Raw genomic sequence first — 907,083 nt, forward strand, 5'->3', positions numbered from 1 at the left:
GTCCGGCTCGGCTTCTGCCGGCGACAACTTCCTGGTGCGGCCGACCATCAATGGCGCCTCCGGTTTTGCCGTGGCCTTGACCGACACTTCGCAGATCGCGGCGGCCGCCCCGATCCTGGCGCAGGCGCCGGTGGCCAACACCGGCACCGCCACCATCAGCAAGGGCTCGATCGACGCCAGCTTCCTGTCGGCCGCGCCGACGCTGCCGATGACCCTGACCTACGACGCGGCCAGCGGCAGCCTGACTGGCTGGGACCCCACGAAACCGGTGACGGTGACGGTCAACGGCGTCGCGCAGCCGCCGATCGGGCCGGCGGTGCCGCCCGCGACCACGCTCGCGGTGCCGTACCAGACGGCCGGGGCGACCTATTCGCAAAACGGCATGACGTTCACGATCAGCGCCGGCGCCAAGGACAAGGACACCTTCGTTGTCAGCGTCAACACCGCCACCGGCGACGTGCGCAACGCCAACCTGCTGGGCAACCTGCAGAGCACCAACATCTTCGACGGCAAGAATGCTACCTACCAGTCGAGCTACGCCAAGCTGGTCAGCTTTGTGGGCAACAAGGCGCGCGAGTCGCAAGTCAACGGCCAGGCCGCCGACGCCATGCTGTCGCAGGCCACTGCCGCCGCGCAGAGCGTGTCGGGCGTGAACCTGGACGAGGAAGCGACCAACCTGCTGCGCTACCAGCAGGCCTACCAGGCAGCGGGCAAAGTGATGCAGATCGCATCGACCGTGTTCGACTCGCTGCTGTCGATCGGACACTAATCAGCGGAGCGACGTTTATGCGTATCAGTACCGCCGGCATCTTCGACGCCAGCATCAACCAGATGAACAGCCTGCAGGGCCAGATGGCCAAGACCCAGATGCAGCTGTCGACCCAGAAGCGCCTGCTCACGCCCTCGGACGACCCGGTGGCGTCGGCGCGCGCGCTGGAGGTGACCCAGTCGCAGGCGATGAACGAGCAGTTCGCGACCAACCGCACCAACGCGCGCAATTCGCTGGCGCAGGAGGACGGCGCGCTGTCGAACGTGGCCAACCTGCTGACCAACGTGAAGACGCTCGTGGTCCGGGCCGGCAACCCGGCGCTGTCGCCGGCGGACCGCAACTCGCTGGCCACCGAACTGGAGGGCCGCCTGACGGACCTGATTGGCCTGGCCAACACCACCGACGGCTCGGGCACCTATCTGTTTTCCGGCTACGAGGTCAAGACGGCGCCGTTCACCCAGACCGCCACCGGCGCCACCTACAACGGCGACCAGGGCGAGCGCGAACTGAAGATCGGCCCGTCGCGCATGGTGTCGATCAGCGATTCGGGCAGCGCCATCTTCGAGAACAACGTTGCGGCCAAGGGCACCTTCAAGGCCGGCGCGGCGGCCGGCAACTCGGGCGGCGCCACGCTCGACAGCAGCATCATCCTCGACCGCAGCCAGCTGACCGGGCACGACTACGCGGTCAAGTTCAGCGTCACCGGCGCCGGCACCACCTACGACGTGATCGACAACAGCCAGAGCCCGGCCGCGACCGTCAAGAGCGCCCAGCCCTATGTGGACGGCGACCCGATCGTGTTCGACGGCCTGCAGCTGACCGTGAAGGGCGCGCCGGCCGACGGCGACCAGTTCGACGTGAACGCGATCAAGAAGCAGTCCGTCTTCACGACCCTGCAGGACCTGGTGCAGACCCTGCGCACGCCGGTCAGCGGCACCAACGGCCAGACCGCCCTGGCCAACGCGCTGGCGGTCGCCAACGACAACGTGACCACCGCGATGGACACGGCGCTCACGGTGCAGTCGTCGGTGGGCGTGCGGCTGCAGGAACTGGACACCCTGGATACGGCCGGCGACCAGCTCGACCTGCAATATGCGAGCACGCTGTCGGACTTGCAGGACCTGGACGTGGTCAAGGCGATCTCGATGTTCTCGCAGCAGCAACAGGCGCTGGACGCGGCGCAGAAGTCGTTCAAGGTGATGTCCGGGCTGTCGCTGTTCAACTACATCGGCTGACGCGGGCGATCGCCGCCGTTCGATCGAAGGCTCCCCGCGCGGGAGCCTTTTTGTTTCACCGCGCCGCTGGCGCCTTCGCGGCCGGCGGCGCCGCTGCACGCGGGATCGCGCGGCTGGTCTCGATCCCCTGGTTGAACAGGTTGACGATCGGCGTGCCCAGGTAGGGCAGGACCAGGCTGATCACCAGCAGCCCCACGCCGAGCGTGACCGGAAAGCCGATGCCGAACAGGTTCAGCTGCGGCGCGGCGCGGGTCAGGATGCCCAGCGCCACGTTGGTGATCAGGAGCGCCGCCACGATCGGCAGCGACAGCTGGAAGCCGGCCGAAAACACGCGCGCGCCCCAGCGCGCCAGTTCCAACGGCCCGTTGGCCCCAAACGACGGTCCGCCCACCGGCAGCGTGAAGAAGCTTTCGACCAGCGCCGACAGCAGCGCCAGGTGCGCGTTCACCGCCAGGAAGGCCATCATCGACACCAGCGCCAGGAACTGGCTGATCGCCGACGAGCGGCCCGACGACGCCGGGTCGAAGAAGGTGGCAAAGCCCAGACCCATGGTCAGGCTGGCCACTTCGCCGGCCAGTTCGATCGCCGCGAACACCAGGCGCATCGCAAAGCCCATCGCCAGCCCGACCACCAGTTGCTGCAGCAGGATCAACAGGCCCGCCCACGAGCCGGGATCGATCGCCGGCATCGGCGGCAGGGTGGGCGCGACCACCAGCGTGATGAGCGCGCCGAGCGAGACCTTGACCGTGACCGGGATTGCGGTATTGCCGAACACCGGCGCGGCCGCGACCAGGCCCAGGATGCGCGTCAGCGGCCACAGGAAGGCCGCCATCCAGGCGTTCAGTTGGACCGAGGTGAAGCTGAGCATGGGGCAGCGGCGCCTAGCCGATCATGCCCGGAATGCCGGAGAAGACCTGGCGCATGTAGTCGAGCATCACCGACAGCATCCACGGCCCGGCGATCACCAGTGCGACGAAAATGCCGACCAGCTTGGGGATGAAGGACAGGGTGGCCTCGTTGATCTGGGTCGCGGCCTGGAAGATCGAGACGATCAGGCCGATGATGAGCGCAACCAGCAGCAGCGGGGCGGCGACCATCAGCGTCACCTCCATCGCGGTGCGGCCCATGGTCATGACGGTTTCGGGAGTCATGGCCGCTCCTAATAAAAGCTCTGCGAGAGCGAGCCAAGCAGCAGCTGCCAGCCGTCCACCAGCACGAACAGCATCAGCTTGAACGGCAGCGAGATCACCGCCGGCGACATCATCATCATACCCATCGACATGAGCACCGAGGCGACCACCATGTCGATGATCAGGAACGGGATGAAGATCGCAAAGCCGATCTGGAACGCGGTCTTCAGTTCGCTGGTGACGAAGGCCGGGATCAGTACGCGCAGCGGCACGTCCTCCGGTCCCTGCAGCGCGGGGCTGCGCGAGATCTTTACGAACAGGGCCAGGTCCGACTGGCGGGTCTGCTTGATCATGAAGGCCTTCAGCGGCGCCGCGGCGCGCTGCATGGCCTCGTCCATCTGGATCTTGTTCTCCTGCAGCGGCTGGTAGGCATCGGTATAGACCTTGTCGAAGGTCGGGCCCATCACGAACAGGGTCAGGAACAGCGACAGGCCGACGATCACCTGGTTGGGCGGCGCGGTCTGGGTGCCCAGTGCCTGGCGCAGCAGCGACAGCACGATGACGATGCGGGTGAAGCTGGTCATCATCAGGAGCGCGGCCGGAATGAACGACAGCGCCGTCATCAGGAGCAGCGTCTGGACCGGCAGCGAGTAATTGGTGCCGCCACCGGCGGCGGGGGTACTGGTGAAGGCGGGGATGCCGGGCGCGGCGGCGGCCGCCAGCGGCAGGAGCAGCATGCCCGCCGCCAGCAGGAGATTCTTATTTCGCATTACGTTTTTCAAGGGTCTGTTTGAGCCAGTCGCCAAAGCCGGCCGGCACGCTCGCGGCCATGCCCGGCGGCGAAGGCGGCAGTTCCTGGCGCGGCATGGTCGAGAGCAGGCTCACGCGGCCGGGGGAAGCGCCGACCACGATCCACTGGTCGGCCACTTCGACCACCAGCACGCGTTCGCGCCCGCCCAGCGACAGGGCGCCGACGATGCGCAGGTTGGCCGTGCCGCCCATGGCGCGCGGGCCGAAGCGCTTGGCCAGCCAGGCCAGGCCCGCCAGCAGGGCCAGCACGAAGCACAGCGCGAGCAGGGTTTGCAGCAGGCCGCCGGCGGCAGGCGCGGCGGGCGGCTGGTAGGTGGCCTGCGGCGCCGTTTGGGCCGGTGCCGGGGCAGGGGCGCTGGCCTGCGGCGCTGTGGGAGCTGCAGCGGGTACGCTCGCAACGGTCGCCTGCCCGGTGGGTTGTTGGACCTGAGCGTACGACGGCAGGCAGAGCCCGGCCGCCAAGGCGAGAGCTGCCGCGAACCGTAGGGTGGGCACGAGTCCCGTAGGGTGGGCGGCTTTGCCGCCCACGCGTTCAAACCGGGCACGCAGGCCACTCAAGCTTTGGCTGAACGCGTGGGCGGGAAACCCGCCTACCCTACGGGTAAATGGCCAAATCATTTATTCAGTTTCCGCACGCGCTCCGACGGCGAGATGATGTCGGTCAGGCGAATGCCGAACTTGTCGTTCACGACCACCACTTCGCCCTGCGCGATCAGGCAGCCGTTGACCAGCACGTCCATCGGCTCGCCGGCCAGGCCGTCCAGCTCCACCACCGAGCCCTGCGCCAGCTGCAGCAGGTTCTTGATCGCGATCTTGGTGCGTCCCAGCTCCACGGTGAGCTGCACCGGGATGTCGAGGATGAAGTCGATGTCGTTCGGCGTCTCGTTGCGCGTGCCCTTGTTGGAGAAGTCCTTGAACACGGCGGCCTGCGCCGCCTGCTGCTTCTCGAGGGCGGCCGCTTCGGCAGCGGCCTGCTCGGCAATCGCCGCGCCCCAATCGTCGTCGAGGTTCTGGTCGTCCTGGGTATCAGACATTGCTTATTCTCCTGTGTTGCCACCTTGTTGGTGCTCGACGGTCGAGAGCAGCTTCTCCACCTTGAGCGCGTACTGGCCGTTGAACACGCCGTACGAACATTCCATCACCGGCACGCCATCCACCGTGGCCTGGATCGTCTCCGGCACGGTGATCGGCACCACGTCGCCGATCTTCATGTTGAGCAGCTCGTCGAACGTGGTGCGGCCGTGGCCCAGCGTGGCCACCAGCTCGACCTCGGCGACCTGGATCTGCTGCGTCATCAGCCGGATCCAGCGCTTGTCCACTTCGAGCGCCTCGCCCTGCAGGCTGGAGGTGAGCGCGTCGCGGATCGGCTCGATCATCGAGTACGGCATGCAGAAGTGGATCTGGCCCGACACCGAGCCCAGTTCGACCGTGAAGGTCGAGGACACCACCACCTCGTTGGGAGTGGCGATGTTGGCGAACTGGGTGTTCATCTCGGAGCGGATGTATTCGAACTGCACCGGGTACACCGGCTCCCACGACTTGCCGTACGACTCGAACACGATGTCGAGGATGCGCAGGATGATGCGCTGCTCGGTCTGGGTAAAGTCGCGGCCTTCGACCCGGGTGTGGAAGCGCCCGTCGCCGCCGAACAGGTTATCGACCAGCAGGAACACCAGGCCCGGGTCGAACACCATCAGCGCGGTGCCGCGCAGCGGCTTCATGTGGATCAGGTTCAGGTTGGTGGGCACCACCAGGTTGCGGATGAATTCGCTGTACTTGGCGACGCGCACCGAGCCGACCGAGACCTCGGCGCTGCGGCGCAGGAAGTTGAACAGGCCGACCCGCAGGTACCTGGCGAAGCGCTCGTTGATGATCTCGAGCGTCGGCATGCGGCCGCGGACGATCCGCTCCTGCGTTGCCAGGTTGTAGGTGCGAACTCCCGAAGTGTCTTCGACCGCGACGACATCGTCCTGGTCGCCGTTGACGCCCTTGAGAAGGGCATCGACTTCTTCCTGGGAGAGGAAATTATCGGCCATGGTACTGCTGCTACTGGATGATGAAGGAGGTGAACAGCACGTCGTTCACCGGCTGCTGCGGGCCCTTGGCGACGAACGGCTGCTTGACCGAGGCGACGATCTCGCTGGCCAGCTGGCGCTTGCCGTCCACGGTGTTGATCTCGGACGCGTGCTTGCCCGACAGGAGCAGCAGCACGCGGTTGCGCACGATCGGCATGTTGGCCTTGATTTGTTCCGCGGCTTCGGCGTTGGGCACCTGCAGCGTGAATTGCAGCTGAAGGTACTGGTCGCCGTTTTCCGGCTGCAGGTTGACGGTGAACGGGTCGAGCTGGATGTACTCGGGCGGTTCGGCCTTGGCCGCCGCGTGTTCCTTGGGCTGGCTGCCCGACTGCACCCAGTACCAGCCCGCTCCGCCGCCGAGCGCGAGCACCAGCACGGCGCCGGCGATGATGCCGATCAGCTTCTTCTTGACGTTCGGGGACCCTGCCTCGTCTTTCGGGTCAGCCTTGGTTTTGGAATTCGCTTTCAAGATACCTCTGGGCTTTCAAGTGGATCGTGCCGACATTATGTCATTATCGGGAGTAACTGAGCAGCGAAAAGCCCCGAAAAGAGGGGCGAAGGGCGATCAGATCGCCGTTTTTGCGCTCTTCGTTGCCAGTCCGCTCATGCTGGTTCCACCGTGGCGCGAGCCTGTTTGAACGCGTGGCCCACGCGTCCAACTCACGCGAATGTATCGACCATGCCGCGGTCGCCCAGGACAGTGGTGCGCGTCGCCGTGCGCGGGGCTGCCACGTCGGATGCCGGCGCGCCGCCGCCATCGGCCATGCGCGCGCCCGATCCGCCCTGGCCGCTCCACTCGCCCTGCGCCTGGCGTCCATCGGGCATGCCGGTGCTGACGGTGGCGCTGCCCAGCGAAATGCCGCTCTCGCCCATCATCTCGCGCAGGCGCGGCAGCGCGTTTTCCAGGGCGTGCCGTACTTCCTGCTGATTGGACGAGAAGGCGACGCTGGCCTGGTCGCCGGTCACCGACAGAACCACCTGCATCGGTCCCAGGTCGGGCGGGTTGAGGGTGAGCGAGGCGCTCTGTTCGCCGCCGGCCACCATCCATACGATCTTCTGGCCGACCTGGTTGTCCCAGGCCGGGGTGCCCACGCGCGCGCCCAGGTGTTCGCTGGCCGCGACGGCCTGCGCCACCACGGGTGCGGCCGCCGGCGCCTGGGTGGCAGCAAGCAGCTGGGCGCTTGCCTGCGCCTGTGCGTTGTCGCGGCGCTCGGCGGCGGCGGCCAGCTGCTCCAGGCGCATCTCCGCCGGCGCGGCCGCCGCGGCGGTGGCCGCTGCCGCATCCGGCGCCATGCCGGGGGCGGCGCTGGGGGCGTGCGATGGCGCCTGCCCCGCCTGCGCCGACAGGTCCTGTCCGCTGGCGCTGGCGCTGGCGTTGGTGGTCTTTGCCTTGCCGGCTTCGTCGGCGGCGGCGCGGGCGGCAGCCGCCGTTGCGGTGGTGCTTGCCGATTCGGTGGCGGGGCGCTGTGCGCCGCGCATCAGGGCGGCAAAGCGCGCGGCCGCGTCGGGCGTGGCGCCTGGCTGGGCCGGAACGGCCTCGCCTTGCGCGGCGCTGGCCAGTGCGGCAAGCTGCGGCAGCGCCTTGTCGGTCGCCGTTGCCGTGGCCGTTGTTTTGGCGTCGGCCGCCGGCGCGGCGGCGCCTTGCTTGAGCAGCTGGTTGAAGTTGGCGACCATGGCCAGCATGTCGGCCATCGGCACAGCGCCGCTGGCATCGGCCGTGGCATCGCTGTCCTGGGCGGTTTCTTCCGCGCTGTCCTGGACGCTGGCCTTGGCCGTGTCCTGGGGCTTGCTGTCGGCGTCGGCCGGCGCCGCCTGCTGTGGCTTGGCCGGCTGTGCCGGTTGGGCCGCGGCCGGCTTGTCGGCCTGGCTGGCGCGCGGCTGCTGGGAGACCGCCTGGCTGCGCCCGCCCATCTCGCGCGACAGGGCGGCGCTGAACTGGCCGTCGCCGTTGCCGGCGTCGGCGCTGGCGCGCTGGGGCGCGCCGTTGACGTTCGCGCCAGGGTTCAGGTTCAGTAATGGGTTGGTCTGCATCTCGGATCCGCCGTCAACGTTTGTAGTACACCGTGCGCGCCGCGTGGTCGTCCATCAGCTTCTGGTCGCGCTTGTTCTCCACCCTGAGCGCCTCGCGTGCCGCCCGCTCGCTCAAGGTGCGGTAGGACAGCCGCTTGCGCTCGCACTGCTGCCATGCCTTCTGCTCCAGCGCGGTACGCGCCTCGGCGTGCCGCAGCACTTCCTGCTGGCCGGCGATGGCGTGGTCCAGCTTGCCCACGAATGCCACGAAGTTGTGGTATGCGTGCGGCGTGATGCCCGCCATCTGGACCGCGTCCAGGCGCTGCGCATATTCGTCGCGGTAGCCGAGCAGCATCTGCAGCTTTTGCTGTGCTTCTTCCACCGTGCGCCGCGCCGCGCCGACCCGCTTGGCCGCTTCGTCGGACTCGCGCTGGGCCAGGTCAGTCAGGGTATCGAGGGCTGAAGGGTTGGCCATGATGGGTCAAAGTATAGGACCCGGCCGCGCGCTTCGATCAGTGGAATAGAGAGGTAAGTTGCCCCAAGCTCTCGGGCATGGCCGAGCGCTCGTGGATCTCCTGGCACAGGAAAGCCTCGATTTTGTCGTGCAGGGCGATGGCCTGGTCGAGCACCGGATCGCTGCCGGCGGCGTAGGCGCCCACCGAGATCAGGTCGCGCGAGCGCTGGAACCGCGAGTAAAGCTGCTTGAGGCGGCGTGCCGCCTGCTGGTGCTCGGCCGAGGTGATCGAGTGCATGGCGCGGCTGATCGACTGCTCGATGTCGATGGCCGGGTAGTGGCCGGCCTCGGCCAAGTGCCGGTCGAGCACGATGTGGCCGTCCAGGATACCGCGCGCGGCGTCGGCGATCGGGTCCTGCTGGTCGTCGCCCTCGGACAGCACGGTGTAGAACGCGGTGATCGAGCCGCCGCCTTCCACGCCGTTGCCGGCGCGCTCGACCAGCACCGGCAGCTTGGCGAACACCGACGGCGGGTAGCCCTTGGTCGCGGGCGGCTCGCCGATCGCCAGCGCAATCTCGCGCTGCGCCATCGCGTAGCGGGTCAGCGAGTCCATGATCAGGAGGACGTTTTTGCCCTGGTCGCGGAAGTGCTCGGCGATCGCGGTGGCGTAGGCCGCGCCCTGCAGGCGCATCAGCGGCGGGCTGTCGGCCGGGGCGGCCACCACCGCCGAGCGGGCCAGGCCCTCGGGCCCGAGGATCTGTTCGATGAATTCCTTGACCTCGCGGCCGCGTTCGCCGATCAGGCCGACCACGATCACGTCGGCGCTGGTGTAGCGCGCGATCATCCCCAGGAGCACCGACTTGCCCACGCCGGTGCCGGCGAACAGGCCCAGGCGCTGGCCGCGGCCCACGGTCAGCATCGAATTAATGGCGCGCACGCCGACGTCGAGGGTGGTGCTGATCGGTGCGCGGTCGAGCGGGTTGATCGGGCGCGCGTTGATCGGCGCCACTTCGTCGGTGCCAAGCGGGCCGCGGCCGTCGAGCGGGCGGCCGGCGCCGTCCACCACCCGGCCCAGCAGCTTGCTGCCCACCGGCAGGTGGCGCGCGCGGTCGCTCGGCCGGCGGCGCGGGTGCGGCACGCTGCCGGGGCGCGGCACGGCCGCCTCCACCGGGAACACGCGCGCGCCGGGCAGCACGCCTTCGACGTCGCTTTGCGGCATCAGGAACAGGCGCTCACCCTCGAAGCCGACCACCTCGGCCTCGATGCGCGCGCCGCTGGCCACCGGAATCGTGCAGGCGCTGCCCACGGCCAGGCGCAGGCCCACGCATTCCATCACCAGGCCGGCCACGCGGGTGACGCGCCCCGAGACCTGCATCGGCTCGACGAAATCGAGCACGGCCCCGCAGTCGCGCAGGAAGCTCTTCCAGCGCGCGGTGTGGGCGTCGGGCGCGGCGGTCTCGCTCACGGCTCGAGCCAGTCCACGTTCTTGCCCAGCGCGTGCGCCAGGCGCTGCCAGCGGGTTGCGGCCTGGGCGTCGATCTGGTTGCTGGCGGTGTCGATCTTGCAGCCGCCGCGCCCGACCTGCGCGTCCTCGACCACGCGCCAGCCGCCTTTTTCGAGCTCTTCGCCGATCCCGGCGCGCACCACCGGCGCGTCCAGCGGGTTGAGCACCAGCAGGGCAGGCTGCTGCAGCACCGGCAGGTACTCGATCGCCTCGCGCACCACCGGGATGATCAGGTCGGGCCGCACGTCGAACGCGGTTTTCACCATCCCGCGTGCCAGGTGCAGCGCCAGGTCGAGCACGTCGCTGGCGATGGTCTCGTCGGCGCGCGCCACCGCCTGGCCAAAGGTGTCGGCGATGGTGCGCAGGCGCTGCAGTTCGGCGGTGGCTTCGGCGCGGCCCTGGGCCAGCCCTTCGGCGTGGCCGGCGGCGCGGCCCTGCGCCAGGCCCTCGGCGCGCGCGTTTTCCAGGATCGCGGCGATCTCCGCCTCGGTCGGCAGCTTGGGCGCGGCGACCGCGGCCTCCTGCTCGGCGGTGCGGCGCGCCACGGCGGCCGGGCGCTCGTCGCCGAACGAGGCCAGTTCCCAGCGCTGGTAGGCAGTTTGGAGTTCTTTTTGCATGTGCTGTCAGCTCAGACGAACGAGTCCTCGCCCTTGCCGCCCAGGACGATCTGGCCTTCGTCGGCCAGGCGCCGCACGATCTGCAGGATCTGCTTCTGCTGCGACTCGACCTCGGACAGGCGCACCGGCCCTTTCGATTCGAGGTCCTCGCGCATCATCTCGGCGGCGCGCTGGCTCATGTTCTTGAAGATCTTGTCGCGCAGGTCCTGGCTGGCGCCCTTGAGCGCGATGATCAGCATTTCGGACTGCACCTCGCGCAGCAGCAGCTGGATGCCGCGGTCGTCGATGTCGATGATGTTATCGAACACGAACATCTCGTCCATGATCTTCTGCGCCATGTCGTTGTCGTAGTTCTTGATGTTGTCCATCACCGACGATTCCTGCTCGCCGCTCATGAAGTTGAGAATCTCGGCGGCCGCGCGGATGCCGCCCAGCGAGGACTTCTTGATGTTCTCGTTGCCCGACAAGAGCTTGGTCAGCACGTCGTTCAGCTCGCGCAGCGCGGCCGGCTGCACGCCGTCCAGGGTGGCGATGCGCAGCACCACGTCGTTGCGCAGGCGGTCGGAAAAATGGCCCAGGATCTCGCAGGCCTGGTCGCGCTCCAGGTGCACCAGGATGGTGGCGATGATCTGCGGGTGCTCGTTGCGGATCAGCTCCGCCACCGACGACGAATCCATCCACTTCAGGCTCTCGATGCCCGAGGCGTCCTTGCCGCCCAGGATGCGCGACAGCAGCACCGAGGCCTTGTCGTCGCCCAGCGCGCGCGTGAGCACCTGGCGGATGTACTCGTCCGAATCCAGGCCCACGGTCGAATTCAGGTCGGTCTGCTCGCGAAACGACTCGAGCACTTTGACCACCTGTTCGTGCTGCACCTGGCGCATCGTCGCCATTGCCGCGCCCAGCTTGAGCACTTCCTTCGGCCCGAGGAACTTCATCACCTCGGCCGCCTCGGCCTCGCCCAGCGCGAGCATCAGGATCGCTGCCTTCTGGATCCCCTCGTCATTCATTTGCACCCACCCATGTCTTCACAACGTTGGCCACCACGCGCGGGTCGTCGCGCGCCAGGTCCTTTGCCATCTGCAGGTTGGAGCGGTAGCCCTTGGCCTGCTGGTGCGCCTCTGCTTCTTCCATCTCGGCCTCGAGCAGGGCGCGCTGCTCCTGCGCGGCCAGGTTCGGGTCCGGCTCGGGCGGCGGTTCCGCGATCTGGTCGTAGCGGCGCAGCAGCGGCCGCCCGAAGCGCATGTACAGGAAGCCGACGATGATCATCGACATCACGTACTTGCCGATCGTGGACGCCAGCGACACCGTCTCCGGATCGCGGTACCAGGCCAGCGCCGGCGGCGCCTCGGGCAGCTTGTCCACGCCCTCGAACGGCGCGTTGGTCACGTTCAGGGTGTCGCCGCGCGCGGCGTTGTAGCCCATCGCCTGCTTGACCAGTTCATTGATCTGCGCCACCACGGCCGGCGGCAGTGGGGTGGCCGAGACCTTGCCGGTCTTCGCATCGATCGTGCGCCGGTAGTTGACCACCACGCCCACCGTCAGGCGCTTGATGCCGCCCATCGGCTTTTGCTCGTAGCGCACCGTCTTGTCCACCTCGAAGTTGGTGGTGGCCTCGCGGTGCGCGTTGGTGGCCGGCTGCGGGTTGGCCGGCGCTTGCTGGCCGGCGGTGGTGGTGCTGCCGTTCTGCTGCGGATTGTTGGGCTGGTTGTTCGGGTTGTTCGGCGGGTTGTTCGACAGCGCGCCCGGCACGCCCGACGCCGGCGCCGGGGCGGGCGAGGCCTCGGCGGTCTGCTGGCTGCGGATCGCCTGCGGTTCCGGCGGCGAGTTCGGTTTGTACATCTCGGCCGCGGTATCGACCTGCGCGAAGTCCACCTCGGCGGTCGCCTCGGCGCGCACGTTGCCCTGGCCGACCAGCGGCGTGATGATCGACTCGACCTGCTTGGCGATGTTGGCCTGCAGCTGCTCGACATACTTGAGCTGGTTGGGGTCGAGCTGGTGCGCGCCCGCGCCGTTGTTCGGGTCGGACAGCAGGTTGCCGTTCTGGTCCACCACGGTCACGTTCCCGGTGGTCAGCTCGGGCACGCTGGAGGCGACCAGGTGCACGATGGCCGAGACCTGGCCGCGGTCGAGCGCGCGCCCGGGCTGCAGGGTCAAGAGCACCGAGGCGGTCGGTTTTTGCTGCTCGCGCACGAACACCGACGGCTTGGGCATGGCCAGGTGCACGCGCGCGCTGGCCACCGCGCCCAGCGACTGGATCGAGCGCGCCAGCTCGCCTTCGAGCGAGCGCTGGTAGTTCACCTGTTCGAGGAACTGGGACACGCCCAGCTTCTGGTTTTCCATCAGCTCGAAGCCGACGTTGCCACCCTTGGGCAGGCCCTGGGCGGCCAGCTTCAGGCGCACGTCGTGCACCTGGTCCGCGGTCACCAGGATCGCCGAGCCGCCTTCGGAGAACTTGTACTTGACCCCCATCTGGTCGAGCGAGGCGGTGATGGCGCCGCCGTCGCGGTCGCTGTAGTTCGAGAACAACACCCGGTATTCCGGCTGCTGGCTCCACATCCACAGCGCCACCGCCACCGCCAATGCGACGGCCGCCACCACGCCCAGCACGATATTGCGGCCAAAGGCGGTCTGGAGAAAGGGTTGCGGCTGGTTGTCGGCGTCTTCCGCTGCTGCCATGGTGGTCTCGGGATAGGGGGATTTAAGCCGGCATTATCAGGCCGGCGGCGCGGGTTCAAAGGCCGAAAAAGAGGCGCATTTACGCCCCTGCTCGGGACTGTGGCTTGCCATCATGCTGCTATTCTGACAGCCTGAGTTCGCTTGTCCGCCGCGCGGGCAGGCGTGCCACGACACAGGAGGATCAGATGAACATGGGTGGAATCGACAGCAGCCGGATCGAGGCGATGATGGCGCAGCTCAAGGCTGCCGCTACCCGTCCGGCCGCGTCGCCCGTGGCCGCGCCGGGCCCGGCTGCCGCGCCCAAGGCCGACTTCGCGCAGGCGCTCAAGACCTCGCTGCAGCAGGTGAGCGCGGCCCAGGAGAGCGCCGACCAGATGGGCCAGCGGGTGGCGATGGGCGACGATACGGTGAGCTTGCCGGAAATGATGATTGCGATGCAAAAAGCGAACATCAGCTTCCAGACCACGGTGCAGGTGCGTAACCGGCTGGTTTCGGCTTATCATGAAATCATGAACATGCAGGTCTGACCGGCGCTCCGGCGCCGCGGTGCCGGCTCAGCCGAGGCCGGCCAGGCGCGCGTTGCGTTCGCGCTCCAGCCGGGTGATGTAGCGCTGGACGTTGGAGAGGTTGCCGCGCGAGATGTTGACAAACATGCAGCCGAAGCGGCGGCTGGTTTTGTTGTTCAGCAGCGTCACGTCGAACATGTTCCGGATCTCCAGGCCGGTGACCACCGGGCCGATGTCGGGCAGGTCGATGCGGCAGCCTTCGAAGGTCTGGCCCATCGCTTCGCCCAGCTGGTGCTCCCTGTCGAGGAAGGCGATGCCGCCGCAGCTGATGTCGGCCAGCGGGAACGAGGCGGTGCCGCCGCCCAGCTCGTCGGGCAGGGGAATGATCGCGCGCACCGGGTTGGTCACCGGCGTTGCCATGCGATAGAACTCACGCCGCTGCAGGCGCACCATGGTTTCCGGAATGTCCGCTTCGAGCGCGTTGCTGCCCTCGTATTCGGTCTCGCGCACGTTCTCGAGCTTGAACATGATGCGGATCTTGTCCAGGCTGGTTTCGCAGGACACCTTGCCGGCGGACAGGATGCGGCGGTTCTGGTCGCGGTCGATCGAGCGGTCCAGCACCAGCGTGTCGTTGTCGGGATCGACATCCAGGATCGAGGTGACGCACACGTCGGCCTCGCCGTGCACCAGCATGCGCACGAGCTGGTTCTTCTCTGCGATCTGGCGCAGCAGGGCCACGATTTCCCTGCGCGACACCACACGGTAGTCGTGCCAGTTGTCCAGTTCCGAATTAGCCATTTGCTTCGGTCCGCCTTGTCTCTCAGTCCTGCGTTGTTATGTTGGCGCCCGGCGGAAGCGCGAGCTGGTGATGATGTTGCGTGGATTCAATATGATAAAGCCACGCCAGCAGTTCCGCAATTGCTCGATACAGCGACGGCGGAATCTCCCGGTCCAGGTCAACTTCCATCAAGAGGCCCACCAGTTCCCGCGACTGGTGGACGAACACGCCGGCCTCGCGCGCGCGTTCGATGATCTGTTCGGCGATCAGGCCCTGGCCCTTGGCCACCACTTTCGGGGCGCCGTCGCCATCATAGGCCAGTGCCACCGCGTTCGGGCGCGCGCCCTTGTGCTCGTCATTCATGGCCGGCCTCGCGCGGGATCACGGCGAAGGCCGCCAGCGGGATGCCGCTGGCGGCCAGCGCATCGGACAGCGCGCGGCCCTGGGCGCGCAGCACGCCGGCCACCTGTTCCTGCTCCGGTTCCACGCGCACCGCCACCTGGCCGCCGGCCAGCACCAGGGTCGCCTGCAGATCGCCCAGGCCCGGGAAGGACAGGCGCAGGCGGCTTTTCCAGGCCGGCGGCTCGGCCGCTTCGTGCCCCGGTTCGCGCTGTGGCGCGTCGCGCCGGATCTCCCATTGCATCGGCTGGCCGGGCCAGAGTTGTCCTTGCCAGGCGAGCTGGCCGGTCTCGTGGGCGGCCAGCTGCAGGTTGATCAGTTCGGCCGCCTGCGGTTCGGTCGGCGCGGCCGGGCGGCTGGCCATCTGCGGCTCGGCGGCCAGGTCGGCGATGTCGCGCTGGCCGCGCGCCCACTCGGCCACATGTGCTTCGTAGAACAGCCCGCTTTTGCCCAGCGCCTGCTTGAGCGCCGGGGCGATCGCGGCCGCGTCGGGCGTGGGGGCGGCCAGCGCCGGCGTGCTGGCGGTGACCGCGGCGGCCGGATGCTCGAGCCGCATCACGGCCGCCATCACCTCGCCGATCACCTTGCCGGCCGGGCTCAGGGTGGTGGACGGGTCGCCGGGCAGCGCCGGGTGCTGGGGCTCGGCGCCGCGCGCGCTCACGCCCGCCTGGCTGGCGGCGGCCGCGGCGGCAGTGCCGGCGGCGCTGGGCGGCGCCTTGCCGTCCGGGCGGTACAGCAGCGGGCCGGCCTCGCCGTGCGGGATGAAGGTGGCGGCCCCCTCGGGTTCCGGCTGGGCGGGGAGGGCGGCGTGCGGCTCGCCCGCATGTGACGCGGGCGTGGCCTCGATCAGGGCGGCGGTGCCGCCGCTGCTGTATTCAAAGGTGGGGCGCGGGTTGAGGGCAACCAGCTTGAGCGGTACGTCGGAGCCGACCTGGGCGCCGGCGGGCAGCATCATGCGTGCCTGGGTGTCGGCCACTCGCACCACCGCGCTGCCGTCGGCAAGCCGGGCCAGCACATGGGCCTGCATCGACTTGCCGAGCTGGCCGGCGAGGGAGCGCTGGAACGCCTGTTGGCGCGGGTCGCCCAGCGCTTCGACGGCGGTGGCAGGGGCCGGACGCAGTACCGGCGAAACGGTGGGATCGCGGGGCAGCATGGGCGATTCCAGCGGCGGGCGGGGTTACCGGCGCCGCGCGTGCGCGTTCAGAGGCCGTTTCCGGCGCCGTAGGCGGCGGCCAGCTTGCGTTCGTTGCCGGTGCTCGACAGCATGCGCGACAGCTCGGTCATCCACGGCGAGGCGAGGTCGCGGATCGCACGGTCGTTGGCCATGATCTCGTGGATGATCCTGACCTTGCGCTCGCGCGAGGCCCCGCTCAGCGGCGCCAGCACTTCGCCGGCGCGCAGCGCCTGCACCTGGTCGGCGCAGCGCGACTCCAGCTCCACCAGGTGGTCCCAGTCGCCCTCTTTGGCGCAGGCCAGCATCTGGCCGGTCAGCTCGGACAGGCCCTGGTACATCGAGATCACTTCTTCTCCGTTCATCATCACGCGCTCACAAACGAGGTGTTGCGCGGTGCGAGCGCATCGTTGCCGGTGGCAACGGCCGGTTCGTTGGCCGCGACCGGGGCGATCGCTTTCCAGGCGTCGTGCAGTTCGCCCAGGAGGCGCAGCACTTCGGTGATGCGTTCCGGGTCGTTGTGCAGGTTGGCCTGCAGCAGGCGGTCGATCATGTAGGCGTACAGCGCGTCCAGGTTGGCAGCGATCTCGCCGCCCGCATTCTTGTCCAGGCTGGCGCGCAGGCCATTCTGGATGATGTCGATGCCTTTCGAAATCGCGCGTCCCTTGCCCGGCACGTCGCCGGCGGCCATCAGCTGCACGGCCATGCGCAACGTGGTTTCGGCGCCTTCGAACAGCATCACGATCAGTTTGTGGGGGCTGGCCGACATCACGCCAGTTTCGATGCCCACGCTTGCGTATGCGCTGGCGCCTTTTTTCATTGAACCGAACATAAATATTCCTCTTGATGTCGAGCTGCTTAAGAAGACTTGGACAGATTCGCGATCTGTGTAAGTTGTTGCGTCAGGTAGTTCTGGGTCAGGCCCATGCTCGACAGTGCCTGGTCGAGCGCGTTGTACTGGGCGCGCAGCCGCTTTTCGGTCATCGTCAGGCGGTCCTGCAGCGCGGCCTGCTGCTTGTCCAGCAGCTTGATCGACACGTTGATGCCGTCGGTCTGCGACTTGATCATGCCATTGGTGCCGACGTAGTTATCGACCATGGCGCCGAGCTGCTGCGCGAAGCCTTTTGTGAAGCTCACGGTCCCGCGATCGCCAGTGGCCCCGCCCTTGATGGTGAGCTTCATGCCGGACGCGCTGCTGCCGGCGGCGCCGATCAGTATCTGCCCGGAGCCGGTGGCCTCGACGCCGTCGATCGAGCCCTTCACGTCCAGGCCGTCGGTGGCGGTCGGGGTGGCGCCAAAGATGTTGGTGGCGCCGCTGCCGCCGATGGCGACCTTGGACGCCGAGCCGTAGCGGTCCGACTGAACGGTGATGGTGCCGTCGGCCGCTGCCGTCGCACTGACGGAGACGCTCTTCGACGCGAAGTCCTTGCTGCTGTTGATCGCTGCCTGCAACGCCGTGGCAAATGCCGCGCTGGAAGCGTAGGTCTTTGCGGCCACCTTGACGGTCGCGCTGACGCCATCGACCGACATTGCGAATTCATCGTTGCTGCCGGCGATGATGGCCAGACTGGCCGGCGCGGCGGTGCCGACCAGCTTGCCCTGGGTGGCCAACTGGCTGACATTGAGTGAACGGGTGCCGGGCTTGGTCGAGGTGCTCGATTCGGTGAACTCGACCAGGCTGTCGGTGGCCGTGCCCACCGACGAGAACAGGCCGGCAATGTCGTCGAAATTGTTGTTGACCGCCTTGGTCAACTTGCTGTCATCAACCGCCAGCGTGCCGTCCTTCTGGAACGTGATGCCCAGCTGGGTGAGGTTGGTCAGGTTGCCGCCGGTGAGGTTGTCCGACAACATGCTGCGCACCTGGCTCTCGATCGCGCGCACGGCCGGGTCGCCCAGCAACAGGCCGGCTTGCTTGGTGTCGGCATTGTACGATGTGACGCTCTTGATTGCCTTGTTCAGGTCGTTGAACGACTTGACGAAGCCGTTGACGGCGGCCTTCACCGAATCGGTGTCGCGCGACACCGACAGCGTGCTTTCGCCGACCTTCCGGATATCCAGCGAGACGCCCTGGATCGCGTCGTCCACCGTGGTCTTGGCGCTGCTCACGGCAATACCGTTGACGGTCAGCTTGGTGTCGGCCGCCGCCGCGGTTTGCGTCAGGTTCTGGGTGGCGGTTGGATCGTAGGCGAGCAGGCCGGCGACGGCCGCATCGGGCGCCGCGTTGTCGCCCGCCACGCTGATCCGCATGCTCGAGGCCGCACCCGAGTCGTTCGAGGTGAGCACCAGGTGGTAAGGATTGGCGCTGCCGTCCGAAACGATGGTCGCGGTCACGCCCAAGCCGGCCTTGTTGATGGCGTCGCGGATGCCCTGCAGGCTGTTGTTGCTGCTGTCGATGACGACTGTGCCGGCCGCCTTCTTGTCGTTGACGGTGAAGGTCGGGTCCGGCGGGGTGGCGGTGGCGTCCTGCACGTAGCGGCCATCCACCAGCTTGCCGCCGGTGATGGTGCCGAAATCGATTGTCAGCGTCGTCTTGACACCTGAGCCGACCGGCGCGTTCATGGCAAGCTGGCCGGCGCTGGTAATGGTTTGCGACTTGGCCAGCTGGGTGACGTTGACGTTGTAATTGCCGGCCACGGCCTTGGAGGTGGCGGTGCCGGTGAAGATGGTGGCGTCGCCGGAGTTGGCATTCACGCCGCGGAAGCGCTCCGGGTCGCTGAGTGACTTGAGCGTGCCCTGGAACGAGTTGAGCGCACCGCTGACGGAGTTGAACGCCGTGACCTTGGCCTGGTACGCCGCTTCCTTTTGCGCCAGCGCGGTCAGCGGACGCGCCTCGACCGCCATTAACTGGCTGACGATGCTGTTTACGTCTAGACCGGACGACCCGACACCGGATGTAGTGGCCACATGCACCTCCTGGCAGAAAAACCCAACTATATCCAGTTATCGGCAACTCCCAAGCGGACTTGAGAGGGTAGTTTCCGTCGTTATTTGTCGTTTGCGCTACTTATGCTTCTTGCCGGATCAGCAAGCCCTGCAGGCGATCGAGCGCCTTGGCGATTTCCAGGGTCTCCGCCGACGGCATCTGGCGGATCACTTCTTTGGTGCGCTGGTCGACCACCTTGACGACGGTGCGGTCGGTGTCCGGATCGATCGAGAACTCGATCTCCTGCGACAGTGCCTGCATCGACTTGTTGATGCTTTTGAGCGCCTCGTCCAGCTTGGCCTGTGGCGGCGCGGCGTCCGGCTGCTGCACGGCCTGGGCGGTGCTGGTGGCGGCGGGGGCGAGTTCGGCGGTGGCGGCCGGTTGCGGAGCCGCAGCGGGAAGCGGCTTGTCGGCCATGCGGTTGATGGTGGACAGGGCCGGACCGTTGGTACGCAGTTCCATGTCAGTCTCCTTACGAAAAAACCCCGGCGGGCGAAACGCCTGCCGGGGATCACGTCAAAGCACTGCCTTCGGGGGTTAGCCGCGCAGCAGGCTCAGGACGCCGTTGGGCAGCGAGTTCGCTTGCGCCAGCATCGCGGTACCGGCTTGTTGCAGGATCTGGCCGCGGGTCAGGTTGGCCGTTTCTGCTGCAAAGTCGGTGTCCTGGATACGGCTGCGTGCAGAGGTGATGTTCTCGGCCGAGGTCTGCAGGTTGCTGATCGTGGACGAGAAGCGGTTCTGCACCGCACCCAAGCCGGCGCGCATCGAGTTCACCTGGCTCAGGGCACCGTCCACCAGGGCGATGGCGTTGTTGGCGCCATCGACGGTCGAGATGTCCACGGTCGAGATGGTCGAGAGCGAAGCCGAGGTGCCGTTCAGGCCAGCATCGCTGGCGCCCATCACCGTGAAGTCCTTGCCGGAGCTCAGGGTCAGGGTGCCGCGGGTGGTGGCGTCGCCGGTGCGTGCAGCGTCGGTACCGGTGGTGATTGCGCCTTCGGTCAGTGCCGAAGCGGTACCGGTGGCGTTGATGGTCTCGCTGTACGACAGGCCGTTGGCGCCGAACTTGGTGTCGGTGATATTCACCACGCCTGCACCAGCATCGGTGGCGGACAGCGAGGTGTTGCCGGCAGCATGCTGGGTGTTGATCGCGTTAGCGATCGCGGTGCCGACCTGGGCCTGGGTTGCGGTGGCGGCCAGTTCGATCTTCACCTTGTTGGCGCCGGTGACGGTGGTCGCGGCATCGCCGAACACGTAGGTCAGGCCGTCCATCGTGAACGAGTCGCCATTGCTGACGGCGTTCGCGGTCGGGGTGGTGGCGTTGAAGCCGGCGGTGCCCGCGGTCAGCGACATGGCGTCGTGGCCGGTTGCCTTGGCGTCGGTGCCCAGCTTGTTGGCGATCAGGCCGGTGGCGTTCTGGATCGCGGTCACGCCGTTGGCGTCGCCCGACTTTGCCTTGATCTCGATGTTGCGGCCGTCGGTGGCGGTCAGGGTCAGCTGGCCGGTCGACAGGTCGGCCTTGGCGGTCACACCGGTCAGGGCGGTCTGCGCGTTGATCGCGGTCTCGGCGTTGCGGCCCTGGGTCACGGCGCTGCCGCTCTTGGCGATGGCGCCGATCGACACGCCGTTGATGACCAGGTCGCCGGCGGCCAGGCCGCTGGCTGCAACCGGGATGTCGCCGGTGACCGAGTTGGTCGCGGTGGCCGACACGCCGGTTTCGGCGGTCTTGGCGTTGATGGCGGCAGCCTTGGCGGCGGCGCTGTCCTTGGTGATCAGGTTGTTGCCGGCGGTGCCAGTGTCAACGGTCACGCCGATCTTGGTGGCAACGGTGCTGCCGCTCGGGGTGATGGTGAAGCTGGTGCCGTCGAAACCGTTGGCCGAGACAGCCGTACCTTTTTGCTGGTAAGCGCCGATCAGGTTGGTCGAGGCGCCGGCGACGCTGACGCTGATGGTCTGGTTGGCGTTGGCGCCGACCTGGAACTGCGAGTTCTGGAACGAGCCGTCCAGCAGGTTGATGCCGTTGAACTGGGTGGTGCCAGCGACGCGGCCGATTTCTGCCAGTGCCGATTGCACTTCCGAGTTCAGCGAAGCACGGTCCGAAGCCGAGTTGGTCGAGTTGGCCGACTGCAGGGCCAGGGTGCGGATGCGCTGCAGGCTGTCGCCGATCGAAGACAGGGCGCCTTCGGCCGTTTGTGCCAGCGAAATGCCGTCGTTGGCGTTGCGGCCGGCCTGGCTCAGGCCGTTGATCTGGCTGGTCATGCGGTCAGCGATGGCCATGCCTGCTGCATCGTCTTTCGCGCTGTTGATGCGAAGGCCCGAGGACAGGCGCTGCAGCGAAGTGTTCAGCGACGTCTGCGACGTGGTCAGGTTACGCTGTGCATTCAACGACGCGATGTTGGTATTGATGACGGATGCCATGGTGTTTGTTCTCCAAACTTATTGCGGGGCGGGCGGCGTGCCCTGTTCACTTTGGTCTGCCACGCTGTTCCGTGACAATCAGACCGCTGCTGAGATGGGTAACGTGCTGGCACCGGAAAACTTGAGTGGAAAAAATTTGCTGCTTTACCCTCAAGTCCAGCGAAAGGCGGCGTCTAATCGGCGGGTTTTGGTGAATCTTTAGGGCGCAAAAACATTATTTTTTTGCGCGCATCGGAGCCGCTGGCGGGGATTTTCTTGATTTTGTTGCAACAACTCGGCGCAAGCAGGGTTGGTTTCCTTGCCGTTTCACGCGGGCGCATGAATAACGCGTGGGCTCGAGAGCCCACCCTACCGGCAATCAGTCGCGTAGGGTGGGCAGCTTGCTGCCCACGCGTTCAACATCAAACCGAATGCGCGGAAAAGCAAGCTGGGACTGAACGCGTGGGCAGGAAACCTGCCCACCCTACAGTTGACAACTTGTTTAGTCGGCCACCACCACCCGGTTCTTGCCGGTGTGCTTGGCCTCGTACATGGCCTTGTCGGCGCGCGCCATCAGGGCGGCCTGGTCCTCGCCCGGCTGCAGGCGTGCCACGCCGGCCGAGAACGTGATCAGGAGCTTGTCGTGCTCGTGCAGGAAGAAATGGGCGGTCAGCGCGCGCTGCACCCGGACCATGGTCTGGGCCGCCGACTCGAGCGTGGTGTCCGGCATCAGGATCACGAACTCCTCGCCGCCGAAGCGGGCCACGGTGTCCACCGAGCGCAGGGTTTCCTTGACCACCCGCACCAGGTGGCGCAGCGCGCCGTCGCCGGCGGCGTGGCCATAGGTGTCGTTGAGCTTCTTGAAGTTGTCCAGGTCCAGGAGGGCCACGCACAGGGGCGTGTGGCGGCGCTCGGCGCGGGCGCGCTCGCGCTCGAAGGCTTCGTCCAGCCCGCGGCGGTTCAGGCTGCCGGTCAGGTGGTCTTCGTGCACCCGCTCGCTCATCTGCTGCAGCTCGGTTTCCAGGGTGCGGATGCGCTGTTCCGCTTCCTGCACCTCGCTTTGCGCGGCCAGCATGTGCTGCTGGGAGACAAGCGCCTCGGCCTCGACCTTCTGCGCGGCGCGCACCACTTCGCCCAGCACGTCGTTCAGCTCGGCGATGTTGCCGGCCTGGCTGATGCGCTCGGCAAAGCCGCTCATCGTGGCCTGGAAGTCGCCGGTGCTGGCCGCCACCGACCCGAGCCGGTCGACGAAGGTCATCATCATGTTGCGCACGGTGAGCTTGACCTCGGCCAGGCTGTGCTTGAGCTTGCCCTGGCGGTAGATCACGTCCTTCAGGCTGCGGGTGGCGTCGTCCAGCGCGCGGTGGTTGATCGGGCCGGCGATCAGTTCCTGCACCACGGCGATCTGGCCGCGCATCCAGTTGTCGTGGTCGAGCAGCTCGGCCACGTTGTCCAGCAGCAGGCGGAACAGGCGCAGCAGCAGTTCCTGCTGTTCGCCCATGTCGCCGCTGTACAGCTCGATCTGGTAGCACAGCTGCTTCAGGCGCGGCCCCAGCGCCTGCAGGGCGCTCTCGGTCACTGCGCCGCGCACCGCTTCGCCCAGCGACTCGGCTTCGGCGGTCAGTTCCGGCACGGCCGACAGCAGGCCGGGCAGGGCAAAGCCGAGCGTGCGGCTGAGCATCTCGCGCAGCAGCCGTGCCTCCGGCGCCTCGGTGCCGATGCGGTCGACCGGGCCGGCCTTGCGCAAATGGGTCTCCATCACCCGCAGCAGCACCTTGGTGGCGGCGTCCCAGTCGCGCTCCTTGACCGCGCGGCGCAGCAGCACGCCGCTTTCGGACAGCTCGCCCGGCATGTCGGCCAGGCGCACCGCCAGCCCGGACAGCACCTGCACCGCGCCGGCGTCCGATGGCGGCGGCATGATGCCGGCCACCTCGTTGTACACGTCGCGGTAGGCATCCGGCGTGGGCGCGACCCGGCGCGAGGCCAGGCGGCGAAACGCTTCGCGCGCGATGTCGGCCGGGTTGGCGGACGCGGTTGGCGGGGTGGTGGGGAGGTTGGGCGGTAGCTTCTGCATCGAGGGCCAAACGTGGCGTTAACTGCTCGTTGCCGCAATGATATCACTGGTAGTTGCACCTAACCAATGAATACGAGCAATAAGCGCCGTATTTGTAGGGCGGGCGGGTTTCCCGCCCACGCGTCCAGATCACGCATGCAGCGGCGGCACGCGTCGGCAGGAGCTTATTCGATCAGGTGGTTGCGGATCGCGTAGTGGGTCAGTTCGGCGCTGTTCTTGAGCTTCATCTTCACCAGCAGGCGCGCGCGGTATTCGCTCACGGTCTTGACCGACAGCGACAGCTCGCGCGCGATGTCGCTCACCGTTTTGCCGGACGCGATCATGATCAGGGTCTGGTATTCGCGGTCGGACAGGCTGTCGTGCATCGGCGCCTCGTGGTCGGCGCCGACCTGCGCGGCCAGGGTCTGGGCCAGCGCGGCGCTGACGTATTTCTGGCCGGCGGCGACCTGGCGGATCGCCACCACCAGCTCGCGCGGCGCGCTCTGCTTGGTCAGGTAGCCGGCCGCGCCGGCCTTCAGCGAGCGGATCGCGTACTGGTCCTCGCGATGCATCGACAGCATCAGCACGGCCAGTTCGGGCTTGTCCTTCTTGACCTGCTTGAGCACCTCGATGCCGTTCCGGTCGGGCATGGAGATATCGAGCAGCATGACATGGCAGCGCGAGCGCGGGTACAGGCGGATGGCGTCGATCCCGTTTTCGGCTTCGCCGGCAACGACGATGTCGCGCTGCTCGGCGAGGATTTGTTTCAGACCTTCGCGGACGATCGCGTGGTCATCGGCGATGAAGACACGTATTGTTGCTTTCTCACTCATTATGGCGTGCGTCGGTTCTGCTGGCCAGGCGCGGCGGGATTGGCGCGACCAGCCTGATCTTTATTGCCACCATCGTGCCACCTCCGGGCGCTCCCGACAAGGCCAATGTGCCACCCAAGGCGTGGGCCCGCTCGCTCATGCTGCGCAAACCGAAGGATTGCGGCTTGAGGCGGTCGGCCGGGGCAATGCCGCGGCCGTTGTCGCGGATCGTGAGCAGCAGGTGGCGCCGCTCGCGGCGCAGGGTCACGGTCACCCGGGTGGCGCCGGCGTGCTTGGCGATGTTGGTGAGCGCTTCCTGGAAGATGCGAAACAGGGCGCTGGCGTGGTCGGGATCGAGTGCGATGTCCTTGTTGGGCGAGCGGAACACGCAGGCGATGCCGGCCTGCTTTTCGAATTCGCGTGCCTGCCATTCGAGCGCGGCGACGATGCCCAGGTCCAGGGTCGGCGGGCGCAGGTCGAGCGCGATGCGGTGCACGGCGTCGATGGTGCGGTCCACCAGGCCATCGAGGTAGGCGGCCTTGTCGGCCAGGGCGGCGTCCAGCGGCAGGCGCGCGGCCAGCATCGCCAGCGCCATCTTGATCGCCGTGAGGTTGCCGCCCAGGTCGTCGTGGATTTCGCGCGCGATGCGGGTGCGCTCCTGTTCCTTGGCCTGTTCGAGGTGCGCGGTGAGCTCGGCCAGGCGCGCGCGCGAGGCCATCAGCTCGGCGTGCTCGTTCTTGCTGTCGGTGATGTTGGTCATGATGCCGTCCCACTGCACCGCGCCGTCCGGCAGCAGCTGCGGCGTGGCGCGCAGGTTGATCCACTTGACGTCGTGCCAGGCGTCGATCCAGATGCGGCCCTCCCAGTTCCAGTTGGCCAGGCTGGCCTTCGATTCCTGCATCGCTTCGAGGTAGCCCTTGCGGTCCTCGGGCAGCACCAGGTCGAGGAACAGGCCGGGCTCGGCCTGCAGGCGCATGGCCGGCAGGCCGAGCAGCGCGGCGCTGGCCTCGGACAGGTAGGGAAAGCCGATCGCGCCGTCGGCGTGCAGCACGAACTGGTACACCAGGCCCGGCGTATGGCTGACCACCGCGTTGTAGCGCGCCTGGTACTGCTCGAGCGCGGCGGCGGCCGCGTGCTCGCGCGACAGGTCGTCGCCGATCCCCAGCAGCAGCGAGCGGCCGTCGCGCACGATGCGCAGGAAGCACAGCTTGACCGGGTACCAACTGCCGTCGGCGCGCCGGTGGCGGGTGCGCAGCGCGACCTGGGCGCCGACCTCGTCGCCGAGCGAGGCAAGCAGCCGTTCGAGGTCCGCGCGCGCAAGGCCAGGCGCCAGGTCGAGCGGCGTCATGGCCGCCAGCTGATCCTGGTCGTACTGGAGGTTGTGGCGCGCCGCCTGGTTGGCGTCAATCAGGTGGAGCGTGTCGGCATCGATCAGGTAGATCTCGGACGTGGCGGCCTGGATGCTGGCGGCGAGGGCGGGCGAGGGGGGGCTCATGGGTGCTCTGATTCGGTGGATTTGCGGCGGCGCGCGCGCCACTGGGCGATGAAGCGGCGCAGGAAGCGCGCGGTGCTGCGGCGCTGGCCCGGGCCGAACGGATGGCGGCGATGCAGGCGCTTGCGCACGCGGCGCAGCAGGCGCCGGAGGGCCTGCGCCAGGCGGCGTGCGCGGCGCCAGGTGTCGCTGGCGCGCAGGAAGGCGATCGAGCGGTCCTTGAGCCGGATGAACCAGGCATGGCAGCGCGCGAACCAGGCCAGCGCCAGCAGCGAGGGCAGGGTCAGCACGTACAGCCGGGCGACCACGGCCGCGCCGCCCAGCTTGGCCACGACCAGGGTCAGGATGCCGGAAGCCGGGTGGCCGCGCGCGATCGCGACCAGCGCCAGCACCTTGACCGGGAACAGCAGCAGCCCCGGCAGCACAAAGGCGACCAGCGCGACGTAGGGCGGCAGGCGGCGCACGCGCTCTTCCAGCGCACGCAGCGGCGGCCAGGCGCCGATCGCGGCGGCGATGCGCGCGCCGAAGTCCCAGCACCACTCTTCGAACAGCAGCAACAGCGCCACCAGGTAGACCAGGGGCGCGAGCAGCCGGGAGCGGGTTGGGATGCTTCGTGTCATGACGGCATGATACGGCAAACATGGCGCGCGCCGGCCGGTGAGCCGCTACAATAAGGATTATGAATAAGGCATTTGTAAAAGAGTCCGACGCGGACGATGACGACGCCGAGGGCGCGGCGCTGGCCGCGGCCATTCCCGCGGGCGCCAAGAACTACATCACTCCGGCCGGCTACAAAGCGATCAAGGACGAGCTGCTGCACCTGATCGACGTCGAGCGGCCCGAGGTGGTCAAGGTCGTGCACTGGGCGGCCTCCAATGGCGACCGCTCGGAAAACGGCGACTACATCTACGGCAAGCGGCGCCTGCGCGAGATCGACCGCCGCATCCGCTTCCTCACCAAGCGCATGGACTCGGCGTTCGTGGTCGATCCTTCGGTGCATCACGGCAACGACCAGGTGTTCTTCGGCGCCACGGTCACCTACCTCAACAAGGCCGGGGAAGAGCACACGGTGACGATCGTCGGCGTGGACGAGCTCGACCCGCTCAAGGGCAAGATCAGCTGGGTGTCGCCGGTGGCGCGGGCGTTGACCAAGGCACGCGAGGGCGACCTGATCACCTTGCACACGCCGCTGGGCGTGGACGAGCTGGAGATCGTCAGCGTCGAGTATCCCGAGCCGCAAGAAGGTTAAATTTGCAAACTTGCTGGTAAAATCGTGGTTTCGCCCTTTACCAGCACACCATGAATTCCACCAATGACGGCGCGGGCGACGCCGACGTGCTTGCCGCGCTGCGGCTTGCCACGGCCAGCCGCCACGCGGCGCTCGATGCGGGCCTGCCGCTGTCGGGCGAAGCGGCAAGCCTGGCGGACTATGCTTCCCACCTGATGCTCTTGCGCGACTGGCTGGCGCCCTTGCAGGCATGGCTGGCCGGATCGAACGCCGGCCTGCCCGACGCCCACCGGCTGGCGCGCATCGAGGCCGACCTGGCCGATCCCTCCATGGAAAACCTGATCCCGCGCGCGCAGGCGCCGAACGCGCAGCAATGGCCGCGGCACGCCAGCGACGCCTACCGCTGGGGCGTCTGCTATGTGATCGAAGGATCGCAACTGGGTGGCGCGGTGCTGTACCAGCGCCTGCGCGAACGGCTGGCGCCACACCCGCTGGGCTACCTGCGCGGCGTGCCCGAGGGACCCGGGCCGCGCTGGCGCGCGTTCATGCTGGCGCTGCGGGCCCATGTGCGCAGCCGGGCCGAGATTGCCGAGGCGTGCGCGGGGGCGTGCGATGCGTTCGATGCGATCCTGACTCGCGTTCAGCACCACCAACCGCAAAACCGTCGTCCCCGCGAAGGCGGGGACCCATGCTGAGTTACCGAAGCTAGCAACGGTTGAGCTTCATCACCCGAGACCAGCACGGGAACCGGGACGATACGCGGCATGGACAAGGAATCTTACGTGTACATGCTCGCTGGTGGGCGTTACGGAACGCTTTATGTCGGCGTCACGTCCGACCTGATTCGCCGCGTCTGGCAGCATCGAGAAGAGTTCGCCGATGGGTTCACAAAGAAGTACGGAGTGAAACAGCTCGTCTGGTACGAGGTCCATATCGATATCGTCGAAGCAATCCGCCGCGAAAAACAGATCAAGCATTGGAATCGCGAATGGAAGCTCAGGTTGGTGCATGAGCGCAATCCGCAGTGGCGGGATCTATACCTTGAGCTGGTGTGAATAAGCGCGGTGGCCGTGCTCGCGGTCTATGGGCCCCCGCCTTCGCGGGGACGACGTGCTGGGGGAGCGGGTGAGAGCAAGCGCTGTGGTGACAAACTATGCCCGCTCGCGCTCCACCCGGTTCACGCCCGCCACGCGCCGCAGGTTGCGGATCAGGTGCGCCAGGTGCACGCGGTCCTTTACCTGGATCGTGAAGCGCAGCTGGGTCATCATGTGTTCGTCGTCCTCGTCCATGCCCACATAGGTGATGTTGGCGTCGGACTCGCCGATCTCGGCCGCCACGCGCGCGAGGATGCCTTTTTCGTTGTTGATCAACAGGCGGATGCGGCAGTCGAACCGGCGGTTCAGCTCCGTGCCCCACTGGACCGCGATCCAGCGGTCCGGCTCCTTCAGGCGCAGGCGCTTGCCCTGCGAGCAGTCGGCCGTGTGCACCACCAGCCCCTGGTCACGCCGCAGCTGGCCGATGATCGCGTCGCCCGGGATCGGCAGGCAGCACGGGGCCAGCTGCACCGACACGCCTTCGCTGCCGTAGATCGTGACCGGGTCGAGCTCGCCGCCGGCAGCCGGCTGCGCCGCCGGCAGGGCGCCGGTCTCGTCCATCAGGCCGAAGATATGGCGCGCCACCAGCGCCGGCATGCGCTTGCCAATGCCGATGTCCGCGTACACCTCTTCCAGCGACTTGGCCGACGATTCGCCCAGCAGCTTTTCGACCGTGGCCGGCGGCAGCTCGGGCTTGATGCCCAGCACGCCCAGCGCCTGCGCCAGCAGCTCCTGGCCCAGCTCCACCGATTCGTTCAGGTTCACCGTGCGCAGGTGGTGGCGGATCGCCGAGCGCGCCTTGCCGGTGCGGACAAAACTGAGCCAGGTCGGGCTCGGCCGCGAGTCGGGATCGGTGACGATTTCGACGATGTCGCCGTTGTGCAGCTCGGTGCGCAGCGGCTGCGGCTCGTGGTTGATCTTGACCGACACCGTGTGGTCGCCAATGCCGGTGTGGATCGAGTACGCAAAGTCGAGCGCGGTGGCGCCGCGCGGCAGGGCGATGATCTTGGACTTGGGCGTGAACACGTACACCGAATCGGGGAACAGGTCGACCTTGACGTGCTCCAGGAACTCGGCCGAGTCGCCGGTCTGCTGCTGGATGTCGAGCAGCGATTGCAGCCACGCGTGGGTGCGCTGCTGCAGGTCGCTCATGTTGGCGTCGCCGTTCTTGTACAGCCAGTGCGCCGCCACGCCCGATTCCGCGGTGCGGTGCATCTCCTGGGTGCGGATCTGGAATTCCACCGGCGTGCCGTACGGGCCGATCAGGGTGGTGTGCAGCGACTGGTAGCCGTTGATCTTGCGGATCGCGATGTAATCCTTGAACTTGCCCGGCATCGGCTTGTACAGCCCGTGCAGCGCGCCCAGCGCCACGTAGCAGTTGGGGACCGTGTCCACCACCACCCGAAAACCGTACACGTCCAGCACCTGCGAAAACGACAGGTGCTTGTTGCGCATTTTCTTGTAGATGCCGTACAGCGTCTTTTCGCGCCCGTACACCTCGGCCGGGAGCCCGGCCATGGCGAGCGTGTTCTTGACCGCCTCGAGAATCTTCTTGACCACCTCGCGCCGGTTGCCGCGCGCTGCCTTGACCGCCTTGGCCAGGGTGCGGTAGCGCATCGGGTACAGGTGCGAGAAGGCCAGGTCCTGCAGCTCGCGGTAGATGTTGTTCAGGCCGAGCCGGTGCGCGATCGGCACATACACTTCCATCGTCTCGGACGCGATGCGGCGCTTCTTGGCCGGCGTCATGAAGCCGAGCGTGCGCATGTTGTGCAGCCGGTCGGCCAGCTTGATCAGGATGACGCGCACGTCGCTGGCCATCGCCAGCAGCATCTTGCGGAAGTTTTCGGCTTGCGCCTCGACCAGGCTCTGGAACTCGATTTTCTCGAGCTTGGACAGGCCGTCCACCAGGTTGGCCACCTGCGGTCCGAAGCGTTCGATCAGTTCGTCTTTCTTGACGTCCTGGTCTTCCATCACGTCGTGCAGCAGCGCAGCCATGATGGCCTGGGCGTCGAGCTTCCAGTCGGCGCAGATCTCGGCGACCGCGATCGGATGGGAAATGTAGGGCTCGCCGGACTTGCGCAATTGCCCGAGGTGCATTTCGTCAGAGAAGCGGTAGGCTTCCTTGACCTTTTTCAGTTCGGCGGGGGTGAGGTATTGCTGGAGCTTGTTGACAAGCTGCGTGACCGAAGCCACGCCTTGCGACGCGTCGGCGGAATCCTGCTGCGCAGGCTCCGGGCGCCTGGCCCGGGTCTTGGCGTTGCCTGCTTGAGTCGAATCCGGGGTGGTCAGGTTCATACGCAATGTCGTTCAGCCCTTGTTTGAACAGAATAACAGAATTACGGACTGACTCCCCCGGATGACCGGAGAAACTTACATCGGCACCTTTTTCAGCATTTCCAGGCCGACTTTACCGGCGGCGATTTCGCGCAGGGCCAGTACGGTCGGCTTGTCCTTGGCTTCGACCTTGGGGGTGTGGCCTTGCAGGAGCTGGCGCGCGCGGTAGGTGGCTGCCAGGGTCAGCTGGAAGCGGTTAGGGATGTTCTTGAGGCAATCTTCAATGGTGATGCGGGCCATGTTGTTCACTCCTGAATAACGATGTGATACGCGCGCTTAGGCAAGCGAGCGGGTCACGATTCTTGTTGCGCGTGGATACCCAACTGGGCAAACAGCGAGGCGTTGCGGGCAGCCTGCTGGGCGAACCGGCAACGTGTCGCTTTGACAATCGCCTGCAGCTCGGACAGGGCGACGTTGAACTCTTCGTTGATGATAGCATATTCGAACTCGGGAGCGTGAGCGATCTCCCCGCCGGCCGCCAGCAGGCGCCGGGTGATGATGTGCGGCTCGTCGGTGCCGCGCTTGTACAGGCGCTCTTCCAGCGCGGCGATCGACGGCGGCAGAATAAAGATGCCGGCTGCATGCGGGAACTGCTTTTTCACCTGGCGCGCGCCCTGCCAGTCGATTTCCAGCAGGATGTCGGTGCCGTTCTTCATCTCCTGTTCCACGGTCAGGCGGCTGGTGCCGTAGTAGTTGCCGTGCACCTCGGCCCATTCCAGGAATTCGCCGCGTTCGGCGCGCGCGACGAAATCGTCGGCGGTGGTGAAGTAGTATTCGCGGCCGTCCTGTTCGCCCGGGCGCGGCGCGCGCGTGGTGGTCGAGATCGACAGCTTGATGCCCGGCTCCAGCGCGAGCAGGGCGTTCACCAGGGTCGACTTGCCGGCGCCGGACGGGGCGGCGACGATGAACAGGCTGCCGGAGTAGGCGGGGGCGGGGACGGCGGACATGGTGCTTTCCTTCAAACGTTGTGGTTCTCGGCCAGCGGAAAATACCACCAGCTTCAAAACCGTCGTTCCCGCGGAGGCGGGAACCCATAGACCGCGTGATTGTACGCTCAGCATGGGTTCCCGCCTGCGCGGGAACGACGGGTTACTGCTAACTCTTACTGCAACTGCTAACTCGTAACGGGTTGGTGCTGACTCTTACGGGTCTTATTCCAGATTCTGCACCTGCTCGCGCATCTGCTCAATCAGCAGCTTGAGCTCCATCGACGCATCGGCCAGCTCCTTGACCGAGGCCTTGGCGCCGAGCGTGTTGGCCTCGCGGTTCAGTTCCTGCATCATGAAGTCCAGGCGCTTGCCGACCTGGCCGCCTTTCTTGAGGATGTGACGCGTCTCGGCCAGGTGCGCGGACAGGCGCGACAGCTCTTCGGACACGTCGATGCGGATGCCGTACAGGGTGACTTCCTGGCGGATGCGCTCGAACACTTCCTGGCGCGACAGCGCCTGCGGGTTGCCGTGCCCGGCCAGGCCCAACGCATCCTGCATGCGCTCGACCGCCTTTTGCTGGAACTGCGAAATCACCTGCGGGATGAGCGGGGTGATGCGCTTGACGATGTCTTCCATCGCGTCGATGCGCGAGACCAGCATCGTTTCGAGCGCGGCGCCTTCGCGCTTGCGGCTTTCGACGAAGGCGGCGATGGTCCTGGCGGTGAGGGCCGCCACATCGGCCTGCAGCGATTCCTGGCCGACGTGCGATTCCTCGATGACCCCCGGCCAGCGCAGCAGCTCGGCCACCGTCATCAAGGGGGCGGAGACGAAATGGCGCGTCACTTCGGACTGCAGGCGCGCCAGGTCGGCCAGCAGGTCCTGGTTCAGCACTTGCGAGCCGCTGGCCACCTTGCGGCCGAACGACACCCGCACCTCGACCTTGCCGCGGCTGATGGCGCCCATGATCGCGGTGCGCAGGTCGGGTTCGAGCGCGCGCAGGTCGTCGTTGATGCGAAACTGCAGGTCAAGAAAGCGCGAGTTGACGCTCTTGATTTCGATTGTGAGGGTGCCGGCCGCCCCTTCGCTGGTGGCGACCGCGTAACCTGTCATGCTTGAAATGCTCAATGGATTCCCCGGTTTTTATTCTTTACAAAGAACAGATTTATCCACACAATCGCCGTGTTACGCAAGGAACCCATGGATGGCCGCACAAAATAATGCTCCCTTGCCCGATGGGCTCGAAATTGCCGGATATCGCATTGTAAAGAAAATTGCGTCCGGCGGGTTCAGTATTGTATATCTCGCCTATGACGGCGAGGGCAATGCGGTCGCCATCAAGGAGTATCTTCCCAGCGCGCTTGCGCTGCGTCAGCCCGGCGAACTGGTGCCGACCATCGACAAGCCCAACCTGCCCATTTTCCGCATCGGCCTGAAGTGCTTTTTCGAAGAGGGGCGGGCGCTGGCGCGCATCGTGCACCCGAACGTGGTCCGGGTGGTCAACTTCTTCAAGGCGCACGACACCGTGTACATGGTGATGGCCTACGAATCGGGCCACACGCTGCAGGAGCGTATCGCGCGTGTCGCCTCCAAGGGCAGCCGGCTGTCGGAAGCGGCGATCTGCCAGCTGTTCATCGGCGTGTGCTCGGGCCTGCGCGAGGTCCATGCCAACAAGCTGCTGCACCTGGATATCAAGCCGGCCAACATCTACCTGCGCACCGACGGCACGCCGCTGCTGCTGGACTTCGGCGCGGCGCGCCAGACCATCGAGACCGATTCGCCGCTGCTGCGGCCGATGTACACGCCCGGCTTTGCGCCCCCCGAGCTGTACGCCAAGGGCACCCCGCTGGGGCCGTGGTCGGACATCTACAGCATCGGCGCGTCGATGTTCGCCTGCATGAGCGGCGCGCCGCCGCAGCCAGCCAACCAGCGCAAGACCGAGGACACGATGGAGGCCCAGTTCGCCGCGCTCGCCGGCACCTATTCGGACGAGCTGGTGGCCATGGTGCGCGCCTGCCTGGCGCTGGACCCGCTGGCGCGCCCGCAAAGCGTGTTCGCGCTGCAGAAGGTGCTGCAGGCGGCGCTGCCCAAGGCGGCCGAACAGCGCAAGCGGGCGGCCGGGCCGGAAAAGAGCGGATGGCGCGGCCTCGTGGGCAAGCTGGGCCTGCGCGCGCGCGGCAAGGCTGGCGGCCAGCAGACCTGAACGGAGCTTGACCATGCAGTTTTCGGTGTACCAGAAGAGCGACATCGGCGCGCGGCGCGTCAACCAGGACCGGATGGGCTACAGCTACACGCGCGAAGCGCTGCTGCTGGCGCTGGCCGACGGCATGGGTGGACACAAAGGCGGCGAGATCGCTGCCACGATCGCAATGCAGGCGCTGTCGTCGCTGTTCCAGTCGCACGCCGCGCCCTACGTCAAACGGCCCGAGCGCTTCTTCGAAGAGGCGTTCCTGAAGGCGCACCACGACATCCTGCGCTACGCCGCCGTGCACCAGCTGGCCGATACGCCGCGCACCACCGTGGTGGCCTGCCTCATCCAGCACAACACGGCGATCTGGGCGCATTGCGGCGACTCGCGCCTGTACTGGGTGCGGCGCGGCCAGCTGCTCGGGCGCACGCGCGACCACTCGCACATCGAGTACCTGATCGCCAAGGGCCGCGCCAGCGAATTCGAGCGCAGCACGCACCCGGACCGCAACAAGCTGTACAACTGCCTGGGCGCCTCCCAGCCGCCGAACGTGGAGGTGTCGCGCCAGGCCAGCCTGCAGCCGGGCGACGTGATGATGCTCTGTTCGGACGGGCTGTGGTCGATGCTGCCGGACCATGACATCGTACAGCGCCTGTCGACCAGGACCGTGGTGCAGGCCGTGCCCGACATGATCGAGACCGCGCTGGAAGTGGCTGGCCCGAAGGCCGACAACACGACCGCGCTGGCAATCATGTGGCAGGGCGCGGGCGACGAGGCGACGGCCGCAGGCAACGACCTGATCTCGACCCAGATGCTGCCCGAGCACGAGGTCAACAGCACCATCGCCGACGAACCCGCGCCGCAGGCCGCGGACGCGGCCGATGCGTTCAACGAGGACGAGATCGAAAAGGCGATCGCCGAGATCCGCGAGGCGATCGAGAAGTCATCCCAATTACTAGACAAAGGCACACCATGACGTTCGAACAACGCCCGAGCGGGCGCGCGGTCGACCAGCTGCGCGACATCCGCCTGACGCGCCAGTACACCAAGCACGCGGAAGGCTCGGTGCTGATCGAGTGCGGCGACACCAAGGTCATCTGCACCGCCAGCATCGAGGACAAGGTGCCGGGCTTCCTGAAGGGGAAAGGACAGGGCTGGATGACGGCCGAATACGGCATGCTGCCGCGCTCGACCCACACGCGCATGGACCGCGAGGCTGCGCGCGGCAAGCAGTCCGGGCGCACGCAGGAGATCCAGCGCCTGATCGGCCGCTCGCTGCGCGCCGCGTTCGACCTGGACGCGTTCGGCGAGCGCACGCTGCAAATCGACTGCGACGTGATCCAGGCCGACGGCGGCACGCGCACCGCCTCGATCACCGGCGCCATGGTGGCTGCGTACGATGCGTTTGCGCGGCTGGTGGCCCAAGGCGTGATCCCGGCGGTGCCGGTCAAGCATTTCGTGGCCGCGATTTCGGTGGGCGTGTTCCGCGGCGTGCCGGTGCTGGACCTGGACTACGTCGAGGATTCGGACTGCGACACCGACATGAACGTGGTGATGACCGATGCCGGCCACTTCGTCGAAGTGCAGGGCACGGCGGAAGGCGCGGCCTTCGACCGCGCCGCCATGAACCGGCTGCTGGACCTGGCCGAAAGCGGCATCGCGCAACTGATCCGCCTGCAAAAGCAAACCCTCGCCATCACCGCCTGAACGTCGTCCCGGCGCAAGCCGGGACCCATGCTGAGCTGGCGTCGCTCTCAGCTTCTCACGCCCCGTTCACGCCACCTCGGCATGGGTTCCGGCCTTCGCCGGAACGACGGCGCGGGCGCCTTTCACCATCACATACAAGCCCAGCCCATACTCCACCACCTTGACCGCGTGCTCGACCATCGTGTTGACGTCGGCGCCGGCCAGGTGCTCCACGTTCGAGTACATGCTCGACAAATTCAGGATCATGTGCAGCCCGACCAGCAGCCACAGGTTGTTCACGTGGTAGCGGGCCGCGGTGAACATCATGCCCGCGCCGGTGGCCATGAAGGACCACATGAAGGCATGCATCCAGTCGCCGTCCATGTAACCGTGGATCATGTGCATGGAGCCGAACAGTACGCCGTTGAGCAGGATCGCTTGCCATTGCGGCAGGCGCAGCAGGATCACGAAGATCACGCCGCGAAACAGCAGCTCCTCGCCAAATGCGTTGAAGAGCTGGATCGCGAGGTCCGAACCAATGCTGCTGCCTTCACGCGCATGCACGCCCATCGACGCGAACATCAGCACCGGCACGAAGCAGGCCAGGTAGAACGGGCTCGGTTTGAGTTCGCTGAAACCCAGGCGCACTTCGCGCCACATTCCGAACAGGTGCGTCAGCAGCAGCGGCAGCAGGATGGTGGAGGCGAAGGCGAGGAGCTTGACCTTGCCGTACGCGTCGGCCGGCACGTACGCCTTGCCGGCCTTGAGGATGAGGATCGTCAGGGCGAACTGGGCGGCGGTGCACAGCACGGCGGTGAGGGCGGGGCGCTTGTTGGCGAATTCGCGGAGGGACATGTCGTTTTCCGATCTGTTTGTTGTTGAACTGGCGCCACTGTAACGACGCCGCCCACCGCCAGCCAACGGCGTGCGACAAACTGCATGATTTCAGGGATAAGCGGTCGATACCCGGCGCGCGCGGCGGCGGTACAATACCGGTTTGCCTGATTTCGCTCCTGCCGCCATGACCCAACGCCTCGTCCTCGCTTCCAACAACGCCGGTAAACTCAAGGAATTCGCCCAGCTGCTCGCGCCGATCGGCTTCGAGCTGCACCCGCAGGGCGAGTTCAACGTGCCCGAGGCGGAAGAGCCGCACGCGACCTTTGTCGAGAACGCGCTGGCCAAGGCGCGTCACGCCGCGCGCCTGACCGGGCTGCCCGCGCTGGCCGACGATTCGGGCGTGTGCGTGAACGCGCTCGGCGGCGCGCCCGGCGTGTACTCGGCGCGCTACGCCGGCGAGCCGAAATCGGATGCGCGCAACAACGACAAGCTGGTGGCCGAGCTGGCGGCGCATGCCGACAAGACGGCGTATTACTACTGTGTGCTGGTTTACGTGCGCCACGCCGACGACCCTCAGCCGGTGATCGCCGACGGTATGTGGCGCGGCGAGATGGTCGATACGCCGCGCGGCGAAGGCGGCTTTGGCTACGACCCGTATTTCCTGGTGCCGTCGTTGGGCAAGACCGTTGCCGAGCTGGCGCCGGAAGTGAAGAACGCGATGTCGCACCGCGGGCAGGCGCTGCGCGCGCTGGTCGAGAAGCTGAAATGATCCCGATTAAACCGGTCGACGCGCGCGGCGAGCCACGCTCGCCCGCCACCGCCGCCCTGCAGTACCTGAAGCCCGGTGCGCTCAACCTGCAGGCGCTGCCGCCGCTATCGCTGTACATCCACTTCCCGTGGTGCGTGCGCAAGTGCCCGTACTGCGACTTCAACTCGCACGAGGCCAAAGGCGAGCTGCCGGAACAGGACTACCTGGACGCGCTGCGGCTGGACCTGGAGCAGTCGCTGCCGATGATCTGGGGCCGGCCGATCCGCACGATCTTCATCGGCGGCGGCACGCCCAGCCTGATGTCGGCTGCGGGCCTGGACCGGCTGCTGTCGGACGTGCGCACGCTGCTGCCGCTGGAGCTGGACGCGGAGATCACGATGGAGGCCAACCCGGGCACCTTCGAGGCCGAGAAGTTCCGCTCGTACCGCGACAGTGGCGTGAACCGGCTCTCGATCGGTATCCAGAGCTTCAACGGGGCACACCTGAAAGCGCTGGGACGCATCCACGACGAGCGCGAGGCGCGCCGCGCGGTCGAGATCGCGCAGGCGAACTTCGACAACTTCAACCTGGACCTGATGTTCGCGCTGCCGTCGCAAACACTGGACGAGGCCAGGCGCGACCTGCAAACCGCGCTGTCGTTCGCGCCGCCCCACCTGTCGATGTATCACCTGACGATGGAACCGAACACGGTGTTCGCCAAGTACCCGCCGCAGCTGCCGGGCGAGGACGAGAGCGCGGACATGCAGGATATGATTCTTGAGGCGACCGCGGCCGCCGGCTACGATCATTACGAGGTGTCGGCCTATGCGCAGCCGGGACGGCGTGCGCGCCACAACCTGAATTACTGGCAGTTCGGGGACTACCTGGGCATCGGCGCGGGCGCGCACTCGAAGCTGTCGTTCCCGCACCGGGTGCTGCGGCAGGCGCGCTTCAAGCAGCCGGCTTCTTACATGGAAGCGGCGCGCGCGGGCAATCCGGTGGCGGAAGAGCACGAGATCGCGCGCTCTGACCTGGGCTTTGAGTTCATGCTCAATGCGCTGCGGCTGACGGAAGGGTTCGATCCGAACCTGTTCGGCGAGCGCACGGGATTGGGTATCAACGCGATTGACAGGCAGCTGAACGAGGCGGAGGCGAAGGGGCTGCTGTACCGCGACCACAAGCTTATCCGGCCGACGGAGCTGGGGCAGCGGTTCCTGAATGATCTGCAGGAGATGTTCCTGGCCGAGTGAAGTCGGTAGGGTGGGCGGGTTTCCCGCCCACGCGTCCAGGTCACGCATGCACTGGTTGAACGCGTGGGCAGGAAACCTGCCCACCCTACCGTGGCAACGTCAGAATTGTTCCCAGTTGCCGCCAGCGCTCTCCAGCTCGGGCTCGCGCCGCCGCGCGGGGCGCTGGACGGGAGTGGCTTTTTGCGCAATGCGTTTGGGCGCCGGCGCGGTCCTCGCCACCGCGCGCGGCGTGGCCGGTACCGGCACGCTGTGGCCAGCGCCCAGCCTGAAGCGGCTCGCGGCCGCTGCCAGCCGCGCCGACTGCTCTTGCATGCTGGCCGCCGCTGCGGCGGCTTCCTCGACCAACGCGGCATTTTCCTGCGTCGCGCGGTCCATGTGCGTGATCGCTTCATTCACCTGGTCGATGCCGGCGCTTTGCTCGCGGCTGGCGGCAGTGATCTCGGCCATGATGTCGGTCACGCGCGCGACGCTGTCCACCACTTCCTTGATCGTCGCACCGGCGCGCTGCACCAGTTCCGTGCCCTGGTTCACCTGCTCGACCGAGTCGCCGATCAGGGTCTTGATCTCCTTGGCCGCGGCGGCGGAACGCTGCGCCAGGTTGCGCACCTCCGAGGCCACCACCGCGAAGCCGCGTCCCTGCTCGCCCGCGCGCGCCGCTTCCACGGCGGCGTTAAGCGCCAGGATGTTGGTCTGGAAGGCGATGCCGTCGATGACGCCGATGATGTCCACGATCTTGCGCGAGGAGGCGTCGATCGAGCCCATCGTGTCGACCACCTTGCCGACGATCTCGCCGCCGCGGCCGGCCACGGTCGATGCCGCCTGCGCCAGCTGGTTGGCCTGGCCGGCGTTGTCGGCGTTGTGGCGCACGGTCGTGGTCAGCTCTTCCATCGACGATGCCGTCTCTTCCAGCGCACTGGCCTGCTGCTCGGTGCGCGCCGACAGATCCAGGTTGCCGCTGGCGATTTCGCCCGAGGCGCCCGCGATGGCGTGGGTGCCGGCCTGGACCTCGCCCACCAGTTTGGCCAGGCCGTCGTTCATCTGCTGCAGCGCGCGCATCAGGTCGCCCACCTCGTCCTTCGGCTGGGCCGTGAACACGGTGGTCAGGTCGCCGCTGGCCACCGCCTGCGACACTTTCACGGCCGAGGCCAGCGGACGGGTGATCGAGCGCGCCAGCAGGAAGGCGCACACGGCACCGAACGCCAGCATCAGCGCGCCCAGCAGGACGCACAGCATGGTGTCGCGCTCGGTCGCCGTTTCGATGCGGTCGGCCATGTCGTCGCTGATGCGGCGCTCCAGCTTGAGCATCTCCTCGACGCCCGCCTTGTAGGCGTCGGTGGCGGGCGTGAACACTTCCTTGTAGAGGCGGTCGGCTTCCTCGAGCTGGCCGGCCTTCTTGGCCTCGATCACGGCGTTCTTGGCGGCCTGGTACTTGTTGCGTGTCTCGTTGAGCGAGGCAAACGCCGCTTTTTCTTCATCGGTCACCAGCCGGCTCTGGATCTTCTTCATCACCGCGCTGCCTTCGCGCGTGCCTTCGGCAATCGCCTTGGCGAAGGTCACGCCGAGGTTGGTGTCGGTGCTGCCCGCCACCATCGCGGTGCGCCAGACGCCGCTCATGATGAGGGTCTTCATGTCGGCCGCGAGCCGTTCCGTGACGATGGGGTCGGCCATCATCTGGCGCATCGAGGCAACACTGCTGCGCGCGTTGAGCAAGGCGTAGGTGGTCGAGACGATCGACAATCCAAGAATGAGGGCAAAGCCAAGGGCGAGGCGGGTCCCGATCCGCAGGTTCTGGAAATATTGTCTCATTTGATATAGTTGATATAGATGAATCGACGTTGAGACGATTATGACCGATCCCGCTCGATCATGGTGCAAAAGTGTTGCATTCGGGCAAAAAATGTTGCCGGGGGCTTGACGCCGTCGCCCTGGAGTGGAAGAGAGGCAGCAGACTGGTTGGGGCGCCTGGCTCTCCTTGTATGGACGTTGCTGCGTCTGATTATGCCTGAGTAATTACTCGGCGCGCATAAGTAGTTCCCGATAGTGAATTTCTGCAACACTGAGGTGGTCCAGCGTCACCCCGAGGTCGTTCCAGCCAGCGCCGCGATGGCGCGCGACAGCCCGGCCACGGCGCGCGCCATCGATGTGTAGTCGAGCTTATCGGTGGTGTCCGATGCGGTGTCGTAGTAGGGGGAGCGCAAGAATGCGGTGTCGGTGAGCATCAGGGCCGGGTAGCCAGGGCCGGACAGGGTGAGGCCCTGCACGTAAGCTGGTGCGGCCAATCCCTGGGCCGGAAGATCGGGGCCGGCACGAAATGCCGCCAGTGCCTGCGCGACCAGGTGCGAGGATGCGCGCGCGCCGACAAACGCGATGAAATTGCCGCTGTCCGCGGAGCCATCGTCGACGAAAAACGCGAACCGGATTTCGGTCCCCCGGCTTGGATGCATGGTTTTCAGCAGTCGTGCCAGTTCGAGCACGGCGGCCGTGCCGCTGCCGTCGTTGTTGGCACCCGGCGCCGCGCCGTAGCGCGCGCCGATGATGAAGATGCGGTCCGGGCGCGCATCTGCCCCAAGGTTGGCAAGCGAAACCTCGACATTGCACGCGGTGAAGTAGCCGGCCTGGTATTGCTGCCGGCGTACCCGGTAGCCTTGCTCCGCCAGTGTGTCCTCGATGTAGCTTGCGACGGCGCTGGCTTTGTTGTGTTCGCCCGACGCGATCGCCTCGACGTGGGTGCGCAGGCGGGCGGCCAGCTCGGGCGTAGCGGCGCCGGGGCTCATCGTGATCACAGCCAGCAACACGAGGATGGCGAGCGCGACAATGACTTTCCAATGGGTGGCAAGAAAGGTTCGCATGGCAGTCTGCCGGCGCGAAAGGGGCGCCGCTCAACTGATAGACCCGGCAGGCGCGGCCAAGTTCGCGCACTCCCGTCCGTTGCTAGCAAAGCCGCTTCCGTATGTGAGTAAGCAAGAATCTTTACCAAGATCAAATATGGCGGGAGCGCTGCCACCTACGATGGTCGGATTCCGTGAGCACAGTGACGCTTGGCAAATCGAGCAAGGTGACGTACACGATGACAACTGCAGACTACCCGTTACCCGTGCAACAACATGGCGGAACCCGGCAAGCGGAAGGCTTTGCGACGCCTCAGCAGGACAAAAGACTGCAATGCGCACGTTTTCCGCCCCCACGCGTTTTGCCTGTCATCTTTTTGCCGGGAATCATGGGATCGAATCTGCGCTTGAGTGCGCAGCGGCAACAGGAACTGAAGCAGAAGGATAACATCGCTTGGCGGCCGGACAGTCTTGGTGCTTCCAACATTCGCAGGAACGCGCAAGACAGACCACGCGACCGACAACTCAGGCTAGACCCGTTGCAGACAACTGTGGACATCTACGACCTGTCGGGGCCGAGCGAGGTTAATGGTGACGGTCGCCATGTCAACGTGGAGCTCGACGGCAGTTTTCATTCCCCGCTATTGATGGATGACCTGCCTACGGCAACCAACGGTCGAACCGCCGTGCAAAAGGCACGGGCGCGTGGATGGGGCGAAGTCTTCTTTAAGAGCTATGGACAGTTGCTCCAGCACCTCGAGTCGCGCTTGAACAATACGTTCTCCGAAGGCGAATTGCGACAGGAGTGGCGCGACGTGGTCGGGGTTGACCCAAGTGTCTGGGGCGCGGATCAACGCCTGCCGCTGCAAGCGTTGAGCGAGGACGAACTCAAGAAGGTCGCCATGGACTGCTGGTTTGCGGTGTACGCATTTGGCTATAACTGGCTGCAATCCAATGGCGATAGCGCGAAGATCATCGCCAAGCGCATCGAACAGGTTATCGGCGATCTGACTCGGTCAGGTTATGAGTGCAACCAGGTCATCGTCGTGACGCACTCCATGGGTGGCCTGGTTGGCCGGGCGCTGATTCACCCGAAATATGGAAATTTGCAGGACAAGGTGCTGGGCATCGTTCATGGCGTAATGCCCGCGATCGGCGCGCCAGCCGCGTACAAGCGCATGAGAGCCGGATTCGAGGATCCTGGCATGATGAGCAGCCCAACTGAAAGCCTCGGCGCGAAAGTGGCAGGAAATTTTGGCGATGAGGTTACAGCTGTGCTGGCGAATGCTCCGGGCGGACTGCAACTATTGCCGACAGAGTCTTATGGCAATGGCTGGCTACGTGTGAAGCACAATGGGTGCGACCTCGATTCATGGCCGAAACAGGGGGATCCATATAAAGAAATCTACAAGACACGCGGGAAATGGTATTCCCTGTTCCGCGAAGAATGGATCAACCCGTCGGGCTGGCCTCAGGATAGAGGCGGAGGAACGTTCGAACGGACGTGCAACTATGTTGAGAAAGCCCAGAATTTCCACCAAACCATCGCTAACACATTTCATCCTAACAGCTATGCACATTATGGCGCCGATCCGGGGCGGCAAAGCTTCGGCGAGGTCGTATGGGAAATCGACAAGAACTGCGCCGACCCCAATGGCTGGCAGGAATGGCCGATCCTTAGCGATACACGCCAAGGTAGCGTTGAACTTGTTCGTCGGAAAGATAACTCTGATAACAAGGCATTCAGCCCATGGATCGCTACGCCACGCATGCCGCAGGCGGGGGGTAGCGAAATCGCCGAGTCGATTCATGCCTCAATCCGTCCACCCTCGGCGTCCGGTGACCAGACGGTTCCTATCCGATCTGCCGACTATCAGTTGACAAGTGGAGTGCTCAAGGGGGTGTTTCGCCAGATTGGCTATGAACACCAGTCAAGCTGCAAAGATCCGCGGGCCATCGCTGCGACCTTGTACAGCATTGTCCGCGTCGCGCAGACAGCAACGTGGAAATGCTGAAAGGCATACTGATGAACACCGCCATCGGACGCCTGGTCCTCGTTTCTTTCGCCGCTGCGATGTTGATTCAGACCGCTTGTAACAGTAGTCAAAAAGAATGGAAGACATCAAAAATGATTACCCTTACTTCCCGCCTGCAATCGATGTTTGAGAGAACAAAGACTGTGTGCTTCGGGCGCTTTATGGTAGATGTGCCGGCGTCAGCTACAGTCGTATGGGGCGATGCAGCTGTTTCGTTAGGCGTGAACGTCTACCCCGGTGGATTCGATGAGGTCCAATTGATGGCTCAGAAGTTCATTGAAGAGCTAAAGAGCGAAAAGGCAATATATCACAACGATGTCCCTTTGCTGATTTCAGTTGACCGCGTAAGCCAGCCTGAAGGAAGAATCGTTACCGGTTACGATGGCTTTGAGGCCATCAATGACCTTAGAATTAACGGGTACTTTAAACTGAAGGACGATGGCCTTATTATCGATGCGCGTCCCTTGAAAGACCGTAAAGATGCGGTCATCGCAAACATCACGAGCATTGCCCGACGCCTACGACAGAGGACTGAAGACGAAATCCCTGCCGAACCCGGTAATTGCATCGAACACGCATTCTTGAGCGACAAGCCAAATCCGACGTCGGACGATCTTCTCGAACATATCCGGGTCGGATTCCGCTTGAAGGAGTTCCCGGACGCGCACTTCTCGATCTATGTCGCGCCGTCGAATCCCCATGATCCTGAAGGCGATTCGCTTGAAACGCAGACGAAGCGCTTTTTCGAAGACCCGGCAACACCGGACGAAAAAAAGATGCTTGCCGCGATCAAGGTCTTGCGCCGCAGCGCCCGGCAGATCCACGACTGGCACACGGGCTTTGAAGCACTCATGCGTATGCCGGACGAGGATGGGTCACACGCACACCACGAGTTCCAGATGAAATTTACTGGCGTCCCGCACGACGTGTTGCAACCGTATGCCGATATCCAGTTTCAGACTGGTGTGGCGAACGACGCCGCAGGTGCGACGAAGGCGGGCCTCACGGACGAAGAGGCGATCGCGGTCTGGGACAAAATCACCAGTACCATTCGCGTGCGGCCGACGGGTTCTGCTGCAGTAGCGACAAGCGAGGCTGATCAGGCCCCCAGGCTGCTACTGGGAGAACTGGCGGCCACCGGACGGGTATGCCCGCAAACCGGGTGGTGGGAGTCCGCCGAACCAGGCGAGGTGCAGGGTGGCCGCCGCCAGCACTTCAAGGCCGGCGAACGCATGCCGCGCGTTGTCCTGCTCGGAGAACCGTCATTGTGGCAAAGGCTCAAGGGCCAACGGTCTGCTTCTTACAGCATGGCGACCATGTGGAAGCTTGTGGACTATGCGCCACCGGCGCCACCAACGATCGCACAAGCGGCCACCGACACCAGCCAGGGCCAGGGCCGGGACGATGTGGCGCCACGAAAGGACGGTTGAGCGACCCGCAATGCGAATCGGCGGCGTCGACGTCCAGCTAACGCAATTCCGGCCTGCTGGCACTGGTTGAACGCGTGGGCGGGAATCCGCCCACCCTACATTCGCGCCAAAAAAGAAAAAAGGGTTCCGGCTTGCGCGGGAACCCTTGGTTGCGGATGCGGCAGGCTTATGCCCCCGGCGTCGCCGTCCCGCTCCAGCCGCCACCGAGCACGCGGTACAGCGTGACCTGGTTCTGCAGCCGCGCCAGGTTGGCCTGCACTGCCGTCAACTGGGCCTGGAACAGCGAACGCTGGGCGTCCAGCAGGTCGAGGTAGCTGGCGGTGCCGGTGCGGTAGCGCTGGTTGACCAGGCTGAAGCGGTTTGCCTCGGTGTCGGCCGAGCTGCGCGCGGCGCGCAGCTGCTCGGCGAACGTGGCCTGGCCGGCCAGCGCGTCGGACACCTCGCGGAACGCGGTCTGGATCGAGCGCTCGTACTGCGCCACCGCGATGTCGCGCCCGGCCTTGGCCGATTCGACGCCGGCACGGGTACGGCCGAAGTCGAAGATCGGCATCGTGATGTTCTGCTGGAACTGCCAGCCATACGAGCCGCTGGAGAACAGGTTCGACAACTGCGTGCTGGCGCTGCCGCCGTTCGCGGTCAGGGCGATGCGCGGGAAGTAGGCCGCGCGCGCCGCGCCGATGTTGGCGTTGGCGGCGATCAGCTGCTGCTCGGCGGCGCGGATGTCCGGGCGCTCGGCCAGCAGGTCCGACGGCAGGCCGGCCGGCAGGTCGGGCAGGTTGGTCGCGGCCAGCGTGCTACCAGCCGGCAGCGCGCCCGGGATCGGCTGGCCGATCAGGAGCGTGAGCAGGTTGTCGTCCTGCGCGCGCTGGCGCAGCTGTTGCTGCAGCACGAAGCGGGCGTTGTCCACCAGCGACTGCGCCGAGTCCAGGTCGATGCGCGAGGCCACGCCGTTCTCGAAGCGCAGGCGGATCAGGCGCAGCGACTCTTCGCGCGTCTTGAGCGTGTCGCGGGTGAGGGCGAGCTGCTCGTCGTCGGCCAGGGCCAGCAGGTAGGCGTTGGCGACCGAGGCGATCAGGCTGATCTGCGCCGACTTGCGCGCTTCCTCGGTGGCCAGGAACTGCGCCAGCGCCGCCTGCGACAGGTTGCGCACGCGCCCGAACAGGTCGAGCTCGAAGGCGGACACGCCGATGCCGGCCTGGTACACGCTCGTGATCGTGTCAACGCCGTTGACCTGGGTGCTCTGGCGGTTGCCGTTGAAGGCGGCCGACAGCGCCGGGAACTGCTGCGAGCGCGTGATCTGGTACTGCGCGCGTACCTGTTCGATGTTGGCGATCGAGATGCGCAGGTCGCGGTTGTTGGTCAGCGCGATGTTGATCAGCTGCTGCAGGCGCGGGTCGGTAAAGAACTGCTGCCAGGCGATCGTGGCAGGCGCCTGGGCCGCCACCGGGTTGCCGCTGGCGTTGGTGCCGCCCACGGTCGGGAAGCTGCCGGCCACGGGCGCCGCCGGGCGCTCATACTTGGGCGCCAGGTTCACGCAGCCGGCAAGCGCCATGGCCAGGGCCAGCGGCGTGGCGAAGAGCTTGATTTTTCCAATCATATTTTTTCCTCGATTTGGGCCGCGGCTTCCTGCTCGTGCGCATACATTTTGCGCTGGCGCTCGCTGCCCTTGAAAATGCTGCGGATCACGACGAAGAACACCGGCACGAAGAACACGCCGAGCGCGGTGGCGGCCAGCATGCCGCCCATCACGCCGGTGCCGATCGCGCGTTGCGAGGCCGCGCCCGCACCGCCGGCGATCACCAGCGGCAGCACGCCCAGGATGAAGGCCATCGACGTCATCAGGATCGGGCGGAAGCGCAGGTGGCAGGCCTTGATCGCCGCTTCCACCACCGACATGCCCTGCGCCTGCAGGTCTTTGGCGAACTCGATGATCAGCACCGCGTTCTTTGCGCCCAGGCCGATGATCGTGATCAGGCCCACCTTGAAGTACACGTCGTTGGGCAGCCCGCGCATGGTGGCCGCCAGCAGCGCGCCGAGCACGCCCAGCGGCACTACCAGCAGCACCGCCACCGGGATCGACCAGCTTTCATACAGCGCGGCCAAGGCCAGGAACACGGCCAGCAGCGAGAAGCCGATCAGCACGAACACGGTCGAGCCGGCGAGGATCTCCTCGCGCGACTGGCCGGTCCATTCGAACGCAAAGCCGGCCGGCAGCTGGCCCGCCAGGCGCTCCATCTCGGCCAGCGCCTCGCCCGACGAGTGGCCCGGGGCCGGTTCGCCGGTGATGCTCATGGCCGGGTAGCCGTTGTAGCGCACGGTCTGCATCGGGCCGGTAACCCAGTGCGTGGTCGCGAATGCCGACAGCGGCACCGGCTGGCCCTTGGTGTTGAGCGCGTTGATCTTCAACAGGTCTCCCGGCTGCATGCGCGACGGCGCGTCGGCCTGCACCACCACCCGCTGCAGGCGGCCGGCGTTCGGGAAGTCGTTGATGTAGCTTGACCCCAGCGTGGTCGAGATCGCGGTGTTGATCGCGTCAAAGGTCACGCCCAGCGCCTGCGCCTTGTCGCGGTCGATATCGAGCGACAGCTGCGGTGCGTCTTCCAGGCCTTCCGGACGGATGCCGGTCAGCACCGGGCTCTTCATCGCCATGCCCAGCAGCTGATTGCGCGCGGCGAGCAGGGCGTTGTGGCCGGCGCCGCCGCGGTCCTGCAGGCGGAACGAGAAGCCGGCGCCGCGGCCCAGTTCGGGAATCGGCGGCGGGCTGATCGCGAAGATGAACGCGTCGCGCAGGCCCATCAGGCGGCCGGTGATGCGGCCGGCCAGGTCTTGCGCACTGTGGCCTGCGCCTTTGCGCTCGTCCCACGGTTTCAGGATGATGAAGCCCAGGCCCATGTTCTGGCCCTGGCCGGAGAACGAGAAGCCGGTCACGGCCACCATGTCCGACACCTCCGGCTGCTTGAGGATGAAGTCCTCGGCCTGGTTCAGCACGGCGCGGGTACGCTCCGCGGTGGCGCCCGGCGGCAGCTGGATGTTGGCGATGATGTAGCCCTGGTCCTCGTTCGGCAGGAACGAGTTGGGCATGCGGGTGAAGATCAGCGCGACCACGGCGGCAACGACGCCGAACACCACCATGGCGCGGCCGGTGCGGCGCAGGATGCGCGCGACCAGGCTTTCATAGTCGCGGGCGCCGCGCGCAAAGCTGCGGTTGAACCAGCCGAAGAAGCCGCGCTTTTCGATGTGGTGGCCCGCTTCCACGGGTTTGAGCAGGTGCGCGCACAGCGCCGGCGTGAGCGACAGCGCCATGAAGGCCGAGAAGGCGATCGAGGACACCATCACCGCCGAGAACTGGCGATAGATGTTGCCGACCGCGCCGGCGAAGAACGCCAGCGGCACGAACACGGAGATCAGCACCACGGTCACGCCGATGATGGCGCCCGAAATCTGGCTCATCGCCTTGCGCGTGGCCAGCAGCGGCGGCAAGCCTTCCTCGCTCATGATGCGCTCGACGTTCTCGACCACCACGATGGCGTCGTCCACCACGATACCGATCACCAGCACCATGCCGAACATGGTCAGCACGTTGATCGAGAAGCCGAGCGCGAGCAGGGTCGCGAACGAGCCGAGCAGCGCGACCGGCACCACGATGGTCGGAATCAGGGTGTAGCGGATGTTCTGCAGGAACAGGTACATCACGAGGAACACCAGGAACACGGCCTCGACCAGGGTTTCCACCACTTGCTTGATCGAGATGTCGATGAACTTCGTGCTGTCGTAAGGAATCGAGTACTTCATGCCTTTCGGGAAGTACTTGGACAGCTCCTGCATGCGGGCCTTGATCAGGTTGCCGGTCTGGAGCGCGTTACCGGTCGGCGACAGCTGCACGCCGATGCCGGTGGACGAGCGCCCGTTCAGGCGCGCGCTGGTGGCGTAGCTCTGGCCGCCGATCTCGATGCGGGCCACGTCCTTGAGCCGCACGGTCGAGCCGTCCGGGTTGGCGCGCAGCACGATGTTGCCGAACTGCTCGATGGTCGACAACTGGCCGGTGACCACCACGGTGGCCGTGATCTGCTGCCCGGCGGCCAGCGGCAGGTCGCCGATGGTGCCGGATGCGACCTGGGCGTTCTGCTGGCGGATCGCGTTGTTCACGTCGTTGGGCGACAGATTGAAGCCGACCAGCTTGGCCGGGTCGATCCAGATCCGCATCGCCTTCTCGGTACCAAACAGCTGGGCCTGGCCGACGCCGTCGATACGCTGGATTTCAGGCAGCACGTTGCGCGAGGCATAGTCGCCGAGCGCGATCGGGTCCCAGTTGGGGTCGTCCGACGAGAGGATGGTAAACAGCAGGAAGTTGGAGCGCGCCTTGTCCACGCGCACGCCCTGCTGGACCACGGCCTGCGGCAGGCGCGGGGTGGCGCGCGACAGGCGGTTCTGGACGTCCACCTGGGCCAGGTCGGGGTTGGTGCCGGTCTCGAAGCTGATGGTGATCGAGCCGGTGCCGTTGGCCTGGCTGGTCGATTCCATGTACACCATGCCGGGCGAGCCGTTCATCTCGCGCTCGATGACGGAAATCACCGAGTCCTCGAGGGTCTGAGCCGAAGCGCCCGGGTAGGCCACCGAGACCACGATGGTCGGCGGCGCCACGGTCGGGTATTGAGCGATCGGCAATTGCTTGATCGCGACGCCGCCCAGCACCATGATGAACAGGGCGATCACCCAGGCAAAGATGGGGCGGTCAATAAAAAAACGTGCCATTGGAAAATCCTGTTTCTATCCGTTTGCTGCGATTAGCGGCTGGCGGCCGGGCTTGACGCCTTGGCGGCGGCGCCTTCGGCCGCCGGCGTCCACGGCACCGGCTTGACCGGCGTGCCGGGGGGCAGCATCGCGATTTTCTGGAAGCCATCGACCATCACCTGCTCGCCGGCCTTCAGGCCGTCGGTGACGACCCAGTCGCTGCCCTGCTGGGACGCGATTTTGACCACGCGCGGGGCCGGCTTGTTGTCGGCGCCGATCACCATCAGGCTGTCGCCCTGGGCGCCGCCGCGGGTGACGGCTTGCTGCGGCACCAGGATGCCGTTGGGCAGCTCGGCCTGGGCCACGCGCACGCGCACATACTGGCCCGGCAGCAGCGAGCGGTCCGGGTTCGGCATTTCGGCGCGCAGGGTCAGCTGGCCGGTGCCCTGGTCCACGGTGACGTCCGAGAACAGCAGGCGGCCCTGGCGCGGCAGCGTGCTGCCGTCATCCAGCACCACGGTCACCGGCATGCCGGACGAGACGTTCTTCTCGCCGGCCTGGCGGCGCAGGCGCTGCAGCTCGGAAGCGGACTGGGTGATGTTCAGGTACACCTTGTCCAGCTGCTGGATGGTGGCCAGCTGGGTTGCCTCGGTGGCGGATACCAGCGCGCCCTCGGTGACCATGGCGCGGCCGATGCGGCCGGCGATCGGCGCATAGACGTTGGCATAGTCATAATTGATCTGGGCGATGCGCAGCGCCGCCTTGGCCGAGTTCACGTCCGACTCGGCCTGCTTTTGGGCGGCCACGGCGTTGGTGTACTCCTGCTTGCTCACGGCCTCGGCGGCCACCAGCGGCTTGTAGCGTTCGGCCTGGGCGGTGGCCGACGCCAGCGCGGCCTCCGCCTTGCCCAGCGCGGCCTTGGCCGAGTTGACTTGCGCCTCGTACGGCTGCGGGTCGATCTGGAACAGCGACTGGCCCTGCTTGACTTCGCTGCCCTCGGTAAACAGGCGCTTGAGCACCACGCCGTTCACGCGCGCGCGCACCTGGGCCACGCGGAACGCGTCCACGCGCGCCGGCAGTTCAGTCTGCAGCGCGACCGGCTGGAACTTGGTGGTGATGACGCCGACTTCGGGCGCCGGCATCTTGCCGCCGGGGGCGCCGGGCGCCGCTTCTTTCTGGCCGCAGGCCGACAGCAGGGTCAGCGCCGCCAGGGTGCTCACGGCAACCCGGGTCAGGGACAGGTGGGAGGAGTTTGCAGAACGCATTCCTTGTGCTTCCTTCTCTTCTTTGTGGACATCAGCAACAAAACCACCCCGGCGGAACGATCCTTGCTCCGCTACGGCGTCGTCACTGGCTTTTACGAAATTTTGGAGATACTATCACGGATGTATGTTTAATGTTTTCAACCCACCAAAAACCGCGGAGTAGGCATGGCCCGCAAGACCAAGGAAGAGGCGGCGGCCACCCGTGACCGCATTTTGGATGCTGCAGAGCAGTTGTTTGCGGAACATGGCGTGTCGCGCACGACCTTGCAGCATATCGCAACGGCCGCCGGCGTGACGCGCGGGGCCATATACTGGCACTTCGACGACAAAGTGGCCCTGTTCAACGCGATGCTGGAGCGCGTGATCATGCCGCTCGAGTCGGCTCTGGTCCAGCTGGACACCGAAGACCCGCTGCGCGATTTGCGCGAGTACATGCTGGCCGGCCTGCGCAAGACGGTGCAGGATGAGCGCGCCCGGCGCGTGTTCGAGATCGCGGCGCTGAAGATGGAATTCGTCGGCGAGCTGGAGGCGGCGCGCGTTCGCCGGCACCAGTGCCTGCAGACGTGGATGGAGCGTTCGGAAGAGCGCATCAAGTGCGCGGCCGAGCGCGGCGAGTTGCGCGAGGGTGTGGTGCCGCGCGCCGTGGCGCTGACCATGTGGTCGCTGGCGGAGGGCTTGATCCGCAGCTGGCTGTTCGAGCAGGCGTTCGATTTGGTCGAGGTGGGCACGCAGGCGGTGGATGCGCAGATTAACGGCTTGCGGCGTTGAGCTTCAGGCCTGCAGGCGTCAGCTGGACGCGTGGGCAGGAAACCTGCCCACCCTACGCTGCTTAATGTAGGGTGGGCGGGTCCCCCGCCCACGCGTTCGATCAGCGCATCGATTCGATCATCTGCTTGAGCTTGCCCGAGTCGGCGCAGAACGCGCGGATGCCTTCGGCCAGCTTTTCGGTGGCCATCGCGTCTTCGTTGAGCATGAAGCGGAAGGTCTTTTCGTCCATGGCGATCTTTTCGATCGCCGCGCCCGCGTCCGGGCTCAGCTTGCGCTCGACCGCGCCGCTCGCATCGGCCAGCTTTTGCAGCAGGTCAGGCGAAATGGTCAGCAGGTCGCAGCCGGCCAGTTCCAGGATCTGCGAGGTGTTGCGGAAGCTCGCGCCCATCACTTCGGTCTTGTAGCCGAACTTGCGGTAGTACTGGTAGATCCGCTTGACCGACTGCACGCCCGGGTCGTCCGCGCCCTGGTAGTCGATGCCGGTCGACTTCTTGTACCAGTCGTAGATGCGGCCGACGAACGGCGAGATCAGCTGCACATTGGCCTGGGCACAGGCGATCGCCTGGCACAGCGAGAACAGCAGCGTCAGGTTGCAGCGGATGCCTTCGCGCTCCAGGATCTCGGCCGCGCGGATGCCTTCCCACGTCGATGCGATCTTGATCAGGACGCGCTTGCGGTCGATGCCCGCTTCTTCATACAGCGCGATCAGCTCGCGGCCCTTGGCGACCGTCGCTTCCGTATCGAAGGACAGGGCGGCGTCGATTTCGGTCGAGACCCGGCCCGGCACGTACTTGAGGATCTCGGTGCCGAACGCGATCAGCAGGCGGTCGATGATCTCGCCGGTCGAGGCTTTCGGGAAGTCGGCGATGGTTTTTTCGAGCAGCGGGCGGTACTCCGGCTTTTGCACGGCCTTCAGGATCAGCGACGGGTTGGTGGTCGCATCCTGCGGCGCATAGGCCTTGATCGACTGGAAGTCGCCAGTGTCGGCGACGACGGTGGTGTACTGCTTCAGTTGTTCGAGCTGGTTCATGTGCGTGGTCTGTTAGGGATGGTCGGATCAGCAATCGGTCGCGTCGAGGAAGGCCTTCAGCATCGCTTCCAGGCCGGCGCGGTCTTCCTCGGTAAAGCGGTTCAGGGTCGGGCTGTCGATGTCGAACACACCGATCACCTTGCCGTTCTTGACCAGGGGGATCACGATCTCGGCGTTGGATGCGGAATCGCAGGCGATGTGGCCGGGGAAGGCATGCACGTCCGCCACGACGATGGTGCGCCGCTCGGCCGCCGCGGTGCCGCACACGCCGCGCCCGAACGGGATGCGGGCGCACGCCGGCTTGCCCTGGAACGGGCCGACCAGCAGGTCCTGCTCGCGGCCGTTCTTGCCCGGGACGGTCAGGTAGAAGCCGGCCCAGTTCAGGTCCGCCAGGGTGTCGTAGACGAGCGCGGAAAACTGCGAGGCGTTGGCGACCAGCGAGGTCTCACCTTCAAGGACGCTGGTGACCTGGCGTACCAGCAGGTCGTAATCGGGGCGGGTGCTGCGTTCTGGGGAGATGTGCATGTTCGGATATCGGACGAGCGCTTGTAAAACACGCTATTTTACAGGCAGCTCCGCAAGCTCGACGTCCGGCAGATTGGCGAGCACCTGGTCAAAGGTGTCGTAGCGCTCGAGAACCTCGACCACGACCGGAAGCGGCTCGGCCCAGATTTCGGGCAGGTCCCGTTCGTGCGGCTCGCTGATCGAAAAGGCGAGGGCCTCGCGCGGAGGCGTAAACCGGGCATCCACGCCGGGCTTGTTGCCGCGCGCGTCGAGCCGGTACCAGCCTTCATCCTTGAGGTAGACGGCATTCAGGCCATGCAGGCAGTACGGCGCGCCGCTGTCTCCCGTCGACAGGCGCTGGTAGCACAGGCCTGTCGGAACGCCGTTCGCCCTGAGCAAAGCCGCGAGCAAATGGCTTTTTGCATAGCAGTAGCCGGTCCGGAACCGCAACACATCGGACGCCTTGCAGGTCACGGGATTGCGTTTGAAATCGACGCTGTGCTCGATCTCGTCCCGAACGAACTCGAAGCACGCGCGCACGAGGTCGGATTCAGAGCCGGCAGACGCCTTCAGGCGACGGGCAACCGACAGCACTTCCGGGTTGTCGAAGTCGATGTACCTGCTCGAGGAAAGGTAACGGCGCATGTGCTACGCTGGATGGTCAATAAAGCATCAACTTTATCACGCAGGCGTCGGCTTGGCGGGGCAGGCCACCCGATGAGTAAAGGAGCAGATATGCGTACCACGAAACTTCCCGCAGGCGTGGAGGTGCCGGTGCTAGGCATCGGCACCTGGCGCATGGGCGAGCAGCCCGAAAGGCGCCGCCACGAGCTTGAAGCCCTGGTCTGCGCACTCGACAACGGGATGAGCCTGATCGATACCGCCGAGATGTACGGCGACGGCGCCGCCGAGGAGCTGGTTGGGGAGGCGCTCGCAGGACGCCGGCGGCAAGCGTTCATCGTCAGCAAGGTGCTTCCGCACCATGCCTCGGCCAAGGGGACGATCGCGGCATGCGAAGCGAGCCTCAAGCGCATGGCGACCGACTACATCGACCTGTACCTGCTGCATTGGCGCGGGGGCGTGCCTTTGGCCGAGACCGTCGATGCGCTGGAGCGCCTGGCCAGCGACGGCAAGATCCGCTACTGGGGCGTGAGCAATTTCGATACCGGCGACATGGAGGAACTGCTTGCCTTGCCGGGCGGGCGCAAGGTCCAGACCAACCAGGTGCTCTACAACCTGATGCGGCGCGGGATCGAGTTCGACCTGCTGCCGTGGAGCAGGCAGCACGCGATGCCGGTGATGGCGTATTCTCCGCTGGAGCAAGGCGTGCTGTTGGGCCAGGCAGAGGTGCTGCGGCTCGCGGACGAATATTCGACCACGCCGGCCCAGATCGCCCTTGCCTGGGTTTTGCGCGACGAACAGGTGATCGCGATACCGAAGGCCGGCACGCCGCGCCACGTCAGGCAGGCGCGCGCGGCGCTCGACCTGCGCCTGTCCCCGATCGACCTGCAAGCGCTTGACCGGGCGTTTCCGCCGCCGCGCCGCAAGGTGCCGCTGGAAATGATCTAGCCGCCGGCTCAGGACTGCACCCGCGCATGCAGAGGTGGCGGGCTATCCGATGAAGGAATCGAACTGCATGTCGAATTCCTGCAGCGCCTTCTGGGCGTTCTGCATCTTCTTGCGAAATTCCGGGCCGCGCTGCAGGGCCAGGCCCACGGCCAGCACGTCGATCACGACCAGGTAAGCAAGGCGCGCCGAGATCGGCGTGTAGGGGTCGATCGCAAACACGAGGTCGATCGGGATGAGTACCGTGGCCATGTCCGCCAGCGGCGTGCCCGAGGGCGCCAGCACGATCACGTCCGCGCCCGCGCGGCGCGCCAGCTTGGCCGAGCGCACCAGCGCCGGGTTGTTGCCGCGCTGCGAAATCGCCACCACCGCGTCGCCCTCGTGCACCAGCGCCGCGGCGATCGAGTGGATCGCGGGGTCGGTGTAGGCCACCGTCGGCACGCCCGAGCGGAAGAACTTGTGCTGCGCATCGGCCGCGACAAAGCCCGAGGTGCCCTGGCCGTAGAACTCGATCTTGTTGGCGCGCGAAAGGATGTCGAGCGCTTTCTGGATGGTCTCGGGGTTCAGGTTGTTGCGCAGGTCGAGCAGGGTGTTGATCGAACGGCTGCAGATCTTGTTGACGAGATCGGAGGCCAGGTCGTCCTGCGCCGGCTGGTCGGTGGCGCCGGGCAGCGCGAGCGCGAGCCCCTGCGCCAGCTTGAGTTTGAACTCGTGCCAGCCTTCGTAGCCGAGGGTGCGGCAAAAGCGCACCACGGTCGGCTCGGACACCTGTGCGCTCTTGGCCAGCGCGGTGATGTTCTGGCTGACGGTGGCCGCTGGATTGTCCAGCACCGCCAGCGCCACCTTGCGTTCGGAGCGCGACAGCGAGTCGAGCTGGGTGCGGATTGAATCGAGCAGCACGATCTGTTCCTCGCCCTTAGTCTTCCGGCAGCGCTTCTTCGCGCCACTGCAGCCCGTCGCGCCCGATCAGTGCCGACGACGCGGCCGGACCCCAGGTGCCGGAGGCATAGGGCAGGGGCGAATTGTCGTCCTGTTCCCAGTGGTTGAGGATCGGCTCGACCCATTCCCATGCCGCTTCCAGTTCGTCGCCGCGCATGAACAGCGTGAGCTGGCCGCGCAGCACGTCCAGCAGCAGGCGCTCGTAGGCTTCCATGCGCGGGGCCTTGAACTGCTCGCGGAAGTCCAGCTCGAGCTCGGCCTGCTTCAGGCGCATGCTGTCGCCCGGCGTCTTGGCCATCAGGTTCAGCGACAGGCCTTCGTCCGGCTGCAGGCGAATCACCAGGCTGTTGGGCTGGAAGGTGGACGTGGGCTGGTGGAAGATCGAATGCGGGATCTGCTTGAAGCGCACCACGATCTCTGCCAGGCGGTCGGCCATGCGCTTGCCGGTGCGCAGGTAGAACGGCACGCCGGCCCAGCGCCAGGTGTCGATTTCGGCCTTGAGGGCGACGAAGGTCTCGGTCCTGGAATGCTTGGGCGCGTCCGGCTCCTCGCGGTAGCCCGGCACCGGCTTGCCATCGACGTAGCCGGCGCGGTACTGGCCGCGCACGATGTTCTGCGCCAGCGTGGTCGGGGTGAAGCGCTTGAGCGAGCGCAGCACCTGCAGCTTGGAGTCGCGCACCGCGTCCGGCGAGATCGAGGTCGGCGGCTCCATGGCGACGATACACAGCAGCTGCAGCAGGTGGTTCTGCAGCATGTCGCGCAGCGCGCCCGAGGTGTCGTAGTAGCCCAGGCGGTTGCCCACGCCGATCTTCTCGGCGATGGTGATCTGCACGTCGCTGATCCATTCGCGGCGCCACAGCGGCTCGAACAGGATGTTCCCGAAGCGCAGGGCCAACAGGTTCTGCACCGTTTCCTTGCCCAGATAGTGGTCGATCCGGTAGATCTGTTGCTCGGCAAAGACCTTGCCCACTTCGGCGTTGATGCGCTTGGCCGACGCGAGGTCGCGCCCGAGCGGCTTTTCCAGCACCACGCGCGAGTTCGGCGTGGCCAGCCCGGTCGCCTTCAGGTTGTCGCAGATCTGGGCGAACAGCGAGGGCGGGGTTGCCAGGTAGTACACGCGCGTGATCGCCGGGTCGCGGCGCAGCGCCTCAACCAGGGCGCCATAGCTGGCTACGTCGGTCGCGTTCACCGACACGTACACCAGGCGCTGCAGGAAGCGCTCCCAGTGCTCGTCGGTCGGGGTTTCCTTGATGTGCGGCTTCGAGCTCGTTTCCACCGTTTGCAGGAACTGCTCCTGCGACCATTCGGCGCGGCCCACGCAGATGATGCGGGCCGTCTCCGGCAGGTCCTTGCAGTAGTCGCGCGCGTACATCGCGGGCAGCAGCTTGCGCATTGCAAGGTCGCCGCTGCCGCCGAACAGAACGAGGTCGAAATCGTTGAGAGCCATGGGTAGTCGATCGCAAAGTGGGAGTGGTCGCATGGATGTAAATTTACTACGCAAATGTGGAGTTTGCAAGAAAATTTACTACGGCGGGCGCGAGCCTGAATGGCTATGGTGCCATATTGATTTGCCAGAGGTCGCGCGAAGCGCGATCAAGGCCACTGTTGGGACGTGTGAAGCACGCGGACGATCCGGATTGCACCGCCGGAAAGCGTGTAGATCAGCAAGTAGTGGCGCGCGACAACGTGTTCGTGTGTCCCTGCCATGCGCCCAGCGCGCCCGATGTGAGGAAAAGTTGAAACCAGTGTTGCGGCTCTCGCAATCTCATGATCGAACGCGATCGCGGCGCTGTGGTTGTTTGCGGCAATAAATTGAAAGATGGCGCGTCGGTCCCCCTTCGCCTCCGGTGACCAGATGACGCGCACGATTATCGGGTGCCACCCTGTCTTCGTTCCATCTCGTCGCGTAGAGCCTTAAATTCAGCTTCCACTTCTTCGCCGGGAATACCTTCACCTGCCGCGAGCGAGTCCAGTCCGGCCTGTACTTGCCGCTGAAACCACGCGTTATATTCAGGATCACTGTCGCTTTCGACGAAATCCCGAACCAGGTGTGGCAGCAGTTCCTCGGCGCTGCAGTGTCGCTCGCGCGCGAGCGCGACGAATTGCTGCTTGAGCTTTTCGTCGATTTCAAAAGTGATGGTAGTAATAGCCATGTCGGTCCCAAATGATCGGGCCAGTGTAGCACCGCCAGCGCGGCGCCCACAGCGCGCGACATTGAGCCAGGCCGTGCATATGTCCGAAACAATCCATTACAAACTCATCAATTCTCCATCGTCGCGTCCGGTATAGTTGGCGCGCCTGATCTACCAACATTCTCGAAGGGAATTCCGATGAGGTATGCCGCGCTGCTCGCACTGTTGCTTGCCAATGCCGCCTGGGCGAACGGGCTGGACGATCTGCGCTCCGGGCTGTCGACCTTGCAGGGGCAGGGAACGCTGCGCGGCACGTTCGAAGCGAAGCAGTCCGAGCGCGACCTCGACGGCAAGAAGCCGCCGCAAAGCGCGCACGCCTCGGCCCAAGTGGAAGAGGATGCGGGCACCCTGCAGATACGATGGGACCGCGCCACGCTCAAGCGCGCCGCCGACGAGGCCAGCCCGCCAAACGGCGCCAGGCGCAACGAAGCGCTGTCCACGCTGGTCGGCACATCGTCCGCGCTGCGTATCGCCAACCTGGTCAATTACGCGCCTGCCTTCGTGCGCGCGCTCGACGGCGCGCAGTTCAAGTCGGAGCGGGCCGATACCTACCAGGGCAAGCCGGTGCGGCTGCTGGAGCTGTCGCTGGTGGAGCGCGGCCCGGACGAAGAGCAGATCAAGATGAAGGAGAGCACCCACATCGCGCAGGTCTGGCTGGGCGCGGACAACGTGCCGCTGGCGGCCACCATCACCCACAAGCGCCGCGCCAAGGTGATGGTGTTCCTGTCGTTCGAGCAGCAGGCCAGGGAGGACTTCGTGTTCAGCGTGGTGGCCAACCGCCTGGTGGTGCTCAAGCGCGACGAGCAGGGCACGGCGAAAGGCTTCGGCAACGATACGCAGTATCACAACACCTACAGTTTCGCGCCGAAGGCGTGACCATCAGGGCAGGTAGGCCGGTTCAGCCTTGCCGGGAACGTCCACCCGCAGCGCGAGCAGGCGGCCGGTCAGCGGGTACTGCGCACGTTCTTCGGCCGGCCGATGGTGGCTGGCGCTGGTGACGTACAGCGTCTTCAGGTCATCGCCGCCGAAGGCGATCATGGTCGGGCAGCGCAGCGGCAGGTTCACTTCGCGCAGCAGCTTGCCGTTGGGGGCAAAGCACAGTACGCGGGCGCCTTCGAACATGGCGCACCAGTAGTTGCCTTCGCTGTCCACGGCCGCCCCGTCCGGGCGGCCGCCGTAGTCCGGCGCGCCCTTGTTGGTCGCGAACTGGTGGAAAACCTGCTTGTTGGACGCGATGCCTGTGGCCGGATCGAAATCGTAGCGATCGATGCGGTGCGTGGCGGTGTCGGCGTGGTACATGTGGCGGCCATCGGGCGAAAAGCCCAGCCCGTTCGAGTTCTTCATCGTGCCGGGCCACTGCTGGCGCAAGCGGCCACGTTCGAGCACGTACATCGCGGCGGCCTCGCCTTGTTCGTCGCGCCCGCCGATCCAGAACCGGCCCGCGGGATCGACACGGCCGTCGTTAAAGCGCATCTTCGCCGTCTCGTAGGGCGCCTGTGCCATCGGCGTGACCGCGCCGCTCACGGTATCCAGGTGGACCAGGCCCGCACGCAGCGCGACGACCAGCCCGCCGCGCTCATGGATCGCAAGCGCCGAGGGCTCGCTGTCCATCTTCCATGAGACGTGCGCGCCGCTGGCCGGATCGAGCCGGTGCACTGCAAAGCCGTCGATATCGACCCAGTACAGCCGGTGCTCGCCGTGGTGCCACAGCGGGCATTCGCCGACCTGCATCGGCTGGTCGAACGCGACGCGGATATCGTCCATGCGCGCCCCCCTCAGATGGCGGCGCGGGCGCGCGCGATCAGGCCGTTGGTCGAGCTGTCGTGCAGCGCCGGCTGCGGTTCGCCCGCCAGCTCGGCCTCGATCTTCTTGGCCAGCACCTTGCCCAGTTCGACGCCCCACTGGTCGAAACTGTTCACGTCCCACAGCACCCCCTGCACAAAGGTCTTGTGCTCGTACAGCGCGATCAGCGCGCCGAGCGAGGCCGGGTTCAGGTACTCCATCAGGATCGTGTTGCTGGGCCGGTTGCCGGGAAAGGTCTTGTGCGGCACCAGCCGCTCGATCTCGGCCAGCGGCAGGCCTTGCAGGTCGCGGCGCACCTCGTCCGGCGTCTTCCCCTTCATGAACGCTTCCGATTGCGCAAAGCAGTTGGCCAGCAGGGCAGTGTGGTGATGGCGCAGTTCGTGCGACGGGGAGAGCGCGGCGATGAAGTCGATCGGCGTCACGTCCGTCCCCTGGTGCAGCATCTGGAAGTAGGCGTGCTGGCCGTTGGTGCCGGGCTCGCCCCAGATCGCCGGGCAGGTCGGCGTGTCCACCGGCGCGCCGTCGCGCGTGACGCGCTTGCCATTGCTCTCCATCTCGAGCTGCTGCAGGTAGGCCGGAAAGCGCGCCAGGTCCTGATGGTAGGGCGCGATGGTGACCGACGGGCAGCCGAGGAACTGGCGGTTCCAAAAACCGATCAAGCCAAGCAGCACCGGCATGTTCTGCTCGATTGGCGCGCTGCGGAAGTGCTCGTCCATTGCGTGCGCGCCGGCGAGAAAGTCGCTGAAGTAACCAAAGCCCACGCACAGCGCGACCGGCAGGCCGATCGCCGACCACACCGAGTAGCGCCCGCCGACCCAGTCCCAGAACGGGAACATGTTGGCCGGGTCGATGCCGAAGTCCTTCACGGCCTCGGTATTGGTCGAGACGGCGACGAAGTGGCGCGGCAGCGCGCTCTCCGGCGCCCGCTCGACGAACCAGCGGCGCGCGGTCTGCGCGTTCATCATGGTCTCGGCAGTGGTGAAGGTCTTGGACGCGACGATGAACAGCGTGGTCTCCGGGTCCAGCCGTTCGAGCGCGGCCTCGATGTCATGCCCGTCCACGTTGGAGACGAAGTGCATGGCCAGGCGCGGATGGGCAAACGGGCGCAGCGCCAGGCACGCCATTTTCGGCCCCAGGTCCGAGCCACCGATGCCGATGTTGACCACGTCGGTGATCGGCTTGCCGGTGTGGCCGAGCCACTCGCCGCTACGCACGGCATTGGTGAAGGCCTTGATCCGGTCGAGCACCGCGTGCACGTCGGCGATCACGTCCTGGCCGTCGACGACCAGTTTGGCCTCGCGCGGCGCGCGCAGGGCGGTGTGCAGCACGGCGCGGTGTTCGGTGTTGTTGATCTTCTCGCCGGCGAACATGGCGTCGCGGCGCTGCTCCACGCCGCGCTCGCGCGCCAGCGCGGCCAGCAGTTCAAGCGTGCGCCCGTCAAGGCGATTTTTTGAATAGTCTAGGAACAGGCCGGCCGCCTCCAGCGACATGCGTTCGAAGCGCTGCGGATCGGCAGCGAACAGGCTGCGCATCTGCCAGTCTTCAGCTTCAATGGCGTGGGTTTCGAGGGCCTGGAAGCTGGCGCTGCTGGTCAGGGAAGGCTCGGACATGGCGTTGGCAAAATATGTTGTCATCAAGTGCAGATTAGCGAATCATACAGGAATTGCGCGTAAATTCACTACACTTTGTTGGCAACCGCCTGGCGACAACGGCCAGCACGCGCTGGCTGAACGCGTGGGCAGCACAGCTGCCCACCCTACGCGGCCGCGCTACGCCCCCGCCGCTAGCAGCGCCGGCAGCGGCTTGGCGGTAGGGTGGGCAGGTCTCCTGCCCACGCGTCCACCGGGCGTTTGAAAATCCATATCCGCAAAAAAGTGTAGTAAAATTTCAGTAACCCCACACTCAAGGAATCCATCATGGCGCTGCACCCCGTAGTCGAACAGGTCACCCAGCGTATCATCCAGCGCAGCCGCGCATCGCGGCGTGCTTATCTGGCGCATCTGGAGGCGGCGCGCGTGAAGGGCGTGCAGCGCGGTGCGCTGTCGTGCACCAACCTGGCCCACGGCTTTGCCGCGTTCCCGGCCAACGACAAGCTCAAGCTGCGCGAGCAGAAGCAGCCGTCGGTGGCCATCGTCTCGTCGTACAACGACATGCTGTCGGCGCACCAGCCGTTCGAATACTTCCCGCGCCTGATCAAGGAAGCGGTGCGCGAGATCGGCGCCGTGGCCCAGTTCGCGGGCGGCGTGCCGGCCATGTGCGACGGCGTCACGCAGGGCCAGCCGGGCATGGAGCTGTCGCTGTTCTCGCGCGACACCATCGCGATGGCAAGCGCGGTGGCGCTGTCGCACAACATGTTCGACGCGGCCCTGTACCTGGGCATCTGCGACAAGATCGTGCCGGGCCTGTTGATCGGCGCGCTGCACTTCGGGCACATCCCGGCCGTGTTCGTGCCGGGCGGGCCGATGACAACCGGCCTGTCGAACAAGGAAAAGGCTGCGGTTCGCCAGCGCTACGCGCAGGGCAAGGCCACGCGCGAGGAGCTGCTCGAGTGCGAGTCGCAGTCGTACCACGGCTCGGGCACCTGCACCTTCTACGGCACCGCCAACAGCAACCAGATGCTGATGGAGATGATGGGCCTGCACCTGCCGGGCGCCGCCTTCATCACGCCGGGCACGCCGCTGCGCGATGCGCTCACCGCGGCCGCCGCGCAGCAGGCGGTGAAGATCTCGCAGCAGGGCGGCCACTACATGCCGGTGGGGCAGGTGGTGGACGAGAAGAGCATCGTCAACGCCATCGTCGCGCTGCACGCGACCGGCGGCTCGACCAACCACACGCTGCACCTGGTGGCGATCGCGCGCGCTGCCGGCATCGTGATCGATTGGGACGACTTCGACGCGCTGTCGAAGGTGGTGCCGCTCCTGACCCGCATCTACCCCAACGGCGACGCCGACGTGAACCACTTCCAGGCCGCGGGCGGCCCCGGCTTCGTGATCCGCGAGCTGCTGGACGCGGGCCTGGCGCACGAGGACGTGAACACGGTGCTCGGCCACGGCCTGCGCGCCCACTGCAAGGAGCCGTTCCTGGGCGAAGACGGCAAGGTGGTGTGGCGCGACCTGCCCGCCCACAGCGGCGACGAGAGCGTGCTGCGCCCGGCCTCGAACCCGTTCCAGGCCAACGGCGGCCTGGTGCTGGTGCAGGGCAACCTGGGCCGCGCGGTGATGAAGATCTCGGCCGTCAAGCCCGAGTACCACGTGGTCGAAGCGCCGGCGCTGACCTTCGATTCGCAGGACGCTTTCATGCACGCCTACAAGGCCGGCCACCTCAACAAGGATTTCGTGGCGGTGATCCGCTTCCAGGGGCCGCGCGCCAACGGCATGCCGGAGCTGCACGCGCTCACCCCCGCGCTGTCGAACCTGCAGGACGCCGGCCACCACGTGGCGCTGGTCACCGACGGGCGCATGTCGGGCGCCTCGGGCAAGGTTCCGGCCGCGATCCACGTGTCGCCCGAGATCCTCGCCGGTGGCCCGCTGGGGCTGGTGCGCGATGGTGATATCATCCGCGTCGATGCCACGGCCGGCACGCTCGAAGCGCTGGTGCCGGAGGACGTGTGGGCCGCGCGCAAGCAGGCCAGCGCCGACCTGAGCTCCAGCCACATCGGCATGGGGCGCGAACTGTTCACCGTGTTCCGCCAGGCCGTCAGCGAAGCCGAGCAGGGCGCCTGCACCTTCCCGCTGCCGTCGCCCATCGACACCACCGTGCCGCTGCATGAAGGGGCCGACAGCGGCGAGATCATGCCCGGCTCAGACGAAGACTTTTTGTTCAGGACCTCCAAATGACTACCATGAACCTGCTTGACATCATGCGTTCGGCGACCGTGATCCCGGTGATCGCGATCGACGACCCTGCCACCGCGGTGCCGCTGGCGCGCGCGCTGGTGGCGGGCGGCATCCGCGTGCTCGAGGTGACCCTGCGCACCGCGCACGGCCTGGACGCGATCCGCGCCATGAGCCAGGTTGAAGGCGCGATCGTCGGCGTGGGCACGCTGACCCAGCCCGAGGAATTCGCGGCCGCGCGCGACGCCGGCGCCGTGTTCGGCGTGTCGCCGGGCCTGACTCCAGCGCTGATCGAGGCTGCAAAGAAGAGCGGCCTGCCGCTGCTGCCGGGCGTGATGACCCCGTCCGAAGTGATGGCCGCGCGCGAAGCGGGCTTCCGCCAGCTCAAGCTGTTCCCGGCCGTGCCGGCGGGCGGCGTGGGCATGCTCAGCGCCATTGCCGGCCCGCTGCCGGACGTGACCTTCTGCCCGACCGGCGGCATCTCGATCGACACCGCGCCGCAGTTCCTGAAGCTGAAGAACGTGGCCTGCGTGGGCGGCTCGTGGCTCACGCCCAAGGATGCGATCAAGGCCGGCGACTGGGGCCTGATCACCGACCTGGCCAGGGCCGCCGCCGCGCTGAGCGCCGCGTAACGTGCAACGCCGCGCGCGGGGCATGACGCCTGGCGAAATCGCGATGGTGTCGCTGCTGTTCGGCGACGCCATCGACTGCGCGCGGGTGCGCGTGCACAACCGTCCCTATCTGCCGTTCGGCCTGCAGCCGCGCAACTGCGCCATGACGCCCAACGGCAGCATCTACTTCCACCATTCCTGCTACCTGCCCGATTACGCGCTGGCGGACCTGCCGGCCAGGCACTGGTTCATGCACGAGATGGTGCACGTTTGGCAGCACCAGCTGGGCTATCCGGTGCGCCTGCGCGGCGCGCTGCGCATCGGCTTGTCGTACCGCTATGCGCTACGCGAGGGCGCCACGCTTGCCGACTACAACATGGAAGCGCAGGGCGAGCTGCTGGCCGACTACTTCGTGCTCAAGCACCTGCGCAAGCCCGAGGCGATGAGCCAGCCGGAATACGCGGGCAGCCTGGCGCTGTACGAGCGCGTGCTGGCGCATTTCCTGCGCGACCCGGCCAGCCCGGCCAATCTCCACCGCGGCACTGCGGCGCGGCTGCTACGCAGACCGCATGAGCTTGCGAATAATCAATAACTTCCGGGCGGCAACACCTTACGCTAGACGTCGATCCTGATTCGTCTTCCCAAGGTTGCCGCATGAAATTCCCGTTCGCCGCCTGTCCCCTCCTGCTGCTTGCCGTGCATACGCCAGAGGCACAGGCACGCACCGGCGAAGCGGAGGTACGCGCGCACGCCAATGGCGAGCCGTGCTTTACGATCTCCGAGCGTGAGGAGCGGCGCTTCGGCTCGCCCAATTTCGACAGCATTGTGGTGAGCGACCCGCTGGCAAAGAAGCCGGTGCTGTGGCGCATGGCGATGCCGCGCGAGCGCACCTTCCCGGTCCGGTACAGCATGTGCATTCCGTACGGCGGCCGGGTGCAGGCGCTGCCGCAGACGAGCGCCGTCGCGCTGGAGGGGGGGCGCGTGTACCGGGTGCGGATCGAGGCGCGCGCCGCGCGCGGCAGCGTGGCCGGCGCCTACGAGGCGCGCTTTTGCCTGGCGCGCCAGCACGACGGCAAGCTGCTCGTGCACCACATCGGCGCGGACGACCATGAGGGACGCCGCTTGTATGGTTGCCTGCCGCCGCTGGATTGAATCAGCGCAGGGCCTTGAGCTGGGCCTGCGCGTCGGAACGGAACTTGACCGGCAGGGCAGTGTGGGCCACCAGCGCCTTGTCGAACTCGGACGCCGCGCGCGCCTTGTCACCCATCGACAGCGCCGCGTGGGCAATGCGGTAGTGCGTGCTGGACAGCTCCGTGACCGCCAGCGCCTGTTCGAAGGCGGCGATGGCCTCGCGGTAGCGCCCTTGCTCCTGCTGCAGGCGGCCCAGGCCGTACAGCCCGGCCTCGCTGTCCGGGTAGCGCTTCTGCACCAGGTTGAAGATGCGCTCGCTGTCGGCGTACTTCTTGTTTTGCAGGTAGTTGTGCCCCAACGCGGTCAGCAGGTCGCGCTGCCGGTCCGCCACCACGTCGTCGTTGCCCGGCTGGACCGCAAGCAGCACGGACTCGGCCTTGGCGAGCTGGCCGTCGGCGATGTCGATCTGGGCCAGCATCAATTGGCTGGCCGGCGCGCTGACCGCGGCAGTCTGTTTGGCCAGGTCCTGCGCCTTGTCCTTGCCGCCGCCGACGATGCCGGGCGCCGCGTTGTAGTACTCCAGCAGCGAGAAGCGCGCCTGGATGTTGCGCGGCTCCAGTTCGATCGCCTTCTTGAATGCGTCGCGTACGGTGCCGGCGTAGCCGATCGCCGACATCATGCTGGCGTTGGCCGCCTTGGTACCCAGCGCGTTGCCCAGCGCCAGATGACAGGCCGCCGCCTGCGGCCGGGCCGCCACGCATTGTTCGCCCACTTTCACGGCCTCATCGACGCGCAGGACGCCGCTGGAACCGAGGATGGCGTTGACCTTGGCCAGCATCGCGTCGGGGTTGGCGGGGTCGCGCGCGAGCGTGGCATTGGCCAGCTTTTCGGCTTCGATGAATTTTTTGGCACGCAGCAGCGGGGCGTATTCGGTGGCGGCGCCGGCATACGCGCTGGCGACCAGGCCCAGGACAAGGGCGATGATGGAGCGTTTTTTCATGTAGTTGTGTTGGTCCGGATGGTTGAAGTCAAATGGTCCGGTGCGGCGCAAGGGCCCACCGGGCATGGATCAGTTTCGCCTCTTTTTGCATTTCTGGCAATGACTGCTTTCGCTGAAGGTGGTGCCCGATCCGCTACAATGGCGCATTCTTTTTCTCATTCGGACATCATGACTCAGGACGAACTCAAACAGGCGGTGGCGCGCGCGGCCATCGATTACGTGGTTGACGGCGAAATCATCGGCGTGGGCACGGGCTCGACGGCGAACTTCTTCATCGACGAGCTGGGCAAAATCAAGGACCGCATCAAGGGCGCGGTAGCGTCGTCCGAGGCGACTGCGACGCGCCTGCGCGGCCACGGCATCCACGTGTACGACCTGAACGATGTGGCGTCGATTTCCGTGTACGTCGATGGCGCGGACGAGATCGACGCGGCGGGTGCGATGATCAAGGGCGGCGGCGCTGCGCTCACGCGCGAAAAGATCGTGGCCTCGGTGTCGGGCAAGTTCGTGTGCATCGCCGACGGCTCCAAGCTGGTGCAGGTGCTGGGCAAGTTCCCGCTGCCGGTCGAGGTGGTGCCGATGGCGGGCCAGGCCGTGATGCGCAAGCTCACCCAGCTGGGCGGCAAGCCGGCCCTGCGCATCAAGGACGGCGAGCCTGTCGTGACCGACAACGGTGGCCACATCCTGGACGTGGCAGGGCTGTCGATCACCGACCCGGCGGGGCTGGAGTCGCAGATCAACCAGATCCCGGGCGTGATCACCGTCGGCCTGTTCGCGCAGCGCGGCGCCGATGTGTGCCTGCTGGGGACCAGCGAAGGCGTGAAGACGCTGACCTTCTGACCGGAGGAGACCATGAAACGATTGCTCGTGTTAGCTTGCGTGGTGCTGGGCGGCTGCTCGGCGTTTCACGGCAAGGCCGATGCCGATGCGCCGGTGGCCACGGCCAAACCGGCTGCGCCGCAGCTGGTGGCGGAAGGGGTGCCGATCGAGCGCATTCCGTTCCGTGCCGGCGTGTCGTCGGTGACCGTCGAGAAGATGGCCAGGCACGAGCAATGCACCGGCGGCGAGGGCGCGGGGCTGGTGACCGAGCCGGGGCCGGTGGAGGTCTATCGCATGCAGTGCGAGAACGGCAAGGTGTTCATGGCACGCTGCGAGTTGAGGCAGTGCTCGCGGATGTGAGAACTGGTGGGATAAACGGTAGTGCGACATCCACCACTTACTCATGCACGTCGTCCCCGCGCAAGCGGGGACCCATAGACCGCTCGGGCTATCGCGCACGCAGCGCATAGGCACACTCAGCATGGGTCCCCGCCAAGGGGGGCGCCGAGCCCGGGGACGACGTGCAAACGGTAGCGGTGAATTTAGCCGTTGGTCGGCGGCACGTAGCCCGCGGCCTGGTCGGCGCCTTCGCCGAAGAAGTGCTTTTCCATCTGCGTGGCCAGGTACTTGCGGGCGCGGACGTCGGCCATGTTCAGGCGGTTCTCGTTGATCAGCATCGTCTGGTGCTTGAGCCAGCCCTGCCAGGCTTCTTTCGATACCGACTCGTAAATGCGCTTACCCAGTTCGCCCGGCACGGGCGGAAAGTCGAGTCCTTCGGCGTCCTTGTTCAGTTTGATGCAGTGGACGGTACGGGCCATGTTGTTTGCTCCTGATTCCTGTTCGTGAATATGTGATTATAGTGGCTTGACCAGCACCTGCGACTTGCGCTGCCAGTTATACATGTGCTGGCGGTCCTTGGGCAGGTCATCCACTGTGGCGGTGACGAAGCCGCGCTTCTTGAACCAGTGCGAGGTGCGGGTGGTGAGCACGAACAGCTTGTTCATGCCCGCCGCGCGCGCCCGGTTCTCCATGTGCTTGAGGATGCGCTCGCCGTCGCCCTGCGCCTGCGCGTCGGGGCTCACGGTCAGGCATGCCATTTCGGCCATCTTCGATTCCGGGAACGGGTACAGCGCCGCGCAGCCGAAGATCACGCCGTCGTGCTCGATCACCGAGAACTGGTCGATCTCGCGTTCGATCAGCTCGCGGCCACGCTTGACCAGCGTGCCGTCGGCCTCCAGCGGTTCGATCAGCTTGATAATGCCGCCAACGTCCTCAATTGTGGCCTGGCGCAGGCTTTCGAGGTTCTCGTGGCTGATCATGGTGCCCACGCCGTCGTGCGTGAACAGTTCCAGCAGCGCCGAGCCGTCCATCTGGTAGGGCACGATGTGGGCGCGGTCCACGCCGGCGTTGCAGGCCTTGATCGCGTGCTGCAGGTAGAACGCCGAGTCGGCCGGCAAAAAGCCTGCCTGCAGCACGGCCTCGGCCTGGTGCGAGGACAGCTCGCGCAGCTCGACGCCGGCGGCGTCCTTCATCATCGGGGTCTCGCTGATGAAGATGAGTTTGTCGGCGTGCAGGGCGATCGCGGCCGATGCGGCCACGTCTTCCATGGTCAGGTTGAACACTTCGCCGGTGGGCGAAAAGCCAAGCGGCGAGAGCAGCACCAGGCTGTTTTCGGTGGCCAGGATCGGGTGGATGGTCTCGGCCGCGATCTTGCGCGTCACGCCGGTGAGCTCGAAGTCCACGCCGTCGATCACGCCAAGCGGACGCGCGGTGACGAAGTTACCTGAGATGATGCGAATGCCGGCGTGCGCCATCGGCGTGTTCGGCAGGCCCTGGCTGAAGGCGGCCTCGATGTCCAGGCGCAGTTCGCCGGCGGCCTCCTTGGCGCATTCGAGCGCGGCGCCGTCGGTGACGCGGATGCCGTTGTGGAAGCGCCCTTCGACGTTGCGCAGCGCGAGCTGTTCGGCCACCTGCGGGCGCGAGCCGTGCACGATGACGACTTTGATGCCGAGCGCGACCAGCAACGACAGGTCGTGCGCGAGCACCGGCAGGGCGCCGGAGTGCACCAGCTCACCAGGGAAGGCAACGACGAAGGTCTTGCCGCGGAAGGCGTGGACGTAAGGCGCGACGGAACGCAGCCACTGGACGAATTGGATCGAGTTTTCCATTTGCCGAATTATAATTCGCTGCGCGTTTTGCGCACTAAATACCTGCAAAAAACAATGTCTGAACAGAGTAACAAGCCTTCGCCCCCGGCGGCGCGCGCGTTTTCGCCTGATTCCAAGGTCCCGGACCGGCGACAAAAGAGCGCCGGCGGAGACGCACGCGCATCGCAAAACGAAGGCGGCGAGGCGCGCCGCGCGCCGCGGCCGGAACGGCGCCAGGACCAGCCGCGCCGCGAGCAGGCAAGTGTTGGCAAAAAAGCCGTCGTTCCCGCGCAGGGCTCGGCGCCCCCCCGAGGAACCCATGCTGAGCCGGCAGGCAAGCGGCCTATGGATTCCCGACTGCGCGGGAATGATGGGTCTCTTTTGGCACAGAGGTCCGAGTTCCGCAATCCGCTGCCGCCGATTGCCTTCCCCGAGGAGCTGCCGGTATCGGGCCGGCGCGCGGAGATCGCCAAGGCGGTGCGGGAGAATCAGGTCGTGATCGTGTCCGGCGAGACTGGCTCGGGCAAGACCACGCAGCTGCCCAAGATCTGCCTTGAACTGGGCCGCGGCAGCAAAGGCCTGATCGGTCACACGCAGCCGCGCCGCATTGCGGCATCCTCCACCGCCAAGCGCATCGCGCACGAACTGGGCTCGCCGCTGGGCGAGCATGTCGGCTTCAAGGTGCGTTTCACGGACACGCTGCAGAAGGGCGCCTCGGTCAAGCTGATGACCGACGGTATCCTGCTGGCCGAGACGCAGACTGACCCGCTGCTCAAGGCCTACGACACGATCATCATCGACGAGGCGCACGAGCGCAGCCTGAACATCGATTTTTTGCTCGGGTACCTGAAACAGATCCTGCCGCGCCGGCCGGACCTGAAGGTGATCATCACGTCCGCGACCATCGACGCGGACCGCTTTGCGCGCCACTTCGGCACAGCCGACAAGCCCGCACCGGTGATCGAGGTCTCGGGCCGCCTGTACAAGGTCGAGGTGCGCTACCGCCCGGTGGAGAGCGAGGTCGTGTCGCCGCCCGGCACCGACCCGAACAAGGTAACCAAGGCACAGGCGGCGCGCGACAAGCGCGACCTGATCGACGCGGTGGTGGACGGCGTGGACGAACTGGCGCGCATCGGCCAGGGCGACGTGCTGGTGTTCCTGCCCGGCGAGCGCGAGATCCGCGACTGCGCCGAGGCGCTGCGCAAGCACCATCCGCCGCACGTGGAGATCCTGCCGCTGTTCGCGCGCCTGTCGGTGGAAGAGCAGGACCGCGTGTTCCGCACCACGAACGCGCGCCGCATCGTGCTGGCGACGAACGTGGCCGAGACTTCGCTCACGGTGCCGGGCATTCGCTACGTGGTGGACTCGGGCCTGGCGCGCGTGAAGCGCTACAGCTTCCGCAACAAGGTCGAGCAGCTGCAGGTGGAGCCGATTTCGCAGGCCGCCGCCAACCAGCGCGCCGGCCGCTGCGGCCGCGTGGCCGACGGCGTGTGCATTCGCCTGTACGACGAGGAGGACTTCAAGCAGCGTCCGAAATTCTCGGACCCGGAGATTTTGCGCTCGTCGCTGGCGGCGGTCATCCTGCGCATGAAGTCGCTGCATCTGACCGACGTCGAGAGTTTCCTGTTCATCGAACCGCCGCAGGGCCGCGCGATCGCGGACGGCTACCAGCTGCTGCAGGAAGTGGGCGCGGTCGACGAGTTCAACCAGTTGACACCACTGGGCCGCAAGCTGGCCAAGCTGCCGCTCGATCCGCGCGTGGGCCGCATGATCCTGGCTGCATTGGATAACGCCTGCCTGACCGAGATGCTGGTGGTGGCTTCCGCGCTGTCCGTGCAGGACCCGCGCGACCGCCCGATCGAGTACCAGCAGCAGGCCGACGAGAAGCACAAGAAATTCGCCGACGAGAAGAGCGAGTTCCTGTCGTACCTGAAGATCTGGCGCTGGTTCGAGCAGGCGATCGAGCACAAGAAGAGCAACCGCCAGTTGCAGGACACCTGCCGCGAGAACTTCCTGTCGCAGCTGCGCCTGCGCGAGTGGCGCGACGTGCACTCGCAGCTGGTCACCATCGTCAAGGAGCAGGGCTGGCGCATGAACGAGTCGCCCGCCACCTACGACCAGCTGCACATGGCGCTGCTCACGGGCCTGTTGGGGAACATCGGCTTCAAGGGCGAGGACGAGCAGGGCGGGCAGTACCTGGGCGCGCGCGGCATCAAGTTCCACATCTGGCCGGGCTCGTCGCTGTCGAAGAAGCCGGGCAAGTGGGTGATGGCTGCCGAGCTGGTCGAGACCACGCGCCTGTACGCGCGCACGATCGCGCAGATCCAGCCCGAGTGGGTGGAGAAGATCGGCGCGCACCTGCTGAAAAAATCGTGGGGCGAGCCGCGCTGGGAAAAGCGCCCGGCGCAGGTGACCGCGAGCGAGCGCGCCACGCTGTACGGCATCGTGGTGTACAGCCAGCGCCGCATCAACTACGCGCTGCACAACCCGGCCGAGGCACGCGAGATATTCATCCGCGACGCGCTGGTGGCGGGCGATTACGACACGCGCGCGGCCTTCTTCGCCCACAACCACAAGCTGGTGCGCGAAATCGAGAACCTCGAGCACAAGTCGCGCCGCCAGGACGTGCTGGTGGACGACCAGTTGATCTACGCCTTCTACGACAAGGAGATCCCGGCATCGGTGGTGAACGGCGCCGGATTCGAGAAGTGGTACAAGGACGCGGCGCACGACAATCCCAAGCTCCTGTTCCTGAACCGGGAAGAGCTGATGCGGCACGAGGCGGCGGGCGTGACCACCGAGCTGTTCCCGAAGACGATGAACGTCACGGGCATCGAGATGGGCCTCTCATACCATTTCGAACCCGGCAGCGTGCGCGATGGCGTGACGCTCACGGTGCCGCTGTTCGCGCTCAACCAGATCCCGCGCGAGCGCGCGGACTGGCTGGTGCCGGGCATGCTGAAGGAGAAGGTACACCTGTTGCTCAAATCGCTGCCGCAGAAGCTGCGCCGCCATTGCGTACCGCTGCCCGATTTCGCGGCGCGCTTCGTGGACCGGATCACGGATGCGGGCGCGTTCGGGCGCGGCGACCTGATCGACGTGCTGATCGCGGACGTGCGCGCGCAGACCGGTGTGCAGGTGCTCACGGGCGACTTCAAGCTCGAGACGCTGCCGGCACACCTGTCGATGAATTTCAAGGTGGTGGACGAGCACGGCCGCCAGCTGGACATGGGCCGCAACCTGGCGACCCTGCAGGCCGAGCTGGGCGGGCAGGCGCGCAAAAGCTTCCAGAAGATGGCCGAGGCGGCGCCCGCGCCGGCCGCGGCAGCCAGACCGCAGGCAGGGGCAGCACCCGCGGCCAAACAGAAGGCCGCCGCCGCACCCGAGCCGGCGGTGAGCCAGCACACCAACATCACGACCTGGAACTTTGGCGAGTTGCCGGAGCTGCTGGAGATCAGCCAGGGCAAGCTCACGCTGATCGGCTTTCCCGCGCTGGTGGACAAGAAGACGCACTGCGACCTGGAAGTGTTCGACGACCCGAACGTGGCCGCGCGCACGCACCGCATTGGCCTGCGCCGCCTGTTCGCCCTGCAGTTCAAGGAGCAGCTCAAGTTCGCCGAGAAGAACATCCCCGGCCTGCAGCAGATGGGCATGCAGTTCATGTCGGTGGGCAGCCCGGACGAGCTGCGCGACCAGATCGTGAACAAGGCCATCGACATCGCCTGCCTGCAGGATCCGCTGCCGATCGACGAAGGCTCGTTCAACAAGCGCAAGGACGAAGGGAAGGGGCGCCTGGGCCTCTTGATCAACGAGATCGCGCGGCTGGTGGGACAGATCCTGCAGGAGTTCTACGTGCTGCCGAAGAAGCTGCAAAGCCTGCCGCAGCAGGTGTCGAGCGACATCCAGTCGCAATTGCAGGCTCTGGTGCACAAGCGTTTCATCGACGAGAACGAGTACAGCCAGCTGGCGCACTTCCCGCGCTACCTGAAGGCGATCAATGTGCGTATCGAGAAGTTGCGCGGTAATCCCGCGCGCGACGCGCAGCTGATGGCGGAGTGGCAGAACGCGGCCACCCAGTTCCAGCGGACCTCGCGCAACCAGCCGCTGAAGAACCTGGACCCGCGCATGGTCGAGTTCCGCTGGCTGCTGGAGGAACTGCGCGTGTCGCTGTTCGCGCAGGAGCTGCGCACGCCGATGCCGGTGTCGGCCAAGCGGCTGCAGAAGGTGTGGGAGTCGATGCTGCGCTGATGACGGGCTGCGCTGGCGCTGGTTGAACGCGTGGGCAGGAAGACCTGCCCACCCTACGCACGCGATGGTGTTTTGCGTTCAGGCGCCTTGTGGAGCGCCGATACGCCGGCAGCCTAGAGATCGCTGCCGCCGGTGCGGTCCTTGGTCCCGCGCATGCCGCCGCCGGAAGTGGAGCCAAGGTCGCTGCTCGACCCGATGCTGCTGGAACCGGCGCCGCCCAGGCTGGAGCTGCCCGCACCCGTGGTGGAAGAGCTGCCTGCCATGCCCGCGCCCATGCCGGCGCCGGCACCGGCGCCACCCATGCCGCTGACCATGCCGCCCATCGCCACGCCCGGGCCCATGCTCGGCCCGCCTGCGCGGTGCGGATCGGTGCCGTAGAAGCTGTGGATCTGGTTGGCCCAGGTGATGTCGCTCATGTCGGGCCACGCATCGGGGTTGAAGCCGGGCGCGGTTTTCAGGCGCTCCTTGTCGATGTTGAGCACGAAGCGCTTGTTGACGGTGTCCAGGTGCAGTGCCTGCCACGGCACGGCAAACAGCTTTTCGCCCATGCCGAGGAAGCCGCCGAACGCCAGCACCGCATAGGCGACCTGGCCGGTGCCCATGTCGAGCATGATTTCCTTGATGTCCCCAAGGCTCTCGTCGTTGCCATTGACAACGTCGTCGCCGATGAGGGTGTCCGCGCCCATCAGCGCCGGACCGGGGCCGGCGCTGGTTTTGTCTTTGTACATCCCATACTTGTCACGATCGATATAGCTCATGTCGTATCTCCTGGTGATGAAACTGCGGGCAAGCCGGTTGTGCAGCCGGCACAGGTTAGAGGCCAGGACGGTGGCACGTTTGAGGTGCATCAATCGTGCCGGGACGGCCGCCGCCTCTCGGAAATTTCGGTGACTCTCCACACGCCCGTCGGCGAAGTACTGTTGTGTTATCGCCAAATGAGCGGCAGCGCACAGAGCAGGGATTGCGTGATAGCTATGCTGAAAAGGAAATCTTGGAGGCTATCAACATGTTCGTCACCCCGCGCTGCAACTACGCCGGCCCGCGTGGCCAGCTGATCCCGACCCGCTCGTTTGCTTTCCTGGTCGCACGCCTGGGCGGCCTGCTGTTCGGGTGGTTGCGACGCTGAGCGCATGCCAGCGCAAACGTCGATACTAGTCCTGATCGCGGATCGGCGGCGTACGGTTCGATGCGAGCGCCGGGATGGCCGGCAGCGGGACTAGGCGGCCGGGCCGTGGGCCAGCAGTGCGGCGGAGAAGGCGCCGAAGTCGTCGAGGCCGCGCTTGATGATGGTGACCAGGGCCGGTAGCGGGGCGGCCTGGTAGTCCCACTCGGCGCGGCAGAATTCGCCGGTGCGCTTGAGGTCTTCGGCCAGCGCGGGATCGACCAGGCCGCGCTCGGCCAGCAGGGTGATCACCGCGCGCTCGTCCTTGGCAAGCACGCCATTGTTGCCGAGAATGTAGTCGCCCATCTCGACTGCCGCTTCCCACGCCCGGATGATGTTGAGGGTGGCCGCGTCCTGGCGCGTCACGTCGGCCGAGAAGGTGGTCGGATCCTTTTCGTATTCGTCGCGCGCGCGCTTGCAGCAGCGTTCGATGGTGCCAGCCTTGCTTGTCAGTACCTCGTCGGCCATGGGTATCCTCCGGTTGTGCTTGGATCGGCTAGAGCAGGAAAAGTGCCGCTGCGACGATAGTGGGGACCAGTGCGCCCAGGAACAAGCCCACTGCCCCGATCGATTCGTCGTCAAAGCCGTTGCGCAACAGGGCCACGCCGGCCGGGTTGGGCGCGTTGGCGATCACGGTCAGGCCGCCGCCGCCGACTGCGCCGGCCACCAGCATGTACTTGGCGTGGTCGGACAGCCCGACGATCAGCGAGCCGAGGTAGGTGAGGGCGGCGTTGTCGGTGATCGCGGTCAGGCCCAGCGCGCCGAAGAACAGCTCGGTGGGGCCAAGGCTGGACACGATCGGCTGCAGCCACCACTGCTGCATGCCGCCGAGCACGACCAGTCCGGCCAAGAAAAAGCCAACCAGCAATCCTTCCTTCAGGATCAGCGGGTCCTGGTAGCGTTCGTACGCCTTGGTAAAGCCGAGGAACAGCATGAACAGGCCGAGAAACACGACCGGATGGTGGGCGAACTTGACCACCGCGGCCAGGAATGCGAGATGGATCAGCGAGACCGTCAGCGGCACCGTGTGGTCCTCGGCGGGCGGCGCGCTGGCCAGGTGCTTGCGCATCAAGAGCGCCACGCCGGTCGCGTTGATGGCGACCGCGAGCGCCGCACGCCAGCCGATGTGCGCGGCCATGAACGCGGTATCCCAGCCCCAGTTGGCGGCCACCATCAGCACCGGCGGCGCGGCGTAGGCGGTGAGGGTGCCGCCGATCGAGACGTTGACGAACAACACGCCGAGCGCGGCGTACTTGATCCACTCCGGCATGCCGGGACGGAACACGATCGGCGCCAGCATCAGGGCGGCGAGCGTCATCGCGGCCGGCTCGGTGATGAGCGAACCGGCCAGCGGCACCAGCGCCAGCCCCAGCCAGGCCAGCGCCAGTTCGGTGCGCACCGGCGCCAGGTGCGCGATGGTGCGCAACAGGGTGCGCACCGCATCGAGCACGGGGCGCGAGGCTGCCACCACCATGACCACGAACACGAACAGCGGCTCGGCGTACTGGCGCGATTCGGCGTAAGCGGTGGCGGCCTGGCCGCCTTCGACCAGCGCCATGGCCACCAGCAGCACGAAGGCCCAGAAGCCGAACACGATCTCCACCTCGCCCAGCAGGTGGAACAAGCCGGCGTGGCGCGGATGGCGGTCCGCCAGTTGCTCGAAGGCCTTGGTGCTGAACGTGTGTACCAGGGCCAGGCCGAACACGACGGCGCTGATGAGCTGGATCGGGGTGGTCATGCGCGCTGCCTCCCGCATGGCCGGGAGAGGACGGGAAAACGGTGGAACTTATTTTTCATCGGTGAGTCTGGTCAACAAGGCAAGCCATTATCCACCTTTTCGCCGGGCGGGCGGATTTTCCGCCGGCACGTCGCGCACGAAACACGATAGCTCTTGCCAAAAACGGGCTCGCCGGGTACTGTATGTTTATACAGTAGTTATTCACTCATCCCGCCATGAACAGTTCCGAATCCATCGCCGCGCCGGAGGCTTTGCACCCGTCGCTCTGGCGCGCTTCGCAGCTCGCGCAGGCCGACACGCGCTGCGTCGATACCGGTCACCCGGCCCTGTCGGCGCAGCTGCCCGGCGGCGGCTGGCCCTCCGGCACACTGGTCGACCTGTTGGTGCAGCAACCCGGCATTGGCGAAATTCGCCTGCTCAAGCCGGCGCTGGCCCGGGTCGCCGAGCGCCGCATCGTGCTCCTGGCGCCGCCGCACGCACCGCAAGCCCTGGCGCTGGCCGCGCTGGGCCTGGCGCCGTCGCAGCTCGTCTGGATACGCGCCAGCCGCAGTGCGGACGCGCTGTGGGCGGCCGAGCAGGTGCTCAAGAGCGGCAGCTGCGGCGCGTTGCTGCTCTGGCAGCAGCATGCGCGTGGCGAAAGCCTGCGCCGACTGCACCTGGCGGCCCAAAGCGGCGAAACCCTGTTCTTCCTGTTCCGGCCGCTGGCCGCGGCGCAGGACGCATCGCCCGCGCCGCTGCGGCTGGCCTTGCGCCCGGCCGCCGGCGGCATCGACATCGGCTTCGTCAAACGCCGGGGACCGCAGCGCGACGCGCCGCTGTTCCTGCCACTCACCCCTTCCTTGCTGCAGCGTCATGCGACTCTGGATCGGCCTTTGCCTGCCCCAGCTCCCGCTCGAGGTCTTCAGCCCGCACTGGTCGGCTGACGCCGGCAGCGTCGTGCTCGAGCAGGAGCGCGTGCTGGCGGCGTCGCCCGCGGCGCGTGCGGCCGGGGTGCAAATCGGCATGCGGCGCGGCGGCGTGCTGATGCTCGAACCCGATGCGCGCCTGCACGAGCGCGATCCCGCGCGCGAGGCCGAGGCGCTGAACGCGGTGGCGCTGGCGCTGTTGCAGTACACCCCGCTCGTCACGCTGGCCGAGGAGGCCACGCTGCTGATGGACATTGGCGCCAGCCTGCGCCTGTTCGGCGGCATCCGCAGGCTGTGCAGCCGGGTGCGCGCCAACCTGCGCGCGCTCGGCTTCACTGGCCACTTGTCGTGCGCGCCCACCGCGCGCGGCGCCTGGCTGCTGGCGCGGCGCCGGGCCGGGCGCGCGCTCAAGATGGCATCGCTGGTGCGGCGGCTGGACCGGCTGCCGGCGTCCACGCCGCCGCCGGCGCGCCCCTTTGCCGGCTGGTTCGAGGGCATTGGCTGCTTCACGCTGGGCGACATGCGGCGCCTGCCGCGTCCCGGCCTGCAGCGGCGCTGCGGGCGGCCGCTGCTTGACCTGCTGGATGCGGCTTACGGCGCGCTGCCCGAGCTGTTCGAATGGATCGAGCCGCCCGAAACCTTCCACGCGCGCCTGGAGCTGTTCGACCGCATCGAGCATGCCGACGCGCTGCTGACGGGTGCGCACCGGCTGGTGCTGCAGCTGACCGGCTGGCTGTGCGCGCGCCAGCTCGCTGTCGAGCGCATCACGCTCAATCTCGCGCACGAGCGGGGCAGGGTGGCGCGAGCGCCCACGCCGATCGAGATCGCGCTGGCCGAGCCCACCTGGCGCGACGAGCACCTGGTGCGCCTGCTCAAGGAACGGCTGGCCAAGACGGTGCTCGATGCGCCGGTGATCGGGTTGGGCCTGCAGGCGTTGCAATTGCAGGCGATGGCGCCGCCGTCCGAGTCGCTGTTTCCCGAACCGGGCGGCACCGAGGAAGACCGCAACCGCGTGTTCGAACTGCTGGTGGCGCGGCTGGGGGCGGACAACGTGCTGCAGGCCGCGCCGCAGGCCGACTACCGGCCCGAGCTGGCCAACGCCTGGGTGCCGGTGCAGCAGAAGATCCGCGCATCGGCGCGCGCGGCGCAGATGCCGCCGGATGTGCAGAGTCTGCCGCGTCCGGTTTGGCTGCTGGCCAAGCCGATCGCGCTGTTGATGCGCGACCATCGGCCGTTCTACGGCTCGCCGCTCAAGATGGCGTCGAACCCCGAGCGGATCGAGGCGGGCTGGTGGAGCGAATCGCAAACGCGCGACTACTTCATCGCCGAAGGGCAGGACCACGCGCTGTACTGGGTGTACCGCGAGCGCATCGTCGGATCAGGCGAGGATGCCGAGCCGCGCTGGTTCCTGCATGGCTTGTTTGGGTGATGGCCGGACGGCGTCCGTAGGATGCGCTCTCGAGCCCACGGGTTGGCAGCCGGCATGTGGAGCGCCCCGTGGGCACAAGTGCCCACCCTACGTGTTGCGCATCCCGGCTATCCGGCGCTGTCTGAACGCGTGGGCAGAATCTGCCCACCCTACACGAGACGCCACGGTAGGGTGGGCAGGTTTCCTGCCCACGCGTTCAACGGTGCTTACTTCACCGGCGCAAAGATCGATTCGAGCCGATCCTTCGTCCCCGCCACGCGCTCCAGGCGCGGATAGCGCAAGCCCTCGTAGTACTCCAGCTTGATGGTCCTGAAGTTGTTGCCTTTCTTGACCAAGAGCTCGATCGGCTTGTGCGACGCCTTCGCTTCGCGCACCGCGGCCTTCAGCACCTCGCCCTTGTAGGCGCGGTTGTTGACCGCCACGATGCTGGTGTTGGCCGCCAGCCCCGCGCGGAAACCCACGCCGTCCCATACCACGCTGCGGATGCTGCCATCCTGTCCCACCGAGAATCCAAGGGAGTAGCTGAAGTCCGTCGCCTTGCTGCGCTCGTCCGCGCTCTTGAGGTAGTCGGTCGGCGTGTCGGTGTACACCAGCTTCCAGCCGGCGCGGGCCAGGCCGTCCAGCGGCGCGCCAGGGCCGTGCCCGTCCAGCCGCGCGCGCAGGAAGCTTGCCCAGTCGTACGGCTGCACCTTGTTCAGGGTCGCAACCACATCGTCGAAGGTATAGAACGCCGGCAGGTAGCTGCCGTCGTTGATGCCGTAGAAGGCGCGCGCGAAGTCGTCCAGTGAACGCTTCTCGCCCGACATCTCGCGCAGTTTGGTGTCCACGTCGAGCCAGATCAGCTGGCCTTCCGAGTAGTAGTCCTCGCTGCGCTGCCAGTTGCCCCAGCCGATCGGACGGCGGCCGTTGATGATCGGGTCGTTGACCGTGTCCTGCATCGCGCGCCAGTCGCGGCCCTTGACGTTGTCGTAGCGTGCAGCGGTGGCGGCCAGGGCGTCGCGCGCGCCCGCCTGCGAGAACAAGCCCGAGCGCGCGGCCAGCACGTTGCCCCAGTACTGGGTCTGGCCTTCGTACACCCACAGCAGGCTGTTCTGCAGCGGCGTGTTGAAGTTGGGGACGTCCTGTCCGGCCGGCCGGCGGAACTTGCCGTTCCACGAGTGCGTGTACTCGTGCGGCAGCAGGTCGCGGCCCGCCTCGCCCTTGTTCCATTCGGTGAAGTAGCCGGGCTTGACGCCGTTCTCGCTCGACTGGTGATGCTCGCGGCCGATGCCGCCGAATTCGTCCGACAGCGCAAACAGGAAATCGTAGTGGTCGTAGTGGTGCGAACCAAACAGTTTCGCGGCCTGCTGCACCATTGCGCGGTGCACCGCCACCTGCTCGGGCTTGGCTTCCAGTGCCTCCGGATTGTCGGCCACGATGTTCAGCGTCACCGGCACCTTGGCGCCCGGCGCCAGATCGATGCGCTTGAAGTAGCGGCCGGCGAACAGCGGCGAGTCGATCAGCGTTTCCAGGTCGGTCGGCTTGAAGCGTACTTCGTTGCCCTTGCGCTCCGCGGTCTCCAGCGCCGTGCCGTACTGCCAGCCTTCGGGCAGTGCCAGGTTGGCTTGCACCGTGACGCGCCGCGCCACGTAGCCGGCCGGGTACAGCGTCACCGACGGCCACTGCACGCCAAGCATCTCGTCGGTCATCGTGATGCGGCCCTGATTGCCCTCGAGCGGCGACAGGTACTGGTACTCGGCTTCGAGCGTGTTCGCGCCCTGCGGCACGTTGACGTGGAAGGCAAACACCTGCACCGGATCGCGCGTCCACTCGACCGGCTTGCCGTTGGCGCTGAACTTGAGTCCGGCCAGCTGCGTGAGCGGGCCGCTCGGGCCGTGGTTCCCCGGCAGCCACTGCGGGTACAGCAAGGTTAGCGGACCCGGCTGCACCGGAATGCTCATGCGTACGCGAAAGATCTGCTGTGACAGGTCGGTGGCATCGACGGTCAGGCATATGGTACCGGGGTAGGCCGAGTTTCCGACCGCGGGAACGTCGGCGTGGGCCGGAAGTGCAAGCGCCAGGGCAAGCGCCAGCGCGGACGCCGTACGAGCGGCGAGCGGGAAACGGATGTGTGCGGGCATGTTTGTCAGTGAAAAATGAGCGTCGGGAAAACCGGTGGGACCGGCAGCCGGGGAGTGTAGCACCGCCCGTCAACAGCAAATGCTGCAGGGAACGGATGCAAACAAAATTCCAAACCAAGCCTTAAAAACCGTATTTCGTACGCCTTGAAAACCCATCGGCATGCCATTAGATTGGGTACATCGGATGCTCAATGAGGTCCGACAACATATATCGCTTAACTTTAAAAGGATATTTATCATGCGTACTTTCGACCTTACTCCCCTGTACCGTTCCGCTATCGGTTTCGATCGTCTGGCCAGCCTGCTCGAGCAGCGCGCGGAAGCCCCGAGCTATCCGCCGTACAACATCGAGCTGGTGAGCGAAGACCAGTACCGCATCGTGATGGCACTGGCAGGCTTCAGCCGCGACGAAGTGGAAATCGTCACCGAGCGCGACACCCTGGCCGTGACTGGCCGCAAGCGCAAGGACGATACCCAGAAAACCTTCCTGCACCGTGGCATCGCTGCGCGCGACTTCGAACAGCGCTTCCAGCTGGCCAACCATGTGAAGGTCACCACCGCTTCGTTCGACAATGGCATGCTGACCATCGAACTGGTGCGCGAAGTGCCGGAGGCATTCAAGCCGCGCAAGATCCAGATCGCGGACGGCAACGGCAATACCCACAACGTCGAGGCGCTGGAACAACGCCAGGCCGCCTAAGACAAGACGGGCAGTAAGCTGAAAGAGGGCGCCTTCGGGCGCCCTTGTTGCGTCTGGGATGCGCGGTGCGCATGCACCGCATGCGCAGAATTCGTTTGTACGGCAAGGCAACAGGTCATAGACTCAGCTACCGGCATTTCCTTGACGAGTCCATCATGACCGACACCCCCACGCTCCAGTTCTGGTTCGAGTTCGGCAGCAACTACAGCTATCTTTCCGTGATGCGCATCGAGGCGCTGGCCAAGGCGGCCGGCGTGCGCGTGCAATGGCGGCCTTTTTTGTTGGGGCCGATCTTCAAGGAGCTGGGATGGTCCACGTCGCCTTTCGTGCTGCAGAAAGAGAAGGGCGAATACGCGTGGAAGGACGTGGCGCGCCAGGCCAGCAAGTATGGCTTGCCGTTCCGGCGCCCTTCGGTGTTCCCGCGCGTGGCGCTGCTGCCGCTGCGGGTTGCGGTCTTGGGTAGCGACAGCGACTGGATGGTGCCGTTCTGCGAGCGCGTGATGCTGCAGAACTGGCGCGACGACCTCGAGATCAACGAGGAGGTCAACGTGCTGGCCGCGCTCGAGGGACTGGTGGACGACCCGCGCGCGGTACTGGCTGCCGCGCTGACCGACGAGAACAAGCGGCGCCTGCGCGAGAACACCGAGCAGGCGCGCGCGCGCGGCATCTTTGGCGCGCCCAGCTTTTTCGTTGGCGACGAGCTGTTCTGGGGGAACGACAGGCTCGAGGACGCACTCGCTTTCGCACGGCAGGCGCACGCGTCCTGACCGAGCGGCTGGCGGGCCATCAAGACCCGTCTCCCCGTTTATTCGCGCACGAGGGCCGCTTCGTCGCGTATCCAGCGCATCACATGCACCACTTCGGGCGCGGGCTCGGGGTGGGCGTGCAGCAGCCAGTAGGCGTAATCGGTGGTCGGGCCGGGCCTGGGGGCGGAAATGGCGCGCAGCCGCCCGTCGGCCAGCATCGCCGCCACCAGCGGCCGGCGCCCGAGCGCAATCCCCTGGCCGGCCACGGCGGCGTGCACCAGCTGGTCGTACTGGTTAAACCGCAGCACCGCCTTGGGCCGCACTTCGTCCCAGCCCTGGCTGGCGAACCACTCGCCCCATTGCAGCCACGGCCGGTAGGGGCCATCAAACTGCAGCAGCGTGTGGTGCTCGAGATCGGCCGGGCTGGCCAGCGCCTTCACGCGCAAGGACGGATGGGCCACCGGCAACACCGACTCCCCGAACAGGTACTCAGCTCCCCTGGGCATGGCCTCGCGCGCGCCGTAGCGGATCGCCAGGTCGATGCCTTCGGCGGCCAGGTCCACCGCGCGGTCGTTGGCGGACACGCGCACTTCGATGTCCGGGTGCGCCTGCAGGAAGGCGCCGAGCCGTTCGATCAGCCACAGCCCGGTCAGGCCGGCGGTCGAGGTCAGGGTCACCAGCCGGCGCCCGGACGGGCCTTTCACCGCGTGGATCACATCCTGCAACTGGGCCAGCGCGCCATCGGCTGCGCGGAACAGGCGCTCGCCCTCGGGCGTGAAGGCGATCGAACGGTAGCCGCGCACCAGCAGCTTGACCCCGAGCGCGTCTTCCAGCGCCTGCACCTGCCGGCTGACCGCCGATTGGGTGAGGCATAGGTCGCGCGCGGCGAGCGTGACGCTCATGCGCCGGCCAACGGCGACAAAGCCGCGCACCAGGTCGAGGGAAGGGAGGCGTACGAGTGGTAGTGACATGTCAGTGACGCATGCGAAGTTGACGGGAATATCCGTTGATCGGCTCAGCAGAAGGCAGTTTAATCGACACCGGCGGCGATGCAAACATCGCCATGTATTCATCACCGGAATGTGAGGCGCGAAATGTCGAGTGGACGGAAAATGGTTTGGCTGGGCCATCCCTGGGTGGTCGTGACGGCGGGCGGGCTGGTGCTCGGGCTGGCGATGGGAGTGCGGCACGCGCAGGGCCTGTTCCTGCTGCCTGTTACGCTGGAGCGCGGCTGGTCGCGCGAGGCCTTCGGGTTCGCCCTCGCGGTGCAGAACCTGGCATGGGGGCTGGCCCAGCCGTTCACCGGCATGCTGGCCGACCGCTTCGGGGCGCGGCTGGTGGTGGTGTGCGGCCTGCTGTGCTACGGCGCGGGGCTGATCCTGATGGCGCAAGCGCCCACGGTGGCTGCGTTCACGCTGTCGGCGGGGCTGTGCATCGGCGTGGCGCTGTCGGGCACGGCCTTCGGTGTCGTGTATGGCGCCCTGAGCCGGCTGGTGGCGCCCGAGCGGCGCAGCTGGGCCTTGGGGATGGCCGGGGCAATCGGCGGCATGGGCCAGTTCCTGCTGGTGCCGGTCACGCAGGGCCTGACCAGTACGCTCGGCTGGGCCGGCGCGCTGGGTGTGCTGGGCATCGTGTGCGCGCTGATGCTGCCGTGCGCGCTGCCGCTGCGCGAGCGCACGGGCGGCGCCGAAAAGGCACGCCAGACCCTGGGCGCGGCGCTGCGCGAGGCGTTCGCGCACCGCGGCTTCTGGCTGCTGAACCTGGGCTTTTTCGCTTGCGGTTTCCAGCTCGCGTTCATCGCTTCGCACCTGCCAGCCTACCTGGCGGACAAGCAGCTGCCGGGCAATGCCGGCGTCACCGGGCTGGCCATCATCGCGCTGGCCAACGTGGCCGGGACCTATGTGTTCGGCTGGCTCGGCGGCTTCCAGCGGCGCAAGCATGTGCTCGCGGCCCTGTACCTGGCACGTGCGCTGGCCATGGCCGCCTTCGTGCTGCTGCCGCTGACCACCTGGACCTTGTACGCGTTCTGCGCGGTGATGGGCTTCCTGTGGCTGGGCACGGTGCCGTTGACCAATGGGCTGGTGTCGCAGGTGTTTGGTGTGCAGTACATCGCCACCCTGTTCGGCTTTGTGTTTTTCGGGCACCAGCTGGGCGCGTTCTTCGGCGTGTGGCTGGGCGGGAAGGTGTTCGACGCCACCCATTCCTACCAGCTGGTGTGGACCATCAGCGTGGCTCTGGGCGTGATCGCGGCCCTGCTGCACTACCGGATCGACGACGAGCCGGTCGAGCGCGTGCGGCTGGCGCTGGCATGAAGGCGCTGCGCCTGCTGCTGGCGCTGGTGCTCGCTGCAGTGCTGGCGGCCGGTTTCAACGCCTGGCTGCGGCCGGACAACGCGCTGGCCGTGGTGTCGGCGCTGTCGTTTTGCGGGTGAGGGGAGTGGTGCGATGCGAGGCGGCCTTAGCTTAAGCATGGTTTAAGGCTGGTGTCGCAATATGGTAGCCATCGTAGCTGAAGTCACCAACCATTATCTCTTCCAAAACAGGAGCACGTACATGCAAAACGAAGGTGCAGTCACTGCCATCACCGCAAAACGTCTCACGCTGGCGCTGTGCGCGGCTGGCGTCATTGGCGGGGCGGTGGGCGCAATCGCAGTCAATCACAATAACGCCATGGCCGAAGCGGCGGCTGCGGCTGCGGCGCCGGCTGCCGTGGCGCCCAGTGTGGGCCCGGCCGACCCGCAGGTGGCGCTGCCGGACTTCACTTCCATCGTGAAGCGCAACGGCCCGGCGGTGGTCAACATCCGGGTTGTTGGCGGCACCAAGACCGGCATGCGCCGCCGCCAGATGCCCGACATCGACGAGGACGATCCGTTCTTCGACTTTTTCCGCCAGTTCGGCGTGCCCGGCATGCCGCGCGGCGGCCAGCGCGGCGGCCAGACCCCGATGATGATGGGCGAGGGCTCGGGCTTCATCGTCAGCCCGGACGGCGTCATTCTGACCAATGCGCACGTGGTGCGCGACGCCGACGAAGTCACCGTCAAGCTGCAGGACCGCCGCGAGTACCGCGCCAAGGTTCTCGGCTCGGACCCCAAGACCGACGTCGCGGTGCTCAAGATCGACGGGAAGAACCTGCCGGTGGTCCCGCTCGGTAACACCCGCAACCTGCAGGTGGGCGAGTGGGTCATGGCGATCGGTTCGCCGTATGGGCTGGAGAGCACCGTCACCGCCGGCGTGGTCAGCGCCAAGGGCCGCACCATCGACAACGGCGGGGTGCAGTTCATCCAGACCGACGTTGCGGTCAATCCCGGCAACTCGGGCGGCCCGCTGTTCAACACGCGCGGCGAAGTGGTGGGCATCAACTCGCAGATCTTCAGCCAGAGCGGCGGCTACCAGGGCCTGTCGTTCTCGATCCCGATCGACGTGGCGGTGCGCATCAAGGACCAGATCGTCGCCCACGGCAAGGTGCAGCACGCCAAGCTGGGCGTGACGGTGCAGGAAGTGGACCAGGGCCTGGTCGATTCGTTCAAGCTCGATACGGTCGAGGGCGCGCTGGTGTCGAACGTCGAGCGCAATGGCCCCGGCGAGAAGGCGGGCCTGAAGACGGGCGACATCATCCGCAAGCTGAACGGCCAGCCGATCATCGCATCGGGCGACCTGCCGGCGATGCTGTCCACCGCGCGGCCGGGCGAAAAGGCGGCGCTGGAAGTCTGGCGCGACGGGAAGGTCGTGCAGCTCAATGCGACCCTGGGCAATGCCGACAGCAAGGCCGATCGCGCCGAGCAGATGGCCAGCACCGCCGACAACGGCGCCAAGCTGGGCCTGGCGTTGCGCCCGCTCGACCCGATGGAGCGCCGCGAGTCGGGCCTGCCGTCGGGCCTGGTGATCGAGGACGCACAGGGCGCGGCGGCGTTCGCCGGCGTGCGCCGCGGCGACGTGCTCCTGTCGGTCAACGGCAAGCCTGTCTCGTCTGTTGACCAGGTACGCGACCTGGTAGGCAAAGCCTCCAAGTCCGTGGCCTTGCTGATCCAGCGCGGGGATGACAAAATCTTCATCCCGGTGCGGATCGGTTAAGGATCGTAGCGTCCACGACCAGCACTGTTCAAGAACGGGGGCGTTTGATGCGGCTGCTGCTGGTGGAAGACGATACGATGATCGGCGAAGTAGTGCTCGACCTGCTCAGGGCCGAGCACTACGCCGTCGATTGGGTCAAGGACGGCGAAATGGCCGACACGGCCCTGATGCAGAACCAGAACTACGACCTGGTGCTGCTGGACCTGGGCCTGCCGCGCAAGGACGGCCTGGACGTGCTGCGCGCCATGCGCGCGCGCAAGGACAGAACGCCGGTGCTGGTGGCCACCGCGCGCGACGCGGTGTCGCAGCGCATTGCGGGGCTCGATGCGGGCGCGGACGACTACGTCCTCAAACCCTACGATCTGGAAGAGCTGCTGGCGCGCATCCGCGCGCTGCTGCGGCGTGCCGCAGGGCGTGCCGAGCCGGTCTTCGAATACAAGAACATCTCCGTCAATCCGGCCACGCGTGAAGTCTCGGTGGACGGCCAGCAGGTCGCGCTGTCGGCGCGCGAGTGGGCCGTGCTCGAGGCGCTGGTGGCGCGGCCGGGCGCGGTGCTGTCGCGCGCGCAGCTGGAGGAAAAGCTGTACAGCTGGCGCGACGAAGTGTCCAGCAACGCGGTGGAGGTGTACATCCACGGCCTGCGCAAGAAGCTGGGCAGTGACCTGATCCAGAACGTGCGCGGGGTGGGCTACATGGTGCCCAAGGCATGAAGCGGGTAAGGAAGGTCACGCATTCGCTGCGCGGGCGCCTGCTGTGGTACCTGCTGGCGGCGATCACCATCGCTGCGGTGGCGCAGGCGTCGATCGCCTACCGCACCGCGCTGCGCGACGCCGACCAGATCTTCGACTACCACATGCAGCAAATGGCGCTGTCGCTGCGCTCGAACACGCCGCTGGCCACCAACGGCCCGGCGCCCGGTTACACCGACCCCAGCGCGGAATCGGACGACCTGGTGGTGCAGGTGTGGACACCGGACGGGGTGCAGGTGTTCCACAGCGTGTCGCGCGCGCGCCTGCCACAGCGCGCGGTGCTGGGCTTTTCCAACGTGCGTGCCAACGGCACCATCTATCGCGTGTTCTCGATCCAGACCAACAACCAGACGGTGCAGGTGGCGCAGGACCTGTCGGTGCGCAGCAACATGGCGCGCAACCTGGCGCTGCGCACGCTGGGGCCGATCGCGGTGATGATGCCGATCCTGATGCTGGTGGTGTGGTGGGTCATCAGCGGCTCGCTCGAGCCGGTGGACCGGGTGCGCTCGCAGGTGGCGTCGCGCCAGGCGGACGATTTGTCGCCGGTGTCGGAGAATGGCTTGCCGGACGAGGTGCAGCCGCTGGTGCGCGAGCTGAACCTGCTGTTTTCGCGCGTGCGCACGGCGTTCGACGCGCAGCAGCATTTCGTGGCCGACGCCGCGCACGAGCTGCGCACGCCGCTGGCCGCGCTCAAGCTGCAGGCGCAGAGCCTGGAGCGCGCCGACAATCCCGAGGCACGCAAGGTGGCGGTGGCGCGGCTTACGGCCGGCATCGACCGCGCGACGCGATTGGTGGAGCAACTGCTGGTGCTGGCGCGGCAGGAGGCCAGCGCCACGGCCGGCGCGATCAGGCAGGACGTGGACCTGGCCGAACTGGCGCGGCGCAGCGTGGCCGACCTGGCAGCGGCGGCGCAGGCCAAGGGCGTGGACCTCGGCGTGCAGCGTGCCGATGCGGTGCGCGTGCAGGGACAGCCGGATGCGCTCACCATCCTGCTGCGCAACCTGGTCGAGAACGCGGTCAAGTACACGCCGCAAGGCGGCACGGTCGATATTTCTGTGCGCGGGGAGAGCGGTGGCGCGGTGCTGGTGGTCGAGGACAGCGGGCCGGGCATTGCGCCGGAGGAGCGCGAGCGGGTGTTCGACCGCTTCTACCGGATCGCCGGCAGCGAGGCGCAGGGCAGTGGGTTGGGGCTGGCGATCATCAAGTCGATCGCGGAGCGGCATGGGGCCAGGCTGGAGCTGGGGCAGTCCGAGCGGCTGGGGGGATTGGCGGCGACGGTGACGTTTCCTGTGGCGTGATTCGTAGGGTGGGCGGGTCTCCCGCCCACGCGTTCAGGCAAAGCGTGCCGTGCTGAACGCGTGGGCAGGAAACCTGCCCACCCTACGTCCGGCGCGTCAGAACTTGTGCGACAGGCGCGCGAAGTACGAGGCGCCGTTCAGGCCGAACTGCACGCTTTCATACTTGAACCCGTTGTCGGTTTCGTCCGGGTTCTGCACGGTCGGGTGCACGTTGAAGATGTTGGTGCCGCCGACCGTCAGGCGGGTCTTGTCGGTGAACGACCAGGTGAACGCCAGGTCGGCCGAGGTCTTGGACGCGTAGTGCTGGTTCGGCACCGGCGGACCGGAGAACGTGCCCAGCGTCTGCGGGCCGAAGTGGATCACCTTGAAGTCGGTTTCCAGGCGCCCCAGCGTGTAGTCGAAGTCGAGCGTGGCCTTGTGGCGCGGGCCGCCCTGTTCGATGAACAGGCGCTCGCGCTCGGACAGCAGCACGTCCTCGTAGCCCTTGAGCGAGGCCGGTGCATGCACGCCGGTCACTTCGGTCTTCCCGATGTTCATCGCCAGGTAGGTGTTCAGCTTGCCCTCGCCGAGGGTTGCGCGGTTCGACACCGTCAGGTCCAGGCCCTGGGTGCGGGTGTCCACCGAGTTGACGAAGAACTGCGCCTGGCCTACGCCCAGCGCCGACAGGGTGGCGCCCAGGGCAGGGTAGTTGTCGGCGTCGAAGCGGCCCGACAGCACGATGCGACCGTCGATGTTGATGCGGTACAGGTCGGCGGTAATCGAGGTGGCGGTGGTCGGCGACCAGGTCATGCCCGCGGTGTAGCTCTTCGATTTCTCTTCATGCAGCTTGGGGATGCCGGCCGCGTTGGCGACCTTGCCGCCGTTCGGTGCCAGCACCACGTCCATCGGCACGCCGCTGATGAAGTCGGTGAAGGTGGACGAGAAGTAGGCCTGCTGCAGCGACGGCGCACGGAAGCCGGTGCTGGCCGAGGCGCGCAGCAGCACCCCGTCGGCGGCCTTGAAGGCGCCGGCCAGCTTGCCAGTGACGGTCGAGCCGAAGTCGGAGAAGTGCTCGTAGCGCACCGCCGTCTGCAGCTTGAAGCGCTGGGTCACGTCGGTCTCGACGTCGATGTAGGCGGCCTGGCTGTGGCGGTTGCGGTTGGTGGCGTCGCCCGGCTGGAAGCCCGGGAAGCCCTGGCTGCCGGCGTTGCCGCCCACGCCCACGCCGTCGGCGTCGATGTACGAGCCCGGTTCGCCGGCGAAGATCTGGTAGTTCTCTTTGCGGTACTCGAAGCCGAACGCCGCGTTCATCCCTTGCAGCACGCCCGGATAGAAGCGGCTGAAGTCGGCGTTGGTGGTGAGCTGGCGGAACGCGAAGCCGCCGGCGTCGAACGCGTTCGGGCTGATGCCCTTGCCGCCCTTGGACAGGTCGAGGTTGGCGATCGAGGCGTTGAGCGTATGCGTGATGTCGTAGCGCATGCGGTTCGAGCCGTAGGTCTGCGACAGGTCCATGTGCCAGTCGTCGCCGATGGTGCTGCGGTAGCCGAAGGTGGCGTAGCGGTCGTTGATGGTGCCGTTGATGAAGGGGACGAAGCCGTCCGGGTACATGGCGGCCGAGTTGCGCGACGGGATGTCGTCCGAGCCGATGCCGCCGCGCGCCCACGCGCCGGACGAGGCGTCGCGGTCTTGCGCGCCGGCGGTCAGGTAGAACTTGCCGGGGCCGGCAGGGAATTCGCCGTTCAGGTACACGGTCTGGTTCTTGACCTGGGTGTCGCCGATGATGCGCGGGTTGCCCGCTTCGGCCCGGTTGGAGCGGCCGCGGTTGGCGTATTCGCCGGTGATGCCCAGCACGCCGTCGGCCATCGCCACGCCGCAGTAGGCCGAGGCCAGATAGTTCTTGCCGTCGTGCTTGGAGTATTCGCCGGCGCCGAGGATGGTTTCGCAGCCCAGGCTCTTCTTCAGTTCGATGTTCAGCACGCCGGCGATCGCGTCCGAGCCGTATTGCGCGGCGGCGCCGTCGCGCAGCACCTGCACGTCCTTGATGGCCAGCAGCGGGATCGCGTTCATGTCGGTGCCGGTGTTGCCGCGGTTGCGCGCGCCGAACAGGTTCACCAGCGCGACCGTGTGGCGGCGCTTGCCGTTGACGAGCACCAGGGTCTGGTCCGAGCCCAGGCCGCGCAGGGCGGCCGAGTCCACCAGGTCGGCGCCGTCGGCGCCGGTCTGGCGCGTCGAGTTAAACGACGGCGAGATGTAGGTCAGGCTCTGGGCCAGGTCGAACTGGCCGCCTTGTTCCGCCACCTTGGTGAGCGGGATGAAATCGACCGGGACCGGGGTTTCGGTGCTCGAGGCGTTGCCGACGCGGCGCGAGCCGACCACGCTGACGGTCGGAACGACGTCGGCGCGGACTTGGGCTTCGCCCGTCTGGGCTTGGGCGGACGGGGCAAGCGCGGCGAGCGCGGCACCGCCGTAGAGGGCAGCAAGGACTGCCTGGCGTAGTTGCTTGGGTTGGGACACGGCACCTCCATTAGTAATGACGCCATGTTAGCCAACATTTATCTTGCAGCAAGCAAAGTGTGGAAAGCAAGCAACAGATTGTAGGGTGGGCGGGTTTCCCGCCCACGCGTTCAATCAGCGCATGTTCTGTTTGGACGCGTGGGCAGGAGACCTGCCCACCCTACCGATGTGACTATTTCTTTTCGTCCTTCGGCCACGCCACCCCCAGCCAGGCCGCGTTCAGGGCTTTCTGGTCGGTCGTCGGCTTGTCGAACGCCTTGATCCTGGCTTTGCCCTTGGGCTGCAGCACCGGGTTCAGGTCCAGTTCGCGCAGCTCGTCGCGGCGGAACAGGTGCACTTTGAACGGGCCGGCTTTGGCCAGCGACAGCTTGTCGCCCAGGTCCTTCGCGCTCACGCGCAGCCCGTTGACCGCCACCAGCGTGTCGCCGGCCACCACGCCGGCCTTCCATGCCGGGCTGTCGCGCTCGACCTCGGTCACCAGCGCCGGGTCGCTGCCGTCCTTCACGCGCCAGCCGGCCCACCATTCCTGCTTGTCCTCGGCGTCCTTGGGCACGTCCACCAGGTAGCGCTCGCCCACCGTTTGCAGCAGCGTCTCGAACGGGATCTCGGCCTTGCCATCGACGTACTGGCTCCACCAGCCGCTCCAGTCCTGGCCGCTCACCTGCCTGAGCGCGGCCTTGATGTGGGCCGCGTCGTAGCCGCCCTGCGCCACCGAGTGCTGCTCGAACAGGATGCGATGCACGTCTTCCAGGCCCTTGGCCCCCTTGGTTTGCCGGCGCAGTTCCAGGTCCATTGCCAGGCCCAGCAGCTGGCCCTTGTTGTAGATGTTGACCTGGGCGTTGCGCGCGCGCTCGCCGCCCTGGGCGATCCATTCGTCAAAGCTCGCTTCGCTGGCGCTTTGCTGGAAGCGGCCCGGCTGGTGCAGGTAGTCGTCGATTTCCTTGGCGAAGCTTTCCATGAATTCGTCGCGCTTTTGCAGCCCGGCGCGCAGCGTGATCAGCTCTTCGAAGTAGGAGGTGTTGCCCTCGGCGACCCACAGCAAGGGGTTGTAGTTCTCGCGCTGGTAATCGTAGGGCACCATTTCCTTGGGCCGGTAGGCTTTCACGTTCCAGGTGTGGAAGAACTCGTGCGCGGCGGTGTTCAGGAAGCCGAGGTAGTCCTTGCGCTTGTGGAACATCCAGCGCGGGCGCTGGATCACGGTCGAGTTGATGTGCTCGGTCGCGCCGCCGACGCCGTCGGTCGCATGCACGATGAACAGGTAGCGTTGCTGGAACGGGTACTTGCCGCCGTACAGCTGGCCGGTCTGGTGCACAATTTTGTTCAGGTCGGCCACCATCTGCTTGCTGTCATAGTTGCCGCGGCCCCAGATGGCGACGTCGATCTGCTTGCCGTCCACGTGCGAGGTGTAGAACTCGTGGATACCGGTCTCGATCGGCGAGTCGATCAGCACGTCGTAGTTGGGCGCCACAAAACAGTGGGCGCCGCAGGCGCCGTTGTCCATGCCCGAGCGCGACTGCCAGCCGGCCGGCACGTCCAGCTTCACGGCCACCGGTTGCTGGCGGTAGGCGTCGGCGTACACGAACACGCCCGAGGCATCGAGGTAGGCGTGGGTGTCGTCGATGTGGCGGGTGCGCTCGCCCAGCACGTTGGCGTACAGCTCGTACACCACGGTGACCTTGTCGCCGGGGCGGGTCTGCACGCGCCAGGTGCCCTTGTCGGTTTTGGCGACCGGCAGCTCCTCGCCCTTGTCGTTGACGGCCTTGAACTGGCGCACGCCGTTGGCCAGGTTCAGGATCTGGTAGCGGCCGGTGCGCCAGTTCGGCATGTGCACGTCCAGCGTGCTGCTTGTGGCGGCCGGGAAGCTGGCGCGCACCTCGGCCAGGTGCTGGGCGGCGTTGGCGATGCGCAGCTGGTAATCGACGTCGGCATGGGCAGCGCCGAACAGCAGGGACAGGCAGGAGGCGAGGAGGGCTCGTTTCATGTATGCGCTCTGGGAAAGTTAAGTTGCGAAAGTGTAACTCAGGCCGGCTCGGCTGCGCCGCCGACGAGCACGGCGTGGCCTTCGAGGCGGGTGCGGATCAGGCAGTCGCGGCCGGTGGCGCGGCCCTGCAGCAGCTCGATGCCATGGCCGAGCAGGGTGGTCAGGGCGCCGGCCGCCACGCCGGTGGCACTGTCTTCGAGCAGCGGGTCGAGGTGGTTGAAGTTGCGGCCCTCGTAGCGGCCGTCGGCGCGCCGGCACCAGGCGTAGATGCCGTTCACGCCGTTGGCCTTGCCCCAGGCGGTGATCGCGGCCAGGTCCGGCTGCAGGGCGTGGAGGACGGCTTCGTCGGCCACTTCCACCAGCAGCTTGGGGCTGCCGACCGAGGCCACGCGCGCGCTGCTGGCCGGGGTGAAGCCGGGCGTGCGCAGCAGGGTGGCCAGGTCGGGCAGGGCCGGCTGCGGGGCGGCCTGCGCGTCCAGGCGCACGAAGTAGCCGTCGCCATCGCGCGACAGCAGCAGGCGCTGGCCCTGCATCGCGGTGGCGACGGTCAGGGGCTGGTCCGCCAGCAGCACGCGCGCGGCAGCCAGCGTGGCGTGCAGGCACAGGGGACTGCGCGTGTGCGGATACTGGTAGTCGAGCGTGGCGGCCACGCCCGGTTCGGCAGGCGCGTCGATGAAGACGCAGGTGGTGGCGCGCTCGCGCGCGAAGGCGGCGCGCGCCTCCTGGCCGGCCGGGCCGTCCTCGATCACCAGCGCCGGGTTGCCGGCGCCCGGCGCCGCGCCAAAGCATGTCAGTTCGTGTATCCGCATCGTTCCCCCTTCGGTTATACTGTGTTTTTATACAGTAGTTTTATTCTCTGCAGAAATTTTAACGTTTTTGCAGCTTGCGTTCCGATGACTCCCCCGATTGCCGGCCTGCCCGCCTATGCGGAGCTGTTCTGCCTGTCCAATTTCTCGTTCCTGCAGGGCGCGTCCCATGCCGAGGAGCTGGTGGCGCGCGCAGTGCGGCTGGGTTACCACGCGCTGGCGCTGACCGACGAATGCTCGCTGGCCGGCGTGGTGCGCGCCCATGCCGAGGCCAAGCGCGCCGCTCTGCCGTTCATCGTCGGCGCGCACTTTCACCTGGAGGGCGGGCCTTCGCTGGTGCTGCTGGCGCAGAACCGCAACGGTTACGGCAACCTGTCCGAACTCATCACGCTCGGGCGCACGCGCAGCGAGAAGGGCACCTACCTGCTCACGCCCGACGATATCGCCAATCCCGGCGCCGGATTCGGGCACCTGAAGGGCATGCCCGACTGCCTGGCGATCCTGCTGCCGGCCTATCCGGCGCACGAGGCGCAGCACGTGGACCGCCTGCACGCGCAGGCGGCGTGGATGGCGGCCCAGTTCCCGGGGCGCGCGTGGATCGGGCTGAACCTGCTGCACCGCGCGTTCGACGACGCGCACCGCATGGCGCTGGAGGAGGTGGGCTGGCAGCACCAGCTGCCGCTGGTGGCGGTGGGCCACGTGGTGATGCACGTGCGTTCAAGGAAGCCCTTGCAGGACACGCTGACCGCGACCCGGCTCGGCAAGCCGGTGGCCGAGTGCGGCTATGGCCTGGCGCAGAACGCCGAGCAGCACCTGCGCGCGCGCCTGCGCCTGGCCAACATCTACCCGCGCGCGGCGCTGGAAGAAACGCTGCGCATCGCCGGCCTGTGCACGTTTTCGCTCGACGAGCTGCGCTACGAATACCCGAACGAGGTGGTGCCGGCGGGCGAGACCGCAGCCAGCTTTTTGCGCCGCGAGACCTACATCGGCGCGCACCGCCGCTTTCGCGAAGGGATCCCGGCCAAGGTGCAGGCCCAGGTCGAGCACGAGCTGCAGCTCATCGCCGAAATGGGCTACGAGCATTACTTTCTGACGGTGTACGACATCGTGCGCTTCGCGCGCTCGAACAACATCCTGTGCCAGGGGCGCGGCTCGGCCGCCAATTCGGCGGTGTGCTATTGCCTGGGCATCACCGAGGTGGACCCGGCGCGCGCCAACCTGCTGTTCGAGCGCTTCATCTCCAAAGAGCGCAACGAGCCGCCCGACATCGACGTCGACTTCGAGCACCAGCGGCGCGAGGAGGTGATCCAGTACATCTACAACAAGTACGGGCGCACCCGCGCGGCGCTGGCGGCGGTGGTGATCAGCTACCGGCCCAAGAGCGCGCTGCGCGACGCCGGGCGCGCGCTGGGCATCGACCTGGCGATCGTGGAAAAGGTGAGCAAGACCCACCACTGGTTCGACAGCCGCGCCGACCTGCTCAACCGCCTGGCCGAGGCCGGGCTCGACCCCGAGGCGCCGGCCTCGCAACAGTGGGCCACGCTGGCCAACCAGCTGCTCGGCTTTCCGCGCCACCTGTCGCAGCACCCGGGCGGGTTCGTGATCGCGCAGGGCAAGCTGTCGCGCCTGGTGCCGATCGAGAACGCGACCATGATCGACCGCAGCGTGATCCAGTGGGACAAGGACGACCTGGAGGAGCTGGGCCTGATGAAGGTGGACGTGCTGGCGCTGGGCATGCTGTCGATGCTGCGCCGCGCGCTCGAGCTGGTCAGTCAGCGCCACGGCACGGTGTTCGAGATGCAGGACATCCCGCCGGACGACGCCGCCACCTACGACATGATCTGCGCGGCCGACACGGTGGGCGTGTTCCAGATCGAGTCGCGCGCGCAGATGAGCATGCTGCCGCGGATGCTGCCGCGCCGCTTCTACGACCTGGTGATCGAGGTGGCGGTGGTGCGCCCCGGCCCGATCCAGGGCGGCATGGTGCACCCCTACCTGCGCCGGCGCCAGGGGCTGGAGCCGGTGCATTACCCGAGCGAGGAAATGAAGCTGGCGCTGGAGCGCACCCTGGGCGTGCCGATCTTCCAGGAGCAGGTGATGCAGGTGGCGATCCTGGGCGCCGGGTTTTCGCCGGGCGAGGCGGACCAGCTGCGGCGCGCGATGGCGGCCTGGAAGCGCAAGGGCGGGCTCGAAAAATACTACGACCGCATCGTGCGCGGCATGCTCGAACGCGGCTATGAGCTCGCGTTCGCCGAGGCCATCTTCAGCCAGATCCAGGGCTTTGGCGAATACGGCTTTCCCGAGTCGCACGCGGCCAGCTTTGCCTTGCTGGCCTACGCCAGCGCCTGGATCAAGTGCCACGAGCCGTCCGCGTTCCTGTGCGCGCTGCTCAACAGCCAGCCGATGGGGTTCTACAGCCCGTCGCAGCTGGTGCAGGACGCCAGGCGCCACGGCATCGAGGTGCGGCCGGTGGACGTGACCATCAGCGGCTGGGAATCGGCGCTGGAAGAGATTGCCGACGTGGCGGGTGGGACGCAGCCGGCGGTGCGGCTCGGGCTCGCATTGGTGCGCGGGATGAGCAAGGAGGCGGCGCTGGCCATCGAGGAAGCGCGCGCGATCCGGCCGTTCGACAGCGTGGCCGACCTGGCGCGGCGCGCGCACCTGGACCGCGCCGACCTGCAGGTGCTGGCCGCCTCCAACGCGCTCAAGCCGCTGGCCGGGCACCGGCGCGAAGCGCTGTGGCAGGCGGTGGGCGCGGTGCCGGACAAGGACCTGCTGCGCCCGGCCGCGCCACGCGAGGAGACGCCGGTGCTGCCCGCGCCGTCCGAGGGCGACGAGATCGTGGGCGACTACCGCGCGCAGGGACTCACGTTGGGGCGGCACCCGCTGGCGCTGCTGCGGCCGCACCTGCTGGCGCGGCGCTTCATGCCCGCATCCACGCTGATGGACTACCAGGACGGCCAGCTGGCGCGCGCCTGCGGCATCGTCACGGTGCGCCAGCGGCCCGGCACCGCCAAGGGCGTGCTGTTCATGACGCTGGAGGACGAGACCGGCAACGTGAACCTGATCGTCTGGCCCGACCTGGTGGAAAAGCAGCGGCGCGAGGTGCTGAACGCGCCGTTGCTGGGGGTGTATGGCATCTGGCAGCGGCAGGGCGAGGTGCGGCACCTGGTGGCGCGGCGGCTGGTGGACATGTCGGCGCTGCTGGGGCGGCTGGATACGCGCAGCCGCGATTTTTGCTGACGGGTGGCGCCGGTCAGCGGCCCTGCGCCGAGAGCAGCCGCTCGATGCGCTCGGCGCTGGACGGATGGCTGGCCGTGTATTCGAGGCTCTTCGACAGCCAGCGCGGCATGCTGCGCGTCGCCCGTGCGCGCGGTGTGTTTTCCAGCTCGTAGAACAGGTCGGCCAGCGGTTCGGTCGGCATGCCCTGCGCATGCAGCGCCTTGATGGCGTACAGGTCGGCCTCGGTCTCCATCGCGCGCGAATAGCTCGTCTTCATCAGCACCGCCGGCACGCCCGCAACGGCGGCGCTGAAGTCGCCGAACAGCGCCGCCGACAAGGCCGCGGTGAGCGACGTACGCGCGAGCGTACGGGCGCTGTGGCGCTGCTCGATGTGCCCGATCTCGTGCGCCAGCACGCCGGCCAGCTGCGCGGTTTCGCCGCTGCCGAAGTCGGCCCGCTTGCCGAGGATGAGCTTGACCATGTCGTCGGTGAGCACGATGGTCCCGTCCGGAAGCGCGAGCGCGTTCGCGCCCAGCGCGCGCGAGCTGCGCACCAGCAGGCGGATCGGCACGCGTGGATGCGGCGGCATTACCCGCGCCATCACGTTGTCGATGGCGGCAAGGCGCTGGTCGGAGAACCGCGATTGCGTCAGGATCTGCTGCCTTTCCAGGCTCGCCAGCACGCTCTTGCCCATGCTGGCGTCCACGCTTGCAGGCAGGCGCGCCGCGATCATCTCGGTGGCCGCCGGCAGGCCCCACAGCAGGGTCGCGGCCAGCACCAGCAACAGCAGCACCAGCGCGGCCAGCGCCGCCGGCCAGCGGGCCTGCCACCGCACCACCGGCGTCGCGCGGTAGCCGAGCGCGCCCGCAAGCTCGGCGTGCGCCGCGCCGGTCACCTCGCAGCGTGCGCCGTCGCTGAAGTACACCACGGCCGGCGCACCGGCGAACGGCTCGGCCAGCCGTGCCTGTCCGCTGGGGTAGATCCGCGCTATCCCAGGGCCCGCCACCACGACCGTGCCGGCGCTGGTTTCAAGTTCGACCCGGTGCATGCGGGCGCTCTGGCCATCGAAGTAGATCGCGCTGGTCATCGATGCCTCACCACGAAATGTCCACGCCAATGAAGTCGGCCGCGCCGTCGCCGGCAGCGCCGGCCTGGCGCGGCGCGGCGCCGCCCAGCACCTCATCGAATTCGCCCTGCACCTGGACCGACAAATGCTCGGCGCGGTAGCGATACACGTTGACGACGGCAAATGGCCTGTACAGGCCGAGCGTAAGCAGCGTCAGCAGGACATTGACCGCCTGCAGCCGCAGCATCCCCCATGCCTTCATGCTTGACTCGATGCGCACACCCGCGAACGAGGTGCTCGACCAGACAAGGTTGTTGATGCGCACGTGCATGTAAGGCGCGGCTGCCAGGAACACGACATAGCCGCCGAGCGCTCCGCTAATCACGGTAAGGACCCAGTTCCCGGCCCCGCTCATCATGGCGGCCTTGCTCAGGTGGGTCACGCCCAGCCGTGCTGCGGTCGAAATCACCAGGGTGATGACGACCCCGAGCACAATCCACAGCGCGCACATGAGGTATGGCCCGTAGAACTTCCATGGGCGCACCCCGTAGCGCGCCTGCTGGTCGCCGTACAGGATGTTCGCGTGCTGGTAACGCTTCATCCTGCCGTGCATGAGCGGCCAGCCGAGGTACAGGAGCATGACGGCAGCGGCAAGCCGGCTTCTCGGATCCATGGCCAGCAGCGCGCCCGGCAGCAGCACGGTCAGCGCCGGCGGCAGGTAGGCCAGGTAGGCGCCGCGCACGCTGCCGCCAAATCCGAACGGCAGGCCACGGTAGGCAGTGTTGGACAGCCTGAACCTGAGCGCCGAATGCATCAGGAACGGCAGCCAGAGAATCAGGGCTGCGGCGAAGCCAGCGCCGACCGCGAGCGAAAACCCGAACGCGTATTGGTAGCCGAGTAGCAGGGCCACGGCGATCAGGCGCCCCTTGAGGATGGACTTCGGGTCGCCGGTGAAGTCGAAGCAAGCGCCGGCCAGTTGGGTATTGCGATAGAAGTACTGCAACCTGCGCACCTTCGCCCACGCCGAATAGATGCCGAGCGTGGCCACCGTCAGCAGCAGGTTGACGATCCAGATGCGGAAGTACTCGTTGCCGCTGCCGGTAAAAGCCAGCGCCAGCCGCCGGGGTTCCGGCAGGGCGGGCTCCTCAGGTTGCGGCTGCATCGCAGTCTCGGCGCCTGTCTCCTGTAGGTTATGCATGATGCGTAAGGGCTTTCTGGGCAGTGGGCGAAACCGCAAGTCTAACGTGCAGGCCACCGGGTTTGTTATTCTTGCTACCCTTTTTTTGGACAGTCGTTCTCCCGGCCAGCAGTGGCCGGCGCCGCCGGACGAGCGCACCGCCCGGGGGGGCCGCGCGCGCCTTCGGCCGGGTCGGGGGAATCGCCGCCAGACCACTGGCGCATCGTGTCTCTTTTCGCGTTCTCGTTCTGTCTCTTTTTGTCGATTTTGAACTCATCGCTGAGATGAGACTCAAATCGACAGGAAGAGACAAAACGAGAAAGGAAAAAGAGAATGGATGCGCCATCCGAGTTCCTGGCCCCCACCCACGCGCTGCGCCGCCTTGCCGCCTTTCTCAAGGAAAAGGGCAGCAAACTGTCCACTTCCGACGCCGCCACCATGGCCATCAACCAGTGGATCGCATGCGAGCGCGGCCAATTCACGTCGCTCGCGCCCACGCCCACGCGCGGCTATCAATGGAAGACGTTGTTTTTGCCCGAGGGTACTGAACTTCGCGCAACAATGAATGGCGAAACGGCCTATGCCCGGGTGGAAGGCGACGACCTGCGCTACCGCGGGCGCGCGGTGTCGCCACGCCAAATGCTGCTCGACCTGGGTGGCAAGGGCCGCAACGCCTGGCGCGAGGTCTGGGTGCTGCTGCCAGGCGAGCGCAAGTGGCAGCCGGCCTCGCGCCTGCGCCGGGTGGCAGAAGGCGAGGCGCCTGCGCGTTTGGTGTCGCCGGCCGAAGCGATGTCGGCCGCTGCGGCATGCATGTCCGAAACCCTGAAGACAGCGCTGGCCCTGGTCGAGCAAGCCAACCAGCAAGCCTTGCCCGCTTTCGAGCGCCGCACTTCTCCGCAGCGCCGCGCCAGCGACGCGCTGGGCGACGACGTGCCGTTGGACTAGGCGGGCAGCGCGAGCGCCACCGTGCGCGCCGGCGGCGCGACCGGCCTTGCCCCCAGGTCCAGCTTGAACACGCCAACCGCCTGCGCCAGGCTGTCTGCCTGTTCCTGCATCGAGGTTGCCGCGGCCGCCGCTTCCTCCACCAATGCCGCATTTTGCTGGGTCGCCTGGTCCATCTGCCCGATCGCCTGGTTGACCTGCTCGATACCGCTGGTCTGCTCCTGGCTGGCGCTGGTGATCTCGGCCATGATGTCGGTCACGCGGGCGATGCTGGTCACCACCTGTTCCATCGTCGCGCCGGCCTCGTCCACCAGCCGGGTGCCGGTTGCCACCTTGCCCACCGAGTCGTCGATCAGCGCCTTGATCTCCTTGGCCGCCGCCGCCGAACGCTGCGCCAGCGTGCGCACTTCACCCGCCACCACCGCAAAGCCGCGCCCCTGTTCCCCGGCGCGCGCCGCCTCCACCGCGGCGTTCAGCGCCAGAATGTTGGTCTGGAACGCGATGCCATCGATCACGCCGATGATGTCGACAATCTTGCGCGAGGACTCGCTGATCGAGGCCATGGTGGTGGTGACCTGGCTGGCCACGATGCCGCATTCGGTGGCCACCCGCGACGCTTCGATCGACAGCTGGTTGGCATGGCGCGCATTCTCGGCGTTGTTGCGCACGGTGCCGGTCAGCTCTTCCATCGACGCGGCGGTCTCTTCCAGCGAGCTGGCCTGCTGCTCGGTGCGGGACGACAGATCCAGGTTGCCGGCGCTGATTTCGGCCGACGCGGTGGCGATCGCGTGGGTGCCGCTACGCACCTGCGACACGATCGCCACCAGGCTGTCGTTCATGTGGCCCAGCGCGCGCAGCAAGGCGCCGGTTTCGTCGCCGGTGGCCGCGTCGATGCGGTGGGTCAGGTCGCCGGCGGCCACGGTCTCGGCCACCTGCACCGCCGTGCGGATCGGTCGCGTGATGCTGCGCGTCAGGAACCAGGCAAACAGCGCGCCCAGCGCCACCGCCAGCACCGCCAGGCCCACCACCAACTGCATCCCCAGCGCCTGGTTGTGCTGGTTTTCCTGGGCATGCTGGTCCATGCTGGCGCGCTGCAAGGTCACCAGTTCGTCCAGGATCGCCATGTAGTTGTTCGCCGACGGCGTGTATTGCTCCTCGAGCACCTTGACCGCCAGTTCCTGGTTGCCCTCGGTTTTCGCTTTCATCGCCGCATTCACCGCATCTCGGTAGCGCTTGCGCTCGACCATCATCTTCGCGTACAGCGCCTTTTCCGCATCGGTCGTGATCATCGGCTCGATTTGCTTGATCAGCTCGGCGGTCTTGCCGGTCGTCATCGCCGCATCGTCCTTGAAATAGGCGACCAGCGACGGGTCGTTGCTCTTGACGATGGCCGCGGTGCGGCGCACGGCGGTGTAGATGTACTTGTTCCATTCCGCGATCATGCGGTCCTTGGCGATCGGTTGCGCCATCGCCGCCGTCGCCGCGGATGTTTCGTTCATCCGCCAGAAGGCGACCGCCGCGATCAGGACGGTCATGGCCAGGACCAGCGCAAAACCGATCCCGAGCCGCTTGCCAATATTCAGGTTGGCGAAAAAGCCCATTGCATCAACTCTCCAAAAACGCGCCACCCGTCGGGCGCGGGGGAAGAGTGTAAGTTCTTTGTGGAAACATGACTTGCATTTGGGAACATTTTTCACAAAAAACATCGGCGCCGACACCTTCTGTGGCGAGGACGGAACAGTCCGTCTCGCAGCGCGAACCGCCCCCGGACCGTTCGCGCAGGCAGCCCACAAAACCAGCGCCGGCGCGTTGGTGCTAACCTGCGCCCTTGGCCGGCGCGGGCCGGCAAAACGGGGCCCGATCGGCCTCCTGTTACGTTGACTTGGAGAAGTATTGGTGGGTTTAAGGTATAATTTCAATTTCCCGCGCGTGCCGTTCGGCACCTTCAGCACAATGACCAAATTTGTCTTCGTCACCGGCGGTGTGGTGTCTTCCCTGGGCAAGGGGATCGCAGCCGCCTCCCTCGCCGCGATCCTCGAATCGCGCGGCCTCAAAGTCACCATGCTCAAGCTCGACCCGTACATCAACGTCGACCCGGGCACGATGAGCCCCATGCAGCACGGCGAAGTGTTCGTCACCGATGACGGCGCCGAGACCGACCTCGACCTCGGCCACTACGAGCGCTTCATCAGCACCCGCATGAAGAAGGTGAACAACTTCACCACCGGCCAGATCTACGAATCGGTGATCCGCAAGGAACGCCGCGGCGAATACCTCGGCAAGACCGTGCAGGTGATCCCGCACATCACCAACGAAATCCAGGACTACATCCGCCGCGGCGCCGAAGGCGTGGACGTGGCGCTGGTCGAAATCGGCGGCACCGTGGGCGACATCGAATCGCTGCCGTTCCTGGAAGCGGCGCGCCAGCTGTCGCTGCGCGTGGGCCGCAAGTCGGCCGCGTTCGTGCACCTGACCCTGGTGCCGTATATCGCCTCGGCCGGCGAACTGAAGACCAAACCGACCCAGCACAGCGTGCAAAAGCTGCGCGAGATCGGCATCTCGCCCAACGCGCTCCTGTGCCGCGCCGACCGCCGCATCCCCGACGACGAGCGCGCCAAGATCTCGTTGTTCGCCAACGTCGAGGAACCGGCCGTGATCTCGGTGTGGGACGTGGACACCATCTACAAGGTGCCGCAGGTACTGCACGACCAGGGCCTGGACGACATCATCTGCGAGGCGCTCGACATCCAGGCGCCGCCGGCCGACCTGTCGGTCTGGTCCAAGCTGATCTACACGATGGAGCACCCCAAGCACGAGGTGACCATCGCCATGGTCGGCAAGTACGTCGACCTGACCGAGTCGTACAAGTCGCTGACCGAGGCCCTGCGCCACGCCGGCATCCACACCGAATCGAAGGTCAACATCGAATACATCGACTCGGAAGAGATCGAAACCCGTGGCACCGCCGGGCTGGAGAAGTACGACGCGATCCTGGTGCCGGGCGGCTTCGGCAAGCGCGGCGTGGAAGGCAAGATCCTGGCCGCCCGCTTCGCCCGCGAGAACAAGATCCCCTACCTGGGCATCTGCCTGGGCATGCAGGTCGCGCTGATCGAATACGCGCGCCACATGGCCGGCCTGCCCAACGCCAACTCGACCGAGTTCGATCCGGACACCGACCAGCCGGTGGTGGCCCTGATCACCGAGTGGCAGAACCACGACGGCAAGGTCGAAAAGCGCGACGTCAACTCCGACCTGGGCGGCACCATGCGCCTGGGTGCGCAGACCTGCGCGGTCAAGCCGGGCACGCTCGCGTCCGAAATCTACGGCAGCGTGGTCACCGAGCGCCACCGCCACCGCTACGAGGCCAACAACTTCTACCTGCCCAAGGTCGAGGCGGCCGGTATGGTGGTGGCCGCGCGCACCCCCAACGAAGACCTGTGCGAGATCATGGAACTGCCGCGCACCGGCGAGAACAGCCACCCGTGGTACATGGGCGTGCAGTACCATCCGGAGTTCAAATCGACCCCGCGCGCCGGCCATCCGCTGTTCACCTCGTTCATCCAGGCAGCCCTGGCACACCAGGCCGCCAACACCCGCACTGCCGCCAACACGCCCGCGGTAGAAGGAGACGCTGCATGAAGCTTTGCGGATTCGAAGCCGGCCTTGACCAGCCGATCTTCCTGATCGCCGGCACCTGCGTGATCGAGTCCGAGCAGCTGGCGCTGGACGTGGCCGGCACGCTCAAGGAGATCACCAGCGCGCTGGGCATCCCGTTCATCTACAAGTCCTCGTTCGACAAGGCCAACCGCTCGTCGGGCAAGTCGTTCCGCGGCCCGGGCATGGAAAAGGGCCTCGCGATCCTGGCCACCGTGAAGAAGCAGATCGGCGTACCGGTCCTGACCGACGTGCACACCGAGGACGAGATTGCCGAAGTGGCGAGCGTGGTCGACGTGCTGCAGACCCCGGCCTTCCTGTGCCGCCAGACCGACTTCATCAACGCATGCGCGCGTTCCGGCAAGCCGGTCAACATCAAGAAGGGCCAGTTCCTGGCCCCGGGCGACATGAAGAACGTGATCGACAAGGCACGCGCCGCCGCGCGCGAAGCGGGCCTTAACGAAGACAATTTCATGGCCTGCGAACGCGGCGCCTCGTTCGGCTACAACAACCTGGTGTCGGACATGCGCAGCCTGGCCATCATGCGCGAATCGAATTGCCCGGTGGTGTTCGACGCCACCCACTCGGTGCAGCTGCCGGGCGGGCAGGGCACGTCCTCGGGCGGCCAGCGCGAGCACATCCCGGTGCTGTCGCGCGCGGCGGTTGCCGCCGGCGTGGCCGGCCTGTTCATGGAGACCCACCCGAACCCGGCGGTGGCCATGTCGGACGGCCCCAACGCGATGCCGCTCGGGCGCATGAAGGAACTGCTCACCACGCTGGTCGAGATCGACCGCGTGGTCAAGCGCGCCGGCTTCATCGAACACAGCTTCAAGTAAATGCCAACCCCGGCCCGCTCCACACGCACGTCGTCCCCGCGCAGGCGGGGACCCATGCTGAGCCTGCGTGCCCGCAACGCTTTCTAATCCTCGGAGACCATAAAAAACATGAGTGCCATCGTTGACATCATCGGCCGCGAAATCATCGACTCGCGCGGCAACCCCACCGTCGAATGCGACGTGCTGCTCGAATCGGGCGTGATGGGCCGCGCCGCGGTGCCGTCCGGCGCCTCGACCGGCTCGCGCGAAGCGATCGAACTGCGCGACGGCGACCCCAAGCGCTACTTCGGCAAGGGCGTGCTGCAAGCCTGCGAAAACATCAACACCGAGATCAGCGAAGCGATCATGGGCCTGGACGCCAATGAGCAAGCCTTCCTGGACCGCACCCTGATCGACCTGGACGGCACCGAGAACAAGAGCCGCCTGGGCGCCAACGCCATGCTGGCCGTCTCGATGGCGGTGGCCAAGGCCGCCGCCGAAGAAGCCGGCCTGCCGCTGTACCGCTACTTCGGCGGCTCGGGCGCGATGCAGATGCCGGTGCCGATGATGAACGTCATCAACGGCGGCGCCCACGCCGACAACAACCTGGACATCCAGGAATTCATGATCATCCCGGTCGGCGCACCCTCGTTCAAGGAAGCGATCCGCTACGGCGCCGAGGTGTTCCACACCCTGAAGAAGATCCTGCACAGCAAAGGCCTGACCACCGCGGTCGGCGACGAAGGCGGCTTTGCCCCGTCGGTCGCCAACCACGAAGAAGCGATCAAGCTGATCATGCAAGCGATCGACCAGGCCGGCTACGTGGCCGGCCAGGACATCGCCATCGGCCTGGACTGCGCCGCCAGCGAGTTCTACAAGGACGGCAAGTACCACCTCGAAGGCGAAGGGCTGGTCCTGTCGGCCACCGACTTCACCAACCTCCTGGCCACCTGGTGCGACAAGTACCCGATCATTTCGATCGAAGACGCGATGGCCGAAGGCGACTGGGAAGGCTGGAAGATCCTGACCGACGCGCTGGGCAAGAAGGTGCAGCTGGTCGGCGACGATTTGTTCGTCACCAACACCAAGATCCTGAAAGAGGGCATCCAGAAGGGCATCGCCAACTCGATCCTCATCAAGATCAACCAGATCGGCACCCTGACCGAGACCTTCGCCGCCATTGAAATGGCCAAGCGCGCCGGCTACACCGCCGTGATCTCGCACCGCTCGGGCGAGACCGAGGACTCGACCATCGCCGACATCGCGGTTGGCCTGAACGCCCTGCAGATCAAGACCGGCTCGATGTCGCGCTCGGACCGCATGGCCAAGTACAACCAGCTGCTGCGCATCGAGGAAGACCTGGGCGACATCGCCAGCTACCCGGGCCGCGACGCGTTCTACAACCTGAAGTAAGCGACCCAAGGACCGGCCAGCGCGCGCTGGCCGGTATGCGATCCATGCGCCTGATCACGCTCGCCCTGGTTGCGCTGCTGCTGCTGATCCAGTACCCGCTGTGGCTGGGGAAAGGCGGCTGGCTGACCGTATCGGACCTGGAAGCGCAGGTCGACGCCATGCGCAAGAAGACCGACGACCTGAAGGCGCGCAACGCCCACCTCGAATCGGAAGTGCGCGACCTGAAGGAAGGCACCGGCGCCGTCGAAGAACGCGCCCGCTACGAGCTGGGCATGATCAAGCAGAACGAGATCTTCGTCCAGGTGCTCAAGAAAGGCGACAAGAACGCCCCGAGCATGACCCCGCAAAAGCCGCTGCCCGACACCGACAAGAAGGGCAAGCCCCTCGAGGACTGACGCCGTGGCCGACCCACTCGACACCCTGGAAGCGATCGCCGTTCACCTGGCCGACGCTTTCGAATCGGGCGACCCGGACGCGATCAAGAAAGCGCTGTCCGACGTCGCCGTATCCCCCGCCGCCGCCGAACTGGCTGCCGCCGCCGGCTTCCCGCGCCAGCAGCTGAACGACGCGCTGCTGAACGGCGAACTGCCGCTCGACATGACGCTGGCGATCATGAAGGTGATCGACCTCTACCTGCCCGGCACGCATCACCACTGACACGTAGGGTGGGCAGCTCCGCTGCCCACGCGTTCAAGAAGGCCGAGCACGGCCGCTCCCGCAGCGCGCATCACCGCGTGGGCAGCACAGCCGCCCACCCTGCGATCAATCGATCAAGGTCTTGACCAGCACCCCCTTCGGCGTGACGCTCTCCTGCCGCACCATCACCTGCGAGCCCTTCGCGAACCAGAACTTCGACACCGTCCCCGGCCGGTTGTAATCGGTGGTCAGCACCCAGCACTGAACCGGCCCGGACGGCCCGCTGATGCTCTCCGACCCGACCACCTTCCACGTGTAGCGCTGCGGCGCCTGCGCGCCGCCCGGATGGTAGAAATTGATGCGGAACTCCTCGCCCTCGGCCATCGGCATCGCCTGCAGGAACTCGATATCGGTCTCGAAGTTGAAGGTCGGCTCGGACGACTCGACGACCAGGTCCTTCTGCACGTTGTCCGCCAGCTCCTTCATCCCGGTGACGCGGTCCGGCGCAAACAGAAAGCCCTCGACCTTGCGCTTGCCATCGCGCTCGCTGGTGCGCTCATGCGAGATCGGCCGGAAGGTGCCCGGCTCGAACCAGGAATCGAGCCACAGCGTGTATGGCCCGGGCGCCACGCCGTCCCAGCGCTGGCGTACGCGCAGCATCTCTTTGCCGTCGCGCTGTTCGAAGCGCACCTCGCGCATCCAGATGTCGATCGGCTTGTTCGACTCGCCATCGCGCAGGTAGCGCAGGTAGCGGTGCACCCCGGGTTTGACCAGCGCAAAGCGCGGCAGCGGGGCACCGAGGTCGATGTTATGAACGGCTGCGCCGGCATCGAGCATGGCTGCGGCCAGCAAGGCGAGCAGGGCGGACTTGATCGAGGCATGCATATGTGTCTTGGCCTTCCCAAAAAATCACATTCTGCCTCACCCGCACCGGCCAGATTGTCTCCAATTGCAACGTCGCTAGCGGAATGCCAGTTCCGCCAGCACCGCCCGCGTCGCCTCCGGGATCGGCACCGGCCGGTTGCTCCTGCGGTCCACGTACACATGCACGAAATGCCCGGCCGCCGACGGCAGCGGCTCGTCGTTCCGATACAGCGCGATCTCGTACTTCACGCTCGAATTGCCCAGCTTGGCCACGCGCACGCCCACGTGCACGGTATCGGGAAACACCACCGGCGCGAAATACGCGCAGCCCGTCTCCACCACGAACCCGACCACCTCGCCGCCATGAATATCGAGCATGCCGCGCTCGATCAGGAAGCGGTTCACCGCCGTGTCGAAATAGCTGTAGTAGTGGACGTTGTTGACGTGGCCGTACACGTCGTTGTCCATCCAGCGGGTCGCGATTTCGCAAAAGTGCGGAAAGGCGGAACGGGGCGTGTCGCGCATGTTGTTGTCCTGGTCCACCCGACGGATTTAATGACGGGTGCCGCTCGCCGGCGCCGTCGCATCGACCGTGCTGCCGCCGGCAAACAGCCGCGCGCAATCGACCTTGTCGAACGCATAGTGCTTGCCGCAGAAGTCGCAGTTGATCGACAGCGAGCCCAGATCGGCCAGCGCATCATCCACCTCGGCCTGTCCCAGCATCTTGAGCATGTCGCCGACCTTCTCGCGCGTGCAGCTGCAATGGAACTCGGGATGCGCCGGGTCGAACACGCGCAGCGTCTCTTCCCAGAACAGGCGCCGCATCAGCGTGGCGATGTCGGTGGCGATCAGCTCATCGCGCTTGAGCGTGCTGGCCAGCGACACCGCGCGGTTCCAGGTCTCGAGGTCTTCCTCTTCGGTGGCCTGCCGGACCTGGCCTTCCACGTTGCTGTTGCGCGGCAGCTTTTGCAGCAGCAGGCCGCGCGCGACCTTGTCGTCGGCCGCCAGCCACAGCTTGGTATCCATCTGCTCCGAGCGCAGCATGTAGTTTTCGATCACGGTCGCCATGTCCTCGCCCACCAGCGGTACGATGCCCTGGTACGGCTGCTGGCCCGGCACCTTGTCCTGCGGGTCGAGCGTGATCACGAAGCGGCCCTTGCCGTGCGCGTTGAACAGCTGGCTGATCGACGCCTGCTCCGGCACCGCCACATCGGGCGCGAGCTTGGCGGTGGCGCGCACGCGCAGGGCGGCATCGCACTCGACCACCAGCAGGCGCACCGCGCCGTCGCCGTGGATCTGCATCACGATCGAGCCGTTGAACTTCAGGTTGGCCGACAGCAGGGCCGCGGCCGCGACCATCTCGCCCAGTACCGCGCGCACCGCCGGCGGGTAGTTGTGGCGCGCCTGGATCTCTTGCCAGGCGTTGGAAATCTCCACGAGCTCGCCGCGCACGGCGGCGTTCTCGAAGATGAAGCGTTGCAGGGTGTCCTTGTCTACTGTCGTCATTGTCTATCCGATTTTCTTGAGCTCCGCCTTGAAGCGCTGGCCGCGCGTCACGTAGTGCGCGGCATTGCTTGACAGGCGTTGCAGGTCTTCTTCCGTGAGCGTGCGCACCACCTTGGCGGGCGAGCCCAGGATCAGCGAATTGTCCGGGAACTCCTTGCCCTCGGTGACCAGCGCGCCCGCGCCCACCAGGCAGCCCTTGCCGATTTTGGCGCCGTTGAGCACCACGGCCTGAATGCCGATCAGGGCGCCGTCGCCAATGGTGCAGCCGTGCAGCATGGCCTGGTGGCCCACCGTCACGTTCTTGCCCACCGTCAGCGGAAAGCCCATGTCGGTATGCATCACCGTGCCTTCCTGGATATTGCTGTTTTCCCCGATCGTGATGCGCTCGTTGTCGCCGCGCACCGTGACCCCGAACCAGACCGAGGCATTCGCCTCGACCGTGACCTTGCCGATCAGGTTGGCCGAATCGGCGACAAAGGCCGACGCATCGATCTCGGGGGCATGCTCGCCCAGCTGGTAAATCGCCATAGGATGTGCTCGCGAAAGGAGAGTTGAAAATATCGCTATTTTACGCCCTCGGGTCCGCCGCCCGTCCGATTGGGGCCAGATGGGGCTGACCGGCGGGAAATCAACCGCCAGCGTATAATCCGCACGATCGTACTTTTTTATTTTGCCATGAAGCCATCCCGTTCCGATTTCATCACCGTGCGCGGCCTGTCCACCCACGTGCGCCACTGGGGCCGCGAAGGCGCGCCCAAGCTGTTCATGCTGCATGGCTGGATGGACATGTCCGCCTCGTTCCAGTTCGTCGTTGACTGCCTGCAGGGCGACTGGCACGTGATCGCGCCCGACTGGCGCGGTTTTGGCCTGACCCAGCGCGCGGGCACCGACACCTACTGGTTTGCCGACTACGTGGCCGACCTCGACTTCATCCTCGACCATTACGCGCCGGGCGAGGCTGTGAACCTGCTCGGCCACAGCATGGGCGGCAACGTGGCGGGCATCTACGCCGGCGCGCGGCCGCAGCGCGTGGGCCGCCTGATTAACCTGGAAGGCTTTGGCCTGCCTGCAACGACGCCGGAGCAGTGGCCGGGGCGGCTTGCCGACTGGCTCGACCAGCTGCGCCAGCCGCCGGAGATGCGCGGCTACGCCAGCCTGGCCGAGGTGGCGGCGCGCCTGCAGAAGACCAATCCGCGCCTGCCGCACGAGCGCGCCGCCTTCCTCGCACAGCACTGGGCGGCGCAGGACGCATCGGGCCAATGGCAGATACTGGGCGACCCGGCCCACAAGCAGCATGGGCCGCTGCTGTACCACGTGGACGAGGTGCTGGCCTGCTGGCGGCAGATCACCGCACCGGTGCTGTCGGTGGAGGCGGAAGACACCAACATGTGGCGCTGGATGGGCCCCAAGGAGCAGGCGCGGGCGGAGGTGGACCGGCGTCTGTCGCACCTGGCCAACGTCAGCCTGCGCATGATGCCGGATGCGGGCCACATGCTGCACCACGACCAGCCGGAGCTGCTGGCGCGCATGATCGAAGAATTCCTGGCGGCCTGATTTTCCCCGCCAACCGTAGGGTGGGCAGGTTTCCTGCCCACGCGTTCAGCTACCGGCTGCATGACCACAATTGCGTCCGCTCGGCCGCAAGTTAAACGCGTGGGCGGGGACCCGCCCACCCTACAAATGCCGCGTTTCGGCCGGCGGTGCCTCCCAGACGTCGTTGCGCCCGTCCAGCCAGCGTACTGGCGCCGTAATCAGTTCCTCCGGCGTGGCATCATCCAGGCACGCGACCGCCACCGCCACGAACTGCCCCATCCGCGCCGACTCCCCGGTCGAATGGGTGTGAATGCCGCAGCGCGAGCAAAAGTAATGACCGTCGCGCCGGGTGAGGAAGCGGTACTCGCCCAACTGTTCCGTGCTGCTCAGGCGAAACGCCTCCGGCGCCACCACCGCCGCCCACCAGCGCATCTTGGTGCAGATGGAGCAGTTGCATTTGATCGTCCCGAGGCCCAGATCGATGGCCGCCGTGAACCGCACCTCCCCGCAATGGCAACTCCCGTGGTAAGTCTTCATTCTTGTCCTTTTCTCAAGCCCCGACTGTAGCACCGCCGTAGCGAGCTCAACAGGTAGCGGTGGCCAATGCAGCGTACAATGGATGCATGATGAAAGTCGACCTGCACTGCCACTCCACCGTCTCCGACGGCCTGCTCGCGCCGGCCGATGTGGCCGCCTTTGCGCGCAAGGCCGGCGTGGACGTGTGGGCGCTGACCGACCACGACGAAGTCGATGGCATCAAGGCCGCGCGCCAGGCCGCCGGCGAGCTGGGCATGCGCTTCGTGTCCGGCGTCGAGATCTCGATCACCTGGGCCGGCCAGACGGTGCACATCGTCGGCCTGCACATCGACGAGGACAACGAGGCGCTGCTCAAGGGCCTGGAGGCAACCCGCAGCGGCCGCGACCGCCGCGGCCACGAGATTTCCGCGCAGCTAGAAAAGGTCGGCATTCACAACGCCTACGAAGGCGCGCTCAAGTACGTCGGCAATCCCGACCTGATGTCGCGCACCCACTTCGCCCGCTACCTGGTCGAGATCGGCGCCTGCGACTCCACCGCCGACGTGTTCCGCAAGTACTTGTCTGAAGGCAAGCCAGGTTACGTGCCGCACCGCTGGGCCACGCTGGAGCAGGCCGTCAGCTGGATCCGCGGCGCCGGCGGCATCCCCGTCATCGCTCACCCGGGCCGCTACAAGTTCGCCCAGGTGGCCGAAGACGCGCTGTTCGACCAGTTCAGGCAGTTGGGCGGCAACGCCATCGAAGTGGTGACCGGCAGTCACTCGCCGGACCAGTACCAGACCTATGCCGAGGTCGCCCGCCGCTTCGGCTTCCTCGCTTCGCGCGGCACCGATTTCCATGGCCCGGGCGAAGCGCGGGTGGACTTTGCGCTGCTGCCGCCGCTGCCGCCGGGCCTGACCCCGGTGTGGCACGACTGGTTTTAAGCCGCGGTTAAGGCTGAGCCCTTGAATTTTCCGGGTGGCAGCCGTATCTTAGCGGCCTGTTAATACCAACCTGGCCCCGGAGGCTGCATCCATGAAGCGCATCATTCTGTTCCTCGCGACCAACCTTGCGGTCGTGCTGGTCTTGTCGATCGTCCTGAACGTGCTGGGCATCGGCCGCACCGTCGGGCCGAACAACCTGGGCGCGCTGCTGGTGTTCTCGCTGGTGGTCGGTTTCACCGGCTCGATCATTTCCCTGCTCATGAGTAAGCCGATGGCCAAGTGGTCGACCGGCGCGCGCGTGATCGAGCAGCCCGCCAACTCGACCGAGCTGTGGCTCGTCAACACCGTGCAGGGCCTGGCCCAGCGCGCCGGCATCGGCATGCCCGAAGTGGCGGTGTACGAGGGCGAGCCGAACGCATTTGCCACCGGCGCGTTCAAGGATTCGGCGCTGGTGGCCGTGTCCACGGGCCTGCTCACCGGCATGAACCGCGAGGAAGTGGAGGCCGTGCTCGGCCACGAGGTGGCGCACATCGCCAACGGCGACATGGTCACGCTCACGCTCATCCAGGGCGTGGTCAACACCTTTGTCGTGTTCCTGTCGCGCGTGGTCGGCTTCTTCGTGGACCAGGTGCTGCTGCGCGGGAATGACGAGCGCCGCGGCCCGGGCATCGGTTATATGATCAGCGTGTTCGTGTGCGAGATCGTGTTCGGCCTGGTGGCCTCGATGATCGTGGCCTGGTTCTCGCGCTACCGCGAGTTCCGCGCCGACGCCGGCTCCGCGCGCCTGTTGAACAGCACCTTGCCGATGCAGCACGCGCTCGCCCGCCTGGGGCAAATGCACTCGGCCGACCTGCCGCAATCGATGCAGGCGTTCGGCATCGCGGGCGGCGGCAGCGGCTGGGGCGCGCTGTTTGCCAGCCACCCCCCGCTGGAAGAGCGTATCGCGGCGCTGCAGCAGCTGCGTTAATCTCGTAGGGTGGGCAGGTTTTCCTGCCCACGCGTTCGACCAGCGCCATCGCACTGATAAGCGAGCGATGACGCGGACTTGAGCTGAACGCGTGGGCAGAAACCTGCCCACCCTACGGTAAAGAAGGGTTTGAATGAGCCAGTTTTTCGAGATCCACCCCGACAATCCCCAGCCCCGGCTGGTCAAGCAATCCGCGGAGATCATCCGGAGCGGCGGCATCGTCGCCGTGCCCACCGATTCGGCGTACGCACTGGTGTGCCGGCTGGACGACAAGGCCGCCGTCGAGCGCCTGCGCCGGATCCGTGGCGTGGACGAGAAGCACCACCTGACGCTGCTGTGCCGCGACCTGTCCGAAATCGCGCAGTACGCGCGCGTGGACAACCAGCAGTACCGCCTGCTCAAGGCCACCACGCCCGGGCCGTACACGGTGATCCTGGAAGCCACACGCGAAGTGCCGCGCCGCCTGTCGCACCCGTCGCGCAAGACCATCGGCCTGCGCGTGCCCGAGAACCGCATCCTGCTGGCGCTGCTCGAAGAGCTGGGCGAGCCGGTGATCGGCACCACGCTGCAGCTGCCCGGCGACGAACACATGCTGTCCGACCCGGACGAGGTGCAGGAGCGCCTGGGCAAGCAGATCGACCTGGTAATCGACGGCGGCGCCGGCACGCTGGAGCCCACCACCGTCATCGACCTGACCGGGCCGGCGCCCGAGCTGGTGCGCCAGGGCAGGGGCGACGCCGCCGCCTTCGGCCTCTGAGCCAACCGTCGTCCCCGCGGAGGCGGGGACCCATAGACACGCTGTGTAGTCGAAAACTCGCCGCAGGCCGGTGAACTCAGCATGGGTCCCGCCTTCGCGGGGACGACGTGCGAGGGCCGCCGGCCTGTTCCCCGGCTGCCGCCGCGCCGCCTCTGATAGAATCCCCCTTTATGGATGAACTCATACGCACCATCGCAGTCTACGCGCTGCCTCTTCTCTTCGCGATCACCCTGCACGAAGCTGCCCACGGATACGTCGCCAATTACTTCGGGGACAAGACCGCCTACGTCGCCGGCCGCGTGAGCCTGGACCCGTTCAAGCACATCGACCCGGTCGGCACGGTGCTCATGCCGCTGCTGCTGTACTTCATCAGCCACGGCAGCTTCATGTTCGGCTACGCCAAGCCGGTGCCCGTCAATTTCGGCAACCTGCGCAACCCGCGCAAGCAGTCGGCCTTCGTCGCCATTGCCGGCCCCGGCTCGAACCTGCTGATGGCCCTGGGCTGGCTGATCGTCGGCCTGGTGGTCGCGGCCTACAGCGGCCCGGACGGCTTCTTGTTCGAAGTCTCGCGCGCCGGCATTCGCATCAACCTGATCTTCTTCGCGCTGAACCTGGTGCCGATCCCGCCGCTGGACGGCGGCCGCGTGGTCACCAGCATCCTGCCGCCGCGCCTGGGCTACCAGTTCGCGCAGCTCGAACCGTACGGCTTTTTCATCGTCATGGCGCTGCTCGTGACCCATGTGCTCGACTTCTGGCTGGCCGGCGTGTCGAACCTCGGTTACGGCCTGATCAACCTGATCGCCAGCCCTCTGCAACTCATCCTCACCTGACCTCATTATGTATCCCGATCGCGTCGTTTCCGGTATGCGCCCCACCGGCGCCATGCACCTTGGCCACTACCACGGAGCCCTGAAAAACTGGATCCGTATGCAGTCCGAGCTGCCTTGCCTGTTCTTCGTGGCCGACTGGCACGCGCTGACCACCCACTACGACGACCCGACCATCATCGAGAAGAGCACCTGGGACATGGTGATCGACTGGCTGGCGGCTGGCATCGACCCGTCGCAGTCGACCATCTTCATTCAGTCCAAGGTGCCCGAGCACGCCGAGTTGCACCTGCTGCTGTCGATGGCCACGCCGCTCGGCTGGCTCGAGCGCGTGCCGACCTACAAGGACCAGATCGAAAACCTGTCCAGCCGCGACCTGGCCACCTACGGCTTCCTCGGCTACCCGCTGCTGCAGGCGGCCGACGTGCTGATCTACCGCGCCACGCAAGTGCCGGTGGGCGAGGACCAGATCCCGCACATCGAGATGATGCGCGAGATCGCGCGCCGCTTTAACCACCTGTACGGCAAGGAGCCGGGCTTCGAGGAAAAGGCGCTGGAAGCGGTCAAGAAGCTGGGCAGCAAGCGCGCCAAGCTCTATACCGAGCTGCGCACCGCTTTCCAGCAGGAGGGCAAGGAAGACGCGCTGGCGCAGGCCCAGGCCATGCTGGACGAGGCGGGCAGCCTGTCGAACATCGACCGTGAGCGCCTGTTCGGCTACCTCGAAGGCAGCCGCAAGATCATCCTGGTCGAGCCGCAGGTCAAGCTGACCGAGGCGTCGCGCCTGCCGGGCCTGGATGGCCGCAAGATGTCCAAGAGCTACGGCAACGCCATCACGCTGCGCGAGGACCGCGAATCGGTCACCAAGAAAATCCGCACCATGCCAACCGACCCGGCGCGGGTACGCCGCAGCGATGCCGGCGATCCGCTCAAGTGCCCGGTGTTCCAGCTGCACCAGGTGTATTCGGATGAGCAGACGAAGGACTGGGTGATGAAGGGCTGCACCAGCGCCGGCATCGGCTGCCTGGAGTGCAAGCAGCCGGTGGTGGACGCCGTGCTGGCCGAACAGGAACCGATGCGCGAGCGTGCGCAGCAATACCTGGACGACCCCTCGCTGGTGCGCGCGATCGTGGCCGACGGCTGCGAGAAGGCCAGGAAGCTGGCCCAGGAAACCATGCGCGACGTGCGCGAGGCCATGGGGCTGGACTACAGCTGATGGATACGCCGTCGTCCTGGGTGCGCCGCTGGGCGCCGCTGGTGCCGCCGGGCGAGGTGCTCGACCTTGCCTGCGGCAGCGGCCGTCATGCGCGCCTGCTGGCCGCGCTTGGCCACCCGGTGCTGGCGCTGGACCGCGACCCGCAGGCGCTGGCAGCCGCGGCCGGCCCCGGCATCCGGACCATGGAATACGACCTCGAGGCCCAAGGCGCTGCGTGGCCGTTCGAGGCCGGCCGCTTTGCCGGCATCGTCGTCACCAACTACCTGCATCGGCCCCTGATGCGTTCGTTGACGGCCTCGCTCGCCCCGGGCGGGGTTCTGATTTACGAGACCTTTGCAGTTGGCAATGAAGTGTTCGGCAAGCCGTCGAACCCGCTGTTCCTGCTGAGCGCGGGCGAGCTGCCCGAACATGCAAGGGAAGGGGGCTTGCGCGTGATCGCTTTTGAAGACGGGGTCACGGAAGAGCCCAAGCCGGCGCGCGTGCAGCGCCTGTGCGCAGCAGGCCCGGCATATGCATGGAGCGACGCAAAACTCGACCATTTATCTCAGCGGAAGCAACCATAACGGCAGGCTATCCGCTACAATCCAATTTTTATTTACCGGCACGGTCTTGAATATGATTAAGGGCAGCATAGTAGCCATCGTCACTCCGATGTTCGAAGACGGCAGTCTCGACAAGGACGGCCTGCGCAAGCTGATCGACTGGCATGTTGCGGAAGGCACCGATGCGATGGTGATCGTCGGCACGACCGGCGAATCGGCCACCGTCTCTCCCGAAGAGCATTGCGAGCTGGTCAAGCTGGCAGTGGAACACACCGCAGGGCGCATCCCCGTGATCGCCGGCACCGGCGGCAATTCGACCGCCGAGGCGATCGCGCTCACCCGCCACGCCAAGGACGTCGGTGCCGACGCCTCGCTGCAGGTGGTTCCGTACTATAACCGTCCGACCCAGGAAGGCATGTACCGCCACTTCAAGGCCATCGCCGAAGCGGTGGACCTGCCGGTGATCCTGTACAACGTGCCGGGCCGCACCGTGGCCGACATGAGCAACGACACCATCCTGCGCCTGGCGCCGGTGGACAACATCATCGGCATCAAGGACGCGACCGGCAACATCGGCCGCGGCCTGGAACTGCTCAAGGCGGTCCCGGACAATTTCGCCGTCTATTCCGGCGACGACGCCACCGCCATGGCGCTGATGTTCTGCGGCGCCTCGGGCAACATCTCGGTCACCGCCAACGTTGCCCCGCGCCTGATGCACGAGATGTGCGTGGCCGCGATGTCCCGCGACATCCCGCGCGCCATCGAGCTCAACAACCGCCTGCTCGGCCTGAACAACAAGTTGTTCGTCGAGCCGAACCCGGTGCCGGTCAAGTGGGCGCTGGCGGAAATGGGTATGATGCCGTCTGGCATTCGCCTGCCGCTCGCGCCGCTGTCGGCCCAGTTCCACGACGTGGTGCGCGGCGCCCTGCGCGAAGCTGGCATCTCTCTGAAGTCCTGAGCCCGCACGGGCCCCAACCCAGTAACGATATGACTATTGCAAAGAACAAGCCCCTGGCCTCCCAACCTGCCGTGCGTGCGCTGACGCTGTCCGTGCTCGCGCTCAGCCTGGCTGCCTGCACCACTGTGTTCGAGTCGGACAAGGTGGACTACAAGGCGGCCAAGAAAGCCGCTCCGCTGGACGTGCCGCCGGACCTGACCCAGCTGCAGAAGGACAATCGTTACGCCATTCCCGACGGCCGTGGCGTGGCCACCGCTTCGGGTCTGCAGCAGGCCGGCCCGGCAACCGTGGCCGCTGCCACCGAGCAGATCAGCCCGGTCTCGACCGACAAGGTGCGCGTCGAGCGCGCCGGCAACCAGCGCTGGCTGGTGGTCAAGGCCAGCCCCGAGCAGCTGTGGCCGCAGCTGAAGGACTTCTGGGCCGATTCGGGCTTCACCGTCGAAACCGAAAATCCGGCGGCCGGCACCATGGAAACCAACTGGGCCGAGAACCGCGCGAAGATCCCGCAAGACTTCATCCGCAACGCGATCGGCAAGGTGTTTGACTCGGCCTATTCGACCGGCGAGCGCGACAAGTTCCGCACGCGCCTCGAGCGCCTGCCGGATGGCTCGACCGAGATCTACCTGAGCCACCGCGGCGCCGAGGAAGTCGTGCAGAAAGAGGGCGGCACCGCCTGGACCACCCGCGCCAACGACCCGCAGCTCGAAGCCATCTTCCTGGCCCGCCTGATGGCGCGCCTGACCGGCGCTAGCTCCGTGAAGGCGGCCGAAGCGGTGGTCAACAGCGCCGCGCCGGCACCACAGCACGCCAAGCTGCTGGTGGACCATGTGGAAGTGGACGAAGGCTTTGACCGCGCATGGCGCCGGGTGGGTCTGGCGCTGGACCGCCTGGGCTTCACGGTCGAGGACCGCGACCGCGTGCAGGGCATCTACTTCGTGCGCTACGTCGATCCGGAAGGCGCGGACAAGCAGGGCTTCTTCTCCAAGCTGCTCAGCTTCGGCAGCGACGACAAGGCCAAGGAAGCGCAGCGCTACCGCGTGCTGGTCAAAGGCGCGCAGGGCGGCGCCAGCAGCGACGTCACCGTGCTGACCAACGAGGGCAAGCCGGTCACCACGCCGACCGGCGCGAAGATCCTGAAGCTCCTGAACGACGAGCTGAAATAAAAAGCGCGTTGAATAAAAAAACCGGCCTGCATGGCCGGTTTTTCATTTCCCGTCGTCGCTGCGAACGCCGGGACGACGGGCGCTAGTGGTGATGGTGCCCGGACATCGCATCCTTGCCGTGGTCGGCCAGCTGCGCGCCGAACCATTCGTGCAATGCCGTCACCAGCTGCGGATCGTCGCTGCGGTACACCAGTTCGGCCCCGCCATCGACCTCGCGGTACTCAACCTGCACCTGCCCCGGCGCTGCTGCCTTCAGCCGCGCCAGCCCCGGCATCGCATCGCCATGGATGCGCGCAGGCGCCGAGAAATTCCCATCTTTGAATTGCCGCGCAATGTCGCGCAAGTGCGCGCGTACCAGGCCCGTTTGGCGCGCGTCTGACGGATCCTTTGCCACCACCCGCTGCACGCCGCCATTCTGCGTCGTCGTGAACAAGTGGGTGGTCGCAGCGAGCTCGAACGGCATCACCTGGGCTCCGCGCCGCGCCACCTCGGCCTGGCGCTCAGGCGTGGCCTGCTGGGCGAAAACGGGTGCTGCGGCGAGCAGCAATAATGCCACCATCGATTTGTTCATCTGCTACCTCTTCAAGGCATGCCAGGCAAGCGTCAATCTTACGCGGCGCCGGGCGTACGGACGAAAAAAAACCGGCCCGAAGGCCGGTTTCTTAATCAGGAAAAGCTGATTACTTCGAAGCAGCCGGAGCAGCGGCAGCAGCAGCCGAAGCGGCTTCCGAAGCGGCCGAAGCAGCAGCCGAAGCGGCAGCAGCAGCGTCCGAAGCTGCAGCAGCAGCCGGAGCAGCAGCGTCAGCCGGAGCAGCGGCCGGAGCAGCAGCCGGAGCAGCCTCGACCACCGGTGCCGGAGCAGCAGGAGCTTCTTCTTTTTTGCTGCAAGCAGCCAGAGCAACAGCCAACAGGGAGACGATCAGCAGGGATTTTTTCATGGGTTTTCCTTAATTAATTCAAAAGTAAGTACTGCTTGGTGCGATGAATAATTACCGGTAATTATCGCTCGTCAGGAATTCTCGTCAGCTTTCAAAACGCTAAATAGTGCCCGACAGACAACGAAACGTTCCTAACAGGATATGTTATAGCCAAATTTACTGAATCGCAATAGGAAACGATGCTAACATGGCAGGTTTTTGTGACACCGCAACATTCATTTTGTTACAAGATGCTACTGCGTTGCACAATGCGCCATCACCAGTAGTAGAACGATAAGGATTACAAGCCGGTTGCCGTTGGTTGCAGTGCAACATAAGATTCGGCCCAGATGGCGGCAAAGCGCTGCTTCGGAATCTCGGCAGCGCCGGGCGCGTCGAACGCGGCCTGGCCGCGGATATGGTCGCTGTGGAAGCGCCTGAGCACATGGATGCCGTCGGCGATGCAGAACGAGTCCGTGAGCTGGTGCAGCACGCTGTTGGTGACCCGGCACTCGACGCGGTGCGAATAATCGCGCAGCAGGCGCAAAAAGCGCGGGTAATGGCGCTCGATGTGGGCCGTGGAGTGGGCCGCCAGCTGCAGCGTGCCGCTGCCGTGCAGGAAAGCGCGCAGCGCCGCATCCACGCCGCTGTCGCCCAGCGGGAAGACCGCGAAGTCCGGATCGAACAGCTGCAGCGTCACGTGCGCCCGCGCGAGGCAATCGCGAAAGCGCGCGTCGAACTCGGCGTGGGTGGTCACTGGCAGCAGCTGCGGTTCCGTCATCGCGTCTCTCCCGTATCAGGCAAGTTCAAGCCAACCGTCGTGGTACCAGGTGTACAGCGCGTCGCGCACGTCCTCGGTGGCGCTGGCGATCGCGGCGCCATCGAGCGCGCGCTCGTCGGCCAGCAGGGCCAGTGCCGGCTTGTCGGCGCGCCCGGCCTGGAACGACTCGCCGTTGATGAACACATGCTTGCCGCGGTAGAGCATCTGGGTCTTGAGCGACAGCTTCACGCCGCGCTTTTCGGCCGATTCGAGGAAGCGGCCGATCGCCAGCGGCTTGGCCGGCGGCGTGAAGAACACGTTGTGCTTCGGCTCGGACATGTACTCGCCGAGGAAGATGGCCACGTCCTCTTCGTCCCAGCGCACCTTGTTCAGTTCCTCGGTGACGGTGGCCAGCATGTCGGCCGGGATCTCGGCCGGCTTGGTGGCAGGCTTGAGCGCAGGGTCGGTGTACAGCCCCGGCAGGTCGATCGAGTCGGCCATGAACTGCAGGAAGTTCTCGCCCAGCTCCTGGAAATTCGGCACCCTGAAGCCCACCGAGTAGGTCATGCACTCGCCCTCGGCGATGCCGTCGTGGTTGTACAGCGGCGGCAGGTACAGCATGTCGCCCGGCTCGAGCACGTACTCTTCGTCCGGCTCGAAGTTGGCGAGGATCTTGACCGGCAGGCCGTCGACCAGGGTCTGGTCGCCGCCCTTGCTGATGCGCCAGCGGCGCTTGCCGTGCGCCTGCAGCAGGAACACGTCGTACGAATCGTAGTGCGGGCCGACGCCGCCGCCGTCGGTGGCAAAGCTGATCATCAGGTCGTCCAGCCGGGTCTGCGGCACGAAGCGGAACTGGCGCAGCAGCGCGTCCACGCGCGCGTCGTACAGGTTCACGCCCTGCACCAGCATGGTCCACTCGCGCCGCTCGCGTGACGGCAGTTCGGCCAGCGGGCCGTGCTGCAAATTCCAATCGCCGTTCGCGTGCGTGAGCAGGCGCGACTCGACGTGGTTCTGGCGCGCCAGTTCGGCCAGTTTCTCGAACTTGAGCAGCGGTTTGAAATTGGGGATAGCCTGCCGGATCAGCAGGGGTTTCTTTTGCCAGTAATCGCGCAGGAACTGGGCGGGCGTGAGATTGCCAAGGAGCTGTAGTTTTTGCATGGATTCATTATAACCGTCGCCGGACAGGGGCAAAGCGGGGCAGGGGGTATAATCCGCTGCTTACAACGAAAGGATGTGCGATGAAGATTGCCAAGAACACGGTCGTGACGGTCAACTACCGCCTGTCGGACGCCCAGAACAACCTGATCGAAGAAGGCACCCAGCCGATGGTGTACCTGCACGGCGGGTACGAGAACACGCTGCCCAAGATCGAGGAAGAACTGGACGGCAAGGATGTCGGCTATTCGTCGGTCATCCAGATCGAGCCGGAAGACGCGTTCGGCGACTACGACCCGGCCCTGATCAAGGTCGAGCCGAAGGATCGCCTGCCCGGGCCGATCGAAGTGGGTATGCAGTTCGAAGGCATGGCCGAGGGCGGCGACCCGGACGACGAGCCGACCATCTTCACCGTGACCGAAATCGCGGAAGACAAGGTGGTGCTGGACGGGAACCACCCGCTGGCCGGCATGGCGCTGCGCTTCGAGCTGTCGGTGATCGACGTGCGCGCGGCCACGCCGGAAGAGATCGCGCACGAGCACGTGCACGGCGCGCATGGCCACCACCACGAAGAGCACGGCCACCAGGAGCTCGACGACAGCGAGCCGGGCGACCACTTCCGCAGCCACCCGCTGCAGTAAGAGCACGCGCCGCCGGCAGGCAGGGTGGGCAGCTCGTCTGCCCACGCGTTCAAACCCGGCGTGACGGCCCGCGCGGCTTATCACACGCTGGCTGAACGTGTGGGCGGGAGACCCGCCCACCCTACGGACAATCGCCAGCTTAGTCGGCCGCGTCCTTGACGGCGAACTTCGGTTCCCCATTGGTTTGCACGCGCACCTCCAGCGCGCCCGGCCCCACCGACAGGTGCCCCACATTCCCGCGCCACTCGATGCCGGGCTTTGCCCCTTTCGGCAGCCCCGCACTATCGACCAGCAGCACCTTGCCCGCAAATTTCTGCGCCAGCGCCAGCACCTGCCGGCGAGGCTCGGCGAAGCCGTCATGCCCCGCCGGCGCGCGCCGAAGCAGCGCGCGCAGCCCGGTCGGCTCCGAGAACGGCTTCAGGTCGCCTTCCGAGAACAGCACGATCGCCTCGACCTTGTCGCTCCTGGCGATCGCGAACAGGCGATTGAGCCAGAACCGGTTGGCCACCAGCCTGTCCTCGTACTCGCTGTTGCGCCCGGCCGCGGGCAGGTAGTGATTGTTGTTGGAGGGAAGGTTGATCGTGGCGTACAGCACCTTGCCCACCTCCCAGTGCGCGTTCTCGGCATAGCTGCGAAAGCGCGGGCTCATCGACTGGCGCGTGAGCGCGATCTTCTTTTCTCCCAGCGACTGCTGCTCGGCGTAGAACAGCTCGCGCAGGCGCGCCAGGCGCTCGATCGCGTTCGAGCGGCCCGCCGAGTTCTTGCACTCGGTCCAGTCGCTGGCCGCGGGCAGCACCACCATCGGCCGCCGCGCGTTGTCGATGAGCTCGCGCCGCTGCTGGTACAGCTTGTCCACGCAGCCTTCCTGCACGCCCTTGATCCCGGCCACCACCACGAACGCGAGCGACTTCTCGCTGGTTTCCGCGATCGCCGCCTTCAGGTGTTCTTCGCCGCCGGAGATGAAGCTGTGCCCGATCACCGCAAAGCGCTGCCCGTCGTCGCGCTTGGGCGCGGCGCTGGCGGACAGCGTCAGCAGCGCGCAGGACAGCAGCAGGGACCGGGACAACAGTTGCATCAGGCGGCCAGGCGTTTCAGTTCGTAGAGCCGTTCCAGCGCCTCGCGTGGGGTCAGCGCGTCGGGATCGATCGCGTCCAGCGCCTCGCGCACGGCGTCGGCTGCGGGCGCGGCGGCCGCCGCCTCGTCCTCGGGCTCCACGCACGGCGGCGGAGCAAACAGGTCCATCTGCGAGGCGCCATCCACCGCCTGCGCCTCCAGCCGCGCCAGGTGACGGCGCGCGGCGCGGATCACGCCCGGCGGCACGCCCGCCAGCTGCGCCACCTGCAGGCCGTAGCTCTGCGAGGCGGGCCCGTCCTGCACCGCATGCAGGAACACGATGCTGTCCTTGTGCTCGACCGCCGACAGGTGCACGTTGACCGCGCTCGGGTGGGCTTCCGGCAGCTGGGTGAGCTCGAAGTAGTGGGTGGCGAACAGCGTGAAGCTGCGGCTGGTCTCGATCAGGTGGCGCGCGATCGCCCACGCCAGCGCCAGGCCGTCGAAGGTCGAGGTGCCGCGGCCGACTTCGTCCATCAGCACCAGCGAGCGGTCGGTAGCGCCGTTGAGGATGGCGGCCGATTCGGTCATCTCCACCATGAAGGTCGAACGGCCGTTGGCCAGGTCGTCGGAGGCGCCGATGCGGGTGAAAATGCGGTCGATCGGGCCGATGGTGGCGCTGGCGGCCGGCACAAAGCTGCCCACGTAGGCCAAGAGCGTGATCAGCGCGACCTGGCGCATGAAGGTTGATTTACCGCCCATGTTGGGGCCGGTGATGAGCAAGAGCCGCTTGTCGTCCGTCAGCCGGCACGAGTTGGCGATGAAGCGCTCGATCTGGTTCTCGACCACCGGGTGGCGGCCTTCGACGATGTCCAGGCACGGCTCCTCCACGAGCGCCGGCGCGCACCAGTTGCTGCGCACGGCGTGCGTGGCCAGCGCGGCCAGCGTGTCGATTTGCGCCAGCCCGCGCGCGATCGACTGCAGCTGGCCGATGAACGGGGCCAGGTCGGCCAGCAACTGGTCGTACAGCAGCTTCTCGCGCGCCAGCGCCTTGTCCTGTGCCGACAGGGCCTTGTCCTCGAACGCCTTCAGTTCGGGCGTGATGTAGCGCTCGGCGTTCTTGAGCGTCTGGCGGCGGCGGTAGTCCTCGGGCACCTTGTCGGCCTGGCCGTTGGTGACCTCGATGTAAAAGCCGTGCACCTTGTTGTACTCGACGCGCAGATTGGCGATGCCGGTACGGGCGCGTTCGCGCGATTCCAGGTCCACCAGGAACTGGCCGGCGTTCTCGGACAGGGCGCGCAGCTCGTCCAGCTCGGCGTCAAAGCCGCGCGCGAACACGCCGCCGTCGCGCACCATGGCCGCCGGCTCCTCGGCGATCGCGCGCGCCAGCAGGTCCAGGCAGGCATCCGGCGTGGCCAGCGCGGCGTGGATGTCGTGCAGCAGGCAGGTGTCGCCCGGGATGAAGCACTGCGCCACCTGTGCGCGCAGCGCCGGCAACTGCTTCAGGCCGTCGCGCAGGCTGGCCAGGTCGCGCGGGCGCGCCGACAGCAGCGCCACGCGGGTGGTGATGCGCTCGATGTCCGGCACCTGCGACAGCGTCGCCAGCAGGCTGCCGGCGGCGTCGCGCTCGATCAGCGCCTGCAGCGCCTGGTGGCGCGAGTGTGCCACCGCCTGGTCGCGCTTTGCGTGGTGCAGCCAGTGGCGCAGCAGGCGCGAGCCCATCGCGGTGCGGCAGTGGTCCAGCAGCGAAAACAGCGTGGGCGACTCCTGCCCGCGGATCGTCTCGGTCAGTTCCAGGTTGCGGCGCGTGGCCGCGTCCAGCCCGATGAATTCGTTCTCGCTTTCGACCGCCAGGCTCTTCACGTGCTGCAGCCCGCGGCCCTGCGTCGATTGGGCGTAGCGCAGCAGTGCGCCGGCCGCCCCGAACGCCGCGCCCAGGCCGTCGGCGCCATAGCCCGAGAGGGTGGCCACCGCCAGCTGGTCGAGCAGCGCCTTGTGGCCCTTGACCACGTCGAAGTGCCACTCCGGCACGTGCTGGGTGTGCCCGATCGGGCTGTCCGCGAACAGGTCGCTGTCATCGTCGGCGCGCAGCACCTCGGCCGGCGCAATGCGCTCGAGCTCCTGCGCCAGGCGTACGCCCACCGTGCGCGCGTCGCCGGAGAATTCCATCAGCTTGAGCGCGCCCGACGCCAGCGACAGCCAGGCCAGGCCGCAGGTGGACACCTTGCGCTGGGTGAGCGTGCACACCGCCAGCAGCGGGCGCTCCGCTTTTTCGGGCAACAGGTCGGCATCGGTCAGGGTGCCGGGCGTGACCACCCGCACCACCTTGCGCTCCACCGGGCCTTTGCTGGTGGCCGGGTCGCCGATCTGCTCGCAGATCGCGCACGACTCTCCCATGCGCACCAGCTTGGCCAGGTAGGGGTCGAGCGAGTGGAAGGGCACGCCGGCCATCTTGATCGGCACGCCGTTCGACGAACCGCGCGCAGTGAGCGTGATGCCGAGGATGCGCGCCGCCTTCTCGGCGTCGTCGAAGAACAGCTCGTAGAAGTCGCCCATGCGGTAGAACACCAGCATTGTCGGATAGTTCGCTTTTATCCGAAGATATTGGGCCATCATGGGCGTATGTTTTTCCGTCGCGCTGCTCTTTGCCGCGGCGGCGTTGATCTCGTTCGGGACAGTGGTCATTTCTCGTTGTGTAGTACGGCAGAGCAGGTTGCAAGCCAAGGGCGCCATTTTACCGCGATCGGTCCTGCTCGCCAGAGGGCCGAGCTTGCCGGTTTCACGTTTTCCTTGTCGAATTTTTTTACATGCGGTGGCAAAAAAGCTGCGACCACTTGGCTAAGTTATTGATATTGCTGGGTTTCAAATTTTTGGCACGGTTCCTGCTAAGTGTCAGGCGCTTAACCCAACAGTGGACCACCCAGAAAAAAGGACAACAACAATGAAAACCAAGGTATTGAAATCAGTGATTGCCAGCGTGCTGGTGGCAGCCGGGGCGCACGCCCAGGCGACGGTGGTGGCATCCAATTCGGATGGCGCGATCTTCGACGGCTCTTCGGGTAACCGCACGCTCACGGTCACCTCGCATGGGACGATCCAGGACCTGAACCTGACGGTCGATTTCGCCAAATGCGACAACAACGGCGCCGACGGGCCGCTGCTGGACGCGAACAACAATTGCATCGGGCGCGGCAATTCGTTCGACAGCGAGATCGTGTTTTCGCTCACGGGCCCGAACGGCCAGCCGGTCAGTCTCGTTCAAAAGAACACGTTCAGCAACGGCAACACCCCGGGCCTGGGCCGCATTCAGCTGACCTTCGACGATGAGGCATCGACGGCCGCTGGCGGCAAGATGCGCGCGGGCTCCTACGCGCCGGTGCAGGCGCCTTCCGTGTTCGATGGTCTGGACATGTTCGGCAACTGGACGCTGTTCGTGCAGGATACGCGCAGGGGCGATCCGCTCCAGTATTTTGGCGCCTGGCTCGACATCACGAGCGGCACTGTCGCGGAAGTGCCGGAGCCGGCCACGGTGGCGATCGTGGGACTTGGCCTGATCGGCATGGGCGCGCTGCGCCGCCGCCGGCAGGTTTGATGGGACGTTGTTCGGTCGGCGTCAGCGCCGGCTGGCATCGGGGGAGGCAGGGGCCCGCGCGAGCGGGCCTCTGCCTTTTAAACCGCCGTCGTTCCCGCGCAGGCGGGAACCCATGCTCCGCGTATTGTCACGCGGCCTATGGGTCCCCGCCTTCGCGGGGATGACGTTGGTAAATTCGCTTGCCTGGCTGCGGGTCAGCCTTCGGCCACGCGCCTGGCGATGTGCGCCAGCGCCTCGTCCACCTGGTCGATCAGGATCAGCGCCAGGTCGCCGTCGGACAGGCGCGAGAGCGCGCGGTCGATGGCGACGAATTCGCCGTTGATCTCCTCCACATGGCTGGTGCGGGTGGCGCCGGCCAGGCCCTCGCGCAGCAGCGCGATCACCTCGCCGTCGGCGCGGCCGCGCTGGCACTGGTCCTGGTACAGCAGCACGTCGTCGAACGCGGCGCCCAGGATGCGGGTCTGGTCGCGGATGTCCTCGTCGCGGCGGTCGCCCGCGCCGCTGATCAAGACCAGCCGGCGCTTGGCCGGCATGGCCTCGACCGCGTTCACCAGCGCCTGCATCGCGTCCGGGTTGTGGCCGTAGTCGGCGATCACGGTCGCGCCGCGATAGTCGAACACGTTAAAGCGCCCCGGCGCGTTGTTGCTCTCGCCCTTGAAGGTCGCAAGGCCGATGCGGATCGCGTCCCACGGCACGTTCACCGCCCAGGCGGCGGCCACCGCGGCCATCACGTTCTCGACCTGGAAGCCGATCACGCCGCCACGGGTGAGCGGCACGTCCGCAAGCGCCAGGCGCTGTTCGAACTTGCCCTGCGCCGCGACCAGCATGCCGTCCTCGACGAACACCACGCGCTTGCCTTTGGCGCGGTGCATCGACAGCGGCGGGTGCGTGCCGTCCAGCGCAAAGAAGGTGACGTCGCCGCGGGTCTTCTCGGCCATGCTGGCCACCATCGGGTCGGCAGCGTTGAGCACGGCCATGCCGCCCGGCGCCACGTTCATCACGATCACGCGCTTGAGCACCTTCAGGTCCTCCAGCGTGGTGATGTAGTTCAGGCCCAGGTGGTCGCCCGCGCCGATGTTGGTCACCACCGCCACCTGGCAGCGGTCGAAGGCCAGGCCCTCGCGCAGCATGCCGCCGCGCGCGGTCTCGAACACGGCAGCGTCCACGTCCGGGTGCAGCAGCACGTTGCGCGCGCTGCGCGGACCGCTGCAGTCGCCGCTGTCGATGCGGCGCCCCTCGATGTACACACCGTCGGTGTTGGTCATGCCGGTGCGCAGGCCCGAGGCGCCGAGCAGGTGCGCGATCAGGCGCACGGTCGTGGTCTTGCCGTTGGTGCCGGTCACCGCCACCACCGGGATGCGCCCGTCGTCGCCGTCCTTGAACATGGTCGAGATGATCGCCTCGCCCACCGCGCGGCCCTTGCCGAACGAGGGCGAGATGTGCATGCGCAGGCCCGGCGCGGCGTTCACCTCGACGATGCCACCGCCTTGTTCCTCGATGGGCTTGAGCACGCTGTCGCAGACCAGGTCCACGCCGCAGATGTCCAGGCCCACCATGTTGGCCGCGGCGATCGCGCGGGCCGCCACTTCCGGATGCACGTCGTCGGTCACGTCGGTGGCGGCGCCGCCGGTGGACAGGTTGGCGTTGTTACGCAGCCGTACGCGCTCGCCCTTGGGCGGCACCGAGTCGGCGTTGTAGCCTTGCTTGGCCAGGCTGGCCAGCGCGATGTCGTCGAAGCGGATCTTGGTCAGCGAGGTTGCGTGGCCGCTGCCGCGGCGGGGGTCCTTGTTGACGATCTCGACCAGTTCGCGCACCGTGTGCTCGCCATCGCCCACCACCGAGGGCGGGTCGCGCCGCGCGGCCGCCACCAGCTTGTCGCCTACCACCAGCAGGCGGAAGTCGTGGCCCGGCAGGTAGCGCTCGACCATGATCTCGTCGCGGAATTCGCTCGCGGTGTGAAAGCCGGCGGTGAGCTGCTCGCGCGTGGTCACGTTGACCGTCACGCCCTTGCCCTGGTTGCCGTCCTTCGGCTTGATCACCACCGGCAGGCCGATCTCCAGCGCGGCGGCCCAGGCGTCGTCCGGGTCGCTCACGGTGCGGCCCAGCGGCACCGGCACGCCGGCCGCATGCAGCAGCTTCTTGGTCAGTTCCTTGTCCTGCGCGATCGACTCGGCGATCGCGCCGGTGCAGTCCATCTCGGCGGCCTGGATGCGGCGCTGGCGGCTGCCCCAGCCGAACATCACCAGGCTGCCTTCGGTCAGGCGGCGGTACGGGATGCCGCGCGCCACCGCGGCCTGCACGATCGAGCCGGTGGACGGGCCCAGGCGCACATCCTCGTCCAGTTCGCGCAGCTGCGCGAGCGCCGCTTCCAGGTCGAAGGGGGTGTCGTCGCGCGCCGCTTCGCACAGCTTTTGCGCAAGGTCCAGCGCCAGGCGGCCGACTTCCTCTTCGGTGTACTCGACCACCACCTGGTACACGCCCGGCTCGATGGTGGCCGTGGTGCGGCTGAAGGTCACCGGGCAGCCGGCCTGCGCCTGCAGGTCGAGCGCGGCAAGTTCCAGCACCTGTGCCATCGGCACCTTCTTGTCCTGGCCGGTCGGCGCGAGCTGGCTGACGTGGGGGAAGCGCGTGCGCAGGCGGGTCTCGAAGCCGGGCAGGGCGGCGATGGATTCCTCGTCGGGCGTGCACTTGACGATGGCTTCCACCGAGGTATGGTGGCTCCAGAGGTTGGGACCCCGCAGGGCCCGTACGCGTGATACTTCCATAAACCTTCAATCCTTTGTGTGGTCCGCGCGCGTTGCGATGGCGCGGCAGCGGCGGCCCTGCTGTGCGGGCCGCTTCGTATTTTTTGTCAGTTGGTCTTTTTCGGGCTGGCGTCGAACGTGCGCAGTCCGGCGCAGATCAGGTCGGACGGCACCTCCAGCGCCCAGGCCGCGGCGGCCGCGGCCAGCAGGCTTTCCGGGTATTTGGCGGTGACCGGCTTGATCTTGGCCAGCTCCAGCAGCGGCGTTTCGTGCGGGCCCTCGGCCAGCATCATGCGGCCGTCGCGCACGAACGCGATGCGTTCGCCGCTGGCGCGGTGGCGCGCCATCACGTCGTTGTGTTCGTCGAGCGCGTAGAAGATCACGCGGCCGTCGCACAGGTCTGCCAGTTTCACCACCTCGGGGGCGGCGGCGTTGAGCACGGCGGTGCCCTCGGGCAGGATCACGTCGACCTGGCTGCGCACCACGTTGGCCAGCGCCGCCTGGTCGCTGATGTAAAGCTCGGACAGGTCTTCGCTCTGCATGTCCGTGACCACGCCCACCATGCATTTATCGTAGGGCAGGCCCTCGGCCAGGATGGTGGCCGCGTTCGATTCGAACACGGCGGCCTGCACGGTGCGGTTGATCAGCAGGCGCTGGCCGGCCTCGAAGCCCATGCTGTCGCCGGCGGTGACTTCGCGCTGGTCCAGGTACAGGCCTTCGCCGTTGGCCACGCCCACGTGCTTGCCGGTCAGGTGCACCAGGCAGCCGACGATGCGCGAGATCAGGCTCGTGCCCAGCGTGCCGGTCACGCCCACCACCGGGATGCGGCCGGTCTCGCCCTGTGCGAACAGGTGCGCGATGATCGCCTCGCCGACGTTGCGCGGCGTGCCGCTCGCGGGCTTGATGTGGGCCAGCAGGCCCGGGCTCGAATTGACTTCGATGATCGCGCCGCGCTGCTCTTGCAGCGGTCGCGAGATGTCTTCGCACACCATGTCGATGCCGGCAATGTCCAGGCCGACGATGCGCGCGGCCAGCGCGGCGGCGTAGGCCACCTCCGGGTGCACGATGTCGGTGACGTCGTCCGCCACGTTGCCGTTCAACTGGATCAGCACCTTCTGGCCGTCCTGCGGCACCGATTCCGGGCTCAACCCCTGGCGCTTCAGGTCCAGCATGATCTCTTCGCTCTCGTGCGGCACCACCGGGTTGAGCGGGAATTCCTCGGTCGGTCCGCGGCGCGGGTCGGTGTTGATCTGGCTGTCGCACAGCGCGATGATGTTCGACTTGCCGTCGCCGGTGACGAACAGCGATTCACCGCGCGCCGCCGCCACCACCTGCGAGCCGACCACCAGCAGGCGGTGCTCGTTGCCCGGAATGTAGCGTTCCACCAGCACCGAGCGGCTGTCGCCTTCCTTCGATGCGATCTCGTAGGCCGCCGCTACGTCGGCCTGGGTCATCAGGTTCAGCGATACGCCGCGCCCGTGGTTGCCGTCGATCGGCTTGACCGCGACCGGCAGGCCGATGTCCTGCGCTTCTTCCCACGCCTCGTCGGCGCTTTTCACCACCGCGCCTTCCGGCACCGGCACGCCGCACGAGGCCAGCAGGCTCTTGGTCAGGTCCTTGTCGCTGGCAATGCCCTCGGCGATGGCGCCGGTGCGGTCGGTTTCAGCGGTCCAGATGCGGCGCTGCGCCGCGCCGTGGCCAAGCTGCACCAGGTTGCCATCGGTGAGGCGGATGTACGGGATCTTGCGGTCGATGGCCGCATCCACGATATGGCCGGTGGACGGGCCCAGGCAGCGGCGGTCCACCAGGTCGGTCAGGCGCTCGACGGTGCCCTTCATGTCGAACGGCTCGTCGTTGATCGCCGCCAGCAGCAGTTCGCGCCCCGCTTCCAGCGCCGCGCGGCCCACGCCTTCCTCGCGCGTGCGGAAGGCCATCTTATAAATACCGGGCTCGCCCACCGAGCGGGTCTTGCCGAAACCGGTTTTCATGCCGGCCATGTTCTGCAACTCGAGGACGATGTGCTCGAGGATGTGGCCGGCCCAGGTGCCTTCCTGCAGCCGCTCCAGGAAGCCGCCGCGCGTGCCCACGCCACAACGGTGCTCGATGAGCCCGGGCAGCCAGGTGGTCAGTCGTTCATTCAGGCCGGGGAGGGTGTTCGAAGGGAAGTCTTCCAGTTCGCCGATGTCGAGCCAGGCTTCGATGACAGGGCGGTAAGTCCAGATGTTCGGGCCGCGCAGGTGGGTCACACGGAGAATCTTGATGTCTTTCTTCTTTGTCATGTAAAAATGTCTTCGCGGGCGGCTGCGCTTCGCGCCACCCGGCTTTGCCTATGTTTGCCTGCCTGTCCGCTACCCCACCGGGTACCGACTTTCCGTTGCGTTCTTTGTTGTATATACTCGCCGGCACGAGAGCTTACCGTGCCGCACCAATTTCTGCCAGTCTCGTTCCCTCCGATAGAATACCGTAGATTGCTCCGGCGCCCGTATCGCGCATGCTGCAGACAACGTTTTTCGGATCTGCTGAGCGTGTCGCCGTTTTGGCTTTCATTCGTACAAATCTAGTGCCTGGCAAACGGGCAGCATCGATAATGACAACTCAACAACTAGTTCCCTCTTCGTCACTGGCTGCAGCTGCCAGCTCCCTGCCGGATCACTGGCAGGCCGACGTCGGAAAGAGACTTGCTCCGGGGGAAAACGTTTTAAGTAGCGTTGAGGTTGACCTCGATGCCCGACTCCATTTCACAAAAGGGCTGCTGGTCGTCACGCAGCACCGCCTGATGGCCCGTTCGCCTGGCGAAACCGAGTGGCGCGACTGGCCCTACCGCAAGGGACTGCAACTGCGTCACTACGACCACGCCGGCATCGGCCACCTGGAGCTGGTCGACGAAAACGCGTTGCTGGCCGCATGGCGCTTCACGCTCGGGCAGAACCTGCAGGCGATCCGCGTGGCGGACCAGTTCCGCGACCAGGCCGAGAGCGTGGTGACGGGCGTGCCGGTGCTGCCACCCGAGCAACACATCTGCCCGACCTGCAAGGCGCCGCTCGACCCGGACGAGGACGAATGCCCGATCTGCACCAAGGTGCTGCACACGCCGCCGTCCACCTGGACCCTGCTGCGACTGTGGCGCTTCGCCCAGCCCTACCAGGGCCAGCTGGCGATCGGCTTTTTGCTGATGCTGGCCTCGACCGGCGCCCACATGATCCCGCCGTACCTGACCATGCCGCTGATGGACAAGGTGCTGATCCCGTACCAGAACGGCCAGAAGATCGACAATTCGCTGGTCTATCTGTACATGGGCGGCCTGTTTGCGTCGGCCATGCTGGCGTGGGCGCTGGGCTGGGGCAAGACCTATGTACTGGCGCTGGTCTCCGAACGCATGGGCGCGGACATGCGCACCGCCACCTACGAACACCTGCTGCGCCTGTCGCTGGAATTCTTTGGCGGGAAGCGCACCGGCGACCTGATGAGCCGCATCGGCAGCGGCTCCGACCGCATCTGCGTGTTCCTCTCGCTGCACCTGCTCGACTTCCTGTCCGACGTCCTCATGATCATCATGACGGGCGTGATCCTGTTCTCGATTAACGCAAAGCTGGCCTTGATCACGCTGGTGCCGCTGCCGTTCATCGCGTGGATGATCCACGTGGTGCGCGACAAGCTGCGCACCGGCTTCGAGAAGATCGACCGCGTGTGGGGCGAAGTGACCAACGTGCTGGCCGATACCATTCCCGGCATCCGCGTGGTGAAGGCCTTCGCGCAGGAGAAGCGCGAGGCGATGCGCTTCAAGGAAGCGAACAAGCACAACCTGGCCGTCAACGACAAGCTCAACAAGGTGTGGTCGCTGTTCTCGCCGACCGTGTCGCTGCTGACCGAACTGGGCCTGCTCATCATCTGGTGCTTCGGCATCTGGCAGGTGTCGCAAGGCGAGATCACGGTCGGTACCCTGTCGGCCTTCATTGCGTATTCCGGGCGATTCTACGTGCGCCTGGATTCCATGAGCCGCATCGTGTCGGTGACGCAGAAATCGGCGTCGGCGGCCAAGCGCATCTTCGACATCCTCGACCACGTGTCCAGCGTGCCCGACCCCGCCAACCCGGTCAAGCTGGACAAAGTGCAGGGCCATATCGAGCTGCGCGAAGTGGGCTTCCGTTACGGCACGCGCGCGGTCAACCGCGGCATCTCGCTGAACATCAAGGCCGGCGAAATGGTGGGCCTGGTCGGCCACAGCGGCTCGGGCAAATCGACGCTGGTGAACCTGATCTGCCGCTTCTACGATGTGGCCGAGGGCGCGATCCTGCTGGACGGGAAGGACATCCGCTCGTTCGCGGTGTCGGACTACCGGCGCCACATTGGCCTGGTGCTGCAGGAGCCGTTCCTGTTCTTCGGCACGATCGCCGAGAACATCGCCTACGGCAAGCCGGACGCGACCCGTGAAGAGATCATCGCCGCCGCGCGCGCCGCGCACGCGCACGAGTTCATCCTGCGCCTGCCGCAGGGCTACGACTCGATGGTGGGCGAGCGCGGGCAAGGGCTGTCCGGCGGCGAGCGCCAGCGCATTTCGATCGCGCGCGCGCTGCTCATCAACCCGCCGATCCTGATCCTGGACGAGGCCACGTCGTCGGTGGACTCGGAGACCGAAAAGGAAATCCAGAAGGCGCTCGACAACCTGGTGCAGGGCCGTACCACCATCGCGATTGCGCACCGCCTCTCGACCCTGCAGCGCGCCGACCGGCTGGTGGTGCTCGACCGCGGGCATGTGGTGGAAGAGGGCACCCACGACGAACTCATGTCGATCGACGATGGCGCCTACCGCCGCTTGTACGAAGCGCAGGCGCGCAACGTGGACCACGACCCGGACGATGGAAAGAAGGAATAAACAAGCATGAACCCATCATTCCAACTGCGCCGCGACAGTTTCGGCAAACTGGTGCTGACCACGCTGGACGGCGAAGAGATCGTTGGCGTGGCGCCGGTGCGCTCGTTCCCGATTCAGTCACCGTCCAAGGGCATCTCGCTGGTGCGTGACGGCGGCAAGGAAGTGGCGTGGATCGACGACCTGGCCGAGATGCCGGACGATATCCGCAAGCTCGTCTCCGAGGAGCTGGAGGGGCGCGAGTTCATGCCCGAGATCCTGCGCATCAAGTCCGTGTCGAGCTTCGCCACGCCTTGCACCTGGTACGTGGCGACCGACCGCGGCGACACCGAATTCGTGCTGAAGGCGGACGAGGACATCCGCCGCATCGGCGAAGCGTCGCTGCTGGTGGCGGACAGTCATGGCATCAATTTCCTCGTGCGCGACATGTACCGCATCGACAAGCAAAGCCGGAAGATCCTCGACCGCTTCCTTTGATGGGACCAGAGAGGCCAGCTTTCGCCACGGGCCCGGTATCACTGACCCGAGTAGGGTGGGCAGGTTTCCTGCCCACGCGTTCAGTCCACGAGTGCGGACCAGCGCGTTATTGTGCGCTTGAACGCGTGGGCAGCGAGTTGCCCACCCTACGCGAACACCTCGCTTGCTCAAGTGCGAGGCTGAACCGCTCGCCATCCTTCCCGCGTAAGCTCCAGCCGGTGCGTCAGGTCGAGCTTTGCGAGAAAACTCTCATCGTGCGAGACCACGACCAGCGCTCCCGTCCACGAACGCAGCATGTGCTCCAGGGCCTCGGTCGCGGCAAGGTCGAGGTGGTTGCTCGGCTCATCAAGCAGCAGCATGCGTGCTGGTGGCTGGCCCAGCATCGCCAACAGCAGCGCGGCGCGCATCTGTTCTCCGCCACTGAGCGCATGGCACGGCTGGCGCAAGCGATCAGCTGAAAGTCCCGCCTTGGCAAGATGCTGGCGTAGCCGTCCTTCGCCCAGGCCGTGCGTGCGCCGCTCGAACTGTTCCAGCAGCGGCGCATGCTGGTCCAGCATCCGTAGCGACTGGTCGAGCAGCGCGCAATGCAGCGGACGGCGAATTGCCCCGGATGCCGGCGCCAGTTCGCCCGCGATCATGCGCAGCAGGGTGCTCTTGCCGCAGCCGTTCGGCCCCGTGATCGCAAGCCGGACCGGCCCGCGCGCCGACCAGGTGAGCGGTGCCGACCATCCCCACGGCGCGCGCACTTCGTCCAGTACCAGCGCTTCTTGCCCTTGCGGGACCAGCACGTCGTCCAGCTCCGGAAATTCCGGCCGCTGCAATGCCCCGGCGAGCGCGCCGAATGCCTGCGCCACTTCGTCCTGCAGGTCCTGCTGGCGGCGGGCGTGGCGCATGGCGCGTGCACCGTTGGTCTGCTCGGCGCGGTCCTCGCGCAGGCCGAGCAGCAGCTTGGCTTGGTTGGCGCTTTTGGCGTCGCGCGCACCCCGTGCGTTGCGCCGCGCCGCCCGCTCGGCCTGTTCGCGCAGCGTCTGCTGTTCGCGCGAGCGCTCCGTTTTGGCCCGTTCCAGCCGCGCGTTCGCGGCCTCGACCTCGTCCCCGCGCTGGGCCTGGACCACCGACCATCCACCACCGTAGCGCTTCAGTAGCGGCGCACGCGTTTCGATGGTGCGGTCTACGTTGTTGAGCAGGGCGCGATCGTGGGTGATGAGCAGCAGGCCGCGCCCGCTGTCGCGCCAGCGGCTGATTTCGCCAAGCAGCCAGGCCCGATGCGCGCTGTCGAGGTGGTTGCTCGGCTCGTCCAGCACCAGCAGCTCCGCGTCGCTGCTGAAGGCGCCCGCGAGACACAGCAGCATCCGCTGCCCGCCGCTGAGCGAAGCCGGCGCCATGGATTCGTTAAGCTCGGCGCGTTCGAGCAGCGCCAGCCAGCGTGCTTCGATGTCCCAGCGCTCGCCAATGGTGTCGAAGTCCTCGGGCAGCGCCTCGCCTTGTGCCAAGCGGCGCAGCGCCGCCAGCGGCGCGTGCAGCCCGGCCAGTTCGGCAAGGCTACGCGCGCCCACCGATCCGCTGTCCTGCGACACGCGGACCACCGGTCGCGCGCGTTCGATTCGCCCGCGCGTCGGCGCGAGCTCGCCGCTCACCAGTTTGCCGAACGTGGATTTGCCGCTGCCGTTATGGCCGATCACGCCGACCGTTTCGGCGCCGATGGTTTCATTGAGGCCCGTGAACAGCGGTGTGCCGTCGGGCAGAAGGTAGTCGACCCCGTGCAGGGCCGCGAGAAACGGATACGCCATGTGTTGTTCCTGTGGATGCGTTGAAGCGCCTGGCCATTAGCTGACGGCGAGGGCGGTCGGGACGCTGCGTTGGGTGCAGCGGGCATCACAGGCGCATGGGTGGAATCCTCCATTTCAGATGAGGTGGTCATTTTACACGGACGTGCTGCAAGAACGTCAAGCGATGATGAAATTTGCTTTCATGCACGAGGCGTTTCCGTAATTAAATTTCGAAAAGATAAAATGGCCTATCGCGCGCGCCACATTTAACGATTGAGTTACACTTGGGATATTTTTTTCCATAATAAAGACCAGGGAATGGCTGAAGAGACAATCAACAACGAGAAGTTCCGGCGGATACTGACCCGGAACCTCGCCCTGCCGTTGGGGATGAGTGTGCTGAGCGCCGCGGTCTTTGTTGCGATCATCGCGTATTTGCTCAGCACCTTGAGCGGCGTGGAGCGTTCCGAGCGCGTGATCGGCAAGGCGCAGCAGGTCAGCAAGCTGTCGGCGGACATGGAGACTGGCTTGCGCGGCTACCTGCTGTCCGGCGAGCAGAGCTTCCTGGAGCCCTACCTTGCGGCCGGCTCGCGCCTGCAGCCCGAAACGCAGGCGCTGCAAGAGCTGGTGGGCGACCACGTCGGGCAGGCCGAGCGCGTGCGCCGCATCAAGGCCGCGCAAGCGGAGTGGCAAAAGTACGCCACCGAGATGGTCACCCGCCGGCGCGTGGGCCTGGACTACCTCGACGAGGTCAAGAGCGGCCGCGGCAAGGTCTTCACGGACGAGATACGCAACACCTTCAACGACCTGCTCGACAACGAGCAGCGCATGCTCCAGGAGCGCAACGACTCGGCGCGCACCGTCACCACGTTTTCGGTGCTCGCTTTCCTCATCTTTACGCTGCTGGCCGGCGGCCTGCTGGCGCTGTTCGGCCGGCGCGAGCTGACCGCGCTGTCCACCTCGTACGACGATGTGCTGCGCCACGAGGCCGAGCACAACGCCGAGCTGCGCCACATGGCCTGGCTGCGCAGCGGCCAGATCGAGCTGGCGCGCCACAGCGCCGGCATCCACGCCCTCGAACCGCTGGGGCAGGCGGTGCTCGACTACCTTGTGCCCTACGTGGACGGCGTGGTCGCGGCGATGTACTTCCGTAACGACGAAGGCGTCTTGCGCCGCATCGCCGCGTTCGGATTTGCGCACGACACCGCCGGGCATGCGGCCGTCATCCAGCCGGGCGAATCGCTGGCCAGCCAGGCGGCCAACGAGAACCGTGTCATGGTGCTCAAGGACCTGCCGCCGGATTACATCAAGGTGGGATCAAGCCTGGGCGAGACGCCGCCGCGCGAACTGTTGATCGTGCCGTTCTCGAACTACGGCAAGGTCAAGGGCGTGATCGAGATCGGTTTCCTGCACCCGATGGTCGGACGCGACCTGGAGTTCGTGAAGACCGTGAGCGACGCGATCGGCGCCGCGGTGGCTGCGGTCATGTACCGCCAGCGCATGCAGGAAGCGCTGGCCGAGACGCAGGCGCTGAACGAAGAGCTGCAGGTGCAGCAGGAAGAGCTGCGCACCGCGAACGAAGAGCTGGAAGAGCAGTCGCGCGCGCTGGAAGAGTCGCAGACCAGCCTGGAGAACCAGCAGGCCGAGCTTGAACAGACCAACGACCAGCTGGTGGAACAGGCCGCGAACCTGGACATGAAGAACGCGCAGCTGACCGAGGCGCAGGACCAGCTGCGCCAGCGCGCGCTGGACCTGGAGCGCGCCAGCCGCTACAAGTCCGAGTTCCTGGCCAATATGTCGCACGAGCTGCGCACGCCGCTCAACAGCTCGCTGATCCTGGCCAAGCTGCTGGCCGATAACGCGGCCGGCAACCTGAATGAGGAACAGGTGCGGTTTGCGAACACCATCTACTCGGCCGGGAACGACCTGCTCAACCTGATCAACGACATCCTCGACATCTCCAAGGTCGAGGCGGGCAAGCTGGAGCTCGCGCCCGAGGACGTGTCGCTGCGCCGCACCGTCGAGGGACTGGCGCGCACCTTCGAGCCGCTGGCGCGCCAGAAGCAGCTCGCCTTCTCGGTCAACGTCGAGCACGACGTGCCGGCCATGATCCACACCGACCGCCAGCGCCTGGAGCAGGTGCTGAAGAACCTGTTGTCGAACGCGGTCAAGTTCACCGAGCGCGGCAACGTGACGCTGGCGGTGTCGTCCACCGAGTCCGGCTGGGTGCAGTTTGCCGTGCGCGACTCGGGCATCGGCATCGCGCCCGAGCAGCAGGAGCGCATCTTCGAAGCCTTCCACCAGGCCGACGGCACCACCAGCCGGCGCTTTGGCGGTACCGGGCTTGGCCTGTCGATCTCGCGCGACCTGACCGCGCTCTTGGGTGGCACGCTGACCGTCACCAGCACGCCGGGGCAGGGCAGCACCTTCATCCTGAGCCTGCCGCGGAGCGGCGCGGTCGCCGCAACGCCGCCGGCCCCGGTTGCAACGCCCGCGCCCACCGCAGCTACGCCAGCGCCGCAGGAACCGCGCGAGGAGCGAGCGAAATTGCCGTTCACGGACGATCGCGACCGCCCCGCTGGCGGCGTGCGCACCGTGCTGGTGATCGAGGACGATGCCGGTTTCGCGCGCATTTTGTTCGACCTGGCGCATGACCTGGATTTCCGCTGCGTGGTCGCGCTCACCGCCGGCGAAGGACTGGAACTGGCCACCTCCGACAAGCCCGACGCGATCCTGCTCGATATGCGCCTGCCGGACCGCTCGGGCCTGTCGCTGCTGCAGGCGCTCAAGGAGAATCCGGCCACCCGCCACATCCCGGTGCACGTGGTGTCGAGCCTGGAAAATGGCGGCGAAGCGCTGCACCTGGGCGCGATCGGCTATGCGCTCAAGCCGACCACGCGCGAGCAGCTCGAGGAGGTGTTCCGCAAGCTGCAGCAAAAGTCGGCGCAACAGATCAAGCGTGTGTTGCTGGTCGAGGACGACGAGCGCCAGCGCGAGAGCGTGGTGCAGCTGATCGCCGACGCCGACGTGAAGATCGACGCGGTCGGCACCGGCGCCGACGCGCTGGACCTGCTGCGCAGCGAAATCTTCGACTGCATGATCATCGACCTGAAGCTGCCGGACATGCAAGGAAAGGACCTGCTGGAGCGCATGTCGCACGAGGAGATGTGCTCGTTCCCGCCGGTGATCGTGTACACCGGCCGCAACCTGACGCGCGACGAAGAAGCCGAACTGCTCAAGTACTCGCGTTCGATCATCATCAAGGGCGCCCGTTCGCCCGAGCGCCTGCTCGACGAGGTGACGCTGTTCCTGCACAAGGTCGAGTCGCAGCTCTCGTCCGAACGCCAGCACATGCTCAAGGCCGTGCGCGGCCGCGACCGTGTGTTCGAAGGGCGCACCATCCTGCTGGTCGATGACGACGTGCGCAACGTGTTCGCCCTCACCAGCGCGCTGGAGCAGCGCGGCGCGCACGTCGAGGTGGCGCGCAACGGACTGGAAGCGCTCAAGAAGCTGGACGAGGCGCCCGAAGTGGACCTGGTGCTGATGGACGTGATGATGCCCGGGATGGATGGCCTGGAAGCGACGCGCCGCATTCGCCAGGACAAGCGCTTCGAGCGCCTGCCGATCATCGCCGTGACCGCCAAGGCGATGAAGGACGACCAGGAACAGTGCCTGGCCGCCGGCGCCAACGACTACCTGGCCAAGCCGATCGACCTGACGCGCCTGTACTCGCTGCTGCGGGTATGGATGCCCAGCCTGGAGCGCATTTGAAGCAGCCGAACGACATCGACATCGAGATCCGGATGCTGGTGGAAGCCGTGTACCTCAAGTACAACTACGATTTCCGCGACTACACCGGGGCCTCGCAGAAGCGCCGCGTGCTGGTCGCGATGCGCGAGATGGGCTGCGCCACGGTGTCGGCGCTGCAGGCGCGCGTGATGCACGAGCCGGACGCGTTCGCGCAATTGCTGCAGTTCCTGACCATCCCGGTCACCGAGATGTTCCGCGACCCCGAGTACTTCCTGGCGCTGCGCACGCAGGTGGTGCCGTTCCTGCGTACCTACCCGTCGCTCAAGGTCTGGGTCGCCGGCTGCAGCACCGGCGAGGAAGTCTATTCGCTGGCGATTTTGCTGCACGAGGAAGGGCTGCTCGAGCGCGCGCTGATTTACGCGACCGACATCAACCCCGAGTCGCTGGAGGCGGCGCGGCGCGGCGTGTTCCCGCTCGATCGCATGCGGCTCTATACCGAGAACTACCAGAAGGCGGGCGGTACGCGCGCCTTCTCGGATTACTACACGGCCGCGTATGGCGGGGCGCGCTTTGACCGCGCGCTCATCGAGAACGTGACGTTTGCGGACCACAGCCTGGCCACCGACAGCGTCTTCTCCGAGACGCAACTGATCAGCTGCCGCAACGTGATGATCTACTTTAACCGGCGCCTGCAGGACCGCGTGCTGGGGCTGTTCCACGAATCGCTGTGCCACCGCTGCTTCCTGGGCCTTGGCAGCAAGGAGAGCATCGAGTTCTCGCGCTACGCCACCCAGTTCGAGGTGATGGCCAGGCGCGAGCGGATATTCCGCAAGGCGGGCGCATGAGCACGACGCAAGACATCGAACGCGCGCTCGCGGACCGCGCCATCGAGGCGGTGGTGATCGGCGCTTCGGCCGGCGGCATCGACGCGCTGCTCACGCTGCTGCCCGCGCTGCCCGCCGATCTGCGCCTGGCGGTGGTCTGCATCCTGCACATGCCGCCCGACCGCGAGAGCCGGCTGGCCGAGCTGTTCGGCGAGCGCCTGCCGCAGCCGGTGCGCGAGGCGGCCGACAAGGAATCGATTCGCCCCGGCACGATCTACTTCGCACCGCCGGGCTACCATCTGCTGGTCGAACAGGACCGCAGCTTTTCGCTCAGTTGCGAGCCGCCCGTGCACTTTGCGCGGCCCGCGATCGATGTGCTGATGGAGTCCGCCGCCGACGCCTACGGGCCGGCGCTGGCCGGCATCCTGCTGACCGGCGCCAACCAGGATGGCGCCGACGGCATGGCGCACATCCGGGCCTGCGGCGGCCTGGCCATCGTGCAGGACCCGGACGAGGCCCAGGTGCCCGCCATGCCCATGCATGCCATTCGTCGCTGCGCGCCGCACCTGGTGCTGCCGCTTGCGCGCATTGCCGCGCTATTGCCCATGTTGGAGGGACCATGAGCCAAGAACCCAGCAACCTGCTCATCGTTGACGACCTGCCGGAGAACCTGCAGGCGCTCGACGCGTTGATCCGCGACGACCGGCGCGTCGTCTATCGCGCCCAATCCGGCGAAGAGGCGCTGGCGCTGCTGCTCGACCACGAGTTCGCGCTCGCGATCCTGGACGTGCAAATGCCGGGCATGGACGGCTTCGAGCTGGCCGAGCTGATGCGCGGGACGGAGCGCACGCGCCACATCCCGATCGTGTTCGTCAGCGCGGCGGGCAAGGAGCTCAATTACGCCTTCAAGGGCTACGAGACCGGCGCGGTGGATTTCCTGTACAAGCCGCTCGACCCGGATGCGGTGCGCAGCAAGGTCAGCGTGTTCGTCGCGCTCGACCAGCAGCGGCGCGAGACGCAGCGCCAGGTGGCGGCGCTCGAACGCAGCCGGCGCGAGCAGGAAGTGCTGCTCAAGGAGCTGCACGCCACGCAGCAAGAGCTGCAGCGCTCGCTGCGCATGCGCGACGAGTTCATGTCGCTGGTGGCGCACGAATTGCGCACGCCGCTCAACACGCTGTTCCTGGAAACGCAGATGCGCAGCCTGCAGGTCAGGAAGGGCAACCTGGCCGCGTTCGACGCCGAAAAACTGTCCGCGATGGTGACCCGCGACGAGCGCCAGATCAAGGCGATGATCCGGCTGATCGACGACATGCTGGACGTCTCGCGCATCCGCAGCGGCACCCTGTCGATCCGCCCGGCGCAGGTGGAGTTGATGGCGCTGCTCGAGCGGGTGGTCAGCGACCTGTCGCTGCAGGCCGCCGCCGCCGGGTGCACGCTGGCGCTCACGCCGCACGCGCCCGTGGCCGGTTGCTGGGACGAGTTCCGGATCGAGCAGGTGATCGTGAACCTGCTGACCAACGCGCTGCGCTACGGCGGCAGCCGGCCGGTCGAGGTGAGCGTGCAGGACGCGCCGGGCCAGGTGCGTATCGACGTGCGCGACCAGGGCCGCGGCATCGCGCCGGAGGACGTGCAGCGCATCTTCGAGCCCTACGAACGGGGCGCGCGCAACGGCGAGCCGAAGGGCCTGGGGCTGGGCCTGTACATTTCGCGCCAGCTGGCGCAATCGCATGGTGGCGAGCTGTCGGTGCAGAGCAAGCCGGGCGAGGGCTCGGTGTTCAGCCTGACGCTGCCGTGCCCGGAGGCGCCTGCCGCCAGCGTGCAAGCGGCCGCCTGATTGCCGTGTTATCTCAAGCACGTCGTTCCCGCGCAGGCGGGAACCCGTAGGCCATTTCCGAAGTCGTCGCCGCGATGCTGCTCGCTCAGCATGGGTCACCGCCTGCGTGAGGACGACGAACTCAGGCGCAGCGAGCCCATCGCTCGTCATAGTCAAAATCAATCGACAGCATCTGTTCAATTCATTTTACAGATTCGCAGTGGCCGATTACACTACATCCCGTCTAGTCTTTTAACCCCCAAACAGGAGATGTCATGTCCCTTATCAACACCCAGATCAAACCGTTCAAAGCAACCGCATTCCACAACGGCAAATTCATCGACCTGACCGAAGAAAACTTCAAAGGCACCTGGTCGGTGATCATGTTTTACCCGGCCGACTTCACCTTCGTTTGCCCGACCGAACTGGAAGACCTGGCAAACCTGCAGCCGGAATTCGCCAAGCTGGGCGTGAACGTGTACGGCGCATCGACCGACACCCACTTCGCGCACAAGGCATGGCATGACACCTCGGAAGCGATCAAGAAGGTCAACTACCCGCTGATCGGCGACCCGACCGGCGCCCTGGCACGCAATTTCGAAGTGATGATCGAGGAAGAAGGCCTGGCCCTGCGCGGCACCTTCGTGATCAATCCGGAAGGCCAGATCAAAGTCATGGAAGTGCACGACAACGGCATCGGCCGCGACGCGTCGGAACTGCTGCGCAAGGTCAAGGCAGCCCAGTACGTCGCCAACCACCCGGGCGAAGTGTGCCCGGCCAAGTGGACCGAAGGCGCGGCCACCCTGAAGCCGTCGCTGGACCTGGTCGGCAAGATCTAAACGTCACCGCAACACCCCGTAGGGTGGGCAGGTCTTCCTGCCCACGCGTCCAACCAGTGCAAGCGCCGCTTGAGCGCGCGGGCGGACCAGCCGCCCACCCTACAAAATCGCATTAGCTGTCAGTAACTCAGCAACAAAGGAACCCCATCATGCTGGACGCAAGCCTCAAAGAGCAACTGCAGGCCTACCTGCAACGTGTGGTGACGCCGATTGAGCTCGTTGCCTCGCTTGATGACTCGCCTACTTCAGGCGAAATGAAAGAACTGCTGCACGACATTGCCGCGCTGAGCGACAAGATCACGGTGGTTGAAAAGCGCGACGACGACGAGCGCAAGCCGTCGTTCGCGATCAACCGTGTCGGCTCGGACGTGGGCGTGCGCTTTGCCGGCCTGCCGATGGGCCACGAATTCACCTCGCTGGTGCTGGCCCTGCTGCAGGTGGGCGGCCACCCGATCAAGCTGGACGAGGCGGTGATCGAGCAGATCCGGAACCTGGATGGCGACTTCGAGTTCGAGGTCTTCATCTCGCTGTCGTGCCACAACTGCCCGGAAGTGGTGCAGTCGCTTAACTCGATGTCGATCATCAACCCGCGCATCAAGGTCACCTCCATTGATGGCGGCGTGTTCAAGGACGAAGCGGAAGCGCGCCAGATCATGGCCGTGCCGATGATGTTCCTGAACGGAGAATATTTTGGCCAGGGCCGCACGAGCGTGGAAGAAATCCTGGCCAAGCTGGACACTGCCGGCGGCGCCCGCAAGGCGGCCGAGCTGTCCAGGCAGAAGCCCTTCGACGTGCTGATCGTCGGCGGTGGCCCGGCCGGCGCGGCGGCGGCAATCTACGCGGCGCGCAAGGGCATTCGTACCGGCGTGCTGGCGGACCGCTTCGGCGGCCAGGTGCTCGACACGCTGGCGATCGAGAACTTCGTGTCGATGAAGGAAACCGACGGCCCGCGCTTTGCGATTGCGCTGGAAGAACACGTTAAGCACTACGAAGTCGAGATCATGAACACGCAGCGCGCCAGCAAGCTGGTGCCGGGCAAGATGATCGAGGTGCAGACCGAAAGCGGCGCGGTGCTGAGCGCCAAGTCCGTGATCCTCGCCACCGGCGCGCGCTGGCGCGAGATCAATGTGCCGGGTGAAAAGGAATACCGCAACCACGGCGTGGCGTACTGCCCGCACTGCGACGGCCCGCTGTTCAAGGGCAAGCGCGTGGCGGTGATCGGCGGCGGCAATTCGGGCGTGGAAGCGGCGATCGACCTGGCCGGCATCGTGGCGCACGTCACGCTGGTCGAGTTCGGCGGCGAGCTGCGCGCGGACGCTGTGTTGCAGAAGAAGCTCAGGAGCCTGCAGAACGTGGACATCATCACCTCGGGCCAGACCACCGAGATTCACGGCGACGGCAAGAAGGTGAACGCGCTGACCTATACCGACCGCAGCACCGGCCAGTCGCACAAGCTGGAGCTGGAAGGCGTGTTCGTGCAGATCGGCCTGGTGCCGAATACCGAGTGGCTCAAGGGCACGCTGGACCTGTCGCGCCACGGCGAGATCGAGGTCAATGCGCGCGGCGAGACGTCGGTGCCGGGCGTGTTCGCGGCAGGTGACGTGACCACGGTGCCGTTCAAGCAGATCGTGATCGCGGTGGGCGAGGGGGCAAAGGCGGCGCTGTCGGCGTTCGACTACCTGGTGCGCTCGTCGGTGGATGAGACGGCGGAGAAGGCTGCGGCGTAATGCTTGGTTTAGCAGCCACCGGCTGAACCTGGCACCTCCACCATCCGCACGTCGTCCCCGCGCAGGCGGGGACCCATAGACCGCGTCCGAAGGCGCATCAGCCGCGTTTCGCCAAACTCAGCATGGGTCCCCGCCTGCGCGGGGACGACGTGGAGATGCTGGTGGTCGGTGGCAGGGACTGACGGTCTGCCGAACGGATCAATGCACCAGCAGCACCGCCGACGCATCCCCCAGCGCGCCGCTCTCGCACAGCAGCCAGGTAGCGGCGCTGGCCAGCGCCAATTGGACCGCGGTCCACGCCATGGGAATCATGCGCGTCATGATATGCTCCGGTTCTATCGCATTGAGACGATTGCATCTTAGCCCCGCCGTCAGCGGGCAAGTATCAGCGGCAATTCCGTAGCCCTGTAGGAAAAAACCTTGTCACCCTGTATGACGCGCCCAGGGTGCCGAAAAGTGGCCTTCCTACGACAGCTGTAGGCTGCGTCCTATACCGCTGGCTTCGCTGGCCGCTTAGAGTTGGCCCATGACCCGTCACGACCCCAAACTCATGCATCGCGGCCTGCTCGCGATACGCCGCAACAACATTCGCAAGCTGCTCCATTCCGTCTTCGGCATCGAGCACCTGCGCGACGGCCAGCAACGCGTCATCGACAGCGTGCTGGACGGCAAGGACACGCTCGCCATCATGCCCACCGGCAGCGGCAAATCCCTGTGCTACCAGATTCCCGCCCGCATCCTGGAAGGGATGACGATCGTGGTCTCGCCGCTCATCTCGCTGATGAAGGACCAGCTGGAAAAGCTGCAGGAGCTTGGTGTGCGCGCCGTGCAGGTCAACAGCAGCCTGTCGGCCGAGGAAGAGCGGGAAGCGTTGGCGGCCGTGGAGAACGGCGAGTGCGAGATCGTGTTCTGCACGCCCGAGCGGCTGGCGCAGGCCGATTTCGTCGAGGTGCTGCGCAAGGTGAAGATCGACATTGTGGTGGTGGACGAGGCGCACTGCATCTCGCAGTGGGGCCACGACTTCCGGCCCGCCTACATCGAAATGGCCGCGTCGATCGAGGCGCTGGGCCGGCCGCCGGTGCTGGCGCTCACCGCCACCGCCACCGAGGACGTGATCGAAGACATCGGCAAGCAGCTTAACCGCCCGCGCCTGAACGTCATCAACACCGGCATCTACCGCGCCAACCTGCAATACCGGGTGCTGCAGGTGACGAACGCGGATGAGAAGTACGCCGAGGCGCTCAAGCTGGTGCGGGAAACCGAGGGCGTGGGCATCGTGTATGCCGCCACCGTCAAGGCGGCCGAGGAGATGCACCACATTCTGGAGGAAGCCGGCGAGTCGGTCACGATCTACCACGGCCAGCTGCGCGCGGCCGAGCGCAAGGCCAACCAGGACCAGTTCATGAACGACGAACGGCGCGTGATGGTGGCCACCAATGCGTTCGGCATGGGCATCGACAAGCCGGATACGCGCTTTGTGATCCACCTGCAGATCCCGGCCAACCTGGAAGCCTACTACCAGGAGTCTGGCCGCGCGGGCCGCGACGGCAAGGACGCCGAGTGCACGCTGCTGTTCCTGCAGGACGACAAGCGGGTGCAGCAGTTCTTCCTGGTGAAGCACTACCCGACCGCCAACGACCTGCGCGCCGTGTACGACGCGGTGCGCGGCGCGGCCGAAGCCGGGCCGGTGACGATCGAGCGGCTGGAGGGCGCGGTGAGCGAGCACGAGGCCAAGCTCAAGGTGTGCCTCAAGCTGCTCAAGGACGGCAAGCTGCTGCGCCAGAACCGCAAGCTCGAATATGTGCTCACGGCAGCCGAGCCGAAGGCCGCGACCTTCGACGGCCTGGCCGAGGTGTACGTGCAAAAGCAGGAACGCGACCGCGAAGCGCTCGAGCAAATGGTGGGCTATGCGGTGAGCGGCTTTTGCCGCTGGAAGCTGCTGCTCGATTACTTCTGCGACGAGATTCCCGGTTTCGACAAGTGCGGGCGCTGCGACAACTGCCTGAATCCGCCAGCTCTCGCGCTCACCGAAGAGATCGAGATCCGCGACGACGAGTTCGGCCAGCAGCCGGACGAGCATGCGCCGCCGCCCCCGGCATTCGAGGTGGGCGCGCGCGTCAAGGTGCACAAGTACGACGAGGGCGTGGTGGTCGCGGTTGCGGGCGACCAGGTGACCATCGAATTCCCGGATGAGGAAAAGCGCACCTTCGTGGCCGATTTCGTGGAGCCTGCCTGACCGGAAAGGAGCGCGATGGGGGACATGGTCGTCGTACGCAAGGAGGGCCTGTACTGTGTGCCCGGAGACTTCTACATCGACCCCTGGCGGCCGGTGGAGCGGGCGGTCATCACCCATGCGCACGGCGACCATGCGCGCCACGGCAGCGCGCACTACCTCACCGCCGCGCCCGGCGTGGGCGTGCTGCGTACCCGGCTGTCGGAAGATGCCTCGATCGAAGGAATCGCGTACGGCGAGAAGATCAGGCACAAGGATGTCACCCTGTCGCTGCACCCCGCCGGGCACGTGCTCGGATCGAGCCAGGTGCGCATGGAGTGCGGCGGCGAGGTCTGGGTGGCGTCGGGCGACTACAAGGTCGAGGCAGACAAGACCTGCGCGCCGTTCGAGCCAGTCTGCTGCCACACCTTCATCACCGAGTCCACCTTCGGGCTGCCGATCTACCGATGGGAGCCGGAGCAGGACATTTTCGACGACATCAACCGCTGGTGGCGCAAGAACGCCGACGAAGGGCGCTGCAGCGTCATCTTTGCGTACGCGTTCGGCAAGGCGCAGCGCATCCTTTCCGGCCTTGACCCGGCCACCGGGCCGATCGTCTGCCACGGCGCGGTCGAACCGCTGAACCGGGCCTACCGCGCGGCCGGCGTGGCGCTGCCGCCAACCAGCATGGTCACGGACGTCGAGAAGGCGGCCTTGCGGCGCGCGCTGGTGATCGCGCCGCCGTCGGCCGCCGGCTCGCCCTGGATGAAGCGCTTCGGCGACTGTAGCGATGCTTTCGCGAGCGGCTGGATGCTGCTGCGCGGGGCGCGCCGCCGGCGCAGCGTGGATCGCGGTTTCGTGCTGTCGGATCACGCCGACTGGCCCGGATTGATGACGGCGATCCGCGCCACCGAGGCCGAGCGCGTGATCGTCACGCACGGCTCGATTCCGGTGATGGTGCGCTGGCTGTGCCAGCAGGGCCTTTCCGCGGCCGGCTTCGAAACCGAGTACGGCGACGAGGACGAAGCCGTGACCGCGGCGCCGCTGGCCGGGGAGGCCGCCGATGCGTGAGTTCGCGCGCCTGTACGCCGAGCTGGACGAGACCACCGCCACCAACCGCAAGCTGGAGGCGCTGCAGAACTACTTTTCGCGCGCGGCGCCCGAGAACGCGGCATGGGCCGTGTACTTCCTCGCCGGCGGCAAGCCGCGCCAGGCGGTGCCGAGCAAGCTGCTGTGGCAGTACGCGATCGAGTATTCGGGCCTGGACGAGTGGCTGTTCGACGAGTGCTACCAGGCGGTTGGCGATATGGCCGAAACCATCGCCCACATTCTGCCGCCGCCCGCGCGGCGCAGCGACATCGGGCTGGCCGAGTGGATGGAACAGCGCATCGGGCCGCTGCGCGGGGCCGATCCGGGCACGATACGCGAGGCGCTGTTCGGCTACTGGAATGAACTGGACTGGCGCGAGCGCTTCCTGCTCATCAAGCTGATCGGCGGCGGCTTTCGCGTGGGCGTGTCGCGCCTGCTGGTCACGCGCGCGCTGGCCAACATCGCGGCGGTGGACAGCAAGCTGATTGCCCAGCGTCTGATGGGCTGGACCGACGGCACGGTGCGCCCGACAGCTAGCGGCTTCCTGCAGCTGATCTCGCCGCAATCGGATGAAGAACACAAGCTGCGCGGCGGCCAGCCCTATCCGTTCTTCCTGGCGCACCCGCTGCAGGGCGAGCCTGCCGCGCTGGGCGAGGTGGACGACTGGCTGGTCGAATGGAAGTACGACGGCATCCGCGCCCAGCTGGTGCGGCGCGGCGGCCAGAATTACCTGTGGTCGCGCGGCGAGGACCTGATCACCGAACGGTTTCCCGAGCTGGCCGCGATCCGCCTGCCCGAGGGCACGGTGATCGATGGCGAAGTGCTGGTCTGGAACCATGCGCAAGACGCCCCCGCGCCGTTCGCTGAGCTGCAGCGGCGTATCGGACGCAAGAACCTGTCGGCCAAGCTGCTGGCCGAGCTGCCGGCGGTGCTGGTCTCGTACGACTTGCTGGAACTGGATGGCGTGGATGTGCGCGCGCTGCCGCAGCACGAGCGGCGCGCGCTGCTGGAGACGCAGGTGGAGCAGGCAGCCCAGCCGGCGCTGAAGATTTCACCGCTGGTGCACGGCGCCGGCTGGGCCGCGCTGGCCGAGCTGCGCGCCGGCTCGCGCGAGCGCTGCGTGGAGGGCATGATGCTCAAGGCGCGCGACGCGCAGTACGGCGTGGGCCGCACCAAGGACGTGGGCACCTGGTGGAAGTGGAAGATCGACCCGTATTCGGTGGATGCGGTGCTGGTGTACGCGCAGCCCGGCCACGGGCGCCGTGCCTCGCTGTACACCGACTACACCTTCGCGGTTTGGGACGACAGCGAGGGCGAGCGCAGGCTGGTGCCGTTCGCGAAGGCGTATTCGGGCCTGACCGACGCCGAGATCGCGCAGGTGGACGCGGCGATCCGCAAGACCACGGTCGAGAAGTTCGGGCCGGTGCGCTCCGTACGCCCGACCATGGTGTTCGAAATCGGCTTCGAGGGCATCCAGCAGTCGTCGCGCCACAAGGCCGGCATCGCCGTGCGCTTTCCGCGCATCCTGCGCCGTCGCGACGACAAGCCGGTCGAGGATGCCGATACGCTTGGCACGCTCAAGGCACTGCTGGCGGTTGCGGTGGGGCCGGGCGGCTCGGCGGCGCAGGACGGGCCAGGTCGTGCGCCTGTGGATGCAAAAGGCGTATAAATTCGATCTGGACGGGGCCAAACGCAGCGCCCCATTCGTCGCCGCTGGTGCAACGCCGCGCTTAGCCCGACCGCCAACCGTTCGGCGTTGCAAATTGAAAGCGTGAGCATCATGAATGAAGGCATCCAAGCTGAAACGTTCCGCGGCCTTCCCTTAACCGACGATCAAGACCGCGAGATCCGGCATTACATCCATACGAAGCAGCGCCGTGGCGAACAGTGGGATACGGCGGAACTGCAGGCGATGCTGACGGACATGCTCGACCCGCCGGAAGCGGCCGACGACGACGCGCAGGCGACCGAGGACTGCATGGCCACCGAGCGCGCCACCGCACAGGGCGAGGAATCGCTCGACCCGGACAGGGTCCTGGTCCACCACGCCCACTAGGGCATTGGTCTATTCTTCGGAGCGCCGCGCAGGCGACGAGGGGGAGATGGCTTCCGAGATCGCCTGCTCCGCGCTGGGTGCGCGGCGCGATGCGGGGTCGTCGAGCACGCGCGCGATGACAGCCGGCGGCACGTGCATGCATTCCATATAATGTTGCGCCAGCGAGCGGTTCCGTACCGCAAGGATGTTGACGCCGCGCGCCACTGCTTTCGCTGTCTCGACATCGGAGCGCCTCTGGCGCGTGCTCGTTCCGGTCATCTCATCTTGGCCGCGTGTGGCGCGGCGTATTGTCTGGTTCAAAGGAACACGATACACGCACAATTCCACTTCACCTAACACTTTCTCCCCGTCGTGCCAGGCGTCAATTCGCCATCGCCGCAGGCCGTTTCGTGCGCGCATCGCGCTCGGGTATGATGGTTCCCAACTCAGGCACGGAGTGCCTGCGGAACTGTACTTGACGGTGAGACACACATCTTGACCCACGTTTTGTACCACGCCAACCCCATACTCCGCGGTGACAAGCCTTGCCAGGGACCGGCCGCCGCACCGCGATGAGCGCCGACCGGGCCGAACAGCGGATCGACGCCTGGTTCGCCGCGCGCGGCTGGACGGTGTTCCCGTTCCAGCGCGCGGTGTGGCGGGCCGCGCTGGCCGGGCAGTCGGGTCTGCTGCACGCGAACACGGGCGCGGGCAAGACCTACGCCGTCTGGTTCGCGGCGCTGATGCGCGCTCTGGAGCGCAAGGGCGGCGGCCTGCGCGTGCTGTGGCTCACGCCGATGCGCGCGCTGGCCGCCGATACCCAGCGTGCGCTGACACAATCGGCAGCGGATCTGGCGCCCGGCTGGACCATCGGCGCACGCACCGGCGACACCGGATCCGCCGAACGCGCGCGCCAGGCGCGCACGCTGCCGTCGTGCCTGATCACCACGCCCGAGAGCCTGTCTCTGCTGCTCAGCCACCCGAGCGCGGCCGAGCAGTTCAAGCATCTGGACACGGTCATCGTTGACGAATGGCACGAGCTCATGGGCAGCAAGCGCGGCGTGCAGGTGCAGCTGGCGCTGGCGCGCCTGCGCCGCTGGCGCCCGGAGCTGCTGGTGTGGGGGCTGTCTGCAACCATGGGCAACCTGGCGCTGGCGCGCGACGTGCTGCTGGGCGAGGGCAATGGCGTGCTGGTCGAAGGCGACCAGCGCAAGCAGATCGTGGTGGACACCTTGATCCCCGAGAACGTGGCGCGCTTCCCGTGGGGCGGGCACCTGGGCATCCAGATGCTGCCTGCGGTGATCGGCGAAATCGACAAGCACGCGGCCACGCTGGTGTTCACCAACACCCGTTCCCAGGCCGAGCTCTGGTACCAGAACATCATCGAGGCGCGGCCCGACTGGGCAGGACTGGTCGCGCTGCACCACGGTTCGCTCGACCGCGAGGTGCGCGACTGGGTCGAGCTGGGGCTGAAGAACGCCAGCCTCAAGGCCGTGATCTGCACCGCCAGCCTGGATCTGGGCGTGGACTTCCTGCCGGTCGAACGCGTGCTGCAGGTGGGCAGCGCCAAAGGTATCGCGCGCCTGCTGCAGCGCGCCGGGCGCAGCGGGCACGCGCCGGGGCGCGTCTCGCGCGTGACGCTGGTGCCGACCAACAGCCTGGAACTGCTGGAGGCGGCCGGCGCGCGCCGCGCCGTGGCCGCGCGCCGCATCGAGGCGCGCCAAGTGCCCAACAAGCCGTTCGACGTGCTGGTGCAGCACCTGGTGACGGTGGCGCTGGGCGGCGGCTTTCGCGCGGACGAGCTGCTGGCCGAGGTGCGCGGGGCCTGGTCGTACCGTGCGCTCACGCTCGAAGAGTGGCAGTGGGCGCTGGACTTCGTTGCCCGCGGCGGCCAGAGCCTGACGGTGTACCCGGAGTACCGGCGCGTGCTGCCGGACGAGCAGGGCGTGTACCGCGTGCCTGATCCCGCCATCGGCCGGCGCCACCGCATGGGCATCGGCACCATCGTCTCGGATGCGTCGATCCAGGTGAAATACATGAGCGGCGGGCGCATCGGCAGCGTGGAAGAGTCGTTCGTGGCGCGCCTGAAGCCGGGCGACCACTTCCTGTTCGGCGGGCGCATCCTCGAATTCGTGCGGGTGCACGAGATGACGGCTTTTGTGAAGCGCGCTACCGGCCGCCACGGCGCGGTCACGCGCTGGATGGGCGCCAAGATGTCGCTGTCTTCCGAGCTGGCCCACGCGGCGCTGGACGAGCTGCGCTTGGCCGCGCAGGGCGTGTTCGAAGGGCCGGAGATGCAGGCGCTGCGCCCGCTGCTCGAGATCCAGCAACGCTGGTCCGCGCTGCCCGACAGCGGCACGCTGGTGGTCGAGAGCATGAAGAGCCGCGAGGGCTGGCACCTGTTCGTGTACCCGTTTGCCGGCCGCGCGGTGCACATGGGGCTGGCCTCGCTGGTCGCGTACCGGGTCGGGCGCATTGCCCCGATCACGTTCTCGATCGCGATCAACGATTACGGCTTCGAGTTGCTCGCGCCGGAGCCGGTGGACTGGGTGCGCCTGTTCGCGGGCGCGACCGGTGCCGACGTGGGCCTGTTCGACACCGCTACGCTGCTGGAGGACGTGCTCGGCAGCCTGAATGCGACCCAGCTTTCGCAACAGCGCTTTCGCGAGGTGGCGCGCATCGCGGGGCTGGTGTTCCAGGGTTATCCGGGGCAGCCGAAATCGACGCGGCAGCTGCAGGCATCGTCGTCGCTGTTCTTCGAAGTCTTTCGCAAGCACGACGCGGCCAACCTTCTGCTCACGCAAGCGCAGCGCGAGGTGCTGGAGCAGGAGCTGGAACTGACGCGCCTGCGCGATACGCTGGCCGAACTGCACGCGCGGCGCGTGGCGTTTCGCGAAGTGCGGCGCGCCACGCCGTTCGCATTCCCGCTCATGGTCGAGCGCTTCCGCGAAAAGGTCACCACCGAGAAGCTGTCCGATCGCGTGGCGCGCATGGTGCGCGAACTGGAAAAGGCGGCCGCGGCATGAACGACCTGGCGGTGGAGCTGGCGGGCGAGCGCGTGCTGCTGCTGGCGCAGAAGGCGCTGGTGTGGCCGGCACAGCGCATGCTGGTGGTGGCCGATATCCACTTCGGCAAGGCGGCTGCCTTCCGCTCGCTCGGCGTGCCGGTGCCGCGCGGGACGACCACCGAGAACCTGCTGGCGTTAGATGCGCTGGTCGAACGCTACGGCGTGCGGCAGATCGTCTTCCTCGGCGATTTTCTGCACGCGCGTGCGGCACATGCGCGGGCCACGCAGGCCGCGCTGCTGGCATGGCGCGGGCGCCACCCGGACCTGGCGCTCACGCTGGTGCGCGGCAATCACGACCTCCATGCGGGCGACCCGGCGCGCGAACTGGACATCGATCTGGTGGACGAGCCGTACCAGGTCGGCCCGTTCGCGTTCTGCCACCATCCCGACCTTGCCGCGCCGGGCTATGTGCTGGCCGGGCACGTGCATCCGGTGTTCGTGCTTGCCACGCGCTTTGACGCGCTGCGTCTGCCGTGCTTCGTCCTCGGCACCTCGCGCATGATCCTGCCGTCGTTTGGCGCATTCACTGGCGGCCATGTCGTCGCGCCCGAGTCCGGGGACCAGATCTATGTGAGCTCTGGCGAGGCGATCCATAGCGTTCGATAGCGCACCGACCCTTGTCGTGACTGGGGGTACTTTCCTCTTACACAGCGAGGAGGACAAGATGAACGCAAGGAACAAAATTTGCGCAGCCCTGGTGGCGCTTCTGCCGCTGGGCGCGATGACACTGGCGGTGGCCCCGGTGCAGGCCCAGTCGCAGCGCGACTACGAGCGGCCGGTGATTCGCGGCTTCAACGTGGACGAGGTGCGCCGCATTGCGCCCGGCGTGGAGCTCAACTTTGACCTGTACGGTTCGCCCGGCGGCATGGCGACCATCCGCATCGACGGCGCCACCCGCAACCTGCACCTGACCGAAACCCAGCCGGGCCAGTACGAGGGCACCTACACGATCGGCGAGCATGACCGCATTCGTCCGGACAGCCCGGTGACCGCCAACCTGCGCGTGGGCAACCTGGTGGCCACCGACGTGCTGGCCGAGTCGATCCTGCGCGATGGCGCGCGCCCGGACAGCCACCGCGGCGACCTGGCGGTGGTGCCGAAAATCGAGCGCTTCAACGTGCGCGGCGCGGACGACCTGCGGCCGGGCGACGACATGACCTTCACCGTGCGCGGCACGCCGGGCGCCAAGGTGAGCATCGCCATTGCCGGCACGCGCGGCGTGTTCTTCCTGCCGGAGGTGCATCCGGGCGAATACAGCGGCGTGTACACGGTGCGCCCGGCGGATCGCCTGGCGCCGGACAGCCAGGTCACGGCGACCATCCGTTCGCACGGCCGCTACTCGACGGCGGTACTGGGTACGCCGCTGCTGGCCGCGCGCACGCTGCCGGTGCGGCAGGACCCTTATTGCCCTGACTGCGCAACCGTGGCGGCGGTCAACGTGATCGAGGTGAGCGGCAACGGCGGCTACCTGGGCACGATCGGCGGCGCCGTGGTCGGCGGGCTGCTGGGCAGCAACGTGGGCAGCGGCAACGGTCGCACTGCGGCGGAAGTGGCGGGCGCGGTCGGCGGGGCGGTGGCCGGCAACAACATCGAGCGCAACGCGCGTGGACGCAACCTGCGTTACGAGGTTGTGGTCCGCTACGGCAACGGCGCCACGCAGACGGTGACCTATACCGGCGACCCCGGCCTGCGCGTGGGCGACCGCGTGCGCGTGAACAACGGCAACATCACGCGCGACTAGCGCGGGCCGGCCGTCATAGGGTGGGCAGATCCTGGCACGCGTTCAACCAGCCCTGGCGTTGCCGCGACCTGTTCGGACGCGCCAAAACAAAAGCCGGCTCCCGCAAGGGACGCCGGCTTTGTGTTGTGGAAGGAAGGGCTTAGACGGTGGTGGCCAGCACCTGGTCGTCGCCGCTCTGGTCCACCTCAACCTTTTGTTTGGTGCTTTGTTTTGCGCGCGACCGCGACGGCGGCAGGCGGCGCAGGGTCTTGAGTGCTTCGGCGTCCTTGATGCCGATGGTGCGCTGGTCCACGGTGATCAGGCCGATTTCGTTAAAGGCCGACAGCGTGCGGCTGACGGTTTCCAGGGTGAGGCCGAGGTAGCTGCCGATTTCATGCCGTGTCATGCGCAGGTTGAACAGCTTGCTGGAATAGCCCATGGCGGCAAAGCGGTCGGCCAGCGACACCAGGAAGCGCGCCACGCGGGCCTCGGCCGATAGCGCGCCCAGCATGCCGATCATGGCCTGCTCGCGCACCAGCTCGCGGCTCATCACGCCGTACATGACGTTCTCGAGCTCGGTGTGCACGCGGCCAAGCGCGGTGAGCTTTTTGAACGGCAGCAGGATCAGGTCGCAGTCGGACAGCGCCACCGCCTCGGACGCGTAGTGGCGGGTGTGGATGCCGTCCACGCCGAGCATGTCGCCTTTCATCGGGAAGCTCAGCACCTGCTCGTTGCCGAATTCGTCGATGAGCACGGTCTTGAGGAAGCCCGAGTTGACGATGTACAGGGTGTCGAAGGCCTGGCCAATGGTGTGCACGCGCTGGCCGGTCTTGAACTGGACATGCTGGAACAACAGCTCTTCGCTGTTGACGGAAACGGCGGCCGGGATATGCAGCAGGTCGCAGACTTCTTTCAGGTTGGACCAGAGACGGCCCTGGCGTTGGCGGCCGGCCTCCATCGGCGAGGAATGCATGGTCGACGAGGCGGCGTTGTGTTGTTCTGACGTTGGCTGGGACTGCATGCTCATCTCCAGTTAGGGAATTCAAGGCTTCCGCAAGGGCCCACGGGCTGGGAAGCGCCCTGGTGCCGGCACCGGGTCTTCACTGCGGCATCAGGGCTGGCTCACGCAGCAAATATGGACCGCAAGCAAGTCGAAACGCTGAATTTAGTATGCCAACACGAGTTCGGCATTGATATCAGCAATGGCTGAATATGTAGGTAGGAGAGACGGTAGGGTTGTAGGAATGGTCCTACTGAAAGACGACGCTACAGAGGGAAGACGGGGAGGGGGGATTTGCCTGGAGGCGGGGCGGCGCGCGGTCTTGCGGACACACACGCCGACACCCGTGGCACAAAAAACGTGGCGTCGATGTCTAAAAACTTTTTTCGCTCACGCTTTCAGGGGCGACAGCAAACGGTGGGCCACCGCATACTGTACCATCTCCGACAGCGAGGTCATGCCCATTTTCTGCATGATGCGGGTCTTGTGGGTGCTGACCGTCTTGACCGACAGGTGCAGGCTGTTGGCGATCTCGGTGATCGACTTGCCGCCCACCAGTAGCGAGAACACCTCGAATTCGCGGTCCGACAGCTGCTTGTGCAGCAGCTGTTCGTTGGGTGCCATGATGTTCAGGGCCAGCTGCTCGGCCACCTCGGTGCTGATGTACGGCCGGCCCGAGGCCACCTTTCTGATCGCGCCCACCAGCTGGGTGCCCGCGCTCTCCTTGGTCAGGTAGCCCTGGGCGCCGGCGCGGATGGCGCGCACCGCGTACTGCTCTTCCTCGTGCATGGTCAGGATCAGGATCGCCAGCTTGGGCGCCTCGGCGCGTACCTGGCGGATCAGGTCCACGCCGCTGCGCCCGGGCATCGACAGGTCCAGCAGCAGCAGGTCGAACCCGCCCTGGCGCACGTGGGAAAGCACCTCGAAGCCGTTGATCGCCTCGCCGACGATCTCGATGTCGGGTGCGCCGTCGAGGATGCGCTTGAGCCCCTCGCGCATGATGGTATGGTCGTCCGCAATGACAATTCTGATCATGGTGAGCCCCTGTCGGTGTGGTCGCGAAAATGAGCGGCCTGACGAAAGTATTATTAATACGGCAAGATCATTTTGTCAAAACATCATCGTTTTGAAATACACTCTGATGACATTCTCATACACTTCAGCGACAGTCCTGTTGCACTTTTACGTCGCGTTCAAGTGCCCGGTTCGCGGATCAGGCGGTGCACCAGCACTGGTTTGGTGGTGTGCGACAGCACTTTGTTGGTGACGCTGCCCAGCAGCAGCTGGCCCCAGCCGCTGCGCCCGTGCGAGCCCATGAAGATGAGGTCGCAGCCTTGCTGCTCGGCCACGTCAACGATCTTGAGCGCGGCGGCGTCGGAAAACGCCGTCATGCAGCTGTGCGTCAGGCCGGCCCTGTCGGCCGCGCGCATGATCGACCCCATGTATTCCTCGCCCATGCGACGCATTTGCGCCACGTATTCCTCTTCGCTGGGGTAGGCCGGCGGCACGATCTCGACATACACCGGGTATTGGTAACTGGGAGCGACGAACAGGGCCAGCACTTCGGCCTGCATCTGCTGCGCGAATTTGACGCCGGCGCAGGCCGTGTGTTGCGACACGGCCGAGCCGTCGGTGGTGATCAGAATCTTCCGGTACATGCTCACTCCTCCCACACGCAACCTTCATCTGAATTGTAGTACGCATCCTGACCTGAGCCGGAGGCAATCCGTTGAGTTCGCTCAAACACGGGCCTGCCGGGGAGCGCGAATCTAGCGGGGCATGGGCTAGTGCCGATAAACAACACTCAGCCCGGGAAATGCACCGCGAACGGATGATTGCATTGTCTACGGATTAAGTTTTTTTGTCCAATGCACTGCGTATATCTAACAAAGATTTACCTACGGCAACGCCACTGCTACACTCGTGTAAAAACTGGTGATGCCCCGCCGCGCAGCGCGCCAGGAGGCGTGCCGCAGCCTACGGAAATGACGCAAGCGATTGCGAAACTGATTATGGAGAAGCAGGGATTATGACCGACGCCGCTGACGATTTCGACGCACTCTTCGAGGAAGTGGCGGCGCAACGCGCAAATGCACAGGCCGCGCCCGCGGCCGCCGAGGCGCCCGCCAGCGAGCCCGAAGCTGCGCCGCCGGCCAAAGCCGAGCCCGAGGACGAGCTCGAGGCGCTGTTCGACCAGGTGTCCGCCGAGCGCGCGACCGAAGCACCGCAGGCAGCACAGGCCGAAGCGGGCGAGGAAATCCAGGGCGACAAGGCGATGTTCGAACGCCTGGGCAGCATCGTGCGCCTGCTGCACGACTCGCTGCGCGAGCTGGGCTACGACCGCGCGCTGACCGAGGCCGCCACCCAGATCAACGACGCTCAGGACCGCCTGGAGTACGTCGCCACGCTGACCGAGCAGGCCGCCAACAAGGTGCTCAACACGCTCGATGAAGGCATGCCGGCGCAGGACGAGCTGTCGGTGAAGGCGCGCGACATGCAGCAACGCTGGGACGACCTGTTCGCCGGCAAGCTGTCGATCGACCAGTTCAAGGCGCTCGCCGGCGACTCGCGCCAGTTCGCGCAACTGGTGGCCGACGCCACCGACAAGGAAAAGGCGCGCCTGCTCGACATCATGATGGCGCAGGACTTCCAGGACATCACCGGCCAGCTGATCAAAAAGGTGGTCAACATCACCAAGACGGTCGAACAGGAACTGGCCCAGCTGCTGCGCGACAACGCGCCGGCCGAGATGCGCGAGAAACTGGCGCAGAAAGAAAAAGCGGCGCCGCCGCCGCTGATGCAGGGCCCCTCCGTGCCCGACGTGGCGCTGGACCAGGACAACGTTGACGACCTTCTTGCCGAGCTGGGATTCTAATGGACGATATGCTCAAGGATTTCGTCGTCGAGGCGATGGATCTGGCTGTCAATGTAGAAGAACACCTGCTGCGCCTCGAACGCGACCCCGACAACAAGGAAACGCTCAACGCGGTCTTCCGGTCGTTCCACACGATCAAGGGCGGCGCCGGCTTCATGGGCCTGCCGGCCCTGGTCACGGCCTGCCACCTGACCGAGAATCTGTTCGACGCGCTACGTAACGGCGCCGCCCCGGTCACGCCGTCGGCAATCGAAGCGTCGCTGCAGGCTTCCGGTTTCGTGGCCGACCAGCTCAATGACCTGAACAACGGCACCCCGCCCGAGCAGCTGGCGCCGATGCCGCCGGAACTGGAGCGCATGCTGCGCGAGGCGATCGAAGGCAAGGGCGCCCCGGCGCCGGCCGCTGCGGCCCCGGCTGCCGCCGCGCCTGCCGCCGCAGCCGCGGTCCCGGCCGAGCCTGTTGCGGCGCCCGCAGCCGCCAGCGAGCTTGGCGAGGACGGTCTGGACTGGCACGCGATGTACGCGGCCGTGGTCCCGCCCGGTACCGCGCTGCCGCAAGAGCCGGCCCAGCCGGCTGCGCCGGCGGCCGCCCCGGCTGCTGCCGCGCCGGCCGCCGCCCCGGCCGCCCATCACGATGCCGCAGCCGGCAAGCCTGGCTGGGATGGCGTTGAGCGCCGCACCGGCGCCCCGGCCGCTGCCGCTGGCGCGGCCAAGGACGAGAGCATCCGCATCGACGCCGTCAAGCTCGACGCGCTGCTCGAAGTGGCCGGCGAATCGGTGCAGGCCGCAAACCAGGCCGCCGTGCTGCTCGAACGCCTGCAGCAGTTCAAGTTCGAGGGCCAGGCCGCAACGCTGATGGCCACGCTCACCGAAACGCTCGAGCGCGCCTCGCGCTACTCGGCCGAGCTGCAGCGTGCCACGCTGGCCACCCGCATGCAGCCGGTGGGCCGCCTGTTCCAGAAGTTCCCGCGCCTGGTGCGTGAGCTGGCCAAGGACCTGGGCAAGGATGTCGAGCTGAACATCGAAGGCGCCGAGACCGAGGTCGACCGCGTGGTGGTGGACAGCCTGTACGACCCGCTGGTGCACATGCTGCGCAACGCGCTCGACCACGGTGTCGAGTCGCCCGAGGACCGCGCCGCCATCGGCAAGCCGGCCAAGGCCGTGATCTCGCTCAAGGCGTGGCAGGAAGCGAACAGCGTCATGATCGTGCTGTCCGACGACGGCCGCGGCATGGACCCGGTCAAGCTCAAGAAGAAGGCCGCCGAGAAGGGGCTCATTTCCGAGACCGCCGTGCTGTCGGACGACGAGGCCTACCAGCTCGTGTTCTTGCCGGGTTTCTCGACCAAGGAAGTGGCCTCGTCGGTGTCGGGCCGCGGCGTGGGCATGGACGTGGTCAAGACCGCGGTGGAAAAGAACCGCGGCGTGGTGCGCATCGAATCGGCGCTGGGCAAGGGCACCAAGTTTGCGATCCGCCTGCCGATCGAACTGTCGATCGTGCCGACCATGCTGGTGTCCACCTCGGGCGCGCTGCTGGCGCTGCCGATGGCGGCAGTGCAGCGCGTGGTCGAGCTGCCGGAAAGCTTCATGTCGGTTGGCTCCGCGCCGGTGCTCAAGGACCAGGGCGTGCCGCTGCCGGTGCGCTCGCTGGCGCGCGCCCTGTGCTACGAGGACTGCTCCGAGCGCGTGGGCATCGTGGTCAACGCGCCGCAGCCATACATCCTGGCGGTGGAGGCGGTGGACGGTACGGCCGACCTGGTGATCAAGCCGATGACGGCGCTGACGGTGGAAGGCATCACCGGCACCGCGCGCTCGGCCGAGGGCGAGCTGGTGCTGGTGGTCGGGCTGTCGTTCCTGATGGACGGCTGCCGCAACAGCGTGAAGCTGGCCGCCTGAAGCCTGGCCCTTACCTCATGCACGTCGTCCCCGCGGAGGCGGGGACCCGTGCTGAGCTTGCCGGCCTGTGTTGCTGTTTCCAACCACAGCCGCCTCCATGGGTTCCCGCCTCGGCGGGAATGGCGTTGAAGTGATAACAAAGTAAAAAAGCCTGCGACTTTCCCGTGCGGGCTTTTTTTGTTTGCATTTATAACAATCAGTTCAAATTTTATTCAGTCATAGCTGGGCAACTTGGAAGAATCGTGCAAAAGGCCGATGCTTCCGCGATGCAGCAAATATGGCATAATCGAACGAGTCTGCCTTTGCGGACAGCTGAAGGAACGATCGACCATGTTAAAAACGCTCTACGACAAACTCTGGGACTCGCACGTGGTGCGGGCCGACGCGGACGGCACCACGGTGCTGTATATCGACCGCCACCTGGTCCATGAAGTGACCAGCCCGCAGGCATTCGAAGGCCTGCGCGAGGCCGGCCGGCCGCTATGGCGCACCTCCGCCAACCTGGCCGTGGTGGACCACAACGTCCCCACCACCGACCGCAAGAACGGCATCGCCGACCCCACCTCGCGCCTGCAGGTCGAGACGCTGGACGCGAACGCCCAGGCCTTTGGCCTTACCTATTTCAATATCAGCGACAAGCGCCAGGGCATCGTGCACGTGATCGGGCCGGAGCAGGGCGCCACGCTGCCGGGCATGACGGTGGTGTGCGGCGACTCCCACACCTCGACCCACGGCGCCTTCGGCTGCCTGGCGCACGGCATCGGCACCTCGGAAGTGGAGCACGTGCTCGCCACCCAGACGCTGCTGGCCAAGAAATCCAGGTCGATGCTGGTCCAGGTGGACGGCCCGCTGCCGCTGGGCGTGACCGCCAAGGACATCGTGCTGGCCGTGATCGGCCGTATCGGCACCGCCGGCGGCACCGGCTACGCGATCGAATTTGCCGGCTCGACCATCCGTTCGCTGTCGATGGAAGGCCGCATGACGGTCTGTAACATGGCGATCGAAGCGGGCGCGCGGGCCGGCATGGTCGCGGTGGACGACACCACCATCGAGTACGTGAAGGGCCGCCCGCTCTCGCCCAAGGGCGAGCAGTGGGACAAGGCTGTGGCCTACTGGCGCACGCTGCACACCGACCCGGGCGCCAAGTTCGACATGGTGGTCACGCTGAACGCCGGCGAAATCCGCCCGCAGGTCACCTGGGGCACCTCGCCCGAGATGGTCACGGCGGTCAACGCCCGCGTGCCCGACCCGGAACTGGAAAAGGACCCGGTGCGCCGCGACGCGATGGAAAAGGCGCTGGTGTACATGAACCTCAAGCCGAACACCCGCATCGAGGACATCAAGATCGACAAGGTGTTCATCGGCTCGTGCACCAACTCGCGCATCGAAGACCTGCGCGCCGCCGCCCAGGTGGTACGCGGCCGCCAGCGCGCCGCCAACGTCAAGCTGGCCATGGTGGTGCCGGGCTCGGGCCTGGTCAAGGAGCAGGCCGAGCGCGAGGGACTGGACAAGATCTTCAAGGCCGCCGGCTTTGAATGGCGCGAGCCGGGCTGCTCGATGTGCCTGGCCATGAACGCCGACCGGCTGGAGCCGGGCGAGCGCTGCGCCTCGACCTCGAACCGCAACTTTGAAGGCCGCCAGGGACAGGGCGGGCGCACCCACCTGGTGTCGCCGGCGATGGCCGCAGCGGCTGGTATCGCCGGGCATTTCGTCGATGTACGCGCACTCTGATCAAAACCATAAGAAAGGACAGAACATGAAAAAGATTCTCGCCCTCGCCATCGCCGCATTCGTCCTCACCGGCTGCAATACCATCTCCGGTGTCGGCAAGGATGTGCAAAAAGTCGGACAAGTCATCACTGGCGCCGGAGGCAAGTAACGGCGCCGATACGTCATCCCGGCGACAGCCGGGATCCATGCTGAGCGCGCGACATCGCACACGGTCCATGGGTCCCGGCTTTCGCCGGGACGACGCGATTTAAATGAAGGAGTGCCCCCCGAAGGGGCAAACAAGATGGAAAAATTCACCGTACATCAAGGGCTGGTGGTGCCGCTGGACCGCGCCAACGTGGACACCGACGCCATCATCCCCAAGCAGTTCCTCAAGTCGATCCGGCGCACCGGCTTCGGCCCCAACCTGTTCGACGAATGGCGCTACCTCGATCACGGCGAGCCGGGCATGGACAACAGCCGCCGCCCGCTGAACCCGGACTTCGTGCTGAACCAGCCGCGCTACCAGGGCGCATCGATCCTGCTGGCGCGTAAGAACTTCGGCTGCGGCTCGTCGCGCGAGCATGCGCCGTGGGCGCTGCAGCAGTACGGCTTCCGCGCGATCATCGCTCCCAGCTTCGCCGACATCTTCTTCAACAACTGCTACAAGAGCGGCCTGTTGCCGATCGTGCTGTCCGAAGCGCAAGTGGACCACCTGTTCAACGAAGTGAAGGCCTTCCCCGGCTTCAAGCTGGTGGTGGACCTGCAGCAGCAGGTCGTGTCAACGCCGGAAGGCAGCCAGACGTTCAAGTTCGACATCGACGAGTTCCGCAAGTACTGCCTGCTGAACGGCCTGGACGACATCGGCCTGACCCTGCGCCACGCAGACGAAATCCGCGCGTTCGAGGAACGCCACCTGGCCAGCCAGCCCTGGCTTGCCAACGTCATCTGAAAGAGAACATGAAGATCGCAATCCTGCCGGGCGACGGCATTGGCCCGGAAATCATGGCGCAGGCCGTCAAGGTGCTGAACGCGCTGGGCGAAAAGTTTGAAATGGAAACCGCGGACGTAGGCGGCGCCGGCTATGCCGCGCACGGCCATCCGCTGCCCCCAAGCACGCTGGCGCTGGCCAAAGCGGCCGACGCCGTGCTGTTCGGCGCCGTTGGCGACTTCAAGTACGACAACCTGGAGCGCGCCCTGCGCCCCGAGCAGGCGATCCTGGGCCTGCGCCGCGAACTGAGCCTGTTCGCCAACCTGCGTCCCGCGATCCTGTACCCCGAACTGGCCGGCGCCTCCACGCTCAAGCCCGAGGTGGTCTCGGGCCTGGACATCCTGATCATCCGCGAGCTGACCGGCGACATCTACTTCGGCAAGCCGCGCGGCGTGCGCGAGTGCCCGGACGGCCCGTTCAAAGGCCAGCGCGAGGGCTTCGACACCATGCGCTACGCGGAAGGCGAAATCCGCCGCATCGCCCATGTGGCGTTCCAGGCGGCGCAAAAGCGCGGCCGCCGCGTCACCAGCGTGGACAAGGCCAACGTGCTCGAGACCTTCCAGTTCTGGCGCGACATCGTCACCGACGTGCACAAGGAATACCCGGACGTCGAGCTCGACCACATGTACGTCGATAACGCCGCCATGCAGCTCGTGCGTGCGCCCAAGAAGTTCGACGTGATCGTCACCGGCAACATGTTCGGCGATATCCTGTCCGATGCCGCCGCCATGCTGACCGGCTCGATCGGCATGCTGCCGTCGGCCTCGCTGGACGCCAACAACAAGGGCCTGTACGAGCCGTCGCACGGCTCGGCGCCGGACATCGCCGGCAAGGGCGTGGCCAATCCGCTGGCGACCATCCTGTCCGCCGCGATGATGCTGCGCTTCTCGCTGAACCGCGCCGAGCAGGCCGACCGCATCGAGAACGCGGTCAAGCGTGTGCTGGCGCAAGGGCTGCGCACGCCGGACATTTTTGAAGCGGGCACCACGCGCGTCGGAACCGAACAGATGGGCGATGCGGTGGTCAAAGCGCTCGCATAGGATTCTTAAACATTCAAAGGAAGATGATGAAATTAGTAGGCCTGGTAGGTTGGCGCGGTATGGTCGGTTCCGTCCTGATGAAGCGCATGCAGGACGAAGGCGACTTCGACCACATCGAGCCGGTGTTCTTCACGACGTCGAACCCGGGCGGTGATGCGCCGAAGATGGCGAAGAACGAGACCAAGCTGAAAAGCGCCACCGACATCGCCGAGCTGTCCCGCTGCGAGATCATCATCTCGTGCCAGGGCGGAGACTACACCACCGAGATGTTCCCCAAGCTGCGCGCCGCGGGCTGGAACGGCTACTGGATCGACGCCGCCTCGACCCTGCGCATGAAGGACGACGCGGTGATCGTGCTCGACCCGGTCAACCTGGACGTCATCAAGAACGCGATGGCGAAGGGCGTCAAGAACTTCGTCGGCGGTAACTGCACCGTGTCGTGCATGCTGATGGGCCTGGGCGGCCTGTTCCAGCACGACCTGGTGGACTGGATGACCTCCATGACCTACCAGGCCGCGTCCGGCGGCGGCGCGCAGCACATGCGCGAGCTGCTCACCCAGTTCGGCACCATCAACAGCGCCATCCGCCACCTGCTGGACGACCCGGCCTCGGCCATCCTCGAGATCGACCGTTCGGTGCTGGCGATCCAGCACGGCCTGTCGGCCGAAGAGACCAAGCAGTTCGGCGTGCCGCTGGCCGGCAACCTGATCCCCTGGATCGACAAGGACCTGGGCAACGGCCAGTCGCGCGAGGAATGGAAGGGCGGCGCCGAGACCAACAAGATCCTCGGCCGCGGCGAAGCCTTCGGCACCGCGGCGACCCCGGTCGATGGCCTGTGCGTGCGCATCGGCGCCATGCGCTGCCACTCGCAGGCGCTGACCATCAAGCTGAAAAAGGACGTGCCGCTGGACGAGATCAACGACATCATCGCCTCGCATAACCAGTGGGTGAAGGTGGTGCCGAACACGCGCGAGGCATCGATGACCGACCTGACCCCGGCCGCCGTCACCGGTAGCCTGACCATCCCGGTCGGCCGCCTGCGCAAGATGTCGATGGGCCCGGAGTACCTGTCCGCGTTCACCGTTGGCGACCAGCTGCTGTGGGGCGCCGCCGAGCCGCTGCGCCGCATGCTGCGCATCGTGCTGGACAAGTAAGCGACCCGCGTCGCTGCCAAGTGGGCGCCCCGACGGGCGCCCATTTTCGTTTCCAGCCCGCATTGCGTAGGGGGGGCGGGTCTCCCGCCCACGCGTTCGGGTAAAGCTTGCGCCGCCTGGACGCGTGGGCAGGAAACCTGCCCACCCTACCTGTCCTCAATACCATTTCGCCAACCTTCATGGCGAATTGACAGCGTATTACCCCGATCGCGGTGCCATCTCGTCCACAAAGCACGGCAAGCATAGGCGGTGTTGACCAGAAAACTTGCATGCTCTAGAGCATGATGTTATGTTCTTGCGACCTGTGTGGGAAACTCTTGTCCCGGCCAACCCATTCCGTCCCGACTATGCAATCCAACCGTCCTATGATCATCTCGTCCGCGCTGAAAACGCTCACCGCGTCAGTCGCCAGTGCCGTGCTGGTCACGTCCAGCGCGCAGGCTGCGGGACTTGGCAAGCTCACGGTGCTCTCGGCACTGGGCCAACCGCTGCGCGCCGAGATCGAACTGACGCAGGTCGCCGAAGACGAGGCTTCCGGGCTTGCCGCCAAACTGGCGTCGCCCGAGGCATTCCGCGTCGCGAACATCGAATTCAACCCCGCGCTGCTGTCGCTGCGGTTCGCGGTGGAGCACCGGGCGGGCCGCCAGTTCATCAGGATCACCTCGACACAGCCGCTGAACGAGCCGTTCGTGGACATGCTGCTCGAGCTGTCCTGGAACAATGGCAAGCTGGTGCGCGAATACACCTTCCTGCTCGATCCGGCCGAGCTGCGCGGCACGCAGTCGGCCCAGGTTGGCCCGGTCGAGCCGGCACACAGCCGCGCCGCCCAGCAGGCGCCGGCGCCGGAAGCCGCGGCCATGCCGGCCGCCAAGCCGCGTGCCCGCGCCGAGCGCGCCGACGAGCCGGCCGAGCCGAAGCGCCGCGCCGCCACCGAATACCGGGTCAAGCCGGGTGAAACGCTGGGCCGCATCGCCGCCCAGCTCAAGCCGGCCAACATCTCGCTCGACATGATGCTGGTCGCGCTGTACCGCGCCAATCCGGATGCCTTCATCGGCCACAACATGAACCGCCTGCGCTCGGGCGAGATCCTGTCGGTGCCCGACAGCGACGCGATCCGCGGCATCGGCGAAGGCGAGGCGCGCGGCATGGTGGTCGCCCACGCGGCCGACTTCAACGCCTACCGCAACAAGCTGGCCGGCCAGGTGGCAACCAGCGAGGCGGTCAAGGCGCCGCAGGCCGGCCAGAGCGCGGCCGGCAAGATCACCGCCAAGGTCGAGGAGCGTCCGACCGCCGCCAACGAAGCACAGGACCAGCTGCGCCTGTCCAAGGCAGTGCCGGCCCAGGGCGCGGGCGGCAAGGGCACCACGGTCTCGGCCGAGGACCTGGTCGCCAAGGAAAAGGCGCTGGCCGACGCCCAGGCCCGCGTGCGCGAGCTGGAGAAGAATGTCAGCGATCTGGAAAAGCTGGTCACGGTGAAGAACAAGGCTGGCGCGGACGCCGCCGCCAACGCCAGGCAGGAGGCTAAGCCGGCGCCTGCCGCCAGCGTGCCGGCCAAGGAAGCGGCCAAGCCGGCGGCCAAACCCGTCGCCAAGCCCGCGCCCACGCCGCCGGCGAAGGCCGCGCCGCCCGAGCCGAGCCTGGTCGATACGCTGATGGCGAACATCACCTACATCGGCGCCGGCCTGGCCGTGGCGCTGCTGGCCGCGTTCGGCCTGTCGCGCCGCCGCAAGAAGCCGGCCGACGACAGCCAGGCGCACGAGCCGTCGCTGCTGGGGGTGCCGACCGAGCACACCCACTCGCTGTTCGCCGAAACGGGCGGGCAGAGCGTGGACACCAATAACAGCGTGTTCAACTCCAGCTTCGCACCCTCGGCCAGCCAGCTCGACACCAATGAAGTCGATCCGGTCGCCGAAGCGGACGTGTACATCGCCTACGGCCGCGATGCGCAGGCCGAGGAAATCCTGAAGGAAGCGCTGCGCGCCCATCCCGACCGCCATTCGGTGCGCCTGAAGCTGCTCGAGATCTACGCCGCCCGCAAGGACCAGCGCGCGTTCGAGACCCAGGCCGCCGAGCTGTACAGCCTGACCCGCGGCGCCGGCGACGAGTGGGCGCAGGCCGCCGCGCTCGGCCTGTCGATCGATCCGCTCAACCCGATGTACGCGGGCGCCGCCGGTGCTCCCGCCCCGGCTGCCCAGTCCGACGAGGAGGCCGGCCAGAAGGCCCTGCTGTCGCAGGAACTGGAGCAGACCTTCGCCCCGGCCGAGCCGCGCGCCGCAACCGACGACGACTTCAAGCTCGAGTCCGAGTCGACCGCGCTGCCGCAGGTCGACGCCGAAGCGGTGGTGCCGCAGGAAGAGCCGAACCAGGACGAGCACGTGCTCGACTTCGACCTGGGCGGCCTGTCGTTCGAGCCGGTGTCGGCCACCGAACCGATCGCCATGCCGGCGCCGACCGAGGCGCCGCAGGAGAGCGCCACCGAGGTGCCGGACCTGGCGTTCGACGCCGCGCCCGCTGCCGCAAGCGAGCCGGAGCCGGCTGGCGTGACCGACCTGGAATTCAACGTCGAGCCGATCGCCGCCACCGAGCCGGCCACCCGGGAAGAGGATGTGAAGCCCGCCGAAGCCGCGCCGGAACAGCCGTTCGACCTGGCCTTCGACATGGACTTCGACGCCCCGGCCGCGGCCGCGCCGGCCCCCGCCGCCGATGACGAGCACACCGACGCGCCGGCCGGCGCGGATGACCTGGCGCTCGACCTCTCGCTCGATGCGCCGGGCCATGGCATCGACATGGCCGACCTGGCCAAGGAATTCGACCTGCCCGACCTGCCCAAGGCCCAGGAAGAGCAGCCGCACGCGGCGGACAAGGATCCGCTGTTCGACCTGGACACGATGGACTTCGGCGCGCACGACACCCCGGCCGCCACGCCGGCGCCGCAGGTGTCAAGCGAGGCTGCGCAGGACGACCCGTTCGCGCTGCCCGAACTGCCGGCGGCGCAGGCCCCGGCGGCTACGGCCAGCGCGCCGCAGTTCGACCTGTCCGACATCGACCTGGACCTGCCGGGCGGCGAAACCGCCGCGTCGGTGCCGGAAGTGGCGATGGCCGAGGCCGACGGCGAGATGTCGGCCGCCCACATGGAAATGGAAACCAAGCTCGACCTGGCCATCGCCTATCAGGAAATCGGTGACAAGGACGGTGCGCGCGAACTGCTTGATGAAGTCATCGAAGGTGGCAACAGCGAACAGGTGAGCAAGGCCCAGGCGCTGCGAGACCAGTTGGCGTGAAGAGAATCGCACTCGGTGTCCAGTATGTCGGCACCGCATGGAATGGATACCAGAAGCAGCCTGCACGCGACACCGTGCAGGACCAGCTTGAAATAGCGCTCGAAAAGTTCGCCTGCACCCCGGTCGCGACCACCTGCGCCGGCCGCACCGACGCCGGCGTGCACGCGATCGAGCAAGTGGTGCACTTCGACACCGATCTGTCGCGCGCCATGCAGTCGTGGGTGCGCGGCGTGAACGCCTTCCTGCCCGATTCGATCGTGGTGCGCTGGGCCGCCGAGGTGCCGCCTGACGCGCAGGGCAACGAGTTCCACGCGCGCTTCTCGGCGCGCTCGCGCACCTACCGCTACGTGCTGTACAACCATCCCAATCCGTCGGCGCTGCTGGCCGACCGGGCCGGCTGGGTGTTCCGGCCGCTGGACGTGGAGCGCATGCGCGAGGGCGCGCGGCACCTGATCGGCACGCATGACTTCTCGTCGTTCCGCGCATCGGGCTGCCAGGCCAGGTCGCCCGTCAAGGACATGCACGAGGTGTCGGTCGAGCGCCACGGCGACCTGATCGTCTTCACCGTGCGCGCCAGCGCCTTCCTGCACCACATGGTGCGCAACATCGTCGGCGCGCTGATCTACGTGGGCCAGGGCCGCAACGAACCGGACTGGATCGAACACGTCCTGAACAGCCGCGACCGCGACGCCGCCGCGCCCACCTTCATGCCCGACGGCCTGTACCTGGCCAAAATCGAGTACGATCCCAAGTGGGGCCTGCCGCAGGAAGAGGGCGCGCCGCTGCCCTGGCTGTAAGAGGACATCATGCATCGCACCCGGATCAAGATCTGCGGGATCACCCGCGAACAGGACCTGCACGCGGCCGTGGACGCCGGCGCGGACGCGCTCGGTTTCGTGTTCTATCCGAAGAGTCCGCGCTACGTGACGCCCGAGCAGTTCGCCCTGCTGGCGCGCGCGCTGCCGCCTTACGTGAGCAGCGTCGCGCTGTTCGTCAACCCGACGCTGGCAGAGGTCGAGGCGGTGGTGCGCGCCGGGCAGGTCTCGCTGATCCAGTTCCATGGCGACGAAACGGCCGGGCAGTGCGCGGCGATCGCGCAGCAGGCAGGGCGGCCCTTCGTGCGGGCCTACCGGGTAAAACCGGACACGGCCGCTTCCGATTTGCTATCATGTGAGCTTGCATACCGCGCCGCCAGCCCCTGGTTTTCGGGCCTTCTGCTCGATGCCTATGTCGATGCCTACGGCGGCGCAGGAAAGGTCTTCGATTGGTCTCTTATTCCAAAAGAGCTCGCGCCTCGGGTCGTTTTGAGTGGTGGCTTGAGCGTACAAAACGCGACTGACGCAGTCGTGCACGTACGCCCCTTTGCCGTGGACATCAGCAGTGGTGTCGAAGAGAGCAAGGGAATCAAGGACGCCCGCAAGATCGCAGCGTTTGTCGCCGCGGTGCGGGCCGCCGATGCCATCACTACAAGCGAACCACACCATGAAAGAAGCACCTGAACGCGGCGCGGCCGCACTGTTCCATACTTCCGAATACGCGCTGCCCGACGCGACAGGCCACTTCGGCCCGTACGGCGGCAGCTTCGTCGCCGAGACGCTCAGCCACGCGCTGAACGAATTGAACGAAGCGTACGCGCGCTACAGCAAGGACCCCGAGTTCCTCGCCGAGTTCCGCTACGAGCTCAAGCACTTCGTCGGCCGTCCGTCGCCGATCTACCACGCCAAACGCTGGTCCGAGATCGTCGGCGGCGCGCAGATCTATCTCAAGCGCGAGGACCTGAACCACACTGGCGCGCACAAGATCAACAACGTGATCGGGCAGGCGCTGCTGGCCCGCCGCATGGGCAAGAAGCGCATCATCGCCGAAACCGGCGCCGGCCAGCACGGCGTGGCCACCGCCACCATCTGCGCCCGCTTTGGCCTGGAGTGCGTGGTGTACATGGGCAGCGAGGACGTCAAGCGCCAGGCCCAGAACGTGTACCGCATGAAGCTCCTGGGCGCGACCGTGGTGCCGGTCGAGTCGGGCTCCAAAACGCTCAAGGACGCGCTCAATGAAGCGATGCGCGACTGGGTCACCAACATCGAGAACACTTTCTACATCATCGGCACCGTGGCCGGCCCGCATCCGTACCCGATGATGGTGCGCGACTTCCAGTCGGTGATCGGCGAGGAATGCCTGGTGCAGATGCCGGAGATGACCGGGCGCCAGCCGGATTACGTGGTCGCCTGCATCGGCGGCGGCTCGAACGCGATGGGCATCTTCTACCCCTACATCGACGAGAAGAGCGTGCGGCTGGTGGGCGTGGAAGCGGCGGGCGAGGGCATCGACAGCGGCAAGCATGCCGCCTCGCTCACCGCAGGTTTTCCGGGCGTTTTGCACGGCAACCGCACCTACCTGCTGCAGGACGAAAACGGCCAGATCATCGAGACGCATTCGGTGTCGGCCGGCCTGGACTATCCGGGCGTGGGGCCGGAGCACGCCTGGCTGAAGGACTCGGCGCGCGCGCAGTACGTGTCGGTCACCGACGACGAGGCGCTGGCCGCGTTCCACGACTGCTGCCGCATCGAGGGCATCATCCCGGCGCTGGAATCGTCGCACGCGCTCGCCTACGCGACCAAGCTGGCGGCCACGCTCCCGAAGGACAAGATCATCCTGGTCAACCTGTCGGGCCGCGGCGACAAGGACATGCACACCGTGGCGCAGCGAATGGGTATGGATTGGTAGGGTGGGCAGATTTTCTGCCCACGCGGTGATACGCACCATTCGCAAACCACACATACTCATTAGAAGAGAACAGCATGTCCAGAATTGAAAACACTTTCGCTGCGCTCAAAGCGCAAAACAAAACCGGCCTGGTCACCTTCATCACCGCCGGCGACCCCGGCCCCGAGATGACCGTGCCGCTGATGCACGCGCTGGTCGCGGGCGGCGCCAACGTCCTCGAACTGGGCGTTCCATTTTCCGACCCGATGGCCGAAGGCCCGGTGATCCAGCGCGCCTGCGAACGCGCGCTCAAGTTCAACATCGGCATGAAGGACGTTTTCAACTTCGTGCGCGAATTCCGCAAGCAGGACGAGACGACGCCGGTGGTCCTGATGGGCTACGCCAACCCGATCGAACGCATGGGCGCATCGAACTTCATCCAGGGCGCCAGGGATGCCGGCGCGGACGGCGCCATCGTGGTCGATTACCCGCCCGAGGAATGCGCGGCGTTCGCGGACGAGATGAAGGCCAACGGCCTTGACCTCATCTTCCTGCTCGCGCCCACCTCGACCGAGGAACGCGTGAAGCAGGTGGCGCGCCACGGCAGCGGCTTTTCCTACTACGTCTCGCTCAAGGGCGTGACCGGCGCCGGCGGCATCGACACCGAAGACGTGGCGCGCCGCGTGGCCGCGATCCGCGAGCACGTCAAGCTGCCGATCGGCGTGGGCTTCGGCATCCGCGACGCGCAGACCGCGAAGGCGGTGGCATCGGTGGCCGACGCGGTGGTGATCGGCAGCCGCATCATCCAGGAGCTCGAGAACACGCCGAAGGAGTCGGCCGCCCAGGCGGTCCAGGACTTTGTTGCCGGTATCCGCAGCGCGCTGGACGCCTGAGGCCAGGACGCATCGCCCAAAGGCCGCGCGCAGTCGCGGCCTTTTTTCATGCTGTACTGCACCAAAGTACAATACCCGATCTTGCTGCGAGGCACTAAACTCGTTCGGTTTGCCTTGAGCTGGAAATCGGAAAGATGCGCAAGAACCTGCCGGTCACACAGAACGAATACGCCCTGGTCCCCGGGCAGCCGATTGTCTCGACGACCGACCTGAAGGGCCGGATCACCTACGTCAATCCCTACTTCATCGAGGCCAGCGGCTTTACCGAGGAGGAGCTGATCGGTGCACCGCACAACCTGGTGCGCCATCCCGACATGCCGCCCGAGGCGTTCGCCGACCTGTGGAGCACCCTCAAGGCCGGGCGCCCGTGGAGCGGCCTGGTCAAGAACCGCCGCAAGAACGGCGATTTCTACTGGGTGCTTGCCAACGTCTCGCCGGTGTACGAAAACGGCCGCGCGGTAGGCTACATGTCGGTGCGGGTGGCGCCCGACCGCGCCCAGGTCGAGCAGGCCGCGGCGCTGTACCGCGACCTGCGCGAGGGCGTGGCCAAGGTGCACATTGCCGGCGGCGAGGTGGTGCCGCACGGTGTGCGCGCGTTGCTGGCGCGCGTGCGCGGCTTGTCGATCGGCGCGGTGCTGGGCGCTTCTCTTGGCGTGCTTGGGCTGCTGGTCGCGGGCCTTGCGCTGGCCGATGGCCCGCACGGCTGGACCGCGGCCGCCGGCGCGCTTGGCGTGGCCCTGTGCGTGTGGCTGGCGGCGTGGGTGCGCACGGCCATCGTGGCGCCGCTGTCGCATGCGCTGGTCGCGGCGCGGGCGCTGGCGGGCGGCGACCTGACCGCGCAGGTCAGCGTGGGCGGCGCCGGCGAGGTGCGCCAGCTCTTGCGCACGCTGCGCCAGATGAGTTCGAACCTGGTGGCGGTGGTCGGCGACGTGCGCGCCAGCGCCGTCGGGACGCGCCGCGCGACCGGTGAAATCGCAACCGGCAATGCCGACCTGGCCCAGCGCACCGAAGCGCAGGCGGCGCGGCTGGAGGAAACCGCCTCGTCGATGCAGCAGCTGGCATCGGCCGTGGCCAACAACGCCGAGCATGCGCGCGCCGCCAACCAGCTCGCCTCGTCGGCGACGGTGGCGGCCGAGCAGGGACGCGGCGCGGTGTCGCGCATGGTCCAGACCATGCAGGGCATCGACGAGTCGTCGCGGCGGATCGCCGACATCACCTCCGTCATCGACGGCATCGCGTTCCAGACCAACATGCTGGCCCTGAACGCCGCGGTCGAGGCGGCGCGCGCCGGCGAGCAGGGCAAGGGATTCGCGGTCGTCGCCGCCGAGGTGCGCACGCTGGCCCAGCGCAGCGCCGCCGCAGCCAAGGAGATCAAGGGACTGATCGACGATTCGCTGGCGCGCGCGAGCAATGGCGCCGAACTGGCCGGGCAGGCCGGCCAGACCATCGAGGATATCGTCGAGCGCACGCGCCAGGTCGCGACCACGATCGACGCGATTGCCTCGGCCAATATCGAGCAGAGCGACGGCATCTCCGTGGTCAACCAGGCAGTGCGCGACATCGACGTGATGACGCAGCAGAACGCGGCCCTGGTGGAGCAGGCGGCGGCCGCCGCCAAGGCGGTCGAGCAGGACGCGGTGCGCACCACCCGCGCGGTGGGCGTGTTCAAGCTCGAGCACGCGGGCGCGCATCGGCTCGCGGCCTGAGGCCGGGCCGGCAGCGTCAGCGCGCCGATAGCTGGCTGTCGATGAGGACCAGCTCGGCGACCGAGCGCACCCCCAGTTTGTCCAGGATCGCGCGGCGGTGCGCCTTGACCGTGCGTTCGCTGTTGCCCAGCTTGTCCGCGATCTGCTTGTTCAGTGCGCCCGTGATCAGGAGCGCGAACACCTCGCGCTCGCGCGCGGTAAGGCCGGCGAAGCGCTGCGCCAGCGCGCGCCTGGCCCCGAGCGCGTGCGCGTCGCGCCGGTGGCGCGCCAATGCCCGTTCGACCGCGCCGAGCAGGCGCTCCTTCTCGACCGGCTTGCACAAAAAGTCTTCGGCGCCGGCCTTGATGGCGCGCACCGAGGCCGGGATGTCGCCCTGGGCGGTCAGGAACACGATCGGCAGGGTGCATCCCAGATCGTTCAGCCGTTCCTGCAGCGCCATCCCGTCCATGCCCGGCAGGCCGATGTCGAGCAGGATGCAGCCGGCCCAGCGGCCATCGAACGCGGCCAGGAAGGATTGGGCGCTGTCGTACCCCTGCACCGCGTGGCCGGTGGCGCGCAGCAGCCGCGCGAGCGCGGTGCGCATCGATTCGTCGTCCTCGACGATGTAGACGGTTTCGCCGGCATCCATCTAGCAGCACCCGCAGTCGGCCGCCGCGTCCACCACGATGGGCAGCACCAGGCTTACCTCGGCGCCGAATGGCTCCAGGTTGCGCGCCTCGATCTGGCCGCCGTGTTCGCGCACGATCGCCGCGCTGATCGCCAGCCCCAGGCCGGTGCCGTGTTCCTTGGTGGTGACGAAACCGTCGAACGCCTTGGCCGGGTCGCCCGTGAAGCCGGGCCCGTGGTCGGCCACGCGCAGCGTGACGTGGCGCCCGTCCTGCTCCAGGAAGGCCAGTACCAGGACCACGCGCTCGTGCGGCGCAACGCCGGCCATCGCGTCCAGCGCATTGATCACCAGGTTGATCAGCACTTGCTGGAGCTGGACCGGATCGCCGCGCACCGGCAGCGGCACTTCGGGCATCAGGCAGCGCACCGAGGCGCGGCGCATGTTCACTTCCGGTTCGATGAAGCCGATCGCGTCGCCGGCCACGGTGCGCAGGTCGACCACGCCCTGCACCTGCGCGCTGGGCTTGAGCATGCCGCGCATGCGGCCGATGATGTCGCTGGCCCGCCTGTCGTCGCGCCGGATGTCGGCCAGCGCCTGGCGCGCTTCTTCCACTTGCGGCGGGTCGCACGCCAGCAGCAGTTCGGCCGCCTCGGTGTTGGCCATGATCGCCGCCAGCGGCTGGTTCAGCTCGTGCGCGATGGCGCCGGCGTAGATGGTGGCGGTTGTGGCCCGGTTCAGGTGCGCCAGCTGGGCCAGCCGCTCGCGCGATCCGGCCGCGATGCGCGCGCGGCACAGGCGCTGAAACAACGCCACGACCAGCGCACCCAGGCCCGCGATTGCCGCGGCGACAAGCGCGGTGCCGGCGAGGTCGGCTTCATCCGCGAGCCCGCTTGCGCCACGCAGCATGTGGTCCACCATCGCCCATTCTCCCGAAAACATGATGTTGCGCCGGCTCTTGCGCCGGCCAGCGTCAATACTATTTCCCCGGGGCAAATAAAACAATGTCTAGACTGCAATTTCAGGATTGCAAGAATTCGACAAGCATGGCCGTAGCGGCTAAACTACCGCCAACTTCAAGAATTGCCGCAAAGGAGAGATGATGAGTTGGTTGGAAAAGCTGCTGCCCCCCCGGATCCAGCGCTCCGATGCAGGCCACCGCAAATCGATGCCCGAGGGGCTGTGGGTCAAGTGCCCGTCGTGCGAGGCGGTCCTGTACCGCGCCGACCTGGAGTCGAACCAGCACGTGTGCCCCAAGTGCAGCCACCACATGCGCATCCGTTCGCGCGAGCGCCTGGACGCGCTGCTCGACGAAGGCGGCCGCTATGAAATCGGCCAGGAGACGCTGCCGGTCGACACGCTCAAGTTCAAGGACAGCAAGAAGTACCCCGACCGCCTCAAGCAGGCGATGGACGCCACCGGCGAAACCGACGCGATGGTGGTCATGGGCGGCGCGATCATGAGCCTGCCCGTGGTCGTGGCCTGCTTCGAATTCGAATTCATGGGCGGCTCGATGGGCTCGGTGGTCGGCGAGCGCTTCGTGCGCGGCGCCCAGACCGCGCTCGAGCAAAAGGTGCCGTTCATCTGCATCACCGCCACCGGCGGCGCGCGCATGCAGGAAGGCCTGCTGTCGCTGATGCAGATGGCAAAAACCACCTCGATGCTGACCAAGCTGTCCGAGAAGCGCCTGCCGTTCATCAGCGTGCTGACCGACCCGACCATGGGCGGTGTGTCCGCGTCGTTCGCCTTCATGGGCGACGTCGTGATCGCTGAACCGAAAGCGCTGATCGGCTTTGCCGGCCCGCGCGTGATCGAAAACACCGTGCGCGAAAAGCTGCCCGAAGGCTTCCAGCGCGCCGAGTTCCTGCTGACCAAGGGCGCGATCGACATGATCGTGGACCGCCGCAAGATGCGCGAAGAGATCGCGCGCCTGCTGGCGCTGCTGCAGAACCAGTCGGCCGAAGTCGTCGCTTAGTCGCCGTTTCCGGCGCCGCCGGAAATGGCGTCCTCGCGAAGGCGAGGATCCATTGTTGTTTCGGTGCGGACCGCGTGTCCGCACCGCGCGCCCCCCAAGGCGCCTCTCCACCAAAAACATCCCATGCAAAACCTCCCGACCACCTTGCCCGACTGGCTGGCGCTGCTCGAGTCGCGCCATGCCGAAACCCACATCGACATGGGGCTTGACCGCGTGCGCGCCGTAAAGGAGCGCATGCAGCTCGCGTTCAAGTGCCCGGTGATCATGGTCGCCGGCACCAACGGCAAGGGCTCGACCTGCGCCATGCTCGAAGCGATGCTGCTGCAGTCGGGCTACCGCGTTGGCCTGTACATCAAGCCGCACTTTTTGGCCTTTAACGAGCGCGCGCGCCTCAATGGCGAGAACGCCAGCGACGAGCAGCTGGTCGCCGCCTTCAACGCGGTGGAAAGCGTGCGCGGCGAAGTCTCGCTCACGTACTTCGAATTCACCACGCTAGCGATCATGCACCTGCTCGCCAAAGCGCCGATCGACGTGGCGATCCTCGAAGTGGGCCTGGGCGGCCGGCTGGACGCGGTCAACGTGGTCGATGCGGACGTGGCGGTGGTCACCAGCATCGACATCGACCACAAGGAATACCTGGGCGAGACGCGCGAGGAGATCGGGCTGGAGAAGGCCGGCATCTTCAGGCCGGGCAAGCCTGCCATCTGCAGCGACCCGATGCCGCCCAAGTCGCTCATCCAGCACGCCGAAGACATCGGCGCCGACCTGTGGCTGTTGGGACGCGACTTCAACTACCAGGGCGACAAGCAGCAATGGGGTTACGCGGGACGCTCGCAGCGCCGCAATTCGCTGGCCTACCCGGCCCTGCGCGGCGCCAACCAGCTGCTCAACGCCTCGGCAGCGCTGGCCGCGCTGGAAGCGCTGCGCCTGCAGCTGCCATGCGGCGCGCAGGAAGTGCGCGCGGGCCTCGCGCTGGTCGAACTGCCGGGCCGCTTCCAGGTGCTGCCAGGCCGGCCGGCGATCGTGTACGACGTGGCCCACAACCCCCACGCGGCCGCCGCGCTGGCCCAGAACCTGGGGAACATGGGCTTCCATCCGTTCACCTACGCGGTCTTCGGCATCATGCAGGACAAGGACATCGACGCCGTGATCGCGCCGTTGGCGCAGTACGTCGATCACTGGTGCGTGGCCGACCTGCCGTCGCCGCGTTCGGCCAATGCCGCGGAACTGGCGCACAAGCTGCAGTCGCTGCGTCCGGCCGGGGCCAAGGACGACGAATTTTCGGCCAAAGCCTTCGCCAACCCGGGGGAAGCTTTTGCCGATGCGATGAGCCGGGCTAAAGAGGGTGATAGAATTGTGGTCTTTGGATCGTTCTATACAGTCGCCGGTGTGATGGCGGCCCGAAAAAACTCTCTACACTGACCTGACAATCGCATGGGCTTGTTCTCGTTCCTGGGCAAAAAGAACCAAGACAGCAGCGCCGAAGTTAGTGGCCGTTTTTCCCGCGCCGACGACGAATTCGCCGAGCGCGCCCGCGCCAAGCGGGCCTCGCACGCGGGCGCAAGCGCCCGCCGTGCCGGTGCCGACGATCCCGTGCTCCCCGAGAAAAAGCGCGCGCGCCGCCGCCTGGTGGGCGCCATCGCGCTGGCGCTGGCCGCCGCCGTAGGCCTGCCGATGCTGCTCGATTCCGAACCCAGGCCGCTCGCCGGCGACATCGCGATCCAGATTCCATCCAAGGACAAGGCGGCGCCGCTGCCGATGCCGGCCGAGCCGTCCGCTTCCGCCAGCGTGGCCGCAAGCCAGAGCGTGGACAAGGGCGAGGAGGTGCTCGACGCGCCACCGCCCAAGCCGGCGCCCGAGCCCAGGCCGGCGGCCCCGGCGGCCGAGACCGCGCGCAAGGTCGCCGAGGTGCAGGCTGCGCCGGCCAGGGTCGAGGCGCCCAAGCCCGAGGCCGCGCCCAAGCCGGTCGAGCATGCGAAGGCCGAGCCGCCCAAGCCTGAACACAAGGACAAGCCGGCCAGGACGGAACCCAAGCCGGACGCCAAGGGCAAGCCAGCGAAGAAGGAAGACAAGGCTGCGCCGCAGGACGCCGTGCGCGCCATGGCCATCCTCGAAGGCAAGGAAGACGCCAGGGCGCACGAGGCCGGCCAGAAGTTCGTGATGCAGGTGGCGGCGCTGGGCAACCAGGAGAAGGCCGCCGAACTGCAGGCCAAGTTGCGCGAAGCCGGCATTCGCTCGTTCACCGAAAAGTACCATGAGCTGATCCGCGTGAAGGTGGGCCCGTATACCCGCGAGGAAGCGGAGAAGGTGCGCGCCAAGCTGGGCAAGCTGGGCTTAAGCGGCGCGCTGTCGCCGGCATGATGGGAACGGTTGGCGCGGCGTGACGATTTTTGATTACGTAGTCTTGTTCGTGCTGATCTCGTCGGTGATCATCAGCACGCTGCGCGGCCTGGTGAAGGAAATCCTTTCGCTGCTGGGCTGGGTGATCGCCTTCGTGCTGGCCAACGCCTACGGCGCGAAGCTCGCCCCCATGTTGCCCAGCATGATCCCGGGCGAGCCGGTGCGGCTGATCGTTGCCTTTATTGCGCTGTTCATCGGCGTGCGAATTTTGATGGGCCTGCTGAGCCTTGCGATTGCTGCGCTGGTGACCGCCACCGGCCTGTCGCTGGCCGACCGCGGGCTGGGCGGATTGTTTGGCCTGGCGCGCGGGATTGTAATCGTGCTCGCGGGCGTCATATTGTGCGGGATGACTTCCATCCCCCAACAGGCTTTCTGGAAGAACGCGCTGCTCTCGCCCATGGCCGAGACCGGCGCGCGCACTGTCAAACCCTTTCTTCCCGCTGCGCTGGCGCAGCATGTACAGTTTTGAAAATTTCTGCATCATTGCAGTCCTGTTTTTAGGAGCGCACCATGTGTGGCATCGTCGGCGTCGTTTCGCACACCCCCGTCAACCAGCTCTTGTATGACGCGTTGCTGCTGCTGCAGCACCGCGGCCAGGATGCGGCTGGTATCGCAACCAACCACAGCAGCATGTTCTCGATGTACAAGGCCAACGGCCTGGTGCGCGACGTGTTCCGCACCCGGAACATGCGTTCGCTGGCCGGCAACTCGGGCATCGGCCACTGCCGCTACCCGACCGCCGGCTCGTCCAGCGAGGAAGAAGCCCAGCCGTTCTACGTGAACGCGCCGTTCGGCATCACCCTTGCGCACAACGGCAACCTGACCAACCAGGCCGAGCTCAAGGACGAGATGTTCCGCAAGGACCGCCGTCACATCAACACCGACTCGGACTCCGAGGTGCTGCTCAACGTGCTCGCCCACGAGCTGCAGGAGGCCTCCACCGGCTTCACGCTCGACGTGGACGCCGTGTTCAAGGCTGTCGCCATGGTGCACCGTCGCGCCCGTGGCGCGTACGCGGTGGTGGCGCAGATTTCAGGCCACGGCCTGCTGGCGTTCCGCGACCCGTTCGGCATCCGCCCGCTGTGCATCGGCGTGAACGAGACCGAGGATGGCCCGGAGTACCTGGTGGCCAGCGAATCGGTTGCGCTGGAAGGCCTGGGTTTCCGCTTCATGCGCGACATCGCGCCCGGCGAGGCGGTGTTCATCGACAACGACCGCCAGCTGCACGCGCGCCAGTGCGCCGACAACCCGTCGCTCAACCCCTGCGTGTTCGAATACGTGTACCTGGCGCGCCCGGACTCGGTGATCGACGGCGCCTCGGTGTACGCGACCCGCCTGCGCATGGGAGAGTACCTGGCCGAGAAGATCCGCAAGGAGATCCCGGCCGAAGAAATCGACGTGGTCATGCCGATCCCCGACTCCTCGCGCCCGGCCGCGATCCAGCTCGCGCTCAAGCTGGGCGTGGAGTACCGCGAAGGCTTCATCAAGAACCGCTACATCGGCCGCACTTTCATCATGCCGGGGCAGGGCATGCGCCGCAAATCGGTGCGCCAGAAGCTCAACGCGATCCCGTCCGAGTTCAAGGGCAAAAACGTGCTGCTGGTGGACGACTCGATCGTGCGCGGCACCACCAGCCGCGAGATCGTGCAGATGGCGCGTGAAGCCGGCGCGCGCAAGGTGATCTTCGCCTCGGCCGCGCCGCCGGTGATCTTCCCGAACGTGTACGGCATCGACATGCCGACCCGCGACGAGCTGATCGCCTACGGCCGCACGGTGGAAGAGGTGTGCAAGGAAATCACCGCCGACCACCTGGTGTACCAGGACCTGGACGCGCTCAAGCGCTCGATCTCGGACGTGAATCCGGCACTCACGAGCTTCGAGGCCTCGTGCTTCGACGGCGTGTACATCACCGGGGACGTGACGCCGGAGTACCTCGACAACGTCGAACAGGCGCGCCACAACCCCAAGAGCAAGCCGGTTGTCGAGGACGCAGCGCGCAACCAGCTCGCGCTGAACCCTCCCGTCGCCGCTGAATAACCGTAGGGTGGGCAGCTCTGCTGCCCACGCGTTCATACGACTCTGATCGAGCCTGGGCGCGTGGAGTACCCACCCGCCAACGCAATCGACACATCATGAACGACACCAAACACTACGGCTTCACCACCACCATCCTGCACAACGACCGCCGCAAGCCGATCGAGCAGGGCTCGCTGCACAAACCCATCCACACCTCGGTGACCTTCGGCTACGGCGACGCGCGCCAGCTGGCCTCGGTCTTCCAGGGCAAGGAGCCGGGCTTCCGCTACGGCCGCCAGGGCAACCCGACCGTGGCTGCGCTCGAGGACAAGGTCACCAAGATGGAAGACGGCGTGGCCACCATCTGCTTTGCCACCGGCATGGGCGCGATCGGCGCGCTGTTCCAGGCGCTGCTCAAGGCGGGCGACCACATCGTCTCGTCCAGCTTTTTGTTCGGGAACACCAACAGCCTGTGGAACACCGCGGCGGGGCAGGGCGTGGACGTGTCGTTCGTGGATGCGACCGACGTGGCCAACGTGGAGGCGGCGCTCAAGCCCAACACGCGCTTCGTGTTCGTCGAGACCATCGCCAACCCGCGCACCCAGGTGGCGGACCTGGCCCGCATCGGCGCGCTGTGCCGCGAGCGCGGCGTGCTGTTCGTGGTGGATAACACCATGACCACGCCGTACCTGTTCCGTCCGAAGAACGTCGGGGCGGGCCTGGTGGTCAACGCACTGACCAAGTCGATCGCCGGCCACGGCATCGCACTGGGCGGCGCGCTCACCGACACCGGCCTGTTCGACTGGGCCGCCTACCCGAACATCGCCCCCAACTTCCGCAAACTGGCGCCCGGCGCGCAAGGCATGGCGCAGGTGCGCGCCAAGGCGCTGCGCGACTTTGGCGCCTCGCTCGGGCCGGAAGCGGCGCACCACATCGCCGTTGGCGCCGAGACGCTGGCGCTGCGCATGGAGCGTACCTGCGCCAACGCGCTCGCGCTGGCCACCATGCTCGAGGCCGATGAGCGGGTCGCCGCGGTGCACTACCCGGGCCTCGCTTCGCACCCGCAGCATCAGATCGCGTCCGAACTGTTCCGCGCACCGGGCTCGCTGTTCTCGTTCGAGCTGCGCGAAGACATCGACTGCTTCGACTACCTGAACCGCCTCAAGCTGGGCATCCCGGCATCGAACCTGGGCGACACGCGCACGCTGGTGATCCCGGTGGCGCACACGATCTTCTTCGAGATGGGGGCGGAGCGCCGCGCCAGCATGGGCATCGCCGAATCCCTGATCCGCGTTTCGGTGGGCATCGAGGATACCGCCGACCTGCTGGACGATTTCGGCGGCGCGCTCAACGCAACCGCCTGAACATGGCGGTTGTGTAACCGCGAATTACGTGCGATGCTTACCCCGGATTTAACTTTCCGGGGGGGTATTGTGAAACGTATCCTGTTCGTCCTGATGCTTGCGGCATGCGGCGGCGCCGCAGCCGATTCGCTGTCCGAGGCCAAGAGCCTGCTCGCCGCCAAATCGTATGGCGAGGCATTCCCCGTCCTGCGCATGCTGGCCGATTCCGGCAACGCCGAGGCCAAACTCCACCTCGGCCGCATGTACTGGTACGGGCAGGGCCTGCCGGCCGACCGCGCGGCGGCCGACGCGCTGTTCGCGCAGGCGGCAGCGGCCGGCGTCGGCGAAGCGCAGGATGCGCGTACGCTGACACAGCGGCGCGCGGCAAAGATGGCGGAGATCACGCGCTGGACCGCCTATGACGGCGCCGACCTCGCCGCCGGCAAATATGCCTGCCCGCAGCCCGCGATACCCGAGGTCTCCAAAACGAACGACGAGATCAAGGCGACCACCGGGGCCTACCAGGCATGGTCTTCCTGCTACAACGGTTTCGTCGCCGACCTCGATGGCCCGCTGGCACCGGCAAAACGCATCCCGGCGGAACTGGCGGTGCTGATGAGCGAGGCCGAGCAGCAAGAGGCGGAGCAGCACATCCACCGGGCGACCGAAGCGGCGGTCGGGAAGGTTGGCGCGAACGCGCAGGCGGTCATGGCGCGCTTCGCCAGCTGGGAACAGGCCACCAAAGCCTTCGCCGCCGAGTACAACGCATCGGCCGAGGCGCGCAAGAAGCAGGACCAGATCACGCTGGAGACGGACCGGCGCCTGCGCGAGGGCTACCAGGGCCTGATCCACACCTCGGCGCCGACTGGCAAATAGGCCCTCAAAGTTCATTATTTTGTAACGCCACTTGCAACAGTTTTGCACACGAATAGTATCTGTACCATTGCAACCATTCGTCAGGAACAGCAATGCGACAATACCTCTTCTGCCTGGCCATGGCGGTGAGCGGCGCCGCCATGGCCGATGATCTGGCCGACGTCAACAAGCTGCTCGAATCGAAGTCCTATCCGCAGGCGATCGCAATGCTGACCCGCCTGTCCGACGCCGGCAACGCCGGCGCGCAGCTGCGCCTGGGCCAGATGTACTGGTACGGCGAGGGCGTGGCGGTGGACCGCGCCCGGGCCGACGCCCTGTTCGCCAAGGCCGCGGCGGCCGGCAACAAGGAGGCGCAGTCCGCGCTTGGCATGACGGCCGCGCGCCAGCAGCACATGGGCGACATCGCGTACTGGACCGACAAGTACGACGGCGCCGACCTGGTGAGCGGCCAGTTCGACTGCAAGGCGCCGGTGGTGCCGGCCAGGTCCACGACCAACCAGGAAATCAAGACCACCAACGACACGATCAATGCCTGGAAGGCGTGCTACAACGGCTTCGTCAAGAACCTGAACGACGTGTACCCGGTTGGCAAGCGCATTCCGGGCGAGGTTGCGGACCTGATGACCGATGCCGAGATGGAGCAAGCCAAGCGGCGCCTGACCGAGGTGTATGGACGCGTGGGCGACAAGGCCAAGGTGGCGGCGCAAGCCACGCTCACCGCCTTCGACAACTGGCAGAAGGGGACCGAGGACTACGTGCGCCAGCAGAACCTGGAAACGGCGCAGCGCATGCGCGAAGCGGAGCTGGCGCGCGACAACGTCAACCGCAACATGCCGCAGCCGCCCAAGCCGGTTTACGTCAAGTAGGCGGTTGAGCAGGGCGCGCCAATCCGGTTATCATCAACGGCATTGTTCACTACCTGTGCCCGCGCCGTGAAGAAGACCGCCCTGTTTTGCCTGTCCCTGTTCCTGTGCGGCGCCGCGCTCGCCGACGAGCTGGCCGACGCCAACGCGCTGTTCGCCAAAAAAGAGTACGCGCAAGCGCTGCAGAAGTACACCAGGCTCGCCAACGCCGGCAACGTCGAGGCACAGCAGCACCTGGGCGAGATGTACTGGTACGGCGAGGCCGGCGCGGTGGACGAAGCCAGGGCGCAAGGATGGTTCACGAAGGCCGCCGCCAAGGGTAATGCGGTGGCGATCGCCTCGCTGGAGGTGATGAAGCAGCGCGTCGCGCGCCGCGCCGACATCGACTACTGGATCAGCAAGTACGACGGTTCGGAGCTGCGCTCGGGCCAGTACCGCTGCCCCGCGCCGCGCATCCCGGCCATGTCCAAGCTGAACGACGAGATCGAGCGCGTCGGCGCGAGCGTGCAGGCCTGGCAGGACTGCTACAACCGTTTTGTGGAGCACCTGAACGAGGTGTCGCCGCTGACCAAGCTGATTCCGGCCGACCTTTCCAAGCTGATGAACAAGCAGGAGATGGAGCAGGCGACAGCGCACCTGGCGCTGGTGCACGACAACGTGGCGGAGGGGGCGAAAGTATCGGCCAAGCTGGTGCTGGCGGACTTTGCGGCGTGGCGCAGCGCCACCGAGGCCTATGTGGCCGAGCACAACGAGATCGTCAAGGGCGGCCCGTCCGAAGCGCGCCAGCGCGACATCGACGCGCGCAAGAACAACTACGCGCCGGCCGGCAAGTAAGCGGCGAGCACGTCGCCCCGGCCTTCGCCGGTGCGACGGAGTTTACAGTCGGATTGGCCTAGTCGTAAAAGCCGTACGGATGCCGCCAGCCGGGCAGGGCGGCGATGCGGTCGAGCCAGGCCTGCACGGCTGCCGGCATGGTGACCTGCGCCTGGTCGGCGAAATACAGGTAGCCGCATAGCGAACAATCGGCCACCGTCGGCGCGTCGCCAAGGATGAAAGTGCGGCCGTCGCTGAACTCCTGGCTCAGGCGCGCGATGTCGGCGTCAAAGCGCCGGCGCAGCATGGCCAGCACTGCCGGTTCGGCCGGCTCGAAGCGCGTGTGCCAGCGCAGGTTCGGCAGCGAAAAGCCGATCCGGTTCGCTTCCCAGAACAGCCACTCGCGCACGCGCGCCAGGCGCTCTTCCGATTCGCCGCCAAGCCGGCGCGTGTGGCCGGCCAGGTGCAGCAGGATGGCGTTGGACTGCACGTAGGGCTGGCCGTCGTGCACCAGCAGCGGCACCTCGCCGTATTTGGCCAGGCTGCGAAATGGCTCGGGACGCGCCTCGCGCGGCGTGCCGACGACGTCGATCTCTTCAAAACCATGGTCGATGCCGGCGAGCGCCAGCGCCAGGCGCACCTTGTAGGTGTGGCCCGACTCGCGGTTGCCGAAGAGGGTGATCCCGGCCAAGCTCAGTTCCAGGTGCGCATCAGGCCAACGGCCAGGCCCTCGAGCGCAAAGCCGTCTTCGGGCGTGACCTTGATGATCTTGAAGTCCGGATTCTCCGGCAGAAGCTCGATCAGCTCGCCGGTGCGGCGGTAGCGCTTGACGGTGACGTCGTCGCCCAGGCGCGCGACCACGATCTGGCCGTTCTTGGCCGTGTCCACTTTTTTCACCGCGAGCAGGTCGCCGTCGTTGATGCCGGCGTCGCGCATCGACCAGCCGCGCACCTTCAGCAAAAAGTCGGGCCTGGCGGAGAACATGGCCGGGTCAACGCTGTAGGTTGTCTCGACATGTTCCTGCGCCAGAATCGGCGAGCCGGCGGCCACGCGGCCCACCAGCGGCAGCGACATCATCATCACTTGCGGGTGCACCGGCGCCGGTTCGGGCGTGCCGACCAGGCGAATGCCGCGCGATGTGCCGGGCGAGATTTCGATGGCGCCCTTGCGCGCCAGCGCCTGCAGGTGTTCCTCGGCCGCGTTGGCCGACTTGAAGCCCAGCTCGGCCGCGATCTCGGCGCGGGTCGGGGGAAAGCCGGTGTTCTCGATCGCCTCGCGGATGAGGTTGAGGATCTGTTCTTGCCTTGCGGTGAGCTTGAGCATGGGTGTGCGGCCGGGTTGTATAAACAGACTGGATTTTTATACAGTATTTCGGCCAGCGCAAGGGGAAATGTGGATTTTTTCGTGTTTTTTATGGTCGAGTTGCCGATGCGGGCCCGCCGGACCGATCACTGGACAGGGGAGCGATACCATCTGGTTCGATTTCATGTTATAGTCGCGGGCTTACCCCTTCCCACACTCGTCTTGACGCCGAGGTGGGCATTTGTTTAAACGTCCTTAAGGAGTGTTTCATGCGTCATTATGAAATCGTTTTTATCGTCCACCCGGACCAGAGCGAGCAAGTCCCGGCGATGATCGAGCGTTACAAGGCCACCGTGTCCTCGCGTGGCGGTAACATCCATCGCGTCGAAGACTGGGGCCGTCGCCAGATGGCTTACCCGATCCAGAAGCTGCCGAAAGCGCACTACATCTGCATGAACATCGAATGCGACAACGAGACCCTGGTCGAGCTGGAAACCGCATTCAAATTCAATGATGCCGTGCTGCGTCACCTGACCGTTAAGATGAAGAAGGCTGAAACCGCTCCGTCGCCGATGATGAAATCGGTGCAGCGCGAAGACGCAGCCAAGAGCCACCGCGAGCAAGCTGCCGCTGCTCCGGCCGCCGCGGCCTAAGCCAAAGGATTCGTGAACGGGCTTTGAACCAGTTTCAATTCACCGGCACCATCCTCGAGCGCGACATACTGCGCTACTCCCCGGCCGGCGTGCCGATTGTGTCAGCCACCCTGGCGCACAGTTCGCAGCAGGTCGAAGCAGGGGGAACGAGGCTGGTCGAGTTCGAGATCACCGCGCTTGCCGCGGGCGAGATTTCGGGCCGCTTCAGCCGGGCGGAATTGGGCGCAGCCCTGCAGTTCACGGGATTTTTGGCCAGGAAGAACCGCAACAGCAAAGCCCTGGTGTTTCACATCATTGATTTCAGTGCAGCGGCCTAAGGCCGGCACATTTTAGATACAGGAGCCTCGAAATGGCATTCGGTAAAAAGTTCGACAAAAACAAAGCTAAAGAAAAACTGAAGCGCAAACAGCAGAACCCGCTGTTCAAGCGCAAGAAGTTCTGCCGCTTCACCGCCGCTGGCGTTGAGCAAGTGGATTACAAGGACGTCGACACCCTGAAGGACTTCATCCAGGAAAACGGCAAGATCATGCCGGCACGCCTGACCGGCACCAAGGCGCACTACCAGCGTCAGGTGGACACCGCCATCAAGCGCGCCCGTTACCTGGCCCTGCTGCCGTACACCGACCTGCACCACGCTTGATACGGTCGTCGACTAGATAATCCTGGAGAAAAATATGCAAGTCATTCTGTTGGAAAAAGTTGTTAACGTCGGCAACCTGGGCGACGTGGTCAAGGTCAAGGACGGTTACGCACGTAACTTCCTGATCCCGCAAAAGATGGCCCGCCGCGCGACCGAGTCCGCTGTGGCCGAGTTCGAAGCACGCCGCGCCGAGCTGGAAAAAGCTGCCGCTGAAAAGCTGGCCGCTGCCCAGGCACAAGGCGAGAAGCTGACCGGCATGACCGTCACCATCGCCCAGAAAGCTGGCGTGGACGGCCGCCTGTTCGGCTCCGTGACCAACTTCGACATCGCTGAAGCGCTGACCAAGCAAGGCTTCCCGGTCGAGAAGGCTGCGATCCGCATGCCGACCGGCCCGCTGAAGACCACCGGCGAGCACCCGGTCGCCGTGGCACTGCACACCGACGTGGTGATCGAGATCACCATCGCTGTCGTGGGCGAAGCTGCCTAAGCTGAGCGTTACGCATCAAGCAGAAAGCCGGGTTCGTCCCGGCTTTTTGTTTTTTGGCCTGCGGCTCCAATACGTCGTCCCGGCGAAGGCCGGGACCCATAGACCGTATGCCTGGCTACGCGCTTACGCCGCAGGCCCGCTGGCTCAGCATGGGTCCCGGCTTTCGCCGGGACGACGTGCGCTTACGCCGCAGGCCCGCTGGCTCAGCATGGGTCCCGGCTTTCGCCGGGACGACGTAAAAAACAACAAAGCCGCAAAATGCCGCGGCTTTGTTGTTTTTTACGTCGCTTTTATTGCCAAAAAAAACTAACTCCCGCGTTCAGCCTGCCATCCGGAGCAGGTATAATGCCGGCCATATGAACGCCCCCGCATCCGATCCGCAAATCGAAGCGCTGCGCGTCCCGCCGCACTCCATCGAAGCAGAGCAGTCCGTCATCGGCGGTTTGCTGCGCGATAACGCTGCCTGGGACCGCATCGCCGACTTCATGCATGCGGAAGACTTCTACCGCTACGACCACCGTATCATCTTCGAGCAGATGGTTCGCCTGATCAACTCGGGCAAGCCGGCCGACGTGATCACCGTGTACGAAGCGCTGGTGCAGCTGGGCAAGGCCGAGGAAGTCGGCGGCCTGCAGTACCTGAACGCGATGGCGCAGAACACGCCGTCCGCTGCCAACATCCGCCGCTATGCCGAGATCGTGCGCGACCGCGGCGTGCTGCGCCAGCTGATCACCGTGGCCGACGAAGTGTCGGCCAAGGCCTTCAACCCGCAGGGCGCCGAGGTCAAGCAGATCCTCGACGAAGCGGAATCGCGCATCTTCGCGATCGCCGAGCAAGGCGCGCGCGGCGCGCAGGGCTGGCTGCCGGTGCAGCCGCTGCTCACCCAGGTGGTCGAGCGCATCGACGAGCTGTACTCGCGCGAGAACCAGGGTGAGATCACCGGCGTGCCGACCGGCTTCATCGACCTGGACCGCATGACCTCGGGCCTGCAGCCGGGCGACCTGGTCATCGTGGCTGGCCGCCCGTCGATGGGCAAGACCGCGTTCTCGGTGAACATCGGCGAGAACGTCGCGGTCGAAGCCGGCCTGCCGGTGGCGATCTTCTCGATGGAGATGGGCGGCGCCCAGCTGGCCATGCGTATGCTCGGCTCGATCGGCCAGCTCGACCAGCACCGCCTGCGTACCGGCAAGCTGATCGACGAGGACTGGCCGCGCCTGACGCACGCCATCCAGAAGATGAACGACTGCCAGATCTTCATCGACGAGACGCCGGCGCTGAACCCGATCGAAATGCGCGCCCGCGCGCGACGCCTGGCGCGCCAGTGCGGCAAGCTGGGCCTGATCATCGTCGACTACCTGCAGCTGATGCAGGGTTCCAAGCCGGGCGACAACCGCGCCTCGGAGATCTCGGAGATCTCGCGTAGCCTGAAGGGCTTGGCCAAGGAGCTGGGCTGCCCGGTGATCGCGCTGTCGCAGCTGAACCGCTCGCTGGAACAACGCCCCAACAAACGACCCGTCATGTCCGACCTGCGCGAATCGGGCGCTATCGAGCAGGACGCGGACGTGATCATCTTCCTGTATCGTGACGAGGTTTACAACCCGGACTCGCCCGATAAGGGAACGGCCGAGATCATCATCGGCAAACAACGTAACGGCCCGATTGGTGCGGTGCGCCTGACCTGGATGGGCATGTACACCAAGTTCGGCAACTACAGCGGCAACCTCGCCATCTACCAGGGCGACTAAGTCGCAAGCAGACCTTCGGGAACGCCTCGGGGGTTCGCTGGCCCAAGAGAGTTTTACAAACGGAGAATAAAAGATGTTTGGACGCCTGATGCCCACCGAGGGCAAGTTCTTTGACCTGTTCAACCAGCACGCGGCCTTGTGCGTGAAGGGTGCGCAGGAGATGGTCGGCCTGATGACCAACTTCGACGACCTGGAAAACCGCACCCACGCGGTGGAGAGCGTCGAGAAGCAGGCGGACAAGATCACCTACGCCACCGTCGAGCTGCTGCACAAGACCTTCATCACCCCGATCGACCGCGACGACATCCACAAGCTCATCACGCGCATGGACGACATCCTCGACATGATGGAGGACGCCGCGCAGACCATTTCGCTGTACGACCTGCAGGCCGTCACGCCGGAAGCCAAGCGCCTGGCCGAGCTGTGCCTGGCCTGCTGCGAGAAGGTGCAGTCGGCCGTGGGCATGCTGCACAACATGGACAACGCCTCGCGCATCGTGGCCATCTGCGAAGAGATCGACCGCCTGGAGTCGGACGCCGACCACGTGATGCGCGCCGCCATGTCCAAGCTGTTCCGCGACGAGCCGGACGTGCGCAACCTGATCAAGATGAAGGCGATCTACGAGATCCTGGAAACCGTGACCGACCGCTGCGAGGATGTTGCCAACATCATCGAAGGCATCATCGTCGAAAACGCGTAAGCGGAAGGACCTATGCACACCATCCAACTGAGCATTTACGTGCTCATGCTACTGGTCGGCCTTGCGCTCATTTTCGACTTCATGAACGGCTTCCACGACGCCGCCAACGCGATTGCGACGGTGGTGTCCACGGGCGTGCTCAAGCCGCAGACGGCGGTGGCGATGTCGGCGCTGTTCAACTTTGTCGCGATCTTCACCGTCGGCCTGCACGTGGCGGCCACCGTTGGCAAGGGCACGGTGGATCCCAACATCGTGGACCACTACGTCGTGTTCGGCGCGCTGGTCGGGGCAATCATCTGGAACGTCATCACCTGGTACTACGGCATTCCGTCGTCCTCGTCGCACGCGCTGATCGGCGGCCTGGTGGGAGCGGCCGTGGCCAAGAGCGGCACTGGCGCGCTCAAGGGCGACGGCCTGCTCAAGACCGTCGAGTTCATCGTCATCTCGCCGCTGATGGGCTTCGTGCTCGGCTCGATCGTGATGCTGATCGTGTCGTGGGTGTTCGTCAAAACCCCGCCGCGCAAGGTCGATACCTGGTTCCGCCGCCTGCAGCTGTTCTCGGCCGCGGCCTACAGCCTGGGCCACGGCGGCAACGACGCGCAGAAGACCATCGGCATCATCTGGATGCTGCTGATCGCGGCAGGCATCACCGCGCAGAGCGCGTCGGCGCCGCCGATCTGGGTTGTCGTCTCGTGCTACACCGCGATGAGCCTGGGCACGCTGTTCGGCGGCTGGCGCATCGTCAAGACCATGGGCCAGAAGATCACCAAGCTCAAACCCGTCGGCGGCTTCTGCGCCGAGGCGGGTGGCGCGGCCACGCTGTTCATCGCGACCGCGATGGGCGCACCGGTATCCACCACCCACACCATCACCGGCGCGATCGTCGGCGTCGGCTCGGCGCAGCGCGCTTCGGCCGTGCGCTGGGGCGTGGCGGGCACCATCGTGTGGGCGTGGGTCTTCACCATTCCGGCGTCGGCGTTCATGGCGGCGATCGCGTGGTGGATTGGAAAGCACGTGCTGTAAGCGCAGCGCGGACGCATACGAAAAGGCCGGGCATGCCCGGCTTTTTCATTGTTGGCGCTAAAACGTCGTCCCGGCGCAGGCCGGGACCCATAGACCGCTTTCGTCGTCGAACGGCGTCGCCGCAGGCCCGTTAGCTCAGCATGGGTCCCGGCCTGCGCCGGGACGACGGTTTTACGGGTAGCTGCCGACGTCTGAGGTTCGGGCTTACTTGATGCACACCTGCCGCACCATCTTGATGTCGGTGAACCCGCCCAGCACCTTTTCGATGCCGTCCATCTTCAGCGTCAGCATGCCGTCTTCCAGCGCGGCGGCGAGCAGGGCGGCTACGCGGCTGTGCTCGACCAGCAGCTTCTTGACGCGGTCGGTGCCGATCATCAGTTCGTGCAGGCCGATGCGGCCCTTGTAGCCCTTGTTGCATTCCGGGCAGCCCACCGCGCGGTACAAGGTGAACTTGCCCTCGCCGTCGGCGTAGCGCTCCTTCCAGCCCGCCAGCACCTGCGCGCGCGCGGCCTGCGGGTCGGTCCTGAATGCCTCGGTGGCCTTGAGCTCTTCGCAAAACTCGGCCAGCAGCAGGCTCACCTCTTCTTCGTTCGGGTGGTAGGCCTGCTTGCAGCTGCCGCACAGGCGCTTGGCCAGGCGCTGCGCCAGAATGCCCAGCAGCGCATCGGCAAAGTTAAACGGGTCCATGCCCATGTCCAGCAGGCGCACGATCGACTCCGGCGCGCTGTTGGTGTGCAGGGTGGCGAACACCAGGTGGCCGGTCAGCGAGGCTTCGATGCCGGTGCTGACGGTTTCCTTGTCGCGCATCTCGCCGACCATGATGATGTCCGGGTCGGCACGCAAAAAGGCGCGCATCACGCTGGCGAAATCGAGCCCCGCCTTGCGGTTGACCTGCACCTGGCGCAGGCCCTTTTGTGTGATCTCGACCGGGTCTTCCGCGGTCCAGATCTTGGTCTCCGGGGTGTTCAGGTAGTTCAGGATCGAGTGCAGCGTGGTGGTCTTGCCCGAGCCGGTCGGGCCGCAGACGAAGAACAGGCCGTAGGGCTTTTCGATGGTCGCCTTCAGGCGCTCCAGGTTATAGGGCAGTACGCCGAGCTTCTCGAGCGGGATCGGCTCGCCGGCCGCCAGGATACGCATCACTACGTCCTCGACCCCGCCGGCCGACGGAATGGTCGCCACCCGCAGCTCGATGTCGAGCGGGCCGTACTTCTTGAACTTGATCTTGCCGTCCTGGGGCTTCCTCCGCTCCGAGATGTCGAGGTCGCACATGATCTTGATGCGCGCGACCAGCGCGTTGCGGTAGCTGGCCGGGATCTCGATGTAGGGCACCAGCGAGCCGTCCTTGCGAAAGCGGATGCCGGTCTTGCCCTTGCCGGGCAGCGGCTCGATGTGGATGTCCGACACGCCCTGGCGGTAGGCATCCATGATGACCTTGTTGAGCAGCTTGACCAGTTCGTTCTCGACCGCTTCCGACACCTCGGACGGGGCGTCGCCGCCGTCGCCGTCGTCGTCCTCCAGGCCCGACAGCAGCTCGCTGACCGAGCCGCCCTCACCGGCGCCGGTGCCGAAGAACTGGTCCACGGTCTGGCCGAATTCGGCGTGGGTGGTGACGCGGAACGCGATCTTCGACTTGGGGAAGATCTGGCTGACGATGCGGCTCGCGCCCACCCGCTCTGGGTCCAGCGCCATGACCACCAGCCCGTCCTTGCCATCCTCCAGCGGCAGCCACTGGTTCTCCTCGACGTACTGCGCCTTCAGGTTGCGCAGCAGGTCCACCGGCTTGACCCGGTCGGGACGGAATGGCTCGTAGGGCACCATGAAGAACTTGGACAGCGACTGGCCGATCGCCGAGAGCTTGACGTGGTAGTCGGCCACCAGCACGTCCTCGATGTCCAGGTCGCGGTCACGGGCGGCGCGGGTGGCCTGTTCCAGTTCGGCCGCCGACAGCACGGCTTCGAGCACCAGCGCGTCGTACTTGCTGCGCACGCGCTGCGGCTTCATGCGCTGGTTGAGCGCCACCGACAGGGTGTCGCACAGCTGCTTCAGGCCTTCCAGCGCGACCGCCGGGAACGGCCCGCCGCCCAGGTGGTTGATGAACTGGACCACGCCCAGCAGCTCGCCGGACGGCTGGGCCACCAGCGGGGCAACCAGCATTTCGCGCGTGCGGTAGCCGGTGCGCTGGTCCACGCCGCGCTGGAACTGCAGCTCGGGCGAGATGCGTTTCAGTTCCGCCTCGTCGTACACGTCCACGATGTTGATGGTCTGGCGCGACTGCGCGACCCAGCCGGCGATCGAGCTGCTTGAAATGGGCAGGCGCAGGTCGCGGAACGACGACAGGCCGGTCTTGACCTTGGAGACGATGTGGTCGCGCTCGGGCGTGACGGCGTACAGGGTGAACCGGTCGCAGCTGAACAGGTCGCAGAAGTCGCGGCCCAGGTCGAGCATGATCTCGTCCAGGTTGCCGGTGGCGTGGATGCGCGTGGTGACTGCCTGCAGCTTCTTCAGGAAGGCCAGCCGCTGGTCGGTGTCCCCGCCCGGTGGCATGGTGGTGACGGGTGCGTTCATTTACAGCTCTACCTCCAGTCCTTCGTAGGCCAGCACGACCTTCAGGCCCGCGGGCAGCTTGTGGCGCGCGAGGGCGGTGGCGAAGGCCGCTTCCAGTTCATCGTCGCTGCGGGTGGGCTCGTGATGGGTGCAGTACAGCGCCTTGGCGCCGACCCGCGCGGCCATCTGCAGCGCCGCGTCGAAGGTGCCGTGGCCCCAGCCTTCGTGCGCCGGATACTCTTCGGCCGTGTACGAGCAGTCCACGATCAGCGCGTCCACGCCGGCCATGGCGGCGTCGATCGCCTGCTGGCGCGCTTGTGCGTGGCGCTCGAATTCGTCGTGGCGCGGGTCGCCGGGCGCGTGCGGGTTGATGAAGAATGGTTCATGGTCGCCGGTGAAGAACAGCGACTTGCCGTTGCAGCCGATGCGGTAGCCCAGGTTGGTGACCGGGTGGTTCATCAGCACGTTGTCCACCACCGCGTCGCCCACCGCGACCGCTTCGCCGCACGCGATGGTGCGGTAGTCGAGCGTGGCGTCGAGCTGGGTTTCGCTGACCGGGAAGTAGCTGTTCTGGAGCTGCACGCCCATCACGTGCTCGATGCCGTTGCCGGTCACGTCGTCGTGCGCGCCGTACAGGCGCACCCGGCTGCCCTTGACGAACAGCGGGGTAAAGAAGGGCAGGCCGTGGATGTGGTCCCAATGGCTGTGGGTGATGAAGATGTTGGCCTTGACCGGCAAGCGGCTCAGCAAGTGCTGGCCCAGCCCGAACAGGCCGGTGCCGCCGTCGAGGATGATCAGCGTGCCGTCGTCGGTGCACACTTCGATGCAGGTCGTGTTGCCGCCGTAGCGAGCGGTGCGCGGACCGGGGGACGGGATCGAACCGCGCACCCCCCAGAAGCGGAATTTCATCAGTCTTCCCCCCGGGCTTGGATAAGTTTTTTTATATTCAGAGGCTTACGCGCGGTCTTGCCCGCCGCGTCCAGCACGGGCGATGATAGCGGGTTTGTGTCCATATAGCTCCAAAAATTGCATTTTTTTATCGAACAGTGTACACGCGGGCGCATCGCCGTTACACTTGAGAAATTACAACAAAGCAACGATTTTTGGCCAGCCCGACACCATGCAAGAGCTGACTCCCGCCCAGGTCGCGCAGCGCCTGCACCTGCTTACCGAGCTGTCGGTCTCGCTGGGCAATGGCGCCGACACTGGCGAACTGCTTGACCGCATCCTGCAGGTGGCCAAGGGTATGACCGACGCCGACGGCGGCACCCTGTACCGCCCGAGCGAGGACGGCAAGAGCCTGTGCTTCCACATCTCGATCAACGACACACTGGAGATCTACCAGGGCGGGGCAAGCGGCAACCCGATCGACATCGCCCCGGTGCCGTTGGCCGACGCGGGCGGCGCGCCGAACCTGGCCTCGGTGGCTGCCTACGCCGCCAACACGCGCCAGTCGGTGAACATCGAGGACGTGTACGAGACCGACCTGTTCAACTTCTCGGGCATGCGCGCGTTCGACAAGACCTTTGGCTACCACTCCAAGTCGTTCCTGACGGTGCCGATGGCGAACCACGAGGGCGAGCTGGTCGGAGTGCTTCAGCTGATTAACGCCAAGGACCCGCAGACCGGCGGGATACGCCCGTTTTCCGGTACCGACCAGCGCTTCATCGAGGCGCTGGCGGCGCAGGCCGCGGTGGCGCTGACCAACCAGCAGCTGATCAACCAGCTCGAACAACTGTTCGAATCGCTGGTCAACCTGATCAACATCTGCATCGACGAAAAGAGCCCGTACACCGGACGCCACTGCCAGTTCGTGCCCGAGCTGACCATGATGCTGGCCGAGGCCGCGCACCAGACCGGCGAAGGGCCGCTCGCGCAGTTCCGCATGAGCGACGCCGACCGCAAGGAGCTGTGGCTGGCGGGCCTGCTGCACGATTGCGGCAAGCTGGTCACGCCGGTGCACGTGGTGGACAAGGCGACCAAGCTGGAGACCATCTTCGACCGCATCCACCTGGTCGATACGCGCTTCGAGGTGCTGCTGCGCGACGCCGAGATCCGCGCGCTGCGCGGCAAGTGCGAGCCGGGCGCGGACATCGTCGCGATCGACCTGGCGCTGGCGCAGGAGCAGGCCGCCATTCGCGAGGACCGCGACTTCCTGCGCCGCGCGAACGTGGGCGGGGAGGGCATGTCGCCAGCCGACCAGGAGCGCGTGCGCGAAATCGCGGCCCGCCGCTGGATGGGGCCGGATGGCATCGAGCGCGATCTGCTCGACGGCGACGAGGTGGCCAACCTGACCGTGCGCTTCGGCACCCTGACCGAGGAAGAGCGCAAGATCATCAACAACCACATCGTGGTCACGATCCGCATGCTCGAATCGCTGCCGTGGCCCAGGCACCTGAAGAACGTGCCCGAGTACGCCGGCGGCCACCACGAGCGCATGGACGGCAAGGGCTACCCGCGCGGGCTCAAGGCCGAGCAGATGTCGGTGCAGGCGCGCGTGATGGCCATTGCCGACATTTTCGAAGCGCTGACCGCCAAGGACCGTCCCTACAAGAAGGGCAAGCTGCTGTCGGAATCGCTGCGCATCATGGGCAACTTCGCCCTGAACGGCCACATCGACCCGGACCTGTTCGATATCTTCATCCGGCGCAAGGTGTACCTGGAGTTCGCGCGCCAGAACATGGAGCCGCACCAGGTGGACGAGATCGACGAGACGCTGATCCCGGGGTACCGGCCGTGATTGGCGGCGCGCTGAACCGGCTCAAGACCGCAATCAAGAAATACTGGGCCCGCTGGACCTTCGGCGTGCTGCTGGCGGTCGCGGCGTCGCTGTATCCGCTTGGCCTGTGGTCGAGCCACGCGATCGAGCGCCAGGACACGATGTGGTCGGACCTGCGCATGCGCCTGGAGGAGCCCACGCCGGACCCGCGCGTGGTCATCGTCGACATCGACAGCAAGAGCCTGACCGAGGTGGGGCGCTTCCCGTGGAGCCGCAACGTGCTGGCCAAACTGGTGACCCAGCTCACCCGGCATTACCACGTCGGCGCGGTCGGTTTCGACGTGTCGTTCCCGGAGCCGGACAACAGCTCGGGTTACTCGGTGCTCGAAAAGCTGGCCGAGCGCGACCTGAAGGACGTACCGATCCTGCGTGCCCGGCTGGGGGAACTCAAGAGCTCGCTGGACTATGACGGCCTGTTTGCCAAAGCGCTCGAGGGGCAGCCGGTGATCCTCGGCTACAACCTCTCCACCGGCCAGGCCAAGGGCGTGCTGCCCAAGCCGATCTTCACCGAGGAAGCGCTGAACGGGCGCGAGGTGTGGGCGTACCACACCGATGGCTACGAGGCCAATATCGAACGGCTTCAGAATGCGGCGATGGGCGCGGGCAGCTTCACGGTGGAACCGGACGCGGACGGCGTGGTGCGCAACTACTCGCTGGTCCAGAAGATCCGCGACGGTTATTACTCGTCGCTGGCGCTGGCCACCGTTGCCGCCTACCTCAAGGTCGAGGAGGGCGGCATCACGCCCGTGCTGCCGGAAGCGGCGCACGCGCTCACCAAGGGCCAGCGCGAAAGCGGGGCGCTCGACGCTCTGCTCATGTTCACGCCGGATGGCGCGCGCGAGATCCCGGTTGGCGTGGGCCTGACCACCATCGTCCAGTTCAGCGGGCCCGGCGGACCCGCCGGCGGCCGCTTCCGTTATGTCCCGGCGGCCGATGTCCTGTCCGGCAAGGCGGACCCGCGCGTGCTCAGGAACGCCATCGTGCTGGTCGGGACCACCGCGCCCGGCCTGGTGGACTTGCGCGCCACCCCGGTCAACAAGGAATACCCGGGCGTGGAGATCCACGCCAACGTCATCAAGGCCATCCTCGACGGACGCTTCAAGTCCTATCCGGCTGACGGCGCGACCTACGAGTTCCTGCAGATACTGGCCGTCGGGCTGTTGCTGGCGCTGGTGCTCGCGGTGCTCACGCCGCTCTACCAGCTGCTGCTGGCGGGGGCGGTGTTGGCCGGATCGATCGGCTTTAACTACTACATGTACAGCCAGCATGACGTGGTCCTGAACGTGTTCGCGTGCCTGCTGCTGGTTGCGCTGCTGTTCGTGATGAACCTGGCGTGGGGCTACTTTGCCGAGTTCCGGAAGGGCCGGGCGCTGGTCTCGCGCTTTGGCGAATACGTGGCCCCGGAGCTGGTGGCCCAGATGGCCGAGAACCCGGAAGCCTACAACATGGAAGGCGAAAGCCGCGAGCTGACCGTCATGTTCGTGGACGTGCGCGGCTTTACCACCATCTCCGAAGGGCTTACACCCAAGCAGCTGCGCGAGTACATCAACCTGTACCTGACCGCGATGTCCGAGGATATCCGCTCGAGCCACCAGGGCACGCTCGACAAGTACATCGGCGACGCCGTGATGGCATTCTGGGGCGCGCCGGTCGCCTTCCCCGACCACGCCAGCCGGGCGGTGGCCACCTCGCTCCTGATGCAGGCATCGGCCAAACGCCTGAACGAGGACTTCATCAAGCGCGGCTGGCCCGAGCTGAAGATCGGCATTGGCCTGAACAGCGGCCTGATGCATGTGGGGGACATGGGTTCCGCGATCCGCCGCGCCTACACAGTGATGGGTGACGCGGTGAACCTGGGCTCGCGCCTGGAAGGGATCACCAAGGTGTACGGCGTGGGCATTTGCGTGGGCGAGGCAACCCGCCACGCGGCCCCCGAATACGTGTACCGGGAGCTGGACCTGGTGCGGGTCAAGGGCAAGAACGAGCCGGTCGCCATTTTCGAGCCGGTCGGCAGGGCGGACGAGGTGGGCCAGGCCGAGCTGGACGAAATCGCCGCCTGGGACGCGGCGCTGGCGCTGGTGCGCGCCCAGCGCTGGGACGAGGCCGAGTCCCGCATCCGCTCGCTGGCAGGCGCCCATCCGCAGCGCGGGCTGTACCAGCTGTACCTGTCGCGCATCGCCCATTACCGGGCCAATCCGCCCGGCGCCGGCTGGGATGGCGTGACCACGTTCGAAACCAAATAGCATCAACTCGCCGGTGCCACCCGGTGTGTCACCCGAGCAACATTTGCCCGCGATGAATCCCCCTTCCAGTGGGGGAAGTGCCTTTTTTGCCCCAGAATTTTCTGACGGGAAACGTAAAGGTGTTTAGACTTGTCGCCGTATCCGTTTCAATTTTTCTATCCCCGCGCCCAGCCAGCGTGCGGCCTGAAGAGATACCAACAATAAAGAGAACGTAGAGCCAAAACTATGAAACAACGCTTTGCACGCCTGCTTGCGGGCTCGGTGCTGGCTGCGGCCGTGAGCGCCGCGTGGGCCGGCGAGACGGCCGAACCCGGAGACGTGATCCGTTTCGAAATCAGCCGTTTCGACGTCAGCGGCAACACGCTGCTTGCGCCGGCCGACGTGGAACGCGTGGTCGCGCCGTTTGCCGGCCGCAACCGCGACTTCGGCGACGTCCAGCGCGCGCTCGAGGCGCTCGAGGAGTTGTACCACGAGCGCGGCTACAACGTGGTCACGGTCCAGCTGCCGGAGCAGGAACTGAACGGCGGCGTGGTGCGCCTGCAGGTGGTGCAGACGAAGATCGGCAAGGTGCAGATCAGCGGCAACAAGGCGTTCTCGGAGCAGAACATCCGGCGCAGCCTGCCGACGCTGCAGCCGGGCCAGACGCCGAACCTGAAGCAGGTGTCGGCCAACCTGAAGCTGGCCAACGAGAACCCGGCCAAGAAGATCAGCTTGGGCCTGACCGGCGGCGAGGCGGACGACGAGGTGGACGCCAGGGTCGAGGTGCAGGACGAACGGCCGTGGAAGGTGATGGCCAACGTGGACAACACCGGCACCGCCGCCACCGGCAAGACCCACGCCGGCGTGGTGCTCCAGCACGCCAACCTGTTCGGCCTGGACCACGTGGCCAGCCTGCAGTACACCACCACGGTCGAGCATCCGGACCAGGTGGCGGTGTGGGGTGTCGGATACCACATCCCGCTGTACGCGCTGGGTGACTCGGTGGACCTGTTCGGCAGCTATTCGAACGTGGACTCGGGCACCGTGAGCGCCGGCCTGTTCAACCTGGCCGTAAGCGGCAAGGGCGCGGTGTACGGCGCGCGCTACAACCAGATCCTGGCGCGCCGCGGCGACTACGAGTCGCGCCTGGTCTATGGGCTGGACTACAAGGCGTACCGCAACAGCGTGCTGCTGTACGGCCAGGATTTCGGCAACAACGTCACCGTGCACCCGCTCTCGGTGGCGTACATGGGCACGCTGCCACTGCCCGGCGCCGAAACCAACTTCTCGATCTCCGCGGCGCACAACATCGCCGGCGGTTCGCGCGGCAGCGCCGCCGACTTCGAGCGCGCCCGCAGCGGCGCCAAGGCGTCGTTCAACCTGCTGCGCTTTTCGGGCGCGTTCTCGGTGGCCCTGGGCGGCGACTGGCAGGCGCGCATGCTCGCCAACGGCCAATACACGGCCGACGCGCTGGTGCCGGGCGAGCAGTTCGGCGCCGGCGGCAGCACCTCGGTGCGCGGTTTTAACGAGCGCGACCTGGCCACCGACAGCGGCGTGCTCCTGAACTACGAGCTGTACACCCCTAACCTGTGCCACAAGGCGAACTGGCAGTGCCGCCTGCTGGCCTTCTACGACACCGCCTACGGCAAGCGCAACCACACCCTGCCGGGTGAACTGACCAGCACCGCGATCGCCAGCACCGGCGTGGGTCTGCGCTTTGCGGTCGGCAGCTCGGCCAGCATCCAGCTCGATTACGGCCACGTGCTCAAGGAAGGCGCGTTGACCGGCACCAGCAAGAACAAGCTTCATGTCCGCGTAGGCCTGGCCTACTAAAGGGTAGAGAGATGACGACGACAACTATCAAACGCCGGCTGGTGCCGCTGCTGCTTGCGGCCTGCTTCGGCGCCGCCGTGGCTGCCCCGACCGGCCAGCAGGTGGTGGCCGGCCAGGCAACGTTCAGCCAGCAGGGCAACGTGTTCTCGATCACGAACACGCCCGGCACCATCATCAACTGGCAGAGCTTCTCGATCAATCCGGGCGAGATCACCCGCTTCATCCAGCAAGGCGCGGACAGTGCGGTGCTCAACCGGATCGTCGGGCAGGACCCGAGCCGCATCCTGGGCGCGCTGCAATCGAACGGCAAGGTCTTCCTGATCAACCCCAACGGCATCCTGTTCGGGCGCGATTCGCGCGTGGACGTGAACGGCCTGGTGGCTTCGACCCTGAACCTGCCGAACGCCGACTTTTTGGCCGGGAAGAAGAACTTCAGCGCCGGGCCGGCCGCTGGCGAGGTGCGCAACGAAGGCACGATCACCACGCCGTCCGGCGGGCAGGTGTTCCTGGTGGCGCCGAACGTGACCAACAGCGGCATCATCACCTCGCCGCAGGGCGAGGTGGTGCTGGCCGCCGGCCACAGCGTGCAGCTGGTGGATTCGCGCGACCCCGACCTGCATGTGGTGGTCTCGGCGCCCGACGACCAGGCCATCAACCTGGGCCAGGTGGTAGCGCAGGGCGGCCGTGTCGGCATTTACGGCGCGCTGGTCAACCAGCGCGGCCTGGTCAGCGCCAACAGCGCGGTGGTCGGCGAGAACGGCAAGATCGTGCTCAAGGCCAGCCGCGACACCCTGCTCGAGCAGGGCAGCGTGACCAGCGCCACCGGCGCAGGCAGGGGCGGCGACGTGCACTTGCTGGGCGCGCGCGTCGGCCTGACCGGCAACGCGCAAGTGGACGCCAGCGGCGCGCAGGGCGGCGGCAACGTGATGGTGGGCGGCGGCTGGCAGGGCAAGGATGCGCTGCTGGCCAACGCCAGCCAGACCTGGATGGGCAAGGACGCGCGCATCAAGGCCGACGCCACCACCCAGGGTAACGGCGGCCAGGTGGTGCTGTGGTCGAACGACGCTACCGGCGCTTACGGCAGCATTTCCGCGCGCGGCGGCGCTGTCGGCGGCGACGGCGGCAAGGTCGAGACCTCGGGCCACAGCCTGGACGTGAGCGGCCTGGCCGTGAACGCCGGCGCGGCCAAGGGCAAGTCGGGCAGCTGGCTGCTCGACCCTTACGACATCGAAGTGGTGGCCGCGGGCGCCACGGCCACCCCGGCCGACGTGGCCGCGTTCGGTTCCGGCCCGGCCAGCGGCGTGGCAAAGATCGCGCCGTCGGTCCTGCAGGGCACCGGCACCAACATCATGCTGCAGGCGCAGAACGACCTGACGATCACGGACGCGCTCTCGGGCAGCGCCGACGTCACCGGCTACGCCAACCACAACATCAACGTGAACGCCAACGTGTCGGCCAACGGCAGCGTGCTGTTCGCGGCCGGGAACGGCATCAACCTGAACAGCGCGGCGAAGATCAGCAGCCAGAACTACGTGGACCTGATCGCCGACCAGATGACCCTGGCGGGCAACATCGGCGGCATCAATGGCCGCAACCCGGTCATCAGCTTCGCCAGCCACACGCCGTCGCGCCAGATCGTGGTGGGCTCCGGCAGCGGAAATGGCTCCTCCCTGTGGCTCGACGCGGCGGCGCTGGCGCGCTTTTCGGCGTATGAGCTGAACATCGGCACCAGCGCCAACACGGGCGGCGTCAACATCAGCTCCGCGCTGAACACGAGCGCGCACCTGAGCCTGGACAGCTCGGGCCCGATTGCCGTGAATGCGCCGGTGAGCCTGGGCTCATCCAGCAACTTCCTCGCGACTCTGCACGGCAGCCGCGGCACCACCCTCGACATGGCGGGCGCGGTCACCGCCGGCGCCGTGTACCTGACCGGCGACGGACTGCGCATCAGCAAGCCGATCACGGCCAACACCGTCAAGGCCATGCCGCACAGCCCCGACGCTCCGATCACGCTGGGCCAGTTTGGCGAAGGCACGTTCGGGCTGGACCAGTCCATGCTTGGACAGATCAACACGCCCGACCTCACGATCGGCGGCCTGCCGGGCTTTTTCGCGGGCCTGAGCGTGAGCAGCGCGCTCGACCTGACTTCCCACCCGTTCGGCAAGCTGACGCTGGACGCGGGCGGCGCGGCGCTGGCGCTGTCGGCGCCGTTGACGATGCCAAGCGGCGTGCTGTCGCTCAAGTCCAACCTGGCCGTCGCCCAGGGCGAAGCGGGGGCCCTGAACGTGGACCAGCTGGTCGTCAAGGGCAACTACGTTGCGCTGATGGCACCCAATACGATCAACAAGGTGGCTGGCGCCAGTACGGCAGGCCCGTTCATGCTCAACACCGCGGGCGACGTGCATGTGGGCGACGTGGGCGGCATGTCCGGCATCAGCGCCAGCACATCGGGCATGCGCATCACCAGCGGTGGGGCATTGACGCTGGACCGCACGCTCAGCGCGCCGGAAAGCATGGTGTCGCTGCAGGCGGCCGGCATCGGCGGCGCCGGGACCATCCGCGCCGGCCAGCTGGACATGTACTCGACCAACGGCGTGGGCAGCGCCAGCGCGCCGCTCAACACCGAAGTGGCCGTGCTGCGCGTGTCGAACAACCAGACCGGCAGCAAGTTGGTCAACATCCGCAACACGGGTGACCTGATCGTCTGGGGCGCCTACCAGAGCTCGGCCTCGGATTCGGACAACAGCGGTTCGCTCGCGATTGCGGCAACCGGCACGATGACGGTGCCGAAGATCAGCAGCGCCCCGACCCTGAGCGCTACAGCGATTTCCTCGCCGGGCGACGGCCGCGTGCATACCGAAAGCGGCAACATCAGCCTGACCGCGCAAAGCGGCATGACCATCGGTGGCGAGGTCAGCACCAAGAGCGGCAACATCGACCTGAAGGTCAACAGCGGCGCGATCGAGGTACACGACGGCGCGCTGGTCGCCTCGGTCTCGGGCGACATCACCGTGGCCGCCACGTCCTCGACCATCGCCACGGGCGCCTTCCAGGCCGCGCCGGGCAAGCTGCACCTGCCGTCCGGCTCGTCGGGTACGCCGACCCCGACTCCGACGCCGCCGACCGTGGACCAGTGCGTTGCCAATCCGGCCGCCAGCGGCTGCGCCGCGGTGATCGAAGACGCGCGCAAGACCTGCGCGGCCAACCCGAACGGCGCCAACTGCGCGGCCGTGATGCCGAAGATCGACGAATGCAAGGCCAACCCGTCCGCCACCGGCTGCGACGTGGTGATCAAGCAGGACCAGGTGCAGCAGTGCGTGGCCAATCCGACAGGCGCCAGCTGCACCGGCTCGGCCGACTACTGCGCGGCCAACCCGACCTTCCCGGGCTGCGCGGCGCTGAACGATAAGCGTGGCCAGATCGACGCCTGCATCGCCAATCCGAAGGGCGCCGGCTGCAGCCTGGTGCTGCCGACCTTTGACGTCTGCACGGCCAAGCCGGACACCTACGGCTGCGCCACCGTCGTGAAAGAGCACGACAAGGTCGCAGCCTGCGCCAGGACCCCGGGCGACCCGGCTTGCGCCAGCGTGCTGCCGTCGCCGGAGGTCTGCAAGAACGACGCCAGCGTGTTCGGCTGCACTGCGGTGCTGGAACGCCTGAAGTTTGTCGCTTGCGTGGCCAATCCGAACGGCGCCGGCTGCGACGCGATCCTGCCGCCGCTGGACGTGTGCAAGACCGACAAGACCAAGGAAGGCTGCGGCGCGGTGATCGGCAAGACCTTCGACTATTGCCTGAGCAATCCGGGCGACGCCCGCTGCGTGGGCGTGCTGCCGACGATCTCGCAGTGCGTCAGCGACAAGACAGTAGCGGGCTGCACGGCAGTGCTGCCGACCATGACCCAATGTATCGCCAGCCCGACCCTGCAAGGCTGCGGCGTGATCCTGCCCAAGCTCGAGGTGTGCGCCGCCAACCCGAACCAGCAAGGCTGCGAGGCCGTGCTGCCCAAGCCGGACTTCTGCGCTACCCATCCGGCCGACCCGACCTGCGTCGTGTTCAACCCGAACCCGACCACGGGCAGCACCGAGAAGGAAAAGGCGCCGGTGGCGGACGCGGTCCAGACCACCGTCACGCTGATTAACAGCAGCACCCAGGGCAAAACCTCGCCGGCCACCGGCGGTGGTGGATCGAGCACCCCGCAGGCTGGCCCACCGGCGGCTGGCGGTGGCAGCAGCGGCGGCGACGCGGACAAGCCGTCCGAGAAGCAGTCCGACAAGCAGAGCGGCCCGGCAGGCAGCGAGAACACTGGAGCAAAGAATGAGAAACCTGCGACCAAAACTTATTGCAATTGAGGCCCTGCTGTGCGCGGTGCTGCTGCTGGCCGGCAGCACTGCCTGGGCGCAGGTGGTGGGCACGGTCGCCCACCTGTCCGGACCGCTGGTGGCGAAGAAGCCGAACGGCACCGTCAAGGTGCTGGCGGTGAAATCGGAGGTGGAGAATGGCGACACGCTGGTGTCGGAGAAGAACACCTACGCGCAGATCAAGTTCGTCGACAACGGCGAAATCACGCTGCGCCCGAACACGACCTTCAAGATCGAAAAGTTCGCGTATGACGCCGCCAAGCCGGACGGCGACAGCGCCTCGTTCGACCTGGTCAAGGGCGGCCTGCGCTCGGTGACCGGCCTGCTGGGCAAGCGCAACAAGGAAAAGTTCGCGCTCAAGACGCCGAGCGCGACCATCGGCATCCGTGGCACCACCTTCATCGCGCAGTACGTGCCCCCGCCGCCGGTGGCTGGCGGACCGGGAATGGGGCCGCCCCCGAGTGGCGGCGCACCGGGCAGCCAGGGGCCGCAGGGACCGGTGGAGCAACTGCTCAGGACCGGCGGCGCGCCGGGCCCGGTGGCGCCGCCGCCGCTGCCGCCCGGCCTGCACCTGCAGGTGACCGATGGCGCGATCGTGGTGACCAACAACGGCGGCTCGCAGGGTTTCCAGGCCGGCCAGTTCGGCTTTGTGCCCAGCTTTAGCCAGCCGCCGGTGATCGTGCCGCCGAATCCGGGCCTGCAGTTCACGCCGCCGCCGACGTTCAACCCGGGCAGCGGTGGACCGACGGCTTCCAATGGCCCCGGCCAGTCGCAGGCGGTGGACTGCATCGTGCGCTGATTCGGTTCGGCCGAATAGAAAAAGACCTGTGGGCCTTGCGGCGCACAGGTCTTTTTTGTTGGGGTGGCAGGCTCGCGGTGGTTGGACGCGTGGGCAGAATCTGCCCACCCTACACGAACGACCGTAGGGTGGGCGGGTCTCCCGCCCACGCGTTCAACCGGCGTTTGCGCTGACGCGAACCCTTACAGCACGTCGCTCGCGTGATCGGCCAGGCGGCTACGCTCGCCGCGTGCCAGCGTCACGTGGCCGCCGTGGTCCCAGCCCTTGAAGCGGTCCACCACGTAGGTCAGGCCGCTCGAACCTTCGGTCAAATACGGCGTGTCGATCTGGGCGATGTTGCCAAGGCACAGGATCTTGGTGCCGGGGCCGGCGCGCGTGACCAGCGTCTTCATCTGCTTGGGCGTGAGGTTCTGCGCCTCGTCGATGATCAGGAACTTGTTGACGAAGGTGCGCCCGCGCATGAAGTTGAGCGACTTGATCTTGATGCGCGAGCGGATCAGGTCCTGGGTGGCGGCGCGGCCCCAGTCGCCGGCCTCGCTGTCGGACTTCATCAGGACCTCGAGGTTGTCGTCGAACGCGCCCATCCACGGCGACATTTTCTCTTCCTCGGTGCCCGGCAGGAAGCCGATGTCTTCGCCCACCGGCACGGTCACGCGGGTGACGATGATCTCGTTGTAGAGTTTGGTTTCGAGCACCTGCGCCAGTCCCGCGGCCAGCGCCAGCAGGGTCTTGCCGGTGCCGGCCTGGCCGAGCAGGGTGACGAAGTCGATCTCGGGATTCATGAGCAGGTTGAGCGCGAAGTTCTGCTCGCGGTTGCGCGCGGTGATGCCCCACACGCCGTTCTTGGCGCTGCCGTAGTCGCGCAGGGTCTGGAACACGGCGGTCTTGCCGTTGATTTCCTTGACCTGGCCATAGAACGGCGCCTCGCCGCTCTTCGGCTCGAAGTACACGAACTGATTCACCAGCAGGGTCGGCACCAGCGGGCCGGTCACCCGGTAGTAGGTGGCCGAGGTGCCGTTGCGGTTCTCCTGCCACGACTGGACGTTCTTGCCGTGCTTGTCCCAGAAGTCGTCCGGCAGCTGGACGATGCCCGAGTACAGCAGGTCGGTGTCTTCCAGCACATGGTCGTTGAAGTAGTCCTCCGCCGGCAGGCCCAGCGCGCGCGCCTTGATGCGCATGTTGATGTCCTTGGACACCAGCACGATCGCGCGCCCCGGCTGCTGCGCTTCGAGCGCGCGCACCACGCCCAGGATCTGGTTGTCGGCCTTGCCCGAGGGCAGGCCTTCCGGCAGCGCGGCACCGTTCAGCTTGGTCTGGAAGTACAGGCGGCCCTTGGCGTCCTTGTTGCCCAGTTTGGCCAGCGGAATGCCGTTTTCGATCGCGTCGTCGTCCACGTTGGCGATCAGGGCGTCCAGCGTGCGCGAGACCTGGCGGGCATTGCGCGCGACCTCGGACATGCCTTTCTTGTGGTTGTCCAGCTCCTCCAGCGTCATCATCGGCAGGTAGACGTCGTGTTCCTCGAAGCGGAACAGGCTGGTCGGGTCGTGCATCAGCACGTTGGTGTCGAGCACGAACACCTTGGTCTGGCCCGCCTTGTCGGCCTTGCGGCTGGCGCCGGACTTGATGTTGATCTCCACCGGCTTGTGCTTGGCCGGATGCGGCTGGTCGATGTCGGTTTCCTTGAGCTTGGCAGTAACGCCGCCCTTGTCCGCGCGCGGCGGGGCCTTGGCGGCAGGCGGCGGCACCTCGGCCAGCACCGGGGCGGCCTTCTTGCGCGCGCGCGTGGACTTGGGCGCCGGGACGGCCTGGCCGCTGATCAGGTCTTCCACGTCAGCGCTGGCGGTCTCCGCCGGGACGGCCGCTACCTTCGCCTTGCCGGGCTCGACCTTGGGGTAATCTTTGACGGCCAGCAGCGTGGCTGGCTTGGTGGGCATTTTGGGCAGTGGCATCAGCTTCTCAATCTAAAAAAGTCAGGAAAGCGCATGGCGCGCCGACATCCATGGATGAGGCGCGAGAGCGGTTCGGAGCTATCGGGAATCTAAGGGGGGCAACGCCGTCCGGAGAGGGACCGGACGGGCGAACTGCCAGATTGGAATGATGCGAGTGGAGCAGGTGTCGACTCAAAATAAGCGGATAACGTCCAGCAGGTTGAACCAGGGAGCCATCCGTGTCAGGGCTGGCTCTTCAAAAATTCCAGCACTTCGTTGACGTGATCGTTGACTTTCACGCCACGCCATTCTTTCACCAATCGGCCACTAGCGTCAAATACAAACGTGCTCCGCTCGATCCCGCGGACTTGCTTACCATACATGTTCTTCATCTTCATGACGCCAAACTGGTTGCACACCAGCTCGTCCGGGTCGGAGATCAGTTCGAACGGCAGGCCCAGCTTGCCCTTGAAGTTGTCGTGCGATTTCATCGAGTCGCGCGACAGGCCGTAGATCTCGGCGCCCAGCGCCTGGAACTCTGGGTAGTGGTCGCGGAAGGCGATGCTTTCGGTGGTGCAGCCCGGCGTGTTGTCCTTCGGGTAGAAGTACAGCACGGTATATTTGGCCGGGCGGCCTTGCAGGTTGAAGGTCTGGCCGCCGGTCATGGGGGCGCTGAAGTTCGATGGGCTGTCGGCCACGGGTCACTCCTCTGGTTTTGGAGGCAGGGTGGCGGCTTCGATTGCACGCGGTGGTGGGCCGGAGCCGACTATCACCGCGTGGGCAGCAGACCTGCCCACCCTACACGTTGGTGTCCAGGACGATCAGTTCGCCCGACCGGCCCGGTACTTCGCCCCACGTGACCGGATGTTCGGGCAGCGCGGCGTCTTTTATCTTGTCATGGTACTGCGCCATCGACGCCAGTTGGTAGCCTTGGGCTTTCCAACCTGTCAACAGCTGCTCGAATATGGGGGCGAGTTTTTGCCCTTCAAGTTCTGCGTGCAAAGTGTACACGTGATCGCGCTGCGCACCCTCGGTCAGCCGCAGCAGGTGTGCGCCGATGTTGCCCGTGCTAATGGTCGTTCCGCCGATCTCGCGGCCGAGCAGTTCGTCCAGCGTGGGTAGGGTGGTCGGCATCTGGATGCAGCGCCCGCCCGGGAAGCGGTAGGGGCCGGCGGCCGGGTCGGCCAGCGAGCCGTCGTCGTTGAGCAGCGCGCGGCCGTCGGAGGCATAGGCATAGCCCATCGCCTCGTGCTCGGCGAAGGCGTGGCGGTTCATCTGCCAGCCGGCGGCGCCGTGGGTGTGCGGCGGCTGGCCGAACACCTGCGCATGGCGCTGGGCCGCTTTGCGCATCATGCGCACGGTCCAGGCGTCGTCGCGGCCACGCACGTTGTCCTGCCACAGCACGTGATCCCAGGTGTGAATGCCGCATTCGAAGCCGGCCGCGTGCGCGGCGCGCATCTCGTCCGCCGCCCGCACCCCGATATCGGGGCCGGGCAGCAGCGTGCCGTACATGAGGGTCTTGAAGCCGTAGTGCTCGACCACCGAGGTGCGCGAGACTTTCTTGAAGAAGCCGGGACGCAGCGCCCGGCGCAGGGCCCAGCCGGTATGGTCGGGCCCCAGCGAGAACAGGAAGGTGGCCTGGGCCCCGTGCGCTTTCAGGATGCGCGCGAGGTTGGGGACGCCTTCCTTCGTTCCGCGATAGGTGTCGACGTCGATCTTGAGGACGAGGAGCGGACCCACCTCAGTCCATCAGCGCCTGGGCTGCGCCGACCTGGCCGCGGTAGGCGTCGTAGATGCCGCGCAGCGCTTCCTGCATCGTGGTCTTGGGCGCCCAGCCCAGTTCCTCGCAGGTGTTGGTGATCTTCGGCACGCGGTTCTGCACGTCCTGATAGCCCTGGCCGTAGTAGGCGCCCGAGGTGGTCTCGGTGATCGCGACCTTGTTCGCGCCTTCGGCGTATTCCGGGTATTCCTTGGCCAGGTCGATCATCATGCCGGCCAGGTCGCGGATCGAGTAGTTGTTGCTCGGGTTGCCGATGTTGTAGATCTTGCCGGTGGCTGCGCCGTTCTTGTTCTCGATGATCTTCATCAGCGCGTCGATGCCGTCGTCGATGTAGGTGAAGGCGCGCTTCTGGTGGCCGCCATCGACCAGCGAGATCTGCTCGCCGCGCACGATGTGGCCGAAGAACTGGGTCACCACGCGCGAGGAGCCTTCCTTCGGGGTGTGGATCGAGTCCAGGCCGGCGCCGATCCAGTTAAACGGACGGAACAGGGTGAAGTTCAGGCCTTCCATGCCGTAGCCCCAGATCACGCGGTCCATCAGCTGCTTGGCGCACGAGTAGATCCAGCGCGGCTTGTTGATCGGGCCGCAGATCAGTTCCGAGTTCTCGGGGTCGAATTGATCGTCGTGGCACATGCCGTACACCTCGGAGGTGGACGGGAACACCAGGTGCTTGCCGTACTTGGCGGCCGAGCGCACGATCGGCAGGTTTGCTTCGAAGTCCAGTTCGAACACGCGCAGCGGCTGCTTGACGTAGGTGGACGGGGTGGCGATCGCCACCAGCGGCAGGATCACGTCGCACTTCTTGACGTGGTACTCGACCCATTCCTTGTTGATCGTGATGTCGCCCTCAAAGTAGTGCATGCGCGACTTGTACTCGGGGTTGGCCAGCAGTTCTTCGATGCGGTCGGCCTGCATGTCCATGCCGTACACGTGCCAGTCGGTGGTCTCGAGGATGCGCTTGGACAGGTGGTGGCCGATGAAGCCGTTGACGCCGAGGATGAGGACTTTTTTCATGTGTGATCTCTTTACGAATTCGTGGCCAGTCGCTCGGACAGCTCGCCCGCGCTGATCGGGGCGCCATCGGCCAGCAGGCTGGAAATGGCCAGCGCGCGGCCGTCGCCGCAAACGCCAAAGATGCCATTATCCACCACCGCCAAGCCCGGTGGCAAACTTGGTAAATTCTGCCGGGAAAGTCTTGCTCTTTCGATAATGTAGCGGTGCCCGCCCACGTCGGTGAACGCGCCGGGGTAGGGCGGGGCGACGGCGCGGTGCAGGTTGTACACCTGTTGCGCCGGTTTGCTCCAGTCGATCCGGCCGTCCTCGGGCTTGCGGCCGCCGAAGTAGCTGCCCTTGGCCAGTTCGTTCGGCAGGCGCGGGGCGGTGCCGGCCAGCAGGTCCGGCAGCACCTTCCACAGCGTGATCTCGGCGGCCACTTCCACCTTGCCGAACACGTCGTGGGCGGTGTCGTCGGGCAGGATCGGCACGGCGGTCTGCGCCACGATGGCGCCGGCGTCCGGCTTGACCGTCATCTCGTGCAGGGTGGCGCCGGTTTCGCGGGCGCCGTGCAGCACCGCCCAGTTGACCGGGGCGCGGCCGCGGAACTGCGGCAGCAGGGAGCCGTGCATGTTGAAGGCCGGAGCCACGTCCAGCACCGTGGCCGGCAACATGTGGCGGTAGTAGAAGCTGAACATCAGGTCGGGCCTGGCGGCCTTCACCTGCTCCAGCAGCTCGGCGCCGTTTGCGCTCTCGGGCGTGATGTAGGGGATGCCTTCGGCCTGGCAGACCGAGATCACGGACTCGAACCAGATGTTCTCAGTGGCGCTGTCCTGGTGCGTGACCACGAGGGCGACATCGACGCCGCCGGCCAGCAGCACTTTCAGGCAGCGCACACCGACGTTGTGGTAGGCGAAGACGACTGCGCGTTTTTTATTCATCGTCATAAGTGAAACCGTCGTTCCCGCGGAGGCGGGAACCCATGCTGAGCATCCCGTCACGCGGTCTATGGGTCCCCGGCAAGGCGGACGGCCAGTCCGGGGACGACGTGCAAGTGGTGTTGGTGTTATCGGCCGACCTGGCGCTTTTCGAGCACCACGCCTTCCGCTTCGTCCAGTTCGTGCCCTTCGCGGCGCGGCTGGCCCTGCAAAATGGTCTGCACCACGTAGCGCGGCCGCGCGCGTACCTGCTGGAAGATGCGGCCCACGTATTCGCCCACCAGGCCAATGCCGAACAGGATCACGCCCATGAAGAAGAACGCGATCGCAAACAGCGTGAACACGCCTTCGGCCTCGGCGCCCAGCAGGAAGCGGCGCACCAGCAGGATCAGCACCAGAAGGCCCGAGCAGAACGACAGCGTCATGCCCAGCAGCGAAAACACCTGCAGCGGCACCAGCGAAAAGCCGGTTACCAGGTCGAAGTTCAGGCGGATCAGGCTGTAGAGCGAGTATTTCGATTCGCCCGCGGCGCGCTCCTCGTGTTCGACCACGATCTCGGTGGGCTTGCGCGCAAACTTGTACGCCAGCGCCGGCACGAAGGTGTTCACCTCGCCGCACTGGTTGACCAGGTCGATCACGTTTCGGCCGTACGCGCGCAGCATGTTGCCCTGGTCGGTGATGTGAATGTTGGTGATGCGCTCGCGCAGGTGGTTCATCGCCTTGGACGCGATGGTGCGCCAGGCCGTGTCCTGGCGCTTGCGGCGGATCGAGCCGACGTAGTCGTAGCCCTCGCGCATCTTCTCGACCAGCTTGGGAATCTCTTCCGGCGGGTTCTGCAGGTCGGCGTCGAGCGTCACGATGATCTCGCCGCGGGTCTGCTCGAAGCCGGCCAGGATCGCCATGTGCTGGCCGTAGTTGCCGTTAAAGAGCACCACGCGCGTCACGTCCGGGCGCTGGCGGTACTGCTCGGCGAGGATGGCGACCGAGTTGTCGCGGCTGCCGTCGTTGACAAAAATGATCTCGTAGGTGATGCCGGCCTTGTCCAGCGCCGGGTACAGGCGGCCGAACAGCTTGTCCAGCCCGGCCTCTTCGTTGTACACCGGAATGACGACCGACAGTTCCGGTTTAATGGCAAGAACGTTCATTTGGCCAGGATCCCGTTGACGGCGGCGACCACGCGCTCCACATCGCCCAGCGTCATCGTGTTAAACATCGGCAGGGTCACGGTCAGGCGGCCGATTTTCTCGGCGACCGGGAATTGCCCGTCCTTGAAGCCGCGCTCGCGGTACAGGGTGAACAGGTGCACCGCCGCGTAGTGGTAGCCGGTGCCGATGTTGTACTCTTTTTGCATGCGCGTCATGAATTCGGCGCGCGTGCCGGGGCCGTGGTCGGGCAGGATGATCTGGAACAGGTGCCAGTTCGAGCTGCCGAAGGCCTGGATCGGGAGCTGGGCGCCGGTGTTCGCCTCGAAGTCGGGGCCGAAGCACTGGAAGTAGTGGCGCGCGATCTTTTCGCGATGGGCGTTGAACTCTTCCAGCCGCGCCAGTTGGCGCAGGCCGATGGCGGCGTTCACGTCGCTCATGTTGTACTTGCCGCCCAACACATCGACGTCGATGCCGTCCACGCCGCTGCGGGTGACGCCCTGCAGGCGGTATTTTTCGGCCAGCCGCGCTTCCTCGGGGGTGTTCATGACCAGGCAGCCGCCTTCGACGGTCGTGATGTTCTTGTTGACCTGGAAGCTGAACGAGACCAGGTCGCCGATCGCGCCGATGCGCTTGCCTTTCCAGGTCGAGCCGATCGCCTGCGCGGCGTCTTCCACCACGCGCAGCTTGTATTTCTCGGCAATGGCGTACAGCCGGTCCATGTCCACGGGCAGGCCGGACAGGAACACCGGGATGATGGCGCGGGTGCGCGGCGTGATCGCCGCTTCCAGCTTGTCCAGGTCGATGTTGCGGGTGCGCTCGTCGATGTCGGCGAACACCGGGGTGGCGCCGACTTCCAGGATGACGGCCGAGGTTGCGGGCCAGGTGATGGGCGTGGTGATCACCTCGTCGCCCGGGCCCACGCCGGCGATGCGCAGTGCGATCTCCATGGTGCAGGTGCCGGAGTTGAAGGTGCGTACCGGACGCCCGCCAAAGTATTCGGACAGCTGTGCTTCGAACGCCTGGTTCTTCGGCCCGGTGGTGATCCAGCCGGAGCGCAGCACGTCGCCGACTGCGGCGATGGTGTCTTCGTCGATGGTCGGGCGGGAAAAGGGCAGGAAAGGCAGCTCAGCAGTCATATTTCTCTTTCTGTGCTAATGGCTCGCCCCGAAACCACGGAACTCGTCGTTCCCGCGAAGGCGGGAACCCATCGACCGCGTGAGTGCGCGCTCAGCATGGATCCCCGCCTGCGCGGGGATGACGGCGTGGTTGTTCAGAGGTCACCAAAATGATTTACAGCGGCAGTGGTGGTGCCGCATTCGCTTTCTGAACGGAATTTTTTGATTCCACAGCGCCAATCGCGCATTTTATCAGGCTTGTCAGTCAGGTACGCGCCAGCAGGGCAACCCCGACCATGATGACACCGATCGCAGCCAGCCGCTGCAGCGAGACCGCCTCGCCCAGGAACAGCCAGGCGCCGGCGGCGCTGACCACGTAGCCGAGCGAGAGCATCGGGTAGGCAATGGTCACGTCGGTGCGCGACAGGCCGATGATCCACACCACCAGCGACACCGCGTAGCAGGCCAGCCCGCCCAGGATCGGCAGCTGGGTGGCCACCTTGATCCCGGTCTGGAACCAGTTTTCCATGGTGAGGTGGATGGCGCCGCCCAAGGCGTTGGTGCCGGCCTTGAGCAGCAGCTGGGCGGCCGCGTTGAGCAGCACGCCGGTGATGATGAATGCGAAAGTGGACAGGTTCATATCGTTTTAATAGTTTGCGATGACGGTGCGGCGCGCGTCGGCCGCGACCACGCGCAGCGGCACGCCCTGGCGCTTCAGGTCGGCCAGGATGTCTTCGCGGATGATGGCCAGGTCGTGGCGGCCGGCGGCGGCGTCGGCGCGCCACTGTGCGACAAAGGTTGGCACGGTCGGGATCGACAACTGCGGCTCTTGCTGCAGGCCGAAGGTGAATTCGTCCCAGTAGTCCACCAGCGTGACGGTGCGGCGCAGGTAGAAGGTCAGCGACTGTTCGTAGATGCCGACCGAATAGACACGGGTTTCAGGCTTGAGTTCGGCCCGGATCGCCGGCAGCAGGTTGACGCCGGCGCGCACCTGGCCGATCGGCTCGAAGCCGGCCAGCAGCAGCTCGGTGCTGGCAAAACCGGCCAGTGCCAGCACCACCACCATCAGGTCGCGCTGCATCTGACGCGCGTACAGCATGGCGACCACGCCGCCCGCCGCGGCCACGAAGCCGGCCGCCAGCACGAACGGCTGGTAGGCCGCGTACAGCGCGGCTTCGCCGGCCTGCTTGGCCAGGCCCGGGACGAAGGGCACGAACCCGAGCAGGGCGGCGCCCAGCAGGGCGGTCAGGCCGCAGGTAAGCATGCGGCTCCTGCGCGTGCCGACGTCGAGGTAGTTGGCGATCAGGAGCGCGGCCGCCGGGAACACCGGCAAAATGTAGCCGGGCAGCTTGGAGCTGGACTTGGTGAAGAACAGGATGATGAAGGCCAGCCAGACCAACAGCATCAGGCGCGGGCGGAACGGGCCGGGCGCGCCTGTCGTTTCGCGCTGTGCGCCCAGCACCAGGCTTTGCACCAGCACGCCCACCCATGGCACGGAACCTGCGGCCAGCAGCACAAAGAACACCCACCATGCGGCTTCGCGGTGGTGTTCCTTGAGCAGGAAGCGGTCGAAATGCTCGTGGATGAAGAAGAAGTGCGGCTGTTCCGGGTTCTTCAGGCCCACCAGCACGAACCACGGGGTGGCGATGGCGAAGAACAGCAGCAGGCCCTTGCCCAAGTGCAGACGGGTCCAGATCTTCCAGTCGCGCGCGGCCAGGGTGTAGATCACCAGAATCGCGCCCGGCAGCACCAGGCCGATCAGGCCCTTGGCCAGCACCGCCAGCGCCATGCCGGCCCAGCAGACCAGCATCCAGTCGCGGTTCTCGCGCGCCGTGGCGTCGTTGCGCTGGGCCAGCAGCAGGGCGCACAGGGCGATGGTCATCATGCCCGACAGGCCCATGTCCAGCGAGTTGATCTGGGCGCAGGCGACCCAGTAGAAGCAGGAGCCCAGCACCAGCGCGGCGTAGAAACCGACGCGCTCGGAAAACACCTTGCGGCCGGCGTGCCAGACCAGCGCCACGCCGAGGATGCCGTTCAGCCCCAGCCACAGGCGCGCCTGCCACTCGCCCAGGCCGAAGACGGCAAAGGTGAGGGCGTTGGCCCAGGTTTGCAGCGGCGGCTTTTCGAAGTACTTGATGCCGTTCAGTCGGGTGGTGACCCAGTCGCCGGTGGCGAGCATTTCGCGCGCCATTTCGGCGTAGCGGCCTTCGTCGGGCGGCACCAGGGTGCGCACGCCGAGCAGGTACAGGGTGGCGAGGACGAAGCCGGCGAAGAGGATCCAGAGGAGGGTTTTGTTGCGGTGCAGGTCGTTCATGCGGCCGCCGCGCCTTCGATGATCAGCGCCAGCGTGACCTTGCGGCCTTCACCCATCAGGATGTTGTAGGTACGGCAGGCGGCATGGCTGTCCATGCTTTCGACGCCCACGCGGCGGTTTGAGAGCGCCGTCACCAGTTTCGGGTGCACGAAGCGCTGGCGCTCGCCGGTGCCCAGAATGACCACGTCCGGCTGGTCCTGGGCGATGGCCGCGAAATGTTCGGCGGTGAGATCCTCGAAACGGGTGACCGGCCAGGCGCGCGGCTCGACCTCGGGCATCACGAGCACGCTGAACTCGTAGCGCTTCGCGTTGATCTCGACGCCCTGGGCGTCGTAGCCGGTAACGGTCTGGTACTGCTGGTTGTCCTGGGAGTGCAGCTTCATGGGTTTTGCCTCTGTGCGAAGGGCGATAGGATGCCACAAACGGGCGCAAAGCGCGACAGGACGCCCCGCCGAACATCGTTCAGGCTTTTGCTCCAACGGCGGCAAAAGATGGCGGGGCGGTTGATTTAACTGGTCTGTTTGGGGCAGAATGGACTTATCGCATTGCAGCAAAACCTTTCTCGTTACCAGGAATAACCGTGCGCCCCATCCTCAAATCCAACAAACTCGACGATGTCTGCTATGAGATCCGTGGCCCGGCCATGGACCTGGCGCGCAAGATGGAGGATGACGGGCACAAGATCATCAAGCTCAACATTGGCAACCTGGCCACCTTCGGCTTCGACCCGCCGGACGAGATCGTGCGCGACATGATCCGCAACATGCCCAATGCGGCGGGCTACACCGATTCCAAGGGCCTGTTCGCGCCGCGCAAGTCGATTGTCCACTACACCCAGCAAAAGGGCATCACGGGCGTGACCGTGGATGACGTCTATCTCGGCAACGGCGCCTCGGAACTGATCGTCATGGCGATGCAGGGCCTGCTCAACAACGGCGACGAGGTGCTGGTGCCGGCCCCGGACTACCCGCTGTGGACCGCGGCGGTGAGCCTGGCCGGCGGCGCGCCGGTGCACTACGTGTGCGACGAGCAGGCCGACTGGATGCCCGACATCGAGGACATGAAGCGCAAGATCACCCCCAACACGCGGGCGATCGTCGTCATCAACCCGAACAACCCGACCGGCGCGCTGTACCCGCGCGAACTCCTGCTCGAGATTATCGAACTGGCGCGCCAGCACCAGCTCATCATCTACGCCGACGAGATCTACGACAAGGTGCTGTACGACGGCGCCCAGCACACTTCGCTGGCCTCGCTGGCCGACGACGTGTTGTGCATCACGCTCAACGGCCTGTCAAAAAATTACCGCTCCTGCGGCTACCGGGCCGGCTGGATGGTAGTATCGGGGGAGAAGAAGCACGCGAAAGACTATATCGAGGGCCTGAACATGCTGGCCTCGATGCGCTTGTGCGCCAACGTGCCCGGCCAGTTTGCGATCCAGACTGCGCTGGGCGGCTACCAAAGCATTGCCGACCTGGTCGCGCCGAACGGGCGCCTGACCCGTCAACGCGATCTCGCGCACAAGATGCTGACCGAGATCCCGGGCGTTAGCTGCGTCAAGCCGAAGGCCGCGCTGTACATGTTCCCGCGGCTGGACCCCAAGGTGTACCCGATCGCCGACGACCAGCAGTTCATCTGCGAATTGCTGGCCGAAGAAAAGGTGCTGCTGGTGCAGGGTACCGGTTTCAACTGGATCGCGCCGGACCACTTCCGACTGGTGTTCCTGCCGAATACGGACGATCTGGGCGACGCCTGCGGCCGCCTCGCGCGCTTCCTCGACGGCTACCGGCGCCGCCACGCAATCCGCGCCTGAGAACAGAAGCAGAAGAAGAGAGAGTAAGTTGAAACCGATTAAAGTAGGCCTGCTAGGCATCGGCACCGTGGGCGCCGGCACATACAACGTCCTGCAGCGCAACCAGGAAGACATTCGACGCCGCGCCGGCCGCGGCATCGAGATCGCCATGGTCGCGGCGCGCAACCTGGAGCGTGCGCGTGGCATCGTCGGCGCCGATTGCGTCGTGGTGGACGATCCGTTCGCCGTGGTGGACAGCCCCGACATCGACATCGTGGTCGAGCTGATCGGCGGCTACGAGCTGCCGCGCGAGCTGGTGCTGCGCGCCATCGCCAATGGCAAGCACGTGGTCACCGCCAACAAGGCGCTGCTGGCGCAGCATGGCAACGAGATCTTCGCCGCAGCCCAGGAAAAGGGCGTGATGGTGGCGTTCGAGGCGGCCGTGGCCGGCGGCGTACCGATCATCAAGGCGCTGCGCGAGGGCCTCACGGCCAACCGGATCGAATCGGTGGCCGGCATCATCAACGGCACCACCAACTTCATTCTCTCGGAAATGCGCGAGAAGGGCCTGGACTTCGCGACGGTGCTCAAGCAGGCGCAGGAACTGGGCTATGCCGAGGCCGACCCGACCTTCGACATCGAGGGCGTGGACGCGGCGCACAAGCTGGCGATCATGTCGTCGATCGCGTTCGGCATCCCGGTTCAGTTCGAGAAGGCCCACATCGAGGGCATCAGCACGCTGCAGGCGGTGGACATCCGCTACGCCGAGCAGCTGGGCTACCGCATCAAGCTGCTGGGCATCACGCGCCGCGCGCAGGCCGATGGCGTGGACGGCATCGAGCTGCGCGTGCACCCGACGCTGATCCCGGCCAACCGCCTGATCGCGAACGTGGAAGGCGCGATGAACGCGGTGCTGGTGCACGCCGACGCCGTCGGTTCGACGCTTTACTACGGCAAGGGCGCGGGCTCGGAGCCGACCGCCTCGGCCGTGATCGCGGACCTGGTGGACGTGACGCGCCTGGCGACCGTGGACCCGTACTGCCGCGTGCCGCACCTGGCATTCCAGCCGAACGAGATGACGGACGTGCCGGTCCTGCCGATGTCCGAGATCCGCTCGAGCTACTACCTGCGCGTGTACGTGAAGGACCAGCTGGGCGTGATGGCCGACCTGACGCGCATCCTGGCCGATGCCGGCATCTCGATCGACGCCGTGCTGCAGAAGGAGCCGGGCGAGCTGCAGACGCGCACCGATATCATCATCATCACCCACCAGACCCGCGAGAAATTCGTGGACGCGGCGATCGCCAGGATCGAGGCGCTGGAAGCGGTGGAGCGCAAGGTGACGCGCATTCGCCTGGAAAGCCTGAGCTGACCCGCCTGCTCACTTAAGCGCCGTCGTCCCGGCGCATCCTCGGCGGCGCCGCCGTTATCCATGCTGACTCAAACGAAGCCGCAGTGCTTCCAACTCAGTATGGGTCGCGGCATTCGCCGGGATGACGGACACGGGCCATCATCTCGGCGGCTTGGGCCGGACCAGGTCCAGCAGGAACTCGGTTGCGAATTCATCCACCACCTGCGTGGGCGGGAGCTCGTCCTCGTCGAGCGGGGCGGTGGTGAGCGCGACCAGCTCGCACTCGAGCTGGTCGAACAGCGCGTCGGGCGCGGCGCCGTTCAGGAGGAAGGGAAGGTTCGGCGAAGTCATCCGCGCATTTTACGCACGCTGCACCGCACAACAAGTGCCGCGACGGGTGTCGCTTGCGACGCCTCAATGGCGGTTTTCCATCATGACAGAACGCTGGTCGCGACCGGCGCAAACAGCACCGTGACCTTCAGTCCGGCGCCACTTGCGGCATCGGATAACGATACCTCGGCCCCGTGCAGCGACGCGATGTCGCGCACGATCGACAGCCCGAGACCCGTGCCGGACGGGTTCGCCTCCATGGTGGCGGCGGCGCGGTAGAACGGCATGAATACCTTGTCGCGTTCCGCTGGCGCAATTCCCGGCCCGGAATCCTGCACTTCCAGTATCACGCCGTGCGCAGCTTGCCGCACAGCCAGTTGCACGCTGCCGCCGGGCGGCGTGTAGCGCAGCGCGTTGTCCACCAGGTTGCTCACCAGTTCGTGCAGCATCATGGCCTGGCCGCGCACGGCCAGCGTCTCGGGCGCGTCCAGCGCCAGGTCGATGTTCTTCTGCACCGCCGGCAGCGCCAGGTCCAGGCCCACCTGGCGCACTACCGCCGGCAGGTTCACCTCGGCCATGTCGCCCTGGCCGCCGTGCTCCACGCGCGCCAGCGTCAGCAGGCGGTTGGCCAGGTGGACCGCCGAGTCGGTGGTGCCGGCGATCGAGCGCACGATGGCGCGCATGGCTTCCGGGTCGTTCTCGCGCAGGGCCAGCTCGGCCTGGGTCTTGAGCACGGTGAGCGGGGTGCGCAGCTGGTGCGAGGCGTCGGCGATGAAGCGGCGCTGGCTGGCGATCAGGTGCTGCATGCGCGCCATGGTGCCGTTGAGCGTGGCCACCAGCGGGCGCACCTCCTTGTGCACCAGCGCCTGGTCCACGTTGGACAGGTCCGACAGCGGGCGCGTCTCGAATTCGTCCTTCAGCTGCATCAGCGGGCGCAGCACCAGCCGCACCGCCACCCACACCAGCGTGGCCACGGCCAGCACTAAAATGGCCTGGCGCAGCAGGGTGCCCATCAAAATGCGGCGCGACAGCGCGTAGCGCGCGTCCAGCGTTTCGCCGACCTGGATCAGCGCAATGCCGCGCATCGAATCGTCGAACACCGGCTGCAGCAGCGCGGCGATGCGCACCGGCTCGCCGTTGTAGGTGGCGTGGTAGAAGCGCACCAGCGCCGGGTACAGTTCCGAGCGTGGCACGTCGGCCGGCACGCGCGGCAGGTCGTCGTAGCCGGACACGGTTTCGCCTTTCAGGCCGCCGACCCGGTAGTAGATGCGCCCGAGGGTATCGGTCTCGAAGCTGTCCAGCGCCACGTAGGGCACGTCCGCCACCACCTGGCCGTCGCGCATGGCCACCCGCTCGGCCAGCGCCCGGGTGGACGCCAGCAGCGAGCGGTCGTAGGCCATGTCGGCCGCGTCCATCGCGTCGCGGTACAGCGAGAAGGTGTTGAGCGCGACCAGCAGCACCAGCGGCGCCAGCAGCCAGCGCAGCAGCTGGTTGCGCAGGCTGCCCAGCGGCGCGGCGCGGATGCGGCGGCCCAGGCCGAGCGCGATGCGTTTCATTGCGGCTCGCGCGCCTGCAGCAGGTAGCCGATGCCGCGCAGCGTGGCGATCGCCGCGCCCCCCTCGGGCCGGCGATCGAGCTTCTTGCGCACCCGGTGGATGTACAGCTCGATCGCGTCCAGGTTGGCGTCGTCGTCGAGCGCGAATACTTCGTCGAACAGCTTTTCCTTGGACAGTGCGCGGCCCGGGCGCGAGATCAGCGCCTCCAGCACCGCGTGCTCGCGCGGCGTGAGCGAGAGCGGCTCGCCGCAGTATTCGAACATGCGCGAGACGGTGTCGAACGCGAGCTGGCCGCAACGCTGGACGGGCGCCGCCACGCCGCCCTGGCTGCGCCGCAGCAGCGCCTTGACGCGCGCTTCCAGCTCGGCCAGCTCGAACGGCTTGGCCAGGTAATCGTCGGCGCCCAGGTTCAGCCCCTGCACCCGTTCCTCCAGCCCGCCGCGCGCGGTCAGGATCAGCACCGGCGTGCTGCCGCGCGCGCCGCCGCGCGCGCGCAGGCGGCGCAGCACGTCCAGGCCGTCCATGCGCGGCAGCGTCAGGTCGAGGATGACCAGCGCGTAGTCCTGCGTGTGCAGCAGGGCGTCGGCATCGGCGCCGGTGTGCGCGCATTCGACGGTGAGGTTGGCGTCGCGCAGGGCCTTGGACAGCCAGTGCGACAGTTCGAGGTGGTCTTCGACGAGGAGGATACGCATGGAGGCCAGTGTAAGGGGAAAGCGGGCGGCGCGAACAGGGGGCGTTGCACTTTGGCCGCTGAAAGCTGATTGAAAGGAAGCGGCCCATATAGTTCACAGCGCTGTAACAAAACCATAACCACAATCAGGAGACATCGATGAAGCGCAAGCTGCTTTCGCTCGCCGTTTTTGCGGCCCTTTCCATCGCCGGCCACGCGCAGGCCCAGACCAGCGTCCAGACCTACGGCCTGATCGACGCCGGCGTCGAATACCTCACCAATGCGGACGCCAAAGGTGGCAGCATGACGCGCGTGATCTCGGGTGGTAAAAACACCTCGCGCTGGGGCTTTCGCGGTGCCGAGGACCTGGGTGGCGGCCTGAAAGCCGTGTTCGGCCTGGAAGGCGGCATTTTGCTCGACACCGGCGCGCAGGACGGCGCGCTGTTCAAGCGCCAGGCTTACGTGGGCCTGGACGGCAAGGCCGGCCGCCTGGTGCTGGGCCGCTCGTTCACCACCGTGTATGACTTTGTCATCAAGTTCGACCCGATGGGCTTTGCGCCGAACTACTCGTGGGCCACTTCCGCTTCGGCCACCGGCCCCTCGAAGTACGGCATGACGACCGCGTTCGACAACCTCATCAAGTACTCGGGCAGCACCGGCGCGCTGTCGTACGGCGCGACCGTGGGCCTGGGCGAGCAGCCGGGCGCACCGAATGACGGCCGCAAATACGCCGGCGCCGTGTCGTGGGCCAACAAGGGCTTCGCGGTGATGGGTTCCTACGAGCGCATCAACGGCAATACGGTCGCCGCCACCGGCAACCGCGACCAGACCTCGGCCTTCCACATCGCCGCCGACTACAAGACCAGCTCGTGGCGCTACACCGCCGCCATGCGCGGCTACAAGCTCGAATCGGGCAAGGCCGCAACCCCCGACGTGCGCGCCGACACCTACTGGGGCGGCGTGAGCTACTACACCGGCCCGTGGACCCTCACCGGCGCGGCCTACCACGTCAACGTCAAGAATGTCGCGGCAGGCAAGGATGCCGATCCGACCATGTACGTGGCGCGCGCGCTGTACGCGCTGTCCAAGCGCACCGACCTGTACCTGGCTGGCGCGCACGTGAGCGGCAAGAACGGCCAGCTGGTCGGCCTGTCGCGCGACGACGCCGGTTTCGGAACGTCGCAAACCGGCATCACCATGGGCATCCAGCACCGCTACTGATTCGCTCGCCAGGCCAATCACCTCTATCATGGCTCGCATGAAACTGCGTAACCTGATTCCCCTGGCCCTGCTGGCCGCATGCGCGATCGCGCATGCCGGCGAGCCGGAATGCGTGATCCCGTCCAAGCCGGGTGGCGCGATGGACCTGACCTGCAAGCTTGCACAAAAAGCACTGCTGGCCAAGCCCGGCGCACCGAAGCTCAAGCTGACTTACCTGCCGGGCGGGATCGGCGCGGTGGCGTGGCACACACTGGTGTCGCAGCGGCGCCCGGAGCCGGACACCCTGGTCGCGTTTTCGGGCGGCTCCTTGCTCAATCTTGCGCAGGGCAAGTTTGGCAAGGCAGGCCCTTCGGACGTGCGCTGGGTGGCGGCGATGGGCGCCGACTACGGCATGATCGCGGTGCGCGCCGACTCGCCGTACCGCACGCTGGGCGACCTGCTGGAGGCGCTGCGCGCGGCGCCGCAGAAGGTGCTGATCGGCGTATCCGGCACCATCGGCAGCCAGGACTGGCTGAAGATGGCGATGGTCGCGCGCCACGCCGGCATCGATCCGAAGCAGCTGCGCTTTGTCGCGCTGGAAGGCGGCGGCGAAGCGTTCACGGCGATGAACGCCAGTTTCGTGCAGGTGGTCTCGGGCGACGCGTCCGAGGCCAAGCTGTACGCGGGGCCGGGCAAAGTGCGGGTGCTGGCGGTGCTTTCCGAACACCGGCTGCCGGGCGCGCTGGCGCAGGTGCCGACGGCGCGCGAGCAGGGCATCGACGTGGTGTGGCCGATCATCCGTGGCGTGTGGATGGCGCCTGGCGTGCCGGAGGCCGACTACCGGCGCTGGGTCGAGGCCTTCGACCGGATGGAGGCATCGCCCGAATTCGCGCAGCTGCGCACCGAGGCCGGGCTGTATCCGTTCTCGCTGACCGGCGACGCGCTGACCCAGTACATCAAGAAAGCAGTCAACGACTACACCCGGCAGGCGATGCAGTTCAACCTGGTGCGCTAGCCGGACAATCAAACCCAAGGAGACAAGATGAAATCCATTTCGAAGATTGCGCTCGCCCTCGCACTGTCGGGCGTGGCGCTGGCCGCCGGCGCGCAAGTCCCGGCCGGCTACCCGGCCACCTACCAGAAGATCATCGACGGCGCCAAAAAAGAGGGCAAGCTGGTGATCTACGGCGCCACCGACAGCAAGGCCGCGCAGCCGCTGATCAAGGACTTCAACGCGCTGTACCCGGGCATCGTGGTCGAGTACAACGACATGAACTCGACCGAGGTGTACAACCGCTTCATCTCCGAATCGGCCGCCGGCGGCGCCACCGCCGACGTGCTGTGGTCGTCGGCGATGGACCTGCAGCTCAAGCTGGCCGCGGAAGGCTATGCGATGGCCTACAAGTCGGTCGAAGCGCCGAAAATCCCGGGCTGGGCGGTGTGGAAGGACATGGCATACGGCACCACGTTCGAGCCGGCCGCGATCGTGTACAACAAGCGCCTGGTCACCGGCGCCGAAGTCCCGCAGACCCACGCCGACTTCGCCAAACTGATCGCCACCGACAAATTCCGCGACAAGGTCACCACCTACGACATCGAGAAATCGGGCGTGGGCTTCATGTTCATGACCCAGGATTCGCACGACTTCGCCCAGTTCCCGGCGCTGGAGAACGCGTTCGGCACGGCCAAGGTGCGCGTGCAGTCGTCCACCGGCACCATGCTGGAGCGGATCTCGTCGGGCGAGAACCTGATCGGCTACAACGTGCTCGGCTCGTACGCCCTGGTGCGCGCCAAGACCGACCCGTCGCTGGGCGTGGTGCTGCCCAAGGATTACACGCTGATCCTGTCGCGCGTCCAGTTCATCAACAAGAACGCGAAGAACGCCAACGCCGCCAAGCTGTGGATGGACTACATGCTGTCGGCACGCGGCCAGACCGTGATCGCCAACGACGCCAAGCTGTACGCGATCCGCGCGCACGTGAAGGGCGAGACCACCTCGGCCGAGCTGATTCGCGAGATCGGCGAGAAGAACATCAAGCCGCTGCCGGTCAACGAAAGCCTGCTGCAGTACCTCGCGCCGGCCAAGCGCATGGCCTTCCTGAAGCAGTGGAAGGAAACCGCTGGTAAGAAGTAAAGGCAGCTACGTCGTCCCCGCGACAGGCGGGGACCCATAGAACGCGTGCGACTCACGCTCAGCATGGGTTCCGGCCTTCGCCGGAACGACGGGTTCTCTGCTGGCAGCATCAACCCCTCACCGGATCGTTCCATGTCTACCTTGTCTTTGTCGCGCCGCCTTAACTGGCCGCGCGGGATGGTTGTCGCCCTGACGTGCCTGGCCATCTTCGTTCCGCTGTTCCTGATTTTCTACCAGAGCTTCCTGTCGGCGCCGTTCTTCATGCCCGACAAGGAGCTGGGCCTGGACGCGTACCGCTTCATTTTCGACGACCCCGACTTCCGGGTCGCGTTCCGCAACGGGATGATCCTTGCGGCGGGCCTGGCCGCGATCGCGGTGCCGCTGGGCGGCATGCTCGCCTTCCTGATGATCCGCACCGACCTGCCGGGCCGCAGCTGGATCGCGCCGCTGCTGCTGGTGCCGATCTTCGTGTCGCCGATGGTGATGGGCTTTGGCTACGTGGTCGCGATGGGGCCGGTCGGCTTCTATTCGACCTGGGCCAAGCAGATCCTCGGCTTCATCCCCTGGAACATCTACTCGTTCACCAGCATCGTGGTGATCGCGGGCCTGACCCACGTGCCGCACGTGTACCTGTACGCGTCCTCCGCGCTCAAGAGCCTGGGCTCGGACGTGGAGGAAGCGGCGCGCGTGACCGGCGCCTCGCCATGGCAGGTGATGTTCAACGTGTCGCTGCCGATGATCATGCCGGCGCTGGCCTACGCGGGCGTGCTGGTGTTCTTCCTCGGCTTCGAGGTGTTCGGCCTGGTGCTGGTGCTGGGCGACCCGGAAGGGCACCTGGTGCTGGCCACCTACCTGTACAAGCTCACCAACAAGCTGGGCACCCCGTCGTACCACCTGATGGCAGCCGTTGCGGTGTGCCTGGTGATGGTGACGATGCCGCTGGTGATGCTGCAGCGCTGGCTGCTCAAGTCGGCCAACAAGTACGTCGCCATCAAGGGCAAGGGCGCGCGCCAGAAGCCGCTGCCGCTGGGCCGCTGGAAGTGGGTGGCGTTCGCGCTGCTGGGCGCGTGGCTGCTGTTCACGATCGTGGTGCCGATCTCCGGCATCGTGCTGCGCAGCTTTGTGCAGTACTGGGGCGAAGGCGTGAAGCTGGCCGACGTGCTCACGCTGCAGCACTTCCGCGACATCATGGAGCAGCCTTCGCTCATGCGCGGCATCCTGAACACGGTGCTGATCGGTGTCGTGGGCGGCGGCCTGGCGGTGGCCTGCTACAGCGCGATCGCGCTGGCCATGCACCGCAAGCAGGACGGCATCACGCGCCTGCTGGACTACAGCGTGCTGGTGCCGCGCGCGGTGCCGGGCCTGCTCGCCGGCCTGTCGTTCCTGTGGGTGTTCCTGTTCGTGCCGAGCTGGCTGGACGGCCTGCTCAAGGGGATGGACAACGGCGCGGCCTTGTGGCTGTCAGAGCACCTGATCCCGGCGCTGCGTGAACTGCGCTCGACCATCTTCGCCCTGTGGCTGGCGTATTCGGTTGTGTGGCTGGCCTACGGCATGCGCATGGTGTCCACCGCCTTGCTGCAGGTGGGGCCGGAGCTGGAAGAGGCCGCGCGCGCGGTCGGCGCCCGCCGTGGCCGCGTCACCCGCGACATCACGCTCCCGCTCATCAAGTACGGCATGCTGGGCGGCTGGTTGATGGTGTTCCTGATCTTCGAACGCGAATACTCGACCGGCGTGTACCTGCTCTCGCCCGGCACCGAAGTGATTGGCGCGATGCTGGTATCGCTGTGGGCCGGCGGCTCGACCGACCTGGTGGCCGCGCTCTCGTTCATCAACATCACCCTGGTGGCCATCGGCCTTGGCATCGCGCTGCGCTTTGGCGTCAAGCTGCACGACTAATTCATCTACGAGACAACACATGAACGTTTTATCCGTCAACGACCTGCACCTCGACTACGGCAGCGGCGCCAGCACCAACCAGATCCTCAAAGGCGTGTCGATGCACCTGCAACGCGGCGAGGTGGTGGCGCTGCTGGGGCCTTCGGGCAGCGGCAAGACCACGCTGCTGCGCGCGGTGGCCGGCCTGGAAAGTCCGCGCGCCGGCACCATCGACATCGGCGAGCGCCGCGTGTTCGACGGCGATCGCAAGCTTGAGCTGCCCGCCGAGGAGCGCAACCTGGGCCTGGTGTTCCAGTCGTACGCGCTGTGGCCGCACAAAACCGTGTTCGACAACGTGGCATATGGCCTGAAGCTGCGCAAGATGCCTGCGCGCGAGATCGAGCCGAAGGTGAACCTGGTGCTGGCCCAGCTGGGCCTGGGGCACCTGGGCGCGCGCTTTCCGCACCAGCTGTCCGGCGGCCAGCAGCAGCGCGTGGCGATTGCGCGCGCGTTGGTGTACAACCCGCCGGTGATCCTGCTCGACGAGCCGCTGTCGAACCTGGACGCCAAGTTGCGCGAAGAGGCGCGCGCCTTCCTGCGCGAGCTGATCGTGCGGCTCGGCCTGTCGGCCCTGATGGTCACGCACGACCAGGCCGAGGCGATGGCGATCTCGGACCGCATCCTCCTGCTCAACAACGGCAAGATCGAGCAGCAGGGCACGCCGCAGCAGATGTACGAGACCCCGGACACGCTGTTCACCGCCGAGTTCATGGGCAGTAACAACCGCCTGCCTGGCAAGGTGTTGCGGCGCGACGGCAACCGCGTGCGCCTGCTGGTGGAAGGTGCACAGCTGGACGGTACCGCACGCGGCGCCAACGTGGGCAGCGACGTGACCGCGCTGGTGCGGCTGGAGGAAGTGCGCGTCAGCGACACGGCGGCCGACAACGCGCTGCAGATGGAGCTGATCACCTGCATGTACCTGGGTGACCGCTGGGAGTGCTTGTTCGGGCGCGGTGACGCCAAGCTGCGCGCATATTCGTCGCGCCGGCTGGATGGCGGCAGCTACTGGCTGCAGATGCCGGCCGAGAAGCTCTGGGCCTTTTGACGCGACCCATGCTGCGTTCCTTTGGCCTGGCGCTGCTGGTCGCGGTGCCGGCGGCGCTGGCCTGCGTGTGGCTGGACACGCCGCTGCCGTGGCTGATCGGGCCGCTGTTCTCGACCGCCGCTGCCTGCATGCTGGGCGCGTCGCTCGCGGCCCCGGTGCAGGTGCGCCAGGCCGGGCAGTGGGCGATCGGCACCGCGCTCGGCCTGTACTTCAGCGCGCCGGTGCTGGCGGTGCTGGCGCGCTACGCGCCGTGGATCGCGCTGGCGGTGCTGTTTGCGCTGGCGCTCGGGGTGGCGGGCGCGTGGCTGCTGCGGCGCGTTTCCGGTACCGACCATGCGACGGCATTTTTTGCGATGGCCGTCGGCGGCGCGTCGGAGATGGCGGTGCAGGGCGAGCGCCACGGCGCGCTGGTCGAGCGGGTGGCTGCCGCGCACAGCCTGCGCATCATGATGGTGGTCGGCACCATCCCGTTCATCGTGCGCGCGCTGCACGCCAGCGCCGGGCTGCCGGAGTTCGTGCCGGCCGCCAGCGAAGTGCACTATCCGGGCCTGGCCGTGCTGGCGCTGGCCACCGCTGCGGGGGCGCTGCTGCTCACCCGGCGCGACCTGCCCAACGCCTGGGTCATCGGCCCGCTCGTGGTGGCGCTTGCGCTCACGGCCGCGGGTATCCATTTGTCGCGCCTGCCCGAATGGGCGATCCGCACCGGGCAGCTGTTCATTGGCGTGTCGCTCGGCACGCGTTTCACCCCGGCTTTCGTGCACACGGCGCCGCGTTTTTTGGCAAGCGTGGCCGCCTGCACCGGCGTTGCGCTGCTGCTGGCCGCCGGCTTTGCCCTCGCGCTGGCGCAGTTCGCCGGCCTGCACTGGGGCACCGCTGTGCTCGCCACGTCACCCGGCGGCATCGCCGAGATGGCGCTGACGGCCCGGGTGCTCAACCTCGGTGTGCCGGTCGTGACGGCATTCCACGTCACGCGCATGGCGGTGGTGGTGCTGGCCGTCGGCCCTGTCTACCGGAGGCGCAAGCCTTGACTGGTCTTCAACTTGCAACCAGAGCAACATTGACCGTACACTGAGCGTTGACGGACGACCACGATCGGCTTGGGGCGGACCGGGTTCGATGACAATGAACGGTTGATATAGGAACATGGCCTACCGTAAATTTTTTTGGATCATCCTTGCGGGGTGCATTCTCTCTGCCGCAGCGACGCTGCTTCAGCTGCTCACCGTCTATCTCATGAGCTTGGCGCAGCTGCCCCACGCCTATGAACATTTCAATTCGGCTCTTGCCGGAGCAACGGATATCGAAGCAATCAAGACAGCGTGTTCATCGTTAGCCCAGTGGAATGAGTCGGAACGAGCAGGGCGTGTGAAGTTGATGATTTACGTCCCGCTCATCGCGTTGTTGACCTCCACAGTTTGCGCTGGAGTTGCTGCTTGGGCACTCGCGACAACAAGAACAGCGAAAAAGCCGCTGTAGGGAGTTTCAGCGAGCGCCGGCACGCCTTGCCGCCTTGCCGATTCGATTCAGATCATATGTCGCGCGCATATTGCGCCAGAGCCAGTTCCTTGCAAAACACCCAGTTCGGGTATCGCGCGGCACAACGCGGCGTATTAGTATCGGCTACACAAAAATAACACTAGGAAACATTGTTGTTTGCCTCCGCCGAGTGCTGTAGATTACGGCCCATCCACTTTTCGCGAGCCGACGCATGAGCAAACCGAACCAGTTCACCCTGTTGAAGCAGCGGCGCTTCGCCCCGTTTTTCTGGACCCAGTTCCTCGGGGCGTTCAACGACAACCTGTTCAAGACCGCGCTGATCGTGATCCTGACTTACGATGCGGCCAGCTGGACCAGTCTTTCCCCTTCGCTGCTGAACAACCTGATCCCGGGCCTGTTCATCCTGCCGTTCGTGCTGCTGTCGGGCACTTCCGGCCAGGTGGCGGACAAGGTGGAGAAGGGCAAGCTGGCGCGCTCGGTCAAGTTCCTCGAGCTGGGCATCATGCTGGTCGCGGGACTAGGCTGGATGAGCCACAACCTGTGGCTGCTGGTGTCCGCAGTGGTCGGCATGGGCGTGCACTCGACGCTGTTTGGGCCGGTGAAGTACGCCTACCTGCCGCAGCACCTGAAGCAGGATGAACTGGTCGGCGGCAACGGCGTGATCGAGATGGGTACCTTCGTCGGTATCTTGATCGGCGAGATCATGGGCGCGGTGCTGGTGGCGCAGCCGCATGGCATTGCCATGGTGGCGGCCGGTACGGTGCTGACCGCGGTGCTGGGGCTGGTTGCGTCGTGGGGCATCCCACGTTCACCGGCGCCGGAGCCGCAACTGAAGGTGAACGCAAATTTCCTCGCGGAGAGCTGGCGCAACCTGGCGTTCTCGAGCAAGAACCGCACGGTGTTCCTGTCGATGCTGGGCAACTCGTGGTTCTGGTTCTACGGCGCGCTGGTGCTGTCGCAGTTTCCGGTGTACGCCAAGGACTACCTGCACGGCGACCACAGCGTGTTCGTGCTGCTGCTGACCGTCTTCTCCCTGGGCGTGGGTACCGGCTCGCTGTTGTGCGAAAAGCTGTCCGGGCGCAAGGTCGAGATCGGCCTGGTGCCGTTCGGCTCCATCGGCCTGTCGGTGTTCGGCATCGACCTGTATTTCGCCAGCCAGCACTACACCAACACGCAGGCGGTGGACATGCTCGGCCTGCTGGCCCAGCCGGGCGTGGTGCGCATCCTGGCCGACCTGCTGCTGCTGGGCATGTTCGGCGGCTTCTTCATCGTGCCGCTGTTTGCGCTGATCCAGTCGCGCTGCGACCCCAAGCACATGGCGCGCACCATCGCCGGCACCAATATTTTGAATGCGCTGTTCATGGTGGCGGCGGCGGGCGTGGCCATCGTGCTGCTCGGCCATGGCTTCACGATTCCCGAAATGTTCCTGGTCACGGCCCTGCTCAACGCGGTGGTGGCGGTGTACATCTTCTCGCTGGTTCCCGAGTTCCTGCTGCGCTTCCTGGCGTGGATGCTGATCCACACGATTCACCGCGTGAAAACGGTGGACGCCGAGCGCATCCCCGAAGAGGGGCCGGCAGTGCTGGTGTGTAACCATGTGAGCTACGTGGACGCGGTTGTAATCGTGGCGGCCAGCCCGCGCCCGATCCGCTTCGTGATGGACCACCGCATCTTCGCCACGCCCGTGCTGGGCTGGATCTTCCGCACCGCCAAGGCGATCCCGATCGCGCCCGCCAAGGAAGACCCGTGGCTGATGGAAAAGGCGTTCGTCGATGTGGCCAAAGCGCTGCACGAAGGCGAGCTGGTCTGCATTTTCCCGGAGGGCAAGCTGACCTCGACCGGCGAGATGAACGAGTTCAAGGGCGGCATCGCCAAGATCGTTGGACGCAGCAAGGTGCCGGTGATCCCGATGGCGCTGCGCGGGCTGTGGGGCAGCCTGTTCACGCGCGACCGCGGCAACGTGTTCGAGCGCTCGTTTGCACGCGGCCCGCGTTCGCGGCTGGCGCTGGCGGTGGGCCGGCCGGTGCCGCCGGACGAGGCCACGCCGGAGAACCTGTACCAGCAAGTGCTGGACCTGCGCGGCGACTGGAAATAGTCCGGCCGCGTTGTCGCCACTTTGATTTGCCTCAAGCACGCAGCCGACGCCTGACCGACAGTGGGGGCAGGCGCCGGCGTGCGTCGAGGGGTGAATCATGTACAAACGCATCCTGCTGCCGACCGACGGGTCGGCGCTGTCCCGCGAGGCGGTGCGGGGCGGCGTGCAGTTCGCCAAAGACTGCGGGGCGGAAGTGGTCGGCATCCATGTGGTGTCGCTGGCCGCGGGCGCACAGCTGGACACCTGGGTCGCGCACGCGCCCCACCTCGCCCAGCGCCGCCAGGCCCTGTTCGACAAGCTGGCGGACGAATACCTGGCCGACATCACCGCCACCGCCAGCGGCGCCCATGTCGCCTCCACCGTCATCAAGGTCCATGCGCCCGAGCCGTGGCAGGCCATCGTGCACGCGGCCGACGACCTGGGCTGCGACCTGATCTACCTGGCCTCGCACGGCTGGAAGGGCGACCGTGCGCGCATGCTGGGCAGCGAGACGCTCAAGGTGCTGCAGGAAAGCAAAGTGGCGGTGCTGGTGCACAAGCCGGTGGCGGGGGCAGCGTGAGCGAGGACAAGGAAACCCAGAACCCGATGCGTCCGGCCCTGTGGTATTGGCTGCTGGGTCTGGTGATCTTCGTGCTGTTCCAGAGCGTGGCGGGGCTGATGTCCACGGCGCCGATTGCCTACAGCGACTTCAAGCAGTTGCTGGCCGCCGGCAAGGTCAACGAGGTGCAGATTTCGGATACCACCATCACCGGCTCGCTCAAGCCGGGCGGGCTCGAGGCATTCCTGCCCAAGGACAAGGCCGAGACCATCAAGTGCTCGCCCGACGGCGGCTGCCCGTTCAGCACCGTGCGGGTGACCGACCCCGACCTGGTGTCGGACCTGGAGGCGCAGAAGGTGCGTTATGTGGGCCAGGTCAAGAGCGAGTGGCTGAGTACCTTGCTGGCGTGGGTGTTCCCGGTGCTGCTGCTGTTCTGGCTGTGGGGCAGCGTGGCCAAACGCGGCGGCATGATGGCGGGCGGCCTGTTTGACATTGGCAAAAGCAAGGCGCGCGTGTATGTGCAGAGCAAGACTGGCGTCACTTTCAACGATGTGGCCGGCATCGACGAGGCCAAGGAAGAGCTGATCGAGATCGTCGAGTTTCTCAAGAACCCGCAGCGCTACCGCCGGCTGGGCGGCAAGATTCCCAAGGGTGTGCTGATCGTCGGCGCGCCTGGCACCGGCAAGACCTTGCTGGCCAAGGCGCTGGCGGGCGAGGCCGGGGTGCCGTTCTTTTCGATCAGCGGCTCGGAGTTCGTCGAGATGTTCGTGGGCGTGGGAGCGGCGCGCGTGCGCGACATGTTCACGCAGGCGGAAAAGAGCGCGCCATGCATCATCTTTATCGACGAGCTCGACGCGCTGGGCCGGGCGCGGGGCGTGGGTGGCACGGTGAGCGGCTACAACGAGCAGGAGCAGACCCTGAACCAGCTGCTGGTGGAGATGGATGGCTTCGACACCAACAAGGGGGTGATCATCCTGGCCGCGACCAACCGGCCCGAGATCCTGGACCCGGCGCTGCTGCGGCCCGGCCGCTTCGACCGCCACATCACGCTGGACCGTCCGGACCTGAAGGGGCGCCAGAAGATCCTGGCCGTGCACACCCGCAGCGTGACCGTGGCGCACGACGTGGACCTGGAAGAGATTGCGGCGCGCACCGCGGGACTGGCCGGGGCCGACCTGGCCAACCTGGTCAACGAGGCGGCGCTGCTGGCGGCGCGGCGCGGCAAGCAGGCGGTGGACATGCACGACTTCGACGAGGCCGCCGACCGTGTGATCGCCGGGCTGGAGAAGAAGAGCCGCGTGATGAACCCGATGGAGAAGGAGACCGTGGCCTACCACGAGGCGGGCCACGCGCTGACCGCGGAGTACCGGCGCAATGCCGACCGCGTCGCGAAGATTTCGATCATTCCACGCGGGGTGGCCGCGCTCGGCTACACGCAGCAACTGCCCACCGAAGACCGCTACCTGCTGAAGAAGAGCGAGCTGCTGGACCGGCTCGACGTGTTCCTGGGCGGCAGGGTGGCGGAGGAAATCGTGTTCGGTGACATGTCCACCGGCGCGCAGAACGACTTGCAGATGGCAACCGACATGGCGCGCCACATGGTCACGCAATACGGGATGAGCCAGCGCTTGGGCATCGCCACTTTCGAGCAGCCGAACCCATCACCCCTGTACCCTGGCGCGCTGGGCGAACGGCTGCCGTACAGCGAGCGTACCGCGCAGGGCATCGACCAGGAGATCGCGACCTTGCTGTCCGAAGCGCACGAACGGGTGCGCCAGACCTTGCTGGAAAAGCGCGAGCTGCTGGACGTGCTTGCCCACACGTTGCTGGAACACGAAACGGTGGACCGGGCGGCGCTTGACCGCCTGATCAGCGAGCACAGTGTGGAGGCCCCGGTGCGGCGGGTGCGCAGCTCGGGAGGTTGACGCACGCTCCGGCGTTCACTGGTTCGAGAAGTGGCACACGTAATGGACAGGCTCGCTCACCTCGATCTCGAAGCTGGACTGGCCCGGCACCCGGAACTGCTGGCCGCCCCCGTAGGTCTTCCATTCGCCGTCCGGCCCGATGCGCGCCCGGCACTTGCCCTGGACGATCTCCATCACCTCGGGGGCGTCGGTGCCGAAGGTCAGGGTGCCCGGCATGATCACGCCGAGGGTCTTCCTGGTCTGGTCGGGAAAGACCAGGTTGTGCGAGATGCACTTGCCGTCGAAGTAGATGTTGGCTTTCTTGGCGACGGACACGTGGTCAAATTGCGAGTTGCCCATTCCAATCTCCTGATCAAGGCGCATCCCGGCGGGAGCTTTCCCGGTTTGACCATTTCCGCGCGGGGAGGTGCGCGCGCGAGGAGGAGTCATGCATATCCACAATGCCGATATCGCGTCGGTGTTCGGTGAAATCGCCGACCTGCTTGAGCTGGAAGAGGGCAATCCGTTCCGGATTCGCGCCTATCGCAACGCGGCGCGCACGGTGGAAACGCTGGCGCCCAGTGTCGAGGACCTGCTGAACGAAGGGCGCGACCTGTCCGAGCTGCCCGGCATCGGCGCCGACCTTGCCGGCAAGATCGCCGAGATCGTGCACGGCGGCGGCACCTGCGCGCTGCGCGAACAGCTGCGCCACGAGCTGCCGGAAGGGATCGGCACGCTGCTGCGGATCCCGGGACTGGGACCGAAGCGGGTCAAGCTGCTCTACCAGGAGCGGGGCATTCATACGCCCGAACAATTGCTGCGCGCCTGCGAGGACGGGCAATTGCGCACGATCCGTGGGTTGGGAGAAAAGGCGGAGCAGCGGATCCTGGAGGCGGTGCAGTCGCGTCTGTCCAAGAGCACGCGCTATTCGATCGCGCTGGCGGTGCAGCTGCTCGAACCCTTGGTGCGCTACCTGAAGCAGCATCCGGCGGTCGTCCGCGTCGAGGCGGCGGGCAGCCTGCGGCGGATGAAGGAGACGGTCGGGGACGTGGACATCGTCGTGGCCGCGCGCCGGATGGAGCAGGTGACAGCGCACTTCGTCCAGTACGAAGGCGTGGGGCGGGTGATCTCACATGGACCGACACGCGCGAGCGTGGAGCTTGCGCAGGGGATGCAGGTGGACCTGCGGGCGGTGGAACCGGAGAGCTTCGGGGCGGCGCTGCATTACTTTACGGGCTCGAAGGCGCACAACATCGAGATCCGCACGCTGGCACTGAAGCGCGACCTGAAGATCAACGAATATGGCGTGTTTGCGGGCGAAGCGCGCATTGCCGGCGATACCGAGGAGTCGGTGTTTGCGTCGGTTGGGCTGCCGTTCATTCCACCCGAGCTGCGCGAAAACCGCGGCGAGATCGAGGCGGCGCGCGACGGCAGGCTGCCGCATCTGGTGCAGCTGTCCGACCTGAAGGGCGACCTGCACGCGCACACCAGGGCCAGCGACGGGCGCAACAGCTTGCGGGAGATGGCGCTGGAAGCGCAGCGGCGCGGCATGGACTACCTGGGCATTACCGACCACGCGCGCCACGGCGGCTGGTCGGTGGACGAGGAGGCGCTGGCGCGGCAGGCGGACGAGATCGACCGGCTCAACGAGGAGCTGGATGGGATCACGCTGCTCAAGGGCGTGGAGGTGGACATTCTCGAGGACGGCGCGCTGGACTTGCCGGAGGCGGCGCTGGCGCGGCTCGATTATGCGATCGCGTCGGTGCACACGGCATTTGAGCTGAGCCGCGAAAAGCAGACCGCGCGTGTGTTGCGGGCGATGGACCAGCCCGGCGTTTGCGTGCTTGGCCACCCGACAGCGCGCTTGTTGACCGGGCGTGCGCCGGTGGAGCTGGACGTGGAGCGCGTGATACGCCATGCCCGGCAGTGCGGCTGCGTGCTGGAGCTCGACGCGCAGCCGGAGCGGCTGGACCTGAACGACAGCTACTGCATGATGGCGCGCGACCAGGGCGCGTTGGTGGTGATCGATTCGGACGCGCACAGCGTGCTCGACTTCGACAACCTGCGCTTTGGCGTTGGGCAGGGCAGGCGCGGGTGGCTGGAGAAGCGTGACGTGCTCAATACGCGCACCTTGGCACAGCTGAAGGCCGTGTTCAGCAAGCGCAAGACGGCGGGGCACTGAGGGCTAAACGGAGCGCAACGTGGCAGTAAGTTAAATTCGTGCGGCTTGGTCTACATAACGCGGTGCTCTCTGTTGATGTGCTACCTCGGGTTCCTTGACGCCTGCCAACGTCCTTTCCAGACGCTCAGGCAACAATCGTTCCTCAACGCTTTGATGTTGGAGGAATAGATGGCAATCGACGTGTACTTGCAAATTGATGGAATAAAGGGCGAGTCGAGCGACAGTGCCCACGTCGGCTGGATTGAAATCACCAGTGCTGCATGGGGTGTGAAGCAACCGAAAAGCGCGACCGCTTCCACGGCCGGGGGCCATACCGCAGAACGCTGTGAACACAAAAGCATTGTCTTGACCAAGCTAACCGACCTTGCGTCTCCTGTTCTGATGCAGACTGCTTCCGCTGGAAAGACAATCCCGAAGGCCAAACTAGAGTTTATGCGAGCGGATGGCGATGGTAAGCCTGTGAAATATTATGAGGTCGAACTGGAGAGCGTCCTCATCGGCAGCATGGATCAAGCTCTTCATCCAGGATCAGGGCTGCACGATTCGTTCACGCTGAAATTTTCGAGGGTCAAGTGGCGTTACATGAAACAGAACATTGGCGGCGGGGCGGGTGGTGCAACAGTCGGTGGCTGGGATCTTGCTGTCAACAAGATCTTGTGACGGGAGCAAGCCATGCCGCACGCGATCCCAGTCCAACCCAAGGACTCACGCGGATATTTCATGCTTCCCCAAGCTCCTGAGGACGCCGGCTACTACGTGTATGGCACGCCCGGCAAAGGAGAAGCCCAGTATGCTCATCCGGCGATGATAACGCTGCTGTTCATGGTAGAGCGCGAATGGGCGCTTATCGACAAACGGAAGTTTGGGGTCGGTAACATCAGTATTGCGGACGGCGGAGATTTTGGCCATAAATCGCACCGGAAAGGGCTGGAGGTCGATGTCCGCCCGTTGCGTAAAGATGGCCTGCAGCTTCCGGTTTCCTACCTCAGCCATGATTACGACCTGGACGCGACCGAAGTCCTGATTCAACTCTTTCGGACCTGCGCTGCGTATCCGCTTGTTGTCTTCTTTAATGACAGAAGAATCCCAGGCACTGCGCCGCTCGCCGGTCATGACAATCACTTTCACGTTCAGTTTTGAGATGACATGAAGCCATACCGCGCCTTAGTGGTTGTCGCAACATTAGCTGTGTTTTCGCTCGCCGTTGCGAGCTCGAAAAAGGCTTGGGACGGTACCTATACGTCGTCCACTTTCCACTACCTCATTTACTCGAACGACCTGGATGAGGCGCAGCCGCCAACAGCGTCTGATCAGCGTTTGTCGGTTGCGGTGACTGGTGAACTAGCGAAGCAGATTTTCGAGTCCATCGGCCCGGATTTGAAGCTCGCTTGCGGAACCACTCTGGGAATGCGGCAAAGGCAACGAGGGGACGTTGACTGTTCGTATGACAAGGAGCAGCACACGTCGCCATACACTTGCCACTTTGGAATTGATCTACGCCGCGGGAAGAGCATCGCGGGGGCAACCTGCTAGCCATAAGCGAGGAAAGCGCAGATTGTGGAAGTCCGGCACGCTGTGCGCGTACGAATTGATCGCCACAAGCACACCCCTAGTCGCGCGCCGGCCTGAATCGCGGCCACGAGCTTCGCCGGCACAATTTCCGTCCTCTGTTCCCGACTTCTCTAGCCAACCGCGCCTGTGGGGCAGGTCCGACAGATGCGCGCTAGTTCGAGTGTGTCACTTTGCCGGGCCTGACCCCGGGCGCGATTAGGCGCACAGCGCGCTGGACTGCGACGATCTGCGATTTGGATGCGGAAATGGAAGTTCGGTACCGGCTCGCTGGCAGAGCGGGGCGCGCCGGACTAACGCAGGAGTTCGGCCTTGTGCTTTATTAATAGGCCGCGGGAGATTTCGATTTTTACCTTAGCGCCGACTGACGCCCTGTTCTGGGCGAAATTCACACCACCCTTGCTGACGTCTACGCGGATATGCCCCTTGAGCTCGTTGGACTCAAGTGCCTCTAGCTGCAGGATTTCATCATTCTCGCGCCAGCCGATATCTATGGGCACGTTCGGACCGGACGGGATACTCTCACAAGTTTGAATGAGCGTCTTCATGTCCTCTCGCGTCCCATGCAGGATGTGAAATAGTCTCGCCAAGTTGGCACCGATGGTATAGCTCTCCTGAAATTGCAAGGCTTTGTGTGCCAGCACATCGAAGTCTGTTTTGAGTCGCCCCTTTCCGCCTACAGCACTCTGAATGCTGCGAAATGCTGCTTCGAGTTGCGATGCTTCTGTAGCGAGAATCCCGTTGAGGTTGTTCAGCGGAGCAGGCAGGCTGCCTGGAGTGCTCCCCGAGTGGCAGATGGGCAAGGCCGGAATTTCCCCATCACCCGCCCGTGTGCTCAGAACACTCCGGATCCAAACAGCGCCAAGCTCGAAGTTGATCCAGTTCCGCTTCACCGACTGAGGGCTGATGAGGTAAATGGCGGCGACACAGTCAGCTAGCCCGTTTTCGACCCGTTTCAGGAAATTTGCCCCGGCTGGGATGCTTACGCCATCAGAGGATTGGAATACGTCCACGAAACCGCCGAATTCGTCCTCGAGCGCCACTTTAAGAAGCAGCGCCAGATCCTTCTCTTCGTGGATGTGTGACAGAAACACCAGCTTGCTCATGCAGTTCCCCTCAGCAGTAAAAAAATGCCGCGCGAGGCGACATCTGCTGGTAAGACTAGCAAGCGAATATTAGATGATCATCCAATATACAGTGCTGTTGATACTTACAGCGCTCGCCGTAAGTCCTTGATTTTATTGGTCGGGGCGAGAGGATTCGAACCTCCGACCACCTGCACCCCATGCAGGTACGCTACCAGGCTGCGCTACGCCCCGACGACTGGGCAGCAATTATACCAGAGACGAAGGTTTCTTGGGTTTTTGTCATAAGGGTTCGCTTGCGCGTGGCCAAGGAGCGATCGCGTAGCCGTTCGTGGGTCAACCGGGCCTAGGGCTCCAGCAGACTGCAGACCGCTTCAACAACCTGCGTTGGTGCAATCTTCGAGAGACACTCGTTGTGCCCTTGTGGGCAGACGCTCTTCATGCAGAAGCGGCACGGCACGTCGTGGTAGAGCAGGCGGTTGCGCACCTGCCAGGGCGTGTGCTGGGGATTGGTCATTGCGTACAGGTCCACCAGCGGGGTGCCGACGGCTGCGGCAATGTGGGCCGGGCCGGTGTTGTTGCAAACGACTACGGTGGCGAGCTTGAGCGCGGCGCCCAGTTCCCCGAGGTTCAGCAGCCCGGCAAGCGAATGGACAGGCACCCCGCATTGTTCGCGTATCTCGTCCACCAGCGCTTGCTCGCCCACTGCGCCGGTCAGCACCATCGGCAGCTTGAGCCGTTCGTCCAGATCGCGGATTGCTTGCGCCCATTGTGCCGGTGGATAGCGGCGCGATGCGGCGCTGGCGCCGGGGTGCAGAAGGATCCAGCGTCGTTCGCGGTCAACGCCGAGCCGGTCCAGGTGCGCGCGCACGCTGTCGATGTCTGTCTCGCGAACGGCGAACGACATGCGCGTGGAGCTGGGCTTGCAGCGCACGTGGGCCACCAGGTCGAGCTGGCGCCGCACTTCGTGACGGATCACCTTGTCCGGCTCGGGGTCCGGCAGCCAGTGGGTCAGCAGCTGGTAGGCATTCTCGTGGCAGTAGGCCAGCCGCAAGGGGATGCGCGCGAGGTAGCACAGCAGTGCCGCCGGCAGCGGGCTCTGGCTGTACGAGTTGAAGATGACGGCCGCCTCGAAGTTCTGTTCGGCCAGCGTGGCCGCGAAGTCCAGGTCCGCTTGCGGATCGTGCGCCTGGCTGCTTTTCATCCACGGCGCTTCGTAGGTGATGACGCCGTCCAGCTCGGGGATGAAGGGGGCCGCCGGTGCCGCCGTGGGCGAGGTCAGCAGGGTGACGGAACGGCTGCGCCGCCGCTCGCGCAGGGCGCGCATTGCGGGCGTGCACATGAGCACGTCGCCCAACGAGTCGAGGCGGATGCACAGGATGCGGCGCGCGTTGTCCCAATCGGCGCTCATCGCGTTTCGCTATGGCTGGCGATCAGCACGGCGGCGGTGTACAGGTCGGGTGCCATGCGCGTTGGAATGCGGCCGGGGCCGAGCCGCCACTCGGTTTCGTTGCCGTTGTCGATAAGCAGCGTGCGGCAGCCGGCGCGGTTGCCGGCTTCGATGTCGTGCAGGATGTCGCCGACCATCCACGACGACGCCAGGTCGATATCGTGCTCCTGCGCTGCCTTGAGCAGCATGCCGGGCATCGGCTTGCGGCAGCTGCACAAGACGGCGTACCCCGGCACCTTGCCATCGGGATGGTGCGGGCAGAAGTAAAAGCCGTCGAGTGACAGATTTTCGCGAAACAGCAGGTCGGTGAGGCGGTCGCGCACGCGCTCCATGGCCACTTCCTCGAAGCGGCCGTGAGCGATCCCGTCCTGGTTGCTGACCACATAGAACCGGTAGTCCAGCCGCGACAGCAGTCGCAGCGCCGGCCCGGCGCCATTGGCCAGCATGATCTGGCGCGGCTCCACGTTGTACGGCACGTTCTCGACCAGGGTGCCGTCCTTGTCGAGGAAGATCGCTTTTATGGCCATGAGGTTTCCTGCATTGGCAACACGGTTAGCTCCGCCACCACGGTCGATGGCGGCAGCAACAGCACCGAGCGGATCGCGGCGGCGACGTTGGCCGGGTCCTGCAGCACGGCCGGGTCGAGGTCGGGGAAGCGGTCGAGCAAAAAAGGCGTGCGCATGCCACCCGCGATGACGGCCGTGACACGGATGTTCTGGGGGCGCAGCTCCGCATGCAGCGCGTGCGACAGGCCAAGCAAGCCCCATTTGCTGGCGTGGTAGGCCGCCGCGTTTGGCCAGGCGCGCTTGGCGGCGGTGGAGGCGACGTTGACGATGTGCCCGCCGCCGGCGCCGCGCATGTGGGCCGCGGCATGCTTGGACAGCAGGAAGGGGCCGCTGAGGTTGGTGCCGATTACGCGCAGCCAGTCCTGCTCGCCCAGCTCGTGGATGGGCACGGTGATGTCGGTGCCGGCGTTGTTGACGAGCACATCGAGCCGCCCCATGGTGTCGAGCGTTTCGTCAATCGCACGACGCACCGCAACGGGCTCGGACACGTCGAATGCGATCGGGTGGACCCGCGTACCGTGTTGCCTGACCCGGGCGCAGGTTTCTTCCAGCTTGTGCGCGGCGATGTCGGTGGCGACGATGTCGGCGCCCGCCTCGGCGAGCATGGAGGCCAGCGCCAGGCCCAGGCCGCTGCCGGCACCGGTGATGAGGACGGTCTGGCCCTGCAGGGAAGGCTGCTGCTGTTGCGTTTGCATCGATGTCATGCGCGCTCCTGTGGTTGGGGTTGGCTGGCGCGGTGTTCCTGCACGACGGCCGCATAGACCGCCGCCGCCTGTTGGGCGACGATGCGCCAGGTGTAGTGCTGGTAGGCGCGGCGCAGGCCGGCTTCGCCCATGTCGCACGCCAGTTCGGGGTGTTGCTGCAGGGCCGCCAGCCGGTCGGCCACCGCTTGCGGGTCGCGCGAGGGAATCAGGAAGCCGGTCACGCCATCGACCACCGTGCTCTTGATGCCGCCCACTTCCGACCCGATGACCGGCCGTGCGCACGCCATCGCCTCGACCGGGGTGATGCCGAACGGCTCGTACCAGGGTGAGGTGACGAAGGCGTTGGCGGCGCCGTAGTAGTAACGCAGCTCGCCGCGCGGCTTTTGTCCGATGAAGCGCACGTAGTCGCCGATGCCAAGTTGCGCTGCAAGGGCGCGCAGGCGCGCCATTTCAAGGCTGTCGCTGCCGTGCGGGCGGTCGATGTCGCCGCCCACGACCAGCAGTTCGGCATCGACGCCGTAGCGCGCGCGCAGCATGGCCACGCCCTGGATGACGGTGTCCACGCCCTTGCGCGGCACCATGCGGCCGAGCTGCAGGACGAGGAATTTGTCTTGCGGCAGACCAAGGCGCTGGCGCGCCTCCTGCAGCGGCACCGGCCACAGCTCTTCAGGGTCGAAGCCGCAAGGTGCGACCGTGATGCGCGATGGCGAGGCGCCGTACAGCTGCTCCATGTCCAGCCGGTCTTGCGCGCATTCGGCGATGATGCGGTCGGCGTGGCGCATCAGCATGCTTTCGATGCGCACGCGCGCGGGCGGGAACGCGTCGGCCGCGCCTTGCGCGAGGCGGCGCACCTGGCCCAGCGCGTGAAAGGTGATGACGAACGGGATGCCCAGCACCTGCTTGAGATGGTGCGCGACCATGCCGGACATGAAGAAGTTGGCGTGGACAATGTCGTACATGGCGCCCTGGCGGCGCGCGAAGCGGGTAACGAAGCGCGAAAAGGTCTGGATGTAGGGCAGCATCTGCTCTTTGGGCACGTAATGCGCCGGCCCGGCGGGCACGTGCACCACGCGCACGTTTTCGCGCAGCTGCACCAGTTGCTTTTGCGCGATCGCGTCGCGCCGGGTAAAGATGTCCACCAGGTAGCCGGCCAGCGCCAGTTCGCGCGCGAGGTGCGCCACATACACGTTCTGGCCGCCGCAGTCGATGCTGCCGGGCGAGGCCAGCGGCGAGGCGTGGTCGCTGACCAGCGCGATGCGGCGCAGCTCGGCGCCGCGTACGCCACCGACGGCATGCGCTTCGGTGAGTTTCATGCGGCCTCCGTGGCTAGCCGGCGCCCGCGCCGGTCACGTAACGCAGCGCCGCGTTCCAGTCGTCGCAAAAGCGCTGGATGTGGAAGCGTTCCAGTGCGCGCTTGCGTGCGCCTTCGCCAAGCTGGCGCGCAAGCTGTGGGCTTTCCAGCAGGTCGCGCATGTGGCCCACCAGGGCGGCGGGGTCAGTGTCGGCATAGCCCGAGACGCCGTTCTCGATGACCGTTGCCATTTCGGTGGTTGCCAGCGCGACCACCGGCACGCCCGCCATCATGGCCTCGATCACCGCCAGGCCCATGCTGGTGTAGCGGATCGGGCTGAACAGGAAGCGGTAGCGCGCGGCAAAGGAGGGCAGGTTCGCGTGCGCGATCTCGCCCAGCCCGCCCAGTTCGTCTGCGCCCATGCCAACCAGGTCGAGCGGCACCTGCGCGCGCGCCTGCACGAACAGGTCGGCGCCCAAGCGCCGGCCGCGCCGCGCGAGGTGGTTGGTGATGACCAGGCCGCGTTCCAGCTCGCCCTGGTAGCGCACCTGCGGCGGGATCACCACGCCGTGCTCGATTACGCGGGTGGGCGTGCGCCCGCTGTCCCACATCAGCGCGTTGAAGGGCGTGACGTGCACCAGCAGCACGTTGGGATCATCCACCGGGTGGCGCGTGTCGGTGGGATGTTCGCGCGGCGGGTCGTGTTCGAGGTAGATGCGGGGCAGCGCGCGCTGTGCGGGCGTGAGCAGCTCGTACTGGTCCTTTTCCCATTGCGGGTCGTCCTGGAACACGATGCAGTCGAACGCATGGTGGCGCGCCTGGTCCGCCGGCAGGTCGTGCAGGTTGTCGCCCCAGGCAATGCTGCCGCAGCGGCCGCCGTAGCCGGGCGGGCGGCCGGGCTTGGACAACACGTAGAACTCGTGCGACGCCTGCGACAGGTAGTACAGGTAGCTGCCGTGCGTGTGCCAGGTCAGGATGCGGAGTCGGCGCATGATCGGTGCCCCTCAGGCGAAGCGGACGCGGTAGCGGATTGCCCCCGCAACGCGCCAGAACACGGCGAGCGGGGGTATCAGGGCCGAGGTGAAGACCATCTCGGCAACATGGGACGGGGTTTTGGCGGTACCGGTGAGGCGGCGCACGCACAGGCGCACCGTGAGCGTGAGCCAGACGGCGCCCGCGAGCGTGGAGAGCAGCTTGCTGCTGGCGGCCAGCCCGGCCAGCAGCGCAAGGAGCGCGGCCACGATGACGTAGTAGTCCCAGCGCGGGCCACCACGGATTTTTTGCCGGTACAGCTGCGGGTGCTTTTTGTACAGCAGTGCGTCGAACGCGACCTTGCGGATCTGGAGCACGCTCACGCCCCACGGCGCAGGCCGTACCGGGTGCACCACCAGCGCCTCGGGCGCGTGGGCGATGGTGGCCTGCATTTCGAGCAGGCGGAAGTGCAGATCGCTGTCCTCTCGCCAGGGGCTGGTGAAGCGTTCGTCGAAGCCCTCGAGCTGTTCCAGCACCCGCTTGCGGCAGAAGCAGTTGGCGGTGACGAATTCGGCGGTCTGGAGCAGGCTGGCATCGCGCTGGTAGTCGGTGGGCCGTGCGGGCAGCGGCATTTCGATGCGGCCGCACAGTGCGTCCACGCCATCGCGGAACGCCGCCAGGCCGCTGGCCAGCCAGGTGGGCGAGGGCACCGTGTCGTCGTCGGTGAAGGCGATGACCGGCGCCTGGGCGATGCGCCAACCGCGGTTGCGCGCCGCCGCCGGGCCGTGCGGACCGGCGTTGGACACGTACACCAGCCGCGGCCCGCGGTCGAGCGTACGCGCACGCCAGCCCGCCACCAGGTGCAGCGTGTTGTGGTTGGGCTCGTCGTCCACGATGATGACCTCGTAGCTCGGCCCCGGCAGGGTCTGGCGCGTGAGCGCGTCCAGGCACCGGTCGAGCAGGTCGAGCCTGCCGCAGGTCGGCACCACGACCGACACCGCCGTGGCCTCGGTGTCGGTGGACGTTGTCGTTGTTGGCATTGTTCTCTCCGCTTGCTCTACGATGTCGCGCGCCGCATGTCCTGGTCCATCCGCTGCTGCAGCAGCCACAGCCGGGCATACGCCCCCTTGCGCCGCAGCAGCTCCGCATGGCTGCCACGCTCGACGATGCGCCCGCGGTCCATCACGATGATGGCGTTGGCGTTGACGATCGTGGACAGACGATGCGCGATGATGAGAGTGGTTCGATTTCGCGACAAACGGTCGAGTTCCTGCACGATTGCGTGTTCTGAATCTGAATCAAGTGCCGACGTCGCTTCGTCGAAAATCAGGATGCGCGGGTTCTTCAGGAAGGCGCGGGCGATCGAGATGCGCTGCTTTTCCCCGCCGGAAATGTTGACGCCGCGCTCGCCCACCGGGGTGTCGTATTGATCGGGCAGGGAACTGATGAGATCGTGCAATTGCGCCGACTTGCTTGCCTCCACCACCTGCTCGCGGCTGCTGTCGATGCGTCCATAGGCGATGTTGGCGCCGAGCGTGTCGTTGAACAGCGCCGTTTCCTGTGGCACCACGCCAATTGCCTGGCGCACGCTGCTGGGGCGCACCTTGGCAATGTCCTGGCCGTCGATGAGAATGCGGCCGGACACCGGGTCGTAGAACCGCAACAGCAGCCGCGCCAGCGTGGATTTGCCCGAGCCGCTGCGCCCGACCACGGCCAGCGTTTCGCCGGGCGGGATGTGAAAGCTCACGTCCGCCAGCACCGGGCGTTCGGGGTCGTAGTGGAAGCTGACGTTTTCGAACACGACGTCGCCGGGGCCGGGCGACAGCGCCGGCTGGGTGGGCGTGTCCTCGATGTCGGGGCGCTCGGCCAGCAGCGCGAGCAGCCGCTCGGCATTGACCCAGGCGTCGCGCGATTCGCGGTACACGAAGCCCAGCGCATTGAGTGGCAGGCACACCTGCAGCGCGTACGAATTGATGAGCACGAGATCGCCCACGCTCATGTGGCGCCGCAGCACCTCCTGCCCGGCCAGCAGCATGATCGCGGCCACGCCCAGCGCGATGATGGCGCTTTGCCCCACATGCAGCGTGAACAGCGCGCGCTGGTTGCCCGCACCGGCTTCGAGCCAGCGCGCCATGATGCCGGCAAAGCGCTGGCGCTCGTGCGCCTCGTTGGTGAAATACTTGACCGTGTCGTAGTTGATCAGGCTGTCCGCGAGCTGGCCCTTGGAGCGCGCATCGAGCTTGTTCACCCGGCGCTGGTACACCACGCGGCGCGCCGTGAAGATCACCGTGAAGCCGGCATACACCAGGAAGGTGGTCACGATGATGAGGGAGAACTGGGCGCTGTAGCGCTGTAGCATGATGGCCAGCACCAGGCCGATTTCGACCAGGGTCGGCACGATCGTGAACAGGCCCACGCCGAGCAGGAAGGCGATGCCGTTGGTGCCGCGGTCGATGTCCGGCAGCAGCGCGCCGATCTGGCGCCGCGCGTGAAAGCGCGGCCCCAGCGCATGCAGGTGCGCAAAGGTTTTTTGCGCGTAGGCAGAGACCGTGCTCAAGGTCACGCGCGCAAACAGCAGGTCGCGCCATTCGTTGAACAGCGTCGACGCAAAGCGCAGCAGGGCATAGCCGGCCAGCAGGTAAACCGGCAGGGTAGCTGGAAAATTGACCTGCGAGAACGCGTCGATGATGCGCTTGAGTACCAGCGGCACCGCGACGGTGGTCACCTTGGCCGCAAGCAGCAGGATGACCGAGAAGCTGACGCGCCACCGGAACGCCGCGAGCACTTGCAGCAGCTCGGCGCCGAAGTGGCGGGGCGGGCGCGGTGGGTCTGCCGTCGAAACCATGCACTGTGTCTCCCGAATATCTGCCATTTGGACAGTTCGGCCCGGCTTAACTCCGTTCAGGATGTCTGTCGCGGGTCAAACACTCGGCAGTTTTTTGCGGGAACCCGTTCGTGCGGCTTGCAAAGCGGATGCGGCGCGCTATGGTGATGCCTGTCGCGTTACAGGGAGCTGCGGGCATGATCACGCTTGGCATCAACGCTGCGTTCCACGACTGCTCGGCCTGCCTGGTCGAGGACGGCGTCGTGCGCGTCGCCGCCGAGGAAGAGCGCTTCACCCGCATCAAGCACGGCAAACGGCCGGTGCCGTTCACGGTCTGGCAGTTGCCCTGGAACGCGATCGCGTGCTGCCTGCGCGAGGCAGGGGTGGCCATGCGCGACGTAGACCATGTGGCCTATGCCTACGATCCCTGGCTGCAGCTTGGCGAGCGAAACACGTCGGCCGGCATCACGCTGCCGCTCGAACCATCGGCTGCCGGGGGCGGGGCGCCGCCGTGGGAGGCGCTGGGCCTGGCTTACGTGGTCAACGCACCCCGTCAGCTGGCGGGCGGGGCGCCGCACCACCTGCGCCACCTGTTCCAGGGCATCGGCCACGACGCGCCGTACCGCTGGCACTACGTGGAGCACCACCGCGCGCACGAGGCCAGCGCCTTCCTCGCCGCCCCGTTCGACGAATGCGCTGTGCTGGTCATGGATGGGCGGGGCGAACGTGCGTGCACCAGCTATGGCGTGTTCGAGCACGGCCGCTACGCGCGCATCGGGCAGGTCGATTTTCCGCATTCGCTGGGGCTGCTGTACGAGTCGGTGACCGCGCACCTGGGCTTCCTGCATGCGAGCGACGAGTACAAGGTAATGGCGCTGGCCCCGTTCGGCCGGCCCGTGTACGCGAACCAGTTGCGTGAATGCGTGCGCTATCGTGGCGGGGGCCGCTATGACGTGACGGAACCCGACTGGCATCAACTGTTCGGACCGCCGCGCGAGCCCGGCGAATCGCTCCGCCAGCGCCACATGGACATCGCCTGTTCGCTGCAGGCGGTGCTTGAGGAAATCGTGTTCGCGCTGGCCGACTGGCTCCATGTCGAGTCCGGGTCGGCCAACCTGGCAATGGCCGGTGGCGTGGCGTTGAATTGCGTGCTGACCGGCCGCTTGCGCGCGCGCGGGCCGTTCGCCCAGGTCTGGGTCCAGCCCGCGGCGGGGGACGCGGGCACGGCGCTGGGCGCGGCGCTGTGGGTCGATGCGAGCGAGCGCGGCTGGCCGGCGCGCCGCTGGCGCATGGACCACGCTTTCCTTGGGCCGGCGTTCGATGAGCGCGAGATCGGGGCCCAGCTGCGCGCCGCGGGGCTGGCGTTCGAGCGTCCCGGCGACCTGACCCAGGCTGCGGCTGCGCTGCTGGCCAGGGGCAAGGTGCTTGGCTGGTTTCAGGGCAGGATGGAATTCGGCCCGCGTGCCCTCGGCGCCCGCTCGATCCTGGCGTCGCCATTCGATCCCGCGATGCAGGACAAGCTCAACCAGATCAAGGACCGCGAAGATTTTCGCCCGGTCGCACCGGCCGTGCTGGCCGATGCGGCCGGGCAATGGTTCGAGACCGGTACCTCGTCGCCGTTCATGCTGTTCGTGGACCAGGTGCGCTCCGACAAGGCGGCACAGATACCGGCGGTGTGCCACGTGGACGGCAGCGCCCGCGTGCAGACGGTGGACGCGGCGACCAACCCGGCGCTGCATGCGCTGCTGCAGGCGTTTGCACACCGGACAGGCGTGCCGGTGCTGGTCAACACCTCGTTCAACACGCGTGGCGAGCCGATCGTGTGCACGCCGCGCGACGCGCTCGCGGCCTTCTTCACCAGCCCGCTGGACGCGCTGGCGATCGGGCCGTTCTTCGTCGAGAAGGGCAAGGTCGGGGCTGGGGCATGAGCCGCGCCCAGCGCAGGCGGGTGCTGGTTGCCGGGGGCGCCGGGTTTCTGGGCTCGCACCTGTGCCGCGCGCTGCTGGATGACGGCTGCCAGGTGTTATGCCTGGACAGCTTTGTCACCGGACGCGCACGCAACCTGGCCCCGCTGCTGGATAATCCGCGCTTTCACCTTGTCCGCCAGGACGTGACCGAGCCGGCGCTGGCCGAGGTGGACGAGATCTACAACCTGGCCTGCCCGGCGTCGCCGCGCCACTACCAGTCCGATCCCGTGCACACCACCCGCACCAGCGTGGTCGGCGCGCTCAACCTGCTGGAACTGGCGCGGCAGCAGGGCGCGCGCATCCTGCAGGCATCGACCAGCGAGGTGTACGGTGACCCGGAGGTGCATCCCCAGCCGGAGTCCTATCACGGGCGGGTCAACGCGATCGGCCCGCGCGCCTGCTACGACGAAGGCAAGCGCTGTGCCGAGACCCTGTGCTACGCCTACCGGCACCAGTACGGCGTGGCCGTGAAGATCGCGCGCATCTTCAACACCTACGGGCCGCAGATGGACGCCGACGATGGCCGGGTGGTGTCGAATTTCATCGTTCAGGCGCTGGCCGGCGGCCCGGTCACCATTTACGGCGATGGGCGCCAGACGCGCTCGTTCTGCTACGTGGACGACATGGTCGACGCCTTGCTGGCGCTGATGGCCTCGCCGGACGGCTTCTGCGGCCCGGTCAACCTGGGCAATCCGGACGAGATCAGCATGCTCGAGCTCGCGCGCATCGTCATCGGCCTGACCGGCTCGCCGGCGGGCATCGTGCACACGCATCCCGCGGCCGACGATCCGGCCCGGCGCCGGCCGGACATTGCGCTTGCCAGCGGCATGCTGGGCTGGGTGCCACGAACGCGGCTTGAAGATGGCCTGACGCGCACCATCGACTACTTCGCCAGCCTGCGCACGGGGCTGTGAACATGTCACCCCCTGCGAACACACAGGTGCAGGCGGGCGCGGCTTTGATACACTCGCGCCTGTAAAGAGCCAAATCCGGGATGAGGGGACACAACATGAAACAACTGTATATTGGCGGGCGCTGGGTGGACGGCGCCGCCACCACTACCACGCGCAGTCCGTCCGACCGCAGCGATATCGTTGACGAGTACGCCAGCGCGGGCGCCGCAGAGGCTGCGCTGGCCATCGAGGCCGCGCACGCGGCGGCGCCGGGCTGGGGCTTGTCCGGCGTGCAGCAGCGCGCCGACGCGCTGGACGCGATCGGCAACGAAATCCTGGCCCGCAAGACCGAGCTGGGCACGCTGCTGGCGCGCGAGGAAGGCAAGACGCTGCCCGAGGCAATCGGCGAGGCGGCCCGCGCGGGGACGATTTTCAAGTTCTTTGCGCAGGAGGCGCTGCGCGTGCGCGGCGACAAGCTCGCTTCGGTGCGGCCTGGCGTGGAGGTGGACATCAGCCGCGAGCCGGTCGGCGTGATCGGCATCATCGCGCCGTGGAATTTCCCGATTGCGATCCCGGCGTGGAAGATCGCTCCCGCACTTGCGTATGGCAACTCGGTCGTGTTCAAGCCTGCCGACCTGGTGCCGGGCTGCGCATGGGCACTGGCCGACATCATCGCCCGTGCCGGCCTGCCGCCGGGCGTGTTCAACCTGGTCATGGGACCGGGCCGCGTGGTTGGCGAAGCGATGCTCAACGATGCGCGGGTCAACGCGATCAGCTTTACCGGCTCCACCGCCACCGGCGAGCGGGTGCTGATGGCCTGCGCACGCCGCCGCGCCAAGGTGCAGCTGGAAATGGGCGGCAAGAACCCGCTCGTGGTGCTGGCCGACGCCGATCTCGACGTGGCCGTGAACGCCGCGATCCAGGGCTCGTTCTATTCCACCGGCCAGCGCTGCACTGCCTCGTCGCGCCTGATCGTGGACGAGCAAATCTACGCAAAGTTCATCGATACGATGGCCTCGCGCATGGCCCAGCTCAAGATCGGCAACGCGCTGCATGCGGGTGTGGACATTGGCCCGGTGGTGGACGGCAGCCAGCTCGAACAGGACCTGTCGTACATCGAGATCGCCAAACAGGAAGGCGCACGCCTGGTCAGCGGCGGCGATCGCCTGGCGCTGGAAACGGAGGGTTATTTCCTGCGGCCGGCACTGTTTGCCGACTGCGCGCCCGGCATGCGCCACGTGCGCGAAGAGATCTTCGGCCCGGTCGCCTCGGTGCTTCCCGCCAAAGGCTACGAGCATGCCCTGGCGCTGGCCAACGACACCGAGTTCGGACTGACCGCAGGCATCTGCACCACCTCGCTGAAGCACGCCACGCACTTCAAACGCAACGCCAGGGCGGGCATGGTGATGGTCAACCTGCCCACGGCAGGCGTCGATTACCACGTGCCGTTCGGCGGCACCAAGGGATCGAGCTACGGCGCCCGGGAGCAGGGCAGTTACGCGGCGGAGTTCTTCACCACGGTCAAGACCAGCTACACCTGCGCCTGATCCGTAGGGTGGGCCCTTGTGCCCACGCGGACACACGCGCGGCGTGACCGCCCGCGTGGGCCCGAGAGCCCCCCGACCTCTGGGATCGCTCCGTCGTCCCGGCGCAAGCCGGGATCCATGCCGAGTTCGAGTCGCCCGCGGCTTGGTTAGTTGCCGCGACACGGCAGTTTCAGCATGGGTTCCGGCGTGCGCCGGAACGACGTCAGTGAACTTGTCCAGTGCGCTGTCCGTTCACCGGCGCGGGTTCGAAAACCCGGTATCGTCGTCCATCTTCTCGTCCGCCGACAGCTTGTTGGCGCCGCCCGGGCTGCGCGGCAAGCCGCCGGACGAGTTGTTCGACTCGTGGATGCCGATGTCGTCCCGATGCAGGTCCGCCAGATTGTCCGGCCCGGTCAGGTGCGTGCTGCGCTTGTCCGGATACGGCCCGCTGTTGCCAGGGCTGCGCGGCAGGCCGCCGGTCACGTCGTTGGACTCGTGCGTGCCCATCTCGCGCTGATAGTTCCCCGTCTGCGAGCCGATGCGGTCGGTGCTGGCATGTCCCTGCTGCGTCCCGCGCGGCTGCGCCATGCCCGTGCCCTGGCCTTGCAAGCTGCCCGATTGCTGGCTCATCGAGCCGGTGCGCTGCATGCCGGCCTGGTCAAGCTGCGGCCCGAGCTGTCCGCCGCCTTGCGTCCCTTGCGCGGTTGCTGCCTGTTGTCCCATCGATCCGCCCTGGTTGCGCGGGATCGCCGTCTGCGGACCATACTGCCCGCCGCCCTGGGTCGACTGCTGGCTGCCGTGATGAACACCCAGCGAGCCGCCTTGTAATTCCGGCTGCGCCGCGTTTTGCGGATTCATGCGTTCGGTGGCCTGCGTGTTGCCGCTTTGGCGATCGCCTTGCAGGGAAACACCCGTGTCCTTCGGACGATCTCCGACAGGCTCTTCCAGTTTGCCGTACGCGCCGGAGCGCTGTTCCATCGCGCGCTGGTGGCTGTCGGTGATGCCTTGCTGCGGCCCGGTACCGCCGGTCTGCTGCGTCTGCATCGAGCCGCCGTGCAGGTCCGGGCCCAGGTCCTGGGCCGGGCCGGTGATGCCGGGGCCGGCGCCGCTTTGCTGCGTGCCTGCATGACCCTCCTGCTGGTTGCCGCGCTGCTGCACGGCGCCTTGCGGGTAGGTGTGGTCCAGCGGCCCCTCGGCCTGGGTCTTGCCCTGCGACCCCGGGGTCCACTTCTCGTTGGCGCCGTTGTTGGTCTGGTTGTTCACTTCGCTGCGTTGGTTCGCGTCCATGTCCGTTCCTTTCGAAAGAAGACAAAGGCAGGAAGCGCCGCTGACGCTGCCTGAAAACACAATGATGCGCGCTTTGGTCAAAGAGCAGTATAGGAAGACGGAAGGGCGATGTGTAGGACGGTTTCTGCCTAGGGGAATTGACGAGTGGAAGTACCTTTCGACACAGCATTTTCTGTCTCGTGAATTCCTACAAAGTCATCTGAAAACGTCCTATAGTCTCATCCAGCCTGCATGCCTAAGATGATTTCGACCCTCACTCATCGGCGCGAGCTGTGCGGTGGGGACCAAGGCCTGCCGCAGGACGCGGCGGTTTTTATGAGAAGAGGAGAGTACTCATGGCATCTAGCAACCAAGGCAACAAGCAAAGCGGCAGCCAAGGCAACAGCCAGAGCAGTGGCACCCGCAACCGCGGCTTTGCATCGATGGACCCGGCACGCCAGCGCGAGATCGCAAGCCAGGGCGGCAAGGCAGCACACGCGAAGGGCACTGCGCACGAGTTCACCTCGGAAGAGGCCCGCCGCGCCGGCAGCATGAGCCACGGCAACCGCCAGTCGGCCAACGCGAGCTCGGGCGGCGCAGCGCGCAGCAGCAGCGGCGGCAATCGCCAAAGTTCGCGCGGCGGCAACAAGCAGTAAGCGTTCCTGCCGGCCTGCGCCGGCGGCAACTGTGCAAGCAAGGACGGGGAGCAGCGAGCTCCCCGTTTTCTTTCCGTTTGCCAAACGGATGGGTTAGAATCGCTGCGCCGTTTTCAACCCATCTACCTGAGGAATCGTCGTGAAACAAGCGGTCATCCGTCAAGTCAAGAGTATCTCCATGCAGTGCGACAAGGTCGGCAACGTGCTGCTCGCAAAGTTTTCCGCGCATGGCGCGAGTGACGTGCGTATCGTGATTCCCGCTACGATCGTGTTCTGGCTGCTCAAGCATCTGCCGGTGAACCAGGACCCGACCCTGCGCCCGCCGCCGGCCCCGTCGCCGATCTTGCAGGAGGACTGGAACGCGCCGCGCGCGGCCAGCGTGCAGTGCAAGGAATTCCCGGGCGCGCTGCGCATGAACTTCCAGGCAGAGAACATGAAGCAGGACCTGACCGTGATGCTGGACCGCTCCAATGTCGAGCTGCTGCGCCAGATTCTCGAAGCATACCGGCACGACCTGATCGACCTGGACGCCGAGTAAACACGGGCGCGAGAGGCTGGGGCGGCCGGGGCAAATCCGGTATCATGGGGCGTGTTGTGAATCATTAATTAAGGATCAGCCCATGCCCATCAAGATCAGCCAGCTTTTCGACTCCGGTGCCATCGACGTGGTGAACGCGGAGCGAGCCGACCAGATCGACCTCAACCTGCGCAGCGATTCGCACGCCGACATCCACCAGTGGTTCCACTTCCGCCTGCAGGGCGCGCGCGGCCAGGCCTGCACGATCCGTTTTCTGAACGCGGGCCAGGCCACCTATCCGAAGGGCTTCGAGGACTACCAGGTCTGCGCCAGCTACGACACCGAAAACTGGTTCCGCGTGCCGACCACCTTCGACGGCCAGGTGATGACGGTGCGCGTCACGCCTGAGCTGGACAGCATCTACTTCGCCTACTTCGAGCCCTACAGCTGGGAGCGCCACCTGCGCCTGCTGGGCGAAGTGGCCGAAAACCCGGTTGCGCGCGTGCTCGACATCGGCACCACGGTCGATGGCCGCGACATGAACCTGGTGGTGATCGGCAACCCGGCCGCCGAGAAGAAAATCTGGGTGATCGCCCGCCAGCACCCGGGCGAAACCATGGCCGAATGGTTCGTCGAGGGCATGATGGATGCGCTGCTCGACAACGCCAACCCGGTCTCGCGCAAGCTGCTGCAGCGTGCGGTGTTCTACATTGTCCCCAACATGAACCCGGACGGCGCGGCGCGCGGCAACCTGCGCACCAATGCGGCCGGCGCCAACCTGAACCGCGAGTGGATGACCCCCACGCCCGAGCGCAGCCCCGAAGTGCTGTGCGTGAAGAACAAGATCCACGAAACCGGTGTGGACATGTTCTTCGACATCCACGGCGACGAGGCGCTGCCGTATAACTTTGTAGCTGGCAACGAAATGCTGGCCGACTTCACGCCCGAGCGCCTGAACCGCCAGAACGCCTTCATCGAGCGCTACATGGCCGCCAGCCCGGACTTCCAGAACAAGGTTGGTTACGCAGCCAGCAAGTACAACGAGGAACTGCTCACGCTGGCCTCCAAGTACATCGGCCATACCTTCAAATGCCTGTCGCTGACGCTCGAGATGCCGTTCAAGGACAACGCCAACCTGCCCGACCTGCACACCGGCTGGAACGGCGCACGCAGCGCGGCGCTGGGCGCGGCCATGCTGCTGCCGATCCTGCAATCGCTGGACTGACCCGTGGGTGTCGAAATCGAGCGCAAGTTCCTGCTCGAAGGCGGCGCCTGGCGCGCGCTGGGCGAGCCCAGCCTGATGCGCCAGGGCTACCTGAACCTCGATCCCGCGCGCACGGTGCGCGTGCGGATCGAAGGCGACCAGGCGTGGATCACCATCAAGAGCAAGAACCAGGGCGCCGCGCGCGGGGAATGGGAATACCCGATTCCATTGCCTGAGGCCGCCGAACTGCTCAACCACGTGTGCGAACGTCCCCTGATCGAGAAATATCGCCGTCGTATCGCGTTCGCCGGCCACACCTGGGAAGTAGACGAATTCCTGGGCGAGAACGCCGGTATGGCGGTCGCCGAGATCGAGCTGGCGTCCGAGGACGAAGCTTTCGCCAAGCCGGCCTGGATCGGCGAGGAGGTCACGGGCGACCCTCGCTACTACAACTCAAGTCTGATTCGTTTGCCGTATTCAAAGTGGAAACAACAAACATGACGAGTTTGCCGCGCCGCACCGCCCTCGGGCTCTGCCTTGCGCTGGTCGTGCGGGCCGGCTTTGCCGCCGCGCCTGCGCCCGCGCCGTACTATCCGCCGGCCCAGTCCTGGGCGCACAAGTCCCCGGCCGAGCTGGGAATGGACCCGGCCAGGCTGGCCGAAGCGGTCGCCTTTGCCCAGTCGCACGAGACCACGCGTGAGCGCGATTTCTCCGACCAGCAGGCCACCTTCGGCACGCCGCTGGGATCGCTGCCGACCAAGCGCGCGGCGACCAACGGCGTGGTGATCTACAAGGGCTACGTGGTGGCTGAATTCGGCGACACCCATTTCGTCGATCCGACCTATTCGGTGGCCAAGAGCATGCTCTCGACGGTTGCCGGCGTGGCCGTGCGCGACGGGCGCATCGCTAATCTCGACGAGCCGGTGGCGAAACTGGTGAACGACGGCGGCTATGCCTCCGAACACAACGCGCCGATCACCTGGAAGCACCACTTGCAGCAGGAAAGCGAGTGGGAAGGCAGCTTGTGGGGCAAGAATGCCAACTTCATCGGCCACGAGGCCTTCGGCGCGGGCGAGCGCAAGCCGCGCACCTTCCAGCAGCCGGGCACCTTCTACGAATACAACGACGTGCGTATCAACCGCTTTGCACTGTCGCTGCTGCGCGTGTTCGGCAAGCCGGTGCCGGAGGTGTTCGAGCAGGAAGTGATGAACCCGATCGGGGCGTCGAACACGTGGAAATGGGTGCCTTACCACAACAGCTATGTCGAACTGAACGGCAAGCAAGTAGCCTCGGTCAGCGGCGGTACGCGCTGGGGCGGCGGCATGTGGATCAACTCCTGGGACATGGCGCGCTTCGGCTACCTGTGGCTGCGCGGCGGCGCGTGGAACGGCAAGCAGATCCTGCCGACGGCGTACGTGAAGGCGGCGCTCACCCCGAGCGAGCACGGCCCGGACTACGGCTACCTGTGGTGGCTCAACACCAGGGGCAAGAACCTGCCGGGACTGCCTGCGACGGCGTTCGCGGCGCTGGGCGCGGGCAGCAACGACATCGTTGTTTCGCCTGAGCACGACCTCGTGATCGTGTGGCGCTGGCACGCCGGCAACCCGGCGGAGTTTGCCAAACGCGTGATCGCCGCGATCCGCTAACTTCGCAGGAAATAATGTGAGGGGCCGCATTCGAAGGGATGCGGCCTTTTTTATTTAAACCCATCAATACCCGCGGCGGATACAAGTGGGCGGGCCAGGGGTGCGGTTTCTCTTCCGCGCTTAAGCGATGTCAAACCGTGGTCCGCCCTGGCGGCTACGCTGGGGAGGCACCATGCGACGAGGAGGGAAAAGTGTTGACCTTGAAACGTGCTACTGGCCTCCTGGCCGCTGCCGCCCTTGCTTCAGCCGTACAGGCAGCGCCCAGGTACCCCTATAAGGTGACCGTACTCGTCCCGTTCGCGCCCGGCCAGGGATCGGGAGTCGCCAACATGATCAACAACCGCGGGCTGATCTGCGGCTTCTTGAGTAGCAACGCGGGCTATTGCTACTCCCATGGAAAGCTAACCCAGCTCATACCGCTTCCCGGTGACACCTGGGCGATCCCCTCCGGGTTGAACGACAGGGGGCAGGTCGTCGGCTATTCGTACAGCGAAACCGGCCCGCGCCACGCGGTCATCTTCGTCAATGGCGCTGCGCAGCCTCTCGCGGTCAGCAGCCACGCTTACTCTGTCGCCAACGATATCAACAACTTCGGACAGATCGTCGGCGGCCTGTCCGACGTCCAGGACGAGTCGCTTGCCTACCTGCTCACGGGAAGCAACGTACGCTTGCTCGGCACGCTCGGCGGACCCAGGCGCATCGATTTCGCCAACAGCATCAATGACCGCGGCCAGATCGTCGGCGCCGTGTCCCAGCCGAACACCCCGCCCGAGCCCGGGTACCAGGTGGCATTCCTGTACGAGAACGGCGCCATGCATGCCCTCCCGACGCCGTCCGAGCACACCAGCCTGGCGACGAAAATCAATTTGCGGGGGCAGATCGTGGGTGTCACGCAGGTGTACAACGGCGGAATCGAGGGCACGCGGGCCGTGCTGTGGCACAAGGGCACCATGAAGGTCCTGCTGGACCGTGTTGCCGATGCCAGGGACATCAACATCGAGGGACAAGTGGTCGGTGGATATCTGACCGGCCCCGGCGGCTACCTGTACCAGCCGGGCAAAGGGGTGCGCGACCTGAACGACCTGATCGACCCCGCGTCGGGATTCACGATCGGCTATCCCCAGGCGATCAACGACCGCCGGGAGATCGTCGGGTACGGCTGCAAAGAGAATCTCTGCGGCCCCATCCTGCTGAAACCGGTGCGCCACGGGCATGGGGCAGATGACAGCGACTGAGGGCAAGGAAGTCTCACATCGCGGTCTCGAGGTTCGTCTTGAAGCAGCAAGCGCGCCTGCCAATGAAAAAGCCCGCTGGACAGCGGGCCCTTTGATGCGCAAAGCTCAGTGGAAGTGTTCGGTGCCGGACGGCGTGTCTTCCGGCATCTCGGCATGCACCAGCTCGCCCGTGGGATCGGCGAACAGCGGCGCGCCGCAGTCGTCGCAGTACTCGGCCACGTAGCGCTCGCTGATGCGCTTGATGTGCGCGATGCCGGCCGCGTTCAGGTGCGCCACGATCTCGTTGATCGGCGTGACCGGGGCCGGACCGGCGACCGCCGGGCCTTCCATCGGCGTGCCTTCCTCGTCTTCCTGGCCGTACAGCGGCCATACGATGCCATACACCACGTCCGGCGACTGGCGCAGCGTGAAGCCGACCCGGTACTCGTCGATCTGGCCGTCGGTCGCTTCTTCGCCGAAGCCGGCGATCACGGCGCGCAAATCCGACGCTTCCACGCCCAGGGTATAGGTCAGGTAATGCACGGCGGCGCGGATCGACACCGGGCGGATCAGCTTGTCCGCCTCGCGGCAGGCCACGTAGTAGGCCTCGGGCAGCAGCAGTTCGATGCCGCAGCCGGGCAGCAGGCGCGCCACGTTCGGCGTGGCCTGCGCGCGCCACTGCTCCAGTGCGTTCGCGCGCTCGGCCATGAAATTGATGTGGTGCTGCGGCTCCTGCCAGCGGAAGATCGGCGCGCCCTGCGGCGCCACGATCACGGCCAGCAGGTAGCGCGTATCGGCCAGGAACGGCGCGGTATCCGGTGCGCGCACCGCCGGCTTGACGCTCGAACCCTTGTGCGCGGCCTGGGCCAGCTTGTGGGTCATCGCGTAGGTCTCGGCATGGGTACGCGGCAACTGGTCGATCGCGTACAGCGTCGGCGCCATCGCGATGCGCGTGCCTTCAGCCAGCAGGTGGGCCGAGAAGTGCGCGGTCAGCGTGCCCAGCAGGTCTGACGGAATCGCGCCGGAGGCGATCGAAAAGCGGGTCCAGGCCAGAATGGGCGCGGCCACCAGCAGGGCCTGCCAGGCCACTTCCTTGCCGTCCTGCTGTTCGACCATGAACGAGGACTCGCTGACCGCCTCGACGCCATCCATCAGCACGTCGTAGGCCGCCAGGTCATCCTTGAACAGGACGTTGAGCGCGGCGTCGATGCTTTCCTGGTGGTTGGTCTTGAGCAGCTTTTGCAGGTGCGTGTCCAGCTGCTGCTCCCAGGTCCGTTCCTCGACGCGGCTGGCGGCCTGCACGATGGCCTGGGCAATGCTGGAAATACGCTGGCTCTCTGCCGACAGTTTTTGGGATGAATCTTTCGCGGGGCGACGCATGGCGCTGGAAAAGTCTCTTCTAGGTAGTGATTGGTGGATATCCTCGGGCCGATGATAAACCCGTAGCCCTCTATTGTAGTTGATTCGGCCACATGCCATGAACACAACGGTTGCTGGCACCCTTGCGCGGCGCCGAGCGGGGGAGGGGAAAGGCGGCGCGGGCGCGCCGCCGGGCCGGCTAACGTGGCTCGACGCTCCACTTGACCGTGGTCACGCCGCGCTCGCCGCGATAGGACGCCGTGCCGGAGGGACGGCCGCCCTGGAACGGCAGGCCGCGCAGGATGAGCGAGCCCTTGGCGGGGGCGAATTCGGCGTTGGCGTTGCCGTCGAAATCGAGCCCTTCGATCAGGTAGTAGCCGCGTTCCTTCTTGTCCGAGCGCGCCACTTCGAATGGGAAGAAGGCCAGCTGGACCTGGTTGCGCTTGCGGTCCACCGTCATGATGTGCAGGCAGGTCCGCATGCCCGAGCCGTCGGTGGCGCCGCTCGGCAAGCGCGTGACCGCGGCTGGCTTGCCAGCGTCCAGCAGGCGGCCCTCGATGGTGCCGCAGGCGTCGGTGTTGTCGGCCACTGCGCGCCAGGACTGGTAGCGGTCCTTGTTGGCGGGATCGGGTTGCCGCACGCCGATCCGCATCGCCGTATCCGCCTGCGCCATCGAGGCGGCGAAGGCCTGTTGCCCGGCCTGGCACTCGGCACTGTCGCGGTCACGGTCGCAGGCGCGCGCCACCGCATCCATGTCGAGCTTGTCCAGCCGGGTCCGGGCAGCAGCCAGCGCCTTCTCGCGCTGTGCTCCGGCGGCGCTGTAGCTGGCGGCAGCGTCGTATTCCGGGTCCTCGCCGTCGTAGCTGGCATCCGATTCCATGCGTAGCGCCATGGTGACCGTGCGATGGATCGGCCTGCCGTCCTCCTTGCCGGCCAGGTTGAATTCGACGCGCAGGGTTGCTTTCTGGCCTGCTGGCAGCGGCGCCCTGTCCGCTGCCAGCGCGGACAAGCCGGCGCTGGCGAGGGAGCAGAGCAGCAGGGCTGCCGCGGTCCGCTTCGTGATCGGAGTCATCGATGCGGCAGTCAGAACTTGACCAGTTCCACGCGGCGGTTCTGGGCGCGGCCGTCGTCCTTGCGGTTGTCGCCCACCGGCTCGGTATCGCCCTTGCCGTCGGCCTTCAGGCGCTTGGCGTCGATGCCGCCGGCCACCAGGGCGCGCACCACGCTGGCCGCGCGCTGTTTGGACAACTCCAGGTTGGCCTTCTTGTCGCCCACGTTGTCGGTGTGGCCGACCACGGACAGCTTGAGCGAGGCATCCTTCTTGAGCAGCGCCACGACTTCGTTCACCAGTGCCTGCGATTCCGGCTTGATGCTTGCCTTGCCGGTATCAAACAGGATGCCGTTCAGGGCGATGAAGCCGTCTTTCTTGATCGCCTCGGCCATCTGGTCGGCCGAGAACTCGACCTTCTGCTCCATTGCCGCGGTGTCGATGATGGTGAGCTGGTAGCGCTCGCCGTCGTTGTCGATGTGCATCAGCATCCAGCGCTCTCCGCCGCCCGAGAGCGGCTGGCGATAGGTAGCCTCGTCGCCGTCCGGGCCATGATAGACCAGGCTGCCGCCGTTTTTCCTGAACGCGTTTTCGTAGTTCTTCTTCAGTTCCACGATGCTGGGATGACGCTTGCCTTCCTTGATGATGTAGTCCACGAACCAGTACTTGCCGCCCTTGTTTTCCTGACCGGCCTTCACCGGGAAGGCGACCTCGTTGTAGTCGTTGCGCTTGCTGTTATCGATGTAGAAGTTGGGGAAGCGCACGATTTCCGGATGCTCTTCGGTGCCTTCCAGGTCGGCGGGGACCTTGCCGCCGGCGGCCAGCGCGCAGTTGGCGGCCAGGGTGAGCAGCAGAAAGGCCAGCAGTTTGGTCCACGGTTTCATGTTCGGTCTCTTTCCTGTCAGTGGCAGCAGGGCGCCGCCGATGTGCATACTTGTGCAACAGACAAGTCTAGCAAGCGGGACCGTCCAGGGCATCCCCCACGGGTGGGGGCAGTGGGGCGAAAAAAAAGCGCCGGACGAATCCGGCGCTCCTTGTGCAGCCCGCCGAGGCGGGCGCAGCGGTCGATTACGCGACCAGCAGCTGGCGCAGCACGAACGGCAGGATGCCGCCATGCTTGTAGTAGTCCACTTCGATCGGGGTGTCGATGCGCAGCAGGACCTTCGCTTCGGTGGCCTCGCCGTTGGCACGGTGGATCACCAGGGTGGCCAGCTGTTGCGGCTTGATCTCGCCTTCCAGGCCCTTCAGGTCATAGGTCTCGTTGCCGGTGATGCCCAGCGACTCGACGCTGTCGTTGCCGATGAACTGCAGCGGCAGCACGCCCATGCCCACCAGGTTGGAACGGTGGATGCGCTCGAACGAACGGGCGATCACGGCCTTCACGCCCAGCAGCTGGGTGCCCTTGGCTGCCCAGTCGCGCGACGAGCCGGTGCCGTACTCTTCGCCACCGAAGATCATGGTCGGCACGCCGTCGGCGATGTACTTCATCGCGGCGTCGTAGATCGACAGCTGCTCGCCGGTCGGCTGGTGGATGGTGATGCCGCCTTCGACTGCGGAACCGTCGGCCTTCGGCGGGATCATCTTGTTCTTGATACGCACGTTGGCGAAGGTGCCGCGCATCATGATCTCGTGGTTACCGCGGCGCGAGCCGTAGGAGTTGAAGTCGGCCTTCTGCACGCCGTGCTCCTTGAGCCACTTGCCTGCCGGACCGTCTTCCTTGATAGAACCTGCCGGCGAGATGTGGTCGGTGGTGATCGAGTCGCCAAACACGCCCAGTGCGCGCGCGCCACTGATGCCGGCAGCTGCGGCTTTCGGGGTCATCTCGAAGTCGGCGAAGAACGGCGGCTCGGCGATGTAGGTCGACTCCGGCCAGTTGTACACTTGGCCTGCCACCGACGACACGTTCTCCCACAGCTTGCCCGGGTTGTTCTTCACGTCGGCGTAGTTCTTGCGATAGGTATCGGCGTCCAGTGCCAGGCGCATCAGCGCGCCGACTTCTTGCGACGACGGCCAGATGTCGCCCAGGTACACGTCCACGCCATTCTGGTCCTTGCCGATCGGCTCGGACATCAGGTCGCGGGTCATGTTGCCGGCGATCGCGTAGGCGACGACCAGCGGCGGCGAGGCCAGGAAGTTCGAACGGATGTTCGGGTGGATACGTGCTTCGAAGTTGCGGTTGCCCGACAGGACGGCCGCGGCCACGATGTCGTTTTCGGTGATGCAGGCGTTCAGTTCCGGGGTCAGGTCGCCGGCGTTACCGATGCAGGTGGTGCAGCCGTAGGCGGCCAGCTCGAAGCCGAGCTTGGACAGGTACTGCATCAGGCCGGCTTTTTCCAGGTAGTCGGTCACCACGCGCGAGCCCGGGGCCAGCGAGGTCTTGATGTGCGGAGCGATGGTCAGGCCTTTTTCGACCGCCTTCTTGGCCACCAGACCGGCAGCCAGCAGCACGCTCGGGTTCGAGGTGTTGGTGCACGAGGTGATCGCGGCGATCAGCACGTCGCCGTTCTTCACGCGCACGCCATTGCTGGTCTCGTACACCTTGGACAGGTCGTCGGCGCTCTTGTTGAAGCCGTTTTCCTTGGTCGGCTTGGAGAACAGCTCGGTAAAGGTGTTCTTCACGTGGCCCAGTTCGATACGGTCCTGCGGGCGCTTCGGGCCGGCCAGCGACGGGGTGACGGTCGCCAGGTCCAGTTCCAGCACGCGGGTGTAGTCGATCTGGCCTTCAGCCGGGATGCCGAACAGCTGCTGTGCCTTGAAGTAGTTTTCGAACGCGGCCAGTTCCTCTTCGGTACGGCCGGTGCCGCGGAAGTAGTCGACGGTGGCTTCGTCGACCGGGAAGAAGCCCATGGTCGCGCCGTATTCCGGTGCCATGTTGGCGATGGTCGCGCGGTCGGTCAGCGACAGCGAGCGGGTGCCTTCGCCGAAGAACTCGACGAACTTGCCCACGACTTTTTCTTTACGCAGCATTTCGGTGATGGTCAGCACCAGGTCGGTCGCGGTGCAGCCTTCGCGCAGCTTGCCTTTCAGGTTCACGCCGATCACGTCCGGGGTCAGGAAGTACACCGGCTGGCCCAGCATGCCGGCTTCCGCCTCGATGCCGCCCACGCCCCAGCCGACCACGCCCACGCCGTTGATCATGGTGGTGTGCGAGTCGGTACCCACCAGGGTGTCCGGGTAGTACAGCGAGCCGTTCTTCATCACGCCGCGTGCCAGGTACTCCAGGTTAACCTGGTGCACGATACCGAAGCCCGGCGGCACCACGCCGAAGGTGTCGAATGCCTGCATGCCCCACTTCATGAACTGGTAGCGCTCGTTGTTGCGCTGGAATTCCAGTTTCATGTTCAGGTCCAGCGCCTTCGGCTCGCGGAAGTGGTCGATGGTGACCGAGTGGTCCACCACCAGGTCCACCGGCACCAGCGGCTCGATCTTCTTCGGATCGGCGCCGGTCTTGGCGGCCACGTTGCGCATGGCGGCCAGGTCGGCCAGCAGCGGCACGCCGGTGAAGTCCTGCAGCACGACGCGGGCGACGACGAACGGAATCTCGTCGGTGCGCTCGGCGGTCGGGGCCCAGTTGGCCAGCTGCTTGACGTGCTCTTCGGTGACCTTCTTGCCGTCGCAGTTACGCAACACGGACTCAAGGACGATACGGATCGACACCGGCAGGCGCGACAGGTTGACGCCCAGGGCCTCGCCCAGCGCCGGCAGCGAGTAGTACTGGCCTTGCTGGCCAGCCGATAGCGGGAATTCCTTGAGCGTATTCAGAGTGTTGCGGGACATGACCTCTCCTTCAGTGGGGTTTTTTTCTTGCTAATCAGTGATGAGTGACGGGGCCGACGGATCAGCCTTGTTTCGCCTCCGGCGACGTTGCGGCCAACGGCTTGGACTGTTCGGCGCTCTTGCACTCGTTGGCCAGCTGGCGGTTCAGCTTGGAGTCGAGCAGGATGCCCTTGGACGGGATGCCGATCCAGATGATGCCGGACACGGGATTTTCGAACCGCTGCGCGCCGGTGGTGGTGGCGATGCGGTTCATGCGGTGCAGCCGGTGTTTCCAGCGCAGCGCCATGTGGTCCGTGTCCTTCTCATTCGTGTAAATGGTGATCTTGTTACCGAGCTCGCAGTTGTAATCGGTGGTGACGGTGTCGGTGATGTCCGGTTCCGGATTGTTCTTGTCGTCGAACACGTCCTTGGCCGGCTCGGCCTTTTTCGCCATGTGCTTGTGCATCTTGGCGTGGTGCGTCTCGGGCGTGGCCTGCGCGACGGGCGCAAGGCTGGCGGCCGCCAGCAGGGCGAGGCAGGCGGCGAGGGTGTGTTTCAGTCGGGTGGCCATTAGATCGATTCCTTGTGGTTGAGGATTGCCGCCGCGGCCTCCGGCAGCGCCAGGCCTGCCAGCTTCGCGCGCTGCAACACCGTCCAATAATATCGGTAGCTGGCGCGGTCGTGCAAGCGGCCATGCTGGGCGATGGGGCCCCAGTTTGCCGCGATGGCGTCCAGGATGATGTTGGTCGCTTCATTCACCTCCGACAGCCGTGGCGTGAACGCCTTGATGATCGGCTTGATCTGGTCCGGATGAATGCTCCACATGCGCGTGAAACCGAATTCGCCGGCAGCGCGCTGGGCGTCGTTGGCGACCACCGCGCTGTCCTTGATCTCGGTGGTGACATTATGCGAGGCGACCTTGCCATGCGCATGAGCTGCCGCAACCATCTCCAGCTTTGCGCGCACCACCAGCGGGTGGGTAAACTGGCCGGGCGTGCGCATGGCGCTGGCGGGAATGGCGCCAAAATGCGCCGAGACGAAATCCATGATGCCGAACGACAGGCACTCGACCTGCGGCAGCGCCGCGATCTGGTAGGCGTCGTGCAGCGCGCCGTGCGTTTCGATCAGCACGTGCACCGGCAGCGCGGGCCGTCCGGCCGCCACGGCGTGGCGGTGGATGATGTCGAGCGCCTGCTGCACGTCGGCCAGCCCGCTCGGCTTGGGCAGCACCACGTAGGCGAGCTTGTGCGCGGCCTGGCCGACGATGGTGGCCACGTCCTGCTCGAAGTGCGGGTGGGTCACATCGTGCAGGCGCGCGCCGATGCGGTTGAAGCGGTTGTCGTCAGAATTGATGAGCGCGGCGACCAGCTGTGCGTGCTCGGCCTCGCGGCCGGCGGCGGCGCCATCCTCGCAGTCGAAGGTGATGTCGAACAGCGGGCCAAGCTCTTGTTGCAGGGCCATCGATTTGCGCATCAGCTTGTCGGAACCTGCGTAATGGTCGCAGGCCGGCAGCAGCAGCGGCTGGCGTTTGCCCTGGAATAAAACCTCGGAAGGATGCATGCTTGTGTTCGGGTATGCGGGAGCCGCCGTGCCGCTGGATGCGGCGGCACGGCGGGTGCGGCGAACGGTTGGCTTGGCCTCCACGAACGCCGCGGATTGCGATTACTTCAGCAGGTGAGCAACGCCGGCGCGCTCTTCTTCCAGCTCGGCCAGGGTCTTGTTGATGCGCTCGCGCGAGAACTCGTCGATCTCCAGGCCCTGGACGATCTTGTACTCGCCGTTCTCGGTGGTGACCGGGAAGCCGAAGATGATGCCTTCAGGGATGCCGTACGAGCCGTCCGACGGCACGCCCATCGTGGTCCACTTGCCGGCGGTGCCCAGCACCCAGTCATGCACGTGGTCGATCGCTGCGTTGGCGGCCGAGGCAGCCGACGAGGCGCCGCGGGCGTCGATGATGGCGGCGCCGCGCTTGCCGACGGTCGGCAGGAACACGTCGCGGTTCCATTCCTGGTCGTTGATCATGTCCTTGACCGACTTGCCGCCGACGGTGGCGAAGCGGTAGTCCGCGTACATGGTCGGCGAGTGGTTGCCCCACACGCACAGTTTTTCGATGTCGCCCACGGCCGTGCCGGTCTTGGCAGCCACTTGCGACAGGGCGCGGTTGTGGTCCAGGCGCAGCATGGCGGTGAAGTTCTTGGCCGGCAGGTTCGGGGCCGACTTCATGGCGATGTAGGCGTTGGTGTTGGCCGGGTTGCCGACCACCAGCACTTTGACGTCGCGCGAAGCCACGGCGTCCAGCGCTTTGCCCTGCACGGTGAAGATCTGGGCGTTCGCTTCCAGCAGGTCCTTGCGCTCCATGCCGGGGCCGCGCGGACGGGCGCCGACCAGCAGGGCCACGTCGGCGTCTTTGAATGCGGTCATCGGGTCGCTGTGCGCGGTCATGCCGGCCAGCAGCGGGAACGCGCAGTCTTCCAGTTCCATCATGACGCCCTTGAGCGCCTTCTGAGCCTTCTCATTGTCGATTTCGAGCAGCTGCAGGATGACCGGCTGGTCCTTGCCCAGCAGGTCGCCATTGGCGATGCGGAACAGCAGCGAATAGCCGATCTGGCCGGCGGCGCCGGTTACCGCGACGCGCTTGGGGGTTTTAGCCATGATGAATCTCCAAAAGTGGGAATGAAAACGGGGCAAGCCGAGGGAGCCTGTTCGGGAAACCGAGATGATACCAAAACAGCATCCGTCAATCGGACAGCGTGCGTGCCGTGCCAGGCACACCGGCGCCCGATTCGTCCGCGAGTGTAGTCCTGTGCTATTCCATCTGTCAATTCATATCATATGTCTTATATAAGACAGATCTCTTGACCCTTTCCACTGGACGGGCAGGGGGTTTTGTGGTGAAATGGTTGTTTATGAACCCAGCATCGTCCAATCCGGGCGGTGACGCCGCACAAGGCGCCTCGCCAACCTTCAGTCCGCTGTACCAGCAGATCAAGGCATTGATCACGCAAAGTCTGCAGTCGGGCGAATGGAAGCCCGGCGAGCTGATGCCCAGCGAAGTCGAACTGGCTGCCCGTTTCAAGGTTAGCCAGGGTACCGTGCGCAAGGCGATCGACGAGCTGTCCGCCGAGAACCTGGTGGTGCGCCGCCAGGGCAAGGGCACCTTTGTCGCCACTCACCACGAAGAGCGCGCCCACTACCGCTTCCTGCGTCTGATGCCCGACGAGGGCGTGCCGCACCATCCCGAGAGCCGCTTCATCGAAGTCAAGCGCATCCGTGCGCCGGCCGAGGTCGCGCGCCTGCTCGAGTTGCGTTCTGGCGACGCGGTGGTCTATATCAAGCGCGTGCAGTCGTTCGACGGGGTGCCGGCGATCCTGGAAGAACTGTGGCTGCCGGGGCAGCTGTTCAAGGGGCTGACGGCGGAACGACTGGTCGAGTACAAGGGGCCGATGTACGGGTTGTTCGAATCGGAATTCGGCACGCGCATGATCCGCGCGAGCGAAAAGATCAAGGCGGTGGCGGCGGACCCGGGCGCGGCCCAGCTGCTCGGCGTGGCCGAGGGCACGCCGCTGTTGTGCGCGGAGCGGGTCTCGTTCACCTACGGGGACAAGGCGGTGGAACTGCGGCGCGGGCTGTACCTGACCGCGCGCCACCACTACCTGAGCGAATTGTCGTAAGGCGGTAACTACGCCGGAGGCAAGCGCCAGGCCAGCCTGCGCCGTTTGCTTCCAGCGATTAAAATGTGTTGTTTATTGGAAAGCGGCAGGGGACGACCCGGTCTTGTCGCAAAAAGCCAGTAGCCGATTCGGTGTGGTTGGTGCAGCCACCGAAAATCGGTAACAATGAAGGGTTCTTTACATTTGTCAGTCTAAGGGAGGTGTTGTATGTCCGAAGCCGTGAGAGAGGTTCCCAAAAAGGAGCGGCCGGAATTCCGTAATGTCAACTTTTCCGACATTACGTCTAACTATCGCATGCCGCCGTCGGCCATGGTTTCGATCCTGCACCGCGTCAGCGGCGCCGGGATGTTCCTGCTGCTGCCGTTCCTGCTCTACCTGCTGCAGGAAAGCCTGCGCTCGGAGATCTCGTTTGCCCACTTCGCGGGCATCGTCGATAACGTCTTCGTGAAGATCATCCTCCTTGGCCTGTCCTGGGCCTACCTGCACCACTTTACCGCCGGCATTCGCCACCTGTTCATGGACAACCACATGGCCCTGGACAAGGACGCCTCGCAGCGCACCGCACGCTGGGTGCTGGTGATCAGCCTGGCGCTGACCGCGCTGGTCGCCCTCAAACTGTTTGGAGTGTTTTAATGGCAAAGAATAACATCGGACCGAAGCGCCTGGTCGTCGGCGCGCACTACGGCGTCAAGGACTGGCTGGCGCAACGCGTCACTGCGATCCTCATGGTGGTCTACACCGTTGTCCTGCTCGGCGCCTTCCTGACTGCACAGAATTTTTCCTACGAAGGCTGGGCGTCCCTGTTCGCCCGCCAGTGGTTCAAGCTGTTCTCGGCCGTGACCTTCCTGGGCCTGTTCTACCACGCCTGGGTTGGCGTGCGTGACATCTGGATGGACTACATCAAGCCGGTCGGCGTGCGCCTGTTCCTGCAACTCGTCACGATCGCATGCCTGGTGGCCTATGCCGTCTGGATGATTCAAATTCTGTGGAGCGTTTAATCGTGGCAGCAATCAAATCTGCAATCCCTACCCGTCACTTTGACGTGATTATCGTTGGCGCCGGCGGTTCCGGCATGCGCGCATCGCTGCAGCTGGCCGAAGCCGGCCTGAACGTGGCGGTGCTGTCGAAAGTGTTCCCGACCCGTTCGCACACCGTGGCTGCCCAGGGCGGCATCGGCGCGTCGCTGGGCAACATGAGCGAGGACGACTGGTACTGGCACATGTTCGACACCGTCAAGGGTGGCGACTACCTGGGCGACCAGGACGCGATCGAGTTCATGTGCCGCGAAGCACCGAAGGTCGTGTACGAGCTGGAACACTTCGGCATGCCGTTCGACCGCAACCCGGACGGCACCATCTACCAGCGCCCGTTCGGCGGCCACACCGCCAACTTCGGCGAAAAGCCGGTGCAGCGCGCCTGCGCCGCGGCTGACCGTACCGGCCACGCCCTGCTGCACACCCTGTATCAACGCAACGTGCGCGCCCGCACCCACTTCTTCGTCGAATGGATGGCGCTGGACCTGATCCGCGACCAGGACGGCGACGTGCTCGGCGTGGTGGCCCTGGAAATGGAAACCGGCGAAGTCATGCAGCTGGAAGCGAAGACCACCATCTTCGCCACCGGCGGCGCCGGCCGCATCTTCGCGGCCTCGACCAACGCCTTCATCAACACCGGCGACGGCATGGGCATGGCGGCGCGCGCCGGCATCCCGCTGCAGGACATGGAGTTCTGGCAGTTCCACCCGACCGGCGTGTCGGGCGCGGGCGTCTTGATCACCGAAGGCGTGCGCGGCGAAGGCGGCATCCTGATCAACAGCAACGGCGAACGCTTCATGGAGCGCTACGCGCCGACCCTGAAAGACCTGGCGCCGCGCGACTTCGTGTCGCGCTCGATGGACCAGGAGATCAAGGAAGGCCGTGGCTGCGGCCCGAACAAGGACCACGTGCTGCTCGACCTGCGCCACATCGGCGCGGACACCATCCGCAAGCGCCTGCCGTCGATTCTCGAAATCGGCCACAAGTTCGCCAACGTCGATGCGACCAAGGAACCGATCCCGGTCGTGCCGACCATCCACTACCAGATGGGCGGTATCCCGACCAACATCCACGGCCAGGTCGTCACGCCTGACGGCAACGGTGGCGAGAAAATCGTCAACGGCCTGTACGCGATCGGCGAATGCTCGTGCGTGTCGGTGCACGGCGCCAATCGCCTGGGCACCAACTCGCTGCTCGACCTGGTGGTGTTCGGCCGTGCCGCCGGCAACCACATCATCGCGCAGAAGCTGGACCAGCAAGAACAGAAGCCGGCGCCGAAGGACGCCGCCGACTTCGCCCTGAACCGCCTGAACCGTATCGAAACCTCGACCGGTGGCGAAAAGGTGCAGGGCGTGGCCAACGACATCCGTGCCTCGATGCAGAAGTACTGCGGCGTGTTCCGTACCCAGGAGCTGCTGGACGCCGGCGCCAAGGAAATCCTCAAGCTGGAAGAGCGCGTCAAGCACATCTCGTTCAAGGACAAGTCGAAGGTCTTCAACACCGCCCGCGTCGAAGCGCTGGAAGTGGAAAACCTGATCGAAACGGCCAAGGCCACCATGATCTCGGCAGCGGCACGCAAGGAATCGCGCGGCGCCCACGCGCACAGCGACTTCCCGACCCGCGACGACGAAAACTGGATGAAGCACACGCTGTTCTTCTCGTCGGGCAACCGCCTCGAGTACAAGCCGGTGCGCACCAAGCCCCTGACGGTCGAGACCTTCAAGCCGAAAGCACGTACTTTCTAAATAGTTTTGCGGCCGGGGCAAGGATCCCGGCCGCCACAAGATAGGTAAAACATGGCACGCACAGTCCAACTCAAGATTTACCGCTACGATCCGGACAAGGATACGAAGCCCTACATGCAAGACGTCACCGTCGAGTGCAAGGACACCGACAAGATGCTGCTGGACGTGCTCCAGCGCATCAAGTCGGACGTCGATGACTCGCTGGCGCTGCGCCGCTCGTGCCGCGAAGGCGTGTGCGGTTCGGACGCGATGAACATCAACGGCAAGAACGGCCTGGCCTGCACCACCAACCTGAACGAGCTGACCCAGCCGATCGTGCTGCGTCCGCTGCCGGGCCTGCCGGTGATCCGCGACCTGATCGTGGACATGACCAACTTCTTCAAGCAGTACCACTCGATCAAGCCGTACCTGATCAACGACTCGATCCCGCCGGAGAAAGAGCGCCTGCAGACCCCGGAAGAGCGCGAAGAGCTCGACGGCCTGTACGAGTGCATCCTGTGCGCCTGCTGCTCGACCTCGTGCCCGTCGTTCTGGTGGAACCCGGACAAGTTCGTCGGCCCGGCCGGTCTGCTGCAGGCGTACCGCTTCATCGCCGACTCGCGCGACGAAGCGACCAACGAGCGCCTGGACAACCTGGAAGACCCGTACCGCCTGTTCCGCTGCCACTCGATCATGAACTGCACGGACGTGTGCCCGAAGGGCCTGAATCCGAACAAGGCGATTGGCAAGATCAAGGAAATGCTGGTACGCCGCGCGATCTAAGCGCGTCGGCTGCACTGCGGCCGGCTGGACGCGTGGGCGGGAGACCCGCCCACCCTACGACAGCCGCAGCAGAGGGTAGGGTGGGCAGCTTGCTGCCCACGCGTTCGGCAGGTAGAAATATCGCCGCGCAGGGCGCAGCACGTTAGCCCGCAGCAAGTAGCAAATACAGTAAAAATACCGTACTGCCCCAAACAGGCAGCCGGAGTATAGTGTTGACCCAACAACGGACTCTAGTGTGAAAACGCATCAATCGGATCCGGCCAATCGCGCGCGCCTGCGCTGGCGCGCCCGCCGGGGCCTGCTCGAGAACGACCTGATCCTCACGCGCTTCCTCGACGCGCACGAGGAAGAAATGACTGACGAGGAGGTCGATGCGCTGACCCGCTTGCTGGACCTGGCAGACAATCCGCTGCTGGACCTGCTCCTGGGGAGAGCCGAGCCCGAAGGCGAAGTCGACCAGCCCCACGTGCGTGCCTTGCTGGCGCGCCTGCGGCAAGCGTAGGAAACCCCCGTTTTTTTAATTGTAGATTTCCCAACAAGGAAGCGCCATGAACATTTCTGAAACCAAAGCCACGTTGTCGTTCTCGGACGGCAGCCAGTCCGTTGACTTCCCAATCTACAAGGGCACCATCGGCCCGGACGTCGTCGATATCCGCAAACTGTACGGCCAGACCGGCAAGTTCACCTATGACCCGGGCTTCATGTCGACCGCATCGTGCCAGTCGGCCATCACCTACATCGATGGCGACAAGGGCGAGCTGCTGTACCGCGGCTACCCGATCGAGCAACTGGCGGTCAATGCCGACTTCCTGGAATCCTGCTACCTGCTGCTGAACGGCGAACTGCCGAACAAGGCAGAAAAAGAAAAGTTCGTGAACACCGTGACCCGTCACACCATGGTGCACGAGCAGATGAACTTCTTCTTCCGCGGCTTCCGTCGCGACGCGCACCCGATGTCGGTGCTGGTCGGCACCGTCGGCGCGCTGGCCTCGTTCTACCACGACTCGCTGGACATCAATGACCCGGCCCAGCGCGAAATCTCGGCAATCCGCCTGATCGCCAAGCTGCCGACCCTGGTTGCGATGGCATACAAGTACTCGGTCGGCCAGCCGTTCGTGTACCCGCGCAACGACCTGTCGTACAGCGCCAACTTCATGCACATGATGTTCAGCAATCCGTGCGAAGAGTACAAGGTCAACGACGTGCTGGTGCGCGCGCTGGACCGCATCCTGATCCTGCACGCCGACCACGAGCAGAACGCATCGACCTCGACCGTCCGTCTGGCCGGTTCGTCGGGCGCCAACCCGTTCGCCTGTATCGCTGCCGGCATCGCTTGCCTGTGGGGCCCGGCACACGGCGGCGCGAATGAAGCTGCCCTGAACATGCTCAAGGAAATCGGCACCCCGGACAAGATCCCTGAGTTCATCGCCAAGGTCAAGGACAAGAACTCGGGCGTGAAGCTGATGGGCTTCGGTCACCGCGTGTACAAGAACTTCGACCCGCGCGCCAAGCTGATGCGCGAAACCTGCCACGAAGTGCTGAACGAACTGGGCCTGCAGAACGACCCGCTGTTCAAGCTGGCGATGGAACTGGAAAAGATCGCGCTGGAAGACGACTACTTCGTGTCGCGCAAGCTGTACCCGAACGTCGACTTCTACTCGGGCATCGTGCAGTCGGCCCTGGGCATCCCGGTCTCGCTGTTCACTGGCATCTTCGCGATGGCACGCACCATCGGCTGGATCGCCCAGTGGAACGAAATGATCGCCGATCCGGAGCAGAAGATTGGCCGTCCGCGCCAGCTGTACGTGGGCGCCGCACGCCGCGACGTGCCGACCATCGACAAGCGTTAATCGGTCTTCGGTCCAACAAAAAAGCGAGCTTCGGCTCGCTTTTTTATTGTCCTCGGCCAAAGCCTCATACGGTTCAGCGAACGGGGGTGTCACATGGATGTCTGGTGTGTTTTCGCCATCGCAAAGCGCCCGGAACATGTCTCGTACGCCCGTCGTCGGCGCTCCCGACTCTTGGTTCAAGAACCCCGATAATGGACAAGAACGCAGGTATGAAGCCGACGGGCGACCCGAGTATGATATCGACTGGAACCACAGTCATGGATCTGGCGTTCCCCACGGCCATAACTGGGCTCATGGCCGACGCGGGCCTGCGGTGCAGTTGTGCGCATACCCCCGCGGGCGAAATGCATCAGATCGGAGCAGGTCATGAAAAGCGTCGCACTGATACTCGATCCAGAATTTGGGCAACGCGTGGAAAGCGTGGCCCGTGAAATGCCCGTCTGGGTTCTCGCAAGCCGGTCGAACGACCCTGCCATTGAGCACGCTCGCAGCCTGTTCGGGGGCCACGACATTACTTCGTTTTTTCCACCCCGGACCGGCGACAGGAAGGCCACCAGCGCACAAGCCTTGTACGATATCGACGAGCACCACGGGGAATTGAGCTCCTCACATCCCTATGAAGAGCTGCTGATATTCGGAGCTGCCCCTGCGGACGTTTCGCCGGAGGCAATGGAGGAGCTGGGGCTGGAGCCGGCCGGCGCCCGAAAGGACGCCTTCGTGCTGCGAAAGCGCGATGGCGCTGACTACACTACGCGTTGAATAAGCTGCCGAGAGCGTCGGCAGGCGCCCAGGGTCAGCGGTAAAACGCCTCGACCTTGCCTTTGAGTTTGATGAGCATCGGCTTGCCCTTGCGGTCGAGCACCTTGCCGGCGGCGACCTTGATCCAGCCTTCGCTGATGCAGTATTCCTCGACGTCGTGGCGTTCCTTGTCGTTGAAACGAATGCCGATCTCATGCTGGAAGACGGCCGCCACGTGGTGCGGGCTCTTCGGGTCGATGGACAGGCGGTCGGGCAGGGTGGGTTTGGTCGTATCGTTCATGGTGAGCAATTATCCATGATTCGCGCCTTGGAGGCGAGCGCCACGCCAGCCTAGCGGCATTTCCCGCGTACCGCCGCCGCCACCCAGAACGGGATCGCCAACAGCCCGCCAAAGAACGTGGGCTGGAATTTCAGCGCATCGGCGTGCAGGCAGTCGGGGATTTTTGATTCCGAAAACTGGCGCGAAAAGTTCTCGACCTTTTCGCCACCGTACGCGCCTTCGCGCGCGAGCTGCTGCCCCTTTTTGTCCTCGGCCAGCGTCTGCTGCACGGCCTGGCGGATCGCCTCGTCGGTGAGTTTTGCGCGCAGTGGCGGCAGCGGTGCCGGCGCGGTGGCGGGCGCCTGGGCGCGGGCCGTGGTCGCGGTCAGCGCAAGGATCAGGCTGGCGGCAACGAACGCGCGCATCGCTGGTGCCCGCTCACGTGCACTTGCCGCGCCACTTGGCCACGATCACGAACGGGAACGCGGCGCGCAGGCCATGCACCGTGAATGGCCCGAGCATCGGCGGCTGCCATTTCAGGCCGTCCGGCTTCAGGCAACCCGGCATGCGCGCGTCGTCGAAGGCGCGCTCGAAGGCGTCTACATTCGCACGGCGCAGCGCCTGGCCTCGTTCCGCGGGCGGGGCCTCGGCAAGCGCCTGCTGCACCGCTCGTTCCACCACGCTATCGGGCAACAGCGCAGGCGGCAGGCCCGTCGGCAGCGAGTACAGCGGGAACAGGAACAGGGGCGGCGGGGTGGCGGCGGCTGCCGGTTCAGCGGCCCGGGCACCGGGCAGCAGCGCGGCGAACAACAGGACAACGGCGGCGGCTTTCATTTGTCTGTTTGAAAAGTGTATTCACCACCACTGTACACCTTTCAGTGCTCAGTTTCCACGTTGTACCTTTGCTCATCTGTTACAGATACAATGGTTCGCCGGCACAGCCGGAGCACAGGTCAAAAAATTACCGGAGACAAGACAACATGAGGAAGCTTGCTGCACTCCTGGCCGCGTTGCTGATGGCCGCCGCCAGCCCGATGGCGTGCGCCGAAGCCGGCGCCCAGGCCAACCACTATTTCGACAATGCCGGCCGCACCGATGTGCTGGCGGGTGGCGTGCGCATGATCCCGATCGCCACGCCGAAGGGCACGTTCAAGGTCTGGACCAAGCGCGTTGGCAACAACCCGACCATCAAGGTGCTGCTCCTGCACGGCGGCCCGGGCGCCACCCACGAGTATTTCGAAGCGGCCGACAGCTATTTTCCCGGCGCGAGCGTCGAGTACTACTACTACGACCAGCTTGGCTCGGCCTACAGCGACCAGCCGGACGAGCCTTCGCTGTGGGAGATCCCGCGCTTCGTCGATGAGGTCGAGCAGGTGCGCAAGGCGCTGGGCCTGGACAAGCATAACTTCTACCTGCTGGGCCATTCCTGGGGTGGCATCCTGGCCGCGGAATATGCGCTCAAGCATGGCGACAAGCTCAAGGGCCTGATCATCTCCAACATGATGATGAGCATTCCCGCCTATAACGAGTACGCCGACAAGGTCCTGATGCCGCAGATGGACCAGAAGGTGCTGGCCCAGATCCTGCAGATGGAGAAGGAAGGCAAGTATGACGACCCGCGCTACGAGGAGCTGCTGGTGCCGTACTACGAGGCGCACATCCTGCGCATGCCGAGCGCCCGGTGGCCGGACCCGGCGCTGCGCGCGTTCGCCAAGATCAACAAGAAGATCTACGTGCCGATGCAAGGCCCGAGCGAGATGGGCTCGCACAACTCCAAGCTCGAACACTGGGACCGCGTGGCCGACCTGCCGAAGATCACGGTGCCGACGCTTGTCATCGCTGGCAAGTACGACACCATGGACCCCAAGCACATGAAGATGGTGTCGGAGAAGGTGAGGCATGGCCGCTTGTTGCTGACCAACGGCGGGCACATGGACATGTATGACGACCAGAAAGTGTACTTCGACGGCCTGATCAAGTTCCTGAAAGACGTGGACAGCGGGAGATTCAAATGAAGCGCCTGATCGCAGCTTTCCTCCTGTTTGTCGCCAGCCTGGGCGCGCATGCGCAGCCGGTCGATCCCGCGCTCGCGCGCGCCGTCAACGCCTTCGTGGACGAATGGCACGACGATGCAGCCCACGCGCGCATGGCGTACTTCGACAAGATCGCGCCGGACGGGGTGTACATCGGCACCGACAAGCACGAGCTGTGGCACAGGGACGAATTCAAGGCGTGGGCCGACAAGTTCTTCAAGCGCGGTTCGGCCTGGTCGTTCAAGTCCGTGCGGCGCAACGTGTACGCGTCGCCCGACGGGCAATTCATCTGGTTCGACGAGATCCTCGACACGCCCAACATGGGGCCGTGCATGGCGAGCGGCGTGATCCGCAAGACGGCCAAGGGCTTCGAGATCCTGCACTACCAGCTGTCGTTCGCGGTGCCCAACGAGCTGGCGGGGCAGGTGATGGGGCTCGTCAAGAATTTCGAAGCGAAGCCGCAGGCGGCAAAGTGAAGCGTACCTCAGCATCGTCGTCCCGGTGAAAAGGACCCATACTGAATCGAATGAAGCCGCGTTGCATGCAGCTCAGCATGGGTCCCGGCCTGCGCCGGGACGACGGTGGTCATTGCGGGTGTCGCCGCCCCACGGCTTAAGCCTCCGCTAACCCCCATGTGATAATCTGGTTTCTGTAATAACCACGAGCATCACCGTGACCACACCTTATGTCGGCCGTTTCGCGCCATCCCCCACCGGTCCGCTGCACGCCGGCTCGCTGGTGGCCGCCGTCGCCAGCTACCTGGACGCGCGCGTTCACCATGGCACCTGGCTGATCCGCATCGAGGACATCGACGAAGGCCGCAGCGTTCCCGGCGCCGCCGAAGGCATCCTGGAATTGCTGCGGCGCCTGGGCATGGAATCGGACCGCGAAGTAGTGTGGCAAAGCCGCCGCAAGCACCTGTACCAGGCCGCGTTCGACCGGCTCGCCGCCAATGCCTACGCCTGCGGCTGCAACCGTCGCGAGATTGCCGATTCAAGGCTGGGATTCGGACCGGACGGCGCCGCGATCTATCCGGGCACCTGCCGAAACGGCCTCGCCCCCGGCCGGAGCACGCGCAGTTTGCGCCTGCGTGTGCCCGAACCGGGTGCGGACCTGGTCGAATTTACCGACCGCTTCGCCGGCACCATCCGCCAGCGGCTTGCCCTTGAGTCCGGCGACTTCGTCCTGAAGCGGGCCGACGGTTACTGGGCCTACCAGCTGGCGGTGGTGGTCGACGATGCCGAGCAGGGCGTCACCGACGTGGTGCGCGGGGCGGACCTGATCGATTCGACCCCGCGCCAGATCTACCTGCAACGCCTGCTCGGCGTACCGACCCCGCGCTACCTGCACGTGCCGGTCGTGCGCAACGCAGCCGGCGAGAAGCTCTCGAAACAGACCGGGGCACTGGCCATCGCGCCGGACGACGAACCGGCCGCCGTCGCCGCCCTGCAGGATGCTGCCCGCTTCCTCGATCTGTCGGTAGAGCCCGTCGATTCGCTCGCCGGATTCTGGCAAGCAGCCGTCCCGGCCTGGGCCAGGCTGCTCTCGTTGCGCGAAGTTGCTGCCATTAACCCTCCCGGTTAACCGACACGGCGCCGTGCCATGAACCCCAGCCCGGCAAGACCAATCCCCAACATTGCCCACGACGCCGGCTCAGGAATCGGCGCCGCCACCAGCCAGCCCCGGATCTCGCCAGCCGGTTTGTCGCTGGTGTGAATGTTCACGTACGCTTCGTTGGCCTTGATACCGGTCATCAGCGCCGACATGGCAGACGATGCCGTGCCGCCGTTGGATGACAGGAACCCGGACTCGAACGAGGTGTCCAGCGCCAGATCCAGGCCGTTGGTGTACTGGCTTGCGTGTACACCGGTCGGGAAGCTGGTGAACGGCACTGCGATCGGAGCGTTGCCGGTAAAGGCCGTGCTCGTGCAGCAGTGAACGTGGGCCTCGGTCGTTGCGCCGAGCAGGTCGCGGAACCGTGCATCGACGAACATCTTCGTTCCCGCAATGTCGATCTGGGTCAGGCCCCAGCCCGGCGAGGCATTGGGCGGGTTTTCCAGCGGACCCGCTTCAACGGCTCGAAAGGTGGTCTGTGCCTGCGCCCCTCCCGCGGCAAAAGCGGCCGTGGTTGCCAGTGCCAGGATAGACAGAACTTTTTTCATTACAACCTCCTCTTCTTGAACAATGACTCTCCATTAGCGCCTTACCGCAGCGCTGCCTAAAAAAGTAGCATTCAGGAGAGGCGAGGCTGCACACCGTACGGCTGGGAAGTGTCGCGTGCGACTCTTCTGCGCGAAAAACGGCATGATGTCAAAAAGTTATTTTTCCGAGGCATCACATGCGACGCATTTTCCCGGCCATATCGTTGTTCCTTGTCTCCTGCTTCGCTGCAGCCCAGGATGCCTCGCTGCTGGCTGGCGGCATGCAGGTCGATCGCAGCGGCGAACAGTCGTTTGCGGTCAACCTGGGCTACACGCAGCGGCTTGGAAAGTACACGGCGGCCAGTCTGGAATACACCAACGAAGGCCACCCGCGCCTGCACCACCGCGACGGCCTGACTCCGCAGCTGTGGCTGCACACGGCGGTGCCCGAGCGCGGCTTCTCGTTCGCGGTCGGGGCCGGCCCGTACTACTACTTCGACACCACCACCGGCAGCGGCGCGCTGGCCGACTACCGCAACGAGCACGGCTGGGGCATCCAGGCCAACTTCAGCGCCAAATACCACCTGGGCGACCAGCGCACCTATGCCGAGGCGCGCCTGTCGCGCATCCATGGCCGCAGGGAGCATGACAGCACGCTCTTGATGGTTGGCCTGGGCTACGAACTGCGCAACCTGCCGCACGAGGTGAAAGCCGAGAACGCGGACGGCGGCGAGGACCTGTTCATGGTGCTGGCCGGGCGCTCGATCGTGAACAGCTTCAAGTCGGAGAAGGCGACCGGCGGCGGCATCGAATACCGCCACACGGTCACGCCGAACATGGAGTGGAGCGTGATGGCGATGAGCGAGGGACGCGTTGGCGTGGCCGAGCGCAAGGGCGTCTCGAGTCAATTGTGGCTGCTGCGGCCGTTCACCGAGCGCACCGTGCTGGAGCTGGGAATGGGCGGCTACGTGATGCGCGACCAGCTGAACCGCGACAGCGTGCGCGAAGAACCGAAGACGCACTTCGCGCCGATCGCTTCGATCGGCATGCGCTGGCGCCTGTCCCCGACCTGGCGCGCGCAGCTCAGCTGGAGCCGCGTCATCACCGACTACCACCGCGATTCAGACGTGTTCCTGCTCGGTGTCGGCAGCCTGTACTGAGCCTGGCTTGTCCGCCTGGGCCGCGCACCACGCTTCGTAGCGTTCGAGTGCTTCGGCGTACAGGTCGAACACGCACGGGCAGCAGCCGCTGCGGCAGCAGTCTTCCAGCTCGGGTTCGACGGGTGGCGTCATTTGTTCTTGTCGCCGTTGAGGATGGCCTGGATCTCGTCGCGTTCCTTCTGGCTCACGTGCCCGCGCAGGGCGGCCAGCACCAGCTCCTTGCCGGAGCCGGAGAACGCCTTGTTGATCAGTTCCTTGACCAGGCTGGTCTGCAGTGATTCCTGCGGCTGCGCGGGCGCGTACACGTGGGCGCGCTGGCTTTCGTCGCGCGCGAGCAGGCCCTTGGTGTGCATGACCTGCAGCAGGCGCAGCACGTTCGCGTAGGGCATGTCCGGACGGGTGGCGAGGGCGGCTTCGTGCACCTGGCGCGCGGTGGACGGGCCGAGCTGCCAGAGCAGGCGCAGCATTTCCAGTTCGGACCGGGTGGGTTTGGGTGGAGCGGGGGATTTCGGCATGGGGCTAGAATAAATGATCTAGATGCGGATGTCGATCATTCGAACTACGTCGTCCCCGCGCAGGCGGGGACCCATGCTGAACATGCCACTCAGTGGCGCCGCCTCTGGATACTGTCTATGGGTCCCCGCCTTCGCGGGGACGACGCGCCAATGTTCGTGACTAGCTTCAGTCCATGTGGTACATCCGCAGCTGGAACACCATCTTCCCATCCTCTTTCTCGCACACCCCGCGCATGTACTCGCCCTTCTTGATGTTGTAGGTGACATCGCTCCCCTCGGCTTTGCCGGCGCAGGCCGCGTGGGCTGCGGCCGGCACATCGGGGACCGGCGGCGGGGGCGGCGGCGCCGGGATGGCCGGCATCTGCGGCATGCCGGGCATCGGTGGCTGCGCGAATGCAAAGCCGCCGGGCGGAGGTGGCGGCGGAGCCGGCGGTGCCGGCGGGGCAGGGGGCGCTGGCGGGTTCGCCGGCACGCACTTGCCGTGCGCCTGCTTGCATTCCACATGGACGGTGGCCGAGCTGGCGCCAGCCGCGGCGCACATCAGGGCGAACAAAACGACGGATGCGTTCTTCTTCATGCTTTTTCTCCTCTTGGACTGGGCGCGGGGCGCCGTCGGAATGCATGTTGCCGCCCAAATGTGGAGAAAAAATGAAGGCCGCTACAGATCGAAGCGGTAGCCCAGTCCGTAGATCGAATGGATCGGCTCCAGTCCCGGCACCACCGCGTCGATCTTGCGGCGCAGGTTCTTGACGTGGCTGTCGATGGCGCGGTCGGTCACGTCGATGCTGTCGTTGAAGGCCAGGTCGAGCAGCTGCGCGCGCGAGAACACCTGGCCGGGCCGGCGCGCCAGCACGGCCAGCAGCGCATATTCGCTGGGCGTCAGGTCGAGCGCCTTGCCGTGGATCGCAATGCGGCGCGTTGCTTCGTCGATCTCGACGGCGCGCTGGGCGGGCGCCTGGCCGCAGCGGCGCAGGATGGCCTTGATGCGGGCCATCAGCTCGCGCGGGCTGAACGGCTTGCACAGGTAGTCGTCCGCCCCGGCCTCCAGGCCCAGCAAGCGGTCGATCTCCTCGACCCGCGCGGTGACCATCACCACCGGCACGTCGGAAAATTCGCGCAGCGCGCGGCACAGCGACAGCCCGTCCAGCCCGGGCAGCATCAGGTCGAGCACGACCAGCGCGGGCGCGGCGTTGCGCAAGGCGTCCAGCGCCGCCGCGCCATCATCAAACACCACCGGCGCAAATCCGGCCGCGCGCGCATAGTCGGCGACCAGCGCCGCCAGCTCCGGCTCGTCCTCGACGATGAACAGCTCCTGCGTCATGCCCCCTCCAGCGAAAAGTCGAGGGTGGCGCGCAGGCCGCCCAGCGGCGAATGATCGAAGGCGAGGGTGGCGCCATGCGCCTGCAGGATGCGCTGGCACAGCGCCAGGCCCAGGCCCGCGCCGCCTTGCGCGCGGCTGCGCGAAGCGTCCACCCGGTAGAAGCGCTCGCCCAGCCGCGCCAGCGCCTCGTCCGGTACGCCGGGCGCGCTGTCTTCGATGGTGATCACCAGCGTGCGACCCGTGCGCTCGGCGCCGAGCCGCACCTGCCCGCCGCTTGCGGTGTAGCGCAGGGCGTTTTCCAGCAGGTTGCCGAACACCTGCCGCAGCCGGTCGGGGTCACCCGATACCAGCGCGTGGCCGGGCGCGGGGCCGATGGCGAGCGCCAGCCCGGCTGCTTCCAGCCGCGCGCGGAAGGCTTCGGCGCTGTCGCAGGCCAGCGCCCACAGGTCGAGCGGCTGGCGCTGCACATCGAGGGCGCCGACGTCGGCGCGCGCCAGCGCGTACAGCTGGTCGATCAGCTTGTTCAGGGCCAGCACCTGGCGCAGCATCGCGGCCACGGTCTGCGGGTCGGCCACGCGCACCCTGTCCTCGATCGCTTCGAGCTGCGCGCGCAGGACCGCCAGAGGCGTGCGCAGCTCGTGCGAGGTGTCGGCCACCCACTGCCGGCGCGACGCCTCCATCGCTTCCAGCCGCTGCGCGAGCTGGTTGAAGCTGTGCGCCAGTTCGCCCAGTTCGTCGCTGCGGTCGGCCGCCAGCCGCATCTCGAAGCGCCCCTCGGCTAGTTGCTGTGCGCCGGCGGCCAGGCGCCGGATCGGCTTGCGAAAGTGCGCCGCGAGCAGCACCGCGGCCAGCGCCGAGAGCGCGACGCTGGCCGCGGCGATCGCGACCAGGCTCGAACGCAGCTGGTCGAGGAACGCGGCGGCCAGCGCGTCGCCGGGGCGCATCACGCGCGCCACCCGCAGGTAGCCGACCGTCCTGCCATTGGCCTCTATGGCGCGGCGGGCCGACGGTTCCGCGCCCGGCACCCGGCCGGCAAGATAGGCGCCCGATGCGTCCAGCAGCGACACGCGGTCGAGCAGCCCGAGCTGGTCCACGTCCGGCGGCGGCTCGGGCAGGGGCGCATATGATGTTGACGGCACCGGTGACACAGGCGGCACCGGCGGAGCGGGCGGCGCCGGGGGCGGCGGCAGGGGCGGCAGCACCGCATCCCCCGCGCCGGCAGTGGCCACCGCCAGCGGCGCGGGCGGCGGCGCGGGCGTGCGGACCGGTTTCGGTCGCGCCGGCTCGTCACGGCGCAGCTGCAGGCGCCGCAGCTCGTCGCCGATCCAGCGCCGCTGCGCGCCCCGGTCCTGCGGAACGAAGCGCCAGCCGCCGCGGTCCGCGTAGCGGCTGCCCAGGTCGTGCGACAATTCCTCCAGCCGGTCCAGTTCGATATTGACCGCGTACTCCGAAAAGCTGCGCATCACGTTATGTCGCATCAGGGCAATGCCGGCCACCGCGACGGCAAGGATCGCGAGCAGGACGGAGGCAAACAGCCGGTGGCCGATCGAAAAGCGCAAGATAAGGGATCCGGAGCGTCAAAACCCTGAGTGTAATGGCAACGCTTGCTCGAGGGTAGTTGCTCCGCGTGCAATCTGGCGATCCGAACAAAATACGGCTGCGTAGCAAAACCGCCAAAAGATTGCCGTTTTTCCGCTGGTCGGGATGTTGCGTTACAATGTTGCGTGCTATTCTGAGCGGCTTTCCCAAGCAACGAATTCTGTCGCTTTTAGTCCTTCCCCACAACTTGATGTCTAGTAAGTGCGATCCGCTAACCGGTCAGGCCGTGTCGCGGAAGGTTAGATTAACCCGCCACAATCGCGAAACGCGAAGAAAGGTGAGCAAGAATGATGAAGCAATATGAAGGCAACTCGTACCTGTTTGGCGGTAACGCGCCTTACGTGGAAGAGTTGTACGAAGCCTACCTGAACAACCCAGGCTCGGTCCCGGACAATTGGCGCTCCTATTTCGACGCCATGCAGCACGTGCCGGCCGTCGATGGCAGCAGCAAGCCCGACGTCGTGCACTCCTCCGTGATTGCCTCCTTCGCAGAACGCGCCAAGCACGGCCCGATCCGCACCGTCACCGCCGGCGCCGACCCGGAACTGGCACGCAAGAGCGTCGCCGTCACCCAGCTGATCGCCGCCTACCGCAACCTGGGCCTGCGCTGGGCCAACCTGGACCCGCTGCAGCGCACCGAGCGTCCGGCCCTGCCTGAACTGGACCCGTCGTTCTACGGCTTCACCGAAGCCGACCTCGACACGGTGTTCAACATCAGCAATACCTACTTCGGCGTGGAGAACGCGTCCCTGCGCGACCTGCTGAACATGCTGCGTGACACCTACTGCCGCTCGATCGGTGCCGAGTTCATGTTCGTGACCGACCCGACCGAAAAACGCTGGCTGCAAGAGAAGCTCGAGTCGATCCGCTCGACCCCGACCTTCACCGCCGAAAAGAAAAAACACATCCTCGAGCGCCTGACCGCGGCCGAAGGCCTGGAGCGCTACCTGCACACCCGCTACGTCGGCGCCAAGCGCTTCTCGCTCGAAGGCGGCGAATCGTTCATCGCCTCGATGGACGAAGTGATCCAGCGCGCCGGCGAAAAAGGCATCCAGGAAATCGTGATCGGCATGGCCCACCGCGGCCGCCTGAACGTGCTGGTCAACACCCTGGGCAAGTCGCCGGCCGACCTGTTCGAAGAATTCGAAGGCAAGCACGCCGACGACCTGCCGTCGGGCGACGTGAAATACCACCAGGGCTTCTCGAGCGACATCTCGACCACCGGCGGCCCGGTGCACCTGTCGCTGGCATTCAACCCGTCGCACCTGGAGATCGTCAACCCGGTGGTGGAAGGCTCGGTCAAGGCACGCATGGACCGCCGCGGCGACCCGGAAGGCAAGCAAGTGCTGCCGATCCTGGTGCACGGCGATGCCGCATTCGCCGGCCAGGGCGTGGTCATGGAGACCCTGAACCTGGCCCAGACCCGCGGCTACGGCACCGGCGGCACGGTCCACCTGGTGATCAACAACCAGATCGGCTTCACCACCTCGGACCCGCGCGACACCCGCTCGACCGTGTACTGCACCGACGTGGTCAAGATGATCGAGGCGCCGGTGTTCCACGTGAACGCCGACGATCCGGAAGCGGTGGTGCTGGCCTCGCAGATCGCGATGGACTACCGCACCGAATTCGGCAAGGACGTGGTGGTGGACATCGTCTGCTACCGCAAGCTGGGCCACAACGAGCAGGACACCCCGGCCCTGACCCAGCCGCTGATGTACAAGAAAATCGGCAAGCACCCCGGCACCCGCAAGCTGTACGCCGACAAGCTGGCCACCCAGGGCACCACGGCCGCCGACTTCGCCGACCAGATGGTCGCCGGCTACCGCGCCGCGATGGACGCCGGCAAGCACACGGTGGACCCGGTGCTGACCGACTTCAAGAACAAATACGCGGTCGATTGGGCGCCGTTCCTGGGCAAGAAGTGGACCGACGCTGCCGACACCGCCGTGCCGCAGACCGAACTGAAGCGCCTGGCGCAGAAGATCACCACCGTGCCGGAAGGCTTCAAGCTGCACTCGCTGGTTGAAAAAGTGCTGGCCGACCGCGCCACCATGGGCCGCGGCGAAATGAACCTGGACTGGGGCATGGGCGAACACCTGGCCTACGCGACCCTGCTGGCTTCGGGCTACCCGATCCGCCTGTCGGGCCAGGACGCCGGCCGCGGCACCTTCGTGCACCGCCACGCCGTGCTGCACGACCAGAACCGCGAGAAGTGGGATGCCGGCACCTATGTGCCGCTGCAGAACGTGTCGGACAGCCAGGCGCCGTTCACCGTCATCGACTCCGTGCTGTCGGAAGAAGCGGTGCTGGGCTTCGAATACGGCTACTCGACCGCCGAGCCGAACACCCTGACCATCTGGGAAGCCCAGTTCGGCGACTTCGCCAACGGCGCGCAAGTGGTCATCGACCAGTTCATCGCCTCGGGCGAAGTGAAGTGGGGCCGCGCGTCGGGCCTGGTGATGATGCTCCCGCACGGCTACGAAGGCCAGGGTCCGGAGCACTCGTCGGCCCGCATCGAGCGCTTCCTGCAGCTGTGCGCCGACAACAACATGCAAGTGGTGCAGCCGACCACCGCCGCGCAGATCTTCCACCTGCTGCGCCGCCAGATGGTGCGCCAGTTCCGCAAGCCGCTCGTGATCTTCACGCCGAAGTCGCTGCTGCGTAACAAGGACGCCGGCTCGCCGCTGACCGACCTGGCCAAGGGCGCGTTCCAGACCGTGATCGGCGAAGTGGACGACAAGATCGAAGCGGGCAAGGTCAAGCGCGTGATCGCCTGCTCGGGCAAGGTGTACTACGACCTGGTCAACACCCGCAAGACCCGCGGCGCCACCGACGTGGCCATCATCCGTGTCGAGCAGATGTACCCGTTCCCGCACAAATCGTTTGCCGCCGAACTGAAGAAGTTCCCGAACGCGACCGAGGTGGTGTGGGCACAGGACGAGCCGCAGAACCAGGGCCCGTGGTTCCAGATCCAGCACAACATCTTCGAAAACATGGAAGCGGGCCAGCGCCTGTCGTACGCCGGCCGTCCGGCATCGGCAGCACCGGCCGTCGGCTACAGCGACAAGCACGTCGCGCAGCAGAAGGAACTGCTGGAAACCGCGTTCGCGAAGATCAAGGGTTTCGTGCTGACCAAGTAAGGCCACGAGAGCGCCGCGCTACCCGCGCGGCGCCTGCACACTGAACAGCGCGACGTGCGCACAGAATAATTTACGGAGTTTTTAAATGGCACAAATCGAAGTCAAGGTCCCCCAACTGTCGGAATCGGTTGCTGAAGCGACCCTGCTGTCCTGGCACAAGAAAACCGGCGAGGCCGTCTCGCGCGACGAAAACCTGATCGACATCGAGACCGACAAGGTGGTCCTCGAGCTTCCCGCGCCTGGCGCCGGCGTGATCACCCAGATCATCAAGGGCGACGGCTCGACCGTCGTGTCGGGCGAAGTGATCGCCATCATCGACACCGAAGCCTCGGCCCAGACCAGCCCGCTGCAAGTGGCGGCCGCCCCGGTCCAGGCAGCCGCTCCGGCCGCCGCTGCACCGGCCGCCGAAGCCGGCGGTTCGAAAGCCGGCGTCGCCATGCCGGCCGCGGCCAAGATCCTGGCTGACAACGCGATGAACGCAGCACAAGTGGCCGGCACCGGCCGCGATGGCCGCGTGACCAAGGGCGACGCCCTGGCCGCCGTGGCCGCCAAGCCGGCCGCACCGGCTCCGCTGGCGCCGCAAGCGGCCAAGCCGGCCCTGCAGCAAGTCCCGGCCCCGAGCGTGAACCTGGGCGACCGTCCGGAAGAGCGCGTGCCGATGAGCCGCCTGCGCGCCCGTATCGCCGAGCGCCTGCTGCAGTCGCAATCGACCAACGCCATCCTGACCACCTTCAACGAAGTGAACATGAAGCCGGTCATGGATCTGCGTAACAAGTACAAGGACAAGTTCGAGAAGGAGCACGGCGTCAAGCTCGGCTTCATGTCGTTCTTCGTCAAGGCCGCTGTCGCCGCGCTGAAGAAGTACCCGATCCTGAACGCCTCGGTGGACGGCAACGACATCATCTACCACGGCTACTTCGACATCGGTATCGCGGTCGGTTCGCCGCGTGGCCTGGTGGTGCCGATCCTGCGTGATGCCGACCAGCTGTCGATCGCCGAGATCGAGAAGAAGATCGGCGAATTCGGCCAGAAAGCCAAGGACGGCAAGCTAACCCTGGAAGAGCTGACCGGCGGTACGTTCTCGATCTCGAACGGCGGCGTGTTCGGCTCGATGCTGTCGACCCCGATCATCAACCCGCCGCAGTCGGCGATCCTGGGCATCCACGCCACCAAGGACCGCGCCGTGGTCGAGAATGGCGAGATCGTGATCCGCCCGATGAACTACCTGGCCATGTCGTACGACCACCGCATCATCGACGGCCGCGAAGCCGTGCTGGGCCTGGTGGCGATGAAGGAAGCGCTGGAAGACCCGGCGCGCCTGCTGCTGGACCTGTAATCGGGACTGCGCGCTGGCCTGCCGTGCGGCGCGTGCTGACTGTGACTTGTTGAGGATCGATCGATGATCTCCGATGAAATCAAACGTTTGCACGAACTGCACCAGGCCGGCGCGCTGTCGGACGCGGAATTCGAGCAGGCCAAGGCCAGGGTGCTGGCCAGCTCCACCGTCAACCTGAACAAGGGCGACGGCACCCTGTCCGGCGAGATCAACAGCCTGCGCCGCTCGCGCACCGACCGCTGGCTAGGCGGCGTGTGCGGCGGCCTGGCGGTAGCCTCTGGCGTGGAGTCGTGGGTGTGGCGGCTGGTGTTCGTGCTGTTCACGCTCACCTTCGGCTTTGGGTTCCTGATCTACATCCTGATGTGGATTTTCGTTCCAGAAGAATAAGATCAATCCGTTCAGCCAGCGCAACCAACCAACGTCGTCCCCGCGAAGGCGGGGACCCATGCTGAGGTTGCGATAACGCGGCCCCTCCTGATGCAGCAAACCGTCTATGGGTCCCCGCCTTCGCGGGGACGACGGTTTCGAAGTGAGTGGCTCGCGCTGAACGCCAACTAAGGAAACAAGAATGAGCAACGCAAAACAATTTGACGTCGTCGTGATCGGCGGCGGCCCCGGCGGCTACATCGCCGCGATCCGCGCGGCGCAGCTGGGCTTTAACACCGCCTGCATCGACGAGTGGGCCAACGCAAAAGGCGGCCCGGCTCCGGGCGGCACCTGCACCAACGTCGGCTGCATCCCGTCCAAGGCACTGCTGCAGTCGTCCGAGCATTACGAGCACGCCGGCCACGGCTTCAAGGAGCACGGCATCGAAGTGTCGGGCCTGTCGCTGAACCTGGCCCAGCTCCTCAAGCGCAAGGACGGCGTGGTCAAGGCCAACAACGACGGCATCCTGTACCTGTTTAAAAAGAACAAGGTCAGCTTCTTCCACGGCCGCGGCACCTTTGCCGGCGCGGGCGAGGGCGGCTACACCGTCAACGTGTCCGGCCAGACCACCGACACCCTGCAGGCCAAGCACGTGATCGTCGCCACCGGCTCGAACGCGCGCGAACTGCCGGGCGCCGCGTTTGACGAGAAGCTGATCCTGTCGAACACCGGCGCGCTGGCGATCGACGCCGTGCCGGCCAACCTGGGCGTGATCGGCGCCGGCGTGATCGGCCTGGAGATGGGCAGCGTGTGGCGCCGCCTGGGTGCCAAGGTCACGGTGCTGGAAGGCCTGCCGACCTTCCTCGGCGCAGTGGACGAGCAGATCGCCAAGGAAGCGCAGAAGCTGTTCACCAAGCAGGGCCTGTCGATCAACCTGGGCTGCAAGATCGGTGCGATCACCAAGGGCGAGAACAACGTCACCGTGGAATACGCCGACGCCAAGGGCGAAGCGCAGAAAGCCACCTTCGACAAGCTGATCGTCTCGATCGGCCGCGTGCCGAACACCAACGGCCTGGGTATCGAATCGGTTGGCCTGAAAACCGACGAACGCGGCTTCATCGTCGTGGACGACGAGTGCCGCACCAACCTGCCGAACGTGTGGGCGGTGGGCGACGTCGTGCGCGGCCCGATGCTGGCGCACAAGGCGGAAGAAGAGGGCGTCGCGGTTGCCGAGCGCATCGCCGGCCAGCACGGCCACGTCAACTTCAACACCATCCCGTGGGTGATCTACACCTCGCCGGAGATCGCCTGGGTCGGCAAGACCGAGCAGGCGCTCAAGGCCGAAGGCGTGGCGTACAAGGCCGGCACCTTCCCGTTCATGGCCAACGGCCGTGCGCGCGCGCTGGGCGATACCAACGGCATGGTCAAGTTCCTGGCTGACGCGACCACCGACGAAATCCTGGGCGTGCACATCATCGGCCCGATGGCATCCGAGCTGATTTCGGAAGCCGTGGTGGCGATGGAGTTCAAGGCCTCGTCCGAGGACATCGCGCGCATCTGCCACGCGCACCCGTCGCTGTCCGAAGCGACCAAGGAAGCAGCGCTCGCCGTCGACAAGCGTTCGCTGAACTTCTAAGAGCCCCGCGGCTCATCATGTAGGGTGGGCGGGTTTCCCGCCCACGCGTTCAACCGGGGCCGGCACAACCACAGTGCCAGCGCGGATTGAACGCGTGGGCAGCGCACGGGAATCGACGTGCACGCACCGTCGGTGCAGCTGCCCACCCTACGTCAAGCATCACCCCATCTCACCCATGAACGTACAACAGTATTACGAACACGCGCTGAAAGAGCGCGGCTACAAACCCGACCCCGCGCAGCAGCGTGCGGTCGACCGCCTGCAGCGCGCGTACGACGAATGGGTGGCATACAAGGGCAAGCGCTCGTCCAGCTTCAAGCGCCTGATCAACCGTCCCGACGTGCCGCGCGGCGTGTACATGTGGGGCGGGGTTGGCCGCGGCAAGTCGTTTTTGATGGACAGTTTCTATTCGGTGGTGCCGGTGGTGCGCAAGACGCGCCTGCACTTCCACGAATTCATGCGCGGCGTGCACCGCCAGCTCGACGAACTGAAAGGCGTGGCCGACCCCCTCGACGAAGTGGCCAGGCGCATCGCCCGCAAGTACCGCCTGATCTGCTTCGACGAATTCCACGTCTCGGATATCGCCGACGCGATGATCCTGTATAACCTGATGTCGGCCCTGTTCGCCAACGGCGTCACCTTCGTGATGACCTCGAACTACGACCCCGACCTGCTGTACCCGGATGGCCTGCATCGCGACCGCATGCTGCCCACCATTGCGCTGCTCAAGGAAAAGCTCGACGTGATGAACGTGGACGCCGGCATCGACTACCGCCACCGCGCGCTGGAGCAGGTGCAGGCCTACTACACGCCGCTGGGCGCAAGCTCCGACCAGGCGCTGCGCGACGCCTGGGCCAAGCTGGCCGATACCGCCGACGAGGACCCGCGCGTGCACATCGAGCAGCGCGAGATCCGCGCCTTGCGCCGCGCCGGCGGCGTGATCTGGTTCGACTTCGCCACCCTGTGCGGCGGCCCGCGTTCGCAGAACGACTACCTCGAACTGTCCGAACGCTTTCACACGGTGATCCTGTCGGGGGTGCCGGCGATGTCGGCCGCGCAGTCGTCCGAGGCGCGCCGTTTCACCTGGCTTGTGGACGTGTTCTACGACCACAAGGTCAAGCTGATCATGTCGGCCGAGGTGGCCCCCGACCAGCTTTACACCAAGGGCGTGCTGTCGAACGAGTTTCACCGCACGGTCTCGCGTATCATTGAAATGCAGTCGCGTGAATACATGCTGGCCGAGCGCCGCAGCGCCGCCGATTCGCTTGCCTGATGCAGCTGAAAGGACCTGATCGATGAAACCAATGGCAGCACTTCGTACCGCAAGCGCGCTGGCGATCGCTGGCGCACTGGCCGCCGGTTGCGCGAGCGAACAGCAAGTGGCGTCGGGCCCGGCGCCCACGCCAACCACTTCGGTGGAGCAGGCCGACCAGCGCCTGGCCGCGGTAGCGGCCGAGCGTGCGGCGATCGAGGCCCGCTTTGTCGAGCGCGAACGGGTGTGCTACCAGAAGTTCTTCGTCACCCGCTGTCTTGATGAGGCCAAGGAGCGCCGCCGCAGCGCGCTGGCGGCCCAGCGCTCGATCGAAATCGAAGCCGAGCACTTCAAGCGCAAGGCCAAGGTGGAGGAGCGTGACCGCGCGCTGGCCGAAGCCGAGGCGCGCTACCGCGAGGAAGAGGCGCGCATGGCCGCCCAGCCGCCGGCCGCGCCGCGCCAGCCCACCGAGGAGCCGCCGCCGCGCCCGTCGCCGGTGGCCGAGCGCATCGCCAAACACAACGCCAGGCTGCAGAAGGCACAGGCGCAGGAACAGGCCGAGGCGGCCAGGCGCCAGGCCAACGTGCGCGACTACGAGGCGCGCAAGCGCGAATCGGAAGAGCGCCAGCGCAAGGTGGCCGAGCGCATGGCCGAAAAGCGCGCCAAGGAAGCGAAGAAGGAAGCCCTGACGCCGCCGGCGCCCAACCAGCAATAGCCGGCGTAGGGTGGGCAGCTTGGCTGCCCACGCGTTCAACCAGATCCCGATTGGGCCGCCGGCCGAACCTGCCCGGACGGCAAATCGGCCCGTCAGCGCAACGGTTTCGGCCCCGGCGCGATTCCCGGCGTCCCCTGCTGCGGCGGCTGCACCAGCTTGATGATAGCCATCGTGCAATTGCCGCCCTTGCCCTGGGCCCGCTCGCCCGCTTTGTTGATGAGCATTTCGGACGCCTGGCGCGGCGTCGCGCGCGAAATGGCTGCGCCCAGTTCGACGTCGGTAAAGAAATGCCACAGCCCGTCCGTCGCCAGCAGGAAGCTGTCGCCCGCCTTGAGCCCGGTGTAGCTGCCGATCGTCACGAACGGTGCCTTGTGACTATTGCCCATCAGATTGAGCAACAGCTTGGACTTGCGGTGGTTGCGCGCCGCGTCCGGCGGCAGCTTGTCGCTGGCGACGAGGTGCTCGACATAGCGGGCATCGCTGGTGCGCGCCATGCACTTGCCGTTCGAGAAATGGTACAGCCGCGAATCACCGACGTGCGCCCACACCGCGTCGCCATGGGGCGACAGGATCAAGCCGACGAAACTGGCCAGCGCCTCGGTCTTGTGCGCCACCGCGTTCATCTTGATGATCATGTGGGTTTCGTCGACGATCTCGCGCAGCAGCTGGCCGAGACGCTCCACGCTGGGGCGGTCGCCGGGCTTGTAGAGGTCGAACACATGCTTGGCCGTGTGCAGCACCTGCTCCGAGGCCTGCGACCCGGCCACGCCGTCCGACAGCACGGCCAGCACGTAGCCGGGGGCGCGCGCGCCGGTCAGCAGGGCCACCCGGTCGTTCTGCTGCGGGCGGTTGCCGATATGTTGCGCGGTTCCCGCTTCGATCTTGTATGAACTCATATACTTGGAGCGTTTCCGTGTCACGTCCGCCAACTTTTGTTGGCGGCAACGTCGGCGTAGATTAAACTATGCACCGAGAACCATAAATGTTGCAAGCCGTGACGTGCGGGACTGCTTGATTGTAGGCGGCAACGGTCCCCGCGTGCGGGAAGTTTTTGTAACAAAACAAAACTGTTGGGAACAGGTACGACATGGACGTCCAGGAGATCCAGCGCCGCATTATCGAACTCGATGTGGAACACCGTGACCTCGACGCGGTCATCGCCATGCTCACGCTCGACGGCCACGCGGACCAGTTGCAACTGCGCCGCCTGAAAAAGCGTAAACTACAGCTCAAAGATCACATCACCCTGCTGAAAATGCAGCTCGTGCCGGACGTCCCGGCCTGACTGCCCGACATCCCTTGACCGACCATCTTCCCGTCCCGGGCGCCGCACCAGGCGAACCCGGCCAGAGCGTTTCCGCCGCACCCGAACAGCCGCCCGGCAAATACGACGCCGAGATCGACCGCCTGTTCGGCGCGGGCGGCCCGCTCGCGCCTGCCGTCGGCACGTTCAAGCCGCGCCAGTCGCAGACCGAGATGGCGAAGGCGGTGGCCGGCGCGATCGCGAACCAGACCACGCTCATGGCCGAGGCCGGCACCGGCACCGGCAAGACCTTCGCCTACCTGGTGCCAGCGCTGCTGTGGGGCGGCAAGACCATCGTCTCGACCGGGACCAAGAACCTGCAGGACCAGCTGTTCCTGCGCGACATCCCGACCGTGCGCATGGCACTGCGTGCGCCGGTCTCGGTGGCATTGCTCAAGGGGCGCTCGAACTACGTCTGCCATTACCACCTGGAGCGCACGCTGCAGAACGGCCGCCTGACCTCGCGCGATGACGTGGGCCACCTGCGCGAGATCTCGCGCTTCATCAAGATGACCAACTCGGGCGACAAGGCCGAGCTGGCCAAGGTGCCCGAGAATGCGTCGGTCTGGAATCTGGTCACCTCCACCCGCGACACCTGCATGGGGCAGGAGTGCCAGTATTACCAGGACTGCTTCGTGATGAAGGCGCGCCGCGAGGCGCAGCAGGCGGACGTGGTTGTGGTCAACCACCACCTGTTCTTCGCCGACGTGGCGCTGAAGGACACCGGCGTGGCCGAGCTGCTGCCATCGGCCAACACCATCATCTTCGACGAGGCCCACCAGTTGCCGGACACCGCGACGCTGTTCTTCGGCAAGAGCGTCTCGACCTCGCAGGTGCTCGAGCTGTGCCGCGACGTGCTGGCCGAGGGGTTGGCGCACGCGCGCGGCGCGACCGATTGGGCCAAGGCCGTGACCGTGGTGGAAAAGGCCGCGCGCGACCTGCGCCTCGCGTTTTCGCAGGACAACATGCGCCTGTCCCTGCCGCAGATTTTGCCCAGTTCCGAGTTCTTCCCGGCGCTGGACAAGCTCAAGGAAGAGCTGGCGGGCCTGGTGACCGTGCTCGAAGCGCATGCCGCGGCGGCCGAGTCGCTCGAGCAGTGCCGCGTGCGCGCGGTCGAACTGGCGGCCGCCTACGACGACTGGAAGCCCGAGGCCAAGGGCAAGGAAGTGGAGGGCGACCAGGCGGTGCTGTGGGTCGAGGCGTTCTCGTCCTCGCTGCAATTGCACAAGACGCCGCTGTCGATCGCGCCGATTTTTTCCGGCCAGCGCGCCGGCACGCCGCGCAGCTGGATCTTCACCTCGGCCACGCTGGCGGTGAAGAACGACTTCAAGCACTTCGCCAGCCAGATGGGCCTGACCGGCGAGCCGGCGCAGACCTGGCCGAGCCCGTTCAATTACGGCGAGCAAGGCATCCTGTACGTCCCCACGGGGCTGCCGGAACCCAACTCGATGGGCTACACCGATGCCGTGGTCGATTGCGCGCTGCCGGTCATCGAGGCCGCCGGAGGCCGCACCTTCTTCCTGTGCACCACAATCCGCGCCGTCAATCGCGTGGCCGAGCGGCTGCGTGCCGAGTTCGCCGCGCGCGGGCTCGATTTCCCGCTGTTCGTGCAGGGCGAGCGCGGACGCACCGAACTGCTCGACGCGTTCCGCAACGCAGGCAATGCGGTGCTCGTGGGCAGCCAGAGTTTCTGGGAAGGCGTGGACGTGCGCGGCGACGCGCTGTCGCTGGTCATCATCGACAAGCTGCCGTTCGCCCCGCCGGACGACCCGGTGCTGGCCGCGCGCATCGAAGTGATGGAGAAGAAGGGCCTGAACGGCTTCATGCATCACCAGTTGCCCGAAGCGATCATCACGCTCAAGCAAGGCGCCGGCCGCCTGATCCGCGACGTCGACGACCGTGGCGTGCTGATGATTTGCGACCCGCGCATCATTTCCAAGCCGTACGGCCGTCGCATCTGGCAAAGCCTGCCGCCGTTCAAGCGCACACGGGTGCAGGACGAGGTCGTGGCGTTCTTCAGGAGCCCAGCCAGCCAGGCCGATTCGCGGTAGGGTGGGCAGGTCCTCCTGCCCACGCGTCCAATGATTGCATGCACTGGTTGAACGCGTGGGCAGGCAAGCTGCCCACCCTACCGTAAGGCACGCGGCGCGTCCGCGTGTCCGGCCCGTTTGTGCACCCGCAAAATCCCTCATCCATAGCTTGTTAGAGTCTCTGGTGCGAGCGCGCCAGTGAGCATGACTGAGGGGGGATGAAATGGCGATCCGTTACGGCTGTTTCTTCAGCTATGCACACGGCAAACACGATTTGATGAACAAGTTCAAGATCGCGCTGGCCGATGCCTTGCGTTGCTATCTCGAGCCATACTTCAACAACGAGGACGAGCTGTTCATCGACACCGAGCAGCTCGGCGGCGGTGACGACCTCGACCACAAGATCGCACGCGCCATGTGCGAGAGCGTGTGCATGATCCTCATCTACACCCCGAAGTACGAGGCGCACGCCTACACCCGGCGCGAATACGCCGCCATGCGCAAGCTCGAAGAAGAGCGCGCCGCCTGGTACGAAATGCCGAGCCACCTGATCATCCCCGTGATCATGACCCAGCATCCGGACAAGCTGCCGCCGCAGATCACGCAATCGAGCCTGTACGTGGACTTTTCCCATTTCACGATGGCGACCGCCGACCTGAAATCGAACCCCGATTTCTTGCCCGACATCGACAAGATCGTCAAACGGATCGCCAATCACTACCAGCTCCAGAAAAAGAACATGCCGCCGGGACATGATTGCAACCAGTTCGTGCTCCCCGATGTCCCACCCGAGTGGCGAGAACAACCGGTTCTAACTTTTCCAAAAAAATGAGGAGCAATATGGAAATCAACCGCATTACGCTGCCGCCAATTGCCGCGCCGGGCGAGGTCACCACGTTCTACTCATTCGAAAGCGGCACCGCGCGCAGCGTGACCTTGTCCAGCATGGCCATGCTGCTGGCGAGCCGCCGGAACGCCACCGTTCCGGTGCTGATGATCGATTGGGATACCGAGGCGCCCGGCCTGCACCACCTGTTCGCGCGGCACGACGACCGGCCCGGCCTGCTCGAATACTTCGACGCCTGCCGCGAGCAACTGCAAGGCCTGGCGCGCACCCACGCCGACGAGCCGGACGAGGAGCGCGCGCGGCTGGCGCTGGAGGCAATCGACTGGGAGAGCTATGTCGAACGCGTTGACGAAAGCCGCCCGCTGTACCTGATGCGCGCCGGCCGCTTCGACGACACCTATGGCGAGCGCGCCGACCGCATGGACTGGGACGGCCTGTTCGCCGACTGCCCGGCGCTGTTTCGCAGCTTTGCCGCCCACCTGACGCGCCAGTTCCAGCATGTGCTGATCGACGCGCGCGGCGGGCGCTCGGCCGCCGTGTCGGTGTGCACCACGCTGCTGCCGGACAAGCTGGTGGCGCTGTTCACGCCCAACCCGCGCAGCATCGAGGGCATGAGCGGCGTGGTCACGCGCGCCATCGACTACCGCTGCACGCACGAGGACGAGCAGCGCCCGCTGCTGGTGTACCCGGTGCCATACGCGATCGACAGCGGCGACTGCGAGCGGCGCCTGCTGTGGCGGCGCGGCGACCCGTACAAGGGCGTGCCGGGCTACCAGCCCATGCTGGAAAAGCTGCTGCGGGCCTGCTACGGCGTGTCGCGGCTCTCGCTCGACAGCTACCTCGACGAAGTGCAGCTGCAGCAGACCAACGCCACGGTCGGCGGCGAGCACCTGGGCCTGGTGCCCGAGCGCGACGCCGATCGCTTCTCGCTCACGCGCACGCTGGAAACCCTGCTCGACTGGATCGTGCCTGGCCGCCTGCCGTGGCAGTCGCGCGCCGAAGTCGAACTGCTGGCATCAATCGACGCGGCGCGCGCCGCGTTCCGCGACGGCATCGCCACCGAAGCGGCGGTGCCGCTGGCGCGCGACCTGGCCGCGCTGGCCCGGATCTACCAGCGCCAGGGGCGCGAGCGCCTGGCGCAGGAGTGCCTTGAAGAGAGCATCGGCTTGCGCCAGCGCGTGCTTGGCGCCGACCATGCCGAAACGCGCGCCAGCCGCGCCGCGCTGGCCACGCTGCTGCGCGATTCCGGCAAGCTGCACGAGGCAAAGTTCATGATCCAGACCCTGGTGGACGATTGCCAGCGCATGGCCGGCGCCGACCACCCGGAAACGCTGGCGGCCCGTTCCGCGCTGGCGGCCACGCTGTCGCAGCTGGGCGAGTTCGAGCGCGCGCTCGAACTGCACGAGCAGATCACGCAAGCCTGCGAACAGCACTTCGGGCGCGGGCACATGGCGACGCTCGACAGCCTGGCCGGGCAGGCCGAGACCCTGACCCGCCAGGGCGAGCTGAGCCGGGGCCGCATGGTGTACGAGCGCGTGCTGGAAGGCCGCCAGCGCCTGCTCGGCGCCGAACACGAGGATACGCTGCGCTGCACCCAGCAGCTGGCCTCGCTTTTGTGCGAGCTGGGCGACCTGGCCAACGCGCGCAAGCTGCAGGAAGACGTGGTGCGCGCCCGCGAGAAGCACGCCGGCCCGGACGGGGCGGCAACCCTGCAGGCGCGCGAGACACTGGCCGAGATCTTCGCGGCCCAGGGCGACCTGGACGCCGTGCGCAGGATGCAGGAGGCGCTGGCCCGGGCGCGCGAGCGGCGCTTCGGCTCGGAGCACCCGGACACGCTCAGCATCCAGATGCGGCTGGCCTCCACGCTCAGCCAGCAGGGCGACCTGGAAGAGGCGCGACGGCTGCAGCAGCATGTGGTCAATCTGCAGGAACGTATCCACGGGATGGACGACCAGGAAACCTTGCGCAGCAAAAAACTGCTGGCCGCCACGCTGTCGAGCCAGGGGCACAGCGTGGACGCGCGCAAGCTCGAGGAGAGCGTGCAGCAGTTCAACCGGCTGCGCGCCATCGCATCCGGGCCGCATGACCCGCACAGCGCCTTGCCGGGCCAGCGCGGCGGGCCTGGCGACCGGCGCGACCTGGGCGTTGGCGAATCGCTGGACGACAGGCTGGCGCAGCTGCAAAAGATGATGGACAGCAGCCCGCGCGAGGCCCGTGCGCTGGCCGACAGCCTGCGCAAGCCGATTTTGCGCCTGAGCGTCTCGCATCCCCTGCGCCAGCGCGGCGTGGCCATGATCAAGCGCGTGTACATGCAAGACGGCGACATGGACGCGGCGCTCGCGTTCACGCAAGACTACGCCTCGTCGCTCGAGGGCGCCCTGATCGAGGCGGCGGCGGGGCGACCAATGGCAATGCGGTGAGTGGTGTTCGGGGCAGCGCGGGGCGCCGGCGCGGCGCGGCAACATGGTGCAAAACGTTTCTGAACGGTAAAGCTGGAGACCCAAATGTAAATTAATGTTGAAGGCAAGCGAGCGATGCGGGCATTGCTTCAGGTAAAATCTGGGGTATGCGTATCCTTATCAGTAACGACGACGGCTATCTCGCACCCGGCATCAACGCGCTGGCCGGGGCGCTCGCGGACATCGCCGAGATCGTCGTGGTGGCGCCGGACAGCAATCGTTCGGGCGCTTCCAACTCGTTGTCGCTCGACCGCCCGCTGTCGGTCAACCGGGCCGCCAACGGTTTTTATTTCGTCAACGGCACCCCCACCGACTGCGTGCACGTGGCCCTGACCGGCCTGCTCGACTACCGGCCCGACCTGGTTGTCTCGGGCATCAACAACGGCCAGAACATGGGCGACGACACGCTGTACTCAGGCACCGTCGCCGCGGCCACCGAGGCCTACCTGTTTGGCATCCCGGCGATCGCTTTCTCGCAGGTCAATCCCGGCTGGGAACACATCGATTCGGCTGCGCGCGTGGCGCGGGAGATCGTGCTGCGCCGGTTCGACGCCTTGCCTTCGCCGTTCCTGCTGAACGTGAACATTCCGAACCTGCCCTACGAGCAGCTCGGCAAGCGGGTGGCCACGCGCCTGGGGCGCCGCCACCAGGCCGAGCCGGTGATCCGGTCGCACGACCCGCGCGGCCGCGAGATCTTCTGGATCGGCGCGCCCGGCGCCTGCCGCGATGCGGGCGAGGGCACCGATTTCCATGCCACCGCCCAGGGCCAGGTGTCGCTGACGCCGCTGCAGATCGATTTGACCCACCGGAGCCAGCTCGAGCGCCTGGCGCAGGAGCTGCCGTGAAGAAGGAGCGCAGCAATTTCCCGTTGCCGCTGTCCTCGGTGACCGGCCCCGCCCGCAAGCCTGCCGAGCCGGCCCGGGTGGTGGCCACGCCGCAGACCGCCACGCAGAACGCCCGCACCGCCGGCCAGGCGGGCCCCGCGCGCGCTTCGTATCAACAGGAAGCGACGGTACGCGCGCCGGCCTACGCCCAGCCGGCCGCCCCGCGCGCCGCCGCTGCCGTCCAGCCGCCACGGGCCGCGCCGCGCGTGGCCGCGTTCCCCCAGGCCGCCCCGGTGCCGCTGCGCGGCGCCGCCTTCCCGCAGCCGGCGCCGGTGCCGCAGCGTGCACCCGGCTTTGGCGCGCCGGCGGCGCCCGTCCGGCAGGGGGCGTTTGCCCAGTCGGCCACGGTGGCGCCGCGCTCGGACCTGCAGGCCACCGAAGCCTTGCGCCGCGCAATGGCCGCCGGCGTGGCCCGGCGCGGGGTCAAGGATCACAAGGTGCTGGCCGCGCTCGAAGCCGTGCCGCGCCACATGTTCATCGAGCCGGCACTGTCGGCCCAGGCGTACATCGACGCCTCGCTGCCCATCGGCCACAACCAGACCATTTCCCAGCCCTACATCGTGGCCCGCATGATCGAGGCGATGGGCGAGGGCGGCACGCTGGGCAAGGTGCTCGAGATCGGCACCGGCTGCGGCTACCAGGCCGCGGTGCTGTCCTGCGTTGCCGGCGAGGTGTACTCGATCGAACGCATCAAGCCGCTGCACGAACTGGCCAAGACCAACCTGCGCCCCTTGCGCATTTCCAACATTCGACTGCAATATGGCGATGGTATGCTGGGACTGCCGCAGGCCGCGCCGTTCGACGGCATCATCCTGGCTGCGGCCGGGCTGGAAGTGCCGCGCGCCCTGCTCGAACAGCTTGCCATCGGCGGCCGCCTGGTGGCGCCGGTCGGCGCCCAGAACCAGCAACTGCAACGCATCACGCGCATCGGGCCCCACGAATGGGCCAGCGAAACGCTCGAATCCTGCCATTTCGTCCCGCTGCGCCCAGGCCTCGCCTGATTCTTGCACGACTCTAGACAAGATGAGAATGAAACAATTACCACGCCTTGCCCTGTTGACCCTCACCCTCGGCCTGCTCGCCGCCTGCAGCACGCCGACGCGCCAGGCCCCGGTCATCGACCGCCCGGTGCAATCCGCCCACCACCCCGTGAAACCGGCCGCGCCGGCGCCGGCGCCGGCCGCCGCCAGCGAGGAGTCCAAACCGGATTCCCGTGGTTCCTATACGGTGCGCAAGGGCGATACGCTGCTGCGCATCGCGCTTGACCATGGCCAGAACTACCGCGACATCGTGACGTGGAACAACCTCGCCGATCCGGACGATATTAAGGTCGGACAGGTGTTGCGGGTGTGCCCGCCTGACCGCGTCGCCGGCGTCCAGACCAACCCGGTCCAGATGCCGGAGAAGGCCGGCCAGACGCCGTCGCGCAAGGTCGTGCCCAAGCGCCAGGAAACGAACGTGGCCGAGGCGGTCAAGCCGGACAGGAACGAGAAGGCCGAGAACGTTGCCTCCGGCCCGGCGCCCGGCACCATCGTCACCGCCAACGACGACGAGCGCCTGAGCTGGATGTGGCCGGCCAACGGCAAGATTGTCGCCACCTTTGATGACGGCAAGAACAAGGGCATCGACATCGCCGGCAGGGCCGGCCAGCAGGTGATGGCGGCAGGCGCAGGAAAGGTGATGTATGCCGGCAGCGGCATCCGTGGTTATGGTAATCTCGTGATCGTCAAACACAGCAACACGTTGCTGTCGGCTTATGCCCACAACCGCGCGATCGTGGTCAAAGAGGGTGACACCGTCAGCAAAGGCCAGGTCATCGCCGAAATGGGCGATACCGACGCCGATTCGGTCAAACTGCATTTCGAAATCCGCCAGCAGGGCAAGCCAGTCGACCCCACGAGGTTCTTGCCCAGCCGTTAAGGAGGGCCAATGACGCAGCCGCATCTGGAGCACGACGCCTCGGACGACACCCCGGACGAGCCGCTCGACGACGTGTTGCTCGATGCGGAGGGCAGCGCGCCCGCCGCCGAGCCGGGCGAGCAGGGGCCCGAGGGCAATGTCGTGCTCGAAAGCGTGGACGAGCTCAAGAAGATGCTCGCCGCCGAGTTGTCCACCGACACCACTCAGCACTACCTGAACCAGATCGGCTCGCGCCCGCTGCTGTCGGCCACCGAGGAGGCGCACTACGCCACCCTGGCCAAGGCCGGCGACTTCGCCGCGCGCCAGAAAATGATCGAACACAACCTGCGGCTGGTGGTGTCGATCGCCAAGCACTACATCAACCGCGGGGTCGTGCTGCTCGACATGATCGAGGAAGGCAACATCGGCCTGATGCGCGCCATCGACAAGTTCGAGCCGGAGCGCGGTTTCCGGTTTTCGACCTATGCCACCTGGTGGATACGCCAGAGCATCGAACGGGCGATCATGAACCAGGCGCGCACCGTGCGGCTGCCGGTGCACATGGTGCGCGAGCTCAACCAGATCCTGCGCGCCAAGTACCACCTGGAAGCGCAGCGCCACAACGGCAAGGACGCCTCCAGCGAAGATATCGCCAGCCTGGTCGGGCGCCCGGTGGAAGAGGTGCAGGACATCCTGGCGCTGTCCGAGCACGCCACCTCGCTCGACGCGCCGCTGGACAACGATCCGCAGTCGAGCCTGATGGACATGTTGCCCGGCGAAACGGACGACAGCCCCGACACGCGCGCCGAGCAGCACGAAATGACCGCGCTGGTGCGCGACTGGCTGGCCAAGCTGCCCGACAAGCAGCGGGTAGTCGTGATGCGCCGCTTTGGCCTGGACAACGACGACCCCGCCACCCTCGAGACCCTGGCCGAGGAGATGGGCGTGACGCGCGAGCGCGTGCGCCAGATCCAGCAAGAGGCGCTCGTCAAGCTCAAGCGGGCCATGGCCGCCCGTGGCGTCGTGCGCGATTCCTTGCTATGATCCCCGGTTTGCGGTTGGCTTGAGCCCTGCGTTCCTCCCGCCCGATCAACCATGCTCGTCACCGCCGTTCCCGGCCACGGGAGGGCGGTGCGTGGCGTTTGCCAGTTTGATTTCCAGTCTTCATTCACATGCAAGAAACCTTCATCGACATTAAAGCCCTCGACATGGAAGCGCGCGGCGTTGGCCACCTCGACAACGAGGACGGCACGCCCGGCAAGGTGATTTTCGTCGAGGGCGCGCTGCCGGGCGAGCGTGTCAGTTTCGAGACCCTGCGCAAGAAGAAGAACTGGGAGTCGGGCCGCCTGGTTACCTTGCGCCGCGCCTCGTCGATGCGGGTGGAACCCAAGTGCCAGCACTTCGACAACTGCGGCGGCTGCTCGATGCAGCACCTCGAGCCCACGGCCCAGGTCGCCATCAAGCAGCGCGTGCTGGAAGACAACCTGTGGCACCTCGGCAAGGTCAAGGCCGAGAACATCATGCGCCCGCTGCAAGGCCCGACCTGGGGCTACCGCTACCGCGCGCGGCTGTCGGTGCGCTACGTGGCCAAGAAGGAAACGGTGCTGGTGGGCTTTCACGAAAAGCACTCGTCCTACGTGGCCGACATGACCCAGTGCCACATCCTGCCGCCGCACGTGGCGCAGCTGCTGGTGCCGCTGCGCGCGCTGGTGCGCGCGCTGTCGATCTACACCCAGATGCCGCAGATCGAGGTGGCGGTGGGCGAGGAAACCACCGCGCTCGTGATGCGCAACATGGCGCCGCTCACGCCACAGGACGAGGAACTGCTCAAGGCCTTTGCCGACCAGTGGAACATCCAGTGGTGGCTGCAGCCGAAGGGCCCGGACACGGTCTATCCGTTCTATCCGCTTGATAAAGAGCTGTACTACACGCTGCCCGAGTTCGGCATCAGGATGCCGTTCAAGCCGACTGACTTCACCCAGGTGAACCACCAGATCAACCGGGTGCTGGTCTCCAAGGCGCTGCGCCTGCTGGACGTGCAGCCGGGCGAGCGCGTGGCCGACCTGTTCTGTGGCCTGGGCAACTTTACGCTGCCGCTGGCAACGCAGGCGCGCGAAGTGGTCGGCATCGAAGGCAGCACCGCGCTCACCACGCGCGCGCTGGAGAACGCCAGGGCCAATGGTGTGTCGGACAAGACCACCTTCTACACGCGCAACCTGTTCGAGGTGACCAAGGACGACCTGATCGCGCTGGGCAAGTTCGACCGCATGCTGATCGACCCGCCGCGCGACGGCGCCGTGGCGCTGGCGCTGGCGCTGGCCGAGCTGAAGGAAACCCAGTCCGAGCTGCTGCCGCGCCGCATCGTGTACGTCTCGTGCAGCCCCTCGACGCTCGCGCGCGACGCCGGCATCCTGGTGCACCGGGCCGGCTACGTGATGCGCAAGGCCGGCATCGCCAACATGTTCCCGCACACCTCGCACGTCGAATCGATCGGCGTGTTCGAGCTGCCATAAGTGCAGGGTGGGCGGGTTTCCCTGCCCACGCGTTCGACCAGCGTCTGACAGCCCCGGACGGCAGCGGGATGCCGTGCTTCCATTCGACCACAGCTTGAACGCGTGGGCAGAATCTGCCCACCCTGCGGCAGCCTACTGCTGCCCCCCATACTGCCGCGCCACCTGCTGGCGCTGGGCCGGTGTCAGCAGCGCATCCATGCGCTTGTGCGCATCCAGCGCGTTCTCGAACATTTGCCGCCGCAACTTTTCGGTTGACTCGTACGCGCGCCGCGCCGCCTGCTCGTCGAACTGGCCATTGCGATAGAACGGCGTGCCATGCATCTGGTCGTGCATCTGGTCCATCAGCGTGAACTGGCGGTTGCGCAAGTCGCGCCGGATGGCGTCGATCTTGCTGCGCTGGTCCGCTGTCAGGTCGGGAATGTTGCGCCACCCGAAGCCGCCCATCATGCCCGGCCCCATCATGCCGCCGCCGTAGCCGCCGTAGCCGCCCATCATGCCGTGGTTGCCCCAGCCGCGCCCGCCTTGTGGCCCGGGCTGACCGCCGGGGCCGGGCTGGCCGCTTTGCCCGGGCTGGGCCAGTGCAAGGCCGGCTGCGAAGATGCCGCCCGCAAAGACGGCCAGTGTGCGCATGTTCATCTGCCACCTCCAGTCCTGTTACCGGCCGCCCGATGCGGCCACATGGGCAAAGAATCTGTGCGATCAGCCCCAAACAATGGACAGTCAGGCGGCGCGCGGGTTCACGGTCTTTCGTTCCGTCATCCAGTAGGCCAGCCCGAGTGCGCACAAGGCCAGGCCGGCGGCCATAGCGCCGGTGGCGCCATGGGTTGCGTAGATCCATCCGCCGATCGACGATCCGGCCGCGCCGCCAGCGAAGAACAGCGCGAAGTAGATGCCGTTCAGGCGGCTGCGCACCTCGGCGCCCAGTGCATAGATGGCGCGCTGGCCGAGCACCAGGTTGGCCGCGACTCCCATGTCCAGCAGGATCGACGCCGCCACCATCAGGGCCAGTGACACAGGGCGCGAGGCCGGCGCCAGCATCGGCAGCACGAAGCTGACCGTGCCCAGCGACAGCGCAACGCCGGTCGCGATCCGCGTGTGCCCGGCATCGGCCAGGCGTCCGGCCACCGGCGAGGCCACCGCACCGGCCATCCCTACCAGCGCGAACACGGCGATGCCGGTCTGCGACAGGTGCAAGCCAGGCCCTTGCAGGTGCAGCGGGGCGGTGGTCCAGAACAGGCTGAAGGCGCCGAACAAAGCGGCGTGGTAGGCGGCGCGGCGGCGCAGCACCGGCGTGGTGGCGAACAGGTGCCACAGCGACTTGATCAGCTGCGGGTAGGCCGGGCCCGCCACGGGCAAGCGTTGCGGCAGCTTGTGGTGCAGGACCAGTGCAAGACCCACCAGCGCGATGGCTCCGCCGGCAAAGACGGCATGCCAGCCCGCATAGCCGGCGACCAGGCTGGCGAGTGGCCGGGCCAGCATGATGCCCAGCAGCAGGCCACTGACGACCTTGCCGACGATCTCGCCGCGGCGCGCTTGCGGCGCCAGGTGGGCCGCGAAAGGTACCAGGACCTGGGCGACCACGGCGCCAAGGCCGATGCACAGCGCCGCCAGCAGGAACACCAGGGCCGACTGTGCCAGCGCGGCGGCGGCCAGCGCGGCGGAGGTGAATGCAATGCCGGTCACGATCATGCGCCGGTTCTCCAGCCGGTCGCCCAGCGGAACGATGAACAGCAGGCCCAGACAGTAGCCTAGCTGTGTCAGCGTGACGACCAGCCCGGCCGCGCCCGGCGACAGGCCGGTGGACGCGCTGATCGGGCCGACCAGTGTCTGGGCGTAATACAGGTTGGCGACGATCATGCCCGCCGCAACGGCAAGCAAGCGCACCATTCCTTGTGCGATGCCTGGCTCGACTGCGGCGGCGGGACGTTTTGCTATCAGTTGGATCACGATCAGCTCCTCATGGTTGACTGAAGCCAGTCTATTGGAAATGTGATAGCAAATAATCGGCCGAGAATGGATAATAGAGTTCACTTTATGTGAACAAAGGGTGCCTATGGATCGCCTGCGTGCCATGACTGTTTTCGCGCGCATCGTTGAAGCGCGCAGTTTTTCGAAAGCGGCCGAAACGCTCAACTTGCCGCGCTCGGCCGTGACCGCGACGGTGCAGCGCCTCGAATCGCACCTGCAGGCCAAGCTCCTGCAGCGCACAACGCGGCGCGTGTCGCCCACCCCGGAGGGCGAGGAGTACTATCGCCGCTGCGTCGAGATCCTGGCGGCGGTGGAGAGCGCCGACGAGGCCATGCGCCAGCTGGGCACGCAGCGGCCGCGCGGGCTGTTACGTGTGGACATGCCGGGCGCCCTGGCGCGCAACGTGGTGCTGCCGCGCCTGGGGGAGTTGCGCGCGGCCTATCCCGAGATCGAACTCATGCTCAGCATCAGCAACCGCGTGGCCGACCTCGCGCAGGAGGGGATCGATTGCGCGCTGCGCGTCGGCCAGCCGCACGACTCGACGCTGGTCGCGCGACCGATTGGCCAGATGCGCTTCGTCACCTGCGCCTCACCCGAGTACCTGGCGCGGCGCGGCACCCCGCGCAGCATCGCCGAACTGGCCGGGCACGACCTGGTGGTGTATTTCTCGGGGCGCACCGGGCGCCCGCTGGACTGGGATTTCGTGGTCGGAAACGAGGTGGTCAAGGTCGATGCAAAGGCGACGGTGAGCGTCAACGATGCCGACGCCAATGTGCTGTGCGGCCTGGCCGGCTGCGGGCTGATCCAGGCCGGGGCCTACCAGGTCCGCGACCACCTGGCGCATGGCCGGCTGGTCGAGGTGCTTGCGCAGTCGCGTCCGGCGCCGATGCCGGTTTCGCTCATGTACCGGGACAGCCGGCTGGCGGCGCCCAAGGTGAGGGCGTTTTCGCAGTGGGTGCTGGAATTGTTCGGGGCCGACCCCGATTTCAACTAAAACGCCCGGCCAGGGCCGGGCGCAAAGACGGGGAGTGGGCGCGCGTCAGTCGCGGCTGCCGGCGGTAAAGCCCAGCAGTTGCAGCAGGCTGGTGAAGATGTTGTAGACGTCCAGGTAGATCGACAGGGTGGCGGTGATGTAATTGGTTTCGCCGCCGTTGACGATGCGCTGCACGTCGAACAGGATGAAGGCCGAGAAGATGCCGATCGCCAGGACCGAGATCACCAGTTGCAGTGCCGTCAGGCCAAGGAAGATGTTGGCCACGGCCGCCAGCAGCAGCACGATCACGCCGGCCGTCAGCCAGCTGGACAGGCCCGAAAAATCGCGCTTGGACACGGTTGCAATGCTGGCCATGACCGCGAACACGCAGGCAGTGCCGCCGAATGCCGTCATGATCAGCGCCGGGCCGTTGGCATAGCGCAGGGTGTAGGTCAGGAGCGGCGTGAGCATCAACCCCATGAAGAAGGTGAATGCCAGCAGCACGGCCACGCCGGCCGCCGATTCCTTGGTCTTTTCGATGGCGGCGATAAAGCCGAACGCGATCAGCATGAACAGCAAGAAGCCCATGCCGCCGCGCAGGACCGGCACGTGCATGGTCACGCCGATGATGGCGCCCAGCACGGTCGGGACCATCGACAGCGCCAGCAGCCAGTAGGTGTTGCGCAGCACCTTGTGCCGCGTGGCCCGGGCGCCGGTAATGTCGTAACTGTTTTGGATGCTTGGGATCATGATGCCTCCGGTTTGTTGGTTGGTGACGCTTCCCGCCCAGCTTACCACCGGTTGCTGACACGGGTGTGACAGGCGGGAGCGCGGTGCCCCAACTGTAACACTTTGCTTGACGCCGGGGCAATATCGGTGATCCGGGGGATGTATGGTAAAATCAAAGGTTGATTGAGTTCTCAACATCTCGATTTAAACCATTCTTTTTATTGGAGTTTTTACATGGCAATTGAACGCACCCTGTCGATCATCAAACCAGACGCTGTTGCAAAAAACGTGATCGGCCAAATCTACAGCCGCTTCGAAGGCGCTGGCCTGAAGATCGTTGCTGCCCGCATGGCGCAGCTGTCGCGCGCTGAAGCCGAAGGCTTCTACGCCGTCCACAAGGAGCGTCCGTTCTTCAAGGACCTGGTTGACTTCATGGTCTCGGGCCCGGTCATGATCCAGGTGCTGGAAGGCGAAAACGCCATCGCCAAGAACCGCGAACTGATGGGCGCCACCGACCCGAAGAAGGCCGACAAGGGCACCATTCGCGCCGACTTCGCCGACTCGATCGACGCGAACGCCGTGCACGGTTCGGACGCGGCTGAAACCGCTGCCGTGGAAATCGCCTACTACTTCCCGGCCCTGAACGTCTACTCGCGCTAATCGCGCCGCCGGACGGTAACAGGCTGTAAAACCGCCCGCGACCGCGGGCGGCTTTTGTAATACTTTAGGAAATAAATGACGACTCTCACCAACCTGCTGGACTTCGATCCCGCGCAACTCGCCGCATACTGCGCCGACTTGGGTGAGAAGCCGTTTCGCGCCAAGCAATTGCAGCGCTGGATACACCAGTACGGCGCTGCCGATTTCGACAGCATGACCGACCTGGCCAAGTCGCTGCGCGAGAAGCTCAAGACGCGCGCGGAGATTCGGGCGCCCGCCATCATCAGCGACCACACGTCGTCCGACGGCACCCGCAAGTGGCTGGTAGACGTGGGCAACGGCAACGCCGTCGAAACCGTGTTCATTCCGGAAGAGACCCGCGGCACGCTGTGCATCTCGACCCAGGCCGGCTGCGCGGTCAACTGCCGCTTCTGCTCGACCGGCAAGCAGGGCTTTTCGCGCAACCTGACGGTGGCCGAAATCATCGGCCAGCTGTGGATGGCCGAGTTCGAGCTGCGCAGGACCAAGGGCATCGAGGCCGGCCCCAAGGGCGAACGCCAGATCACCAACGTGGTCATGATGGGCATGGGCGAGCCGCTGCTGAACTACGTGCCAACCGTCACCGCGCTCAAGCTCATGCTCGACGACAACGCGTACGGTCTGTCGCGCCGCCGCGTGACGCTCTCGACCTCGGGCGTGATACCGATGATCAACAAGCTGTCGCAGGAATGCCCGGTGGCGCTGGCGGTGTCGCTGCACGCGCCGAACGACCCGCTGCGCGACATGCTGGTGCCGCTTAACAAAAAGTACCCGCTGCGCGATCTGATGGTGGCCTGCAAGCGCTATCTGCAATTCGCCCCGCGCGACTTCATCACCTTCGAATACTGCATGCTCGACGGCGTGAACGACACCGACGAGCACGCGCGCGAGCTGCTGGCGCTGGTGAACGACCCCGAGGTGGGCGTGAACTGCAAGCTGAACCTGATTCCGTTCAACCCGTTCCCCGAATCGGGCCTGGTGCGCTCGAAGAACCCGCGCATCAAGGCCTTTGCCCAGATCCTGATGGATGCGGGCGTGGTGACCACGATCCGCAAGACCCGCGGCGACGACATCGACGCCGCCTGCGGCCAGCTGGCCGGCGAGGTGCAGGACCGCACCCGCGTGGCCGAGCGCATGGAGAAGATGGCCGAATACAAGAGCAAGTTCGGCGCCGACTTCGGCCGCATCGTGGAGATTCGTTCTTGAACGCCGCGCTCCTCAAGCGCGCCGCCGCCATCGTCGCGCTCGGCCTGCTGACTGCCTGCGCGGGCGGCCCGAGCGCCGAGAAAGGCGAGCTCAAGACCGCGTCGGACCAGACCGCGGCCGAAAAGCGCGCCGGCATCCGCCTGCAGCTGGCGGTCGGTTACTACCAGGACGGCAAGTTCGAGATCGCGCTCGACGAGGTCAAGCAGGCCATCGCGATCTATCCGCAGTCGGCCGACGCCTACGGCATGCGCGGCCTGATCTACAGCTCGATGGGCGAGAACGTGCTGGCCGAGGAAAACTTCCAGCGCGCGCTCAAGCTGGCACCGCACAACCCGGACATCGCCAACAACTACGGCTCGTTCCTGTGCAATGCCGCCGGCAAGCCGGGGCAGGCGATCCCGTATTTCGAGGCGGCGCTGAAGAACCCGCATTACCAGTCGCCGCTGTCGGCCCTGGTCAACGCCGGCACCTGCAGCCTGAAGAACAAGGATCGCGATGCGGCCGAACGCTACCTGCTGGAGGCGCTGCGTATCGCACCGGACCTGGCGGTCGTGAACACGGCGCTCGCGCGGGTCTATTATGAAAAGCGCGACTACGTGCGCGCCGGTTTTTTCGTTAACCGCCTGACGGAGACGGCGAAACTCGATACGCTGTCGGCTGACGCGCTGTGGCTCGCGCTGCGTGTCGAGCGCAAGTTGGGCGACCGCAACCTGGAGGCGAGCCTGGCCGGGCAACTGCGCCGTCGCTTCCCCGGTTCGCCTGAGTTCGCTGCCTTCCAGCGCGGGGCATTTGATGAGTGAGACGACAATGAGTGAGCGGGCAGATCAGCCGGCAACGCCCGAAATCCCGAACGGCGTGCCGGGCAAGGCATTGGCGGCCCAGCGCGAAGCGATGGGCTGGACCGTGGAACAGGTGGCCGACCAGCTCAAGCTGGCGCCGCGCCAGGTGGTGGCGCTGGAAGCAGGCGACTACGCGTCGCTGCCCAGCCCGGCCGTGGTACGCGGCTTCGTGCGCGCGTACGCCAAGATCCTCAGGCTCGACGCCGCGCCGCTGGTGGCGATGATCGCGATGGATACCCCGGACACCACCGTCAACACGGCCACGGTGCGGCGCGAAAAGCCGGCCACGTTCTCGGAGTCGTCGCGTTTTCCGCTGCACGGCAAGCGCAGCAGCCTGCCGCTCGGCTGGATCGTGGCCGCCGTCGCCGTGATGGCTGCCGCGGCCGCCGCCTGGCACCTGGGCGTCTTCCGTTCCAGCGTCGGCGAGGCGCCCTCCGGCTCGCCGGCCAGCACCACCGTCCTGCCGGCGCCGGCCAGCGTGCCCCCGGGCAGCGCGAGCGAGCCGGCGCAAAAGTCTGACGTGCCGCTGATTTCGGTGCCGGGACAGAATCCGCCGGCCCCCAGTGGCGAGGCGCAGCCCGGCACTGCGCCGGCCACCCCGACCGCGGCGCCAGGCGCCACCGGCGGCCCGGCTGCTGCCGCCCAGCCTGCCGCGGCGCAGCCGGCCGCACTGCAGCAACCGGTGCAGGCCGCAACCGAAACCGCCGTCGGCCCCAACTCGCTGGTGCTGAACGTGCGCGAGGATTCCTGGATCCAGGTGCGCACCGCGGACGGCAAGAACCTGATTTCGCGCCTGGTCAAGGCAGGCAGCACGGAAAGCGTGACGGTCGAGCAACCGGTCACCGTCACCGTCGGCAACCCGAAAGGCGTCAGCGCGTCCCTGCGCGGCAGCGCCGTCGAGCTGCCTATGCTGCCCGGCAAAACCATCGCGCGCGTCTCCCTGAAGTAACAGAGGAAAGCATGACTTCTTCGAACACGCCTATTGCCTCGGGCCCGCTGCCGCGCCGCAAGAGCCGCGCCGTCGCGGTGTCGCATGGCGCGCGCACGGTCTGGGTCGGCGGCGACGCGCCTGTGCTGGTGCAGTCGATGACCAATACCGACACGGCCGATGCGATCGCCACCGCGATCCAGGTCAAGGACCTGGCCCGCGCCGGCTCCGAGGTGGTGCGCATCACGGTCAACACGCCGGAAGCGGCGGCAGCCGTGCCGGCGATCCGCGAACAGCTCGACAAGATGGGCGTGGACGTGCCGCTGGTGGGCGACTTCCACTACAACGGCCACCTGCTGCTGCGTGATTTTCCGGAGTGCGCCAAGGCGCTGTCGAAATACCGCATCAACCCTGGCAACGTGGGCCAGGGCGCCAAGCGCGACAGCCAGTTCGCCCAGATGATCGAGGCGGCCATCCAGTACGACAAACCGGTGCGCATTGGCGTGAACTGGGGCAGCCTGGACCAGTCGCTGCTGGCGCGCATCATGGACGAGAATGCTGCCCGCGCGCAGCCGTGGAGTGCCCAGGCCGTGATGTACGAGGCGCTGGTCACCTCGGCGATCGAAAACGCCCAGCGCGCCGAGCAACTGGGCCTTGCCGGCGACAAGATCATCCTGTCGTGCAAGGTGTCCGGCGTGCAGGACCTGATCGCCGTGTACCGCGAGCTGGCCAAACGCTGCGACTACGCGCTGCACCTGGGCCTGACCGAAGCTGGCATGGGCAGCAAGGGCATCGTGGCCTCGACCGCGGCGCTGTCGGTGCTGCTGCAGGAAGGCATCGGCGACACGATCCGCATTTCGCTGACCCCCGAGCCGGGCGGCGACCGCACCAAGGAAGTGGTGGTGGCACAGGAAATCCTGCAGACCATGGGCCTGCGCAAGTTCGCGCCGATGGTGATCGCTTGCCCGGGCTGCGGCCGCACCACCTCGACCGTGTTCCAGGAACTGGCCGACAACATCCAGACCTTCCTGCGCGAGCAAATGCCCGAGTGGAAGAAGTCCTATCCCGGCGTGGAAGCGATGAACGTGGCCGTGATGGGCTGCATCGTCAACGGGCCGGGCGAATCGAAGCATGCCAACATCGGCATCAGCCTGCCGGGCACCGGCGAATCGCCGGCCGCGCCGGTGTTTGTCGATGGCCAGAAAGTGGCGACGCTGCGCGGCGAGCGCATCGTGGAAGAGTTCCAGCAAATTGTGCTGGATTACGTGAAAAAGAATTACGGTCAAGAGACCGCTGAATCATTGAGTTAGCAGGAGCACGTCGTCCCGGCGAACGCCGGGACCCATGCTGAGTGTGCGGTGTTGATCGCCTCAGCATGGGTCCCGGCGTTCGCCGGGATGACGTTGTTTCAAGCTGCGGGAATACCAAACTGTCCGAGAAAAAAGAGAAAATTGTTGGTGGAGCTGGGGTTTCGAGCGACCTGTCGCTCGCCAGCGGAACGGCCCAGGCTTGCACGCCTGGGCTCCTTAGCGACATTCAAGCATTACGGAGCGACCGGATTCGCCGGCGCTGAAACATATGTCCGAAACGAAGAAAACTGAAAAAATCGTCGCCATCAAAGGCATGAACGACATCCTCCCGGCCGATGCGCCGCTGTGGGAGCTGTTCGAAAACACCGCCGAGACCATCCTCAAGAGCTACGGCTACCAGAAGATCGTCACCCCGATCGTCGAGGAAACGCGCCTGTTCGCGCGCGCGATCGGCGCCGTCACCGACATCGTCGAAAAGGAGATGTACTCCTTCGAGGACTCGATGAATGGCGACCAGCTGACCCTGCGCCCGGAAGGTACGGCCGGCGTGGTGCGCGCCGTCATCGAGCACAATCTCGCCTACGACGGTCCCAAGCGCCTGTGGTACAAGGGCCCGATGTTCCGTCACGAGCGCCCGCAGCGCGGCCGCTACCGCCAGTTCTTCCAGTTCGGCGCCGAGGCCATCGGTTTCAGTGGTCCGGACATCGATGCCGAGCTCATCATGCTGTGCCGCCGCCTGTGGGATGACCTGGGCCTGGAAGGCATCCGCCTGGAGCTCAATTCGATCGGCAACGCCGAAGAGCGCAACCGCCACCGCGCCGACCTGATCGCCTACTTCGAAGCGAACATCGACCAGCTCGACGAGGAAGCCAAGCGCCGCCTGCACGCCAACCCGCTGCGCATCCTGGACACCAAGAATCCCAAGATGCAGGACCTGGTCAACCAGGCGCCCAAGCTGCTCGAGTATCTGGGCGAAGAATCGCTGGCCCACTTCGAGGGCTTGAAAAAGATCCTGGACGCCAATAATGTCCAGTACACCGTCAACCCGCGCCTGGTGCGCGGCCTGGACTACTACAACCGCACCGTGTTCGAGTGGGTCACCGACGCACTGGGCGCGCAGGGTACCGTGTGCGCGGGCGGCCGCTACGACCCGCTGATCGAGACCTTCGGCGGCAAGGCGACGCCGGGCGTGGGCTTTGCGATGGGCATCGAGCGACTGATCGAGCTGATGAAGGCAGCCGGCGAGCCCGCGGCGCCGAGCCAGTGCGACGTGTACATGGTGCACCAGGGGCAAGAAGCCCAGATGCGCGCCTTCATCCTGGCCGAGCGCCTGCGCGACGCCGGGCTGGACGTGGTGCTGCACTGCGCCACGCCGCAGGGCGCCGGCAGCTTCAAGAGCCAGATGAAGAAAGCCGATGCTTCGGGCGCCGCGTTCGCCGTGATCCTGGGCGACGACGAGGTGGCCAATAACGTCGCGGCCGTCAAGGCGCTGCGCGAAGGCGAGGAAGGCCAGCAGCAGACCAGCGTGCCGTTCGACAATGTGGTGGACTTCGTGGTTGACCAGATCGTCGGCCACGACCACGATCACGACCACGTGCACTACCACGCGTAACATTTCCTCCAACCCAACCATTACTAGAACCAGACCGACATGGCATACGACCTCGAAGAACAAGAACAGATAGCCACTTTCAAGGCATTCTGGGCCTCCTATGGCAACCTGATCACCTGGGTGCTGATCGTCGCGCTCGCGGGCTACGCCGGCTACAACTTCTGGACTTCGCACCAGGGCAAGCAGGCAGCGGAAGCGTCGGCCCTGTACGACGAATTGCAGGCTTCGCTGCAGGCGAACGACAACGCCAAGGTGCAGCGCATCGCCACCGACGTGCAAGCCAAGTTCGACGGCACCACCTACGCGCAGATGGCGGCGCTGGGCGCGGCCAAGGCGGCGTTCGACGCCAACGACCTGAAGACCGCCAAGGCCCAGCTGCAGTGGGTGGTTGACCACGGCAACGACGAGTACAAGTCGATCGCCAAGCTGCGCCTGGCTGGCGTGCTGCTGGACGAGAAGGCCTACGACGACGCGCTCAAGGTGCTGGCCGGCGACTTCCTGCCGCAGTACAAGGCGGAAGTGGCGGACCGCAAGGGCGACGTGCTGGTCGCGCAGAACAAGGTCGTTGAAGCGCGTGCCGCCTACCAGGCCGCGCTCGACGCAATGGACCAGAAGAACCCGGGCCGCCAGCTGGTGCAGATCAAGCTCGACGCGCTGGGTGTTCCGCAACAGGCCGCTGCCCCGGCCAAGCCGGCAGCCTGAATCCCTACGCACTTCGTGAGACAACAAGGTAAAAAACAATATGCGCACTACACGTAAGCTTGTCGGCGTTGGCGTCCTGGCCCTGATCGCCGGTTGCTCGAGCCTGAACCCGTTCGCGTCCAAGCCAAAAGGCAACCAGCCGGCCGCACTGACCGAGCTGAAGGCGAGCATGGCCGCCCGCACCAGCTGGAAACTGAGCGTCGGCAAATCGAACAACTACGAGCTGTCGCCTGCACTGGCGGGCAACACCGTGGTGCTGGCCAGCGGCGATGGCAACATCGTGCGCGTGCAGGCCGACAGCGGCAAGGAACTCTGGCGCACCAAGGCCGGCATGGACCTGACCGCCGGCGTGGGCACCGACGGCAACCTGATCGCCGTGGGCGGCGCCAAGGGCATGCTGCTGGCCTTCGACATGGACGGCAAGCCGCTGTGGAAGGCGCAGCTGTCGAGCGAAATCCTGTCGGCCCCGGCGGTCGCGCACGACATCGTGGTGGCGCGCTCGATCGACAACCGCATCGTCGGTTTCGACGCCAAAACCGGCGAGAAGAAATGGACCGTGCAGCGTCCGGCGCCGCCGCTGACCCTGCGCCTGGCGCCGGGCATGGCGGTGCACGACAAGGACGTGATCATTGCCCAGCCGGGCGGCAAGCTGTCCTCGCTCTTGATCGCCACCGGCGCGCCGCGCTGGGAGGTGGAAGTGGGCGTGGCGCGCGGCGCCACGGAACTTGAGCGCGTGACCGACATCGGCGGTGCCCCGGTCGTGTTCGACAATGACGTGTGCGCCGTGTCCTACCAGGGCCGCGTGGGCTGCTTCGACCTGGCCACCGGCTCGGCACGCTGGACGCGCGACCTGTCCTCCCAAGTGGGCGTGGCCGTGGACCAGCTGTACGTGTTCGCCGCCGACGACAAGGGCGCGGTGTACGCGTTCAACCGCGACGGCGGCACCAGCGCCTGGAAGAACGACAAGCTGTCCTTCCGCGCACTGTCCACGCCGGTGTCGTTCGGCCGCGCCGTCGCGGTGGGCGACTACCAGGGCTACGTGCACTTTTTGGCGCGCGAGGACGGCAAGCTGCTGGCGCGCGTGGCGACCGATGGCAGCGCCATCACCGCAAGCCCGATCGTGGCCGGCTCGAACCTGATTTTTCAAACGCAGAATGGCACCGTGACCGCGATCGCGGTGGAATAACATAATTAAATGAAGCCGGTAATCGCATTAGTAGGCCGACCCAACGTCGGGAAATCGACCCTGTTCAACCGCCTGACCCGCTCGCGCGACGCGCTGGTGGCAGACCTTCCTGGCCTGACCCGCGACCGCCACTACGGGGAAGGGCGGGTGGGCGAGCGCCCGTTCCTGGTCATCGATACCGGTGGTTTCGAGCCTGTCGCCAAGGAAGGCATCATGCACGAGATGGCGCTGCAGACGCGCCAGGCCGTGGCCGAGGCCGACGTGGTGGTGTTCATCGTGGACGGCCGCCAGGGCCTGACCCCGCATGACAAGACCATCACCGACTTCCTGCGCAAGAGCGGCCGCAAGGTCATGCTCGTGGTGAACAAGAGCGAGGGCATGAAGTACACCTCGGTCACCGCCGAGTTCTATGAGCTGGGCCTGGGTGACCCGTACGTGATCTCGGCCGCGCACGGCGACGGCGTGGTGGACCTCGTCAACGAGGCGCTCGACCTGGCATTCCAGCAGCGTCCGGAAGACGCCGAGGAGCTCGAGCCGGCCGAGCGCGGCATCCGCATCGCCATCGTCGGCCGCCCCAACGTGGGCAAGTCCACGCTGATCAACACCCTGGTGGGCGAGCAGCGCGTGATCGCCTTCGACATGCCGGGCACCACGCGTGACTCGATCGAGGTCCCGTTCGAGCGCGACGGCAAGCATTACACCCTGATCGACACCGCCGGCATCCGCCGCCGCGGCAAGGTGTTCGAGGCGATCGAGAAATTCTCGGTGGTCAAGACGCTGCAGTCGATCTCGGAAGCGAACGTGGTCATCCTGCTGCTGGACGCCCAGCAAACCATCTCGGAACAGGACGCCCACATCGCCGGCTTCATCCTGGAGTCGGGCAGGGCGCTGGTGGTGGCCGTGAACAAGTGGGACGGCCTGCAGTCGGACCAGCGCGACCAGGTCAAGTTCGACCTCGACCGCAAGCTCGACTTCCTGTCGTTCGCCAAGCAGCATTTCATTTCGGCGCTCAAGGGCACCGGCATCAGCCAGCTGATGAAGTCGGTCGATGCCGCCTATGCCGCCGCCACCGCCAACCTGTCCACCCCGCGCCTGACCCGCGCACTGGAACTGGCGGTGGAAAAGCAGGAACCCAAGCGCAAGGGTGGCACCCGCCCCAAGATGCGCTACGCCCACCAGGGCGGGCAAAACCCGCCGGTCATCGTCATCCACGGCAATGCGCTCGATGGCGTCACCGAGCCGTACAAGCGCTACCTGGAGAAGCATTTCCGCGACACATTCAATTTGGTGGGAACCCCGCTCCGTATTGAATTGCGTTCTGGCAAGAATCCGTTTGCCAAAGAGAACAAATAACCGATAGCAGGACGACAAACGGCGGCAAAACAGGGTACAGTAGGCTTGTTTTCGCCTTCAAAGAACGTCCGTTTTGCCTCTTGAAAACCGGCGAGTCGCCTCAACTTTTAAACTACAACAACATCACGGAGCTTTTATGAGCAACAAAGGGCAACTGTTACAAGACCCATTCCTCAACGCCTTGCGCAAAGAGCACGTTCCCGTCTCGATCTACCTGGTCAACGGGATCAAGCTCCAGGGACACATCGAGTCCTTTGACCAGTACGTGGTCCTGCTGCGTAACACCGTCACCCAAATGGTGTACAAACACGCCATTTCGACCGTTGTCCCGGCCCGCGCCGTCAACCTGAACCTCGAGCAGGAAGCCGAGTAAGGCCGATGGCAGAAGCCCCCGGCACCTCCACCATGCGCGCTGCGCTGGTGGGCATCGATTTTGGGGCTGGCGATTTTTCCGCCAGCCTCGATGAGCTGTCGTTGCTCGCGCGTTCCGCCGGTGCCGACCCGATCACCACCATCACCGCGCGCCGCGCCGCGCCCGATCCGGCGTACTACGTGGGCAGCGGCAAGGCCGACGAGATCGGGGAGGCTTGCCTGGCCGAGCACGTCGACATCGTCATCTTCAACCACGCGCTCTCGCCCGCCCAGCAGCGCAACCTCGAGCGGCGCCTGAACGTGCGCGTCGTCGACCGCACCAGCCTGATCCTCGACATCTTCGCCCAGCGCGCCAAGACCAACGAGGGCAAGCTGCAGGTCGAGCTGGCCCAGCTGCAGCACCTGGCCACGCGCCTGATCCGCGGCTGGACCCACCTGGAACGCCAGAAGGGCGGTATCGGCCTGCGCGGCCCTGGCGAAACCCAGCTCGAGACCGACCGCCGCCTGATCGGCGAGCGGGTCAAGATGCTGCGCACGCGCCTGACCAAGCTGCGCAAGCAACATGAAACCCAGCGCCGCTCGCGCGGGCGCAACCAGACCTTCTCGGTCTCGCTGGTCGGCTACACCAACGCCGGCAAGTCCACCCTGTTCAATACGCTGACCAAGGCTGGCGTGTACGTCGCCAACCAGCTGTTCGCCACGCTCGACACCACCAGCCGCCGCCTGTACCTGGGCGGCGAGGTCGGCAACGTGGTCGTGTCCGACACCGTCGGCTTCGTGCGCGAGCTGCCCCACCAGCTGGTGGCGGCGTTTCGCGCCACGCTGGAGGAAACCATCCATGCCGACCTGCTGCTGCACGTCGTGGACGGTTCCTCGCCCGTGCGCAACGAGCAGATCGAGCAGGTCAACGAGGTGCTGCGCGAGATTGGCGCCGACCACGTGCCGCAGATTCTGGTGTGGAACAAGATCGATGCCGCAGGGCTAGAGCCCGGGGTGGAACGTGATGAATATGATAAAATCAGCCGCGTTTTCATCAGCGCCCAGAGTGGCGCGGGCCTCGATCTGCTGCGCGAGGCGATCGTCGAGGCAGCAAGCGCCGGGCCCGGCCTGACGCCGTATCCAGAAGAACAGGAAGATCCGCGCGGCTTTGCGCAGGCCGGCGACATCCTTCCATCCTCCACCCCTGTCGGGCCCCACTAAAAGCATATGCTTGCTTCAATACTAAAAAGAATCGGCATCAAGACATCGTTGAACGATCCGCGCTGGGGCCACAATCCCAAAGGAGAAGGCAAGGCCCAGGAAGGTCGTCGTCCCGGCGAAGGCCCGCCTGACCTCGACCAGCTGTGGCGCGACTTCAACGCCCGCCTGAACCGTTTGTTCGGCCAGCGCGGCGCCGGCGGCGGCGACGGGCAGTTCAAGCCCGACATGCGCGGCGCCGGCATCACCGCGTCCGTCATCGTCTTCATCGTGGCGCTGATCTGGTTTGCCAGCGGCGCCTTCATCGTGCAGGAAGGGCAGGTCGCCGTGGTGACCACCTTCGGCAAACTCAGCCATACCGCCAGGCCGGGCTTCAACTGGCGCTGGCCGTACCCGATCCAGGCCCACCAGATCGTCAACACGGGCCGCGTCAACACCGCCGAGATCGGCTACCGCAACAACGTGCGCAACCGCCAGCCGGCCGAATCGCTGATGCTCACCGACGACGAGAACCTGGTCGATGTGCAATTTGCCGTCCAGTACCAGGTCAAGGACCCGGTGGCCTGGCTGTTCGCCGGGCGCGACCAGGACGACACCGTGCGCCACGTGGCCGAGAGCGCCGCGCGCGAAGTGGTCGGCAAGAACAAGATGGACTTCGTGCTCTATCAAGGGCGTGACCGCATCGCCGGCGACATCCACGCGATCATGCAGCGCCTGCTCGACCAGTACAAGCTGGGCGCACAGGTCACCGGCGTGACCATGCAAGCGGTCCAGCCGCCCGAGCCGGTGCAGGCCGCGTTCAACGACGCCGTCAAGGCGGCCGAGGACGCCGCACGCGCCCGCAACGAGGGCGAGAGCTATGCCAACGACATCCTGCCGCGCGCCCGTGGCCAGGCCTTTGGCGTGATCCAGGAAGCCGAAGCCTACCGCTCGATGGTGGTCGAGAACGCGATGGGCAACGCGGCCCGTTTCGACGCCGTGGTCTCGCAGTACGCCAAGGCGCCGGCCGTCACCCGCGACCGCATGTACATCGACACCATGCAGCAGATCTTCACCAGCGCCAGCAAGGTGCTGGTGGACACCAAGAGCGCCAACACGCTCTACCTGCCGCTGGACAAGATGATGGAAAAAACCGCCGCCCGTGACGCCGCCATCGGCAGCAAGTCGGGCCCGGTGCAGGCGCCGCAAGCGCCGCAGGCGCAGCCGCAGCAGGCGCAGCCGCAAGCCCAGCCGCAGCAGGCCCAGCCGCAGCCGGAAGCACCGCAGAACCTCGAATCGGTACGCCAGCGCGACGCGCGTTCGCGCGAATCGCAACGCGACCGGGAGACCCGCTGATGAACCGCCTCGTCACTGTATTTGTCGCGCTGTTCGTGGCGCTGATGCTGCTGTCCTCGACCGTGTTCGTGGTGGACCAGCGCCGCTATGCGATCGTGTTCGCGCTCGGCGAAGTGCATGAAGTCATCAGCGAGCCCGGCCTGCATTTCAAGCTGCCGCCGCCGCTGCAAAATGTCGTCTACCTCGACAAGCGCATCCTCACGCTCGACACGCCCGACGGCGAGCGCTACACCACGTCCGAAAAGAAGGGCCTGCAGGTGGATGCCTTCGTCAAATGGCGCATCGCCGACCCGCGCGGCTTCTTCGTCAGCTTTGGCGGCGACGAGGGCAAGGTGCGCGACCGCGTGGCGCAGATCGTCAAGGCGGCGCTGAACGACGAGATCGCGCGCCGCACCGTGCACCAGGTGGTGTCGACCGAACGCGACAAGATGATGGACGTGGTGCGCGGCAAGGTCGTGGCCGGCGCCAAACCGCTCGGGCTGGAGGTGATCGACGTGCGCCTCAAGCGTGTCGATTTCGTGGACGAGATCAACGGTGCCGTGTTCGACCGCATGAAGGCCGAGCGCGTGCGCGTGGCCAACGAGCTGCGCTCGACCGGTTCGGCCGAGTCCGAGAAAATCAAGGCCGACGCCGACCGCCAGCGCACCGTGATCCTGGCCGAAGCCTACCGCGACGCCGAGAAGATCAAGGGCGAGGGCGACGCCAGGGCCTCGGAAATCTACGCCAAATCGTTCGGCAAGAACCCGGAGTTCTACAAGTTCTACCGGTCGCTGGAGGCCTACCGTGCCTCGTTCAAGAACCATGGCGACGTGATGGTGATCGACTCCAATTCCGAGTTCTTCAAGTACTTCAAGAACCCAGGTTCCGGAAAGTAAGAACATTCTCCGGAAATTCAGTTTCCGGGATTCTTCAAAGGCGGCCGCGTGCCGCCTTTTTGTTTTTCGAAAATCTTTTTGCAGAGGAATTGGTTCTACAGGGACATTGTTTGCAGCAAGAATCCTGCGCCGCCCTTGATGCATGTTCAACTTATTGCCGAGGTCGGTACGTTCTCTGGGATTGGCTCAAAAGCCACATTTTTGATTTCTCGATGATGGGTTGTGAAGCAAGTCTTCACGGAACAACAACCCATTGTGGAGGAGCAAATCCATGTTCTCGATCCCCTCGACGCGCAAGCTGCCCGGCGTGGTGGCTTCCCTTCCTGCGTTCATCCCCTTGTTGCTGCTGGCCGGGTGCGGCGGCAGCGATCAGGCCAGGCAGTCGTCGCCGCCACCGTTTGCCGACTCCGGCCCGCCCGACCAGGTGTGCGTCTCCGGTCAGCCGACCGGGCAGGCGCCGCCGCCGTACCTGCTGGGCGCGATCAATTCGTCCGAGCCGGCCACGCCCCCGGCCCCGGCGACTTTGGCGGCCGTGTCCGCCGCGACCTCCGACCCGCTGGGCGAACCGATCGCGCTGGCCGACACCTACACCGGCCTGGTCCAGGGCACCCTGTACAACACCGCGGCCTGGCCGGCCTGGTGGGGCACAGGCAAGACCGTCGACACCGTGCAATGTCTGCTGAACGGCACCTGGCACAAGCACATGCTCATCTCGATCTACAAGGACGGCAAACGGCTGGGCTTTCCGGATGGGATAGGGCGCGTGCACGCGGGCTGCTACCACGCCTACGAGATGCACGTGCACGACGTGACCGGCATCATACACATGGAAGCCGATGCGCCGCGCAACTACAACCTGGGCAACTGGTTCTCGCTGTGGGGCCAGCCGCTCGGGCGCGATAACACGGCCGGGCTGGCCGGTCCGGTGCGCTTCTACATCATCGAGAACGGCAAGATCACCCGGTACGATGGCGACCCGCACGACATCGCGATGGTCGCGCACCGCGAAATCCTGATCGTCAGCGGCAGCACGCTGTCGGTGGTGCCGAAGTACCAGTGGCCGCTGGGCATCTAGGCCGCCCCCATGTCCGGGCCCGCGGCGACCAGGCCGGGACGTGGGAGATTGACAACTTCCACGCTGCGGGAACAATGTTTCCCTGCCTGCACTGCAGCATTTTCGGTTAGAATTGTCGATTCGGCGCAGCCATCGCGCGCCTCTCGCGCGTCTCAAGTTGTCCGAAGTCCAATAACTCCCGTAGTAGTCGCCCATGCCGAACTGGCTTTTGCCCGAGAATATTGCCGACGTCTTGCCGTCCGAAGCACGCAAGATCGAGGATCTGCGTCGCCTGATGCTCGATAACTTCCGCTTGTACGGATACGAGCTGGTGATGCCGCCGATGCTCGAATACGTCGAATCGCTGCTTGCCGGTGCCGGCCAGGACACCGACCTGCGCACCTTCAAGCTGGTGGACCAGCTGTCCGGCCGCTTGCTCGGCCTGCGCGCCGACATGACCACCCAGGTCGCCCGCATCGACGCCCACCTGCTCAACCGCAACACCGTCACCCGCCTGTGCTATGCCGGCAGCGTGCTGCACACCCGTCCGTCGGGCCTGCATTCCACCCGTGAGCCGCTCCAGATCGGCTGCGAGATGTACGGCCACGCCGGCCTCGAGGCCGACGCCGAGATCCAGGAGCTGGCGCTCGCCTCGCTGGCCCTGGCCGGCTTTGACGACGTGCGGCTGGACCTGTCGCACGTGGGCGTGCTGCGTGCGATCCTGCTCGAAGACCCGGTCGCCAAGCGCGACGAGGCCCAGCTGCATAGCCTGCTGCGCGGCAAGGATGTGCCGGGCCTGGAAGAAATCACGAACAATTACAGCGCCGTGACACGCGACGCGCTGCTGGCCCTGCCGCACCTGTACGGCGACGTCGACGTGCTGGCCAAGGCGCGCGAGGTGCTGCCGGCGCTGCCGGGCATCACCAAGGCGCTGAGCGAACTGGCCGCGCTGGCCGCGTCCGCGATCGGCCGCGCCCAGGTGGCGATCGACCTGGCCGACCTGCGCGGCTACCAGTACGAAAGCGGCGCCATGTTCGCGCTGTACGTGACCGGCCTGCCCAACGCGGTGGCGCGCGGCGGCCGCTATGACCATGTGGGCGAGGCGTTTGGCCGGGCACGTCCCGCGACCGGCTTTTCGCTCGACCTGCGCGAGCTGGCGCGGCTGCTGCCGACCGCCGAGCGCAAGCATTCGATTCGCGCGCCGTGGGGCAATGCTCCCGAGCTGCGCGAGAAAATCGCCGAGCTGCGCAAGGCCGGCGAAGTGGTGATCCAGAGCATGCCGGGTCACGACAACGTTCAGGACGAGTTCGAGTGCGACCGCGTGCTCGTCCTCGACAATGGAAACTGGATTCTCAAAAACTTAGGTTAAGTGTGATGTCAAATAAAAACGTGGCAAAGAACGTCGTGGTCATCGGCACCCAGTGGGGCGATGAAGGCAAGGGCAAGATCGTTGACTGGCTGACCGACCACGCAGCCGGCGTGGTGCGCTTCCAGGGCGGCCACAACGCGGGCCACACGCTCGTCATCAAGGGCCAGAAGACCGCGCTGCAGCTGATCCCGTCGGGCATCATGCGCGAAGGCGTGGCCTGCTACATCGGCAACGGCGTGGTCGTGTCGGTGCCGGACGTGATGCGCGAGATCGACAAGCTGCAAGCTGCCGGTATCGAAGTGAGCTCGCGCCTGATGATCTCGGAAGCCTGCCCCGCGATCCTGCCGTACCACGTGGCAATCGACGTCGCGCGCGAAGCGGCCCGTGGCGTCAACAAGATCGGCACCACCGGCAAGGGTATCGGCCCGGCCTACGAAGACAAGGTGGCACGCCGCGCGATCCGCATCGCCGACATGCTCAACGAGTCGCGCTTTGCCGAAAAGCTGAAAGAGAACCTCGACTATCACAACTTCGTGCTGACCGGCTACCTGGGCGGCACCGCGATCGACTTCCAGAAGACCTTCGACGACGCGATGGCCCTCGTGCCGCGCCTGAAGCCCATGGTCGGCGACGTCTCGTCGGCGCTGTACGCGGCCCACAAGAAGGGCGGCAACCTGCTGTTCGAAGGCGCGCAGGGCTCGCTGCTGGACGTGGACCACGGCACCTATCCGTACGTCACCTCGTCGAACTGCGTGGCCGGCAATGCCGCCGCCGGCGCCGGCGTCGGCCCCAACATGCTGCACTACATCCTGGGCATCACCAAGGCCTACACCACCCGCGTCGGCTCGGGCCCGTTCCCGGCCGAGCTGCCGACCGATCAGGGCATCGGCGAGCACCTGTCGCGCGTGGGCCACGAGTTCGGCACCGTCACCGGCCGTGCGCGCCGCTGCGGCTGGTTCGACGCCGCGCTGCTGCGCCGTTCGGTCCAGATCAACGGCGTGTCGGGCATGTGCCTGACCAAGCTGGACGTGCTGGACGGCCTGGAAACGCTCAAGCTGTGCACCGGCTACACCATCGATGGCCGCGCCGTGGATATCTTCCCGGTCGGCGCCGAAGAAGCGGCACGCTGCGTCCCGGTGTACGAGGAAATGCCGGGTTGGAAGGAAAGCACGGTTGGCGCCAAGTCCATGGACGAGCTGCCGGCTGCTGCCCGCGCTTACATCAAGCGCATCGAGGAACTGGTCGGCGTACCCGTCGACATGGTTTCGACCGGACCGGACCGCGAAGAGACGATCGTCCTGCGCCATCCGTTCGCGGCCCAATAACGACAACGTAGAGGGAATCCTGATATGACCACTCCGGTATCGACCGACAACGACCTTTGGGTATCCTGGGACGAGTACCACCGCCTGATCGAGCGCCTGGCGCTCAAGGTGTACGAATCGAACTGGCAGTTCGACATGGTGCTGTGCCTGGCACGCGGCGGCGTGCGCCCCGGCGACGTGTTCTCGCGCATCTTCGACGTGCCGCTGGCGATCCTGTCGACCAGCTCGTACCGTGAAGAAGCCGGCACCAAGCAGGGCGACCTGGACATCGCCAAGTACATGACGATGACCAAGGGCCCGCTGCGTGGCAAGATCCTGCTGGTCGATGACCTGGCCGATTCCGGCGTGACGCTCAAGAAAGTGCGCGAGCACCTGAAGGACAATTACTCGGACGTGACCGACGTGAAGTCGGCCGTCATCTGGGTCAAGGGCTGCTCGGAAATCAAACCGGACTACTTCCTGGAAGAGCTGCCACACAATCCTTGGATCCACCAGCCGTTCGAAGACTACGACGGACTGCGCCCGCACCAGCTGGCGGCGTGGATGAAGAAGTTCGAAAAGTAAGCCGCAATATCGCTTGGAAGCAAAGAAGGGAAGGGGAGCTGCCTCTTCCCTTTTTTTTTCTTCTTGGATATTTCTCCGAACGTGCGCCAGCCCACGGAAACGGCCTGTCCGTAGGTCTAAGCTCCATAAATCTCATTTGCAAAGGAGATTGCCATGCCTACCGGAGCCAGCCCGAAACGCGAACGCGAGTACAAGGAACTGGAGAACAAGTTTGAGAAGGAACACCGCTATCCCGGCCGCGAGAAGGAAGTGGCCGCGCGAATTGTGAACAAGCAACGCGCCGAACACGGCGAAACCAAGTCATCCAAGTCCAAATAGTGAACAAGACGCCGGCCACCTGCCGGCGTCTTTCCGCCACGCCAGCCGAGGTGCATATCGGTTAATATCGGACGATTCAACCCGATGCCGATTTGCCAATGACCCAAAGCTTTTTCCAGACCTTCATCCTGCTGTTGCTCGTGACCGACCCGTTCGGCAACGTGCCGCTGTTCGTCAGCGCGCTCAACCCGGTCGCGCCGGCGCGCCGTTCGCGCATCGTGGTGCGCGAATGTGCGATCGCGTTCCTGCTCCTGCTGCTGTTCATGTTCTTCGGCCGGCACTTCCTGGCGGCGCTGAACCTGACCGAAGTGTCCTTGCGCATTGGCGGCAGCGTCATTCTGCTCTTGATCGCCATTCGCATGGTGTTCCCGCATCCCGACGGCGTGCTGGGCCGCACCGAAGGCGGCGAGCCATTCATCGTGCCGCTCGCAATTCCCGCGCTGGCCGGCCCGTCGGCGCTGGCGACCGTGCTGCTGTTCACTGCCAACTCCACCGAAGAAGTCGCCATCCACGTCGCCGCGCTTGGCGCCGTCCTGGTGGTGTGGCTGGCCGTGTTCCTGAGCGCGGACCGGCTGCAGCGCCTGCTCGGCACGCAGGTGATGACCGCGTTCGAGCGCCTCATGGGCCTGATTCTGACCGCGATGTCGGTCGAAATGCTGCTGGGCGGCGTGCGCGCCTTCGTCAAAACGCTGTAAACGATATTGATGAAAACCTCGCTCCACGTGCCGCAGGGCGAGCTGGCCGAAGCCGTGTTCGGCATCGCCTTCGTCTCCACGCTGGACGAGCCGTGGCCACCCGACCAGCCGCGCCTGAACCGGTTCCCGGCAATGGTGTACTGCGGCGTGACGATGCTCACCGAGGGCCAGGTGGCGGTGCTGGGCGAGGAGGATGGGGCCCTGGCGCACATGCCGGACTGGATCGTGTTCGGGCCGCGCACCCGGCCCGTCACCTCGGTCACGCTCGCGCCGCTGCGCTGCGTGTCCGTGATCTTCTACCCGGACGCGTTCGCGCTGTTGACGGGGCGGGCGCCTGCCCAGCTGCAGGACCGGGACGAGCCGGCGTCATCCTGGCTGCCGGCCGAGTGGGGCGAATGGCCGCAAGCGCTGCGCGCAAGGGCGCAAGACGAGGCTGCGCAGGCACAGTGGATCGAATCCTGGCTCCTGCCGCGCTGGCTTGACGCGCGCAAGCACTGGAACCGCAAGCTGGGCGAAAGCCTGCGCCAGCTTGCACGGCGCGGCGTTGCGGCCACGGTGCGCACGCTCGGCGTGGGCGAGCGCCAGATGCAGCGGCAGTACCGCGCGCAGGTGGGGCTCACGCCGGCGCAGGCGCGCCGCCTGCAGCGTATGAACGAGGCCGTCTACGCGCTGCGTAACGGTGCCGCGGAAGGGGAAACGCTCGCCGCGCTGGCCGCGGAACTGGGGTATGCCGACCAGGCGCACATGGCGCGCGAGCTGCGCGCGCTGACCGGGCTGCCGCCATCGCGGCTGGAACAGCATATCGGGTCGGACCCGGATTACTGGCCGTACCGCCTCTGATATCGCTGCAGTTGGATGCGTGTAGGCCTTTGGTCGCATTGCCCGCCTGCCCCAAGGGTAAGAACATGTAGCGAACACCCAGCGGCCCAGCCGCTGCGAGCACGGCTCCGGCCGCCATCCGCCGGGGATACTGCACGCCTTGGGCTTCGTCGCGTGCAGCCGGGCTTGCCGGCGCCGGCCTGTCTTCCACCTCCAACGACTGCGAGGTCACAGATGGAACCAGGAACCCAGCTAGCGCGCAGCCACGACATCGGCCTGAAGATCGGCCTGCTGTACCACAAGCGCGCCGAGACCGCGCTCAACCAATTCAGCGACCGGGTGCGCGCCGCGGTGGACGGCAAGGATGGCGGGGCGGGCCGCGTGCCGGCGCTGCTGGCCGGCGTCGATCCGTCCGGCGCCTGGCAGTACGCGGTCGATACCATCCAGCGCTCGGTCCTGTTCTGGGACACGATGCGCCAGCGCGGCAACAACTTCGTGGACCAGGCCATGCGCGGCCTCGAACCGATGCTGCATTTCCGGTACGAGACGGTGCTCGATGGCCGCAGCTTCGACCGTCCCGTGAACTACGCACTGGTAAAGATCACCCCGCCCGAAGGCGTCATCGTCGATCCGCTGCGCCGCCCGTATCTCGTTATCGACCCGCGCGCGGGGCACGGTCCGGGCATCGGCGGCTTCAAGGACGATTCGCAGGTCGGCGTCGCCCTGCGGGCCGGCCACCCGGTCTATTTCGTCATCTTTTTCCGCGACCCGGAGCCGGGCCAAACCTTGCTCGACGTCTGCGCCGCCGAACAGCAGTTCGTGCGCAAGGTGCGCCAGCTGCACCCGGACAGCCCGAAACCGGCCATCGTCGGCAACTGCCAAGGCGGCTGGGCCGCGATGATGCTGAGCTCATCGTCGCCCGACGACACCGGGCCGATCCTGATCAACGGCGCGCCGATGTCGTATTGGGGCGGCGCCTGGAGCTCGGGCGAGGGCGACAACCCGATGCGCTACACCGGCGGCATGCTGGGCGGCTCGTGGATGTCCTCGCTCACGGCGGACATGGGGCACGGCGTGTTCGACGGCGCCTGGCTGGTCTACAACTTCGAAAACCTGAACCCGGCCAATTCGCTGTGGGACAAGTACCGCACGCTGTACGCCAACGTGGACACCGAGGCGCCGCGCTTCCTCGACTTCGAACGCTGGTGGGGCGGCTACTACCTGATGAACCGCGAGGAGATCGAGTTCATTACAAAGAATCTCTTCGTCGGGAACAAGCTGTGGTCGGGCGATGTGAACTCCGCCAGCGGCAACGCGTTCGACCTGCGCGACATCAAGTCGCCGATTGTCCTGTTCGCGTCGATGGGCGACAACATCACGCCGCCGCAGCAGGCCTTTAACTGGGTGGCCGACGTCTATGGCAGCACGGACGAGATCAAGGCCCGCGGGCAGGTGATCGTCGGCCTGATGCACAAGACCATCGGTCACCTCGGCATTTTCGTCTCCGGCAAGGTGGCGAAGAAGGAGTACACCCAGCTGGTGTCGGTGCTGCAGACCATCGAGCAGCTGCCACCGGGCCTGTACGGGATGGACATCCTCGAGCACAAGGGCGAAGGCGGCAAGGTCGATTACGAGGTCGAGTTCCGCGAGCTGCGGCTGGAGGAAATCAGCGCGCGCGTGAACCGCTTCGGGCGCGTCGACGAGCACCCGTTCGAGGCCGTCGAGGCGGTGTCCGAGTTTGTCCAGCGCGCCTACGAACTGTTCGCGCAGCCGGCCGTGCAGTCGATGTCGTCGGACTGGAGCGCGCTGCTGCTGCGCCAGTTCCATCCGCTGCGCGTGCAGCACTGGGCGATGTCGGACCTGAACCCGTGGTTTGCGTGGCTGGGACCGGCCGCGCAGGCCGTGCGCGACCACCGCCAGCCGGTCGAGCCGGACCGGCCGCTGCGCCAGCTGGAGGAAATCGGTTCGGAACTGATCAGTGCCTCGCTCGACTTCTACCGGGGGATGCGCGACGCCACCACCGAGGCCGCGTTCTTCGGCGTGTACGCCAACATGTTCGCGATGTACCTGGCAGACAAGCACAAGGCCGAGGCGGCGCGCGTGAAGCCGGTGAGCGAGCCGCGCGAAATGCCGTACGTGAAGGAGGCGCTCGCGTCGATCTCGCAGGGCGGTTATGCCGAGGCGTTCGCCCGCACCGGGGTGCTGCTGATGCGCCGCGGCGAGCCGCTGCCGCTCGCGCGTCTGGAAACCATCGACGAGCTGACGCGCGATTACGCGGACTACCTGCCCAAGGTGCCGCGCGAGGAAGCCCGGCGCATCCGCGGCGAACAAGAAATCATCGCCCGCTACGAACCGGAGCAGGCGGTCCTGTCGTTGCCGACCCTGCTCAAGGACGAGGCCGACCGCGCCAGGCTCCTGGCGCTGCTGGACAAACTGATCGTGGACCCGCGCGTGCAGGCCGTGCAGCCGACCCAGGAGCAAGTGGCGATGCTCGAGCGCATTCGCACGGTGCTGGGCGCGCGCCCTCCGGTGGAGCGGCGCATCAAGGCGGTCCGCTGAAATCACGCAACCACAGCCTCTAAAGGGAACGACATGGACAACAAACACGAAAAGTACCAGCGCCTGATCGACTACTGCCAGACGCTGCCGGCGCTGCCGACCGCGGTGGTGCACCCGTGCGACAAGAGCTCGCTCGCCGGCGCCGTCGAGGCCGCGCAGCTGAATCTGATCGCGCCTATCCTGGTCGGTCCGGCCGAGCGGATCAAGGCGGTGGCAGCCGAGTGCGGGATTCCGATTTCCGACTATCAGGTGGTCGATGCGCCCTACAGCGAGGCCGCCGCCGATTGCGCGGTGCAGCTGGTGCGCGAAGGGAAGGCCGAGGCGCTGATGAAAGGCAGCCTGCACACCGACGAACTGATGGCGGCGGTGGTGCGGCGCGACGCCGGCCTGCGCACGGGCCGGCGGGTGAGCCACTGCTTCGTGATGGACGTGCCGGGCCACGAAAGCCCCCTGATTATCACCGACGCCGCCGTGAACATCGCGCCCACGCTCGAAGAGAAGAAGGACATCCTGCAGAACGCGATCGACCTCGGGCACGCGCTGCTGTTTTCCGAGGTGCGGGTGGCGATCCTGTCGGCGATGGAGACCGTGAACCCGAAGGTGCCCTCGACGATCGAGGCGGCAGCGCTGTGCAAGATGGTGGACCGCCACCAGGTGACCGGCGCGCTGGTGGACGGCCCGCTTGCGCTGGACAACGCGATCGATCCCGAGGCCGCGCGCATCAAGGGCATCGATTCGCCGGTGGCCGGCCGCGCCAACGTGCTGCTGGTGCCGGACCTCGAGGCCGGCAACATGCTGGCCAAGAGCCTGTCGTTCCTGGCCGGGGCCGACGCGGCCGGCATCGTGCTTGGCGCGCGCGTGCCGATCATCCTGACCAGCCGCGCCGACTCGACCATGACGCGGCGCGCCTCGTGCGCGGTGGCGGTGCTGGTCGCCAAACAGCGGCGTGAAGCCGGCAAGGCAATGGGGTGAGGCCATGGCAGACATCATCCTTGTGGTGAACGCTGGCTCGTCCAGCATCAAGTTCTGCGGCTTCGACGCGGCCGGCGCCGAACCGCGCCTGCTGCTGAAAGGGCAAGTCGAAGGGTTGTTCACCGAACCGCACTTCAAGGTCGCCAATGCCGCCGGCGACCGCTCCGAGGAAAACCGCTGGCCCTCGGGCACCGAGATCGGCCACGCGGGCGCGATCCGCTACATCGCCGACTTCCTGCGCGACCATCGCGAGGGGCACAGCCTGGTCGCAGTCGGGCACCGCGTGGTGCACGGCGGGCTCGAGTTCGGTGCGCCCACGGTGGTGGACCATGCAGTGCTCGAACGCCTGGGCAGGCTGGTGCCGCTCGCGCCGCTGCACCAGCCGCACAACCTTGCGCCGATCCGGGTGCTGCTCGAGGCGCGGCCCGACGTGCCCCAGGTGGCCTGCTTCGACACCGCCTTCCACCGCAGCCAGCCCGAGGCTGCGCAAGCCTTCGCGCTGCCGCAGGAGATCACCGCGCCCGGCGTGCGCCGCTACGGCTTTCACGGTCTGTCGTACGAATACATCGCCAGCGTGTTGCCGCGGCTGGCGCCGGAAGCGGCGGCGGGCCGCACCGTGGTCGCGCACCTGGGCAACGGCGCCAGCATGTGCGCGCTCAAGGGCGGGCGCAGCATGGCCAGCACCATGGGCTTTACCGCCGTGGACGGGCTGCCGATGGGTACGCGCTGCGGCAGCCTGGACCCCGGCGTCATCCTGTACCTGATCGACGAGCTCGGGATGAACGCGCGCACCGTGGAGGACCTGATCTACAAGCGCTCCGGCCTGCTCGGCGTGTCGGGTCTGTCGAGCGATATGCGGGTGCTGCTCCAAAGTGACGACGTGCGTGCGCGCTTTGCGGTGGAGCTGTTCATCTACCGCATCGGCCGCGAACTGGGCTCGCTGGCGGCCGCGCTGGAAGGGCTGGACGCGCTGGTGTTCACGGGCGGGATCGGCGAGCACGCCACGCTCATCCGCGACCGCGTGTGCCGCCAGGCGGCCTGGCTCGGCATCGAGCTCGACACGGCCGCCAACGAGGTGGACGGTCCGCGCATCAGCACCGAGTCAAGCGGCGTGTCGGCCTGGGTGGTGCCAACCAACGAGGAACTGATGATTGCCCGGCATACCTTCGCCGTCACCTCAGCGGGTCTGGCATGAAGACGCTTGCACTGGACAAGGCAGTCGCGCTGATCCCCGACGGCGCCAGCCTCATGGTAGGTGGCTTCATGGGCGTGGGCACGCCGGAGCGGCTGATGGACGAGCTGGTCCGGCAGGGCAAGCGTGGCCTGACCGTGATCGCCAACGACACCAGCAGTCCCGGCCGCGGCATCGGCAAGCTCGTCACCGCGGGCGTGGCGGACAAGTTCGTGGTGAGCCACATCGGCCTGAACCCCGAGACGCAGCGCAAGATGATCGCCGGCGAGATCGCGGTCGAACTGGCGCCGCAGGGCACGCTGATCGAGCGCATCCGCGCCGGCGGCTATGGCCTGGGCGGCATCCTCACCGCCACCGGCGTGGGCACGCTGGCCGAGGAGGGCAAGCGCAAGATCGAACTGGACGGCCAGCAGTACCTGCTCGAGACGCCGATCCGCGCGGACTTTGCGCTGGTCGAGGCCTTCCTGTCGGACTACTACGGCAACCTGACCTATGCTTTCACCGCCCGCAATTTCAACCCGGTGATCGCGATGGCGGCCGACACCGTGATCGTCGATGCCGCCCACATCGTCCCGGTCGGGATGATCGCGCCCGACCACGTGGTCACCCCGGCGGTGCTGGTCGATTACGTCGTTGCACATTGAGGGGACAACCATGGACGCACAAACCGTCATCGCCAGGCGCATCGCGCGCGAGCTTGGCGCCGGCATGCTGGTGAACCTGGGGATCGGCATCCCGACCCAGGTCGCCAACTATGTCCCGGGCGGCATCCGCATCTACTTCCAGTCCGAGAATGGCCTGATCGGCACTGGCCCGATTCCCGAGGAGGGGATGGAGCAACCCTACCTGACCGACGCCGCCGGCCAGTCGGTCAGCGCGCTGCCCGGCGCCTGCACCTTTGATAGCGCCATGTCGTTTGGCCTGATCCGCGGCGGCCACCTCGACGTCACCGTGCTCGGCGGCCTGCAGGTGGACGAGCAGGGCCACTTGGCCAACTGGATGATCCCCGGGAAGATGGTGCCCGGGATGGGCGGGGCGATGGACCTGGTCACCGGCGCGCGCCGCGTGATCGTGGCCATGCAGCACACCGCCAAAGGCAAGCCGAAGATCGTGCGGCAGTGCACGCTGCCGCTGACGTCCGCGCGCCGCATCGACCTGGTGGTCACCGAGCTGGCCGTGATCTCGTTCGAAAGCGGCGCCGCGACCCTGCTCGAAACCGCGCCCGGCGTGGGCGTGCAGGAAGTGCTGGCGGCCACCGAGGCGTCGCTGGTGGTGCCGGAGCAGGTCCCGCAAATGAACATCGAAGGAGCCACATCATGACAAACGCAACCCCGCGCCCGATCCTGACTGGCGCCAAAGCGCTGGTGACGGGCATCGCCAACGAGCACTCGATCGCCTATGGCTGCGCCAGGGCCTTCCACGAGGTCGGCGCCGAGCTCGCGGTCACCTACCTGAACGAGAAGGCGCGCGGCTTCGTGGAGCCGCTGGCACAGCAGATGGAGTCGAAGATCTTCATGCCGCTGGACGTGGCCAAGGAAAGCGAGGTCGATGCCGTGTTCGACCGCATCGAACAGGAATGGGGCAAGCTGGACATCTTCGTGCACTCGCTGGCGTGGGCGCCCAAGGACGACCTGCAGGGCGGCCTGCTGAACTGTTCGGCGCAGGGCTTCGCGCAGGCGATGGATGTCTCGTGCCACTCGTTCATCCGGCTGGCCCGCCGCTGTGCGCCGCTGATGAAGGATGGCGGCGCGATGTTCACGATGACCTACTACGGCGCCGACAAGGTGGTCCCGAACTACAACGTGATGGGGCCGATCAAGGCGGCGCTGGAGGCGTCGGCGCGCTACCTCGCGTACGAGCTCGGGCCGAAGCACATCCGTGTGCACGCTATTTCGCCGGGCCCGCTCCAAACGCGCGCCGCGTCGGGCCTGAAGGATTTTGACCGCATGCTTAACGAAGCCGCGCAGCGCGCGCCGCTGGGCGAGCTGGTGGACATCATGGACGTCGGCTACACCTGCGCTTTCCTGGCCACGCCATTCGCCAAGCGCATGTCCGGCGAGACGCTGTACATCGACGGCGGCGTGCACATCATGGCGTGAGGCGATCATGGCCCAGCTCTGGTTAGGCAATGTGGACGACAGCGCCACCGACGACGACATCCGCGACCTGCTGGTGCGCTACGGCTTTCCGGCATTCGACGCGATCGAACATGTGCCCGGCAGTGGCGCCCGGCCGGCGGTCATGCTGACCTTTAACGAGGCGCCGCCGCAGGAGCTGCGCACGCTCGGCGACCGCATCCAGAACCTGTTCTGGAAGAATCGCAAGATCAACGTGCAGGTAATGTAGGAGGGCGGCAGTGGGATTGCTCGACAAGCTACTGCACGGTTCGCGCGCGCCGGACGAGCATCGCTACATCGACGAGGGCGTGGCGCGCGTGCTCGCGTTCAGCCCTCAGCTGCGCACGCTGCGCCAGGCCGAAGCGCGGCTTGCGCCCGCGGTGGGCACCGCGGTGCGTTACCTGGTGGGGCTGGCGCGCGAGGTGCCGCAGGTGCGCGAGGCCAGCGCCGCCGCCTGGGCCAGCGATCCCTGCATCCACGCGTTCTTCGCCTCGCCCGATGACGTCGCGCCGGCGTTCTCGCGTTCCGAAGACCTGCGCGCCTTCTTCGACCATTATCCGGACCTGCCCGAGGCCTACGCCTTGCTCGGGATGGCGATGACCGAGAAGCACATCCTGGGCGTGGCGCTGGAAGGCGACACGATGCGCCGCGACGTGATCCAGGAAACGATCAGCTTCAGCGACCACCAGGTGCGCGTGTGCGGGCGCACCGAGCTGGAACTGCGGCAGGAGATCGTGCGCCGCCTGGTGGACCAGCTGGCCCTGGAAGGGATGACCCGCTTTGCCGCCGACCAGGAGCGGCGCGGCGAGCTGGAAAAGGACCAGGCACTGCTCAGGACGCGCCTGCAGCTGCTCGAGCGGCAGGGCGTGGGCGTACGCGTGGCGCTGGGCGACGAGGAACGCGCCAGCGAGGCGGAAATGGAGCGCCTGCGCCAGCAGATGGCCGACAACGGGCGCGAGCTGGAGGCGCTGGGCATGCGCGCCGAAACGCTGGAGCGCCAGCTCGGGCACCTGTGCGCCGTGCTGTCCGAACCGGCGGCCCACATCTATGTCGAACGCAAGAGCGTCCGCTTGAACAAAATGAATGTGGTGCTGTCCCCGAACAGCAGCGAGGCGGGCGACGACATCACCTTCGAGCTTGCGCGTATCCCGGCCGACCCGCCGCGCAAGCGCGCGTTCGCGCTGGTGCGCTTTTCGCGCGGCGAACTGCTGCCCGAGGAGAGCGTACTTGACCGCGCCGCGCGGCTGCTGGGCTGAACCGGCTACGACCAAGGTCCAATTACCCAACAACCCCAACTGGCCTACCTTGGACCCAACTTTCGGCCGCAAGCTGCCGACCTGGGCGCCGGCACGGCCGTGCCGCTGCAATGTCAAACCGATGCTTTGGCAAGAGGTATGCCATGACATGTCGATCGTTACCGCTGCTGTTTGGCGCCTGGCGCTGGTTGCTTGCCGTCGGCGCCGCGGCCGTCATGCTGGGCGGCTGCACCAAGCAGGAGGCGCAGCCGGCGCCCGGTCCGCTGCAGGTCACCGCGCTCACCGTCGAGCCGCGCGACACGCCCGTCAGCTTTGAATTCGTCGCGCAGACGCAGAGCTCGCGCGAAGTGCAGATCCAGGCCCGCGTCGACGGCTTCCTCGACCGCCGGCTCTACACCGAAGGCGACATGGTGCGCGCCGGGCAGCCGCTGTTCCAAATGGACCGCAAGCCATTCGAGGCGGCGCTGCAGTCGGCCAAGGGACAACTGGAACAGCAGAAGGCGCGCCACGCGGTGGCCGTGGCCAACCTTGCGCGCGTGCGTCCGCTGGCGGCGCGCAACGCGGTCAGCAAAAAAGAGCTGGACGACGCGATCGGCTTCGAACGCGAATCGCAGGCCGCGGTGATCGCGGCCGAGGGCCAGGTGCGGCAGGCCAATCTCAACCTGGGCTACACCACGATCTACTCGCCGCTCAAGGGCCTGTCGAGCTTCGCCAAGCAGCAGGAGGGCAGCTACCTGACGGTCGGCCAGCAGGGCTTGCTGACGACGGTGTCGCAGATCGACCCGATCTGGGTCAACTTCAGCGTGTCCGAGAACCAGCAGCTGAGCTACCGCGACCAGATCGCCAAGGGCCAGCTCAAGTTCCCGGTCAACCAGGACTTCACCGTCGAGGTGGTGATGGCGGACGGCTCGGTCTTCCCGCACCGCGGCCACATCAACTTTGCCGCGCCCTCGTTCGATCCGGCGACCGGCACCTTCCTGGTGCGTACCGAGCTGCCGAACCCGGAGGGCGTGCTGCGTCCGGGCCAGTTTGTGCGTGCCCGCGTGTTCGGCTCGACCCGTCCGGCCGCGATCCGCATCCCGCAGCGCGCCGTGCAGCAGGGCTCGAAGGGGCACTATGTCTGGGTGGTCGGCAATGACGGCAAGGCCCGCCAGCGCGTGGTGGAGGTCGGTGACTGGTACGGCGACGACTGGTTCATCAGCGACGGCCTGAAAAGCGGCGAGCGGGTGGTGGTGGATGGCGCCGGCCGCGTGGCGCCCAACACGCCGCTGCGAGTCGCGGCGGCCGCGCCGCAGGTCGCCAGCGCCGCCGCGCGCACGCAGCCGGCGCGCTAGCATCCGAGCCCGGGCTTCATCATGAACGTCTCGCGCTTTTGCATCGACCACCCGATCTTCGCCTCGGTGATTTCGATCGTCATCACGCTCGCGGGTGCGGTGGCGATGGTCAAGTCGCCGGTCGCGCAGTACCCGGACATCACCCCGCCGCAGATCACGGTATCGGCCACCTATCCCGGGGCGGACGCCAACGTGGTTGCGAACAACGTGGCCGCGCCGATCGAGCAGCAGGTCAACGGCGCCGACAACATGATCTACATGAACTCGTCGAGCTCCTCCACCGGCAATCTGACCCTGAACGTGTTCTTCCAGATCGGCACCGACCCCGAACTGGCGCAGGTGGACGTGCAGAACCGCGTCAACCTGGCGCTGCCGCAGCTGCCCTCGGCGGTGACGGCGCAGGGCGTGCAGGTGCAGAAGAAGTCGTCCGCGTTCATGATGGTGATCGCGATCTATTCGCCCGGCGAGCGCTACGACCCGGTGTACGTGGCCAACTACGCCAACATCTACGTGCTTGACGCGCTCAAGCGCATCCCGGGCGCCAACCAGTCCGCGATCTTCGGCACGCCCGACTACGCCATGCGTATCTGGCTCAAGCCCGACCGCATGGCGCAGCTGGGCGTGACCGCGGCCGAGGTGCAGAACGCGGTGGCAGCCCAGAACCAGCAGTACGCCGTCGGCCGGCTGGGCCAGGCGCCGACCGGCAAGCCGGTGGAGCAGTCGTTCACCGTCACCACCGCCGGACGCATGACCGACCCGGCCCAGTTCGACAACATCATCATCCGCGCCGCCAGCGGTGGCGCCGCGATCGTGCGCCTGAAGGACATCGGCCACGCCGAGCTGGGGCAGAAGGACTACTCGATCCGCGGCACCTACCAGGGCAAGCCGGCCACGATGATGGCGGTGTACCAGCAGCCGGGCGCCAACGCGCTCGACGTCTCCAACCAGGTTAAGGCCACGCTGGCGCAGATGAAGAAGGAGTTCCCGGAAGGGATCGAGTACAAGGTCGTGATGGACACCACCAACTTCACGCGTGCGTCGATCCATGACGTGGTCAAGACCTTCTTCGAGGCTGTGATCCTGGTGGTGCTGGTGGTGTTCCTGTTCCTGCAAAGCCTGCGCGCGACGCTGATCCCGGTCCTGGCAGTGCCGGTGTCGATCGTCGGCACCTTCATCGGCATGCAGGCGCTGGGCTTTTCGATCAACATGCTCACGCTGTTCGGCATGGTGCTGGCGATCGGCATCGTGGTGGACGACGCGATCGTGGTCATCGAAAACGTCGAGCGCAACATGACGGTCCACAAGCTTGACCCGAAAGAGGCGGCCAAGCGCGCCATGGACGAGGTGTCCGGCCCGGTGGTGGCCATCGTACTGGTGCTGTGCGCGGTGTTCGTGCCGGTGGCCTTCCTGGGCGGGATCACCGGCCAGCTGTACAAGCAGTTCGCGATCACGATCGCGATCTCGGTGGTGATCTCGGGCCTGGTTGCGCTCACGCTCTCGCCCGCGCTGGCGGCGCTGCTGCTCAAGCCCGCGCACGGCAAGAAGAACCGATTCTTCCGCTGGTTCGAGCGCAGCTTCGAACGCATGACCGAAGGCTACACGCGCGGCGTCGCCTTCATGATCAAGCGCTCGCTGCTTGGCTTGCTCCTGTTCGGCGGCATGATCGCGCTGTCGGTGGTGATGATCAGGAAGGTGCCCACTGCCTTCCTGCCGCCCGAGGACCAGGGTTACCTGCTGGGCGCGGTGATCATGCCCGACGCGGCCAGCCTGGACCGCACGGGCGAGGTGGGCAAGCGCGTATCCGACTACTTTGCGAAGAACCCGGCAGTGGAGGGTGTCGCGATGGTGGATGGCTACAGCCTGCTGGACAACCAGAACAAGAACAACGCCGGCACCTTCTTCGTCGGCTTCAAGGATTTCGGCGCGCGCTACACCAGCGAGAACATCCGCAGCCAGAACGCCAAGGCGGTGCTGCTGCAGGCCTACAAGGCGCTCGGCAACGATCCGCGCGGCGTGATCCTGCCGGTGAACCCGCCGTCGATCCCGGGCCTGGGCACCACCGGCGGACTGGAAGTGTGGGTGCAGAGCAGGGGCGACAAGAACGTGCAGCAGATGGCCGCTTTGGTGGCCAATTACCTGGCCAAGGCCAAGACGGCGCCGGAACTGGCGCGCGTCACCGCCACCTTCAACGCCAACTCGCAGCAGCTGATGGTGGACGTGGACCGCGACAAGGCCGAAACGCTGGGCGTGCCGGTGGAGGACGTGTACGGCACGCTGCAGACGATGTTCGGCTCGCTGTACGTATCGCAGTTCATCAAGAGCAGCCGCCTGTGGCAGGTGATCCTGCAGGCCGAGCCGGGCTACCGCCTGCAGCCGGAGGACCTGGAGCGCCTGTACGTGCGCAACAAGGACGGCAAGATGCTGCCGCTGTCCTCCATCGTGACCAGCCGCTACGTGACCGGGCCCGACCTCATGACCCGTTTTAACAACTTCCCGGCCGTGAAAATCACCGCCAACGCCGCCCCCGGCTACAGCTCGGGCCAGGCCATCGCCGCGCTCGAGCGCATTGGCGCCCAAGTGCTGCCGTCCGACTTTGGACTGGCGTGGAGCGGCGAGGCGTTCGAGGAGAAGCAGGCAGGCAGCACCTCGACCTCGGTGTTCGCGTTCGGCCTGGTGATGGTGTTCCTGATCCTGGCCGCGCAATACGAGAAGTGGTCGCTGCCGATCGGCGTGCTGATGGCCGTGCCGTTTGCGCTGTTCGGGGCGCTGGTGGGTGTGATGCTGCGCGGGCTGAACAACGACGTGTACTTCCAGATCGGCCTGACCATGCTGATTGCGTTGGCGGCCAAGAACGCGATCCTGATCTTTGAATTCGCGGTGCTCAACCGCGAGCAGGGCAAGTCGTTCTACGACGCGGCCATCACCGCCGCGCGCGAGCGGCTGCGCCCGATCGTGATGACCTCGATCGCTTTCATCCTCGGCTGCGTACCGCTGGCGATCGCCACGGGCGCCTCGGCCAACAGCCGTATCTCGATCGGCACCGGCGTGATCGGCGGGATGCTGGCGGCGACCGTGATCGCCGTGTTCTTCATCCCGATGTTCTACTACGTGATCGAGCATACGGTCGAACGCTTCGGGCGCAAAAAAGCCGCGCAGCCGGGCGAGGCGGAGCGCCTGCCCGCGCCGGGCGGCATGGCCGGGCATGTGCCGCACGCGCCCCATGAAGGAGAATAACAATGCGAACAGCCTTGGTGCTGGCCGGGGCCGCAGCCGTCATGGCCGGTTGCGCCGTCGGCCCGGACTACCGGCGCCCGGCGGTCGATGCGCCGGCCGCGTTCCGCTTCCAGGTGAAGGAGGCGAAGGACATGGCCAACACCGCGTGGTGGCGCCAGTTCAACGATCCGCAGCTGGACCAGCTGATCGTCATCGCGCTGGGCGAGAACAAGGACGTCAAGATCGCCGCCGCGCGCATCGACCAGTTCCTTGGCCAGTACGTGAGCACGCGCTCGGTCCTGTTTCCGCAGGTGGGGGCGCAGCTGAACGGGCAGCGCCAGCGCCTGCCGCCGTCCGAACGCGCACTCACGCCGGGTGCGCTCGGTTCGGTCATCGAGAGTTATGACGCGGCGCTGTCCCTGAGCTGGGAGATCGACGTGTTCGGCAAGCGGCGGCGCCAGACCGAGGCCGCGCGCGCCAACGTGCTGGCCAGTGAAGAGGGGCGGCGCGCGACCATCCTGACCCTGGTGTCGTCGGTCGCCGCGTCCTACATCACGCTGCGCGAGCTCAATCGCCAGCTCGAGATCGCACAGGACACCGTCGCCGCGCGCCGCGCTTCCTACCTGCTGTTCAAGGACCGCTTCGAGGGCGGCACCGTGTCCGAGCTGGAGCTGTCGCAGGCCAAGTCCGATTACGAGGCGTCGCTGGTCACGGTCCCGCAGATCCAGGCACAGATCGGGCAGGCGGAGGATGCGCTGTCGGTGCTGTTGGGGCGCAATCCCGGGCCGATCCAGGGCGGGCTGAAGCTCGCGGCCATGCAGCTGCCGGCGGTGCCGTCCGGCCTGCCGTCGCAGCTGCTGGAGCGGCGGCCGGACCTGCGCCAGGCCGAGCAGAAGCTCATCGCCGCCAACGCGCAGATCGGCGCGGCGCGCGCCCAGTACTTCCCGACCATCTCGCTCACCGGCCTGTTCGGCGCAATCAGCAGCGAGTTCTCCGGCCTGTTCAAGGGTGAGAACAAGGCCTGGTCTTTCGGCGCCGCAGCCGCCATGCCGATCTTCACCGCTGGCGGCATTGCCGGCAGCGTGCAGACCGCCGAGGCCCAGCAGCGCGAGGCTTTGCTGACCTACCAGCAGTCGATCCAGACCGCGTTCCGCGAAGTGTCCGATTCGCTGCTGTCGCACACCAAGGCGCGCGAGCAGCTGGCCTACCAGGAACAGCAGGTGGCCACGCTGCGCCGCTACCTCGAGCTGGCGCGCCTGCGCTACGACAACGGCTACACCAGCTATATCGAAGTGCTCGACGCCGAACGCAACCTGTACAGCGCCGAGGTGGCGTATTCCCAGACCCAGGGCAACGTGTTCGTCTCGCTGGTGAACCTGTACAAGGCCATGGGCGGCGGCTGGGTGGCCGAGGCCGAGCGCATGGTGGCGCCCCCGCTGGCCAGGAAATGAGGAGGATGCCATGAGACGAGCGAACTTTGTGGCCGGCGCGCTGGCGCTGGCAGCCGTTGCCACGCTGGCGGGAGCGGGCGGACAGGCACCGCAGCAGCAGCCGGCCGTGCCCGCGCCCGCAGCGCCAACCGAGAGCCAGGCACACGCGCAACAGATCCTGCGGCGCATGGCCGCGTTCCTGGCCGGCGCGCCGCGCTTTTCCGTGAACGTGGCCAGCAACTACGATGTGCTGCAGGTATCCGGGCAGAAGATCGAGTTTGGCGAACGGCGCAGCCTGGTGGTGCAGCGCCCGGACCGGTTGCGCGTGGACACCGCGCGCAGCGATGGCGCGCATACGTCGGCGGTGTTCACGGGCGCCGAAATGGTGCTGGTCGATGCCACGCGCAAGGTGTACGCGAGTACGGCGCAGCCGGGTGGCCTGGACCAGGCGATCGTGCACTTCGTGAGCGACCTGGGCATGCGTTTTCCGCTGGCGATGATGCTGGTGAGCCGCCTGCCGGCGGAGCTGGAGCGGCGCGTGCGCAGCATCGATTACGTGGAGCGTTCCGACCTGTTCGGCGTGCCCACGCATCACCTGGCCGCACGCGGCGACACCGTGGACTTCCAGGTCTGGGTGCGAGACGACGACGCCCACCCGCTGCCGCTGCGGGTGGTGCTGACCTACAAGGACGAGCCGGGCCAGCCGGAATTCCGCGCCCAGTTCAGCGACTGGAACCTGGAACCGGCGATCACCGCCATGACGTTCCAGCCGTCGATTCCGGCAGGGGCGCAGAAGGTGCTGTTCGAGGCACAGCTGGCGGCGGCGCGCGCGGCCGGGCAGGGCCGCAAGCCATGAGGCGGGAGGATGAGATGGAGACGATGACACGCTCGGGATGGACAAGGTGGACGGTGCTCGCATGCGTGGCGCTGTTCGGGCTTGCCGAGATCGCGCAGGCCCAGCGTGGCGGACGCGGTGGGGGAGGCCGCGGCGGCGGCGCGGGCTTTTCGCGCGGTGGCGCAACCGCCAGCGGCGGCATGGCGCGCGGCGGGGGCGCCAGCTTCTCGCGCTCGGGACCGGCGGCCAGTGGCGGGTTCGCATCGGGACGGGCACCGCGCTCGCAGCCGCCGGCGCAGTTGGCCAGCGCCTCCGGCACCCGCCAGCGGCCGCAAGGGGGCGCCCAGCCGCAGGGACAGGTACAGCAGAACGCCGCGCAGAACCAGGCGCAGCGGCAGCAGGCCGCGGCACAGAACCAGGCGCAGCGCCAGCAAAGCGCGGCCCAGAACCAGACCCAGCGCCAGCAGACAGCGACGCAGAACCAGACGCAGCGCCAGCAGAGCGCGGCGCGGGCGCAGGCCAACCGGCAGGCATATGGCGGCGGTTACGGCTATCCGCCGCCGGGAGGCTACTACTACGGCGGCTGCCACGATTGCGACGACTGGGACAGCGGTTCGGCGGCAGTCGGCTTCGTCGCCGGCGCGGTGGTGGGCGGCGCGGCGGTCGCGGCCACCACGCCAACCACATCGACTACCGTGGTCACGGCTGCCCCGGCCACCACCACAACGGTCGTGGCGCCGCCATGCAGCGTGGCTCCCGTTTCGGTGAACGGCGCGACCTATTACAACTGCGGATCGACCTGGTACGCGGCAGGGTACGGGAACAACGGGCTGGTTTACGTGCCGGTGCCGGCCCCGCATTGAGCGGCCGGGCCGGCGGTGGAACGCGTGGGCCGCTCAGCCCACCGTGTAGCCCCGGCCCTTCATGCAGGCCGAGTAAGCGTTGTTGTAGCTTTGCAGCTGTCCCTGCTGTTGCTGTTGGGCCTGCTGGTTGCGGGACTCCTGGTTCTGGCGCGCCCGGTGTCCGCCGAGCATGGTGCCGCCCACCGCGCCAACGCCCGCGCCCTTGCCGGTGTCCCCGGCAATCGCGCCGATCGCGGCGCCGCCCACCGCGCCGCGCGCTGCTCCGCGCAGGCGCTCGCCGCCCCCCACCGCAGGGCCGGTTTCCTGCGCCGGCGGATTGGCCGCCAGCGCCGCGGGGTCGATCCCGGTCTTGTTCCTGGCCCATACGTGGCACTCGCCTTCGTCCTTGTTCTGGGTCGCGGGTGACTGGCCTTTGTTCGGGTAGGCGACCGGCTGCTGTGCCAGCGTCGCCAGCGGCAGCGCAAGCGCGAGCAGGGCCGCGCCGATGCATTTGATGTGCATGGAATCCTCCTTCGGTTTCAGCCCGCTTCGTTCGTGTCGGCCGGCGGCGGTCGCATGCCGCGCAATTCGTCCAGCCGTGCGCGGAAATTCCTGGCCCAGTAATCGGTAATCGGCGGCAGTGCCTCCCAGGTGATCTGGTCCCCCTGCGGCAGGCGTTTGTCGCCGCGGCGCGTGACGGTGGCGGCCACCACCCGCTTGCCGCTCGGGTCGAGCACTTCCAGTTCGGCCTTGATCTCGGCCACGCGCGGGCCGCCGCCGGCAGCTTCGCGGCCCACGTTGTAGATCGCCTTGATCGGCAGGTAATCGACCGCGCCGGCCGGCGGCTTGGCCGCCTCCAGCCCGGTGATGGCGCTGCGCACGCGCAGCACGTCCGGGCCGGGCGTGGTGACGACCTGGTACTCGGGCGCGAGCGCGCGCTGCAGCGACTGCTGCATCTGCGTGCCGATGCGCTGGATCACGTCCGGCGGCACCGGCGGCTGGTCCTTCGGCTGCGTCACCAGCACCTGGACCGGATCGAACATCAGCTTGGTGTACGGCTTGAAGTCGGTGCTGCGGTCGACGTAGAGCATCACGCCTTCGCGGTCCGGTGCTGGTTTAAGCTGAGAATAGTCACCAAGGAAACCGGACTGTGTCGTGGTCGGCTGCGAGCTGCAGCCGCCGAGGAGCGCCAGGGTGACGATGATTGCACCTGAGGAGAGTTTCATGATCAATCCTTATGACCGCCTGTGGCAGCGGCCCTGGGCGACCACTGTATCGCGGGCGAGTCATTGTTGACATTGACCTTTGGTCCACCGTCAGGCGCGCTTGATGCTCGTCATCCGCGCGCGCGGACGCAACCGTGCGCCACCCGGCGGCCGGTACATTAGCGCGGTCGATCCTTGCGCCCGCGTCCATGCCCACGCCCCTGTACAAGCTGGTGGTCCTGCTGCTCGCCGCGTGCCTGCTGCCATGCGCGGCGCAGGCGCAAGCGCCTTCGCGTCCGCGCATCGGCCTCGTGCTGGGCGGCGGCGGCGCGCGCGGCACCGCCCACATCGGCGTGCTGGAGGTGCTGGACCAGCTGCGCGTGCCGGTGGACTGCGTGGCCGGCACCAGCATGGGCGCGCTGGTGTCCGGGGCCTACGCCAGCGGTCTCACGTCGCAGGAAATGCTGGTGCGGCTGGGCCAGGTCGACTGGCACGACCTGTTTGACGACAACCCGTCGCAAATGGAGACCAATTACCGCGAACGCCGCCTGGCGGAAACGTATTATCCGGGCCTGGAGTTCGGCGTCACCGACCGTGGCCTGCGCATGGCGCACGGGGTGGTGGGCGGCCAGAAGATCAAGCTGTTCTTCAATACGCTGGTCGGGTCCGACCGCGGCGAACGCAAGATCGAAAACCTGGCGCTGCCGCTGTCGATCCTGGCCACCGACATTGGCACCGGCAACAAGGTCGTGTTTCGCGACGGCCAGTTGTCCGAGGCCATGCGCGCCAGCATGTCGGTGCCTGCGCTGCTGTCGCCGGTGCCGTACCGCGGCATGAAGCTCGTGGACGGCGGCCTGGTGGACAACCTGCCGGTGGACGAGGTGAGGGCGCGCTGCAACGCCGAAGTCGTCATTGCCGTGGACGTCGGTTCGCCGCTGTCCCGGCCCGAGGACGTGGATTCGATCGCCTCCGTCACCGGCCAGATGATCAACGTGCTGGCCCAGCAGAACTCGGTGGCCTCGCTCAAGCTCGTCGGCCCGCGCGACGTGTACATCAAACCCAACCTGGAAGGCATCACGGCGGCCGACTTCACCAAGTTCCGCGAAGGGGCTGCGCGGGGCCGTGCGGCGGCGCTGGCGGCGGCGGACAAGCTGCGCCAGTACGCGGTGCCCGTGCAGGATTACGCGGCATGGACAGCCCGGCTGCGTGGGCCGCTGGCGCCGTTGCCGCGCGTGGACGACGTCCGCATCGCCCCGCTTGCGTACGTGAATCCGGAAAACGTCGCCCGGCACATCGAGATCCGCCCCGGTCAGCAGCTCGACACCAAGGTGCTCGAGCGCGACCTGGCGCGCATCTACGGCGACGGCGACTTTGAAAGCGTGGACTACCTGATGCAGGTCGCGCCCGATCGCAACACGCTGCTCATCAACCCGGTCGAAAAGAGCTGGGGCCCCGACTACCTGCGCTTTGGCGTGAGCGTGGAGGCGGGCGACAAGCAGAACGACTTCGCGGTGCGCGGCGCCTACCACCGCAAGTGGATCAACTCGTACGGGGCCGAGTGGCTCTCTGGCGCCCAGTTGGGCGAGCGTTCCAACCTGTTCACCGAGTTCTACCAGCCGCTCGACCCGCGCCAGCGCTTCTTCGTCGAGCCGGGCGCGGGGGTGTCGCGCGACCGCCTGCGCGTGTACCAGGACGACCAGCGCATCGCCGAATACATCCTGCGCCAGAAAAACGTGTTCCTGAACGCCGGGATCAACCTCGGCGTGTACGGACAGGCCCGCCTGGGCTGGCTGTATCGCAAGCTCGACACCTCGATCGAGACCGGCCCGCCCACGCTCCCCACCGGCAAGGTCACGCTGCGCGGCTATAACGCGCTGCTCGACCTGGACCAGACCGACCGGGTGTTTTTTCCGTCCCGGGGCTGGTTCGCCAGCGCCAATTATTTCCGCAGTCCGGGTCTGGGCTACAGCCGTTTGGGGGTGGACCTGCGCGCCATCCATTCATGGGACCCGTACGTGGTCAACGCGCGCTACTACTATTTCAAGCGCTTTGACGGCCGCCTGCCGCTTGGCGACGCGGGCGGGCTCGGCGGCTTCCTCACCTTGTCCGGCTACACGCGCAACCAGATCCTGGCGGGCGATATCCGCTTCTTCAGCGTGCGTGGCGAGCGCATCATCGGCCGCATGCCGCTCGGCCTGTCGGGCGACCTGCGCGCCGGCGTCTCGCTCGAGTTCGGGCGCGCCCGCGAGCGCTTCACCGAAACCCATCTCGAGGGCTGGCAACAGGCCGTCTCGTTCTATCTTGGCGGCGACACACCGCTGGGCCCGCTGTATTTCGGCTACGGCCAGGCCAAGGGCGGGCGACACAGCGTGTACCTCTTCCTCGGTTTGCCATGATGGGCGCCGGCCTTGGGCTTTGGTCCAATTTGACGGCATGGGGCAGGGCATGACAATCGCTCCTGCGTCGCGGTTCGCCGCGGCGGCCGCGGGTGTGCGTGCGCGGCCCTTGGCGGCTCATCAATGCGAACCGAGGAGGTCCCGTGAAATTCGACCGACTGATGGAACAAGTGGTAGGCGTGGTGGCCGTGCTGGTGCTGGCCGGTGGCGCGCTGATCGTGATCGCGCCGTTCATGACGGCCTTGCTGTGGGGCGCGATCCTCGCCTATTGCACCTGGCAGCCGTTCCAGCGCCTGGCGCGCGCGCTGCATGGCCACCGGGTGCTGGCCGCGCTGCTGGTCGGGCTCCTGATCCTGTTGCTCGTGATCGTGCCGCTGTTCTATGCCGGATTGTCGTTTTCGGCCAGGGTGCCGCAACTGGTTGCGCTGGCCAGGGAGCGCCTCGCCGCCGGCGTGCCGCCGCTGCCCGACTGGCTGAGCCAGATTCCGGTCGTCGGCCCGCGGCTGGAGCACACATGGGAGGGCATTGCCGCGCGCAACCCGGAAATGATCGCGCGCCTGCGCGAGCTGTCCGGCCCGGTGCTGCGCGGCGCGCTCGGCGCCACGCTGTCGATCCTGTCGGGCCTGGGCCTGATGCTCGTAAGCGTGCTGTTCGCGATCTTCTTCTACCTGAGCGGCGAGGCGATCGGCACCGCGCTGGGCGTGGTCATGGCGCGCATTGCCGGCGCCCGCGCGCCGGTGCTGCTCGGGCTGATCGGCTCCACCGTCAAGGGTGTGGTGTACGGCATCCTGGGCACTGCGCTGGTGCAAGCTGTGCTGTGCGCCGTTGGCTACTGGCTCGCCGGCCTGCCATCGCCGGCGCTGCTGGGCCTGGTGACCTTCGTGCTGGCGATCCTGCCCGGCGGTCCGCTACTGGTGGTGGTGCCGGGTGCAATCTGGCTGGTCCAGCAGGGTGAACCGGGCTGGGCCGCATTCCTGGTGGGCTGGTCGCTGGTGGTGGGGATCGGCGTGGACAACGTGCTCAAGCCGGTGATCATCGGCAGGAGCAGCCACATCCCGTTCATCCTGATCCTGCTGGGCGTCATTGGCGGCGCCGGCGCGTTCGGGCTGCTCGGCGTGTTCGTCGGGCCGACCTTGCTGGCGGTGGCGCATGCCGTGCTTGGCACCTGGACCGAAGTGACCGCCGCGGCGGTACGCCCGGCTTCTGGGGCAGCGGCGGCCGCCGGGGTAGCGGCGGGTGGCAGGCCGGTCGGCATGCCACCGGGCCTTGCGGGCGGCGAGCAGCGCCACCAGCCGACCTGAGGACGGGAAGAGAATGGCCGCTCAGGGGCCGGCGGGAGCGTTCTCGCGCAACCAGGTGTCGCGCGCAATGTCGTACACGGAAGTGGGCATGCCGTGCCATTCCTGCTGGCCGCGGTAGCGCATGCCCAGCCGTTCCATCAGGCGCGAAGAATTGCGGTTGTCCGGATGGCAGATCGCGCACAGCAGCGGCGCTTGCAGCTGCTCGAACGCGAACCGGGTCATGCAGCGCGCCGCTTCCGAGGCGTAGCCCTGGCCCCACTTGTCGGCCCGCAGGCGCCAGCCGATTTCGTGGGGATTGGCGGGATTAAAGCCGAGGTATTGCACCCCGCCGGCGCCGATGATCTGGCCGCTGTCCTTCTCGAACAGCGACCACCACGAAAAGCCCCAGTCCGCCCAGCGCTGCCTGACGCGGCCGATCATGGCGAGCGTGGCCTCGCGGCTTTCCGGCGCGCCCGTGATGAAACGCATGACGGCCGGATCGCTGTTCATCGCCGACAGGCCGTCGAGGTGGTCCTCAAGCATCGGCACCAGCCGCAGGCGGGCGGTCTCGAGGATCATCGGCCTAGCTGTGCGACTGGTGCACCGCAGTCAGCTTGCGCAGCAGCGGCAGCACGGCCAGCGCGAGCAGGGTGCAGGCCACCGCGCCCATGCCCAGCTTGTTGAACAGGCTGGTGTAGATCGGCAGCGTCTGCACCGGGTCCACCAGGTTCTGCGGCACGCTCGCGTAGTTGGCCACCACGCCGCCCAGGTACTGCGAAATGCCGGTGCCGACGTAATAAGCGCCCATCATGAAGCCGCTCATGCGCTCCGGCACGTAGCGCGCGATCATCGCCAGGCCCAGGCCGGACACCAGCAGCTCGCCCAGCGAATAGAAGCCGTAACCCCAGATCATGATCCACGACGAAGTCTTGCCGCCCACGGCGAACTGGCCCGCCACACCGTAGATGAAGAAGCCGACCGCCACCACCGAAAAGCCGAGCGCGAACTTGGCCGCGATCGACAAGTCCTTGCCGCTCTTGCCGGCCCTGGTGTAAATCCATGCCAGCACCGGCGAGAGCACCATGATCCAGATCGCGTTCAGGGCCTGGAATTGCGCCGGCGACCAGTCGAACAGGTGCATGCCGAACAGCGAGAAGTCCAGGTCCACGTTACGCAGCGCGAACAGCGACAGCGAGGTGGACATCTGCTGGTAGAAGATGAAGAAGAACACGGTCTGCAGCGTCAGCACCAGCGCCGCGATCAGGCCCGAGCGCTCGCTGGCGGCGCTCTTGCGGATCAGGTGGACGAAGATGCCCAGCACCACGATGCCGGCGATGTACACGAACGCGCGCGCCAGCGCCTGGTATTCGAGGATCACCGCCGAGGCGCCGGCCACGATCACGCCCCCGCCGAGCACCATCGCCAGCTTGCCATAGTCCAGCGGCGCGCGGTCCGGCGGCGAGCCGAGATGATGGATCGTATGGCGCATCAGCGCCACATTGAACAGGCCCAGCACCAGGCCCACGCTACAGACCGCGAATGCGACGTGCCAGCCGAGCTCGCCGCCATAGGTGGCGTTCACGTAGTCCTTGATCCACGGCGTGGCCAGCATCGAGAAGGTCGAGCCGACGTTCACCGACATGTAGTAGATCGTGAACGCGCTGTCGATCTTCGAGTCGTCGCCTTCGTAGTTCTTGCGCACCAGGTTGGCGTTGTTTGGTTTGAACAGGCCGTTGCCGACCACCACCACGCCCAGCGCGCAGAACAGGAACCAGGTGTTCTCGGTCGGCACCGCCATCAGCGCATAGCCAACGGTCAGGATCATCGCGCCGAGCACGGCGGTGCGCTTGGTGCCCAGCACCTTGTCGCCAATCCAGCCGCCAATCGCCGGCGCCACGTAGATCAGCGCCGCCGCCGCGCTCCAGACCAGGTTGGCGCGCTCGTCGTTGAAGCCGAGGCGCTGCACCATGTAATACACGATCAGCGCCTGCATGCCGTAGTAGCCGAAGCGTTCCCACAGCTCGATCAGCACGAGCGTCATGAACGAGCGGGTCGGCGAGACAGTGCGCGATGGCAATGTTTCAGGTTTCATTTGTCTCCCTTGTCAATATGGGGGGGCCGCGCGGGTCCCCGCGGCAATGGGTGCGATGCTACGCGACAGAAACTGAAGATGCAATGTTGAAACGACCAGTGGGGCGGGCCGCCATCCCGGCATCCGTGCGCGGGCATGCGCAGCCTCGGGTGTATCCTCGGCCTACCCGAGTGAGCGCAGCGGAGGATTGTTCCAAGGATGAGGAGCTGGCGTATTGCGATAGAAGAAGCGGCGCTCGATCGTTCCTGCAAGGGCGCGTAGGAAAGCGGGGGGCACTGGCACCGTCCTGGCGTCCCGGCGCTGTACGCGGCCACCACTGCCGAGCTGGGCGTGCTCGAAAAGTTCGTCCACGCGGACGAAGGCGAGCAGAACCTGGTCCTGGTTGCCATCGACCTGTCCGACGATCCCTCGTTCGGCCTGGACGTGCCGGTCCACAAACTTCCACCGGGCTGGAACACGCTACCCAATTCCCCACTCGCAGCCGAGTTCGGCACCCACTTCCTGCAGTCCGCCTCCCATCTGTACATGCGCGTGCCCTCTGTCATCGTGCACGAGGGAACCAATCTCGTCATCAACCCACTGCATCCTGCCTACGATCGCGTGCGGCTCGAGGTGGTGCGCCCCTTCAGCTTCGACCCGCGCATGTTCAAACGCTGAGTTTTGGTGTCGGGAAAATTTACACTCGGCACTTTTAATGCCTTGTGTTAGCTGGCTAACTCATTGAAAGGAAGCATCTTTTTCCTATTGGCACAGCTTGTGCTTTAAGTCAGTTCCGCGTACGGCAGATGCGCTCATCACGCCGGGAAACGCTCACCAATGACAAGGAAAAAAAATGCAAACCTTGAATTTCCACTTCAAAAAAATGATGGGTAATGCAGTCGCCGCAAGTGCCCTGTTCGCTCTGGCACTGGCGGCCCAGGCTTCGACGATTGAGAACGGCAACTTCACCCCGCTGATCACCTCGGGCGCGCTGCCCGATTCGCCGTCCGCGCACGTGGACGCGAATACGGCCTCGTCCGCGTTCTCGGGCGTGGTCAGCATTAATATCGTGTACCCGGACGCCAGTGGCAAGCAACTGTCGTACATCTGCTCCGGCGCGCTGGTAGGCAAGCGCACCGTGGTCTCGGCCGGCCACTGCGTGGACACCGACGGGCACGGTAAGGTGATCGACCTGAGCAAGCCGAACAACGCGGTGCGCGTGGTATTCAACAATACCGGCGACAAGTACACCGCCATCATCAACGCCTCCAGCGTGAACATGAACCCGAACTACCAGGGCTTCGGCTATTGCCCGCCGGGCATCAACTCGTTCTGCGTGAACGATGACATCTCCGTCATCACGCTGGCCCAGGACGCGCCCGCCTCGGCGCGCAGCTACAAGATCGCCGCCAACCCGCTCAATGGCGGCACGCACATCACCATGGCCGGCTACGGTACTTCGGGTGATGGCATGAACGGGTATTACGTGAACCCCAGCTTTCACGTCAAGCGCAGCGGTGAAAACTATGTGGACCTGTTCGATGGCAACGACGAGCAGGGCTGGGGCGGCGCCAACGAAGTCTGGTACGCTGACTTCGACGGCAACGGCAAGGACACCTTCTGCACCTTGTTCCACGCATGCAGCCCGGTGCTGCCGAACAACCGCGAGTCCGGTATCGGCGGCGGCGACTCGGGCGGTCCGTCGTTCGTCAACATGTACGGCGAGCTGATGCTGGCCGCGAACAACACCTTCAGCGGCACTTTCAGCGGCCAGACGCCGGGCACCTTCGGCACCTATTTTGGCGGCATCTTGCTGAGCAGCTACAAGGGCTACCTTGGCGCGGCCGCAGGCGAGGGCATCACCTTCGTGCCGGAACCGGGCAGCCTGGCGCTGCTGGGCCTGGGTGCGGTGCTGTTGTTGCGCTCGCGCCGGCGCGTTGCTTGATCTGCCTCGCCTGCAAAAGAGACGACCTTTGACGGGTCGTCTTTTTTTTTCTTCGTGAACAACTATAGATTCTTCCTGTATGGCAACAAAGAGCGCAAAACAGGGAGAACGACATGCAAAAAGAGGCGCCACGCGATCGCCGCCGGCTCGCCTTCATGTGGACATGGCTCGCGGTGCTGCTTGCCGGCTGCGGTGGGCCGGATGGGGGAACCTCACAACCGGCCGCCGGAGAACTGATCGATCAAAAGCTCTCTGCCGTGCTGTACGAGCAGGGCTTTACCGGCAGGGTGGAACAGAGCCTGGAGCGGCGCCTTGGCCGCAAGCTCGATCCCAGACTGGCCGATGTGGGCAGGCTGTTGTTCTTCGACCGGATCTCGAATCTGCACAATGACAACACCTGCGCCGGCTGCCACGCGCCAACCAATGGCTTTGGCGACTCGCAGCCGATGGCGATCGGCATCCAGAGCAACCTGCTGGTCGGGCCGCACCGGCTTGGCCCGCGCAACCAGCGGCGCACGCCGACGGTGGTCAATGCGGCGTTCTATCCCAGGCTCATGTGGAACGGACGCTTTGCGGCATTGTCGGGTGACCCGTTCAACAATGCGCTCGGCTTTCAGTTCCCGCTGCCGGAGGGTGTTAGCAAATTTGGCCCGAACAATCCGCGGTACCCGCACCTGCTGGTCGCACAGGCGCACATGCCGCCAACGGAGCTGAACGAAGCGGCCGGCTTTACCGGTGTACTGGACGGGATCGACCCGCGCCTGCAGGTGTTCGACGATGGCATGGGCATGCGCGTGCCGGGGCTGGACGCGAGCGGATCGCGCAACGAGGCGATCCGGGAGGTCGTGGTCCAGCGCCTGAACGCGGTGCCCGATTATGTGCGCAAGTTCGCCGAGGTGTTTGGCCAGGTCAGGGAAGGCGGGGCGGTGGACATCGACATGTTCGCCAAGGCGATTGCAGAATTCGAGTTCACGCTGGTGCGCGCCAACGCGCCGCTGGACCGCTTTGCGCGCGGGGACGCGGGTGCGATGACGGCCTCGCAAAAGCATGGCGCGCTGCTTTTCTTCGGCAAGGCCAACTGCGTTTCGTGCCACGCGGTGAGGGGCGCATCCAACGAGATGTTCAGCGACTTCAGGATGCACAACATCGGCGTGCCGCAGATCGCGCCAGCGTTCGGCCCAGCCAAAGGCAACACCATCTTCGACGGGCCTGGTGAGAACGAAGACTTCGGGCTGGAGCAGGTGACGGGTGAGATCGGGGACCGCTACAAGTTCCGCACTTCGCCGCTGCGTAACCTTGCGGCGCAGCCGGCGTTCTTCCACAACGGGGCATTCGTGAAGCTGGAGGACGCGGTGCGGCATCACCTGGACGTGCTCGCATCGCTGAAGAACTACGATGCGGCAAAGGCAGGCGTGGCGCCTGATCTGGTCGGCCGCACCGCGCCGGTCGACACGGTGAGCGCGACGCTTGATCCGCAGATGAGCAAGGCGCTGAGGCTGACAGAAGCGGAGTTTGCGGACCTGGTCAACTTTCTGCGCTACGGGCTGCTGGACGAACGCGTGAGGCCGGGCGAGATGTGCAAGCTGGTGCCGGACAAGCTGCCCAGCGGGCCGCAGTTCCTGACGTTCGAAGCCTGCCGGTAGGGTGGGCGGGTCTCCCGCCCACGCGTTCAACCGCCGATCGCACGGCCGCGTCGGCGTGCGTTGAACGCGTGGGCAGGAAACCTGCCCACTCTACGGTCATTTGCCGAGCATCGACACGACGTTGTCCGCCCCCGGCGCACCGAACGCCTGCTGCTTGAGGACGTGCAGCTGGTCGCGCACCTGCGCCGCCTTTTCGAACTCCAGGTTCTTCGCGTGTTCGACCATGAGCTTTTCGAGCCGCTTGATTTCCTTGCTGACCTGCTTCTCGCTCATCGCCTCGACCTTGGCGGTCTCCTCGGCTCCCAGCGCAAGTCGCTGTTTGGCGGCAGCGGCGCTGTACACCCCGTCGATCATTTCCTTGATCTTCTTCTGCACACCTTTCGGCGTGATGCCATGCTCCTCGTTGAACGCGATCTGCTTGGCGCGGCGGCGCTCGGTCTCGTCGATCGCGCGCTTCATCGAATCGGTGATCGTGTCCGCATACAGGATCGCCACGCCGTTCAGGTTACGCGCCGCGCGGCCGACGGTCTGGATCAGCGAACGCTCGGAACGCAGGAAGCCTTCCTTGTCCGCGTCCAGCACCGCCACCAGCGACACTTCCGGCAGGTCCAGGCCCTCGCGCAGCAGGTTGATGCCGACCAGGACGTGAAAGGTGCCAAGCCGCAGGTCGCGCAGGATCTCCACCCGCTCCACCGTATCGATATCGCTGTGCAGGTAACGCACCTTGATGCCGTGGTCGGACAGGTACTCGGTCAGCTGCTCGGCCATGCGCTTGGTCAGCGTGGTCACCAGCACGCGCTCGTCCTTGGCGATGCGGTCGCTGATCTCGCTCATCAGGTCATCGACCTGCGACAGGGCAGGGCGCACGATGATCTTCGGGTCCACCAGCCCGGTCGGGCGCACCACCTGCTCGACCACGTTGTCGGCGTGCTCGCGTTCGTAGTCCGCCGGCGTGGCGGAGACGAACACCGTCTGCCGCATCTTGCTTTCGAATTCCTGGAACTTGAGCGGGCGGTTGTCGAGCGCGGACGGCAGGCGGAAGCCGTAATCGACCAGGTTCACCTTGCGCGAGCGGTCGCCGTTGTACATCGCGTTGAGCTGGCCGATCAGCACGTGCGATTCGTCCATGAACATCAGCGCGTCCTTCGGCAGGTAGTCCACCAGCGTGGGCGGCGGCTCGCCCGGCATCGAGCCGGACAGATGCCGCGAGTAGTTCTCGATGCCCTTGGTGAAGCCCACTTCGGCCAGCATTTCCAGGTCAAAGCGCGTGCGCTGTTCCAGCCGCTGCGCTTCCAGCAGCTTGCCTTCCTTGTGGAAGAACTCGAGGCGGTCGCGCAGCTCGGCCTTGATCGAGTCCACCGCGCGCAGCACGGTCGAACGCGGCGTGACGTAGTGCGAGCCCGGGTACACGGTAAAGCGCGGGATCTTCTGCTTCACGCGGCCGGTCAGCGGGTCGAACAGCTGCAGCGACTCGATCTCGTCGTCGAACATCTCGACGCGGATGGCCAGTTCCGCATGCTCGGCAGGGAAGATGTCGATCGTGTCGCCGCGCACGCGGAAGGTGCCGCGGCCGAAGTCCATCTCGTTGCGCGTGTACTGCATCTGGATCAGGCGCGCGATCACGTCGCGCTGCGCCACCTTGTCCTTGGCGCGCAGCGTCAGGATCATCTTGTGGTATTCGTTCGGGTTACCGATACCGTAGATCGCGGACACGGTGGCCACGATCACCACATCGCGCCGCTCCATCAGCGACTTGGTGCACGACAGGCGCATCTGCTCGATGTGCTCGTTGATCGACGAGTCCTTTTCGATGAACAGGTCGCGCTGCGGCACGTAGGCTTCGGGCTGGTAGTAGTCATAGTAGCTGACGAAGTACTCGACCGCGTTTTCGGGGAAGAACTCGCGGAACTCCGCATAAAGCTGTGCCGCCAGCGTTTTGTTGGGCGCGAACACGATCGCGGGCCGACCGCAACGCGCGATCACGTTGGCCATCGTGTAGGTCTTGCCCGAGCCGGTCACGCCGAGCAGCGTCTGGTACATCAGGCCGTCGTCGATGCCTTCCACCAGGCCCGCGATTGCGGTCGGCTGGTCGCCTGCAGGCGGAAACGGCTGGTGCAGTTTGAAGGGCGAATTCGGGAATGTGATGACGTTCGGAGCCGGTGCGTTTGCAACGGATAAATCTGCCTTGCCTGCCATGCTTTCAGACCTTTGCTAGAATGGTAGTCCGACTGCGGCACTGCAACATGCAGGAGCTGCTGTCTATACAACCGCTGCAAACCCCAGCCAACGACCAAGTTTAACACGATGAATTCCACCGCCCCTGCCAGCCTTTTCGGCGCCATCGACATGGCACCCCGCGACCCTATCCTGGGTATCACTGAAGCGTTCAACGCAGACACCAACCCCGCCAAGATCAACCTGGGTGTGGGTGTGTATTACGACGACAACGGCAAGGTGCCGTTGCTCGAATGCGTGCAGAAAGCGGAATCCAAATTGATGGAACAGCAAGCACCGCGCACCTATCTGCCGATCGAAGGCCTGGCGCAGTACGACAAGGCTGTTCAGGAGCTCGTATTTGGGGCCGACAGCCCGGTAATTCAAGAGAAGCGTGCCGTGACCGTGCAAGCCCTCGGCGGCACCGGCGGCCTGAAGATCGGCGCCGACTTCCTCAAGCGTTTTGCGCCTGATTCGCAGGTGTACATCAGCGACCCGAGCTGGGAAAACCACCGCGCGCTGTTCGAAAGCGCCGGCTTCGTGGTCAACCACTACACCTACTACGACCCGGCCACCCACGGCGTCAACTTCGAAGGCATGCTGGCCTCGCTCAAGTCGATGCCGCAAGGCTCGATCGTGGTGCTGCACGCCTGCTGCCATAACCCGACCGGCGCCGACCTCACGCAAGAGCAGTGGGGCGCCGTGATCGAGGCAGTCAAGGCCGGCGGCCTGATTCCGTTCCTCGACATGGCCTACCAGGGCTTCGGCTCGGGCATCGCTGAAGACGGCGCCGTCGTCGGCCGCTTTGTGCAGGCCGGCGGCCCGCTGCTGGTGTCGAACTCGTTCTCCAAATCGTTCTCGCTGTACGGCGAGCGTGTGGGCGCGCTGTCGGTGGTGGCATCGAGCGCGGAAGAGGCGGCACGCCTGCTGTCGCAGCTGAAGCGCGTGGTGCGTACCAACTACTCTAACCCGCCGGTCCATGGCGGCAAGGTGGTGGCGACCGTGCTGTCCACCCCGGAACTGCGCCAGCTGTGGGAAGACGAACTGGCCCACATGCGCGTTCGCATCAAGCAGATGCGCGATGCGCTGGTCGAAAAACTCAAGGCCAAGGCGCCCGGCCACGACTTTGATTTCGTGCGCAAGCAGGTCGGTATGTTCTCGTACTCGGGCCTGACCAAGGAACAGGTGGCCAAGCTGCGCGCCGAGTCGATCTATGCCGTGGACACCGGCCGCATCTGCGTGGCCGCGCTGAACTCGAAGAATATCGACCGGGTCGTTGACGCAATCGCCAAAGTGCTCTAAACTCTTGGCTCTTCCGGTATGGCGACATCCCGGAAGACTTAGTGATCCCTGATAGCTCAGTCGGTAGAGCGACGGACTGTTAATCCGCAGGTCCCTGGTTCGAGTCCAGGTCGGGGAGCCAGAATTTCTGGAAAGCCACGGTTATTCGTGGGTTTCTTAATGTAGTTGTAAGAGTTTATTCCCTGATAGCTCAGTCGGTAGAGCGACGGACTGTTAATCCGCAGGTCCCTGGTTCGAGTCCAGGTCGGGGAGCCAGACAAAAAGGAGTTTCGAGCGATCGAAACTCCTTTTTTCGTTTGTGCGGTTGCGCACGGCGGACGCCAGAGCCCACCGTACGCTTGAAGGCGTCAGGCCTTGCCGCTGACCGGCTTGACCTTGCTTGCCGCCTCCCGTGCGCGTTCGCGCGCGATCTCCGCGTTTTCGGCCGTCGCCAGCGCCACGCCCATGCGGCGGCGCGCAAAGGACTCCGGCTTGCCGAACAGGCGAATGTCGGCGCCGGGCACGCGCAGCGCCTCGGCCACGCCTTCGAACGCGATGCCTTTCTCGTCCAGGCGGCCGTAGATCACGGCGGAGGCGCCCGGGCAGCGCAGCGCGGTATTCACCGGCAGCCCAAGCACCGCTTTGGCGTGCAGCTCGAACTCGCTCTGCACCTGGCTGGCCATTGTCACCATGCCGGTGTCATGCGGGCGCGGGCTTACTTCCGAGAACCACACCATGTCGCCCTTGACGAAGAGCTCCACGCCGAACACGCCCAGGCCGTCCAGGTTGCCCGTGACTTTGCCCGCGATCTCGCGCGAACGCTCCAGCGCAACGGGGTTCATCGGGTGCGGCTGCCACGATTCGATGTAGTCGCCGCGCTCCTGCAGGTGGCCGATCGGCTCGCAGAAGCGGGTCTCGACCTGGCCGTCGGCGCCGATCGCGCGCACCGTCAGCAGGGTGATTTCGTAATCGAAGTCGATGAAGCCTTCCACGATCACGCGGCCCGCATCGACACGGCTGCCCGATGCCGCATAGTCCCATGCCTGCTTGATGTCCGCGGCGCTGTCGAGCTTGGACTGGCCCTTGCCGGACGAGGACATCACCGGCTTGACCACGCACGGAAAGCCGATCTCGGCGCACGCCTGCGTCAGCTCTTCGAGGCTGCTGGCGAAGCGGTAGGGCGAGGTGGCCAGGCCCAGTTCTTCGGCGGCCAGGCGGCGGATGCCTTCGCGGTTCATGGTCAGCATGGCGGCGCGCGCGGTGGGAATGCAGGTGATCTTGCCGGCGCCTTCGAGCTCGGCCAGCTTGGCGGTGGCGATCGCTTCGATCTCGGGGATCACCAGGTCCGGCTGCTCCTGCTCGATCAGCGCGGCGAGCTGGCCGCCGTTGGTCATGTCGATTACGTGGGCGCGGTGCGCGACCTGGTGGCCGGGTGCGTTGGCATAGCGGTCCACTGCGATGACTTCAACGCCGAGGCGCTGGAACGCGATGATGACTTCTTTGCCAAGCTCGCCGGAGCCGAGCAGCATGACCTTGGTTGCGGACGGGGAGAGGGGAGTGCCGAGGATGCGTGGGGTGCTCATGTTGAATGCAGCTGAAGTTGGAGAATATTGCGACTATAGCAAACCGCAATGGGCACTGCACCCGGAGGGCGTTCCTGGCCGGGATGCCGGAGTTGCAGTCGTCGATGGTCGCGTTCGTCGGCTGGCCCAATGAACGGCTGGGGAGACCACGAGCGGCCGGCGCGAAAAATGTGTGCGGGGCTGGCAAAAACAAAATTGCGCCGCTATAATGCGGCCTCTATTCCCTGATAGCTCAGTCGGTAGAGCGACGGACTGTTAATCCGCAGGTCCCTGGTTCGAGTCCAGGTCGGGGAGCCAGAATATAGCAGTATGCCAAGAGCCCAGCCCTCACCCGGTTGGGCTTTTTGCGTTTCAGAGCCCTGTTTATTTGCGCATAGTGGGCCGTGGTGAGGCAGTTGCGCGAGTGGTATGGCCTACCCCTACGGATGGGTCACGGTGGCACTGTCAGGCAGGTTGCGAGCTCGCTGATGGTGGTTGGGTCGCGAGGGCAGGCCGACCCGAACTGATGTCACTTGCAGATCTATTGCCTCGCTTTTGCCGATATTTTTATTCCATCGAAGAAATATTCAAGAAGGTAGCTGTCGAAATCTTGCAGGCCCTGCATGGCACCTTTCAATGAATGAACCCCAATATTATTCAGCATCTCAATCGCAGAGTGAACAGTTAGTTCGTTATCCTCAAAATTGATAAGTCCGGTTGATTGAATTTTGCGGCTGAGCATTCGTGGTAAGCCGTATTCTTCCAGTTGATAAACCACCGGGGGTAAGAACGCAAATGAAATTTTTGCAAGGAAGGGCGATACATCGTAGCTTCTATTTTTCAGAATCGCTGCTTGCAATGTATTCACATCCGACAGTAGTGCGGAAAATTTGAACACCACATTGCGTTCGAGCTTGAAGAATGAATCGATTCCCACATCAATACGATCAAGTGCGCTTAACAGCTGAGGAATTGTCCGGGTCCAATTTTTCGATAGAATCTTAATAAAATCCACGAAGACACTATGTCTGACTTCCCAGCCACCTGGGGCTAAATTGATCACCTTATAAAGGAGACGGTCCCAGTCTGCAGGATTGTCAGAGTTTAGGAATCCTAGACCGTTCCAACTGGTTGGGTCATTGCGAATATCGACTGCAATTTTTTTTAGAAGGAACGAATCACTGGACTGAAATGCATTCGAAGCCAAGAGCTCAGAAAAGCGAGTCTCACCCAAAATGGTGCTCATTTCGGTCTTATAGTCGATGATTTTTTGAATTTGCTCAGACGTCAGGTCCTCTTCGTGTTTTACCTCGTCCATGGTGCCAAGCAGCTCATCAGGAAGATCAAGATCCAAGACGGTCGGTTCGTCCTTGGGGGGGCTCTCCAGAATGTAAACTTTGCCAATGAAGTGCTTAAACATCCGTCCACTTCGACCTATTATATTCTTATAGGTGAAATCGTTTAGGTTGGACTTCCCGTTTTTATTGCTCCAAATTATGACATTTTCGGCGGAGGTATTAACTCCTTCAACAATGGAAGACGTCGATATTACGTTCTTTAGGCCATGCGGCTCTTCGAATAATTTTACTTGGATTTGGCTCAAGGAACGATGCAGTTGCCCATTATGAATTCCAGTGCCACGTCGGACCAAACTTGTAAGATTCCAATTCGGATCATAATGAGTTGAAAGCCACTCTGCAAAATTATTGAGAAGCAAGCTTTTCTTTTGCGAGACACTGGTCAGGATTAAATTCGAAATCTTTGCGATATTGGAATAAGTTCCAGCATAGATAAGTGACTTATTTTTTGTCTTCGCTAGAATGTCCAACAAAACGCGGCTTTTTTCAGCCTCGTCACCAATTTTCTTGTATAGCTCGTTTTTCTCCAAAAATACTGTATTAAACTCAAATTTTCGAAACTGCATCCCTTTGGTAAATGCATTTTTATTGAGTTGGGAGATATTTGGGGCGAGGAAATAACGCTGCTTCGCCTTCTCACTCAGCCTCATTATGGCTTTAATTAACGAGGGTGCTCGCTCCTTATCGAATTTTTTACTGGCTTTATAGAACTCGTCAATAATAAGAATGTCAAGCATCTCGATTTTATCCACATATCCAATTGCCCTCTCTTGAGGGAATATGAATATATTTCGTTCTGCCAACTGGATATCTGCCGTAGTAATTATTTTATAATCTGAAGAGAATTTCTTGTTTAGCCTTCGACGAGTTTCGTCTGCTAGTGCAATAGTAGGGACGATAATTACTACGTTTGTCGGACGTTTGATGGCGATAAAAGAGTCAATGACAAAGCTCTTGCCGAAACTTGTTGGCGCACTGATAGCTAAATTCTCGCCGTTGAGAAGTGATCGAAGCAATGAACTTTGCTCCCTATGAAGAATGGCCGGCGAGTCAGCGCCGATGTCCACCTTGAAGCTCTCCGAAAGGTAGCGTTCTTGCCAACGCGCGCTTTCGAGTTTCATATACGGATACAGACCAGTTTCCCTGATTAGATAATTAATCAGATTATCATATGGAATTCTCTCGTTTTCATATTGGGCCAGAATTTTTATTAATTCATCCCTAGCTTGAGCCTCGTCGCCATTTTGAATGTGGCGATTGATGATGCTGCACTTTTCGAATATTTCGTTGTTCATTATTGATCTTTATAATGCTCGACATTGGCAACAAACTTATCGACAATCAATTTCTTGTTTGGGACGGGTAATAAAATTAAATGAAAGGTGATCTTGGGGTACTTTGTAATAGTGTTTAATTTCGCTATTTGCTTTTTGAAATAAGAATTTGCCCGATCGAGGTGGTAAGCAATGATGCTTTGCCGATATTTTTCATCCAAAGTGTTGCTCGAATTCGTGATGCTACATTCATGAATCAATAGAATTGGAATGTTGATTTTGTTGGCAATGTTATCGATTGATTCCTGATCATCCAGCGCATTCGTAATGGACTTCAATAACGTCTTATCGGAAATAAGTTGATCCAAATCTTTTATGTTTGTGATGATTGCGTTTTCTTTCTTTAGCTTCTTGGTTTCCAAAGCATTTTGGACTGACGCGATCACTGTCCCTAAGCGCGCATCTTCGATACTGTTATAAAATTTAGCCTCTCCAAACCATAACGAAAAGTCGCCGTCAGTTATAACGATGTGAACACTATCCGCACCTTTAGCATTATCTTGAGTATTTTGCTTATAGAAAATTTTGGGAACGACCGGCAGCGCGTTATAGTGGTTTTTCATAACACCATAGAGAACAATCTCCGCTAACTCACTACCTTCACTTATGTCATCAATCTTGTCCGTAAGTCGGAGATTTCTTGCGGCAGCAACAAGGGTGCTATGCGAACGATCTACTAAGCTGGCCCGCTCCCGTTCAGACAATGCAGTCTGAGCAATGTTGTCCCAGATGAAATTATGGAAATTAGTTGCTCGCCATGCGCCATCCTCGTACCCATTAATCAGACTTAAGAGATGCTTTTTCTCTATCGGAGTTAACCCCTGCGTTGTATTGATATTGAGGAAAGTCTCATCTATTAATACTTCAAAACAGAGTGACATAATTTAGCTGCCGACTGGCGAAAGTAACGATCTTCCGACAGTACCACAGTGGTTGCCTAAAGAAACTCAAAGTTTGTAACCTGCAACTTTGCACTTCGTATAAATCCACGGACTGCTGTATAAATATACAGTATTTGGCTGTTTTTGCAAGGTGTCTGCAAGTGGCAGGCCTTGGTGCCCATAGGCTTGTCGGATCATCGTTCTGTTAATCCGCAGGTCCCTGGTTCGAGTCCAGGTCGGGGAGCCAGAATGCCAAAGGCCGCGTGCGAACGCGGCCTTTTTTGTTTTTCGGGCGCGGTTCAGGCGGTCCTGCGGCGCATGCGCCGGCGGCCCCAGGCCAACAGACCCATGCCGGCTGCCAGCATGGGGGCCGGCGACGGCTCGGGCACGGCGGACACCAGGTCCAGCCGCACCCGCGCGCAATCCTCAGGGTTGGGCCCGTTGCAGGCCGTGCCCAGGATCTGTCCCTTGTCGTTGATGTCCATTGCCGACTCCAGCCGCCAGCCGGCCGGCAGGGCGGTAAGCGTGTTCAGGTCCACCAGCTTGTCGCCTTTCCAGATGAATGCCGTCAGCAGCCCTTCGGCATTGAGCGAGTCGCCCACGACCAGCCCCAGGTTGTTGATCGCGCGGGCTTCGCCGAAGTCCCCGCCGAGCGTCCCCAGGTCCATCATCTTGCCGTCCCGGAACAGAAAAGGGTGGACAGAAGCGGACAGCTCCTCGGGCTGGATAAAGGAATAGCCCACCGCCCAGCCGCAATCGTTGATGTCGAACCCGAAGCTGCGTTGCCCGGTGCCCAGGGTGCCCAGGTCTTGCAAGCTGCCGTCGTGGTAGATGATGGCGTGGGTGAATGGATCGTTGACCGAGCCCTGGCCGGTGCTGGCCCAGCCAACCACCGCATCGTTGTTGTTCAGGTTGATGGCAAAGCTGAAGTCGCCGCCGAGCGTGGGCACGAGTTCCGATTGCCCATTGCGGTAGAGGAAGCCGCGCACCGCCTCGTCCGCGAACGGATCGGCAATGCCGGCCACCGAGCCGCGGTTGTTGATGGCATAGCCGTCCGATGTGTAGTAGAGCGAGGGCAGGGTGGCGTGGATGTCGATGAAGTTGCCGCCGATGAGGGCAAACGCGGTGCCGTTGCGGCGCTCGACGCCGCTGATATCCATGTGGTCGTTGATGCCGCGGCCCAGGCTGGGCGGCAGGTTGAGGGTGAGGATGCCGCTGCCGTCCCAGATGGCGGCGTGGTCCTGGTAGGTGCCGACCACGCGCCCGGCGTTGTTCATGGCGTCGAACGGTCCCGGCTCGAACCCTGGCGGAACGAACGTGACGGTGTATTGCGGGTCGGCCCAGGCCGCCAGCGGGCAGGCCGCCAGCAGCGCAAGCGCTGCCGCAAAAAAACATTCTCGAGAGATCATGGTGGGCTCCAGTGTGCGATGCGCGACTCAACCCAGTGTGCATAAGCTCGCATCAGCGGACTCTGCGAAAACTCAGCAGTGCGCACGGTGGCGCCCCGCGCACGATTGGTCCGCCAAAAGATGCAGGCGACAAAAGTTGTTGTAAAATCTTCGCTTTACATTTTGCAACAATTTACGTTGTCCGGATTCGCCAGTCACACATGATTGAAGACGATGCCAGCCACTGCTCGGTCCTGCTGATCGACGACGAGCCGTTCGCGCAAGACATCATTGCCCACGGGCTGGAAAACTGTCTCCAGCACACGCTGCGCTTTGACACCAACCCTGAGCGCGCGGTCGAGCTGGCCCGGGAAGTCGACGCCACCGTGGTGCTGGTGGACCTGCGCATGCCGGACATCGACGGCTTTGCGGTCACGCGCCGCCTGCGCCTGGACCCCGCGACCGAGCACATTCCGGTGATCCTGCTGTCTTCCGAGGACGATCCGGACATCAAGGCGCGCGCGTTCGCGGCCGGGGCCAACGATTACCTGGTCAAGTGGCCCGACCCGCGCGAGCTGGTGGCGCGGGTGCGCTACCACAGCGGCGCCTGCGTGGCGCGGCGCCAGCGCGACGCCGCCTTCGTGTCGCTGCGCCACAGCCAGGAGCAGCTTGCGGCCAGCCAGTGGGCGCTGCACCAGGCGCAGAAGATGGAGGCGATCGGCCAGCTCACCGGCGGCGTCGCGCACGACTTCAACAACGTCCTGCAAATCATCGGCGGCAACCTGCAGCTGCTTAAGCTAATGGGCGGGATCAACGAGGCCGGAAGGGCACGGGTGGACATGGCGCTGGCCGGGGTCGAGCGCGGCGCCAAGCTGTCCTCGCACCTGCTGGCGTTCGCGCGGCGCCAGCCGCTGCAGGCGGTGGTGCTCAACCCGGGCCATCTGCTGCGCGAGATGGACGAGATGATGCGCCGGGTGCTGGGCCCGCGCGCGCGCGTGACCACCGAGATCGCGCCCGGCCTGTGGAGCACCACGGCCGACCCCAACCAGCTCAACAACGTGCTGCTGAACCTGGCCATCAACGCGCGCGACGCGATGGCGGGCGAAGGCACCCTCACGATTCGCGCGGCCAATCTCGGCGCCGGCAGCGCGCGCCCGGCCGGCGTGGCTCCCGGCGAGTACGTGATGATCGAAGTGGCCGACACCGGCCGCGGCATGCCGCCCGAGGTGCTCGAGCGCGCGTTCGAACCGTTCTTCACCACCAAGCCGACCGGGCAGGGCACCGGCCTGGGCCTGTCGATGGCCTACGGATTCGTCAAGCAGTCCGGCGGCGAGATCGTGCTGGAGAGCGAGCCGGGGCGCGGCACCAGCGTGCGCATCTACCTGCCGCGCAGCGACGCCGAGCCGGCGCAGGCCGAGGCGCCGGCCAGCGCGCCGCTGCTGGGCGGGCTGGAGACGATTCTGGTGGTGGAGGACGAAGAGGACGTGCGCTCCTCGACTTGCGCTTTGCTGTCGGCGCTCGGCTACTACGTGCTCGAAGCGCACGACGCCGGCGCCGCGGTCGACATCGTGGAAAGCGGGCGCCACATCGATCTGGTGTTTTCGGACGTGATCATGCCCGGGCCGGTGAGCGCGCTGGAGCTGGCCGCGATCGTGCGCGAGCGGCTGCCGCACGCGCAGTTCCTGTACACGTCGGGCTATGCCGAAGGCGTGCTGTCACACGAGGGCAAGGTGGACGCCTCGGTCAACCTGCTGCAGAAGCCCTATCACCCGGACGCGCTCTCCGCGCGCATTCGCCACCTGCTGCGGCGCTCCAACACACAGCAGGCCGCGCCCGCTCACTTGGGCTTGACGTAACGGCGCGAGCCTGGCGGCGGCTCGTTCAGCACGGCCCAGAAGATGCCCAGGTCGGCGATCGCGCGCACGAATTCGGTGAAATCCACCGGCTTGACCACGTAGGCGTTCACGCCCAGCTCGTAACTGCGCAGCAGGTCCTGTTCCTCCTTGGACGAGGTGAGCATCACCACCGGCTGGCTCTTGAGGGAGGCGCTGCTGCGGATCTCCTTGAGCACTTCCAGCCCGTCCACCTTGGGCAGCTTCAGGTCCAGCAGCACCACGGCCGGATTGCCGACCGGCCGGCCGGCGTACTCGCCGCGCCGCATCAGGTAGTCGAGCGCTTCGGCGCCGTCGCGCGCGATCACCACTTCGTTGGCAAGCTGGCTTCTGGACAGCGCGATGAGCGTCAGCTCCAGGTCGTGCGGATTGTCCTCCACCAGCAGGATGGGCTTGAGCATATGTGCCTTTTACTGAATATCTGGTTGTCGTGGAATGGCGAACGAGAAGGTCGCGCCTTCGCCCTGCACCGACGTTGCCCACACCCGGCCGTGGTGGCGCTCGACGATGCGGCGCACGTTGGCAAGGCCAATGCCGGTGCCCTGGAAGTCTTCCATGCGGTGCAGGCGCTGGAACACGCCAAACAGCTTGTGAACGTATTCCATGTTAAAGCCCGCGCCGTTGTCGGCCACGTGGAAAATGCTTTCCTGGTCGGTCTGCTCGGCGTAGATGCGGATCACGGCCGGGTCGCGCCCGGCGGTGAATTTGACCGCGTTCGACAGCAGGTTGAACATCGCCAGGTGCAAAAAGGTCGGGTCCGCGCAGATTTCGGGCAGCGGTCCGATCTCCCACGCGATGTTGCGGCCGTGCGCCTCCAGGCCCAGCTTGTCGATGCAGGCGTCCACCATGTCGGTCATGTCGATCGTGACCGGACGCAGCGCCGCGCGACCCATCTGCGAGAAGCTGAGCAGGTCGTCCACCAGCTTGCCCGCCAGGCGCGCGGACTCCTTGATGTTGCGAAGGAAGCGCTCGCGCTTGCCGGAGTCCTCGCTGCCGGCCGATTCGAGCAGCAGGTCGGAAAAGCCGACGATGTGGCGCAGCGGCGCGCGCAGGTCGTGCGACACCGAATACGAGAATGCTTCCAGCTCCTTGTTGGCGCGGCCAAGCTCCTCGGCCAGCTCGGCCATCTGCTCGGCGCGCTCGAGCGCAATGCCCAGCAGGGCGGTGCGAAACTCGATGGTCAGCTCGATCTCGCCGCTGTGCCAAGGCAGGCTGGTGCCGCGGATGGTCTCGCGCCAGGCCGCAAAGCTGGTGCGCGGCGACAGCTGCACCGGGTCGCCGGGGCCGGCCGGCTTGTGGCGCGGGTCGCCGGCCCATTCGACCGTGTGGATGACCTCGGGGCGGAACCACAGCAGGTAGTGCTTGTGGATGCGCGAGATCGGCATCGCCAGCAGGCCGCTGGCCACCGCCATCATCTCGCGGGCCGGCGGGTAGATCGAGGGCAGGCGGTCGCTGTGGAACACCTCGACGTGGCCGCGCATGCCCAGCCACGCCACCAGGTCCTGGATCTGCGCATGCGAGGGCGCTGCGCCGTAGGTCAGCACGCGGTCGTCGGCGACGATCGCCACCCCGCCGGCGCGCGCAAAGCGCAGCAGCTCGGGGAACACGCTGCTCATGTTGTCGACGAAGTCGGCACCCTTGGTCAGGCCGCCCAGCATCGATACCATGATACGGCGCACCTCGAGCCGGAACTGCAGTTCGCTTGCGTCTTCGCGCGTCTCGATGCACAGCGCCAGGATCTGGCCCAGCTGCTCGCAGGCGGTGCGCTTTTCGAACGGCACTGCGCGCGGCTCGGCGTTGTGGCATGAGATCAGGCCCCACAGCTTGCCGCGCACCACCAGCGACACCGACATCGACGCCAGCGTGCCCATGTTGCGCATGTACTGCAGGTGCACCGGCGAGACGCTGCGCAGCGCCGCGAACGACAGGTCGTTCATGTTGCCGGTGGCCGGATTCATGGCCGGCACCAGCGGCGAAGGAGTGTAGTTAGCGTCCTGAATCAGGCGGATGCGCGAGAGCGTGTACAGCGCGCGCGCCTGGGCCGGGATGTCGGACTCGGGAAAGCGCTGGCCCAGGTAGGACTGGTATGAGGGGTCGCGCGATTCGGCCATCACGTGCCCGTGGCCGTCGCCGTCGAACTGGTACGCGATCACGCGGCCAAAGCCGGTCACCTCGCGGATGTGCCGGGTGGCCAGATGGGCCAGCGACTGCACGCTCGCTGCCTCGTTCACCTTCAGCAGGAAGTCGCCGATCAGCGGGTACAGCTGGCGAAAGTCGGCCGGCTCGGCGCGCCCGGTCGGCTCGAACTCGGCGATGAGCACGCCGTCCCACTCGTGGGCCAGCACGTCGAAGTGGCGGCCGTTGGCCAGCGTCGTGGTGCCCAGGTAGAACGGCCGCGCGGACAGGGGGGCGGACAGGGCCGGCGCCAGGCGCGCATGGGCGTGCTCGCCGATCACCTGCGCCAGCGGCTGCCCGACCGCCGCCTCGGCCGCCACCCCGGCCCACTGCGCCAGGCTGGCGCTGGCCTGCAGCACCTCCAGCCCGTGCGACAGCGTCAGCAAGAAGCCGTGCGGCTGGATACTGCCCGGGGTGCGGATCGCTTCCTTGTCACAGGCGGACAAGTCGAGAACGGGAGGGGAAGCCTGGGTCATGAGGGGACGTGTTGCTGCTACTGAAACAAGTCACACATTTTACATGCAAAGCATGAGAAAACGCCCAGCTTCACTCTGTAGTTTGCGAGAAAAGTGTGGCAATTCGCAACATTTGCAAGGAAATCACGCATGAGTTGTGGGACAATTGCAAAATGACATGTTCGCCCGACTATGCCGCGCTGTTTCGCGCGTCCCCCTATCCGCATTTGCTGCTCGATCCAGGCTTGAGAATCGTGGCCGCGAATCCGGCCTATCTGCAGGTGACGGGGACGCATGAGGGCGACATCGTCGGCTTGCCGATCTTCGATGCCTTCCCGCCCAACCCGGATGACCCGGAATCGACCAACGTGGCCGAGGTGCGCGCTTCGCTCGAACGGGTGATCGCGACCGGCAAGCCGGATAATGCAGTGTTCGTGCGCTACTCGATCCCGCAGCGCGACGGCCACGACACGAGGTTCAAGGAGCGCTACTGGAGCACCGTGCACACGCCGGTGTTCGACGACGCGGGCCGGCTTGCCTACATTTCCCAGAACGCGCTGGACGTGACCGAGTTCTACCGCTATGACCGGCGCCGGCGCACGGCGCTGCCGGCCGCCGGCGACGCGCCCGACGCGAGCGGCGACGCGGTGGAGCAGGCGCGCCGCCACGCGGCCATGCAGCGCGCCGTCATCGGCGAGCGCAGCTACCTGCGCAACCTGTTCAACCAGGCGCCGGGCTTCATCGCGGTGCTGAACGGTCCCGAGCATGTGTTCGAAATCGTCAACGAGGCCTACTACCAGCTGGTGGGGCACCGCCCGATCATCGGCAGGCCCTTGTCCGAGGCGCTGCCGGAAGTGCGCGGTCAGCGCTTTCCGCAGTTGCTGGACAGCGTGTACGAGAGCGGCAAGCCATTCGTCGGGCGCGGCATGAAGGCGCACCTGCAGCGCGAACCGGACGGCGCGCTGGCCGAAGCGTACGTGGACCTGCTGTACCAGCCGCTGTTCGACCAGGACGGCAAGGTCAACGGCATTTTCGTGCAGGGCCACGACGTCACCGAAGCGCACGCGGCCCAGCTGGCCAAGCGCGAGAGCGAGGAGCGGCTGGCCGACGGCATGCTGGCCGCGCGCATGGTGGTGTGGGACTGGAACGTGGCCACCCGCGAGGTCATCTTCTCGGACAACGCCGAGCACGTGCTGGGCGCGCGCGGCGGCACCATGGCCGAGATGCATGCGCACCTGCCGCCCCAAGACCGCGAGCGCCTGCAGGCGGCCCACGCGGGCGCGCTGGCTGCGCGCGGCAGCTACGCCGAGACGGTGCGCTACGTGCGTCCGGACACCGGGCGCCTGCTCTGGCTCGACGTGCGCGGCAAGGTGCGCTGCGGCGCCGACGGCAATCCGGAATCGGTGCGCGGGGTGGCGATCGACGTCACCGAGCGGGTGCGCGCCGAGGAGGACCTGCGCGACGCGCACCGCCGCAAGGACGAATTCCTGGCGATGCTGGCGCACGAGCTGCGCAACCCGCTGGCCCCGATCGCGGCGGCGGCCCAGCTGCTGCGCCACGGCCCGCCCGACCCGGCAAGGCAAGCGCAGGCGGCCGATATCATTACGCGCCAGGTACGCCACGTGGCCGGCCTGCTGGACGACCTGATCGACGTCTCGCGCGTCACCCGCGGCCTGGTCGCGATGGAGCGCGCGCCGGTGGACATGCATGCGGTGGCGGCCGATGCGCTCGAACAGGCGCGCCCGGCGGCCGAGCGGCGCGGCCAGACGCTGGCGGTGCGGTTGCCGGACGCGCCGGCGCGCATTGCGGGCGACCACAAACGCATCGTGCAGGTCCTGTCCAACTTGCTGGGCAACGCGTGCAAATACACGCCCGAGGGCGGCCGCCTGCAGCTGGACATGGCGCTCGGCGACGGCAAGGTGATGCTGCGTGTGGCCGACGACGGCATCGGCATCGGGCCGGAGCTGCTGCCGCATGTGTTCGACCTGTTCACGCAGGGCGAGCGCAGCGCCGACCGCGCGCAGGGCGGGCTGGGCGTGGGGCTGGCGGTGGTGCGCAGCCTGGTCGAGCAGCATGGCGGCCAGGTGCGCGCGGACAGCGACGGGCCGGGCAAGGGAAGCACCTTCACGGTGGTGCTGCCGCTGCTGGACGGCGGCATGCAGGCCGCGATGCCGGCACCTGCCGCGCCGGCCGCCGCGCCAGGGCTGCGGGTGCTGGTGGTGGACGACAATCCGGATGCGGCGCGCATGCTCGCAATGGTGCTGGAGAGCGAAGGTCACGAGGTCGCGGTGGAAAACAGTTCGGCGGCGGCGCTGCGCCGGGTTGCCACCGACGTGCCCGACGTGTGCCTGCTCGACATCGGCCTGCCCGGCATGGACGGCTACGAGCTGGCGCGGCGCCTGCGCGCGCTGCCGGCGCTGGCGGCCAGCCGGTTGGTCGCTGTCACCGGCTACGGCCAGCCGTCCGACCGCGCGCTGGCGCTGCAGGCCGGCTTCGACCACCACCTGGTCAAGCCGGTGGACCTGGCCGAGCTGTTCGGGCTGCTGCGGTCCGTGGCAAAAGGCTGAGGCCGCAGTTCAACGGGGACGGCAATTTGCAAAACCACGGTGTATCATGGGATACATTTTGACCCGACGACTGGAATGCCCCACGCGCAAATGACACACAGCGATCCCGCACCGTTGCCGTTAAACGAGATGCAGCGATTCCAATATCTCATCGCCGGCATCAACGATTATGCGATCTACATGATCGACCCGAACGGGTACATCACGAGCTGGAACGCGGGCGCGCAGCGCTTCAAGGGCTACACCGAACACGAGATCATCGGCCAGCATTTCTCGCGCTTTTACACCCCCGAGGACCAGGCCAGCGGGCTGCCGGTCAGGGCGCTGGGGATCGCGCTGGCAGAGGGCAAATACGAATCGGAAGGCTGGCGCGTGCGCAAGGACGGCACGCGCTTCTGGGCCCACGTGGTGATCGACCCGATCTACAACGAGGACGGCAAGCTGCTGGGCTACGCCAAGGTCACGCGCGACGTCACCGAGCGCAAGCACGCCGAGGACGCGCTGCGCGAGAGCGAACAACGCTTCCGGCTGCTGGTGCAGGGCGTGAGCGACTACGCCATCTTCATGCTCTCGCCCGAGGGCATCGTCACCAACTGGAACGTGGGGGCGCAGCGCATCAAGGGCTATTCCGAGGAAGAGATCGTCGGCAGCCATTTCTCGCGCTTCTATACCGAGGACGACCGCAAAGCAGGCGAGCCCGAGGTGGCGCTTCAGGCCGCGCGCCAGGCCGGGCGCTTCGAGCGCGAAGGCTGGCGCGTGCGCAAGGACGGCAGCCGCTTCTGGGCCCATGTGGTGCTCGACGCCATCCGCGACGAGCATGGCGCGCTGCTCGGCTTTGCCAAGATCACGCGCGACCTGACCGAGAAGAAGGCCTCCGCCGACGCCCTCGCCGAGGCCAACGCCGCGCTGTTCCAGGCGCAGAAGATGGAGTCGATCGGCCAGCTCACCGGCGGCATCGCGCACGACTTCAACAACCTGCTGTCGGTGCTGGCCAGCGGGCTGGAGGTGCTGAGCCTGCACGGCGTGGGCGCGGCCCAGGCCAAGACGCTGGACAGCATGCGGCGCGCGGTGGACCGCGGCGCCGCGCTTACCCAGCAGTTGCTCGCGTTCGCGCGCCAGCAGCCGCTGCAGCCGGAAACGGACAACATCAACCGGCTCATCACCGGCTTCGAGTCGGTGCTGCGCCGCGCGGCCAATGCCGCGATCCGGTTCGACATCGTGCTCGACCCGCAACTGGGCAGCGTGATGATCGACCGCGCGCGCTTCGAGTCGGCCCTGCTGAACCTGGTGGTGAACGCGCGCGACGCCATGCCCGGCGGCGGCGAGCTGAAGATCGAGACCTCGCAGGCCAGGCTGGGCGAGAAGGATGTGCCGGGCCTGCCCGCGGGCCAGTACGCGCGGGTGGCGGTGCGCGACAGCGGCACCGGCATGTCGCCCGAGACCATCCGCCGCGCGTTCGAGCCGTTCTACACCACCAAGGAAGTGGGCAAGGGCACCGGCCTTGGCCTGTCGCAGGTGTATGGCTTCGTCAAGCAGTCCGGCGGCGAGGTGGTAATCGAGAGCGCGCTGGGAACAGGCACCGCGATCTCGATCTACCTGCCCGCGGTGGAGGGCGCCGAGCATACCGATCAGGACCACACCGAGACCGTCCTGATCGTCGAGGACGAGGCCGACCTGATGGACATGGCCACCTCGCTGTTCCTGAACATGGGCTACAACGTGCTGACCGCGCCGCGCGCCAGCGAAGCGCTGGGCCTGATGGCGGCGCGCCCGGTGGACGTGCTGTTCACCGACATCGTCATGCCCGAGATGGACGGGATCGAGCTGGCCAACCGCGTGCGCGCACTGTACCCGGACACCCGGATCGTCATCGCCTCCGGCTACCCGCTGTCCAAACTGCGCGAGAAGCACGACAACCTGAACAAATTCACTTTCGTGAACAAGCCTTACCGCCTGGCCGACCTGGCGCGTGCGCTGCGCATCGCGAGCAGACCATGAACCTGCACATCGACACGCCACTGCTGGCCTCCACCGCCATAGGCGCGCGCGCCGGCCAGGCGATCTGGCTGAAGATGGACGCGCTGCAGCCATCCGGCTCGTTCAAGCTGCGCGGCATCGGACACGCCTGCGTCACCTACGCGCGGCGCGGTGCGCGCCGCTTCATCTCTTCGTCGGGCGGCAATGCCGGGATCGCCGCTGCGTATTGCGGGCGCCGGCTCGGCGTGCCGGTGCTGGTGGTGGTGCCGGAAACCGCAAGCAGCCGCGCCCGCGAGCTGATCGCGCGCGAAGGCGCCGAGATCCGCGTGCACGGCGCCTCGTTCCAGGAGGCGAACGCGCACGCGCTGTCGCTGCTGGGCGAGCACGACGCCTTCATCCACCCGTTCGACGATCCGCTGCTGTGGGAAGGTCACGCCAGCATGATCGACGAGACCGTGCGTGCCGGCGTGCGCCCGGACGCGGTGATCCTGTCGGTGGGCGGCGGCGGCCTGCTGTGCGGCGCGGTCGCCGGCCTGCGCCGCAACGGCCTTGCCGAGGTGCCGGTGTTCGCGGTCGAAACCGAGGGCGCCGATTCGTATGCGCAGTCGGTCGCCGCCGGCGCGCGCATCGAGCTGCCGGCCATTACCAGCGTTGCCAGCTCGCTGGGCGCGCGCCGCGTGTCCGAGGCGGCACTTGCTCTGCGCGCGACGCATCCGGTGCATCCGGTGGTGCTGCCCGATACCGACGCCGTGCAGGCGGCCTTGCGCTTCATGGACGACCACCGCATCGTGGTCGAGCCGGCGTGCGGGGTGTCGCTGGCGCTGGCCTACCGCGCCGGCGAGCTGCTGGCCGGGTTTTCGAACGTGCTGGTGATCGTGTGCGGCGGCGTGACCGCGACCGTGCCCCAGCTGCAGGCGTGGGGCGCCGCTACAGCCCAAAGATGATGTCCGCGATCCGGTCATAGACCGGGTCGGCCGACGGGCCCGGGTTGGGCCAGTTGAGGATGTCGAAGTGGTCGTAGCCGCGGTAATTGCCGAGGAAGTTCCAGCTGCCCTTGAGCGCGGTGCCGTCGTAGTCGCGCACCGGGTGGCCGGCGGGCGCGCGCATGCTGGCCGTGTTGACCACGCCGTCGTTGGGGAACCAGGTCTCGTCGATGCGCACGCGCCCCGGCGCGTTTTGCGTGTAGCCGCCCATGCCGTGCTGCATGGCCGAGGGCACGATCCATTCGCCCGCGTAGGGCTTGAAGTAGGGGATCATGTCCTCGCGCGGGTACTGGTAGCGCACGTTCTGGACCGGCGCCAGCGCGCGGTCGGTGCCGTTGCAGCACCAGCTGCCGGCCTCGGTGGCCAGCGTGCCGACCGAGAAGTAGTAGACGTTGGGCGAGGTGCGCGCCCACAGGTTGAAGTCGCGCGCGCCGTCCGGCGCCAGCTCCCAGTGCGCCATGTCGTTGTCGAACATGTCGCGCAGCGGTGTATGCAGGTTGGGCAGAAAGTCGAGGATCGCGTCGCGCAGCGTGGTGCCGTTGTGCGGCGCCGAGATCGTGGTCACGCTTTTTACCCAGCCGGTCTTGCCGCCCTTGAACAGCTCGCCGTCGCCTTCGCCGGGCGCGCCATGCTCGAGCAGCTCGACCAGGGCGCGGATGGTGGTGCCGCCCTGGCTGTGGCCGATCAGGTGGATGGGGTGGCTGGCATCCCATTGCGGGTAGAACGCGAGCGGGTAGTGTTCGGGGTTGTGCGCGGCATCGGCGGACCAGCATTTGCCGGCGGGCTTTTGCGGCTGGCCCGGCGGGTCGTACTTGACCACGTGCTGCTGGCCGTAATCGACACAGCCGCCCTTGATCTGCGCGTACAGCTCGGCCGCGCGGTCCCAGTTGGAGCTGATCGCGCCGACGCCGGCCGCGAACACCGCGTGCGGGCCCTTGTACACCTGCATGTGGGCGGCGATGTCGCCGTAGCCGCCCCAGTACCTGAAGCCGGATTCGCGGAACTGCTCGGGGCCGAAGCCGAGAAAGCCGTGCACCAGGATCACGGGATCGTTGTTGGCCGCCGCGGCGGGCAGCCACGGCGACAGCGCGGCCGCGGCAAGCAGCGCGCGTGCGACACCTTGGGCGAATCGCGACATGGGGCTCTCCAGCGGATGTGTTCAAACCTCCGACATTGTCCGGGGTCAGCCGGCGCCGTGGTTTGTTCTACATCTGAAAAGCGGGCACGAGCGGGCGCTTGTTGAGTATCGGAAATGCAGGGTGGGATCGAGAACCCGCCCGACGCGAAGTGCGAACTTAATTTGCCGACTTGCCGACCGTGCCACCCACTGCGCCCTTGGCGTTGCTGTCCACCGCCGGCGTCACGGATGCCGTCAGCGCAGCCTTGTCAGCCTGGTCCAGCTTGCCATCGTTCCATACCACGTAGTCGTCGATCGAATACAGGTGGCACGGCTTGCTGCTCTTGGCCGAGCAGGTGGCCAGCGCGCGGCCTTCCGGATCCTCGCCTTCTTCGGCCCAGGTCCAGGCGCCGGTGGGCGAGACCGCGAACGCGCGCGGGGTCAGCTTGGTCAGATAGTCGCGGTAGGCGCGCCGCCCGTTGTCGGTCAGGAAAGGCACGGCGTCCACGTCGTCCACCTTCGCGTAGTCGGTCTTGGGCGGCTGCGGCGGCTCGGGCACGTTGTACAGCACCTTGGTCGGCATGCCGACCTGCTTGAGGAATTCCTCGGTCTCGCCCAGCCACACTTTTTCTCCGTCGCGGCTGGCGAGCATGCCGTGCGAGTCGCGCTTGAACGCGCCGTACTCGACCAGCTTGCCCTGGCCGCCGGCCAGCAGGTAGGCGTCGTGCATGCGCGTGGCCAGCTCCGGCCCGAACAGCGAATCGTTGGCGCCGTACATCCACAGACTGGGGATCCTGGCGTTGGCGCCGTAGTTGGCGTAGGCGCTCACCAGCTCGCGCTGCCAGCTGCATTCCTCGTCGCGCAGGCCGCCGGCAAAGTTGAGCAGGCCGCGCACGCCCGGCAGCTGCTGGGTGCCCAGCGCGATCGTGGCCAGCCCGCCGTACGACTGGCCGGCGATCACGATGCGCTGCGGGTCCACCCAGGGCTGCTCGCGCGCGTAGTTGAGCGCGTCGAGGATGTCGCTGGCCTGGGTGTAGCCGTTGGCGGTCATGTCGCAGCCGTGGTCCCGGTAGCGCCCGGTCGAGCTGGCAAAGCCCTGGCGCATCGGCACGATCACGGCATAGCCGCGCGCCACGAAGGCGTGCGCCATATGATAGAAGCGGTCGCGCGGTTGCTGGTCCGGGCGGCCCGGATCCTTGCCATGGTTAATGATGAGCAGCGGGAACGGCCCCGGACCGTTGGGCGTGAAGACCGTGGTCTCCATCATGGCCTGGTGGTCGGGCCCGGCGGGGATCAGGACGATGTGCTCGTTCAGGCGGTAGTCGAGCTGAAGCTCTTGTTCAATTGCCAAGCCCGGCAGCAAGGCGATTGCGGCGACGAGGGCGGATGTAATCTTGCGAACAGAAAGACGGACTCGGATCATGGAAACTCTAGGTGTCGGGGGCGATTTGTAACAAATTGCCGAGCGGCATGAACTTGATTCTAGGCACCTAGAAAAAGCGGAGCAATATCCAATAGATCAGTTCCGGAAGTAAATTTTCGCGTCGTGCCAAATTTGCTACGGCTGGCTTGGACTGGGGATACGCCAAGTGGACAGAAGGGCAATACGACAGGCCGGGGAGGGCCGATGAGCAGGTTTGCGCCGCGCGACTGGCATCCGGACGAGCGCCCCGTGCTGCCGGGCTCGCCGTCCACGCCCGCGCATCTTCCGCTGGTGCGCGTGGCCTATTTCCTGGTCGGCACGCTGCTCACGCTCACGGGCGGGCTGGGCAATGCGCTGGTCACCGCCAACCTGGTCAACCTGCAGGGCACGCTGGGCGCCTACGCTACCGAGACCAACTGGCTGCCGGCCGCGTTCGTGATGACCAATGCCTCGATGAACCTGCTGCTGGTGAAATTTCGCCAGCAGTTCGGGCTGCGCGCGTTCACCGAACTGTTCCTGGTGCTGTATGCGCTGGTCACGTTCGCGCACCTGTTCGTGGGCGAGCTGGGCTCGGCGATCGCGGTGCGCGCCGCGCACGGCATGGTGGGCGCGGCGCTGTCCACGCTCGGGCTGTACTACACGCTGCAGGCCTTCCCCAAGCCGATCCGCTTTCGCGGTACCGTGGTCTCGCTGGGCATTGCGCAACTGCCGCTGCCGCTGGCTTACATCTTTTCCAGCGAGCTGCTGCAGTTCGGCGAATGGCATGGCCTGTATGTGTTCGAGCTCGGGCTCACGCTGCTGGCGCTGGCCTGCGTGCTGGCGCTGCCGCTGCCGCCGGGCGACCACTACAAGGCGTTCCGCCCGCTCGACTTCGTGACCTTTGCGCTGTTCGCGCCGGGAGTGGCGCTGCTGTGCGCCGGGCTGACCTTCGGCCGCGTGCTGTGGTGGACCGACACGCCCTGGGTCGGGCTGGCGCTGGCCGGCGCGCTGGTGCTGATCCTGGCTGCCTTCTTCGTCGAGCACACCCGGCGTACGCCCTTGCTCAACATTCGCTGGCTGACCAACGGCGGCATCCTGCGGCTGGCGCTGGGCATGCTGCTGGTGCGCGTGGTGCTGGCCGAGCAGGGCGTGGGCGCGGTGAACTTCATGCGCTCGGTGGGCCTGAACAATGACGAGCTGGCGACCCTGTTCACCGTGGTGCTGTTGTCCACGATCGCCGGCATCGTAGTGGCCGCGGCCACCACCAGCCTGCAGCACCTGCTGGCGCCGCAGGCGATCGCGCTGGTGATCATGGCGCTGGGCGCGTTCATCGATTCGCATGCCACCAGCCAGACCCGGCCTGAACAGATGTACATCAGCCAGGGCATGCTGGGCTTTGGCGGCGCGCTGTTCCTGGGGCCGCTGGTGGTGTCGCTGATCGGGCAGGTGATCGCCAACCCCGGCAACCTGATCAGCTTTTCGGTCTTGTTCAGCCTGACGCAGAACCTGGGCGGGCTGATTGGAACCTCATTGCTGGGCACCTTTCAGGTGTGGCGCGAAAAATTCCACTCGAACGTGCTGGTCGAGCAGCTGTCGGCGCTGGACCCGGACGTGATCGCGCGCCTGCAGGCCGGCAGCGCCGCGTTTGTGCGCGCCACCACCGACCCGGCCGCGCGCGCGCACCTGGGCCTGTCGTCGCTGGCATCGAGCGCCACGCGCGAGGCCAATGTGCTGGCCTATAACGATGTGTTCCTGCTCATTGCCCTCATCGCCTCGCTGCACGCGCTGTGGGTGTTCGGGCGCGGCGCATGGCTGACCTATGTCGCGCCGCCGGCCCCGGCCGCGCCCCCCGCTGCCCCGGGCGCCCAACCAGAAACCGAACAGGTGACCGACTGACATGGCCGACGCATTGACCTCTCCCGCACCGGTCAACCCGGCCCGCAGCCTGCTGCTCAACGCGCTCATTTTCGGCAGCCTTGCGCTCGTGGGCGTGCTGATCGTGCTGTACGCGTGGAACCTGCCGCCGTTCCACAGCGCGGTCGAAAGCACCGAGAACGCCATGGTGCACGGACAGATCACGCTGATCAGCCCCCAGCTGTCGGGCTACGTGGTCGAGGTCAAGGTGCAGGACTTCCAGCATGTGCGCGCGGGCGAACTGCTGATGCGCATCGACGACCGCATCTATCACCAGCGCCTGGAGCAGGCGCGCGCGCAGCTGGCCACGCAGCAGGCGGCGCTGGCCAACTACGCGCAGACGCATGCCAGCGCGCAGGAGACGATCGCGCAGAACGAGGCTGCGTTGGCCTCGGCGCTGGCGCAGGAGCGCAAGGCCAGGGCCGACCTGGCGCGGGTGGAGGAGCTGGCGGCCGACGGTTCGCTGTCGGTGCGCGAGCGCGACGCGGCGCGCGCGGCGGCAGCGCAGGCGACGGCGGCGGCCCGGCAGGCCAGGGCCGCGCTCGGGATCGCGCGCCAGAATTTCACGTCGGTTGGCGTGAACCGCGCCTCGCTCGAGGCGGCCGTGGCCAACGCCCAAGCGGCCGTGCGGCTGGCCGAGATCGACCTGTCGAATACCCGCATCGTGGCGCCGCGTGACGGCCAGCTGGGGCAGGTCAGCGTGCGGCTGGGCGCCTACGTCAACGCCGGCACCCAGCTGACCGCGCTGGTGCCGCCGCAGCTGTGGGTGATCGCCAACTTGAAGGAAACGCAGATGGCCAACGTGCGTGTTGGCCAGCCGGTCACCTTCACGGTGGACGCGCTGAACAACGCCACGCTGCGCGGGCATGTGGAGCGCATCTCGCCCGCCACCGGCTCGGAATTCGCGGTGCTCCCGCCGGATAACGCGACCGGCAACTACGTCAAGATCGCGCAGCGCATCCCGGTGCGCATCAGCGTCGATCCGGGCCAGCAGCTGGCTGCGCGCCTGCGGCCGGGCATGTCGGTGGTAGCCAGCATCGACACCGGCGCCAAGGGGCAGCAATGAAGCGCGCCGCGCTGGCGGCACTGGCGGCGCTGCTGGCCGGGTGCAGCCTGCCGCGCCATCCCGCGCCCGCGCCGACGCTGCAAATGCCGGCCCACTGGCGCACGGCGGTCGGCCCGGGCGCGCCGGTGGAGCGCGACTGGTGGCAGGCCTTCCATGATCCCGCGCTGGCCAACCTGGTGCAGCAGGCGCTGGCGCGCAACGCCGACGTGCGCACGGCGCAGGCGCGCCTGCAGGAGTACCTGGCCCGCATCACGGTGGCGGCAAGCGGCCAATGGCCCATGCTCACCGCCAGCGGCGGCCCGTCACGCGCGGAAGCCATCGGCTCGACCGGATCGCCCACGGTCGTGACCTCGGTGACGGCCGGCGTGCAGGCCAGTTACGAACTCGACGTGTTCGGCCGGGCCGCGGCGACCACGCGCGCCGCGCGCCTGGATTATCAATCGCAGCTGGCGCTGGCCGATGCGACGGCGCTGTCGGTGGCGGCCAATACCGCCAACGGCTACCTGAACCTGCGCGGGCTCGACGCGCAGCTCGAGCTGGCCCGCGCCACGCTCGTCTCGCGCCGGCGCTCGCTCGACCTGGCGCGGCGCCAGTTCGAAGTCGGCTATTCGTCGCGGCTGGAGCTGGCACAGGCCGAGGCCGAGTACCGGACGACCGCCGGCGTGGTGCCGCAGCTGGAGCGCTCGATCGCGCTGCAGGAAAACGCGCTGGCGCTGCTGGCCGGCGCAAACCCGGGTGTGGTGGCGCGCGGCCTGCCGCTGGCCGAACTGGCGCCGCCGGCCATCGCGCCGTGGCTGCCGTCGCAACTGGTGCGGCGCCGGCCCGACGTGGCGGCGGCGGAGAGCGCGGTTGCCGCCGCCGACGCCAGCCTGGCCGTCGCGCGCGACCAGTTGCTGCCGTCGATCCGCATCTCGGCGGCGCTCTCGGGCGCGGGCTCGAACCTGCCGGAGCTGCTGAGCAACCCAACGGCCCTGTGGTCGATCGGCGGCAGCATCCTTGCGCCCGTGTTCGACGCAGGCCGGTTGCGGGCTCAGACCGACATCGCGGCATCGGTGCGCGACCGCGCCGTGTTCGCGTACGAAGCCACGGTGCGCACTGCGTTTGCCGAGACCGACAACGCGCTGGCCAGCATTCGCCGCCTGGGCGAGCAGATCGTCGAAGCGGACGCGCGCCGGGTGGCGGCGGCCGAGGCGCTGCGCATTGCGCACAACCGCTATGCGAACGGCTACGCCTCGTACCTGGAAGAGCTGGATGCGCAGCGCAACCTGTTCACTGCAGAGCAGACCGTGCTGCAGCTGCGCGCAGGCCTGCTGGGCGCGCATGTGGACCTGTACCGTGCCCTTGGCGGCGGCTGGGCGCCGGCGCGCTGAACCGCCGTGCACACGGTGCGTGCCAATGTGGTTAGAATGACCAGATCGTCGTTCAACTTGTAGGAGGAATTCATGGTCAAGATTGGGGTGATCGTCGGCAGCACGCGCCCGGGCCGCAAGGCGCTGGACGTGGCCAAGTGGGTGATGGACATCGCCAGGCTGCGTTCGGACGCGGCGTTCGAGCTGGTGGACATTGCGGACTTCAACCTGCCGCTCCTGGACGAGCCGGTGCCGCCGTCGATGGGCCAGTATTCCAAGCCGCACACCAAGGCGTGGGCCGAAAAGATCGGCCAGTACGACGGCTTCGTGTTCGTCACGCCCGAGTACAACCACGGCACGTCGGGCGCGCTGAAGAACGCGATCGACTTCCTGTACAAGGAGTGGAACAACAAGGCTGCCGGCTTCGTCGGCTACGGCAGCGCGGGCGGGGCGCGCGCGATCGAGAACCTGCGCCTGGTGATGGGCGAGCTGATGGTGGCCGACGTGCGCGCGCAAGTGATGCTGTCGCTGTTCACCGATTTCGAGAACTTCGCCACCTTCAAGCCGGCCGCGCACCACGAGAAGTCGGTGACGGCAATGCTCGACCAGGTGGTGGCCTGGAGCGGCGCGCTGCAGGGCCTGCGCGGCAAGCAGGGCTGACAGGACTGCTACAATCGGCGGCCCTGACCACCAGTGCCGCCGCATGACCGATACCATCCCGCCTCGCCGCGCCACCTGCGGCGTCTGCCTGCGCGCGCAAAGCGCCTGCATGTGCACGGCGGTAGTGCGCGTCCAGGCGGCGGTCGAGCTGCTCGTCCTGCTGCACCCGCTCGAAGCCGGCAACGCGAAGAACAGCGGCCGGCTGCTGCACCTGTGCGTGCCGGGCAGCCGCATCGAAGTAGGCGAGGCATTCGACCCGCAGGCGCTCGAGGCGATGCTGCACGCCGGCGGCCGCGTGCCGTTGCTGCTGTATCCGCCCACGCCGGCGCAGGCCGGCATTGCGCCGCCGCCCGAGCCCGACCACGCGCTGCTATCGGCGCCGCAGCGCCTGCGCCTGGTCGTGCTCGACGCCACCTGGCGCAAGAGCCGCAAGATGCTGTACCTGAACCCGGCCCTGCAGCGACTGCCCCGGCTGGCCCTGTCGGAGGTGCCAGCGTCGGCCTACCGGATACGCAAGGCGCACGCGCCGCACCAGTTGTCCACGTTTGAAGCGGCGGCGTACGCACTGCGCCAGCTTGGCGGCGACGAGCAGGCTTGCCACCAGCTGCTGACGGCGTTCGACAACTTCGTTGCACAACAGGCAGCGTTCGCGCGTCACGCTTGAATTCACGGAAGGCGCGGCGTAAGATACTGTATAAACGTACAGTACAGGTGGAGCGGTGGCCGAGCGCGAGCGACAAGTTGACAGGGAAAGTATCGAGGGGCAGCCCATGCTGCCCCCGCGCCCGCTTGCCGCGCGCAAGGGGCGCGGCGCCGTGTCCAACATCCAGGGCCGCTACGAGCTGGACCAGCGCGAACGTTTCGAGGACGGCTGGGTTGCCGGCGACGAGGACGAAGCGCCGGCCGTCCGTACCGTGGTGACGGACGAATACGCCAAAAGCATCCTCACGCGCAACGCCTCGCCCGACGTGCCGTTCAATGTGTCGCTCAATCCCTACCGCGGTTGCGAGCACGGCTGCATCTATTGTTTTGCGCGGCCCACGCACAGCTACCTGGGCCTGTCGCCGGGGCTCGATTTCGAAACCCGGCTGTTTGCCAAGGTCAACGCGCCGGACCTGCTGCGGCGCGAGCTGGCGTCGCCCTCGTACGTGCCCGAGCACATTGCCATCGGTGTCAATACCGACGCCTACCAGCCGTGCGAGCGGCAGCGCCGGATCACGCGCCAGGTGCTCGAGGTGCTGCACGAGTGCAACCACCCGGTTGGGCTGATCACGAAAAACGCCTTGATCGAGCGCGACATTGACCTGCTCGCGCCCATGGCCGAAAAGCGGCTGGCCTGCGCAGCCATCACGCTCACCACGCTCGACCCGGAGATCGCCCGCACGCTCGAGCCGCGCGCAGCCGCCCCCGCGCGCCGCCTGCGCGCCATCCGCACGCTGGCCGAGGCCGGCATTCCGGTCAGCGTGTCGGTGGCGCCCATCATCCCGTTCGTCACCGAGCCGGAGATCGAAAAGATCCTCGAAGCCGCGCGCGACGCGGGAGCGGTGGGTGCGCATTACGTGGTGCTGCGCTTGCCCTGGGAAGTCAATCCGCTGTTCAAGGAATGGCTGGAAGCGCATTTTCCCGAGCGCGCCGCGCGCGTGATGAACCGCGTGCGCGACATGCGCGGAGGCAAAGACTACGACAGTGACTTTTCCAAACGCATGCACGGGGAGGGCGTCTGGGCTGATTTGATCCAGCAACGTTTTGCCAAGACGGTGGAGCGGCTGGGCATGGGCGGCTTGCGCGGACGTTTCGACAAGCTCGACGTGTCGCAATTCCGGCGGCCATTGGTGGTGCCTCCCTCGGCTGGCAAGCAGGCCGGCAACGCGACCGGGCAGCTGGACCTGTTCTGAAAGAAGCGGCCGGCTTGGCGCTCCTTGGCCGGATCGGCTACGATTGCTGGTTGGAAAATCCAGGAACAGGCTTATGGCAGAGCGGGACGCGGCAGCGGAAATGGTCGAGAAGGTGGTGTTTGTCGGCGCGGAATCGACCGGCAAGTCGACGCTTGCCCAGTACCTCGCGCACGAGTTTGACACGGTGTACGTGCCCGAGATCGGGCGCTTCATCTGGGAAGAAAAGAAGGGGCAGCTGAATGTCGACGACTACGTTGACATCGCTGTCAAGCACCGCCAGGCCGAAGCGGAGGGCGCGGCACGGGCGCGCCGCTACCTGTTCGTGGACACCAGTGCGCTCACGACTTTGCTGCTGGGCTATTGCTTCGGCCATATCAAGCAAGCGCCGGAAGAACTCTTGCGCTACGCGGACGACTGCAAGCTGCGTTACGCGCACCACTTCGTGTGCGCCGACGACATTCCCTACGAATACGACCCGGCACGCGAGAACGAGGCATGGCGGGGGCGCATCCAGAAGCTGGTGCTGGACGACCTGGACGCGCGCGGCATCGCCTACACCGTCGTGACCGGCACGGTCGAGGAGCGCGCGGCGCAGGTGCGGCGCGTGCTCGAAGCACGCTGAAGGCCCGCCATGGCGCCACGGCCCGAGCGACTGCGTGACATGAAGGGACTGGGGCCACGCTGCGAGCAATGGCTGCCGCTGGTCGGCATCCACACGCCCGACGCGTTGCGCGCCGCCGATCCGTTCCTGATGTACGCAAGCCTGCTGCCGCAGGTGCCCGGGCTGGGGCTGAACATGCTGTACGCGCTGATCGGCGCGATCGAAGGGCGCAACTGGATCGACATCAAGCGCGAACGCCGCACCGAAATCCTGATGCGGCTCGAAGACATGGGTATTGCGCCGCGCCGATCCGTGTAGCGTGGGAAGCCCGCTCAGCTGGGCATTGCCGAGCTTCGCCCCACGCGTTCAACCAGCGCTGACACAGCCGATTCGCTTGCCTCGGCGCCGGGACGCCTCACCCCGCCATGAATTCCCGCAAATGCCGCTCGATCTCGAACACATGAGGATCGAACTTGCCCAGCTCGCGCAGCGCCTGTGCCAGCTCCAGCAGATACTCGCTGTTCGGCCCGCTTGGCCCGCGCGAGGCGGCGATCTGGCGCGCAATGTCGCGCTCGCTGGCCGGCCCCAGATAAGCCGCATTCTCGTGCGTGGCAATGTACACCAGCCCCTCCACGCTGCCGGCGCCCTCGAAGGCGATTTCGGTGGCCAGGCGCAGGTAGCCGTTTTTTTCGCGATGGTCCAGGTGGGCGAATTCCTCCGGCGTGACCAGGTAGGCCATCCCGTGGCACACCTGTCCCGGGTCCGGCACCAGCGTCACCACCCGGCCGGGTGCGGTCTCGGTGCCGCGGTGGTCGTGCGAGCCTTGCCAGAAGCGACGCGTCCAGCCGGTGATGCTGGCCGGGCGCCGCTCGATGAAGGGGAAGTCGGCCTTGAAGATCAGCGAGCCATAGCCGAACAGCCACACGCTTTCGTGGCCGTCGAACTTGTCCATGCGCTGGTTGATCGCGATGGTGTTGTGGGACATCGTTCCTGCGTTTGCTAGAAAGGAGGGCGTATTCTAGCGCCGGGCGCGCATGCGATGCTGGCCTTACTCGCCCTTGGCGACGAAATCGAGCAGGAAAGCAACGAACGCCTCGGCGGCCGGGCTCAGGGTCCGTTGCGGACGCGTATGCACGAAGAACCTGCGCGTGAGCCGCGGCGCTTCCAGCTCGCGTATGCACAGCTGATACAGGCTCACCAGCGGTTCGGCGTACGGCAGGCAGACCGTGACCCCCAGCCCGCTGCTGACCATGGCCAGGGCGGTTGTCATGAATGCCACCTCGTACGCCGGCTTGAGCGTGACCTCGCGCAGTGCGCCGTGCATGTCGGCCAGCAAGCGCTCGGTGAACTGGCCCTGCAGCGAGATGAACGGATAGTCCGCCAGGTCCTGCCAGGTGATCCGCTCGCGCTGTGCCAGCGGATGCTCCTTGGGAAAGACCAGTGCGAACGGCAGCTCGAACAGCAGCTGCGCATCCAGCGCCGGCGCCGGCTCGCGTTCCGGTGCAATGCCCACGTCGGCTTCGCCCGACAGGATGCGCGCCGCCACGCTCTCGACGGCGCAGTCGGCCAGGCGCACCTGCACGTCGGGATGCTGCGCCTGCCACGCGGCGATCGCGCGCGGCAGCAGCGTGCACGCCATCAGCTGCGGCGCCGCGATGCGCACCAATCCTTTCTTCAGGCGCGTGTGCGCCTCAATGTTCGCAAGCGCACCGTCGAGATCGTCGATGATCTGGCTGAATAGGGGCACCAGCTCGCGGCCGATGTCGGTGAGCGCGATCTTGCGCGTGCTGCGGTCCACCACGCGGGTGCCAAGGGCGGCTTCCAGCTCCTTGATCAAACCCGACAGGGCCGACTGCGACAGGTGCAGCAGCTGCGCGGCGAGCGTAAAGTTACCGGTCTTGGCCAGCGCGACGAAGGCGCGCATCTGCCGTAGGGTAGGATTCATAAGATAATCCGATAAATCGGGCGGAAAATACTGTTTGTATGATAGTCCGTTTTGTTCTTTAATGGCGGCAACTAACTGCATGAAGGAAACGCCATGAAACTCGCCACCCTCAAGACCGGCAGCCGCGACGGCACCCTGGTCGTCGTCAGCCGCGACCTCGTGACCTGCCAGCGCGTTCCGCACATCGCGCCCACGCTGCAGGCCGCGCTGGACGACTGGGAGCGCGCGGCGCCGCAACTGCAACAGGTGTACGAGGCGCTCAACGGCGGCAACGCGCCCGAGGCCGAGTCCTTCCTCGAGGAAGAAGCGCACTCGCCTCTGCCGCGCGCCTACCAGTGGGCCGACGGCTCGGCCTACATCAACCATGTGGAGCTGGTGCGCAAGGCGCGCGGGGCCGAGCTGCCGGCCTCGTTCTACACCGATCCGCTGATGTACCAGGGCGGTTCGGACTCCTTCGTCGGCCCGTGCGACCCGATCTGCGTGTTGTCCGAGGACTGGGGCGTGGACCTGGAGGCCGAGGTGTCCGTGATCACCGGCGACGTGCCGATGGGCGCCACGCCCGAGCAGGCCGCGAACGCGATTCGCCTGGTCATGCTGGTCAACGACGTCTCGCTGCGCAACCTGATCCCGGGCGAACTGGCCAAGGGCTTCGGCTTCTTCCAGTCCAAGCCGGCAAGCGCATTCTCGCCGGTGGCGGTCACGCCGGACGAACTGGGCAAGGCCTGGCGCGACAGCAAGCTGCACCTGCCGCTCCTGGTCACGCTCAACGACAAGCCGTTCGGCCGCCCCAACGCGGGCGAGGACATGACCTTCAGCTTTGCCCAGTTGGTCGCGCACGCCGCCAAGACGCGCGAGCTGGAGGCTGGCAGCATCATAGGCTCGGGCACCGTGTCCAACAAGCAGGGCAGCCTGCACGGCTCGAGCATCGAAAACGGCGGCGTGGGCTATTGCTGCCTGGCCGAGGTGCGCATGTACGAGACGATCGAGCAGGGCGCGCCCGCAACGCCATTCCTGCGCTACGGCGACAGCGTGCGCATCGAGATGCTGGACGCGGAAGGCTCGAGCATCTTCGGCGCGATCGACCAGGAGGTCGCGCACTATCACCGGAGGACCGAATGAAGCTCTACACGTACTTTCGCAGCTCGGCCGCGTACCGTGTGCGCATTGCGCTGAACCTGAAGGGGCTCAAGTACGAGGCGGTGCCGGTGCACCTGCTGCGCGGCGGCGGCGAGCAGCTGTCGGACAGCTACCGCAAGATCAACCCGAGCGCGCTGGTGCCCGCCCTGCAGGACGAGCGCGGCACGCTCACGCAGTCGATGGCGATCCTGGAATACCTCGAAGAGACCCATCCCGACGTGCCGCTGCTGCCGGCCGACCCGCTCGGGCGGGCGCGCGTGCGCGAGCTGTGCCAGATCGTCGCCTGCGACATCCACCCGCTCAACAACCTGCGCGTGCTGCGCTACCTCGTGCACACCGTGGGCGCGACCGAAGAGCAAAAGACCGAGTGGTATCGGCACTGGATCAGGGAGGGGCTGGCGTCGCTCGAGGGGCACCTGGCGCGCGACCCGGGCGCTGCCGATTTCTGCCACGGCGAGACGCCGACGCTGGCCGACTGTTTCCTGGTGCCGCAGGTGTTCAACGCGCAGCGCTTCGAGATCGACGTGGCGGCTTACCCGAACATCGCCCGCATCAACGCCAACTGCGTGCAGCTGCCGGCGTTCGCGCACGCGCACCCGTCGCAGCAGCCGGACACGGAATAGCAAGCGTAGGGTGGGCAGCTTGTCTGCCCACGCGTTCAAGCAGCTCACGATTTAGCGCTCATGCCAAGCGCAGTGTGAACGGGTGGGCAGCAAGCTGCCCCCTACGATGTGCAAGCGTCTCACGCAGCCCGCAGGGCATCGACGATCTCCATGCGCGATGCGCGCAGCGCCGGCAGGAAGCCGCCGACGAAGCCCATCGCCAGCGCAAACAGCAGCGACTCGGCCGCGATCGCCGGCGTCAGGCGAAAGCCGAACGCCAGCTCCGAGAACGACTGGAAGTTCGTGGTCGAGAACGACACCAGCTGCATGGCCGACGCGCACGCCAGCCCGGCCACGCCGCCGACCAGGCCCAGCATCAGCGCCTCGACCAAAAACGCGGCCAGGATGCTGCGCCGCTGGAAGCCCAGCGCGCGCAAGGTGCCGATCTCGGCCACACGGTTGGCCACCGATGCGTACATCGTCACCGTCGCCCCGATCACCGCGCCAATCGAGAACACCACCGACAATGTCATGCCGAGGATGTTGATGAAGGTGGACAGTGCCTTTGTCTGGTCCGAGTAGTAGGCCTGCTCGCGCTTGGCCTCCAGCGTCAGGCGCGGGTCGGTTTCGATGTCCTTCTTGAAGCGCTCGAACTGCGCGCTGTCGGCCAGCCGGAGCACGATGGACGAGTAGCTCGGCCGCCGGAACGCCTGCATCAGCTGGTCGGCGTCACCCCAGATCTCGGAGTCGAAGCCGCTGCCGCCCGCATCGAACAGCCCGACCACGGTCCACTCGCGCTGGCCGAAGCGCATGCGCTCGCCAAGGCCCGCGCCATTGAAGCGCCGCGCCACGCCGGCGCCGGCCACGATTTCGGAAGAGCCGGCGCGGAACATGCGCCCGGCCACCAGCCGTATCTGCGGGCGCAGTTCGAGCGCGTTTGGGCCTACGCCGCGGATCAGCACGTTGGAACGCTGGCTGGATTCGCGCTTGTCCAGCGAGATCAGCACCACCGTCTCGCGCGAGGCCAGCGGCAGCCCCTCGCCCGTGAGCGCCACCGCCGGGTGGCTGATCGCCGCATCGGCCTGGGCGCGCGGCACCGAGCTTTGCACTTCGGTCTCGGACGAGCTACGGATCAGCACCACGTTGTCGTATTCGCCGGTGGTCACCATGGTGTCGTGCAGGCCTTCGTTCAGCATCAGCACGGCCGCGAACACGAACACCACCAGTGCGAGCCCGGCGGCGGTGAGCACGGTGGTCAGCCGGCGCGACCACAGGTTGCGTGCGACATAGCCCGGCGGGATCTTCATGCCACGCTCCGCAGGCCATCGACGATGTTCACGCGGATCGCGCGCACGGCCGGCGCAATTGCGGCGACCACGCCGACCGCGATGGCGGCCGCGGCCTGCATCAGCACCGTGAGCGGCGCGACCTCGAACACCGGGAACAGCGTGCCCATGCGCGCAGCGAACGCGACCGCCGCGGGGTAGAGCAAGGCGATGCCGAGCAGGCCGCCCGCGCCCGACAGCAGCAGCGACTCGCCGACGATGAGCGAGCCCACGAAGAGCGGCCCGAAGCCGAGCGCCTTGAGCGTGGCGTACTCCGACAGGCGCTCGCGTGCGCTCATTGCCATCGTGTTGGCCATCACGGCCATGATGATGAGGATGACGACATAGGACACCAGTCGTATGGCGACCACGATCGCGTCGGACATCGACACGAACGAGAGCTGGAACGCCTTCTCGGTTTCGGTCAGTGTTTCGGCCAGCGAGTTCTTGAAGGTGGCATCGATCGCCGCGCTCACCTCCGGCGCCTGGTCGGCTCGCGCGATCTGCACCACGTACACACCCACCTGGTTGGCGCGGCGCGGCGTGGTCTTGAGCAGCGTCTCGTTCAGGTAATCCCAATGAAAGAACATCTGTGTGGTCACCGTGCTCGGCGTGCGCCCGTCGTAGATGCCGCGCACCACAAAGTCCCACTGGCCGGGAAAGATGGTGCCGCGCAGCGGGATCACGTCGCCGATCCTGAAGTGATACTGGTCGGCCAGCTTGCGCCCGATGATGGCGCCCTTGCGGTCGCGCAGGAAGGCCTTGTGCTGCTCCGGCGGCAGCACGAAGTCGGTGTAGATCTCGAGGTAGCTTTCGCCGGACACGGCCAGCTGCGGGAAGAAGTTCTTGGGGGCCTGGTACACGCCGCCGAACCAGTTGGCCCAGGCTACGCGCTCGACACCGTCGATGGCGCGGATCTTGGCAGCGTACGACAGCGGCAGCGGGAATACCAGCGAGACCGCGTTGCGCGTGATGAGCGTGGTGTTCGATGCCGCGTTCGCGCCCGCGTACCAGGCCTTGACGACGGTCTGCAGAAAGCCGAAGGCGAGGGTGGCAATGACGATCCCCACCACGGTGAGCGCGCTCCTGAGCTTGTGGCGCAGTGCGTTGCGCAGGATAAGCTTGAGCCTTTGCATGGCCTACGCGCCCTGCGGCGCCGCCAGCAGCTCGCCTTTTTCCAGGTGGATGACGGTGCGGGCCTGCTGGGCCGCGTGGGCGTCGTGGGTGACCATGATGATGGTCTTGCCCAGTTCGCGGTTCAGGCGCTGCATCAGGTCCAGCACCTCGCTGGCCGAGGCGCGATCCAGGTCGCCGGTGGGCTCGTCGGCGGCGATCAGCACCGGGTCGGTGACAATGGCGCGCGCAATCGCCACGCGCTGCTGCTGGCCGCCGGACAGTTCGCCCGGCAGGTGGTCCATGCGGTCGGCCAGGCCGACCATCTGCAGCGTCATTTCGGCCCGCTCGCGCCGCTCGCGCCGCGACAGGTTCGTCAGCAGCAGCGGCAGTTCGACGTTTTCGAACGCGCTCAGTACCGGCATCAGGTTATAGAACTGGAAGATGAAGCCGATGTGCGCGGCGCGCCAGTCGGCCAGCTCCGGCTCGGACAGCGCGGTGATGTCCAGGCCGGCCACGCGCAAGATGCCGCGGTCCGGCTTGTCGATCCCCGCGATCAGGTTGAGCAGCGTGCTCTTGCCCGAGCCCGATGGCCCCATCAGCGCGGTGAAATCGCCGGCGGCGACCGACAGCGTGATATCGGTCAGCACCGGCACCACCTGGCGGCCGCGCCGGTACGATTTGGCCAGGTGCTCGATTTCGACCAGTGCTGCCATCACTTCTTCGCCTGTTCGACCGGCATCCCGTCGGCCAGCCGTTCCGGCGGATTCAACACCACTTTCTGGCCCGGCGCCAGTCCATCGACCACCATCAGGTCGCCCAGCTTGCGTCCGGCCGCCACCGCCCGTTCGTGCGCCTTGCCGCCGACGAGTACGAACACCACTGCCCGCCCGCCACGCTGGACGATGGCGGCCGGCGGCACGGCAGGCAGCGGCTGCTTTTCGCTGGGCCGCAGCGCGCGCGACAGGAAGGCCACGCGCGCGCTCATGTCCGGCAGCACGCGCGGGTCCAGGTGTACGAAGCGCAGCTTGACCAGCAGCGTGGCCTTGCTGCGGTCCACGGTCGGCACCATGCGCGACACCACGCCGTCCAGCCGCAGGCCGGGATAGGCGTCGAGCTGGATCTCGGCCGGCTGGCCTGGCGCGATCTTCGCCAGGTTCGATTCGGAGACATCCGCCTCGACCTCGAGCGTGTCCATGTCGGCCATGGTGACCACCGCGCCCTTGGCCTCCGCGGCCGAGGAAAACGGCGTGATGTTGTCGCCCACGTTCGCGTTCTTGGTCAGGATCACGCCGTCGAAGGGCGCGCGGATCAGGGTCTGGTCCAGCGCCACCTGGGCCGCGCGCGCGTTGGCCTCTGCCGCGACCACCGCCGCCTGGGTGGCCTCGACGTTGGCGCGCGCCTTGTCGTAGCGGCCCTGCACGGCATCGAGCGTGGCCGGGGCAATGAAGTTCTTGGCGCGCAGCTCGGCGTTGCGGCGCAATGCGTTGGCCGCCTCGACCTGCTCGGCCTTTGCTTGCGCAAGGTTGCCGCGCGCGACTTCGACGTTCGCCCTGGCCTGGCCGAGCGCGGCGGCGACGTCGCGGTTTTCCAGCCGCGCGATGAGCTGGCCTTCCTTGACGCGGCTGCCTTCCAGCACGCCCAGCCATTCCAGCCGTCCGGTCGCCTTCGATGAGATGGCCGCCTTGCGTTGCGGCGCGACGTAGCCGGTGGCGTTAAGCACGGTAAGCGCCTGGGCCGGGTAGGCCAGGGTCACGTTGACGGTTTCTACCGCCGGCGGCGCCGTCCAGATGCGCAGCGCGGCGAGGGCGCCGAGCAGCACCACCGCAGCAAGCAGCCACAGCCATCCCGGCAGTTTGCGCCGCCGCCGGGCGCCAGGCTGGGTGCCACGGTCGATCGACAGTTTGGAGAGATCCGGAGTGTCCACTTCGACAGCTCGTTCATACGGTCTTGCAAAGCTGGTGGACAGCCGGGCGGTAATGAAATTCCACGCGGGCGCGGCTTTTTACCTGCTTTCTGAGGCAGGCCAATGGCTCGCCCGCGCTCGCGGACTGGTTAGTGATGCGTTTGGGTGCGGTCAGGCGTGGACGGGCTGGAAATCTCGTCGAGCGCGTGGTCGATGCCGGCCGAATGCTTGGTCGCCATGTCGCCAAGCGAGACGATGCCGATCATGCGGTGCGACTGTTCGTCCAGCACCGGCACGCGGCGGATCTGCACGTCACCCATCTGGCCAAGCACCTCGTCCACGGTCTGGTTGCTGGTGCAGGTGCGCACGTCGGTGCTCATCACGTCGGCTACGCGGGTCGATTGCGGCGCCTGGCCGGCCGCGGTCGAGCGCACGGTGATGTCGCGGTCGGTGATCATGCCGACCAGCTTGTCGCCATCGCAGACGGGAATCGCGCCCACGTTCAGCTCGTCCATCATCTGCGCAGCGCGCTGCACGTTGTCCTGCGGCGAAATGGTACGTACGTCGCGGGTCATCACATCCTGGATCGTTTGCATGGTGGTCTCCTTCTCGATTGGTTGGCGTGCCTCGTGGGGCAGGGCGCCATCATGCACCGGATCGAGAAAGGCGGACGCATGGTTGGAGGCAGCTAGCAGCGGTTGAAGACATGGTCCAATGTTGGCGCGTCGAGCAGGGTCTCTCCCCAGTGCTCCAGGTCTGCCGGACCGGCTTGCTTCAGCCTGTCCCGGATTGGTTGTGGAAGTTGCCCAAAACGCTTTTCTAGCTGGCGGGACAAGAGTTCGCTGAGTGCTTCCTTTCGGCCTTCTTCCCGGCCTTCTTCCCGGCCGCGCTCAAGGCCGCGCCGTTCAAAAGAATTCATGTAAGGCATGCCGCGCTCCTTCTCGAGACTGTTAATGTCATCCATGAGCTGCGTCTCGAACTCAGGTGGGAGGTACATCATCCAGTCGATGACGCTGAACAGGTCAATGATCCTTTGCTTGTCCCACTTCCGCTCGTAAAGCAGCCGAGCAAGACGGAACTTGGCGTCTCGCCGTTGGACATGCTGGCCTCGTGTTTGTTGCGTGAGCAGATGAGCAGCGGTGACGAGCGCAAAAACGTTCTCGTCGCCCAAAAGTTGCTCAAGTCGAGGCGCAAATGCGCTGAGCTTGGCGGCAGGGAACCGAATTCCCATCGCACAACCGAGAACGGAATAGCTGAAGCCGTCGGGCGTCCATGTCGCCGAGCCGTCGGCGAGGACCACGAGGCTGGCGACAGGCCGGCGGTAACGGTCGTAGATACGGTAGTTGTAAACAAAAATGCGTTCGGCAAAGCTCTTGTCGTAGTTCCCCTGCACGTCCACATGTACCAGCACCCACTCGTCGGCACCGTCCAGCAGGGCCACCCGCACCAGCTTGTCCACGCGTCGCTTGCCTATTTCGGCGTCGTGGACAACCTGTGCCAGTTCCTGCTCCAGAAAGACATGCGGGAGCGCCCAATCGATCGCGCGGTACGCGGCGGGAAAATAGAAGGCGATAAATTCAGGAAAGTATCGCGTCAGCGCATCCTTCCATGGGGTGTCGTAATCGTCGCTCATCCTTGTTAGGCCCGCCGAGCGCGGCGCGGTCACCTGTCAGCCGCTGATCCAGCACAGTACAATCCGATTTTCTCCCAACCGCCTGCACCGATGCCCGCCAGCGCCATTCCCCAGCCGATCATGTCCGCCCTTGACCTCGCCGACGCCTCCTGGCGAGCGCACCTGATCAGGGGCCTCGAAGCCATGGCACAGGCAACCCCGGCCTACCTGCCGACGCTGGCAAGCAACAACTACCTGCCAACACGCAACCGCCTGTTCGCCGCGTTCGCGCTGCCGCTGGAGAAGGTCCGTTACGTGCTCGTTGGCGAGGGCCCATACCCGCGCGAGGAAAGCGCCACTGGCGTCTGCTTCATGGACGGCGCCGTTGGCGAACTGTGGTGCGAAAACGGCCTGTCCAAGGCGGTCAACCGCGCGACCTCGCTGCGCAACTTCATGAAGATGCTGCTGGTGGCCGACGGCCAGCTCCAGCCCGGCGATTGCAGCGGCCAGGCCCTGGCGCCGGTCGCCGCAGCGGCGCGCACCAATGGCAGCATCCGGACGCTGGCCGAACTGCAGTCCAACCTGACCAGCCACGGCTTCCTGCTGTTGAACGCGGCGCTGGTATTCCGGCCCCACGTCGCGCCGGCAGTCGAAGCCCGCGCCTGGCAGCCTTTCCTGCAAACGGTGCTGGCGGCGCTGGCCGACCGCCCCGCACCGCCGACGCTCGTGTTGTGGGGAAAGATCGCCGAGCAATTGAAGAAGCGGCCCGAGACCGCGCGCTTTGCCCAGGTCTGCGCCGAACACCCTTACAACCTGTCGTTCATCCAGCACGACGGCATGCAAAAGCTGTTCGGCCCGATGCACTTGTTGCGCGCCGGGTAAGGAAGAAGAGACGGGAGGGCGGTGTCGCTGCGCCGCAGCAGGAATCGCAGGCCGCCAAGACAAAGCCGGCCAAATGCGCTATACTTGACTAAATAATTCAACTAATCGGGTTTTTATCAGCCTGCAAGGCGAACCTGGACTAGTTAAAGAAACGCAACATTCTAACATCAACCGGGGTTGTGATGCGTCTGACCACCAAAGGCCGTTTTGCTGTTACCGCGATGATCGATCTTGCCCTGCGCCAGGGCAAGGGCCCTGTCACGCTGTCGGGCATCAGCCAGCGCCAGGCTATTTCGCTGTCTTACCTGGAGCAGCTGTTCGGCAAGCTGCGCCGCCATGAAATCGTCGAATCGATCCGCGGCCCGGGTGGCGGCTACAGCCTGGCCCGCCCGGCGGAAAAGGTCACCGTGGCCGACATCATCATCGCGGTGGACGAGCCGATCGATGCCACCCAGTGCGGCGGCAAGGAAAATTGCCATGGCGCCGATGCCGCCACCGGCACCCGCTGCATGACCCACGAGCTGTGGGCCACGCTGAACGAAAAGATGGTCGATTACCTGGATTCGGTCACGCTGCAGGACCTGGTTGACCAGCAAAAGCAGAAAGAACAACAGAACGTCGTGGTGGTGCACCGCAACAGCCACGCCGCCGTCGGACAAGATTGAAGCAGATTGGAGTGAACTGATGAACGCGCCCCTGGACACGCAACAACTGGAAAAAAGCTTCGCCACCGCACCGCATTTTCCGATCTATATGGACTACTCGGCGACCACGCCGGTGGATCCGCGCGTGGCGGACAAGATGATCCCCTACCTGCGCGAGCAGTTCGGCAACCCGGCCTCGCGCAGCCACGCCTACGGCTGGAGCGCCGAGGCGGCGGTGGAAGAGGCGCGCGCCCAGGTGGCCGCGCTGGTCGGCGCCGACCCGCGCGAGATCATCTGGACCTCGGGCGCCACCGAGTCGAATAACCTCGCCCTGAAAGGCGCGGCCAATTTCTACAAAACCAAGGGCAAGCACATCATCACGGTCAAGACCGAGCATAAGTCGGTGCTCGACACGGTGCGCGAGCTGGAGCGCCAGGGCTTCGAGGCGACCTACCTCGAGCCGCAGGATAACGGCCTGATCTCGCTCGAGCAGCTGGAAGCGGCAATGCGCCCGGACACCATCCTGGTCTCGATCATGCTGGTCAATAACGAGATCGGCGTGGTGCAGCCGATCGCCGAGATTGGCGAACTGTGCCGCAAGAAGGGCATCATCTACCACTGCGACGCCGCACAGGCGACCGGCAAGGTCCACATCAACCTCGAGAACCTGAAGGTTGACCTGATGACCTTCACTGCGCACAAGACCTACGGCCCGAAGGGCGTGGGCGCGCTGTACGTGCGCCGCAAGCCGCGCGTGCGCCTGGAAGCGCAGATGCACGGCGGCGGCCACGAGCGCGGCCTGCGTTCGGGCACGCTGCCGACCCACCAGATCGTGGGCATGGGCGAAGCCTTCCGCCTGGCCAGGGAAGAGATGGACGGGGAACTGGGCCGCATCAAGGCGCTGCGCGACCGCCTGGCCAAGGGCCTGATGGAGATCGAAGAGGTCTATATCAACGGCGACATGGAGCACCGCGTCCCGCACAACCTGAACGTGTCGTTCAACTTCGTCGAGGGCGAATCCCTGATCATGGCGGTCAAGGACATCGCGGTGTCGTCGGGCTCGGCCTGCACCTCGGCCAGCCTGGAGCCGTCGTACGTGCTGCGCGCCCTGGGCCGCAGCGACGAGCTGGCGCACAGCTCGATCCGCTTCACCATCGGCCGCTTTACGACCGAGTCGGACATCGACTTCGCCGTCAATCTGCTGAAGGAAAAGGTCGGCAAGCTGCGCGAGCTGTCGCCGCTGTGGGAAATGTACAAGGACGGAATCGACCTGAACTCGATCCAGTGGGCTGCGCACTAATCACGCATCAGAATTCAAAATCAGGAGCACTGAAATGGCATATTCGGACAAAGTGTTGGACCACTACGAAAACCCGCGCAATGTCGGCTCGTTCGACAAGGGCGATGAAGCGATCGGCACCGGCATGGTCGGCGCACCGGCCTGCGGCGACGTGATGAAGCTGCAGATCAAGGTCAACGAGCAAGGCCTGATCGAGGACGCGAAATTCAAGACCTACGGCTGCGGCTCTGCGATCGCATCGAGCTCGCTCGTGACCGAATGGGTCAAGGGCAAGACGCTCGACCAGGCGCTGGAAATCAAGAACACCCAGATTGCCGAAGAGCTGGCCCTGCCGCCGGTGAAGATCCACTGCTCGATCCTGGCCGAAGACGCGATCAAGGCCGCCGTGGCGGACTACAAGACCAAGCACCCGGGCGCGTAAGCCCAGGAGGAAAAGATGGCAGTCACCCTGACCGAAAAGGCAGCGAAGCACATCACGCGCTACATCGAGCGCCGCGGCAAGGGCGTGGGCCTGCGTTTCGGCGTGCGCACCACCGGCTGTTCGGGCCTGGCATACAAGCTCGAATACGTGGACGAGGCCGCGCCCGAAGACGTGGTGTTCGAATCGCACGGCGTGAAGGTCTTTGTCGATCCCAAGAGCCTGGCGTACATCGATGGCACCGAACTCGATTTCGCGCGCGAAGGGCTGAACGAGGGCTTCCGTTTCAATAACCCGAACGTGAAGGACTCCTGCGGCTGCGGCGAGAGCTTCCGTATCTAAGGCTCCATGCAGAACCACTTCGAGCTGTTCAACCTGCCGGCGCGCTTTGACCTTGACCTGCCGGCCCTGGACGCCGCCTACCGCGACGTGCAGGGCCGTGTGCATCCCGACCGCTTCGTCAACGCCAGCGACACCGAACGGCGCGTGGCGATGCAGTGGGCCACGCGCGCCAACGAGGCCTACCAGACGCTGAAGAACCCGCTCAAGCGGGCGCGCTACCTGGTCGAGCTGAACGGCATCGACCTGCAGACGGAATCGAACACGGCCATGCCGATGGACTTCCTGATGCAGCAGATGGAGTGGCGCGAGGCGCTGGGCGATGCGCGTGCCGCCAAGGACGCCGGGGCGCTGGACGAACTGGACGCGCAGCTCAAGCGCGAACGCAAGGAGCGACTGGCGAAAATCGGGCACGCGCTGGACGCTGGCCAATACGAACAGGCGGCGCAGGACGTGCGCGCGCTCATGTTCCTCGATAAATTCGGCGACGAGGTGCACTACGCGTTCGAAGCCTTGGAAACGTAGGGTGGGCGGGTCTCCCGCCCACGCGTTCAACCGGCTCCCGCTCTGCCGCGGAACGTGCAATCCACCGTCGACCGCGTGGGCGGGAAACCCGCCCACCCTACAAGAACAAAACAGGTAACACCACATCATGGCACTCTTGCAAATCTCCGAACCCGGCATGTCGACCGCGCCTCACCAGCATCGGCTGGCGATAGGTATCGACCTGGGCACCACCAACTCGCTGGTCGCCACGGTCCGCAGCGGTAGCCCTGAAGTGCTCAGCGACGAGGACGGGCGGCCGCTGCTGCCGTCGATCGTGCGTTACCTGCCCAACGGCCACGCCAACATCGGCTACAAGGCGCAGGCCCACCGCACCACCGATCCGAAGAACACCATCGTCTCGGTCAAGCGCTTCATGGGCCGCGGCCTGAAGGACATCGCGCACGCCGAAAACCTGCCGTACGATTTTGTCGATGCTCCCGGTATGGTGCAGATCAGGACCGTCGCGGGCGTGAAAAGCCCGGTGGAAGTGTCGGCCCAGATCCTGGCCACGCTGCGCCAGCGCGCCGAGGATTCGCTTGGCGACGAACTGGTCGGTGCCGTGATCACCGTGCCCGCATACTTCGACGACGCGCAGCGCCAGGCCACCAAGGATGCGGCCCAGCTCGCGGGCCTGAACGTGCTGCGCCTGCTGTCCGAGCCCACCGCGGCGGCGATCGCCTACGGCCTGGACCACGGCAAGGAAGGCGTCTATGCCGTGTACGACCTGGGCGGCGGCACATTCGACATCTCGATCCTCAAGCTCACCAAGGGCGTGTTCGAAGTCATGTCCACCGGCGGCGACTCGGCGCTGGGCGGCGACGACTTCGACCAGCGCCTGTTCTGCCACATCCGCGACGAAGCGAAGCTGGCGCCGTTGTCGAACGAGGACACCGCCACGCTCATGGTCAAGGCGCGCCAGGCCAAGGAGCTCCTGTCCACCAACGCCGAAACGACCGTCGAGGCGATTCTGAAATCGGGCGAGATCGTGCAGGTGACCGTCACCGCCGAGACCTTCGCCGAGATCACCCGGCCGCTGGTGGCCAAGACCATCAACGCGATCCGCAAGGCGATGCGCGACGCGAACGTGTCGGTCGAGGACGTGGACGGCGTGGTCATGGTCGGCGGCGCCACACGCATGCCGCACGTGCGCCGCGCGGTGGGCGAGTTCTTCCACACCATCCCGCACGCGAACATCGACCCGGACAAGGTGGTGGCCCTGGGCGCGGCGATCCAGGCCAACCTGTTGGCAGGGAACCGCGCGCCCGGCGACGACTGGTTGCTGCTGGACGTGATCCCGCTGTCGCTCGGTATCGAGACGATGGGCGGCCTGGTCGAGAAGATCATTCCACGCAATTCGACGATCCCGTGCGCGCGTGCGCAGGAATTCACCACTTTCAAGGACGGCCAGACCGCGCTGGCGGTGCACGTGGTGCAGGGCGAGCGCGAGCTGGTGTCCGATTGCCGCTCGCTGGCGCGCTTCGAGCTGCGCGGCATTCCGCCGATGGCCGCCGGCGCCGCGCGTATCCGCGTGACCTACCAGGTCGATGCCGATGGTCTGCTGTCCGTGTCCGCGCGCGAGACGCGCTCGGGCGTGGAAGCGTCGATCACCGTCAAGCCCTCGTATGGCCTGTCCGACGACGAGGTGGCGCGCATGCTGCAGGACTCGTACAGCTCGGCCCAGGTCGATATGCAATTGCGCGCCCTGCGCGAAGAGCAGGTCGAGGCCGAGCGCATCTTGCTGGCGACTCAGTCGGCGCTGGACAACGACGGCGACCTGCTGGCGCTGGACGAGCGCACGGCGCTCGACGGCCTGATGCTGACGGTGCGCGAGACGCTGGCCAAATCGAACGACGAATCGACTGAGGCCGGGGCGCGCCAGAACGCGCTGCATGATGCGGTGCAGGCGCTCTCGCGCGGGACCGAGGATTTCGCCGCCCGCCGCATGGACAAGAGCGTGCGCAGCGCGCTGGCCGGGAAGTCGCTGGATCAGGTATAACACCACCAACCCGTCATCCCGGCGCAGGCCGGGACCCATGCTGAGCCAGCCGTTCACGCGGCGTATGGGTACCGGCCTTCGCCGGTACGACGTCGATAACCAAAGAGGTAACCGAAGTGCCACAACTCGTATTCCTGCCCCATCCGGTGTTCTGCCCCGAGGGCGCGGTCGTGGAAGCGCCGACCGGCAAATCCATCTGCGACGTGATGCTCGAGAACGACATCGAAATCGAGCACGCCTGCGATCGCGTCTGTGCGTGCACCACCTGCCATGTGCTGGTGCGCGAGGGCTATGAGTCACTCAATGAGCCGGAAGAGAAGGAAGAAGACATGCTCGACAAGGCCTGGGGCCTGGAGCCGGTCTCGCGCCTGTCGTGCCAGTCCATCGTGGGCACCGAGGACCTCGTCATCGAGATCCCCAAGTACACCATCAACCACGCGGCCGAAAAGAACCATTGAGGGGTGCGCCATGAAGTGGACCGACATCTCCGCGATTGCCGAGGCGCTGTACGACAAGTATCCCGACGTGGATCCGACGGCAGTGCGTTTCGTGGATCTGCACAACTGGGTGATTGCCCTCGAAGGCTTCGACGACGACCACGCGCGCGGCGGGGAAAAGATTTTGGAAGCGATACAGCAGGCATGGATCGATGAAGCGAGCTGACAAGACGAACAAGGCGCCGGCCGTGCCGGAACTGCCGCCCGAGGTGCGACCCGGCCAGTCGATCGAGCTGCTCAAGGAGCTGCACATCCTCACCCGCGACGGCAAATTGAACCAGGACAGCCGCCGCAAGCTCAAGCAGGTCTATCACCTGTACCAGTTCATCGAGCCGCTGCTGCAGGACGTGCTCGCACAGCACCCGGGCGTGTCGCTGGTGGACCATGGCGCCGGCAAGTCCTACCTCGGCTTCATCCTGTACGACCTGTTCTTCAAGAACCTGAACGACGGCTCGCACATCTACGGCATCGAAACGCGCGAAGAGCTGGTGCAGAAATCGACCGAGCTCGCGCAGCGGCTGGGCTTTGACGGCATGTCGTTCCTGCCGCTGTCGGTGGCCGAGTCCACGAAGTCGGACCTGCTGCCGCCGACGGTGGACGTGGTCACCGCGCTCCACGCCTGCAACACCGCGACCGACGACGCGATCGACTTTGCGCTCAAGAAGAAAGCGAAGTACATCGTGCTGGTGCCGTGCTGCCAGGCCGAAGTGGCCTCGGTCCTGCGCAAGAACAAAGGCGGCCAGCTGGGACGCAACGTGCTCACCGAGTTGTGGCGCCACCCGATCCACACGCGCGAATTCGGCAGCCAGGTCACCAACGTGCTGCGCTGCCTGCAACTGGAGGCGCACGGCTACCAGGTCAACGTGACCGAACTGGTGGGCTGGGAGCACTCGATGAAGAACGAGCTGATCGTCGCCACCTACAAGAACCTGCCGCGCCGCCGTCCTGCCGAGCGGCTCCAGGAAGTGCTGTCCACGCTGGGCCTGGAAGAGATGGGCCAGCGCTTCTACACCGGGCAAGCGGAGCAGCTTGATCCCGCCACCTCCACGGAATGAAGAAAAATGAGCAATAGCGACAACTGGATCGACCTTCGCAGCGACACCGTCACCCAGCCGTCGGACACGATGCGCGCCGTGATGGCCGCCGCTCCCGTTGGCGACGACGTGTACGCCGACGACCCCACCGTCAACCGCCTGCAGGACTACGCGGCCGACCTGTTCGGCTTCGAGGCAGGCTTGTTCGCGCCGTCCGGCACGCAGACCAACCTGATCGCGCTGATGAGCCATTGCGGTCGCGGCGACGAATACCTGGTCGGGCAGGAAGCGCACACCTACAAATACGAAGGCGGCGGCGCTGCGGTGCTGGGCAGCATTCAGCCGCAGCCGATCGCCAACCAGCCGGACGGCTCGATCGCGCTGGCGGACATCGAAGGCTACATCAAGGCCGACGACATCCACTTCGCGCGCACCCGCCTGCTGGCGCTGGAAAACACCATCGGCGGGCGCGTGCTGCCGCAGGAGTACGTGAAGGCGGCCACCGCGCTCGCGCACGCCAGGGGCCTGAACACTCACCTGGACGGCGCCCGCATCTGCAACGCGGCGGTCAAGCAGGGCATCAGCCTGCGCCAGGCCGTGGCCGGTTTCGACAGCGTGTCGGTGTGCTTGTCCAAGGGCCTGGGCGCGCCGGTCGGCTCGGTGCTGCTGGGTTCCAAAGCGCTGATCGAGCAGGGGAAGCGCTGGCGCAAGATGCTGGGCGGCGGCATGCGCCAGGCCGGCATCATCGCTGCAGCGGGCCTGTACGCGCTGGAGCACAATGTGCAGCGCCTGGCCGAGGACCACGACAACGCGGCCCGGCTGTCGCGCGGCCTGGCCGACATCGACGGCCTCACGGTCACCGCGCCGCAGACCAACATCTTCTACGTGGACATGCCGGCCGCCGCGTGCGAGCCGCTGCGCGCCTTCCTGGCCGGCCAGCGCATCCGCGCGTCGGTCGGGCCGCACACCCGCCTGGTGACGCACCTGGACGTGAATGCGGACGATGTCGAGCGCACCATCGCCGCGTTCAAGGCCTTCTTCAAGGACTGGCGCGCGTGATGGCCGACGAGGGCGTGCGCCTGGCCAAGCGCATCGCGGCACAGGTGCCGTGTTCGCGCGCCGAGGCCGAGCGCTACATCGCGGGCGGCTGGGTGAGCGTGGATGGCACGGTGGTCGAAGATCCGGCCACGCGCGTCACCGACGCTCAAACGGTCGCGCTGCTGCAAGGCGCCACGGCCGTCGAACTGGCGCCGGTGACGATCCTGCTGCACAAGCCTGCCGGTTTCGCGTCCGGCGGCGACGGTCGTCCGGCGACCGATTGCCTGACGCCAGAGAACCTTGAAGGGCGCGAGCGCTTCCTGAAGCGGCACCTGGCAAAGCTCACGCTGGCGGTGCCGCTGGAGACCAGTGCCAGCGGCCTGGTGGTCTACACCCAGAACTACCATGTGGCGCGCAAGCTCGTGGACGAGGCTGACCGCTTCGAACAGGAGTACGTGGCCGACGTGACCGGCAAGATGCCCGAAGGCGGCCTGGCGCTGCTCAATCGTGGCCTGACGTTCGAAGGCAAGGCCACTGGTCCGCTCAAGGCGAGCTGGCAGAGCGAGAACCGGCTGCGGTTTGCAGGGAAGGGCATCCGGCCGGGGCAGGTCGAGCACATGTGCCGGGCGGTGGGGCTTGAGGTGGTGGCGCTCAAGCGCCTGCGCATCGGCCGCGTGCCGCTGGCCGGGCTGCCCGAGAGGCATTGGCGCTACCTGAACAAGCTCCAAAGATTTTGAGGCCGACCCGTCGGACGAGCGAACCGGCCCTTAGTATCGTTCGGTCGCGGCAATAACTCGCCACGGATCAAGGTTTCTATATGAACACCTCGGGTGCGTCTGAGCCTTGCAGTAATCAAAGTATTCCGCCACCCGCCGTACTCATGTTGATTCCGTAGCTGGCTTTGCTTGGTTTCTTGCCTCTGGAACCATTCCGTAAAAATTAGCGGAAGGGAGCAGCATTGGGCCATACTTTTGTCTCGCCGTTGCAGAGAGAAGAACTTCTCGCGCTGCGCCGAATAACATGCTTGCTCCATTACAAACCACGAGACTACGCCTTTCCTCAAGAGTACCTTTATGTTCGATCGAGAATACTCCTTCGATTGCCACATCAAAGTCGTAAGGAAAGTCGGAATCATCAGGAGGCGCGCACGATATGTGAAGAGTCACAGCGAATTGATGCGGATCATCGTCATCGCCAGGCTCACCGAGAGAAACCGATGTGTTAATGTCCAGTCCCTCCGTCGAGGGATAAGGATTCGTTGACGACGTCATCTCGTCGTTATCTATATTTTCCCGAGCCGTGATTGAGAGGCGCGTGAAGTGATAATGTTCCAGTTGAAGAGGGGACAGTTTCATACGTCAAGCCGCCATTTTGTATGTGGTGATTTGTGAATCGCTGGCCAAAACAGGCGCCCTTGCTTTCACCCACATTTGACGATTCAGCTGATTTGCAGCCTCCAAAATCTTTTGGCTCTGAAAAAGATTTCTCTCAGCATCTCTGCGCAATTCATCCACTTTTTTGCAGACCACGACCGCCCGGTCAAGCATATGCTTAGTCTCCCAAGGCTGAGGCGCTCTGCAATCTTTCTGATTTCTGTAAATAATGTCAAAGTCCAAATTAAGAGCAGCTGCGAGTTGAACGAGAGTCCGAAGAGTGAGATTAGTCGAGCCATGCAAAACCTTGCTAACACGCGCAGTGCTCCACTTCATCCTTTCGGCAAGTTCCTTTTGGGAAATGCCCATCTCGGCAGCTGCCTGAGCAAGATCAATAGCCACGCTCTGTGCCTTGAGGTCGAACTGGAAATCCTCATCCTGCATCGAATCCGCCCAGAGTGCAGCCATGTCAACAGTTTCGCCTGCGGCTTGTTTCGGGTCAGTATGTTGGATCTTCATGATAAAGTCTTCTCAAGATAGGTAATATTGTTTGCCTTAACAGCGTCGAGGTAGGTCATTACCTCTGTTTCGAGCATTTTTTTCTGTGCGGTAGTTAGCTTATCCTCGTATTTCGCAAATGCATGGGTAAGAACGATGTTTTCGCCGTCGTAAAAGAACGTGATACGAACTACATCGCCTTTCCAGATGCGCCACACAGTTCGTTCTTTGTTCTGGTACCAAAAACTGTAAGCGTCGTGACATTGTTTTTTGTCATAAAAATCAGTGATTGGCTTACCAGTTGCGGCGACCTCAACTAACTTGCTGAGCGCGCTAAGGGCAGCTTTCCGGTCCTTCGGTGCAAGTTGTTTGATTTGCACAAACAGATCGCATGATCCAGGATCTTCTGTATTGCAGCGTGCTAGCAGCCTCCGCGGCTTAGACCCGGTCGGCGGCTCTGATCTGCCAGCCCCGAGGGCGGCGAAGTTGATGCGGAGGTAGGTAGTGGACATAGGTTAACTTATACGTTAACTTGTCCTTTGATCCCTGTCAAGGGAGTTTCGGCTGTGGAGAAGGGGGTTGCTTCGTTTAAGGCGCCGCGGCAACCTGGCTCAACTCTACCTAGGGGCGGCCCCAGCGGCATCTCGCTTCGGCATCGACACCAGCCGCGTCCCGGCCAGCTTGTCGTGCAGGAACTGCCGGTCCTTGTCCAGGAACGCCGTCATTGCCCACGCCACAATCCCGATGCCGATCGCAATTGCGATCTGGCCTTTGTCATGCAGCCCAGCAACATAGCACACCATCAGCGCCGGCAGGAACCATCCCCAGGACAGCAGGTAGCGGATCGCCGCGATCCGGAACGGCACGCGGGCATAGCCCGGCTGAACCAGCTTGATGCGCCAGGTCTTCATTGCCAGCGTGTGGCCGCTGTCGGTCCAGAAGTGCACGAAATAAGCCGCGGCAACGAGGAACAGGACGAAATTGCGCCCATGTTGGAACACCGGTTCCTGCCGATTGCCGGTCACGACCATGTACGCGGCCGTCGCCAGCATCTCCACCGAGAGCAGCAAGAATGCTTCGTAAACCATCGAGATGAGGCGGCGCTTGACGGTCGGCGTGGCCGCCGTCTCGAAATTATTGAGCATTCGGTGCGGACGAAACCGGTGGTGCCGGGGGAGTCGAAGAAGTGGGGGCAGCAGCGGCAGGTGCGGCGGGTGCAGGTTGCGCCGGCGCCGGTGCCTGGCCTGCCGGCGCCGAAGCGGGCGCCGGGGCCGGGGTGGCGGACGGCACGCACGGCGGCGCTGCCGAGACCGGATTCTTGGCCATGCCAGCCGGGCATGCCGTCGGGCTCTTGTGCATCGGGGTGGGCTGGCGGCGGCTGGTGGCCGAGGTAGTTGCCCCTTGCTTGCGTGCGGCGGCCTCGGCGGCGAGCTTTTGCTTCTGCTCTTCGGGGAGCTGCTGGTAACTTTCCCAGGTCGAGGTTTTTTCGCCCGGCGCCAGCTTTTTGGTGCGGGTGTAGGTATCGCGCGCCAGCTTGCGCTGCGCCGGCGTCAGGCGCACCCACTCGCGCATGCGTTCATGCACGCGCTGCTGCTCTTCGGGCGACATGGATTTGAAGCGGTTGGCCATTTCCAGCCATTTCTGCTTGCGTACCCCATCCATCTGGTCCCATTCGGTGGCCAGCGGCTCGAGCGCGGCGCGCTGCGCCGGCGAGAGGTCGCGCCAGAGCGGCTTGTCCGGCGACTTGGCAGGCTTGGTGGCCGCAGGCTTGGCGCCGGCGGCAGGGGCCGGCGGCCGGGCTGCTGCAGCGGGCTGGCCCGCAGGCGTGGCCGGCGCGGGCGCGGCCGCTTGCTGCGCCACGGCAAATGCCGCCGCGCCAGCCAGCGCAAGCGCGGCCGTGCAGGCAATGGCAGTGTAACGAAAACGCAAGCCGTTTGCCCTCATTGGGTCGCGCGTTGCTGGTCCTGCCCTTGGGCTTGGGCGGCCAGATAGGCGTTGAAGCCGTGGTCGGTGTAGGCGGTCAGCGGCAGCTCGTCGGACAGCACCGCAGCATCCAGCTCGGCCAGCTCGGCAATACGCTGCTGCTGTTCGTACTGGTACAGCCCGGCAAGGCCGAACACGGCCGCCAGCAGCGGCACCGCCACCGCAACGCGGCCCAGGCCGGCCATCGACAGCATGGCGTGGATGTTGAACGCCGGACGAGCCTGCTTGCGCGCCGGCGCATCGGCCTTCTTGCGCGCTACAGCGCGCGCACGCGCGGCTGCCAGCCGTTCGGTGGTCGAAGCGGGCAGGGCATCAAGATTTTCGTTCAGGGCATGGCGTATCTTGTACGCCAGGTTGATGTCGTCCGTGTTCATAATTTAATTCCCTTGGCTTTGAGGGCTTCGGCCAGGGCGTGCGTAGCGCGAGAGCAATGCGTCTTGACGCTGCCCTCGGAGCACCCCATCGCTTCGGCCGTCTCGGCCACATCCATGTCCTGCCAGTAACGCATGAGGAAGGCTTCCCGTTGACGCGCGGGGAGCCGCTGCACTTCTTCCTCGATCAGGCGCAAGGTTTCGGCACGTTCCACCTGGTCCGCACTGGACTCCGCGGCGGCCGAGCCTTCCTCGGCTTCATAAGATGCAAGTATATCAAAATCCTCGTCTTCCTCCTCCCTGCGTCCCAGCCCGGAAAACAGGCTGACCCAGGTGTTTCTGACCTTTTCGCGCCGGAAGTAGTCGAGGATCGTGGTCTGCAGGATGCGCTGGAACAGCATCGGCAGTTCGGCGACCGGCTTGTCGCCATATTTTTCGGCGAGCTTGATCATCGCGTCCTGCACGATGTCCAGCGCCGCTTCGTCCTTTCTCACCGCATACACGGCTTGCTTGAAGGCGCGCCGCTCGACGTTCCCGAGGAAGTCGTTGAGTTCTTTGTCTGTGGCCATGCGATGAAGGGTGCGCCGAGGTACTTTGCCTGTGGCATTTGGGAAAACTGACGAATGCTAGCAAAAAACACAGCGGTATGCACAGGCTTAACGCAGCCTGCGCCCCCATCCGCCCTGGGTTTTGCACCAGTTGGGGGCGGTTCGCCCTGATTTCGAACAAAGTCACACAAGGCGCTTGACCAAAATGCTGCAACGCAGTAAGGTGTTTGTCACGCTTTGCAACCCCGAAGCCCCCAAGTCACCGGGCCAGCCACACAAGGTCCTACCCGGCATTGACTCGCTTTCATTTGTAGGCAGTTTGCTCCCACCCGCGCCACAAGCGCGAGAAATGCGCAACCGCGCCACAGACACTCACGCTAGAACGAGTTGCGACCAGCACCGGTTCACAGGGTATCTACGGGTATCTGCAGGATCGATGTGACCGCAGGAAGAAGGGAAAGCTGAGCACCTGTCGCGCCAAACGCATTTCGTTAGGAAAGAGCATCCGATCACTTCCCTGTGGGTTTTGAAAGGAATGTTATGAGTAACGAAGCAACGGCTCCCATCACGGGCGCTGAGATCGTCGTGCGTTGCCTGGCCGAGGAGGGCGTCAAACACGTCTTCGGCTATCCGGGCGGTGCAGTCCTGTATATCTACGACGCCATTTTCAAGCAAGACAAGTTCCAGCACATCCTGGTGCGCCACGAACAGGCCGCCGTCCATGCTGCTGACGCTTATTCCCGTTCATCCAATACCGTCGGCGTTGCCCTGGTCACCTCCGGCCCGGGCGTCACCAATGCCGTCACCGGCCTGTCCACCGCGTACATGGACTCGATCCCGATGGTGGTCATCACCGGCCAGGTGCCGAGCCACGCGATCGGCCAGGACGCGTTCCAGGAATGCGACACGGTCGGCATCACGCGCCCGGTGGTCAAGCACAACTTCCTGGTCAAGGACGTCAAGGACCTGGCCTCGACCATGAAGAAAGCCTTCTACATCGCCCGCACCGGCCGCCCCGGCCCCGTGCTGGTCGATATCCCGAAGGACATCAGCATGGCCAAGACCATGTTCGAGTACCCGCGCGATATCGAGATGCGCTCGTACAAGCCGGTCGACAAGGGCCACGCGGGCCAGATCCGCAAGGCGGTGCAGCTGCTGCTGCAGGCCGAGCGCCCGATGATCTACGCCGGCGGCGGCGTGATCCTGGCCAACGCCGCGCCCGAGCTGAACAAGCTGGTGGACAAGCTGGGCTACCCGGTCACCAACACCCTGATGGGCCTGGGCGGCTACCGCGCCGGCAGCGACAAGTCGGTCGGCATGCCGGGCATGCACGGCACCTTCGAAGCGAACATGGCGATGCAAAATTGCGACGTCCTGATCGCGATCGGTGCGCGCTTTGACGACCGCGTGATCGGCAACCCCAAGCACTTCGCCACCAACCCGCGCAAGATCATCCACATCGACATCGACCCGTCCTCGATCTCCAAGCGAGTCAAGGTCGATATCCCGATCGTGGGCAATGTCAAGGACGTGCTGGTTGAGCTGCTGAGCCAGCTGGACGCGACCGACACCAAGCCGAATGGGGGCGCGCTCAAGAACTGGTGGACCCAGATCAACGCCTGGCGCTCGCGCGAATGCCTGAAGTACCAGCAATCGGACGACGTGATCAAGCCGCAGTCGGTGATCGAAACCCTGTGGAAAGTGACCGAAGGCGACGCCTTCATCACCTCCGACGTCGGCCAGCACCAGATGTGGGCAGCCCAGTACTACCCGTTCAACAAGCCGCGCCGCTGGATCAACTCGGGCGGCCTGGGCACGATGGGTGTCGGCCTGCCGTACGCGATGGGCGTGCAGATGGCCAACCCGGACGCCACCGTCGCCTGCATCACCGGCGAAGGCTCGATCCAGATGTGCATCCAGGAACTTGCCACTTGCAAGCAGTACCACCTGACGCCGAAGATCATCCTGCTCAACAACGGTTACCTGGGCATGGTGCGCCAGTGGCAGCAGCTGGACTACGAGTCGCGTTATTCGGAGTCCTACGTGCACTCGCTGCCGGACTTCCAGAAGCTGGCCGAGGCCTATGGCCACGTCGGCATGCGCATCACCAAGCCGGCCGACGTCGAAGGCGCGCTGCGCGAAGCGTTTGCGATGAAGGACAAGCTGGTGTTCATGAACTTCCTCACCGATCCGGACGAGAACGTCTGGCCGATGGTGAAGGCTGGCAAAGGCCTGTCTGAAATGCTGCTCGGCTCGGAGGACCTGTGATGCGACACATTATTTCCGTCCTGCTTGAAAACGAAGCTGGCGCCCTGTCGCGCGTCGTGGGCCTGTTCTCCGCGCGCGGCTACAACATCGAAACGCTGACCGTGGCGCCGACCGAAGACGCGACCTTGTCGCGGATGACGATCGTCACCAGCGGCTCGGACGACATCATCGAGCAGATCACCAAGCACCTGAACCGCTTGATCGAAGTCGTGAAAGTCGTCGACCTGACCGAAGGCCCGCACATCGAGCGCGAGCTCATGCTCATCAAGGTGCGTGCGGTCGGCAAGGAACGCGAAGAGATGAAACGGACGGCGGACATCTTCCGCGGCCGCGTCATCGACGTGACCGAAAAGACCTACACCATCGAGCTGACCGGCAACAAGGACAAGCTGGACGCCTTCATCGGCGCCATCGACCGTGCCGCGATTCTCGAAACGGTGCGTACCGGCGGCTCGGGCATCGGCCGCGGCGAACGCATCCTCAAAGTGTAACGACCGGAACGTAGGGTGGGCAGGTCTTCCTGCCCACGCGTCCACACAGCTATCAATACTCTAAAAAATACAGGACCCTAAAATGAAAGTTTTCTACGACAAAGACTGCGACCTCTCCCTCATCAAAGGCAAGAATGTCGCCATCATCGGCTACGGTTCGCAAGGCCACGCGCACGCGCAGAACCTGAACGACTCGGGCGTGAACGTGACCGTCGGCCTGCGCCGCGGCGGCTCGTCCTGGGCCAAGGTGGAGAAGGCCGGCCTGAAAGTGGCCGAAGTGAACGAGGCGGTCAAGAACGCCGACGTCATCATGATCCTGCTGCCGGACGAGAATATCGCCCAGGTGTACAACGAGAACGTGGCCCCGAACGCCAAGCAGGGTGCGGTGCTGGCCTTCGCGCACGGCTTCAACGTGCACTATGGCCAGGTCGTGCCGCGCGCCGACCTGGACGTGATCATGGTTGCGCCGAAGGCCCCGGGCCACACGGTGCGCGGCACCTACGCGCAGGGTGGCGGCGTGCCGCACCTGGTCGCCGTGTACCAGGATAAATCGGGCTCGGCACGCGACATCGCGCTGTCGTACGCCATGGCCAACGGCGGCGGCCGCGCCGGCATCATCGAGACCAACTTCCGCGAAGAGACCGAGACCGACCTGTTCGGCGAGCAGGCCGTGCTGTGCGGCGGTACCGTCGAGCTGATCAAGGCTGGTTTCGAGACGCTGGTGGAAGCGGGCTACGCGCCGGAGATGGCGTACTTCGAGTGCCTGCACGAGCTCAAGCTGATCGTGGACCTGATCTACGAAGGCGGCATCGCCAACATGAACTACTCGATCTCGAACAACGCCGAGTATGGCGAATACGTCACCGGCCCGCGCGTGGTGACCAGCCAGACCAAGGACGCGATGCGCCAGTGCCTGAAGGACATCCAGACCGGCGAGTACGCAAAGAGCTTCATCCTCGAGAACAAAGCCGGCGCCCCGACCCTGATCTCGCGCCGCCGCCTGACCTCGGAGCACCAGATCGAGGAAGTCGGCGCCAAGCTGCGCGCGATGATGCCGTGGATCGCCAAGAACAAGCTGGTGGATCAGTCGAAGAACTGATTGTTAGCTCCAAAACGTCGTCCCCGCGCAGGCGGGGACCCATAGACAGAGAGAGCCGTCGAAAAGCCTGCGCCGCAGGTCGGCAATCTCAGCATGGGTCCCCGCCTTAGCGGGGACGACGAGTTATTGGTAACGGGTAAGGAAAATTGCAACTATTCGATACAGAAAGTAAGTACAGCGCCAAAAAACTGTATCGTATTGCGCAACGCGGCAACCGCCGCCTTTTACCCGGAGAATAACAATGTCGCTCTCGAAGCTTCTTCTGTTGACCGTCCTCGTCGCCGCCTCGCCCGCATACGCGCAGAGCGGCCCGTCTACCGCCGGCACGCTGGTGATCGTCCCCGCGTTCGGTGAGGTGAAGCACGCCAACGACGAGGCCGTGATCACGTTCTCGGTCGAGGAGCACGACAAGGACAAGGCGGCCGCCGCGGCGCGCGTCAACCGCAAGATGAAAGAGGGCACCGAGATCGTCCGTGCCGCCGACCCGGGGGCACGCCTGAAGACCCAGGGCTACTACACGGTGCCGATCTACCAGGACAGCCCGCCGCCGCAGCCGATGCAAACGGTGCAACGCCCGCCGGTGCCGGTAGCCTGGCGCGTGGGGCAGTACCTGGAAGTGAAGACGAACAACCTCGCCGCGTTGCCGAAAACGGCCGCGGCGGCGCAGAAGGTGCTGGCGATCAGCAATCTGTCGTTCGGACTGTCCAAGGAAACCGAAAAACGGCTCGACGATCAGCGCATCGCCGAGACCTACAAGAATTTGAATGAGCGCATCGCGTCGATTGCCGCCGCGATGGGCAGGAAACCGCAGGACGCAGTGCTCGACACGGTCGATTTCGAGGCATCGGGCAATTACGCGCCCGCTGGCACGGCCCCGATGGTGATGTCGTACGCGCGCGCCAAGGTGGCTGACCAAGTGCCCGAGCCCAGCTTCGAGCCGGGCGAAACCACGCTGCAAATGCGTCTCGTAGGAAAGGTGAAGTTCAAGTAACAGTATCCGTTCGCTAACAAGTCGACCCGGCCACTATAATGGCGAGGTCAGCGCCACAAGCGCGAACTTTACTTGAGAACCGACTACACAATGGCACATTTCCCCCGACGCAGAAAAGCTGCCGCCGCCATGGCGCCCAAGGCACCCCGATTCAGCCGTTTCGGCCGCAGGGCCGAGGGCCAACGCGGTCGCGGCATCTATCTGCTGCCCAATGCGTTCACCACCGGGGCGCTGTTCTGCGGCTTCTACGCGATCGTCATGGCGATGAACCAGCGCTTCGACTACGCGTGCTGGGCGATTTTCGTGGCCATGATCCTGGACGGGCTCGATGGCCGCATCGCGCGCCTGACCAACACCCAGTCCGAGTTCGGCGCGCAGTACGACTCCTTGTCCGACATGGTCTCGTTCGGTGCCGCGCCGGCGCTGGTCATCTACGAATACTCGCTGCGCGGCCTGGGCAAGCTGGGCTGGATCGCGGCCTTCGTGTACTGCGCCGGGGCCGCGCTGCGCCTGGCGCGCTTTAATACCAACATCGAAGTGGTGGACAAGCGCTACTTCCAGGGCCTGCCCAGCCCGTCGGCGGCCGCGCTGGTGGTCGGCTTCATCCTGATGATGACCGACCCGGACATCGACGTGTCGGCGCGCCAGGTGGACTGGATCAGCTGGACCATCGCGCTGTTCGCCGGCCTGACCATGGTCACCAACGTCCCGTTCTACAGCTTCAAGGACGTCAACTTCAAGAAGTCCGTTCCGTTCATTGTTGTTTTCCTGATCGCCCTCATCTTTGCGCTGGTGGCGATCAAGCCGGCCGTGGTGCTTTGGCCGCTGTTTGTTTTATACGGTTTATCCGGTTATGTGGTGCTGTTCTGGCGTATGGCCAAGGGCAAGCCGGTCAGCATCATCCAGACCGAGGATGAACCGTCAGACCCGAGCGAGCGCCGCTGACCGCCCAAAAGGCGGATCGGCTGCGCTCGCGTTTATTTGTTATTGGAGCCGTCATGTCTGACCCGAACCGCCTCATCATTTTCGATACCACCCTGCGCGATGGCGAGCAATCGCCCGGCGCATCGATGACCAAGGATGAGAAGGTGCGCATCGCGCGCCAGCTGGAGCGACTACGGGTGGACGTGATCGAGGCCGGCTTTGCGGCCGCCTCGCCGGGCGACTTCGAGGCGATCCGCGCAATCTCGTCGGTGGTGCGCGAGTCCACCATCTGCTCGCTCTCGCGCGCCAACGACCGCGACATCGCGCGCGCCGCCGAGGCGCTGGCCCCGGCCGCACGCAAGCGCATCCACACCTTCATCGCCACCTCGCCGCTGCACATGCAGATGAAGCTGCGCATGGAGCCGGAGCAGGTGCTGGAACAGGCCAGGCTGGCGATCCGCTACGCGCGCAACCACACCGACGACATCGAGTTCTCGCCCGAGGACGGCAGCCGCTCGGAAGAGGATTTCCTGTGCCGCGTGCTGGAAGCGGTGATCGCCGAAGGCGCCACCACCATCAACTTCCCGGACACGGTCGGCTACGCGGTGCCGCAAGAATTCGGCGAGCGCATCCGCCGCCTGCGCGAGCGCGTGCCCAACTCGGACAAGGCGATCTGGTCGGTGCACTGCCACAATGACCTCGGCCTGGCAGTGGCCAACTCGCTGGCCGGCGTGGCCATCGGCGGCGCGCGCCAGATCGAATGCACCATCAACGGCCTGGGCGAGCGTGCCGGCAACACCGCGCTGGAAGAGGTGGTGATGGCGCTGCGCACCCGCGCCGACTTCTACAAGCTCACGGTGGGCATCGACACCACGCAGATCGTGCCGGCCTCGAAGATGGTTTCGCAGATCACCGGTTTCGCGGTGCAGCCGAACAAGGCGGTGGTGGGCGCCAACGCGTTCGCGCACGCTTCGGGCATCCACCAGGACGGCATCCTCAAGGCGCGTGAAACCTACGAAATCATGCGCGCCGAAGACGTGGGCTGGTCCGCCAACAAGATCGTGCTGGGCAAGCTCTCGGGGCGCAACGCGTTCAAGGCGCGCCTCTCGGAGCTGGGCGTGGAGCTCGAGTCCGAGGCCGAGGTGAACGACGCCTTCGCTCGCTTCAAGAACCTGGCCGACCGCAAGGCCGAGATCTTCGACGAGGACATCATGGCGCTGGTGGCGCAGGGCGAGAAGGAGCAGGTGGGCGAGTACTACCGCTTCGTCTCGCTGGCGCAGCGCTCGGAGACGGGCGAGCTGCCGCACGCGCGCGTGAGCTTCACCATGGACGGCAAGGAGCACACGGCCGAAGCGACCGGCGACGGCCCTGTGGACGCGATGATCAACGCGATCGAATCGAAGGCCAATAGCGGCGCCGAGCTGCTGCTGTTTACGATCAACGCGATCAGCGGCAGCTCGCAGTCGCAGGGAGAGGTGACGGTGCGGCTGTCGCGCAATGGCCGCATCGTCAACGGTGTCGGCTCCGATCCGGACATCGTGGTGGCGTCGGCCAAGGCCTATCTGTCGGGCCTGAACAAGCTGCAGTCCAAGGTCGAGCGCGTCAACCCGCAGCTGTAATCCAACCATTCGCGCGTCGTCCCGGCGCACGCCGGGACCCATACGCCGCGTGCGTTCAGGCTCAGCATGGGTCCCGGCGTTCGCGGGGACGACGGTTAGCCCGTTGTGTTCCACGGAGTTGTCCGTTATCGTTCAGGCATCTACAACAACAAGGAAAACCTGAATGAAGATGATCTCGACCTTCAAGGCCTCGCTGGCCTGCGCGCTCGTCGCGGTGTTCTGCTCCGGCTGCGTGATCGCCACCGGCGGCACCGCGGACAAGGTACAAACCGGCGGCGCCAGCGAGTGCGTCACCTCGTCGGACGGCCGCGCGGTCGCCTGCGGCGGCAAGGCCGCCAGCTGCCAGATGTCCAGCGACGGCAAATCGGTCGCCTGCGGCGGGCAGGCCAACTACTGCCTGCGCTCGGACGATGGCCGCGCGGTCGCCTGCGGTGGCAAGGCCAACTACTGCGAAAAATCGGCGGACGGAACGGCCGTCGCCTGCGGCGGCATCGCCGGCGCCTGCTCGCGTTCGGCCGACGGCCGCGCCGTCGCCTGCGCTGGCGCCCACTAAGCCACCGGGCTTGCCGCGGCGGCTAGTGGAACTTGTCGTCCCGGTCCTGGTACCGCGGATCGGGACCGTTCTGCATCATGCGCACGATGCCGCCGCGGTCAAACATCACGTTCATCATCGAATACCAGACGTCGTTCTCCAGGTAGCGATAGGACCAGACCTCGTAGTCGCGCAGCGTCAGGTACGACACTTCGGCCGGGTGGCCGATCGTACGCAGCACGTCGTCCTTGGTGGCATGGTCGATCTTGATGGTGGCGAACTTGGCGCCGGTGAGCACCTGCTCGAACCGGCTCAGCCTTCCGTCCGGCCCGATGTGGGCCATCCAGGTGTATTCGCCCATCGGCCCGGTCGCGTATTCAAGCAGCTGCCCGCCGTCTTCGGGATAGACCGCCGTCGGCCGTCCCATCTTTTCCATCACCACCGAGGCGCTGTCGCCCTGGGAAGGGAAGTGGCGGACGATCGTGCCGCAGCCGGACAAGGCAATGGCTGTGGAGATTAATAAAATTGCAAATTTTGCCATCTTGGCACTCCGAAAAGCCCGAGAAACCAGCCCCGCACCGCGTCGGGCGTGAGCAAAATACTGGCTGCATGGGCAGTTTTCGCATATACTAGCCGGTCTGGCCCCAAGGCCGGGTTTTATCAACGTTATCACGGTGCGCTGGGTTCCGACTCTTGCACCGCATGTGAAAGGCATCATCATGACCGTAGAAAACATCAACAAAGCCGCGATCATCGCGGACAACGCACGTGGCCAGAACGATACCGGTTCGCCGGAAGTCCAGGTCGCACTGCTGACCGCACGCATCAACGAGCTGAACGGCCACTTCAAGACCCACCAGAAGGATCACCACTCGCGCCGCGGCCTGATCGCCATGGTCAACCGTCGCAAGAGCCTGCTGTCCTACCTGAAGGGCAAGGACGCCAACCGCTACCGCGACCTGATCGCCAAACTCGGCCTGCGCAAGTAATTCGATTGCGACAGACGGTTTAGTCAGGAAATGCCTGCGTCAGTTCGGCTGTCGCGGGCATTTTTTGTTTTTGCTGTTCCGTTGTTTTTGCAGTAAGGCGTGATCGGAGGAGAGCGCCCGTGGTGAGGTGAACGACAGCTCCTGAAAATCTGTCGGCAAATAGAAAGGGATTACCCATGTTTAACAAAGTTACGAAAACCTTCCAGTACGGCCAACATACCGTCACCCTGGAAACTGGCGAGATCGCACGTCAGGCATCCGGCGCCGTTCTGGTGTCGGTCGAAGACACCGTGGTGCTGGCAACCGTGGTCGCCAAGAAAGAGGCGAAACCGGGCCAGGACTTCTTCCCGCTGACGGTCGATTACGTCGAGAAAAGTTACGCTGCCGGTAAAATCCCCGGCGGTTTCTTCAAGCGTGAAGGCCGCCCGTCCGAAAAAGAAACGCTGACCTCGCGCCTGATCGACCGCCCGATCCGCCCGCTGTTCCCGGAAGGCTACCTGAACGAAGTGCAGGTCATCATCCACGTGCTGTCGGTCAATCCTGAAATCGACCCGGACATCCCGTCGATGATCGGCGCCTCGGCCGCCCTGTGCGTGGCCGGCATCCCGTTCAACGGCCCGATCAGCGCCGCGCGCGTTGGCTACATCGATGGCCAGTACGTCCTGAACCCGACCACCACCCAGCTCAAGAGCTCGAAGATGGACCTGGTCGTGGCCGGTACCGAGCACGCCGTGCTGATGGTCGAATCCGAAGCGCAGCAGCTGTCCGAAGAAATCATGCTGGGCGCCGTGGTCTACGGCCACGAGCAAGGCAAGGCCGTGATCGACGCGATCCACGCGCTGGTGGAAGAGGGCGGCAAGCCGGAAATCGAGTGGACCGCCCCGGCCAAGAACGAAGCGCTGATCTCGCGCGTGGCGCACTTTGCCGAAGCCAAGATCCGCGACGCCTACAAAACCCGCGACAAGCAAGCCCGTACCGACAAGCTGCGCCAGCTGTCGTCCGAAGTGCAGGCCGACCTGGCAGCCGAAGCGGCCGCCAACGGCACCGAAGCGCCGGACGCCGTCGAAGTGGGCAACATCCTGTTCGACATGGAAGCGCGTGTCGTGCGTTCGCAGATCCTGGAAGGCGAGCCGCGCATCGACGGCCGCGACACCCGCACCGTGCGCCCGATCTCGATCCGCACCAGCGTGCTGCCGCGTACCCACGGCTCGGCCCTGTTCACCCGCGGTGAAACCCAGGCGCTGGTGATCGCCACCCTGGGCACCTCGCGCGACAGCCAGAAGATCGACGCGCTGATGGGCGAGTACACCGACGAGTTCATGATGCACTACAACATGCCGCCGTTCGCCACCGGCGAAACCGGCCGTGTCGGTTCGCCCAAGCGCCGCGAAATCGGCCACGGCCGCCTGGCCAAGCGCGCGCTGATCGCCGCGCTGCCGGAGCAGGACGAGTTCAGCTACTCGATCCGCCTGGTCTCGGAAATCACCGAGTCCAACGGTTCGTCGTCGATGGCATCGGTGTGCGGCGGCTGCCTGGCACTGATGGACGCCGGCGTGCCGATGAAGGCACACGTGGCCGGCATCGCGATGGGCCTGATCAAGGAAGGCGGCAAGTTCGCCGTGCTGACCGACATCCTGGGTGACGAAGACCACCTGGGCGACATGGACTTCAAGGTGGCCGGTACCGCCAACGGCATCACCGCGCTGCAGATGGACATCAAGATCCAGGGCATCACCAAGGAAATCATGCAAGTGGCGCTGGCGCAAGCCAAGGAAGGCCGCCAGCACATCCTGGGCGAAATGCAGAAGGCCATGCCGCACGTGCGCACCGAGCTGTCCGACTTCGCGCCGCGCCTCCTGACCATGAAGATCAATCCGGAGAAGATCCGCGACGTGATCGGCAAGGGCGGCGCCGTGATCCGCGCGCTGACCGAGGAAACCGGCACCCAGATCGACATCACCGACGACGGCGTGGTGACGATCGCTTCGGTGGACGCCGCTGCCGCACAGGAAGCCAAGCGCCGCATCGAAGAGCTGACCGCGTCGGTCGAGATCGGCAAGACCTACGACGGTACCGTGCTCAAGCTGCTGGACTTCGGCGCCATCGTGCAAGTGATCCCGGGCAAAGATGGCCTGCTGCACATCAGCCAGATCGCCAACGAGCGTGTGAACGCCGTCGCCGACTACCTGAAGGAAGGCCAGCAAGTGCGCGTGAAGGTCATCGAGGCCGACGAGCGCGGCCGCCTGAAGCTGTCGATGAAGCAGGCCGAAGCTGCGGGCGCCGAGGCGACCGCGCAGTAATCGCTCTGGCATCAGGCCAGCAAGAACCGCCAGCGCGCAAGCCTGGCGGTTTTTTTATATCAGGAGATCCCATGTCGAGCTCTACCGAATTGCAGATTCGTCCGTCGTATCCGGCGGATTTCGCCGAATTGGCCCACGTGTGGGAAGCGTCCGTGGCTGCCACGCACCATTTTTTGCGGCGAGAAGACTTTTTGATGTTGCGCGGCATGATTATCGAATTCTTCGAGCAAGTCGATCTCGTGCACGCAACCGGCACGGACGGAAGGATCACCGGTTTCCTCGGCACATCCGAAGACAAGGTAGAGATGCTGTTTATCCACCCTGACGAACGCGGGCACGGCATCGGCAAGGGGCTGATTCGGTATGCCATCGAGCAGCTTCGTATCCGCAAGGTCGATGTGAACGAACAGAACGATCAGGCAGTCGGCTTCTACCAGCGCATGGGATTCCAGGTGATCGGTCGCAGCGCCGTCGATGGGATGGGAAAACCATATCCGCTGTTGTGTTTGGCTCTGCCCGACGAATAAGTGCGCTGCCGCCAAGTCGGTCGTCCACTGACCAAGGTCATGGTGTTGCAAAAAATGTAACTTAGAATCGGGGTTGGCTGTGGCGACATGGTGCTTGGGTCTTTGATCCTGGGCAATGTTTCTCAGCAAAGACAAACGACCCTGTATGGCGATTTCGAGCTCTCGTACGCCAGCGATGGCGCCGCATTTGGACGAAGCCGACAACCAGCTGGTTGCAGGTATCCGGCTGGTGCTGGCGATCTCGGCTTTGCTGGTGGCCATCGTCGATCACACCGGCCCCAACAAGGCCAATTCCTTCGAGCTCATCATCCTGTCGTGCTACGCGGCTGCGTGCGCGCTGGCCTGTGCGGGCAGGCTCGAATGGGCGCGCGGCAAGTTGATGCACCGCGTCGACGTGGCCGCCTGCGCGGCAATGGCCGCGGCCGGCGACGACGCGGACGTGTTTGCGCTGGTGTTCCTGTTCTTCGCGATCGTCGTCGCGTCGCTGCGCTTTGGCCTGGAGGAGGGCGCGCGGATCACGCTGGGCGGCGTCGTCCTCTACAGCGCCGCGGTGATCCTCACGCATGGCGGTTCGGTGCCGGCGCGCCTGTTCCTGCTGGCGGCGATCCTGCTCGCCTTCGGCCGGGCCATCGCGCAACTCGGGGAGCGCCAGCTCCGGGCCGTACGGCGCCAGGCGCTGCTGGCCGAGCTCAATCATGTCGCCAACCCGCGCTTCGGCATCGACCGCACGATGAGCATGGCGATGGAGCGCACCCGCGCCTTTTTCGAGGCCGGTACCTGCATCGTCATACTGGAAGAGCAGGACACCGGCCGCACCAGCATGCGCGCGGTGCGCGAGGGCAGCGCGGCGGTGGCGCCGATGGAAGACATCGACGCCGGGCTCGCGCGCGCCCTGCTGCCGGAACCGCGCGCGCATGCGCTGCTGTACGCAAGAGCCTCGTGCCACTGGCCGCGCGCCGCGGCGGTGTCGCAAAGCCACGCGGGTGTGGGCGCCTGGGCGGCACATGACGAGGCGCCGCTGCGCGAACTGGCCGACCTGTTGCAGGCACGGTCTTTCATCAGCGCGCCGCTGGTCTTCGGGCGCTGCCGGGGACGCATCTACCTGACGGGCGGCGCGCGCGATTTCGGGCGCGGCGACGCGTTGTTCCTGGCACGGATCGCGGCGCGCGAGCTGGCCGCCATCGACCGCATCGACGTGCTGGACCGCATTGCCACCGACGCCGCGGCGCTGGAGCGCAAGAAGATCGCGCTCGACCTGCACGATACCGCAATCCAGTCCTACATTGGCCTGCAGCTCGGGCTGGCCGCGCTGTGCCGCCAGGCCGAGCCCTCCAATCCGCTGGCCGGTGAGCTCGACAAGTTGTCCGCCATGGCTGCCGAGGTTGTGGTGGAGCTGCGCGACTATGCGCGCCGCACGCGCGCCGGCCCCGGCGCGGACGAACCGATGTGCATGTCGGCCCTGCGCCGGCAGGCCGCGCATGCCCAGGCCGCGTATGGCGTGGACGTGCGCATCGAGAGCGAAGGCCGGATCGAGTTCGGCGACCGCCTCACGGCCGAAGTGCTGCAGATCGTGCGCGAGGGGATCAGTAACGTCTGCCGCCACACCAAGGCCAGGCGTGCCGTGGTGTCGCTGTGCTGCGGTAACGATCGGCTGCGCATCGAGATCAGCAACGAGCATGGCGGAAAGCCGCCGGCGCCGTTTCGCCCGGCTTCCATCACCGAGCGCGCGCTTGCGCTCGGCGGCAGCGCCTTCGTGCACGAGGGCCGCTTCAACGACACGATTGTCTGCGTGGAGATCCCTTTATGAACAGTGACGCCAACGACCCAGGTATTGGCCCCATCAGGGTGCTGCTGGTCGAGGACCACCAGACCATGCTGTGGGGGCTGCAGAAGCTGGTGGACGCCGAACGGCCGCGCATGGAGGTGGCCGGCACCGCGCGCACCTGCCCCGAGGCGCTGGAACGCGCCGCGCAGCTGGCGCCGGACGTGATCCTGCTCGACCTGGACCTGAACGGCGTGTCGATGATCGACTTCCTGCCCGAGCTGCTGGCCAATGGCCTGTCGCGCGCGCTGGTGCTCACCGCCGCGCACGAGACCGAGACGCTCGACCTGGCGGTGCGACGCGGCGCGCGCGGCATCCTGCACAAGGAAGTCTCGGCCGGGCAGGTGCTCAAGGCGATCGAGAAGATCCACCGCGGCGAGCTGTGGTTCGACGCGGCCACCATGGACCGCGTGTTCGGCCAGCTGCTCCGTTCGCGCAACGCGCCCAAGCCCGAGCCCGCGCCGCACGAGGCATTGACCGCCCGCGAGCGCGCCATCATCAGCGCCGCCGTGCAGCACAGCGGCAGCGCCAACCACGAGGTGGCGCAGCGCCTGTTCATCTCGGAGCACACGCTGCGTAACCACCTGACCTCGATCTACCGCAAGCTCAACGTCAACAACCGGCTCGAGATGTATGTCTATGCGATGCGGCATGGCCTGGTCCAGCCCGAGCATGTGCGCCAGCGCGAAGGCACGGTCAGTGGGCGGCCAGGATCGGCATGATCGTGCGCACGATGACGATCATCGCCGGCCCCAGCACCACCATGATAATGGCCGGGAAGATGAACAGGCACAGCGGGATCAGCATCTTGGTCGGCACCTTGGCCGCGTGCTCCTCGGCCCGCACCTGGCGCTTGTGGCGCAGGTCCTCGGAGAACACCCGCAGCGATTCGCCGATGCTGGTGCCGAACTTGTCGGCCTGCGACAGCATCGTGGCAAACGTCCCGATTTCCTCCACGCCTGAGCGCAGGGCCAGGTTGCGCAGCGCCTGCGAGCGGCTGGCGCCGGCGCGCAGTTCCAGGTTGGTCAGGTGAAGCTCGTCGGCCAGCGCGCGGCTTTTCATTCCCATCTCGTCGGCGATCCGGGCCATGGCGGCATCCAGGCCCAGGCCCGCTTCCACGCACACCAGCATCAGGTCGGCCGCATCGGGAAAATTCTCGAAAATCTCGCGGCGGCGCTCGCGCAGGCGCCACCACAGCGCCAGGTTGGGCAGGTAGCAGCCGGCCAGCGCGGCGATCATCAGGAACATCAGCACCTTCATTTCATCCATGGCGGTAAAGGCGCGCAGGAGCAGCCAGGCGAGCGCCGCAAGAGCCACCGGCAGCACTGCCTTCAGGCCGAAGTAGATCAGGCGCGCGTCCTCGCGGCGGATGCCGGCGTTGATGAAGCGTAGCCGCAGCGCCGAGTTCTCCCAGTCGCCGGTGGGAGCGAGCACGCCGGCAAACGGGCCGACGGCCTGCGCCACGGTGGTGGCCCAGTCGGGCCTGGCGCCGGACGCTTCGAGTGTCTGCAGGCGGCGGTCCAGGCGGCTTGGGACCACCAGCATGAACAGGCCGGCGCAGGCAGCGGCAACAGCCAGGAAGACCAGGAAGGCAAGCATGAACATGGCCGTCTCCTTCACACGCGGATGTGGATGATTTTGCGAAGCACCAGCACGCCGAAGGCCATCGACAGCAGCATGGCGCGCACGATGCTTTGCCCCAGCGGGTCGGTCCACAGCGGCGCCATGAACTCCGGGTTGAACAGGTTCAGGAAGCCGCCGATGGCGAACGGCAGCAGCGACAGCAGCCAGGCCGACATGCGTCCTTCCGCCGACAGCACGCGCACGTGCCACAGGAGCTTCAGGCGCTGGCGGATCAGGCGGCTCAGGTTGGACAGCACCTCGGTCAGGTTGCCGCCGGATTCGCGCTGGATCAGCACGGCCACCACGAAGTAGCGCAGGTCCGTGATCGGCACCCGCAGCGACAGATTGGACAGCGCCTGGTCGAGCGACACACCGAAGTTGACCTCGTCGTGCACCATGCGAAATTCGCCGGCAATCGGTTCGGCCATTTCGTCGCCGATCATCTGCAGGCCGGTGCCGAAGGCGTGGCCGGCGCGCAGCGCGCGGCCGAGCAGGTCGAGCGCATCAGGCAGCTGCTGTTCCAGCTTGGCCAGGCGCCGCGCGCGCCGGTGCCTCACATACGCCAGCGGCAGGATGGCAGCACCGGCGGCGACCATGGCGCCGGCCATGAACGGCTGGTGCAGCAAGGCCGTGACCACGAGGTAGGCGATGGCGGCGCATGCGGCGCAGCCGAGTACGAGGTTGGCCACGGTCCAGTTGAGGTTGGCCTGCAGCAGGACGCGGTCGAGCTGGTGCGCGCTGGGCAGCCGCAGCAGGAAGCGCTGGAACGGCGGCAGCTCGCTCAGCATGCGATCGCGCACCAGCTGCTGCGTGGCGCGGCTGTCCGCTGCGTCGGCCAGGGTGGACAGGCGCTGCTGGATCTTTTTCGCGTGCGGCCCGCGGTAGGTCTTCCACATCAGATACAGCCCTTCGAGCAGCAGGATCACCGCAATGAAGACGAGCACCGACAGCAGCGGCGGCACGTGGGCGATGGCGTTGGCGTTGCTGGGCATGGCCTTCTCCTACTGGTAGCGGCGCGCGCTGTCGAACATGGTGTCGGGCAGGGTGATCCCGAACGCGCGCAGCCGCTCGCAGAATTTGGGGCGCACCCCGGTCGCCTGGAAGTAGCCTTCCACCGTGCCGTCCGCGGCAACGCCGACCTGGCGGAAGGCGAAGATCTCCTGCATCGTGATGACGTCGCCCTCCATGCCGGTGATCTCCTGGATGCTGGTGATCTTGCGGCGGCCGTCGATCAGGCGCAGGCCCTGGATCACCACCGTGATGGCCGAGGCGATCTGCTGGCGCGCGGCCTTGTGCGGCAGGTTCAGGTTGGCCATGCCGATCATGTTCTCCAGCCGAGACAGCGCATCGCGCGGGTTGTTGGCGTGGATCGTGGTGAGCGAGCCGTCGTGGCCGGTGTTCATCGCCTGCAGCATGTCCACCGCCTCGGCGCCGCGCACCTCGCCGATGATGATGCGGTCCGGGCGCATGCGCAGCGCGTTGCGCACCAGCGCGCGCTGCGTGATCTCGCCCTTGCCCTCGATGTTGGGAGGCCGCGTCTCCATGCGCACCACGTGCGGCTGCTGCAGCTGCAGCTCGGCCGCGTCCTCGATGGTGACGATGCGTTCGGCCGGCGGAATGAAGCCGGACAGGATGTTCAGCAGCGTGGTCTTGCCGGCCCCGGTGCCGCCCGCGATGATCATGTTGACCTTGGCCTTGCACAGGCCTTCGAGCACGGTGGCCATGTCCGGAGTGAGACTGTGCAGGTCGTTCACCAGGTTGGCCATCTTCAGCGGAATGTGGGCAAAGCGCCGGATCGACATCATCGGCCCGTCCAGCGCTACCGGCGCGATCACCGCGTTCACGCGCGAGCCGTCGGGCAGGCGCGCGTCCACCATCGGGCTGGACTCGTCGATACGGCGGCCCACCAGCGAGACGATCTTGTCGATGATGCGCAGCAGGTGCTTCTCGTCCGTGAAGCGCACCGGCGAGAGCTCCAGGCGCCCCTTGCGCTCCACGAAAATGCGGTTGTACCGGTTGACCAGGATGTCCGACACCGTGGGATCGGCCATCAACAGCTCCAGCGGGCCAAAGCCGAGCATCTCGTGCTGGATGTCGCGGATCAGCGCGCGCCGTTCCAGCTCGTTGATCGCGGCCGTATCCTCGTCGAGCATCCGCTCGGCCATCGCCGCAATCTCGGAGCGCAGCGTTGCCGCGGGCAGCGTTTCGAGTGCGGCCAGGTCGAATTTGTCGAGCAGCTTGAGGTGGATGCGCGCCTTGATCGCCTGGTAGTCGTCGCTGGTGCCGACCTCGGACGCGCGCGTGTCGTTCTTGCTGTCGACGGCATTGAGTTTCTCGCGGAAGGACATGGCTTGCTCCATCGGGATTGGTCAGCCGGCCACCAGCTGGCGCCGCACCAGCCGTTCGAGCAGGCTGCGCGGCGCTTCCTGCCGCGGGCTGATCGTCTGGGCCAGTTGCGCCACGCTGCGCAGCACAGGGTCCGACGGTGCGTCCGTCATCAGGGCTTCGCCATGGTCCACCGCGGCCGTGACGTGGCGGTACGAGTTGGGCACGGTATGGATGGTGAACTTGCCCAGCGCCCGTTCGATCTCGGCCGCGCCGATCGCACCCTTGCGCTCGAAGCGGTTGATCACCAGTTCAACCTTGTCCGGCCCGTAGTCGAGCGACTTGAAGATCGCGAGCAGCTTCTTGGCGTTGCGGATCGACGGCAAGCCTGCCTGCATCACGGTATAGATCCGGTGCGCGCGGTCCAGTGCCTTGATGCTCAGGTTCGTGACTGGCCGGCCGATGTCGAGCACGATGAAATCGTAGTGCTGCACCGCCAGCGCGAGCACCGCGTCCACATGCTCGGGGCCGATCTCCACTGCCTGGGCATGGTCCTCGGGCGCAGCCAGGATGGAAAGGCTGGGGGTAATGCGCACGGTGCACGCGGCCAGGAACGAGGCATCCAGCCTGTCGATGGCGCGCGCCACGTCGGCCATGGTCGATGGCGGCCGCTGGTCGTGCACGAACGAGAGCGCGTCGCCGAATTGCAGGTTCAGGTCGATCAGCAGCACCGACCTGGCTTGCGCCAGCTGGTAGCCCAGGCTGGTGGCAAGGAAGGTCGCGCCGCTGCCGCCCTTGCATGGCATGAAGGCGAGCACCTTGCCGTTGCCGCGGCCCGGCGCGCCGCGCAGCTTGCCGCAGATGCGCGTGACGGCTGTCTCCAGCTCGGCCTGCCCGGCGGGCGAGGGCAGCACTTCGCGCACACCCGCGCGCATGGCGCTGAGCAGGAAGGCCGGCGAGGTCTCCGCGCACAACAGCACCACCGCGATCTGCGGATGGTGCGTGGTCAGGTCCTCGATCGGGGCCAGGCTATCCTCGCAGCAGCCGATGCCGTCCACCAGCATCAGGTCGGGCTGGTCCTGCTCGGCCACCTGGCGCAGCTTGCCGGCGCCGCCCTCGGTCAGCACAGCGACGTGCGAGGCGGCCTGCAGCAGCTTGCCGATTTCGTTCAGCCGCACCTTGTTGGGTGAAATGGCGGCGATCTTCATGACGTTCTCCTTCCTGTTTTATTGGCAGATGAGCGCGTTGTTGGGGTCCTGGCGCATCATCTCGCGCGGCAGGTGGGTGCTGAATGGCGGCAGCGAGCGCACCGGGATCACCAGCCCGGTCACCGGCGAGATCCAGCGAAAGTTCAGGCCCGTGATGGTCACCGTCACCCCTTCGCAGCTGGTGGCGTCGCAGCCCGCCGGTTCCCACGCCAGGTTGACGCTGCCGATCTCCGGCACCAGCCGCTGCATCTTGTCCAGCAACAGCGGCTGGCTGGTGCTGTCGGCGCAGACCACGGCGTAGCGTGCCCCCACGCGCGCCGCCTCGGTGGCAGCGTTCCAGGTGAAAAGCATGCGGGCAAAATCGAGCACCCCGAGCAGGAACATGAAGAACACCACCAGCACGAAGGCCAGTTCGATGATCGTGGCGCCACGCTCGTTGCGGTTCATAGCGGGCTCCGCATGGTGGCGGTGATGTCGCTGAAGGTGATGGTCGCGTACCTGGCGCCGAACATGTTGGCGATCATTGGCCTGAACTGGTAGCCGGACACGCGCACCGTGACCGTGTTGATCAGCGGGTCGCTGCCGGCCGTCTGCCAGGTGGGGGCGGGTACGTTGCCCGCGCCGAGCGCGGTGTCAAGCGGCATGCCGGTTCCGGCCAGGTTCCCGTACACGATCAGGTTGCGCGCTTCGGTGACGTGGGTGCCGGGCGTTTGCACGGACAGGTAGCGCGCCGCGTCGCGCACCGCCTTGGCGGTTGTGTTGTAGCGGTACACAGCGCGCCCCAGTTCGGCCGCCAGCAGCGACAGCACCAGCAGCAGCGGCAGGATGAATGCGAACTCGACGAGCGCAACGCCGGATTGTCGCTTGCTCATGGCGTCACCTCACGAGCACCGGCACCAGCGGGCCGGCTGTCCCGCCGGGCAGGCCGCTGGGCGCGCACGGCGAGTTCGGGATGCCGGCCAGTCCCCGGTATTCGAGCTGCGCCGGGTCATTCGGACCGGTCAGCGGGTGCAGCATGAACATGCACACGAAATCGGTGACCTGGGCCGCGTCGTTGATCACCGGGACCACCACGAGGCGGCGGTCGTAGCCGTACTGCCGGTGCTGGCCGGAGGGGCCAGGCGTGGCCAGTTTCTGGAAACTGTTTAGTTTGTTCATATCGCCCCACACGATCTTGGCGCCGTCCTTCAGGTTGGTGCCGGTGTCGTCGAACGAGGCGTAGGCGGCGCGCTTGGTCACGTAGTTCGCGGCGGTCGCGTCCGACCCCGCGGCGGGCGTACCGTTGAAGGCGTTCTGCGGCACCGCGTTCTTCCAGTTGAAGCTGGTGTACGAGTAGCCGGTCTGGTCGGGGTGGTTCACGCTGGGCGAGTCGGTGTTCTTGTACACGCCGAAGCGGTAGTTCCACGGTCGGTCCACACTGGTCTGGGCGCCGGGCGTGCCGAGCGTGTCGCCGATGCGGGTGCCGCAGTGGCCGCCCTCGGACAGTTCGGCGGCGGTCTCGCTCGCGCTCTTGCTGCCGTCCAGGTTGTACCAGCCCATTTCGCCGGCCGAGGCGCCGCCCTTGTCGAAGACGGTGACCCACTCGCCGATCTGGAAGCCAAAATTGTTTGCGCGGCTGCCGCCGGGCCTGGCCTTGAGCGCCACCGGAATCGGGCAGGTGCTCTGCGCGCTGGCGCGGGTGGCTACCGCGCTGGCCAGCACGGCGCGGCTGGTCGGATTGGCGGCGGCGTTGCCGGTGAACGCCCCCATCGCGTGCAGCAGCCACATGCGCACGCCTTGCTGGGTGTGCTGGCACTGCGCGTAGCGCGCGCTGGCGGGCGCCGTGGTCGGCGCGTAGGCGCCGTCCTTGAACGTGATGTCGGTGCCGACCACCTGGCCCTTGCCGTCCCAGTTGGCCGATTGCAGGTTCACGCGGTTCAGGTTGGCGGCGGTGATGCCCGCGTTGCGCGCCCGCGTGAGCGCGGTGGATTGGCCGTCGAGCTCCTGCGCGGCGGCCAGTGCGCACGCGTCCATGGCCGTCTGCAGTTCGGTCTTGACGATGAACAGGCGTCCGAAGTCGAACGCGATGGCCACGAAGCCGAGCAGGAAGAACAGCATGAAGCACACCATCAGGATGACCGCGCCGGCCTGGCGCTTGCGGGCGCCGGCGCGGATTGCCTGGAGGGGGAGGAGATGCGCGAACATGGACGAGCAGGTCGGTTGGATGGCGGGCCACACAGGCGGCCCGCCGGCCGCCCGGTCAGGCGCACGAAGCCGAGGAGGTCAGGCAGGTGGCGACCCGGGTGATGAAGCCCGAGAAGCTGGTGCCGGTCAGGTCGCGCAGCGCCACCACCAGGATGATCGACACCACGGCGATGATCAGCGCGTATTCGATGACCTGGGCGCCTTCGTCGTCGCGCACGAACGATTTGATCGATTGGCCGGCTGCTTTCAGGAGGGTTTTCATGATGGTTCCTTTCGGTTGGTTGAGTTACAAAGCTCCCGCCCTTGTGGGGAGGGTTACTGCTCCAGGCCTCGGCGGTTGCCGGGGTCTCCGGATTGCTGCGCGGCCGCCCGCTGGCTGCCGCTCATTTCGAACTGCTGCCCGCGCCGCTCACGTTGATCACGTTGACGACCGGCGGCGGGGTCTTGAAGCTGTCGTGGTAGCGCGTGACCGCTTCGCGCCCGGACTGGCCGTCGATGCCCGCCGCCGGGTCGCGGTTGCTTGATGCGTTCGGGTCGATCGTCATCGCCACGCGCGCCTTGCGCACCGCGTCGCCGAAGCGCGCGTCGTAGTGCGGCGTGGCGGCGCAGCCGGCCAGCAGGGCAAACAGGGTCAGGCAAGTGATCCGGTACATGGTGTTCTCCTTATTTGCCCGGTGCGGGGTCGGCGCCCAGGCCCTCGGCCTTGCCCCGCAGGACGACGTCGGAGCGGCTCGGCTCGACGTGGTTGTCGGTCGGCGCCACCAACCCTTCGGCCGGCTTGACCAGGCGCGGCGTGATGATGAAGATGAGCTCCGTCTGGTCCTTCTGGAATTCGGTCGAGCGGAACAGCGCGCCCAGGATCGGCAGGTCGCCCAGGCCCGGGAAGCGGCTGATGGTTTCGGTGACGTTGTTGCGGATCAGCCCCGCCACCGCAAAGCTCTGGCCGTCGCTCAGCTGCACCGTCGTATCGATGCGGCGCGTGGTCACCGAGGGCAGCACCGAGGTCACGCCGCCGACCGTGGTAAAGGGCGAACCGGTCTGCGACAGTTCCGACACTTCGGACACCAGCTTGAGGTTGACCCGGCTGCGGTCGAGCACCGTGGGGGAGAACTTCAGGCCCACCCCGAACTCCTTCTCCTCGAGGGTGATGGTGGGCGCGGCGCCGTTCTGCGATTGCGAGACCGGGATGAAGATCTTCCCGCCCGACAGGAAGCTGGCCGACTGGCCGCTGATGGCCATGATGTTCGGCTCGGCGAGCACGCGCACCAGGCCGTCCTTTTTCTGGGCATCGACGCCGAACAGGGTTGCGTTGGCGCCGCGGGTGGACAGGCTGGCCTTGGCGCCGGCGCGGCTGCCGCCGACGATCGCATCGGCCGCGCCTTCGATCACGCTGCCGCGGATGTTCTGGCCAAACTTGCCGAATACGGCGGGGCCGCCGCCGAAGATGCCGGTCAGGACCTGCGAGGTGAGCCCGTCGGCCGAGGTGACCATGCGCGCAAAATCGATGCCGAACTTGTCGAGCAGCGTCTTGCTGACTTCCGCGATCTTCACCTCCAGCATGACCTGCTGGGGCGCCGTCACGGTCAGCAGGTTGACCACGCGCTTGCCATCGCCGTAGGCCGTGGCCACGCGCACCGCTTCGTCCAGCCTGGCCAGGTCGGTGACCTTGCCGGTCAGGACGATTGCATTCTCGGCGCTGCGCACCGTGATGCCGGTTTCCTCGGGCATGAGCTCGGCCAGTTTGGCCTGCAGCGCGGCCGGGTCGATCGACACCACCACGTCGCGCAGGTAGCAGGCGCCGTTCGCGTCCTGCAGGATGATGTTGCTGGCGCCGGCTTTTTTCCCGCGCAGGAAAAGGTCGGAGGGGCTGAGCAGCAGCACGTCGATCTCGGCCACGCCGGACGGGTCGGATGCGGCGCCAGGCGCGGCGGCCGGCGCCGGCACGGCCGCCGCTGCGGATGCCGCCGGCCTGGCCGGTGCACCCGCCAGCAGGCCGCTGGCCACGATCCGCGACACCGGCGCGGCCAGCGGGACCACCGAAGCCTTGCCCAGCATGACCTGGGTGGGCGGCTCCACCAGCACCGACCTGCAGGTCCTGGTCCCGGTGTCGGCCGCGCCCCAGGCCGGCGCCGCCAGCGCGGTGGCGATGGCCAATGCGGTGATGCGCAGTTGCGTGTTCATGGTTGGTTCCTCCGTCGCGCTTTCAGAAGCAGCTGAGGGTCGATGCGCCGTGCTGGGTCACTTCCACGCACGCGCGCTTTGGCGCCGGCGCGGCTGCCGGGGCCGACACGCGGTGCGGGCGCGCTGCCGCCACCGGGGCGGCGGCTGCCTGCTTATCGCCGAACAGTTCGTTCTTGGTCACGCCGCTGGTGGTCACCGGCTGTTTGTCCACCTGGTTGCGCAGCACCAGCGACAGGGTGCCTACGCTGCGCGCCAGGTCGAGCTTCTCGGCGTCTTCCAGCGACACTTCCAGCGTGACCGCGCTCACCACCTTCGGCTTGGTGTCGTCGCGCGCCGCCTCCTGTGCCACGGCCAGCACCAGCACGCGCTCGAGCACCGTCTTGCTGATCGGCTTGGGCTGGGCGCCGCTGCCCTGGTCCTGCTGGGCGTTGACCATCACGTCCACGTAATTGCCAGGCAGGGCAAAGCCCGCCACCCCAACCACTTCGTTGACGCGCACCGTGATCGCGCGCTTGCCTTCCGCGATCACCGCCGACAGGCCGCCGAGCGTGCCCTGCGGCGCCAGCTTGCGTTCCAGGAGCGGCTCGCCGCGCACTACGCCGAACCGCGGCACGCGGTCCTGCAGCTCCTTGATGTCGGTGAATGCGCCGGGAGGCATGGCGCTCGCTGGCCAGTCGAGGGTGGACAGCATCTCTTGATTGATCTTGGTGCCGGGCTCGATGTCCACCGCCGCCACGACCACCTTGCTGGACGCCACGCCAGGCTGGCGCGAGACCCATCCGGTTGCGTAGGCCGCGGCGGCCAGCCCGAGGATGAGCGCGGCGACGATCAGCCCGAGTGCCTTCAGGTTTTTCATGGTGCTGCCTCGCTAAGGTTTAGACGAGCCCGAACTGACGGGCCACGAGATAGCTTGCCGTGCCCACCGCGATCGCGACGCCGTAGGGGAGTTTGCCGACCGAAGGCGCGGCGCCCGCCGAGACGCTTGGATTGCCGCGCGCAACCGCCGACCACACCATCCCGCGCACCACCGTGCCGGTGTTGGCCAGCAGTCGCCCCAGCGCGCCATGCAGCAGCGACACCGCGATGGCGCCAAGGCCACCGGCGACAACCGAGAACAAAACGGCGTATAGCGTGCCCTCCATGCCGAGGAAGGCGCCGGCCATCGCCATCAGCTTCACGTCGGCCGCGCCCATCACGCCGATCGCGTACATCGGCAGCATCGCGACCAGGCCAAGCAGCATGCCGGCCGGTCCCCAGGTCCACTGGGCGTGCCAGGCCGGCACCAGCAGGTTGTAGACCAGCGCAAACGCCATGCCGCCGAAGGTCAGGAAATTGGGGATGCGGTAGCTGCGGTAGTCGCTGACGGCGGCCGCCGTCAGCAGGGCCAGCAGCACGCCGGTGCGCGGGTCGGTGACCAGCATCGCCAGCAATTCGAAGAAGGCGCGGACTTCATCCATGATCGTTCCCGGTGGGTGACGGCGGTTGATCGATGGCTTCAGTCTAGTGATGCGGCCGGTCCCGCGAATCGGAGCCATGTCCTGTTCAGGGGCGGCAGGGCCTCCTGTTTTTCGGGGCATGCGGTAGTGCGTGCGGACCAGGAGGCGGCGCCGGGGATAGTCGTTTTGTCCTGGTTGCTGCCGCGTCCAGGCCACGCCCGCGCAGCCTGAACGCGTGGGCAGGATGAATGGCCGACCGTCTGTAACATTTCGGCGGCTTGTCTGTCTGTAGGAACAGTCCTACGTACATTTGCAATTTGACAATCAAAGTGTTTCTAAAAATACACATATGAAATGCTCAATTGTGTCGTGGCTTCATAGAAATGGGTGGTATAGTTGGCCGCTTTTACAAATTGCCAGCAGTGTTTTGCGACTCCGCGTCACACGCTGCTTGCGCCAACTTCCCATCCAAAACAAAGAGAAGGAACCGATTGATGACCACGCAGGACTACGCCGCCCGCATCAGCCAGTTGATCCAGGACCACCAGGCAGACATCGGTAGTGAATGGATCGGCCAGCTCGAGGCATTGACTGGCCGCGCCAATGCGGTCTCGCGCGAGCAGCTGCGCGCCCATTGCCAGCAATTCCTTGCCGCATTCACGAAAGCCACCCGCGGTGGCATGCTCGACAACATCGAGCACCGCTCGTGGGACGACGTGCGCGACCTGCTGGCCGACATCTCGTCCAGCCGCGCCAAGGGCGGCTCGACGCCGAGCGACACGGCGACCTTCGTGTTCTCGCTCAAGCAGCCGCTGTTCTCGCGCCTGCGCGACGGCTTTACGGGCGACTCGGAGGGGCTGGCCACAGCATCGTGGACCATCAGCAGCCTGCTGGACAAGCTGGGCCTGTACACCATCGAGGTGTTCCAGAAGACGCGCGACCAGATCATCGTGCGCCAGCAGCAGGAGCTGCTCGAGCTGTCCACGCCGGTGGTCAAGCTGTGGCAGGGCATCCTGGCGCTGCCGCTGATCGGCACGCTCGACTCGGCCCGCACCCAGGTCGTGATGGAGAACATCCTGCAGAAGATCGTGGATACCGGCGCGGCCATTGCGATCATCGACATCACCGGCGTGCCCACCGTCGATACGCTGGTGGCGCAGCACCTGATGAAGACCATCGCCGCCGCCCGCCTGATGGGCGCCGACTGCATCATCAGCGGCATCCGCCCGCAGATCGCGCAGACCATCGTGCACCTGGGCGTGAACCTGGAGGACGTGATCACCAAGGCCACGCTGGCCGACGCCTTCCTGGTCGCGCTCGAGCGCACCGGCACCGCCTTGGTGCCGGCCGCCAAGGGCTGAGAAGGGGCATATGGAACGCATTCCCATCCTGCGCATGGGCGACCTGCTGCTGGTGACGATCCAGGTCGACATGCATGACCGCCTGGCGATGACCCTGCAGGACGACCTGGCCGAGCGCATCGTGCGCGACAACGCCAAGGGCGTGCTGATCGACATTTCGGCCCTCGACCTGGTCGATTCGTTCATCGGCCGCATGATCAGCAATACCGCCGCCATGGCGCGCGTGCTCGACGCCCGGACGGTGGTGGTCGGCATGCAGCCGGCGGTGGCGATCACGCTGGTGGAGCTCGGGCTCACGCTGCAGGGCGTGAAGACCGCGCTGAACGTCGAGAAGGGCATGGCCCTGTTAGGAAAGAACGCCTTCTGATGAGCGACCAACATAACGCGGCGTTGTTCGAGAGCGTCCTGCTCGATCGCAACCGTGCGCTGCGTACCGGCCGCACCACCTTGCCGCTCTGGACCGACGAGGACGTGGTCGGCCTGCGCAAGCAGGTGCGCGAGCGTGCCGTCGCCATCGCGCTGTCGCTGGTGGACCAGACCAAGCTGGTCACCGCGGCAAGCGAGCTGGCGCGCAACACGCTCAAGTATGGCGGCGGTGGCGAGGTGCACCTGGACGGCCTGTCGGACGGCATGCGCCAGGGGATTGGCCTGATCTTCGTCGATGGCGGCCCGGGCATCGCGGACACCGCGCAGGCGCTGCGCGACGGCTACACCACCGGCGGCGGCCTGGGCCTGGGCCTGGGCGGCTCGCGCCGCCTGGTTGACGAGTTCGAGATCGACAGCAGACAGGGAGAAGGCACCGCGGTGTCGGTCGTGAAATGGAAGCGCTGATCAGCTCCTTGTCGCACCAGCAGGCCGTGGCCATCAGCCACGCCAGCGACGCTTCGGCCGCGCGCCGCATCGGGCAGAAGCTGGCCGACGCGCTCGGCTTTGACGAAACGCGCGCCGGCCGGCTCGCCATCATCATCAGCGAGGCGGCCACCAACATCCTCAAGCACGCCGGGCACGGCATCCTGTACATTGGCCCGGCGCAGTCGGGCGCGGGACCAGGATTGGACGTGGTGGCCGTGGACGAAGGACCGGGCATCGCCGATGTTGCGAGCAGCCTGGTCGATGGCGTGTCCACCGCCGGCACCGCCGGCACCGGCCTGGGCGCGCTGAACCGACTGTCGGATGAGTTCGACGTGCATTCCACACCAGGCAAGGGCTCCGCGTTTTTCATGCGACTATGGCGCGACGCCACGGCGCCGGCGGCGCGGCCGGTGGTGGTGGGCGCGCTGGCGCTGCCGATGGCCGGCGAGGACGAGTGCGGCGACGGCTGGGCCGTCGGCTGCCACGAGCGCGGCGCGACCCTGCTGGCGGCCGACGGCCTGGGCCACGGGCCGGAAGCGGCGGCAGCCGCCAAGGCCGCAATCGGCGCGCTCGAGCGCAACCGCGACCTTGAGCCGGCCGAGCTGATGGCGCGCGCCAACGAGGCGTTGCGCATCACGCGCGGCGCGGCCCTGGCGCTGGCCCACATCGACTGCGCGCACGACCAACTGCGCTTTGCCGGCATCGGCAACATCAGCGCCTGCGTCTATGACGGCAAGGGCCGCCGCGCGCTGGTCTCGCACAACGGCATCGTCGGCCACAACATGCGCAAGGTGCAGGAGTTTTCGGTGCCCTTCGGGCCGGGCGCGCTGTGCATCATGCATTCGGACGGCGTGCAGACCCAGTGGGACCTGGGCGCCTACCCGGGCCTTGTGGCGCGCCACCCGGCGCTGGTGGCGGCAGTGCTGATGCGCGACTTCATCCGGCGCCGCGACGACGCCATGGTGCTGGCGGTGCGCCGGCGGGAGAAGCCATGAAACCGCAACGCATTCTTGTGGTGGGGCTGGAGAACGAGCAGGACGTGGTGCTGGTGCGCCAGCGCGCGCGCCAGGTCTCGAGCCTGCTCGGGTTCTCGCAGCAGGACCAGGTGCGCATTGCCACCGCGGTGTCGGAGGTGGCGCGCGCCTGCCTGCAGCGTGCCAGCGGGCGCGCCAACTTCGCTCTGCGCACCGACGGGGTACGCCAGCACCTGGAGGTGGAGGTGTGTCCGAACGCCAGCGGCACGCGCGCGCCGGCGGCAAGCGGGGACGGCATGGCCGCGGCGCCGGAACTGGCCATCATCACCGCGCACCGCCTGATGGACGCCTGCGAAGTCGCGGAGCAGGAAGGCGGGGTGAAATGCGTCACCATGCGCAAGCAGTTGCCGGCGCAGCCGCCCATCGGCGCGCAGCAGCTGGCCGAGCTCACGCGCCAGCTGGCCGCCAGCCCGGTGGCCAACACCTACCTCGAAGTGCAGGTGCAGAACCAGGAACTGCTGGCCACGCTGGCCGAGCTGCGCGAACGCCAGGAAGACCTGCTGTCGCTCACGCGCGAGCTCGAGGACACCAACCGCGGCATCCTTGCGCTGTACGCCGAGATCGAGGACAAGGCCGAGCGGCTGCGCCGCGCCGACGAAATGAAGTCGCGCTTCCTGTCCAACACCAGCCACGAGCTCAGGACGCCGTTGTCGTCGATCCGCGCGCTGGCCAAGCTTCTGCTCGACCGCATGGATGGCGAGCTGACCGTGGAGCAGGAACGCCAGGTGCAGTTCATCTCGAATGCGGCGGAAGACCTGTCCGAGCTGGTCAACGACCTGCTCGACCTGGCCAAGATCGAGGCCGGCAAGGTCGAAGTGCAGTTGGCCCCGGTGGTGGTGGAAAACATGTTCCGCGCGCTCAAGGGCATGTTGCGCCCGCTGGTCGATGGCGCCAACGTGGAGCTGGTGTTCGACACCGGGGGTATCATGGAGCCGTTCGATTCGGACGAGAGCAAGATCTCGCAAATCCTGCGCAATTTCATCTCCAACGCGCTCAAGTTCACCGAGCACGGCGCGGTCACCGTGCGCGCGCGCCTGCTCGCGGACACCGACGACATCGCTTTTGCCGTGGCCGACACCGGCATCGGCATCAGCCAGGAAAACCTGCAGTTGATCTTCGAGGAGTTCAGCCAGATCGAGCACCCGCTGCAGCGCAAGAGCAAGGGCACCGGCCTGGGCCTGCCCTTGTGCCGCAAGCTCGCCGAACTGCTGGGCGGGCGTGTCGAGGTCGAAAGCACGCCGGGACAGGGATCGACCTTCACCCTCATCCTGCCGCGGCACTTTCCGCACGCCGCCACCAGCACCGATGGAATCGAATCATGACTGCCAAACCGACCCTGATCCTGAACGTTGACGACAACGACGGCGCGCGCTACGCCAAGACGCGCATCCTGCAGAGTGCCGGATTCCGGGTGGTGGAGGCCGCCAACGGGACCGATGCGCTGGCCATCGTGGCGCGCGACGAGCCGGCGCTGGTGCTGCTGGACGTGAAGCTCCCCGACATCAACGGCCTCGAGGTCTGCCGCCGCATCAAGGCCGACCCGGCCACCGCGTGCGTGCTGGTGCTGCAGACCTCGGCCGCGCTGACCGGCCGCGACGACAAGATCCGCGGCCTGGAAGGCGGCGCCGACAATTACCTGGCCGCGCCGATCGAGGCGGACGAGCTGATCGCCAACGTCAACGCGCTTCTGCGCATGCGCCAGACCCAGGACGAGCTGCGCGACAGCGAGGAGCGCTTTCGCCAGCTGACCGACACCATCGAGGACGTGTTCTGGATGTTCTCGGTGCCCGACGCCACGCCCGACTACGTGAGCCCGGCTTACGAGGCGCTGTGGGGACGCAGCCGCGCCCTGCTGGCGCAGCGCCACGACGATTGGCTCGAAGGCGTGCATCCGGACGACCGCGCGCAGCTGGCGGCGCGCTGGGCCGCATTGGCGACCGAGCCGTCGTACGACGAGGAGTACCGCCTGCTGCTGCCGGACGGCACGGTGCGCTGGGTCCGCGACCGCCTGCGCCCGGTGCGCAACGCCAAGGACGAGGTGTACCGCGTCGCGCGCATTACCAGCGACATCTCGCACCGCAAGGAGATGGAGGCGCTGCTGCGCGCCGCCGACAGCAACAAGAACGAATTCCTGGCCACGCTGGCGCACGAGCTGCGCAACCCGCTCTCGCCGATCCGCAATGCCGCCGCGCTGCTGGGCACGACCGGGGACGGCGCCAGCGAGCGCCAGGCGCGCGCCAAGGAGGTGATCACGCGCCAGGTGGACCACCTGGCACACCTGGTGGACGACCTGCTCGACGTGGCCCGGATCTCCGAAGGCAAAATCGCGCTGCGCCGCGAAGAGGTCAACCTTGGCGCGGTGATCGGGCAGGCGATCGAGACCGCCGGCCCCCTGATCACGGCGCGCGAACACCGGCTCGAGGTGCATTTGCCGCACGAGCAGATCTGGGTGAGCGGCGACCCGGTACGGCTGGCGCAATCGATGGGCAACCTGCTGCACAACGCGGCCAAGTTCACGCCCAAGGGCGGGCGGCTGGGCGTGGTCGCCAAGCTGACCGACAGCGGCACCGTGCGCATCTCGGTGCAGGACAACGGCATCGGCATTGCCGAGGACAGCCTGCCGCGCATCTTCGGCATGTTCACGCAGGCGGCGGTGCCGCCCGACCGCGCGCCGGAAGGGCTGGGGATCGGGCTGTCGCTGGTGTCGCGCCTGCTCGAGATGCACGGCGGGCGGCTGACCGCGTCCAGTCCCGGCATCGGCCTGGGCAGCACCTTCACCGTCGAACTGCCGGTGCTGCGCGTCGAAAGCGGGCCGGCCGAGGCGCGGTGCGAACAGGCCAAGGCGCCGGGCCGCGCGGGCGGGCTGCGCGTGCTGCTGGTGGACGACAATGCGGACGCGATGGAGATGATGGGCTTTTTGCTCGGCGAAATGGGGCACGAGGCGATCACGACCCAGGACGCGCACAACATCGTGGCGCTGGCGCGCGCCCACAAGCCGGATGTCATTGTGCTCGACATTGGCCTGCCGGGCGTGGATGGCTACGAGCTGGCGCGCATGATCAAGCGCGAGCCGGAGCTGGCAGCGATCCGGCTGGTGGCACATACCGGCTACGGCTCGCCGGAGGACCGCAAGAAGGCGCTCGACGCCGGCTTCGACGCGCACCTGGTCAAGCCGGCCGAGCTGGACGACCTGGAGGCGGCGCTGCGCGGGAAGTGACGTAGGGTGGGCAGATTCTGCCCACGCGTCCGACGGTAGCTGAACGCGTGGGCAGGAAACCTGCCCACCCTACTCGGAGCGCGATTATTTGTCGCTGACGGTGAACTCCCCGAACGCCTTGAGCTGATCGGCCACCGCGCCCTTGTCGCCCACGACCACGATCGACTGCTTCTCGGGCGCGAAGTACTTCCTCGACACGTCGCGCACCTGCTCCGGCGTGACCTTCTGGATCAGCGGCACGTACTGGCCCAGGAACTCGGCCGGCAGGCCCACCAGCCAGTTGGCGGCCAGCGTGCCCGCGACCGAGCGCTGCATCTGGTTGCTGATCAGGTAGCTGCCGGCCACGTAGCGCTTGTGCATGTCCAGCTCCGCCGGCGGCACCAGTTCGGCGCCGATGCGCTTGAACTCGTTCATGTACTCGGTGATCGCCGCGCCCGTGACCGCGTTGCGCACGTCCGCCCCGCCCACGATGCTGCCGCCGTCGCGGTTCAGGCGCGCCCCGGCCGAGGCGCCGTAGGTGTAGCCCTTTTCCTCGCGCAGGTTGATGTTGACCCGGCTCGAGAAGCCGCCGCCGAGCACCGTGCTGGCCAGGCGCAGCGGCACCTGGTCTGCAGCCGTGGCCGCAATGCCGGGGCTGCCCAGGCGCAGCGTCGATTGCACGCTGCCGGGGCGCTCGAGCAGGACGCGCGCCGGCTTGGCCGCGCTCGGCGCCGCTGGCGTATCCGGCAGTGCCTTGCCTTGCGCCTTCCAGTCGCCGAACGCCTGCTGCGCCAGTTTCAGCGCATCGGTTTCCTTGATGCGGCCGGTGATCACGAGCAGCGCGCGGTCCGGACGGAAGCGCCTGGCGTGCTCGGCGCGCAGCATTTGCTCGGTGGTGGTGCTGATCGATTCCACGGTCGGCTCGGTGTGCCCGTACGGATGCTCGCCGTAGATCGCCACGCTGAGCGCGCGGTCAGCCCGGAAACGCGGCTGGGTCTCTGCCACCCGCAGCGCCTGAAGCGCGTTGGCCTTGGCCAGTTGTACCTCTTTGGCCGGGAACGCCGGCACGCGCGCCACCTCGGCCAGCAGCGCGGCCATCTCGCCGGCGTGAGAGGCCAGGGCATTGGCAGAGACCACGATGCCATCGGCCGCGGCGCTGGCGGCGACCGAGCCGCCCATGCCTTGCGCGGCCTCGGCGATCGCGCGCGAGTCGCGCTTGGCCGAGCCTTCGTTGAGCAGGCCCGCCATCAGGTTGGCGAAGCCCGGATGGTCCTTGTCGTCGGCGGCGTAACCGGCGCCGCGTACGGCCAGCACGAAGTCCACGCGTGGCAGTCCTTCACGCGGCACGACCCACACGGTCAGGCCGTTGGCCAGCTTCTTCTTGCCGATGTGCGGCACCGGCAGCGGCTTGTCCTTGGCGTAGGCCGGCATGTCGGTTGGCTTGGCGGCCGGGGCGTCGGCGTACGCGCCGGGCGCGAACAGCATCGAGACCGCCAGTGTCAGCATGAGTTTTTTCATCGATGTGCTCCTCATTTCTTGTCGCCTGCCGGCGCCGCTTTCGGCGCGGGCTTGCGGTCAATGACGGTACGGTTGGCCGGCACGAGGTAGGTGGCGGCGGCGCGCTTGATGTCGTCCGACGTCACGCCTTCGATCCATCCGGGGATCTTGTTGGCCACGTTGGCGTCGCCCCACAGCGTCTGCAGCTTGGCCAGCGTGTCGGCGCGGTTGATGAAGCTTTCCATCTTGTTGTTCCAGTCCGCGAGCATGCTGGTCTTCACGCGCTTGAGCGTGGCGTCGTCCACGCCGTTGCTGGCGACCTTGGCGATTTCCTCGTCCATGGCGGTCAGCATCGCGTCGGCGCTGCTGCCGGGCTTGTAGAGCGCGAACACGGTCATCAGGGTGGGACCGTCATATTCCCACGGGCCGGTCAGGCCGAACAGGGTGTTGACGTTGAGCGCGATCTCGCGCCCCTTCACCAGCCCCTGGTAGAACAGCGAGGCGTCGCTGCCGGCCAGCAGCTCGGCCAGCACCGCCACGGCGGCCTGGTCGCGGCTGCCGCGCGCCGGCACCTTCCACGCCGCCGCGATGGCCGGCACCTGGGCCAGCGGATCGCTTTGCTCGACGCGCTTTTCCTTCGTCCCCAGCGGCTCGCTGAAGTCGCCGGCGGCCGGGGTAGGGCGCTTGGCGATCGCGCCGAAGTACTTCTGCGCCAGCGCGAAGCCCTGGGCCGGGGTCACGTCGCCCGCGATCGCCAGCACGGCATTGTTCGGGCCGTAGTAATCGCGGTGAAAGCCGCGCACGTCGTCCAGCGTGGCGCCTTCCAGGTCTTCGAAGCTGCCGTAGCCGTCGTGGTTGTTCTCCCACTTCTGGAACGCCTGCTGCGAGATGTCGAGCCAGTAGAAGCCGCCGTACGGCTGGTTCTTGACGTTGACGCGAATCTCTTCCTTGACCACGTCCTGCTGGTTCTTCAGCGTCGCCGCGTTGAAGTCGAGCGTCTTCATGCGGTCGGCCTCCAGCCACAGCAGCGGCTCGATGGCCGAGACGGGCGCCGTCTCGATGTAGTTGGTGAAGTCGGGGCGGGTCGAGCCGTTGTTGCGGCCGCCGCCACCGGTGATGGTCTTGTCGAACACGCCCTTGGGTGCGTTCGGGGTGCCCTGGAACATCAGGTGCTCGAACAAGTGGGCAAAGCCGGTGCGGTTCCTCGGCTCGAGGCGCATGCCGACGTGGTACACCACCGAGATGCCGACCGTCGGCGAGCTGTGGTCTTCGGAGACCACGACCGTCAGGCCGTTGTCGAGTTTCTTGGTCTGGACCGGCAGGGTCCACTGGTCGGCCGACGCCGCGAACGCGAACATCGGAACAGTCAGGCCAGCCAGCAGGACAGGGAGAAGGCGCTTGCGCATGGAATTCCCTTGCAAAGTGGACGTTGGTTGTGGTTCGGGCGGCGCTGCGTCCACCCGGCAGCGATCTTAACGCACAGGCATGTCAGGAAGTAATCTTTTTTCGCGGCCGGGCTGGTCCAGTCCCGCGATTCGGTCGCCCAGCCCCGCATTTTTGCAGCCTGTCGCATTCTGCCGATCCGGGACGGGGCCGCAATTTATAGTGCGATCATCGGCCCAGCATCGAAATTGCACCGAAGGAATGATCATCTGGTAAGCTTTTTCGGTAACTGGTAGTGAAGCCGGCGCCGGTCCTGGACCTGCCCGACGGACAATTGCATGACGGAGAATCGTGTGAACAAGTTTTTCAAGTTCGGCCTGGTGCTGGCCACCTTGTGTACCTTTGCCGGAGCCGTGTTCGCGGCGCCGCCGGACGTGGCCAGCGAGAACCGCCCGATCGACGCGCGCGTGGTGCGGGTCAAGACCGACGGGCTGGTTGACCTGCACATCCGCCAGGGCTCGCCGGCCACGCTCACCGTGCGCGGCGACCCGCGCTGGCTCGAGCGCACCAGCACCGTGCAAAACGGCGACACGCTCAGCATCGACACCGAGGTGCGCAGCAACAAGCTGTCCGAGCGCTTCATCTCGCGCGAGATGGCCGGCCTGCGCGTCGAACTGACCCTGCCGCAGCTGCGCGAAGTCTGGTCCGAAAGCCTGGGCACGACCATCGTGAGCGGCTTTTCCGGCGACGAGCTGGACCTGACCCTGGACGGCGCCGGCTCGATGAACGTGAGCTGCAACGTCAAGCGGCTGACGGCCAACCTTGGCGGCCTGGGCAGCATGACGATCTCCGGCCTGAATGCCGACGGGGTCGAACTGAACCTGCGCGGCGCCGGCGGCATCACCCTGCTCGGGCGCAGCAAGTGGCTCAAGGCCGACCTGGGCGGGCTGGGTGGCCTGAATGCCCAGCAGTTCGCCGCCGACAACGTGACCATCGACGTGTCTGGCCTGGGCAACGCATCGATCACCGCGCGCCAGAACGCCAACCTGTCGCTGTCGGGCATGGGGTCGGTCACGGTGTACGGCAAGCCGCTGAACCACAAGGTGTCGATCGACGGCCTCGGCAAGGTCAGCTGGAAGTAGGACGATCAAGGACGCCGCGAAGGCGAGGGCAGGAACCCGTATCCAGAACGAGACATGAAAAAACTATTCGTTGCGATCACATTCGCACTAGGCCTGCATGCCACGGCGCACGCGGGCTTCACGGAAGGGGCAAACGCGTACAACGCGAACAACTACGCGCTGGCGCTCAAGGAGATCACGCCACTGGCCAAGGCCGGCAACGCCGACGCCCAGCACCTGCTGGGCTTGATGTATTACATGGGGCGCGGTGTGCCGCAGGACTACAAGCAGGCGTTCGCCTGGCACCAGAAGGCGGCAGTGCAGGGCAAGGCCGATGCGCAGTACGTGATCGGCGCCATGTACTACAAGGGCAACGCGGTGCCGCAGGACCAGAAGCAGGCGGTGTACTGGTTCCGCAAGGCAGCCGAGCAGGGCCACCCGGAAGCGCTGTACGCGCTGGCGCTGATGTACCGCTACCACGTGGCCGGCATGCCGCAGGACGTGGTGATCGCCTACATGCTGTGGAACCTGGCCGCGGCCAATGGCCACGCCAATTCGGCCAACCAGCGCGCCTCGGTGGCAAGGGTGATGAGCCAGGAGCAGGTGGAGGAGGCGCAGGCCCTGTCGCGCAGCTGGAAGCCGGGCACGCCGCTGCCGACGCAGTCGCGCACCGGGGGCAATTGAGCGAACCGCCAACAAAACCAGCGCCAGCGATGCTGGCGTTTTTTTTGGGGCCGCGCTTGCATCAAGGGGGGGCACTTCCATCCCTGGTTCCTGCACAGGCCAACGTCATCCCGGCGTTCGCCGGGACGACGATCTCGACTTCAAAACTTGTGCCGCATCGATCCTTCGTCTGGAAGCTGCATTCACGGGTGTCTTATTTTCCGGTTGTGCTGCCCGTACGTGCCTGGACACCAATCGACCGGAACAGTGTCAACGGCACCGCATTGGCCATTGCCTGGTTCCCCAGGTCGTTCGGGTTCAGGTGGTCGCCGCTGTCGTATGCAGGCAGCAGGCGGGCGCCATGCACCGGGTCGCGCATGGCCTGGTCGAAGTCGATCACACCGTCAAATTCGTCGCTCGCGCGGATCCACGTGTTGATCTGCTGGCGCACCTGTTCGCGCGCCGGCGAATACAGCGCCGAGCCCTCGAACGGCGTGAGCGTCGCCCCGTAGACCGCGATCCCCTTTGCGTGGGCGCGGGCGATCAGCTGCCGGTAGCCGGCGATCAGGTCGTATTGGCTGACCGGGGCGTTCTCCGGGCTGGCGCCGAGGTCCTGGATGCCGATGAGCACCGTCATGTAGCGCACGCCGGCCGTGGCCAGCACGTCGCGGTCGAAACGTTCGAGCGCGCTGCGGCCGGCGAGGGACCCTTGCGGCGCGTTGGCCAGCAAGCGATTACCGCTGATGCCGCGGTTGACCACGGAAAGGCGCCCGTTGATCCCAAGGACAGGGTCGCGCACCGTTTGCAGGCGCCGGGCCAGCCAGTCGGGCCAGCGGCTGTTGGTGTCGAGCGTGGTGCGCGCGCCGTCCGTGACCGAGTCGCCCAGCGTGACGATGGCCGCGCCCGCGCTGTCCACGTCCACCGCGGTCAGGAACGGCCACGACGCGATCGTCAGCGCGACCGGCAGGGTGTAGGCGCCGACATAGTTCCCTTGCTGCGACACGTAGCTGCTTTGGCTGGTGTTGTGCGTCGTCGTGGCCTGGACCGACCCGGGCAGGTAGATGCTGACGGCCAGGTCCGACAGCGGCGCCACGTTCAGCTCCACCGGATCGGATAGTACAGCCGCACCCGGCGCGATGGTGATCGACGACGTGCCGCTGAAGGTGAGCGGACGGTCGGTGCCGGGCACGATGCTCGCGCCCAAGGCCCGCACCGCAATGTCGGCCTGGCCGATGCGTAGTAGCGTGCCGCCCATTTCGTTCGACAGGCGGATGCGCACCCGGTTGCCGCCGATGCTGGTGTGCACGACCAGCCGCAGCGTCTGGTCGGTGAACGTGAGCGTGTTGGCCGGCTGGGGCGGACCGGCCGGGCTCGCGCCCCAGGTGGCGGTCCAGTGCTCCAGCTGCCAGGCCTGCGCGCGCGCCGCCGAAGGCACGGCGAGGGCGGCCAACATGGCGCCGGTCAGCAACAACGCGTGGAAAAGGGCGGGGTGCCGCATGGTGTGTGGCTCCTTCGCGTGGGTTGGCGGGACGATCGCGTGCAAGCCGCATGGCTCGCGTGACCAATCTAGGCAGGCTCGACAGCGCGGGCAAGACGCGACCACGCGATTTCTTGCGCTTGGTCGAAAGTTCCCCAAGATTCCAGTTCGCCGAAGAATTTATTTGCGTGGGAGCACGAATTCAGCACGTTCTTTCGCTTGCAAGCAACCGGGAAGAACGGCCGGCCTGGCGTATAATTGTGTTTTTCGTAACAAGGGGGACACATGCGCGCCATCGAAATCACGCAGCCGGGCAAGCCCGAGGTGCTGCAACTGTGCGAGCGTCCGCTGCCGGAGCTCAAGGCCGGCGAGGTGCTGATCAAGGTGCACGCGGCCGGCATCAACCGCCCCGACGTGCTGCAGCGCCTGGGCCACTACCCGGTGCCGCCGGGCGCATCCGACCTGCCGGGGCTGGAAGTGGCGGGCGAAATCGTCGATGGCGATCTGGCGGGCAGTTCCTTCCACAAGGGCGACATGGTGTGCGCGCTGGTGCAGGGCGGCGGCTACGCCGAATACTGCGCGGCTCCGCTGGCCCAGTGCCTGCCGGTGCCGGCGGGCCTGACGCCGGTGCAGGCGGCCTCGCTGCCGGAAACCTTCTTCACGGTCTGGAGCAACGTGTTCGACCGCTCCGCGCTGGCCGAAGGCGAAACGCTGCTGGTGCAGGGCGGTACCTCCGGCATTGGCGTGACCGCGATCCAGGTCGCCACCGCGCTGGGCCACCGCGTGTTCGCCACCGCCGGCACCGATGAAAAGTGCCGCGCCTGCGAGGCGCTTGGGGCCGAACGCGGCATCAACTACAAGACCGAGGATTTCGTGGCCGTGGCCAAGGAGCTCACGGGAGGGCGCGGCGTGGACGTGGTGCTGGACATGGTGGCCGGGCCCTACGTGGCGCGCGAGATCGACTGCCTGGCCGACGACGGCCGCATTGCGCTGATCGCCTTGCTGGGCGGGGCCAAGGCGCAGGTGGACCTGGGGCAGGTGCTGCGCCGCCGCTTGTCGATCAGCGGCTCGACCCTGCGCCCGCGTCCTGTCGCATTCAAGGCACAGATCGCCCGGCGCCTGCGCGAGCGGGTCTGGCCCCTGATCGAGGCAGGGAAAATCAAGCCGGTGATCTACAAGACCTTCCCGCTGGCCGAGGCGGCGCAGGCGCATGCGCTGATGGAGTCCAGCACGCACGTGGGCAAGATCGTGCTGCAGGTGATCTGAAGAGGAACGGCACGGTCTCCGGCAGGTGTTGACCCCGGCACGTCGTCCCCGCGCAGGCGGGGACCCATAGACCGCGTGAAGACACGCTCAGCATGGGTCCCCGCCTGCGCGGGGACGACGGGTTGATGCCAACAGTGGGTGCTGGCGGTGTGCGAAAAGTGGCCTGCAGGCCCTCGCCGCGCCAGCCCTTGTTTGACCGTAACTTCAACCACCGCTAGAATAGCGGGTTATTTGACTGCGGGGTTCTATGCGTTCCAAACTGGTCGTCGGCAACTGGAAAATGAACGGCAGCCGGGCTGCAAACGCAACGCTACTGTCCGGCATTGTCGCAGGACTCGGCGGCGCCAAAGCCGCGTGCGCAGTGTGCGCACCCGCGCCTTATCTGGCACAGTGCCAGGAACTGCTGGCCGGTACCCCGGTCGCCTGGGGCGCCCAGGATGTGTCCGTGCACGCGAGCGGTGCCTACACGGGCGAGGTGGCAGCGGCCATGCTGGCCGACTTTGCATGCCGCTACGTCATCGTTGGCCACTCCGAGCGCCGCGCCTACCATGGCGAGGGCAACGAGCTGGTGGCGCGCAAGGCCAAGGCCGCGCTCGACGCCGGCCTGACCCCGATCGTCTGCGTCGGCGAAACCCTGGCCCAGCGCGAGGCCAACCAGACCGCCGCCGTGGTCGGCGAGCAGCTGGGCACCGTGCTCGAGACCCTGAGCCCGGAAGAGGTAACGAAGATCGTGGTCGCCTACGAACCGGTGTGGGCGATCGGCACCGGCAAGACCGCCACCCCGGCCATGGCCCAGGAAGTGCACGCGCAGCTGCGTGCCCAGCTGAAGGTACGCGTCGGCAAGGAAGCGGCGCAGCAGCTGCACATCCTGTACGGCGGCAGCATGAAGCCGGACAATGCGGCCGAACTGATGGCCCAGCCGGACATCGATGGCGGCCTGATCGGCGGCGCCTCGCTCAAGGCGGCCGAATTCCTTGCCATCATCAACGCGGCCTGAACCCGCAAGGCCTCCTGAAAATAATCTGAAACCCCGTTAAACTTGGAATGGAATTGTAATGAGCACCTTGTTCAATCTGATCATTGTCCTGCAGGTCCTGTCGGCCCTGGCCATCGTCGGCCTGGTGCTGATGCAGCACGGTAAGGGCGCGGACATGGGCGCAGCCTTCGGTTCGGGCGCCTCGGGCAGCCTGTTTGGCGCCAGCGGCTCGTCGAACTTCCTGTCGAAGTCCACCGCCATTGCCGCCGTCATCTTCTTCGCCTGCACCCTGGGCCTGGCCTACGTGGGCAACAAGCGCCCGGCTGCCGGCACCGACGTGGGCGTGATGGGCCGCGTGACCGTGCCCTCGACCAATGCTCCGGCAACGACCGCTCCGGCCAACAACGCGGGCAACGCTGCACCGGTGCAAGCACCGGCCGCTCCGGCCACTTCCGCCCCGGCGCCGGCCAACCAGATTCCGAAGTAATCAGGCTTCTGTAAAGATAAGAAATATTGAGAAACTGTGCATTTTTCCTTGTGTCAACGCAATTTGTGCATTGAAAAAAGGTGCTAAGGCAGGGTAAAATAGCAGTCTCTTAGCCGACGTGGTGAAATTGGTAGACACGCTATCTTGAGGGGGTAGTGGCGAAAGCTGTGCGAGTTCGAGTCTCGCCGTCGGCACCAGGAATATCAGAAGCCAGCAAAGGCGCATGAGCTTCAGCTCTGCCTAAGCTGGCTTTTTTACGAGGATCAGTCGTACGATCCTGGTGTAGGGCACTTAGCCAGGGTTGCGCGATACGGCGCTGCAGTCAATGCGGCAGTTTCATTAACCGATCGTTCAAACAGGCTTCACAGTGAACCTCGAAAATTACTTCCCCGTTCTTCTCTTCATCCTTGTCGGTGCCGGTGTCGGCATCGCCCCGCAGGTGCTCGGCCGCCTGCTCGGGCCGTTCCGTCCGGACTCGGCCAAGCTCTCCCCGTACGAATGCGGCTTCGAGGCTTTCGAGGACGCCCGCATGAAGTTCGACGTGCGCTACTACCTGGTGGCGATCCTGTTTATTTTGTTTGATCTGGAAACGGCATTCTTCTTCCCGTGGGGCGTTGCGATGCGTGACCTGGGGTGGCCGGCCTTCGTGACGATGATGGTCTTCATCGCCGAGTTCGTGGTCGGTTTCTGGTACATCTGGAAGAAAGGTGCCCTTGATTGGGAATAAGCCATGGCAATTGAAGGCGTTTTAAACGAAGGTTTTATTACCACCACAGCTGACAAGCTGATCAACTGGGCGCGTACGGGATCGATGTTCCCGATGACTTTCGGCCTGGCTTGCTGCGCGGTCGAAATGATGCACGTGGGCGCCGCCCGCTACGACATGGACCGTTTCGGGGTCGTGTTCCGCCCGTCGCCGCGCCAGTCGGACGTGATGATCGTGGCCGGTACCCTGTGCAACAAGATGGCGCCGGCACTGCGCAAGGTGTACGACCAGATGGCCGAGCCGCGCTGGGTCATCTCGATGGGCTCCTGCGCCAACGGCGGCGGCTACTACCACTACTCCTACTCGGTGGTGCGCGGCTGCGACCGCATCGTGCCGGTCGATATCTATGTCCCGGGCTGCCCGCCGACCGCTGAAGCGCTGCTGTACGGCATCATCCAGCTGCAGAACAAGATCAAGCGCACCAACACCATCGCGCGCTAAAACATTCCGGTTTTCACCATGACGACAAAACTCGAGACCCTTGAACTCGCCCTGAAAAATGCGCTGGGCGAGAGCGCTTCCATCACGGTGGCGCTGGGCGAAGTGACGGTGGTAGTCAAGGCCGCCGATTACCTGGCCGCGATGCAGACCCTGCGCGACGACCCGGCCCTGCGATTCGAAGAGCTGATCGACCTGTGCGGCGTGGACTACTCGCAGTACGGCGACGGCACCTGGGATGGCCTGCGCTTTGCCGCCGTGTCGCACCTGCTGTCGATCGAGCACAACTGGCGCGTGCGCGTGCGCGTGTTCGCGCCCGACGACGACATGCCCGTGATCCCGACCGTCACCGGCATCTGGCGTGCCGCCAACTGGTACGAGCGCGAAGCGTTCGACCTGTACGGCATCATGTTCGAGGGCCACGGCGACCTGCGCCGCATCCTCACCGACTACGGCTTCATCGGCCACCCGTTCCGCAAGGACTTCCCGATTTCGGGCTACGTCGAAATGCGCTACGACCCCGAGCAGAAGCGCGTGATCTACCAACCCGTGACGATCGAGCCGCGTGAAAACATTCCGCGCGTGATCCGCGAAGAAAACTACGGGATCAAATAATGGCTGAGCTTAAGAATTACACCCTGAACTTTGGTCCGCAGCACCCGGCAGCGCACGGCGTGCTGCGTCTGGTGCTGGAACTGGACGGCGAGGTGATCCAGCGAGCCGACCCGCACATCGGCCTGCTCCACCGCGGTACCGAGAAGCTGGCGGAAACGCGTACTTACCTGCAGTCGGTCCCGTACATGGATCGCCTGGACTACGTGTCGATGATGTGCAACGAGCACGGCTACGTGCTGGCGATCGAAAAGCTGCTCGGCATCCAGGTGCCGGAGCGCGCGCAGTACATCCGCGTGATGTTCGACGAGATCACCCGCATCCTGAACCACCTGATGTGGCTGGGCGCGCACGCGCTCGACATCGGTGCGATGGGTCCGTTCCTGTACTGCTTCCGTGACCGCGAAGACCTGTTCGACGTGTACGAGGCGGTGTCGGGCGCGCGCATGCACGCGGCCTACTACCGCCCGGGCGGCGTGTACCGCGACCTGCCGGATGCGATGCCCAAGCACAAGCCGTCGATCATCCGCAGCCAGAAGGCCATCGACGAACTGAACGAAACCCGCCAGGGCTCGGTGCTCGACTTCATCGACCTGTTCACCCAGCGCTTCGACGGCTACGTGGACGAATACGAGACCCTGCTGACCGACAACCGCATCTGGAAACAGCGTACCGTCGGCATCGGCGTGGTGTCGCCGGAAGACGCGAAAGCGATGGGCTTTACCGGCGCCATGCTGCGCGGCTCGGGCGTGGCCTGGGACCTGCGCAAGACCCAGCCGTACGCCGTGTACGACAGGATGGAGTTCGATATTCCGGTCGGCACCAACGGCGACTCGTACGACCGCTACCTGGTGCGCGTGGAAGAGCTGCGCCAGTCGAACCGCATCATCAAGCAGTGCGTGGCCTGGCTGCGTGCGAACCCGGGTCCGGTGATGACCGACAACCACAAGATCGCTCCGCCGAGCCGCGTGGACATGAAGACCAACATGGAGTCGCTCATCCACCACTTCAAGCTGTTCTCGGAAGGCTTCCACGTGCCGGCAGGCGAAGCCTACGCGGCGGTGGAACACCCGAAGGGCGAATTCGGCATCTACATCGTGTCCGACGGCGCCAACAAGCCGTACCGCCTGAAGATCCGTACCCCGGACTACGCCCACCTGCAGAGCCTTGACGAAATGGCGCGCGGCCACATGATCGCCGACGCCGTGACCATCATCGGCACCCAGGACATCGTGTTCGGCAGTATCGACAGGTAACGCCCACGTTCGCTAAGAAGGTAGACCAGATTATGTTATCCGAGCAGTGCTATAAAAAGATTGACCGCGAACTGGCCAAGTACCCGGCCGACCAGCGCCAGTCCGCCGTGATGGCCGCGCTGGCCCACGCGCAAGTCGAACTGGGCTGGCTGTCGCCCGAAACCATGCAGGAAGTCGCCGACTACATCGGCATGCCGGCCATCGCCGTGCAGGAAGTGGCGACCTTCTACAACATGTACAACCTCAAGCCGGTCGGCAAGCACAAGATCACCGTGTGCACCAACCTGCCGTGCGCCCTGTCCGGTGGCGAGCGCGCCGGCGACTACCTGAAAGAAAAGCTGGGCATCGATTACCGCGAAACCACCGCCGACGGCATGTTCACCCTGCTGGAAGGCGAGTGCATGGGCGCCTGCGGCGACGCGCCGGTCATGCTGGTGAACAACCACCGCATGTGCTCGCACATGAGCCGCGAAAAAATCGACGCCATGCTCGAGGAGTTGAAGAAATGACCTGCCTGCACGACCGTCACATCAACCCGCTGATCCTGAAGGACCTGAACGGCGACAACTGGCACCTGGCCGACTACGTCAAGCGCGGCGGCTACAGCGCGCTGCGCCGCATTCTGGAAGAGAAGATCGCGCCGGAGCAGATCATTGCCGACCTGAAGGCCTCGGGCCTGCGCGGCCGCGGCGGCGCCGGTTTCCCGACCGGCCTGAAGTGGAGCTTCATGCCGCGCCAGTTCCCGGGCCAGAAATACCTCGTCTGCAACACCGACGAAGGCGAGCCGGGCACGTTCAAGGACCGCGACATCATTCGCTACAACCCGCACGCGCTGATCGAAGGCATGGCCATCGGCGCCTACGCGATGGGCATCACCGTGGGCTACAACTACATCCACGGCGAGATCTTCCAGGATTACCTGCGCTTTGAAGAAGCGCTGGAAGAGGCGCGCGCCGCCGGCTTTTTGGGCGACAAGATCATGGGCAGCGAGTTCAGCTTCCAGCTGCACGCGCACCACGGCTACGGCGCCTACATCTGCGGCGAAGAGACCGCGCTGCTCGAATCGCTGGAAGGCAAGAAGGGCCAGCCGCGCTTCAAGCCGCCGTTCCCGGCCTCGTTCGGCCTGTACGGCAAGCCGACCACGATCAACAACACCGAGACCTTCTCGGCCGTGCCCTTCATCCTGAACATGGGCGCCGAGAACTACATGGCGCTGGGCAAGCCGAACAACGGCGGCACCAAGATCTTCTCGATCTCGGGCGACATCGAGCGTCCGGGCAACTACGAAGTCCCGCTGGGCACCCCGTTCGCCAAGCTGCTCGAACTGGCCGGTGGCATGCGCGGCGGCAAGAAGATCAAGGCGGTCATCCCGGGCGGTTCGTCGGCCCCGGTGATCCGTGGCGACGTCATGATGGACACCGACCTGGACTACGACTCGATCGCCAAGGCCGGCTCGATGCTCGGTTCGGGCGCCGTGATCGTCATGGACGAGACCCGCTGCATGGTCCGCTCGTTGCTGCGCCTGTCGTACTTCTACTACGAGGAATCGTGCGGCCAGTGCACCCCGTGCCGTGAGGGCACCGGCTGGCTGTACCGCATGGTCCACCGCATCGAGCACGGCCAGGGCCGCGCGGAAGACATGGAGATGCTGGCCTCGATCGCCGGCAACATCCAGGGCCGTACCATCTGCGCGCTGGGCGATGCTGCCGCGATGCCGGTGCAAGGCATGATCAAGAATTTCCGCGACGAATTCGAATACCACATCGAGCACAAGCGCTGCTTGGTGCCCGCATACATCTAAACCAGGTCAGGTAACGATCAAATGGTTGAAATTGAAATAGACGGCAAAAAAGTCGAGGTCCCGCCAGGTTCCATGGTGATGGACGCGGCCAATAAACTCGGCACCTACATTCCGCACTTCTGCTATCACAAGAAACTGTCGATCGCAGCGAACTGCCGCATGTGCCTGGTGGAAGTGGAGAAGGCGCCCAAGCCGCTGCCCGCTTGCGCCACCCCGGTGACCCCGAACATGATCGTGCGTACCCACAGCGACAAGGCCGTGCAGGCCCAGAAGTCGGTGATGGAGTTCCTGCTGATTAACCACCCGCTCGACTGCCCGATCTGCGATCAGGGCGGCGAGTGCCAGCTGCAAGACCTGGCCGTGGGCTACGGCAAGAGCGAATCGCGCTACAAGGAAGAAAAGCGCGTGGTGGCGCCGAAGGAAGCCGGCCCGCTGATCTCGATGGAAGAGATGAGCCGCTGCATCCAGTGCACCCGCTGCGTGCGCTTTGGCCAGGAAGTGGCAGGCCAGATGGAATTTGGCATGCTGGGCCGCGGCGAGCATTCCGAAATCTCGACCTTCGTCGGCAAGACCGTCGATTCGGAAGTGTCGGGCAACATGATCGACCTGTGCCCGGTCGGCGCGCTGACCAGCAAGCCGTTCCGCTACTCGGCACGCCCGTGGGAACTGTCGCGCCGCAAGTCGGTGTCGCCGCACGATTCGCTCGGCTCGAACCTGATCGTCCAGGTCAAGGGCGGCAAGGTGATGCGCGTGCTCCCGCTGGAGAACGAGGCGATCAACGAATGCTGGCTGTCGGACCGCGACCGCTTCTCGTACGAGGCGCTGGACAACGCCGACCGCCTGACCAACCCGATGATCAAGCAGGACGGCAACTGGATCGAGACCGACTGGCAGACCGCGCTGGAATACGTCGCGCACGGCCTGCGTAACATCCGCCACGAGCACGGCGCCGAGAACATCGCCGCGGTTGCCGCCGGCGGCTCGACGCTGGAAGAGCTGCACCTGCTGGCCAAGGTTGCGCGCGGCCTGGGTTCGGCCAACATCGACTTCCGCCTGCGCCAGAGCGACTTCGCGCTGGACGAGGAAGTGGTGCCCTGGCTGGGCATGCCGGTGGCCGACATTTCGCTGCTCAAACGCGTGCTGGTGATCGGTTCGTTCCTGCGCAAGGACCACCCGCTGGTCGCCACCCGCCTGCGCGCTGCCGCCAAGGCCGGCGCCAAGCTGACGATCATCAACGGCACCGCCGAAGAGAACCTGATCCCGACCGCGAAGAACATCACTGTGCTGCCGTCCGAATGGCTGGCTGCGCTGTCCGAGATCGTCGTGGCCGTGGCCGCCGCCAAGGGCGTTGCCGCCCCGGCTGGCTTCGAGGCCATCCAGGCCGGCGACGTGGCAAAAGCAATTGCCGCCACCCTGGTCGAGATTGGCGCGGAACTGCCGGGCGCGATCCTGCTGGGTAACGCTGCCGCGCAGCACCCGCAGGCTTCCAAGCTGCACGTGGCCGCGCAATGGATCGCCGAGCAAACCGGCGCCAGGTTCGGTTACCTGCTGGACGCCGCCAACAGCGTGGGCGGCTACCTGGCCGGCGCCGTGGCCAAGCCGGAATCGGCTTTCGCATCGCCGAAGAAGGCCTTCGTCGTGCTGCACGCCGAGCCGGAGCTGGACTGCGCCAACCCGCAGCAAGCGCGCGCCGCCCTCGACGCCGCCGAGATGGTCGTCGTGATGTCGCCGTTCAAGCACGGCCTGGACTACGCCGACGTGCTTCTGCCGGTATCGCCGTTCAGCGAGACCTCGGGCACTTTTGTGAACGCCGAAGGCCGCGCACAGAGCTTCAACGGTACCGTGCGTCCGCTGGGCGAAACCCGTCCGGCCTGGAAGGTGCTGCGCGTGCTGGGCAACCTGCTGCAGCTCCCGGGCTTCGACTTCGAGACCTCGGAACAGGTGCGCGATGACGTGCTGGGCAAGGGCGTGTTCGACGTGTCCGCCAAGCTGAACAACATTGCCCGCGTGCCGGCCGTGGCCGCCACCTACGGCAACGCCGGTTCGCTCGAGCGCGTTACCAACGTGCCGATCTACTACACCGACGCCATCGTGCGCCGTTCCGAGCCGCTGCAGCGCACCGCCGACGCCAACGCGCCGCTGGTCAGCCTGCCGCAGGCCCTGGCCGACAAGCTGGGCGTCAAGTCCGGCGACAGCGTCAAGGTTACCCAGGGCAATGGCTCCGCCGTCCTGGTGGCAAACGTGGACCCGACGCTGCCGGCCAACGCCGTGCGCGTGGCCGCCGGCCACCCGGCAGTGGCAAGCCTGGGCGCGATGTTCGGCGCCATCAATGTTGAAAAAGCAGGGGAGGGCAAGTAATGGCAACGCCCGGTTTTATTGATACTCTGAACGCTACCGGCGCCGCAACCCTCGGCGGTGTGTGGCCGCTGGTCTGGACCCTGATCAAGATCGTGGTCGTGCTGCTGCCGCTGATGGGCCTGGTCGCTTACCTGACCCTGTGGGAACGCAAGCTGATCGGCTGGATTCAGATCCGCGTCGGCCCGAACCGCGTGGGCCCGGCCGGCCTGCTGCAGCCGATCGCCGACGCGGTCAAGCTGCTGTTCAAGGAAATCGTGATCCCGACCAAGGCCAGCAGCGCGCTGTTCGTGATCGGCCCGATCATGACCATCATGCCGGCGCTGGCCGCCTGGGTGGTGGTGCCGTTCGGCCCGCAAGCGGCGCTGGCGGACGTGAACGCCGGCCTGCTGCTGCTGCTGGCGATCACCTCAATGGAGGTGTACGGCATCATCATCGCCGGCTGGTCGTCGAATTCGAAGTACTCGTTCATGGGCGCGATGCGCGCCTCGGCCCAGATGATCTCGTACGAGATCCCGATGGGCTTCGTGATGGTCGTGATCCTGATGGTTTCGGGCTCGCTGAACTTCTCGGACATCGTCGCCGGCCAGACCCGCGGCATGATGGCCGACCACGGCCTGAACCTCCTGTCCTGGAACTGGCTGCCGCTGTTGCCGCTGTTCGTGATCTACATTACCTCCGGCCTTGCCGAGTGCAACCGCCACCCGTTCGACGTGGTGGAAGGCGAATCGGAAATCGTGGCTGGCCACATGGTCGAGTACTCGGGCATGTCCTACGCCATGTTCATGCTGGCCGAGTACGGCAACATGATCCTGGTCGGCGCGCTCGCTTCGATCATGTTCCTGGGCGGCTGGTCGGCTCCGTTCTCGTTCCTCGAGTTCGGCGGCGGCTTCGGCGGCTTCTTCTGGCTGTTCGCCAAGACCTTCATGTTCGTATCCCTGTTCATCTGGGTGCGCGGCACCTTCCCGCGTTATCGCTATGACCAGATCATGCGCCTGGGCTGGAAAGTGTTCATTCCGCTGACGCTGGTGTGGCTGGTCCTGGTCGCTGCCGTGATGCAGACCCCGTGGAACATTTGGAAGTAAGGAAGCGCATTACATCATGGATCGTTTAAAAGACTTCTTCGGCAGCTTCATGCTGACCGAACTCTTCAAGGGGCTGGCCCTGACCGGACGCTACGCGTTCTCGCGCAAGATCACGGTGCAGTACCCGGAAGAGAAGACCCCGATGTCGCCGCGCTTCCGCGGCCTGCATGCGCTGCGCCGTTACCCCAACGGTGAAGAGCGCTGCATCGCCTGCAAACTGTGCGAGGCGGTGTGCCCGGCCATGGCCATCACGATCGAATCGGCGCAGCGCGAGGACGGCACCCGCCGCACCACGCGCTACGACATCGACCTGACCAAGTGCATCTTCTGCGGCTTTTGCGAAGAGTCCTGCCCGGTGGACTCGATCGTCGAGACCCACGTGCTCGAATACCACGGCGAAAAGCGCGGCGATCTCTACTACACCAAAGAGATGCTGCTGGCCGTCGGTGACCGCTACGAGGCCGACATCGCCGCCAACCGCGAAGCCGACGCGCCGTATCGCTAATAACAAGGTCCTGGGTTAGACATGGAATTCAAAACTTTTCTGTTCTACGCGTTCGCGGTCATCATGACCTTGGCCGCACTGCGCGTCATTACCGCCCGGAACCCGGTGCACGCTGCGCTGTTCCTGGTGCTCGCGTTCTTCAACGCGGCCGGTATCTGGATGCTGCTCAAGGCCGAGTTCCTGGCGATCGTGCTGGTGCTCGTGTACGTCGGCGCCGTGATGGTGCTGTTCCTGTTCGTCGTGATGATGCTCGACATTAACATCGACCGGATGCGCGAAGGCTTCTGGGGCTACTTGCCGCTGGCCAGCGGCATCGGCGCCCTGATCGTGCTGGAGATGGGCGCGGTGCTGTGGCGCGGCTTCCTGGGCGTGAACGAGAACGCGGCGGCCAACGCCGGCAACATCGGCGGCACCAAGGAACTGGGCATGCTGATCTACACCCAGTACATTTACGGCTTCGAGATCGCGGCCGCGATCCTGCTGGTGGCGATCATCGCCGCGGTGGCCCTCACGCTGCGCAAGCGCAAGGACACCAAGGCCATCGACCCGGGCCTGGCCGTTCGCGTCAAGCGCAACGACCGCCTGAAGATCGTGAAGATGCAAGCGGTGAAAGAGGCGCCGGCCGCTCCTGCAGAAGCAAACAAGGAGGCAGCAAAATGACGCTCTCGCTCGCACACTACCTGGTCCTGGGCGCGATCCTGTTCGCGATCTCGATCGTCGGCATTTTCCTGAACCGGAAGAACGTCATCATCCTGCTGATGGCCATCGAGCTGATGCTGCTGGCCGTGAACCTGAACTTCGTCGCCTTCTCGCATTACCTCGGCGACGCGGCAGGGCAGATCTTCGTGTTCTTCATCCTCACCGTGGCGGCGGCCGAATCGGCCATTGGCCTGGCGATCCTGGTGGTCCTGTTCCGCAACCTGGACACGATCAACGTGGAAGACCTCGACAGCCTGAAGGGCTAAGCGGTTATTGATAACTCATCCTCGATTAAATAAAAGGTTCAACAATGGTGGGTAATTCTCTCGACGCTAACCTGCTCCTGGCTGTCCCGCTGGCGCCGCTCGCAGGCTCCGCGATCGCTGGCCTGCTCGGTACCAAGTTCCTTGGTAACGTAGTCGGACGCAAGGTTTCGCACAGCGCGACCATCCTGGGCGTGCTGATCGCGCTGATCATCTCGGTGCAGACCCTGATGGCGGTGATGGATGGCGCCTCGTTCAACGGCGACATCTACACCTGGATGACGGTAGCCGGCCTGAAGATGACGGTCGGCTTCCAGATCGACGCGCTGTCCGCGATGATGATGTGCGTGGTAACCTTCGTGTCGCTGTGCGTGCACGTGTACACGATCGGCTACATGGCCGAGGACGAAGGCTACAACCGCTTCTTCTCGTACATCTCGCTGTTCACGTTCTCGATGCTGATGCTGGTCATGTCCAACAACTTCCTGCAGCTGTTCTTCGGCTGGGAAGCGGTGGGCCTGGTCTCGTACCTGCTGATCGGCTTCTGGTACACCCGCCCGACCGCGATCTTCGCGAACATGAAGGCGTTCCTGGTGAACCGCGTGGGCGACTTCGGCTTCATCCTCGGCATTGGCCTGTTGCTGGCGTTTGCCGGCTCGATGAATTACCAGGACGTGTTCGCCCAGCGCGAGCACCTGGCCACCCTGACCGTGCCCGGCATTGGCTGGCCGCTGCTGACCGCTGCCTGCATCTGCCTGTTCATCGGCGCGATGGGTAAATCGGCCCAGTTCCCGCTGCACGTGTGGCTGCCGGACTCGATGGAAGGCCCGACCCCGATCTCGGCGCTGATCCACGCCGCGACCATGGTGACCGCCGGTATCTTCATGGTGTCGCGCATGTCGCCGCTGTTCGAGCTGTCCGATACCGCGCTGTCGTTCGTGATTGTCATCGGCGCCATCACCGCGCTGTTCATGGGCTTCCTGGGCATCATCCAGAACGACATCAAGCGCGTGGTTGCTTACTCGACACTGTCGCAGCTGGGCTACATGACCGTGGCGCTGGGCGCCTCGGCCTACAACGTGGCCGTGTTCCACCTGATGACCCACGCATTCTTCAAGGCGCTGCTGTTCCTTGGCGCGGGTTCCGTCATCATCGGCATGCACCACGACCAGGACATGCGCAACATGGGCGGCCTGCGCAAGTACATGCCGATCACCTGGATCACTTCGCTGATCGGTTCGCTGGCCCTGATCGCAACCCCGTTCTTCTCGGGCTTCTACTCCAAGGACTCGATCATCGAGGCGGTTGCCGCGTCGGAGATCCCGGGTTCGGGCTTCGCGTACTTCGCCGTCATGGCTGGCGTGTTCGTCACCGCCTTCTACTCGTTCCGCATGTACTTCCTGGTCTTCCACGGCAAGGAGCAGTGGAACGAGAAGCACCACCATGTGAGCCACGGCCACGATTCGGATGCGCATAACGAGGAAGAGGACCACGAGGGCGAACACCACCACGGCCTGCACCCGGGCGACAAGCCGCACGAGTCGCCGTGGGTCGTGACCCTGCCGCTGGTGCTGCTGGCGATCCCGTCGGTGATCATCGGCTACCTGACCGTGCAGCCGATGCTGTTCGGCGACTTCTTCAAGGGCGTGATCTTCGTGGGCGAGAACCACAAGGCCATGGAAGAGCTGGCGCACGAGTTCCACGGTGCCGCCGCGATGGGCATGCACGCGATCCAGACCGTGCCGTTCTGGCTCGCGGTGGCTGGCGTGGCTGCGGCTTACTACTGCTACATGGTCAACCGCAAGGTGCCGGAACTGTTCTACAACGCGCTGCGTCCGATCCACACGTTGCTCGACAACAAGTACTACATGGACAAGTTCAACGAAGTGGTCTTCGCCGGCGGCGCGCGCGTCCTCGGTGGCGGCCTGTGGAAGGTGGGCGACCGTGGCCTGATCGACGGCCTGCTCGTCAACGGCAGCGCCAAGCTGGTGGGCTGGTTCGCCGCCATCGTGCGCACGTTCCAGACCGGTTACATCTATCACTACGCGTTCGTGATGATCGTCGGCGTGCTGGCAACGCTGCTGTACTTCTTCCCGTTCTGGCACGCATAAATCAGGCATAGACAAAGACAATGAATCAGACACTTCCTTACCTGAGCCTGTCGATCTGGCTTCCGATCCTGTTCGGCGTGCTGGTCCTGGCTGTTGGCCGCGACAACAACAAGGGCTTTACCCGCGTGCTGTCGCTGATCGGCGCGATCGTCAGCTTTTTGCCGACGATCCCGCTCATCACGAGCTTCAACAACTTTGCGCATGGTCCGCAGTTCGTCGAAAAGTCGGCCTGGATCGAGCGTTTCAACATCCAGTACTTCCTGGGCATTGACGGCCTGTCGCTGTGGTTCGTGCCGCTGACGGCCTTCATCACCATCATCGTCGTGATCTCGGCATGGGAAGTGATCCAGGAGCGCGTGGCGCAGTACATGGGGTCGTTCCTGCTGCTGTCGGGCCTGATGGTCGGCGTGTTCGAAGCGCTGGATGGCCTCTTGTTCTACTTCTTCTTCGAAGCGACCCTGATCCCGATGTTCATCATCATCGGCGTGTTCGGCGGCCCGAACCGTGTGTACGCGGCATTCAAGTTCTTCCTGTACACCTTCTTCGGCTCGCTGCTGACCCTGATCGCGATCATCTACCTGTACAACCGCGCAGGCGGCAGCTTCGACATCCTGGCATGGCACGCACTGCCGCTGACCATGAACGAGCAGATCCTGATCTTCCTGGCCTTCTTCATGGCGTTCGCCGTGAAGGTGCCGATGTGGCCGGTGCACACCTGGCTGCCGGACGCCCACGTGGAAGCGCCGACCGGCGGTTCCGTGGTGCTGGCCGCGATCATGCTGAAACTGGGCGCGTACGGCTTCCTGCGTTTCTCGCTGCCGATCGCCCCGGACGCCTCGCACTACCTGGCGCCGTTCATCATTACCATCTCGCTGGTGGCCGTGATCTACATCGGCCTGGTGGCGCTGGTGCAGGCCGACATGAAGAAACTGGTTGCGTACTCGTCGATTGCGCACATGGGCTTTGTCACCCTGGGCTTCTTCATCTTCAACGACCTGGGCGTGCAGGGCGGTATCGTGCAGATGATCTCGCACGGCTTCGTGTCGGGCGCCATGTTCCTGTGCATCGGTGTGCTGTACGACCGCATGCACTCGCGCCAGATCGCCGACTACGGTGGGGTGGTGAACGTGATGCCGAAGTTCGCCGCGTTCTCGGTGTTCTTTGCGATGGCCAACTGCGGCCTGCCGGCTACCTCGGGCTTCGTCGGTGAGTTCATGGTGATCCTGGCCTCGGTCAAGTACCAGTTCTGGATCGGCACGCTGGCTGCGACCGCCCTGATCCTGGGCGCGGCCTACTCGCTGTGGATGGTCAAGCGCGTCGTGTTCGGCGCACCTGGCAACAAGCATGTGCTGGAGCTGACCGACCTGAACAGCCGCGAATTCTTCATGTTCGTGGTGCTCGCACTGCTCACGCTGTACATGGGCCTGTACCCGGCGCCGTTCACCGACACGATGCAGACTTCGGTCTCCGACCTGCTCGCGCATGTCGCCCAGTCCAAGCTGCCTCACTAAATGGTATTGACTCAAATGACTAACAACCTGATCCCGGTTTACGCCGAAATCTTTATGCTGGTCGCGGCCTCCGCGATCCTGCTGATCGACATGTTCCTGTCGGAGTCGAAGCGGTCGATCACCTATGTGCTGACGCTGCTTGCGCTGGCCGGTGCGGCAATCTTCTCGTTCGCCGACTATAGCAGCGGCGCGACGACCTACACGTTCAACAACATGTTCGTGTCGGACCCGATGGCGAACCTGCTCAAGCTGTTCACCTACCTGGCCACCGGCATCACCCTGGTCTATTCGCGCCAGTACGCGACCGACCGCGGCATGCTGTCGGGTAACCTGGGCGGCGAGTTCTATGTGTTGACCCTGTTCTCGACCCTGGGCCAAATGGTCATGATCTCGGGTAACAGCGTGCTGTCGCTGTACCTGGGCCTGGAACTGATGTCGCTGTCGCTGTACGCGATGGTGGCGATGCGCCGCGACCATGCAGTCTCGACCGAAGCGGCGATGAAGTACTTCGTGCTCGGTTCGCTGGCTTCGGGCTTCCTGCTGTATGGCATCTCGATGGTGTACGGCGCGACCGGTTCGCTGATGCTGACCGACATCACCCGCATCATCGCGACGCAAGGCGCCAACCACACCATCCTGGTGTTCGGCCTGGTGTTCATCGTGGCCGGCATGGCGTTCAAGCTGGGCGTGGTGCCGTTCCACATGTGGGTGCCGGACGTCTATCAGGGCGCACCGACCGCCGTCACGCTGCTCCTGGGCGGCGCACCGAAGCTGGCCGCGTTCGCCATGGCGCTGCGCATCCTGGTCGAAGGCCTGCCGCAGATGGCCTTCGACTGGCAGCAGATGCTGATGGCGCTGGCCGTGCTGTCGCTGGCCGTGGGCAACCTGACCGCGATCGTGCAGACCAACATCAAGCGCCTGCTGGCGTACTCGACCATCGCGCAGATGGGCTTCGTGCTGCTGGGCCTGCTGGCCGGCGTGGTCGGCCGCGGCGCGGACGCGAACGCCGCCAACATGGCGCCGGCTTACAGCGCAGCGATGTACTACTCGATCACCTATGTGCTGACCACCGTCGGCACCTTCGGCCTGATCATGATGCTGGCACGTTCGGGCTTCGAAGCAGAGGAACTGGCCGACTTCAAGGGCCTGTCCAAGCGCAGCCCGTGGTTTGCCGTGGTGATGACCGTGCTGATGTTCTCGCTGGCCGGCGTGCCGCCGATGATGGGCTTCATGGCCAAGTGGGCCGTGCTGCAGGCCGTGACCGCCACCGGCCAGATCTGGCTGGCTATCGTGGCCGTGCTGTTCTCGCTGATCGGCGCCTTCTACTACCTGCGCGTGGTGAAGGTGATGTGGTTCGACGAGCCGGCCGACACGGCCGCGATCGCGACCCCGTTCGACATGCGCGTGGTGCTGTCGCTCAACGGCGTGGCCGTGGTGCTGCTGGGCGTGATGCCGGGCGCGCTGCTGGGCACCTGCCTGACCGCGATCAAAGCCACCCTGGCGTCGTAAGCGTTGGACGTTTCCCTCGCAAGCTGGTTGGTCATCGCCGTCGCCCTGGCGGCGGCCAACCTGCCATTCTTCAACGAGCGCGTGTTCGGCTTGCTGCCTTGGAAAGCCGGGCAGGGGCGCACGAAACCCTTCATCGTGCGCCTTCTCGAGTTGATTGTTTTATACTTCGTCGTCGGCCTGCTTGCGCGCGGGCTGGAATCCCGGATCGGCAACGTGTTCGTGCAGACCTGGGAGTTCTATGCGATTACCGCGTGCATGTTCGTCGTTCTGGCGTTTCCCGGGTTTGTACTGCGTTACCTGCGCAAGCGCCGCGGCTGATTTTTCCTCGTAAAGCCACCAACGTCGTCCCCGCGGAGGCGGGGACCCATGCTGAGTTTGCAGTGACGCGGCGTTTGCTGCACTCGCACACGGTCTATGGGTCCCCGCCTCCGCGGGGACGACGTGTTACAGCTAGCGGGGGAGGGAAGCTGTACAGGTGTTCAAACGCAGCCAGCAAACCACTCCCAGCATGGACCACCTCAAAGAAACCCGCCTCGACGGCGAAACCGCGTTTGACGGCAAATTCCTCAAGGTCGAGCGCGACCGTATCCGGCTGCCTGACGGCGCCATCACCCACCGCGAGTTCATCCGCCATCCCGGCGCGGTGGTGATCCTGCCGCTGCTGCCGGACGGGCGCATCCTGCTCGAGCGCCAGTTCCGCTACCCCAACGACCGCGTGTTCGTCGAATTCCCGGCCGGGAAGATCGACCCCGGCGAAGACCACCTGGCTTGCGCCAAGCGCGAGCTGGAAGAAGAAACGGGCTACACGGCCAAAGACTGGCAGTTCGTCTGCACCATCCACAACGCCATCGCCTATTCGGACGAGCACCTGGAACTGTTCCTCGCGCGCGACCTGACCGCAGGCCAGGCCAAACTCGACGAGGGTGAGTTCCTCGAAACTTTCACCGTCACCTTGTCCGAAATGCTCGACATGGTGCGCCGCGGCGAGATCACCGATGTGAAGACCATCATCGGCACCTTCTGGCTGGAGAAGATCCTGTCTGGCAGCTGGACGCCTGCACAGGCCGGCTGAGGCGTTGCGCACAGCGCGCATAGCAGTCCTTTCTTGCGCACGGGATGCGCCACCTCAAGCCGCATCCCGATCTTTTGCCGAAAGTGGAATCAGGTGGTCCCGCGCGCGGCCGCCGGCGACGGGCTGCGCGCCCTGAGCAAAGATGGCCAAGGTGAGGTACAGTCTCTTATTGATTCGGCAAAAAGCACCAGACCGCCAGCATGAACCAGCCAGCTCCCCGTTACTTCGCCCTTGTGCCTGCCGCCGGTGTCGGCGCGCGCATGGGCGCCGCTTCTCCCAAGCAGTACCTGCCCATCGGCGGCAAGCCGATGCTGCGCCATACGCTCGACGCTTTCCGCTCGAGCCCGCTCATCGCGCACACCTTCGTGGTGGTCAGCGTGGACGATCCGGTCATCGACACCGTCGTGCCGCCGGATGGGGTAACCGTGCTGCGCTGCGGCGGCGCCTCGCGCCTGGAATCGGTGCGCAACGGGATGTGGGCGCTGGAAAACCAGCTGCACGCGGGCGACTGGGTGCTGGTGCACGATGCCGCGCGCCCCGGCCTGAATGCCGAACTGATCGAAAAGCTGATCCGGGAAACCGGCGAGCATCCGGTCGGTGGCCTGCTTGCGCTGCCGGTGGTGGACACCGTCAAGCGCGCCATCAACGACGAGGTCGCGACGCTGTCGCGCGACGGCCTGTGGCTGGCCCAGACCCCGCAGATGTTCCGTTTCCGCCTGCTGGCCGACGCGCTCGAAGCCGCGACCGACCCAAGCACCATTACCGATGATGCCAGTGCGGTTGAAGCCCTTGGCCTCGCCCCCAAACTGGTGGAAGGACATCCCAGGAATTTGAAAGTGACGCTGCCCTCGGACATCAAGATTGCCGAGATGTACCTGGCGGCGGCGCCTTAACCCAAGACAGACACGAATCATGGCACTTGCATCCTACAACCCAACCCCGCCGTTTCGCATCGGCACCGGCTACGACTGCCACGCCCTGGTCGAGGGCCGCAAACTGATCGTCGGCGGTGTGACCATTCCGCACCGGCTCGGCCTGATGGGCCACTCCGACGCCGACGTGCTGCTGCATGCGATCATCGATGCGCTGCTGGGCGCGGCCGCGCTGGGCGACATCGGCAAGCATTTTCCCGACACCGACCCGATGTTCGCCGGCGCCGATTCGCGCACCTTGCTGCGCGAGGTGGCCAGCCGCGTGCTCAATACCGGCTACACGATCGGCAACATCGACGCCACCATCATTGCCCAGGCTCCCAAGATGGCGCCGCACATCCCGCACATGGTCTCGCGCATCGCCGAGGACGTGGGCGTGTCGCCGCAGCAGGTCAACATCAAGGCCAAGACCAACGAAAAGTTGGGCTACCTGGGACGCGAGGAGGGCATGGCGGCCGAGGCGGTGGCCATGCTGATCCGCGCGGCTTGATCTGCACTATCCGCACCACGTCGTTCCCGCGCAGGCGGGAACCCATGCTGAATATGCGCTAACGTAGCACGGCAGAGTGCCTTGGCAGCTTGCTCAGCATGGGTCCCGGCCTGCGCGGGGACGACGTGCGTGTATTGGCACAGGAAACCCTTGATGAGTGACCACAACGAGATGAGTTCGCGCGCCGCGTGGCTCCTGATCCTTTCCGCCAGCGCGATCCTGATGATCACCATGGCCGCGCGCCTGACGACCGGCCTGTTCCTCTCGCCGATCAACACTGCCACCGGCCTTGGCATCGGCGCGATCAGCTTTGCGATGGCGATCGGCCAGTTCATGTGGGGCGCATCGCAGCCGGTGTTTGGCGCGGTGGCCGACAAGTACGGCTCGGCGCGCGTGATCGTGGTCGGCGCGGTGCTGCTGGCCGCGGGTCTGGCGGCCACGCCTTTCGTCAGCTCGCAGTGGGGGCTGATGGTCACGCTCGGCATCCTGTCCGCCTCCGGCGCCGGCGCCGGCAGCTTTTCGATCCTGATCGGCGCCACCGCCCAGCGCCTGCCGGCTGCGCGCCGGCCGTTCGCGTCGGGCTTCATCAACGCCGGCGGCTCGTTCGGCCAGTTCGTGTTCTCGCCTCTGCTGCAGGCGATCATCAACGCCGCCGGCTGGGTGCAGGCGATGCTGTTCATGGCCGTGTCCACGCTGCTCACCATTCCGCTGGCCTGGCCGATGCGCGGCAAACCGCCGGCGCACGCCACCACCGGCTCCGGCGGCATCACGCTCACCGAACAGCTGCGCCAGGCGCTGCGCGACCCCAGCTACCTGTGCCTGCACGCGGGTTTCTTCACCTGCGGCTTTCATATCGCCTTCCTGGTCACGCACCTGCCGGGCGAGGTGTCGCTGTGCGGCCTTCCCGCCGGCGTGGCCGGCACCACGCTGGGACTGATTGGCCTGTTCAACATCGCCGGCAGCCTGGGTGCCGGTGCGCTGGCCGCGCGCTACCGCATGAAGTGGCTGCTGGTGGCCATGTACGGCAGCCGCGCCGCGATCATCGCGCTGTACCTGCTGGCGCCCAAGACGGCGCTCACCTTCTACCTGTTCGCCGCCGCGCTGGGCACCACCTGGCTTGCCACCGTGCCGCCCACCGCGGGCCTGGTGGCCAAGCTGTTCGGCATGCGCTACCTGTCCACGCTGTTCGGGCTCACGCTGCTGTCGCACCAGATCGGCGGCTTCTTCGGCGCCTGGCTGGGCGGACTGTCGATTGTGCACTTCGGCGACTACCGCTGGATGTGGTACGCGGACATCGTACTGGCGCTCGGCGCGGCGCTGGTCAACCTGCCGATCCGCGAGGCGCCGGTGGCGCGGGCGCAGGCACTGCCAGCGGCAAAGGCCTGACATGGCGCGCGATACCTGGGCCTACCGCGAGGTGGCGGTGGAATCGGTGTCCAACCCGGTGACCGGCGTCCTCGAGATCCATCCGATGGCAGGGCAGGCCTTTGCGCCGACGCTGAGCGTGCACTGCGCGCGCAAACTCACCGACCCGACGCTGTACCCGCCCGGCACCTGCTTCCTGCTGTCGGCCAAGCTCACCGACCGGCTTGGCGGCGAGCCCTACCTGTACGCCTGGCACGGCGACCCGGTGGTGGTGCTGAGTCGAGCGCAGGCAAAGAAATTCCTGGCCGAGTATCGTCGCATTCGCATCTGAGCTTGCGCGGCCGTGTTGCTGAGTATATGATTCGTATATGTTTCATATATTAGAGGGCAGCATGGGCATTGTGAACATCGACGACGATTTGCACGACCAAATACGCAAGGCGAGCGCGGTGTCGTGCCGCTCGATCAACGCGCAGGCTGCGTTCTGGATCAAGATCGGCATGCTGTGCGAAATGCACCCCACACTGAGTTTCAACGAGATCGTGGCGCGCGAGCTGCGTGCCGCAGGCGTTGCGCCGCAAGCGTTGAAGGTGGCTGCGGCATGACCAAGCGCCCGGAAGAAATCGCCCTGATGGCCGAGTCCGGCAAGCTGCTGGCCCAGGTGTTTGCCTATCTGGACGGGCTGGACCTGGTCGGCATGACGACCATGCAGGTGAACGACCTGGTGGACGCCTACATCGTCAACACGCTCCAGTCGCGGCCGGCAAGCAAGGGCCAGTATGGTTTTGCGTATGCGCTGAACTCGTCCCGCAACAACGTGGTGTGCCACGGCGTGCCCTCGGCGACCGAGTTCCTGCAAAGCGGGGACATCGTCAATTTCGATATCACGCTGGAAAAAAACGGCTATATCGCCGATTCCAGCAAAACCTATCTCGTCGGCGAGGTGTCGGCACAGGCCAAGCGGCTGGTGCAGGTGACCTACGAAGCCATGTGGAAGGGCATCAGGGCGGTCCGCCCCGGCGCCAGGCTGGGCGACGTCGGCTACGCGATCGAGCAGCACGCGCGCAAGAACGGCTACACGGTGGTCAGGGAATACTGTGGTCACGGCATTGGCCGCGAAATGCACGAGCCGCCCGAGGTGCTGCACTGGGGCAGGCCGAAGACCGGCGTGGTGCTGCGTGAGGGCATGGTGTTCACCATCGAGCCGATGATCAACCAGGGGCGGGCCGATGTTGAAACCCAGGACGATGGCTGGGCCGTCGTCACCTGCGACGGGCGGCTGTCCGCGCAGTTCGAGCACACCGTGGCCGTGACCAACAACGGCGTGCGGGTGCTGACCTTGCGCGCCGGCGAGAAGATGCCCAACTGAGCTGGTGCTTGCGGCGCCGTGCACCGCATCGGATGCGGGCGCGGTGATGCAAAAATGGTTACCATTTGGTCTTCCAAGGCTTGACCTGCAGGAGGAAGCAAATGGCAACGAGAAAAATCGCCGTACTGGTCGGCAGCCTGCGCAAGGAGTCGTACACGCGCAAGGTGGCCAAGACCCTGATGCTGCTGGCGCCGCCGGCGCTGGAGATGGAGATCGTCGAGATCGGCCAGCTCCAGCTGTACAACCAGGACCTCGACACCGATGCGCCGCCGGCAGCATGGACCGAATTTCGCACCCGCATTCGCGAGGCCGACGGGATCCTGTTCTGCACGCCCGAGTACAACCGCTCGATTCCAGCGGCGCTCAAGAACGCGGTGGACGTCGCGTCGCGGCCGTACGGGCAGTCGGCCTGGAACGGCAAGCCGTGTGGCGTCGTGAGTGTGTCGCCGGGCGCGATCGGCGGCTTCGGCGCCAACCACCACCTGCGCCAGTGCCTGCCTTTCCTGAACATGCCGTGCATGCCCGCGCCGGAAGCCTACGTGGGCGGCATCGCCGGCAAGGTCGACGCCGAGCACGTGAGCGACGAGTCCACGCGCAAGTTCCTGCAGTCTTTCGTGGACGCCTTCGCACCATGGGTGGAGCGCCATGCGGACTGACGCCAACGCCACCCACGCCATCGGCATTCGCCACATCGACCACATCGTGCTGCGCGTGCGCGACCTGGACGCCATGATCGGCTTTTATGGCAAGGTGCTCGGCTGCGCGGTCGAGCGGCGCCAGGACGAGATCGGCTTGGTGCAGCTGCGCGCCGGCAGCTCATTGATTGACCTGGTGCCGGTGGACGGCAAGCTGGGCAAGGCGGGCGGCGCCGCGCCCGGCGCCGAGGGCCGCAACCTCGATCATTTCTGCTTGCGGGTCGAGCCGTTCGACGAGGCGGCGATCCGCGCGCACCTGGCGGCATGCGGGGTGCAAGCCGGCCCCACCGAGAGCCGCTACGGCGCCGAGGGCGAGGGACCGTCGATTTACCTGCAGGACCCGGAGGGCAATACCATCGAGCTCAAGGGCCCGAGGGCATGAACGACCAGCGATCTCCTGACTACGTGCCCCAGGCGCCGGCTTCGTACGGGCGCCCGCGCGGCGAGCTGCGCGGGCGGCTCTACGACATCATCTTCGAGTCGGACACGCCGGCCGGCCGCCGCTTCGACATCGTGCTCGTGTGCGCGATCCTGCTCAGCATCCTGGTGGTGGTGCTCGACAGCGTTCCCGAACTGGACAAAGACTATGACGGCGTGCTGTTCGCGGCCGAGTGCGTGTTCACCGCCCTGTTCACCGCAGAATACCTGGCGCGGCTCTGGTGCGTGCGCCGGCCGTGGCGCTACGCGACAGGCTTCTACGGCATCGTCGACCTGCTGTCGGTGCTGCCCACGTATTTTTCGCTGCTGGTGCCGGGCAGCGCGCTGCTGCTGGACATTCGCATCCTGCGCCTGCTGCGCGTCTTCCGGATCTTCAAGCTCACGCTGTACGTGCAGGAGTACACCCGCCTGGGCGAGGCCCTGCTGGCAAGCCGCCGCAAGATCCTGGTGTTCCTGTCCGCCGTGGTGATGGCAGTGCTGGTGCTGGGCACCGTGATGTACGTGGTCGAGGGGCCGAAGAACGGTTACACCAGCATCCCGGTCTCGATGTACTGGGCCATTGTGACCATGACCACCGTGGGCTACGGCGACATCACGCCGCACACCAGCCTGGGCAAGCTGATCGCCTCGTTCATGATGCTGCTGGGGTGGGGCATCCTGGCCGTGCCCACGGGAATCGTGACGGCGGAGATGACGCGCCAGGAATGGGGCCGGCGCGCGGGACGGGAGAGCGCGGCGCCGGCGTGTGCTGCGTGCGGGTCGCGCGGTCACGCGAGCGCGGCCCGCTTCTGCAAGGACTGCGGGGCAGCGCTGCCGTCCCGCAGTCCCGCCGGCACTTAGAACTTCATGCTGGCACGCGCATAGTAGTAGCCGCCGTTGATCCCGAACGGCGAGAACGACGGGTAGAGCGTGACCGCGCCGTTATCCAGGTTGGCGCGGCGCTCGGCCAGCAGCTTCGCGTTGACCTGGTTCGGGTAGGTGTTGAACAGGTTGTTCGCACCCACCGCGAAGGTCCAGGCCTTGGTCGGGCTGTAGGCAAGCTCCAGGTCGGTGATCCAGGTCGGTTTGACCTCGTTCTTGTACCACACGGCGCCGTCGGACGAGTCGAGCGATTCGGACCTTCCGTAGAAGGCCTCGCGCAGGTTCATCGTCCACTTCCCAAGCTTCCACAACGCACCCAGGTTCAGGCGCGTGCGCGGCGAGGCGGTTTCGATGTCGGCGATCGCCGACGGATCGAGCAGCGTCTGCGGCTGCAGCTGGGCCGGGGCCTGGTTGATCTTGGTGACCTCGACCTTGTTGTAGTTGGCCGCTGCCGACCAGTCCACCTTCCCCCACTCGCCATAACTGCTGTTCAGTGTGGCGACGAACTCCAGGCCGCGGCTACGGGTGTTGACCGCGTTCGAGAAGATGTTGATGCCGGTCTGTACCACGGTCGGGTCGAGCACGTTGCCGTTGGCGATGATGGCCTTGATGACCGCCGGCGAGTTGATCGCGCCGCCCGAGCCGTACAGCGCGCCGCTGCCGACGATGCGGTCGCGGATGCTGATCTGGTAGGCGTCCAGCGTGATCGCCAGGTTCGCGCTCGGGTGCAGCACGATGCCCGCACTGATGTTGGTCGAGGCTTCGGGCTTCAGGCCATTCACGCCGACCAGCTTGGCACCGGCGGAGTTCGGCGGCAGCTGGACGAAGGCGCTGCGCGGCGACACGTTGGTGGCCGAGTAGTATTCCTCGGCCAGCGTCGGCGCACGGAAGCCGTTGCTGTAGGTGGCACGCACGCCAACCGCCGGCGAGAAGTCGTAGCGCGTGGTCAGCTTGCCCACCTTGGCGTTGCCGAAGTCGCTGAAGTGCTCGTAGCGCGCGGCCAGGTCCACCGTCAGGTCGGTGACAGGCTTGCCCGAGACGTTCACGTAGCCGGCCTTGCCGGTGCGGCTGTGCGAGCCGGCGTCGGTCAGCGAAAAGCCCGGGAACGACTGCGAGCCTTCCTTGTAGCGCGAAGCGGCGTCGCCGGCCACGATCTCGTAGGTGTCGCGGCGCTGCTCCAGGCCCGCGGCCACGTTCAGCGGCGACGCCATGCCGACGTCGAATTCACGCGACAGGTCCAGGTTGTTGGTCAGCTGGCCTGCGTGAAATTCGCCGGCCCTGAACTCCGTGGGCGTGAAGCCGGTATCGTTGAACAGCGAAACGTTGGCCGAGCTGGCCACGCCGATCTTGCTCACGTCCTTGCCGTAGGTGCTGGACAGGTCGAAGTGCCAGCCCAGCGCCTTGAACTTGGCGCCGAGCGTGAGCGCGTAATCCTGCTCGTTGAAGGTCTCCAGCGGCGAGAAGCCGTTCGGGTAGACCTTCGGGATGCGGCTGGGCATGCGGTAATTCTCGAACGCGCGCGCCTTCTTTTCGCCGTAGGTGGCAAAGCTGTACACGCTGGCGTCGTTGCTGATGTCGGCGCCGAAGTTCGCGGCGAACACGTGCTGGCGGTACTGGGCGTCGCCCGAGATCCGGTTCAGGTACGGGTACAGGCTGTTGTTCTTCAGTGTCGGCTGTGCGGCCAGCGTGCCCGGGTCGGTCACGCGCGGGTCGATCCCGCCGCGGTTGGAAAAGCCGTGGAACTTCGATTCGGCGGTCAGGCTCAGGAAGGCGCCCTCGAACGGCGTGAGCCCCATGTTGGCCGAGGCGTCGCCGGTGTGGCCGCCTTCGTCCATGTAGCCGCCGCCGTTCATGCTGGCGGTGCCGCCCTGGTAGTTCGATTTGAGGATGATGTTGATCACGCCGGCGATGGCGTCGGTGCCGTACTGCGCAGCGGCGCCGTCCTGCAGCACCTCGACGTGGTCGATCGCGGCGATCGGGATGTAGTTCAGGTCGGCCGCGGCGCCGCCCTGGTACGGGCCACCGAGCACCGACAGGTTCGAGGTGCCGTGGCGGCGCTTGCCGTTCACGAGCACCAGCGTGTTGTTGGGCGACAGGCCGCGCAGGCGCGCGGACAGCGTCATCGCGGCCATGTCGCTGCCGAACGCCTGAGCGTTCAGCGAGGGCAGGTTTTGCGACAGCGCCTGCATCAGGTCAGGCTGGCCGGCGCGCGACAGCGAAGTGGCGTCGAGCACCTGCACCGGCGAGGCGCTGTCCTCGACTTTGAGGCCGGTGGCACGGGTGCCGGTCACGATCACGACGCCCGCATTGGCCACCTGCGCGGCAGGATCTGGGGTCTCGGGCGGCTTGTCTTCGGCGGCGTGGGCCAGGCCCAGACCCGAGTGCAGGACGATGGCGGCGACGCCGCCCTTGAGGATTGCCTTTTGCATGGATTTCCCTTTTTTGGTCGAACAGTTTTGTGTACAACTTCTGGAAAACAGGGAGCGGCGGTCGGTTACTTTTTGGCGGCCACCACCTCGATCTCGACGAGCCAGCCCGGATTGGAGAGCGCAGCCACCTGGATCACCGCGCGCGCCGGCAGGTTGGGCTGGGCGCCGCCGAAGAACTGCGTGTAGCCCTGCATGAAGCCGGCCACGTCGGCCTTGCCGTTCTTGGCCGGGTCGCCGACCAGGAAGACCTGCATCTTGACCACGTCGCCCATCGACAGGCCCATGCCCTTGAGGATCTCGGCGATCTTCTTGAGCACGCCCTCGGTCTGGGTCTTGGTGTCGCCGAACGCGGCGAGCGAGTTGGGGTCGGCCGACTTGTCCACCAGCGGCGGCACCTGGCCGCTGACGAAGCTGATGGCGGTACCGGCCGGCAGCGTGACGGCCTGCGCGATCGGGAAATCGGAGCCCGGGATCTTGTGGCGGACGATCGCCGGCCCGGCCGCGCTGGCGGCCAGCGGCATCAGGCAGAAGAGGGCGGCGAGCAGTTTTTGCTTGTTCATGCGGTGTTTCTCCTGGGGTTTTGAAAGAGGGTTCAGTGCTTGTTGCCGAAGCGGCTGTGGCTGGCGGGCGGCACCTGCAGTTCGGTGCGCAGCGCGCTCACTTCGTCCTGCGACAGCGGCGCGGCGCTGTTGCCCCAGCTGCTGCGCACGTAGCTGAGCACTTGCGCGATCTCGGCGTCGTCCAGGCTGCCGCTGAAGTTGGGCATGCCGCCGCGGCCCTTGAGCAGCACGCTGGCCGGGTCGCGCGATGGTCCTTGCACGAAGGTGTTGCCGGCCAGCGCAGGGAAGGCGCCGGGGATGCCTTTGCCGGTCGGCTGGTGGCAGGCGGCGCAGTTCTTGACGAACAGCGCCTGGCCGGCGGGCGTGTCGGCCCGCACGTTCGTGTGCCAGGCCACGGCGGCGGCCATCAGCGCCGACCCGATCGCGAGTTCGTGGAATTTCATGCCATGGCCCTCCGGTGGATTTTTTCGATCTGCTGCCAGGCCGATTCGATGGCGCCGGCTTGCCAGCCGGTCAGGTAGCTCAGGTGTTCGCCGGCCAGCATCACGCGGCCTTCGCCTTCCTGCAGCGTGGGGTAGGCGTCCTTGCGCCCGTCGTCGGTCCATTCGGCCCAGCCGCCCAGGTTGTACTGGACGCGGTGCCAGGCCACGGAGAAGGCGTTCTCGAAAGAAGAGCGGTAGGCGCCCGGGAAGATCTTTTCGCCGGCGTCCAGCGCAAACTGCGCGCGCTCGGCAGGCGACAGCGCGCTCACCTCGATCGCGTCGAGCGCGTAGTGGTAGTAGCCCAGCACCACGCCTTTCCTGGACTGCCAGCCGGTCGACGGCAGGGAAATCGTGTTGATGGCCTTCAGGTCGGTCAGCACGTGGCCGCCGTAGATGCGCTCGTCCTCTTCCCAGAAGCGGCGGTTCATCTGCAGGCCGATCTTGCCGACCGGGGCATAGGCCACGCCGCGGATCGCGGTCTTGAATTTGTCGGTGAAGTCGGTGTCGATCATGCGCAGCACCGACAGCGGGATCGTGCACAGGCAGTAGTCCGCGCCGATGGTGCTGACCTTGCCGCCGGCGTCCTTGTAGGTGACCAGCACCTGCTCGGCGTTCTGGCGGATCGACTGCACTTCGGCCCCGTAGCGGATGTGGCGGCGCACGCGCTTCTCGAACGCTTTTGCGATCTGGTCCATGCCGCCGACCGGCTGGAACATCGTCCCGTGCATCGGGAAGTCCTGCACCGCGCTGTACACCTTGCCCACCTTGGCGGCGAGCAGGTCGCGAAAGCCGAGCGGGTCCGACGGCGTGCCCGCCACCAGGCCGGCGCCGGGGTTGACCGCATAGCCGCGGCCGCTGCGGCCCTTGTACTGCAGTTCGGGGCCTTCGAGCGCGCCCTCGTGCTTGAGATAGTCGAGCAGTAGCATCTGGTCGTCCTGCGTGACCTGCTGGTCGAGCAGGCCGCCCTTGACCGACTTGGCGAGCAGCTCGGACACGTGGCCGCGCATGTCGGCCTTGAGCTGTTCGCCGCGCAGGCGCTGCTTCGACAGCGGACCGGCGTCTTCCATGTACACGAAGGCGTGGTCGTTCTCGTTGACCATGACTTCGAGCGGCACGTCGAACTGGCGCGTGTAGTACAGCGTCGACTGGTGGTCGAGCGGGATGCGCCAAGGGCCGTGGTTGATGTACTGGCCCTGGTCGAACTTGCAGTGCTGGGTTTCGCCGCCCAGTTCCTGCAGCGCGAAACCCTTGCGTGCACTCTGGCAGCGGCCGCCGGCGAAGTGGCGCGCCTCGAGCACCTGGCAGTCGTAGCCGAGCTTGGCGAGCTCGTACGCGGCCGTCATGCCGGCCAGGCCGGCACCGAGGATCACGATCTTCTTGCCTTTGCCGCTGCCGCTCAGTTGCGGGGGCGCGACGGCCTGCGAGGCGATCCCCATTCCCCATGCGTTCATCGTGTTGAGCAGCAGCGCCGAACCGCCGACCATGGCGGCACGATATAAAAATTCACGTCTTGTTACTGACCGGGCCTTGCTGTCCATCCGCACCTCGATAAGTGATTGCTGAAAACGAAACTGGTGAAACACAAGAGCAAATAGCAATAGCTGTGCCAATCACGGTGAGGTCGGGAGAATTTTTTTCTTTGAAAAATAATGTTGTGCCCGCAGCGCGCCGTGTGGCGGACGGGCCGGGACGCGCGGGCGGAAAATAAAGTTGGCGCGTGGCGACTGCGGCTTGCGTGCACTGGATGGCGCTCGCGCCCACGCGCCCGGTCAGGCGTTGCGTCACATGCGTTGGCGCGCAAGGTTCGCGATGCGACGGCTGACTGCCTGACGTATGCACAGACTGTATTTTTCAAGCGCCAGACTTTATTTGCGGGAGCGTCCGTTCACGCGCGGCCAGGCGTGTGCGGCGACGGCACGCAAGCCCGGTGCGCGCCGCACCAGCGCGCACCGGGTTGTTGCACTACGGTTGGGAGAAGGTGTGCGTCAGCGCAGCGCGCAGGCGGCGTCGCGCTCGATCCAGTACTTGAACTGGCCGAAGGTGGGAATGGAGGAGTCGTCGCGCTCGCGGAAGAAGTCTTCGAGCATTTGGCGGTAGGCGCCGCGCCGCGAGAACTCGGCATGCGTGGCAGCGTAGCGCGCCACGGCGGTGCGGAAGGTGGCGCGGATCTGGGCGTCCGCATTCAGGCCCGGTTGCGAGGCATCCTTGCGCGGGCGCCCGCGCTTGACGTGCGCGTTGGGCACGCGGATCTTTCCCGGCGCGCCGGAGTTGGCATAGTCCGGAAGCAGCGCGGCCAATGTCTGCCCGCGCTCCCAATAGCGCCGCAGGTAGCGCAGAATGGTGGCACGCGACACGCCCGTTTCGGCCACGCGGTGCGCGATCATTTCGGCCCGGCGGCGCGGGAGGAAGATCGCGGGCGCGCTTGCCACCAGCGGGGCGATCACCTCCCATGCCCTGGCCTGCAGTTCGCGATGCTTCTCGGGCACCGCCGCCGCGGGGCAGGCTGGTGCGCCCGGATCGACCAGCAGCAGCGACAGGCGCCGGGATCGCACGTCCGCTTCCAGCATCGCCACCCGCGCCGGTTGCGGCAGCGCGCACGGCGTCTCCAACTGATAGGTGAATGCGACCTCCTGTTTTGCATCGATCCACAGGACACGCATCGTTTTCCCGTCCGGCCCGCAGGCGCGGAGCACATCGTTCGCAAGCAACATTCGAAACACTGGCAACAGTTAAGGCACAGTGCTTTATGCAAATATCGCGCCAGCAAGCGGGCTGCACCTTTATGGCAGATCAAGAGCCACCTGGCCGTATCCCCTAGCCTTGCTCCTTGTGCTGGCATGAACCATTCGCGCACCGGGATAGGGCAAACCCAGCATCCCGTTCGTGCGCGGGCAGCCTCGCGCCGCCGTGCCGGTTCCTTCCACTACCATTTACCTGGAGGCGACCCATGTATCCATTCCCGCAAGCCGTCAGTCCCGCCATCAAGAGCCACCTCGACGCCCAGGCCACGTACCTGAACGACGTGGCCAGGTCCATGTTCCATTCGTTCCAGCAGGTGTGCGACCTGAACATCCAGCTGATGCAGGCCATGCTCGAGGAGTCCGCGCAGGCCGGCAGGCAACTGCTGGCGGCGGACGGCCAGACAGAGGTGCTGGGCGCCGCGGCATCGCGCGCGCAGCCGGCCACCGACAAGCTGCGCGCCTGGCAGCAGCACTTGTCGCGCCTGGCGGCCGACACCCAGGTGGAGCTGGCGCGGGTCACCGAGCAACATGCGCAGAACACCGCGCGCACCGCGCGCGCACTGGCCGACGAGGTGGCGCGCACCACCAGCGAACAGGCCGAGCGCGGCGTGCGCACCCAGCAGGAAACGATGCGCCGGGTGGCCGAGCCGTTTGCGCACGCGGCAGAGGCAAGCGCGGCCCAGGCCGCGCACATCCGGACCGGCGGGCCGCAGCCGATGCAAAGCGCGGCGCCGCAGGGCGCAAGCCAGGGCGGGGCGCAACCGGCCAACGCGCAACACGGCTGAGCGCCGCACGCCTCACGCCGCGCGGGCGGGCGCCAGGCGGGGGCTCGCGCCGGCGGCCTGCTTGCGCGGCGCCGCCAGGCCAAACAAGGGGCGCAGCAGCGCGCTGCGCCGCACGGCTTCAAAGATGCCGAAGCTGGCAACGAGCGTGGCCACCACCAGCATCATGGCTTCCAGCCCCGGCGCCAGGCGCAGCGGCTTGAGCGCGTGCGCCATCACCACGATGAGGGTCTGGTGCGCGATGTACACGGGAAACACCGCCTCGGTCAGGTAGCGGCGTGCCGCGCCGTCGCGCTGCAAGTGGCGCTGGGCAAAGCCGCAGGCCGCCGCAATGGCGCACCACGCAAGGAAGGCATACACGGTGCGAATCACTACCCGCAAGGCTTCCACCTGGCCTGCCGGTACCGCGTCGTCGGGCACTGCCCAGAAGATGACGGCAGCGACCCAGCACCCAGCGGCGACCCCGAGCGACACCCAGCGCACGTCGCCCAGCCGCGGCCAGAAGCGCGGCACGCGGGCCAGCAGGGCGCCCAGCACGAACAGCGAGAAGTAGGTCGCGTGGCTGTACCAGTCGCCGATCACGGCGTGGTTTTGCGGAAAGCGGCCGGCCAGCAGCACGCGCACGATCGCCAGCACCAGGGCGGGCAGCACGATGATCCTCCATCCCGCCAGCGACCGCGCCACGCGGCTGGCCAGCGTGTCGAAGCGGTCCCCGAGCGCGGCCACCAGCGCCGCCAGGAACAGCGTGTAGATCCACAGGTAGGCCACGAACCAAAGGTGGTTCCAGGTTGGCAGGATCAGGCAGTCGTGGCCGCGGCAAAAGCCGCCGTAGCCGGTCAGGTACAGGCGCATGAAGTCGAGGTAGCTGCCGTCGTAGGCGACCTTCTCGACCACTTCCAGGTAGGACTGCGGCGGGACCACGACCAGCATCCCGAACAGCAGCGGCACCAGCAGCCGGATGCTGCGCTGGCGCAGGAACCCCGCCACCTTGCCCTTGGCGAGCATGAAGCTGGACGCCACGCCCGACACCAGGAACAGCAGGTCGAGCCGCCAGGGTGACGACAGCAGCATGAACGGCTCGGGGCCGGGGCCTGCCGCCGGACTCTTCACGTGCCAGTCCCAGCTGACGTAGTACATCCCCACGTGGAACACGATGAGGATGAAGAAGGCGATGATGCGCAGCCAGTCGAGGAAGAACAGGCGCGTTGGCGCCGTGGTATCTGTGGTGTGCATTGGAATGGATCCGTTGGTTGGTGACGGATGCCAGAATAGGGCGCGGCGCCGCCTGCGCGCGAGCGCAATGTGGCGAGCCGGGCTTGGGTTGGGGTGAGCCGGATTTGTGATGCTGGCGTGCGTTGAACGCGTGGGCAGGAGACCTGCCCACCCTACGACAAGCAGCAGGTAGGGCGGGCAGGCTCCCTGCCCACGCGTCCAGCCGGCGGCAGCGTAGCCGCCAGGCCAGCGTGGAAGTCAGCGAATGGACAGCCGGGCCAGCACCTCGGCGCGGTACTGGCGGCTGCACGGCACCCGCGCACCGCCGCGCAGCACCAGCTCGCAGTCGCCCTTGTCGAGCGGGACCACGCGCTCGATCCAGTCCAGCTGTACCGCCGCCCGGCGGTGGCAGCGCATAAAGCGCGCGCCAAGCTGGGCGACCAGGTTGGACAGCGTCTGGCGCAGCAGCGGCTGGCCTTCGGCCGTGTGCAGGACCACATAGTTGTCGGCCGTCTCGATCCACTGCACGTCCGCTACGCGCACCACGCGCGTGCCGGTGTGGCCCGGCACCAGCAGCTGGCGCACCGGGTGACTGGCGCCGAACTCGGGCAGGGCGGGCGCGGCCGTCTGCAGCCGCAGGCGCTCGTTCAGCCGCTCCAGCGCGCGCTGCAGGCGCTGGGCATCGAACGGTTTGAGCAGGTAGTCGATCGCGTTGGCGTCGAAGGCGCGCACCGCGTACTCGTCGAAGGCGGTCACGAACACCACCAGCGGCGCGGGCACCGGCAGCGAGGCTGCCAGTTCCAGTCCCGACAGCTCGGGCATCTGGATGTCGAGGAACAGCGCATCCGGCTTGACGGCATCGATCTTCTCCAGCGCCTCGATGCCGTCGCGTGCTTCGTCGATGGCGTCAACGCCCGGCATCGATGCCAGCATGCGGCGCAGCCGTTCACGCGCGGGGCGCTCGTCGTCAACGATCAAGAGGCGCATGGCAGGCGCATTTCGGCACGTACGCCGAGCGGGGACAGGGGCTCGAGCGAGAGGCTGGCGCGTTCCCCATGTAGGGCCGCGAGCCGTTCGCGCAGGTTGGACAGGCCGATGCCCGGCGCCGCCCCGTCCGCGAGCGTGCCGCCATCGTCTTCGACCGCCAGCACCAGCTGGCCGCCGTCACGCCGGGCCGACACCACGATCGCCACCGGCTGGCGGCGGCGCTCGACCGTGTGCTTGAACACGTTTTCCAGCAGCGGCTGCAGGCTCATGACCGGAACAGGGCAGGGCAGCAGCGCCTCGTCCACCTCCCAGGCAATGGTGACGCGGTCGGCGAAGCGCTCGGCCATCACGCCCGCGTAGCCGCGCACCAGGCGCAGCTCGGTGTCGAGCGAGGTTTCGTGGCCCGCGCCCAGGTCGAGCGTGGTGCGCAGCACGCTGGCCAGCTGCGCCAGGGTGGCGTCGGCCTTGTCGACGTCGGTGTGCATCAGCGACGAGATCGTGTTGAGCGCGTTGAACAGGAAGTGCGGTTGCATCTGCTGCGCCAGCCGCTGCAGCTGCGCCTGCTGTAACAGGCTGTTGGCGCGTTCGGCGCGCAGCTTTGCCCCCAGCATTTCGCGGTACGACAGCAGGCCAAAGCGGATGACCGTGAACAGGCCAATGAAGATCGAGATCTTCACCGACTCGTAGAGGAAGACGTGCGGCCAGGGGCCGTGCTCGTAGGTCTCGCCCGCCGCGTTGTACACGGCGATGCGGATGCCGAAGGCGATCGGCACAAACGCAATCCAATACACGGGGAACCACATCGCGTGCAGCGCGAACCAGCGCGCCGGCGCGGCCACCAGCGGCTGGAAGCGCCGCATCAGCCGGTCCTGCAGCAGCAGGAGAAAGGTGGCAGCGACCATCGACGAGCCTTCCCACAGCACCGGCTTCCACAGCTCGCCGTCGTTGTCGTTGGCCAGGTAGTCCTGCACCGCGACGGCTACCATCAGGCTCCAGAACAGGAGCCACGCAAGGCCGATGACGATCTTGTTGCGGTTCGAATCCATGACGGGCAAAGTGGGGGCGACGCGGGGATGATCCTGCATTCCCCGGCCGTTGTCAAAATGGCAGAGCCGATATACTCTCTGCAGGTCCCAGCCGGAGGTCGAGCCATGCCAGATGACGACGAGGTGCTTGAGTGTTCCCACCAGGGCGAGTGGGCGCAGTGGCTTGCAGCCAACCACGCCAGTTCCGCCGGCGTGTGGCTGCGCCACGCCAGGAAGGGCAACCCGCAGCCCACGGTGACCTACGCCGAGGCGCTGGAGGTGGCGCTGTGCTTTGGCTGGATCGACAGCCGCAAGAAGTCGGCCGGCGAACTGCACTTCCTGCAGCGCTGGACCCCGCGCTCGGCCAGGAGCATCTGGTCCAAGGTCAACCGGGAGGCGGCGCTGCGCTACATCGAGCAAGGACGCATGCAGCCAGCCGGCCTGGCCGAGGTCGAGCGCGCCCGGCGCGACGGCAGGTGGGACGCCGCCTACGATTCCGTTCGCGCGGCAAGCGTTCCGCCGGACCTGCAGGCCGCCCTCGACGCCAGCCCGGCGGCAGCAAAATTTTTCGCCACCCTCAGTTCCCAGAACCGCTACGCGATCCTGTTTCGCGTCCAGACAGCGAAAAAGCCGGCCACCCGCGCGGCCCGCATCCAGACGTTCATCCAGATGCTGACGCGCGGCGAAACCATCCATCCGCAACGGAGCAGCTAGGCCGGCATTCAGCCGTCGCCTTCGTCCTTGTCCTTGCTCGCGCGCTCCACGTCCAGTCGTGCCTTCATTGCGCCCACCTGGCCCATGAACTCGTCCACGCTGTGGTCGCGGCTTGCACGCAGCTCGGGCGGCATCAGTACCGACATGTACAACTCGTCGCCCAGGCGCCCGCTGCGCTGCTCGTTGGCGATGAAGGCCAGGCCCGAGCCGAGCAGGGCGAGCGCCACGCAGATGAAGCCATACCTTCGCGTGCGCTGCGGCCGCACGGTGGCAAGGTGGAACCACACCATGCCCGCGACCAGCGCGATCGCCACGTGCGAGCCGTAGCGCGTGAGCGGTTCGAGCGACCACGCATAGCCCAGCGCCGAGGTGGCGAGGCGGTAGAGCGTGAGCGCCGCGGCACCGCAGCCGAAGATGAACAGGTGCCGCCCGAGCCGCGCATGGCGCCCGAACAGCCGGTTGGCAAAGGCCCAGATGCCGCTCCACAGCAGCGCCGCGCCAAGGCCATAGGCGACCGCCTGCAGGTAGCGGACCAGCTCGAACGACTGGGTGTCGGCCAGCCACATCAGGAACAACGAGACCGCGCCGACCAGCAGCGCGCCGGCGAACCCCGGCAGCGCGCCTTCCCAGCGGTGCATGGTCCGGTCCAGCAGTTCCGGGGCGACCGGGTGGTCTGCCGGCCGCACGCGCAGCGAGGTGTGCCCAAGGCGCACCACGGTGTCGCCGTCCAGCAGCACGCTCTGGCTGCGCCGCCCCTTGTGCACCATGCCATTGCGCGAGCCCAGGTCGCGCAGCACCGGTGCGCCGGCGGCGCTCAGTTCCACCACGGCGTGCCGTGGCGCGACGTGGGCGTCATCCAGGATCACATCGTTGTCGTAGCCACGCCCGAGCCGGATCGGCAGTTGCGCCAGCTGGTGCCGGTGCAGCACGTCGCCGTTGGCGGCCAGCGTCTCGACGAACCATGGGCCTTTCATCGCCGCGTCCTTCCCAGTGCGGTCAGGAAGGCGCGCGTGACGCGCATGCCGTTCTCGTACGAGACCCCGGCCACGTCGAGCCGGCTTTGCAGGCTGGCCTGGTCGTCGTCGGTACTGGCCGTGAGCAGGGTGAAGTTGTACAGGCCGGGGAATTTTCGGTACGCGCGCACGCAGGTCACGGCGCGCAGCGGCAGCGACTGCGTGGCCACGAACTGCTCGGTGCACGAGGGGCCGGTCAGGCGCGTGTCCTTGCGGCTGCCGATGCGGTCCACGCGGAACTGGTTGGTCGCCAAAAACGCGAAGCGCAGCGGATTGAGGCTGGACGAGCGCAGATACTGGTGCGTCATCGACACGTAGCCTGTCTGCTGCGAGTCCGATACGTAGATCGCCGCTTCCATCGCGCAGCTGATCGCATCCATCGTGTACGGCGCTTCGGCCTTGAAGTTGGAGCGCCCCCAGCAGCGCACCTGGCCCGACTCGCGCACCGGCACCAGGTAGGGCCCCATCGACTTGACCGACAGCGGCTTTTCGAGGAGCCGGTCGATCATGCCGCGCTGGTGCGCCAGCAGCTGCTGGCCGATCACCGGATTGAAGTCGCGCGGCGGCGCGCGCTGGGTAGCGACCTTGTGCAGCAGCTCCTGCGCGTACTTGACCGGCACCAAAAAGCTCACCAGTTCGCCGTCGCGCCGCTTGGACACGTTGACCCCAGCCACCGTGCCCGCCTCGGTCACGCTCGGCCCGCCGCTCATGCCCGAATTGATCGGCCCGGTAAACATCAGCTGGTCATAGAAGCTGCGCGTGATGACCCCGTTGTACGCGCCTTCGGAGATCGCAAAGCCCAGATCGAGCGGGTTGCCGAGCGAGTACAGGTATTGCCCCTGGGTGAGCTTGACCGTGCGCTCCGGCACCTTGAAAAAGCCGCTGCCGCTGCGGTTGATGCGCACCACCGCCAGGTCGTGCAGCACGTCCACTGCCAGCAGTTCGACCGGGCCGCTGTTGCCGTCGGTGTCCATGTACTCGCCCAAGTACACGTCGGGGTCGAGCGCCATCTGCGACACCACGTGGTAGTTGGTCAGCACCAGGTTGGAGGTGCCGACCATGAAGCCGGAACCCACCTGCGACTGGCTGCGGCCGTTGCGCAGCAGCATGCGAATCTGCAGCAGGTCGGCGCGCGCGGACGAATACAGTTGCTGCGCGGCGGTGGAAGGCGGCGGCAGGGCCCCGGCGTCCGATTCGGCAGGGCCGGGCGCGGGTGGGACGAGGGTAGGCGGCGCCACCAGCGGCGTTGGCTCCCTGGGCTTGCCGGCCGCGTTCTTTTGCGCGGCAGACGCGCCCAGCGCGCCGGCAAGGCACGACAGCACGACAGCAGTGGCAAGGCGGTTCATGCAACCCTTCGATGGCAAGTCGACAGCGCCTACTTTGCCACCAAACGGCGCAACCGCCGCACACGCTACAGCTGGCCGTCCTCCACTGCCTCGGTCAGCGGATTCATCATGTGGCCGAGCTTGGCAGCCTTGGTGTTCAGGTAATTGTTATTGAAGGCGTTGCGGTTGACCAGCAGCGGCACGCGCTCGACCACATCGATGCCCAGGCGGGTCAGGGCGTCGATCTTGCGCGGGTTGTTGGTCATCAGGCGCACCTTGCGCACGCCAAACTGCTCCAGCATCGGCTTGCACAGCTCGTAGTTGCGGGCGTCCGCATGAAAGCCCAGCTGCAGGTTGGCCTCGACCGTGTCGGCGCCGGCTTCCTGCAGGCGGTAGGCGCGGATCTTGTTGACCAGGCCAATGCCGCGGCCTTCCTGGCGCAGGTACAGCAGGATGCCGCGACCCTCGGCGGCGATCTTCTTGAGCGCGCCCTCGAGCTGGGCGCCGCAGTCGCAGCGCTGCGAGAACAGCACGTCGCCGGTCAGGCATTCGGAGTGCACGCGCGCCAGCACCGGCTCGCCGTTGCCGATGTCGCCCAGCACCATGGCCAGGTGTTCCTTGCCGGTCGCGTGTTCGACGAAGGCGTGCAGGGTAAATTGCGCCCATGGCGTGGGCAGCGCGCACGACGTGACGTAGTCAAGCAGCGGTTCATTGGCGGGTGTGGCGGACATCTTGGCGTTCTCTGGTTTCGTATTGCTGTAACCGCTAAGTTTAGCGGAAATTCGGGTTTTCCGTGCGGATTGGGCCGGCCGCACCGGCCCGGCTCATGCCGGCAGGTCGAACACGAGCAGCTCGGCATCGACCGCGTCGATCAGCCGGATCGACGGCTCGCCCGTGAGCTTGAGCGCGTCGCCCGCGCGCAGGTGGGCGCCGTTGGCCCACACTTCGCCGCGGATCAGGTGCACGTAGCCGCGCCGCCCCTTGGCCAGCATGTGCTCGACGTCGTCGTTGCCGTCCATGAGCGAGGCGTACACGGCGGCATCCTGGTGGATGGTGATCGAGCCGTCGCGCCCGTCGCTGGAGGCGATCAGGCGCAGCCGGCCGCGCTTGGATTCGGGCGCGAAGTGCTTTTCCTCGTAACCTGGCGCAATGCCGGTTTTGTTCGGCTGGATCCAGATTTGCAGGAAATGCACCGGCTCCGTGGCCGAGCCGTTGAACTCGCTGTGCTGCACGCCGGTGCCAGCGCTCATGCGCTGCACGTCGCCGGGGTGCAGCACCGAGCCGGTGCCCATGCTGTCCTTGTGTTCCAGCGCGCCTTCGAGCACATAGGAGATGATCTCCATGTCGCGGTGCCCGTGGGTGCCGAAGCCCATGCCGGGCGCGACCCGGTCCTCGTTAATCACCAGCAGCGGGCCAAAGCCGGTGTGGCGCGGGTCGTAGTAGGAAGCGAACGAAAAACTATGTTTTGACAGCAGCCAGCCATGGTCGGCGTGGCCGCGCTCTTCGCTCTTACGCATTTCGAGCATCTTATCCTCCGTTTCTTGGGCCGCTGCGCAGCGGGTCGAGCAGGCTGCGCAAGGCGTTGTGGTCGATTTCGTACATCAGTTCGAGCAGTTGCCCCAGTTCGCCCTTGGGAAAGCCCTCGCGCGCGAACCAGCCGAGATAGTGGCCGGGCAGGTCGGCGATCTTGCGGCCCTTGTATTTACCGAAGGGCATGTCGCGGGTCAGCAGCAATTGCAGGTGTTCTGGTTTCATTGCTGCCACTTTAGCAAAGTTGGCGGGCGGTGTAGCATGGACCCCGATGGGGAGGATGCCATGGATACCGATTACGACCTCGAACGCTTCGTCACCGCACAGGACGAGGTGTACGCGACCGTGCTGGCGGAGTTGCGCGCGGGACGCAAGCACAGCCACTGGATGTGGTTCATTTTTCCGCAAGTGGCGGGGCTGGGGCACAGCGCGATGGCGCAGAAATACGCGATCGGCTCGTCCGACGAGGCTGCGGCCTATCTGGCGCACCCGGTGCTGGGGCCGCGCCTGCGCGAGTGCGCCACGCTGGTTGCCATGCATGACGATACGCCCATCGAGCAGATTTTCGACAGCCCCGACGACCGCAAATTCCAGTCGTCGATGACGCTGTTCGCCGACGTGGCGCCGGACGAGGCCGTGTTCCAGAGCTGCCTTGACCTCTTTTTCGATGGCAGGGCGGACCCGGCCACGCTTGATTTCCTTAGCAAGGAGCATTGATGACCAATCTTGTCCGCCTGCGCGATTTCGTGCGCGAATTCACCCGGCTGGTTGACAGCGGCGCCGACGAGGCGCGGATCTTCAGCGACGGTCGCGAGCTGCTCGGCGCGCTGGTCGCCGTGGACGACTGGCTGCCCGACGAATTCGCCCGGCCGCACCGCGACCGCTACCGCCAGTTCCTGCTGCACTGCGATCCGCTCGAACGGTTTTCGGTCGTGAGTTTCGTGTGGGGGCCGGGCCAGGCCACACCCGTGCATGACCACACGGTGTGGGGCATGGTCGGGGTGCTGCGCGGGACCGAACGCTGCCAGGAGTTCGCCCTGCCGGCCACGCCCGGGCCAATGGTCTCGACCGGCTCGCACGCGCTGCCCGCCGGCGCCATCGACCTGGTCTCGCCCATCGTGGGCGACATCCACCGCGTTTCGAACGCGCTGGCGGACGGCGTGTCGGTCAGTATCCACGTGTATGGCGCCAATATCGGCGCGGTGGCCCGCCATACCTTCGACCTGGCCAGCGGCGAGCGCAAGCGCTTCGTGTCCGGTTACGAGAACGAGACCGTGCCCAACCTGTGGAGGGTGTGACGCCGATGTAATGTTGTTGCGTATAATCGTCGGGTGGCATTTCGCCCAATATTAGAAAACAACAATTTATGGCTTCATCCTCAGACAACATCAGCATGGCGGTGTTCTGCGACTTCGAGAACGTCGCGCTCGGCGTTCGCGACGCCAACTACGAGAAATTCGACATCAAGCCCGTGCTGGAACGGCTGCTGCTCAAGGGCAGCATCGTCGTCAAGAAGTCGTACTGCGACTGGGAGCGCTACAAGGGCTTCAAGGCCGGCATGCACGAGGCGAACTTCGAGCTGATCGAGATCCCGCACGTGCGCCAGAGCGGCAAGAACTCGGCCGACATCCGCCTGGTGGTCGATGCGCTCGACCTGTGCTACACCAAGTCGCACGTGAATACCTTCGTCATCATCAGCGGCGACTCGGATTTTTCGCCGCTGGTGTCCAAGCTGCGCGAGAACGCCAAGCAGGTGATCGGCGTGGGCGTCAAGCAATCCACCTCGGACCTGCTGGTGGCCAACTGCGACGAATTCATTTTCTACGACGACCTGGTGCGCGAAAAGCAGCGCGCCGCCGCCAAGCGCGACGAGCGCAAGTCGCAGCCGCAGGCCAAGCGCCCGAGCGACGACCGCCGCAAGGAAGAACTGGATGCGCGCCGCACCCAGGCGCTGGAAATGGTCGTCGAGACCTTCGACGCGCTGGTTTCCGAGCGCGGCGACAGCGGCAAGATCTGGGCCTCGCTGCTCAAGGACACGCTCAAGCGCCGCCGTCCGGATTTTTCCGAGACCTACTATGGTTTCCGTACCTTCGGCAACCTGCTCGAAGAAGCGCAGACGCGCGGGCTGTTCGAATTCGGGCGCGATGAAAAATCCGGCACCTATGTGTACCGCAGCAGCGCCGCGCCCGCCGCACCGGCCGTCGAGCCGGTCCAGCCGGCGCCGGAACTGGCGGTGGCCGAGAATCCCGACACCAGCGCGTTGCCGGAATCGCAGCCGGAACCCAAGCCCGAATCGCGCCGCCGCGGCCGTGGCGCTCGCAAGCAGGCCGGGCGCGAAGAGCAGGAAATGATCGCGCGCGCCGACGAAGCGGTGCAGCACCAGGTGGCGCTGGCCCAACCGGTCGCAGCACCGGCGCAGGAGCAGGCCCCGTCGGACGCGGCCGAGGCGCTGGGCGAAGCGGAAGGGCTGTCCGAACGGATCGAGGCGCCGGTCGAGGAAGCCACGCCGGCCCCGGCCAAGGAGCGCCGCCGCGCGACCCGCAAGCCGAAGGCCGCCCCTGCGGCGCAAGCGGAGCCGGCACCGATCGTGGAGAGCGCGCCTGCAGCGGAGGTCACGGCCGAAGCTGCCGGCCAGGACGAGACGGCGGGCGAGAGCGCCGAGGCAAAGGCCGCGCGCAAGAAGACTGCGCGCCCGGCCCACAAGGCCCCGGCACGCAAGAGCGCCCCGCGCAGCCGTCGTCCGGCCAAGCCGAAGACGCCGCCGGAAAGCGCGTAAGCCGAACGGCGCGACGCGAGGGCGTCGCTCTGCTATATTGGCCAAACCGCGCGTTTGCGCGCGGTTCCTGGTCGTTGCCGCAGAACCGTTAGTGCCGAGGAAGCCGCCATGCGCAAGCTCATCGTTTCGCTGATCCTGCTCGCCGCCGCCATCCACGGCGCCCGCGCCGCGCCGCCCGCGCCGGCGCGCAACCACCCGCTGCTGGGCATCTGGAAGCTCGACCTGCCGGATGTAGGCTGCTCCGAAACCTATCACTTCCGCAGCGACGGCACCTCGCTCGTGACCAGCGCGGAAGAAGTGTCCGAGAGCGAGTTCAAGGTGCCGGACAAGCCCAGCGCGAAAGGCTTCTACCGGCTGGAAGACCGGATCGTGAAGGACAACGGCAAGAAAGACTGCGCCGGGCAAATCACCAAGGTTGGCACGCACGCCACCAACTTCATCATCTTCCACCCGTCCGGGGTGCTGTTCCTGATGTGCGCGGACGAGTCGATGCGGGCGTGCATCGGGCCGTTCGAGCGGGTGATGGGGCAGGAGACCTGAGCCAACCGTTACCCTCAACCCGTCGTCGCGGCGAAAGCCGGGACCCATGCTGAGTGTCCGGACCGGCGGCCATGGGAAACGCCGCGCAGTTGCAAGCGGGTTATGGGTTCCGGCTTTCGCCGGAACGACGGGTTCAGGCTAACAATGGCGCATGCGCCGCTGCCGCATACATACACCCGCTTCCTCTTCGATTGGCCGCAACCATTGCTTCCGTGTATATTGCTGGGCGATCAACCTAGCAACGGAAACTTATGTCCCCGGCACTCCTTTTCTGCATCCTGATCGGCTATTTCGGGCTCCTGATGGCGGTCGCATGGGCCACCGGCCGCAACGCCAACAACGACAGCTTCTTCATCGGTAACAAGAGCAGCAACTGGATGCTGGTCGCGTTCGGCATGGTCGGCACCACGCTGTCCGGCGCCACCTTCATCAGCGTGCCGGGCGCGGTGGGCAGCGACGGCTTCGGCTACGGCCAGATCCTGATCGGCTACGTGATCGGCTACATTGCGGTCGCCTACATCCTGCTGCCGCTGTACTACCGCCTCAAGCTCACTTCGATCTACCACTACCTCGACGTGCGCCTGGGCCGCCGCGCCTACCAGAGCGGCGCCGGCTTCTTCATCCTGTCGCGCCTGCTGGGCGCCACGGCCCGGCTCTACCTGGTGGTCAATATTCTGCAGGCGATTATTCTCGACAGCCTGGGCGTGCCGTTCTGGCTGACGACCTTTGTGGTGCTGGGCATGATCCTGATGTACACCTACCAGGGCGGCGTGAAGACCATCGTGTGGACCGACACCCTGCAGACCACCTGCATGCTGGCCGGCCTGTTCTTCTGCGTTGGCTTCATGCTGAGCGAACTCGACCTTTCGATTCCCGAGAGCCTGGCGCGCATGCACGAACAGGGCCTGTCGCGCGTGTTCACTTTCGATGCCGACAGCCCCAACTTCTGGCTCAAGCAGATCGTGGCCGGCGCCTTCATCGTGGTCACGATGACCGGCATGGATCAGGAAATGATGCAAAAGACGATCTCGGTGAAGACCGTCGGCGACTCGCAGAAGAACCTGCTGAGCCTGACCGCCGTGCTGGTGGTCGTGCTGTCGGCCTTCCTGTTCCTGGGCGGGCTGTTGTACCTGTACGCCCCGATCGTCGGCGTCACCGCCACCGGCGACAAGATCTTCCCGGCCGTGGTGATGGGCCATTTGCCGGCCACGGTCCAGATCATCTTTCTGGTGGCGCTGATCTCGGCGCTGTTCCCGAGCGCCGACGGCGCGATCACCGCGCTCACCTCCACCTTCTGCATCGACATCCTGGGCATCCAGCGTCGCAACGACCTGTCGGAAGCGGCCAAGGTGCGCCTGCGCCGCCACGTGCACCTGGGCTTTGCGTTCCTGTTCCTGGCGCTGGTGCTGGTGTTCAAGTGGGCGGACAATCCGAGCATGATCGGCGTGATCCTGAAACTGGCCAGCTACACCTACGGCCCGCTGCTGGGCCTGTTTGCGTTCGGCATGCTGACCCGCCGCACCCTGAACGATCGGCTGGTGCCGTTTGTCACGATCGGCGCACCGATTCTTTGCGGGCTTCTTGAGGCGAATCAGAAGTATCTGCTTGGAAACTACCGTCTCGGGCTTGAACTGCTCATCGTAAATGGCATATTGGTGTTTGCTGGTCTGTTTGCCATTTCCCAGCGTGAAAAAGCCGGACCCGCAGCCGTCACCGCTTAACTTCCCGCCAACTTTTTTTGCCGGAGTTCCGATGTCCTTCAAGCCTTTTTCGATGTTGCGCCGGGGTGTAGGCGCGCTGTGGCGCGGCATTGACGCCACCCGCCGCGTGCTGCTCAACCTGTTTTTCCTGATCGTGCTGATCGCCTTCCTGTGGGCCTTGTTCGGCGGCGGCGCGCGGCCGCTGGCGCCGAAGACCGCGCTGGTGCTCGAGCTCAAGGGCCAGCTGGTGGAAGAGCACAGCGGCAGCGTGGCCCAGAGCCTGGCCGAGGGCCTGGGCGGCGAGGTGCGCAAGACGGTGCAGCTGCGCGACCTGCTGACCGTGCTCGATGCCGCCGCCAAGGACCCGAACATCAGCAGCGTGCTGGTGTCGCTGGACCAGCTGGACATCAGCGGCATGGCCTCGATGCACGAGTTCGGCGCCGCGCTGGACCGCGTGAAGGCGGCCGGCAAGCCGGTGGTGGCGTGGGGCGGCAGCTACGACCAGAAGCGCTACCTGGTCGCATCGCACGCCAACGAGGTGTATGTGCACCCGATGGGCATGGTGCTGATCCAGGGCTTCGGCCACTACCGCAACTACTACCGCGACGCGCTCGACAAGCTGGGCGTGACGGTCAACCTGATGAAGGTGGGCACCTACAAGAGTTTTGCCGAGCCGTTCATCGGCAACGGCCCGTCGCAGGCGGCGGTGGAGGCGGACACCTACCTGTACAACGGCCTGTGGGGCAGCTACACGGCCGAGGTGGAGAAGAACCGCAAGCTCGCCGCCGGCACGCTCAACGCCGACATCGAGCAGCTGCCACAGAAGATGGCGGCGGCCGGCGGGGACGCGGCCAAGGTGGCGCTGGCCGCCGGGCTGGTGGACGGCATCAAGAACAAGGACGAGGTGCGCGCGCTGCTGGTCAAGCGTGGCGCCTACGACGAGCGCATCAAGAGCTTCCGCCAGGTGTCGTTCGACGACTATCTGGCGCGCCATCCGCAAAAGCTGCTGGGCGACGCGGTCGGCGTGGTGGTGGCCGAGGGCGATATCACCGAAGGCACCAGCGCGCCGGGCACGGTGGGCGGCATCTCCACCGCCAACCTGATCCGCAAGGCGCGCGAGGACGACCAGGTCAAGGCGGTGGTGCTGCGCGTGAATTCGCCGGGCGGCAGCGCCTACGGCTCCGAGCTGATCCGGCGCGAGCTGGAGCTCACGCGCGCCGCCGGCAAGCCGGTGGTGGTGTCGATGGGCGACGTGGCGGCCTCGGGCGGCTACTGGGTGTCGATGGCGTCGGACGAGGTGATTGCCGACCCCGGCACGATCACCGGCTCGATCGGCGTGTTTGCGATCATCCCGACCGCCGACAAGGTGGGCGACAAGCTCGGCATCCATACGGCCGGCGTGACCACCACCTGGCTGGCCGACCCCTACAACCCGCTGCGCCCGCTCGATCCGCGCTTTGGCCAGCTGGTGCAGTCGAGCATCAACCACATCTACAGCGAGTTCACCGGCAAGGCCGCGCTGGCGCGCAAGACCACCGCCGCCAAGATCGACGAGGTCGGCCAGGGCCGCGTGTGGACCGGCGTGCAGGCCAAAGAGCGCGGGCTGGTCGATACCCTGGGCAGCTACCAGGATGCGCTCAAGTCGGCCGCGCGCCGCGCCAAGCTGGGCGAGGATTTCCGCGTGGCGTATGTCGAGCGGCCGGTGTCGCCGTTCGAACGCTTCCTGCAGAAGGTGGGCGTATCGTCGGACCAATTTATCAAGGTGCAGGTGAAGCTTGGCCTGCTGCCGGAAGGGCTGGAATCGGCGCTGCCGGCGGCCGCGTCCAGCGGCGTGATGAAGGACCTGGGCTGGCTGGCCGGCGTGGCCGATGGCAGGAAGCCGTTCTCGGCGGTAACGCACTGCCTGTGCCAGGTGCCGTGAATGTAGCGAGTTTGTAACGGCAAGTAGCGCTGATACATTCAGCAGGGCCCCAAGGGCGCGGCACCCAGCCGCGCCTTTTTTCTTTTCTGAACAGGAAACGGAAGGGCTCGCGCTATGTACGATGCGAAACATATCGTCGTGGGTCTCCGTGCTAAAGTCAGTCGGTCAACAGCTTCGCGCTCCCGCCCGGGAGCAGAACAGGATGAGCATGGATTCGACCGTCACCCCCGACAAACCCGCCACCACCACGCCCCGCACCCGCCGCTCGCGCGTGATCGGCGCCATCATCGCCGTGCTGGCCATGATCGGCCTGGCGGCGCTGGCCTGGCACCTGACGCACCAGGCGCCGGCGGCCGGGGCGGGGCCGGGCACGGGCGGCGGCCGGGCGGCCGGAGGCGCCCCGGGCGCACGCGCTGGCGGCGGGCCGGGAGGGCGCGGCATGCCGGCGACCACCGTGGGGTTGGCCACGGCCGAACGCACGGACATTCCGGTGTACCTCGACGCTTTGGGCACGGTGACGGCCACCGCCACAGCCACCGTGCGCGCGCAGGTGGCGGGCGTGCTCCAGAAGATCAACTTCACCGAGGGCCAGCTGGTGCGGCAGGGACAGGTGCTGGCCACCATCGACCCGCGCTCGTTCCAGATCTCGCTGCAGCAGGCCACCGGCCAGCGCATGCGCGACGAGGCCCAGCTCGAGAGCGCGCGCGTGACGCTGTCGCGCTACCGCACGCTGCTGGAACAGGATTCGATCGCGCGCCAGGACGTGGACACGCAGGCGGCGCTGGTCAAGCAGCTGGAGGGCACGGTCACGGCCGACCGCGCGGCCGAGAACATGGCCAAGCTCAATCTCGGCTACACCGAGGTGAAGGCGCCGATCGCCGGGCGCGTGGGCCTGCGCACCGTGGACGTGGGCAACCTGGTAAGCACGGGCGACGCCAACGGCGTGGCCGTCATCACCCAGCTCACGCCGATCGACGTGCAGTTTTCGGTGCCGCAGGACCAGCTGCAGGAGCTGCAGGCGCGCATGCGCGAAGGCGCGCGCCTGCCCGCCACGGCGCTGGACCGTACCCGTACCCAGACGCTGGCGCAGGGGCGCTTCATGGCGCTGGACAACCAGGTCGACGTGCAGACCGGCACCGTGCGCGCCAAGGCGCGCTTCGAGAACGCGGACAGCAAGCTGTTCCCCAGCCAGTTCGTCAACCTGCGGCTGCAGGTGCGCACCATCGGCAACGCGGTGGTGGTGCCGGTGACGGCGCTGCGCCACGGGGCGGACGGCGATTTCGTGTATGTACTCAATGCGGCCGAACGCACCGTCGCGCTGCGTCCGGTCACGCGTGGCGAATCGACCGTGGACAAGGTGGAGATCCGTAGCGGGCTGCAGGCCGGCGAGCAGGTGATCACCGAGGGCGCGGACCGCCTCAAGGACGGCGCCAGGGTGGTGCTGCCGGGCGACCGGCCGGCCATGGGCGGCGCCGGCGGCGGGCGCGGCGGGCGGCGTGGCCAGGCAGGACAGGGCGCCGATTCGCAGGCGCCTGGCGCCGGTGGACCTGGCGCCGCCAATCCGGGCCGGCAGCGCCGCGACAGTGCGCAGCAGTGAGCGGGCCGTAGCATGAGTCCATCCGGTCCGTTCATTCGCCGCCCGGTCGCCACGGCGCTGCTGATGGTGGCGATCGTGCTTGCAGGCCTGGTCGGCTACAAGTTCCTGCCGCTGTCGGCGCTGCCGCAGGTCGACTTCCCGACCATCCAGGTGCAAACGCTATACCCCGGCGGCAGCCCCGAGGTGATGGCGCGCACCGTCACCGCGCCCCTGGAGCGCAACTTCGGCCAGATGACGGGCCTGTCGCGCATGAGTTCCACCAGCGCCGCCGGCGTCTCGGTGATCACGCTGCAGTTCGGCCTGGGCCAGACGCTGGACGTGGCCGAGCAGGAGGTGCAGGCCGCGATCAACGCCAGCAGCACGCTGCTGCCGACCGACCTGCCGGCGCCGCCCGTGTACGCCAAGGTCAACCCGGCGGACGCGCCGGTGCTCACGCTCGCGATCACGTCCGACACCATGCCGCTGACCGAGGTGCAGAACCTGGTCAACACCCGGCTGGCGCTCAAGATCAGCCAGGTCTCGGGCGTGGGCCTGGTCACGCTGCAGGGCGGGCAAAAGCCGGCGTTGCGCATCCAGGCCAACACCGAGCAGCTGGCGTCCTACGGCCTGGGGCTGGACACGCTGCGCAGCGCCATCACCGCGGCCAATGCCAACAGCGCCAAGGGCAGCTTCGACGGCCCGTCGCGCGCCTACACCATCAATGCCAACGACCAGCTGGTGGCGGTGCCGGACTACCAGAACCTGATCATCGCGTATCGCAACGGTGCCCCGGTGCGCCTGTCCGCGGTGGCGCGCGTGGTCAACAGCGCAGAAAACGTCAAGCTCGGCGCCTGGGCCAACATGAAGCCGGCGATCATCCTGAACGTGCAACGCCAGCCGGGCGCCAACGTGATTGCGACCGTGGACGCGATCAAGCAGCGCCTGCCCGAGCTGCAGGCCAGCCTGCCGCAGGCGGTGCAGCTGACCGTGCTGTCGGACCGCACCGCCGGCATCCGCGCCTCGGTCGAGCACGTGCAGTTCGAGCTGGTGCTGGCCGTGCTGCTGGTGGTGCTGGTGATCTTCGCCTTTTTGCACAGCGTGCGCGCCACCGTCATCGCCAGCCTGGCGGTGCCGATCTCGCTCATCGGCACCTTTGGCGCGATGTACCTGCTCGGCTACAGCCTGAACAACCTGTCGCTGATGGCGCTGACCATCGCCACCGGCTTCGTGGTGGACGACGCGATCGTCATGATCGAGAACATCGCGCGCTACATCGAGGAGGGCGACAAGCCGATGGCCGCGGCGATCAAGGGCGCCACGCAGATCGGTTTCACCATCATTTCGCTGACCGTGTCGCTGATCGCGGTCTTGATCCCGCTGCTGTTCATGGGTGACGTGGTCGGCCGCCTGTTCCGCGAATTCGCCGTGACGCTGGCCATCACCATCCTGATCTCGGCGGTGGTATCGCTCACGCTGGTGCCGATGATGTCCGCGCGCTGGCTGCGCAGCACGGCCGAGGAAAAGCCGAACCGCGTGGCGCAGCGCTTCCACGCCTTCTTCGACCGCGTGATCCACCGCTACGACCATGCGCTGGCCTGGGTGCTCGACCGCCAGCCAATGACGCTGCTGGTGGCGCTGGGCACGCTGCTGCTGACCGTGCTGCTGTACGTGTTCATTCCCAAGGGCCTGTTCCCGACGCAGGACACCGGCCAGCTGCAGGCCAGGGTCGAGGCGCGCGAAGGCATTTCGTACGAGCGCATGGCCGAGCTGCAGCAAGCCGCCGCGCGCGAAATACTGGCCGACCCGGACGTGCAGTCGCTCAGCTCGACGGTTGGCGTGGACGCGGCCAACAACACGATGCTCAACGCCGGCAGCATGCTGATCAACCTGAAGGATGGCCACCGCAACCAGGGCGACATCATGGAGCGCCTGCGCCGCCGCGTGGGGCACGTGGCGGGCCTGGCCCTGTATGTGCAGCCGGTGCAGGACCTGACCATCGACGCCGAGACCGGCCCGACACAGTACCGCCTGTCGATCGAGGGTGCCGACAACGCCACCGTGACGCAATGGGCGAACCGCCTTGCGCAGCGCATGCGCCAGCAGAGCCAGCTGCGCAACGTGACCACCGACGCCGGAGCCACTGGCGCGGCGGCGTTCGTCAATATCGACCGCGACAGCGCATCGCGGCTGTCGATCACCGCGTCCAACGTCGACGATGCGCTCTACAGCGCCTTTGGCCAGCGCATCGTGTCCACCATCTTCACCGAGACCAACCAATACCGCGTGATTTTGGAAGCGCAGCAAGGCGAACAGATGTCGCTCGATGCCTTGAACCGGCTGCAGCTGCGCACCGGCTCCGGCCAGCCGACGCCGCTGTCCGCGATCGCGACCGTCAACGAACAACCGGCGCCGCTGCAGATTACGCACGTGGCGCAGTACCCGGCCACCACGGTCGGCTTCGATACGGCGCCCGGGGTCAAGCTCGGCCAGGCCGTGGACGCGGTGCGCGCGGCTGCGCTCGATGTCAAGCTGCCGCCGTCGGTCACGCTGACCTTCCTGGGCGCGTCCGGCGCCTACCAGGCCTCGCTCACCAACCAGCTGTGGCTGATTTTGGCCGCCGTGGTCTGCGTGTACATCGTGCTGGGCGTGCTGTACGAGAGTTACATCCACCCGCTCACGATCCTGTCCACGCTGCCCTCGGCCGGCGTCGGCGCTCTGCTGGCGCTGATGGTCACCGGGCAGGGACTGGGCGTGATCGGCATCATCGGCATCATCCTCCTGATCGGCATCGTCAAAAAGAACGCGATCATGATGATCGACTTCGCCATCGAGGCCGAGCGTGACGAGGGCAAGGCTCCGCGCGAGGCGATCCACCAGGCCGCAATGCTGCGCTTCCGCCCGATCCTGATGACCACGCTGGCCGCGCTGTTTGCCGCCATTCCGCTGATGCTGGGCTGGGGGCAGGGCGCCGAACTGCGCCGCCCCCTGGGCCTGGCGATCTTCGGTGGCCTGATCGTGAGCCAGCTGCTCACCTTGTTCACCACGCCGGTGATCTACCTGGCGTTCGACCGGCTGGCGCGCCGCTGGAGCGGCCGCGCGCCGGCCAAGCCGCGCGAGGTTGACGCATGAACCTGTCGCACTGGTTCGTCCGGCGCCCGATCGGCACCGCGCTGCTCACGCTCGGGCTGGCGCTGGCCGGCATTGCGGCGTTCTTCGTGCTGCCGGTGGCGCCGCTGCCGCAGGTGGACTTCCCGGTGATCTCGGTGAGCGCCAGCCTGCCCGGTGCCAGTCCCGATACCATGGCCACCAGCGTGGCCACGCCGCTGGAACGGCGGCTGGGCGTGATCGCGGGCGTGAACGAGATGACCTCGAACAGCGGCAACGGCTCCACGCGCATCAGCCTGCAGTTCGACCTGAACCGCAAGATCGACTCTGCCGCGCGCGAGGTGCAGGCTGCCATCAACGCCTCGCGCGCCGACCTGCCGGCCACGCTGCGCAGCAACCCCACCTACCGCAAGGCCAACCCGTCCGATGCGCCGGTGCTGATCCTGGCGCTCACCTCGCGCACGCGCACCCCGGGCCAGATCTACGATGAAGTGTCCAACCTGGTGCAGCAGCAGATCGCGCAGGTGCAGGGTGTGGGCGACGTGGAGATCGGCGGTGGTTCGCTGCCGGCGGTGCGGGTGGACCTGAACCCCTACCAGCTCAACCACTACGGCGTGGCAGCCGAAGACGTGCGCGCCGCGCTCCAGGCCAGCAACCCGAACCGGCCCAAGGGCGCGGTGGAGGCCAACGGTACCCGGCTGCAGATCTACTCGCAGGCCAACACCATCAGCGGCGGGCGCTTTGCCGCCGACTACCGCGGCATGATCGTCGCGTGGCGCAACGGGGCGCCGATCCGGCTGCAGGACGTGGCCAACGTGTACGACGGCGTCGAGAACGTCAATACCCTGGGTCTCTTCAACGGCAAGCCGGCCGTGATCGTGCTGGTGACGCTGCAGCCGGGCGCGAACGTGATCCAGACGGTGGATGGCGTACGCGCGCTGCTGCCCACGCTGCAGGCCCAGTTGCCGGGCGACGTGACGCTGCAGGTGGCATCGGACCGCACCAACTCGATCCGCGCCTCGCTGCACGAAATCGAGATGACTCTGATGATCTCGGTGCTGCTGGTCGTGGTGGTGGTCAGCGTTTTCCTGCGCAGCGTACGGGCGACGGTGGTGCCGGCGGTGGCGACGGTGGTGTCCTTGCTGGGCACCTTCGGCGTGATGTACGCGCTGGGCTTTTCGCTGAACAACCTGTCGCTGATGGCGCTCACCGTGGCCACCGGCTTCGTGGTCGATGACGCCATCGTGGTGCTGGAAAACACCAGCCGCCACATCGAGCGCGGCATGGATCGCATGAAGGCGGCCTTGCTGGGCGCGCGCGAGGTGGGCTTTACCGTGCTGTCGATCAGCCTGTCGCTGGTGGCGGTGTTCATTCCGCTGCTGTTCATGGGCGGGCAGGTGGGGCGCCTGTTCCGCGAGTTTGCGGTGACGCTGTCGGCCGCGGTGCTGATCTCGCTCGTCATTTCGCTGACGACCACGCCGATGATGTGCGCATGGCTGCTCAAGAAGAGCATCATCGAACGCAAGCCCAACCGCCTTGCGCGCGCCGCCGAGCGCGGCTTTGCGCGGGTGCTGCGCGTGTACGAGCACGCGCTCGACTGGGCGCTGGACAGCAAGCTCTTGGTGATGGCGATCCTGCTGTTCGTCGTTGGCCTGAACGTGTACCTGTACGCGGCGGCCCCCAAGGGCTTTTTCCCGACCCAGGACACCGGCCAGATCAACGGCGGCCTGCGCGCCGACCAGAGCATCTCGTTCCAGGCCATGCAGGGCAAGCTGCGCCAGCTCGTGGGCATCATCAAGAGCGACCCGGCGGTGGACACCGTGGTCGGCTTCACCGGCGGCTCGCGCGCCGGCGGCGGCTTCATGTTCGTGAACCTCAAGCCGGCCTCGCAGCGCAAGGAAGGCGGGCAGGAAGTGATCGCCCGACTGCGCCCCAAGCTGGCGCGCGTGACCGGCGTGACGCTGTTCCTGAACCCGGTGCAGGACCTGCGCATGGGTGGACGGCAGAGCAATTCGGCCTACCAGTACACGCTCAAGAGCGACAACCGTGCCGACCTTCGGCTGTGGGCCACGCGCCTGGCCGACGCGATGAAGCGGCAGCCGGCGCTGGTGGACGTGGACACCGACCAGGCAGAGAACGGCGTGGAGAGCTACCTGAACATCGACAAGGAGAGTGCGTCGCGGCTTGGCATCAGCACGCGCGACATCGACAACGCGCTCTACGACGCCTTCGGCCAGCGGCAGGTGGCCAACATCTACTCCGAGCTGAACCAGTACCACGTGATCATGGGCGTGGCACAGCAGTACGCACAGTCGCCGCTGTCGCTGGAGGATATCTACGTCCCGGCAAAGAATACGGCAGCCGCAAGCGCGCTGCGCACCAGCACCAGCCCGTCCAGCGCTGCTTCCGGCACCGCCACGTCCGCCGGCGGCGCGGCCCTGAATCTCGTGAGCGGCATCGCGTCCTCGGCGGCCAGCGGCACCCCTTCGGCGCCAGCCAACCTGACGGCGGCGCGTGATCCGGCCAGCGGCCAGGCCATCTCGGGCTCGATGTCCACCATGGTGCCGCTGTCGGCGATCGCCCGATTCAGTGAGCGCTCCACGCCCAGCTCCGTCAATCACCAGGATGGCGAGCTGGCAACCACCGTGTCGTTCAACCTGGCGCAAGGCTACAACCTGTCCGATGGCCAGGCCGCGGTGCGCCAGGCCGAGGCGGACATCGGCATGCCCAACAACGTGCGCGGCAGCTTCCAGGGCACGGCGCGGGCGGCGCAGGAATCGAACCAGCAGCAGCCGCTCCTGATCGCGGCAGCGCTGGTGGTGATCTACATCGTGCTGGGCATTCTGTACGAAAGCCTGGTGCACCCGGTGACGGTGCTGACCACGCTGCCATCGGCCGGCGTGGGCGCCGTGCTGGCCCTGCTGCTGTTCAAGATGGAGTTCTCGATCATCGCGCTGATCGGCATTTTCCTGTTGATCGGCATCGTGAAGAAGAACGCGATCCTCATCATCGACTTTGCGCTCGAGTCTGAACGGGCGCGCGGATTGACCGCCGCCGAGGCGGTGCGCGAAGCCTGCCTGCTGCGCTTTCGCCCGATCCTGATGACGACCCTCGCCGCCGCGCTTGGCGCCTTGCCGCTGGCGATCGGCTTTGGCGAGGGCTCGGAGCTGCGCCGCCCGCTTGGCATTGCCATCATCGGGGGCCTGATCGCCAGCCAGCTGCTCACGCTCCTGACCACGCCGGTGGTGTACGTCCTGCTCGACAAGCTGCGCCGCAGGAACGAATCCGAACGCGAGCTGGTGCGCCACCCGCTCGACGACGAAGTCCAGTCCACCCCACCATGAGTGACCGTATGCGAAACATGAAGCCGCTCCGCCCGCACCTGCTTGCGCTTGCTGCCTGCCTTGTGGCCGGCTGCTCCGTCGCGCCCACGTACCACGTTCCCACAAGCCCCGCGCCGGCCCAGTTCAAGGAGGCCCAGGGCTGGGTCCCTGCGGCCCCTGGCGATGCTCTCGAGCGCGGCGCGTGGTGGCAACTGTTCAGCGATCCGGTGCTGGACCAGCTGGCGGCGAGCGTGGAGGTCTCGAACCAGAACGTGGCGGCGGCGATCGCGGCCTTCGACCAGGCGCGGGCGGCAGTGCAGGTGCAGCGTTCTTCGCTGTTCCCTTCGGTGGACCTGACCAGCAGTGCCGACCGCGGCGGCGGCGCAAACGTGAGCCCATCCAACCGCTACCGCCTGGATCTCGGCGCAAGCTGGGAACTCGATGTGTGGGGACGGCTGCGTGCCAACGTATCGGCTGCCACCGCCAACGCACAGGCATCCGCGGCCGATCTGGCCTCCGCGCGCCTGTCCGCGCAAGGGTTGCTGGCGACCGACTACTTTGCGCTGCGCGCCACGGACGCGGCGCTGGACATCATCGCCACCACCATCGACGCCTATCAGCGCGTGCTGCAGATCACGCAGAACCGCTTCAAGGCCGGCATCGCCGCGCATTCGGACGTGCTGCAGGCGCAAACGCAACTGGCCAATGCGCAGGCCGACCAGCAAGGCCTGCTGCGCCAGCGCGCGCAGCTCGAGCATGCGATCGCGATCCTGGTCGGCAAGGCGCCTGCCGAGTTCTCGCTGGCGGCCACGCCTTCGTGGCAAGTGGTGGTGCCCGAGGTACCGGTGGGCGTGCCGTCGACGCTGCTGCAGCGCCGGCCCGACATCGCGGCGGCCGAGCGGCGGGTGGCAGCGGCTAACGCGCAAATCGGGGTGGCACGCTCGGCCTATTTCCCCAGCCTTGGCCTGTCGGCCAACTACGGCACGGCGTCCACGACGCGCTTTGCGGACCTGTTCTCGGCGTCGAACGCGGCGTGGTCGTTCGGGCTGTCGGCGGCGCAGAGCATCTTCAACGCCGGGGCGACCAGCGCCAACGTCGCCGGGGCCGAGGCGGCGCATCGCGAGGCCGTTGCGCGCTACCGCCAGACCGTGCTGACCGCATTTGGCAACGTGGAGGACCAGCTGGCGGCGTCGCGCGTGCTGGCGAACCAGCAGGACCGGCGGCGCGAGGCGTCGCAAGCGGCGGACCTGGTCGAGCAGCAGATGCTCAACCGGTACAAGGCGGGGCAGGTGAGTTATACCGAGGTGGTGACCGCGCAGGTGACGGCGCTGAACGCGCGCAGGAACCTGGTGCAGGTGCAGGCGGACCGGCAGAACGCGGCGGTGGCGCTGATCCAGGCGCTCGGCGGCGGCTGGCACGTGCCGCAGTAGCCAATTTTCCGGCCACTACTTCAAGCACGTCGTCCCCGCGGAGGCGGGGACCCATGCTGAGCTTAACGAAGTCGCAGGCGCTGCAACTGCTCAAGCGGTCTATGGGTCCCCGCCTCCGCGGGGACGACGTATCAAAAGCTAGTTGGCCAGCAGCTCCCGCAGGTACTGCTCCCACAACTTGGCAATCGTATGGCTGCCATGCCCGCGCGTGTCGGGCGTGAGCGGCAGCACCACCGCCTTGCCGTGCGTGACGCGCTTGATCTCGCGCTCCAGGATGCCCAGCTCCGGCGGGTTGATCAGGTCATCGGCGGTGTTGACGGCGATGAGCGGCGCCTGGATTTTTTCCAGCTGAGGCCTGGGATCGTAGTCCTGCGACGCCTCCAGCTGGTACAGCAAATCGTTCGCATCGGTGGTCTTCATCGCGGCGGCCACGTAGGCATCGAGCGCCTTGTCGGTCTCGGCCAGCGTCGGCGTCTGTTCCTGCCGCAGCACCGGATTGCTGCTCATGAAGTACAACATCTGCGTGGCCGTGCGCAGGCTTTGCGGCTGAACCTTGTATTCGCCACCCTGCCACTGCGGGTCGTTGCGGATCGCGTCGATCACCGTGCGGCGCCATACGCGGTTGCGTCCAGAGATCTGGTCCGGCAGGCTGGCCAGCGGCATCAGGGCATCCATGAAGCCAGGATAGCGTTCTCCCCAAACCCAGGTCTGCATGCCGCCCATCGAGGTGCCCATCACCAGCCGCAGGTGGTTCACGCCCAGCGCTTCCGTCAGCAAGCGGTACTGCGCGTCCACCATGTCGTTGTAGCCGTAGTGCGGAAAGCGCGCGTGCAGGCCGTCGCTCGGCTTGGACGACTGGCCGTGGCCGATGCCGTCGGTGAGGATGGTGTAGTAGCGCGACGCATCGAGCACGCCACCGGGGCGGAACAGTTCGCCCGAAAATTCGGGCCGCACGAACTGCGCGCCGGTGCCGCCGGTGCCGTGCGTGACCAGCACCGCGTTGGTGACCTTGCCATGCGCGTCGCGCTGCGGCTTGCCGAAAGTGCGGTAGTGGATCTTCAGCGCCGGCAGCGATTCGCCTGACTTGAAGCGGAAATCCTTGAGGACGGCATCGCCTTCGTTTGGTGCCGGAACGTCGGCCGCCTGGACGGCGCTGGCGCAGATGCAGAGGAGCAGGGACGCGAGAAGCTTGGACATGTTCGTTTTCAAAAAGCCATTGCAGGGGCTGGTTACTATAGTCCAGTTTCCGACGCGTGTACGTTTGACACTGGAAATTTTTCCGCAGATACTTTTCCCGCTCTTTGCTGAGTTTCCCCGTGTATTTACGGGCTTCCTTGATCCCATCCAGCGAGATTGTTGCGTGAAAAAGAAAACCCTAGTTCTGGCCCTGTTGGCGGCGGCCTCCGCCCAGGCGGCAACACCCCCGAAATTTGATCCCCACCGCATCATCCAGGACGTGAAGGTCCTGGCATCCGATGAATTCGAAGGCCGCGGCCCGGGCACCGCCGGCGAAGTGAAGACGGTGGACTACCTGGTCAAGCAGTTCAAGGCGGCCGGCCTGCAGCCGGGCGGCGACCTGGTGAACGGCAAGCGCAGCTGGACCCAGGACGTGCCGCTTGGCCGGTTCGAGATCAAGGGCCCGGTCCAGGTCAGCGTGAGCGACGGCAAGCAGACCATGGCCCTGACCCAGGGCGAGGAGATTGCGATCCGTCCGGCCGAAAACGGGCAGGCGCAAGTGGATATCGCGAACGCGCCGCTGGTCTTCGTCGGCTACGGCGTGAGCGCTCCGGAGCGCAACTGGGACGACTTCAAGGGCATGGACCTGAAGGGCAAGCTGGCCGTGGTTCTGATCAACGACCCGGACTTCGAAACCGGGCAGGGCGACTTTGGCGGCAAGGCGATGACCTACTACGGCCGCTGGAGCTACAAGTACGAAGAGATGGCGCGCCGCGGCGCGCTGGGCACGCTGATCGTGCACGAGAGCGCGCCGGCCTCGTATGGCTGGCCGACCGTGAAGAACTCGAACACCATCGTCCAGTACGACATCGTGCGCAAGGACCCGGCCAAGGACCACGCGCCGGTCGAATCGTGGATCCAGCGCGACCTGGCGGTTGACCTGTTCAAGCGCGCCGGCCTGGATTTCGAGGCTGCCAAGAAGCAGGCGCAAAGCCGCGACTTCAAGCCGGTGGAACTGGCCGGCATCACGCTGTCGGCACACTTTGCGGTGGACGCGCAGGTGATCAAGTCGAAGAACGTGGTGGCGATCAAGGAAGGCAGCAAGCGCCCGAACGAGTATGTGATCTACACCGCGCACTGGGACCACCTGGGCGTGGGGCTGGCCAACGGCAAGGGCGACAAGGTGTACAACGGCGCGCTGGACAATGCGAGCGGCACGGCGGCGCTGCTGGAACTGGCGCGCGCCTACGGCAAGCAGCCCAGGCCGGCGCGCAGTGTGGTGTTCCTGTCGGTGACTGCGGAAGAGAAGGGCCTGCTCGGCTCCGAGTACTACGCGGCCAATCCGCTGTACCCGCTGGCCAGGACCGCCGGCGTGATCAACATGGACGGCATGGCGCCGAACGGTCCGGCACGCGACTTTTCGATCTCGGGCGTGGCCAAGCTCGACCTGCTCGACCGCCTGAGCGCGCAGGCACGCAAGTGGAACCGCACCTATTCGCCGGACCCGAATCCGGAAGCGGGCTACTTCTACCGTTCCGACCACTTCTCGTTCGCCAAGCGCGGCGTGCCGGCAATCTCGTATCGCGGCGGCCAGGACTGGGAAAGCGGCGGGCTGGCGGCGGGCAAGGGCAATGCCGAGGCCTATCGCGTGAACGACTACCACCAGGCGTCGGACGAGTTCAAGCCGGAGTGGACCTTCCAGGGGGCGGCGCACGACCTGGAACTGATCTACGCAACCGGCCGCGAGCTGGCCGATTCGGGCGCCTGGCCGAACTGGTCGCAGGACTCGGAGTTCCGCGCAGCGCGTGACGAGAGCGCGGCGCAGCGCAAGTAGGGTGGGCGGATTCCGCCCACGCGTTCAACCGCAGCATGCACTCCCGAACGCGTGGGCAGGAGGACCTGCCCACCCTACGGTGTCTGGCTGTCCGGCCTGCGTGCCAGGCGGCCGGCGAGCACCGCGCACACCATCAGCTGCAGCTGGTGAAACAGCATCAGCGGCAGGATGATCATCCCCAGCGCGCTTGGCGCGAACAGCACCTTCGCCATCGGCACGCCGCTGGCCAGGCTCTTCTTCGAGCCGCAGAACACGATCGTGATCTCGTCTTCCTTGCTGAACCCCAGCCGCCTGCTGGCAAGCGTGGCCGCGCCGAGCATCACGGCGAGTATCAGCGCGCTGATCACGAGTATGCCGATGAGCGTGGACAGCGAGACCTTTTGCCACAAGCCTTCGTTCACGGAGTCGCTGAACGCGGTATAAACCACCAGCAGGATCGAGCCCTGGTCGAAGAATTTGAGAACCGGCTTGTGGCGGTCCACCCATGCGCCAATCAGGGGGCGCAGCAACTGCCCGGCGATGAAGGGCAGCAGCAACTGCTCGACGATGGTGAGCACCGAATCCAGTGGCGAGCCGCCGGCCGCGCCGCGCGCGATCAGCACGCTTACCAGCAGCGGCGTGATGAAGATGCCAAGGAAGTTCGAGGCCGAGGCGCTGCACACTGCCGCCGCCACGTTCCCGCGCGCCAGCGCCGTGAACGCAATCGATGACTGCACTGTCGAGGGCAGCGCACACAGGAACAGCACTCCCAGGTACAGGTCCGGCGTGAGCAGGGCCAGGGCAAGCGGCTTGATCGCCAGGCCCAGCAGCGGGAACAGGACGAAGGTGCTGGCCAACACCAGCAGGTGCAGCCGCCAGTGGGTCAGGCCCGACACCAGCGCCTCGCGCGACAGCTTGGCGCCGTGCAGGAAGAACAGCATGCCGATCGCGAGCGTGGTGATATGGCCGAAAGCGACCGCAACCTGGCCGCTGGCCGGGAACAGGCTGGCCAGCGCGACCACGACCATGAGCAGCACCGTGAACGGATCGAGCGCGAGCCGGCGCATCAGGCCGGAAAACAGGTTGTCAATACGAGGCATGCGATTCCAGGGCAGATCCCGTTGGGAGGAGCGTGCCATTTTAGCGGCATCGCCACAGTATCGCTGCGGTGGGCGGGGAAAGCCTGAAAATCGTTTTCACTATTTGGCAACACAGCTATACTCGGCGATTGTCTTGCATCGTGCGCCGCGGCCTCCCGGCGCGGTGATCAATATTTTTTGACCTGAGGTCCAACTTGTTCAAATCTCTTGTCCTGCCAGTCGCCCTGCTGGGCGCCGCGGCCGCCGCGAATGCCGACGAAGGCCAGTGGCAGCCGCACCAGCTCCCACAGCTCAAGTCGGAGCTCAAGCGCATCGGCATCACCATTCCGGCCGAAAGCCTGGCCGACCTGTCGAAGCACCCGATGAGCGCGATCGTCTCGCTGGGCGGCTGCTCGGCCTCGTTCGTGTCGCCCGATGGCCTGGTGGTCACCAACCACCACTGCGGTTACTCGGCGATCCAGCGCAACTCGACCCCCGAGCACAACTACATCGCCAACGGCTTTTTGGCCAAGACCCGCGCGCAGGAACTGCCGGGCGGCCCGAACACGCTGGTGTACGTGACCGAGAAGGTCGAGAACGTGACCGACCGCGTGCTCAAGGGCCTGTCGCCCAACTTGTCGGGCAAGGAGCGCCACGAACAGGTCGAGAGCCGCATCAAGGCATTGATCGCCGAGTGCGAGTCGGACAAGGCCTATCGCTGCTCGGTGCCGGCCTTCCACCGCGGGCTGGAGTACTACCGCATCAAGCAGTTGATGATCCGCGACGTGCGCCTGGTGTATGCGCCGTCCAACCACATCGGCGACTTCGGCGGCGACATCGACAACTACGAGTGGCCGCGCCAGGTGGGCGACTTCTCGTTCCTGCGCGCTTACGTGGGCAAGGATGGCCGTCCGGCCGACCCGTCGCCGGACAACGTGCCGTACAAGTCGAAGGACTTCCTGGTCGTCTCGGCCGAAGGGCTGAAGAACGGCGACCCGATCCTCCTGGCCGGCTACCCGGGCCGCACCAGCCGCTACAAGCTGCCCAGCGAGATCCGCTTTGCGCGCGACGTGGACTACCCGGCCAAGGTGGGCTCGATCACGGCCGACCTGTCGGTCATCGCCGCCGCCACCATGGGCAACCCGAACTACAACGTGCGCTACGCCAGCGTGGTCAAGAGCGCCAACAACGTGCTCAAGAAAACCCAGGGCCTGCTGGACGGGTTCGCGCGCAAGGACATCGCCGCGATCAAGGACATCCAGGACGCCGAGTTCCGCAACTGGTACAAGCAGCACGGCAGCGGCTCCAAGACGCTGCTGGCGGACCTGGACGCGGTGATCGGCGCCGACATGGCCGTGTCGCGCCAGGAGTTCGCGCTGAACGAGGCGACCCACAGCGACCTGCTCAAGAGCGCGCGCACGCTGTACAAGCTGGCGATCGAGCGGCAGAAGCCCGATGCGCAGCGTGAGGCGGGCTACCAGGAGCGCGACGTTTCGTTCATCAAGGCGCGCCTGACGCGCCTGGAGCAGTCGTTCGTGCCGAGCGTGGACCAGGCCCGCTACGCCGCCGCGCTCACCCGTTACGCCAAGCTCGATGCGAAGATCCATCCGGCCGGCGTGGATGCGCTGTTGCCGGCGCCGGACGCGCTCGATGCCCTGTACAAGAACACCCAGCTGGCCGACACCGCGAAGCGGCTGGCCTGGATCGGCAAGGACCCTGACGCCTTCCGCAAATCGGATGACCCCTTCATCCAACTGGCGGTGCGCATGTACGACGCGGCCAATGCGGTGGACGAGCGCCGCAAGGAAGTCGATGGCAACCTCGAACGCGTGATCCCGCAGTACATGGCAGCCGTGATCGCCTGGAAGAAGTCGCTCGGCAAGCCGGTGTACCCGGACGCCAACTCGACGCTGCGCGTGACCTTCGGCACCGTGTCGCCGTACTCGCCGCGGGACGGCATCACCAAGGGCCCGTTCACGACCGTCGAGGGCATCCTCGAGAAGGCCACCGGCAAGGAGCCATTCATCGCCCCGGCCTCGCTGTCGGACGCGATCAAGGCCAAGCGCTACGATGTGTTCAAGGACCCGGTGCTGGGAACGGTTCCGGTGAACTTCCTGTCCTCGGCCGACACCACCGGCGGCAACTCGGGTTCGGCGGTGATGAACAAGCGCGGTCAGCTGGTGGGCCTGAACTTCGATTCGACCTACGAGTCGATCACGAAGGACTGGTACTTCGACAGCGCGATCACGCGCGCCATTCATGTGGACATCCGCTACATGCTGTGGGTGATGAAGGAAGTCGATCACGCCGACAACCTGCTCAAGGAAATGACGATCAAGTATCCGAAGAAGTGATCGTCCGGCGATGACAAGAACGGCCGCGTTGGTTGATCCACGTGGCCGTTTTTACTTGGGTTGAACGCGTGGGCGGAAAAACCTGCCCACCCTACGCACTGCCGACGATGCCTGGCTATTTTCCGATGTGCCTGGCCAGGAACGCCTCGAGCTTCTGGTAGAAGGCGGTCAGGTTGGCCGTGTCATAAAAGCCGTGGCCCTCGGCGGGCGCCAGCAACCATTCCGGCGCATTGCCGGCCTTGGCCAGTGCGTCGCGCATCGCTTCGGCTTGTTCCACCGGCGCCCGCTTGTCCTTGCCGCCGTGGACCAGGAGCACCGGCAGTTTGATCTGCGACGCATAGTTCACTGGCGAGTATCTGTCGAGCTCCTGCTTGTCCGTGCCAATGTAGCGCTTGAGGATGTTGGTGAAACGCTTGTCGTGCTGCGCCTCGTCCGACTTGTACATCAGACCCAGGTCGTACACGCCCGCATAGCCGACCGCGCACTTGAACAAGGACGGTTCGCGCGCGGCGAGCATCAGGGCCGAGTAGCCGCCAAAGCTGCCGCCGTACACGCACACCCGGGCGCCATCGACTTCGCCCTGCGCGATCGTGGCCTTCAGGCCGTCGACCAGGTCGTCCTGGATCTTGCCGCCCCACTGGTGGTAGCCGGCGTACTCGAAGTTCAAGCCACGCCCGCCTGAACCACGGTAGTTGACCTGAAGGACGGCGTAGCCACGGCTGGCCAGGAACTGCGCGTCAGTGTCGAAATACCAGCTGTCGTAGATGTTGTGCGGGCCCCCATGCGGCATCAGCACCAGCGGCACCTTGGCGCCCGCGGGGTGGGGCGGCATGGTCAGGAAGCCGTAGAGCGCAGCCCCGTCGCGCGCGGTGAAGCTGATCGGCTGGCGCGGCGCCATGTCGTCCGGATTGATCGCTTCCATCGCCGAGAACAGCAGGTCGGCCTTGCCGGTGGCGCGGTTGAACAAGTAGTACGAGCCTGGATCGCGGTCGCTGGAGGCGCCGAACAGCAGCAGGTTGCCATCGGCGCTGAAGTCGACGAACGAGACCACGCTGCCCGGGAACTGCTGGCTCAGCAGCTTATGCAGTTTGGCGTCTGCATGGTTCTCATCAAAATAGCGCATCGACGGCACGCCGACCGAGGACGAGGCCGCGAAGGGAAGGTCGTCCGCGCCGAACTGCAACCCGGTGACGCTGCCGTTCGGGCTTTCGAAGAGCGTGGTGCGCGTGCCGTCGCTGGCGTGTTCGCGCACCAGCGTGTCCGGGCCGCCGTTGGCCGAGTAGCGCGCGATAAAGCTCTTGTCGCCGGCGTCGAACATCATCGGCACGTAGCGGCGTCCCAGATTGTCCAGCTTTGTCCAGGCATTGCCCGTGTCATCGTGCCGGAACATCACGGCATACCCGTCCTCGCCCGTGCCATACGCGAAGCGCGGCTTGCCGTCGCGCTGCATCACAAATCCGAGGTCGGGCATCGCCAGGTCGGCAACCAGCTTGCGGGTTGCGCTGGTGGTGTCGATGTCGTACAGCAGGCTGTGGCTGCTGCGCCAGAGATGCGAGTCCACGAACAGGTGGCCGTTGCGTTCCTGCGGTACCCCGACGATCTCTCCGTAGCCGTAGTCGTCGCCGTAGCGGTCGCCCCGGCGCGAGGACCTGAACATATCGTAGCCGTACAGGTATTCCTGTTGGCTGCCGTCGAAGTTCACGGCCAGCACTTCGCCGGTGAGCACCGGCTGCTCGCGCGAGCCGAGCTCCTTGGCCTTGGTGATCGCCAGCCGGGTGTTGCTGACCCACAGATAATTGGCCGGCATCTCGAAGGCGGGCATACGGATCGCCCCGGTTATCTTCAGCTCGGGCAGGGTATAGATCATCACGATGGGAACTGTGCGCCCGCCCGAGGGGATGCGGGCGGTGACGGCGATATGCTTGCCGTCCGGCGCCAGGCGCGGCTTCGAATAGGTGTCATCCTGGACGAATGCGGACAGCGGAACCTTGGGTGCGGCGCTGGCGTGGCCGTATGGCGCCAGCAGCGCGGCGCAGAGCAGGGCGGGACGAAGACGCATGGGACTCCTTCTGGTCGCGGACACGGGGACGTGATGGAGCTGTCGAGTATATCGGTCCACCCGGACAGTACCATGCGATTTTTAACCAGATGTTTTATTCGCACAACGACGCTGCGCGCCTTGCCTGCCTGCTTACCAATGCCGCATAATCCGCCAGTTCGGCGCCGCTGCGCCGCCTTCCCGCCCGCGAATGAACGATACACTCACCCTTGCCGGTTTCAGCACCTCCCCGCTGGAGCTGACCGGTTTTCTCCTGTCCGTGATCATGGTGCTGTTGAACATTCGACAGAACCACTGGGGCTGGCTGTTCGGGATCGTCTCGTCGGCCACCTACGGCATCGTGTTCTTCAACGCGCGCTTGTACGGCGACGCCTCGCTGCAGCTGGTCTTCATTGCCAGCGCGCTGTGGGGCTGGTACCAGTGGCTGCGCGGCGCGGGCGAGAGCACGCTCGTGGTCACCCGCCTGCAAGGCGCGGGCTGGGCGTGGTCGGCCGCCGGGTGGGCGCTCGGTTTCGTGGCGCTGGCCGCGTTCCTGCATGCCTTCACCAACACCGACGTGCCGCGCGCGGACGGCTTCCTCACCGCGGGCAGCCTGCTGGGCACGGTGCTCCTGGCGCGCAAGAAGGTCGAGAACTGGCACGTGTGGATCGCCGTGGACGTGCTGTACGTGGGCCTGTACCTGTACAAGGGCCTCATGCTCACCGCGATCCTGTACGCCGTGTTCGTGGCGATGGCGGTGGCCGGCCTGCGCGCGTGGGCCAACATCGCAAGCGCGAGGGCATGATGGCCGGCCCGGCCCGCATCGTCATCCTTGGCGCCGAATCGTCCGGCAAGTCCACGCTGGCCGAGGCGCTTGCCGCGCACTACGGCACCGTGTGGGTGCCGGAGTACCTGCGCGAGTTCGTCGAAACGCGCGGCCGCGTGCCGTTCGAGGAGGACCAGTTCGGGATCGCGCGCACGCAACGGGAGCGCGAGAACGCGCTGGCCGAGCGCGCCAGCCGCTTCCTCTTTTGCGACACGTCGCCGCTGATGACGGCGATCTACAGCCGCGCATACTGGAACCGGGTGGATGCGCAGCTGGCAGCGCTCGCGTCCGCGCACGACTATGCGCTCACGCTGGTGGCAGCGCCCGACGTGCCGTGGGAGCCGGACGGCCTGCAGCGGGACGGGATCGAAAGGCGGCAGGAAGTGCACCGCATGGTGATCGAGACGCTGGACGAACGGCGCATACCCTTCGTCCAGGTGGGAGGAGACCTGCCGCAGCGGCTGCGGCAGGTGCGGGGACTGCTGGGTTAGAAGTCCAGCTGGGCCGACACGCGGAAGGTGCGCGGCGCGCCTGCGTACAGGTAGCCGCCCAGCGCCGGGGTCACGTCGCGCCAGTAGAACTTGTCGAACAGGTTGTCCACGCGCGCGCGCACGACCACATTGTTGGCGCCGGCCTTGAACGCGTATGCGCCGCCCACGCCGAACACGCTGTAGCTGGGCACGAACACCGTGTTGGTCACGTCGAACGCCTTGCGGCTCGCATACTGCCAGGTGCCGTCGATCTTCAGCCCCGGAACCTGCGGCACCGAGTAGGCCAGCATGGCGATCGACTTGAAGTTCGGGACGTCGGTCACGCGCTTGCCGTCGATGGTGGGGTCGCCGGTGCCTTCCTGCTTGGTGTTCAGCGCGGTCAGCGACACGCTGTATTCCAGGTTGGCAGCTGGCTTGCCCTGCGCCGCCAGTTCCAGGCCACGGTGGGTCTCCTGGCCGTTGCGCACAAAGGTGTTGGCGGCGTTGGTGTACTCCAGGCCGCGGCGGATCTGGAACAGGGCAGCCGACAGCTGCAGCGCGGCGTTGACGTTGCCTTTAACGCCGAATTCAACCTGGTGCGACCGGTTCGGGCCCAGGCCCTGCAGCTCGTTGGTGGTCTGCATCGGCGCAAACCCGCCCGGCTCCACGCCGTGGCTCAGCGCGCCGTACACGTTCCACTGCGGCGTGAATGCGTACACCAGCGCCACGTTCGGCAGCAGGAACGAGTCGTCGCTCTTCTCGTGCGGGGTGGCCGCGTCGACGAACTGGTCGCGCTTGAAGTTCACGTAGCGCACGCCGGCGTGCAGCGTGGTTTGCGGCGCGAGCTTGACGATATCCTGCGCGAACAGGCTGCTTTCCTTGTCGGTCAGGCGCTCGAACACGGGGCCGGTCACGCGGTCCGGGCCGACCGGCGGCACGATGCGGTTCTTCCAGATGTTGCTGGAGCCGACGAAGTCGTAGATGTAGTCGCCAAACGCGTTGTGGCGCTCGTTGTACGAGGCGCCGACGGTGAGCGCGTGCGAGATTTCGCCGGTGGCGAATTTGCCCTGCACCATGGCCTGCGCACCCCACGGGGTCTTGCGCTCGCCGATGCTGCGGTAGTCGTACACGTCATAGTCGCCATTGGTGCAGTAGCCCGGGTAGAAGCCCGCGCCTTCGTTGGAGCAGCCATACGGGAAGGCGGTAAAGTCGTCGCGCTTGAACCAGTGCTTGTTGGCGTTGACGGTGGCAACCCAGTCCGGCGCCAGCTTGTATTCGAAGCGCAGGCCCAGGTTGGTGCTCTTGGTGTCCACCGGCTTGGCCCACGGCTGGTCGTTCAGGAACATCTTGGCCGACACGCCGGTCGGCAGCACTTCACCGCGGATCAGCTGGAAGCCAGGTTGGGTCAGTTGCGCCTTGTGCTGGTAATCGAAGTCCAGTTGCAGCAGGGCGTCCGGGCTGATCTGCCAATCGAAGGCGCCCGAGACGAATTCGCGCTCGCCGTTCGCGCCGCGCACGTAGGGGTGCAGCGATGCGGCGGCGGCGTTGATGCGGTAGCCGAAGCGGCGGTCGTCAAAGCGGCCGCCCAGGTCCACGGCGCCGTACACGGTGCCGCGCTCGCTGTATTCGACCGTGGCCGAACGCAGCGGATTGGCGGTCGGGCGCTTGGTCACGTAGTTGATGATGCCGCCCGGCGCCGACACGCCTGCCTGCAGGCCAGACAGGCCCTTGAGGATCTCGATGCGTTCCTTGTTCTCGAGCGGGATCTGGGTGTCGTTCGGGATGGCGATGCCGTCCTTGCGGTAGCTGGTGTCGTTGTTCAGGTTAAAGCCACGGATCGAGAACTGCTCGGCGTAGCCGACCGCGTTGTAGGCGTCGCTGACGGAGGCGTCGTATTTGGTCGCTTCGGTGGTCGAGCGGATCGACAGGTCCTGCATGCGGCCACTGTCGATGGTGGTGATCGAAGCCGGGGTATCGACCACCGCGGTGTTGCCGAAACCGCCAACGGCGGCGATGCCGCCTGCTTGCTTGGTGCCGGTGACGACGACTTCAGGGACCGACTGCTGCGCGTGCGCGACGCTGGAGAAGGCCTGCACGACGGCGCAGGCGATGATGGTTTGTTTCAGGTTGGTTTTCATTGTGTTTGCTCGTTTTCGCGCGCCGCCGCTGGCTGCGCGCTGCTTTTTACAAAAGCCGGAGCCAACGTGGGGGAAGGGCAAACAAGATAGACCACAACTGCTTTGCGCTTTCCTTCGCTGGCATTATCCAGATCAGGTACGGAGGGTATCTCTCACCCGGAAGCAAAGCCCCAGGACCCCTAGCGAGCCGCGAGTGTATCACGAACCTGGGCGGTTCGTGGTGTGTCTGCTAATTCAAGATTGGGATGTGTTGTTAAAGCTGCGTCTTTGCTGGCTTGGCGTGAACGCGTGGGCAGCCAAGCTGCCCACCCTACGCGAAATCGCGCCGGGTAGGGTGGGCAGGTTTTCCTGCCCACGGGTTCAGCTACGGCCGGATCAGAGGCAAAGCTCCAGCACCTTGCGGCTGATCTCGAGGTTGACGTCGCGCTTTTCGCCCAGCTTGACCATGCGATGCGCTTCGAGTGCATTGAGCACCGGCTCGATCACTTCGCGGCCCAGCTGGTAGTCGGGCAGGCGCGTGCCCACGCCCACGTCGCGGAAGAAGGCTTCGGTGCGCGCGATCGCCTGCTCGATGCGGTCATTCTCGCTGCCTTCGGTGATGTGCCACACGCGCTCGGCGTATTGCAGCAGCTTGGCGCGCTTGGCCTCGCGCCGCACGCGCAGCATCGCCGGCAGCACCACCGCCAGCGTCTGCGCGTGGTCGAGCCCGTAGAGCGCGGTCAGCTCGTGGCCGACCATGTGGGTCGCCCAGTCCTGCGGCACGCCCGCGCCGATCAGGCCATTCAAGGCCAGCGTGGCAGTCCACATCAGGTTTGCGCGCACGTCGTAGTCGTGCGGCTCGGCCAGGGCCCTGGGTCCTTCCTCGATCAGGGTGAGCAGCAGGCCCTCGGCAAAGCGGTCCTGTACCTTGGCGTTCACCGGGTAGGTCAGGTACTGCTCCATGGTATGAACGAACGCGTCCACGATGCCGTTGCCGACCTGGCGCGGCGGCAGCGTGTAGGTGGTGGTCGGGTCGAGCACCGAGAATTTCGGGAAGACGAGCGGCGTGCCGAACGCGAATTTCTCGTGCGTGGCCTTGCGCGTGATGACGCCGCCGGAATTCATTTCCGAGCCGGTCGCCGGCAGCGTCAGCACGGCGCCGAACGGCAGCGCGGCCTGCACGTTGGCGGCGCGCTTTTCGAAGATGGTCCAGGGATCGTCATCCATGGTCGCGCCGGCGGCCACGAACTTGGTGCCGTCGATGACCGAGCCGCCGCCCACGGCGAGCAGGAAGTCGATGCGCTCGGCCTTGACCAGCGCGATCGCCTTCATCAGGGTTTCGTAGGTGGGATTCGGTTCGATGCCGCCGAATTCAAAGACCGTGTGCTGCGCCAGCGCCGCCTTGACCTGGTCGTACACGCCGTTGGCGCGGATGCTGCCGCCGCCGTACAGCACCAGCACCCGGGCTTGCTGCGGCACCAGGTCGCGCAGCTTGGCGATCTGGCCTTCGCCAAAGACGATGCGGGTGGGATTGTAGAAATCGAAGTTGAGCATCTGGCCCCCTTTTGTTGCCGAACAAAAGAGGGATTATCGCGCATGCGGGCGCTTTGCGCCGGGCTCAGGCCTCGGCCGGTTCGCGCACCGGCGCGGCGTGCTCCTGGTGGGCGCGCGCGTGCAGCAGGTGGCGCTGCAGCGTGCCGCGCGCGGACTCGCCGATCACGCGCCAGTGTTCGCGCCGCTGCGCCGCGCGCTTGCGGTGCTTGGACGGCATGTCGGCCAGCGGCTTGAGGTAGAACGGCAGCGCGATCAGCCAGGTGTTGCCCGGCATTTCAACGCCCCCGAGGATCTTCCAGAAGCCGTCGTAGGCGTTGGCGAAGTGCTTGACCTCATCGGGGTCGTAGGCGATGTGGGCGGTGCACTTGATCGCCACCACCTGGTCCATGCCGACCGCCTGGGCCACGCCCTGCATCGCCGCAAAGCAGAAGAAGCTGGGCGAGTTGTTGGGGAAGACCTGCTCGAAGGCTTCGAACGCCTCGCCCGAGTCGGTCCAGCGCCCCTGGTTGCGCGCAATGAAGGGCACCAGCGGCGCCTGTACGCCGGCCATTGCGCCATCCATCCAGCTGAACGACAGCCGGTGCAGGCACTTGCCGTCGGCCACCAGCGAGAGCGTGAGGTCGCCCTCGGCATTGGCGCGCGAGGCCATGTCGAGCCGGATCAGGAAGCGGTGGTCTTCGTGCTGATGCTCCCACAGCACCAGCCCGCCGTCGCAGTACACCGCCTGCTTGTAGGCAGCGTTGAAGGTGGTTTCCTCGAAGTTGTAGTGGGCCAGCGCGCATTGCACCCGCTGGCGCGGCGACAGGCCCTTGACCAGGTAGTCGCGGTGGCTCAGGTGGTGGAACAGGTCGTCGTTGGGCGGCAGGGCGACATAATTGCGCACCACGTCGAGCTGGCACAGCGCCTGGTGGTCGCGGTAATACATCAGCACGCGCGACGTGCGCAGGATGCACAAGATCCAGGACGTCAGGCTGTACTGGCTGCGGCGGGCCAGCCAATGCTGTTTCAGGTGGGCGAAAATCATCGCGCGCTCCGTGGTCGCAACTGGTTGTCAGGCGTTTCTATCTTGTCTTAGCTTCAGGCCGACAAAAATGAGATTGCTCAAAAGAAACAAATTCTACATTGCAACGGTCGTGCCGTGTCGTTTTTTCCAGTGTGCTGAGCCCGGCGCGGCAACACTAGCATGATTGGCGCGCCGTCCGCGGCGGTCCCTGCTCGATAATTGCGCCAAACCGAACGAAACCGGAGGTGGCCCGTGACCTATGAACTTTTTTATTGGCCGTCGATCCAAGGGCGCGGCGAATTCGTCCGCCTGGCGCTGGAGGAAGCGGGGGCGCCGTACGTGGACGTGGCGCGCGAATCAGGCGGCATGGAGCGGATGATGGAACTGCTAAACGGCGCCCGGCGCCCGCCGTTTGCGCCGCCGTTCCTGAAGGCCGGCGAACTGCTGATCGGGCAGACCGCCAATATCCTGCTCTTCATCGGGCAGCACCACGGGCTGGCGCCGCTGGACGAAGCCGATGGCTTGTGGACGCACCAGCTGCAGCTGACCATCGCCGACCTGGTGGCCGAGGCGCACGACACGCACCATCCGATCGCCGGGTCGCTGTACTACGAGGACCAGAAGGACGAAGCGAAGCGCCGCGCGGCCGACTTTGTCGCCAACCGCATTCCCAAGTTCTTCGGCTATTTCGAGCGGGTGCTGGGCGAGCGTGAGTTCCTGGTGGGCGATCACCTGACTTATGCCGACCTGTCGCTGTTCCAGGTGATCGAGGGACTGCACTATGCCTTCCCGCGTGCGCTTGCGCGCTGCGGCGGCGACTACCCGGGCATTTTCGGGCTGCGCGAGCGCATCGCGGCCCGGCCGCGCATCGCCGCCTACCTCGCATCGGGGCGGCGCCTGCCGTTCAGCGAGGAGGGCATCTTCCGCCATTACGCGCAGCTGGACCCGGCTTAATCCCAGCGCGGCGCAAACTCGGGGGTGGCGATGCGTTCGCCGGCATCGAGCGCATCGATTGCTGCAAGGTCGGCCGGCGCCAGTTGAACGCGGGTGGCGGCCAGGTTCTGCTCCAGGTGTTCGCGGCGCGTGGACGACGGAATCACCACATGGCCGCGCGCCAGCAGCCATGCCAGCGTCACCTGTGCCGGCGTGGCCTGGAGGCGCTGCGCGATGCCCTGGATGACCGGATGCGCGACCGCCTTGCCCACCGCGAGCGGCATATAGGCGGTCACGCGGATTCCCGCCTCGCGCGTGAAGCCGGCGGCTGCCCGGTTCTGCAGGAACGGATGCAGCTCGATCTGGTTGGTGGCGATGTTCGGGGCGCCGACGGCGGCGATTGCCGTGCGCAGGTGCGCAATGGTGAAGTTGGAGACGCCGATCGCGCGCGTGAGGCCCAGTTCGCGGGCCTGCAGCAAGGCCTGCATCGACTCATCCAGCGGCACCTCGTCGCCCGGCGATGGCCAGTGGATCAGCGCCAGGTCGAGCTGTTCGAGCCGCAGCTTGCGCAGGCTCTCCTTGATGCTATCGACGAGCGCACCGGCGCGCAGGTGCTCGGTCCAGACCTTGGTGGTGACGAACACCTGTTCGCGCGGGATGCCGCTGGCGGCGAGCGCCGCGCCTACCTCCGCTTCGTTGGCGTAGATCTGCGCGGTGTCGATGTGGCGGTAGCCGGCCACAAGGCCGTTGGCGACCGCGTCGTAAGCCTGCTGGCCCTGCAGGCGAAAGGTGCCAAGGCCGATATCGGGGATGCGTGTCATGTAGTTGTTCCTTTCATTGGTAAGAATCATTCGACGGCCGCCAGTGCCGGTGCTGCCGCGGGCTGTTCGCGGCGGTCGAGCGCGCGCGCCAGCGACGTGAGGAGAAAAGCGCCGACAACGACCAGGGCGCCGATCTTTGGCGTGGCCATCAGGCCCAGATGCGCGACGATGATGCCGCCGCCCCACGCGCCCAGCGCAATGCCGACGTTGAACGCGGCGATGTTCAGGCCCGAGGCCACGTCCACGGCGTGCGGCGCGTCGCGTTCGGCGCGCCGGACCACGTACACCTGCAGTGCCGGCACGTTGCCGAATGCGACCGCGCCCCAGGCCAGCACCGTGGCCAGCACGGCGAGTTTGTGCGGCGCCGTGAAGACGAGCGCCAGCAGCACCGCTGCCAGCAGGGCAAACACGATCTGCAGCGCGGGCAGCGGCCCATGGCGGTCGGCCAGCTTGCCGCCCCAGATGTTCCCTGCCGCGACCGATGCGCCATACAGCAGCATCACCAGGCTGACCGAGGATGCCGAAAAGCCGGACACCTGCTGCAGGATCGGCGCGAGGAAGGTGAAGGCGACGAACGAGCCGCCGTAGCCGAGCGTGGTCATGGCGTACACCAGCAGCAGCCGCGGCTTGTGCAGCACCGCCAGCTGGGTCGCCAGTCCCGCCGGGCGGGTGCTTGCGATATTGGCGGGCACCAGCAGCGCGCTGCCGACGATTGCGATCACGCCCAGCAGCGACACGGCCAAAAAGGTCGCCTGCCAGCCGAAGTGCTGGCCGATGAAGGTCCCGAGCGGCACGCCGGTGACCAGCGCCACCGTCAGGCCGGTGAACATCAGCGCGATCGCACTGGCCGCTTTCTCCTTCGGCACCAGGCCGGTAGCGATGGTCGAGCCGATCGAAAAGAACACGCCGTGGGCCAGGCCCGTGATGACGCGCGCGGCCATCAGGGCCGGGTAGCCGGGCGCCATCCACGCAAGCAGGTTCCCGGCCGTGAACAGCGCCATCAGCGCCAGCAGCAAGCGCTTGCGCCCAACCCGCTTGGTGAGCGCGGTCAGCACCGGCGCTCCGACGGCGACGCCCAGTGCATACAGGCTGACCAGCAGGCCCGCCGACGGCAGCGAGACCGTGAGGCTGGCGGCGATGGTCGGGATCAGGCCGACGATGACGAATTCGGTCGTCCCGATGGCGAATGCGCTCAGGGTGAGCGCCCACAGTGCAAGTGGCATGTTGCCTCCAGTTGGTTGCGAAGGCGTGCAGTGTGCGCTGGCGGAAGGCAAAGAAAAATCGGTCGCCGTACAATAGACTTTTGATTTGGAGTCACAAATGCTCGATGTAGAGGCCTTGATTGCCTTTATCGCCGTCATTGATGCCGGGTCGTTCTCGGCTGCCGCCGCGCGGCTGGGACAGACCCCGTCGGGCGTGTCGCGCACCATCGCGCGGCTGGAACACCAGCTTGGCCTGACGCTGATCCAGCGCACCACGCGGCGCCTGCACCTGACCGAGGAAGGCGAATGGCTGCTGGGCCGGGCGCGCGCGCTTCTGGACGACCTGTCGAACACCGAGGCCGAGGCGGCGGCACGGCGCTCGCAGCCTGCGGGGCTGGTGCGCGTGAACGCGGCCACGCCTGCGCTGGACCACCTGCTCGCGCCGCAGGTGGCCGATTTCCTGGACGCGTATCCGCTGGTGCAGCTGGAGCTGGCGAGCGGCGAGACCGTGGTCGATCTCATCGAGGAGCGCGCCGACCTGGCGATCCGCATTGGCAGCCTGCCCGATTCGACGCTCAACGCACGGTTGCTGGGCAGCAGCCGGCTGCGCGTGCTGGCCGCGCCCGGCTACCTTGCGCGGCATCGCGCACCGCAAGCGGTGGAGGACCTGGCGCGTCATCGCCTGCTGGGCTTCACCGAGCCGGCCACGCTCAACACATGGCCGCTGGCGCATGCGGGCGGGGAGGGCTTCACCGTGTCGCCGGCGGTGTGGGCGTCGAGCGGCGAAACGGTGCGCCACCTTGCCTTGTGCGGCGCGGGCATCGCCTGCCTGTCCGATTTCCTGACCCGTGGCGACATTGCGGCCGGTCGCCTGGTGCCGGTGCTGGAAGCGCACACGCTGCCATGGACCCAGCCGATCTGGGCGGTGTTCTACAAGCAGGGCGCTCTGGCGCCGCGGGTGGCGGCGCTGGTCGATTTCCTGGCGCAGCGGCTGGCCGGCACGCTTGAGCGATGAGCGTTGTCTTGCCAATTGGAATTGGGTAGCATCGACCACGTTTGTCCGTCCATCCATTTCCAGAGGCACCATGACACAACGCCGCAAGTTCCTCATCAACGCCCCGCTTGGCCTGCTGGCCGCTACCACCGCCGTGCGCAACGACGCGCTCGCGCAGGACACGCCGCCGCCCGGCGCGCCGCCGACCTTCGGCGCCACGCCCGCGGTCGGTCCCGAGGTAAGCCCGGCTACCTTCGCCGAGGCCGAAAAGCTGATGCAGATGAAGATGACGCCTGCCCAGCGCGAGATGGCCTCAAGCAGCTGGCGCGTGTCGCTGTCGTCCACCATGGAGCGGCGCACCGGACCGCGCAAGGTGATGCTGGAACCGGAGCTGGCGCCGGCCACGGTGTGGCATCCGCAAGCGGTGGCCGGTGCCGCCGCTGGCAAGGGCCGCTTCGTGCGCAGCCGCGCTGGCGCGAGCGCGCTGCCCGCGCGCGACGAGGACATCGCTTACGCCACCGTGGCCCAACTGTCGCGCTGGATCGAAGCGCGCAAGCTCACCTCCGAACGGCTCACGCGGATCTACATCGACCGCATCGAGCGCCATGACGGCAAGCTGCGCAGCGTGATCACGCCCACCTTCGAGCACGCGCTGGCACAGGCGCGCCAGGCCGACCGCGAGATCGCCGCCGGCCGCTACCGCGGGCCGCTGCACGGCATTCCGTACGGGGTCAAGGACCTGCTCGACACCGCCGGCATCCGCACCACCTGGGGCGCCGAGCCGTTCCGCGATCGGGTGCCTGCCAAGGACTCGGCCGTGGTCGCGCGCCTGAACGCGGCCGGGGCGGTGCTGGTCGCCAAACTGAGCCTGGGTGCGTTCGCGCTCAACGACATCTGGTTCGGCGGGCAGACCATGAACCCGTGGCTGCTGGAAGAGGGCGCGTCCGGATCGAGCGCGGGGCCGGGCGCGGCCACGGCGGCCGGCCTGGTGGCGTTCTCGGTCGGCAGCGAGACCGGCGGCAGCATCGTCAGCCCGTCGATGCGCTGCGGCGTGACCGGCCTGCGCCCCACCTATGGCCGGGTGCCGCGTACCGGCGCCATGACGCTGTGCTGGTCGCTCGACAAGCTGGGCCCGATGACGCGCAGCGTCGAGGATGCGATGCTGGTGCTGGATGCGATCTCCGGCCTTGATGCGGGCGATGTGGCGAGCGTGCAGTCCAGGCTCGATTTCGACGCCGGCGCCGGCGTGCGCGGCCTGAAGGTCGGCTACTTCCCGGGCTGGATGAACGAGGCGCCGGCCACCGACGTGGACCGCGCGGCGCTGGAGCGCGTGAAGAAGCTCGGCATGACGGCGGTGCCGGTGTCGTTGCCGGACTGGCCGTACCAGTCGCTCAACACGGTGCTGTTCGCGGAGGCGGCCGCCGCGTTCGAAGAGATCACGCTCGACGGGCGCATCGACCAGCTGCGCGAGCAGGTGCCGGACGCGTGGCCGAACCTGTTCCGCGAGTCGCGCTTCCTGTCGGCGGTGGATTTCGTGCAGGCCGACCGGCTGCGCCGCAAGGTGGCGCTTGAAATGGCGCGCATCTTCCGCGAAGTGGACCTTCTGCTGGTGCCGTCGCTGCGCGACGAGATGCTGACGATTTCGAACTTCACCGGCCACCCGTCGCTGACGCTCAGGACCGGTTTCGTGCAGGTGGGGCAGGCGCGCAGCGACTGGGCGCCCAACCCGGCCCGGCCGCTTCCCACGTTCACGCCGCCGCGCCGCGTGCCGCATGGCGTGACGCTGATCGGGCGGCTGTTCGACGAAGGCACCATTGCGCGCGCCGGCATGGCGCTGGAAAAGGATGCCGGCGTGGCCGGCGAGCGCCCGCCAGGGTTCTGATCAGCACCACAAAGGCCAACGTAGGGTGGGCAGATTCTGCCCACGCGTTCAGCGCTATGAAGAATAGCCGGGCGGCGAACTCCAGGCGAGCGCTGCACGGCGGACCGCGCGGCCATGCCAGCCCCTGCTGGACGCGTGGGCGGACAAGCCGCCCACCCTACCGTAACGCGGGTGCCGTAAGCTCAGGCGTGCAGCCCGCCTTCGCGTTCGAGCCGCTTGTAGTACACCAGCGAGTACACCGCCGGCGCCAGCGGCCCGGCCATCAGCAGCGCCACCGCTGCGACCGGCTGGTTGGCCAGCGCGGCAACCAGTCCCAGCACGCCGCTGCCCACCATGGTCTTGGCCGCCAGCCGATGCGTTGCGTACCACACGCGCTCGTTGGCCAGCGTCCACGGCGTGCGCACGCCGATCCAGAAGTTGCTGCGCACCTTGCCCATCACATTGCCCAGCAGGGCGAAGAACACCGCGAGCCCGGCCAGCATGTGGTGGGTGGTCGCAGCCGAACCGGTGCTGGCGCCCCACAGCACCAGCGCCTGCGCATAGCCCAGCATGGCCTCCACCAGCAAGGCGCAGTACCAGTAGGTGTCGGTGAATGCGTCGACCGAGAAGCGCGCCGGCGAAATCTTCGGCAGCACCGCGAACAGCAGCAGGCTGCCGGCCATGATGCCCGGCATGAGCCAGGCGGTGGCGCGCGCGCCGTAGCGGTCCACCTCGCCGTGGATATTCCAGTGCACGGGCATGCGGTCCGGCAGCGCGCCGTACAGGGCCAGGGTGGCGCCGGCGACAGCCAGCACCAGCAGGATCGATAACAGCAGGTAGCGGTTCTTCATTGTTTTTCTCCTTTGGCGCCGCGCGCCAGGTCCATCGTCCATGCCAGGATGTCCTCCAGCACGGTTGTGTTGAGCGCGTACCAGATCGTCTGGCCTTCGCGCCGGCTGGTCACCAGCCCCGCCTCCTTGAGCACCGCAAAATGATGAGACAGGGTAGGCTTGCTCATGTCGAACCGCCCGGCCAGGTCGCCAGCCGTCATCTCCTCCTTGCGCAGCAGGTGCAAAATGGCGCGGCGGGTCGGGTCGGCGAGGGCCTTGAAGATCGAATTGCTGGCGTCCGACATAATTAGAAATTCATTTAATTAGAAATTGATCGAAATACTAGGCAGGTCTTGGCGCAATGTCAAGCACCCGGCATTTGGGGTGAATCTTCCGGTTTCGCGTTGGTCGATTCGCACGGGTATGTCCTGGATAGTTCAACCGCAAAGGAGAGCGCAATGAGCACAAGCGATGTCAAGCCGGTTCCGGAAGGGATGCACACCATTACCCCGCACCTTGTCTGCGCCGGCGCGGCAGATGCGATCGAGTTCTACAAGAAGGCGTTCGGCGCCGAGGAAGTCATGCGGCTGCCCGGGCCCGACGGCAAGCTGGGCCACGCCATGCTGCGCATCGGCGATTCGCTGCTGATGCTGGCCGACGAGTTCCCGCAGTGGGAGTCGTTCGGGCCGCTGTCGCTGAAGGGCTCGCCGGTCACGCTGCACCTGTCGGTGGCCGACGTGGACAAGGCGTTCGAGCGCGCGCTGGCCGCCGGCGCCGCCGTGCGCATGCCGCTGGCCGACATGTTCTGGGGCGACCGCTACGGCATCGTGGAAGACCCGTTCGGCCACCGCTGGTCGCTGGCCACCCACATCCGCGACGTGTCGGCCGAGGAGATGGCGGCCGAGATGGCCAAGGCCTGCGCCTGAGCCAATCCGGCAGGCGGGCGCAGGCGGCAGTATCATGTCGGCTTTTCCACGCCAGCGAGGAGATGCCCTTGAACCTGACCAGCTACGTGCGCCAGATGGCGGCCTACAACCAGTGGATGAACGAGCGCCTGTACGCGGCGGCCGCCACGCTGCCCGATGCAGAGCTTGCGGCAGACCGCAAGGCCTTCTTCGGCTCGATCCTCGGCACGCTCAACCACGTGGTCAATGGCGACATCATCTGGCTCAAGCGGTTTGCCGCGCACCCGTCCAACTGCCCGGCGCTGGCGCCGGTGGCGCCGCTGCCGCTGCCGGCCGGGCTGAACGAGCCGCGCGCCGCCACCCTGGCCGAGCTGGCCGTGCTGCGCCGCCAGCTCGACGGCGTGATCGTGGGCTTTGCCGGCGAGGTGCTTGACCAGGACCTGGACACGGTGCTCAGCTGGACCAACAGCCGCGGGCAAACCTGGCACAGGCAGTTCGGCGGCGTGCTGCAGCACTTCTTCAACCACCAGACCCACCACCGGGGCCAGGCCACCACCTTGCTGTCGCAGCAGGGCGTGGATGTCGGCGCCACCGACCTGCTGCTCCTGCTGCCCGAGGTGGCCGCATGACGCCGGACGAGATCCTGCGCATCGCCGCGTTCGCGGACGGCGACGCGGGCGGCAACCCGGCCGGCGTGTGGCTGGGCGGGGCGCTGCCCGATGCGGCCACCATGCAGCGGCTGGCGGCCGACATCGGCTTTTCCGAGACGGTGTTCGCGGCGCCGCAGGGGGAGCTCTGGCGCGCGCGCTACTTCTCGCCCGAGGCCGAGGTGCCGTTCTGCGGCCACGCCACCATCGCGCTCGGCGCCGCGCTGGCCAGGCAGCATGGCGATGGCGTATATCGCCTCGCGCTCAACAACGCGCAGATGACGGTGGAGGGCCGGAAGCAGGGCGCGCAGGTGCAGGCGGCGCTGCAGTCGCCGCCCACCCGCAGCCAGGCCGCGCCCGACGCGCTGGCCGATGCCGCGCTGGCGCTGTTCGGCTACAGCCGCGCCGACCTGGATCCGCGCATCCCGCCGGCGCTGGCGCACGGCGGCGCCGACCACCTGGTGCTGGCGCTGGCCAGCCGCGAACTGCTGGCCGCGATGCGCTACGAGCTGGCGGCGGGCCGCACCCTGATGAACGCGCATGGCCTGGTGACGGTGGTGCTGGCCTGGGCCGAGACGCCGCAGCGTTTCCACACCCGTAACCCGTTCGCGGCCGGCGGCGTGTACGAGGACCCGGCCACCGGCGCCGGCACCGCCGCGCTGGCGGGCTACCTGCGCGACCTTGGCTGGCCGCACGGCGGCCACATCGAGGTGGTGCAGGGCGAGGACATGGGCATGCGCTCGCGCCTGTTCGCCGACATCGGCCCCCAGCCCGGCGGCTCGATCCGCGTGTCCGGCGTCGCTCGCTTCATGAGCGCTGGCAATGATAAAAATATGTGAAATAAATTAAGGCTTAAAAGCAGGCTTGCTCCAAAGATTGACGAAGTGACAAAGGCCGATAATGAAAAAATTAACTTTTTTTCACATCGTAACCAGGAGTCGTCATGGAGCAGCACCAGCAACCGTTCAACCCGTCCCGCGCCATCCACGCCGTCGGTCCCGCCAGCGTTTCGGTTGCCACCGAGCGCCTGCCTTTCACCATTCGCCGCGTGGACGACAGCGATGCGCTGCGCAAGGCGGTGCAGGTCCGCCACGCCGCCTACGCGCGCCATGTGCCCGAGTTCGCGCGCACGCTGGTGTTGCCGGAAGATGCAGACTACGAACAGGATAGCGCGGTGCTGCTGGCCGAGTCGCGGCTGGATGGCTCGCCGCTGGGGACCGTGCGCATCCAGACCAACATGTTCCAGCCGCTGCGCATCGAGGAATCGGTGGTGCTGCCGGCCTGGCTGCAGGGGCAGCGGCTGGCCGAGGTGACGCGCCTGGGCGTGGGCGAAGGGCGCATCGGGCGTGTGGTCAAGCTGGCCCTGATCAAGGCCTGCTTCGAATACTGCGAGCGCAACGCGATCGACTGGGCAATCGTGACCGGCCGCGCGCCGATCGATCGCCAGTACCAGCAGTTGCTGTTCGAAGACGTGTTCGAGGGTGGCCAGATGGTGCCGCTGCGCCACGTGGGCAACATCCCGCACCGCGTCATGGCGTTCGAGATCGCCACCGGCGAAGAGCGCTGGCGCGAGGCCGGCCATCCGCTGCTCGGGTTCTTCCGTCACACGCGCCATCCGGACATCGACATCGGTCCGCTGGACGAATCGCGCGGCATTGCGCTGCGCCAGTTTGCCCGGATGCGTCAATACAACCGTCTCGCCGAACTTGCCGCCTGAAAAACAATTGCAATAGAGCAAGAACAGGTTGTATCCTTGCGCCCTGACGCTGCCGGCCCGGTTGCCGGTGCCAGTGAACCCGCATGAGCCAGCCTATGTCCTATTCGCCGACACCGCCGCGCAGCACGCCCTCCGGACCCGTCAACCGGGCGCTGGAAGCCGTGCTGCGCCTGTTCTCGGTGTACCTGGTCCCGCTGGGGATTGCGCTGTTTTCGCTGGTCGCGCTGCTGTTCTGGAACAGCCACTACGTCGCCAGCGGCGACCAGCCGGTGGCGCTGCGCCTGCTGGTGGAGCAGGAGGCCGCGCTGGCGCCCGAGGCGGCGCTGCGCCAGCTGGCGCAAGTGAGCGCCATCGACCATTACGACAGCCGGCTGTCCGAGGCGCCGGTGTGGTTTGCCTTCACCACCCGGGGCGCGCCGGGCGACGCCGACATGGTCGAGTTCCCGTCGCCGCACATGGTGGCGATCACCTGCTGGGATCCGTACAGCATGCAGCAGCTGGGCCAGGCCCGGCGCGGCAGCGCCGAGGGCGCGCTGTCGCAGGTCAAGGCCGGCTTTGCGCTGCGCCTGTGGAATACCCCGGCCGAGGTGCTGTGCCGCGCCAGCTTCATCGGGCCGGCGCGCTTGAGCGCGGTGCAGTGGCCGGTGGACCAGATGACGTTGTCGATCCAGCAGTTCCACCGCAAGTCGGGCCTGCTCGACGGCGGCATGATCGTGCTGACCCTGTTCATCCTGATTACTGCCGCGATCAACCGGCAGACGCTGTACCTGCAGTTCGCGGGCTGGCTGATCCTGAACCTGCGCGTGGGCGCGCTGTCGGCCGGCTGGGACGTGCAGTGGCTTGGCCAGGCCATTCCGGCCGAGTGGCTGCTACCGGTGCGCAAGGCCACGATTGCGCTGTACGCGATGTCCACGCTGACCCTGTACCACACGCTGTTTGGCAGCTACCTCAGCCGCACCCGCTTTGCGCCGCCGCTGCGCGTGCTGCAGTGGCTGTGCGTGCCGCTGCTGGCCTGCGCCTTCGTGCTGCCTTACCGTAGCTTCTTGCCGATCATGTGGACGGTCACCGGCGCCGGCCTGGTCCTGATGACGCTGGGGCTGGTGAGCGTGATCGCGCGCAGCCAGGCCCGGGTGGCGCTGTGGTTTGCCGCCTCGTTCGCGGTGACCTTCCTGTCCGGGCTGGCCGAGGTGGTGTCGGCCGCGCTCAACGTGCGCGAGCTCACCGGCGTTGCCAACAGCGTCACCGCGGCGCTGGCCTCGAGCCTGCTGGCCGCGCTCGCGGTGGCCGAGCAGATGCGGCTGGAGACCGAACAGCGCATCGCCGCGCAGGCCGAGCTGGAACACGCCTACGAGGCGATGCCGCTGGGCCTGTTCACGCTCGACCTGTACGGTAACTTCCTGTCGACCAATCCGGCGCTGGCCGGCATGCTGGGCGACCCACGCATGGTGCCGGGGCGCACGCGCTGGCAGCAGTTCTTCCCCGAAGGTGTGCTCGGCCAGCTGCAGGAGCTGGTGCACCGCCAGCAGAATGCCGAGCTGGAAATCGCTTCGCGCGACGGCGAGCGCCGCTTCCTGGTGCGCGCGACGCTGGCGCGCGGCCGCATCGAGGGCGTGCTGGAGGACATCACCGAAAAGACCAAGGCCACCGAGCAGCTGCGCTTCATGGCCAACCACGACCCGCTGACCAAGGTGTACAACCGGCGCGGGATCGAGAAGGCGTTCGAGCTGGCCGCCGCGTCGCTGGCCGCCGGCAAGCCGCTGGCGCTGGCCTACGTGGACCTGGACCGCTTCAAGCTGATCAACGATTTGTTCGGCCACGCCGCCGGCGACGAGGTGCTCAGGCAGGTGTGCGGCCGCATGGGGATGATGCTGGGCGGCGAACAGCAGATCGGCCGCGTCGGTGGCGACGAATTCGTGATCGTCATGCCCGACACCCCGGTGCGGCTGGCCGCGCTGGTCTGCCGCGGCATCGTCGACCGCCTGGTCGGCGAGCCGTACCAGGTCGGCGACAAGGCGTTCCATGTGCGCGGTTCGATCGGGCTGATCGAGGTGTCGCTCGGGATGGCGATGAAGGACGCGGTCTCGGCCGCCGACCGCGCCTGCCGCGAGGCCAAGGCCAATGTGCACGAAGGGCTGGCGGTGTACGAACGCGATTCGGCCGCCTTCCACGAGCGCGAGGCCGAGCTGAACCTGGTCGCGCGCCTGTCCGGGCCGCACCCGACCGCGGGCCTGTTCCTTGAAATGCAGCCGATCATGTCGCTCAGGAGCCCGAACGCCTCGCTCAATTTCGAGGTGCTGCTGCGCATGCGCGAGCCGGACGGGCGCGTGATGCCGGCCGGCCCGCTGATCGAGGCAGCGGAGAAGTGCGGCCAGGCCGGCGTGATCGACCGCTGGGTGCTGGCCACCACGCTGGACTGGATCGCGCAGCATGCGGAGCAGCTGCCCAACACGCGTTTCGTGTGCATGAACCTGTCCGGCGCCTCGCTCAACGATGAACGCTTCGTGCAGGACACGCTGGAGATCCTGGGGCGGCGCGCGGCGGTGGCGCACCGGCTGTGCATGGAGATCACCGAGAGCGTGGCCCTGCACGACCTGGACAACACGCGCCGCTTCATCGAACAGGTGCGCGCGTTCGGCGTGAAGGTGGCGCTGGACGACTTTGGGGCCGGCTACACCTCGTTCTCGTACCTGAAGGAGCTGCCGGCCGACGTGCTCAAGATCGACGGCAATTTCGTCGTCAACATCAACGCGCACCCGGCCAACGTGGCCATCGTCGAGGCCATCGTCAACCTGGCGGTCAACCTGGGCATGAAGACCATCGCCGAATGGGCCGAGGACGCGGCCACCGTGCGTACGCTGGCCGAGATCGGCGTGGACTACGTGCAGGGCTGGGCGGTGGCGCGTTCGCAAGCGCCCGAGCGGCTGCTGGAGGCACGGTCGTCGGCCAGCTTCATCACCGACGGCCAGGTCGCGCAGCTGGTGCGCTGCCTGGACGCGGGCGTGGACATCGAGCAGGAACTGTTCGCGGGCCTGAACTGAGCCGGGCCGTGGGTTTTGGTAGGGTGGGCAGGTCTCCTGCCCACGCGTGCAGCTGACGCCAGCTGGTTGAACGCGTGGGCAGAAACCTGGCCACCCTACGATGAATGGCCACGGCGCGCGCTCAACGCTGGCCGTTTTCCTTCACCATCAGTTGCGTGCGCGCCGCCTTGAGCGTGGCCGCGTCACGCGACAGCTGCGCTTCCTTTGCCGCGGGCGGCTTCCATTTGCCGCGCGGGGGCAGCGGCGCCGGCGCCGGATAGCGCGCGGCGGCCGGCACCGCGGCCGGCAGCTCGTCGCCGCCCGCGCCGGTGCTGCCGGCACTGCCCGAGCCACCGAACGAGCTGTCCTGGATCACCAGGCGCTGCCCGGCCGTGCCCGGCGGGCAGGGCTGGTCGGTGAGCGTGACGTGGCCAGTGCGGTCGACGCACTTGAGGATGTCGCCGGCCAGCGCGGCCGGCGCCGCGGTGGCCGCGGCCAGGATCAGGCAGAGTTGGCAGGTGTGGCGCTTCATCGCGGCTCCCGGGTGGAAACGAATGCATCCATTCTTTCGCGCGCCCGGCCGTGGGTCTGTTCGGTGCCGAACCCTGTCCACAATCTCCGTTTGCCACGCGAACCAGAACAGCAGGCCGCACTCTAACGCTGCACACGGGCCGCGCCCGCCCATCGCCCGCTCGACCAAAAACAACCGGAGAAAAACAGATGGAGAAGCTGTCGCGACGATCGTTCTTCAAAGCAGCGGGCGCCACCGCCGCGGCCATTGCCGGCAAGGCACACGCGCTACCCCACGACGCAGCGGCGCACCAGCACGCGCCAGGCCAGCGGGCCGGCACCACAGCCGCGCCAGTCACCTACACCTTCTTCCGGCCCGACGAGGCGCGCTTCATCGAAGCCGCGTGCGCCCGCCTGATCCCGGCCGACGCCAATGGCCCCGGCGCAATCGAGGCGGGCGTGCCCAACTACATCGACAAGCAGCTCGGCGGAGCCTGGGGCGCGGGCGAGCGGCTGTACCGCAGTGGGCCGTGGCAGCAGGGGCTGCCGGGGCAGGGCTACCAGCTGCCCTTCACCCCCGCCGAGTTGTTCCACAACGCGCTGCGCGCCATCAACGAAGACATCCGGCGCCGGCGCGGCACCACCTTCGACCAGTTGCCCGGCGCCGAGCAGGACGCTTACCTGCAGTCGCTGCAGACCGGCCAGCAGAGCCTGAACGGGGTGCCGGCGCACACGTTCTTCGAGTCGCTGCTGGGCCTGACCATCGAAGGCTTCTTCAGCGACCCGATCTACGGTGGCAACAAGGACATGGTGGCGTGGAAAATGATCGGCTTTCCGGGCGCCTACGCCAGCTTCTACGACCTGGTGGACCAGCACGGCATGCTGTACACGCGCGCGCCGATGTCGATCGGCGAAGACGCGCGCGGCATGATCATGATCGCGCCGGTCAGCCCGCCCGCGCATGCCCCGTCGGCCGAGGCGCCGCGCACCCCGACGCCGGTGCGCCGGAAAGGGGGCAAGTGATGGCTACCCGAATGAAGGAATGCGACGCCGTGCTGATCGGCGTGGGGCTGGTGGGCACGATGCTCGGGCGCGAGCTGACCCGCGCGGGGCTGAAGGTGGTCGGGCTGGAACGGGGCAATCCGCAGTTCACGGTGCCCGACTTCCAGGGGCCGCAGATGCACGACGAGCTGCGCTATTCGGTGCGCAAGGGCTTCATGCAGGACAACACCAAGGAAGCGATGACCTTCCGCAACAACATCAACCAGGTGGCGCTGCCGATCCGGCGTTGGGAAAGCTTTTTGCCCGGAACCGGCCTGGGCGGCGCGGCGGTGCACTGGAACGGCCAGACCTACCGCTTCCAGGATGACGAACTGCGGCTGCGCAGCCACATCGAGCAACGCTACGGCAAGAATTTCATCGACCCGGACCTGACCATCCAGGACTGGGGCGTGACCGCCGCCGACCTCGAGCCGCACTACGACCGCTTCGAATACCTGCTGGGCACGAGCGGGGAGGCTGGCAACGTCAAGGGTCGGAAGATCGCGGGCGGCAACCCGTTCGAGGATCCGCGCTCGCGCGGCTACCCGACCCCGCCGATGAAGGAGCCGTACGGGTCGGCCATTTTCCGCAAGGCTGCCGCCAGCCTGGGCTACCACCCGTTCCCGCAGCCGTCGTCCAACCTGTCGCAGCCGTACACCAATCCGGAAGGCATGACGCTCGGCACTTGCATGTTCTGCGGCTATTGCGAGCGCTTCGCCTGCGAGCATTTCGCCAAGTCCTCGCCGCAGACGGTCCTGCTGCCGGTGCTGCTCAAGGACAGGAACTTCACCTTGCGCACCCAGTCGCACGTGCTGCGCATCAATTTGTCAAAGGACAGAAAGCGCGCCACCGGCGTCACCTACGTGGACGCGGCCGGGCGCGAGTTCGAGCAGCCGGCGAAGATGGTCATCCTGTGCTCGTTCTCGCTGAACAACGTGCGCATGCTGCTGCTGTCGCGCATTGGCGAGCCGTACGACCCCAGGACCGGGCGCGGCAACGTCGGCCGCAACTACGCGTACCAGACGATGAGCGCGGTGCAGGTGTTCTTTGACGAGTCGGTCAACATCAACCCGTTCATGCGTTCGGGCGCCAACGGCACCCTGATTGCCGATTTCGTGGCCGACAACTTCGACCACGGGCCGCACAAGTTCATCGGCGGCGCCTACTTCGGCGACGTGATGACCAACGGGCGCCCGATCGAATTTCATCCCACGCCGCCGGGCACGCCGGCCTGGGGCGCGGCGTGGAAGGCGGCGGTGGTCAAGCACTACAACCACACCTCGGTGCTCAACGTGCACGGCAGTTCGATGTCGGCCAAGGGCAACTACCTCGATCTCGATCCGACTTACAAGGATGCCTGGGGCTTGCCGCTGTTGCGCATCACCTTCGACTTTCCGCCCAATGACTTGCGCATGTCGGCCTATGTCACCGCCAAGGCGGCCGAAATCGGGCGCGCGATGGGCGGGCGGCAGGTGGCCGGGGCCGGGCGCAAGGGGCCGTACGTGATCACCCAGTACCAGACCACGCACAACACCGGCGGCACCATCATGGGCCTGGACCGCGGCAGCAGCGTGGTCAACCGCTACCTGCAAAGCTGGGATGTGCCCAACCTGTTCATCATCGGCGCCTCCAACTTTCCGCAGAACGCGACCTACAACCCGACGGACACGGTCGGCGCGCTGGCCTACTGGTCGGCCGACGCGATCGTCCACCGCTACCTGAAGTCCCCCGGACCCTTGGTGCAAGCATGAAGACATCGATCATTTGTCCCGTCACGCTGGCCGTGCTGGCGCTGGCAGGCTGCGCGGGCCGGGGCGGTGGCGCGCAAGACGGTGCACGGCAGCCCGATGCAGCCCAGGGCCCGGCTGTTGCGCAGCCGGGGGCGCAGGAGAGCCAGGCCGGGGTGATGGAAGAACAGCAGGCGCAGGCCGGCCAGGCGCTTGCGCTCGCCCAGCCCGGCGCGGCCGCCGCGCAGGCGTTCGGCCCGCCCAACCTGCAGCTTGGCCAGCGCATCGCCACCCAGGGCGCGCCCAACGGCGTGGCCGCATGCGTGAGTTGCCACGGCGCGCAGGGCGAGGGCAACCCCGCCAGCGGCTTCCCGCGCATTGCCGGACAATCGGCCTACTACATGGGCAAGCAGCTGGCGGCCTACGCCAACGGCGCGCGCGTCAGCAACCCGATCATGCTGGCGATTGCCAAGGGCATGAGCGCCGAGCAGATCCGCGACGTGAGCGCCTATTACGCGACGCTGGGTGGGGCGCCGCCGGGCGCCGCCGCCGCGGGCGCGGGCACAACGGCGGCGTCCGGGCGTGGCGCGCAGTTGTCCATGGCGGGCGACGAGAGCAAGCGTGTGCAGGCCTGCGCCAACTGCCACGGCCCCGGCGGGGCGGGCGAGCCGCCGATTTATCCGTACCTTGCCGGGCAGAACAGCAGTTACCTGACGGCGGCCATGCAGGCCTGGAAAAACGGCTCGCGCAAGACCGACCTGTCGGGCCAGATGGTGCAGATCGCGCGCGCCTTGTCCGACGCCGACATTGCCGCGCTGGCAGCGTACTTCAGCGCCGAGCCGGCGCCGCCGCCCTCGGCCACGCGGGTGAACATTGCAGCCGGCTCGAGCGCGCGGCCGGCGGTGGCTGCGGCGGCCGGCGCGCCCGGGCCGCGCACACCGGGCGCGGCGGCGGCGGGCGTGACCGGCTCGGGCAGTGAGCAGGGTTCGCCGGTGACGGGCGGCGGGCAGGGGCCGGGCGGTGGCGGCGGCACCCAGGGCACCAAGCCGCCCGAGCCGCCGATCCGGCGTTGACGTGCCCCTGCGCAAAGGCGGGCAGGGTGGGCTCCCGCACCCACGCGCGAACACGCTGCGCCGAACAAGGCATTCACAGCGCGCGTGGTGGCCGAGTGGGCACAAGTGCCCAACCTGCGACGCCAACGAAAAAGGCGCTGTCTGGATTAAGTGTTGACACTAATACGTCCTTCCCGCGGAGGCGGGAGCCCATGCTGAGTTCGCGTCCTTGCGGCGCGCGAGCGTGCCGCGTGCCGGGGTGCTCAGGATGGGGCCCCGCCAAGGCGGACGGCGAGTCCGGGGAACGTGCTCAGGTCCACACTTAACGCCGACGGCGCCAAAAAAAGCCGAACCGCAAGGACGCGGTTCGGCCTTCTGGCCATTCGCCGGCGATGGGTCAGCCGCGGTTCGGATTGTTCGGATGCTCGTCGAAGCGGTTCGGCACGCCGTCGCCGTCGCGGTCACGCATGCCGCGTTCCCAGCCGCCGCGCTTCATCACCCACTGGCCGTCGCGCTCTTCCCACGCCGGCGCGCGGTAGCTGTAGCCGTGGCGTGCGCGCAGCCACTGGCCACGTACCCACACATAGCGGTGATGGCGATACTCGTAATGGCCCGGCGCCCACACGTAGCCGCGCCTTTCGTGCGGCACCGCTTCGTTGCGCGGCGGCGGCGGCGCTTCGCGCACGATAATGGTCTGGGCCTGGGCGGCGGCGGTGATGCCGCCAAGCGAACTTGCGAGCAATGCGGCAATAAGCAGTTTTTTCATGGTTGCGTCCTCCTTGAGTAGCCGTGTGATGTTCCACAGTTATAGCCCTCAGGATAGGCGCGCGACCGTGCGCTTGCACGCATTGGCGTGTAAAAAGTGTTACGAGGAATTGCGGCGGGAACGATCGGTGACTGGCGGCAATCCCAGACCTACTGCGGCCGCTGCGCCACCAGTTGCACCTCGACCAGGAAGCCGTAGTGCAGCGCCGGCACCGGCACCACCGTGCGCGCCGGCTTGTGGGCGCCGAACACGCGCGCATACGCGGCGTTGAACGCAGGCCAGTTCTCCACGCCCACGATGTAAGCCGTGCACTGGACCACGTCCGCAACGCCGCAGCCGGCCGCGCGCAGCACCTTGCCGCACTGTTCGAATACCGAGCCGCACTGGGCCTCGAACCCCGCTACGGCCGGGTCCACCTCGGCGGAGGAGGGCAGGATGCCCGACAGGAACACCAGCCCGCCGGCCGCCACCGCCTGCGAATAATGCCCGGCGGGCGCCGGCAGCTCGTGCGACTGGATCAGCTCCATCAACCGGCCACCAGCTGCGCAAAGCGCGCCAGGTCGACGTTGCCGCCGCTGATCAGGATGCCGACCCGCTTGCCCGCCACCGGCACCACGCCATGCAGCGCGGCCGCGGCAGCCAGGCACCCGGTCGGCTCGACCACGATTTTCATGCGCTCGGCAAAAAAGCGCATGGTCGCCTTGAGCTGTTCGTCGCTGACGGTCACGATGTCGTCGACAAAGCGCTGGATCACCGCAAAGTTGTGCTGCCCCAGGTGCGTGGTCTGGGCCCCGTCCGCGATCGTCTGCGGCACCGGGATGTCCACGATCTGGCCGCTGCGCAGCGACTGCTGGCCGTCGTTGCCGGCTTCCGGCTCCACGCCGATCACTTTGCAGGAAGGCGACAGCGTGGCCGCCGCCAGCGCGCAGCCGGCCAGCAGACCCCCGCCGCCGAGCGGCACCAGCAGCAGATCGAGCTGCCCGGCATCCTCGATCAGTTCCTTGGCCGCCGTGCCCTGGCCGCAGATCACGTCCGGATGGTCGTAAGGCGGGATCAGCGTCATGCCGCGCTCCTTGGCCAGGCGTGCGCCGATCTCCTCGCGGTTTTCCTTGTAGCGGTCGTACAGGATCACTTCGCCGCCATAACCCTTGGTGGCGCGCACCTTCAGCTCCGGCGCGTCCTGCGGCATGATGATCGCGGCCTTGATGCCCATCAGGCTGGCCGACAAAGCGATCGCCTGCGCGTGGTTGCCCGACGAGTAGGTCAGCACGCCGGCACGCTTCTGCTCGTCGGTAAAGCGGGCGATGGCGTTGCAGGCGCCGCGGAACTTGAATGCGCCCATGCGCTGCAGGTTCTCGGCCTTGAAGAACAGCTCGGCGCCGGCCATGGCATTGGCGGTGCGCGAGGTCAGCACCGGGGTGCGGTGCGCCGCGCCCTTGATGCGCGCGGCGGCCTGCTCGATGTCGCTGTATTGCAGTTGAGCGGTCTCGGTCATGTCGTTCTTGGTTGGTATGGAATGGATTTCAGGCCGCCAGCGGCAGCGCCAGCTGGACGACCAGCCCGCCGCCTTCGCGGTTGCGCAGGCTCAGCTGCGCGTTGTGGCGGGTCAGCACGCGTTCGACGATCGCCAGGCCCAGGCCGGCGCCGTTGGCCTGCCCGCGCGCCGTGTCCAGCCGCGTGAACGGCTTGAGCAGCTGGGCGATCTGGTCTTCGGGCACGCCCGGGCCGTGGTCGGCCAGCGTGATCACCGCGCGCCGCCCGTGACCGGTGGACTTGACGTGGCAAGCGATGTCGATCTCCGTATGATCTTCGCCCGGCGTGCGCGCGTAGCGGCGCGCGTTCTCGATCACGTTGTTGATCACGCGCCGCAGGTCGATCGCGTTGCCCAGCACCTGCACGTTCGGTTCGATCTCGCAATGCACGCGCATGTTGGGGATGCGCCCCGCCTCGCGCCCGATCTCGGCCAGCATCTCGGACATGTCCACCGCCGTGAAAGTGGCCGACTCGGTCGGCTTGGCGTAGTCGAGGAACTGGCCGATGATCGCGTCCATCTGCGCAATGTCCGACTGCATGCCCTCGCGCGCGTCCTGCGACAGGTTGGCCATCTCCACTTCCAGCTGCATGCGCGCCAGCGGGGTACGCAGGTCGTGCGAAATGCCGGCCAGGATCACCGCGCGGTCCTTCTCGACCTGCGCCAGGTCCTCCACCATCTGGTTGAAGCTGCGGTTGGCCTGGATGATCTCCTTCGATCCCTTTTCCGGTAGCGGGGCAGGGCGCTCGCCCTGCGCGATCGCGCGCGCAGCCGCGGTCAGGCGCGCCAGCGGCAGGTTGACCAGGCTCGAAATGAGCGCCGCGCCCAGCACCGACAACACGCCCACCACGCTGGCCCAGCCGATCCACTGCACCCGCGTCAGGCCCATCAGGCGGTCGCGTTCGAGCATCAGCCAGTACTTGTCGCCGTCGATGTTAAAGCTGATCCAGAAGCCGGCCACGCCGTTCACGCGGCGTGAAAAGCGCGTGTCCTCGCCCAGCTTCTCGCGCACCAGCGCCGCGATCTCGGCCATGTTGGGGGTGGACGGCGGCGGCTCGATCTTGTCGTCCGGCTCGAGCGGCAAAATCCGGATGCCTTCGTTCGACACCAGCTCGAACAGCAGCTCGCGCCGCAATTCCGGCGCCGAGTGCGTGAGCGCGGCCTTGGTGATGGTAACAACCGACACCACCAGTTCGGCCGTCTGCTGCACCTGCGGCCCGCGCTGGACCATGTTGATCATGCCGATCCACGATGCCATCGACAGCGTGGTCAGCACCGACAGCAGGAAGAACGTTCGCCAGAACAGGCCGCTCCTGAACCAGCCAAGGCGCAGGAAGCGCGGCGCACCCGAATAAAAGGCTGACACTAGCGCGGCTGTCCTTCAGGGATGAACACGTAGCCCAGGCCCCACACGGTCTGGATGTACAGCGGGCTGGAAGGATCGGGTTCGATGAGCTTGCGCAAGCGCGAGATCTGCACGTCCAGCGAACGGTCGAACACCTCGTACTCGCGGCCGCGCGCCAGTTCCATCAGCTTTTCGCGCGACAGCGGCTGGCGCGCATGGCGCGCGAACACCTTGAGCACCGAGAATTCGCCGGTGGTCAGCGGCACCGTCTCGCCGTTTTTCTTGAGCGTGCGCGTGCCCAGGTCGAGCACGAAGTCGCCGAATTCGAAGGTTTGCGGGGTTTCGGACGGCGCGCCCGGGATTTCGTCCGGGCCCTTGCGGCGGAGCACCGCGCCGATGCGCGCGACCAGTTCGCGCGGGTTGAACGGCTTGGGCAGGTAGTCGTCGGCGCCCATTTCCAGGCCGACGATGCGGTCCACGTCCTCGCCCTTGGCGGTCAGCATGATGATCGGGGTCTGGTCGCCGGCCCCGCGCAGGCGGCGGCAGATCGACAGGCCGTCTTCGCCAGGCAGCATCAGGTCCAGCACCAGCAGGTCGTAGCGCTCGCGCAGCCACAGCTTGTTCATGGCGGTCGCGTTTTCGGCGGTGACGACGGTGAAGCCCTGTTCGGTCAGGTAGCGGCGCAGCAGGTCGCGCAGGCGCACGTCGTCGTCCACGACCATGATCTTGGCCGAGTGGCCGCCGGAGTGGTTGCCGGAATTCGTTTGGGTGGGTGAATTCATAGTCTGTCCGGTTTGTCAGAATTATGTCGCTATGGTAACTTCTCTCGCCGATGCGTGCCGGGCTTCCTAACCCGGCATTACATTGTGTTACAAACTTTACCCATTTGGTCTTATGCCCCTCTGGCTTTATGCATACACTGGGTACAGGTCGCAACAAAGATTATCTGTTTATACGGCATCGCGGAAGAGGAACACCATGAAACACGTGCCCATCCCAACCAGTGTATCGCCCGCCACCTTTGGCGGCATCCGGTTGGCGCGCGTGCTGTGCGCGGCGGCCGCCGCGCTGGCCGTGGTGGCCACTCCCGCAATGGCGCAGCGCCAGGACCGCGGTGCCGACCCGCGCATGCAGGACATGCGCGGCCAGCAGGAGCAACCGCGTCCGATGCCGCAGGCCGAGCACGGCCAGCGCTTCGACCCGCGCACCTTCGATTCGCGCGAGTTCGACGAGCGCCGCATGCAGCAAGAGGCCGCCGCGCGCAGCCAGGAAGCGCGTCGCAGCGGCCGCCTGACCCCGGACGAGCGGCGCGACCTGCGCCGCCAGATCAACGAGGCAGGCATGGACCTGTATTCACGACCGCAACACCGCTGACGCGCTTTCCCCCATTTCTGGGGGTAACTTGTTGACGGACATTTATTTTCTGTTGACACCATGTTACGCTTGTCCGGTCACCCGTTGTGCATTGTAAATATGCGGGGTTAACCAGACGACCGGAGCGTGAACGTGTCGAACATGCCTGCTGCTACAACCAACGATGGATCGCCCGCGGGCGGTGCGGCCAGCATGCCGGAATACGGCGTGGTGCAGCGCGAGGACGGCGTGTTCCTCGACCCGTCGCTGCCGCGCGCCGGCCTGATGGCCGCGATCGACAACATCTTCGCCGCCAACAACTATTTCGCCGGGCTCGATTACGCGGTGCTGTTGCGTGCGCTGTACGGCGTGGGCGCGCCATTGCCGCTCAATCCCCATGGCGACGGCTGGGTGCGGTTTGCCTCCGGCATCGTGCCGTTCGACCGGGCGCGCCGCCAGTTGTACCGCGCTGTCAAGCTGGACAAGGGCATGGCCGAATACTATTTCGAGCCGGTGTACCTGGACGACCCGGGCGACCCTGGCGGCAGCGGCGTGCCGGCCCGCCTGGACCTGGACGAATTTGTCGCCGACCTGTGGACCAAGGGTATCCGCTTCGGGATCGACCTGGACGCCGTGCGCGCCGCGATCGCGTCCAGCCAGTCGGGGCGGCTGGTGGTCGCCCGCAAGCTCGACGCGCTGCCCGGCCAGGACGCGCGCGTGATCGAGGTCTCGGACGACATCCACCGCAACGACGCGCCGCGCCAGCTCGCCAACGGCAAGCTCGACCTGAACTCGTTCCAGAACCGCTTCCCGCAGATCAAGGAGGGCGTGCGGCTGCTGAAGAAGCTGCCGCGTGTGCCCGGCACCGCTGGCTATGAACTGAACGGCAACGTGATCGAACCGGCGGTTCCCGCCGACCTCGACCTGCAAGCCTATTGCGGCCTGGGCACGGTGGTGCAGCGCACGCCGGATGGCGAGTTCCTGGTGTCGCAGCAGGCCGGTTTCCTGACGGTGGACCGCAAGACCAGCCAGATCTCGGTGGGCGGCAAGATCGTCAGCCACGACGGTGTCAGCGTCAAGACCACCGGCAACCTGCAGCTGTCCGGCGATTACGAGGAATTCGGCGAGATCCAGGAAAAGCGCGTGATCGAGGGCGACAGCATCACCGTCCATGCCGACGTGTTCGGCACCGTGGTCTCGCGCGGCGGTGCCGTCGTGCTCAACCGCAACCTGGTCGGCGGCACCGCGATCAACAAGCAGGGCAGCATCACGGTGCGCGGCATGGTCTCGGGCGCCACCATCCAGGCCAGTGGCGGCGACGTGGAGCTGCAGCGTGCCGAGAACTCGGTGATCTCCGGGCGTGCGGTGCGCATCGAGCACGCGATCAACTGCGAGATCGTGGGCGAGACGGTGGAAGTGGGGCAGGCCGAAGGCTGCGCCATCGCCGGGCGTACGCTCGCGATCGAAACCGCCGCGCCGCGCCGCCAGAGCGAAATGGTGGTGTTCGTCCAGGTCCCCGACAGCGCGCGCATCAACAGCGTGCTGGCCGCGACCGCCGTGCGCGCCGAGCAGCTGGAGCAAGCTGCCGCGCGCTACAAGGCCGAGGTGGACCGGCTGGCCGGGCAGCCCGACGTGCGCAAGTACATGCGCCTGGCCGCGAGCGTGCGCAAGAACGAGATCACGCTCACGCCGGAACAGGTGCCGGCGTTCCAGCGCATGGCCAAGGCGGTGGGGCCGGTGCTCAAGGAGATCGGCAAGGCGTCCGACGCGCAGAAAGCCGCCGAGCTCGAGCTGCAGCAGAGCCGCGAGCTGGTCGCGCAGCTGGAGCGCCAGCGCGACGGCGCCGGCGTCTCGCGGGTAGCGGTGCGCTCGGTGCAGGGCGACATCCAGGTGCGCGCGCTGAAATACGACCCCGACGACGGCAGCAGCTGGGACCTGCCGGCACGCGACATCAAGGCTCGCCTGCGTGGCAACACTGCGGGCGCGCCGCTGTTTTCCGGCAGCGCCGGCGCCTTCGAGTGGGACAGCGAGCACGCCCGCGCCTGAGTTTTTGATGTCTCAGCAGAAATATTGACAGCAGTCAACTGACTCTGCGCCACGAGCCCGTACGATAGAGCCGCTAACCAGTGGGGGCGGGCCATGCAGAACGACACCAGCGGCGTTTCTCAGCAAATCAAGTTCCTCAGCTTCACGCTCGGCGGGCTGGAGTATGGGCTCGACTTCGGCAAGGTGCAGGAACTGCGCGTGCTCAAATCGCTCGAGCGCTTCGCCGCCGATGGCGAGATCATCAGCGGGGTGGCGGTGTCGCGCGGGATCATCATGCCGATCGTGGACATGCGCGCCGCGTTCTCGGTACGGCCGGCGCAGCCACCGAGCCCGCTCACCGATGTCATCATCCTCAAGCTCTCGTCCGGAACCATCGGGATGGTGGTGGACGGGGTGTCCGGGGTGGTGAGCTTTGCGGCTGAGCAGATCACGCCGATTCCGGGCGCGAACGGGCAGGTCGAGTACCTGCTGGGACTGGGGCGGATCGAGGGACGGCGCCTGATTCTGGTGGACATCGACCGGCTGATGTCGATCCACCGCGCGGCAAAGCAGGCGGAGAAGGTGGTGGCGTAAGACACGCGGACGTCGTCCCGGCGCAGGCCGGGACGACGGTCAGGCAGCCAGGCCTTCGAGCTGCTCCTGCAGTTCGAGCCACTCGCCTTCGAGCTGCTCCAGGTCGCGGCTGCAGAACGCCTGGTCGGCCACCAGGTTCTTCAGTTCGTCTTTCTTGTCCGCTTCGTAGATACCCGGGTCGAGCAGCTTCGCATCGACTTCGGCCTTCTTCGCATTGAGCTTGGCCATCTGCTCTTCCAGCCGCTTGATGCGCGACTCGATCGGCTTCTTCAATGCCGACAGGCGCTGGCGCTCCTCGGCTTCGAGCCGCTTCTGCTCCTTGCGGTCCACCGCCGGCGCCGGCGTTGGCTCTGCCTTCGCGCTTGCGGTCGGCAAAGGCACGGCTTCCGCCTTGCCCAGCTTGGTCTGGAACAGCCACTCCTTGTAGTCGTCCAGGTCGCCGTCGAAGGGCTGCAGGCGGCCGTCGGCCACGATCAGGAACTGGTCGGTGGTGGCGCGCAGCAGGTGGCGGTCGTGCGAGACCAGCACCAGCGTGCCCTCGAACTGCGCCAGCGCCAGCGTCAGCGCCTCGCGCGTTTCCAGGTCCAGGTGGTTGGTCGGCTCGTCCAGCAGCAGCAGGTTGGGGCGCTGCCACACGATCAGCGCCAGCGCCAGGCGCGCCTTCTCGCCGCCGGAGAACGGCGCGATCGGGCTGGTGACCATATCGCCCGGGAAGTTGAAGCCCCCGAGGAAGTTGCGCAGCTCCTGTTCGCGCGTGGTCGGCGCGATCTTCATCAGGTGCCACAGCGGCGATTCGTCATGCCGCAGCATCTCCACCTGGTGCTGCGCAAAATAACCGATCGACAGGCCCTTGCCCAGCGTGGCCGTGCCCGACAGCGGCGCCAGCTCGCCGGCGATGGTCTTGATGAGGGTCGATTTGCCCGCACCATTCACGCCCAACAGGCCGATGCGCTGGCCGATCTGCAGCGAGAAGTTCACGCGGTGGACGATCGCCTTGCCGCCCACCTTGTCGCCATGCGCGTCCAGGATCGGGTAACCGGCTTCCACGTCCTCCATCACCAGCAGAGGATTGGGCGCGGACAGCGGCTCGCGGAACTCGAACGAGAACTCGGCGGCCGCGCGCAGCGGCGCCAGCTCCTCCATCTTGGCCAGCGCCTTCATGCGGCTTTGCGCCTGGCGCGCCTTGGTGGCCTTGGCCTTGAAGCGGTTGATGAATGATTCCAGGTGCGCCTTGGTGCGCTGCTGCTTTTCGTACGCGGCCTGCGCCAGCACCAGGTGCGCGGCGCGCTGGCGTTCGAAGTCGCTGTAGTTGCCCGAGTAGCGCTTGAGCTTGCGCTCGTCGATGTGCACCACCACGTTCACGATCCCGTCCAGAAAGTCGCGGTCGTGCGAGATGATGATCAAAGTGCCGGGGTAGCGCTTGAGCCAGTCCTCGAGCCAGATGATCGCGTCCAGGTCCAGGTGGTTGGTCGGTTCGTCCAGCAGCAGCAGGTCGGAAGGGCACATCAGCGCCTGCGCCAGGTTCAGGCGCATGCGCCAGCCGCCGGAAAAACTCGCCACCGGCTGCTGCATCTGTTCGAGCGTGAAGCCAAGGCCCAGCAGCAGCTGCTCGGCGCGCGACTGCACGGTGTAGGCGTCGGCGTCGGCCAGTGCGCTGTGGACCTCGCCCATCGCAATGCCGTTTTCCTGCGTGTGCGGCGCGGCCTCGAGCCGTTCGAGCTCGGCTTGCAGCCGGCGCAGGGTCACGTCGCCGTCGATCGCGTATTCAAGCGCGGGACGGGCCAGCGCGGGCGTCTCCTGCGCCACGTAGGCCATGCGCCACTTGGCGGGAAAATCGATCTGGCCCTGGTCCGGATGCAGCTCGTTGCGCAGCATCGCGAACAGGCTCGATTTGCCGGCGCCGTTGGCGCCGACCAGGCCAATCTTGTCGCCCGGGTTGAGCGTGAGGTCGGCATCCTCGAGCAGCGGCTTGGTGCCGCGCATGAGGCTGACGTTCTGGAATCGGATCATCGTGCGTTACTGGAGCTGGTCGGCGGTGAGCAGGAACACCTGGTCCTCGCCCGCGCTGGTGGAGAGCCACGTCAGGCCGAGGTGGCCGAATGCGGCTTCGGCGAATTCGCGCTCGTTGCCGATCTCGACCACCAGCACGCCGTCCGGGGTGAGCCGTTCGGCGGCGCCGGCGACGATCTTGCGCACCAGGTCCATGCCGTCGGCGCCGCCGGCCAGCGCGATCTGCGGCTCGCGCAGGTACTCGGGCGGCAGCTTCTTCATCGACTCGGCGTTCACGTACGGCGGATTGGTCACGATCAGGTTGTACTTCTTGAACGGCACGTTTTCGTACAGGTCCGACTCGATCGGGTTGACCCGGCCTTCCAGCTTGTAGTCGCGGATGTTGCGCTCGGCGACCGCCAGCGCGTCCTTCGAAATGTCCACCGCATCGACCACCGCGTTGGGGAAGGCGTCGGCCAGCATGATGGCCAGGCACCCGGAACCGGTGCACAGTTCGAGCACGTTTTCCACCGTATCCGGATCGTTGACCCAGGGGCTGAACTGGTTGGGGATCAGCTCGGCGATGAAGGAGCGCGGCACCAGCACGCGTTCGTCGACGTAGAAGTTGTAGCTGCCCAGCCAGGCCTCGTTGGTGATGTAGGCGGCCGGCACGCGCTCGGTAACGCGGCGCTCGATCACGGCCAGCACCGCCAGCACCTCGTCGTGCAGCAGCTTCGCGTCCAGGAACGGCTCGAGCTTGTCGAGCGGGAGCTTGAGCGTGTGCAGGACCAGGTAGGCCGCCTCGTCGAAGGCCTCGGCGCTGCCGTGGCCGAAGAACAGCTTGGCGGCGTTGAAGCGGGTGACGGCATAGCGCAGCAGGTCGCGCGGCGTGGTGAAGGAGTCGGTAGTCATGGCCATGTTCTCGTGTTATGACGCGCCGGACAGCAGGTTTTCCAGTGTGCGGCGGTAGATGTTCTTCAGCGGATCGATCGCGCGCAGCTCGATGTGCTCGTCGATCTTGTGGATGGTGGCGTTCGTCGGCCCGAATTCTATCACCTGGGGGCAGATGCGGGCGATGAAGCGCCCGTCGGAAGTCCCGCCGGTGGTGGACAGTTCGGTCTTGATGCCAGTCTCGGCCAGGATCGCCTCGCAGACCGCGGTGGACAGCGTGCCGTGCGGCGTCAGGAAGGGCAGGCCCGAGAGCGTCCACTCCAGGTCGTAATCGAGCTGGTGGCGGTCGAGGATGGCGTGCACGCGCGCCTGCAGCGATTCGGCGGTGCTGGCGGTGGAAAAGCGGAAGTTGAAGTCCACCGTCAGCGTGCCCGGGATGACGTTGTTGGCGCCCGTGCCGGCGTGGATGTTCGACGCCTGCCACGAGGTCGGCAGGTAGTATTCGTTCCCTTCGTCCCAGCGCTCGGCGGCCAGTTCGGCCAGGGCAGGGGCCGCCAGGTGGATCGGGTTGCGCGCGAACTGCGGGTAGGCGATGTGGCCCTGCACGCCCTTTACCACCAGCTTGCCGGACAGCGAACCGCGCCGCCCGTTCTTGATCATGTCGCCCAGCACGTGTGCGGATGTGGGCTCGCCGACCACGCAGTAGTCGAGCTCTACGCCACGCTCTTCCAGCAGGTCCACCACCACCGCGGTGCCGTCCACTGCCGGGCCTTCCTCGTCGCTGGTGATGAGGAAGGCGATCGAGCCTTTGTGATTGGCGTGCTCGGCCAGGAATTCTTCGGTGGCCACCACCATGGCCGCGATCGAGGTCTTCATGTCCGATGCACCGCGCCCGTACAGCTTGCCGTCGCGCCGGGTCGGCGTGAACGGGTCCGACTGCCACTGCTCGCGCGGGCCGGTGGGCACCACGTCGGTGTGGCCGGCAAACACGAACAGGGGCGACGCGCTGCCCTTGCACGCCCACAGGTTGGTCACGCCGTTCGATTCGATGGTCTCGCAATGAAAGCCGAGCGGCGCCAGGAGTTCGATAAGGCGCTGCTGACAGCCTGCATCCGTGGGCGATACCGACGGCCGCGCAATCAGCTCTTCCGTCAGCTGCAGGGTGCGCGAGGGCTTCATGCCGGCGCGCCTTCGAAGATGGCGCGGTACTGCGCGTCCGAGAAGCCGACCGAGAACTTGCCATCGTTATCGAGCACCGGACGCTTGATGACGGACGGGTTGGACAGTATGAGCTCGAGCGCGCTCGTCTTGTCGGTCACGGCCGCCTTTTGCGCGTCCGTCAGGTTGCGCCAGGTGAGCCCCTTGCGGTTGACCAGCACTTCCCAGTCGAGCTGGCCGAGCCACTGCTGCACGGTGGCGCGTTCCAGTCCCTGCTTCTTGAAGTCGTGGAAGGTGAAGTCATGGCCGTTGTCCGCGAGCCAGGTGCGCGCTTTCTTGACGGTGTCGCAGTTGGGAATGCCGTACAGGGTTCGTTTCATGGGCAGGAATGGCTGTGCTGCCGGGGCGTGCGGGCGCGCCGGCGCGCTTGATTTGGGAAGCCGCGAGGATAGCACAGCTGCCTGTTTGCCAACGGATGCTTGTCATTGGGCGGACACATCTGTAGCCTATCGTACCTCCCACCCTTGTTCTCCTGTCAATACACATGTCCCGTCCCGCACCGCTCCTCCGCCTGCTCGCGCTCACCGCGCTGGCCGGCTCCGCTGTCACGTCCGCCTGTGCAGCCGCTCCCGTCAAGTACGAGCAACCCAAGCTCGTGGTGGTCATGGTCGTGGATGGCCTGCCCAACGAACAGGTGATGCGCTACCGCGACCAGTTCGGGCAGGGCGGCTTTCGCCGGCTGATGGAGCAGGGCGCGTGGTTCACCAACGCCTTCCAGGCGCACGGGGTGACGGTGACCGCGGTGGGACACACCGCTGTTTCTACCGGCGCCTACCCGTACCGCCACGGCATCATCAATAACTACTGGTACGACGCCAACGGCAAGAAGGTGTACTGCACCGAGGACGGCCGCTACCACTACCTGGGCGACGGTGAACAGACCCAGGAGCACGACGGCACCTCGCCCGCAAACCTGCGCGTGGACACCATCGGCGACCAGCTGCGCTATGCGACCGGCAACCAGTCCAAGGTGGTCACCGTGTCGGGCAAGGACCGCGGCGCGATCCTGCTCGCCGGGAAGACCGGCACCGCCTACATGTACATGGAGAAAACCGGCTCGTTCGCGACCAGCACCTTTTACATGAACGCGTATCCCGCCTGGGCCGAACACTTCCGCGCCGCGCATCCGCAAGACCGCTACTACGGCCAGTCGTGGACAAAACTGCTGCCCGACGCCGCCTACGCGGGCGACGCGCCGTATGTCGAACTAGCCAACGGCAAGCAGAGCCGGTTCCCGTTCGTGTTCAAGAGCGACAGCGGCAAGCCGGACGCGAAGTACTACGAAAGCCTGAAGGGCTCGCCGGCGGTGGACGAGCTGACGCTGGAATTTGCGCGCGCCGCCATCGAGGGCGAGAACCTGGGCCGCAACCCGGCCGGCGTGCCGGACCTGCTGGGCGTGAGCCTGTCCGCGCACGACATCATCAACCACTCCTTCGGGCCGGAGAGTGCGATGTCGCACGACCACCTGCAGCGGCTGGACCGCATGCTGGCGAACTTCTTCGGCTACCTCGACAAGCGCATCGGCCTGTCCAACGTGCTGGTGGTGCTGACCGCGGACCACGGCTTCACCAACTCGCCGGCGTTCTCGCAGGCGCGCCACATCGACGCGTTGCGGATCGATCCGGACAAGCTGGTCTCGGGTCTGGACAAGACGCTGGCCGACGCGTACCACGTGAACAAGCTGGTCAAGAGCTCGATGCTGCCGGAAATCTGGCTCGATGATGGGCTGGTCGAGAAGAACGGCCTGTCGCGCGCGGACGTGGAGGCGCGCGCAGCGCGCTACCTGCTGGCACAGCCCGGCATCGCGCAGGTGTACACGCGCACCCAGTTCGAGAACGGCGGCGTGGGCCCGACGCGCCTGGGCCTGCTGATGCAGCGCGCCTGGAACCGCCAGCTCTCGGGCGACCTGATGGTGGTGCCGCAGCCGTATTCGCTGTTCACCAAGTCGCTCACCAACGCCTCGCACGGCGCACCGTACAACTACGACGCCAATGTGCCGCTCTTGATCATGGGCAGCCGCTGGATCAAGCCGGGCACGTATGCGGGCTACACCGAAGTCGTGGACATCGCCCCCACGCTTGCGCACCTGCTGCGTGTGCGTCCGCCCGCCGCTGCGGAAGGGCGCGTGCTCGAGCAGGTGCTGCGCTGACCACCCCAAAGGGGCCCAAGGTCCGGGCTCTCTTTTCCGTGGAACGCGCGGTTTCGTACGATTCCGTCCGATTTCGCTCGATAGCGCCACGAAAGCGCCCGATTTGCGCGCGAAATCGTACGTTTTGACGCCGAAACCAGCCGATTTCATCACGAATTCGCGCGATATTCATGAGCTCATAGCGGTTATATCCGTTTGGATATCGTTCAATTTCGGATTGCTTTCGCGCGCTTTCGGGCTGAAAGCGTGCGGTTTCGCGGCCAAATCGGGCGGCTTCGTACGCCTATCGGACGAAATCGTCTGAAATCGCGCGTTATCGGGCGATTCGGAGAAATCGCAGGCCCGCACCCTGCAGGCCTGGTGACGGGGTGCTCTCAGTCGATCGCGAGGATGTGCGGCACGAAATCGCCGCGCTTGAGCACTGCGGTGCACGCCGCCACAACGGCCGGGTCGAGCTTGGTGCCGCTCATCTTGGCGATTTCGCTGGCCGCTTGCTCGATCCCCAGGGCAGGCCGATAGGGGCGGTCGGACGACATCGACTCCACGATGTCGGCCACGGTCAGGATGCGCGATTCGAGCAGGATCTGGTCGCCGCGCAGGCCACGCGGATAGCCTGAACCATCCAGGTACTCGTGGTGCTGGCGGATGATCTCCGCGATCGGCCACGGGAAGGTGATCTTCTTGAGCACGTTGTAGCCGGCCTCGGGATGCTGCTTGATGAGGGCAAATTCGGCAGCGTTCAGTCGCGCCGGCTTGGACAAGATCTCCGTGGGTACCTGAATCTTGCCGATGTCATGCACGATCGCACTCAGATACAAGGCGCGGATGCGTTGTTCGTCGAGGTGCATTTCCTTCGCGATCATCACTGCCAGCTCCGCCACGTGCTGCTGGTGGCCGGCCGTGTAAGGATCGCGCTGTTCCAGCACGGCGCCGATGCCGGCAAGCGACTCCTCCAAAGCCCGTTCCAGCTTGTTGGCCTGGACGGCGACGTCTCGCAACGACTGGTCGTACGCTGTCTGCGTGCGGCGGGCCTGTACGCCGTAGGCGATCGAGTCGGCCAGTTCTTCGAACAGGCGCGTCTCTTCGGCGCCGAAGGCTTCCTCGTCACCGGAATAGATCGTGAGCGCGCCGACCGTTTCCCCATCCATTTTCAGCGGGATGGCCGCCGACGAATGGATGCCGAATCCTGCCGCGCGCTCGCGCCACGGCGCAAAGGCAGGCCGGGCCCGCACATGATTGGCGATCTGCGTGGTCCCGGTCTGAAAGGCGATACCGGTCGGCCCATTGCCGTATGGCCCCGGCGCCCAGGTGACGACGAGGCCTTCGGCGTAGGGCGACGCCACGCCTGCGGTGGCGACGATTTGCACCGAGTGTGCTTCGTCATGCACTTTCCATCCGATCCAGCTCAGGAGGTAGCGCGACTCGGAGGTGATGGCTTCGCAGACCGCCTGCAGCATCTCCTGCTCGCTTTTGGCATAGACCATGGCCTTGTCACTCAGGCTAATCGCGCGCAATGCCCAGTTGAGCTGCTTCGTTTCTTCGAGCAGGCGCCGTTGTTCGGTGATGTCGGCGTAGATGCCGACCACCCCTTCGACATTGCCGTCGGCATCGATCACCGGGGCCTTGGTGGTTTGCACCCAGCTCTGCTTCCCACACGGTGACACGTACGGTTCTTCCATCGTGATCGACGTCTTCTCGTCCATCACCTTGCGGTCCGCGTTGCGATAGCTTTCAGCAAGCTCTTTCGGGAAGAAATCCAGGTCCGTCTTGCCGTGGACATCCTCAGGGGTCACGCCGATGTCGGCGGCAAAGTTGGCATTGCACGCGACAAACACGGACTTCGCATCCTTGATGAAGATCCGTTGAGGCAGATGGTTGACCAGCGCGTAGAACTTGTTCTCGTTCAGCTCTTTGGACTGCGCCACGATGACGGTCCGGAGCATGCGGATGTACTCGCCCTCGTAGTGGCGCACCAGCTCGTCCTCGCCAAAGACACCCACCAGCTCGCCCAGGCTGCCGAGGATGGGAATGATGGCCAGGCCAGGTTCGAGCAAGAGGCGCGCGGCTTCCGCGGACGATGCGCTCTCGCGCAGGGTAGCGCTGCAGGGGTGCATGAGATCGGCGATGCCCAGGCCAGTTTCGCCGCGGCCAATGGTGCGCACGACATCCTTCTCGGTGATGATGCCTGCCGGAGTGTCGCCATCGACCACGATCAGGTAGCGCTCGCCGCTGGTGGCCATTTGCTTCAACGCGTCCTCCAGCGTCGAGGTTGGCGGCAAGCGGCCGAAGCGGGTTTTCATCAAATCTCCGACGGTGGCCATCCCCAACAGGCCGGCAACGCCGTCGATCTTGCGGAAGTCCGATTCGCTCAGCATGCCGGCCGGCCGCCCGTGCTCATCCACAACGGGCAGGTGGTGAATGCCGTGTGCGAGCATCAGCTGGAATGCCTCGTGGACCTCAGCGTTTGCCGCGACCGACATCACCTGCCCACTCATCAGCTCGGCCACCGCCTGCTGCGGGGCGATGCCTTTTGCAAGCTGGCGCACCAGGTCGTGCTCGGTCAGGATGCCGGCCACATCCTCGCCGCGCATCACCAGGGCACTCGAGGCGCCGGCAGCGGTCATCCTGGACGCCGCGTCGGCGAGGGTGGTGGTGTCGTTGACGATCACAAAGTCATCGCTCATCAGCGATGCGACCTGGTGTTCGGTAAATTTTTCCGAGAGCTTCATGCGTGAGCCAAATGTTTTTCGCCGGCCCCGGCCGGACGGGCCAGCCACTGCCAGTCGCGCTCGATGAGCCTGATGCAGGCGTTGACGACATCCGCGTCGTATTGCTGGCCCCTGCCGGCGTTCAGTTGTGCGATCACGCTGTCGATGCTGGCGGCGCGCCGGAAGGGCCGGTGCGACAGCATCGCTTCCACGCTGTCGGCCACGCGAATGATCTTTGCCTCGGGCAGGATCTGGTCTCCCACCAGCCCGCGCGGATAGCCTGTTCCGTCCACGTTCTCATGGTGCTGGAACACGATTTCGGCTATCGGCCAGGGAAACTGGATGTCGCGCAGGATGTCGCGCCCGGCCTCGGCATGCATCTTGACGAGATTGAACTCTTCCGGCGAAAGCCGCCGTGGCCGCGTGAGGATTTCGGCGGGGACCTGGATCTGGCCAACGTCGTGGATCATCGCCGCGATGCCAAGCCCTTCGAGGCGATGTTCGTCAAAGCCCAGCTCCCTGCCGATGGCAACTGCCAGTTCGGTGATGCGGCGCTCATGGCCGGCGGTGGACAGGTCGCGGTGCGCCATGGCGGAGGTCAGCGCGCCCACGGTCTGGTTCAAGGTCTGGCGCAGGGCCGCGTTGGTTTCGTCCAGCGACTTTTGCGCGCAGACCAGGTTCGCCAGCATGCGCTCCAGCTCGGCCGTCTTGGCCGTCACCTGTTGGCGCAGGCTGCGGTTCCACACCGCCAGCAGCGCGCCGCCAATGCCGAGCGCGAGCAGGATATAGCCGGCATAGCGCAGGTAGATGGGCAATGCGGACGGTTCGATGCGGGTGCCGTGCCAGCGTTTGTCGATCGCGTCCCGTTCCTGCGCGCTGATCTTGTCAAAACCCTCGCTGACCTGGCGATACAGTGCCTCGTTTCCTTTGCGGACCACCCAGTGCGCACGGGCGACGTACAGGGACGGCGAGTGGCGGAAGGCATCCGTTTTGCGCAGCCTGTTCAGGAAATAGTCGGCCACCTGCTGCTGGGCGCAGAACAGGCGAATGTCGCCCCTGACCGCGGCGGCGATCATCGCTTCGTGGGTGGGGTAGCGCTTGAGGGTGTCGCCTTGCGCCGCGAGCTTCTCGCCGCAGGCGTCGCCCTGCGCGACGCCGACGACGAAACCGCGCGCGGTCGCCGCGTCGACGATGCCGGACAACTCCTGGCCGAAATACAGCATGACCTGGGTTTCAAAGTGCGGCGACGAAAAGTCGAAGCGCGCCTCCCGCGCCGGGGTGCGGATCAGCGCGTCGCCGATGTCGGCCTGGCCGGAGGCCACGGCTTCCTGCAGTTGGTCGAAAGGCAGCGGCAGCAATTTGACCGAGGTGCCGGTGCGCTCGCCCCACAAGGTCCACAGGTCGTTGAGGATGCCTGTGACGCCGCCGGCCTGGTCGGGAATGACCCAGGGCGGAAAATTGACGGGAACCGCGACGACAACGGTCGCCTGCCGCGCTGCGGAGGCGTCGGGCGCACTGCGCGCCGGGCCAGGAGCAATCCCGAATAGAAATAAAACGAAGGCAACAGCCAGGACGGAGTGCCCCAGGCGCCGTGGTCGGTGCGCGTACCAGCGCATGTTCACTCCCTGCACGCGTATCAAGCAAGCGCTTGAATAGGATGACGTTCCGTTGAGATATGTTTCATCATAATCCGCGCGCGTACATATGGGCAAGTTTCTGTACGCCGGGACAATACTTTCGGGGCAGTTTCGCGACAATCCCGGCACAAGGGCGACGAAAGGGCGCACGGCTTTGGTGCAGGGTCCTGAACCAGCCGCACCCGGGCCGGTCTTAACCCGTGTGGAAGCAGGCGAGGCAAGCATGAAATGCTCGGCACTGGCAGCCGCGACGGGCTGCATACTCATCGCCGGCTGCAGCGCGCCGGGGCCGCGCGAGGGTTACTATCTCACGCCGCTGGAAACGCTGGATGTGGTCGGAACTTATCCGTTATCGAACGGCGACACCTTGCGGATCACGCGCGAGCACAGCCGGTACTGGGCGCAGACCGGCCGCATCGGCAAGGTGGAGATCGTGCCGGTCGATTCGCTCGTGTTTGCGGAAAAGGCCGGCATGTTGCGCTACACGTTCACGCCGCTGCCGTTCACGACCGAGGTGCGCATCGACGGCTTGGCGCCGCCGAATGCCTACAGCGCGCTGCTCAAGGGCGCCGGCCCTTAGGTGTTGAGCGTGAACTCGGTGAACGAAGCGCCGTCCGGCTGGGCGTCCGGCTGGATTTCTTCCTGCTTCTTTTCCGGACCGTTGTTGAGCAGCCAGAGCAGGTTGGTGGCCGAGTCGGCGTTGGCGATCGCTTCTTCCTGCGCCACCTTGCCTTCCTTGACCAGGTTGTAGAGCGCGGTCTCGAAGGTTTGCGAGCCCGGCGACAGGCTCTTTTCCATCGCTTCCTTGATCTCGCCGATGCTGCCTTTTTCGATCAGGTCCGCGATGTAGCGCGTGTTGACCATGATCTCGACCGCCGCGTGGCGCGGGCCGCCGCCGGCCGAGCGGACCAGGCGCTGCGAGACGATGGCCTTCACCGCCGAGGACAAGTCCTGCAGCAGCGCGGCGCGGTTTTCGATGGGGTAGAAGCTGATGATGCGGTTGAGCGCGTTGTAGCTGTTGTTCGCGTGCAGCGTGGCAAGCACCAGGTGGCCCGACTGCGCATAGGCCAGCGCCGCGGCCATGGTTTCCTTGTCGCGGATCTCGCCGATCAAAATACAGTCCGGCGCCTGGCGCATCGAGTTCTTCAGCGCGGTGTAAAAGCTCTTCGCGTCCGCGCCGATCTCGCGCTGGTTGACGATCGACTTCTTGTTCTTGAACAGGTATTCGATCGGGTCTTCGAGCGTGAGGATGTGGCCGGTCTTCTGCTCGTTGCGGTGGTCCAGCATGGCCGCGATGGTGGTGGACTTGCCCGAACCGGTGGCGCCGACCAGCAGCAGCAGGCCGCGCTTTTCCATGATCAGCTCGGCGAGCACCGGCGGCAGGCCCAGCTCGCCCAGCGGCGGGATATTGGCAGGCACAAAGCGGAACACGGCCGAGATCGAACCGCGCTGGCGGAACGCCGACAGGCGGAAGCGCCCGAGGTTGGGGACCGAGACGCCCATGTTCAGCTCGTTCTCGTTCTCGAGTTCGGCCATCTGCTCGGGCGTGCAGATTTCGGACAGGAGGGAGTGGATGTTTTCCGGCTCCAGCTTGTGCTGGTTGATCGGGATGAGGTTCCCGTTGATCTTGATGTGCACCGGCGAGTTCACCGCGAAGAACATATCCGACGCGTTTTTCTCTTTCATCAGCTGGAACAGGCGGTCCATGGCCATTTCGTCTCTCCCTCTTGGTCGTTTGTTTTTAGTTGAACGCGTGGGCAGGAGACCTGCCCACCCTACAGCTTTTTCGTAGGGTGGGCAGATTTTCTGCCCACGCGTTCAGCAGGCGTCAGAACCCGCGCAGCAGCTCGTTGATGCCCGTCTTGGCGCGGGTCTTGGCGTCCACCTGCTTGACGATCACGGCGCAGTACAGGCTGTACTTGCCGTCGGCCGACGGCAGGCTGCCCGACACCACGACCGAGCCGGCCGGGATGCGGCCATAGCTCACTTCGCCGGTTTCGCGGTTGTAGATCTTGGTCGACTGGCCGATGTACACGCCCATCGAGATCACCGAGTTCTCTTCGACGATCACGCCTTCGACGATCTCCGAGCGCGCGCCGATGAAGCAGTTGTCTTCGATGATGGTGGGGTTGGCCTGCATCGGTTCGAGCACGCCGCCGATGCCCACGCCGCCGGACAGGTGCACGTTCTTGCCGATCTGCGCGCACGAGCCGACCGTGGCCCAGGTGTCGACCATGGTGCCTTCATCGACATAGGCGCCGATGTTCACGTACGACGGCATCAGGACCACGTTCTTGCCGATGAAGCTGCCGCGGCGCGCCACCGCCGGCGGCACCACGCGGAAGCCGCCCTTGGCGAAGTCCTCGGCGCTGTAGTTGGCGAACTTGGTCGGCACCTTGTCGTAGAACTGGATGTCGCCGCTGGCCACTGGCACGTTGTTCTCGAGGCGGAACGAGAGCAGCACGGCCTTCTTGATCCACTGGTTCACGAGCCAGCCGCCGGCTTCTTTCTGCGCCACGCGCAGGCTGCCGTCGTCAAGGCCGGCGAGCACGTGGGCGACGGCGTCGCGCAGTTCGGCGCTGGCGGACGATGCGTTGATCTCGGCGCGCTGTTCCCACGCGGTGTCGATGAGGGTCTGGAGTTGTTGGGTCATGATGGATCTACAAGTTGAAAATGCTGGTGCGCCCGGCGTCAGGCGCGAATCGATTGGCAGTACTGGACGATGCGGTTGGCCGCTTCCAGTCCTTCGTCCACCCCGGCCACCAGGGCCATGCGGATGCGGTTGCGGCCGGGGTTGACCCCGTGCGCGTCGCGCGCGAGGAAGCTGCCGGGCAGAACCGTCACATTATATTCGGCGTACAGGCCGCGTGCGAACTCGGTGTCCGACAGGCCGGTGCGGCGCACGTCGGCCCACAGGTAGAAGCCGGCGTCGGGCAGTTCCACGTCCATCACCGGCTTGAGCAGCGGGGTGATGAGGTTGAATTTTTCGCGGTACAGCGCGCGGTTCTCGACCACGTGCGATTCGTCGTTCCACGCCGCGATCGACGCGGCCTGGATCGGCGGGGACATGGCGCCGCCGCAGTAGGTGCGGTACAGCAGGAAGCGCTTGAGGATGGCCGGGTCGCCAGCCACGAAGCCCGAGCGCATGCCTGGCACGTTGGAGCGCTTGGACAGGCTGGAGAACACGACCAGGTTGCGGTAAGGCCGCTCGCCGCTGCTGCGCCCGAGCGCGTGCGCCGCTTCCAGCGCGCCCAGCGGCGCCGTGGCGCCGTGGTAGATCTCGGAATAGCATTCGTCGGCCGCGATCACGAAGCCGTAGTGGTCCGACAGCGCAAACAGTGCTTTCCAGTCGGCCTGCGACAGGGTGGCGCCGGTCGGGTTTCCCGGCGAGCACACGTACAGCAGCTGCACGCGCGCCCACACGTCGGCCGGCACGCTTTCGTAATCGCAGCCGAAATTGCGGGCCGGCTCGGAATTGACGAACCAGGGCTCGGCGCCGGCGAGGTAGGCCGCGCCTTCGTAGATCTGGTAGAACGGGTTGGGGCAGGCCACCAGCGCGCCGGGGCGGCTGCCGTCGATGACGCACTGGGCGAACGCGAACAGCGCCTCGCGCGAGCCGTTCACCGGCAGCACCATGGTGGCCGGGTCGAGCGTGGGCACGCCGTAGCGGCGCTCGATCCAGCCGGCGATGGCCGCGCGCAGCGGCTCGCCGCCGTGGGTGCTGGGATAGTGCGCCAGCCCCTCCAGGCTCTGGACCAGGGCTTTCTGGATGAATGCGGGTGTCGGGTGCTTCGGCTCGCCGATGCCCAGGCTGATCGGCGCATAGCCGGGATTGGGCACGACGCCGGAGAAAAGTTGACGCAGTTTTTCGAACGGATAGGGGTGGAGCTTCTCGAGGTTTGGATTCACGACTGGTACCGGATCTTGGGCATGCGGATGGTTTGTTAATTATAGCGCCGATAAGTTCGGGCCAACGGCCCCCTTGTTGGTGTGGATTTGCAGTAAGATGTACGGATTCAGAACGCCGTCACCAAAGAAGATTCAGCCGTGCCGATCAATTACGCGAGAAGCCTTACCGGCCACCGACGCACCGTCAGCGCCAACCGCCACCTCGGGTTCACCCTGGCCTTTGTCGCCGGGGCCACCAACGCGGGCGGGTTTTTGGCGGTCAAGCAGTACACGTCGCACATGACCGGGATCGTGTCGGCCATGGCCGACAACCTGGCGCTGGGCGGCTATGACCTGGTGCTGGACGCGGCTGGCGCCATCGTCTCGTTCGTGCTGGGGGCGGCCTGCACCGCCGTGATGGTCAATTACGTGCGCCGCCAGCGCCTGTACAGCGAATACGCGCTGCCGCTGCTGCTGGAGGCGGTGCTGCTGCTGCTGTTCGGCGTGCTGGGGGCGCGCCTGCAGAGCGTGCAGGGGCTGTTCATCCCGATCACCGTCATGCTGCTGTGCTTCATCATGGGGCTGCAGAACGCGGTCATCACCAAGCTGTCGCACGCCGAGATCCGCACCACCCACATGACCGGCATCGTGACCGACATTGGTATTGAACTGGGCAAGCTGGCCTACTGGAACGCAGACCGCAACCTGCCGATGGTGATGGCCAACCGCGAGCGCCTGCGCGTGCTGGGCGGCCTGCTGTGCTGCTTTTTTGCCGGCGGCGTGACCGGGGCGGTCGGTTTTTCGCGCATGGGCTTCATCTCGACCGTGCCGCTGGCGGCGCTGCTGTGCCTGCTCGCGATCGTGCCGACGGTGGACGACGTGGTGCGGGTAGTGGTGCGTATCAGGAAAAAGCGCGGTCCGGCGCGCGGCTAGCCCGGCTCTGCCACCTCGACCGGCGCCGTGGCTACCACCCGGTTGCGACCGGCCTGCTTGGCCTCGTAAAGCCGCCGGTCCGCCGCCAGCAGCAGGCCGCGCAGTGATCCATGGCGCGCGGGCAGCACGCTCGCCACGCCAGTGCTCACCGTGACCCAGTTCGAACCAGGCGAGCGCGGGTTGGGGATGTGCAGCGCTTCGACGTCCGCGCGGATCGCCTCGGCCAGCCGTGCCGCCGCCTCGGCCGGCGTTTCCCCGAACAGCACCACGAACTCGTCGCCGCCGTAGCGCGCCGCCAGGTCGGTGGCGCGCGCCGCGTGGCGCTGCAGCACGCCGGCAACCTGCTGCAGGCAGGCGTCGCCGGCGGCATGGCCCAACGTGTCGTTGTAAAGCTTGAAATGGTCCACGTCGAGCATCAGCAGCGACAGCGGGGCGCCGCTGCGCAGCGCGCGCTGCCATTCCTTTTCCAGGAAGCTGTCGAAGTGGCGGCGGTTGGCGATGAGGGTGAGCGGGTCGGCCATGGCGGCGCGCTCCAGCGCCCAGGTCGAACGCCTGGACTGGAGCTGGGCGCGCAGGCGGACGCACAGTTCGGCCACCCGGGCTGGCTTGCTGACGTAGTCGGACGCGCCGGCCTCGAAGCCGGCCACGATGTCTTCCGTGCCCGCGCGCGAGCTGACGAAGATGACCGGGATGGTGGAGGTGGCGGGATCGGCCTTCAGGCGGCGGCAGGTTTCCAGCCCGTCGATGCCGGGCAAGGCCAGCTCCAGCAGCACCAGGTCGGGCTGGGCGCGCACGGCCAGCTCCAGTCCTTCCTCGCCGCTGCCGGCGGCCAGTGCGCGGTAGCCGTGGTCCTGCATCAGGGTGCGCAGCGCGTCGCGGCATGCCGGCGCCTGGTCGATCACCAGCACCGTCGCTTGCCGCGCAGTGGACTCTGTCGCCAGGACCGCCATGCCGTTGCCTCGCTCAGCCGTTGGTTTTGCGTCGAGAAAATCATACCGCGACGAAACCCGGTGCGGCGGGCAACCTATAAGAACTGATAGGGAATTGTTGCGGCGCCGGTAGCGGCGCGGGGAAGGCGGCGGACGCCGGGTGGCGTCCGCGCGGGGAGATCAAGCTTACAGCATGTCCTTGATCAGCTTGCCGAGGATGGCGACACCCTCGCGGATGCGCTCCGGCGGCACCGTCACGAACGACAGGCGCAGCGTGTTGGTGGCCGCTTCGTTGGCGTAGAACGGCGCGCCCGGGACAAAGGCCACGCGGGCCGCGATGGCCTGGTCGAGCAGCTTGAGCGCGTCGATCTGCTTGGGCAGGGTGACCCAGATGAACATGCCGCCTTCCGGGCGGGTCCAGGTGGCCTCGGCCGGGAAGTGCTCGGCCAGCGCGTCGAGCATGACCTGGCACTGGTTGCCGTACAGCTCGCGGATGGTCGGGATGTGGCGTTCGAGGAAGCCGTCCTTGACCACCTCGTGCACCACCATCTGGGTGATCTGGGCGGTGTGCAGGTCGGCCGCCTGCTTGGCCAGCTCGAGGCGGCGCACCAGCGGCAGCGGGGCGCACACATAGCCCAGGCGAATGCCGGGGGTGAGCACCTTGGAGAACGAGCCCATGTAGATCACGCCGTCCGGGTTCATGGCCACCATGCGCGGCAGCGGCTCGCCCTTGTACGACAGCGCGCCGTACGGATCGTCCTCGATCAGCGGCAGGCCCAGGCGGGCGCAGGTCTCGACCAGCTCGCGGCGGCGCTCGATCGACAGCGTGCGGCCGGTCGGGTTCTGGAAGTTCGGCAGCGAGTACAGCAGGCGTGCGCCTTGCGCCACCGCCTCGATCGACGAGGGCACCAGGCCATGGTCATCGGTCTGCACGGATTTGAATTCGGGGCGGTACACCGAGAACGCCTGCAGCGCGCCCAGGTAGCTCGGGGTTTCGACCAGCACGCGGCTGCCTTCGTCGATCAGCACCTTGCCCAGCAGGTCAAGCGCCTGCTGCGAGCCTGAGACCATCAGGATCTGCTCGGGGACGATCTTCGAGCCTCCGGTGGAGAGATAGTTGGCGATCCACTCGCGCAGCGGCGGGTAGCCATCCGTGGGGCCGTACTGCAGCGCGACGCGGCCGTTGTCGGTCAGGACCTTGTCGTAGGCCTCTTTCATGCGCTCCACCGGGAAGGTGGCGGGCGAGGGCAGGCCGCCGGCAAAGGAAATGATCTCCGGGCGCTGGGTGATTTTCAGGATTTCGCGGATGAACGAGCTTTGCAGCTGTTGGGCGCGTTCCGAAAAATGCCACTGGATGGGATTGGGATTCTCGATTTTCATACTCATCTCACAGAAGGGACCGCAGGTGGTGCTGGGCCATTATAAGCCACGCTGGATAAGCAGGCTCGGGAAAAGGCCGGCGCCTGGTGGGCTCCGGCCCGGGTTAGTTACGCACTGCAGGCAATGCGCTGCAAACTGGCTCCGTCGTCCCGGCGCAGGCCAGGACCCATGCTGAGCTTGCGCGCACGCGGCGCGTCCGTTTCATACTCGGCATGGGTTCCGGCGTTCGCCGGAACGACGTGCTTTTTTTGGTTGCCAATCAAGCAACTTCCACGATCATTTCGATCTCGACGCAGGCGCCGCGCGGCAGCGAGGCCACGCCGAACGCCGAGCGGGCGTGCTTGCCGGCATCGCCGAACACCTCGCCCAGCAGCTCGGAGCAGCCGTTGGTGACCAGGTGCTGCTCGTTGTAGTCCGGGGTCGAGGCCACCAGGCTCATCACCTTGACGATGCGCTTGACGCGGTCCAGGTCGCCGCCGCAGGCTTCCTGCAGGGTGCCAATCAGGTCGATCGCCACGGCGCGCGCCGCTTCCTGGCCCTGGGCGGTGGTTTTGTCCTTGCCCAAGGTGCCCGTGTTCGGGGTGCCGTCCGCGTTCTTGGCGATGTGGCCGGAAATGAAGACCAGGTTGCCGGTCTGTACGTACATGACGTAGGCGGCGGCCGGGGTTGCCGGCGCGACCAAGGTGATGTTCAGTTCTTTGAGCTTGTCGTAGACGGACATGTGCTGTTCCATTGGGTTGAGGGTTGATGCAAAAGCGATATTGTACCTGCCCCGGGCCTGCCTTCGCAGCCGTTACGCTTGACGCAGGATGGCGCCGAACACCGCCGCGTCCACGTTGCCGCCGGTGAGCGGCAGGCCGAGGCGGCGCGCCCGCAGCCGGCCCTGGTCGCGCAGCTGCAGGGCGCCCGCCAGCGCGGCCGCCCCGGCACCCTCGGCCAGGTTGTGGGTGCAGGTGTAATACAGGCGCATCGCGCGCGCCACCTCGTCGTCCGTGACGGTGATGATGTCGTCCACCTCGCGCAGGATCAGGTCCAGCGAGGTTTGCTCCGGCACGCGGCAGGCCACGCCGTCGGCCAGCACGGTCGACACCGGGGCATCGACGCTGCGCCCGGCCGCGAACGACAGCGCATAGGCGGGCGCGTGGGCCGAGACCACGCCGACGATCTGGACATCCAGCCCCAACGCCGCACGCGCCGCGATGGCGGCGCTGATGCCGGACCCCTGGCCGATCGGCACCAGCACCAGGTCGATGCCCGGCTGTGCGCGAAACAGTTCGAGCCAGTAGCTCGCCACGCCCGCAACGATGTCCGGGTGGCAGGACGGGACCATGTGCAGGCCGTCGCGCTCGGCCAGGGCCAGCGCGTGCTCCCGGCTTTCGTTGAAATCGCTTCCATGCTCGACCAGCGTGGCGCCGAAGCCGCGCATGGCCGCGTTCTTTTCCACGCTGTTGCCGCGCGGGACGACGATGGTCGCTACCAGGCCGTTGCGGCGCGCGCCCAGCGCCACCGACTGCCCATGGTTGCCGCGCGTGGCCGCGATCACGCCTTTGACGCCGGGCTCGCGCTCAAGCAGCCGGTCGATGTAGACGAGCGGCCCGCGCGCCTTGAACGCACCGGTGGGCGTGTGGTTCTCGTGCTTGACCCAGGTCTCCACGCCCAGCTCCTCGTTCAGCAAGGGCCAGGCGTATTGGGGTGTCGGCTGGATCACCGAATAGACGATGGCGGCGGCTTGCTCGAGTTCGGATAGGCTTGGCAGTTCCATGGGTGGTTGCGGGGGAGTGGCTGTACAGGTATCCTAGCCGTAAATACCAATACAGTCCCAGTACACTTTATCGGATAGTTGTCGGGCTGTACTGGCGAAATGACCAGCACACCCGGGCGACTACTTCACATGGACGAGATCAGGCAAGCGTTGGGCGCGCCGCTGTCGCGCGAATCGGGAGAATCGCTGTCGGACCAGATCGTGCGCGCGGTGGCGGCGCGCATCGACGACCGGCACCTGAGGAGCGGCGCACGCATGCCGTCGATCCGCCAGTTCGCCAAGGCGCATGGCGTGTCGGCGTTCACGGTGGTGAACAGCTACGACCGGCTGGTGGCGATGGGCTACCTGGAATCGCGGCGCGGGGCCGGCTTTTTCGTGCGCGAGCGCGCCCCGCTGGCGCCGCAGCGCCAGCCGGCCGAGGCCAGTGTCGCGGGCCGGCCGCTCGATGTCGTCTGGCTGATCCGCAACCTGTTCCGCCAGGCGCCGCCGCAGTTTTCGCCTGGCTCGGGCGTGCTGCCGGCCGAGTGGCTTGACGGCCCGGCCGTGTCGAACGCGCTGCGCGCCATCGGCCGCCAGAACAGCCATGGCCTGCTGGCCTACGGCACCCCGGCCGGCTTCCTGCCGCTGCGCCAGCAGCTGCAGCGCAAGCTGGCCGAACTCGAGATCGCGGCCGAGCCGGATCAGATCGTGACCACCGTGGGCGTGACCCAGGCCGTGGACCTGGTCGCGCGCGAATTGTGCCAGAACGGCGACGCCGTGTTCGTTGACGATCCGGGATGGTTCCTGATGTTTGGCTCGCTCTCGATGCAGGGGCTGAAGGTGATCGGCATCCCGCGCCTGGCGGACGGGCCGGACATCGCCCAGCTCGCGGCGCTGGCGGCGCAGCACAAGCCGCGGCTGTGCATCATCACCTCGGTGCTGCACAACCCGAGCTCGACCTCGCTGTCGGCCGCCAAGGCGTTCCAGGTGCTGCGGCTGGCGCAGGAGCACGGCTTTGCGATCGTCGAAGACGACATCTATTGCGACCTGCACCCGGGCGCGCCCACGCAGCCGGTGACGCGGCTGGCCGCGCTCGACCAGCTGCAACAGGTGATCTATTTGGGCGGGTTCTCCAAATCGATGTCGGCCAACCTGCGGGTCGGGTTCATCGCCACCTCGCGCGAGCGCGCGCAGCGGCTCACCGACCGCAAGATGCTGTCCACGCTGACCACCAGCGAGCTGACCGAACGGGTGGTGTACAAGATTCTGTCGGAGGGCGTGTACCGCAAGCACGCAGACCGCCTGCGCGCGCGGCTGGACGCGGCGCGGCCCAAGGCGCTGCGCGAGATCGAGGCGGCCGGACTGCATGTGCCGACCGCGCCGCCTGCCGGCCTGTTCGTGTGGGCGGATGCCGGGCGCGATACGAACGTGCTGGCCGAGCGGGCGATGGCCGAGGGGATTCTGCTCGCGCCGGGCAGCCTGTTTTCGCCGAGCCAGCTGCCTTCAACCTTCATGCGCTTGAACATTGCGGCGCTGGGAGAGCCCACCGTCTGGCGCTTCCTGCAGCGCGAGCTTGCGCGCTGATCGCAATCGGCACGCTACGAAGCGGTGCCGGGGCGCTGCCTGAACCAGTCGGCGCTCGCCTCGTCGGCCGGGAAAAATGACTCCAGCCGCAATTCGTGCACGGTCACGTCGTGCGGGGTGCCGAGCGTGGTGATGGTGGTGAACAGGTTCAGCTCGACCCCGTCCTTGCGCAGCGTGAGCGGCAGGAAGGGCAGGGCGCGGCGGTCCAGATTGGGTGCGGCCGACGCTTCGCGCATGCCCGGCAGCGCGGTGAGCTCGGCCAGCAGCGCGGCCGCTTCGCTGCCCGGGCCGTCGCCCATCGCCTCGCGCTGCACCCACTGCAGCAGGTCGGCGCCGACTTCCTCCCAGTTGGCCAGCCAGGGCCGCAGGCCGTTCGGGTCGAGCGTGAGCCGGATCACGTTGACCGAGCCGTCGCGCGGGATCGGCGCGTGCGCCGGCATGCCCAGGAACCAACGCATCATCGCTCCCGCCGGTTCGTTGGCCATCACCAGGTTCCACAGCCGGTCCACCACCAGCGCCGGGTAGGGCGCCGCCTGCCGCAGCATGAAGTCGAGCGCCTGCTTGACCGCGCCCATCTCGGGATCGGACAGGTTGCGTTCCTGGTACGCGGGCGCAAAGCCGGCTGCGAGCAGCATCACGTTGCGCTGCCGTAGCGGCACATCGAGCGTGATGCCGAGCTTGAGGATGAGCTCTCGGCCTGGCTGCGCGCGGCCGCTTTCGAGGAAGGACAGGTGGCGCTGCGAAATGCCGCTTTCGGCCGACAGCCGCAGCTGGGAAAAGCCACGCTTGGTGCGCCAGTAGCGCAGGGCGGCGGCAAAGTCGCTGAAATACTGGTCGGCAGGCGCCCTGGTGGCGGTGTCCATCGTGTCCCCTTCGCGGTTGTGGCAGCCATTCTCGCGCCTACTGCCCGATAAATTCAAGCAGGTCGGCATTGACCCGGTCCATGTGGGTGATGAACATGCCGTGCGGTGCGCCTTCGTACACCTTGAGCGTGGCGTTGGGCAGCAGCGCCGCGCTGCGTTTGGCCGTCAGTTCCAGCGGACAGGTGGCGTCGGCGTCGCCCGCGATCAGCAGTACCGGAATGTCGATGCGCGGCAGGTCGGCCCGGAAGTCGGTGTGCGTCAGCGCGGCATGGCATTCGCGCAGCGCGTGCAGCGAGGCGGTGAAGGCGAGCTGGCGGATCCAGCCCTTCATCCCCTGCGGCGTTTCCTCGAACACGAAGGGCACCATGTTGTCGTCCACCCACTGCGGAAAATCGCGCGCCAGTTCGTCGTTGCGGAAGGTGTCGAAGACCGCCTGGTCGATGCCGTCCGGGTTGTCCGGCGCCTGCGGCAGGTAAGGCGTCACCGTGCCCAGCAGCGCCGCGCGGGCGACCCGCGCCGTGCCGTGGCGCGCCAGGTAGCGCACGATCTCGTTGCAGCCCATCGAGTGGCCCACCAGCGTCACGCCGCGCAGGGAGAGCGCCTCGACGACGGCGGCGATGTCGTCGGCCAGGGTGTCGAAGTCGTAGCCGCGGCCCGGATCGCCCGACCTGCCGTGGCCGCGCCGGTCGAAGGCGATGACGCGCAGGCCGCGGTCGAGCAGGTGCATCATCTGGTACTGCCACGATTCGGAGGGCATGGACCAGCTGGCCACGAACAGCACGGGCCGGCCCTCGCCCCATGTGCGGTAGAACAGTTCGGTGCCGTCCGCGGCGCGGATCGTGTTGGGGCGGGAGGTGGCAAGCATGGCAGCCTCCTTACGCCACGTTGTCCAGGAAGCCGGTGACGCTGGCAAGGCGCCCGTCACCGTCCAGCAGGCCAAAGTCGGTGCCGCGCGCCACCGCCGCGCCGTCCGGCGCGTGCAGCGTCCAAGAGAAGCGCACCGCCTCGTGGTGGCCTTCCGGCTGGCCGGCCAGCTCGAAGCGAAAGCCCGGGAACTTGTCCTGCACCGCGCCGATCAGCGCGTCGATGCCCAGGTGGCCGCTGCTGGCCGCCATCGGGTCGGTGTAGGTGGCCTCGAGCGTGAAAACCCGGGCGACCTGCGCGCGGCGCGCGACCGGGTCGCGCTCGTTCCAGGCTTGCAGGTATTGCTCGGCGATGCGATTTGCGCTGTCCATCGTGATCTCCTTTGAGAACGGGTTGTCGATGCAAGCCATTCTCCGGAGATCGGCGCGGTGTGGCGATTACGTCCCAGGTAATAGGATTTGGCGGCGAGCGTTCAGGCAATGCCGAGCTGGCGCGCCTGCGCGGCCGAGTCGCGCGCGCCCCAGCGGCGGGTGATCTTGTCGCCGTCCACTTCGAACCACTCCATGGCCACTAGCTCGTAGGACTTGCCGGTCGGCTCGTGACCGAAGGCGCTCGCCTTGAAGGTGCCGGTCTCGGTGAAGCGCACCACCACCGTGTTGCCCTCGGCGACCATTTCTTCGATGCGCAGCTGCATGCCGTAGCCCTCGATCAGCTGGCGCCAGATCGGCGACACCTTCTCGAATACCCCTTTGCCCATCACGCCCTGGATCTGTGCATCCTCGGTGAACAGGGCGCCCAGCCCTTGCAGGTCGCCGCGGTTGAAGGCGTCCACATAGCGGCGCACGACGTCTTTTGGATCTTTGCTCATCTTGTCTCCGTGGTAAATACAGCAATTCTAGGACATTCGTCTTTCTCGCGTGCAAACACCCCTTGAAACCGCTGTTGCCATCCCCATATCGCAACGGTCCGTTTAACCCGAAATTACCACGAGGAAAACATGGCTGTTGCCGAAAAAGAAACTCTTGGCTTCCAAGCGGAAGTTAAACAACTGCTGCACCTGATGATCCATTCCTTGTATTCGAACAAGGAGATCTTCCTGCGCGAGCTGATTTCCAACGCATCGGACGCGGCGGACAAGCTGCGCTTCGAGGCGATTAACAACGACGCCCTGTACGGCAACGACCACGAACTGAAGATCAAGGTCACGTTCGACAAGGCGGCCCGTACCATCACCATTTCCGACAACGGCATCGGCATGAGCCGCGAGGAAGCGATCGCGCACCTGGGCACCATCGCCAAGTCGGGCACCAAGGAATTCTTCAGCAAGCTCTCGGGCGACCAGCAGGCCGACGCGGCCCTGATCGGCCAGTTCGGCGTCGGCTTCTATTCGGGTTTCATCGTGGCCGACCGCATCACCGTGAACACCCGCCGGGCGGGCGTGGACGCGGCGCAGGGCGTGCGCTGGGAGTCGACCGGCGAGGGCGACTACAGCGTCGAGCAGATCGACAAGCCGAACCGCGGCACCGACGTGATCCTGCACCTGCGCGAAGGCGAGGACGAGCTGTTATCAAGCTGGAAGCTCAAGTCCATCATCCGCAAGTACTCCGACCACATTTCGATCCCCATCGAGATGCAAAAGGAAGAGTGGGACAAGGACAAGCAGGAGTCCGTGCTCAAGGACGAATTCGAGACCGTCAACCAGGCCAGCGCGCTGTGGGCCCGCTCCAAGTCCGACATCACCAGGGAACAGTACGAGGAGTTCTACAAGCACGTTTCGCACGACTTCCAGCCGCCGCTGGCCTACACCCACAACCGGGTCGAGGGCCGCAGCGAGTACACGCAGCTGCTGTACGTGCCGAGCCACGCGCCGTTCGACCTGTGGGACCGCAACAAGCGCGGCGGCATCAAGCTGTACGTCAAGCGCGTGTTCATCATGGACGACGCCGAGCAGCTGATGCCGACCTACCTGCGCTTCATCAAGGGCGTGATCGACTCGGCCGACCTGCCGCTGAACGTGTCGCGCGAGATCCTGCAGGAGTCGCGCGACGTGCGCGTGATCCGCGAAGGTTCGACCAAGCGCGTGCTGGGCATGCTGGAAGAGATGGCCAATGCGGACGAGCAGGAGCAGAAGGACAAGTACAAGACCTTCTGGACCGAGTTCGGCCAGGTGCTCAAGGAGGGCATCGGCGAGGATTTCACCAACAAGGACCGCATCGCCAAGCTGCTGCGCTTTGCCTCGACCCATAACGACAGCGACGTGCAGGACGTGTCGTTGGCCGATTACGTGGGCCGCATGAAGGAAGGCCAGGACAAGATCTACTACGTGACCGCCGAGAGCTTCAACGCGGCCAAAAACAGCCCGCACCTCGAGATCTTCCGCAAGAAGGGCGTGGAAGTGCTGCTCATGACCGACCGCGTGGACGAGTGGATGCTGTCGTTCCTGAACGAGTTCGAGGGCAAGGAGCTGGTGTCGGTGGCCAAGGGCGGCCTGGACCTGGGCAAGCTCGAGGACGAGGCCGAAAAGAAAGAGCACGAAGAGACCGAGACTCAGTACAAGGACCTGGTCGAGAAAATGAAGGGCGTGCTGGGCGAGAAAGCCAAGGAGGTGCGCGTGACTTTCCGCCTGACCGATTCGCCGGCCTGCCTGGTGGCGGACGAGAACGAGCTGTCGGGCAACCTGGTGCGCATGCTCAAGGCGGCCGGCCAGGAAGCGCCGGAATCCAAGCCGATCCTCGAGATCAACCCGAACCACCCGCTGGTGACGCGCCTGAAGTACGAGGACGCGGCAAGCCCGCGCTTTGCGGACTGGTCGCACATCCTGTTCGACCAGGCGATGCTGGCCGAGGGCGGCAGCCTCTCGGACCCGGCGGCATTCGTGAAGCGCCTGAACGAGATGCTGCTGGCGACGCCGGCGAAGTAAGCCTTATCGCAGCAAGCGAAACGGCCGTGGCAGCGATGCCCGGCCGTTTTTTATTGCACTGCTACACGTCGTCCCCGCGCAGGTACGCGGCTCGCGCAAGGGCCGCAGCGATACAAACGCAGCATGGGTTCCCGCCTCCGCGGGAACGACGGATTACTTTCAACATTTCACGCGGACAGCACCTGTTTTTGACGCGACGCCGGGCACCCACCCTACGACTGCCGCTCCTAAAGCGCCGTGCGCAGCGCAAACAGCTCCGGGAACAGTACCACGTCGAGCATCTTGCGCAGGTAGCTCACGCCGGCGGTGCCGCCGGTGCCGGTCTTGAAGCCGATGATGCGCTCCACGGTGGTGACGTGGCGGAAGCGCCAGAAGCGGAACGACGTCTCCATGTCCACCAGCTTTTCCGCCAGCTCGTACAGGGCCCAGTGCTTTTCGGGCTCGCGGTACACTTCCAGCCATGCGGCCTTGACCGATTCGTCAGCCTGCGTCGGCTGGGTCCAGTCGCCCTCGAGCCGCTCGCGCGCGATCGCAAAGCCGCTACGCGCCAGCAGCATCACCGCTTCGTCGTACACCGACGGCGCGAGCAGCTCGCGCTCGAGCGCGGCATGCACGTCGGGGTTCTTCTCGTGCACCGCCAGCATGTGGCGGTTCTTGTTCCCCAGGATGAATTCGAGCTCGCGGTACTGGTAGGACTGGAAGCCCGAGGACGCGCCAAGGTAAGGCCGGATCGCCGTGTATTCCGGCGGTGTCATGGTGGCCAGAACGTCCCATGCGTGCACCAGCTGGTCCATGATGCGCGCCACGCGCGCCAGCATCTTGAACGCCGGCTGCAGCTCGCCCGCGCGGATCTGCGTGCGCACGGCCTGCATTTCGTGCAGCATCAGCTTCATCCACAGCTCGCTGGTCTGGTGCTGGATGATGAACAGCATCTCGTTGTGGTTGGGGGAGAGCGGGTGCTGGGCGCTCAGGATCTGGTCCAGGCCCAGGTAGTCGCCGTAGCTCATGGCCGAGCTGAAGTCCATCCGGGCGCCGTGCCACTGGGCCGGCTGCTGCTTGTCGCTACTGGTCATGGCATTCCTTTCAGGTGACGGCGCCGCGCGCGGCGGTGATGTCGTAGTCTTCGCGGTCGAGGATGTCCTTCAGTATCGCGACCGCGTCCCATACGTCGGCAAAGCGGGTGTACAGCGGGGTAAAGCCGAAGCGCATGATGCGCGGCTCGCGGTAGTCGCCGATCACGCCGCGCGCGATCAGGGACTGCATCACCGCGTAGCCGTGCGGGTGCGTGAAGCTGACCTGGCTGCCGCGCCGGTCGTGCGCGCGCGGGGTGACCAGCTCCAAAGGGTGGCCCGCGCAGCGCGCTTCGACCAGGTCGATGAACAGGTCGGTGAGCGCGAGCGATTTGGCGCGCAGCGCCTCCATGCTGGTGCGCTCGAAGATCTCGAGCCCGCATTCGACCAGGGCCAGCGAGACCACCGGCTGCGTGCCGCACAGCGCGCGCCTGATGCCTTGGCCAGGCGCAAAGCTGGGCGCCATCGCAAACGGCGACGCATGGCTCCACCAGCCCGACAGCGGGTGCGAGAATGCTGCCTGGTGGCGCTGCGGCACCCAGGCGAACGCGGGGGCGCCAGGGCCGCCGTTGAGGTATTTGTAGGTGCAGCCCACTGCAAAGTCGGCGTTGGCGGCGTGCAGGTCCACCGGCACCGCACCGGCCGAGTGGGCCAGGTCCCAGACCGCCAGCGTGCCGCGCTCGTGCGCAAGGCGCGTGAGCGCCGCCATGTCGTGCTGGTAGCCGGTGCGGTAGTTCACGTGCGTGAGCATGAGCACCGCGCAGTCGGCGCCGATCGCGGCCGGGAGCTCGTCTGGCGAATCCACCAGCAGCAGGCGGTAGCCGCGGTCGAGCCACGCGGCCAAGCCTTCGGCCATGTAGATATCGGTCGGGAAGTTGGAGCGCTCGGTGACGATCACGCGGCGCTGCGGGTCCGCCCGCTCCTGCATTGCAAGCGCGCTGGCCAGCACCTTGAACAGGTTCAGCGAGGTGGTGTCGGTGACGACCACTTCGCCTTGCCGTGCGCCGACCAGCGGGGCCAGCCGGTCGCCCAGGCGCGCCGGCATCTCGAACCAGCCGGCCGTATTCCAGCTGCGGATCAGGTCCTGGCCCCATTCGCGCGCCACCACAGCTGCGGCGCGCTCGAGCGCGGCACGCGGGCGGGCGCCAAGCGAATTGCCGTCCAGGTAGATCACGCCCTCCGGCAGGTCGAATGCATCGCGCAGCGGCGCGAGCGGGTCGGCGCGGTCGCGCGCCAGGCAGTCTTCGCGGGTGGTCGTGGTCATGCCGTGTCTTTCGATGCAAGGGGGCGCAGGATCGCGCGCACCGGGCTCGCGTCCATGCCGGCCAGTTTCAGGGGCAGGGCGATGAGCTCGTAGTCGCCTGGCGCGATCTCGTCGAGCACCACACCTTCCAGAATCGCCATGCCGTGCGTGCGCACCGCGTGGTGGGCGTCCAGCGTCTTGGAGTCCTGCGGGTCGAGCGAGGCCGCGTCCGTGCCGATCAGCGCCACGCCGTGCGCGGCGAGCAGCGCGATGGTGGCCGGTGCGATGGCCGCAAAGCGTTCGTCCCAGTGGCGCTGCGGCGCTTTGTCGTAGGTGCGCAGCAGCACGCGCGGCGGCATGGCCTCAAGCCAGGGCGCCACGTGCGCGGGCTCCACGCGCGTCACGCCGATGCAGTGGATGACGCGGCACGGGCCAATGTAGGGCGCCAGGCCCACCGCATCGATCGCCAGCCCGGCCGGATCGTAGTGCGAGGGCGCGTCGGTGTGCGCACCCAGGTGCGTGGTCATCGTCATGCGGCTGACGTGCACCGGGCAGCCGTTGCCGATTTCCCAGGTGGCGCTGGCCGCGAACCGGGTGTCGCCGGGCCAGACCGGGAGATCAGCCGAGATCGTCGGGCTGATGTCCCACAGGGGAGGTGTGTGCATGCAGGATCCTTTGTGTGGATGCTTGAAGCCTCAACAATCCGGCTTGTGGGATGCAAGTGTAGCAAGAAACCGCCGGGCAGAGGCAAGCGGCTCGGCTAAGTCGTTGAAAACAAAGGAACAAAAAAATTTTCAAAAATTTTTTAAAAAAACCCTAAAGTTCCCGAAACTGGTGCCGTAAATGATCCCAGATGCCCCGGAAAGGGACGTCAACACGGCGCAGTTGCAGAGTCACCTACAATTATTCAAAAGACTCTCTCGTCCAGGTACGCTCGCCGCACACCAAAGGGTCACCAATAAATTTTCAAAAGACCCCTAAAGTTCCCGGACACGGGACCGTTTACCTCAGCAAGACGCCCCAAGGGTGACGAAAAATTTTTTGGCGCAACACTCAAGTTGGTCAAAAATTTGACGTAAATCAAAAAATTCAGCGATCGCAGGACGGCCCGGGAAGTCCATTCCGCCGTGTTGCGCACACTCGTTTTCCGTCCCTTTTCATAGGGGCGCGACCACGATCCGGCAGGGTTTGTCAGACAAACTCCTACGGGTCTTCTTCGTCTTTGCCGGACGAAAAATACAGACCGCAGCCTATAGCCCAAAAGTTTCCACACAGTCAGAATGTATCTCACTGGCAACACCAAGAACGCCAGACCAACACGGATACCGGAGAGAACAATGACTGCGAACGACATGATGGCTGAAATTCGCGACGCGAACCTGAGCTACCTGATGCTTGCCCAGCAAATGATCCGCGCCGACAAGGTCACCGCGATCTTCCGCCTGGGTATCTCGGCCGACATCGCCGACCTGATCGAAGGCATGAGCAATGCCCAGATCCTGAAGCTGGCTGGCGGCAACATGATGCTGGCGCGCTTCCGCTTCGACGACAGCGCTATCCTGTCCATGCTCACCAACTACAACAAGGATCGCGCGCTGGCCCAGTCGCACGCCGCCATCCTGATGGCCGGCCAGCCGGTCGAGGAAATCGCTTAAGCCATCACTTAAGTCATCCTCGTTACGGAGCCTGCAATGAGCAAGAAAAGCGTCGTGTCGGAAGCGCAGGAGATCCAGCTCGCGATCGAGTTGATCCAGCTGGGCGCGCGCCTGCAACTGCTCGAGAGCGAAGTGTCGCTGTCGCGCGAACGCCTGCTCAAGTTGTACAAGGAACTGAAGGGCGTGTCGCCGCCGAAGGGCATGCTGCCGTTCTCGACCGACTGGTTCCTGACCTGGCAGCCGAACATCCACTCCTCGCTGTTCATCAATATCTACAAATTCCTGGTCGATCACGCGGGCGCCACCGGCATCCAGGCGGTGATGAAGGCCTACAAGCTGTACCTGGAACAGATGCCGCCGGAAGCGGGCGAGGAGCCGCAGCTCTCGCTGACCCGCGCCTGGACGCTGGTGCGCTTCTTTCAGAGCGAGATGCTCACGCTGGCCCCCTGCAGCACCTGCAAGGGCAAGTTCGTGGTCAATGCGCTGGACCTGAACAAAGATTACCAATGCGGCCTGTGCCACGTGCCTTCGCGCGCCGGCAAGACCCGCAAATCCAAGGAAGCCGCGGCGCTGGGCGCGGCGTGATTCCTGCATCCCCACCGCGGGGCGAACGATCCGCCCCGCGTCGCCTGCTGTCCATTCCGGCGCTGCGTGCGCTGCTGATCCAGTGTGCCTGCTTTCTGCCCACGCTCGCGGCGCTGTTCGTGCTCGCGCGCATGGGCGCCGCTCCCGGCTACTGGCATGCGGCACTGCTGCAAGGCGGGTTCGCCGCCATCGTGACCGCGCGCGCCGGCATGGCGCGCTGGTGGGGCCTGATTCAGTTCCTGTTCCCGGTGGCCGTGCTGCTGGCGCAGGCGCTGGCGCTGCCGCCCGCCGTGTTCCTGGCCGGCTTCGTGGTGCTGCTGCTCGTTTTCTGGTCCACCTTCCGCACCCAGGTGCCTTATTACCCGTCGGGCAGGGCGGTACGCGCCGAGGTGCTGGCGCTGCTGGCCGGGCGCGAGGCGCCGCGCGTCATCGACATCGGCAGTGGCCTGGGCGGCCTGGCGCTGGCGCTGGCGCGCGCGCGGCCCGATGCGCGGGTCGAGGGCATCGAGCTGGCGCCGCTGCCGTGGCTGGCGAGCCGCCTGCGCGCGCTGCTGTCCGGCAGCCGCGCGCGCTTCCTGCGCGGCGACTACGAGCGCCTCGACTTTGGCGACTACGACCTGGTGTATGCCTACCTGTCGCCTGCCGCGATGGATGGCTTGTGGCGCAAGGCGCGGCGCGAGATGCGGCCTGGCAGTGTGCTGGCCAGCTACGAGTTCGCGATCGCCGGACAGGCGCCGGACCGGGTGCTGGTCCCGCAGGGCAGCGCGCGCGAGCTATACATATGGTGTTTTAAACAGATTGACGGTCAGTAACTAATCGCTATTCTTGCGGCTGTGTCTCAATAACAAGGAAAAGCATGAAACTTCGTCAGTTTGTCGCGCTTGCGGCCATGGCCGCCGCTTCCCCTTTGTATGCGGCCGATGCCGCCAGCACCGCGGTGCTGAAGCAGGCGCTCGAAGCCCAGGGCGGCGCGCAGAAGCTGCGCGCGGTAAAGACCGTGGCCTTCGAGTCGTCCGGCTACCGCAACATGCTCGAGCAATCGGAGCGCCCGGAAGGTCCGTGGCTGGTGGCCTTCCTCGATATCACGGAGCTGCATGATCACGAATACAAGGCGCTGCGGCGCGATGTGAAGATGGCCGTGCCGCCGGCCCAGCAATGGAACACCAGCCTGGTTGTTTCCGGTGACGTGGCCATGAACGCGTTCGGCGCCAACCAGGTTCCCGGCAACAGCGCGGACGTGAAGCGCGCCGGCGAATCGATGGCGCTGAGTCCGGAGCGGGTTCTTCTTTCCGCCCTCGACGCCGCCGACACGCACCTGGAGGCCAGTCAGGTCATGCACGGCGTGCCGCACCAGGTGCTCGCGTTCACCCTCGACGGCGCTCCGGTGCGCATCTACCTGAACCAGTACACCCACCTGCCGTTTGCCGTGGACTACGCGGGGCCGCTGGCGCACACGGCCTACGGCGCCTTCATTGGCGACGCCACGCAGCGTGTCACCTGGACCTTCTGGCGGCTGGACAAGAGCGGCTTGCGCTACCCGATGCAATGGGACTACCAGCTCAACGGCATGGCTGACCGCACGCTGATGCTGCGCAAGCTGAAGGTGGATGCGCCGTTCGACCCGGCGCTGACCACGATTCCCGAGGCCGTGGCGGCGCGCTACAAGCCCCAGGCGCCGGCGCCGGGGCCGGACACCACGCCGCTGGGCGCAAAGCGCACCGAGATTGTGCCCGGCATCGTGCAGATCGAAGCGTCGTGGGACGTGGCGATCGTCGACCAGGGCGACGGCCTGGTCGTGATCGAGGCGCCGATTTCGTCGAACTACTCGAAGCAGGTGCTGGACGAGGCGGCGCGCCGCTATCCCGGCAAGCGCGTCAAGGCGGTGGTCAGCACCTCCGATTCATGGCCGCACCTGGCCGGCATTCGCGAGTATGCCGCGCGCGGCATCCCGATCTACGCGCTCGGCCTGTCCGAGCCGATCGTGCGCCGCACCCTGGCCGCCCCGCACACCCGGCAGCCGGACAGCCTGCAGCGCGCGCCGCGCAAACCCGAGCTGCACTGGGTGCGCGGCAAGACCGTGATCGGCTCCGGCCCCAACCGGGTCGAGCTGTACCCGATCATGGGGGCGACCACCGAGCGCCAGATGATGGCGTATTTTCCGCAGCATCGCCTGCTGTACGGCAGCGACCCGTTCCAGAAGCGGCAGGACGGCAGTTACACCGCAGCCCAGCCGGTGAGCGAGCTGGTGCAGGCGGTCGCGCGCGAGCAGCTGGCCGTGGACCGCTTCTTCATGATGCACCTGCCCCCGGCGCCGTACAGCGAACTGCTGGCGGTTGAAGGCGAGGCGGATTGAAGGCTGTCAAGAGAGGGGTAGGAAAAGCTTTACATATGGCACTTTTAGGCGACATCCCGGCCAGTTTTGCTTGCCGGGAAGCCTTTCTCAAGCTATTGTATTTCCCTACCGTAAATATTTTTTGAATTCAATACAATTTCCGGCATCAGAACGGGAAAACAATGCGTAGCGGGAGCAAGGGCACTTGTTAGTCATTATCGGATACGTCATCGTGCTGGGCGCGGTGTTCGGCGGCTTCGTGATCGAGGGTGGCCACCTCGCCGCGCTGTTCCAGCCGGTGGAACTGCTGATGATCGGCGGCGCGGCCCTCGGTGCCTTCTTCGTCGGCAATAACGGCAAGACCGTCAAGGCGACCCTGAAGGCGCTCCCGGCCATCTTCCAGGGCTCGCGCTACACCCGCGAGCTGTACATGGAGCTGATGTCGCTGCTGTTCGACGTGCTGTCCAAGGTGCGCAAGGAAGGCCTGATGTCGATCGAGGGCGACATCGAGGCGCCGGCCGAGAGCCCGCTGTTCTCCAAGTACCCGGCGGTGCTGGCCGACCACCATGTCATCGAATTCATGACCGACTACCTGCGCCTGATGGTCTCGGGGAACATGGACGCGTTCCAGATCGAGAACCTGATGGACAACGAGATCGACACCCACCACCACGAAGGCCTGGTGCCGGCCACCGCGCTCACCAAGCTGGGCGACGGCCTGCCGGCGTTCGGTATCGTGGCCGCGGTGATGGGCGTGGTGCACACGATGGAATCGGTGGGCATACCGCCGGCCGAGCTGGGCATCCTGATCGCCAAGGCGCTGGTCGGCACCTTCCTCGGCATCCTGCTGGCCTATGGCTTCGTCGGCCCGCTCGGCAGCCTGCTCGAGCAGAAGCTGGAAGAGTCGTCCAAGATGCTGCACTGCGTGAAGGTGACGCTGCTGGCAAGCCTGAACGGCTACGCGCCGGCGCTGGCGGTGGAATTCGGCCGCAAGGTGCTGTACTCGACCGAGCGCCCGACCTTCGCCGAGCTGGAAGAGCACATCAAGAAGGCCAAGGCCAAGTAAGGGCGGCAGCGTGAACTACATGATCCTGCGGAGGGCACATGGCCGATGAGGGACTGCGGCCGATCATCGTCAAGCGCGTGAAGAAGGGCCACGGCGGCCACCACGGCGGCGCTTGGAAGATCGCGTACGCCGACTTCGTGACCGCGATGATGGCGTTCTTCCTGCTCATGTGGCTGATTGGCTCGACCACCAAGGGCGACCTTGAAGGCATTGCGCAGTACTTCAAGACGCCGCTCAAGGTGGCCATGTCGGGCGGCTCGGGCAGCGGCGACAGCTCGTCGATCCTGCAGGGCGGCGGCAAGGACCTGACCAAGCGCGACGGCCAGGTCAAGCGTGGCGACGTCCCGGCCGACAAGAAGACCTACGACCTGGCCGCGGCCAAGGCCGCGCTCGAGCGCGAGGAGAACGGACGCCTGCAGTCGCTCAAGGGCCGCATCGAGATGACCATCGAGACCAACCCGGCGCTGAAGAAGTTCAAGAACCAGCTGCTGCTGGACATCACCAGCGAGGGCCTGCGGATCCAGGTGGTGGACGAGAAGAACCGTCCGATGTTCCAGCTGGCCAAAGCCGAGCTGGAGCCGTACACGCGCGAGATCCTGCGCACCATCGGCGCCGTGCTCAACGACGTGCCCAACAAGATCGGCCTGTCCGGCCACACCGACGCCACCCCGTACATGATGGAAACCGGCTACAGCAACTGGGAATTGTCGGCCGACCGCGCCAACGCCTCGCGCCGCGAGCTGGTGATCGGCGGGATGAAGGACGACAAGGTGCTGCGCGTGGTGGGGCTGGCGTCGGCCGCGCCGCTGAACCGCCAGGACCCGTTCGACCCGATCAACCGCCGCATCAGCATCATCGTGCTGAACAAGCGCACCGAGGAGGCGATCATGCGTGACGCCGGCAAGCTCGAAGTGCCGGTGCAGGAGGCGGGCCAGGTGGCGGCGGCTGCCGCCGTGGCCGCGCCGGCAGCGAAGAAATAAGCCGGAGGAGACCCGGATGACGACCAGGAAGAAAATTTTGGGATCGCACGTGAAGCGCCTGCTGTCGGGCGTGTCGGACCACGGCCGCCGGCACCTGGCCGAGGTCGAGACCGACCTGCTGCAGACCGAGCTGCTGCTGGAGGAGGCGATCGACAAGCTGACCGCCGCCTTCCTCGCGATCCACGGCGCGGTCAGCGCGCGCCAGGCTTTGGTGGACCGCCTGCTGGCGGGCGAGCAGTTGTCCGAGGAAGAGCGCGGCGCGCTCGCGCGCATGTCCGACGAAATCGGCCAGCACGTGAACCTGGCCGTGACCAGCATGCAGTTCCAGGACATGACCGGCCAGCTGATCGAACGCAGCATCCGGCGTGTCATCGGGCTGTCGGAATTCCTCGGTACGCTGGGCGCGCATGGCGCCGGGATCGTGCCGGAGAGCGGCCACGAAGAGATCGTCGACCGTCTCGGCAAGGTCAGCACGGCGCTCGCAATCCAGTCGCTCGAACTGCGCAGCGTGCTGCGCAAGTCGGTCGAGCAGAAGCACATGGAAAGCGGCGACATCGAGCTGTTCTGAAGGCGCGCGACACAACAGAAGTAACAGAAGAATCAGGAGCAAACATGGCAAAAACAATTCTCGCGGTCGACGACTCCAGCTCGCTGCGCCAGATGGTGGCGTTCTCGCTGAAGGCGGCGGGCTACCAGGTGGTGGAGGCGGTCGATGGCCAGGACGGCCTGGACAAGGCCAAGCAGCAGGCCGTGGACCTGGTGCTGACCGACCAGAACATGCCGCGCATGGACGGCCTGTCGCTGATCAAGATGCTGCGTGGCCTGCCGGCCTACCAGAAGACGCCGATCCTGATGCTGACCACCGAATCGTCCGACGAGATGAAATCCAAGGGCCGCGCCGCCGGCGCCAATGGCTGGCTGGTCAAGCCGTTCGACCCGCAACGCCTGATCGAGGTGGTCAAGAAAGTCATTGGCTAGCCGTGCGGCGGGCCATACACACGGACGTATCATGACCATCGACATCAGCCAGTTTTACCAGGTCTTCTTCGACGAGGCCGAAGAGCTGCTCGCCGAAATGGAGCGATTGCTGCTGGGCGTCGATGTCGAGGCGCCGGACGCCGAAGACCTGAACGCGATCTTCCGCACGGCGCACTCGGTCAAGGGCGGCGCGGCCACCTTCGGCCTGAACGACATGAGCGAAGTGACGCACGTGCTCGAGTCGCTGCTGGACCGCATCCGCAAGGGCGAGATGACGCTCACCGCGCAGCACGTGGACGCCTTCCTGGCCGCCAAGGACACGCTCAAGATGATGCTGGACGGGCACAAGAGCGGCGGCGAGGTGGACCAGGAGCAGGTGGCCAACGTGCGCATGGTGCTGCACGACCTGGCCGACGGCGTCGTGCCCGGCTCGAACCACCACGTCACGCCGTCGTTCCTGCACGCCGAAGCCAAGGTGGAGCAGCACCAGGTCGAGGGCGCGCACCGCTACAAGATCGAACTGCCCGAGGTGCCGCAGCGCGACGTGAACGCGCTGGTGGACGAGCTGGGCCTGCTGGGCCGGGTCCAGGTGACCCCGATCGAGGGCGGCCGCAGCGCGCTCGTCATCACCACCCGCGAAAGCCTGGACGACATCATCGCGATCTGCTCGTTCGTGCTCGAACCGGAAGACCTGAAGGTGTTCGAGGCGCCGCCGCTCACCCCCGAGCAGCGCCGCATCGAGCAGGAAGAGCGCGCGCGCATCGAGAACGCGCAGGGCTACGGCTTCTTCGACCCCAGCGACGAGGTCGAGCAGGTGCAGGCCGAGCTGTCCGACGACGAGCGCGGCTACGGGTTCTTCCAGCCGATCGAGGTGATCCGCGCGCAAGCGGGCATCAAGTCCGAGGAACCCCAGCGCGCCGCCAGCACCCTGCCCGAACCGATCGAGGTTTCCGAGGTCGCGGCCGAGAAGAAGGCCGCCGCCAAAAAGGATGACAAGGCCGCGCACGCGCACGCCGAGTCGTCCTCGATCCGGGTCTCGGTCGAGAAGGTGGACCAGCTGATCAACCTGGTGGGCGAACTGGTCATCACCCAGGCGATGATCGAGCAGCGCACCTCGACCCTGGATCCGATGCTGCACGAGCGCCTGCTGGCCTCGGTGGGGCAGCTGACCCGCAACACGCGCGACCTGCAGGAAGCGGTGATGTCGATCCGGATGATGCCGATGGACTTCGTGTTCTCGCGCTTCCCGCGCATGGTGCGCGACCTGGCCAGCAAGCTTGGCAAGAAGGTCGATTTCATCACGCACGGCGCGGCCACGGAGCTGGACAAGGGCCTGATCGAGCGCATCGTCGATCCGCTCACGCACCTGGTCAGGAACAGCATCGACCACGGCATCGAGCTGCCGCAAGCGCGCCGCGACGCCGGCAAGACCGACGCCGGGCGCCTGTTCCTGTCGGCCGGCCAGCAGGGCGGCAACATCGTGATCGAGGTCGCCGACGACGGCGCGGGCCTGAACCGCGAGAAGATCCTGGCCAAGGCCAAGGCCAACGGGCTGGAGGTGTCGGACACGATGAGCGACGCCGACGTCTGGCAGCTGATCTTCGCGCCGGGCTTCTCGACCGCCGAAATCGTGACCGACGTGTCCGGCCGCGGGGTCGGCATGGACGTCGTCAAGCGCAACATCACCGCGATGGGCGGGGTGGTGGACATCCGCTCGGCCAAGGGCTTCGGCACCACCATCTCGATCTCGCTGCCGCTCACGCTGGCGATCCTGGACGGCATGTCGATCCGCTGCGGCTCCGAGATCTACATCCTGCCGCTGGGCTTCGTGGTCGAGTCGCTGCAGCCGGCGCGCGAGGACATCAAGGATATCGCCGGCCAGGGCCGCGTGCTCAAGGTGCGCGGCGAGTACCTGCCCCTGATCCCGCTGTACCAGATGTTCGGCATCGAGCCGCGTTACACCGACCCGTCCGAGGCGATCGTCGTGATCCTCGAGACCGAAGGCCGGCGCGCCGCGCTGTTCGTGGACGAACTGGTGGGCCAGCAACAGGTCGTGGTCAAGAATCTGGAATCGAACTACCGCAAGGTGGCCGGGATCTCCGGCGCCACCATCCTCGGCGATGGCGGCGTGGCGCTGATCCTGGACGTCGCGGCGTTGCTGCGTTCGTCGCGCCAGCTCACCGACGACACCGTCGTTTTATAACTCTCTGCTTGTCAATCAAAGGAAGAAAGCCATGTCCACAGTCACCAACACCTCGTCGGCCGAAGCCCACGCACGCGACGGCGCCGGCAGCGAATTCCTGGCCTTTACCCTCGGGTCCGAGGAATACGGCATCGACATCCTGAAGGTGCAGGAGATCCGCGGCTACGAAGCGGTCACCCGCATCGCCAACGCCCCCGAATTCATCAAAGGCGTGATCAACCTGCGCGGCATCATCATCCCGGTGGTGGACATGCGCATCAAGTTCAAGCTGGGCACCCCGGTGTACGACCAGTTCACGGTCGTGATCATCCTGAACATCGGCGGGCGCATCATGGGCATGGTGGTGGACAGCGTGTCGGACGTGACCACGCTCACCCCGGACCAGATCAAGCCGGCCCCGGAAATGGGCACCGCCTTCAATTCCGACTACCTGATGGGCCTGGGCACGGTGGACGAGCGCATGCTGATCCTGATCGACATCGACAAGCTGATGTCGTCGGGCGAGATGGGATTGATCGACAAGCTGGCGGCGTAAGCGCCGCAGGCGGCAGGCACAAGGCTTGGCCCTGGCCCGCCGGCCAGGGCAGGGGCGCATGCGGCCCCGATTGAAGAAGGTAAGGCAAAGTGCCGCAACAGACACACGAGACGACCAAGGAATTCGACTTCACGCGCCGCGACTTCGAGCGGGTGCGCGCGCTGATCTACAAGCGCGCCGGGATTTCGCTGGCCGACAGCAAGCAGGAGATGGTGTACAGCCGCCTGGCGCGGCGCCTGCGCGCCACCGGCATCGGCGCGTTCCACACCTACCTGGACGAGCTGGAGGCCGGGCGCATGGACCATGAGTGGGAGTCGTTCACCAACGCGCTCACCACCAACCTGACCTCGTTCTTCCGCGAGGCGCACCATTTCCCGCTGCTGGCCGAGCACGTGCTGGCGGTGCGCGCGCGCGAGGGCGGGCAGCTGAACATCTGGTGCGCGGCCAGTTCCACCGGCGAAGAGCCGTATTCGATCGCCATGACGCTGTGCGAGGCGTTCAACACGCTCACGCCGCCGGCGCACGTGATCGCGACCGACATCGACACCAACGTGCTGGCCACCGCGAGCGAAGGCATCTACGGACTGGACCGCATCGAGAAGATGGCGCCCGAACGGCTGCGCCGCTTTTTCTTGCGCGGCAAGGGCAGCCACGAGGGCATGGTGCGGGTGCGCCCCGAGCTGCGCCAGCTGGTCACCTTCAAGCAGCTGAACCTGCTGGACGCGAGCTGGCATTTGCAGGGGCCGTTCGACGCGATCTTCTGCCGCAACGTGATGATCTACTTCGACAAGGCGACCCAGCGCGGCATCCTGTCGCGCTTCGTGCCGCTGATGAAACCGAGCGGCCTGCTGTTTGCCGGCCACTCGGAAAATTTTTTGTACGTGTCCGACGCGCTGCGACTGCGTGGCAAGACGGTGTACGAGCTTAACCATGCGTAGCCGGACCTGGACATGAACAGCAATTTCGCCACCAACGTGTACTACGACCGCACCTTCGACTGCGACGCGGCCAAGATCCTGCCGGGCGAGTACTACTACACCAATCGCGACATGCTGATCGTGACCGTGCTCGGCTCGTGCGTGGCGGCCTGCATCCGCGACCGCGTCACGGGCCTGGGCGGCATGAACCACTTCATGCTGCCCGACGGCGGCGACAACGGCCCGGTGTCGGCATCGATGCGCTACGGGACGTACGCGATGGAGGTCCTGATCAACGACCTGCTCAAGGCCGGCGCGCGGCGCGAAAGCCTGGAAGCGAAGGTGTTCGGCGGCGGCGCGGTGCTGCGCGGCTTTACCGCGATGAACGTGGGCGAGCGCAACGCCGCGTTCGTGACGCAGTTCCTCAAGACCGAGAAAATCCCGCTGCTGGCCGAGGACCTGAACGACATCTACCCGCGCAAGGTGTACTTCTTCCCGCACACCGGCAAGGTGCTGGTCAAGAAGCTGATGCAAACCCATAACGACACGCTGGCGCGGCGCGAAGCCGACTACGCCAGCAGGCTCAAGGTCGCGCCGGTTGCCGGCGACATCGACCTGTTCTGACCTGAAAGGGACTGGAAATGAAGACCAAGGTGCTGATCGTCGACGATTCGGCGCTGATCCGTGCGGTGATGAGCGAGATCGTCAATTCGCAGCCGGACCTGGAGGTGGTGGGCGTGGCGCCCGACCCGCTGGTGGCGCGCGACCTGATCAAGCGCACCAACCCGGACGTGCTCACGCTGGACGTCGAGATGCCGAAGATGGACGGCCTGGACTTCCTGGAAAAGCTGATGCGCCTGCGCCCGATGCCGGTGCTGATGGTTTCGTCGCTGACCGAGCGCGGCTCGGAGATCACGATGCGCGCGCTGGAACTGGGCGCGGTGGACTTCGTGACCAAGCCGAAGATCTCGATCCAGTCGGGCATGCGCGAGTACACCGACATCATTTGCGACAAGATCCGCGCCGCCGCGCGCGCCCGCATCAAGCCGCGCACGCTGCATCCGAACGCGCCGGCGCCGGTGCTGCCGGCCTTGAAGAGCCCGCTCACGTCGTCGGAAAAGCTGATCATCATCGGCGCTTCCACCGGCGGCACCGAGGCGATCCGCGAATTCCTGATGCAGATGCCGTCGGACTGCCCGGGCATCCTGATCACCCAGCATATGCCGGAAGGCTTCACCACCTCGTTTGCCAAACGCCTCGATACGCTGTGCAAGATCAGCGTGTGCGAGGCCGCCGGCAACGAGCGCGTGCTGCCCGGCCATGCCTACATCGCACCGGGCCATTCGCACCTGATGCTGGTGCGCTCGGGCGCGAACTACATGACCCGCATCGAGCAAAGCCCGCCGGTGAACCGGCACCGGCCGTCGGTGGACGTGCTGTTCCGCTCGGCGGCGCAGGCGGCTGGCAAGAACGCGGTCGGGGTGATCCTGACCGGCATGGGCAAGGACGGCGCGGCCGGCATGCTCGAGATGAAGCAGGCCGGCGCCTACAACTTCGCCCAGGACGAGGCGTCGTGCGTGGTGTTCGGCATGCCGCGCGAGGCGATCGCGGTCGGCGCCACCCATGAGGTGGGCGCGCTGGCGGCGCTGCCGGGGATGGTGCTCGGTCACCTCGCCGCGCAGGGCGGCCGGGCGTTGCGTGTTTGATCCGTGTGCGTCATTTCGCCCGCCATTTATGGCTTGAGGGCAACAAAAATGCTATCCTTTAGCCTGCTTCCCGGCAGCGCCGAAGTCCCCACCTAACCTGAGTAAAGAGAATCGACGGAGTATTACATGGCAGATCCCAAATTGCGTTTCCTGGTGGTAGATGATTTCTCGACGATGCGCCGCATCGTGAAGAATCTGCTCAAAGAACTGGGTTACGCCAACGTCGACGAGGCCGAAGACGGCGTCCAGGCGCTCGCCAAGCTGCGCAGCGAGCCGTTCGACTTCGTGGTGTCGGACTGGAACATGCCGAACATGGACGGCCTGACCATGCTGCAGAACATCCGTGCCGATCCCTCGCTGGCCAAGCTGCCGGTGCTGATGGTGACTGCGGAAGCGAAGAAGGAAAACATCATCGCGGCGGCCCAGGCGGGCGCCAACGGCTACGTCGTCAAGCCGTTCACGGCCGCGACGCTGGACGAAAAGCTGAACAAGATCTTCGAGAAGCTGGAAAAGGCTGCGTAATGGGTGAGCAAAACGGCGTCTCGGGCTCGAACGACGAGGTCCTGAGCCGCATCGGCCACCTGACGCGCGCGCTGCATGACAGCCTGCGCGGCCTGGGGCTGGACAAACTGATCGAACGCGCGGCAAGCGAGATTCCCGACGCGCGCGATCGCCTCGACTACGTGGCGCGCCTGTCGGAACAGGCCGCCCAACGCGTGCTGAACGCAACCGACGCAGCCAGCCCGCTGCAGGACCGCATCGACGCGCAGGCGGGCGAGCTGGCCGGCAAATGGCAGGCGCTGCTCGACGGCGGGGCCGAGGCCGACTGGCGCGCGCTGGCCGCGCAGACCGTGGCCCAGCTGGGCCAGGCCAGGGAGGACGCGGCCGCAACGCGCAAGCACCTCATGGACATCATGATGGCGCAGGACTTCCAGGACCTGACCGGCCAGGTGATCGGCCGCGTGACCTCGATCGCGCAGAACCTGGAGCAGCAGTTGGTGGAGGTGCTGGTCGATTTCGCGCCGGCCGAGATCAAGCGCGACCTGGACAATGGCCTGTTGAACGGCCCCCAGATCAACCCCGAGCGCAACAGCGAGGTGGTGTCCAACCAGGGGCAGGTGGACGACCTGCTCGAGAGCCTCGGCTTCTGATTCGCGCCGGGCGACCAGCTCCTTCAAGCGATGCACCAGACTAACTTCATTGTCCGCGAACCGCTGCTCGATCCCAAGCAGCGCGTGATCGGGTACGAGCTGTCGTGGCAGCAGAACGGCCAGCAGGTGACCGAGGCCGACCTCGAGTCGCTGGTCGGCTTCGTCGCCGCGCACGTGGTGGACGAGGACGATGGCTGGCTGCTGCGCGAGAAGGTGCTGTTCCTGGACGCGGTGCCGGCCATGCTGTCCACCGACGCGCTGCACGCGCTGCCGCCGCAGCACACGGTCCTGACCATCCGGGCGCAGGAGCTGAACAACCGCGACACGCTCACCGCCATGCAGGCGCTGCGCGCCGGCGGGGTGGGCCTGTCGATCCGCGGCGCGGACGCCGCGCTGCTGTCCAAGAACCTGTCGCGCATCGCTTCCTACGTCGAGGTGCGCTTTACCGGCGCGGACGTGGGCTCGCAGGCGCGTGCCTACGCGGCGGCCAAGCAGTCGTCGGTGCGCATGGTGGGGCGGCCGGTGACCACCTGGGCCGACTTCGACGCCTGCGCGGCGCTGGGGCTGGATGCATTCGTCGGCAAGCTGCACCTGACCCCGCGCGAGGGCATCGAAGTCAAGGGCATGAACCCGGCCCAGACCATCATCCTGCAGCTGATGCAGATGGTGCAGAACAACGAGGACATCCCGCGCCTGGAAGCGGTGCTCAAGCGCGACCCTGCGCTCATCTACAAGCTGCTGCGCTTCATTAACTCGGCCGGTTTCGGCGCGGGGCGCGAGGTGCAGTCGCTGCGCCAGGCGATCACGCTGCTGGGCTATGCGCCGCTGTACCGCTGGCTGACGCTGCTCCTGGCCACGGCCAGCAACAGCGGCTACTCGCCGGTGCTGATGGAGACCGCGGTGGTGCGCGCGCGCCTGTGCGAACTGCTGGGCATGAAGTTCCTGGCGCGCGGGGAGGGCGAGAACCTGTTCGTGGCGGGCATGTTCTCGCTGCTGGACCGCCTGCTCGGGCTGCCGATGAAGGAAGTGCTCGACACCGTGATGCTGCCGGACGAGGTGGTGCGCGCGCTGCTCACGCGCGGCGGCGTGTACGGGCCTTACCTGGCGCTGGCCGAGGCCTGCGAGCTCAATTCGAACCTGGTGGCGTCGCTGGCGCAGTCGCTGTCGATCAGCCCGGAAGACGTCAACAAGGCGCACCTGTCGGCGCTGGCGTGGGCGCAGAATGTGACGGCTTGAGAGCCGGCTGCGCCGCTTTTTCCACTAGCCTTTATACCGTCGTCCCGGCTTGCGCCGGGACGACGGTTTTTAAGTCAACGGTATAAACGGTTTCGCGGGACGCGGCGTGCCTACTGGTGCACGCCGGCGCGCCGGTGCGCGGCGTCGTGCGCCTCCATGATCGCCTTCATCCGCTGCTCCTTTTCGGGCGTCATGTTCACGAACTGGCAGCCGATCTGCACCTGCTCGCCGAGCAGGAAGGTGCGAAAGCGCCGTGCCAGCCGGATCACCAGGTCCACCACCAGCGTGTCGTCGCCGATGTCCAGCCGCACCGCGTCGAGCTTCTTGCCCACCCTTAGGCCCATCGCCTGCTGCGGCGCCGCGCGCATGCCCACGCCGCCCATCGAGAAGTCGTACAGCTGCAGCACGCGCTTCTGGCTCATCAGGATGAAGGTGGCGGTGTAGTTGCCGCCCACCGGCGTCTCGTGACGGCGCTCGGCGCGGCGGTTGAGCACAAGGCAGGTCTCGGGGAAGGTGGCCTGCACCAGCTGGCCGGTGGCGGACAGGTCGTGCCAGTCGTCCGGCAGCTCGAACTGCAGCTTGGCGTTGTTGCCCAGCGAGGCGACCAGCACCAGCTTGTGGTCGCGCGGCAGGGTGGCGCCGGCGGCCAGGTCAAGTACGAAATGCGGCAGTTCCGGATCGACCGACTCGATGCGCGCCATGACCGGCTCGCGCGCACGCGCCGCGTGGATGGTGATCGGCTCGCCCGATTCGGCCAGTTGGGTGAGCACCTCGCCGATGTCGAACGGGTCCCGCATCTCGTGCGGCTCGTCGGTTGCGGCGATCAGGCCGACCGCGTCCGACTGCCGGGGCGGACCCTTGCGGGTGGCGATGCGGGCGGTTTCGCTGTCGATCATGGTCGCCTCCTGATGAAGATTGAGCCGTGTAGGGTGGGCAGATTCTGCCCACGCGTTCAACGATAAGGAGTGGCTCCGCGGCAGTGCCGAAGCCGGCCGAACGCGTGGGCAGAAGATCTGCCCACCCTACGATTCTGACCGAATTGTATTACCTCTGGGAATCTTTTTGTCAGATTTCGAGGTTGTCGATCAGGCGGGTATTGCCCAGCTTGGCGGCAGCCAGCACCACCAGCGGGGTGCCCTGGGCCAGGTCGCCGGCCGAAGGCGGCTGCAGGTCAATGCGCTTGCGGATCGACACGTAGTCCGGCTTCCAGCCACGTTTGGCCAGGTCGTCCATTGCCTTGTGCTCGAGCTGGAACACGTCCAGGTGACCGGAACGCATCTCGTCGGCGACAAACTGCAGGGTGCGATACAGCACCGGGGCCTCGGCGCGCTCGGACTCGGACAGGTAGCTGTTGCGCGAGGACAGCGCCAGGCCGTCCTCGGCGCGGAAGGTTTCGGCGCCGATGATTTCGGTGGGCAGGGCGAACTGGCGCGCCATGTTACGCACGATCATTAGCTGCTGGTAGTCCTTCTTGCCGAACACCGCCACGCGCGGCTGCACGCACGAGAACAGCTTGAGCACGACGGTGGTCACGCCGGTGAAAAAGCCGGGGCGGAACTCGCCTTCCAGCGTGTTGCCCAGGTCGTCCGGCGGACGCACGCGGTATTCCTGCGGCTCCGGGTACATGTCCTTCTCGGTCGGCGCGAACAGCACGTACACGCCTTCCTTTTCCAGCTTTTCGACGTCGGCCTGGAAGGTGCGCGGGTACTTTTCGAAGTCCTCGTTGGGGCCGAACTGCAGGCGGTTGACGAAGATCGACGCGACCACCGGGTCGCCATGCTTGCGCGCCAGGCGCATCAGCGACAGGTGGCCCTCGTGCAGGTTACCCATGGTCGGCACGAAGGCCGTACGCAGTTGGCCGCGCAGCTGGTCGCGCAATTCGTCAATGGTGGAGATGATTTTCATGGTGATGGTGTTGCGGTGAGAAGGCGCGCTAGGCCGGCGAATAGGCCAGGCGCACGTAGATAGGCGCGAACGGTTCGGCCTGGGTAATTTCGATCAGCGTTTCCTTGGCCAGTTCGAGCATGGCCACGAAGTGCACCACGACCACCGGCACGCCGGCGCCGGCCTCGAACAGGTCGGCGAACTCGACGAAGCGTTCCGACTGCAGGGTGCGCAAAATCGCCGACATGTGCTCGCGCACCGACAGTTCCTGGCGGCTGATCTTGTGGTGCTGGGTCAGGCGCGCGCGGCGCATCACGTCCATCCAGGCGCGCTGCAGGTCCCACGGATCGACGTCGGGCCAGCTTGGCGTGTTGCCCTGCTCGACGAACAGGGAAGGGCGCCACACGTCGCGGCCCTCCTGCGGCAGCTTGTTCAGCTCCAGCGCGGCGATTTTCATCTGCTCGTAATCCAGCAGGCGCCGCACCAGTTCCGCGCGCGGGTCGTCGCCGACGTCCTCGACCAGGTCGTCCTGGCGGCGCGGCAGCAGCATGCGCGACTTGATCTCGATGAGCATGGCGGCCATCAGCAGGTATTCGGCCGCCAGCTCCAGGTTGCTGCGCCGGATCTGCTCGACGTATTCGAGGTACTGCAGGGTGACCTGCGCCATCGGGATGTCGAGGATGTTGAAGTTCTGCTTGCGGATCAGGTACAGCAGCAGGTCGAGCGGACCTTCGAACGCGTCGAGGAAGACCTCGAGCGCATCGGGCGGGATGTACAGGTCGCTCGGCAGCTTGAGCACAGGCTCGCCGTACAGGCGCGCGATGGCCTCGGCGGCCACGTCACCGGCTGCCGCCAGCGCCTCGGGCGAGGCGCCGGGTTCAAGCCCGTCGTTTGGGCCGGGGCCGGCCGGCGCGTCCAGCGCGGCCTGGTCGGGCAGCATGGCTGTGCTCCGGGAAGGTGCTTAGACCTTGGTCTGGTACGGGTAGGCTTGCTGGCGGATGCGCGATTCGGCGATGCGGCGCTGTTCCTCCAGCGTGATCGGGGCTTTGTCCCACAGCAGGGCGCGGCCGGCCTGCTGGCGCTCGTCCATGCCCGGGGTCCTGGCCTTGAGCTCCTTGATGAACTTGGTGTGATCGGATTCGTACATCGAGTGTTGTTTAAACAGTGCCATGGTTCGAAAACAGTTGTGATGCGATGGTCGGTCGTAGGGTGGGCGGGTTTCCCGCCCACGCGTTCAGACGGCGCATGCCCTGTTTGAACGCGTGGGCAGAATCTGCCCACCCTACGGGGGTTATTTGTGCAGCGCGTTCAGCTGGCGCGCGATGATGTCGTGGTTCAGCCACAGCACCGGCGCGATCTTTTCGGACGCGCCGTGGAACATCAGCGGGCCGGCGCCTTCCAGCACCAGCGCCGACAGGTGGTCGGTGATCAGCGTCTTCTTGTCCTTGTGCAGGGCGGTGATCTCTTCCGAGGTGCCGATCGCGATGTCGGCCAGCTCCGGCGTGTTATCCATCGGCCAGGCTTCGAAATTGCGGAACTTGGCGCTGACCGCGTCCTGGTTGAAGCGCTCGATCATGTCCAGCACCGACTGCAGCGTCACGCCGTCTTCCAGGCGTTCCTGGCAGATGGCCCACTGCTGGTCGGCCCAGGCGGTGCCGCCTTCCTTCTTCAGCGCGAGCAGCAGCGGGAACAGCGGCAGCTCGACGCCGACGAAGATGTCGGACGAATTGGTGCGGATCTCCGGGCAGTTGAACACCGTGACCGGCACGCCCTGCGCCCACGCCGCCTGCGCGATCGACTCCAGGCGCATCTTGGCGTAGCCCTGGGTGTAGTTGGTGTAGGTCTGCCAGGTGTACTGGCCGCCGATCAGGATCTCGGTGCCGTGGTAGCCGTAGGCGCTGTAGCGGACCTGGCCGCCGGCCTTGGTGACGCGCTCGCGGATCGGGCTTGATGCGTCGATCAGGTACTTGAGCGTGTTGGCCGTGACCTCGTCGAAGTTCATCAGGATCAGCTTGCCCAGGTCGCTGTCGAGCAGCGCGCGCGAGGACACGAAGCGCTCGCCGCGGCCTTTGTAGATGCGGTTGGCGATGGCCAGGAAGGCCTTGATCTTGGGGATGCCGCCGGCCATGGTGTGGGCGAAGAAGACGTTGGCGCCTTCCGGCACCAGCTTGTCGATTTCGGCCATGACGGTTTTTGCCGATTCGGTGAAGCGGCGCACGCCGGCCTCGCGGCAGCGCTCGATGCGCGACCAGTCCAGCTTCTCTTCCTGCCAGTTCTTGAGGGTGACCCCGGACAGCTGTTCGGTCGGGTTCTGTTCGCCCTCGGGGGCGTCCATGTCGAAGCCTGCCATCAGCGGCACGTTGATGATCTTGCCGCCGAGGCGCTCTTGCGCTTCGGCCAGCTCTTCGTCGTTCAGTGCGCGCAGCACGCCGTTGTCGTCGCGGCGGCCCACCGTGATACCGATGATCGTCATGCCGGCTTTGCGCGCCTCGTCGATCAGGCCGTTCACATAGCCGCGCCCGAACAGCTCGCCGAACAGGACGAAGACGTCGCCCTTGCGGAAGACGTTCGCGTGCGGGATATGACGCAGTGAGGTCAATTCGGTCATAGATTAATTACCACTCAAAAGGATGAAAGACCGGGAGCGGCGGTACGGAGCCCCGGATTGTTATTCTCAAAAAAGCGCATTATAACGCCCATTGTCGCGCTCGAATTGATACCGCTTTGTTAATACAGGCGCCTGCCGGCAGGCGCAGGCGGCAGCGCAGCACGCCGCCCCGTCCTCCATCAGCGAATGCGCATGCCCGGCTTGGCGCCGGCGATCGGCTCGAGCACGTACAGGCCCGGATCGGCCTTCTCGTCCGCCGCCGAGGCGCACAGCACCATCCCTTCCGACACCCCGAACTTCATCTTGCGCGGCGCGAGGTTGGCCACCATCACCGTCAGCTTGCCGATCAGGTCTTCCGGCTTGTAGGCCGATTTGATGCCCGAGAAGACGTTGCGGGTGCGGCCTTCGCCCACGTCCAGCGTCAGGCGCAGCAGCTTGGCCGAGCCTTCGACCTGCTCGCAGTTGACGATCTTCGCCACGCGCAGGTCGACCTTGGCAAAGTCGTCGATGCTGATTTCCGGGGCCAGCGGCTCGATACCGCCAGCCGCCGCGGCTTCGGCGGCCGGCGCCGCGGGCTCGGCGGCGGGTGTCGGCTTGTCGAACAGGTCTTCGATCATTTTGGCGTCCACACGCTGCATCAGGTGGCTGTAAGCGCCGATGGTGCGGCCGAGCATGGTCTCGTACACGGCGGCGCCGCGGGTATCGTTCCAGGTGAGCTGGGCGTCGCCCAGGAATTCGGTCACGCGCGCGGCCACGTTGGGCAGCACCGGCGCCAGCATGATGGTCAGCTGGCGGAACAGGATCAGCGCGGCGGTGCACACGTCGTGCAGCTCGGCGGTCTTTTCGGGGTCCTTGGCCAGCACCCACGGCTTGTACTCGTCCACGAACTGGTTGGTCACGTCGGCCACTTCCATCACTTCGCGCAGGGCCTTGCCGAATTCGCGGGCCTCGAACAGCGCGGCGATGCTGGCCTGGCGCTCGGCGCCGTCGCTGGTCAGGGCGCGCGCGATCCACTGCTTCGCGTTGTCCGACAGCGTGGTGGCCAGCTTGCCGTCGAAGCGCTTGGCGATGAAACCGGCGCAGCGGCTGGCGATGTTGACGTACTTGCCGATCAGGTCGGAGTTCACGCGGGCGACAAAGTCCTCGCCGTTGAAGTCCAGGTCCTCAACCTTGGCATTGAGCTTGAACGCCAGGTAGTAGCGCAGCCACTCCGGGTTCATCTTCAGGTCGAGGTAGCGCAGCGGCGAGATGCCGGTGCCGCGCGACTTGGACATCTTTTCGTAATTGACGGTCAGGTGCCCGTGCACCGCGACCTTGAGCTTGTCGATGATCGGGTGGCCCGAGAAATTGAGCATCGCCGGCCAGAACAGCAGGTGGAACGAGACGATGTCCTTGCCGATGAAGTGGATCTGCTCGGCGGCCGGGTCGCGCAGGAAGGCCTCGTAGTCCACGCCGATCTTGCCGAAGTAGTTCTTCAGGCTGGCGAGATACCCGACCGGCGCGTCCAGCCACACGTAGAAGAACTTGCCCGGCGCGTCAGGGATCGGGATGCCGAAGTAGGGCGCGTCGCGCGAGATGTCCCAGTCGGCCAGCTTTTCGCCATGCTCGCCCAGCCATTCCGAGACCTTGTTGACCATCTCGGTCTGCAGGCGGCCCGGGGTGTTGAGCCAGTCCTTGAGGAAGTGGAAGCAGCGCGGATCGGACAGTTTGAAGAAGTACTGCTCGGACGGTTTCAGGATCGGGGTCGAGCCGGTAAATACGGAGTACGGATTGAGCAGTTCGGTCGGCTCGTAGGCGGCGCCGCACACCTCGCAGTTGTCGCCATACTGGTCCTTGGCGTGGCACTTGGGGCACTCGCCCTTGATGTTGCGGTCGGCCAGGAACATGCCCTTGACCGGGTCAAAGAAGCGGTCAACGGTGCGGGTTTCGATCAGGCCGGCGTCGCGCAGCTTGCGGTAAATGGACTGCGACAGCTCGACGTTTTCCGGCGAGTCGGTCGAGTACCAGTTGTCGAACGCGATGTGAAAGCCGTCCAGGTACTGCTTGCGGCCGGCCGCGATCTTGGCCACGAATTCCTGCGGCGTGATGCCTTCCTTTTCGGCGGCGATCATGATCGGCGTGCCGTGGGTGTCGTCCGCGCCCACGAAGTGGACCTCGCAGCCCTGCATTCGCATGAACCGCACCCAGATGTCGGCCTGGATGTATTCCATCACGTGGCCGATGTGGAAGGGGCCGTTGGCGTAGGGCAGGGCGGTGGTGACGAACAGCTTGCGGGTCATGGTCGAAACGCTTATTTGGTTAGATGAAAAAAACATTTTACCAGCAAGATGGCCCTTTCCGCGCTGTGGGCATTGCTGCATTTTGCCATTCGGTCAAGGGCGGCGGGGCCGATTTGCGCTACACTTCGCGACAATATCATCCGGAGATTTTCATGAGCATCACAGCAGAAGACGTCAAGGCAGCCCTGGGCGCCGTTATCGACCCTAACACCGGCAAGGATTTCGTGTCGTCCAAGGAGGTCAGGAACCTCAAGGTCGAGGGTGGCGCCGTCGCGCTCGACATCGAGCTGGGCTACCCGGCCAAGAGCCAGCACGCGGCCATCAAGGCGTCCGTCACCGAAGCGCTGGCCAGACTGCCGGGCGTATCGAGCGTGAACGTCAAGGTCGGCTCGACCATCCTGTCGCACGCAGTCCAGCGCGGGCTGAAAGTGATGCCTAACGTGAAGAACATCATCGCCGTGGCCTCGGGCAAGGGCGGCGTGGGCAAGTCGACCACGGCCGTGAACCTGGCGCTGGCGCTGGCGGCGGAAGGCGCCAGCGTGGGCGTGCTGGACGCGGACATTTACGGTCCGTCGCAGCCGATGATGCTTGGCATCAGCGGCCGCCCGGAAACGCTGGATGGCAAGACCATGGAGCCGCTGGAAAACCACGGCGTGCAGGCCACCTCGATCGGCTTCCTGATCGACCCGGACGAGCCGATGGTCTGGCGCGGCCCGATGGTCACGCAGGCGCTGCAGCAGCTGCTGGACCAGACCAACTGGAAGGACCTCGACTACCTGGTGGTGGACATGCCGCCCGGGACCGGCGACATCCAGCTGACCTTGTCGCAGAAGGTGCCCGTCACCGGCGCGGTGATCGTCACCACGCCGCAGGACATTGCGCTGCTGGACGCGCGCAAGGGCCTGAAGATGTTCGAGAAGGTCGGCATCCCGATCCTGGGCGTGGTGGAGAACATGAGCACCCACATCTGCTCGAACTGCGGCCATACCGAGGCCATTTTCGGCGAGGGCGGCGGCGAGAAGATGTGCCGCGATTTCGGCGTTGACTTCCTCGGCAAGCTGCCGCTGACCTTGTCGATCCGCGAGCAGACCGATTCCGGCCGCCCGACCGTGGTGGCCGACCCCGACGGCCCGGTCGCGCAGGTGTACAAGGAGATCGCGCGCAAGGTGGCGATCAAGGTGGCCGAAAAGGCCAAGGACATGTCCGCCAAGTTCCCGACCATCGTCGTCAAGAACGACTAAAGGCGTGCGCGTCCAGGAACTGCGGGAGCGCCTGCTGGGGCTGGGCGCGCTGCCCGAGCACGCCCAGCGCGTGCTGCGCGACTGGGTACAGTGCGCGCCGCACGAGCGCGGGCGGCGCCGCCCGGCCGACTACCTTCCCAAGCCGGTGCGCGAGGCGCGGCCGGCCATCGACGCCGAGCTGGCAACGCTGGCACGGGTGGTGAGCGAGCATCCCGGCGAGGACGGATCGGCGCGCCTGCTGGTGGCGCTGGCCGACGGCCAGACGATCGAGAGCGTGCTGCTGCCGCGCGCTGGCGTGTGCGTGTCGAGCCAGGTCGGCTGCGCGGTCGGCTGCCGCTTTTGCATGACCGGCCAAAGCGGGCTGCTGCGGCAGGTGACCAGCGGCGAGATCGTGGCGCAGGTGGTGCTGGCGCGGCGCCGGCGGCCGGTGAAGAAGGTCGTCTTTATGGGCATGGGCGAGCCGGCGCACAACCTGGACAACGTGATGGAGGCAATCGACCTGTTGGGGGTGGAGGCTGGCATCTCGCACAAGAACCTGGTGTTCTCGACCGTGGGCGATGCGCGCGTGTTCGAACGCCTGCCGCAAGGCCGGGTGAAACCGGCGCTGGCGCTGTCGCTGCATACGACCAAACCCGAGCTGCGCGCCGAGCTGCTGCCGCGCGCCCCGCGCATCGATCCGCGCGAGCTGGTGGAGCAGGGCGAGCGCTACGCGCGGCTGTCCTGCTATCCGATCCAGTACCAGTGGACGCTGCTCGATGGCGTGAACGACGGCCAGGACGAGCTGGATGCGCTGGTCGCGCTCTTGCGCGGCAAATATGCGGTGCTGAACATGATCCCGTACAACGCCAACGACGGACTGCCGTTCCGGCGTCCGTCGTGGGAAAAGGCGCGTGCGATCGCGGCGCATTTGCACGGCCGCGGCATCCTGACCAAGCTGCGCGATTCGGCGGGGCAGGATGTCGATGGCGGCTGCGGACAGCTGCGGGCGCGCGCGCTCGATGGCGGCGCGCAGCCGCTGCGCCTGGCGCGCATGCGCTAGGGCCGGGCCGGGCGGGCGGGACTGAGCCCGCCCGTTATCTTGAGCCCGCGGCGTGTGGGCTCAGAACTCTTCCCAATCGTCGCCGCCGGCCACCACGGCCAGCTTCGGCTTGCGCGCCGGCGCGGCCAGCGCACTGGCGCGCGCGCCTGCAGGCGCGACCTTGCGCTCTGCCTTGGGCGCGGCGCGCGTCGGCAGGGCCTGCATCTGCGCCTGGTCGATCTTGAAGACGCTCACCAGGTCGGCCAGCTTGGCGGCCTGGTCCTGCAGCGCCGTGGAGGCGGCGGCGCCTTCCTCGACCAGCGCCGCGTTTTGCTGGGTCGCCGCGTCCATGTCCGAGATCGCCTGGTTGACCTGGTCGATGCCGCTGGTCTGCTCCTGGCTGGCCGAGGCGATCTCGCCCATCAGGTCGGTGACGCGCTTGACGCTGGCGACGATGTCCTTCATGGTCGCGCCGGCCTGGTCCACCAGCTGGCTGCCGCGCTCGACCTTGTCGACCGAGTCGTCGATCAGCGCCTTGATTTCCTTGGCTGCCGATGCCGAGCGCTGCGCCAGGTTGCGCACTTCCGATGCGACCACGGCAAAGCCGCGGCCCTGTTCGCCGGCGCGCGCTGCCTCCACCGCGGCATTCAGGGCCAGGATATTGGTCTGGAAGGCGATGCCGTCGATGACGCCGATGATGTCCACGATCTTGCGCGCCGAATCGTTGATCGCCCCCATCGTATCGACCACCTCGGACACCACCTGGCCACCCTTGCTGGCGACTTCGGAAGCGGTCGCGGCAAGCGTATTGGCCTGGCGCGCGTTGTCGGCGTTCTGGCGCACGGTACCCGTCAGTTCTTCCATCGACGAGGCGGTTTCCTCGAGCGAGCTGGCCTGCTGCTCGGTGCGCGCGGACAGGTCCAGGTTGCCGGCGGCGATCTCGCTCGACCCGTGCGCGATGGCCTCGGCGCCGGTGCGGACCTGCGACACGATATCGGCCAGGCTGCTGTTCATGTGGCCAAGGGCGGTGAGCAGTTGGCCGCACTCGTCGGTCGAGGTGGCGCGGATGTCCTGGGTGAGATCACCCTCGGCGACGCGGCTGGCGGCTTCGACCGCATTGCGCAGGGGGCGGGTGATGGCGATCGCCTGGCGCCAGGCGAACAGCACGCCAAGGGCCAGCACCACCGCGGTCAGCGCGACGATGCGGTTAACGCTGGCCTCTTTGATGGTGGCGATGTGGGTCGCTTCCGCGTCCATCTGGGAGCGCTGCAGAGCGATGAAATCACCCAGCATCTTTTCGTAATCCTGGGCGGCGGGGACGAAACGCTTTTCGAAAACGGCAGCCGCTTCGTCGACCTGGCCGGCGGCCTTGGCCTTCATGATCTCGTCGCGCGCGCTGATGTAGGACTTGCGGATCGAGGCGACCTTGGCGTACAGGTCTTTTTCTTCCTGCGTGGTCAGCAGCGGCTCGAGCCGCTTGACGATCTCGGTGGACTTGCGCGAGCCCTCGGCCGCGCTCTTGCTGAAGTAGGCGGACAGCGAGGGGTCGGCGCTGCGGGCGATGGCGGTGGTGCGCATGATGCCCACCGAAATGATCTGGGCCCAGTCGCTCACCATGCGTTCCTTTTGCACCGGCAACTCGGCCATGTTGTGGCTGGCATCGGCGATGCCGTTCAACTGCCACAGCCCGACGCCGGCGATAATGATTGCCATGAGCAGCATGGTCCCGTAGCCCATGGCAAGCCGTGCGCCGATTTTCAATCTCGAAAAGCTGTACATCACTCTACCCTTTGTCTTCGTTGTTCTGCCGCGCAAGCGGTGCCAGCGGATGGCTGCCGGTGCGCGTTGTCTCTCTCTTGGCGGAAGCGGGGAGGGCGGCAGACGGCCTGGCCGCTTGGCGCCGGCCGGCTGACGATTTCCCTGGTTCCTGTAGGGAGACTAGCTAAAGAATTTCCGTAGCGCAATCTCTGTGACTTTTGTGCCACTGTTTCCTTTAAGAATTGCACTTTTGGCAATGACGGGCGGCGACGGGTTTTCTGATGAGTTTCTGCGCGAAAATAAACTGAGCCGGAATTTCCGTACATAAACTGGCCACTGGCTTCCACATGCCGTGCCAGATCGAAAATCCCGGATGAGCAAAGCGAGTGCGCAGTGGGCCGAGCGGTACCTGTCGGCCGTCCATTGGTTCATTCCCGCGCAGCTGCACGGCGCGGCGGTGCCATTTGGGCGCGCCCAAAACGTGGTCAACGCGGCGCTGGTGGCTGCCATGTCGGGGCCGTTCTACGCGCTGGCCTACCACCTGCTTGGCTTTGACGCGGCCGCCGCCGAGATCCTGGCCTGCTGCCTGCTGATGCTGGGCGCGCCGCTGGTGCTGCGCACCACCGGCAGCATCGTGGCAGCGCGCGAGACCTTCCTGTGCGGCGTGTTCTTCAACTTCAGCTGGCTGACCTGGCACCTGGGCGGCATCGGCGCGCCCACGGCCAGCTGGCTGATCACCGCGCCGGTGGTCGCCATGTTCCTGGGCGGCGCGCGCACCGCGCTGTTCTGGCTGGCGATGAGCTGCGCGGCGGCTGGCCTGGCCTACCTGCTGCCGGCGCTGGGCACGCCGCTGCCGCCGCATCCGGTGTCGGACATGGGACTGTTATACCTGATCTGCGATCTCGGCCTGTACCTGGTGGTGGTGGTGTTCGTGCTGCTGTTCGAGCTGACCAAGAACCAGGGCTTCGAGAAGCTGGAGCAGGCGCTTGCGCTGATCAAGGAACTGGCGATCCGCGACGAGCTCACCGGCGCGCACAACCGGCGCCGGGTGCTGGAGCTGATCGCCAGCGAAAAGGAGCGCAGCGACCGCAACGGCCGCGGATTTTGCCTGTGCCTGCTCGACATCGACTTCTTCAAACGCATCAACGACACCTACGGCCACGCGGCCGGCGACACGGTGCTGCGCGAGTTTGCGCGCACGGTGCAGTCGATGGTGCGCGGCACCGATACCTTTGGCCGCTACGGCGGCGAGGAATTCATGCTGATGCTGCCGGAGACGCGCGCCGACGACGCGCTGATGCTGGCCGAGCGCGTGCGCGGCGCGGTCGAGCGCATGCGCGCGATCGACGGCGCGAGCGAGATTGCAGTCACGGTCTCGATCGGCGTGACCGAGTACCGCGCCGGCGAGGAGGTGGGGCAGGCGGTGGCGCGCGCCGACGAGGCGCTGTACATGGCCAAGTCCACCGGCCGCAACCGGGTGGTGCGGCACGGCAGCGACTGCACGGTGATGCAGCCGGGCGCACCGGCGCGCCAGAGCAAGGGCAACCAGCACGACATGGGCCTGACGGTGGCGCGCCTGATCGACAGCGCGCAGTACGACCAGCTCACCGGGCTGCTCAACCGCAGGCTGCTGCGCGACCGCTTGCGCCACGCGATGGAGCGCGCCAACCGCAACCGGCACACGGTGGCCCTGATCCTCATGGACATCAACAACTTCAAGGAAGTCAACGACGCGCTGGGCTATGAAGCCGGCGACGCGGTCCTGGCCCAGGCCGGGGCGGCCATCCGCGGCTGCTTGCGCGACAGCGACAGCGTGGCGCGCTGGGGCGGCGACGAGTTCGTGGCCCTGCTCGAGGACCTGGCGGCCGAGTCGGATGCGCAGGCCGTCGCCGACAAGATCCTGACGCGCTTTGCGCAGCCGTTCAGGACCGGCGCGCACGAGTGCCTGATCACGATGTCGGTCGGTATCGCGCTGTACCCGGCGGCCGATTGCGACCTGGATGCGCTGCTCAAGCGCGCCGACATCGCGGTGCGCCTGGCCAGGCGCTGGGGCGAGAACAGCGTGCGCGTGTACTCGGCCGACGCCAGCGAGCCGCAAAGCGAACGGCTGGCGCTCAAGACCGGCATGCGCGAGGCGCTGCGCGAGGGCCAGCTGTTCATCGAGTACCAGCCGCAGGTGGAGCTGGCCAGCCGGCGCATCGTCGGGGTCGAGGCGCTGCTGCGCTGGCAGCATCCGGTGTACGGCCGGATCGCGCCCGACCGTTTCATCCCGCTGGCCGAGGAGACGGGCCTGATCGTGCAGATCGGCGAATGGGTGCTCAGGACCGCCTGCGCCCAGAACCGGGCCTGGCGCGAGGCCGGGCTGCCGGAGGTGCGCACGGCAGTGAACCTGTCGGCGCGCCAGCTCAAGGACCCCGACATCGTCGCGCGCGTGCTGCAGATCGTGGCCGACAGCGGCGTGCCGACGCGCTGCGTGGAGATCGAGATCACCGAGGGCACCCTGATCGAAGACCTGGCGGTGAACCGGGTGTTGATGAACGAGCTGCGCCAGGCCGGCGTGCTGGTGTCGATCGACGACTTCGGCGCCGGATATTCGAGCCTGAACTACCTGTCCGAGCTGCCGGTGGACATTTTGAAAATGGACGGCATGTTCGTGCGCCGCCTTGGCGCCGCTTCGGGGCGCGCGCGCTCGTTCGCGCTGGCCGAGTCGATCGTGGACATGGCGCACCGGCTGCAGCTGAAGGTGATTGCCGAAGCCGTGGAGACCGGCGAACAGCTGGCCGACCTGTGCGCGATGCGGTGCGACGCGGCGCAGGGCTACCTGTTTGCGCGGCCGCTGCCGCCCGACCAGTTGGGCGCGCTGCTGGCGCGCCAGTATGCCGTTCCCGCCGCGCCGGCGCTTGCCTGAGCCGCGCGCGGCCCCTGCGAAGGAGAGTCCCGTGCAAGAACCAACCGTGATCGACGAGGGCGATGACGACATCGAGGCGCTGGCCGCATCCGGCGCGCTGGCCGGCACCGCGGCCCAGTTCGCGCAGCCGCGCGGGGCCGACCTGGTGCGCCGCGCCGAGGCGCTGGAAGCCTGGTGCGCGACGCGCGCGGCCCACGGCGTGTGGCAGTATGCACGCGTGCTCGACGGCGCGCCGGAGCCGGTGGCCAGCGTGCGCGAGGAGGGGCTGCCTGCCGCGCGCGGGATCAACTTCGCCTCGCAGGACTACCTGTCGCTGGCGTCGCACCCGGCGGTGGTGGACGCCGCCGCGCGGGCACTGCACGACGCCGGCCCGCACAGCGCCGGGTCGGCCGTTTTGCTGGGGAACAGCCGGCTGTCGCTGGCGCTCGAGCAGGTGCTGGGCGCGATGCTGCAGGCGCCGCACGTGACGCTGTTCCCGACCGGTTGGGGCGCGGCGTTCGGCGCGGTCACCGCGCTGGTGCATGCGCGCGACCACGTGGTGATCGACCAGCTGGCGCACGCGTCGCTGCGGCAGGGCGCGGCCGCGGCCACGCGCAACGTGGCCCCGCACCGGCACCTCGATTGCGGCCACGTACGCGAGCTGCTGGCGCAGATCCGCGCGCGCGATGCCGACAACGGAATCCTGGTGGTGACCGAAGGGCTGTTCAGCATGGATTCGGACAGCCCGGACCTGCCGCTGCTGCAGCACCTGTGCCGCGATTACGGCGCCACGCTGCTGGTGGACGTGGCGCACGACCTGGGCGCGCTGGGGCCGAACGGGCTGGGCGTGCTGGGGCTGCAGAACATGGTGGGCAAGGTGGACATCGTGCTGGGCGCGTTTTCGAAGAGCTTTGCGTCCAACGGCGGCTTTATCGCCAGCGGCTCGCGCGCGCTCAAGCGCCAGCTGCAGCTGTTCGCCGGCCCGCACCTGTTCTCCAACGCGCTCTCGCCGGTGCAGGTGGCGGTGGTGCTGGAGAGCCTGCGCATCGCGGCCTCGGACGAGGGCGATGCACTGCGTGCTGACGTGATGCGCAACGCCTGCGCCTTGCGCGCGCACCTGGCCGAAGCGGGTATCAAATGTGGGGGCACGCCTTCGCCGATCGTGCCGGTGGTCGTCGGCAGCGAGCAGGTGGCGCGGCTGTCGGGCAAGCTGCTGGCGCGCCAGGGCGTGTTCGTGAACCCGGTCGAATACCCGGGCGTGCCGCTGGGCGCGGCGCGGCTGCGCCTGCAGCTGATGGCAAACCACAACCTGCAGCAGGTCAGGCGCGCCGCGCAGCAGATCGAGTCGGCACTGCACCGCGCCGGCGCCGTCGTGGAAGGGGTGCGGCGGCACCAGGTGGCGGAGGTGCGGCGTGCTTGACCACACCGGCAGCAGCGTACCCGTTCCGGTGTCGCGCCGGTTGGCGCTGCACGCGCGCGCAACGCCCACGCGCATCGCCTTCACTTTCCTGCGCGAGGACGGGCGGGCCGAGGACCTGAGCTATGGCGATCTGGCGCGCCAGGTCGAGCTGCTGGCCGGCCACCTGGCGGCGCGCGTGGGGCCGGGCGCGCGCGCGCTGCTGCTGTACCCGCCGGGGCTGGAATTCGTCGTCGCCTTCTTTGCCTGCCTGACCTGCGGCGTGGTGGCGGTGCCGGCGGCGATGGCCGATCGCCGGCATGCCGCACGGCTGCGCGCCTTGCTCCAGGATGCCGACCCGGCGCTGGTCCTGACCACGGGCGATTGCGCTGGCGCGGTTGACGCCAGCCTGGCGCAGGCCGGGGCGGCGATGCTGGAATGCCTGGCCACCGACACCGCGCGCGCAAACGCGGCGGGGCCGCTGGCGGAACCCGATCCGGACGCGCTGGCGCTGATCCAGTACACCTCGGGCTCCACGGCGCAGCCGCGCGGGGTCGAGGTGACGCACGCGAACCTCGCATCCAATGTCGATGCGATCGGCCAGGTGTTCGGCTTTGGCCCGGACAGCGTGATGGTCAGCTGGCTGCCGCTGTTTCACGACATGGGACTGGTGGGCAGCGTGGCCGCGCCGGCGGCGCTGGGTTTTCGCAGCGTGCTGATGGCGCCTGCCCAGTTCCTGCGCAGCCCGGTGCGCTGGTTGCGCGCGATCGGCGACTATCGCGCCACCTGCGCCGGCGCGCCGGACTTTGGCTGGCAGCTGTGTGCGCGCCGCGTGGACGAGGAGCAGAAGACGGGGCTCGACCTGTCCAGCCTGAAGCTGGCGTACAACGGCGCCGAACCGGTGCGCGCGGCCACGCTGCGCCGCTTCGTGGAGGCGTTTGCCGGGTGTGGCTTCCGGCCCGATGCACAGTTCGCGTGCTATGGGATGGCCGAGGCGACGCTGCTGGTGGCGGGCGGCCCGCGCGGCCGCGCGCCCCGGGTGCGCACCTTGTCCGCCTCGGCGCTGGAGCACAACCAGGTGCGCGAAGCGACGCCAGGCACGCGGGATGCGCGCGATATCGTCAGTTGCGGCCCGCCGGCGCCCGGGGTGACGCTGCTGGTGGCCGCCCCCGACAGCTGCCTGCCGGTGCTGCCGCGACGCGTGGGCGAAATCTGGGTTGCCGGGCCTTCGGTCGCGCAGGCGTATCGCAACCAGCCGGACCAATCCGCGCAGGCGTTTGGCGCAAGGCTGGCGGAGCAGCCCGGCGCTTCGTTGGCGGCCGGTTCGGCGTGGCCCGGGCCGCTGCCTGCGGGGCCGTTCCTGCGTACGGGGGACCTTGGATTCGTGCTCGATGGCGAGGTGTATGTCACCGGCCGCCTGCGTGACCTGGTTATCATCAACGGCAGGAACATCTACCCGCAGGACGTGGAGGAGGCGGCCGAGCGCGCGGCCGGTTGCGGCGCGCCGAACCGCTGCGCGGCATTCGCCGTGGAGACGCAAGGGCGCGAGCGGCTGGCCGTGGTGATCGAGGCCGACCGCGCGCTCGCTCGCGCGCTGCAGGGCGGACATGGCGCGGCCAGGGCCGAGGCTCTGGCGCAGCAGGTGCGCGCGGCGGTGACCCGCCAGTTCGGGGTGGCGGTGGCGACGGTGGCACTGGTGGGGCCGGGCTGCTTTCCACGTACCACCAGCGGCAAGGTGCAGCGCGCGCGCTGCAAGGCGCTGGCGCAAAGCGGCGCGCTGCCGCTGCTGTTTGCGGGCGGCGAGCGTCTGGCTCCCGCGCCTGCTGCGACAGTGGCGGCACCGGGCCGGGCGCGGGCCGACGCCATGATCGCCTGGCTGCGGCGCTACGCGGCGCGGCGCCTGGATTCGCGGCTGATGGACGAACGCCGCACGGTGTCGCCGCACGTGGTGCTGGACCTGGGCAACGAGGGCTTCTTCGGCTTGCAGGTGCCGCAGGCGCACGGCGGGTGTGCGCTTTCGTGCGCGGACACCATGCGGGTGCTGCAGCAACTGGCCGCGCTCGACCTGACACTGGCCACCATGGTCGGAGTGCACAACGGCCTGGGCCTGCGCCCGCTGCTGCAATACGGACCCGAGGCACTGCAGCGCGAGCTGCTGCCGCGCCTGGCAAGCGGGCGCCAGCTCGCGGCGTACGCGCAGACCGAGCCGCAGGCTGGGTCCAATCCGCTGGCGATCCGGGCGCGCGCCCGGCGCGTGGATGGCGGCTGGCGGCTGGACGCGGAAAAGCACCTGATCGGCCTGGGCGCCTGGGCGGGCGTTCTCACGGTGCTGGCCAAGGGCGTGGACCGCGACGGCTCGCCGCTGGGCCCGATGGTGCTGCTGGTGCCGGAGGATGCGCCGGGACTGGCGCACGGGCCCGAGGCGCTGACGATGGGCATGCGCGCGATGGTCCAGAACACGGTGCGCTGCGAGGGCGTGTTCGTGCCGGACGCGCGCGTGCTGCTGGCGCCGGGGGAGGGCATGCAGGTCGCGCACGACGCGATGGGCTTTGCGCGCCTGGGCGTGGGCGCGCTGTGCGTGGGCGCGATGAAGCGCTGCGCCCAGCTGATGACCCGCTACGCGGCCCGGCGCGAGGTGGCCACCGGCAGGCTGCTGGACAATCCGGTCAGCTGCGCGCGCCTGCACGAACTCACCTGCGCGGTGTGGGCGCTCGAGGCGCTGGTGGAGGCGATTGCCGCGGCGCTGGACGCGCGCGAACCGCTACCCCGGCATGCCTGCCTGGCCTGCAAATGCGTCGGCTCGGAACTGCTGTGGGAGGCGGCCGACTGGCTGGTCCAGATGCTCGGCGGGCGCGGCTACCTCGAAAACAACGCGGCGCCGCAGATGCTGCGCGACGCGCGCGTGCTGCGCATCCTGGAGGGGCCGACCGAGACGCTGTACATGCACCTGGGCGGTGCGGCCGCGCCCGACAGCGGCGCCGAGCGCTTCCTGGCCCACGGCCTCGGGCGGCCCGCGCTCGCGGCCGAACTGGGACGCACGGTGGCGTCGATCCGCGAGCGCGCCGCCGGGGCGCGCCGGTTTGCCGGGGACGGCGCGCTGGTGCAAGGGCTCGACTACCGCATCGGCGAGCTGTGCGCGTTCGCGATCCTGCTGGGCGCCGCCGAACGGCGCGCGGCGGGCGATGAGGGCGGCGCGCAGGCCAGACCGGCGCTGGAGTGGGCGCGCGCGCGCTACGACCGGGTGCGGCGCGCCATCGCGGCCGAGCAGGACGCGGCGCACGCCTACCCGTCGGCCAGCGTGCTGCTGGAACGGATCGGCGCGTACGCGGATGCGATCGGCGACGTCGACCAGCAGCCGGGCGGGGTGGACCAGTTGCCCGATCCGATGCTGCGCGCGGCGGACCTGCCGCAGCCGCCGGCCGCAGCTTGTGCGCCGGCGCCGCGCGCGGCCGGGGACTCCATGCGCCAACTGGTGCGCGAGAGCGTGACCCGCTGGCTGGCGAGCGACGGCCGCCCGTCCATGCCCGCGTTCGGCGACGACACCCCGTTCGCGGAGCTGGGCATCGACTCGCTGGCGACGGTGCCGATCGCGCTGGAGATCGAACAGCGCGCCGCGGTGCCGGTGGTGCCGGAGCTGCTGTACGACTACCCGACCGTCAACGCGCTGGCTGCCTGGCTGGAGGCGCAAGGCGCGCCCGAACAGGCGCGCATTTAGCAGGCCGCAAGGGCGGGTACGGCGCGGCAGCGCAGCGGCGGCAGGGTCGCGGTAAAATAGGCGTTTTACCAATTTGCATTACGCCATGACCGTCCGTACCCGTTTCGCACCGAGCCCGACTGGCTACCTCCATCTCGGCGGCGCGCGCACCGCGCTGTATTCGTGGGCCTACGCCCGCCATTTCGGCGGCACTTTTGTTCTGCGCATCGAAGACACCGACCTCGAGCGCTCCACGCCGGAAGCGGTGCAGGCGATCCTGGACGGCATGAAGTGGCTGGGCCTGGAGCACGACGAAGGCCCGTTCTACCAGATGAAGCGCATGGACCGCTACCGCGAGGTGATCCTGACCATGCTGGAGCAGGGCAGCGCCTACCTGTGCTACTGCTCGCCCGAGGAAGTGGAGGCGATGCGCGAGCGCATGCGCGCGGCCGGCGAAAAACCGCGCTACGACGGCACCTGGCGCCCCGAGCCGGGCAAGGAGCTGCCGCCGGTGCCCCCTGGCGTGCAGCCGGTGGTGCGCTTCAAGAACCCGCTGGACGGCGAAGTCACCTGGAACGACGTGGTCAAGGGGCCGATCACGATCGCCAACAAGGAGCTGGACGACCTGGTGATCGCCCGCCCGGACGGCACGCCGACCTATAACTTCTGCGTGGCGGTGGACGACTGGGACATGGGCATCACCCACGTGCTGCGCGGCGACGACCACGTCAACAACACCCCGCGCCAGATCAACATCCTGCGCGCGCTCGGCGCGCCGCTGCCGGAATACGGCCACCTGCCGATGATCCTGGGCGCCGACGGCGAGAAGCTGTCCAAGCGCCACGGCGCGGTGAGCGTGATGGAATATCCGGCCCAGGGCTACCTGCCCGAGGCCATGCTGAACTACCTGGCGCGCCTGGGCTGGAGCCACGGCAACGACGAGATCTTCTCGATGGACCAGTTCTGCGAGTGGTTCAACCTGGAGCACCTGACCGCGTCGGCCGCCCAGTTCAACAACGAGAAGCTGGCGTGGCTGAACAACCACTACATCAAGCAGGCCGACAATGGCCGGCTGGCCGAGCTGGCCCGCCCGGTGCTCGAGCGCGAAGGCGCGCGCCTGCTGTCCGGCCCCGACCTGCCGGCCGTGATCGGCCTGATGAAGGAGCGCGCCAACACCGTCAACGAACTGGCGGACGCGGCCATGCTGTTCTACCGCGTGCCCAAGGCCGATCCGGCGCTGGTGGCGCAGCACCTGACCGACAGCGCCCGCACCGCGCTGGGCCAGTTTGCCGAGCGCGCCAAGAGCGTGGAATGGACGCGCGCGGCGATTTCGGCCATGGTCAAGGAAGTGCTGGCCGCCAACGGGCTGAAGATGCCGCAACTGGCCATGCCGCTGCGCCTGGCCCTGACCGGGCAGCTGCAAACCCCGGCCATTGATGCGGTCGTGGAACTGTTTGGCCGCGACACCGTGGTCGAGCGCGTGGAAAAATTCATCTAAACGCAGGATGGCTATTTGCAGATTGCAAGACTGACGCTATAATCCTGCTTCTTCGCCGGTACGGGGGTATAGCTCAGCTGGGAGAGCGCTTGCATGGCATGCAAGAGGTCAGCGGTTCGATCCCGCTTACCTCCACCAACGTCGAAGAAGCAGTAGCAGTCCAGGGTCCCCATCGTCTAGAGGCCTAGGACATCACCCTTTCACGGTGAGTACCGGGGTTCGAATCCCCGTGGGGACGCCAAGAATTGGCAGTCGCAAGGCGTAGGGTGGGCAGGTTTCTGCCCACGCGTTCAGGCGGCGGCAGAGTAGTCGTAGTAAAAGCAGTACAACGGGGGTATAGCTCAGCTGGGAGAGCGCTTGCATGGCATGCAAGAGGTCAGCGGTTCGATCCCGCTTACCTCCACCACGAACAAATAGCAGTCCAGGGTCCCCATCGTCTAGAGGCCTAGGACATCACCCTTTCACGGTGAGTACCGGGGTTCGAATCCCCGTGGGGACGCCAAGAATTTGGCAGCTGGAGGCGCGTAGGGGGGGCAGATTCTGCCCACGCGTTCAGCCAGCCGCAGAGTAGTCGTAGTAAAAGCAGTGCAACGGGGGTATAGCTCAGCTGGGAGAGCGCTTGCATGGCATGCAAGAGGTCAGCGGTTCGATCCCGCTTACCTCCACCAAGGTTTTAGGTCCCCATCGTCTAGAGGCCTAGGACATCACCCTTTCACGGTGAGTACCGGGGTTCGAATCCCCGTGGGGACGCCAGGTTTGGCAGCGTGGGCGCGCAGTTGGAGACTGTCCAACTTCGCTGCCCGCGCGGAAGTACAATAGCAGCAAAGCAGTTTTAGGTCCCCATCGTCTAGAGGCCTAGGACATCACCCTTTCACGGTGAGTACCGGGGTTCGAATCCCCGTGGGGACGCCAGTTAAAAACCGGAGCAGACCACCGTGCATGCGCGGATAGGTGCTCCGGTTTTTCTTTGCCCGTTTGCGGCCCGTGTGGTGCGCTACCAGCCGCCGCGCACGGTGCCAATGCCGAATGGCAAGCCGGGTATGCCGGGAATGCCGCCTTGGGCCGCCCCCAGCCCGACCGGCTGCCCGAACGCCGCCTCGCCCATGAGCCCGGTCCCGCCGATGCCGCCGAGTGCGCCAAGGCCCATGCCGGCCATGCCCTGCAGCGGCTGCTGCCCGCGGCGGTCGGCGGCCATCACCGACCACCCCAGGGCCACCAGCGCGTCCGGCAAGCCGTAGCCGATGCGCGTCTGTTCGCCCAGCGTGACCCGGCGCGCGCTCATGCGGATGACCTGGAACAGGCGCTCGACCCGGTCGGCGTTGGGTGCCCGGCCCGGCCCCTGGAACGCCGGATGGTGGGCCAGCACCAGCGCGGCCAGCCCGGTCACGTGGGGCGCGGCCATCGAAGTGCCGTCCCAGGCGGCGAAATTGTTTGGCGGCACCGACGAGACGATGGCCACGCCCGGTGCGCACACGTCCACGCGCGGCCCGTAGCAGCTGAACCGCGCGGTGAAGAAGCCGTCCGCATCGACGTCGCCGTTCATGGTCTGGCTGTGGTAGCTGTCGGGCGGAAACTCCCCGGCCTTGCCGATCGCGGCCACGGCCAGCACATGCGGCGACGAGGCCGGGTACTGGACCGCGTCGCCGCTGTTGCCCGCCGCGGCGATACAGGCCACGCCGAAGCGCTTGGCGCGCAGGATCTGTTGTTCCAGCGCCTCGGACGGTTCGGTGCCGCCCAAACTCAGGTTGGCCACGTCGATCTGGTGCTCGATGCAATATTCGAGCGCCTCGATCAACTGGCTCACCTGGCCGCCGGGGAACAGCTTGCAGACGTGGATTTCCGCTTCCGGTGCAAAGCCGCGGATGCCAAAGGTGGGGTCGGCGCCACCGATCACGCCCGAGCAGTGCGAGCCATGCCCAAGCTGGTCCTGGTTCCAGGCGCCCGGATCGGTATCTTTATCAATGATGTCGAAGCCCGCGCCGATCTGCCGCAGGTTGGTGTGGCTGGTGGCAACGCCTGAATCGATCACCGCGATCCTGACGCCGCGGCCACGGAACTCGGGCGGCAGCTTGTCCATGCGCATGGCGCGCTGGCCCCAGCCGATGGTGTTCTGGGCCGGGAAGCCCGACAAGCCGCGCCACGCGGATAGCGGGCGCAGGGTGACCACGTTCGGCTCGGTGGCGGACAAGTCGGGGTCGCGCTGGTAAAAGCTCCAGAAGTCCGATTTTGGCTTGACGTACAGGCCGCGCACCGTGTGCGGGTTTTCGCCGTACATGGTGATGGTGGCGGTGCCGTCCTGCCCGGTCACGCCGCTTGCCGGCAGCAGGCTGCCGAACAGCGAGACCTCGGCCTCGGGCACGGGCGCGCCGCTGCCGTCCAGCACCAGCACGGCAAGCGACATTGCCGGGCCCGCGGCCGGAGTGAGCGAGGCGACCAGATTCGGCTGGCGCAAGGCCGGCTCGAACAGTTGCAGGTGCTGGTCGCGCTCGACCAGCAGGCGGCCCTGGCCCTGCAGGTGCAGTTCCTGCGCCTTCTGGTCGGTCATGCGCGCCACCAGCACGCCCTCGGCGTGGCCGCCGCCCATGCCCTCGGCCAGCGGGCTGGCCGCGCGGCGGTCGCCCACCAGGCCGACCACCTCGATATCAGGCGCGGCGCGCAGGGCTTGCTCGACCGTGCTCAGCGACAGCGGCTGGAAGGCCATCGGCAGCACGCCGAGCGGGCCCATCTGCACCATCGGCTGGCGTGGCGCGACCAGGAAACGCTTCTTGCGTTCGCCCACCACGTGGCCGCGCGGTTGCCGGCTGGCGCTGGCGCCGCTCTCGGGCGGCGCTCCGGCGCCTTGCGGATTCTGTGGCGCCGCGCCTTGCGCCGGCTGCGCGCCCTGTCCGCTGGTTGGTTCCTTTGGCATGTGTATTCCTTTCGATTCAGGCCGGACCGTGACCGAACAGCGACAGCGGCCGGTCCGGTTCGATCATCAATTGGTTGGTGCTGGCAAAGCGTTGCGCGAGCTGTTGCGCGGTCGCCTCGTCGGTCTGGATGACCACCGTGTGCGGCTGCTGCGCCGGGCCGATGGCCTCGACCAGCTGGATGGCAGGCTCGCTCTGCAGGCCGGCGATGAAGCCCTGCAGCGGCGCGCTGTCGCCGGCGGCGCGCACGATGTAGCGCTGCTGGTTGGGTGCTTGGGGCATGACGTGTTCCTCTCGTTTGAAAAACCTCCCGCAAGCGCCGCGGGAGGTCCGGTTCAGCCTGTGATCAGTGCAGCGTCTGGCCGCCTTGGCCCTGCTGGCCACCCTGCATGCCCTGGCCCATCCCCTGGCCCGGCTGGTACTGCTGCATGCCGCCCATGCCTCGGTATTGCGAGGCAATGGCCTGTTGCTGCAGCCAGTTGCTGTACGGGTCCGCGCCGAACGGCAGCATCTGGCCGAGCTGGGCGGCCGCGCCGCCGATCGCGCTGCCCAGCCCTTGCTGGCCGAGCCAGCCGCCGACGGTGGAGCCGATCGGCTGCGCATACTGGCCGACCAGATTGCCGAACCAGCCCTGCGGCTGCATCTGGCCGCCGCCCATGCCCGGTTGCTGGAACTGCTGCGGTTGCTGTTGTTGCTGGATCTGCTGCAACTGCTGCATCAGCTGTTGTTGCAGTGCCTGGTGCAGCAGCGGGTGCGACTGCATGACGGTGTGCGCCAGCAGCGGATGCTGCAGCGCTTGCTGGAGCATGGGGTGCTGCTGCACCAGCTGTTGCGCAGCCTGGGGGTTCTGCAGCGAGGCCTGCAGCAACGGGTGCGTGGACAGCAGCTGCTGCGCCAGCGCCGGCTGCTGCGCGATGGCCTGCAGCAGCGGATGTTGCTGGAGGAACTGGCCGACGATCTGTGCGCCTTGCTGTCCGCCGCCGATGCCGCCGCCATAGCCCTGCATGCCTTGCGGCTGGGCGCTGAACGGCAAAATGCCGCCGAGGAAGCTGCCGGCTGCCTGGCCGATCTGGCCGCCCAGCTGCGGGTTGCCAAGCCAGCTGCCGATGCCGCTGCCGATCTGGCCGCCGAGCGGAGCGCCGAAGGTGCTGCCAAAGAAGCCTTGCGGCTGGAACTGTGGTTGTCCGTACCCTGCTTGTTGGAACTCGTTCATGATTCACCCCTTCTTGTTCAATGTGAGTGCAGCCGCCGGCCCTGGGGCCTGTCACGGTCGGTCACAAGCAGCTGTGCCCGACTCGCGTTCCCTTACGCACCACGGCAAACGGCAGCGTGCGATCAAGCGCCTCACCCATCCGGTAAGGTCAGGTGTGTCAGGCGGGAGGAAGAACGCTCAAGCGGACGAATCCGCCAAAGCGCAGCTGGTACGGGGTCTTGGACAGGGTGGGGTAGGTGAAGTTTTTCGACGGGCAGGGCAAAATCGGGCTCGCCGGCCGCTGCTTGCGATGCCGCAGATGAACGGCTGCCGGCCCTTGCGCGGCGGCGCGGCAAGCGTTAATCGCGCGCGGGTCGGGTAGAATGGCGGCCCGCGCTGCCTGGCTCCATCGACATGTCCAACACTCCACGTACCCTGGTCATCTTTTGCAAAGTCGTCGACAACTACGGCGACATCGGCATCTGCTGGCGCCTGGCGCGCCAGTTGCACCACGAGCACGCGCTTGCGGTGACGCTGTGGGTGGACGACCTGGCCAGCTTTCGCCGCATCTGCCCCGAGGTGGACACCGGCGCCGCGCTCCAGCAGGTGCAGGGCGTCGCGGTGCGCCACTGGCAAGGACAGGACGGGCAGTTCGATCCGGGCGAGGTGGCCGACATCGTCATCGAATTCTTCGGCGTGGACATTCCGCCCGGCTATGCCGAGGCCATGGCGCGGCGCGAACCGCGGCCGGTCTGGATCAACTACGAGGGTCTGAGCGCCGAGGAATGGGTCGAAGGCTGCCACCGGCTGCCGTCGATGCATCCACGCTTGCCGATCACCAAGTATTTCTTTTTCCCTGGCTTTACCGGCAAAACCGGCGGACTGCTGCACGAGGCCGGTCTGGACGAGGCACGCCAGGCGTTCCAGTCCGATCGCGCCGCCATGGCCGCGTTCCTGGCGCGCTTTGGCGTCACCGATGAGGAGATGGACACGCTCAAGGTCTCGCTGTTCTGCTATCCGCATGCCCCGGTCGCGGCGCTGCTCGAGGCGTGGGAAGCGGAGGGCACGGCGCTGACCTGCCTGGTGCCCGAGGGCGTGGCGCGCGACGCGGTCGAGGCCTTCCTGGGCCAACCGGCGCAGGCCGGCGCGTACGGCAAGCGGGGGGCGGTCACGCTCCGGGTGCTGCCGTTCGTGCCGCAACCGGACTACGACAGGCTGCTGTGGGCCTGCGACATCAACTTTGTGCGCGGCGAGGATTCGTGGGTGCGCGCGCAGTGGGCGGGGCGCGCCTTCGTCTGGCAGATCTACCCGCAGGACGAGAACCTGCACCACAAGAAGCTGCGCGCGTTCCTGCAGCGCTACGCCGGCGGCCTCCCCAGCGTGGAGCGCTTCATGCTGGGCTGGAACGACGCAGCCGTGATCGGCGACTGGCAGGCCGCGTGGCTGGCGCTCAAGGAGGACTTGCCGGCCATCGCGCGGCGCAACGCCGCCTGGCAGCACGCGGTGTTGGAAAACGGCGACCTGGTCACGCAACTGCTCAGCTTTGCGCGCTCGGCCGGGTAGGCTGGCGCCGAAAAACATGGTATGATGCCCGGTTACTGCAACCTACAAATAAACGCATACACCCTATGAAACCCGCAAAAGAAATTCGTGTTGGCAATATCATTATGGTTGACGGCAAGCCCTTCATCGTGCTGCGTTCCGACGTCAACGGTTCGAGCCGCACGGGCTTCACTTACAAGTGGAAGATGAAGAATCTTCTGACGAACGCGCCGCTGGAAAACGTGTTCCGCGGCGACGACAAGTTCGACGTCGTCATTCTCGACAAGAAGCCGGTGACCTACTCGTACTTCGCCGACCCGCTGTACGTCTTCATGGACGAAGAGTACAACCAGTACGAAATCGAAGAAGAAAACCTGGGTGATGCGCTGCACTACCTGAAGGATGGCATGGAGTGCGAGGCCGTGTTCTACGACGGCAAGGCAATTTCGGTCGAACTGCCGACCACCATCGCGCGTCAGGTCGTGTACACCGAGCCGGCCGTCAAGGGCAACACCTCGGGCAACGTGCTGAAAGACGCCCGTATCGAGAACGCCATCGAGTCGAAGCAGCACACCGTCCAGGTGCCGCTGTTCGTCAGCAACGACGACGTCATCGAAATCGACACCCGCACCAACGAGTACAAGCGCATCGTTCGCGCCTAAGCTCGCTTGCGCCGGCTTGCCGGCGTAAAGACACACAAAAAGCACGCCCGGTTCGCCGCGCGTGCTTTTTCTTTTGCGGCTGGCCGGGCCTTGCTTGAGCGAACAATTTTGCTGCTATGCTGTTGCCTCTACAAAATTGGAGGCAGGAATGGATCGCAGGGATTTCGTTCATCTTGGACTGGCTGCCGGCGCCATGGCTGGCATGGCGGATGCGGGCGCGGCGGCATTGCCGGCAGCAGGCAATGGCGCGCTGCTGGACGCCGGCGTGGCCGAGCAGCAGGCGGCCATGAAGGCCGGCAAGCTGAGCTCGCGCGCGCTGGTGTCGCACTACCTGGCGCGCATCGCCGCGATTGACAAGGCTGGCCCCAGGCTGCACGCAATCATCGAGCTGAATCCGGATGCGCTGGCGATTGCCGAGTCGCTGGACCGCGAGCGTGCCGCCGGCAAGCTGCGCGGCCCGCTGCACGGCATCCCGGTGCTCCTGAAGGACAATATCGCCACCGCCGACAAGATGAGCACCAGCGCCGGCTCGCTGGCGCTGGACGGCGTGCGCGCCAGCCGCGACGCGCACGTGGCGGCGCGCCTGCGCGAGGCGGGCGCGGTCATCATCGGCAAGACCAACCTGTCGGAGTGGGCCAACATGCGCTCGACCCATTCGATCAGCGGCTGGAGCGGGCGCGGCGGCCAGACGAAGAACCCGTACGCACTGGACCGCAACACCAGCGGTTCCAGCTCCGGTTCGGCCTCGGCCATCGCGGCCAGCCTGGCCACGCTGGCGGTGGGCACCGAGACCGACGGCTCGATCGTGTCGCCGTCCTCGACCTGCGGCATCGTCGGCATCAAGCCCACGCTGGGACTGGTCAGCCGCAGCGGCATCATCCCGATCGCGCACTCGCAGGACACGGCCGGCCCCATGACCCGCACCGTCGCCGACGCTGCGCTGCTGCTGGCCGCGCTGGCCGGCAGTGACGCCAGCGACGCCGCCACCAAAGAGGCGAACGCGCGCGCCACCGACTACGCGGCCGCCTTGCGCCGCGACGGCCTGCAGGGCAAGCGCATTGGCGTGGCGCGCAACTTTTTCGGCAGTAACGACGCGGTGGACGCGATCATCGAAAAGGAGCTGGAAATCCTGAAGGCGCAGGGCGCGACCCTGGTGGACGTGCAGCTGCCCAACATCGACAAGTACAACGACACCGAGACCACGGTGCTGCTGTACGAATTCAAGCCCGACCTGAACGCTTACCTGGCAAACTACGCGCCGCACGCGCCGGTCAAGAACATGGCCGACGTGATCGCCTTCAACCAGAAGAACGCTGCGCGCGAGATGTCGTACTTCCAGCAGGAACACCTGGTTGCGGCCGAAGCCAAGGCCGGGCTCGACGCCAAGGAATACCAGGAGGCGCTGGCGAACAACCTGCGCTACTCGCGCGAGGAAGGCATCGACCAGGTGCTGCGCGAGCACAAGCTCGATGCGCTGGTGGCGCCGACCGGGGGGCCGGCCTGGGTGACGGATTACATCAACGGCGACCACTACGGCGGCAGCTTCTCGTCGCCGGCGGCGGTGGCGGGCTACCCGCACATCACAGTTCCGGCGGGCTACACGCACGGACTGCCGGTCGGCATGTCGTTCGTGGGCACGGCGTGGAGCGAAGCGGCGCTGATCGGCATGGCCTACGCCTACGAACAGGCCAGTGCCCGCCGCCGTGCACCGACCTTCCCGGCGTCCGTCACCGTCAAGCTTTGATCGTAGGGTGGGCAGGTCTCCTGCCCACATCCAACTCAAGCTTGCGCTGCTCGAACGCATGGGCAGGAATCTGTCCACCCTACGAAGGAGGATTAGCGGTTGTTTTTGGCCTTCGCGAATACCGGCCCCCACAGCGGGTGCCCGTGCTCGCCCGGCTCCAGGTCGAACCTGGGATCCAGCTTGATTGCCCGCTCGAACGCGCGCTGGCATTGGGAGGGCCGGCTGGTCACGCAATAGCTGAACGCGGTGTACTTGAGCGCGGTGACGCGCGCATTCACCGAGCCGTTGGCGATCTCGCGCGAGGACAGCCGCTTGATCGCGCCATTGAAATCGCCTTCGTTGTACAGATGGATTCCCTCGCGCAGGGCGGCCGGCTCGCGCGTGGCGGACAGGCTTTCGGCGCGCGGGTGCGGCTGGGCCGGTGTGCTGCCGAACAGGTCGGGCATGTCGGCGCAGCCGGCCAGCAGGCTGGCCGCAAGCAGCGTGGACAGGAAGATGGTTCTCATGACATACACCTCAACGTGACCGTTGGCCAAAATCGACGTCGATGCGGCCGTTGCGGTTGTGTTCCGCATCGATGCGCAGGACGCGGTCGCGATAGTTCGGGTTCACCACGCGCACGGTGTGCTGCCCCGGCGCCAGCCGCAGGTGCTTGAGCGGCGGGCTGATGCCACGTTCGGCGCCGTCCACGTACACGGTTCCCCACGGCTTGACCATCAGCTTGTAGGTGACGGAGGGAGCTTGCTGCGCGTCGCGCGCAGGCGCTGCCGATGGCGCAACGGGGCGGGCAGGGGAGCTGGCGGCGGGTTCCGGTTCGATGGAGCGCGTTGCCGCGGCAGAGTGCGGGCCCATCGCGGCGGCATCGCGCGCGGCTGTTGCGATGGCCGGCGTGGCCGGCGCGACCGGCGCGGCGGGAGCGGGCAGCGCCGGCGCCGCGTTGGGGCTGGCGTTGTGCGACGCTGGCACCGTCTCGGGCAAGGTCAGCGCGACGTTGTCGCCGCCGTCCGCGTCGCGCAGCAGCATCCACAGCGCCGAGGCTGCGGCCAGCAGCACCACGGCCGCCAGGCAGATCAGCATCCAGCGCTGCCATTTGTCGGGGCCGAAAATGCTCGTCGTGCGGGTGGTTTCGACCGGCGCAAAGACTGGCTCGGGCGTGGCATGCGGTATGACGGCCCCCAGCGCGACGATGCCGAGCAGGTTGCGCAGTTCGGCGATCGACTGCGGCCGCTCGCCCGGGTCGGGCGCGATGCACTTGTTGACCGCGCCGACCAGCGATTCGCTGAAGCCGTCCAGCGCCTGGGTACGCAGCGGCGTCAGTGGCTGCGGCTCCCAGGTGATGGCGTAGTGGACCACGGCGCCGAGCGCCTGCACGTCGGCCGCTTCGCCCGGCTCGGCCGTGGCGCCGTCGGCCGGCAGCAGGACCGGGTCGCCGTGCGCGTCAAAACCGATCGTGTCGGGCGAGATGGGCGCGTGCGGCTGCCTGAGCGCGTGGTGGCGTTCGAGCGCCTGCAGGATGTTGCGGAAGATCTTGCGGCACCAGACTTCGTTCACCTGCTCCGGCTGCTGCGACACCACCTGGCGCACCGTGCGTGCAAGCGTGGGAGATCGGATTGTGCTTGGACTGGTCATCATGCAAACCTCATTTGTTGCAAATAATGCCAGATTCCAGGCGGGCGTGTCGGTGGCCCGCTCAACCGTGCGCGCCTAGGCCTCGATGAAACGCATCCGGAAGTAGCGCCCCTTGAACGCCCCGTACTCGGGCCCGAGCGGGCTGCCGGCAGCAAGGCGCTCGAACGCGTGCGCCGCGGCCGGGCGCGCCAGCGCCACGTAGCTGGCGAACTGGGTGATGTCGATCTTGCCGACCTGTTCGCGGGTCAGGCCCGCCTCGCCGGTCAGCGCGCCCAGCAGGTCGGCGGGGCGCAGCTTGTCCTTCTTGCCGCCGGCAATGCATAGCGTGACCATCGGGGCTGGCCCGGGCGGGGCGGCGTCAGGCGGGGAGGGCAGCGGGTGCCACTGCGCGGGGCTGCCCTGCAGTTCCTCCACGCGCGCCACCCACTTCTTGTCGCCCGGCGTGCACACCGATACCGCCAGGCCTTCGCTGCCGGCGCGTCCGGTGCGGCCGACGCGGTGCACGTACACTTCCGCGTCCTTGGGCATGCCGGCGTTGATCACCAGGTCCAGGTCCGCGATGTCCAGGCCGCGCGCTGCCACGTCGGTGGCCACCAGCACCTGGCAGCTGCGGTGCGCGAACAGCAGCAGCGTCTCGTCGCGCTCGCGCTGTTCCAGCTCGCCGAACAGGGCGCGCGCCGAAAAACCTTGCGCGCGCAGCGCTGCCGCCAGCTCTTCGCAATGTGCCTTGGTATTGCAGAAGACGATGGCGGAAGTGGGGCGCAGGCTTGCCAGCAGCGTCGCCACGGCGGCGTCGCGCGCATCGACATCGACTTCGTAAAAGCGCTGTTCGATGCGCGCCGCCTGCTGGCCGCCTTCCACCGCCACTTCGAGCGGATCGCGCAGCAGCGCCGCGGTGGCGGCGCGAATGTCGTCGGGGTAGGTCGCCGAATACAGCAGGGTCTGGCGCCAGGCGGGGCAGTCGCCCGCGATCGCCGCGATGTCCTCGTAAAAGCCCATGTCCGTCATGCGGTCCGCTTCGTCGAGCACCAGCGTGTTCACGCGCTTGAGATCCAGCGTGCGCTTGCCCAGGTGGTCGCGGATGCGCCCCGGGGTGCCGACCACGATGTGCGCGCCATGCTCGAGCGAGGCTACCTGCGGGCGGAACGCCACGCCGCCGGTCAGCGTCAGGATCTTGACGTTGCCCACGCCGCGCGCCAGCCGGCGCAACTCGCCCGCGACCTGGTCGGCCAGTTCGCGCGTCGGGCACAGCACCAGGCCCTGCACCGAGAACAGCGCCGGGTTCAGCCGGTGCAGCATGCCGATGCCAAACGAAGCCGTCTTGCCGCTGCCGGTGTGCGCCTGCACGATCAGGTCGCGCCCGGCCAGCGCGTGCGGCAGGCTGGCGGCCTGCACCGGCGTCATCGCGTGGTAGCCGAGATTGTTCAGGTTCGAGAGGAAGCGCGCCGCCAGCGGCAGCGTGGAGAAGGAAGTGGACATGCGGTCAGGCTGGTGCCCAGACCGGCAGGCCGGTCAGGTCGAGGTTGTCGTCGCGCTTCCACACCGGCAGGCCGGTGGCGTCGGTCTCTTCGAGCAGCTGGAGCTGCTCTTGCTTGAGTATGACGCGGCGCGGGCGGGTGCCGGGCTTTTTGGGTTCAACGGGTTGCGGCGGCAGCGCGAAGGCGTCTTCGAAGCCAGGCAGGTCGAATGTTGCGTTGTCTTTCTTGTCTCTCATCGGGCCGCGCTGCCACACAAAACAAAAGCCCGGCTGCGAGGGACAGTCGGGCCCAGTATTTGGTTGCGGGGACAGGATTTGAACCTGTGACCTTCGGGTTATGAGCCCGACGAGCTGCCAGACTGCTCCACCCCGCGTCTGATGCCCAAATTGTATCGCGTATGCGGCCCCGGCGCAAATCGGGAGTGTGCGTTGGTCATACCGCCGTGTTGCGTTTCGCGCGCAGCCGCCACAGCGACGTCACTTCGCGCGAGCGCGCCGCGTGCAGCGGATCGTCGGGGTCGCTGGCCTTGCCGTGCACCGGGCGCGTGTCCAGCCGCGCGATCACTTCCAGTCCGGCGCCATCGATCCAGCCGAGCAGCTGCTCGCGCGAGCGCAGGCCCAGGTGCTCGGCCAGGTCCGACAGGATCAGCCAGCCTTCGCCGTGCTCGAGCAAATGCGCTGCCAGGCCGCCGAGATACGTGCGCAGCATGCGGCTGTCCGGGTCGTAGATCGCGTATTCGATGGACGAACTGGGTTTGCCCGGCAACCACGGCGGATTGCACACGACGAGCGGCGCGCGCCCTTCCGGGAACAGGTCGGCCTTGATCAGTTCAACCTGCGCTCCAACGCCCAGCCGTTCGATGTTCTCGCGCGCGCAGCCGAGCGCCCGCTCGTCCATGTCGGTGGCCAGCACCCGCTCGATGCCGCGCTTTGCCAGCAGGGCCGCCAGCACGCCGGTGCCGGTGCCGATGTCGAAAGCCAGCTGCGCGCCCGCCGGCAGCGGCGCCTGCGCCACCAGGTCCACATACTCGCCGCGCACCGGCGAAAACACGCCGTACCACGGGTGGATGCGCGCGCCCAGCGCGGGCATGAAGACGCCCTTGCGCCGCCACTCGTGCGCGCCGATCAGGCCAAGCAGCTCGCGCAGCGAGATCACGAGGCGTTCGCCGCTGGCCGGGCCATACGCCTCGGCACAGGCGTCGCGCACGTCGGGCGCGCGGCGCAGCAGGATTGCGTAGTCGCCTTCGAGCGGGATGAGCAGCATCGCCAGCAGGCGCGCGCGCTGCAGCTGGGTCAGGCGGTGGCGGTGGAACAGTTCGGCAGGGCTGGCGGCCGGCTTGGCGGCCTTGGCACGCTTGCCGCGCGCGCCCTTGTGCTCGATGCGGCGCACCAGTGCCTGCAGCAGCTGGCGCGCGTTCTGGAAGTCGCCGCGCCACAACAGGCCCGTGCCCTCCAGCGCAAGCCGGTAGGCCACGTCGGCCGGCATGGTGTCGTCGGCCGGCACCACCTTTTTCGGCGCGGGCCAGCCACTTTCGGAGTGCCACAGGGCCGAGCGGTCTTCGCCCCCCTCAGGCCAGTGGATGCGCGCGGGTTCGCTCATCAATGGTGATGGTGCCAGTCGATGCCGCCGGACTCGAGGAAGGACTTGACCGCGTCCGGGTTGCCGGTGGCGTGCAGCCTGACCTCGCCGCAGTCGCACACGCCCAGGTAGGGCTGGATGTGCGAGCAGGCCGACACTTTCTGCAGTTGGACCTTGACCGGCTTGGCGCACTTGGCGCACTTGAAGGTCAAAAAGCGTGCTGGTTTGGTCATGATGGATGAATGCGGAAAAGGGCGCATTGTAGCATCGGCTACTGCACCGAGACGGCGCTTGCGCCGCCGCCGGCCGGGCGCACCACGATCCTGGCAGCGATCCGCTCGGTCATCTCCTGCACGTGCGAGATCACCCCCACCTTGCGGCCCTGCGCCTGCAGCGCGTCGAGCGCATCCATCGCCACCCCGAGCGTGTCGCTGTCCAGGCTCCCGAAGCCCTCGTCGATGAACAGCGATTCGACCCGCACGCGGTTGGACGAGAGCGAGGCCAGCCCCAGCGCCAGGGCCAGCGACACCAGGAAGGTCTCGCCGCCGGAGAGCGAATTGACCGGGCGGACCTCGCCGCCCATGTCCTGGTCGCGCACCATCAGCGCGAGCGAGGGGCCGCCCGTGTTGACCACCCGCTCGAGCCGGTAGCGGCGCGCCAGTTGCGCCAGGTGATGGTTGGCGTAACCGAGCAGCACGTCCAGCGTGAACTGCTGCGCATAATTGCGGAACTTCTTCCCGTCGCTCGATCCGATGAGCTCCGACAGTTTGGCCCACTTCTGCTCCTCGGCCTGCTGGCGTTCGATCTCGGCCAGCAGGGCCTGGCCCTGCGCGCGCCGTTCGTCGTCCTGCGCGGCCTGCATGCGCAGTGCCGTGGCGCGTTCGAGCAGGGCTCCGCGTTCGAGGTTGACCACCGCCAGCGCCGCTTCCACGTCGTCGGCGCTGGCCGGCGCATCGGGCAGCGCGCTGCCGGCGTGCAGTTCGCGCTGAGCGCGGCGCTCGGCAAGCACGGTGGCGGCGCTTGCGGCCTGCGCGTCCAGTTCGGCCAGCGCGGCGCGTTCCCGGGCCACATCATCCTGCGTGGTGTCCAGCAGGGCGGCAAGGGCGGCGCTGTCGGCGACCGGTTCCAGGTCCGCGTGCTGCAGGGCATAGTCGTCGAGCCATGCGGACAGCTGCGCCGCGGCGGCGCCGGATGCGGCATGCAATGCCGTGTGGCGTTCGCCGCACTGGATCACGCCGGCACGGGCGGCGGCTTCGCGCTGGGCGGCCTGGGCGCTTGCCGCTTGCCGTTCCACGAGCGTGGCGCGGGCCTGGCCAACGGCCTGGGCAAGCGCTTGTTCGACTTGCCGCACCGGCTTGCCCTCGAAGAGTGAAGCGCGCTCGCCCAGCTTGGCCTTGACCTGCGCGTCGGCGCGCTGGAACTGGGCCGCGGCCTCGCTGGCCAGCCGCGCTGCCTGCCCCGCATTGGCGGCAGCGGCGGCAAGCTCGACCTCCAGCGTGGCGATCTCGCTGTTGCTGCGGGTGAGCTGGTGCGACTGTTCGCTCCACGCCCCTGCCTCGGCGGCACGGCGCGCGCGGTAGGCGTTCGGGTCCTGGCGCCATCGGGCTTGCCAGCCGTCGCTGTCGGCCTGCGACAGCGGCTGCTCCAGTTCGCGCAGGGTCGCGGCGAGGGCGCTTGCGGCTGCGTCACGCTTTGCGGCAAGCGTGTCCAGCTCGGACTTCAGGCGCGCCGCTTGCGCTTGCGCCGCATGGGCCGCTTCCAGTAGCCGGGCATGCGCGGCGCGCGCCTTGTCGCACCCTTGCTGGGCGTTGTCGCGCGCAGTGCGCGCACGCTGTGCCGCTTGTTCCTGCCCGTCCAGCTGCGCAGCCTGTTCCCGCAGTGCCTGCTGTTGTGCGGCCAGCCAGCCGCTGCGCTCGTCTTCGCCCGGCGCGGCGTGTGCATGCGGGTGTGCGTTCCACGCCCGCGACAGTTCGTCCAGGGTCGGGGCAAGGGCGCCGCGCTCGGCGTCCAGCGCGGTCAAGCGCTCGCGTGCGCCCGCTGCCGCGGTGCGCTGCGCCGCCTGTGCGGCCAGGTTGTCCTGTGCCGCAGCCCGGCAGCGCACCACCTCGGCGCGCAGGCCGTCGAGCACGGCCTGCAAGCGTTCGTCCTGATGATGGTAGGGGTGCTCCAGCGCGCCGCAAACGGGGCAGGCCGCGCCGTCCGCGAGCTGGGCGCGCAGGCTGGCAACGCTGTCGGCACAGGCCAGCTCGGCGCCGGCGAGGGCGCGTTCGGCCTGTTCGGCGGCGCCGCCCAGCGCCTTCGCTTGTGCCGCCGCCGTGGCCAGCGCAATTTCGGCCTGTTGGCGCGCACACTCGGCAGCGGTGCGTTGCTCGTCCAGCTGTGCCATGCGCTTGCGCGTGGATGACAGTGCCGACCAGGTCTTCTCGAGCGCGGCAAGCTGCTCGCGCCGCGCGTCCAGCGCCTGGCGCGCCTGGCGCAGGGCCTCGTCATCGAAGCCGGCCAGCGTGTCGCTTGCGTGCCGCAGGGCCGATTCGTGCTCGCGCAGCGCGCTTGCCGCCTGCTCGAGCGCCGCCGCCGCTTGCTGCCCGGTTTGGGAGTTCACCTCGGCGTTGCGCGCGGCCGTGGCAAGGGCCGCCGCGGCATCGGCGTCGGCTTGCGCCGCGTTGGCCGCCTGTGCCAGCAGGTTGTCCCAGCGTTCCCATTGCGTGGCCAGCACTTCGTGGTGCGCATGCGCGGCAAGCCATGCGGCACTCGCCTGCTGTGCGGCGAGCGTCGCTGCATGTGCGGCCTGCTTGGTTTGCATGGCCTGCGCCGCGTCGGCAGCGCCCAGTCGGGCCGCCTGCATCGCCTTGCGCGCATGGTCAAGGGCCGGGGTCAGGGCGGCGATGGCGGCGTCCAGCGCCTTGGCCGCGTCCAGCGCGGGGGCGGCATCGCGTTGTGCGGCTTCGGCCACCGCCAGCGCTTGCGCGGCTGCCGCCAGCTGGTGCGCGGCCTGCGCCTGTGCGGCAACGGCGCTGTCCAACTCGCGGCCGGCTTGTTCGGTAGCAGCGTGGACCTGTGTCTGCTCGCGTTCCAGCCGCTGGGTTTCGGCCAGCAGTGCGCGCGCCGGCTGCAGCGCTTCCAGTGTGGCCAGGTGGCGCCGGCGCCCGGCCGCGGCGTCCACCTGTGTGCGCGCCTGGGCCAGCGCATCCTGCGCCGCCGCTTCGTTGCGGGTGAGCTTGGCCAGTTCGTCGTGCCAGCGCCTTTGCTGTTCGAGCAAGGCGCGGCGCGCATCGACAGTCTGCAGCTCAAGCTCGGCCTGTGCGCGTTCGGCGTCCAGCGTGGCGCGCGCCTCGGCCGACAGCGGCACCTGGCGCGACAGCTGCTGGGTGAGCACGCGCAGCGCCTCCTGCTCGCGCTTGCAGCGCTCGAAGGCACGCTTCGATATGTCGCTGTACACGGCGCTGCCGGTGAGAGTTTCGAGCAGTTCGCCGCGCTCGTTTTCGTCGGTGCGCAGGAAGGCGGAGAATTCGTTCTGCGCCAGCAGCACGGCGCGCGTGAACTGCTCGAACGACAGGCCGATGCGCTGCACGATCTCGCCCGCCACCTCGGACTTGGTGCCGCCCACCGGCGCCAGTTCGGGCAGGCGGTGCAGCGTCATCGCGGCGGCCTGCAGCGGCCCGCCCGGCTTGTTGCGCGAGCGGCGCACGCTCCAGCGCGCGCGGTAGCGCAGGCCGTCGTTGCCCACGAAGTCCACTTCCGCAAAGCCCTCGCCCGCGCCACGCCGCAGCAGGTTGCGCGGATCCACGGTGGACACCGGTTCGCCGTTCACGTCCGGCAGCGCGCTGGCCCCGCGCGCGCTTTTCGGCAGGCGCGGGGTGGTGCCGTACAGCGCCAGGCACAGCGCGTCGAGCAGGGTGCTCTTGCCCGCGCCGGTCGGGCCGCTGATGGCGAACAGGCCGCTGGACGCAAGCGGCTCGGCCTCGAAATCGACGCAGAAGTCGCCCGCGAGCGAGGCCAGGTTGCGGCCGCCGATGCGCAGGATCTTCATGCCGCCTCCGTGGCGCCGGCCAGCATCAGCTCGGTGAACGCGGCCAGCTGCCCGGCCGGCGCCTCTTCGCCGTAGCGCTGCCGGTACAGGCGGCGGAAGATGTCGTCCGGCTTGAGCTGGGCCAGCTGGTCGAGCGTCATCGCATCATCCAGCGGCGCGGCGGTGGCCACCTTGCGCGTCGGTTCGATCTTGGCAAGGCGCACCGGCTTGCCGGCGATGGCCGCCTCGATTTGCGCGCGCAGGCCGGGCTCCGGGCCGTCGAGCAGCACGCGCACCTCAAGATAGGGCTGGGCGTGGGCGGGCAGCTCGGGCAGCTCGAGCGCTTCGAGCGCGGCCAGCACCTCGGCCAGCGGCGCCGGCGCCGGCGGCACGCGCAGCAGCTCCACCGCGCGCGGCACGCGGATCGGCGTGACCTCGCGCACCGCGCTGCCGTCAAGATCGATGCGCAGCACCTGGTGCTGGTAGTTCACCTCGGAGAACGAAAGCGGCAGCGGGCTGCCGCAGTAGCGCAGGTGTTCCTGCAGGCCCACGCGCTGGGCCAGGTGCAGGTGCCCGAGCGCCGCATACGCCACGCTTGCACCGAACATCGTGGCCGGCAAGGCCTCGGTGCCGCCGATGACGATGCGCCGCTCCGAGTCCAGCGATGACTGCCCGTCCACCATGTGGCAGTGGCCCATGGCGACGATCGCCTGGCCCCCGGCGCAGCGCGCGCGCGCCAGCTCGATCGCCTGGCGGTACAGGAGCGCCACGCCCTGCAGGTAAGGATCGCCCTCGCTCTCGCCCTCGACCCGCGGGACGTCGCCGGGCCGCAGGAAGGGGATGGCCAGGCACCATGCCTGCACCTGGCCGGCGCGGTTCGCGAGCGGCACCAGCAGCCGCGCCAGGTCGATTTCGCCGTCTTCGCCGCGCACCACGTGGCCGACCACGGTGGCGCCGTGCGCCTGCAGCAGCGGCGCGGGCGCCTCCAGCCGTCCCGGCGAATCGTGGTTGCCGGCGATGACCACCACCTGCAGCCACGGTGCGCGCTCGCGTGCCTGCTGCAGGAAACGGTACAGCTGCCGCTGCGACTGCGCCGACGGGTTGGCGTTGTCGAAGACGTCGCCCGCGACCAGCAGCACGTCGGCCTGTTCGGCCACGATGGTCTCGACCAGCCAGTCGAGGAAGCACTGGTGCTCGTAGCTCCGGTCGAAATTGTGCAGGGTCTGGCCGAGGTGCCAGTCGGACGTGTGCAGCAGGCGCATGGGAATCGAAGGGAAGGGAAGCCGGCGCTACTATAGCTCAGCCATCGGGCCGCTGCCGAGAAAATGTCGGGGGCCCTTGACCAGCGTTGACGAATCGTTATTACAATGCTGGCATGAGCGAACTGACCCTTTCCCCGGGCGCCGCGCGCGCCCTTCATCTTCATGCACAGGGCATGCTGCAGCCGCGCCGGCGCCGCGCCACCAAGGCCGATGTGCTGGACGCGATACGGCGCATGGGAATGCTTCAGATCGACACCATCCACGTGGTCGCGCGCAGCCCGTATTTCGTGCTGTGGAGCCGGCTGGGCGATTACCGGCCCGAGTGGCTGGACGAGCTGCTGGAAGAGGGCAGCCTGTTCGAATACTGGGCGCACGAGGCGTGCTTCCTGCCGATCGAGGATTACGGCCTGTACCGCCACCGCATGCTCGACCCCGGCGCCATGGGCTGGAAGTACTCCGAAACCTGGATGCGCGAGCGCGCCGCCGAGGTGGCCAGGGTGATGGACCACATCCGCGCGAACGGCCCGGCGCGATCGAGCGATTTCGAGCGCACCGACGGCAAGGCCGGCGGCTGGTGGGAATGGAAGCCCGAGAAACGCTCGCTCGAGGTGCTGTTCACATCCGGGAAGCTGATGATCGCGCGGCGCCACAACTTCCAGCGCATCTACGATCTGGCCGAGCGCGTGCACCCGTCGTGGGACGACAGCCGGGCGCCGGCGCTGCCCGAGGTGCGGCGCCAGTTCGTCCTGCGGGCTGTGCGTGCCCTGGGCCTGGCGCGCGCGGCCTGGATTTCCGACTACCACCGCACGCGCCGCCCCCATCCTGACCCTGACCAACTGGTTGCGCGCGGCGAGCTGCTGCGCGCGCGCGTGGAGGGCTGGGACGACCCGGTGTATATCCACCCCGAGCACGAGCAGGCCGCGCGCCAGGCAGCGCAAGGCGCACTGGCGAGCACGCTGACCACCTTGCTGTCGCCGTTCGACCCGATCGTGTGGGACCGCCGCCGCGCGCTCGAGCTGTTCGGCTTCGATTACCGGCTCGAGTGCTACACGCCGGCCGAAAAGCGGCGCTACGGCTACTTCACGCTGCCTGTCCTGCGGCGCGGGGCGCTGGTCGGGCGGATCGACGCCAAGGCGCACCGCCGCCACGGCGCGTTCGAGCTCAAGTCGGTGATCCTGGAGCCGGGCACGCGCGTGAGCGAGCGCTTCGCGCGCGACATCGCGGCGGCGCTGCAGCGCTGCGCGCGCTGGCACGGTTGCGCCACGGTGGAAGTGACGCATGCCGAGCCGGCCGCGTTCGGGCGGCAGCTGGCGGCGGCGCTGGGCGCGTGCGCCACCGACGACAAGGTGGCCGCATGATGCTGCCGGCCGCGCCCCTGCACGCCGTCGGCGCCGACGGCCAGCCGCGCCTTGGGCGCTACGCGGGACTGGCCGAGTCGTTCGGCTGGGACGCGCTGGCCGAACCGTTCCGGCGCAGTGCGCCGTGGCGCCGGCTGCACCACAAGCGCTGGCATTTCGTCGGCATCGTGACCGACGAGGTGTACTGCGCCACTGCGGTGGTCCACGTGGGCTGGGGTTCGAGCGCGTTCGGTTACGTGTTCGAGCGCGCGACGGGGCGCGACCTCGCCTGCTTCTCGTCGGTCGGCTTGCCCGGCATGGGGGCGCGGGTCGGCGCCAACGCGCGCGCCCCCGGCAGCTACCGTTCGTTCTCGGAGCACATCGACATCCTGCCGGCGGGCAGCGGGGACTGGATGCTTGGCCTGTCTGCGCGTGGCCTGCGCATCGACGCGGCCTACGGCGGGGCAGCCGGACACCTGCTCGCCATCGGCCCGGCCGCGGGCGGATCGGTGCACGCGACGCAGAAGTCGGGCGCCATGACCGTGGCCGGCGTGGCCGTGGCGGGCGGCCGCCGTTTCGTGCTCGACGACGGGGTGGCGATCATGGACTATTCGAACGGCCTGCTGGGCCGCAGCACCGGGTGGCGCTGGCTGTCGGCGCACGGGCCGGACGTGGGCATCAATTTGCAGCAGGGCTATTTCGGCGGGGCCGAGAATGCATTGTGGCTGGACGGCCAGCTGTTACCGCTGGGCGAGGCCCGTTTCGACATGACGCCGCAAGGCCTGTGCGTGCGCACCGCCGACGGCCTGGTGGAGCTGCATTTCACGCCCGACGGGGAACGGCGCGACGACAAGCAACTGCTGGTGGCCAGCAGCCGGCTGCGGCAGCAGATCGGCGTGTTCGACGGCTGGGTGCGGGCGGCGCCGGACGCTGCGCCGCGTGCGGTGCGACGGCTGGCCGGCATGGTCGAGCAGCATCATGCCCGCTGGTAACTTTTCTTCCGCTGAAACGATTATGGCGGCGTGGCACATTGCAACGCCGGGCGCGGCAACAGGTTGACGCAGCGTGTAGGACCAAAGGCCAGTGGTTTGCGAAATATCAAACCTTTGCTGTCGGGGCTCTTTACACTACTAGTTCCTGCGGGCCGATGACAATAATAAAATTCCTCAAAGGCCTGTTCAAAACGACATTCCCGACCCGGTTGCTTGCCGTTCTCCCGGCAGGTGCCTGCGTTGGTGAGAATTCTGGGAGGAGACAAGATGTTAACTGCGACCTATACGCTGGTAGCACTGTCTGTGGAGCAAACCAGCGTTCGTACCAGCCTTCAATCGCTTCAGAAGTTGCTCCAATCCAATTTCCTCCAGCAAAGGGCGCTGACCCCGGGTCAGGTCGAGATGACTTGCGACGCCCTCAAGCGCCTGTACGAAAGTTGTCATTGGCGCAAGCTCGACAAGTTCCTGATCCCGGCGGTGCGGCGCGCCACCGGCGCGGCCGACAAGCTGATCGAGGAGCTCGACGCGCTCAGCCAGGCCGCGGCGGACGCCATGGCGGCGGCGCTGCGTGTGGTGGAGAGCGCCACGCTCGACAGCGAAGCCCAGGTGCGCCAGTTCTGCGCCGCGGTCGAGCAGTTCTGCGTCGCACTGCTGGCGCGCATCGAGCGCGAGGAACGCGAACTGTTCGAGCTGGCCGCCAGCGTCATTTCGGGCGAGGCCTGGTTCGCGATCGCCAACCAGATGCTGGCGCACGATGCTTACAGGCAAGAGAGCCGGGGTGGCGAGCGGTACCCGCGCCTGGCTCGCAACTACCGGCCGCGGCCCGAGCGTGTCCAGCGGCAAGGCCCGCCGATGTCCTTCGTGCACTGAGCCAGTGCGGGCGCGTTCCGCGCGCGGCAGCCCGGCCGCGCCAGGCCACCCATCGTTCTTTGTTATGATGGGGGTTTTGGAAGTGCGACTTCATCATGTTCGAGTTTCTCTTCAAGCGCCCGGGCGACAACAAGCCGGGCGATCCGCCGGCCGGGCAGGCGGCGCCGCCAGCACAACAGGCGGCCACGGCGGCAGGCTCGCAGCGCGAGCTGCAGGCCGACAAGCTGCGGCAGCTGGGCGGTAACGAAGCCGCCGCCGTCGAGTTCATCCTTCAGTGCGAATTCTCCGAACTGCGGCTCGCCGCCGCCGAGTTCGTCCATTCCCCCGAACAGCTCGAGCGCGTCCACAGTGCGATGCGCAACACCGACCGGCGCGTGGCCAAGCTGGCGCAGTCGCGCCTGGATGCGATCCGCCACCACGCGTCCGAGCTGCGCCGCGCCCAGGCAGCCATCGAGCAGGCCCAGGCGCTGCTGCGCGACGAGCTGCTCACGCCGAACCACGTCGCTGAACTGGACCGCAAATGGTCGGTGATCGCCGCGCCCGAGCTGGCCGGCCAGTTCGATGCCGTGCGCGCCCAGCTGGGGCAGCGCCTGGAAGCGCAGGTGGCGTTGCAGCGCGCCATGATCGACCGCCTGGCGGAGCTGCGCGCGCTCGAGACGGCCGGCCTGACGGCCGACGAGATGCGCGCGCGGCTGGCGCAGATGGAGCAGGAGCAGCAGGGCGCGCTGGCCGCGCCGGAACACGCATCGCTGCCGCGCGCGCTGGCCGCGGAATTCGCCGCCGCGCATGCGCGCCTGGCATCCAACCTGGCCACGCTGGAAGAAGGACAGGCCGCGCTGGCCGCGCGCGACGCCCAGCTGGCCGAGTGGCTGGCGGCCTCGCGCGATTCGCTGCAGCCCGAGGCGCTGCGCAAGGCTTGGCAAAAGCTGGGGCAGCCGCCGCGCGGCCCGGTACAAGAAGCGCAGCAGCAGCGTTTCGACGAGCTGCTGGCAAGCCTGCCGCAACCGGAGCGCAAACCCAGGGAGCCGGCCAACCCGCCCGCCGCCAAAGCGCCGCCCAAGGGCGCCGACCAGCATTTCCTGGACACGCTGGACGCGATGGAAGCGGCGCTGCGTCAGGGCTCGCTCGGCACCGCGGCGGACCTGGACAAGGCACTCAAGGACAGCCGCGACAAGGGAATGCGCCTGACCGCCGCGCAGGCCGACCGGCTGGCCCACGCGCGCGCCGAGCTCAAACGCCTGTCGGACTGGGCGCGCTGGGGCGGCAACGTCTCGCGCGAGGAGCTGGTCAAGTCGGTCGAGACGCTCTCCACCCAGCAGCTGTCGATGAGCGACCTGGCCAAGAAGGTGGGCAGCATGCGCGAGCGCTGGAAGGCGCTCGACAGCATCTCCGGCCCCGCGCCCAAGAGCCTGTGGGAGCGCTTCGACGCCGCCTGCACCGCCGCCTACGCGCCGGCCGCCGCGCACTTCAAGCACCTGGCCGACGAGCGCCACGCCAATGCCGCGCGCGGCCAGGCGTTGCTGGACGAAGCGCGGGCCGAGGTCACGCGCCTGGAGCAGGGCACGGCCGAGTGGAAGCACGTGGCCGGCACCGTCCAGCGCCTGCGCACCGCGTGGAGCCACCTGGGCGCCATCGACCGCAAGGACAAGAAGCGCCTGGATCACGAATTCGCCGAGGTGCTGGGCGTGTTGCAAGGCCCGCTGGAAGACCAGCGCAAGGGCGAGGTGTCGCAGCGCGAAGAGCTGATCGACGAGGTGGCCGCGCTCGACCCGCACGACCGCCACGTGGTGGACGCGATGCGCGCGATCCAGCAGCGCTGGCAGGAGCACGCCCGCGCGCTGCCGCTCGAACGCAAGGACGAGCAGGCCCTGTGGCAGCGCTTTCGCGCCGCCTGCGACGCCGTGTTCGCGGCCCGCAAGGAGAGCGTGCATGCGCTGGACGCCGAGCGCCGCGCGCACGAATCGGTGAAGGAAGCGATCTGCGTGCGCCTGGAAGAGGCGGCGCCGCAGGCCACGCCTGCCACCGCGAGCAAGCTGCTGCGCGATGCCGCGGCCGAATGGCATGCGGCCGGCCCGGTCCCGCGCGCGCATGAGGCGCGACTGGAAAAGCGCTACCACGACGCCATCGCGCTGGTGCAGCACCATGCCGACAGCGCGCGCCGCGCCGCCGGTCTGGCCCAGGCCGGCGCCTTGCGCGAGCGCCTGCGCCTGATCCACGAGCTCGAGGCCGCCGTCGCCGACCCGGCGCTGGACGCCGCCGCCACCGACTGGCAGGCGCGCTGGGACCAGCTCCCGGCCGTCCCGGCAGACTACGACGCCGTGCTGCGCCAGCGTTTTGGCGACGCCCTCGCGGCCACCGCCGCGCCACAGGCCCAGGCCTACGCCCGCCTGCTCGAGCAGAACCGCGCCAAACTGTTGCATGAATTGCTCCGCCTTGAGATCATTGCAGGCGTTGACAGCGGTCCGGAGTTCGCGCGCGACCGGCTCAGGCTCCAGGTGGAAGTGCTGCAGTCCTCGCTCAAGTCGGGGCACAAGCCGGCCACCACGGCGGCCGAGCTGCGCCAACTGTGCGCGCTGCCGGCGCTGACCGACGCGCGGACCGCGTCGCGCATCGAGCACCTGCTCATGCGGCTGGCCAAGGAGGGTAAATGATCGAAGTACGGGTGCAGGCCGGGGATTTCGACCTCGGCGCCGAGGTGGCGCGCCTGCGCGCGGGTGACGCGCGCGCCGGCGCGGTGGTGACGTTCGTCGGCACGGTGCGCGACATGAACGACGGCGCGTCGGTCGCCAGCATGGAGCTCGAACACTACCCCGGCATGACCGAACGCGCGCTGGAAGACATCGTGGAACAGGCGCGCGCGCGCTGGCCGCTGCTGGGCGCGCTGGTCATCCACCGTGTCGGCCCCTTGCTCCCGCGCGACCAGATCGTGCTGGTCGCGGTCGCGTCCAGCCATCGCGGCGAGGCCTTCGCCGCCTGCGAATTCATCATCGATTACCTCAAGACCGACGCCCCGTTCTGGAAGAAGGAAGCCACGCCCGACGGCGCGCGCTGGGTGGACGCCCGCGTTTCGGACGACACCGCCAAGGCCAAATGGGCGGCCCGTTGAGCTGGCTCGCGGTGGGCGTGGGGGCGGCCATCGGCGCATGGCTGCGCTGGGGGCTGGCGCTGTGGCTGTCGGACCTGCACGCGCACGTGCAGGTGGGTACGCTCACGGCCAACCTGGCCGGCGGCTACCTGATCGGCATCGCTCTGGCGTTCTTTTCCTCGCACCCGGGCCTGTCGCCGGAGTGGCGGCTGTTCGCGATCACCGGTTTCCTGGGCGGGCTGACCACGTTTTCCAGCTTCTCGGGCGAAGCCATGATGCTGCTGCAGCGCGGCCAGTACGGCTGGGCGCTGGGCCACTCAGCCTTGCACCTGCTCGGCTCGATCGGGTTTTGCATCGCCGGCTACGCCACCTACCGCGCGGTTTCCCAGTAAACCGTCGTCCCGGCGCACGCCGGGACCCATGCTGAGCCGAGCGGGTCGCAAACTCAGCATGGACCCCGGCTTTCGCGGGACGACGGTGGTTCGCGCGCGCCTGAGGTCGCAGGCACCGGAGCGCCTGGCTCATCAAATGCCATCTTGAAAACCCGGCATCCCATCCCAACTTTGCTTCCTGGTTAAAGAACACTCACTAGGGAGTATTACCATGCGGCAAGATAAACTGACGACCAAGCTGCAAGAAGCGCTGGCGGACGCCCAGAGCCTGGCGGTCGGCAACGACAATCCTTACATCGAACCGGTGCACCTGCTGGTGGCGCTGCTGAACCAGGACGACGGCGCGGCGCGCTCGCTGCTGCAGCGCGCCGGCGTGAACGTGGGCGGCCTCACGAATGCCCTCAAGGGCGGGCTCGAGCGCCTGCCCAAGGTGTCCGGCACCGGCGGCGAGATCCAGGTCGGGCGCGAGCTGATGTCGCTGCTGAACCTGGCCGACCGCGAAGCGCAAAAGCGCGGCGACCAGTTCCTGTCTTCCGAAATGGTGCTGCTCGCCCTGACCGATGACAAGTCCGAGGCCGGGCGCCTGGCGCGCGAGCATGGGCTGGCGCGCAAGGCGCTCGAATCGGCAATTCAGGCCGTGCGCGGCGGCGAGTCCGTCAATTCGCAGGATGCCGAAGGCCAGCGCGAGGCGCTCAAGAAGTACACCCTCGACCTGACCGAGCGCGCCCGCATGGGCAAACTCGACCCCGTGATCGGCCGCGACGACGAGATCCGCCGCGCGATCCAGGTCCTGCAGCGCCGCACCAAGAACAACCCGGTGCTGATCGGCGAGCCGGGCGTGGGCAAGACCGCCATCGTGGAAGGGCTGGCCCAGCGCATCGTCAATGGCGAAGTGCCCGATTCGCTCAAGGGCAAGCGCGTGCTGTCGCTCGACCTGGCGGCCCTGCTGGCCGGCGCCAAGTACCGCGGCGAGTTCGAGGAACGCCTGAAGGCCGTGCTCAAGGAGCTGGCCCAGGACGAGGGCATGACCATCGTCTTCATCGACGAGATCCACACCATGGTCGGCGCCGGCAAGGCCGAGGGCGCCATGGACGCCGGCAACATGCTCAAGCCCGCGCTGGCGCGCGGCGAACTGCACTGCATCGGCGCGACCACGCTCGACGAGTACCGCAAGTACATCGAGAAGGACGCCGCGCTCGAGCGCCGCTTCCAGAAGATTATCGTGGACGAGCCGAGCGTGGAGGCGACCATCGCCATCCTGCGCGGCCTGCAGGAGAAATACGAGCTGCACCACAAGGTCGAGATCACCGACCCGGCCATCATCGCCGCGGCCGAGCTGTCGCACCGCTACATTACCGACCGCTTTTTGCCGGACAAGGCGATCGACCTGATCGACGAGGCAGCCTCGAAGATCAAGATCGAGATCGACTCCAAGCCGGAGGTGATGGACAAGCTCGAACGGCGCCTGATCCAGCTGAAGATCGAGCGCGAGGCGGTGCGCAAGGAGACCGACGAGGCCTCGATGCGCCGCATGGAGCTGCTCGACGAGGAAATCGCGCGCCTGGAACGCGAGTACAACGATTACGAGGAAGTGCTCAAGGCCGAGAAGGCGATGGTGCAGGGGACCACCCACATCAAGGAAGAGATCGAGCGCATCCGCCAGCAGATGGAGGAAGCCAAGCGCCAGAGCAACTGGCAGAAGGTCTCCGAGCTGCAGTACGGCCGCCTGCCGGAACTGGAGCGCCAGCTCAAGCAGGCCGAGGACACCACGGTCAAGACCGAGGAAGCGAACCCCAAGCTGCTGCGCACCCAGGTCGGCGCCGAGGAAATCGCCGAGGTGGTCTCGCGCGCGACCGGCATCCCGGTCTCGCGCATGATGCAGGGCGAGCGCGACAAGCTGCTGCACATCGAACAGAAGCTGCATGAGCGCGTGGTCGGCCAGGACGAGGCGATCACCGCGGTGGCCGATGCGATCCGGCGTTCGCGCGCGGGTCTGGCGGACCCGAACCGGCCGTATGGCTCGTTCATGTTCCTGGGGCCGACGGGCGTGGGCAAGACCGAGCTGTGCAAGGCGCTGGCCGCGTTCCTGTTCGATACCGAGGAAGCCCTGATCCGCATCGACATGAGCGAGTTCATGGAGAAGCACTCGGTGGCCCGCCTGATCGGCGCGCCGCCGGGCTATGTCGGCTACGAGGAAGGCGGCTACCTGACCGAGGCCGTGCGCAGGAAGCCGTACAGCGTGATCCTGCTGGACGAAATCGAGAAGGCGCACCCGGACGTGTTCAATGTGCTGCTGCAGGTGCTGGACGATGGCCGCATGACCGATGGCCAGGGCCGCACCGTGGACTTCAAGAACACGGTGATCGTGATGACCTCGAACCTGGGTTCGCACAAGATCCAGTCGATGGACAGCGACGACCCGGCGGTGGTCAAGCTGGCGGTAATGGCCGAGGTGCGCGGGCACTTCCGTCCGGAGTTCATCAACCGGATCGACGAGATCGTGGTGTTCCATGCGCTCGATGAGAAGAACATCGGCGCGATCGCCAAGATCCAGCTGGGGAACCTGGAACAGCGGCTCGAGAAGATGGACATGCGTCTGGACGTGTCGGAAGCGGCGCTGCAGAAGATCGCCGAAGCCGGCTTCGACCCGGTGTATGGCGCCCGTCCGCTCAAGCGCGCGATCCAGCAGCAGATCGAAAACCCGCTGTCCAAGGAGATCTTGTCCGGCCACTTCGGGCCGAAGGACACCATCCGCGTCGATACCCGCGGCGGCGAGCTGGTGTTCGACAAGGAGGTCGAGCTGGCCAAGTAAGCTGGCCGTGGAGGTGAAAACGCCCGACCCGCGCAAGCGGGCCGGGCGTTTTTTCGTCGCGTGGGCAGGTTTCCTGCCCACGCGTTCAGCCCAAGCCTGCCATTCACCCGCGCTTGCGCCGTGCAATCCCCATCAGCCCCAGCCCCCCGAGCAGGATGGCCGCGCTGACCGGCTCCGGCACGTCGGTCGGCGGCGTCTCCGCGGTCGGCACCCCCTGCGAAAACAGGCTGCCGACCTTCTTGGTCCCGTTGCCAACGAAGAAATTGACCTTCACGTTCGGCTCGTCCAGGTCCACCTTGGTGCCGGCGAACGAAAACTTGAAGACCATGTCGTCGGCCAGCGCCACGTGCGTGCCCGACCAGCAGGCTACCTTGGTGGGCTGGCTGGCGCCGCTGCATTGGTTCGCATTCAGTTCGTTCCCGTGCAGGCTCCAGCCGGCAGCCGCGCCCGGCGCGGACAGCATGGTGGCCGAGCTGAACGTCCCGATCGACGCGATGCCCAGCGCCCCGATCGTGGTGGCGCTGGCCCAGTCGCCGGTCGGGTGCGCCGCGTCGATCTCCAGCGTCAGCACGTTGCCGCTGGTGGTCGCGGTGAACGTCACGCCCTGAAAGGTCACGACGCCGGCATGGGCGGAGGTGAATCCTGCGGCCAGCAGGATGGGAAGAATGGCCCGGGTGATCGTCTTCGTCAGCATTTTTCGGTTCCTTTAGTGTTATTGTTGCAACCAAGATTGTCATTTTGAGTTGACATCGAAACACTACTCCAATTCACCTTTTTAAGTATTCCTGCTGGAAATCAATCGTGCGCACAACGCCAATAGTCTTTCCGTACGTCAAGCGCCGTGTGGGCTGAGTGCGTGGTCCCGCCGGCAGCAAGACGCAGTTTTGGCTACACTTGCCGTTCAAATAAAAACCCAGGGGAAACAAACATGGCAGAAGCAAGCTTGCGCGACGACGCTCGTGTCATCGGATTGGTCGGCATCGCGCACGGCGTGTCGCACTTTTTTCACCTTATCCTGGCCGGGCTGTTTCCGTGGATCAAGGCCGCGTTCGGGTTGAGCTATGCCGAGCTGGGCCTCTTGATGACGGTGTTCTTCGTCGTCTCGGGCATCGGCCAGGCGTTGTCCGGTTTCATTGTCGATCGGGTTGGGGCGCGCGCGGTGCTGTTTGCCGGGCTGGCGCTGCTGGGCGCTGCCGCGCTGGTGCTGGCGGGCGCGCCCAACTACGCCTTGCTGCTGGCCGGCTCGATGCTGGCCGGCTGCGGCAATGCGGTCTTCCATCCGGCCGACTACACCTTGCTCAACCAGCGCGTCTCCAAGCCGCGCCTGGCGCATGCGTTCTCGGTGCACGGCGTATCGGGCAACCTGGGCTGGGCAGCCGCGCCGGTGTTCCTTGCCGCGGTTGCCGCCTTGTCGAACTGGCGCGTCGCGCTGGTGGCCGCCGCGCTGATCCCGTTCGGGGTGCTGGCGCTGTTGCTGCTGAACCGAAGCGTGCTGCGCACCGTCGCCGCCCCGGCTCGGCCTGCGGCCCGGGAAGAGGACGGTTCCTTCGCTTTCCTGCGCCTGCCGCAAGTCTGGATGTGCTTTGGCTTCTTCTTCCTGACGGCGGTGGCGCTGGCCGGGATCCAGAGCTTTGCCTCGACCGCCCTGGTGGCCACTTACGGCATCTCGCTGGCCGCGGCCACGAGCGCCTACACTATCTATATGCTCGCGTCGGCGGGCGGCATGGTGCTGGGCGGCTTCTTTGCTGCCCGCGCCAGCAACCATGACCGCACCATCGCGTTCGCCTTTACGCTGGCAGCCGTGCTGGCGCTGCTGCTCGCGGCCGGCGTGGTGCCGGGGCCGCTGGTGGTGGTGCTGATGGGCCTGATCGGACTGGCGTCGGGCGTGGCCGGCCCCTCGCGCGACCTGTTGATCCGCAGCGCCGCGCCCAGGAACGCCACCGGCCGTGTGTTCGGCGTGGTCTATTCGGGGCTGGACAGCGGGCTCGCGCTTGGCCCCTTGCTGTTCGGTGCATTGATGGATGCCAGCCACCCGGCCTGGGTGTTCGTCGGCATTGCGCTGTTCCAGGCGCTGGCCATCGCCACTGCCGTCACGGTCGGCACCCGCCGCACTGCGTCCCTGCAAAACGCCTGAACCGCGGCCGCGGTTCGGCTTCCCCCGCGCGCCGCTCCGGCGCGCGTCCACTGCGCTGACGCGCTGCTTTCGTTGCCTGCAGTCAACTCGCTCGCTGCAGCAAAACTTACCATGGGTTGAACGGGCGATCGGGCTCGGCATTTCAGATCGCGGTTACCCGATTGCGCAATGCGAAAAATGGCGCCGAGAAATCGAAGCCGCATATTCCATTTTGAGAAATTTCGTTTCGCATCATGGAAGAGTTAAGCTAAGTGTAGGAATTTAAAGCGAAAAATTTTAGTTGTGTGTCTTATAGAAGACCTGTGCTGCTGCGCACAAGCCGGCCTATCATTGGTATCAACGGATTCGGTTTTCCAACTTCGCTTACCTCATTAGGAGAAACACCATGGCAACTCGTGAACAGCAAATCTCGGCACTGAAAAAGGATTGGGAAACCAACCCCCGCTGGAAAGGCGTTGAGCGCGCCTACACCGCCGAGGACGTCGTGCGCCTGCGTGGTTCGGTCCAGATCGACCACACCCTGGCCCGCCGCGGCGCCGAAAAACTGTGGGACCTGATCAACAATGAAGCCTACGTCAACGCCCTCGGCGCGCTGACCGGCAACCAGGCCATGCAGCAAGTCAAGGCCGGCCTGAAGGCCATCTACCTGTCCGGCTGGCAGGTCGCGGGCGACGCCAACCTGGCTGGCGAAATGTACCCGGACCAGTCGCTGTACCCGGCCAACTCGGTCCCGGCCGTGGTCCGTCGCATCAACAACACCTTCCAGCGCGCTGACCAGATCCAATGGTCCGAAGGCAAGGACGACATCGACTTCTTCGCCCCGATCGTGGCCGACGCAGAAGCCGGCTTTGGCGGCGTGCTCAACGCCTTCGAACTGATGAAGTCGATGATCGAAGCGGGCGCCGCCGGCGTGCACTTCGAAGACCAGCTCGCCTCGGTCAAGAAATGCGGCCACATGGGCGGCAAGGTGCTGGTCCCCAGCCGTGAAGCAGTCGAGAAGCTGACCGCCGCCCGCCTGGCAGCCGACGTGATGGGCGTGCCGACCATCCTGGTGGCCCGCACCGACGCGGAAGCGGCCGACCTGCTGACCTCCGACGTGGACCCCAACGACCAGCCGTTCTGCACTGGCGAGCGCACCGTGGAAGGCTTCTTCCGCGTGAAACCGGGCCTGGAGCAGGCGATCTCGCGCGGCCTGGCCTACGCTCCGTACGCCGACCTCGTGTGGTGCGAAACCGGCAAACCGGACCTGGCCTACGCCAAGGCTTTCGCCGACGCGATCCACGCCAAGTTCCCGGGCAAGATGCTGGCTTACAACTGCTCGCCGTCGTTCAACTGGAAGAAGAACCTGGATGACGCCACCATCGCCAAGTTCCAGAAAGAGCTGGGCGCCATGGGCTACAAGTTCCAGTTCATCACGCTGGCCGGTTTCCACGCGCTGAACTACAGCATGTTCAACCTGGCCCACGGCTACGCACGCCGCGGCATGTCGGCCTTCGTCGAGCTGCAGGAATCGGAATTCGCCGCTGCCGAGAAGGGCTTCACCGCCGTCAAGCACCAGCGCGAAGTCGGTACCGGCTACTTTGACGCCGTGACCCAGACCATCCAGCAGAACCAGAGCTCGACCACCGCACTGCACGGCTCCACCGAAGACGAGCAGTTCTTCGACGAGAAGAAGGTCGCCTAAACGTCTTTTGCAGGGTCTTCGCCGCAGCGGGTTGTCGTGCCCGCTGCGGCGTTTTTTCGTCCATGCTTGGGACGGCGTGGCGTTCTAAGCGATAATGCCGGATTACGGACGGGATCCTACCTATGCTCAGCTATCGCCACGCCTTCCACGCCGGTAACCACGCCGACGTCCTCAAGCACTTCGTGCAGGTGCAACTGCACAAGTACATGAACCAGAAGGACACGGCCTACACCTACATCGACACCCACTCGGGCGCCGGGGTGTACGCGCTCGACAGCGACTACGCTTCCAAGAACGCGGAGTACGCGACCGGCATCGGCCCGCTGTGGGACTGCCGCGACATTCCCGAGCCGCTGGCCGAGTACGTGGACCTGGTGCGCGCGATGAACCCGAGCGGCCGCCTCCGTTACTACCCGGGTTCACCCTATATTGCCGAGCAGATGGCGCGCGAGCAGGACCGTCTGCGCCTGTTCGAGCTGCATCCCACCGACAGCAAGGTGCTGGCCGAGAACTTTCGCAAGCTGGAAGCGCACAAGGCCGAGCAGGGCCAGCGCGCGCGCGGGCGCCGTGTGATGATCGAGCGCGGCGACGGTTTCCTGAGCCTGAAGGCGCTGCTGCCGCCGCCCTCGCGCCGCGCGCTGGTGCTGATCGACCCGCCGTACGAGGTGAAGGACGATTACCGCCGCGTCAAGGACGCGCTGGACGAAGCGCTCGGCCGCTTCCCGTCGGGCATCTACGCGGTCTGGTACCCGGTGCTGCAGCGCATGGAGTCGCGCCAGTTCGCCGACAAGCTCAAGCGCCTGCCGGCCAAGGAATGGCTGCACGTCACGCTCACGATTTCCACCCCCACGCCGGACGGTGTGGGCCTGCACACCAGCGGCATGTTCATCCTGAACCCGCCGTACACGCTCGAGCCGCTGCTGCGCCAGGTGATGCCTTACCTGGTGCGCGTGCTGGGCAAGGACGCCGCCGCCACCTTCCACATCGAAAAGGGCACGCAAGTGACCGGCGCGGCCGCCGCGCGCACCGGCGCCGGCCCGCGCCAGCCGGTCGGCAACGCGCGCCGCGCCAGCCCGCTGGCGGGCACCGGCAGCCTGCGCCTGCCCGGACAGTCGATGCGTGCGGACGAGGACCGGCAAAAGCCGGCCGGCGCGCAGCGCGACGGGGCGCCGGGCAATCGCCAGGCACGTCCGGCGGCACACGGCGCGCGCCAGGAGCGTCCGGCAGCGCAGGGCAGGGAAGGCCGGCCCGCCGGCCCGGCGCGTCCCAAAGGCTTGGCCGGCCCGGGCCGCGGCGGTGGGCGTCGCGGCTAAGGCACGCGATTCGATGTCGAAATGCTAAGTTTGGCGTTTTTGTAGTATATTCGGTATGGGCGCGCAGAAGACACAGGCGCCCTTGCCGCACCTTCCGGTGTCGCAACGTTTCCGGGAGTTTTTACATGCATGCCGAAGCAGTGGCAGTCTCGTCCACGCCCTCCGAAGAATTTTTCCTGGCGCGCCAGCCCATCCTTGGCCGCGACCAGCACCTTGTGGCCTTCGAGCTGCTGTTTCGCGCCGCCGGCGAGCACGACGATGCACAGATGACCAATGGCGCGGCCGCCACGGCCGCCGTGATCTCGCACGCCTCGCAGCTGGGCATGGAGCAGGTGGTGGGCGACCAGCTGGCATTCGTCAACGCCGACGAAGACGTGCTGATGAGCGACTTCGTGCGTTTCCTCCCGCCGCATAAAGTTATCCTCGAAATCCTCGAAACCGTCAAGCCAACCGAGCAGTTGCTCGCGCGCGTGGCCGAGCTCAAGCAGCTCGGCTTCAAGTTCGCGCTCGACGACGTGGTGGACCGCTCAGCCGATGTCGAGCAGCTGGTCGAGCTGGTGGACGTGGTGAAGGTGGATCTGCAGGGCATCGATCACGCGCTCCTGCCCAGGCTGGCCGCGTCGCTGCGCAGGCCGAGCAAAAAGCTGCTGGCCGAAAAGGTCGAGACGGTGGACGAGTTCAACATGTGCATGGACCTCGGCTTCGATTATTTCCAGGGCTATTATTTCGCGCGTCCGGCCATCCTGTCGGGCAAGAAGATTTCGCCGTCGGAAATGGCGATCCTGCATTTGCTGGAGCTGATCAATTCCAAGGCGGACGAGCAGGCGGTCGAGTCGGCCGTCAAGCGCGACGCCCTGATCAGCCTGAACCTGCTCAGGCTGGTGAACAGCCGTGCGGCCGGCACCGGGCGGCGAATCGAATCGGTGACCGAGGCGCTGGCGCTGCTGGGCCGCAGCCAGTTGCAGCGCTGGCTGCAGATCCTGCTCTACACCGTGCCGGGCGGCCGCGTCGAGCTCAATTCGCCGCTGCTGCAGATGGCGACCACGCGCGGCAAGCTGCTCGAGCTGATCACACAAAAAGTGCGGCCGGGGGACGCCACCAGCGCCGAGCGCGCGTTCACGGTGGGGGTGCTGTCGCTGGCCGATGCGCTGTTCGCGATTCCCATGGATGAAATCGTGACACGGGTCGAGGTGTCGGCCGACGTGCGCGCCGCGCTGCTGGAGCGCACCGGCGACTTTGGGCTGATGCTGAAGGTGGCCGAGATGCTGGAAAACGCCGAGTGCGGCAAGCTGTTGTCCGGCTTGCTGCGCAAGCTCGGCCTGACCGCCAAGGCGATGCGCGAGATCGAGCTGGCGGCGTTCGAGTGGGTGCAGGAACTGGCGTACGAGGTTCACTAGCCGGCCACAAATGCAACCGTCGTCCCGGTGCAAGCCGGGACGACGGCGCTTGGGCTGACAAGTAAAGTCTTACTGTCCCAGCAGCAAGAACACTGTCGGCTTCTTATGGAACTCCGGTCCCTTGCCGGCCGCCAGCGCCCCCTTCCATTTGGCCGCCGTCATCGTGCGCACCGATTCGCTCGGCAGCGACAGGTCGGTCGCCACGCACACCAGCGTCCCCGGCTGGCAAGCCGCCACCAGCGCCTCCAGCATCGCCGCGTTGCGATACGGCGTCTCGATGAAGAGCTGCGTTTGCCTTTCCTTGCGCGAACGCTGTTCCAGCTCGCGGATCCGCTTGGCGCGCTGCTCGGCATCCGTTGGCAGGTAGCCGTTGAAGGCAAAGCTTTGCCCGTTCAGGCCGCTGGCCATCACCGCCAGCAACAGCGATGACGGCCCCACCAGCGGGCGCACCGGCACCGCGTGCTGATGTGCCAGGCGCACCAGGTCCGCGCCCGGGTCGGCGACTGCGGGCACGCCGGCTTCCGAAACCAGGCCCGCATCGCGTCCGGCCAGCAGCGGCTCCAGCAGGGCGGCTAGCGCCTGGGCCGGCGTGTTCACGTTCAGCTCGGCGATCTGGATTTCCTGCAACGGTTTGGCGAGCGGGTGGCGCGTGCCGACCAGCTTCAGGAACGCGCGCGTGGTCTTCGCGTTTTCGCCGACGAAATAGTCCAGGCGCGCAGCAATTGCCTGCACCTGTTCGGGCAGGATGGTCGCCAAGGCGTCAGGCTCGGCCGGGCCGAGGGTGTTGGGGATCAGGTAAAGAGTTCCAGGCATATCGGCAAAGTGTGAGCCGTCGTTCCCGCGAAGGCGGGAACCCATAGGCCGCGTGAATGCGGGCTCAGCATGGGTTCCCGCCTTCGCGTGAACGACGGGGTGAGGCTAACGTTAAAGATTAAAGAAGGGCACGCCGGCGCGGCGCAGCATGCTGGTCAGCGCAATCAGCGGCAAGCCGGTGAGGGCGGTCGGGTCGCTGCTGTCGATCCGTTCCAGTAGCGCAATCCCCAGCCCTTCGTTCTTGGCGCTGCCGGCGCAGTCGTAGGGCTGCTCGATGCGCAGGTAGGCGTCCAGCTCGGCGTCGGGCAGGTCGCGAAACGCCACCACCACCTGCACGTCCTGCAGCTGCGCGGCCCGCTCCGGGTCCGCTACCCGCCCGTCCCACAGGCACAGCGCGGTGTGGAACACCACCTCGCGCCCGCGCATCTTTTGCAGCTGGGCCAGTGCCACGGCATGGCTGCCCGGCTTGCCGATCTGCTCGCCATCGAGCGTGGCGACCTGGTCCGAGCCGATGACGAGGGCGCCCGGCGCCTTGGCGGCCACCGCGCGTGCCTTCTCGCGCGCCAGCCGCAGCGCGGTGTCGGTCGGCGCCTCGCCCGCCAGCGGCGTCTCGTCGATGTCGGGCGCCACCACCTCGAACGGCAGCAACAAGCGCGACAGCAGCTCGCGCCGGTAGGCCGAGCTGGAAGCGAGGATCAGGCGCGGGACAGGGGAACTTGGTATCATCTCGGGCGCTCAAAAGAATCCATAAGAAAAACAGATAGTTAGGTTATCCCCGGAAGCAAAGCCGATGAATACTTGAGCCTGTTGCAACAGCGTTTGCGCCAGGCCTAAAAAAACCGTGTAAGTCTTTGACTCTTCGGGGATAAGCCTGTTATTATCGCAGGTTTTCCGGGTCCAATTTCTCCAATGAGCGCTTTTGTCATCGACGCCTTCGAATTTTGTCGAAACAACGGCTACCGCGAAGGCGTCACGCCAGTCGCTGAAATGACCCGGTTGGCGGCCGATTGCGCCGATCAGACTGGCGAGATTCGCTGGTCGATCCAGGGCGGCACGACGCCGCAAGGCTATCCGTCGCTCACGCTCTCGGTGGCGGGCACGGTGCAGCTGGTGTGCCAGCGCTGCCTGCAGCCGTTTGGCTACGAGATCGATTCGTCCACCGTGCTGGTGCTCGGGCGCGACGACGAAGAAGCAGACGAGATCGAAGAGTTGCTCGCTGACGAGCGCATCGACGTGATTGTCGGCAGCAACTGCTGCGACATCCGCGACCTGCTGGAAGACGAGGCCCTGCTGGCCCTGCCGCAGTCGCCCAAGCACGAGGTGTGCCCGGATACCAGCCTGCTGGACTCCGTCAAGTCCGAGAAGGTTTCGCCGTTCGCCGGCCTGAAGAACCTGAAATCCGAATAAGCGGTACTGAGCAAGCAGTACAAGAACAAGCAGTAAGTCAAGAACGTGTCAAACGCGTGCAGTAGTCGAGTACGTCTAGCAGTAAGTGAGTAGGGCAGCGTTTTAAACGTGATTCGGCAGAAATTGCCGATGGGATACTCGATGCGCATGTATTTGCAAGTCGAATGTGTTAGAATTTTAGAACTTATGTATTAGGAGTCATCATGGCAGTTCAGCAGAATAAGAAATCCCCGTCCAAGCGCGGCATGCACCGTTCGCACGATTTCCTCGTGGCGCCGAACCTGGCTGTCGAGCCGACCACTGGTGAAACGCACCTGCGTCACCACATCAGCCCGAACGGTTTCTACCGTGGCCGTAAAGTCCTCAAGACCAAGAACGACGAGTAATCGACGTTTGTCGTAACATGAAAGCGGTGCAACGTACCTGGTTGGCGTGGCGCCGCTTTTTCTTTGTCTTCGGCTGCAATCCAAGCTTGCACACCGTCATTTTGAATACCGCCGACCCTGGCTGGCCACGAGCCATGCGCAGGTCGCTTTGCGCCGTCCGCTCTGTTTGAACTGCGGCACGACCCCGACAAATGACAATTAAAATTTCCATCGACTGCATGGGAGGCGATCACGGCCCCGCAGTCACGATCCCGGCAGCCATTTCCTTCCTCAAGCAGGAAGCGGAAGCGGAACTCATTCTCGTCGGCCGCGAAGACGAGCTTCGCGCCGAACTCAAGAAACAACATGCCGACAGCCACCCGCGCCTGTCGGTGAAAAACGCCACCGAAGTGGTGGCGATGGACGACCCGATCGAAGTGGCGCTGCGCCGCAAGAAGGATTCGTCGATGCGCGTGGCCATCGAGCTGGTCAAGGATGGCAGCGCCAACGCCTGCGTCTCGGCCGGCAACACCGGCGCCCTGATGGCCGTCTCGCGCTACGTGCTCAAGACCATGGCCGACGTCGATCGTCCCGCCATCTGCTCGATCCTGCCCAACGAAAAGGGCAAGCCCACCTACATGCTCGACCTTGGCGCCAACGTCGATTGCGAGCCGCACCACCTGCACCAGTTCGCGATCATGGGCTCGGTGCTGTGCTCGGCCATGGAGGGCATCGGCAAGCCGACCATCGGCCTGCTCAACGTGGGCACCGAGGACATCAAGGGTAACGAAGTGGTCAAGGCCACCGCCACCCTGCTGCGTGCCGATCACGAGCGCGGCGCGCTCAATTTCTATGGCAACATCGAAGGCAACGACATCTTCAAGGGCACGACCGACGTCGTGGTCTGCGACGGTTTCGTGGGCAACGTCACGCTCAAGGCGATCGAGGGTCTGGCGCATTTCTTCAAGTCCGCCTTCCGCGACAACCTGCTGTCGATGATCGGCGCGCTGATCGCCTACAAGTCGCTCAAGAAGCTCAATCCGAAGAGCTACAACGGCGCGGGCCTGCTGGGCCTGAAGGGCCTGGTGTTCAAGAGCCACGGCGGCGCCGATGCCTACGGCTTCGAATGGGCGATCCGGCGCGCCTTCGATGCCGCCAAATACAACGTGCAAGAGCAGCTCTCGACGATGATCGCCGAGCTGATGCCCAAGTCCACCCCTGCCGAAGCGCCCGGCGCAACCATCAAGCAGAGTTCAGTATGACCGTGTACAGCAAAATCATCGGCACCGGCAGCTACCTGCCGGCAAGGCGTGTGACCAACCACGACCTGGCCGCGCAACTGGCCGCCAAGGGCATCGAGACCTCGGACGAGTGGATCGTCACGCGCAGCGGCATCTCCGCGCGCCACTACGCCGAGCCGGGGCAGAACGCCTCCGATCTGGCGGTCGAAGCGGCCAGGAAGGCGCTCGACATGGCCGGCAAGAGCCCGGCCGACATTGACCTGGTGATTGTCGCCAGCTCCACCCCCGACTTCCTCGGCAGCTTCCCTAGCACCGCCTGCATCGTGCAGAAAAAGCTCGGCATGACCGGCGGCGCGGCATTCGACGTGCAGGCCGTGTGCAGCGGCTTCGTGTACGCGGTGTCGGTGGCCGACGCTTTCATCAAGTCGGGCGCGCACAAGAACGTGCTGGTGATCGGCGCCGAGGTGTTTTCGCGCATCCTCGATTTCGCCGACCGCACCACCTGCGTGCTGTTCGGCGACGGCGCCGGCGCCGTGGTGATGACCGCATCAAGCGAGCCGGGCATCCTGGCCACCAAGCTGCACGCGGACGGCAGCCACGCGGACATCCTGTCGGTGCCGGGCAACCTGGCCGACGGCGCGCTGGCGGGCAGCGGCTACCTGTACATGGATGGCCAGGCCGTGTTCAAGCTGGCCGTCAAGGTGCTGGAAGAAGTGGCGACCGAAGCGCTGGCGGCGGCGCAGATGCAGCCGTCGGACATCGACTGGCTGATCCCGCACCAGGCCAATATCCGCATCATGAAGGGCACCGCGAAAAAGCTGAAGCTGCCGGAAGAAAAGATGGTGGTGACCGTCGATCAGCACGGCAACACCTCGGCCGCCTCGATCCCGCTGGCGCTGGACCAGGCGGTGCGCGACGGCCGCGTCAAGCCGGGCCAGAACGTGCTGATGGAAGGCGTGGGCGGCGGCTTCACCTGGGGCGCGATCCTCGCGCGCATGTGAGGCGCGGCAACCGCATCTGATCGCGTAGGGTGGGCGGGTCTCCCGCCCACGCGTTCAACCCGGGGCGTGCGTCGCCGCCCTGCCAGCCAATGTTGAACGCGTGGGCAGAAAACCTGCCCACCCTACGATAAAAACACTGAAAGAGATAACGATGACCAAATTCGCATTCCTCTTCACCGGGCAGGGCGCCCAAGCCGTCGGCATGCTGAACGGCTTTGCCGGCAACAAGGTCGTGGCCGACACCGTGGCCGAGGCCTCCGACGCGCTGGGCATGGACATCGGCAAGCTGATCGCCGAAGGCCCGAAGGAAGAGCTGGACCTGACCACCAACACCCAGCCGGTGATGCTGACCGCAGCCGTGGCCGTCTACCGCGCGTGGATCGCCGCGGGCGGCAAGGCGCCGTCCGTCGTGGCCGGCCACAGCCTGGGCGAATATTCGGCGCTGGTGGCCGCCGGCGTGATCCCGTTCAAGGATGCGGTGCCGCTGGTGCGCTTCCGCGCCCAGTCGATGCAGGAAGCGGTGCCGGTCGGGCAGGGCGGCATGGCCGTGGTCCTGGGCCTGCAAGCGGACGACGTGCGCGCCGTGTGCCTGGAAGCCCAGGCCGCCGTGCCGGGTGAAGTGGTGGAGGCGGTGAACTTCAACGAGCCGACCCAGATCGTGATCGCCGGCCACACCGCCGCCGTCGAGAAGGCCTGCGAGATCGCCAAGGCCAAGGGCGCCAAGCGCGCGATGAAGCTGGCCGTGTCCGCACCGTTCCACTCGTCGCTGCTCAAACCCGCATCGGACCGCCTGCGCGACTACATGTCCAGGCTCAGCTTCGGCGCGCCGCAGATCGACGTGATCAACAACGTGGACGTGGCCGTGTATAGCGACCCCGAGCAGATCAAGGACGCGCTGGTGCGCCAGGCCGCGGGCGCCGTGCGCTGGGTCGAGACCATGCAGAAGATGGCCGCCAGCGGCGTGACCCAGGTGGTCGAGTGCGCTCCGTCCAAGACGCTGATCGGCATGGCCAAGCGCATCGACCCGGTGCTGGCCGGCGAAGCGCTGATGGATCAGGAATCGCTGGAACGCGTGTTGAGTGCTCTCAACCAGGCCTGAGGGGCCGCTGTAGTATCGTGACCGTCGTTTAAGAAAGAGGACATCAATGAACCTGGAAAACCAAATCGCCCTCGTCACCGGCGCTTCGCGCGGCATCGGCAAGGCCATCGCCCTCGAGCTGGCCCGCCAGGGCGCCAAAGTGGTCGGCACCGCCACCACCGAGTCGGGCGCGGAGGCGATTACCGGCTACCTGGCCGAATTCGGCGGCAAGGGCGTGGTGCTGAACGTCACCAACGCCGAGCAGTGCGGGGCGGTGATCGACGACGTGGCCAAGACCTTTGGCGCCGTCACCATCCTGGTCAACAACGCCGGCATCACCAAGGACCAGCTGGCCATGCGCATGAAGGACGAGGAGTGGGACGACGTGATCGCCACCAACCTGACCGCGGTGGGCCGCCTGTCGCGCGCGGTGCTGCGCGGGATGATGAAGGCCAAGCATGGGCGTATCATTAACATTACCTCGGTGGTCGGCGCGGCCGGCAATCCGGGCCAGATGAACTACGCTGCCGCCAAGGCGGGCGTGGCCGGCATGAGCCGTGCCCTGGCCCGCGAAATCGGCAGCCGCAACATCACGGTCAACTGCGTCGCGCCGGGTTTCATCGACACCGACATGACCAAGGCATTGGGCGAAGGCCAGCACGAGGCGCTGCTCACGCAGATCCCGCTGGGCCGCCTGGGCGCGCCGGAAGACATCGCGCATGCGGTCGCCTTCCTGGCCGGCCCGCAGGCTGCCTATATCACGGGTACGACCCTGCACGTGAACGGCGGCATGTACATGAACTGATGCAAACGCGTGCCGGTTCGGGCATGGTGCCTGGTACGAACCGGCGGGCGTATGGCAGAGTTCCCGTCTTTTAGCAGTAATTGCGGCCGAATTCGCCGCAGACGTTGAAAATAGTTTTTCGGCGCGCAAACCTGATAAAATGCGCGCACTTTCCGCAACACATACCTAAATGGAGCCATAACATGTCGGATATCGAACAACGCGTTAAAAAAATCGTCGCTGAGCAACTGGGCGTTGCCGAAGCAGACATCAAAATCGACTCTTCGTTCGTTGACGATCTCGGCGCAGATTCCCTCGATACCGTTGAACTGGTGATGGCACTGGAAGACGAGTTCGAAATGGAAATCCCGGACGAGCAGGCCGAGAAGATCACCACCGTGCGTCAAGCCATCGAGTACGCACAAGCGCACGTCAAGGCCTAAGCTGTCCAGTTTCCAGGAGAATCGCTTGAGTTCACGCAACCGTCGTGTCGTCGTGACCGGCCTGGGCTGCGTTTCCCCGATCGGCAACACCATTGCCGATGCGTGGAGTGCAGCACTCGCAGGCAAGTCGGGCATCGCGAATATCACCAAGTTCGATGCGACCCCGTTCTCGACCCGCTTCGCCGGCGAGGTGAAGAACTTCAACGTCGAGGACTACCTGCCTGGCAAGGAAGGCCGCCACATGGATACGTTTATCCATTTTGGCATGGCCGCCGGCATCCAGGCACTGGCCGACAGCGGCATTGAAGTCACCGACGCCAACGCTGACCGCATCGGTGTCATCGTCGGTTCCGGCATCGGCGGCCTGCCGATGATCGAAGCCACCAAGGAAGAGTACGACAGCCGCGGCCCGCGCCGCATCTCGCCGTTCTTCGTGCCGGCCTCGATCATCAACATGATCTCGGGCGACCTCTCGATCAAGTTCGGCCTGCGCGGCCCGAACCTGGCGATCGTCACCGCCTGCACCACCGGCCTGCACTGCATCGGCGCGGCGGCCCGCCTGATCGAGTACGGCGATGCCGACGTGATGATCGCCGGCGGCGCCGAATCGACCGTCTCGCCGCTGGGCCTGGGCGGCTTCGCCTCGGCGCGCGCACTGTCCTCCCGTAACGACGAGCCGGCAACGGCATCGCGTCCGTGGGACAGCGACCGCGACGGCTTCGTGCTGGGCGAAGGCGCCGGTGTGATGGTGCTCGAAGAGTACGAACACGCCAAGGCGCGCGGCGCCAAGATCTACGCCGAGGTGATCGGCTTCGGCATGAGCGCTGACGCCAACCACATCACCGCGCCGGTGGAAGATGGCAGCGGCGCGTCGCGCTGCATGGTGTCGGCCCTGAACTATGCCGGCATCAACCGCGACCAGGTCAACTACATCAACGCGCACGGCACCTCGACGCCGGCAGGCGACCTGGCCGAAGTGCAGGGCATCAAGCGCACCTTCGGCGACCACGCCAAGCGCCTGGTGGTCAACTCGACCAAGTCGATGACCGGCCACCTGCTGGGCGGCGCCGGCGGCCTCGAGTCGGTGTTCACCGTGCTGGCGATCCACAACCAGGTGTCGCCGCCGACGATCAACATCTTCAACCAGGACCCCGCTTGCGACCTGGACTTCTGCGCCAACCAGGCGCGCGAGATGAAGATCGACTACGCAGTCAAGAACTCGTTCGGCTTCGGCGGTACCAACGGTACCCTGGTGTTCGCAAAGGTCTGAGTTTTCTGAACCTTCCCAGCCCGCCCTTGTCAAAAAGGGTGGGCTGATCCGCCTGGCTGTGGCCGGCGCTTCTTAATTTTTCCCTCAGTACGTTTCCTCATGTCGATTGCGGCATCCGCCATCGTCGTGCCCTCGCGCCGCCTGCGTGCGCTCGTCGCGCTCTATGGCTTGTGCAACGCGGCGGCCGCGCTTGCCGTGGGCGGCGTGCTGCCCGAACGCTTTGCGCTGGCGCCCCTGTCCGCGCTGTTTTTCCTGGTCGCAGCGGCATGCTTGCTGCATACCGCGGCGCGGCACGGAAAGACGCACCGGATTGATGTATCTGGACTCGGACAGCTACGCCTGACGGTACAACAGGACGTGGACGCGCAGGATGCGGGCAGCGCGCCGGCGGCAAGCAACGTCGCGCTGGTGGCCGGTTCGACGGTATGGCCGCAGCTGATGCTGTTGCTGCTGCGCGCGGACGACGGTGCGCTCACGGTGCTGCCGGTCCTGCGCGACAGTGTTGCGCCGCAGCAGTTTCGCGCGCTCGCGGTGGCGCTGCGCGCTGCTGCCGGCCGCCACGGCCAAACGCCGGCGCCGGAGGCCGGCGCGCCGTACCGCCCACATGCAGGGGAACACAAAATACTTTGAACTTATTGCAGCGGGCCAACTCTTAAGCAACAGGGGGCGCCGCTGCAGCCAATGGGGCATGGTCAGTGACGACAGAACGCGAGTGTGATCAATTGCTGGTCGAACGCGTCCAGGCCGGCGACCGGCAGGCGTTCGACCTGCTGGTGGCCAAGTATCAGCGCAGGCTGATGCGGCTCGTGTCGCGCCTCGTGCACGACCCGGCCGAAGCGGAAGACGTGGTGCAGGAAACCTTCATCAAGGCGTTCCGGGCACTGCGGCACTTCCGTGGCGATTCGGCGTTTTATACATGGCTGTACAGGATTGGAATCAACACGGCAAAAAATTTTCTCGTCACACAGGGCAGGCGCGCACCCACCTCGACCGAGGCCGATGCCGAGCGCGCCGAAGCGTTTGACGATGCGGACAGCTTGCGGGACATAAATACGCCGGAGTCGGTGTTGGCCAGCAAGCAAATCGCTTATACGGTCAATGCCGCGATGGAAGCCTTGCCGCTCGAACTGAGAACGGCAATCGTCCTTCGCGAAATTGAAGGATTAAGCTACGAGGAAATCTCCGAAGTGATGGCCTGTCCCATAGGCACCGTGCGCAGCAGGATCTTCCGGGCACGCGAAGTCATCGCCGAGAAATTGAAGCCCTTGCTCGATTTCCCGGTTGACAAACGTCGGTAGGTAGCGATGATCTTAAGTAAGACCAGGTGATGTTTTGATCACTTACCTACGTGATGGATAAGATGGAAACCAACAAAAAAATCCGTGAGCACATCTCCGCCCTTTGTGACGGCGAACTACCGACAGGCGACCTCGAGCTGGCATTTGCCGGCCTGCATACGGCTGACGGCCATCACGCATGGGAAGTTTACCACCGAATCGGCGACGTGTTGAGGTCGCAGGGCGCGCAAGACCTGTCGCCGGGCTTCACCGAACGCCTGAATGCGCGCCTCGCGGCCGAGCCGCTGCCGTCGCGCCGCCGGGCCGAGGCCGTGGCCGAAGTCGAGCCCAAGCCGGCGGTGGCCGTCGCCTCGCGGCCCTGAGTGCGGCGCCTGCCGTCCAGCCCACGCCTCCCGTAGGGTGGGCAGGTTTCCTGCCCACGCGTTCAGGCAACATTTGCGCTACCCGAACGCGTGGGCAGAATCTGCCCACCCTACAAGCCCCGCCAACTGGTCCCACGGCCGCGACACGGCACAGCGATTTCGCTTACCATAACGTCAATCCCCCCACCCGATCGATTGATCCTATGACAAGCAAAACTCGTAGCATGGTCCTGTCGGCGTGCCTGCTTGCGGCCGCCGGCGCCTGGTTCGCGCCGCACGCCGGCGCCGCCGCCCCGGTCACCGCGCCCGCCGTGACGGGGCTGCCCGATTTCGCCGACCTGGTCGAGCACGTCGGCCCGGCCGTGGTCAACATCCGCACCACCGAGCGCATCCGCCTGGGTCAGGGGCAGGGCGACGAGGAAATGCAGGAATTCCTGCGCCGCTTCTTCGGCCAGAACGCACCGCGCGGGCGCCGTGGCGGCCAGCAGGAAGAGATCCAGCGCGGCGTCGGCTCCGGCTTCATCATCTCCCAGGACGGCTACGTGCTGACCAATGCGCACGTGGTCGAGGGCGCGGACGAGGTGACCGTCACGCTGACCGACCGCCGCGAGTTCAAGGCCAAGGTGCTCGGCACCGACATGCGCTCGGACGTCGGCCTGCTCAAGGTGGAAGCGAGCAACCTGCCGACGCTGCGCATCGGCGACTCGAACAAGATCCGGGTCGGCGAATGGGTGATCGCGATCGGCTCGCCGTTCAACCTCGAGAACACGGTCACGGCCGGCATCATCTCGGCCAAGGCGCGCGACACCGGCGAATACCTGCCGCTGATCCAGAGCGACGTGGCGGTCAACCCGGGCAACTCGGGCGGCCCGCTCATCAACATGCGCGGCGAAGTCATCGGCATCAACTCGCAGATCGCGACCCTGTCCGGTGGCTACAACGGCATCTCGTTCGCGGTGCCAATCCAGGAAGTGATGCGCGTGGCCGACCAGCTCAAGAAGACCGGCCACGTCACGCGCGGGCGCTTGGGCGTGCAGATCAGCGAAGTGACGCGCGACGTGGCGCAGGCGCTGGGCCTGGAGAAGGCGCGCGGCGCCGAGGTGGCCATGGTCGAGCCGGGCGGCCCGGCAGAGAAGGCCGGCATCAAGGTCGGCGACATCATCCTGCGCTTTAACGGCCAGCCGATCGAGACCACGCGCGACCTGCCGCGCCTGGTGGGCGCATCCAAGGTCGGCAGCCGCGCCACCGTCACGCTGTGGCGGCGCGGCCAGCAGATGGAGGTGCCGGTCACGATCGTCGAGCTGCAGGACGAAAAGCCGGGCGGCAAGCCGCAGCAGAAAAAAGCGCCGGCCGAGACCAACGCGCTGGGCTTGCACGTGACCGACCTGTCGCCGGCGCAGCGGCGCGAGCTCAAGTCCGACACCGGCGTGCTGGTCGAGGCCGCCGAGGGCAGGGCGGCAACGGCGGGCATCCTGCCGGGCGACGTGATCCTGCAGCTGGACAATGTCGAGATCAAGAGCGCGAGCCAGTTCAACGGCATCGTGGCCAAGCTCGACCCGAAGAAGGCGGTGGCAGTGCTGGTGCGGCGCGAAGACGTGACCCAGTACCTGGTCATCAAGTCGCGCCAATGACGGCCCGCTTCACGCTTTACTCGCGCAGCTGGTGCCACCTGTGCGAGGACATGCTGGCGGCCCTGCAGCGGCTGGCCCCGCCGGGCCAGCCGTTCGCCGTGGAGGTGGTGGACGTGGACGCCGACCCGGCGCTGGTGGCGCGCTTCGACGAGCTGGTGCCGGTGCTGTACGGGCGCCTGGACGAGCCGGAGCTGTGCCACTACTTCCTCGACGAGGCGGCGGTGCGGGCCTACCTGGAGCGCGCGCAAGCGTCCAGCGCCGCCTGAGCCCATCCGCGACCCTGGCACGTCGTCCCCGCAAAGGCGGGGACCCGTAGACCGACAGCCCGACCGCAAAGACAGCAGTACCCGACCGCGTCGTCGCGAAAGCAGCCAGCTCCGCCTGAACACACCCGCGACCTTGCGACGGCGTCCCGCAAAGGCGGGGACCCATAGACCGCCTGCCCGGTCGCACACCCTGCAGCAACCAGTACCACGTCGTCCCGGCGAAAGCCGGGACCCATGCTGAGCGTCCTCAGCCCGGCCCTCTTTCAAGCCCCGGGCGAACCGAAGTCAGCTTGGGTCCCCGCCTCCGCGGGGACGACGTTTTAGCGTTATCGATAGAATCGCAGCCGACTGCGCTCAGGCTCAGCATGGGTCCCGACTTTCGTCGGGACGACGGCGGAACGGAGCGAGCATAGTACCGTCCACGCTTGAATTTCCCCTAAAAACAGCCATTTTCCCAGCCTGGGGCACCGGGAAACCCGGCTTTCTGCCCTGAAATCCGGTAAAATGTCTGGTCCGGAAAAGCTTCTGACCACAGCACATCAGCTTCCCGCGTTTGATAAGGCGCTCGCCAGGGGATTGCCAATCCCTCAACGGAGCGCTTTTTTCGTATTGCGGGCAACAATGCGCGGCCAGGAATGCCGCCCCCAATTGGTTTTGAGTTAGTTAATGAACAACATACGTAACTTTTCCATCATCGCCCACATCGATCACGGTAAATCGACGCTGGCCGACCGCATCATCCAGATCTGCGGCGGCCTGTCGGACCGTGAAATGGACGAGCAGGTGCTCGACTCGATGGACCTGGAGCGCGAGCGCGGCATCACCATCAAGGCCCAGACCGCCGCGCTGCAGTACAAGGCGCGCGATGGCCAGACCTACAACCTGAACCTGATCGACACCCCGGGCCACGTGGACTTCAGCTACGAAGTGTCGCGCTCGCTGTCGGCGTGCGAAGGCGCGCTGCTGGTGGTGGACGCGAGCCAGGGCGTGGAAGCGCAGACCGTGGCCAACTGCTACACGGCGCTGGACCTGGGCGTGGAAGTGATCCCGGTCCTGAACAAGATCGACCTGCCGCACGCCGACCCCGACAACGCCAAGAAGGAAATCGAGGACGTGATCGGCATCGACGCCTCCGACGCCACCGTGTGCTCGGCCAAGACCGGCCTGGGCGTGGAGGACGTGCTCGAAGCGCTGATCGCCAAGGTGCCGCCGCCCAAGGGCAACGCGGCCGACCCGCTGCAGGCGCTGATCATCGACTCGTGGTACGACAGCTATGTCGGCGTCGTCATGCTGGTGCGCGTGGTCAACGGCACCCTGCGGCCGAAGGACAAGATCCTGTTGATGTCGACCGGCTCCCAGCAACTGGTCGAGCAGGTCGGCGTGTTCAGCCCGCGCTCGGTGCAGTTGCCCGAGCTGTCGGCGGGGCAGGTGGGCTTCGTCATCGCCGGCATCAAGGAGCTGCACGCCGCGCGCGTGGGCGACACCATTACGCTGGCGCAAAAGCCGGCTGCCGCCCCGCTGCCAGGCTTCAAGGAAGTGCAGCCGCAGGTGTTCGCCGGCCTGTTCCCGGTCGAGGCCAACCAGTACGACGCGCTGCGCGACTCGCTCGAAAAGCTCAAGCTCAACGACGCGGCGCTGATGTACGAGCCGGAAGTGTCGCAGGCGCTCGGCTTCGGCTTCCGCTGCGGCTTCCTGGGCTTGCTCCACATGGAAATCGTGCAGGAACGCCTGGAGCGCGAATTCGACATGGACCTGATCACCACGGCCCCGACCGTGGTGTACGAGGTGCAAATGCGTGACGGTACCGAGATCAAGGTGGACAACCCGTCCAAGATGCCGGAACCGTCGAAAATCGCCGAAGTGCGCGAGCCGATCGTGAACGTGAACCTGTACATGCCGCAGGAATATGTCGGTTCGGTCATGACGCTGTGTAACTCCAAGCGCGGCGTGCAGATGGACATGAGCTACCACGGCCGCCAGGTCAAGCTGCGCTACGAAATCCCGATGGCCGAGATCGTGCTCGACTTCTTCGACCGGCTGAAGTCCACCTCGCGCGGCTACGCCTCGATGGACTACGAGTTCAAGGAATACCGTGCCGCCGACGTGGTCAAGGTCGACATGCTGATCAACGGCGACAAGGTGGACGCGCTGGCGATCATCGTGCACCGCGCCAACGCCGCATTCCGCGGGCGCCAGGTGGCGGCCAAGATGCGCGAGCTGATCCCGCGCCAGATGTTCGACGTGGCCATCCAGGCCGCGATCGGCGCGACCATCATCTCGCGCGAGAACGTCAAGGCGATGCGCAAGAACGTGCTGGCCAAGTGCTACGGCGGCGACATCACCCGTAAGAAGAAACTGCTCGAGAAACAGAAAGCCGGTAAGAAGCGCATGAAGCAAGTGGGCTCGGTGGAGATCCCGCAAGAAGCCTTCCTGGCCATCCTCCAAGTGGAAGAAAAATGAACCTGCAACCCATCCTTGGGAACTTTGCCCTGATCCTGTTCGTCGCAATGGTGGTCACCGGCGTGATCTGGTGCCTGGACGTGTTCTACCTGGCCAGGAAGCGCCGCGCCGCCGCCAACGCCGCACTGGCGGCCTATGACGCCCGCAACGCCAAGGCGACCGCCGACGGCATCAAGCTCGACAACGGCAACCGCGCCGCGATCGAGGCCGCCCTGCTGCGCCAGCCCACCTGGATCGAGTACTCGGGCAGCTTCTTCCCGGTGATCGCGCTGGTGTTCGTGCTGCGCTCGTTCCTGTGGGAGCCGTTCAAGATCCCGTCGTCGTCGATGGTGCCGACCCTGCTGGTGGGCGACCTGATCCTGGTGAACAAGTACGCCTACGGTATCCGCCTGCCGATCATCAACAAGAAGATCATCCAAGTGGGCAACCCGCAGCGCGGCGACGTGATGGTGTTCAAGTACCCGAAGGATCCGAGCCAGGACTACATCAAGCGCGTGATCGGCGTTCCGGGTGATAAAATCACCTACGAAAACAAGCGCCTGACGGTCAACGGCAAGCCGGTGGACTACCGCCCGATGGACGATTACCTCGACGACGAGCGTCCGGTGTACCACAAGCAATACATGGAAATGTTGCCGGGCGCGCAACACCGTATCCTGACCATGGAAGGACGGCGTACCCTCGACCTTGGCTCGGTGGACAATTTCCCGCATCGTGAAAATTGCGACTATTCGTACGACAAATTTACCTGTATCGTACCGGAGGGCAATTATTTTATGATGGGGGATAACCGGGACAACTCTGCCGACAGCCGTTACTGGGGCTTCGTGCCTGACCAGAACATCGTCGGCAAAGCGATCGCGATCTGGATGAACTTCAGCAATCCGAAGCGCATCGGCGGTATCCACTAAGTCGACGGGGGAAGGGCACATGCAAGGACATAAGCAGTATTTCATCAACGCGGAACGCGGGGTTTCTCTGTCGGGCCTGATTTTCTTGCTCGCGGTGCTGGGCGTGGCCGCCGTGTTCGCCCTGAAGCTTGTGCCAACCTACATGGAATACCGCACCATCCAGGACGCGATCGTCAAGGCCAAGGCCACCGGCGGCAGCGTGGCCGAGATGCAGCGCACCTTCGACAAGAATGCGGAGATCAACAACGTCAGCGCCATCAGCGGCCATGACCTGGTGATCACCAAGGACGGCGGCGAGCCGGAAATCAGCTTCGCCTACGAAAAGCGGGTGCCGCTGGCGGGCAACGTGAGCCTGGTCATCAACTATGCCGGCACCACCGACAAGAGCGGCGTCGTGGCCGCCCAGGCCGCCGCCAGTGCCAACTGATCGTGGGCGCGGCAAGGAAGTAAACCAACGATGAATCTTCAGTTATTGCAAACACGCCTAGGCTACACGTTCCAGGATGCTGGCCTGTTACAGCAAGCCCTGACGCACCGTAGCCACAGCAGTTTGCATAACGAACGGCTGGAATTCCTTGGCGACTCGATCCTGAACTGCGTGGTCGCCTCGGTGCTGTACGAACGCTTCAACACCCTGGACGAAGGCGACCTGTCGCGCCTGCGCGCCAACCTGGTCAAGCAACAGTCGCTGTACGAGATCGCGCAAAAGCTCGAACTGTCGCAGTTTCTGCGTCTGGGCGAGGGCGAGCTCAAGTCGGGCGGATTCCGCCGCCCGTCGATCCTGGCAGACACCCTGGAAGCGCTGCTGGGCGCGATCTTCCTCGACGCGGGCTTCAACGCCGCGCGCGATGTGATACGCGCCTTCTACATCCCGATCCTGGAAACGGTCGATCCGCGCACGCTGGGCAAGGACGCCAAGACCCTGCTGCAGGAGTTTTTGCAGAGCAAGAAGATTTCGCTGCCGACCTACAACGTGGTGGCCACCCACGGCGCCGCGCACAGCCAGGAATTCGAGATCGAGTGCCTGGTGCCCAAGCTTGGCATCCAGGTGTTCGGCCGTGGCGGCAGCCGCCGCGCCGGCGAGCAGGCCGCGGCCCGGCTGGCGCTGGAGGCGGCCGAACAGGCGCTGGTGAAGACGCCGTCCGCCACCCGCAAATCGCGCCCGCGCGCGGCACAGCTTAAACTGGCGGGTATTGCGACCATCCAGCCCGATGCGCCGCCCGTCGCCGAGCCTGCCAGCGCGCCCACGCCGCAGGGCGGCGACACCGAGAATACTGGCGCCAGGCCGGCCACCGACACCAAGCCCGCGTCCGGCGACGCCAAGGCGCAAAAACAAGCAGGAAGCAAGTCAGCATGAACGACGGCAGCACCCATTCGGATTTTCGTTGCGGTTACATCGCGATCGTCGGCCGTCCCAACGTCGGCAAGTCGACGCTGATGAACGTGCTGATCGGCGCCAAGGTGTCGATCACCTCGCGCAAGGCGCAGACCACGCGCCACCGCATCACCGGCATCCAGACGACGGACGACGCGCAGTACATCTACGTCGATACGCCGGGCTTTCAGACGCGCCACGCCAATGCGCTGAACAAGACGCTCAACAAGACCGTGTCGAACACGCTGACCGCGGCCGACGTGGTGCTGTTCCTGGTCGAAGCCGGCACCTTTGGCGCCGCCGACCAGCAGGTGATCGACCTGCTGCCCAAGAACGTGCCGGTGGTGCTGGTCATCAACAAGGCCGACCGCATGAAGGACAAGGCCCAGTTGATGCCGTTCACGCAAAAGATCGCGGCGCTGCACCACTTTGCCGCCGTGGTCCCGGTGTCGGCCAAGTTGCGGTTCCAGGTCGATGCGCTGGAGAAGGAAATTCGCACCTGGCTGCCGCGTAACGAGCCGATCTTTGGCCCGGACGACATCACCGACCGCAGCGAGAAGTTCCTCGCCGCCGAGATCGTGCGCGAGAAGGTGTTTCGCCTGTGCGGCGACGAGCTGCCCTACACCAGCACGGTGCTGATCGAAAAATTCGAGCAGGAAGGCAACCTGCGGCGCATCTTCGCCGCCATCCTGGTCGAGCGCGACAGCCACAAGGCGATGATCATCGGCGCCAAGGGCGCGCGCCTGAAGGAAATCTCGACGGCCTCGCGGCTGGATATGGAAAAACTGTTCGGCGGACCGGTGTACCTGGAAATCTGGGTCAAGGTCAAATCCGGCTGGGCCGACAACGAAGCGGGCCTGCGCGCCTACGGCTACGAGTAAGCGCAGGGGGCCGACCCACGCGCATGTCCATCCTCGACGCCGACCTTCACCCCACCGAGCCTGCCGCAACGCCAGCGCCGGCGAAAAAGCGCAGCCGTGCGCCCGCGCGCGACAACCGCGTGGCCGGCCAGCCGTCCTTCGTACTGCACAGTTATCCGTACAAGGAAACCAGCCTCATCATCGACCTGTTCACCCGTGACCACGGCCGCATCGCGGTGGTGGCCAAGGGCGCCAAGCGGCCCATGTCGCGGCTGCGCGGCGTGCTGCAGACCTTCCAGCCCCTGTCGAGCTCGTGGAGCGGCAAGTCCGAACTGCGCACGCTGATCGACGCCGAATGGGTCGGCGGCATGCTGCCGCTGGAAAAGACCGCGTTGCTGTGCGGCTTTTACCTGAACGAACTGCTGGTCAAGCTGCTCGCACGCGACGACCCGCATCCGGCCTTGTTCGATCATTACGTGGCGACGCTGAACGAGCTGGCGCACGGCGAGCCGGCGCAAATCGTCTTGCGAAAGTTCGAACGGGCCTTACTTAAGGAAACGGGCGTGGCCGCGGACCTGTCGCGCTCCACCACCACGCGCACGCTGGTCGACCCAGGTGCAGAATATGTGGTGGACCCGGAAAAGGGCGCGCGCGAAGCGACCCCTGGCGACAGCTGGCCGGTGGTTTCCGGCAAGACCCTGCGCGACATGGAAAGCGACGACTACGCGGACCCGGCCACGCAGGCGCAGAGCAAACAACTGATGCGCTTTTTGCTGGCGTATCACCTGGGCGGCGCGCCGCTGAATACGCGCCAGATATTGATTGACCTAATGCAGCTATAAGAAAACCACCATGAGCTTCCTGCACCCTGCCGGTTCCGTCATCGACCTGGGCGTGAACATCGACCACATTGCCACCGTGCGCAACGCGCGCGGCACCGTCTATCCCGACCCGCTGCGCGCGGCCCTCCTGGCCGAGCAGGCCGGCGCCGACCTGATCACGCTGCACCTGCGCGAAGACCGGCGCCACATCAAGGATGCCGACGTGCTCGCGATCCGCCCGGAGCTCACCACGCGCATGAACCTGGAAGCGGCGGTCACGCCCGAGATGATCGACTTTGCCTGCCGCGTCAAGCCGGCCGACGTGTGCCTGGTGCCGGAACGGCGCGAGGAAGTGACCACCGAAGGCGGGCTGGATGTGCTGCGCTACTACAAACAGGTCGAGGCCGCGGTCAGGCAGCTGGCGGGCGAGGGCATTCGCGTTTCGCTCTTCATCGACGCCGACGACCGGCAGATCGAGGCGGCGGCCGCGGTGGGCGCACCGGTGATCGAGCTGCACACCGGCCGCTACGCCGACGCCGAAGGCGACGCGGTCGCCACGGAACTGGAGCGCATCCGTCTGGGCGTGCAGGCGGGCGTCAAGCGCGGCCTGCGCGTGAATGCGGGCCACGGCCTGCACTACACCAACGTGCAGCCGATCGCCGCGATCCAGGAAATCCACGAGCTGAACATCGGCCACGCAATCGTCGCGCAGGCGCTGTTCACCGGCTGGGAACATGCGGTGCGCGAAATGAAGGCCATCATGGTGGACGCGCGCCTGGGCGTGTCGCTGGACTAAAGCGATGATCTACGGGATTGGCACCGACATCGTCCAGATCTCGCGCGTGCAGGCGGCGCTTGCCCGCAGCGGCGAGCGCTTCGCCGAAAAGATCCTGGGCCCGGACGAGCTGGTGAAGTACCATGCGCGCCGCGCCAAGAACGAAACGCGCGGCCTGCGCTTTCTGGCCACGCGCTTCTCGGCCAAGGAAGCGTTCTCCAAGGCGATCGGCCTTGGCATGCGCATGCCCATGACCTGGCGCAGTGCGCAGATGCTCAACGCACCGAGCGGCAAGCCGGTCATCGTCTGCAGCGGCGCGCTCGAAGAATTCATGCGCCAGAACCGATTGACGGCCCAGGTCTCGATCAGCGACGAAGCCGACTATGGTGTCGCCTTCGTGATCGTCACCCAAGAACCGTAGGGTGGGCAGATTTCTGCCCACGCGTTCAACCGGCTTGAGAACAGCCGTAAAATCGTAGGGTGGACTCTCGAGCCCACGCGTCCAACCGGCAGGTGCAAGCCCCCAGCAATCAAAGCAAGATGAACGACGTATTGGAAAGCCCAGACGCGCAACCCGACGCGCGTGCCCAGGTACTGGCCACGGTCGCCAAACTGCCCGACCTGCCGGGCGTGTACCGCTATTTCGACGCCAACGACGCGGTCCTGTACGTCGGCAAGGCGCGCAACCTGAAAAAGCGCGTCTCGAGCTACTTCCAGAAGAACCTGTCCAGCCCGCGCATTGCGATGATGGTCGAGAAGATCGCGCGGCTCGAGACCACGGTGACCAACAGCGAGGCCGAAGCGCTGATCCTGGAAAACAACCTGATCAAGACGTTAAAGCCCCGCTACAACATCCTGTTCAGGGACGACAAGTCCTACCCCTACCTGAAGATCACGGGCGGCGACGTGCCGCGCATGGCCTACTACCGCGGCGCACTGGACAAGAAAAACCAGTACTTCGGCCCGTTCCCGAGCGCGTGGGCAGTGAAGGAGTCGATGCAGATCCTGCAGAAGGTCTTCATGATCCGCACCTGCGAGGACAGCGTTTACTCGAACCGCACGCGCCCCTGCCTGCTGCACCAGATCGGGCGTTGCAGCGCACCCTGCGTGGGCGCCATCACCTCAGACGAATACAAGATCGACGTGGACAACGCCGCCAAGTTCCTGCGCGGGCGCCAGTCCGAGGTGCTGGAAGACCTGGAAAAGAAGATGCACGGCTACGCCGCTGAACTGAAGTTCGAGCAGGCGGCATCGGTGCGCAACCAGATCCAGTCGCTCTCGCGCGTGCTGCACCAGCAGGCGATGGAGACCACCGGCGACGCCGACGTGGACGTGATCGCGGTGGTGGTGCAGGGCGGACGCGCCTGCGTGAACCTGGCGATGGTACGCGGCGGCCGACACCTGGGCGACCGCGCCTACTTCCCGACCCAAGTGGGCGAGGCGCTGGGCGAGGTGCCGATCGAGGTCGAGGTGCTGGCCGCCTTCATGGCGCAGCACTATGCCGACAAGTTCATCCCCAACACGCTGATCCTGAATATCGAGTTCGACCAGCCCGAGCTGATGATGGCGCTGACCGAGCAATGCGGCCACCGCATCAACCTGATCTTCCAGCCGCAGGGGCAGCGCCGCCAGTGGCTGGAACTGGCGCAGAAGGGCGCCGAGATCGCGCTGGCGCGGCTCTTGTCCGAGCAAGGCTCGCAGCAGGCGCGCACGCGCGCGCTGGCCGAGGTGCTGGGGCTCGACATGGAGGATCTCGACAGCATCCGCATTGAATGCTTCGACATCAGTCACACCGCGGGTGAAGCGACGCAGGCATCGTGCGTGGTGTTCCATCATCACCAGATGCAGAACGGCGAATACCGGCGCTTCAACATCAACGGCATCACGCCGGGCGACGACTTCGCGGCGATGCGCCAGGTGCTCACGCGTCGCTATGAAAAGGTGGCGGCGGGCGAGGGCGTGATGCCGGACGTGGTGCTCGTGGACGGCGGCAAGGGCCAGGTCGAGATGGCGCGCCAGGTATTCGAAGAGCTGGGGCTGGACATCGGCCTGATCGTGGGCGTGGCCAAGGGCGAGGGCCGGCGCGTGGGCCTGGAGACGCTGATCTTCGCCGACGGCCGCGCTCCGCAGGAACTGGGCAAGGAATCGGCGGCGCTGATGCTGGTGGCGCTGATCCGCGACGAAGCGCACCGCTTCGCCATCACCGGCATGCGCGCCAAGCGCGCCAAGGCGCGCCAGGCGTCGCGCTTGGAGGAGATCGAAGGCATCGGCGCCAAACGCCGCCAGAAGCTGCTGGCGCGCTTTGGCGGCCTGCGTGGCGTGATCGACGCCAGCATCGAGGACCTGATGTCGGTGGAAGGCATCAGCAGCACGCTGGCCGAAGAAATCTACCGCCAGCTGCACTGACCAGGCTCGCGTCCCTGGTCTTCCCGCGCAGGCCGTCGTCCCGGCGCAAGCCGGACCCATGCCGATTGTGCGGCACCGGCACACCGTGTCTCTTCGCACACGGTCTATGGATCGCGGCCTGCGCCGGGATGACAGCGCATCCAGCGCGAACCCAACTGGTTTAAATGGCAATAGCAAGGTAGACTATCGCCGCATCGAACATACAGATAACCCTGCCGCGCCCCTATGCCTTTCAACATCCCGATCCTCCTGACCTGGTTACGCGTTGCACTCATTCCGCTCGTGGTCGGGGTGTACTACCTGCCGGCGAGCTGGCTGCCGCAAGCGGACCGCGACCTGGCGGCCACCCTGGTCTTCATCGTGGCCGCCATCACCGACTGGTTCGACGGCTTCCTGGCGCGGCGCTGGAACGAGACCTCGGCCTTCGGCGCCTTCCTCGATCCGGTGGCGGACAAGCTGATGGTGGCCGGCGCCTTGCTGGTGCTGGTGCAGCTCGATCGCGTCAACGCGGTGCTGGCCTTCATCATCATCGGCCGCGAGATCACCATCTCGGCGCTGCGCGAGTGGATGGCCGAAATCGGCGCGCGCAAATCGGTCGCGGTCAGCTCGCTGGGCAAGATCAAGACCGCCGCGCAGATGGTCGCGATCCCGATGCTGCTGTTCCATGGCGAGGTGCTCGGCTTCGTCGATACCAGGCTGTGGGGCGACGTGCTGCTGTGGATTGCGGGCGTGCTGACGGTGTGGTCGATGTTCTACTATCTGCGCCGCGCGTGGCCGCTGATGAAAGAGAAATCGGGCGCCGTTTGAGATTTGTTTCGAGGCATCCTTGACACACAGGATAGAACCTCTATAATGCCTGCCTGTTGCGAACGAAGCAGCACAGCAAGAAAGACGAAGCGGGAGTAGCTCAGTTGGTAGAGCGCAACCTTGCCAAGGTTGAGGTCGACGGTTCGAGACCGTTCTCCCGCTCCAACAAACTTGCAGTGCAGTTCGTTTGAAACGGTTGTCGCAGAAGGTTGGATTTTCTGAGATAATCGCTGCTCCGAGATGCGGGAATAGCTCAGTTGGTAGAGCGCAACCTTGCCAAGGTTGAGGTCGACGGTTCGAGACCGTTTTCCCGCTCCAAACCCTCGGTCGCAGTAGCAGTAACTTGTTGCACCAATGCGGGAATAGCTCAGTTGGTAGAGCGCAACCTTGCCAAGGTTGAGGTCGACGGTTCGAGACCGTTTTCCCGCTCCAGGATCCCAAGGGAAGCCCCGGCTTCCCTTTTTGTTGATATAGCCCATAGCCGGGCCTGTCAGCAGGACTTACGATCAAGTCTGGCGAGGTAGCAAAGAGGTTATGCAGCGGCCTGCAAAGCCGTCTAGACGGGTTCGATTCCCGTCCTCGCCTCCAGATTCTCCTATACGGGCCCCTTTGGGGCCCGTTATCGTTTTGGGTTCGCGACCTCACGGAAAATGGGGCGACCTGACACCCACCGTTGACATCGGACGGCACCGGCCGGTCGTGCCCCGCGCGAAGGGCGGTTGGGCTTACAATGGCTGGCGAAGAGACGATTCAACTTCTCGTTATCATGGAACGAACGCTGCACCTCTGCTCATGTCCCCTGTCGGTCGGGTTCCAGACCCGCCGGGTCGCGGCCATCCTTGCCGTGTTTGGCGTTGGATCGGCGCCTGCCATCGATGACCATTCCAAGCGGTGAAATGTTAAAGACGCTGCTGCTCGTGCTCGACCTTGCGGGCACCTTCGTGTTCGCGCTGAGCGGAGCGCTGGCGGGAGTCAAGCGCAGGCTGGATTTCTTCGGTATTCTGGTCCTGTCTTTTGCGGCGGCCAATTCCGGCGGCATCGCGCGCGACGTGCTCATCGGCGCCACGCCGCCGGCGGCCATCAGCGACTGGCGCTACCTGGTTGTCGCGCTGTGCGCGGGCGTGTTGACCTTTTTTGCACACCGCGCAATCGAACGCGTGCATGGTTCCGTCCTTGTGTTCGATGCGGCGGGACTGGCGCTGTTCGCGGTCGCCGGTACGCAAAAAGCACTGGCGTTCAATCTCAATCCCCTGATGGCTGCCGTCTTGGGCATGGTCACGGGCATCGGCGGCGGTATCGTGCGCGATGTCTTGTTGACCGAAGTGCCCGCAGTGCTGCGTGCGGAGATCTACGCGTTGGCGGCCCTGGCCGGCGCTTTGGTCGTGGTGGCAGGGCACTTGCTGTCCTTGCCGAGCGCCCCCGTCGCCGTCGTTGCAGCGAGTCTGTGTTTTGCGATCCGCGTCCTTGCCCTCCAGCGCAACTGGCAATTGCCGTCGGCCGCTTCGCGGAAAGGGCGAGGGCGCTAGCACGGCCCTGGCCGGGCAAGCTGCGGTAATTTGGCATTCCAGCGCCAGCCGCTATACTGGATCGCATAGCCGCAACGGGGGAGGTGTGATGAACATCCAATCCAGCCAGACCATTGACCGCGTCCTTTCCAGTCTCAAGGGCATGCTCCCTTCGCTCGAGGCGCTGTACACCGATGTCCACGCCCATCCCGAGTTGTCAATGCAGGAAGAGCGCACGGCCGGGTTGGCGGCGGAACGGCTGCGGTCAGCGGGATTCGACGTGACGACCGGCGTTGGAAAGACAGGCGTGGTCGGTCTGCTGCGTAACGGTCCCGGCCCCACCGTGATGTTGCGCGCCGACATGGATGCGCTTCCGATCAAGGAAATGACAGGCTTGCCCTACGCGAGCACCGTCAGCGCCACAGACCGTGCCGGCGTGACGGTCCCCGTCATGCACGCATGCGGGCACGATATGCATGTGGCCTGGCTGGCGGGCGCAACAGCCGTCCTGGCACAAGCGCGCGACGCCTGGAGCGGCACATTGATGGCGGTGTTCCAGCCGGGCGAGGAAACAGCGGAAGGCGCGCGGTCCATGATCGACGATGGCTTGTTTTCCCGGTTTCCAAAACCCGATGTCGTGCTTGGCCAGCACGTCATGGTCGGCGCCGCAGGTGATATTGGTGGCCGGACCGGCACCATCACGTCGGCCGCCGACAGTCTGCAGATCCGCTTGTTCGGGCGTGGCGCCCATGGTTCCATGCCGCAGTCGAGCATTGATCCCGTGGTGATGGCTGCGGCAACCGTGATGCGTCTGCAAACGATCGTCTCACGTGAAATCTCGCCAAACGAAGCGGCGGTCGTAACAGTCGGTGCGTTGTTGGCGGGAACAAAGGAAAATGTGATTCCGGACGAAGCCATCATCAAGCTGAACGTACGAACCTACGATGAGAATGTACGCAAGCGTGTGCTTGATGCGATCAAACGCATCGTCAATGCCGAGGCTGCCGCGTCTGGCGCGCCCAAACCGCCCGAGATCACCACTCTCGACAGCTATCCGATGGGTTCCAACGATGCCGCGTCGAGCACCCGTATCGGCGATGCGTTCCGGGCCTATTTCGGGCCAGACCGGGTGCGGGTGACCGGGCCTACCTCGGCAAGTGAGGATTTCGGGTCGTTCGGACAGGAATGGCATGTTCCTTCGGTGTTCTGGTTCGTCGGCGGCGTCGAACGCGAGGTCTACGCCAAGGCCAAGGCCGCCGGTGAAGTCAGCAAGATTCCAAGCAACCACAGCCCCTATTTCGCGCCGGCAATTCATCCGACACTAGAGACTGGCGTTGAGACGCTGGTGGTCGCGACCCTGGCATGGTGCGGACGGGACGACGTTCAATCGAGCTGAGTTGTTGCGCAGCGTCCCCGAACGGCACGCGCGCCAGTTGCGCTAACCCCCCGCGATGTTTTCCGGGACAAATATCTTTGCTATGCTGCCCAGGTTTCCGCCGCCTTGGCAATGCCACAGCGGCCCCCTCATTTCCCTCGGAGCAGAATATGGTTTCCCTGCAAGAACAACTCTTGAAGGCCGGCTTGGTCAATAAGCAGAAGGTCAAGGTGGCCAACCACGAAAAGAGTAAACAGCAGAAGCTGGAGCGCCGCACCGGCGTGCAGACTGTTGACCCAGTGCGAGAGGCCGCGCTCGAACTACGGCGCAAACAGGCCGAGCGGGCACGCGAGTTGAACGCCCAGCGCGACGCTGCGGCTGCCGAAAAGGCGGTGGCCGCCCAGATTGCCCAAATGGTCCAGCAGAACCGGCAGGGCAAGGGCGGCGGTGAGCTCGCCTACAACTTTGCCATTGGCACCCGGATCGAGCGCATTCACGTTTCCGAGAAGATACGTGACCATCTGGTTGCCGGTCGCCTGGCTATCGTCGCACTTGGCGACACTTTCGAACTGGTGCCGCGCGCGATCGCCGACAAGATCGCCGAACGCGCTCCCGAAAGTGTGGTGCGCACTAACAAAACCAGCCCCGAGGTCGATGCCGACGATCCCTACGCCGAGTTCAAAATCCCGGACGATTTCAACTGGTAAGCGCGCGTGCGCCCTTGAACTCCAGGATTAGCGAAAAAACTGACAGCCAGGCATTCCCGTCAGCCCTGTCTCGCCAGTTCCGCCAATCGCCTGCAGTCCGCAACCAGCCGGCGTTCGTCCACATTGGTCACGCCCAGCAGTAAACCGCTTGGTTGCGGGGCGTGCGCATACCAAGGAGACAGCGGCGCCGGCGCGAGCCCGAACGACAGCGCGCGCAGCGCAAGGTCCACGTCCGACACGGGCGTGCGCAGCCGTGTCAGGACCGCCATGCCGGCCGTCGCCTGCACATCGAGTACATCCGCGGCCACTTCGTGCAAACAGCGCACCAGCGCTTGCCGCCGCCCGGCATACAGCCGCTTCATGCGGCGCAAATGGCGAAGGTAATGCCCATCGTGCAGGAAACTCGCCACGGCGCACTGGGTGGTCGCGGCCGGCGCCGGTGCCAGGCAGGCCGCGAGGTCGCCGAACCCGGCCACCAGTTCTGGCGGGACAACCAGGAAGCCCAAGCGCAAGGTCGGGCTGATGGTCTTGCTGAAGGTGCCACAGTGAAGCACCCGCCCGCCGTCAAGCGACGCGAGGGCCGGGGCGGCCCGTCCTTCCAACTGCAACTCACTCAAATAATCGTCTTCGAGAATCCAACTGTCGTTGCGATGCGCCCATTCAATCAATTCCAGCCGACGGGGCAGTGACATCGTTACGCCAAGCGGCGCCTGCTGGCCCGGGGTGACGACGGCCAGCGCCGCATCGGCCGCGATCGCGATGCCGGCTTCGACATCCAGTCCTTGATCGTCCACCGGGACCGCGCTTGTCGTCATGCCTGCCAGTTTGAGCGCGGTGCGCGTCAGCGGGAAACCGGGATCCTCGACCCAGGCCTTGTTGCCTTCCAGTCCGAGGCCGCGGATCGCCAGCCCGAGCGCTCCCGAGAAGCCGGCTGTGATCAGCACCTGCGACGGGCTGCATCGAATGCCGCGGGCGATGGCCAGATAGGCTGCGATTTCGCGTCGCAACGCCGGCTCGCCACGCGGATCAGGGTAGCCGACCGGCGCCACTGCGGTGCGGCGCGCCTCGCGTGTAAGGATGCGCGACCACAATTTGTACGGGAATTCATCCTGGGCCGGCACGCCCATCTGGAACGACAGCGGCCGGGTACCGAAGTCGTGGAAGAGATCGAGCATCGTCGATGGCCGCTGCGTCCATCCCGACGTACAGGACTGTGGCGGGCGCTCGGTGACGCGCGTTCCCGCTGCGCCCAGGCCTACGGCAAGTTGCTCGTCGATAAGACGTTCGTACGCAATGCGCACCGTACCACGCGAGACGCCCAGTTGCGCGGCCAGGTCGCGCCAGGAAGGCAGCTTTGCATTGGCCGACAACTTTCCCGACTGAATGGCATCGCGTATGCCCGCGTAGATCTGTGTCGCCAGTGGTGTCTTCTTGGAGCGATCGAGCCCGATGGAAAGCGTGGTCATCGTCCATGGTACAACGAAACACGCAAATCTTGGCACTGTTCTTTGGCCACCCGGAGGCGCAAGCTTTCGTCTGCGGCATGAGCCGCGTGAATCAAAACCTGAGCCGGCACGATCGTCCTGCAGCGAACGCCGCTCATCGACTGGAGATATCAAATGACGCAGCGTATGGATTACAACGCGGCCACACCGGCCGGCATGAAGGCATTGGGCGGAGTGTATGGCCATATCTTGCAGTGTGGACTGCCGAAGGTGCTGATCGACCTCGTCTATCTCCGCGTTTCGCAGATAAATGGCTGCGCCTACTGCATCGACATGCATTCGCGTGATCTGCTCAAGGAAGGCGTGTCACTCGAAAAGCTGATCCTCGTCCCGGCATGGCGCGAGGGCGGGACCTTGTTTGACGCAACCGAACGCGCGGCACTTGCCTGGGCAGAGACGGTGACGCTGGTCGCCGAGACGGGCATTCCGGACGCAGACTATCAGGCCGTCGCCGCCGTGTTCAGCCCACAACAGTTAGCTGATCTCACGATTGCAATCGGCCTGATGAACGCGTACAACCGGATGGCGATCAGCTTCCGGGCGGTTCCGGCAGCGGTGGCCAGGGCACTTGAGCCGGCTTGATGCGATGAGCAATCCTGACATTTTTGGTGTGAAAATACCGGACAGTGCCATCGCCCGCGACATCACCCAGCTCGTTCGCGACACGGAAAGCGACATGCTCTTCCAGCATTCACGGCGCGTCTTTTATTGGGCCGCCATGACCGGGCAGCGCATGGGGCTCAAGTTCGACCCTGAGCTGCTGTACGCCGCTGCCATGTTCCACGATATCGGCATCACGCCGCATTACCACGAGAGCCAGCTTCGCTTCGAGGTGGACGGGGCGAATGCGGCGCGTGAATTCCTGCGCGGGCGTGGGATCGCGGAAAGCGATGTGGAGAAGGTATGGCTGGCGATTGCCCTTCATACGACGCCCGGCATTCCTGAACACATGCACCCCGAAATCCGCCTGGTGCAGGCGGGGGCGGGAATGGACATGGCGGGACGCGGTTACGAGGATTTTACGGAAGAGGAGCGGGCGGCGGTCACTGCCGCCTGTCCTCGCAGCCACAATTTCGCCAACGAAGTGATCGACACTTTTTATGAAGGGCTGAAGCACCGGCCAGCGAGTACGTTCGGCACCTTCAATGACGATTTTCTCGCGGCGAAAGATCCTGGCTTCGAACGGGGCAATCTCTGCACGATTATTTTGAGATCGCCCTGGCGCTGATCTTGGCATTCAGGACTCCCAGCTTGTCTGGATTGCGCACGACATAAATCGCCGCGATGCGCCCATCGCGCAGGTCGAACGAAGTGACGGAATCCGGCATACCGTCGCGCCAGGTCAGCAGCCCGGGTTCGCCGTTGACCATGATGATTTCGTGACGGCCCCGATCGGTCCACTTGCGCTCGATGCCGGCCACCAGGCGTGCCACGCGCCCGGCGCCCGCCACGATGCGTACCGTGGTTCTGGCTTTGCCGCCGCCGTCCCCGGTGTAGGTGGCATCGTCCGTGAGCAACGCCATTACCTGCTGCGGATCGTACGAGCGCGCCGCCTCGATGAATCGTCCCAGCAGTGCCAGGTGCGCTTCGCGCTGGACCGTAAAGCGTGGCCGCTCCGCGCGCACCCGCTCGCGCGCACGCTGCACGATCTTGCGGCACGCTGCCTCGGTCTTGCCGACCATCGCCGCCACCTCGGGGTAGTCCACATCGAAAACCTGATGCAGCAGGAACACCGCGCGCTCTTCCGGGCCGAGGCGCTCGAGCATGAGCAGGAAGGCGGTCGAGATGTCGCTCGCCAGTTCCAGCGCCTCGGCCGGCGAACCGGCCTGCGCGTCGAGCAGCGGCTCGGGCAGCCAGGGCCCTACATAACGCTCGCGTTCGCCCATCATGCCGCGCAGGCGGTCGATCGACAGCCGCGTTACCACCGTGACCAGCCAGGCTTCCGGGGTGTGCGCTTCTACCGATCCGCGCATGTGCCAGCGCAGCCATGCTTCCTGGACGATGTCCTCGGCGTCGGCGCGCAGGCCGAGCATGCGGTAGGCGATCCCGAACAGGCGCGGGCGCAGGCGGTGAAAGGTGTCGGTTGCGGTATCCATGTTCCTCTAGACGGATAAAACGCTGCGGGTGTGACAGGTCCGGGGAAAAAAATAGATCGGGACAATCCTGTCACAGAACCCACGGCCATGTCGACTAAGCACTGTAAGCCCACCCAACTCATCGATTAAGGAGTACATCATGCAACGTCTCGATTTTTCCAAAGCCTCGCCGTCCGCCTACAAAGCCCTGCTCGCCGTGGAGAACACCGTGCGCGAGAGCGGCCTGGAAGCCAGTCTGCTCGAGCTGGTCAAGCTGCGCGCATCGCAGATCAACGGCTGCGGCTACTGCGTGGACATGCACGCCGCCGACGCGCGCAAGGCCGGGGAGAGCGAGCGGCGCTTGTATGCGGTCGCAGTCTGGCGCGAGACGCCGTTCTTCACGGCGCGCGAACGCGCCGCACTGGCCTGGGCCGAGGCGCTGACCCGGCTGTCCCAACAGCCCGAGCTGGAGCGCGAATATGGCGCGCTCAAAGGGCAGTTCAGCGACAAGGAAATGGTCGACCTGACCCTGGCTGTGATCGCGATTAACAGCTGGAACCGCATGGCGATCGGTTTCGGGGTGCAGCCCGCGGCCTGATCCTGTCCGCGGGTTCACCGCTCTGCTACCGGCCCGGGCCGCTGCGGCGCCGCGCGATGTTGTGAATCCCTGGCACTACCAAGGACACCTGTCGTCAATGCCGTCCCCAGGACGATCAAACAGCTGCCCGCCGCCAACCGCCAACTCACGCCTTCGCCGAGAAACAGCACCGGCCACAACACACCAAACGCAGGGACAAGGAATGGCACGGCCATGGTGCGCGAGGCGCCGACGTTGGCAATCAGCCGGAAAAACAGGACGTAGGCGAACGCCGTGCAGCCCACGGTCAATGCTGCCAAGGCGGCCCACGCATGCGGCGAAGGCGCTACTGCAGGGCGCAGCAGCAGGGCCGGTATGGCAAGCACCAACGCGGCGACCAGTTGGCTGCCGGTGGCAACGGCGAGTGGCGGCACATCCGCCACGCGCTGCTTGCTGTAGTGCGCCGCGAATGCATACAGGAGCGTGGCTGCCACGCACGCGACGACGGCCCATCCGGTCGCAACGCTGCCTGGGCCAGTCTTGAAGCCGGCGTTATCCCACACCAGCCACGTGACGCCCGCAAAGCCAAGCGCCAGGCCAAGTGCCCGTTCCTTGCCAATGGGCTGGCCCAGCCACAGCAATCCGATGACGGCTGCGTACAAGGGCGTGGCCGCGTTGAAGATCGCCGACAGGCTCGCGTTGATGCTCAGCGCCGCGAACGAGAACAAGACAAATGGCAGCGCCGAATTGGTCAGGCCCACGATCACGATCGGCCTCCAGTGACCTGCCATGGCGCGAACGCTCCCGTCTCGCCGCGCAGCCAGCAAGGGAAGCAGCAGGATTGCCGCGCCGGCGGCCCGGGCGCCGGCCATGGTGACGGCGCCAAATTCACCTGCGCCAACGCGCATGAAGAGGTAAGAGGCGCCCCATAGCGCAGCGAGCACCAGTAAGCGGGCGATGTCCGGTGTTTTCAATTGTTCTTCTCCTTGATGTCGTCACTGCAGCGCGCTGCGTTGGGTAGTCGCGCTGTCGCCGATTGCAACGACCTTGGGTTCGTGCGATGGCATGACGCTGTCGAGCGTGCGCAGGAAGGTGGGGGCATCCTGAAAGCCAATGACGCGTTTCTCGACCATTTCCTGGCCGGCCGCGTCGAACACGATGATCCCCGGTGGCCCGAACAGGCCGAAGCGTTTGAGCAATGCGCGGTCGTCTGCATCGCTGCCCGTCACGTCCGCCTGCAGCAGGACCCCGCCACCCAGCTTCTCTGCCACTTGTTTGTTGGCGAAGGTGCTTCGTTCCATCTCTTTGCATGCAACGCACCAGTCGGCGTAAAAGTCCAGCAGGACCGGCTTGCCATGGCTGCTTGCCAGGGCTGCGTCAAGTTCGGCCGCAGTTTTGATACGCGTGAACCGTAGCGCGCTGTCGTTGGCGCGCGCCGAAGCCAGCGGCGATACCGGATCGGATGCACCGGTCACCACCCCGAATACCTGCAAGCCGCCAGCCGTCGCAAGCACAAGTGCCGCGCTCCACGCAGGCAAACTGCGGCGGGTCGAGAGCAGGTAGGCCGCGTAGCCGAAGGCGAGGGTGGCCCAGCCCAGCATCTGTGCCCGAACGGGGAGGATTGGACTGACCAGCCACCACGCCGTTGCCAGGAGAACGACACCGAAGAACCGCTTCACCTCTTCCATCCATTTGCCGGCGCGCGGCAGCAGTGTACCCGCCGAAGCGCCAACGAGCAGCAGCGGCACGCTCATCCCCATGGCCAGCGAGAACAGGGCGGCGCCGCCCACCACGACATCGTGGGTCTTGCTGATGTACACGAGGGCGCCAGCCAGTGGGGCGGCGACGCATGGCCCGACGATCAACGCGGACAGCGCGCCCATCGTGAATACCCCGGCCAATGTGCCGGACGTCTGCCGGTTGGCCGCGCTGGCCAGCCTTGCCTGAAGCGCCGCCGGCACCTGCAATTCATATAGCCCGAACATAGAGAGGGCCAGGCTCGCCATCACGAGCCCGAAAGCGCCCAGCACCCACTGATTCTGCAGCAGGCCCGCCAGGCCTTCGCCGGCCAGGCCGGCCGCCACACCCATGGCCGTGTACACCATCGCCATGCCAAGCGCGTAGGTGGCGGAGAGCATCAGCCCGCGCTCACGGCTGGCTTGCCTGGCGTCGCCAACGATAATCGATGAGAGGATCGGCACCATCGGGAGCACGCAAGGGGTGAATGCCAACCCTAGCCCGAGCGCAATGAAAAGAGGCACGATGACAAGAAGTCGTCCGCCCTTGAGCGCTTGCTCGACGCTGCCGGTCGTGGCCGGGGCCGCGTTTGTGGCACCGCTGCCGCGCAGCGTTGCCGTCGCCTGCTGCGGCAGGTAGCACAAGCCCGCGTCGGAGCAGCCTTGCGAGCTGACGGTGAGGCCGAACGGCCCGCTTGCCCGCACCGGGATCATGATGGTGACCTGCTTGCGGTAGGTTTCCACGTCCTTGTTAAAGGTGTGGTCAAACTTGATGGCGCCGCGCGGGAATGCGGGCTCGCCGAGCGCGGCCCCTTTGGCGGAAAACCGGAACCTTTCGCGGTACATGTAATAGCCGTCCGCAATGTCGAACGTCACTGCGGCGGTGCTCGCGTCGGCCATGCGCGCGCTGAATTTGAACGCCGCATCCGGCTCAAGGAATGCCTCGTCGGCACGCGCATGGCCGCCGAGACCCGTAGCGAGCAACAACGCCAAAAACACGGCCGCGGCGCTTGCTATCGCGCGCAGGGCGCGCCATAACGCGGAAAAATGTGCGTACATGAGGTCTCTCCTGGATCAACGCTGCTTCAGTTGCTGGACCGCCTGCCCCAGGCCGGTGTCATTTGGCCCGAGCACTTGCGCTACGCGGTTATGCGCATCAATCAGCACCACGGACGGAAATTGCCGGATGCCGAAAGCGCCGAAAATGTCACCGCTTCGGTCGAGCACCAGAGGAATCGTGGTCTTGTTGGCTTTCCCGTATTCGGCCAGTTCCTTGTTGCTCGTCCAGAGCGGGGCCGAAATGGCGAACCATTCGACATTCGGCTGCCTCGCGAGCCGTTCAGACTCGATGCGTACCCGGCGGCAGGCCCGTGCGACAGCAGGGCGGCTGCCTGCCAGATAGGTTTCGCACCAGGGCGAGAAGAACACCAGCGCGTGCGCTTTGCCGGGCGTGAGCGACACTGATCTGCCATCCGTCGTTCCGAGCGTGATGCCGTTCACCTGGTCGCCTACCTTCAGCGCCGCCGGCTCGCTCGCGGGCAGCGCGAAAGCAGTGTTGGTTCGGCCAGGCTTCTCCGACATCAGCTTCTGCAGCGCGGCGTCCAGCTGTCGGTCGGCGGCGTGTCCCACGTACTCGATGCGGCCATCGGCTCCGATCAGGACGTGCTGCGGAGTCACCCGAAGATTGAGCTTGCGGCCCAGGCTGCCGTCATCGATCACGATCGGCATGCGCAGGCCGTGCTTTGCGCGATAGGCGCGTACGTCGGCTTCGGTCTCGCTGAAGCCCGTATTCACCGCAATAATGGCGATGCGGTCGCCGTACTTCTCGTAGATCCGCTCGAAGCCGGGCATCTGCTCGCGGCAGGGAACGCACCACGTTGCCCAGAACTTGAGGTAGACCGGCTTCTTTCCATAGAACGATGCGAGATCGATGTGCGCCCCGTCGATCGTGGTCATCGCCGCCGTGGGGCCCGGCTGTCCGATCAGGTTGCGGCCTGCACTTGCCGCACGGCTGTTGCCGTCTCCGGCGGTGTCGGCGGCGTTTTGGGCAGGCTTCATTTCTTGCGCCGAAACGAGCGCGTGGGAGGCGAAAAACAAGAGGATTGCCGCAAGCGGCTTGCTGTATGGTTGGCTACGCATGACTTGCCTTATGGGTTGGGACAAGCCAATGGTACTGAGCGCATGAACCAATAAAAAGACGCAAGAATGGTGCAGAGTTGTGTACCATTCACCCATGAAGCGGCCTGAAAAAACAAAAGACGTATTCGGTATTGCAGGCTTTTCTGTCGATATCGATCGCGGCGCGCGGGAATCGCTCGCCGATCAGATCAGCGCGGCGGTCGGGCGCGCTATCCGCGAAGGACAGCTCGGTCCGGGCGCCCGGCTGCCCTCGTGGCACGACCTGGCGGCCCAGCTGGGAGTTGCGCGCGGCACGGTCCGGATGGCCTATGAAAACCTGCGCGACCAGCAGCTGATCGTGACTGCCGGCGCGGCAGGCACCCGGGTCGCCGAGGATGCGCGCCCGGCGGCGAGTGGCCTGACCCTGGCGCGCGCGACGCCTGCGCCGGCGCGGCCGGGGCGGCCCGGCATTTTCCAGATCGGTGTACCGTCGCATGACGCATTCCCTTTCAAGACCTGGTCGCGCATCATGGGCCGGGCCGCGCGTGCGGCGGCCGCCGCGCCAGTGGGATACCCCGACCCCAGCGGTGAGATCGAACTGCGCTCGGAAATTGCCGCGTATCTCAGCATTGCCCGCGGCATCGTGTGCGCGCCATCCCAGATCTTTATCTGCAATGGGTTCGGTGGCGCGCTTGCGGCCGTCCTGCGCGCACTTGGGATGGAGGGCAAGAGCGCATGGATGGAAGAGCCGGGCTTCTCGGTGAGCCGCGAAATTCTCCGCATGTCCGGCGTGACACCGGTGCCGGTCCCCGTCGACGCGGAGGGGCTGGATGTGGCAGCGGGCATGGCGGCGGCGCCGCAGGCGTCGCTGGCGATCGTTACCCCCGGCCAGCAAGCACCGCTGGGCATGACGCTGTCGCTGCGGCGGCGCCACGCGTTGCTGGAGTGGGCCGCGGCGTCGGGCGCGTGGGTGATCGAAGACGACTACCTGGGGGAACTGCAACTGCAAGGCCGCGCCACGCCCGCGCTGGCCTCACTGGACCGTGAGGGGCGGGTGGTCCACATCGGCACCTTCAGCAAGACGATCAATCCAGGTTTGCGCGTTGGTTTTCTGATGGTCCCGCCCGCGCTCGTGGACGCGGTGACCCAGGTGGTGACCGTGTACTCAGCCGCACCCACGCCGACGGTACAACTTGCCGTCGCCGAGTTCATGCGCGATGGCCACTACTTGCGCCATCTGCGCCGCATGAAGCGCTTGTATGCCGAGCGCCGGCGGCTGCTGATGCAGTGCTTGCGCGAGCTGTCGGTACCCGCTGTCGAAGCGGGGCTGGCGGTGTTGGTGCCGCTTGCCGATGGCGTCGACGATGTGGCCGCGGTTGCAAAGGCACGTGAAGTCGGCATGTCGCCCGCAGCCCTGTCGTGGTGGCACGCGCAGCCGGGCCGGCGCGACAGGGGACTCTTGCTGGGCGTGACGAACGTGCAGGAGCAGCAGGTCGCGGAACATTGTGTGCGCCTCGCCGGCATCTGCGCGGCGCGCCAGGGCGCCGCTTACGCCAGCAGGAAGGGTAAAGTGCGTGCCGGCGACCGATGGGAATGCCGCGCGAATGCGCGGTATTTTCTCTTGCTCATCCATTTGAACCGGACGCGACGGCGCCACCGGTTTTGAACGCGAGGGCAGGAAACCTGCCCACCCTAACCGGGTAGCGTCAGGCCGGGCTCTCTTTCATGTACACCAGCCCCCAGTTGTGGCCGTCGAGATCCTCGAACCCGTAGCTGTACATGAAGCCATAGTCCTCGGGCGGGTGCGGCGCCTTGCCGCCGGCGGCGATGGCCTTGGCCACCAGGTCGTCGACTTCCTGCTGGCTCTCGCAGCTCAGGCAGAGCAGCGCTTCGGTTTCCTCGTGCGCGTTGATGATGGCCTTCCTGGTCAGTGTCCTGAAGAAGTCCTCGGTCAGCAGCATCGCGAGAATGCTGTTCTCTGAAATCACCATGGCTGCGCCATGCTCATTGGTGAACTGCGGGTTGAACGTATAGCCCAGCGCGGAGAAGAAGGCTTTCGACTTCTCCAGGTCCTTGACCGGCAGGTTCACGAAAATCTGCTTGTTCATGGTGATTCCTTTTCAGGGGTGAAAATACCTTGTCGAACGGGGGAGCATGAAATCGACAGGCGACGCCCAAATTTTTCGATCTGATGCGGCGCCTTGCAGGATTGTCATCAAACTGACACAGCCGTTCGCTACATTCTTGGCCATCCGCGGCAGCCCGCCGCCACCGTCTCTACGACCAAGGAGCCATAGAATGACCCAAGACCACGACCTGTCCCGCCGCCGCATTATGCGCCTGTTCGGGGCAGCTCCCATGCTGCCGTTGACCTCGTTTGGCGCCGGCGCGCTGCTCGCCGGCTGCGGCAGCGACAATGGCCCCGTTGCCGAACCCACGCCGCCCGCGCCCGTCAACCTGGCCAGCGTGACCTTCAGCGCCACCCCGGCGCCCACGCTTGCCAACGCGGCGGCCATGGCCACCACCAACGTCGCCTCGACCATGACGGTCAGCTTCAGCGACAGCAGCAAGATCGACTTCAAGCTGTCCTACCAGCCCTTCTTCATCACCGGCGACATGGTACCGGACGGCAAGGGCGGCAAGATCCTGGCCGGCGGCTATTACGACATCAACAACAAGCCAATCATGGACACCACCGTGGCCGGCAAGGAGCGCCAGTTCTTCTCCGATTCGCCGGACGGCACCTCGCTGCTCTCCGTGCCCAACGCCACCGTGACCGGCGTGAAGGGCAACACCGTGTTCGCGGTGGTGCAGTTCGAGTACACCACCTGGGCGCAGGACGGCGTGACCGGCATGTACGGCCGCCTGCCGTCGCCGATCGCGGTGCTGACGCTGGACCAGGACCGCACCACCGGCAAGCTCACCTTGGTGAAGTACTACAACGTGGACACCTCGGGCGTCAACGGCCTGTGGATCACCTGCGGCGCCAGCCTGTCGCCCTGGGGCACGCACCTGTCGAGCGAGGAATACGAGCCGAACGCCTTCACTGCCGACACCGACGCCCAGTTCAAGGCATTTTCCAAGAACCTGTACGGCAGCGAGACCGCGGCCAAGGCCTACAACTACGGCCACCTGCCGGAAGTGACGGTCAACCCGGACGGCACCGGCACCATCAAGAAGCACTACTGCCTTGGCCGCATCTCGCACGAGCTGGTGCAGGTGATGCCGGACAACCGCACCGTCTTCATGGGCGACGACGCCACCAATAGCGGCTACTTCGTGTTCGTGGCGGACCGCGAGAAGGACCTGTCCTCGGGCACGCTGTACGTGGCCAAGGTCGGCGCCGGCTTTTCGCTCGACCCGGCGGCGGCCCCGGCCCCGCTCACCTGGATCAAGCTCGGCTCGGCCACCAGCGACGAGATCCGCGCCCTGGCCAGCTCGCTCAAGCCGACCGACATCATGACGGTGAAGACGGCCGACCCGCAGGACCCGGCGTACAAGAAGATCGTCGTCAACGGCAAGGTCGAGTGGGTCAAGATCAACGCCGGCATGGAGAAGGCCGCCGCCTTCCTCGAGACGCACCGCTACGCCGCTTTCGTTGGCGCGTCGATGGGCTTCACCAAGATGGAAGGCACCACGGTCAACATCAAGGACAAGGTGGCTTACTCGGCGCTGCAGAACTGCGTGACCTCGATGGTCGCCGGCCACGCGCTCAATGTGCCGGGCAACGGCATTTCGATCCCGAAGATGCTGGACGCAGGCGCGGTGATGGCGCTGAGCCTGAAGGGCGGGCAGAAGGATACGAACGGCAACGCCATCAACAGCGAGTGGATGCCGGCCGATACCAAGGCGCTCCTCGTCGGCGAGGACCTGGCCGCAGCGGACGCGCTGGGCAATACCGCCAACCCGGAGCGCATCGCGCAGCCGGACAACCTGAAGTTCTCGGAAAAGATGCGCACCCTGTTCATCGGCGAGGACAGCAGCCAGCACGTGACCAGCTTCCTGTGGGCCTACAACGTGGATACCAAGGTGCTGAGCCGCTTGATGTCCGTGCCGGCCGGCGGCGAATCGACCGGCCTGCATGCGGTCGATGAGCTGAACGGCTGGACCTACATCATGAGCAATTTCCAGCACCCCGGTGACTGGGGCTCGGCCCACAGCGGCGTCAAGGCAACGCTCGATCCGCTGGTGCGCGCGAACTACAAGGACAAGTTCGGCGCGGCGGTGGGCTACCTGACCGCGGACGTGAGCCAGGTGAAGCTGGCGAAAGGCTAAGCGGCACGGGCCTGAAGGCGATCGTGGACGGCAACGGACGCGATCGCTAGGGAACCGCTGAATTAATCTCGTTTCGACGGCCTGGCTCGCGGCACTGAGTAAAGGCAGCGCAACGCACGAGTCGGCGCCGGACGCGACGACGCTGCTCAAGTTCCGAAGCTACGGGTCGCCGGGATGCGCCATGTGCCAGCTTGGCTCGCATCAGGACGACGAGCAGGGCTGACACAATGGCGCATCACTTGAACCTATAGCCGCGCTATTCCAGAACGATGCTGCCGTTCGTTACACGGCCCGCCGCAGTGCCGGATGCCCCATGCGCATTGTCGTAATCGACCACGTCCTTTCGGCTCGTTGGATCGGTATGCCAGATCTTCAGGATGAAGCTGCCCTGTTCGCCCCCGGGCACGGCCGCCGACGTGGATAGCCTGAACTTGTAGCCGCCCGCTCCCCCGGCCGTACCGCTGCCTTCGAATACCTGCTGCGTACCCTGGCGGCCCAGCAGCCGCAAGTCCTGGCTGCGGAAGTCCAGGCCCGGCAGGTCGAACTGCAGCATGGCCGGGACGCGCTCTGCCTTCGCGGTCGTGTCGGTCGGGGCGATCAGGCGGAAGCTCGCTTTACCGGCATACCGTGGCGCTTGCGCGAACGCACCCGCCGGCGACATCAGCGTCCCGGCGCCGGCCACCGTACCGCCCGACGGCGCGGTGACCACAACGTCGTGGCTGACCGCGGTGCTGCGGCCGGTGCGGTCAACCACCGTGGCCGTGACGGTGTAGATGCCCGGCGCGGCGAAGCGGTGGCTGGCGGCGGCACTGCCGGCGCTGTCGCTCTCGCGCACCTGCCCCGCCTGCGCGGCGCTGCCGTCGCCCCAGGACCAGGTGACGCTGCGCGTGCCGACGCGGTCCTCGTCCGTGAAGGCCACCGAGGCCTGCAGCGGCATGCCGGTCTTGACCACGGGCGGCGCCACGACCGGGCCAAGCGCATGCCCGCACCCGCACTTCTGCTCCGGTTGCAGCAGCACCAGCCCGGCGTTCGAGCTCGCCACGATCGCTCCGCTGTCATTGATCGCGAACGCATCGTCCAGCACCAGTCCGTGCGGCGCATGGCGCAGGTATTTGTTCAGGTCCCGCATCCCGCGCTGCGCGGTCCAGATGAATGCGCGCGGATTGCCGGCCTTGTTCTGGGCGAAGCCGACGATCTGGTCCCTGTCGTTGACGCCCCTGGCTACCGACCCCAGGCCCCCCAGCGTGCCGAGATTGCGCGTGCCGGTGGCGGGCGTCCATGACATCGCCTGCTGGGGACGATCGACGAAATTGATGAGGCCCGCCATGTGCAGGCCGGGCGTCATTGCAAGCACGATCGGGCTGCCACCAGCCGACCCGATATCCACCATGCCGGTGGCCCGCGTCCACAGGAAGGCGCGTTCACTGAAGTCGGAGGGGAAAGCAAATCGATTGCCGGCCACCTCGCCCTTGGCGCCGACGGCCACGGGCAACGAACCGACGCTGTTCAGCGTGTCGATGTCCTCCATCCCGGCGCTGCGCGTCCAGACGAACGCATGCAGGCGGTTATCCGCGGTCGACGCCCCGCCGGCGATTTCGTCCGCGTCGTTGAGCGCTGTGCCGAAGGAATAGCCCCCCACAGCGAGCGTGCCCAGGTCTTCCAGGCCAGTTGGCGGGCTCCAGCGGAATGCGCGGTCGCCACCGTAGCGGTACGAGCCGGTGATGACGCCGTGGTTGTTGATCGCAGTCGCCATCGAGCTGCCGACGCCGGCAATCGTACTGAGGTCGAAGATGCCGGCGCTTCCAATCCAGACGAAGCCGTGCTGGACGCCCGATGCGGTGGTGGCGCGGCCGACCACCTGCCCGACGTCGTTCAGGTCGACCGCCACGACCTCGTCGCCGCCCAGGTTGCCGATATTCACCACGTTTCTGGTGTCAAAGACGTAGGTGGTGCTGTGGCCGCCACCGGTCCCGATCGAGAACGACACCTGCCCCTTGACATTGATTTCCGGGTTCGAGGCAAGCGTGACGGCGGGATACAGGTTGATCACGCGGTAGGTCGTATGGGTGGGGTGGGTTTTGCTCTCGGCGGTGCCGTAGGGCTGCGCCTGTTGCGCAACCGCCGCGCCGGCAGCGGCCAGCGCGACAAGCAGCACGGGCAGGCGAAACAGCGGCCAGGTTGCGCTGGCGGCCGGTTCGAGCTTGTCTTGAACGCGTTGCATGTTTTTCTCCTGATGGATGAAAACTGCTTCCGTCGCCATCGGCGGCGCCGTGGTCGGGTCGATCATGCGCCGTGCATATTCCGAACGCTTGATCGAAGTCCAGCTCGCTTGTCCTTTTGCGGTGAGTCAGTGCGACCGATGCGCGGACGCCAAGGACGGCCTTGACATTCGGTATGGCTTTCGATACGGAACGTTCGGCCAGCCCGCTGCTGGGCATTCAGGCCGACGCGCGCCGGCCCAGTGCGCAGGATTGCCTCAGCTTCGGCTGGCTGCGGGCGATGAATTCAGTGGTTCCCTAGCGCTCGAGCGCGGCACGCGCCGCGAGCATCTCGAGCAGGGCCAGCCCGAACGGCCAGTCGCCCAGCCTGGATTCGGCATTGATGTGGCCAAGGGCGCCGGCGTTGACGAATTCGCTTCCCCATCGGGCGGACCAGTCGCGCGCGCCGCCGGCCGACAGCCACGGGTCGTTCTCGCTGCCCACCACGACCGAGGGTACCGGCAGCGGGCCAACCGCGAGCTCGTGCTGAACGCCGAACTTGGCAGGATCCGCCGGCGCGACCAGCAGCGCGCCCGCCAGCTGGGGGACGCCGGCCGCAATGCGGTGTACGGTGGCAAGGCAGCCGAAACTGTGGGCAACGACGATAGCTGGCCGCGCCGAGCGCCGCAAGGCATCGCCCACCTGCGCCGACCAGGCAAGCAGGTCCGGGCAGTCCCAGTCCCGTTGCCCGATCCGCTCGAACCACGGATGCAATGTTTGCCAGCGCGTCTGCCAGTGGCCGGCGCCGCTGCCACCCAGTCCCGGCGCGACCAGCACGCGAAAATCCTGCAACTGCGAACCCATCTCGTCCCCTTACCGCTGCATGCCCCAGCGCCGCACCGTCAGTCTTTCAATGGTGCCGAACACGAGGTTTTCAACCACCAGGCCGACGATGACGACCACCGCCAGCCCGGCAAACACCTTGTCGGTGTAGAGCTCGTTGCGGTTCTGAAAGATGTACCAGCCCAGCCCGCGTTCGCCCGAAGTGCTGCCGAAGACAAGCTCGGCGGCGATGAGCGTGCGCCACGCGAACGCCCAGCCGATCTTCAGGCCGGCCAGGATCGATGGCAGCGCGGCCGGCACCAGCACCTGCCACACCAGCGCCAAGCCGCGCAGGCCATACTGGCGTCCGGCCATGCGCAGCGTCTCAGGCACCGCCCGAAAGCCGGCGTAGGTATTCAAGGCCAGCGGCCACAGCACGGAATGGACCAGCACGAACAGCAGGCTGCCCTTGCCCAGCCCGAACCACAGCAGCGCAAGCGGGAGCAGTGCGATGGCGGGCAGGGGGCTGAACATCGCGTTCAAGGTGCCGAGCAGCTCCTGGCCCAGCCGGGTAGTGGCCGCCAGTGCGCTCAACGCCAGCGCGCAGGCGGCGCCGATCAGGTAGCCTTGCAGCAGCACGCCGAGCGAGGCGGCCAGGTTGCCGGCGAGCTCGCCGGAAATGATGCCCGACGCAAGCGCTTTTGCCGTGGCGAAGAAGCCCGGCAGCATCAGCTCATTGCCCTGCCAGCGCGCGGCGGCTTCCCACAGCGCGGCCAGCGCCGCCAGGATCAGCAGCCGGCGCGCTGCCGCGACATGGGCCGCGCGCAGCAACGGGGATGCGGGTGTGGCGTGCGGTGGCGCGGCTTCCGGCACGCGCTCGTATTCGGGCCGGATCGGCGGGGACAACGGTGCGTTCATCGTACGCCCCCGATCGCCGCATCATGTGCGGCGGCCTGTGCTTCCTGCACCCCGAACAGCAGGCCATGCACGCGCCGCACGGCTGCCTGGAACTCGGCGCCGGCACTGTCCAGGTCGTACTGGTGGCTGTTGACCTCGGCGCGCACCTGGCCCGGGTGCGGCGACAGCAGCAGCACCCGGTTGCCCACCACCAGCGCCTCTTCGATCGAGTGGGTGACGAACAGCAGGGTGAAGCGCACTTCGTCCCACAGCGCGGTCAGAAGCTCCTGCATGCGGCGCCGCGTGAGCGCGTCGAGCGCGGCGAACGGTTCGTCCATCAGCAGCACTTCCGGCTGCATCGCCAGCGCCCGCGCGATCGCGACGCGCTGTTTCATGCCGCCCGAGAGCGTGTGCGGATAGGCGTCGGCGCAATGCGCCAGCCCGACCTTGTGCAGCCAGTAGCTGGTGGCCGCCTTGGCCTCGACGCGGCTCGCGCGGCCGCTGGCCAGCAGCGGGAACATCACGTTCTGCGCCACCGTTTTCCATTGCGGCAGCTGGTCGAACTCCTGGAACACGGCGATGCGGTCGGGGCCGGGCCCCAGCACCGGCTTGCCATCCAGGCTGATGCTGCCTTCGGCCGGCGCCACGAAGCCGCCCACGGCCTTGAGCAGGGTGGACTTGCCGCAGCCGGAAGGCCCGAGCAGGACGAAACGGTCGGCGCGGTGCACGTCGAAGCTGACGCGGTGGGTGGCGCGCACGGTGCGCCCGCCGGCGCTGTATTGCAGCGTCAGGCCGCGTGCGCGCAGGAGCGGTTGGGAGACCTGCAGGGCTTGCACGTTCATGATGCTTCGATCCTTTTCAGCTGCCGTTGGCGGTGGCGGCATCGTCGAAGAAGTAGTCGCGCCAGCTGCGCGGCTGGTGCTTGATCGCGCCGATCCGGTACAGGAATTGCGCCAGCGTGAAGGTGTTTTGCGGGACCACCGTGAAATGGACCTGCGGGTCCTTGATGGTCTTCACCAGCAGCGCGCGATCGATGCCGCCCTTGTTGATGCGCAGGTAGGCATCGGCGGCGGCCTCGGGATTGGCGCGGGTGAACGCCGCCGCCTCGGCCAGTGCCGCCACGAACGCTGCATAGGTCCTGGGATTCTCGGCGCGGAACTTCTCGGTCGCGTACAACACCGTGGCCGAGCTGGGGCCGCCCAGCACGTCGTACGAGTTCAGCACCACGTGCGCGTTCCGGTTCAGCGCCAGCTCCTGGTCCTGGAACGGTGGCGAGGCGAAGTGGCTCGTGATCTCGGTCTTGCCGGCGATGACTGCGGCGGCGGCATCCGGGTGCGGCAGCGCCTGGGTCAGCCGGTCGAGCCGGTTGAATTCCTTGTCGCCCCATTGCTTTGCCACGGCCAGTTGCAGGATGCGCGCCTGCACCGACACCGTCACCGCCGGCAGGGCAATGCGATCCTTGTCCGTGAAATCGGCCAGTGTGCGCACCGCTGGGTTGTTGCTGACCAGGAGGTAGGGGAAGCTGCCGAGCGAGGCCACGCCCTTGACGTTCTGGCGGCCGTGGGTGCGGTCCCACACCGTGAGCAGCGGGGCCACGCCGGCGCCGGCCACGTCGATGGCGCCCGAGAGCAGCGCGTCGTTCACGTTAGCGCCGCCGGACAGCCTGGTCCACTCGACCTGGATATCGACGCCGCGCGCCTTGCCCTGCTTTTCGATCAGGTGCTGGTCCTGCGCCACATTCAGCAGCAGGTACACCACGCCGTACTGCTCGGCGATGCGCAGCTTGCCCTCGGCGTGAGCGCTGCCGGCTGGCAGCAGGGACGCCGCGAGCAGGACCGGCGCAAGCGCACGGCGCAGCCGTTGTGTGAAGGAAGAGTGGGATGTCATGTTCAGGCTTTCGTGATCAGGTAAAAGGGGGTATCGCCCTCGATGGTGGTGCGGTACAGCTTGCGGCGCTGGTTGTCGGGGCAGCCGGTGGCCAGATGCATGACTGAGCGGTTGTCCCAGAACAGCAGGTCATGCGGCTGCCAGCGGTGGCGGTAGATGAATTCGGGGCGCACCGAATGGGCGAACAGCTGGTCCAGCAGGTCGCGGCTCTCGTCTTCCGGAATGCCCAGGATGCGGGTGGTGAAGTGCTCGCTGACGAACAGCGCGTTGCGGCCGTTTTCGGGGTGGGTGCGCACGATCGGGTGCGTCACCGGCTTGACCTCGGCGATCTGCCCGGGCGTCAGCTCCGGGCGCCAGGGGCTGCGCTCCTGCAGCTGCGCGTAGTTGGCCAGGTAGCTGTGCTCCGCATGCCGCCCTTCGACGGCCCGGCGCAGCGTCTGGGGCAGCTCGTCCCAGGCCAGGTGCATGTTGGCGAACAGCGTGTCGCCGCCGGTGGCCGGCAGCTCCTGCGCATGCAGCATCGAGCCCAGGCTTGGCAGCGCCTTGTACGACAGGTCGGAGTGCCACATGCGCCCGGCGTCGCCAAGGCCGATCGGCTTGCCGTTTTCCTTGATGTTGGAGACCACCAGAACCTCTTCGTGGCCAGGCAGCTGGAACTGGCGCAGCACATGGATCTGCAGCGGGCCGAAGCGGCGGCTGAAGGCGATCTGCTGCTGCGGCGTGATGTGCTGGTCGCGGAACACGAGCACATGGTGGTCGAGGTGGGCGCGGTGGATGCGCGCGAATTCTTCGTCGGGGAGCGGCGCGTGCAGGTCCAGACCGAGCACCTCGGCGCCGAGCGCCGCATCGAAGCGGCGGATCGCGACCGGCGCGTGCGGCAAGACGGATTGGGGGAGGGCAGACATGATGATTCGTTGGCAGTTGTGACCTGGGCCATTCTAGGTACGCCCAACAGCCAGGCCAACGAATCAAAACGCGCATCGATAGACGCGCCGCGCATCAGGCCAAAAAGGTTTATCGATATGTGTTTTTTGCCTACAGCGCGCGCGTTCCCGCGTTGACCAGTTCGGCCGGGTAATAGCGGCGGTAGGCGTTGAGCAGCGCGTGGTTGCGGTTGGCGGCGCGGATCGCTTTTTCAAGGATCTTGCGGTCGGCCTCCGGGATGCGCTTGGACAGGTACAGTCCGCCGAACGTCCACGGCAGTTCATCGAGCGGTTCGATCCGCAGGTTGGTCGCGATGTCGCTCACCCGCGGATCGACGACGGCGGCGCCGTACAGCGCGCTGGCGGGCATGATCGTCACGTCGGCCATGTTCGCTTTCAGCAGGCGCGCGACCTCGAGCGGATCTTTTTCGACGAGCAGCCGATGCTGGTCCTTCAGCTGATCGAGCGCTTGCCTGTACGCCGGGCCGTAGTCGAAGCCGCGCACCGCCGCCACGCGCAGGCCCGGCGTGGCCAGCAGTTCGGCCAAGGAGCGGATGGCAGGGCGAGTGCTCCCCTTGAGCGACACCATGACCGACCTGGTTTGTACCAGCGGAATGAAAACGCCGAACTGATCGCGCTTTTCCGAATGCGTGGACGCGAGCATCACGTCCGCGTCGCCCTGTTCGAACATGAATTCGAGGCGCGCGCGCGGGACCTGGGGCATGTGCAGCCGACAGCCGGCGCTGGTGGCCACCTGCTCGATGAACTCCACGAAGGCGCCGCCCGCCTTGTCGCCGTCCAGGGTCACCGAGAATCCCATGGGCGCGACCGGCACCTCCAGCGGGCGCGAGCAGCCGGCACTGGCCATCGACGATGCCATCGAGAGAAGCAAAACTGTCAACAATCGAACGAGAGCCATCTGTTACTCAACTGGTTGAATGCGATTTGCCGCATATTGTATCCCGGTGGAATGTCGTCAATTGCTCGCAATAGCAGAGTTTAACCCCGCAATTCGCATTCAAGTTTCACGCATTGTTGCTTGGTGAACAGAAGGGGGCGGCGCAGCCCGCAAGCACTGGGGTTGATTTCAACGGTGCAACACTTGCTAGAATGCAGCCCATGCGTACCTCATTTGCCCTCGCCATGCTTGTCTTCGCCCTCGCCTTGTCCGGCTGCGGCACCCTGCGCACCGCCAGTCAGCTGGAGGACGGCGCCGGCGACGAGGCCGGCCGCTTGTGGGACCGCTGGATCGAGGCCGGCGGCGACATCGCCACCACCACCACCTGGTCGCGCAAGGTCGCGCCCGGCGTTTCCGTCGCCGAGGTCGAGGAGGCGCTGGCGAGCGTGGCCGCCGAGGACAACGTGAAGGAAGTCGGCATGCTGCCGCTGTCGCGCGAGCTGGAAGCGCGCACCGGCAAGCCGCAGCGCTTCCTCAAGGTCTATTCCTACTGCAACCCGGAGACCGCGCGCCAGATGGTGGACTTCAGCCCGGCCATGGCAGCCTACCTGCCGTGCCGCGTCACGCTCGTGGAGCAGGCCGATGGCCTGTGGCTGTACACGCTCAACCTGGACATGCTGATCCACATGGGCCGCAAGATGCCGCCGGAGCTGCGCGCCTCGGCACTGCGCATGCGCGGCACCATGGTCAAGCTGCTCGATCGCGGCGCGCGCGGGGAGTTCTGAGGTGCAAAAAATTTCTTGACATAAATTATGAAAACTCGGCAATATGCGCATATAGTCATATAGTAAATCGTGCGGCACGCATCGCACGAATGAGGAGACGAAGTGCGCCGTTGCCTGGTGTTGGTGGTCATGTTGCTGGCTGTTTGCGGCCTGCCGTTGGCGCAAGCCGCGGAGTCGATTGTGCTCACGCCGGTGCGCATTTCGGCCCATGCCTGGATGTTCCAGGGCGAGGCCGGCATGGCCAGCCAGGCCAACAAAGGTTTCATGTCCAACGCCGGCTTTATCGTGACCGGCGACGGCGTGGTCGTATTCGACGCACTCGCCACCCCTGTGCTGGGCCAGGCGATGGTCGATGCGATCCGCAAGGTCACCTCCGAACCGATCCGCCGCGTCATCGTCAGCCACTACCACGCCGATCACTTTTATGGCCTGCAGGCGCTCAAGGCGCAAGGCGCGCAGGTGTGGGCCCACGTCAATGGCAAGGCCTCCCTGGCATCGGACGACACCCGCAGCCGCTTCGAGCAGCGCGTCGCCGACCTGGCCCCCTGGATCAACCGCGACACCAGGCTGTTGCCGGCCGACCGCTGGCTGGCGCTGGCGCCCGGTGGCGAGGAGCGCTTTGCGATGGGCAAGCTGCATTTCCGCGTGATCGATTCCAGCGGCGCGCATTCGCCCGAGGACATCATGCTGTACGTCGAAGAGGACCGTCTGCTGTTTGCCGGCGACCTGTTCGTGACCGGCCGCATCCCGTTCGTCGGCACGGCCGACAGCGCGCGCTGGCTTGCGGCGCTCGACACCATGCTCGCGACCGATCCCGCGATCGCCGTTCCCGGCCATGGCGCGGCCTCGCGCACACCCGCCACCGACATCGCCTTCACGCGCGACTACCTGCGCTTTCTGCGTCAGTCGATGGGTGACGCCGTGGCGGCCATGACTTCGTTCGACGAAGCCTATGCGGCGACGGACTGGAGCCGCTTGCGCGACTACCCGGCGTTCGAGCAGGCCAACCGCATCAACGCTTACAACACTTACTTGCGCATGGAGCGCGAAAGCCTGGCGCCGCGCCAGCCGTGAAGGAGAGGACGATGAAAATTCTGCGCATCCTGGTTCTGGCCCTGCTGGCATGGGTCACCTTCGGCGCGGCGGCACGGCCGCTTTCCATGGGCGCCGCGCCCGCGCCGCGCGAGGAGAAGGTGGTGTACCACATCACCGACGCCAAGCTCGCGACGGGTGCGCTGAACAACATCCGCAACCATCTCAAGGCCAGCCCGGGCGTGAAGATCGTGGTGGTGGCCAACGGCGCCGGCATCGATTTCCTGCTCGAAGGCGCCACCAACGCCAACGGCAATCCCTACGACGCCACGGTGCAGGAGCTGGTCATGCGCAACCGCGTCGAGTTCAGGGTCTGCAACAACACGCTGGAAGCGCGCCACATCGACAAAAGCCGGGTGATCCCGGAAGCGACCATCGTGCCGTCCGGGGTGGCCGAGGTGGCACGCCTTCAGATGGAGGGATATGCGTACCTCAAGCCGTGACCGCGCCGCCGCCGTTGCCGGGGCCTTTGTTTTGCCTGTAACATCAGCGCTTTCATCGTCCCCCCAAGCAAACATGGATTCGAGCGGCAGCCAGGAGCTGGAACAGCTTTTCGAGGAAGTCTCGCATTACTTTGCGCTGCTGTCGCAGCCGACACGGCTGAAGATCCTGTACGCCGTGTGCCAGGGCGAGCGTTCGGTCAACGACATCGTGGCGCAAGTCCAGTCAACCCAGGCCAATGTGTCGCGCCAGCTGAACATGCTGTACCGCGCGCGCATCCTGGCGCGCCGCAAGGATGGCGCCCAGGTGTACTACCGGATCGAGGACCAGCGCACCGTCGAGCTGTGCAAGTCGGTCTGCGGGCGCGTGGCAGCGCGCAGCGGCCGCGAGGTGCCCGGCGTAACAAGCTGAAGTTTGCAGTAACAAGTGGTACCAGAGTTTTTTGCAACAAACATATGCTGATATAGGCATATGCGCACATAACGATAGTTTGGTGGAGACGAGATGACAGACCGCAGCAAAACAGGACGCGTGCTGCGCGCGCCCGAGCACTTTGTCGACCCGGGGCTGGCCCAGGCCATCACCCGGGACGGACTGAACGAAGAACGGCGCGGCTTTTTGCGCAAGAGCTTCCTGGCCGCCAGCGCCGCCGTCGGCGCCGCTGCCGCCACCCCGGCGCTGGCGCAGGTGGGCGAGGGCGACCCGGCCATCCTGACCCTGCCGGCGCATTCGACCTCGCTGGGCAAACCGGTTGCCGCCAACCCGTACGGCGTGCCGTCCAAATACGAAGGCAACCTGCAGCGCCGCGAGTCGCCCGGCCTGACCCGGGTGTCGCAGGCGTCGGTCGCGTTCACCCCGCTGCAGGGCCTGTTCGGCATCATCACGCCGAGCGGCCTGCACTTCGAGCGCCACCACCAGGGCTGGCAGGACATCGACCCGTCCCAGCACCGCCTGATGATCAACGGCCTGGTCAAGCAGTCCAAGGTGTACACGATGGACGACCTGATGCGCCTGCCGTCGGTCTCGCGCATGCACTTCATCGAGTGCGGCGCCAACACGGCCATGGAGTGGGGCAACGTGGCGGTGCCGACCGTGCAGTACTCGCACGGCATGCTCAGCTGCAGCGAGTTCACTGGGGTGCCGCTGTCGGTGCTGCTGGAGGACTGCGGCTACGACAAGAAGAACGGCAAGTTCGTGCTGGCCGAAGGCGCGGACGGCTCGTCGATGACGCGCACGATCGACATGTCGCGCGCGCTGGACGACGTGCTGGTCGCGTGGGGCATGAACGGCGAAATGCTGCGCCCCGAGAACGGCTACCCGCTGCGGCTGGTGGTGCCGGGCGTGCAGGGCGTCTCGTGGGTCAAGTGGCTGCGCCGCATCGAAGTGGGCGACCAGCCCTGGGCCAGCAAGGACGAAGCGGTGCACTACATCGACGCGATGCCGGACGGTTCGTACCGCCAGTACACCTCGATCCAGGAATGCAAATCGGTGATTACCACGCCGTCCGGCGGCCAGACCCTGGTCGGCCAGGGCTTCTACAACATCACGGGCCTGGCCTGGTCCGGGCGCGGGCGGGTCAAGCGTGTGGACGTGTCGGCCGACGGCGGGCGCACCTGGCGCACCGCGCGCCTGGAAGGCCCGGTGCTGCCCAAGTGCCTGACGCGCTTTAACATCGACTGGGTGTGGGACGGCGGCCCGTGCGTGCTGCAATCGCGCGCGGTGGACGAGACCGGCTACGTGCAGCCGAAGATCAACGAGCTGCGCGCGGTACGCGGTACGCGCTCGATTTATCACAACAACGCAATCCAGTCGTGGCAGGTGGCCGCATCGGGGGAGGTATCCAATGTTCAGGTCTACTAAGCTGCTGCTGGCGCTGCTGCTGGCCGCCGGCGCCGCGCAGGCGCAACAACAGTTCCCCCACATCGGCCGTCCGGCCACGCCGAAGGAAGTCGCGGCCTGGGACATCGACGTGCGCCCCGACTTCAAGGGCCTGCCCAAGGGATCGGGCACGGTGGCCAAGGGCATGCAGGTGTGGGAAGGGCGCTGCGCTTCCTGCCACGGCACCTTTGGCGAATCGAACGAGGTGTTCACCCCGATCATCGGCGGCACCACCGCGGACGACATCAAGACCGGCCACGTGGCCGCGCTCAAGACCAACCGCCAGCCGCAGCGCACCACCATCATGAAGGTGGCCACCGTCTCCACGCTGTGGGACTACATCCACCGCGCGATGCCGTGGACCGCGCCAAAGTCGCTGTCGACCGATGAGGTGTATGCGGTGGTAGCCTACATCCTGAATATGGCCGAGATCGTGCCGGACGACTTTACGCTGTCCGACCAGAACATCGCCGAGGTGCAGAAGCGCATGCCCAACCGGAACGGCATGACCACCGCGCACGGCCTGTGGGACGTCAAGGGCAAGCCGGACGTGAAGAGCGTGGCCTGCATGAAGAACTGCGCGCCGACCGAGCTGCATTCGACCCTGCCGGAGGTGTCGCGCAATGCGCACGGCAACCTGGCGCAGCAGAACCGCACGTTCGGCCCGGTGCGCGGGGTGGACACCACTGGCAAGCCGGCGGCGGCGGCTGCCGCGGCGATCGCACCGGCCCGCTCGCCGGCGCTGGCGATCGCCGAGCAGAACGCCTGCCTGGCCTGCCACGACATGAAGAACAAGCTGGTCGGCCCCGGCTTTGCCCAGGTGGCGGAACGCTACAAGGGTGACGTCAAGGCGCCGGCCGCGCTGGCGGCCAAGATCCGCACCGGCGGCAGCGGCAACTGGGGCCAGGTACCGATGCCGCCGCAGTCGCAGCTCAAGGACCTGGAAGTGCAGCAGCTGGTGGCCTGGATTTTGGGCGGCGCCAATTAATCAGGAAGGTCGACGACAGTCGCGCGCCGCGCAAGCGGCTTTACAACGAGGAGAGCAGATGAACCAAAAACGACGCGAACTGTTGCGCATTGCAACAGTGATGGGCCTGGCGATCAGCGCCGGGATCATCAAGCCCACTGAAGCCCTGGCTGCGGACTGGAACAGCAGCGGCTTCGATGCCAAGAGCCTGGCCGACGCGCTCAAGACCATCGGTGCGGAAGGCGCCGCGATCAGCGCCGACGTCGCCGTCAACGGCCCGGCCATCGCCGAGAACGGCGCGGTGGTGCCGGTGCAGGTGACCAGCAGCCTCCCGGGCACCGAGTACATGGCGATCCTGGTGGAGAAGAACCCGAACCCGCTGTCGGCCGCGTTCACGCTGCCGGCCGGGACCGAGGCGGCGATCAGCACCCGCATCAAGATGGGCGGCACCTCCAACGTGCACGCCCTGGTCAAGGCCAACGGGAAGTGGTTCATTGCCAGCAAGGAAATCAAGGTCACGCTGGGCGGCTGCGGCGGCTGATGCCGGCGCCACCATCCATCCGTCAACCAATCATCGAAGGAATCGAACATGGGTAACCCGATGCGCATTCGCGCAAGCGCCAGCGGCGACGTCGTCGAAGTCAAAGTCCTGATGCGCCACGACATGGAAACCGGCCAGCGCAAGGACGCCGCCGGCAACGTGATCCCGGCCCACTTCATCCAGAAGCTGGTCGCCAAGTGCAACGACAAGGTGGTGCTCGACTGCCTGCTGGGCACGTCGGTCTCGAAGGACCCCTTTTTGTCGTTCAAGTTCAAGGGCGGCAAGCAGGGCGACAAGGTCAGCATCAACTGGGTCGATAACACCGGCGACAGCCGCACCGACGAAACGGTGATCGCGTAAGCGAAAGCCACGGCAGGCGAAGGCCAGGGCGGCGCAGAACCGCCCGGCCGCACTTCAAGGAGAGAACATGAGACGCACAAGCATGTTGTTGACCGGCGTGGCCGGACTGGCGGCGACCGCGTTCGCGCTGGCGCAGGACCAGGGCGACGAGATCGCGAAATACCGCGAACTGCTGGCGGACGGCAATCCCGCCGAGCTGTGGGAAATGCGCGGCGAAGAACTGTGGAAGGCCAAGGCCGGACCCAGGCAGGTGTCGCTGGAAGCCTGCGACCTGGGCAAGGGACCGGGCGTGGTCAAGGGCGCCTACGCCGAGCTCCCGCGCTACTTCAAGGACACCGGCAAGGTGATGGACCTGGAGCAGCGTCTCATGCACTGCCGCATGACCCTGCAGGGCCTGACGGCGGAGCAGGCGAGCGCCACTCCGTTCGGCAGCACCGGCAAGCCGTCCGACATCGAGCCGCTGGTGGCTTACATCACGGCGCAGTCGCGCGGGGTGAAGATGAACGTCTCCACCCGCCACCCGCAGGAAAAGCGCGCCTACGAAATCGGCAAGCAGCTGTTCTTCTACCGCGGCGGCTCGCATGACTTTGCGTGCGCCACCTGCCACAGCGCCGACAAGATGCGCATCCGCATGCAGGACCTGCCGAACCTGACCGCGAAGAAGGACGCCCAGGCGGCCTACACCAGCTGGCCGGCCTACCGCGTCTCGCAGGGCGAGGTGCGCACCATGCAGCACCGCCTGAACGACTGCTTCCGCCAGCAGCGCTTCCCCGAGCCGATGTACGCGTCGGAAGCGATCACCGCGCTGACCATGTTCCTGGCAGCCAATGCCAACGGCGGCGTCTATAACGGCCCCGCGCTCAAACGCTAAGGAGACTGCGATGAACCAGTTGAAAATGGGGGCCGCGCTGGCCCTGCTGCTGGGCTGCGGCACGGTGTTCGCGGCGGAGAACTACGCGGCCGCTGCCGCCGGCCTGCTCAAGTCCGATTTCAAATCCAAGGGCCCGGCAACCGTCGAGCGCGTGGGCAACCGCGACGAGGTCCAGCAGGCCTGCAGCGCCGACAAGCCACTGGCGCCGGCCAAGGCGCAGGCGCTCCAGGCCGCCCAGCTCAAGACCGTCAAGGCGCCGGCCGACGGCAACTACCTGGGCGACTGGAAGGCGGGCGAGAAGATCGCCCAGAACGGCCGCGGCATGCAGTGGTCCGACAAGGTCGGCAGCGAAAACGGCGGCAACTGCTACGCCTGCCACCAGCTGACCAAGGAAGAGATCTCGTTCGGCAATATCGGCCCCTCGCTGTACCAGTACGCCAAGCTGCGCGGCACCAGTGCCGAGATCGTGAAATACACCTGGGCCAAGCTGTACAACGCACAGGCATTCAACGCCTGTTCGCGCATGCCGCGCTTCGGTCACAACGAGGTGCTGACCGAACAGCAGTTGAAGGACGTGATGGCGCTGCTGCTCGATCCGCAGTCGCCAGTCAACAAGTAAGCAAGGGAACGCAATGGGTCTGAATCGCCGTGAATTCCTGCAAGTGATGAGTATCGCCGCGGCCGGCGGCATGGCGCTCGATGCGCCAGCCGCGCTGGCCGCACCGTCCGCAGGCCAGCTGTACGACGTGCCGCGCTTTGGCAACGTGCACTTCCTCCACTTTACCGACTGCCACGCGCAGCTCAAGCCGATCTATTTCCGCGAGCCGAGCGCCAACCTGGGTGTGGGCGCGGCCAGCGGCCACGTGCCGCACCTGGTCGGCGAGCAGCTGCTGCGGCAGGCCGGCCTGAAGCCCGGCAGCGCCGCCGCCCACGCTTTCACCTGCCTGGACTTCGAGAAGGCCGCGCACACGTACGGCAAGGTGGGCGGCTTTGCGCACCTGTCCACGCTGGTCAAGCGCATGAAGGCCAGCCGGCCGGGCGCCCTGCTGCTGGACGGCGGCGACACCTGGCAGGGCTCGGCCACGGCCTTGTGGACGCAGGGCCAGGACATGGTCGACGCCTGCCTGGCGCTCGGTGTGGACGTGATGACGGCGCACTGGGAAATGACCCTGGGCGACAAGCGCGTGAAGGAAATCGTCGACAAGGACTTCAAGGGCAAGGTCGATTTCGTCGCGCAGAACATCAAGACCACCGACTTTGGCGACCAGGTGTTCCCGCCTTACGTGATCAAGGAAATGAACGGCGTGCCGGTGGCCGTGATTGGCCAGGCCTTCCCGTACACGCCGATCGCCAACCCGCGCTACATGGTCCCGGAATGGAGCTTCGGCATCCAGGAAGAGAACATGCAGGCCATGGTGGACGAGGCGCGCGCCAAGGGCGCCAAGGTGGTGGTGGTGCTGTCGCACAACGGCATGGACGTGGACCTGAAGATGGCCTCGCGCGTGCGCGGCATCGATGCGATCCTCGGCGGCCACACCCACGACGGCGTGCCGCAGCCGGTGATTGTCTCCAACGGCGCCGGCAAGACGCTGGTGACCAACGCCGGCTCGAACGGCAAATTCCTCGGGGTGCTCGATTTCGATGTCCGCGACGGCAAGGTCTCGGACTTCCGCTACAAGCTGCTGCCGGTGTTCTCGCGCTTTTTGCCTGCCGACCGCGAGATGGAAGCGCTGGTCACGCGGGTGCGCGCGCCGTACGAGGCAAAGCTGAACGAACAGCTCGCGGTCACCCAGGGCACGCTCTACCGGCGCGGCAACTTCAACGGCAGCTTCGACCAGCTGATCGTCGATGCGCTGCTGGAATCGAAGGGCGCCGACATCGCCTTCTCGCCGGGCTTCCGCTGGGGCACCTCGCTGCTGCCGGGCAGCCCGATCCTGATGGAACACCTGATGGACCAGACCGCGACCACCTATTCGTACACCACGCTCACCGAGATGACCGGCGCCACCATCAAGACGGTGCTGGAAGATGTGGCCGACAACCTGTTCAACCCGGACCCGTACTACCAGCAGGGCGGCGACATGGTGCGTGTGGGCGGCATGACCTATGCAATCGAACCGGCGGCGAAGATCGGCGCGCGCATCCAGGACATGCGCCTGAACGGCAAGCTGATCGAGGCCGACAAGAAGTACAAGGTGGCCGGCTGGGCGCCGGTGGCCGAAGGCGCCAGCGGCACACCGGTGTGGGACGTGGTGGCCGGCTGGCTGCGCGACAAGAAGACCGTGGCGCCGCGCGCGATCAACACGCCGCGACTGATCGGGGTGCAGGGCAATCCGGGGCTGATTGCATGAAGTCCCGCGCCACCCGCTGGCTCAGTTGCCTTGCAGGGTTGGTGCTAGCCGGGGCCGCCCACGCGGCCACGGTGCCGGTGCCCGGCCAGCAGGTGGCACTGCCGCAGCTGGCCGCGGCGGCCGGCGTGTCCCCCTCGCTCATGCAGGGCAAGGTGGTGGTGATCGCGTGGTTCGCGTCCTGGTGCCCGTTCTGCATGCACGAAGCTCCGCAACTGCAGCGCCTGTACGCGGGCAACCGGGAGCGCATGGTGGTCGTCGGGGTCAACGTGGAAAAGGGCGATCCCGGGCAGGTGGCCAAGGTGAAAGAGTGGGTTGCGCGCTTTGGCTGGACCTTTCCCGTGGTGCTGGACGGGACGGCGCTGGAACGCGTGACCGGCAAGCCCAAGGGCATACCGTCGCTGCTTGTGCTGGGCAAGAGCGGCGTGGTCCACCAGGTCGAGTCCGGGGAAATGCTGGACGAGGATGTCGAGGACATCGCCGCGTTTGCACGCCGGGAGGTGCCATGAACTGGCGCCATGCCGCCGCCGCGCTGGCGCTCCTGGCAGCCGGCTGTGCCAGCGCTGCACCGTCGCTCGCCCCGCTGGCCGACTGGGAGGCCGACAGCCGGCTTGCCGCGCGTGCCGGCCGCCCGCTGGTCCTGTTCTTTACCCTGCCCGGATGCCGCTTTTGCGAGGACGTGCGACAGCGCTACATGCTGCCGCTGGTGCGCCAGGGCCAGTTGGTGCGCGAAGTGGTGATCGGCAGTGCGCAGCCGGTCGCGGGCCTGGCCGATGCGAACGCGCAGGACGGTGTGGCGCGCAAGTTCGGCGTGCGTTTCGCGCCGGTCGTGTTGTTGGTGGACGGGCAGGCGCGCAAGCTGGCCGACCCGATCATGGGCGGCGATACCGCGGGCCTTTACGGCGGCTACCTGGACAACGCCTTCGAGCAGGCGCAGCGCACGCTGGGGCGGCAGGTCGATTGAACCCTCCCGGGCCGTGCGGGTTCGTATGCTAGGATTGCCGCTTTGCAACTCGAACCCGACACGGAGACAATTGATGCAGGTCGCAGCACGACTTTCCGCACTCGCATTGGCGCTTGGCGCCGCCTTTGGCACCCCGTGTGCCGCCGCCCAGACTTCCACCGCCGCAGCCGAGGTGGCGCGCCTGCTGGCCAGCCCCGCGTTCAAGACCGCCGCGGCGACGCTCGACAATGAGCATGGTCGCATCGTCGAAGACGGCATCAAGCTGGCCGAAATCCCGTCGCCGCCACTGAAGGAAGCGGTGCGCGCGCAGGCTTACGAAAAAATGTTCAGGGAGGCGGGCCTGGCCGACGTGAAGATCGACGAGGAAGGCAACGTGCTGGGGATCCGCAAGGGCGCGCGCGGCGACGGCAAGTTCGTCGTGGTGTCGGCCCACATGGACACGGTGTTCCCGGCCGGTACCGACGTCAAGGTCAAACGCGACGGCACCAGACTGCGCGGCCCCGGCATCGGCGACGACACCATGAGCCTGTCGGTGCTATTGGGCTTTATCCGCGCCATGAACGCGGCCCACATCAAGACCCGCGACGACATCCTGTTCGTCGGCACCGTTGGCGAAGAAGGCCCGGGCGACCTGCGTGGCGTGCGCTACCTGTTCACCAAGGGCCAGTACAAGGACAGGATCAAGTCCTTCTTCTCGGTCGAGTCGGGCGGCGTGGACAGCATCACCAATGCGGGCGTCGGCTCCAAGCGTTACCACATCACCTTCAAGGGACCGGGCGGCCACAGCTTCGGCGCGTTCGGCCTGGTCAACCCGATGTTCGCGCTGGGGCAGGCGGCGAGCGAGTTCTCGCGCGTGCAGGTGCCGGCGTCACCCAAGACCACCTACAGCATTGGCCTGATCGGCGGCGGCACCTCGGTCAACTCGATTCCGGTGTCGGCGTGGATGGATGTGGACATGCGCTCGGAATCGCTGGTTGAACTGAAGCGCGTGGAAGACCGGCTGTTGAAGGTCGTCCAGGAGGCGGCGGACGGCGAGAACTTCGCACGCTCGACCAAGGAAGGAAAGATCACCGTCGAGGCCAAGCTGATCGGGGACAGGCCGGCCGGCACGACCGCTGTCGATTCGCCTTTCGTCCAGACGGCTGCGGCAGCCATCGAAGCCGGTGGTTACAAGGTGGCGTACCGCAACAGTTCAACGGACTCGAACATGGCCATGAGCCTGGGCATTCCGGCGCTGACCATCGGGCGCATGGGACCGGACAAGGGCGGCCGCGCGCACTCGCTGGATGAGTGGATCGATGTGGAGAAGGGGCCGATGGTCAAGGCCATGACGACCTGCCTGTCGATCATTCTGGCCACGACTGGCGTGGAACAGGACGCGCGATAAGTCCCGTAGGGTGGGCAGGTTTCCTGCCCACGCGTTCATGGAGCGCATGCACTGTCTGGACGCGTGGGCGGGAGACCCGCCCACCCTACGAAGGTTATGCGCCCAGTTCAGCCGCCAACTGCGGCACCACCTCGAACAGGTCGCCGACAATGCCGTAATCGGCCACCGAGAAGATCGGCGCTTCCGGGTCCTTGTTGATCGCCACGATCACCTTCGAATCCTTCATGCCGGCCAGGTGCTGGATCGCGCCCGAGATGCCGACCGCAACGTAGAGCTGAGGCGCGACGATCTTGCCGGTCTGGCCCACCTGCCAGTCGTTCGGCACGAAGCCGGCGTCCACCGCAGCGCGCGACGCGCCCATGGCGGCGCCCAGCTTGTCGGCCAGTGGCTCCAGGATCTTGAAGTTCTCGCCCGAACCCATGCCACGGCCGCCGGACACGATGACTTTCGCCGCGGTCAGCTCGGGACGGTCGGACTTGGCCAGCTCGCGGCCAACGAACGAGGACTTGCCGGTATCGCCAACCGGCGCCAGCGTCTCGACCGCGGCCGCGCCGCCGGTAGCGGCTGCGGCGTCGAAGCCGGTGGTGCGCACGGTGATCACCTTCACCTTGTCGCCCGACTGCACCGTGGCGATGGCGTTGCCGGCGTAAACCGGGCGCTCGAAGGTATCGGGCGCATCGACCTTGGTGATCTCCGAAATCTGCGCCACGTCCAGTTTGGCGGCCACGCGCGGCAGCACGTTCTTGCCGAATGCCGTGGCCGGAGCCAGGATGTGCGAGTAGGCAGCGGCGACGGCGAGCACCTGTTCGGCCACGTTCTCGGCCAGGCCGTCGGCAAAGCAGGGCGCGTCTGCGACGAGCACCCTGGACACGCCGGCGACCTGCGCGGCCTGCTGCGCGCTGGCGCCGCAGGCCGCGCCCGCGACCAGAATGTGGACTTCGCCGCCGCATTGGAGCGCGGCGGTGACGGTGTTGAGCGTGCTTCCCTTGAGCGAAGCGTTGTCGTGTTCAGCAATGACGAGTGCGGTCATGATGTGTTCCGGTCTTTCGATTCAGATTACTTTGGCTTCGAGGCGCAGCTTTTGCACCAGCGTGGCGGCGTCAGGCACCTTGATGCCGGCCGAGCGCTTGGCCGGCTCCACCACCTTCAAGGTCTTCAGGCGCGGCGCCACGTCCACGCCCAGATCGTCCGGCTTGATGGTGTCGAGCGGCTTCTTCTTCGCCTTCATGATGTTGGGCAGCGTGACGTAGCGCGGCTCGTTCAGGCGCAGGTCGGTCGTCACCACCGCCGGCAGTTGCAGCGCCACCGTCTCAAGGCCGCCATCCACCTCGCGGGTCACGATGGCCTTGCCACCATCGATCTCCAGTTTCGACGCGAAGGTCGCCTGTGGCCAGCCGAGCAGGGCTGCCAGCATCTGGCCGGTCTGGTTGCAGTCGTCGTCGATGGCTTGCTTGCCGAGGATGATCAACTGGGGCTGCTCCTTGTCGGCCAGCGCCTTGAGCAGCTTGGCCACGGCCAGCGGCTGCAGCTCGGCGTCGGTCTCGACCAGAATGCCGCGGTCGGCGCCGATGGCCATCGCCGTGCGGATCGTCTCCTGGCACTGCGACAGGCCGCACGAGATGGCGACCACCTCGGTCGCCTTGCCGGCTTCCTTCAGGCGCGTGGCTTCTTCGACGGCGATCTCGTCGAACGGGTTCATCGACATCTTCACGTTGCCGATATCGACGCCCGAGCCGTCGGATTTGACGCGCACCTTGACGTTGTAGTCGACCACGCGTTTGACTGGAACCAGGACTTTCATTTTCATCTCCCTCAGATTTCTTGTGACGGCGTCAGATGACGCCCTTGTCGCGCAGCGCCTTGATCTCTTCGTCGGCCATGCCGCCCAGCGTGGACAGCACGTCCTGCGTGTGCTGGCCGAGCAGGGGCGGGGCGGTGCGATAGGCGATCGGCGTGCCCGAGAACTTGATCGGGTTGGCCACGGACGGCACCGTGCCCGACTGCGGGTGCGGCAGGTCCACCTTCATCTTGCGGTGTTTGACCTGCGGGTGCTCGAAGGTCTGCGCGATGTTGTTGATCGGGCCGGACGGCACGCCGGCCGCTTCCAGCGGGGCGACCCATTCGGCGGTGGTGCGCGTCAGCAGCACTTCCTGCAGCATGGGCACCAGCACTTCGCGATTCCTGACCCGGTTGGCGTTGGTGGCGAAACGCTCGTCCGTGGCCAGTTGCGGGCAGCCGGCGATGTCGCAGAACTTGGCGAACTGGCGGTCATTGCCAACCGCAAGGACCAGGTGGCCGTCGCTCGAGCGGAACACCTGGTACGGCACGATGTTGGCGTGCGCATTGCCCTGGCGCTTGGGGATCACGCCGGACACCAGGTAGTTCATGTTCATGTTGGCCATGGCCGCCACCTGCACATCCAGCAGCGCCATGTCGATGTACTGACCCTCGCCCGACTTGTGGCGGTTCTCCAGTGCCGCGAGGATTGCGACGCTCGAATACATGCCCGTCATGAGGTCCGAAAAGGCGACGCCGAGCTTTTGCGGGCCGCCGCCCGGCAGGTCGTCGCGCTCGCCGGTGATGCTCATCAGGCCGCCCATGCCCTGGATGATGAAGTCGTAGCCGGCAAAGCTGGACATCGGGCCGGTTTGGCCGAACCCGGTGACCGAGCAGTACACCAGGCGCGGATTCAGTTCCTTCAGGTGGTCGTACGACAGGCCGTAGCGCGCCATGTCGCCCACTTTGTAGTTCTCGATGAAGACGTCGCTCTCGAGCGCGAGCTTGCGCACGATGGCCTGGCCCTCGGGCGTCGAAATATCCAGGGTGACGGATTTCTTGCCGCGGTTGGCCGACAGGAAGTAGGCCGACTCGCGCGTGTCCTTGCCGTCCTGGTCCTTCAGGTAGGGCGGGCCCCAGGCGCGGGTGTCGTCCCCGCTGCCCGGACGCTCGATCTTGATCACCTCGGCGCCGAGGTCCGCCAGCAGCTGGGAAGCCCAGGGACCGGCGAGGACGCGCGTCAGGTCGAGGACGCGGATATGTGACAGTGCTCCCGACATCAGAGGTTCTCCTTTCAGACTCGTTCGATGACGACGGCCAGGCCCTGGCCAACGCCGATGCACAGGCTCAGGACGGCATAGCGGCCGTTGCGGCGTTCCAGTTCGCGCGCGGCGTTCAGCGCCAGTCGCGCGCCCGATGCGCCAAGCGGGTGGCCGACCGCGATCGCGCCGCCGTTCGGGTTCACGCGCGGGTCGTCGAACGCCACGCCCATCAATTTGAGGCAGCCGAGCATCTGGGCCGCGAAGGCTTCGTTGATCTCGATGACGTCCATGTCGGCCAGCGTCAGGCCGGCGCGCTCGAGCGCTTTCGGGATCGCGTAGGCCGGGCCCACGCCCATGACGCGCGGCTCGACGCCAATCGCGGCGCCGGCCAGGATGCGCGCCATCGGCCTGGCGCCGGCCTTCTCGCCCACCGCGCGGCTGCCGATGAACATGGCCGCCGCGCCGTCATTTACGCCCGAGGCGTTGCCGGCGGTGGTTACGCCGCCTTCGGACAGCGCCCGCAGTTTCGACAGCGATTCGAACGTGGACTCGGGGCGCGGATGCTCGTCTTCGCTCACGATGCGCGGCGGCGTCTTGCGGCCGGTCGGCACTTCAACCGGCATGATCTCGCCCGCCAAAAAGCCGCTGGCGCGGGCCGCCTCGAAGCGCGCCTGCGACAGGGCGGCAAAGCGGTCGACGTCCTCGCGGCTCAGGTCCAGGTCGCGCGCCACGTTGTCGGCGGTCTCCGGCATGGTGTCGTTGCCGTACTGCGCGGTGATGCGCGGGTTGGGGAAGCGCGCACCGATGGCGGAATCGAACACCTTGAACTCGCGCCCGAAGGCCGACTCGCTCTTGGCCACGACGAACGGCGCGCGGCTCATGCTCTCCACGCCGCCCGCGATGTACAGGTCACCTTCGCCGCTGGTGACGGCGCGCGCGGCGTCCAGCACCGCGGCCAGGCCGCTGGAGCACAGGCGGTTGACGGTCTGGCCGGGAATGGTGTGCGGCAGTCCGGACAGCAGCACCGCGTGGCGCGCGATGTTGCGGCTGTCTTCGCCGGCCTGGCAGGCGCAGCCGAGGATGACGTCTTCGATCTGGTTCGCTTCAAACGGGGAGGATTCCACCAGCTTGCGGATCACGGAGGCGATCAGGTCGTCCGGACGGACCGGGGCCAGGGCACCGGCAACGCGGCCGAACGGGGTGCGCAGGCCGGAGTAGAGATAAGCGTCGAGCATATTGTTTTCCTTGAGATTGGGGTAGGGGGGCAGGTTTTCCTGCCCACGCGTTCAACGGCACGGCGAGCAATCGTGTCGCTCACGCGGCGGTTGAACGCGTGGGCGGGAGACCCGCCCAGCTACGATGTTCAGTTGTCGGGGGTGAGCAGCGACACGCCCAGCATGGCGCGGCGCTTGAGCCACGGGCTGGGACGGTAGCGCGGGTCGCGGTAGAAGTCGAACAGGCCATCCAGGATGCGCAGGATGGACGCCGCGCCCAGCGCATCGCCCATCGCCAGCGGCCCTTTCGGGTAGCCCAGGCCAAGCGTGACTGCCTTGTCGATGTCTTCCGGCGTCGCGATGCCTTGCTGCGCGATGTCGGCGCCGATGTTGACGATGGTGGCGACCACGCGCTGGCACACCAGGCCCGCGCTGTCGCGCACCACCGAGACCGGCACGCCGTCGGACGCGAACAGTCCATGAGCGGCGTCGCGGAAGGCGGTGGCAGTCAGCGGCGTGGTCATCAGCGTGCGGCGGCCGGCCAGGAACAGCGGATCCAGCGCCACGGTGCGGCTCGGGTCGAGCTGGGCGGCGACCGTGCAACTGGTGGCATCCTGGCCCACCGGCAGCACCAGGCACAGCGAGCCGTCGGCCGGGCGCGCGCCGGTGTCGCGCGCGGCGCCGAGCTGGTCGAGCAGCTCGCTGACGGCCGGGAAAGCCGCCGCGTCCGCCGCGCCCAGCCAGACAGGGGTGGAGGTACGGGGCGGCACCGCGGCTTCGGCCACGTCCTGCTTCTGGCCGTCCTCGTAGCGGTAGAAGCCGCGCTGGCTCTTGCGGCCCAGCAGCCCGGCCGCCAGGCGCTGGCGCGCAATCGGCGAGGGGCGGAAGCGCGGTTCCTGGTAATACTGGTCGTAGATCGATTCCATCACCGGCTGCGACACGTCGAGCCCGGTCAGGTCCAGCAGCTCGAACGGGCCCATGCGAAAGCCGGCGGCCTGGCGCAGGATGCGGTCCACTTCCGGATGCGGTGCGATGCTTTCGCCCAGGATGCGCAGCGACTCCGTCAGGTAGCCGCGGCCGGCGTGGTTGACGATGAAACCGGGGGTGTCGCTGGCGCGCACCGGGGTGTGCTTCATCTGGCGCGCGATCGCGACCAGCTGGTCGGCCACCGGCGCGTCGGTCAGCGGGCCGGCGATCACCTCGACGATTTTCATCAAGGGCACGGGGCTGAAGAAGTGGAAGCCCGCCACGCGGCCAGGCGTTTTGCAGGCGGCGGCAATCGCGGTGACCGACAGCGACGAGGTGTTGGTAGCCAGGATGCAGTCCGGGCCGACCACGGCCTCGAGCTGGCGGAACAGTTCCTGCTTGACGTCCAGCTTTTCGACGATCGCCTCGATCACCGTGGTGCACGGGGCCAGGTCGGCCAGTGCCGAGGCGACGGACAGGCGCGCGCACGCATCCGCCACGTCCTGCGCGCCGATCTTGCCTTTGTCGGCGAGCTTTTGCAGCGTGGCGCCGATGGCCGTGCGCGCTTCCTCGGCGCCGCCCGGGCGGCTGTCATGCAGGATCACGGGAATGCCGCCCTGGATGGCGATCTGGGCGATGCCGCGGCCCATCAGGCCGCAGCCGACGATGCCGAGAAGGGAAGTTGAACTCATTGCTTATTGTCCTGTGTAGCTGGGTTTGCGTTTTTCGAAGAAGGCGCGCATGCCTTCTTTCTGGTCCTGGCTGGCGAACAGCAGGTGGAAGGCTTTGCGCTCGAGCATCAGCGCGGCGTCGAGCGAGGCATCTTGCCCCGCCAGCAACACTTCCTTGATCTGGGCGGCGGCCAGCGGCGGCATGGCGGCGATGGTGCGCGCCAGTTCCAGCGCGCGTTCCTGCACCTTGGCGTCCTCCACCACCTCGCTGGCCAGGCCCGCGGCGAACGCTTCGCGGCCGCTGATCGGCAGGCCGGTCAGCAGCATCTTCATTGCCTGGAACTTGCCGATGGCGCGGGTCAGGCGCTGCGTGCCGCCGGCGCCGGGCATGATGCCGACCTTGATTTCGGGCTGCGCGAACGAGGCATTCTCCCCGGCCACGATGATGTCGGCATGCATGGCGAGCTCGCAGCCGCCGCCCCAGGCATAGCCGTTGACGGCGGCGATCACTGGCTTGGGACAGCCGGCGATCGCCTGCCACAGGCGCTGCACCTGGCGCAGGTGCATCTCGATCGCGGTGGCGTCGGCAATGTCGCGCAGGTCGGCGCCGGCCGCAAAGACCTTGTCGCCGCCGGTGACGATGATGCAGCGGATGTCGGGGTCCTGGCCGAGGGCGCTGAAATGCTCCGCCAGTTGCCGGCGCACCGACTGGTTGAGCGCGTTACGTACTTCGGGACGGTTGATGCAAAGGCTTGCAATGCCCGGTTCCGGGCGGGAGAGGAGAATCTCTGTCATGGTGAGTTGGTTCGCACCGCGAACCGTGGGTTCGCAAAAGGATGAATGCCAGCCAGAATATTTAAAGTTTTCGGGCTTGTAAAGGGCCGGGCCGCGCGGCTCCATTTTTGAGCAAGCCGCGGTCCGCTTGGCGGAACGGGCTGCGCGCAATCAATGCACAGTTGACAAGTTTTCGTGGCAAAAAAGCCGCGTGGTTCGCACTGCGAATTAGCGGTTTGAAAATACTTGACATCATCAGAAATGATATGACAGCATCCGTTCCCATAAAGACCGGCGAAACCCGCGGCAACAAACACAAAACAGGAGCAGTCATGAGCGAAACCGATATCGAACATTTCGACGATGATGGGCAGGGGAAGGACCGCCAATTTGTGACTGCGCTGGCGCGCGGACTGGAACTGCTGCGCTGCTTCAAACCGCGGGAACGGTATCTCGGCATCACCGAACTGGCGCGTCGCTCCGGCATCCCCAAGCCGAGCGTGTCGCGGCTGGCGGGCACCCTGGCCAAGCTGGGCTATCTCGATTTTTCGGCCGAGCTGGGCAAGTACCGGCTGGGCGCCGGCGTGCTGTCGCTGGGCTACTCGATGCTGTCGAACGTGGATGTGCGCGAGGTAGCCAAGCCCTTCATGCAGGAGCTGGCCGAGCACTCGCAGGCGTCGGTGTCGATCGGCATGCGCGACCGCCTGAGCATGGTGTACGTGGAATCGATCCGCAGCAGCTCGCCGATCATCCTGCAACGCGGCATCGGCACCCGCCTGCCGATCGCGACCACCGGCATGGGCCGCGCCTATCTGGCCGGGTTGCCGGAAGAAGAACGGAATTTTTTGCTGGACCAGATCCGGCTGCGCGCCGGCACCGAGTGGCCGCAGGTCAAGGCCGGCATCGAACAGGGCCTGCGCGATTACGCCGAGCGCGGCTTCTGCATTTCGATGAGCGACTGGGACAAGGCCACCTCCGGGGTGGGCGTCCCGTTCACCAATCCCGACGGAACGGTGATCGCGTTCAACTGCGGTGGTCCGGCCTTCATGCTCACCCGCGAGCTGCTCGAGAACGACATCGGGCCGCGGCTGGTGAGCCTGGTTAAACGTGTTAGCGGCGCAATGGGCCGCATTTAGAAGGAAGAAGCATGATTCGCGATCAAGAAACCCTCAATGTCCTGCTCGACACCCTGTCCCGCTTCGTGCGCGAACGGCTGGTGCCGGCCGAGAACGAGGTGGCTGAAACCGACCAGATCCCGGCCGACATCGTGGCCGAGATGCGGGACATCGGCCTGTTCGGCCTGTGCATCCCCGAGGAATACGGCGGCCTGGGGCTGACGATGGAAGAGGAGGTGCTGGTCGCTTTCGAGATCGCCAAGACCTCGCCGGCGTTCCGCTCGCTAATCGGCACCAACAACGGCATCGGCTCGCAGGGCCTGATCGTCGACGGCACCGAAGAACAGAAGAACCATTACCTGCCCAAGCTTGCCTCGGGCGAACTGATCGCGTCGTTCGCGCTCACCGAGCCGGGCTCGGGTTCGGACGCGGCCTCGCTGCGCACCAGCGCGCGGCGCGATGGCGATCATTACGTCATCAACGGTACCAAGCGCTTCATCACCAACGCACCGGAAGCGGGCGTATTTACGGTGATGGCGCGCACCAACCCGGACATCAAGGGCGCAGGCGGCATTACGGCCTTCATCGTCGAGAAGGGCACGCCGGGCCTGAACATTGGCAAGACCGACAAGAAGATGGGCCAGAAGGGCGCGCATACCAGCGACGTCATCTTCGAGGATTGCCGCGTGCCGGCCGCCAACATCATCGGCGGCAAGGAAGGTGTCGGCTTCAAGACCGCGATGAAGGTGCTGGACAAGGGCCGGCTGCACATCGCCGCGATCTGCGTGGGCGCGGCCGAGCGCATGCTCGACGATGCGCTGCGCTACGCCATGGAGCGCCAGCAGTTTGGCAAGCCGATCGCCGAGTTCCAGCTGATCCAGGCCATGCTGGCCGACAGCAAGGCGGAAATCTACGCCGCCCGTTCCATGGTGCTCGATGCGGCGCGCCGCCGCGACAGCAAGCAGGATATTTCTACCGAAGCAGCGTGCTGCAAGATGTTTGCCTCGGAAATGTGCGGCCGCGTGGCCGACCGCGCGGTGCAGATCCACGGCGGCGCCGGCTATGTCTCGGAATACGCGATCGAGCGCTTCTACCGCGACGTGCGCCTGTTCCGCATCTACGAGGGCACGACCCAGGTCCAGCAGCTGGTCATCGCCCGCAACATGATCAAGCACGCACAGCTGTAAACCCGAATTTGCAATTGTCGCGCGGTGCCTCCAACGCCGCGCGTGTCTTTTCCCGGAGGAGAAATGGAAGTAGCAGCAAACCGCGCGGTAGTCACCGCGGAAAATCAAAAAATATGGGTTGCCGTGTTCATCTTTGCGTTCCTGGCACTGATGATCGATGGGGCGGACCTCATGTTCCTGTCCTATAGCCTGTCCAGCCTGACCAAGGAGTTCGGGCTGACCAAGGTGCAGGCCGGCACCCTGGGCAGCGTCACGCTGGCCGGCATGGCCATCGGCGGCATCTTCGGCGGTCTGGCTTCGGACCGTTTCGGGCGGGTGCGCACGGTGGTCGCCACGATCATGCTGTTTTCGATCGGTACCGCGGCGCTGGGTACGACCCACAGCTTCGAACAGTTCGCCGTGTTCCGCTTCCTCGCCTCGCTCGGCCTGGGTGCGGTGTACGTGGTGTCGAACACGCTGATGGCCGAATACGTGCCCACCGAGCGACGCACCACCGTGCTGGGCAGCCTGCAGGCCGGCTGGTCGGTCGGCTACGTGGTGGCCACGCTGCTCTCTGGCTGGATCCTGCCGACCTACGGCTGGCGCTGGCTGTTCTACATCGCGATCATCCCTGTGGTGCTGGCCGTGCTGATGCAACGCATCGTGCCGGAGCCGGCATCGTGGGTCGCATCGCGCCAGAAAGCCCTCGCCGACAAGGCCGCCGGCATCGTCAGCAGCAAGAAGAAGGAAAGCGCGATGAAGATCATCTTCGCGCACCCGGGTCACCGCCGCATGTTCATCATGTGGTCGCTGGCCGCCGGTTTCCTGCAGTTCGGCTACTACGGCGTGAACAACTGGATGCCGACCTATCTGGAAAAAGAGCTGCACATGAACTTCAAGGCGATGACCGGCTACATGGTCGGCACCTATGTCGCCATGATTCTCGGTAAGATCGTGGCGGGCTGGCTCGCCGACAAGTTCGGCCGCCGCGCCGTGTTTGCCTTCGGCGCGCTCGGCACCGCGGTGTTCCTGCCGGCCATCGTGTTCTACCACACCCCGGAAAACATCGTGTACCTGCTGATCGTGTTCGGCTTCCTGTACGGCATTCCGTACGGCGTGAACGCGACGTACATGACCGAAAGCTTCGAGACCTCGATCCGCGGCTCGGCCGTGGGCGGCGCCTACAACGTCGGCCGCATCGGCGCGGCGGTGGCTCCGGCCTGCATCGGCTACCTCGCCACCAACGGCTCGATCGGCCTGGGCTTCCTGGTGATGGGCGCGGCGTATTTCCTGTGCGGTATCGTGCCGGCGCTGTTCATCAAGGAAAAACAGTACGACCCCCAGCAGTAATTTAACTGCCTGTTTCAGCCGGCCCCTGCATCGCGCACGGGCCGGCTTTGTCTTTTATATGGAGCAGCCATGACCATTTCGCTATCCACCTCCGATTTCCAGCCGACCGAGATGTATTTCCTGCTGCGCGACTCCGTCGTGCCGCGCCCGATTGCCTGGGTCTCGACCATTTCAGCGGACGGGGCGCCCAACATTGCCCCGTTCAGCTTCTTCAACGTCGTTTCGCCGTATCCGCCGGTGCTTGGCTTCAGTTGCGGGCCGCGCGGGGACAACCATGCAGGCGAGTGGATACCGAAGGACACGTACACCAATATCCTCGCAACCCGCGAGTTCGTGGTGAACATCGTGCCCGAGCAACTGATGGACGAAATGGTCCGGACGGCGGCCGACCTGGCGCCCGGTGACAGCGAATTTCGTTATGCCGGCCTGGCCGAGGCGCCCAGCGCCATCGTCAAGCCGCCGCGTGTGGCGCGCGCGCCGGTTGCGTATGAATGCAAGCTGTACGACATCGTGGACGCCGGTGCGAACAAGTGGATCATGGGCAGCGTGGAGCACGTGCACATCGACGAGGCTGTGTACGTGGGGCGCAAGGGCGAGCAGAACCATCGCATCGACCTGCTGGAAAAGCTCGAGACCCGGCCGCTGGGGCGACTCGGGCGCGCCAATTACGTGCGGGTGCGCGAGGTGGAAACCCGGTTGCGTCGCGACGGCCCGAACAGCTGAGTTACAAACCCCCGGCTGCCGCTTCCCAACGTTTCCAAAAAACAGACATTCGGTCAAGCGTAAACATTGCTTTCTGGAAATGAATGATTTAGTATCTATTATTGCCTAACGGCAAGTTTGTTGAATAATAGAAATTGAACGGGGACAAATATGAGTGAGCTGGCAGCAGCCCAAGGCGATGGGGAATTCCTCGCCTTTGCACTGGGCGGGGAAGAGTACGGGGTCGCTATCCTGAAGACGCAGGAGATACGCGGCTATGACGCGGCGGCGGTGACACGGATCGCCAATGCGCCCGACTACATCAAGGGCGTGATCAACCTGCGCGGCAGCATTGTTCCGATCGTGGACATGCGCATTCGGCTGAACCTTGGCAGCGCCACCTACGACCAGTTCACCGTGGTCATCATTCTCAACATTCGCGGACGCGTGGTCGGCATGGTGGTCGATCGCGTGTCCGATGTCATTGCCTTGTCACACGAGCAGATCAAGCCGGCGCCGAGCATGGGCACGGCCTTGAATGTCAATCATCTTCTCGGCATCGGTACGCTGGACGATCGGATGGTCGTCCTGCTCGACATCGATGCGCTCATGTCGGCCACCGACATCGGGCTCATCGAAAAGATGGCCGCTTGAGCCCCCGTAAGGGCGCACCGCGGGAAGAAGTGACAGCAAACATGTTGGGAACGAAATGAACGCAATACATGCAGATGGCAGCAATGGGCATCCGGTTGCGATGTCCAGGAAGATCCGTATCGGTACCAGCCTCACCTTCGTGCTGGTGGTGCTGGTCACAGTCATGGCAGTCGGCAACCTGGTTTCATGGAACAGCCTGCGCAGCACCGCCGATTCTGTCCTGGCCTTGAGCGCGGTGAACGACGAGGTGCAGGCGGTCAATGGCGCGTTCGCCGCAACCCAGCGGGCTCGGGTGTCGCTGGCCGGCACCCAGAGCGCCGCGCGGGTCGGCAATGAGGCGGCGGCGAAGGATTTGATGAAGACCGTCGGGGTCCGCCTGGAACAGGGCGAAAAGCTGATCGACAGCTTCGCCAAGATGCCGCGCGCCAGCGCACAAGACCAGGAACTGGCGCAGAAACTGGTCTCGACCTACCAGGCGCTGAACGCCAGCGTGCGCGCCGAGCAGGCAGCCGTGCTGGCCGGCGATACCGCGGCCTACGATCAAATCAGTTCGGTGCGCAGCATTGCGGCGTCGCGCAGCTTCAACAGCGAACTGGACAAGTTCGCCAAGCAAGCGACCGCACGTGGCGACGAGGCAGAAGCCGGCGCGCATCAGAAGGTAGCCCAGCTTCAACGAGTCATGATGGGCAGCATGGTGCTGGCGGTGCTGCTCGCGGTGTTGGCACGCTGGGCGCTGACCCACATCGTACAACGGCCGCTGAAGGAAATCGGAGAGCACCTCGACCGCATGGGCAGCGGCGACCTGACATCGTCGATCGACTGGCGTTCGAACACCGAGATCGGCACGCTGTTCGCGGCGGCTGGCCGGGTCCAGCAAAACCTGGCCCGCGTGATCGGTGCGGTGCACACCTCGGCCGTGTCGGTGAGCGCCGCGTCGCAGCAGATCGCATCGGGCAACGCGGATCTGTCGGCGCGCACCGAATCGCAGGCGAGCTTCCTGGAAGAGACGGCGTCGTCGATGGAGGAACTGACCTCGACGGTCAAGCAGAACGCAGACAACGCCAAACAGGCCAACCAGATGGCAGCGGCGGCCTCCGAGGTCGCGGTCAAAGGCGGCCAGGTTGTATCGCAAGTGATCGACACGATGGGATCGATCAACGCGTCGTCCAAGCAGATTGTCGATATCATCAGTGTGATCGACGGCATCGCGTTCCAGACCAATATCCTCGCGCTCAATGCGGCAGTGGAAGCGGCGCGCGCCGGCGAGCAGGGAAGGGGCTTTGCAGTCGTGGCCACCGAGGTGCGCAACCTGGCCCAGCGCTCCGCCTCCGCCGCCAAGGAAATCAAGGAGCTGATCAGCAATTCGGTCGGCCAGGTGGATGCCGGTTCCAGGCTGGTGGACCAGGCGGGCACGACGATGGATGAGGTCGTCCGCAGTATCGAACGGGTGACCCGGATCATGTCTGAGATCACTGCGGCGAGCAGCGAGCAGGGCGCCGGCATCGAGCAGGTGAACCAGGCGCTCTCGGAAATGGACAACGCGACGCAGCAGAACGCGGCGCTGGTGGAGGAAGCCGCGGCGGCGGCCCAGTCGATGCAGGACCAGGCGGTAGCCTTGCTCGAGACGGTCAAGGTATTCAAGCTGGCGGCCGGGCAGCAGGGGCTGGCGTTGCCGGCGGCCCAGGCCGCATCGGCGCGCCCGTCGACTCCGCGCGTTGCGGGACAGGCCAGGCCAAGGCTTGTCAAGGCGTCGGCCGGTGGCGAGTGGGAAAGTTTTTGATCCCGGCGCGGGCGCGCGCGGCGTGCCGGCGTCGCCCCGCTCTTATCACTTCCATGGCAAGCCCAGGCGGGGGTAAGCAAAGCAAAGGAAACAGGCGGTGATTGCATCTTTTCTAAGGTTCCTGCGCGGGAAAGCGCGCAGGGCGCCGCCAGCGCAACCTGGAGCGGAGCTGGCGGCGCTGCGCGCACAGATAGGGGCGATGCAGGCGCGCTTCGACCTGATCCGCCAGGCGACCAGCGACGGCCTGTGGGACATGGAAATTTGCAGTCCCGATCCGATCGACGGCGACAACCCGTTCTGGTGGTCCGACCAGTTCCGGCGCCTGCTCGGGTATAGCGACGAGCGCGATTTTCCGAACGTGCTGCGCAGCTGGTCGTCCCGGTTGCACCCGGACGACGCCGGCCCCACCCTGGTGGCCTTTGCCGCCCACGTCCATGACCGGACCGGCAGGACGCCGTACGATGTGACGTACCGGCTGAAGTGCCGCAACGGCGAGTACCGATGGTTCCGCGCCCAGGGCAAGACCATTCGCGCACCCGACGGTACCCCGCAACGGGTCGCAGGCGCGCTCACCGATCTCACCGACCGCAATGCCATCCTCGGGCTGAAGCGCTTTTCCGAGGATATCATCGCCAACCTTCCGGTCGGACTGATCGTCGCGGACGAGAGCCTGCGCATCATCCGGGTCAATCGCGCCTTCCTGGAAATCTTCGGCATGCAGCAGGAGGGCAGCGCGCTCGCGCGCGCGCTCGATGCGGTTTTCCGGAACGATGCGTTGCGCGAGGAGGCCCAGCGCGTCCTCAGGGACGAGTCGACCCGCCAAGGCATCGCGACTGAGTGGGGCGGCAAGCGCTTACGGGTTGCGCTGGCAGGAATCCGCGACGCGGAGGAACGGCGCCGCTTGCTGGTGATGACCGAGGACGTGACCGAGAAGCAGCGGCTGCGCGAGGAAGCGCGCGCGCATGTGGCGCGCCAGCGCGACCAGCTGTCACTGCTGGACAAGGCCACCGACGCCATTCTCGTGCGCGGTATCGACCACCGCATCCAGTTCTGGAACAAGAGCGCGGAGCGGCTGTACGGATGGACGTCGAAGGAGGTGCTGGGGCGGTCCGAGGTGGAACTGTTGTATGACGAGCCGTCCCAGTTCGCCACGCTCACCGACGAATTGCTCGAGCACGACGAATGGCGCGGCGAACTTATGCACCGGCGCAAGGACGGCAGCAGCTTCGCGGTCGAAAGCCATTGGACGCTGGTGCGGAGCGAGGATCACCAGCCGCAATCGGTGCTCGTGATTAACACCGATATCACCCAGCGAAAGGCGACGGCGGAGAAGATCGAATATCTGGCCCTGTATGACATGCTCACCGGGCTGCCGAACCGCAGGCTGTTTGCCGACCGGGTGGAACAGGCGCTCATGAATGCGCAGCGTCATCGGCGCACGCTGGCGGTCATGTTCATGGACCTGAACCGTTTTAAGGAAATCAACGACACGCGCGGCCACGGGGTCGGCGACCAGGTGCTGGTCAAGGTGGCCACGCGGCTCCGGGCAGCGTTGCGCGGTGACGAGACACTGGCGCGCCTGGCAGGCGACGAATTCGTGGTGGTGGCCCAAACCGACGACGCGCACGCGGGCATCCTCATCGCGGAGCGGCTCGAACAAGCGCTGACCGATCCGGTCGTCACCAGCGGCGGGACCTTTTCCGTTGGCGTCAGCATCGGCATCGCCTTCTATCCCAGCGACGGCACCACCAGCGAGGACCTGCTCAAGTGCGCCGACATTGCCATGTACCGCGCCAAGGCAACCGGGGCGGGCCACATCTGCTATCGGCCTGAGATGGGCTCGGAGCTGGCCGAACGGATGGAGCTGGCCAGGAAACTCCAGCGCGCGCTGAGCGAGGATAAGCTGGAGCTGCATTACCAGCCGAAGGTATGCCTTCGCACCGGCAAGCTGGTCGGCGCGGAGGCGCTGTTGCGCTGGCATGATCCGGAACGGGGGTGGATCAGTCCCGCCACGTTCATACCGGTGGCCGAGGCGCGCGACATCATCGGCGTGCTCGGCAAGTGGGTGTTGCGCCAGGCGTGCCGCCAGCTGAAAGCATGGCAGGACGCGGACCTCGCGTCCCCCGGACGGCTCGCGGTCAACGTCTCCGCGCGCCAGCTGGACGAGGCAGGCGTGGCCGACAGCATCCAGGCAATCGTTCGGGAAGAGGGCCTGGCGCCGTCCGACCTCGAGCTGGAGCTGACCGAAAGCGGCGTGATGCATCACGTGGAACGCGCGATCGAGATCATGAAGACGCTCAAGCGCGCCGGATTTGCGCTCACGATCGACGATTTCGGCACCGGCTACTCATCGCTGTCGTACCTGAAGCGCCTGCCGGTGGACAAGCTGAAGATCGACATGGCGTTCGTGCGCGACATGCTCAAGGACCACCACGACCGGACGATCGTGACGACGATCATCGGCATGGCGCGCAACCTCGACCTGGACGTGATCGCGGAGGGTGTGGAAGAGGCGGCACAGGCGGACACCTTGCGCGCGATGGGCTGCGACGAGGCCCAGGGTTTCTACTTTGGCAGGCCGGTCACGGCAGAGGTGTTCGCGCAACAATGGCTGACGCCGGCGATGCAGGCTGTCTGCCTGGAGTGAGCGCGTCCTGCCGCCGCGCGGGGCGTGCCGGTGTTGGCGCTATACTGCGCGGATGCGCATTCAGCTTTTCTCCGACATCCATCTCGAAACCGATCCCGATTTCTTTCCCCGGATTGCCGACGACACGGACGTGGTCGTCCTGGCGGGCGATATCGGCTCCTACCAGCAAGGCTCGCGGCTGCAATCGGACGACTTTGGCCTGTCGCGGTTCGTGCCGTCGCGCCCGGGCGTGCGTGTGCTCTTCATTCCGGGTAACCATGAGTTCGACGGGCTCGAGTACGTGCAGGCCTACCAGCGCCTGCGCGAGATTTGCGCGCAGCTCGGCATCCTCTGGCTCGACCGCCAGGTCGTGACGCTCGGCCACGTGCGCTTTGTCGGCACCACCCTGTGGACCGATTTCGATGCGCTGATCCGCGACGAGCCCGACCTGTCGCGCCAGATGAAGCTGCGCACCAAGGCATTCCGCGCGGCCAACTGGTATTTGAGCCGCAATTCGACCTTCGTGGCCGGCGAACCGGTGCTGGCGGAGTCCATTCGCGACATGGCGCTGCAGTGCCAGGACTGGCTGCGCGCGGCGCTGGCCGCGCCGTTCGACGGCAAGACGGTGGTGGTGACGCATCATGCGCCGAGCCTGAAAAGCGCCGACCCGCGCTATGGCCTCACGCCCGGCACCGCCGGCTTCTGCAACTCGCTGGACGATCTGTTCCCGTACGTGGACCTGTGGATGCACGGCCACCTGCACTGCATGAACGACTACCTGGTCGAGGGGCGCGACAACGGCCGCCCGTGGTCCTGCCGCGTGGTGGCCAACCCGCTCGGCTACCAGCGCAAGGGCGAGCAGGCAGCCTTTCGCGAAGACCTGGTCATCGAGCTGTAGCCCGGTTCATTCCACCGTCAGCGCCAGGTCGCTGCCGGTCGTTCGTTGGATCAGGCAGGCCGGTTGGATGCCAAGTCCCAGCCGCCAATTGTGCTGCCGCCGGTTCTCGCGAGGAAAGGGTGGCGTCCGCTTACTTGTTCAAGATCAATGTTTGCGGTCTACGCTTCACTACATTGAACTTTTACGTTCAATCAAGTAGAGATGCCATGAAAATTATTGGCTGGATTAGAGTGGACGACCAAGCGGCATGCGGCGGAAAAGTGGTCGAGGGCTTCCAGCACTGCACAGGCCGGGGAGTGCCCTACGCTTACCAAGGCGCTCAAATGGCTTGCAAAAAAAAATGCAAGATCGTCGAGGGGTTCGCCCGCCGCACTTTGAACGGCCAGCAATTTGTTATCCACGGCATGAAAACGAGCGGCGGCTGCCCCCTCGTCTCGACGCTCAACGACATCGACGGCGTGAGCAACGAACACGGCGAAGAGGCCCCAACTCGGTTTGTCCTGAACGATGCCGGGGAGTGGGCAGGCAAGACAAATGAAGGCTATGAGCATCAATTCTTGCTAACCGATGAGCAGACCGGGCGGGCGCTGCCGAATCGCCATTACCGGATGACATTCAAGGGTACGGTCACGGAAGGTAAGAGCGACGCTGAAGGAAAAACGGAAAAGGTCATCTCGGATGATCCCGCCGAGGTGAAGATCGAGATTCTGCCCGAGGGCCACACCGGGACGATCAAATGATCCCCGCAATTGTCGTTGTGAGCGTGACCGCTGCCTTAACGCTAAAATCCGACTCTAAAGGGCCACTTAAAATTGCAGTCAACAAACCGCGAGGCACCGTTTATTGGGGAGGTGCCGGGCTGAATGGTCCTTATATCGCAGACCAGGTCGCGGCATTCCAGGAGAGCGGCATCAAGCATGTGTGGGTGGGCAAGCGCACCATTGGCGACATACCGGACGCTGTCCGCTCTGCCATCGAGCTAAGGTATGAACGCGATCCCGGGGACCGCTATTGGATGGTTGAGGGCATGGAAAAGATTGCTGCCGAACAGTTCAATCTGATCGGCTACTCGTATGGATCGTTAATGGCAGCTCAGACAGCGCACGTTTATGCAAGCAATGGATATATTGTCGATCATTTGGCCCTGATCGCCTCCCCGATTGACGGCGATTTCCTCAGTCATCTGCAGAGTAATAAGAACATCAAGAAACTCATCATTATCAATTTGCGGGAACACGGCGATCCGATATTTGCTGGAATCTCCCAGTGGAGGTTGCTCCTCGCAAAGTCTAAGCTTGAGAAGCAAAACGACGACTCTGGCACGACAAGAGGCATCGGCCACTTCTACTACAGACCTGCATCGGAAGAAGGCAGGATGAGGCGCAGGCAGTTGGCAAAATTCCTTTTTGAACAAGGTTTACGATGAAGAGGGCCGCCGCGTTAAGCAATCTCTTGCAAGCGCTTGCGCTGATAGGGAGTGTGGTTATTGCCTTCAATGGCCTGGCATACTCGTATCGCTTGGTCAAATGGGGGTTCGACGAGCACTGGCACTTTACGTACGTGAGCGGATGGGGATTTCCTTTCCTGGCGCACTTGGAATACATCATTCCGGCACTGCTGTTGATAGCGCCGTACTGGCTATTCGTAAGGGCACGCGCGCTGGCGCGATATAAAGCCAGCCGGACGTTGATAAATGCGTTTGTCGCGGCCGGACTGCTTCTGTTTGCGCTTGCTTCGGTTCTGGAATCTTGGCTGGCAAAGAGTTTTCCGTAGGCGAATATGGTGGTCTAATGGCGCAAGCGTTCACGCCGAACTCGGCAGCTACTTGCCGAACCCGGTCACCGTGGTCGATACCGGGTGTACGCAGGTCTTCATCAAGAAGCCAAACAAAGTTGTCATATTCTGGAATGGCTTCTTCTTCGATGCGGTAAGAGTTCCTGATTCGCCTGGCAGACAGCACCGCTAGCGGGTGCAAAAATACGTTGTCACGACCTATTCGATCGTCAGCGCCAGGTCGCGCCCCGTGGTGGCGCTGTGGCCGGCAAAGTCCGCCGCAAAGATCCTGAGCACGTAGTCGCCCGGCGCCAGCGCGTCGGTGTTCCAGCTGCCGGGCGCCACGTTCCCGTCGCGCAGCGTGTTGGTGATGGCATAGGCAAAGCGCGTGAGCTTGCTGCCATAGACGGTGATGCCGCTCTGCGGCGCATACAGCAGCTTGACCGCCTCGCGGCTGCGCGGCAGGCGGTTGTACACCTGGGTGATCAAGGGCTGCTCGAATCCGGCGAGCGGCTTGCCGTCCGCGTCCAGCAACTGGTAGCCGAGCCGGTACAGGCCCAGGCGGCGGCGCGCGAGGTTGTCGTCCATCTGGTCGTAGGCATCGACCACGATCTGCAGCGCGCCGGCCGAACGCGGCACCAGCAGCCGCTTGCCGCGCCGCGCGCGCAGCGGGTGATTGCCGCTGTCGTACAGGGTGACGCTGTCGATGTGCGGGGCGATGCTGTCGCTGATCCCGACGAAGGGCAGGGCGAGCGGATTGCCGTGCGGGCCGCCGGGGTAGTACTCGAGGTGGACGTGCGCCATGCCGTTGACAGTGCCGAGCACCTCGCCCACCGCAAAGCGGGTGCCGCGCCGCACGCGCACCCGCTGCGCCTTGCCGCGCTCGTCCCGCTGCACGTCAAAGCGCGGGTCCAGCGCGCGGCCGCGGGTGTCGCGCCCAACCCGCATGTGCACGTACGACAGGGCTCCGACGCCGATGCCTTCGCTCAGCGTGCCGAAGCCCCAGTTCGCGAGCGGATCGGTCACCTTCGATGGCGCGACCGCCAGCACCGGCTGGCCGACGTCGGCGCGCACGTCCAGGCCCGCGTGGAAGTGGTCGCGGTTTTCGCCATCGTAGCTGCCGCGCACCTCGCCCATCAGTCCCACCACTTCGTGCTTGCCGAACTGCGGGGCGAGCGGCCAGGGCATCGGTTCCGTGCGCGCGGGTTCCGGCGGCGCAGCCTGGGCCGCCGGCGGCTGGTCCGGGCGCGCGGCGCCAAGGCGCTGGATGCGCAGCGCCAGTGCGTCCGCCACCAGCAGGCTGCCATCGCGCTGCAGGGCCAGGCCGCGCGGGCCGTACAGGCGCACCGTGCCGTCGCTGCCGTACTCGGATGCGAGCGCCGCGTCGGCATGGCGCAGCGCGTGGCAGGCGCCATCCGGCGCCAGCTGCAGGATGCGTCCGCCCGAGCTGGCTGCCACGTAGAGATAGCCGTCCCGGGCCAGCGCCAGCCCGACCGGCCGGCGCAGGATGGGGCGGCGTTCGTCCTCGGGCGCGGCGGCAAAGGTGCTGACCATGCCGTCCTTGCCGATCTTGCGGATGGCGTTGTTGCCGGTGTCGGCCACATACAGCGTGCCGTCGCGCGCAACCGCGATTGCGGTCGGCGTGTCGAAGGCGGCATCGCCGGCCGGGCCGTCCAGCTGGCCCGGATGGCCGGCGCCGGCCACCGTGGTGACGCTGCCATCGGGCGCGATGCGGCGAATGCGGTCGTTGTAGGTGTCGGCCACGAACACGTTGCCGGCGCCGTCAACGGCCAGCCCCACGGGGCCGTTGAAGCGGGCCTGGTCGCCCTTGCCGTCGGCAAAGCCTGCCGTGCCGTTGCCGGCGATGGTGCTCACGCCTCCGCCAGGCGCAATGCGGCGGATCGCATGGTTGCCGGTGTCGGCCACGTACAGGTTGCCCTTGCTGTCGAAGGCCAGGGCAGAGGGTGTGTTGAAGGCTGCCTGGGCACCCGGCCCGTCGGCGAAGCCCTCGCGCCCGCCGGCAATCGTGGTCACCGCGCCGTCCGTGCCGATGCGTTCGACGCGGTTGCTGTCGCCCCCATCGGCCACGAACACCGCGCCGTTGGCGTCCACCGCCACGCCGAACGGATCGCTGAAGCGGCTGTCCGCAGCCGCGCCGTCGCCGGCAAGGGTGGAGACGTAGGCCTGCCAGTCCGGCCTGGTGCGCCCGCCCAGCGGGTGCAGCACGGCCTGCAGCGCCCGCTGGCCCGGGCCTGGCGCTTGCCAGGCGCGGTAGGCAAAGATGCCGATGAGCGCGACGAGGATGGCGCCGATGCCGGAGATGATGATTTTTCGGTTCAATTGCCTAGGTGAAACGGAGTGTGAAAGCAGCAAGATTACCCGAAAGGTGATCCGGGCGCCGCCCGGCGGCGGCTCGGGCGACAATCATGGGGGATCAAGCGAACCGGAGTGCACGTTGGAGAAACCGCTCGTCTGCACGATCGGCCATGCGACGCGGCCGATCGAGGAATTCATCGGCCTGCTCAAGGAGAACGGGATTGGCTGCCTGCTCGACATCCGCACGGTGCCGCGCTCGCGCCACAATCCGCAGTTCGACCGCGATACGCTGCCCGGGGCGCTCGCCGCTGCGGGAATCGAATACCGCCACATTGCCGGCCTGGGCGGGCTGCGCCACGCGCGCGCCGATTCGCCGAACAAGGGCTGGCGCAACGCGTCGTTCCGCGGCTATGCCGACTACATGCAGACGCCCGAGTTTTCGCACAATGTCGATGACCTGGTCGCCCTGTCGCAGACGGTGCCGTGCGCGCTGATGTGTGCCGAGGCGGTGCCGTGGCGTTGCCACCGTTCGATGGTGGCCGATGCGCTGGTGGTGCGCGGCATCCCGGTCGCGCACATCATGGGACCGCACAAGCGCAAGCCGCACACGCTGACCCCGTTCGCGCAGGTGGACGGCACGCGCATCACCTACCCGGCGGCGGAGGGCGAGGCCTGAGTCAGTGCGCCATCAGCACCGGGATCGTCATTGCGCGCAACACGGTGTCGGTGGCGCCGCCCAGCAGCAGCTCGCGCAGGCGCGCGTGGCCGTAGCAGCCCATCACCAGCAGGTCGGCGCCGGTTTCGCCGGCCAGCGCGAGCAGGGCCAGACCGGCATCCACGTTGGCATGCCGGACCAGCACCTCGGCCTTGACCCCATGCCGCCCGAGCCAGGCGGCCAGGTCCGCCACGGGATGCACGCCGTCCGGGCTGTCCAGCTGCGGCGGGTCGAACATCGCCACGCTGACCTGCTCGGCGCGCGCCAGGATGGGCAGGGCGCTCGCCACGGCGGCCACTGCCTCGTTGCTGCCGTTCCAGCCGACGAGGGCGCGCCGGCCGACCGGCCCACCGGTGCCGGTGTACGGGACCACCAGCACCGGGCGCGCGCAGTTGAGCACCACGTATTCGGGCAGATCGGCTACGACCAGCGAGGTGGATTCGGCCGGGTCGTTCTGGCTGACCACCACCAGGTCGCAGAACGCGGCGCGGCGCGCCAGGCCGTCCTCGGGCAGGTCGCTGACGAGCTGGCGCTCCCAGCTGGGCACGGCGGCAGAGCGCACGATGTGCTCGAATTCGTCCAGGCAGCGGTTGGCGCCGGCGTAGATCGGATCGAGGTAGCCGTGGATGATGTCACCCGGCGTGCTGGGATACTCCGCACAGACGTGGCGCGAGATGCCGGTGGTGGAGATGCCCACCAGGTGCGCGCCAAAGGTGCTGGCCAGGCGCGCGGCGCAGGCGATGCGGCCGGCGGCGTGCGCGGACGGGTCGGCATGCACGAGGATGGTTTTCCATTCCATTGCCGCTCCCGCTCAGATGACGCGCTGCAGCGGGCGCGTCCGGCCCCGGCTTGCGCAGCAGGCCCGGGTGGCCATGCGCGGGATGCTGGCTCGGGGCGCGGCGAGCAAGGCCTGGTCGATCGCGGGCCGGTGCATGCGCAGGAAACGGGCGAGCAATACGACCGCCTCGCGCGCCAGCACGGCGTCGCCGCTTTCGATGCGAGAGGCAGCCTGGTGCAGGGCGCACAGCACGCGCGCATGCGCTTCGCGGTGCTGGCGCAGCACGCGGCAATTGGTCGCTTCCATCACCTGTTCCTCGGCGCGGAACGACTGCTCGAGGGCGGTTACCAGGTTGATGAAGCACTCGGCCGCTTGCTCGTCGGTGGCGCGCGCGAGTGCGTTCATGCGCTGCGCCACCGCGCGGCGGCCTGCGCTGATTGCGGCCGCAAGCGGCCTTGCGTTGGTGGGTGATGCCGGCAGTTCCATTTGCGCCCTCATTCCAAAGGGGTTAGAAGGCGCGCGCGCGGCCGGGTTCCACGCTCATGATGCGGCGGCGCCGTGGGCGCTGGCGGCGGAAAGAATCGAGCGGTTGCGCCCGCTTCCCTTGGCGAGGTAGAGCGCGTCGTCGGCATCCTTGAGCAGGGACTCCCAGTCGCCCGTTGCCGGATGGAGCACGGCGACACCGATGCTGATCGTGAAGGACAGCGTGCCCTTGCCGCTGTCCACGCGCTGCGTCTCCACGCTCCTGCGCATGCGTTCGGCGCAGGCCATTGCTTCCTCGGCGCCGGTTTCGGGCATGATGCAGACGAATTCCTCGCCGCCGAAGCGCCCCAGCAGGTCGGCCTCGCGCAGGCTGCCCATGCAGGTTTTCACCAGATGCCGCAGCACGTTGTCGCCGGTGGCGTGGCCGTACAGGTCGTTCACGCGCTTGAAGTGGTCGATGTCGATCATGGCGACCGCCAGCGGGTGGGTATGGCGCCGGGCCAGGGCAACGGCGCGCTGCCCCAGTTCGGCCAGGTAGCCGCGGTTGGCGGCGCCGGTAAGGCTGTCGTGGCGCGCGTTGTGCAGCAGGCGCTGCTCGGAACGGAAGGCCTGGCGCCGGAAGGCCCCGACCACGACCATGATGGCGGCGGCCAGCGCCACGGCAAACCCGTAGAGCAGCGCCGAATTGATCAGGCCATACGGCGACAGGCTGGCCGCACCCAGCACCAACAGCAGCAGCGACGGCACCAGCAGGATGCGCACGAAGGCGGCGCCGGTGAGCGCCACCAGTGGCACCAAAAATACCGAGGCGGCAATGCCCGCCAGCCCGAGCAGGATGCCGTTGGGCAGCAGCGAGGCGGCGACAATCATTGCGCTCGCGTGCGTGGCATAGACGAAGCCGGCGCGCTGCACTGCGCTCCAGCGCAGACGATGCTGGCGGTAACCGACCGAGCCGAGCAGCACCAGGGCGATGCGCACCGGGGCGGTGAGGGCGACCCTGCCCGGCGCGATCCAGTAGTCCCACAGCACGAACAGGATCACGGTGGCGCCGAACAGGGCGCCGCAGGCGGGCAGCATGTTGGCCACCGTTGCATTGTGATGAGTTTCAAGCGCATGCTCGTCGTGCTCGGGCAGGCGCTCGCCCAGGGGTATGCCGAACGGCATGATGCCCTCCTGCCGGTCCATGCGTGAGAGACCATGTCGGCGGCGGTGAGTTCGGACCGTCCTGCTGCGCGGCCTCAGGCGTTTGTCATGGCGGGGGCGTGCGTGGTACGGTATGCTGGTTGGGTGAGTGAAGGGCAGGCAATGGCAGAGGGCAGGCTGGAACAGCAGGCGGCGCTGGTCGGGGCGCTGGTTGCGCAATTGCGTGCGGCCGGGGCGCCGGTGGCGCTGTACGAAACCCACGTGTCATGGGTGCTCGTGGCCGGGGCAGACGCGTACAAGATCAAGAAGGCGCTCAGGCTGGAGTTCCTCGATTACGCCACGCTGCCCTTACGCAGGCACTATTGCGCGCAAGAAGTCGCGCTGAACGCCGCGCTTGCGCCCGGCTTGTATCTGGGCGTGGCCGAGATCGGCGGCACCCCGGCAGCGCCACGGCTTGGTGCCGCGCCCGCGATCGAGGTGGCGGTGCACATGCGCAGCTTTCCGCAGTCCGCCTTGTGGAGCGAGCGGGTGGCGCATGGCCAGCTTGGGGTAGCCGAGATCGACCAGTTTGCGGCGCTGCTGGCGCGGTTCCATGCTGGCGCTGCGCGTGCCCCGTCCGGTTCGCCGCTGGGCGAAGCCGCGGCCATCGCGCGGGCCGGGGAGCGCAACGTGGACGAGCTGCTGCCGCTGGCCGGGGACAGTGCGCAGGTGGAACAGCTGGGCCGGTGGCGGCGGGGCGAAGCAGCGCGGCTGGCGGGGTGCTTTGAACAGCGGCGGCGCGGTGGCGCGATCCGCGCCTGCCATGGGGACCTGCATTGCGCGAACATCCTCACGCTGGACGACAGGGTGATGGCGTTCGACTGCATCGAGTTTGACGACGCGCTGCGCTGGATTGATGTGCTGCACGACCTTGCCTTCACGCTGATGGATTTGCGCCAGCGTGGCCAGGCGCGGCTGGCGGCGCGGCTGCTGAACGCTTATCTGTCGGAGGGCGGCGACTACGCGGGGCTTGCGGTGCTGCGCTACTACGTCGTCGAGTGCGCGCTGGTGCGGGCCAAGGTCGCCCTGTTGCGCGCGCGGCAACGCGAACCGCGGGCCGGCGAGGCGGGGCGCCTGCTCGACACTGCACTTGCGGCGGCCACTGCGCGGCGCGGGGCGGTGATCGTCATGCATGGATATTCGGGCAGCGGCAAATCGAGCATTGCGCGCGAACTGGTCGAGGAACTGGGCGCGGTGCAGATTCGGTCCGATGTCGAGCGCGGCCGCACGGCGGGCGTCGAGCCGCACTGCTACGACCGTGCAAGCAGCGACGCGGTCTATGCGCGGCTGCGGGGGCTGGCCGGCGCGGTGGTGGAGGCGGGTTATCCGGTGATCGTCGATGCATGCCATCTTGCGCGGGCCGAGCGCGATGCCTGCGCCCGGCTGGCGGACGAACATGGTGTCCCATGGGTCATCGTGGACGTGCAGGCCAGCCCGGCAACGATGCGCGCGCGCATTGCGCAGCGGCGGGCAGCGGGGCATGACCCGTCGGAGGCGGACGAGGGCGTGCTCGCGCTGCAGCTTGGTGGCGCCGAGCCGCTGGACGCGCCGGAGTTGGCGCGCACGGTGGTGGTCGATAGCGAGGAGGTCGGCGCCGTTGGAAGGCTGCTGGCAGACATGCAAAGCTTGCTGGCGGCCTGACCCGCACGCATGAGGCATAGGGTGGGGCATTGCGCCCACGCGTCCAACGACAAGTTGCTGTGCCGATCAATGTGCGCTGGCCGGTCCGCGTTGGCTGAACGCGTGGGCAGGAGAACCTGCCCACCCTACGCCACCTCGGACGTCGGCGGGACCGATCGGGGCCGCTGTGCTGCTCCATTTTTCACGCCGCGAGCCGGACGTGCTCCTCCGCCAGCTGCAAATACTGCCCCGCGCGCCGCATCCAGTGCGGCGAATGCCGAAACCGTTGGTCCAGCAGGTGCCGCGCGGCGATCAGTGCGCGGGTGCTGGCGCGGCAGCTCTGGTAGAAGTGCAGCAGCGCGCCCGGTACGGCGTCGCCGGACAGCGCGGCATATTCCTGCAGCAGCGTCTGGCCGGCCATGCGCGACCCCAGACGCTCACACTCCATCGCCAGGAACGCAAGCTCGTCGGCCGGATCGCCCAGGCGCAGCATGCGCGAGAACTCCAGGCAGTCGATCACCGCGACCGGATCGCCAAGGAAGACGTGTTCCGGCCGCAGGTCGCCATGGCCTTCGATAATGCAACCGGAGAGAACCCGTTGATCCAGCAGCGTTCCCAGCCGGTCCAGCGCCGCGTGCTGGTCGCGTGCGAGCTGGCGCACGTGGCCGGACGGCAGCCCGTACAGCGGCGAGGCCAGTCCGCGGCGGTTCGCTTCGATCTGCAGGCGAAACCGTTCGCGCCAGGCGGCACGGTCCACCGCTTCCGGGTCCAGGCTGCGGTAAAACGCCACCAGGCGCGCGGCCAGGCGGCGCAGGTCGCCGTCGGCCAGCGTGCCGTGCACGAGGGCGTAATCAAGCATGCGCTCGGCCGGCAGCCGCCGCATGCGCACCAGCCAGTCCACGACGCTGCCGCGGCCGTCGATGCCCAGGTGGCCGCGCCGGTCGCAGGTGAGGGTGGCCAGGCCCAGGTAGATGCCGGCCGCCAGCCGCTCGTTCAGCTTGACTTCGGCCAGGCAAAAGCGGTGGCGCGCGGTGAGGGTGCGAAAGTCGAGCAGCTCGTGCCGCACCGGCTTTTTCAGTTTGTAGACGTGATGGTCGAGCAGGAACACCCACGACATGTGGGTTTCGAGTGCCTCGACCCGGAAGGTGGGTTCGGGGTAGTTGCCCGGCGCACGCAGGAAGGCGACCTTCGCTTCGAGCCCGGGCGTGGTGCGGTGTGGGGGCGGCCCGCAGGCGGGCCGCGCCCGGTTCACTGGCTTGCTGCGGCCGAGCTCTCCGGCACGTGCAGCTTGCCGTTCTCGGCGCGGGGCCGCAGCACCATGACCGGGATCGTGGAGTAGGCCAGCACGTTCTGGGTGACGCTGCCGGCCAGCAGCTTGGACAGCCCGCGGCGGCCGTGCGAGGCCATGAAGATCAGGTCGCAGCCCTGTTCCTTGGCCACGTGGATGATTTCGTCGGCCGGCGCCATCGACACCGCGGTCAGCGCCGTGCATTCCAGGCCGGCGGCACGGGCGGCTTTGGCCACCTTGTCCACGGTCTGCTGCGCCAGTTCCTGCAGGGTGCGGGTTTCGAAACCGGGGTCGATCACCATCGCGCCCTCGGCGGCGGGGACCATCGGATACGGTTCGGCGATCGACAGCGCGACGATCTGCGCATGGCACAGGCGGGCAAAGTCGATGGCGGAGGTGACGGCCTGGTTGGACAGTTCCGAACCGTCAGTGGGGACGAGAATCTTGTTGTACATGGTTGTGTGCTCCTCGAAAGTGCCTAGCCAGTCTGTGCGCCGTGTCACGGGAAGTCCTTGATGTACGTCAAATCCTCCATTGCTGCAAGCGCGGCTGCAGGCCGGTCAAAATCGAAAGCCGCGCCCGGGTGGACGTGGCATCCGAACATAACAGGAGAGCAACATGGCCACCAACCTGACCCGGTTCGACCCGATCGGCGAACTGCGCCGCATGACGCCGCTGCGCGCCTTCGAGGACATCTTCAGCGACCTGGCTCCGCGCGGCGGCGCGCGCGACCTGCAGGAAATACCGATGATCGGGCTCGACGTGTCCGAGAACGACCAGGCCTACACGGTGCGCGCCGAAATCCCGGGTGTCAAGAAAGAGGACATCAAGGTCGAGGTGCAGGGCAACCGCGTCTCGATCAGCGCCGAAACCCGGCGCGAGGACCAGCAAAAGCAGGGCGAGCGCGTGGTGCGCAGCGAGCTGTACTATGGCCAGCAGCAGCGCACCTTCATGCTCGACCAGGACGTGGACGACGCCAAGGCGAGTGCCCGGTATGTGGACGGCGTGCTGGAGCTGAGCTTGCCCAAGAAGGCGCCCGGCGGGGCCAGCAAGGTGCAGGTGAGCTGACCGGGTCCGGCTCTACAAGCCCAGCCTGCCCGGGCGCTCGGCGAGCCGCTTGCGGCCCGGCGCGCTGGCCGGGCCGGGCTGCGCGAGCGCCATTGCGGACAGGCGCGAACGGCCCTTGACGCCCTGCACCAGGGCCAGGTACCCCACCAGCAGCACGGGCAGGGCCAGCCAGTACAGGGCTGGCAGGGGCACGAAGCCGAGCACCGGCGCCAGCGGCGAGCCTGGCAGCCACAGGCCGAGCAGGCAAACCAGCGTGGTGGTGGCCAGCAGGGCGTTGCTGGGACGGCTCTGGACAAAGGGCAGCTGGTCGGTACGGATCACGTGCACCACCAGCGTCTGCGACAGCAGCGACTCGACGAACCAGCCCGTCTGGAACAGCGCAGGGTGGCTGCCCGCACCCAGCACGAACCACAGCAGGCCGAAGGTGGCGTAGTCGAACAGCGAGCTCACCGGCCCGAGCACGAACATGGCGCGCCGGATGTCCGCCGTATGCCAGCGGCGTGGCTGGCGCAGGAAGGCGGCATCGACCCGGTCGCTCGCCAGCGCCGTCTGCGACACGTCGTACAGCAGGTTGTTGAGCAGGATTTGCAGTGGCGCCATCGGCAAGAAGGGCAGCAGCAGGCTGGCGCCGACCACGCTGAGCATGTTGCCGAAGTTGGAACTGGCGCTCATGCGCAGGTATTTCACGATGTTGCCGAAGACGCTGCGTCCCTCGAGCACGCCGCGTTGCAGGGCCACCAGATCCTTTTCGAGCATGATGATGTCGGCCGACTCCTTGGCGATACCGGCCCCGCTGTCCACCGAAATGCCCACGTCCGCGCTCTTGAGCGCAATGCTGTCGTTGATGCCGTCGCCCAGGTAGCCGACCACGTGGCCGGCGTCCTGCAGGGCGCGGATGATGTCGGCCTTCTGCTGCGGCGTCACCTTTGCGAACACCGAGCCGGCTTCGGCACGGGCGGCAAGCCGGGCCGGGGCGATGCCGTCCAGCTCGTGGCCAAGCACGGGCGCCTGCACCGCCAGCCCGACGTGCCGGCACACGCTGTAGGTCACGGCGTCGTTGTCGCCGGTCAGCACCTTGATCGCGATGCCGGCCTGTTCCAGCGCGCGCAGTGCGGCGGCGGCGGTTTCCTTGGGCGGGTCGAGAAAGGCAATGTAGCCGGCCAGCACCAGGTCGCGCTCGTCTTCGGTGGTGAGGGTGTGCGGCCCGGGCGGCAGTTCGCGCACCGCGACCGCGATCACGCGCATGCCGTCTTCGTTCAGGCCCCGCACCACGTCCGCCAGCACGGCGCCATGGGCCGTCTCCAGCGGCCGGCGGTCGTCGTCACGCTGCACGAAGCGGCACGCCGCCAGCACTTCCTCCACCGCGCCCTTGCAGATCAGGAGCCGCTCGCCGTTCGGGCGCGCCAGTACCACCGACATGCGCCGCCGCGCAAAATCGAACGGCAGCTCGTCGACCTTCACGTAGCCGGCGCCCTGGCGCAGGTGCTGCACCTGCGCGTGCTCCAGCACGGCCAGGTCGAGCAGGTTGTGCAGGCCGGTCTGGTGGAAGCTGTTGAGCCAGGCATATTCCAGCACGCGCTGCGAATCGTTGCCGTCGATGTCGACGTGCCTTTCCAAAATGACGCGGTCCTGGGTCAGCGTGCCGGTCTTGTCGGTGCACAGCACGTCCATGGCGCCCAGGTTCTGGATTGCGTTCAGGCGCTTGACGATCATGCGTTGCCCGGCCATGTCCAGCGCGCCGCGCGCCAGGTTGATCGTGACCACCATCGGCAGCAGCTCCGGCGTCAGCCCCACGGCCACCGCGACTGCGAACAGCAATGCTTCGAGCCAGTTGCCCTTGTCCAGGCCGTTGACCAGGAACACCAGCGGCATCATCACCAGCATCGCCCGCAGCATGAGCTGGACGAAGCGGTCCATGCCGCGGTCGAAGTCGGTGAGTTCGCGCGCGCCGGCGGCAGCGGCCGCGATTGCCCCAAAGCTGGTGCGCCGGCCGGTGATCGCGACCACCGCGGTGGCGCTGCCCGACAGCACGGTGCTGCCCATGAAGGCGATGTTGGGCAGGTCCGGCAGGCTGTCCGGCGGTCGCTCGACAGGGACGGCGAATTTTTCCACCGGCATCGATTCGCCGGTGAACGCGGCCTGGCTGACGAACAGGTCGCGCGCCTCCAGCAGCCGCAAGTCGGCCGGCACGCTGTCACCGGCGGACAGCAGGACCACGTCGCCCGGCGCCAGGCTGGCCAGGGCTTCCTCGTGCGGCTGAGCCTGGCCATCCGGGCCGGGCCGCAGGACGGTGGCGGTGGTGCGCACCATCGCAGCCAGCGCCGCGGCTGCTTTGTCGGAGCGGTATTCCTGCACGAAGGTCAGCAGCGAAGACAGCACGACGATCACGGCAATTACCAGCGCGGGCAGGGCCTGGCCACTGATCACGTTCAGGATGGCCAGGCCAAGCAGCAGCAACGACAGGGGACTGGCCAGCACGCGCACAAAGCGCAGCGCGGCACCCAGGCGCGGCGCGACCGCAACGTCGTTCGGACCGTACAGCGCGAGCCGGCGAGCGGACTCGTCCACCGTAAGACCCGCGCGTGCGCTCGACAAGGCCGCCAGAGCCGACTCGGGCGCAAGCCGTGCCAGCTCCGGCAAGGCCGGCACCGGTGCGGCCCGGCCGGGGCCGGGCGGCGCAGGCGCGCGCATCTAGGGCGTGATCGCGACCTTGAGCACGCCGTCGCGCTGCGCGCCGAACAGGTCGTAGGCCTGCTCGATGTTGGACAAGCGGAAGCGGTGCGTGACCAGCGGCTTCAAATCCAGCCGGCGCGCACCGATCACATTCATCAGCCGGCGCATCCGTTCCTTGCCGCCGGGGCAGAGCGTGGTCACGATCTTCTGGTCGCCCAGGCCGGCCGCGAAGGCGTCCATCGGCAGCGCCAGCTTGCCCGAGTACACGCCCAGGCTCGACAGGATGCCGCTTGGCTTGAGCACGCGCAGGCAGCTTTCGAAGGTCTGCTGGGTGCCCAGCGCCTCGATGGCCACGTCCACGCCGCGCCCGCCGGTTTCGCGCATGATCTCGGCTACCGGGTCGGCGCGGTGGAAATCGATCAGGTGATCTGCGCCCAGCCGCCGCGCCATGTCGAGCCGCGCGTCGATCCCGTCCACCGCAAAGATCCGCGTGGCGCCGCGCAGGCGCGCGCCGGCGGTGGCGCACAGCCCGATCGGCCCTTGCGCGAACACGGCCACGGTGTCGCCGAGCCGGATGCGCCCGCTCTCGGCGCCGCCAAAGCCGGTGCTCATGATGTCCGGGCACATCAGCACTTCCTCGTCCGACAGCTCGTCCGGCACCGGCGCGAGGTTGGCGTTTGCGAATGGCACCACCACGTACTCGGCCTGGCAACCGTCGATGGTATTGCCGAAGCGCCAGCCACCGGTGGCGTGGCCGGTGCACTGGGCCTGGTGCCCGTCGAGGCAGAAGTTGCATTGCCCGCAGGGCGTGATGGCGCCGGCGATGACGCGCTGGCCGACCTGGATGCCGTTCACGCCCGGCCCCAGCTCGGCCACCGTGCCAACCAGCTCGTGGCCGATGGTGCGCCCCGGGTCAACCCGGTATTCGCCCTTGAGGATGTGGATGTCGGTGCCGCAGATGGTGGTGGTCGTGACCTTGACCAGCGCCTCGCCGGGGCCCGGCCTGGGCACGGGCTTTTCGTCGAGCACGATGCGGCCGGGGCCGCGGAACACCGCTGCTTTCATCATGCGCATGGTGGTCTCCTGTTCGGTGGGCGGAGCGCATATGGTTTCGACCCGGTGTGTGCGGCGAGGTTTGCGCGCCGGTTTGTGCCGGGTCAAATGCTGGACGCAGCGCCTGCATAGGCTTGACACCTGCATGCCACGGAGGGGCGATGGAGCGAGCGGCGTCGGCGCTGCTGACGGACCTGTACCAGCTGACCATGCTGCAATCGTACCACCGCAGCGGCATGCATGCGCCGGCGGTGTTCGAATTCTTCGTGCGCAGCCAGGGGCCGCGCTCGTTCCTCGTGGCCGCCGGCCTGGAGCAGGCGCTCGACTACCTCGCTACACTGGCAGTCGAGCCGTTTGAAGTGGAGCAATTGCGCGCGCTCGGGCGCTTCGATCCCGGGTTCCTCGCTGCGCTGGCCGGCTTGCGCTTTACCGGCGACGTCGACGCGGTGCCTGAAGGCACGATCGTGTTCGCGGGCGAGCCCTTGCTGCGCGTGCGCGCGCCGCTGCCGCAGGCCCAGCTGGTCGAGAGCAGGATCGTCAACCTGTTGCATTACCAGACCATGGTCGCCTCCAAGGCGGCGCGCTGCGTGCTGGCCGCGCGCGGCAGGCGGCTGGTCGATTTCGGCATGCGCCGTTCGCACGGGGCCGAAGCCGCGCTGCTGGCCGCGCGCGCCACCTGGCTGGCCGGCTTCGACGGCACGGCGACGCTGCAAGCCGGCCTGCGCCTGGGCATTCCCGTGTTCGGCACGATGGCGCACTCGTTCGTGCAGGCGCACGCCAGCGAGCAGCAGGCATTCGAGGCCTACGCCCGCGCCTGCCCGGAGCATGTCACCTTCCTGATCGACACCTACGACACCGAGGCCGCCGCGCGGCTGGTGGCGCAAATCAGCCCGGGCCTGGAGCGCGCCGGCGCGCATGTGGAGGCGGTGCGCATCGACAGCGGCGACCTGGGCGCGTGCGCGCGCCGCGTGCGCGCCATCCTCGACGAGGGCGGTTGCCCGCACATCGGCATCTTCGCCAGCGGCAACCTGGACGAGGCGCAGGTCGATGCGCTCGCGCGTGCCGGTGCGCCGATCCAGGGCTATGGGGTCGGCACCCGCATGAACACTTCGGCCGACGCGCCCTACCTGGACTGTGCCTACAAACTGGTCGATTACGCCGGCCGGCCGACCTTGAAGCTCTCGTCCGGCAAGGCTACCTGGCCGGGTGCCAAGCAGGTGTTCCGGCGCCACGGGCCGCGTGGCGCGATGCTGTCGGACCTGGTCGCGCTCGAGGGCGAGCAGGACAGCGGATTGCCGCTGCTGCAGCCGGTGATGCGCGCCGGCCGCCGCATCGACGCGCAAGGCGGCTTGCCGGCCGCGCGCGCGCTGCTGCGCGCCCAGCTCGATGCGCTGCCGGCGCCGCTGCGGCGGCTTGACGAAGTGGCTGCGTACCCTGTCATCGTGTCCGACGCCCTGGACGCGCTGGCGCGGCAGGTGCGCGCGAGCCTGAACCCGGCGCCGCGGCAGCCTGCGCACGGCTGATGTGGCGCAAGAGCGGCCGGGCGCGGCACCCTAAGCTGTGTCCATCGCCGAACCGGCTGTCCCGTCATCCCATGCTCACCGATACCTTGCAACTCTTTGTGTTGAATGCCAGCCGCCAGTTCGGCGAGCAGGTCGCGCGCTGGCTCGGGGTGGCGCCGGCCGCGCACGAAGAGCGCGAGTTCGGCGATGGCGAGCACAAGGCGCGCGCGCTCGACAACGTACGCGGCAACGACGTGTTCGTGGTGCAGTCGCTGCACGGGGATGGCAACTTCAGCGTCAACGACAAGCTGTGCCGGCTGCTGTTCTTCATCGGCGCGCTCAAGGACGCGGCCGCCGCGCGCGTCACGGCCGTGGTGCCCTACCTGGCCTATGCGCGCAAGGACAGCAAGACCAATCCGCGCGACCCGCTCACGCTGCGTTACATCGCCACGCTGTTCGAGGCGGTCGGCACCGATGCGCTGCTCACGCTCGACGCGCACAACCTGGCGGCCTTCCAGAATGCCTTCCGCTGCGGCACCGAGCAGCTCGACGGGGCGAACCTGTTCGCCAAGCACTTCATGCCGCTGCTGCACGACAGCGAGGTGGTGACGGTGTCGCCGGACACCGGCGGCGCCAAGCGCGCCAACCGCTTTCGCAAATGCCTGGAGGCGGGCCTGGGCAAGCCGGTCGGTACCGCCTTCTGCGAAAAGTATCGCAAGGCCGACAAGCTCACCGGCGAACTGCTGGTGGGGGAGGTGGCGGGCAAGACCGCCATCCTGTACGACGACATGGTCAACAGCGGCCACACGCTGGCGCGCGCCGCCCAGGCCTGCCGCGAGCAGGGCGCCACGCGGGTGTTCGCCGCCGCCAGCCACGGGCTGTTCAGTCCGGGCGCGGCGCACGTGCTCAATGGCGCGGGGCTCGATGCGGTGGTTGTGACCGACAGCGTGGCGCCGTTCCGCCAGGACCAGAGCCTGCCCGAGCACCTTACCGTGCTCAGTTGCAGCGCGCTGTTCGCGGAAGCCATCCGGCGCATGCACAACGGCGGTTCAGTCTCGGAGCTGTCGGCATGGTGACGCCACTTGCGCCACCCCGGGTGAGCGTGATCCTGCCAACCTACGGCCACGCGCACTTCATTTCGCGCGCGCTCGACAGCCTGCTGGCGCAGTCGCTGGCCGAATGGGAGGCGATCGTGGTGGACGACGGCGCGGATGAGGACACTGGCCTGGCGGTCGAGCCCTTCCTGGCCGATGCGCGCATCCACTACGTGCGGCGCGAGCTCAACGGCGGGCTTGGCGTCGCGCTGAACACGGGCCTGGCGCAGGCGCGCGCGCCGCTGCTGGCCTACCTGCCGACGGACGACGTGGTGTACCGCGACCACCTCGCCCGGCTGGCGGCCTGCCTCGACGACGAGCCCGACGCCGTACTCGCATTCTCTGGCGTGCGCCATCATTACAACCGCTACGCCATGGGGCCCATTCACGGCAGCTGGCTCCAGCTGGTGCAATGCATGCACCGGCGCACGACCCTGCGCTGGACCGAGCGCGACGAGCTGGAGTCAGATGACCTTGAACGGCTGTTCTGGGGCCGCCTGCGCGCGCTCGGGCGCTTTGCCGGCACCGGGCAGGTCAGCTGCGAATGGGTGGACCACCCGCTGCAGCGGCACAAGCTGATGCAGGAACCGCTGGGTGGCATCAATCCGTTCCGCGCCTTCTACCGCGTGAGCCAGCCACTGCGGTTTCACACCAGCTGCGGCAACGCCATCGACGAGGTGGAACAGTACCGCACCCAGCGCCTGCGGCCGCCGTCCACGCCATCGCCGGACGGCCTGACCATCGTGCTGGCCGGAGAACTGGCGTACAACGCCGACCGGGTGCTCGCGCTGGAGGAGCAGGGGCACCGGCTGTACGGGCTGTGGACGCGCGCGCCGTACTGGTTCAACACCGTCGGCCCGCTGCCGTTCGGCCACGTCACCGAGCTGCCGCAGCGCGGCTGGCGCGAGGCGCTGGCGCGCATTCAGCCCGACATCATCTACGCCCAGCTCAACTGGCAAACGGTCCCGTTCGCACACGAGGTGCTGATGGCCACGGCCGGCATCCCCTTCGTCTGGCACTTCAAGGAGGGCCCGTTCATCTGCCTGGAAAAGGGAAGCTGGCCCCAGCTTGTCGAGCTGTACCGCTACGCCGACGGCCGCATCTTCAGCAGCCCCGAAATGCGCGACTGGTTCGACTCCGTGGTGCCCGGGCTGTCCAGCACCCGTCCCTGCCTGGTGCTGGACGGCGACCTGCCCAAGCGCGACTGGTTCACGGAAACGCGTTCGCCCTTGTTGTCCGCTCAGGACGGCGAGGTGCACACGGTGGTGCCCGGCCGGCCCATCGGCCTGCACCCGCCCACGGTGGCCGAGCTGGCGCGGCACAAGGTGCACCTGCACTTCTACGGCGACTTTACGCACGGCCAGTGGCGCGACTGGATCGCCCGGGCCACACAGCTGGCGCCTGGCTACCTGCACCTGCACGCCAACGTGGACCAGGCGCGTTGGGTGGAAGAGTTCTCGCGCTACGACGCCGGCTGGCTGCACGCCTTTGCCAGCGACAACGGCGGCGAACTGCGACGCGCCAACTGGGATGACCTCAACTATCCGGCGCGCATCTCCACACTGGCGGCGGCCGGTTTGCCGATGATTCAGCGTGACAACGAAGGCGCGGTGGTCGCCACGCAGGCGCTGGCGCGGCGCTTCGGCCTGGGCCTGGCATACCGCTCCATTGACGAGCTCGGCGTCATGCTGCACGACGGCCAGCGCATGCGCCAGTTGCGCGAGCAGGTGTGGTCGCAGCGGCTGCAGTTCTGTTTTGACACCCATGTGCCGGCGCTGGTGGCGTTCTTCCGAAGCGTGATCGCGCTCGCGGAAGCCGGGCCGCGCCGGCCGGCTTGAGCAGACGGTAGCGGCCGGCACCCGGCGGTCGCAGTCGGTGGCTGGCGGTGGCTGGCGGTGGCTGGCCCGGCCATGCTGGTCGCAGCGCGGCCGCGCGCACTGCTCGACGATGGCGGGTGGCACGCCGCGCCATAGCTTCGCGTGGGGCCCTGTTGAAAGTGGGACTAATCCGACGCCATCAGCACCTCTGCGGCCGGTTGCGCGGCCGGGTGCTGGACGTCTGCTTGACGCGCGTGGGTATCGGGCGTCGCGGGAGAGGCGGACACCGGGGTGGTTGGTGCAGGGTGTGTCCGTTTGACAAGTTTTGCGTCCGCCTGCCGGGCGTCCGTGCGCGCGGCTGTGGCCTGCGGCGCTTGAGCGGTTCTTGCCGCCTCTTGCCTTTGCTGCTCCAGCACCTGCGGGATCGCAGCGCCGGTCAGCACGCCGAACGGGGACGCGATGGCGCAGGCGGGCAGGGCGAGCAGCAAGGTGGCAAGACGCGCTTTCATGTCATCTCCGGGGTTTGCAACTGGAAATATTAATCCTTTTTTTGAGCAGGAGTTGCCCCAGCGCTCAAACATGCGCAAAAAAGTTCACTGCCCTGTATGCGCATTCAGCCCCAGCACGTCGCCGCGCGGGTAGCCCCAGCCAGGCACCGCGAACGTGCAGCGGCCAGCCGACGCCCCAGGCGCCATCGACAGGGTCGAAAAATTCACGCCACCAGGCGGGCCGAAGCGGGCATCGGTGGCCAGGTCGTCCTGTACAGAGGGGGCACGGGCAAAGCGCAGCCAGGCGTCCACCCGGCAATCCCGTTGCTGCAGCGCGCGCAGCTGGGCGAGCGGCATGCTCTGTGCCCACTGCCAGGCGAGTGCCGCGGGTGCCGCTGGCGTCCCGGCGGCCGGGGCCGGGCCGGCGATGCGGGCCGGGCAGGATTGCGGTGGCATCAGCTCGGGCGCCAGGCTGATCAACCCGCGCCGCAGCCGCAGCTGGCCGGCCTGCCGGTCCAGCTCCACCGCCACGAACGACCAGCAAACCGGGTTGGCCGGAAACGCCGACATCGCCGCGTCCACCAGCTCGCCCTGTCGGGGCTGGGCGGCCACCAGCGCGCGCTCCGCACAGCCAGCCCCTGGCTCGCCACGAACAGCGCGGCCAGCGCAAGTCCCAGCCCCAGTGCGCTGCGGCCCCGCGCGCCGCTGCGCCATTGCAGCCAGGCGAGCGTCGTGCCGGCCAGCGCCAGCCCGGCCAGCGATCCCCACTGCAAGAAGCCGAGCGCCGTGAACAGGACCGGCAACGCCACCAGCAGCGCCAAGGCGACGCGCCGGGCCGTCCCCGGAACGGCCAGCACGGCAAGCGGGGCGCCGAGCACGATCCAGAAGACTGGCTCGACAATGAACACCATGTCGCCGTATAGCCAGCGCGCATCGAAAGGGAAAAAGGGATGCACGCCATACACGTTCAGGTAATCCATGGCCAGGTGCAGCGCCAGCCCGGCCGCGACCAGGCCCACGGTGGCGCCTGGCGTGGCCCGGCTTTCCCGCAACAGCGCGCGGGCGGCGGGCCACAGCCACAGCAGCGCCAGCAACAGTACCGCCTGCGGCAACAGGCCGGCCAGGGTATGCGTGTGGCCGCGATGTTGCAGCAGGTAGCCGAGCGGCTGCGGCGCCAGTGGCGTCAACACCAGGTCGAGGTCGGGGAAATTGCTGGCCACCCAGCACGACACCAGGAGGAGCCGGTGGCGGGTGCGGGCGCGCCCGGGATCGGGCTCGGGCGCGAGACTGCGGTCGACAAGTTCTGCCAGGGCGAGGCCGGCGAGCGAGTGGCTGATGTTATCCATCCCGCAATATTACCGGTCCGGTGGCGGCGGGTGACAGGCCCCCGGGGCGGATGGCCTTGGCGGATGCGTCAGGGCCGCGTCGCGCCGCATGGGCACGGTGTGCCCTAGGCGTCCTGCTTGTTACGCTCCAGCACGAATGCCGCCACCACGCCCACGAAGCCTTCCGGCAGCACGAGCTCGTGGCAGCGCGCCGGCAGCGCCAGTCCGCTCCACTCGGTGAGCTGGCGGCCGTGGCATTTCAGGCGCGCCTCGTGCTCGGTCCACGCGCGCGCCAGCAAGGCGGGGCGCCGCTCGGGCGCGCTGGCTTCGAGCAGATCCAGCACGTGCGGCGGCAGGTAGTCGCGCGCCACCTGGCGCCAGTCCGGCGCCTCCTGCACCCGCATCAGGTCCACCCCCGCCAGGCCGCGCGTGTGAATCGCCGCCACCGACAACGGGCCGTCATGGCTGATCGAGATCCCGGGCGGCGTCATGCCCGCCGCGCCCAGAAACGACACGGCAGGCGCACGGCCGGCCGAAAAATGGATCATGATCTGGTCCACCGCCAGCCCGTACAGCTGGGCCAGCGCCTCGCACAGCGCCTGCCGGGTGCGGCGCCGCGCCGCCTGCCGCTCGCCATCGCCCCGCACGCCGATCACATACAGGCCGTCTTCCCGTGGCGCCAGCTGTGCCGGCCACCATGCCACATCCACTGGCGCTTCCATCATGACCTCGCCAGCGCGGCCGGAAGGCCCGCCCAGCTGGTCGCGGCCGGAATGTGCTCGCCCTTCATCACCAGCGTGAGCGGACCAAGGCGTGCATTGTCGCCCACCCGCGCGCTGTACAGCACGGCGCTCCTTGGGCCCAGGTACACGCGGCTGCCGATGTCCACGTGGTCGATCTTCATCACGCGGTCCTCGAACAGGTGCGTCTGCGGGCACGACAGCGCATTCAGTTCGCTGTAGTCGCCAATGTTCACGCAGTCGAATTCGGTGATGTCGGTCGTATCCATGTACACCCCGCGGCCGATGCGGCAGCCCAGCAGCCAGAACGCCAGTGGCAGCCAGGGCGTGCCGCGCAGGTAGCGCATGAAGTTGGGCACCGCGATGCCCTCGTACAGGTTGGTCACGCCTTCGGACAGCCACACGAACGGCGTCCACATCGGCGCGGCGCGCTTGCGGTAGCGGCCCAGCAGCACCCACTTGAGCAGCGCCACCAGCAGGTAGTTGCCCACGCCGTAGGCCAGGCCGACCAGCGCCAGGTCCAGTACCACCTCGCCCCAGCGGCCGGCGCCGGCAATCGGCATCAGGTCCAGCACCACAGTGTAGCCGACCGCGATCACCACCGCATGCGGCGCGACGATGCGAAATCCCTCGACCAGCGCGCGGCCCAGCCGGCGCAGCGGCGACGGCCGGTAGGTCAGTTTTTCCGGGTAGCCGCTGACCTGCTCGCGCGCCGGCAGGTGGATCGGGGGCGAACCCAGCCAGGTGTCGCCGCTCTTCATCTGCGCGTTGCCCGGCGCGTGCGTGTGCACGCCCACCAGCACGTGCTCGGGCAGCACGGTGCCGTCCGGGATGTAGCTGCCGTTGCCGACGAAACTGCGGTGCGACACCACGGTCGGCTGCATCGTCATCCAGCCGCCGTCGATCTGTTCGTCGCCCAGCATCACGGCGTCGGCGATGAAGGTTTCGTCGCCGAGCGTGAGCATGTCGGGGACCACGCCGAGCGCGGTCGAGATCTCGGCGCCGCGCCCGACCTTGGCGCCCAGCAGCCGGTACCAGAACGGCGCGAACACGGTCGCGTAGATCCCGTGCAGCACGTTCAGGCTCGATTCCTGGATGTGGCTGACCAGCCACTTGGCGCAGTAGGTCCTGCTGTGGATCGGCGAGCGCCCCGGCGAAAGGCGCGGCAGCGCGCCCCAGCGGATCGCGGCCGAGACCAGCGCCGTGAGCACGATCAGCACCGCGCTGGCCGGGAACGCCAGCACGAAGTAGCGCGCCAGCTGGATCGTCACGCTCGAACCCTGCAGCCAGTGCAGCTTGTCCTGCTCGTCGAACCAGTCGATCAGCACGAAACTCGGGAACACCGGCATGAAGAACAGGGTGGCCACCGCCACCATGCCGGTGACGAAGAACAACGCCTCGGCCGCCAGCCGCGCCGTCGACACGCACGGGCGCGGCGGCAGGCTGGCCGGATCGAATGCGCCCGCATCCACCGCGGGCGAGCCGCTCCACACGCGCCCATCCGGCACGCCGGCGCCATCGGCCAGGGCGGACTGGCCCTCCAGGTGACCCTGCCGGCCCACGCGCGTGTTCCCTTCCAGGATCGCGTACGAGGCCACGCAGGCGTCGTCGTCCAGGCGAATCGCGCCCAGGCGCAGCCAGCCGCGCTCCACGCGCGCGTTCTCGAAGTTGACCGCGTTGCCGACGCTGACGTTGTCGCCGATCGACAGCAGCTCCGGCGCGCGCAGCGTCATCGATCCGATCACCACGTCGCGCCCGACCTTGGCGCCAAGCGCGCGCAGCCACCAGTTGTACAGCGAGGACCCCGACAGCAGGTAGCTCGGCGCCGACTCGACCAGGCGGTCGGCCAGCCACCAGCGGTAATAGGTCACGCCCCACAGCGGGTAAGAGCCCGGCTTCAGGCGGCCGGCCACCAGCCACTTGCCCGCGATCGCCACCGCGAACTCCATCAGCGTGGCGAGCAGGAACACGACGATCGAGGCGGCGATCGCGCGCGCCACCGAGTCGCCCGGGTCGCCGGTCAGGAAGTGGTAGGTGAAGAATGGCGCCAGCCACTGCGCCATGCGCAGCGTGACCAGGCCGGGCACCGCGGCCAGCTGCGCCAGCCCGCACAGCCAGCGCTTGCCTGCCGGCGGCGGCGTCCATTCTTCCTGCGCGCTGCCGGTGCCGGACGACTCGCCCAGGGCGGCGGCAATCAGGCCGATTTTGCGCTGCTGGTAGATGTCGCGCACGGTCATGTGCGCAAAGCGCGGATCGGCGCGCAGGCTCGATGCCAGGCGCGCCGCAAAGAACGAGTGGCCACCCAGGTCGCTGAAGAAGTCCAGCTCGCGCCGGATCGGCTGGCCCGGGAACAGCTTCCCGAGCGCGGCGAACAGCGCTTCCTCGGCCGGCGTCTCGGGAATGTCCGAGTCGGCCGCGTCGCCCGCCGGCGGCGCCGACAGCGGCATCGCCTTGAGCGCCTTGCGGTCGATCTTCCCGGAGGTCAGGCGCGGCATCTCGGCCAGCTGCTCGAAACGGCTGGGCACCATGTACGGCGGCAGCCGCGTGGCCAGCTGCTGGCGCAAGGCGGAGGGCGCCAGCGCAGCTTCGCTCGCGCCGTGCTTGGGCACCAGGTAGGCCACCAGCCGGTCGATGCCGTCGTCGCGGCGCAGCAGCACGGCAGTCGTGCCCACGCCTTCCAGTTGCGCCAGCACCGCTTCGATCTCGCCGAGTTCGACCCGGAACCCGCGGATCTTGACCTGGTCGTCGGTCCGGCCCAGGCACACCACCTCGCCATCGTCCAGGATGCGCGCCAGGTCGCCGGTGCGGTACAGGCGCGCGTCGTGCGCGCCAACGGACCAGGGGTTGGGCAGGAATTTTTCGGCGGTCAGGTCGGGACGGCCCAGGTAGCCGGCGGCCAGGCCCGGGCCGGTGATGCACAGTTCGCCCGTCTCGCCGCGCGGCAGCAGCGCCAGCGTGCCCGGCTCGCCGCCAGCCGCGATCACCAGCAGCCCATAGTTGGGCAGCGGCTTGCCGATCGTGACCGGGCGTCCCGGCGCCAGCCGCGCCAGGCTGGCCGACACCGTGGCCTCGGTCGGGCCGTAGGTGTTGAACATCTGGCGCCCGGGCCGCGCGTAACGCTCGACCACGGTCTCGGGGCACATCTCGCCGCCCAGGTTAATCAGGCGCAGCGACGGCACGTCCTGCGCGAACAGCGCCAGCAGGGTCGGCACCGCGTGCAGCACCGTGACCCGGTTCTCGTCCAGCAGGCGCGGCAGCGCTTCCGGGTCGCCGGCCGCCTCGCGCGGGCCGATCCACAGCGTGGCGCCGACCAGGTACGAGATCCAGATCTCCTCGAACGACATGTCGAACGCCACCGAAAAGCCCTGGTACACCCGGTCGCTCTCGCGCACGCCCAGCACTTCGTTTTCGCTGCGCAGGAAGTGGCAGATGCTGCGCTGGCTGATCAGGATGCCTTTCGGCTTGCCGGTCGAACCCGACGTGTAAATGACATAGGCCGGCGCATCCGGCGACACCGCGCCGCGGCGCTGCGCCACGAAGCCGGGCGGCGGCGCGGCCAGCAGGTCTTCGGCGGTGAACAGCGGGCGGTCCAGCTGCGCCAGCTGCGGCGCCATGCCGGTGCTGCTGACCAGACCAGCGGCCCTGGCGTCTTCCATGCACACCAGCAGCCGCTCGGCCGGTGTGTCGGCATCCACCGGCAGCCAGGCGGCGCCGGCCTTGGCGATTGCCGCCTGCATGACCAGCAGTTCGATCCCGCGCGGCAGCCACAGGCCCAGGATGTCGCCGGGCCGGATGCCGGCCTCGAGCAGGCGCGCCGCGGCCAGGCCGGCCAACCGGTCCAGTTCGGCATAGGTGATCTGGCGCTCGCCCTCGATCAGCGCAATCTGGCCGGGCACGCGCCGGGCGGTCGCTTCGAGCAGGTCAGCAAGGATTTCTTCGCGCAGCAGTTCGGGCTGCGCCGGGCCGTACAGCACTTCAGGATGCCGTTCTGCAAGGGTGAGGTCACTCATCAACGGCGAGGAATTTGAAACAGGCACATCCGTGAGAGCGTACAGCATTTCGCTCGCACGTGAGGCTTGCCCGCGGACTTTTTCTTCTACAAGCATGTTTTAGAGAATTTTTTGATCTAGATCAAGAATACGAATCTGACATCAGGCTTACACTGCGGCACTTTCAGTGCTCCAGGGCAATAAGGATAGTTGTGCGCGAAAACATGCCGGTGACGGCGACCGAGTACCTGCTGCGGGACGGGCAGTGCATCGTGTCCAAGACCGACACCAAGGGGCGCATCACCTACGTCAACCCCACCTTCGTCGAGGTGAGCGGCTTTTCGGAACAGGAGGTGCTGGGCAAGGCGCACAACATCGTGCGCCACCCGGACATGCCCCCCGAAGCCTTCGCCGACCTGTGGAAAACGCTCCAGGCCGGCCAGCCGTGGACCGGACTGGTGAAAAATCGTCGCAAGAATGGCGATTTCTATTGGGTTGTTGCCAATGTGGTACCGGTGCGCGAAGGTGCGCGCACGGTTGGCTATATGTCGGTACGCACCAAGCCGGCGCGCGAGCAGGTCGAAGCCGCCGACGCGCTGTACCGCCGGATGCGCGCGACGCCGAACCACGGCATCGTCCTGCGCAATGGCAAGGTCGCGCCCACCGGGCTGCGGGCGCGGATTGCCGCCTTGCGCGGCCTGCCGTTCAGCGACCGGCTCGCGCTCCTGATGGGCGGCCAGGCCGCGCTGATGGCTGCGCTGGCCGTGGCCGCCGGCGACACGCTGTGGCGCGTGCTCGCGGCACTCGGCGCGGCCGTGACGCTGGCGGCGTGGTACGACTTGCGGCGCAGCCTGGTGCGGCCGCTCGCCGCCGCCACCGACGCCTTGTACGCGATGGCCGGCGGCGACCTGGGTCACGCCTGCCCGCAGGGCGGCAGCGACGACATCGGCCGGCTGCTGGCCGCCTTGCGCCAGCTGAACGTGAACCTGACCGCGCTGGTGGGCGACGTGCGCGTGAACGTGCGCTCGATCGAGGGCGCGATGCGCGACATCGCGGCCGGCAACGCCGACCTGGCCTCGCGCACCGAGTCGCAGGCCGCCAGCCTGGAACAGACCGCCGCCAGCCTGCAGCAGATCGCGGCGGCGGCAGGGCAGGCTACCGAAAGCGCGCGCCGCGCCGACGAGATGGTCAGCGGCGCGGCCGGGGTGGCCAGCCGCGGCGGCCAGGCGGTGGAGCGGGTCGGCGCCACGATGGGCCGCATCAGCACCTCGGCCAGCCGCATCGTGGACATCATCGCGCTGATCGACGGGATCGCGTTCCAGACCAACCTGCTGGCGCTGAACGCCTCGGTGGAGGCGGCCCGGGCAGGCGAGGGCGGACGCGGTTTCGCGGTAGTGGCGGACGAGGTGCGCGCGCTGGCCCAGCGTTCGGCCGGCGCCGCGCGCGAGATCAAGGCGCTGATCGAGGAGTCGGCCATGCAGGTCGAGCAGGGCAGCGCGCTGGTGGACGAAGCCGGGCGCACCATGCGCGACGTGGTGGTGGCGGTGCAGGGCGCGGTGGCGGTCATGAACGACATCAGCCGCGCCAGCGCCGAGCAGCACGACGGCATCGACCAGGTCAACGCGGCCATGGGCGGGCTCGATACGATCACGCGCCAGAACGCCGCGCTGGTCGAGGAATCGGCGATGTCCTCATCCAGCGTTGCCGAAGACGCAACACGGCTGGTGCGGGCGGTCGCGCTGTTCAAATTGGCGGAAGAAGGTTACATGCCGACTCCGAGTCCGACATATTTGATGCACGTCAAGGAACTGGCTGAGCCGGATCAATAAACTTTTACATAATCGACCCGAGCCGCACCCTGCGGCCGGCATCCAGCAGGAGCCTCCCACAAATGCACTCAAACGTCATCCCGGTCGCGGCCAGCCCGTCGTATTCGGCCGCCTACCAGTCGGTTGAATTCGATGCAGAGCTCCTTGGCCGGCTGGCCAAGTCGGGTCCCCGCTATACCTCGTATCCGACCGCCGACCGTTTTTCCGAGTCGTTCGGCTACCGCGATTACCTGCAGGCGGTGGCCGGCGTGCGCACCCGGGGCGGCGCCAAGCCGCTGTCGCTGTACCTGCACATCCCGTTCTGCGACACCGTCTGCTACTACTGCGCCTGCAACAAGATCGTCACCAAGAACCGCGAAAAGGCCGCCACCTACCTCGCCTACCTCAAGCGCGAAGTGGAGATGCAGGGCCTGCTGTTCTCGGGCATGAACGAGGTCGAGCAGCTGCACTTCGGCGGCGGCACCCCGACCTACCTGTCGGATGCCCAGATGGGCGAGCTGATGGCGCACCTGCACCGGCTGTTCCGCTTCGCGCCGGACGGCGTGGGCGAATACTCGATCGAGGTGGACCCGCGCACGGTGACGCCCGAGCGCGTCCATTCGCTGCGCGAGCAGGGCTTCAACCGCATCAGCCTGGGCGTGCAGGACTTCGATCCCGAGGTGCAGAAGGCGGTCAACCGCATCCAGCCGGAAGCCGAGACCCGCTCGGTCATCGATGCCGCCCGCGGCGCCGGCTTCCGTTCGGTCAGCGTCGACCTGATCTACGGCCTGCCGCGCCAGACGCTCAAGACCATCGGCGAGACGCTCGACAAGGTCATCACCTGCAACCCGGATCGCATCGCGGTGTACCACTACGCGCACATGCCGCACCTGTTCAAGCCGCAGCGCCGCATCAATGAGTCCGAGCTGCCGTCCAGCGACGCCAAGCTGGCCATGCTCTCGCTGTGCATCGAGCGCCTGTCCAAGGCCGGCTACGTGTACATCGGCATGGACCACTTCGCCAAGCCGACCGACGACCTGGCGGTGGCGCAGCAGCAGGGCCGCCTGCACCGCAATTTTCAGGGCTATTCGACCCACTCGGACACCGACCTGGTCTCGTGCGGCGTGTCGGCGATCAGTTCCGTGGGCGCCACCTACAGCCAGAACGTCAAGACGCTCGACGCCTACTACGACCTGCTCGACTGTAACGAGTTGCCGATCGCGCGCGGCATCCGCATGACGATGGACGACGCGCTGCGCCGCACCCTGATCCAGAAGCTGATGTGCCAGTTCGAAGTGTCCATCCCGGCGCTCGAGCAGGCCTTCCCGATCCAGTTCGACGAGTACTTCGAGAGCGAGCTGGCGCAGCTGCGCGAGCTCGAACGCGATGGGCTGGTGACGCGTGACGCCGAATGGATCACGGTGTCCATGAAGGGCCGCCTGTTGATCCGCAACGTGTGCATGGTGTTCGACCGCTACCTGGCCTCGCGCGGCAACGGGCCGCGCCACTCGCAGACCATCTGAGCGGCGCATGGCCGGCATCAACCTGTTCCCCATGTTCATGGTGGGCCTGCTCGGCAGCGTCCACTGCGGCGCCATGTGCGGCGGCATCGTGAGCGCGCTCTCGCTCGCGCCGGCGCGCGCGGGCACGCCCGCGTTCCCGGTGCCGGTGCGCACGGTGACGCTGCAGTCCAGCCTGCCCAACGTGTTCGCCTACAATGCCGGCCGCATCGGCAGCTACATGATCGCCGGCGCGCTGGCCGGTGGCGCCGCCGGCAGCGCGCGCGCTCTCGCCGGGCTGCCGGCGCTGCAGGCGGGCGGCTTCTGGCTCGCCAACCTCATGCTCGTCGCGCTCGGCCTGTACCTGATGGATGCCTGGCGCGGCCTGGCCTGGCTGGAGCAGGGCGGACGCGCGCTGTGGCGCCACGTGCAGCCGCTGATGCGCCGGGTCGGCCCGCCCGACACCCCGGCCAAGATGCTCGCCACCGGCTTCCTGTGGGGCTGGCTGCCCTGCGGGATGGTGTACAGCGCGCTGGTGACGGCCATGCTGACCGGCTCCGGGACTGCCGGCGCCTCGGTGATGCTGGCGTTCGGCCTTGGCACGCTGCCGATGCTCGTTGCGCTGGGCGCGGCCGGGGCCCAGGTGCGCGCCTTCCTGGCGCGGCGCGCGGTGCGCGTGGCCAGCGGGGTGGTGGTGCTCGGTTTCGGCGTGCTGGGCCTGGTGCGCGCGGCCGGCGGCCTGCCGCAAAGCTGGCTGCACACCCTGTGCATCACGCCGGGAGTGGGCGCGTGAACGCGGTCCCGAAACCGGTGGCGTGCTTCCACTGCGGCGAGCCGGTGCCGGCCAACAGCCGCTGGGAGGTGGACATCGACGGCAAGCCGCGCCCGATGTGCTGCCCCGGCTGCGCAGCCGCCGCCCAGGCCATCGCCGACGGCGGCTTTGCCGACTATTACAGCACCCGTACCGAATACGCCGCGCGCCAGGAAGACGTGGCCGCCGATGCGCCCGAGCTGGCCCTGTACGACGAGGATCCGCAAGCCACCGAGGCCGTGTTCTCGGTCGAAGGCATGCGCTGCGCGGCCTGCGTGTGGCTGATCGAGCGGCGCCTGGCGCACCTGCCGGGCGTGGCCGAGGTGGCGCTGAACGTGGCCACCGAGCGCCTGCGCGTGCGCTGGGAGAGCGGCCAGTGCAAGCCCAGCGACATCGTGCGCGCGGTGCGCGCGATCGGCTACGGCGCCTATCCTTACGACGCCAAGCAGCATGGCGAGCAGCTCGAACGCGCCCGCAAGAAGCTGTTCCGCCAGCTGTTCATCGCGGGCCTGGCGATGATGCAGGTGATGATGTATGCGGTCCCGGTGTACATGGCCACCGACGGCACCATGGACGCCAGCATGGAGGCGCTGATGCACTGGGCCTCGTTCGCGCTGACCGTGCCGGCCGTGTTCTATTCGGCCCAGCCGTTCTTCCGCGGCGCCTGGCTCGACCTCAAGCGCGGCATGCCGGGCATGGACGTGCCGGTTGCGCTGGGCATCGGCGCGGCCTTCGCGGGCAGCGTGTGGGCGCTGGTGACGCGCGCGGGCGAGGTGTACTTCGACTCGATCACGATGTTCATCTTCCTGCTGCTGGGCAGCCGCTATTTCGAGCTCGGTGCGCGCCGCAAGGCCGCGCGCGCGCTCGAGGGACTGCAGCGGGCGCTGCCGGCGTCGGCGCTGCGCATGCCCGGTTTTCCGGCCGAGCGCGCGACCGAGCTGGTGGCGGCCGGCGCCTTGCTGCCGGGCGACCTGATCCTGGTGCAGCCAGGGCAGGCGGTGGCGGCCGACGGCGTGATCGTCGAGGGCGCCACCGAGGTGGACCTGGCGCTGTTGACCGGCGAGAGCCGCACCCAGCGCAAACAGGCCGGCGACGAGCTGCCGGGCGGCGCGGTCAACGCAGCGCAGGCGATCGTGCTGCGCGTGACCACCGCCGCGCGCGACAGCACGCTGGCGCTGCTGGTGCGCCTGGTGGAACGGGCAGGGCAGGGCAAGCCGCAGCTGGCGCTGTGGGCCGACAAGGTCGCCGCCTGGTTCGTGGCCGCGTTGCTGGTGCTGACCGTGATCGTGTTCGCGGCCTGGCACGTCATCGACCCGTCGCGCGCCTGGGCGGCCGCGATCGCCGTGCTGGTGGTCTCGTGCCCGTGCGCGCTGTCGCTGGCCACGCCCACTGCGCTGGCGGCGGCCACCGACCGCCTGCTGCGCCGCGGCGCGCTCGCCGTGCAGCCGCACGTGCTCGAGACGCTGGCGCGCGCCACCCATGTCGTGTTTGACAAGACCGGCACCCTGACGCTGGGGCGTCCGGAACTGCGCCGCACGGTGGCGCTGGGCGCGGCGGGCGAAGGGGAATGCCTGCAGCTGGCCGGCGCGCTCGAGGCGGCCAACGCGCACCCGATCGCGCTGGCGCTCCGCGCCGCGGCCGGTCCGGTGGCGGCGGCGGCGCAGGAACTGGAATATGTGGTCGGCGAGGGTGTCGAAGGAACGATCGCGGGCGTGCGCTACCGGCTGGGCAGCGCGGCGTTCGCGGCAGGTTTGGCGGGGAGCCAAGAGCCGGCGGGTGGCGATACCGGCGCCACCCGCGTCTGGCTCGCTACACGGGGCCGCTGGCTGGCCCGGTTCGAGCTGGCCGACGGCTTGCGGCCTGAAGCGCGCGAGATCGTGCGCCGCTTCCACCAGGCCGGCAAGACGGTGGTGCTGCTCTCCGGCGACCAGCAGGAAGCGGCCGCCGCCGTGGCTGCCGAGCTCGGCATCGACGAGGCGCTGGGCGGGCAGTTGCCACAACAAAAGCTCGACTACGTGCGCGCTTTGCAGCAAAATGGCGCGGTGGTCGCGATGGTGGGCGACGGCGTCAACGACGCGGCGGTGCTGCGCGGCGCGGACGTGTCGTTTGCCATGGGCAACGGCGCGGCGCTGGCCCAGTTGAATGCCGATTGCGTGCTGCTCGGCGATGGCCTGGGGCCGCTGGCCGATGCCGCCGATACCGCGCGCCGCACCCTTGCCGTGATCCGCCAGAACCTGGCCTGGGCCACGGTGTACAACCTGGCCGCCATCCCGGCCGCCGCCTTCGGGCTGCTCAATCCCTGGCTGTCCGGTATCGGCATGGCGGCCAGCTCCGCCCTTGTGGTGGGCAACGCATTACGCCTCAGAAGGGGAAAGTGATCATGGAAGCGCTGTATTTACTCGTGCCGCTCAGCATCATCACGGTGGGCATTGCGATCTGGGTGTTCTTTGGCGCGTCCGACAGCGGCCAGTTCGACGACCTCGAAGGGCCGGCCATGCGCATTTTGCGCGACGACGACCGGGCGTGACGGCCCCGTTCGAACCTGACGTACCCGGCACGCTTGGTTTGAACGCGTGGGCAGAATCTGCCCACCCTACAAGAGCGCGCCACGGGTAGGGTGGGCAGGTCTGCTGCCCACGCGTCCAGCGAACCGCGGCGTCGCCTCTCAGATCTGCGGCGGCCGCCCCGTGGCCCGCATCTGCTTCTTCTCCAGCCGCTCCTGGCATTCGATGCAGGTCTGCACTGTCGGCGTGGCCAGGAGGCGCTGCTCTGCAATCTCGCGCCCGCACTCGACACAGATCCCGTAGCCGCCCGATTCCAGCCGCCCCAGCGCGGCGTCGATCTCGTGCAGCAGCGCGCTCTCGTGGTCGGCCAGGTGCTCCTCGTTGTGGCTGATCATCTCGGCCTGCGGCCGGTCCTCGTTTTGCGCCGTGTGCGCGCCCGGGCCGATGGCAGGGTCGTCACCATACACCCGCGCGCGCACCGCGCCCAGCAGGTCCTCGCGGCTTTGGGTGAGCTTGCGTTCGACGTCGGCGTGAAGTTGCGGGGAAATAGGCATAAGAATCTTCCTGTGAGCAGTTAAAAACGGCATCCACCGAGTGTGGCGGGCCGGCCTGTCACGATCCTTGATGCACTTCAAATTCGCGTTCGCAAAATAGGGGAACTAAAGGCAGTCACATTGTTGCATGGGGACACATTCCCATAACTCAAGTGTTGCCGAACAATTTGATTCACATCAAGGATTTTTGCGATGCGGAAAACTACTCTCCTACCGTCATCTTTTTGAATCCTTTCAGGAGAGCATCTTGGACAGCAGTCTAAACTATAACTACAAGATCGTGCGCCAGTTTGCGATCGCCACCGTCCTCTGGGGCGTGGTCGGTATGCTGGTGGGCGTCTTCATCGCGGCCCAGCTCGCATGGCCCGCATTGAACTTCGACACCCCGTGGCTGACCTATGGTCGCCTGCGTCCGCTGCACACGAACGCCGTGATTTTCGCGTTCGGCATCAGCGGTCTGTTTGCCACTTCGTACTGGGTTGTCCAGCGTACCTGCCAGGTGCGCCTGTTCTCCGACAAACTGGCCGCCTTCACCTTCTGGGGCTGGCAGCTGGTGATCCTGTGCGCGGCCGTGTCGCTGCCGCTGGGCTACACCCGCGGCAAGGAATACGCCGAGCTGGAATGGCCGATCTCGATCCTGATCGCGGTGGTGTGGGTTGCCTACGCAGTGGTGTTCTTCGGCACCATCATCAAGCGCAAGGTCCAGCACATCTACGTGGCCAACTGGTTCTTCGGCGGCTTCATCCTGGCCGTGGCCATCCTGCACATCGTCAACGGCATGTCGATGCCGGCTTCGTTCATGAAGTCGTACTCGATGTACGCCGGCGTGCAGGACGCCATGATCCAGTGGTGGTACGGCCACAACGCGGTGGGCTTCATCCTGACCGCGGGCTACCTGGGCATGGTGTACTACTTCATCCCGAAACAGGCCGAGCGCCCGGTGTACTCGTATCGCCTGTCGATCGTGCACTTCTGGGCCCTGATCTTCACCTACATGTGGGCCGGTCCTCACCACCTGCACTACACCGCGCTGCCTGACTGGACCCAGTCGCTGGGCATGGTGTTCTCGCTGATCCTGCTGGCACCGTCGTGGGGTGGCATGATCAACGGCATCATGACGCTGTCGGGCGCCTGGTACAAGCTGCGTTCCGACCCGATCCTGAAGTTCCTGATCGTCTCGCTGTCGTTCTACGGCATGTCGACCTTCGAAGGCCCGATGATGTCGATCAAGACCATCAACTCGCTGTCGCACTACACCGACTGGACCGTCGCCCACGTGCACGCCGGCGCCCTGGGCTGGGTCGGCTTCATCACCATGGGTTCGATCTACTACCTGATCCCGCGTCTGTCGGGCAAGAAGCAGATGTACAGCGTCGGCCTGATCGACCTGCACTTCTGGCTGGCCACCATCGGCATCGTGCTGTACATCGCCTCGATGTGGATTGCCGGCGTGATGCAGGGCCTGATGTGGCGCGCAGTGAACCCGGACGGCACCCTGACCTACACCTTCGTCGAAGGCGTCAAGGCCACCTTCCCGTACTACGTGATTCGCGTGACCGGCGGCTCGCTGTACCTGACCGGCATGCTGATCATGGCCTTCAACACCTGGAAGACCATGAGCGGCACCAAGTCGGTGGACCAGCCGATCCCGGCACTGAAACCGCATGACCACGCCGCTGACACCAGCGCCGCCGTCCACGCTTGAAGCAGGAGAGAAGCATGAAATTTTCGCATGAGTGGATCGAGAAGAACGCCGCGCTCTTGATCGGTCTGATTATCCTGGTCGTCTCGGTGGGCGGCCTGGTCGAGATCGTCCCGCTGTTCTTCCAGCATTCGACCACCGAACCGGTGGCCGGCTTGAAACCGTACTCGCCGCTGCGCCTGGCCGGCCGCGACATCTACATCCGCGAAGGCTGCTACAACTGCCACTCGCAGATGATCCGTCCGTTCCGCGCCGAGACCGAGCGCTACGGCCACTACTCGGTCGCCGGTGAATACGTGTACGACCACCCGTTCCAGTGGGGCTCCAAGCGCACCGGCCCGGACCTGGCGCGCGTGGGCACCCGCTACTCGGACGAGTGGCACCGCACCCACCTGAACAACCCGCGTGACGTGGTGCCGGAATCGAACATGCCGGCCTACCCGTGGCTGTCGCAGAACAAGCTGAACCCGGCCGACATCGTGCCGAAGATGCATGCGATGCAGCGTATCGGTGTGCCTTACACCGAGCAGGAAATCAAGGATGCGCCGACCGAACTGGCCGACAAGACCGAACAGGACGCGCTGATCGCCTACCTGCAGGGCCTGGGCACCCAGATCAAGACGAGGAACTGAGATGGGTATTTTCGACACCGCGAGCAGCGTGATGACGGTCATCTCGTTCATCACCTTCATCGGAATCATCTGGTGGGCGTTCACGCCCGCCAACCGCGGCAACTTCGAGCAGGCGGCCAGCCTGCCGTTCGCCGAGGACGACAAGGCAGCAGGGGAGAGTGCACATGTCTGACTTTATTAACGAGTTTTGGAATTACTACGTCGCGCTGATCACCATCGCGAGTATCGCCGGCTGCGCGATCCTGCTGTGGACCCAGTCGCGCTTCAAGGTCAAGCTGGACGAGAACGGCAAGCCGCAGGCCACCACCGGCCACGTCTGGGACGAGGATCTGTCCGAGCTGAACACCCCGATGCCGCGCTGGTGGATGATCATGTTCTGGCTGACCATCATCTTTGGTCTGGTCTACCTGGCCCTGTACCCGGGCCTGGGCAGCTACGCCGGCAAACTGGGCTGGAAATCGACGGCCGAGTACCAGGACGAGCTGAAAAAGGCTGACGCCGAATACGGCCCGCTGTTCGCCAAGTACGCCAGCCAGGACCTGAAGGCAGTGGCCGCGGACCCGCAGGCCCACGCCATCGGTGAGCGCCTGTTCCTGACCTACTGCGCGCAGTGCCACGGCTCGGACGCCCGCGGCAACAAGGGCTTCCCGAACCTGACCGACAACGACTGGCTGTACGGCGGCGCGCCGGAAACCATCAAGGAGACCATCATGAACGGCCGCCACGGCCAGATGCCCTCGATGGCTGCCGCGCTCGGTTCTGACAGCGACGTCGAAGCTGTGGCACACTATGTGCGCAGCCTGTCGGGTCTGACTGCCGACCCGGTCAAAGTCGCCTACGGCAAACCGAAATTTGCCGCCTGCGCCGCCTGCCATGGCATGGATGCGCACGGCAACCAGATGATCGGTGCGCCGAACCTGACCGACAAGACCTGGCTGTACGGTGGCAGCGCCGAAACGATCATGGAAACCATCCGCAAGGGCCGTAACAACACCATGCCGGCGTGGGGTGAGTTCCTGGGCGAGAAGAAGGTGCATGTCCTGGCTGCCTATGTCTGGAGCCTGTCGAACAACAACCCGGCGCAAGCCGCAGCAGCACCTGCAGCACAATAAAAAATGAATGCACCTAAAGAAGCGGTCATCAAGATGTACACCAAGGGCGAGGATATCTATCCTCGCGAGGTGAAGGGCCGCTACGCAACACTGCGTTGGCTGTGTGTCTGGCTGACGCAGCTCGTGTTCTACGGGTTGCCCTGGTTGCAATGGAACGGCCGCCAGGCCGTTCTGTTCGACCTGACGGCCCGTAAGTTCTACCTGTTTGGATTGGTGCTGTGGCCGCAAGACTTCATCTACCTTGCGGCCCTCCTGATCATCTGCGCCTACGGGCTGTTCCTGGTAACAGCCGTCGCAGGGCGGGTGTGGTGCGGTTTCGCCTGCCCACAAACCGTATATACAGAAATATTCCTGTGGATCGAACAAAAGATCGAGGGCGCGCGCAGCGCCCGTATTCGTTTGAATCGCCAGCCCTGGAATGCTGAAAAGATTGCCAAGAAAAGCGCCAAGCACGCCGCCTGGGGCGTGGTCGCGCTGTGGACCGGTTTCACCTTCGTCGCCTACTTCACCCCGCTCAAGGCGCTGGTGAACGAACTGGTCAGCTGGTCGTTCGGTCCGTGGGAAACCTGGTGGATCTTCTTCTACGCGTTCGCCACCTACGGCAACGCCGGTTTCATGCGCGAGCAGGTGTGCAAGTACATGTGCCCGTACGCCCGCTTCCAGAGCTCGATGTTCGACCACGACACGCTGGTCATCACCTATGACGCCAAGCGGGGCGAACCGCGTGCGCCGCTCGGCAAGAAAGCCGCGAACGGTGGGGCCGCAGGCGACTGCATCGACTGCTCGATGTGCGTGCAGGTGTGCCCGGCCGGCATCGACATCCGCAACGGCCTGCAGTACGAGTGCATCGGCTGCGCCGCCTGCGTGGACGCCTGCAACAGCGTGATGGACAAGATCGAGAAGCCGCGCGGCCTGATCCGCTACGCGACCGAGCACGCGCTGGTGAACGGCTTGACCAACAAGCAGGCAGCCAAGCGCGTGTTCCGTCCGCGCGTGCTGATCTACACCGGCCTGTTGGGGCTGATCATCACGGCGTTCTTCGGCACGCTGGCGCTGCGCACCCCGCTCAAGATGGACGTGATCCGCGACCGCGGCTCGATGGGGCGCGAGGTCGAGGATGACCAGATCGAGAACGTGTACCGCCTGCAGATCATGAACACCGGCGAGTCGTCGCATCGCTTCAAGCTCAAGGTCGAAGGGCTGGAGGGCGCCAAGGTGGTGGAGAACGACGTGATAGAGGTGCCGGGCGCAACCACGCGCGGTGTCGCAGTGCGCGTGCGTGTCCCCGAACACGCCGGCAAGCACGGCTCGAACAAGATCGAGTTCGAACTGACCGGCATCGACGACCCCTCGCTGCATGTCGAGGAAAAGGCCGTCTTCATTGTGCCCAGATAACCGAAGGAGCAAAGCATGAATCGCAATTCGCAAACCCTGGGCTCGATGCCGCAGCCGCCGTGGTACGCGCAGCGCTGGCCGTGGCTCTTGATGCTCGGCCCAGCCACCGTGGTGGTGGCCGGCGCGTTCACCACGTGGCTGGCGGTCAGCCGTCCTGACGCGCTGGTCGTCGGCGACTATTACAAGCAGGGCCAGGCCATCAACCAGGATCTGCGGCGCGACCGCGTGGCGACCGGCATGCGGCTGGAAGTGCAGATGCGCTTCGACCCGCAGGCAGGGCGCCTGGAAGGCACGCTCACCGCCGCCGGCCGCCCGCTGGGCACGCCGTTCAAGGTGATGCTGGCCCACCCCACCATGCCCGAAAAGGACATGACGCTGGAAGCGGTGCCGGACGCCACCGGCCGCTTCTCGATCGTGCTGCCGGCGCTCGAACGCGCGCACTGGCAGGTGGTGGTCGAAGGTGGCCAGAAGGACTGGCGCCTGGCCCACAGCTGGGACTGGCCGAAGCACCGCGAGCTCGACATCAAGGCCGACGCCCGCTAGCCGCACCGTTTCGCAACATGAGGTTCCTGCGGGGAGCCTGGCCGGCCGCGGTGGTGGCTGCCCCCACTCCCGCCGTACCCGGGTAACGGCCCGGGCCACCCGCAGGGCCTCATCGATGCGAACTTTCCCGCAGGGTGGGCAGATCCTGCCCACGCGTCCAGCCAGCCGCCGCGTCGCTACCCCCGCGATCCCGGCCTGCGTCGTCAATACAGACGCTCTCTCCGTTCCATGTTAGATTCCAAACGGCAATTCCCCATTGCCAACTAACAGAACAACCACTTCCCAAGAGAGACGCCCGATGTCCACCTTCCGCCCGCGCGCCCTGCGCACCGCGCTCGCCACCCTGTTCGTTCCCCTGATGCTAGGCGCGGCCCTGCCGCCGGTTGCGCTCGCCGAGCCGGCCGTCAAAGCGGCGGCCGTCAAGCCGAATGCCGCCTTCAACCTGTGGGCCGACAAGTTCGCCGAAGACTGGGTGCGCCTGAACCCGCAACTGGCGACCAGCACCCAGTACTTCTCCGGCAAGGAACAGGACGCGCTCGACCGCCAGCTGACCCCGATCACCGATGCGCAGCGCCAGAAGGTGCGCGCGCTGGCCCGCGCCGGCATCGCCAGGCTGGACAAATTCCTGGCCGGCCCGCTGGACGGCGACCAGCGCATCTCGGCCGCGACCATGCGCTGGTCGCTGCAAAAGACGGTCGAGGGCGAACCCTTCGAGGACTACAACTTCATCTTTTCTCAGTTCAGCGGCGTGCACGTCTCGCTGGTCAATTTCATGACCCAGACCCACCCGCTGCGCCGCGCCGCCGACGTGGACAGCTACCTGGCGCGCCTGGACCAGGTGGCCACCCGCATCGACGAAGCGCTGGCGCGGGGGCGCGCTGCCGCAGCACGCAACCTGATCCCGCCGCGCGTGATCCTCGAACGTGCCCAGGACCAGGTCAACATTTTCCTCAAGCCGGAAGCGGCGCAGAACGTGCTGGTGACCTCGTTGGACAAGCGCAGCGCCAACTTGTCGGACCTGAGCCCGGAGGCGCGCGCCGCCGCGGTCGCCCGCGCGACCCGCGTGGTGCAGGAGAAGATCATTCCCGCCTACGCCCGCGTGAAGGACTTCATGGCCGAAATCCACCCGCGTACCGGCAATGTGGTCGGCATCTCGCGCCTGCCCGATGGCGCTGCCGCCTACCAGCACTACCTGTCCAACTTCACCAGCACCCGCCTCACCGCCGAGCAGATCCACGCGATCGGCCTGCGCGAGGTCGCGCGGATCGAAGCGGAGATGGACAAGCACCTGCGCGAGCTGGGCTACAGCGAGGGCACGGTCGAAGCGCGCATGAAGCAGCTCGACGCCACCTTCCAGCCCAAGGTGGAGGGCGATCCGCGTCCGGAGCTGCTGGCGCGCTACGCCGGCATCGTCAAGGACGCGCAGGCCAGGAGCGAAAGCCTGTTCAACCTGAAGCCGGCCGCGCCGGTGGAAGTGCGGCGCGAGCCGGCGCTGACCGAGCCATCGGCCTCGGCGCACTATTCGCTGCCGGCGCCGGACGGCAGCCGCCCGGGCATCTTCTGGGTCCCGATGCGCGGGCCGAAGTTCGACATGATCCGCATGCGCAGCCTGTCGTACCACGAGGCGGTGCCGGGCCACCACTTCCAGCTCGCGATCCAGCAGGAGCAGAAGGGGCTGCCGAAGTACCGCGCCAACCGCATCTTCGGCGGCGGCAGCGCGCACAGCGAAGGCTGGGGCCTGTACGCGGAGCGCCTGGCGGTGGAGCAGGGCTGGTACCAGGGCGACGTGCCCAGCCTGTTGGGCGCGCTCGGCTCCGAACTGTTCCGCGCGCGCCGGCTGGTGGTGGACACCGGCATGCACGCCAAGGGCTGGACGCGCGAGCAGGCGATCGACTTCGGCATCAACAAGGAAGAGGTGGAGCGCTACATCGCCTGGCCGGGCCAGGCCAACGCCTACATGATCGGCATGCTGCGCATCCTGGAGCTGCGCGAGGAGGCAAAGACGGCGCTCGGGGCCAAGTTCTCGCTACCGGCCTTCCACGACGTGGTGCTGCGCACCGGCTCGGTGCCGCTGGACGTGCTGGGGGATGTAGTGCACCGCTGGATCGACCAGCAGAAAAACAGCTGAGGCCATTCGCGCCACTGCCGTTGCCCCGTCGTCCCCACGAAGGCGGGGACCCATGCTGAGTTTGCAGCGAGGCGGCTGATATTGTGGCCGCGGGCTCGCACAATCAGCATGGGTTCCCGCCTCCGCGGGAACGACGTATCTTAGGCTAACAAATGAAAAGGGGTTCCGGCTTGCGCGCGGAACCCCTTCGATGTTTCAGCGGCCAGGTTCAGGCCATCGGGCTGCACTGCTCCGTGCCCGCGGCCATGGCCTTGAGCTTGGCCGGATCGAGCAGCGTCACTTCGCGCTTGTCCACCGCCAGCCAGCCCTGCTTCTTGAAGCGCGACAGCAGCCGGCTGACGCTCTCGATGGTCAGGCCCAGGTAGTTGCCGATATCTTCGCGCGACATGCGCAGCTGGAAGGTGTTGGGCGAATAGCCGCGCGCGGCGTAGCGTGCCGACAGGTTGATCAGGAACACCGCAAAACGCTGCTCGGCGCGCATGTTGCCCAGCAACAGCATGACATTCTGCTCGCGCGTGATTTCCTGGCTCATGATGCGGTGGAAGTGGCGCAGCAGCGCCGGCACCTCGCCGAACAGTTCTTCGAGGCGGTGGAACGGGATCTCGCACACCTCGCTGTCTTCCAGCGCGACCGCATCGCAGTAGTGGCGGTCGCCGCTGATCGCATCCATCCCCAGCAGCTCGCCGGCCATCTGGAAGCCGGTGATCTGCGCCTCGCCCGCGGCATTGATGTGGTAGGTCTTGAAGTGCCCGAAGCGCACCGCGTACAGGTTGCGGAACGGCTCGTTCATCTTGTACAGCGGCTCGTCGCGCTCCAGGCGGCGGCGCTTGCCGATGATCTGGTCGAGGCGGTTGATGTCACAATCCTCGAGGCCCATCGGCAGGCAAAGCTGATGCATGCTGCATGCAGCGCAACTCTTCTTCAACGCGGTGACGTTGAGCGTAGTGGGGTCTGCCGAGAACGTGAGCGGTTGGGGCATACGGTAAAAAAAGGTGTGGGATCGAGCAGATTATAACGGCCTCGTGGGCAACCTGCCGGGAAAATTGATTTTGTGCTTGTCTCTCGGGAAACAAAACTGTGGCGAAATCGCCCGGTGGCTTGACAACTTCGCCAGCCTTCTTCGCCGTGTCCGCCGGATCGGAAAATCCGGCAACCGTGCGCGCGGGCGACCATGGTAGATTTTGCACGGGTCGCGCAGAGGAGAGCTCATGTTCGGACTGACGGCGGTGGACCTCGCACGCTTGCAATTCGCGTTCACGATGGCCTTCCACATCCTGTTTCCGGCCATCACCATTGGCCTGGCCAGCTACCTGGCCGTGCTCGAACTGTGCTGGCTGCGCACCGGCCGCCAGGTGTTCCTCGACCTGTACCACTACTGGATCAAGATCTTCTCGGTCAACTTCGGCATGGGGGTGGTGTCGGGCATCGTCATGGCCTACCAGTTCGGCACCAACTGGAGCTTCTTTTCCGAATTCGCGGGCGGCGTTGCCGGCCCGCTCCTGAGTTACGAGGTGCTGACCGCGTTCTTCCTCGAGGCGGGCTTTCTCGGGGTTATGCTGTTCGGGTGGAACCGGGTCGGTCCCGGCCTGCATTTCCTGGCCACCTGCCTGGTGGCCCTGGGCACGCTGGTGTCCGCCACCTGGATTTTGGGCGCCAATAGCTGGATGCAGACCCCGCAAGGCTATGAAATCGTTAATGGCAAGGCGATCCCGGTGGACTGGATCGCGGTGATCTTCAACCCCTCGTTCCCGTACCGGCTGATGCACATGGCCGTGGCCGCCTTTCTGTCGACGGCGCTGTTCGTGGGCGCGACCGGCGCCTGGCACCTGCTCAAGGGCAATGACCAGCCGGCGGTGCGCACCATGCTGTCGATGGCCATGTGGATGATGGCCATTGTGGCCCCGATCCAGGCCGCCATTGGTGACGCGCACGGGCTCAACACGGCCGAGCACCAGCCGGCCAAGGTCGCAGCCCTCGAAGGGCACTGGGAAAACGGACCGCCGGAGCAGGGCATGCCGCTGATCCTGTTCGGCATGCCTGACATGCAGCAGGAACGGACCAAGTATGCGGTCGAGGTGCCGCATCTGGGCAGCGTGATCCTCACCCACAGCTGGAATGGTCAACTCAAGGGCTTGAAGGCCTTCCCGCGCGAGCTGCGGCCCAACGCGCTGATCGTGTTCTGGAGCTTTCGCCTCATGGTCGGCCTGGGCCTGTTGATGATCGCGCTCGGCTTCTGGAGCCTGTGGCTGCGGCGGGGAGGGCGCCTGTTCGGCAACCGTGCCTTCCTCAAGGCGGCCGTGGCGATGGGACCGGCCGGGCTGGTGGCCTTGCTGGCCGGCTGGGTCACCACCGAGGTCGGGCGCCAGCCCTGGGTGGTGTACGGCGTGATGCGTACCGCCGATGGCGCCTCGGCCCACGCGGTGGCGCCCGTCGCGCTCACCTTGCTGCTGTTCGTGGTCAGCTATGTGTTCGTGTTCGGGGCCGGCTTTGCCTACGTGCTGCGGCTCGCGCATAAGGGGCCGCAGCCGTTCGACATGCGCCAGCCGCCCGAGGGCGGGCCCGGCCGCGAGCGTACCCCCATGCGCCCGCTCTCGGCGGCCGAAGAGGGCCCGGACGAGGGCCTGCCGCTGCCGGCCGCCAAGGGCGCCACCGGGAGCTGACCATGGGCGTGGATACTGCCTCGATCTGGGTCGTCATCATCTTTTTCGCGGTGTTCATGTACGTGGTCATGGACGGCTTCGACCTGGGCATCGGCATGCTGTTTCCGTTCGTGCGCCAGCGGCACGACCGCGACGTGATGATGAATACCGTTGCGCCGGTGTGGGACGGCAACGAGACCTGGCTGGTGCTGGGCGGCGAGACGCTGCTGGCGGCCTTTCCGGTGGCCTACTCGATCATCCTGTCGGCGCTGTACCTGCCGCTCATCTTCATGCTGGTGGGCCTGATCTTTCGCGGCGTGGCCTTCGAGTTCCGCTTCAAGGCGCGCGAACACGAGCGGCATGTCTGGGACAAGGCCTTCATCGCCGGTTCGTTCGTCGCGGCATTCTTCCAGGGCGTGGCGCTGGGCGTGTTCCTGGAAGGAATCCCGGTCTCCGGCCGTACCTACGCCGGCGGCGTGCTGGACTGGCTGGCGCCGTTCCCGCTGCTGGCCGGGGCAGGCGTGATCCTCGCCTACGCGCTGCTGGGCAGCACCTGGCTGATCATGAAGACGGAAGGGGAGCTGCACCGGCGCATGATCGAGGTGGCCGCGCCGCTTGCGGGGCTGGTGCTGCTGGCGATCATCGCGGTGAGCATCTGGACCCCGCTGCGCCACCACGACGTGGCCGAACGCTGGTTCAGTTTTCCCAACATCGTGTTCCTGTCGCCGGTGCCGCTGCTGGTGCTGGCCGCGTTGGCGGTGCTGGTGCGCTCGCTCAGGGGCGCGCCGCACCGGGTGCCGTTCCTGATGGCGCTCTCACTCGTGTTCCTGGGCTACAGCGGCATGGCGATCAGCATCTGGCCGCACATCGTCCCGCCCACGATCACCATCTGGGAAGCCGCGTCCTCGCCGTCCAGCCACGGGTTCCTGCTGGTGGGCACGCTGTTCATCATCCCGTTCATCCTGATGTACACCGCCTGGTCGTACTGGGTGTTTCGCGGCAAGGTACGCACCTCGGAGGGCTACCACTGATGCGGCGACGCATGCGCCTGTGGCTGGGCCGCGTTGGCTGGATGACCGCGCTGTGGGCGGGCGGGGTGGCGGCGCTGGCCGCCGTCGCGCTGCTGCTGCGCGTGCTGATGCACGTGGCCGGCATGCACCGTTAACCATTGCACTCCAACCGTGCGCGCCTCAGGCGGGGGACTGGATAAACTTCCCATGTACCTTTGCTAACGGGAGAACAGTCCAGTGCACGTGCAAATTGCGCAACCCGGCCATCGTGATGCAGGCACCGTTGGCGTGCCGCTCCCCCTGTCCGGTGAGGATCAGGCGCGCGCCGACCTGTACGGTCTGCTTGCGCGCCTGCTGTTTGCCCCGCCGGACGCCGGCCTGCTGGCCGCGCTGGCCGCGGCCGAGCCGATTTGCGCGACCGGCGGCGCGCTGCCGCTGGAGCAGACCTGGCGCAAGCTCGCGCTGGCTGCCACTGTCACCGAGGCGGACGCGGTGGCGGACGAGTTCAACGCGCTGTTCGTCAGCATCGGCACGCCCCGGCTCAATCCCTACGAATCGTTCTACCTGTCCGGCTACATCAACGACAAGCCGCTGGCCGACCTGCGCGCCGACCTGGCCGCGCTGCACCTGGCGCGCGCCGGCAACGCCGGCGAGTTCGAGGACCACCTGGGCGCCATGTGCGAAACCATGCGCATCCTCGTCACCGGTGCGCCCGGCCTGCCGCGCCAGCCGCTGGCGCGCCAGAAGTGGTTTTTCGAGCGGCACATTGCGCCCTGGTACGCGCGCTGCCTGGCAGACATTTCCGCCGACGAGCAGGCCAGCTTCTACCGCCTGGTGGCCGCCTTCGCGCAGGCGTTTTTCGCGGTCGAGGCCGAGGCCTTTGCATTCGAGGAGAGCATCGATGACTGAGCAAGAACAGCACGGGGCCAGCGCCGCGCTGGCCGGCCCCGATCCGCAGCGCCGCGGCTTTCTCAAGGCACTCCCACTGGGCGCGCTGGCCGCCGCCGTCGGTGGCGCCGCGTCGGCCGAACCTGTCGCGGCCGCCGCGCCGGCGCCGGCAACGCAAGCCGGCGGCTATCGTGAAACCGAACACATTCGACGTTATTACCGCACCGCCGCCTACTGGTGAGCGCGGCGAAGGAGTGGGCCATGTCCCTGGTGAAGATCACGCGTGAAAGCGGCCTGATGCGCAGGAAATTCCTCGTTGGCGCGGGCGTCACGGCGGGCGCCGGCGCATTGGCGCGGCACCTGCCGTTCCGGGTGATCGAGCCGGTCTCCGCCGCCGACCCGGCGCCGCCGCCGGCCAGCAGCAACACGGTCGTCAAGCACACCGTCTGCAGCCACTGCTCGGTCGGCTGTTCGGTTGAGGCGGTGGTCACCAACGGCGTCTGGGTGCGCCAGGACGCCGCCTTCGATTCGCCGATCAACATGGGCGCCCACTGCGCCAAGGGCGCCTCGGTGCGCGAGCACGCGTTCGGCGAAAAGCGCCTGCGCTATCCCATGAAGCTGGTCAATGGAAAGTACGAGCGCATCTCGTGGGACCAGGCCATCAACGAGATCGGCGACAAGCTCATCGCCCTGCGCCAGCAGGCCGGCCCCGACGCGCTGATGGTCATCGGCAGCAGCAAGCACAACAACGAGCAATCGTATTTGCTGCGCAAATGGGTCTCGATGTGGGGCTCGAACAATTGCGACCACCAGGCGCGCATCTGCCACTCCACCACGGTCGCCGGCGTGGCCCAGACCTTCGGCTACGGCGCGATGACCAACTCGTTCAACGACCTGCACTACAGCAAGGCGGTGATGTTCATCGGCTCCAACCCGGCCGAGGCGCACCCGATCTCGATGCTGCACTTCCTGCACGCCAAGGAGCTGGGCGCCAAGATGATCGTGGTCGACCCGCGCTTCACCCGCACCGCGCGCTTTGCCCACCACTACGTGCGCGTGCGTCCCGGCACCGACATCCCGCTGGTGTGGGGCATCCTGTGGCATATCTTTAACAACGGATGGGAAGACAAGGAATACATCGCCGCGCGCACCTGGGGCATGGAAGACGTGCGCAAGGAAGTGGCCAAGTGGACGCCGGACAAGGTCTCGGACGTGACCGGCGTGCCCGAGGCCACGGTGCGCATGGCGGCCGAGGTGCTGGCCAAGAACAAGCCATCGTCGGTGGTGTGGTGCATGGGCATCACCCAGCACCACATCGGCACCGCCAACGTGCGCGCGCTGTGCATCCTGCAGCTTGCGCTGGGCAACATCGGCGTGCAGGGTGGCGGCGCCAACATCTACCGCGGCCACGACAACGTGCAGGGCGCCACCGACGTCGGACCCAATGGCGAATCGCTGCCCGGCTACTACGGGCTGGCCGAAGGCTCATGGAAGCATTTCGCCAGCGCCTGGGGCGTGGACTACAACTGGCTGCTGTCGCGCTATGGCTCCAAGGAGCTGATGGAAAAGCCCGGCATCACCGTGTCGCGCTGGTTCGACGCGGTCAACGAGCAGAACCAGTACATCGACCAGCCGAGCAACCTGCGCGCCGTGTTCTACTGGGGCCACGCGCCCAACAGCCAGACCCGCCTGCCGGACATGAAGGCGGCCATGCAAAAGCTCGACATGCTGGTGGTGATCGACCCCTATCCGAGCATGACGGCCTCGATGCACGGTCGCGAGAACGGCGTGTACCTGTTGCCGGCGGCCTCGCAGTTCGAGACCCAGGGCTCGGTCACCGCGTCCAACCGCAGCATTCAGTGGCGCGAGCGCGTGATCCAGCCCATCTTCGAATGCAAGACCGATCACGAGATCATGTATTTGTTCGCCAAAAAGTTCGGCTTTGCGGACGAACTGTGCAAGAACATCAAGGTGGTCAACAACGAGCCGGTCATCGAGGACATTCTGCGCGAGATTAACCGCTCGTGCTGGACCATCGGCTACACCGGATGCTCGCCGGAGCGCCTGAAGCTGCACATGGAGAACAAGGCCACCTTCGACCCGACCACGCTGCGCGCCGAGTACGGGCCGTGCAAGGGCGACTACTACGGGCTGCCGTGGCCATGTTGGGGCACGCCCGAAATGAAGCACCCGGGCACGCCCATTTTGTACGACCTGCACAAGCCGGTGATGGAAGGCGGCATGCCGTTCCGCGCCAACTGGGGCGTGGAACACAACGGTTCCTCGCTGCTGGCGGCGGACGGATCGACCAACGCCGGGTCGCAGATCGACACCGGCTACCCCGAGTTCGACCATGTGTTCCTCAAAAAGCTCGGCTGGTGGCAGGAGCTTACGCGCCAGGAACAGGCACTGGCCGAGGGCAAGAACTGGAAGACCGACCTGTCGGGCGGCATCATCCGGGTGGTGATGTCGCACGGCTGCGCTCCCTATGGCAACGCCCGCGCCCGCTGCAACGTGTGGAACTTCCCCGACCCGGTGCCGGTGCACCGCGAGCCGCTGGTCACGCCGCGCCGCGACCTGGCCGCCAAATACCCGACCTACGACGACAAGGCCAATTTCTGGCGCCTGCCAACGCTCTACAAGTCGGTGCAGGACGTCGATTTCTCCAAGGACTACCCGCTGATCATGACGTCCGGCCGCCTGGTCGAGTTCGAGGGCGGCGGCGAAGAGACCCGTTCCAATCCCTGGCTGGCCGAGCTGCAGCAGAACATGTTCGTCGAGCTCAACCCCGACGACGCGGCCCAGATCAACGCCCGCCTCGGCGACTACGTGTGGGTCGAAACACCCACTGGCGCGCGCCTGAAGATGATGGCCATGGTGACCCAGCGCGTGCCCAGCGGCATCGTGTGGATGCCGTTCCACTTCGGCGGCTGGTGGATGGGCGACGACCTCGAGCGCCACTACCCGGATGGCGCGGCCCCGATCGTGCGCGGGGAGGCGACCAATACCGGCTGGACCTACGGCTACGACGCCGTGACGATGATGCAGGAAACCAAGGTGTCGCTGTGCCGCGTGGTACGCGCGTGACGGCCGACAGGACAGGGGAGACGACATGGCTGCCAGGATGAAGTTCATTTGCGACACGGAGCGCTGCATCGACTGCAACGGCTGCGTGACCGCCTGCAAGAATGAGCACGAACTCGCATGGGGTATCAACCGTCGCCGCGTGGTGACGATCAACGACGGCGTGCCCGGCGAGCGCTCGATCTCGATGGCCTGCATGCACTGCACCGACGCGCCGTGCCTCGCGGTATGCCCGGTCGAATGCATCTACCATACCGAGGACGGCATCGTTTTGCACAGCAAGGACCAGTGCATCGGCTGCGGCTACTGCTATTACGCGTGCCCGTTCGGCGCGCCGCAGTTCCCCGGCACGGGCCTGTTCAACCACCGCGGCAAGATGGACAAGTGCACCTTCTGCGCCGGCGGCCCGGAGCCGGATACGTCCGAGGCCGAGTTCAAGAAATACGGCCGCAACCGCATCGCCGAGGGCAAGCTGCCGCTCTGCGCCGAGATGTGCGGCACCAAGGCCTTGCTGGGCGGGGACGCCGGCATCATCGCCGACATCTACCGCCAGCGCGTCGAAACGCGCGGCTATGGCCCCGAGCTGTGGGGCTGGAAAATCGCCTACGGCAAGCCGAAGGGCGGCGGCGAGATCAAAACCAAGGGCGATGGCCCGCGCGAGAACCAGAACCTGAACGACTCGCAGAACGACGTCGGGAGGTTCCCGACATGACCCTCGTCCGACTCGCTTTGGCGCTGCTGCTGCCGGCGGTACTGTCCGGCTGCCTCGAGGTCAAGCAGCATCCGGCGTGGAAAAACGGCCAGTACGCCGGCAAGCACGACGACCGTCAGTTCCAGCGCCTGTTCCACAACGACAAGCTGGCGTGGTTCGCCGCGATCTCGAACCGCAACAGCAAGCAGAACGAATACAACCGGGCCAACCCCTAGCAGGAGGCTGACATGCGAGCTACCAACTTTGCCGTGCGCGCGCTGCTGGCCCTGGTGCTGGCCCTGCTGCTGCCGGCCGCCTGGGCCGGCGTGCCCAACAACCGCGCGCAGCCGGCCTATGCCGAGGAGCAGACCATCATGCAGGCCGAGCAGGGCTCGCGCGCGCCAGAGCCCGGGCTGGCGTCGGGCGAGTCGGGGCGGGTGCACATCGACCGCCACTTCCTAGGCCAATACGGCGCCACCGAGGGCGACGTCATCCTCCAGCGCGGCGGCAACACCTGGCGCGTGCTGCGCAACGGCCCCATCGGCACCACCGCCGGCACCCTGTTCGTGCTGGCCCTGGTCGGCATCGGCCTGTTCTACCTGGCCGTGGGCACGGCGCGCCAGCAGCATCCCGATTCCGGGCGCAAGATCGTGCGCTTTTCCAACTGGGACCGGCTGGTGCACTGGGCCACCGCGATCAGCTTCCTGCTGCTCGCCTTTACCGGGCTTATCATCCTGTTCGGCAAGGTCGTGCTCCGGCCGTGGATGGGCGCGCAGGTATTCTCGGCGCTGGCCTATTTGTCCAAGTACGTGCACAACTTCTTTGGCCCGCTGTTCATCCTGTGCTCGCTGGTGATGTTCTTCACCTTCCTGCGGCGCAATTTCTTCAACCGCTTGGACTGGCAGTGGTTTCGGGAGGGCGGCGGCATCGTTTCGCACAAGCATGTGCGTGCAGGCTTCTTCAACGCCGGCGAAAAGGCATGGTTCTGGCTCGGCATTACCTTGCTGGGGCTGGTGATGTCGATCACCGGGCTCATCCTCGATTTCACCAACATGGGCCAGACCCGCTACATCCTGCAGGTGGCCAACTACTTCCACATCGGTGGCGCCACGCTGTACATCATCGCTGCCATGGGCCACATCTACATCGGCACGATCGGCACCGAGGGCGCCTACCACGCCATGCGCTACGGCACCGTGGACGAGGAATGGGCGCGCCAGCACCACGAGGCCTGGTACGACCAGGTCAAGGCGGGTGGCGCGCCGCCGGTACCGCCGGACGGCGGCCGCATGCCCCCACCGTCCACGCGGCCGGGAGCGGCGACATGAGGGCCGCGATGAGAGTCTTTCCATGGGTATGCAACGCTGCCGCCTGCGTGCTGTTGCTGGCGACGGCGGGCTGCAACCGTGACCACGCGGACGCGGCCGCCGGCGTGCGCCAGACCAAATTCCCCGGCGAGGTGACCGCCGGTGGCGGCACCAGCGGCCAGGTCCTGGCGCGCAACGCCAAACCGACGACCGACGCCACTTACGCCGGCGGCACGCCAGGCATTGCCGGCGGCGCCGGGGGCACCTCCGGCGGCGCGGCCACGTCCGGCACGGTCCAGGAATCCGGCCAGGGGCCCAGCCAGGGCACGTCCCAGCCGGCCTCGGTGGGGCGGCCCGGCACCAGCCTGCCGCCCGGGGACATGGGCAAGCCGGCCACGCCGGCCCCGGAAGCGACCATGGGCGGCGCGGCCACCCACCGCGACACGCAGCAGGGCGCCGCCCCCGGCCAACTGGGCAGCGGAGGAGGCAAGCAATGAAAATCACATCACTGGCGTTCACGCTGGCGTTGCTGGCACTGGGCAGCGTAGCCAATGCGGCGCTGCCGCCGCCCAGCCCGGCGCAGGCGCAGGCCGCCGCCGCCAAAAAGGCGGCCGCCGACGCGCAGGCGCAAAAGGACAAAGAGGCCCTGATGGCGTCGATGGATGCAATCGCTGGCCGTTGGCGGTCGCGCGCCGCCGGCCAGGGCTGGCACACCAACCCGTCGGTTGCGATCGCGGCGCCGGCGACGGCTGCCAGCGCGCCGGCGACCGGCGCGGCACCGGCCAGCCAGCCCGGCGGCAAGCCTGGCCCGGCCACGGCGGCCGTGCCCATTCGCAGCGAAAAACTGGGGACGGCGCCGCCGAGCGCCGACGTCAAGAAAAAACCGTAATCACCACGCACGCCTGGAGAGACCGATCGTGAAGATGGCAAGCATGCCGATCGCCGTGCTGATGCAGCGGCGCGCCCCCAGCCACCGCTGGGCCGACGACGCCTGGGCGGCTGTCGGCGTCGTTCCCGACCGCGGCAGCCTGCCGCCGCTGTACGTGCTCAGCGAAAGCCCGCAGCGTGACTACTACCTGGTGTCCGGGCTCGAACTGGAGCTCTACACCGACGACAACGACGGCTACTACGAAAACGCGGTCGCGCCCGAATCGAAGATCTTCGTGTTGTGGCGCATGCAGGGCGGGCGCGCGATTCCGGTGCGCGCATCGGTCAGCTATGCGGAGGGCACGCGCATGTTCGACTCCGGCGAAAGCGCCGACGGCGTCGCCATGCCGGCCGAGATTCACGCCTGGCTGTCGGCCTACCTCAACGAGCACTACCGGCCCCGTCCGCGCCGTGGCCGCGAACACGGATAAGGCGAGCGCCATGAGCAAGGAAGGCTTCCTGCGCCGCTGGTCGCGGCTCAAGTCGCACGGCGCGCCGGCCGAAGCGGACAGCGCCGGCCACGCCCCGTGTGCGCCGGGCGGCCAGGCCGGCGCATCGCGGCAAAGCGCCGACGACGCGGCCGCGTTCGACCTGCCGCCCGTGGCCCAGCGCGACCCGCACCCGCCCGTGGTCCCGCGCGCGCCCGAAGCGGCCCCGCCGCCGCGCCTGCCGACGCTCGACGACGTGGCACTGCTCGGGCCCGATTCCGACTTCTCCATCTTCATGACGCAGGGCGTGGACAAGACCGTGCAGCGCCTCGCGATGAAAAAGCTGTTCTCCGACCCGCACTTCAGCATCATGGACGGCCTGGACGTGTACATCGACGACTACACCAAGTCCGCTCCGGTCTCGCCTGGCATGCTCGCCTCGCTCGAGCATGCCAGGAGCCTGTTCGCCCGCTTCGCCAGCGACGATGCCAGCCCCGGCCAGGGCGAGCCGGGCGCCGGACCACAGGGCGGGCAAGGCGGCCCCAATCCACCAGAACAAGACGACGCATGAACATACGATTGATGGAGCCTTTCCCGGCCGACCCCGCACAGGAGCAGCGCGACCTGCTGGCGCGTGCCGCCGCGCTGGCCGCAATGTCCGCACTGCCCGAGCCGGACGAGGTGCCCAGCGTGACCTACCGCTCCGCCGGACGGGTGCTCGTGGTCGGCAACGCCGCGCACGCCCTGCTTCACGCCGACCGGCTGGCGCAGTCGCTGCCGGTAACGCTGCTGCTGACCGACGCCGAGGCAGGCGGGCTGCCCGCGCGCGCCTACCCGGTCTTTGCGCCGCGTGCGGTGGCGGTGGCCGGCTGGCTGGGCGCGTTCGAGGCGCGCTGGCAAGCCGCCGGCCAGGCGTCTCAGCAGGGCAGCTTTGACCTGGTGCTCGACCTGTCGGCCAGCCCCCTGATCGCCACCCACCAGCACCCGCACGGCTACTACGCGCCGGGCCAAAGCGAGGACGCGCGCCGCGCCGCGGTGGACGAGCTGCTGGACATGGTGGGCGAATTCGAAAAGCCGAAGTACTTCATTTACAAGGAGCGCCTGTGCGCGCATAGCCGCAACCAGCGCAACGGTTGCAGCGCCTGCATCGACATCTGCTCGGCGGGCGCGATCGCACCGGCGGGCGAGCGCATCCGGGTCAACCCCTACCTGTGCGCCGGCTGCGGCGCGTGCACCACGGTGTGCCCGACGGGCGCGCTGGCCTATGCCTACCCGGGCGCGAGCTACACCGGCACGCGCCTGAAGGCCGCGCTGCGCGCCTTTGCCGAGGCAGGCGGGCGCGATCCCGTCGTGCTGCTGCACAGCCAGGCCGATGGCGCCGCGCTGCTCGCCAGCCACGCCGGCGCGGGCCATGCCTTGCCCGGCCGCATGATCCCGCTTGCGCTGCACCATGTGGCCTCGACCGGCATCGACGTCTGGCTGTCGGCGATAGCCTACGGCGCTGCCGGCGTCACTGTATTGCTGACCGGCGCCGAAGCACCGCAATACGCGGCCGCGCTCGACCAGCAGATGGCCCTTGCCCAGGCAGTGCTCGACGGCCTGGGCTATGCCGGACCGCATGTGCACCTGGCGCGCGTCGCCGCGCCGGACGAACTGGAAACCGCGCTGCGCCACGCCCCGCGCGGCGCCGTGCCGCCCGAGCCGGCCACCTTCCACCTGGCGCTGGATAAGCGCAACTCGCTCGACTACGCGCTCGAGCACCTGCTACGCCACGCGCCCGTGCCCGCCACGGAGATCCCGCTGCCGGCGGCCAGCCCGTTCGGCGCGCTGCAGGTCAAGCGCGACGCCTGCAGCCTGTGCATGGCCTGCGTCGGCGCCTGTCCTTCCGGGGCACTGCAGGACGGCCAGGCGCTGCCCCAGTTGCGCTTCATCGAGAAGAACTGCGTCCAGTGCGGCCTGTGCGCCGACACCTGTCCCGAAAACGCCATCACGCTCGTGCCGCGGCTGTCGTTTGCCGAGACCCGCAACCAACCCGTCGTGCTGAACGAGACGGAGCCCTTTAACTGCATCCGCTGCGGCCAGCCATTCGGCACCCTGCAGATGATCGAGAACATGCTCACCCGCCTGTCGTCCCACCCGGCCTTCGCCGATCACCTCGACCGCATCCGCATGTGCGGCGATTGCCGCGTGCGCGACATGATGCAGCCGGGCGGCGAACTGACGGTCCAGTTGCGCCGGCCCGTGTAAGCTTGCCGTAAGCGAGCATCGCCACGATGGGACGGCACAATGTACGATAGCGTACACAGCGGGACGGCATGCCGTCGTACCCGCCAAGAATAATGAGCGCACAGGAGACCCACATGACACCATACGAGCGCTTCGTTCAGGCGCGCGACTTCCTGCAACGGCACCGCACCGACTACGAGACCGCCTACCGCGACTACCGCGCACCCGAGCTCGATACCTTCAACTGGGCGCTGGACTTCTTCGACCAAGAGGCCAGGGACAACCAGCGCCCCGCGCTGTGGGTGGTGGGCGACGACGGCAGCGAGCAGAAGATCTCGTTCGCCGACATGTCCTCGCGCTCGCACCAGGTCGCACAGTACTTGTATGAATGCGGCGTACGCCGCGGCGACCGTGTGCTGCTGATGCTGCCCAACCGTGTGGAGCTGTGGGAGATCATGCTGGCCGGGATCAAGCTCGGCGCGGTGCTGGTGCCCACCACCATGCTGGTGTCCACCGCCGACCTGCAGGACCGGCTTGACCGCGGCGGCGTGCGCCACGTGATCGCACAGGCGTCCGAAGCCCTCAAGTTCGCCGGCCTGCAAGGCAGCTTCACCCGCATCGCTGTTGGCGGCAGTGCCGAGGGCTGGCGCGACTTCGAGGACAGCCGCGCCGTGACCACCGTGTTCACGCCCGACGGTCAGACCATGGCTGACGACCCGCTGCTGCTGTACTTCACTTCCGGCACCACAGCCAAACCCAAGCTGGTGCTGCACAGCCACCAGAGCTACCCGGTCGGGCACCTGTCCACCATGTACTGGATCGGCCTGCAGCAGGGCGACGTCCACTGGAACATCAGCTCCCCTGGTTGGGCCAAGCATGCGTGGAGCTGCTTCTTCGCGCCCTGGAACGCGGGCGCCACCATCTTCGTGTACAACTACGAGCGCTTCAACGCCCGGGCAGTGCTCGACGTTGTCCAGCGCTGCGGCGTGACCTCGCTGTGCGCGCCGCCCACCGTGTGGCGCATGATGATCCAGGAGGACCTGTCCAAGTGGAAGCCGCCGCTGCGCGAGCTGGTCGGCGCCGGCGAGCCGCTCAACCCCGAGGTGATCGACCAGGTGGCCAAGGCCTGGGGCATCCACATCCGCGACGGCTTTGGACAGTCCGAAACCACGGCGCAGATCGGCAACCCGCCGGGCCAGCCGCTCAAGCCCGGCTCGATGGGGCGGCCGCTGCCCGGCTACCGCATCGCGCTGCTGGACGCGGACGACCAGCAGGTGTTCGAAGGCGAAATCTCGGTGGCGCTCGAGCCGCGCCCGCTGGGCCTCATGCTCGGCTACGAGGGCGACGAGGCCAAGATGGCCGACGTCATGCGCGCCGGCTACTACCACACCGGCGACACGGCGACCGTGGACGAAGACGGCTACTACTTCTACGTCGGCCGCAACGACGACGTGTTCAAGTCGTCCGACTACCGTATCAGCCCGTTCGAGCTGGAAAGCGTGCTGATCGAGCACGACGACGTGCTGGAAGCGGCGATCGTGCCGAGCCCCGACCCGGTGCGCCTGTCGGTGCCCAAGGCCTTCATCACGCTGCGCCAGGGCGCCGAGCCAAGCCGCGAGATGGCGCGCGCCATCTTTGCGTTCGCGCGCGAGCGGCTGGCGCCGTACAAGCGCATCCGCCGTATCGAGTTCCGCGAGCTGCCCAAGACCATCTCCGGCAAGATCCGCCGCGTCGAGCTGCGCAAGCAGGAAGCCGGGCGCGGCGAGGGCGGGGCGGCCGGCGTGGAATATCGCGAGGAAGAGTTCGGCAACTGAGCACGCGCAACGCTGCGCCACGTGCCCACGCTATCGTGGGCGGCACGACAACGACAAGGAGCCAACCATGCCAACCATTTCACGCATCACCCCATGCCTGTGGTTCGACACGCAGGGAGAAGAAGCGGCCCGGTTCTACACGAGCGTGTTCCCCAACTCGCGCATCACGTCGATGACGCACTATCCGGCGGTGGGGCAGGAGCTGCACGGCCGGGCGGCCGGATCGGCCATGACCGTCGCGTTCGAGCTGGACGGCCAGCAGTTCACGGCGCTGAACGGCGGGCCGGCATTCAAGTTCACCGAAGCGGTGTCGATGATGGTTTGTTGCGACAACCAGGACGAGGTGGACCACTACTGGCAGCGGCTGGGCGAGGGCGGCGAAGAGCGCGAATGCGGCTGGCTCAAGGACCGCTACGGCCTGTTCTGGCAGATCGTGCCGCGCGTGCTGATGGACACACTGGTTGAAGCAAACCCCGCCAGGGTCGAGCGCGTGTTCGCCGCCATGCTCAAGATGCGGAAGATGGACGTGGCCGAACTGCGCCGCGCATTGGCCGGCTGAGCGCAGAGTTCCCGGCTGCCCCGCCTTGCGCATGGCGACGCGCAAGGCGGGTGCTGCCCGGCTGGGTTCTGGTGCCCCGCGCAGGCGTTCAGCCCCGCGCAAGCGGGGGCTGAACGCGTCGGCGCGAGACCGGTGCCCGGGATTCAGGCCGGCTCGGCGCAGGGCAGGACGTCGAGCGGCATGCCGGCACTGGCTGCACAGCCGATGCACGCGCCGAGATAGACGGCAGCGGTCAACGCCCCGGCCACGGCAAGGAAATCGGAGAGGACGCCGGCACCGACCAGCTCAGCCACAGTGACCGCCGTGCCGTATTGTTTCACCGCGTTTGATAGCGCGGTGATCGTGGCAAGGGCCATCTGCATGGTGGAGAACGCCGAGTCCGGTACAGGCATGCCTTTCGATTTCAGGCATGACTGGAAGCGGGACTGGAAGTCGCCCGCACCGTCGGCAAGCGCGTTGGCTGCAACTGCGGCGTCACCGCTGAAGGTTCGGTCGCACAGCCAACAAGCGGCGCCGTATTGCGCATGAGCGGCCATGATCGCCGCGCTGCGCTGGATCCAGTCGTCGATCTTGTTTGCTTCCTTCAACTCGGAGTCGAGGACATCCTTTGCGGCCTGGTAGCAGGCGGATCGCTGTGCGTTCGACTCGGGTACGATCCCCGACGACTCATGTGCGAACGCCGCGAACGGCCCGTCCGAACGTGGCATACCGGTATCCCGCGCTACCAGCTCGTTGACGAGGGCGGCCTCGAGGTGGTTGAAGCGGTAGCGTGGGGTGTTCCCGTGCGCTTCCGGTTGCGGGTAATTCATGTCGGCCAAACGCATGGTCCCCTGTACCGAAGTCAACGCATTACGCGCGCTGGACAAGACGCTGCGCCAGGTGGCCGGATCGACGCCAGGAAAAGGCCACGCCGTGATGTCGAGGCCGCCAGCCTTCGTGCCCACATAGTGCGGTGCGAGCTCGAGGATGACCGAGCCATCCGCCTCCTTGCTGGCGTTTTCGTAATAACCCACGACGAATTTCAATGCCTCCGCCAGCAGCTGGCCGACCGGAACCGGAAAGCCAGCGACCGGCACCGGCGGCAAGGATGAGAGCGATTTCGCGACACTCGCCACGACTTGGTCGATAGCTCCCTGGGCGACTTGGACGTACCCGCTTGCACATTTGATACACAAAAATTGCTCTGTGTACGTCTGGCGGCCATTGAAGTATGTCATGTCGTACTTGAGCGGCGCGCTGACCCACACCGTTACCCCTTTAACGAGATCCATGCTTGTCTCCCCCTGGTTGAAGTGGTGAAGCGATTCGACAGGAATTGTCGAAATTTCATGGTATCCATTTTCGGCACGGCAAAGACTGGCATGTCTCGTAATCGACACACCAGTCATAAGAAACATGGTTTTGATTAAGTTTGCACGCGCGAAACGACCCACCATGCATTGTTCGCGCCGCGGCAATCAAAGGTGCAACCGCGCCGCCTCCCGCACGAACCCCGCAATCTCGTCCTTGAGCGCCTTCGGCTCCACCACATACGAGCGGTGCGCCTCGGCCTGCAACATGCGCACCAGCTGCAGCGAATACATCACGGTGGCCTGCAGCTCGTACGTCCCGTCCCCGCGCTTGACGATGCGCTGGTCCGCCGCCATCGGCGTTTCGCGATAGCTGTCGCATAGCGCCTGCCCGTCGGCATTGTCCGCAAAGCGCAGCTTGAGCGCGATCTTCCCCTTGTCGAAGAACTGCAGCTGCCCGTTCCCCAGTGCCGCCTCGAGACTCGGCAAGCCGCGCGCCACCGGCTCCTGCCGCCGCCGCGCCACGCGCCGGACGCGGTCGATCCGGAAGGTCTGCACCGGCCCCGGCGCGCGCTTGTGCACGTTCTCCTCCTTCACCGCCAGCAGGTAAAAGAACAGCCCCTGCTTGACCAGCCCGACCGGATGCAGCCGGTACGCCGTCTCCCCGCTGCTGCGGGCCGTGCGGTAGGCCAGGTCCAGCTGCTCCCCGTGCAGCAGCGCCTCGTTGATCTCCTGCAGGTGCGGCATGTTCAACTCGGGCGGCCGCAATGCCGGCCCGTCCGCGATCACCCGCACACGCTCGCGGAACTGCGCCTGCGGCTGGTTCGCATGCAGCGACAGCACCCGGTTCGACACTTTCAGGTACTGCATCAGTGACTCGTACGCGGACGCCGGCATGAAGAACTTCAGCTCCTGCTCCACAAGACTCAGTAACAACGCGTCTTCATTGGACAGCGTACGAAACAGCAGCGCCTTGCTGTTTGGCGTGTGGCTCCAGCGCGGCACGCGGGCGTCTTCTTCATCCATCCCCTGCTGCAGGTCCACGCCGATGCCGCGCCACACCGAGCCCACTGCGTCGATCGCCTCCAGGTCGCGCTCCACCGTGCGCCGCCCGCAGTCGAAGCCGCTCGCATTGAGGTAGTCGGTCAGCTCGCCCACGGTGCGCCCGGCCGCGGGCGCGTGGCCGACCGGCAGCCGGTCGAGCAGGGCGATGCGCCGTGCCAGGGTCTGTTCGCTTGCCTGTTTGCCTTTTCCGCTCATGTTTTTTATGCGTCACATATTGTCGCGTATCGACTATAGCATGAGCACATCAGACAAACACAAGAGGAGAACAAGATGAGCATCCAATCCGTGACCCAGGTTCGCCGTTCGCTGCTGCGCGGCGCATTCGCCCTGATTGGCCTGGCCGCCGGCACCGCTGCCCAGGCCCGCACCGCGCCGCGCGCGCGCCGCCGCTCGCGCGACGAAATGCTGTACGAGCAGGCCTTGAACCTGGTGCAGCAGCACTTCGACCAGCACGGTGACGTGATCGCCGGCCCGGTCTCGCTGCTGCAGCGCCAGTACGGGCTGGGCTACGGCCAGGCGCTGGAACTGGCCGGGCAGCTCGAGCAGGCGCAGGTCTGGACCGTGTTCCGCGACGCCGCCGGCATGCGCTGCGCGCGCCGCCAGATCCGGATCTGAAGCGGCTGTATTAAGTGTGCGCGGTGGCGCCCACGATTCTTCCATAATACGGGCAGTTCAACTCTCGCCTGCGGCATCATCGTGTTCATGTCCACCATCGCAAAGCCGGGCGCGCGCAGGGCGCCGCCGGCGTACGAAGTCAAGTCTTCACCGGTCCACGGCAACGGCGTGTTCGCCAGCCGCAAAATTCCGGCCGGCGAGCGCATCGTCGAATACAAGGGCGAACGCATCAGCTGGGACGAAGCGATCGAGCGCGCCCAGCGCCGCGGCGGCCCGGTCAACCACACCTTCTATTTCAGCCTGCATGACGGCCGCGTGATCGACGGCGGCAGCCGCGGCAACCAGGCGCGCTTCATCAACCATGCTTGCTCCCCAAACTGCGAGGCGTTCGAGGAGAACGGACGGGTCTACATCCACGCGCTGCGCGACATCGAGGCCGGCGAGGAACTGAACTACAATTACGCCTTGATCTACGATGAGCGACATACGCCGGCGCTCAAGCGCCTGTTCGAATGCCGTTGCGGCACCGAGGGCTGCACCGGCACGATGCTCGCGCCCAAGCGCCGCCGCAGCAAGGCGGCGTAACGAACCGCCAGGGAGCTCATGAAACCCGTCGTCCGCAGCCTGCTCGAAACCGATCTCTACAAGTTCACGATGTGGCAGGCGCTGCTGCACCGGCATCCCGGCGCCCACGGCGAGTACGAATTCAAGTGCCGCAACCAGCCCGAGTTCCCGCTGGCCGAGCTCAAGGAAGCGGTGGAGCGCGAGCTCGACCACCTGTGCTCCTTGATGTTCACCGACGAGGAAGTGGCCTACCTGCGCAGCCTGCGCTTCATCAAGAGCGACTTCGCCGATTTCCTCACCGTCTTCCGCTTCCAGCGCAAATTCATCACGGTGGAAACGGACGGCCCGCACCTGCGCATCAAGGCCGTCGGCCCCGTGGTGCACGTGATGGGCTTTGAAATCTACGTGCTCTATATCGTCAACGAGCTGTATTTCCGCCGCTTCGACCAGGCCGGCGCGCTGCTCGAGGCGCGCAAACGCCTGGCCGGCAAGATCGCCGAGCTGCGCGCCTTCGACAAGGAGCCGCACCGCAGCAACCCGTTCGAGTTCTTCGACTTCGGCGTGCGCCGCCGCTTTTCGGGCGACTGGCACGACGAGGTGGTGCGCACGCTGGCGCGCGAGGTGCCGCAGTACTTCAAGGGCACCTCCAACGTGCACCTGGCGCGCAAGTACAACCTGGTGCCGATCGGTACCATGGCGCACGAGTACATGCAGGCCTTCCAGTCGTTCGGCGTGCGGCTGCGCGACTTCCAGAAGGCCGCGCTGGAGGATTGGGTGCAGGAGTATCGCGGCGACCTTGGCACCGCGCTCACCGACGTGGTGGGCATGAACGCCTTCCTCAACGACTTCGACCTGTACTTTGCCAAGCTGTTCGACGGCCTGCGCCACGACTCGGGCGACCCGGTGGAGTGGGGCGAAAAGGCGATCGCCCATTATCACAAGCTGCGCATCGACCCGCGCACCAAGCGGCTGGTGTTCTCGGACAGCCTGTCGGTGCCCAAGGCGCTGTCGCTGTACCGTCACTTCGGCGACCGTATCATGACCGGCTTCGGCATCGGCACCAGGCTGACCAACGACACCGGCATCGAGCCGCTGAACATCGTCATGAAGCTGGTGCGCTGCAACGGCCAGGCAGTGGCCAAGCTGGCCGATACGCCGGGCAAGTCGCAATGCACGGACGAGACCTTCCTGGCCTACCTGCGGCAGGTCTTCAACCACTACGTTTGAGGCCATGCATTGCGCATGGCGCTTGACTCGCGGTGCGGCTGCGCTAGGATGGGCGCCAGTCCATCAACGCCAGGAGAAACGCATGAAGTTCCGCTGCCTGTTCGCTGTCGCTGCCTTTGCCGCGACCCTTGCCCATGCCCAGGACAACAACGTCAACGAAGCAACGGCCGCCGCGGAAAGCTGGCTGGCCCAGGTCGACAAGGGCGACGTCGCCGGCTCGTGGGACAACATGGCCAGCGTGTCGCAAAAGATGGTGAGCAAGGCGGACTGGGAAAAATCGGTGCGCGGCGCGCGCGACCCGTATGGCAAGCCGGTGTCGCGGCGGCTGGCTACTGCGGTGGCCACCCGGGCGCTGCCCGGCGCGCCGGAAGGCGAGTACGTGGTCATCCAGTACAACACCAGGTTCAACCAGTTGCCCGCCAACCAGATCGGCATCGAGACCGTCACGCCCATGCGCGACAAGGACGGCAAGTGGCGGGTATCCGGCTATTACATCAAGACGGTGCCGCACAACGAGCTCAAGGACTGAGGCGTAGGGTCGGCAGCTTGGCTGCCCACGCGTTCGACCAGCGCTGGCGCTGGCTGAACGCCCATGCCACGCGTTATGCCTGCGTTGCTGCGCGCTTGCGCCGCGCGGGCTTGGCTGCCGGCGGCGCGGCCGCTTCGTGCGCCAGCCGCTCCTCCAGCAGGGCCAGCACGGCCGCCTCCTCGGGGTTGAGCTTGTGCAGCTCTTCTGTCAGCTCCTCCCCGGCGCGCTCGCGCAGCACCTGCAGCGTCGCGCCTTCCAGGTAGCTGTCCAGGATCGCCGGGTGCACGTAGCACTTGCGGCACACCGAGGGCGTGTTGCCCAGCTTTTCGGCCACCTGCTCGATCGCGCGCACCACATTCTTCTTGGCCTGGGCTTGCGAGTCGAACTTTTCGAACTCCTGCAGCGCCATCGCCGCCAGCACCGTGCCCGACCAGGTGCGAAAGTCCTTGGCCGTGTAGTCCTCGCCGCTGATCTGGCGCAGGTATTCGTTCACGTCGCTCGAATCGACCGTGCGCGTTTCGCCGTCGTCGTCCACGTACTCGAACAGTTCCTGCCCCGGCAGGTCGCGCGTGCGCTGGATGATGCGCGCCAGCCTCCGGTCGTGCACCTTGACCTTGTGGTACACCCCGCTCTTGCCGCGAAAGCGGAACTCGACGTCGCTGCCATCGATGCGCACGTGGCGCCGCTGCAGCGTGGTGAGCCCGAACGATTTGTTGGTGCGCGCGTACTCCTCGTTGCCAACGCGGATCATCGTCGTTTCCAGCAGGTAGACGATGGTCGCCAGCACCTTTTCGCGCGGCAGGCCGGGCAGGCCGAGGGCGCGGTTGACCTCCCGGCGGATCGCCGGCAGCGCCTCGCCGAACTTGATCATGCGCTCGTACTTGACCTCGTCGCGCACCTCGCGCCATTTGGGATGGTAGCGGTATTGCTTGCGCCCGCGCGCATCGCGCCCGGTCGCCTGCAGGTGGCCGTTGGCAAGCGGACAGATCCACACGTCGGTCCACGCCGGCGGAATCGCGAGCGACTTGATGCGCCGCAGTACGTCCTCGTCGGTGATCGTTTCGCCCTTGGGGTCCACATAGCGAAAAGCCTCGCCCGCGTGCTCGCGCCGGATGCCGGGCTTGCTGTCGTTCACGTAGCGCAGCCCGGCGGCCCGGGCGGCAGCGGGCGGATCGGCGTTCGCCACCGGGCTGGCCAGTGACAGGTCTTCGCTCTTCATGTGTTGGGCGCGAAAATGGGCGAGAAGTCTGGCCGATCTTACTCGCTCGCTTGCGCGCGCACCGTTCGCAACATAACTTTGTCAGCGATAACGCGCTTCCACCAGGTCGATTTCGCGCAGCAGCTTGCGGGCGGTCTCGTCCGAAATGCGCTCGTCGCGCGCCAGCTGCAGGATCGTGTCGCGCTCCGCGTGCAGCGCCACCAGGCGGAACGCGCGCTCGGACTGGTCGGCCATGCGCACCTTGGCCGGGTCCATGCTGCCGGCCACACCGCCGGCCAGGCGGTGCTCGTAGATGCCCATCACATGGTCCGCCGCGCTGCTGTGGATCTCGGGATCGATGTGCTGGTGCGCCTGCTGGTGGCTGGACTGTTCGACCGCCGCGATCGCCGCCACCGCCGCCTCGTGGCGCGCGAAGTCTTCCTCCGCGGCGTCGGCCGGCTCTTCCGGCAGCTTGAGCGAACGCAGCAGCGGCGGCAGCGCCACGCTCGCCAGCACCAGCGATATCAGGATGACCGATGCCGCGAGGAAGATCGCGAGATGGCGGCCGGGCAGGGGCCTGCCGTTCGCCAGGGTCAGCGGCAGGGTCAGGATGCCAGCCATGGTCAGTGCGCCACGCACGCCAGCCAGCGAGGTGGCCAGCACCAGACGGAACTTGCTCACGTTCACATGATGTCCCTGGCGCTTGGCGCTGAGCAGCGTCAGGCGCAGCGACACCCAGACCCAGATAAAGCGCAGCAACAGCAGCCCCAGGCTCACCGCGAGGGCGGTGGACGCCAGCCGCCACAGGCCGCGCTCGCCGCCGCTGGCCTCGGCCGCCCGCAAGGCGCCACTGATAATGTCAGGCAATTGTTCGCCGAGCAGGACGAACACGATGCCGTTGAACGCGAACTGCACCGAGTCCCACACCACGGCGCGGCGCACGCGGGTGGTGGCCAGCGCGCGCCCGCTCAGTTCCACGTAACTCATGGTGATGCCGGCGGCCACCGCGGCCAGGATGCCGGAGCCCTGCAGGCGCTCCGCGACCAGGTAGGCGCCGAACGGCGTGAGCAGGTTGATGAGGACCGGCGAGCCGCTCTCTTCGCCAAAGCGGCGCGACAGCGAGCGCTGAGCGTACGAGATTGCCAGCGTAATGGCCACGCCGCTGGCGATGCCGGCCAGCGCCACCCACAGGAAGGTGACCGCGGCCGAGGCCAGCGAAAAGTGCCCGGTGATGGCGGCCGCGACGGCAAAACGGAAGCACACCAGGCCGCTGGCGTCGTTGAGCAGGGCCTCGCCTTCCAGGATGTGCATCAGGCGCGGCGGGATCGGCACGCGGCTGGCGATCGAGGACACCGCGATCGGGTCGGTGGGCGCGACGATGGCCGCCAGCGCAAACGCAACCGCCAGCGGCATCGACGGCACCAGCCAGTGGATCAGGTAGCCGGCGCCGATCACCGTGAACACGACCAGGCCCAGCGCCAGTTCGAGGATGGTGCTCTTGTCGCGGAACAGGCCGACCTTGGGGATGCGCCAGCCGTCCAGGAACAGCAGCGGCGGCAGGAACAGCAGGAAGAAGATGTCCGGCTCGAGCGTGACGCCGTGCCCGAACACGCCTTCGATGACGGCGCCCAGCGCAATCTGGACCAGCGGCAGGGGTAGCGGAAACGGCAACATGCGCACCACGTAGCCGCTCGCCACAACCGCCAGCAGCATCGCCAGCACCAGTTCAACCGAATCCATGCATTCCCTCCTTGATAGTCAGGATGATAAAGGATTGCGGGGATGCGTTGGCCACCGTTGCTCGAAAACCGTCATCCCGGCGCATCCTCGGCGGCCCCGCCGTGGCCCATGCTGAGTTTGCGACTTCGGAGATTCAGCATGGATCGCGGCCTTCGCCGGGATGACGATCGTAGCAGGTGGTGCTAGAGTGGCGGCCGGTTCAGCGCGGCCGTTTGCGGCACCCGCACCGTTGCCAGCAACTGCGTCAGCTGCACCGTGTTCACGGGCTTGACGAGGTAGTGGTCGAACCCGGCCAGTGCCGACGCCTCGCGGTCCTGCTGGCGGCCGTAGCCGGTCATGGCCACCAGGGTCGCGCCCGCGGCCTGCGGCGTCAGGCGCAGCCGCCGTGCCAGTTCGTTGCCGTCAAAGTCCGGCAGCCCGATGTCGAGCAGGCAGACCTGCGGCCGGAACGCGCGCGCCAGTTCCAGCCCTTCGGCCGCGCGGTGCGCCACCTGCACCGCGTGCCCGGCCGCCTCCAGGAACAGTTGCAGCGTGTGCGCCGCGTCCTGATTGTCGTCCACCAGCAAAATGCGCAGCGGCGCGGCCGGCGCGCCGCGCCGCTCGATCGACGGCAGGGCGGGCGCTTGCGTGGCCGCGTGCTCTTCATGGCGCGGCAGGCGCACCGTGAAGATGCTGCCCTTGCCCAGGCCCGCGCTGTAGGCACGCACGCTGCCGCCGTGCAGCTCGACCAGGCTCTTGGCCAGCGCCAGGCCCAGTCCCAGGCCGCCTTGCGAGCGGTCCGGCGTGCGCTCGGCCTGCGTGAACAGGTCGAACACGCGCTCGACCAGCGAGCTCTCCATGCCGATGCCGTCGTCCGACACCGAAATCACGTAGTCGTCGTCCTCGCGCGCCAGGCGCAGCTCGATGTGCCCGCCCTCGGGCGTGTACTTGGTCGCGTTGCCCAGCAGGTTGGCCACCACCTGCACCAGCCGCTTGTGGTCGCCCTTGACGATGGCCGGCTCCTGCGGCAGGTCGATCACCACCCGATGGCGCCGCGCGTTGACCAGCGGCCGGATCTGCTCGGCCGCGTCTTCCACCACCTTCTTCAGGTCCAGCGCCTGGGTGGACAGCGACACCAGCCCGCGCGTGACGCGCGAGACGTCCAGCAGGTCATCCACCAGGCTGGTCATGTGCTCGACCTGGCGCGCGATGATCGCGCAGGTCTGCGTGATCTGCGCGCTGTCCGAGTGCAGCAGCTTGAGCAGGTGGGCGCCGGTGCTGATCGGCGCCAGCGGGTTTCTCAGCTCGTGCGCCAGCATTGCCAGGAACTCGTCCTTGCGCTGGTCCGCGGCGCGCAATTCGCGCTCGGCCAGGCTGCGCGCGGTTTCCTTCTTCTGCAGCGCCTCGGCCATCTCGTCCAGCGCCTTGGCCAGGTTGCCGATCTCCTCGTGCCCGTACTCGATGCCGGTGCGGGCATCGAGCTTGCCGGCGGCGATGCTGCGCGCCGTGTCCATCAGCTTGCGCACCCGCTGCACGATCAAAATGTCGCCCGCCAGCCAGGCAGCCAGCAGGGCCAGCATGGTGGTGGCGGCCAGCGCGACCAGGGACATGAGCTGGTCGTGGCGGGCGGTGTAGGTGATGGTGTCGGTCGGGATGCCGATCGAGACCGTGTAGTCGGTCAGCTGCGGTGCCCCCACGTGCGCGAACGCGTGCAGGCGCTCGACGCCATCGTCGCCCTTGAGTACCAGCGACCTGCCGTTCGCATGCGCCATCCCTTCCAGCATCGGCTGCGAGATGGCCGTGCCGAGCCAGCGCTCGGGCTCGGGCCGGCGCGAGATGATCTGGCCGCGCGCGTCGGCGGTGGTCAGCACCGAGCCGGGCGGCAGGCTGATATCGTTGACGAAGGTGTCCAGGTCCGCCAGGTCCATTGCGGCGAACACCACCGCCACCACCTGGCCGTCGTGGTTGATGACCGGGTAGGTCAGGTTGATCGTGTGCTTGCGTATCACGCGCCCGAACACGTAGTCGCCGGCGATGAAGCGGCGCTCCGAGATGGCGCGCTTGAAGTGGCTGCGGTCGCCCAGGTTCACCGGGTGCAGCAGCGGCACCGCGCTGCAGCTCACGTCGCCGTTGAGCTGGATGAGGCCGAAGTTGACATAGCCCTCGTTGCGGTCCAGGACGTCGGCCAACAGCGCGCGGCAGCGTTCCTTGGGGCCGAGCAGGTCCGGCACGCTGGCCAGGTCCACCAGGATCTGGCGCGCGGCCTCGATCGACTGCGCTTCGTTGGCGGCGGCCAGCCGCGTGAGCCGGCGCAGGTTTTCCTCGGACGCCTTGACGGCCTGCTCGCGCTCGCGCACGCCGTTCACCAAGGTCATCACCGCGATCGGCGTGATCGCCAGCGCGACCAGCAGCATCAGCCTGCTGCGCAGGCTGTTCAGGCGAAGACTGCCCAGCGAGAACTTCATCGTTGTTTGGCGCGCGCGTAGCCGTCGCCAAAGGCGATGATACGGCGGATGCCTTCCTCCAGCGTCGCCACGTCGTCCGAGATGTAGCCCAGGCGGATGTAACCCGGCACGCCGAGCGCGTCGCCCGGCATGACGGCCACGCGCTTGTCTTCCAGCAGGCGCTCGGAAAACGCCACCGTCTCCATCGTCAGCGAGCGGATGTCGCCCCACAGGTAGGGGCCGGATGCCGGCGCGTGCATGTCGATCCACGGCACTTCGGCGAAGTGCCTGACCGCCAGGTCGCGCCGCGCGCGGTAGTCGTCCATCATGGCGCGCGGGGTGCCGCAGGCAAAAGCCGCGTCGGCCGCGATCTGCGAGATGTGCGATGCCGCTGCGGTGATCGGCCCCTGCAGCGTTTCCATGGCGCTGACCACTTCCTTGGGCGCGAGCGCAAAGCCCACGCGCCAGCCCATCATGGCGTAGCTCTGCGAGGCCGAGAAGATCGTCACCACGCCGATCTTGCGCCAGTCGCAGGTCGCGGCAAAACTGGTGTGCCGGCCCTCGAACGCCAGGTGCTCATAGCTCTCGTCGACGATCACCTGCGCGCCGGTGCGTTCCACCCAGTCGCGAATATGCTCAAGCTCGGCGCGCGTGAACACCTTCCCGGTCGGGTTGTGCGGGTTGTTGATGATGACCACCTTGGCCGGCGCGATCGCATCCAGGAACGCCGGCGTGACCTGCTCGGGCAGGTCCACCAGGATCGGCGAAAGGCCCAGCAGCTGCGCGGTGGCCACGTAGGCCGGCCAGTGCGGCTTGAAGATCACGACCGCATCGCCCGGGTCGGTCATCACGTACAGCGACTCGTACAACGCCTGCTTGGCGCCGCAGGTGACGATGATCTCCTCGCTGCCGGCCTCGATCTCGTTCTCCTTGCGCAGCTTCTCGCCCAGGTGTTCGCGCACCTGCAGGGCGCCGACCACGGCGGTGTAGGGCATGGTGCGCTCGCGTTCGACCGCCTGGGCGACCGCGTCAAGCACCGGCTTGGGCGCGGGAAAATGTGAAATGGCGATCGAAAAATCGATCACCGACTCACCCTGGTTGCGCAGCGTTTCCACGCGGCCGTGCATGGCAGTGGTGGCGAGCGGTCGGGAAGAGGCGATACGGTCGGAGATTTTCATCTTGCATTTACGATAAGTGTTTGATGATTCGGGCTTTTTCGCTGCACAAGCCCGGCACGGCGGGTTTCCGGATTGTACTAAATTAAGAAAATCCCGTCCTTCAATCGAACTGCGCTATTAGTTGACACCTAAACTAGTTATGCATGTAATATTCCTGAGTACCACAAACAGGGGATGACAATGAAAATCGTGTGCGTTGGGGGCGGGCCGGCTGGCCTGTATTTCGCGCTGCTGATGAAAAAGCAGGACCCGGCACACGAGATTACGGTCATCGAGCGCAACCGCCCGTATGACACATTTGGCTGGGGCGTGGTGTTCTCGGACCAGACGCTCGGCAACCTGGTCGCCGCCGACGAGCCGACCGCGCGCTCGATCCTGCAGTCGTTCAACCACTGGGACGACATCGACGTGCACTTCAAGGGCCGCACCGTGACCTCCGGCGGCCACGGCTTTTGCGGGATCGGGCGCAAGCGCCTGTTGAACATCCTGCAGCAGCGCTGCGAAGCGCTGGGCGTCAAGCTCGTCTTCGAGACCGATGTGCTGGACGACCAGGCCATCGCCGCGCAGTACGATGCGGACCTGGTGATCGCCAGCGACGGCATCAACAGCCGCATTCGCCACCGCTACGCCGCCACCTACCAGCCCGACGTGGACGCGCGCCACTGCCGCTTCGTCTGGCTCGGCACCAGGAAGAAGTTCGACGCCTTCACCTTTGCCTTCGAAGAGACGCCGCACGGCTGGTTCCAGGCTCACGCCTACCAGTACGACGGCGACACCTCCACCTTCATCGTCGAAACGCCCGAGCAAGTGTGGCGCGCGGCCGGGCTGGACGAGATGGAGCAGCCGCAGGCCATCGCCTTTTGCGAGCGGCTGTTCGCGCGCTACCTCGACGGCCAGAAGCTGATGGCGAACGCGGCGCACCTGCGCGGCTCGGCCATGTGGATCCGCTTTCCGCGCATTGTCTGCCGCGATTGGGTCCACTGGAACAGCATCGGCGCGCGCCGGGTGCCGGTGGTTCTGATGGGCGACGCGGCGCACACGGCGCACTTCTCGATCGGGTCCGGCACCAAGCTCGCGCTGGAGGATGCAATCGAACTGGCGCGCTGCTTTGGCGATGGCGGCACGCTGGAGCAGGTGCTGGCGGCCTACCAGCAGGCGCGATCGGTCGAGGTGCTCAAGCTGCAAAGCGCGGCGCGCAACTCGATGGAATGGTTCGAGAACGTGCGCCGCTACACGGCCATGGAAGCGGAGCAGTTCGCGTATTCGCTGCTCACGCGCAGCCAGCGCCTGTCGCACGAGAACCTGCGGCTGCGCGACCCCGCTTACGTCGAACGCGTGGAAAACTGGATCGCCAAGCGGGCATACGCACAGGCCGGGCTGCCGCTGCCATCGACCAGTCGCAGCATTCCGCCCATGCTCACCCCGTTCAAGGTGCGCGGCGTGGTGCTCAAGAACCGCATCGTGGTCTCGCCCATGGCGCAATACTCGGCCGAGGACGGGCTGGTGGGCGACTACCACCTGATGCACCTGGGCGCGCGCGCGTTCGGCGGGGCGGCGCTGGTGATGGCCGAGATGACCTGCGTGTCGGCGGACGCGCGCATCACGCCCGGCTGCCCGGGCATGTACACCCGCGAGCACACGGCGGCGTGGAAGCGCATCGTCGATTACGTCCACGCCAACACCGACGCCGCGATCGGCATCCAGCTCGGCCACGCCGGCGCCAAGGGATCGACGCGCCGCGCGTGGGAAGGCATCGACCAGCCGCTGGTCGATGCCAACTGGCCGCTGGTGTCGGCATCGCCGCAGCAGTACATCGAAGGCGTGTCGCAGGTCGCGCGCGAGGCGAGCCTGGAAGACCTGGAGCGCATCAAGGCCGATTTCGTGCGCGCGGCGCGGGCGGCGGCCGAAGCGGGCTTCGACTGGCTGGAGCTGCACTGCGCGCACGGCTACCTGCTGTCGAGCTTCATTTCGCCGCTCACCAACCGGCGGACTGACGCCTACGGCGGCTCGCTCGAGAACCGCTGCCGCTATCCGCTCGAAGTGTTCGCCGCGGTGCGCGCCGCGTGGCCGCAGCACCTGCCGATCAGCGTGCGCGTCTCGGCCCACGACTGGGTGGAGGGCGGCATCACCCCGGGCGACGCGGTCGAGGTGGCGCGGTTGTTCAAGCAGGCCGGGGCGGACCTGATCGATTGTTCGTCCGGCCAGGTGTCGAAACAAGAGAAGCCGGTGTACGGGCGCATGTTCCAGACCCCGTTCGCCGACCGCGTCCGCAACGAGGCCGGCATCCCGACCATTGCGGTGGGCGCGATCTACGAGGCGGACCATGCCAACGGCATCATCGCCTCGGGCCGCGCCGACCTGTGCGCAGTGGCGCGCCCGCACCTGGCGAACCCGGCCTGGACCTTGCATGAAGCCGCGCGCATCGGCTTTACCGACCTGCCATGGCCGAAGCAGTACCGCGCGGCCAAGCTGCAGCTCGAACGCAACCTCGAACGCGAGCGCCAGCTGGCGGCCGCCAACAGCGGCTTGAGCCCGCAGCAGATCGCGGCGCGGCTGCTCGAGGGATGACTATCTGACAGGAGACCACATGCGATACCTTGCAGGCAAAGCGCACGAACTGCCCGGCAACCGCACCAACCTGGGCGGCTACCGCGCGCGCCACTTCCTTTTCAGCGTCACGGCCGGCGTGGCCACGCTGACCCTGAACCGGCCGGAGCGCAAGAACCCGCTCACCTTCGAATCCTATACCGAGCTGCGCGACCTGTTCCGCGAGCTTGCCTACGCCGACGACGTCAAGTCCGTGGTGCTGGACGGCGCTGGCGAGAACTTCTGCTCAGGCGGCGACGTGCACGAGATTATCGGGCCACTCACCAAGCTGGACATGCCGGGCCTGCTCGCCTTCACGCGCCTGACCGGCGACGTGGTCAAGGCGATGCGCGCATGCCCGCAGCCGGTGATTGCCGCCATCGACGGCGTGTGCGCGGGCGCTGGCGCCATGCTCGCGCTGGGCTCGGACATCCGCTTTGGCACCGCGCGCAGCAAGACCGCCTTCCTGTTCACCCGCGTGGGCCTGGCCGGGTGCGACATGGGTGCGTGCGCGCTGCTGCCGCGCGTGATCGGGCAGGGCCGTGCTTCCGAGTTGCTGTACAGCGGACGCAGCATGGGCGGCGAGGAAGGCGAGCGCTGGGGCTTCTTCAACCGCCTGTGCGCGCCCGAGAACCTGGTGGCCGACGCGCAGGGCTTTGCGGCCTCGCTCGCGGCCGGCCCCACGTTCGCGCATGGGATGACCAAGAAAATGCTGCAGCAGGAATGGAACATGGGCGTGGACGAGGCCATCGAGGCCGAGGCGCAGGCGCAGGCGATCTGCATGGCGACCAACGACTTCCACCGCGCCTACCACGCCTTCGTGGCGAAGGAAAAACCGCAATTCGAGGGCGACTGATGGCCGATACCGACTACCTCAACTGGCCGTTCCTGGAACCGCGCCACGCCGCGCTGGCGCGCGAGCTCGACGCCTGGGCTGCGGCCAACGTGGCCGAGCACCACGGCGCCAGCGTGGACGATACCTGCCGGGCGCTGGTGAAAAGCCTTGGGCTGGCCGGCTGGCTGCGCCATGCGGTGGGGGGCACGCGCTATGGTGGCGTGGGCGACGCGATCGACACGCGCGCCATCTGCCTGTTGCGCGAGACGCTGGCCCGCCATTGCGGTCTTGCCGACTTCGCGTTTGCGATGCAGGGGCTGGGCAGCGGGGCGATTTCGCTGTTCGGCACCGAAGAGCAGAAGCAGGCATACCTGCCGCGGGTGGCGGCCGGCGAGGCGATTGCCGCGTTCGCGCTGTCGGAGCCGGAGGCCGGCTCGGACGTGGCCGCAATGCAGTGCGCAGCGCGCCGCGACGGCGACCATTATGTGCTCGACGGCGAAAAGACCTGGATTTCCAACGGCGGCATCGCCGACTTCTATGTGGTCTTTGCCCGAACCGGCGAGCAGCCTGGCGCGCGCGGCATCTCGGCCTTCATCGTCGATGCCGGCATGACCGGCTTTGGGATTGCCGAGCGCATCGACGTGATCGCGCCGCACCCGCTGGCGCGCCTGCGCTTTGACGGCTGCCGCGTGCCGGCGAGCCGCATGATCGGCGCACCGGGGCAGGGCTTCAAGGTCGCCATGGCCACGCTCGACGTGTTCCGCACCTCGGTTGCGGCCGCGGCGCTCGGCTTTGCGCGGCGCGCGCTGGACGAAGCGCTGGATCGCGCCGCCTCGCGCAAGATGTTCGGCAAGACGCTGGCCGACTTCCAGCTCACGCAGGCCAAACTGGCGCAGATGGCGACCGGCGTGGACGCAGCCGCGCTCCTGACCTACCGCGCGGCCTGGCTGCGCGACCAGGGCCGCCGTGTGACCAAGGAGGCGGCAATGGCCAAGCTGACCGCGACCGAAACCGCGCAGCAGGTGATCGACAGCGCGCTCCAGATGTTCGGCGGGCTGGGCGTGGTGAGCGGGCAGCCGGTGGAGAGCCTGTACCGCGAGATCCGCGCGCTGCGCATTTACGAAGGGGCGAGCGAAGTGCAGCAGCTGATCATCGCGCGCGAGCTGCTGGGCGAACGCGGCATCAAACCAAGCTAAGGAAAGGCGACAGATGGAGATCCTGAACCCGGCCGGATGGCCGCGCCCGAAGGGCTATTCGAACGGCGTGGCTGCGCGCGGGCGCGTGGTGTGCGTGAGCGGCATGGTGGGGTGGGACGCGCAAGGGCAGTTCCACACCGACGACTTCGTGGGCCAGTGCCGCCAGGCGCTCGAGAACATCGTGGCCGTGCTGCGCGAGGCGGGCGCGGAGCCGGGGGACATCGTGCGCATGACCTGGTATGTGCTGGACAAGCGCGAGTACCTGGACGCGGGCGCGGCGCTGGGCGCGGCCTACCGCGATGTCATCGGCCGGCACTATCCGGCGATGAGCGCGGTGCAGGTATCGGCGCTGATGGAGGACCGGGCGCGCGTGGAGATCGAAGCCACTGCCGTCATTCCGGACTGAGCGCCGCCGGGGCGCCGATTCTGGTAGGGTGGGCCGCATCGTCAAGGATGGAGCGGCCATGAACACCCAGATCGTACGCATATTCGACAATTACGACGCGGCCCAGCGCGCCCGCGCCGAGCTGATTGCCTCCGGCTTTACCGACGAGCGCGTGCAGCTCAAGGTCAAGGAAGACGAGGCGGGGCCGGCAAAGTCCAACTTCACGGTCGGGAACGACCCGAACGTGGTGGGTGGGCAGGCGTACAGCCGCACCTATGCGCCCACCAACCAGGTGGAGTACTTCATGATGACGGTGCTGGCCAATGACCCCAGCGAGGCCGCGGGCGCCGCGTCGATCATGGCGCGCCACGGCGCCACCAGCGGCGACCCAGCACAGCAGCCGCCGCGCCGGTAAGGCGCGCCTGAGCCACATTGTTAGCTCCCCCATAACCGTCGTCCCGGCGAAGGCCGGGACCCATAACCCGTTCGCAACAACGGTTCGGCGGGAATAAAGGGCCGCGTGACAAGACGCTCAGCATGGGTTCCGGCCTTCGCCGGAACGAGGGTTTTGGACACGCCGCTAGCCGAAGCCTTCCCGTCAGCTCCAGCTCAAATCGACCTTACTCAACGGCAGCTCGCGCACCCGCTTGCCCGTCGCCGCGAAAATCGCATTGCACACGGCCGGCGCCAGCGGCGGCAAGGCCGGCTCGCCCAGGCCGGTGACCGGATAGTCGGTCTTGAGGAAATGCACGTCGATCTGCGGCGGCGTCTCCGCCATGCGCAGCAGTTTGTACTCGTGGAAATTGCTCTGCACCACGCGCCCGTTCTCGATATTCAGCTCCGGGTACATCAGCGTGGACAGCCCGTCGATCACCGAGCCCTGCACCTGGTTCTCGGCGCCGGACAGGTTGACGATCTGGGCGCCGATGTCGGTCACCACGACCACGCGGTCCACCTTGAGCTTGCCATCGCGCGAGACCGTGACCTCGGCCACCTCGGCAATATAGCCGCGATGGCTGAAGTGGAAGGCGATGCCCTGGCCCTGGCCGCGCGGGAACTTGCGCTTGCCCCAGCCCGATTTCTCGGCCACCTCTTGCAGCACGTGCTTCATGCGCGCGACGTTGTAGGGCACGCCGCGCTCGCCGGTGCCCGGCACCATGTCCTTGTCGCCCAGCAGTTCAAGGCGGAACTCGAGCGGATCGCGTCCCGCCGCGTGGGCCAGTTCGTCGATAAAGCTATGAAATACCCACGCGAACACGTTGCTGCCCGGCGCGCGCCACGGTCCCATCGGGATGCTGCATTCGAGTGCGGTCTGTTCCAGCAGGCAGTTGGTCACCCAGCGGCCCGGGAACTCGTCGCCCGACAGGCTGCCGCCGCTGCCCGGCTGCAGCACGCTCTTGCCTTCGCGCTCGACCCGGTTGGCAAAGGTGACGAAAAGGTTGTGCCATCCCACCAGCTTGCCTTGCCCGTCGATGCCGCCGCGCAGGAAGTGGAAGCCGCCGGCGCGGAAATGGTCATGCTGCAGGTCGTCCTCGCGCGTCCAGGTCAGTTTGACCGGCGCGGCAACCTTTTGCGCAACCGCCACGGCTTCGACGATGAAGTCCGAACTCAGGCGACGGCCGAAACCGCCGCCACTGCGGGTGATGTGCAGCGTGATGTTGTCCTTGGGGATGCCGAAGGTGCTGGCAACCAGTGCCTGGCCGGCGCCCGGGTTCTGCGTGGGCGCCCACAGTTCCACCGTGCCGCTGGCCGGCTTGAACCAGGCGGTGCAGTTCTGCGGCTCCATGCTGGCGTGCGAGATGAACGGGTAGCGGTAGGCCGCCTCCACCTGCTTGGCCGCGCCGGCAATCGCCTTGTTCGCGTCGCCATCCTGGCGCAGCGTGGTCGTGCCCGGCTGCCTGGCTGCCGCCTGCGCTGCGGCCGAGAAGCCAGCCCAGCTGTGCGCGGCGCCCGCGCCTTCGTCCCACTCCACCTTGAGCTGCTTGCGCGCGCGGAACGCCGCCCAGGTCGAGGTCGCGACGATCGCCACGCCCGGCACCAGGCCGTTCAGGTTGCTGGTGCCCTCGACGATGAACGCGTCCTTCACGCCCGGCAGCGCCTTGATCTCGGCCTCGTTGAAGCTCTTCGGCTTGCCGCCAAACACCGGGCACTTCGCGTACACCGCGTACAGCATGCCGGGCAGTTGCACGTCGATGCCGAACAGCGGCTTGCCGGTGACGACGGCCAGGTTGTCCACGCCGCCGATGCGCGTGCCGAGCAGCTTGTAGTCGGCCGGGTTCTTGACCTTGACCTGCGCCGCGTCCGGCACCGGCAGCCTGGCAGCGGTGGCGACCAGCTTGCCGTAGGGCAGGCGCCGGCCGCTGGCAGCATGCACCACGGCGCCATTGTCGGCGTGGCAGTCGGCGGGCGAAACATTCCACGTCTGCGCCGCCGCCTGCACCAGGATCGTGCGCGCGGTGGCGCCCAGCTTGTGGAAGGGCTCGTAGTTGGTCGGCGTGGAGGTCGAGCCGCCCGCACCCTGGCTGCCGTAGGCCGGGTTCAGGTCGCCCTGGACGATGTGCACGTCGCGCCAGGGCACTTCCAGCTCTTCGGCCAGCACCATCGGCAGCGAGGTCTTGATGCCCTGGCCGATTTCCGGCTGCTTGGATACCAGCGTCACCTTGCCGGTGCTGTCGATGCGGATGAAGGCGTTCGGCGCGAATTCTTCAGGCCTGGCGCTGACAGCGGCCAGCACGCCATCGGCATACATGCCAATCACCAGTGCGCTGCCGCCCAGCGCGCCCTGGCGCAGGAAGTTGCGGCGCGACGGGGAGGGAGGAAGCGTGGTCGTCATTTCTTGCCCTTTCCGTTGGCGGCAATCTCGGCGGCGCGGTGGATGCCGGCGCGGATGCGGGTGTAGGTCGCGCAGCGGCACAGGTTGCCGTCCATCGCGCTGTCGATCTGGGCGTCGGTCGGCTGCGGATGTTGCTTGAGCAGGGCGCTGGCGGTCATGATCTGGCCGGCCTGGCAGTAGCCGCACTGCGGCACGTCCAGTTCCTGCCACGCTTGCTGCAGCGGGTGCATCGCATGCGGGTCAAGGCCCTCGATGGTCGTGATCTTCTTGTTGCCCACGCTGGACACCGGCGTCAGGCACGAGCGGGCAGGCACACCGTCCAGATGCACGGTGCAGGCGCCGCATTGTCCAACGCCGCAGCCATACTTTGTGCCGACCAGGCCCAGTGCATCGCGCAAGGCCCACAACAGCGGGGTGTCCGGTTCCACTTCAACGGCGCGCGGCTTGCCGTTGATGTTCAGATTGTATTTACTCATGATTGACCTTGCCCGAAGATAACTGCGCACATGCTAACGAAATCGTGGCTGGGTGGCTAGATGCACGCAGGGGATCGAGAAATATTGCCCGACAGTCTTTGTATTGCCGCGCCTCATTGAGCCAGGCGAGGAACCGGGCTTGAGCGTTGATGCCGATCAATCCATGGTCAACTTTGCTGAACTAGAGACGCACATGCTTCTACCCTTGAGCAGGTAGCCAACGCTACCACGCGTTCCGGCCCGCGTTTTTAACCGCCGGTACACAACTTACGCACAATCGGGAGGCCCAAATGAAATCGCATGCGCTCGCTTCCGTACCAGCGCTCGTCCTGTTGATGGCCGGCGCGCCGCTTGCCCAGGCGCAGGACAACATGGTCAGCATCACCAACAACGACGCGAAGGCGGCGGCGGCCTACTGGACGCCGGAGCGGTTCAAGGCCGCCAAGCCGTTGCCGATGCCGCACGCCGCGCCGGGCGCAACGCTGCGCGAGGAGCCCACGGGGGCGCCGTCAGGCAAGGTCGAAGCCAGCGATGGCCGAGCCCCCGCCGAGAACCTGCGCGCGTCGCCCCAGCGCCTGTACAAGCCCGATACTGCGCCGGGCCGCAGCAATGGCGAGGTGACGACGCCGGGCGCCGTCGGCACCTTTGGCGCGCACTACACCAGCACGCGGGTGTTTCCCATGTTCACCGGCACGGCCGCACCGTTTTCGGCTGACCGGGCCTATCCGTACATCACGGTCGGCAAGCTGTTCTTCTCGATCAACAACGAGCCCTTCGTCTGCTCGGCGTCCGTCATCCAGCACCGCATCGTCGCCACCGCCGGCCACTGCGTGCACAGCGGCACCTCGCAGGGCTTCCACAGCAACTGGGTGTTCGTCCCGGCCTTCCGTGACGGCACCGCGCCGCTCCTGGTCTGGAACTGGCGCGCCGCCATCGTGACCGGCACCTGGGCCACTGGCGGGGGCACCGTGCCCAATGCGGCCGACTACGCCATGATCGAGTTCGGCGACCAGAGCGTGAACGGGCGCACCTTCGCCCTGGGCGACGTGACCGGCTGGCTCGGCTGGCAAACGCTCAGCCTGTCGGCCAACCACACGTCCAAGCTCGGCTACCCCTGCAACCTGGACAGCTGCCAGAAGATGCAGGATGTCACCAGCGGCGCCTTCCGCAACACCGCGCCCAACAACGTCGAGTACGGGTCGGATGCGCTGGGCGGCTCTTCCGGCGGGCCGTGGGTGCAGAACTTCCAGCTCCTGCAGACGGGTGGCGGCACCGGCTCGAACACGGGCTCCAACCGGGTGGTGGGCGTGACCTCGTACATCTACGTCCCGTCCGACCCGAAAGTGCAGGGCGCCTCGATCCCGGACAATCGCTGGGTGAGCATCTTCACCACCCTGTGCTCCCGCGTTCCCGGCAACTGCCTATAAGTCCAGTACGTGTCCCGGCGCGAGCCGGGACCTCCGCCTCTCTGCTTTGTAAAAATGGCATCAGTGCCGTACTATTACGAAGCATCATTTCCTGGCGGAGAGACGGATGGGCGACTTCATCAACACGGCTGTCAACTGGATCGGCAACCTGCTCGGGCCGAACCCCGACTGGAAGCAGGCACTGTTGACGGCGATGACGCCCATCTTCATTGCCGCTTTCCTGATCGAGCTGGCGCGGGCACGGCGCCTGGGCCGGCTGGGGCAGTTCCACTGGAAGGAAATCGGGGCAAACATCGCGCTTGGCGCCGGCTACCAGGTGATGGAGGCGCTGGCCTGGATCGTGGCAGGCGGCGCCACCTTCGCATGGTTTTACCAGTACCGGCTGTTCGACATGCCGGTCAACGCCTGGACGGTGGTGCCGATCTTCGTCTTCGTCGAATTCTGCTATTACTGGTTCCACCGCTGTTCGCACCGGGTGCGCTGGTGGTGGGCGGCGCACGTGCCGCACCACAGCGGCGAGACCATGAACTTCACCACCGCCATGCGCCAGAGCGTGCTCAATGCGCTGGTCGGGATCTTCGTGTTCTACGTCCCGCCGGTGCTGCTGGGCGTGCCGCCGGCGGTGGTGATGTTCATGCTGGCGATCGACCTGAGTTACCAGTACTTCGTGCATACCGAGTCCATCGGCAAGCTGCCGGCGTGGTTCGAGTTCGTGTTCGACACGCCGTCGAACCACCGCGTGCATCACGGGCGCAATCCGCAGTACATCGACAAGAACTACGGCGGGGTGCTGATCATTTTCGACCGCATCTTCGGCACCTACGAGCCGGAGGTGGAGAAGGTCGAATACGGGATTCCGCGCCAGATACGCTCGTATAACTTCTTCGTGCTGAACTTTCACGAGTTCGTGGACATGCTGCGCGATGTGCTGGCGCCCGGGCCGTTGTGGCAGCGGCTGAAGCATTTGTGGATGCCGCCGGACTGGAAGCGGCCGGGGCATGAGCCGGTGCATACGTGGACGGTGGAGCGCAAGGAGATGCCGGCCGCCGATCCAGATGAGATTGTCGTGGCCAGGCAGGCCTGAGTTGAACGCGTGGGCAGGAGAACCTGCCCACCCTACGCGATAACCTGGTAGGGTGGGCAGGTCTCCTGCCCACGCGTTCAACCGGCAGGTGCGATGTTCAAACGCCTTCCGGATACGTCTCCGGCGGCTCGCCGGTATGCCATCCACTGGTGGGATCGAGCGGCTGCACGGCCGTGGTGGTGTCGATGTGGATCACCGCATCGAACTGGCGCGGCATCTCGGCCGAAAAGTAGTGGCTCTGGCGTTCGGTGCGCGGCAGGTAAATGACGCCGATCGCGCGCTCCAGCCGGCTTTTCATCAACGCGTCGCGCGCCCGTCCGGACGTATTCAGCGCCAGGAAAAAGCGCGGCATGCCAACCCGGTGCAGCACTTCCTCGTAACTGTCCGGCATGCCCGGGCGCACGCGCTTGCGCTCGGCCGGGCCGTCCCATTCGGACGCGGCGGTCACCCAGCCGTCGTAGGTGGAAAAGCCGATCAGCCGGGCGTCGTCGCCGTAGGCCCCGCGTACCAGCTCGCCCACGTTCCATTCGCCCGCGTCGCCCATTTCGGTGGCGCGCGCGTCGCCAATGTGCGAGTTGTGCTCCCACACCACAATTTTGGCCTGCTGGCCGCCGCGCGACAGGTGGCGCGACAGCGCGTCGAGCGTCTCGGCCATGTGCTTGTCGCGCAGGTTCCATGACGAGACGCGGCCGCGGAACATGGTGCGGTAATATTCCTCGGCGTTCTTGACCAGCCGGGCGTTCTGCTGCGCGTAGAAGAACGCGTCCTCGGCATGGCCGCCGTCGGCCTGCACATAGTCGAATGCGCGCTGCTGGAGTTCCTGCAGCTGCGCAATTACGCCCTGTTCGCACGATTCCGACATGCCGATGCCGGTGGCGTAGCCGTAGTGCTGGCTGTCCTCGTAGTAGTGATCGAAGCAGGCATAGCGCTGACGCGCCAGGCCCGCGGCGTTGGGATCGACTTTTTCGAGGTAGCGCAGCACTTCCTGGATCGAGGTGAACATGCTGTACAGGTCCAGCCCGTAGAAGCCGACGCGCTGCGCCGTATCGAAGAGCGCGTTGTGGCCGCGCAGCCACTCGACGAAATCGGCCACGTCGGTGTTGCGCCACATCCAGCTCGGAAAGCGCTGGAACCCGCCCAGCGCCTGCACGGCGTCGGCGTCCTTCTCGTCGCCGCGCACGTAGCAGTTGGCACGGTAGGCGTCCGGCCAGTCGGCCTCGACCGCGACCGCGTTGAAACCCTTGTCCCGGATCAGCCGCTGGGTGATGCGCGCGCGTTCTTCGTAGAACTCATGCGTGCCGTGGGTGGCTTCACCCAGCAGCACGTAGTGGGCGTCGCCCACCAGGTCGAGCAGGGCGTCGTAATCGGCGCGCGCGCCCGTCAGCGGTTGGGCGGCCGCCGCGATGGCGGCCGTGAGGCTTGCGGTGGCGGTCGTCATGATGTGCCTAGTGCAGGAAACGGCTCATGAAGCCGCCCGAACGCGCCGTCTCCCGCTGCATTGCGCCGCCGCGCTCGATCAGGGCCTTCATGCGGGCAAGGTCGTCGTCCATCTGGCGCTTGGGGTCGGAGCCGATCAGGGACGCGATGCGGTGGCCGATCTCGCCGGCCGGCGGGGTGTACGACATGCGCACCGTGACGCGCGTGCCGCCGCGGCTGGGCTCGAACTGCACCGAGCCGGACTGCGGGATCTCGGCGCCACGCTCCGTGCGCCAGGCCAGGCGGTGCGGGCGCGAATGCTCGGTGAGCTTGGCGTCCCATTCAAATTCGCTGCCGGCCGGACCGCGCACCACCCAGTGCGAGCGCCCGCGGCCGAGGTCGCGCACATCGACCACGTGCGACATGAAGCGTGGGAAGTTTTCGTAGTCCGCCCACAGGTCGTACACCTCCTCGGGCGAGGCGTCGATGTGGAGCGTCTTTTCCAGGTCGACGGTGCGGCTCAGCGCGCGGCCGCCCACCAGGCTGCGCAGCGGCTGGCCGCCCATGCCGCGCGCCAGCATGGCGATGCCGGCCAGGCCGATTGCGATGCCAACAGGCGAGCGGCGCATCAGCCCGTACAGGCCCAGCAGGCCGCCGCCCACCATCGCTGAATTGCGCAGTGCCGGCGTCCAGTCGCCGCGGCTGCCCTGCATCGACTGCTGCACGCGGCTGGCCATGTCGCTGGCGCTGTGCGTGGCGCGCGCCATGGTGTCGGACAGGGCGCTGCTGGCCTGGCGGCCCAGCCGCTGTGCCGATTCGCCGAGCGAGCCGGCGCCGTCCGGCCGTGCCAGGTGGCTCACCTTGTCCCAGGCATTGCCCAGCATTTGCCCGCCCTGGCGGCCCATGCCGCGCACGGCGTCGGTGGCCTGGCTGCGGCGGGCGTCGCCGCGGTCGGGGTCGAGCATGTACATCAGGAGAGCGCCAGCGGCGGCGCCGCCCAGCCATTTACCAAGGTCAAGTCCCACGTCGGTCATTTGCTTCATGTTGATTCCTTTCGTCAGGTTTCGTCATGGTGTTGGCGTGGCGGCTGGCCTGGTCGCGCCAGGCCATCGCCAGCAGGTCCTGCACTTCCTCGTCGCTGGTCTGGTCAAATTCCCTGTACCACTGGCTCACGGCGCGAAAGAACAGGGGCGTGGACAGGCAGACGAACTGGTCCACCCGCTGCGCCATGTCGGCGGCCGTGTCGGGCGGCGCCACCGGCACCGCCACCACCACCTTGCCGGCGCCGTGCTGGCGCGCCACCTCGACCGCGGCCATCATGGTCGAGCCGGTGGCGATGCCGTCGTCCACCAGCACCACGGTGCGCCCGCGCAGCGCCACCGGCGGGCGGTTGCCGCGGTACTTGCGCTCGCGCCGCACGATCTCGGCCGCCTCGCGCGCGGTGACGGCGTCGATCTGCGCCGCAGTCACGCCCATCTGCCCCGGAAAGCCGGGCTGCAGGTAGCGCACGCCGCCGCTGCCGATCGCGCCCATCGCATATTCTTCCTGTCCCGGCATGCCGAGCTTGCGCACGATGAGCAGGTCGAGTTCGACGCCCAGCGCCAGCGCCACGGCAAACGCAACCGGCACGCCGCCGCGCGGCAGGGCCAGCACAACCACATCGGGCCGGTGCGCATACATGCCCAGCCGCTGGGCCAGCAGTTGCCCGGCCTGGGCACGGTTCTTGAAGCGGACTTCGTCAGACATGGTCAGGCTCCCGGCACGAATGGGTGCCTGTTGGACCGTCGCCCGCGGCGCTGGTTGCGGCACACGGCGGGCGCGTTGCGCGTCGATGCGCCCGCGCGCAGGCGGGCGTTCTAGCGTTACTGGATGGTCAGCCGGCGTGCCTCTGCGCCCTGTTTTTTGGGCAGGGTCAGGTGCAGGATGCCGTCTTCCAGCCGGGCTTGCGCGGTGGCGTCGTCCACCTCCGTCGGCAGCATGAAGCTGCGCAGGAACTTGCGTGCCGAGCGCTCAGAATACACCACGTTTTCGCCCTCACGCTGTTCGTTTGCCGTGCGGCATTCGCCCTCGATCGTCACCCGGTCGTGCTCGATCGAGACCTTGATGTCTTCCTTCTTCACCCCGGGCATTTCGGCTTCGATGTCGTAGCCCTTGTCGTTCTCGCGCACGTTGATGCGCGGGCTGATCGTGTCTTCCGCGCTCCAGCCGCCACCGGCGCCGCCGAACGGCGACAGCATTTCCTGGAACATGTTCTGCACGATCCGGCCGAACTGGTCTTCAACCGATCCCGGGCGCCAGGCCGACAGCGGGGATGCGTTTCTCCTGATGAGATTCATGACAGCCTCCAATCTGTTGTTGAATGACATTGAACACGTCGCGGCCAATGCCGCCATTGTCATTTATAGGGCAGTGAAAAATGTCTTTCAAGGGTCGTGACGGTGGCGTCATGCAGCTCCCTTCCGGTCGATTTGCAGTACTGTCTTTGATACGGAACAGTAGGCTTGCGTGCGCCGTGAATCCCGATTTGTCCTAACGGTCAGAAGCAGCAAAAGGAGGAATGAACGTGAACGAGACATTGCTGAGATCGTGGTGGATGCCGGCCCTGCGCGGGCTGGTCACGGTGGCGTTCGGCCTGCTGGTGTTGCTCGACATCGCGCTGATGTGGCTGGTGGCGCTGTTTGCCGCTTACGCGCTGCTGGCGGGCGCGGTGTGGGCGGCCGGGGCCTTGCACAACCGCCGTGCCGACGCGCGCTGGCGCATGCCGTTCATGCTGGGGGCGCTGGGCATCGGCATTGGCACGCTGGCGCTGGCGCGGCCGGTGCGCACCGAGCTGGTGCTCATGGTCCTGATCGGCGCGCATGCGCTGGCCACGGGCCTGCTCGACATGGTGGCGGCGCTGCGGCTGCGCAAGTTCATCCGTGGCGAGCGCCTGTTTGCGCTGTCGGCGCTGACCTCCATCGTGTTCGGCATTGCGGTGGCGGCGGCGCCGGATGCCGGCGCGGGCGCGCTGGGGCCGCTGGTGGGAATCTATGCGCTCAGCAGCGGCCTGGCGCTGTTCGTGCTCGGCATGCGCGTGCGAGCGTGGGCGTTGCGCGACATGGCGGCCGGAACCGAACTGGCGGCACCAGCGTGATCCTTTTTGCACGGTGCGAGGTTTCCCGCCCACGGGTTCGAGCAGTCGATGCGTATTGAAATGCACCACTTGTGGTGACGTCGCCGCGAGTCGAACGCGTGGGCGGGAGACCCGCCCACCCTGCGATCACGCCGCATGGGCGGTTTCAGCACCGGTCCGCGGCGCCGGCGCGCCAATCGCCACCTGCACGGCGTCGTCCACATTGTTCAGCCAAACGAACTGGAGCTGGCGCCGCGCTTCGTCGGGAATCTCGTCGAGCTCCTTCTGGTTGCGTGCAGGCAGCATCACGGTCGTGATGCCGGCGCGCAGCGCGGCCAGCACCTTTTCCTTGATGCCGCCCACCGGCAGCACCAGCCCGCGCAAGCTGATTTCGCCGGTCATCGCCACGTCGCTGCGCACCGGCGTGCCCATGGCCAGCGAGGCCAGCGCGATGAACATGGCCACGCCCGCGCTCGGCCCGTCCTTCGGGATCGCGCCGGCCGGCACGTGCACGTGCACGTCGCAGCGCCGGAACACGTCCGGGCCGAGCCCGAACGTGCCGCCATGCGCCTTCACCAGCGTGAGCGCGGCCTGCGCGCTTTCCTTCATCACTTCGCCCAGTTGCCCGGTCAGGATCAGCCGCCCGTTGCCCGCTACCCGGCTCGCTTCGACGAACAGGATGTCGCCGCCCACCGGCGTCCACGCCAGGCCGGTGGCCACGCCCGGCAGGCTGGTGCGCATCGCCACTTCGCTTTCGTACTTGCGGGGCCCGAGGATCGCGGGCAGGTCGGGGGCGTCGATCGCGATCCGCTCGGCCGAGCCCTCGGCAATGCGTACCGCGGCGTGGCGGAACACCGCGCCGATCTCGCGTTCAAGGCCGCGCACGCCTGCTTCGCGTGTGTAATCGTCGATCAGGGCGCGCAGCGCCGCGTCGGTGATGTCCACCTGATCGGCCGTGAGCCCGTTGGCCTGCAGCTGGCGCGGCACCAGGTAGCGGCGCGCGATCTGCTCCTTTTCCTGGCTGGTGTAGCCGGGCAGCGAGATGATCTCGAGCCGGTCGCGCAGCGGCCCTGGCATGGTGTCGAGCATGTTGGCGGTGCAGATGAACAGCACCTGCGACAGGTCGAACGGCACCGCCAGGTAGTTGTCGCGAAAGGTCGAGTTCTGCTCGGGGTCGAGCACTTCGAGCAGCGCCGCGTTGGGGTCGCCATGCAGGCTGGCGCCCATCTTGTCCACTTCGTCGAGCATCATCACGCAATTGCGCGTGCCGGCCTTGCGGATGCCCTGGATGATGTTGCCGGGCAGGGCGCCCACGTAGGTGCGGCGATGGCCGCGGATCTCGGCCTCGTCGTGCACGCCGCCGAGCGACACGCGCGCGAACTTGCGCCCGGTGGCGCGCGCGATGCTCTGGCCGAGCGAGGTCTTGCCCACGCCGGGTGGCCCGACAAAGCACAGGATCGGGCTCTTGCCGTGCGGGTTGAGCTTGCGCACCGCCAGGTATTCGAGGATGCGCCGCTTGATGCGCTCCAGCCCGAAATGGTCCTGGTCGAGAATTGCGCGCGCCTGCGCCAGGTCGATGATCTCGGCCGGCGGCTCGGCCCATGGCAGTTCGGTCAGCCACTCCAGGTAGGTGCGCAGCATCGAATACTCGACCGAGGCCTCGGAGGTCTTTTCGAGCCGGCGCATTTCCTTGAGCGCGTGAGCCTGGGTGTCTTCCGGCATGTGCGCATGGGCGATGGCCTGGCGCAGGTCGGCCAGCTCGGTGTCGCCGCTTTCGTCCTCGCCCAGTTCGCTCTGGATGGTCTTGAGCTGCTCGCGCAGCATGAATTCGCGTTGCCGCTCGTCCATGCGCTGGCGCGTCTGTTCGTTGATCTGGCGCGACAGGCGCAGCACTTCGATGCGGTGCGCCAGGTGCTCCAGCACCTTTTCCAGCCGCCGCTTCAGGTCCAGCGTTTCGAGCAGGTCCTGCTTTTCCTCGGCGCTGATGTCCATCAGCCCGGCCACGAAGTCGGCGTAGGCCGCCGCCGACGTCAAGGCCTGCAGTGCGCGCGTGAGCTCGGCCGGCACCTGCGGCAGCAGGCCGAGGATGTCGTTGGAGCGCTGGCGCAGCTGGATGAACAGGGCCTCGATCTCGGGGCGCCGGTCGTCCTGCTCGGGCAGCAGGTTGGCGCGCGCCACGTTGAACGGGTAGCCTTGCAGGTACTCGAGCGCGCCAAAGCGCTGCTGGCCCTGGCAGACGATGTGGTGGGTGCCTTCCTGCGTGGTGACGTAACGCACGATGGCGGCCACGGTGCCGATCCGGTGCAGCTGGTCCGGTCGCGGCGTTTCGGCGGCGGGGTCCTTTTGCAGCACCACGCCGATCGGCCGTTCGCTGCGCGCGGCTTCCTGCGCGGCGGCGATCGAGGCCGGCCGCCCGATGCTGATCGGCGACACCATGCCGGGAAACAGCACCAGGTTGCGCACCGGGACGATGAGCAGCGCGTCCGGCGGCAGGTCGAAGCGCGGCGCGGCCTGTGCGGCGTCGGTCGGGTTGTCGTTCATGGCGCGCCTTCCAGCTTGTCCAGCGTGAGGGTCAGGCAACCGTCGGCCAGCACGCGCGCGCCCAGCCGCAACATTCGCCCGGGCAGCTCGATGCGGCGCTCGAAGTGGCCGTAGGGCAATTCGAGCCTGTGGATCAGGCCGGCTGCAGCCGCGGGCGGCTGGCGGCGCTGGCCGCGCACGAGGATGGCGTGGCCGTCGATGTCGATCTGCAGCTGCTCGGCGGCCACGCCCGGCAGCGCGACCACGATGATGAACTGGCGCGCGGTTTCGAACACGTCCACCGGCGGCTCCCAGGTCGGGCGCGACTGGCCGGCCGCGCCGAGCTGGAAGAAGCGCCGGTGCAAGCGGTCTGCGCGCTCGATCATTTCGAGCGCCTCGCCCCACATCCAGACGGTCGGATCGCGTACTTGCATGACGCTCTCCACGCGGTTCGGAAAGCGGGTTTGACCGGAGCGGAGCCGGTTCGTTCTGGACTATTCGAGCTGGCGGCGGTGAAAGCGCAGATGGTGCTCGATGAAGGTCTGGATGAAGTAGTAGCCGTGGTCGTAGCCGGGGTGAAAGCGCAGCTCGAGCGGCTGGTCGGCCTGCTCGCAGGCGAGCGCGAAGTCGTCCACGTTCAGCTGCTCGGCCAGGAATTTGTCGTGCAGGCCCTGGTCGATGAGGATGCCGTTGGGAAAGGGCGTCTTCATCACCAGCATCAGCTCGGTGGCGTCGTAGGCACGCCAGGCTTCGCGCTCCGTGCCAAGGTAGCCGCCAAATGCCTTTTCGCCCCACGGGCAGCGGCCGGGCGCGGCGATCGGCGCAAATGCCGACACCGAGCGGAACAGGTCGGGATTGCGCAGCGCCAGCACCAGCGCGCCATGCCCGCCCATCGAGTGGCCAAAGATGCCGCAGCGGCTCGGGTCGGCCGGCAGCGTGTTCATCACCAGGTCGCGCAACTCCAGTATGTAGCTGTACATGCGGTAGTGGCGCGCCCACGGCTCCTCGGTCGCATCGACGTAAAAGCCGGCCCCGACGCCGAAGTCCCAGCTGTCCGTTTCGCCGGGCAGGTTGGCGCCGCGCGGGCTGGTGTCGGGCGCCACCAGGATGATGCCTTCCTGCGCCGCCACGCGCTGGGCGCCGGCCTTGGTCATGAAGGTCTCTTCGGTGCAGGTGAGTCCGGCCAGGTAGAACAGGACCGGCAGCCTCTTGCCTTCTGCCTGGGGCGGAAGGTACACCGAGAAGCGCATCGGCAAGCCGATGGCGGCCGAATCGTGGCGGTAGAAACGTTGCAGGCCGCCGAAGCAGGCGTGTTCGCTGATGAGTTCTGGCATGGTAATGTCGTCAATGGTCGATGCCGCAAGTATGCCCTTGGCGGACGCGGCATGCCAACAGCGCACGCAATCAGACCAGGTGCAGCGCGCCGAGCAGGGCGCCCGCGCCCAGCACCCACAGGATGTGCAGGTGCGTGCGCCAGATCACGAGCATGCTGGCGGCCGACAGCAGCCCCAGGCGCCAGTTGGCGCTGCCGGTGCCGCCGGCACTGGCCAGGATCCAGGCGGTGGACAGCAGCAAGGCGATCACGATCGGCGCCATGCCCAACTTGAACGCGCGGACCGCGCGCAGTTCGCGGTTGCGGTGGCCCCATTGCGCGGCCGCGTAGGTGAGCAGGGTGGAGGGGATCATCATGCCGAGCATGGTGGTGGCCACGCCGGCCAGTGCCAGCAGCGGGCTGCCGGCGTTCATGCCCACGTGCCAGCCCATCAGCGCGACGAACAGCACGTTCGGCCCCGGCGCGGCCTGCGCCAGCGCGATCGCGTCGCTGAACTGTTCCTGCGTCAGCCAGTGGTGCTGCTCGACCAGGAAGCGGTGCATCTCGGAGGTGGTCGAGATCGCGCCGCCGACCGACATCAGCGACAGCATCAGGTAGTGTGCAAACAGGTTGATCCAGTCGTGCCAGGCCAGCACGATGTGCAACGGCGCGCTCGTCATGCCAGCCTCCGCCATGCGATCACGCAGCCCAGGCCGCCCAGGCCGAACAGCACCACCGGCAACGGCCAGTGCAGCAGGGCCACCAGCGCAAAGCCCACGACGACGATGGCCGCGACCCAGCCGCCCGGGATCGGGCTGCGCTTGAGCGCCGGCAGCATCTTCAGGCCCGCTGCCGCGATCAGGCCGGCGGACACGGCCGCCATGCCGCGCAGCGCGCCGACCACGGCCGGGTTGCCGGCGAAGCGGTCGTGCAGCAGCGCCAGCAGGATCACCAGCACCAGCGGCAGCGCCAGCATGCCGGCCAGCGCGGTCATGGCGCCGGCAAAGCCGAAGTAGCGCGCGCCGATCATCAGCGACAGGTTGACCACGTTCGGGCCGGGCATGATCTGCGCGACCGCCCAGTCCTCGATGAATTCTTCCTGCGTCAGCCAGCGCTTGCGCTCGACCAGCTCGCGCTGGACGACGGCCAGCACGCCGCCGAAGCCCTGCAGGGCGAGCAGCGTGAATGAGATGAACAGGTCGGCAAGCGATTGCGGGCGGGGACGCGGTGCTTCGGCGTCGAGCGTTTCGGGACGCGGTGCGGCGGAGAAGGTCATCCACGCATTATCGCGTCCGCCAGCCGTCCTGTCCAACCGCTAGCCGCCGCCGATGCCTTCGACGATGCGGCCGGAACCGCCGCACATCGGGCATTGGCGCCCGTCGGCCAGCTTGCCGGTGCCGTGGCAGGCCGAGCAGATGTCTTCGCCGGTGCCCGGGGTGCCCGGCAGGGCGGCGTCGCCGGGATTGGGGGACGGCTCGGGAGTGGTTGCCATGGAAACTCCTCGCTGTGGTCAGGTGGACGAGGGCATTCTAGGCATCTGGCCAACGTGGCGGCGCGCCGCTGGACAGAATGATCGCGTGGCAACGGCGCCAGATATTTTTGGCTTCGATGGTGAGCTGATATTGACATTGAACCGTGCAGATGAATACTCGTTACGAACGCGCTACCACGCTCTACTTTCGAAGGAGTCGCGATGGATCAATCTTTGTACGAAAACATCGGCGACCCGCAAGTTGCCGTTCCCAACGTGCGGCGCGACCACCGCTGCCATGCGATCGTCGAGCATGGCATCCTGATGCAGCAGAGCGGCTGCACGGTCTCGGCGGTCGAGTACCTGAAAGCGCGCGGCGTGGCGCCGGAAGTCATCCGTCGCGTCTTGCTGGAGCCCCAGCGGCGGCGCGCGCGGGGCTGAATGTTTCCTTTTGCGCAAGAATATCGATAAAAAAATGACATCGATTTCGCTGGCGCTGGGGCCGCAGGATTGCCCGGTTATGCACAAAAATTTCGTTTTTTTAACTCACGGAGATTTTTACGAGGCGGTGCCGCGGGTGTTGCCAAGTCCTTGATTTTTAATGGCGCAAAATCTGCCCGTCCGATGGGCAGTTTGTTGAAACCCGCTCCACTACGCGCTTCTGGCCTGTCAAGGGGGCGATTTTCCACATCGTTATCCACAGCGTTTGTGGATATCCGAAAAAAACCTTTTAAAACCGCGACTTAGCTGCGCTGGAGCGATGCACTGCGTGCGCTGGCGCACGGACGATCGACCGGAAGTTTGCGTTATCACAAGAAAATTTTCTTGCGATTCTGCTTGCGCTCGGCTACTGGACAAATGTACAGTTATGCCACCTGTTCCCACCACGCCAGCCGATGCAAGAAGCCGCCGTTGCCCGCGCCCCCGACGATCCGTTTGCCGCCCTCAACCCGCAGCAACGCTGTGCCGTCGAGCACGACATCGGCGCGCAAGACCCGCGCCCGCTGCTGGTGGTCGCCGGCGCCGGCTCGGGCAAGACCAATACGCTGGCGCACCGCGTCGCGCGCCTGATCGGGGCGGGCACGGATCCCCAGCGGATCCTGCTGCTGACCTTTTCGCGCCGCGCCGCCAATGAAATGACCCAACGGGCCGGCCACGTGCTGCAGCGGGTGCTGGGCACCGGGCTGTCGGCGGCGAGCCCCACGCTCCCCTGGGCCGGCACCTTCCACAGTATCGGCGCGCGCCTGCTGCGCGAGTACGCGGGCCGCATCGGACTGTCCGACTCGTTCACCATCCATGACCGCGGCGACTCGGAAGACCTGATGGGCCTGGTGCGCCACGAGATCGGCCTGTCGCAGGGGCAGAAGCGCTTTCCGCTCAAGGGGACTTGCCTGTCGATCTATTCGCGCGTCGTCAACAGCCGCGAGCCGCTCGACCTCGTGCTCAAATCAACCTTCCCGTGGTGCGCGCAGTGGGAGGCGCAGCTCAAGACCCTGTTCGGCGCCTACGTCGACGCCAAGCAGGAACAGAACGTGCTCGATTACGACGACCTGCTGCTGTTCTGGGCCGAGATGGTGTCCGATCCGGAGCTGGGCGCCGAGATCGGCGCGCTGTTCGACCACGTGCTGGTGGACGAATACCAGGACACCAACCGGCTGCAGGCCGCGATCCTCACCGGCATGAAGCCGGACGGGCGCGGCGTGATGGTGGTGGGCGACGACGCGCAATCGATCTATTCGTTCCGCGGCGCCACCGTGCGCAACATCCTCGATTTCCCGCAGCAGTTCTCGCGCCCGGCCGAGCTTGTCACGCTCGATCGCAACTACCGCTCGACCCAGCCGATCCTGGACGCGTCCAACGCCGTCATCGAACAGGCCGTCGAGCGCCACGCCAAAACGCTGTGGACCGACAAGCTGTCGTCGGCCAAGCCGCAGCTGGTGCTCATCCCGGACGAAGCGGAGCAGGCACGCTGGGTCTGCAACCGCGTGCTGGAGCACCGCGAGGCCGGCATTGCGCTGACCCAGCAGGCGGTGCTGTTTCGCGCCGCCAGCCACAGCGCGGCGCTGGAACTGGAGCTGATGCGGCGCAATATCCCGTTCGTGAAGTTCGGCGGGCTCAAGTTCCTGGAAGCCTCGCACATCAAGGACGTGCTGGCGGTGCTGCGTTTCGCGCAGAACCCGAGCGGGCGCATGGCGGGCTTCCGGGTCGCGCAGATGATTCCCGGTATCGGCCCGGCCACCGCGGCGCGCCTGCTCGATGCGATGTCCGAGGCGGCCGATCCGCTGGCGGCGCTCGAGGCCTTCGCCGCGCCTGCCAGGAGCGCCGAGGACTGGCAGCAGTTCGTGGCTCTGTACCGCGCGCTGCGTGCGCCTGGCCTGCGCTGGCCGGCCGACATCGAGCTGGCGAAGAACTGGTACCTGCCGCATTTGGAGCGCATGCACGACGACGCGCCGGTGCGCGCGGCCGACGTGGAGCAGCTCGCCGCGCTGGCCGGCGGCTACGGCTCGCGCGAGAGTTTCCTCGCCGAGATCACGCTCGACCCGCCCGAGGCGACCAGCGACCGCGCCGGGCCGCCGCTGCTGGACGAGGACTACCTGATCCTGTCCACCATCCACTCGTCGAAAGGACAGGAGTGGAGATCGGTGCACGTGCTGAACGTGGTGGACGGCTGCATCCCGTCCGACATGGCGACCGGCAGCATGGAGGAGATCGAGGAAGAGCGGCGCCTGCTCTACGTGGCCATGACGCGCGCCCGCGAGCACCTGCAGCTGGTGGTGCCGAATAAATTCTTCATCAAGCAGCAGTCACAGATGGGCGACCGCCACGTGTACGCGCAGCGCACCCGCTTCATCAGCCCGGCGATGCTCAGGCACTACGAAGAATGCGTGTGGCTGGACGCCGCCACGCTGCAGCAGCGCAAGCCGATGCCCGAATCGGTGCGCATGCTGGTGCGCGACCGCGCCCGCAACGCATGGAAGTAACAGGTGGTAGGGCGCGCGTGTTGATGACTTATCCCCCGCTGTAGGAATTTGTAGGAATCTACCGCATATTTCGCTAGGACTATTTCTCTCGGATTGCGTAAGTCCTTGATTCTATTGGGTCGAAATTTTGCCTTCAGAACGGGCAAAGTGTCGAAACCCGCATGAAATCTGGGGTTCCGGCCTGTCAAGTGGGCCTTTTCCACACAGTTATCCACATTTTTTGTGGATATCGAGAAATATCGCGGAAAATCAGTAGCTTACACATTTTCCGTTGCCGCTTGGATATCATTCTGCAGCCGATGCAACTCGGCCAGAAAGCGCTCTGCCGCCAGCGCCGGCGCCCACGGTTCCCATGCCTTGCCACCATACAAAGCGAGCAGCGGATCGGCGGCCAGCACTGTCGAGCGGATTTTCAGCGTGCGCCGCACTTCCTGTTCCGACCAGCCGGCAACATGGACGGCTTCGCTCGCCGCCGCAACGCGGTCGGCTTGCTTGTGCTTACGGTACTCGCCGGGTGTCCATGCGGGCAGGCCGTAGCGCAGGAAGACGGCCTGCTCGAGCCGCTGTGTGAGCGCGCGGAATCCATCGCCCAGGAAAGGTTTGATTACCGAGATCGCGTCAAAGCCGAGCAAGCCTTCCTCGGCGTCGTGCAGTAATTCGCGCAACTCGGCTTCCGGCGACAGCGTGCCGCCGGCGGCGCGGCGCAGCAGCATGACCGTGATCGAGTGCTGGGCCACCGACAACGGCAGCGGCCACGCGGAGTGCCCGCCCCAGCGATAGGTGCGGGCCAGGCCGAGCGCCAGGTCGGCGTCGTCCCAGTCGAAAGGCGTGGGGTCGAGCAGGTCAAGTCGTTTGCCGGAGGGCATGCGCACCCAGGCGCGGGTCGGCAGGGGCATCAGTGGGCGGTGCAGGTCTTCGTCATCACAAGATTTTACACGCCACACCCGTCGCCATGGGGTGGGGCGGTGGTCGTTGCTGGCGTGATAAAAAAACAACATCGGCCTTTGTCGCGGAAACACTTGTTGCCAGCCGGACCGTGTTTCTATAGTCTTTTGGCAACTTTCTGCTCGGGTCACTGTTGGTCTTCTCATCGGAGGAATCATGTGCTGCTGGCGTCTTGTTTTCCCTCTCATTCTCGGAGCGTTCCTGTTTGGTTGCCATTCGATCCCGACCAAGGAAGAGCGGGCTCGGCTCGACAGCGCAAGAGAGCAGTGTAATTACGTGAACCTGGGCGGCGCACAGCTGACCCTGAAAGCGGTCCCGGTGATCAACGGCAAAAGCCTGAACGAGATCTCGGCGAAGCTGGGCAACAACACCAAGTCGGACTACGCGCTGTTCGCCGCTCTGTGGCATCAGGACGCGTGCATGATCCAGCGCCTGGCCCCGTCGATGGATTTCAACAAGGTGTCGCAATGGGACGAGATCATTGCGGACGCGTTTGCCGCGGTACCGAACCAGATTCCGGGCGACCACGCCGCCAGGCTCGAGACCATCCGCAAGTTGCGAAGCGAGTATCTGGCGCGGCTGGACGGCAAGGACAAGACGAAAGGGCCATTGATGCCCGACTATCTCTACTTTGCTGCGATCCCGGCTGATAACTTCCTGAACATTACCGAATTTCACTCGGAAATCGCGCTTCCCGATGGCGCCGTCGTCAAGGGAACAAACCTGGCGAAAAGCGCACTGAGCGCCGATCTGGGCCCGGGCGAATTTTCCAACGAGGTGCGTCCGGCGCTGCAAGTGATTCGATCCAATCTCGCCGCGTATGCCTTGGGCCACGCTACGGAGCAAGAAATTCTCCAGGCAACTGTCACGTCGATCTTTAACGTGGCGACGAACAAGGTCCGGCTCGCGGAGCAAGCCACCAGCCCCGCTGGCGAGACAAAAGCACCAGCGAGCAGCCAGCCGGTGAGCGCAGGCACGGCAATTTCGGCGCCGCCGGCGACCGCGGGCGCGCAGGCCGCTCCGGCGGCCGGCTCGTAGCGCGATGGCCGCCACCAGTCTCGCCGTCGCCATCCCGCTGGCCATTGCCGTCTATTCGGGGTGGCAGCAGCACAAGGCATGCATTGGCGACCACGACCCGCGGCCGGTCGTGGAGAATTTTTGCTCGGGCCTCAGGCAGTCCCTCAACGAAACGTGCTCGGCCATGCTGTCGGTGCCGCTGCCCGGGAACTATTTCCAGTTGAGGCTCGGGGAGGCGATCAAGCCGGTGAAATTCGACGATTTCACCAGGGAGACGATCCGCGAAACCTACACGGCGTGCACGAACTTCTGGGGCGGCGATCCGTCATGGAGCTACCCGCGATACCTGGCCTACCTCAACGAGCGGGCCTCGGTGCTGGATCTGTTGCTCGCCCAGGTAAAGCTGCCGGGGGCCAGGGCGCAGACCTCGGCGGCCCTGGCTGGGCAGGGCGCCAGTCCGGCGGTGGCGCCGCCACCGCTCAACAAGACGATCGACAAGATATGCGAGGCAACCGGCGGCTGCCCCGCCGGCGGCGGCGCGGGCCAGGGGCTCAGCGAGTCTGAGGTGAAGCAGATCGTCAATACCGAGGTGGCGCAGTTGTCCGCCGAGCTGAGGGACGCGGTGGATGAGCGGATCGCGCAATCCAATATGCGGATCACCGACCAGTTGCTGGAGATGCGCGTGGCGCTGAACGAGTTCCTGGGAGGGGCCGGCAAACCGCGGGCGCCTGGCAAGCGGCTGGTCGCGGAGGTGGCATTTGCCACCGCAAGCGCGAAGATCAGTGACCAGGACTGCGACGGCCTGGCACGCATGGTGACGTCCCAGTTGCCGGCGGGATCCGAGGTGACGGTCATCGGCTCGGCCGACGCCCGCGGTACGGCCGCTGACAACAAGCGCCTGAGCGAACGGCGCGCGCAGCGGGCGGCCGCTTGCTTGTCCCGCCATCCGGCGTGGCGTGGCGCGCGCATCCAGGCGCATGGCGACGGTGTCCTCGGGACCCTGCCATCGAGCATGAGCCTGGCGCGCAAGGCGGCCATCTACATCGCACCGCCCGTCGAGCGCACGGCGGAATAGTCATCGACAGCGATATTGATTTAGGCAAACACAGCGCTAGATCGACAACAATACACTGGCCTGAATGCAATCCTTCGTGGGGAGGGCAAGATGGCACAGGTCCAGAAGATCGCGATCCTCGGTGGGGGCGCGGGCGCACTGGCGGCGGCGTTTTACCTGAGCGGGCAAGCGGGATGGCGTGAGCGCTACGACATCACGATCTACCAGCAGGGCTGGCGCCTGGGCGGCAAGGGCGCGAGCGGGCGCAATCCCGATCTGGCGCAGCGCATCGAGGAACATGGCCTGCACATCTGGTTCGGCCACTACGCCAACGCGTTTGCGCTGATGCGCGCGGCCTATGCCGAGCTGGCGCGGCCTGCCGACGCGCCGCTGGCCAGCTGGGCCGAAGCCTTCCACCCGCAGGACTATATTGCGCTGGCGGAGCAGGCCGGGGCCGGCTGGCAGTTCTGGAACCTGGTGCTGCCGCGCCGCCCTGGCGAGCCGGGCACGGGCAGCGATCCGGTCACGCCGTGGGCGCTGGCGCTGGAAGCAATCCGCGCGCTGCGCCACTGGCACGACAGCTTGCGCACGCTGGCGCCGGGCGGGGTGGAAGACGCCGCGTTCGACACCCTGCTGTCGCTCGCGCACGGCATGCCGCGCCACCCGCGTGACCACACCACCCATGACCGCGCCGCGCTGGGCCGGGCGCTGGAGCGCGTGCGCGGCCATATCGATGGTTTGCACGTCCTGTCGATCGACGGCGGCCAAGTGCAGCGGCTGCTGGTTGCGCTCAATATCGGCGCGACCGTGCTCAAGGGGATGCTGGCCGACGGCGTGTTCGTGCGCGGCTTCAACGCCATCAACGACGAGGACCTGCGCGCCTGGCTCACGCGGCATGGCGGCGACGCACGCCTGTGCGTCGATTCCACGCCGATCCGCGCGCTTTACGAACTGCTGTTCGCGTACGAGGACGGCGACCCGGCGCGTCCCAACCTGGAAGCCGGTACCGCGCTGCGCTGGATGCTGCGCATGGCCTTCGCCTACCGCGGCAGCGTGATGTACCGGATGACCGCCGGCATGGGCGACGCCGTGTTCGCTCCCCTGTATGAAGTGCTGGCGCGGCGCGGCGTACGGTTCGCGTTCTTCCACCGGGTCGAGGAACTGGTGCCCGACGACGACGGGGTGGGCGAGATCGTCCTGACCGAGCAGGCCAAGCTGCGCGCCGGCCGCTACGATCCGCTGGTGGATGTGAAAGGGCTGCCGTGCTGGCCGGATGCGCCGCTGTGGGGCCAGCTCGACGCGGGCCAGGCCGCGCTGATGCAGGAATACGGCGTGGACCTCGAATCGTATTTCAGCGACTGGCCGCGCATCTACCGCCAGGCGTATGGCGGGCCCTTGCTGCAACGCGTGCTGCGGCGCGGGCGCGACTTCGACCATGTGGTGTGCGGCATCCCGGTCGGCTCGCTGCCGCTGGTCGCGCCGCGCCTGCTGGCCAAGAGCCCGGCGCTGCGCGCCGCCGCCAACCGCTTGCGCACCATCGCCACCCAGGCCTGCCAGGTATGGCTCGACCGCAGCCTTGCGGACCTTGGCTGGACCACACAGCCCAACGGCCAGCAGCCGGTGCTGACCGGCTTCAGCCAGCCCTACGACACCTGGGCGCCGATGGACCAGGTGCTCGCGCGCGAGGACTGGCCGGGCGGCGCCGCGCCTGCGAGCGTATCCTACTTCTGCGGCGTGTTCCCGGCAGGCGAGCTGCCGCACCAGTCCGACAGCGACTACCCGGCGCGCAGCAACGAACAGGCCCGGCAAAACGCGATCGCACTGCTGGCCGGGCGCATCCAGGGGCTGTGGCCCGCCGGTTTTCAGTGGCAGTGGCTGCACGACCCGCTGCAGGCGCAGGGCCAGGCGCGCTTTGACCGCCAGTTCTGGCGCGCCAACGTCGATCCGTCCGAGCGCTATGTGCTGTCGGTGGCGGGCAGCAGCGGCTACCGGCCGGTGGCAGGCGGCTCGGGCTTGACCAACCTGTACCTGGCCGGAGACTGGTTGCGCACCGGGCTCGACTCGGGCTGCGTGGAGGCGGCGGTGATGGGCGGGATGCAGGCCTCGCGCGCATTGTCCGGCTTTCCGGCGGTGATCGAGGCCGAGAGCGATTTCCCCGAAGGAGGCGGTACATGGGCGACAACCTGAATCGCATCGAATGCGACATGCTGGTGGTAGGAGGCGGCATCAACGGCGCGGCGATCGCGCGCGACGCTGCCGGGCGCGGCCTGCGCGTGGTGTTGTGCGAAAAGGACGACCTCGGGCAGCACACCTCGTCCGCGTCCAGCAAACTGATACACGGCGGGCTGCGCTACCTGGAACACTACGCATTTGGCCTGGTGCGCAAGGCGCTGGCCGAGCGCGAGGTGCTGCTCAAGAGCGCTCCGCACATCATGCGGCCGCTGCGTTTCGTGATGCCGCACGATAGCGGCCAGCGGCCGGCGTGGATGATCCGCGCCGGACTGATGTTGTACGACCGTCTGGCGCCGCGCGAATTCCTGCCTGGCTCGGAAAGCGTGGACCTGATCGGACATGCGGCCGGCAAGCCGCTCAAGCGCCGGTTCGCGCGCGGCTTCGTGTATTCGGACGGCTGGGTGGACGACGCGCGGCTGGTGGTGCTCAATGCGCTCGACGCCAGCGAGCGCGGCGCCACCATTCTCACGCACACGCTGTGCAGCGCGGTGGAGCGCCACCCCGGCCACTGGTCGGCCACGCTCAGGCACGCGCTGGGCCAGACCCGCGTGAACGCGCGCTGCCTGGTCAATGCGGCCGGGCCGTGGGCAGCGCGCTTCCTGCACGGCGCAGCCGGCGCGCAGGGCGGCGCGCTGCGGCTCATCAAGGGCAGCCACATCGTCGTGCCGCGCCTGTTCGAGCACCCGTATGCCTACATCTTCCAGCACCCGGACGGCCGCATCGTGTTCGCGATTCCCTACGAGGGCGCGTTCACGCTCATCGGCACCACCGACGTGGACTACCGCGGCGACCTGGACAAGGTCGCGATCAGCGCCGACGAGACGAACTACCTGTGCCAGCTGGCCAACCGCTATTTCGTGCGCCAGATCGGCCCGGGCGACGTGGTGTGGAGCTATTCGGGCGTGCGCGCGCTGGTCGAGGATGCGGCGTCGAGCGCGGCGGCGGCCACGCGCGACTACCGGTTGGAACACGACACGCACGGCGCGCCGCTGCTGTCGGTCCTGGGCGGCAAGCTCACCACCAGCCGCAAGCTGGCGGAGCAGGCGGTGGACTGGATCGCACCGGCGCTCGGGCGGCGCGCGGCGGCGTGGACGGCGCAGGCCTGCCTGCCGGGTGGAGACCTGATGGGAGCGCAGCCGGCCAGCCGCGCGGTGCTCGAATTCGACCTGTGGGTCAAGCGCCAGCAGGCGCGCTATCCGTGGCTGCCGCCCGCGCTGCTGTCACGCTACGCCCGCGCTTACGGCACGCTGATCGAGGTGTTGCTTGCCGGGCGCAAGTCGGTGGCCGAGCTGGGCGAGGAGATCGCGCCGGGGCTCTACGCGGCCGAGGCCGAGTACCTGTGCCGGCACGAGTGGGCCGCGAGCGCCGAGGACATCCTGTGGCGGCGCTCCAAGCTGGGCCTGCACCTGCCGCCGGGCGCGGCACGCCAGCTGGACGCATGGCTGGACGCGCGCCACCGGGCGCAGGCTGGCGAGGGCGCGGACGCGCCTTAGCGCGCCTGACAAGACCGTCAAGTTGCCCTGGAAGCAACAGAAGCGTACACTCGGCCATTCCGACCGTTCGCTATCGGCCACGACAATGGACGGCTTATCTGGCACCAGTACATGGAAGCTAGCTCATGAATAGCGAGTTCATCACTTCTGTTCCATACCTTCACACGGAACGACTCATGCTTCGCGAATATCGACGGGAGGACTTTGACGCATTCGCAGCGCATTTGGCCGACCCTGTAAGCGCGGCCCACCTGGTCCCGGCTGACCGCCACGCTGCATGGCGAATCTTCTGCTCACAAGCGGGACTGTGGCTGATACATGGCGCCGGATGGTGGGCCGTCGAGGAAAGGGAGACTGGTCAACTCGTCGGGAATGTTGGCGCGTTCTTTCGCGAGGAATCCACGGTGATGGAGCTTGGTTGGAATACCTATCGTGCCTTTTGGGGCCAGGGATTCGCAAACGAAGCGGCGGCGGCAGCCTTGAACCATGCGCTCGAGATCCGACGCGAACCAAAAGTTCGGGCTGTCATCGCTTCAGCCAACGAATCATCGCTGCGCGTTGCCAAGCGTCTTGGCATGACTTATGAAGCGGAAACCGAGATTTACGGCAAAGTGGTCGGCATTTATACGCGTGAGCGGGGATGCTCAGCTGTTTAGGCCGACAGGACTGTACGGGAAGCTCGTTGTCGTACGTGCTGGAGCATGTTGGCAAAGGCCAAATCAAATTAGCGGATCGCGATGAGCAGTGTAGCCGCCGGCTGTAGAAAGCTTGGTTTTCTACTTCGTCTGGCATCATAGAGCGGCACCACCCCGACAACGGGAAGCCCAGAAAGGTATGATGCGGGTCGGCCACGTACGGTTGCCGAAGTTCGAAAGTATCAATGAAGCTCAGCCAGAAAGTCGGCGCCGCGCTTGCACTCTTTGCAGCTGCGGCACTTGTTCCTTGTCCCATCCTTGCGCAGCCGGTCCCCGCCGCCATTCAAACCCTGGCCGTCCAGGCGTCACGGTCGCACACGACGCTTCTGGCTCCGTACGACGATCGCACCTGGCTCGATCGCTTCTACGCCCCGCGCAAGTATGCGCCCGCCTGGGATGCGTCGACTGCTTCGGCTGCATTGTGGGTACTACGCCAAGCCACGCTGCAGGGCCTGGATCCGCTCGACTACGGCACCGAGTCGCTGCAGCGGCAACTGCGCTCCGGCCAAGCCGGCGCTGCCGATTTCGACGTCGCGCTCACCGCCGCGATGCTGCACTACCTGGCTGACCTGCGCGTTGGGCGAGTCCGCTCCGAGTACCACACCCGTCTGCCTGATGCGCGTCTGAAGCAGTACGATCCGGTCGAGCGCCTGCGTGTAGGGCTCGCCGCCGGCAAGCTGCGGGCCGCGGTGCAGGCGGCCGAGCCGCAATCGTGGCAGTACCAGCGGGTCAAGTCGGCGCTGGCATCGTACCGCGAGCTGTCCAGGCAGCCGTATCCGCCGCTACCGAAGCCGCGTGCCAAAGTCGCGCCCGGTGGCAGCTACCCCGCCGCCAAGGCGTTGTTCGAGCGCCTGGTGCTGCTGGGAGACCTGCCCGCGGAAGCGCCGCCGCCACGCGCTGGCATCTACGGGGTTCGGATGAAGGAGGGCGTCCAACGCTTCCAGGCCCGTCACGGACTGGTTGATGACGGTGTGCTGGGCCGCGCCACCATCGACGCGCTCAATGTGCCGCCGGCGCAGCGCGCGCGCCAGCTCGAACTGACGCTCGAGCGCCTGCGCTGGCTGCCCGATTTCGGTCCGGGCCCCCTGATCGTGGTTGACCTGCCGGCTTACCGGCTGTTGGCGCTACACGACGGCAGCGCCGAGGGGCCGCTCGAGATGCGCGTGGTGGTTGGCTCGATCAAGTCCGAAACCCCGCTGTTCATTGGCCAGATGCGCTACCTCGAGTTCAATCCGTACTGGAACGTCCCGAGCAGCATTCTTGAAAAGGACATCCTGCCCAAGCTCGAGCGCAATCATGCTTACCTCAGGCAGAACGAGATGGAGACGGTACCGCCAGGCGCGAGCACGGCTGACCTGAAGGCAGGCCGGGCCCGCTTGCGCCAGCGCCCGGGCCCCAAAAACTCGCTGGGTGCGATCAAGTTCGCAATGCCCAACCCGATGGATATTTACCTGCACTCGACCCCAGCCCGCGAACTGTTCAAGCGTAGCCGGCGCGACCTGTCGCACGGCTGCATCCGGGTCGAGAATCCGGCCGCATTGGCCCAGTACGTACTTGGCCAGCAGGGCCAGTGGAACGCTGACACCATCCGGGGCGCGCTGCAGCCGGGACCGACCCGGCACGTCGATCTGGCCCGCCCAGTTCCCGTTGTGCTTTTCTATGCCACCGCCACCGTCGACAGCAAAGGCCGTCCGCGCTTTGCGGCCGATATCTACGGCCGCGACGCGAAGCTCGAGGAGCAGCTGACGGCCAGGTCCGGAGGCTTGCCAATTATTTCCGGGCCCCGACTGTAGAGCCTTGATTCGCGGCAGGGGCGGCAGTTCTAGTCCGCGCTGTGGCTGGCCAGCCAGGCGTCGATCTGCGGCAGCCGCTCGCTCCTCACCTTGATCCGGTCGCGGATGGCGGCAATTGCCGTCGCCACGTCGCCGCGCGAGGTGGGGGCCAGGTTGGCGCCCGCGTACTCGTTCAACTTGGCGATCATCGCCGGATCGTAGGAGCCATACGCCAGGCGCGGGAAGTAGCGGCTGCGCGACGTGGCGTCCACCCGCGCGTTGACCTGTTCGATGTGCTTGATCGCGAAGTCGTAGGCCATGTCCGGATGGTTCTCTGCCACCCGCGCCAGCATGCCCGCACTGTTGGTCGCACCCGGCTCGTCGGTCAGCGCCAGGTCGAGCGCGCGTTGGGCCAGCGCCTTGTCCTCGGCGGCGGCCAGCATCTCGTACAGGCGGTCCTTGATCAGCGGCGTCTTTTCGGCCACGGCGGCGGCGTGCAGCTTGTCCCAGGTTGGCGCGTCCGCGTGCTGCGCGACGACGGCCAAAATCACTTTGCGCAGCGGACCCGGCACGGCCTCGGGGTCGCTGCCGCTGGCGGCGTAGCGACGGCGGGCCTCACCGACCACGGTCGGGTCGCCCAGTTCGCCGAGCGTGGTGATGAGGCTTTCGCGCAGGTTGGCGATTGGGGTGGCCTCGCCCGGGCGCGTGATCCACCCCACCTGCGCCATCACGGGCGCCAGGCGCGCGATCGCATAGTTGTCAAAACGCTTCTGCCGTGCCGGATCGCCGTTGTACAGGCCGTGAATATTGCTGAACACGCGGGCGATGCGGCGCCATACCTGCGGGTCGGCCGAGAGCGGCGTGGCCGCGGCGAGGTCCAGAAAGGACGCGGCGTTCTGCATTCCGGCCAGGCCGAGCGCCCAGCTGTCGACGAGCATGCCGATCTGGTCGACCGGCGCCAGCTTGTCGAATCCGGACGCGAGCTCTGCGAACTGCTTGGGCGCGTACAGCGTGCGGTAGTAGCCGCTCTGGCCGGCGTTGACGACCACCGCGCCGCCGCAGCCGGGCAGGGTGATCGCACCCTTGCCGCCGGTAACGATCGCGCGCCCCTGCTTGCCCGAACCGAGCGTTTGCGCGATGACCGGCACGCGCCACGACAGCGGCTTCTTGTCAGGCTGGTCACGCGAGTATTCGCCCTGCGCCAGCTTGACGACGGTGGCGCCGTTCTTGCAGCTGACGTCCTCAACGCGAATCAACGGCACGCCGGGCTGCAGCGTAAAGTCGTGCGCGATTGCGGTGATCGGTTTGCGCGCGGCCTTTTCCACGCTCCTCCACAGGTCGTCGGACACGGTATTGCCGTAGGCGTGCGCCTTCATGTACGCGCGCACGCCGCTGCGCCACGCGTTCTCGCCCACATAGCCCTCGAGCATGCGGATCACCGCTTCGCCCTTCTGGTAGGTGATCGCGTCGAACGCCTGGCTGGCCTGTTCCACGGTCTGGATGTGCTGCACGATCGGGTGGGTGGTGGCGAGCGCGTCGCGGTACATGGCGCCGTCGCGGCTGTTGACCGCTTCCAGCGCGGTGTTCCATTCAGGGTGCAGGCGCGCGGTGGTGCGGCCCTCCATCCATGATGCGAAGCCCTCGTTGAGCCACAGGTCGTCCCACCACGACATCGTCACCAGGTCGCCGAACCACTGGTGCGCCATTTCGTGCGCGGCGGTGGCGAACACCTCCTGGCGGTCGGCCTGGGTGGAGAACGACGGATCCACCAGCATCGCATATTCGAAGGTGAAGATCGCGCCCCAGTTTTCCATCGCGCCGAAGAACTGGCTGCGGCCCGGGCCGGCCACGTTGTCCAGCTTGGGCAGCGGATAGCGCACGCCGAAGTAGTCGTTGTACTCGCGCAGGACGACCTTGGACGAGTCCAGCGCAAACTGCGCCTGCGCGGCGCCGCCCTTGCGCGTGACCACGCCGAGCTCCACGCCGTCCACCGTCATGCGCGCGCGTTCGAAGTCGCCAAGGCCAAAGAACAGCAGGTAGGTGGACATCTTCGGCGTGGCCGCGAACGTGACGCGCGTCTTGCCGCCGCCAAGGTCTTCCTCCTTCGTGATCGGCATGTTGCTGACGGCCATTTGGCCGGTCGGGACCACGGCGGACAGCGCGAACGTGGCTTTGTAGGCCGGCTCGTCCCACGACGGGATCATGCGGCGCGCGTCCGAGTTTTCGAACTGGGTGTAGAGCGCACGCTGCTTGCCTTGCGGGCTGTCGTAGTCGAGCGAGAACAGGCCAACGGCCTGGGTGCCGATGGTGCCGGTGTAGTCGAGTGCGAGCTTGTAGGCGCCTTTTGCGATCGGCTGCGCAAAAGTGAAGGTGGCCGTCTGCGCATTCGCGTCCACCACGACCTGCGCGCTTTGCGCCGTGCCGCCGGCGGCCGGGGTCAGTGTCGCGGCGCTGAATTTCACGTCCAGCGCATTGAGGGTGATCGTGGCGGTGGGCGCCTGCACGGTGAGGTCCACGACCACGTGCCCGGCAAAGGTGCCGGCCTTGGCATCGGGCGTGATCGACACGTCGTAGTGGGTTGGCGCCACGCCGCGCGGGAGCTGGGTGGTCGGCTGCTGCATGGCTGCGGCAGGCGCCGGCGCGGCGATTGCAGGGTGCACGGACAGGACGGCAAAGGCGGCGGCGACGGCTGCCGGGATGAGCTTGCGATGCATGGGCTACCTTTACGAATATGTACGTTGAATAGGCGCGGTGCCAGCAGGCGCCTCGCGCAATCTAAAGCGAAATCGGCGGGCATGTCAACGAAACAAGTTGGCGAGCACGCGACCGTAATTACGTCTATGATTTAGCTCTTCCGTGATGCACGCGATGAAGCACCAACCACCTGAAAGGAGACTTCATGAAGCTATACGTCAGCAAGTACGCGCCCAATCCGCGCCGTGCCGTGATCTTTGCGGCCGAGAAGGCGGTGCCCAATCTCGAACTGGTGCAGGTTGACCTGTTCAACGGCGAGCTGCGCAGCCCTGAATTCCTGGCCAAGAATCCACTGGGGCGTGTGCCGGTGCTGGAGCTGGACGACGGGCGCATGCTGTCGGAAACGCGCGCGATCTGCACCTACCTGGAAGGGTTGTATCCGCAGCCGAACCTGATGGGCGAAGGCTTCGAGGAGCGCGCCTTCATCGAGATGGTGGACCGCCAGACGGAGCTCTATTTTTTCCAGCTGATCGCCAACTGCCTGCGCCACTCGCATCCGGCGCTGGCGCCGCTGGAGCAGCCGCAGTTCGAGGACTTCGGCAAGTCGCAGGGCGAGAAATTCCTGGCCGCGGCGCGCCGCCTGGATGGGGTGCTGGCAAAGCAGCAGTACATCGCGGGGGACCGCTACACGATCGCTGACATCACCGCGTTCTGCGGCTATGAATTCGCGCGTGGAATGATGAAGTTCAATGCCGGCGAGCTGGGCATGGAACACCTGCAGGCATGGCGCGACCGCATCGCGGCACGTCCGACGATCGGCAAGCCCTGAGCAACCTCACGCATGAGCCGTCGCTTCCGCGCAGCGGATCGGCGGTTCATCAGTGGGCGTGCGGTTTTGTGATCGGCACACATTCGCCGTCAAGCTTGAGCACCTCATCACCCATCTTCAGCTCGTCCGAGGTCAATTGCAGCGCACCAGCGAACGCCTGGCCTTCCCACCGGACTTTGCAGGCGTCCAGATCGAATAGAGCGATGTTCCTGACGCTGCCCGAATAGGTGGCCACGAACAGTTGGCCTTTGGACGTCAGGGCAATTGGCAGTTCGATGATCCCGATGTCGAAACTGCAGCGGCCGACTCGCAATGGCCCCTGCCAGGCTGTTGGCTGCTGCGGATCGTCGGGCTCACCGAGGCTGATTGTGCGCAAGCCGATGGAGACCTTGTCCTCTTGTGGGGCCAGCATTTTCAATGAGCACTGCGCGTGCGCCGGCGCAGACAAACAAGTCCATATGACGCAGAAGATGGACGCAACAAGCGATGTTCTTTTCATAGCGAGCCTGCAAAATAGCTGACTTGCGCAAGCGCCGGGCGCCTCCAGCTCAGGCTGATTGGGGCCTTCTTTTTGCCGAAAGATCCGAACCGGCCCCAATAGCCGACGGGGAAGCCGGCGGAGGGCAGCCCGACGATGATCGCTACATGACCGTGCGGACTATCCTTCAATCCCGCGATGTCAAAATCTCCGAGCGTTGCTTGAACTCGTGCTTTGTTATGGTCATGTCCAAGGTCGCGCCAATCTGGGGAATTGCCGAGAAAATCGACGAGCTGGTTCGCATTGCCAAAGACACGAACGCCAAGCCGCGCTGCGACGGCCTTCACGAACCCACTACAGTCGCTTTTCCAGCTATCCCATTCCGCTTCACAAGCGAGAATGACCCGATCATCGTCTTTGGCCATGCGAACGTCCTTTCGTTTGGCAACGAAAGGACGATAGCGGAAATAATCAGGCGTAACGTTGAGATCGGTTAACCCGGGAGGGACCTACCCAACCCGCTTGTACCACGGCTGGCCGGGCGCGAGCTGCAGGTAGCGGTCGCACAGCGCATCGGACGCGGTGAGCGGCTTGTCGATGCCGAGCACGCCGAACGGCGCCAGGCTCTCGTGGAACAGGCGCAGCACACGCTGGCGCAGCACCGGCCCGAAGTCGGGCAGGGCGCGGCAGCAGACGATTGCCTGGAATTCGTTGAACGATGCGTCCGTCACCAGGCTGTATTGCGCCCAGGTGATGTGGCTTTTCAGTTCCGGCAGCAGGCTCGCGCGATCGTCGGACACGTCGAAGTACTCGGCGAGCTTGCCACCGCCGCCGCTGCTTTCGTAATCCTGCTGGTAGCGCGCCAGCTCGGCGGCCGGCAGCGTGGCGTCGCGCGCCTCGGCCAGCATCTCCTCGTTCGATACCGTGGCGTACACTTCGGTACGCGCGGCCAGGTTCGCCTCGGCCAGCAGAATCGCGAGTGACCACGCTTCGCCCACGCCTGCACATTCGGCCAGCCACACGCGCGGCAAGGCCGAGCTGCGCAGCGCCGGCACCAGGACCTCGCGCAGCTGGCGGGCGTGCCGCGGTTCGGCGAACGGCGCGGACGGCTCGACCGATAGCGCGCGCATGACCTGGGCCGCGGCGCCGCCCTGGTGCAGTACGCGTTCCTGCAGCGCCGACAGCGTGCCGACCTGCAGCGCGCGCATCAGCTCCCCCAGCTTGCGCCGCAGCGCGGGGCGCGCATAGCCCCGGAAATCGACGCCGTAACGCTGGAACAGCGCCTCGAGCAGCAGCTCGATCTCCAGGTCTTCGGTCGCGACCCCGGCCGCGAAGGAAGCCCAGGCCGTCAATGCAGCCACACCCGCATCAGCGACAACAGCTGGGCCACATCCACCGGCTTGGTGATGTAGTCCGAAGCGCCGGCGGCGATGCACTTGTCGCGGTCACCCTTCATCGCCTTGGCGGTCAGGGTGATGATCGGCAGCGACTTGAACTTGGGGATGCGGCGGATCGCGCGCATCGTGTCGTAGCCGTCCATCTCCGGCATCATGATGTCCATCAGGACGATCTCGATGCTCGGGTCCTTCTCCAGCACTTCGATGCCGTCGCGGCCGTTTTCGGCGAACAGCACCTGCATCTGCTGGCGCTCCAGCAGCGAGGACAGCGCGAAGATGTTGCGCAGGTCGTCGTCCACGATCAGCACCTTGCGCCCGGCCAGGCCGCCGTCGGCGGCGTGGATCTCCTCCAGCATGCGGCGCTGCGTCTCGGGCAGGCTGGCGTGCGAGCGGTGCAGGAACAGCGCGGTCTCGTCCAGCAGCCGCTCGGGCGAACGTGCGTCCTTGATGACGATGGTCTTGGCGTAGCGCTTGAGTTTGGTGACTTCCTTGCGCGACAGTTCCTGCGCCGTGTAGATCACGATCGGCAGGTCGCGCAGCCGCGGATTCTGGCCGATCTGGTCGAGCAGGTCGAAGCCCGAGATGTCGGGCAGGGTCAAATCGAGCACCATGCAGTCGAAGCGGCCGTTTTCCAGCGCCGCGAGCGCATTGGCGCCGTTCTCGGCGGTCACCAGCTTCAGGTCGGCGGCGCCGATCAGCTGCACGATCGCGTCGCGCTGGGCCTTGTCGTCCTCGACCACCAGCAGGCTGCGCTTGCCCCCCATCAGGAACTTCTGGATGCGGGTGAATTCTTCCTGCAGCTGCTCGCGGCCAACCGGCTTGTTGATGTACGAGATCGCGCCCTGGCGCAGCGCGCGCTCGCGCTCGCGGTGTGAAGACATCACGTGCACCGGGATGTGGCGCGTGTTCGGGTCGCGCTTCAAGCGATCGAGTACGGTGAAGCCGTCGATGTCGGGCAGGTCAAGGTCGAGCAGGATCGCGGACGGCAGGTAGTCGCGCGCCAGCGACAGCGCCGAATCGCCGCGGTGGGTGACGATGCCCTTGAAGTTCTTTTCGCGCGCGAACTCCAGCACCACCTTGGCAAAGCGCTCGTCGTCCTCCACGATCAGCACCGAGGGGTCGCCCGGGGCGATCAGGCCGCGGTCGTCGAGCATGGAGGCGTATTCGACCAGCGCGGCGGTGCCGGCCGGAGTTTCGACCGTGACCACTTCGGTGATCTCGGCCGGCTCCACCACCTGGGCCGGGCCCGGGACCTGCTGCGGCGGGGCCAGGCGGGCCGGCTGCGGCTGGCGCGCCAGCTCGTAGTTGACGAAGCCGGCGCGGTTGTACGGCAGGTACAGCGTGAAGGTCGAGCCGACGTTGACCATCGACTCCACACGGATCTCGCCGCCCAACAGGCGCGCCAGTTCGCGCGAGATCGACAGGCCCAGGCCGGTGCCGCCGTACTTGCGGGCGGTGGAGCCGTCGGCCTGCTGGAACGCCTCGAAGATCAGCTGCAGCTTGTCGGACGGGATGCCCACGCCGGTGTCGCGCACCGAGAACGCCACCACCGCGTCGGCCAGGGGCAGGTTGGGGTGGTCCGGGCTCCAGCCGGTATCGACCATGGAAATCGTCAGCGCGACGTGGCCGTGGCTGGTGAACTTGAACGCGTTCGACAGCAGGTTCTTGAGCACCTGCTGCAAGCGCGTGGTGTCGGTCATCAGCGCGGTCGGCAGGTTCTCGCCCAGGTCCACGGTAAAGCCGAGATGCTTGGCCTCGGCCATGTGGCGGAAGGTGCGGTCCACATAGTTGCGCAGGTTGTTGAAGCGGTACTCCGACACGTCCAGCGTGACGGTGCCCGATTCGATCTTCGACAGGTCCAGGATGTCGTTGATCAGCGTGAGCAGGTCGGAACCCGAGCCGTGGATGGTCTTGGCGAATTCCACCTGCTTGGGCGACAGGTTGCCCTCGGGGTTGTCGGACAGCTGCTGTGCCAGGATCAGCAGCGAGTTCAATGGTGTGCGCAGCTCGTGCGACATGTTGGCCAGGAACTCGGACTTGTACTTGGACGACAGCGCCAGCTGGGTCGCCTTTTCTTCCAGCGCCAGCTTGGCCTGCTCCACCTCGCGGTTCTTGCGCTCCACCTCGATGTTCTGTTCCGAGAGCAGGCGCGCTTTCTCCGCCAGCTCCTGGTTGGTCTGCTGCAGTTCCTGCGCCAGCGACTGCGACTGGGTCAGCAGCGATTCGGTACGGCTGTTCGCCTCAATGGTGTTGAGCACCACGCCGATCGATTCCATCAGCTGGTCGAGGAAGGACAGGTGGGTGTCGGTGAAGCGGTCGAGCGAGGCGATCTCGATCACCGCCTTGACCTGCTGTTCGAACAGGATCGGCAGCACCACGATGTTGGTCGGCGGCGCCGCGCCCAGGCCTGACGAGACCACGATGTAATCGCGCGGCACGTCGGTGAGCCAGATGCGGGTCTTCTCCAGCGCGCACTGGCCGACCAGCCCTTCGCCCGGCAGGAACGAAGTGGGCAGCTTGCGGCTGGAACGGTAGCCATAGCTGGCGATCATGCGCAGGCGGGCGTCGGTCTCCTGCGAGTCCATCATGTAGAACACGCCGTGGTGCGCCGAGACCAGCGGGGCCAGTTCGGACAGGATCAGCTTGGTCACGGCCTGCAGGTCGCGCTGGCCCTGCAGGAGTCGCGTGAAGCGCGCCAGGTTGGTCTTGAGCCAGTCCTGCTGCGCGTTCTTCTGCGTGGTTTCCTTCAGGTTGCGGATCATCTCGTTGATGTTGTCCTTGAGGTAGGACACCTCGCCGCGCGCTTCCACCTGAATGCTGCGTGACAGGTCGCCACGGGTCACCGCGGTTGCCACCTCGCCGATCGCGCGCATCTGGTTGGTCAGGTTTGCCGCCAGCTGGTTCACGTTCTCGGTCAGGTCCTTCCAGGTGCCGGCCACGCCGGACACGTTTGCCTGGCCGCCGAGCTTACCTTCCGTACCCACCTCGCGCGCCACCCGGGTCACCTCGGACGCGAACGAGGACAGCTGGTCCACCATCACGTTGATGGTGTCCTTCAGCTCGAGGATCTCGCCCTTCACGTCCACCGTGATCTTCTTGGACAGGTCGCCGCGCGCCACCGCGGTGGTCACCGCTGCGATGTTACGCACCTGGCCGGTGAGGTTGGACGCCATGAAGTTCACGTTGTCGGTCAGGTCCTTCCAGGTACCGCCCACGCCCGGCACATACGCCTGGCCGCCGAGCTTACCTTCCGTACCCACTTCGCGCGCCACGCGGGTCACCTCGGACGCGAACGAAGACAGCTGGTCCACCATCACGTTGATCGTGTTCTTCAGTTCGAGAATCTCGCCCTTCACGTCCACCGTGATCTTCTTGGACAGGTCGCCGTTGGCCACCGCGGTGGTCACGTCCGCGATGTTACGCACCTGCGCCGTGAGGTTACCCGCCATCGAGTTCACGCCGTCGGTCAGGTCCTTCCAGGTGCCGGCCACGCCCGGCACGTTGGCCTGGCCGCCCAGCTTGCCCTCGGTACCTACCTCGCGCGCCACGCGGGTCACCTCGGATGCGAAGGAGTTCAGCTGGTCCACCATCACGTTGATGGTGTTCTTCAGTTCCAGAATCTCGCCCTTCACGTCCACCGTGATCTTCTTGGACAGGTCGCCGTTCGCCACCGCAGTCGTCACGTCCGCGATGTTTCGCACCTGGCCGGTCAGGTTACCCGCCATCGAGTTCACCGAGTCGGTCAGGTCCTTCCAGGTGCCCGCCACGCCCTTCACCTGCGCCTGGCCGCCGAGCTTGCCCTCGGTACCCACCTCGCGCGCCACGCGGGTCACCTCGGACGCGAAGGACGAGAGCTGGTCCACCATCACGTTGATGGTGTTTTTCAGCTCGAGGATCTCGCCCTTCACGTCCACGGTGATCTTCTTGGACAGGTCGCCGTTGGCAACCGCGGTCGTCACCGCCGCGATGTTGCGCACCTGGCCGGTCAGGTTCGCCGCCATGAAGTTCACGTTGTCGGTCAGGTCCTTCCAGGTGCCGGACACGCCCGGCACATAGGCCTGGCCGCCCAGCTTGCCCTCGGTACCCACCTCGCGCGCCACCCGCGTCACCTCGGACGCGAACGAACGCAGCTGGTCCACCATCACGTTGATGGTGTCCTTCAGCTGCAGAATCTCGCCGCGCACGTCCACCGTGATCTTCTTGGACAGGTCGCCGTTCGCCACCGCGGTGGTCACTTCCGCGATGTTACGCACCTGGCTGGTCAGGTTGCCCGCCATCGAGTTCACCGAGTCGGTCAGGTCCTTCCAGGTGCCGGCCACGCCTTTCACCTGGGCCTGGCCGCCGAGCTTGCCTTCGGTGCCGATTTCGCGCGCCACGCGCGTCACCTCGGACGAGAACGAGGCCAGCTGCTCCACCATGGTGTTCGCGGTCATCGCCGCGCGCAGGTACTGGCCCTTGAGCGGGTGGCCGTCCACTTCCAGCGCCATGGTCTGCGACAGGTCGCCCTTGGCCACCGCGCCGATCACGCGCGCCATCTCGGTGGTCGGGCGCACCAGGTCGTCGATCAGGGTGTTGACCGAGCTGATGATGGTGGCCCAGCCGCCCGTCACTTCCGGCACCGTGGCGCGCTGGGTCAGGCGCCCTTCGCGGCCCACCACGCGCGACACGTCCTTGACCGAGTTGACGATCTTTTCCTTGGTCTCGATGATGTCGTTCAGCGTGTCGGCGATCTTGCCGGCCATACCGGTGTAGTCGGACGGCATGCGCGCCGTGAAATCGCCTTTTTTCAGTGCCATCAGCGTCTGCAGCAGGAGCCTTAAATCAAGCTCTTCGGCCATTTCGGTCATGTTGTTCATCGATATCTATCCTCGGAGTGTTGGCGGCGCTGTTGCTCGCAGGGGAGGGGCCTGGTAATGAAAACTGTTAACTGCGGGAGTGTCACAAGATACTCTCGTGCCCGGCAGAGTCAAGTAACGGAACGAGTTGTTGCGGAATGGTTGTCGAAATTGCAATTTAGCAACTGTGATCCGGGCGAGCGTAGCTGAAATCGGTAGGCGACGGCGCACGATTGCCGGGGCCGGTACTGGCCGTTGCTCTCATGCAACGCCCGTCGCGCCCCGGATGGTTGTAAAATTGTATAAAAATAGTAATTTCTGATGCGCATTGATTACAACTCATCTAGGATGGTGTTGTTGTATTGACAGCATCCATCCTCACTATGGTCGCAACGACACAACTGGTCGAGCTGCTGGAAAGCGCGGATCCGGCGCAATGGAGCCGGAACCTGGTTGCGCTCGCGCGCAGCGCCGGCTTTGACCGGGTGCTGTACGGGATGGTGCCGTCGCGCCACGCCAAGCTGGAGAGCGCCTTCCTGATGAGTAACTACGCGCCGGCCTGGCGCGAACGTTACGACGCCAACCGGCTGGCCTACGTCGATCCGACGGTGACCCATTGCGCGCAGAGCAGCCTGCCGATCGTATGGAAACCGGAAACCTTCAGTGCGCCCGCCCAGCGCGCCCTGTACGAGGAAGCGTGCAGCTTCGGGATCCGGCTCGGGGTGACCCTGCCGATCCATGGTCCGGGGGGAGAATTCGGGGTGATCAGCTTTGCTTCGGATGCGCCGGCCGACGCCGGTTCCGTGCGCGACATCGAGCGGGCGATGCCGGGGTTGTCGCTGATCCGCGACTATGCGTTCCAGTCGTCGCTGCGCTTGTCGGCGCAGGCGGCGGGCCACGAGCCGCCGCCGCGGCTCACCAAGCGCGAGCTGGAAGTGCTCAAGTGGGTGATGGCGGGAAAATCATCGTGGGAAATTTCCCGCATCACCAATTGTTCCGAGGCGACTGTCAACTTTCACATGGCCAATGTGCGCCAGAAGTTCAACGTCAACACCCGCCAGCAGGCGGTCGTGAAAGCGATCGCCCTGGGGCTGGTCAACCCTGAAGATCTCCGTCGCTGAGCTTGCCGTTGACATAGAGCTTGAGCAGGATCGCCACCGGGGCCGGAATCGACAATCCGGTCTCGAAGCGGCTGCCGCTCGACTGCGTCACGCCGAAGCGGCCCCAGAATTTCTCCTGGCTTTCGCGCTTGCTGATCCGCAACTGGCGCAGGTCGGTCAGCGGAATCGGGCGTACCGGCTCGACCGCCGAACCCAGGTTGATGCCTGCAGTGTGTTCGTCCATCCTTGCCTCGCATACAAAATCGTTCGCCATTGCATCACCTCTTTTTGAAATTTGCAATGAGCGAGTATTTCAGAGCTGCCCGCCCCTAGCCACCTAGCAAGCTTGCTAGTACTCATCGCTCCCGATTTGCATGATCCTTGGTATGCACCTTGCATATTTTTGATGTCATTCAAACAACCAAAGGGGGATGTCATGGCACTGCAAATCAAGATCGCGGCACGGCGGGATTTCAAATCGAAGGACCTGTGGGAGATGCACGCACTGCGGGCGAAGGTGTTCAAGGGACGGCTGGGCTGGGAGGTGCCCGTGCTGTCCGGGATGGAGATCGATGGCTACGACGCGCTCGAGCCGATGTACATGATGATGCGCGAGGCGGGCGGCGACCTGCGCGGCTGCTGGCGGCTGCTGCCGACCGAGGGGCCGTACATGCTCAAGGATTCGTTCGCCCAGCTGCTGCACGGCCAGCCGGCGCCGAGCGACCCGCTCGTCTGGGAACTGTCGCGCTTTGCGATCGAGACCGAGGGCTGCGGACCGTTCGGGTTCTCGCAGGTGACGATGGAGTCGATCGCGGCGATCATCCGCTATGGCCAGGCTGCCGGGTTGACGCGCTACGTCACCGTCACCACCACAGCGATCGAGCGCATGCTGCGGCGCGCCGGGGTGGTCACGCGGCGCCTGGGCGATCCGGAGCGGATCGGGATCGAGACCGCGGTCGCGCTGTACGTCGAGATCGAGCCGACCTGCGCGGCGCTGTTCGATACCCGCATCGCTTCCTGACGCGGCCGGCGGCCGGGGCGCAAGGCGTGCGGCCGCGCCCGGCATTGCGCTTATACTTGGGGTCCTTGCCGACCCCAGCCAAAGCGCGACGCCAATGACGCCCTCGATCACCCGCAGCCTGCAGCCTGCTCCGGCCAATCCCGCTTCGCGCCTGCGCTTGTGGGCCGGCGGGGTGGCGTTGTCGCTGCTGGTCGGGGGGCTGCTGTACCTGCTGACCGCGCGCGAGCTGGAGCAGGACGCGCAAAGCCGTTTCGAGGTCGCCGCGCACGACGCCCAGCAGCGCCTGGCCAGCGCGGTCCAGTCCTGCACCGGCGTGGTGCGCGGGCTGGCCGCGCTGTTCGAGGCCGGCGACGAGGTCACCCGCGTCGAATTTTCGCGCTACGTCGCTTCGCTCGACCTGCCGCACAGCCTGCCGGCGCTGGAGGCGGTGTCGTGGGCGCCGTGGGTGCCGGACGCGCGGCGCGATGCCTTCGTCGCCTCGGTGCGCGCCGACCGCAGCATCGACCCGCGCGGCTACCCCGACTTCGACATCAAGCCGCCGGGACGCCGCCAGGGCTACGCCGTGATCACCTACATGGAACCACTGGAGCCGTACCGCGAGAAATTCGGCAACGACATCGCCGCCAACCCGGCGGTGCTGCGCGCGCTGGAGGAGTCGCGCGATGGCGGCGGGATCAGCGCGACCAGCCAGCCGCTGCAGGTTTCCCGGCCCACGCCGCACATTGCGCTGGGCATGCGCATGCCGGTGTATGCCGGGGGCGAGGTGCCGTCGACCGTACAAGCGCGGCGCGCGCGCTACATGGGCTCGGCCGGCGTCAGCTTTTCGGTGCCGGCGCTGGTCGAGCGCGCGCTGGAAGGCTACGGACCGCAGGTGCTGGCGCTGGCGCTGTACTCCGCCGGCCCCGCCAAGCCGGCCGGGCCGCTCGGGATCGCGCGCGGCGACCGGCTGCTGTACCGTTCGCCCGCCGGGCCTGCCGGCGAGCGCTTCGAGACGGTGCTGCCGGTCGATTACAACGGCATCCTGTGGAAGGCCAGCTTCTCGGCGCTCAAGACGGACATGTACGCCGGCTTCGACCGGCGCGTGCCGTGGCTGGCGCTGGCCGCCGGCTTCGTCGCGACGCTGCTGGTGTACGGCCTGTTCGTCAAGCTGTACTGGACCGGGCGCGGCGCGCTGGCCCAGCGCGCCTTGCTCGACACGGTGCTGGACAATCTCGACGCCTACGTGTACATGAAGGACCGCGAGCGCCGCTACCGGTACGTGAACGCCAAAGCCGCCGCCGCGTTCGGCCGCAACGCCGAGCAGGTGCCCGGGATGCGCGACCGCGACCTGATGCCGGCCGGGCAGGCCGACCGCCTGTGGGCGCGCGACGAAGCCGTGTTCGCGCACCGGCGGCGCGTGGCCGAACAGATCGAATTCGTCCACCACGACGGCAGCGTGCACCAGCTGTGGAGCGTGCGTGTGCCGATGGTGGCCGATGGCCAGGTGGCCGCGGTGCTGGGGGTGGCGACCGACGTCACCGAGCTGCACCAGCTCAAGGCCCAGGCCGACGCTGCCAACCGCGCCAAGAGCGAGTTCCTGTCCAACATGAGCCACGAGATCCGCACGCCGATGAACAGCATCATCGGCATGACGCACCTGGCGCGCCAGGCGGCGCTGGAGCCCAGGCTGCGCGATTACCTCGACAAGATCCGCCACTCGGGGCAGCACCTGCTGGGCATCATCAACCACCTGCTCGACTTTTCCAAGATCGAGGCCGGCAAGCTCGAACTGGAAGAACTCGACGTGTCGCTCGACCAGCTGATGCGCAACGTCGGCGGCCAGCTCGAGGAAGCGGCCGCCGCCAAAGGGCTGCAGCTGCGTTTTGACGTCGCCCCGGATCTGCAGCGGACGCTGCGCGGCGATCCGCTGCGGCTGGAGCAGGTGCTGCTCAACTTCACCGGCAACGCGATCAAGTTCTCCGAGGCCGGCGTCGTCCGCGTGAGCGCCTCCAGCCTGGCGCGCGAAGACGGGCACACGCTGGTGCGGTTCGAGGTGCGGGACCAGGGCATCGGCATCGACCCGGCCGAACTGGGTAAATTGTTCAGCCCGTTCCACCAGGCGGACACCTCGACCACGCGCCGCCACGGTGGCACCGGACTGGGGCTGGTCATCAGCAAGCAGCTGGCCGAGCTGATGGGCGGCAGCGTGGGCGTGGACAGCGTGCCGGGGCAGGGCAGCACGTTCTGGTTCACCGCCAGGCTCGCCGATGCAGGCGACGCCGCAGCGGGACCGGCGCAGGATTGCGAACGCCTGCCGACGGCGATCGCCGGCACGCGCATCCTGCTGGTCGAGGACAACGTGTTCAGCCAGCAGGTCGGGCGCGAGCTGCTCGAGCTGGCGGGCGCCCGGGTGATGGTCGCCGCCAACGGCAGCGAGGCGCTGGACATGCTCGCCTGCGCGCCGTTCGATTGCGTGCTGATGGACCTGCAGATGCCGGTGATGGACGGGATCGAGGCGACGCGCCGGATCCGCGCCGATGCCGCGCTGCGCGACACCGTGGTCATCGCCATGACCGCGAACGCCAGCCTCGAGGACCGCGCCCGCTGCCTGGCGGCGGGAATGAACGACTTCGTCACCAAGCCGGTGGCGCCCGAACAGCTTGCCGAAACGGTGGCCCGTTCGCTGGGGCGGCGCGGGCAGGCAGCGCCCGCGCCGCCCGCGTCCCCGTCCCGTGAAAAGCCCGCGGCCAGCCCGGGCCTGCTCGACACTACCTCGCTTGCCGCCGCGCTGGGCGGTGACCGCGACAAAATGCGCAAGTTTGCGTTCCTGTTCCTCGACAGTGCGCGCGAGGGGATGGCCGAGATCGACGTCGCGCTGGCCAGCGGCGACCTGGAGCGTGCCGCCGCGGCCGCGCACCGGATCAAGTCCTCGGCGCGCACCGTGGGCGCCAACAGTTTCGCTCTGGTGTGCGCCGACCTGGAAGCGCAGCGCGAGCGTGGCGCGCTGGCGCAGGCGCGGGCACTGGCGGCCCGGCTGCGCGGGCTGCATGCCCGGCTCGAGCGCCAGATCGGCGCCGAACTGGGGGCGCGCGCCACCGACACGCGCTGAGGCGCTCGCGCTACATCTGGCGGAACAGGTGCGCGTACAGCGGGCTCACGCGCAGCTTTTCGGCGCGCTGCCTCAGGTTGAGCAACAGCTTGCCCGACTCGTCGCGCACGGCGCTCTTCACGCAGGCGCAATTGACGATGACGCCGCGGTGGACCTGCCAGAACACGGCCGGATCCAGCTGCGCGAGCAGTTCCTTCAGCGTCAGGCGGATCAGCGCCTCGCCGTCGGCGGTGACGACGTTGACGTATTTGTCCACCGCCTCGAAATAGACCACCTCGGCCACGGGGATCATGCGCACCTGGTTGCCCACCGCGGCGCGCACCATGGTCAGCCGCTCGACCTGCGGCGGCGCCGGCGTCAAGGCGCGCATCTGCGCCAGCAGCTGCTGCATCGCGTCCGCGGACGGCCCGCTGCGTGCCGACAGGCGCTGGCGCAGGCGCTCCACGGTCCTGCCCAGGCGCGCGTCGTTGACTGGCTTGAGCACGTAGTCGGCGGCGTCGCGCTCGATGGCGGCCAGCGCGAATTCGTCATACGCGGTCACGAACACGACCAGCGGGAACGGCACGCCGGCCGGCCATGCCTCGGCCAGTTCCTCCGCCACCTCCAGGCCGGTCTTGCCGGGCATTTTGATGTCCAGGAAAAGCACCTCGGGCCGCAGCGCGAGCGCGCGCTCGATCGCATTCAGGCCGTTGGGGCAGGTGGCGACGATCGACAGCTCCGGCCACAGCCGGGCAAGGCTGTGCTCGAGGGTGGCGGCAAGAATGGGTTCGTCTTCGGCGATCAGGGCGCGGATGTTCATGTGTCAGGCGGGCAGGGTGATGGTGGCAAGGGCGCCGGCGGGCATTGCCGCTTGCAGCGACAGTGATGCGCGCTCGCCGTACACGGCGCGCAGCCGGTCGCGGGTATTGGCAAGGCCGAGCCGCGTTCCCGGCTTGACGGGCGGCGCGTCAATGCCGCGGCCGGTGTCTTCGACCGACAGGATCAGCAGCGAGCCTTCCCGGCGCGCGCGCACGGCGATGGCGCCGCCGTCAGGCTGCGGCTCCAGGCCATGCGCGATCGCGTTTTCGACGAGCGGCTGGAGCAGCATCGGCGGCAGGCTGGCCTGGGCCAGTTCCGCGGGCAGGTCGAGCGAATAGGCCAGGCGCGCGCCCATGCGCACCGCCATCAGGCCGAGGTAGGCTTCGGCCAGCGCAAATTCGCGCGCCAGGGTGGTCGATTCGGCGCGCGAGGCGGTGAGGGTGGCGCGCAGGAACTGGATCAGCTGGTCCAGCATGTGCTGGGCGCGTGCCGAGTCGATCGCGATCAGGCCCTGCACGTTGGCGAGCGTATTGAACAGCATGTGCGGCTCGAGCTGGGCCTGCAGCAGCTGCAACTGGGCCTGCACCGCCTGCCGTTCGACCGCCTCGGCGCGGGCGCGCTCGCTGGCGGCCGCCGCGCGTGCCCGCAGCAGGCCTTCGCGGCCGATGAAAAAGACGGTTGCGCCGAGCATGGCCAGGGTCGTGAACATCAGGCCGCCGGAGCGGGTGAGGCTGTGGCGCACATCGACCGGATGGCCCATGATCGAGGCGGCCAGCGCGGTTCCAGCCACTTGCGCCACCACGACGCTGGCGCCAATGAGCAGCGCGAACAGCCACCAGTTCGGTATCCGGTGTTCGCCCCACAGCAGCAGGCGGGTGATATCAGAGACGAGAAAGGCGATGCCCCCGATGCTCAGCGAATACACCAGGTTGGTCAGGAAGCCGGGGTGCGGGTTGAGCGCCCAGATCACCATCGCGCACATCAGCGTCAGGACCAGGCTGTAGGCGCCATCGAGGGCGAGCCGTTTGAAGGGGAATCTGTTCATGTCTGCAGTGTCAGGCCGCGCCAGCGCCACGTGCAAGCGGCGTGCGACGAAACCGGCCGCGGGTGGCGCGAAACGCGGCTGGCATCGACCCGGCCCGGTGGCCCCGCGGCGATATTGACGAGATTATACGGCCGGGCCTGAACCCTACCATAGCGGCCGCGAAGATAGTATCCTGTGCGACCAGGCTGCCCAACCATATACGAATGTCCCAACCGCTCACTCCCGGCTTGCTGATTTTGCACGGCAACCAGATGGAACTGCTGCGCGAAGCCGTGTTCGACTGGCTGCGCAGCCATCCGCTCGGCCCGCTCGAGCAGGAGACCATCCTGGTGCAGTCCAACGGCGTGGCCGAGTGGCTGAAGATCGCGCTGGCCGAGGAGCTGGGCGTGTACGCGGCCACGCAGGTGGCGCTGCCGGCGCGCTTCCTGTGGCAGGCCTACCGCGGCCTGCTCGGGCGCGAACGCGTGCCGTCGATCTCCCCGTTCGACAAGGGGCCGCTCACCTGGCGCCTGATGCGGCTGTTGCCGGCGCTGCTGGCCGACCCGGTGTTCGAGCCCCTGAAGCACTTCCTCGGCGACGGCGACCCCGAGCGGCGCCTGCAGCTGGCCGAGCGCCTGGCCGACCTGTTCGACCAGTACCAGGTGTACCGCGCCGACTGGCTGGCCGACTGGGAGCAGGGCCGCGACCTGTTGCGCCGTCCCGGGGGCGAGCCGCTGCCGCTGCCGCAGGACCAGCGCTGGCAGGCGCAGCTCTGGCGCGCGGTGCACGCGAGCCTGGACGCGGCGCTGCGCGACACCGGCCGCGCCACCATCCACGAGCGCTTTGTCGCGGCCAGCAGCGCCGGACTCGCCCCGGCCGGCCACCTGCCGCGGCGCGTGGTGCTGTTCGGGATGTCGGCCCTGCCGTACCAGACCTTGCAGGCGATCGCCGCGCTGTCGCGCTACACCCAGGTGCTGCTGGCCGTGCCCAATCCCTGCCAGTTCTACTGGGGCGACATCATCGAAGGCCGCGAGCTGCTCAAGGCGGCGCACCGGCGCCAGCGCGCGCGTGAAGGCATCGACCTGGCCAGCGTGCCGCTCGAGGAGCTGCACGCCCACAGCCACCCGCTGCTGGCCAGCTGGGGCAGGCAGGGCCGCGACTTCGTGCGCATGCTCGACGAGTTCGACGGCTCGGGGAGCGAGCGCTTCGGCAACCTGCGCGTGGACCTGTTCTCGGAGGGCGCGCGCGGCACGTTGCTGTCGCAGGTGCAGGCCGCGGTGCGCGACCTGCTGCCGCTGCCGGAACACCCGCACGTGCCGCCCGATCCGGCCGACCGCTCGATCGAATTTCACATTGCGCACAGCGTGCAGCGCGAGGTCGAGGTGCTGCACGACCAGCTCCTGTCGCTGTTCGCGCAGGACCCCACGCTGCGCCCGCGCGACGTGGTGGTGATGGTGCCGGACATCGACACCTTCAGCGCTGCGATCCACGCCGTGTTCGACCAGCACAAGCGCAGCGATCCTCGCTACATCCCGTTCGAGATCGGCGACGTCAAGGACCGCAGCGTCAACCCGCTGCTGGTGGCGCTGGAATGGCTGCTGCGCCTGCCGCAGCAGCGCTGCCGCCAGAGCGAGGTGCGCGACCTGCTCGACGTGCCGTCGCTGTCCGCCCGGTTCGGCCTCGATGAAGACGACCTGCCCCTGCTTGCCCGCTGGATCGAGGGCGCGGGCGTGCGCTGGGGGCTGGATGGCGCGCACCGCGCCGGCCTGGGCCTGGGCGCGGCGGGCGAACAGAACGCGTGGATGTTCGGCGTGCGCCGCATGCTGCTCGGTTACGCCAGCGGGGCGGGGACGAGCTTCCACGACATCGAACCGTACCCGGAAGTCGGTGGCCTCGATGCCGAACTGGCCGGTTCGCTCGCGCAGCTCATCGAGTCGCTGCTGGCCTGGCGCGAAACGCTGGCGCGGCCGCACCGTCCCGCCGAATGGGGCATGCGCGCGCGCGCGCTGCTGGCCGCGTTTTTCAAGGCCCACGACGAGGCCGACCGCCTGATGCTGCTCGACCTGGACAAGGCGCTTCAGTGCTGGCTCGAACTGTGCGACAGCGCCGGCTTCGACGAAGCGGTGCCGCTGGCCGTGCTGCGCGAGGCCTGGCTCGGCCAGATCGACGAACCGACGCTTAACCACCAGTTCGTGTCCGGCGGCGTCACCTTCTGCACCCTGATGCCGATGCGCGCGGTGCCGTTCCGGGTGGTGTGCCTGCTTGGCATGAACGACGGCGACTTCCCGCGCCGCGCGCAGCAGGCCGATTTCGACCTGCTGGCCGTGCCCGGCACCAGCCGCCCGGGCGACCGTTCGCGGCGCGACGACGACCGCTACCTGATGCTCGAAGCGCTGCTCGCCGCGCGCGACAGGCTGTACGTGAGCTGGGTCGGCCGCAACGTGCGCGACAACACCGAGCAGCCGGCGTCCGTGCTCGTATCGCAGCTGCGCGACTACCTTTGCGCCGGCTGGGATCTCGACATCGCCAGCTTGACCACCGTGCACGCGCTGCAGCCGTTCAGCCGCGTGTACTTCGAGCGCGGCGGCCTGCCCACGTATGCTGGCGAATGGCGCGCCGCCCACGCCGCGCAGGACGGCGGTGCCGACGACGCGATCCCGCCGTACGAGCTGGAGCCGGACTACAGCCTCAAGCTGGCCGAACTTGCCCAGTTCGTGCGCCAGCCGGCACGCTACTTCTTCCGGCGCCGGCTCGGCGTGTCGTTCGCGGCCGAGGACGTGGTCGGCGAGGATGAGGAACCGTTCGCGCTGGACGCGCTGCAGCGTTACGCGCTCGAGGACCGGCTGCTCGACGACGCCGGCCACCCCGAGCCGGAGGACGATGTGCGCGCCACGCTGGTGCTGCGCGCGGACAGCCTGGCGCGCCAGGGCCTGCTGCCGATCGGCCTGGTCGGGCGCCAGTGGCAGGCCGAACTGGTCGAGGCGCTGGTTCCGGTGCGCACCGCCTGGCTCGCCCTGGCGGCGCGCTATCCCGCAGCGGCGCCCAAGCGTGCGGTCAGCCTGGAGCTGGGTGGCGTGCGGCTGGACGACTGGCTCGACCGCCTGCGCTCCGGCGCGGCCGGCGACACCGTCTGGCTGATGCAGATCTCGTCAAAGGTGCTGGACAAGGACGGTGCGCCGCGCGGCGACAAGCTGGTCGGCTGCTGGCTGCGCCAGCTCGCGGCCAGCGCGGTAGGCCAGCCGGTCACCGGCTATCTGGTTGCGCGCGATGCGCAGGTGACCATGCGTCCGCTCGCCCGCGAAGCCGGGCAGGCCGGCCTGGCCGCGCTCGTGGCCCTGTGGCGCCGCAACCTGGACGCGCCGCTCGCGGTGGCGTGCAAGGCGGCGCTCGCGCAACTGCTCGGCGGCGACCCGCGTGCGGCCTACGAAGGCGGCTTCGAACGCCAGGGTGAGGTCGAGCAGGACCAGTGCCTGGCGCGCCTGTGGCCAGACTTCGCAGCGCTCACCGCCGCAGGCGAATGGGACGCTGTGGTTGAGCAGCTGTACGGGCCGCTGGTGCAGTGGCTCCAGGAGGACATCAACATCATGGCGCATGACGGAGGCGAGCAATGAGCGAGCTGCTCGACCCGCTGCGTTTTCCGCTGCACGGCTCGCGCCTGATCGAGGCGAGCGCCGGCACCGGCAAGACCTGGACCATCGCCGCGCTGTACCTGCGCCTCGTGCTCGGCCACGGCGGCGCAGACGGCTTCCCGCGCCCGCTGCTGCCAGCCGAAATTCTGGTGATGACCTTCACCCGCGCGGCCACGCGCGAGCTGTCCAACCGTATTCGCCAGCGCCTGGTGGACGCGGCCGCGTATTTCCGCGGCGAGGGCGAGGCGAACGATACCTACCTGCGTGCGCTGGCCGAGGCTTACCCCACGCAGGCCGAGCGCAACGTGGCCGCGCACCGGCTGGTGCTGGCTGCCGAAACGATGGACGAGGCGGCCGTGTTCACCATCGACGCCTGGTGCCAGCGCATGCTGCGCGAGCACGCATTCGACAGCGGCAGCCTGTTCGACGAGGAGCTGGTGAGCGACGAGCGCGCGCTGTTCGAGGACGCGGCCCACGACTACTGGCGCCAGCACGTGTACCCGCTCGACAGCCACGCGTTGGGCGCGGTGCTCGAGTGCTGGGGCGACGTGCAGGTGCTCAAGCAGTCCGTGCGCGAACTGGTGCCGCGCTGCGAGGCGATGGGAGCGCAGGCCGGCGAACCTTTGCCGGTCCTGGTGCCGCGCTTGCAGCGCGAGCAGCAGGCGCAGCTGGCGCGCCTGAAAGAAGGCTGGTTCGACCGAGCCAACGAGATGGAACAGTGGATCGCCTCGCTGCGCGCGGCGAACCCGAAGTGCTTCAACGGGAACAAGATGCGGGCCGATTCGCTCGCCAAGTGGTTCGAAGCCTTGCGCGTGTGGGCGAACGACCCGGTGGCGGTCAAGCCCGACCTGAACGATACTGCGTGGTCGCGGCTCACGCCGGACGGCATCCACGACGCCTTCGCCAAGGATTATTTCGCCGACATCCCGGAGTGCTTCGAGCGCATGCCCGAGCTGCGCGGCGCGCTGCAGGCGATCGCGCCGCTGTCGCACGCGCTGCTGCGCCACGCGGCCCGGCACATCGCGCGCCGCATGGCCGAGCTCAAAGAGCGCAACCGCCAGTTCGGCTTTGCCGACATGTTGCACCGCCTGCGCGACGCGCTCGAAGGCCCGAACGGCGAGGCACTGCGCCGCCGGATCGTGGCCCAGTTCCCGGTTGCGCTGGTGGACGAATTCCAGGATACCTCGCCCGACCAGTACCGCATCTTCAACCTGCTGTACCGGGTCGCGGACAACGACCCGTCGCAGGGCCTGTTCCTGATCGGCGACCCGAAGCAATCGATCTACGGCTTTCGCGGCGCCGACATCCACAGCTACCTGGCGGCGCGCCGCGCCACTGCGGGCCGCCACTACAAGCTCGGCACCAACTTCCGCTCGACCGAAGGCATCGTCGAGGCGGTCAACCAGCTGTTCCTGCACGCCGAGAACGGCTACGCCGCCGGCGCGTTCCGCTTCAAGAAGGAAGACGAAAACCCGCTGCCGTTCGATAAGGTGGACGCCAACGGCCGCAAGGAACGGCTGGTCGGCGTCGATGGGCCTTACCAGGCGCTGGCCGTGGCCTGCTGCGAGCAGGAAGACCTGAAGGCCGACGACTACCGCGAGTTCTTCGCCCACCACTGCGCCGAGCACATTGTGCGGTTGCTCAACGACCCCTGGGTTGGCTTCCTGCGCGAAGATGGCGAATTCGTGCGCCTGAAACCGGCCGACGTCGCCGTGCTGGTGCGCGACCGCAACGAAGCCAACGCGATCCGTCGCGCGCTCCAGCAGCGCATGGTGGCGAGCGTTTATTTGTCGGACAAGGACTCGGTGGTCGAAAGCGAGGAAGCGGCGGACGTGCTGCGCTGGCTGCGCGCGGTCGCCAACCCGCTGGACGGCGCGCTGGCCCGCGCAGCGTTCGCAACGGCGACCGCGCGCCTGCCGCTGGCCGAACTGGCGCGGCTGGCCGCGGACGAAGTGGCCTGGGAGGAGCGCGTCGAGCAGCTCAAGGCGCTGCACGTGGCGTGGCAGCGCCAGGGCGTGCTGGCCATGCTGCGCCGCTTCATCCACGAGCTGGAGCTGCCGGCGCGCCTGCTGGCCGAGCCGGGTGGCGAGCGCCGCCTGACCAACCTGCTGCACCTGGCCGAACTGCTGCAGCAAGCAAGCCGCGAATTGGATGGCGAGCAGGCGCTCGTGCGCTGGTTCGCCGAACAGGTGGAAGGCGCAGGCGAGGGTGGCGACGAGCGCGTGCTGCGGCTGGAAAGCGACGCCGAGCTGGTCAAGGTCGTCACCGTCCACAAGTCCAAGGGCCTGGAATACCCGCTGGTGTACCTGCCGTTTGCCGTCACCGCGCGCAAGGTGGAGGGCAGCCGCCGCAGCTTCGTCGAGTTCGTGCACGAGGACGGCACGCGCACAATCGACCTGGCGCTGGCCGAGGAGGCGGTGCTGGCGGCCGACCGTGCGCGCCTGGAGGAAGACCTGCGCCTGCTGTACGTGGCGCTCACCCGCGCCAGCCATTTCCTGTGGCTGGGCGTGGCCGCGCTGGCCAGTCGCAAGAAGGGCCAGAACCGGCTGCACGAATCCGCGCTGGGCTACCTGCTCACCGGCGGCGACCCGATCGCGCCGGGCGAACTGCGCGCACGCTTCGAGCACCTGCGCGCCGGCCTGTCCTCGATCGAACTGCACACGCTGGAACCGGCGCAGGGCGCTACCTTGCTGAACCGGGTGGAAGAAAAGCCGGAGCTGATCGACGCCCCCGTGTACCGCGCCCGTTTCGAGCGCGACTGGACGGTCGGTTCGTTCACCTCGCTGGCGCGCCAGGCCGGCGCCGCGCCCACCCGCGCCCAGGACGAGACCCTGCTCGAGGAGCTGGCGGGCGAAGTGCCGGCGCCGCTGGCGATCGATGACGTGCCGTGGCACCGCTTCCCGCGCGGCTCGGTGCCGGGCAACTTCCTGCACGAGCAGCTCGAGTGGATGGCCCAGGAGGGCTTCGGCTGCATCCACGACCCGCATTTCGACGCCAGGCTGGGGCAGCGCTGCGAGCGCGCCGGCTGGGCCAACCGCAAGGACGACGCCATCGTGTGGCTGCGCGAAGTGGCCGCCACCGTGCTGCCGCCGCTGGGCGCGCCGCTGGCCGCGATCGGGACCCTGATGCCTGAAATGGAATTCTGGTTCCCCAGCGACCGGCTGGCGGTGGACCAGCTGGACCGGCTGTGCCGCGAGCGCCTGCTGGCCGGCATCGACAGGCCGCGCCTGCCGGAGCGCGAACTGCATGGCATGCTCAGGGGCTTTGCCGACCTGGTGTTCGAATACGAGGGACGCTACTGGGTGCTCGACTACAAATCCAACGCGCTCGGCCCGGGCGACGCGGCGTACACGCGGCGCGCGATGATGGGGGCAATGGCCGACCACCGCTACGACATCCAGGGCGCGATCTACATGCTGGCCCTGCACCGCCTGCTCCGGGCCCGGCTTGGCGCGGCCTACGACCCGGCGCACCAGCTCGGCGGCGCCGTGTTCCTGTTCCTGCGCGGGATCGCCAACCCGTCCACGCGCGGCTGCTGCGTGCTGGAGCCGGACCTCGAACTCCTGGATGGCATCGACCGGCTGCTCGGCAAGGAGGCCGCATGACGAGCGCCGACAACCTCTGGCTCGAAACCACGCGGCTTTCCGAGGCCGGCGAGCTGCGCCGCCTGTCCGGCGCCTTTGCCCGCTTCATCGCCTCGCTTGGCGAGGCCTCGCCCGCGGTGCTGCTGGCCGCGCTGGTGCTGTCCGAGATGGAAGGGCAGGGCCACAGCTGCCTGCCGCTTGCGGACCTGGCGGCCGGGCCGGGCGAGCTGCTCGGCTGGCCCGACGGGCAATGGCAGGCGCTGGCACAGGCTGCCGGACCGCTGCCGAAGAACCCGAAGGCATGGCACGCCGAGCTGGCGGCCTGCGAACTGGTCGGCCAGGCGGGCCAGTTCGATTACGGCCAGCCGCTGGTGCTCGACGGTGAACGCCTGTACCTGCGCCGCTACTGGAAAGACGAGATGGTGGTGGCCAAGGCGATCCGCGCGCGTGCGCTGGCAACGCGCGCGGTTGACGAGGATGAGGTGCGGCACTGGCTCGACGTGCTGTTCTCGTCGCGTTCGGACGAAAAGCCGGACTGGCAGAAGCTGGCCTGCGCGATCGCCTTGCGCGGTTCGGTGGCCGTGATCACCGGCGGTCCGGGCACCGGCAAGACCTACACCGTGGCCCGCCTGCTGGCCCTGCTGCTGGCGATGGCGGGCGAGAACGCCGGCAGCCGCCGCATTGCCCTGGCCGCGCCGACCGGCAAGGCGGCGGCGCGCCTGAAGCAATCGATCGACAAGGCGCTGGGCGACCTGGCCGCGCGCGTCGAGGGCAAGCTGCCGCTGCGCGAACTGGCCGAACGCATGGGGGCCGCGCGCACGCTCCACAGCCTGCTCGGCGCGCGTCCCGACAGCCGCGCCTTTGCCCACCATGCCGGCAACCCCCTGGACGTGGACGTGCTGATCGTGGACGAGGCGTCCATGGTCCACCTCGAGATGATGGCCGCGCTGCTCGACGCGCTGCCCGCGGGCGCGACCCTGATCCTGTTGGGCGACAAGGACCAGCTGGCGTCGGTGGAGGCGGGCGCGGTGCTGGGCGACCTGTGCCACGACGCGCAGGCTGGCAACTACACGCGGGCGACGCAGGCCTACGTGGAAGCGGCCAGCGGCGAAGCGATTCCCGCGCAATACACGGGCCAGGGCGCCGCGCTCGCGCAGCAGACCGTGATGCTGCGCCACAGCCGCCGCTTCGGCGGGCCGATCGGCCAGCTGGCGCTTGCGGTGAATGCGGGCGAGACCGAGCGCGCCGAGACGGTGCTGCGTGCAGCGTCCGGCCCGGTACGCTGGATCGAGAACGCCCAGCCGCAGCAAGCGGTGGCGCTGGCCGTCGGCGGCTACCGGGGCTACCTGGAGCTGCTGGCCAAGGGACCGGATGGCGAGCATGAAGCCTGGGTGCGCAAGGTGCTGCAGGCGTTCGAGGCGTTTCGCATCCTGTGCGCGGTGCGCGAAGGGGAGTGGGGCGTGACGGGCCTGAACATGGCCATCGAGGAGCGGCTGGAGGCGGCCGGACTGGTGCGTCGCGGCGGCGAGTGGTATGCCGGCCGGCCGGTCATGGTCACCCGCAACGACTACGGCACCCGCGTCTTCAACGGCGACATCGGCATCACGCTCGCGGACCCGGAGCGAGCGGGTTCGATGCGCGTGTACTTCCTGGAGGGCGACGAGGTGCGCAGCGTGCTTGCGACCCGGCTGCGCGACGTGGAGACGGCGTATGCGATGACGGTGCACAAATCGCAGGGCTCCGAGTTCCGTCACACGGTGCTGGTGCTGCCGCAGGACCGCGGCGGCATCGTCGCGCGCGAGCTGGTGTACACCGGGATCACGCGCGCGAGCGGCGAGTTCACCCTGATCACGCCGGCGGGGGCGGGGCTGGCGCAGGCGATTGCGCGGCGCACGCACCGGGCCAGCGGGCTGCGCGAGCTGTTGGGGTAGGCCGGGCAGAAAATCTGCCCACCCTACCGCAAGCGCGGGGTCAAAATGAAAAAAGGCCAGCGGTTTGCTGGCCTTTTGTGCAGACGTTGCGCCGATCAGCGATGGCGGCGGCGCGCCTTCACATGCTTCACGCGGCGCGTACCGCCGGCGCTGGCCTTTGCACGCGGCGCGTTCGCTGCAAAGGCGGTCGAGCTGTTGTCACCCAATACGTAGCGGCGAATGTTGAGCGCATCGAGCACGCGCACCGACGATGCGCCCGCGTTCAGCAGCACCATGGTCGCGTTCTTGCCGGCGGCTTTGACCTTCATGATCAGGCAGCGGCCCGCTTCCTGCGTGTAGCCGGTCTTGGACAGTCCGATGTCCCAGCCCTTGGCGCCCACCAGGCGGTTGGTGTTGTGGTATTCCACCTCGCGGCCCTTGATGTTGATGATGTCCTTCGGATCGGTGGTGATGCGCGTGATCTCCGGGTAGCGCGAGGCGGCGTGCGCCATCTTCACCAGGTCTTCCGCGGTCGAGCGGTTGGCCGGGTTCAGGCCGGTCGGCTCTTCGATCGCGGTCTGGGTCATGCCCAGCGCGGCGATCTTGCGCTTGACCGCGGCCTTGAATGCCGCCGGGCCGCCCGGATAGGTGCGGGCCAGCGAGGCGGCGGCGCGGTTATCGGACGACATCAGCGCCAGCTGCAGCACGTCGCGGCGCGGGATGGTCGCGCCCACCGGCACGCGCGAGCTGCTGTGCTTGATCACGTCCACGTCCGATTGTTCAATCTCGATCGGCTCGTCCATGTCCTGCTTGGCGTCAAGCACGACCATCGCGGTCATCAGCTTGGTCAGGGAAGCGATCGGCATCAGGCGGTCTGCGTTCTTTTCGAGCAGGACCTTGCCGGTATCGTCTTCCACCACAAGCACCGATTGCGATCCGAACGGCACCGCCACGGCGGCGGCGGCCGAAAACGACATCAGTACTGCGGCGAACAGTTTTTTCATCATAGTCGGGTAGAAGGGGGTGACGGATAAAACTGCCATAGTCGGCAGTGAAATACATCTGTCTGTTGAGAAACTACTTTAAGTTGGAAGATAGCACCAAGCATGCGCTATGTCTATGGCGCACGGGAAAAAAGCAAGCTCTTCGCTAAAAAATGTAACAAAAAAAGCCCCGCACGCTGGCGGGGCCCTGGTTTTTGCCGGCGCGCACCGGCGGTTTGCTTATTTCGACTGGTAAATCTTATCGAATTCGCCGCCGTCGTCGAAGTGTACCTTCTGGGCCTTCTGCCAGCCGCCAAACACGTCCTGCACGGTGAACAGGGTGATCGGCTTGTAGTTGCCGGCGAATTTCTTCATCACCGCCTGGTTACGCACGCGCAGGAAGTGCTGGGCGCCGATGGTCTGGCCGGTTTCCGAATACAGGAAGTTCAGGTAATCCGTCGCTTCCTTGCGGATGCCCTTGCGGTCCACCACCTTGTCCACCACCGCCACCGGCGACTCGGCCAGCACCGACACCGCCGGGTACACGACTTCGAAGTTGTCGCCGAATTCCTTGCGCACCAGGTTCACTTCGTTCTCGAAGGTCACCAGCGCGTCGCCGATCTGGCGCTGGGTGAAGGTGGTGGTCGCGGCGCGCCCGCCCGCATCCAGGATCGGCACGTTCTTGAAGATGCGCTTGACCAGGTCACGCGCCTGCGCCTCGTTGCCGCCTTTCTTCAATACCGAGCCCCAGGCGGCGAGATACGTGTAGCGGCCGTTGCCGGCAGTCTTCGGGTTCGGGATCACCACCTGCACGCCCGGCTTGGCCAGGTCGGCCCAGTCATGGATGCCTTTCGGATTGCCCTTGCGCACCAGGAACACCATGGTCGAGTAGTAGGGCGCGGCGTCGTTAGGGAACTTCTTGGCCCAGTCCTTGGACACCAGGCCCTTCTCGGCCAGGAAGTCGATGTCGTTGGCTTGGTTCATCGTTACGACCGAGGCCTCCAGGCCGTCGGCCACCGCCCGCGCCTGCTTGCTCGATGCGGCGTGCGACTGCTTGATGGTGATGTTTTCGCCGGCCTTTTTCTTGTATTCGGCAACGAAGGCCGGGTTGATGTCCTTGTACAGTTCACGCGCGACGTCGTACGAGACATTCAGCAATTCGACGTCTTTCGCGTTGGCCGACACGGGCAGCGCGGCGGCCAGTGCCAGGCCAAGGAGCACGCGGCGCAGGGAGGAGAGGGGAGTGGTCGTCATATTGTTCTCGCTATCAAAACTTTGGAAACAATTCATGTTCCGAAAAATCCGGTCCGAACGGAACGACAGTTTTGTCATATGCTTAGAAGTCGGGCCGGATATGCATGCGCTCACAGCAGCCATTCGCACTACAGTGTATAGTTCGCGCAATCGGTGACGCCGAAAGTCCATGGTTTTGTTTTTTCTTGCTGGAAGAGATGGGTATCGAAATTCGACAAGCATTGTTAAGTGACGCACCAGCCGCCTGCGCGCTGCTGCGCCGCTCCATCGCCGAAGGTTGCGCGCCGGACCACCTGGGCCAATCCGATATCCTCGACAACTGGCTCGGCAATAAAACGCCGCAAACCGTTGCCACCTGGTTTTCCACCCCCAGCAACCACGCAGTCGTGGCCGAGCGCGACGGCCAGCTGCTGGGTCTGGGCCTGCTGACCCAGGCCGGCAAGGTCGCCCTGTGCTATGTGCTGCCCGACACGCTGCGCGCCGGGGTCGGCCGCGCGCTGCTGGGTGCGCTGGAGCAGCAGGCGCGCTGCTGGAGCATCAGCAAGCTGCACCTGCACAGCCCGGCCTCGTCCAGCGCCTTCTTCGAGCGTCACGGCTATGCCAACGCCGGCAAGGAAAAGGCCTGCTTCGGCCTGGAGTGCGACCTGATGTGGAAAAGCCTGAAGACCGACGGCGCCTGCGACCCCGCCGCCCGCAAGCGTTTTTGCAACTGCAGCGGCGAATAACGCGCCGATATCCCGCCATTCCCTTTTTTCCGCTGAGCCATTGCGTTATAGTACGAACCTCGCAATGTTGAGTACGCCATGGCTTCACGCAGAGAATTCCTCCAGCACGGCATCAGCCTGACCGCGCTCGGTGCCCTGTCCGTCCCTCTGATCGGTTGCGCCAACGCCAGCGCAGCCCACAAGGCATCGCCCAAAGTCGTTGCCCGCGCCCAGCCGCAACCGGTGGAGCCGGCCGGCACCACCAGCATGGCGCCCCCGCCCGACCTGTTCGACGCCCAGCTGCTCGACCTGGACTTCTGGGTCAAGCCGCGCACGCTGACGGTGGTCCGCCCGCAAAGCGGCGAAAAGGCGCGCGTGCTGTACTGGAAGGACGGCGACATCATCGACTCGGCCTACCAGGAGCTGTGCCACCTGCTGCGCGACGTGAACGGCAAGGCCACCATCCCGATCGACCCCAAGCTGCTTGAAACGCTGTGGGGCACGCAAGCCTTCATCGCCCGCTACGGCATGGAGCAGCCGCTCGAGATCCTGTCCGGCTACCGCACCCCGGCCTCCAACAAGCGCCTGATCGAGTCGGGCGTGCCGGCCGCGCGCCAGTCGTTGCACATGTCGGGCAAGGCGGCGGACATCCGCATCGCCAGCCTGAACGAGGAAGTGCTGGGCGGGCTGGTCAGGAGCTTCCGCAAGGGCGGGGTTGGCTTTTACTACCGCTCCGGTCCCAAGGGCGGCTGGATCCACACCGATACTGGCCTGAACCGCACCTGGCAGGGCTGAACGCGCCCAAAACTTGGGCGATAATTCGTTGTCACATGCTTGGTCCGGCCTTGCGCCGGCCGGCCGTTTTCGCGAAGGAGACAGTGATGGCAACGATGAATGCACCCACCATCGACCGGCGGCAGATGCCCGAACGGCGCGTGGCGCTGCGCGAGGGGCGCGGCTCGGTGATGTCCGCGCTCGACTACATTGCAATGGCCCTGCTGATCATCGGCGGGCTGAACTGGGGCATGATCGGGATATCCGGCATCGACGTGGTCGCCAGCGTGTTTGGCGCCGACAGCGCCGGCAGCCGGCTGGTGTACACGCTGGTGGGCCTGGCGGCCCTGTATTCGATCTACCTGGCCGCCAAGATGGCCTCGACCCGGCGCTTGTAGGGGCGCCGTTTGCGCATCGGCCTGATTTCCGACACCCACGGCCTGCTGCGGCCGGAAGCGCTCGGCTTTCTGGCCGGAGCCGACCACATCATCCACGGCGGCGACATCGGCGCGCCGGACATCCTGGCCCGGCTGGCGGCCATCGCGCCCCTGACGACGGTGCGCGGCAATAATGACACGGCCCCGTGGGCGCGCGCGCTGCCCGCGACCGCGCTGGTGCGCTTCGAGGACGTTGCCGTGTACGTGATCCACGACCTGAAGGAGCTGGCCATCGATCCGGCGGCCGAAGGCGCGCGGGTAGTGGTGGCGGGGCACTCGCACAAACCGGCCCAGGCCGAGCGCGACGGCGTGCTGTACGTGAATCCCGGCAGTGCGGGCCGGCGGCGCTTCAGCTTGCCGATTGCGCTGGGGGAGCTGGTGGTCGAGGGCGCACGCGTCAGTGCCCGGGTCGTGAACTTGTAGGGTGGGCAGCTGTGCTGCCCACGCGTCCAGCCAGCGCCAGCGCAGCGCAACCGCATGCGATGGTTGAACGCGTGGGCAGGAAACCTGCCCACCCTACATGGGCTCACTCGTAGTAATACGGTGGCAGCGGAACATGGTCGCGCTGCTCCTTGGCCAGCTCGTCCAGGTCCACTTGCTTGTCCCACAGCAGGTACCAGCCGTGCTGCTGGTCCTTCTCGACGGCGGGGTGCTGGTGCACATAGCGGCCCAGGAATTCTTCGAACTCCGAAACGTAGCCGCCGTGCCGCGGCTCGTATGGCTGTTGCGCTTTCATGACGCTTCCCTCCCTGCATGCTATGACCTCGTGGCAAGCGCCAAGTTCGTGATGGCCCGGGGCGCCGAAATGCCTTACGATACCGCTCCAGATTTCCTATCCGCACCACCATGAATGCACCCATCGACAAGCCGCGCTTTCGCCCCGTTCCGTGGACGCCCCTCGAGACGCCGCAGGACGTCGAGCTGTGGATCGAGGAGCACAACATGGCCATGCAGGAGCTGATCAGCCCCAAGGAGACCGGCTATGGCGTGCGCTTCACGCTCGCGCCCGGCGGCGAGGTCGTCATGCAGACGGGTGCAGACGCCGTGATCCTGGACGTGGAGCCGGACGCGGAATGGATTGCGCCCCTGATCATCGCCGCCACTGGCGCCGAGGCGCCGAAGGGCCGGATCTGGGTGCTGCCCAGCGACAAGCTGGTCCAGCTCATCATGGGCCTGTCGAGCCTGGTCGACAGCACGACCCTCGTCAGCGGCCACAAGTTCGGCACGCGCGCCCGCAACGTCTTGTATTGACGGAACTTTTGCTTCTCACGAAAAGCGGTTTTCGGTTATAAAAGCGTACTCAAGCTTTTTCCGGAGAAACTTGGTGACCGTGATGCGCAAGGATTCCCTGAACACCCTCCGCCGCCGTGCCCTCAAGGCGGGCGCGCTGCTGCTGGCGGCCGGGCTGGCCCTGCCGGCCAGTGCCGCCGACCTGCTCGATACCGTCAAGGCACGCGGCAGCTTGCGCATCGCGCTGGAGGGCACCTATCCGCCGTTCAACTTCAAGGACCAGAAGACCGGCCAGCTGAGCGGCTATGACGTCGAGGTGGCCCGTGTGCTGGCCGCAAAGATGGGGCTCAAGCCGGAGTTCATCAGCACCGAGTGGTCGGCGATCCTGGCGGGCCTGTCCACCGGCAAGTACGACGTGATCATTAGCCAGGTGGGCATCACGCCCAAGCGCGAGGAAACCTTCGACTTCTCCGAGCCGTACACGTACTCCAGCCCGCAGCTGGTCCAGCGCAGCAACGACCGCACCAACTATGCGAGCCTGGCGGAGCTGAAGGGCAAGAAGGTCGGCGTGGGGCAGGGCACCGTGTTCGAGCAGCAGATCAAGACCGTGCCGGGCGTGGACGTGAAGAGCTACCCGGCCACGCCGGAGACGCTGCAGGACCTGGCCTTCGGCCGCATCGACGCTGCCCTGAACGACAGTCTGATGGTGCCGTTCCTGCTGAAGAACTCGCGCCTGCCGATCCGCGCCGGCACGCGCGTGGGCGTGGTGTCGAAGATGGGCATCCCGTTCCAGAAGGGGAACCCCAGGTTCAAGGCCGCGCTCAACAAGGCCATCGCCGAGGCCACCGCCGACGGCAGCCTGAAGGCGATTTCGATGAAGTGGTTCGGTACCGATGCCAGCCGCCCGGCGCAGTAAGGCGGGCGGATGAATCTTGTCGAATTGCTGCGCGAAGCCGCGCCGGTGATGCTGACCGGCGCCGGCTACACCCTGCTGTTTGCCGTGGCCGCCATGCTGGGCGGCCTGGTGCTCGGCTTTCCCACCGCCGTGATGCGGATTGCCCCGTGGGCGCTGCTGCGCTGGCCGGCCTCGCTGTACGTGAGCGCGATGCGCGGCACGCCGCTCCTGGTGCAGCTGTTCGTCATTTACTACGGCCTGCCCAGCGTGGGCATTGAATTCACCCCGGTCACGGCCGGCATCCTGGCGCTGTCGCTCAATGCCGGCGCCTACTTGTCCGAAAGCCTGCGCGGCGCGATCCGGAGCATCGGTATCGGCCAGTGGCGCGCCAGCTACAGCCTGGGCCTGACCTATGGCCAGGCGCTGCGCTTCGTGGTGCTGCCGCAGGCGCTGCGGGTAGCGGTGCCGTCGATGAGCAACACCCTCATCAGCCTGATCAAGGATACCTCGCTGGTCTCCGTCATCACCATGACCGAGCTGATGCTGGCGACCAAGGAAGTCATCGCCACCACCTTCCAGCCGCTGCCGCTGTACATTGCGGCGGCCTGCATCTACTGGGTCCTGAGCCTGGTGTTCGAGCAGCTGCAGCGCTACGCCGAACAAAGGCTTAACCGGGGCCACCAGCAACACTAGTAGACGGCGTCTCCCGTTCGCGCCGCGATCCGATTCGTCGGCCCCAAAACGTCGTCCCCGCGCAGGCGGGGACCCATGCCGAGCGTAAGTTCACGCGGCCTATGGGTCCCCGCCTGCGCGGGGACGACGGTTTTTGGGGTGGCTGAAGGACTTACATGTTCGGGTAGTTCGGCCCGCCGCCGCCTTCCGGCGTGACCCACACGATGTTCTGCGTCGGGTCCTTGATGTCGCAGGTCTTGCAGTGCACGCAGTTCTGCGCGTTGATCTGCAACCGGTCCTTGCCCTCGTCCGTCTTCACGAACTCGTAGACGCCGGCCGGGCAGTAGCGCTGCTCCGGTCCCGCGAAGCGGGCCAGGTTGACCTCCACCGGCACGTCCTTGTTCTTGAGCGTCAGGTGCACCGGCTGGTCCTCGGCATGGTTGGTGTTCGAGATGAACACCGACGACAGGCGGTCGAAGGTCAGCTTGCCGTCCGGCTTGGGATACACGATCGGCTTGAACCCGGAAGCGGGCTTCAGGCACTCGTGGTCGGCGTGCTGGTGGTGCAGCGTCCACGGCGCCTTGCCACGGAAGACGATCTGGTCGATGCCGGTCATGATCGAGCCGAGCACCAGCCCCTTGGCCATCCACGGCTTGAAGTTGCGCGCCACGTGCAGCTCTTCGTGCAGCCACGACTGCTCGAACGCGGCCGGGTAGCTTGCCAGCTCGTCGTGCTGGCGGTTCTCGCCCAGCGCTGCGAATGCCGAATCTGCCGCCAGCATGCCGCTCTTGATCGCCGCATGGCTGCCCTTGATGCGCGAGGTGTTCAGGAAGCCGGCGTCGCAGCCGATCAGCGCGCCGCCCGGGAACACCAGCTTGGGCAGCGACTGCAGGCCGCCCGCGGTGATCGCGCGCGCGCCGTAGGAAATGCGCTTGCCGCCTTCGAAGAAGGTGCGGATCGCCGGGTGCGTCTTGTAGCGCTGGAATTCCTCGTACGGCGACAGATAGGGGTTCTGGTAGGCCAGGCCCACCACGAAGCCGACTGCGACCTGGTTGTTCTCGAGGTGGTACAGGAACGAGCCGCCGTAGGTATCGTTCTCCAGCGGCCAGCCGGCCGTGTGGATCACCAGGCCCGGCTTGTGCTTGGCCGGGTCGATCTCCCACAGCTCCTTGATGCCGATGCCGTAGGTTTGCGGATCCTTGCCCTTGTTCAGGTCAAACTTGGCCATCAGCTGCTTGCCCAGGTGGCCGCGCGCGCCTTCCGCGAACAGCGTGTACTTGGCGTGCAGTTCCATGCCGAGCTGGAACGCGTCGGTCGGCTCGCCCTCGCGGTTCACGCCCATGTTGCCGGTAGCGACGCCCTTGACCGAGCCGTCATCGTTGTACAGCACTTCGGCCGCCGGGAAGCCCGGGAAGATCTCGACGCCCAGCGCTTCGGCCTGCTGGCCCAGCCAGCGCACTACGTTGGCCAGCGAGACGATGTAGTTGCCGTGGTTCTCGAAGCACTTGGGCACCGCGAACGACGGGGTCTGGTAGGCCTTGGTCTCGGTCAGGAACAGCACGCGGTCTTCGGTGACCGCGGTGTTCAGGGGCGCGCCCAGCTCCTTCCAGTTCGGGATCAGCTCGCTGATCGCACGCGGGTCCATGACGGCGCCCGACAGGATGTGGGCGCCGACTTCGCTGCCTTTTTCCAGCACGCAGACGGATACTTCCTGTCCCTTTTCTTGCGCCAGTTGTTTCAGGCGGATGGCGGCGGACAGGCCGGCAGGACCGCCGCCGACGATCACCACGTCATACTCCATGGCTTCGCGCGGTCCGAATTGTTCAACGAGGTTGGTGGTCTCGGTCATCTTCTTGTAGAGTTAAAAAATTTAAGCACGAGTGTGCGTCTTTTTAGTGGGGATTGCAACTTTGACCGCTATTTTACGGGGATAATCAGAGCTTGGACTCTAATTCTGGCAATTTGTGTAATGATGATGGCTTCCCAACCGAACATCCTTAAGCAGCAACAGGAGCCACCACGTGGGCATTGAAGTAAATTTTGAAGGCAAGATCGCGCTGGTCACCGGCGCGTCCAGCGCCCTGGGCGCACGTTTTGCCAAGGCGCTCGCGGGCGCCGGCGCGCAGGTCGTGCTGGCCTCGCCGCACACCGAACGCCTCAAGGAACTGCGGGCCGAGATCGAGGCCGATGGCGGTGCGGCGCACGTCGTGGCGCTCGACGTCACCGATCTTGCCAGCATCAAGGCTGCGGTCGCGCATGCCGAAACCGAGGCAGGTCCGCTCGATATCCTGATCAACAACTCGGGCGTTTCCACCACCCAGCGGCTGATCGATGTGTCCGAAGAAGATTTCGGCTACATCATGGACACCAACCTGCGCGGCGCTTTCTTTGTGGCGCAGCAGGTGGCCAAGCGCATGATCCTGCGAGCAAAGGCCGACACCCGCAAGCAGCATCGCATCGTCAACATTGCATCGGTCGCAGGCCTGCGGGTGCTGCCCCAGATCGGCGTGTATTGCATGAGCAAGGCTGCCGTGGTGCAGATGACCAAGGCGATGGCGGTGGAGTGGGGCAAGTATGGCATCAACGTCAACGCCATCTGCCCGGGCTTCATTTCCACCGAGCTGAACGAAGAATACTTCGGTACCGACAACGGCAAGAAGCTGCTCGACATGCTGCCGAGGAAGCGTCCCGGCAAGCCGGAAGACCTCGACGGGCTGCTGCTCTTGCTGGCGGCCGAAGAAACCCATTTCATCAACGGAGCGATCATCACCGCGGACGACGGCATGACGGCGCAATAGGAAGCAAAGAAACAAAAAGCATGAGCAACAAGAAGCAGGTACACGTCATGCGGATGCCCATCCGCTGGGGCGACATGGATGCAATGGGGCACGTGAACAACACGGTGTATTTCCGCTATATCGAATCGGCCCGCATTGCGTGGCTGGAAGAGGCGGGCGGCACGCCGGACCCGGGCAGCGTGACCGAGGGGCCGGTGATCGTGAGCGCGCAATGCTCGTTCATCAGGCAGCTGAAGTATCCGGGCGAAATCGAGGTGACCACCTATGTCGGGCCGCCGGGGCGTTCCAGCTTCGACGTCACGCACGAGATTCGCCTGGTGGGGCCGGATGGCAAGGCCGGCGACCTGTACGCGCAAGGCGGCGCCAAGGTCGTGTGGGTGAACTTCGCCGCCGAGAAGTCGGTGCCGGTGCCGGACGCGGTGCGCGCCCTGCTGCCTGCCGCCTGATCGCTCGGCCAAGGTCAGCCTACGCTTATCCCGCGCAGCAGCGCGAGACATGCCCGACGCGGTAGACCTGCGCGCCGTCCGCCAGATCCGGCGGCAGGTCCGCCCAAAGCCCGAACCGTACCAGCGTCCAGGTGGTCGGCTCATACCCGGCGACAGCGACGAGCGCCTTGTTCTGGCTGACGCAGGACTGGGCGAGCGCCGTTTCCGCTGCGCGCAGCTGCTCCAGCCGCGTATGCGGGGCAATGGCAAGCCGCTCGCAAGTGGCATAGCGCGCATGCTCGATGCCCGGTGCAAGTTCCGCATGCCATACCGACCAGGCAGCGACGGAAGGCCACCCGAACGACTGCGACAAGGCAACGAAGCCGGGGCCGGACAGGAAGTCGTTCATGCCCGCCGGCCCGTGCCACAGATAAAAGGGGGCGTAGCGATTGTCACTGGCGCCGCGCTCGCCCTTGCGCGCGCTCAGGTAGGCCTTGAACGCCAGGCCGGGGAAACCGTCCGTCATGCTTCCCTTGTCGGCGATACGGCGATCGATTACCGACATGTCGTAGTCCGACGGCAGGACAAAGCTGTACTGCATTGAGATCATTGCGCCTCCATCATGGCTGGGTAAGTTGGTTTGCCGCTAGGCCATTGCCAAAGGACCAGTCCTCGGCAGCCGTCGTGTTGATGATCACCATCACGTCTTCAGGCCGGATGCCGGGCGCAGCCGCGAGCAGTTCGCACAGGCGGCGGTACAAGGCCTGCTTGGCTGCCGCTGGCCGCGGTTTGCCGGCGGTGATGCAGATGAGGACAAAGCCGTCGGAACGGGGGCCGCACAGGTAGTCGCGGTCGAAGACGAGTTCGTTCGACCCGCATTGCTGGATAACCTGGAAGCGATCCGTTGGCGGGGTGTCGAAGACCTCGACCATGGCGCGATGCACGTTGCGCGAAAGCTGGTCCAGGTAGTCGTCGGATTTGCCGCGCAGGAGGGAGATGCGAACGTAGGGCATGGCGCGCTCCTTCAGGCCGGTTTGCCGGCGCAGGCCTGGTGCAGCAGCTGGACGGCACTGGCGGCCGTTGGCCATCCCGCATAGAAGGCGAGGTGCGTGATCACCTCTGCCAGCTCGTCGCGCGTCACGCCGTTCTCGAGCGCGCGCTCCAGGTGGAAGGGCAACTGTTCGAGCCGGTAGAGCGCGACCAGGGCAGCCACGGTGACCAGGCTGCGGTCGCGCCGGGACAGGCCGTCGCGCTCCCAGATATCGCCGAACAGGACGTCGCTGGTCACTTGCGCCAGCTTGGGCGCGAGCGCGGCCATCGCCTGCTGCACTTGTTCTTTGTTTGTACTCATCATGCCTCCTGCGCTGGTAATTGACGAGGCAATGGTATTACTCGACAATAATCCTGAAAATCGGATAATTTCGAATCAATCATCCCGAATAACCGGACGATCAGATGAGGCGAGTCAATTTCGACCTGGACGCCATGCGCACCTTTTGCCTTGGCATGGAGCTGGGCAGCTTTGCCAAGGCGGCGGACCGGCTGGGCCGTTCGACCTCGGCGGTCAGTGCGCAGCTCAAGAAGCTGGAGGAGCAGGCCGGCACAGCGCTCGCGAGCAAGGCCGGGCGCCACCTGGTGCTGACCGACGCCGGCGAACTGCTCTTGAGTTACGCGCGGCGCTTGCTCGAGTTGAACGACGAAGCATGGATGGCGCTTGGCAGTGCCGACCTGGCCGGCGCCGTCAGGCTGGGTTTGCAGGAGGATTTCGGCGAGCACATGCTGTCCGAGATGCTGGGGCGCTTCGCCCGCACGCACCCGTCGGTTCGAATAGAAGCGCGCGTTGGGCGCAACGCCGACCTGATCGCGCGTATCGAAAAGGGGGAACTGGACCTTGCCCTCGCGTGGAATGCCGGCGACACGACGGCGCACATGCAGGAAGTCGGCTCCTACGCCCTGCAGTGGATCGGGCCGGCCGATGCCTCATTGCTGCGCTGGCAGCCTGGCCGCGAACCGCTGCCGCTGGTTGCCGTGGATGGCCAGTGCGTGCTGCGCAAGCTGGCCACGGAAGCGCTGGACCGGGCCGGCACTGCCTGGCGGCTGGCGTTCACCAGTCCAAGCCTGGGCGGCGTCTGGGCCGCGGTTGCCGCGGGACTTGGTGTCACTGTCAGAACTGGTTTTGGCCTGGCGCCGGGCTTGCGGATTCAGGCTGGCGCCAATGCCGGGTTGCCGGCGCTCGGCTGCATCGGGCTGGCGCTGCATCGCTCGGCGGCGGATCTGAGCGCGCCCGCACAACGGCTTGAAGCGATCATCCTCGACAGTATTCGCGACGCGCAGGCGCGTATGCGTTGACAGGGTTCAGCGCGTCACGCCAACCAGCTTGTGCACGAGCTCGGAGGAGGTGGATGCGGCGAACTTGCGCATCAGCTTGGCGCGATGCATCTCCACCGTGCGCGGCGACAGGTCGGTCTCGCGCGCGATCACCTTGCTGGTCTTGCCCTCGACCAGCAGGGCCGCGATCTCGCGCTCGCGCGGGGTCAGCTCCGCCGTTACCGGGCGCTTTTCGCTCACGTCCTCGAAGGTCCACACGCCCGCGCCCAGCGGCTCGCCGGGATCGAGCGCGCGGCCGGTCACGTGGCACCAGAACAGCTCGCCATTGCCGCGGCGCATGATGCGCTCGTCCGAGTAGCGGCCACGCGCGTTCATGATCGGGATAATGCGGTCGCCCGTGCGCAGGAACTCGTCCATGGTGGGGTAGAGCACGGCGAACGACTGGCCATCCAGCTGGCCCTTGTCGTAGCCGAACATTGCGGCCAGCGCGTGGTTGCACGACTGGATCACACGGTTCACCGAGATGCACATGCCCACTGGGGCGTGCTGGAAAATCAGCTCGTAATCAATGGCGTATGATGCGTTCATCTGATGCAAATCGTGTCGTCTCCGAATGCCGTGTTGCCGGTATTTCTACGGTATTGTGCTTTGCACGGGCGTATTTTATGCTGAGATTCTACTCTGCAGTCACAAAGAGCGTTCTGCTTAACTATTCAAGGGACGGGTATGAATAAAGTTTATCCTGATGCGGCATCGGCGCTGGCCGGTATCGTCAAAGATGGCCAGACCATCGCCGTGGGCGGCTTCGGCCTGTGCGGCATTCCGGAGGCGCTGATCCTGGCGCTGCGCGACTCGGGCGTCAAGGGCCTGACCGCGATCTCCAACAACGCCGGTGTCGATGGCTTCGGTCTGGGCATGCTGCTCGAAACGCGTCAGATCAAGAAGATGATTTCGTCCTATGTTGGCGAGAACAAGGAATTCGCACGGCAGTTCCTGGCCGGCGAACTGGAGCTGGAATTCACGCCGCAGGGCACGCTGGCGGAAAAGCTGCGCGCCGGCGGCGCCGGCATCCCGGCCTTCTTCACCAAGACCGGCTACGGCACCATTGTCGCTGAAGGCAAGGAAGTGCGCGAGTTCGACGGCGACATGTATGTGATGGAACGCTCGCTGGTGCCGGACGTCTCGCTGGTCAAGGCCTACATGGCCGACAAGGCGGGCAACCTGGTGTTCCGCAAGACCGCGCGCAACTTCAATCCGAACGTCGCCACCGCAGGCAAGGTCTGCATCGTGGAAGTCGAAAAGCTGGTCGAGGTCGGAGAGATCGACCCGGACCAGGTGCACACCCCGAGCATTTTCGTGCACCGCATCGTTCACAACCCGAACCCGGAAAAGCGCATCGAACAGCGCACCGTGCGTTCCAACTAAGATCAGCTTTCGGAGACAAACATGGCATGGACTCGTGATCAAATGGCCGCGCGCGCGGCCCAGGAACTGCAAGACGGTTTCTACGTCAACCTCGGCATCGGCCTGCCGACCCTGGTGGCCAACTACGTCCCCAGCGGCATCGAAGTGTTCCTGCAGTCCGAAAACGGCCTGCTCGGCATTGGCCCGTTCCCGACCGAAGCCGAGATCGACGCCGACCTCATCAATGCCGGCAAGCAGACCGTGACGGCGCTGCCGGGCGCGGCCTACTTCAGCTCGGCCGATTCGTTCGGCATGATCCGCGGCGGCAAGATCAACCTGGCGATCCTCGGCGCGATGCAGGTGTCCGAGCGCGGCGACCTGGCCAACTGGATGATTCCGGGCAAGATGGTCAAGGGCATGGGCGGCGCGATGGACCTGGTGGCCGGCGTCAAGCGCGTGGTGGTGGTGATGGAGCACGTGGCCACCGCCAAGGATGGCTCGACCTCGCACAAGATCCTCGAGAAGTGCGACCTGCCGCTGACCGGCGTGGGCGTGGTGGACCGCATCATCACCGACCTGTGCGTGATCGACGTGACTCCCCACGGCCTGAAGGTGGTCGAGCTGGCGCCGGGCGTGACCAAGAGTGAGATCGCCGAGAAGACCGGCTGCGAGCTGACCTTCGCCGTCTGATCCGGCACACCGCCGACGTCGTCCCGGCGCACGCCGGGATGACGTGCTCAGAGTTTCATTTCCAGGCTCAAGCCCGCGCGCATCACGCCGGGCTGGAAGCTGGTCTGGCGCGACAAGCCCTCGGCATCCAGATAACGGCGGTCCGACTTGTTGTCCACCCGTAGCAGGTTCGCCAAGGACAGGCGCAACTGGTAGCGCGCATCCAGCTTCCACAATAAATAGGCGTCCAGGTCGCGGCGCGCTTGCTGGCGCTGGCTTTGTGCTTCCGAAATCCGGACCCAGCCATTCTTCTGGTAAGCCAGGCTCGAACCAAAGCTCAGGCCGCCTTTTCGATAATCGAAGCCGACCGTTGCCGACAAGGGCGTTTGCGCGTCGAGCCGGTTGTTGGGGCCGGGCACGGCGGCCACGCGCGACCAGTTGCGGCTGGCGCTGGCGCGCACGTCGAGGCCATCGAGCGCCGGAGTGAGCAGTTTGAGCGGCAGCTTCAGTTCGGTCTCGAGCGAACGCACCTGTGCGGTGCCGTCGTTCACCGGCTGATAGACCCAGCGGCCTGAGGCGTCCAGGTCCAGGCGCGTGCGGATGTAATCGGTAATGGCGCGCCGCGACGCGTTGACCGAGAACAGCGCACCCGGCGCCCAGAAGTGTTCATAGCCCAGGTCGATGCCCGTGGCCAGCTCCGGCCGCAGGTTGGGGTTGCCGCCGGAGTCGGGGCTGAACCGGGTATTGGTGGCGGACTCGAATCGCCGCGCCGTCAGCTCGTTGGTGGTCGGGGCCTTGTAGGTGCGGGTCAGGGCCAGCCGCAGCTGGCGGCCGCTCGCGCCCGGGAACTTGTACAGCGTCTGCGCGACGGGGCTGAGTACATGGTTGCGCGACGTCGTTGCGACCAGCCCCGTGCCTTCGCTGTCCGTCTGTACGCCTTCCCAGCGCGTGCCCAGGTACACCGACCATTGCTTCGTCACATTCCATTCGTCCTGCACGAAGCCGGCCAGCCGCGTGATCCGCGGCTGGAAATATTCGACGAAATGGACGAGCGGGGCGTCCGCCAGCTGCTCGCGGCGGTCGCGCGTTTCGTCGCTCGTTTGCACGCTGGCGTCCATGCCGGTGACCAGCGCATGCCCGTCAAACAGCGAACGGGTGAATTTGCCGCGCAAGGAATAGCGGCTGGTGCGGTTGATCGTGTCCCAGTCGCGATCCAGGCGCAGGGCCCGGCCTTCGGTATAGCGCAGGGTGTCGGAATCGTTTTCGTTCCGGCCGCGCTCCATCGAGAGCGCGACGTCGAGCTTGCCGCCCGCGCGCTTGGCGATCCAGTTGATTTCGCCGCGCAGCATGCGCTGGCTGCCCGGGGTGTGGTCGTTGCCTTCCATCCATTCCGGGGCAGGGAAGCTGCCGACCAGGTTCCGGGTCTGCCAGTTGCTGTTCCAGCGGGAACGGAAGGCTTGGGCGCCGGCCTGCAGGTTCAGTTCATCGCCGTTGTCGAACTTCCATGACAGGCGTGGGAACAGCGCCAGGCCATGGCTGGAGCCGGTGCCGCGAAAGCGCGATTCGCGCAGTTGGCGCACGTCGCCGGAGGGCAGGGTAAATTCGTCCGCGCTGGTGCTGTCGATCTGGTTGCGGTTGGCGAACAGCGAGCCGTTGAGGAACCAGGACGCGTTCCCGCGCTTTTCCGCCCAGGTGCCTCCCACCGTTTCGAACTTGCTCTGCGGCGAATTCATGATGCCGATGCGCAGGTCGCGCTGCGGCTTGGACACCATTTTGCGCAGCACGATGTTGATTGTCCCGGCGATCGCCTGCATCGAATATTCGGCGGTGGCCGCGCGCATGATCTCGATGCGCTCGATCTGGTCGGGATCCAGGTTATCCAGCGAAAAGCCCGGCGGCGGGCGGTCGCCGTTCACGAGGATTTGCGTATAGCCCGCGCCCAGCCCGCGCATCCGGATCACGTTGCCCGTCACCGTCACGCCCGGCGCCCGCTTGAGGACCTCATAGACATTGCTGTCGCCGTACTTCGTCAGTTCCTCGTGGTTCAGCACTGTTTTGCTCGCGGTGTCGTCGCGGCGCGGATCGTAATTGCTTGCCGAGCCTTTCACCTCGACGCTTTGAATCGGCTTTTCCTTGGCCTTTTCCTTGTCGTCTTTTTGCTCGCTGCTGAGCGTGGTGGCCGGCATCGTAGTTTGCGCCATCGAGGCGTGGGAAACGAGAACAGAAGCGGCGAATGCGAAATGGGTAGGTTTGAAAAACATCGGGGCAGGATCTGTTGGTCAGCCGGCAAGCTTAACTGACTGTTTTCGAACTAACAACCAAAAGTGCGGCACCCGCGGCAGCAGGAACCCCACCGCGCGTTCAGCCGTGCGACCACACGTACTGCATCTGGGTCCAGCGCTCGACCGGTGTTCCGTCCACGGTAGCCGGCTTGAATTGGCATTTGACGATCCCGTCGCGCGCCGCCTCGTCCATGGCCGGGTAGCCGCTCGATTTCAGGATCGTCGCTTGCGTGGCCTTGCCATCGGCGCCGACCAGGAAGTTGAGCGTGACGGTGCCGTCGTGGCCGGCGCGAAAGTCCTCGTCGGGCCAGTCCGGCTTGGCGCAGGACTGGAACAGGACGACTGCTTTCGTTGCGCCATCGGCGGGCGCGGTGCGCGGGGTTTGTGCGCATGCGCCGAGGATTGCGGCCGCCAGCGCCGTGGCGACAATCCGGAGCTTGCGGTAGGGCGAAAGGCTGCTGCCTGACATGGTGTCTCCTTGGTTGGTTGAGGAAGGCGGAGCCGGGGCGCGGCTCGGGCCAGCGCTAGAGTAGTCTTTCTAGACATGGTTGTCTAGGATGGTTCGATGCCATCTGTCGTGAATTAGACACGAATGTCTAGAGCGGTGTGCAAAAAACGCCGGTGGTGCCGGCGTTCAGGGTGCGGCGGGGTGTCGCGCTAATCCAGGGTCCACACGTACTGCATGCGCATCCACTCCTGCACGGGCGCGCCGTCCACGGTGGCAGGCTTGAAGCTGCACTTGTCCAGGGCGGTGCGCGCCGCTTCGTCAAGCCCGCGGTAGCCGCTTGACCTCAGCACGTGCGACTCGACTGGCTTGCCGTCGGCGGAGATGAGGAACTGCAGGGTCACCGTGCCGCGATTGCCGGCTGCCAGGTCGGCCTTGGGGTAATGCGGTTTGGCGCAGGAACGAAAATCCGCGAGCGCCCGGGTGTGCACGTGCGCCGGCGCGTGCCGCGGCAACGCGGCTGCGTTCGCGCAGAGCACGGCGAACGCTGCGGCCAGTCCCAGCACCGGGATCGCCGCCTTCCAGCTCAGGGCATGGCGATCGGGACGCACCAGCCGCCTGATCCGGTCAACCAGATCGCCGCCGTTCGCCGCTTGCGCGAGCGCACACGACGAGAACTGGACGCGCTCGAGCTCGGACAACGCGCGCGCCAGCCGGCGCGGCTCGCCGATCACGTCGGCTGCAAGCGCATCGGCGATTTGTTCGCGCTCGGCGCGGATACGGCCCGAAATCCACCAGACCGCCGGGTGATAGAACAGCAGGATCTCCACCACGTTCTGGCCCAGGTTGACGAGGTAGTCGAGCCGTTTGACGTGGCCGAGTTCGTGGGCGAGCAGCGCCTCGAGCAGGTCGGGCGGCATGCCGGAAACCAGCGAGGCCGGCACCAGCACCAGCGGGCGCCACCAGCCGGCGGTGATGGGGCTGGCGAGGTGGTCCACGATGCGCAAGCGGACCTGGCGCCCGATTCCCATGCGCTCTGCCAGCAGCGACAGGCGCAGCTGCAAGGCCGCGTCGGTGCCGCAGCGCGCCGCCGCGCGCCCGATCCAGGCCAGGCCGAGCGCCATGCGCAAGGTGAGGGCGCCAACGCAGCAAGCCCACGCGCCAACGAGCCACGGCAGGTGTGACTGCAGGTAGTCGAACAAGCCGGTGGTGGAGGACAATGCTGCCGTAACGCCGGCGTCCGCCGCGTACAGCTGGATCGCGCCGGCCGGCATGGGCGCCGCCACGCGCAGCGCCAGTCCGATCGCGGGCCACAGCAAGCAGCCCAGCAGGCCCGCGCACGCGGCGAGATAGCGTAGTTGAGGCCGCGCGTTGCGCAGCGCCGTGAGCGCGATGCCGGTCAGGCAGGCCAGCAGCGCACCCTGCCAGACAAAATGGATCAGCGTCCACCCGGTTGCCGCCAGCAGCTGATAGGCGGCCGGCGTCATTGCTTGTCGTCCTTGAGCAGGTGTTCGATCTCTTCGCGTTCCTTCTTCGAGATGCCGGTCTTGAGCGCGGCCAGCACCAGCGCCTTGGCCGAGCCCGAAAAGGCGCGTTGCATCAGGTCCTTGAGCAGGTTCGTTTGCAGCGAATCCTGGGTGTAGGCGGGCGCGTACACGTGTGAGCGGCCCGCCTCGTCGCGGATCAGCAGGCCCTTGCCGTGCATGATCTGCATCAGGCGCAGCACGGTGGCGTAGGTGACGTCCGGCCGGTCCTTGAGCATCGCTTCATGAACCTGGCGCACGGTGGCCGAGCCGAGCGGCCACAAGGTTTGCAAAAGATCGAGTTCGGCCGGGGTCGGCTTTGGCAGGGCGGGTTTCTTGGCCATGGTGTCGGAAAGTCGTTACGCGTACGCGGATTAGCGTAGCGTGCCTAGAAACCTGCGTCTACAAATATTTTGAACGCCAGCTGCTTGCGAGCGCGGCCGACCGGGATTATGCTAGACATCGTTGTCTAGATAATTCATCCAAAGGAGACATCATGCTCAAGAAGGTTTTGGCGCTTACCACCCTGCTGCTCGCACCGCTCGCGGTCCCTGCGTCGCAATTGCCTGACTACCCGTTCATCCACATCACCGGCACCGCCCAGCAGTACGTGCAGCCGGACATGGGGTCCATTGATTTCGAGGTGATCGCGGCGGACGCCGACCCGGCGGTCGCGCTCAGGGCGGTGCAGGAACGCGTGGCCGAGGTGCGCGCGCTGGTCCAGGCGCAGGGGCTCGAGGCCGAAAGCCTGGAAGTGCGCAACGTGCGGCAGGAGCTGCGCAAGAACCAGCGCGCAGACGGCCCGGCCGTGGTCGAGGTCAAGTGCGTGGTGCACCTGGACGTGCATGACCTGGCCAAATGGGCGACGCTGGCCAACGGGCTGTTGGGGATGCAGAACCTGGACAGCTTTGCGACCGCGTTCGACACGAGCGAGCGCGAAAAGATCGAAGCGGGCCTGGCCGCTGACGCCGTGCGCGACGCCAGCCGAAAGGCCGGCGCCCTGGCAGCCGGTCTTGGCCGCAAACTGGGGCCGGTGACGGGATTGAGCACCGGCGCGCTCAGGAACCTGGGCAACGCGATGGGTCTGGTCGCCGCCGATTTCGGGTTCCGCCGCAAGGAAGCGCCGCAGACCCAAGGCAGCGGGCGCGACAACCTGGTCAACGTTGTCATGGTCCCGATGGCGCTGTCGGTGGACGCGATATTCCGGCTAAAGTGAAACCTGCGCCGGCCGGCGACCGTAGGGTGCGCGGGTTTCCCGCCCACGCGTTCAACAATCGCATGCGATACCCCAGCGGGGCCCAAACGAAAAAGCGCCGGACTGGCCGGCGCTCTTGAGGGGGGCAGGGAAACGAATCAGGCCGCTTTCTTGCGCTCCGGGTACATTTCCTTGTCTTCTTCCAGATGGCTCGGGTGCTTCAGCTCGCGCTGCAGCGTCTCGTGGTCGAGCTCGCTTTCCCACTTCGACACGACAATCGAGGCCACGCCGTTGCCGATGAAGTTGGTCAGCGCGCGGCATTCGCTCATGAACTTGTCGATGCCCAGGATCAGCGCCATGCCGGCCACCGGGATGGTCGGCACCACCGCCAGCGTTGCCGCCAGCGTAATGAAGCCGGCGCCGGTGATGCCCGATGCGCCTTTCGAGGTGAGCATGGCGACAACCAGGATGGTCAGTTGCTGGCCGAGCGTCAGGTCGGTGTTGGTGGCTTGTGCGATGAACAGCGCGGCCATCGTCATGTAGATGTTGGTGCCGTCCAGGTTGAACGAATAGCCGGTCGGGACAACCAGGCCGACGACCGATTTCGAGCAGCCGAGTTTTTCCATCTTGCGCATCAGCGCCGGCAGCGCGCTTTCCGACGAGCTGGTGCCCAGCACGATCAGCAGTTCTTCCTTGATATACGAGACGAAGCGGAAGATCGAGAAGCCGGTCATGCGGGCGATCAGGCCCAGCACGATGATGACGAACAGCGCCGAGGTCAGGTAGAAGGTGCCGACCAGCTTGGCCAGCGGCAGCAGGGCGGCCACGCCGTATTTGCCGATGGTGAAGGCCATGGCGCCGAATGCGCCGATCGGGGCCGCTTTCATGATGATGCCGACCACGCCGAAGATGGCGTGCGAGAGCTCGTCGATGAACTTGGTGACCGGGCGGCCACGCTCGCCCAGCATCGACAGCGCAAAACCGAACAGGATCGAGATCAGCAGCACCTGCAGGATGTCGCCCTTGGCAAACGCGTCCACGAAGGTGTTCGGGATGATGTTCATCAGGAAGTCGACGGTGGACAGCGACTTGGTCTTGGCGGTGTACTCGGCGATGGCCTTGGTGTCCAGGGTGGCCGGGTCCACGTTGAAGCCGGCGCCCGGCTGGATCAGGTGCGCGACGATCAGGCCGATGGCCAGCGCAAAAGTCGAGACGACTTCGAAATACAGCAGCGCCTTGCCGCCGACGCGGCCGACTTTTTTCATGTCCTGCATCCCGGCGATGCCGGCGACGACGGTACAGAAGATGACCGGTGCGATGATCATCTTGATCAGTTTGACGAAGCCGTCTCCCAATGGCTTCATCTTGGCAGCAAGGTCAGGGTCGAATACACCCAGCAGCACGCCAACGATAATGGCGAACAGCACCTGGATATAAAGGACTTTATAAAAAGGCTTTTTCATGACAGCTCTTCAAGCGAATTGTTGATCTCGGCATGATGTCCGAATTGAAGAGGGCGGGCTATTGTGGAAAACCCGCACGGGTCATGCTACGCCGCGTCGCCGTTTGCCAGCGCGCGATTGCGCGCGTAAAAAAACGCGGCGGGTGCTGTGGCTAACGGAGGGTGGGCAGCTCTGCCGCCCACGCGTCCAGCGAACGCTGAAAAGAGGTGAAAGGTATTTATTGCGGGCGACGATAAATCATTCCGCCCTTCATCACAAAGCCAACCTTGCGTAGCGCCGCGATGTCGGCCGTGGGGTCACCGTCAACGGCCACCACGTCGGCCAGCGCACCTTGCTTGAGTGCACCCAGATCCTTGGACTTGTCGAGAATGTTCGCCGCCACCACCGTCGCCGCGCGCAGTGCCTCCGTGGGCGTCATGCCCAACCGCACCATCCACTCGAGCTCGCGCGCATTGGTGCCGTGGGAAAACACGCCGACATCGCTGCCGTTGCCGATCATCACGCCCAGCTTGCGCGCCAGCTGGAATGCATGCATCGCCTGCTGCATGCCCGCGGTCGGCGCGCCGCCGCGGGTGTAGTGCTGGAAGTACTCACCGATGGCTTCCGGCGCGGTCAGCGTCGGCACGTAGGCGGTGTGGCGCTCGGCCATCAGCTTGAAGGTGGCTTCGGACGCGCCGTAGCCGTGCTCGATCGTATCCACGCCGGCCAGCACCGCCAGGCGGATCGCCTCGTCGCTGCTGGCGTGCGCTGCCACCTTGCGGCCGGTGTTGTGCGCGGTTGCGACCATCGCCTTCATTTCATCCAGCGTGAAGGTCGGGCGCGTGCTGCCGTCGATGCCGGTGCGGTAGTCGGCGTAGAACTTGATCCAGTCCGCGCCATGCGCGGATTGCTCGCGCACCGCCTTGACGGCCTCGTCCACTCCGGTCGCTTCCTGGGCGCCGTAGGGCAGCTCCATGTCCGGGCGATAGTTGCGTTCGGCAGGTCCGTAGCTGGCGGTGGCGACGATGGCCTTGGTTGCCACGAACAGGCGCGGGCCGGGCAGCACGCCTTCGTCGATCGCGCGCTTGATGCCCACGTCGGCGTAGCCGGCGCCTTCGGTGCCCAGGTCGCGCAGGGTGGTAAAGCCGGCCTGCAGGGTATCGGCCGAGTGGCGCGCCGCCAGCATCACGCGGTAGGCCGGCGCTTCCTTGATCACCTGGTCGTCCCAGGCGGTTTCGTTGTACGGGTGCAGCAGGACGTGCGAATGCAGGTCGATCAGGCCCGGGATCAGGGTCTTGCCCGGCAGGTTGATGCGCTCGGCGTCAGCCGGGGTCGCCACCTTGTCCGCCGGGCCGACGGCCTGGATGCGGCCTTGCGACACCAGCACCGCCCAGCCCTGGTGCGGCGCACCTTCGCCGGTCCAGACACGGTCGGCGGTCAGCAGCATCGGATGGGTGTCGGCCGCGTGCGCTGAACAGGCCAGCAGGGTGAGGGTGGTCAGCGCAAGTTTTTTGGCCCAGATCCGCATCGTTGTCTTCCCGTAATTGTTGTGATGACGCAATCATAGCGGAGCGTCGTGGGAACGTCTGTAATGACGCGGCCCGGCACTAGCGCAGTTCGTAGATGAGGCTGTATTGTTCGAGCGCTTCGAGCGTGGGGATGGTGACGATGGAAAGGGATGGGTCCCAACGCGGCATGTGCTGCCAGGTCGCCTGGCTGGCGGACTGGCCGGGAAGCCATAGCTCCAGTGTGACGCCGCTGGCCAGATGCGGCGCGGTGCGCAGGAGGTGGTTCTGCAGCAGCAGCCCATAGCTCTCGATGTTCAGGAAATCACGCTCCGGCTTTTCGACGTCGCCATGCGTCTGTTTGATCCTCCGGGTGGGCGCGCTTGCATAAAACTTGAAATCGATGACCTTCGCCCCGGTGTCGGAGAGCAGGACGAGGTCTGGACGCCGCGCCAGCTCGTTGCGAGCGAAAATGGCCTTGCGCTGCGCGAGCCATTTCGCTTCCGCAGCAGGCGAGCTGGCGGCGACAGGAAGATGGTCGAAGTCGCAGGTCAGGAATTGGGGGAAATGATCGGTCGCGGCGCGCACCAGGCATACCGACTCCCACACCGCCCAGAAGTCCTTCACGCCCCAGACCAGCCCATCCTTGCCCTTGGTGTCGAGTCCCGCATTGAGGAAACGGTCCAGGGTATCATGCAGCGCCCGGTAATCCGGGCTTCGAAACGCCGTGTTGCGGTCGATCACCAGCAGTGTGTGCCGCAATGTCTGCAGCGTGTGTGCGCAGCTGTCCGGTTCGCCCTTGTATTGCGAGGCGCCCGCGCTCAGGTAGCGCTCGCGGAACTGCGCCGAGAGCGCCTTGCCTTCTGCCGAAAATTTCCCCCACGGCGTTTCGACAGCGATTCCCAGAAGGTTCTCGTAGAAGTCTTCCGCAACGAAGCAATACAACCCGACGATGTCGCCTGTGGCGTAGCGAAGCTCGCGCCGGGGGGCGGTCACATGGTCAAGGTAGGGAACGCCCTGGGCATCGAAGAGCGCGCGGTGCAAATGTCGGTCGATGCGCAGGTGTCGATCGGTCGAGACCCGTCCGCGCCCTTCGATAAGCGACAGGATCCGGGTTGGATCGATTGTTGAAAACAGCTCGTCAAGACCAAGCGCGTCGCAAAACGTGAAACCGTCGTCACCGTCATCCAGACCATCCTGTCCCTGGCTTTCGACGCCATCAACTGACGCCAGCCTTTCCTTCAACCGCCCGGTGCTGCGAAAGACCACGAAGGCCTTGTAGAGGAGTGCAATTGCCTGCGGGGCAGCGACGCCTTCCATGCCGAACGGAACGGTCAGCTCAAGGCGCCCGTCGCTGCACCGCGATAAACCTACCTGGTTGCCACTGCCGGCAACGGAGACTTCCTGGACCAGCATCTGGTTCAGACCGCGGGAGTGGTGGTTGCAGCCATCAGGCGATCGATGAGCCGGTCCGCCAGGTCCGCGAACTGGCCGAAAGTACGCAATTCGTTGCGCGAGATGTCGAGCAGCTTGACGAGGGGCGCCTTGTCGCGGTCGAACACGTTATCCCACAGATACAGGAACAGCTTGCCGGTGATCTCGTTCCTGCCGATTTCCCAGGTGGGCGCCGGCTCCGGCAGCTTTGAGAGTCCGACGACAAAGTCCTCAATGACCATTTTCCCTTCCGAAGGTACTCGTCCCCGCTTTCGGGAACAATAGTATTCGGACGCGGTGTCGAACTCGATCACCTTCAGCTTCCGGCGCTTGCCATCGTCCTGGTAATCCGCGTACTTCAGCAGCGCGGCCCGGCTGGCCGGAGCGAGCATGTCGGCGAATTTGAGCAACTGGTTGTCGAATCTGTCGCTGTTGTCCGCGCCGCGCATGTACTCGCCGACGGTACCGGCAATCTCCGTCAGGCTGCGCACCTCGTCAGGGTACTCGGCGCCGAGGGTGGACGGCTTGTCTGCTGCGGCCCGTCTCGCCTTGATGAACCACGGGCCCACCAATTTGTCATCGAGCTTGTGCGCGCTGCAATGTTCAAGGATGAAGTTGTTCAAAGCAACGACGAATGTTTCCCAGCTCAAGTCGGGCCTGCCATAGACCTGCGCCGTGCGTTGCCACTCGGGCACTTTGTCGAAACCGGGAGGATGGAACTCGAAATTCCAGCGGCGCTTGAAGGCCGAATCCATATAGAAGATCGAGTCGTCGCTCGTGTTCATCGTGCCGATCAGGTAGAAATTCGGCGGTAAGCTAAGCTTCTTTTTATCGATGAGCGTGCTGACGCGGAGGGGCAGGTCTTCAATGCGCCGATCATTTCCCTGGATTTGCGCAACCAACGATTCGACAGTCAGGTCGGACACCTCGATCTCGTAGCTGGACCATCCATCGTCCTCGCGGTCGAGCAAATGGAACACGTCGCCGAAGATCTCGGCGCAGTTGCCGCGGTTGATCTCGTCAATGAGAAGTACGACGTTGCCGGCTTGAGGCTGATCCGTCTGCGCGTCGCCTGGCAGGAGGGCATACGCGCGCCCCAGGGCACGGAGGAACGGGCCGCCGTGGACGCGGTATTCAATCTGGCCATTCCTGGTCAGCGGAACAAGCCGCGAAACGAATTCGCCGTAATTGAATTCCGGATGGAAGGCGACGGGGAAAATATCCAGCTTGCCAGCCTGCAGCTGCTTTGCCTTCTCGTGTTTTGCGTGGTAGCTCTTGCTGGTGCCCGGCGGGCCGAACAGGATCTGTTGATGGGGAAACTCAAAACTCATGCGAAGTTCGATGCGCTAGTTGTTATGACATCGCGAGGATGAGCGAATGCCATCCTCGCGATCGCGATGCTTACTGCGCGACCCAGCCGCCGTCCATGTTCCAGGCCACGCCGCGCACCTGGTCGCCGGCCGGGCTGCAGAAGAACACGGCCAGCGCGCCCAGCTCTTCGGGCGTGACGAACTCGCCGGAGGGCTGTTTTTCCGACAGCAGCGCCTTTTTCGCCTGCTCGTTGCTGATGCCGTCGCGTGCGGCGCGGTCGTCCACCTGCTTTTGCACCAGCGGGGTCAGCACCCAGCCCGGGCAGATCGCGTTGCAGGTGATGCCGGTGTGCGCGTTTTCCAGTGCGGTAACCTTGGTCAGGCCCACCACGCCGTGCTTGGCCGCGACGTAGGCCGATTTGCCGGCCGAGCCGACCAGCCCGTGCACCGAGGCCACGTTGATGATGCGGCCCCAGTTCTTCTTCTTCATGCCCGGCAGCGCGCAGCGGGTGGTGTGGAAGGTGGAGGACAGGTTGATCGCGATGATCGCGTCCCAGCGCTCGACCGGGAAATCCTCGACGTTGGCCACGTACTGGATGCCGGCGTTATTGACCAGCACGTCCACGCCGCCGAACTTCTCTTCGGCGAACTTGATCATGGCCTCAATCTCGGCCGGTTTGGACATGTCCGCGTTGTGGTAAGCCGCTTGTACGCCAAACTCCTGGGCCACGCCGGCGCGCAGCTGCTCGATTTGCTGCGCGTCGCCGAACCCGTTGAACACGATGTTGGCGCCCTGTGCCGCGAGCGAGCGCGCGATGCCCAGGCCAATGCCGGAGGTCGAGCCAGTGACGAGAGCCGTTTTACCGCTTAACATCTTGGAGTTCATGTTGTCCTCTGTTGTGAATGGTGTGATCAGGGGGATGCTTCAGAATTGGTAGAATTCTAATCGCAAAAGCCCGGTAAAATATCGGGCTGCTAACAGCGCAGGAACAAATTTTGTTATCGGGGAGGCCATGAGCGAAGCTAGGATCAAGAGCGTGCTATGCAGTTCGCCAGCAGGCCTGCACCACATGGCCTACAAGGAGTGGGGCGATGCGGCCAACCCGCGCGTGCTGGTGTGCGTGCACGGCGTCACCCGCGTCGCTGACGACTTTGACCATCTGGCGCGCGCCTTGTGCGGTCAATATCGCGTGGTTTGCCCCGACGTGGTCGGGCGCGGCCGCTCGGACCGCCTGCGCGACCCGCAGTACTACACCGTGGCCCAGTACGTGGCCGACATGGTCACCCTGATCGCCCGTGTTACCGCCGGCAGCCTTGATGAGAGCGTCGATTGGTTCGGCACCTCGATGGGCGGCCTGATGGGCATGATGTTGGCGGCGCTCGAAGGCACGCCGGTGCGCAAGCTGGTGCTCAACGATATTGGCCCGGTGCTCGACCCGGTGGCGCTGGCGCGCATCGGCGAGTACATTGGCCAGGACCTGCGCTTTCCGAGCTTTGCGCACGGCGCCGCCTTCGTGCGCGAGGTGTCCAGTTCGTTCGGCCCGCACAGCGACGAACAGTGGGACAAGCTGGCCGGCGACGTGCTGCGCCAGGCGCCGGACGGCAGCTGGGTGCGCCACTACGACCTGGCGCTGGCCGAGCCATTCAAGGCCATCACCCCCGAGGTTGCCAAGGCCGGCGAAGCGGGACTGTGGGCCGCGTACGACGCGATCCGCTGCCCGACCCTGCTGGTGCGGGGCGAACTGTCTGACCTGCTGTCGCGCGAGACTGCGCAGCAGATGGCCGCGCGCGGCCCCAGGCCGAAGCTGGTCGAGGTTCCCGGGGTTGGCCATGCGCCGACCTTCATGAACGAGGACCAGATCGCCATTGCGCGAGATTTTTTAATTGGCTGAAAAGCCGCTGTACAACGAGAGAATATGGAAATCAAACGACTGCACGTGGGCAAACGCCTGTCCGAAACCGCTATCCACAACGAGACCGTCTACCTGGCCGGCCAGATCGCGGACGACACCACGCAAGGGATCGAAGGCCAGACCCGCGAGGTGCTGGCCAATATCGACCGCCTGCTCAACGAGGCTGGCAGCGACAAGACCTGCATCCTGATGTGCCAGATCTTCATCACCGACATGGCCAATTTCCCGGGCATGAATTCGGTGTGGGACGAATGGGTCGCGCAGGGCCACACGCCGCCGCGCGCCACCGTCGAGGCCAAGCTGGCCAACCCCGCCTGCCTGGTGGAGATTGTCGTCACCGCCGCACTTCGCTGACACGACAATGGTTTCAATCGCCGCGCTGGGCGACGCCACAACCCAACTGGTCCAGGGCTTGCGTCCCGAGGACGAGGCACGCGTGCGCGCCGCGCTCGACTACGCCGTCGACGCGTACGGCGAGCGCCTGGCCACCACCGGCCAGAACGCGTTCGAGTTTTCGCTCGGCGTGGCGGGCACGCTCGCCTATCTGCGCAGCGATGCGGAAAGCCGGATCGCCGGCCTGTTGTTCGAGCTGGCCCTGATGGAACCGAAGGTGGCGGAAGGGCTGGGCGAGCGCTTCGGCCTGGAAGTGGCCGACCTGGTGCTGGGCGTGCACCAGCTGATCCGCCTGCGCGACCTGACGGCTGCCCAGCAGCCGGTGGGGCGCGGCAAGAACGCCCAGCAGCAGGCTGTGGCGCAGGTCGAAACCCTGCGCAAGATGCTGCTGGCGATGGCGTCGGACATGCGCGTGGTGCTGGTGCGCCTGGCTTCGTGCGTGACCTCGCTGCGCTATTTCGCCGAGCAGAAGCGCTTCGACGAGGTGACGCGCACCTACGGGCGCGAGGTGCTCGACCTGTACGCGCCGCTCGCCAACCGCCTGGGTATCTGGCAGCTCAAGTGGGAGCTGGAAGACCTGGCGTTCCGCTTCATCGAGCCCGAGACCTACAAGCGCATCGCCAAGATGCTCGAAGAGAAGCGCATGGCGCGCGAGGGCTTCGTGCAGGGCTCGATCGACCGGCTGGAGCGCGAGCTCAAGGCGGCCGGCATCAAGGCCGAGGTGACCGGGCGGCCCAAGCACATCTATAGCATCTGGAAGAAGATGCGCGGCAAGGAGCTCGATTTCTCCGAGCTGTACGACGTGCGCGCGTTCCGCGTGATCGTGGCCGACGTGAAGACCTGCTACACGGTGCTGAGCATCGTGAACAATATCTGGACCCCGATCCCGAGCGAGTACGACGACTACATCGCGCGGCCCAAGGCGAACGGCTACCAGTCGCTGCACACGGTGGTGACGGCCGAGGACGGACGGCCGCTGGAAGTGCAGATCCGCACCCAGGAGATGCACAACTTCGCCGAGTACGGTATCGCCGCGCACTGGCGCTACAAGGAAGAGGGCGGCTCCAACTTCAAGAGCCAGAAGTACGACGAGAAAATCGCGTGGCTGCGCCAGCTGCTGGCGTGGAAGAACGACGTGGCCGACAACGTGGCCGAGCACGAGGACCAGCAGCGCGAGTGGGTCGAAAAGCTCAAGGCCACCACGCTGGACGACCGCATCTTCGTGCTCACGCCGCAGGCGCGCGTGCTCGAGCTGCCGGTGGGCGCGACGCCGATCGACTTCGCCTACCACCTGCACAGCGAGATCGGCCACCGCTGCCGCGGCGCCAAGATCGATGGCGTGATGGTGCCGCTCAATACGCCGCTCAAGAACGGGCAGACTTGCGAGATCATCACCGCCAAGGGCGCACCCGGCACCGCCGGCCCGTCGCGCGACTGGCTCAGCCCCGGTTACGCGGCCAGCAATCGCACGCGCACCAAGATCCGCGCCTGGTTTCATGCCGCCGACCAGGCCGCGACGCTGGCGCAGGGCCGGGCGCTGGTCGAGAAGTCGCTGCAGCGCGAGGGCAAGACCGCGGTCAACCTGGAAGCGCTGGCGCACAAGCTGGGCTTTGCCAAGCTGGACGACCTGTTCATCGAAGTGGGCAAGGAGAAGTTCAGCCTGCGCCACGTCGAGGCCGCACTGCACGAGCAGCCCGAAGCCGCGCCCGTGGTCGAGGACACGGCGGTCGTCAACAAGAGCCGCTCGTCGAGCGTGGAGCAGGGCGCCAAGTCGGGCGTGCTGGTGGTCGGCACCGAAGGGCTGATGACCGTGCTGGCGCGCTGCTGCAAGCCGGCGCCGCCGGACCCCATCGTCGGCTTTGTCACGCGCGGCAAAGGCGTGTCGATTCACCGCACCAGCTGCAAGAACTTCCAGGAGATGCGCGACAAGAATCCGGAACGCGTGATCCAGACCGAGTGGGGCGAGGCGGGCGTGGACACCGTGTACCCGGTGGACCTGTTTATCATGGCAAACGACCGCCAGGGCCTGCTGCGCGATATCTCGGAGGTGTTCTCGCGCGAGAAGATCAACGTGATCGGGGTGAACACGCAAAGCTCGAAAGGGCAGGCGCGCATGGTCTTCACCGCGGAGATCGGCTCCACCGGGCAGCTGCAAAAGGCGCTCGGGGCGATCGCCGAGGTACAGGGCGTGCGCGAGGCGCGGCGCCAGTAGTGGGGCCGCGGTTCCCCACCCTCTGCCGCCGTCGTTCCGGCGCAAGCCGAACCCATGCTGAGCATCAGGTCACGCGACAACGAAATCGATAACGACCAGCGGCCCGTCGTCCCCTCGCAGGAGGGGGCCCATGGAGCGTGCGCACAGTCACGGTGCGATTCCCGTCCCGATTTCGCTGATTCTCGGCCATTTCGCCTCAAAAAATGTATCATCTGACAATGCGCCGCTTACCCACCCTGACCACCAACCCGCGCCTGCTTGGCGCGCGCATCGGGCGTTACCTGCGCAGCTGGTGGTACATGATCCACCTTGGCGCCGTCGCGCTGGTGATGTCGTTCACGCCCTCGACGTGGAGCCGCGCCAACCGCCTGTCCACCTCGCGCTACATCTACGCCAGCACCTGGCAGGTGCTGCCCTGGTTCACGGTGCTCACCGCGCTGATCGGCCTGGTCGTCATCCGCATCGTGCTCGTCACCGCGCGCAGCTACGGGCTATCCCAATTCGCGCTGGAGATGGTGGTGCGCGTGCTGGTGCTTGAACTGATTCCGCTGTCGGCAGCGATGTTTGCCGCGCTGCGCTCCAGCATGGCATTCGATGCCGCCGCCCTTGGCCTGGCGCGCGCCGGCATGCCAACACAAGTGGCCAGCGAAGAGGCGGTGCGCCAGCTGCGCCGCGACCTGGTGCCGCAGGTGCTTGCCAACGCCTTTTCGGTCCTGAGCCTGGCGATGACCAGCGGGACCATTGTGCTGCTGCTCGCTTACCTGAACGTGTATGGATTGTCGCCGTGGGGCGTGCCGGACTACACGCGCACGGTCGGCCGCATTTTTGACCCGATCGTGAGCATCGGCTTTGCGCTCAAGACCGTCCTGTTCGGCCTTGCCGTGGCGCTGGTGCCGACGGCGGCGATTTTGGAATTGCAGCGCTATCCGCGCCGCCTCGCATCCAACGTGCAGCCCGGCGCGCTGCGGCTGCTGTTCGTGCTGCTGGTGATCGAGGCAGGCTCGCTCGCGATCAAATACATCTGAAAGACCCGATCCATCATGACCGACCACACTCCCGACGAACCAGCCCACGTGGAAGCGAAAGCGGCGATCCTGCTCGTGCTGATGGGCGCGCTGATCGTCACCTTTGTGCTGTACGTGATGTACGCGCGCGGCGTGTTCGAGCCGACCCAGCGCCTGATCCTCGAGACCGACAACTCCGAGGGCGTGGCGCCGGGCATGGATCTGAGCTTCGCCGGCTTTCCGATCGGGCGGGTGACGCAGGTTGAGCTGTCCAAGGACGGCAAGGTGCAGATCCTGATCGATGTGCCACGCAAGGACGCCAAATGGCTGCGCGTGACGAGCGTGTTCACGCTGGAGCGCAGCCTGGTGGGCGAGACACGGCTGCGCGCCTACAGCGGCGTGCTCACCGACCCGCCGCTTCCGCCCAACTCCACGCGCGCGGTGCTGCGCGGCGACGTGAGCGAACAAATCCCGCGCATGGTCGCAAGCGCACGCGAACTACTCGAGAACCTCGTGAATATGACCTCGCCCGGGTCGCACATCGACACCACGCTTGCGAACGTGGATACCGTCACCGGCCGCATGGCAGGGCGCTACGGCATCCTCGGCAGCGCGCTTGGCGGCGATGCGGAGGCCAAGAAGATGCTGCAGACGCTGGACCGCGTGAACGCGCTGATCGCCAAGGCGGACCAGCGCGTGTTCGGCAAAAACGGCGTGATGGACGACACCCAGGGCGCAATCCGCCAGCTCAATGGCGTGCTGATGGACGCGCGCACCACGCTGCAGAAGGTGGACGCGGTGCTGGTCGAGGCGCAGGGCGTTGCGGCCAATGCGCGTACCGCCACGGCTGACTTGGGGCCGTTGCGCGGCGAGGTCGAGGCCAGCCTGCGCAAGGTGAACCGGCTGGTTGACGAGATCAACCGCAAATGGCCCTTCGCACACGAAACGGAGATCAAGCTGCCATGATGAAGATGCGATTTTTGGCTTTGCTGCTGCTGGCCGGTTGTGTCAGCAAACCCGTGCCGCCATCGTGGCAGACCAACGCGCATGATGCGATTGGCGCGTTCACCGATGCTTACTTGTCCGGCGACACCCGTGTGGCCGATGCGGAGTTCGGCCGTGCGCGGCTTGCTGCTTCCAGTACAGGCAGGGCCGACGAGGTGGCCCAGGTCGAACTGGTGCGCTGCGCGGCGCAGGCGGCCAGCCTGGTGTTTGAGGGCTGTCCTGGGTTCGCAGGGGTGTCGGTGGACGCGACTGCTGCGCAAAGCGCCTACGCGGCCTATCTCGATGGGCGTTGGCAGGGGCTGAAGCCCGAGCTGCTGCCGGAACAGCATGCGGCGGTGGTGCGCGGCGGGCAGATCGCGGAGGTCAGGGATCCGCTCGCGCGGCTCGTTGCAGTAGGAGCAGCCTTCAAGGCTCAGCGACTGGCGCCGGGGGATATCAACGTTGCAGTGGACGCCGCATCCGCCCAGGGATGGCGGCGGCCGCTGCTGACGTGGCTTGGTGTTGCGGCCAAGCGCGCAGAAGCGGTGGGCGATACCGCACAGTTGGAGAGGATTCGGCGCAGGATTGAGCTGACATCAGCGGGGCCGGCGCCTGCTGCGCACAAGTGATCGCCACCTGCCGGGGCGTTATCCTCGGCTATTGCGCGCTGAAATTTTTGACGGTCGCCATCAAGGTGGCGCCACAACTCGTCTTATGGCCGTCGTAGGCGACAGCGATTCCGTCAATTGTGTGGGTATGGTCGCCCTCGACAATTGTGCAGTTGTCGTGCCCCGGAATGGGGCAGCTGCAGAGATCGCCAACGCGAGCGACTGCGACACCATCGACCGTAAAATGGTTCGCGGTCACGCTGACGACCTTGCCTCCATGCGACGTGGAGTCGCCCAGACGGATCACATTAGGCATCGCTCCCCCCTTTTTTCGCTGAGTCTTCGTCGTGGTTTCCTTGGGAGGCGGCATTTTGCGCGTCGTTTGAGGCCCTGTCCGTGGCTACGACTTGAGCGAGTGTCGGCGGGGCCTCGCCGTACTCAACCAGCTGCCAAACAGTCGCTCGTCGGTAGCTTGGCCGCTCGCCCCTGAGCTTTTGCCAAATCGAGGGCTCGCCAGCCAGCACCACATGGGGCATTTGTTGTCCGGCCTGGAAGTGCTGGCGTCCGCCACCTTCTTTTCTGCCTGGCTCGCTTGGCTGCCACCAGCCTGTTTGCGGGCACACGCGACCCGTTGCAGCAAGATCGCCGAGTGGGCGGCGCGGTGGCGTGTCAGCTTGGCTGGTCTTTACCGCCGTTCCGCTTGTTGGTCGAACGCGGATTGTGCTGGTGATTTTGTCCCATACCGCGATGGCTTCTTCGTCTGTCAAGCTGGGTTTGATCGCACCCGCCATGTTGTCGCTAACGCCCGTTTGCATACGAACGTCGGCATGAGGTTTTAGGGGATCTGACGGTACACCTCTGAAGTCCATGGCGAAATCATGGATGCCGTACATCTCCGACTGTTCAGGTGTGTGCGACAGGGCTTCAAAGCCGTTGAGCCAGTCATGGATCTGACGCGCACCTCGGCGCAGATACCTGGTTTTTAACAGCGGATGGTCGAGATCCTCTGATTTTTCGCTCCCCTCGAGCCGTTTGAGCTGCCACTCAAGAGAGTCGCTATCTCCATAATGAGGATTCGATGGGTTTAGAAGAATAGATAGATGCGTATCCGGGAACTCCTTCAAGCGGAAGCCGATGCGTATGAGCTCGCCTTGCCCTTCGCCGTTCTTAGCGGAGCTGTCTGGAAGGAAAGCGTTTTCTATGCAGTTTCCAGGCTCCGTCGGAGTCTCATCTTCGGTGCGTAACCTCAAGCGTCTTGCAATGCTATTGATTTCTCCAATGGCCCTCTCCCTATCGTCTTGAAGTGGGCGCGAATTGATAACAATCCCAGCGTCAGCCACCCGAAAGTATCCGTTGATTCTCAGGTCCTTAATTGACATGAAATCTTCGTAGCCGGTGACGATTTTTCCTGGCGGCTCAGTGACCTCATCGGCGGCGATGAGGAGCGGGACGTGGTTGTGGTATATGGCTTTCCCGGCGTTTAGTTCATCGATGAATTTTTGTGCTAGCGTTTTCACGTGTTCTGCGCCGCCAGGATAAACACTTATGCCCAGTGGGATGTCGACCTCGCCCCAGATAACGGTTGTGGAGTCCGGAACGTCGACGAGAAACCGGCCGAAGCAAACCGTTTTTGTTTTTTCAAAGAGCGGTTTCAGTCGCGGCGTGAGCTGTGTCATATTTGGCACCGTCCATTCTTTCGGATTTCGCTCGCAGCCGGCCAGGGATATTGCCGTCGCGGCTACGCAGACAAGGAAAAGGCGTTGTGTTGTGGTCATCAGCATTTATATCTTGCCTCCTGAGCGATGCGGACGATGCTGTATAACGTAGAGGCGACAGCATGAGGATCTTCATAACTTGACTGATGCTCGTAACCGACCTGACGAAAGACACCCTTGAAAATGCCGCTTTTTAACTGGTAATCAGCGGATTTGATAGGGACCGTTTGATCGCCGGGCGCCGCTGGTGCAAGAATAGTGGCCTGTATCGGCTGCGGCAGCTCATCGGTGCGCTCGGACAAGATTTTGCTGTCATGCGAAGAGGGAGGCCTCCCACCAATTTCCAGCGTGCCGTCGCCGGTGTCATTGATGATGCTCCAGTCCTGCCATCCCGCAGGGTCGGTGCAGTTCTCGTTGATACTCCACACAACTTCCCCAAAGCTTCGGTGCTCCCGATCGGCACCGTAATGCGCGTAACTGTTCGGGTGAAAGGTTTGCGCAATGTCCGCGTGGAAACTCTGTACCTTATCAAGATAGTTGCAGGTTCTTTGAAGCGTTCCCCCGCCGCGATCTGGAGGTAGTCTAGAAGGATTTATCCATTCTTCTCGGAACAGCGAAAACCATTTCCCCCGCACTTTGTATATTTCGTTGTACGGATCACCCTGCTTAGGCAGGGTGTCCAGGTCACGTCCACCGTGAGTTATGCGCAGCCATCCATTTCCATAGGACTCGGTCGGTAACAGCTCAAGTCCGCCAGGGGCGTTTGCTAAGACGGCGGTGACTTCTCCCCCCGTATTTCCGGCAACCTTTGCCCCGATACTCGCTTTCATCCCGTGAAGGAGGCCAGGATCCTCGAATCCCGCTCGCATGCGCTTGTAGGCGGCCGGAGCGCCGATTGCAGGCATCACTCCGTGTACCATTCCGAGCACTTTGTCTGGAATGTTGCCGTAGTTCCGGTGGATGAGCGCCCGTCCCACCAACCCGCCCATTGAATGAGTGACCACGATGACTTTATAGCACTCGTAGCCGGACGCGGCGTAGTCGTTGATGAGCTGCTTAATCCGCTCCGCAACAACGCTTGCGCTAACGCCGTTGTGCTGCAGCCAATTGTAGCCAAACGCGTGAACTGGAAACCAGAAACGCGTTGCAATCTCTTTGAGTTCATTTTCAGTTAATGTCTGTTGCTGACGAGATGCGTGAGCTCCCCAGGTTTTCGGGTCGACGCCGATGACATCGTGCCATTCAGCCCGAAGTTCGCCGTCCGTGAAGGTGTTGTTGAGACGTGACTCGAGATGCTGCAGCAATGCGCCATAGCTCCCGTAGAACACTTCGCCCCAGCCGCGGGCCCGAGCTTTCTGTACTGCGTTTCGCCCGTTCGGGGCTGTGGCGGGATCGTCGAGCAACAATGGCGAATGGAAGCCTGGGCCGAACGAAACATTGTTGTTGCGCTTATCTCCACTTATCGCCGAAGGTCCCGACGGATCGTAGATGTCTACTGTTGTTTGAAGCGGATCCAGTCGTAGTTGACGGTCGGCAGGGGTCTCCGTGCTGGCACCATGAACGTTCGTCGGTCCTAAGACATCTGGCCGCCACGCGATGTTATTTTTTCGACGTGTCGCGCTTTGACGTTCTGCACTCATGCGCAAATTCGAACCCATGATCCCCGGCAGAAAAACCACCGGTAAGACGGCCTTAGGGAGAAATCTGGCGGCCTGGACTTTCATGTCCTGCTGCGGCGTGACAAAGCCTTCGGCAATGCGCGCGGAGCTGTTAGTTGGATAAATAGGTAGCGGATATGTCGGCGTACTCATTGGGTTGCTTAGGTCTGATTGAGATAGCGTTGTGACTAGTCGTCGAGTGCCTCGATCCTGTAGCGGCCAAAAGGAATCGTGCTCGTAAAGCGCTCCGTTAGCCCAGAAGCATTCGTGCGGCCCTCGAAAGTACGGCCATCTTCCGTCGTTACCCGATAGCGCTGGTTCTGCAGTGGTTCGTCCGTTCCCGCGCGTAGAAGAATGGTCTGCTGGTCATGTACCTGGCTGCTCTCTGGCAGCGATACGCCGGACGGCACGCCATTTCCGGGTCCAACATGGGAGAACTTCGCTGACTTGATAACGTGTTCGCCACTGCTTTGCTGCATGATCGCGCCGCCGCCAATGTCCACCTGGGCGCCCTTGGCAACGAATCGCACCTTCGGAGCCTGCAGCACAATTTCGTCGTTGGCGGTCAGCACGATCTTTTTCGCGGATGTCAGCTCGATATCGTCGCTATGCGCCTGCATCTCCACTTTCCCGCTGGCCGCGACGAGCTTGATGCCGAGCCGGTGCGCAAACAGGCTGATGCTTTCGCCCGCGCGCGCAAGCAGTCGTCTGCCAACCGACAGCTGCGTATTGCCAATGCTGACCACATCGACATGGGTTTGCGCCCCGATCGCGACATTGTCCTGGCTGGCGATTGCGGCCCCGGCAGGCGCGGACAGTGCAACAACGGGTTGGCCGCCAATGCCTCCGTCGCCGCTTTTGGTATTGCTGCCGGCTTCCCACCGCTTCAGGTAACCGATCAATCGCTTCAGTTCCTTGTCGTCGGTTTCGTCGGCGTAATGGGTCGCCGCCAGTTGGGCCAACTGTTGCTGCACACCTTGCAGCGCTTCGACCAAGCCGAGTAGCTCGGCGCGATCGAGTTGTTTGCCACTGGCGCCTTCGCGGGCAGCGGCGCTGATGAGAACTCCCTGCGCGCCTCGTACCGCAACAGCGTGGTCGCTGCGTAGTTCGGCCCCTTCGCCACGGGGCTCGCCCTGGCCGTCGCGCCGGGGGTGGGTGAGCCAGCCGAGATTCAGTTCACTATGGCCGTGCTCCGAACACAGCTGCGCGTTGATCTGCCCCGGCGTGTCGTCCAGCCGAAGCTGGTTGTAGCGGGTACCTTGTATTTCCTTGCTTTTGATGCCAGCGAGGTATTTGTTTCCAGGCAGCGTTCCGATGTGGCTGAACGAAGGCGGGCGAGCGGTGCCGCCATAGACCCCTGCCACGATGATTGGTTTGTCCGGATCGCCGCCCAGGAAATCGACAATGACTTCATCGCCTACGCGGGGCAGGGTAATCGCACCCCACTGACTGCTGGCCCAGTTACTGGCGACACGCACCCAGGCGGAGTCGCGGTCGCTGTCGCTGGCCCCCGCTCCCTGCGCGTGGCTGTGATCTTCCGGCCGGGTGCCGAGAAAGCGCACCTTGATGCGGCCATATTCGTCGCAATGCACTTCTTCGCCAGCCGGTCCGACCACGATCGCGCTTTGCAGCTGCGGGCGCGGCAAGTCAACGCGGGGATCGAACGCCGGAACGATCGGGATGCCGCGACGAACGCACGCAAAACGGTTGGTGTAGCGCATGCCGCGCTCCTCGCTTGCCAGCTGCAGCTCGTTACCGGAACGCTTGTCATCCCATCTGTTCAGTGCAAACAGCCGCTTGATCTTGTCATCAACGGCTTTGGGCAGGTTGTTTTCCGCATCCACCTCCAGCCGCGTGACGACAAATTGGCGTTCGTCCTCGGGATGGGTATCGATCTCGTGGTGCCCGGAGAGGGCTATCCACTGTCCAACGCACAACGCGCGCACGCTGCCTTCGCCGTAAAAGCACTTGGATTCGTACTCATAACGCTGCATGCGCAATTCGCCCAGTTCCCGGTAATCGTCGCCGTTATCGCCAGCGTGGGGGCCGTCCACCAGATAGTCATCGAGACTGAACGCGAACTGGTTGCCGGTCGTCCCCTGGTCAACAAGAGCGGACGCTTGGCTAGACATGGGCCGGGCATGCATGTAATCCCAGCTTTGGCGGTTCACGCTGCCGGGTTTCAGCGTACGTACCGGACTCCACTTGGTGATGGTGTCTTGTTGCTCGGTGCCGTCATCGCGGTGATAGCGCACAGTGCCGGCGGCATTTTTCGGCAACCTGGATGCATCGTCGAACAGCACCAGTGCATGGCCATGTATGTCTTTGCTTTGTGACTGGCTGGCTTGCCCGGGCCGAATGAACCACGCGATACCCCGCCGTTTCCATAAACGGCAGAGAAAGGCGGCATCGGACTCATTGTGCTGCAGCGTAAAGCCGCGGGCTGGATACGTGCCAGTGACCAAAGACCAATCCACTTCGAAGGATCTGGCCAGCACAGGATTTTTTTGGCGCCACTCGTTCAGGATGACCTCGGCGATGTCGAGCTCATTTTGATTGCGGAAGACGCGGGTATTGGTGCGCAGTTCCATCAGCGCCAACGCATCGCGTACCACCAGCTCGTAGGTCGCAAGGCCCCCATCGCTTTGGCCGGCCGCGGCCTGCGCCACAATGCCACAAACCGCGCGAAGTTCGCCGCGATCCGTCACAAACTGGAGTTCAACAGGCAGGGCGATGAAGTCCTTCAGCGGGAGATCGGCGCGCGGCGACACGCACAGGAGCCGGTATTCCAGTCCGCCGCACAGCCTTTCGTTCCCGGTCACGCGTTTCACCAGCAAGACGTCGTCGAGCGCTTGCCGCTCTTGCGACATGCGCAAACGAATTGGCCGATTCGCTTCGGTAAAAATCCCGTACACCTCGTTCAGCGCTCTGAGGTCCATCCAGATTCCCCTCAACAGATTAAGAAAGGACAGCCAGCAGTTCCAGCTTCAGTTCCTTGATCCCGGACGGCACATAAATCGAGATCGACTGCGCCTGCAGCATGCGCTCGTACATCGGGCCTTTGGTGTCGAGCAGGAAGTAGCTGGTATCTGGCCGAACGGGGACTGCGGCGGGCAACTGCGGCGCATATTGCAGCCGCACGCCGGGCAGGGCGGAGAGTACGCATTTTTCGACGTCATCCGGTGCACCCACCTTGAACCGGCGCGGCACCGCCTCCACCAGTTCCAGTGCCGGCATGTCGGCCGACACGGCAATGTAGAACGCTGTCTTTTCGTCGATCTTTCCCGAGTCGAGCTTGCCCAAGTGGTAGGATGGCCGCGCCTCGGCCAGCACGATCGCGAAGTATTTCGACGAGATCACCGTGTCCAGCAGTTCGCGGATGATCAGGTGCAGCTTGGCGAACGATGCGCCAGCATCGGCGTGCTGGTAGGCCGGCAGATCGGATAGCTGCCAACTCTTCGAGAACGTCATCAGCTCGCCGGCAATGCCAAGCAGCTGCTCAAACAGCCGCTCAGGATGCATCGCCGGGTGGTTGACGTAATGCGTCAGTCGGGCACAGGCGGCGCTCGCCGTATGCAGCAGCCAGAACGAGGACATGTCGCCCGAACGGAATTCGATGACGTTGCGGCTGGGCTCGCGCTGGTGCCCGTACAGCGCGCTGACCTTGGCCTGCAGCGCGTCGAGCAGGCGGCGCAGCTGCAGGAACAGCGGTTGGGCCGCACCAATGGACACGCACGGTGGCACGAAGGCGTCGTCGAGCTCGAACCCGCCGGACGCAGCGCGCCGCAGCCGGAGCAACGGAAAGCAAGTGTAGGAATCGCGCGGTTCGAATTCGGATACCAGCCGTATGGCACGCTTGAGGTAAGCCAGGTGGATGGAAGCGGCTTGCGTGTACAGGTCCGGCGTTTCCTCGCTTGCCTGCACAAAGCGCATCGCGTTCGATGGTTGCCCCGGCTGGGCGAAATTTCCGCTGAACGGCTTCAGCCCGGGCAGGGCGGCATAGAAGGTGACAGTTTGATGTTGCGGCGGCAGCAGTGCGAGGTCCACCGCCTCGGGCAGGTCGTCCGCCTCGGGTGCTTCGACCAGCTCGCCGTCCTGGAAGCGCAACGACAGCTGGAGCACGCGGAGCACGTTGCTGGCAAGCGCATCGCGATCCACCTTCAAGTGCTCGACGCCCCAAGCATATGGATTGACCGTGCTGATGCTCTTGTGCAGGCGGTGCTCGTGATAGCGGTCCTGGCGCTGGAAGTGCTGGGGCCGCAACAACAGGCCCTCGCCCCAGAGTACTTTGCAGGTCATTTCGCCGGCCCTCCTGTCTTGTTTTAACTAGTTGTTGATCGAGCGTCAGATTCGAACCATAACGTTTCCACCGTGCCTTTTGCACACCAACAATGGCCATTGTTGCGGTCGGTCAAAGTGAGTGTGCACCCCGGCTGGACTGCCTGTTTTTTTTCCTACGGCTGTGCAAAGATGCGAGCTTGAGTCCGCGACGAGAGGTGCCGATGAAGGGGTACACGCCTGGATTGTTCGACCGCCTGCTGGGAGTGCCGGTCCGTGGCGCCGGCGGCGCCAGCGTGTCGCGCCTGTCAGCCGAAGACCTGAAGGAAACCGTCGCGCGCGATCTCGAGGCCTTGCTGAACACGCGCTCGGCACTGCCGGAAGAGTTGCTCAAAGGCTACCCGGAGTGCAGCGATTCGATCATCACGTATGGCCTGACGGATTTCGCCGATCGTTCCTTGTCGAGCCCGTCTGATCGTGCCTACATCTGCAGCTGCATCGAGCAGGCCATCGCCCGTCACGAGCCGCGGCTACGCAAGGTCCGAGCCTTGCTCGAAGTGCGCGAGGAGTCGGTGAACAGGCTCACCTTTTCCATCTCCGCCATGCTGGTGGCCAGGGCGTCGGAAGAGCCAGTCCAGTTCGACGCCGTGCTGCACCCGTCGACCCTGCATTACAGCATCACCAGGGCGGCCCGCGTGGCCGCAGAGGGAGCCTGAGCGTGGAGCAACTGCTACCGTACTACGAGCGGGAACTGGGCTACCTGCGCCACGATCTGCGCGAGTTTGCGGAACGCTATCCCAAGATCGCGGGGCGCCTCCTGATCAGTGGCGAGGTCTGCGAAGACCCGCATATCGAACGCATGATCGAGTCGTTCGGGCTGCTCAACGCGCGCATCGCAAAGCGGCTCGACGACGATTATCCCGAATTCACCGAGGCGCTGTTCGAGGTGCTCTATCCGCACTACCTGAGGCCGTTCCCCTCGTGCTCGATCGCGCGCATGGAGCGCGATCCGGCCAGCAAGCAGGCGACGGCCGGCGTCATTCCACGCGGCACACAACTGAATACGCTGGCGGTCCGTGGCACGGCCTGCATCTTCCGCACCGTGTATCCGGTCACGGTGGCGCCGCTCGCACTGACCGATGCATCATTCGCGCCGATCATCGACACGCCCGAAGCGATCCAGGCGCCGGCCGGGGCAACTTCGAGCGTGAGCCTGACCATCGCGTGCACTGAACAGCTCACCCTGTCACAACTGGGCATGCCGCGGGTCCGGGTGTTCATCGACGGCGAGCCCTCGTTCTGCGCGGCCTTGCGCGACGCGCTCTTCATGCGTGCCGTGGCGGCTTACGCCGAGGCCGACGGTTGCGGACGCTGGGTACAATTGTCCGCAATCCCGGTGCGGGGCGCGGGCTTTGACGACGATGAGTCGCTGATCGACTTTCCCGCGCGTTCGCACGCCGCGTATCGGCTGCTGGCCGAGTATTTCTGCTTTCCCGAAAAGTTCAATTTTTTCGACATCGACCTGGCCGCGCTCACCGCGACGATGCCACCTGGCGCTCGCAGGATGACCCTGCACCTGGCGCTCTCGGGCATGCGCGCCGATTCGAACACCGCCCGTATCTTGGGCTCACTCTCGAGCAACAACCTCCTGCTGAACTGCACGCCTGTGGTGAACCTGTTCCGGCGGTGTGGCGAGCCTATCCGGCTGACGCACGCCACCGCGAGCTATCCGGTGCTGGGCGACGCGCGCCGCGCCTTTGCCTTCGAGGTCTATTCGATCGATTCCGTGAACCTGGTGCGCCAGACGCTGCAAGGCGAAACGGTGGTGCAGTTCTCGCCGTTTTATTCACTCAAGCACGGGCAAACGCCGGAACAACATGGGCATTACTGGGCGATGCGGCGCGACGATGTGATGGCCGAGAAAAGTCCGGGTCACGAAACACAGATCTCGATCGTCGATATCGACTTCGATCCTGCCGAAGTGGAAACGCAAACCCTCAACGTCGAGCTTACCTGCACCAATCGCGACCTGCCGACAGCGCTTGCGTACGGCCAGCCTGGCGGGGACCTGTTCCTCGACGGATTCGGCCTCAAGCGTATCAGCTTCCTGCGCAAGCCCACCGCTTCCTGCCGCTTCGAGCGCGGCCGCGGTGCGCACTGGCGCCTGATCTCGCACCTGGCGTTGAACCACCTGTCGCTCAGCGACGGTGGGGCGGACGCCTTGCGCGAGATGCTGTCGATGTATGACCTGCCCCGTTCTCCGTGGTCGCAGCGCCAGATCGGGGGCATCGTGGCCGTGTCGCAGCAGCCTGTTACGGCCTGGTTGCCCGGAAACCCGTTTGCCTGCCTGGTGCGCGGAGTGCAAGTGCGCCTGACGATCGAGGAGGAGGCGTTTGTCGGCAGCGGCATCTACGCTTTTGCCCAGGTGATCGAGCGCTTTCTGGCGCTGTATGTGCACGCCAACAGCTTTACCCAACTGATCCTCGTATCCGCCAAAAGCGGGGAAGAATTATTGAAATGTGCGCCACGCAGCGGCGATTTGAACCTGCTGTAATCGAACGGCTGTTCACCGAGCCGTACCGCTTCGACTATTTCCAGGCGGTGCGCCTGCTCGAGTTGTGGCTGCGACGCCGCGGCTTGCCCGACCGTGACCTGGTGCCGCGCTTTTTGCGCTTCAAGAACTCAACCTCCCTCAGTTTTCCGGCCAGCCAGCTCGAGGCGATCGAGACCGAGCCGCGCGGCCTGGGGCGCGGCCCTGGCTCGCTGGACGCGGCCGTGCGGGCGCGCACGCTGCGGTACGTGCGCATCACGCCCGCCTTCATGGGATTGTTGAGCGGGAATGGCGCCTTACCGGTCCATTACACCGAGCGCATCGCCGAGCACGAGGTGTACCAGCGCGAAGACGGGCCGCGCGTCTTTTTGGATGTGTTTTCGAACCGGTCGCTGGCGATGTTTTACGAGGCTTGGCGCAAGTACCGGCTCCCGTTCAAGTACCAGCTGACGGGGAAGGACGAGTTCCTGCCATTGCTGCTTGCGCTGGCCGGGCTGGGCCATGAGGCGCTGCGCAAGCGCCTTGCCGGGCCCGAGGATGGCACGGTGCGCGACGAAACGCTCGCCTGCTTTGCCGCGGCCATCCGACACCGGCCCACGTCGGCATCGCAATTGGCTCGCGTGCTGTCCGAGTACTTTGGCAAGCCGGTGCAGGCCGAGCAGTTTATCGGCAGTTGGTACGAGGTGCCACTGGCGCAGCAGACCGTGCTCGGCAGCATGGATGCGGTGCTCGGCGCGGGCGCGATGGCGGGCGCGCGCGTCTGGCAGCGCCATTTGCGCCTGCGCCTGGTGGTTGGCCCGCTCGACGCCGCCGGCTTCAGCGCGTTTCTTCCCGGCGGGCAGGCCGCGCGCGCGCTGCGTAGCCTGCTCGCGTTGTTCACCGGCGTCTCGCTCGAATACGAGATCGAGCTGGTGTTGCGCGCTCCAGATGTTCGGCCCGTGTCGCTCGCCGATGGCAGCCTGGGGCGTCTCGGCTGGGATGCGTTCATGGTGTCCGGCCCACAGGTTGGCGACCGTAACGACGTCAGCTATCTGATGCACGCCGTGTAGACGGGCCGTAGCGGCAACAGCGCTAGGCAAGGTCCGCAGGTGCGCGCCGGAAGGTCCGCGGCAGGCGGTTGTGGATGCGCGTTGCCGCCACCGCCGCCTGGCCGGCCGCCACCGCGATCTGGTTGAGCCCGCACACCACGTCGCCTATCGCATACAGGCCCGGCACGGTGGTGCACTGGTGCTCGTCCACGACCAGCTCCGCGCAGTCGCTGGTTTGCGCACCGAGCGACACTGCCAGTTCCGAACGCGCCACCTCGCCCAGCATCGGGTAGAACACCTCGGCCAGGTACTCGGCGCCGTCCTGCGTGTGCAGCACCGGTTTCATGTCCCCGCTCATGGTCACCCCCAGCAGTGGCGAATCGACGTAGCGCACGCCGGCTTCCTTCAGCCGATCGCGATCGTGCGCGTCCAGCAGCAGTTCCGGGCCGCGCTCGAACAGGGTCACGTCATGGCTGAAGGTGCGCATGAACAGCGCGTGGCCGACCGGGTTCTTTTCGGCCGTTGCCACCGCAATCTTCTTGTCCAGCACGTCGTAGCCGTCGCACACCGGGCACAGGCGCACCGCGCCGGCGGCCACGGCCTCGCGCCAGTTTTCGATGGGCAATCCGGCATCGGCAATCCCGGTGGCGATAAGCACGGTGCGCGCCTTGAGCTGATGCTCGGCGCCGTCTTCGTCGTGGTACTCGGCGGTGAACAGATCGTCAGCGCGCCCCAGGGCCATGATCTCGCCGCGCATCACGCGTCCGCCGTAGTGTTCGAGCTGGCGTTCGAGGTTTTCCAGCAACTGCCCGCCGTTCACGCCCATCGGAAAGCCGGGATAGTTGTGCGACACGGGAATCAGCCGCAACCGGCTGCGGCCCTTGTCCACCAGCGCGATGTTGCGGGTGAAGCGGCGCAGGTAGATGCCGGCGGTCAGGCCACCGGGGCCGCCGCCAACGATGAGCGTGTCGAACACATGCGATGCTGGGATGAGCGGGGTCATTGCCCGATTATCCGGAAAAGCGGCCGGCAAGGCGTATCGGCATTTGCCGCGCCGCCGGGTCAGAACGCGCTTACAGGTGAGCGTGGGCCTCGGGCTGCAAGGTCACGTGCTCGATGCCGTGCTTGGCATGCAGCATCTGCCGCACCGCCTGCAGCACGGTGGGCCACTGGGCAAGGTCGCGGATCTCGAGGTGGCCGATCAGTGCAGGGTGCCCGGGAGACATGTCCCACACGTGCAGATCGTGCACGGACAGCACGCCGGGCACCTTGGCCAGGTCCTCGCCCACCTCCAGGTAGTCGATATGGTGCGGCACGCCTTCCATCAGGAAGTGATACGACTCGTGCAGGATGCTATAGGTGGACTTGAGGATCAGCATCGACACGAAGATCGACAGCAGCGGGTCGATGCGCACCCAGCCGGTGAAATAGATCACGGCGCCGGCCGCAATCGCGGCCACCGAACCGAGCAGGTCGCCCAGCACGTTCACCAGCGCGGCGCGGGTGTTGATGTTCTGCTCGTCGCGCGAGAGCACCCACGCGACCATGATGTTGATGGCCGCGCCGATGGCCGCCACCACCAGCACCGTGCCGCCCTTGACCGGCTCGGGCGTTGCCAGCCGCTGCACCGCTTCGTAAATGATCCAGCCCACCAGGGCCAGCATGGCAAGGCTGTTGACGAAGGCCGCCAGCGCCTCCGCGCGTACGAAGCCGAACGAGTGGCGTGCCGACGGCGGCCGCTTGGCGATGATCTGGGCCAGCAAGGCCAGGCCGAGCGCGGCCGCGTCCGTGACCATATGGCCGGCATCGGAAATGAGCGCAAGCGAATTGGACAGGAAACCCGCGGCCACCTCGATCACTGCGTACAGCAGCGTCAGGCCGAGCGCGAGCGCCATGGCGGTCTGGCTGCGCGCCTCGATGAAGTGGGCATGGCGCGCATCGCCGTCCAGGTGGGCGTGCAGGTGTGCAGAGGAGGTCGCTTGTTCGGGCATCGCGGGCATGATGGTTTTCGCAACCGGGAAGTGTACTGGAAATCGCGTGGCCGCGTCCTGGCCACCATTTTTCATTCGTTTAACTTTTTGCAGTGCAACGCTTGCGCAAGCAGGGAGGTGTCCTTATAATGGCGGCTCACGGGCGGTTAGTTCAGCTGGTTAGAATACTTGGTCGACATCCAAGGGGTCGCAGATTCGAATTCTGCACCGCCCACCAGAACACTCAAGTAAGAGCGAGAAAGGCACCGACGGTTATGACACCGCGAACTACCATGTTGTTGTGGGAGAATCGCTAGACGCGGTATCGGTGTTCTTTTGCTCAACACTCTGAAGAAAACGCGCCTGGTGCGCGTTTTTTTTCGTCTTTTTGTTTCCAGTCTTTCGAATCGAAGTCTTTAACCGGCGCCCGTAACAGCGCCACATGGAGAGATCACTATGCTTAACGTTCGACTTCCCGATGGTTCCGTCCGACAGTTCGACGGTCCCGTGACCGTGGCCCAGGTGGCGGCGAACATCGGCACGGGCCTGGCCAAGGCTGCGCTCGCCGGCAAGGTCGACGGCAAAGTGGTCGATACCTCGCACCTGATCGACAAGGATTCCGACGTCGCGATCATCACCGACAAGGATCCGGAAGGCCTGGACGTGATCCGCCACTCGACCGCCCACCTGCTGGCCTACGCCGTCAAGGAGCTGTTCCCGGACGCGCAGGTAACCATCGGCCCGGTGATCGAGAACGGCTTCTACTACGATTTCTCGTACAAGCGCCCGTTCACCCCGGAAGACCTGCGGGCGATCGAGAAGAAGATGACCGAGCTGGCCAAGAAGGACGAGCCGGTGACCCGCTCGGTGCTGCCGCGCGACGAGGCGGTCAAGTACTTCAAGTCGATCGGCGAGGACTACAAGGCCGAGATCATCGCCTCGATCCCGGCGAATGAGGACGTATCGCTGTACAACGAAGGCAAGTTCACCGACCTGTGCCGCGGTCCGCACGTGCCGTCCACCGGCAAGCTGAAGGTATTCAAGCTGATGAAGCTGGCCGGCGCCTACTGGCGCGGCGACTCGAACAACGAGATGCTGCAGCGTATCTACGGCACCGCCTGGGCGAAAAAGGAAGAGCAGGAGCAGTACCTGCACATGCTGGAGGAGGCCGAGAAGCGCGACCACCGCAAGCTGGGCAAGCAGCTGGACCTGTTCCACTTCCAGGAAGAAGCCCCGGGCCTGATCTTCTGGCACCCGAAGGGCTGGACGGTGTGGCAGCAGGTCGAGCAGTACATGCGCAACAAATACCAGGTCAACGGCTACAACGAAGTGAAGGCGCCGCAGATCCTGGACGTGACCCTGTGGCAGAAGACCGGCCACTGGGACAACTACCGCGAGAACATGTTCACCACCGAGTCGGAGAACCGCTCGTACGCGCTCAAGCCGATGAACTGCCCGGGCCATGTGCAAATTTACAACGCCGGCCTGCGCTCCTACCGCGACCTGCCGCTGCGCTACGGCGAGTTCGGCCAGTGCCACCGCAACGAGTCCTCGGGCGCGCTGCACGGGCTGATGCGCGTGCGCGGCTTCACCCAGGACGACGGCCACATCTTCTGCACCGAAGACCAGATCGCAGGCGAAGTGACCGCCTTCCACGCCCAGGCGATGCAGGTGTACGACGACTTCGGTTTTGCCAACATCGATGTCAAGATCGCGCTGCGCCCGGATAACCGCATCGGCTCGGACGAAGTCTGGGACCAGGCCGAGGAAGCGCTGCGTTCGGCGCTGCGTTCGTGCGGCGTGTCGTGGACCGAGCTGCCGGGCGAGGGCGCATTCTACGGCCCCAAGATCGAATACCACCTGAAGGATAGCCTGGGCCGTCCGTGGCAGGTCGGCACGATGCAGGTGGACTTCTCGATGCCGGGGCGCCTGGGCGCCGAGTATGTGGCAGAAGACAACACCCGCAAGGTGCCGGTCATGCTGCACCGCGCAATTGTCGGCTCGATGGAACGCTTCATCGGCATCCTGATCGAAAACCATGCCGGCGCGCTGCCGCTGTGGCTGGCGCCGGTGCAAGTGGCGGTGCTGAACATCTCCGACGCGCAGGCCGAATATGCACAGCAGGTCGCCGCTACCTTGCGCAAATCGGGGTTCCGCGTTCACGCTGATTTGCGGAACGAGAAGATTACTTATAAAATACGAGAGCATTCCGTCCAAAAACTGCCGTACATCCTGGTGATTGGCGACAAGGAACGGGATGCCAACACTGTGGCCGTACGTGCGCGTGGCAATGTCGATCTGGGCGTGATGCCGGTCGACGCACTGTTGGAGCGCCTCCAGGGCGAGGTCCAATCCAAGGCATAATAGGCACCGGCCGTCCCTACCTTAACATTCAAAGGAAACAACATAGCTACTGACAAGCAGCATCGCATCAATGGCGAAATCAACCACCCGGAAATGCGTTTGAACGGGGTGGACAACGAGCCGCTGGGCATTGTGAGCCTGGCTGAGGCGTTTCGTCTGGCTGAAGAAGCGAACGTGGACCTGGTGGAGATCGCCCCCAACGCGAACCCGCCGGTGTGCCGCCTGATGGATTACGGCAAGTTCAAGTATTCGGAACAGAAGAAGGCGCACGAGGCCAAGCTGAAGCAGAAGGTCATCCAGGTCAAGGAAGTCAAATTCCGTCCTGGCACCGACGAAGGCGACTACAGCATCAAGCTGCGCAACCTGATCAAGTTCCTGGAAGAAGGGGACAAGACCAAGATTACGCTGCGCTTCCGTGGCCGCGAGATGGCGCACCAGGACATCGGTATGCGCATGCTCGAACGCCTGCGTGGCGACCTGGAGCCGTATGGTCAGGTCGAACAGTTTCCCAAGCTCGAAGGCCGCCAGATGATCATGGTGGTTGCGCCGAAGAAGAAGAAGTAAGCTTCGCGACAGTACACCAGGGCCGGGCCCGGGTTGCAGGCATTGCCTGACACCCGGCCCGGCCTTGTATTTTTCGGCATCCGGCTTGGCGGCGGCCAGCGATCTGTCACGCCGCTCCTGCCCGTCGTCCCCGCGCAGGCGGGGACCCATAGACCGTATGCCGGTTCGCGCCTGACGCCGCAGGTCGGTATCCTCAGCATGGGTCCCCGCCTGCGCGGGGACGACGGTCTGGGTGCAGTAGTGCTGCTTGCCGAGTCACAATACCGGTATCCAGGCTGACCATTTTGTGCTAGAATCCTTGGTTCCTGTTTTTCGAAACAGGTTGTAGTGGCCCGGCGGCTCCCGCTGCGCGCCGCTGCAAGACAAGTGAAAGCAGGCATCCAAGCGCAGCAAGGGCTGCCACCTGCAATCCTGTCCGACATGGAGCTGCCTGAGAGGGCAGAACACTCATGCCAAAAATGAAGACCAAAAGCTCGGCGAAAAAGCGTTTTCGCGTGCGTCCGGGTGGTACCGTCAAATCGGGTATGGCGTTCAAGCGTCACATCCTGACCAAGAAGACCACCAAAAACAAGCGCCAACTGCGTGGCACCCGCAACATCAATGCGTCGGACGTGACGAGCGTCTACCGCATGATGCCGTCGGCCGTCTAATCTCACACTAAGGAGCGAATATGCCTCGAGTAAAACGTGGGGTTACTGCACGTGCCCGTCACAAGAAGGTTCTTGAGCTTGCAAAAGGCTACCGTGGCCGCCGCAGCAAGGTATTCCGTATTGCCAAGCAAGCAGTCATGCGCGCTGGTCAGTACGCCTACCGCGACCGCCGCAACAAGAAGCGCGTCTTCCGCGCCCTGTGGATCACCCGTATCAACGCGGCTTCGCGTTCGCACGGCATGACCTACAGCGCGTTCATGAACGGCCTGAAAAAGTCCGCGATTGAACTGGACCGTAAAGTGCTGGCCGACATGGCCGTGCACGACAAGCCGGCTTTCGCCGCGATTGTCAACACGGTCAAAGCAAAGCTCGCTGCCTAAGCGATCTGCGCAATGCATCACCAGCGTCGCCGGCTTGCCTGGCGGCGCGAAAAGAGCGGGGCAGGGTGCAAACCACTGCCCCGTTTTTGATTGTGGCGCCTCCAAGCCACCTAAAAAACAGGAACAGAACAAGATGAACTCGCTGGAAGAACTCGTCGTCTCGGCCCAGTCCGATTTCGGCGCCGCGCCCGATGCGGCCGCGCTCGAAAACGCCAAAGCGAAATACCTGGGCAAGACCGGCCAGGTGACCGAGCTGATGAAGGGCCTGGGCAAGCTGGCCTCCGAGGAGCGCAAGGCCCAGGGCGCCCTGATCAACGCCGCCAAGGAGAAAATCGAGCAGGCGCTGACGACCCGCCGCGAGGCGCTGGCCAACGCGCAGCTCGAGGCGCGCCTGAATGCCGAGTCGATCGACGTGACCCTGCCGGGTCGCGGCGCTTCCCGTGGCGGCATCCACCCGGTGATGCGCACCTGGGAGCGGGTCGAGGAGATCTTCCGTTCCATCGGTTTCGACGTGGCCGACGGCCCCGAGATCGAGACCGACTGGTTCAACTTCACCGCGCTGAACAGCCCCGAGAACCACCCGGCCCGTTCGATGCAGGACACCTTCTACGTCGAGGGCAATGACTCGACCGGCAAGCCGCTCTTGCTGCGCACCCACACCAGCCCGATGCAGGTGCGCTACGCGCGCACGCACACGCCGCCGATCAAGGTGATCGCGCCGGGCCGCACCTACCGCGTGGACAGCGATGCGACCCACTCGCCGATGTTCCACCAGGTCGAAGGCCTGTGGATCGGCGAGAACATCAGCTTTGCCGACCTGAAAGCGGTGTACCTGAACTTCGTGCAGGCCTTCTTCGAGACCGACGACCTGCAGGTGCGCTTCCGCCCGTCCTACTTCCCGTTCACCGAACCGTCGGCCGAGATCGACATCGCGTTCGGCTCCGGTCCGCTCAAGGGCCGCTGGCTGGAAGTGTCCGGCTCGGGCCAGGTGCATCCGACCGTGATCCGCAATTTCGGCCTCGATCCGGAAAAATACATCGGCTTTGCGTTCGGCTCTGGCCTCGAGCGCCTGACGATGCTGCGCTACGGCGTCAACGACCTGCGCCTGTTCTACGAAGGCGACCTGCGCTTCCTGAAGCAGTTCAACTAACACCACCACCCAGGCAGAACTATGCAATTTTCCGAAAAGTGGCTCCGTACGATGGTCGATCCGAAGATGACTTCGGACGAACTGGCCCACCTCTTGACGATGTCCGGCCTCGAAGTCGAGGAGATCGAGCCGGTCGTGCCGCCGTTCTCCAACGTGGTGGTGGCCCAGGTGCTGGAAGTGGCCAAGCATCCGGACGCCGACCGCCTGAACGTGTGCAAGGTCGATGTCGGCACCGGCACCCTGCTCAACATCGTCTGCGGCGCGCCCAACGTGCGCGCCGGGATGAAGGCGCCGTGCGCCATGGTCGGCGCGGTGCTGCCGCCGGGCGCGGACGGCAAGCCGTTCCAGATCAAGGTCGGCAAGCTGCGCGGCGTCGAGTCGCAGGGCATGATGTGCTCCGCGCGCGAGCTCAAGATCTCCGAGGAGCACGGCGGCCTGCTGGAGCTGCCGGAAGACGCGCCGGTCGGCATGAACATCCGCGACTACCTGCTGCTCAACGACCTGAAGTTCACCATCAAGCTGACCCCGAACCGTGCCGACGCGCTGTCGGTGCTGGGCGTGGCGCGCGAAGTGTCGGCGCTGACCGGCGTGCCGCTGTCGGTGCCCACCGCGCGCGCGGTGCCGGTCACCACGGATGAAATCCTGCCGGCCAAAATCAGCGCGCCGGACCTGTGCGGGCGCTTTACCGGCCGCGTGATCCGGGGCCTGAACGCGAAGGCGGCAACGCCCGACTGGATCAAGCGCCGCATCGAGCGCAGCGGCCAGCGTTCGGTCTCGGCGCTGGTGGACATCTCCAACTACGTGATGCTGGAGCTGGGCCGCCCGTCGCACGTGTTCGACCTGGCCAAGATCCACGGCGGGCTGGACGTGCGCTGGGGCCGCAAGGGCGAGACGCTCAAGCTCCTGAACGGGAACACCATCGAGGTGGACGAGACGGTGGGCGTGATCGCCGACGACAAGGAAATCGAATCGCTGGCCGGCATCATGGGCGGCGACTCGACCGCCGTCACGCTCGACACCACCGACATCTACCTCGAGGCCGCGTTCTGGTGGCCCGACTCGATCCGCGGCCGCGCACGCCGCTACAACTTCTCGACCGATGCCGCGCACCGCTTCGAGCGCGGCGTGGACTACGCCACCACGGTCGAGCACATCGAGCGCATCACCGCGCTGATCGTCGAGGTCTGCGGCACCGCCGCTACCCTGGTCGGCCCGGTGGACGACCAGTCCGTCAACCTGCCGCAACCCAAGCCGGTGACCATGCGCACCGCGCGCGCCAGCAAGGTGATCGGCATTCCGTTCTCCGACGAGCAGGTCGCCGACATCTTCACGCGCCTGCACCTGCCGTTCACGCACGAGGCTGGCAAGTTCCACGTCACCGCGCCGTCGTACCGCTTCGACATCGAGATCGAGGAAGACCTGATCGAGGAAGTGGCGCGCGTGTACGGCTTCGAGAACATTCCGTCGCTGCCGCCGGTGGCGCCGACCGCGATCCTGGCCCAGCCGGAAGAGCGCCGCTCGCTGTTCGCGATCCGCCACCAGCTGGCCGACCTGGGCTACCAGGAAGTGGTCAACATGAGCTTCGTGGAGGCCGAGTGGGAGCGCGATTTTGCCGCCAACACCAACCCGATCAAGCTGCAGAACCCGATCGCCAGCCAGATGAGCGTGATGCGCTCGAACCTGGTGGGCAGCCTGCTGGCCAATGTGCGCTACAACCTGAACCGCAAGCAGAACCGCGTGCGCCTGTTCGAGGTGGCCGCCGTGTACCAGCGCAGCGAGCAAGCCCAGGACGGTCCGCTGTCCGTGGCAGGCATCAGCCAGCCCAAGCGGGTGGCCGCGATCGCCTACGGCCCGGCGCTGGACGAGCAGTGGAGCGTGCCGAACCGCGCCGTGGACTTCTTCGACGTCAAGGCCGACCTCGAGGCGCTGTTCGCGCCGCGCGTGGCGCGCTTCGTGAAGGCCGAGCACCCGGCGCTGCACCCGGGGCGCTGCGCCGCGATCGAGCTCGATGGCCAGCCGGTCGGCTTCATCGGCGAACTGCACCCGCGCTGGCTGCAGAAGTACGAACTGCCGCAGGCGCCGGTCCTGTTTGAGGTCGATGCTGCTGCGCTGCAGCAGCGCGTGGTGCCGAACTATGTCGAGATTTCCAAGTTCCCGGGCGCCTCGCGCGACCTGGCGCTGGTGGTCAAACAACAGGTTGCTGCGCAGGAGATTCTCGATGCCTTCGCTGCTGAGGTACAATCGAACCCGCTCGGTCGGATCGTGCAAGCCGTTGTTTTATTTGATGAATATCGCGGCAAAGGATTGGAGGCGGACGAAAAAAGTCTTGCTTTCCGCTTTAGCTTGCAAGATACTCAATCGACGCTGCAGGACGACGCCGTGGACGCCATCATGGGTGCGCTGGCCGAGGCCGCAAAACAAAAACATGGCGCGCGTTTGCGTGCATAAACGTGTCCGAAACCTCGTTTGATCTGAAGGCAGGGCTTCAAAATTAACAACAACGACATCGATTCGGCCGTCCTCCAGGAAGCGCTGGCGGCCGACCTGCATCGCGCGATGCAGGTCGCGCGCACGCGCCAGGAGGCCGAGAAAGCATTGCCGACCCTGACCAAGGCCGAGCTGGCCGAACTGCTGTTCGAGCAGGTCGGCCTGAACAAGCGCGAGGCCAAGGACATGGTCGAGACCTTTTTCGACGAAATCCGCAACGCGCTCGAGCGGGGCGAGGCGGTCAAGCTGTCGGGCTTCGGCAATTTCCAGTTGCGCGACAAGCCGCAGCGGCCCGGGCGCAACCCCAAGACCGGCGAAGAGATCCCGATCACGGCGCGCCGCGTCGTGACTTTCCACGCGAGCCAGAAACTGAAGGGCATGGTCGAGGAGACCAGCCCCGCGCTGTCGCGCGCTGCCTGATTTAGATGATGAACGACCGTCCGACCAAGCTAGAACCGACGACGCTGCCGCCGATCCCGGCCAAGCGCTATTTCACGATCGGGGAAGTCAGCGAATTGTGCGGGGTCAAGCCGCATGTCCTGCGCTACTGGGAGCAGGAATTTACCCAACTGAAGCCAGTCAAACGCCGTGGAAACCGCCGCTACTACCAGCACCACGAGGTGCTGCTGATCCGGCGCATCCGCGAGCTGTTGTACGAGCAGGGCTTCACCATCAGCGGCGCGCGCAACAAGCTCGACAGCCGCGGCAGCGAAGGCCCCGGTGTCGAGGTGGCGCACGAGGAGCAGGCCGCCGGCATGCTCGATCCGGCCGCGCTGCGCGACGAACTGCTCGCCATTCTCGACCTGCTCAAGCACGGCCCGCGCGCAGCCTGACTCAGGCATTCGTGCGCCTGTTGATCGGCGGCGCTGGAGTGCTAGAATGTCACATGCGGTTTTTGCTGAATCAACGCATTGATATGGGCGTGAGGTTCAGCCTCGGCTCTTTCCTGCCTCAGGAAACTTTAAGGGAAGACAATGATACGCGTTGCCATTTGTGACGATCACCAGATAGTACGAGCGGGCTTCAAGCAGATTTTTTCGTCGTCCGGCGAGTTCGACGTCGTGGCCGAAGGCGCCACTGGCCGCGAGGCGCTCGACATCGCGCGACGCGAGATCTGCGATGTGCTGCTGCTCGACATCGCCATGCCGGACCAGAGCGGGATCGACATCCTGCGCACCATCCGCCAGGGACAGCCCAACCTGCCGGTGCTGATCCTGTCGGGCTACCCGGCGCAGCAGTACGCGCTGAACCTGTTCAAAATGGGCGCCAACGGCTACCTGAACAAGGAATGCGACGCCGACGAGCTCAAGACGGCAGTGCGCACCGTCTACCAGGGGCGCCGCTACGTCAGCTCGCAAGTGGGCGAGCTGCTGGCGCAAAGTTTCGACCGCGACCCCAACACGGCACTGCACACCGAGTTGTCGGACCGCGAGTTTCAGGTGTTCCTGCGCCTGGCCAAGGGCGCGACCGTGTCCGACATCGGCAATGCGCTGTCGCTGTCGATCAAGACCGTGTCCACCTACCGCACCCGCATCATGGAAAAGATGGGGCTGCAGTCGAACAGCGACCTGACGTACTACGCGATGAAGAACAACCTGCTCGATTGAGCGGGTGGGCAGGGCGCACGCCTTGACCTGAGACAGCGGCCGCTTGCGCGGCCGTTGTTCTTTTGTAGGGTGGGCAGGTTTCCTGCCCACGCGTTCAGTCTCCGCTTGCGCCGCTCGGACGCGTGGGCAGCAAGCTGCCCACCCTACGGATACGGCGATGGCTCGGCCGCACCACAAACAGCAAGCGCCCCGAAGGGCGCCCGCTGTTCATCACTGTCGAGTGCCGCCTTTTGCACGGGCGACGTCGTGTTGGCGGCGCTTACCGCGCCACGTCCATCAGCAGCCGGTCATATTCCGACTTGGCGACCTTGTAGCATTCGCCCGCGTATTCCTCCAGCCCGGCACGGTCGAGCACCGTGATGTTGCCGCGGCGGTACTGGATCAGGCCTTCTTCCTGCAGCTTGCCGGCGGCCGCGGTGATGCTCTCGCGCCGCACGCCCAGCATGATCGAGATGAGCTCCTGGGTCACCTTCAGCTCGTTCGAGGGCGAGCGGTCCAGGCGGTCCAGCAACCAGCGGCACAGCTTCTGCTCGATCGAGCTGTGGCGCCCGCCCACGGCGTTCTGCGCCATCTGTGCGAACAGGGCGTTGGTGTAGCGCATCAGGAGTTGCGGCAGCGCGCCGCCGCGGTTGAAGGCGTCGCGCAGGTACTGGGTCTTGAGGCGGTAGCCGTAGCCGGCGCTTTGCACCACCGCGCTGCAGGTGGCGCGTTCGCCCATGAACAGCGACACGCCGACCGCGCCCTCATGGCCCACCACGGCGATCTCCGTGGTCGCGCCGTCTTCCATCACGTACAGCAGCGACACGATGGCAGTGGTCGGGAAATACACATACTCCAGCTTGCTGCCGTATTCGAACAGTTCCTTGCCGAAGGGCAGCGGGACCAGCTCGAGGTGCTCGAACAGGGTTTCCAGGTCTTGGCGCGGAAGGGCGGCGAGCAGCTCGTTCTGCTGGGTGCCGCTGTAGCTGACAACCGGACGGGACGCAGTCTTCAGTTCCTCCCTGGTGGAAGGAATCTGGTTGACCGCTTGCGCTTTTTGCGTGGCACCACCAAGTTGAGCGTTGTTCATGTTATGTCCTCGTAATCTTCTACTTGCTTCGTTGGCGAGGGGAGCTCGTCTTGACGTTTCCCCATCGCGATGTGTGTATATTGAAGCTATAGTCCGGTGCCGAACATAAGATTAGCAGTCGCACCAATGTAGGCTCTCAGCATAATGTTTTGTCAGTCCAGTCCTACTGGAGCAGCCCCCCAAAACGGGCCGTTTTCTTGGGCGCGGGCAACGATTTAGCGCATAATGGGCGGCTCCAAAACAACTCAGCACTAGGCATGCAAATCCTGCTCGTGGAAGACGATGCCGTCCTCGCCGACGGCCTGGGCCGTGTCCTGCAAACGCAGGGAATCGGGGCCGAGCTCGTCCACGACGGCGTGCGTGCCGACCAGTTGCTGCAGGCGGGCAGTTACGCCGTGGCAGTGCTCGACATCGGCCTGCCCGGCATCGACGGATTCGAAGTGGTGCGCCGGCTGCGCGCGCGCGGCTCGCAGCTGCCGGTGCTGCTCCTGACCGCGCGCGACGCGGTCGAGGACCGGGTGCACGGGCTGGAGCTGGGCGCGGACGACTACCTGGTCAAGCCGTTCGCCACCGCCGAGCTGGTGGCGCGGATCCGGGCGCTGGCGCGCCGCAATGCACCCGCCCCGCAGGCGCTGTCAGCCGGCCGGCTGGTGCTGGACGTGGCCGCGCGGCGGGCCCGCATCGGCGACAAGCCGGTCGAACTGTCGGTGCGCGAATGGGCGGTACTTGAATACTTGCTGCAGCACAGTGGGCGGGTGGTGTCCAAGCAGCAGATCATCGACGCGATCCAGCCCTGGGGCGACGACCTGACGTTGAACGCGGTCGAGGTGTACGTGTCGCGCCTGCGTGGCAAGCTCGAGGATGCCGGCGTGGTCATCCGGACCATCCGCGGTTTCGGTTACCTGTTCGATATTTCGGCATGAGCAGCATTCGCCTGCGGCTGCTGAAGTGGCTGGTGGGGCCGGTCGTGCTGGTGAACCTGGGCGCGGCGCTGCTGGCCTACGAGCTGGCGTGGAAGCCGGCCGAGCTGGCCGCCATCCAGCCGCAGCCCGGCGCCACTGTTGTGTCACCCACCCAAGCGTCGCAGGCAGCGCCAGCCGCTGCGGGCGCGGCGCGCAGTGCCCAGGCGCGCGCGCAGGTGCGCAGCGCCGTGTTGCGCACCCTGGTCCTGGTCGAGGTGCTGGTGTGCCTGGCGCTGGCGGGGCTGGTGTGGTTTTCGGTCACCAACGGACTGGCGCCGCTGGCGCGCCTGCGCGCGAGCCTTGACCGGCGCGGCAGTGCCGACCTGGAGCCGCTGCATCAGGATGGGCTGCCGCAGGAACTGGTGCCGGTCGTGGATGCCTTCAACGACCTGCTGGGACGCATCGGCGAGAGCGCGCGCGCCCAGCACGAGTTCCAGGCCAACGTCGCGCACCAGCTGCGCACGCCGCTGGCGGGCATGAAGCTGCAGCTGGAATGGCTGGCGGCGCGCCACCGCGACGACCCCGAGACCGGGGCCTCGCTCGCGCTGATGCGCCAGGCCAATGAACGCCTGATCCGCGAGACCAACCAGCTGCTGTCCCTGGCGCGTGCCGAACCGAGCCGCTTCGAGGCCGCGCGCGTGGAGCCGCTGGACCTGGCGGGGCTGGTGGAGGAAGCGGTGCAGGCCTTCGTCGACCAGGCGGTCGCGCGCCGGATCGACCTGGGTTTTTCGCTGGCCGCGGCGCCGGTGCGGGGCGACCGTTTCCTGCTGCGCGACCTGCTGGACAACCTGGTGGACAACGCCCTGCGCTACACGCCGCCGGGCGGAACCGTGACGGTGCGGGCCGGCGTGGAGGACGGCGCGGCGCGGCTGGTGGTGGAGGACAATGGCCCCGGCATCGCGCCCGAGCAACGCGCCCGCGTGTTCCAGCGCTTCGTCCGGCTTGACCAGAACACCACCGGCAGCGGGCTGGGCCTGGCCATCGTGCGCGACATCGCCCAGGTGCACGGCGGCGAGGTCGAGCTCGCAAGCGGCGCGGGCGGGAAGGGCGCCGTGTTCACGGTCCGCTTCCCGCCCGCCTGAGCCCGGCAACGCCGCTCAGCTGCCCGAGATGTAGGTGTAGCTGCGCTTGCGCTTGGACTTGATGGCCGGGCGGTGCAACTGCGGACCGATCGCCGAGCTGGCGCCCGACGTGCCCGCCGCACCCTCGTCGGTGCCGCCTTTCTGGACCGCACCAATGATCACCGACACGGCCTTGTCGCCGACCGGCACGCTGGTCGCCATCACCGGCGACGGCGGCAGGCCGCCGCCGACGAACGGCGACGAGCGCTGGCCGCCGCAGCTGCCGCCCACGTTGATGGCGCCGGAGCCATTGAGCAGGTTGACCCAGTAGCCGCGCGCCTCGCCCAGCGCCGTGGAGCAGGTGGCCGCGTTGGGCGGGATCGGGCGGTTGGTGCTGAAGGTGACCATGCCGCCGGCGATCAGGGCCGAGGTGACCACCTGTTCGCCGCGCCCGTACTGGTTCAGGTCCATGAACCAGCCCTTCAGGTTGGACGAGGGCAGCACCAGCGGCGTGTCGCAGCTATCCCTGGAGCTGTAGTCCTGGAGCTGGCTGTCCAGGTTGATGGCCGGGGTGTCGTCGCTCGTGATGGACAGGTCATCCTTGTACACGTAGAAGCGGTTGGTGACCGGGGTGGTGTAAGGATATTGCTCCTTGAGCGGGTGCTCGCGGTCGCCGCTGCCGATGGCCAGGTACACCTTGCCGGCGGAGTAGAGCAGCGCCGGCGCAAACAGGAACTTGCGCCCGCCGCCGGTCGTGTAGGCCACCTTGCGCATGGTCCAGCCTTCCTTGGCCAGCGGTCCGTGCAGCGCCGTGTTGTCGACAAAGTCGATCCGGTAGATGTTGCCGCGCGTGTCGGCCGCATACAGGTAGTCGGGCATGCCGTCGTTGTTCACGTCCACCATCGCCACGTCGGCCGCCACCGCGCCCTCGGTCTCGAACGGTTCGTGCAGCAGCGCCCCGGTCAGGCCGTTCAGGATGTAGATGAAGTGGCCCTTGTTGCCGCAGGTGGGGCCGGACACGTTGGCGTCCTCGCAGGCGTCGTAGCCGCCGCCGAACGCGACCACCGGGGTGCTGGTGGAAAAGCCCTTGACCAGCGCCACGCTCGGGGTGGACCAGGTCTGGCCGATGCCGCTCATGTTGGCGGTGCAGTCGTTGTCGTTGGCCAGGTCGGCGCAACCGCTGCGCCACTTGTAGACCGGCGCGTCGGGGTTGGTCACGTCGAGCGCGTAGATGCGGCGCCCGCCGCGGCGCATGCCGGCGTAGATCCAGACCTTGGAGTTGTCGGCGTTCTGGTACAGGCCGACCGAGCCGTCGAAGAAGTAGTCCTTGGCCTGGGCCGAGGCGCCCGAAGCGAGCGTCGGGTAGCTGATCATCGGGCTGTTGTCCTTCAGCCGCTGCAGGCGGCCGAAGAACTCGGGCGCCACGAACGACCAGGCCTCGACCCCGCTGTCGGCCTTGACCGAATGTAGCGCGCCGTCGTTGGCGCCGTAGAACACGCGCACGCCGCCCTTGTCCTTGCCGTAGTTCACCGGCAGCGGGCGCGAGTGGATCACGTCGCCGTGGATCGACGGCCGCGTGGTGCCGGCGCCCGCCTTGTCGTTGTTGACGTCTTCGCCGCGGATGAAGGCCACCAGGCTGGCATCGAGCCCGCTGGTGGCGGCCGTGAAGTCGGCCAGCGCGCTGCCGGACAGCGTGTACATCGTGCGCGAGAGCGCATAGCTGGCCGGTGCGCCGCCGACGTTGCCCGCGCGCAGCACCTCGGCGGCGCCGCCTTTTTCCACCAGCGGGCCGTCCGGCGCGTCCGAATACTTGTTGAAGGCCGAGGTGGTGCAGCCGCCCGCCGGGTCCGGGTTGACGCCCAGGCCGCTCCAGTAGGTGCCGCTGTCGGTGGTCCAGAAGCTGGTGGCGCAGGGCGTGACGAAGCCGGTCAGCGAGTTGATCGCCAGCTGCCCGTTGGCGTCGCCCAGGTCCACGCCGCTGCCGGCCGTCACCAGCTGGTAGCGCTTGAGATTGCCGAACCAGCGCGGCAGCGCGCTCGGATCCGGCCGGAACATGCCGATGAACACCTGGTTCTCGTTCTGGGCGCGGTTGGTCGCGTTCACCGGCAGGCTGGTCGAGGCGAAGCTGGTGTTCACCGCCTGGATCTCGACGATGATCTGCTTGAGCGCGTCCAGGATCGCCTGCTCGTTCTTGGCCGCGAAGTACTTGCCGCCGCCGGCCTTGGCCATGCTCATCATCAGCGAGGTCTGCACCGCGTTGGGCTGTTTGTTGTACACGTCGATGGTGTAGGTGGTCACCGAGGGCCGCACGCTCGAATTGGCGACCGGGATGCCCTTGTCGTGCATCAGGCGCGCCCATTCGTCGGCATTGTAGGTGGCCGTGTCGGTGGTCGAGGTGGTGGTCGGCACGTCCACGAACTCCAGGTTCACGCCGTCGACCTTGTAGGCGCTGGTCCCCGGCGGGCAGGAGGCCAGCGTGTTCGAGGTGGGCGCGTTGTTGTAGGTGCAGCTGACGTTGGTGCCGGTGCACGAGCTGGCATAGTCGCTGGTGCTGGTCGGGCCGCTGGCATAGCATTGCGAGGTCATGCCCAGCACCGCCGTGCTGGTGTAGGGCGGCGTGGTGGTGCTGTTGACCGTGGTGGGGGTGACGGTCTGGGTCAGGTTGTACTGGCGCTTGAGCGTGGCGGTCTGGGTGATCGTCAGCTTAAAGTCGCTGTTGCCCGGGCAGCCCTTGTTGTTGCCCGAGTACTGGGCCGAATAGGTGCAGCTGCTGTTGGAGGGGCAGGTCAGGCCGCCGTGATCGGTGCTGGTTTCGGGGTTCCAGTACCCGGTGCCGGTGCCGACGCCCGCGTAGCAGGCGCTGGAGGTTGCGCTGCTGGTGCTCTGGGTCGCGGTGCCAATGGGGCCGCCGACGGTGTAGGAGCAGCTGTACGTGGTGGTGGCGGTGTTGTTGCCGCTGGTCGTGGTGGAGCTCGACGGGCAAACCAGGTTGCCGTGGTCGCTTTCCGGCACGTCGCTGACCGAACCGTAATAGCCGGTGGTCGCGCCGGTCGAACTGGTGACCGTGCCCTGGATCGGCACGCCCGGCGCGGTGGAGGCCGGATGGAACACCGACTGCACCACGGTGTAGGCCTGGGTGCCGGCCGGGCAGGCGATCGGCGTCAGGTTGGCGGTTGGATCGCCAGCCACGCAGCCCTCGGTATAGGTAGAGCATGTCGCTTTGAACGTCGAGTCGATCTCTGCCTGCACGCCAGCCGGGCTGGCGTAGCAAGCCGCGGTCACGCCGACGTTGGTACGTGCGTTGATGCTTTGTGTGGTGAAGTTCGGCAGCCCCAGCTGTTTGACGGGGATGATGCTGCCGTCCGCGTTTTTGTTGCCGTTCAGTTCGTTCAGCTTGGCGGTGTTCGCCGCGCTGTCCTTTTCCGGGCCGTTCCGGTCCGGGTTGCCAATGAAGATGACGAAGGTCTTGCCGCAGGTGCTGTCGGCGGTGATCGGCGAGGCGAAGGTGGTGTAGGGCGAGGTGTAACCGGCATTGTCGGCCTTGCTGGAGACCACCGCAGCCGGAGAATACGAGTTGGCGCCGGCAAAGTAGTTGTACACGTCGTACATCAGGTTGCCGTACGAGGTGTTCGAATTGCGTTTTTCCGTCGAGCCGGTGACGTCGCTGTAGATCGTGTTCAGCGTGCTGGTGAAATTGGCCTTCGCGGTCGCGTCCATCGGCCGGATCGCCGAACGGATGAAGCCGCCATCGTCGTTGGCGGTGCCGCCGGTGACAAATTCCATCAGGCCGATACTGGTCTTGTCGTCCAGCGTGGCCAGCAGGTTGCGGATCGAGCGCACTTCCGACTCGCCCTGCTGCAGCCCGCCCGGCCACTGCTGGCTCTGGCGTGCCCAGTTCGAGGTATTGTCGAGCACGATCAGGATGCGCGGGTTGGTCGACAGGCCGCCCGAGGTGCCGGTGAAGATGTCGATGTCGTCGGCCGCCGCCTTGATCGGCGACCACGACAGGCCGGCCGAGAGCGACAGCGCCAGGCAGGTGGAGAAAAGATTGCGTTTCATGGCGTCCCCGTTCCGGTTCAGTTGGCCGCGGCCGCGGAGGCCGGCGTGCAGTTGGTAACGATGTCGTCCGTGGCCACGCGCACGGACACGCCCTGCGTGACCTTGACCGAAGCGTCGGTGACCACGTCGGTCGCCACCGCGGTGATGTCCCAGGTGGTGTTGCCGCATTCCGAGCTGCCGGTGGTGGCGCCGGCCACGCCGAAGAACTGGCTGCTGCCGACCGCACAGCCGGCGTCTTCCGAGTCTTCCAGGTTCAGGTTGCTGTTCAGGATGGCCTGCGCCTTGACGCAGGCAGGCGACGGGGTGAGCGTGACCTTGATGTCGGTCTTGCCGTCGCCGTCGGTGTCCACGCAGCGCTGGTTGGGGGCGCCGCAGGGGTTGGCCAGCGCCGCGTCGGGCGTGTTGAAGAAACGGGTCGAGCTGATCGTTTCTTCCAGCACCTGATAGGCGGCCGAGACGGCCTGCTCGCGCTGCTGCATGTTGCTGACAATTTGCAGGTTGGAGTTGCCCAGGGTGATGCTGGTCAGCGCAAGCAAGGTCAGCAGCACCAGCATGATGAGCGCCATCACCAGCGTGATGCCGCGTTGGCGGCGTAGCATCGGCGCGCTCATGGTTGTTTCCTTCCGATCGGGTTGGGCATCGGCACCAGCGACTGGAAGACGTGGCGCTTGAAGCTGTCGTTGGCGGCGGCCTGCACGTACTCGCTGCCATCGGCCTTGTGGCCGAGCTTGTACTGGCGGGTGTCCGTGTAGCCAAGCGTGGCTTCGGTGTTGCGCGCGACCAGGCTGAGCCGGACCGTCAGCACGTTGTGCCAGTTGCGCGGCCCGCAGCTGCCGGCGCTGCAGCCGGCGGCGACGGTCGGGTCCACCGCATTGGTCGGGTCGGCGCTGACCATGTCCACCTTGCCGTCGCCGTTGGTGTCGATGCCGTACTCCAGCTGCAGGTTTTCGATGCCTTCAGCCAGCGACACGGGCACGAATTGCAGTCCGCCGTCCACCAGCTGCAGCTCGGCGCGCTTGAGGGTGGGGATGTGGTCGTTGGGCTTGTCGTTGTTTGCCACGTAATAGATGTGGGTCAGGAAGCGCCGCGTCACCGCGGCCGTGGTGCAGTCGCGTGCGGTGCGCGTGAGCTTGGAGACGTCGGTGTCCAGCTGGAACCAGTTCTCGGGGATGGTTGTCATGGCCAGCTCGGTGCTGCACAGCGAGGCCTGGAACAGCGGGCCGTCCACGTCGTCGCAGTCGGCGCTGCCGGTGGTGCAGGCGCGGGTGTGGCGCACCACCAGCACGTCGGTGCCGCTGCGCACGTCCGAGATGCAGCCGGGGGCGCTGCCGTCGTACCCTTGCACGTGCAGCGGCAGCGCCACCTTGATCGCCGCCAGGGCGGTGGCGCAGGGATCGGCCAGCGCGGTCGGCTCGCCCAGCGGGGTGGGGTCGAATTCGCCGTAGAAGCCGGCGTTGCGCAGGTCGGCCGTGATCACGTCGATGCCGTAGCGGCCGTTCTCGATCTGGCGGTTGGCCTTTTCGATCTCGGCCTGGGCGCGGCTGTTACGCACGAACAGGCTGGTCATGCCGGCCAAAATCAACAGGCCGATCGCCACGGCCACCATCAGTTCCGCCATCGTGAAGCCGCGCGCACGGCGCGGCAGGGGCAACTTGGGAGTAGGCTTCATCTCGGTTCCTCAGCTGCAGCTGGGCAGGCCGACCGCCACCTGCACCGAGATGGCGCGCCGGTAGCTGTCGTTGTTGCCGTAGGCGTTGGCCCCGCAGGCCAGGCTTTGCGTGCGGGTCGGGTGCATGCCCTGCCAGGCCACGGTCAGGCGGTAGATGCCGGGGCGGCACACGCCGGCCGACGCATCCTGGGCCTGGATCTGCTCGATGCAGCCGCGCGCGCCGATCATGGCGCCGGTGTTGGCGGTGCCTTGCACCTCGGCCGCGCCCTTGAGCGCATTGCTCCATTCGCACAGGTCGCGCACCGACGTGGCCTTGTCCGCATCGGCCGCCGCCACCAGCGCGTCGCAGTCCGCCAGCCCGGGGTTGGTGGTGCTGGTGCCCAGCGGGGTGCTGGTGCCGGTGACGTAGTCGGCGGCCGCGTCGCCATTGCTCATGATCCGGGCGCGCATGTCCTGCAGCAGCACGACTGCCTGCGCGCGCTGGTAGGACTCGATCGTGCCGACCTGGGCCTTGGCCTGCAGCGCCGCGATCCCGAGCAGGCCGAAGGCGAGCAGGATGACGGTCACCAGGACCTCGACCAGGGTGGTGCCGCGCTGGCGCGCGCGAAGGCGTGGGGATGGTGGGTGCATGATGATCAGCAGGCGTCGTTTTTGAGGTAGGGCCGGCCGCTCAGGTCAATGGTCACGCAGCGGTGCTTGGCGGCGTTGGCAAAGGAGATGTCGAACGACACCGAGTCGGCGGCCCTGATCCGGCCGTTGGGCAGGTACACCACCGAGGCCGGTCCGGTGACGGTGGCGCCGGTCAGCGGGTTGTGCACCTCGATCGGGTGGCCGGTATCGCTGGGGTTGGGGATGCGCCAGCCGCTCTGCCAGCTGCCGGCCGTCTCCGGGCGCAGCGTCACCGCGGTGTTGCGCTTGATCGCTTCGCTGCGGGCGCGGTTCAGGGAAGTAAACAGGTCGCTGCTGGCCGAGCGCGCGCGCTGCCCGGCGATCAGCGCGGTGACCGCGGGGGCAGCCGTCGCCGCCAGAATGGACATGATCGCGACCACGGCCAGCAGCTCGGGCAGGGTGAAGCCGCGCGCGGCGCTCGGGCGGGTTACCATTTGTCGGTCGGGGTCTTCTGGCCGGCGTCGTTGATCGTCAGCGTCACGTCGCTTGCCTGGATGGTGCCGACCTTGGGTGTGGCGATGATCTTGAAGCTGGGCGGCGGGCCATCGGAGACTTCGAACGACACGTCGTAGTTGTCGCTGACGGCCTGCGGGGTGGTGGTGCCCAGCTTGGCCACGGTGTCGGCGTAGGCGCGGTTGTCGGCCAGGTACTGGGTTTCGGCCTGCGCCAGCTCCATCAGGTGCGCCTGCGCCGCGGCCCGGTTGCCGTTGACCCGGTACTTGCCATACGCCGGGTAGGCGATGGCGGCGAGAATGCCGACAATCGCGAGCACGACCATCAGTTCGATCAGGGTGAACCCGCGCAGGCGGGCGGATGTCAGGCGAAGGCGCTGCTGCATGGTGGCTCTCCTCGGGCGGATGGCGGGAATGTTGCTCAGTATAAACATTCAAGCTGTCAAATGCCTGAGAACAAGCTGACAAAATGCTGACAAACGCGCACCCGGGGCGGGCCACGGGCCGGCCGGGCAGGGCGACGATGGCGCGGTTTCACACAAGCGCGCCGCGAGCCGGTAAAATCGAGGGTTTTGCAAGGGCCACAGGATGGCCGAGACTATGGCTACCGATCACGCAGCAACGACTCCAGACACCCAGGACGGCAGCGCCGCCAAGCAGCCCGCGCAGATTGCGCGCGAGGTGGCGCGGCGCCGCACCTTCGGCATCATTTCGCACCCGGACGCGGGCAAGACCACGCTGACCGAAAAACTGCTGCTGTTCTCGGGCGCGATCCAGCTGGCCGGCACCGTCAAGGCAAGGAAGAGCGGGCGCCACGCCACGTCGGACTGGATGGAGATCGAAAAGCAGCGCGGCATCTCGGTGGCCAGCTCGGTGATGCAGTTCGAGTTCCGCGACCACGTGATCAACCTGCTCGATACCCCGGGCCACCAGGACTTCTCGGAAGACACCTACCGCGTGCTGACCGCGGTGGACTCGGCCCTGATGGTGATCGACGCGGCCAAGGGCGTGGAGGAGCAGACCATCAAGCTGCTGGACGTGTGCCGCATGCGCAGCACCCCGATCGTGACCTTCATGAACAAGCTCGACCGCGAAACCCGCGACCCGCTCGAGCTGCTGGACGAGGTCGAGTCGGTGCTCAAGATCGAGTGCGCGCCGGTGACCTGGCCGATCGGCATGGGCAAGAGCTTCCGCGGGGTGTACCACCTGCTCAACGACGAGGTGATGCTGTTCCGCGCCGGCGAGGAACGCGCCGACGGCGCCTTCGAGATCGTCAAGGGCATCGACAACCCGAAGCTGATGGAGATGTTCCCGCTCGAAATGGAGCAGCTCAAGATGGAAGTGGAGCTGGTGCACGGCGCCTCGCACCCGTTCGACCTGCAGCGCTTTTTGGACGGCATCCAGACCCCGGTATTCTTCGGCTCGGCGATCAACAACTTCGGCGTGCGCGAGATCCTGTCCTCGCTGGTGGACTGGGCGCCGCCGCCGCGCGAGCGCGACGCCACCGTGCGCAAGGTCGAGCCGGTCGAGCCGCGCTTTTCGGGCTTCGTCTTCAAGATCCAGGCCAATATGGACCCGGCGCACCGCGACCGCATCGCCTTCCTGCGGGTGTGCTCGGGCCGCTTTGAAAAGGGCATGAAGGTCAAGCACCTGCGCCTGGGGCGCGAGGTCAAGCTGTCGCAGGTGGTGACCTTCATGGCGTCCTCGCGCGAGCAGGTCGAGGAAGCCTACGCCGGCGACATCATCGGCCTGCCCAACCACGGCAACATGCAGATCGGCGACAGCTTCTCCGAGGGCGAAATGCTCTCGTTCACCGGCATCCCATATTTTGCGCCGGAGCTGTTCCGCGTGGTGCGCATCCGTAACCCGCTCAAGACCAAGCAGCTGCAGAAGGGCTTGCAGCAGCTGGGCGAGGAAGGCGCGGTGCAGGTGTTCAAGCCGGTGCTGGGCAGCGACCTGATTCTGGGTGCAGTGGGCGTGCTGCAGTTCGAGGTGGTGGCATCGCGCCTGCTCAACGAATACGGCGTGGACGCGCTGTTCGAAGGCGCCAGCATCAGCAGCGCGCGCTGGGTCAGCTCGGACGACAAGAAGGCGCTGTCCGACTTCGAACAGGCGCTCGCGCCCAACGTGGCGTACGACGCCGCCGGCAACCTGGCCTACCTGGCCACGTCGAGCGTGAACCTGCGCCTGACCGAGGAGCGCTGGCCCAAGCTCAAGTTCCACGCCACGCGCGAGCACGCGGCCAGGCTGGATTGATGGCGCGGAGCCGGGAGGCCGCAAGTCGCGTGGCCATCGCCGCCAGTTGAACGCGTGGGCAGAAAATCTGCCCACCCTACTTGGCCGGTGTGGCCAACGGCTTGCCTTTCTCGACCACGTACACCCCGATCAGGTGCATCGGCTGCGCGCCGTCGTTGCGCGCATCGTGCACGCGGCCGGCCTTGACCACGAACGCATCCCCCGGCTTGAGCTTGCGCGGCGCCTCGCCATCGACCAGCAGCGAACCCTCGCCATCGACGACATAGCTGATCTCGTCGCCGGGATGCGTGTGGCGCCCCGAATGACCGCCGGCGGCCAGCTCGACCTTCATCACCACCGCCTCGTGGCCCGCCTGCGCCACGTCGTCCCGGAACACTTCGGTGCGTTTCAGCGCCGGCCTTGGTGCGGCCGGCGATTGCGCCAGCGCCGGCAGCGCGGCGGCCAACCCGAGCAGGGCAGTGAACAATCCCTTACTTCCGTGCAGAGCCATCCCGTTCCCCTTTCAAGCAGGTCAGTCCCTTCGAGGCGCGCGGTTGTCCTGCTCCTTGCGCGGCGCGCCTTGTCGCGCAACCACAAACGCATCGACGATGCTGCCGATCCAGCATGCCACCAGCACCACCCCGGCCACCGTGAGCAGCGGCGAACCGCCGTCCTGCGCGTGCAGGCGCGCGGCGATCGCCGCCGGGTCGGGCGCGAGCGTGCCCGCCAGGATCTGGTCCACCATGCGCGAGGCTTGCGTGGTGATGTCGCCTACGTACACCGCCGCGGCCAGCAGCGCCGGCACCACGAACAGGCCGGCGCGGCGCGGCCGGCGCAGGTACAGGTGGCCGGCACCGGGAAACACGAAGGCGGACAGCAGGGCGGCGACGAGCGCGCGGTTCATCGATGATCCTTTTCAAATGCCGGTGCCGTTTGACCGGTCTCAAATTCCCAGTTTGCCGGACAGCGTAGATTGGCTCAATGCGCTTTGGAAATTACGCCCAAGATATCGAGCCCAGTGCCATGAACATCCCAGCCAATTGCCTGCGCGGCCGGCGCGATGCGCGGCTCCGGCCACGGTGGAGCAAGCCATGCTCGCGCGCCTGAAGATCGGTCCCAAGCTGCTGCTCGCGCCCGGCGCGGTGCTGCTGCTGCTCGTTGCGCTGTCCTGCGGCGCCTATTATGCAATGGTGCGCCAGAACCAGTCGCTGGAAACCATCGTGCAGCAGCGCGCGGTGCACATGCGCGCCGCTTCCGACCTGGTGGCCACCGCGCAGAAGGCCCATGCGGACAGCTACCGGCTGCTGTCGTGGATCAGCGGCAGTTTTCCGCGCCGGCGCACCGATCCGCTGGTGGTGCAGATCGAGCGCCAGCACGGCGCGCTCGAGCGCGGCTTGGCCGGACTGGCCGAGACGACACCGACCAGCAGCCCCGAGCGGCGCTACGTGGACCAGGCGGCGGCGGCCCATCGCCTCTACGTGCGCGCGGTGCAGGACGTGATCGAGATGTCGCAAAACGACCAGTCGATCAGCGCCAATGCCATGCAAAAGGCCGACGACGCGTTCACCGTGGTGGCGCAGCGTCTGACCGAACTGTCGCGCATGGAGCAGGAGCTGGGCGAGAAGGCGTCGGCCGAGGCGGCCGAGGACTACCGCGTCACCTCCACCCTGATGCCGGTCGTGATCGTG

The 907,083-nt window shown here is 66.2% G+C and carries 821 protein-coding genes, 19 tRNA genes, 1 pseudogene and 1 riboswitch (2 of these 842 running past the window's edge); of the genes and pseudogenes, 505 read left to right on the top strand and 336 right to left on the bottom strand.

The genetic code is table 11. From position 1 onward, the window contains the following. Positions 1-769: the 3' portion of a flagellar hook-associated protein FlgK gene (flgK, locus tag NX773_RS02485; RefSeq protein WP_258854807.1), read on the top strand. 1,211 nt of this gene lie to the left of the window's left edge; the window shows 769 of its 1,980 coding nt (coding positions 1,212-1,980); the start codon falls outside the window, past its left edge; its stop codon occupies positions 767-769. 17 nt (positions 770-786) lie between these two features. Next, the gene (flgL, locus tag NX773_RS02490; RefSeq protein ID WP_258854808.1) at positions 787-2,004 is read left to right on the top strand and encodes a flagellar hook-associated protein FlgL; all 1,218 of its coding nucleotides are present in this window, start codon (positions 787-789) and stop codon (positions 2,002-2,004) included. A gap of 55 nt (positions 2,005-2,059) precedes the next feature. On the opposite strand, the gene fliR is transcribed toward flgL, so the two are convergent. From fliR to fliF, 13 genes are all read right to left on the bottom strand, one after another. Further along, positions 2,060-2,872: a flagellar biosynthetic protein FliR gene (fliR, locus tag NX773_RS02495; RefSeq protein WP_258854809.1), complete on the bottom strand. Its 813-nt coding sequence runs from the start codon at positions 2,870-2,872 to the stop codon at positions 2,060-2,062. A 13-nt stretch (positions 2,873-2,885) separates the two neighbouring features. After that, a complete protein-coding gene (gene fliQ, locus NX773_RS02500; RefSeq protein WP_258821163.1) occupies positions 2,886-3,155 on the bottom strand; it encodes a flagellar biosynthesis protein FliQ in 270 nt (89 codons plus the stop codon). An 8-nt stretch (positions 3,156-3,163) separates the two neighbouring features. Next, a complete protein-coding gene (fliP, locus tag NX773_RS02505) occupies positions 3,164-3,904 on the bottom strand; it encodes a flagellar type III secretion system pore protein FliP (RefSeq protein ID WP_258854810.1) in 741 nt (246 codons plus the stop codon). Beyond that, positions 3,894-4,406 carry a flagellar biosynthetic protein FliO gene (gene fliO, locus NX773_RS02510; RefSeq protein WP_258854811.1) on the bottom strand — a complete coding sequence of 171 codons (513 nt, stop codon included), beginning with the start codon at positions 4,404-4,406 and terminating at the stop codon, positions 3,894-3,896. The genes fliP and fliO overlap by 11 nt, the downstream gene beginning before the upstream one ends. A gap of 152 nt (positions 4,407-4,558) precedes the next feature. Then, complete coding sequence (gene fliN, locus NX773_RS02515) at positions 4,559-4,978, bottom strand: flagellar motor switch protein FliN (RefSeq protein ID WP_258854812.1); 420 nt, start codon at positions 4,976-4,978, stop codon at positions 4,559-4,561. A 3-nt stretch (positions 4,979-4,981) separates the two neighbouring features. Further along, positions 4,982-5,980 (bottom strand): flagellar motor switch protein FliM, encoded by a 999-nt coding sequence (gene fliM / locus NX773_RS02520; RefSeq protein ID WP_258854813.1) that lies wholly within the window; start codon positions 5,978-5,980, stop codon positions 4,982-4,984. 10 nt (positions 5,981-5,990) lie between these two features. After that, complete coding sequence (gene fliL / locus NX773_RS02525) at positions 5,991-6,488, bottom strand: flagellar basal body-associated protein FliL (protein WP_258854814.1); 498 nt, start codon at positions 6,486-6,488, stop codon at positions 5,991-5,993. 191 nt (positions 6,489-6,679) lie between these two features. After that, entirely contained in the window at positions 6,680-8,050 is a 1,371-nt protein-coding gene (locus NX773_RS02530) for a flagellar hook-length control protein FliK (RefSeq protein WP_258854815.1), read from the bottom strand. Positions 8,051-8,063: 13 nt separating this feature from the next. Beyond that, entirely contained in the window at positions 8,064-8,504 is a 441-nt protein-coding gene (gene fliJ / locus NX773_RS02535) for a flagellar export protein FliJ (protein WP_258854816.1), read from the bottom strand. Between the two features lie 37 nt (positions 8,505-8,541). Then, the gene (fliI, locus tag NX773_RS02540; RefSeq protein WP_370662229.1) at positions 8,542-9,960 is read right to left on the bottom strand and encodes a flagellar protein export ATPase FliI; all 1,419 of its coding nucleotides are present in this window, start codon (positions 9,958-9,960) and stop codon (positions 8,542-8,544) included. Continuing rightward, positions 9,945-10,604 carry a flagellar assembly protein FliH gene (locus tag NX773_RS02545; RefSeq protein ID WP_258854817.1) on the bottom strand — a complete coding sequence of 220 codons (660 nt, stop codon included), beginning with the start codon at positions 10,602-10,604 and terminating at the stop codon, positions 9,945-9,947. The genes fliI and NX773_RS02545 overlap by 16 nt, the downstream gene beginning before the upstream one ends. Before the next feature lie 11 nt (positions 10,605-10,615). Then, the gene (gene fliG, locus NX773_RS02550; RefSeq protein ID WP_258854818.1) at positions 10,616-11,611 is read right to left on the bottom strand and encodes a flagellar motor switch protein FliG; all 996 of its coding nucleotides are present in this window, start codon (positions 11,609-11,611) and stop codon (positions 10,616-10,618) included. Then, complete coding sequence (fliF, locus tag NX773_RS02555) at positions 11,604-13,280, bottom strand: flagellar basal-body MS-ring/collar protein FliF (RefSeq protein WP_258854819.1); 1,677 nt, start codon at positions 13,278-13,280, stop codon at positions 11,604-11,606. Before fliF ends, fliG begins: the two co-directional genes overlap by 8 nt. 185 nt (positions 13,281-13,465) lie before the next feature. Here fliF and fliE point away from each other — a divergent pair, with 185 nt between their 5' ends. After that, positions 13,466-13,807 carry a flagellar hook-basal body complex protein FliE gene (gene fliE / locus NX773_RS02560; RefSeq protein ID WP_258854820.1) on the top strand — a complete coding sequence of 114 codons (342 nt, stop codon included), beginning with the start codon at positions 13,466-13,468 and terminating at the stop codon, positions 13,805-13,807. 27 nt (positions 13,808-13,834) lie between these two features. Here the strand turns inward: fliE and NX773_RS02565 are convergent, their stop codons facing one another. From NX773_RS02565 to NX773_RS02625, 12 genes are all read right to left on the bottom strand, one after another. Then, a complete protein-coding gene (locus tag NX773_RS02565) occupies positions 13,835-14,584 on the bottom strand; it encodes a flagellar brake protein (protein ID WP_258854821.1) in 750 nt (249 codons plus the stop codon). Between the two features lie 22 nt (positions 14,585-14,606). Further along, entirely contained in the window at positions 14,607-14,927 is a 321-nt protein-coding gene (locus tag NX773_RS02570; protein WP_258854822.1) for an EscU/YscU/HrcU family type III secretion system export apparatus switch protein, read from the bottom strand. Next, positions 14,920-16,116, bottom strand: coding sequence for a flagellar hook-length control protein FliK (gene fliK / locus NX773_RS02575; RefSeq protein WP_258854823.1), 1,197 nt, complete (start codon positions 16,114-16,116; stop codon positions 14,920-14,922). The genes NX773_RS02570 and fliK overlap by 8 nt, the downstream gene beginning before the upstream one ends. Before the next feature lie 47 nt (positions 16,117-16,163). Then, on the bottom strand, positions 16,164-16,502 hold the full coding sequence (locus NX773_RS02580) for a flagellar protein FliT (RefSeq protein WP_307728423.1): 339 nt from the start codon (positions 16,500-16,502) through the stop codon (positions 16,164-16,166). Continuing rightward, the gene (fliS, locus tag NX773_RS02585) at positions 16,502-16,966 is read right to left on the bottom strand and encodes a flagellar export chaperone FliS (RefSeq protein ID WP_258854824.1); all 465 of its coding nucleotides are present in this window, start codon (positions 16,964-16,966) and stop codon (positions 16,502-16,504) included. The genes NX773_RS02580 and fliS overlap by 1 nt, the downstream gene beginning before the upstream one ends. Before the next feature lie 26 nt (positions 16,967-16,992). Further along, positions 16,993-19,038 (bottom strand): flagellar filament capping protein FliD, encoded by a 2,046-nt coding sequence (fliD, locus tag NX773_RS02590; protein ID WP_258854825.1) that lies wholly within the window; start codon positions 19,036-19,038, stop codon positions 16,993-16,995. Between the two features lie 100 nt (positions 19,039-19,138). Continuing rightward, a complete protein-coding gene (locus NX773_RS02595) occupies positions 19,139-19,519 on the bottom strand; it encodes a flagellar protein FlaG (protein ID WP_258854826.1) in 381 nt (126 codons plus the stop codon). Positions 19,520-19,594: 75 nt separating this feature from the next. After that, complete coding sequence (locus NX773_RS23495; RefSeq protein WP_307728424.1) at positions 19,595-21,472, bottom strand: flagellin N-terminal helical domain-containing protein; 1,878 nt, start codon at positions 21,470-21,472, stop codon at positions 19,595-19,597. Positions 21,473-21,953: 481 nt separating this feature from the next. After that, positions 21,954-23,525: a GGDEF domain-containing protein gene (locus tag NX773_RS02610; RefSeq protein WP_258854827.1), complete on the bottom strand. Its 1,572-nt coding sequence runs from the start codon at positions 23,523-23,525 to the stop codon at positions 21,954-21,956. 164 nt (positions 23,526-23,689) lie between these two features. After that, a complete protein-coding gene (locus NX773_RS02615) occupies positions 23,690-24,337 on the bottom strand; it encodes a response regulator (protein ID WP_258854828.1) in 648 nt (215 codons plus the stop codon). Next, the gene (locus tag NX773_RS02620; protein WP_258854829.1) at positions 24,330-25,811 is read right to left on the bottom strand and encodes a PAS domain-containing sensor histidine kinase; all 1,482 of its coding nucleotides are present in this window, start codon (positions 25,809-25,811) and stop codon (positions 24,330-24,332) included. The genes NX773_RS02615 and NX773_RS02620 overlap by 8 nt, the downstream gene beginning before the upstream one ends. After that, complete coding sequence (locus tag NX773_RS02625) at positions 25,808-26,428, bottom strand: hypothetical protein (RefSeq protein ID WP_258854830.1); 621 nt, start codon at positions 26,426-26,428, stop codon at positions 25,808-25,810. Before NX773_RS02625 ends, NX773_RS02620 begins: the two co-directional genes overlap by 4 nt. A 59-nt stretch (positions 26,429-26,487) precedes the next feature. On the opposite strand from NX773_RS02625, the gene greB reads away from it, so the two are divergent. The 3 genes from greB to NX773_RS02640 all read left to right on the top strand — a co-directional run bounded on the left by greB (position 26,488) and on the right by NX773_RS02640 (position 28,091). Continuing rightward, positions 26,488-27,057, top strand: a complete 570-nt coding sequence (gene greB, locus NX773_RS02630; RefSeq protein ID WP_258854831.1) for a transcription elongation factor GreB — start codon at positions 26,488-26,490, stop codon at positions 27,055-27,057. A 50-nt stretch (positions 27,058-27,107) separates the two neighbouring features. Beyond that, positions 27,108-27,731, top strand: coding sequence for a biliverdin-producing heme oxygenase (locus NX773_RS02635; RefSeq protein ID WP_258854832.1), 624 nt, complete (start codon positions 27,108-27,110; stop codon positions 27,729-27,731). Positions 27,732-27,800: 69 nt separating this feature from the next. Next, positions 27,801-28,091, top strand: coding sequence for a GIY-YIG nuclease family protein (locus tag NX773_RS02640; protein WP_258854833.1), 291 nt, complete (start codon positions 27,801-27,803; stop codon positions 28,089-28,091). 96 nt (positions 28,092-28,187) lie between these two features. Here the strand turns inward: NX773_RS02640 and NX773_RS02645 are convergent, their stop codons facing one another. From NX773_RS02645 to NX773_RS02660, 4 genes are all read right to left on the bottom strand, one after another. Further along, entirely contained in the window at positions 28,188-30,425 is a 2,238-nt protein-coding gene (locus tag NX773_RS02645) for a RelA/SpoT family protein (RefSeq protein ID WP_258854834.1), read from the bottom strand. A 75-nt stretch (positions 30,426-30,500) separates the two neighbouring features. Beyond that, complete coding sequence (gene rpoZ, locus NX773_RS02650; RefSeq protein ID WP_258821134.1) at positions 30,501-30,704, bottom strand: DNA-directed RNA polymerase subunit omega; 204 nt, start codon at positions 30,702-30,704, stop codon at positions 30,501-30,503. 53 nt (positions 30,705-30,757) lie between these two features. After that, the gene (gene gmk / locus NX773_RS02655; protein ID WP_258854835.1) at positions 30,758-31,411 is read right to left on the bottom strand and encodes a guanylate kinase; all 654 of its coding nucleotides are present in this window, start codon (positions 31,409-31,411) and stop codon (positions 30,758-30,760) included. A gap of 204 nt (positions 31,412-31,615) precedes the next feature. Next, positions 31,616-32,503, bottom strand: a complete 888-nt coding sequence (locus NX773_RS02660; RefSeq protein ID WP_258854836.1) for a YicC/YloC family endoribonuclease — start codon at positions 32,501-32,503, stop codon at positions 31,616-31,618. 91 nt (positions 32,504-32,594) lie between these two features. On the opposite strand from NX773_RS02660, the gene NX773_RS02665 reads away from it, so the two are divergent. From NX773_RS02665 to rph, 3 genes are read left to right on the top strand one after another with little or no spacing between them, the layout of a single operon-like run. Continuing rightward, a complete protein-coding gene (locus tag NX773_RS02665; RefSeq protein WP_258854837.1) occupies positions 32,595-33,593 on the top strand; it encodes a serine/threonine protein kinase in 999 nt (332 codons plus the stop codon). Between the two features lie 13 nt (positions 33,594-33,606). Next, entirely contained in the window at positions 33,607-34,554 is a 948-nt protein-coding gene (locus NX773_RS02670; RefSeq protein ID WP_258854838.1) for a PP2C family protein-serine/threonine phosphatase, read from the top strand. After that, positions 34,551-35,285: a ribonuclease PH gene (gene rph, locus NX773_RS02675; protein ID WP_258854839.1), complete on the top strand. Its 735-nt coding sequence runs from the start codon at positions 34,551-34,553 to the stop codon at positions 35,283-35,285. The genes NX773_RS02670 and rph overlap by 4 nt, the downstream gene beginning before the upstream one ends. A 66-nt stretch (positions 35,286-35,351) precedes the next feature. Here the strand turns inward: rph and NX773_RS02680 are convergent, their stop codons facing one another. Continuing rightward, positions 35,352-36,119 (bottom strand): CPBP family intramembrane glutamic endopeptidase, encoded by a 768-nt coding sequence (locus NX773_RS02680; protein WP_258854840.1) that lies wholly within the window; start codon positions 36,117-36,119, stop codon positions 35,352-35,354. A gap of 166 nt (positions 36,120-36,285) precedes the next feature. Here NX773_RS02680 and rdgB point away from each other — a divergent pair, with 166 nt between their 5' ends. Continuing rightward, a complete protein-coding gene (gene rdgB, locus NX773_RS02685) occupies positions 36,286-36,870 on the top strand; it encodes an RdgB/HAM1 family non-canonical purine NTP pyrophosphatase (protein ID WP_258854841.1) in 585 nt (194 codons plus the stop codon). After that, the gene (hemW, locus tag NX773_RS02690) at positions 36,867-38,099 is read left to right on the top strand and encodes a radical SAM family heme chaperone HemW (RefSeq protein WP_258854842.1); all 1,233 of its coding nucleotides are present in this window, start codon (positions 36,867-36,869) and stop codon (positions 38,097-38,099) included. The genes rdgB and hemW overlap by 4 nt, the downstream gene beginning before the upstream one ends. Positions 38,100-38,198: 99 nt before the next feature. Here hemW and NX773_RS02695 read toward each other — a convergent pair whose 3' ends face one another. Continuing rightward, entirely contained in the window at positions 38,199-39,905 is a 1,707-nt protein-coding gene (locus NX773_RS02695) for a methyl-accepting chemotaxis protein (RefSeq protein WP_258854843.1), read from the bottom strand. 266 nt (positions 39,906-40,171) lie between these two features. Next, on the bottom strand, positions 40,172-40,948 hold the full coding sequence (locus NX773_RS02700) for a M28 family peptidase (protein WP_258854844.1): 777 nt from the start codon (positions 40,946-40,948) through the stop codon (positions 40,172-40,174). A gap of 218 nt (positions 40,949-41,166) precedes the next feature. Here NX773_RS02700 and NX773_RS02705 point away from each other — a divergent pair, with 218 nt between their 5' ends. Next, complete coding sequence (locus NX773_RS02705; protein WP_258854845.1) at positions 41,167-42,942, top strand: esterase/lipase family protein; 1,776 nt, start codon at positions 41,167-41,169, stop codon at positions 42,940-42,942. Continuing rightward, entirely contained in the window at positions 42,936-44,393 is a 1,458-nt protein-coding gene (locus tag NX773_RS02710) for a T6SS immunity protein Tli4 family protein (RefSeq protein WP_258855831.1), read from the top strand. The genes NX773_RS02705 and NX773_RS02710 overlap by 7 nt, the downstream gene beginning before the upstream one ends. Positions 44,394-44,559: 166 nt before the next feature. On the opposite strand, the gene NX773_RS02715 is transcribed toward NX773_RS02710, so the two are convergent. Genes NX773_RS02715 through NX773_RS02725 form a run of 3 tightly spaced genes read right to left on the bottom strand, consistent with a single transcriptional unit; the run spans position 44,560 to position 50,389 of the window. Then, complete coding sequence (locus NX773_RS02715) at positions 44,560-45,990, bottom strand: efflux transporter outer membrane subunit (protein WP_258854846.1); 1,431 nt, start codon at positions 45,988-45,990, stop codon at positions 44,560-44,562. Then, positions 45,987-49,145, bottom strand: a complete 3,159-nt coding sequence (locus tag NX773_RS02720) for an efflux RND transporter permease subunit (protein WP_258854847.1) — start codon at positions 49,143-49,145, stop codon at positions 45,987-45,989. Before NX773_RS02720 ends, NX773_RS02715 begins: the two co-directional genes overlap by 4 nt. A 32-nt stretch (positions 49,146-49,177) precedes the next feature. Further along, positions 49,178-50,389, bottom strand: coding sequence for an efflux RND transporter periplasmic adaptor subunit (locus NX773_RS02725; RefSeq protein WP_258854848.1), 1,212 nt, complete (start codon positions 50,387-50,389; stop codon positions 49,178-49,180). Between the two features lie 165 nt (positions 50,390-50,554). Between NX773_RS02725 and NX773_RS02730 the strand changes: the two genes are divergently transcribed. Continuing rightward, positions 50,555-51,157 carry a TetR family transcriptional regulator gene (locus tag NX773_RS02730; protein WP_258821120.1) on the top strand — a complete coding sequence of 201 codons (603 nt, stop codon included), beginning with the start codon at positions 50,555-50,557 and terminating at the stop codon, positions 51,155-51,157. 100 nt (positions 51,158-51,257) lie between these two features. On the opposite strand, the gene tal is transcribed toward NX773_RS02730, so the two are convergent. The 3 genes from tal to NX773_RS02745 are packed head-to-tail and all read right to left on the bottom strand — an operon-like array spanning position 51,258 to position 53,336. Beyond that, positions 51,258-52,187: a transaldolase gene (tal, locus tag NX773_RS02735; protein WP_258854849.1), complete on the bottom strand. Its 930-nt coding sequence runs from the start codon at positions 52,185-52,187 to the stop codon at positions 51,258-51,260. Positions 52,188-52,214: 27 nt separating this feature from the next. Then, the gene (msrC, locus tag NX773_RS02740) at positions 52,215-52,712 is read right to left on the bottom strand and encodes a free L-methionine (R)-S-oxide reductase MsrC (RefSeq protein WP_258854850.1); all 498 of its coding nucleotides are present in this window, start codon (positions 52,710-52,712) and stop codon (positions 52,215-52,217) included. Between the two features lie 33 nt (positions 52,713-52,745). Beyond that, positions 52,746-53,336 (bottom strand): transglutaminase-like domain-containing protein, encoded by a 591-nt coding sequence (locus NX773_RS02745; RefSeq protein ID WP_258854851.1) that lies wholly within the window; start codon positions 53,334-53,336, stop codon positions 52,746-52,748. A 90-nt stretch (positions 53,337-53,426) separates the two neighbouring features. Here NX773_RS02745 and NX773_RS02750 point away from each other — a divergent pair, with 90 nt between their 5' ends. After that, positions 53,427-54,260: an aldo/keto reductase gene (locus tag NX773_RS02750; protein WP_258854852.1), complete on the top strand. Its 834-nt coding sequence runs from the start codon at positions 53,427-53,429 to the stop codon at positions 54,258-54,260. A gap of 42 nt (positions 54,261-54,302) precedes the next feature. Here the strand turns inward: NX773_RS02750 and NX773_RS02755 are convergent, their stop codons facing one another. From NX773_RS02755 to NX773_RS02765, 4 genes are all read right to left on the bottom strand, one after another. Next, positions 54,303-55,157, bottom strand: coding sequence for an SIS domain-containing protein (locus NX773_RS02755; protein ID WP_258821115.1), 855 nt, complete (start codon positions 55,155-55,157; stop codon positions 54,303-54,305). Positions 55,158-55,173: 16 nt separating this feature from the next. After that, positions 55,174-56,643 (bottom strand): glucose-6-phosphate dehydrogenase, encoded by a 1,470-nt coding sequence (gene zwf, locus NX773_RS02760; protein ID WP_258854853.1) that lies wholly within the window; start codon positions 56,641-56,643, stop codon positions 55,174-55,176. 146 nt (positions 56,644-56,789) lie between these two features. Next, positions 56,790-57,062, bottom strand: a complete 273-nt coding sequence (locus tag NX773_RS23600; RefSeq protein WP_370662209.1) for a type II toxin-antitoxin system RelE/ParE family toxin — start codon at positions 57,060-57,062, stop codon at positions 56,790-56,792. A gap of 2 nt (positions 57,063-57,064) precedes the next feature. After that, positions 57,065-57,349, bottom strand: coding sequence for a CopG family ribbon-helix-helix protein (locus tag NX773_RS02765; RefSeq protein WP_258854854.1), 285 nt, complete (start codon positions 57,347-57,349; stop codon positions 57,065-57,067). Positions 57,350-57,526: 177 nt separating this feature from the next. On the opposite strand from NX773_RS02765, the gene NX773_RS02770 reads away from it, so the two are divergent. After that, the gene (locus tag NX773_RS02770; protein WP_258854855.1) at positions 57,527-58,264 is read left to right on the top strand and encodes a hypothetical protein; all 738 of its coding nucleotides are present in this window, start codon (positions 57,527-57,529) and stop codon (positions 58,262-58,264) included. Between the two features lie 3 nt (positions 58,265-58,267). Here NX773_RS02770 and NX773_RS02775 read toward each other — a convergent pair whose 3' ends face one another. Together NX773_RS02775 and pgi are read right to left on the bottom strand one after the other, a co-directional pair. After that, entirely contained in the window at positions 58,268-59,152 is an 885-nt protein-coding gene (locus NX773_RS02775) for an SMP-30/gluconolactonase/LRE family protein (RefSeq protein ID WP_258854856.1), read from the bottom strand. 11 nt (positions 59,153-59,163) lie between these two features. Further along, a complete protein-coding gene (gene pgi / locus NX773_RS02780; protein WP_258854857.1) occupies positions 59,164-60,801 on the bottom strand; it encodes a glucose-6-phosphate isomerase in 1,638 nt (545 codons plus the stop codon). 306 nt (positions 60,802-61,107) lie between these two features. On the opposite strand from pgi, the gene edd reads away from it, so the two are divergent. The 4 genes from edd to NX773_RS02800 all read left to right on the top strand — a co-directional run bounded on the left by edd (position 61,108) and on the right by NX773_RS02800 (position 64,787). Next, positions 61,108-63,027, top strand: coding sequence for a phosphogluconate dehydratase (gene edd / locus NX773_RS02785; RefSeq protein ID WP_258854858.1), 1,920 nt, complete (start codon positions 61,108-61,110; stop codon positions 63,025-63,027). A gap of 5 nt (positions 63,028-63,032) precedes the next feature. Next, positions 63,033-63,656 carry a bifunctional 4-hydroxy-2-oxoglutarate aldolase/2-dehydro-3-deoxy-phosphogluconate aldolase gene (gene eda, locus NX773_RS02790; protein WP_258855832.1) on the top strand — a complete coding sequence of 208 codons (624 nt, stop codon included), beginning with the start codon at positions 63,033-63,035 and terminating at the stop codon, positions 63,654-63,656. Positions 63,657-63,678: 22 nt separating this feature from the next. Continuing rightward, positions 63,679-64,227, top strand: a complete 549-nt coding sequence (locus NX773_RS02795) for a Rhs element Vgr protein (RefSeq protein ID WP_258854859.1) — start codon at positions 63,679-63,681, stop codon at positions 64,225-64,227. Positions 64,228-64,289: 62 nt separating this feature from the next. Further along, positions 64,290-64,787, top strand: coding sequence for a hypothetical protein (locus NX773_RS02800; protein ID WP_258854860.1), 498 nt, complete (start codon positions 64,290-64,292; stop codon positions 64,785-64,787). 1 nt (position 64,788) lies between these two features. Here NX773_RS02800 and NX773_RS02805 read toward each other — a convergent pair whose 3' ends face one another. Next, positions 64,789-65,766 (bottom strand): tetratricopeptide repeat protein, encoded by a 978-nt coding sequence (locus NX773_RS02805; protein ID WP_258854861.1) that lies wholly within the window; start codon positions 65,764-65,766, stop codon positions 64,789-64,791. A gap of 168 nt (positions 65,767-65,934) precedes the next feature. On the opposite strand from NX773_RS02805, the gene rpiA reads away from it, so the two are divergent. Then, positions 65,935-66,606: a ribose-5-phosphate isomerase RpiA gene (gene rpiA / locus NX773_RS02810; RefSeq protein WP_258854862.1), complete on the top strand. Its 672-nt coding sequence runs from the start codon at positions 65,935-65,937 to the stop codon at positions 66,604-66,606. A 12-nt stretch (positions 66,607-66,618) separates the two neighbouring features. Beyond that, positions 66,619-66,945: a hypothetical protein gene (locus tag NX773_RS02815; protein WP_258854863.1), complete on the top strand. Its 327-nt coding sequence runs from the start codon at positions 66,619-66,621 to the stop codon at positions 66,943-66,945. Positions 66,946-67,127: 182 nt separating this feature from the next. Here NX773_RS02815 and NX773_RS02820 read toward each other — a convergent pair whose 3' ends face one another. Continuing rightward, complete coding sequence (locus NX773_RS02820) at positions 67,128-67,403, bottom strand: oxidative damage protection protein (protein ID WP_258854864.1); 276 nt, start codon at positions 67,401-67,403, stop codon at positions 67,128-67,130. Between the two features lie 36 nt (positions 67,404-67,439). Next, positions 67,440-68,753, bottom strand: a complete 1,314-nt coding sequence (gene argA, locus NX773_RS02825) for an amino-acid N-acetyltransferase (RefSeq protein WP_258821098.1) — start codon at positions 68,751-68,753, stop codon at positions 67,440-67,442. Positions 68,754-68,807: 54 nt separating this feature from the next. Here argA and hrpA point away from each other — a divergent pair, with 54 nt between their 5' ends. Continuing rightward, positions 68,808-72,980: an ATP-dependent RNA helicase HrpA gene (gene hrpA, locus NX773_RS02830; RefSeq protein WP_370662210.1), complete on the top strand. Its 4,173-nt coding sequence runs from the start codon at positions 68,808-68,810 to the stop codon at positions 72,978-72,980. A gap of 113 nt (positions 72,981-73,093) precedes the next feature. Here the strand turns inward: hrpA and NX773_RS02835 are convergent, their stop codons facing one another. Further along, entirely contained in the window at positions 73,094-73,738 is a 645-nt protein-coding gene (locus tag NX773_RS02835) for a PRC-barrel domain-containing protein (protein ID WP_258854866.1), read from the bottom strand. A 233-nt stretch (positions 73,739-73,971) separates the two neighbouring features. On the opposite strand from NX773_RS02835, the gene NX773_RS02840 reads away from it, so the two are divergent. Beyond that, on the top strand, positions 73,972-74,106 hold the full coding sequence (locus NX773_RS02840; RefSeq protein ID WP_258854867.1) for a hypothetical protein: 135 nt from the start codon (positions 73,972-73,974) through the stop codon (positions 74,104-74,106). Positions 74,107-74,196: 90 nt separating this feature from the next. Here the strand turns inward: NX773_RS02840 and hepT are convergent, their stop codons facing one another. Beyond that, complete coding sequence (gene hepT, locus NX773_RS02845; RefSeq protein WP_258854868.1) at positions 74,197-74,610, bottom strand: type VII toxin-antitoxin system HepT family RNase toxin; 414 nt, start codon at positions 74,608-74,610, stop codon at positions 74,197-74,199. Positions 74,611-74,638: 28 nt separating this feature from the next. Next, positions 74,639-75,880 (bottom strand): putative Na+/H+ antiporter, encoded by a 1,242-nt coding sequence (locus NX773_RS02850; protein ID WP_258854869.1) that lies wholly within the window; start codon positions 75,878-75,880, stop codon positions 74,639-74,641. A gap of 215 nt (positions 75,881-76,095) precedes the next feature. On the opposite strand from NX773_RS02850, the gene imuA reads away from it, so the two are divergent. After that, the gene (gene imuA, locus NX773_RS02855; RefSeq protein WP_258854870.1) at positions 76,096-76,803 is read left to right on the top strand and encodes a translesion DNA synthesis-associated protein ImuA; all 708 of its coding nucleotides are present in this window, start codon (positions 76,096-76,098) and stop codon (positions 76,801-76,803) included. Then, positions 76,733-78,214: a Y-family DNA polymerase gene (locus NX773_RS02860; protein WP_258854871.1), complete on the top strand. Its 1,482-nt coding sequence runs from the start codon at positions 76,733-76,735 to the stop codon at positions 78,212-78,214. Before imuA ends, NX773_RS02860 begins: the two co-directional genes overlap by 71 nt. A 206-nt stretch (positions 78,215-78,420) precedes the next feature. Here NX773_RS02860 and NX773_RS02865 read toward each other — a convergent pair whose 3' ends face one another. After that, positions 78,421-80,334 carry a M61 family metallopeptidase gene (locus tag NX773_RS02865; RefSeq protein ID WP_258854872.1) on the bottom strand — a complete coding sequence of 638 codons (1,914 nt, stop codon included), beginning with the start codon at positions 80,332-80,334 and terminating at the stop codon, positions 78,421-78,423. A 238-nt stretch (positions 80,335-80,572) separates the two neighbouring features. On the opposite strand from NX773_RS02865, the gene NX773_RS02870 reads away from it, so the two are divergent. Then, positions 80,573-81,034, top strand: a complete 462-nt coding sequence (locus tag NX773_RS02870; RefSeq protein ID WP_258821090.1) for an Hsp20 family protein — start codon at positions 80,573-80,575, stop codon at positions 81,032-81,034. A gap of 155 nt (positions 81,035-81,189) precedes the next feature. Continuing rightward, on the top strand, positions 81,190-81,801 hold the full coding sequence (locus NX773_RS02875) for a 2-hydroxychromene-2-carboxylate isomerase (protein WP_258854873.1): 612 nt from the start codon (positions 81,190-81,192) through the stop codon (positions 81,799-81,801). A 38-nt stretch (positions 81,802-81,839) separates the two neighbouring features. Here NX773_RS02875 and NX773_RS02880 read toward each other — a convergent pair whose 3' ends face one another. Next, positions 81,840-82,751, bottom strand: a complete 912-nt coding sequence (locus tag NX773_RS02880) for a LysR substrate-binding domain-containing protein (protein ID WP_258854874.1) — start codon at positions 82,749-82,751, stop codon at positions 81,840-81,842. Positions 82,752-82,892: 141 nt separating this feature from the next. Between NX773_RS02880 and NX773_RS02885 the strand changes: the two genes are divergently transcribed. From NX773_RS02885 to NX773_RS02905, 5 genes are all read left to right on the top strand, one after another. Beyond that, positions 82,893-84,092: an MFS transporter gene (locus NX773_RS02885; protein ID WP_258854875.1), complete on the top strand. Its 1,200-nt coding sequence runs from the start codon at positions 82,893-82,895 to the stop codon at positions 84,090-84,092. Next, the gene (locus tag NX773_RS02890) at positions 84,089-84,211 is read left to right on the top strand and encodes a hypothetical protein (RefSeq protein WP_258854876.1); all 123 of its coding nucleotides are present in this window, start codon (positions 84,089-84,091) and stop codon (positions 84,209-84,211) included. The genes NX773_RS02885 and NX773_RS02890 overlap by 4 nt, the downstream gene beginning before the upstream one ends. Before the next feature lie 121 nt (positions 84,212-84,332). Beyond that, on the top strand, positions 84,333-85,850 hold the full coding sequence (locus tag NX773_RS02895) for a Do family serine endopeptidase (protein ID WP_258854877.1): 1,518 nt from the start codon (positions 84,333-84,335) through the stop codon (positions 85,848-85,850). 47 nt (positions 85,851-85,897) lie between these two features. Then, positions 85,898-86,560 carry a response regulator gene (locus NX773_RS02900; protein ID WP_258854878.1) on the top strand — a complete coding sequence of 221 codons (663 nt, stop codon included), beginning with the start codon at positions 85,898-85,900 and terminating at the stop codon, positions 86,558-86,560. After that, positions 86,557-87,897 (top strand): ATP-binding protein, encoded by a 1,341-nt coding sequence (locus tag NX773_RS02905; protein WP_258854879.1) that lies wholly within the window; start codon positions 86,557-86,559, stop codon positions 87,895-87,897. The genes NX773_RS02900 and NX773_RS02905 overlap by 4 nt, the downstream gene beginning before the upstream one ends. Before the next feature lie 96 nt (positions 87,898-87,993). On the opposite strand, the gene NX773_RS02910 is transcribed toward NX773_RS02905, so the two are convergent. From NX773_RS02910 to NX773_RS02920, 3 genes are all read right to left on the bottom strand, one after another. Then, a complete protein-coding gene (locus NX773_RS02910) occupies positions 87,994-90,390 on the bottom strand; it encodes a TonB-dependent receptor plug domain-containing protein (RefSeq protein WP_258854880.1) in 2,397 nt (798 codons plus the stop codon). Between the two features lie 172 nt (positions 90,391-90,562). Next, on the bottom strand, positions 90,563-92,371 hold the full coding sequence (locus tag NX773_RS02915) for a M61 family metallopeptidase (RefSeq protein WP_258854881.1): 1,809 nt from the start codon (positions 92,369-92,371) through the stop codon (positions 90,563-90,565). 38 nt (positions 92,372-92,409) lie between these two features. Next, positions 92,410-93,180, bottom strand: a complete 771-nt coding sequence (locus NX773_RS02920) for a PhzF family phenazine biosynthesis protein (protein WP_258854882.1) — start codon at positions 93,178-93,180, stop codon at positions 92,410-92,412. Between the two features lie 84 nt (positions 93,181-93,264). Between NX773_RS02920 and NX773_RS02925 the strand changes: the two genes are divergently transcribed. Continuing rightward, positions 93,265-96,420: an error-prone DNA polymerase gene (locus NX773_RS02925; RefSeq protein ID WP_258854883.1), complete on the top strand. Its 3,156-nt coding sequence runs from the start codon at positions 93,265-93,267 to the stop codon at positions 96,418-96,420. 13 nt (positions 96,421-96,433) lie between these two features. Here NX773_RS02925 and NX773_RS02930 read toward each other — a convergent pair whose 3' ends face one another. Next, positions 96,434-97,486, bottom strand: a complete 1,053-nt coding sequence (locus NX773_RS02930; RefSeq protein ID WP_258854884.1) for a M48 family metallopeptidase — start codon at positions 97,484-97,486, stop codon at positions 96,434-96,436. Positions 97,487-97,493: 7 nt separating this feature from the next. Further along, the gene (locus NX773_RS02935) at positions 97,494-98,627 is read right to left on the bottom strand and encodes a YjgN family protein (protein WP_258854885.1); all 1,134 of its coding nucleotides are present in this window, start codon (positions 98,625-98,627) and stop codon (positions 97,494-97,496) included. Positions 98,628-98,975: 348 nt separating this feature from the next. Between NX773_RS02935 and NX773_RS02940 the strand changes: the two genes are divergently transcribed. Next, the gene (locus tag NX773_RS02940; protein WP_258855872.1) at positions 98,976-99,587 is read left to right on the top strand and encodes a hypothetical protein; all 612 of its coding nucleotides are present in this window, start codon (positions 98,976-98,978) and stop codon (positions 99,585-99,587) included. Here the strand turns inward: NX773_RS02940 and NX773_RS02945 are convergent. Beyond that, on the bottom strand, positions 99,584-101,185 hold the full coding sequence (locus tag NX773_RS02945) for a methyl-accepting chemotaxis protein (RefSeq protein WP_307728426.1): 1,602 nt from the start codon (positions 101,183-101,185) through the stop codon (positions 99,584-99,586). The two genes, NX773_RS02940 and NX773_RS02945, sit on opposite strands and share 4 nt — an antisense overlap. Before the next feature lie 352 nt (positions 101,186-101,537). Between NX773_RS02945 and pyrG the strand changes: the two genes are divergently transcribed. From pyrG to NX773_RS02970, 5 genes are all read left to right on the top strand, one after another. Beyond that, the gene (pyrG, locus tag NX773_RS02950) at positions 101,538-103,223 is read left to right on the top strand and encodes a CTP synthase (protein ID WP_258854886.1); all 1,686 of its coding nucleotides are present in this window, start codon (positions 101,538-101,540) and stop codon (positions 103,221-103,223) included. Then, positions 103,220-104,074: a 3-deoxy-8-phosphooctulonate synthase gene (gene kdsA / locus NX773_RS02955; RefSeq protein ID WP_258854887.1), complete on the top strand. Its 855-nt coding sequence runs from the start codon at positions 103,220-103,222 to the stop codon at positions 104,072-104,074. Before pyrG ends, kdsA begins: the two co-directional genes overlap by 4 nt. 108 nt (positions 104,075-104,182) lie before the next feature. After that, positions 104,183-105,466 (top strand): phosphopyruvate hydratase, encoded by a 1,284-nt coding sequence (gene eno, locus NX773_RS02960; RefSeq protein WP_258821070.1) that lies wholly within the window; start codon positions 104,183-104,185, stop codon positions 105,464-105,466. Positions 105,467-105,510: 44 nt separating this feature from the next. Continuing rightward, the gene (gene ftsB / locus NX773_RS02965; RefSeq protein WP_258854888.1) at positions 105,511-105,861 is read left to right on the top strand and encodes a cell division protein FtsB; all 351 of its coding nucleotides are present in this window, start codon (positions 105,511-105,513) and stop codon (positions 105,859-105,861) included. 4 nt (positions 105,862-105,865) lie between these two features. Then, a complete protein-coding gene (locus NX773_RS02970; RefSeq protein WP_258854889.1) occupies positions 105,866-106,123 on the top strand; it encodes a helix-turn-helix domain-containing protein in 258 nt (85 codons plus the stop codon). A 105-nt stretch (positions 106,124-106,228) separates the two neighbouring features. On the opposite strand, the gene NX773_RS02975 is transcribed toward NX773_RS02970, so the two are convergent. The 4 genes from NX773_RS02975 to NX773_RS02990 form a co-directional block, all read right to left on the bottom strand. Then, a complete protein-coding gene (locus tag NX773_RS02975; RefSeq protein WP_258854890.1) occupies positions 106,229-106,987 on the bottom strand; it encodes a DUF3108 domain-containing protein in 759 nt (252 codons plus the stop codon). A 75-nt stretch (positions 106,988-107,062) separates the two neighbouring features. After that, a complete protein-coding gene (locus tag NX773_RS02980) occupies positions 107,063-107,491 on the bottom strand; it encodes an acyl-CoA thioesterase (protein ID WP_258854891.1) in 429 nt (142 codons plus the stop codon). Between the two features lie 27 nt (positions 107,492-107,518). After that, positions 107,519-108,472 carry an Hsp33 family molecular chaperone HslO gene (gene hslO / locus NX773_RS02985; protein WP_258854892.1) on the bottom strand — a complete coding sequence of 318 codons (954 nt, stop codon included), beginning with the start codon at positions 108,470-108,472 and terminating at the stop codon, positions 107,519-107,521. A gap of 3 nt (positions 108,473-108,475) precedes the next feature. Next, on the bottom strand, positions 108,476-109,000 hold the full coding sequence (locus NX773_RS02990; RefSeq protein WP_258854893.1) for a gamma carbonic anhydrase family protein: 525 nt from the start codon (positions 108,998-109,000) through the stop codon (positions 108,476-108,478). Positions 109,001-109,147: 147 nt separating this feature from the next. Here NX773_RS02990 and NX773_RS02995 point away from each other — a divergent pair, with 147 nt between their 5' ends. Then, positions 109,148-110,026, top strand: coding sequence for an alpha/beta fold hydrolase (locus tag NX773_RS02995; RefSeq protein WP_258854894.1), 879 nt, complete (start codon positions 109,148-109,150; stop codon positions 110,024-110,026). 120 nt (positions 110,027-110,146) lie between these two features. Here NX773_RS02995 and NX773_RS03000 read toward each other — a convergent pair whose 3' ends face one another. After that, positions 110,147-110,542 (bottom strand): GFA family protein, encoded by a 396-nt coding sequence (locus tag NX773_RS03000; RefSeq protein WP_258854895.1) that lies wholly within the window; start codon positions 110,540-110,542, stop codon positions 110,147-110,149. Between the two features lie 86 nt (positions 110,543-110,628). Between NX773_RS03000 and NX773_RS03005 the strand changes: the two genes are divergently transcribed. The 8 genes from NX773_RS03005 (at position 110,629) to bamC (ending at position 117,889) form a co-directional block, all read left to right on the top strand. Then, positions 110,629-111,462 (top strand): 3',5'-nucleoside bisphosphate phosphatase, encoded by an 834-nt coding sequence (locus NX773_RS03005; RefSeq protein WP_258854896.1) that lies wholly within the window; start codon positions 110,629-110,631, stop codon positions 111,460-111,462. 91 nt (positions 111,463-111,553) lie between these two features. Beyond that, complete coding sequence (htpX, locus tag NX773_RS03010) at positions 111,554-112,429, top strand: protease HtpX (protein WP_258854897.1); 876 nt, start codon at positions 111,554-111,556, stop codon at positions 112,427-112,429. A 133-nt stretch (positions 112,430-112,562) separates the two neighbouring features. Next, the gene (locus NX773_RS03015) at positions 112,563-113,186 is read left to right on the top strand and encodes an L-threonylcarbamoyladenylate synthase (RefSeq protein WP_258821060.1); all 624 of its coding nucleotides are present in this window, start codon (positions 112,563-112,565) and stop codon (positions 113,184-113,186) included. 170 nt (positions 113,187-113,356) lie between these two features. Beyond that, a complete protein-coding gene (locus NX773_RS03020) occupies positions 113,357-114,016 on the top strand; it encodes a site-2 protease family protein (protein WP_258854898.1) in 660 nt (219 codons plus the stop codon). Between the two features lie 7 nt (positions 114,017-114,023). Then, the gene (locus tag NX773_RS03025; protein ID WP_258821058.1) at positions 114,024-115,226 is read left to right on the top strand and encodes a tryptophan--tRNA ligase; all 1,203 of its coding nucleotides are present in this window, start codon (positions 114,024-114,026) and stop codon (positions 115,224-115,226) included. Beyond that, the gene (locus tag NX773_RS03030) at positions 115,226-115,789 is read left to right on the top strand and encodes a class I SAM-dependent methyltransferase (protein WP_258854899.1); all 564 of its coding nucleotides are present in this window, start codon (positions 115,226-115,228) and stop codon (positions 115,787-115,789) included. Before NX773_RS03025 ends, NX773_RS03030 begins: the two co-directional genes overlap by 1 nt. Positions 115,790-115,841: 52 nt before the next feature. Then, positions 115,842-116,726, top strand: coding sequence for a 4-hydroxy-tetrahydrodipicolinate synthase (dapA, locus tag NX773_RS03035; protein WP_258855833.1), 885 nt, complete (start codon positions 115,842-115,844; stop codon positions 116,724-116,726). Positions 116,727-116,755: 29 nt separating this feature from the next. Continuing rightward, positions 116,756-117,889, top strand: coding sequence for an NlpB/DapX family lipoprotein (gene bamC / locus NX773_RS03040; protein WP_258854900.1), 1,134 nt, complete (start codon positions 116,756-116,758; stop codon positions 117,887-117,889). Between the two features lie 82 nt (positions 117,890-117,971). Here bamC and NX773_RS03045 read toward each other — a convergent pair whose 3' ends face one another. The 4 genes from NX773_RS03045 to NX773_RS03060 all read right to left on the bottom strand — a co-directional run bounded on the left by NX773_RS03045 (position 117,972) and on the right by NX773_RS03060 (position 120,724). After that, positions 117,972-118,460 carry an aspartate carbamoyltransferase gene (locus tag NX773_RS03045; RefSeq protein ID WP_258854901.1) on the bottom strand — a complete coding sequence of 163 codons (489 nt, stop codon included), beginning with the start codon at positions 118,458-118,460 and terminating at the stop codon, positions 117,972-117,974. Positions 118,461-118,569: 109 nt separating this feature from the next. Then, the gene (locus NX773_RS03050) at positions 118,570-118,827 is read right to left on the bottom strand and encodes a hypothetical protein (protein WP_258854902.1); all 258 of its coding nucleotides are present in this window, start codon (positions 118,825-118,827) and stop codon (positions 118,570-118,572) included. Between the two features lie 280 nt (positions 118,828-119,107). After that, positions 119,108-119,587: a DUF7931 domain-containing protein gene (locus NX773_RS03055; protein ID WP_258854903.1), complete on the bottom strand. Its 480-nt coding sequence runs from the start codon at positions 119,585-119,587 to the stop codon at positions 119,108-119,110. A gap of 15 nt (positions 119,588-119,602) precedes the next feature. After that, on the bottom strand, positions 119,603-120,724 hold the full coding sequence (locus NX773_RS03060) for a ribosomal protein uL16 3-hydroxylase (RefSeq protein ID WP_258854904.1): 1,122 nt from the start codon (positions 120,722-120,724) through the stop codon (positions 119,603-119,605). Positions 120,725-120,804: 80 nt separating this feature from the next. Between NX773_RS03060 and NX773_RS03065 the strand changes: the two genes are divergently transcribed. Next, positions 120,805-121,362 carry an FKBP-type peptidyl-prolyl cis-trans isomerase gene (locus NX773_RS03065; RefSeq protein WP_258854905.1) on the top strand — a complete coding sequence of 186 codons (558 nt, stop codon included), beginning with the start codon at positions 120,805-120,807 and terminating at the stop codon, positions 121,360-121,362. 139 nt (positions 121,363-121,501) lie between these two features. On the opposite strand, the gene NX773_RS03070 is transcribed toward NX773_RS03065, so the two are convergent. Together NX773_RS03070 and mutS are read right to left on the bottom strand one after the other, a co-directional pair. Next, positions 121,502-122,437 (bottom strand): hypothetical protein, encoded by a 936-nt coding sequence (locus tag NX773_RS03070; RefSeq protein WP_258854906.1) that lies wholly within the window; start codon positions 122,435-122,437, stop codon positions 121,502-121,504. Continuing rightward, positions 122,437-125,097, bottom strand: coding sequence for a DNA mismatch repair protein MutS (mutS, locus tag NX773_RS03075; protein ID WP_258854907.1), 2,661 nt, complete (start codon positions 125,095-125,097; stop codon positions 122,437-122,439). The genes NX773_RS03070 and mutS overlap by 1 nt, the downstream gene beginning before the upstream one ends. 256 nt (positions 125,098-125,353) lie before the next feature. Between mutS and NX773_RS03080 the strand changes: the two genes are divergently transcribed. Further along, positions 125,354-126,004, top strand: coding sequence for a PEP-CTERM sorting domain-containing protein (locus NX773_RS03080; RefSeq protein WP_258854908.1), 651 nt, complete (start codon positions 125,354-125,356; stop codon positions 126,002-126,004). 194 nt (positions 126,005-126,198) lie between these two features. On the opposite strand, the gene cphA is transcribed toward NX773_RS03080, so the two are convergent. Then, the gene (cphA, locus tag NX773_RS03085) at positions 126,199-128,769 is read right to left on the bottom strand and encodes a cyanophycin synthetase (RefSeq protein WP_258854909.1); all 2,571 of its coding nucleotides are present in this window, start codon (positions 128,767-128,769) and stop codon (positions 126,199-126,201) included. A gap of 86 nt (positions 128,770-128,855) precedes the next feature. Beyond that, entirely contained in the window at positions 128,856-131,027 is a 2,172-nt protein-coding gene (locus NX773_RS03090) for a cyanophycin synthetase (protein WP_258854910.1), read from the bottom strand. A gap of 308 nt (positions 131,028-131,335) precedes the next feature. Here NX773_RS03090 and NX773_RS03095 point away from each other — a divergent pair, with 308 nt between their 5' ends. Next, positions 131,336-133,621 (top strand): cyanophycin metabolism-associated ABC transporter, encoded by a 2,286-nt coding sequence (locus NX773_RS03095; RefSeq protein WP_258854911.1) that lies wholly within the window; start codon positions 131,336-131,338, stop codon positions 133,619-133,621. Between the two features lie 6 nt (positions 133,622-133,627). Next, entirely contained in the window at positions 133,628-134,095 is a 468-nt protein-coding gene (locus NX773_RS03100; protein WP_258854912.1) for a cyanophycin metabolism-associated DUF1854 family protein, read from the top strand. A 167-nt stretch (positions 134,096-134,262) separates the two neighbouring features. Here the strand turns inward: NX773_RS03100 and NX773_RS03105 are convergent, their stop codons facing one another. Continuing rightward, on the bottom strand, positions 134,263-135,885 hold the full coding sequence (locus tag NX773_RS03105; protein WP_258854913.1) for an ATP-binding cassette domain-containing protein: 1,623 nt from the start codon (positions 135,883-135,885) through the stop codon (positions 134,263-134,265). A gap of 297 nt (positions 135,886-136,182) precedes the next feature. Here NX773_RS03105 and NX773_RS03110 point away from each other — a divergent pair, with 297 nt between their 5' ends. The 6 genes from NX773_RS03110 to ahpF all read left to right on the top strand — a co-directional run bounded on the left by NX773_RS03110 (position 136,183) and on the right by ahpF (position 144,817). Continuing rightward, entirely contained in the window at positions 136,183-139,635 is a 3,453-nt protein-coding gene (locus NX773_RS03110) for a response regulator (RefSeq protein WP_258854914.1), read from the top strand. Continuing rightward, the gene (locus NX773_RS03115) at positions 139,608-140,459 is read left to right on the top strand and encodes a CheR family methyltransferase (RefSeq protein ID WP_258854915.1); all 852 of its coding nucleotides are present in this window, start codon (positions 139,608-139,610) and stop codon (positions 140,457-140,459) included. Before NX773_RS03110 ends, NX773_RS03115 begins: the two co-directional genes overlap by 28 nt. Further along, entirely contained in the window at positions 140,456-141,061 is a 606-nt protein-coding gene (locus NX773_RS03120; RefSeq protein ID WP_258854916.1) for a chemotaxis protein CheB, read from the top strand. The genes NX773_RS03115 and NX773_RS03120 overlap by 4 nt, the downstream gene beginning before the upstream one ends. Beyond that, complete coding sequence (locus NX773_RS03125) at positions 141,058-142,272, top strand: hybrid sensor histidine kinase/response regulator (protein ID WP_258854917.1); 1,215 nt, start codon at positions 141,058-141,060, stop codon at positions 142,270-142,272. The genes NX773_RS03120 and NX773_RS03125 overlap by 4 nt, the downstream gene beginning before the upstream one ends. 254 nt (positions 142,273-142,526) lie before the next feature. Then, entirely contained in the window at positions 142,527-143,090 is a 564-nt protein-coding gene (ahpC, locus tag NX773_RS03130) for an alkyl hydroperoxide reductase subunit C (protein ID WP_258854918.1), read from the top strand. Between the two features lie 149 nt (positions 143,091-143,239). Continuing rightward, positions 143,240-144,817: an alkyl hydroperoxide reductase subunit F gene (gene ahpF, locus NX773_RS03135; RefSeq protein WP_258854919.1), complete on the top strand. Its 1,578-nt coding sequence runs from the start codon at positions 143,240-143,242 to the stop codon at positions 144,815-144,817. 198 nt (positions 144,818-145,015) lie between these two features. Here the strand turns inward: ahpF and NX773_RS03140 are convergent, their stop codons facing one another. Beyond that, positions 145,016-145,138 (bottom strand): hypothetical protein, encoded by a 123-nt coding sequence (locus NX773_RS03140; protein ID WP_258821037.1) that lies wholly within the window; start codon positions 145,136-145,138, stop codon positions 145,016-145,018. Positions 145,139-145,343: 205 nt separating this feature from the next. Between NX773_RS03140 and NX773_RS03145 the strand changes: the two genes are divergently transcribed. The 4 genes from NX773_RS03145 (at position 145,344) to NX773_RS03160 (ending at position 150,174) form a co-directional block, all read left to right on the top strand. After that, positions 145,344-147,053 carry a RecQ family ATP-dependent DNA helicase gene (locus tag NX773_RS03145; protein WP_258854920.1) on the top strand — a complete coding sequence of 570 codons (1,710 nt, stop codon included), beginning with the start codon at positions 145,344-145,346 and terminating at the stop codon, positions 147,051-147,053. A 15-nt stretch (positions 147,054-147,068) separates the two neighbouring features. Further along, positions 147,069-148,100: a ligase-associated DNA damage response exonuclease gene (locus NX773_RS03150; RefSeq protein ID WP_258854921.1), complete on the top strand. Its 1,032-nt coding sequence runs from the start codon at positions 147,069-147,071 to the stop codon at positions 148,098-148,100. Further along, positions 148,093-149,787, top strand: a complete 1,695-nt coding sequence (locus tag NX773_RS03155) for an ATP-dependent DNA ligase (protein WP_258854922.1) — start codon at positions 148,093-148,095, stop codon at positions 149,785-149,787. The genes NX773_RS03150 and NX773_RS03155 overlap by 8 nt, the downstream gene beginning before the upstream one ends. A 111-nt stretch (positions 149,788-149,898) precedes the next feature. Then, positions 149,899-150,174 carry a hypothetical protein gene (locus tag NX773_RS03160; RefSeq protein ID WP_258854923.1) on the top strand — a complete coding sequence of 92 codons (276 nt, stop codon included), beginning with the start codon at positions 149,899-149,901 and terminating at the stop codon, positions 150,172-150,174. A 9-nt stretch (positions 150,175-150,183) separates the two neighbouring features. Here the strand turns inward: NX773_RS03160 and NX773_RS03165 are convergent, their stop codons facing one another. Next, positions 150,184-150,573 (bottom strand): hypothetical protein, encoded by a 390-nt coding sequence (locus NX773_RS03165; protein ID WP_258854924.1) that lies wholly within the window; start codon positions 150,571-150,573, stop codon positions 150,184-150,186. A 152-nt stretch (positions 150,574-150,725) separates the two neighbouring features. Between NX773_RS03165 and NX773_RS03170 the strand changes: the two genes are divergently transcribed. From NX773_RS03170 to NX773_RS03180, 3 genes are read left to right on the top strand one after another with little or no spacing between them, the layout of a single operon-like run. Beyond that, entirely contained in the window at positions 150,726-153,179 is a 2,454-nt protein-coding gene (locus NX773_RS03170) for a ligase-associated DNA damage response DEXH box helicase (RefSeq protein ID WP_258855834.1), read from the top strand. Next, complete coding sequence (gene pdeM, locus NX773_RS03175; RefSeq protein ID WP_258854925.1) at positions 153,176-153,826, top strand: ligase-associated DNA damage response endonuclease PdeM; 651 nt, start codon at positions 153,176-153,178, stop codon at positions 153,824-153,826. Before NX773_RS03170 ends, pdeM begins: the two co-directional genes overlap by 4 nt. A gap of 58 nt (positions 153,827-153,884) precedes the next feature. Further along, on the top strand, positions 153,885-154,961 hold the full coding sequence (locus NX773_RS03180; RefSeq protein ID WP_258854926.1) for a glycine zipper 2TM domain-containing protein: 1,077 nt from the start codon (positions 153,885-153,887) through the stop codon (positions 154,959-154,961). Positions 154,962-155,100: 139 nt separating this feature from the next. Here the strand turns inward: NX773_RS03180 and NX773_RS03185 are convergent, their stop codons facing one another. The 3 genes from NX773_RS03185 to NX773_RS03195 all read right to left on the bottom strand — a co-directional run bounded on the left by NX773_RS03185 (position 155,101) and on the right by NX773_RS03195 (position 157,598). Beyond that, entirely contained in the window at positions 155,101-155,898 is a 798-nt protein-coding gene (locus NX773_RS03185; RefSeq protein ID WP_258855835.1) for a Crp/Fnr family transcriptional regulator, read from the bottom strand. A gap of 432 nt (positions 155,899-156,330) precedes the next feature. After that, positions 156,331-156,975, bottom strand: a complete 645-nt coding sequence (locus NX773_RS03190; RefSeq protein WP_258821030.1) for a response regulator — start codon at positions 156,973-156,975, stop codon at positions 156,331-156,333. Positions 156,976-157,133: 158 nt separating this feature from the next. Further along, positions 157,134-157,598, bottom strand: a complete 465-nt coding sequence (locus NX773_RS03195) for a universal stress protein (RefSeq protein WP_258854927.1) — start codon at positions 157,596-157,598, stop codon at positions 157,134-157,136. A gap of 371 nt (positions 157,599-157,969) precedes the next feature. Between NX773_RS03195 and NX773_RS03200 the strand changes: the two genes are divergently transcribed. The 13 genes from NX773_RS03200 (at position 157,970) to NX773_RS03260 (ending at position 174,185) form a co-directional block, all read left to right on the top strand. After that, positions 157,970-158,815, top strand: a complete 846-nt coding sequence (locus NX773_RS03200) for a protein phosphatase CheZ (protein ID WP_258854928.1) — start codon at positions 157,970-157,972, stop codon at positions 158,813-158,815. Beyond that, a complete protein-coding gene (locus NX773_RS03205; RefSeq protein ID WP_258854929.1) occupies positions 158,815-160,707 on the top strand; it encodes a chemotaxis protein CheA in 1,893 nt (630 codons plus the stop codon). Before NX773_RS03200 ends, NX773_RS03205 begins: the two co-directional genes overlap by 1 nt. A gap of 330 nt (positions 160,708-161,037) precedes the next feature. Next, a complete protein-coding gene (leuC, locus tag NX773_RS03210; protein WP_258854930.1) occupies positions 161,038-162,438 on the top strand; it encodes a 3-isopropylmalate dehydratase large subunit in 1,401 nt (466 codons plus the stop codon). 25 nt (positions 162,439-162,463) lie between these two features. After that, on the top strand, positions 162,464-162,586 hold the full coding sequence (locus NX773_RS03215; RefSeq protein ID WP_258854931.1) for a lipoprotein: 123 nt from the start codon (positions 162,464-162,466) through the stop codon (positions 162,584-162,586). A 135-nt stretch (positions 162,587-162,721) separates the two neighbouring features. Beyond that, a complete protein-coding gene (gene leuD / locus NX773_RS03220; protein ID WP_258854932.1) occupies positions 162,722-163,369 on the top strand; it encodes a 3-isopropylmalate dehydratase small subunit in 648 nt (215 codons plus the stop codon). Between the two features lie 8 nt (positions 163,370-163,377). Next, on the top strand, positions 163,378-164,448 hold the full coding sequence (leuB, locus tag NX773_RS03225; RefSeq protein ID WP_258854933.1) for a 3-isopropylmalate dehydrogenase: 1,071 nt from the start codon (positions 163,378-163,380) through the stop codon (positions 164,446-164,448). A 26-nt stretch (positions 164,449-164,474) separates the two neighbouring features. Then, positions 164,475-165,602 (top strand): aspartate-semialdehyde dehydrogenase, encoded by a 1,128-nt coding sequence (gene asd / locus NX773_RS03230; protein WP_258854934.1) that lies wholly within the window; start codon positions 164,475-164,477, stop codon positions 165,600-165,602. Positions 165,603-165,967: 365 nt separating this feature from the next. After that, positions 165,968-168,883, top strand: coding sequence for a motility hub landmark protein FimV (locus NX773_RS03235; protein WP_258854935.1), 2,916 nt, complete (start codon positions 165,968-165,970; stop codon positions 168,881-168,883). Then, positions 168,880-169,680, top strand: coding sequence for a tRNA pseudouridine(38-40) synthase TruA (gene truA / locus NX773_RS03240; RefSeq protein ID WP_258854936.1), 801 nt, complete (start codon positions 168,880-168,882; stop codon positions 169,678-169,680). Before NX773_RS03235 ends, truA begins: the two co-directional genes overlap by 4 nt. A gap of 9 nt (positions 169,681-169,689) precedes the next feature. Continuing rightward, positions 169,690-170,382 (top strand): phosphoribosylanthranilate isomerase, encoded by a 693-nt coding sequence (locus NX773_RS03245; RefSeq protein ID WP_258854937.1) that lies wholly within the window; start codon positions 169,690-169,692, stop codon positions 170,380-170,382. Beyond that, positions 170,366-171,607, top strand: a complete 1,242-nt coding sequence (trpB, locus tag NX773_RS03250) for a tryptophan synthase subunit beta (RefSeq protein WP_258854938.1) — start codon at positions 170,366-170,368, stop codon at positions 171,605-171,607. Before NX773_RS03245 ends, trpB begins: the two co-directional genes overlap by 17 nt. 74 nt (positions 171,608-171,681) lie before the next feature. Beyond that, entirely contained in the window at positions 171,682-172,479 is a 798-nt protein-coding gene (trpA, locus tag NX773_RS03255) for a tryptophan synthase subunit alpha (protein WP_258854939.1), read from the top strand. Positions 172,480-172,613: 134 nt separating this feature from the next. Further along, positions 172,614-174,185, top strand: coding sequence for a methyl-accepting chemotaxis protein (locus NX773_RS03260; RefSeq protein WP_258854940.1), 1,572 nt, complete (start codon positions 172,614-172,616; stop codon positions 174,183-174,185). Positions 174,186-174,201: 16 nt separating this feature from the next. On the opposite strand, the gene NX773_RS03265 is transcribed toward NX773_RS03260, so the two are convergent. Both NX773_RS03265 and NX773_RS03270 read right to left on the bottom strand, forming a co-directional pair. Next, entirely contained in the window at positions 174,202-174,813 is a 612-nt protein-coding gene (locus NX773_RS03265) for a response regulator transcription factor (RefSeq protein WP_258854941.1), read from the bottom strand. Then, positions 174,814-175,731, bottom strand: coding sequence for a sensor histidine kinase (locus tag NX773_RS03270; RefSeq protein ID WP_258854942.1), 918 nt, complete (start codon positions 175,729-175,731; stop codon positions 174,814-174,816). It abuts the gene before it with no gap. A 160-nt stretch (positions 175,732-175,891) separates the two neighbouring features. Here NX773_RS03270 and accD point away from each other — a divergent pair, with 160 nt between their 5' ends. The 9 genes from accD (at position 175,892) to NX773_RS03315 (ending at position 185,096) form a co-directional block, all read left to right on the top strand. Next, on the top strand, positions 175,892-176,764 hold the full coding sequence (gene accD / locus NX773_RS03275) for an acetyl-CoA carboxylase, carboxyltransferase subunit beta (protein WP_258854943.1): 873 nt from the start codon (positions 175,892-175,894) through the stop codon (positions 176,762-176,764). Positions 176,765-176,887: 123 nt separating this feature from the next. Next, positions 176,888-178,186, top strand: a complete 1,299-nt coding sequence (folC, locus tag NX773_RS03280; protein ID WP_258854944.1) for a bifunctional tetrahydrofolate synthase/dihydrofolate synthase — start codon at positions 176,888-176,890, stop codon at positions 178,184-178,186. A gap of 12 nt (positions 178,187-178,198) precedes the next feature. Further along, positions 178,199-179,125, top strand: coding sequence for an SPOR domain-containing protein (locus NX773_RS03285; RefSeq protein ID WP_258854945.1), 927 nt, complete (start codon positions 178,199-178,201; stop codon positions 179,123-179,125). Between the two features lie 19 nt (positions 179,126-179,144). Beyond that, positions 179,145-179,633 (top strand): CvpA family protein, encoded by a 489-nt coding sequence (locus NX773_RS03290; protein ID WP_258854946.1) that lies wholly within the window; start codon positions 179,145-179,147, stop codon positions 179,631-179,633. Between the two features lie 41 nt (positions 179,634-179,674). After that, positions 179,675-181,201: an amidophosphoribosyltransferase gene (purF, locus tag NX773_RS03295; protein WP_258854947.1), complete on the top strand. Its 1,527-nt coding sequence runs from the start codon at positions 179,675-179,677 to the stop codon at positions 181,199-181,201. Between the two features lie 95 nt (positions 181,202-181,296). Beyond that, the gene (locus NX773_RS03300) at positions 181,297-182,544 is read left to right on the top strand and encodes a cystathionine gamma-synthase family protein (protein WP_258854948.1); all 1,248 of its coding nucleotides are present in this window, start codon (positions 181,297-181,299) and stop codon (positions 182,542-182,544) included. 69 nt (positions 182,545-182,613) lie between these two features. Further along, entirely contained in the window at positions 182,614-183,399 is a 786-nt protein-coding gene (locus tag NX773_RS03305; protein WP_258854949.1) for a hypothetical protein, read from the top strand. Positions 183,400-183,491: 92 nt separating this feature from the next. After that, positions 183,492-184,265, top strand: coding sequence for an SEL1-like repeat protein (locus NX773_RS03310; protein WP_258854950.1), 774 nt, complete (start codon positions 183,492-183,494; stop codon positions 184,263-184,265). A gap of 66 nt (positions 184,266-184,331) precedes the next feature. Beyond that, complete coding sequence (locus NX773_RS03315; protein ID WP_258854951.1) at positions 184,332-185,096, top strand: tetratricopeptide repeat protein; 765 nt, start codon at positions 184,332-184,334, stop codon at positions 185,094-185,096. Between the two features lie 58 nt (positions 185,097-185,154). On the opposite strand, the gene NX773_RS03320 is transcribed toward NX773_RS03315, so the two are convergent. Then, positions 185,155-185,766 (bottom strand): glutathione S-transferase family protein, encoded by a 612-nt coding sequence (locus tag NX773_RS03320; RefSeq protein ID WP_258854952.1) that lies wholly within the window; start codon positions 185,764-185,766, stop codon positions 185,155-185,157. Positions 185,767-185,768: 2 nt separating this feature from the next. After that, a complete protein-coding gene (gene lexA, locus NX773_RS03325; protein ID WP_258854953.1) occupies positions 185,769-186,398 on the bottom strand; it encodes a transcriptional repressor LexA in 630 nt (209 codons plus the stop codon). A 248-nt stretch (positions 186,399-186,646) separates the two neighbouring features. On the opposite strand from lexA, the gene rpsF reads away from it, so the two are divergent. From rpsF to NX773_RS03360, 7 genes are all read left to right on the top strand, one after another. Beyond that, positions 186,647-187,030, top strand: coding sequence for a 30S ribosomal protein S6 (gene rpsF, locus NX773_RS03330; protein WP_258854954.1), 384 nt, complete (start codon positions 186,647-186,649; stop codon positions 187,028-187,030). Positions 187,031-187,053: 23 nt separating this feature from the next. Further along, a complete protein-coding gene (priB, locus tag NX773_RS03335; RefSeq protein ID WP_258821000.1) occupies positions 187,054-187,347 on the top strand; it encodes a primosomal replication protein N in 294 nt (97 codons plus the stop codon). A gap of 32 nt (positions 187,348-187,379) precedes the next feature. Beyond that, the gene (rpsR, locus tag NX773_RS03340) at positions 187,380-187,670 is read left to right on the top strand and encodes a 30S ribosomal protein S18 (protein ID WP_258820999.1); all 291 of its coding nucleotides are present in this window, start codon (positions 187,380-187,382) and stop codon (positions 187,668-187,670) included. Between the two features lie 34 nt (positions 187,671-187,704). Beyond that, positions 187,705-188,157 (top strand): 50S ribosomal protein L9, encoded by a 453-nt coding sequence (gene rplI, locus NX773_RS03345; RefSeq protein WP_258854955.1) that lies wholly within the window; start codon positions 187,705-187,707, stop codon positions 188,155-188,157. A 356-nt stretch (positions 188,158-188,513) separates the two neighbouring features. Further along, positions 188,514-189,902 carry a replicative DNA helicase gene (locus tag NX773_RS03350; protein ID WP_258820997.1) on the top strand — a complete coding sequence of 463 codons (1,389 nt, stop codon included), beginning with the start codon at positions 188,514-188,516 and terminating at the stop codon, positions 189,900-189,902. A 73-nt stretch (positions 189,903-189,975) separates the two neighbouring features. Further along, the gene (locus tag NX773_RS03355) at positions 189,976-190,602 is read left to right on the top strand and encodes a DUF47 domain-containing protein (protein WP_258820996.1); all 627 of its coding nucleotides are present in this window, start codon (positions 189,976-189,978) and stop codon (positions 190,600-190,602) included. Between the two features lie 12 nt (positions 190,603-190,614). Further along, a complete protein-coding gene (locus tag NX773_RS03360; RefSeq protein ID WP_258854956.1) occupies positions 190,615-191,625 on the top strand; it encodes an inorganic phosphate transporter in 1,011 nt (336 codons plus the stop codon). Positions 191,626-191,829: 204 nt separating this feature from the next. On the opposite strand, the gene NX773_RS03365 is transcribed toward NX773_RS03360, so the two are convergent. Then, entirely contained in the window at positions 191,830-194,190 is a 2,361-nt protein-coding gene (locus NX773_RS03365; protein WP_258854957.1) for a GspE/PulE family protein, read from the bottom strand. Further along, entirely contained in the window at positions 194,191-195,078 is an 888-nt protein-coding gene (locus NX773_RS03370) for an MBL fold metallo-hydrolase (RefSeq protein WP_258854958.1), read from the bottom strand. 211 nt (positions 195,079-195,289) lie between these two features. Here NX773_RS03370 and NX773_RS03375 point away from each other — a divergent pair, with 211 nt between their 5' ends. The 5 genes from NX773_RS03375 to NX773_RS03395 all read left to right on the top strand — a co-directional run bounded on the left by NX773_RS03375 (position 195,290) and on the right by NX773_RS03395 (position 206,160). Further along, entirely contained in the window at positions 195,290-196,909 is a 1,620-nt protein-coding gene (locus tag NX773_RS03375; RefSeq protein WP_258854959.1) for an HD family phosphohydrolase, read from the top strand. Then, on the top strand, positions 196,906-199,191 hold the full coding sequence (locus tag NX773_RS03380; RefSeq protein WP_258854960.1) for a CHASE2 domain-containing protein: 2,286 nt from the start codon (positions 196,906-196,908) through the stop codon (positions 199,189-199,191). Before NX773_RS03375 ends, NX773_RS03380 begins: the two co-directional genes overlap by 4 nt. A gap of 225 nt (positions 199,192-199,416) precedes the next feature. Beyond that, on the top strand, positions 199,417-201,003 hold the full coding sequence (locus NX773_RS03385; RefSeq protein ID WP_258854961.1) for a ShlB/FhaC/HecB family hemolysin secretion/activation protein: 1,587 nt from the start codon (positions 199,417-199,419) through the stop codon (positions 201,001-201,003). Between the two features lie 11 nt (positions 201,004-201,014). Next, entirely contained in the window at positions 201,015-205,352 is a 4,338-nt protein-coding gene (locus tag NX773_RS03390) for a two-partner secretion domain-containing protein (protein ID WP_258854962.1), read from the top strand. After that, complete coding sequence (locus NX773_RS03395) at positions 205,318-206,160, top strand: FecR family protein (protein ID WP_258854963.1); 843 nt, start codon at positions 205,318-205,320, stop codon at positions 206,158-206,160. Before NX773_RS03390 ends, NX773_RS03395 begins: the two co-directional genes overlap by 35 nt. 182 nt (positions 206,161-206,342) lie before the next feature. Here the strand turns inward: NX773_RS03395 and NX773_RS03400 are convergent, their stop codons facing one another. The 10 genes from NX773_RS03400 to NX773_RS03445 all read right to left on the bottom strand — a co-directional run bounded on the left by NX773_RS03400 (position 206,343) and on the right by NX773_RS03445 (position 216,756). Continuing rightward, positions 206,343-208,109 (bottom strand): PhoH family protein, encoded by a 1,767-nt coding sequence (locus tag NX773_RS03400; protein ID WP_258854964.1) that lies wholly within the window; start codon positions 208,107-208,109, stop codon positions 206,343-206,345. A gap of 221 nt (positions 208,110-208,330) precedes the next feature. Beyond that, complete coding sequence (locus NX773_RS03405) at positions 208,331-208,786, bottom strand: peroxiredoxin (protein WP_258820986.1); 456 nt, start codon at positions 208,784-208,786, stop codon at positions 208,331-208,333. Between the two features lie 100 nt (positions 208,787-208,886). Next, positions 208,887-209,828 carry a polysaccharide deacetylase family protein gene (locus NX773_RS03410; protein WP_258854965.1) on the bottom strand — a complete coding sequence of 314 codons (942 nt, stop codon included), beginning with the start codon at positions 209,826-209,828 and terminating at the stop codon, positions 208,887-208,889. A 1-nt stretch (position 209,829) separates the two neighbouring features. Next, positions 209,830-210,882: a bifunctional UDP-4-keto-pentose/UDP-xylose synthase gene (locus NX773_RS03415; protein WP_258854966.1), complete on the bottom strand. Its 1,053-nt coding sequence runs from the start codon at positions 210,880-210,882 to the stop codon at positions 209,830-209,832. A gap of 11 nt (positions 210,883-210,893) precedes the next feature. Then, positions 210,894-211,802: a formyltransferase gene (locus tag NX773_RS03420; protein WP_258855836.1), complete on the bottom strand. Its 909-nt coding sequence runs from the start codon at positions 211,800-211,802 to the stop codon at positions 210,894-210,896. A gap of 125 nt (positions 211,803-211,927) precedes the next feature. Continuing rightward, positions 211,928-212,944, bottom strand: coding sequence for a glycosyltransferase (locus tag NX773_RS03425; RefSeq protein WP_258854967.1), 1,017 nt, complete (start codon positions 212,942-212,944; stop codon positions 211,928-211,930). Continuing rightward, entirely contained in the window at positions 212,941-214,080 is a 1,140-nt protein-coding gene (locus NX773_RS03430; RefSeq protein ID WP_258854968.1) for a DegT/DnrJ/EryC1/StrS family aminotransferase, read from the bottom strand. The genes NX773_RS03425 and NX773_RS03430 overlap by 4 nt, the downstream gene beginning before the upstream one ends. Positions 214,081-214,324: 244 nt before the next feature. Continuing rightward, positions 214,325-214,699 (bottom strand): DMT family transporter, encoded by a 375-nt coding sequence (locus NX773_RS03435; RefSeq protein ID WP_258854969.1) that lies wholly within the window; start codon positions 214,697-214,699, stop codon positions 214,325-214,327. 6 nt (positions 214,700-214,705) lie between these two features. Further along, entirely contained in the window at positions 214,706-216,373 is a 1,668-nt protein-coding gene (locus tag NX773_RS03440; RefSeq protein ID WP_258854970.1) for a glycosyltransferase family 39 protein, read from the bottom strand. Then, positions 216,370-216,756 carry an Mth938-like domain-containing protein gene (locus NX773_RS03445; RefSeq protein ID WP_258854971.1) on the bottom strand — a complete coding sequence of 129 codons (387 nt, stop codon included), beginning with the start codon at positions 216,754-216,756 and terminating at the stop codon, positions 216,370-216,372. Before NX773_RS03445 ends, NX773_RS03440 begins: the two co-directional genes overlap by 4 nt. Before the next feature lie 197 nt (positions 216,757-216,953). Between NX773_RS03445 and NX773_RS03450 the strand changes: the two genes are divergently transcribed. Both NX773_RS03450 and NX773_RS03455 read left to right on the top strand, forming a co-directional pair. Further along, positions 216,954-218,186, top strand: a complete 1,233-nt coding sequence (locus NX773_RS03450) for a pyridoxal phosphate-dependent aminotransferase (protein ID WP_258854972.1) — start codon at positions 216,954-216,956, stop codon at positions 218,184-218,186. Positions 218,187-218,214: 28 nt separating this feature from the next. After that, positions 218,215-219,537, top strand: a complete 1,323-nt coding sequence (locus NX773_RS03455; protein ID WP_258854973.1) for a homoserine dehydrogenase — start codon at positions 218,215-218,217, stop codon at positions 219,535-219,537. Between the two features lie 138 nt (positions 219,538-219,675). Here the strand turns inward: NX773_RS03455 and NX773_RS03460 are convergent, their stop codons facing one another. The 3 genes from NX773_RS03460 to NX773_RS03470 form a co-directional block, all read right to left on the bottom strand. Beyond that, positions 219,676-219,867 carry a hypothetical protein gene (locus NX773_RS03460; RefSeq protein ID WP_258854974.1) on the bottom strand — a complete coding sequence of 64 codons (192 nt, stop codon included), beginning with the start codon at positions 219,865-219,867 and terminating at the stop codon, positions 219,676-219,678. 80 nt (positions 219,868-219,947) lie between these two features. Then, positions 219,948-221,402 carry a sensor histidine kinase gene (locus NX773_RS03465; protein ID WP_258854975.1) on the bottom strand — a complete coding sequence of 485 codons (1,455 nt, stop codon included), beginning with the start codon at positions 221,400-221,402 and terminating at the stop codon, positions 219,948-219,950. After that, a complete protein-coding gene (locus NX773_RS03470; RefSeq protein ID WP_258854976.1) occupies positions 221,399-222,094 on the bottom strand; it encodes a response regulator in 696 nt (231 codons plus the stop codon). Before NX773_RS03470 ends, NX773_RS03465 begins: the two co-directional genes overlap by 4 nt. 137 nt (positions 222,095-222,231) lie before the next feature. Between NX773_RS03470 and NX773_RS03475 the strand changes: the two genes are divergently transcribed. From NX773_RS03475 to ftsH, 10 genes are all read left to right on the top strand, one after another. Next, positions 222,232-223,293, top strand: a complete 1,062-nt coding sequence (locus tag NX773_RS03475; RefSeq protein WP_258854977.1) for a porin — start codon at positions 222,232-222,234, stop codon at positions 223,291-223,293. Between the two features lie 28 nt (positions 223,294-223,321). Then, a complete protein-coding gene (locus tag NX773_RS03480) occupies positions 223,322-224,287 on the top strand; it encodes a tripartite tricarboxylate transporter substrate binding protein (protein WP_370662211.1) in 966 nt (321 codons plus the stop codon). Positions 224,288-224,314: 27 nt separating this feature from the next. Then, complete coding sequence (locus NX773_RS03485; protein WP_258854979.1) at positions 224,315-225,406, top strand: ABC transporter substrate-binding protein; 1,092 nt, start codon at positions 224,315-224,317, stop codon at positions 225,404-225,406. A gap of 132 nt (positions 225,407-225,538) precedes the next feature. Further along, positions 225,539-227,302, top strand: coding sequence for an ABC transporter permease (locus NX773_RS03490; RefSeq protein WP_258854980.1), 1,764 nt, complete (start codon positions 225,539-225,541; stop codon positions 227,300-227,302). A 19-nt stretch (positions 227,303-227,321) separates the two neighbouring features. Next, positions 227,322-228,386, top strand: a complete 1,065-nt coding sequence (locus NX773_RS03495) for an ABC transporter ATP-binding protein (RefSeq protein ID WP_258854981.1) — start codon at positions 227,322-227,324, stop codon at positions 228,384-228,386. Positions 228,387-228,394: 8 nt separating this feature from the next. Continuing rightward, positions 228,395-229,414: an AbrB family transcriptional regulator gene (locus NX773_RS03500; RefSeq protein ID WP_258854982.1), complete on the top strand. Its 1,020-nt coding sequence runs from the start codon at positions 228,395-228,397 to the stop codon at positions 229,412-229,414. 115 nt (positions 229,415-229,529) lie between these two features. After that, a complete protein-coding gene (locus tag NX773_RS03505; RefSeq protein WP_258854983.1) occupies positions 229,530-229,862 on the top strand; it encodes a hypothetical protein in 333 nt (110 codons plus the stop codon). A gap of 232 nt (positions 229,863-230,094) precedes the next feature. Continuing rightward, on the top strand, positions 230,095-231,978 hold the full coding sequence (locus NX773_RS03510; protein ID WP_258854984.1) for an MFS transporter: 1,884 nt from the start codon (positions 230,095-230,097) through the stop codon (positions 231,976-231,978). A 97-nt stretch (positions 231,979-232,075) separates the two neighbouring features. Continuing rightward, on the top strand, positions 232,076-232,537 hold the full coding sequence (locus NX773_RS03515) for a universal stress protein (protein WP_258854985.1): 462 nt from the start codon (positions 232,076-232,078) through the stop codon (positions 232,535-232,537). Between the two features lie 26 nt (positions 232,538-232,563). Further along, a complete protein-coding gene (gene ftsH / locus NX773_RS03520) occupies positions 232,564-234,441 on the top strand; it encodes an ATP-dependent zinc metalloprotease FtsH (protein WP_258855837.1) in 1,878 nt (625 codons plus the stop codon). Between the two features lie 15 nt (positions 234,442-234,456). On the opposite strand, the gene ppnP is transcribed toward ftsH, so the two are convergent. Continuing rightward, a complete protein-coding gene (ppnP, locus tag NX773_RS03525; RefSeq protein WP_258854986.1) occupies positions 234,457-234,780 on the bottom strand; it encodes a pyrimidine/purine nucleoside phosphorylase in 324 nt (107 codons plus the stop codon). An 88-nt stretch (positions 234,781-234,868) separates the two neighbouring features. On the opposite strand from ppnP, the gene polX reads away from it, so the two are divergent. The 3 genes from polX (at position 234,869) to NX773_RS03540 (ending at position 237,742) form a co-directional block, all read left to right on the top strand. Next, positions 234,869-236,602 (top strand): DNA polymerase/3'-5' exonuclease PolX, encoded by a 1,734-nt coding sequence (gene polX / locus NX773_RS03530; protein ID WP_258854987.1) that lies wholly within the window; start codon positions 234,869-234,871, stop codon positions 236,600-236,602. Positions 236,603-236,770: 168 nt separating this feature from the next. Continuing rightward, complete coding sequence (locus NX773_RS03535; protein ID WP_258854988.1) at positions 236,771-237,262, top strand: Hcp family type VI secretion system effector; 492 nt, start codon at positions 236,771-236,773, stop codon at positions 237,260-237,262. A gap of 12 nt (positions 237,263-237,274) precedes the next feature. Then, positions 237,275-237,742: a penicillin-insensitive murein endopeptidase gene (locus NX773_RS03540; RefSeq protein WP_258854989.1), complete on the top strand. Its 468-nt coding sequence runs from the start codon at positions 237,275-237,277 to the stop codon at positions 237,740-237,742. Between the two features lie 722 nt (positions 237,743-238,464). Here the strand turns inward: NX773_RS03540 and NX773_RS03545 are convergent. The 9 genes from NX773_RS03545 to NX773_RS03585 all read right to left on the bottom strand — a co-directional run bounded on the left by NX773_RS03545 (position 238,465) and on the right by NX773_RS03585 (position 247,084). After that, entirely contained in the window at positions 238,465-239,277 is an 813-nt protein-coding gene (locus tag NX773_RS03545) for a toll/interleukin-1 receptor domain-containing protein (protein ID WP_258854990.1), read from the bottom strand. A gap of 136 nt (positions 239,278-239,413) precedes the next feature. After that, a tRNA-Pro gene (locus NX773_RS03550) sits at positions 239,414-239,490 on the bottom strand. 112 nt (positions 239,491-239,602) lie between these two features. Beyond that, the gene (locus NX773_RS03555) at positions 239,603-240,667 is read right to left on the bottom strand and encodes a glycosyltransferase family 9 protein (RefSeq protein ID WP_258854991.1); all 1,065 of its coding nucleotides are present in this window, start codon (positions 240,665-240,667) and stop codon (positions 239,603-239,605) included. Then, positions 240,664-241,233, bottom strand: coding sequence for a D-glycero-alpha-D-manno-heptose-1,7-bisphosphate 7-phosphatase (locus NX773_RS03560; RefSeq protein WP_258854992.1), 570 nt, complete (start codon positions 241,231-241,233; stop codon positions 240,664-240,666). The genes NX773_RS03555 and NX773_RS03560 overlap by 4 nt, the downstream gene beginning before the upstream one ends. Continuing rightward, on the bottom strand, positions 241,224-241,976 hold the full coding sequence (locus NX773_RS03565; protein ID WP_258854993.1) for an SDR family oxidoreductase: 753 nt from the start codon (positions 241,974-241,976) through the stop codon (positions 241,224-241,226). The genes NX773_RS03560 and NX773_RS03565 overlap by 10 nt, the downstream gene beginning before the upstream one ends. Further along, a complete protein-coding gene (locus NX773_RS03570) occupies positions 241,973-243,241 on the bottom strand; it encodes a glycosyltransferase (protein ID WP_441295325.1) in 1,269 nt (422 codons plus the stop codon). The genes NX773_RS03565 and NX773_RS03570 overlap by 4 nt, the downstream gene beginning before the upstream one ends. 61 nt (positions 243,242-243,302) lie before the next feature. Then, positions 243,303-244,259, bottom strand: a complete 957-nt coding sequence (locus tag NX773_RS03575) for a glycosyltransferase family 4 protein (protein WP_258854995.1) — start codon at positions 244,257-244,259, stop codon at positions 243,303-243,305. A gap of 12 nt (positions 244,260-244,271) precedes the next feature. Further along, complete coding sequence (locus NX773_RS03580; RefSeq protein WP_258854996.1) at positions 244,272-245,279, bottom strand: glycosyltransferase family 2 protein; 1,008 nt, start codon at positions 245,277-245,279, stop codon at positions 244,272-244,274. A 17-nt stretch (positions 245,280-245,296) separates the two neighbouring features. Further along, positions 245,297-247,084, bottom strand: a complete 1,788-nt coding sequence (locus NX773_RS03585) for an ABCB family ABC transporter ATP-binding protein/permease (RefSeq protein WP_258854997.1) — start codon at positions 247,082-247,084, stop codon at positions 245,297-245,299. Positions 247,085-247,260: 176 nt separating this feature from the next. Between NX773_RS03585 and NX773_RS03590 the strand changes: the two genes are divergently transcribed. From NX773_RS03590 to NX773_RS03600, 3 genes are all read left to right on the top strand, one after another. Continuing rightward, positions 247,261-248,991, top strand: a complete 1,731-nt coding sequence (locus NX773_RS03590) for a carbamoyltransferase family protein (protein ID WP_258854998.1) — start codon at positions 247,261-247,263, stop codon at positions 248,989-248,991. Then, positions 248,988-249,944, top strand: a complete 957-nt coding sequence (locus tag NX773_RS03595; RefSeq protein ID WP_258854999.1) for a UDP-glucuronic acid decarboxylase family protein — start codon at positions 248,988-248,990, stop codon at positions 249,942-249,944. The genes NX773_RS03590 and NX773_RS03595 overlap by 4 nt, the downstream gene beginning before the upstream one ends. A gap of 95 nt (positions 249,945-250,039) precedes the next feature. Continuing rightward, positions 250,040-251,470 carry an aldehyde dehydrogenase family protein gene (locus NX773_RS03600; protein WP_258855000.1) on the top strand — a complete coding sequence of 477 codons (1,431 nt, stop codon included), beginning with the start codon at positions 250,040-250,042 and terminating at the stop codon, positions 251,468-251,470. A gap of 231 nt (positions 251,471-251,701) precedes the next feature. On the opposite strand, the gene NX773_RS03605 is transcribed toward NX773_RS03600, so the two are convergent. Further along, positions 251,702-252,736 (bottom strand): hypothetical protein, encoded by a 1,035-nt coding sequence (locus NX773_RS03605; RefSeq protein WP_258855001.1) that lies wholly within the window; start codon positions 252,734-252,736, stop codon positions 251,702-251,704. 335 nt (positions 252,737-253,071) lie between these two features. Here NX773_RS03605 and NX773_RS03610 point away from each other — a divergent pair, with 335 nt between their 5' ends. The 6 genes from NX773_RS03610 to NX773_RS03635 all read left to right on the top strand — a co-directional run bounded on the left by NX773_RS03610 (position 253,072) and on the right by NX773_RS03635 (position 257,973). After that, positions 253,072-253,371, top strand: coding sequence for a KGG domain-containing protein (locus NX773_RS03610; RefSeq protein WP_258820948.1), 300 nt, complete (start codon positions 253,072-253,074; stop codon positions 253,369-253,371). A gap of 139 nt (positions 253,372-253,510) precedes the next feature. Beyond that, complete coding sequence (locus tag NX773_RS03615; protein ID WP_258820947.1) at positions 253,511-253,909, top strand: hypothetical protein; 399 nt, start codon at positions 253,511-253,513, stop codon at positions 253,907-253,909. An 82-nt stretch (positions 253,910-253,991) separates the two neighbouring features. Continuing rightward, positions 253,992-255,113, top strand: coding sequence for a M14 family metallopeptidase (locus NX773_RS03620; RefSeq protein WP_258855002.1), 1,122 nt, complete (start codon positions 253,992-253,994; stop codon positions 255,111-255,113). A 3-nt stretch (positions 255,114-255,116) separates the two neighbouring features. Continuing rightward, on the top strand, positions 255,117-255,593 hold the full coding sequence (locus NX773_RS03625) for a CYTH domain-containing protein (RefSeq protein WP_258855003.1): 477 nt from the start codon (positions 255,117-255,119) through the stop codon (positions 255,591-255,593). Beyond that, positions 255,590-256,738 (top strand): serine hydrolase domain-containing protein, encoded by a 1,149-nt coding sequence (locus NX773_RS03630; protein ID WP_258855004.1) that lies wholly within the window; start codon positions 255,590-255,592, stop codon positions 256,736-256,738. Before NX773_RS03625 ends, NX773_RS03630 begins: the two co-directional genes overlap by 4 nt. Positions 256,739-257,067: 329 nt before the next feature. Next, positions 257,068-257,973: a hypothetical protein gene (locus tag NX773_RS03635; protein WP_258855005.1), complete on the top strand. Its 906-nt coding sequence runs from the start codon at positions 257,068-257,070 to the stop codon at positions 257,971-257,973. Positions 257,974-258,078: 105 nt separating this feature from the next. On the opposite strand, the gene NX773_RS03640 is transcribed toward NX773_RS03635, so the two are convergent. The 7 genes from NX773_RS03640 to NX773_RS03670 all read right to left on the bottom strand — a co-directional run bounded on the left by NX773_RS03640 (position 258,079) and on the right by NX773_RS03670 (position 266,767). Beyond that, a complete protein-coding gene (locus tag NX773_RS03640) occupies positions 258,079-259,332 on the bottom strand; it encodes a DUF2863 family protein (RefSeq protein ID WP_258855006.1) in 1,254 nt (417 codons plus the stop codon). Between the two features lie 178 nt (positions 259,333-259,510). Beyond that, positions 259,511-260,383: a hypothetical protein gene (locus tag NX773_RS03645; RefSeq protein WP_258855007.1), complete on the bottom strand. Its 873-nt coding sequence runs from the start codon at positions 260,381-260,383 to the stop codon at positions 259,511-259,513. Between the two features lie 11 nt (positions 260,384-260,394). After that, complete coding sequence (locus NX773_RS03650) at positions 260,395-261,243, bottom strand: OmpA family protein (RefSeq protein ID WP_258855008.1); 849 nt, start codon at positions 261,241-261,243, stop codon at positions 260,395-260,397. A 184-nt stretch (positions 261,244-261,427) separates the two neighbouring features. After that, positions 261,428-264,136: an aconitate hydratase AcnA gene (acnA, locus tag NX773_RS03655; RefSeq protein WP_258855009.1), complete on the bottom strand. Its 2,709-nt coding sequence runs from the start codon at positions 264,134-264,136 to the stop codon at positions 261,428-261,430. Positions 264,137-264,197: 61 nt separating this feature from the next. Next, the gene (locus tag NX773_RS03660; protein ID WP_258855010.1) at positions 264,198-264,686 is read right to left on the bottom strand and encodes a hypothetical protein; all 489 of its coding nucleotides are present in this window, start codon (positions 264,684-264,686) and stop codon (positions 264,198-264,200) included. After that, positions 264,686-265,675, bottom strand: a complete 990-nt coding sequence (locus tag NX773_RS03665; RefSeq protein ID WP_258855011.1) for an HpcH/HpaI aldolase/citrate lyase family protein — start codon at positions 265,673-265,675, stop codon at positions 264,686-264,688. Before NX773_RS03665 ends, NX773_RS03660 begins: the two co-directional genes overlap by 1 nt. Positions 265,676-265,777: 102 nt before the next feature. Then, the gene (locus tag NX773_RS03670; RefSeq protein ID WP_258820936.1) at positions 265,778-266,767 is read right to left on the bottom strand and encodes a malate dehydrogenase; all 990 of its coding nucleotides are present in this window, start codon (positions 266,765-266,767) and stop codon (positions 265,778-265,780) included. 254 nt (positions 266,768-267,021) lie between these two features. Between NX773_RS03670 and NX773_RS03675 the strand changes: the two genes are divergently transcribed. From NX773_RS03675 to NX773_RS03710, 8 genes are all read left to right on the top strand, one after another. Beyond that, a complete protein-coding gene (locus NX773_RS03675; RefSeq protein ID WP_258855012.1) occupies positions 267,022-267,786 on the top strand; it encodes a GntR family transcriptional regulator in 765 nt (254 codons plus the stop codon). Positions 267,787-267,993: 207 nt separating this feature from the next. After that, positions 267,994-268,419, top strand: coding sequence for a succinate dehydrogenase, cytochrome b556 subunit (gene sdhC, locus NX773_RS03680; RefSeq protein WP_258855013.1), 426 nt, complete (start codon positions 267,994-267,996; stop codon positions 268,417-268,419). Next, positions 268,419-268,784, top strand: coding sequence for a succinate dehydrogenase, hydrophobic membrane anchor protein (sdhD, locus tag NX773_RS03685; RefSeq protein WP_258820933.1), 366 nt, complete (start codon positions 268,419-268,421; stop codon positions 268,782-268,784). The genes sdhC and sdhD overlap by 1 nt, the downstream gene beginning before the upstream one ends. A gap of 2 nt (positions 268,785-268,786) precedes the next feature. Beyond that, on the top strand, positions 268,787-270,565 hold the full coding sequence (sdhA, locus tag NX773_RS03690) for a succinate dehydrogenase flavoprotein subunit (protein WP_258855014.1): 1,779 nt from the start codon (positions 268,787-268,789) through the stop codon (positions 270,563-270,565). Between the two features lie 51 nt (positions 270,566-270,616). Continuing rightward, positions 270,617-271,327, top strand: coding sequence for a succinate dehydrogenase iron-sulfur subunit (locus NX773_RS03695; protein WP_258855015.1), 711 nt, complete (start codon positions 270,617-270,619; stop codon positions 271,325-271,327). Between the two features lie 235 nt (positions 271,328-271,562). Continuing rightward, entirely contained in the window at positions 271,563-271,829 is a 267-nt protein-coding gene (locus tag NX773_RS03700; protein WP_258855016.1) for an FAD assembly factor SdhE, read from the top strand. 46 nt (positions 271,830-271,875) lie between these two features. Beyond that, positions 271,876-273,177, top strand: coding sequence for a citrate synthase (gltA, locus tag NX773_RS03705; RefSeq protein ID WP_258855017.1), 1,302 nt, complete (start codon positions 271,876-271,878; stop codon positions 273,175-273,177). A 366-nt stretch (positions 273,178-273,543) separates the two neighbouring features. Continuing rightward, positions 273,544-273,936: a hypothetical protein gene (locus tag NX773_RS03710; protein ID WP_258855018.1), complete on the top strand. Its 393-nt coding sequence runs from the start codon at positions 273,544-273,546 to the stop codon at positions 273,934-273,936. A gap of 34 nt (positions 273,937-273,970) precedes the next feature. Here the strand turns inward: NX773_RS03710 and NX773_RS03715 are convergent, their stop codons facing one another. Genes NX773_RS03715 through NX773_RS03725 form a run of 3 tightly spaced genes read right to left on the bottom strand, consistent with a single transcriptional unit; the run spans position 273,971 to position 275,029 of the window. Further along, a complete protein-coding gene (locus NX773_RS03715; RefSeq protein WP_258855019.1) occupies positions 273,971-274,216 on the bottom strand; it encodes a DUF3297 family protein in 246 nt (81 codons plus the stop codon). A 50-nt stretch (positions 274,217-274,266) separates the two neighbouring features. Continuing rightward, positions 274,267-274,620 (bottom strand): hypothetical protein, encoded by a 354-nt coding sequence (locus tag NX773_RS03720; RefSeq protein WP_258855020.1) that lies wholly within the window; start codon positions 274,618-274,620, stop codon positions 274,267-274,269. A 13-nt stretch (positions 274,621-274,633) separates the two neighbouring features. After that, positions 274,634-275,029, bottom strand: coding sequence for a hypothetical protein (locus NX773_RS03725; RefSeq protein ID WP_258855021.1), 396 nt, complete (start codon positions 275,027-275,029; stop codon positions 274,634-274,636). A 146-nt stretch (positions 275,030-275,175) separates the two neighbouring features. Between NX773_RS03725 and NX773_RS03730 the strand changes: the two genes are divergently transcribed. The 3 genes from NX773_RS03730 to gluQRS all read left to right on the top strand — a co-directional run bounded on the left by NX773_RS03730 (position 275,176) and on the right by gluQRS (position 277,812). Next, entirely contained in the window at positions 275,176-276,210 is a 1,035-nt protein-coding gene (locus NX773_RS03730) for a proline iminopeptidase-family hydrolase (protein ID WP_258855022.1), read from the top strand. After that, positions 276,207-276,704 (top strand): nuclear transport factor 2 family protein, encoded by a 498-nt coding sequence (locus NX773_RS03735; protein WP_258855023.1) that lies wholly within the window; start codon positions 276,207-276,209, stop codon positions 276,702-276,704. Before NX773_RS03730 ends, NX773_RS03735 begins: the two co-directional genes overlap by 4 nt. A 196-nt stretch (positions 276,705-276,900) precedes the next feature. Then, on the top strand, positions 276,901-277,812 hold the full coding sequence (gene gluQRS, locus NX773_RS03740) for a tRNA glutamyl-Q(34) synthetase GluQRS (RefSeq protein ID WP_258855024.1): 912 nt from the start codon (positions 276,901-276,903) through the stop codon (positions 277,810-277,812). On the opposite strand, the gene NX773_RS03745 is transcribed toward gluQRS, so the two are convergent. Then, positions 277,809-278,390, bottom strand: coding sequence for a CHRD domain-containing protein (locus tag NX773_RS03745; RefSeq protein ID WP_258855025.1), 582 nt, complete (start codon positions 278,388-278,390; stop codon positions 277,809-277,811). The genes gluQRS and NX773_RS03745 overlap by 4 nt on opposite strands. A gap of 176 nt (positions 278,391-278,566) precedes the next feature. Here NX773_RS03745 and NX773_RS03750 point away from each other — a divergent pair, with 176 nt between their 5' ends. Continuing rightward, the gene (locus NX773_RS03750) at positions 278,567-279,529 is read left to right on the top strand and encodes a hypothetical protein (protein WP_258855026.1); all 963 of its coding nucleotides are present in this window, start codon (positions 278,567-278,569) and stop codon (positions 279,527-279,529) included. Here NX773_RS03750 and NX773_RS03755 read toward each other — a convergent pair. The 5 genes from NX773_RS03755 to NX773_RS03775 form a co-directional block, all read right to left on the bottom strand. After that, on the bottom strand, positions 279,491-279,661 hold the full coding sequence (locus tag NX773_RS03755; protein WP_258855027.1) for an oxidoreductase-like domain-containing protein: 171 nt from the start codon (positions 279,659-279,661) through the stop codon (positions 279,491-279,493). The genes NX773_RS03750 and NX773_RS03755 overlap by 39 nt on opposite strands. Further along, complete coding sequence (locus NX773_RS03760) at positions 279,658-279,996, bottom strand: BlaI/MecI/CopY family transcriptional regulator (RefSeq protein WP_370662212.1); 339 nt, start codon at positions 279,994-279,996, stop codon at positions 279,658-279,660. The genes NX773_RS03755 and NX773_RS03760 overlap by 4 nt, the downstream gene beginning before the upstream one ends. A 214-nt stretch (positions 279,997-280,210) precedes the next feature. Continuing rightward, the gene (locus tag NX773_RS03765) at positions 280,211-280,621 is read right to left on the bottom strand and encodes a hypothetical protein (protein ID WP_258855029.1); all 411 of its coding nucleotides are present in this window, start codon (positions 280,619-280,621) and stop codon (positions 280,211-280,213) included. Positions 280,622-280,702: 81 nt separating this feature from the next. After that, positions 280,703-281,365 (bottom strand): response regulator, encoded by a 663-nt coding sequence (locus NX773_RS03770; protein ID WP_258855030.1) that lies wholly within the window; start codon positions 281,363-281,365, stop codon positions 280,703-280,705. Then, positions 281,362-282,924, bottom strand: a complete 1,563-nt coding sequence (locus NX773_RS03775) for an ATP-binding protein (protein WP_258855031.1) — start codon at positions 282,922-282,924, stop codon at positions 281,362-281,364. Before NX773_RS03775 ends, NX773_RS03770 begins: the two co-directional genes overlap by 4 nt. A gap of 327 nt (positions 282,925-283,251) precedes the next feature. On the opposite strand from NX773_RS03775, the gene NX773_RS03780 reads away from it, so the two are divergent. From NX773_RS03780 to NX773_RS03805, 6 genes are all read left to right on the top strand, one after another. Further along, the gene (locus tag NX773_RS03780) at positions 283,252-286,107 is read left to right on the top strand and encodes a 2-oxoglutarate dehydrogenase E1 component (RefSeq protein WP_258855032.1); all 2,856 of its coding nucleotides are present in this window, start codon (positions 283,252-283,254) and stop codon (positions 286,105-286,107) included. 85 nt (positions 286,108-286,192) lie between these two features. Then, the gene (gene odhB, locus NX773_RS03785) at positions 286,193-287,443 is read left to right on the top strand and encodes a 2-oxoglutarate dehydrogenase complex dihydrolipoyllysine-residue succinyltransferase (protein WP_258855033.1); all 1,251 of its coding nucleotides are present in this window, start codon (positions 286,193-286,195) and stop codon (positions 287,441-287,443) included. A gap of 63 nt (positions 287,444-287,506) precedes the next feature. Continuing rightward, a complete protein-coding gene (locus tag NX773_RS03790) occupies positions 287,507-287,830 on the top strand; it encodes a PspC domain-containing protein (protein ID WP_258855034.1) in 324 nt (107 codons plus the stop codon). A gap of 181 nt (positions 287,831-288,011) precedes the next feature. Further along, positions 288,012-289,445 carry a dihydrolipoyl dehydrogenase gene (gene lpdA, locus NX773_RS03795; protein ID WP_258855035.1) on the top strand — a complete coding sequence of 478 codons (1,434 nt, stop codon included), beginning with the start codon at positions 288,012-288,014 and terminating at the stop codon, positions 289,443-289,445. A 175-nt stretch (positions 289,446-289,620) separates the two neighbouring features. Continuing rightward, complete coding sequence (gene zapE / locus NX773_RS03800) at positions 289,621-290,718, top strand: cell division protein ZapE (RefSeq protein WP_258855036.1); 1,098 nt, start codon at positions 289,621-289,623, stop codon at positions 290,716-290,718. Between the two features lie 22 nt (positions 290,719-290,740). Continuing rightward, complete coding sequence (locus NX773_RS03805; protein ID WP_258855037.1) at positions 290,741-291,412, top strand: hypothetical protein; 672 nt, start codon at positions 290,741-290,743, stop codon at positions 291,410-291,412. A 92-nt stretch (positions 291,413-291,504) separates the two neighbouring features. On the opposite strand, the gene NX773_RS03810 is transcribed toward NX773_RS03805, so the two are convergent. After that, positions 291,505-292,308 (bottom strand): PP2C family protein-serine/threonine phosphatase, encoded by an 804-nt coding sequence (locus tag NX773_RS03810; protein ID WP_258855038.1) that lies wholly within the window; start codon positions 292,306-292,308, stop codon positions 291,505-291,507. Between the two features lie 191 nt (positions 292,309-292,499). Here NX773_RS03810 and NX773_RS03815 point away from each other — a divergent pair, with 191 nt between their 5' ends. From NX773_RS03815 to rlmD, 9 genes are all read left to right on the top strand, one after another. Continuing rightward, positions 292,500-292,697 (top strand): YdcH family protein, encoded by a 198-nt coding sequence (locus NX773_RS03815; RefSeq protein ID WP_258811062.1) that lies wholly within the window; start codon positions 292,500-292,502, stop codon positions 292,695-292,697. Continuing rightward, on the top strand, positions 292,694-294,766 hold the full coding sequence (yoaA, locus tag NX773_RS03820; RefSeq protein WP_502572674.1) for a DNA repair helicase YoaA: 2,073 nt from the start codon (positions 292,694-292,696) through the stop codon (positions 294,764-294,766). Before NX773_RS03815 ends, yoaA begins: the two co-directional genes overlap by 4 nt. Before the next feature lie 202 nt (positions 294,767-294,968). Beyond that, positions 294,969-295,577 (top strand): toll/interleukin-1 receptor domain-containing protein, encoded by a 609-nt coding sequence (locus NX773_RS03825; protein WP_258855040.1) that lies wholly within the window; start codon positions 294,969-294,971, stop codon positions 295,575-295,577. A gap of 8 nt (positions 295,578-295,585) precedes the next feature. Continuing rightward, entirely contained in the window at positions 295,586-298,012 is a 2,427-nt protein-coding gene (locus NX773_RS03830) for a tetratricopeptide repeat protein (protein WP_258855041.1), read from the top strand. A 146-nt stretch (positions 298,013-298,158) separates the two neighbouring features. Continuing rightward, positions 298,159-298,896 carry a 5'/3'-nucleotidase SurE gene (gene surE, locus NX773_RS03835; protein ID WP_258855042.1) on the top strand — a complete coding sequence of 246 codons (738 nt, stop codon included), beginning with the start codon at positions 298,159-298,161 and terminating at the stop codon, positions 298,894-298,896. Then, complete coding sequence (locus NX773_RS03840) at positions 298,893-299,936, top strand: protein-L-isoaspartate(D-aspartate) O-methyltransferase (protein ID WP_258855043.1); 1,044 nt, start codon at positions 298,893-298,895, stop codon at positions 299,934-299,936. The genes surE and NX773_RS03840 overlap by 4 nt, the downstream gene beginning before the upstream one ends. 28 nt (positions 299,937-299,964) lie before the next feature. After that, positions 299,965-300,855, top strand: a complete 891-nt coding sequence (locus NX773_RS03845; RefSeq protein WP_258855838.1) for a peptidoglycan DD-metalloendopeptidase family protein — start codon at positions 299,965-299,967, stop codon at positions 300,853-300,855. 9 nt (positions 300,856-300,864) lie between these two features. Beyond that, positions 300,865-301,878, top strand: coding sequence for an RNA polymerase sigma factor RpoS (gene rpoS / locus NX773_RS03850; protein WP_258855044.1), 1,014 nt, complete (start codon positions 300,865-300,867; stop codon positions 301,876-301,878). A gap of 128 nt (positions 301,879-302,006) precedes the next feature. Then, a complete protein-coding gene (gene rlmD, locus NX773_RS03855) occupies positions 302,007-303,347 on the top strand; it encodes a 23S rRNA (uracil(1939)-C(5))-methyltransferase RlmD (protein ID WP_258855045.1) in 1,341 nt (446 codons plus the stop codon). A 132-nt stretch (positions 303,348-303,479) separates the two neighbouring features. On the opposite strand, the gene NX773_RS03860 is transcribed toward rlmD, so the two are convergent. Then, entirely contained in the window at positions 303,480-303,983 is a 504-nt protein-coding gene (locus tag NX773_RS03860) for a Spy/CpxP family protein refolding chaperone (RefSeq protein WP_258855046.1), read from the bottom strand. Between the two features lie 84 nt (positions 303,984-304,067). Then, entirely contained in the window at positions 304,068-305,234 is a 1,167-nt protein-coding gene (locus tag NX773_RS03865) for an MFS transporter (protein ID WP_258855839.1), read from the bottom strand. A gap of 184 nt (positions 305,235-305,418) precedes the next feature. On the opposite strand from NX773_RS03865, the gene NX773_RS03870 reads away from it, so the two are divergent. Next, entirely contained in the window at positions 305,419-306,309 is an 891-nt protein-coding gene (locus tag NX773_RS03870) for a LysR family transcriptional regulator (RefSeq protein WP_258855047.1), read from the top strand. Between the two features lie 45 nt (positions 306,310-306,354). On the opposite strand, the gene NX773_RS03875 is transcribed toward NX773_RS03870, so the two are convergent. Further along, positions 306,355-307,038 carry a Bax inhibitor-1/YccA family protein gene (locus NX773_RS03875; protein ID WP_258820898.1) on the bottom strand — a complete coding sequence of 228 codons (684 nt, stop codon included), beginning with the start codon at positions 307,036-307,038 and terminating at the stop codon, positions 306,355-306,357. A gap of 213 nt (positions 307,039-307,251) precedes the next feature. On the opposite strand from NX773_RS03875, the gene ndk reads away from it, so the two are divergent. The 33 genes from ndk (at position 307,252) to NX773_RS04040 (ending at position 342,546) form a co-directional block, all read left to right on the top strand. Continuing rightward, a complete protein-coding gene (gene ndk / locus NX773_RS03880) occupies positions 307,252-307,677 on the top strand; it encodes a nucleoside-diphosphate kinase (protein WP_036240108.1) in 426 nt (141 codons plus the stop codon). Between the two features lie 75 nt (positions 307,678-307,752). Next, positions 307,753-308,922, top strand: coding sequence for a dual-specificity RNA methyltransferase RlmN (gene rlmN, locus NX773_RS03885; RefSeq protein ID WP_258855048.1), 1,170 nt, complete (start codon positions 307,753-307,755; stop codon positions 308,920-308,922). After that, positions 308,919-309,722, top strand: a complete 804-nt coding sequence (pilW, locus tag NX773_RS03890; protein ID WP_258855049.1) for a type IV pilus biogenesis/stability protein PilW — start codon at positions 308,919-308,921, stop codon at positions 309,720-309,722. Before rlmN ends, pilW begins: the two co-directional genes overlap by 4 nt. Before the next feature lie 7 nt (positions 309,723-309,729). After that, positions 309,730-310,710: a helix-turn-helix domain-containing protein gene (locus tag NX773_RS03895; RefSeq protein WP_258855050.1), complete on the top strand. Its 981-nt coding sequence runs from the start codon at positions 309,730-309,732 to the stop codon at positions 310,708-310,710. 11 nt (positions 310,711-310,721) lie between these two features. Next, entirely contained in the window at positions 310,722-311,999 is a 1,278-nt protein-coding gene (gene ispG / locus NX773_RS03900) for a flavodoxin-dependent (E)-4-hydroxy-3-methylbut-2-enyl-diphosphate synthase (RefSeq protein WP_258855051.1), read from the top strand. A 268-nt stretch (positions 312,000-312,267) separates the two neighbouring features. Continuing rightward, a complete protein-coding gene (gene hisS, locus NX773_RS03905; protein ID WP_258855052.1) occupies positions 312,268-313,611 on the top strand; it encodes a histidine--tRNA ligase in 1,344 nt (447 codons plus the stop codon). A gap of 39 nt (positions 313,612-313,650) precedes the next feature. Further along, complete coding sequence (locus NX773_RS03910) at positions 313,651-314,313, top strand: YfgM family protein (protein ID WP_258855053.1); 663 nt, start codon at positions 313,651-313,653, stop codon at positions 314,311-314,313. A 40-nt stretch (positions 314,314-314,353) separates the two neighbouring features. Further along, positions 314,354-315,499 carry an outer membrane protein assembly factor BamB gene (gene bamB, locus NX773_RS03915; RefSeq protein ID WP_258855054.1) on the top strand — a complete coding sequence of 382 codons (1,146 nt, stop codon included), beginning with the start codon at positions 314,354-314,356 and terminating at the stop codon, positions 315,497-315,499. Between the two features lie 9 nt (positions 315,500-315,508). Beyond that, positions 315,509-316,852, top strand: a complete 1,344-nt coding sequence (gene der / locus NX773_RS03920) for a ribosome biogenesis GTPase Der (protein ID WP_258820890.1) — start codon at positions 315,509-315,511, stop codon at positions 316,850-316,852. A 136-nt stretch (positions 316,853-316,988) separates the two neighbouring features. Next, positions 316,989-317,225, top strand: a complete 237-nt coding sequence (hfq, locus tag NX773_RS03925; RefSeq protein ID WP_258809657.1) for an RNA chaperone Hfq — start codon at positions 316,989-316,991, stop codon at positions 317,223-317,225. 32 nt (positions 317,226-317,257) lie between these two features. Next, complete coding sequence (hflX, locus tag NX773_RS03930; RefSeq protein WP_258855840.1) at positions 317,258-318,424, top strand: GTPase HflX; 1,167 nt, start codon at positions 317,258-317,260, stop codon at positions 318,422-318,424. A gap of 6 nt (positions 318,425-318,430) precedes the next feature. Further along, on the top strand, positions 318,431-319,756 hold the full coding sequence (gene hflK / locus NX773_RS03935; RefSeq protein ID WP_258855055.1) for an FtsH protease activity modulator HflK: 1,326 nt from the start codon (positions 318,431-318,433) through the stop codon (positions 319,754-319,756). After that, complete coding sequence (gene hflC / locus NX773_RS03940) at positions 319,756-320,631, top strand: protease modulator HflC (RefSeq protein WP_258855056.1); 876 nt, start codon at positions 319,756-319,758, stop codon at positions 320,629-320,631. Before hflK ends, hflC begins: the two co-directional genes overlap by 1 nt. Positions 320,632-320,902: 271 nt before the next feature. Further along, positions 320,903-321,706, top strand: a complete 804-nt coding sequence (locus NX773_RS03945) for a hypothetical protein (RefSeq protein WP_258855057.1) — start codon at positions 320,903-320,905, stop codon at positions 321,704-321,706. 193 nt (positions 321,707-321,899) lie between these two features. Then, positions 321,900-323,054, top strand: a complete 1,155-nt coding sequence (locus tag NX773_RS03950; protein ID WP_258855058.1) for an ATP phosphoribosyltransferase regulatory subunit — start codon at positions 321,900-321,902, stop codon at positions 323,052-323,054. 5 nt (positions 323,055-323,059) lie between these two features. Then, entirely contained in the window at positions 323,060-324,379 is a 1,320-nt protein-coding gene (locus tag NX773_RS03955) for an adenylosuccinate synthase (protein WP_258820885.1), read from the top strand. Between the two features lie 24 nt (positions 324,380-324,403). Continuing rightward, positions 324,404-324,943 carry a phosphoribosyltransferase gene (locus NX773_RS03960; protein ID WP_258855059.1) on the top strand — a complete coding sequence of 180 codons (540 nt, stop codon included), beginning with the start codon at positions 324,404-324,406 and terminating at the stop codon, positions 324,941-324,943. Positions 324,944-325,096: 153 nt separating this feature from the next. After that, on the top strand, positions 325,097-325,261 hold the full coding sequence (locus NX773_RS03965; protein ID WP_258820880.1) for a hypothetical protein: 165 nt from the start codon (positions 325,097-325,099) through the stop codon (positions 325,259-325,261). A 98-nt stretch (positions 325,262-325,359) separates the two neighbouring features. Next, positions 325,360-325,956: a MarC family protein gene (locus NX773_RS03970; RefSeq protein WP_258855060.1), complete on the top strand. Its 597-nt coding sequence runs from the start codon at positions 325,360-325,362 to the stop codon at positions 325,954-325,956. A 9-nt stretch (positions 325,957-325,965) separates the two neighbouring features. Further along, complete coding sequence (locus tag NX773_RS03975) at positions 325,966-326,796, top strand: helix-turn-helix domain-containing protein (protein WP_258855061.1); 831 nt, start codon at positions 325,966-325,968, stop codon at positions 326,794-326,796. 213 nt (positions 326,797-327,009) lie between these two features. After that, positions 327,010-329,334: a DUF3141 domain-containing protein gene (locus NX773_RS03980; RefSeq protein ID WP_258855062.1), complete on the top strand. Its 2,325-nt coding sequence runs from the start codon at positions 327,010-327,012 to the stop codon at positions 329,332-329,334. Positions 329,335-329,367: 33 nt separating this feature from the next. Beyond that, positions 329,368-330,306 carry a phosphate acetyltransferase gene (locus NX773_RS03985; RefSeq protein ID WP_258855063.1) on the top strand — a complete coding sequence of 313 codons (939 nt, stop codon included), beginning with the start codon at positions 329,368-329,370 and terminating at the stop codon, positions 330,304-330,306. Positions 330,307-330,310: 4 nt separating this feature from the next. Next, the gene (locus NX773_RS03990) at positions 330,311-331,501 is read left to right on the top strand and encodes an acetate/propionate family kinase (protein WP_258855064.1); all 1,191 of its coding nucleotides are present in this window, start codon (positions 330,311-330,313) and stop codon (positions 331,499-331,501) included. Further along, positions 331,498-332,142: a 3-oxoacid CoA-transferase subunit A gene (locus NX773_RS03995; RefSeq protein WP_258855065.1), complete on the top strand. Its 645-nt coding sequence runs from the start codon at positions 331,498-331,500 to the stop codon at positions 332,140-332,142. Before NX773_RS03990 ends, NX773_RS03995 begins: the two co-directional genes overlap by 4 nt. Before the next feature lie 10 nt (positions 332,143-332,152). Next, positions 332,153-332,818 (top strand): 3-oxoacid CoA-transferase subunit B, encoded by a 666-nt coding sequence (locus NX773_RS04000; protein WP_258855066.1) that lies wholly within the window; start codon positions 332,153-332,155, stop codon positions 332,816-332,818. Beyond that, the gene (fabI, locus tag NX773_RS04005; RefSeq protein WP_258855067.1) at positions 332,815-333,597 is read left to right on the top strand and encodes an enoyl-ACP reductase FabI; all 783 of its coding nucleotides are present in this window, start codon (positions 332,815-332,817) and stop codon (positions 333,595-333,597) included. Before NX773_RS04000 ends, fabI begins: the two co-directional genes overlap by 4 nt. 7 nt (positions 333,598-333,604) lie before the next feature. Continuing rightward, on the top strand, positions 333,605-333,844 hold the full coding sequence (locus NX773_RS04010; RefSeq protein ID WP_258855068.1) for an RNA-binding protein: 240 nt from the start codon (positions 333,605-333,607) through the stop codon (positions 333,842-333,844). Between the two features lie 10 nt (positions 333,845-333,854). Then, positions 333,855-334,871, top strand: a complete 1,017-nt coding sequence (locus tag NX773_RS04015; protein ID WP_370662213.1) for a hypothetical protein — start codon at positions 333,855-333,857, stop codon at positions 334,869-334,871. 143 nt (positions 334,872-335,014) lie between these two features. Beyond that, a complete protein-coding gene (locus NX773_RS04020; protein ID WP_370662214.1) occupies positions 335,015-336,205 on the top strand; it encodes an efflux RND transporter periplasmic adaptor subunit in 1,191 nt (396 codons plus the stop codon). Between the two features lie 21 nt (positions 336,206-336,226). Then, a complete protein-coding gene (locus NX773_RS04025; protein ID WP_258855070.1) occupies positions 336,227-339,439 on the top strand; it encodes an efflux RND transporter permease subunit in 3,213 nt (1,070 codons plus the stop codon). A gap of 2 nt (positions 339,440-339,441) precedes the next feature. After that, entirely contained in the window at positions 339,442-340,869 is a 1,428-nt protein-coding gene (locus NX773_RS04030; protein WP_258855071.1) for an efflux transporter outer membrane subunit, read from the top strand. A gap of 10 nt (positions 340,870-340,879) precedes the next feature. Beyond that, positions 340,880-341,704 carry a DUF2092 domain-containing protein gene (locus NX773_RS04035; protein WP_258855072.1) on the top strand — a complete coding sequence of 275 codons (825 nt, stop codon included), beginning with the start codon at positions 340,880-340,882 and terminating at the stop codon, positions 341,702-341,704. Between the two features lie 14 nt (positions 341,705-341,718). Continuing rightward, positions 341,719-342,546 (top strand): hypothetical protein, encoded by an 828-nt coding sequence (locus tag NX773_RS04040; RefSeq protein WP_258855073.1) that lies wholly within the window; start codon positions 341,719-341,721, stop codon positions 342,544-342,546. A 33-nt stretch (positions 342,547-342,579) separates the two neighbouring features. On the opposite strand, the gene NX773_RS04045 is transcribed toward NX773_RS04040, so the two are convergent. Both NX773_RS04045 and NX773_RS04050 read right to left on the bottom strand, forming a co-directional pair. After that, positions 342,580-343,047, bottom strand: a complete 468-nt coding sequence (locus tag NX773_RS04045) for a glycine zipper domain-containing protein (RefSeq protein WP_258855074.1) — start codon at positions 343,045-343,047, stop codon at positions 342,580-342,582. 17 nt (positions 343,048-343,064) lie between these two features. Then, positions 343,065-343,751, bottom strand: a complete 687-nt coding sequence (locus tag NX773_RS04050; RefSeq protein WP_258855075.1) for a DUF3313 domain-containing protein — start codon at positions 343,749-343,751, stop codon at positions 343,065-343,067. 188 nt (positions 343,752-343,939) lie between these two features. Between NX773_RS04050 and NX773_RS04055 the strand changes: the two genes are divergently transcribed. Together NX773_RS04055 and NX773_RS04060 are read left to right on the top strand one after the other, a co-directional pair. Then, positions 343,940-346,126 carry a patatin-like phospholipase family protein gene (locus NX773_RS04055; protein ID WP_258855076.1) on the top strand — a complete coding sequence of 729 codons (2,187 nt, stop codon included), beginning with the start codon at positions 343,940-343,942 and terminating at the stop codon, positions 346,124-346,126. Positions 346,127-346,269: 143 nt separating this feature from the next. Beyond that, positions 346,270-347,427, top strand: a complete 1,158-nt coding sequence (locus tag NX773_RS04060) for an AI-2E family transporter (RefSeq protein ID WP_258855077.1) — start codon at positions 346,270-346,272, stop codon at positions 347,425-347,427. 21 nt (positions 347,428-347,448) lie between these two features. Here NX773_RS04060 and NX773_RS04065 read toward each other — a convergent pair whose 3' ends face one another. Beyond that, complete coding sequence (locus NX773_RS04065) at positions 347,449-347,985, bottom strand: GNAT family N-acetyltransferase (RefSeq protein WP_258855078.1); 537 nt, start codon at positions 347,983-347,985, stop codon at positions 347,449-347,451. Between the two features lie 4 nt (positions 347,986-347,989). Then, positions 347,990-349,498 (bottom strand): peptide MFS transporter, encoded by a 1,509-nt coding sequence (locus NX773_RS04070; protein WP_258855079.1) that lies wholly within the window; start codon positions 349,496-349,498, stop codon positions 347,990-347,992. A gap of 276 nt (positions 349,499-349,774) precedes the next feature. On the opposite strand from NX773_RS04070, the pseudogene NX773_RS04075 reads away from it, so the two are divergent. The 3 genes and pseudogenes from NX773_RS04075 to NX773_RS04085 all read left to right on the top strand — a co-directional run. Continuing rightward, positions 349,775-350,155 (top strand): annotated as a pseudogene (locus NX773_RS04075) (RES family NAD+ phosphorylase); the annotation flags it as partial. Positions 350,156-350,330: 175 nt separating this feature from the next. Next, positions 350,331-351,422, top strand: coding sequence for a trypsin-like serine peptidase (locus NX773_RS04080; RefSeq protein WP_258855080.1), 1,092 nt, complete (start codon positions 350,331-350,333; stop codon positions 351,420-351,422). 113 nt (positions 351,423-351,535) lie between these two features. Then, positions 351,536-353,065 carry a cytochrome-c peroxidase gene (locus NX773_RS04085; RefSeq protein WP_258855081.1) on the top strand — a complete coding sequence of 510 codons (1,530 nt, stop codon included), beginning with the start codon at positions 351,536-351,538 and terminating at the stop codon, positions 353,063-353,065. A 96-nt stretch (positions 353,066-353,161) separates the two neighbouring features. Here the strand turns inward: NX773_RS04085 and uvrB are convergent, their stop codons facing one another. Beyond that, positions 353,162-355,261, bottom strand: a complete 2,100-nt coding sequence (gene uvrB, locus NX773_RS04090) for an excinuclease ABC subunit UvrB (RefSeq protein ID WP_258855082.1) — start codon at positions 355,259-355,261, stop codon at positions 353,162-353,164. Between the two features lie 108 nt (positions 355,262-355,369). On the opposite strand from uvrB, the gene NX773_RS04095 reads away from it, so the two are divergent. The 3 genes from NX773_RS04095 (at position 355,370) to NX773_RS04105 (ending at position 356,836) form a co-directional block, all read left to right on the top strand. Then, positions 355,370-356,581 (top strand): amino acid aminotransferase, encoded by a 1,212-nt coding sequence (locus NX773_RS04095; protein WP_258855083.1) that lies wholly within the window; start codon positions 355,370-355,372, stop codon positions 356,579-356,581. 45 nt (positions 356,582-356,626) lie between these two features. Beyond that, positions 356,627-356,702: transfer RNA gene (locus NX773_RS04100), tRNA-Asn, on the top strand. A gap of 58 nt (positions 356,703-356,760) precedes the next feature. Next, positions 356,761-356,836: transfer RNA gene (locus NX773_RS04105), tRNA-Asn, on the top strand. A gap of 92 nt (positions 356,837-356,928) precedes the next feature. Here NX773_RS04105 and purT read toward each other — a convergent pair. After that, complete coding sequence (gene purT / locus NX773_RS04110; protein WP_258855084.1) at positions 356,929-358,143, bottom strand: formate-dependent phosphoribosylglycinamide formyltransferase; 1,215 nt, start codon at positions 358,141-358,143, stop codon at positions 356,929-356,931. Between the two features lie 221 nt (positions 358,144-358,364). On the opposite strand from purT, the gene NX773_RS04115 reads away from it, so the two are divergent. After that, a tRNA-Asn gene (locus NX773_RS04115) sits at positions 358,365-358,440 on the top strand. 223 nt (positions 358,441-358,663) lie between these two features. Here the strand turns inward: NX773_RS04115 and NX773_RS04120 are convergent. Next, a complete protein-coding gene (locus NX773_RS04120) occupies positions 358,664-360,775 on the bottom strand; it encodes a DEAD/DEAH box helicase (protein ID WP_258855085.1) in 2,112 nt (703 codons plus the stop codon). Then, the gene (locus tag NX773_RS04125) at positions 360,775-361,695 is read right to left on the bottom strand and encodes a HamA C-terminal domain-containing protein (RefSeq protein ID WP_258855086.1); all 921 of its coding nucleotides are present in this window, start codon (positions 361,693-361,695) and stop codon (positions 360,775-360,777) included. Before NX773_RS04125 ends, NX773_RS04120 begins: the two co-directional genes overlap by 1 nt. 177 nt (positions 361,696-361,872) lie before the next feature. Here NX773_RS04125 and NX773_RS04130 point away from each other — a divergent pair. After that, positions 361,873-361,942, top strand: a tRNA-Asn gene (locus NX773_RS04130). Between the two features lie 52 nt (positions 361,943-361,994). Here NX773_RS04130 and NX773_RS04135 read toward each other — a convergent pair. Next, positions 361,995-363,104: a hypothetical protein gene (locus tag NX773_RS04135; RefSeq protein WP_258855087.1), complete on the bottom strand. Its 1,110-nt coding sequence runs from the start codon at positions 363,102-363,104 to the stop codon at positions 361,995-361,997. Between the two features lie 200 nt (positions 363,105-363,304). Here NX773_RS04135 and NX773_RS04140 point away from each other — a divergent pair, with 200 nt between their 5' ends. Further along, entirely contained in the window at positions 363,305-364,939 is a 1,635-nt protein-coding gene (locus tag NX773_RS04140; RefSeq protein ID WP_258855088.1) for a response regulator, read from the top strand. Here NX773_RS04140 and NX773_RS04145 read toward each other — a convergent pair. Then, positions 364,921-365,376, bottom strand: a complete 456-nt coding sequence (locus NX773_RS04145) for a response regulator (RefSeq protein WP_258855089.1) — start codon at positions 365,374-365,376, stop codon at positions 364,921-364,923. The two genes, NX773_RS04140 and NX773_RS04145, sit on opposite strands and share 19 nt — an antisense overlap. 9 nt (positions 365,377-365,385) lie before the next feature. Continuing rightward, the gene (locus NX773_RS04150; RefSeq protein WP_258855090.1) at positions 365,386-367,626 is read right to left on the bottom strand and encodes an ATP-binding protein; all 2,241 of its coding nucleotides are present in this window, start codon (positions 367,624-367,626) and stop codon (positions 365,386-365,388) included. 152 nt (positions 367,627-367,778) lie between these two features. Here NX773_RS04150 and NX773_RS04155 point away from each other — a divergent pair, with 152 nt between their 5' ends. The 3 genes from NX773_RS04155 (at position 367,779) to NX773_RS04165 (ending at position 373,093) form a co-directional block, all read left to right on the top strand. After that, a complete protein-coding gene (locus NX773_RS04155) occupies positions 367,779-370,172 on the top strand; it encodes a PAS domain-containing hybrid sensor histidine kinase/response regulator (protein WP_258855091.1) in 2,394 nt (797 codons plus the stop codon). Between the two features lie 129 nt (positions 370,173-370,301). Continuing rightward, complete coding sequence (locus tag NX773_RS04160; RefSeq protein ID WP_258855092.1) at positions 370,302-372,170, top strand: hybrid sensor histidine kinase/response regulator; 1,869 nt, start codon at positions 370,302-370,304, stop codon at positions 372,168-372,170. Next, complete coding sequence (locus NX773_RS04165; RefSeq protein WP_258855093.1) at positions 372,167-373,093, top strand: pyridoxal-phosphate dependent enzyme; 927 nt, start codon at positions 372,167-372,169, stop codon at positions 373,091-373,093. The genes NX773_RS04160 and NX773_RS04165 overlap by 4 nt, the downstream gene beginning before the upstream one ends. On the opposite strand, the gene NX773_RS04170 is transcribed toward NX773_RS04165, so the two are convergent. Both NX773_RS04170 and NX773_RS04175 read right to left on the bottom strand, forming a co-directional pair. Then, positions 373,077-374,270, bottom strand: a complete 1,194-nt coding sequence (locus tag NX773_RS04170) for a lipase family alpha/beta hydrolase (RefSeq protein WP_258855094.1) — start codon at positions 374,268-374,270, stop codon at positions 373,077-373,079. The two genes, NX773_RS04165 and NX773_RS04170, sit on opposite strands and share 17 nt — an antisense overlap. A 157-nt stretch (positions 374,271-374,427) precedes the next feature. After that, positions 374,428-375,600 (bottom strand): dienelactone hydrolase family protein, encoded by a 1,173-nt coding sequence (locus NX773_RS04175; protein ID WP_258855095.1) that lies wholly within the window; start codon positions 375,598-375,600, stop codon positions 374,428-374,430. 276 nt (positions 375,601-375,876) lie between these two features. Here NX773_RS04175 and NX773_RS04180 point away from each other — a divergent pair, with 276 nt between their 5' ends. The 8 genes from NX773_RS04180 (at position 375,877) to NX773_RS04215 (ending at position 383,454) form a co-directional block, all read left to right on the top strand. After that, the gene (locus NX773_RS04180; RefSeq protein WP_258855096.1) at positions 375,877-377,547 is read left to right on the top strand and encodes an efflux MFS transporter permease; all 1,671 of its coding nucleotides are present in this window, start codon (positions 375,877-375,879) and stop codon (positions 377,545-377,547) included. Between the two features lies 1 nt (position 377,548). Next, positions 377,549-378,631: an HlyD family secretion protein gene (locus NX773_RS04185; protein WP_258855097.1), complete on the top strand. Its 1,083-nt coding sequence runs from the start codon at positions 377,549-377,551 to the stop codon at positions 378,629-378,631. Continuing rightward, a complete protein-coding gene (locus tag NX773_RS04190; RefSeq protein WP_258855098.1) occupies positions 378,628-380,001 on the top strand; it encodes an efflux transporter outer membrane subunit in 1,374 nt (457 codons plus the stop codon). Before NX773_RS04185 ends, NX773_RS04190 begins: the two co-directional genes overlap by 4 nt. 72 nt (positions 380,002-380,073) lie before the next feature. Beyond that, positions 380,074-380,640: an NADPH-dependent FMN reductase gene (locus NX773_RS04195; protein ID WP_258855099.1), complete on the top strand. Its 567-nt coding sequence runs from the start codon at positions 380,074-380,076 to the stop codon at positions 380,638-380,640. Between the two features lie 43 nt (positions 380,641-380,683). Next, the gene (locus NX773_RS04200; RefSeq protein ID WP_258855100.1) at positions 380,684-381,304 is read left to right on the top strand and encodes a tRNA-uridine aminocarboxypropyltransferase; all 621 of its coding nucleotides are present in this window, start codon (positions 380,684-380,686) and stop codon (positions 381,302-381,304) included. A 106-nt stretch (positions 381,305-381,410) separates the two neighbouring features. Then, positions 381,411-382,535 (top strand): PA0069 family radical SAM protein, encoded by a 1,125-nt coding sequence (locus NX773_RS04205; RefSeq protein WP_258855101.1) that lies wholly within the window; start codon positions 381,411-381,413, stop codon positions 382,533-382,535. 73 nt (positions 382,536-382,608) lie between these two features. Continuing rightward, positions 382,609-383,157, top strand: coding sequence for an AAA family ATPase (locus NX773_RS04210; protein WP_258855102.1), 549 nt, complete (start codon positions 382,609-382,611; stop codon positions 383,155-383,157). 9 nt (positions 383,158-383,166) lie between these two features. Further along, positions 383,167-383,454 (top strand): TfoX/Sxy family DNA transformation protein, encoded by a 288-nt coding sequence (locus tag NX773_RS04215; protein WP_258855103.1) that lies wholly within the window; start codon positions 383,167-383,169, stop codon positions 383,452-383,454. A 97-nt stretch (positions 383,455-383,551) separates the two neighbouring features. Here NX773_RS04215 and NX773_RS04220 read toward each other — a convergent pair whose 3' ends face one another. Beyond that, complete coding sequence (locus NX773_RS04220; protein ID WP_258855104.1) at positions 383,552-384,121, bottom strand: gamma-glutamylcyclotransferase; 570 nt, start codon at positions 384,119-384,121, stop codon at positions 383,552-383,554. A 63-nt stretch (positions 384,122-384,184) separates the two neighbouring features. Then, complete coding sequence (locus NX773_RS04225) at positions 384,185-385,081, bottom strand: LysR family transcriptional regulator (RefSeq protein ID WP_258855105.1); 897 nt, start codon at positions 385,079-385,081, stop codon at positions 384,185-384,187. A 93-nt stretch (positions 385,082-385,174) separates the two neighbouring features. Here NX773_RS04225 and NX773_RS04230 point away from each other — a divergent pair, with 93 nt between their 5' ends. Next, on the top strand, positions 385,175-386,200 hold the full coding sequence (locus NX773_RS04230; protein ID WP_258855106.1) for a fumarylacetoacetate hydrolase family protein: 1,026 nt from the start codon (positions 385,175-385,177) through the stop codon (positions 386,198-386,200). Further along, on the top strand, positions 386,197-386,841 hold the full coding sequence (gene maiA, locus NX773_RS04235) for a maleylacetoacetate isomerase (RefSeq protein WP_258855107.1): 645 nt from the start codon (positions 386,197-386,199) through the stop codon (positions 386,839-386,841). The genes NX773_RS04230 and maiA overlap by 4 nt, the downstream gene beginning before the upstream one ends. A gap of 119 nt (positions 386,842-386,960) precedes the next feature. On the opposite strand, the gene NX773_RS04240 is transcribed toward maiA, so the two are convergent. The 6 genes from NX773_RS04240 to NX773_RS04265 all read right to left on the bottom strand — a co-directional run bounded on the left by NX773_RS04240 (position 386,961) and on the right by NX773_RS04265 (position 392,797). Further along, positions 386,961-388,127 carry an ABC transporter permease gene (locus NX773_RS04240; RefSeq protein ID WP_258855108.1) on the bottom strand — a complete coding sequence of 389 codons (1,167 nt, stop codon included), beginning with the start codon at positions 388,125-388,127 and terminating at the stop codon, positions 386,961-386,963. Continuing rightward, a complete protein-coding gene (locus tag NX773_RS04245; RefSeq protein WP_258855109.1) occupies positions 388,124-389,281 on the bottom strand; it encodes an ABC transporter permease in 1,158 nt (385 codons plus the stop codon). The genes NX773_RS04240 and NX773_RS04245 overlap by 4 nt, the downstream gene beginning before the upstream one ends. Positions 389,282-389,284: 3 nt before the next feature. After that, a complete protein-coding gene (locus NX773_RS04250) occupies positions 389,285-389,974 on the bottom strand; it encodes an ABC transporter ATP-binding protein (RefSeq protein WP_258855110.1) in 690 nt (229 codons plus the stop codon). Next, positions 389,974-391,185, bottom strand: coding sequence for an efflux RND transporter periplasmic adaptor subunit (locus tag NX773_RS04255; RefSeq protein WP_258855111.1), 1,212 nt, complete (start codon positions 391,183-391,185; stop codon positions 389,974-389,976). The genes NX773_RS04250 and NX773_RS04255 overlap by 1 nt, the downstream gene beginning before the upstream one ends. 128 nt (positions 391,186-391,313) lie before the next feature. Next, complete coding sequence (locus tag NX773_RS04260) at positions 391,314-391,760, bottom strand: CBS domain-containing protein (RefSeq protein ID WP_258855112.1); 447 nt, start codon at positions 391,758-391,760, stop codon at positions 391,314-391,316. A gap of 92 nt (positions 391,761-391,852) precedes the next feature. Beyond that, positions 391,853-392,797 (bottom strand): DUF4351 domain-containing protein, encoded by a 945-nt coding sequence (locus NX773_RS04265; RefSeq protein WP_258855113.1) that lies wholly within the window; start codon positions 392,795-392,797, stop codon positions 391,853-391,855. A 90-nt stretch (positions 392,798-392,887) separates the two neighbouring features. On the opposite strand from NX773_RS04265, the gene NX773_RS04270 reads away from it, so the two are divergent. The 12 genes from NX773_RS04270 to NX773_RS04325 all read left to right on the top strand — a co-directional run bounded on the left by NX773_RS04270 (position 392,888) and on the right by NX773_RS04325 (position 402,207). Beyond that, on the top strand, positions 392,888-393,658 hold the full coding sequence (locus NX773_RS04270) for a uracil-DNA glycosylase family protein (protein WP_258855114.1): 771 nt from the start codon (positions 392,888-392,890) through the stop codon (positions 393,656-393,658). Between the two features lie 182 nt (positions 393,659-393,840). Continuing rightward, positions 393,841-394,323, top strand: a complete 483-nt coding sequence (gene iscR / locus NX773_RS04275) for a Fe-S cluster assembly transcriptional regulator IscR (RefSeq protein WP_258820808.1) — start codon at positions 393,841-393,843, stop codon at positions 394,321-394,323. A gap of 19 nt (positions 394,324-394,342) precedes the next feature. Further along, positions 394,343-395,602, top strand: a complete 1,260-nt coding sequence (locus NX773_RS04280; RefSeq protein WP_258855115.1) for an IscS subfamily cysteine desulfurase — start codon at positions 394,343-394,345, stop codon at positions 395,600-395,602. Between the two features lie 34 nt (positions 395,603-395,636). Next, on the top strand, positions 395,637-396,023 hold the full coding sequence (gene iscU, locus NX773_RS04285) for a Fe-S cluster assembly scaffold IscU (protein WP_258855116.1): 387 nt from the start codon (positions 395,637-395,639) through the stop codon (positions 396,021-396,023). 15 nt (positions 396,024-396,038) lie between these two features. Then, complete coding sequence (gene iscA, locus NX773_RS04290; protein ID WP_258820805.1) at positions 396,039-396,362, top strand: iron-sulfur cluster assembly protein IscA; 324 nt, start codon at positions 396,039-396,041, stop codon at positions 396,360-396,362. Between the two features lie 6 nt (positions 396,363-396,368). Next, entirely contained in the window at positions 396,369-396,884 is a 516-nt protein-coding gene (gene hscB / locus NX773_RS04295) for a Fe-S protein assembly co-chaperone HscB (protein ID WP_258855117.1), read from the top strand. Between the two features lie 127 nt (positions 396,885-397,011). Beyond that, a complete protein-coding gene (gene hscA / locus NX773_RS04300; protein WP_258855118.1) occupies positions 397,012-398,901 on the top strand; it encodes a Fe-S protein assembly chaperone HscA in 1,890 nt (629 codons plus the stop codon). 116 nt (positions 398,902-399,017) lie between these two features. Further along, complete coding sequence (gene fdx / locus NX773_RS04305; RefSeq protein WP_258855119.1) at positions 399,018-399,359, top strand: ISC system 2Fe-2S type ferredoxin; 342 nt, start codon at positions 399,018-399,020, stop codon at positions 399,357-399,359. A 10-nt stretch (positions 399,360-399,369) separates the two neighbouring features. Continuing rightward, on the top strand, positions 399,370-399,564 hold the full coding sequence (gene iscX, locus NX773_RS04310; RefSeq protein WP_258855120.1) for a Fe-S cluster assembly protein IscX: 195 nt from the start codon (positions 399,370-399,372) through the stop codon (positions 399,562-399,564). Next, positions 399,551-400,453: a class I SAM-dependent methyltransferase gene (locus tag NX773_RS04315; RefSeq protein WP_258855121.1), complete on the top strand. Its 903-nt coding sequence runs from the start codon at positions 399,551-399,553 to the stop codon at positions 400,451-400,453. The genes iscX and NX773_RS04315 overlap by 14 nt, the downstream gene beginning before the upstream one ends. Positions 400,454-400,459: 6 nt before the next feature. Further along, entirely contained in the window at positions 400,460-401,491 is a 1,032-nt protein-coding gene (gene ltaE / locus NX773_RS04320) for a low-specificity L-threonine aldolase (RefSeq protein ID WP_258855122.1), read from the top strand. Continuing rightward, positions 401,491-402,207 carry an RNA pseudouridine synthase gene (locus NX773_RS04325; RefSeq protein ID WP_258855842.1) on the top strand — a complete coding sequence of 239 codons (717 nt, stop codon included), beginning with the start codon at positions 401,491-401,493 and terminating at the stop codon, positions 402,205-402,207. Before ltaE ends, NX773_RS04325 begins: the two co-directional genes overlap by 1 nt. Before the next feature lie 141 nt (positions 402,208-402,348). Here NX773_RS04325 and NX773_RS04330 read toward each other — a convergent pair whose 3' ends face one another. The 7 genes from NX773_RS04330 to NX773_RS04360 all read right to left on the bottom strand — a co-directional run bounded on the left by NX773_RS04330 (position 402,349) and on the right by NX773_RS04360 (position 406,264). Then, complete coding sequence (locus tag NX773_RS04330; RefSeq protein ID WP_258855123.1) at positions 402,349-402,825, bottom strand: protein-export chaperone SecB; 477 nt, start codon at positions 402,823-402,825, stop codon at positions 402,349-402,351. A 3-nt stretch (positions 402,826-402,828) separates the two neighbouring features. Next, complete coding sequence (locus NX773_RS04335; RefSeq protein ID WP_258855124.1) at positions 402,829-403,362, bottom strand: helix-turn-helix domain-containing protein; 534 nt, start codon at positions 403,360-403,362, stop codon at positions 402,829-402,831. Continuing rightward, on the bottom strand, positions 403,359-403,853 hold the full coding sequence (locus NX773_RS04340) for a type II toxin-antitoxin system RelE/ParE family toxin (RefSeq protein ID WP_258855125.1): 495 nt from the start codon (positions 403,851-403,853) through the stop codon (positions 403,359-403,361). The genes NX773_RS04335 and NX773_RS04340 overlap by 4 nt, the downstream gene beginning before the upstream one ends. Positions 403,854-403,958: 105 nt before the next feature. After that, positions 403,959-404,486 carry an RDD family protein gene (locus tag NX773_RS04345; protein WP_258855126.1) on the bottom strand — a complete coding sequence of 176 codons (528 nt, stop codon included), beginning with the start codon at positions 404,484-404,486 and terminating at the stop codon, positions 403,959-403,961. Next, positions 404,476-405,270 (bottom strand): DUF3106 domain-containing protein, encoded by a 795-nt coding sequence (locus NX773_RS04350; protein ID WP_258855127.1) that lies wholly within the window; start codon positions 405,268-405,270, stop codon positions 404,476-404,478. The genes NX773_RS04345 and NX773_RS04350 overlap by 11 nt, the downstream gene beginning before the upstream one ends. Positions 405,271-405,281: 11 nt before the next feature. After that, the gene (locus NX773_RS04355) at positions 405,282-405,698 is read right to left on the bottom strand and encodes a DUF3619 family protein (RefSeq protein WP_258855128.1); all 417 of its coding nucleotides are present in this window, start codon (positions 405,696-405,698) and stop codon (positions 405,282-405,284) included. Further along, positions 405,695-406,264, bottom strand: coding sequence for an RNA polymerase sigma factor (locus tag NX773_RS04360; protein ID WP_258820792.1), 570 nt, complete (start codon positions 406,262-406,264; stop codon positions 405,695-405,697). The genes NX773_RS04355 and NX773_RS04360 overlap by 4 nt, the downstream gene beginning before the upstream one ends. Positions 406,265-406,783: 519 nt before the next feature. Between NX773_RS04360 and NX773_RS04365 the strand changes: the two genes are divergently transcribed. The 7 genes from NX773_RS04365 (at position 406,784) to NX773_RS04395 (ending at position 414,188) form a co-directional block, all read left to right on the top strand. Further along, a complete protein-coding gene (locus tag NX773_RS04365) occupies positions 406,784-408,511 on the top strand; it encodes an acetolactate synthase 3 catalytic subunit (RefSeq protein ID WP_258855129.1) in 1,728 nt (575 codons plus the stop codon). Further along, the gene (ilvN, locus tag NX773_RS04370; protein WP_258820790.1) at positions 408,511-409,002 is read left to right on the top strand and encodes an acetolactate synthase small subunit; all 492 of its coding nucleotides are present in this window, start codon (positions 408,511-408,513) and stop codon (positions 409,000-409,002) included. Before NX773_RS04365 ends, ilvN begins: the two co-directional genes overlap by 1 nt. Positions 409,003-409,084: 82 nt before the next feature. Next, positions 409,085-410,101 (top strand): ketol-acid reductoisomerase, encoded by a 1,017-nt coding sequence (ilvC, locus tag NX773_RS04375; RefSeq protein ID WP_258855130.1) that lies wholly within the window; start codon positions 409,085-409,087, stop codon positions 410,099-410,101. Between the two features lie 241 nt (positions 410,102-410,342). Continuing rightward, positions 410,343-411,092 carry an SIMPL domain-containing protein gene (locus NX773_RS04380; protein ID WP_258855131.1) on the top strand — a complete coding sequence of 250 codons (750 nt, stop codon included), beginning with the start codon at positions 410,343-410,345 and terminating at the stop codon, positions 411,090-411,092. 90 nt (positions 411,093-411,182) lie between these two features. Then, positions 411,183-412,037, top strand: coding sequence for a CDP-diacylglycerol--serine O-phosphatidyltransferase (gene pssA, locus NX773_RS04385; RefSeq protein ID WP_370662215.1), 855 nt, complete (start codon positions 411,183-411,185; stop codon positions 412,035-412,037). Positions 412,038-412,090: 53 nt separating this feature from the next. Continuing rightward, positions 412,091-413,635, top strand: a complete 1,545-nt coding sequence (locus NX773_RS04390; protein WP_258855133.1) for a 2-isopropylmalate synthase — start codon at positions 412,091-412,093, stop codon at positions 413,633-413,635. Between the two features lie 163 nt (positions 413,636-413,798). Then, positions 413,799-414,188 carry a hypothetical protein gene (locus tag NX773_RS04395; RefSeq protein WP_258855134.1) on the top strand — a complete coding sequence of 130 codons (390 nt, stop codon included), beginning with the start codon at positions 413,799-413,801 and terminating at the stop codon, positions 414,186-414,188. Positions 414,189-414,210: 22 nt separating this feature from the next. On the opposite strand, the gene NX773_RS04400 is transcribed toward NX773_RS04395, so the two are convergent. Further along, positions 414,211-414,708 carry a hypothetical protein gene (locus tag NX773_RS04400; protein WP_258855135.1) on the bottom strand — a complete coding sequence of 166 codons (498 nt, stop codon included), beginning with the start codon at positions 414,706-414,708 and terminating at the stop codon, positions 414,211-414,213. 178 nt (positions 414,709-414,886) lie between these two features. Between NX773_RS04400 and rpsO the strand changes: the two genes are divergently transcribed. The 5 genes from rpsO (at position 414,887) to NX773_RS04425 (ending at position 420,527) form a co-directional block, all read left to right on the top strand. Then, positions 414,887-415,156, top strand: a complete 270-nt coding sequence (gene rpsO, locus NX773_RS04405) for a 30S ribosomal protein S15 (RefSeq protein ID WP_258820782.1) — start codon at positions 414,887-414,889, stop codon at positions 415,154-415,156. A 176-nt stretch (positions 415,157-415,332) separates the two neighbouring features. Beyond that, a complete protein-coding gene (gene pnp, locus NX773_RS04410) occupies positions 415,333-417,456 on the top strand; it encodes a polyribonucleotide nucleotidyltransferase (RefSeq protein ID WP_258855136.1) in 2,124 nt (707 codons plus the stop codon). Between the two features lie 71 nt (positions 417,457-417,527). After that, on the top strand, positions 417,528-417,983 hold the full coding sequence (locus NX773_RS04415; protein ID WP_258855137.1) for an acetyltransferase: 456 nt from the start codon (positions 417,528-417,530) through the stop codon (positions 417,981-417,983). A 175-nt stretch (positions 417,984-418,158) separates the two neighbouring features. Beyond that, positions 418,159-419,790, top strand: a complete 1,632-nt coding sequence (locus NX773_RS04420) for a sensor histidine kinase (protein ID WP_258855138.1) — start codon at positions 418,159-418,161, stop codon at positions 419,788-419,790. Continuing rightward, positions 419,787-420,527: a response regulator transcription factor gene (locus tag NX773_RS04425; protein WP_258855139.1), complete on the top strand. Its 741-nt coding sequence runs from the start codon at positions 419,787-419,789 to the stop codon at positions 420,525-420,527. The genes NX773_RS04420 and NX773_RS04425 overlap by 4 nt, the downstream gene beginning before the upstream one ends. Here the strand turns inward: NX773_RS04425 and NX773_RS04430 are convergent. The 12 genes from NX773_RS04430 to NX773_RS04485 all read right to left on the bottom strand — a co-directional run bounded on the left by NX773_RS04430 (position 420,502) and on the right by NX773_RS04485 (position 430,783). After that, positions 420,502-421,410, bottom strand: coding sequence for a type II secretion system F family protein (locus NX773_RS04430; RefSeq protein ID WP_258855140.1), 909 nt, complete (start codon positions 421,408-421,410; stop codon positions 420,502-420,504). The two genes, NX773_RS04425 and NX773_RS04430, sit on opposite strands and share 26 nt — an antisense overlap. Positions 421,411-421,421: 11 nt before the next feature. Beyond that, positions 421,422-422,420 (bottom strand): type II secretion system F family protein, encoded by a 999-nt coding sequence (locus NX773_RS04435; protein WP_258855141.1) that lies wholly within the window; start codon positions 422,418-422,420, stop codon positions 421,422-421,424. Positions 422,421-422,429: 9 nt separating this feature from the next. After that, positions 422,430-423,776 (bottom strand): TadA family conjugal transfer-associated ATPase, encoded by a 1,347-nt coding sequence (locus NX773_RS04440; protein ID WP_258855142.1) that lies wholly within the window; start codon positions 423,774-423,776, stop codon positions 422,430-422,432. A 21-nt stretch (positions 423,777-423,797) separates the two neighbouring features. Continuing rightward, positions 423,798-424,961, bottom strand: a complete 1,164-nt coding sequence (locus NX773_RS04445) for a CpaE/TadZ family protein (protein ID WP_258855143.1) — start codon at positions 424,959-424,961, stop codon at positions 423,798-423,800. An 18-nt stretch (positions 424,962-424,979) separates the two neighbouring features. Then, on the bottom strand, positions 424,980-425,408 hold the full coding sequence (locus tag NX773_RS04450; protein ID WP_258855144.1) for a TadE/TadG family type IV pilus assembly protein: 429 nt from the start codon (positions 425,406-425,408) through the stop codon (positions 424,980-424,982). After that, positions 425,405-425,833: a TadE/TadG family type IV pilus assembly protein gene (locus tag NX773_RS04455; protein ID WP_258855145.1), complete on the bottom strand. Its 429-nt coding sequence runs from the start codon at positions 425,831-425,833 to the stop codon at positions 425,405-425,407. Before NX773_RS04455 ends, NX773_RS04450 begins: the two co-directional genes overlap by 4 nt. 4 nt (positions 425,834-425,837) lie before the next feature. Further along, positions 425,838-427,145 (bottom strand): pilus assembly protein TadG-related protein, encoded by a 1,308-nt coding sequence (locus NX773_RS04460; protein WP_258855146.1) that lies wholly within the window; start codon positions 427,143-427,145, stop codon positions 425,838-425,840. A gap of 55 nt (positions 427,146-427,200) precedes the next feature. Continuing rightward, positions 427,201-427,407, bottom strand: coding sequence for a Flp family type IVb pilin (locus tag NX773_RS04465; RefSeq protein WP_258820769.1), 207 nt, complete (start codon positions 427,405-427,407; stop codon positions 427,201-427,203). Positions 427,408-427,528: 121 nt separating this feature from the next. Then, on the bottom strand, positions 427,529-427,798 hold the full coding sequence (locus NX773_RS04470) for a hypothetical protein (RefSeq protein WP_258855147.1): 270 nt from the start codon (positions 427,796-427,798) through the stop codon (positions 427,529-427,531). A 10-nt stretch (positions 427,799-427,808) separates the two neighbouring features. Then, the gene (locus NX773_RS04475; protein WP_258855148.1) at positions 427,809-429,326 is read right to left on the bottom strand and encodes a type II and III secretion system protein family protein; all 1,518 of its coding nucleotides are present in this window, start codon (positions 429,324-429,326) and stop codon (positions 427,809-427,811) included. A gap of 22 nt (positions 429,327-429,348) precedes the next feature. Then, on the bottom strand, positions 429,349-430,182 hold the full coding sequence (cpaB, locus tag NX773_RS04480; protein WP_258855149.1) for a Flp pilus assembly protein CpaB: 834 nt from the start codon (positions 430,180-430,182) through the stop codon (positions 429,349-429,351). Positions 430,183-430,201: 19 nt separating this feature from the next. Then, positions 430,202-430,783, bottom strand: a complete 582-nt coding sequence (locus NX773_RS04485; RefSeq protein WP_258855150.1) for an A24 family peptidase — start codon at positions 430,781-430,783, stop codon at positions 430,202-430,204. Positions 430,784-431,256: 473 nt separating this feature from the next. Here NX773_RS04485 and NX773_RS04490 point away from each other — a divergent pair, with 473 nt between their 5' ends. Genes NX773_RS04490 through NX773_RS04515 form a run of 6 tightly spaced genes read left to right on the top strand, consistent with a single transcriptional unit; the run spans position 431,257 to position 437,226 of the window. After that, a complete protein-coding gene (locus NX773_RS04490; RefSeq protein WP_258855151.1) occupies positions 431,257-432,123 on the top strand; it encodes an STAS domain-containing protein in 867 nt (288 codons plus the stop codon). A gap of 10 nt (positions 432,124-432,133) precedes the next feature. After that, the gene (locus NX773_RS04495; protein ID WP_258855152.1) at positions 432,134-432,490 is read left to right on the top strand and encodes an STAS domain-containing protein; all 357 of its coding nucleotides are present in this window, start codon (positions 432,134-432,136) and stop codon (positions 432,488-432,490) included. Further along, positions 432,490-432,954 carry an anti-sigma regulatory factor gene (locus NX773_RS04500; RefSeq protein ID WP_258855153.1) on the top strand — a complete coding sequence of 155 codons (465 nt, stop codon included), beginning with the start codon at positions 432,490-432,492 and terminating at the stop codon, positions 432,952-432,954. Before NX773_RS04495 ends, NX773_RS04500 begins: the two co-directional genes overlap by 1 nt. After that, a complete protein-coding gene (locus NX773_RS04505) occupies positions 432,942-433,970 on the top strand; it encodes an ATP-binding SpoIIE family protein phosphatase (RefSeq protein WP_258855154.1) in 1,029 nt (342 codons plus the stop codon). Before NX773_RS04500 ends, NX773_RS04505 begins: the two co-directional genes overlap by 13 nt. Next, complete coding sequence (locus tag NX773_RS04510) at positions 433,967-435,331, top strand: ATP-binding protein (protein WP_258855155.1); 1,365 nt, start codon at positions 433,967-433,969, stop codon at positions 435,329-435,331. The genes NX773_RS04505 and NX773_RS04510 overlap by 4 nt, the downstream gene beginning before the upstream one ends. Beyond that, positions 435,328-437,226, top strand: coding sequence for a hybrid sensor histidine kinase/response regulator (locus NX773_RS04515; RefSeq protein WP_258855156.1), 1,899 nt, complete (start codon positions 435,328-435,330; stop codon positions 437,224-437,226). The genes NX773_RS04510 and NX773_RS04515 overlap by 4 nt, the downstream gene beginning before the upstream one ends. A gap of 84 nt (positions 437,227-437,310) precedes the next feature. On the opposite strand, the gene NX773_RS04520 is transcribed toward NX773_RS04515, so the two are convergent. Both NX773_RS04520 and NX773_RS04525 read right to left on the bottom strand, forming a co-directional pair. After that, positions 437,311-438,723, bottom strand: a complete 1,413-nt coding sequence (locus NX773_RS04520) for a M16 family metallopeptidase (protein ID WP_258855157.1) — start codon at positions 438,721-438,723, stop codon at positions 437,311-437,313. Positions 438,724-438,734: 11 nt separating this feature from the next. Then, positions 438,735-440,108 carry a M16 family metallopeptidase gene (locus NX773_RS04525; RefSeq protein WP_258855158.1) on the bottom strand — a complete coding sequence of 458 codons (1,374 nt, stop codon included), beginning with the start codon at positions 440,106-440,108 and terminating at the stop codon, positions 438,735-438,737. Positions 440,109-440,438: 330 nt separating this feature from the next. Between NX773_RS04525 and NX773_RS04530 the strand changes: the two genes are divergently transcribed. Continuing rightward, positions 440,439-441,227, top strand: coding sequence for a GIN domain-containing protein (locus NX773_RS04530; protein WP_258855159.1), 789 nt, complete (start codon positions 440,439-440,441; stop codon positions 441,225-441,227). A 54-nt stretch (positions 441,228-441,281) separates the two neighbouring features. Beyond that, positions 441,282-441,890, top strand: coding sequence for a tetratricopeptide repeat protein (locus NX773_RS04535; protein ID WP_258855160.1), 609 nt, complete (start codon positions 441,282-441,284; stop codon positions 441,888-441,890). Positions 441,891-442,083: 193 nt separating this feature from the next. Here NX773_RS04535 and NX773_RS04540 read toward each other — a convergent pair whose 3' ends face one another. Beyond that, positions 442,084-443,367: an SGNH/GDSL hydrolase family protein gene (locus NX773_RS04540; protein ID WP_258855161.1), complete on the bottom strand. Its 1,284-nt coding sequence runs from the start codon at positions 443,365-443,367 to the stop codon at positions 442,084-442,086. Between the two features lie 264 nt (positions 443,368-443,631). On the opposite strand from NX773_RS04540, the gene NX773_RS04545 reads away from it, so the two are divergent. The 29 genes from NX773_RS04545 (at position 443,632) to NX773_RS04685 (ending at position 468,187) form a co-directional block, all read left to right on the top strand. Further along, the gene (locus NX773_RS04545) at positions 443,632-444,612 is read left to right on the top strand and encodes an NAD(P)H-quinone oxidoreductase (RefSeq protein ID WP_258855162.1); all 981 of its coding nucleotides are present in this window, start codon (positions 443,632-443,634) and stop codon (positions 444,610-444,612) included. A 247-nt stretch (positions 444,613-444,859) separates the two neighbouring features. Then, entirely contained in the window at positions 444,860-445,609 is a 750-nt protein-coding gene (tpiA, locus tag NX773_RS04550) for a triose-phosphate isomerase (protein WP_258855163.1), read from the top strand. A gap of 58 nt (positions 445,610-445,667) precedes the next feature. Further along, positions 445,668-446,075 carry a preprotein translocase subunit SecG gene (secG, locus tag NX773_RS04555; RefSeq protein ID WP_258820748.1) on the top strand — a complete coding sequence of 136 codons (408 nt, stop codon included), beginning with the start codon at positions 445,668-445,670 and terminating at the stop codon, positions 446,073-446,075. Between the two features lie 112 nt (positions 446,076-446,187). After that, a tRNA-Leu gene (locus tag NX773_RS04560) sits at positions 446,188-446,272 on the top strand. Between the two features lie 170 nt (positions 446,273-446,442). Beyond that, complete coding sequence (locus tag NX773_RS04565) at positions 446,443-446,802, top strand: NADH-quinone oxidoreductase subunit A (RefSeq protein WP_258820747.1); 360 nt, start codon at positions 446,443-446,445, stop codon at positions 446,800-446,802. 3 nt (positions 446,803-446,805) lie between these two features. Next, on the top strand, positions 446,806-447,282 hold the full coding sequence (locus NX773_RS04570) for a NuoB/complex I 20 kDa subunit family protein (RefSeq protein ID WP_258820746.1): 477 nt from the start codon (positions 446,806-446,808) through the stop codon (positions 447,280-447,282). Between the two features lie 18 nt (positions 447,283-447,300). After that, on the top strand, positions 447,301-447,894 hold the full coding sequence (locus NX773_RS04575; protein WP_258855164.1) for an NADH-quinone oxidoreductase subunit C: 594 nt from the start codon (positions 447,301-447,303) through the stop codon (positions 447,892-447,894). Continuing rightward, positions 447,894-449,147, top strand: coding sequence for an NADH-quinone oxidoreductase subunit D (locus NX773_RS04580; protein ID WP_258855165.1), 1,254 nt, complete (start codon positions 447,894-447,896; stop codon positions 449,145-449,147). The genes NX773_RS04575 and NX773_RS04580 overlap by 1 nt, the downstream gene beginning before the upstream one ends. A gap of 32 nt (positions 449,148-449,179) precedes the next feature. Then, a complete protein-coding gene (gene nuoE / locus NX773_RS04585) occupies positions 449,180-449,656 on the top strand; it encodes an NADH-quinone oxidoreductase subunit NuoE (RefSeq protein WP_258855166.1) in 477 nt (158 codons plus the stop codon). Continuing rightward, entirely contained in the window at positions 449,653-450,948 is a 1,296-nt protein-coding gene (gene nuoF / locus NX773_RS04590) for an NADH-quinone oxidoreductase subunit NuoF (RefSeq protein ID WP_258855167.1), read from the top strand. Before nuoE ends, nuoF begins: the two co-directional genes overlap by 4 nt. Positions 450,949-450,969: 21 nt before the next feature. Beyond that, positions 450,970-453,306: an NADH-quinone oxidoreductase subunit NuoG gene (nuoG, locus tag NX773_RS04595; RefSeq protein ID WP_258855168.1), complete on the top strand. Its 2,337-nt coding sequence runs from the start codon at positions 450,970-450,972 to the stop codon at positions 453,304-453,306. After that, positions 453,306-454,388 (top strand): NADH-quinone oxidoreductase subunit NuoH, encoded by a 1,083-nt coding sequence (gene nuoH / locus NX773_RS04600; protein ID WP_258855169.1) that lies wholly within the window; start codon positions 453,306-453,308, stop codon positions 454,386-454,388. The genes nuoG and nuoH overlap by 1 nt, the downstream gene beginning before the upstream one ends. 16 nt (positions 454,389-454,404) lie before the next feature. Further along, positions 454,405-454,893 carry an NADH-quinone oxidoreductase subunit NuoI gene (gene nuoI, locus NX773_RS04605; RefSeq protein ID WP_258820738.1) on the top strand — a complete coding sequence of 163 codons (489 nt, stop codon included), beginning with the start codon at positions 454,405-454,407 and terminating at the stop codon, positions 454,891-454,893. A gap of 21 nt (positions 454,894-454,914) precedes the next feature. Further along, complete coding sequence (locus tag NX773_RS04610) at positions 454,915-455,553, top strand: NADH-quinone oxidoreductase subunit J (protein ID WP_258820737.1); 639 nt, start codon at positions 454,915-454,917, stop codon at positions 455,551-455,553. Further along, the gene (gene nuoK / locus NX773_RS04615) at positions 455,550-455,858 is read left to right on the top strand and encodes an NADH-quinone oxidoreductase subunit NuoK (RefSeq protein WP_258820736.1); all 309 of its coding nucleotides are present in this window, start codon (positions 455,550-455,552) and stop codon (positions 455,856-455,858) included. Before NX773_RS04610 ends, nuoK begins: the two co-directional genes overlap by 4 nt. A gap of 44 nt (positions 455,859-455,902) precedes the next feature. Further along, positions 455,903-457,966: an NADH-quinone oxidoreductase subunit L gene (gene nuoL / locus NX773_RS04620; RefSeq protein WP_307728436.1), complete on the top strand. Its 2,064-nt coding sequence runs from the start codon at positions 455,903-455,905 to the stop codon at positions 457,964-457,966. Between the two features lie 20 nt (positions 457,967-457,986). Then, positions 457,987-459,477, top strand: a complete 1,491-nt coding sequence (locus NX773_RS04625; protein ID WP_258855170.1) for an NADH-quinone oxidoreductase subunit M — start codon at positions 457,987-457,989, stop codon at positions 459,475-459,477. A 15-nt stretch (positions 459,478-459,492) separates the two neighbouring features. Next, complete coding sequence (nuoN, locus tag NX773_RS04630; protein WP_258855171.1) at positions 459,493-460,986, top strand: NADH-quinone oxidoreductase subunit NuoN; 1,494 nt, start codon at positions 459,493-459,495, stop codon at positions 460,984-460,986. 3 nt (positions 460,987-460,989) lie between these two features. Further along, on the top strand, positions 460,990-461,304 hold the full coding sequence (locus NX773_RS04635) for a DUF2818 family protein (RefSeq protein ID WP_258855172.1): 315 nt from the start codon (positions 460,990-460,992) through the stop codon (positions 461,302-461,304). A gap of 190 nt (positions 461,305-461,494) precedes the next feature. After that, positions 461,495-462,058, top strand: a complete 564-nt coding sequence (locus tag NX773_RS04640) for an NUDIX domain-containing protein (RefSeq protein WP_258855173.1) — start codon at positions 461,495-461,497, stop codon at positions 462,056-462,058. Between the two features lie 200 nt (positions 462,059-462,258). Then, the gene (gene ispD / locus NX773_RS04645; protein ID WP_258855174.1) at positions 462,259-462,951 is read left to right on the top strand and encodes a 2-C-methyl-D-erythritol 4-phosphate cytidylyltransferase; all 693 of its coding nucleotides are present in this window, start codon (positions 462,259-462,261) and stop codon (positions 462,949-462,951) included. Positions 462,952-462,970: 19 nt separating this feature from the next. Beyond that, positions 462,971-463,480, top strand: a complete 510-nt coding sequence (gene ispF, locus NX773_RS04650) for a 2-C-methyl-D-erythritol 2,4-cyclodiphosphate synthase (protein ID WP_258855175.1) — start codon at positions 462,971-462,973, stop codon at positions 463,478-463,480. 153 nt (positions 463,481-463,633) lie between these two features. Continuing rightward, positions 463,634-464,866, top strand: a complete 1,233-nt coding sequence (locus NX773_RS04655; RefSeq protein WP_258855176.1) for an MFS transporter — start codon at positions 463,634-463,636, stop codon at positions 464,864-464,866. Between the two features lies 1 nt (position 464,867). Next, entirely contained in the window at positions 464,868-465,176 is a 309-nt protein-coding gene (locus tag NX773_RS04660; RefSeq protein ID WP_258855177.1) for a hypothetical protein, read from the top strand. A gap of 61 nt (positions 465,177-465,237) precedes the next feature. Further along, positions 465,238-465,450, top strand: a complete 213-nt coding sequence (locus tag NX773_RS04665) for a ParD-like family protein (RefSeq protein ID WP_258855178.1) — start codon at positions 465,238-465,240, stop codon at positions 465,448-465,450. Then, on the top strand, positions 465,447-466,214 hold the full coding sequence (map, locus tag NX773_RS04670) for a type I methionyl aminopeptidase (RefSeq protein WP_258855179.1): 768 nt from the start codon (positions 465,447-465,449) through the stop codon (positions 466,212-466,214). The genes NX773_RS04665 and map overlap by 4 nt, the downstream gene beginning before the upstream one ends. A 101-nt stretch (positions 466,215-466,315) precedes the next feature. After that, positions 466,316-466,870: an NADPH-dependent FMN reductase gene (locus tag NX773_RS04675; RefSeq protein WP_258855180.1), complete on the top strand. Its 555-nt coding sequence runs from the start codon at positions 466,316-466,318 to the stop codon at positions 466,868-466,870. Continuing rightward, the gene (locus NX773_RS04680; RefSeq protein ID WP_258855181.1) at positions 466,860-467,291 is read left to right on the top strand and encodes a VOC family protein; all 432 of its coding nucleotides are present in this window, start codon (positions 466,860-466,862) and stop codon (positions 467,289-467,291) included. Before NX773_RS04675 ends, NX773_RS04680 begins: the two co-directional genes overlap by 11 nt. Further along, positions 467,288-468,187, top strand: a complete 900-nt coding sequence (locus tag NX773_RS04685) for an ion transporter (RefSeq protein WP_258855182.1) — start codon at positions 467,288-467,290, stop codon at positions 468,185-468,187. Before NX773_RS04680 ends, NX773_RS04685 begins: the two co-directional genes overlap by 4 nt. On the opposite strand, the gene NX773_RS04690 is transcribed toward NX773_RS04685, so the two are convergent. The 5 genes from NX773_RS04690 to NX773_RS04710 form a co-directional block, all read right to left on the bottom strand. Then, positions 468,184-470,637 carry a TonB-dependent receptor plug domain-containing protein gene (locus NX773_RS04690; protein ID WP_258855183.1) on the bottom strand — a complete coding sequence of 818 codons (2,454 nt, stop codon included), beginning with the start codon at positions 470,635-470,637 and terminating at the stop codon, positions 468,184-468,186. The genes NX773_RS04685 and NX773_RS04690 overlap by 4 nt on opposite strands. 65 nt (positions 470,638-470,702) lie before the next feature. After that, positions 470,703-471,197: a RidA family protein gene (locus NX773_RS04695; RefSeq protein ID WP_258855184.1), complete on the bottom strand. Its 495-nt coding sequence runs from the start codon at positions 471,195-471,197 to the stop codon at positions 470,703-470,705. A 32-nt stretch (positions 471,198-471,229) separates the two neighbouring features. Further along, positions 471,230-471,640: a c-type cytochrome gene (locus NX773_RS04700; protein ID WP_258855185.1), complete on the bottom strand. Its 411-nt coding sequence runs from the start codon at positions 471,638-471,640 to the stop codon at positions 471,230-471,232. Beyond that, positions 471,637-473,163: a flavin monoamine oxidase family protein gene (locus tag NX773_RS04705; RefSeq protein WP_258855186.1), complete on the bottom strand. Its 1,527-nt coding sequence runs from the start codon at positions 473,161-473,163 to the stop codon at positions 471,637-471,639. The genes NX773_RS04700 and NX773_RS04705 overlap by 4 nt, the downstream gene beginning before the upstream one ends. Positions 473,164-473,664: 501 nt before the next feature. Beyond that, complete coding sequence (locus tag NX773_RS04710) at positions 473,665-474,339, bottom strand: hypothetical protein (RefSeq protein WP_258855187.1); 675 nt, start codon at positions 474,337-474,339, stop codon at positions 473,665-473,667. 287 nt (positions 474,340-474,626) lie between these two features. On the opposite strand from NX773_RS04710, the gene NX773_RS04715 reads away from it, so the two are divergent. After that, positions 474,627-475,205: a phasin family protein gene (locus NX773_RS04715; RefSeq protein ID WP_258855188.1), complete on the top strand. Its 579-nt coding sequence runs from the start codon at positions 474,627-474,629 to the stop codon at positions 475,203-475,205. A gap of 12 nt (positions 475,206-475,217) precedes the next feature. Here the strand turns inward: NX773_RS04715 and NX773_RS04720 are convergent, their stop codons facing one another. The 3 genes from NX773_RS04720 to NX773_RS04730 all read right to left on the bottom strand — a co-directional run bounded on the left by NX773_RS04720 (position 475,218) and on the right by NX773_RS04730 (position 478,447). Further along, positions 475,218-476,435, bottom strand: coding sequence for an acyltransferase family protein (locus NX773_RS04720; RefSeq protein WP_258855189.1), 1,218 nt, complete (start codon positions 476,433-476,435; stop codon positions 475,218-475,220). Positions 476,436-476,672: 237 nt separating this feature from the next. Beyond that, entirely contained in the window at positions 476,673-477,401 is a 729-nt protein-coding gene (locus NX773_RS04725; protein ID WP_258855190.1) for a LytR/AlgR family response regulator transcription factor, read from the bottom strand. Beyond that, positions 477,389-478,447, bottom strand: a complete 1,059-nt coding sequence (locus tag NX773_RS04730; RefSeq protein WP_258855191.1) for a sensor histidine kinase — start codon at positions 478,445-478,447, stop codon at positions 477,389-477,391. Before NX773_RS04730 ends, NX773_RS04725 begins: the two co-directional genes overlap by 13 nt. Before the next feature lie 105 nt (positions 478,448-478,552). Here NX773_RS04730 and NX773_RS04735 point away from each other — a divergent pair, with 105 nt between their 5' ends. After that, entirely contained in the window at positions 478,553-479,140 is a 588-nt protein-coding gene (locus tag NX773_RS04735; protein WP_258855192.1) for a YdeI/OmpD-associated family protein, read from the top strand. Between the two features lie 8 nt (positions 479,141-479,148). On the opposite strand, the gene NX773_RS04740 is transcribed toward NX773_RS04735, so the two are convergent. The 5 genes from NX773_RS04740 to NX773_RS04760 form a co-directional block, all read right to left on the bottom strand. After that, positions 479,149-480,114: an FHA domain-containing protein gene (locus NX773_RS04740; RefSeq protein ID WP_258855193.1), complete on the bottom strand. Its 966-nt coding sequence runs from the start codon at positions 480,112-480,114 to the stop codon at positions 479,149-479,151. Continuing rightward, positions 480,111-481,499, bottom strand: a complete 1,389-nt coding sequence (locus NX773_RS04745) for a S1 family peptidase (RefSeq protein WP_258855194.1) — start codon at positions 481,497-481,499, stop codon at positions 480,111-480,113. Before NX773_RS04745 ends, NX773_RS04740 begins: the two co-directional genes overlap by 4 nt. A 65-nt stretch (positions 481,500-481,564) precedes the next feature. Continuing rightward, positions 481,565-482,209, bottom strand: coding sequence for a GTP cyclohydrolase II (ribA, locus tag NX773_RS04750; RefSeq protein ID WP_258855195.1), 645 nt, complete (start codon positions 482,207-482,209; stop codon positions 481,565-481,567). A 93-nt stretch (positions 482,210-482,302) separates the two neighbouring features. Next, positions 482,303-483,004, bottom strand: coding sequence for a pirin family protein (locus tag NX773_RS04755; RefSeq protein WP_258855196.1), 702 nt, complete (start codon positions 483,002-483,004; stop codon positions 482,303-482,305). Between the two features lies 1 nt (position 483,005). Beyond that, on the bottom strand, positions 483,006-483,233 hold the full coding sequence (locus NX773_RS04760; RefSeq protein WP_258855197.1) for a DUF3820 family protein: 228 nt from the start codon (positions 483,231-483,233) through the stop codon (positions 483,006-483,008). A gap of 60 nt (positions 483,234-483,293) precedes the next feature. Here NX773_RS04760 and NX773_RS04765 point away from each other — a divergent pair, with 60 nt between their 5' ends. From NX773_RS04765 to NX773_RS04810, 10 genes are all read left to right on the top strand, one after another. Beyond that, positions 483,294-483,725 carry a DUF1810 domain-containing protein gene (locus NX773_RS04765; protein WP_258855198.1) on the top strand — a complete coding sequence of 144 codons (432 nt, stop codon included), beginning with the start codon at positions 483,294-483,296 and terminating at the stop codon, positions 483,723-483,725. Beyond that, the gene (locus NX773_RS04770) at positions 483,725-484,306 is read left to right on the top strand and encodes a cysteine dioxygenase family protein (RefSeq protein WP_258855199.1); all 582 of its coding nucleotides are present in this window, start codon (positions 483,725-483,727) and stop codon (positions 484,304-484,306) included. Before NX773_RS04765 ends, NX773_RS04770 begins: the two co-directional genes overlap by 1 nt. Positions 484,307-484,374: 68 nt before the next feature. Next, on the top strand, positions 484,375-485,784 hold the full coding sequence (locus NX773_RS04775) for an NYN domain-containing protein (protein WP_258855200.1): 1,410 nt from the start codon (positions 484,375-484,377) through the stop codon (positions 485,782-485,784). Positions 485,785-485,892: 108 nt separating this feature from the next. After that, positions 485,893-486,324 carry a hypothetical protein gene (locus NX773_RS04780; RefSeq protein WP_258855201.1) on the top strand — a complete coding sequence of 144 codons (432 nt, stop codon included), beginning with the start codon at positions 485,893-485,895 and terminating at the stop codon, positions 486,322-486,324. 251 nt (positions 486,325-486,575) lie between these two features. Further along, complete coding sequence (locus NX773_RS04785) at positions 486,576-488,045, top strand: sodium:solute symporter (protein ID WP_258855202.1); 1,470 nt, start codon at positions 486,576-486,578, stop codon at positions 488,043-488,045. A 31-nt stretch (positions 488,046-488,076) separates the two neighbouring features. Further along, positions 488,077-489,945 (top strand): signal peptide peptidase SppA, encoded by a 1,869-nt coding sequence (gene sppA, locus NX773_RS04790; RefSeq protein WP_258855203.1) that lies wholly within the window; start codon positions 488,077-488,079, stop codon positions 489,943-489,945. Between the two features lie 208 nt (positions 489,946-490,153). Next, positions 490,154-491,542, top strand: a complete 1,389-nt coding sequence (locus NX773_RS04795) for an efflux RND transporter periplasmic adaptor subunit (RefSeq protein WP_258855844.1) — start codon at positions 490,154-490,156, stop codon at positions 491,540-491,542. Between the two features lie 12 nt (positions 491,543-491,554). Beyond that, positions 491,555-494,650 carry an efflux RND transporter permease subunit gene (locus NX773_RS04800; protein WP_258855204.1) on the top strand — a complete coding sequence of 1,032 codons (3,096 nt, stop codon included), beginning with the start codon at positions 491,555-491,557 and terminating at the stop codon, positions 494,648-494,650. Continuing rightward, positions 494,647-497,970 (top strand): efflux RND transporter permease subunit, encoded by a 3,324-nt coding sequence (locus NX773_RS04805; protein WP_258855205.1) that lies wholly within the window; start codon positions 494,647-494,649, stop codon positions 497,968-497,970. The genes NX773_RS04800 and NX773_RS04805 overlap by 4 nt, the downstream gene beginning before the upstream one ends. 8 nt (positions 497,971-497,978) lie before the next feature. Further along, positions 497,979-499,379 carry an efflux transporter outer membrane subunit gene (locus tag NX773_RS04810; RefSeq protein WP_258855206.1) on the top strand — a complete coding sequence of 467 codons (1,401 nt, stop codon included), beginning with the start codon at positions 497,979-497,981 and terminating at the stop codon, positions 499,377-499,379. Positions 499,380-499,517: 138 nt separating this feature from the next. Here the strand turns inward: NX773_RS04810 and NX773_RS04815 are convergent, their stop codons facing one another. Beyond that, the gene (locus NX773_RS04815) at positions 499,518-500,576 is read right to left on the bottom strand and encodes an alpha/beta fold hydrolase (RefSeq protein ID WP_258855207.1); all 1,059 of its coding nucleotides are present in this window, start codon (positions 500,574-500,576) and stop codon (positions 499,518-499,520) included. Between the two features lie 163 nt (positions 500,577-500,739). Between NX773_RS04815 and NX773_RS04820 the strand changes: the two genes are divergently transcribed. Beyond that, entirely contained in the window at positions 500,740-502,389 is a 1,650-nt protein-coding gene (locus NX773_RS04820; RefSeq protein ID WP_258855208.1) for a M28 family metallopeptidase, read from the top strand. Positions 502,390-502,463: 74 nt separating this feature from the next. Here the strand turns inward: NX773_RS04820 and NX773_RS04825 are convergent, their stop codons facing one another. Continuing rightward, complete coding sequence (locus NX773_RS04825) at positions 502,464-503,468, bottom strand: bile acid:sodium symporter family protein (protein WP_370662216.1); 1,005 nt, start codon at positions 503,466-503,468, stop codon at positions 502,464-502,466. 194 nt (positions 503,469-503,662) lie between these two features. Here NX773_RS04825 and NX773_RS04830 point away from each other — a divergent pair, with 194 nt between their 5' ends. After that, the gene (locus NX773_RS04830; protein WP_258855209.1) at positions 503,663-505,801 is read left to right on the top strand and encodes a S46 family peptidase; all 2,139 of its coding nucleotides are present in this window, start codon (positions 503,663-503,665) and stop codon (positions 505,799-505,801) included. 115 nt (positions 505,802-505,916) lie between these two features. Here the strand turns inward: NX773_RS04830 and NX773_RS04835 are convergent, their stop codons facing one another. Continuing rightward, entirely contained in the window at positions 505,917-507,860 is a 1,944-nt protein-coding gene (locus tag NX773_RS04835) for an alpha/beta hydrolase family protein (RefSeq protein WP_258855210.1), read from the bottom strand. Between the two features lie 190 nt (positions 507,861-508,050). On the opposite strand from NX773_RS04835, the gene pnuC reads away from it, so the two are divergent. Together pnuC and NX773_RS04845 are read left to right on the top strand one after the other, a co-directional pair. Then, entirely contained in the window at positions 508,051-508,644 is a 594-nt protein-coding gene (gene pnuC, locus NX773_RS04840; protein WP_258855211.1) for a nicotinamide riboside transporter PnuC, read from the top strand. Beyond that, on the top strand, positions 508,641-509,156 hold the full coding sequence (locus tag NX773_RS04845; RefSeq protein ID WP_258855846.1) for an AAA family ATPase: 516 nt from the start codon (positions 508,641-508,643) through the stop codon (positions 509,154-509,156). The genes pnuC and NX773_RS04845 overlap by 4 nt, the downstream gene beginning before the upstream one ends. On the opposite strand, the gene NX773_RS04850 is transcribed toward NX773_RS04845, so the two are convergent. From NX773_RS04850 to NX773_RS04860, 3 genes are all read right to left on the bottom strand, one after another. After that, a complete protein-coding gene (locus tag NX773_RS04850) occupies positions 509,153-511,273 on the bottom strand; it encodes a TonB-dependent siderophore receptor (protein WP_258855212.1) in 2,121 nt (706 codons plus the stop codon). The two genes, NX773_RS04845 and NX773_RS04850, sit on opposite strands and share 4 nt — an antisense overlap. Before the next feature lie 92 nt (positions 511,274-511,365). Further along, positions 511,366-511,464: riboswitch (TPP riboswitch) on the bottom strand. A gap of 184 nt (positions 511,465-511,648) precedes the next feature. After that, positions 511,649-512,806 carry an iron-containing alcohol dehydrogenase gene (locus NX773_RS04855; protein WP_258855213.1) on the bottom strand — a complete coding sequence of 386 codons (1,158 nt, stop codon included), beginning with the start codon at positions 512,804-512,806 and terminating at the stop codon, positions 511,649-511,651. 64 nt (positions 512,807-512,870) lie between these two features. Beyond that, a complete protein-coding gene (locus tag NX773_RS04860; protein WP_258855214.1) occupies positions 512,871-513,830 on the bottom strand; it encodes a DUF535 family protein in 960 nt (319 codons plus the stop codon). A gap of 231 nt (positions 513,831-514,061) precedes the next feature. On the opposite strand from NX773_RS04860, the gene NX773_RS04865 reads away from it, so the two are divergent. Continuing rightward, on the top strand, positions 514,062-514,763 hold the full coding sequence (locus NX773_RS04865) for a glutathione S-transferase (protein ID WP_258855215.1): 702 nt from the start codon (positions 514,062-514,064) through the stop codon (positions 514,761-514,763). Here the strand turns inward: NX773_RS04865 and dkgB are convergent. Next, complete coding sequence (gene dkgB, locus NX773_RS04870; RefSeq protein ID WP_258855216.1) at positions 514,760-515,563, bottom strand: 2,5-didehydrogluconate reductase DkgB; 804 nt, start codon at positions 515,561-515,563, stop codon at positions 514,760-514,762. The two genes, NX773_RS04865 and dkgB, sit on opposite strands and share 4 nt — an antisense overlap. A gap of 26 nt (positions 515,564-515,589) precedes the next feature. Next, positions 515,590-516,786, bottom strand: a complete 1,197-nt coding sequence (locus NX773_RS04875; RefSeq protein ID WP_258855217.1) for an MFS transporter — start codon at positions 516,784-516,786, stop codon at positions 515,590-515,592. A gap of 97 nt (positions 516,787-516,883) precedes the next feature. Here NX773_RS04875 and NX773_RS04880 point away from each other — a divergent pair, with 97 nt between their 5' ends. Next, on the top strand, positions 516,884-517,780 hold the full coding sequence (locus NX773_RS04880) for a LysR family transcriptional regulator (protein ID WP_258855218.1): 897 nt from the start codon (positions 516,884-516,886) through the stop codon (positions 517,778-517,780). A 70-nt stretch (positions 517,781-517,850) separates the two neighbouring features. Then, a complete protein-coding gene (locus tag NX773_RS04885) occupies positions 517,851-519,641 on the top strand; it encodes an amidase (protein ID WP_258855219.1) in 1,791 nt (596 codons plus the stop codon). A gap of 182 nt (positions 519,642-519,823) precedes the next feature. On the opposite strand, the gene NX773_RS04890 is transcribed toward NX773_RS04885, so the two are convergent. Next, complete coding sequence (locus NX773_RS04890; RefSeq protein ID WP_258855220.1) at positions 519,824-520,471, bottom strand: SdpI family protein; 648 nt, start codon at positions 520,469-520,471, stop codon at positions 519,824-519,826. Beyond that, positions 520,468-520,755, bottom strand: a complete 288-nt coding sequence (locus tag NX773_RS04895) for an autorepressor SdpR family transcription factor (protein WP_258820684.1) — start codon at positions 520,753-520,755, stop codon at positions 520,468-520,470. The genes NX773_RS04890 and NX773_RS04895 overlap by 4 nt, the downstream gene beginning before the upstream one ends. Positions 520,756-520,908: 153 nt before the next feature. On the opposite strand from NX773_RS04895, the gene NX773_RS04900 reads away from it, so the two are divergent. The 5 genes from NX773_RS04900 to NX773_RS04920 all read left to right on the top strand — a co-directional run bounded on the left by NX773_RS04900 (position 520,909) and on the right by NX773_RS04920 (position 526,757). After that, positions 520,909-521,376 carry a VOC family protein gene (locus tag NX773_RS04900; protein WP_258855221.1) on the top strand — a complete coding sequence of 156 codons (468 nt, stop codon included), beginning with the start codon at positions 520,909-520,911 and terminating at the stop codon, positions 521,374-521,376. 95 nt (positions 521,377-521,471) lie between these two features. Next, positions 521,472-521,984 carry a DinB family protein gene (locus NX773_RS04905; protein ID WP_370662230.1) on the top strand — a complete coding sequence of 171 codons (513 nt, stop codon included), beginning with the start codon at positions 521,472-521,474 and terminating at the stop codon, positions 521,982-521,984. Beyond that, positions 521,981-522,841 (top strand): PhzF family phenazine biosynthesis protein, encoded by an 861-nt coding sequence (locus NX773_RS04910; RefSeq protein WP_258855223.1) that lies wholly within the window; start codon positions 521,981-521,983, stop codon positions 522,839-522,841. Before NX773_RS04905 ends, NX773_RS04910 begins: the two co-directional genes overlap by 4 nt. Positions 522,842-522,945: 104 nt before the next feature. After that, entirely contained in the window at positions 522,946-523,719 is a 774-nt protein-coding gene (locus NX773_RS04915) for a hypothetical protein (protein WP_258855224.1), read from the top strand. An 83-nt stretch (positions 523,720-523,802) separates the two neighbouring features. After that, positions 523,803-526,757, top strand: a complete 2,955-nt coding sequence (locus NX773_RS04920; protein WP_258855225.1) for an EAL domain-containing protein — start codon at positions 523,803-523,805, stop codon at positions 526,755-526,757. A 121-nt stretch (positions 526,758-526,878) separates the two neighbouring features. Here the strand turns inward: NX773_RS04920 and NX773_RS04925 are convergent, their stop codons facing one another. Beyond that, positions 526,879-527,268, bottom strand: coding sequence for a DUF4124 domain-containing protein (locus NX773_RS04925; protein ID WP_258855226.1), 390 nt, complete (start codon positions 527,266-527,268; stop codon positions 526,879-526,881). Positions 527,269-527,456: 188 nt separating this feature from the next. Between NX773_RS04925 and NX773_RS04930 the strand changes: the two genes are divergently transcribed. The 3 genes from NX773_RS04930 to NX773_RS04940 are packed head-to-tail and all read left to right on the top strand — an operon-like array spanning position 527,457 to position 531,087. Then, the gene (locus NX773_RS04930) at positions 527,457-528,269 is read left to right on the top strand and encodes a gluconate 2-dehydrogenase subunit 3 family protein (RefSeq protein WP_258855227.1); all 813 of its coding nucleotides are present in this window, start codon (positions 527,457-527,459) and stop codon (positions 528,267-528,269) included. Next, positions 528,269-530,038, top strand: coding sequence for a GMC family oxidoreductase (locus NX773_RS04935; RefSeq protein WP_258855228.1), 1,770 nt, complete (start codon positions 528,269-528,271; stop codon positions 530,036-530,038). Before NX773_RS04930 ends, NX773_RS04935 begins: the two co-directional genes overlap by 1 nt. Beyond that, a complete protein-coding gene (locus NX773_RS04940) occupies positions 530,035-531,087 on the top strand; it encodes a c-type cytochrome (RefSeq protein WP_258855229.1) in 1,053 nt (350 codons plus the stop codon). Before NX773_RS04935 ends, NX773_RS04940 begins: the two co-directional genes overlap by 4 nt. A 376-nt stretch (positions 531,088-531,463) precedes the next feature. Here the strand turns inward: NX773_RS04940 and NX773_RS04945 are convergent, their stop codons facing one another. From NX773_RS04945 to ompR, 5 genes are all read right to left on the bottom strand, one after another. Next, a complete protein-coding gene (locus tag NX773_RS04945) occupies positions 531,464-531,832 on the bottom strand; it encodes a YXWGXW repeat-containing protein (protein ID WP_258855230.1) in 369 nt (122 codons plus the stop codon). Positions 531,833-531,981: 149 nt separating this feature from the next. Then, a complete protein-coding gene (locus NX773_RS04950; RefSeq protein WP_258855231.1) occupies positions 531,982-532,359 on the bottom strand; it encodes a RidA family protein in 378 nt (125 codons plus the stop codon). Continuing rightward, entirely contained in the window at positions 532,359-533,327 is a 969-nt protein-coding gene (locus NX773_RS04955; RefSeq protein WP_258855232.1) for a threo-3-hydroxy-L-aspartate ammonia-lyase, read from the bottom strand. The genes NX773_RS04950 and NX773_RS04955 overlap by 1 nt, the downstream gene beginning before the upstream one ends. Positions 533,328-533,355: 28 nt before the next feature. Next, the gene (locus NX773_RS04960; protein ID WP_258855233.1) at positions 533,356-534,729 is read right to left on the bottom strand and encodes a sensor histidine kinase family protein; all 1,374 of its coding nucleotides are present in this window, start codon (positions 534,727-534,729) and stop codon (positions 533,356-533,358) included. Then, positions 534,729-535,490 (bottom strand): osmolarity response regulator transcription factor OmpR, encoded by a 762-nt coding sequence (ompR, locus tag NX773_RS04965; protein WP_258820671.1) that lies wholly within the window; start codon positions 535,488-535,490, stop codon positions 534,729-534,731. Before ompR ends, NX773_RS04960 begins: the two co-directional genes overlap by 1 nt. Before the next feature lie 196 nt (positions 535,491-535,686). Between ompR and NX773_RS04970 the strand changes: the two genes are divergently transcribed. The 3 genes from NX773_RS04970 to NX773_RS04980 all read left to right on the top strand — a co-directional run bounded on the left by NX773_RS04970 (position 535,687) and on the right by NX773_RS04980 (position 538,680). Beyond that, on the top strand, positions 535,687-536,082 hold the full coding sequence (locus tag NX773_RS04970) for a hypothetical protein (protein WP_258855234.1): 396 nt from the start codon (positions 535,687-535,689) through the stop codon (positions 536,080-536,082). Between the two features lie 141 nt (positions 536,083-536,223). Further along, positions 536,224-538,107 (top strand): flagellar assembly protein A, encoded by a 1,884-nt coding sequence (locus tag NX773_RS04975; RefSeq protein WP_258855235.1) that lies wholly within the window; start codon positions 536,224-536,226, stop codon positions 538,105-538,107. 93 nt (positions 538,108-538,200) lie between these two features. Next, positions 538,201-538,680, top strand: a complete 480-nt coding sequence (locus NX773_RS04980; RefSeq protein WP_258855236.1) for a chemotaxis protein CheW — start codon at positions 538,201-538,203, stop codon at positions 538,678-538,680. 39 nt (positions 538,681-538,719) lie between these two features. Here the strand turns inward: NX773_RS04980 and NX773_RS04985 are convergent, their stop codons facing one another. The 4 genes from NX773_RS04985 to NX773_RS05000 are packed head-to-tail and all read right to left on the bottom strand — an operon-like array spanning position 538,720 to position 543,098. Beyond that, positions 538,720-540,690 carry an ATP-binding cassette domain-containing protein gene (locus tag NX773_RS04985; protein WP_258855237.1) on the bottom strand — a complete coding sequence of 657 codons (1,971 nt, stop codon included), beginning with the start codon at positions 540,688-540,690 and terminating at the stop codon, positions 538,720-538,722. Positions 540,691-540,696: 6 nt separating this feature from the next. Further along, positions 540,697-541,581, bottom strand: a complete 885-nt coding sequence (gene prmB / locus NX773_RS04990) for a 50S ribosomal protein L3 N(5)-glutamine methyltransferase (RefSeq protein ID WP_258855238.1) — start codon at positions 541,579-541,581, stop codon at positions 540,697-540,699. 15 nt (positions 541,582-541,596) lie between these two features. After that, on the bottom strand, positions 541,597-542,739 hold the full coding sequence (gene dapE / locus NX773_RS04995) for a succinyl-diaminopimelate desuccinylase (RefSeq protein WP_258855239.1): 1,143 nt from the start codon (positions 542,737-542,739) through the stop codon (positions 541,597-541,599). After that, positions 542,736-543,098 (bottom strand): ArsC family reductase, encoded by a 363-nt coding sequence (locus NX773_RS05000; protein ID WP_258855240.1) that lies wholly within the window; start codon positions 543,096-543,098, stop codon positions 542,736-542,738. The genes dapE and NX773_RS05000 overlap by 4 nt, the downstream gene beginning before the upstream one ends. A gap of 164 nt (positions 543,099-543,262) precedes the next feature. On the opposite strand from NX773_RS05000, the gene NX773_RS05005 reads away from it, so the two are divergent. Then, on the top strand, positions 543,263-544,927 hold the full coding sequence (locus tag NX773_RS05005) for an alkaline phosphatase family protein (RefSeq protein ID WP_258855241.1): 1,665 nt from the start codon (positions 543,263-543,265) through the stop codon (positions 544,925-544,927). Between the two features lie 374 nt (positions 544,928-545,301). Here NX773_RS05005 and NX773_RS05010 read toward each other — a convergent pair whose 3' ends face one another. Together NX773_RS05010 and NX773_RS05015 are read right to left on the bottom strand one after the other, a co-directional pair. Continuing rightward, complete coding sequence (locus tag NX773_RS05010; RefSeq protein ID WP_307728487.1) at positions 545,302-547,656, bottom strand: CBS domain-containing protein; 2,355 nt, start codon at positions 547,654-547,656, stop codon at positions 545,302-545,304. Then, positions 547,653-549,251, bottom strand: coding sequence for an HD domain-containing phosphohydrolase (locus NX773_RS05015; protein WP_258855242.1), 1,599 nt, complete (start codon positions 549,249-549,251; stop codon positions 547,653-547,655). Before NX773_RS05015 ends, NX773_RS05010 begins: the two co-directional genes overlap by 4 nt. Before the next feature lie 244 nt (positions 549,252-549,495). Here NX773_RS05015 and NX773_RS05020 point away from each other — a divergent pair, with 244 nt between their 5' ends. After that, positions 549,496-549,852, top strand: a complete 357-nt coding sequence (locus NX773_RS05020; RefSeq protein ID WP_258855243.1) for a hypothetical protein — start codon at positions 549,496-549,498, stop codon at positions 549,850-549,852. Here NX773_RS05020 and NX773_RS05025 read toward each other — a convergent pair. The 3 genes from NX773_RS05025 to dapC form a co-directional block, all read right to left on the bottom strand. Then, a complete protein-coding gene (locus tag NX773_RS05025; protein ID WP_258855244.1) occupies positions 549,849-550,985 on the bottom strand; it encodes a PilT/PilU family type 4a pilus ATPase in 1,137 nt (378 codons plus the stop codon). The two genes, NX773_RS05020 and NX773_RS05025, sit on opposite strands and share 4 nt — an antisense overlap. Positions 550,986-551,100: 115 nt before the next feature. Then, positions 551,101-551,925, bottom strand: coding sequence for a 2,3,4,5-tetrahydropyridine-2,6-dicarboxylate N-succinyltransferase (gene dapD / locus NX773_RS05030; RefSeq protein WP_258855245.1), 825 nt, complete (start codon positions 551,923-551,925; stop codon positions 551,101-551,103). A 38-nt stretch (positions 551,926-551,963) separates the two neighbouring features. After that, positions 551,964-553,181: a succinyldiaminopimelate transaminase gene (dapC, locus tag NX773_RS05035; protein ID WP_258855246.1), complete on the bottom strand. Its 1,218-nt coding sequence runs from the start codon at positions 553,179-553,181 to the stop codon at positions 551,964-551,966. 138 nt (positions 553,182-553,319) lie between these two features. Here dapC and NX773_RS05040 point away from each other — a divergent pair, with 138 nt between their 5' ends. Then, positions 553,320-554,093 carry a YoaK family protein gene (locus NX773_RS05040; protein WP_258855247.1) on the top strand — a complete coding sequence of 258 codons (774 nt, stop codon included), beginning with the start codon at positions 553,320-553,322 and terminating at the stop codon, positions 554,091-554,093. Here NX773_RS05040 and NX773_RS05045 read toward each other — a convergent pair. The 4 genes from NX773_RS05045 to NX773_RS05060 form a co-directional block, all read right to left on the bottom strand. Continuing rightward, entirely contained in the window at positions 554,090-555,043 is a 954-nt protein-coding gene (locus tag NX773_RS05045) for a diguanylate cyclase (protein WP_258855248.1), read from the bottom strand. The two genes, NX773_RS05040 and NX773_RS05045, sit on opposite strands and share 4 nt — an antisense overlap. A 165-nt stretch (positions 555,044-555,208) precedes the next feature. Beyond that, positions 555,209-556,402 carry an aminotransferase-like domain-containing protein gene (locus tag NX773_RS05050; protein ID WP_258855249.1) on the bottom strand — a complete coding sequence of 398 codons (1,194 nt, stop codon included), beginning with the start codon at positions 556,400-556,402 and terminating at the stop codon, positions 555,209-555,211. 259 nt (positions 556,403-556,661) lie between these two features. Continuing rightward, positions 556,662-557,123, bottom strand: coding sequence for a RidA family protein (locus tag NX773_RS05055; RefSeq protein WP_258855250.1), 462 nt, complete (start codon positions 557,121-557,123; stop codon positions 556,662-556,664). 72 nt (positions 557,124-557,195) lie between these two features. Continuing rightward, entirely contained in the window at positions 557,196-558,164 is a 969-nt protein-coding gene (locus NX773_RS05060) for a threonine dehydratase (RefSeq protein WP_258855251.1), read from the bottom strand. Between the two features lie 129 nt (positions 558,165-558,293). Here NX773_RS05060 and NX773_RS05065 point away from each other — a divergent pair, with 129 nt between their 5' ends. Next, on the top strand, positions 558,294-559,727 hold the full coding sequence (locus NX773_RS05065; RefSeq protein WP_258855848.1) for an aminotransferase-like domain-containing protein: 1,434 nt from the start codon (positions 558,294-558,296) through the stop codon (positions 559,725-559,727). Positions 559,728-559,741: 14 nt separating this feature from the next. Here NX773_RS05065 and NX773_RS05070 read toward each other — a convergent pair whose 3' ends face one another. The 4 genes from NX773_RS05070 to NX773_RS05085 form a co-directional block, all read right to left on the bottom strand. Beyond that, on the bottom strand, positions 559,742-560,590 hold the full coding sequence (locus tag NX773_RS05070) for a helix-turn-helix domain-containing protein (RefSeq protein WP_258855252.1): 849 nt from the start codon (positions 560,588-560,590) through the stop codon (positions 559,742-559,744). Positions 560,591-560,627: 37 nt separating this feature from the next. After that, a complete protein-coding gene (locus NX773_RS05075) occupies positions 560,628-561,455 on the bottom strand; it encodes an alpha/beta fold hydrolase (protein WP_258855253.1) in 828 nt (275 codons plus the stop codon). Positions 561,456-561,465: 10 nt separating this feature from the next. Further along, positions 561,466-561,825, bottom strand: a complete 360-nt coding sequence (locus NX773_RS05080; protein WP_258855254.1) for a nuclear transport factor 2 family protein — start codon at positions 561,823-561,825, stop codon at positions 561,466-561,468. Positions 561,826-561,926: 101 nt separating this feature from the next. Beyond that, the gene (locus NX773_RS05085; RefSeq protein WP_258855255.1) at positions 561,927-562,322 is read right to left on the bottom strand and encodes an ester cyclase; all 396 of its coding nucleotides are present in this window, start codon (positions 562,320-562,322) and stop codon (positions 561,927-561,929) included. A 129-nt stretch (positions 562,323-562,451) separates the two neighbouring features. Here NX773_RS05085 and htpG point away from each other — a divergent pair, with 129 nt between their 5' ends. After that, positions 562,452-564,374: a molecular chaperone HtpG gene (gene htpG / locus NX773_RS05090; RefSeq protein ID WP_258855256.1), complete on the top strand. Its 1,923-nt coding sequence runs from the start codon at positions 562,452-562,454 to the stop codon at positions 564,372-564,374. A 227-nt stretch (positions 564,375-564,601) separates the two neighbouring features. On the opposite strand, the gene kynA is transcribed toward htpG, so the two are convergent. Genes kynA through kynB form a run of 3 tightly spaced genes read right to left on the bottom strand, consistent with a single transcriptional unit; the run spans position 564,602 to position 567,352 of the window. Further along, positions 564,602-565,447, bottom strand: coding sequence for a tryptophan 2,3-dioxygenase (gene kynA, locus NX773_RS05095; RefSeq protein WP_258855257.1), 846 nt, complete (start codon positions 565,445-565,447; stop codon positions 564,602-564,604). Between the two features lie 10 nt (positions 565,448-565,457). After that, positions 565,458-566,708, bottom strand: a complete 1,251-nt coding sequence (kynU, locus tag NX773_RS05100; RefSeq protein WP_258855258.1) for a kynureninase — start codon at positions 566,706-566,708, stop codon at positions 565,458-565,460. Further along, positions 566,705-567,352 (bottom strand): arylformamidase, encoded by a 648-nt coding sequence (gene kynB / locus NX773_RS05105; protein WP_258855259.1) that lies wholly within the window; start codon positions 567,350-567,352, stop codon positions 566,705-566,707. The genes kynU and kynB overlap by 4 nt, the downstream gene beginning before the upstream one ends. Positions 567,353-568,024: 672 nt before the next feature. Here kynB and flhD point away from each other — a divergent pair. The 16 genes from flhD (at position 568,025) to NX773_RS05185 (ending at position 582,031) form a co-directional block, all read left to right on the top strand. Further along, complete coding sequence (flhD, locus tag NX773_RS05110) at positions 568,025-568,342, top strand: flagellar transcriptional regulator FlhD (protein ID WP_258820637.1); 318 nt, start codon at positions 568,025-568,027, stop codon at positions 568,340-568,342. Positions 568,343-568,378: 36 nt separating this feature from the next. Beyond that, on the top strand, positions 568,379-568,927 hold the full coding sequence (gene flhC / locus NX773_RS05115; RefSeq protein ID WP_258820636.1) for a flagellar transcriptional regulator FlhC: 549 nt from the start codon (positions 568,379-568,381) through the stop codon (positions 568,925-568,927). Next, on the top strand, positions 568,924-569,739 hold the full coding sequence (locus tag NX773_RS05120) for a methyltransferase domain-containing protein (protein ID WP_258855260.1): 816 nt from the start codon (positions 568,924-568,926) through the stop codon (positions 569,737-569,739). The genes flhC and NX773_RS05120 overlap by 4 nt, the downstream gene beginning before the upstream one ends. A gap of 44 nt (positions 569,740-569,783) precedes the next feature. Further along, positions 569,784-571,280: an MBL fold metallo-hydrolase gene (locus NX773_RS05125; protein ID WP_258855261.1), complete on the top strand. Its 1,497-nt coding sequence runs from the start codon at positions 569,784-569,786 to the stop codon at positions 571,278-571,280. 184 nt (positions 571,281-571,464) lie between these two features. After that, the gene (gene motA / locus NX773_RS05130) at positions 571,465-572,325 is read left to right on the top strand and encodes a flagellar motor stator protein MotA (RefSeq protein ID WP_258855262.1); all 861 of its coding nucleotides are present in this window, start codon (positions 571,465-571,467) and stop codon (positions 572,323-572,325) included. Positions 572,326-572,363: 38 nt separating this feature from the next. After that, the gene (gene motB / locus NX773_RS05135) at positions 572,364-573,305 is read left to right on the top strand and encodes a flagellar motor protein MotB (protein WP_258855263.1); all 942 of its coding nucleotides are present in this window, start codon (positions 572,364-572,366) and stop codon (positions 573,303-573,305) included. A 16-nt stretch (positions 573,306-573,321) separates the two neighbouring features. Continuing rightward, positions 573,322-573,873: a chemotaxis protein gene (locus tag NX773_RS05140; protein ID WP_258855264.1), complete on the top strand. Its 552-nt coding sequence runs from the start codon at positions 573,322-573,324 to the stop codon at positions 573,871-573,873. Positions 573,874-573,917: 44 nt separating this feature from the next. Next, positions 573,918-574,283 (top strand): response regulator, encoded by a 366-nt coding sequence (locus NX773_RS05145; RefSeq protein ID WP_258820630.1) that lies wholly within the window; start codon positions 573,918-573,920, stop codon positions 574,281-574,283. A gap of 31 nt (positions 574,284-574,314) precedes the next feature. Beyond that, complete coding sequence (gene cheA / locus NX773_RS05150; RefSeq protein ID WP_258855265.1) at positions 574,315-576,486, top strand: chemotaxis protein CheA; 2,172 nt, start codon at positions 574,315-574,317, stop codon at positions 576,484-576,486. A gap of 31 nt (positions 576,487-576,517) precedes the next feature. Continuing rightward, positions 576,518-577,021, top strand: a complete 504-nt coding sequence (locus NX773_RS05155; protein WP_258820628.1) for a chemotaxis protein CheW — start codon at positions 576,518-576,520, stop codon at positions 577,019-577,021. An 89-nt stretch (positions 577,022-577,110) separates the two neighbouring features. Next, a complete protein-coding gene (locus tag NX773_RS05160) occupies positions 577,111-577,959 on the top strand; it encodes a CheR family methyltransferase (protein WP_258855266.1) in 849 nt (282 codons plus the stop codon). Positions 577,960-577,971: 12 nt separating this feature from the next. Next, positions 577,972-578,562: a chemoreceptor glutamine deamidase CheD gene (cheD, locus tag NX773_RS05165; RefSeq protein WP_258855267.1), complete on the top strand. Its 591-nt coding sequence runs from the start codon at positions 577,972-577,974 to the stop codon at positions 578,560-578,562. 17 nt (positions 578,563-578,579) lie between these two features. Beyond that, the gene (locus tag NX773_RS05170; protein ID WP_258855268.1) at positions 578,580-579,644 is read left to right on the top strand and encodes a protein-glutamate methylesterase/protein-glutamine glutaminase; all 1,065 of its coding nucleotides are present in this window, start codon (positions 578,580-578,582) and stop codon (positions 579,642-579,644) included. Positions 579,645-579,770: 126 nt separating this feature from the next. Next, the gene (gene cheY / locus NX773_RS05175; RefSeq protein ID WP_258855269.1) at positions 579,771-580,166 is read left to right on the top strand and encodes a chemotaxis response regulator CheY; all 396 of its coding nucleotides are present in this window, start codon (positions 579,771-579,773) and stop codon (positions 580,164-580,166) included. Then, positions 580,166-580,795, top strand: a complete 630-nt coding sequence (cheZ, locus tag NX773_RS05180; protein WP_258855270.1) for a protein phosphatase CheZ — start codon at positions 580,166-580,168, stop codon at positions 580,793-580,795. Before cheY ends, cheZ begins: the two co-directional genes overlap by 1 nt. Positions 580,796-580,825: 30 nt before the next feature. After that, positions 580,826-582,031, top strand: coding sequence for an EAL and HDOD domain-containing protein (locus tag NX773_RS05185; RefSeq protein ID WP_258855271.1), 1,206 nt, complete (start codon positions 580,826-580,828; stop codon positions 582,029-582,031). Between the two features lie 110 nt (positions 582,032-582,141). Here NX773_RS05185 and NX773_RS05190 read toward each other — a convergent pair whose 3' ends face one another. The 6 genes from NX773_RS05190 to metG all read right to left on the bottom strand — a co-directional run bounded on the left by NX773_RS05190 (position 582,142) and on the right by metG (position 588,802). Further along, the gene (locus NX773_RS05190) at positions 582,142-582,927 is read right to left on the bottom strand and encodes a flagellar regulator YcgR PilZN domain-containing protein (RefSeq protein WP_258855272.1); all 786 of its coding nucleotides are present in this window, start codon (positions 582,925-582,927) and stop codon (positions 582,142-582,144) included. Positions 582,928-583,096: 169 nt separating this feature from the next. Beyond that, positions 583,097-583,936, bottom strand: a complete 840-nt coding sequence (panC, locus tag NX773_RS05195; protein WP_258855273.1) for a pantoate--beta-alanine ligase — start codon at positions 583,934-583,936, stop codon at positions 583,097-583,099. Between the two features lie 28 nt (positions 583,937-583,964). Beyond that, positions 583,965-584,855, bottom strand: a complete 891-nt coding sequence (locus NX773_RS05200; protein WP_258855274.1) for a segregation and condensation protein A — start codon at positions 584,853-584,855, stop codon at positions 583,965-583,967. 21 nt (positions 584,856-584,876) lie between these two features. Next, complete coding sequence (locus NX773_RS05205; protein ID WP_258855275.1) at positions 584,877-585,086, bottom strand: DUF3460 family protein; 210 nt, start codon at positions 585,084-585,086, stop codon at positions 584,877-584,879. Positions 585,087-585,206: 120 nt separating this feature from the next. Then, on the bottom strand, positions 585,207-586,523 hold the full coding sequence (locus tag NX773_RS05210; protein ID WP_258855276.1) for an enoyl ACP reductase FabMG family protein: 1,317 nt from the start codon (positions 586,521-586,523) through the stop codon (positions 585,207-585,209). Between the two features lie 179 nt (positions 586,524-586,702). Continuing rightward, complete coding sequence (gene metG / locus NX773_RS05215; protein ID WP_258855277.1) at positions 586,703-588,802, bottom strand: methionine--tRNA ligase; 2,100 nt, start codon at positions 588,800-588,802, stop codon at positions 586,703-586,705. A 152-nt stretch (positions 588,803-588,954) separates the two neighbouring features. Between metG and apbC the strand changes: the two genes are divergently transcribed. Both apbC and NX773_RS05225 read left to right on the top strand, forming a co-directional pair. Next, positions 588,955-590,043, top strand: a complete 1,089-nt coding sequence (apbC, locus tag NX773_RS05220; RefSeq protein WP_258855278.1) for an iron-sulfur cluster carrier protein ApbC — start codon at positions 588,955-588,957, stop codon at positions 590,041-590,043. 4 nt (positions 590,044-590,047) lie between these two features. Then, entirely contained in the window at positions 590,048-591,082 is a 1,035-nt protein-coding gene (locus NX773_RS05225) for an RNA methyltransferase (protein ID WP_258855279.1), read from the top strand. Positions 591,083-591,142: 60 nt separating this feature from the next. Here the strand turns inward: NX773_RS05225 and NX773_RS05230 are convergent, their stop codons facing one another. Then, the gene (locus NX773_RS05230) at positions 591,143-592,840 is read right to left on the bottom strand and encodes a methyl-accepting chemotaxis protein (protein WP_258855280.1); all 1,698 of its coding nucleotides are present in this window, start codon (positions 592,838-592,840) and stop codon (positions 591,143-591,145) included. 352 nt (positions 592,841-593,192) lie between these two features. Here NX773_RS05230 and NX773_RS05235 point away from each other — a divergent pair, with 352 nt between their 5' ends. The 11 genes from NX773_RS05235 to NX773_RS05285 all read left to right on the top strand — a co-directional run bounded on the left by NX773_RS05235 (position 593,193) and on the right by NX773_RS05285 (position 603,206). Continuing rightward, on the top strand, positions 593,193-595,727 hold the full coding sequence (locus NX773_RS05235; protein WP_258855281.1) for a putative bifunctional diguanylate cyclase/phosphodiesterase: 2,535 nt from the start codon (positions 593,193-593,195) through the stop codon (positions 595,725-595,727). 31 nt (positions 595,728-595,758) lie between these two features. Beyond that, on the top strand, positions 595,759-597,126 hold the full coding sequence (locus NX773_RS05240) for an aminotransferase class I/II-fold pyridoxal phosphate-dependent enzyme (RefSeq protein WP_258855282.1): 1,368 nt from the start codon (positions 595,759-595,761) through the stop codon (positions 597,124-597,126). After that, the gene (locus NX773_RS05245; RefSeq protein ID WP_258855283.1) at positions 597,119-600,817 is read left to right on the top strand and encodes an AMP-binding protein; all 3,699 of its coding nucleotides are present in this window, start codon (positions 597,119-597,121) and stop codon (positions 600,815-600,817) included. Before NX773_RS05240 ends, NX773_RS05245 begins: the two co-directional genes overlap by 8 nt. Positions 600,818-600,902: 85 nt before the next feature. Next, positions 600,903-602,294: a glutamate--tRNA ligase gene (gene gltX / locus NX773_RS05250; RefSeq protein WP_258855284.1), complete on the top strand. Its 1,392-nt coding sequence runs from the start codon at positions 600,903-600,905 to the stop codon at positions 602,292-602,294. Between the two features lie 62 nt (positions 602,295-602,356). Continuing rightward, positions 602,357-602,432, top strand: a tRNA-Ala gene (locus NX773_RS05255). A 27-nt stretch (positions 602,433-602,459) separates the two neighbouring features. Further along, a tRNA-Glu gene (locus tag NX773_RS05260) sits at positions 602,460-602,535 on the top strand. A gap of 89 nt (positions 602,536-602,624) precedes the next feature. Continuing rightward, a tRNA-Ala gene (locus NX773_RS05265) sits at positions 602,625-602,700 on the top strand. Between the two features lie 20 nt (positions 602,701-602,720). Then, a tRNA-Glu gene (locus tag NX773_RS05270) sits at positions 602,721-602,796 on the top strand. Positions 602,797-602,886: 90 nt separating this feature from the next. Then, positions 602,887-602,962, top strand: a tRNA-Ala gene (locus NX773_RS05275). 9 nt (positions 602,963-602,971) lie between these two features. Continuing rightward, positions 602,972-603,047: transfer RNA gene (locus NX773_RS05280), tRNA-Glu, on the top strand. 83 nt (positions 603,048-603,130) lie between these two features. Next, positions 603,131-603,206: transfer RNA gene (locus NX773_RS05285), tRNA-Glu, on the top strand. Between the two features lie 82 nt (positions 603,207-603,288). On the opposite strand, the gene NX773_RS05290 is transcribed toward NX773_RS05285, so the two are convergent. The 3 genes from NX773_RS05290 to NX773_RS05300 form a co-directional block, all read right to left on the bottom strand. Then, positions 603,289-605,202, bottom strand: coding sequence for a S8 family serine peptidase (locus tag NX773_RS05290; RefSeq protein WP_258855285.1), 1,914 nt, complete (start codon positions 605,200-605,202; stop codon positions 603,289-603,291). 16 nt (positions 605,203-605,218) lie between these two features. Beyond that, positions 605,219-605,482, bottom strand: a complete 264-nt coding sequence (locus NX773_RS05295; RefSeq protein ID WP_258855286.1) for a hypothetical protein — start codon at positions 605,480-605,482, stop codon at positions 605,219-605,221. Between the two features lie 64 nt (positions 605,483-605,546). Beyond that, positions 605,547-606,413: a hypothetical protein gene (locus tag NX773_RS05300; RefSeq protein ID WP_258855287.1), complete on the bottom strand. Its 867-nt coding sequence runs from the start codon at positions 606,411-606,413 to the stop codon at positions 605,547-605,549. Positions 606,414-606,806: 393 nt separating this feature from the next. On the opposite strand from NX773_RS05300, the gene earP reads away from it, so the two are divergent. The 3 genes from earP (at position 606,807) to NX773_RS05315 (ending at position 610,340) form a co-directional block, all read left to right on the top strand. Next, a complete protein-coding gene (gene earP, locus NX773_RS05305; protein ID WP_258855288.1) occupies positions 606,807-607,955 on the top strand; it encodes an elongation factor P maturation arginine rhamnosyltransferase EarP in 1,149 nt (382 codons plus the stop codon). Between the two features lie 65 nt (positions 607,956-608,020). Then, positions 608,021-608,596: an elongation factor P gene (locus tag NX773_RS05310; protein ID WP_258820606.1), complete on the top strand. Its 576-nt coding sequence runs from the start codon at positions 608,021-608,023 to the stop codon at positions 608,594-608,596. A gap of 148 nt (positions 608,597-608,744) precedes the next feature. Then, positions 608,745-610,340 carry an amidase gene (locus NX773_RS05315; protein WP_370662217.1) on the top strand — a complete coding sequence of 532 codons (1,596 nt, stop codon included), beginning with the start codon at positions 608,745-608,747 and terminating at the stop codon, positions 610,338-610,340. Positions 610,341-610,432: 92 nt separating this feature from the next. Here the strand turns inward: NX773_RS05315 and NX773_RS05320 are convergent, their stop codons facing one another. The 9 genes from NX773_RS05320 to NX773_RS05360 form a co-directional block, all read right to left on the bottom strand. Further along, on the bottom strand, positions 610,433-610,846 hold the full coding sequence (locus NX773_RS05320) for a TssQ family T6SS-associated lipoprotein (RefSeq protein WP_258855289.1): 414 nt from the start codon (positions 610,844-610,846) through the stop codon (positions 610,433-610,435). Between the two features lie 10 nt (positions 610,847-610,856). Further along, positions 610,857-611,972, bottom strand: coding sequence for a PEGA domain-containing protein (locus NX773_RS05325; RefSeq protein ID WP_258855290.1), 1,116 nt, complete (start codon positions 611,970-611,972; stop codon positions 610,857-610,859). 72 nt (positions 611,973-612,044) lie between these two features. After that, entirely contained in the window at positions 612,045-613,448 is a 1,404-nt protein-coding gene (gene dbpA, locus NX773_RS05330; RefSeq protein ID WP_258855291.1) for an ATP-dependent RNA helicase DbpA, read from the bottom strand. 4 nt (positions 613,449-613,452) lie between these two features. Further along, the gene (locus tag NX773_RS05335) at positions 613,453-613,683 is read right to left on the bottom strand and encodes a hypothetical protein (RefSeq protein WP_258855292.1); all 231 of its coding nucleotides are present in this window, start codon (positions 613,681-613,683) and stop codon (positions 613,453-613,455) included. 60 nt (positions 613,684-613,743) lie between these two features. Next, a tRNA-Met gene (locus NX773_RS05340) sits at positions 613,744-613,820 on the bottom strand. Between the two features lie 59 nt (positions 613,821-613,879). Continuing rightward, complete coding sequence (locus tag NX773_RS05345; RefSeq protein WP_258855293.1) at positions 613,880-615,046, bottom strand: 50S ribosomal protein L11 methyltransferase; 1,167 nt, start codon at positions 615,044-615,046, stop codon at positions 613,880-613,882. After that, the gene (locus tag NX773_RS05350) at positions 615,046-615,258 is read right to left on the bottom strand and encodes a hypothetical protein (protein ID WP_258855294.1); all 213 of its coding nucleotides are present in this window, start codon (positions 615,256-615,258) and stop codon (positions 615,046-615,048) included. Before NX773_RS05350 ends, NX773_RS05345 begins: the two co-directional genes overlap by 1 nt. A 38-nt stretch (positions 615,259-615,296) precedes the next feature. Continuing rightward, on the bottom strand, positions 615,297-619,055 hold the full coding sequence (locus NX773_RS05355) for an AAA family ATPase (protein WP_258855295.1): 3,759 nt from the start codon (positions 619,053-619,055) through the stop codon (positions 615,297-615,299). Further along, positions 619,052-620,296 carry an exonuclease SbcCD subunit D C-terminal domain-containing protein gene (locus NX773_RS05360; protein WP_258855296.1) on the bottom strand — a complete coding sequence of 415 codons (1,245 nt, stop codon included), beginning with the start codon at positions 620,294-620,296 and terminating at the stop codon, positions 619,052-619,054. The genes NX773_RS05355 and NX773_RS05360 overlap by 4 nt, the downstream gene beginning before the upstream one ends. 113 nt (positions 620,297-620,409) lie before the next feature. Between NX773_RS05360 and NX773_RS05365 the strand changes: the two genes are divergently transcribed. The 7 genes from NX773_RS05365 to clpB all read left to right on the top strand — a co-directional run bounded on the left by NX773_RS05365 (position 620,410) and on the right by clpB (position 629,784). Continuing rightward, complete coding sequence (locus tag NX773_RS05365) at positions 620,410-621,654, top strand: winged helix-turn-helix domain-containing protein (RefSeq protein WP_258855297.1); 1,245 nt, start codon at positions 620,410-620,412, stop codon at positions 621,652-621,654. Next, positions 621,651-622,625, top strand: a complete 975-nt coding sequence (locus NX773_RS05370; protein ID WP_258855298.1) for a DUF2804 family protein — start codon at positions 621,651-621,653, stop codon at positions 622,623-622,625. The genes NX773_RS05365 and NX773_RS05370 overlap by 4 nt, the downstream gene beginning before the upstream one ends. A 267-nt stretch (positions 622,626-622,892) precedes the next feature. Beyond that, the gene (locus tag NX773_RS05375; RefSeq protein ID WP_370662218.1) at positions 622,893-623,495 is read left to right on the top strand and encodes a hemerythrin domain-containing protein; all 603 of its coding nucleotides are present in this window, start codon (positions 622,893-622,895) and stop codon (positions 623,493-623,495) included. 95 nt (positions 623,496-623,590) lie between these two features. Then, the gene (locus NX773_RS05380) at positions 623,591-626,146 is read left to right on the top strand and encodes a DUF349 domain-containing protein (protein WP_258855300.1); all 2,556 of its coding nucleotides are present in this window, start codon (positions 623,591-623,593) and stop codon (positions 626,144-626,146) included. Further along, complete coding sequence (gene moaE / locus NX773_RS05385; protein ID WP_258855301.1) at positions 626,143-626,601, top strand: molybdopterin synthase catalytic subunit MoaE; 459 nt, start codon at positions 626,143-626,145, stop codon at positions 626,599-626,601. The genes NX773_RS05380 and moaE overlap by 4 nt, the downstream gene beginning before the upstream one ends. Continuing rightward, on the top strand, positions 626,586-626,972 hold the full coding sequence (crcB, locus tag NX773_RS05390; RefSeq protein ID WP_258855302.1) for a fluoride efflux transporter CrcB: 387 nt from the start codon (positions 626,586-626,588) through the stop codon (positions 626,970-626,972). Before moaE ends, crcB begins: the two co-directional genes overlap by 16 nt. A gap of 211 nt (positions 626,973-627,183) precedes the next feature. Further along, positions 627,184-629,784, top strand: coding sequence for an ATP-dependent chaperone ClpB (gene clpB / locus NX773_RS05395; protein ID WP_258855303.1), 2,601 nt, complete (start codon positions 627,184-627,186; stop codon positions 629,782-629,784). Positions 629,785-629,887: 103 nt separating this feature from the next. Here the strand turns inward: clpB and NX773_RS05400 are convergent, their stop codons facing one another. After that, positions 629,888-630,478: a PEP-CTERM sorting domain-containing protein gene (locus NX773_RS05400; RefSeq protein WP_258855304.1), complete on the bottom strand. Its 591-nt coding sequence runs from the start codon at positions 630,476-630,478 to the stop codon at positions 629,888-629,890. A gap of 234 nt (positions 630,479-630,712) precedes the next feature. Here NX773_RS05400 and NX773_RS05405 point away from each other — a divergent pair, with 234 nt between their 5' ends. The 4 genes from NX773_RS05405 to NX773_RS05420 all read left to right on the top strand — a co-directional run bounded on the left by NX773_RS05405 (position 630,713) and on the right by NX773_RS05420 (position 636,312). Beyond that, positions 630,713-631,918: an MFS transporter gene (locus tag NX773_RS05405; protein WP_258855305.1), complete on the top strand. Its 1,206-nt coding sequence runs from the start codon at positions 630,713-630,715 to the stop codon at positions 631,916-631,918. Between the two features lie 385 nt (positions 631,919-632,303). Next, on the top strand, positions 632,304-633,602 hold the full coding sequence (gene aceA / locus NX773_RS05410) for an isocitrate lyase (RefSeq protein WP_258855306.1): 1,299 nt from the start codon (positions 632,304-632,306) through the stop codon (positions 633,600-633,602). Between the two features lie 122 nt (positions 633,603-633,724). Further along, complete coding sequence (locus NX773_RS05415; RefSeq protein ID WP_258855307.1) at positions 633,725-634,915, top strand: 23S rRNA (adenine(2030)-N(6))-methyltransferase RlmJ; 1,191 nt, start codon at positions 633,725-633,727, stop codon at positions 634,913-634,915. A gap of 125 nt (positions 634,916-635,040) precedes the next feature. Then, on the top strand, positions 635,041-636,312 hold the full coding sequence (locus NX773_RS05420; protein WP_258855308.1) for an EAL and HDOD domain-containing protein: 1,272 nt from the start codon (positions 635,041-635,043) through the stop codon (positions 636,310-636,312). Between the two features lie 69 nt (positions 636,313-636,381). Here NX773_RS05420 and NX773_RS05425 read toward each other — a convergent pair whose 3' ends face one another. Together NX773_RS05425 and NX773_RS05430 are read right to left on the bottom strand one after the other, a co-directional pair. Then, positions 636,382-637,125 (bottom strand): SAM-dependent methyltransferase, encoded by a 744-nt coding sequence (locus NX773_RS05425; protein ID WP_258855309.1) that lies wholly within the window; start codon positions 637,123-637,125, stop codon positions 636,382-636,384. A gap of 111 nt (positions 637,126-637,236) precedes the next feature. Beyond that, positions 637,237-637,851 carry a Maf family nucleotide pyrophosphatase gene (locus NX773_RS05430; protein ID WP_258855310.1) on the bottom strand — a complete coding sequence of 205 codons (615 nt, stop codon included), beginning with the start codon at positions 637,849-637,851 and terminating at the stop codon, positions 637,237-637,239. A 183-nt stretch (positions 637,852-638,034) separates the two neighbouring features. On the opposite strand from NX773_RS05430, the gene NX773_RS05435 reads away from it, so the two are divergent. The 30 genes from NX773_RS05435 (at position 638,035) to NX773_RS05580 (ending at position 662,273) form a co-directional block, all read left to right on the top strand. Continuing rightward, on the top strand, positions 638,035-638,532 hold the full coding sequence (locus NX773_RS05435) for a YceD family protein (RefSeq protein ID WP_258855311.1): 498 nt from the start codon (positions 638,035-638,037) through the stop codon (positions 638,530-638,532). Between the two features lie 203 nt (positions 638,533-638,735). After that, positions 638,736-638,918: a 50S ribosomal protein L32 gene (gene rpmF / locus NX773_RS05440; protein ID WP_028104096.1), complete on the top strand. Its 183-nt coding sequence runs from the start codon at positions 638,736-638,738 to the stop codon at positions 638,916-638,918. 191 nt (positions 638,919-639,109) lie between these two features. Next, on the top strand, positions 639,110-640,159 hold the full coding sequence (gene plsX, locus NX773_RS05445; RefSeq protein WP_258855312.1) for a phosphate acyltransferase PlsX: 1,050 nt from the start codon (positions 639,110-639,112) through the stop codon (positions 640,157-640,159). Continuing rightward, the gene (locus tag NX773_RS05450) at positions 640,156-641,139 is read left to right on the top strand and encodes a beta-ketoacyl-ACP synthase III (protein WP_258855313.1); all 984 of its coding nucleotides are present in this window, start codon (positions 640,156-640,158) and stop codon (positions 641,137-641,139) included. Before plsX ends, NX773_RS05450 begins: the two co-directional genes overlap by 4 nt. A 151-nt stretch (positions 641,140-641,290) precedes the next feature. Further along, entirely contained in the window at positions 641,291-642,238 is a 948-nt protein-coding gene (fabD, locus tag NX773_RS05455; protein ID WP_258855314.1) for an ACP S-malonyltransferase, read from the top strand. A 46-nt stretch (positions 642,239-642,284) separates the two neighbouring features. Next, the gene (gene fabG / locus NX773_RS05460; protein WP_258855315.1) at positions 642,285-643,022 is read left to right on the top strand and encodes a 3-oxoacyl-ACP reductase FabG; all 738 of its coding nucleotides are present in this window, start codon (positions 642,285-642,287) and stop codon (positions 643,020-643,022) included. 182 nt (positions 643,023-643,204) lie between these two features. Continuing rightward, the gene (gene acpP, locus NX773_RS05465; RefSeq protein ID WP_036168404.1) at positions 643,205-643,444 is read left to right on the top strand and encodes an acyl carrier protein; all 240 of its coding nucleotides are present in this window, start codon (positions 643,205-643,207) and stop codon (positions 643,442-643,444) included. 25 nt (positions 643,445-643,469) lie between these two features. Further along, on the top strand, positions 643,470-644,714 hold the full coding sequence (fabF, locus tag NX773_RS05470; RefSeq protein ID WP_258855316.1) for a beta-ketoacyl-ACP synthase II: 1,245 nt from the start codon (positions 643,470-643,472) through the stop codon (positions 644,712-644,714). Between the two features lie 99 nt (positions 644,715-644,813). After that, the gene (locus NX773_RS05475; RefSeq protein ID WP_258855317.1) at positions 644,814-645,344 is read left to right on the top strand and encodes a protein YgfX; all 531 of its coding nucleotides are present in this window, start codon (positions 644,814-644,816) and stop codon (positions 645,342-645,344) included. 65 nt (positions 645,345-645,409) lie between these two features. Next, positions 645,410-646,012, top strand: a complete 603-nt coding sequence (gene rpoE, locus NX773_RS05480) for an RNA polymerase sigma factor RpoE (RefSeq protein ID WP_258809917.1) — start codon at positions 645,410-645,412, stop codon at positions 646,010-646,012. A gap of 62 nt (positions 646,013-646,074) precedes the next feature. Continuing rightward, entirely contained in the window at positions 646,075-646,374 is a 300-nt protein-coding gene (locus NX773_RS05485) for a sigma-E factor negative regulatory protein (RefSeq protein WP_258855318.1), read from the top strand. Between the two features lie 203 nt (positions 646,375-646,577). After that, positions 646,578-648,005: a DegQ family serine endoprotease gene (locus NX773_RS05490; RefSeq protein ID WP_258855319.1), complete on the top strand. Its 1,428-nt coding sequence runs from the start codon at positions 646,578-646,580 to the stop codon at positions 648,003-648,005. After that, on the top strand, positions 648,002-648,271 hold the full coding sequence (locus NX773_RS05495) for a glutaredoxin family protein (protein ID WP_258855320.1): 270 nt from the start codon (positions 648,002-648,004) through the stop codon (positions 648,269-648,271). The genes NX773_RS05490 and NX773_RS05495 overlap by 4 nt, the downstream gene beginning before the upstream one ends. Before the next feature lie 666 nt (positions 648,272-648,937). Continuing rightward, on the top strand, positions 648,938-650,731 hold the full coding sequence (gene lepA, locus NX773_RS05500; RefSeq protein WP_258855321.1) for a translation elongation factor 4: 1,794 nt from the start codon (positions 648,938-648,940) through the stop codon (positions 650,729-650,731). After that, positions 650,728-651,642, top strand: a complete 915-nt coding sequence (gene lepB / locus NX773_RS05505; protein ID WP_258855322.1) for a signal peptidase I — start codon at positions 650,728-650,730, stop codon at positions 651,640-651,642. The genes lepA and lepB overlap by 4 nt, the downstream gene beginning before the upstream one ends. A 19-nt stretch (positions 651,643-651,661) precedes the next feature. Then, entirely contained in the window at positions 651,662-652,069 is a 408-nt protein-coding gene (locus tag NX773_RS05510; protein ID WP_258855323.1) for a DUF4845 domain-containing protein, read from the top strand. A gap of 30 nt (positions 652,070-652,099) precedes the next feature. Further along, positions 652,100-652,999 (top strand): ribonuclease III, encoded by a 900-nt coding sequence (rnc, locus tag NX773_RS05515; RefSeq protein ID WP_258855324.1) that lies wholly within the window; start codon positions 652,100-652,102, stop codon positions 652,997-652,999. Continuing rightward, positions 652,996-653,898, top strand: a complete 903-nt coding sequence (gene era / locus NX773_RS05520) for a GTPase Era (RefSeq protein ID WP_258855325.1) — start codon at positions 652,996-652,998, stop codon at positions 653,896-653,898. Before rnc ends, era begins: the two co-directional genes overlap by 4 nt. 23 nt (positions 653,899-653,921) lie before the next feature. Further along, complete coding sequence (gene recO, locus NX773_RS05525; RefSeq protein WP_258855326.1) at positions 653,922-654,719, top strand: DNA repair protein RecO; 798 nt, start codon at positions 653,922-653,924, stop codon at positions 654,717-654,719. 10 nt (positions 654,720-654,729) lie between these two features. After that, positions 654,730-655,494, top strand: a complete 765-nt coding sequence (pdxJ, locus tag NX773_RS05530) for a pyridoxine 5'-phosphate synthase (RefSeq protein ID WP_258855327.1) — start codon at positions 654,730-654,732, stop codon at positions 655,492-655,494. A gap of 4 nt (positions 655,495-655,498) precedes the next feature. Further along, a complete protein-coding gene (gene acpS / locus NX773_RS05535; protein ID WP_258855328.1) occupies positions 655,499-655,894 on the top strand; it encodes a holo-ACP synthase in 396 nt (131 codons plus the stop codon). A gap of 119 nt (positions 655,895-656,013) precedes the next feature. Then, positions 656,014-657,879, top strand: coding sequence for an excinuclease ABC subunit UvrC (gene uvrC / locus NX773_RS05540; RefSeq protein ID WP_258855329.1), 1,866 nt, complete (start codon positions 656,014-656,016; stop codon positions 657,877-657,879). Between the two features lie 225 nt (positions 657,880-658,104). After that, positions 658,105-658,686, top strand: a complete 582-nt coding sequence (pgsA, locus tag NX773_RS05545; RefSeq protein ID WP_258820563.1) for a CDP-diacylglycerol--glycerol-3-phosphate 3-phosphatidyltransferase — start codon at positions 658,105-658,107, stop codon at positions 658,684-658,686. Positions 658,687-658,775: 89 nt separating this feature from the next. After that, positions 658,776-658,851: transfer RNA gene (locus tag NX773_RS05550), tRNA-Gly, on the top strand. 77 nt (positions 658,852-658,928) lie between these two features. Beyond that, positions 658,929-659,004 (top strand) — tRNA-Gly (locus NX773_RS05555). 38 nt (positions 659,005-659,042) lie between these two features. Then, positions 659,043-659,118: transfer RNA gene (locus tag NX773_RS05560), tRNA-Gly, on the top strand. An 82-nt stretch (positions 659,119-659,200) separates the two neighbouring features. Next, positions 659,201-659,274 (top strand) — tRNA-Cys (locus tag NX773_RS05565). A 287-nt stretch (positions 659,275-659,561) separates the two neighbouring features. After that, complete coding sequence (locus tag NX773_RS05570) at positions 659,562-660,212, top strand: trimeric intracellular cation channel family protein (RefSeq protein ID WP_258855330.1); 651 nt, start codon at positions 659,562-659,564, stop codon at positions 660,210-660,212. Between the two features lie 88 nt (positions 660,213-660,300). Next, complete coding sequence (locus NX773_RS05575; protein WP_258855331.1) at positions 660,301-661,587, top strand: M20 family metallopeptidase; 1,287 nt, start codon at positions 660,301-660,303, stop codon at positions 661,585-661,587. Positions 661,588-661,736: 149 nt separating this feature from the next. Further along, the gene (locus NX773_RS05580) at positions 661,737-662,273 is read left to right on the top strand and encodes a DUF2058 domain-containing protein (protein ID WP_258855332.1); all 537 of its coding nucleotides are present in this window, start codon (positions 661,737-661,739) and stop codon (positions 662,271-662,273) included. Between the two features lie 59 nt (positions 662,274-662,332). Here the strand turns inward: NX773_RS05580 and pdxR (NX773_RS05585) are convergent, their stop codons facing one another. After that, complete coding sequence (gene pdxR, locus NX773_RS05585) at positions 662,333-663,739, bottom strand: MocR-like pyridoxine biosynthesis transcription factor PdxR (RefSeq protein ID WP_258855333.1); 1,407 nt, start codon at positions 663,737-663,739, stop codon at positions 662,333-662,335. 153 nt (positions 663,740-663,892) lie between these two features. Here pdxR (NX773_RS05585) and NX773_RS05590 point away from each other — a divergent pair, with 153 nt between their 5' ends. Further along, positions 663,893-664,360, top strand: coding sequence for a carboxymuconolactone decarboxylase family protein (locus tag NX773_RS05590; protein ID WP_258855334.1), 468 nt, complete (start codon positions 663,893-663,895; stop codon positions 664,358-664,360). A 4-nt stretch (positions 664,361-664,364) separates the two neighbouring features. Beyond that, positions 664,365-665,006: an HD domain-containing protein gene (locus NX773_RS05595; RefSeq protein ID WP_258855335.1), complete on the top strand. Its 642-nt coding sequence runs from the start codon at positions 664,365-664,367 to the stop codon at positions 665,004-665,006. On the opposite strand, the gene sigJ is transcribed toward NX773_RS05595, so the two are convergent. Then, positions 664,981-665,874: an RNA polymerase sigma factor SigJ gene (gene sigJ / locus NX773_RS05600; RefSeq protein ID WP_258855336.1), complete on the bottom strand. Its 894-nt coding sequence runs from the start codon at positions 665,872-665,874 to the stop codon at positions 664,981-664,983. The genes NX773_RS05595 and sigJ overlap by 26 nt on opposite strands. Before the next feature lie 136 nt (positions 665,875-666,010). Here sigJ and NX773_RS05605 point away from each other — a divergent pair, with 136 nt between their 5' ends. Continuing rightward, complete coding sequence (locus NX773_RS05605; RefSeq protein WP_258855850.1) at positions 666,011-666,451, top strand: carboxymuconolactone decarboxylase family protein; 441 nt, start codon at positions 666,011-666,013, stop codon at positions 666,449-666,451. Between the two features lie 14 nt (positions 666,452-666,465). On the opposite strand, the gene NX773_RS05610 is transcribed toward NX773_RS05605, so the two are convergent. The 3 genes from NX773_RS05610 to NX773_RS05620 are packed head-to-tail and all read right to left on the bottom strand — an operon-like array spanning position 666,466 to position 670,305. Further along, on the bottom strand, positions 666,466-667,404 hold the full coding sequence (locus tag NX773_RS05610) for a DMT family transporter (protein ID WP_258855337.1): 939 nt from the start codon (positions 667,402-667,404) through the stop codon (positions 666,466-666,468). A 21-nt stretch (positions 667,405-667,425) separates the two neighbouring features. Further along, positions 667,426-669,225, bottom strand: a complete 1,800-nt coding sequence (gene dsbD, locus NX773_RS05615; RefSeq protein WP_258855338.1) for a protein-disulfide reductase DsbD — start codon at positions 669,223-669,225, stop codon at positions 667,426-667,428. Between the two features lie 15 nt (positions 669,226-669,240). Next, complete coding sequence (locus NX773_RS05620) at positions 669,241-670,305, bottom strand: TlpA family protein disulfide reductase (protein ID WP_258855339.1); 1,065 nt, start codon at positions 670,303-670,305, stop codon at positions 669,241-669,243. A gap of 94 nt (positions 670,306-670,399) precedes the next feature. Between NX773_RS05620 and pdxR (NX773_RS05625) the strand changes: the two genes are divergently transcribed. Beyond that, positions 670,400-671,950, top strand: a complete 1,551-nt coding sequence (gene pdxR / locus NX773_RS05625) for a MocR-like pyridoxine biosynthesis transcription factor PdxR (protein WP_258855340.1) — start codon at positions 670,400-670,402, stop codon at positions 671,948-671,950. A 40-nt stretch (positions 671,951-671,990) separates the two neighbouring features. On the opposite strand, the gene NX773_RS05630 is transcribed toward pdxR (NX773_RS05625), so the two are convergent. Beyond that, positions 671,991-672,392, bottom strand: coding sequence for a VOC family protein (locus NX773_RS05630; protein WP_258855341.1), 402 nt, complete (start codon positions 672,390-672,392; stop codon positions 671,991-671,993). A gap of 190 nt (positions 672,393-672,582) precedes the next feature. Here NX773_RS05630 and NX773_RS05635 point away from each other — a divergent pair, with 190 nt between their 5' ends. Beyond that, a complete protein-coding gene (locus tag NX773_RS05635) occupies positions 672,583-674,559 on the top strand; it encodes a PhoX family protein (RefSeq protein ID WP_258855342.1) in 1,977 nt (658 codons plus the stop codon). Positions 674,560-674,815: 256 nt separating this feature from the next. Here NX773_RS05635 and NX773_RS05640 read toward each other — a convergent pair whose 3' ends face one another. From NX773_RS05640 to NX773_RS05670, 7 genes are all read right to left on the bottom strand, one after another. Further along, a complete protein-coding gene (locus NX773_RS05640; protein WP_258855343.1) occupies positions 674,816-676,780 on the bottom strand; it encodes a PKD domain-containing protein in 1,965 nt (654 codons plus the stop codon). Between the two features lie 295 nt (positions 676,781-677,075). Further along, the gene (locus tag NX773_RS05645; protein WP_258855344.1) at positions 677,076-677,621 is read right to left on the bottom strand and encodes an RBBP9/YdeN family alpha/beta hydrolase; all 546 of its coding nucleotides are present in this window, start codon (positions 677,619-677,621) and stop codon (positions 677,076-677,078) included. Positions 677,622-677,630: 9 nt separating this feature from the next. Next, positions 677,631-678,497 carry an ABC transporter permease gene (locus NX773_RS05650; protein ID WP_258855345.1) on the bottom strand — a complete coding sequence of 289 codons (867 nt, stop codon included), beginning with the start codon at positions 678,495-678,497 and terminating at the stop codon, positions 677,631-677,633. Continuing rightward, positions 678,494-679,318, bottom strand: coding sequence for an ABC transporter ATP-binding protein (locus NX773_RS05655; protein ID WP_258855346.1), 825 nt, complete (start codon positions 679,316-679,318; stop codon positions 678,494-678,496). Before NX773_RS05655 ends, NX773_RS05650 begins: the two co-directional genes overlap by 4 nt. Before the next feature lie 16 nt (positions 679,319-679,334). Further along, positions 679,335-680,363 (bottom strand): ABC transporter substrate-binding protein, encoded by a 1,029-nt coding sequence (locus NX773_RS05660; protein ID WP_258855347.1) that lies wholly within the window; start codon positions 680,361-680,363, stop codon positions 679,335-679,337. 2 nt (positions 680,364-680,365) lie between these two features. After that, positions 680,366-681,268, bottom strand: a complete 903-nt coding sequence (locus NX773_RS05665; RefSeq protein ID WP_258855348.1) for a TauD/TfdA dioxygenase family protein — start codon at positions 681,266-681,268, stop codon at positions 680,366-680,368. Between the two features lie 130 nt (positions 681,269-681,398). Continuing rightward, the gene (locus tag NX773_RS05670) at positions 681,399-682,166 is read right to left on the bottom strand and encodes a substrate-binding periplasmic protein (RefSeq protein ID WP_258855349.1); all 768 of its coding nucleotides are present in this window, start codon (positions 682,164-682,166) and stop codon (positions 681,399-681,401) included. Positions 682,167-682,405: 239 nt separating this feature from the next. Between NX773_RS05670 and NX773_RS05675 the strand changes: the two genes are divergently transcribed. The 14 genes from NX773_RS05675 (at position 682,406) to NX773_RS05740 (ending at position 693,818) form a co-directional block, all read left to right on the top strand. Beyond that, a complete protein-coding gene (locus NX773_RS05675; protein WP_258855350.1) occupies positions 682,406-682,969 on the top strand; it encodes a DUF302 domain-containing protein in 564 nt (187 codons plus the stop codon). 102 nt (positions 682,970-683,071) lie between these two features. Then, on the top strand, positions 683,072-684,043 hold the full coding sequence (locus NX773_RS05680) for an MBL fold metallo-hydrolase (RefSeq protein ID WP_258855351.1): 972 nt from the start codon (positions 683,072-683,074) through the stop codon (positions 684,041-684,043). A gap of 11 nt (positions 684,044-684,054) precedes the next feature. Then, positions 684,055-684,504, top strand: coding sequence for a DsrE family protein (locus tag NX773_RS05685; RefSeq protein WP_258855352.1), 450 nt, complete (start codon positions 684,055-684,057; stop codon positions 684,502-684,504). Positions 684,505-684,577: 73 nt separating this feature from the next. Further along, positions 684,578-684,913: an ArsR/SmtB family transcription factor gene (locus NX773_RS05690; protein ID WP_258820537.1), complete on the top strand. Its 336-nt coding sequence runs from the start codon at positions 684,578-684,580 to the stop codon at positions 684,911-684,913. A 93-nt stretch (positions 684,914-685,006) separates the two neighbouring features. Further along, positions 685,007-686,362 carry a sulfite dehydrogenase gene (gene soxC, locus NX773_RS05695; RefSeq protein WP_258855353.1) on the top strand — a complete coding sequence of 452 codons (1,356 nt, stop codon included), beginning with the start codon at positions 685,007-685,009 and terminating at the stop codon, positions 686,360-686,362. Beyond that, positions 686,346-687,368, top strand: coding sequence for a c-type cytochrome (locus NX773_RS05700; RefSeq protein ID WP_258855354.1), 1,023 nt, complete (start codon positions 686,346-686,348; stop codon positions 687,366-687,368). The genes soxC and NX773_RS05700 overlap by 17 nt, the downstream gene beginning before the upstream one ends. A 58-nt stretch (positions 687,369-687,426) precedes the next feature. Further along, complete coding sequence (soxY, locus tag NX773_RS05705) at positions 687,427-687,888, top strand: thiosulfate oxidation carrier protein SoxY (protein WP_258855355.1); 462 nt, start codon at positions 687,427-687,429, stop codon at positions 687,886-687,888. 48 nt (positions 687,889-687,936) lie between these two features. Next, entirely contained in the window at positions 687,937-688,248 is a 312-nt protein-coding gene (soxZ, locus tag NX773_RS05710) for a thiosulfate oxidation carrier complex protein SoxZ (RefSeq protein WP_258855356.1), read from the top strand. 67 nt (positions 688,249-688,315) lie between these two features. Further along, on the top strand, positions 688,316-689,119 hold the full coding sequence (gene soxA / locus NX773_RS05715) for a sulfur oxidation c-type cytochrome SoxA (RefSeq protein ID WP_258855357.1): 804 nt from the start codon (positions 688,316-688,318) through the stop codon (positions 689,117-689,119). Positions 689,120-689,129: 10 nt separating this feature from the next. Next, positions 689,130-689,738, top strand: coding sequence for a sulfur oxidation c-type cytochrome SoxX (gene soxX, locus NX773_RS05720; RefSeq protein WP_258855358.1), 609 nt, complete (start codon positions 689,130-689,132; stop codon positions 689,736-689,738). Between the two features lie 19 nt (positions 689,739-689,757). Beyond that, positions 689,758-691,470: a thiosulfohydrolase SoxB gene (gene soxB / locus NX773_RS05725; RefSeq protein WP_502572675.1), complete on the top strand. Its 1,713-nt coding sequence runs from the start codon at positions 689,758-689,760 to the stop codon at positions 691,468-691,470. After that, the gene (locus NX773_RS05730; protein WP_258855360.1) at positions 691,467-691,976 is read left to right on the top strand and encodes a TlpA disulfide reductase family protein; all 510 of its coding nucleotides are present in this window, start codon (positions 691,467-691,469) and stop codon (positions 691,974-691,976) included. Before soxB ends, NX773_RS05730 begins: the two co-directional genes overlap by 4 nt. Continuing rightward, positions 691,973-692,431: a thioredoxin domain-containing protein gene (locus NX773_RS05735; protein WP_258855361.1), complete on the top strand. Its 459-nt coding sequence runs from the start codon at positions 691,973-691,975 to the stop codon at positions 692,429-692,431. The genes NX773_RS05730 and NX773_RS05735 overlap by 4 nt, the downstream gene beginning before the upstream one ends. Positions 692,432-692,504: 73 nt before the next feature. Further along, positions 692,505-693,818, top strand: a complete 1,314-nt coding sequence (locus NX773_RS05740; protein WP_258855362.1) for a M20/M25/M40 family metallo-hydrolase — start codon at positions 692,505-692,507, stop codon at positions 693,816-693,818. A gap of 94 nt (positions 693,819-693,912) precedes the next feature. Here NX773_RS05740 and NX773_RS05745 read toward each other — a convergent pair whose 3' ends face one another. The 6 genes from NX773_RS05745 to NX773_RS05770 form a co-directional block, all read right to left on the bottom strand. Continuing rightward, positions 693,913-694,848, bottom strand: a complete 936-nt coding sequence (locus NX773_RS05745; RefSeq protein WP_258855363.1) for an electron transfer flavoprotein subunit alpha/FixB family protein — start codon at positions 694,846-694,848, stop codon at positions 693,913-693,915. A gap of 21 nt (positions 694,849-694,869) precedes the next feature. After that, positions 694,870-695,619 (bottom strand): electron transfer flavoprotein subunit beta/FixA family protein, encoded by a 750-nt coding sequence (locus NX773_RS05750; protein ID WP_258855364.1) that lies wholly within the window; start codon positions 695,617-695,619, stop codon positions 694,870-694,872. Between the two features lie 31 nt (positions 695,620-695,650). Next, a complete protein-coding gene (locus tag NX773_RS05755) occupies positions 695,651-696,874 on the bottom strand; it encodes a CaiB/BaiF CoA transferase family protein (protein ID WP_258855365.1) in 1,224 nt (407 codons plus the stop codon). Between the two features lie 14 nt (positions 696,875-696,888). Further along, positions 696,889-698,091 carry a 3-oxoadipyl-CoA thiolase gene (locus NX773_RS05760; protein ID WP_258855366.1) on the bottom strand — a complete coding sequence of 401 codons (1,203 nt, stop codon included), beginning with the start codon at positions 698,089-698,091 and terminating at the stop codon, positions 696,889-696,891. A 128-nt stretch (positions 698,092-698,219) separates the two neighbouring features. Continuing rightward, positions 698,220-699,728 carry a 3-hydroxyacyl-CoA dehydrogenase gene (locus NX773_RS05765; RefSeq protein ID WP_258855367.1) on the bottom strand — a complete coding sequence of 503 codons (1,509 nt, stop codon included), beginning with the start codon at positions 699,726-699,728 and terminating at the stop codon, positions 698,220-698,222. 3 nt (positions 699,729-699,731) lie between these two features. Then, positions 699,732-700,502 carry an enoyl-CoA hydratase gene (locus tag NX773_RS05770; RefSeq protein ID WP_258855368.1) on the bottom strand — a complete coding sequence of 257 codons (771 nt, stop codon included), beginning with the start codon at positions 700,500-700,502 and terminating at the stop codon, positions 699,732-699,734. A 311-nt stretch (positions 700,503-700,813) separates the two neighbouring features. Here NX773_RS05770 and NX773_RS05775 point away from each other — a divergent pair, with 311 nt between their 5' ends. From NX773_RS05775 to NX773_RS05830, 11 genes are all read left to right on the top strand, one after another. Next, positions 700,814-701,617 carry an IclR family transcriptional regulator gene (locus NX773_RS05775; RefSeq protein ID WP_258855369.1) on the top strand — a complete coding sequence of 268 codons (804 nt, stop codon included), beginning with the start codon at positions 700,814-700,816 and terminating at the stop codon, positions 701,615-701,617. A gap of 11 nt (positions 701,618-701,628) precedes the next feature. Beyond that, positions 701,629-702,783: an acyl-CoA dehydrogenase family protein gene (locus NX773_RS05780; protein WP_258855370.1), complete on the top strand. Its 1,155-nt coding sequence runs from the start codon at positions 701,629-701,631 to the stop codon at positions 702,781-702,783. Positions 702,784-702,846: 63 nt separating this feature from the next. After that, positions 702,847-704,112 carry an MFS transporter gene (locus NX773_RS05785; protein WP_258855371.1) on the top strand — a complete coding sequence of 422 codons (1,266 nt, stop codon included), beginning with the start codon at positions 702,847-702,849 and terminating at the stop codon, positions 704,110-704,112. Positions 704,113-704,181: 69 nt separating this feature from the next. Beyond that, complete coding sequence (locus NX773_RS05790) at positions 704,182-704,835, top strand: flavin reductase family protein (protein WP_258855372.1); 654 nt, start codon at positions 704,182-704,184, stop codon at positions 704,833-704,835. A 150-nt stretch (positions 704,836-704,985) separates the two neighbouring features. Continuing rightward, complete coding sequence (locus NX773_RS05795) at positions 704,986-705,468, top strand: chemotaxis protein CheW (RefSeq protein WP_258855373.1); 483 nt, start codon at positions 704,986-704,988, stop codon at positions 705,466-705,468. Between the two features lie 55 nt (positions 705,469-705,523). Then, a complete protein-coding gene (locus NX773_RS23505) occupies positions 705,524-707,248 on the top strand; it encodes a methyl-accepting chemotaxis protein (RefSeq protein ID WP_307728438.1) in 1,725 nt (574 codons plus the stop codon). Positions 707,249-707,345: 97 nt separating this feature from the next. Next, positions 707,346-709,895 carry a bifunctional diguanylate cyclase/phosphodiesterase gene (locus NX773_RS05810; protein ID WP_258855374.1) on the top strand — a complete coding sequence of 850 codons (2,550 nt, stop codon included), beginning with the start codon at positions 707,346-707,348 and terminating at the stop codon, positions 709,893-709,895. A 52-nt stretch (positions 709,896-709,947) separates the two neighbouring features. Further along, positions 709,948-710,772 (top strand): metallophosphoesterase, encoded by an 825-nt coding sequence (locus NX773_RS05815; RefSeq protein WP_258855375.1) that lies wholly within the window; start codon positions 709,948-709,950, stop codon positions 710,770-710,772. Between the two features lie 206 nt (positions 710,773-710,978). Then, a complete protein-coding gene (locus NX773_RS05820) occupies positions 710,979-711,512 on the top strand; it encodes a PAAR domain-containing protein (protein ID WP_258855376.1) in 534 nt (177 codons plus the stop codon). Then, positions 711,509-712,198 (top strand): alpha/beta hydrolase family protein, encoded by a 690-nt coding sequence (locus NX773_RS05825; RefSeq protein ID WP_258855377.1) that lies wholly within the window; start codon positions 711,509-711,511, stop codon positions 712,196-712,198. Before NX773_RS05820 ends, NX773_RS05825 begins: the two co-directional genes overlap by 4 nt. After that, positions 712,195-712,545 (top strand): hypothetical protein, encoded by a 351-nt coding sequence (locus NX773_RS05830; protein ID WP_258855378.1) that lies wholly within the window; start codon positions 712,195-712,197, stop codon positions 712,543-712,545. Before NX773_RS05825 ends, NX773_RS05830 begins: the two co-directional genes overlap by 4 nt. Before the next feature lie 219 nt (positions 712,546-712,764). Here NX773_RS05830 and NX773_RS05835 read toward each other — a convergent pair whose 3' ends face one another. Continuing rightward, positions 712,765-714,885: a gluconolaconase gene (locus NX773_RS05835; RefSeq protein WP_258855379.1), complete on the bottom strand. Its 2,121-nt coding sequence runs from the start codon at positions 714,883-714,885 to the stop codon at positions 712,765-712,767. A gap of 115 nt (positions 714,886-715,000) precedes the next feature. Between NX773_RS05835 and NX773_RS05840 the strand changes: the two genes are divergently transcribed. Then, a complete protein-coding gene (locus NX773_RS05840) occupies positions 715,001-715,537 on the top strand; it encodes a DUF488 domain-containing protein (RefSeq protein ID WP_258855380.1) in 537 nt (178 codons plus the stop codon). 1 nt (position 715,538) lies between these two features. On the opposite strand, the gene NX773_RS05845 is transcribed toward NX773_RS05840, so the two are convergent. Genes NX773_RS05845 through NX773_RS05855 form a run of 3 tightly spaced genes read right to left on the bottom strand, consistent with a single transcriptional unit; the run spans position 715,539 to position 718,001 of the window. Next, entirely contained in the window at positions 715,539-716,375 is an 837-nt protein-coding gene (locus NX773_RS05845) for a universal stress protein (protein ID WP_258855381.1), read from the bottom strand. A gap of 12 nt (positions 716,376-716,387) precedes the next feature. Then, positions 716,388-716,840, bottom strand: coding sequence for a hemerythrin family protein (locus NX773_RS05850; protein WP_258855382.1), 453 nt, complete (start codon positions 716,838-716,840; stop codon positions 716,388-716,390). A 54-nt stretch (positions 716,841-716,894) separates the two neighbouring features. Next, positions 716,895-718,001: a GGDEF domain-containing protein gene (locus NX773_RS05855; RefSeq protein ID WP_258855383.1), complete on the bottom strand. Its 1,107-nt coding sequence runs from the start codon at positions 717,999-718,001 to the stop codon at positions 716,895-716,897. Between the two features lie 141 nt (positions 718,002-718,142). On the opposite strand from NX773_RS05855, the gene NX773_RS05860 reads away from it, so the two are divergent. Continuing rightward, positions 718,143-719,660 carry a bifunctional aminoglycoside phosphotransferase/ATP-binding protein gene (locus tag NX773_RS05860; RefSeq protein WP_258855384.1) on the top strand — a complete coding sequence of 506 codons (1,518 nt, stop codon included), beginning with the start codon at positions 718,143-718,145 and terminating at the stop codon, positions 719,658-719,660. 181 nt (positions 719,661-719,841) lie between these two features. Here NX773_RS05860 and NX773_RS05865 read toward each other — a convergent pair whose 3' ends face one another. Together NX773_RS05865 and NX773_RS05870 are read right to left on the bottom strand one after the other, a co-directional pair. Further along, entirely contained in the window at positions 719,842-720,891 is a 1,050-nt protein-coding gene (locus tag NX773_RS05865; protein WP_258855385.1) for a hypothetical protein, read from the bottom strand. Continuing rightward, the gene (locus tag NX773_RS05870; protein ID WP_258855386.1) at positions 720,888-721,382 is read right to left on the bottom strand and encodes a universal stress protein; all 495 of its coding nucleotides are present in this window, start codon (positions 721,380-721,382) and stop codon (positions 720,888-720,890) included. The genes NX773_RS05865 and NX773_RS05870 overlap by 4 nt, the downstream gene beginning before the upstream one ends. Before the next feature lie 163 nt (positions 721,383-721,545). Here NX773_RS05870 and NX773_RS05875 point away from each other — a divergent pair, with 163 nt between their 5' ends. Then, positions 721,546-721,995 carry an Hsp20/alpha crystallin family protein gene (locus tag NX773_RS05875; protein ID WP_258855387.1) on the top strand — a complete coding sequence of 150 codons (450 nt, stop codon included), beginning with the start codon at positions 721,546-721,548 and terminating at the stop codon, positions 721,993-721,995. Positions 721,996-722,007: 12 nt separating this feature from the next. On the opposite strand, the gene mgtA is transcribed toward NX773_RS05875, so the two are convergent. Together mgtA and NX773_RS05885 are read right to left on the bottom strand one after the other, a co-directional pair. Next, positions 722,008-724,686 (bottom strand): magnesium-translocating P-type ATPase, encoded by a 2,679-nt coding sequence (gene mgtA, locus NX773_RS05880; RefSeq protein ID WP_258855388.1) that lies wholly within the window; start codon positions 724,684-724,686, stop codon positions 722,008-722,010. After that, the gene (locus NX773_RS05885) at positions 724,687-725,742 is read right to left on the bottom strand and encodes an alcohol dehydrogenase catalytic domain-containing protein (protein WP_258855389.1); all 1,056 of its coding nucleotides are present in this window, start codon (positions 725,740-725,742) and stop codon (positions 724,687-724,689) included. 140 nt (positions 725,743-725,882) lie between these two features. Between NX773_RS05885 and NX773_RS05890 the strand changes: the two genes are divergently transcribed. From NX773_RS05890 to NX773_RS05900, 3 genes are all read left to right on the top strand, one after another. Then, positions 725,883-727,244: a nicotinate phosphoribosyltransferase gene (locus tag NX773_RS05890; protein ID WP_258855390.1), complete on the top strand. Its 1,362-nt coding sequence runs from the start codon at positions 725,883-725,885 to the stop codon at positions 727,242-727,244. A 71-nt stretch (positions 727,245-727,315) separates the two neighbouring features. Beyond that, complete coding sequence (locus NX773_RS05895) at positions 727,316-728,299, top strand: ribose-phosphate diphosphokinase (protein WP_258855391.1); 984 nt, start codon at positions 727,316-727,318, stop codon at positions 728,297-728,299. Next, on the top strand, positions 728,293-730,155 hold the full coding sequence (locus tag NX773_RS05900) for a glycosyltransferase family 2 protein (protein ID WP_258855392.1): 1,863 nt from the start codon (positions 728,293-728,295) through the stop codon (positions 730,153-730,155). Before NX773_RS05895 ends, NX773_RS05900 begins: the two co-directional genes overlap by 7 nt. A gap of 164 nt (positions 730,156-730,319) precedes the next feature. Here the strand turns inward: NX773_RS05900 and NX773_RS05905 are convergent, their stop codons facing one another. The 5 genes from NX773_RS05905 to NX773_RS05925 form a co-directional block, all read right to left on the bottom strand. Beyond that, positions 730,320-730,643 carry a hypothetical protein gene (locus NX773_RS05905; protein WP_258855393.1) on the bottom strand — a complete coding sequence of 108 codons (324 nt, stop codon included), beginning with the start codon at positions 730,641-730,643 and terminating at the stop codon, positions 730,320-730,322. 84 nt (positions 730,644-730,727) lie between these two features. Further along, positions 730,728-731,192 carry a hypothetical protein gene (locus tag NX773_RS05910; RefSeq protein ID WP_258855394.1) on the bottom strand — a complete coding sequence of 155 codons (465 nt, stop codon included), beginning with the start codon at positions 731,190-731,192 and terminating at the stop codon, positions 730,728-730,730. Further along, the gene (locus tag NX773_RS05915; RefSeq protein ID WP_258855395.1) at positions 731,099-731,968 is read right to left on the bottom strand and encodes a metal-dependent hydrolase; all 870 of its coding nucleotides are present in this window, start codon (positions 731,966-731,968) and stop codon (positions 731,099-731,101) included. The genes NX773_RS05910 and NX773_RS05915 overlap by 94 nt, the downstream gene beginning before the upstream one ends. A gap of 104 nt (positions 731,969-732,072) precedes the next feature. Continuing rightward, positions 732,073-732,672, bottom strand: a complete 600-nt coding sequence (locus tag NX773_RS05920) for a 4'-phosphopantetheinyl transferase family protein (protein WP_258855396.1) — start codon at positions 732,670-732,672, stop codon at positions 732,073-732,075. Further along, positions 732,669-736,697, bottom strand: a complete 4,029-nt coding sequence (locus NX773_RS05925) for a Pls/PosA family non-ribosomal peptide synthetase (protein WP_258855397.1) — start codon at positions 736,695-736,697, stop codon at positions 732,669-732,671. The genes NX773_RS05920 and NX773_RS05925 overlap by 4 nt, the downstream gene beginning before the upstream one ends. Before the next feature lie 191 nt (positions 736,698-736,888). Between NX773_RS05925 and NX773_RS05930 the strand changes: the two genes are divergently transcribed. From NX773_RS05930 to ccoS, 5 genes are all read left to right on the top strand, one after another. After that, positions 736,889-738,505: a methyl-accepting chemotaxis protein gene (locus NX773_RS05930; protein WP_258855398.1), complete on the top strand. Its 1,617-nt coding sequence runs from the start codon at positions 736,889-736,891 to the stop codon at positions 738,503-738,505. Between the two features lie 62 nt (positions 738,506-738,567). After that, a complete protein-coding gene (hemN, locus tag NX773_RS05935; protein WP_258855399.1) occupies positions 738,568-740,007 on the top strand; it encodes an oxygen-independent coproporphyrinogen III oxidase in 1,440 nt (479 codons plus the stop codon). 7 nt (positions 740,008-740,014) lie between these two features. Then, positions 740,015-740,776 carry a sulfite exporter TauE/SafE family protein gene (locus NX773_RS05940; RefSeq protein ID WP_258855400.1) on the top strand — a complete coding sequence of 254 codons (762 nt, stop codon included), beginning with the start codon at positions 740,015-740,017 and terminating at the stop codon, positions 740,774-740,776. Beyond that, entirely contained in the window at positions 740,773-743,172 is a 2,400-nt protein-coding gene (locus tag NX773_RS05945; protein ID WP_258855401.1) for a heavy metal translocating P-type ATPase, read from the top strand. The genes NX773_RS05940 and NX773_RS05945 overlap by 4 nt, the downstream gene beginning before the upstream one ends. A gap of 2 nt (positions 743,173-743,174) precedes the next feature. Next, complete coding sequence (gene ccoS / locus NX773_RS05950) at positions 743,175-743,321, top strand: cbb3-type cytochrome oxidase assembly protein CcoS (protein ID WP_258855402.1); 147 nt, start codon at positions 743,175-743,177, stop codon at positions 743,319-743,321. 138 nt (positions 743,322-743,459) lie between these two features. Here the strand turns inward: ccoS and NX773_RS05955 are convergent, their stop codons facing one another. Continuing rightward, complete coding sequence (locus tag NX773_RS05955) at positions 743,460-743,852, bottom strand: TraR/DksA family transcriptional regulator (RefSeq protein WP_258855403.1); 393 nt, start codon at positions 743,850-743,852, stop codon at positions 743,460-743,462. 247 nt (positions 743,853-744,099) lie between these two features. On the opposite strand from NX773_RS05955, the gene ccoN reads away from it, so the two are divergent. The 7 genes from ccoN to NX773_RS05990 all read left to right on the top strand — a co-directional run bounded on the left by ccoN (position 744,100) and on the right by NX773_RS05990 (position 751,364). Further along, positions 744,100-745,557, top strand: coding sequence for a cytochrome-c oxidase, cbb3-type subunit I (gene ccoN / locus NX773_RS05960; RefSeq protein WP_258855404.1), 1,458 nt, complete (start codon positions 744,100-744,102; stop codon positions 745,555-745,557). A gap of 14 nt (positions 745,558-745,571) precedes the next feature. Beyond that, entirely contained in the window at positions 745,572-746,186 is a 615-nt protein-coding gene (gene ccoO, locus NX773_RS05965) for a cytochrome-c oxidase, cbb3-type subunit II (RefSeq protein ID WP_258855405.1), read from the top strand. 1 nt (position 746,187) lies between these two features. Next, the gene (locus tag NX773_RS05970) at positions 746,188-746,358 is read left to right on the top strand and encodes a cbb3-type cytochrome oxidase subunit 3 (protein WP_258855406.1); all 171 of its coding nucleotides are present in this window, start codon (positions 746,188-746,190) and stop codon (positions 746,356-746,358) included. Beyond that, the gene (ccoP, locus tag NX773_RS05975) at positions 746,351-747,298 is read left to right on the top strand and encodes a cytochrome-c oxidase, cbb3-type subunit III (RefSeq protein WP_258855407.1); all 948 of its coding nucleotides are present in this window, start codon (positions 746,351-746,353) and stop codon (positions 747,296-747,298) included. Before NX773_RS05970 ends, ccoP begins: the two co-directional genes overlap by 8 nt. A 3-nt stretch (positions 747,299-747,301) precedes the next feature. After that, the gene (gene ccoG / locus NX773_RS05980) at positions 747,302-748,693 is read left to right on the top strand and encodes a cytochrome c oxidase accessory protein CcoG (protein ID WP_258855408.1); all 1,392 of its coding nucleotides are present in this window, start codon (positions 747,302-747,304) and stop codon (positions 748,691-748,693) included. 15 nt (positions 748,694-748,708) lie between these two features. Further along, positions 748,709-749,236, top strand: coding sequence for a FixH family protein (locus NX773_RS05985; protein ID WP_258855409.1), 528 nt, complete (start codon positions 748,709-748,711; stop codon positions 749,234-749,236). Positions 749,237-749,534: 298 nt separating this feature from the next. Then, positions 749,535-751,364, top strand: coding sequence for a DUF885 domain-containing protein (locus tag NX773_RS05990; RefSeq protein ID WP_258855410.1), 1,830 nt, complete (start codon positions 749,535-749,537; stop codon positions 751,362-751,364). 208 nt (positions 751,365-751,572) lie between these two features. Here NX773_RS05990 and fnr read toward each other — a convergent pair whose 3' ends face one another. Further along, a complete protein-coding gene (fnr, locus tag NX773_RS05995) occupies positions 751,573-752,343 on the bottom strand; it encodes a fumarate/nitrate reduction transcriptional regulator Fnr (protein ID WP_258855411.1) in 771 nt (256 codons plus the stop codon). Between the two features lie 229 nt (positions 752,344-752,572). Here fnr and NX773_RS06000 point away from each other — a divergent pair, with 229 nt between their 5' ends. The 16 genes from NX773_RS06000 (at position 752,573) to NX773_RS06075 (ending at position 766,937) form a co-directional block, all read left to right on the top strand. Further along, positions 752,573-754,024: a cytochrome ubiquinol oxidase subunit I gene (locus NX773_RS06000; RefSeq protein ID WP_258855412.1), complete on the top strand. Its 1,452-nt coding sequence runs from the start codon at positions 752,573-752,575 to the stop codon at positions 754,022-754,024. A 2-nt stretch (positions 754,025-754,026) separates the two neighbouring features. Beyond that, positions 754,027-755,034 (top strand): cytochrome d ubiquinol oxidase subunit II, encoded by a 1,008-nt coding sequence (gene cydB, locus NX773_RS06005; protein WP_258855413.1) that lies wholly within the window; start codon positions 754,027-754,029, stop codon positions 755,032-755,034. Continuing rightward, positions 755,034-755,168, top strand: coding sequence for a DUF2474 family protein (locus NX773_RS06010; RefSeq protein ID WP_258855414.1), 135 nt, complete (start codon positions 755,034-755,036; stop codon positions 755,166-755,168). The genes cydB and NX773_RS06010 overlap by 1 nt, the downstream gene beginning before the upstream one ends. Positions 755,169-755,301: 133 nt before the next feature. Next, positions 755,302-755,922, top strand: a complete 621-nt coding sequence (locus NX773_RS06015) for a TorD/DmsD family molecular chaperone (protein WP_258855415.1) — start codon at positions 755,302-755,304, stop codon at positions 755,920-755,922. Continuing rightward, on the top strand, positions 755,915-756,142 hold the full coding sequence (locus NX773_RS06020; RefSeq protein ID WP_258855416.1) for a formate dehydrogenase: 228 nt from the start codon (positions 755,915-755,917) through the stop codon (positions 756,140-756,142). Before NX773_RS06015 ends, NX773_RS06020 begins: the two co-directional genes overlap by 8 nt. A gap of 20 nt (positions 756,143-756,162) precedes the next feature. Beyond that, positions 756,163-758,988 carry a formate dehydrogenase subunit alpha gene (locus tag NX773_RS06025; protein ID WP_258855417.1) on the top strand — a complete coding sequence of 942 codons (2,826 nt, stop codon included), beginning with the start codon at positions 756,163-756,165 and terminating at the stop codon, positions 758,986-758,988. A gap of 25 nt (positions 758,989-759,013) precedes the next feature. Continuing rightward, positions 759,014-759,697: a formate dehydrogenase FDH3 subunit beta gene (gene fdh3B / locus NX773_RS06030; protein ID WP_258820473.1), complete on the top strand. Its 684-nt coding sequence runs from the start codon at positions 759,014-759,016 to the stop codon at positions 759,695-759,697. Continuing rightward, entirely contained in the window at positions 759,694-759,912 is a 219-nt protein-coding gene (locus NX773_RS06035) for a hypothetical protein (protein ID WP_258855418.1), read from the top strand. Before fdh3B ends, NX773_RS06035 begins: the two co-directional genes overlap by 4 nt. A 12-nt stretch (positions 759,913-759,924) precedes the next feature. Then, the gene (locus tag NX773_RS06040; RefSeq protein WP_258855419.1) at positions 759,925-761,004 is read left to right on the top strand and encodes a formate dehydrogenase subunit gamma; all 1,080 of its coding nucleotides are present in this window, start codon (positions 759,925-759,927) and stop codon (positions 761,002-761,004) included. Between the two features lie 8 nt (positions 761,005-761,012). After that, a complete protein-coding gene (locus NX773_RS06045) occupies positions 761,013-761,480 on the top strand; it encodes a hypothetical protein (RefSeq protein ID WP_258855420.1) in 468 nt (155 codons plus the stop codon). Continuing rightward, complete coding sequence (locus tag NX773_RS06050) at positions 761,477-761,872, top strand: hypothetical protein (protein WP_258855421.1); 396 nt, start codon at positions 761,477-761,479, stop codon at positions 761,870-761,872. The genes NX773_RS06045 and NX773_RS06050 overlap by 4 nt, the downstream gene beginning before the upstream one ends. Positions 761,873-761,906: 34 nt before the next feature. Continuing rightward, a complete protein-coding gene (locus tag NX773_RS06055) occupies positions 761,907-762,341 on the top strand; it encodes a DUF3305 domain-containing protein (RefSeq protein ID WP_258855851.1) in 435 nt (144 codons plus the stop codon). Between the two features lie 10 nt (positions 762,342-762,351). Then, positions 762,352-762,909, top strand: a complete 558-nt coding sequence (locus NX773_RS06060) for a DUF3306 domain-containing protein (RefSeq protein ID WP_258855422.1) — start codon at positions 762,352-762,354, stop codon at positions 762,907-762,909. Continuing rightward, the gene (locus NX773_RS06065) at positions 762,906-764,585 is read left to right on the top strand and encodes a 4Fe-4S binding protein (RefSeq protein ID WP_258855423.1); all 1,680 of its coding nucleotides are present in this window, start codon (positions 762,906-762,908) and stop codon (positions 764,583-764,585) included. Before NX773_RS06060 ends, NX773_RS06065 begins: the two co-directional genes overlap by 4 nt. Positions 764,586-764,698: 113 nt before the next feature. Continuing rightward, a complete protein-coding gene (locus tag NX773_RS06070; protein ID WP_258855424.1) occupies positions 764,699-766,378 on the top strand; it encodes an AMP-binding protein in 1,680 nt (559 codons plus the stop codon). A 67-nt stretch (positions 766,379-766,445) separates the two neighbouring features. Continuing rightward, positions 766,446-766,937 (top strand): VOC family protein, encoded by a 492-nt coding sequence (locus tag NX773_RS06075; protein ID WP_258855425.1) that lies wholly within the window; start codon positions 766,446-766,448, stop codon positions 766,935-766,937. Positions 766,938-767,080: 143 nt separating this feature from the next. Here NX773_RS06075 and NX773_RS06080 read toward each other — a convergent pair whose 3' ends face one another. Together NX773_RS06080 and NX773_RS06085 are read right to left on the bottom strand one after the other, a co-directional pair. Beyond that, positions 767,081-768,208: a hypothetical protein gene (locus NX773_RS06080; protein ID WP_258855426.1), complete on the bottom strand. Its 1,128-nt coding sequence runs from the start codon at positions 768,206-768,208 to the stop codon at positions 767,081-767,083. A 186-nt stretch (positions 768,209-768,394) separates the two neighbouring features. Further along, positions 768,395-769,486 carry a helix-turn-helix transcriptional regulator gene (locus NX773_RS06085; protein ID WP_258855427.1) on the bottom strand — a complete coding sequence of 364 codons (1,092 nt, stop codon included), beginning with the start codon at positions 769,484-769,486 and terminating at the stop codon, positions 768,395-768,397. A gap of 75 nt (positions 769,487-769,561) precedes the next feature. Between NX773_RS06085 and NX773_RS06090 the strand changes: the two genes are divergently transcribed. The 4 genes from NX773_RS06090 to NX773_RS06105 all read left to right on the top strand — a co-directional run bounded on the left by NX773_RS06090 (position 769,562) and on the right by NX773_RS06105 (position 772,226). Continuing rightward, the gene (locus NX773_RS06090; RefSeq protein ID WP_258855428.1) at positions 769,562-769,906 is read left to right on the top strand and encodes a hypothetical protein; all 345 of its coding nucleotides are present in this window, start codon (positions 769,562-769,564) and stop codon (positions 769,904-769,906) included. An 87-nt stretch (positions 769,907-769,993) separates the two neighbouring features. After that, positions 769,994-770,491 (top strand): SET domain-containing protein, encoded by a 498-nt coding sequence (locus NX773_RS06095; protein ID WP_258855429.1) that lies wholly within the window; start codon positions 769,994-769,996, stop codon positions 770,489-770,491. A gap of 18 nt (positions 770,492-770,509) precedes the next feature. Then, positions 770,510-771,697: a nicotinate phosphoribosyltransferase gene (gene pncB / locus NX773_RS06100; RefSeq protein ID WP_258855430.1), complete on the top strand. Its 1,188-nt coding sequence runs from the start codon at positions 770,510-770,512 to the stop codon at positions 771,695-771,697. An 82-nt stretch (positions 771,698-771,779) separates the two neighbouring features. After that, positions 771,780-772,226, top strand: a complete 447-nt coding sequence (locus NX773_RS06105; RefSeq protein ID WP_258855431.1) for a DUF4019 domain-containing protein — start codon at positions 771,780-771,782, stop codon at positions 772,224-772,226. 73 nt (positions 772,227-772,299) lie between these two features. On the opposite strand, the gene NX773_RS06110 is transcribed toward NX773_RS06105, so the two are convergent. From NX773_RS06110 to NX773_RS06125, 4 genes are all read right to left on the bottom strand, one after another. Then, positions 772,300-773,445: a DNA topoisomerase IB gene (locus NX773_RS06110; RefSeq protein WP_258855432.1), complete on the bottom strand. Its 1,146-nt coding sequence runs from the start codon at positions 773,443-773,445 to the stop codon at positions 772,300-772,302. Positions 773,446-773,526: 81 nt separating this feature from the next. Beyond that, entirely contained in the window at positions 773,527-775,164 is a 1,638-nt protein-coding gene (locus NX773_RS06115) for a Na+/H+ antiporter (RefSeq protein WP_258855433.1), read from the bottom strand. Between the two features lie 182 nt (positions 775,165-775,346). Next, on the bottom strand, positions 775,347-777,608 hold the full coding sequence (locus tag NX773_RS06120; RefSeq protein ID WP_258855434.1) for a hybrid sensor histidine kinase/response regulator: 2,262 nt from the start codon (positions 777,606-777,608) through the stop codon (positions 775,347-775,349). Beyond that, positions 777,605-778,765: a pyridoxal phosphate-dependent aminotransferase gene (locus NX773_RS06125; RefSeq protein ID WP_258855435.1), complete on the bottom strand. Its 1,161-nt coding sequence runs from the start codon at positions 778,763-778,765 to the stop codon at positions 777,605-777,607. The genes NX773_RS06120 and NX773_RS06125 overlap by 4 nt, the downstream gene beginning before the upstream one ends. Before the next feature lie 180 nt (positions 778,766-778,945). Between NX773_RS06125 and NX773_RS06130 the strand changes: the two genes are divergently transcribed. From NX773_RS06130 to NX773_RS06150, 5 genes are read left to right on the top strand one after another with little or no spacing between them, the layout of a single operon-like run. Continuing rightward, positions 778,946-781,333, top strand: a complete 2,388-nt coding sequence (locus NX773_RS06130; RefSeq protein ID WP_258855436.1) for a bifunctional salicylyl-CoA 5-hydroxylase/oxidoreductase — start codon at positions 778,946-778,948, stop codon at positions 781,331-781,333. 19 nt (positions 781,334-781,352) lie between these two features. Beyond that, entirely contained in the window at positions 781,353-782,207 is an 855-nt protein-coding gene (locus tag NX773_RS06135; protein WP_258855437.1) for an enoyl-CoA hydratase family protein, read from the top strand. After that, positions 782,207-783,382, top strand: a complete 1,176-nt coding sequence (locus NX773_RS06140) for an acyl-CoA dehydrogenase family protein (protein ID WP_258855438.1) — start codon at positions 782,207-782,209, stop codon at positions 783,380-783,382. The genes NX773_RS06135 and NX773_RS06140 overlap by 1 nt, the downstream gene beginning before the upstream one ends. 13 nt (positions 783,383-783,395) lie before the next feature. Beyond that, a complete protein-coding gene (locus NX773_RS06145; RefSeq protein WP_258855439.1) occupies positions 783,396-783,788 on the top strand; it encodes a RidA family protein in 393 nt (130 codons plus the stop codon). A 58-nt stretch (positions 783,789-783,846) separates the two neighbouring features. After that, positions 783,847-784,182 (top strand): hypothetical protein, encoded by a 336-nt coding sequence (locus NX773_RS06150; protein ID WP_258855440.1) that lies wholly within the window; start codon positions 783,847-783,849, stop codon positions 784,180-784,182. Positions 784,183-784,365: 183 nt separating this feature from the next. On the opposite strand, the gene NX773_RS06155 is transcribed toward NX773_RS06150, so the two are convergent. Together NX773_RS06155 and NX773_RS06160 are read right to left on the bottom strand one after the other, a co-directional pair. Continuing rightward, positions 784,366-786,600, bottom strand: a complete 2,235-nt coding sequence (locus NX773_RS06155; RefSeq protein WP_258855441.1) for a xanthine dehydrogenase family protein molybdopterin-binding subunit — start codon at positions 786,598-786,600, stop codon at positions 784,366-784,368. Beyond that, on the bottom strand, positions 786,597-787,076 hold the full coding sequence (locus tag NX773_RS06160) for a (2Fe-2S)-binding protein (RefSeq protein ID WP_258855442.1): 480 nt from the start codon (positions 787,074-787,076) through the stop codon (positions 786,597-786,599). Before NX773_RS06160 ends, NX773_RS06155 begins: the two co-directional genes overlap by 4 nt. A 290-nt stretch (positions 787,077-787,366) precedes the next feature. Between NX773_RS06160 and NX773_RS06165 the strand changes: the two genes are divergently transcribed. After that, on the top strand, positions 787,367-788,503 hold the full coding sequence (locus NX773_RS06165) for a trypsin-like serine peptidase (protein ID WP_258855443.1): 1,137 nt from the start codon (positions 787,367-787,369) through the stop codon (positions 788,501-788,503). A gap of 106 nt (positions 788,504-788,609) precedes the next feature. Continuing rightward, positions 788,610-789,587, top strand: a complete 978-nt coding sequence (locus NX773_RS06170; protein WP_258855444.1) for a sterol desaturase family protein — start codon at positions 788,610-788,612, stop codon at positions 789,585-789,587. Between the two features lie 97 nt (positions 789,588-789,684). Here the strand turns inward: NX773_RS06170 and NX773_RS06175 are convergent, their stop codons facing one another. From NX773_RS06175 to NX773_RS06190, 4 genes are all read right to left on the bottom strand, one after another. Continuing rightward, positions 789,685-791,025 carry an erythromycin esterase family protein gene (locus NX773_RS06175; protein WP_258855445.1) on the bottom strand — a complete coding sequence of 447 codons (1,341 nt, stop codon included), beginning with the start codon at positions 791,023-791,025 and terminating at the stop codon, positions 789,685-789,687. Between the two features lie 7 nt (positions 791,026-791,032). Beyond that, positions 791,033-792,046: an SRPBCC family protein gene (locus NX773_RS06180; protein ID WP_258855446.1), complete on the bottom strand. Its 1,014-nt coding sequence runs from the start codon at positions 792,044-792,046 to the stop codon at positions 791,033-791,035. After that, positions 792,018-792,749 (bottom strand): phosphoribosyltransferase, encoded by a 732-nt coding sequence (locus NX773_RS06185; RefSeq protein WP_258855447.1) that lies wholly within the window; start codon positions 792,747-792,749, stop codon positions 792,018-792,020. The genes NX773_RS06180 and NX773_RS06185 overlap by 29 nt, the downstream gene beginning before the upstream one ends. 116 nt (positions 792,750-792,865) lie before the next feature. Next, a complete protein-coding gene (locus tag NX773_RS06190; RefSeq protein ID WP_258855448.1) occupies positions 792,866-793,339 on the bottom strand; it encodes an Hsp20/alpha crystallin family protein in 474 nt (157 codons plus the stop codon). Between the two features lie 227 nt (positions 793,340-793,566). Between NX773_RS06190 and NX773_RS06195 the strand changes: the two genes are divergently transcribed. Further along, entirely contained in the window at positions 793,567-794,136 is a 570-nt protein-coding gene (locus tag NX773_RS06195) for an HdeD family acid-resistance protein (RefSeq protein ID WP_258855449.1), read from the top strand. A 126-nt stretch (positions 794,137-794,262) separates the two neighbouring features. On the opposite strand, the gene lon is transcribed toward NX773_RS06195, so the two are convergent. The 6 genes from lon to NX773_RS06225 all read right to left on the bottom strand — a co-directional run bounded on the left by lon (position 794,263) and on the right by NX773_RS06225 (position 799,439). Next, positions 794,263-796,656 carry an endopeptidase La gene (gene lon, locus NX773_RS06200; protein ID WP_258855450.1) on the bottom strand — a complete coding sequence of 798 codons (2,394 nt, stop codon included), beginning with the start codon at positions 796,654-796,656 and terminating at the stop codon, positions 794,263-794,265. After that, a complete protein-coding gene (locus tag NX773_RS06205; protein WP_258855451.1) occupies positions 796,653-797,069 on the bottom strand; it encodes an Hsp20/alpha crystallin family protein in 417 nt (138 codons plus the stop codon). The genes lon and NX773_RS06205 overlap by 4 nt, the downstream gene beginning before the upstream one ends. A gap of 60 nt (positions 797,070-797,129) precedes the next feature. Continuing rightward, entirely contained in the window at positions 797,130-797,969 is an 840-nt protein-coding gene (gene fghA / locus NX773_RS06210) for an S-formylglutathione hydrolase (RefSeq protein ID WP_258855452.1), read from the bottom strand. A gap of 70 nt (positions 797,970-798,039) precedes the next feature. Continuing rightward, positions 798,040-798,627: a chromate transporter gene (locus NX773_RS06215; RefSeq protein ID WP_258855453.1), complete on the bottom strand. Its 588-nt coding sequence runs from the start codon at positions 798,625-798,627 to the stop codon at positions 798,040-798,042. After that, on the bottom strand, positions 798,624-799,223 hold the full coding sequence (locus tag NX773_RS06220; RefSeq protein ID WP_258855454.1) for a chromate transporter: 600 nt from the start codon (positions 799,221-799,223) through the stop codon (positions 798,624-798,626). Before NX773_RS06220 ends, NX773_RS06215 begins: the two co-directional genes overlap by 4 nt. Before the next feature lie 39 nt (positions 799,224-799,262). Then, entirely contained in the window at positions 799,263-799,439 is a 177-nt protein-coding gene (locus NX773_RS06225; protein WP_258855455.1) for a hypothetical protein, read from the bottom strand. Between the two features lie 201 nt (positions 799,440-799,640). Between NX773_RS06225 and NX773_RS06230 the strand changes: the two genes are divergently transcribed. Further along, positions 799,641-799,859: a hypothetical protein gene (locus NX773_RS06230; protein WP_258855456.1), complete on the top strand. Its 219-nt coding sequence runs from the start codon at positions 799,641-799,643 to the stop codon at positions 799,857-799,859. A gap of 455 nt (positions 799,860-800,314) precedes the next feature. Further along, positions 800,315-802,399, top strand: a complete 2,085-nt coding sequence (locus NX773_RS06235) for an ATP-dependent helicase (RefSeq protein ID WP_258855457.1) — start codon at positions 800,315-800,317, stop codon at positions 802,397-802,399. A gap of 257 nt (positions 802,400-802,656) precedes the next feature. On the opposite strand, the gene NX773_RS06240 is transcribed toward NX773_RS06235, so the two are convergent. Further along, positions 802,657-803,295, bottom strand: coding sequence for a phosphohydrolase (locus tag NX773_RS06240; protein ID WP_258855458.1), 639 nt, complete (start codon positions 803,293-803,295; stop codon positions 802,657-802,659). Positions 803,296-803,500: 205 nt separating this feature from the next. Between NX773_RS06240 and NX773_RS06245 the strand changes: the two genes are divergently transcribed. From NX773_RS06245 to NX773_RS06270, 6 genes are all read left to right on the top strand, one after another. Further along, a complete protein-coding gene (locus tag NX773_RS06245) occupies positions 803,501-804,382 on the top strand; it encodes a hypothetical protein (protein WP_258855459.1) in 882 nt (293 codons plus the stop codon). A gap of 4 nt (positions 804,383-804,386) precedes the next feature. Then, positions 804,387-805,436 (top strand): OmpA family protein, encoded by a 1,050-nt coding sequence (locus NX773_RS06250; protein ID WP_258855460.1) that lies wholly within the window; start codon positions 804,387-804,389, stop codon positions 805,434-805,436. A gap of 90 nt (positions 805,437-805,526) precedes the next feature. Beyond that, the gene (locus NX773_RS06255; protein WP_258855461.1) at positions 805,527-807,602 is read left to right on the top strand and encodes an NAD(P)-binding protein; all 2,076 of its coding nucleotides are present in this window, start codon (positions 805,527-805,529) and stop codon (positions 807,600-807,602) included. Continuing rightward, positions 807,587-809,140, top strand: coding sequence for a glycerol-3-phosphate dehydrogenase (glpD, locus tag NX773_RS06260; protein WP_258855462.1), 1,554 nt, complete (start codon positions 807,587-807,589; stop codon positions 809,138-809,140). The genes NX773_RS06255 and glpD overlap by 16 nt, the downstream gene beginning before the upstream one ends. 125 nt (positions 809,141-809,265) lie before the next feature. Then, positions 809,266-809,796 carry a GNAT family N-acetyltransferase gene (locus NX773_RS06265; protein WP_258855463.1) on the top strand — a complete coding sequence of 177 codons (531 nt, stop codon included), beginning with the start codon at positions 809,266-809,268 and terminating at the stop codon, positions 809,794-809,796. A 224-nt stretch (positions 809,797-810,020) separates the two neighbouring features. Then, on the top strand, positions 810,021-811,628 hold the full coding sequence (locus NX773_RS06270; protein WP_258855464.1) for a L,D-transpeptidase family protein: 1,608 nt from the start codon (positions 810,021-810,023) through the stop codon (positions 811,626-811,628). A 29-nt stretch (positions 811,629-811,657) separates the two neighbouring features. On the opposite strand, the gene NX773_RS06275 is transcribed toward NX773_RS06270, so the two are convergent. Continuing rightward, positions 811,658-814,321, bottom strand: a complete 2,664-nt coding sequence (locus NX773_RS06275; RefSeq protein ID WP_258855465.1) for a M1 family metallopeptidase — start codon at positions 814,319-814,321, stop codon at positions 811,658-811,660. 185 nt (positions 814,322-814,506) lie between these two features. Here NX773_RS06275 and NX773_RS06280 point away from each other — a divergent pair, with 185 nt between their 5' ends. Continuing rightward, positions 814,507-815,130 (top strand): glutathione S-transferase family protein, encoded by a 624-nt coding sequence (locus NX773_RS06280; RefSeq protein WP_258855466.1) that lies wholly within the window; start codon positions 814,507-814,509, stop codon positions 815,128-815,130. A 49-nt stretch (positions 815,131-815,179) separates the two neighbouring features. Here the strand turns inward: NX773_RS06280 and NX773_RS06285 are convergent, their stop codons facing one another. The 4 genes from NX773_RS06285 to NX773_RS06300 form a co-directional block, all read right to left on the bottom strand. Then, positions 815,180-815,548: a hypothetical protein gene (locus NX773_RS06285; RefSeq protein WP_258855467.1), complete on the bottom strand. Its 369-nt coding sequence runs from the start codon at positions 815,546-815,548 to the stop codon at positions 815,180-815,182. A gap of 77 nt (positions 815,549-815,625) precedes the next feature. After that, positions 815,626-816,033, bottom strand: coding sequence for a hypothetical protein (locus NX773_RS06290; RefSeq protein WP_258855468.1), 408 nt, complete (start codon positions 816,031-816,033; stop codon positions 815,626-815,628). An 84-nt stretch (positions 816,034-816,117) separates the two neighbouring features. Continuing rightward, complete coding sequence (locus tag NX773_RS06295; RefSeq protein WP_258855469.1) at positions 816,118-816,969, bottom strand: CheR family methyltransferase; 852 nt, start codon at positions 816,967-816,969, stop codon at positions 816,118-816,120. Next, positions 816,957-821,861: a response regulator gene (locus NX773_RS06300; RefSeq protein ID WP_258855470.1), complete on the bottom strand. Its 4,905-nt coding sequence runs from the start codon at positions 821,859-821,861 to the stop codon at positions 816,957-816,959. Before NX773_RS06300 ends, NX773_RS06295 begins: the two co-directional genes overlap by 13 nt. A 362-nt stretch (positions 821,862-822,223) precedes the next feature. On the opposite strand from NX773_RS06300, the gene NX773_RS06305 reads away from it, so the two are divergent. Then, entirely contained in the window at positions 822,224-822,961 is a 738-nt protein-coding gene (locus NX773_RS06305; RefSeq protein ID WP_258855471.1) for a helix-turn-helix transcriptional regulator, read from the top strand. Here NX773_RS06305 and NX773_RS06310 read toward each other — a convergent pair. Further along, positions 822,936-823,214 carry a helix-turn-helix domain-containing protein gene (locus NX773_RS06310; protein WP_370662219.1) on the bottom strand — a complete coding sequence of 93 codons (279 nt, stop codon included), beginning with the start codon at positions 823,212-823,214 and terminating at the stop codon, positions 822,936-822,938. The genes NX773_RS06305 and NX773_RS06310 overlap by 26 nt on opposite strands. Positions 823,215-823,376: 162 nt before the next feature. Here NX773_RS06310 and NX773_RS06315 point away from each other — a divergent pair, with 162 nt between their 5' ends. Beyond that, positions 823,377-823,961 carry an acyl-homoserine-lactone synthase gene (locus NX773_RS06315; protein ID WP_258855472.1) on the top strand — a complete coding sequence of 195 codons (585 nt, stop codon included), beginning with the start codon at positions 823,377-823,379 and terminating at the stop codon, positions 823,959-823,961. 94 nt (positions 823,962-824,055) lie between these two features. Next, positions 824,056-827,049 (top strand): CHASE domain-containing hybrid sensor histidine kinase/response regulator family protein, encoded by a 2,994-nt coding sequence (locus NX773_RS06320; RefSeq protein WP_258855473.1) that lies wholly within the window; start codon positions 824,056-824,058, stop codon positions 827,047-827,049. Positions 827,050-827,059: 10 nt separating this feature from the next. On the opposite strand, the gene NX773_RS06325 is transcribed toward NX773_RS06320, so the two are convergent. Next, positions 827,060-827,848, bottom strand: a complete 789-nt coding sequence (locus NX773_RS06325) for a LytR/AlgR family response regulator transcription factor (protein WP_258855474.1) — start codon at positions 827,846-827,848, stop codon at positions 827,060-827,062. Positions 827,849-827,851: 3 nt separating this feature from the next. After that, positions 827,852-828,892 (bottom strand): sensor histidine kinase, encoded by a 1,041-nt coding sequence (locus NX773_RS06330; protein WP_258855475.1) that lies wholly within the window; start codon positions 828,890-828,892, stop codon positions 827,852-827,854. A 203-nt stretch (positions 828,893-829,095) separates the two neighbouring features. Here NX773_RS06330 and recC point away from each other — a divergent pair, with 203 nt between their 5' ends. From recC to recD, 3 genes are read left to right on the top strand one after another with little or no spacing between them, the layout of a single operon-like run. Next, positions 829,096-832,482, top strand: a complete 3,387-nt coding sequence (gene recC, locus NX773_RS06335) for an exodeoxyribonuclease V subunit gamma (RefSeq protein WP_258855476.1) — start codon at positions 829,096-829,098, stop codon at positions 832,480-832,482. Then, positions 832,479-836,105 (top strand): exodeoxyribonuclease V subunit beta, encoded by a 3,627-nt coding sequence (gene recB / locus NX773_RS06340; protein WP_258855477.1) that lies wholly within the window; start codon positions 832,479-832,481, stop codon positions 836,103-836,105. Before recC ends, recB begins: the two co-directional genes overlap by 4 nt. Further along, on the top strand, positions 836,102-838,015 hold the full coding sequence (recD, locus tag NX773_RS06345) for an exodeoxyribonuclease V subunit alpha (RefSeq protein ID WP_258855478.1): 1,914 nt from the start codon (positions 836,102-836,104) through the stop codon (positions 838,013-838,015). Before recB ends, recD begins: the two co-directional genes overlap by 4 nt. 95 nt (positions 838,016-838,110) lie before the next feature. Here recD and NX773_RS06350 read toward each other — a convergent pair whose 3' ends face one another. Together NX773_RS06350 and NX773_RS06355 are read right to left on the bottom strand one after the other, a co-directional pair. Beyond that, the gene (locus NX773_RS06350; RefSeq protein WP_258855479.1) at positions 838,111-839,001 is read right to left on the bottom strand and encodes a serine hydrolase; all 891 of its coding nucleotides are present in this window, start codon (positions 838,999-839,001) and stop codon (positions 838,111-838,113) included. 216 nt (positions 839,002-839,217) lie between these two features. Continuing rightward, entirely contained in the window at positions 839,218-840,231 is a 1,014-nt protein-coding gene (locus NX773_RS06355) for a sulfate ABC transporter substrate-binding protein (protein ID WP_258855480.1), read from the bottom strand. A 197-nt stretch (positions 840,232-840,428) separates the two neighbouring features. Here NX773_RS06355 and NX773_RS06360 point away from each other — a divergent pair, with 197 nt between their 5' ends. From NX773_RS06360 to NX773_RS06375, 4 genes are all read left to right on the top strand, one after another. After that, positions 840,429-840,956 (top strand): GNAT family N-acetyltransferase, encoded by a 528-nt coding sequence (locus tag NX773_RS06360; RefSeq protein ID WP_258855481.1) that lies wholly within the window; start codon positions 840,429-840,431, stop codon positions 840,954-840,956. Positions 840,957-841,034: 78 nt separating this feature from the next. Beyond that, on the top strand, positions 841,035-841,730 hold the full coding sequence (locus NX773_RS06365; RefSeq protein ID WP_258855482.1) for a YcbK family protein: 696 nt from the start codon (positions 841,035-841,037) through the stop codon (positions 841,728-841,730). 86 nt (positions 841,731-841,816) lie between these two features. Then, complete coding sequence (locus NX773_RS06370; RefSeq protein WP_258855483.1) at positions 841,817-842,107, top strand: DUF378 domain-containing protein; 291 nt, start codon at positions 841,817-841,819, stop codon at positions 842,105-842,107. A gap of 9 nt (positions 842,108-842,116) precedes the next feature. Further along, positions 842,117-842,569, top strand: coding sequence for a metallophosphoesterase family protein (locus NX773_RS06375; RefSeq protein WP_258855484.1), 453 nt, complete (start codon positions 842,117-842,119; stop codon positions 842,567-842,569). A 103-nt stretch (positions 842,570-842,672) separates the two neighbouring features. Here NX773_RS06375 and NX773_RS06380 read toward each other — a convergent pair whose 3' ends face one another. Next, a complete protein-coding gene (locus NX773_RS06380) occupies positions 842,673-842,882 on the bottom strand; it encodes a DUF3460 family protein (RefSeq protein ID WP_258855485.1) in 210 nt (69 codons plus the stop codon). A gap of 110 nt (positions 842,883-842,992) precedes the next feature. On the opposite strand from NX773_RS06380, the gene NX773_RS06385 reads away from it, so the two are divergent. The 3 genes from NX773_RS06385 to NX773_RS06395 all read left to right on the top strand — a co-directional run bounded on the left by NX773_RS06385 (position 842,993) and on the right by NX773_RS06395 (position 844,964). Further along, complete coding sequence (locus NX773_RS06385; protein WP_258855486.1) at positions 842,993-843,397, top strand: hypothetical protein; 405 nt, start codon at positions 842,993-842,995, stop codon at positions 843,395-843,397. Between the two features lie 82 nt (positions 843,398-843,479). Further along, positions 843,480-844,292 (top strand): cystine ABC transporter substrate-binding protein, encoded by an 813-nt coding sequence (locus NX773_RS06390; protein WP_258855487.1) that lies wholly within the window; start codon positions 843,480-843,482, stop codon positions 844,290-844,292. A gap of 9 nt (positions 844,293-844,301) precedes the next feature. Beyond that, positions 844,302-844,964, top strand: coding sequence for an amino acid ABC transporter permease (locus tag NX773_RS06395; protein WP_258855488.1), 663 nt, complete (start codon positions 844,302-844,304; stop codon positions 844,962-844,964). 151 nt (positions 844,965-845,115) lie between these two features. Here NX773_RS06395 and NX773_RS06400 read toward each other — a convergent pair whose 3' ends face one another. Next, positions 845,116-846,792 carry an electron transfer flavoprotein-ubiquinone oxidoreductase gene (locus NX773_RS06400; RefSeq protein WP_258855489.1) on the bottom strand — a complete coding sequence of 559 codons (1,677 nt, stop codon included), beginning with the start codon at positions 846,790-846,792 and terminating at the stop codon, positions 845,116-845,118. A gap of 172 nt (positions 846,793-846,964) precedes the next feature. On the opposite strand from NX773_RS06400, the gene NX773_RS06405 reads away from it, so the two are divergent. Both NX773_RS06405 and NX773_RS06410 read left to right on the top strand, forming a co-directional pair. Further along, the gene (locus NX773_RS06405) at positions 846,965-847,741 is read left to right on the top strand and encodes an SDR family oxidoreductase (RefSeq protein WP_258855490.1); all 777 of its coding nucleotides are present in this window, start codon (positions 846,965-846,967) and stop codon (positions 847,739-847,741) included. A gap of 20 nt (positions 847,742-847,761) precedes the next feature. Further along, the gene (locus NX773_RS06410; RefSeq protein WP_370662220.1) at positions 847,762-848,187 is read left to right on the top strand and encodes an acyl-CoA thioesterase; all 426 of its coding nucleotides are present in this window, start codon (positions 847,762-847,764) and stop codon (positions 848,185-848,187) included. 25 nt (positions 848,188-848,212) lie between these two features. Here the strand turns inward: NX773_RS06410 and NX773_RS06415 are convergent, their stop codons facing one another. The 3 genes from NX773_RS06415 to NX773_RS06425 are packed head-to-tail and all read right to left on the bottom strand — an operon-like array spanning position 848,213 to position 849,517. Continuing rightward, positions 848,213-848,776: a DUF4865 family protein gene (locus NX773_RS06415; protein WP_258855491.1), complete on the bottom strand. Its 564-nt coding sequence runs from the start codon at positions 848,774-848,776 to the stop codon at positions 848,213-848,215. A 10-nt stretch (positions 848,777-848,786) separates the two neighbouring features. Further along, the gene (locus NX773_RS06420; protein ID WP_258855492.1) at positions 848,787-849,179 is read right to left on the bottom strand and encodes a tautomerase family protein; all 393 of its coding nucleotides are present in this window, start codon (positions 849,177-849,179) and stop codon (positions 848,787-848,789) included. 11 nt (positions 849,180-849,190) lie between these two features. Next, positions 849,191-849,517 carry a carboxymuconolactone decarboxylase family protein gene (locus tag NX773_RS06425; RefSeq protein WP_258855493.1) on the bottom strand — a complete coding sequence of 109 codons (327 nt, stop codon included), beginning with the start codon at positions 849,515-849,517 and terminating at the stop codon, positions 849,191-849,193. A 104-nt stretch (positions 849,518-849,621) separates the two neighbouring features. On the opposite strand from NX773_RS06425, the gene NX773_RS06430 reads away from it, so the two are divergent. Then, positions 849,622-850,515, top strand: a complete 894-nt coding sequence (locus NX773_RS06430) for a LysR substrate-binding domain-containing protein (protein WP_258855494.1) — start codon at positions 849,622-849,624, stop codon at positions 850,513-850,515. Positions 850,516-850,521: 6 nt separating this feature from the next. Here the strand turns inward: NX773_RS06430 and NX773_RS06435 are convergent, their stop codons facing one another. Beyond that, complete coding sequence (locus NX773_RS06435; RefSeq protein ID WP_258855495.1) at positions 850,522-851,082, bottom strand: PAS and helix-turn-helix domain-containing protein; 561 nt, start codon at positions 851,080-851,082, stop codon at positions 850,522-850,524. A 138-nt stretch (positions 851,083-851,220) separates the two neighbouring features. Between NX773_RS06435 and NX773_RS06440 the strand changes: the two genes are divergently transcribed. Then, on the top strand, positions 851,221-851,919 hold the full coding sequence (locus NX773_RS06440; protein WP_258855496.1) for a CoA transferase subunit A: 699 nt from the start codon (positions 851,221-851,223) through the stop codon (positions 851,917-851,919). Positions 851,920-851,940: 21 nt separating this feature from the next. Continuing rightward, complete coding sequence (locus tag NX773_RS06445) at positions 851,941-852,588, top strand: 3-oxoacid CoA-transferase subunit B (RefSeq protein ID WP_258855497.1); 648 nt, start codon at positions 851,941-851,943, stop codon at positions 852,586-852,588. Positions 852,589-852,635: 47 nt separating this feature from the next. Here NX773_RS06445 and NX773_RS06450 read toward each other — a convergent pair whose 3' ends face one another. The 4 genes from NX773_RS06450 to NX773_RS06465 form a co-directional block, all read right to left on the bottom strand. Next, entirely contained in the window at positions 852,636-854,768 is a 2,133-nt protein-coding gene (locus NX773_RS06450; RefSeq protein ID WP_258855498.1) for a TonB-dependent receptor plug domain-containing protein, read from the bottom strand. 160 nt (positions 854,769-854,928) lie between these two features. Further along, on the bottom strand, positions 854,929-855,318 hold the full coding sequence (locus NX773_RS06455; protein ID WP_258855499.1) for an energy transducer TonB: 390 nt from the start codon (positions 855,316-855,318) through the stop codon (positions 854,929-854,931). 188 nt (positions 855,319-855,506) lie between these two features. After that, positions 855,507-856,781, bottom strand: a complete 1,275-nt coding sequence (locus NX773_RS06460) for a M56 family metallopeptidase (RefSeq protein WP_258855500.1) — start codon at positions 856,779-856,781, stop codon at positions 855,507-855,509. Next, positions 856,778-857,161, bottom strand: coding sequence for a BlaI/MecI/CopY family transcriptional regulator (locus NX773_RS06465; RefSeq protein ID WP_258855501.1), 384 nt, complete (start codon positions 857,159-857,161; stop codon positions 856,778-856,780). Before NX773_RS06465 ends, NX773_RS06460 begins: the two co-directional genes overlap by 4 nt. A 152-nt stretch (positions 857,162-857,313) precedes the next feature. On the opposite strand from NX773_RS06465, the gene NX773_RS06470 reads away from it, so the two are divergent. Continuing rightward, complete coding sequence (locus NX773_RS06470) at positions 857,314-858,033, top strand: SIMPL domain-containing protein (protein WP_258855502.1); 720 nt, start codon at positions 857,314-857,316, stop codon at positions 858,031-858,033. Positions 858,034-858,170: 137 nt separating this feature from the next. Here the strand turns inward: NX773_RS06470 and NX773_RS06475 are convergent, their stop codons facing one another. From NX773_RS06475 to NX773_RS06495, 5 genes are all read right to left on the bottom strand, one after another. Further along, the gene (locus NX773_RS06475) at positions 858,171-859,475 is read right to left on the bottom strand and encodes a dicarboxylate/amino acid:cation symporter (RefSeq protein WP_258855503.1); all 1,305 of its coding nucleotides are present in this window, start codon (positions 859,473-859,475) and stop codon (positions 858,171-858,173) included. Positions 859,476-859,692: 217 nt separating this feature from the next. After that, on the bottom strand, positions 859,693-860,982 hold the full coding sequence (locus NX773_RS06480) for a metal-dependent hydrolase family protein (RefSeq protein ID WP_258855504.1): 1,290 nt from the start codon (positions 860,980-860,982) through the stop codon (positions 859,693-859,695). A gap of 79 nt (positions 860,983-861,061) precedes the next feature. After that, complete coding sequence (locus NX773_RS06485; RefSeq protein WP_258855505.1) at positions 861,062-862,375, bottom strand: hypothetical protein; 1,314 nt, start codon at positions 862,373-862,375, stop codon at positions 861,062-861,064. Positions 862,376-862,380: 5 nt separating this feature from the next. After that, positions 862,381-863,724 (bottom strand): AAA family ATPase, encoded by a 1,344-nt coding sequence (locus NX773_RS06490; protein ID WP_258855506.1) that lies wholly within the window; start codon positions 863,722-863,724, stop codon positions 862,381-862,383. Positions 863,725-863,794: 70 nt separating this feature from the next. Continuing rightward, positions 863,795-864,589: a 3-hydroxybutyrate dehydrogenase gene (locus NX773_RS06495; RefSeq protein ID WP_258855507.1), complete on the bottom strand. Its 795-nt coding sequence runs from the start codon at positions 864,587-864,589 to the stop codon at positions 863,795-863,797. A 127-nt stretch (positions 864,590-864,716) separates the two neighbouring features. On the opposite strand from NX773_RS06495, the gene NX773_RS06500 reads away from it, so the two are divergent. The 6 genes from NX773_RS06500 to NX773_RS06525 all read left to right on the top strand — a co-directional run bounded on the left by NX773_RS06500 (position 864,717) and on the right by NX773_RS06525 (position 870,838). After that, on the top strand, positions 864,717-865,595 hold the full coding sequence (locus NX773_RS06500) for an alpha/beta fold hydrolase (protein WP_258855508.1): 879 nt from the start codon (positions 864,717-864,719) through the stop codon (positions 865,593-865,595). Positions 865,596-865,619: 24 nt separating this feature from the next. Further along, on the top strand, positions 865,620-865,970 hold the full coding sequence (locus NX773_RS06505) for a RidA family protein (protein ID WP_258855509.1): 351 nt from the start codon (positions 865,620-865,622) through the stop codon (positions 865,968-865,970). 7 nt (positions 865,971-865,977) lie between these two features. Continuing rightward, entirely contained in the window at positions 865,978-868,221 is a 2,244-nt protein-coding gene (locus tag NX773_RS06510) for a RelA/SpoT family protein (RefSeq protein ID WP_258855510.1), read from the top strand. A gap of 218 nt (positions 868,222-868,439) precedes the next feature. Then, the gene (locus NX773_RS06515) at positions 868,440-869,246 is read left to right on the top strand and encodes an MlaE family ABC transporter permease (protein WP_258855511.1); all 807 of its coding nucleotides are present in this window, start codon (positions 868,440-868,442) and stop codon (positions 869,244-869,246) included. A 15-nt stretch (positions 869,247-869,261) separates the two neighbouring features. Beyond that, entirely contained in the window at positions 869,262-870,191 is a 930-nt protein-coding gene (locus NX773_RS06520; RefSeq protein ID WP_258855512.1) for an MlaD family protein, read from the top strand. After that, positions 870,188-870,838: a hypothetical protein gene (locus tag NX773_RS06525; RefSeq protein ID WP_307728439.1), complete on the top strand. Its 651-nt coding sequence runs from the start codon at positions 870,188-870,190 to the stop codon at positions 870,836-870,838. Before NX773_RS06520 ends, NX773_RS06525 begins: the two co-directional genes overlap by 4 nt. A gap of 28 nt (positions 870,839-870,866) precedes the next feature. Here NX773_RS06525 and NX773_RS06530 read toward each other — a convergent pair whose 3' ends face one another. Genes NX773_RS06530 through tssK form a run of 5 tightly spaced genes read right to left on the bottom strand, consistent with a single transcriptional unit; the run spans position 870,867 to position 878,489 of the window. Then, positions 870,867-871,133 (bottom strand): PAAR domain-containing protein, encoded by a 267-nt coding sequence (locus NX773_RS06530; RefSeq protein WP_258855513.1) that lies wholly within the window; start codon positions 871,131-871,133, stop codon positions 870,867-870,869. Next, positions 871,126-872,598, bottom strand: a complete 1,473-nt coding sequence (locus NX773_RS06535) for a T6SS immunity protein Tli4 family protein (RefSeq protein WP_258855514.1) — start codon at positions 872,596-872,598, stop codon at positions 871,126-871,128. Before NX773_RS06535 ends, NX773_RS06530 begins: the two co-directional genes overlap by 8 nt. Then, a complete protein-coding gene (locus NX773_RS06540) occupies positions 872,592-874,343 on the bottom strand; it encodes an esterase/lipase family protein (protein ID WP_258855515.1) in 1,752 nt (583 codons plus the stop codon). Before NX773_RS06540 ends, NX773_RS06535 begins: the two co-directional genes overlap by 7 nt. A 35-nt stretch (positions 874,344-874,378) precedes the next feature. Continuing rightward, the gene (locus NX773_RS06545; protein ID WP_258855516.1) at positions 874,379-877,129 is read right to left on the bottom strand and encodes a type VI secretion system Vgr family protein; all 2,751 of its coding nucleotides are present in this window, start codon (positions 877,127-877,129) and stop codon (positions 874,379-874,381) included. 19 nt (positions 877,130-877,148) lie between these two features. Next, positions 877,149-878,489, bottom strand: coding sequence for a type VI secretion system baseplate subunit TssK (tssK, locus tag NX773_RS06550; protein WP_258855517.1), 1,341 nt, complete (start codon positions 878,487-878,489; stop codon positions 877,149-877,151). A 203-nt stretch (positions 878,490-878,692) separates the two neighbouring features. Here tssK and tssE point away from each other — a divergent pair, with 203 nt between their 5' ends. The 3 genes from tssE to tssG are packed head-to-tail and all read left to right on the top strand — an operon-like array spanning position 878,693 to position 882,068. After that, positions 878,693-879,184 (top strand): type VI secretion system baseplate subunit TssE, encoded by a 492-nt coding sequence (gene tssE, locus NX773_RS06555; RefSeq protein WP_258855855.1) that lies wholly within the window; start codon positions 878,693-878,695, stop codon positions 879,182-879,184. A gap of 2 nt (positions 879,185-879,186) precedes the next feature. Then, positions 879,187-881,022 carry a type VI secretion system baseplate subunit TssF gene (tssF, locus tag NX773_RS06560; protein WP_258855518.1) on the top strand — a complete coding sequence of 612 codons (1,836 nt, stop codon included), beginning with the start codon at positions 879,187-879,189 and terminating at the stop codon, positions 881,020-881,022. Next, positions 880,986-882,068, top strand: a complete 1,083-nt coding sequence (tssG, locus tag NX773_RS06565; protein ID WP_258855519.1) for a type VI secretion system baseplate subunit TssG — start codon at positions 880,986-880,988, stop codon at positions 882,066-882,068. Before tssF ends, tssG begins: the two co-directional genes overlap by 37 nt. Positions 882,069-882,090: 22 nt before the next feature. On the opposite strand, the gene NX773_RS06570 is transcribed toward tssG, so the two are convergent. Both NX773_RS06570 and NX773_RS06575 read right to left on the bottom strand, forming a co-directional pair. Next, complete coding sequence (locus NX773_RS06570) at positions 882,091-883,050, bottom strand: NAD(P)/FAD-dependent oxidoreductase (RefSeq protein WP_258855520.1); 960 nt, start codon at positions 883,048-883,050, stop codon at positions 882,091-882,093. Positions 883,051-883,120: 70 nt separating this feature from the next. Further along, complete coding sequence (locus tag NX773_RS06575) at positions 883,121-884,038, bottom strand: cation diffusion facilitator family transporter (protein WP_258855856.1); 918 nt, start codon at positions 884,036-884,038, stop codon at positions 883,121-883,123. Positions 884,039-884,178: 140 nt separating this feature from the next. Between NX773_RS06575 and NX773_RS06580 the strand changes: the two genes are divergently transcribed. The 10 genes from NX773_RS06580 to NX773_RS06625 all read left to right on the top strand — a co-directional run bounded on the left by NX773_RS06580 (position 884,179) and on the right by NX773_RS06625 (position 893,219). Next, a tRNA-Val gene (locus NX773_RS06580) sits at positions 884,179-884,255 on the top strand. 218 nt (positions 884,256-884,473) lie between these two features. Next, positions 884,474-886,381: a threonine--tRNA ligase gene (gene thrS, locus NX773_RS06585; RefSeq protein ID WP_258855521.1), complete on the top strand. Its 1,908-nt coding sequence runs from the start codon at positions 884,474-884,476 to the stop codon at positions 886,379-886,381. A gap of 42 nt (positions 886,382-886,423) precedes the next feature. Then, on the top strand, positions 886,424-886,945 hold the full coding sequence (gene infC / locus NX773_RS06590; protein ID WP_258821424.1) for a translation initiation factor IF-3: 522 nt from the start codon (positions 886,424-886,426) through the stop codon (positions 886,943-886,945). 449 nt (positions 886,946-887,394) lie between these two features. Then, positions 887,395-887,595, top strand: a complete 201-nt coding sequence (gene rpmI, locus NX773_RS06595; protein ID WP_005667419.1) for a 50S ribosomal protein L35 — start codon at positions 887,395-887,397, stop codon at positions 887,593-887,595. A gap of 20 nt (positions 887,596-887,615) precedes the next feature. Then, positions 887,616-887,975 (top strand): 50S ribosomal protein L20, encoded by a 360-nt coding sequence (gene rplT / locus NX773_RS06600; protein ID WP_078031238.1) that lies wholly within the window; start codon positions 887,616-887,618, stop codon positions 887,973-887,975. A 133-nt stretch (positions 887,976-888,108) separates the two neighbouring features. After that, a complete protein-coding gene (gene pheS, locus NX773_RS06605) occupies positions 888,109-889,125 on the top strand; it encodes a phenylalanine--tRNA ligase subunit alpha (protein ID WP_258855522.1) in 1,017 nt (338 codons plus the stop codon). A 21-nt stretch (positions 889,126-889,146) separates the two neighbouring features. Beyond that, the gene (gene pheT, locus NX773_RS06610) at positions 889,147-891,573 is read left to right on the top strand and encodes a phenylalanine--tRNA ligase subunit beta (protein WP_258855523.1); all 2,427 of its coding nucleotides are present in this window, start codon (positions 889,147-889,149) and stop codon (positions 891,571-891,573) included. 108 nt (positions 891,574-891,681) lie between these two features. Further along, positions 891,682-892,032: an integration host factor subunit alpha gene (locus NX773_RS06615; protein ID WP_258855524.1), complete on the top strand. Its 351-nt coding sequence runs from the start codon at positions 891,682-891,684 to the stop codon at positions 892,030-892,032. Positions 892,033-892,040: 8 nt separating this feature from the next. Continuing rightward, positions 892,041-892,445 carry a MerR family transcriptional regulator gene (locus NX773_RS06620; RefSeq protein ID WP_258855857.1) on the top strand — a complete coding sequence of 135 codons (405 nt, stop codon included), beginning with the start codon at positions 892,041-892,043 and terminating at the stop codon, positions 892,443-892,445. Positions 892,446-892,586: 141 nt separating this feature from the next. Beyond that, positions 892,587-893,219, top strand: a complete 633-nt coding sequence (locus NX773_RS06625) for a response regulator (protein ID WP_258820371.1) — start codon at positions 892,587-892,589, stop codon at positions 893,217-893,219. A 259-nt stretch (positions 893,220-893,478) separates the two neighbouring features. On the opposite strand, the gene NX773_RS06630 is transcribed toward NX773_RS06625, so the two are convergent. Then, positions 893,479-894,288, bottom strand: a complete 810-nt coding sequence (locus tag NX773_RS06630) for a Crp/Fnr family transcriptional regulator (protein ID WP_258855525.1) — start codon at positions 894,286-894,288, stop codon at positions 893,479-893,481. A gap of 257 nt (positions 894,289-894,545) precedes the next feature. Between NX773_RS06630 and NX773_RS06635 the strand changes: the two genes are divergently transcribed. Together NX773_RS06635 and NX773_RS06640 are read left to right on the top strand one after the other, a co-directional pair. Continuing rightward, the gene (locus NX773_RS06635) at positions 894,546-895,211 is read left to right on the top strand and encodes a response regulator transcription factor (protein ID WP_258855526.1); all 666 of its coding nucleotides are present in this window, start codon (positions 894,546-894,548) and stop codon (positions 895,209-895,211) included. Continuing rightward, a complete protein-coding gene (locus tag NX773_RS06640; protein ID WP_258855527.1) occupies positions 895,208-896,332 on the top strand; it encodes a sensor histidine kinase in 1,125 nt (374 codons plus the stop codon). The genes NX773_RS06635 and NX773_RS06640 overlap by 4 nt, the downstream gene beginning before the upstream one ends. Before the next feature lie 15 nt (positions 896,333-896,347). On the opposite strand, the gene NX773_RS06645 is transcribed toward NX773_RS06640, so the two are convergent. The 6 genes from NX773_RS06645 to NX773_RS06670 are packed head-to-tail and all read right to left on the bottom strand — an operon-like array spanning position 896,348 to position 903,546. Next, entirely contained in the window at positions 896,348-900,370 is a 4,023-nt protein-coding gene (locus NX773_RS06645; protein WP_258855528.1) for a pilus assembly protein, read from the bottom strand. Between the two features lie 17 nt (positions 900,371-900,387). Continuing rightward, positions 900,388-900,981, bottom strand: a complete 594-nt coding sequence (locus NX773_RS06650) for a hypothetical protein (RefSeq protein ID WP_258855529.1) — start codon at positions 900,979-900,981, stop codon at positions 900,388-900,390. Next, complete coding sequence (locus tag NX773_RS06655) at positions 900,978-902,039, bottom strand: PilW family protein (protein WP_258855530.1); 1,062 nt, start codon at positions 902,037-902,039, stop codon at positions 900,978-900,980. The genes NX773_RS06650 and NX773_RS06655 overlap by 4 nt, the downstream gene beginning before the upstream one ends. 9 nt (positions 902,040-902,048) lie before the next feature. Beyond that, positions 902,049-902,669, bottom strand: a complete 621-nt coding sequence (gene pilV / locus NX773_RS06660; RefSeq protein WP_258855531.1) for a type IV pilus modification protein PilV — start codon at positions 902,667-902,669, stop codon at positions 902,049-902,051. A 5-nt stretch (positions 902,670-902,674) separates the two neighbouring features. After that, on the bottom strand, positions 902,675-903,142 hold the full coding sequence (locus NX773_RS06665) for a GspH/FimT family pseudopilin (protein WP_258855532.1): 468 nt from the start codon (positions 903,140-903,142) through the stop codon (positions 902,675-902,677). Then, positions 903,136-903,546: a type IV pilin protein gene (locus tag NX773_RS06670; protein WP_307728440.1), complete on the bottom strand. Its 411-nt coding sequence runs from the start codon at positions 903,544-903,546 to the stop codon at positions 903,136-903,138. Before NX773_RS06670 ends, NX773_RS06665 begins: the two co-directional genes overlap by 7 nt. A gap of 214 nt (positions 903,547-903,760) precedes the next feature. Between NX773_RS06670 and NX773_RS06680 the strand changes: the two genes are divergently transcribed. Next, positions 903,761-905,416 carry a peptide chain release factor 3 gene (locus NX773_RS06680; RefSeq protein ID WP_258855533.1) on the top strand — a complete coding sequence of 552 codons (1,656 nt, stop codon included), beginning with the start codon at positions 903,761-903,763 and terminating at the stop codon, positions 905,414-905,416. Between the two features lie 76 nt (positions 905,417-905,492). Here NX773_RS06680 and NX773_RS06685 read toward each other — a convergent pair whose 3' ends face one another. Further along, complete coding sequence (locus NX773_RS06685) at positions 905,493-905,882, bottom strand: cupin domain-containing protein (RefSeq protein WP_258855534.1); 390 nt, start codon at positions 905,880-905,882, stop codon at positions 905,493-905,495. 45 nt (positions 905,883-905,927) lie between these two features. Beyond that, entirely contained in the window at positions 905,928-906,299 is a 372-nt protein-coding gene (locus NX773_RS06690) for a DUF6677 family protein (RefSeq protein ID WP_258855535.1), read from the bottom strand. 187 nt (positions 906,300-906,486) lie between these two features. Here NX773_RS06690 and NX773_RS06695 point away from each other — a divergent pair, with 187 nt between their 5' ends. Next, positions 906,487-907,083, top strand: partial view of a methyl-accepting chemotaxis protein gene (locus tag NX773_RS06695; RefSeq protein ID WP_307728441.1) — the 5' portion only. It continues 1,077 nt past the right edge of the window; 597 of the gene's 1,674 nt are visible here — the first part of the coding sequence; it begins with the start codon at positions 906,487-906,489; the stop codon falls past the right edge of the window.

It is taken from the genome of Massilia solisilvae (genome assembly GCF_024753215.1).
GTDB lineage: Bacteria > Pseudomonadota > Gammaproteobacteria > Burkholderiales > Burkholderiaceae_D > Telluria > Telluria solisilvae.

Excerpts from the sequence above, each read along its gene's own strand:
- NX773_RS04695 (WP_258855184.1), bottom strand. The coding sequence starts at position 471,197 with ATGAACAAGCAAAAACTGCTCGCCGCCCTCTTCTGCCTGATGCCGCTG.
- NX773_RS04025 (WP_258855070.1), top strand. The coding sequence starts at position 336,227 with ATGAACGTCTCGCGCTTTTGCATCGACCACCCGATCTTCGCCTCGGTG.
- NX773_RS06390 (WP_258855487.1), top strand. The coding sequence starts at position 843,480 with ATGCGCAAGGATTCCCTGAACACCCTCCGCCGCCGTGCCCTCAAGGCG.
- fliE (WP_258854820.1), top strand. The coding sequence starts at position 13,466 with ATGAACATGGGTGGAATCGACAGCAGCCGGATCGAGGCGATGATGGCG.
- NX773_RS06350 (WP_258855479.1), bottom strand. The coding sequence starts at position 839,001 with ATGATGAAAAAACTGTTCGCCGCAGTACTGATGTCGTTTTCGGCCGCC.
- sdhC (WP_258855013.1), top strand. The coding sequence starts at position 267,994 with ATGTCCGAAGCCGTGAGAGAGGTTCCCAAAAAGGAGCGGCCGGAATTC.
- NX773_RS04775 (WP_258855200.1), top strand. The coding sequence starts at position 484,375 with ATGGCTTCATCCTCAGACAACATCAGCATGGCGGTGTTCTGCGACTTC.
- surE (WP_258855042.1), top strand. The coding sequence starts at position 298,159 with ATGCGTATCCTTATCAGTAACGACGACGGCTATCTCGCACCCGGCATC.
- hflC (WP_258855056.1), top strand. The coding sequence starts at position 319,756 with ATGAACCGCCTCGTCACTGTATTTGTCGCGCTGTTCGTGGCGCTGATG.
- ccoG (WP_258855408.1), top strand. The coding sequence starts at position 747,302 with ATGAATGCACCTAAAGAAGCGGTCATCAAGATGTACACCAAGGGCGAG.
- NX773_RS06125 (WP_258855435.1), bottom strand. The coding sequence starts at position 778,765 with ATGAAAATCTCCGACCGTATCGCCTCTTCCCGACCGCTCGCCACCACT.
- NX773_RS06640 (WP_258855527.1), top strand. The coding sequence starts at position 895,208 with ATGAGCAGCATTCGCCTGCGGCTGCTGAAGTGGCTGGTGGGGCCGGTC.
- NX773_RS04895 (WP_258820684.1), bottom strand. The coding sequence starts at position 520,755 with ATGTCGGACGCCAGCAATTCGATCTTCAAGGCCCTCGCCGACCCGACC.
- NX773_RS04250 (WP_258855110.1), bottom strand. The coding sequence starts at position 389,974 with ATGGCAGCACTGGTCGAAATCGAGCACCTGGCCAAATCGTACCGGCGC.
- tssG (WP_258855519.1), top strand. The coding sequence starts at position 880,986 with ATGTGCGCCACGCAGCGGCGATTTGAACCTGCTGTAATCGAACGGCTG.
- NX773_RS06395 (WP_258855488.1), top strand. The coding sequence starts at position 844,302 with ATGAATCTTGTCGAATTGCTGCGCGAAGCCGCGCCGGTGATGCTGACC.
- NX773_RS04800 (WP_258855204.1), top strand. The coding sequence starts at position 491,555 with ATGAGTCCATCCGGTCCGTTCATTCGCCGCCCGGTCGCCACGGCGCTG.
- mutS (WP_258854907.1), bottom strand. The coding sequence starts at position 125,097 with ATGACCACTGTCCCGAACGAGATCAACGCCGCCGCGGCAAAGAGCAGC.
- NX773_RS04950 (WP_258855231.1), bottom strand. The coding sequence starts at position 532,359 with ATGGAGCTGATCCAGTCGCACGAGCTGCCGGCGCCCGCCGGGCATTAT.
- NX773_RS03195 (WP_258854927.1), bottom strand. The coding sequence starts at position 157,598 with ATGTACCGGAAGATTCTGATCACCACCGACGGCTCGGCCGTGTCGCAA.
- polX (WP_258854987.1), top strand. The coding sequence starts at position 234,869 with ATGCATATCCACAATGCCGATATCGCGTCGGTGTTCGGTGAAATCGCC.
- NX773_RS03245 (WP_258854937.1), top strand. The coding sequence starts at position 169,690 with ATGCATCGCACCCGGATCAAGATCTGCGGGATCACCCGCGAACAGGAC.
- NX773_RS05400 (WP_258855304.1), bottom strand. The coding sequence starts at position 630,478 with ATGCTGACGAAGACGATCACCCGGGCCATTCTTCCCATCCTGCTGGCC.
- NX773_RS03025 (WP_258821058.1), top strand. The coding sequence starts at position 114,024 with ATGTATCCCGATCGCGTCGTTTCCGGTATGCGCCCCACCGGCGCCATG.
- NX773_RS03465 (WP_258854975.1), bottom strand. The coding sequence starts at position 221,402 with ATGAAACGCATCGCGCTCGGCCTGGGCCGCCGCATCCGCGCCGCGCCG.
- secG (WP_258820748.1), top strand. The coding sequence starts at position 445,668 with ATGAGCACCTTGTTCAATCTGATCATTGTCCTGCAGGTCCTGTCGGCC.
- NX773_RS04705 (WP_258855186.1), bottom strand. The coding sequence starts at position 473,163 with ATGGTCGGCGGTTCGGCGCTGCTGCTCAACACGATGAACGCATGGGGA.
- NX773_RS03095 (WP_258854911.1), top strand. The coding sequence starts at position 131,336 with ATGACAACTCAACAACTAGTTCCCTCTTCGTCACTGGCTGCAGCTGCC.
- NX773_RS03425 (WP_258854967.1), bottom strand. The coding sequence starts at position 212,944 with ATGAACGTTCTTGCCATTAAACCGGAACTGTCGGTCGTCATTCCGGTG.
- rph (WP_258854839.1), top strand. The coding sequence starts at position 34,551 with ATGACGTTCGAACAACGCCCGAGCGGGCGCGCGGTCGACCAGCTGCGC.
- NX773_RS03545 (WP_258854990.1), bottom strand. The coding sequence starts at position 239,277 with ATGAGCAAGCTGGTGTTTCTGTCACACATCCACGAAGAGAAGGATCTG.
- NX773_RS05015 (WP_258855242.1), bottom strand. The coding sequence starts at position 549,251 with ATGCGCTGGTACGCGCACCGACCACGGCGCCTGGGGCACTCCGTCCTG.
- NX773_RS06495 (WP_258855507.1), bottom strand. The coding sequence starts at position 864,589 with ATGAACTCCAAGATGTTAAGCGGTAAAACGGCTCTCGTCACTGGCTCG.
- NX773_RS05335 (WP_258855292.1), bottom strand. The coding sequence starts at position 613,683 with ATGAGAGACAAGAAAGACAACGCAACATTCGACCTGCCTGGCTTCGAA.
- iscR (WP_258820808.1), top strand. The coding sequence starts at position 393,841 with ATGCGTCTGACCACCAAAGGCCGTTTTGCTGTTACCGCGATGATCGAT.
- NX773_RS05765 (WP_258855367.1), bottom strand. The coding sequence starts at position 699,728 with ATGAGTTCAACTTCCCTTCTCGGCATCGTCGGCTGCGGCCTGATGGGC.
- NX773_RS05860 (WP_258855384.1), top strand. The coding sequence starts at position 718,143 with ATGGCAGAGGGCAGGCTGGAACAGCAGGCGGCGCTGGTCGGGGCGCTG.
- fliN (WP_258854812.1), bottom strand. The coding sequence starts at position 4,978 with ATGTCTGATACCCAGGACGACCAGAACCTCGACGACGATTGGGGCGCG.
- NX773_RS05125 (WP_258855261.1), top strand. The coding sequence starts at position 569,784 with ATGAAACTTCGTCAGTTTGTCGCGCTTGCGGCCATGGCCGCCGCTTCC.
- leuB (WP_258854933.1), top strand. The coding sequence starts at position 163,378 with ATGAAGATCGCAATCCTGCCGGGCGACGGCATTGGCCCGGAAATCATG.
- NX773_RS05870 (WP_258855386.1), bottom strand. The coding sequence starts at position 721,382 with ATGTACAACAAGATTCTCGTCCCCACTGACGGTTCGGAACTGTCCAAC.
- uvrB (WP_258855082.1), bottom strand. The coding sequence starts at position 355,261 with ATGGCAGGCAAGGCAGATTTATCCGTTGCAAACGCACCGGCTCCGAAC.
- NX773_RS06515 (WP_258855511.1), top strand. The coding sequence starts at position 868,440 with ATGCGCCGCTTACCCACCCTGACCACCAACCCGCGCCTGCTTGGCGCG.
- NX773_RS04195 (WP_258855099.1), top strand. The coding sequence starts at position 380,074 with ATGGTCAAGATTGGGGTGATCGTCGGCAGCACGCGCCCGGGCCGCAAG.
- NX773_RS06500 (WP_258855508.1), top strand. The coding sequence starts at position 864,717 with ATGAGCGAAGCTAGGATCAAGAGCGTGCTATGCAGTTCGCCAGCAGGC.
- imuA (WP_258854870.1), top strand. The coding sequence starts at position 76,096 with ATGAACAGTTCCGAATCCATCGCCGCGCCGGAGGCTTTGCACCCGTCG.
- NX773_RS06530 (WP_258855513.1), bottom strand. The coding sequence starts at position 871,133 with ATGCCTAATGTGATCCGTCTGGGCGACTCCACGTCGCATGGAGGCAAG.
- NX773_RS03635 (WP_258855005.1), top strand. The coding sequence starts at position 257,068 with ATGATCAACAACCGCGGGCTGATCTGCGGCTTCTTGAGTAGCAACGCG.
- NX773_RS03445 (WP_258854971.1), bottom strand. The coding sequence starts at position 216,756 with ATGAAGCTGCACTCCCAGGACAACCAGCAGTACCAGACCGTTACCGGC.
- pssA (WP_370662215.1), top strand. The coding sequence starts at position 411,183 with ATGGCACATTTCCCCCGACGCAGAAAAGCTGCCGCCGCCATGGCGCCC.
- kynA (WP_258855257.1), bottom strand. The coding sequence starts at position 565,447 with ATGACCAGTAGCGACAAGCAGCAGCCGGCCCAGTGGCACGGCGCCCGG.
- cphA (WP_258854909.1), bottom strand. The coding sequence starts at position 128,769 with ATGGAAGTATCACGCGTACGGGCCCTGCGGGGTCCCAACCTCTGGAGC.
- NX773_RS04430 (WP_258855140.1), bottom strand. The coding sequence starts at position 421,410 with ATGTTCATGCTTGCCTTCCTGGTCTTCCTGGCTGTTGCCGCTGCCTGC.
- rpiA (WP_258854862.1), top strand. The coding sequence starts at position 65,935 with ATGACTCAGGACGAACTCAAACAGGCGGTGGCGCGCGCGGCCATCGAT.
- NX773_RS03595 (WP_258854999.1), top strand. The coding sequence starts at position 248,988 with ATGAGCCGCGCCCAGCGCAGGCGGGTGCTGGTTGCCGGGGGCGCCGGG.
- NX773_RS04210 (WP_258855102.1), top strand. The coding sequence starts at position 382,609 with ATGGCAGAGCGGGACGCGGCAGCGGAAATGGTCGAGAAGGTGGTGTTT.
- NX773_RS03560 (WP_258854992.1), bottom strand. The coding sequence starts at position 241,233 with ATGGCCATAAAAGCGATCTTCCTCGACAAGGACGGCACCCTGGTCGAG.
- NX773_RS04785 (WP_258855202.1), top strand. The coding sequence starts at position 486,576 with ATGTCCCCGGCACTCCTTTTCTGCATCCTGATCGGCTATTTCGGGCTC.
- NX773_RS05360 (WP_258855296.1), bottom strand. The coding sequence starts at position 620,296 with ATGCGCCTGCTGCACACGTCCGACTGGCACCTCGGCCAGACCCTGCAC.
- NX773_RS06035 (WP_258855418.1), top strand. The coding sequence starts at position 759,694 with ATGACCCTCGTCCGACTCGCTTTGGCGCTGCTGCTGCCGGCGGTACTG.
- NX773_RS05895 (WP_258855391.1), top strand. The coding sequence starts at position 727,316 with ATGCTCACCGATACCTTGCAACTCTTTGTGTTGAATGCCAGCCGCCAG.
- NX773_RS03985 (WP_258855063.1), top strand. The coding sequence starts at position 329,368 with ATGGACAACAAACACGAAAAGTACCAGCGCCTGATCGACTACTGCCAG.
- NX773_RS03980 (WP_258855062.1), top strand. The coding sequence starts at position 327,010 with ATGGAACCAGGAACCCAGCTAGCGCGCAGCCACGACATCGGCCTGAAG.
- NX773_RS02915 (WP_258854881.1), bottom strand. The coding sequence starts at position 92,371 with ATGAAACGAGCCCTCCTCGCCTCCTGCCTGTCCCTGCTGTTCGGCGCT.
- NX773_RS05080 (WP_258855254.1), bottom strand. The coding sequence starts at position 561,825 with ATGGACAGCGCAAATCGCATCGCCGAGCAATACCTGCAAGCCTGGAAC.
- NX773_RS04400 (WP_258855135.1), bottom strand. The coding sequence starts at position 414,708 with ATGGCAAAATTTGCAATTTTATTAATCTCCACAGCCATTGCCTTGTCC.
- NX773_RS05025 (WP_258855244.1), bottom strand. The coding sequence starts at position 550,985 with ATGGCCATGGACCGCCTGTTCCAGCTGATGAAAGAGAAAAACGCGTCG.
- NX773_RS05435 (WP_258855311.1), top strand. The coding sequence starts at position 638,035 with ATGAGCGCTTTTGTCATCGACGCCTTCGAATTTTGTCGAAACAACGGC.
- NX773_RS03350 (WP_258820997.1), top strand. The coding sequence starts at position 188,514 with ATGAACGCCCCCGCATCCGATCCGCAAATCGAAGCGCTGCGCGTCCCG.
- NX773_RS04495 (WP_258855152.1), top strand. The coding sequence starts at position 432,134 with ATGGAACGCATTCCCATCCTGCGCATGGGCGACCTGCTGCTGGTGACG.
- NX773_RS04055 (WP_258855076.1), top strand. The coding sequence starts at position 343,940 with ATGCCCACGCCCCTGTACAAGCTGGTGGTCCTGCTGCTCGCCGCGTGC.
- cheD (WP_258855267.1), top strand. The coding sequence starts at position 577,972 with ATGAACAGCAATTTCGCCACCAACGTGTACTACGACCGCACCTTCGAC.
- NX773_RS06430 (WP_258855494.1), top strand. The coding sequence starts at position 849,622 with ATGAGGCGAGTCAATTTCGACCTGGACGCCATGCGCACCTTTTGCCTT.
- NX773_RS04540 (WP_258855161.1), bottom strand. The coding sequence starts at position 443,367 with ATGCGGCACCCCGCCCTTTTCCACGCGTTGTTGCTGACCGGCGCCATG.
- NX773_RS02995 (WP_258854894.1), top strand. The coding sequence starts at position 109,148 with ATGAAGCCATCCCGTTCCGATTTCATCACCGTGCGCGGCCTGTCCACC.
- NX773_RS05060 (WP_258855251.1), bottom strand. The coding sequence starts at position 558,164 with ATGGAACTGCCAAGCCTATCCGAACTCGAGCAAGCCGCCGCCATCGTC.
- NX773_RS04795 (WP_258855844.1), top strand. The coding sequence starts at position 490,154 with ATGGATTCGACCGTCACCCCCGACAAACCCGCCACCACCACGCCCCGC.
- NX773_RS05420 (WP_258855308.1), top strand. The coding sequence starts at position 635,041 with ATGCATGCCGAAGCAGTGGCAGTCTCGTCCACGCCCTCCGAAGAATTT.
- NX773_RS03440 (WP_258854970.1), bottom strand. The coding sequence starts at position 216,373 with ATGAACGACCTGCACCGCAACAAAACCCTCCTCTGGATCCTCTTCGCC.
- map (WP_258855179.1), top strand. The coding sequence starts at position 465,447 with ATGACCAAGCGCCCGGAAGAAATCGCCCTGATGGCCGAGTCCGGCAAG.
- NX773_RS06265 (WP_258855463.1), top strand. The coding sequence starts at position 809,266 with ATGAATAGCGAGTTCATCACTTCTGTTCCATACCTTCACACGGAACGA.
- tal (WP_258854849.1), bottom strand. The coding sequence starts at position 52,187 with ATGAACCAGCTCGAACAACTGAAGCAGTACACCACCGTCGTCGCCGAC.
- NX773_RS02615 (WP_258854828.1), bottom strand. The coding sequence starts at position 24,337 with ATGAGTGAGAAAGCAACAATACGTGTCTTCATCGCCGATGACCACGCG.
- NX773_RS06245 (WP_258855459.1), top strand. The coding sequence starts at position 803,501 with ATGTGCTGCTGGCGTCTTGTTTTCCCTCTCATTCTCGGAGCGTTCCTG.
- NX773_RS04280 (WP_258855115.1), top strand. The coding sequence starts at position 394,343 with ATGAACGCGCCCCTGGACACGCAACAACTGGAAAAAAGCTTCGCCACC.
- NX773_RS23495 (WP_307728424.1), bottom strand. The coding sequence starts at position 21,472 with ATGGCATCCGTCATCAATACCAACATCGCGTCGTTGAATGCACAGCGT.
- NX773_RS03270 (WP_258854942.1), bottom strand. The coding sequence starts at position 175,731 with ATGTTTTCGGGAGAATGGGCGATGGTGGACCACATGCTGCGTGGCGCA.
- NX773_RS02665 (WP_258854837.1), top strand. The coding sequence starts at position 32,595 with ATGGCCGCACAAAATAATGCTCCCTTGCCCGATGGGCTCGAAATTGCC.
- NX773_RS04755 (WP_258855196.1), bottom strand. The coding sequence starts at position 483,004 with ATGCTCGAAATGCGTAAGAGCGAAGAGCGCGGCCACGCCGACCATGGC.
- NX773_RS05650 (WP_258855345.1), bottom strand. The coding sequence starts at position 678,497 with ATGAACGCACCGTTGTCCCCGCCGATCCGGCCCGAATACGAGCGCGTG.
- purF (WP_258854947.1), top strand. The coding sequence starts at position 179,675 with ATGTGTGGCATCGTCGGCGTCGTTTCGCACACCCCCGTCAACCAGCTC.
- NX773_RS06160 (WP_258855442.1), bottom strand. The coding sequence starts at position 787,076 with ATGAGTAAATACAATCTGAACATCAACGGCAAGCCGCGCGCCGTTGAA.
- NX773_RS04315 (WP_258855121.1), top strand. The coding sequence starts at position 399,551 with ATGAAGCGAGCTGACAAGACGAACAAGGCGCCGGCCGTGCCGGAACTG.
- NX773_RS05665 (WP_258855348.1), bottom strand. The coding sequence starts at position 681,268 with ATGTCTGCCCTCCCCCAATCCGTCTTGCCGCACGCGCCGGTCGCGATC.
- NX773_RS05010 (WP_307728487.1), bottom strand. The coding sequence starts at position 547,656 with ATGAAGCTCTCGGAAAAATTTACCGAACACCAGGTCGCATCGCTGATG.
- NX773_RS05630 (WP_258855341.1), bottom strand. The coding sequence starts at position 672,392 with ATGAACAAGCAGATTTTCGTGAACCTGCCGGTCAAGGACCTGGAGAAG.
- NX773_RS02770 (WP_258854855.1), top strand. The coding sequence starts at position 57,527 with ATGAGGTATGCCGCGCTGCTCGCACTGTTGCTTGCCAATGCCGCCTGG.
- hslO (WP_258854892.1), bottom strand. The coding sequence starts at position 108,472 with ATGACGACAGTAGACAAGGACACCCTGCAACGCTTCATCTTCGAGAAC.
- sdhD (WP_258820933.1), top strand. The coding sequence starts at position 268,419 with ATGGCAAAGAATAACATCGGACCGAAGCGCCTGGTCGTCGGCGCGCAC.
- NX773_RS04770 (WP_258855199.1), top strand. The coding sequence starts at position 483,725 with ATGACCAATCTTGTCCGCCTGCGCGATTTCGTGCGCGAATTCACCCGG.
- NX773_RS04860 (WP_258855214.1), bottom strand. The coding sequence starts at position 513,830 with ATGATTTTCGCCCACCTGAAACAGCATTGGCTGGCCCGCCGCAGCCAG.
- NX773_RS05205 (WP_258855275.1), bottom strand. The coding sequence starts at position 585,086 with ATGGCACTGTTTAAACAACACTCGATGTACGAATCCGATCACACCAAG.
- NX773_RS03990 (WP_258855064.1), top strand. The coding sequence starts at position 330,311 with ATGGCAGACATCATCCTTGTGGTGAACGCTGGCTCGTCCAGCATCAAG.
- NX773_RS06175 (WP_258855445.1), bottom strand. The coding sequence starts at position 791,025 with ATGACGACCGCCACCGCAAGCCTCACGGCCGCCATCGCGGCGGCCGCC.
- NX773_RS06010 (WP_258855414.1), top strand. The coding sequence starts at position 755,034 with ATGCGGCGACGCATGCGCCTGTGGCTGGGCCGCGTTGGCTGGATGACC.
- fliK (WP_258854823.1), bottom strand. The coding sequence starts at position 16,116 with ATGCTGCCCCGCGATCCCACCGTTTCGCCGGTACTGCGTCCGGCCCCT.
- NX773_RS03030 (WP_258854899.1), top strand. The coding sequence starts at position 115,226 with ATGGATACGCCGTCGTCCTGGGTGCGCCGCTGGGCGCCGCTGGTGCCG.
- soxZ (WP_258855356.1), top strand. The coding sequence starts at position 687,937 with ATGGGTAACCCGATGCGCATTCGCGCAAGCGCCAGCGGCGACGTCGTC.
- NX773_RS05065 (WP_258855848.1), top strand. The coding sequence starts at position 558,294 with ATGGACGAGATCAGGCAAGCGTTGGGCGCGCCGCTGTCGCGCGAATCG.
- soxA (WP_258855357.1), top strand. The coding sequence starts at position 688,316 with ATGAGACGCACAAGCATGTTGTTGACCGGCGTGGCCGGACTGGCGGCG.
- NX773_RS06230 (WP_258855456.1), top strand. The coding sequence starts at position 799,641 with ATGGATCAATCTTTGTACGAAAACATCGGCGACCCGCAAGTTGCCGTT.
- NX773_RS04850 (WP_258855212.1), bottom strand. The coding sequence starts at position 511,273 with ATGAAAACCAACCTGAAACAAACCATCATCGCCTGCGCCGTCGTGCAG.
- NX773_RS03720 (WP_258855020.1), bottom strand. The coding sequence starts at position 274,620 with ATGCGCGCGTTCGTTGCCGCCAGCCTGATCCTTGCGCTGACCGCGACC.
- NX773_RS05185 (WP_258855271.1), top strand. The coding sequence starts at position 580,826 with ATGCACCAGACTAACTTCATTGTCCGCGAACCGCTGCTCGATCCCAAG.
- NX773_RS03945 (WP_258855057.1), top strand. The coding sequence starts at position 320,903 with ATGTTCTCGATCCCCTCGACGCGCAAGCTGCCCGGCGTGGTGGCTTCC.
- fliQ (WP_258821163.1), bottom strand. The coding sequence starts at position 3,155 with ATGACTCCCGAAACCGTCATGACCATGGGCCGCACCGCGATGGAGGTG.
- rplI (WP_258854955.1), top strand. The coding sequence starts at position 187,705 with ATGCAAGTCATTCTGTTGGAAAAAGTTGTTAACGTCGGCAACCTGGGC.
- ppnP (WP_258854986.1), bottom strand. The coding sequence starts at position 234,780 with ATGGGCAACTCGCAATTTGACCACGTGTCCGTCGCCAAGAAAGCCAAC.
- NX773_RS06225 (WP_258855455.1), bottom strand. The coding sequence starts at position 799,439 with ATGGCAACCACTCCCGAGCCGTCCCCCAATCCCGGCGACGCCGCCCTG.
- NX773_RS05020 (WP_258855243.1), top strand. The coding sequence starts at position 549,496 with ATGAAATGCTCGGCACTGGCAGCCGCGACGGGCTGCATACTCATCGCC.
- cpaB (WP_258855149.1), bottom strand. The coding sequence starts at position 430,182 with ATGAAAAACCTGAAGGCACTCGGGCTGATCGTCGCCGCGCTCATCCTC.
- NX773_RS02925 (WP_258854883.1), top strand. The coding sequence starts at position 93,265 with ATGACTCCCCCGATTGCCGGCCTGCCCGCCTATGCGGAGCTGTTCTGC.
- NX773_RS04825 (WP_370662216.1), bottom strand. The coding sequence starts at position 503,468 with ATGCCTCGTATTGACAACCTGTTTTCCGGCCTGATGCGCCGGCTCGCG.
- NX773_RS03630 (WP_258855004.1), top strand. The coding sequence starts at position 255,590 with ATGACGAGTTTGCCGCGCCGCACCGCCCTCGGGCTCTGCCTTGCGCTG.
- NX773_RS03110 (WP_258854914.1), top strand. The coding sequence starts at position 136,183 with ATGGCTGAAGAGACAATCAACAACGAGAAGTTCCGGCGGATACTGACC.
- NX773_RS04890 (WP_258855220.1), bottom strand. The coding sequence starts at position 520,471 with ATGAAGAACCGCTACCTGCTGTTATCGATCCTGCTGGTGCTGGCTGTC.
- NX773_RS04920 (WP_258855225.1), top strand. The coding sequence starts at position 523,803 with ATGAGCCAGCCTATGTCCTATTCGCCGACACCGCCGCGCAGCACGCCC.
- fliP (WP_258854810.1), bottom strand. The coding sequence starts at position 3,904 with ATGCGAAATAAGAATCTCCTGCTGGCGGCGGGCATGCTGCTCCTGCCG.
- NX773_RS04935 (WP_258855228.1), top strand. The coding sequence starts at position 528,269 with ATGGCTACCCGAATGAAGGAATGCGACGCCGTGCTGATCGGCGTGGGG.
- NX773_RS05940 (WP_258855400.1), top strand. The coding sequence starts at position 740,015 with ATGGCCGGCATCAACCTGTTCCCCATGTTCATGGTGGGCCTGCTCGGC.
- NX773_RS04490 (WP_258855151.1), top strand. The coding sequence starts at position 431,257 with ATGACCACGCAGGACTACGCCGCCCGCATCAGCCAGTTGATCCAGGAC.
- NX773_RS04955 (WP_258855232.1), bottom strand. The coding sequence starts at position 533,327 with ATGACCGAGACCGCTCAACTGCAATACAGCGACATCGAGCAGGCCGCC.
- NX773_RS04575 (WP_258855164.1), top strand. The coding sequence starts at position 447,301 with ATGACGACAAAACTCGAGACCCTTGAACTCGCCCTGAAAAATGCGCTG.
- NX773_RS04475 (WP_258855148.1), bottom strand. The coding sequence starts at position 429,326 with ATGAACACGCAACTGCGCATCACCGCATTGGCCATCGCCACCGCGCTG.
- NX773_RS06095 (WP_258855429.1), top strand. The coding sequence starts at position 769,994 with ATGTCCACCATCGCAAAGCCGGGCGCGCGCAGGGCGCCGCCGGCGTAC.
- NX773_RS03165 (WP_258854924.1), bottom strand. The coding sequence starts at position 150,573 with ATGCGCGCACGAAACGGCCTGCGGCGATGGCGAATTGACGCCTGGCAC.
- NX773_RS04360 (WP_258820792.1), bottom strand. The coding sequence starts at position 406,264 with ATGGCCACAGACAAAGAACTCAACGACTTCCTCGGGAACGTCGAGCGG.
- NX773_RS03865 (WP_258855839.1), bottom strand. The coding sequence starts at position 305,234 with ATGGTGCGCTTGCTTGCCGTTGCGGCGGGCATGATCGTCGCCAACCTG.
- fliM (WP_258854813.1), bottom strand. The coding sequence starts at position 5,980 with ATGGCCGATAATTTCCTCTCCCAGGAAGAAGTCGATGCCCTTCTCAAG.
- nuoN (WP_258855171.1), top strand. The coding sequence starts at position 459,493 with ATGACTAACAACCTGATCCCGGTTTACGCCGAAATCTTTATGCTGGTC.
- NX773_RS04760 (WP_258855197.1), bottom strand. The coding sequence starts at position 483,233 with ATGAAACCAGAACACCTGCAATTGCTGCTGACCCGCGACATGCCCTTC.
- NX773_RS05055 (WP_258855250.1), bottom strand. The coding sequence starts at position 557,123 with ATGTCCGTCTACGACAAGCTCAAAGAACTGAACATCACCTTGGTCGCG.
- NX773_RS03845 (WP_258855838.1), top strand. The coding sequence starts at position 299,965 with ATGAAACAATTACCACGCCTTGCCCTGTTGACCCTCACCCTCGGCCTG.
- NX773_RS03870 (WP_258855047.1), top strand. The coding sequence starts at position 305,419 with ATGACTGTTTTCGCGCGCATCGTTGAAGCGCGCAGTTTTTCGAAAGCG.
- NX773_RS06635 (WP_258855526.1), top strand. The coding sequence starts at position 894,546 with ATGCAAATCCTGCTCGTGGAAGACGATGCCGTCCTCGCCGACGGCCTG.
- NX773_RS04240 (WP_258855108.1), bottom strand. The coding sequence starts at position 388,127 with ATGAAGATCCCGCCGGGCTATGTCGCACGCAACCTGTGGTCGCGCCGG.
- NX773_RS04365 (WP_258855129.1), top strand. The coding sequence starts at position 406,784 with ATGAGTAACGAAGCAACGGCTCCCATCACGGGCGCTGAGATCGTCGTG.
- NX773_RS04070 (WP_258855079.1), bottom strand. The coding sequence starts at position 349,498 with ATGAAACCTGAAACATTGCCATCGCGCACTGTCTCGCCGACCCGCTCG.
- NX773_RS04080 (WP_258855080.1), top strand. The coding sequence starts at position 350,331 with ATGCAAACCTTGAATTTCCACTTCAAAAAAATGATGGGTAATGCAGTC.
- glpD (WP_258855462.1), top strand. The coding sequence starts at position 807,587 with ATGGGCGACAACCTGAATCGCATCGAATGCGACATGCTGGTGGTAGGA.
- NX773_RS06665 (WP_258855532.1), bottom strand. The coding sequence starts at position 903,142 with ATGGTAACCCGCCCGAGCGCCGCGCGCGGCTTCACCCTGCCCGAGCTG.
- uvrC (WP_258855329.1), top strand. The coding sequence starts at position 656,014 with ATGAACGACGTATTGGAAAGCCCAGACGCGCAACCCGACGCGCGTGCC.
- zapE (WP_258855036.1), top strand. The coding sequence starts at position 289,621 with ATGAACGTACAACAGTATTACGAACACGCGCTGAAAGAGCGCGGCTAC.
- NX773_RS06135 (WP_258855437.1), top strand. The coding sequence starts at position 781,353 with ATGCGATACCTTGCAGGCAAAGCGCACGAACTGCCCGGCAACCGCACC.
- NX773_RS05365 (WP_258855297.1), top strand. The coding sequence starts at position 620,410 with ATGAGCGAACTGACCCTTTCCCCGGGCGCCGCGCGCGCCCTTCATCTT.
- panC (WP_258855273.1), bottom strand. The coding sequence starts at position 583,936 with ATGAAAATCATCTCCACCATTGACGAATTGCGCGACCAGCTGCGCGGC.
- NX773_RS05690 (WP_258820537.1), top strand. The coding sequence starts at position 684,578 with ATGGATTCGAGCGGCAGCCAGGAGCTGGAACAGCTTTTCGAGGAAGTC.
- NX773_RS05875 (WP_258855387.1), top strand. The coding sequence starts at position 721,546 with ATGGCCACCAACCTGACCCGGTTCGACCCGATCGGCGAACTGCGCCGC.
- NX773_RS05760 (WP_258855366.1), bottom strand. The coding sequence starts at position 698,091 with ATGCTCGACGCTTATCTCTACTCCGGCCTGCGCACCCCGTTCGGCCGC.
- hemW (WP_258854842.1), top strand. The coding sequence starts at position 36,867 with ATGATCCCGATTAAACCGGTCGACGCGCGCGGCGAGCCACGCTCGCCC.
- argA (WP_258821098.1), bottom strand. The coding sequence starts at position 68,753 with ATGGAAAACTCGATCCAATTCGTCCAGTGGCTGCGTTCCGTCGCGCCT.
- NX773_RS06355 (WP_258855480.1), bottom strand. The coding sequence starts at position 840,231 with ATGACGACCACTCCCCTCTCCTCCCTGCGCCGCGTGCTCCTTGGCCTG.
- NX773_RS02610 (WP_258854827.1), bottom strand. The coding sequence starts at position 23,525 with ATGCAGAAGCTACCGCCCAACCTCCCCACCACCCCGCCAACCGCGTCC.
- NX773_RS04640 (WP_258855173.1), top strand. The coding sequence starts at position 461,495 with ATGGACCACCTCAAAGAAACCCGCCTCGACGGCGAAACCGCGTTTGAC.
- trpB (WP_258854938.1), top strand. The coding sequence starts at position 170,366 with ATGAAAGAAGCACCTGAACGCGGCGCGGCCGCACTGTTCCATACTTCC.
- NX773_RS06655 (WP_258855530.1), bottom strand. The coding sequence starts at position 902,039 with ATGAAGCCTACTCCCAAGTTGCCCCTGCCGCGCCGTGCGCGCGGCTTC.
- lon (WP_258855450.1), bottom strand. The coding sequence starts at position 796,656 with ATGAACGACAACCCGACCGACGCCGCACAGGCCGCGCCGCGCTTCGAC.
- NX773_RS03395 (WP_258854963.1), top strand. The coding sequence starts at position 205,318 with ATGAGAAACCTGCGACCAAAACTTATTGCAATTGAGGCCCTGCTGTGC.
- lepA (WP_258855321.1), top strand. The coding sequence starts at position 648,938 with ATGAACAACATACGTAACTTTTCCATCATCGCCCACATCGATCACGGT.
- hrpA (WP_370662210.1), top strand. The coding sequence starts at position 68,808 with ATGTCTGAACAGAGTAACAAGCCTTCGCCCCCGGCGGCGCGCGCGTTT.
- NX773_RS03060 (WP_258854904.1), bottom strand. The coding sequence starts at position 120,724 with ATGCAAAAACTACAGCTCCTTGGCAATCTCACGCCCGCCCAGTTCCTG.
- NX773_RS06000 (WP_258855412.1), top strand. The coding sequence starts at position 752,573 with ATGTTCGGACTGACGGCGGTGGACCTCGCACGCTTGCAATTCGCGTTC.
- NX773_RS05070 (WP_258855252.1), bottom strand. The coding sequence starts at position 560,590 with ATGGACACCGCCACCAGGGCGCCTGCCGACCAGTATTTCAGCGACTTT.
- NX773_RS03100 (WP_258854912.1), top strand. The coding sequence starts at position 133,628 with ATGAACCCATCATTCCAACTGCGCCGCGACAGTTTCGGCAAACTGGTG.
- NX773_RS02750 (WP_258854852.1), top strand. The coding sequence starts at position 53,427 with ATGCGTACCACGAAACTTCCCGCAGGCGTGGAGGTGCCGGTGCTAGGC.
- NX773_RS04355 (WP_258855128.1), bottom strand. The coding sequence starts at position 405,698 with ATGAACACGGACGACATCAACCTGGCGTACAAGATACGCCATGCCCTG.
- NX773_RS05000 (WP_258855240.1), bottom strand. The coding sequence starts at position 543,098 with ATGAAACGAACCCTGTACGGCATTCCCAACTGCGACACCGTCAAGAAA.
- NX773_RS06190 (WP_258855448.1), bottom strand. The coding sequence starts at position 793,339 with ATGAATCTCATCAGGAGAAACGCATCCCCGCTGTCGGCCTGGCGCCCG.
- NX773_RS04185 (WP_258855097.1), top strand. The coding sequence starts at position 377,549 with ATGGCCGACGCATTGACCTCTCCCGCACCGGTCAACCCGGCCCGCAGC.
- NX773_RS02905 (WP_258854879.1), top strand. The coding sequence starts at position 86,557 with ATGAAGCGGGTAAGGAAGGTCACGCATTCGCTGCGCGGGCGCCTGCTG.
- fliF (WP_258854819.1), bottom strand. The coding sequence starts at position 13,280 with ATGGCAGCAGCGGAAGACGCCGACAACCAGCCGCAACCCTTTCTCCAG.
- apbC (WP_258855278.1), top strand. The coding sequence starts at position 588,955 with ATGAGCATCACAGCAGAAGACGTCAAGGCAGCCCTGGGCGCCGTTATC.
- NX773_RS03115 (WP_258854915.1), top strand. The coding sequence starts at position 139,608 with ATGGATGCCCAGCCTGGAGCGCATTTGAAGCAGCCGAACGACATCGAC.
- NX773_RS03540 (WP_258854989.1), top strand. The coding sequence starts at position 237,275 with ATGCCGCACGCGATCCCAGTCCAACCCAAGGACTCACGCGGATATTTC.
- NX773_RS06575 (WP_258855856.1), bottom strand. The coding sequence starts at position 884,038 with ATGCCCGAACAAGCGACCTCCTCTGCACACCTGCACGCCCACCTGGAC.
- NX773_RS05885 (WP_258855389.1), bottom strand. The coding sequence starts at position 725,742 with ATGCGCATGATGAAAGCAGCGGTGTTCCGCGGCCCCGGCCGCATCGTG.
- NX773_RS04740 (WP_258855193.1), bottom strand. The coding sequence starts at position 480,114 with ATGAAAGGCCCATGGTTCGTCGAGACGCTGGCCGCCAACGGCGACGTG.
- purT (WP_258855084.1), bottom strand. The coding sequence starts at position 358,143 with ATGAGCACCCCACGCATCCTCGGCACTCCCCTCTCCCCGTCCGCAACC.
- fliS (WP_258854824.1), bottom strand. The coding sequence starts at position 16,966 with ATGTTCGGTTCAATGAAAAAAGGCGCCAGCGCATACGCAAGCGTGGGC.
- NX773_RS03055 (WP_258854903.1), bottom strand. The coding sequence starts at position 119,587 with ATGACGGAACCGCAGCTGCTGCCAGTGACCACCCACGCCGAGTTCGAC.
- NX773_RS06420 (WP_258855492.1), bottom strand. The coding sequence starts at position 849,179 with ATGCCCTACGTTCGCATCTCCCTCCTGCGCGGCAAATCCGACGACTAC.
- NX773_RS03375 (WP_258854959.1), top strand. The coding sequence starts at position 195,290 with ATGCAAGAGCTGACTCCCGCCCAGGTCGCGCAGCGCCTGCACCTGCTT.
- NX773_RS04270 (WP_258855114.1), top strand. The coding sequence starts at position 392,888 with ATGCCCGCCAGCGCCATTCCCCAGCCGATCATGTCCGCCCTTGACCTC.
- NX773_RS04000 (WP_258855066.1), top strand. The coding sequence starts at position 332,153 with ATGGACGCACAAACCGTCATCGCCAGGCGCATCGCGCGCGAGCTTGGC.
- NX773_RS04780 (WP_258855201.1), top strand. The coding sequence starts at position 485,893 with ATGCGCAAGCTCATCGTTTCGCTGATCCTGCTCGCCGCCGCCATCCAC.
- NX773_RS02885 (WP_258854875.1), top strand. The coding sequence starts at position 82,893 with ATGGTTTGGCTGGGCCATCCCTGGGTGGTCGTGACGGCGGGCGGGCTG.
- recB (WP_258855477.1), top strand. The coding sequence starts at position 832,479 with ATGAGCGAGCTGCTCGACCCGCTGCGTTTTCCGCTGCACGGCTCGCGC.
- NX773_RS06440 (WP_258855496.1), top strand. The coding sequence starts at position 851,221 with ATGAATAAAGTTTATCCTGATGCGGCATCGGCGCTGGCCGGTATCGTC.
- dsbD (WP_258855338.1), bottom strand. The coding sequence starts at position 669,225 with ATGTACGCACATTTTTCCGCGTTATGGCGCGCCCTGCGCGCGATAGCA.
- NX773_RS03430 (WP_258854968.1), bottom strand. The coding sequence starts at position 214,080 with ATGACTGCTGAGCTGCCTTTCCTGCCCTTTTCCCGCCCGACCATCGAC.
- hscB (WP_258855117.1), top strand. The coding sequence starts at position 396,369 with ATGCAGAACCACTTCGAGCTGTTCAACCTGCCGGCGCGCTTTGACCTT.
- NX773_RS05850 (WP_258855382.1), bottom strand. The coding sequence starts at position 716,840 with ATGGAACTGCCGGCATCACCCACCAACGCAAGGCCGCTTGCGGCCGCA.
- NX773_RS05200 (WP_258855274.1), bottom strand. The coding sequence starts at position 584,855 with ATGCTGCCCGACCAGGCCGCGCTGGACGCGCCGGCCGGCCCCGGCCCA.
- NX773_RS06490 (WP_258855506.1), bottom strand. The coding sequence starts at position 863,724 with ATGAGTTTTGAGTTTCCCCATCAACAGATCCTGTTCGGCCCGCCGGGC.
- cheZ (WP_258855270.1), top strand. The coding sequence starts at position 580,166 with ATGGGTGAGCAAAACGGCGTCTCGGGCTCGAACGACGAGGTCCTGAGC.
- NX773_RS06305 (WP_258855471.1), top strand. The coding sequence starts at position 822,224 with ATGGTCGCAACGACACAACTGGTCGAGCTGCTGGAAAGCGCGGATCCG.
- NX773_RS03605 (WP_258855001.1), bottom strand. The coding sequence starts at position 252,736 with ATGGACGCGAACCAACGCAGCGAAGTGAACAACCAGACCAACAACGGC.
- NX773_RS04065 (WP_258855078.1), bottom strand. The coding sequence starts at position 347,985 with ATGATCCTCGAGACCGCCCGCCTGCGGCTGGTGCCGATGCTTGAGGAC.
- NX773_RS04150 (WP_258855090.1), bottom strand. The coding sequence starts at position 367,626 with ATGACCCAGGCTTCCCCTCCCGTTCTCGACTTGTCCGCCTGTGACAAG.
- NX773_RS06115 (WP_258855433.1), bottom strand. The coding sequence starts at position 775,164 with ATGGATTCGGTTGAACTGGTGCTGGCGATGCTGCTGGCGGTTGTGGCG.
- lpdA (WP_258855035.1), top strand. The coding sequence starts at position 288,012 with ATGAGCAACGCAAAACAATTTGACGTCGTCGTGATCGGCGGCGGCCCC.
- NX773_RS05350 (WP_258855294.1), bottom strand. The coding sequence starts at position 615,258 with ATGACCAAACCAGCACGCTTTTTGACCTTCAAGTGCGCCAAGTGCGCC.
- ilvC (WP_258855130.1), top strand. The coding sequence starts at position 409,085 with ATGAAAGTTTTCTACGACAAAGACTGCGACCTCTCCCTCATCAAAGGC.
- soxY (WP_258855355.1), top strand. The coding sequence starts at position 687,427 with ATGAACCAAAAACGACGCGAACTGTTGCGCATTGCAACAGTGATGGGC.
- NX773_RS06240 (WP_258855458.1), bottom strand. The coding sequence starts at position 803,295 with ATGCCCCTGCCGACCCGCGCCTGGGTGCGCATGCCCTCCGGCAAACGA.
- NX773_RS06275 (WP_258855465.1), bottom strand. The coding sequence starts at position 814,321 with ATGCATCGCAAGCTCATCCCGGCAGCCGTCGCCGCCGCCTTTGCCGTC.
- NX773_RS03975 (WP_258855061.1), top strand. The coding sequence starts at position 325,966 with ATGAAAACCTCGCTCCACGTGCCGCAGGGCGAGCTGGCCGAAGCCGTG.
- soxC (WP_258855353.1), top strand. The coding sequence starts at position 685,007 with ATGACAGACCGCAGCAAAACAGGACGCGTGCTGCGCGCGCCCGAGCAC.
- NX773_RS05345 (WP_258855293.1), bottom strand. The coding sequence starts at position 615,046 with ATGAGCGAACCCGCGCGCATCCACTGGCCTGAGGGGGGCGAAGACCGC.
- NX773_RS04985 (WP_258855237.1), bottom strand. The coding sequence starts at position 540,690 with ATGATCCGATTCCAGAACGTCAGCCTCATGCGCGGCACCAAGCCGCTG.
- NX773_RS04170 (WP_258855094.1), bottom strand. The coding sequence starts at position 374,270 with ATGTCGCGATTCGCCCAAGGTGTCGCACGCGCGCTGCTTGCCGCGGCC.
- NX773_RS02565 (WP_258854821.1), bottom strand. The coding sequence starts at position 14,584 with ATGGCTAATTCGGAACTGGACAACTGGCACGACTACCGTGTGGTGTCG.
- NX773_RS02865 (WP_258854872.1), bottom strand. The coding sequence starts at position 80,334 with ATGCCCGCACACATCCGTTTCCCGCTCGCCGCTCGTACGGCGTCCGCG.
- NX773_RS03435 (WP_258854969.1), bottom strand. The coding sequence starts at position 214,699 with ATGAACCTGTCCACTTTCGCATTCATCATCACCGGCGTGCTGCTCAAC.
- NX773_RS03190 (WP_258821030.1), bottom strand. The coding sequence starts at position 156,975 with ATGATCAGAATTGTCATTGCGGACGACCATACCATCATGCGCGAGGGG.
- NX773_RS03000 (WP_258854895.1), bottom strand. The coding sequence starts at position 110,542 with ATGAAGACTTACCACGGGAGTTGCCATTGCGGGGAGGTGCGGTTCACG.
- NX773_RS03470 (WP_258854976.1), bottom strand. The coding sequence starts at position 222,094 with ATGCGTATCCTCCTCGTCGAAGACCACCTCGAACTGTCGCACTGGCTG.
- moaE (WP_258855301.1), top strand. The coding sequence starts at position 626,143 with ATGATCGAAGTACGGGTGCAGGCCGGGGATTTCGACCTCGGCGCCGAG.
- NX773_RS04945 (WP_258855230.1), bottom strand. The coding sequence starts at position 531,832 with ATGAAAAAACTGCTTATTGCCGCATTGCTCGCAAGTTCGCTTGGCGGC.
- NX773_RS04515 (WP_258855156.1), top strand. The coding sequence starts at position 435,328 with ATGACTGCCAAACCGACCCTGATCCTGAACGTTGACGACAACGACGGC.
- NX773_RS04765 (WP_258855198.1), top strand. The coding sequence starts at position 483,294 with ATGGATACCGATTACGACCTCGAACGCTTCGTCACCGCACAGGACGAG.
- NX773_RS04690 (WP_258855183.1), bottom strand. The coding sequence starts at position 470,637 with ATGCAAAAGGCAATCCTCAAGGGCGGCGTCGCCGCCATCGTCCTGCAC.
- msrC (WP_258854850.1), bottom strand. The coding sequence starts at position 52,712 with ATGCACATCTCCCCAGAACGCAGCACCCGCCCCGATTACGACCTGCTG.
- NX773_RS04845 (WP_258855846.1), top strand. The coding sequence starts at position 508,641 with ATGATGGCCGGCCCGGCCCGCATCGTCATCCTTGGCGCCGAATCGTCC.
- NX773_RS05815 (WP_258855375.1), top strand. The coding sequence starts at position 709,948 with ATGCGCATTCAGCTTTTCTCCGACATCCATCTCGAAACCGATCCCGAT.
- NX773_RS04380 (WP_258855131.1), top strand. The coding sequence starts at position 410,343 with ATGTCGCTCTCGAAGCTTCTTCTGTTGACCGTCCTCGTCGCCGCCTCG.
- NX773_RS05370 (WP_258855298.1), top strand. The coding sequence starts at position 621,651 with ATGATGCTGCCGGCCGCGCCCCTGCACGCCGTCGGCGCCGACGGCCAG.
- NX773_RS02720 (WP_258854847.1), bottom strand. The coding sequence starts at position 49,145 with ATGGCACGTTTTTTTATTGACCGCCCCATCTTTGCCTGGGTGATCGCC.
- folC (WP_258854944.1), top strand. The coding sequence starts at position 176,888 with ATGCAAAACCTCCCGACCACCTTGCCCGACTGGCTGGCGCTGCTCGAG.
- NX773_RS04390 (WP_258855133.1), top strand. The coding sequence starts at position 412,091 with ATGTCTGACCCGAACCGCCTCATCATTTTCGATACCACCCTGCGCGAT.
- fabD (WP_258855314.1), top strand. The coding sequence starts at position 641,291 with ATGACCAAATTCGCATTCCTCTTCACCGGGCAGGGCGCCCAAGCCGTC.
- NX773_RS03670 (WP_258820936.1), bottom strand. The coding sequence starts at position 266,767 with ATGGCTAAAACCCCCAAGCGCGTCGCGGTAACCGGCGCCGCCGGCCAG.
- NX773_RS06680 (WP_258855533.1), top strand. The coding sequence starts at position 903,761 with ATGGCTACCGATCACGCAGCAACGACTCCAGACACCCAGGACGGCAGC.
- NX773_RS05315 (WP_370662217.1), top strand. The coding sequence starts at position 608,745 with ATGGATCGCAGGGATTTCGTTCATCTTGGACTGGCTGCCGGCGCCATG.
- NX773_RS06050 (WP_258855421.1), top strand. The coding sequence starts at position 761,477 with ATGAAAATCACATCACTGGCGTTCACGCTGGCGTTGCTGGCACTGGGC.
- acpP (WP_036168404.1), top strand. The coding sequence starts at position 643,205 with ATGTCGGATATCGAACAACGCGTTAAAAAAATCGTCGCTGAGCAACTG.
- pnp (WP_258855136.1), top strand. The coding sequence starts at position 415,333 with ATGTTTAACAAAGTTACGAAAACCTTCCAGTACGGCCAACATACCGTC.
- NX773_RS02940 (WP_258855872.1), top strand. The coding sequence starts at position 98,976 with ATGGATGCGCCATCCGAGTTCCTGGCCCCCACCCACGCGCTGCGCCGC.
- NX773_RS03755 (WP_258855027.1), bottom strand. The coding sequence starts at position 279,661 with ATGACGCCACCCGTCGAACCCGAGCTGGAAGACTGCTGCCGCAGCGGC.
- NX773_RS03535 (WP_258854988.1), top strand. The coding sequence starts at position 236,771 with ATGGCAATCGACGTGTACTTGCAAATTGATGGAATAAAGGGCGAGTCG.
- NX773_RS03810 (WP_258855038.1), bottom strand. The coding sequence starts at position 292,308 with ATGAGTTCATACAAGATCGAAGCGGGAACCGCGCAACATATCGGCAAC.
- ccoO (WP_258855405.1), top strand. The coding sequence starts at position 745,572 with ATGAAATTTTCGCATGAGTGGATCGAGAAGAACGCCGCGCTCTTGATC.
- NX773_RS05415 (WP_258855307.1), top strand. The coding sequence starts at position 633,725 with ATGCTCAGCTATCGCCACGCCTTCCACGCCGGTAACCACGCCGACGTC.
- tssE (WP_258855855.1), top strand. The coding sequence starts at position 878,693 with ATGAAGGGGTACACGCCTGGATTGTTCGACCGCCTGCTGGGAGTGCCG.
- NX773_RS05595 (WP_258855335.1), top strand. The coding sequence starts at position 664,365 with ATGAGCAATCCTGACATTTTTGGTGTGAAAATACCGGACAGTGCCATC.
- NX773_RS06435 (WP_258855495.1), bottom strand. The coding sequence starts at position 851,082 with ATGAACGCATCATACGCCATTGATTACGAGCTGATTTTCCAGCACGCC.
- dkgB (WP_258855216.1), bottom strand. The coding sequence starts at position 515,563 with ATGACACGCATCCCCGATATCGGCCTTGGCACCTTTCGCCTGCAGGGC.
- NX773_RS03760 (WP_370662212.1), bottom strand. The coding sequence starts at position 279,996 with ATGCTGCGCCTGCTCTGGCAGCTCGGCCCGTCCACCGCGCGCCAGGTG.
- NX773_RS05990 (WP_258855410.1), top strand. The coding sequence starts at position 749,535 with ATGTCCACCTTCCGCCCGCGCGCCCTGCGCACCGCGCTCGCCACCCTG.
- NX773_RS04345 (WP_258855126.1), bottom strand. The coding sequence starts at position 404,486 with ATGCTCAATAATTTCGAGACGGCGGCCACGCCGACCGTCAAGCGCCGC.
- pgi (WP_258854857.1), bottom strand. The coding sequence starts at position 60,801 with ATGTCCGAGCCTTCCCTGACCAGCAGCGCCAGCTTCCAGGCCCTCGAA.
- NX773_RS04685 (WP_258855182.1), top strand. The coding sequence starts at position 467,288 with ATGAACGACCAGCGATCTCCTGACTACGTGCCCCAGGCGCCGGCTTCG.
- NX773_RS05230 (WP_258855280.1), bottom strand. The coding sequence starts at position 592,840 with ATGTACAGCTTTTCGAGATTGAAAATCGGCGCACGGCTTGCCATGGGC.
- gmk (WP_258854835.1), bottom strand. The coding sequence starts at position 31,411 with ATGTCCGCCGTCCCCGCCCCCGCCTACTCCGGCAGCCTGTTCATCGTC.
- pgsA (WP_258820563.1), top strand. The coding sequence starts at position 658,105 with ATGCCTTTCAACATCCCGATCCTCCTGACCTGGTTACGCGTTGCACTC.
- NX773_RS06185 (WP_258855447.1), bottom strand. The coding sequence starts at position 792,749 with ATGTCTGACGAAGTCCGCTTCAAGAACCGTGCCCAGGCCGGGCAACTG.
- NX773_RS04745 (WP_258855194.1), bottom strand. The coding sequence starts at position 481,499 with ATGAACCGCCTTGCCACTGCTGTCGTGCTGTCGTGCCTTGCCGGCGCG.
- NX773_RS05825 (WP_258855377.1), top strand. The coding sequence starts at position 711,509 with ATGATCCCCGCAATTGTCGTTGTGAGCGTGACCGCTGCCTTAACGCTA.
- NX773_RS06310 (WP_370662219.1), bottom strand. The coding sequence starts at position 823,214 with ATGGCGAACGATTTTGTATGCGAGGCAAGGATGGACGAACACACTGCA.
- eda (WP_258855832.1), top strand. The coding sequence starts at position 63,033 with ATGAACCTGCTTGACATCATGCGTTCGGCGACCGTGATCCCGGTGATC.
- fliR (WP_258854809.1), bottom strand. The coding sequence starts at position 2,872 with ATGCTCAGCTTCACCTCGGTCCAACTGAACGCCTGGATGGCGGCCTTC.
- NX773_RS05925 (WP_258855397.1), bottom strand. The coding sequence starts at position 736,697 with ATGAGTGACCTCACCCTTGCAGAACGGCATCCTGAAGTGCTGTACGGC.
- NX773_RS03675 (WP_258855012.1), top strand. The coding sequence starts at position 267,022 with ATGAACCCAGCATCGTCCAATCCGGGCGGTGACGCCGCACAAGGCGCC.
- NX773_RS05485 (WP_258855318.1), top strand. The coding sequence starts at position 646,075 with ATGGAAACCAACAAAAAAATCCGTGAGCACATCTCCGCCCTTTGTGAC.
- NX773_RS04715 (WP_258855188.1), top strand. The coding sequence starts at position 474,627 with ATGTATCCATTCCCGCAAGCCGTCAGTCCCGCCATCAAGAGCCACCTC.
- recC (WP_258855476.1), top strand. The coding sequence starts at position 829,096 with ATGTCCCAACCGCTCACTCCCGGCTTGCTGATTTTGCACGGCAACCAG.
- NX773_RS03365 (WP_258854957.1), bottom strand. The coding sequence starts at position 194,190 with ATGAACGCACCCGTCACCACCATGCCACCGGGCGGGGACACCGACCAG.
- NX773_RS02640 (WP_258854833.1), top strand. The coding sequence starts at position 27,801 with ATGGACAAGGAATCTTACGTGTACATGCTCGCTGGTGGGCGTTACGGA.
- rpsF (WP_258854954.1), top strand. The coding sequence starts at position 186,647 with ATGCGTCATTATGAAATCGTTTTTATCGTCCACCCGGACCAGAGCGAG.
- htpX (WP_258854897.1), top strand. The coding sequence starts at position 111,554 with ATGAAGCGCATCATTCTGTTCCTCGCGACCAACCTTGCGGTCGTGCTG.
- pdeM (WP_258854925.1), top strand. The coding sequence starts at position 153,176 with ATGAACGACCTGGCGGTGGAGCTGGCGGGCGAGCGCGTGCTGCTGCTG.
- NX773_RS02805 (WP_258854861.1), bottom strand. The coding sequence starts at position 65,766 with ATGAAAAAACGCTCCATCATCGCCCTTGTCCTGGGCCTGGTCGCCAGC.
- nuoG (WP_258855168.1), top strand. The coding sequence starts at position 450,970 with ATGGTTGAAATTGAAATAGACGGCAAAAAAGTCGAGGTCCCGCCAGGT.
- era (WP_258855325.1), top strand. The coding sequence starts at position 652,996 with ATGAACGACGGCAGCACCCATTCGGATTTTCGTTGCGGTTACATCGCG.
- NX773_RS02980 (WP_258854891.1), bottom strand. The coding sequence starts at position 107,491 with ATGCGCGACACGCCCCGTTCCGCCTTTCCGCACTTTTGCGAAATCGCG.
- NX773_RS03265 (WP_258854941.1), bottom strand. The coding sequence starts at position 174,813 with ATGGATGCCGGCGAAACCGTCTACATCGTCGAGGACGACGAATCGATG.
- cheY (WP_258855269.1), top strand. The coding sequence starts at position 579,771 with ATGGCAGATCCCAAATTGCGTTTCCTGGTGGTAGATGATTTCTCGACG.
- NX773_RS05190 (WP_258855272.1), bottom strand. The coding sequence starts at position 582,927 with ATGATCGACAGCGAAACCGCCCGCATCGCCACCCGCAAGGGTCCGCCC.
- pdxR (WP_258855340.1), top strand. The coding sequence starts at position 670,400 with ATGAAGCGGCCTGAAAAAACAAAAGACGTATTCGGTATTGCAGGCTTT.
- NX773_RS04450 (WP_258855144.1), bottom strand. The coding sequence starts at position 425,408 with ATGAACCGCAACGAGCGTGGCGCCACGATCATCGAACTGGCCTTCGTG.
- mgtA (WP_258855388.1), bottom strand. The coding sequence starts at position 724,686 with ATGCGCGCGCCTGCGCCGCCCGGCCCCGGCCGGGCCGCACCGGTGCCG.
- NX773_RS05700 (WP_258855354.1), top strand. The coding sequence starts at position 686,346 with ATGTTCAGGTCTACTAAGCTGCTGCTGGCGCTGCTGCTGGCCGCCGGC.
- pdxJ (WP_258855327.1), top strand. The coding sequence starts at position 654,730 with ATGAGCTTCCTGCACCCTGCCGGTTCCGTCATCGACCTGGGCGTGAAC.
- NX773_RS04900 (WP_258855221.1), top strand. The coding sequence starts at position 520,909 with ATGAGCACAAGCGATGTCAAGCCGGTTCCGGAAGGGATGCACACCATT.
- ompR (WP_258820671.1), bottom strand. The coding sequence starts at position 535,490 with ATGAATTCACCCACCCAAACGAATTCCGGCAACCACTCCGGCGGCCAC.
- NX773_RS03005 (WP_258854896.1), top strand. The coding sequence starts at position 110,629 with ATGATGAAAGTCGACCTGCACTGCCACTCCACCGTCTCCGACGGCCTG.
- NX773_RS03730 (WP_258855022.1), top strand. The coding sequence starts at position 275,176 with ATGAGGAAGCTTGCTGCACTCCTGGCCGCGTTGCTGATGGCCGCCGCC.
- hepT (WP_258854868.1), bottom strand. The coding sequence starts at position 74,610 with ATGGCCGACGAGGTACTGACAAGCAAGGCTGGCACCATCGAACGCTGC.
- NX773_RS04680 (WP_258855181.1), top strand. The coding sequence starts at position 466,860 with ATGCGGACTGACGCCAACGCCACCCACGCCATCGGCATTCGCCACATC.
- NX773_RS05140 (WP_258855264.1), top strand. The coding sequence starts at position 573,322 with ATGACGACCAGGAAGAAAATTTTGGGATCGCACGTGAAGCGCCTGCTG.
- kynB (WP_258855259.1), bottom strand. The coding sequence starts at position 567,352 with ATGCACACACCTCCCCTGTGGGACATCAGCCCGACGATCTCGGCTGAT.
- rlmN (WP_258855048.1), top strand. The coding sequence starts at position 307,753 with ATGACGACTCTCACCAACCTGCTGGACTTCGATCCCGCGCAACTCGCC.
- cydB (WP_258855413.1), top strand. The coding sequence starts at position 754,027 with ATGGGCGTGGATACTGCCTCGATCTGGGTCGTCATCATCTTTTTCGCG.
- NX773_RS06625 (WP_258820371.1), top strand. The coding sequence starts at position 892,587 with ATGATACGCGTTGCCATTTGTGACGATCACCAGATAGTACGAGCGGGC.
- NX773_RS06325 (WP_258855474.1), bottom strand. The coding sequence starts at position 827,848 with ATGAACATCCGCGCCCTGATCGCCGAAGACGAACCCATTCTTGCCGCC.
- NX773_RS04020 (WP_370662214.1), top strand. The coding sequence starts at position 335,015 with ATGACATGTCGATCGTTACCGCTGCTGTTTGGCGCCTGGCGCTGGTTG.
- NX773_RS04260 (WP_258855112.1), bottom strand. The coding sequence starts at position 391,760 with ATGCAAACGATCCAGGATGTGATGACCCGCGACGTACGTACCATTTCG.
- NX773_RS03070 (WP_258854906.1), bottom strand. The coding sequence starts at position 122,437 with ATGCAACTGTTGTCCCGGTCCCTGCTGCTGTCCTGCGCGCTGCTGACG.
- NX773_RS03180 (WP_258854926.1), top strand. The coding sequence starts at position 153,885 with ATGAACGCAAGGAACAAAATTTGCGCAGCCCTGGTGGCGCTTCTGCCG.
- dapE (WP_258855239.1), bottom strand. The coding sequence starts at position 542,739 with ATGAAGCCCTCGCGCACCCTGCAGCTGACGGAAGAGCTGATTGCGCGG.
- NX773_RS03015 (WP_258821060.1), top strand. The coding sequence starts at position 112,563 with ATGAGCCAGTTTTTCGAGATCCACCCCGACAATCCCCAGCCCCGGCTG.
- NX773_RS06330 (WP_258855475.1), bottom strand. The coding sequence starts at position 828,892 with ATGAACAGATTCCCCTTCAAACGGCTCGCCCTCGATGGCGCCTACAGC.
- NX773_RS04225 (WP_258855105.1), bottom strand. The coding sequence starts at position 385,081 with ATGAATCCTACCCTACGGCAGATGCGCGCCTTCGTCGCGCTGGCCAAG.
- NX773_RS06475 (WP_258855503.1), bottom strand. The coding sequence starts at position 859,475 with ATGAAAAAGCCTTTTTATAAAGTCCTTTATATCCAGGTGCTGTTCGCC.
- NX773_RS04610 (WP_258820737.1), top strand. The coding sequence starts at position 454,915 with ATGGAATTCAAAACTTTTCTGTTCTACGCGTTCGCGGTCATCATGACC.
- NX773_RS02730 (WP_258821120.1), top strand. The coding sequence starts at position 50,555 with ATGGCCCGCAAGACCAAGGAAGAGGCGGCGGCCACCCGTGACCGCATT.
- NX773_RS02975 (WP_258854890.1), bottom strand. The coding sequence starts at position 106,987 with ATGCATGCCTCGATCAAGTCCGCCCTGCTCGCCTTGCTGGCCGCAGCC.
- hflK (WP_258855055.1), top strand. The coding sequence starts at position 318,431 with ATGCTTGCTTCAATACTAAAAAGAATCGGCATCAAGACATCGTTGAAC.
- leuD (WP_258854932.1), top strand. The coding sequence starts at position 162,722 with ATGGAAAAATTCACCGTACATCAAGGGCTGGTGGTGCCGCTGGACCGC.
- NX773_RS06465 (WP_258855501.1), bottom strand. The coding sequence starts at position 857,161 with ATGGCCAAGAAACCCGCCCTGCCAAAGCCGACCCCGGCCGAACTCGAT.
- NX773_RS02695 (WP_258854843.1), bottom strand. The coding sequence starts at position 39,905 with ATGAGACAATATTTCCAGAACCTGCGGATCGGGACCCGCCTCGCCCTT.
- NX773_RS06075 (WP_258855425.1), top strand. The coding sequence starts at position 766,446 with ATGCCAACCATTTCACGCATCACCCCATGCCTGTGGTTCGACACGCAG.
- NX773_RS05045 (WP_258855248.1), bottom strand. The coding sequence starts at position 555,043 with ATGGCGGTCCTGGCGACAGAGTCCACTGCGCGGCAAGCGACGGTGCTG.
- NX773_RS06425 (WP_258855493.1), bottom strand. The coding sequence starts at position 849,517 with ATGAGTACAAACAAAGAACAAGTGCAGCAGGCGATGGCCGCGCTCGCG.
- motB (WP_258855263.1), top strand. The coding sequence starts at position 572,364 with ATGGCCGATGAGGGACTGCGGCCGATCATCGTCAAGCGCGTGAAGAAG.
- NX773_RS04190 (WP_258855098.1), top strand. The coding sequence starts at position 378,628 with ATGAAGCGCGCCGCGCTGGCGGCACTGGCGGCGCTGCTGGCCGGGTGC.
- acnA (WP_258855009.1), bottom strand. The coding sequence starts at position 264,136 with ATGTCCCGCAACACTCTGAATACGCTCAAGGAATTCCCGCTATCGGCT.
- NX773_RS03895 (WP_258855050.1), top strand. The coding sequence starts at position 309,730 with ATGAGTGAGCGGGCAGATCAGCCGGCAACGCCCGAAATCCCGAACGGC.
- NX773_RS04160 (WP_258855092.1), top strand. The coding sequence starts at position 370,302 with ATGCAGCGATTCCAATATCTCATCGCCGGCATCAACGATTATGCGATC.
- hflX (WP_258855840.1), top strand. The coding sequence starts at position 317,258 with ATGCGCGCTGCGCTGGTGGGCATCGATTTTGGGGCTGGCGATTTTTCC.
- NX773_RS04125 (WP_258855086.1), bottom strand. The coding sequence starts at position 361,695 with ATGTCACTCTGTTTTGAAGTATTAATAGATGAGACTTTCCTCAATATC.
- NX773_RS06415 (WP_258855491.1), bottom strand. The coding sequence starts at position 848,776 with ATGATCTCAATGCAGTACAGCTTTGTCCTGCCGTCGGACTACGACATG.
- NX773_RS05675 (WP_258855350.1), top strand. The coding sequence starts at position 682,406 with ATGCGTACCTCATTTGCCCTCGCCATGCTTGTCTTCGCCCTCGCCTTG.
- NX773_RS03155 (WP_258854922.1), top strand. The coding sequence starts at position 148,093 with ATGCGTGAGTTCGCGCGCCTGTACGCCGAGCTGGACGAGACCACCGCC.
- NX773_RS03120 (WP_258854916.1), top strand. The coding sequence starts at position 140,456 with ATGAGCACGACGCAAGACATCGAACGCGCGCTCGCGGACCGCGCCATC.
- NX773_RS05670 (WP_258855349.1), bottom strand. The coding sequence starts at position 682,166 with ATGGCATCGTCGATGGCCAGTGCCGGCTGCTCGCGCCCGCTGGAGGTG.
- NX773_RS05845 (WP_258855381.1), bottom strand. The coding sequence starts at position 716,375 with ATGGAATGGAAAACCATCCTCGTGCATGCCGACCCGTCCGCGCACGCC.
- fnr (WP_258855411.1), bottom strand. The coding sequence starts at position 752,343 with ATGCCCCAACCGCTCACGTTCTCGGCAGACCCCACTACGCTCAACGTC.
- pnuC (WP_258855211.1), top strand. The coding sequence starts at position 508,051 with ATGAACGATACACTCACCCTTGCCGGTTTCAGCACCTCCCCGCTGGAG.
- NX773_RS03385 (WP_258854961.1), top strand. The coding sequence starts at position 199,417 with ATGAAACAACGCTTTGCACGCCTGCTTGCGGGCTCGGTGCTGGCTGCG.
- nuoL (WP_307728436.1), top strand. The coding sequence starts at position 455,903 with ATGGTGGGTAATTCTCTCGACGCTAACCTGCTCCTGGCTGTCCCGCTG.
- NX773_RS06070 (WP_258855424.1), top strand. The coding sequence starts at position 764,699 with ATGACACCATACGAGCGCTTCGTTCAGGCGCGCGACTTCCTGCAACGG.
- rdgB (WP_258854841.1), top strand. The coding sequence starts at position 36,286 with ATGACCCAACGCCTCGTCCTCGCTTCCAACAACGCCGGTAAACTCAAG.
- NX773_RS06255 (WP_258855461.1), top strand. The coding sequence starts at position 805,527 with ATGGCACAGGTCCAGAAGATCGCGATCCTCGGTGGGGGCGCGGGCGCA.
- NX773_RS05750 (WP_258855364.1), bottom strand. The coding sequence starts at position 695,619 with ATGAAAGTCCTGGTTCCAGTCAAACGCGTGGTCGACTACAACGTCAAG.
- hfq (WP_258809657.1), top strand. The coding sequence starts at position 316,989 with ATGAGCAACAAAGGGCAACTGTTACAAGACCCATTCCTCAACGCCTTG.
- NX773_RS06045 (WP_258855420.1), top strand. The coding sequence starts at position 761,013 with ATGAGAGTCTTTCCATGGGTATGCAACGCTGCCGCCTGCGTGCTGTTG.
- NX773_RS05920 (WP_258855396.1), bottom strand. The coding sequence starts at position 732,672 with ATGATGGAAGCGCCAGTGGATGTGGCATGGTGGCCGGCACAGCTGGCG.
- recO (WP_258855326.1), top strand. The coding sequence starts at position 653,922 with ATGTCCATCCTCGACGCCGACCTTCACCCCACCGAGCCTGCCGCAACG.
- trpA (WP_258854939.1), top strand. The coding sequence starts at position 171,682 with ATGTCCAGAATTGAAAACACTTTCGCTGCGCTCAAAGCGCAAAACAAA.
- NX773_RS05450 (WP_258855313.1), top strand. The coding sequence starts at position 640,156 with ATGACCGTGTACAGCAAAATCATCGGCACCGGCAGCTACCTGCCGGCA.
- pyrG (WP_258854886.1), top strand. The coding sequence starts at position 101,538 with ATGACCAAATTTGTCTTCGTCACCGGCGGTGTGGTGTCTTCCCTGGGC.
- NX773_RS04040 (WP_258855073.1), top strand. The coding sequence starts at position 341,719 with ATGGAGACGATGACACGCTCGGGATGGACAAGGTGGACGGTGCTCGCA.
- NX773_RS03825 (WP_258855040.1), top strand. The coding sequence starts at position 294,969 with ATGGCGATCCGTTACGGCTGTTTCTTCAGCTATGCACACGGCAAACAC.
- NX773_RS02595 (WP_258854826.1), bottom strand. The coding sequence starts at position 19,519 with ATGGAACTGCGTACCAACGGTCCGGCCCTGTCCACCATCAACCGCATG.
- NX773_RS04885 (WP_258855219.1), top strand. The coding sequence starts at position 517,851 with ATGACACAACGCCGCAAGTTCCTCATCAACGCCCCGCTTGGCCTGCTG.
- NX773_RS05590 (WP_258855334.1), top strand. The coding sequence starts at position 663,893 with ATGACGCAGCGTATGGATTACAACGCGGCCACACCGGCCGGCATGAAG.
- NX773_RS02680 (WP_258854840.1), bottom strand. The coding sequence starts at position 36,119 with ATGTCCCTCCGCGAATTCGCCAACAAGCGCCCCGCCCTCACCGCCGTG.
- ispG (WP_258855051.1), top strand. The coding sequence starts at position 310,722 with ATGACTTCTTCGAACACGCCTATTGCCTCGGGCCCGCTGCCGCGCCGC.
- NX773_RS05855 (WP_258855383.1), bottom strand. The coding sequence starts at position 718,001 with ATGCCGTTCGGCATACCCCTGGGCGAGCGCCTGCCCGAGCACGACGAG.
- NX773_RS05645 (WP_258855344.1), bottom strand. The coding sequence starts at position 677,621 with ATGGGTTCGCAGTTGCAGGATTTTCGCGTGCTGGTCGCGCCGGGACTG.
- NX773_RS04925 (WP_258855226.1), bottom strand. The coding sequence starts at position 527,268 with ATGAAGCGCCACACCTGCCAACTCTGCCTGATCCTGGCCGCGGCCACC.
- NX773_RS04440 (WP_258855142.1), bottom strand. The coding sequence starts at position 423,776 with ATGTCCTTCCGCGAGAAACTCAATGCCGTCGACAGCAAGAACGACACG.
- NX773_RS06065 (WP_258855423.1), top strand. The coding sequence starts at position 762,906 with ATGAACATACGATTGATGGAGCCTTTCCCGGCCGACCCCGCACAGGAG.
- NX773_RS03950 (WP_258855058.1), top strand. The coding sequence starts at position 321,900 with ATGCCGAACTGGCTTTTGCCCGAGAATATTGCCGACGTCTTGCCGTCC.
- nuoE (WP_258855166.1), top strand. The coding sequence starts at position 449,180 with ATGTTATCCGAGCAGTGCTATAAAAAGATTGACCGCGAACTGGCCAAG.
- NX773_RS06615 (WP_258855524.1), top strand. The coding sequence starts at position 891,682 with ATGCAGGTCGCGCGCACGCGCCAGGAGGCCGAGAAAGCATTGCCGACC.
- NX773_RS04215 (WP_258855103.1), top strand. The coding sequence starts at position 383,167 with ATGGCGCCACGGCCCGAGCGACTGCGTGACATGAAGGGACTGGGGCCA.
- NX773_RS04535 (WP_258855160.1), top strand. The coding sequence starts at position 441,282 with ATGAAAAAACTATTCGTTGCGATCACATTCGCACTAGGCCTGCATGCC.
- NX773_RS03400 (WP_258854964.1), bottom strand. The coding sequence starts at position 208,109 with ATGCCACTGCCCAAAATGCCCACCAAGCCAGCCACGCTGCTGGCCGTC.
- NX773_RS02625 (WP_258854830.1), bottom strand. The coding sequence starts at position 26,428 with ATGACACGAAGCATCCCAACCCGCTCCCGGCTGCTCGCGCCCCTGGTC.
- NX773_RS04525 (WP_258855158.1), bottom strand. The coding sequence starts at position 440,108 with ATGCGCAAGCGCCTTCTCCCTGTCCTGCTGGCTGGCCTGACTGTTCCG.
- accD (WP_258854943.1), top strand. The coding sequence starts at position 175,892 with ATGAGTTGGTTGGAAAAGCTGCTGCCCCCCCGGATCCAGCGCTCCGAT.
- kdsA (WP_258854887.1), top strand. The coding sequence starts at position 103,220 with ATGAAGCTTTGCGGATTCGAAGCCGGCCTTGACCAGCCGATCTTCCTG.
- NX773_RS05475 (WP_258855317.1), top strand. The coding sequence starts at position 644,814 with ATGTCGATTGCGGCATCCGCCATCGTCGTGCCCTCGCGCCGCCTGCGT.
- tpiA (WP_258855163.1), top strand. The coding sequence starts at position 444,860 with ATGCGTTCCAAACTGGTCGTCGGCAACTGGAAAATGAACGGCAGCCGG.
- NX773_RS04245 (WP_258855109.1), bottom strand. The coding sequence starts at position 389,281 with ATGCAAAGGCTCAAGCTTATCCTGCGCAACGCACTGCGCCACAAGCTC.
- bamC (WP_258854900.1), top strand. The coding sequence starts at position 116,756 with ATGACTATTGCAAAGAACAAGCCCCTGGCCTCCCAACCTGCCGTGCGT.
- NX773_RS03125 (WP_258854917.1), top strand. The coding sequence starts at position 141,058 with ATGAGCCAAGAACCCAGCAACCTGCTCATCGTTGACGACCTGCCGGAG.
- NX773_RS06520 (WP_258855512.1), top strand. The coding sequence starts at position 869,262 with ATGACCGACCACACTCCCGACGAACCAGCCCACGTGGAAGCGAAAGCG.
- NX773_RS03955 (WP_258820885.1), top strand. The coding sequence starts at position 323,060 with ATGTCAAATAAAAACGTGGCAAAGAACGTCGTGGTCATCGGCACCCAG.
- NX773_RS04050 (WP_258855075.1), bottom strand. The coding sequence starts at position 343,751 with ATGAAACTCTCCTCAGGTGCAATCATCGTCACCCTGGCGCTCCTCGGC.
- NX773_RS06180 (WP_258855446.1), bottom strand. The coding sequence starts at position 792,046 with ATGAAGCAAATGACCGACGTGGGACTTGACCTTGGTAAATGGCTGGGC.
- ftsB (WP_258854888.1), top strand. The coding sequence starts at position 105,511 with ATGCGCCTGATCACGCTCGCCCTGGTTGCGCTGCTGCTGCTGATCCAG.
- NX773_RS05985 (WP_258855409.1), top strand. The coding sequence starts at position 748,709 with ATGAATCGCAATTCGCAAACCCTGGGCTCGATGCCGCAGCCGCCGTGG.
- NX773_RS04085 (WP_258855081.1), top strand. The coding sequence starts at position 351,536 with ATGCAAAAAGAGGCGCCACGCGATCGCCGCCGGCTCGCCTTCATGTGG.
- iscU (WP_258855116.1), top strand. The coding sequence starts at position 395,637 with ATGGCATATTCGGACAAAGTGTTGGACCACTACGAAAACCCGCGCAAT.
- NX773_RS03260 (WP_258854940.1), top strand. The coding sequence starts at position 172,614 with ATGCGCAAGAACCTGCCGGTCACACAGAACGAATACGCCCTGGTCCCC.
- NX773_RS03645 (WP_258855007.1), bottom strand. The coding sequence starts at position 260,383 with ATGACTCCGATCACGAAGCGGACCGCGGCAGCCCTGCTGCTCTGCTCC.
- NX773_RS03590 (WP_258854998.1), top strand. The coding sequence starts at position 247,261 with ATGATCACGCTTGGCATCAACGCTGCGTTCCACGACTGCTCGGCCTGC.
- der (WP_258820890.1), top strand. The coding sequence starts at position 315,509 with ATGAAGCCGGTAATCGCATTAGTAGGCCGACCCAACGTCGGGAAATCG.
- NX773_RS03960 (WP_258855059.1), top strand. The coding sequence starts at position 324,404 with ATGACCACTCCGGTATCGACCGACAACGACCTTTGGGTATCCTGGGAC.
- lexA (WP_258854953.1), bottom strand. The coding sequence starts at position 186,398 with ATGCTCAAGCTCACCGCAAGGCAAGAACAGATCCTCAACCTCATCCGC.
- NX773_RS04855 (WP_258855213.1), bottom strand. The coding sequence starts at position 512,806 with ATGCTCAACTTCGATTTCTACAATCCCACCCGCATCGTCTTTGGCGAA.
- NX773_RS05830 (WP_258855378.1), top strand. The coding sequence starts at position 712,195 with ATGAAGAGGGCCGCCGCGTTAAGCAATCTCTTGCAAGCGCTTGCGCTG.
- NX773_RS04510 (WP_258855155.1), top strand. The coding sequence starts at position 433,967 with ATGAAACCGCAACGCATTCTTGTGGTGGGGCTGGAGAACGAGCAGGAC.
- NX773_RS04815 (WP_258855207.1), bottom strand. The coding sequence starts at position 500,576 with ATGTCCAAGCTTCTCGCGTCCCTGCTCCTCTGCATCTGCGCCAGCGCC.
- lepB (WP_258855322.1), top strand. The coding sequence starts at position 650,728 with ATGAACCTGCAACCCATCCTTGGGAACTTTGCCCTGATCCTGTTCGTC.
- ahpC (WP_258854918.1), top strand. The coding sequence starts at position 142,527 with ATGTCCCTTATCAACACCCAGATCAAACCGTTCAAAGCAACCGCATTC.
- NX773_RS03565 (WP_258854993.1), bottom strand. The coding sequence starts at position 241,976 with ATGACATCGATGCAAACGCAACAGCAGCAGCCTTCCCTGCAGGGCCAG.
- nuoH (WP_258855169.1), top strand. The coding sequence starts at position 453,306 with ATGGCAACGCCCGGTTTTATTGATACTCTGAACGCTACCGGCGCCGCA.
- NX773_RS02890 (WP_258854876.1), top strand. The coding sequence starts at position 84,089 with ATGAAGGCGCTGCGCCTGCTGCTGGCGCTGGTGCTCGCTGCAGTGCTG.
- NX773_RS03205 (WP_258854929.1), top strand. The coding sequence starts at position 158,815 with ATGGACGATATGCTCAAGGATTTCGTCGTCGAGGCGATGGATCTGGCT.
- ccoS (WP_258855402.1), top strand. The coding sequence starts at position 743,175 with ATGGAAGCGCTGTATTTACTCGTGCCGCTCAGCATCATCACGGTGGGC.
- NX773_RS02705 (WP_258854845.1), top strand. The coding sequence starts at position 41,167 with ATGACAACTGCAGACTACCCGTTACCCGTGCAACAACATGGCGGAACC.
- pilV (WP_258855531.1), bottom strand. The coding sequence starts at position 902,669 with ATGCACCCACCATCCCCACGCCTTCGCGCGCGCCAGCGCGGCACCACC.
- NX773_RS05210 (WP_258855276.1), bottom strand. The coding sequence starts at position 586,523 with ATGACCGAATTGACCTCACTGCGTCATATCCCGCACGCGAACGTCTTC.
- NX773_RS06400 (WP_258855489.1), bottom strand. The coding sequence starts at position 846,792 with ATGACCGAGACCACCAACCTCGTTGAACAATTCGGACCGCGCGAAGCC.
- NX773_RS05755 (WP_258855365.1), bottom strand. The coding sequence starts at position 696,874 with ATGTCGGGAGCACTGTCACATATCCGCGTCCTCGACCTGACGCGCGTC.
- NX773_RS06280 (WP_258855466.1), top strand. The coding sequence starts at position 814,507 with ATGAAGCTATACGTCAGCAAGTACGCGCCCAATCCGCGCCGTGCCGTG.
- NX773_RS03770 (WP_258855030.1), bottom strand. The coding sequence starts at position 281,365 with ATGACGCAGGAGCTGTTCATCGTCGAGGACGAGCCGGAGCTGGCGGCG.
- NX773_RS04505 (WP_258855154.1), top strand. The coding sequence starts at position 432,942 with ATGGAAGCGCTGATCAGCTCCTTGTCGCACCAGCAGGCCGTGGCCATC.
- NX773_RS06570 (WP_258855520.1), bottom strand. The coding sequence starts at position 883,050 with ATGACCCCGCTCATCCCAGCATCGCATGTGTTCGACACGCTCATCGTT.
- NX773_RS04625 (WP_258855170.1), top strand. The coding sequence starts at position 457,987 with ATGAATCAGACACTTCCTTACCTGAGCCTGTCGATCTGGCTTCCGATC.
- NX773_RS06505 (WP_258855509.1), top strand. The coding sequence starts at position 865,620 with ATGGAAATCAAACGACTGCACGTGGGCAAACGCCTGTCCGAAACCGCT.
- NX773_RS05310 (WP_258820606.1), top strand. The coding sequence starts at position 608,021 with ATGAAACCCGCAAAAGAAATTCGTGTTGGCAATATCATTATGGTTGAC.
- NX773_RS04730 (WP_258855191.1), bottom strand. The coding sequence starts at position 478,447 with ATGGATTCGAACCGCAACAAGATCGTCATCGGCCTTGCGTGGCTCCTG.
- NX773_RS05905 (WP_258855393.1), bottom strand. The coding sequence starts at position 730,643 with ATGAAAGCGCGTCTTGCCACCTTGCTGCTCGCCCTGCCCGCCTGCGCC.
- NX773_RS06080 (WP_258855426.1), bottom strand. The coding sequence starts at position 768,208 with ATGGATCTCGTTAAAGGGGTAACGGTGTGGGTCAGCGCGCCGCTCAAG.
- NX773_RS04165 (WP_258855093.1), top strand. The coding sequence starts at position 372,167 with ATGAACCTGCACATCGACACGCCACTGCTGGCCTCCACCGCCATAGGC.
- hscA (WP_258855118.1), top strand. The coding sequence starts at position 397,012 with ATGGCACTCTTGCAAATCTCCGAACCCGGCATGTCGACCGCGCCTCAC.
- NX773_RS06300 (WP_258855470.1), bottom strand. The coding sequence starts at position 821,861 with ATGAACAACATGACCGAAATGGCCGAAGAGCTTGATTTAAGGCTCCTG.
- pncB (WP_258855430.1), top strand. The coding sequence starts at position 770,510 with ATGAAACCCGTCGTCCGCAGCCTGCTCGAAACCGATCTCTACAAGTTC.
- NX773_RS04875 (WP_258855217.1), bottom strand. The coding sequence starts at position 516,786 with ATGCCACTTGCACTGTGGGCGCTCACCCTGAGCGCATTCGCCATCGGG.
- NX773_RS05890 (WP_258855390.1), top strand. The coding sequence starts at position 725,883 with ATGGAGCGAGCGGCGTCGGCGCTGCTGACGGACCTGTACCAGCTGACC.
- NX773_RS03235 (WP_258854935.1), top strand. The coding sequence starts at position 165,968 with ATGATCATCTCGTCCGCGCTGAAAACGCTCACCGCGTCAGTCGCCAGT.
- NX773_RS03485 (WP_258854979.1), top strand. The coding sequence starts at position 224,315 with ATGAAATCCATTTCGAAGATTGCGCTCGCCCTCGCACTGTCGGGCGTG.
- NX773_RS02795 (WP_258854859.1), top strand. The coding sequence starts at position 63,679 with ATGACGCCTGGCGAAATCGCGATGGTGTCGCTGCTGTTCGGCGACGCC.
- earP (WP_258855288.1), top strand. The coding sequence starts at position 606,807 with ATGTCCAACACTCCACGTACCCTGGTCATCTTTTGCAAAGTCGTCGAC.
- NX773_RS05320 (WP_258855289.1), bottom strand. The coding sequence starts at position 610,846 with ATGAGAACCATCTTCCTGTCCACGCTGCTTGCGGCCAGCCTGCTGGCC.
- NX773_RS05685 (WP_258855352.1), top strand. The coding sequence starts at position 684,055 with ATGAAAATTCTGCGCATCCTGGTTCTGGCCCTGCTGGCATGGGTCACC.
- iscX (WP_258855120.1), top strand. The coding sequence starts at position 399,370 with ATGAAGTGGACCGACATCTCCGCGATTGCCGAGGCGCTGTACGACAAG.
- NX773_RS04725 (WP_258855190.1), bottom strand. The coding sequence starts at position 477,401 with ATGCGCCTCTTGATCGTTGACGACGAGCGCCCCGCGCGTGAACGGCTG.
- NX773_RS03080 (WP_258854908.1), top strand. The coding sequence starts at position 125,354 with ATGAAAACCAAGGTATTGAAATCAGTGATTGCCAGCGTGCTGGTGGCA.
- NX773_RS23505 (WP_307728438.1), top strand. The coding sequence starts at position 705,524 with ATGAACGCAATACATGCAGATGGCAGCAATGGGCATCCGGTTGCGATG.
- NX773_RS05660 (WP_258855347.1), bottom strand. The coding sequence starts at position 680,363 with ATGACATCCCACTCTTCCTTCACACAACGGCTGCGCCGTGCGCTTGCG.
- NX773_RS02700 (WP_258854844.1), bottom strand. The coding sequence starts at position 40,948 with ATGCGAACCTTTCTTGCCACCCATTGGAAAGTCATTGTCGCGCTCGCC.
- NX773_RS05915 (WP_258855395.1), bottom strand. The coding sequence starts at position 731,968 with ATGGATAACATCAGCCACTCGCTCGCCGGCCTCGCCCTGGCAGAACTT.
- NX773_RS05795 (WP_258855373.1), top strand. The coding sequence starts at position 704,986 with ATGAGTGAGCTGGCAGCAGCCCAAGGCGATGGGGAATTCCTCGCCTTT.
- NX773_RS06315 (WP_258855472.1), top strand. The coding sequence starts at position 823,377 with ATGGCACTGCAAATCAAGATCGCGGCACGGCGGGATTTCAAATCGAAG.
- NX773_RS02800 (WP_258854860.1), top strand. The coding sequence starts at position 64,290 with ATGAAATTCCCGTTCGCCGCCTGTCCCCTCCTGCTGCTTGCCGTGCAT.
- NX773_RS03145 (WP_258854920.1), top strand. The coding sequence starts at position 145,344 with ATGACCCGTCACGACCCCAAACTCATGCATCGCGGCCTGCTCGCGATA.
- NX773_RS03790 (WP_258855034.1), top strand. The coding sequence starts at position 287,507 with ATGATCTCCGATGAAATCAAACGTTTGCACGAACTGCACCAGGCCGGC.
- NX773_RS03150 (WP_258854921.1), top strand. The coding sequence starts at position 147,069 with ATGGGGGACATGGTCGTCGTACGCAAGGAGGGCCTGTACTGTGTGCCC.
- NX773_RS03695 (WP_258855015.1), top strand. The coding sequence starts at position 270,617 with ATGGCACGCACAGTCCAACTCAAGATTTACCGCTACGATCCGGACAAG.
- NX773_RS04205 (WP_258855101.1), top strand. The coding sequence starts at position 381,411 with ATGCTGCCCCCGCGCCCGCTTGCCGCGCGCAAGGGGCGCGGCGCCGTG.
- recD (WP_258855478.1), top strand. The coding sequence starts at position 836,102 with ATGACGAGCGCCGACAACCTCTGGCTCGAAACCACGCGGCTTTCCGAG.
- plsX (WP_258855312.1), top strand. The coding sequence starts at position 639,110 with ATGACAATTAAAATTTCCATCGACTGCATGGGAGGCGATCACGGCCCC.
- fdh3B (WP_258820473.1), top strand. The coding sequence starts at position 759,014 with ATGGCTGCCAGGATGAAGTTCATTTGCGACACGGAGCGCTGCATCGAC.
- NX773_RS05155 (WP_258820628.1), top strand. The coding sequence starts at position 576,518 with ATGTCCACAGTCACCAACACCTCGTCGGCCGAAGCCCACGCACGCGAC.
- NX773_RS03360 (WP_258854956.1), top strand. The coding sequence starts at position 190,615 with ATGCACACCATCCAACTGAGCATTTACGTGCTCATGCTACTGGTCGGC.
- NX773_RS04580 (WP_258855165.1), top strand. The coding sequence starts at position 447,894 with ATGGCTGAGCTTAAGAATTACACCCTGAACTTTGGTCCGCAGCACCCG.
- NX773_RS05375 (WP_370662218.1), top strand. The coding sequence starts at position 622,893 with ATGTTAACTGCGACCTATACGCTGGTAGCACTGTCTGTGGAGCAAACC.
- NX773_RS05490 (WP_258855319.1), top strand. The coding sequence starts at position 646,578 with ATGACAAGCAAAACTCGTAGCATGGTCCTGTCGGCGTGCCTGCTTGCG.
- clpB (WP_258855303.1), top strand. The coding sequence starts at position 627,184 with ATGCGGCAAGATAAACTGACGACCAAGCTGCAAGAAGCGCTGGCGGAC.
- NX773_RS02820 (WP_258854864.1), bottom strand. The coding sequence starts at position 67,403 with ATGGCCCGTACCGTCCACTGCATCAAACTGAACAAGGACGCCGAAGGA.
- NX773_RS05775 (WP_258855369.1), top strand. The coding sequence starts at position 700,814 with ATGAGCGAAACCGATATCGAACATTTCGACGATGATGGGCAGGGGAAG.
- NX773_RS05910 (WP_258855394.1), bottom strand. The coding sequence starts at position 731,192 with ATGTCGGCGTTTCCGGCCAACCCGGTTTGCTGGTCGTTCGTGGCGGTG.
- NX773_RS02775 (WP_258854856.1), bottom strand. The coding sequence starts at position 59,152 with ATGGACGATATCCGCGTCGCGTTCGACCAGCCGATGCAGGTCGGCGAA.
- NX773_RS03715 (WP_258855019.1), bottom strand. The coding sequence starts at position 274,216 with ATGAACGATACGACCAAACCCACCCTGCCCGACCGCCTGTCCATCGAC.
- NX773_RS06410 (WP_370662220.1), top strand. The coding sequence starts at position 847,762 with ATGAGCAACAAGAAGCAGGTACACGTCATGCGGATGCCCATCCGCTGG.
- dapA (WP_258855833.1), top strand. The coding sequence starts at position 115,842 with ATGATTAAGGGCAGCATAGTAGCCATCGTCACTCCGATGTTCGAAGAC.
- tssK (WP_258855517.1), bottom strand. The coding sequence starts at position 878,489 with ATGACCTGCAAAGTACTCTGGGGCGAGGGCCTGTTGTTGCGGCCCCAG.
- NX773_RS06320 (WP_258855473.1), top strand. The coding sequence starts at position 824,056 with ATGACGCCCTCGATCACCCGCAGCCTGCAGCCTGCTCCGGCCAATCCC.
- NX773_RS03490 (WP_258854980.1), top strand. The coding sequence starts at position 225,539 with ATGTCTACCTTGTCTTTGTCGCGCCGCCTTAACTGGCCGCGCGGGATG.
- NX773_RS05380 (WP_258855300.1), top strand. The coding sequence starts at position 623,591 with ATGTTCGAGTTTCTCTTCAAGCGCCCGGGCGACAACAAGCCGGGCGAT.
- NX773_RS04880 (WP_258855218.1), top strand. The coding sequence starts at position 516,884 with ATGCTCGATGTAGAGGCCTTGATTGCCTTTATCGCCGTCATTGATGCC.
- NX773_RS06235 (WP_258855457.1), top strand. The coding sequence starts at position 800,315 with ATGCAAGAAGCCGCCGTTGCCCGCGCCCCCGACGATCCGTTTGCCGCC.
- NX773_RS02670 (WP_258854838.1), top strand. The coding sequence starts at position 33,607 with ATGCAGTTTTCGGTGTACCAGAAGAGCGACATCGGCGCGCGGCGCGTC.
- NX773_RS03495 (WP_258854981.1), top strand. The coding sequence starts at position 227,322 with ATGAACGTTTTATCCGTCAACGACCTGCACCTCGACTACGGCAGCGGC.
- zwf (WP_258854853.1), bottom strand. The coding sequence starts at position 56,643 with ATGGCTCTCAACGATTTCGACCTCGTTCTGTTCGGCGGCAGCGGCGAC.
- NX773_RS02570 (WP_258854822.1), bottom strand. The coding sequence starts at position 14,927 with ATGAATGACGAGCACAAGGGCGCGCGCCCGAACGCGGTGGCACTGGCC.
- NX773_RS05495 (WP_258855320.1), top strand. The coding sequence starts at position 648,002 with ATGACGGCCCGCTTCACGCTTTACTCGCGCAGCTGGTGCCACCTGTGC.
- rnc (WP_258855324.1), top strand. The coding sequence starts at position 652,100 with ATGAATCTTCAGTTATTGCAAACACGCCTAGGCTACACGTTCCAGGAT.
- NX773_RS06450 (WP_258855498.1), bottom strand. The coding sequence starts at position 854,768 with ATGGCGCAAACTACGATGCCGGCCACCACGCTCAGCAGCGAGCAAAAA.
- iscA (WP_258820805.1), top strand. The coding sequence starts at position 396,039 with ATGGCAGTCACCCTGACCGAAAAGGCAGCGAAGCACATCACGCGCTAC.
- NX773_RS03660 (WP_258855010.1), bottom strand. The coding sequence starts at position 264,686 with ATGGCCACCCGACTGAAACACACCCTCGCCGCCTGCCTCGCCCTGCTG.
- NX773_RS06130 (WP_258855436.1), top strand. The coding sequence starts at position 778,946 with ATGAAAATCGTGTGCGTTGGGGGCGGGCCGGCTGGCCTGTATTTCGCG.
- NX773_RS05740 (WP_258855362.1), top strand. The coding sequence starts at position 692,505 with ATGCAGGTCGCAGCACGACTTTCCGCACTCGCATTGGCGCTTGGCGCC.
- NX773_RS03580 (WP_258854996.1), bottom strand. The coding sequence starts at position 245,279 with ATGCCAACAACGACAACGTCCACCGACACCGAGGCCACGGCGGTGTCG.
- NX773_RS02880 (WP_258854874.1), bottom strand. The coding sequence starts at position 82,751 with ATGTCACTACCACTCGTACGCCTCCCTTCCCTCGACCTGGTGCGCGGC.
- rlmD (WP_258855045.1), top strand. The coding sequence starts at position 302,007 with ATGCAAGAAACCTTCATCGACATTAAAGCCCTCGACATGGAAGCGCGC.
- NX773_RS04545 (WP_258855162.1), top strand. The coding sequence starts at position 443,632 with ATGCGCGCCATCGAAATCACGCAGCCGGGCAAGCCCGAGGTGCTGCAA.
- NX773_RS05405 (WP_258855305.1), top strand. The coding sequence starts at position 630,713 with ATGGCAGAAGCAAGCTTGCGCGACGACGCTCGTGTCATCGGATTGGTC.
- NX773_RS06445 (WP_258855497.1), top strand. The coding sequence starts at position 851,941 with ATGGCATGGACTCGTGATCAAATGGCCGCGCGCGCGGCCCAGGAACTG.
- NX773_RS04470 (WP_258855147.1), bottom strand. The coding sequence starts at position 427,798 with ATGTACCGGATCACTTGCCTGACCCTGTTTGCCCTGCTGGCCGGCTGC.
- NX773_RS02545 (WP_258854817.1), bottom strand. The coding sequence starts at position 10,604 with ATGCAAAAAGAACTCCAAACTGCCTACCAGCGCTGGGAACTGGCCTCG.
- NX773_RS06090 (WP_258855428.1), top strand. The coding sequence starts at position 769,562 with ATGAGCATCCAATCCGTGACCCAGGTTCGCCGTTCGCTGCTGCGCGGC.
- rplT (WP_078031238.1), top strand. The coding sequence starts at position 887,616 with ATGCCTCGAGTAAAACGTGGGGTTACTGCACGTGCCCGTCACAAGAAG.
- thrS (WP_258855521.1), top strand. The coding sequence starts at position 884,474 with ATGCTTAACGTTCGACTTCCCGATGGTTCCGTCCGACAGTTCGACGGT.
- NX773_RS03745 (WP_258855025.1), bottom strand. The coding sequence starts at position 278,390 with ATGAAAAAAGTTCTGTCTATCCTGGCACTGGCAACCACGGCCGCTTTT.
- sppA (WP_258855203.1), top strand. The coding sequence starts at position 488,077 with ATGTCCTTCAAGCCTTTTTCGATGTTGCGCCGGGGTGTAGGCGCGCTG.
- NX773_RS04340 (WP_258855125.1), bottom strand. The coding sequence starts at position 403,853 with ATGTCCACTACCTACCTCCGCATCAACTTCGCCGCCCTCGGGGCTGGC.
- NX773_RS05640 (WP_258855343.1), bottom strand. The coding sequence starts at position 676,780 with ATGCAACGCGTTCAAGACAAGCTCGAACCGGCCGCCAGCGCAACCTGG.
- NX773_RS04045 (WP_258855074.1), bottom strand. The coding sequence starts at position 343,047 with ATGCACATCAAATGCATCGGCGCGGCCCTGCTCGCGCTTGCGCTGCCG.
- NX773_RS06480 (WP_258855504.1), bottom strand. The coding sequence starts at position 860,982 with ATGCGGATCTGGGCCAAAAAACTTGCGCTGACCACCCTCACCCTGCTG.
- NX773_RS03460 (WP_258854974.1), bottom strand. The coding sequence starts at position 219,867 with ATGACTTCGCCGAACCTTCCCTTCCTCCTGAACGGCGCCGCGCCCGAC.
- NX773_RS06540 (WP_258855515.1), bottom strand. The coding sequence starts at position 874,343 with ATGAGTACGCCGACATATCCGCTACCTATTTATCCAACTAACAGCTCC.
- fabG (WP_258855315.1), top strand. The coding sequence starts at position 642,285 with ATGAACCTGGAAAACCAAATCGCCCTCGTCACCGGCGCTTCGCGCGGC.
- sigJ (WP_258855336.1), bottom strand. The coding sequence starts at position 665,874 with ATGGATACCGCAACCGACACCTTTCACCGCCTGCGCCCGCGCCTGTTC.
- NX773_RS06670 (WP_307728440.1), bottom strand. The coding sequence starts at position 903,546 with ATGCAGCAGCGCCTTCGCCTGACATCCGCCCGCCTGCGCGGGTTCACC.
- NX773_RS06370 (WP_258855483.1), top strand. The coding sequence starts at position 841,817 with ATGGCAACGATGAATGCACCCACCATCGACCGGCGGCAGATGCCCGAA.
- NX773_RS05790 (WP_258855372.1), top strand. The coding sequence starts at position 704,182 with ATGACCATTTCGCTATCCACCTCCGATTTCCAGCCGACCGAGATGTAT.
- leuC (WP_258854930.1), top strand. The coding sequence starts at position 161,038 with ATGTTAAAAACGCTCTACGACAAACTCTGGGACTCGCACGTGGTGCGG.
- NX773_RS06645 (WP_258855528.1), bottom strand. The coding sequence starts at position 900,370 with ATGAAACGCAATCTTTTCTCCACCTGCCTGGCGCTGTCGCTCTCGGCC.
- NX773_RS03735 (WP_258855023.1), top strand. The coding sequence starts at position 276,207 with ATGAAGCGCCTGATCGCAGCTTTCCTCCTGTTTGTCGCCAGCCTGGGC.
- ftsH (WP_258855837.1), top strand. The coding sequence starts at position 232,564 with ATGCGTCCGGCCCTGTGGTATTGGCTGCTGGGTCTGGTGATCTTCGTG.
- NX773_RS02895 (WP_258854877.1), top strand. The coding sequence starts at position 84,333 with ATGCAAAACGAAGGTGCAGTCACTGCCATCACCGCAAAACGTCTCACG.
- NX773_RS04230 (WP_258855106.1), top strand. The coding sequence starts at position 385,175 with ATGAAACTCGCCACCCTCAAGACCGGCAGCCGCGACGGCACCCTGGTC.
- NX773_RS03510 (WP_258854984.1), top strand. The coding sequence starts at position 230,095 with ATGAGCAAACCGAACCAGTTCACCCTGTTGAAGCAGCGGCGCTTCGCC.
- NX773_RS02900 (WP_258854878.1), top strand. The coding sequence starts at position 85,898 with ATGCGGCTGCTGCTGGTGGAAGACGATACGATGATCGGCGAAGTAGTG.
- NX773_RS06155 (WP_258855441.1), bottom strand. The coding sequence starts at position 786,600 with ATGACGACCACGCTTCCTCCCTCCCCGTCGCGCCGCAACTTCCTGCGC.
- NX773_RS03725 (WP_258855021.1), bottom strand. The coding sequence starts at position 275,029 with ATGAAAGCCGCCGCCGTTGTCCTGTTGTTCGCCGCGCTGCTGCCCGGT.
- NX773_RS03420 (WP_258855836.1), bottom strand. The coding sequence starts at position 211,802 with ATGAATAAAAAACGCGCAGTCGTCTTCGCCTACCACAACGTCGGTGTG.
- ahpF (WP_258854919.1), top strand. The coding sequence starts at position 143,240 with ATGCTGGACGCAAGCCTCAAAGAGCAACTGCAGGCCTACCTGCAACGT.
- NX773_RS06510 (WP_258855510.1), top strand. The coding sequence starts at position 865,978 with ATGGTTTCAATCGCCGCGCTGGGCGACGCCACAACCCAACTGGTCCAG.
- NX773_RS02990 (WP_258854893.1), bottom strand. The coding sequence starts at position 109,000 with ATGGCGATTTACCAGCTGGGCGAGCATGCCCCCGAGATCGATGCGTCG.
- NX773_RS02850 (WP_258854869.1), bottom strand. The coding sequence starts at position 75,880 with ATGACCACCCCGATCCAGCTCATCAGCGCCGTCGTGTTCGGCCTGGCC.
- NX773_RS04455 (WP_258855145.1), bottom strand. The coding sequence starts at position 425,833 with ATGAGCAAGCGACAATCCGGCGTTGCGCTCGTCGAGTTCGCATTCATC.
- NX773_RS05900 (WP_258855392.1), top strand. The coding sequence starts at position 728,293 with ATGGTGACGCCACTTGCGCCACCCCGGGTGAGCGTGATCCTGCCAACC.
- NX773_RS04810 (WP_258855206.1), top strand. The coding sequence starts at position 497,979 with ATGCGAAACATGAAGCCGCTCCGCCCGCACCTGCTTGCGCTTGCTGCC.
- ispD (WP_258855174.1), top strand. The coding sequence starts at position 462,259 with ATGAACCAGCCAGCTCCCCGTTACTTCGCCCTTGTGCCTGCCGCCGGT.
- NX773_RS03050 (WP_258854902.1), bottom strand. The coding sequence starts at position 118,827 with ATGAAAAAATCCCTGCTGATCGTCTCCCTGTTGGCTGTTGCTCTGGCT.
- NX773_RS04485 (WP_258855150.1), bottom strand. The coding sequence starts at position 430,783 with ATGGATGAAGTCCGCGCCTTCTTCGAATTGCTGGCGATGCTGGTCACC.
- NX773_RS02930 (WP_258854884.1), bottom strand. The coding sequence starts at position 97,486 with ATGACCAGCGCGATCTACTTCGATGGCCAGAGCGCCCGCATGCACCGG.
- NX773_RS03475 (WP_258854977.1), top strand. The coding sequence starts at position 222,232 with ATGAAGCGCAAGCTGCTTTCGCTCGCCGTTTTTGCGGCCCTTTCCATC.
- NX773_RS04415 (WP_258855137.1), top strand. The coding sequence starts at position 417,528 with ATGTCGAGCTCTACCGAATTGCAGATTCGTCCGTCGTATCCGGCGGAT.
- prmB (WP_258855238.1), bottom strand. The coding sequence starts at position 541,581 with ATGACTACCGACTCCTTCACCACGCCGCGCGACCTGCTGCGCTATGCC.
- acpS (WP_258855328.1), top strand. The coding sequence starts at position 655,499 with ATGATCTACGGGATTGGCACCGACATCGTCCAGATCTCGCGCGTGCAG.
- NX773_RS04155 (WP_258855091.1), top strand. The coding sequence starts at position 367,779 with ATGACATGTTCGCCCGACTATGCCGCGCTGTTTCGCGCGTCCCCCTAT.
- eno (WP_258821070.1), top strand. The coding sequence starts at position 104,183 with ATGAGTGCCATCGTTGACATCATCGGCCGCGAAATCATCGACTCGCGC.
- NX773_RS03415 (WP_258854966.1), bottom strand. The coding sequence starts at position 210,882 with ATGAAAAAAGTCCTCATCCTCGGCGTCAACGGCTTCATCGGCCACCAC.
- NX773_RS06205 (WP_258855451.1), bottom strand. The coding sequence starts at position 797,069 with ATGCAAGTACGCGATCCGACCGTCTGGATGTGGGGCGAGGCGCTCGAA.
- NX773_RS04970 (WP_258855234.1), top strand. The coding sequence starts at position 535,687 with ATGAAACACGTGCCCATCCCAACCAGTGTATCGCCCGCCACCTTTGGC.
- NX773_RS03860 (WP_258855046.1), bottom strand. The coding sequence starts at position 303,983 with ATGAACATGCGCACACTGGCCGTCTTTGCGGGCGGCATCTTCGCAGCC.
- NX773_RS02660 (WP_258854836.1), bottom strand. The coding sequence starts at position 32,503 with ATGACAGGTTACGCGGTCGCCACCAGCGAAGGGGCGGCCGGCACCCTC.
- NX773_RS03970 (WP_258855060.1), top strand. The coding sequence starts at position 325,360 with ATGACCCAAAGCTTTTTCCAGACCTTCATCCTGCTGTTGCTCGTGACC.
- greB (WP_258854831.1), top strand. The coding sequence starts at position 26,488 with ATGAATAAGGCATTTGTAAAAGAGTCCGACGCGGACGATGACGACGCC.
- NX773_RS04500 (WP_258855153.1), top strand. The coding sequence starts at position 432,490 with ATGAGCGACCAACATAACGCGGCGTTGTTCGAGAGCGTCCTGCTCGAT.
- NX773_RS03480 (WP_370662211.1), top strand. The coding sequence starts at position 223,322 with ATGGCTCGCATGAAACTGCGTAACCTGATTCCCCTGGCCCTGCTGGCC.
- NX773_RS04940 (WP_258855229.1), top strand. The coding sequence starts at position 530,035 with ATGAAGACATCGATCATTTGTCCCGTCACGCTGGCCGTGCTGGCGCTG.
- NX773_RS02765 (WP_258854854.1), bottom strand. The coding sequence starts at position 57,349 with ATGGCTATTACTACCATCACTTTTGAAATCGACGAAAAGCTCAAGCAG.
- NX773_RS02935 (WP_258854885.1), bottom strand. The coding sequence starts at position 98,627 with ATGCAGCCGCAACCTGAGGAGCCCGCCCTGCCGGAACCCCGGCGGCTG.
- NX773_RS06120 (WP_258855434.1), bottom strand. The coding sequence starts at position 777,608 with ATGAAGTTCTCGCTGGGCAGTCTTCGCCTGAACAGCCTGCGCAGCAGG.
- NX773_RS04180 (WP_258855096.1), top strand. The coding sequence starts at position 375,877 with ATGAGCAGGTTTGCGCCGCGCGACTGGCATCCGGACGAGCGCCCCGTG.
- NX773_RS05785 (WP_258855371.1), top strand. The coding sequence starts at position 702,847 with ATGGAAGTAGCAGCAAACCGCGCGGTAGTCACCGCGGAAAATCAAAAA.
- NX773_RS05730 (WP_258855360.1), top strand. The coding sequence starts at position 691,467 with ATGAAGTCCCGCGCCACCCGCTGGCTCAGTTGCCTTGCAGGGTTGGTG.
- NX773_RS05145 (WP_258820630.1), top strand. The coding sequence starts at position 573,918 with ATGGCAAAAACAATTCTCGCGGTCGACGACTCCAGCTCGCTGCGCCAG.
- NX773_RS03285 (WP_258854945.1), top strand. The coding sequence starts at position 178,199 with ATGGGCTTGTTCTCGTTCCTGGGCAAAAAGAACCAAGACAGCAGCGCC.
- NX773_RS05970 (WP_258855406.1), top strand. The coding sequence starts at position 746,188 with ATGGGTATTTTCGACACCGCGAGCAGCGTGATGACGGTCATCTCGTTC.
- NX773_RS06145 (WP_258855439.1), top strand. The coding sequence starts at position 783,396 with ATGGAGATCCTGAACCCGGCCGGATGGCCGCGCCCGAAGGGCTATTCG.
- NX773_RS04220 (WP_258855104.1), bottom strand. The coding sequence starts at position 384,121 with ATGTCCCACAACACCATCGCGATCAACCAGCGCATGGACAAGTTCGAC.
- NX773_RS03640 (WP_258855006.1), bottom strand. The coding sequence starts at position 259,332 with ATGCGTCGCCCCGCGAAAGATTCATCCCAAAAACTGTCGGCAGAGAGC.
- ribA (WP_258855195.1), bottom strand. The coding sequence starts at position 482,209 with ATGTCCGCCACACCCGCCAATGAACCGCTGCTTGACTACGTCACGTCG.
- NX773_RS06150 (WP_258855440.1), top strand. The coding sequence starts at position 783,847 with ATGAACACCCAGATCGTACGCATATTCGACAATTACGACGCGGCCCAG.
- NX773_RS05085 (WP_258855255.1), bottom strand. The coding sequence starts at position 562,322 with ATGAGCAAAGATCCAAAAGACGTCGTGCGCCGCTATGTGGACGCCTTC.
- NX773_RS04135 (WP_258855087.1), bottom strand. The coding sequence starts at position 363,104 with ATGATCTCTCGAGAATGTTTTTTTGCGGCAGCGCTTGCGCTGCTGGCG.
- NX773_RS06060 (WP_258855422.1), top strand. The coding sequence starts at position 762,352 with ATGAGCAAGGAAGGCTTCCTGCGCCGCTGGTCGCGGCTCAAGTCGCAC.
- fliJ (WP_258854816.1), bottom strand. The coding sequence starts at position 8,504 with ATGGCCAACCCTTCAGCCCTCGATACCCTGACTGACCTGGCCCAGCGC.
- pheT (WP_258855523.1), top strand. The coding sequence starts at position 889,147 with ATGCAATTTTCCGAAAAGTGGCTCCGTACGATGGTCGATCCGAAGATG.
- NX773_RS03585 (WP_258854997.1), bottom strand. The coding sequence starts at position 247,084 with ATGGTTTCGACGGCAGACCCACCGCGCCCGCCCCGCCACTTCGGCGCC.
- NX773_RS02875 (WP_258854873.1), top strand. The coding sequence starts at position 81,190 with ATGACCGACACCCCCACGCTCCAGTTCTGGTTCGAGTTCGGCAGCAAC.
- NX773_RS05955 (WP_258855403.1), bottom strand. The coding sequence starts at position 743,852 with ATGCCTATTTCCCCGCAACTTCACGCCGACGTCGAACGCAAGCTCACC.
- NX773_RS04325 (WP_258855842.1), top strand. The coding sequence starts at position 401,491 with ATGGCCGACGAGGGCGTGCGCCTGGCCAAGCGCATCGCGGCACAGGTG.
- NX773_RS04425 (WP_258855139.1), top strand. The coding sequence starts at position 419,787 with ATGAACAGTGACGCCAACGACCCAGGTATTGGCCCCATCAGGGTGCTG.
- NX773_RS05570 (WP_258855330.1), top strand. The coding sequence starts at position 659,562 with ATGACCATTCCAAGCGGTGAAATGTTAAAGACGCTGCTGCTCGTGCTC.
- NX773_RS04335 (WP_258855124.1), bottom strand. The coding sequence starts at position 403,362 with ATGAAGATCCAACATACTGACCCGAAACAAGCCGCAGGCGAAACTGTT.
- NX773_RS03650 (WP_258855008.1), bottom strand. The coding sequence starts at position 261,243 with ATGAAACCGTGGACCAAACTGCTGGCCTTTCTGCTGCTCACCCTGGCC.
- fghA (WP_258855452.1), bottom strand. The coding sequence starts at position 797,969 with ATGCCAGAACTCATCAGCGAACACGCCTGCTTCGGCGGCCTGCAACGT.
- NX773_RS03815 (WP_258811062.1), top strand. The coding sequence starts at position 292,500 with ATGGACGTCCAGGAGATCCAGCGCCGCATTATCGAACTCGATGTGGAA.
- NX773_RS05325 (WP_258855290.1), bottom strand. The coding sequence starts at position 611,972 with ATGATGACCAGTCCAAGCACAATCCGATCTCCCACGCTTGCACGCACG.
- NX773_RS02870 (WP_258821090.1), top strand. The coding sequence starts at position 80,573 with ATGCGTACTTTCGACCTTACTCCCCTGTACCGTTCCGCTATCGGTTTC.
- NX773_RS06170 (WP_258855444.1), top strand. The coding sequence starts at position 788,610 with ATGGGCGACTTCATCAACACGGCTGTCAACTGGATCGGCAACCTGCTC.
- NX773_RS03600 (WP_258855000.1), top strand. The coding sequence starts at position 250,040 with ATGAAACAACTGTATATTGGCGGGCGCTGGGTGGACGGCGCCGCCACC.
- NX773_RS03020 (WP_258854898.1), top strand. The coding sequence starts at position 113,357 with ATGGATGAACTCATACGCACCATCGCAGTCTACGCGCTGCCTCTTCTC.
- NX773_RS03215 (WP_258854931.1), top strand. The coding sequence starts at position 162,464 with ATGAAAAAGATTCTCGCCCTCGCCATCGCCGCATTCGTCCTCACCGGC.
- NX773_RS05770 (WP_258855368.1), bottom strand. The coding sequence starts at position 700,502 with ATGACAGAGATTCTCCTCTCCCGCCCGGAACCGGGCATTGCAAGCCTT.
- NX773_RS05355 (WP_258855295.1), bottom strand. The coding sequence starts at position 619,055 with ATGAAGATCCTGCGCATCGGCGGCCGCAACCTGGCCTCGCTCGCGGGC.
- NX773_RS04660 (WP_258855177.1), top strand. The coding sequence starts at position 464,868 with ATGGCGCGCGATACCTGGGCCTACCGCGAGGTGGCGGTGGAATCGGTG.
- gltX (WP_258855284.1), top strand. The coding sequence starts at position 600,903 with ATGACCGTCCGTACCCGTTTCGCACCGAGCCCGACTGGCTACCTCCAT.
- NX773_RS03805 (WP_258855037.1), top strand. The coding sequence starts at position 290,741 with ATGAAACCAATGGCAGCACTTCGTACCGCAAGCGCGCTGGCGATCGCT.
- NX773_RS04120 (WP_258855085.1), bottom strand. The coding sequence starts at position 360,775 with ATGAACAACGAAATATTCGAAAAGTGCAGCATCATCAATCGCCACATT.
- NX773_RS02645 (WP_258854834.1), bottom strand. The coding sequence starts at position 30,425 with ATGAACCTGACCACCCCGGATTCGACTCAAGCAGGCAACGCCAAGACC.
- nuoI (WP_258820738.1), top strand. The coding sequence starts at position 454,405 with ATGGATCGTTTAAAAGACTTCTTCGGCAGCTTCATGCTGACCGAACTC.
- NX773_RS06270 (WP_258855464.1), top strand. The coding sequence starts at position 810,021 with ATGAAGCTCAGCCAGAAAGTCGGCGCCGCGCTTGCACTCTTTGCAGCT.
- odhB (WP_258855033.1), top strand. The coding sequence starts at position 286,193 with ATGGCACAAATCGAAGTCAAGGTCCCCCAACTGTCGGAATCGGTTGCT.
- NX773_RS02710 (WP_258855831.1), top strand. The coding sequence starts at position 42,936 with ATGCTGAAAGGCATACTGATGAACACCGCCATCGGACGCCTGGTCCTC.
- NX773_RS03575 (WP_258854995.1), bottom strand. The coding sequence starts at position 244,259 with ATGCGCCGACTCCGCATCCTGACCTGGCACACGCACGGCAGCTACCTG.
- NX773_RS06085 (WP_258855427.1), bottom strand. The coding sequence starts at position 769,486 with ATGAGCGGAAAAGGCAAACAGGCAAGCGAACAGACCCTGGCACGGCGC.
- NX773_RS03500 (WP_258854982.1), top strand. The coding sequence starts at position 228,395 with ATGCTGCGTTCCTTTGGCCTGGCGCTGCTGGTCGCGGTGCCGGCGGCG.
- NX773_RS04010 (WP_258855068.1), top strand. The coding sequence starts at position 333,605 with ATGGCCCAGCTCTGGTTAGGCAATGTGGACGACAGCGCCACCGACGAC.
- rpsR (WP_258820999.1), top strand. The coding sequence starts at position 187,380 with ATGGCATTCGGTAAAAAGTTCGACAAAAACAAAGCTAAAGAAAAACTG.
- NX773_RS05745 (WP_258855363.1), bottom strand. The coding sequence starts at position 694,848 with ATGACCGCACTCGTCATTGCTGAACACGACAACGCTTCGCTCAAGGGA.
- NX773_RS04720 (WP_258855189.1), bottom strand. The coding sequence starts at position 476,435 with ATGCACACCACAGATACCACGGCGCCAACGCGCCTGTTCTTCCTCGAC.
- NX773_RS06360 (WP_258855481.1), top strand. The coding sequence starts at position 840,429 with ATGGGTATCGAAATTCGACAAGCATTGTTAAGTGACGCACCAGCCGCC.
- NX773_RS04915 (WP_258855224.1), top strand. The coding sequence starts at position 522,946 with ATGGAGCAGCACCAGCAACCGTTCAACCCGTCCCGCGCCATCCACGCC.
- NX773_RS03300 (WP_258854948.1), top strand. The coding sequence starts at position 181,297 with ATGAACGACACCAAACACTACGGCTTCACCACCACCATCCTGCACAAC.
- NX773_RS02530 (WP_258854815.1), bottom strand. The coding sequence starts at position 8,050 with ATGCAGACCAACCCATTACTGAACCTGAACCCTGGCGCGAACGTCAAC.
- NX773_RS04655 (WP_258855176.1), top strand. The coding sequence starts at position 463,634 with ATGAGTGACCACAACGAGATGAGTTCGCGCGCCGCGTGGCTCCTGATC.
- NX773_RS03965 (WP_258820880.1), top strand. The coding sequence starts at position 325,097 with ATGCCTACCGGAGCCAGCCCGAAACGCGAACGCGAGTACAAGGAACTG.
- NX773_RS02920 (WP_258854882.1), bottom strand. The coding sequence starts at position 93,180 with ATGCGGATACACGAACTGACATGCTTTGGCGCGGCGCCGGGCGCCGGC.
- flhC (WP_258820636.1), top strand. The coding sequence starts at position 568,379 with ATGAGCAAGAAAAGCGTCGTGTCGGAAGCGCAGGAGATCCAGCTCGCG.
- NX773_RS03710 (WP_258855018.1), top strand. The coding sequence starts at position 273,544 with ATGAAAAGCGTCGCACTGATACTCGATCCAGAATTTGGGCAACGCGTG.
- NX773_RS04420 (WP_258855138.1), top strand. The coding sequence starts at position 418,159 with ATGGCGCCGCATTTGGACGAAGCCGACAACCAGCTGGTTGCAGGTATC.
- NX773_RS03370 (WP_258854958.1), bottom strand. The coding sequence starts at position 195,078 with ATGAAATTCCGCTTCTGGGGGGTGCGCGGTTCGATCCCGTCCCCCGGT.
- NX773_RS04140 (WP_258855088.1), top strand. The coding sequence starts at position 363,305 with ATGATTGAAGACGATGCCAGCCACTGCTCGGTCCTGCTGATCGACGAC.
- metG (WP_258855277.1), bottom strand. The coding sequence starts at position 588,802 with ATGACCCGCAAGCTGTTCGTCACCACCGCCCTGCCCTACGCCAACGGC.
- NX773_RS06485 (WP_258855505.1), bottom strand. The coding sequence starts at position 862,375 with ATGCTGGTCCAGGAAGTCTCCGTTGCCGGCAGTGGCAACCAGGTAGGT.
- NX773_RS03765 (WP_258855029.1), bottom strand. The coding sequence starts at position 280,621 with ATGAAGAAGAACGCATCCGTCGTTTTGTTCGCCCTGATGTGCGCCGCG.
- NX773_RS05290 (WP_258855285.1), bottom strand. The coding sequence starts at position 605,202 with ATGCCAAAGGAACCAACCAGCGGACAGGGCGCGCAGCCGGCGCAAGGC.
- NX773_RS03065 (WP_258854905.1), top strand. The coding sequence starts at position 120,805 with ATGAAGATTGCCAAGAACACGGTCGTGACGGTCAACTACCGCCTGTCG.
- NX773_RS03045 (WP_258854901.1), bottom strand. The coding sequence starts at position 118,460 with ATGAACAAATCGATGGTGGCATTATTGCTGCTCGCCGCAGCACCCGTT.
- NX773_RS06165 (WP_258855443.1), top strand. The coding sequence starts at position 787,367 with ATGAAATCGCATGCGCTCGCTTCCGTACCAGCGCTCGTCCTGTTGATG.
- NX773_RS03610 (WP_258820948.1), top strand. The coding sequence starts at position 253,072 with ATGGCATCTAGCAACCAAGGCAACAAGCAAAGCGGCAGCCAAGGCAAC.
- NX773_RS03515 (WP_258854985.1), top strand. The coding sequence starts at position 232,076 with ATGTACAAACGCATCCTGCTGCCGACCGACGGGTCGGCGCTGTCCCGC.
- hisS (WP_258855052.1), top strand. The coding sequence starts at position 312,268 with ATGTCCGAAACGAAGAAAACTGAAAAAATCGTCGCCATCAAAGGCATG.
- NX773_RS04675 (WP_258855180.1), top strand. The coding sequence starts at position 466,316 with ATGGCAACGAGAAAAATCGCCGTACTGGTCGGCAGCCTGCGCAAGGAG.
- hemN (WP_258855399.1), top strand. The coding sequence starts at position 738,568 with ATGCACTCAAACGTCATCCCGGTCGCGGCCAGCCCGTCGTATTCGGCC.
- NX773_RS04805 (WP_258855205.1), top strand. The coding sequence starts at position 494,647 with ATGAACCTGTCGCACTGGTTCGTCCGGCGCCCGATCGGCACCGCGCTG.
- maiA (WP_258855107.1), top strand. The coding sequence starts at position 386,197 with ATGAAGCTCTACACGTACTTTCGCAGCTCGGCCGCGTACCGTGTGCGC.
- NX773_RS04200 (WP_258855100.1), top strand. The coding sequence starts at position 380,684 with ATGACCGATACCATCCCGCCTCGCCGCGCCACCTGCGGCGTCTGCCTG.
- NX773_RS02725 (WP_258854848.1), bottom strand. The coding sequence starts at position 50,389 with ATGCGTTCTGCAAACTCCTCCCACCTGTCCCTGACCCGGGTTGCCGTG.
- NX773_RS05575 (WP_258855331.1), top strand. The coding sequence starts at position 660,301 with ATGAACATCCAATCCAGCCAGACCATTGACCGCGTCCTTTCCAGTCTC.
- NX773_RS02580 (WP_307728423.1), bottom strand. The coding sequence starts at position 16,502 with ATGATGAACGGAGAAGAAGTGATCTCGATGTACCAGGGCCTGTCCGAG.
- NX773_RS04395 (WP_258855134.1), top strand. The coding sequence starts at position 413,799 with ATGAAGATGATCTCGACCTTCAAGGCCTCGCTGGCCTGCGCGCTCGTC.
- gltA (WP_258855017.1), top strand. The coding sequence starts at position 271,876 with ATGAACATTTCTGAAACCAAAGCCACGTTGTCGTTCTCGGACGGCAGC.
- edd (WP_258854858.1), top strand. The coding sequence starts at position 61,108 with ATGGCGCTGCACCCCGTAGTCGAACAGGTCACCCAGCGTATCATCCAG.
- NX773_RS06620 (WP_258855857.1), top strand. The coding sequence starts at position 892,041 with ATGAACGACCGTCCGACCAAGCTAGAACCGACGACGCTGCCGCCGATC.
- NX773_RS03170 (WP_258855834.1), top strand. The coding sequence starts at position 150,726 with ATGAGCGCCGACCGGGCCGAACAGCGGATCGACGCCTGGTTCGCCGCG.
- NX773_RS04145 (WP_258855089.1), bottom strand. The coding sequence starts at position 365,376 with ATGCTCAAGCCCATCCTGCTGGTGGAGGACAATCCGCACGACCTGGAG.
- ndk (WP_036240108.1), top strand. The coding sequence starts at position 307,252 with ATGGCAATTGAACGCACCCTGTCGATCATCAAACCAGACGCTGTTGCA.
- NX773_RS05005 (WP_258855241.1), top strand. The coding sequence starts at position 543,263 with ATGTCCCGTCCCGCACCGCTCCTCCGCCTGCTCGCGCTCACCGCGCTG.
- rpmF (WP_028104096.1), top strand. The coding sequence starts at position 638,736 with ATGGCAGTTCAGCAGAATAAGAAATCCCCGTCCAAGCGCGGCATGCAC.
- NX773_RS04910 (WP_258855223.1), top strand. The coding sequence starts at position 521,981 with ATGACGCCGGACGAGATCCTGCGCATCGCCGCGTTCGCGGACGGCGAC.
- NX773_RS05635 (WP_258855342.1), top strand. The coding sequence starts at position 672,583 with ATGACCCAAGACCACGACCTGTCCCGCCGCCGCATTATGCGCCTGTTC.
- flhD (WP_258820637.1), top strand. The coding sequence starts at position 568,025 with ATGACTGCGAACGACATGATGGCTGAAATTCGCGACGCGAACCTGAGC.
- NX773_RS04735 (WP_258855192.1), top strand. The coding sequence starts at position 478,553 with ATGCCAGATGACGACGAGGTGCTTGAGTGTTCCCACCAGGGCGAGTGG.
- NX773_RS06650 (WP_258855529.1), bottom strand. The coding sequence starts at position 900,981 with ATGAGCGCGCCGATGCTACGCCGCCAACGCGGCATCACGCTGGTGATG.
- NX773_RS03140 (WP_258821037.1), bottom strand. The coding sequence starts at position 145,138 with ATGACGCGCATGATTCCCATGGCGTGGACCGCGGTCCAATTGGCGCTG.
- NX773_RS04330 (WP_258855123.1), bottom strand. The coding sequence starts at position 402,825 with ATGAAACTGTCCCCTCTTCAACTGGAACATTATCACTTCACGCGCCTC.
- NX773_RS06460 (WP_258855500.1), bottom strand. The coding sequence starts at position 856,781 with ATGACGCCGGCCGCCTATCAGCTGCTGGCGGCAACCGGGTGGACGCTG.
- NX773_RS02860 (WP_258854871.1), top strand. The coding sequence starts at position 76,733 with ATGCGACTCTGGATCGGCCTTTGCCTGCCCCAGCTCCCGCTCGAGGTC.
- NX773_RS04520 (WP_258855157.1), bottom strand. The coding sequence starts at position 438,723 with ATGAAAAAACTCATGCTGACACTGGCGGTCTCGATGCTGTTCGCGCCC.
- NX773_RS02945 (WP_307728426.1), bottom strand. The coding sequence starts at position 101,185 with ATGGGCTTTTTCGCCAACCTGAATATTGGCAAGCGGCTCGGGATCGGT.
- ltaE (WP_258855122.1), top strand. The coding sequence starts at position 400,460 with ATGAGCAATAGCGACAACTGGATCGACCTTCGCAGCGACACCGTCACC.
- NX773_RS04930 (WP_258855227.1), top strand. The coding sequence starts at position 527,457 with ATGGAGAAGCTGTCGCGACGATCGTTCTTCAAAGCAGCGGGCGCCACC.
- NX773_RS05655 (WP_258855346.1), bottom strand. The coding sequence starts at position 679,318 with ATGAACGTGCAAGCCCTGCAGGTCTCCCAACCGCTCCTGCGCGCACGC.
- NX773_RS04570 (WP_258820746.1), top strand. The coding sequence starts at position 446,806 with ATGGCAATTGAAGGCGTTTTAAACGAAGGTTTTATTACCACCACAGCT.
- NX773_RS03910 (WP_258855053.1), top strand. The coding sequence starts at position 313,651 with ATGGCATACGACCTCGAAGAACAAGAACAGATAGCCACTTTCAAGGCA.
- NX773_RS06385 (WP_258855486.1), top strand. The coding sequence starts at position 842,993 with ATGAATGCACCCATCGACAAGCCGCGCTTTCGCCCCGTTCCGTGGACG.
- ilvN (WP_258820790.1), top strand. The coding sequence starts at position 408,511 with ATGCGACACATTATTTCCGTCCTGCTTGAAAACGAAGCTGGCGCCCTG.
- NX773_RS03105 (WP_258854913.1), bottom strand. The coding sequence starts at position 135,885 with ATGGCGTATCCGTTTCTCGCGGCCCTGCACGGGGTCGACTACCTTCTG.
- NX773_RS06220 (WP_258855454.1), bottom strand. The coding sequence starts at position 799,223 with ATGACCTTCTCCGCCGCACCGCGTCCCGAAACGCTCGACGCCGAAGCA.
- NX773_RS06040 (WP_258855419.1), top strand. The coding sequence starts at position 759,925 with ATGCGAGCTACCAACTTTGCCGTGCGCGCGCTGCTGGCCCTGGTGCTG.
- NX773_RS02635 (WP_258854832.1), top strand. The coding sequence starts at position 27,108 with ATGAATTCCACCAATGACGGCGCGGGCGACGCCGACGTGCTTGCCGCG.
- NX773_RS02745 (WP_258854851.1), bottom strand. The coding sequence starts at position 53,336 with ATGCGCCGTTACCTTTCCTCGAGCAGGTACATCGACTTCGACAACCCG.
- NX773_RS04700 (WP_258855185.1), bottom strand. The coding sequence starts at position 471,640 with ATGAAATTCCACGAACTCGCGATCGGGTCGGCGCTGATGGCCGCCGCC.
- NX773_RS03780 (WP_258855032.1), top strand. The coding sequence starts at position 283,252 with ATGATGAAGCAATATGAAGGCAACTCGTACCTGTTTGGCGGTAACGCG.
- NX773_RS05820 (WP_258855376.1), top strand. The coding sequence starts at position 710,979 with ATGAAAATTATTGGCTGGATTAGAGTGGACGACCAAGCGGCATGCGGC.
- NX773_RS03185 (WP_258855835.1), bottom strand. The coding sequence starts at position 155,898 with ATGGAGGCCGGCCGCCAACGCCAGGGCCGTCTCTGGTCCAACCTGAAA.
- NX773_RS05620 (WP_258855339.1), bottom strand. The coding sequence starts at position 670,305 with ATGCGTAGCCAACCATACAGCAAGCCGCTTGCGGCAATCCTCTTGTTT.
- NX773_RS05050 (WP_258855249.1), bottom strand. The coding sequence starts at position 556,402 with ATGAAAATCGAGAATCCCAATCCCATCCAGTGGCATTTTTCGGAACGC.
- NX773_RS06290 (WP_258855468.1), bottom strand. The coding sequence starts at position 816,033 with ATGGCCAAAGACGATGATCGGGTCATTCTCGCTTGTGAAGCGGAATGG.
- NX773_RS06105 (WP_258855431.1), top strand. The coding sequence starts at position 771,780 with ATGAAGTTCCGCTGCCTGTTCGCTGTCGCTGCCTTTGCCGCGACCCTT.
- NX773_RS06525 (WP_307728439.1), top strand. The coding sequence starts at position 870,188 with ATGATGAAGATGCGATTTTTGGCTTTGCTGCTGCTGGCCGGTTGTGTC.
- dapD (WP_258855245.1), bottom strand. The coding sequence starts at position 551,925 with ATGACCCAACAACTCCAGACCCTCATCGACACCGCGTGGGAACAGCGC.
- NX773_RS04975 (WP_258855235.1), top strand. The coding sequence starts at position 536,224 with ATGCCTGCTGCTACAACCAACGATGGATCGCCCGCGGGCGGTGCGGCC.
- NX773_RS03200 (WP_258854928.1), top strand. The coding sequence starts at position 157,970 with ATGACCGACGCCGCTGACGATTTCGACGCACTCTTCGAGGAAGTGGCG.
- NX773_RS04710 (WP_258855187.1), bottom strand. The coding sequence starts at position 474,339 with ATGCGTGTCCTGTGGATCGATGCAAAACAGGAGGTCGCATTCACCTAT.
- NX773_RS05735 (WP_258855361.1), top strand. The coding sequence starts at position 691,973 with ATGAACTGGCGCCATGCCGCCGCCGCGCTGGCGCTCCTGGCAGCCGGC.
- rpoS (WP_258855044.1), top strand. The coding sequence starts at position 300,865 with ATGACGCAGCCGCATCTGGAGCACGACGCCTCGGACGACACCCCGGAC.
- NX773_RS03995 (WP_258855065.1), top strand. The coding sequence starts at position 331,498 with ATGAAGACGCTTGCACTGGACAAGGCAGTCGCGCTGATCCCCGACGGC.
- NX773_RS03310 (WP_258854950.1), top strand. The coding sequence starts at position 183,492 with ATGCGACAATACCTCTTCTGCCTGGCCATGGCGGTGAGCGGCGCCGCC.
- ispF (WP_258855175.1), top strand. The coding sequence starts at position 462,971 with ATGGCACTTGCATCCTACAACCCAACCCCGCCGTTTCGCATCGGCACC.
- NX773_RS06215 (WP_258855453.1), bottom strand. The coding sequence starts at position 798,627 with ATGACGAGCGCGCCGTTGCACATCGTGCTGGCCTGGCACGACTGGATC.
- NX773_RS06630 (WP_258855525.1), bottom strand. The coding sequence starts at position 894,288 with ATGAACAACGCTCAACTTGGTGGTGCCACGCAAAAAGCGCAAGCGGTC.
- NX773_RS04835 (WP_258855210.1), bottom strand. The coding sequence starts at position 507,860 with ATGCGTCTTCGTCCCGCCCTGCTCTGCGCCGCGCTGCTGGCGCCATAC.
- crcB (WP_258855302.1), top strand. The coding sequence starts at position 626,586 with ATGGGCGGCCCGTTGAGCTGGCTCGCGGTGGGCGTGGGGGCGGCCATC.
- NX773_RS04035 (WP_258855072.1), top strand. The coding sequence starts at position 340,880 with ATGAGACGAGCGAACTTTGTGGCCGGCGCGCTGGCGCTGGCAGCCGTT.
- NX773_RS06250 (WP_258855460.1), top strand. The coding sequence starts at position 804,387 with ATGGCCGCCACCAGTCTCGCCGTCGCCATCCCGCTGGCCATTGCCGTC.
- NX773_RS04265 (WP_258855113.1), bottom strand. The coding sequence starts at position 392,797 with ATGAGCGACGATTACGACACCCCATGGAAGGATGCGCTGACGCGATAC.
- NX773_RS05510 (WP_258855323.1), top strand. The coding sequence starts at position 651,662 with ATGCAAGGACATAAGCAGTATTTCATCAACGCGGAACGCGGGGTTTCT.
- NX773_RS06470 (WP_258855502.1), top strand. The coding sequence starts at position 857,314 with ATGCTCAAGAAGGTTTTGGCGCTTACCACCCTGCTGCTCGCACCGCTC.
- NX773_RS06110 (WP_258855432.1), bottom strand. The coding sequence starts at position 773,445 with ATGAAGAGCGAAGACCTGTCACTGGCCAGCCCGGTGGCGAACGCCGAT.
- NX773_RS03160 (WP_258854923.1), top strand. The coding sequence starts at position 149,899 with ATGAATGAAGGCATCCAAGCTGAAACGTTCCGCGGCCTTCCCTTAACC.
- NX773_RS03505 (WP_258854983.1), top strand. The coding sequence starts at position 229,530 with ATGGCCTACCGTAAATTTTTTTGGATCATCCTTGCGGGGTGCATTCTC.
- NX773_RS06545 (WP_258855516.1), bottom strand. The coding sequence starts at position 877,129 with ATGGACCTCAGAGCGCTGAACGAGGTGTACGGGATTTTTACCGAAGCG.
- NX773_RS02620 (WP_258854829.1), bottom strand. The coding sequence starts at position 25,811 with ATGAGCCCCCCCTCGCCCGCCCTCGCCGCCAGCATCCAGGCCGCCACG.
- NX773_RS04465 (WP_258820769.1), bottom strand. The coding sequence starts at position 427,407 with ATGAAAACCCTCCTGAAAGCAGCCGGCCAATCGATCAAATCGTTCGTG.
- NX773_RS04980 (WP_258855236.1), top strand. The coding sequence starts at position 538,201 with ATGCAGAACGACACCAGCGGCGTTTCTCAGCAAATCAAGTTCCTCAGC.
- NX773_RS05235 (WP_258855281.1), top strand. The coding sequence starts at position 593,193 with ATGAGCAAAGCGAGTGCGCAGTGGGCCGAGCGGTACCTGTCGGCCGTC.
- NX773_RS06020 (WP_258855416.1), top strand. The coding sequence starts at position 755,915 with ATGACTGAGCAAGAACAGCACGGGGCCAGCGCCGCGCTGGCCGGCCCC.
- NX773_RS03555 (WP_258854991.1), bottom strand. The coding sequence starts at position 240,667 with ATGAGCGCCGATTGGGACAACGCGCGCCGCATCCTGTGCATCCGCCTC.
- NX773_RS03875 (WP_258820898.1), bottom strand. The coding sequence starts at position 307,038 with ATGATCCCAAGCATCCAAAACAGTTACGACATTACCGGCGCCCGGGCC.
- nuoK (WP_258820736.1), top strand. The coding sequence starts at position 455,550 with ATGACGCTCTCGCTCGCACACTACCTGGTCCTGGGCGCGATCCTGTTC.
- NX773_RS06055 (WP_258855851.1), top strand. The coding sequence starts at position 761,907 with ATGGCAAGCATGCCGATCGCCGTGCTGATGCAGCGGCGCGCCCCCAGC.
- aceA (WP_258855306.1), top strand. The coding sequence starts at position 632,304 with ATGGCAACTCGTGAACAGCAAATCTCGGCACTGAAAAAGGATTGGGAA.
- NX773_RS05580 (WP_258855332.1), top strand. The coding sequence starts at position 661,737 with ATGGTTTCCCTGCAAGAACAACTCTTGAAGGCCGGCTTGGTCAATAAG.
- NX773_RS02815 (WP_258854863.1), top strand. The coding sequence starts at position 66,619 with ATGAAACGATTGCTCGTGTTAGCTTGCGTGGTGCTGGGCGGCTGCTCG.
- NX773_RS03390 (WP_258854962.1), top strand. The coding sequence starts at position 201,015 with ATGACGACGACAACTATCAAACGCCGGCTGGTGCCGCTGCTGCTTGCG.
- flgL (WP_258854808.1), top strand. The coding sequence starts at position 787 with ATGCGTATCAGTACCGCCGGCATCTTCGACGCCAGCATCAACCAGATG.
- dbpA (WP_258855291.1), bottom strand. The coding sequence starts at position 613,448 with ATGTCCACTTCCTTCTCCACGCTGCCGCTGGCGGCGCGCTTCCTCTCG.
- NX773_RS06690 (WP_258855535.1), bottom strand. The coding sequence starts at position 906,299 with ATGAACCGCGCGCTCGTCGCCGCCCTGCTGTCCGCCTTCGTGTTTCCC.
- nuoF (WP_258855167.1), top strand. The coding sequence starts at position 449,653 with ATGACCTGCCTGCACGACCGTCACATCAACCCGCTGATCCTGAAGGAC.
- NX773_RS02715 (WP_258854846.1), bottom strand. The coding sequence starts at position 45,990 with ATGATTGGAAAAATCAAGCTCTTCGCCACGCCGCTGGCCCTGGCCATG.
- soxX (WP_258855358.1), top strand. The coding sequence starts at position 689,130 with ATGAACCAGTTGAAAATGGGGGCCGCGCTGGCCCTGCTGCTGGGCTGC.
- cheA (WP_258855265.1), top strand. The coding sequence starts at position 574,315 with ATGACCATCGACATCAGCCAGTTTTACCAGGTCTTCTTCGACGAGGCC.
- NX773_RS05075 (WP_258855253.1), bottom strand. The coding sequence starts at position 561,455 with ATGCTTGCCACCTCCCGCCCCAACACGATCCGCGCCGCGGACGGCACC.
- NX773_RS04905 (WP_370662230.1), top strand. The coding sequence starts at position 521,472 with ATGGCGGCCTACAACCAGTGGATGAACGAGCGCCTGTACGCGGCGGCC.
- kynU (WP_258855258.1), bottom strand. The coding sequence starts at position 566,708 with ATGACCACGACCACCCGCGAAGACTGCCTGGCGCGCGACCGCGCCGAC.
- NX773_RS04435 (WP_258855141.1), bottom strand. The coding sequence starts at position 422,420 with ATGCCCAGCAACGCCAACGCCATCGCCCACGTGCCGCCGCTGCTGTCG.
- rpmI (WP_005667419.1), top strand. The coding sequence starts at position 887,395 with ATGCCAAAAATGAAGACCAAAAGCTCGGCGAAAAAGCGTTTTCGCGTG.
- pdxR (WP_258855333.1), bottom strand. The coding sequence starts at position 663,739 with ATGACCACGCTTTCCATCGGGCTCGATCGCTCCAAGAAGACACCACTG.
- NX773_RS02835 (WP_258854866.1), bottom strand. The coding sequence starts at position 73,738 with ATGAGCTATATCGATCGTGACAAGTATGGGATGTACAAAGACAAAACC.
- NX773_RS06455 (WP_258855499.1), bottom strand. The coding sequence starts at position 855,318 with ATGTCAGGCAGCAGCCTTTCGCCCTACCGCAAGCTCCGGATTGTCGCC.
- rpsO (WP_258820782.1), top strand. The coding sequence starts at position 414,887 with ATGACCGTAGAAAACATCAACAAAGCCGCGATCATCGCGGACAACGCA.
- NX773_RS06365 (WP_258855482.1), top strand. The coding sequence starts at position 841,035 with ATGGCTTCACGCAGAGAATTCCTCCAGCACGGCATCAGCCTGACCGCG.
- ccoP (WP_258855407.1), top strand. The coding sequence starts at position 746,351 with ATGTCTGACTTTATTAACGAGTTTTGGAATTACTACGTCGCGCTGATC.
- asd (WP_258854934.1), top strand. The coding sequence starts at position 164,475 with ATGAAATTAGTAGGCCTGGTAGGTTGGCGCGGTATGGTCGGTTCCGTC.
- NX773_RS04095 (WP_258855083.1), top strand. The coding sequence starts at position 355,370 with ATGAATTCCACCGCCCCTGCCAGCCTTTTCGGCGCCATCGACATGGCA.
- NX773_RS05430 (WP_258855310.1), bottom strand. The coding sequence starts at position 637,851 with ATGATACCAAGTTCCCCTGTCCCGCGCCTGATCCTCGCTTCCAGCTCG.
- fliG (WP_258854818.1), bottom strand. The coding sequence starts at position 11,611 with ATGAATGACGAGGGGATCCAGAAGGCAGCGATCCTGATGCTCGCGCTG.
- NX773_RS05170 (WP_258855268.1), top strand. The coding sequence starts at position 578,580 with ATGAAGACCAAGGTGCTGATCGTCGACGATTCGGCGCTGATCCGTGCG.
- htpG (WP_258855256.1), top strand. The coding sequence starts at position 562,452 with ATGGCTGTTGCCGAAAAAGAAACTCTTGGCTTCCAAGCGGAAGTTAAA.
- NX773_RS06535 (WP_258855514.1), bottom strand. The coding sequence starts at position 872,598 with ATGCTGATGACCACAACACAACGCCTTTTCCTTGTCTGCGTAGCCGCG.
- NX773_RS06025 (WP_258855417.1), top strand. The coding sequence starts at position 756,163 with ATGTCCCTGGTGAAGATCACGCGTGAAAGCGGCCTGATGCGCAGGAAA.
- NX773_RS05425 (WP_258855309.1), bottom strand. The coding sequence starts at position 637,125 with ATGCCTGGAACTCTTTACCTGATCCCCAACACCCTCGGCCCGGCCGAG.
- NX773_RS06140 (WP_258855438.1), top strand. The coding sequence starts at position 782,207 with ATGGCCGATACCGACTACCTCAACTGGCCGTTCCTGGAACCGCGCCAC.
- NX773_RS06380 (WP_258855485.1), bottom strand. The coding sequence starts at position 842,882 with ATGAAAGCGCAACAGCCATACGAGCCGCGGCACGGCGGCTACGTTTCG.
- bamB (WP_258855054.1), top strand. The coding sequence starts at position 314,354 with ATGCGCACTACACGTAAGCTTGTCGGCGTTGGCGTCCTGGCCCTGATC.
- NX773_RS04445 (WP_258855143.1), bottom strand. The coding sequence starts at position 424,961 with ATGAAGATCGCCGCCATTTCACCCAACAAGGTGCGGCTGAACGAAATC.
- NX773_RS04460 (WP_258855146.1), bottom strand. The coding sequence starts at position 427,145 with ATGTTCGCGCATCTCCTCCCCCTCCAGGCAATCCGCGCCGGCGCCCGC.
- NX773_RS05780 (WP_258855370.1), top strand. The coding sequence starts at position 701,629 with ATGATTCGCGATCAAGAAACCCTCAATGTCCTGCTCGACACCCTGTCC.
- pheS (WP_258855522.1), top strand. The coding sequence starts at position 888,109 with ATGAACTCGCTGGAAGAACTCGTCGTCTCGGCCCAGTCCGATTTCGGC.
- NX773_RS03620 (WP_258855002.1), top strand. The coding sequence starts at position 253,992 with ATGCCCATCAAGATCAGCCAGCTTTTCGACTCCGGTGCCATCGACGTG.
- NX773_RS05300 (WP_258855287.1), bottom strand. The coding sequence starts at position 606,413 with ATGAACGAGTTCCAACAAGCAGGGTACGGACAACCACAGTTCCAGCCG.
- NX773_RS03355 (WP_258820996.1), top strand. The coding sequence starts at position 189,976 with ATGTTTGGACGCCTGATGCCCACCGAGGGCAAGTTCTTTGACCTGTTC.
- NX773_RS03830 (WP_258855041.1), top strand. The coding sequence starts at position 295,586 with ATGGAAATCAACCGCATTACGCTGCCGCCAATTGCCGCGCCGGGCGAG.
- NX773_RS03750 (WP_258855026.1), top strand. The coding sequence starts at position 278,567 with ATGCGACGCATTTTCCCGGCCATATCGTTGTTCCTTGTCTCCTGCTTC.
- NX773_RS04030 (WP_258855071.1), top strand. The coding sequence starts at position 339,442 with ATGCGAACAGCCTTGGTGCTGGCCGGGGCCGCAGCCGTCATGGCCGGT.
- NX773_RS04665 (WP_258855178.1), top strand. The coding sequence starts at position 465,238 with ATGGGCATTGTGAACATCGACGACGATTTGCACGACCAAATACGCAAG.
- NX773_RS05295 (WP_258855286.1), bottom strand. The coding sequence starts at position 605,482 with ATGCCCCAAGCACCCAACCAGCAGCGCTACATCGTGCGCGCCGCCGGC.
- NX773_RS03090 (WP_258854910.1), bottom strand. The coding sequence starts at position 131,027 with ATGACAAAGAAGAAAGACATCAAGATTCTCCGTGTGACCCACCTGCGC.
- fabI (WP_258855067.1), top strand. The coding sequence starts at position 332,815 with ATGACAAACGCAACCCCGCGCCCGATCCTGACTGGCGCCAAAGCGCTG.
- rpoZ (WP_258821134.1), bottom strand. The coding sequence starts at position 30,704 with ATGGCCCGCATCACCATTGAAGATTGCCTCAAGAACATCCCTAACCGC.
- NX773_RS03665 (WP_258855011.1), bottom strand. The coding sequence starts at position 265,675 with ATGCATCCTTCCGAGGTTTTATTCCAGGGCAAACGCCAGCCGCTGCTG.